Below are 922746 nucleotides of genomic sequence, written 5' to 3' on the forward strand. Positions count from 1 at the left end.
ATAAAATTCCTGCATAAAATTATTTTCCGTTTAATAAAACATTCCTACCATTGTAGCACATAAAAATGTTGCAATGGTTCCGCCTATCAAGGCTTTAATTCCCAATTCCGTTAAGTTTTTTCGCTGACTCGGAGCAAGTTGACTAATTCCTCCGATCTGAATTCCTATGGATGCGAAATTTGCAAATCCACTCAACGCATATGTTGCAATTAAAATAGATTTCGGATCCTGTATTACGTTATCCGCTTTCATATTTGCAAAAGTAATATAGGCGTTAAATTCATTAATAATTGTCTTCTCCCCAAGTAATTGACCTATGGCTAACATATCTCTTCCCGGGACCCCGATAAGCCATGCAACAGGTGAAAAAACATATCCTAATATCATTTGAATGGATAAAGATTCATATGTGGTATTTGCCTGAATAAATGCATTCAATGTGGTTATATCTCCAACCCAACCAAGAACTCCGTTTGCCACCCAGATCAATGCTGTGAATGCAATTAACATAGCGCCTACATTTACTGCAAGTTTTAAACCATCTGTGGTTCCGAGCGAAATTGCATCCAACATATTATCACCAAGCTTTTCATCTGTTATCTTTAATTCTTTTGTGAGGTCTTTTGTAGTTTGAGGAAATAACAATTTAGAACATACTATTGCAGCTGGTGCACTCATTAAACTCTGACAAAATAAATGTAAGGCAAAATATTCCTGTTGCCCAACATCACTTCCTCCCAACAAAGTAACATACGCTGCGAGAACACTTCCTGCAGTATTTGCCATTCCTCCAATCATGATACACAAAACTTCCGAACGGTTTAACTGTTCCAAATATGGTTTTATCATTAATGGAGCTTCTGTTTGGCCGAGAAAAATATTTGCCGAGGTAGACAAACTTTCCGGACCACCGATATTTAATTTCCTCAATAAATAAGCAAATACATAAACGATCTTTTGCAGCACTCCTAAATAATATAACATAGCAGATATTGCTGCGAAAAAAATAATATTCGGCAATACCTGAATCGCAAAAACAAATCCCCAAGATTGATTTGCATCTGCAAGATTGCCAAACAGCATTTCTGTACCCTTATGACTGAGGCTTATCATGGCAACAAATGTTTTTGATATTGCCTGCATTGCAATAACAAAGGAGTTGGTTGGCAGAAATTGCGTTACCACAGATAAACACAATAAAAATAAAGCGAGAAGAATACTCCATTTAACCGGCGATTTCTCTTTGATCCGAATTTTTAAAATGATATAAACCGTAATTATTCCAAGTAAAACTGTCCAGAATATGGATACATTATTAAATCGAAGATCCAGGACACCTGCGGCTAACATAAATTGTGCAAATAGACCTATACCGACCAATTTCCAATCAATTGCTTTTCTGTTATTACTCAGCAAATAACATATGCCGATAAGTGCAGTCATGCCGAGTAAACCACGTAGAAAATTTTCCATTTTTACAATTTACCTCTTTGGGTTGCCATTTAGAAAAAATAACTGAAGGGATATATTCAAATGTTCTTCATTAAAGAAACACCGCCGAAGGTAGCAGATATTCCAATAACTACACTCACAAATATATATAAAAGTGCAATTCCGAATTGTCCTTCGCGCAAGAGTTGAATATTTTCGATGGAAAAGGCAGAAAAAGTAGTAAATCCGCCACAAAACCCTGTCGCAAATATCAATTTCCATTCATTGGAGTAGATGTTTTCTTTTTCGAACCATCCGTAAACAATTCCAATAATAAAACAACCTAAAATATTCACGATCAAAGTGCCGAATGGAAAGGCTATGGGTAAAAATTTGTAGATCAACTGACCGCTCAAATATCTCGCGATAGTTCCTAAAAAACCGGCAAAACCGATCAACAAAACAAGTTGCATGTTACCAGTTGTTTACTTAAAGAAATATTCAAGATGTTATTTTTTCCTTCTGTCGAGTTCATCCCTGATTCTTGCAGCGGCCTCATAATCTTCTTTATCCAGCAGTTCTCCTAATTTTTCGTTGAGTTCTTTAATAGTTAGTTTACTCAGATCAGATTGTGGTGATATGGAAGTGCTAAGAGTTTCAACAGATTCGTTTTCTTCATCTTCTTCATCACTTCCTTCTTTATTTTCAGGTTCATTAATAATTGCTCCTGCCGATTCTAAAATGAACTCATAGGTGAATATCGGACAATTAAATCTAACAGCTAGTGCAAGTGCATCGCTTGTGCGCGAATCTACTTCTACTTCCTGACCATCCTTTTCACAAACCAATTTAGAATAAAATATTCCATCTTGTAAATTATCAATGAGCACTTCCTTAAGGTTGATCTGAAAAACAGTAAATATATTTTTCATCAGATCGTGTGATAATGGTCGGTTGATCACCACTTTTTCAATGGCAACCGCTATTGCCTGTGCTTCGAAGGCGCCTATCACGATTGGTAATTTTCTTAAACCATTTACCTCACTGAGCAACACGGCATAACTCTGAGATTGAGTTATGGTATGCGATAAACCCGATATTTCCAATTCTATTTTTTGCATCTAAAATCGCTAAGACGTTACTAAGTTAATACGTTATCTAAGAATTAATAATGATTGAAGTAAAAAATGAATATTTAAATTTGAATTTTACCCTTGTGCTTTGATCCTTTTAATAGCCTCGGTAATTTTTGGTAAAACCTCAAACGCATCACCAACTATTCCATAATCGGCCGCTTTGAAAAATGGTGCTTCCGGATCTTTATTTATAACCACTATTACTTTGCTCTGGTTAACTCCGGCTAAATGTTGAATGGCACCGGAAATTCCCACAGCAATATAAAGAGTGGGTTTAATGGTTAAACCTGTCTGACCTACGTGTTCATGATGTGGACGCCATCCAATATCCGCAACGGGTCTGGAGCAAGCTGTTGCTGCACCCAAAACATTCGCGAGATCCTCAATTATTCCCCAGTTTTCAGGACCTTTAAGTCCCCTTCCACCGGAAACAACAATTTCTGCTTCCGGAAGCGGAACGTGTCCACCTGCCTCATCTTCAACGGCGGTAATAGCAAAATCAAGGTCTGAATCAGCAAATTCCGCGGCTTTCACCTCCACAGTAGCTAAAGCACCTGTTGATTCTGCTTTATAAGAGTTTGGATTAATAGTTAATACCTTTTTACCTTCCTGCATTTGAAGATCTGCAAAAGCCTTACCTGAAAACACTGCTTTTCGCACCACATTATTTTCCGGTAACATATTTACTCCCGCAAATAATGGTGCTTCAAATTTCACTGCTATACGAGGCGCAATTGATCTCCCTGTGGAATTATGCGATAAAATGATAATATCAGCTCCAATTGCTAATGCAGTGGAAACTATTATTTTAGAATATGCCTTTGAATAAACAGCATTCAGTTTTTCGTCGGCTATGTGAATTACTTTTGATATACCATATCCACCTAATTTTTCCAATTCTCCACTATCTGCACTTCCAAAAGCAATAGCCGTTGCCTCCCCCATTTTTGATGCGTAAGCTGCTGATTCCAGTGCTGTTTTCTTTAATTTTCCTTTCGATAATTCTGCAAAAACAAGTATCATGTTTACTGATTATTTTTTGAGTTTTAATAGTTTTAATTTCAATGAATAATGATAACCTAAAATCAATACATTTCTCAGATCACTTTAGCCTCATTATGCAAAAGATCTGCAAGTTGTTCTGCATTTTCGGGCGCTATAAGCTTACAACCTGTTTTTTCAGGAGGTAAAGCAAAGGATTTTACGGTTACTTTGATATTGGAAGAGGATGGTGTTATGATAGCAACAGGTTTAGTTTTGGAAGCCAAAATTCCGCGCATATTTGGAATTCTTGCCTCTGCCATGCCTTTTTGAGCACTTATAACACATGGAACCGATAATGCCACAGTTTCTTTCAAACCCTCCAATTCACGTTCAATTTTCAGATTAGTCCCATCCACATCTAATTTGGAAGCCAGTGATACATAAGGAAGATCTAAAAGTTCCGCGATCATACCTCCTACTACTCCCCCGTTATAATCAATGGTTTCTTTACCGGTAAACACGATGTCAAATTGTTGCGTTTTTGCGTAATCTGCAATTGCGGAAGCAACCTGAAAAGAATCCAAGGGTTCTGCATCAACTCTAACTGCGTCATCTGCTCCAAGCGCCAAAGCTTTTCTGATAATTTGTTCGCTATCCGCTTTTCCAACATTTATTACGGTAACAGTTCCACCCAGCGTTTCCTTTAATTCCAAAGCTCTTACCAGTGCGTACCACTCATCATAAGGGTTAATGATGAATTGCACCCCGGCCTCATTAAATTTTGTATTGTTTTCGGTAAATACAATTTTTGTAGTTGTATCCGGAACTTTACTTATACAAACCAATAATTTCATAAAATTTTCACGCTTTTTGTGTGCGCAAAGATATGATTTGAAAGTCAGTAATTATAACCTGAAAAGGGGAAGTATTGCGCATTTTGATCACATGTTGCAAAACAAAATTTATTTAAGGTCTACAGCTAAAAAAAGAGTTTTGGCAACTTTTGCAATCTATCCAAGCTTACCTTTGTAAACTTTAAACCTTTACCAATTATGGATCGTGTAGAACAACTTTTAATTTATCTGGCAGAAAATCCCCGGGATTCATTTTTGCAATATGCTCTGGCGCTTGAATATATCAAAAAAGGAGAAATGGAAACCGGACTAAAATATTTCGAAGCACTTGTGGAAGCAGATCCTGATTATGTGGGAACTTACTATCACCTCGGCAAATTATATAACAAACTCGGCAGAAAATCAGATGCGGAAAATTGTTACACAACCGGTTTAAAAATTGCAACAAAATTGAATGATCAGCATAGTTTTGCAGAATTGCAAAATGCAAAAACGAATTTAAGTTTGGGTATAGACGACGACGAATGAAAACTATTACTTTATCAGAAAAATTCAGATCATTTATTTCGAGCGAAAAATTATTTTCTCCCGATCAAAAAGTGCTTGTTGCGGTTAGCGGTGGAATTGATAGTGTGGTTTTATGTGATCTTTTTAATAAGTCGGGATTTGAATTCGCAATTGCGCACTGCAATTTCCAACTTCGGGGCAGCGACTCCGAGAAAGACGTTGAACTTGTGAAATATCTTGCAAAAAAATATAATGTTGCTTTGTATGTTGAAAAATTTGACACCATTTCCTATCAAAAGGAAAATAAAATTTCGTTGGAAGTTGCTGCAAGAGAATTAAGGTACAGATTTTTCGAAGAAATACGCAGTAATTTCAATTACGACCGGGTAGCCACAGGCCACCATCACAACGACAATATTGAAACAACGATCTTTAATCTGATAAAAGGTACCGGAATTAAAGGACTTACCGGTATTCCTGTTATAAATGGAAAGATTATCCGTCCATTGCTATTTGCAACACGTTCAGAAATTGTGGACCATGCGAGGCAAAATTCGTTGGTTTTTAATTTTGATGAAACTAATCTGGTAAATGATTTTGATAGAAACAGATTGAGAAATGAAATTATCCCTCTTATGAAAATGATCAATCCGTCATTGGAAAAAACAATGATGAGAAATTTAAACCATTTCAGAGAAATAGAGCTCATTTATCAAACTCAGGTTAAAAAGAAATTAAGGGCATTAACTCAGATTAAAGGAAATGATACATACTTACCTGTATCTTCCATTATAAATTTACCGGCTGCGACAACATATTTACATGAATTTCTTTACCCATATCAATTTAATGAAGATCAGATAAATGACATATTACAGAGTTTGGGAGAAACGGGAAAAATATTTTATAGCGAGAAATACAGAATCATTCTCGACAGAAAAAATATTATTCTTACTTCTATAGACAAAGAGTTGGAGAGTATAATTATTATTGACGGGGAAAAGAAAACGATTGATTGCAGTGGTTTTAAATTGCATCTGGAATTCAGTAAATACAATGCACAAATGCAATTTAATGATTCAGGAAATATTGCATATTTTGATGCGGACACCATTTCATTTCCATTGATTTTACGAACGTGGGAAAAAGGTGATTACCTCTACCCTCTTGGTTTAACCAAAAAAAAGTCGGACAAACCCGGAAAGAAAAAGGTAAGTGATCTATTAACGAATGCTAAATACAACATCCTGCAAAAAGAAACAACCAAGGTATTATTATGCGGCGATAAAATTATTTGGGTATTAGGATTGCGTCAGGATGGAAGATTTCAAATTACAAATAAGACTACCCGCCTACTCAAAATAAAAATGCTTCCCGAATAGGAAGCATTTTTTATAAAAAACATATTAATCGAAATCAATTATTTATCATCAGTTTTAACACATCTGTTTTATTTCCATTATTCAATTGAATGAAATAAATTCCTTCACTTAATTCCGGTAAATTCAATTGTAATTTATCTGGTCCGGCATTAATTGTAATTTCCTCTATCATAATAGTTTTACCGGTAATATCCAATAAATTCATTGTGCCTGAAAAACTTTCGTCCGTTTGATAAGTGATATCTATTGTTGATGCAGACGATGCAGGATTAGGATATACACTGAAATAATTAAATATTTCGCTCTCCTGAACTGAAGTTAATACATTACCTGTAGTAAAATTAAAAGCAATAGAAGCAGCTTCACAGGTATTAAGCGGTGAAAGTGGTCTTACGCGCCAGTAATATTTTTTATCGAGCTGAAGATTTTTTTCCTCATAATAATTATTAGTAGTAACTACATCATGTGCAATAGCAGAAAATCCACTGCTGTAGGATATTTGTAAGTGATACTGCGTTGCATTTTCTACCGGGGTCCATTCCAGATATACATAATTAGGATAAAGACCAACTGCATCATTCAAAGGCACTATTGGCGTTGGAGTTTCTGTAAGGTCAACATAAACCGGTGTTGGATAATCCAATAAATCATTTCTAGGTCCCAGCAGGTTTGCGATCATTGCATCCTGTTGTTCAATAGAGAATTTATCGGTGCATGCATCATTGGAATATGACATATAAAATGTTCCATCGCTGAAAAAAGTATCACCATTAGGATCTGTTTGAAGTGGACCGGGACAATTCCATCTGTAATCAAGATAATCCGGAGGAGTGTCACAAAATCCATCAGCGGCAGAATTGCAATTAGCACCATTCACCCATTCCTGGTCTTCATCATCTGGAATACCATATTCCCAACCGTAAAAAGTGTGCGGAAGGGAGAAAAAGTGACCGAATTCATGTGCAATGGTAGTTCCACCTGGCATAGCGCATGATTTTGCTACTGCAACCCCATTATCAGAAGGGCTAAAATAACCACAGTTACCAGCAGGATCGGAAACAAAATATACATTTAAAAGATCATCCACATTGTTTTCGTCCATCATATCTTCTCCATCGTACCAATCATGCTCATAAAAATCAGAATTATCAATATAATCCATCTCTCCATAAATGTAAAAAACAAACCCTGTTTCAGCATAATGTTCGTTTAGCTCGCAGATAGAAGTAAAGAGGTAGGTATGATTGTAATAACCAATACCATCGTCGGTTCCAACTATATGCACCTTCATTGGTATGTAGTAGGTCGTACCGCCGCGTAACCCGGCGTCCTGTGGAATATAATTATTTTGGAAATTGCGTAGCCAAACCATCTGATCTTCTGAAAATAAGGTTCCGCAATAGTTAGATTGTGCTTTTAAGGGAATCAAAAAAGACACAAAAGCAATAATGGAAAGAAGTTTTTTCATCAATTGTTGAATTATTGTGTAAAGTTAAAAAGTATTAATTTAAATTAACATCAAACTTTGTGCATAAAGCGATCATTAACCACAAATGGCATAAATTTGCGGTCGAAAATGACAAATATATGAGTAAAGTAACCGTTGTTGGGGCTGGAAATGTAGGATCTACCGTAGCCAATGTGCTTGCCCACAAAGATTTTTTAAATGAGATCATTCTTTTAGACATCAAAGAAGGAACTGCCGAAGGTAAGAGTTTAGATACCTGGCAACAAGCACCAATTGATTATTACAGCACAAAAGTGATTGGTGTTACCAACGATTATGCCCGCACAGCAGGAAGCGATGTGGTTGTAATTACCTCCGGTTTACCACGCAAACCCGGTATGAGCCGCGATGACTTAATTAGTGTTAATGCCGGTATCGTTAAATCGGTAACGGAACAGGTTATAAAATATTCACCTAACGCAATCGTGATCGTTGTTTCTAACCCGCTGGATGTGATGACCTATTGCGCCTTTTTGACAGCTAAAGTAGATTCAAACCGCGTTTTCGGTATGGCCGGAATACTTGATACTGCCAGATACCGCGCCTTTTTAGCTGAAGCATTAAATTGTTCACCAAAAGACATTCAGGCAGTTTTAATGGGGGGACATGGGGATACCATGGTGCCTCTTCCAAGATATACCACGGTTGCAGGAATACCTGTAACAGAGATGATAGAGGAAGAAAAACTGAACGCAATTGTACAACGAACTAAAGTTGGTGGAGGAGAAATTGTTAACCTTCTTGGCACTTCCGCCTGGTATGCACCCGGTGCTGCAGCAGCCCAAATGGTGGAAGCAATTATAAAAAATGAACATCGCATATTTCCTTGTTGTGTAATGTTAAATGGTGAATATGGATTAAAAGATATTTATCTCGGAGTACCGGTTAAACTTGGAAAAAACGGAATTGAGCAGATCATCGAATTAAAATTAAATACAGATGAAATGACCTTATTACAAAATTCTGCTGTTGCTGTAAAAGAAGTTATGAGCGTATTGGATAAAATGAACGCAGGCAGCTGAACTATATCATTTTAATTTAAACCATATAGAAACTGATCTCACATGATATTGTGAATTCATAGACATTGTTTCTATATGGTTTTTTTATTGCAAAAAAATTAAAAAAAACATTTTGAATAAACCATTAAAACTTATCATTAAAAAAATTCCTCCAAAGGGTTATCACATTTTTGTAAAAGGAAAAATACAAGGTATAGAAGTGAAATTCCTGATTGATACGGGTGCTTCAAAAAGTGTTGTAGACAGATCATTCACCGAAAAACATTTTAAAGATCAACACATAATTAAAACGGAACACCAAACAACCGGCTTAGGCGCAAATATTCAGAACAGTGAATTTGTAAAGTTTAACAGATTAAAGATCGGGACCAAATCAATAAAACCATTGGAGTTTGCATTGATAGATCTTGACATGGTGAATGCTGCTTATACAGCGGCAGGTTTAGATCCTGTTTATGCCATAATTGGAGGTGATATTCTGATGAAATACAAATGTGTTATTGATTACAAAAACGCATATTTAATATTCCATAAATAAGTTGTATAAAATAAAGAAAGCGGAATTTCCATTATGAAATTCCGCTTTCTTTATTTTTAGAAAATTATAAAACCAATAATTTTTCTGAAGTTGAAAATTTACCGTTCCCAATTTTAATTATGTAACATCCCTTTGATATGCCAAGGTCAGCTGGGTTGAAAATATATTGATGACTTCCTGCCAATTGAGTTCCAAGATCAACAACAGCAATAGTTTTACCAAATAGGTCAACTACAGATATTTGCAGATCATCCTGTTGTTTTAAACTGTAATACAAAATTGTTTCTGAATTAACTGCAGTTGGATTAGGTGCTATTTTTAATGCAATTAATTCTTCCTGCAGTGGAGAACTCAGCACACCGGAAACGAAATTAAAATCATCTATAAAAATATTATTCACATAAGAATTATAATTAAATTCCAATTTGAATTTTACATTATTGGTTTTACATGCTTCCGGCAAATTAAATTGAGCGGATGCCCATTGATCAGGATAATTGGGGTAAAATTCTGATGCGCCTCCATAACTGCTAATAAGATCCTGCCCTGTAACCTTATTCATATAAATCCATGTATCACCGCAATTAGTACTGTAATAAACTTTTAATGCCATGGTATAATCAGCTGCAGATACACCAAAAGAAGTTGTGCTGTATTTAAAAAATAAATTATCGGTTAGGCCTGAAGAAAGATTAAATGTTGGAGAAATAGCTACATCCGTTTCGAGGTCAGGTCCAAAACGACTATTCAACCAAATACATCCTGTATTCCAATAACCGTTTGTTGAACGCCACATCCATTCTCTGTCATCAGGATATTTGTTATAAAGTACCCAGTTTGAATTTACTTCTTCCTCAGAATTAAAATCTCCGAAATAATTTTCATTTAAATCAGGCGTGGAAGTGGACACATATAAATAATCATCAAAAACTTTTGTATCTGTTCCTGATGCATTTGTTACAGTTAATGTTACAGAATGCCAACCAACATCATTATATTGCACTATTGGATTTATTTCAGTAGATGTTTCCGGAATTCCGCCCTCAAAGGTCCAAACTCTGCTTTCCACTTCTGCATTAAAACTAACATCGTAAAATGTAATGGAATTGCCTTTACAAGTGAGTCTGTCGGGTGTATAAAAATCTGATTTTGGAATACATAATCCACTCACATAACCATCATTGGTTCCGGTTAAAATTTTATTTTCTTCTGTCCATAAATTATTGCGCATTGCATCCTCTCCTTCCAGCGTAGCATAAATCCGGGCTTTCTGTCCCTCCGTAAACATGGTAGTACAATAAGAATACTCCATATGATTTTGCACATTATCGATCCCTCCTGAACAGGTATTTCCAGCAATATTGCATGTGGTCCATCCTTCCGTTATCGGAGTGTCCGGTACCTGATCATCGCCACAAGCCACACCGGGGTTATTACTGTTACCCCAAACATGTTGAAGATTGAGATAATGTCCAATTTCATGGGATAATACATGTGCAGCATATGTACCCGCCGATCCTATGGTTCCAACATAGTCTTGTCGGCAAATAATACCGTCAACCGTATACATTATACCACCAATACTTCCCGGATAATAGGCATATGCCGCTGCACCATTCTGCAGATCCTTTACCACCCATATATTTAAATATTTGCCGGATTGCCATCCACCGAGTTTAGCAGCATCCGAACCCGTGTAAGTGCGAAGCGAAGCTATGCGGTCAATACCGTTAGTACATCCACTGCTTAATTCCTTTTGGGCTAAGCGGAATTCTATATTGCAATCGGCTGCAATTCCCTGAAATTCAGGTATTGTTGCGGCAAAATCTGCATTTGTCTTCCTGAAATCTGCATTTATATGTTCAATTGCATCATATACCTGTTCATCACTTATGTTTTCCCCGGAATAATCATGAATAATATGAAATACTACAGGTATAATTATTGTTTCACCTTCAATTCGCATAATGGAAGTTAAACGCTCTGCCGCTCTTTTTTCAAAATCAGCCTCACGTTCTAAAATTTCAGGGTATAATTCTATAAGCTTTTTCCTTTCCAGATCAGTGCCACAAACTTCCTTAACCTGGGCGGTCATGGAAATTCCTTCTAATAAAAAGAGTACAGCCAACAATAATTGGGTAAGGTTTTTTCTCATATTTTTTCTTTAAATGGTAGGGCCTTTAAACTTGTAATAACCAAACCCAAATGTAAAGAGTTAATTATTATCTTTTGTCATCTTTCAGCATGTTTTATCAAAAGGATTCCAACAAATTTAAATATTTCTAAAATTGCGATTTAATAACCTCGAAGTATAATAATTCATTTCATTAAATTTATATAATATACTGATATTCAATTGTTTATACTGATTAAATTTAAAAAAAATGTGACATCGGTTTTTTTTCACCTTTTAATTCAGGTGTACACATTTTATAAATTGCAGCGTCTTTTATTAAACATACACCTAAAATTAAAATTGATGAAAAAAATCTACCTAATACTAACTACAATGTTAGTCGCTGTTTTTTATACAGCAAATGCACAATTGTACAGCTACATAGATGATCCTTCAGGCAATTATGCTAGTGTCGCCTTGAATGCAACAGGCACTAATTTGTCGCGTGTTAATGGTACACTCGAGCAGATTTCTTGTCCAACAGGATTTGTTTCCTACGAACATTCCAAATCCACCACCTATGGAAATGGAAGGCCAAGCATTCAGTTTTCGGTAATGGCTGATGCAGGGTTTCAATTAAATGTGACAAACATATCCGTTGATATCCGCAGGAATCCGAAAGGGCCTACCACCTGGAGATTAGCTTATTCTTTGGATGGCGGAACAAGTTGGACAAACAGTGGAACCGACTTTTTTGTTGAAAGCAGTAATTGTTTGGGAGGCACAAATCTATCCTGGGATGTTACCGATTTTTCTACCGTTAATTCAATGCTGGTAAGAGTTATTGGATTCAGTGCCCATAGTGCATTGAATGGAGAATCCACACTTAGAAATATAATGGTTGATGGCTCAGTTTCCATAGCTGATGAGGATGGCGACGGTTTTACGATCGACGTTGACTGTAATGACACAGATGCAGCAATAAATCCCGATGCTACAGAGGTATGTAATGGAATTGACGATAATTGTAACGGCGATATTGATGATGGAGCCGGTACAATTTGGTATGCAGATGCAGATGGCGATACCTATGGAAACGATGCGGCAACAACAATTGCATGTTCCGTTCCCGATGGTTATGTAGGGGATAATACAGATTGTAACGATGCAAATGCAGATATAAATCCTGCTGCTTCAGAAATATGTAATGGACTAGATGATAATTGTAATGGTTCCATTGATGAGGATCTAATTTATGATATCTGGTATGCTGACGCTGATGGTGATGGATATGGTGATGCAGCATCTGCTGTTACTACCTGTGATGGTGCTCCAATTGGATATGTTGCAGATAATACCGATTGTAATGATGGAAATGATGGTATCAATCCTGAAGCTACAGAAACCTGCAACGGAATTGATGATAATTGCAATGGGTTTGTTGATGAAGGTATAGATCTTTCCATCGCAATTTCTCCTACCGGAATTATCACCCTTTGTAAACCTGATGAAATAACTCTTTCCGCAACACCGGGATTTGATTCCTATCAATGGTATAAAAATGGTGCTGCGCTTACCGGTGAAAATGATATTGATTATACTACAAATAAACCTGCCTATTATCAGGTGGAAGGTTTACTCGGCACTTGTACTTCCGGCTTATCAGAAGTGCAGGCAGTTGCTGTTGTAGAAAGTCCAAACGCAAATATTCTGTATCCCGACGGATTAAACTTATGTGATGTATCTCCACTTTTATTAAAAGCAAGTTACGCGGATGACAATGTATATCAGTGGTATTTAAATGGCGATGAAATTGCAGGTGCTACAAACTGGGATTATCTTGCTTCGGAAATTGGTGATTATACCTGTATGATCACGAATGCATTTGGATGCTCCAGAACTGCTGATGCTGTTACTGTAATAAACCAATGCAGAGATGCGGAAGCAGCAATAGTTTCAAAAATGGACGTTTTCCCAAATCCGGCAAAAAATGAAATAAACATTTCATTAAATACCGGGTTCAATACGAACGAAGTTGCTACTGTAATTCTAAGTGATATTACCGGACGATCAATTTATTCTGTGTCAAATCCAATTGCCAATGGTAATTTATTTTTGACCATTGATATTCCATCTAATATTACAGATGGTATTTACACGCTGACTGTTAAAACAGGTAGTCAACAATTAAATGAAAGAGTAGTTATAATTAAATAAAACTTTAAAATCATTAAACGAAAATCCCTGCCTCTAAGGCGGGGATTTTTTATTAATTTTGAGATGTGGATCTAAATAATTGATTGCACCTGAAGTGAAATAATTGAAATTTAATTCAAAACAGATGTAAAGTAACCTATTCAATATTTCACACTTAAAATTCCCCGATATGCACAAAAATATATTTGTTTTTATTTTGTTACTCTACTGCTCTTCACTTAAATCACAAACGGAAGATTGGGAGATAATTGTTGATACTGACGTTTCCATAAATTGTGATCAGGACTCCACCGGTTTAATTCCTTTAACAGATATGGGAAACACCTATTATAATGGTGTGCAGGGTGGTCTTTATAAAGGTGGAATGAATATTTTAAATGGACCGCATAAAAAGAAGGGTGTCAACATTTCTAAAAACATGAAACCATTGGATACGCTCGGCAATATAGATTACGTGAATGGCGAAGTATTATTTTTAGGATTAGGCGCTTCCGTTGCGTCCAATTTATTTAATGCATATGTCGACACTGTTAAAGCACATGATAATGAAGGAATGAGTGCATGTGTCACAGTAAGAGGAATGTTTACTGCAGGTAAAGATCTGGACGATATGATCGATACAATTAATCCGGGATTTTGGTTAGCATTAAATGAAAGAATGGTTTTGAAAGATGATAGCTATGAACAAGTTCAGGTATTATGGATATTACAACAAAGTGATAGTGATACCAGTAATGATTTTACTACATATTATAATTCTGTTATGTCGAAATACATTACATTAATGCAGGTATTAAAAGATTCGTTTCCAAATTTAAAACAAGTATATCTTTCCGGAATTCATTATACCGGTTATATGTATCCGGAACACAAACGTTACGACGCATATGGCGAACCAAAGGGATATTGGGCCAATCTCGTAATTAAACAATTAATTCAAAAACAAATTTCCGGAGATCCCGCATTGGCATATCAAGGCCCAAATATTAAAAGTGCATGGATAGGTTGGGGACCTTATTTCTGGGCAGATGGTATTAATCCCCGAACATACGATGGATTATCATGGTCGTGTGATCAATACAGAACGGATTCCACCGGTGCAGGGTTTCATTTGATTGATTCCTCCTACGGTTTTGGTATTGAGGCGTCCATGGTAAAAAACTTTATGGAAACTAATCCGGTTTCTTCTGTTTGGTATAATTATGGACCTTTATGGATTGATTGTGGTGTTGATACCGCAAGAATTTCGAAATATCAAAATATTAATGATCACATTCAAGTTTATCCGAATCCAGTTCAGCATGAATTTACAATTATATTACCCGAATTAATTTCAGGACAATTATCAATTTCAATATACAATGAATTAGGAACTCGGGTTCATCAAAAATTTTACGAAAATTATAATTCACCGGGAATTGACATGGAAATTAATTTACCCAATGGTATTTATTTCACAGAAATTATATGCGATAATTATAAATATCGCACAAAATTCATAGTGGTAAATTAATTGCAGAAATACAACAAATAATTAAAAAAATCTATCGCAATAATGCAAGTGTTATTGTTTTATTTATCGCTTCTCCGTATTTATTTACGCCTCTTATGCTATTAAAATGCATTTTTGAAGAAATTTCCTGATCATAGGATACAGGTTTAAGTGTGATCAACGATAATAAAAAAAGATCCTGTATTTTATGCAAATACAGGATCTTTTTTTTGGATAAATTTTATTATCGCATTAGAAGTACGGTGGAAGATTTTACTACTTCATTCCCCAGACCATCAACAGCATGAATCATTACAACGTAATTCCCAATTTCTTGTTCGTTGGTTCTGAACGTTCCATCCCATCCTAAATTTGGATCACCGGAGGAATAGATCAAACTTCCCCATCTGTTAAATATAGAAAAACTAGTGATTTCTCCTAAGCCGATTAAAATAGGTCGATAGGTATCATTTAAACCATCTCCATTTGGTGTAAATGCGGTAGGCGAAGCAACCAGAGTTTGTTGTAAAACAAATACAACCATACTATCAGTTGCCTTACAACCATTTATATCGGTTCCGGTTACATAATACATAATAGTATCTTCAGCTAAAGAAATAGGATCAGAAATTCCAGTATTGGAAAGCCAGGTATCCGGGGTCCATTCGTAAGTAACGCCGCCTGAAGCTAAAAGTTGAGAGAATCCCCCAATCATCATGATCTCATCTTCCCCTGCATCTATAATTGGATCTGGGAATAAGGTGAGCAATACGTCATCGGTATCGGAACATCCCAAAACGTTATATACCACCAATTGATAAAACATATTAGTAAGTGGGCCAATAACCGCGGGATCCTCCAGAGTATCACTATCCAGGTATACTGGCGGTGTCCACAAATACGTTGCTCCACCGGATCCATTTAGATGAACTGTATCTCCTTTACAAACAAATACATCCGGACCCGCATTTGCAACCGGAGGTAAAGGAACGTCGATTGTAACTATAAACGTTACTGTATCGCAGGTTGCATATCCTGTAACAGTATATTCAGTTGTTACATCAGGAGTAGCATATACTATTACTCCTGTGTCAACATCAAGTCCAGCGCTTGGCGACCATTCCCAGGTAAATCCATCACCGTTGATAATTTCCATTTTAACAGTATCAATTGTACAAGCAGGGATCGTATCGCCATTATCAACAGAAATATCATCTACTATCATTTCATAAGATCCAGTTGCAAGTAATGCTTCATTCAGATCATCAATATTTAAAATATAGGCAAATACCACTTCATGGCATTCACCGGGTAAAATTTCCGGTATTTTGAATGTGATCTGTGTTGCAAGATCCGCTGTGGAAGTTCCTGTAAGTGAGTAACCACCTGTGCCTGCCCAGGCCTGAGCAGCGGTACCATCTGTTGTGCTAAAGTTTCCTCTGCTTGCGCGTGCCATAGAATCAATGGCTCCCATACCAAGAAAACAGCCATAAGTTAACCCTTCAGAGGTAACTACTGCCTGACAATCTCCCGGCGGATTAGAAACAACATCGTTAAAAGTAGTAAAATCACCAGACCATGGTTGATCCTGATCGGGGTCAACATTTCTTTTGTAATAAACGTCTGTAAGTGGTGTTGCACCATTGTTACAGATATTGATAAAAGTTAGAAAATACAGTTTATCTTCCGGTAGTTCGGTTCTTTGTGTAACATCAATATCAAAACTTCCTGATGTTATATTTCCTTCCCAGGTTGTAGTGTAAACACCTGCGGTATAATCATATCCTGTAATTGAACCCGGAATTTCACTTGTCCAGCAACTTTGATCAGTATTTGTCCAAACATTGGCACCTACCTGAATTTCCCATCCTTCAACCGGTGATCCCGGAACAAAGTAGTCACCACAATAATCAGGCGTACCCGTGGTCCAACCATCCATATCAGAATCTGCGACAAAACCTAACCCGGTAAAAGGTGAGGTAGCGTGATATCCTGCAGGAGGCATGGCATTAGAGCCATATGCCCCGCAATCATTTACTCCTACTTCAACATAAGTTCCTTTCAAAAAGGAATTTGTTCCCACCATTTGTGAAAATAATGTTGAGGCCAGACAAATGAAAATAAGTGTGAGAAGTTTGTGTAGGTGTTTCATTATTTTTAAATATTCAATTGATTAGGTTATTAGTTGTAAATATATTAATTTAATTTTTGTAATACTTGTTTATTTAACAATTATGCGTTCATAATCCAATGCGCCTGCACATATTTTAAGTCAATACTTATCTCACCAAGATAAAATTCCCTGTTATAACACGTGGAACATTTGTGGATGAAACGCCGCGAATCAAAACTGTATAAGTTCCCATCTCCTGTTCTTTCCCATTCCACGTTCCGTCCCAGCCCGGTGTTGATCCATTACCTGTATAAACCTCCTGACCCCAACGATTATAAATACTGTAAACTTCAATTTCTCCACTACCTGAATAAATTGGTGCCCATACATCATTAATTCCATCTTCATTTGGTGAAAATGCTGTTGGAAGTGCAATTTCGCCAACCACATAAATAGTGATTGAGTCCACACCAATACATCCATTTTCATCAGTTCCGGTAACATAATAAGTAGTTGTAAATTCTGGCTGAGCTATTGGATTCGCAATATGCGTATCACTTAAACCTGTGGACGGTTCCCATTCATATTCCACGGCACCGGTAACATTTAATTGTGTACTTTCACCTTCAAAACCATCAATTGTATCGTTAGGGCTTGCTGTAGCAGTGATAACCAACGATGAAAATACAGATACATCAACCTCATCAGTATTTATACATCCATTTGCATCCACACCTGTAACAGTATAAGTTGTATTATCATCAACTGTACAAATTGGATCTGGACAATCGTCGCAGCTTAAGCCTGTAGAAGGTTCCCAGGTATATTCAATTCCACCTTCTGCTTGTAATTGAACAGAACCTTCAGGACAAAGTTCGGTATCTGCACCAGCATCTATGTTCGGCAAAGGATTAACTGTAACTACCATTTCGTCCGTATCAGAGCAACCATGTTGCGTAAATGCAGTTAATGTATAAGTAGTTGTGGTTGTTGGAGATGCATCGGCATTCGGATCTACAGGATCAGATAAACCCGTAATTGGAGACCACATATATGTTTCTCCACCGGAGCCATCTAATTCAACAGAACTACCAATACAAACTTCAAGATCTTCACCCGCATCAGCTGTAATATCTCCTTCATAAATTATGATCAATTTTCTGGACAATACCCCACAAAATCCTCCTAATCCTTCCATAGAAATTGAACCGTTACCATCTGGTGTAAAGTGTGAAATTTCAGAAGTTGTAATATCGCCTGTTCCACCTTCATAAGTCCATGTCCACTCATAACTTTCTCCACCCGAAATTTCTATTTCTATTTCCTCGTAATTACAAATATATAATGTATCATCAGCCGGAGCCGGTTCGCCATCCACTAAAACGTCAACAGGTAATGTTGCTTCAAGAGCATTGGTAAGGTCATCAATATTAAGAATATAAGCAAAGGTAACTGTGCGACATTCGCCCGCAGGAATTACCGGAACTTTAAAGGTGATCTGTGTAGCACAATCGCAAGTAACTGTTTCTCCTTCACCGTTTGAATACCCGCCCGTGCCATTCCAGGCATTTTCAGCAGTTCCCTCATCGGTTCCGAAGAGTCCAAAAGATGCTCTGGCCATAGTATCCAATGCACCCATCCCAAGAAAACAACCTATTGTTGTGCCTGTTGCTGTAACCAGCGCTGTGCAAGTGTCGGGTGGATTTACTTCAATAACATTATCTGTCCAATAATCACCTGCAAGGGCTACATCCTGATCAGGGTCAACATTGCGTTTGTAGTATAAATTATTTACATCAGTTGCTCCGTCATTACAAAAGGTAACTTCCGTAAGAAAATATACTTCATTTTCCGGAACTATTGTTTTTTGAGTGATATGTAGATTAATACCTGCAATATCACCTTCCCATACACTTACATATTCGCTGGCTGCATAATAATAATCAGTTATACTTCCGGGAATTTCAGCACCCCCGCAACTTTGATCGGTATTGGTATAGGTTGTTGCACCAATTTGAACCTGCCAACCCTCAACCGGGGAACCAGGCACAAAGTAGTCACCGCAAAATACCGGATCACCCACATCCCATCCGTCTTCACCCGGATCGGCAACAAAACCAAGTCCGGTAAAAGGGGTGGTTTCATGATAATCCCCCGGAGGAGATTCGTTCGAACCATAAGCACCGCACTGGTTTACCCCTACTTCCACATAATTACCCTTGAGAAAACAGTTCGAACCAATAATTTGTCCGTACCCACTGTTTATCCCTATTAATAGAATAATTGCTACCTGTAATAAACTTTTTTTAATCATTACTTTCATTTTTAGTTTTGAATACTTCCAATCTTCTTAGTCTCATATAGCATTCAAATCCTAATATTATTTATCTTACTAATGTAAAATTCCCTGTTATAACCCGCGGAACATTTGCTGATGAAACGCCGCGAATCAAAACAGTATAAGTTCCCATCTCCTGTTCTTTCCCATTCCACGTTCCGTCCCAGCCCGGTGTTGATCCATTACCTGTATAAACCTCCTGACCCCAACGATTATAAATACTGTAAACTTCAATTACTCCACTACCTGAATAAATTGGTGCCCATACATCATTAATTCCATCCTCATTTGGTGAAAATGCTGTTGGAAGTGCAATTTCCCCAACCACATAAATAATGATCGTGTCCACATCAATACATCCATTTTCATCAGTTCCTGTAACGTAATAAGTAGTTGTAAATTCTGGCTGAGCTATTGGATTCGAAATATGTGTATCACTTAAACCTGTGGACGGTTCCCATTCATATTCCTCGGCACCAGTAACATTTAATTGTGTACTTTCACCTTCAAAACCATCAATAGTGTCGTTAGGGGTTGCTGTAACAATGATATCCAACGTTGAAAATACAGATACATCGATCTCATCAGTATTTATACAACCATTTGCATCAACTCCAGTTACGGTATAAGTTGTGTTTTCATTAACAGTGCAATCAGGATTAGGGCAATCATCACAACTGAGTCCTGTTGAAGGGTCCCATGTATATTCTACAGCACCTGTTGCTTCCAATTGTATTAATCCTTCCGGACATAAATTCACATCATCTCCCGCATCTACCACAGGAAGTGCGTGAACAGTAATTACAACCTCATCTGTTGCAGGACAATTAAAATCATCAATAGTTGTAAGGGTCAAAGTATATTCTCCAGGCACGGTAGGTAAATACACCGGATCTTCACAATCTGCACAATCTAAACCAGTGGCAGGAGCCCAATCATATAAATTTTCGGCGGGACCTCCATCCCCATTCAGCAAAGCAACATCGCCCAAACAAACAGCGGTATCGTTTCCTGCAAAAGCAAATTCTGACTCATCCACAAAAATGGTAACTGATATAGTTGCATCTCCGCAAAAACCTCCAACTCCAACGGCTGTAAAGGTTGTAGTTTCATCAACAGTAGCAGTTACATTTATTCCTGTGTCAGTGTCCAAGCCTTCAGAAGGTGTCCAGGTCCAAGCATAATCGTCGGCACCAAGAACTGATAAATTAACTTCATCTCCAGGATTACAAATGTATGATGTATCACCGGAAGAAACCGTAACATCATCCACTTCAAGATTATAGGTTACAGTTGCTTCCAAAGCTTCTTCAAGGTCATCAACATTTAGAATATACGCAAATGCAACACATTTACATTCGCCAGGGTTAATGGTTTCAATATAAAAAGCAATGGAGTTAGCTATATCTCCAACAGAAGAACCTGCTCCTACATAACCGGCAGTAGCTTCATAAACATCCTGAGGAGTTCCATCAGCGGTTCCAAAATTACCGTAGGAAACACGTGAATTTTCATCCCGTGCGCCAATTCCTAAAAAGCAACCAAAGGTTAAACCTTCAGAGGTTACCAGTGCTTGATCATCAATAGGTGGTTGATAAACTATGATATTATCAGTTGTAAAATCGCCGCTCCAGGGCTGATCATTATCGGGGTCGACATTTCTTTTATAATAAACATCGTTCAAAGCTTCATCACCATTATTGCACAATAAAATCCTTGTAACAAAATATAATTTATCTTCAGGTAAAGTAGTGATCTGAGTTATTTCAAGATCTGTAGATCCGGTAACTATATTTCCTACCCAGGTTCCGGTATAAATTCCGGCAGCAAAGGTGTAGTCAGTAACATCGCCCGGAATTGCAGCACCACCGCAACCCTGATCAGTGTTTGTCCAAACATCAGGACCAATTTGCACCTGCCAACCTTCTACAGGAGAGCCGGGAACAAAATAATCTCCGCAATAATCGGGAGAACCCGCATCCCAACCATCAGATTCCCAGTCAGCAACAAATCCGAGTCCACCCTCTGTAGGGTGATATCCTAAAGGAGGCGATGACGGTGATCCATAAGCACCGCAGGTATTTATTCCTACTTCAACAAATTCACCCTTTAAAAAACAATCGGCTCCAACGATCTGTGCCGACATATTATTTGTGTTCAGCAAGCATAATACCATCAATATTGTTAATGTGTAACAAATTCTATGCATTTCAATAGTAGTTTAATTATTAATTTAATTACTCGTTAACCATGGTAAGTGTTGAACGGTATCTCTCACTAAGTTTTACGAAATAATCGTTATACTTATTTACGTCCCAACCACGTGGTTCCATCAGCTCAAGTGCAATATGCACAGTGGCAGTTTTATTTTCATAATCCAGGGTGTACGAAACGATATTATCGTGAATTATACGGAAAAATCGTTCCGTAGCAGCTTGATCTTTGAACGATATCGGACTGATATCAAATACATAATCAGCAACCAAAGGGGTTGAAACATCGAGTAAAACAATAAGATTTGAATTGATCGTGGCCTTTCCTTTTTCGGGTGTTTGAGCTGTAACCAGCGTAGCAGTAGCGAAAACAAGGAGGAGGGACAGTGTAAGCTTTTGTACAATTTGCTTCATAAGCATGTTTCGTTTAAAGTTAACAGAAATGTAAAATGCCTTATAAAGGTATGGTAACATTTATTTAGATGCAAATTTTTGAGGGTCAGTTATGAACAAAAGGCAAATTTTTACATTCCACTGATACAATTTAGGTTTTTTTGCAGCGTTTTTTTGTTCAATTTTGTGTCTAAATTCCGATCTCCCATTGAAATTCAATATTTGGAAATTTGTAGCCGGTCTTAACCCAAAATACGTCTTGGTATTTTTGGTGATATTCCTACCCCTTTCGGTTTATTTCACCTTACAGTTAAAATTTTCGTACGATTATGAGGATTTTTTTCCAAAGGGAGATCCCGATCTTGATTTTTATTACACCTTCAGAGATCAGTTTGAACACGATGATAATTTTTTACTGGTTGGATTAAAACCAAAGGAAGGGATTTTAAACACTAAATTTTTAACTTCAGTTGATTCCGCAACAAATAAAATTCAAAGATCTGATTACGCAGAAAGAGTTTATTCTATTGCTAATTTTAGATATTTTATTAAATCACCATTTGGGTTCATCGATTATCCCGCATTACATATTTATGAGCCCGAAAAATATGCAGTTGATAGCGGACGAATAAAACTTGATGAAAGAATTTCGGGGAAACTAATTTCAGATAATTTTACCACTACAGTTATTTTTATAAAAACGGATGACACCTTGAGTCAACAAGAATCTGTTTTATTTATTGATGATGTTAAACAAAGCCTACAGGAATCCGGAATTTCAGATTATCATTTATTAGGAAAATCAAACTTTCAGGTGGAATTAGTAAAACTTCAACGCAAAGAATTTTTTCTTTATTCCATGCTAAGTGTATTACTTGTTGCTGTTGTTACTTATTTATTATTTCGAAAGATATGGGCTGTTTTAATTTCCATGACAACAGTAGCAATTTCACTCATAATATTTACAGGAATACTTGGATTTTCGCAGATAGAACAAAATGTAATGAGCACCTTATTTCCTATTGTAATAATTATAATTGGAATTTCGGATGCCATTCATTTTTTGGGTAAATACATAATAGAATTACGCAAAAATAATAAACGCGAGATCGCATTATTTAAAACCTTATCGGATATCGGGTTTGCAACACTATTAACCGCTGTAACCTCTGCAATCGGGTTTTTAACAATGTTAACTTCCAACGTACCTCCTATTCGTTTTTTTGGTGTATTATCGGCGCTGGGAGTGCTTTTGGTGTATATAGTTGTATTATTTTTAATAAGTCCTCTATTAAAATTATTCACCTTAAAACAGTTAGATAAATTTGGATATGCCGGCGAAAATAAATGGGGTGGAATTGTTGAAATTATTTATAATTCAGGTAAGAATCACACGCGTAAAATGCTTACCATAAGTGCTGTTATTTTATTGATATTTACTTATGGAATGACCCAGATCACAACGGATATTCACCTCGAGGCAGGCATGCCAAAAAATGCAAAAATTACGGAGGATTTTCATTTTTTTGAAGAAAATTTTAATGGATTTCGACCTTTCGAAATTGCTGCGGTTGCACAAAATAATTATGTAATTTCCGATCCTGTGGTTTTGCGTGAAATTGAAAAAGTGGAAGCCTTTGTAAAACAACAGGAAATAATAAATGGTTTGCAAAGTATAACCATGGTGTACAAAAGTTTGAATCGCGCATATAATGGTGACAACCCTGCCGAATATAAATTACCTGAAGATGAAAATATGTTTTCGATTTACGACAGAGATTTAAAAAGAGTGAAATTAAGCGAACTAAATATTTTAATTTCCGAGGATAAAAAGTATGGAAGAATAAGTGGTTTTTTAAGTGATGCGGGAACAGATAGCATTCGGGTTGTGCAAAAAAAGATAAACGAATTTATAACACAAAATACAAACCCTGAAATTGTTGATTTTAATATTACCGGAACGGGAATAATTTTCGATAAGAACACAGAGTATTTACGCAACAATATTATCAGCGGAGTATTACTTGCATTTCTTTGTATAGGTATAGTAATGGCATTTATGTTCCGCAATTGGAAAATGGTGATCATTTCCATAATTCCGAATGTTATCCCGCTGGTTGTGTGTGCAGGAATAATGGGATTACTGAAAATTGAATTAGACGCTCCCACTTCCATAATTTTTGGAATATCGTATGGAATTGCTGTGGACGATACCATACATTTTCTCTCCAAATTCAAAATTGAAAAACAAAAAGGATTTTCAACCGAGCAGGCAATTAGAAATACATTTCAGGAAACCGGAAAAGCAGTTTTCAGCATGTCGGTGATCTTATTTTTTGGTTTTATGATATTGCTTATCTCCCCCACTGCAGCAACTTTTAATATCGGATTATTAACAGGCATTACTTTGTTTTCTGCAGTATGGCCGGATGTTTATTTATTGCCATATATGCTCAGGAAGTGGATAAAATAAACATCCTCTTGAAAAATAATTTCAGCAATAAAATATATTTCGAATGATTAACTTTGTTATTATATATGCTTAAAAAAGAACTATTCTCCTATTTCCTTATTGGAATAACAATACTACTTTTCTCCTGCAACAAGGAAGTAAAAAATTTTAATGATATTCATTTTGTTTTGGAATTTGATGAGGATCAGATAAGATTGGATAATTTAGGAAACCCATCAGTGATACCTGCGGGAAATGCAGCTCAAACACCGCTCATGAATTTAATGAGTGTTCACTATATAGAATTGAGTGAAAACGAGTTTGTTCCATTTAAAGATGGCGCTGTTTTATACACTGCTCCTCAAACTTCAGAAGGTGGTGATGAGGCCATTGATTTTGATGAATCTCAAAAGAGTGCAGCCGGAGCCGATTTTGTAAAAATTAATTTGGAAAGATTAGCTCCGGGAACTTATAAATATGTAAGGGTTTCTGTTGCATATCAGAATTACGACATTCAGTATAATATTAATGATGTTCCATTCTTTGGTGACCTTACTGGTCAAACGGGCACTGCCGCATCATTTTTGGGGTTCAATACCTATATTAGCGATCTTACCGTTAAAAATCTTACTACAACTATAAATGCAAACAAATTGCAGGGTTTCTGGGCATTTGAAAGTCTTTTTACTGATGATCTTGAACCTTACAACGCAATTTATACCGGCCAGGCACCTGAAGGGGCTACCACAGTTGTAAATCCACTCGATGCAACTTCTCCGGTTCCGGAAGGCTCTTGTGTTATAACGGGTGCATTTGCCGAGCCTCTAATTATTGACGGATCTGAAACTTCTGAATTATTTATTTATTTATCATTTTCGATAAATAACAGTTTTGAATGGATAGATCCAAACGCCAATGGAAAATGGGATCTTGATGCAAGCGTACCTGCCAATAATGAAGCAGTGGTAGATATGGGATTACGAGGGTTATTACCAAGTTGGGAGTGGAAGGATTAAAAAAAAAATGAATTTCCACATGTTAAAACTTTTAACTTTCGATAAAACTATTATCTTAGCCCCGTTTTAGTGAACCAGCTGACCAAATTGCCTAATTATTTGAATTTATTTATTGTTTTCGGAGTTTCCCCGTGTGGGAACTACTGTGCACACGATTAACTAACGTTTAAAAAATTAAACCTATTCAACAATGAAAAGAAGATCATTTTTAAGAAACGCACTTTTAGGCACCACAGCTGTGGCCATCACTCCCTCAGCATTTTTGGCAAGTTGCGATCCGGGTGAACTAGATCCTAATGTTACTTTTGGAAATGTGGGGGGACTTACAGTTCCTGAACCACCCTTTGTTAATCCCATAGCTGCTTTAAACCCAACTAGCGCAATAGGAGCATCACTTGATGCCGTTAAAAATTCTGAAGTATTGATCGGAACTGTTAATCCGACCTTTTGCTTTGGATATTCTAATGGTATTTGGGGTCCAACGCTCAAAATTAGAAAAGGTGAATCTGTAAATATTGATGTTGCAAATCATATAAATGAAACTACCAACGTCCATTTTCATGGTTTAATGTTGAATGCAGGCGAGGATGATGGTGTTGATGATGGAATTACCAACGGAGGCTCCAGAAATTACAATTTTACTGTAAACAATCGCGCAGGTTTGTATTGGTACCATCCTCAATATGGTAAATCAGCAGGTAAACAAGTAAATATTGGTCTTGGTGGTTTGTTTGTGGTGGAAGATGATGAAGAAGATGGAATTAATTTACCATCTGGCGACAGATCGATGTTCCTTGTTTTACAGGACAAACGATTTAATGAGGATGCGAGTATGTTCTATGGTACTAGTACTGCAGAAGAAATGGTGGGTTATTTTGGTGAAACCATTATGATCAATGGCGTTACAGGTGCATTAAAGGATGATCTTTCTCAAAGATATTACCGTTTGAGAATTTGTAATGCTAGTAATGCTCGTATTTATAATTTAGGATTGGATTCAGAAGATGTTGCTGATATGAATTTTTATATCATTGGCGGTGATGGAGGTTTATTAGAAAGTGTAGGATCTCCAACCGGTTCCATTTATCTGGCTCCGGGCGAACGCGTTGATGTGATAGTAGATTTCACTGCCGTACCTGTTGGTGGATTTGTTGAATTGGTTAGCCGTCAATTCAGTAATGCCGGAGGTTTCCAAGGTGCTTCAGGTTTTACTCTAATGCGTTTTAATATAAATACCGCATACGACGAAACTTATACAATTCCGGGTGCATTGTCATCAATTGTTACCTTAACTGAAGGAGATGCAGCTGTTACCAGAAACTTTAATGTTTCGAATCCACAATTAACACAGGATTATGCTGCATCACATGCCGATTCTGGTGATATGCACGAAATTGAAGGAGAACCTTATGCAACCGGCGTTTCTTCCTTTAGTGTTAATTCTGGTGCTACCGAACTTTGGGAATTTGTAAATAACGGTGATGAACCGGTTGCCATGCATGTTTATGGTGTTCAATTCCAAATAATAGAAAGAATTGGTGGTCGCGGAAACGTAAGAGTATGGGAAAAAGGTTGGAAAGACACCATTCTTGCACTACCTACAGAAACCGTTAGAATAGTAATACCATTTACAGGAGCTCCGGGTCGTTATTATTTCTGTGCAACTAATTTAGAAGCTGCAGATTCAGGAATGATCCAGGCCTTTGATATTGTTTAAATTTTAAGATCTATCAAATAGTAAAGCCCTCTTCGGAGGGCTTTTTTTATGGCCAGAATTTTTACAAGGAACTTACATATGTTCACAATATCAACACAACATAATTTCGTTTTACATGAAATTTGTTACCTTAGAAACTGAAAAACCTTTTTTATGCTGCTAAAACCTGCTTTTCGTCCGCTAAAAAGCCTGCTCACCATCTGTCTGGTCTACTTTTTCAGCCTAACATTAAAGTCACAAAGTTCAGGTGAAGGAACAATGACACAGTTTTATATTGTGATCATCGTTTTTGCTGTTATTGTTTTAGGTGCGGTTATATCCTTTTTTGTTTCCTCTAAAAAAAGAAAAGATTGAGTTATTTTTTGGGATGTTTTCGCGGTATTAAATCCTTGTTTAATTTTATTTTAATACTTCTGGTTACAGGTATTAATCTGCAATCAAAATGTTCGGTGAACAATGTATCCGTTGTTACAATTCCCGCTGATACTATTAAAGAAGATACATTAATTAATATTACCATTTCCTCAGTGGGAGATCTTATGTGTCACAGTACACAATATAAATATGCAAAAGTATCTGAAGACAGTTTTAATTTTGTTCCTTGTTTTGAATATGTTCAACCCTGGTTAACAAAACCGGATCTGCTACTTGGTAATCTCGAAACAACATTTGCAGGTAATAATATTCCATATTCCGGTTATCCATATTTTAATAGTCCTGATGATTATATCACTTCACTAAAAAAAGTGGGATTCGATTTTCTTGTCACTGCTAACAATCATGCAAACGATACCGGTGAAAAAGGAATTTTAAGAACAATTAAAAAATTAGAGGAAGAAGGATTTGATCATACAGGAACCTATACTTCACAAAAGGACAGAGATTCCATTCGTATTGCAGATGTGGAGGGAATTAAAATTGCGATATTATCTTTTACCTATTCAACAAATGGATTAATGCTAACAGAAGGAAAACCCTGGTTAGTTAATTTTTGTGATTCTGCTTTGATTCAAAAAGATATAAAAGCAAGTCGGATCGCAGGAGCAGATTTAGTTTTGGTATTTTATCATTTCGGAAATGAATATGAAAGAATGCCCAACGCTTATCAAAAAGATCTTGTAAAATATGCCATTGAATGTGGTGCGGATATTATTCTTGGAAGTCATGTACATGTTCTTCAACCACTCGATTTTTTTGTCACACAAAATGCAACTTTGGATACCGGATTTGTGATCTACTCCATGGGTAATTTCATCTCCAACCAACAGGATCAATATACGAACGAAGGTGTGATCGTGAACATACATCTTGAAAAAAATACCAGATCGAACAAGATCAAAATAGAAAAGGTGGATTACGTTCCAACATGGGTTTACAAAGGCAAGAACGAAGCCAAAATATTGCATATGGTTTTTCCTGTAATGCCCGGTGCAGAATCTGCGTTCCCGGAATTTATTAATACCAATTATGGTCAGGATATTAAAAATGCCTATAAAAACACTACCGGCACCATGGAAAAGTACACGGATAAAGCAAAACCGGTAACACAATAATTGTTTAGCACAGGATTTGTAATCTATATGTTATGAAGATTCTTCTTTTTTCGATCATACTGTTTTTCTCTGCTCAAATTGGTTTTTCCCAAATTGGTAATGTGTTTAAGGGCGACGAAACCAACGACACCATTTTTTTTGTAGAGTTGGATACTTTCAGCATCACTGCGCGACCTGTGCACAATTATAATTATTCCCGTTACGAAGCTATCGTAAAAAAAGTTTATCCATATGCCGATACTGCAGTGTCCTTATTAAAGGAATTAAATGATCTTTCATTCGACAAAAAGAGAGATGAAAAAAAATATAAAAAAGAATTGGAAGATAAATTGCGCGATAATTTTGAAGATAAATTAAAAAATCTTTCCCGATCGCAGGGAGAAGTTTTAATTGATATTATTGAGAGAAACAGCAATGAAACCATGTATAATATTTTAAAGGAAGTAAAAAGTGGTTCCACAGCTTTTTGGTGGAATAATGCATCGAAAATATATGGATATGATCTGAAGGAAGGGTATCATGCGGAGAATAATCCGACGTTGGAAAACATTATCGCGGATTATGAAGCGAAGTATAAAAAGAAGTAGTTTGGATCGCGGATTTTAGGGATTTAGGGATGACGCGGATTTTGGTTACATTATCACAGAATAAAGTGAAGTATAAAAAGTAGCAAGGGGATCACGGATTTTTAGGGATTTAGGGATGACGCAGATTTTGGTTTGTAGATATTAAATCAACTTTTGAAAACATTATCACAGAATAAAGTGAAGTATAAAAAGTAGCAAGGGGATCACGGATTTTTAGGGATTTAGGGATGACGCGGATTTTGGTTTGTAGATATTAATTCAACTTTGGAAAACATTATCACAGAATAAAGTGAAGTATAAAAAGTAGCAAGGGGATCACGGATTTTTAGGGATTTAGGGATGACGCGGATTTTGGTTTGTAGATATCAATTGTACTTTGGAAAACATTATCGCGGATTATGAAGTGAAGTATAAAAAGAAGTAGTTTGGATCGCGGATTTTAGGGATTTAGGGATGACGCGGATTTTGGTAATGGGTGGGTATGAATTTATTCCTTTACAAAAACCGATTCTGTAGTTTCATTTTCAATGGTTAATTTAATTACATATACTCCTGCAATAAATTTACTGATATCAATAGTATTAATTATTTGTTTTAGTTGATCGGTAAAGATAATTTCTCCGGAAATATTTATGATCTCAAGAAATAAATTCTCGTTTCCGGAGTAGTCTATAAAAAGAATTTGAGATGCAGGATTTGGGTAGATATTGATTTGGGATCGCAGGATATTATTTAGATGCAACCCTTCGTCAGAAGAACCATTACAATTATCATCCAGTCCATTTAGAAATTCTTCTGCACCGGGATAAATTAAAGGGTTGGTATCGTCGCAATCTGTGTTATCTTCTACGAAGCCATCGGGCAGATCACAGGATAAAGAATCGATATTCAAATTTCCAAATTCATCTGCGTCTGCATCTTCATACGAATGAATATAACTTAAATTATCATCAATTATACCATCACAATCATTATCAACGTAATCGCATATTTCAATAGCTCCAGGAAAAATTAAATTATTACTATCGTCGCAATCGGTGGAATCGGATACGTATCCGACAACAATTTCCAAACAGGAATAAATATAAATATCCGCATCTCCAAAACCATCTTCATCTGCATCAACATACAATGTATAAAGAATCAGATCTTCATCAATAATACCGTTACAATTATCGTCAAGCGAATTACATAACTCGACAGCATCAGGATTTATGAGTGCATTTATATCATCGCAATCAGAATTATCTGTAACATAACCCGGGATTGTATAACAGGAAATAGAATCCATTAAAATATTACCAAAATCATCCCCATCATTATCAAAATACCAGGTTAAAAAAATTGCATCTTCATCAATTTCTCCATTGCAATTATCATCCAAAGTATTACAAATATCTTCTGCTGCCGGATTAATTAAATTATCAGCATCATTACAATCCGTATTATCCAAAACATAGCCGACAGGTAAATTACAGGATATCGAATCATTTAAAATATCGCCAAATCCATCGTTATCAATATCTGCAAAATATAAATTATGGTAACATTCCGGCGATAATTTTATTACCCAACTTTCCGCATTTCCATTACTTTCCATTACATCTCCGTCCTCTGAGTAGGCCCAACCAGATGCAATATATCCTAGATCAGAGGTTTCTCTGATTTCAAAACAATAATCACCTTCGGTACCACCATAGGATCGTTCCCAAATTTTATTTCCGACACTATCCACTTTTAATAACCAATAATCGTTAGCTCCATTATTTTTACTTACGTCACCATCACTGGATTCCGATCGTCCACCAATAATATAACCATGATCAGAAGTGGGATAGATCGACCAACCCTGATCATCCATCGATCCACCATACGATTTTTCCCAAATAATATCTCCGATATTATTGATCTTGATCAACCAACAATCATCCCCACCAAAATTTTCCGAAACGTCGCCATCAGTAGAGTTCGTAAATCCCAATAATAAATAAGTTGAATCAGGTTCCACTACGATGGAATAAGTATAATCATATTCACTTCCACCATAACTTTTTTGCCATAACATTTCTCCAAATTGATCTAATTTCACTATCCAGGCATCTCTGCCTCCATGATTGCCGGTAATATCACCATCTGCCGAGCCTGCATATCCTCCTACAATAAAACCATTGTCCAAGGTTTCTCGAACAACTAAACCATTATCACTTTCACTGCCACCAAGAGAATGTTGCCATAATAAATTGCCTAAAGAATCGAGCATTATCACCCAATAATCGATTGCCTCATCAATACCGTGATGGCCCGTAACATCCTCATCACTTGATCCCGAATATCCTGCTACAATGAAGTTTCCATTGGTAGTTTCACTAATGGATTCAACTCCATCATGGCCTGTGCCACCAAGGTTGTTTTCCCATTCAATAATTCCGGCCGTATCGATTTTCACAACCCAAAAATCCCCTACATAAGATTCGCCGTAATGATGTGTCACATCCCCATCTGAAGAGGTGGAATAACCACCCAGAATAAAACCATTGTCGCTTGTTTGTTCCATCGAAACTGATGCATCTGTATTGTCTCCGCCATAACATTTTTGTAACACTATTGCTCCGGTACTGTCTAATTTCAAAAACAACATATCATTTACACCGTGGTTGCCAAAAATATCCCCATTTAAAGATCCGGCGCCACCTCCAACAGCGAATGAGCCGTTGTCAATTTCAAAGCAGCTATGTCCCCAATCATTTGAGGTGCCTCCAATGGCATTTTGCCATTCTATTTCAGGATATAATCCTACCTGACAAATTAATGATTTACAGAAAAATAATAGGTTGAGGAAAAGAGGAATTTTGATTTTCATGATTCAAATTGGGAGTACTAAACTATAATTTTTTTTCAAATTTCACCTCATCGATAAAAGTGAAATCACTCTCCCAAAAAAAAAGCATCCAATAGGATGCTTTATATAGAAATATCAATAATTTTTTATTGTGGATCAACTACTCCACCATCCGCAGGATCGTCACCTACAACTGGTGCAACTTCATCTTCTGCCGGTTGAGTTGGCATGTTGATGGAATTTGTTGGAGGAACAGCTTCAGGACGCAAACCGTTTTGAACTTCTACCGATTCGTTTGGTTTGAATGCAGCTGAACTCAAACAAAGTGCAAAAACTATAACTACAAGTCCCCAGGTAATTCTTTCTATATCGTCGGTTGTTCTTTTATAACCAAAGATCTGATTTGCTGCACCGCCAAAAGTTCCTGATAAACCACCACCTTTCGGGTTTTGAACTAACACGATCAAGCCCAATAAAATTGCGGCTATAATTGCGATTATGATAATAACTGTAAATAACATTTTATTTGATTCGTTTTTTTAATTGATCTATTAAGGCTGCAAAGTAATCGCTTTTTTGGGGTTTTAACAAACTTAGTTTCGAATACATCTCCACAGCCTTCGTGTATTTGCCCTGCATTACAAGAATTCGGGCGTAAGTTTCGGTAATTAAATGTTCATCAGCCTGTATACTTTTTTTGGCCAACTCCCCTGCTATCAGTTCATCCACAACCTTTTCAGGCTGTTTTTGAAATGGAGTGATCTCCTCCTGTGCCTGTTTTTTACTATAAAGTTTTATAGGACTGTTACTTTCCTTTCGCTGAACCAAATTCACCTTCGTTCCTCCTCCCAATCTGTTAAGCCAACCAACAAACGAATCGGCAAAAACCTCTTCCTCCTCCACATTCTCCTCAAAAACAGGTCGCTGAATGGTAATATTTATCTTTTGTTCCTCCGGAAGTGGTCCCAGTTCAAATTCTATATCATAAGGCGGAAGGTCGAAAATTAGTTCATCCTCCACTCCTTCTTCATCTTCCATTGTTAACATGGCATCCATGTCTATCTTAAATGGATCATTTTCGGGATTTTCCACTAGTTCTGTGGCTTGATCCAAAGCCTCGATAGCAGATTCTTCATAAACTTCGGTTATTTCTTCAGATTTGGCCTCTTCTTCAATATTCGTTTCAGGAATATCCTGATTTTCACTTATCAACTCCGGAATACTCTGAATAAATTCCTGCATGATCAATTCTGATTCTTGATCAGAAATCTCCGTTTCTGATAATTCCGGCTCCGGTGTAGTAATTTCTGGCTGAATTTCTTCATTTACCGGTATTATTTCTTCTGTAGTTTGTTCATTTTCAGAAATATCTGAAGAAAGAGAGGCAATTTCTTCCTGCAATTGAGTTTCAATAACCTCGAGTTCTATGGTTTCAATATTCTCTTCAACAGGTTGAATTATAACCTCTTCTAAAACCGGTCCTTTATCTTCAGGATCTTTCTGTCCAAAATTTGATACAGTGGCTTCCGGTTTTTCTATTTCCTCTTCAAATCCTGCATGAATTGGTTTTTGGAGATTGGTTTTTTCGATGAATTCGTATAAAACGTTTCTGTCGTAAACAGCAATGGAAGCCTTTTTTAACTGATTTTCAAATTGCAGATTATTAATGTCGTGCAACTTCTTTGCATAAAAAATATGCGCTATCTGGCAATAGGGATAACGTTCCGACATAGATCGCACATCCACCATATCCATTTCCAGTAACTGGGCGGGGTTTGAAACTATTTTATTGAACTCTTCCTGATACATTACCAGTTTTGCGTTAATTTTTGATAAATATCGTCAGCCAATTGTTCAGATAATTTTGGTAAAAGATCTCCCTCCACCTGCGAAAGCGTTTTTGTACTTTCGTAATCTTCATATCTGCTAAAGGTCTGACTCCAGTTTTGTAATTCATCCTTTCTGCTTAAAAAATCAACTTTTATCGTGATGGTCAATCTGTTAAGCGCCGTTGTTTCTGTTCCTGTCGGTGCTATTGGTGTGCTCAGATATTTTGTAATTGCACCATTTAATTCCCAATCGCCTCCATTATCGGCTAAAGTTAAAGGAGATTCGCGTAAAAATTTATCTTTTACTGCTTCGGTAAAAGTTTGACTTAAAGATGGTGCAACAAAATTTGATTGATTGGGGAAATAATTAATTGTAATTGTTTTAATATCCACGGGAATATTTGTTCCGCTCATCGAAACATTACAGGTTGCTGATATTAATGTGAAAAATAATATCAAACCTGTAAATTGTAATAATAATTTCCTATTCCTCAATTTTATATTCTTTTATTTTTCTGTACAAAGTTCTTTCAGAAATACCGAGATCTAGTGCGGCATCTTTTCGTTTGCTTTTATGTTTTGTAAGTGCTTTAATTATAAGTTCTTTTTCTTTGTCGATCAGAGATAATGATTCTTCTACTTCCTCATGATGTTGTGCAGTAGTGGTAGATGTAGGATTTATCATAAACGGTTGTTTGCTCATAACATCCGATTGCATTTGCGGCATGGTATTAATTTCGGAAATATTATTCTCAAAAAAATCAGCTCCAACAGATCCGTCGGTTTTTAAATGATTTGCATCTGCAATATTTAACACAAATTGTTTAAGATCATGTAGATCTTTTTTCATATCGAATAAAACCTTGTATAAAATTTCTCTTTCACTTATATCACCTGTGCCATTATTTTTTAATGATAATGCCGGTAAAATACTGCTTCTGATATTTGGAATAAATTGCGTCAATTCTGCAGCGGAAACCTGTTTATCTTTTGATAGAACGGAAACCTGTTCCGCAATATTTTTTAATTCGCGAATATTACCCGGCCATGTATAATTCTTTAATACTTCCGTTGCATCCGCATCTAAAACAATGGAAGTTGTTCTATATTTTTCGGCAAAATCGCTGGAGAATTTCCGGAATAATAAATTAATATCTTCTTTTCTTTCCCGCAGTGATGGTACCGTGATCGGAACTGTATTTAATCTGTAAAAAAGATCCTCTCTGAATCTTCCATCTTCAATCAACCTATGTAGATCTACATTAGTTGCAGCAACTACACGCACGTCGGTTTTTTGTACTTTAGATGAACCTACTCTCAAAAACTCACCGGCCTCCAAAACCCGCAACAGTCGCGCCTGCGTGCCAAGTGGCAACTCTCCTACTTCATCTAAAAAAATAGTTCCGCCATTTACGGTTTCAAAATATCCTTTTCGGTCGTCGAGTGCATTTGTGAAAGATCCTTTAATATGTCCGAATAATTCCGAATCAATTGTGCCTTCCGGTATTGCTCCACAGTTAACTGCAATGAACGGACCATGTTTCCTTGCAGAATATTGGTGAATTATCTGCGAAAATATCTCCTTCCCCACTCCGCTTTCACCTGTAATAAGCACTGTTAAATTTGTAGGTGCAACACGAGCTGCAATACTTAATGCATAATTTAATTCAGGAGTATTTCCTATAATGCCGAAACGTTGTTTTATCGATTGAATTTCGTCTGCCATCTTAATTTGTAAAGTAAACTATTGAACTATTTGTCCGAGTAAAGTTGCCGATGTAGCACTTGTAATTTTCACAAAAACATAATCACCCGGTTTTGAATCTGTAGACGGAAAAACTACCATTTTATTCTGATCATTTCTTCCGCACATATCTGCCTTTGATCTTTTTGATGTTTTTTCCAGTAATACTTTAAATGTTTTACCAACATCTGCAAGATTTTTTTCCAATGCATGTTTTGTCTGAACATCTATTATCTCGCTTAATCTTCTGCGCTTGATCTCCTCCGGAATATCATCTTTATATTTTCTTGCAGCGAGTGTACCCGGACGCTCACTATAAAAAAACATATAGGCCATATCGTATTTCACTTCTTCCATCAAACTGATGGTATCCTGATGTTCTTCTTCTGTTTCACTGCAAAATCCGGTGATCATATCGGTAGAAAGTCCACAATCAGGAATAATTCTTTTTATTGCGGCAATTCTGTTCAGATACCATTCCCTGTCGTAAGTGCGGTTCATTAATTCGAGCACACGTGAATTTCCTGATTGAACGGGTAAATGAATATAATTGCAGATATTTTCATATTTCGCAATGGTATAAATAACCTCATCTGTAATATCTTTTGGGTGCGAAGTGGAAAATCGTATCCTTAAAAGTGGATCAACTTCCGCAACCATGGCCAATAATGTCGCAAATGAAACAATCTCATTCGTTTCAGGGTTTTCCCATTTATAAGAGTCGACATTTTGCCCTAAAAGCGTAACTTCTCTGTATCCATGCGTAAAAAGGTCTTTTGCCTCTGCTACAATGCTAAATGCATTCCTGCTTCTTTCTCTTCCCCTTGTAAAAGGAACAACACAGAATGAACACATGTTATCGCAACCGCGCATAATGGAAATAAATCCGCTTATTCCGGTTGAATCCAGACGCAAAGGACTGATATCACTATATGTTTCCTCGCGACTCAGCAAAACATTTACCGATTTCTGACCATCGTCTGCAGAACTTATCAATTTTGGAAGATCACGGTAGGCATCCGGTCCGCAAACGATATCCACCAATTTTTCCTCCTCTAAAAGTTCCGATTTTAATCGTTCTGCCATACATCCCAGCATTCCAATAAGTGCATCGGGCTTATTTTTTTTAACCGATTTAAGTTCTTTTAATCGATTGCGCACTCTTTGTTCCGCGTTGTCGCGAATGGCACAGGTATTAAGTAGAATAAGGTCAGCTTCCTCAAAATCGCGTGTTAAACCATACCCTTCGGTAAACAATATGGATGCAACGATCTCACTATCACTAAAATTCATTGCACAACCGTAACTTTCAATATAAAATTTTTTGCCGCTTTTGCTGTTTTCCATCGCCTCGAGCCCCAAAGCCTCTCCCTGCCTGATCTCTTCAAGCGGTTTATTTATCCCGATTTCGGGTAGCGTTGGATTGTTATCGTACATCTTTTCTATTTTGATGCAAAATTACGGAAAATACTGTCAACTTGTCAGCCCCGAATAAGAAATGTGAAAGTTTTTACTCAGCCCAAAATTTCGTCAATTTCTATTCGGGGCGGGTCCGAATAAGAAAATTTAAAAATTTAATACAGATTGATGCTTTGATTAATTTTCTATTCGGACCAAGGCCTGAATGAGACCGAATGAGAAAATTGGGAAATTTACTTCAGAAATAAACCTTCAGATATTTTCCATTCAGTCCAGGGCCCCGAATAAGAAATTTAAAATTTCACTATACCACATTGGTGAATTCACTATTTTCTATTCGGCCCATTGCATGAGTAAGAATCCAAATTTATCTAAAATAAAAATTCAATATTTTTCATCTTACTTAAACGTATCATTCAGAAAATAAAATTCAATTATAAGTAAACGTAATCCTATGTCCCTTTCCAATGTCCTATATCAAATCCCATGTCCCGTGTCCCGCATCCCCTGTCCAATTAAGTTATATACACCGTCAAAAAAAAGCAATTGGTCGAAAACATATAGTTTTGTGCCCTTAGTTGAATTTTCTTTACAATAAAAAACATAAATGGAAAGTATCATTCCTGTAGGATATTGGATATTCTTTATCTTCTCAATTGTCGGAACCCTTGTTGGACTTTACAAATTATTCGAAAAAGCGGGTATTCCGGGCTGGAAAGCTTTGGTTCCTGTGTATAATTTTTATCTCTGTACAAAAATTACAGGAAAGGGAATTTCCTGGTTCATTATGTTGCTGATACCGGTGTTAAATGTAGTGGTATGGCTGCTTATGGCGAATGAGATCGCGAAAGTTTTTGGAAAAGATAAGTTCTGGGCTTATGTGGCATCTATGATGATCCCTTATATCTACTTTCTTAAATTGGGATTTGATGATGATGTAAAATATATAGGACCGCAAAAATCTGTTAAAAAGTCATCGGGAAGAGAATGGGCCGATGCCATTGCTTTTGCCGTGGTTGCTGCTACCTTGATAAGAACCTTCTTTTTTGAGGCTTTTACAATTCCTACCACTTCCATGGAAAGTACATTAAAGGCAGGTGACTTCCTTTTTGTAAGTAAATTTCACTACGGTGCAAGATTTCCGATAACTCCGCTTGCATTTCCATTTGCACATCACACAATGCCGGTAATTAAAACAAAGGCTTACAGCGATATTATTCAAATGCCTTACATGCGTTTTCCGGGATTAGAAAAATACACAGAAATAATAGTGTGGTATTTAATTTTCCGGAGGGAGATACCGTTTATCTTCCCAACCAACAAAATAGTTATTACTCAATGGCAATGGCCTATGCCGACTCTTTGATGAGAAGAGATAAATACAACAATAACACATTAAAACCTTATCAAACTTATTATAAAAGGGCAATGCTTGCATATCAGAGTACAGATCAGTTAGCATATAGGCCGGTGGATAAACGCGATAATTATATTAAACGATGTGTGGGATTGCCGGGTGATTCCATTGCAGTGCGCGACGGAATATTATATGTGAATGGCAAAAAGGCTTTGGTTGCCGAACATCAACAAAAATCGTATGATGTTTTATTTAAAGGGAATTTAAGTTATGAAAATGCTAAGAATATTTTGGTTGATATGGGATTAAATCCAATGGATTTCGAAAATGAGGTATTTATTGATAATGTTCCTGTAATTATCGCAAATATGAGTATCGCAGAGAGTCAGGAATTAAGTAAAAATCCTTCAGTTGTGAGTGTAACCTTAAATCATTTCGACAGATTGCGTTATGGATATATAGGATTATTTCCACACAACCCCGATGTGATGCAAAATTCTGTGGATGATTTTAGTCCGATCTGGGTTCCTAAAAAAGGAGCAACTGTAAAGATCACAAAAGATAGTTACTACAACTATCAGCGCATTATCGAAGCATATGAACATAATAATGTTACCAGAGATAAAAAAGGCGGCGTATTTATTGATGGTAAACAAATAACGGAATATACCTTCAAACAAAATTATTATTGGATGATGGGAGATAATCGCCATCGCTCTTATGATTCGCGTTATTGGGGTTATGTTCCGGAGGATCATATTGTAGGGAAACCTGTATTGATCTGGTTCAGTTGGGATAAAACCAAACCTTTTGGCGAACGTATAAGAGACATTCGTTGGGAAAGGATGTTTAATTTTATTTAAATAATTTATTATGCGGAATTTAATTCCCGGTTTTTTATTTTGTGTGGCAATTTCCTTTATTGGTTGTAAAGAAAATACAGCTGATGAAGAAAATGGAAATTCGGATAATGTTACAACTGAAACAACACTAGAAGATAAAACATTAAATGAAATTATAGAAGAGGAATCAACGGAAGCCAATTATGATAAATCAGACGCAAAAGGCAATAAAAAAATAAGCAGCGATCGTTACGGATTTACACTGGAAATTCCTGTTTCCTGGACAGCCACAGACAAAAGTAACAATGGTGACGGATATTTTTTATCTACCGGTGATAAAACTGTTGACATTCGAGTTTACGGTGAAAATTTGCAAGGAAATGAAGTGATGGCAGAAATGGAACTATCAACTTGTGAAACAAGCGATAAATTTATTTTTGGAAATGGATATCCCGGAATTAAATGCTATCAATCGGGCGATTATTACTACTACTACGATACACCAAAAACCAGAGTTATATTTTATGTGCATGCCCCTAAAAATTGGGTGGAGAAAAATAAAGTTTTGATAGAAAGTGTTGTGAAGAGTTTAGAAGTGGATGGGAGTAATTTTCAATGATCCGTTAAACCGCGACAGTCTGCCCACTGGCGGTTTCCCTCTTTAACAACACGTGCTAAAGTCCGTTGTTACAAGATGTATCGTCCGTCAATTGACAGGCTTTTGGTTCTCGATAAATTTAAAGGATTCTCCTAATGATTTTTTAATCTTTATCATCAACATTTTTTTATCATTTTTTATCTGTCTAATCCGCATCATCTGCGTTCCCCTTAAACAACACGGACTAAAGTCCGTTGTTACAAGATGTATCGTCCGTCATTTGACGGACTTTTGATTCATGATAAATTTAAAGGATTCTTCTAATCATTTTTTAATCTTTATCATCAACATTTTTTTATCCATTTTAATCCGCCCGATCCGCGTCATCCGCGCCTGTCCGCCCACTGGCGGGTTCCTCTTTTTTACTCTTTAATATCCTTGCTATCAATTTATTTCATACCTCTCATCAAAACCTCCAATTCACTCAAGATTATCGCAGTAGCACCCCAAACCCGATGATTGTTTATGATGTAACAAGGTGCATCAAAATTGATATCAGATCTATTTATTTTTATGGTTGATTTTATTGTTTGATCCAATAAAATATTTACAGGTGTTTCAATAATATATTCCACCTCATTTTTATCAGGAAAAAAATCAGGTTTTTCATTAATAGAACCTAAATAGGGATAAACAAAAAAATTGCTTGGTGGGATGTAGATATTACTTAATTGTCCGAATATTTTTATCTGTGATCTATTTACACCTATCTCTTCTTCCGTTTCACGAATTGCGGTAAATGAAGTATCAAAATCCCCCTCCTCCACTTTCCCACCCGGAAAACTCACCTGTCCACCATGCACACCATCATAAGAAGGCCGTTTTATCAAAACCATGAATATTTCTTCTTTTACAGGATAAAATAATATCAACACGGCGCCTTTTTTTGCCGATGGATAATCTTTTTCATTAAAATTTATAATTGGACGCGTAATAGGGGCCATAATTTTATGTGCATCCAAACCGGGCAATCCCGAACTTATCTGTTCACAAAGTTTGTTGGTAAAGGTTTCTATCATATTAACGTAAAGATTACTTTTGAGTGTCCGAAATTATTGTAAAATTGTTTAAATTCGGGTTTTGAAAATGTTGCTTATGAAAAAAATCTCTACCCTCCTACTAATTATCATATCCAGTTCCCTTTTACACGCAGGTTCAAACGCCAAAACCGGCGATCTTCAATATGTTCAGAACAATGGCCAATGGCAACAAAACATACTTTTTAAAACGCCTGTTTACGGTGGAAATTTATATCTTGAAAAAGACAGATTTACATGGAGCTTTTCAAATTCCTCGGATTTAGGTCATTTTAAACATGAAGGAAATGCGGAGGACATTAAAAATTTTGTATTCAAAAAACACGCTTTCAGAACACATTTTCAAAACTCAAACCCGAATGTAGTTGTAAGAGGAGAAAACAAATTCGACAATTATTACAACTATTTTCAGGGCAACGATGAAAACAAGTGGAAAGGCGCAGTCCCTGCATATGCTGCCATAAGATATGCTGACCTTTACCCAGGAACTGATCTTTTGGTTTACAGTCAGAGTAATTCCATGAAATACGACTTTATAGTTGCCCCACAATCAGATGTTTCACAAATACAATTCAATTATGAAGGATTACAAGACATCAGGATAAGCGGTGATAATCTTGAATTGATCACATCTATCAATACCATAATGGAAATGAAGCCTGTCGCATACCAGATCATTGCAGGTGTAAAAACAATGGTTGAATGTAATTTTGTATTGGAGGCTACAACTGTATCATTTTCATTTCCAAATGGTTATGATAAAAATTTTGAACTTATCATAGACCCTGCAGTGTTAATTTTCTCCAGTTATAGTGGGTCTACAGCCGACAATTGGGGATATTCTGCAACTTATGATGCGGAAGGAAATTTATATGGAGCAGGAATCACTTTTGGTGATGGTTATCCATTGACAGTTGGAGCTTTTCAAACAGAATATGTCACAGAAGATACTACTGTATTTTATATTGCAGATATTACGATCTCTAAATTTACTCCCGATGGTACATCATTAATTTATTCCACCTACTGCGGTGGCGGATCTCAAGATTTTCCCCATAGTTTAATTGTAAATAATGAAAATGAATTAATCGTTTTTGGAGCAACAGGATCATCAGATTATCCTATAACTGCCGGTTGTTATGATAATTCTTTCAATGGTGGAAGCGTAATTTCTATTGAAGGAGTACTTTTTTTTAATGCAGGAAGTGATGCATTTATCACAAAATTTAATTTAGACGGAACTGACCTTATTGGGTCCACATTTTTTGGTGGAACAAGCAATGACGCTTTAAATGTTGGCGAAACAGCCTATAATTATGGAGACCATGCAAGAGGGGAAGTAAATACAGATGATTTGGGTAATATTTATATTGCTTCATGCACTCACTCATCTAATTTGCCAGTATCCCCTGGAGTTTTTCAGAATGTTCTCGGTGGCCAACAGGACGGTTTTATTGCTAAATTCAATGATGATTTAACTGGCTTGATTTGGTCCAGTTTTATCGGCGGAACTGGAGATGATGGAGCATTTAGTATAAAAAAAATGAATGGCGAAAAACTAGTAATTTGTGGGGGGACTTCAAGTAATGATTTTCCTAGCACAATCGGAGCTTTAAATGAAACTTTTCAGGGTGGCATAAGCGATGGATTTGTAATGACGATTGAACCAAATGCAACCTCCATTATAAATTCCAGTTATATTGGCACAAATAGTTACGACCAAACCTATTTAACTGAAATCGACCTTGAAAATTCTATTTACCTCGTCGGACAAACCTTAGGAGACTTTCCGGTAGTTGGACCGGTTTATGTAAATGAAGGTAGCTCCCAATATATAACTAAACTTGATTCAACTTTATCTAATATTGTTTTTTCAACTGTTTTTGGAAGTGGAATTAACAAAGTAAATATTTCACCAACTGCGTTTTTAGTTGACAATTGTAATCATATTTATGTTGCGGGTTGGGGAGGAGCAACTAATCTTTTCTTCAACAGCGATGCGGGTTCAGTAGATGATATGCCTATCACTGATGATGCGTTTCAATCTACTACAGACGGAAGCGATTTTTACCTCGTAGTTTTTGAAGAAGGAGCAACAGGCTTAATATATTCTACATATTTTGGCGGTCCAATTAGTGAGGAACACGTTGATGGTGGAACAAGTAGGTTTGACAAATCCGGTATTGTATATCAGGCAGTTTGCGCCAGCTGTGGGAATCATGATGATTTCCCTACAACAGAAGGTGTTGTTAGTAATACAAACAATAGCTCTAATTGCAATCTTGGGGTTTTTAAATTTGCATTTGAAATACCACCCACTTCTGCAAATTTTATTGCAGATCCAATTGAAGGATGTTTTCCCCTTGAGGTAAATTTTACAAATACAAGTATTAATTCTAATACCTTTGTTTGGGATTTTGGAGATGAATCCGGATCTATTGAAAAAAATACTGTTCATACTTATAATAGTCCAGGAATTTATACTGTTACCTTAATTGCATATGTAGATTCGTTATGTGGATTTAACGACACCACACAAGCTACAATTACGATTTACGGTTATCCAGAAGCAGATTTCACATTTAGCCCAAATCCAACAGCAGTATTTACCCCAACATATTTTACCGATGAAAGTTTTGATGCCGCAGAATGGTACTGGGAATTTGGAGATGGATTCACCTCTACTGAAGAAAATCCGATTCACATCTATCCTATCGCCGGCATTTTTGAGGTTTGTTTAACAGTGACCAATGAATTTGGATGTGAAAGCAAAATTTGTGATACGATCATAATTGAGGAGATCTCAATATTGGATGTACCCAATGCATTTTCACCCAATGGTGATGGCGTGAATGATATTTTTATCCCTTTAAATTATGGGTTAAGCAATTTCGAATTTAAAATTTATAACAGATGGGGAGAACTCATTTTCATCTCCACGGATCCAGTGAAAGGTTGGAATGGCATTTACAATGGTGTGGAGCAGGAATTAGATGTTTATGTTTACGTTGTAAGCGGAAAAGGTTTGGATAATGTTGATTATTTTAAACAGGGGAATTTTACTTTGGTGAGGTAAGATGCCGGAATGTTGCATATTGTTTGTGGTTGGTGAAAAACACGCAACCACTGCACACCAATAATCACTGAATCATACAAACGTTGCAACTTACATTTCGCGAATGACATTGAGTTCACTCAGTTTAACCAATGAACCCGAACTATAATCAAATTGTGTAATAGCACTTTCAGAAACCACGATCAAAATCCCCCCTAAAACAATAACATCATACGGAGAATTGATATTTACTGTCTGCAATAGATCAATATTCAAAGGATCAGTTACATCATACATTTTAAGGTCTTTATCACAAACAAATAATAAATTGCCATCCAGCCCAAGTCCAAGTGGATTTGTCATATTATAAGTCTGCATTAATACGGGCGATGCAATATCGCTGATATCAATAATATCGAGCACATCGTTATCTAAAGTTCCGCATTCTGTTCCGGAGTGTTGGGTGGAATATGCGATTGTTCCTGAAACTATTACCGGATCACAGCTAGTCATGTGCAGTAACTGTGAAACAAATACCGGTGATTCCGGAACAGCATTATTATAGATCTGCATTCCTGTAGTTGTTCCTATAAACAGATAATTATCGTAAGGGAATATTGTTTCCACATTAGAGAATAATGATATGGTAGAACCTTGTTGTGGAGTTGCAGGATTTGAAATGTTAAATAATTGCATTTCCGACGGAGTAACGCAATATAAATAGTCATCTACTATTGCAAATCTTGTCATAGAACCGGCAACACCAATTCCCGGGCTGCTTGCTGCACCATCAACACCCATATTTGAAAAACCTTCACTATCCGCAACGGCAATAAACAGTCCTCCATTCCAGCCGCTGGAGCCTACATTGTAACCACAATCTTCGGTAATTAAGGAATCGCGTTCGATGAAATCCACTACAACCCCCTTTCCGGGTTCTGCGGTCCATCCTTCATAATTTCTTTGGGGAAATACGTTTTCCACTCTTTCCACCTCAAAAACATTCAGAGGATCAGAAATATCAAGTGCAACAAGGTCAATATAGCTATCGGCATATAAAATATTACCCTTCACACTGATATCAATATTTCCTGGAATATTGATAAAAGAAATATTTTGAGGATTGGAAGGATCGCTGTTATTAATAATATGAATTCCTTTGTCCAATTCGTTCACAAAAATATATGGAGTCATATAATAGATCTTACCGGGCGCTACTATTTCAGCAGCAGGCAACATTGCTACAGAAGTCCGAAGTTCCGCCTCTGAGATATACACTGGTGTGTAAACTGTGTAATGGTAGGTTTTTTCGCAACTATCTTTTAAACATCCGCTAAAAAGTGTGATTATACTCAATGTTGCTAAACAAAGTAATAATCTGGAGGAAGGATTATTTTTCATTCTATTCGTATTTATGCAAATCAAATATAGTTAATAATTATTAGTTTTAAGATTAATATCCATTTTTACAATATCCTGACAACAAACCTAAACCATTAAAAATGCGAATTCTCCTATTTCTAACTGTTTTTCTTACCCTTATTTGCATACAGGAAGAGGCAAAAGCCCAAACTCATTTAGAGGATGTTGTTTATCTCGAAAACGGAAGTGTTTATCGAGGCACTTTGTTGGGTGATTATCCTGACAGCACTGTGGCTGTGCAGATACTGGGAGGAAGTATAATTGTAATTCCCAAGGGTTCAATTATCTCCATCACAAAAGAAGCGAAATTTGATCCTTTTAATACTATTTATAGTCCAAGGGACACCGGTTATACCATTTTTGCTTCCATTGGATTGCTAATGGGTTCAGATGTCTGGGGATATTCGGGTGGAGTTATTGTGGATATGATAAACGGATATCATTTCAGCGACAAATATCAGGCGGGACTGGGGTTAACGCTCGAAGCCTCAAATAATTTTTTTTTATCAATTTATCTGAACGGAAGATATAATTTTAAGTTGGGAAAAAACACACCATTTTTATACGGTGATTTTGGAATGCATACTCCACTGATCGATAAAAATCAAGGCAGGGTAATAGATTATGATCCCGGAATTACAACCGGTCTGGGAATTGGAATCAGGTTAAATTCCAACAAAAAACAAACGGGTTTTATAATGAGTTTGGGTTATAAACTAAGCACCTATTCAATTATTGAAGAAGATTGGTGGATTGGAAGTCAAGTTGCCTATAATTATGTAAAAAATAAAGCCTTATTCAAGATAGGCTTTGTATGGTGAATGAACGTTCATTCATTAATATTAGACTCCATCATGTTATAAAATCCCACGCAGAAGGAATAAATAAATAAAACTTCTTCTTTTGATGGAACCGGTTTTGGTAAATGCACACCTTTTTTATCAATACTGTGGAAAAATGTTTCTGTAAATTCAGCCATGTCACTTCCAATATTTAGCAAATTAATTACAGAATCGTAATTGTGATTGTTGGATAACATACCTGAAGCAAATCGTCTGAAATTTGCATAAGCAGAACTATTTTTATTTTCAATTCTATGAGAAACTGGAAATTCACTCAAAAACTGATGGCAATTTTTGAGCACTGCGTTCCAATTATTATTTATTATTTCTTGCTCACATTCCAAAAGATATTGTTTTGAAGCAACAAAGATTGAAGAATTTGAAGTGTTTTCATCAGCCATAACGAGGATTGGATTCAATGTTGAGACAGATGTAGTATTTATCATTCTGTAAAGTAAAGAGGAATAGCAGCTGCATTTGTTACAATCAGAATTAATTAAATGTTATCAAATTGTAAATTCACTTCGGTGTATTGTAATCCATATAAGTATTTGTAAAACTTCCATCTTCAAAAAGGTCTATAATTGCATAACCTGCAGGTGTTTCATGGTATAATTCATTTTTCCACCAATCGCCTGATACAGCGCCATTGCAACTATATGTTACACCATTATAACTAACATTATCATATAAATGAATATGTCCGCTTACACATAATTTCACATTTTTGTTTTGATTAAAAATAGATACAATTTCTTTCACATCTGTATGCATCCAGGAACCCGGCACCTGAAATTTTCCATATTTAATTTTCACATTGTCTAAAAATACATTCGCACATAAAATCGGAATATGCGACATCACCATAACCGGAGTGTTTGGGTGTACCGATGCCAGATCGTTTTTAAGCCAATCGGTTTGCTCCTCCCCTAACTTTGCAGTATACCACAAACCATTTTTCTTTTTTTGTGTGCTGTCGAGAAAAATAAAATGCCAACCGTTTATATCAAAACTTTTATAGGTTTTATCCATTTTCATCATTTCCAATGCGAAATTCTTTCCGTATAAAAGATCTTTTTTCTCCGTATACAATCCCCATATATCGTGGTTTCCGAGGCAACTATCCATTTTTAAGGAACATTCGTTTTTCAATACGCTATGCCAAATATCCCACTGGTTTTTAACCTGCGACTTTGATTTGAATAAAGCATCTTCAATAGTATCGCCGCCATTAAATATAATATCCACCTTATCATTTAAATTCTGAATATGGTGTAAACATTTTATTAAACCGGATTTCGCATTTTTTGCGTCACCAATATGAATATCGGTAATATGTGCAACCCGTAAAACGCGTTTTGGGTTTTGATTTGACAAAATCGTTTCGGAGGCATTAACCTTTTTATTCGGTAAAAACTGACTTGCAGCTAATAACCCAATACTTTTTAAGAGATCTCTTCTGTTCATACTTTGTGTTACTTGATTGCACAAAGTTCCAACTGCAACATTATTTCATGGTTAACATCAGAATATATTAACATGCCGGAAACAAAATCATTTTATTCTAAAAAGGTGAGAAGTACTAAATTCATATCGATTTTACCTTAACATTTTATGAAGTAAAATCGTATGTTTTATTGTTCTTTATTTTAAATAAATGTGCATTGCACTTATTCTATGAATGGATTTTGAAAAATTTAAATATTTCAATGTGAATAAAACTAAACCTAATTTTAACTTAATGTAAACTTTTTAAGGTAACCAAGGTTTTCCACATTTGCTGTTTTTTGAGTTTACTTTCACGCTGATTTAGTGCTAAACATGGGATTTGACCCGAATCTTCCTAAAAAAATCCTAATTTTCCATCCAAATACTACAACAAAATGCGGAAACTCTACACGGCGACATTTATTTTAACTTTTTTCATCACCTCAACTTTAAACGCACAATTATGCGGACCATGTTCAATTGATTATGCATTTTTAGTTCCGGGAGTTTACCCTGACACACTTCCACCTGCCACGGCCGGCGAATTTTATGAATCGGATATCACCTTTGTAATGCAGGAAGACACTACTATTGATGTAGTTGGAACCTTGGAATTTTTGAATTACCATATTTTGGAACCCGTTGGCGCACCGTATGGGATGTTTGTTTCCACAAATTTGGGAGATCTTCCTGTAGATTATGACCCTGATGTGAGTTTGTATGGATGTGCAAGAGTTTGCGGAACTCCCTTAGTTCCGGGTTGGTATGAAGTTACCGTTCCTCTAATTGCTACTTTAGAATATCCTGGAGGAGATCAGGCAGCGGAATACAGTATTTTTATAGAGGTTTTACCTGCTGCTATCGGTGGCGGAGGAATTATTCCCAGTGCTACCTATGGTTGCGATCCATTGGAAGTGGATTTTGAAACCAGTATTCACAGTTTAGGTGCCGCTGGATTTACTTATTCATGGGATTTTGGAAATGGAAGCACGAGTACAGAAGAATTTCCACCAACACAAACTTATACTGCAATTGGTGGTATAGAAACAGAATATATTGTTAGTCATACCATAACAATTGACACCATTGGTTATCAACTCGATTATGTTTCTGTATTAGGCAGCGGTTGTGATGATTGTACCATTTTTGGATGCACCGGATTAATTGAAGCTGAAAAACCTGACTTATATATTTTAATTGATGATTTGGGACTAACTACCTGGCCGGGTTTTGAAAATACTTCACCACCTGTAACTTTTAGTTTGGGAATTGAACTTGATCCATTACATACTTATACCATGCAAATGAAAGATTATGATACGGGTGCTGCGGGTGGTGATGATAATTGTGGCACATTTACTTTTGAAGGAAATGATGTTGGAGTTAATCTTTTAACTGCAGGAAGTCATGATGTTGAGGTTAGTATTTCGAATCCGGTTATTAGTTATACTTTTTATGATACAATAACTGTTTATCCCTCTGTTGCAACTCCGGAAATTATTTTAACAGGATTAAATATATTTTGTGAAGGTGATTCTGCAATTTTAGATGCTACCATAATTACCGATGGAAATTATCAATGGTTTAAAGATGGAGATGAAATTCCGGGTGCGGATAGTACAAGTTATATCGTTTTTGAAACCGGTGTTTACGATCTGACTGTAACAGGTGTTGGAGGATGTTATGCCGAAAGTGCAGAAACAAGTATTGAAGTTTTTGAAAATCCATCAGCCCCGGCTTTAATAGTTATTGGAAATGTTTTAACTACATCTTCAACCTGGGATGTGCAATGGTATTATAATGGCAGTCCAATACCTGGTGCAACGGAGGTTACTTATACTCCGGCAGTAGAAGGAATTTATCAGGTTGCATCTATAAACGGTCCCTGCATTGCCTGGTCGGTAGAGATCGATTTTATATTTCAATCTGTAGAAAATTATTTAACAGAAGATATTTTGATCTTTCCAAATCCCAATAGCGGAATATTTAATTGCAGTTTTACGCTTACCGAAAAACAGGACATAGAATTAATAATATCAAATTTATTAGGAGAAGAATTAATTAAATATTTCCAACCTGAAGCATTTGGAAAAATATTTCAGGAAATTAATATACCTGGTAATAATTCCGGAATCTATTTCCTCACCATAAAAGGTATTTCAGGAAGCAATATCACGAAAATAATTGTTGATTAATCTAACTATATGGAAAATGCGGAACTTGTTGCGGTACAGAGAAACTATTTTAATTCAAAAGAAACTCTTCCTTATGATTTCAGGATCTCACAATTAAAAAAAATCTTAGATCTGACAATAAAATTTGAAGATCAACTATTAGAAGCCTTATTTAAAGATCTGCATAAATCCAAATTTGAAGCATGGGGTGTTGAGGTTGGGTTGATACAAACCGAATTAAAATATTTTATCGGGCATCTTAAAAAATGGATGAAACCAAAAAGGTTATCTACTCCCCTGTTTCATATTCGGGCAAAAAGTTATATTCAGAAAGTTCCTTATGGCAATACCCTAATTATTGCACCCTGGAATTATCCATTTTTACTTGCGATAAGACCATTAATTGGTGCAATTGCTGCAGGGAATACCGCAATTATAAAACCATCAGAAAATGCACCTTTCACTGCAGCTGTATTGGAGGAAATGATCAATAAAAATTTTGATAAAAATTATTTACATGTAATAAATACAAATGCGGAAGGCACACAGGATCTGTTGAAACAAAAATTTGATTTTATATTTTTTACCGGAGGAACAAATATTGGCCGACATGTTTATGAAGCTGCCGCAAAACATTTAACGCCGGTAGCATTGGAATTAGGAGGGAAAAATCCATGTATCATCGATGACACTGCAGATCTTGATATTACAGCTGCACGAATCACCATGGGTGCATTTAGCAACTGCGGACAAACCTGCGTAACACCGGATTATGTTCTGGTTCCAGAGGGGTTGAAAGATCAATTATTGGAAAAGATAATTAACAAAATTGAAATTTCCTTTGGAAAGGATATCAAACAAAGTCCGGATTTCGGAAGAATAATAAATACCACTCATTTTGACAGAATATCTAATTTATTAAAGGGTCAAAATATTATTTACGGTGGTATTACAGATCGGGAAGAGAAATATATTTCACCTACCATCATCATGGATCCTGACCCTAACTCTCCCTTAATGCGCGAAGAAATTTTTGGACCGGTGCTACCAATAATTGGTTACACTGACCTAACAAAAGCACTCGAATTAATAAAAAATAATCCTGATCCTCTTGTCTTATATTTATTTACCAAAAATAACTATCTGATAAATAAAATTGCTGAAGAAATTCGTTGTGGCGATATGGTTATAAATGAAGTGATGCTTCACTTCGGACATTTTAAACTTCCCATAGGAGGTGTTGGCAACAGTGGAATTGGAAAATATCAGGGCAAATACTCCTTCGATGAATTTTCACATAAAAAAAGTGTTATGCGAAAATATTTTTTCCCCGAAATAAATGTTCGTTATCCGCCTTATGATAAAGGAAAAATGAAGTTTTTGAAACGTATGTTTAGGTGGTTTATGTGGAGGTAATAAAAATGAAGGAATGAAGGAATGAAGGAATGAAGGAATGAAGGAATGAAGGAATGAAGAAATGAAGGAATGAAAGAATGAAAATCAACCTCTGATGTGTCCCCACAGTGTTACGCGCAGCGAACTCTGTGGATGGGTGACGACTTTTCTTCTTATAATATTGTGGCTGTTTATTCGTGCATTCGTGGCAACCTCTTACATAATGTAGATAAAAAAAGTTGCCACGAATGCACGAATCTTATAAACCAAATTGGAGTATAAACTTAAATTAACTCGGGGCAAAATTATTAATTTATACTCTTAGATTTTCTGTTATTCCAAACAATATTACTCAAAATTGCTACCACTGCAATAACTACCGGATAAACCGGAATTAAATATCTATAATTCTGTATCGGGTGCGAATAGACACTCATTGCAACATATAAAAACACAAACCCTGCAGTAAACAAGAGAAACCTTCCTAAATTATTTTCCCGGAGCATTGTTTTTCTTTTAATGATGGCATAGATCACTAATCCGATAAAGGAAAATAACATAACATAATACAATATCAAACGATAACCATAAACATTGTCGAACAGTGTTGATTTGAATTCATATTTCTCCACGGGGACATTAAAATAAACTTTCGAAGTATTATCCGGCACATATTGTTTTTCGGAATGATAGGGAAACACTTCAAAAACGCCCCCCATATTTGGAACCATATAATATCTGAAAAATTGTAATGGATATTTATTCCTTAAATAGGTCCCGTATTCTTTCCATTGTGTTCCCGTGTAAACCCATGCTGCATTGTAGGGTATTCGCAACTGTTGCGCATTGTATCCCAATAAAGCTTTTCCAGGAAACAATTTATCCCACATAAAATCGGTATCTTTTATATGATACCAGCTGTAACAGGTATCGTTAAAGCTTGTAACTAAACTGTGCATTGCAGCTATTTGTTTATCAGGTATTTGCAAAGGATCCAATTCTATATGTGGTATTATGGATACTGCATTATTCGCTAAAGCCCATCCGCTAAATCCGGAGAAGGTTACGTATCCAAAAAGTTCTGCCGTTTTATTTTTTACTGATTGAACGGTGGAGATAAGAATAATTAATGGAATTAATGCCATTGCAGAAATAAATTTCCATTTTTTATAATCCAAAATAAAAATAAAAGCCGATAAAACAGGATAAAACAAACCGATATATCTAACACTGATGGCAAAATATAATATTATACAATGCAAAATGGCAGCAATAATATTTTGCCGCATTATCATCCAAATACCCGTTGTTATCCATAAAAGTGTTAAACTATTGAATATACTGTCACTTAAAAGTGTATTCGTATTGCGCAGAATATCGGGATGTAAAGTGATGATGAGCGCAATAACATAAAAAAGAATATTTTTTAATTTAAAGAAATATTGCACTGTAAAAAGAAACGTAATTACAGCTAAATAATTAAAAATACTTTGCCATATATAAACAAATTTCACAGAACTACTGAAATCATGGAAAAACCGGATAAAGGTGGAATATCCCATAGGCCTATATCCGCCATAGGTGTTTAGTTGGGCGCAATACACATAATTACCGGTGTCAGCTGTAGTAAATGGATAAGGAAATAATTTGCCGATTATAATGGAAATCAATAAATAAACACCGGTAATGATCAAAAATTGATTCCTTTGTGGTTTTGCAAAGATAAATTGGAGAAACTTTGGTTCACTGCTTTTAATATTTTTATGCTCTGTCATTTATTCCTGATTGTAACAGCAATATTAAATGTTTCGGCACACTTCTTAAAATGGTGACGCATTTTGTGAACAGTAAATATTGCCACATCAAAAATTACTTTCCTAACTTCGCCACTTAAACTGCTACAATGCACAATTTAGCCAAACGTATCGCCAACCTCGACGAGTCAGCCACCATTAAGATGGCACAAATGACTCGTGAACTTAAACGTCAGGGTCGCGATATCATAGACTTAAGCCTTGGAGAGCCTGATTTCGAAACTCCGGAAACAATTCGGGAAGCAGCAAAAAAAGCTATTGATGATGGTTTTACACATTATACACCTGTTGCCGGCTACCTGGATGTAAGAGAGGCTATAGCAGCCAAGTTCAAACGCGAAAATGGCCTGAATTACACCGCCGATCAGATCGTAATTTCTACCGGTGCAAAACAGTCCATAATTAATGCGGTGCTCTGTTTGGTGAATCCCGGAGATGAAGTTATTCTCCCTGCTCCGTTTTGGGTGAGTTATTCAGCGATGGTAAAATTAGCGGAAGGGAAAATTGTGGAGATCCCTACAAATATTGAAGGGGATTTTAAAATTTCCCCCGAACAATTAGAAAATGCCATTACTCCTAATACAAAGCTGATCATATTTTCCTCCCCTTGTAATCCAACCGGAACAGTTTATACAAAAGATGAATTATTGGCCTTGGCCGAAGTAATCCGGAAGTCTGAAAATTTATATGTAATTAGTGATGAAATATATGAGCATATCAATTTTACCTCAGCTCATGCAAGTATGGCGCAATTTGATTTTATTTACGACAGGGTAATAACAGTAAATGGTTTGTCGAAAGCATTTGCAATGACTGGCTGGAGATTGGGATATATAGGAGCTCCACAATGGATAGCGAAGGCATGTGATAAAATTCAGGGACAATTTACTTCGGCAACCTGCAGTATCACACAACGCGCTGCCATAGAAGCATTAAATGGAGATCTGAGTGCAGCGGATGAAATGAAAAAGGCATTTATTCGCAGAAGAGATCTGGTTTATGGATTATTAAAAAATATTAAAGGATTAAAATTTAATTTACCACAGGGAGCATTTTATTTTTTTCCGGATGTAAGTAATTATTTTGGGAAAAGATATAATGATACTCTAATAGAAAATGCAGATGACCTCGCCATGTATCTGTTAAATGAAGGTAATATTTCAGTAGTAACAGGATCAGCATTCGGGGATAAAAATTGTATCCGATTTAGTTATGCCACCAGCGATGAAAAACTAGTGGAAGCAATGCGCAGAATGGAAATTGCTTTAGAAAAATTAATAGCACATCAAACTAGCCCTGCATTATAATTTAATACGATGGTGGAGGAAAAAGAGATCAGAAAATTATTCAACCGCTTCAACAAATTAAAAGTTGTGGTGGTTGGCGATTGTATGGTTGATAAATATGTTTATGGCAACGTTGACCGCATATCCCCTGAAGCACCTGTCCCGGTATTAGCAATTAATAATACTATTGAACGTTCCGGAGGTGCGGCAAATGTTGCGGTTAATTTACATGCGCTCGGAGCTGTTCCCTATTTATTTTCAGTGATAGGAACTGATGTGGAAGGTGATACTATGGTACGTATCCTAAAGGAAAAAAGATTAAAAACAAATTATCTGTTTCGTTCTCCCAATAGAATAACAACTTCCAAAACACGTATTATTTCGAAGAACCATCAAATGATGCGCATAGATCATGAAGTGACAGAAAATATTGATGCAGTAACAGAAAAAAAAGTATTGCGCAGTTTAACATCCTTCCTCAAAAAAGAAAAACCGGATGTATTAATTTTTGAGGATTATGATAAAGGAATGTTATCAGGAAATTTTATTATGGCTGTTACGGAAGTATGCAACATAAATAATATTCCTATTGCTGTTGATCCAAAAAAGAAAAATTTCTTTGCATATCAGAATTGCACTTTGTTCAAACCGAATTTAAGGGAAATTAATGATAGTTTAAATATTGTTTTGGATGCTGGCGATATTGCGAGTTTGAATAATGCTGCCGACCTTTTGCAAAAACAATTAAGAAATAGTTCAACTATGATCACACTCGGTGAACATGGTATTTTTATCAAAACAGGAAAAAAATTCTTCAAAAAAGATGCTTATCTGCGCAATGTGGCCGATGTGTCGGGTGCGGGCGATACAGTGATAAGTATTGCTGCGTTGTGTTTGGCAATTAATGCCGATCCGCAATTGACGGCGGGCATTGCGAATATTGCTGGGGGATTGGTTTGTGAGTCGTCGGGGGTGGTGCCTGTTGACAAAAAACAATTACTACAGGAATGTTTAGATTTATTGTGCTGAAGCAGAAAGACACAGGAGCCAGGACACAGGACAAAGGACTTGACGTAGGACATTGGAAATTGGACATAGGACAAAAATATGTGAGCCAGTAAATTACCTGTTAAACTTTGGAATGATCAACTGCTGTAGTGATTTATTTTATTTTGAATATACAAGATTTAGTTTAATTGTTAGTTATTGTTCATATAAATTGCTTTCTCCTTGAAATATTTTATTAAATATTCACCAAGTAAAATGCTTATGCTTGTTTTTCTCAAAAAACCGGTTTCGCAATTTGAATATCTCTGTGTAAGGGCGAAATTATCATTTGTGATGCCAATCATGTAACACAATGTATCTGTGTTTTTTAATGCACGATATAGATCAACTCTTACAATTGTATAAAATCGTTCTCCTGAAGAAACACTTGTCCCCGTGAAATCTAATATCGAATCTAGTTCATGTATTTTTTTCAAATCCGAAATTTCAAAGTCAGTGTATTTGTTTTTATCAACTTTTGAATCATATTCTACAAGTGTGCCGAAGTATTTTATAGTTGGAGAATTATCACTTTCTAAGTTTGCACATTGTAGAAAGGGGAATATAATTAGTAACAGGTAAATGCTTTTAATATGCATAATAACCAATTTTACAATATAATTGAAAGTTTTGGCATTTTATTTAAAAAATTCTATATAAAGTTAAAATATTAATATTAATTTAGGAAGCGGACGCTTCATAGAACTTTGCATCAGCCGCGGCTGACGCTATTTTATCAGGGCAGCACAAGCTTCGCTTGTGCTGTTATATAATGAAGATAATTGAGCGATGACTTTATTTAAATTTAATAACCACCATTTATGCGATCCAAATTGTCAATTATCAATTGTCAATTATCAATTACTTCGACCGTATCGCTTCCACCGGGTCCATTTTGGATGCTGTGATTGCGGGAATTATTCCTGCAATTACTCCGATCGCAACTGCAATTGATGTTCCTATTAATGCATTTTTGGGTGATAATAAAAATCCAAAGTCGGTGGCTTTATCGGCCATGAACATTACCAACCAGACCAGAATTAAACCGACGACACAACCGATGAGAGATAAGATAATTGCTTCAATTAAAAATTCGGTGAGTATGAGATAATTTTTTGCGCCGAGTGCTTTTTTTATACCGATAATATTTGTTCTTTCTTTTACACTTACAAACATAATATTGGCAATTCCGAATCCTCCTACCAAAATACTAAATCCTCCGATAATTAATCCTACGATATTTAATACTGCAAACATATCATCCAAGGCATCTGCAGCTAAGGTCACTTCATTTACAGCGAAATCACTTTCTTCCAAAGGATGCAAATTTCTTGCGCTGCGCATGATTGGATAAATTTCATCTTTAATTTCATCTGCAGTGATTCCTTCCTTTGGTTTTACTTCAATTACCGGATCAATAAATCCACTGTTCATATCCACTACCCTTCTGATATAATTAAAAGGCATTATTATCGTATTATCATTGGAAATATCAATTATACTTTCGCCCTCCTTTTCCAATACACCGATAACCTTCATTTTATATTGACGGTCTATTTCCCGTAACCAAATATATTTTCCAACTGCACTGATATTTGGTGGAAATAATTTTTCCGCAACTTCATAACCTAATATTACTACCTCTGAACCTCCAACCGATTCACTGGGAACAAAATATCTTCCATCTTTAAAATTGAGGCTGTAAATTTTATCATACTGTTCTGTAACACCACTAACCTGTACATTTTGCAAGGTATTGTGTTGATATTTTACTTCATCCAGATTCAGCCATACCTCCACACAAACTGCTTCAGCTCCCTCCAGTTTATCGTCGAGCATTTTATATTCCGCATATTTCATGGAAGGCCGCTTAATATAATCCCACCAGGCATATTCCTCATTGCTGAATTGCCATGGCCATTTTTGGATGTAGATCATGTTAGTGCCAAGTTTATCCAAACCACTTTCCATGTTTCTTTTCAAAGAGTCAACGGCACTCAATACCGCGATAATGCAGAATATTCCGATCGACACACCAAGCAGGGAAAGGAAGGTGCGCAGCTTATTATTCTTCAGTTCCTGAAATACAAGAGAGAAGGTTTCGGATATCGTTCTGAGTAAGGCTACCATATTTGCATCAAAGATATTCTTTAGTTTGCATTGATTTCGTTATAATATCGTTAATTTTGCGCCCGCGTTGTAGAAAGTACTGCAAGGCATAAAATTAAAACCCGTAAGTTTTATGAAGTTATCAAAATTCAATTTCGAACTCCCCAAAGACATTATTGCACAACATCCTACTGCCGCTCGTGACGATGCGAAAATGATGGTGGTTCACCGCAAAACAGGCAAGATCGTTCACAAAAAGTTCAAAGACATTCTGGAGTATTTTTCAGAAAATGACGTAATGGTGCTAAACAATACCAAGGTATTTCCAGCCCGTTTATACGGTAGAAAAGAAAAAACAGGTGCCAAGATAGAAGTATTTATGCTTCGTGAATTAAACCGCGAAATGCATTTATGGGACGTATTGGTAGATCCTGCCAGAAAAATTCGCGTTGGAAACAAATTATATTTTGGTGATGATGATATGCTAGTTGCTGAAGTTGTTGACAATACCACCTCACGCGGCAGAACAATTCGTTTTTTACACGATGGTTCCGCAGAAGAATTAAGACGAATTCTCGATATTATGGGCGAAACACCTCTTCCAAAATATATCAAACGCAAACCGGATGAAGACGATAAAGAACGTTACCAAACCGTTTTTGCCAAACATGAAGGCGCTGTTGCCGCTCCTACTGCAGGGATGCACTTTAGTCGCGAATTATTGAAAAGACTCGAAATAAAGGGAATAAATTTTGCCGAATTAACTCTCCATGTTGGTTTAGGTACCTTTAGAAGTATTGATGTGGAAGATCTTTCCAAACACAAAATGGATGCAGAATATTTCAGAGTAGATAAAAGCTGCTGCGATATCGTTAATAAAGGTTTAGAAGAAAATCGCAGAATTTGTGCCATTGGAACAACTACAATGAGAGCCTGCGAGAGTGCAGTATCTGCCTCAGGAAAACTAAAACCGGAAGAAGGATGGACCAATTTATTTATTCATCCTCCTTACGACTTTACCATCTGTAACACAATGGTTACAAATTTCCATTTACCCAAAACAAGCCTCGTGATCATGGTTGCAGCGTTTATGGGATATGACCTGACCATGGAAGCTTACAAAGTTGCTATGAAAGAGAAATATCGATTTTTCTCATACGGAGATGCGATGTTGATTGTGGACTAATGGTGAATGGTGAGTAGGGAGTGGTGAGTATGTTCCCAGTAGAACTTTTAGGTTGAGTCGACAAATGAGTAATGAGTTATGAGTAATGAGTTGGATCCTCGTTGGCCGGATGTTTATACTCCTGACCATTGACTCTTGACTAATGACTCCTGACTCCCGACGCAGATATCAAAAAAACAAAAAATCCCGCCAATTGCGGGATTTTTGCTTTTTGATAGGAATACCTTTAATATTCATCCTCATTGAAATAAAAGTCGTCGTGCGTGGGATAATCGCTCCAGATATCTTCAATACCTTCGTAAAATTCCCCTTCATCTTCGAGTTCCTGTAAGTTTTCAATTACTTCAATAGGTGCTCCGGAACGAATGGCATAGTCAATCAACTCATCCTTTGTAGCCGGCCATGGAGCATCTTCTAAATATGATGCAAGTTCGAGTGTCCAATACATATTTTAACCTCTTTTTTAATTAGGGCGCAAAAATAGATTTTTTTTCCTCTTTTCCAAGCGTTATTGTAAACAATTTACATGAAATTGGAAAATAGTTGGGGAAATGGGAAGTAGGAAGTAGGAAATAGGACATACGACATAGGACATATGACATACGACATAGGACATACGACAAGTATGTCCAGGTATCAGAAATTATTTATCAGGATGTCAATGCCTAAGGTTTTCGAATACCCGGCTGTTTAATTATCAATTGTCAATTATCAATTATCAATTTATTTTTTGGCTGTTTAATTATCAATTGTCAATTGTCAATTATCAATTCCCCCTCGGTTTCCATGGAATTTCGTCTACTTCCAGGTCTTTTGCGAGTTTGCGGGATAAAACGAAGAGGTAATCACTTAGTCTGTTGAGATAAGGAATTACTAAGGGAGCAACAAAATCAGTTTCGGCTAAATGGGTGGCAATTCTCTCTGTGCGGCGACAAACCACGCGGGCGAGATGGCAAAAGGATACAATTGTGTGCCCTCCAGGTAAAATAAAATTTTGAAGCTCCGGTAATTTTTCTTCCATGGCATCAATTTCATTTTCTAATAAGGTAATATCTTCTTCCTTTAGATCGGGAATTTTCATTTTTGATCTTTCGGGATCTGAGGCAAGTGAGGCACCAATGGTGAAAAGAATATCCTGAATCTCACTTAAAACATTTTTATAGCTGGTATCAATTTTCTGGTCCGCGATCAAACCAATGTATACATTCAATTCATCTGTGGAACCATAGGCCTCAACACGAAGATGGTGTTTCGGAACACGGGTCCCTCCTATCAGGCTTGTTTCACCTGTGTCACCCTTTTTAGTATAAATTTTCATGGGATAAAGATAGAGTATTGAAGGAAAAACGAAAAACAATCTTAGTGTATAAATTACACTAACTGTTTTCTCAGTTCACTCGGATCCAGCTTATTAGTATTGATCTCGTCTCTCTCGATCTGTCCGTCCCTTATACGTATGATACGATGGGCATAACGGGCTATGTCTTCTTCATGCGTAACAATAATAACTGTATTTCCCTTTTTATGGATCTCTTCAAAAAGCTCCATTATTTCATAACTGGTCTTGGTATCAAGATTACCCGTGGGCTCATCTGCAAGAATGATGGATGGATTATTCACTAAAGCTCTGGCTACAGCAACGCGCTGACGTTCACCACCGGATAATTCATTGGGTTTGTGGTTCATCCTGTGACCGAGATTTACCGCCTTTAGAATTTCTTCTGCTCTTTTGATCCGGTCCGATTTTTTAAATCCTGCATAGATCAATGGCAATGCCACATTTTCAACTCCGCTTAATCTGGCAAGAAGATTAAAAGTCTGAAATACAAACCCGATCTCCTTATTTCTAACCTCCGCCAATTCATCGTCATTCATCTTACTCACATCAGTTCCATTTAACACATATTTTCCGAGCGTGGGTTTGTCTAAACATCCCAATATATTCATTAATGTGCTCTTTCCGGATCCTGATGGCCCCATTATGGCAACATATTCATTTTTGTTTATTACTGCATCGATACCCTTTAAAACCTCGATCTTCACCCTTCCCAGGTCGTAGGTTTTGCGAATATTTGATAGGGTTATAATTTCCTCGGCCATAGATATCAATTTGTATTCTGAATAGTATATTTTGTGTAAATATGAAAGTTATAATGCACGAATCAGGTAAAAAGTTACTTTTTCCTTATAACTTTTGGAACTTTAAAATAATCGCTGTCTGCCAAGGGAGCATTTTTTAGCGCCTCCTCCTTCGTAATCTCCATATGTGGTTCATCGGGACGCATAACATTGGTATCGCTGTTCATGTAAATTAGTGGTGCTATACCTTCCACATCAACTTCATCCAGTTTGCCAACGAAATCAAGCATATCCGATAAATTTTTGATTATGGCATCCTGCTCTTTTTCATCAAATTCGAGTTTTGATAGATTAGCCAATTTATCAACCAGTGTTTTATCCACTTTCATGGCATAAAGTTAATGTTATTTTTTATTGAGCTGAAGGGGAAGAGGTAAATAAACAGTCTTACAGGAATGTTAATAAAGAATTTGGCTAAACTCTTTAATCAAATGCCATTTTCTGCAAACTTCCCGTATCTTTTTTCTATTTTCGCCGCATGGAAATTGTCGTGAGCGGAACCCGGCCAACCGGTATCCTGCACCTTGGAAATTATTATGGAGCTGTACGTAATTATGTGCGTATGGGGGAAGATAAAGGGATAAAAGGATATTTTTTTATTGCAGATTATCATTCACTTACAACGCATAATAACCCTGCTGAACTCAAAGTTTTGGTAAAACAAACCGTTGCAACATACCTTGCTTGCGGATTGGATCCCGATAAAGTGGTGATATATGTGCAAAGTGATCTGCCTCAAATTCCGGAACTGTACTTATTATTAAATACACTAGCATATAAGGGTGAATTAGAAAAAGTTGCAACATTTAAGGAAAAAATAAAAATGCATCAGGAAAATATTAATGCTGCCTTACTCACTTATCCTGTGTTAATGGCTGCAGATATTATGATCCACAAAGCACATAAAGTTCCGGTTGGAAAAGACCAGGAACAACATCTGGAGATGACGAGGAATTTTGCAAAAAGATTTAACTCCCGATTTGAAGTGGAATATTTTCCGGAACCTGTTGCATATAATTTTGGAGAAGAATTAGTTAAAGTGCCAGGTTTGGATGGTTCTACAAAAATGAGTAAATCGGGTGGAGAAGGGAATTCCATTTTTTTGAATGAGGAGGAAGACAGTATCCGCAAAAAAATAATGAAGGCAAAAACTGATGGCGGACCTACTGAAATGAATCAGGCAAAACCACAGGAGATACAAAATATTTTTGCTTTAATGAAGATCGTTAGTACGGATGATACCTTAAATCATTTTGAAAATACTTACAACAATTGCACTATCCGTTACGGCGATATGAAAAAACAATTGGCAGAGGATATGATCAAATATATTTCTCCGATACGCGAAAAGATCAATACATTGCTTAAAGATGAGGCTTATCTGGCTTCCGTTGTGAAACGCGGTGGAGAGGAAGCAAAAGAAAATGCAGAAAAAACAATCAACGAAGTACGAAAAATAATGGGAATTAACTACTTTTAACTCCCACTATTACACTACTATCCACAATAACTTAAAATTGAATACCCACAACCTAAGAAGAAATGGCAAAATCAACCAAACAAATAAAAAAAACCACTCCTGTTAAAGAAGCACCTGCAGCAAAAAAAACAGTGGCAAAAAAAACGGAAAAAATATCTAACGTGAAGAGCACAAAAAAAGAACCGGAGATAAAAGTAGTAACAAATAATACACCGAAAGATACTGATAGAAAAGTAATAAAACATATTGCAGTTGCAGGAAATATTGGTGCAGGAAAAACCACACTTACACAATTACTTGCCAAACAATTCGGATGGGAAACACATTATGAAGATGTAGAGAACAATCCTTATCTCTACGATTTTTATCAGGATATGCCTCGTTGGGCTTTTAATTTGCAGATCTACTTTTTGAATTCCAGATTTAAACAGATAATAGAAATTCAAAAAGGTACTAAAACCGTTGTGCAGGACAGAACCATTTATGAAGATGCACAAATATTCGCTCCGAATTTACACGCAATGGGTTTAATGAGCACAAGAGATTTTCAAAATTATACAGAAATATTTAATTCCATTACCTCCTTAATTTCCCCACCGGATCTTTTAATTTATTTACGCGGTTCTATTCCTGCTCTTGTTAATCAGATACAAAAAAGAGGTCGTGAATATGAAGATAATTTACGCCTCGATTATTTACGCCGCTTAAATGAATACTATGAGGCATGGATAAGTAAATACAAACATGGAAAATTATTGGTAATTGATATCGACCATTGCAATTTTGCAGAAAATAACGAAGATCTCAGTGATGTAATTCAACGTGTGAATACTGAACTATTCGGTTTATTTTAAATCTATCATTTTATGAATATTGAATTTCTGCGCAGTGAAACTCCTGGTTGTCGCTCCAAAATACATTTTAATAATGCGGGATGTTCGCTTCACCCTCTTCCGGTTGTAACTGCAGTTAAAAATTATCTGGAAGAAGAATCTTTAATTGGCGGATACGAATATGCTGCACTTAAAGCGGAGCACCTTAATACCTTTTATACCTCAACTGCAAAATTATTTAATTGCAAACCTCAAAATATTGCATTTACAACCAGTTCAACAGATTCTTATATAAAAGCTCTTTCTTCTATTCCATTTAAAAATGGGGATGTAATTCTTACCACATTAAATGATTATGTTTCAAATCAAATTCAATTTTTATCACTCCAAAAAAGATTTGGTGTTGAGATAATTAGGGCCGAAAATATTGAAAGCGGAGAAGTGGATGTTAATTCCATACATGAATTAATTAAAAAACATCGTCCAATATTAGTTGCTGTTACCCATGTCCCGAATAATACAGGAATGATACAACCTGTGGAAGGAATTGGAGATATCTGTGCTGCTGAGGATATAATTTATATTGTTGACGCTTGCCAAAGTGCGGGACAAATAAATGTAGATACCACAAAAATAAAATGTGATTTTCTGGCAGCTGCCTCGCGAAAATTCATGCGCGGACCAAGAGGTGGAGGAATTTTATTTGTTTCCGATAAAATGTTATCGCGAACAATTGAACCAATGTTCATAGATATGCGTGGAGCCGATTGGGTGGATGATAATATGTATCAGCCTGTTGCCGATGCAAAAAAGTTTGAATTAACGGAGATGTCGTATGCTATACAAACAGGTGTAATTGCTGCTGTAAATTATATTTTAAATATAGGAATCGACAATATTGCCGAAAGGAATAAAATTATTTGTTCTTATGCAAGAAATAAATTAGCCGCAATTCCTTCCGTGCGATTATTGGATCAGGGCAAAAATTTATCCGCAATAATTTCTCTTACAACAGATAATTATAATGTATTTAAATTGAAGGATGAATTAATAAAAAGAAATATCAATGTTGGTGCCGCAGCAAAAAAATTCGCCCTATTGGATTTTAATCAGAAGCACGTGGAAGCTGCTTTGCGGGTATCTCCGCATTATTATAATACTTTGGAAGAGATTGATGTTTTGGTGGAAAGTATATCGGAGGTTATTAGTCAGTAGTCATTAGTCAGGAGTCAGGAGTAAATGCATCCGGCTATCGAGAATCAAGCTCATTACTCCCGTCCGACCGGGTCATCCGGGCGGGCATAACTCATTACTCATTTTCGTGAAGCGTGAATCGTGAATCCGATCAATTTAACATTAGAGCTTTAGATTTGGGAATCAAACGTAAATTTAAATGTGGTGCAATCTCACAACTTTCGTGAATCGAGAATCGTCAATCGTGAATCCGATCAATTTAACATTAGAGCTTTAGATTTGGGAATCAAACTTAAGGTTAAGTTGGAGCAATCTCAGTACTCACTACTCACCATTTACCCCTAGTCTAGAGTCATTAGTCAGGAGTAAATGCTTTCGGCTTACGTGGATCAAACTCATTACTCATCACTCATTACTCATTAAGTGGAAGCCCCAATTGACGTCGAAGCAATCTCACCACTCCCCACTCACCACTCACCAAAAAAAGAGCCGCCTTCTTCAAAGCGGCCCCTTTCATTATTAAATGAAAATAATATTATTTCTCATCCATAGGAGGATTATAAGTATCATAATCATCTTTCCACTTTTGAGCATGTTTGGCAAGATGATCATTTATCTCTGCCGCAGTCCATTTATTTTTTTCAATATAGTCTCTGTCAAGAACAAGATATAATTTATCATTTTCTTTATCCAACCTGTAACTTACAACATCATCTTTAATTCCTGAAAAATATCTTTCTCTGTCGGCAGCGCTTTTGAATTTAAGTGCTTGTGCATCTACTTCATAAACATAAAGCATATCACCACTAGTAGGTATTTTCATTACCATATTTTTCTCTACTTTAATAGATTTAGAATCAGTTGAAGTTGCTGGCGTCTGCGCAAAACTGATCGTGCATGTAGTCAGGAGCAGAATTAAACCCATTGTTAATTTTTTCATTATTTTAGTTTTTTTTAATTGTTAAAAAATATGTGTTCGTTTCCTCTCCGGAACAAATACATATGTCAAAATATCGTGCCTCCATCACGATAAATTCATTTTCTACAAATAAAGCATTGAGAATGTGATATATTTAAAAAAATAATAATTAACCACCATTATGTGGTATTGAGAGGTTTTTTGTACATATTGGTGAAAAATGTCCCAATCCCCGTGGCTAAAGTTGTGCACCTAAATTGCCTGCCTCCCGAATTGGAAGTAATGAGTAATGCCCGCCCGGATGACCCGGTCGGACGGGAGTAATGAATAATGAATATGCCATTAGTAAACCGAATGATTTACTATCTATCTAATTGATCTTGCAAACATGGAACAATTAACTAAAATTGCCGGATTCACGAATGACGATTAACGATTCACGCAACCGGGGTCTCCTTCAATATCTCCAACAAAAATTTCCAAAATTTCTGTACCGAAGCGATATTCACTTTCTCATCCGGTGAATGCGGATGTTTAATTGTTGGTCCGAAAGAGATCATATCCAAACCTTCATAACGTTCACCTAAAATACCACATTCCAATCCCGCGTGAATTGCAAAAACCTTTGGTTTGTCACCAAACATTTTTTCGTATAATTTTTCCATCAGGTCGAGTATTGGCGAGTTGGGATTTGGTGCCCAACCTGGATATGCGCCTGTATGTTGCACATCGCACCCCATTAATTTTAAAGGAGCACCAACAGTATACGCCACATTTAATTTTGCGCTGTCAACCGAAGAACGCTGTAAACTTTGTGTGATAAATTTTCCGTCTTTTATTTGCACACGAGCAAAACTTGAAGATGTTTCCACCAATCCCGGAATTGCAGAACTCATACAAAAAACACCATTACAAACAGACTGAATTGCAGTTGTAATTTTAGTTGTATCGGAAATTGATAATACTTTTTCCGGAGTTGTTATGTGTTCAATATTAATTTTCAAACCTTCATCCTGTAATAAAAATTCTTTTTTTATTTCTGCAGCTCTCTTTTCAAATTCTACTAAGTATTTTTCATCATTAACTGCAATTATTGCAACAGATTCTCTGGGAATTGCATTGCGCAAACTTCCCCCATCAATTTCAGCAATTTGCAATCCGAATTGTTCGCACTGATATAACAATCGGTTCATGATCTTATTTGCGTTTCCTCTCTCCAAATGTATATCCACACCACTATGTCCGCCTTTTAATCCGCTGATGGAAATTTTATATGCCTTCGCTCCTGCTGCAGGTGCTTCTGGTGTATAATTATAACTTGTATTTGTATCAATTCCGCCCGCACAACCAATGGAAAATTCATCATCATCCTCGGTGTCTAAATTCAATAAAATTTTGCCTTCCAATAATCCTTTATCTAATTTAAATGCACCTGTCATTCCCGTTTCTTCATCAATGGTAAACAATGCCTCAATTGCAGGATGCGGAATATCTTTCGATTGCAATAAACTCATAATACTCGCAACACCAATTCCATTATCTGCGCCAAGAGTTGTTCCTTTTGCTTTCACCCATTCGCCATCTATCACCGATTCAATTCCCTGTGCTGCAAAATCAAAATTAGTATCCGCATTTTTTTGATGCACCATATCGAGGTGCGACTGCAATATCACCGTTTTTCTGCCTTCCATTCCCTCGGTCGCGGCTTTGTAAATGATCACATTTCCAACACTATCCACAACAGTTTTCAATCCCAATCCTTCACCAAATGCTTTCATAAAAGCAATGATCTTTTCCTCATGTTTACTCGGCCGCGGAACCGCATTAATATCTTCAAAATTGTTCCATATCTGCTTGGGTTCCAGGTTTCTTATTTCGTTGCTCATAATTTTATTGTTAATTTGAAACACAAATATAGGGCATTCCCCTCGTTCCTCGGGTCAGGCTTTTCGCTGCAAGTCCTCACAAATAGCTGTCGGGAGGACCCGCCAACTATTTGCTCCGGGCTTTCCGCTACAATCCTTAATGCTGGCTCCCTCTTTGCAAAAAAAATTATATTAAATTTAAACTTTCAATTCTTTCAGAAAGATTTGAAAATTGTTTTTTAAATTTTACAGCCCTTATGCTGCGCTTAAAACTAGTATTAATGAACTTTTTTTATTCACAATGGCAACTTAAATTCAAACAAAATATTTTTTTGTTGTAAACTTTGTTGTGCACGAGTTATGGTTTCATCCTCAACATCACTCCATTTAATTCTGGAAATATTATCATCAGGATGTTTAATGGTAAGATCGGTGTTTGTTTCTAATTGGGTGATATTTTCTTGCGTTTCCGTATTTTCCATTCTTTCTGATTCTTTTAAAACATATACGGCAATAGCTACATTTTCCCAGGTGGAGGCATCAATCTGTAAATGTTTTATTTCCCCCAATAATTCCACAACCTCCGCATCCATTAATTTACTTAAAATAGTATTTGACTCTGCGGGAATAAATCCAATTTTAAAATTATTAAAATACAAGGCAATTGCATCCACATCAAATGCATTGTTGGGTTCCCGTCGCAATTCCACCATATCACCTTCCTTCATTTCATTCAGCAAACCAGGACCATCATAATATTTAAATCCCCTAACAAAAGATTTCAATAAATACACCTTTTTATAATGCCGAATTATCCCAACCGGAATGGCCCCTAGGCCTAAAAGTGAAATAAAGGATTTTATGAAGGATGTGCGGTTCATGTGGTGAAGGTAACATTTTATCCAAATATTCATTCGATAAAATTTCCTATATTTGATTGATGAACTACGCATTTTCTAAGGTCTATTTCAGCATCTTACCATTTTTATGCTTTTTAATTACTTCTTGTTCAAATGCACAAAAAAACGAACCCAAAACAGTTGAATTTGTCTCTCAAAAAACCAATCCTTTCAACGATTTAATCCCCACCAACAAAAAAGTATATATGATCGGCGAAGTCCACCTCGACCAGGATGCTCCAACACCTGAAGGCATCGAATATATTATAAAAACTACGCGTATAGAGGATTCAATACGACAATATCTTGTGGAACAATGTGGAGTAAATCACTTCTTGCTTGAAATCCCTTCAAGCCATCAATATTTTTATAATATGTATCTTGAAACCGGAGATGAATCATGGATTCACGATCAAACAACACAAAAATATTTATACGACAGGCTTAGAAACCTACGAAAACTTAAAGAAATAAATCCGGAAATTAAAATTTCCTGCGTTGATATAGATTATCCCAAATATACCAACAAAGTTGCGTTTGCCCTGATTACACTTACATTTTATGACCATTATTCTAAATTATATTACCCACCCTATTATACCGTAGAGGCAATACCTGTTTCAGCAGATCTGAATATTGCAATTTCAATACTTAAAACGGATACCATTAAGATTACAAACATAACCAGACCATTTTTTAAATCACTTATTGTTTTAGTTGTTGGAGGAAATGATGCAGCACCTCAGCTGTATTCAACTTTCGTAAATACTTTAAAGGATAAAAAACTATTGGAAGCATTGCGAGTATATTATGGAAAAGATTATGACCCTATTGTAAATATGATGACAAACTATATTTATGGTTATAACAAAGATTTTTTAAGTCAGGAAATGCTAGACGATCGGGAACATGTTTTGTTTGAGGCGATCAATACTACCATAAAAAAATATCCAAAAGACATCTTTTGTTATCAGGGTGGCGATATTCACACCAGTGCTTCTCCTGAAAAAAACATGGTTCGCCAGCGACTAATATCAGGTTCAGGAATAGAACCATTTTGTATGCATTTATATCCTAAAAACTTTGCAACTATTATTGAAAAGTTATATAAACTTCCTGCGCCTTTGAGTTATGATTTTGAAGGGGAGTATAGTATCAAAAAGATGGATGGTGGGGATTTGGGAGTGAAGGTGAAGTGAAGGCAATTTTAAATAATTTAAAAACCATTGAATCATCAAACCCACTTAAAATTCTCCTCCTTTAATTTCCTTTCACCATTCCAACTGTAAGCACATAAAATACCCTCCTTTGCAACACTGTAATCCAAACAACAAACATTATCAGCCATTAACAAAGGTATGTTTCCTTTTAACCAATAGTGACCAAAAAATACGGGAGGGTCAATAGAAGGATATGGTTCATTTTTTACTTTTATCTCAAAATTTTTCCCCATTCCTGGAAATTCGAAAATAAAATCCCTGGCTTTTAATCCTGTGGGAGACATCCACCATTTAATTCTTCCTCGTTTCCTTAAATTTCCGTCTTTATCATTAAATTTTTCACCTTTCAAATTAACTTCTTTACCCTTAAGTGATTCCTCTACTATCTTAAATTCAACATTTTTCTTTTTAGAACTTTTTAAAAGAAAATTTTTATCTTCTATGTTTTTTAAACTAAATCCCTTAAGTTGCTTAATGTGTTTATTATCCCAACAGGCATGCACAACTCTGAAATTTGAATTTTCAAAATATAATGGTAGTGTTTTGAACCAATTCAAATACATTTCCCACTCCTTTTTATATCCTGCAAATTCATTTAATGTTTGTTTATGTTGGAGTTTGTTTTTTTCAGAATGTGCCCTTAAAGGTTTACCATCCTTGTCCATAGTGTCAAAACAAATAGCATTATACTCATGATTGCCCATTACTGTAAATGCCTCTCCGGCATCACACATCCCTTTTACAATTTCTAGGGTTTCCCTAATTTTAGGCCCACGATCAATGAAATCACCCACAAAAAATGCTTTTCGTTCTGCGTGTTTGTAAACTCCATTTTCATTATTATAATTTAATCCGCTAAGTAATTTTCGGAGAGCATCAGCATGACCATGTATATCTCCGATAAAATCGATTTTGTGATGTGTATTGTTTATATCTAGCATTTTGTGTGTTTATGATGTTTAACTAATATAATAAAGATACAAAATAAAATTGATAAAATTTGTGCAATTGCATTTATTTTTATCTTTATAAATTAAAAGCAATCCTTTTCATTAAAGCTACCTACTACCATGCCTTCCTACCCTTTTCCAAGACTAATCGCAATCGCAAAATTCCTAAAACGCAATAAATATGCATCACTGAAAAGCATAAACCAGCATTTGGAAGATCTGGAATATGAACAATCGCAACGCAGCCTGGAAAGAGATTTTAAAAGGTTAAGAGAAAACCTTCAAATAAAGATTGAATATGATCGTGCCTGTGATGGTTATTATATTGCTGAAGATTCCATTAGTGATCTCGACCATGTTTTTAAAATTGCAGAATATCTGCATTCCGGTGAATTATTGCAAACAATTTTGAGTGAAGGATTGAAAAAAATTAATATCATCGATATGGATAGCAACGGCGAATTGCTTGGTGCCGATTGGCTTGATTTACTTTTAAAATCAATTACGAACAAACAGAGTATTGTCATTACTTACCAATCTTTCAACCATGAGGACCCATTTTCACACGATGTTTCCCCTTGGTTGCTCAAGTTTTATCAGGGACGTTGGTATGTTGTAGGAAATACACATAACGGGTTGCGCATTTTCGGAGTTGATAGGATTCTTGATATCCATTCATCCAATTCTAAATATGTAAAGTATAAAGCAAATCCCAGAGAAATTTTTAAGAATCAAGTCGGTATTTATTATACCACAGAACAGCCCGTGGAAGTTCGTTTTTTAGCAACCCCAGTACATGCAAAATACCTGAACACCCTCAAAATGCATCACAGTCAGAAATATATCGGCAAACAAAAAGAATGGGAATTATATTCTTTATTTGTTACAATTAATTTTGAATTAACACAACAATTTCTACTTGCGGGACAAAGAGTAAAAGTGCTCTCACCACCCGATTTGGTTAACCGTTTAAAGGGTGAAATTAAAAATATGTACAAACTTTATTTTGACTCCGACAGGTAGTGGCGGTTTTCTGCATTTCCTTTGCTTCAAATCGGAATCAATATGAAGCAAGATATTATCCTTCGGGAAAAAAGAAAAAAGTTAAATCAGGCCAAAACTACCTTATGCTGTGAGTTTATCGGGCTTGATTCCATCATTATTGAAGTTATTAATGCTATCACTCCATGGTACCTAATGCCGGATTGGCACAAACGACCGTTTATTGTAAATTTATGGGGCATGACCGGAACGGGAAAAACTTCATTGGTGACCCGACTTTCTGAGTTAATAGAGTTCGATGACCGCACCTTTCAGGTTGATTTAAGTGCAGGATATTTTCGCGATGTGTTTCAGGAGATTAGAAATCATAGAAATGGAAAACAGATGATACTGGTTTTAGATGAATTCCAATTGTTTCGAACTATTGATGAGGACAATAAGGAAACGAAACACAACCGAAAACAAATTTGGGATCTTATAGACAGCGGAAAGTACCAAGATGTCGATTTTCCTTTTCGTATTCAGGAATTACGTTCTGTGATATCAAAAATGCGGTATATGCTAGAACGTGGTGTTCGTGTAAAAAATGGAGTTGTGTTGTCTCATTTTGAATTATATAAAGAATTATTCGACGATGTAAAAACCAATGACGCTGCACAACTATTGTGGTTCTTTCCTAAAGCAGCATGGCCCCTGCTGACCGATTTGGTGTCTGATTATTTTATTCCACAACGTTGGATTGATTATGCAACATCTCATTCAACCTTGGAACAAATTCAGGAATTAGAACGCGTATTAAAAATTGCCTTAAAACCGCAGGAAGTGAATTGCACCCAAGCATTGATATTTGTAATAGGAAATTTAGACGAAGCGTATGGGGTTTCTAATAATATGCGACGCGATATTCATGCAGATGCATTTCATGAAGAAACTAAACGAATTGGAATACAACAAATTAAAAACGCTTTACTTGCTCGTTTCCGTCCTGAACAAATTGCACGTCTAGGCAATTTACATATTTTGTATCCTGCCTTGTCTTCATCAAATTTCATTTTAATAATAAAAGAGGAATTAAAAAAAATAAGAATGGAATTAGGGATTAAAACTAGCGTCGATTTAACTTTTGATAAAAGTGTTGTCGATTTTTTATATGCAGAAGGTGTTTATCCTGCACAGGGCATTAGACCATTACTTTCCACTATTAAAAGTGTGTTGTGGCCAGCAATTTCAAACTTCGCATATTATGTCAAAGGTAAAAAAGAAAGAAATTGGGTTTTAGTATGGGATAATACAAACTTTTCATGGATGTTTACTGCAGGGAAATATAAATTTACACATGCCTATAAACCTGAATCCGAACGCTACATAAATGATCCAATATTGGATGGAGATAAGAAATTAATAGCAGTGCATGAGGCAGGACATGTATTAGGCATGATAACCCTATTAGGAGAAATACCTGACTATATTTACAATAATACGCACAATGGTATTTTATCCGGAGAAGTGCATTTCCGAATTGGGAAGCAATTACAAACTGCAGACACCCTTATTAATCATGTAGCAATAATGCTCGGAGGTTGGGTTGCAGAGGGATTTGTTTTTGGTTCCGATAATAGAACAACCGGAAGTGAAAATGATCTGCGAATGGCAACCGGAATATTATTGAATGCACTTAAAACAGCAGGTGTGGATGAACATCCATATTTCTGGCGCGGTAATGCAGAGCCCGGTGATTCGAACCGTCTTCATGATCGAGAAGGTGCACTTGATGCCCGTGCAAAAAAATTGTTGGATACAGCACAAGCTCGTATGGAGCATAGCCTCAACCAACATCTTGCTCTTTTTCGTAATTTGGTAAGTGCAATTCATAAAGAAAAATATCTGAACAAAAATGCTATCGAAAAAATATTAATGGAAACAAATTTCCAACCATTAATTTCACAAGCAATTCAATTATCAAATACACGAGATGCAGCATTTAATAAATTAATGGAAGGATATTTAACAGAAATTGTTGAACCGCAGAATATAGAAAAAGCAGCTTAAATAAATTAATGTTTACCCAATGGAAAATAAAAGAAAAATGATAACAAAATCCGGTTATATGAAAGGTCTGCAATGTGAGTTGGCTTTTTATAATTGGTGGAATAAAATTGAAGAATCTATTTCCGAAAGTGCTGAAGGCCGCATGAACGATGGAACTGAGGTAGGAAAACTGGCTCAAAAATTAGCACCGGGCGGTGTTGATCTAGATACTTTAGACTTACCAATTTGGACATTAGCTGAGAAAACAAAGGTTTTATTAGAGTCGGCACTCCCAATATATGAAGCCACATTTATTACAGATATCCAACCAAAATTATTATGCAAGGTTGATATATTAGTACCTGATAAAAGAGGATGGCAAATTTGGGAGGTAAAAGCTACTAACAGTGTTAAACCCGAACATATTCAAGACCTCGCATTTCAAACTTTCGTTTTAGAGCGTTGTGGAATAAAGATTACCAAAATTGCTTTGGTGCATTTGAACAAAGAATATATCAGAATAGGACCTTTAAATATCCAGAAATTATTTGTTGTAGAGGATGTCATTGAAGAAGTGCGTGCTGTAATGGTAAGTATCGAAGAAAAATTAAATCAAATGTATACCAATGGTATGCTATCACAAGCACCTCATAAAAATATTGGCGCTCATTGCAATGCACCATATGCCTGTGGATATCAAGATATTTGTTGGAAAACCTTCCCGGAAAAGGATAATATTTACACTATCCCTCGACTTGGTAAAAAAGGCGATTATTATTTCGATTCAGGAATATATCATTTAGAAGATCTTGATCCAAATATTTTAACTGAAAAACAAAGATCAGTGTGGGATGCCCATATTAATAAAACAATTATTAATAATAAAGAGGAAATAATTTCATTTCTAAATGATAGTAACTATCCTCAATATTTTCTAGATTTTGAAACTATTAATCCGGCTATTCCAATTTGGGACAATACAAAACCTTATCAGCAAATTCCGTTTCAGTATAGTTTACATATTATTCGCAAACCCAATGCTGAACCCGAACATCTCGAATTCCTGGATGACGCATCAGGTGCAGATCCCAGACCTTCTTTAAGTTACAAACTCATTCAAGACCTAGGAAATTCCGGGACAATTTGGACGTTCAACCAATCCTTTGAATCTGGTCGCATTAATGAACTCTCCATTTTATTTCCCGAATATAAAAAAGAATTGGGAAATATTTTAAATAGAATAAATGATCTTATTACACCATTTCGTAATCTTTGGTATTATGATCCGGCAATGCAAGGAAGCAGTTCAATAAAAAAAGTATTGCCAGTTTTAGTTCCCGAATTGAACTATGAAAATTTAGAAATTGGTGATGGTGCAACTGCTATGGATATGTTTTTGCGATTAGTAAAAGGTGATTCTGAACTCATATTAAAAAAAGAGGAAATTATGTTTAACTTGCGAGAGTATTGTAAGTTGGATACTTGGGCGATGGTGAAGATTAGGGAGAATTTATTAAATAATTAAAAATAATTAAATTATTTTATTAACAATAAATAAATCTAAAACTATGAAAGAGTTAAATGCAGAAACATTCCTAATTGAACATTTAATACATGAAAAAAAATACCGTGATATTGCAGCGGAGTATGGCGTTCCAACATCTCAACTTACACAATGGTGGGATGAAGAATCGCATCTAAGAATGGTAATTGCCAAATCAAACATTTTATTTAATTCAAGATCAACAGGAGCCCTAGAAGGAAAATACGAAAACAATTTTTTAAACAAGGAGGATTTTTATGATTGGTATAAAGTTCAATCTAGAGTATGTGCATATTGTGGAATTTCTGAAGAGAAGTTGGCAATAATTTTTGATTATGAAAAAGGATCATTAAAAACAAAACGTGGACGTGGTAAATCACTAGAACTTGATAGAGTGGACAGCATTTCGAATGATTATTCCCGTAAAAATTGTGCTTTATCATGTTATCTATGCAATAACCACAAAAGCGATCTCATTACTAAAGATGAATTTATTAAATATTTCGGGCCAAGTTTCTTAAAATACCAGGAAGATAAATATTCCGAAGCTATGGCTAAAAGTGAAACAAAATAAATCTTTGAAATTAAAACAAAGGAAATGGGATTATCTCAAAACTATTTTGATCAATTTAATAAGACGTTTTTGGACTATATTAAAGCCCTGTCAGAAACCAAACTGAATAATATTAAATATTGTCTTTTTTATCCAATGTTAGGCAAAGATTATTTTGATAAAAGAGAAATATTAATAATTGGCAGGGCTGTAAATCTTTGGGGTGAAAAAGAAAAACATTGGGACAGCCTAAGTGCCAATGAAGATATTGTGAAAAATGCAATTGATTTTTCATTACCGTATTATGGTGATACTTGCGCAATAAATTGGGTAAACAAAGATTGGGACAATGACGAATCGCATGTCAGATATTCACCGTTCTGGCAAGTTATTTACAAGTTAATTATGCAACAATACGGTTGCAATGATGCTAATTGGTCCTACAAAATGGCTTGGAGTAATTTATACAAAATTGCCCCGTCAGCAGGTGGTAATCCAAACCGAAAATTAGAATGGCAATCTCAATTAGAAAATTGTAAAAAGTTATTTGAACTTGAAATCTCTGAATTACAACCTAAGAATGTAATCATGATAACAGGTTTAGATGGATGGGCTAAAGATTTTGTAGCCGAATACACCGAAGTAAAGGAAACTTATGTTAAAGCAATAGCCAAAATTGGAAACTCCAACATCATTATCACATCAAGACCGGAAAGAAAACCACAACAGGTATTTATTGATGAAATAGCTAAATACCTGGTCAAATAAGTTAAAGATTATCAAAAATCCACATTATTTATAGCCACAATTCTTATGATACACGATAGTGAAACCAATTTTCTTTATTTAGCCGATAGTTTAAAAAAGAAGAAATATGCTCACTTTTTAACCTGTTTTGAAACAGCACTTGATGCAAATAACATACCTTACCAGTTTCTATCTGAAACAAACGATATTTGGATTATAGATTATATGCCTGTTCAAATAAATGATAATAAATTTGTACAGTTTGAATACAACCCTGATTATCTGCAATCTAAATCAGGACTAAAAACAATTTCTGATGTCGAAAATATCTGCAAATCCATCAAGCTCATTCCGAAAAAATCAACATTAGTAGTAGATGGTGGAAATATTACACAAAACGGCAATGCTGTAATAATGTGCGACAAGGTATTTAAAGAAAATGCTAACCTAAGCGAAAAAGAATTAATAAAACAATTAAAAGATACTTTAGAAATTGAAAAACTCTATTTCGTTCCCTGGGATAAATATGATGTAACCGGTCACGCAGATGGTATGGTTCGATACATTGATGATAAAACTGTTCTCATAAACAACTACTCAAAAGAAAAACCTGAATTTCAACGAGCATTTAGAATGGCTCTATACAACGCAGGACTCGATTGGATTGAACTTCCTTATAAACCCTATGAGAACAAACCATCTACCAGCGCTGAAGGTATTTATTTGAATTATTTGCAAATGAAGCAGGCTATATTTGTTCCGATCTTTAAGCGCAACTCAGATGATATTGCCCTAAGAATATTAGAGAAAGTATTTAAAGGGGAGAATATAGTCCCGATTGAAAGTAATGAGGTGGCAAAAGAAGGTGGGATTTTGAATTGTGTGACATGGAATGTGAAGGGATGGATATAGTTGGAAGTATAAAATCAAAATTTCAAATAATGTACAGGGGAAAATTTAAAATCAAATCAATATGAAAACAACTCAAATAACTGACACAATGCCGTTTACACCTCTATTAATATTAAACAAAGATAAAGACTTTATTATAGATACCGAATTTTACCATGGCGAGACCCTCAACAACCAGCCTATAATAAATGGCAAATGTGCTGGGGTTTATATTATGGGCTTTTTACACCCCAATAAGCCAAAATGGTTTATTCCCTATTATGTTGGGATGGCAGGAAAAGACACTGTTATTGAAAGAGTTAGGAGTCATGTTTCAAAAATTTATTCCCCAAAAAGTACTTACAGGCGACTGACAACTAACTATTTTCTTGGTTTAAACGGGATGGTTCCATTTTACAAAGATCCTAATTTTCCATTATATACATGTGAAACACGCAGACCTAATTTAAAACAAGAAAACGAATGGTTAAAAAAAATTGATAGCAATTTTGAGAAATACATATTTTATCTTCACAACAGAGAATTTTTTTTATTAGCTGATCCTTTCCTTAGTAGTCAAAAAAAGCAAGATATTAAAACCCAGTTAAAGGATTTGCCGACACAATGGTCAATTAAGAATGGTTGTAAAGAATTTTTTGGCCAAAATAAACATAATTTAAGATTTATTTATTGGGATATAAACGAGAGTGCATTTAAGCCGCAATTTGAGGATAAAGAAACATTTGCCACCACTGAGGATATGATTAAATATATGGAAATTTTTGAAGCAATAACCAAATTTTCCCTAGCCGGAAAAACTTCGGGCTCAAGCATTACACTTGAAATCTTAAAAGAACGTATGGCTTCTTGTAATATGAAAATAACTTTCATTAATTCGATTGATGCTAATCTTAACTATATTTTTAGAAAAAATCCTTCATTAAATTACCATTCTGAGGATGAATTAAAAAGTGCATATAATAAGGAAAATCCATACACGACAACAGTCCAGTCCTTAGAGTAGTTTACTCAACTCGTCGGCATGGCCGTGAATATCTCTGATGAAATCGATTTTGTGGTGTGTTTCGTTTATATTAAGGATAAGGTAATATTCAATTTCGAAAATGTTTAAATAACATACTATGAAACTTTGAATTATTTAATTCATAAGAAAATATTTTTTTTTGAAACACTTTAGTTTTTTCCTTAAATGAGTTGCCAGCCTTTATTCCAGAATAAGTAATTTCTAGATTTTCATTTATAAATTCAAGATAAATAGCTATAATTTCATTTAACACTTTTTTTTCTTCCGAATTTAAAGATACCCTCTCGTGCTTATGCAGATAATCATATAAATGATCCGCAGTTTCAAGTCGATTTAGTGATGCGATTAAAATAGGGTCATAGGAATAAAATGAAGGAAGTGACCTACCAAAAGACGAGATTGGTGACAAAGAATTATAATTTTTATATCCCGGCATGGTGGAAAAATCATTTTCATATATTCTAATGTTAAGTAGAACAACTAACCCCATAATGGAAGGTGAAAACGACCGTTTTTCATTAACATCTTTACTTATTACGAAGCCTAAATCCCTTAAATCGTTTAGAGCGAATCGCAAATTAGTTTTACATCTCGTAGCTCCTGATGCCGTAACAACTATATCTGCAAGAGTAAATTCAGACTTAAATTTTTCGATAAATATGTCTATCAATTTAAACAAGTCTAATTCCGGCAGATATTCACGAGCCAAAAGCTGAAGGAAATTAAACTGGTAATCAACTGCACGATATGCATCTTTCGCGGCAATACTGCTGAAATTCTGTAAAATGCTGTTGGAAAGAATAGATGTATCTATGCGGTCGTTTAATTTATATTCCCTTCTTAATTTAATAAAAAAACTTTCTAAGTCAAAAACAAATTTATTTACCCTTGATCCTACATTCTTTTTGCCATCAGCTAAAATTATAGTATTATCAGCAACTTCATCAATAAATTGCTTAATAAGATATTTAATTGTATCTGCAGATTCATTCATATAGGTTCCAGATTATTAACAACTATTAATTAAAGTGTACTAAACAAAAGAGAATATAAAATAATGCTCACCCCAGCGCTTATACCATAATTTATCCATATTTTTCGTTTCTTAATATCTAGTGCTTGGTCTGTATATCCATTTAAATAATCTTGATTTTCTCCTATAATGGGATCCTGTTCCGGGATATTTAAATTTTCTAAAGATGGTTCTGTAGATGAACATACAACTGCAGGTATTAAACCAAATAAAGGTGAGATTAAAATTGTTGTAAATACGGTACCTCCTGATCCACAATTTTTACCATGATAATATTTCATTGCGTCCTGTTGTCCCTCTAAATATAAATTACCTAAATCCTCTTCCTCCTCAAATATTTCTTCCTCCTCTTCAATATTTGTAAATACATCCTTACTGCCGTTGGGATAAGTTATTGAAAACACATCCGATTTCAAAACTGAATAAATTGGGGCAATGCCTTCCTTTTGATACTTGATTTCATAAACTCCGACTTCCAATACTTTACATTTTATATCTTCACCGGTTTGCAAGGTAAGAATATCATTATACTGACTATTACTGGTTGTTTGTGAAGAGCCAAAGAGAGAAATTGAAATTAAATAAATAAAAAATGTTACTTTTTTCATAATATTTTTTCTATTTAAACTAAAAGTGATTGAATTATTCCGTTTTAATAAATAATTTTTTAATAATATAGTCTTATTCCAATTGATTTTGATAATGGGTTGACACCGAAATCAAATTTCAAGTTATTGCTTGTTAGAAATCCATTTCTTTTATTCCATTTCATGGCGTACAACGGAGCGTTAATAATTGAGCCAATGTAAACACCTGAAAAAGCCAAACCCATAACCAGGTCGAGGTTATCATTTAATTCATCATCATTTAGATGGTATTGAATAAATCCTGCTAAAATCGCCTCGGTAAAAAAGATGATTAAACCTGTTTTTACCTGACCATTATACATTTGACCTGTACCTGGAACCAAGGCTGAAAGTAAAAAAGAGACTCCGGGATTTTTATCATGTTGAATAAGTGTAATGTTACTGGGGTTGTCTTCATTAGTTGAAACTTGTGCAATTGAGTTAGTGAGAATGCATAACATTAAAATAGTGATTGAAAATTTCATACATGCAGTTTAAGTGGTTAAGAAATTTCGATTTACATTCAAAGACCACGCAACAACATACAGTTTATAACGAAAAATGATATCCGATTTGAAATGTAATGCAGTAAGGTGTGGTTTTCAGCTCTAAGATATGAAAATATTTATTTTTTACCTTACTTTCCTTAATCGACCACCTATCACGGATATACCCGAGCCAATCAAACCCAAGTATATAATTTTATTTATACCCGCCAAAAGCAGTGCTTCTGCAATGCTTTCTCAATTAGAACAAAACGATGGCACCGGAATTATATTTAATACCGAAGCCGATGCAGCCGGAAACGCACTTAAACAAGATTGGGGGAATTATTCTGAAATGTTGAGGAAAGCATGGCATCACGAAGCGATAAGTTGCCTTAGAAGGGCTGAAATGCAGTTTTCAGAGGTTCCCGAGCCACGTTTAAGCGTTCTTTTATCTGGAACGCCATCACAGGTAAACGGAATCATTAAATCAGCTGAGGATGGTTTACTGAGTAGAATATTGTTTTATGCTTTCGCAGGAAAACCGGAATGGATTGATGTTTCACCCGAAGGCAATAAAACCAACCTAACCCAACATTACAAGCAAATGGGAAGAAAGCTAAAAGATATTTATGATTATTATAATCAAAACCCCACTGGATTTGACCTTAATGCCGATCAATGGAACCAACTAAATAAATTATGTGAGCAACGCCTTAAGGAGGTTCATGCCTTGTTTGATGAAGACGCGACCAGTGTAGTTAAAAGATTGGGGGTAATTTGGTTCAGAATGGCTATGATTCTGACCTGCATCAGGAATTACGAAGAAAAAAACAAAACCTGCGAATTGCTTTGCTCCGTGACTGATTTTAATACGGCACAAGAATTATTTGAAATATTCCTGAAACACTCAAAATTGGTTTACAGCAATCTTTCAAAGGTTTCAAATACTCTAAACCCCATGAAACAAAGGTTTTACGATAGATTACCTGTCATTTGGTTTACAAGTAAAGAAGCCTATTCAATAGCTAAAGAATTTAATTTGGAAAACAGGACGGTAAGGAAATACCTTAAGGAATTTTGTGATATCAAACTGGTTGAAAAGGGAAAAATCGGAAATTATAGGAAGTTACTGATGCCAACCATGCCAAGTATGCCGGGATGAAAGGTGGCATGGATGGCATAGTTGGCATGGAGAGATACCTAATTTGTGCCAAACCTGAATTAAGATGTGGAGATTTCATAAATTCGCAAATTAATATATTCCCGTAGAATCCTAAAACAGTTAAGTGCAATGACAAAATTTAAACTCTTTTTTTTATCAATATTTTTTACAGCTCATCAAACCTTTGCGCAAACAGCTACTGAAATCGCAAAATCTGCAATCAATTCAACAGTTTCGATTGTTGCTTTAGACCAGATTGCCCAGCCACTTGGCTATGGCTCTGGATTTATAATAGATGACGAACTAATTGTAACAAACGTTCACGTTATTGAGGGATGTAATTCAGCATATATTTTAAAAAATGGAGAGGAGAAAAAATATACTGTTAGCGGATATGTTGCGATTGACAAAACCAACGATTTAGTGATTTTAAAAGTATCCGGTCTCTCGGGAACTAAAGTTACATTAGGTAACGATTCCTTACCAAACATTGGAGAGAAAATTTATGCCGTAGGCAATCCTAAAGGGTTAAATGGAACATTTTCTGAAGGAATTATAAGTGGTATTCGCAAAATGATAGCGGATGAGGTTTTGCAAATAACAGCACCAATTTCACCAGGTAGCAGTGGAGGCCCTGTATTAAATTCCAACGCCCAAGTAGTTGGGATTGCCTTTGCAAGTTTTACGGAAGGACAAAATTTAAACTTCGCAATTCCAGTAAAATATTTATTGATATTGAAAACAAAAATGGGCTCACTCACTGCCCTCTCTACAGTTAAAGTAGAATTAAAACCTAAAACAAGTGTTAATACTGATATAAAAGAAGGTGTTTCGATTAGGGATATTTCAGTGGAGTATGGTCATTATATTGCTTTTTCCATAAAAAATAATCTCTCTAATAAAATTAGCAATGTCGTAATTTTATTTTTAATCTATGATGAAACAGGAACTGTTGTAGATTATGTTCAAACATCTCGGTATGACTGTAATAATGTTTTGAACTGTGGAATAGAACCATATTTAGCCAAATCTTTTGTTTATGGAAGTGGAGGCGTTGAATTTCATGCAAGTTCTTGTTCATTTATAAAAGCAAGAGTTTTAGATTTTAAAATAAATGAATAATAAAAATCAAAAAAATATCCATAATAATCTATCCGTTTAAATTTTATATGTTAAGATTTTATTAACACGAGAAATAAATAATGAAAAATCTATTCATTGAGAATAGAAATAAAATCTTCAGCAATTATTTTGAAAGAACAAAATTTCCGAATTGAAAATAACACAATGATAAATTTAATAATACATGCAAAACCACAACGAAATATCCGAGTTCATTTGGAACATCAAAGAACATATCCGGGATGAGTATGCCGAAAAAGATTATGAAGAAGTCATCCTCCCCTTTACACTGTTAAGACGTATCGACTGCGTATTGGAAGGCACACACGAAGCGGTTTTAAAAGCCAATGAAAAATTCAAAGACACTGCTTCTCCCGAAGTGCTTGACCAGTTATTGAAAAAAGCAGCCGGACAAAACTTTTATAACAAGTCCGATTTTACTTTGCTAGGGCTTACAAAAGACATCAACAACATTGGCGAGAACTTTAATTCATACCTCAATGGTTTTAGTGAAAACATCAAAGACATTCTTTTAAACTTCAGCGGTGGTCCCGAAAAAGGCCTATCCCCTATTTACGAAACCCTATTACGTAAAGGCTTACTGCTTATTGTTACCAAAGAATTTGTTTCTCCCAAAATTGATTTACATCCCGATAAAGTGAACAACCATGCGATGGGAACCATCTTTGAAATTTTGATTCGCAAATCAAAAGAAACAAGCAACGAAAAAGCAGGGCAGTATTTTACCCCTCGAGAAATTGTGCGATTGATGGTGAACCTAGTGTTTGCCAATGAAACGGAAAAACTACAAAAAGCAGGTGCAGGTATAAATATTTACGACCCATGTTGCGGAACCGGTGGAATGTTAACCACCGCGAAAGATTATTTGCAGGAAACCATAAATAAAAACTTAGATGTTTGGGTTTATGGACAAGAAATAAACGAAAAAACTTATGCGATTGCCAAATCTGATTTGCTAATAAAAGGCGAAGATGCCGAAAACATTAAGCACGGCAATACCATTACTAAAGACCGCTTGATTGGCAAAACTTTTAACTACATGCTTACTAATCCGCCATTTGGTGACGATTGGAAAAACATGCGTGAGTTTGTAGAAAACGAAGCCGAAGAAAAAGGTTTTAGTGGACGCTTTGGTGCAGGCACTCCCGATGTAAGCGATGGTTCGTTTTTGTTTCTACAACACATGATTAGCAAAATGAACCCTCAAGGCAGCACTATTGGTATAGTGTTTAATGGTTCTCCGCTGTTTAATGGCGATGCAGGCGGTGGTTGGAGTAACATAAGAGGTTGGATAATGGACGACCCACACGATTTGTTGGATTGCATTGTAGCCATGCCAAAAGATTTGTTTTATGGCACAGGCATTGGATCTTACGTATGGATATTGAACAATAAAAAACCCGCCAGCCGCAAAGGCAAAGTGCAACTGATAAATGCCATACACCCTCGCTTTACAAAAAAAATAAAAGCATTAGGTAAAAAGCAATACGAAATAAGTGAAAGCGGCATTAGCCTTATAACCGATATTTATAAAGACTATAAAAATTTTAATATTAAAGTTGTCGAAGATGATCCTTACAAAACGGACAAAAAAATTGAACGCACTGTTGAAATAAGCAAGATTTACGATGTTACCGATTTTAAATACACCAAAGTAACTGTAGAACGACCATTGCGTTTGGCCTATGAAATTACTAAAGAAAAAATTGAAGCCTTAAAAGAACACCCTAAGTTTAAGGAATTTACCACAACCAAAAAGAAAGACAAAGCTGCTGCCGAAGCCGATATTGCCAAGGGCAAAGCCATACAAGAAAAAATACTAAAAGCATTAAATACGCTAAAGGGCAATCCAAGAGAAATGAACGATGCCAAATTTTTTGCTGTATTTGAAAAAACTTTTGGAAGCCAACCCGGCAAACCATTGCTAAAAATGTATAGAGATACTTTGGGAGAAAAGGACGAAGAATCCGAAGTGGTTTTTGCAGACCCATTTGATGTACCTAAGCAAAAAGGGCGTGTATGCGACTGGGCAGAAAAACCAATGCAAGACACCGATCTACGTGATAGCGAAAGCATAAAATGGAAAGAAGACATTACCGAATACTTTGAAAGGGAAGTATTGCCCTTTGCCCCCGATGCATGGATGGACAGAGAGAAGGATAAAATTGGCTACGAAATACCGTTTACCAAATTCTTTTACGAATACAAACCCCTGCGTGATTTGAAATTAATCATGGCGGATATTGAAGAACTGGAAGAACAAACAGAAGATTTATTGGCTGAAATAAAAGAAGTGGCCGAATGAGAAAGTATCCGAAATATAAAGCAACTGGTATTGATGGTATTGGCTATGTTCCTGAACATTGGAAAATTATTAAATTAAAATACATAGCTAAAATCTATAATGGTCAAGACCAAAAAGATGTTTTAGATGAAAATGGGAAATATCCTATATATGGTTCTGGTGGCATTTTTGGATATGCAAATCAATATTTATTTGAAGGGCCAAGTGTATTATTAGGTAGAAAAGGAACCGTTGACAAACCAAGGCTTGTGCAAACGCCTTTTTGGTCAGTCGATACTGCATACTATACCAAAATTTCAAAGAAGGTTAATACCCTTATATTTTATCACTTATGTAATCAAATTAACTTTGATTTTTACATATATGGTTCTGCAATACCAAGTATGACGGCAAGGGATCTAAACGAAATTAAATTCCCTCTTTCACCTCTACCCGAACAAACCGCCATCGTTCGTTTTCTCGATTACAAAACACGGCAAATAGATAGCTTTATTGCCAACCGCCAAAATCAAATTGTGTTGTTGAAGGAGCAGTTGCATTTCAAAATTAATCAGGCAATTACTAAAGGTATTAATTCTAAGGCTAAATATAAACAGACTGATATAAAATATGTTCCTGAAATACCAGAACATTGGGATATACGAAAATTCAAAAGCCTGACTTCTATTCTTACCTGTGGTGTAGCAGCTACTCCAGAATATGTTAACGAAAGTGAAGGTATTGCATTTTTATCAGCACAAAATTGCAGACCATTTGCAATGGACTTAAGTAAGTTTAATTACATAAAACCAGCACTCCACAAACAACTTATAAGATATAAAAAGCCACAAAAGGGAGATGTATTAGTTACAAGAGTTGGTGCAGGCATAGGGCAGGCTTGTATAATTGACACTGATTTAGAATTTTCAGTATATGTGAGTTTGACACATATTAGACCTAATAAAGAAATATTAAGCGAATATATTGTTTACTTTTTCAATACAGAATATTGTTACCAATTAAATCACGAAGGAACTGTCGTAGCAGGTGGCCAAGGAAATTTAAATGTAAAAAATGTAGAACGTTATCGTATTCCATTACCACCATTTGAAGAACAAAAACAAATCATTTCCTATCTCGATAATTTCAGATTAGAAATGGATAACCTTATTTCCAAATACCAAAAGCAAATAGATTTAATGCTGGAATATAGGACTTCATTAATCAGCCAAGCAGTAACTGGTAAAATAGATGTGAGAGAATGGCAACAAAAAAAGCAACAAAAACAGTATGAGATTTGATTCACAATTAGAAGAAAGTTTTTACAGACGCTTTACTGAACTCAATTTAAAGTTCATTACAAGTAAAAAGGCTTATGATATCAGGTTAACAAGGCCTATAAAAAGGAATGTGCCTTATGACTTCTCGATTGAAATATCAAATAGGACAATAGCCATTATTGAACTTAAGAGCCGTCAATTTATTGATGTATACGATTATTCTAAAATTGAAAAATACGCTTCTCAAAATAACATACGATTAGTAATTTTAAGTGATGGCGAAACATTCATTATAACAGACCGTAGGAATCCTAATACTAAAGGGACCGTAAGTTTTAATGAATTTGTTGAAATCCTTAATAGTAAAGAGGAAATTGATGTAAATAAACTAAAACAAGAAATAGCAGACAAAATAAAAGGCATAATCACGAATAGTAATTTTCAGTTTTTAAAAGAGCAATTAGATGGTCTACTTAATCAAATTTCCAATGGAATTGACTTTAACGAAATAGATCAAAGTTTTTCATTCAGAAATCCAACTGATATAAACAATATTGAAAACAGAATATTTCGACTGCTATTAAAAGAAGATAAACAACTTACAAAAATCTATCGTTACACAACATTAAATACAATTTACTCAATGCTTAATTACAATTCATTTCGTATGAATTGTCTTGTAGGCATGAATGATACGACAGAAGTAAATTATGCTGAGAATTATATCACTGGAACTAATCGTGATTATACTCAAGCCCCTTGGCAATCAATAGATGCATATAACAGAAGATTTATCTCTTCATGCTCTCTAAAAGAAGACGATTTGACACAATGGAGACTTTATGCTGACGACTCAAAAGGCGTGTGCCTTGTATTTAGTGTTGATGAAAAATTACTTAACACCAAGTTTGTCCTTAAAAGAATAAGCTATGGCGAAAAAGATGGAAACCATCCTGAATTAGATTTTATAAAACAAATAATAGCTACTTTAAAAGACGAATTAAATATTGATTTTGAGTTTAAAACATTGACAACTTGGCGACATTTTTTCAAACCATTTGATTATACCGTAGAAGCTGAAGTTCGTTTGCTTTTTGTTTTACATGACGAAGACGTGAAAAAAGGATGGTTATTAACTAGCAGCCACAGCATTTTAAACCCGTATGTTGAATTTAAACTTAATGATGATGGGCTTCCAGTTCAATTAACCGAAATTGTTCTTGGTCCTAAATGCCCGGAAAAGGAAATCAATCAAAAGCAGTTTGAGCAAATAATTAGAGAATTGAGACGCAAAAAGAAAAAGAAAACTATAAACAACAAAGAACAAGAAGGTGATGAATACAATATTCCAAAACTTTCTGTGTCAATCAGCAAAATAAAAAACTACAGATAGTATGGCAAAGTGGAATACAATATCTCTCAAAGAAGTTATTAAAGAAATTAGCAGCGGTAGAATCGTTTTACCTGTAATCCAAAGAGAATTGGTTTGGGAAACTGAAAAGATGACAGCACTTTTTGAAACAGTATTAAAGGGAGAATCCTTTGGTGGCATAATGACTGTAGTCGATCCAGCTGCTAGAGAACCATTATTTGAGTTTAGAAAATTTATAAGTCATTACCAGCAAGGCCAAATAATTGAGTCAAAAAAAGTAGTTAAACTTGAAGAGGAAACTACATATGTAATAGATGGTCAGCAACGACTTTCAGCATTTTATATTGGCATCAAAGGTGAATACAACAATGAATCATTATTTGTTGATTTATTCAGTGAACATGAACATAGAAACTATAATTTTGAATTTTCTAAAGAAATTGGGAAATTACCGAAACAGGTAGATAATTATAATGGCACATTGAAACTTAACCCACTATGGTATAAGGTCTCAGATTTATATACAAGGTTCGAAGATGGTGGATACGACCACAAAAATTTTTGTGATGATTTCTGCTTTGAACTAGATGAAAATATGTTGGCAGAACAAAAGAAACGAGTTGAAGATAATTTATATAAAATACAAGTTGCATTCTTTAACAACCCTATAGTTGGGCTTTGCGGTGTTCCTATTAACAGAAATCAAAGTATTATTCAAAACCGGTTGAATATTGTTCATCTTTTTCAGAAGTTAAACCAAGGCGGCACGATTCTTAGCGGCTTGGAGTTGATGCGATCTGTTCTAAAAGCATATAGTGCTGAAAACGAAGCGTTCCTTAATGATGTAAAAAATAAATATACTGATATTGGCTTTAATCAAGACGAGATCATAAAGTTTGTTTTCTTATTACAAGACGATCACACCAAAGATATTACAGATATAGATCAGGCGGACTCTGATTTTATTACACAAAAAGAAAAAAGAATAAAGGCCTCACTTGACGGCACAAGATGCTTTCTAAAACATGCAAACTTATATGAATACTTTATTTCAGGTAAACAAAGTTCTATACCGCTTCCTTTCATTGCTTACCATCTATATCATACTACTCAAATTGCAGAAGAAAATTTATCCGGTTATTTTGATAATAGCGAAACCTTCAATCCAAATTTTGTTCCAATCAGAAAGTGGTTTATTTTATCAATTTTAAACCATGCATTTCAAAGAGGGAATGGATGGAATCCAAATACAACTGGCAGGAAAAAGATATTGCAAGTTTTGAAGAAAAATAAGGGTAAAACATTCCCTACAAACCAAATCTTTGACCTTTATAAGAGTCATCCACTGCATGATTTTGATGACAAGATTAATGAAACATGGGATTGGCTAAATTGGTACGATAGAAGCCTTGTTATCTTTCTACTTTATGGTAAACCTACGAACTTTAGGCAGAATGATGTGGACCATATTCATCCAAAGTCGATTCTTGTTAGCAAAGGTATTGAATGGAATAAAATAAACCTGTTAGGAAATTTTCAATACTTGTATTTTTCCGATAACAGGTCAAAACAAGCAGAGGAATTTGGTGATTGGCTAAAAGATGCCTTTGGAACTAATGAAAAAAAATTAAATGAATATTTAGAATTGCATAGCATCCCTGTTAATAAAGAAAATTGGTATACGGATAAATTTGAGGAATTTATTGAAGAAAGAAGAAAGTTAATATTTGAAAAAATTAACAAATTAATTTAATGCTAATATGAGCGGCACAAGAGAAATACATTTTGAAGATACGGTATTCGAATACCTTTCATCAAGTAATCTATATAGTATACGCAAAAGCACCGACTTTAATCTAGAGCATGTGCTTGATATGTCACTATTGGAGCAATTTATAATAGATACACAGCCGGATATTTGGAAAAAATTGGAAAAAGAATTTCCAACCAATGCCATTGAAGCAGTTGCCAATGAATTTGCGAAACTTAGGGATAAAAGAGGGATACTTAATTTAATTCGTGAGGGCTTCGTATTACAAGGCGCGACCATTAAACTCGTTGCATTTAAACCATCCTCAGGCTTAAACCCGGAGCATTTAAAAAAATATGAAGCCAATCGCTTCTCAATCGTTCGTCAGGTTCATTACAGCACCGCCCTGCCGGATAATAGTTTAGATTTGGTCATCAGCATAAACGGTATTCCCATCATCACGTTAGAACTAAAAAATGAATTTACCGGACAAAACGTAACTCATGCTGTAGAACAATATAGCAAACGGAGAGACCCCAAAGATCCTTTTCTAAAAAGCTGCATGGTTCATTTTGCAGTAGATAACAACACCGCTCTGATGACTACAAAATTAGAAAACGGCAATACTCGCTTTCTACCTTTCAACCGAGATACTAAAAACCCAATAATAGAAAACAAGTTCGCAAGTAGTTATTTGTGGGAGGAAGTGCTACAAGCGGATAGCCTGTTAGAAATACTTAACAACTACATTTTTTATGAAGAAGATGACAAAACAAAGGAGAAGACTACAATATTCCCCCGCTACCACCAAAGAGATTGTGTTCGGGAGCTATTAGCAGATGTAAAGCAAAAAGGGGCAGGTGAAAATTACCTTATTCAACACAGTGCAGGTAGTGGAAAAAGTAAAACTATTGCATGGTTGGCTCATCAATTATCAAATTTATTCGGAGGAAATCAGGAGCCGATTTTCGATAGTATCATAGTGATTACAGACCGGATCGTTTTAGATAAGCAATTGCAAAAACAAATTAAACAATTTGAGAAGATAAACGGAACAGTTAGAACCATTACTAAAGGAAGTAAACAATTAATTAAAGCGTTAACAGAAGGTGATAAAATAATAATCAGTACACTTCAAAAATTTGGCTACATTGGCGATATAGCCAAGTTAAAAGGTCGGCGCTTTGCAATTATTGTAGATGAAGCCCACAGCAGTCAAAGCGGTGAAAATGTGAAGGATTTAAAATTAAGCCTTACAACTGATGAAGCCCTGAAAGAAATCATTGGCCATGATGATGAAAACGCCGAACCTAAAGATACCGTTGAGGTTGAATTGGAGAAAATCATGGCAAGTCGTCAAAAATTGAAGCATCTTTCATTCTTTGCCTTTACTGCTACGCCAAAACAAAAAACGCTAGAATTATTTGGCATTCCTGATAAAACCCGGAAAGCTAATTTCAGGGCTTTCCACGAATACACTATGCGCCAAGCCATTGAAGAAGGCTTTATTTTAAATGTATTAGATAATTACATTACAAAAAGTTCTTATTTTGAATTGGTAGAAAATGAAAACGCAGAAGATGAGAAAAAATTTGAGAAGCTAAAAGCCAAGCGCCTACTTTTGAAAGAGGTTAATAAACACCCGTTTGCGATTTCCTCTAAAAGTCATATTATGTTAAATCATTTTATGGAAAAAACCATTCATAAAATTGGTGGAAAAGCCAAAGCTATGGTGGTAACAAGTTCGAGAGCCCATGCAGTGCTATACAAAATTGAATTTGATAAAATAATAACAGAGATGGGCCTAAATATACAAACGCTTGTGGCGTTCTCCGGAAAGGTTGAAATTGCGCTTGACAAATACTCCGAAGAAAACATGAATGGGCCTAATGTAAAAGACATAGCAGAAGAATTTAAAAAACCCGGCTATAAAATATTAATAGTCGCTAATAAATTTCAAACAGGTTTTGATCAGCCACTTCTGCATACCATGTATGTTGATAAAGCATTAGGCGGTGTTGCAACAGTTCAAACTTTAAGCAGATTAAACAGAACCATAAAAGGTAAGCAGGACACTTTTATAATTGACTTTGTAAATGCACATGAGGATATTCAAAAGGATTTCCAAGATTATTACCAAACAACTATCCTCGATAAAGAAACCAACAAACAAAAGTTATACAATTTAAAATATGAAATTGAAAAGGCCGATGTATTTACAAAAGATGAAGTAACACATTTTATTGAAATGTTTATTCGTAAGAAGGTGAAATCAGAGGTGCTTTCGCCCTTTTTTCAAAAGATAGTTGATGAAAAGTATGTTATACTTTCAGTGGATGATAAGGACAAATTTAGAAAAGACTTAAATAAATACGTCCGGCAATATTCCTTTATTTCCCAAATAATCACATTTATTGACACCGATCTTGAAAAGTTCTATTTGTTTACAAAATTACTCTTCAAATACCTACCGTACGAAAAAGAATCATTGCCATTAGAGGTTATACAAATGGTTGATATGGAAAAATTCAAAATTCAGGAGGAAGAAAATGGAAGTATCATGCTTAACCCGATAGATGCAACACTTGAAAATATTCAAAGCGATGGCCATAGAATCAAACCGCCGGAAACAATAGAAGTATTAGAAAAAATCGTGCAAGAAATTAATGATACCTATGCTATTGATTTAGGTGATGATGATAAGGTAGTTAAAGAAATGTATGCCTCACTCAAAACAGATGAGGCATTAATGGCGAGTTTACGGGCCAACAACATCGAGGATGTCAAAAGAATGAAATTGAGGGAAAGTATTGATAAGGCATTACTTAAAAACGCTGAACCTCCTATTGAGTTCATGAACCGGTTGTCCAAAGATAAAGGGTTGGCAAATTATGTTGTTGGTCAATTTTTTCATTTACTAATGCAAGACCTCAAAGACTCTAATATAAAAATTCATTCGATAAAAAATGATGATTTTTCGGTTGCGGCGGAGGAATGAAGCCATAGGTTATCCTTTATTTGTAAATCTATTAGTTTACCATTCTTCCGATGAATTACAAAACGGATTTGATTACAAATAATTAAATAATTAACCAAGACTATTAAAATATGGAGACTTCATACGCGCTCACCTATCAAGAAAGAGTTCTAGCAGAAATCCAACTTTCAATATTTTATTATCACCAATTTGAAAAAAGAGAACTTCCTGGAATATTTATTTCAGATGAGCTTATAAATATTGAAGCTGTAAGCAAATTATCTGGAAAAGATATATTGAGAAAATCTATAGATGATATTAAAAAAGATGAAATTAATAAATATTGCATCGATTTACTGGGATTGTATTGCCCTGAAGATGAGAAAATTATTTTGTTTACAAACCGCATAAAAGACGCCGCAGAAGATTTAAAAATCAAAAATGAGTTGCTACAACAAATAGTTCTATTGCATGAAATCGGCCACTGGATTTCTCACAAATTGGCTTATAAGAAAAAAGATTGGGAATTAGATAAATACAACAAAGCAACGGTTGGCGTTCATGAAGGGCTAGCGCAATTATATACGTGGTGGGTTGTTGAAAATTTTTTGGAGTTGAAAGAACCATTTAATACATTAAATGAACATCAAAGTCCACCTTATTTAGTTTGGAAATACTTTATAAATTCATCACCAAAATCTTTGGTTATATTAAGAGAATTTGAATCTGTCACAAAAGAAAATTGGTTGAGTTATGATTTCTGGATTATTCAACAACCAAATATGAGCATTGAAGGAATTATGAGGGATCATCGAGGTGCAATAACTGGGGAAAGCACGGGTATCAATTAATTTGACATATTTTAAAATTTATATTAATGAACAAACTACTATTAATTGTTACAGTTTTTTTATTTTTATCATGCATTACCTTAGGAGGGGTTGGCTATGATAAAATCAAAAACTTAAAAACGGAGATATTATATCTTGAAGATGAAAATTCAACGCTTCAAGATGAAATTACTGAGGCCAACGATAAGATCGAAGAATTAGAATCAAATCTTGAGGAATGTCAAGATGAGTTAGAGTCACTTGGTTTTGACGCAGATTGGCTTGAATCTGACAAAAGCGATCTTGAATGGGACAATAGTGACCTTCAATCTAACAATGAGGATTTGGAGGATCAAATTGATGATTATAAATCAGAGATCGATGATCTGGAATCAGATATTTACAACCTAGAGGAACAAGTTGATGATTTGAAAGACGAATTGGAAGATTATAAATAAGGGCAATAAGTCACTTGGTCTAGTGGCAAACCAGAGAATATTACAAATTTTAATACAGTAAATTTACATTTTCGAAAATCTTAAATACTTTTAAACTTAAACAAACTTTTATGCGAAAACCACAACTTACCATTCTTATTTGCTCTCTATTCTTTGCATCATGCTCCAGAACAATTTACACCTATACCGGAATAATGGGAAACAATACCCAAACCGAAGTAATACTTGAAAGGAATAACTTCAAAACTTTAGGCACATTCAGCGGAACTATTACGGAGAAAAAGCTAAGCCGAGATAAAACAAATGTCGAAGGCATAATTAGTCAGGCGCGCAAACAAATGTTGGAAAATGCAAAATTAGCCGGTGTAGAACTAACCGGCAGCAGAACGGTAACAAATGTTGCGGTTGATTTGATTCAAAATGATGTGAGGGTTATTGTGACCTATAGTGCTACGATTATTGAGTTTACGAATTGAGAAAATAACAACAATCTATTAATAAATTACATAAGTATGAAAACCATTCTATTTATACCAATTATTTGCACATTATTATTTGGTAAGCTCCAAGCCCAGGAAGGTATTTCGTTAACCAAGGTTGAAGAAATTTACACATTGTCAGAGATAAATTATACAGGTGAAAAAACAATAACACTTAAATTAAACTCCGGCCTAATAATTAAGGTAACTCCTGTTAATCCACCTGAATTGGATGAATTATTTTATGAAAAAAGCCTTGCCAATGGGCAATTGCAATATAAAGATTATGATCAAAGCAAAAATGATTATTTCATCAAGAAAAAGAAAAAGAGACAAAAAGCAGAAAAAACAAATACAGAAATGTTAATGGAACTTGCTGAAATTTTGCTTGAAAATAGTAAAATAACTGAAGAACAATATAACAAGGTTAAGTTAAGTGTAGAGAATAGAAAAACTGAAGCCGAACCTGAAATAGAATCAAATATTCCAATTGCAATTAACCCATTTTATTTAAATAAAAAATATTTGAGTGTTTATCAATTGACAATAGAAAATCTAACTGCGAAACCAATAATATTTGACGAAGAAATCAATTTACTCTTTGGCGGAAAACTTTATTCTAGATATTCCACACAGGAGGTTCTAGATCTTTATAAAATTGAAAACATTAACAATTTTTCAAAAATAAGTTTACTGATAAACGAAAACCTATCAGAAAATATTTTAGTCCCAGCAGGAGTTACTTTTTCTAAATACATATGCACAGAGCCAATAAAATATGAAGCCGGTAAATTATCGTTAATTATTTCATCCTCCACTAATAGCGCAACTGCAAATTGGGATATAGATATATCGACAAATGAAATTGAGAAGACTTATACTTACAATGTTTTTGATTTTTATATTACCTCCAATACAGGCCTTGACTTTAGTAATATGAGTGATGACGATGGCGTCTTAATAAGTTTTACTGACAATGTCGATTTTCACCTATTAGGACAAAAATTATATGTTAATCAAGATGATTTGGAAAAACCAATTGACTTTATTGCATTGTTCATTTATCTTGATAATGCATATTTTACCTTTACTCAAGTAGTTCCACAAACATATTTAGATATTAATAAAAAGCGTACAGAAGATATTGAAATCGAAACAATAAGAACCGAAAAGGTTAAGAGGAAGTTAGATTAACATGCGAGAACCTTATGATTTTTACTTTCTTATCCTATATTTGTATTTATTGTGAATGAAGAATTAGAATTAAGAGCCCCGAGCAATCAGATTGAAATTTTAAATACACTTTTGAAGAAGTGTTTATTCAAACTTTGATTAACAGAATGAATGAAAATGAAGATGTTTTTGGCAAGATTATGGTTAATTCTGAGTTTAAAAATGATATTTAGGAGTGGTTGATAAGGAAAATATATCAACGATTTAATAATAAATTTATATAAATTAATATTATGAACGATATAATTAAACACAAACAAGAATTTATTGATGAACTTATGAAAATTGGGTATACGGTTTACATCAATAGGGAGGATCTGAGTGAAATCCGAATTAAGGGGAAGGATACATCAATTGTTTGTAATTTAAAAACTACTAGACACAAAACACATCTAGAACATTACGACATAATATGGTATGGTGTTGCTGAGAATGTTCTGGATAGAGTAGATTATGTTATTCTTCTGCCATTAGACACAAAAACTTTTTATGTAATTCCTAAATCTTTGCTATTGGCCAATAAAGAACTCTTTTTTAAAAGTGAGGAAGGTAAATATTCTTTTCATTTAGTTTTTTCAGAAGAAATGATTACTGGTTTGCAAAATAAAGGATATATAGATTTATCGGGCACCTATGGAATACTATTTCAGCAAGATTTTAAATTTTCTGACATAAATAGCCCAGAGTTGCCATTTTTTCCAAGTTTGAGTTGATTTTAATGATAATACAAATAATTATCTTTAATTTTTGCAGTGAGAATTTGCGAATTTGTTGAAATAGCAAATTTTTTAACAGTCAAATTAATTGCTTATGAACAAAATTCTGATAATTACAACCTCTGAGATAGAATTTGAGGCATTTTCATTTTTATTAAAGAAAAGGGATTTAGAGTTAATTAATATTGATTTTGGCACAACTATATTTGGTTCTAAAATTAATATTAATAAGCAACAAATAATTATAATAAATTGCCAGGATCCATATTCCGGATCTGGCAAAGTAAAATTAATTAAAGTAATAGAAAAATTAAAACCCAGTCATATATTCTTTTCAGGAATAATTGGTGATGTAAGTCGAAGTGATATAAAAATCGGTGACATAGTGGTTGCTGATAAAGTAATTAATTTCAGTCATATAAAGTTTCCGAATTATACACGTTCAGAAAGTACCGAAAATCTTTCAAATTCTCGCAGCTTAATAACAAAGGCAAAATCAATCAAACAGGAAGATTGGTATAATGGTTATAAAAAAGAAAGTAATTCAATTGGGAGTAGAATCCCAATGATTCATTATGGGGCAATAGCATTAATTGATAAAATAGAAATAAATCAAATCGAAATTGATAACATCAAAAATTATAGCGAGGAATTATTAGCCATCGACTTAGACACAACAAGTGTTGCAATCGATTTAAAAGATATTCCAAGGTACAACCCTATTATATTAATAATTAAATGTGTTTCAGATCAACGTGATAAGAAAATTGATGTAAATAAGAATATGTTTTGCATGATAGCGGCATCCTTTACTCTAAAACTAATTTTTGATAAAATTTTACCTGAAGATGTAAAAATAAAAAAATCAGATAACCCTACGAAGGATAAAGTTTTTGAAAAGGATTCTTTAATTAACGAAGATTTTTCAATCGGAGTTGGCTCAGTTCTAAGTAGAAAATTTGATTTAGAAAAACCGTCCCTTAATTCACAAGAATATGCTGAGGCAATTGCCGAAACTCTTTCTTCTAGTAAAGGGGAAATTTGTTTTTCGTTACTTGGTCATTGGGGTCGAGGAAAAACTTATTTAATGCGATTGGTAGAGAAAGAATTACAAAATAGTTATGACACAGTATGGTTTAGTGCATGGAAGTACAAAGCCAAACCAGAATTATGGGTTCATTTATTTGAGACATTTAGGGACAAAATATCCCAAATTAAATGGTATAAAAGAATACCAAGTATTTTTAGGGGAAAATACATTCAATTGGGTTATTGGCCAATAATTGTTTTATTAATTAGCGCATCATTTGTGTTAATTCCATTTGGATCAGTAATAATATATTTACTTGGCGTTTTTGGCATTATAGGATTGTTTCGATTTTATAATCTATTTAATTATGGGAAGAGTAAATTATCGTTACTTAAAAAATACTTATTTTTTACTCAGTATACTGATAAACTCGGACTTCAAGCCACATTGGGATTAGAATTAAAAAGTCTATTACGAGGTACTTATGGAGAACTGAGGTATACCAAGAAATCAATATTCGGAGGTGTTTTTTGGTATTTATTAAGTGTAACAGCATTTGTATATTCATTATTTTCAGGACTTACAGACAACAATAATTTCCCCCATTTTACTAACCTTACACTTTATCCAGCACCTTTGACATTACAAATCATAGTTTGGATTGTTATAATTTTGCTCATTCTATTACCCTTTTGGTTATTTTTTATCAATATTTCAAAAAATAAAGTCCTTTTAATTGTCGACGATTTAGATCGAATCACTCCTAATGAAATGCTCGACATCATTGAGTCTTTAAAGTTATTACTCGAGGACGAAGAAATAAATTCTATTTTACAAGTTGTTATGATATTCGAAGAAAATTCAATTAAAACTGCAATTAAAAATAAATATCTTTTGCTTGAAATTCCTGATGCAGAAATCCAAGATACTAAAAATAATTCTAAAAGAATTTATTTCGAAAATATGCAAAAACTTTTTATCGCCCATTTGCGTCTTCCTCCAATAAATAGCAAAGAAAGTGTTCAATATGCAACATCATATTTAAATTATAAAAAGGAAATTATATGTTCCGTATCGAACAACTCAATTACAGCGGAAAATGTATCAAATAGTAATGCAGATACTTTAGGGAATTTACCAGCGGATACTAAAACACCACAAGTAGAAACTCAAAATCATTCAAAATTATTACCTAACTTGGAAGAATTTTCAAATGATGAAAAAGTTGCAATAATATCTTCGATTGAAATTTTATCAAATAAAAATAGCAATAACTGGGTTACAATTGGACCAAGAGCGATACAAAGTTTTATATTTACTTACAAATTAGGAAGAAAATTATTAGAAGCGAGAGGTATTGAGCAAGTAAATCCAAAATTATTATCGAGATTGATAGCTTTTACATTTTGGGGCGATGATATCAATATAAATAAAGCCACTGGAAGCCACAATGATAGGGAGGCTATCTTCGCTGTTTTAGACGAAATATGTTAAAAGGATTTATTTTTTCGATAATTAAGCGAGCCTTAAAATTGTGAATTTACTTATAATCGGGACTCTCTTAATTCAATTTCTTTAAAAAGTAAATCTCGAAGAGCCTTCTGAGGTATCTCAATCGGATATAATCGAACTTTTGAATTTTCTTTCATTATAAAAACAGGTTCTAGATTTTCGTCTAAGTCAAATTTGTATTCGGTTAAATATAGATTGACAATCTTTTCTGTGTAATCCCAAAATCTTTCATCGAATCCAATAGGGCCTTTGAAAAAATTCAAATGTAAAGTAGCACCATTTGCCGAATGGGCAAATCGATTTTTCATTTTTACTAAATAGGTAAACTCTCCGGTTGTAAATAAAATGTATTCATTAGGTTCAAATTTGATAAAAAATTTAATGTTAAAAGCTGATTGATATTTTTGCAATGATTCATTAAGGTTTTTGAGAATTTCCTGACCGCAGTTAATAAATAATTTCCAACCTTCATCATTAGCAATTATTTTATTCTTTTTTTGGGTATGTAATTCTTTTAATTTAAGATCGTTTAGTTTTGTTTCTAAATCCGGTAAAGTATTACCGTCTAAATTCGGCAGCTTGCCTAATAATGGTTTTTCAATGAGTGGTCTATCCAAGATAATTCGAATCAATTCAAAAAATTTGGTTTCATATTTTTCATCCACTCTCATATCATGAAAAATCCTGGTTTTTAAATAGGTCGGGCAGCTTTGTTCTTTATCGCCACTGCGAAGCACTGGAATTATTTTATTTTCGGATGTACCGTGGTCATAATATTCCTGCGAAATGATTGAATACTCGAAACCAACTCCACCTTTTCGATTTGTAGCTTTTGAATTGTATTCCGGGGTCAAAATAATTAGTATCTTGTCTGCTAGTACCGCTCGCTCCATAAAAAAGGTCATCTCCTTCCCAGCACTCAATTCATATTGGTCAAGAATAACATCAACTCCATTTTCAAGTAAATCCTTGGAAAGGCTTAAAATCCATTCAGTATGTTCAGCGTTATCATGAGAATAGGAAATGAATACTGTTGGGATCATCTTACTCAGTCGAATTAATAGGGTTATAAAGTTAAAGTTAATCGGCCTGTGAAATACAACAAATTTGAAAATTGTATAAAAATATCCGTTGTGTCGCAATACGAAAATTCCAATTTGTGTGCAAATTGTATGCAAATAAAAAAGCTCTCCGCTTTAAAAATCGCTGAGAGCTTAGTCTTAGTAGTGACCCCGACAGGATTCAAACCTGTAACCTTCTGATCCGTAGTCAGATACTCTATTCAGTTGAGCTACGGGGCCTCTAAATTGTTTGTTTTGATCTCTCAAAACTCCCAATTATCCCGCAAAAATAGCAATAAAAAACAAAACCTCCGAAATCTTAATTTCGAAGGCTTGTTATGCGTTGTTTGTGTGGAATTATTTGTGGTTAATTATTTCTCGTCTTTCTTAATTTGTCCTTTGCTTAAGCTGTCGCGCATTTCGGTGTCGGCTTGTAGGTTTCGGAGTTTGTAGTAGTCCATGATGCCTAAATTGCCGCTTCTGAAGGCTTCAGCGATAGCGCGGGGTATTTCGGCTTCTGCTTCTATCACCTTTGCACGGGCTTCCTGGGCCTTTGCTTTCATTTCCTGCTCAAGGGCTACTGCCATGGCGCGACGTTCTTCGGCCTTCGCCTGAGCGATGTTTTTATCGGCATTTGCCTGATCCATCTGGAGTTCGGCACCAATGTTCTTTCCAATGTCAATATCTGCAATATCGATTGATAAGATCTCGAATGCAGTTCCGCTATCCAAGCCTTTGGCCAATACCGTTTTAGAGATATTATCCGGATTTTCCATTACCGCCTTGTGGTTTTCGGAAGAACCGATAGTAGTTACAATACCTTCCCCAACACGCGCTAAAATGGTCTCCTCTCCTGCTCCACCCACTAATTTCTGGATGTTGGCACGAACGGTAACCTTTACTCTGGCGATCAGCTGAATACCGTTTTTAGCAACAGCTGTTACCGGAGGTGATTCAATTACTTTTGGATTAACACTCAGTTGCACCGCTTCAAATACATCTCTACCCGCAAGGTCAATTGCAGTTGCAGCTTTAAAATCGAGTGGAATATTCGCTTTATCGGCACTCACCAAAGCATTTACCACGCGTTTGATGTTTCCACCGGCTAAAAAGTGAGCCTCCAACTGATCGCGTGTAAGAGGTATACCTGCTTTATGCGCAGTAACCATATTATCCACAATTGCCCGCGGATCAACACGACGCCAGCGCATCAATATCATCTGCAATAAACTTATACGAACCCCTGCAAGCTGGGCTGAGAGCCACAATCCGAACAGTCGCATAAATATTAAAAAGAAAATTAATACCGCTAGTCCTACGACTATTACAAGTATTAATACTGCTTGTTGTGAATCCATAATTATTTATTTAATAGGTTTTACAAAAATTTTGTTGTGCTCTTTTTTTACGATCTCGATTTCGGTGTCCTTTTCAATAAAATCTGCCAGGGAATACACCGTTACCCGTTCATCATTTGCAAATATAGCCTTTCCCTCGGGACGAAGGTTAGTTAATGTCTTTCCGTGATCGCCAATATTAAAATGAGAAAGATTTTCATTATTCACTTTACCCGTTATTTCCGTTTTTAAAGCCCATTTTTTTGATTGGGTGCGTTTATATCCCCAATAAATAATGCCGCCAGTTGCAAGTATGGAACCTGTTAACATCCAGTTTCCAATAGTATTTCCGTACTGATTATATGCCATGTATAAACCTATACCGGCAACTATTCCTCCCAAAATGGAAAAAACTGAAAATCCAGGGATAAAAAAGAATTCAACGAAAATAAAAAGTATACCAACTGCAATAATTGTGATGATCAGGATCAAACTCATAGGATGCTAAGGTAGGAAATAAAATGGACACGGGGTTAGGGACAAAGGACACGGGACACGGGACACGGGACTTGATATAAGACATTGGAAAGGGGACATAGGACGGATAATTTTTCTGAATTATGAAAGTACTGAAAGAGCGATACATTTTGTATCAACAAACTTTAGTAAGTGGAACATGTGTAAAAAAAGAGGAAACACTGATGACGTGGATCGGACGGATAAAAAAAGATAAATAATAAAAGATTTTAAATGGGGAATGGAGGTTTGTCTTCACTTAAATCCCAGTCCTGAAAGGACGATACATCTTGTAACCACGGACTTCAGTCCGTGCGAACTAAAGATATATCGATTAGCAAAAGTCCTGAAAGGACGGTGTATCTTGTAACAACGGACTTTAGTCCGTGGTTCGCACCGTGAATGCCGGATTCACGACTCACGATTCACGAAAAAATTGTCAAGAGTCATTAGTCAGGAGGAAAAAGCTTCGGCTTACATGGAGCTCACTCATTACTCATAACTCCCGCCCGACAGGGTCATCCGGGCGGGCATTTCTCATCCCATCATTGCAACACCGAAATATACGTTGTCCAATACGTATAATCTGAATAAACATTTACATATTCATCCTTTACAATATCGTAAGAGTAGGTTCTTACATTTTTAATTTTGACTGTGAATTTTGTGTCGGCATCAACGTAAGATTCTGTGCGTTCGGGAACGAAAACGATGGTGTTTTGTCCGTAACCCTGATGATCTTCTAAAATTGTTACACCTATTTTTTTATTGTTTTCGAAAATTTCGACGGTGCAACTATCAAAATATGCATTGCTTAGCGAAAACGACCATCTATAAATATAAAAATTAAGGGGCGAATAATATTCAGGTGGCCAAACTACATATTGTGTATCGTAGGGATCGGTTATTTTATCATCATAATTAGAATCCTTTCCACCTAAAGCCCACAAGGCCATCGCACTTCCTGTGCTGCCATGTCCGAATACTTTTCTATATGGATTTAATATCCATCTTCTGTGGCCAACAGCCTCGTTATTTCCACCATCATCATCCACCTGACCCATTAATGCATCAATGCCATCATATCCCAATGATAAATTAGAATTATTTGCACCCATATATCCATCCGCTGTAAAACATTTCCATTCTTTTGGGGGATGATGGTCCAGGTCTCCGTTAGCAGACATCATCAATGCTGCAGCCTGACATTTTGCATTCCATTCTTCACGCAAAATACATTTATCGGGAACACCCGCAACTCTTCGAACATAATTTAATGCTCGCAGAAATTTTTCCTGATCCGCAGCAGTTAATTTACCGGGATCACAGGTTTCAGTTGAACCATTCCATACAATTCTGTCAGTCCATGAATCGTAACTTTTAAAATTTGTCTGGTAATCATATAATACCCATTTTTTATATAATGCATTAATTGTTGCATCGTTCGGAAGCATTTTAATTTGTTGACGCAATAATACACCTGCCTCACTGAATTTATTTTTATCGATATAAGATAATATCTGATTAACTGCTTCATTTTGCTGCAGCAATCTGAAGTTTTTATTTTCCGGAAAAAGAACAGTTAATTCATACATATTTATATTTGCTAGATAAGCTGAATCCGATTTTTTTAACAGCGAATATATTTTAGTTTCATACGTTGTAATTTTTGATTTATCAGAAGTAAGTCTTTTAATATTGTATAATATTTTAATGCCTTCTGAAAATTTGTTTTGTGAGATCAACGAATCTACTAAAAGATACATCCCCTCCTCTCCTGGTCTACCATTTTGCAAACAAGAATATATTTTTTTATAGGTATTGCTTCCATTCAAGTCGCAGGAAACATTATTTACTGAAAGCACATTATTCATTTTTGTTCTTGATAATATTCCTGAAACCAAAGTATCCAATGCATTATATTTTTTATCGCGACAGGCATACAACGATAATAAGGAATCAGCCTTTAAATTTTCATTTGTGGTGCGCAATGAATTATAGTAATTAAACACTACGTCCCACTTTAATTTTTCAAATGGTTTGGGGTCGATTAAAATATCGTTAATGGTATCAATATTGGATAAAAACACATCGAAAATTCTCGCTTCCGTATATCCAAACATAGACGCCGACTGGCTTTCCAGAAATTCAAGATATTGGTTTTCAACATCGCTATTTTTAAATAAAACACAAGCTCTGTTAAAAATGGTATAAGCATTTGCGTAGTCGCGATCTTCGTAAATGGAATAGGCTAATTCAACAAAGGCTTCGGATAAATATGGCTCGGGAATTCTGCCATATTTTGCGTCAAGATAAATTTTTGCTGCTGCTCTATTGTAATAATCTGCTGCGAGGGCAGTTTCCTCTCTGTCCATACATATTTTCCCTTTTAAAAAATAATATTCGGGTTGGGGATCTATATTCAGTATTTTATCCAAAAGTTTTTCCGACTTCACAGGTTTTTCGTTGTCGTAATAAGTTTGGGCAAGTTGAAAAACATTATCTAAAATAGTATCTACTTGTGCCTGGTGAGCGGGAATAAAAACTTCTTTTTTATCTTTTAAAATAATAAAATCGAGGGTGGTAAGAGAAGATTCAACACCAAGAGGAAAATCTTCTTGAGTTTCCGGATCCAATGCTAGGTGCATATTTGATAAAGCCTTAATTAAATAGGCATCCAGATTTTTTGAATCTTTATCAATCGTTTTTTGTGCAAGTGAAAGTGATTTTTTGTAGTTGCCGCTGTTATATGCATCTACAAATTTTTGTGCATCACAAAGTAAAAAGCACAGAAGAAAGGCCGCAGTTAAAGGTATGTGTTTCAATTGAATAGAATAACGGAAAAGAGAAAAAAAATAGTATTTGAATGATCGAATTCGTCCAGATGAAACGATCTTTTGCCACTAAGGCACAAAGAACACGAAGGTTTCACAAAGAAGTAATTGAAGAGAATAAATTGAATATTTTCCAGATGCCTTATCCACTTTTGGCCGGTAAGACGGTAGGTACGGGAAGGTTACGGGAAGTAGTTTTAGTTTGAATAATGGATAAATTCCTAGTGTGTATTTTTTTTGCCACGAAGGCACAAAGAACACGAAGGTTTCACGAAGAAGTAATTGATGTGGAAGCCAATTGTCCTTTTCCCATGTCCTATATCAAGTCATATGTCATATGTCATATATCCTATGTCCTATTGGTAGTGTATATTTTTTTGCCACGAAGGCTCAAAGAACACGAAGGTTTCATGAAGAAGTATTTGAGGAGGAAGTCCTTTGTCCCTTTCCCATGTCCTATATCAAGTCCTATGTCCTATGTCATATGTCTTATGTCCCTCAAAGTAACAAAAGTCACTCAATTACATAATGGTTTAACGTACCTTTGCAGATGGCTAAGAAAATTTCGCGGTTCGGATCTGTTGTGCGATTGAAATGTCCGAAGTGCAGGGAAACAGATCTCTTCGTAAATAAAAACCCCTATAATTTTAATGAAATGGCAAAAATGTATAAGACCTGCAGTGTTTGCGGACAGCGTTTTGAGCCGGAAACAGGTTTTTATTATGGAGCCATGTATCTGAGTTATGCAATAGGTGTTTTCTCCAGTCTTATACTCTTCAGTGTTTTTAATTTTGTTTTAGGCATTTCCACCACGTGGGCCTTTGTAATGGTTGCAGTTATCTGGATCGGAATCTCGCCTTATCTTTTTCGGTTTTCAAGATCGCTTTGGTTGAATTTATACGTAAATAATCATCGTGACCTGTAGGGGCAATTGACAATTGACAATTGATAATTGATAACGGGGTAACTGCTGTCATTGTTAGGCTTAAGCTCCGAAACAAAAAATGAGTAATGAGTAATGAGAAATGAGATTGCCTCGACTAAGCATATAATATTTTATTAATTCATTTAACTTTAAAGTAAGAAGTAAGAAATCTCGCCTGACACCTTAGTCAAATTCTAAATTGTCCATTAATTAAAATTTGTTTTAGGTAAGAAAATAAAATTCCAATCCAAAGTCAAATCAAAAATTGTCAATTGTCAATTGTCAATTGTCAATTTCAAAGCCCCGCCATCCACACCATCAATTTCTCCAATTTTGATTTTATTTCTGCGCTGCCGCAGGTGTAGTTATTTATTATGATGCAAAATGGTAGCAGGTCACCGTTTTTTGTTTTTACGTAACCGGAATAGGAACGCACCTTATACATGGAACCACTTTTTGCGAAAATTTTTCCATCGGCTGAAGTATTTGCACCAATAGTTTTCAGGGTGCCTGTTTGGCCTGCAATGGGTAACGATCTTTTGAATACTGAAAATTCAGGTTGATTTAATTCGTAGTTCAACATTTTGCACATTTGTTCAGTTGTTATCACATTTAATCGCGATAAGCCACTTCCATCCTCCATATTAAATCCGATAAGATTTATTCCTTTTCCTGTCCAATAATTTTCCACTGCTTTTATTCCGGATGAAGTGCTTCCATCATTTAAAATAACTTTACCTGTGGTTTTTAATAATGTCTCTGCGTATAAATTATTGCTTTTCTGATTGGTATGATAAATAATTTCACTTAAGGGTGGAGAGGTATATTGAAATAACAATTTACGAATAGTATTCACTTCCAATTTTTCCCTTTTCATTGCATAAACTGTGGTGGCTTGTTTGTTTACTTTTACCCCATAGTTGATTAACGCTTTTTTTAATTCAAGTGCTAAAAATAATGGAGGATCAGGCATGGATCCATCAACGGTATATGCTTTTCTGTTTGCGGGAATAGTGCCTACCACATATCTATAATAATTATCAGGTGCACCGTAAATAAATGCTTCATCTCCACTCCCTCCTACCGTTACATCATTCCACACTGTTAATCCCTCTATTTCAGGAAATATGCTGTCAATTTTTGATTTACTACTGGTGGAAGAATAATATAAGGTATAAGAATTTTCAAATACATTTAATCCGTAAGGTCCCGCACCATAATATTGCCCTATATCATCCCAGTTCCAACTACCTGGTGTTGCATAATCTTCGAATACACTTGCATCTGCAATTATATTTCCTGTAATTTCTTTAATGCCTTTATTTTTGATCATAAGTGCCCAGATAGAAAATAAAGAATCAAATCGCAATGTGGAATCTAACCTGTCGTTCCCCAATGTTGGATCACCGGATCCACGCACATATAAATTGCCCGTTAAAATACTGTCCTTCGAAATTGTTCCGTCATATTCGATAGCAGTTTTATATCTGTATTTTTCTCCAACAAGATTTAAAGTAGAAATAGTGGTCACCACTTTCATACTCGATGCGGGCACCAAACTTTTTTCGGAATCGAATTCCGCAATTGTCTTACCCGTTTTAGGATCCAACAAACAAAATCCCCAACTTGCATGCACAAGATCTTTGTCGAGCGATAATGCTTTTAATCCTCCATTGAGTCGGTTTAGCCCAATGCTATCGATCTTTAATTGAGCAAATAAAGGAAAACCGGATATAATTAATAATATATAAAAAAATAGTTTTTTCATGTGACTTTGGTAATATTAATAATTGGATAAATTAAATCCCTAAAACATCCTTCATTGTAAAAATGCCTTTTTTATCCTTTATCCATTTTGCCGCAAGTATTGCACCTTCTGCAAAACCCTTGCGCGAGTTTGCAGTGTGAATTAATTTAATTTCATCTGCCTCAGAAGAATAAATAACTTCATGTGTTCCCGGAACATTTTCAATCCGGTGGGAAATTATTTCGAGCTCTTCCTTTATCGAGGTTTTATTATTTACCCAACTATTTTTAGTTTTTAATTTGCTCAATATTCGTTCTGCCAGTGTGATAGCAGTTCCGCTCGGAGCATCCAATTTTTGTGTATGATGTGTTTCTTCAATAGCAACATCATATTGCGGTTGTTCACGCATTATTTCTGCAAGTATTTTATTTATCTCGAAGAAAATATTTACACCAATACTAAAATTCGTCGCATGCACAATGGACCCGTTATTTGCAAGAACATATTCTGTTACTGCTTCCAGATTGTCGTACCAGCCTGTTGTGCCTACTACTACAGGAATGCCGGCATCCACGCAGGTGTGGATATTCTGCACAGCGGTTTTTGGTGTTGTAAATTCAATCGCTACATCCGCCTTTTGTAAATTTTCTTTGGTGAGTTCGTTTACATTGTCTTTATCAATAATTAGGACAATGTCCAAATTTTTATCTGCATTAACAATCTCCTCAATTGCCTTACCCATTTTACCATATCCGATCAAAACAATTTTCATTTCAGACTGAGTTTTAGATTTACTCCAAAAGTATTAAAATCATTTTGTGTTAAATTACCTTTCGGTAAAATGAATGGCTGCACATGCAAACTCAGGTCGTCGCTTACATCAAAATCGTATAAATGCGCATCAACCACCGCATCAACAATATTTAATATATATACTACCGAAGTTACCACCACTAACAGATCGCTATAACGTTTGGTATTATCTACATATTGCAACAAAATTTCATCACTTGTGATATAATTATAAATTGTGGCGTTAGTAGTGGAATCACCATCCGTTCGATAAATATATTCCTGCCGCAATTCTTTATAAAAACTGTTCCAATAATATACAAAATACGCAGAGGTTCCGATGCCTGCATATACTATCGGAATTTTCCAATATTTTCCATTATACGCCTGACCTAATCCGGGAATTACAGCACTATACAAGGCAGCTTTACCAACCGAATGTGGTTCGTGCGACCATAAATTTTTATAAAAAGGAGTTTTAATAGTGTCGGTAGAAATTTCTACCATAACAGAATCAGATATTACAGAAATTGTATCGGTAACAGGAACAGAAAAAGTATCTACCTGAGTGAAACTTAGTTTTGTGAGGAATAAAAAGAAGATACAAAATATTTTTCCATGTTTCACACGCAGTAATTAATCTTCAATTAATTCTTTTAACCGGAAGAGATCATCATCAGAAAAGAAGGAGATCACCATTTCACCTTTACCTTGTTTATCTCTCTTAATTTGCACTCTTGTAGCCAGGCGCGATGCCAAAGTATCCTGAACTTTTCTAATTTCATATGGAAGTGCATTTACAGTTTTTTGTTTTACACTCACTTTTTTATTGTTGTAATTGCGCACCATTTCCTCCACATCGCGAACAGAAAGATTTTTAGACAGTATCTCCATATAAATAGCAATTTGTCCTGCAGGATCTTCCAGTGCTATTAATGCACGTGCATGACCCATAGTCATTTTTTTCTCTTTTAATCCGCGTTGAAGATCAGGAGGTAATTTTAATAAACGTAAAAAATTGGTGACAGTGGTTCTGTTTTTACCTACACGTTCTGCCAATGCCTCATGTGTTAAATTACACTCATCCAATAATCTTCTGAAATGTATGGCCACTTCTATTGCATTGAGGTCTTCGCGCTGGATATTTTCTATCAGTGCTATTTCCAGCATTTCCTGATCGTTGGTTGCACGAACAAATGCAGGAATTTCTTTTAAACCTGCAAGTTTTGAAGCCCTAACACGACGTTCCCCTGAAATAAGTTGATATTTATTTGTCCCAATATTTCTAACAGTTATGGGTTGAATAACACCGTGAATTTTTATGGACGCACTCAATTCCTGCAAAGCAGTTTCATCAAAATCTGCTCTTGGTTGAAAGGGATTTAACTCAATATTTTCGAGAAGAATATTATTGGTGGATGCCATTTGCTGCACCTTCTTTTTTTGCAGGAAATCGCCTTCGGCATCTGAATTCATACCTTCGAGCAATGCTCTTATACCCTTTCCGAGATCGTTTTTTTTCTGGCTCATTTTTTAGCTCCCATTTCATCGGGAGAAAATACCTGACTTCAACACAAGTTGAATTCGGTATAACACTATAAATTTAATCAATTTTGATTGATATTCAATAATTCGTTTGCATGGGTAGGATTAATTCCACCGTTATTTTGTAAAATTTCTCTGGCAAGATTCAGGTAATTGATCGCTCCTGTGCTGTCGGCATCATACATAATAACAGGTTTACCGAAAGAAGGAGCTTCACCCAATTTTGTATTTCTATGAATGATAACATCGAATACCATCTCTGAAAAATGGCGTTTAACTTCCGTTACTATCTGATTACTCAAACGCAATCTGGCATCATACATGGTCAATAAAATTCCTTCTATCTGCAATGGATTGTTTAAACGATTTTGCACAATTTTTATTGTATTGAGTAGTTTTCCTAAACCTTCAAGGGCAAAATATTCGCACTGCACCGGAACCAAAACTGAATCGGCTGCAGTTAGTGCATTTACTGTGATCAATCCCAATGATGGAGAACAATCGATAAAAATATAATCGTAATTATTTTTCACCTCGTCGAGAATTGTTTTTAAAATGCGTTCTCTGTTCGGGTGATTTATAAGTTCAATTTCTGCACCAACAAGGTCGAGGTGAGATGGTAATAAATGTAAATTGGGAGTTTCTGTTTCCACAATAGCATCTTTTGCCTGTTTATCGTTCATCAGACAATCGTAGATATTTATGCGATTTTCTTTTGGATCGAAACCAACACCGCTGGTGGAGTTTGCCTGCGGATCTGCATCAACCAATAAAGTTTTAAATTCAAGTACCGCAAGACTTGCAGCGAGGTTGATGGCAGATGTAGTTTTACCAACTCCACCTTTCTGATTTGCTATTGCTATTATTTTTCCCATGATTGTAATTTGCGGTTTAGGTCGTTATTATATTGTGTTATTTTATTTCTGCTTCCTCTCCTATTTTCATCAGAATTAATTTTTTATCCTGATACCCGAAAATAGCTGTTGATTTTTCATGATCTATTTTAATGTGTTCTTCGGTATCGTAATGCATCCCGATTATTTTATCGCACTTAATATATTTAGATGCAATAAGGGCATCTTCCACACCCATTGTGTAATTATTTCCTATGGGCAAAAATGCAAAATCAATTTCCAGATGTTTTCCCAACAATTTCATATCGTTGTGCAATGCTGTATCTCCGGCAAAATAAAAATTGCCCTCCGCTGTCTCAAAATAAAATCCCACAGGATTACCTCCATAAGTTCCATCAGCAAATGAACTGGAATGCACTGCATTCACCATTTTTACCTTTCCGAAATCAAAATTCCAAACTCCTCCAATATTCATTGGATGGAGATTGGTAAGACCATGTCGTTGAGCCCATTTATAAATTTCCCAATTCGCAACCAACATTGCTTTACTCTGCTTTGCAATTTTAAGAGCATCTGCAATATGATCGTTGTGTGCGTGGGTGATAAAAATATAATCCGGGATTATTTTTTTAATGTCGATAGCTGCTGCGAGGGGATTATCGGTAATAAAAGGATCAAAAAGGATGGTTTTCCCACCAGTTTTCACCTGAAAGCACGAATGTCCGAAATAAGTTACCAGCATTATCCTTAAATAATTAAAGCGTAAAGTTAAACCCTTACAAATCCGTAATCGACGAAACGGGAACAAACTTTTAAACAGGCTTTTTGAGGCTTGTGGATAAGTGAGGGGGCATTTTGTTATTAGGAAATTATTCTTATGGTGAGTGGTGAGTGGAGAGTGGTGAGAGAGGGTGAGTAGGGTGGTAAATAGTGAGTGGGAGGCAATGAGCAAGGTTGATAGATTAATTTCATTTTAGAACTGATTGTTTCAATGTATGTAAACAGAACTCACGATTCAATGAGTAATGAGTTATGAGTAATGAGTTTGATCCTCTTTGCCGAAAAGTTCATGTTCTAATTAATGTTCAATGTTCGCTGTTACGGATTCACGACTCACGATTGACGATTCACGAAAATGAGTAATGAGTCTGATCCTCGATAGCCGAATGTTTTTACTCCTGACTAATGACTCTTGACAATTTAATGAATCTTGTAAAATTTCGCCAGAAATTTAGACTCCTCTCTCCTTTCTCCTCTCTCCTTTTCGGATTCACGACTCACGATTGACGATTCACGAAAATGAGTAATGAGTAATGAGTAATGAGTTTGATCCTCGTTAGCCGAATGTTTTTACTCCTGACTAATGACTCTTGACTTTTTAATGAATCTTGTAAAATTTCGCCAGAAATTTAGACTCCTCTCTCCTTTCTCCTCTCTCCTTTTCGGATTCACGACTCACGATTGACGATTCACGAAAATGAGTAATGAGTAATGAGTAATGAGTTTGATCCTCGATAGCCGAACCGGGGGGGGGTGTAGCCTAATTTTACTCCTGACTAATGACTCTTGACTTTTTAATGAATCTTGTAAAATTTCGCCAGAAATTTAAACTCCTCTCTCCTTTCTCCTCTCTCCTTTTCCGGATCCACAATTTTCCCATGATCCAAATCATTCAAAAAATAATTTTCATTATTTCCTTGTTTATTCAACATTTCCTATATTGCAACTCTAAAACCAAGGAGGATAAAGATGAAAACTTATAACAGCGAGAACATCAAGAATGTAGTGCTGGTGGGCCATTCCGGCTCCGGTAAAACAACACTTGCCGAATGCATGTTGTTTGAAGCCGGAGCTATCAACCGCCGCGGAACTGTTGCCGATACAAACAGTACTTCTGACTTTAATGAATTGGAACACGAGCGAGGGTACAGTGTATTCAGTTCGGTGATGCATGTGGAATGGAAGGATACAAAGATCAATATTATAGATACACCGGGAATGGACGACTTTACAGGGGAAGTTATTTCTGCTTTTAAAGTTGCCGATACAGGTTTATTAATGCTCAATGCCGCACATGGTGTGGAGATTGGGACAGAAATAATCTGGGAATATGCCGATCATCTGAAAAAACCTATGATTCTTATTGTAAATCATGTGGATGAAGAAAAATCTGATTTTGAAAATACAATTGATCAGGCAAAAGAAAGATTCAGTAAAAAAGTTACGGTTGTTCAATATCCATATAATCAGGGAATAGATTTTAATGCAATTATCGATGTATTAAATATGGTAATGTATAAATTCAAACCTGACGGAGGTAAACCTGAAAAATTACCAATTCCTGCAGAGGAAATGGATAAGGCAATGAAATTGCACAACGATCTAATTGAGACAATTGCAGAAAATGATGAGGGATTAATGGAGAAATTCTTTGATAAAGGAACTCTTGAGGAGGATGATATGGTGAAAGGATTAATGTTATCTATCCGCAACCACGAATTATTTCCGGTATTCTGTATTTCTGCAAAACACAATATGGGAAGTGGACGCGTAATGGGATTTATTGATAAATGTTGCCCTTCTGCAGCCCATATGCAACCGGAAAAATTAACCAACGGAAAAGATCTTCCATGTAATTCATCAAATCCAACTGTGGTATTTATTTTCAAAACAGTAAGTGAACCACACCTTGGCGACATGAGTTATTTTAAGGTGTGCAGTGGAAAAATAAGTACGGGAATGGATCTGAATAATACGAATACGAATAATAATGAGCGTATTAGTCAACTGTTTGTTTTACAAGGTAAAAAACGAGAAAATGTGGATACGTTAATGGCAGGTGATATTGGCTCTACCGTTAAATTAAAAAAGACACATACTAATAATACACTTGCAGTAAAAGGACAGGATGTTGAAGTAACGCCAATACATTTTCCTGAACCAAAAGTGCAAGCAGCAATTGAAGTTCATAATAAAGGTGATGAAGAAAAAATGGGACTTGCCTTACATCACATTCACGAAGAAGATCCAACAGTTACCATTGATCACAATATGGAATTAAAACAAACTTTGGTAAATGCGCAAGGTGAATTACATCTTCAGGTAATTAAATGGAAAATCGAACATTTATATGGAATTAAATTCGATTATGTAAAACCAAAAATTCCGTACAGAGAAACTATTCAAAAATCAGTTAAATCAGATTACCGACATAAAAAACAAAGTGGTGGTGCAGGACAATTCGGAGAGGTGCATATGATAGTGGAACCATATTATGAAGGAATGCCTGATCCGAAAGATGTTACGGTTCGCGGCCGTGAAGAACACGATCTTAAATGGGGAGGAAAATTAGTATTTTATAATTGTATAGTTGGTGGTGCAATTGATGCGCGTTTTTTACCTTCCATATTAAAAGGTGTGATGGAAAAAATGACCAATGGTCCGCTTACAGGTTCCTATGTTAGAGATGTTCGTGTGAGTGTTTATGATGGAAAAATGCATCCTGTCGACAGCAATGATATGGCATTTAAATTAGCGGGAATGATGGCGTTCAGAAATGCATTCCGCGAAGCTGATCCAAAATTATTGGAACCTATTTATGATCTGGAAGTATTAGTTCCAGGAGATTATATGGGTGAAGTAATTGGAGATCTGCAAACACGCAGAGGAATAGTTATGGGAATGGATAGCGATGGTCATTATCAAAAAGTAATTGCACGAGTTCCATTAACTGAATTATACGATTATTCATCCACTCTCCGATCATTAACGCAAGGCCGCGGAAAATTCTCGCGCAAATTTGCGGAATATGCACCGGTTCCTTTTGAGTTGCAAAAAGAGTTGATGAGCAGTCATAAAGAAGAGCTTACGGAAGCATAAAGAATGAAAGAATGAAGGAATGAAGGACCTCGATCTCACAGGTTTGGGAAAGCTGTGAGGTCTGAGCGTCAGAAGTAAAAAATTTGGAATGTTAATTGGTATATAAAAATTAAGCCACGAATGCACGAATTTTATTATTCGTGAATTCGTGGCTAACCTTTTTTTATATCTTATTTATTTAATAATCGAAATTGTTTGATTTACATTTTCATCTTCCACTTTTAAAAAATAGAGGCCATTATTTAAATAGGAGAAGTTTTGTTTTTCAATATTTTTACCTGTCCATAAGATCTGACCAACAGAATTTAATAATGTGTAATTATACGTTGCTACACTATTTTCAATATTAATATTCGAGGTAAATGGATTTGGGAAAATGCTTAAATTATTATCATTAACGGAATTAATTCCATCGATAACAATTGTTACTGTAAAACATTCGGAAGTATCGCTGCAAATTCCGTCGGATACAATAACTGCATAAGATCCGGATTCTGTTGCTGTAAAAGTTTGATCGGTTTCACCTTCCAGAAAAGTATTTCCATTTCCGCAATCTATCCATTGATAAGTTGCATCAACTGCATCGGCTAAAAAACCATTTTCCATATTAGTGGTTACGCCAACATTAACAGCGCACCAGGTTATTTTGCAATATCCCGGAGCTCCGAAACCAGGACCTCCACCATTGCCATTTCCACCTCCACCTCCGCCGCCATAATTCGCGGATGTTCCTGCAGGATCAGTAACAATGCACGATACATCAGTAAAACCTGCTCCTTTTCCACCATCAGCTGCCGGTGCTCCACCGCCGATTCCGCCATCACCACCGGGAGTTAAACATATACCTGTCCAGGCAATGGTATTTCCACCTGCACCGCCGTCACCCAATGGTCCTGCAGCGCCACCGCCGCCGCCACCGAAGTAAGTATAATATCCACCACCACCAATTCCACCGGTATAATTACTGATATTTCCTCCTGTTCCGACACCAGGGGCACCACCACCACCAATTTCAGGATTTGGAACAGAAACACCATTTTCTCCACCTGAAGCTGATAAAAATCCTGTTACTGTAGTTGTACCTGCAACCGCACCTGCACCAACATATCCTATACTAATATTTATTTCATCAAGCGGAGTTACGGAATATTCGCCTTTTGCAAATCCTCCCCCTCCTCCTCCACCGGTTCCATTAAATCCACCATTTCCTCCAGCTCCCATTACTTCAATGGTTACAGAGCTTACATCAGCGGGAACGGTAAAGGTTCCTGATGCAGTAAAAAATTGTTCCCCGGATTGTGCATTTAACATTCCGGAAATTAAAATTGTTGAGAGGAGTACATGTATTCTTTTCATTTTTATAAAATTTATATTTATCCTTATTAAAATAATGGTGTAAGTTACACCATTATTTGCATAGGAGGTTTAAAACGATATAGAAATAAAAAGTTAAATAATTTAAAAAAATCGCAATCCAATAACATAACCAAGTGATAATGAAGTTGTAATTCCATTACCCCCAAATTCCTGGATCGTATTTTCTTTGAGTGGAACTACACCATTGTCGTAAACTTCTACATTTAATACCGGCCCTGCATAAACAGTGATCTTATTATTTGCAAATGTATAAGACGGGGTGATGCGCAATTGATTAAGTATATGCAATTGATCGTAATTAAAATCAAACTGATCCTCAAAAGTATTCCAGATCATGCCATCAATATCTACGGATAGAGCTTTATATGCAGGAATGTGACCTCCAATTCCCAAACCATAACCATAACGCAATGTGTCAGAAAAAGGAGAAACACCAAAAGCAAAAATATTATAAACATATTTACTTCCAACTCTCAATCCGATATTTGTTGTTAATATATCGCTGGTAAATATGTCGACATCAAATATTCCGTTGCGACTGAAACTCAATAAGCCAATAGAAACACCATCAATGGTATCAGCAATATTTACAAGACCTATTTGAACGCCTGTTACGCTCTTTGCCACATTCACCAAACCTATTTGTGTACCCTGTATATTATTCGCAAGATTTAATACACCCGAGGCTTGAAATCCTGTTGCATTATCAGATAAAGAAACATTTGCTACACCCGCAGCCTGAAAAATAATTGCTTCTTCTTTTATGGAGGATGAAACATTTATTACGCCTGCTGCCTGCATTCCTTTGATTTTACCTGTATTTAAATTCGCAACTCCTGCAAATTGTCCTCCAGTTAAAGATTTCCCAGCATTTAAAACTCCGGCACCTTGAATTCCCATAATATTTCCTGCAACAATATTTGTAACTCCGGCAAATTGACCACCTTGCATATATCCTTTATCAAAATTTGCTACTCCTCCAACTTCAAGCCCTTGAACCGCACCATTATATCCCTGAATAATATTTACTGAAAAATGGTGTTTGTATTTATAACTGTCGAGACCATTGGTTCCCAAAGGTGTAAAAAAGGAAAGTTGTGCATACCTGTCGATAAAATCACTGGAATCGGAAGAGGAATTTGAAATATTATTTTTGTTATTACCTGATGTAAGATCAACAGTTGTATCACGATCAAATATTTTCTTTTCAAATAATTTATCCAGAAAAGTAAATTCTTTAGAAGATGTTGTATCAACTGAGATATTATATTCCTCCTTTTCTGCAGGTTTTAGTGCTGTTGTTTCACTTTCTTTTTCATCATTTTTCTTTATTGTATTTTGTGAAGGATTTTCAATCGGCAAAATTGTTTTATTAGGCTGATCAAAGGCGAGAGTTTCTTTCGTAATGATATTATTTTTTTGAGTAGTATCCTCCTTTACAATTGGATCAATTACAGCAGGATCATTTTGAGTTTCTGCAGTAATATCTGTTACTGGATCGTTTAATTCTTCCTCAACAACAGGTGTATCCAACGATTTCAATTTATTAAGACCCTCCTGATCAAATTTATCTTCATTTTTAAATGATTGATCTACAATATCACTTGTTGCTCCTTTGTTTGCTAACTCTTCCCCTTTGCCGGTATTGTCTGATTCATTTTCTTTAAAATTATTTAGATCGTTTTTAATGGTATTATTTAAAGGTTTAGTTTTATTTGCATTTACTGCCTGTATCTCCTTTTTATCATAATTAATTTTTGCACTTTCAGCTCCAATTAATTTATCTGATCCTGTTTCATTCTCCGACAATTCCAAAACAGGAGATTCTGCTTTGGATGTAATTATATCAGCATTTTCATTTCCTGCTGTTGAATTTGAAATATTATTTTCAATTGATCGCACACTTTCATTAGCAACTTGATTATTTTGTGTGGATGTTTGATCATTCAGTGTCACAAAAAGTGTAACTACTGTTCCTATTATTATTCCTCCTGAAAACATGGTCCATTTATTTTTTAATAATTTTTGAAAAAAGTTTAATTTAGGTGCAACAACATAAGCAGCCAGCAAAGCATCAAAATTTTTGTGCCTGTTAATTACCTCATCGGGTAATGACTTGTATTCGGTTTTAAATTTTATTTTCGTCATGGCTGATTATGCTTGAACTGTTATTAAATTTCGCAATCTCTCCAATATTCGGTGCACCTTTACTTTCGCAGTATTTTCTGAAATATTGATAATTTCAGATATTTCTTTAAAGGATCTTTTCTCGAAATACCGCATCTCAATTAATTCGAGTTCCTGTGGTTTTAATTTTTGTAATGTTTTAAATACCAGTTCGCGATTTTCCACTTCATATCCGGCAACGTCATCTTCCAATATTTCGGCTAATCCTGTATTTTCAATACATACAACACGCACTTTATTTTGATCTCTGAAATACTGCATCAATTCATTGTGAGCAATTCTGTACAGCCATGAAGAAAAAGGGAACCCACGATATTCGTATTTAGCAATATTCTGCATTGCTTTTAAAAATACCTGTTGGGTGATATCCGCACTTACTTCTTCATCGTCTGTTCTACGATAAATAAATAAGTATACCGGTTTATACCAGAGATCATAAAAATATTTGAAATTTTTAGGATCTTTTTTGGCTGCTTCTATCCTCTCCTGCTCTTGCATATTATTTTATCTACAGCAGAATTAATCAACGTGAATTAATTCACCGCTACCGGAAATTTCAGCTGTAATTGCAGGTGTTCCTTTATAAAATATGTTTCCGCTTCCGCTGATTTTAACATACATATCCGTTGAAACATTTGTTTCTATGTTTCCACTTCCACTAACGGTAAGATCAGCAAATGAAACCGGGAAATAAAATGCATGTAATTCGCCTGAACCACTTATATCAAAATTAAGACTGGTTCCCGAACCATACATAGTAATATTTCCTGATCCGGAAATATCCGCGTCAACAGAATTTGTTTTGCCAATAAAATCCATATCTCCCGAACCACTAATATTGAGATCAAGTATATCAGTGATTATAGAGTCCACAGTATTCACAGATCCTGAACCACTGATATCAAATGAAATAGAGGGTGAAGTAATTTTATTTTGAGTGATCATACTTCCTGAACCACTCATACTCAATGAAGATATTGCAGGCATGGTGATATAAACCAACACAGGCTCAGAATTATTGATACAGTGATCAGATTTGATCTCCAGTTCGCCTCCGGAAACATTTGTTTCAATGTTATCGAGAACATTTTGTTGAGCGATAAGTTTAACTTCAAATTCGGAGCCCTGTGTAATATATACAGTAGCATCTATCTCGCTGCTTACTCCTGTAAAACCGGATTCTGTCCGCATTTCTGTAATTACAGCACCTGATCCGTTGATACATGGCCATTTGTCGCCACCGCAAGAGGCCATAAACAGTGGAATTGCGGCAAATAATAAAATTGTTGACTTAAATTTAGATCGTTTCATTTTTTAGTTTTTCTATATAATGCAAACATTGCCACAAAGTTACAGTCAGGAAAAAAAATATTTGGTGACAGAAATCCGTTAGGTGAATCTGTGAACTTTCTGAGAGTCGGTATGTGGGATATTAAAAATACTGCATATTTATCCAGAGAATCAGGCAAAAAACAGGTATTGGTGTGAATGAATGTATAGGCAGATGTAAATTAAAATGTATAATCCACAGACCTTCAGAGGATTGAAATGCAGACTACATCTAATATTCAGGAAAATTTCAAAAGGTTATGAACTCTCCACACTTGTTTTTTGTTTCAAAAGCTGTATCTTAACGAAAAAAATTAATTGAATGAATACCAAAGGAAAAGGAAGACCGGCTACCAGAACGGCGAAATTGATCGACGGATTTTATATTGAAGTAATGAACAAAGGTCAGAAAGAAAGGGGCATAAAGATCAGAAGCAAGACAAAAGCTGAGATGGAAGATGCTGCCAGACGTTATGCTAACAGCAAGGACGTGGTTATTTTAGGCGAGTACAAGAACGATGCCTGGGTGAAGTAGACTTAAGAAAAAGTTGATTATATTTTTATACCATATCTTAACAGGGTATGGTATTTCTATTTGTGGGAGTTTGGAAGGGCTTAAGGGGTTTTATTCGGAGGCAAGATCACACAGGCCTCAAACTGTGACTGCTACTGCGACTGCGACTTGTTGAAAGGGTTGGCAAGGTTAGCAGGGTTTAGTACGGAGGGAAAATTCGGAGCGACTGAGGCTTTCGCTCTCAGGGGGGGGGGGGGGGGGGGGGGGGGGGGGGGGGGGGGGGGGGGGGGGGGGGGGGGGGGGGGGGGGGGGGGGGGGGGGGGGGGGGGGGGGGGGGGGGGGGGGGGGGGGGGGGGGCTCGTGGAGGGAAAATTCGGAGCGACTGAGGCTTTCGCTCTCAGCGAAGGTCTCAGTAATGCAGGATCACCCAGACTGAGGCTTTCGCTCTTTGCGAAGGTCTCAGTAATGCAGAATCACCCAGACTGAGGCTTTCGCTCTCAGCGAAGGTCTCAGTAATGGTATATTCAAATAAATACTCCTGCTTCATGTACTGTCAAAAAAAACCTCCTTTTTTGTACGTTTTTTTAGTAATTGGGCTGAAAAGCTTCAAATTTTACAAATTTTGCAGGCCAAACCCCTATAAGTTGCAAAAAAATGATTTGGCACAGCAATTGCATAATGCTTATTGTGTGTGTTTTCATGGGGATAGCAGAGATTACCTTAACGGTCTTCTCTGCTTTTTTTTTGTATTAAATTTATCGTCCTTCCAAAACCGCTGAAACACTACAGAAACGGCTTCTATTATTATAATACTCTATTCATTTCCTGATACAAAATCGCTTGGCATAGCAATTGCCTAATATATTATTGTGTGTGTTTTCATGGGGATAGCAGAGGGAACCAAAACGGTGAACTCTGCTTTTTTTATGTAATCATTTCTCCTCCTCTCTTGTTCCCTAAAAATATGTCTAAACATCAATAAAATCAAGGGTTTTCGGAGCTTAATTTTTAATCAACTTGTAGGAAAATGATCGGCTTTTGTTATATTTTTTATTAAAATTGACTAAATAGAAATCAAATTCACTAATAAATTGATAGTTGATGGCTCAAAATCCGGGTGAAGCGCATAGAGGTATACTTGGGCATTGTGGTACAATTTGGGGAATCACTCCACAAAAGTGTGGAACAATTCCTCAAACCATTTCTCATGGCCAAAAGCCATATTTTAATTATAAAAAAATCATATCCATTTCAGTAATCTTTTTTCGGTTCGGATATAGAGAAGCGAATTTTAAAATTTGATTTTTGCTGCCTTCCCGTCTTATCTTTGCGCATGACTGAGAAAATACTCATCCTCGACTTTGGATCTCAATACACTCAACTAATTGCCAGAAGAATTCGCGAACTCAATGTTTACAGCGAGATAGTTCCCTGCACCAAAATTCCAGACCTTACAGATGATGTAAAAGGAATTATTTTATCCGGAAGTCCTTTTTCCGTTTCCGCAGCTGATAAACCAGCATTTGATATAGAAAAAATTTTAAATAAACGCCCAATACTTGGTGTTTGTTACGGAGCGCAGTTCATGGCTCAATATTTTGGAGGAAAGGTGCAGCCATCCTCAAAAAGAGAATACGGCAGGGCATTTCTGCATATTCTGGAAAAAGAAAATGAATTATTTTATGGAGTTGACGACGAAAGTCAGGTTTGGATGAGCCATAGTGATACGGTAACTCAAATTCCACCCGGATTTCATCTAACAGCAAAAACAGCAAGTATTGATGTTGCTGCCTATAAAAGTGATGAAGGCAGGTTCGATTTCCCGATCTTTTGTATACAATTTCATCCCGAAGTAACTCATACTACAGAAGGAAAAACGATGCTTCGCAATTTTGTAGTAAATGTTTGCGGATGTAACCAATCTTGGACCCCGGAGTCTTTTGTGGAGGAAACGGTTCTTTCTATCCAAAATACGGTAAAGGACGAAAAAGTGATTTTGGGCTTGTCGGGAGGTGTGGATTCAAGTGTAGCCGCCATACTATTGAATAAAGCAATTGGCAAAAATCTCATATCCATATTTGTAAATAATGGTCTGCTGAGAAAGGATGAGTTTGAAACCGTTTTACACAGTTATAAGGATATGGGACTTAATGTAATTGGAGTAGATGCTGCGGATGAATTTTTAGATGCCTTAAAAGGAATTTCTGATCCTGAGTTGAAGAGGAAATCGATAGGAAAAGTTTTTATTGATGTTTTTGAAAGGGAATCTAAAAAGATCGAGAATGCAAAATGGCTGGCACAAGGAACTATTTATCCTGATGTGATCGAATCAGTTTCTGTTCATGGTCCTTCTGCAACCATTAAATCGCATCATAATGTTGGGGGCTTGCCTGAAAAATTACATTTGAAGGTTGTGGAACCACTTCGTTTTCTGTTTAAAGATGAAGTTCGCAAGGTTGGTGAGACCTTACAATTAAAACACGAAATATTGCATCGCCACCCATTTCCCGGACCAGGGCTTGCGATACGGATAATTGATTCCATAACTGCGGAAAAAGTGCGTGTGGTTCAGGAAGCAGATGCTATTTTTATCGGACATTTAAAAGATTCGGGTTGGTATGATAAGGTTTGGCAGGCAGGTGCAATTTTATTACCTGTGCAAACTGTTGGAGTTATGGGAGATGAACGGACATATGAAAATGTGATAGCTTTACGTTGTGTTAATTCAACGGATGGTATGACAGCCGACTGGAGTCATTTACCTCATGAACTTTTGTCGAAGATATCATCCGATATTATTAATCATGTAAAAGGAATAAACAGGGTTGTATATGATATTAGTTCAAAACCGCCGGCTACCATTGAGTGGGAATAAAATAAGATCTTTCTTATTTGTTTCAATGATATTTACGATATCATCCTGTGGTCTATTTAAAAAAACCACAACAACCACGCATGATAAACCCAAAAATGATAACACAACAGTAATTACAGAAGATAAAAAAACGGAAACAAAGGAAACAGATACAAAAAATCCGGATACCATTTCTTCAGAAACAAAAGGTAAATCCTGGGAAAAAAAAGACATCTATAATATTGCATTACTTCTCCCCTTCTCTCTTGATGAAGCTGAACTCGATAAATTAATGGATGAAGAGAATATTACAGGATATCAACCATTGGGATCATTGGAGTTTTACGAAGGCGCATTAATGGCGCTGGATACTTTGAAAAAATTAGGTGTAAACTTAAATGTTACTGTTTACAATAATAAAAAAGATAGTTTGGCTACGTCGGTTTTAATGCGTAGCGAGGAATTTAAAAAAATGGATCTAGTTATAGGTCCTGTTTTTAACGATGGATTAAAAGCTGCTGCTGAAATTGCTAAAACGAATGAATTATTCACCATATCTCCTCTTTCTCCGGCAAATAATATTACCAGTGGAAATAAATTTTATTTCATGGCAAATGCCCCTATCTCAACGCAATTAAATAAAACAATAGAATATGTGATCAAAGAAAATATGCGTGCGAATTTTGTGGTAGTATATAGAAACGATAAACCCAATGAATTAAAAATAGCAACAGAATTTAAAACGGAATTTGAACTTGTAAATAAAAATAGAACTGCAACATTAAAGGAGGCTTATACTTTTTCAGGAATTGCAGAAAGTCTTAATGAAGAAACAAATTATGTTTTTATTGCGTCAAATGATGAATTATATGTGAATGGATTAGTTCGGGATCTTTCAAAATCTTCGCGTAACAATTCTATTACATTGTTAGGAATGCAAAATTTATTATCGCTGGAATCTATTTCGCTCGATTATTTTGAGACCTTACATTTTCATTACCCTACTTCTTATTGGGTAGATCAAAATGCTCCAAGAGTAAAAAGATTTAATGAAGTATTTACAGACAAATATGGTATCAGGCCTTCGGAATTTGCCTACAGAGGTTACGATCTAATGCTTTATTTTGGATCCGTATTAACAAATTATGGTCCGGCCATTGACGCTCAAATTGATAAACCCAATCCGGCGATGCGTTATATGTTATACCCATTAAAGTTCACTGCCAGTTATACTGCAGATAAACAAATACAGTTTATTGAGAACAGCAATATCACGATACTGAAGTATGAAAATTTCCGTTTTGAAAAGGTGAACTAAATTTCAATTAAAAAATTTATTCCTCATCAAATTTATCATACCCGAGAATGGTAAGCATACTGTTTACGGTTTGTTCTTCCGCAAAAACTTCATAACTTAATTTTCCTTCGGCATCTTTCTGGATAAGGATATGTTTTGGTGAAGGTATGAGACAATGTTTTGTCCCGCCATATCCGGAAATACTTTCCTGATATGCGCCGGTATGAAAAAATCCTATATAAAGTGGTTCACCTGTTCCAACAAGTGGCAGATATAATTCGTTGGTATGTGCTTCAGAATTATAATAATCCATCTGATCGCATGTTAAACCGCCTATATTTATACGCTGTACTTCATTACCCCATTTATTTACAGGTAATAAAATAAATTTAGAATTAATTCCCCACGCATCGGGCATGGTGGTCATGAGAGAATTATCTATCATATACCAACGCTCGCTGTCGTTCTGATGTTTTTCAGATAATACCTGAAAAATAAATGCACCGCTTTCAGCAACTGTAAAACTTCCAAATTCAGTATAAATATTTGGGCAAGGTACATTGTCTTCTTCGCAGGTTAGTTTTATTTTATTTAAGATCTCCTCGGCCATGTAAGGGTAATCGTATTCAAATCCCAAAGAACTTCTTGTTGGCCAACCTCCGCCGATATTTAATGAATCCAATTCGGGACATACTTTTTTTAATTCGGTATATACTTTGAGCGATTTTGATAATTCATTCCAATAATAAATATTATCACGAATGCCGCTATTGATAAAAAAATGCAGCATTTTTAATTTGAATTTTGGATTTGGTTTTATTTTACTGAGATAAAAATCTTTGATCTCCTTATATCTTATTCCTAAACGCGAAGTATACAATTGAAATTCCGGTTGCTCTTCTGCAGCAATTCTGATCCCGAGATCACATTCGTAAATTATGGTGTTTTCATATTCGTCAAGTTCTTCCATGTTATCGAGCACAGGAATAATTCTGAAATCGAGATTTGCCAGTTTACTTATTCGTTGGGTATAAATTTTTGTTTTAAACCCATTGCAAACGATAAGAGTATCTTTCGACAACATTTTATTGAGATATAATTTTTCAATAATATCAATATCGAATGCAGAAGATGTTTCCAAAAAAATATCGTTTTTTAGTGCTTCCACCAAAACGTGCGCAAAGTGGGAGCTTTTAGTACAATAACAATAATTATAGGTGCCCGGGTAATTTAATTTTTTGATGGCATCGTTAAAATATTTTTTTGCACGCTGAATATTTTCAGATATTTTGGGAAGATAAGTGATACGCATAGGCGTTTCATACTCATCTATCAGTTGTTTAAGTGGAATTCCGTTGAAGTATAAATAATTATTTTTCACTTCGAAACCATCCTGCGGAAAATAGAAGGTTTGCTGGATGAGGTCAAGGTAGGTATTTTTCAATTCTTTTGATTCATTTTAGATTGTAAAAGGATAAATTTTTCTTGCGGCACAAAAATAATAACTTTGCAAGTATGAAACGAGTAAAAGTTATTTCGGTTAACAGCGAATTAGGTGCCGGCACAAGAGGTTCGGGATTAGGCTTTGATGCGATACGAGTAGCAGCGTGGAGTAAAGGAAGCAGATATTTCAAAGAACATCCACCAATAATTCTTCAAAGTAACAACGATGAGGTACTCGATGATATTGAAACTGCATATTCGGTTAAGATCCAGTTCATTGTAGAGATGTACAACAAAATTGCCGAAATGGTGATGGCTTGCATGAAAAAGAAGGAGTTTCCGGTTATCATCTCAGGAGATCACAGCAATGCCGGTGGCACAATCGCTGGAATTAAGATGGCTTTTCCTAAAGATACCTTAGGAGTTATATGGATAGACGCCCATGCGGATCTGCATTCTCCTTATACCACCCCTTCCGGTAACTTACATGGTATGCCCTTGGCGACAGCTACAGCATTAGACAATAAGGTTTGCCAGATAAATCAGCCGGAAAAGAAAACCATAGAAGCCTGGGAAAAATTAAAGAAACTTGGTGGAATATCTCCGAAGATCACATTTAAAGACCTCATTTATATTGCGACCCGGGATATGGAGAAGGCGGAACGTTTTATCCTCAAAAAAAATAATGTGCGTATTTATTCCGTGCAAAAAATGCGGGAAACCGGCATTCAGTATGTAATTGATGATGCAATGAAACGTTTGGCGCATTGCGACAGAATATATGTATCTTTTGATGTTGACAGCATGGATGCCAATGTTTCGAGAGGAACAGGAACGCCGGTTAAAAGTGGATTATACGAAAGTGAAGCATTTCAATTGGTGAGCTGTCTCGCTAAACAGGAGAAAGTTTGTTGTATGGAAATCACAGAAATAAATCCCACCCTCGACAACAAAAAAAATATAATGGCGGAAATTGCCTTGGAAATTTTAGAACAATTTACGGGAGAAATAGAAAAACGGTTATGAAGTTAGAAGAACAGGTTAAACAGCTTGTAGTAAAAGTTGTTCAGGAATTATATGCTCAAAGTATTGATGAAAACATAGTTAAAATTGATAAAACACCTTCGGAATTTCAAGGTGAATTAACGGTAGTAATTTTCCCATTTGTTAAGATCAGCCGTAAAAATCCGGAAATTACTGCAAAGGAGATCGGAGAAGCCTTACAAAACAGATCAGAAATAATTGAATCATTTAATGTTGTAAAAGGGTTTTTGAATATTTCATTTACTGAAATTTACTGGCTATCTGTTTTAAAACAAATATCAAACACAACAAATTTTGGAGAAAAACATACATCAGGAAAAAAATATGTATTGGAATATTGCGGACCTAATACAAATAAACCACTTCATTTAGGTCATGTAAGAAATGTTTTGCTCGGTTATTCTGTCGCTAATATTTTAATGGCTGCTGGCCACGAAGTGCATAAAGTAAATATTTTAAACGACAGAGGTATTGCCATATGTAAAAGTATGGTAGCATATTTACGAACAGGAAATGGAGATACACCTGCAAGTACCGGAATTAAGGGCGACCATTTTGTAGGGAAATATTATGTGGAATATCAAAGGATATTTGAGCAAGAAGTAGGACTACTGGAAATGTCGAATATTTCAAAGGAAGAAGCAGAAAAAACATGTTCAATTTATTTGGAAGCAAGTGAAATGTTGCGCAAGTGGGAAGCAGGTGACGAGAAGGTAATGGAATTGTGGAATACCATGAATGATTGGGTTTATGAGGGATTCGAAGAAACCTATAAAAAGATAGGAATTGATTTTGAAAAAGATTATAAAGAAAGCGAATACTATTTAAAGGGGAAAGATATTGTTTATGCAGGGCTTGAAAAAAATGCATTTTATAAAAAAGAAGATGGTAGCATTTGGGTCGACCTTACGGAAGAAGGATTAGATCATAAAGTTTTATTGCGTGCTGATGGCACCAGTGTTTATATTACACAGGATATTGCTGTTGCAATTGCGCGTTATGCAGATTTTAAAATGGATACTTCCATATATGTGGTTGCCAACGAACAGGATTATCATTTCAAAGTTTTAAAATTGGTATTGCAAAAATTAAATGAACCTTTTGCAGATGGAATTTATCATTTAAATTATGGAATGGTCGATCTTCCTGAAGGTAAAATGAAAAGTCGGGAAGGCACGGTGGTTGATGCAGATGAGTTGATAGATGAAATGCAGTCAGAGGCAAAGGAGTTTCTATCTTCTTCTGAAAAGTTGTTAGACTTTAGTGAAGAGGAAAAAAATGTTTTGGCGGAAAAGATAGGCTTAGCTGCATTAAAATATTTTATATTAAAAGTGGATCCCAAAAAAAGGATGTTGTTTAATCCGAAAGAAAGTATTGATCTGCAGGGGAATACAGGCCCCTTTATACAATATACCTATGCGCGTATTCAATCTATTTTCAGAAAATTGAAGGAGGAAAATTTTCAAATTTCACAGGATAAATTTGAATCGTTGGATGCTATTGAAAAAGAGTTGGTGGTTTTATTAAATCAATATCCTACAATTGTAGAAATAGCGGCAGATACTTATTCACCTTCGGAAGTGGCAAATTATATTTATGCATTGGCAAAAAAATTCAATACTTTTTATGTGGATCATTCTATTGCCAAGGCCGAAACAGAATCCAAAAAACATTTGCGTGCGGATATCGCATTAAACGTGAGTGTTGTGATCAAACACGGATTAATTTTATTGGGAATAAGTGTGCCGGAGCGGATGTGAATTATTTAATGATCTTCAGGTTGTCATAGTGAAACAGAAAATATGCTTATTCACCTTAAGATTATTGTTTATTTAAATTACTTCTTAAAGACGATGACAATAATTTTTATTCCTTATTTCTTTTAAAATCGTTTTTCTTTAGAAAAATATCCAATTCCTCCTGAAATGATTTCGTTTTATGATGTTCCTCCTGATTATTTAAATAAGCTCTGACGATATTTAGTCTTGACTTAGAAACAGATCCAGCATAATATTCGTCTTGCCATTCAAATTTTTCATCTATGATGTTATTTTTATTTATCCAATTGGAAGATTCTCCCTTAATTAATTGCATTACTTTTCGAATTGTTTGATCATTTCCCATGGAGACCACACAGTGGCAGTGATCTGAATAGCCATTAACGGAATCAATATATATTCCCTTTTCACGACCATTTTCTTTAATGTGATTCCAAACAGTTTTCCGAATTTGTTTTGTTGGAAGTAGCTTTTCTCTGTTTTTTGTACTCCATACAAAATGGATGTATACTTCAATATGAGACATAAATTTGTTTTTAAGGAATACAAATGTACAATTTAATTTTAAAAAATAACCATGGTGAAATTTTAATTTTCCTATTCAGTAAACTTAATTATATTAATCGTGTGTCATTTTTGAAACACATACGTATTAAAAAGGCTAAAACGCAGAGACAGAAACAACTCTATGCAATACGTCGATCAGAAAATTATTAATATTTAGATAATCCGATTAAATAATTTTAATCGATTATTTTTTTATGCATACAATTTTCAACACCTCATCGATCGAAATAGTGATATATTTTACCCGCCTTCCAACATTTGAGTTGCATTTTATTTCTATAATATAAATAGGTTATCAATGAAAATAATAGCCCCCGGCTTCAGCCGGGGGTGTATAAAAATAATGTATTCGGCTTTAGCCAAATATTAATTCCAATATGTGTAGAAATTTTAATCCGAAACGTAATCGTTTGGGCTAAAGCCCGGTGTGGTTTGGCATTTACACCCCACCGGCTAAAGCCGGGGTTATTGGGAGGTTTATTTTGATTATGATTAGATAAATCGTTTAGTTTTTGTTTCTCTGATTAATTTGTGTTGCAATTAATTTTCATATTTAAATTACGTATGAATGAAATCAATAGCCCCCGGCTTCAGCCGGGGTAAACGAAAAAAATGTATTCGGCTTTAGCCAAAAGTTGTAACTCCAATCTGTAAATAAATTTTTATCCAAGCGAAATCGTTTGGGCTAAAGCCCGGGGTGGTTTTGTGTTTTTACCCACCGGCTAAAGCCGGGGGTTATTGGGAGGTTTATTTTGATTATGATTAGATAAATCGTTTAGTATTTGTTTCTCTGATTAATTTGTGTTGCAATTAATTTTCATATTTAAATTACGTATGAATGAAATCAATAGCCCCCGGCTTCAGCCGGGGGTAATCGAAAAAAATGTATTCGGCTTTAGCCAAAAGTTTTAACTCCAATCTGTAAATAAATTTTTATCCAAACGAAATCGTTTGGGCTAAAGCCCGGGGTGGTTTTGTGTTTTTACCCACCGGTTAAAGCCGGGGGTTATTGGGAGGTTTATTTTGATTATGATTAGATAAATCGTTTAGTTTTTGCATCTCTGATTAATTTGTGTTGCAATTAATTTTCATATTTAAATTACGTATGAATGAAATCAATAGCCCCCGGCTTTAGCCCGGGGTAAACGAAAAAAATGTATTCGGCTTTAGCCAAAAGTTTTAACTCCAATCTGTAAATAAATTTTTATCCAAGCGAAATCGTTTGGGCTAAAGCCCGGGGTGGTTTTGTGTTTTTACCCACCGGCTAAAGCCGGGGGTTATTGGGAGGTTTATTTTGATTATGATTAGATAAATCGTTTAGTTTTTGTTTCTCTGATTAATTTGTGTTGCAATTAATTTTCATATTTAAATTACAAATGAATGAAATCAATAGCCCCCGGCTTCAGCCGGGGGTGTATAAAAATAATGTGTTCGGCTTTAGCCAAATATTAATTCCAATCTGTGTAGAAATTTTAATCCGAAACGTAATCGTTTGGGCTAAAGCCCGGTGTGGTTCGGCATTTTACACCCCACCGGCTAAAGCCGGGGGTTATTGAGTGATATTTTTAGAATGCAATTAATCATCTATTTTTTTATTTGCCCAAACTGTAAATAATTCGTAAATACTTTAAATTTTTTTAAAACCATCAAATATTCGAGATCTCTCCTTCTATTTTTGCCCCGGTATAAAAAAAGAAAACAACCATAAAAGAAAAATGAAAAAATTAAATTACTATTTATTGCTCTGTCTGACCATTCTTTCGTTGGAAATGAGTGCACAAACACCTTCTGATGCGGTGTTGATGAATCCAGGACAGTTCTGTGGAGGAATTTTTTATAATAATTCCTCAGCTTCGGAATATTGGCAGGGAGATTCATTGCTGGAAAATGGAAATGTTGGCACCTTGACCAGTCAGTCGATTGCCGCAGGATTTACCCTAGGTATTATTAAAAATCTCAACATTTATGCTACTCTGCCTTGGATCAAAAATTCTCCAAGCGCTGGCTTTGTGGAAGGAACCTCAGGAATTCAGGATTTCATGCTCGCAGCAAAGTATCAATTTCTGGATAAGAAACTTGGTGCAGGTAATTTCAAAGCATTAGTGTCAGCAACCGGAACTTTACCTGCTTCTTCTTACATTCCTGAACACCCTTATTCCATCGGACTAGGATGTGCTGATGGTATTGGTAGATTGATCCTTGCGTATAAATCGGATATGGGAATATTCGGAAAGGCCCAGGGTGGTTACCACATTCGTGGAAATTCGGAGTTAGTTAGAGTGTATTATTACACTTTCGACGAGGCTTTTTATTCTAATGCGGTTGATATGCCAAGTGCTATCGACTATTCTGCAACACTTGGATATATTACAAAGGATAACCTTACTTTTAAAGCAGAGGCGGAATTTTCTATGTTCAATTCATTAGGTGGATTTGACATCCGCCCTTGGGATCAGGGATTTCCTTCCAATGAAATGGATGCAATGCGAATTGGTGCCAATTTTCAATATATTCCCGAATTTGCCAAAGGTCTTGGATTACACTTAAATACTGCATATACTTTAAATGGCAGAAATGTTTGGAAGACATTCAATATTGGCGGTGGAATTACCTATTTCTTCAATATTTGGAATAAAGAGGAAAAAACACCTGCAGAATAAATAATTACATAAAAAGCTCAATCAAAAAAATTATATGAAAAACAAAAATATATTATTGACCACTCTGATCTCGGCGAGTGTTTTCATTTTTTCCTCTTGCGAAAATGAAATTCCCGGTGGTATCAGTTATGAAGCTTATACTTTCAGTTCCATTAGTGAAGACGGTGGAAATTGGAAACCAATTTTGCTCACTTCCGGCGCTGACGTTGCAATCCCGGCTCCAAGTGATGTAACTTCTCCCGAATATTTAGCGGAGTTAGCTGAAGTAAAATCATTAAGTAGTTCTCTTTCTGCTGACCAGCAAGAAATTGTAGATTATTGGGGAAACAATACTGCAATTCGTTGGATGGAAATTGCGGAAACTTTAGTTGCAAAATACAATTTGCCTCCTGATCCTGGACCGGAAGGAAACTATCCTCCTCCAACCGGAACTCCACTAACAAGTGATTTTCCATTTGCACATCCACCATTTGCCAATAGAATGTATGCACATCTTAGTGCCTCATTTTATGATGCTGCGATAAGTGCATGGCATTATAAATTTACTTATGATCGTCCTGCTATTTATTTAACTGATGGTAGTGTAACACAGGCATATCCTAAAAATAATATACCTTCTTACCCTTCTGAAGATGCTGCTATTGCTTATTCAGCTCAAAAAATATTGTCGTTTTTATTCCCGAACGATGTGGCTTTTATTGCAGAAAAAGCACAGGAATGTCGCGACTCAAGAAAATGGGCAGGACTTGCTACAGAAAGTGATCTTGTAGCGGGAGATTCCATAGGAAGTTTTGTTTCCCATTTATATATCGAAAGATCAAAAGTTGATAATGCCAAGTTTGCTCAAGTTGACAAAGCAACATATACGCTTTTAGAAGACACAGCAACTATGATGTGGGGCGATCAATGGCAACATTGGTTAAATATTGACATTCCTCCGCGCCCGGTTGGGGTTACACCTCGTTATGGTGATGTAACGCCATGGTGGATACCAAATGTTGAAGCAGTTCGCCCTGGTCCTCCTCCGGCAATTGGTTCTGCTGAATATTTGGAAGCTGAAAAGGAACTCCTTGACCTCACAGATAATGCAACAAAAGAACAGGAAGAAATTGCATTTTTCTGGGGTGATGGTCCTGGTACCTATACCCCCTCAGGACATTGGAATTTAATGGCCACTGAAAAAATTGTAGAAGCAGGACTCAATCCACTTCGCACAACCAGAGTATTGGCCTATATGAATACTGCTATGGGTGATGCTGCTATCAGTTGTTGGGATACTAAATATTATTATTTCTACCCACGCCCATCTCAGGCTAATCCTGATATTAAATCTACATTTATGACTCCAAATTTTCCGAGTTATACATCAGGCCACTCTACCTTTAGTGGTGCAGCTGCTGAAGTTCTTAGTTATTTCTTTCCGGAAGACGCGAATGAGTTTCAAAATTTTGCGATAGAGGCAAGTAATTCAAGAATTTATGGCAGAATTCACTATAGGTTTGATTGCGAAGTTGGAGTTACTGTTGGAAACAACATTGGCGACTATTCCATTGCGGCAGCAATGGCAGATGGAGGTGAATGATCTTAAAATTATTTATAAAAAGAGGCGGTTTCTCATTTGAAACAGCCTCTTTTTATTTAATAAATAGTTGAACCGAGGTTACCTTAATTCATTCTAACATCAAGATATTTAGAATTTCTCAAAGCTTTTAGTGTACCTCAAATCATCACTGATCAATTCGATATGATAAATTCCCGGGGTAAGATGCAAGGATGTAAGGTCAAGGGAATGATAATAAAGGTTCGAAGCCTTTTCAGTCGAAATTAATCTTCCTTCATTATCAAATATTTGAATGGTAACATGTTTGGCTCTTATGGTTGGGAAATTAATTGTGATCTCATTTAGAGCCGGATTAGGGGATAGTGTTATGATGTCATCCTGAATCTGATCAACAATTCCTGTATTATCGTAGGTTTCATAAGTGTTGGTAACACGGAGGTCTGGCTCCCAGATCGTTCCGTCCCAATAGGAAATAACATACACATCAGGAAGTCCTTCTGCATTATTATCGTTTTCGGTTTTAGAATAATCTTCCCAAACTACCCCGTCATAATATTGAAGTGTATTAACAATCAGAAAATGGCTTCCATCATAGGTGAAAATGTTTCTGGAATAGTCATCAAATCCTCCAATTCCATCGGATTGTTGCACTGTGGAGGTGGTTATCATATCCTCTCCGTCATATAAATAAACAATGCGGTAATCATCTTCAAACACACCTCCAATATAGTCCTGCTGAAGCAAAATACTCACCAAGCCTTCCGGGTTATAAGTGTAAACAGACCTTGTACTTGTTTCCCAATCCGCACCTGTCCATACTTCTGTGGTATAATAATCAAGTATACCTGAAAGAGTATAAGTATAAATGGTTTTCGTGGAGTTGTCGTATACGCCGGCTGTGGCAAATTCGTTAAGAATTTCAACTACATGCCAATCTTCATCATAACTATAGGTATATCTCGCCCCGTGTTCATAAACGGCTCCGTCCCAATATAAAATTTCAAGTGATGTTCTCCTGTCACTATCATCAAATGTGTTTTCAAGATGTGCGTATGGCACCCAGATAAAACCATCGAATTGCAATATGTAACATTCACTGTATGAAGGATTTAGGAGATCTAAAAACTGCATTCCATCATTGTCATCATAAATAAAATTGGCGGAGTCCATATCCACGTAAATTCCCCCTACATAATTTTCATCCCGAAGTCCTAACAGTCGCATTGTCTCTGCTTGGGTCTTACCAGCAGCCTGCTGATATTGTGGTAGCGTTTGTTTAATGTATAGGTCTATATTTGGATTTTGCACTAATTGAGCAAAAGCACCTTGACAAATAATTGCCAGTAAAATTGTAGCTAATTGTTTCATAATATTACGTTTTTAATGAATTTAATTAAGTTAAAAGTAAAAAATATTACCTGAAAAAAAAATATTTAAATTATTCTAATATTAATAGGGATAGATACAAAAGTTCAATAAATGGTTGGTTATATCGAATAAGTAGTGTTGGAATGTTAGTTTCGTAGAACATTTAGAAGATACCTCTCCAAAGTTCCTTATAAAATTTAATTGAGTTTAGCTGTTTTTTTTTATGTGGTTTAGTTAAAACAAAGTATTCTTGCCGTTGCAATCAAAAAATTTAAAATAATAAATCAAATTCAACAGTATCAGTAATTAAGTTAAATATTGAAATATGAAAATTGTGATATGAATCCCCTACTTTTCGGAGCGCAAGTATTAAATATTTCAAATCCGTCTAAATTGAATTTTTTATGACTCGACTCCCGAGTATTGAGGTTTTGCCGTTTTTATTAATAGTTGCAGTGCTGTTGTTATCGGCAAGGCTGTTAGGAGAGTTATTCCGTAAACTAAAATTACCCCAGGTAATGGGAGAACTTATGGCCGGAATTTTATTAGGCCCTTCCTGCTTAAAGAGCCTTGCACCGGATTTTTACCACAATTTTTTTGAAGCTTCAGCAAACGCAGGAATTGCTTTTGACGGGCTTGCCAGAATTGGTATTCTTCTCTTGTTGTTTGTTGCAGGCATGGAGATCAATCTGAAGACCATCAGGGAAAAGGCAAATGCAGCTGCAGCTATAAGTTTATCAGGAATTGCATTTCCCTTTGCATTCGGATTTTGCGGAACCTGGTATTTTTTCCACCACCTTTTTCCTGCAGGAATGGATGACAAATTAGCCACTTCCCTTTTTATGGGAACTGCGTTATCCATCACAGCTCTTTCAGTTTTGGCAAAGATCCTTATCGATATCGATATGCTCAAAAGTAAATTTGGCAATCTGATGCTGACAGCGGCTATGATAGATGATTTTATTGGTTGGATGTTATTTTCGCTTGTAATTAGTGTTGCAAATCTCGATCAGGAAAGCGGTTTTACAGGTTGGCAGGTAATGTTCATGGTGATTGGATTTGCCACCTTTGTATTAACGATCGGTAAACGATTTTTGCATCTCGCTTTCAAATTTTCAAATAAATATCTCTCTCGTGGCGGTGGAACCTTGTCGGTGGGAATAGTTTTTTGTTTGCTTGGTGCAATATTTACGGAGTGGCTTGGTTTACACGCAATTTTCGGCGCCTTTATGGTGGGTATAGCCGTTGGTGATTCTGAGCATTTTAGTCATAGAACCAAGGAAATGCTGCATGATATCGTAACCTATATTTTTGCCCCTCTATTTTTCGTTTCCATCGGATTTCGTGTAAATTTTCTTGAAAACTTCGATTGGGGTATCATCGGATTTATACTTGCCATTTCCATACTAGGTAAGATCTCCGGAGGTTTTATAGGTGCAAGAATAGGTAAATTCAGTAAAAACGAGGCTATGGCCATTGGTTTTGCCATGAATGCCCGAGGCTCGCAAGAGATCGTGTTGGGATTAATAGCCTTAAACGCCGGTATCATTACCGACCAGGTTTTTGTTGGATTGGTAGTCATGACCTTTGTAACAATTATGATGGCAGGACCATTAATGAAATATTTTCTGGAAAGAGATAGAAAAGCAAAATTGCCAGTAGAAGAGACGATACCTGAATAATTACCGATAGGTTGTACTCTTGAAGAGGCGATTTAAAAAAAGAGACTCAATTTTCTCGAGTCTCTTATATTAATACACATAATCACATTCAACCTTTTGATTAACAGTGCCTTATGTCTTATTTAATTATTTGTATTTTTTGTGTATAATTTCTTTTTCCGTCGTTTAATTGAACAATATAAATTCCATTTGATAAATTTTCCGGTAATTGCAATTCTAAGCAGTTAGTTGTAGAATTATCAAAATATTTAATTTGTTCGTCCACCATCCTGCCACTTAAGTTATAAATAGTCAGAATGATCTTTCCGGGTTGTTGCATTGTGAAATTCACTTTTATGCTTTGTCCCATTACGGGGTTTGGATAAACGAGAAAATCAGAATTTTCAACCATCTTTTCATCACGCATAAAGGCCACTGAATTTAAATATCTTGCAGTGAGGAATGCACCATTTCCATCTATATATTGGTATCCTCCTACAATGATCTTACCATCCGGCTGTAAAATAATATCGTTACAAGCCTTGGTTATAATACTTTGAAAGGAAGTATCCAATCCTGAGGCTCCAAAGGTTTCATCTGGAATACCAAGAGAAGAAAACTTTGCTAAAGCAATTGAGTTTTTATAAACTCCGTCTGTCAACACTGAAGCGTAACCGCCTATGATAATATCGTTATCCGGCTCAATAGCTAAAGCCTGACCAATGGAACTTCCTCCAAAAAAATCGAGAAATAACCAACCATCTGTTCCAAAACCAGAATCTAATGTACCATTAGGCATGATACATAAAGCGGCAAATCTGTTGTTAGCATAATAATTTGAAAATCCTGCGAGTATAATTCTACCATCCGAAAGCAAGGCCGTTGCATAACAATCATCTGTTGTGCCCTTATCAGCTCTTACAATTCCTCCCATTCCAAAAGTATTATCCAAGGTTCCATTTGTATTCAAACGAATTGCAGCAAAATCGTAACGGAAAAAGGCATACATAACCAAGGTATCAATAAATCCACCGGCAACAATTTTGCCATCAGGTTGAATTGCTACCTGGTGGCATTCTGAATGTTTCCCTGACAATAATAGGGTGAATTTTCCGGCGGTTCCAAAAGTATTATCAAGTGCCCCGTTTGGTTTTAATCTCACAACCAGCATATTGCCGTATCCGCCACTACCTCCTGAATATCCGGCTAGAACAATTTTTCCATCCGCCTGAATCGCTACATCATAACAGATCATACCCGTATATGGGATATTAATTTCCACTGATCCTCCGATTCCAAAGGAATTGTCGAGGGATCCGTTTTTATTTAAACGGTAAACAATGTAGTTGTTTACATTTGTTGGACCCACACCGCTGCCGGCAACTATTATTTTACCATTTGGCAATAGCGCCATATCGCAAAAGAAACCACCTGGAATAGAGGCAATTCCCGCTACACCAAATGTATTATCGTAAGTCCCATTTGTTTTCATTCGCACAATTGCAATATTGGAATAACCGATCATATTGAAACTGTTGCCACCGGTCAAAATTCTTCCATTTGGCTGCACCAATACCGTGCGGGCGATATCATCGCGGGTAGGCTCAATTTTCGTCAATTTATAACCACTTCCTGCAAAACTATTATCGAGAGTAGGCTGTGCTATTATGGGTAAGACTGCGAACAGCGTAAAGTAAATTACCAATACCATTCTAAAAGTAAATTTGTTCATATTAAATTTTTCCTCAAGTTCTTCCGATTTTACCTAATTTATGATGATATAGAATTCGGTAAATAATGATTTTCATTGCTATTATGGAAGATTAATATCATTTTCAGGTTGAAGACTCAGGCCTACCTTCGAGATCATAAAATTAATTACTATGGATACTTTATTAAGAGATGTTACGATGCAAAAAACCGAAAAAGCATCATCCAAAAAATATGTATTCCCCTTCGAAGAAGGAGATGGAAAAAATAAACAATTATTGGGCGGAAAGGGCTCTAACCTTTGTGAAATGACCCAGATCGGGCTCAATGTACCTCCGGGTTTTGTTATAAGCACGGAAGCTTGCCTTGATTTTCTCGAATCGGAGGATCATAGTTTACTCTCAGGATTAATGGAGGATATAAAAAATCAAATTCATTTACTTGAAAAAAAATCAGGAAAGGTATTTGGTGATGGAATTAATCCATTATTGGTGTCCGTTCGCTCCGGTTCAGCAATGTCGATGCCCGGAATGATGGATACCATCTTAAATCTTGGCCTTAATGCCAATACACTTACAGGTCTTATTAAACAAACAGGGAATGAGAGATTTTGTTATGATGCTTACCGAAGATTCATCCAATTATTCGGAAAAGTTGCACTTGGTGTTCCCGAAGAAAAGTTTGATCTGGAATTTGAAGCAGTGAAATTGCAGGCAGGAGTTAAAGTTGATATAGGGTTAAATGCCAATAACTTACAAGAGATATCTAATAGATTTTTAAAGGTAGTTCATACTCATACCGGTAGAGAATTTCCGGAAAATGTTTTTGAACAACTTGAAATTGCCGTTAAAGCGGTTTTTAATTCCTGGATGGGAAAACGAGCGATAGATTATCGGAGAGAATTTAAAATTACCCCCGAAATGGCTAACGGAACAGCCGTTAACGTGATGGCAATGGTTTTTGGGAATATGGGAAACGATTGTGCCACAGGAGTTGGATTTACGAGAGATCCCGGCACCGGAGAAAATGTGATGTTCGGAGAATATCTTGTTAATGCACAGGGTGAGGATGTGGTAGCTGGAATAAGGACTCCAAAAGCAGTTGCTTTATTGGAACAGGAAATGCCAGTTCAATATAAACAATTGGAAGAATTGCGTCATAAACTTGAGAATCACTATAAAGAGGTTCAGGATTTTGAATACACCATTGAAAAAGGTGTTCTTTTCTGTCTACAAACCCGAAATGGCAAAATGAATACCACAGCAATGGTGAGAACCTCTGTAGAAATGGCAAAATCCGGATTAATAAGCAGAGATCAGGCATTGTTGAGAATAAAACCTGAAATGCTGGAGCAATTGCTTCACCCGAGATTGGATAGTTTACATAAACAAAACCCTTTAGCACAAGGTCTTCCGGCTTCACCGGGGGCAGCTTCGGGACATGTAGTTTTTGATGCCGACAGGGCAGAATTGTTAGGTCATGCCGGAGAAAAAGTTATTTTGGTGCGTGAAGAAACCAAACCTGAGGATATTCATGGATTTTTTGCTGCCCAGGGAATATTGACAAGTCGCGGTGGCAAAACTTCCCATGCAGCTGTTGTGGCGCGAGGAATGGGAAAACCATGTGTAGCCGGTGCTGAGGGCATTCAGGTTGATGTAAAATTGCGCCAGGCTACCATAGGTGAAAAGGTTTTACATGAAGGCGACTACATTACAATTGATGGTGGAACCGGATTTGTATACCAAGGTATAATTCCAACTGTAGAGCCTACATTTTCGGATGAATTGAAATTACTATTATCGTGGGCAGATGAAACAGCCACGTTAAAGGTATTTGCGAATGCAGATACACCTGAATCCGCGAAAAAAGCGCTTCATTTTGGAGCAATGGGTATTGGATTGTGCAGAACTGAACGAATGTTCAATGGGGCCGACAGGTTACCAATTGTTGTGGAAATGATTCTGGCAAACAATACCGATGAAAGAGAGTCTGCCTTATCCCGCCTATTAGAGATTCAAAAACAGGATTTTAAGGAAATACTAATTACGATGGCTCCACGACCTGTAACCATTCGGTTACTCGATCCTCCGATACACGAATTTCTGCCTACAGAGGACGTTTTAAGAGAGGAGATCATCAACTTGCATCATTTAAAAGAAACCGCCGGCGGTGTTAGCAATCTTTTTAACAGTTTGCGGTTGTTGAATTCTGATCCCGAATTGGCAAAGACCTCAGCCTATCCATTCACTGATAAAGGTTTAGAATTGATTGATCAGGCGATTGCAAAAAAAGAGCAGATGCTCAAAAAAGTTCACGAGTTATATGAAGTAAATCCAATGTTAGGTCACAGAGGTGTTCGTTTGGGGCTCACCTATCCCGAAATTTATAAAATGCAAATTAGGGCAATATTGGAGGCTGCGGGTGAATGTCAGAAGGTAGGAATTGATGTGAGACCGGAAATAATGGTCCCTCAGGTATGCACTGCTCAGGAATTAGTTCATGTGAAACATTACATGAGTGAAATACGAGAAGATATTGAAAATCAATTACATATAATTCTTTCATTTAAGTTCGGAACCATGATAGAAGTGGTAAGAGCATGCATGGAAGCTGCATCATTGGCAAAAGAAGTAGAATTCTTTTCCTTTGGTACAAATGATCTTACCCAAGCAACATTTTCCTTTTCACGGGAAGATGCTGAAAACAAATTTTTACCATTTTACACCCAGAGTGGTATTTTAAAAGACAATCCATTTGAAGTACTCGATATTCCGGGAGTTGGAAAATTGATGCAATACGCAGTCAAAAGCGGAAGAGAATCGCAACCCGGATTGAAGATCGGCATTTGTGGTGAACATGGTGGACAACCGGAGTCTATAGCCTTTTGCCACCAATTAGGTTTGAATTATGTAAGTTGTTCCGGCCCAAGGGTTCCGGTAGCAAGGTTGGCGGCAGCGCAAGCCTTCTTGAAGAATTGAAGCGGTGAAGATGCGAAGGGAGAAGATCTAAAGAATCGAAGTGAGAAGATTCGAAGATTTGAAGGGGAAGGTTCTAAGGGGGAAAAAGGAAGGAAGGTTGGGTTAAGGTTATAAAAGGGGGATCTCACCAACAGTGGAGTCTTGGAGTCGGTACGGCAGTGAGACACAGTCTGGAAGAAGCAACCTCACAAACCATCCATTATGCACCTATGTACTAAGTCTAGTGTTTCCTATGTCCTATTTCCTACTTCCTATTTCATATGTCATAAGTCCTATGTCATATGTCCTAAGTCATATGTCCTATTTCGTACTTGCAACAAAAAATCCGATCCTGGTTTTGAGGCCAAAATCGGATTTTTAGTAATAATGTTATTTAGAAGGGGCGATTAAAACACTTTATAACCGTACCATGTTCTTTCTGATTTGTCGTAAAGAAAGGCATGTCCATTTGCGAATGAAAAGGCAAATGAATCGTTTAGTGGAGCACCTTCAGGTAGTGATCTGGTGGCTGTAATTGCTCCTTTTCCATTAAAAAATATCAATTTTCCTGAAACGTAATCCAAAACAACGTATTCAAAACCTTTCACGCCGGTATAACCGAGTGTATTATTGTTGATACTGAAGGTTGAAACATCACCCCATTTGAGTGTTATCTTTTTGATCTTTCTGGGTCTGTCTCTTGAGTATAATTGAATTGTGGTGAAGTCAGGATTTAAGAAAACCACTTGTTTTTTGTCGTCATTATAAGAACCAACAGACTGAAAATCAGGCTGGTGTTGACCTTCATAAATGGTTAAATTTGAAGATGGGGTATTATTCGCATTCAACGAAAAGGTTGTCCATCCTAATTCTCCTGCACCATTACCTTCCATTTGTTTTGTTGCCGGGTTATACCACAATCCTCTGTAATCAAAATTTGCCTGAGCGGAAAATACCATTTCGGCACTTGTGTTAAATCCCTCTAATGGAAATCCTTCATTTCCGGCTATTACAGTAATGTAGATCCTCGCATTCGGGTTCCATGCTACGGCGCATGCATTTGTTCCGTCAGATTGATTAAAGGTGTATTCTATATCCTTAACCAAAGTTCCGGCAGGAGTTTGCGCTGTGGCCATTCCTATTAAAAGAAAGAAAATCATGGAAAAGCTTGTGCCTTTTGTAAAAATTTGTCTTGTATTCATACTCTATTTATTTTGTGGTTTAAGTAACAGATTTGGGTTAAAATTCAATGGCTTCGTCAAGGTAAAACATGTAAAGCTGTTGACAAAAATAATGGTAATTCTACTTATTTTGTTAATTGCATTTTCAGATCCAATATTGGCAAAAAAAAACGGTCATAATTTTCATTACAACCGTTTTAAATATTTATCAGTAATTTTTACCAGATCTTAGCTCTCTGCTCAACAGGAAGATACATTTTATCCCCTTCAGTTACACCAAAAGCTTCATACCACTCAGGAATATTTACCAGGGTGCCATTTACTCTCCATTTGCCGGGACTATGCACATTAGTTAATAATTGAGTGCGCATTGCGTCTGGGCGATAAGAACCGGCCCATATTCTACCAAAGCCAATGAAAAAACGTTGTTGAGGTGTAAATCCATCAATTGTTTTTGCAGCCTGAAATTCTTTTGTCTTTTTGTATGCCTGATAAGCAATAGTAATTCCACCAAAATCGGCAATATTTTCTCCCAAAGTATATGCTCCATTTATACAGATACTATCCAATGGGCAATAGCTGTTAAATTGATCTATTACCACCTTGGCACGTTCTTCAAATTTAGAATTATCGGAAGCTGTCCACCACATATTTAAATTGCCGAAAGCATCATATTGGCGACCTTGATCGTCGAATCCATGGGTAATTTCGTGACCGATTACGGCACCAATTCCACCATAATTTATTGCATCGTCTGCTTTAGGATCAAAAAACGGTGGTTGTAAAATTGCAGCAGGAAAAACGATCTCATTATTGGAAGGATTGTAGTATGCATTTACCGTTTGTGGTGTCATGCCCCACTCCGTTTTATCCACCGGTTGACCAATTTTCGCGAAATTGCGTTTTGATTCAAATTCCGCACCGCGCATAGCATTAAGTACGTATGGACCATTGTCAATTTCGAGATTGGAATAATCTCTCCATTTATCAGGATAACCGATCTTAACCGTAAAGGTGCTTAATTTTTTTTGTGCAGCCTGTTTGGTGCTATCTGTCATCCATTCAAGTGTATTGATACGTTCGCCTAAGGCAGCTTTAATATTATCCACCATTTCAAGCATACGTTGTTTGCTTTCGGGTGTGAATGCAGTTTTAACATATTCTTCACCAAGTGCTTCTCCTAAACAAAAATCTGCGTTTTCCACTACTCTTTTCCAACGCGGTTTCAATTGCTCAATTCCATTAAGTTTTTTTCCAGCAAAATCGAAATGTTCATTTACAAATGCGCTGCTCAGATAATCAGAAGCGCCATCAACAAAATGATAAGAAAGGTAAGTTTTCCAATCTTCCATTTTAACACTTTTGAACATACCATTTAATGCTTTGTAAAATTCAGGTTGAGCTAGATTAACTCCTGTTTTAAATTCCGGAGTTTTTAATTCACTGTAGTATAAATTCCAATTGATATTTGGAGTAAGTGCCTGAAGATCAGCAACCGGCATTTTATGATATATATTGTTTGGATCGCGCATGGAAACCTGATCCATACTCGCTTTTGCCAATTGTGTTTCTATGGTCATAATCGTATTTGCATTTTTAAGTGCAGTGGCTTCATCCACCCCCATTAAAACAAATACATTTTTAATATGCGTGATATAATCAACTCTATTCTGTTTGCTTTTTGCATCCTGTTTTGTGTAGTAATCGCGTTCAGGTAATCCTAAGCCGCCTTGCCACATGGTCATGATAACATCAGCAGAATTTTTATCATCCTGCCCTACCCAATGGGAAAACATTGCGAAGGTGTATGTTTTATGCATTTGAGCTACCATTTTGATAAGATCATCTGCATTATTGATCGCATTTATTTGCTCCAAAAAAGGTTTAATAGGATCAATCCCTGCTTTTTCAATGGCAACGGTATCCATTCCACTTTTCCAAAAATCACCAACTTTTTGTGTATTGGTCCCTTTTGCAGCATTTGCAGTGGATGCTTGTTCCATGGTAAGGCGAAGTGTTTTCAGACTGTTGTCGTCAAGAGTATGAAAACTACCGTAACTAGCTTTATCAGCAGGGATCGGGTTTTGAGAGATCCATTTACTGTTAATAAAAGCGTAAAAATCGTCGCCGGGACGAATAGTGCTGTCCAGCATGGAGCTATCGATGGCACTGTAATTATTTTCCTCACCGGTTTTGGAACTTTTACAAGCTGCAAAAACCACCATGGCAAGAAAAAGCATTGAAATTTGAGTTTTCTTCATTAATTGTTTTTTTGTGGGTGCAAAGATAGCGGTTTCTGTTGGGGAGTTGGGGTTAATTGTTGTTAAGGTGTATGGGTTCTGAGTTCTGAGTTCTGGGTTCTGGGTTCTGACATGTAGTAGATCTCCTGCGTCGATCACTACATGTTTCAGTTCTGGGTTCTGGGTTCTGACATGTAGTAGATCTCCTGCGTCGATCACTACATGTTTCAGTTCGGGGTTCGGGGTTCGGGCTGAAAATTGTTCATTTTGTTGAGACGCAATGCATTGCGTCTCTACAAAATGAACAATTTTCAACAACTGTGACTGCGACTGCGACTAGTTCACATAATTCATATCTGAGGAAAATCTTTCAATGGTTCGATACTGCCCACTGCCCACTGGCCCCCAACCCCATAGGGGAGCTTACGTTTTCGTTCACATTATAATTAGATTTTCAACTCGAAGCAACAACCACCAATGTTACAAACTGCCCACTGCCCACTGTTTACTGTTTACTGCCCACTGCCTTACTCCTTCTCAACTTCACCACCGGTTTAAAAACCATAATGGAAAGAGGAGGAATTGTGATCATCAGCTCGAATTTGGTTTGTTTTTCAGAGGTTTCCGGGTCGGATTCTACTTCAACGGCATAGGGTTTTAGGGGTCCGCTGTTTAGAATTCCGGAACCAAAATATTTTTCTGCATCAGAATTTAGTAATTCGATATAATGATTTCGCTGTTTTACGGGAATTGCATAATCTACAAAAGTTTGCTGGTCGAAATTTCCTACCACTATTAAATGATCATTTGCCTTTTTTCCCTGGCGTTTCCAGATCAAAACACAATCGTCGGTTTTGGAAATATCGAGCCATTCAAATCCTTCCTGATTATAATCATTTTCATGCATGCTTTTTTCATTCACATAAATATCATTAAGATCTTTCAACCATTGCTGCATGCCTTTGTGTTCGGGTAATTCCAACAAATGCCAGTCGAGACTTTGGTCGTGGTTCCATTCTTTTGTCTGTGCAAATTCGGCACCCATAAAAAGTAATTTTGGGAAAGAATGTGTGAACATATATCCGTACATCAATCGCAGATTTGCGAATTTATGCCAATGATCACCGGGCATTTTATTGATAAGTGATTTTTTAAGATGTACAACTTCATCATGCGATAAACAGAGCATATAATTTTCGCTGAAAGCATACCACATGCTAAATGTGAGTTTATTCTGATGATGTTTTCGATAATAAGGTTCTTCCTTGAAATAATTCAGCGTGTCGTGCATCCAGCCCATCATCCATTTCATTCCAAAACCAAGACCACCATCATAAGTAGGTTTAGATACCTTAGGCCATGCCGTGGATTCCTCCGCTATTGTGATTGCGGATGGTATTTCTTTATAAACTGTTTCATTTAATTCCTTCAAAAACTGAATTGCCTCCAGATTTTCATTACCTCCATACACATTTGGCAACCACTCCCCTTCCTTTCGCGAATAATCAAGGTACAACATACTTGCCACGGCATCTACACGAAGACCGTCAACATGAAAAACATGTAACCAATACATAGCTGAACTTAGCAGGAAACTTTTCACCTCATGTCGGCCATAATTAAAAATATAGGAATTCCAGTCAGGATGAAATCCCTTTCTCCTATCCTCATGTTCATAAAGATGTGTGCCATCAAAAAATATTAATCCATGACCATCATCCGGAAAATGCGATGGAACCCAATCGAGTAAAACACCAATATTTGATTTGTGAAAACATTCAATAAGATACATCAGATCTTGCGGAGTGCCATATCGGGAAGTAGGTGCAAAATAAGAGGTTGTTTGATATCCCCAGGAGCCATAAAAAGGGTGTTCGTTCACCGGCATGAATTCAACATGCGTGAAACCCATATCTTTTACGTATGGAACCAGCGTTTCAGCAAGATCACGGTAAGAAAAAAATTGTTTGGATTCATCAGCCGGTCGCCCCCAGGAACCAAGGTGAACCTCATACACACTCATAGGTTTATTGAATTCGAAAGGTTTTTGTTTAACTGTCCACCTCGCATCCTGCCAGGTGTAAGTATTATCCCAAACCACAGAAGCTGTGTCAGGCGGAGCTTCTGTTCTAAAGGCAAATGGGTCAGCTTTTTCTAATATGACTGCTGACTTTGTAGTAATAAAGTACTTATAAAGGTCACCTGCTAAAACATTTAGTAAAACTCCTTCCCAGATCCCTGATCCGTCATCTCTTACTTTTAAGGGATGTGAACTTTTATTCCAATTATTAAAAGTTCCGGCAACATGCACTTTTGTTGCATTTGGAGCCCATAATGCAAAATATACTCCCGCATTTTTTTCATCATCAATTATATGAGCCCCGAATTTTTCCCATAATTTGCTGTGTTTTCCTTCCCGGAAAAGATGAATATCATACTCTGTGAAAAGAGAAAAATTGTATCTGACCAATTCCTGCATATCACAAAGGTAAAGAAGCAGAACAGAATTTATGATGTGCTTACTTAAAGCGCAATTATCTTTGTAAAAAAAAGAAACAAATACTTGCAGGGACAATTTATTTGAAGCTTTCTACGTATTTATGCTTATAATTGCCATGTCCATTAAAAAAATGAAATTCCTATGAAAAGAAATGTATTTCTCCTTCTTCTAAGCCTTCCTTTCTTAATTTTTACCGCTAATGCCCAAACTAAATCTCTATTATGGAAGATATCCGGGAACGGGATGTCAAAACCTTCCTACATATACGGAACCATGCATGTTAGTGATAAGATCGCCTTTCACCTGACCGACAGTTTTTTTATCGCATTAAAGAGTGCTGATATCATTGCTTTGGAAAGCAATCCTGAGTCGTGGATAGAAAATGATTTCGGGAATAAAAAGGGATCAAATCAACAATCCAATTCCTATTATGGCAATTATTACGATTATAATTATACTGATTTTTATACGGAAGCCACTACCATAGAAATTCCTGATATAAAAACATATTCTGCTGCGTTTGCCGACAATTCTTATTTGATCAATGGTTATTTATATCGCTATAACGATAACAGAGGAGATTATGCTGAAGAAACGTATCTTGATCTGTTTATTTTTCAATGCGGTAAAAAGTTGAATAAACAAATTGCAGCTTTAGAGGGTGAACAGGAAGTATTAAAATTACTACAAAAAGCATATGAGCCAACAGAGGATGAAGATGAAGATAAAGATTACATAACACAAAGAAAAATAATGGAGGAGCTGGAGGAGGATGGAACTAATTTATATGAACAAATTGATGAAGCTTACAGAAACGGTGACCTCGAAAAATTAGACTCACTCGAATTAATTACACTTCCTTCTAAAAAATATAAATATTATTTTATTGAAGAAAGAAATCGCAATATGGTTCGCCGGATGGATTCCATTATGAATAAAGGCAAAACTATATTCACCGGTATTGGAGCAGCCCATTTACCCGGAGAATTCGGAGCACTGAACTTGCTGAGAGAAATGGGTTACACAGTTACACCTGTGAAGGGGAAAATAACAGGAAAAAGTATAAAAGAAAAAGATAAGATAGATAATACTTTCTATGTTCAACCTACAAATAAACAGTACTCCGACGATTCGTTATTCACGTTAAATTCTCCCGGAAAATTATATATGATACCGGATTTTTCAGGTAATGAATTTTATTTATTTCCCGATATGGCAAATTCTGCTTATTACACGGTTACAAGAATAAAACACCGTGCAAGTTTTAAAAATATGCAGATAATTGATGTTAAAAATGAGATCGACAGGATGTTATTTGAAAACATCCCGGGTGATATTCAGTCAAAAACCGACATCGTTTCCAACACAGGGCTTAAAGGTTATGATATTGTAAGCAAAACTAAAAGAGGAAATTATTTGCGTTTCAATATTTTTATTTCGCCATTGGAAACTTATATTTTTAAGGTTGGGGGAATTGGTGAATTTGTAATAAAATCAAAAGAAGCCCAGAATTTTTTCTCTACCATCCAATTTAAAGCACAAAAAGAAAACAAATGGACAAGTTATAGTCCTGCCTGGGGATTATTTTCCATCAACCTGCCTGCAACCAGAATTACAGACGCTGTGGAATCCGATGAAACAGTTAGCATGTCGCAAACCATTTGTGAGGGTGAAGCTGTGGATGAATCCGGCTTTTATTGGTTTACAACCTACTATTTAAATGATGATGATTTTATTGAAGAAGATAGTTTTGAACTTGTTAGACTTACCGATATGTTCAACGAACAATTCAAAAAAAATAAATATGAAAAAAAGGTAGAACAATTTTTAACTTACGAAGGTCATCCTGCATTAGAAACAGTTTTTAACAAAAAGGATTCTTATTTATATACTAAGGTTGTTATAATTGGTCCTTATTATATTTTCATGGCAGCTTTGAACAACACTGATAAATATCCGGAGCAGTATTTCAGTTCGTTGAAATTGCAGAAAATAAAATACGATAAAGAATTCGAGATGTATATTGATACTTCTATGAATTTTACGGTTACTACTATAACTCCATTGGTGGATACCATACTTACATTTGAAGATATTGATTACAATTATTCCGATTATTATGATTATGGATATAAAAATAGAGATGAGGATGAGGATGTTAGCTACCTTCCTGAAAACAGGAATAAGTTATTCAGATCAGAGGCATCTCCTGAAAATATTTTTGTATCATATGCTAAATTTCATAAATTTTATTCTGAAAAAAAGGAAGATGAATTTTGGAGTGAAGTGGATTCATCCGTAATTAATTATTCGGGAATGAATTTGAGCAGGAAAAAATTTACCAAAAAGAGCAGCGGACACGAATTGGAATTTTTACTGACCGATACCGGCAGTACAAGGGGGATTTACCAAAAAATAATATTGAAGGATAATGTAATATTTAATTTAAGCACCTGCGTTGATACCTTACAACCCTATTCTGATTTCGTGCAAAATTTTTATACTAGTTTCGTCCCAGTTGACAGCACCTATGGCCCATCAATATTTGAGAGTCGGGCAGATCTATATTTTAATCAGCTTTTTAGTTCAGATACCATTTTAAATAAACAAGCTATTAATTCTATTACCGTTATAGAATTAAATGACAGCGATGCAGATAGTTTAATAAAATATATCGAGTCGGTAGAATTTAAAAAACTAGACCTGGATCAACGGGAATCGTTTATTGATAAACTTGCGGATCTAAAAAACAAAAATGTTATCCCGGCTTTAAAGAAAATATATCTCGACGCAGGCGATACCAGTACAATTCAATTGGTTGTCCTTAAAGGTTTAGCATCTATCAGAACCAAGGAATCGATAAAAACATTTAGTGAATTATTATATGTAGAAACGCCTCTTGCAAAAAAAGGGAGTTCTTTAAATTGGATATTTTTGCCTTTAAATGATAGCCTGGAACTTGCGGTTGACTTATATCCTCAATTATTCGATTTTACCAACCTACCTGAATATCAATTTGCCACATATCGTATGCTGGCATTAATTTCTAAAAATGACAGCAGTAAAATAAAATTATTCGAAGACCATAAAAAACAGATCATAGCCGAAGCAAATTCCGAATTAAAACGATCGATGGCGGGAAATGAGGTTGAGAATAAATATTCTTACTCCTACAATTCCTACAATAACAACGCTTATTTTCCTAAATTGAAGGACATTACAGAGGGTGGCGGTGAAAGTTATTATTCTCCAATATTCAGTGATTATAATTATAATGATTATTATTACGATAATGTGTTCAGTGATTATTATCCGGGCACCAATAGTATTAAAACGAGTTACCCCTGGGCTACCAACTTACTTGATTATTACAGTGTTATATTATCTAATTTTTATGATGATCCGGCTGTTGTTAAATATTTTAACAAAATAAATAAAAGTAATGATGAGGGATTGATCTATCGCACTTCGTTAACACTGGCTAAAAATAACTTACCTGTTCCCGACAGCATTTGGACAAACCTGCTGGAAAACAGACAATGGCGATATTTTACAGTTAAACAATTGCAAAAACTCGAGCAGGCAAATAAACTTGATACTGCATTTACTTCCCAATTAAAAATTGCGGAAGGCTGTTTATATCAATATGAGTTTAAAGAAAAAGAGGATTCAATTAAATACATTTCTAAAACATTGGTGAATACAAAAAATGGTCCCGGTTATATATATTTCTTTAAAAGCAAGATCGGAAATGATAAGGGATGGAATCTGGATTGTGTGGGAGTTCAACCTGTTGATCAAACCAAATTTGAAATAGAACCCATGTTTGTTGATTATGGTTCGGTGATCCTGGATGAAGAAGACCTTGAGAAGAAAATAGAAAAAATTGTAAAAAATATTGAGTTGCTAGGACGACAAAGAGTTAATTTAGAATCTGACAATAATGATTACGATTATTATGATGATTATTAAGTTTATTATTTCATGAAAAATATTCTATTTTTCTGGTTGAGTATTACTGTTTTCAGCGTTAATGCACAATTTAGCTTAAACAATAAATATGTTGATGCTGATAGCATATCATCCCTAAAAGAAAAAAAATATTATTTCAATAACAACCCTTACGATCTTTCTTTTAAAAAAGAATTAATTTTTGCAATTCCAATTACTGCGCTAGTGATTGCAGATCTTGAAGTGAAAGCAAAACAATTTACTCAGGAAGATCTCGCCGCACTCAACACCAATAATATCCCCTGGTTTGAAAGAAATATTATTTATTTTGACACTGCTACTGCTGCAAGAGCTGACGAATTAAGCGATCTTTTTAATAAATCGGCTATTTTAATTGGCGTAACATCCGTGCTTATACCTGCCTGTGATCTTCCTGAAATGTTTACCAATTTATTTATATATTATGAAGGTATAATGATTAATTCCGGTATAACAGACCTTTTGAAAAAATCGGTCGGTAGAGTAAGACCATATGCTTATAATACTACCCTTCCCGATGAATACCGAATGAGCGGGGCAGTAAATAGTTCCTTTCCAAGCGGACATTCAAGCTCCTCTGCTTTCAGTTGTTTTTTTGCTGCTAAAATGATAGATGATTATTTAATTGATGATGAAAACAGGTTGCTTAAAACTATTAATTGGACAACAGCTGCATTAATTCCGGCATGGGTGGGATATTTAAGAATGGCGGCAGGAGTTCATTTTCTAACGGATGTTGCAGCCGGATATGTTATAGGTGCAAGTTGCGGATTTTTTATTCCTGTGTTGCATAAATCCAAATATGAAAATATTTCCCTCGCTCCTGCTTTATGGAATGAAGGAAACGGATTAAGTTGTACAATAAAATTTTAGCTAAGTGGATTTATTTTATTTCGATCTGTAGTTCTTTCAACTCTTCCTGAGAAATTGTTGGATGTGTCATTCCCTCCTGCATTTTCTTCACCATTAATTCTGCAACTTTTTTTGCCTCCCCTTCTGAAACAAAAGTGTGCAAACCGTTTACTGCCGGGATGTTTGGCTGGTGAATATATTTCTCGTTGTTTATATAAATATCAAAACCAAAACCATACCCTTCGGCAAACGTTTTTATTTCATAAGTTGCAGGTTGAGGCTCAGGGATGAGATTTCCATTATGTTTGTTATTTTCTTCCATAATTTTTGTTTCCCGGTCAGAATTGTTGCAGGATAATATGGAAAAAATACTTATAAATAAAAGGGCATAAAATTTCATCAGATCACAATAAATTTTTTAACACCTATATCATCAGCATACGAAACCACCATTTGATAAACACCTTTGGGCAGATCTTTATTTTGGAATGTGAAGGAAGTTGTGTTATTAAAAAAAGAAATTCTATTCCAATTGCAACTGCTACTAACATCATTACCCTGCATATCATATACCCGAATTAATGCATTGGTAAAATCCACAACAGAATTAATATTCACTGTAGCATAATTGTTAACCGGATTTGGAAACAATTCGATATTTTCCAGAGGTGAAAATAAATTCAACACCGCTACAGTCGTATCTGTTGTATCCTGATGAATTATATTTGTAGTATCACCCCATAACCAAATATCATAATGAAATCCGGTATCGTAGCCCATACCGACGAACGCCATGGTATCGATTACAAAGGCTGTAAGATTTGATCTTGCACCTCCTGGAAAATCGGGCAATTGCAACCAGCTATCGGTAATTGGATCATACTCCCAAAAATCATTTCTGTTGGTTAATGTTGTATCGTATCCGCAAACGAGATAACCTTTTCCATTTAAAGAAAATGCAGCAGAACCATATCGGGCACTTCCTCCAAAATCGTTTCGGAGAAACCATGCATTTGCTCCTGCATTATATTCATAAATATCATTTTTAAAAGCGCCATCATCACCTGTTCCGACAAATACGCGACTTTCAATTACAAATGCAACAGCTAATCTTCGAGCTGTTCCACCAAAATCTGCTTTTTGTGTCCAGGTATTTGAAATAGTATCAAATTGCCATAGATCTTTTTTCAAACCAGAGCCGTCCTGACCTAAACCAATATATCCTTTTCCTTCGACAGAAAATCCGATTCCGCTTCTTCTGTCAATTCCTCCAACTGATGATTTTGGAGTCCAGATATTGGTAAGATAATTATATTCCCAAAAATCATTTAAAAATGGATCGCCACCCTGACCAGTTCCGATATATCCTTTGTTGCCGATAGTAAATGCAGCGGCCACATTTCTTTCTAAGCCCTCTCCTATTGCACCACCTAAACTTTCTGTCTGAAACCAGCTATCCATTATGGGATCGTAAGCATAAAAACTTCTTCTGAAATCTTCTCCATCATAACCTAATCCAACAAAACCATAATCGCTGAAACCAAATGAAGAAACAGCACTTCTTCCATCACCCGGAAAATCAGCTTTCTGTTCCCAGTTATTTTCTGCAAAAGTTTTTTGATCAGCAATAAATAAAATGCAGATCATAAATAATATCTTTCTCATCCACTTTCCCATTATTGAATATAAATTTTGCCTGTTACAAATTCTGATAGTCCTTCCTGATCGGTAATTTGAATTTCGTACAAATAAATTCCTGCAGCAAGATCATTTCTATAAAAATTGAATTTATTATTTGATGCATCATTATCCGTAAATACCATTGCTCCATTTGTATTAAATACTTTTAATTGCGCAGAAACCATATTCTGTGGTTTTTCAAAAGCAATTACGGTATTTTGATGCATAGGATTAGGTGTAACAGTGGTTGCCAATCTAGTATCTTCATAATCTTCAGGTGAAAAAAGAAAATAGGGTTTATATTTATACATACTTCTTTTTACACCATCGGGACCTTTTCCCGTTCCTACATAACCATAATTCCCAATAGTAAATGCAACACAAGATCTCCTTTCGGTTCCGGGAATACTTGCTTTTTGCATCCAGGTATCTGTTGCGGGATTATATTCATAAAAATCTTTTTGATATCCCCCATCTGTTCCCAAACCAACAAACCCTCTGCCTAAAATCTCCAATCCAACTGCATTAAATCTCGGTGAACCCGGAAAATCTGCAATCTGTTTCCAAATATTTGTTTGAGGATCATATTCATAAAAATCGTTTCTATAATAATCTTCATCTGCACCACAACCAACATAACCTTTGCCGGCTATGGAAAATGCAGTTGCACCGTATCGTGTACCTGCAGGAAAATTTGCTTTTTTTACCCAATCATCAGCAACCGGATCATATTCCCATAATTCGTTGGAATAATAACTTGAACCCAGTTTTCCACAAACCAAATATCCCTTTAAAGGTGTGGCAAATGCCGAGGCATAATATATGCCGCCACCAAAATTTCCTTCCCAATTGTCCTTTTCTGTCCAGGTATTTGTAATAGGATTATATTCATAAAAATCGTCTTTTTTAGAACCCGTCCAGGCAATAAATCCATTAATTCCGGTTCCTACATACCCTCTGTTTCCAATTGCAAAGGCAATCGCATCTCTCCTTTGGGAACCCGGCATATCAGCTTTTTGGCTCCAGGAATTGGAGCCAGGATCATATTCCCAAAAATCCTTTTTACAGGTATTTGAGGTATCCAAACCTGTTCCTACATAAGCGCGGCCTCCGACAACGAACGAAACAGCCCTTTCTCTTTCTCCACCACCAAAAGAAGCTATGGAGGACCACGTGTTTTGACTAAAACACGTTGTTAATAAAAGTAAAGTAGAGGTGAGTGTAAATAATTTTTTCAAATTCTATTATTTAATTTCATTCAATGTGTTATTCCGTTTTTAATTCCCACAAGTCTTTAAGATTGGTTCCACTGGTTCCAAGTCCGCAATAACCTATATTTCCGATGGTAAAAGATGTCATATATCTTCTACCGATTCCAGGAAATTCAGGAACGGAATCCCAGGCATTTGTAACGGGATTAAATTCCCACCAATCGCTATAATTATCACCGCTGGAATAGTTATCACCTGTGCCAATGTAACCCTTTCCATTCATGGCAAACCCACATGCCTCTTGTCGTTCCGGTCCCGGTACATCCGCCCGAACGATCCAGGTATCAGTTAAAGGATCGTACTCATAAAAATCGTTGCTGGAGCTGAATGCATTACCGGTGCCGATATAACCTTTATCGCCAATTGCAAATCCTACAGCCGCTATTCTACCGGCTCCGGGAAAATTTGCCATTTGAGTCCAATTATTTGTTGCGGGGTCGTATTCCCAAAAATCTTTTCTATAAGTGGCATCACTTCCGGTACCAACATACCCCTTATTACCAATTGCAAATCCAACCCCGCCATGTCTGGCCGAACCTTCAAAATCAGCAATTGCGGTCCAGGTGTTCGTTATTGGGTTGTATGCATAAAAATCGTCGTGTTCTATAAAAAATGGATCGCGACCAGTTCCAACATAACCTATTCCATTAATGGTAAAGGAGGCACATTGTAGTCTTTTTCCTCCCGGGAAATCCGCTTTTTGAGTCCAGGTGTTAGTACCGGGGTCAAATTCCCAAATATCCTCAAATAAAACATCCACTATTGCATTGTAGTGACCAAGCCCCATATAACCGCGGTTTCCGATGGAAAACCCGATAGCCCTATGTCTTGCTTCGCCACCAAAATTCGCCTTTTCGGTCCAGACCAATGTTGCAGCAACTTGTGTGGAGTGGATATTAACTAAAAACAATGCAACTAAAAACCCGGTTTTGAGTCTGTTCATTTGGATAACTTTTTTATGAGGAGGTTAACCCAGTGTTAAATTTATGTGTATTTTTTGTGATTTTCAAAATTAAGGAAAATTTCTTCGTGTATAAACAAGCCGCCTTTGGGAAAAGACCAGAAATGGGATATGACTTAGCATTCTGATTTCATAATTGTTTACAAGCCTTTCATTTGTTAATATGATAAATTCTTATGCAATAAAACTGATTAAAATAAAATATTTCCTTTGTTTTACATCAGGAATTTAAATCAATGGAAGTACAAATATTGCCAAACACCATAACATTGGAAAATGAAAAGGTTTTATTAAGGCCTTTAGAGATCTCAGATATTGATCACCTGCTCGAATTTTCGTTACATGAACCGGAAATATGGAAATATTCTCTTGCCCAGGGCAGTGGAAAAGAAAACATGATCAAATATATTTATGATGCTGTTTTGGCCAGAGCTTCCAATAAGGAATATTCTTTTATTGTTTTGGATAAGATTAAAAACAAATACGCAGGAAGTACTAGATTTTATGATATCCAGCTACCTTATAAAACTATACAATTAGGATATACCTGGTATGGAAAAGAATTTCAGGGAACGGGATTAAATAAAAACTGCAAATATTTACTGTTGGAATACGCATTCGAAATTTTAGAACTTGAGCGTGTTGAATTCCGCGCAGATAACAGAAATGAAAGAAGTAAAGCAGCCATGTTAAGTATAGGTTGCAAAGTGGATGGAATATTAAGAAGTAATTTACCGGATAATGCAGGTGGAAGACGAGACAGTATTATTTTAAGTATTTTGCGCAATGAATGGTTCAGCGATGTGAAGCAGATACTGCTTAAAAAATTAATGTAGCACCGTCTACTCGATAATTTATTCCTTCATAAATTTTTTGGTTATTTCTCCATACTTGCATATATATAAACCTTGTTTCCAGGCTTCAATATCAATTTGAATATTACCATTAATAAATTCACTCCAAATTAATTGTCCGGATAAGTTATATATATCCAAGGCAGTTTCCTTCTGTTCACTTGTTGAAATATTAAGGAAATTTTGGGCTGGAATAGGGTAAATAAAAAACCCATTGGTGTTAACTTCATTTATTCCAACAAAATCGGTCAAAACCTTGTAATAATAAACATCATGTTCTGCACCAGGAGGATCGTATCTCCTTGATCCGGCAGTATTTGAACCAACAGCTTCAATATAAAACCGCACATCGGTTCCAAGAACAAACGGAGGAATAGTTGCACCGTAAATATTGTCATTTGCTAATTCATCATTATGAAGTCCATCATCAAACATCTCAACATTGTTGAACATTCCAAACAAGCCGGTAGCGTAATACAAATTTACTGCGTTAACCGGAACACCACTTAGTGTGGTATTAATTATCAGTGGTTCTATACTATTTACAATTCCCCAATCCGTAAAATTTGTTTTCCATTTTGTATCTGAAATTATTGGTGCAACTTGCTCCACTTCCCAATTATCTAAAATATAATTTCCTCGATTTACAACAAAATCTTTTAATTCCTGCATATCGTTAAGGTAATCAGCATAGGTATAAATTTTTACAGGATCAGCTTCTACATACGAATCAATTAAATTGTGGTAATATTCAATTTTTTCATCAATAACTTCACTATTAAATATCTCCTCCAAAATTGTTCTTACATGTGCAAGATATCTTTGCCTGATAGCAGGTACTGCAAAAAGTTTATACGTGAGTGCGAAATTGGTATCAGTTGATTTTAAAAATACCCCCCAATTATATCGAATGGGTTCCATAATGCTGTTACCATCAAATTCGAGTGGCACAATTCTATCGGTTTCGGGCTCCCAATATATAAAATAATCCATGCCCCCTTTAGCTACATATCCATCTTCATCAGCAAAAATTATTTCGCAGGCCAGATACCAAAGTGTCCGGTCTAGATCAAGATATTGATTGATGGAATCCTCGATCACGGCATCACCATTATTATGTAAAACAGAAACACATTCCATAAGATCTTCCCATGGATTTTCCTTCTGAGTACTTTTTAAAGTATAATAGCTTGAATAATCCGAACTGTCATCACCGAGATAATTAAATGAGCTAAACCCTGTTCCATCAACTCCACCAGGCATGGAATCTACGGCTCCATCGTTGCGTTCGGCTCTCCAAGTGGTTCCATCGTTCGTATAGAACCACTCACGGATAAAATCATTGTTTAATTGCTCAACATTTGTATACAATCCAAAGTCCTGGCCATTTAATTTTAATAGTGTATAATTTACACTAAGGGCAGGGATATATTTTTGAATGAGATTTTCATATAATACTTCCCGCATAAAGGAAGGATCTTTAAAACTACAGTTTAAATTTATTGTGTGGTAACCAAATAATTCCTGAGTCGAATCTATATAATCCAAACTGATCGCAATGGATTTTTTCAGAGAATCATTTTGGTAATAGCTGGAATGACCTCTGAATCCAACCCCTACTAACGCCGATAATGTATCTCCATCATAAACCATGGTAGCTGGAATCTCCTCTTCATGATAATAATTGATTTCCATTTGTTCATACCAATCATCATCCTCAAAGATCAATTCTATATTTTTTATAGAATCGATCGCGTAAAACACATTAGGTTTTGCTCCGCCTATAGTATATCGATGTTCTGTTTCTGAAATATGTAATTGAGCAGGAATTGATTGTGCAAATACCGCACAACCACTTGCATATATACATGCAAAAAAAAGCGAACTCTTTAGTGTTATATTCATTGGGGATGAATTTTAAAATGTGATGACGTGTTTTAAAAGAAATTTTACATATAGTTATTTTAGTCTCTGATTTCAGAGAGTTATTAATTTGACGTTTACTTATGGGTTAAAGTTGCATATGGTATGCAAATTTCCACAATTTCAATACCCGCAAAGGCTAAACAATGAAGCTGATTATTAAAACAACTTCGTTTGTTTACCATCCTTTATTTTCTTCTCACCGGTATCAATATCCCATTCCAGCTGAGTGCCGGTTTTAAGTTCTTGTTTTGCTGATTCTTTTTTATTGTCCGCTGTTTTTTCTGGTTCTGACTGAATAGTTTCCATAACAGCTTTTACCTTTTTTACTTCGTATTGACTCAGTCTGTTACCCTGACTCTTCCATCCTTTTACATCGATGAATTTACTCATGTCGATAATTTCAACAACCTCTTCGCTCTTTCTTCCTTTTAAAACGGTAACCTCAATTTTAGGATTTTTAGCAGTGGATGCAACATATAATTTTGATCCCGCAGATTCAGAAATAAACGGATATTTTTTATCTGGAACAATTGCTTCCACATAAAATCTTTTTACATACATTTGTTTGATATCATTATCCCAATATGCCGCGGATATTACCTTTTCCACATCAAATTTTTCCACTAATACCACATCACGCATTTCGAAACGATTGGATAGTTCGAAATTAGTGAGTTCGTAATTTCCATCGCGATAAATTACAAGAATATTATCGCCGGTATCAAATTCCCCTAAATATTTACCACGTGCATCATTATTTAATCTGCCGACAACTTCATCCAACCACAATTTTCGTCCTCCGAGAGTGGAGGTTCCCTTTTCTTTTTGCACTATTTTTCGAAGTCCATATTTAGTAATAGTATTCCCGATGCTGCCTCTTCCCTTCACCATTAATTCGCTGAAGTCGAAATCGAACACTTTAACATGCGCCCTCGCATTTGGGTGAAGATGTAAACTTACTACTTCACTTTCGCTGTTATTATTTGCAGAAAAGTACCAAACCTTACTTTTCGGATTTCCGGAGGTGAGATCATATTCTTTATCACGTGTAATTCCGGTCACATTAAATCTTTTAGCGAATGCTTTTCCTGTTTTGCCATCGGAATATATCATGTGATAGGTCATACGCTCATCCTCTTTTTTCCACACATTTGCGTAGAGTATCTTTTTGCCGATAAATACTTTATCAGCAATTCTTACAACCTTCATTTTTCCGTCTTCGGTAAATGCTATAATATCATCAATATCAGAACAATCGCAAATGAATTCATCTTTTTTCAAACCGTGACCAATAAAACCATCCTCTCTGTTCACATATAATTTAGCATTATTTGCAACAACGGATTTTGCTTCAATTACATCAAATTTTCTGATCTCCGTTTTGCGTTCTCTGCCTTTTCCATATTTTTTTAAAAGGTCTTCGAAATATTTAATTGCATAATCTGTAAGGTGACGAAGATTATGTTTCACCTCCTTCATTTCTGCTTCCAGATCTTTTATGTAGGTATCTGCTTTAAATCCATCGAATTTTGAAATGCGTTTGATCTTGATTTCCGTTAATCGAACAATATCATCCTCTGTAACTTCTCTTATTAATTTAGCTGTGAACGGTTTGAGGCCTTTCGCAATTGTTTTAATTACCGCATCCCAGGTTTCCGCTTCTTCAATGTCGCGATAAATTCTGTTTTCTATGAATATTTTTTCCAGGGAACTGAAATGCCATTTTTCATTTAATTCCTCCAGTTTAATTTCCAGTTCCCTTTTTAATAATTCTTTGGTATTTTTTGTGGAGCGACGTAAAATCTCATCGACAGTATAAAAAACCGGTTTTTCATCGTCAATTACGCAAGTGGAGGGCGAAATTGAAACTTCACAGTCGGTAAATGCGTATAAGGCATCTACCGTAACATCAGGGGATGTTCCGGGTGCCAATTCAATGGCAATTTCTACTTCTGCTGCAGTATTATCTGTAACTTTTTTGATCTTTATTTTTCCCTTATCATTTGCTTTGATAATGGAATCAATTAAGGAAGTTGTTGTAGTTCCGAAAGCAATTTGTTTGATGAGAATTGTTTTTTTATCTGCAACTTCCATTTTTGCGCGTGCTCGGATCTTGCTTCCTCTTTCACCGCGATTATAATCACTTACATCAATAAATCCGCCAGTTGGAAAATCAGGAAGGATGGTGGTTTCATTTCCTTTTAAAACTTCAATACTTCCCTGAATTAATTCGCAAAAATTATGTGGTAAAATTTTGGTGGATAAACCAACTGCTATACCCTCCACTCCCATCGCAAGCACCAATGGGAATTTAACCGGCAGACAAACGGGTTCTGCTTTTCTTCCATCATAACTCAGTTGCCATTCGGTGGTGTCTTTATTAAATAAAACTTCGAGTGCAAATTTTGATAAACGCGCTTCAATATATCGCGGAGCAGCCGCATCATCTCCTGTTCTAACATCACCCCAGTTTCCCTGCGTTTCGATGAGCAGATCTTTTTGTCCCATGTTTACCAATGCATCACCAATAGAGGCATCTCCATGTGGGTGATATTGCATGGATTGTCCGATGATGTTCGCCACTTTATTAAAGCGACCATCATCCATTTCTTTCATTGCATGCAAAATTCTGCGCTGCACCGGTTTTACTCCATCGCGAATATCGGGAACCGCACGTTCCAGAATTACATAACTCGCATAATCCAGAAACCATTCTTTATACATTCCCGAAACATGCACAGTATCTGTTTTAAGATTTCTGTTTATGCTCGCTGCAATGTCGTCTGCTTTTTCTTGTTCTGATTTTTTCTTAGCCATTATTCAATGATCAACTTTATTAAGGGATTATATTTCTGTAAGTTCTTCTTCTACAGCTTCCACTATATCTTTCTCAACTTTCAGATTTTTAATTATAAATATTTGCCTATCGGGAGTGTTTTTTCCCATATAATATTCCAAGGTACTTTGTATGGATTGTTCTTTTCCGATAATTACCGGATCCAAACGAATTTGTTCGCCGATAAATCCTGAAAATTCATCCGGACTAATTTCCCCCAAACCCTTAAACCTGGTAATCTCCGGTTTGGCACCTAATTTATTCATCGCATTTTGTTTTTCATCGGCGGAATAACAATAAATTGTTTCCTTTTTATTTCGCACCCTGAATAATGGAGTTTGTAAAATAAATACATGTCCGTTTTTTACAAGATCAGGAAAAAATTGCAAGAAGAAAGTAAGCAATAATAAACGGATATGCATTCCATCCACATCGGCATCGGTGGCAACTACAATTTTATTATATCGCAATCCTTCAATACCGTCTTCGATATTTAAAGCGTGTTGCAATAAATTAAATTCCTCATTCTCGTACACTACCTTTTTTGTGAGTCCATAAACGTTCAGTGGTTTTCCTTTTAAGGAAAAAACTGCCTGTGTACCAACATCTCTGGCCTTTGTGATAGAACCGGATGCACTGTCACCCTCTGTTATAAAAAGTGTGGATTCCAATGCTTTTTCACTTTTATCTTCTCCATAATGAAATCTGCAATCGCGCAATTTTTTATTGTGGAGATTTGCTTTTTTAGCGCGTTCATTTGCAAGCTTTTTAATACCTGCTATTTCTTTGCGCTCTCTTTCATTTTGTAAAATGCGTTTTAATAATGCATCAGCTGTTTGCGGATTTCTATGCAAATAATCATCAAGAGCTTTTTTGAGAAAATCGTTTATAAATGTTCGCACCGCAATTCCATCAGGAGCAATATTGATGGAACCGAGTTTTGTTTTTGTCTGCGATTCGAATACAGGTTCCTGCACACGAATAGCAACAGCTGCAACTATGGCCTGACGAATATCCGTTGCATCAAAATCCTTCTTATAAAACTCTCTTATCGTTTTTACAACAGCTTCTCTGAAAGCAGCCTGATGTGTTCCACCCTGTGTGGTATATTGTCCGTTAACGAAACTGTAATATTCTTCCCCATATTCATTACCATGCGACATGGCCACTTCAATATCATCTCCTTTTAAATGGATGATAGGATATCGCAATTCCTCTTCATTTGTTTTTCTTTTTAAAAGATCCAACAAACCATTTTGCGAATAATATTTATTTCCGTTGAAATTAATAGTTAATCCGGCATTCAGGTAAACATAATTCCACAAAAGATTATCGAGATATTCCGGAATAAAATGAAAATTTTTAAAGATGGTATTATCGGGAACAAAGGTTACCAGAGTACCATCCTTATCATCGGTTTTTTGAATGGAATTATCCTTATTCAAAACACCTTTTTCAAATTCAGCCATTTTAGACTTCCCTTCTCTGAAAGCCTGTACTTTAAAATAATGACTGAGAGCATTTACCGCTTTTGTTCCCACTCCGTTCAAACCCACCGATTTTTGAAAGGCGGCGGTATCATATTTTGCACCGGTATTCATCACGCTCACACATTCAATCACCTTTCCAAGTGGAATTCCGCGGCCAAAATCGCGGACTGTCACGATATTATTTTTGATCTCTATATCGATCTTTTTCCCGTAACCCATCATAAATTCATCGATGGAGTTGTCGATAACCTCCTTCACCAACACATAAATGCCATCATCCGGAGCAGATCCATCCCCCAATTTACCAATATACATACCGGGACGCATGCGCATATGCTCTATCCAGTCGAGGGTCCGTATATGTTCTTCGGAATAATTGTAATTTGTATTAGCCATGTTGCGAAAGTAAATAGTTAAGTGCGGTTGACCATAGGCAGATATGCACAATACAATTGATAACTGTACCCGACTAGTGCAAATGCAGAATTGTAACTGATTTAATCTATTTTTAAGTTCAAATCCACCATAAAAATAAATCTCAGTCTAATATTTTTAGTTCCAATTTTTGTTGTAACAAGCTGTAACAGAGTCTATTACATTCCCTCCACACAAAATGTTCCACTTTTAACAGAATCAACCGATTTTCGGCTTTCCGGTACCGCCACATTTGGGCAATCCTTTATTGGTGCTGACTTTCAGGTTGCTTATTCTCCAATTAAACACCTTGGAATTATGGCAAATGGTTTTTGGGGCAGTGAAGATGGTGAAGACGTTTTTCAAACCACCAATCTTAATACTGGGCGGTTTTTAGAATTTGGTTTGGGGGGATATTATCCCATTTCTGATTTTTCAACTTTCGAAGCTTATGGGGGATATGGCAAAGGGACAATTAATTATTCATGGTCTTTCAACAATCCAACTGCGATAAATTATGACAGAATTTTTATGCAATTTACAGCAGGAATTAAACAGGATATTTTTGAAATTGCAATTACGGATAGATTTTCGTTTGTAAACTATACAAATATTTCTCAATTAGAAAAACACTCTTCGTTTAATGATTATTATAAAAACGTGCCGACAAGATCAAACTACCTTTTTCAAGAACCTTCGGTTACATTAAGAGTTGGATTTCCATTAATTAAATATCAAACTCAAATTCAGCGTAATTTTCAAATGACGGGTTCAGACTTAGCACATAATACTTATGTGGTAAGTTTAGGATTTATCGTGAGTCCAGATCTCTTTTTAGACGATGAAGAAACTGATGTCAAAGGCTTCCGTTTACGTTAATATCTTACAACAATTCATTCGCCAAATTCGCCAACTCACTCCGCTCTCCTTTTTGCAAAGTAATTACGGAACACATAGGATGATTTTTAATTTTATCAATTAAATAACTCAATCCGTTGCTATGTGAATCGAGATATGGTGTATCAATTTGATTAATATCTCCAGTAAAAATGATCTTTGTATTTTCTCCGGCTCTGGTGATAATGGTCTTAACCTCAAGCGGAGTAAGGTTTTGCGCCTCATCAATGATGAAGAAAATATTGGAAATACTTCTTCCCCGAATATAAGCAAGTGGTTGAATTACTAATTTTTCCTGCTCTATCATTCCTGCAATTGCCTTGTATTCGGGATCATTTACTTCAAATTGATTTTGAATCATTTTGAGATTATCCCAAAGTGGTTCCATATAAGGATTCAGCTTCGATTTAATATCTCCTGGTAAATATCCAATATCTTTATTATTAAGCGGGATGATGGGACGGGCTAAAAATATTTGTTTATAATTTCTCCTTTGTTCCAATGCACTCGCAAGTGCCAATAAGGTTTTACCTGTTCCGCTTTGACCTTGTAAAGCAATTAATTTAATTTCAGGATTAAGCAACACATTTAATGCAAACACTTGCTCTGCATTTCTAGGTTTAATTCCGTATGCGGTTGATTTATTAATCCGTTCAAAAACCTGATCTACAGAATTATAACTTGCCAACACCGAACTGCTTCCATTTTTTAATATAAAACACTGATTTGCATAGGGTTCCTGCTTTAGAATCTCTTTGAATCCGATGGAGCCCTCACTGTATATTTTATCAATATTTTCGTGATCGATTCCTTCAATTGTTTCAATAGGTTCTTTCAGAAAATCGGGATCGGCAATTTTATCATTTTTATAATCTTCAGCATGTAAACCCAGTGATTTAGCCTTTAATCGCAGGTTGATATCTTTGGAAACCAAAATCACCTTATGATCAGGATGTTTATGCATCACTACTAAAGCCGTATTCAATATTTTATGATCCGGTTTTTCTTCTCCGAAGATCTCTTCCGCATTTACACCATTGTGCTCATACATCATAACTATCATCCTTCCGGGACCTCTGTCGTGAATCTGTCTCCATTCCTGTAAAGTATCTTCCTTGGATTTAATATCCAAAAAACGAATGAATTCACGCGCTTCAAAATTGATAGTTTCGTTACCTTTTTTAAAGTTGTCCAGTTCCTCCAGCACCGTGATTGGGATGACTACGTCATGTTCTGCGAAATTATTTACGGAATTGTGATCGTGTAAGATTACTGATGTGTCGAGAATGAAAATCTTTTTTTCTTTCTGCACAGTTGCCTTTTTTTTCACCGCCATAGTTAAATATTAAGTCGAAAATACAGGTAACTTCTTTCTGTGCAATGTACTGATGTAAACAAAATTGTGGATAAATGTACCAATTTGAATACAATGCCTCGAATTACATAAATCACATTTCGGATTTGCGAGCCGGAAAGCCACAAAGATCGGGAAGTTGCTGGAAGGTAAATTATTATCGAATTAAATAAAAAGTAATAACTTAAATTCTTGATTCAAATAGTTATTTGTATGCCGCCTATATGTAAAAAAAAAGTTGCCACGAATGCACGAATAAAAATTTAAAAAAAAATATAACCTGTCCATGCCCTTGGCTGTTCATTCGTGCATTCGTGGCAGCCCTTTAGCCGACAATATGTAAAAAAAAAGTTGCCACGAATGCACGAATAAAAATATAATGTACCATATATAACCTATTTATTCCTATGGCTGTTCATTCGTGCATTCGTGGCAACCCTTTAGCCGACAATAGGTAAAAAAAAGTTGCCACGAATGCACGAATAAAAATATAAAAAACAATATATAATCTATCCATACATATGGCTGTTCATTCGTGCATTCGTGGCAACCCTTTAACCGACAATATGTAAAAAAAAGTTGCCACGAATGCACGAATAAAAATATAAAAAACAATATATAATCTATCCATACCTATGGCTGTTCATTCGTGCATTCGTGGCAACCCTTTAGCCGACAATATGTAAAAAAAAGTTGCCACGAATGCACGAATTCAATATATTTGTATAAAATATTTGTTTAACCCATTAAATTGTTTATCCTATGTCAGAAAAAATTTTGTTTAAAGAAGAAAGTTATCAAATAATTGGAAAATGTATGGAAGTACACAATTATTTGGGGCCAGGTTTTTTGGAAGTTGTTTATAAGGATGCTTTGGAGTATGAATTCAAAAAAGCCGGAATTCCTTATTCCAGGGAAAAAGAGTATACTGTTCATTATAAAGATACCATCCTAAAACATAAATACAATGCTGATTTTGTGGTTTATGATAAAATTATACTGGAGGTGAAAGGTGTTGGAGCAATTAGCGACGAATTTATTGCAAGAGCAATAAACTATTTAAAAGTGTCTTGCAACCAATTAGCTTTGATCATTAATTTTGGTGAACTCAAATTAAATTCGAAAAGAATTATCTTGTAGGTTCCGTAAATTAAAAAAAGAGGTGCAAATAATATAATTGCACCTCTTTTTTAATTAAATGAATTAATTTGACTAAAAATTGTAACTCAGATCTACAATTGTTTAATCAAACAACTTATAACCTAAAGTAAACTGAAAAATATTCTTTCTGCTATCCACTTCAATTAAACCATTATCAGTTTCAATGTAATCTGTAAATTTGCTAAGGTTACCTTCGTAACGGGCATCAAAAGTGAGCCGATTGATATCAAATCCTAAACCTGCCTGATAACCAATTGTAATTTCATTAAGATCAAAAAGTGGATCTGAAGCATCTGATTGAATATGACTAACAACTGGTCCACCCATTAATCTGAATTTATTAAAAACATTATATCCAAATAAAAGAGGTATATCCAATTTATCGACATTCATTGATAAAACATCTCCCAAAGCAATATCCTGAGGATCAATTTCACCGATATCAGCCAGACTTTGGTTTTCGGAAAACAAAATTTCAGGTTGGAAAACAAATTTCCCGAATGTGGCTCTGGCAAATCCTCCAAAAACAACTGCCATTCCGCGCTCATCCTCCAGATCACCCATATCTACCCCATCTGAACCCACTACATCTAAAATTACCGATTGAGCGTAATTAACTCCACCTTTTACCCCCAGGTCAAAATCCTGCGCATATACTTTAAAAGTATACAGACAAATAATCAATACCATTAATCTTTTCATACCATTACATTTGATTGCCTGTAAACTAAAACTATGCCATTACATTTTTTGAGGTACATAAACCACAAAAAGACCCTAATTTTGCCTCCAAATTGCTGAAATGAATAAACCACTGGAATGGAATATCAAGTTGGAACCTATAAAGGGCAAATATTTGGAAGGCCCCCGATCCAGATGGCATGAACTTGAATTTGGAATTTCCGTGTTATTTGAATTTATAAAGGGCTTCCGACAGTTACATTTTGTAGGACCTTGCGTTACTGTTTTTGGATCGGCCCGTTTTGATGAAAATCATCAATATTATAAAATGGCTTACGAGGCGGGAAAAAAAATAAGCGATGAAGGATTAACCGTTTTAACAGGCGGCGGTCCCGGAATTATGGAAGCAGCAAACAGAGGCGCTTTTGAAAATGGAGGTCGCTCAGTGGGATGTAATATTAAACTTCCACAGGAACAACAACCAAACAAATACATGCACAAATGGGTGACAATTAAATATTTTTTTGTGCGAAAAGTATTATTGGTAAAATATTCCTATGGATTTATTGTTATGCCCGGTGGTGTTGGTACAATGGATGAATTTTTTGAAACTTTAACCCTGATCCAAACTGCAACAATCAAAAATTTTCCCCTAGTTTTAGTAGGAAAAGATTATTACAAGGACATATGGGAAATGTTACAAAAAATGATGGCTCAAAATACGATCTCCAATGTAGATATGGATCTTGTATTGTTTACTGATAATATTGATGAAGCGGTGGAACATGTTAAATATTATATCCGACAAAATTATAAAATGCATAAATTAAAACCGCTAAAGTTATTAATGGAGCGATTTAATTAAATATTGATCAAATAATTAAACAGTTGCAAAAATGAAAATACCGGAGAAAACTTCTAAATGGCTTAAAAGAATAGGTTGGGCAGGTTTTTTCTTTTTTTTGATTAAGGGAATCGTTTGGTTAGTTGCAGGTGCTGTTATCCTGGAGTGGTTGGAAAAGGTATTTTAACAAAAAAATAAGGATATGTCTTTTACCCGTTCATCGTTGAAATTTACCCGTTCAGCAATTAATAATTGTCTGCAAAAACATGGTTGCTTTGTTTTGCATCATAAATAAAACAACAATGAAACTTAAATACTTAATCACCTTAACAAGTTTGGTTCTACTAACCATTACAATGTATGGACAAAACCTTACACAAACGGTTCGCGGACAAGTTATCGACAATCAATCTAAAACCACTTTACCCGGAGTAAACATCATTGTGCTTGATGTAAATCCGGTAATTGGTGCGGTATCTGACATGGACGGATATTTTGTGATCGAAAATGTGCCTATCGGACGAATTTCTATTCAGGCAACCTATGTTGGGTATGAACCATTTATTGCAAATAATCTGGAACTTACTTCAGGTAAAGAACTTATGCTGAATTTTGAAATGGCAGAACAGGTAGTTAAAATGGATGAGGTTGTAATAAAAGCCAGTGATGATAAGATAGAAACCAATAATGAAATGACAACGGTAAGTGCGCGACAATTTACTATTGAAGAAAGTATGCGATATGCCGGCGCCCGAAATGATGTGAGCAGAATGGCTCAAAATTTTGCCGGTGTTCGCGGTGCAAATGATGCCGTTAATGATATTATTATCAGAGGTAATTCACCAGTGGGATTATTATGGAGATTGGAAGGCATTGATATTCCAAACCCAAATCATTTTGGAGATTTTGGTTCTACCGGTGGCCCGGTTTCTATGTTAAACAATAACGTTTTGGCAAACAGCGATTTTTTAACAGGAGCATTTCCGGCAGAATATGGAAATGGAATAAGCGGTGTTTTTGATCTTAAAATGCGCAATGGAAATTATGAGAAACATGAATTTTTAGGTCAGGTAGGATTAAATGGTTTTGAAATTGGCGCAGAAGGTCCAATAAGCAGAGAACAAAAATCTTCCTATTTGCTGAATTACCGTTATTCTACTTTAGGAATTATGAGTGCTCTGGGAATTAATTTCGGAACCGGAACAGCTATTCCTTATTATCAGGATATTACAGTCAGAGCAAATATGCCGACAAAAAAGGCCGGAACATTTTCATTATTCGGAATAGGTGGAATCAGTCAGATAGACCTTATATCGAGTAATGCAGAAGATACGGTGGATAATTTATATAATAACGATCTGGATATTTATGATAGGTCCAAAATCGGGATAATTGGCATCTCACACCAGTATTTAATTAATAATTCATCTTATACAAAATTCACTATTGCAGCATCTACTATTATCAATAATGATATTGTAGATTCAATTTCTGTGGAGACGTTCGAACCGGTAGAATTTTATCGTCAAAATTTCACACAAAACAAGATCTCTGCAAATTTCTTTTATAAAAAGAAGTTTAATGCGAAAAATAATTTACAACTTGGAGTGCGATTTGATGAATTTCTTGTTTCCGTATCGGATAGTATTTTTGAAGGAATTCCGGGACGTTATGTAACACTAACATCCTTTGATGGAAATACATTTTTATTGCAACCTTATGTTCAATATCAATATCGCCCAACAGAAAAACTAACCATTAATTCCGGATTACATTTTCAATATCTGAGTTTGAATGGAAGTAATTCACTGGAACCACGATTGGGAATTAAATATCAAATAAATAACAACAATGCGATAAGTGTGGGATATGGATTACATAGTATGATGGCACCTATAGCTACTTTCTTTAAAACAGTGGAAACAACTCCGGGTAATTATAATACACCCAATGATTCCATTGATTTTGTAAAAGCCCATCATTTAGTATTAGGATACGATAAACAACTTTCAGAAACCATGCGCATAAAAGCGGAGGTATATTATCAGCATCTTTATGATGTTTTGATAGATAAAGATAGTTCGTCGTTCAGTGTATTAAATTCCGGTAGTTTTTCTTTCGGCACTCCCGACAGATTAACAAACAGCGGAACAGGCAGAAATTATGGTGCAGAATTAACTGTCGAAAAATTTCTGGATAAGGGTCTGTATTTTTTAATGACCGGATCATTATATAAATCGGAATATATTGGAAGCGACGAAATAGAAAGAGAGACAGCATTTTCCGGAAATTATGTTGCAAATGTTGTTGGAGGAAAAGAATTTTATTTATTTACAGGAAAAGCTTCTCCTAAAAACACGAAATCAATAGTTTTTGATACAAAATTTACTTTAGCGGGTGGACAACGATATACTCCCATTGATCTGGAACAATCTATATTAACTAATTCAACGGTTTACGACTGGAATAATGCATTTGCCGAACAATTTGATGATTATATGCGTTGGGATGTAAGACTTGCATTTAAGATCAACGGAAAATTCGCTTCACAGGAATGGGCAATTGATGTGCAGAATGTTACAAACAGACAAAATCCATTGTATCAACGATATAATCCATCGGAAGGTGAAATAAATACCGTTTACCAATTAGGCATATTTCCAGTGCCCCAATATAGGATCACCTTTTAATATTTATAATGCCAAAATCGATCTACACAATTAAAAACATATTATTAGGCACCGTAGTAGTTTCTATGGTGCCTACTACTTTTGTTTTTTTGCGCAACTGGGCCTTAGGAGATAGTCCAAATCCGGAAATGGATACACTAACAGCATATCTTATTTCACTTTTGTTTTCTGTTGTTGTTACCTTTTCTATTTTTCTCGCAGTAATTAAAATTATTTCAGGCACCACTGCTAAGTTGGAAGGAAAAATAAGTGCGCCCAAACGCATTTTGACTTGTCTTGTATTGTCACTGATCGTTGCAAACATCATAATTTATATTTATTGGTTAATATTCAATGCGTTTTTATTCCACTGTGAAGCGGAGGAAGCAAGAGCCCGAATTTTCGAGAACCAAATGCTTGCAACAGTCCTTGTAATTATTGTCAGTCTGGTTTTTGAAATTGGCCATTATATTCATCAACTCAAAATTACTGTTGCAGAAAAAGAGCGACTGGAAAAAGAAAATATGCGTTCACAACTGGAGAGCTTGAAAACACAAATGAGTCCCCACTTTTTATTCAATAGTTTTAATGCCTTGTTATCTTTGATAGATTCTGACAAAGAAAAAGCTAAACAATTTTTAATGGAACTATCAAAGGTTTACCGTTATGTTCTAGAACAAAAAGACAATCTGGTTGTGGAATTAAAGGAGGAATTAAAATTTATAAATTCATACATCTACCTAAATAAAATACGTTTCGGAGAAAATCTTCATTTTGAAACTGATATAGATGCAGGTAATTTAAGTAAATTCATTCCGCCATTAACGTTACAATCGCTGGTGGAAAATGCAATAAAACATAATATAATTTCAGAAAGCAAACCGCTTACAATTAAGATAACGAATGACAGGAATAGATTAATTGTTTCCAATAATTTGCAAGGCAGAAATGAAAAGATCGTATCTACAGGAATTGGTTTGAAAAATCTGAAAGAAAGATATTTTCTTCTTGGAAATTCTGAACCCGAATTTGGAATAGTGAATGATCAGTATATTGCAAAAATTCCACTCATCGAAAAAGAAAATATCTGATATGCAAGTTGTGATCATTGAAGATGAAAAAATTGCTGCCGACTTTCTGGAAAAATGTATTCTGGAATTCAATCCGGATTACAAAGTAGTTAAAAAACTGGATTCTGTTGAAACTTCTGTAAAATGGTTATCAAATCATTCTGCGGATCTTTTATTTGTAGACATCCACCTTGCAGATGATATCAGTTTTAGTATTTTCGAACAGATGGACATTCAAACTCCAGTAATTTTTACTACTGCTTATGATCAATACGCCATAAAGGCATTTAAGTTGAACAGCATTGATTACCTGCTTAAACCTATTGATAAATCAGAATTATTTAATGCCTTAAATAAATTTATTCAATTCAGGAATTCGGCACCGATCGACATAAAATTGTTGCTCGAACAATTTAATGCTCAAAAAAATGAGTATCAAAGTCGTTTTCTTGTGTCTACCGGCCAAAAATTGAAATCGCTGAATATCGAACAGGTTGCATATTTCTTCTCAGAACAAAAACTAACATTTTTGGTCGCCAAGGATGGCAAACATTATGTTTTGGATAATTCTCTGGATAAATTGGAAACGATTTTGGATCCGATAATCTTTTTCAGAATAAATCGTCAGTTCATCATCTCCTTTACAAGTATTAAAAATATGTTCAGTTACTCTAAATCCAGGGTAAAAGTGGAATTGGAGCCGGTTATTGAAAAAGAAACAATTGTGAGTGTAGAACGATCATCAGAGTTCCGATTGTGGCTAAACAGGTGATTCTCCTTTATTTCATCACATTTTAACATCAAAGTTGTAATAGCCCTGCAGGATTCCACTTATATTTGCATAAGGTTTCCCCTTTCAAATAATTCAGGCAAATTTTAATTAATAAAATGAAAATTCTATATTTCTTTTTTTCGGTATTACTACTCTCCTGCAGTGCAACCTCCATTGATGATAGCAAGTCCCATTTAAACTGGCCTGAAAGGTCTGTTTTGATGGATAATTTCAGACAACAGGATTCCATTTGTGTTATTTATGGAAAAGAGGATGGACTTCTTTCCGAAGCCATTATTGCAGACATTTCAGATGTGGGTCAAATTAACGATAGAATTAAAATAATAATAAGACGCGATGATGAAGTTACTCAGTCGGAGTTAACTAAATTTCCTTTATATATTATTGGAACAATAAATAATTTATTGGTAAAAAGGCTTGATGAAAATATGCCTGTTAATTTCACTGAAAGAGGATTTATATTTGACAATAAGGAATATACTGATAAATCAGGCATAATTAAGATATCACTTTATCCTAATCTTTTTAATCCGCAATTACCATTAACATTAATTGCTGCAAATTCGGAAGAAAATCTTATAGAATATGTAAAAGACCAATTTACACAAAGCTGGGGATATTTTTTCTGGGATAGCTGGGGTTACCAGATATATGAAAAAGGGAACAGAATTGTAATGGGTAATTTTTCGGAAGATAAAACCACATTATGGACCATCGACAAAAAATTGCATTGGGATTTTAGCTATGATGGTGTTAAAGTAAAGGAAGATAAAAACATACAATTTTATACGCATTCTCCGGATATTTCGATGGATAAAATAAATGCAATTGAAGTAAAAACAGCTTTCGATCTGGATGCTTTAGAAAAATTTATTGGCATTGAATTACGTGAGCAGATCAAATACCATATTTATCCCTCACCGGAGATCAAAACACTTATGCAAAATAATCCGGAACAGGCAAATATTGATTTTGAAAACAATACTTTGCATACGGTAATTGATCAGGAATATACCAATATGTTTTCGGAGTCACCTTGTAAACTAGCGCTGCGAAAGATTTTAGGCGAGCCTGAAATAAATGCTTTGGAGACCGGACTTGCAATTAAATTTACAAAAAACTGGCAGGGAACGGACTATAAGTTACAGGCAAAACATTTGTTGGATGCAACACTTTTACCTGAAATAAAAACATTGTTTGATAATAATTCTTTTAATGAACGCTCTACTTATTTGATGAAAATAGCAGCTGCAAGTTTTGTTGATTACCTCATCACAGAAAGTCCGATTAAAGAGAGTTTTGTAAAAGATTATCCCACATTAAACTCTTCCGATCTTTTAAAAATTCCCAATCTGGAACAAGACTGGAAAATATATGTAACAAAACAAAGTTCTGATCTAAAGAACAGCTCCCCTTCTATACCAACAGACAATAATTTTTTAAAGGGATTTAATTTTGCGCATGAAGGATATCAGGTTTATAATGGTTATTTAGGTTCGGAGGCTGATCGTTCTATAAAAAAATTAAAGGAGATAGGCGTTAATTCCATCACCATTATTCCTTATTCCGGTTTTCGTTCCATGACCAAACCTGCACCGATAGGATTTTCAAATAGCGCAGGATCTGAAAATGATGCAAGCATTATACATTCAGCATATGAGGCACATCAAAATGGAATGTCGGTTATGATAAAACCTCAACTCTGGAGCCATTTAGGATGGACCGGAGATATCACCATGGGCTCACAAAAAGATTGGGATCTGTTTTTTGAATATTATGAGCAATGGATAATACATTATGCACTGATGGCAGAATTATATGATGTGGAAATGTTCTGCATTGGAGTTGAATTTCAAAATGCATCCTTATCGGAACACAATAAGTGGGATGACCTGTTTGATAAAGTTCGCAAAATTTATTCCGGTAAAATAACCTATGCAGCAAATTGGGGGACGGAATTTGAAACTGTTTCTTTTTGGGATAAACTGGATTATATTTCAGTGAATTGTTATTATCCCTTAAGTTCAAAAACTGATCCTACAGATGCAGAATTATTAGCAGCATTTGAAAAAAATCTTGACATTATTGAACGCGCACATATAAAATATAATTTACCCGTATTATTTACCGAGATCGGTTTTAAAAGTATTGCAGCGCCCTGGATAAATCCACATAAAGACGCTGACGAACAGGATTACAGTGAAGATGCGCAGAAACGCTGTTATTCCATTATGCAACAGGCAATGGCAGATGAAGATTGGATAAAAGGTGTTTATTTTTGGAAATGGCCGAGTTATATGCAATATTCCGACGAATACAATAAAGATTTTACTCCCTGCGGAAAAGAAGCCGAAGCTGTAATAAAAAATTGGTTCTTAGGAAATAATTAGTTCAGATCAATAAGCACAATCTGTCTTATATAAGATCATATAATCCACAATGGCTTGGATGGCAGATGTTTTCATATCTCTTTTTAAAGATCCATCCTGAATTACTGCACTGGTGAGTGTCCAAACTCTGCAAAAATCAGTATCCATTGCTTTTTGAGCCTTTGCCATAGCAAGAATTAAATTAATGGTATAACTGGTTTTCTTTTTAGATGCAGCCATTTCCAGAATATTGATCGCTTCATCCACAACAAAATAATCATCCATTGCAATTAAATAACCAAGGCATAATAATTCATCTGCACTTAATTCAGTAAGTATAAGTTTTTCTGTTGTGGTGGAATGAGCTTTGGCAAGATATTCTTTGAATTTATCTGCATTATTATTTCCATCATAATTCCAACCAATTGCGTTAATTACGGCAGCCTTTGCATCAATTGGATTTTCTTTATTCAAAAGAAATGCTGCAACTTCATCATTCATTTCTCTTCCAACTTCAGCCTTCGAAACAATATCATAATCGTAATATGCTGATGCAAAATAGGTGGATGTTAAAGGTGAATCGGCTTTTGCCACAGATAAAAAAAGGCATAGCATTATCAGGAGAAAACTTTTGTTGATGTGCATGTTCAATTATTTGGTAGTTGAATTAATTCAGGATGTTGATATAAATAATAAATAACAGGTATAGTGATCAATAAGGCAATAATTAACGGAATGGTTATTTTTCGTTTATCGTATTTAACACCTTTTCCGATAAGTTGATTCCATAACAATTCAGATAATATCAAAGCACCGGCAATTCTTATCAAAATAGCGGCAAAACTACCCGGTGGGAGAATATAATAGGAAAGATAACCCGCAAATGCAGTAAAAACCACAGAAAAAAGAATAACCTGCCAAACAGCTTTTTTATTTACCTTCCAAACATTCATAGCCAACATAATTCCACCGAATAATGGCGAGAAAAAGATGGTAAAAGCAAGAATTACCGTTTGTGAATATAATACAGGTAAAACCACTTTAACTTCTTCAGGTTGCTCATTTATCACCACAGCCTCTTCCACTACCATTCTCGCAGTAATCGCAGAACGCAGGGCATCAGCCCCCGGAAAAAATAGTTTTCTTTTTTCACATTCATCTAAAACAGCCAATATCATCTCATCAAGATACATAGCCTCATTGGCCTTGAGCGCTGTCAACAGGTCTTCATCGGGCATTCTTGCTACCACTAACTTGTAACTATTTTCCGACATACCTGCTTAATTTATATTTTTGCACGATCAATTATTATTATGAACGTAAAATTACCGCTATTTCTTTGTTTTTTCTATTGCTCAATGCTTTCTGCGCAATCAAAATACAGTACAACAGGACTTTTTGCCTATTCAGGTGCTTTATCAATACCACAAAAGTATGAGTGCGGTCCCGGACAATTAACGAAAGATGGTAGTCATTTTATTTTAGGACTTACCGAAGGAGATTTTGAAAATGTTTTTGACCTGCTTTCAAATATCTATTTATACGACCTAAATGCGAGCTCCGGAACTGATGCCATCAAAAGTTTTGGCCTTCCCGCTGCCTTGGATTCCATTAGATATTTTCAGTGCAGCGGTTCAGAAAATGAACAAACTTTGGTTTATGTGGTAAATGAAATGGGAGGATGGAACGATAATGATCTTGGTTTAGCAGAAAAGAAAGCAGATGGAACCTATACAAAAACCAGAATGCTGGATGAAATAAACGACCCGGCGTTGAGCGATGCCTACCCATGGGTTTCCGGCGATGGAAACCGCTTGTTTTACAGTCGCGATTTTAAATTATTTTTTACGGAAAGAAGTGGACCCGAAGCTAAATTTAACACTCCCGTTTTAGTGGATTTTGAAGGTGATGTAGAATTAGAAGTTGTGTCCTGTTGGTTAACACCCGATGAAAAAAATTTGTTTATCATCGCTAATAATCAAATTTACAAAGCCAATAGAAAATCAAAAACAGACCCTTTTTCTTTGCCAACTTTATTTACCAAAGAATTTAAAGATTTTTATTTTATTGCAGGATTAAGTTTTTTGGGGGATAAAAAAACAATGTATATTTATTATTCCGATGAAGAAACTCAGGAAATATTAATTTACAAATTAAAAGACGGAAAAGCCTGGTAAAACGACTACTGAAATATTATTTATTATTTTTAATATTTTCTGCCTGCAATTCCGGTCATGAGCTACCCGATTACAGCAATTTTAATCATATTATAAAAATACGTGACTTTGAAATTTATATTCCTAAATATCTACACGCCGATAAAAAAATAAATCCGAAAGCAACAATTGCTTATGCCGATTCTACGAATAATACCATTTTTATGGTGATCAAAGATAAAATCCCAAACACAGAAAGGGATAGTATTACTATTGAATTGGAAAATTATTTCAACTTCGCAGAGCTTGCCATTTTAAATACCTTAAGCGATGCCAAAGAATCGAACAGAGAAAATATTACAATTAATCTTAATGATGCAATGGTTGCAAACATAGAAGGTAAATACGGCGATCAAAAAGTATATTATTGCCTTACCATTGTAAAAACAGAATATTATTTTTATCAGTTAATTGGCTGGACGCTCTACAAATTGAAAGATACCAATGGCAAGGATATTTGTGATGCAGCTTTATCCTTTGCCGAATTGAATTGAATCGTGAATCGAAAATCGTGAGTCGTGAATCCGGTACTGCTAACATTGGAACTTTTGATTTTGACCTTAAATTTTTTTCTGACTCGGAGCATTCTCACCACTGAAACATGAAGTGATCGACGCAGGAGATCTACTTCATGTCCTTACTCCCGTCCGACCGGTCATCCGGGCGGGCACCACTCACCCATAATCGCAGTTAAAAATAAAAAGCAAGAATATCCGACTCTCGAGAACCAAACTCATTACTCATAACTCATAACTCATTTCGTGAATCGCGAGTACACGTCACATCATGAACCTTAATTGCGATCAATCCCTATCTTTGTAAAAATTATATGGAATGAAGAGCTATTTTATTGTTGTGATATTATTTTCTTTTTTGTTGATATCCAACGGATGTAAAGAAAAACAGCCTGAAGTTGCTGAAGTTTCGAAGGAATTATTTTATGGAAAAATTGTATATTCATCCATTGTAGAAGCTATAGATACAGTATTTAAATTGAATATGGAGGCCATTAGTCCATATAAAATTGATATTTATGTTGACGAAAATAATTTCCGTATGATTGAATATGGAGGATTATCGCACAGCAATTTAATACTGGATAAAACCGATAAAGCAGCATGGCAATTAGATACCATAAAAAAGCTAGCATATTTGGGCGAATATTCTGACCTGGGTGATCCCAATGCTGAGTTAAGGGATCTCATGCCTGATCATTTTAAACCTATTGTTGAGGTAACAAATGAAAAAGAAACGATATTAGGACACCCTTGTACGAAATATAAAGTTGTGCGCTCAGGATTTATTCCGAATGATAATGAAGCTTTTATTTGGGTTGCTGATGATTTTAAGATTCCTGCATCGCGATATGATATTCAAACGGAGATCAATCATGCTGCAGTTCCTGCACCACTTATTATTGGGTTTGAAGATGGCGCAATTATGCGATTAACAGTTAAAACAAAATCATATACACGCAGTTTTGAAATTATTGAATTGCAAAAGGATTTTTTTCCAACGGGTATTTTTGAAATTCCTGAAGGTTACCAAAAAAAATAAATTATGAAACAAATTTTTATTCTTGTTTTATGTAATTTTTATTTATCCATTTTAGTTGCACAGACTAATTATGCCATTGAAATAGTTCATCAGGATGTTAATACGAGTTTGAGAGGATTATGTGTGGTAAATGATTCTGTTATTTGGACCAGCGGTAGTAATGGTTATGTGGGAAGATCCATTGATGCCGGCAAAACATGGGACTTCAAACAAATACATCCCTACGACAGTGCTGAATTCAGAGATATTGAAGCATTTGATGCAAATACTGCTGTGGTTATGAGCAGTGTTCAACCTGCATGCATTTTAAAAACAGTGGATGGAGGTAATACATGGAAAGAAGTTTTCAGAAATGACGATCCCGCTATATTTTTAGATGCTATTGATTTTGATGGCAAAAAAGGAATTTGTTTGGGAGATCCCATAAATAATTGGTTTTATTTTTTGTCTACAAATAATAAGGGAGATAGCTGGAAGGAAATAAAAAATAAAAATAATTTAGCACCTGACAGCACTTATGCATTTGCTGCAAGTGGGTCGGCAATGCAATTATTAGATGGTAAAACGATAATTTTTGGTACTGGTGGAAAAAACGCCTCGATTTTTTGTTCAGATAATTTCGGTAAAAATTGGAAGATATCAAAAACACCGATGGTGGCCGGAAAACAATCCGAAGGAATATTCTCCATTGATTTCCCAACGAAATATCATGGCTTAATTGGTGGAGGAGATTATCTAAATCCGGATATTATGAATACTAATTTATTTTATGGAGAATTTCAATCCCCCGATATTATCAATTTCACTTCTTCTTTCCCAAATCCTTCAGGATATATTTCCTGTATAAAGTATTTACCCTATCCTTATGAAGTAATAATGTGTGGTACGGGAGGAGTAGATGTAAATAATTCTTTTTTAGATAGAACAATAAATATTAGTGAGGAAGGCTATAATGTTATTGGGATATCCGGTTTCGGAAAAGCAGTTTACCTCGCAGGCAATAACGGAAAGATTGGTAAACTCCTCAAAAATTGATCACCTCGGCCAAATGATCTCCTCAAAAACAAGATCACCGGGATTTATTGAACAATCTAAAGAAGGTGATGGACCCCAACCGCCATTGGTATTACAAACCTTTGTTCCATCCTCATCAAAATAATCGTATCCATAATCGTTAACACAATTATCGACAAACTTGAAGTATTTGATACCTGCCATATTATATCTTTCCACCTGAAGGCAATCATTATCATGAGGGTAATCTGCGATCAATTTTTCAATAGATTTTGGAGTACCCGCAGGCAGATCATAAGTATTGCAGGAAACTACAACAATACAAAGCCCAATAAAATTGACAAGATATCGCAAACGCATCCGGGAACTATTTTGATGTTAAATTAACGTTTTTTTGGGTAAAATAATCTGTTGAATCCTAAAAATGACAATTTTAAAGCAAAAAACGAGCTAAACTCTAAGATTTCATAGCTTCTGCCCGCATTTTTTCACTCAATTCTTTCCCCAAATACCTGTCGATCCACCTGTGGAGCACATATAACAAGGGAGTCAGAATTATTGCAGCGGAAACCTTATAACAATAGTTCACTGTCGCAACGGCAAAAAACAGACTTAAACTCCATTGCTGAGGTCCGATAACAAATGCGATATACAACACGATCAAACTATCAAATATTTGGGATATCACCGTAGATCCCGTGGCCCTCATCCAGATATTCTTTTCACCGGTAAAGAACTTGATCCTGTGAAATATGGTAACATCCACCAACTGACTTACAAAAAATGCAGCAATAGAACCTGCTATTATCCACATTCCTTGTCCGAAAATTGCGCTATAGGCTTTTTGCATATCAGGAACTCCGGCATCAACATAACTTGCGGGCCAAAATCCGGCGGGTGCAAGATTGATGGCGATATAAACAACACCAAAAGCATATAAAATAAATACAATGGCAATATAACTCAATCGCTTCACTCCTTTTGTTCCAAAATATTCATTAATAATATCCGTCATTATAAATACAATGGGCCATAAAATAACCCCAACGGTAAAGTTTAGAGAGCCCTTTTCGCCAAATAAATTCCAATTAAATGGTTTCCAGCCGAAACTATCTTCCAACGCGAATATTTTAACTCCAATAAATTCTGCTATTAACGCATTGGTGACAAAAAAAACTCCCAGAATTAAAAGTAACATAGCCGGTTTGTTGGCAAATGGATTGTGGTGATGATCTTCCATATTATGGTGGTTTAAATGAATGGAAAAAATTTATTTGTTTTCGCACTGTAAACAGGATATTCCGGAAAATGTTCCGTCAGCTTTTTTTCTTCATATTTCGATTTAATTTCAAACAATAAAAGTATCATTAAAGCGATCATTAATTGATCAAAATTATGTTCCATCATAGCATATCCCAATGCAATAAAAAAAATACCTGTGTAAATCGGATGCCGCATATATTTGAACACTCCCGTAGTGATCAATGTAGCATTTTTTGTCGGGGTAGGAAGCATGGTAAGATTTCGGTTCAATTGTAAAAATGCCGTCATCACTAAAAATATTCCGCTTAGTGCTAATGGCATACCTATATATCGCCAGATGTTGGGTAAAATCGGCTCAACCGGCTCCGGATGCCACCAATAGCCGATAAATAAAAGGATCTGAATGCTTACAAAGATGTAATCTGCTGTCTTTTTTGGTTTCATATGTTTTCGGACACAACTTTACGGATTTTTATTGGTAATTTAGCAAAGGTTATCTCCTTAATAATTGCTACTCATGAAAAAAACATCATTTATTTCCCTTGTTTTACTTGTATTATTTTGTAGTTGCTCTACATCGAAACTATTAAAAATTAGCCCGGATAAAGCAATTCCAACCAATGATTTCGATCAACAATATTCAGATGAAAGTTCCTCAAATGTTTTTCAACCTTCGGGAAAAACAGATTACACACCAAATGATTTAGTAATCATTGATTTTTATACCGAAGCTAACATACCCATTTTAAGTAATAAAATGGATTTAAAACATACGTCTGAACCTTCATATGCAGCTGAAAAAAATACCTATCAAATGGATACAGCGGTAATTGTTAATGAAGAATTACAAGAACTGGATATTGCTAATGATAGTTTTAAATTTGGTTTAAGTTCTTTAATTGCATTGATCACATCTGTATTGTTGTTGTTATCCGGTGCACTGTTTCTTTCTGTTGGTCTTTTTATTACTTCCTTTATACTTGGACTATTTGGTTTAGGAAAGGGAATTACAGCGAAAAGGATATTAAGAAAGGAAAATAATATTTATTCAAATGCAAATAAAGCAAATTGGGGTATAACTTTTAGCCTGATAATTTTTGCAAGTATTGTGTTTGTTTTTGCTTATAGTCTCTTCTTATGGACATCCGGGAATGGCTTTTCTTTATCATTTTCAAGTTTATATTGAACTAAAAATAATTTTCTCGATAAATGCTACCAATGCAAAACTATATTTTACCGATTCTTTTCGCTTGTTTAGCTGTGAGTTGCAATACTTCAGAAAAATTATTTACTGCAACAAATCACATGGAAATAAGTAAAAATAATGAAATGTCGAATTCTGTTGGGGTCCCTGCAGTGTGCGATTATCAACCATCAGGATCAGTAGAATATATTAATAATGATTTAGCATCAGAAACATATTTAGCAGAGGATAATATATTTGATTCAATTACTGAGTATGTAGTTATGCATACCGGTTCTGAAAACTATTCTGTAAAAGTAGATACAGTAATAACTAAAAATGTTGCACCTACAGAGTTGAAGGAAGCAAATCAAAGTTTTACATTGGGCATGATATCTTTTATTGCTTTAATAGGATGGATGTTATCTTCTTACTATATGTTAGCTTTTTTTGCAATTGCTTTTAATCTGATTGCAATTGTATTTGGTATAGCTGGTTTGAGAAAGGGAATTATTGCGAACAGGATCTTACGCAAGAGCAAAAATATATATACAAATGCGAATAAAGCGGATTGGGGAATTGCCTTGAGTGTGCCGATTTTTGCAGTTCTTTTAGCTATTGCTATCTTTTTAATCTATTTAATTTCAACTGGAAATTTTTGGTTAAGCTGAAATTGTAAAAAATAGAGTGCCTAGGCTTTATTGTGGGATCTATATCTTTATATTTTGATCATATGTTTCCTTTCAAAGTTTCACATTAGGTTTATATTTGTGTTTTAACCACCAATTCCTAAAAATGAAAATAAATTATTTTTACACGATACTTATTCTTGCTGCTTTTATTTGTGGAAGTTGTAATATCACTCATAATCACACCGCTGTTTTAAATCCAAATAGTGAAACAGGCAACGGATCAGTCAAAATAAATCCGGCGGAAATTGAACCTGCAGCATACCAACCATCTGCTGCTCATAATGAAGAAAACTCCGAACCATCCAATGAAATTGTATATTATAGTTCTATTGATAATGCTACCTGGGAGACATTGATAGCTGAAAACGACCTAATAATTACTCCAAAAAAGGAAATTCTTCCTGATACGCTTCCCGATGGCGAATGGTTATCTCAATCGCAGTTGGCCAGAGAAAGTAAAATTGCGGGAATTTGGGGACTGGCAATATTTTTTATATTACCCTATATAGCTGTCGTTTTTGGCATAATAGCAATTGCCAAGGGTCGTCGCGCTCAAAAAACTATTGCAAAATCTCCAGAGAAGTATATAAATGCCGGAGATGCAATGGCCGGGGTGATCATGGGTTCCATCGTTGTGGGATTATTTGTGTTAGCAGTATTAATCTTAACTGTTTACCTAATGGCCTTAAGTGGTATACTCAATTTGCCAAATTGGTAAAAATAAGGGTACTCGCTTTTAATATTTTATCTTTGCGCCCGCCTTTAGAGGTCAGATTATGAGTTTACAGTCAGAGATACAGCGCAGGAGAACCTTTGCAATTATTAGTCACCCCGATGCCGGGAAAACGACACTTACAGAAAAATTTCTGCTTTACGGTGGTGCAATTCAGGTTGCGGGTGCCGTTAAAAGCAATAAAATAAAGAAATCTGCCACCAGCGATTTCATGGATATTGAACGCCAAAGAGGTATTTCCGTGGCAACTTCCGTAATGACCTTCGAATATGAGGGAATTCAGGTAAATCTGTTGGATACTCCCGGACACAAGGACTTTGCGGAGGATACTTATCGCACATTAACTGCCGTTGACAGTGTAATTCTTGTAATCGATTGCGTAAAGGGCGTGGAAGCACAAACAGAGCGTTTAATGGAAGTTTGCCGAATGCGCAAAACACCTGTAATTATTTTCATCAATAAAATGGACCGAGATGGAAAAGATCCCTTTGATCTTTTGGATGAATTGGAAGAAAAATTAAATATCCGCGTCCGACCTTTAAGCTGGCCTATAAATATGGGATCTCAATTTAAAGGTGTTTATTCCCTGTATCATAAAAAATTAAATGTTTTTCGCCCGGGTTCACAACGTATTGAAGATGATGTATTAACAATTGAAAATTTAAATGATCCGCTTTTAAATAAAATTGCAGGCGAAAGAGATGCACAACAATTGAGGGAGGATGTGGAATTAATTGAAGGTGTTTATCACGACTTTGACGTAAATAAATATTTAAGTGCGGATATTGCTCCGGTGTTTTTTGGAAGTGCAATTAATAATTTTGGAGTGCAGGAATTATTGGAAACGTTTATTCAAATTGCCCCTGTTCCACAAGGTCGTATTTCAGATAACAGAATTGTTGTTCCTGAAGAAAAAAAATTCAGTGGCTTCGTGTTTAAAATACACGCTAACATAGATCCTCGTCACCGCGACAGAATTGCATTTTTGCGTGTGGTAAGCGGAGAATTTGAACGCAATAGTTTTTATCATCACGTGCGATTAAATAAAAATGTACGTTTTAATAATCCGTATTCTTTTATGGCTGCGAGTAAGGATGTAATTGAAGAGGCATATCCCGGAGATGTAATAGGATTATACGATACCGGTAATTTTAAAATTGGCGATACACTTACCGAAGGAGAAGAATTAAATTACAAAGGTATTCCGAGTTTCTCCCCCGAAATATTTAAAGAATTAATTAACCTCGATCCAATGAAAACAAAACAATTGGATAAAGGAATTGAACAATTAACAGACGAAGGAGTAGCGCAATTATACACCCATACCAGCGGTCATAAAAAAGTGGTGGGCACAGTTGGTGAATTACAATTTGACGTTATCCAATATCGCCTCGAAAACGAATACGGTGCAAAATGTCGCTTCGCTCCTATTCCAATGAACAAAGCATGTTGGATGACCACAACGGATAAAAAACAACTCGAAGAATTTATTCGCCTCAAATCGGAATATATTTATTTTGATAAGGACCATAATCCTGTTTATATGGCGGAGACAAGTTGGGCGTTGAATGTTGCGAGGGAGAATAATCCGCACATTACGTTTCATACTACCAGTGAATTTAAGACAGACGCTCTTGGGTGACATAGGACATACGACATAGGACATATGACTTGAAATAGGACAAGGGGAAGCGACAAAAGGATTTACTTTGGATTTAGATAGAAATTTGGCTTCTGATTTAATATTTTTTGTAGTATGAACGTTTTGGTTATTGCAATCTCCTCCGGATTGACGATTCACGATTGACGACTCACGCACTTTGATGTATCTTTGATTACCATGCGAAAAACGATAACTCTTGTCATTGGAATTTTTATCTACGCTGCTTCCTTCGCATCACAGTCCTATGTCCCTTCTCCAATGTCCTATATCAAGTCCTATGTCATATGTCCTATGTCATATGTCGCGCGCCTCGCGCCCCCTGCGCGCCCCGCGCCCACTGTCTACTTATTGCCAGGCCAGGGTTCGGACTCAAGAGTTTTTAAAAATATTCATTTTGAAGAAAATATTGATACAATAAATATTCATTATCCTGTTCCTTGCGAAAATGAAAGTATGAAGGAATATGCTCTTCGAATTTCAAAACAAATTGATACCACAAAACCATTCATTTTAATTGGAGTTTCGCTTGGAGGAATGATTTCCTGCGAATTAACCGATATTATTCATCCTGAAAAAGTTATTATTATTTCCAGTGCATCCTCATCGGAAGAAGTTCCTAAAATGTATACTTTTTTCAAAACATTTCCTGTTTACCGCGAAATATCTCCTTCATTGTTTAAATATTCAAGTTATTTTCTCCAACCCCTCTACGAACCCGACCGCAAACTGGAAAAAGAAACCTGTGTAAGCATGTTGCACGCAAAAGATCCATTATTTATTAAACGCGCAGTGCATTTAATTGTAAGCTGGGACAGAACCGAAGCAGATAATCTCAACAAAAATATTATTCATATTCATGGGGATATTGATAATACATTACCGATTGAAAATGTGCAAGCTGATTATATTATTAAGGGTGGATCGCATATGATGGTGTTGACGAAGAGTGAGGAGATTTCGGGGATAATTGAGAGAGAGATGAATATTAAATAGTGAAACTAATATTTAAACACAATTTTTATAACCTAAAACCACTTTGAAAATTACCAAAATATGCATAATATGCAATTTTTAAAGTATTTTCATCCTGTGAATTATTCTACTCCTATCAAGATTTCAAGCACTTTGGGTTATGGTCCGTTCGGAACCACGCTGGAGGGTAGAAATTGGAGCGTGGGTAGTGAATATCGGTATGGCTTTCAGGCTCAAGAGTGCGATGATGAAGTTTTTGTTGACAATTGCAGTTATGCTTTTTAATTTAGAATGCAAGATCCTAGAATTGGTCGATTTTTAAGCATAGATCCTCTTGCAAAAAGTTATCCATCAAAAAGACCCAAGATTGATTTTTGAGAAAATTGCATAAATATTCAATTATAGTTATTTAATGGTTATATCATTCGAGTTGGTTGAAATAGGTCTTTCTGGAAATAAATTATTTTAACACCACTAAATGGGCTATTTGGTAAATCAGCAATTTTAACCCATTGACCTGCAGCATATTTGCCACAGGTCGATGAGATATTACAAAATATGAAAATAAAATTTCTCAAATTTATAATTTTAATATTTGAAATCTGGTGTTTACTTCACCAAGTATTGTTAAATAATAAATCCCGCTTTGAAGTCCGGCAAGATCAATTACAAATGTTCCAAATTCTGAATTTATTGCAGTAAACGAGCATTTCTGACCAAATAGGTTAGTAAGTCTTAAATTACTTAAATCAGCCTTTTCAGAAACGACTGTAAGTGTTCCTTCGGTTGGATTCGGATATATTTTGATTTCCCTTGAATGATTTACATCAATTGCAAGACCATCATCATTCCAGCCATCACAATCATCATCCAATCCATTAAGCTCTTCCGTTGCTCCTGGATATATATCCGGGTCGGCATCGTCACAGTCCGTACTATCTGTTACGTATCCTTCCTGTATTACACAACTTTTTAAGGATATTTCTGAATCACCGAATCCGTCACTATCGGCATCTAGATAGTACCATACCTCATTGTTCGGATTGCAAAGCTTAACGATCCAGTAGTCTCCCCCCAAGCCTACTGCATTATGAAGCCCACTGGCATCTCCGTCGTTACTTTGAGTAGATCCTGCAAAAATATATCCACCATCAATTGTTTTCTTTAAATCTATCAAATCAAGAAAATATGGACTACCTTCTTGTTCTGAGCCTCCATAACATGTTTCGGATATGATATTACCAATTGTATCAATATTCAAAAGCCAATAATCTATATAGCCATGCCAATTAGTAACTTCATCATAAGATTTTGTTGTCCCTATTACATAGTAATCACTTTCAGAGTTGCTGATTATTCCGTAGCCCCTGTCATCATTATCACCACCATAGGTTTGTTCCCAGTCTATCTCACCACTAGTTTCTAATTGTACGACCCATAGTTCGTCACCGGGATGTTCCCAAGTAACATCTCCGTCAGATGAATGAGCAATCCCTGTGATCAGACATTTATCAGCACTTGTTTTTGTAATAGCAAAGGCGATTTCATCACCTGTTCCGCCCAAGCAATGTTGCCAGATCAAATTTCCAAGTGAATCTATCCTGATCACCCAAAAATCTGAGTAGAAACCAACCATACCATGCAAGCCACTTACGTCTCCATCATTTGACGTAGTATATCCCGCAATTACATATCCGCTGTCCGCCATTTGTATCACACTAGTAGCCTCTTCAGCTTCTAAACCACCGTAGGAATGTTCCCATTCAATATCACCGATATTATTTAGCTTAACAACCCAAAAATCCGGTTCTTGACCAACAGGTCCGTGATGATTAGAAACATCCCCTCCCAAAGACTCAGATGAACCCACAACGATGAATCCACCATCAAATGTTTGCTGAATCGAATACGCAAAATCAAAACTACTTCCACCGAGTGATTGTTGCCATTCTATCTCACCGGTATCATTTACGCATATAATCCACATGTCATAATAGCCATGATTGAAAATGACATCACCATCATTCGAAAGGGTAGTTCCTACGATCAAAAAACCGCCATCTTGTTTTTGTATTAGACAACGGGGAATATCTGATTCAGAACCGCCATATATAGATGACCACCGTATAGAACCATCTTGATTCAATCTAACCAGCCAATAATCTCCGAATCCATTTGTGCCGATTCCATCGCCATCAAATGAACTTCCAAGTCCAATTACCGCATAACCACTGTCGGTGGTTTGTAGTATTGATATAGCATCTTCACCATCAGACCCACCAATGCAATGCTGCCATTCAATTGAAGGCGTTTGAGCAACTATAATTGATATGCGAATTCCAAATAATATGAATGCAATAAATACTTTCAAGATGATTTGATTAGTTTTTTAATGGTGACTGGTATGCCAGTAGTCGAAATGTTGACAAAATAAATTCCCGAAGGTAAGCTTGTAACATCAATGTCCTCGTAAACCTTCCAATTACCTTCAATCATAACCTGCCCTGTTGAGGAGGTAATAGTGATTTTATAATCATCATTATTTAATACACCGGGTTCATCACTCCAAAACTTAATAGAACTATTTGTAGGATTTGGCGCGATTTCAATGAGATCACTTTTATTTTCTTGATTCGTTTGTCCTGCTCTTTCGGGAATTTTTAAGATAGGAATTGTAACGTAACCAAAAGAATTTCCATCCATATAAAATCTAATGCCATCGGGAATGTCAGCCAAATATTCCACAGGTCTATTAAAGGTTGGTGTGATCCCATAAATATCATAAGGATGTGGGTTATCACTTATTATATCAAGGTCTTTCACACAGTTGTAGCAGGTGTTAATATCGAACATATTACTCATACCGGAAGACATGTAGTTCCTATCTACTTGAACTTCGTTGATTGTGACATAATCATCGAAACCTAAGAAGGCGGGAAAGATATACGGAGCGATTGAACTCGGGTTTATTGTTATATATTGTGGTCCTTCTTTCATATTACTAATAAAAAGGACAATATAATCAAAACCGGGATCTCTGAACAAAGTAGGGGGCACATTTGGATTTCCGGTAGGCATTAAATAATTGCTATGTAGGTAATATAAATCTTGTTTATTGATCTCACTGATCAATTTCATACTCCAATAACTAGTTCGGCGCAAATAAAGGTTTTCATCAGGTTCGGGACCAGGAACCTTATACGGATCAGGATCAATTGGTGATGGAACTCCCGATGGGTTGACGAAACTTTTAAAATCTCCACAATCTGCAATTGTAAGCAAACAAGATCCTCCACCTCCGGCATATGCATGTAAATGCGATGCCGTGAAAAAGTCCTTATGATACAAAGCATTTGAATTAATACGAATGTTGAACAGCGACCATTCAAACAACAAAAGCCCATCAGGGTAATTATTCAGAAAAATATCCATTAAGGCAGATTCCTGATTAGTCATATTACTTGTTGTTGGTTTATTATTATACTCCGTTGCCCAAAGCTGCTTATCATTATCATAACCTGCTCCAAATTGAAGTCCATATGCATCTAAATCATTAATTCCTTCCTTTAATAAATTGAAATAACCCGGGAGTCCAGCATCAGGGTCAATGGGATCACCTTTAAAAAGGTCACTTAAATTTACTACCGCATCCCATGCCGGAGGCGGATCCGTTAATCCTAAAAATTCATTGAACGCATCTTCCAATCTAAAATCGTTCACATCATATCTCCATTCACCATATGGGTCACAGATCCCGCTATATAGGCAAAACGGCGGTGTGCTCCAACCAGGATAGGTCGGATATTTAGGGCATAAATTATTTAGGATGAGGTCCTTATACTTTGATCCTTGAAAATAGTTGTGAAGGATTACCGCATCAAAAAGGGTGCTCCGGGCTAAACATATCATCGTAATGACTTCTTAATTGAACATTCCAAGCATCCGAACCACCTAATAGATAATCATCACTTTCGTCAGGGCCATATACTAGATCGCTTCCATTCGGATTTTCTGCTGGAAGACCGATATTGACTGGAGGGCTTGCTTTTAAAGCTGCGAAGAAATCATGACTTGGATCATATGTAGTTGCTGTATTGTCATACAGTTCGGGTCTCATTACATATTCCGCATAGGAAACTGGGTTGTCTACGGTTATTGTAGTGAAATGTGTGAGCACACCAAGGTCATTGGTATAATCGCCCCAAGTGACATCACCAGTAACATATGCCCAGTAATCATTAAAAAGTGCAAATCCGGCCAAATCTCTTGCCCAATTAAAATAGACCTCATTTGAAAGCTCAACTCCTGCAACTGTAATATCTGTTACGCCATTAATATCGCCATCTCTGAGATAATCGACAATAGCCCTTGCCTCGCTTGGCGTTTGGCTAATGATATTTAAATCAAGATATATATCAATTGAGTAATTAGAATTTTGCGTTTGGATGAAATTAATAAAATCAACAAATTGATTGATGTATGCAGGATCATATGTGGCACTGGCATCGGGCAATGCCTCTTGCTGCGTGTACTTTTTATAATAATCAAGCAACTGTGTTGTATATCTTGTATCCATCCAATAAGCACAGGAAATGCAATTATCATCAGCAAGATCGGCTAAAATTGCTGCCATCGTGACTGGCACGGATGAACCTCCAGCATCAATAAAAGTTTCATTAACATTGGTATTGGTCATTTCTACTCCGTAAGTTTCCGGATAGGGTCCGGTTGGTGCAGCAGGATCACCTTGCGCAGGGGTGATATCATAAAATCGGATCATTTCTTCAATATCATATCCATAGCCCTTGATAGGGTCAGGAATGCCATCAATGTCGAGGTCTCTATATGGCAACAAGTGCATAAATTTTCCACTTTCTCCACCCGGAAATCTTAAACTCCCTGGCTTTAGATCTGCCATCCATGTCCAAGCGTCTGGATTTGGTACCCATGTGCCGGGTGGTTCAGGAATAACATCTTCCTCAGAAATATGCCTAGGATTAAACATACCCTCAAGACCAATACCAAACAGATCCTTAGGAACATCACTTGAATTTTCAGACCCACCTTGAGGGGTGATAATGATTCCCTTTGAATGCACCAAGGGTAAAATGAGTTTACCTAGTGTGGTATTTGCACTATCGACCAGTTGAGCATTATCTGCTTTTTCTACTTTATAAACGGTATTCTCGTTTTTGGGGATATAGTATGCACCTGTATCGGTTCCGATAAAATAGGCAATGGTATCGGTTCTTACATATATTGTATCGGTTGAAACCAAGACTGTCGTAGTGGTGTCCACAATGACACTGTCTAAATATTGAAATTCAGTAATAAATGTTGAGTCTTGTTGAACGATGAAAAGAGAATCTCCTAATAGTTCTTCAATGGTAACCGATGAATCGGCCTCACCGAGGATATAGACTTCAGGAATTCCATCTTCAATATAATTGATCAATAAATCAGAATGAAGATAGGTAATTGAATCCGCTCCCGAAATTACAACGGTTGCGGAATCGCCATTACTATTAATCGCCACCACTTTTATTGTGTCAAAAGGAATTGTGTCGGGAGTTATAGCATAAATTTCAGTTTTCACATAAATTAAATCCGATGAATCTCCAAAACTGCTGTTTAACAAAGCAATTATCAAACCAAGGAATACGATTATGGTTTTGAGCAAGTTGTTATTTAAGTATTTCATAGTAGAGTGAATTTACTTGTTTTAATATGTTGTTGCGTTTGGAAATTTAGCTAAATAAGTATTTTTTTGGAAATTGCACGCTCAATTTTCGTAGTTATAAGTATTTTTTTTTAAAATCTGCAATTGTGTTCCGAATTGTAATTTTTCCTATTAGAAATAATTGTATTCACAAACTATAATTACCATTATGTATAAAACCGATTGTCGGTATTAAACAGCAATGAAATATGAACCTTAATCCCCGCTGGTCTATTTTCGAACAAACTAGTTAAATAGAGCATCTGAAGGGTTGCGATATTCGTTTTTACTTATCAAAGGCGCATTTCCTAAATCCTAAATAAGTCAATAGGAGTCAAACTTACCTATTTTCGTTCAATGGTGTTAATTATTTACGTAATATTTTGGTAAACGAGTCATTCAACTCTATAAATGCTGAAAAACTCTAAATACACATATCAATTTATTAAATTACAAATATGAATTTACAGTGACAATCTCGAATTTCCAAATGATTTTGAGTGAATAGCTCATTTTTCATTGCGAAATGACACTTCTGTTTAGGAAGCGACATTTCAACTGATGAGTCTCATTAGCTTTGGCCTCCACTCATTTCAATATTCGTGAATCAAAAAAGAAAAACCTGCACCATTTATCATAAAGCTCCCGTTTTCTACTGTAAAAATTGCAAGAACAAAATCGCAGTTTCCGATATCGAAGAAATCTATCAAGAGCAATTGAAATCTTTCCTTTTGTCCGATCCTGATTTGCAATCATTTCACAACAAATCAAATTCAATTCTTTCTAAAAAGGAACTCTTTTAGAACTTCTTCAAGCGGAATCAAAGAAGGTAAAAAGAAGACGGATGACCTTTTGACGCTCAGATTAGAAGGTGACATGTCTAAAGAACTTTCCCCAATCCATTACAAACCCCTTGAAGAAAGACACCTTCAGATAGAAGACCAAATCCCAGAAATTGAAGCTGAAATCGACTACCTTAAGATTCAGCAACTATCCTCAGATACAGTTCAATTTGATGCTAAGAATCTCTTTGGTCAATGGGACGAACTCCCATTTGAAGAAAAGAGGACGATAGTAGAAACCCTCACAGATCACATTATTGTAGACAAAGAGGACATCGCGATCAAGCTCTCATACATTCCAATCCTTCCAATTGTAATTGGGGAAAAGCTCAACGCATCCTCAGGGGTTCAGTTATTCCAACAACCGTAAAAAGGTGAGATTTATAATTTTAACCTAATCGACCTACTCCACATCCGGCTTCCTTCTCAAACTCTTCACATCACCCTTTATTTTTTTCTCCTTTATCCTTTTTTCTTTTACGGCTTTCGGAGTTTTGGTTTTGATGCGTTTTTTAACCGGAGTTAGCGATTTATTTATTAATTCATGTAGCTTTTCTATGGATTTATTTTTATTTCTTAATTGAGACCTGTCTTCATCACAAACAATACGAATAAATCCATCTTCCTGAATTCTGTTGGATAATTTTTGATTAAAACTTGATGTATTTACTATGTGGGAAGTTCACTCCCTCCCTCTTTCATATTTGGTTATCTTTGAATAATGTGGGCAATGAAATTTATAGTAATTGGTTTTTGTTTATCGGAACGCAAGTGCTTGCCCAACAAAACTAACCGCCTATCTTCTTCCCGGGCAAGGATCCGATTCGCGTGTTTTCAAGAATATTCATTTTGAAGAAAATATTGATACAATAAATATTCATTACCCTGTTCCTTTTGAAAATGAAAGCATGGCTGAATATGCAGTGCGCATTTCCGAACAAATAGATACCACACAACCATTTGTATTAATCGGAGTTTCGCTTGGGGGATGATCTCTTGTGAATTAACAGATATTATTCATCCTGAAAAAGTTATTATAATATCCAGTGCTTCGTCATCGGAGGAAGTTCCTAAAATGTATACTTTTTTCAAAACATTTCCGGTTTACAGAGAAATTTCACCGAATATATTTAAATATTCCAGTTATTTCCTGCAACCCCTTTACGAACCCGACCGCAAACTCGAAAAAGAAACCTGTGTAAGCATGTTACACGCAAAAGATCCATTATTTATTAAACGCGCAGTGCATTTAATTGTAAGCTGGGACAGAACCGAAGCAGATAATCTCAACAAAAATATTATTCATATTCACGGTGATATTGATAATACTTTACCGATAGATAAAGTTAAAGCTGATTATATTATTAAGGGTGGATCGCATATGATGGTGTTGACGAGGTCGGAGGAGATTTCGAGGGTGATTGAGAGGGAGATGACAGGGAATTAGTTTATGAACGTAATAGTTAGAATTTTCAAAAGGTTTTTTCTTTCCACCTATTTTTTACTTCTTGTTTGGTAGAATTGTGTTAAGAGGATAAAGTGCTGGTCAGAAATTAATTTTTCCGGCCTTTTTTTATAAGGCGCAGCGCTAGGAATGAATTTTTCTTCATATTTAATTATATGTCATTCACTATAATTGAGTGATTATTCGTATATTTTGAAAAATGACAAAAATATATTATAAAAAAATTTGAAAATTCCAGATAAGCTAATTACTATGTAGATCAAAAAATAACCCCAGATCCATCAGAAGACTTCACTGGGGATCCCCATGAAAACACTAAGTTTAATTAATTTATTCTTTAATAAATTTTATTTCTGTAACGATTTCGGCACTATTTATTTTTAAAAAAGTAAACCCCCCGATGCATATTTACTGACATCTAAAATATTAAATGGATATATTTTATTGAAAGATTTAATAATTTCACCACTAATATTGATTAATTGAAATATGCCTTGTTCACTATTAGGCCAATTAATATATAAAATATTATCTGTTGGGTTCGGGTAAATTACTATTGCATTTAAGTCAGTTTCTTCTAAACTTAAACCTTCATCAATTAATTCATTACAATCATCATCAATACCATTTAATATTTCATCAGCACCCGGATAAATTAACGGGTTTGTATCATCACAGTCTGAATCATCTTCCACAAATCCAATTGGAAGTTCACAGGAAAGCGAATCTACTTCTGGGTTCCCATAATTATCTGAATCGGAATCTTCATAAGAATGTATATAACTAAGGTTATCATCAATAATTCCATCACAATCATTATCCAAATAATCACAAATTTCTGTGGTGCCTGGGTAAATTAAATTGTTTGAATCATCACAATCGGTTGAATCTAAAACGTAGCCCGCAATTATTTCCAAACAGGAATAAATAAATATATCAGAATTTCCAAAAAATCTCCATCAGCATCTACATAAAAGGTGTAGATCGTTAAGCCTTCATCAATCAATGTGTTGCAGTTATCGTCAATACTGTTACAAATTTCAACCGCAGCAGGATTTATTTCAGCATTCAGATCATTACAGTCGGTATTGTCAATTACATATTCAAGTAAATCAAAACAGGAAATGGAATCATTAAACATATCGCCGAAATTATCTCCGTCAGCATCTGAATACCAGGTGGTAAAAATTGCATCTTCATCGATCAAGCCATTGCAGTTATCGTCAATTGAATTGCATAGATCAATTGCGGTGGGGAATATTAATTCATTTGTGTCATTACAATCGGAGCTGTCTGAGACATATCCTACAGGTAAATTGCAGGCCATCGAATCATTTAATAAATCACCAAATCCATCACCGTCATTGTCGGCATAATATAGTTCATTACAAGTGGAAAGTTTCACAACCCAATAATCAAAGTCACCGTTGTTTTCAGTTAAATCAAAATCTGATGATTGTGAAAAACCAGCCATTACATAATTATTATCTGAAGTCTGAACGATATTCGGAATAAGATCTTCATTTGAACCTCCTAAAGATTTCTGCCAAATAATTTCTCCGTTGGAATCAATTTTAACAGCCCAAAAATCATTTGCTCCATTATTTAAGGTCAAATCTCCATTAGACGATGAGGCATTTGCAGAAAAAACATAATTACCATCTATATCCTGAATTATTGATTTACCTTCTTCTCCTCCGCTTCCTCCATAGCATTTTTCCAAATAACGCTTCCTAAAAGGTCTAGCTTTATTATCCAACAATCTTTGATTCCTGCATGAGCATCTGTAATATCGCCATCTGAAGAATAAGTTTCACCAATAACCAATAAATTATTATCTACACTTTCTAGAATATCATATGCAATATCGGTTTCAGAGCCTCCAAACGTTTTCTGCCACAATAATTCTCCTATGCTATCTAATTTTATAACCCAAAAATCTGACAGTCCATGACTTCCAGTAACATCTCCTCCATTTGAAGAAATATATCCAGAAATTGCGAATCCTCCATCACTCGTTTCAATAACTGATTTTGCAGCGTCTATATCAAAAGACCCATATGATTTTTCCCACAATAAGTACCCAGTAGAATTAAGTTTGATTATCCAGTAATCTGGTAACGTACCACCATGGTGACCAGTAACGTCTCCATCACTAGAACTTGACCTGCCTGCAACAATGTACCCTCCATCTGTTGTTTCATAAACGGATTCAGCGTAGTCTGTAGAACTTCCACCATAGCATTTTTCCCATTCTATATTTCCAACCATGTCAGTTTTAACTATCCAATAATCACCACCATGTGTTTCTGTAATATCTCCATCTGTGGATGCACTGTGTCCTGCCAGTATATATCCACCGTCTGAAGTCACTTTGGCATCATAACAAAAATCATAACCAGAGCCGCCGTAAGTTTTTGCCATTCAATACTCCCTCCTACATTTAGTTTAATCAACCAATAATCAAATAATCCGTGATTCTCAAGAACATCTCCATCATCACAAATAGTCATCCCAGTTACAATTACACCACCATCTGCAGTTGCATTAACATTCCTTGCTTCATCCCAGCTTGTTCCTCCATAGCTATACTGCCATTCAATTTCAGGAACTTGATTGTATGCACTTTGGATATAAATAATAAGCAGTGACACACTCAGAACAAATTTAAAAGCTCGGGCTAAATTCCAAGAGGATAACATATATAAAATATTAGTAAAATATTTATAAATCTAAACTTTTTTTTAAAAACTAATGTACTTTGTAAGTTAATTTTTATATTTGGTTAATATTTTTCTTTCTTCACCATTAAACTCAACTACATGAAAAGCAAGAAATTACCCTTTAATATGGAGGTCTATGGGACCAAACCATTAATGTTAAGTTTTAGCTTGATTATCTTCTTAATCATAACGGGTTTCAAGAATATATCCAATTTTTATAACCAGTGAATATCTAAATGAAACTAAAAATTTAATTCAACCGGATTCAATTTATCCAGACAGCTTATATTATCAGATGGGAGATACAACGAGTTATTACCTATCAGGAGCAGATACGGTTTATATTTTATTTGAAGATACAACTTTAGAAGATATGGATAACGGATGGGTGGTAACTCATCCATCACATATGATAACTGAATTTACTCATCACTATGCTCCAATAAATGAAGGTGTCAATGGCCTGAATCTTTCCGATCTCTTTGAACCAGGTCATGGTAACTTTGATGATAATGGTAACTACACCCTGGGTGTAAACCCCTGGTTGGCGATTGAAGCCTTATCGCCAAAAACCATTCGAGTTTTTAGTGGAGAAGGAAGCAAATTTATGCACCTATTAGGTTCAGATGCTGGAGGTGGGTTAAAAAATGGGGGCTACGGATATGATATACAAGAAATAGTTCAATATTACAATATATCTGATAATGACGATGATGATCCTCTTTGGTCACTAATTGTAGCTGATTTTGAAACAGATATAAATCCCGGGGTATGTGACAACTGTCCGTCTTGGATGGACGGCAGATATGTCGCAGATTTTACTGATTTTTATTACAAATGGAAAAGTCAGCCCATATATAATCCAGGTGATTATGTAATCTTTTCAGGTCAAGAGGATGAGCCATTGTATATTAATCAACTGCTCACTTTAGTAGAAGGAATAGAAGATGCAAATACGGCGGAAGGATATTTTGTGGACATCATATTATGTTTGAATATCTTATCGGAAAGGGCAAGTGTTTGTAAACAAATCATTGAATATTTAAGAAATAACAATTTATATGATGTACATGTTGCGGGTGTTGAAATGGGAAATGAAGTGTATTTTAACTATGGAGAAGATTTAATGGGATTTATCGGTTTTGACGAATATTGGGAATATATTAATGGGGGTAATTATACTGGCGCAGCTCAAACAGACTTATTTTTTGTCTTACCTGACGAAATGGAAGATGATCATGATTTTATAGAAGAATTAAAAGGTGATCCAAATTTTGAAGAGGTAAAAATTGGTTTGCCAGCAGAAAACCTGCCTAATTGCGGAGTTGAATATGATTATGCTTTGATGCCTGTTGGAGAGCGTCCACATACAGCTCCGATACTGGGAGATGGTGCAGGTGAAGCAGACGATCCCTGCCCTTGTGGCTACCCCGATTGGAATGTTGATATGGTTGATTATTATTCTGAAACTGTAACAGCAGGTGAAGGAACTAGATATGCGTTCGATGCCATTGTATTTCATACTTATTATAACCCTGATAATAGCAGTACAGCTTGTCTTGAAAATTCCAATTGGAGAGACATCATGCTATCCTTGCAACCAAACTATGATCCCGGAGATCCTGATGATATAACCATTGCTGATTATACTTATACATCAGGCGAATGGGATTATATTTTAGAAGCTCCAGCACCACCAAATCCCTCTACACCTGATTCCGGGATTAATTGATGCTTTTAATGGAATTGCAGGCGTGCATCACCCAACCACAACTTCTGATTTACTTACCGGAAATTTTAGAGATTTTATACGAACTCGTATTGATAATTCCTTTGAAGAACATGCTATTCAAATGCTTTTTACTGATAATGATGAAGAACCTGAAAATAAAGAGGTTTGGATTACTGAATATAACCTACATGATGGACTCGAATTAGGTGATCCGACGGACCCAGATATCCAAACCCTGGAAAATATGTTACAACCTTTTGAAAGCACTGTTAGTAATTCTTTGCTCATGCCGCGATGTTACAAAATTGGTTTTTGTGGGATATTAAAACATCTTTTGATAATGATTATCGAAATGGGTATTTAACCAGAGCAACAATACAGAATGCATTAGCTGGAACCTCGATTGCTCACATGGGTCCTGCCAGTAGAGCGGACCAAGTTCTAATTGGAGATATAACAACTTGTGGAGATACTCCGATCCCAACTTATTTTATGAGAAAAGGAACATATTTCAGTCAATTACTATGGAGGACTCTTACCGATAATCACTTGCAATACCTTAAAACCTCGACAGCTATGTACACATATAACAGCAACTTAGCACCAACAATTTTTCTTGCACCTTCTCAAAAGGAACTTTACGTTTACTATACAAATGTAAGATCAGGTTCACAACTTTTCGCATTTGATCCAGGGTCATTGGAAGATGCTTATGGTGGCGGAACGGTAACCTTGAGTAGTTCAGTTTCAGGAGAAATTCTTGATGCTGATCAATTATACTCAACTGCTGGAAATAGTGCTCTTTATAAAATCAATAGTGCATACACAACAGCGGGTGCAGTTCCAACATGTTCTTTAACTGTTCTCGCAGAAAATACTTATGAGATTTCATCTTTAGATGCCATTACACCGTCTACTACTTGTCCGGGTGGGTTTTCAATTACAGGAGGTATTTGTGTTACTGTACCTGGTTATTCCATGGGTTATTTTGTAATACCTTTTACAGTTACCCCTAGATTAGGAGTTGTGGATGATATTTATAGCATATACCCAAATCCCGCCTCTACATATTTTAGGGTCCAACAAATAGATAATATAAATGGCGAGGATAATAATATTTTAGTTGAAATTTATAGCATCTATGGTGGTCTTATTCAAAGACTTAATGTAACTGAAAATGAATCAATTGATATTTCTCAATTACCTGTAGGTGTATATAATGTTTTAATTAAAACCGAAGGTTCAAATACAGAATCAGAAAGTTTAATTAAAATGAAGTGAGAATATATCAATAGTATTGAATATTATATGTAATAAAACCTGCTATTATTCGTAGTGGGTTTTATTATTTTATTCATAAAGTCACACTCACCAAAGAAAAGAAATAAGAAGGGCTGGCTTTCGACCACCATTTGCTTGAAAAAACCCTTTCGAGTTATATATCTATAATTATTTAAAAATAAGAATTATTAAAATCCATCGCTAAATCGATGACTTTTAAACGGGGGAAATTGAAATTAGGAATAACAATCCCTGTGATAACATAATCCCGCTGAATGGGGATTCATTTATTCCGGTAACCTTAAAAAAGCGGGATTCCCCTCTACTCCACATCCGGCTTCCTCCGCAAACTCTTCACATCACCCTTAATCTTTTTCTCCTTTATTCTCTTTTCCTTCACCGCTTTCGGTGTTTTGGTTTTAATACGCTTTTTAACAGGTGTGAGGGCTTTAATTATTAATTCATGTAGTTTTTCTATGGATTTATTCTTATTTCTTAATTGAGACCGGTCTTCATCACAAACAATACGAATAAATCCATCTTCCTGAATTCTGTTGGATAATTTTTGTAATAATATTTCTTTTTGTTCCGCAGTCAGAATTTGCGAATCGGAAATAGAAAAATACAATTCCACCTTGGAAGAAACCTTGTTAACGTTTTGGCCACCTTTGCCACCGCTTCTTACGGCTTTGAACGTACATTCAGGGGTAAGGTCAAACGAAGTTTTCATAACGAGTTATAGGAATTTATTAATTTGTTAATTGTCAATTTGGTAATTTAATTTACACCAAAAGATTTTATTTATGATTAATAATTTAAGTTACCATTAGAACTTAATGTATTCTCGACCAAAGCCTAATTTTCAAAATGGATGCATTCGTAAATTATCATGCAAATTCAATTTCCAATGGATTGTAAAAGTATCCTCCGGTCAATCAATTATCCAATTGAAAATTATCAAATTACCAAATGCTAGCACCCTCCCGTCAATCAATTACCAAATTGACAATTACCAATCCGCCGCGGCGGACCAAATATCTTCACCCTCTCATTTTATCCAGAAGATCACTCAATATCACCGCTTCCTTTTTGTCGAGTTTGTTCAAATTTCCTTCGAAAATTTTTATTTCGGAATCTATTTGTTTGAGCAATTTTAATCCTTTTTTTGATAATACAACATCAACTTGCCGGGCATCGGTTTTACATTTTTTACGTTCTACGAGACCTTTTAATGCAAGTTTATCTACAAGACGTGAGGCATTACTCATTTTATCGAGCATACGGTCTATCAACAGGTTTACACTTGCTGGTTTGGGGTATTGTCCGCGCAAAATTCGAAGAATATTATATTGTTGGGGTGACAATTCATAATTCCTGAAAAACTGAATTTGCCTGATACTTAACCAGCTATTGGTAAACATTAAGTTAACCATTAGCTTGTGATACTCATCATCAAATTTCGCCTGTTTTATTTCATTCTCCAGATTCATGGTCGCTAAATTAAATTGTGAAATTATAAATAACCCGGAAAAAGAAAAACCGGCCAATAAAATGCAAGCTTTAAATTCTTTAAGTCATTACTGCTTTATAAATTGTTTGGTTGTTTTATTCCCATTACTTTCCACCAAAATAAAGTAATTTCCCTTAGCAAGCTCACGCACTTCATTAACAACAACTATTGTATTTGCTTCGTTCACCTGATATTGTTTGTTTAACAATATGGAACCCTTCACATCAAATATTCTTATAGACGTTACCCCAGTAGCAGAACCTAAAGAAACGGATAAATGATCAGTGGCAAGTGATGGAAATATACTGATATCAGTTAATTCCCCTTCTCTATGCGCCGGAGTAACAAAATCCAGTATGGTTGACCTATCCGTCCAACCACCATCACATTTTGCCTGCACATACCCAATATAATGCGCTCCAGGCACCAATACGCCTACTATAACCACAGAATCCTGGGTAGGAACCGTGTATTGCATTCCAACAACATCCACCCGTTTAAGATATAATCGATATTTCTGCGCTCCATAAAGCCACTGCCAGCCAACTGTTACAGAATTTGGTGTAATAAAAAAAATGGAAGGATGCGCAGGAGGATCGCATTGCTGCGGTTGTCCGTAAAGGCATAAACTATACCCTCTCTCCCGGAGATCACCTGAATATTCATCACCTGAAACAACGATATCATCATATCCATCGCCATTAATATCTCCTGCATTACAAGATTTGTTCCAACAACCGCATTGCTGTCTGGTCCTTTAAATGTCCATGTAGGAACGCGTTGAGGTCCTTTTGGTCCTCCTAAATATAATTCGGCCTTTCCGGCGTTTAACAAATCACCATTATCATAATATTTTGATCCGACTAAAAGATCTCCATAACCATCGTGATTAATATCTCCTCCCTCATTTACATTAAAGGCAAACCTTTCATCGTATTGACTGCCATGTGCTTCCCATCCGATATCATCCGTAAGTCCGTCAGAACCACCGTAATAAACATTTAATCTGCCCGATTGATAAATACCATTCGCATCAAAGCGCGGAGAACCGACAACAACATCATCATATCCATCACCATTCAAATCGCCCGCTGTAGATTGATTGATCGCAAAAAACGAAGTGTCCATTGCACCACCAACGGCCATAAATTCGAGGTCCTCATCCACTCCGGTATCATCACCTCTGAAAACGCATATCATTCCATCACCGATCAAAATATATATCCTCCTATGCTGATATCCATATAACCGTCACCATTAACATCACCGGCTTTATCAAGGGAAACCCCAATATTTGCATCAGTGGTTAGTCCTATCTCCACAAAATTTTCTGTTGCGGCGGGACCTTCAGAAGTTCCTAAAAACACCCATGCCTTACCTGCTTTATTTCCGAGATCGCCTAAACCTTCATCATCGTCCCAACCGTGTGCGCCAACCATAATGTCATCAAATCCATCCTTATTAATATCACCCACTATAGCTAAGGCTTCACCAAGTTTAGCACCTTTCCTGTTGCCCACCATGGTCCAGGAAGCAACGGTATCGGGGCCATCGGGACCCCCTTTATAAAAATACACCTTGCCTTCATTCGATTTTGTATTTTTAAACTGATGGGCTCCAATCAAAACATCTGCATAACCATCATTATTAACATCTCCTCTTATAGAAACGCATCTTCCTAACCCGCTGCTATCGTGTTCGCCATATTTCACCCAGCCTGCTGTGTCGGCCAATCCTGCTGCAGAACCAAAATAGATAAAAACTGCACCTTCACTAGGCAAATGCATGGGTATATTCGGGAGCGCCGACAATTACATCATCGTAACCATCTCCATTCACATCACCACCGCCATCTATCCAAAAACCAAATTCTGAATTTGCATTATTCCCCTCCATAGACCAACTGAATTCCTCTGCAACCGGGGGTATAATTAATCCCGTAAATAGGACAACAGTTGATATAGATAAAATTGCTTTTGTATAATTAAATCGCATTCAACTTCTGTTTATTCAATAAAGGTAAAACAAAAGTATCTTACACACCCAATGATTTTAATCATTTTATCAACTTTGAATTTAATACGCTGATAATCAGAATACAATGGAAAGCTGTAATACCCAGTTTCTTCCGGCTTGTGGATAATAACCCATCAATTGATTTTGGGTGTTATCGGCTATATATCTGTAAATCCAAGCATTGCTTTCGTATTGTTCGTTCAATACATTTTGTGTTATAAATGATATATATAATTCATTTATGGAAGTGGTTTTTATGGTATAACTCAGTTTAACATCGTTCAATAAATATGGATCAATATCTCGCAAGTCACTTTTGGTGTTATCTGCATATTGTTTTCCGACAAATTTGCTGATCAAAGCAATATCAAAATGTTGTTCTGATTTCTTTTTTTCATTTTGTTTTTGAAGAAAAATAAAATTTAAATTACTGTATGCAACCACGGAGGGTGAAAATGCAATATCGGTATTTGCATATTCAAAGGTCATTTGAGAACCATCATCCCAATTGTCAACACATTCGGTATAGAGTAATAATATTTTTGCTGAAGGAAGTATTCGCATTCCAGGAAAGTTTACTGAAAAAATAATTTGCTCCATGCCAGTTCAATTCCTGTTCTGTAACTTTCTGGAACGTTCGTTCTGGTATAGGCGCCAACATCATTAATTTCTCCAGTAAGAATTAATTGATCGCGATAATACATATAATATGCATTTATCATTAATTGCCATCCTCTTATTTGTAATCGTTCACCCAATTCTGCATTATATAAAATTTCAGGAGTTGGTCTGCTTATTGGAGATGATTCCACATAATCATCTCTATTGGGTTCTTTACCGGATTTTCCAAAATAAATATAAGCATTTGCATTTTGTTGTGCAACCAGGTAATTCCAACCTTAGGATTAAAAAATAACAGATCAACATTTTGTTGCACCGAATTTCCGACCTGATCGGCGCCAAGAAATGCATAATTTACCTGCCGAACCTGTGCATCTACAAAAAATTTAAATCGCCGAATGTCTGCAGTTAATTGGGCAAAAATATTTCCATCTTTTTTTGTTGCATCATTATCATACCAGGTATGATCATAGCTGAATGGAGATGCATATTCTGCCCAAATTATTTTTCCGAAATGATTTCCATTCAAATAATAATATGCCGCTCCGGCATTTAATTTTATTGTATTATTAATTTCTCCCGAATACTGAACATACGCTCCCAGATAATCATTATCCAACCATTTTTGTGTGATCATATCTGTTGTTAAAATGGTATCTGAATTAAGTGTAAAAGGAGCAGCGCCATAATCCTCAAATAACTGTTCTTCCTCTAGTTGTTCGTAATAACCTGAGCCTTTGGTATAATTAAAAGTGACGTCAATTTTTGAATAATAATTAAAATAAAAATGGTTGTGCCATTGATAATGTGTTTGCACATAATTATCGGTTTGATCTTTATAAGTATAAGGATTAAAAGTTCTGTTTGTATCCAATATTTCTGCAGGAACTCCACCCCACGATTGATAAGTATGCTCCTCCCCTGAAAATACATTTAATTCGGATGCATAATTTTTTGAAGTATATGCAGAGGTAATAAAAAATGACGCGAGATCTGCATGGGAACGATCAATAAATCCATCAGCATCTACCTTAGAGGCGCGACCTTCCAAATACCAATGATCTCGTAATTTACCTGTTCCAAATGCAGCAGAGGTTTTTAATAAATTAAATGAACCTACAGAAGTATTTATTTTAGCAAATGGTTTTTGTTCGAGTTTATTAGTGAATATATTTATAGAAGCTCCTAAAGAACTTATTCCATAGGTGGAAGTTCCAACACCGCGTTGTATTTGAATATCATCCACAGAGCTTGCAAAATCAGGAAGGTCGACCCAATATGTTTGCTGACTTTCCGCATCATTATAGGGAACTCCGTTTATGGAAATATTTACACGTGTGGCATCAGAACCTCTAATTCTTATTCCGGTATATCCGACTCCGTTTCCGGCATCCGAAGTAACAACAGCTGACGGAGTTGATTCCAAAAGAAAGGGCATATCCTCCCCAAAATTATTTTTATTTAATTCCGCTCCTGTAATATTTGTAATGGTAACCGGAGAAGTATTTTCAACCCGTGAAGCAGTTATAGTAACTGCCTGAAATAAATTATTAATGGGCTCCATGTAAAGTGTTACATTACAAATAGCCGGATTAACTCCTGTGCATTGAAATGTGGTGTTAGAATCCACCTGTTTATATGCAATATGTTTAAGTACAATTTCGAAGTTTATATTCTTAGATAATAAATCGAAATTTCCCATTTCTCCGGTATAGAATAAAGTATCTTCCTTCGGCAAAAAAACCGCAACATTTGGTATAGGTTTATTTGTAGAAATATCTATAACAGTTCCTGAAATATGCGACTGTGCAAAAATATTATTTACAAAAAAAGCGGCGATCAGTAAAATGAAAAGTCCACGTTGCATAAAAAATTATTTATAAAAATAAATTCCTGCAAATGGAGCCTCTGCGAAAGGAAGAAAATTGTTGATCCTCAATCCCTACCCGGAATTACCCGGCCAGGTTCGATGGGTTTAATCTCAGTCGCCAACCGAAGCAGACAACACCCCATGAGATGGTGCAAAATTAATAAAAATTCAGAACATATTTCCCTGACTCAATTCAAGATATCCCAAAACGGTATTCATTCTGTTTTCCACGGAGCCTGTAAGTTCGATAAATCGTTTGCGGTATTGTATCAGATGTTCTTTATGCACCTGATAAAGTTCACCTCTTCGAGTTTCATCTTCCCGCAACGGATCCGGCACCCAGGGAAAATCGGGTGAACACAGAAAATACATTTCAGGTGTTCTGTCGGCAAAGGCATGCGTTAACCAAAGATCACATTGTTGAAACTTATCCTCACACCAGATTTTTATTGTTAAAAGATCGGTATCACAAATTAAAACATGTGGATTTAGCGACTTTATTTTCTCTTCTTCACTCATTTGCAACATTGCAATACTGCAAAGATCCTCATAAGAATAAATTCCGTTTAAATTATGAATATATGCCCTGGAAACCTCCTGAACATGAGGAAGATTTAAAAATCCTGCAAGTTTTTCCGTAAGTGTTGTTTTACCTGTTGATTCCGGTCCTGTAAATACTATTTTCCGCATCATTTTTGTAACTATTTTATTTTGCAATTTACGATACCAGGAAATAAATCCTGCAAACGCTAATATTGTAAATATACAATATTGAAACGAACTTAAACACAATCCTTTACTAAAAAATAAAGGTATACAAATTGCATTACCCATTATCCAAAAATCCAGTTTTCAATTTTCTTTTGAGCCATCAGAACCATGGCGACGAAAAACAAAGCCGTAGTAATGCCATCCCAATATGGAACTACAGAATCAGTGTAAGAATCTAGCAGAAAACCAATTATCCCACCTAATAAAAAAGCTGCAAATAAATACAACAAATTTACCGACAACTTGTTGTAAACAATTTCCGCTTCTTCCTTTACTGCAGGCGTCTCAGCCGAATTTAATAGACCCGAGTCTATCTCCTTTCCTCCAACGCTTAATTCCGGATGTTGCAATTTTCCGCCATGTTTCCAATAATACCATCCATAAAGACTCACAACAAAATAATAAAAGTTTATACCAGCATCAGCATACAACTTCACCTCTAAACAAATATAAACATAAAGAAAATGACTTATAATTCCTATCGGATATACCAATATACTTTCCTTTTTGATACCCAAACGCTCAAAATACCAGTAATAACCGCAATAATTTCCGGAATTGTCATCAATAAAAAGGAATCGTGTAAACAATCCTGCAACTGCTAGGCCTTAAAAAAAACAAAGCTGCAACTAATTGTGCAGCCTTGCGAGTTTATTATTTAAATATAAAGTTAATTTCCTCCAAAAACATCCTGCAACAACTGCGAAACCTGATGTTCTATATCTGTTCTGATTTTCATTTCTTCCTGACCAAATAAAATAAATAATCCATCCAAACCTTTGTTTGTGGTATAATCTGCAAGATCGGTATTCACATCCTCAGTAAAAGGAATGGAGTTATAAAGGTCAATTACATCACCCCAAATTTGTTGTGCACCCACATTTTCCAACGAATTTTGAATATCCGGTTTAAAGGCGTCATACAAACCATTAAAGGTATTCACTCTGAGGTATCCTGTAGCTGCAGTATCAGAACCGTTTAAAATATTCATGGCATCATCAAAAGTAATATTGGTGATAGCATCAATAAAAATTGGTTTTGCTTCATCCGCTGCATCTTCTGCTGCGCGATTGAGAGAAACAATAAAAGCATCTATCAGATCATCACCTCCAGGAACAGCACCTACAACAGTTTGTACAATTCCAGCTTCTTCCGGAAAAAATATTGAAATATCCGGATTTAATAAATATCCGTTTAAAGCCGAACCTTTTGTTACTGCTGTATCGGTTCCAACATTTAATGCTTCTTTTAGAGCTGCCGCAACATCATCATCACCAAGTATATCATTCAGATTAAGATCTTCACAGGAAATAAAAACGGTTGACAGGGCAAATGGAACTAAAAATAAATAGTGTAGTTTTTTCATATCATCAATTTCACCACGAAGATAAAATATCGTGCCATATTAGTGGTTTTTTTTAATAATAGTTGGATTTGGGGGCAGTAGGCAGTGGCAGTAGGCAGTTCGTTCCAGGTTTAGTCCAATTTTGATTCGGAGCCCTCTAAATACTATATATACTATATACTAAATACTCCTTTTTCGCGGAAACCGTTAAAATATGTCTTTGTTGCGGAAACGAATGCAGGATAATTTTGTTGTATTAATTGAAGTATGAAAAGCAGATCGATAATAATCTCGCTTATAACAATTGCAAGTATGGTTGTTTTAAGTGAGTCTTGTAAGCACACACCCCTTGATTTTATTGAAGATATTGTTGACACACCTCCTATAGATACAACGGGAGGACCTGATACAATTGATTTCTCCAATTGTGACCCGGATACTGTGAAGCTTCGAAAATGATATTTTCCCAATTCTTATCTCTAATTGTGCAATCAGCGGTTGTCACGATAATGAATCGCATGAGGAAGGAATAAATTTAAGTTCCTACGTTAAAGTAATGTCGAGCGATGTTGTGGATATTTCTGATCCATGGGATTCGGAATTAATTGAAAAGGCTACTGATAATGATGAGGACGACATTATGCCACCTCCTCCAATGAATCCTTTATCTGAAGCTGAAATAGAAATGATCGTTTTGTGGATGGAGCAGGGTGCAAAAAATAATTCCTGTACAGATTGTGATACCACAACCGTAACATTTGAAGCTGTTATTATGCCAATTCTCGACGCATATTGTTCTGGTTGTCACGATAATTCAAGTCCTTCCGGAAGTATTGATCTTACATCCTACCTGGGATCAGGTTCAAATGATGGAATTGTGGATGTTGCTTCTGATGGAAGATTATTTGGAGCAATCAACCATGACACAGGTTTTGAACCAATGCCACCGGGTGGAACCAGATTGCCTGATTGTTTAATTGATCAGATCCGCATTTGGGTTGAGGATGGTTACCCCGACAACTGATTAGAATCACCAAAATAAATGCACCTTTTTAAATTTATAAACGTATCTCTTATAGTAAGTTTAAGTAAGAAGTTAAAGAGAAGATAAAATTTATAATTATGAAAAGGTTCATTTATATCATCCCGTTTTTTTGATCACTCGTTTATAATCGAATCTTGTCAGCATAATACATTTATTGATCTGACAAATCCTTCGGTTTCCGAAAACTGTGATCCGGATACTACTTATTTTTCAAAATGAAGTTCTTCCACTTATTATTTCCAATTGTGCTAAAAGCGGATGCCATACAAGTGAAGGTGGCGGCGAAGAGGAAGCACATGATCTGTCATCATATGAAGCTATAATGAACAGCGATTATGTTGATCCCTTTGATGCAAATGGTAGTGAATTAATTGAAGTGTTAACTGAAAGCGGTGAAGATAAAATGCCTCCATATCCAAATGAACCATTATCTTCAGCTCAGATTACAATATTAAAAAGTTGGATCAATCAGGGAGCACGCAATAATGAATGCAGTGGCGGTTGTGATACAGCAAACGTAACTTATTCTGGCACAATTGCTCCTTTAATGGGTAACTATTGTAACGGATGTCACGGTGATAGTGGAAATTCAACAGGTATAAACCTCACAAGTTATTTCGACAGTGGCACCGACGACGGAGTTAAAACTGTTGCACAGGATGGAAGATTATGGGGCTCTGTTAATCAGGATGGTGGATTTAGCGCAATGCCTCTGGGTGGAAACAGATTACAAGAATGTAAAATTGATGAATTAAGAATATGGTTGGATAATGGTTATCCAAATGATTAAAAATTAAGACAATGACAACTAAATTAAAATATTTAACCTTTATAGCTGTGGGATTATTATTTGCAGGCAGCTTCTTTTCTTCTTGTTATTACGATAATAATGAAGAATTATATGGCACCATCAATTGCGATACTGTTGATATTTCCTACACAGCCGACATATTACCAATTTTGGAAAATGCGTGTCTTACCTGCCACAACACTACAAGTGCGGGGGTTTTAGGGGGAGGAAATAATCTCGAGGGTTTCGATAATTTAAGTAACTATATAATTGCAGGAGATGCGCAAAACAGCACATTTTATGCTTCTGTTGCATGGATCCCTGGAACTTCTTTTATGCCTCAGGGTAGTGAAAAACTGAGTTCTTGTAATATTGCACAAATCAGAAGTTGGATCAATGCCGGAGCAACAAATAATTAATAGTTGAACAATGATCAACTCCATTTAAACCTTAAATCTAACTGGCAATCATTATCTTTGGGCAATTAATTAATTTCCATTTTGGATCTTTTAATTGCCCAAATTATTTTGTTTTACCCTTCTCAAATTACCATTTCAAAAGTTAAACATTTAACGGGCCATTCTTCCGGAATTTTTTGTTTGGGGGAAGGAATGGAACCGAATTCGGTTATGTCGGGTAGTGGAGATGGCATTGTTGCCCAATGGGAGATAAATGGAATGGACACTGCCAAAGGACTGGCAAGAATACCAGGAAGTATATTTTCACTTTATTATCACAAAAATTACAACTGCTTTTTACCGGAAGTTTAGACGGAACTGTGCATATCACCGACCTGATCAAAAAAGAAGAAGTCCACAAATTTATTCCTGATGGTTCGGCAGTATATGATATAACAATTATTAACGACAATAATCTCGTTATTGCGTGTGGAAGCGGAAGGTTTTTATTTACGATGTTGATCATAAATTGATCACTGAAACCATTGCAGTAAGTGAAAAAAGTATTCGCAGTATTGCTGTAACTCCATTCCATAACCACATAATTTTTCCAGTTCTGACCATGATCTTTATGTTTATGATAAAAATGATCTAACCCTGAAAAATACCCTTTCGGGTCATCAGAATTCCGTTTTTGTGCTGCCTTTTCCAAAACGGGTGATTTTCTGATCTCCGGTTCCCGTGACGCTCAACTAAAAATCTGGGATTCTAATAACAACTATACTCTTATAAAAACTCTTGCAGCCCACATGTTCACTATAAATGATATCAAAATGAGCCCCGATGGAAGGCTTTTTGCAACTGCAGGTCGCGATAAACATATTAAGATCTGGGATGCGAGTAATTTTAATCTCCTTAAGGTGATTGATCATGAAAAGTACGGGGGACATCTCAACTCCGTGAATAAGTTATTTTGGAGCAACTGGAATAACTCTTTAATTTCGTGCGGCGATGACAGAACTGTGATGATTTGGGAAATAGAGGCATAAAACATGAATTGGATTAACATTTAAGAACAACCAAAAAATAATGATACTTACCGACAAAGAAATTGAAAAAGAAATTGCAAAAGGCACTATATTAATAGAACCTTATCGCGCTGATTGTCTTGGAACAAATTCCTACGATGTGCATTTGGGAAGGTACTCGCGGTTTATAAGAACCATATTCTCGACGCAAAAAACACAACGAAATTGAGGAGATCATCATTCCGGATGAAGGATTTGTAATTCATCCAGGCATTTTATATTTAGGTGTTACAGAAGAATATACCGAAACACACGCTCAAGTACCTTTCTTAGAAGGAAAATCCAGTGTCGGCCGTTTGGGAATCGACATTCATGCAACAGCCGGAAAAGGTGATGTTGGATTTTGCAACACCTGGACCTTAGAAATCAGCTGCAGTCAGCCTGTAAGAATTTATGCCGGAATGCCGATCGGACAATTAATTTATTTTGAAGTGAAGGGTGAAATAGAAAATTACTACAATAAAAAAGCAAACGCAAAATACGTGAACCGAACAATTCGTCCGGTGGAGAGTATGATGTTTTTGAATAAATTCTGAGGACGCGCGGGGCGCGTGACATAGGACGTAGGACATAGGACATAGGACTTGACATAGGACATGGGAAGGGGACATAGGAACACAAGGGGTGGGATTTTGTAAAATTTCCGGAGCGAGTGAGGCTCCCGCTTCCAGCGAGGGTCTCACCGATGGATTACAACCATCACATGTGGAAAAAGGGAACCTGCCTGACGCGGTCAGCAGGCAGGCGCGGATGACGCGGATAATGCAGATTTTAAAGGATAAAAAAAATTAGATAATTTGGATTTAAATAATGTTATAATTAACGTGATCCCAAATCCCGAAGGGATGACCCATCTTATAACAACGGACTTTAGTCCGTGGCAACATCGGAGCAAGTGAGGCTCTCGCTCCCAGTGAGGGTCTCACTAATGGTAAAAACCAAAATTTAAAATTTTGCTAGAATTTTAAACTCCATATTGGTATAAAGTATCAGGTATCAGTAAAACAAACAATGGAATCAATTAAAATTTCGCAAGAAATTTAAACTCCTTTCCTCTCTCCTCTCTCCTTTTTCCTTTCTCCTCTCTCCTTTCTCCTCCCTCCTCTCTCCTTTCTCCTTTCTCCTCCCTCCTCCCTCCTTTTTTGTTTATCTTTATGAACGATATCTATAAATGAAAAAATATCTTTTAATTTTATTTCTGTCAATTTCCACCATAACTTTTGGCCAGGTGAAATCCCAATTCGGAGCTGGATTTATGGTTGGATATAAGGGAATTGTTTCTGATGGTGGAGTTATTGTTGAATATAAATACAGCAATAGATTTGACACCTATTTCGGGCTTTCCTATACCGATTTTAGCGGCTTGGGATATGTAGTTGGCACCGATATTTTTTTTTACAAATTACAGTTGGCAATCATGTTTACTTTTAGGATTCAATCGTCAGTTTGGAGGTTATTCTTATACAGGTGATACCATTGAAGTAAAAACAGATTATCTCATTAAAGGATATAATAGTTATATAGCTGCTATCGGTGTAAGAAAAATATTATTTGAAAAATCAGATGCTTTAGGATCTATGTCATTTACTCCATACATCTGCTACCGTTATACCTATCCGGAAAGCAAGTTAATATTTTTAGATGAGTATGAAAATGAAGCAAGAGAAGACAGAATTAATTCACGAATAAGCGGAGGCATTGGAGGCGGATTAAAAGTTGTTTATTTTTTGAATAGGAAGCGAATAGGCAACAGTGAGCAGTGAGCAGTGGGCAGTTTCAAACATTGGGGAATTAATTTAATATTAAATGCTTTTGTTTTAAAACATATTAATTGCAGAAGAATCAGATAGAAGAAATTGCGAGGTAATTTATTATGCAGAAACTTTGAAAAAACACAAAGGAAACGTCTTTCCCCTTGGGGAAGATAAGAGATGGGGACCGAGGTTGAGGAAAAGAAAAATAAAAATAAAAAATATCAATTGGGCCCAGAACATTAATCGGATAGACAACCCGGGAGATTAACCTTCGAATCAAACCTTGAAAACTAATATCGAATATAGAACAAGGAATAAAGAACATTAAACAATTCGACAACCCGGGAGATATTCCTTCGTAGGAAAACTTGATTAATAAAAAATAATAATCAAAAAATAAAAAACATTGATCGGATCCACAACCCGGGAGATATTCCTTCGTAGGAAAACCTGATTAATAAAAAATAATAATCAAAAAATAAGAAATACATTCAATGTAATCGAAAACTTACTCCCCTATGGGGTAGGGGCCAGAACATTAATCGGATAGACAACCCGGGAGATAATCCTTCGATTCAAACCTTGAAAACTAATATCGAATCCGCCAGTGGTCGGACAGGTATAGAACAAGGAATAAAGAACATTAAACAATTCGACAACCCGGGCCTTGATAAATAATAATCAAAAAATAAAAAACATTCATCGGATCCACAACCCGGGAGATATTCCTTCGTAGGAAACCTTGATAAATAATAAATAATAATCAAAAATTAAGAAATACTTTCAATGTAATCGAAAACTTACTCCCCTATGGGGTAGGGGGCCAGAACATTCATCGTATATACAACCCGGGAGATTTCCCTCCGCATGAAACCTTGCTAACCCTGAAAACTTTTGCAACCACTAACACCTTCGAACCCCGAACTCAGAACACAGAACTCAGAACACAGAACTCAGAACACCGAACACAGAACTCAGAACTGAAACATGTAATGATTGACGCAGGAGATATACTACATGTCAGAACAAAAGTTAACCTTCTATATGTATCGAAAATAACAAAGTTCTCGAAAAAACCTTATCCATCACATTACTTTGTTGAAGATTGGGATCTAATTTATGTAGATTAAATATTCCGTTTGAAATTTTTACTTCGGGACTGAAAATAAAATAGGGAAAATAAAATTCCATTCCTAAACCATATTCAACAGCAAGATCACTAGCCTTTATTTTTACAAGTTCTTCTGCATTACGCGCTTCTGCATTTGAACCAAGATCATATAAAAATTGAGCCCCTCCAATTACATACACCTTCATATCCTTATAAGCTGCGCTTTTAAATTTCACATCGAAGGGAAAGGTGAGATAAATAGATTCAATTGTTTGAGAAGATGTTGTTTCATCTTTGTAGGTATAATTAAAATTCTTTTCCGCAAAAGATAATCCTGGAATAAAACGCAGATCAAGATATTTTCCAATTCTTAAATTCGCGATGATACCTAAATTAAATCCCGGACCCGTTGTGGATTCCGCAATTAAAATGGAATCGTGATTTATAAATTGATCGCTGAAAGTAATTTTAAAATCGGAGCTATTATATCCTAAAGAAATTCCGAAATGATATGGCTTAATAGAAAACCTGTTCTCATATTCCGTCACATTAAATTGTGCCTTTACAAAAAAAGGAAGAAATAAAACGATCAATAAAATTATTTTTCTGCTATATAGAGCGAACATATTCCGAATGTTAATCTTTTACAGGCATAATTTTTAAATCCTGCATTTTTTAAATAAACCATAAATGCATCTCCTTCCGGAAATCGGGAAACTGACTCAAACAAATATGTGTATGCTCTTGCATCGCCGGAAACTAAACGACCTATCACCGGAAGTATTGTGCCAAAATAAAAATTATACAATTGTTTTACAGGAAATACCCTGGGTTTTGAGAATTCTAAAATAATGATCGGAGCATTTGGTTTTATTACACGATAGATATCGTTAATCCCTTTTTGCAGATCCTCAAAATTGCGCACACCATAGGCAACAGTGCAGGCATCAAAAGTATTTTCCGGAAATTCAAGATTTTCAGAATCACCTGTTAAAAGTGTAATTCTGTCGCTCAATTTTTTTTTGATGATCTTTTTTCTCCCTGCCTCCAGCATTTGTTCGGAAATATCCACGCCGGTCACCTTTTTGGGGTTCGCCTTTAATGCTGCGATCGTAAAATCTCCGGTTCCACAGGCAACATCCAAAATATGTTCCGGATTATATTTTTTAAGCGCCTTAATGGCTTTATTGCGCCAGTATACATCAATTCCGAGCGAGAGCACCCTGTTCAAAAAATCGTAGCGCCCAGCTATGTTATTGAACATATTTTTAACCTGTTCCTTCTTTCCTTCCTCTGTTTTATACGGGGTTACACTTTCTGACATTATGTTGCAAATTTACGTTGAATAATCCTGTTTCTGAATGCTATTTACCAACTCCACACCTTTCCTGGCTGCTTTAAACCTATTTTTGCACTGTGATAATTAAAACAGCAATTTACACAGGAAGTTTTGTGGATGTAAAAAAATGTCCTTCTCAGGATATGCCCGAGTTTGCCTTTATCGGACGATCGAATGTAGGTAAATCGTCGCTCATAAACATGCTTACTGACCATAATCACCTGGCAAAAACAAGCTCCACTCCGGGAAAAACACAAACAATTAATTATTTTCTCATCAACAAAACCTGGAACCTTGTCGACCTTCCCGGATATGGATTTGCAAAGGTTTCCAGAGAAAAAAGAGGAGAATGGGAGAAGATGATCAATGGTTACCTTATCATGCGAGACCAATTATTATGCGTATTTCAGCTGATAGATGCTGCAGTCCCACCCCAAAAAATAGATCTGGAATTCACCGATAAACTTGGCGAGGATCAAATTCCTTTCGCTATCATCTTTACCAAAGCCGATCGCCGAAAAAAGCCAATTGCCGAGAATATCGAGCTCTACAAAAAACAATTATCTGAAAATTGGGAAACACTGCCTCCTATTTTCGTTTCCTCTGCTGAAAACAGGCAGGGAAAGGAGGAAATTTTGGAATATTTGGATACAATTCTTCAAGGTGAATAGTGAGTAGTGAGTGGTGAGAATGCTTCGACCTTAGAAAAACTTTGATCTCAAAATCCAAAGCTCCAATGTTACCTGTACCAGACTCACGCCTCACGATTCACGAAAATGAGTAATGAGTTATGCCCGCCCGGATGGCCCGGTCGGACGGGAGTAATGAGAATGCCCCAACTATAAAAAAACTTTGATCTCAAAATCCAAAGCTCCAATGTTACCTGTGCCGGATTCACTCCTCACGATTGACGTGCCATTCGTTGCTTTATCGAAGGTTGACAACTCCTCACTTCTTAATCCTTTCTCCTTACTCCTTTCTCCTCTCTCCTTTCTCCTACACCACCTTATTTGCACAACTCGAGGAAGCAAAAGACTCCGGTTTTGCTTTAAAAACGAAGCCCATGCTCAAAATATAGCCCATTGCCTCGTGCAGGGCAAGATTTGACTGAAAACCGGGGTTTGTATTGATATCGGCATGCACTTCAAGGTCGACATGATACTCATCCAGCAAATTACAGAGCTCGTAGGCGATCTCAATGGAACGGGAAACCTCGTAAAGCAATCTTTCTTTTAGGCTCATTTTTTGTGTACTGCTTTCGTTTGCAATGTACATAAAACCGCCTCTGCCCTCTCTGAGGAAGACGATAACCGTACCAAATTCTATTACTTTACCGTATACCTGCGAGTCGGAACCTATGCAAACCTTGAGTTTATACCCGGCCGCGATCTCCCGTTCGAGGGTTTCCCGAACTTCCTCCAGAATAGGTCTTACGATCTGATTTCCGTTAAATTTGCGCCATTTCATACTTTTCGATTAATTGACTCTACAATATTAATAGGAAATTTTCAATAATTATTTCCTATAACGATAAGAAATGGTTAATTTTGCACCTTTAATTTATAAAGCAATGAAAAAAGGAATTCATCCAGATAATTACAGAACCGTAATATTTAAGGACTTCAGTGTTGATACAGCCTGGTTGGGTAAATCAACAGCAAATACCAGAGAAACCATGAAATGGGAAGACGGTAATGAGTATCCACTTATAAAATTGGAGATCTCTAATCAAAGTCATCCATTTTTTACCGGTAAAGAGAAAATGCTGGATACAGCAGGTCGTATTGAAAAATTCAACAAACGATACGGAAAAAAATAATTATCATAAAAATGCATACAGCCCCTTTCATGTTCAATACATGGAAGGGGTTTTTCATTTAATTTTGCTGCATGAGTAATTTCATTTTATTTGATGATAAAAGATGGCAGCAATTATTACCTCTCACCTTTACCCGACCTATCGCCGAATTGAGAATAGGTATCGATACCATTCGTGAGAAATGGATTTCTGCTCTTGAAACAGATCTTTCTTACCTTACAGAAACCTACCTATCAGAAAAATATCCCGTAAATTATACAGAGGATAATATTTATATCTATGGTGGAGTGATTCCGGATCCAAAAATTATTAATGCCATATCGGGATTAAAAATGGGAGAAGTTTTAATGCTGGAGGAAGGAATTATTGCCTTGCGTTCAGCAGAAAAATATTTTACCGGAATGAGTTTGGCAGAACATGCAAAATCATTTAACGCAGTTAATTATCACGAAAATGCAATTTGTATCAGCAGATCATGGCATTTATTTCAAAATAATGATGTTGTGTTGCGATCAGATTATGAGCGATTAACAAAAAACAAAACATCACAACCGATATCATCCACAAACACAATTATTGGCAATGCAGTTTTTATTGAGGAGGGTGCAAATGTTGAAGGATGTATAATCAATAGTAAAACAGGACCGGTTTATATTGGTAAAAACGCTGAGATAATGGAAGGTTCTATGCTGCGGGGACCAATTGCAATTGGTGAATTCAGCACCATTAAAATGGGTGCAAAAATATACGGTGCAACCACCATTGGTCCGCATTGTAAAATAGGTGGCGAAATAAATAATTCGGTAATTACAGGATATTCCAATAAAGCCCACGATGGCTTTTTAGGAAATAGTGTGATCGGCGAATGGTGTAATCTTGGTGCTGATACTAATAATTCCAATCTCAAAAATAATTATGCTGAGGTGAAATTGTGGGATTATGTAACACAAAGATTTTTTGAAACAGGATTGCAATTTTGTGGTTTAATAATGGGCGACCATTCCAAATGCGGAATAAATACCATGTTTAATACAGGCACCGTTGTGGGCGTAAATACAAATATTTTTGGAGATGGATTTCCCCGAAATTTTATACCATCCTATAGCTGGGGCGGTGCAAGAGGATTTGACACCTATAAATTAAAAGATGCACTCGCCGTATCTAAAGAAGTAATGCAACGAAGAAAAATGGAATTAACCAATTCTGATATTAAAATTTTAACCCATATTTATGAACTAAGCGAGAAATATAGAAAAGGACAATTGATATTTATCCATAAGTAATTGAGAGTTGAGAATTGAGAATTGACAATTGGAGTAATCGAATAATTAAAAGTATTACCTCCACCCTATTGACTAATGACTATTGACTCCTGACTAATAACAAACAACCATACCATGCGTAAAAAAATAATAGCAGGCAACTGGAAAATGTATAAAACAATACAGGAAGCTGATCAAACAATTACCTCTTTATCCGATAAAATAAATGGGACTGAAATAAATAATGCTATTTATATCGCAGCTCCATTTCCATTTCTTGACCGGTTGATCCAAAAATTTGGGAATAATTCCATACACTTTGGTGCACAAAATATAAATGAAAATCAGGAAGGTGCGTTTACGGGGGAAACATCAGGAAAAATGTTGCAGAATATAGGATGTAAATTCGTTTTAATTGGTCATAGTGAAAGAAGAGAGATTTATAAGGAGTCGAATGAAGTGATCAATCTAAAAATTAAAGCCGCGTTGTTAAATCAATTACAGCCCGTATTTTGTTGTGGTGAGCGTTTAGAGGAGCGCAATAACGGAAGTTTTTTCGCTACTATAAAATCACAATTGGAAGAATCATTATTCACCCTTACTGAAGCGGAAATAAATCAGTTGGTAATTGCTTATGAACCTGTTTGGGCAATTGGGACCGGACTTACTGCCTCACCGGAACAAGCACAGGAAATGCATCATTTCATACGCGAAGAGCTAAGAAAAAAATTTGGTGCACAAACATCCGAAAATTGTATAATTTTATATGGTGGAAGTGTAAAACCAAATAACGCAGCAACACTTTTTTCACAACCTGATATTGATGGCGGATTAGTTGGTGGCGCTAGTCTGAATGCAGATGATTTTTTTCAAATAATTACAGCTGTTTAGTATAATTAATTAAGTATTAAAATGAATGCCCGACAGTATTCATTCCCAAAATAAAAAATGAATTACCTCGAATATAATTTTACAAGCGCAGATGAACAAACGGCTGAAATTTTAATGGCCTTATTATCTGAAAAAGGATTTGACACTTTTGAGCAGAATGCAAATCAATTAAGTGCATATATCGAGGAGAAAAAAAATGTGATCTCTGAAATGGATGTTTATTTAGCAGACCTTCAACAAAAATTCATTTTTACCTGGTCGCAAAAAAAGTTTGAAGATAAAAACTGGAATGAGGAATGGGAGAAAAATTTCCAACCGATAATAGTAGCAGAAAAATGTATCATAAGAGCGCCATTTCATCCTGTAGACCAGGAAATGGAATACGATATATTAATTGAACCCCGCATGAGTTTCGGCACCGGTCATCACGAATCAACTTATTTATTGGTGGAAGAAATGCTCGGATTAAATTTTGAAGGCAAACTTGTTTGTGATGCCGGATGTGGAACCGGAGTATTGGCAATTCTTGCGGTCAAAAAAAATGCACAACATGTTTTTGCAGTGGATAATAACGAATGGGCTTATCAGAATACACTCGACAATGTAAAACTCAACGATATCTATAATGAAATAACTACTGAGTTAGGAGAAATTGATCTTATGGATGGAAAACAATTTGATATTATTCTTGCAAATATTAATAAACCTATTATAATAGAAAATATTCCATTATTCTTCCGAACACTCAATAAAGGAGGTTTGTTGATCGTAAGCGGAATATTGGAAACCGACATCAACGATGTGATCAAAGAGGCAAATAATTATTTTTTTAATTTAATATCCACACGAACTAAAAATGACTGGATTTGTGCAGTATTCCAAAATTCGTGAAATAAATGTGGAAAAAATAAGGATTAATAATTGTTAAGCAGGAAATTTCTCCACTTTTTTTTCGTTACCAACCTACCCCTTTTAACACTTGTACTTTAACTTAACGGCATGAAAAAAATATTTGTTCTATTAATATCAGTTTTAACCATTTCTCAGGGGTTTTCACAACTTACCTCCTTTTCGAGGGAGCAAGATCAGTTTTTGAAGGAGTTGAGCGAGTTTATGCGCGCAAATAACAATGAGATCGGCAAGGATAGTTACGAAAAATTTGCTAAAATGGTGGAAGCAGGCAACATCCTTCCCGAACAACTTGACCTGGTGATAGACCTTAGCAATAAAATGTTGGAAAGGAAAATGAAGCCAATGCCGCAGTTTGTTGCGGTGTTAAATGCGACAGTCGCTTTTTCCAAATCCGGTCAGTTAATGGAACGATATTCCGAATGGATGGTAATTTGTAATACCATCCTCGACAATTCCAAAAAGGGCAGTTATTCCACTTATAACCACTTTCTCGACTTTTCCGCCTCATTTTTCGAAAAAAATGCATTAAACGAAACTCCTACCAAAACATGGTGTTACACCTCCTTCGAATATGAATTTAAACTGAATGGCGACATACCCGAGGTCCATTTTCCTTCAACGGGCATTTTTGCCTATACAAAGGGTGATACCCTTGTTCTTAACGATACCAAAGGAATCTATTTCCCACTTGACAAAGAATGGAAAGGAAGCGGAGGAATTGTAGGATGGGGTCGTGCAGGTTTGGATTCTACTGTTACCTATGCTAAACTCACCAATTATCGCATTAACACCGAAACCAGTGAATATATTGCCGACACCGCGAGTTTGTATTTTGGGGGCATGTTCACAAAGGCACTTCCAGGTCAGCTTCAAGACAGGTTGATCACGAACAACGAACCATCCAAAAGTGATTATCCGCAATTCAGAACTTATGATAAAACATTAACAGTAAAGGATATTTTGATCAATGTGGATTATAAAGGTGGATTTTTTCTAAAAGGAGGACAAATTATAGGAAGTGGGGATGATAGTACTCTTGCAGAAATGAGTTTTAAAGATCCTAAAGGTAAACCCGCTGTATTGGCTAAATCAAAAACATTTTTAATTGAGCCTGCAAATTCCATTTATTCCAAGGATGCTGAAATTATAATTCGTGTAGCAAAAACAGATTCTATTTATCATCATGATGTATCTATCCGGTATGATGGAATTATGAGTACAATGAATATTACCCGACAAGACGAAGGATTTTCAAGTTTGATGTTTTATAGTTCTTATCACAAAGTAGATGCAAAGGTCGATAACTTAAATTGGGCGCTCAGCGATACGATAATTAACTTAAAGAATATTGAAGGTGCAGGAAATAAAATGAGTTGGTTCGAGAGTCAGGATCTTTTCAGCATTAAACTTTTTGACCGCGTAAGAGGAGTATCAACCTATCAACCACTTGTAAAAATTAAACGATATAGTGAAACTTATAAAACACGGGTTATTCCAACTCTCGCGTTAGCCAAAGACCTAAATCCCACTTTAACTGTTGATGGTGTACAAAGTTTATTATTGCAATTAGTGGAAGAGGGTTTTATTTATTATGATAAGGAAAATGAATTGGTATATGTAAAACAAAAAACATTTAATTACGTAACAGCGGCATCCGGAAAAACCGATTACGACATTATTACAATTCCTTCTCTTGCCAAAGGATCAAATGCAACATTAAATCTCACAAATTACGATCTTAATATTAACGGAGTTCAACAATTTTATTTAAGTGATTCGCAATTTGTATTAATTTATCCGAAGGATGATAAATTAACACTCAAAAAAAATCGTGATATGTTATTTGATGGAATGATCGTATCAGGTAATATTGATTTTAAAGGACAAAATTTTTATTTTAGTTACGACACTTTTAATATTAAAATGAATAAAGTGGATTCGATGATCCTGTATGTTGAATCCACCGAAATGGACGACATGGGAAATTCACTTTATTTACCTGTAAAAACAAATATCAGCGTAACTTCCGGTCGATTACAAATTGATAAAACAGATAATAAATCCAGTAAGGTAAAATATCCGGAATATTCCATATTTACCACCTACGATTTTTCCATTGCCGATTATCAAAAACCGCAGATATTTAATGATGTTTATGACAAAGAAAGATTTTTCTTTAAACTCGACCCATTTACCTTAGAGAGTTCCGATTCACTGGATTTTCGAAAGGTGAAGTTTGATGGTACCATGGTATCAGCCGGAATATTCCCAGATTTCAGGGAAGCATTAAAATTACAGGATGACCGTTCGCTTGGATTTAAAACTGTCACGCCTGCAGGTGGTTATCCCACATATGGAAAGTTGGGAAAATATTCAGGAAATATTTCATTGAGTAATAAAGGGTTCAGAGGTTCGGGAGCAATTGATTTTATGGCATCACATTCTGAATCAAAGGATATTATTTTCTTCCCCGATTCCACCTTGGCAAATGTGGATGATTTTATTGTTACTAAAACCGAAAGCGGAGTGCAATTTCCTCAATCCTCCAATACCGGAGTTAAAACAAGATGGTTGCCTTACGAAGATCAAATGATAGTGGAACAGGGTATAAAACCTTTTGATATGTATGAAGGTGCATCCACATTAAAAGGAACTTCCATTGTTACTTCCAAAGGTTTAAAAGGCGATGGAACTATGATCTGGGGTGAAGTAAAAATGAACTCCAATCAATTTAATTATTTAGCAAATAATGCAAAGGCTGACACCGCTTCCGTTTCCATTGGTCAGGTTACACCGGATCTTGTTGCATTAAAATTAGATAATGTGAATATGGATGTAGATTATGAAAAACGTATCGGGCATTTTAAAGCAAATTACGATACCATCATGACGGAATTACCATATAATGAATACAAAACTGATATGAACGTATTCGATTGGGTAATGGATGAACGAACTGTATATTTTAAATCAACAAAAGAATATTCAAATTTTTATTCTACGAATGGTGGTCAGGACAGTCTGGTATTTCAAGCAAAGGAAGGTAAATTCAATTTAAATACCTATCAGTTAAATGCAGAAGGAGTTCCTTTAATTCGAATTGCAGATGTTCATGTTATTCCGGACAGTGGTAAAGTATATATTGAAAAAGGTGCGAAAATGGGAACTTTGTATTACGCCAAAATTGTAGGTGATACTTTAAACTTTTACCATAGTTTACACGACTGCCTTGTAAATATTCAGGGGCGATTAAGTATGAGTGGAAATGGACAATACGATTATATTACACCTCAAAATAAAAAACAAATAATACCGATAGAACAAATTATGGTTGTAAAGGAATTAGATTCCATCATGGAAGTTACCAATCATTATATGATGGCGAAAGGTTACATTTCAGATACAGCTAATTTTGTTTTGGAAGATAAAGTAAAATACAAAGGCGCTGTGGAATTATATAGTCGCGATCAATTTTTAAAATATAAAGGATATGTAAAATTACAGGTTACCGATTCGTTGAATTACAGAACAGATTGGTTCCGTATAGACTCTTATGTAGATCCTAAAAAACCAATTTTTAGTTTAAACGATGCCGTAACAGAAAAAAATGATTCGGTTTATGCTGGAATTTTCAGATATAACGATACTGCAGCATTATACACAACAATTATGGCACGCAAAGTTGCCATTAATGATGCTACTTTATTTTCTGCACGCGGACAAGGATATTATAATGAAACTGATCAAACATATTATTTAGGAAATCTTGGAAAATTGGATGACCCAACGGAACGAGGCTCCATTATGAAATATAATGATAAAACAGGAGCATTATTTGCGGAAGGCAGATTAAAAATGGGATTAAAAACGGATCTATGTGATACCAAAGCATATGGAACAATTATAAAGCGTCCGAATAGTGAACAATATAAAATGGATGCTACCGTTACCTTCGAAATTCCATTACCCGATGAATTACTTAAAAAATTGGGTTCCATGTTATTTACTTCCAATGCTGATGCCGGTGCAACTCCAATAGATTATAATATTGAAACTCAACTTATAGCTGCTATTAATGAATTGGCAGAACCGAAAATCGCTAATAAATTAATTGACGATGCTACATCTAAAGGATATTTAGAAAAACCCCGTGATTTTCCTGTTACAATCTTTATGTCGGGAATTAAAATGGTGTGGGATCCAAACACCAGATCATTTCATACCACCGGTTCTGATGGGCAATTAATTTGGTTTGGCGATCAGGCATTTAATCAGCATATAAAATGTTATGCCGAATTTGGAAAAAGAAGTGGTGGCGATTATTTCACATTATATTTCTTAACTCCAAGTGAGGATTTTATTTATATCCACTACAAACGCAATCAATTAAAATTATTCACTTCCCGTGAAGATCTCAATGCCGAAATTTTCAGCTACGACAGCAAAAAACGCATCATCGAAACCGAAAAAGGAAACATGATATTCATGCTCGAAGGAAAAAATGCAGTGAATCAGTTTGTGCAGGATATGCAGTATTATGAAGGCCTGAAAGAGAACAAGTAAGATGGAAAGTGGTGAGTAGTGAGTGGTGAGTAAGTTCCTCGACAGCCGAATGCATTTACTCCTGACTAATGACTATTGACAAAAAAAGGCTTTTATGGAGATTGCCCCAATTATTAGAAAGACACTGAATTTCAGGTCCAGCCATGACGGACTCACGCCTCACGATTGACGATTCACGAAAATGAGTAATGAGTTATGAGTAATGAGTGTGCTCCTCGACAGCCGATTGCATTTACTCCTGACTAATGACTATTGACGGAAAGTGGTGAGTAGTGAGTGGTGAGTAAGTTCCTCAACAGCCGAATGCACTTACTCCTGACTATTGACTATTGACAATAAAAGGTATTTATGGCGATTGCCCCCAATTATTAGAAAGACACTGAATTTCAGGTCTAGCCATGACGGGCTCACGCCTCACGATTGACGATTCACGAAAATGAGTAATGAGTGATGAGAAATGAGTTTGATCCTCGATAGCCGATGCATATGCATTTACTCCTGACTATTGACTAATGACAAATGTCAGAAATACCCAGATTACCACTACGTCAACATCCCGGATTCACGATTCACGATTGACGATTCACGAAATAAGCGTCCGCTTGAATTTAATATAAATATCCCAAACAACAACACCAACGCTCACCGAAATATTCAACGAATGTTTTGTTCCAAATTGCGGAATTTCCACCCAATTATCACAAAGTTCCAACACTTCATCACTCACCCCTGTTACCTCATGCCCAAAAATAAATGCATATTTTTCATCCTTCTCCGGTTCAAATTCATTTAATAAAACACTTTTACTCGTTTGTTCTATTGCAAGGATTTTATATCCCAGAGATTTTAATTTTTTCACCGCATCAACAGTGTTATCATAATATTCCCAATAAATGGTCTCCGTAGCTCCTAAGGCGGTTTTTTCTATATCTCTGTGAGGAGGTTTGGCAGTTATGCCACATAAACATATTCCGCGTAATAAAAATGCATCCGCAGTGCGGAAAACAGAACCTATATTATTAAGACTGCGCACATTGTCTAAAACAATTACAAATGGCGTCTTTTCAGCATTTTTAAATTCTTCTACAGTAAGTCGGGCAAGTGCAGCGTTAGGCGTTTTATACATAATTTACATATAAGAAAAATACAACGATTCAAAATCAATATGTATTTTAATTGGCAACCTGTGAGGAGGTTAAATATTGTTAATCAAAAATACCCATGTCGTATAAGGCAATGGCAATTAATCCGCAACCCAATAAAATAAATCCGGTAATCATCGCCATTTCACGCATGCGCATATTTTTTTTCCAGATCGCAGCATTAATATTTTCAATAATATGATCAATAATCATTTGGGCACGAACATATGCACTTTCCCCCTTGATAATATAATCATAAGCCCCGTGGTCAATAGTATCCACTGCCACTTTAAGATCATCCTGACCACTCATCATAATTACATAAGTATCGGGATTGGAAACACGGATCTTTTTTAATATTTCTAATCCATTTGCAGCATCCGCTTTTATTCCGTCGAGATAATAGTCAAGTATTATTACATCAGGATTTTCGTGCATTTTATCCAGGCAATTTTCCCCATTGGAAAAAATATTCACCTTAATATCATATTCCGATTTTTTCTCAAGATGATTCTTAAGCATGATCAGATGTTTCGTGTCATCGTCAACCAGAAAAATCCTATATTGTTTGTTTTTCATTGTGCTTGTATTTTTGTAAGTTCTGTCTGCAATTGATCCAATGCCGACCTACAGGACAAAACTACAGTATTAATTTTTTCCGACAATAGGTGAAGATTAGTTTTTTCTTTGGCAGACACCTCAATGTTTTTCACAAGATCAAGCATTTCACCCAGACCTAGAAACTGTAATCCCGACTTCATTTTATGCGCTACAGCCCTTACTCCATCCCAGTTTTCGTCCTTGAGATGCTGCTGGATCTGAGCCAATTCCTCCGGAGTTTCGTCCAATAGAATGCGCATCATTTTGATCTTTAACTCCGTATCCTCTTCGGTTATGGTATGAAAATATTCCAGATCTATTTTCGATTCCGGGGAAATTGCGATCAGTTTCTTCATCCTTTCCCCTGTAAAATAACCCTTCGAATTTAGCAATTCTATGATCTTCCGGCACAAAATATCCGGACTAACCGGTTTAGAAATATAATCATCCATACCCGCTTCTATACATTTATCGGCCTCTCCCGTGGTTGCATAAGCAGTAAATGCAAGTATTGGAATTTTAGAAACCGGACTGTCCAACTTTCTTATTGCCCTGGTGGCATCAAGTCCGTTCAATTCGGGCATCTGAACATCCATTAAAATAAGATCATATGGAATGGTCTTTAATTTTTCTAAAACTATTTTGCCGTTCTCTGCCAGATCTATCTGAACATTTTTCCAGATATGTTTCAATAATTCACTCGTGACCAGCTGATTAATAGGATGATCATCCGCAAGTAAAATTCTGCAATCCCCCACATCCGATATTTCATCTGCTGTTTTATTTTTCAGATTATTTTGTTCCTGCACCAAATAATCTTTTGGCACGGCAAAATCTATTTCGAAAATAAATTCACTACCCTCATTTAATTTGCTTTTAACCATAATGGCTCCATGCAACATATCTATCAATTTTTTTACAATGGCCAATCCCAATCCGGTGCCACCATAAATTCTGGTAGTATCAATATTTGCCTGCGTAAAACTGTCGAATATAGAATTTAATTTATCCTGCCCTATTCCAATTCCCGTATCGCGCACACTAAAAAATATACGTGCCTTTTCCTCTATAACATCAATTAATTTTACCGTTACCCTTATCTCCCCTTTTTGAGTGAATTTAATTGCATTACTAATGAGATTTAGTAATATCTGATTCACACGAAGTTGATCTCCTGCCACAGCCCCAGGAACCTTTTCATCAATGGTCCACACGAGGTCAAGATTCTTTTCCTCCGCTTTAAACCGTATCGTTTGAATTAGATTTTCAACTAATTGTTTTACGGAAAAATATTTTTCCTCCAGTTGTAATTTACCGGCCTCTATTTTCGAAAAATCGAGAATATCGTTTATCAATTCCAATAAATTATCTGCAGAAGTATCTATGGCATGTAAATATTCCTGTTGTTTTTGTGTGAGAGGAGTTTGGTGTAATAAATGCACCATTCCCACTATTGCATTAATTGGTGTGCGAATTTCATGACTCATATTAGCAAGAAATTCCGCTTTGAATTTATTCGCCTGCTCTGCAAGATCTTTTGCTCTTTGTAAAGCCTCTGCTTTTTTGCGAAAAGTAATATCGCGTATTATTCCCTGATAGCCCACCAATATACCCGCTGAATCATATCTTACTGTTGAAGTGATAAGACAATCAATTAACTCCCCATCCTTTCTCTTTAATTTTAATTCATGTTCTATCACCTCATTGTGCTCATTAATGATCTGCTTAAATCTGTCTCTGTCCTCAGGATTTGCATAGGTACTTTCAACATTCAGTGCTTTTAATTCCTCATAACTATATCCAAGCAATTCAACAGTGGCTTTGTTGAATTCTAAAAATTTACCATCCAGACTCGTAAAATAAATAGCATCAGTAAGTTGTTCGAGCAAAGAGCGGTATTTTATCTCACTCTTATATAATTCGCGCTCTATACTCTTGCTGTGCGTGTAATATTTTGCGAGTAACTCCCGTAGTTGGTCAGAAAAATCGAATTCAGACATCAGCCACAGATTAACGCAATATCTGTCATATTTAAAACGGCAATTGGTTATTCCTCCTATATTTGCAGTGATGTTGACAGCAGATCAGATAAACACGCTTATAGAACTCCGTTTACGTGAAATTCCATTTCCACAAACTCCCGTAGGCCTTTATGATCCGGCGAGATATATTTTAAACGGAGGTGGAAAACATATCAGACCTACACTTGCAATGCTGAGTTCAAATCTCTTCACCGACGATCTGAAACCTTGTGAAGATGTGGCTTTAGCAATGGAAGTATTTCACAATTTCACGCTGGTGCACGACGATATTATGGATAATGCCCCAACGCGACGCGGCCGTGCCACCATCCATGAAAAATGGGATCTGGCTACGGGAATTCTTTCAGGAGATGCACTTTTGATCAAAGCATATCAATTGCTGTCAGGAATAAAAAAAGAACGCCTGGCTGAAGTGTTGAATATGTTCAATGATACTGCATTAAAAGTTTGTGAAGGTCAGCAACTCGACATGGATTTTGAGACAAAAACGGATGTGGTTTTGGAAGATTATATAACCATGATAACCGGTAAAACTTCCGTATTACTCGGTTGTAGTTTATATTGTGGAGCACTTGCAGGTGGAAGCGATGAGGAAAATGCAAAATTATTATATGAAGCAGGCATTAAACTCGGCAACAGTTTTCAAATTCAGGATGATGTTTTAGACGCTTTTGGTGATGAAAAAAAATTCGGCAAAAAACCGGGTGGAGATATCGTTCAAAATAAAAAAACTTTCCTTATTCTCACAGCGCTCAAAAAAGCCAATTTAACTGATATAGAACATCTGAAATATTTATACAGCAAAAAACCTTTGGATGAACAAAATAAAATAGATGCCGTAATGGAAGTTTTTATCAAATACAATATTCAACAGGATGCAGAACTGGAAATGCAAAAACAATACGATGCAGCGATCGCATTATTAAAAAAAGTAAATGTTGCCGAAGAAAGAAAAGAAAATTTATATCAGTTCCTGGAATATATTTTTAAAAGATCCTATTAAATGATTCTAAATTTATCTTTGTGAAACCTTCGAGCCTTAGTGCCTTAGTGGCAAAAAAAAATTGTAAATGAATATCACCTTCCTCAGCATTGGCAAAACAACAGACAAACAGGTAGCAGCCGGTTGCGAGGTGTACAATAAAAGAATTAAAAAATATATTGGTTTCATCTGGAAAGAAACCACCGATATAAAATCATTATCACCAAACGAAATGAAAATTCGAGAGGGCGAATTAATTAAAAAACACATTGAAAAAGGAGACCATATTATATTATTAGACGAATTGGGCAAACAATTTACTTCTAAAGAATTTTCAGGTTATATCAGTCAAAAACAAATGGAAAATAAAAAACAACTGATATTTGTGTTGGGCGGTGCTTATGGTTTTAGTGAGGAGATCTATAAACTTGCAAATGAAAAGATCAGTCTTTCCAAAATGACCTTCCCGCATCAAATGGTGCGACTCATTTTTTTAGAACAACTATATCGCGCATTCACCATCATTAAAAACGAACCATACCATCATTAATGGAAAATTTCAGTATTACAATTTTAATTATTATTCTTACTGCCATCACTTCCATTATGGCATTTAATAATCCGGCAATGAAGGGAACGGCATTATTTTATCCCTTTGCAATGCGTGAACGAAACGAGTGGTTTCGTTTTATTACCAGCGGATTTATTCATGCTGATTTTTTACACCTGGGGGTAAATATGTTTGTATTATATTCCTTTGGCACAACACTGGAAAAATTTTACCTGCCTGAAATTTTTGGAGCGAGCGCCAACTTAATGTATGTTGCAATTTATATTTTAGGGATGATTTTATCCGATGTTCCCTCCTACTTCAAACACCGTCACGACGCTACTTACAGAGGATTGGGCGCATCGGGTGCCGTTGCCGCAGTTTTGTTCGCATGTATTTTAATAGGTCCTTTTAATGGCGGAATAGGATTTTTCTTTATTCCAACTCTTAGTGTTCCACCAATTGTTTTCGGAGTATTGTATATAGTTTATTCTTATTACATGGGCAGAAGAGGGGGAGATAATATTAATCACGATGCACATCTTTACGGAGCCTTATTCGGATTTATTTTTCCCGGTATCTTTAAACCGGAATTATTCACCTTATTAATTGATCAAATACAAATGAAATTATGAGAGTAGATCTGCGCAGTGATACTATCACCAAACCTTCCCCAGAAATGAAAGAATTTATGCTGAAAGCAGAAGTTGGTGATGATGTTTTTGGTGAAGACCCCACTATTAATGAATTGGAAAATAAGATCTGTAAAATGTTTGGTACTGAAGCGGCAATGTTTACACCAACTGCTACCATGTCGAACCAGATCGCACTAAAAATATTGACAAATCCGCTCGATGAAATTATTTGCGATCGCACTTCGCATATTTATAATTATGAGGTGGGTGGATATGCATTTCATTCGGGTTGTTCGATCAGATACCTGGAAGGTGATCGCGGAATAATATCTGCGGAAGCTATTTCAAAAAATATTAATCCTGAAGACGTTCACAAAACAATTACAAAATTGGTTTCTCTGGAAAATACTTCTAACAGAGGCGGAGGAAAAATATTTCCGATAGCAGAAATTGAAAATATAAAAAAGATTTGTGATACCAATCAATTAAATCTTCATTTAGATGGCTCCCGATTATTTAATGCTTTGGTAGAAACCAAAGAAGATGCTTCTGAATACGGAAAATTATTTGATACAATTACTTTATGTTTTTCGAAAGGTTTGGGATGTGCCTTTGGATCCATATTAACCGGTAAAAAAAATCATCTTCAAAAAGCGAGACGAATCAGAAAAGTATTTGGCGGCGGAATGCGCCAAGCAGGAATTATGGCTGCCGGTTGTATCTATGCACTGGATAATAATATAAACCGTTTGCGTCAGGATCATCAACTCGCAAAATATATTGAACAACAATTAATGTTAAGCAATTTTGTAAGTGATATACTTCCAGTGGAGACTAATATTATCATCTTCCAATTACATGATAATATTAACGCTAAAACTTTTATCGATCATCTTGCCCAAAATGACATTCATGCCTTTGCAATCGGAGATAATTGGGTGCGATTTGTAACACATTTGGATATTAATGCGGACATGGCGGAACACACAAGAACTGTTTTGGCAAAAATGAACTAACCCGGTTCGGAAATAGCCAAACCCCCTCCTATTGCATCAACCTTTGAAGAAGATTGTTGATCACTCTGTTATTACCGTTATTTCCTCCAAAAAGGCCTAAAATAGAGTTTAGCATGCCTCCACCCTTTCCCTGCATGGAATTTATCTCAGAATTAATGTCAAAACCGGAGTTCTGCGCGTTGCGAACCTTGCCATTTAGCATGTTCATAATAATGGGAAGAGCCATTATTGCCAACTGCTGGGCGCTTTGATTGGAAATGTTTAGTTTGTTCTGTAACTGATTGGTTACAGATCCTTTTAGAGAGTTAATTATATCGTTGTCGTGGCCGGTATCAATGCCTGACAGCATTTCCTTCAATGGATTTACATCCCCCTTCTTAGCCTGTAATAATATGGTATTTATAACGGTTTGCGAGGTAACATCCGACACCTGCTTGCTGTCCAGGTCGTTCAAACCGGGAATATTGCGGGTTATCCCACCCAAATTTTCCTGTGCTATATTAAGTAATTGATCGAACATGCCTGTCTGTTTTTCTAAGTTTTGTAAATATATTGAAACAAAACCACTTTTTCAACAGAATTCGATTTATAGATCAATACTTCGAATGCCCGATAAATATTTTCGTAACAGGTAATACATTTTTGGGTTTACTTTTTATCAGGTAAACACCCTGTGAATAATCCATTAGATTATAATCATTATGGCTGAAGTAATGTTAAAGTCCATAATTACCCCCCAAGTTATACCTATTTAATATTAAACCCTAAAATTTTATCAATATAAAGTCTGAAAGAAAATCTACACTAATTATCTATAACTATTTTTTTAGTAAATTTTTTCAATCCATCTGTTAATTCTACAATATACATTCCATTCGGTTGCTTTAATTGAAATTGTGCATTAAGAGCTATTAGGTTGTCAAAATAAAGGAGACTTCCATTAAGGTCGTAAACTGATACTTCAAGGTTCTCCTGTATTTCATCCAAGTATATAAAAACAGTATTTCCAAAACCGTAAACAACAGCATTCAATGTATTAACTTCTTGAATATTGACTGTAGAGGTATCGCCAATTGCATCTCCGGCTAAGATCCCTATATTACATTTCGTTTCATACGCATAATCTTTAATAATAAGGGTTCTGCCTTCATCCATGACATCGCATCGTATCCATCCATAATGATCACAACCATAGGTACCAATAAATCTAACGCCTAAATAATGATCAAACATTTCCGGATACCAGTTCCCCCCGGTAATGTCTGGCGGAAATGTATTTATATCCTTAAATGCTATCCTTTGAAAAAAAGCTGTTTGGAATTCCAATCCCTCATTAATTAATGTCACTTCTGACAGTGCATATGGATAATATATCAACAAAGAACCTAATTGGCTTCCTGCTATGGCATTATCATGAATATTAGGACCTGCCCATAATCTTTGCCTGGTTTCAAAAAAACCAGATGAAAATGTTGTATAGGACCAATTAAACAAAATAAAGTCGGTAGTCCCATTGTTATCCATATCAATGAAAAGATTCTCTAAATCACTATCTAAGACTACATCAGGATCAACATCAGTATAAAAAGCCTGAGAAGCAACGTTTTTATGGATATTCAGTAATAATGAAGTGAAAATTGAATAGGAAAATATGGTAAATCTTTCAGACTTCATTGTACAGCTTTAACGAATTATGCAGTGACTTGTGTTTTAATATGTAATTTTAAGTAGTGGATTTCATATTTGAATAGTAAATATAAATATAATTGTCGTCATCACTAATAAATACCGTTGGTTGTACGTTAATATTATAGGGGGTTAATTGAAAAATTGGCTTTCAAGTAGTGTAAATTTTGTGATTGTTTTTCTCGAAATAAAGTAAAGACATAGTAATTAGATCAGGGTAAATAATAATTCCTTAGTTCAAGCAGGGTGCTTGTCCCCATATTCCAAGCAGGGTTCTTGTCACCCGAAATTTAATACAGACAAAACCCTGCGACATACATGCGAATTTCCTCGCAGGGTTTTGCCGGTTTATTTATTTTTTTTGAGGCAAGAACCCTGCTCGGACTTTTAAATATTCCGCAGAAACAAAGCTGACAGATGGAATGAAGCCGCACAATTTAATGAGTTTAAACTGCCCGAAGAATCTACCCATTTATGGTACATGGGTTGGTAGTGTTAAGCGTAAATTCAATTACTCATTGCCTACCCTATATTTTTAGTGACCTTTTCAATATAAGGTGATTTAGCGTCTAATATTTCTAATGCCCAATAAATACTTTCGTAACAGGTAATTCATTTGTGGGTTTACTTTTTATCAGGTAAACACCTTTCGGAAAATCCATCAGATTTATTACAGTGAGTGCTGAAGTTATGTTATAATCCATAATGAGTTGTCCCGCCATATTATACATGTTTAAAGAAAAAGGCAGATCACCAGTACTTATTACATACAAATTATCCTCGTAAATATAGGTATAAGGAATAGGTAAATTTCCTTCATCAGTTAAAAAATTAAATATTTCTGATGGGTAAGAGAGGGATAATTTTGCCGGTTCACTTTTGTCAATCAGTGCTATTACAACCACATAACTTTTTTCTAACGCAATTAGATCACCATGTATGTCGGGCAGATCTGATGGCAGATTTACATTTATTCTTTTTTGGGGTATTATTATTTTGAAATAATTTGTTGAGGGTATTTGTTTAGCTTCGGCAACAGTAAAATTTGTTATATCCTCTTCCGGCACAATAAAGATCCTGTATTCACTCAGCTGGTTTATTTTTTGAGGACCGTTAAATTGAACCTGAATATCTGCAGCTGTTTTAGTTATATCCGTGAAGGAGATTACCGGGGTATGTGGATATAATGAACAGTAAAATTCTTCCTCATCACCCTCGGTATTACCATAATAAGTTTCATAAAATTTGGAGGATGCAAAATCGGCAATAGTTGCGTGAACACTATCGCCAATGGTCATTATTTCTGCATAGTAGTTTTGAAATAAAATTGGTTCGGAGTCTTCATATATCTTTTTATTTATATCCATCGATAAAGTATAATTAGGAGCTCCATTAGGGCTTACCGATTGATAATAGGATGTATCGCCAACCGAAACAAGATCGTGGTCATTATTTACTATATACACTCTGTATTCCGCAATATTAGATTCATCATAAGCACGATGAAAAGTGATTTCAAAATCAGTTATGTCACAATTATCTCCGGATTCATTTAAACTTACATTAAATGCGCCAACAACCGGAACCAGCTCATTCAATTCATAATTACTTGGTAGTGAAACATTATTTTGCGTTACCATTAATCCGTCGGCAATCGATAAAACAATTGCCCGATAATAATATGGTTCACCGGTCAATATCCCACTTCCTTCTGTGTCATACATTGTTTCAGGCAAGGTTAATTCGTACTCCGATAAACCAGTCGGAATAATTTCGAAATACCTGTCAGGTGAAAGAGTTTCCAGCAATGCCATGGTAGGTATTGCAGGTGAACCAAATAGACACTTAAACAAAAATACTCTATAAGCACTAATTGTAGATTCATCCTCTGCTTTATGAAAACTCAACTTAAAATCAGACGCATTCTGATGATCTGTCACATCAGTTAAAACTAAATTTGTAGCAATGGACGCAGTTGGATTTACAATGCTGATAGGAATGTTAGGCGTAGCTTCATAAGCATAATCCTGAACAGCCAAATAATAATAACGCAATCCATCCTCCAAACCAATATTTTCAATGCTCAATCTTATCCAACCAAAATGTGTTTCACCGGCAATTTGAAATTTCACACCGAGGTATTTGTTACTATCATACCAGTTAAAGTAATAACCATATGCACTCGAAAGATAACTCCATGCTTTAAACAAGTTTATAGAATCTAAAGTGTTCCATGCAGCTGAATTACCGATCAAAAATCCAGAATCGAGATCTTTTGCACCATAAGAAGAAGGGTAACCTCCAGTATTTGCAACCACAGCGCTGAATCCATTTAAATATACCGAGATTTCTCCAAACCAAACCATAGTGCCATCTGTCCAAAATGTCAGGTCAAAACTAAAATCTTCATTTATTTGAATATCGTTAATACCATCATCATTAAAATCAATTGCAATTGATCCATTGTCATTAATCATGAAATCAGGATCAATATTATGGTAAACAACCTGAGCACGACTGTCGGAATTCGTTAATAAAAAGGTAGCTGCACTGGAAGAATATGCAATAAGTTTTTTAAAATTGTTTATCATGGTGGGGGAGATTTTCCAAATTTAAATAAAATGGTTTATCAATCAATATTGATTTGCCAAATTATGATATTATGTATATATAGAGGTGCCTTTTTTGGTTATAGTTGCAATCTAAGTTTAAATGTGGCAAATATGATCTGTAACTGATTGGTTACAGATCCTGCGGAGCACAAAGCCCAAGCAGGGTTCTTGTCACCATTGTCCAAGCAGGGTCCTTGTCACCATGGTCCAAGCAGGGTTCTTGTCACCCGAAATATAATACCGACAAAACCCTGCGACATACATGCGTATCACCTTCGCAGGGTTTTGCCAGTTTATTTATTTTTTATGAGGCAAGAACCCTGCTGGGACATTGTCCCCCACCCCTACGGCTTCACCATCCTCCCCTCAAAATAAAAATGCTCCTCATCCAATTTAAATTGTGTGAGTGTAATTCCTGGCAGACTTACACTTTGCCATTGTGAAGTTGGATATATCCAGATCAATTCTTTCTTTTCATTGATATAACGCAATGGCATTGCAAATTCTTTGTCGGGTGTAACCCAACGGTATTTGAATTCTAATCCATTGGAAGTTGGATTAAGGGAATATTCCAATATAGGTAATTTACTTCTGCGTAAATATTGATCAAATTCTTTTGAAAAATCTTTTCCAGATTTTCTGCTGATATAATTTTCAATTTGTTGCGAGGTGACAGTTTGTAATGCATAATCTTTTTGAATTCCCTTTATAATACTCCACCAAAGTTCATCATTATCGGTAATTGTTCTAAGCGTATTTAATATCAATGCACCTTTTTGATACATATCACCGTTTCCCTCATTGTTCACTTTGTATTTTCCGATAATTGGTTCTGCATTTCCAATATTGCTTTTCATTGCAGTGAGATAATTCATTGCGGTTTGTTTATCAAACATACATTCCACATATATCGTCTCTGAATAAGTACAAAATCCTTCGTGAATCCACAGATCCGCAATATCCTTCACACTCACATTATTTCCCCACCATTCATGTCCCGATTCGTGAATAATAATATAATCAAAATCCAAACCTATTCCGGAATAATCAAATCCCATGTAACCAGTTTTGTATTGATTCCCATAGGCCACTGCACTTTGATGCTCCATTCCCAAATAAGGCGTTTCCACCATTGCATACCCATCTTTTGGAAAAGGATATTTGCCCAGATACTTTTCATAACAGCTTAGCATGGGCTTAACCTGTTCAAAATGTTTTTTTGCCACTTCTGCATTATAATCCAAAACGTAATAATCAATGGCAAGTTTTTCTCCGTCAGAATAAATGAACTCGTCCTCCAAATGCGTGTATCTGCCAATATTGAGTGAAACATTATAATTATTAATAGGATAACTTACAAACCAATCAAATTCCTTAAAACCCTGAATATCAGCCTTTTCTGAGCGTAGATTACCATTGGCAATACATTTCAGGTCTGCCGGAACAATTGCTCTTATCATCATGCTATCAGGTTCATCACTCAAATGATCTTTGTTAGGCCACCAAACACTTGCTCCTAATCCCTGACAGGAAATTCCAACCCAGGGATAACCTTGTTTATCTGCAGTGTAACTAAATCCACCATCCCAGGGAGCATTTTTGGCAATTTGAGGCATTCCACCGTATTCCACGCGTATCATTCCTTTGGTTCCCTTGAGTTGTTTTTCAGGAAAACTCACAAAAACAGCGTCAAATTCACGTTTAAATTCCAGGGTTTTATCTCCAAAAAAAATGTTTGTTATCGCAAGTTTTTCTGTAAGGTCAATTTGTAATGTTTTGAAATCGTTAACAACTGTATAATAAATAGAATTCGATCCATCTATACGTTTGTTGAGTATATCCACTTTAACTTTCAGGTCGTAAAAGGTTACATCATAACAACTGCGGACTGCCGACAAGTCGCCCCGAAGAGAATCTTTTCTTGTAAATCCTTCCTGTTTATCAAATAATTGAGCAAAACTGCTACTTACTGATACTGTTATCAAAAGGATAATGCTTAATGTCTTTTTCATTTTTCTCAATGTTTTGCAAGTATAAAACGAATTACTGCAATGTTTCTTTTCTGTTAACCCGAATTAACATAAATCGGGTTCTTTTAGCAGTTGCTATAGCTAACAAAGTCGGTTTAATTGGTCAACTATCTAATTATCATACCATATTCTGTGGATAGTGTTAAAATTTGTCCCAACTGTCTATACAGATAAATGATAGATTTGCCTCAGAATTGTAACAGAGAGGTTATTTGTAAAGAAAACTGATGCTTCATGGCTGTTTAAACCACATTAAATGAATATTAAATTATCATTAAGTAATTTTGATCTATGTTAAAACCTAACTACCTCCTTAGAATCGGTTTTCCTTCGATTTTTACATGTTTAGTGATGATATTTTCCGGCTGTAACGGGTTGCCGGGTGATGGTGGAACCTCCACAATTACCGGAAAAGTTTTTGTAGAAAGATATAACGAGTCAGGAACTTTATATCAGCAATATTATGGCGCAGAGGAAAGAGTTTATATAATTTATGGCGACGGGACCACCTTTGATGATGAAACAAAAACAAGTTACGATGGCACCTTTCAATTTCCTTTCCTTCGGCAAGGAACCTATACCATATTTTCATACTCCGATTGCATAACCTGCAACGGCTCGACGGAAGTTGTAATGCAAACTGTTGAAATTACAGATAACCATCAGGATGTAACAGCTACTGATATAGTGATAGAAAAACGATAATTGAGCCAGTTAACCGAAATATTAAATACATTTTCTCCTATAACACTTTCCGAAATGGAAGGTGTGGAATTAATGAACAGAAAAGATACCAAGTATTTTTTCCACAGAGAAAAATTACCAGGTATTTTACAACTGATGCAATCAGATTACAGAGTTTTGGAAATACAGGGTCAGAAATTATTCAGTTACCGAAATATTTATTTCGATACCGACGATTTCTTTTTTTATACCCAACATCACAATAAACGTGTTAACCGATATAAAATAAGAATAAGACAATACGTGGAAAGCGATCTTGTTTTTTTAGAAATAAAATTCAAAACAAATACAAAACGAACCATTAAATCGCGTATTAAAATTCCGGAATTTACCGAAATATTAACCGAACCTGCAAAAGAATTTATTCGCCTCCATACTCCTTTTGATCCCGATCATTTAAAACCAAAATTGCGCAACGATTTTAAACGATTTACGCTGGTAAATAAAAATTTAAGGGAACGTTCAACAATTGATACTGATCTGGTATTGGAAACGCCCGATCGCATACGTAAATTCAGTAATTTATGCATTGCAGAATTAAAAATGGACGGCTCATCATCGGGATCTCAATTTAAATTAGCCATGCGCGATAATTTTTGCCCTGAAGTGCGTATCAGTAAGTATAGCGTAGGAGTGGCTTTTATGTACGGATATTTAAAATCAAATAACTTCAAATTTAAAACGCTACAAATAAACCGAATCGAAAATGTATAATTTATTACTGCAAGCAGCTGATGATGAAAACAGGTTCCTTGACCTGGAATTTTTTGACAAAGACATATATGACCTAATGCTTAGGGCTTTGTTCAATTTTATTGTTGTTTTTATCATGATAAAAGTGATATACCGAAGCGACAAGAAAAATAAAAATTATGCTTTCACTTTTTACATGTTCAGCACATTGATCTTTTTCCTTTGTTATTTATTGTCGGGATTAAAACTGGATATGGGATTTGCGTTCGGACTTTTTGCCATTTTTTCTATCCTTCGATACAGAACAATTAGTATTCCCATGAAGGAGATGACCTATTTATTTATGATTATTGCAATTGCTGTTATTAATGCATTAACAACTAAAAAAGTAAGTTTTGTTGAATTATTGTTTACAAACGTTTCTCTTTTAGCATCCGCATATTTTTTGGAGAGATTATGGTATAAAGAAGGTTTAAGTGAACAGACGATTGAATATGAAAAGATTGAAAACATTAAACCTGAACGCAGGGCGGAAATGATGCAGGATCTGAGAGACCGCACAGGATTAGACATTCGCAACTTCGAAATTTTAACCACCGACTTTTTGCGCGATATGGCAAGGGTAAAGGTTTTTTATAAAGCAAGTACAACAAGAGATCCACAGGATAACGGATTTGATGACGACGACGATGATTAATAAAATACACTTATTACTTATTACTTTCATTATAATTTTATTGCGTCCGCTTTCGGCCCAGTATGTTGATGGAGGAGGCTGGGTAAATGCCGGTATAAGTTTCGAAATTATAAATGATCTTTCATGCGATATCGCAGAAGAAATTCGTTATAATTTTAGCACCGGCGACCTCTATCAAATGAATAGTAATATTTCTGTAGATTATAAAATAAATAAACGCTTTAAGGTAGGAACCGAATATCGATATTCGATAAGGCAATCTCAAAACACTAACCGAATAGCTGCTTCTTTTGGTTATAAGGAAGAAATGAATGACCTAACGCTAAGTTTGAGATCAAAATTCCAATATAGTTTTACTCCGGATGCTTCTGAAGGTACTGCGTTTCGCAATAAACTGGGTGCAAAATATAAGATCAATAAAGATTTCAGCCCCTTCATTTCCGGTGAATTATTTTATTCTCTGAGCAATGAAATAGATCAATTTGATAATTTCCGATCAGAGGCCGGTTTATCCTATGGACCCAACAAACATAATGAATTTAATCTCTCTTACATCTACGATAAAGAATTTAACGTAAATAAGCCTGAAACAATGCATATTGTTAGTTTGAGTTATGTATATACCTTTTAAGATGAGTAGAATACTATTATTTGGATCTTTATTATGTTGCTCCTTTATTTTAAAGGCTCAAAATAATAATATAGATTCCATTGAGTTCGGTGATTTAAAATTGAACGTGTTGGATTTATATATACCTTATGAACCAAAAATAGAATTTTTCTATCCCAATTATGATGATCTTCCTCAAGATCCCGCCAGTTTTCCGAAACCTCTTTCCTTTAGATCAGCAACTACAATTTGTCTCGGTGAAAGCTGTAAAAATTTCAGTCCTAAAGCATTTTTATCTCCCTTTGCTCAACCAGATAATGTCAGTTTGATCAATACCACCTTACCCGCCTATACTCAAGGTATTTTCTGCGATTTCGAGGATCATATCAACCGCAAACGCCAATTCAGGATAGATTTCAGCGTAAAATGATCTGCAATTTAAAACTGGGGAATTACATATTTTCATATTGAAGTGTCTGGCAATTAACTAGGTTTGATTTAGGAAATTAATTAAGATTTCAATTTTAATAAGGGATTTTTTATCCGCCATTAAAGTTTAGGGACGTGACGGTGGGCATCAGCATGTGGCTTTAATGTCCCTTATGCGTCGCCACATCAAAACAAAAGTTTCAATGTTAGTGGAATTTGAGCGAAAATAAGCGCCACCATTTTGAAGAGGATAAATTTGATTTTGAATTTAGTTTCAACACGAAGCAAATAATATTCGGTTTGTTGTGGCGCCTTTTTCGGTCCGGGTGGCAAGCATTAGGGACATTTATGCCGCATGGTGTCCGCCGCGGCGGATTGGCGCCACCTTTTTTTCAAGCAAAAGGTGGCAAATTTGACTTAACTGAAATGCAAAAATCGGAGTTGGAAATTGATTTATTATAGTATAAATGACCTTTGTCACTTTTAAGAACCTGCATCTATGTTATCTTTGCAGTATATTTTAATGTTATGAAAACGTTAAACAGATTTATTATTTCCGACTGGTTCAGAACCTTACAGGACAACATATGCACTTCTCTTGAAAAATGTGATGGCAAAGGAGTTTTTGAGGAGGAGATCTGGCAGCGGCCGGGCGGTGGAGGTGGAAGAACAAGGGTGATACAAAATGCAAATATCATCGAAAAAGGTGGTGTAAATTTTTCAGAGGTTCATGGCATTTTACCGGAAAAGATCGGTGCTGCATTAAATGTTCACGGTCACGATTTTTTTGCTTCGGGTGTTTCTATTGTAATGCATCCCTTTAGTCCCTTTGTTCCAATTATACACATGAACGTGCGCTATTTTGAATTAAGCAGCGGTGAAAAATGGTTCGGAGGTGGAATCGACCTCACTCCCATTTGTATAGATCCCAAACAAGCGAAAGAATTTCATATAGCAATTAAAAATGTTTGCGATAAACATAATCCTGATTATTATCCTGAATTTAAAAAATGGGCCGATGAATATTTTTTCATAAAACACAGAAATGAAACACGTGGCATAGGCGGAATATTTTTTGATCGTTTAGCAGAAACTGAAAACATTTCTTTATCGGATCGTTTTCATTTTGTTCAGGATGTAGGTAATTTATTTGCACCTATTTACACCGATTTAATGCAAACAAATAAAGATATTGCCTACGGCAAAAAAGAAAAACAAATTCAATTATTGAGAAGAGGACGATACGTAGAATTTAATCTCGTCTACGACAAAGGCACAAAATTCGGTCTCGACACCGATGGCAGAACAGAGTCCATTTTAATGAGCATGCCCCCTCAAGCAAGTTGGAAATACAATCACAAACCGGCAAAGAACAGCAAGGAAGCGGAAACTAATGAGCTGCTGAAACAAGGGATTGACTGGGTGGAATGGGAAGTAGGAAATAGGACATAGGAAATAGGACTGACATAGGACAAGGGAAGGGGACATAGGACCACGGGACACGGGACTAGATATAAGACAAGGGATGGGGACATAGGACGCAGGACACGGGACTAGACATAAGACAAGGGAAGGGGACATAGGACGCAGGATACGGGACACGGGACTAGACATAAGACAAGGGAAGGGGACATAGGACGCGGGACACGGGACTAGACATAGGACATGGGAAAGCAGATTTAGGACTAAGTAAGATTTATATTGTAAATTTTATTCTCTGTTTTAATCTCAACGAAGCACGAAAAAAAACTTTTCAGTGAAATGATTATATCCTAATAAAAACCCGGAGCAACTGAGGGTCTCGCTCTTAGCGAGGCTCTCAGTAAATGTAATATCACAATAAAAACTCAGAGATTGAGGCTGTCGAATACAGAGTTCTCACTAACTCATTCAACCAAAAATTTTATAGAAATTTAAACTCCTTTCTCCTTTTTTGAAATAGGAAATAGGACCTAGGAAGTAGGGTAACAAACAGGGGATATAGTAAAATTTCGCAAGAAATTTAAACTCCTTTTGAGTAGCAAGTATCAGGAAAACAAACAGTGGGATCTGGTAAAATTTCGAAGAAATTTAAACTCCTTTCTCCTCTCTCCTTTCTCCTACTTCCTATTTCCTACTTCCTATTTCCCTAATTGCAATTAATAAATATCAAATCCGTAGAATCAACATTGCTTTGATGACCTGCCCGGTCTTCAACAAATATTTTGAAGTAGAAGGTATCTATGGGATCAGAATCATCGTAACAGAATGAAATGGGATAATAGGTAGTTATGGTGCCTGAAATGGCTTTGCTGTTTCCTTCCACATTAAAGAATGGAATTTTGAATGGAACCAAATAGCCGGGAACTCTGCTGTCTTCCCAAAACATATTTACGCTATCCTCACTACCAAGATCACCATCTCCATCTTCAAAATATATCACTATACTCAAACTATCTTCATCCAATTCATTAAAGGTACTTTGATTCATACTAACAAACTCAATACGAGGTTCTATAGGATAATCAGGTGGTTTCACACAGGCTGCGAAAACCATTAATATCAAAATAATTAGGTAGCTGTTACTGCGAATCATAATTTTACATTCCAAAAATACACAAAATATAACTGCTTAACAATGCAAAATATTGTTCAGTTCAAAAAAGAGTTGTTTTCTGTTACGCCTGAAACCTTTGCTGACAAAGCATTGGAGCTTTTTCGTTACCAGGCGGTGGAAAATGTGGTGTACAAGGAATTTTTACAATATTTAGACATATCCCCAATATCCATTACCCGTTTGGAGGATATCCCATTTCTCCCGATAGAACTTTTTAAAACCAAAAAAATTATTACGGGAAAAGGAAATACTGATTTTTATTTTGAAAGTAGCGGAACAACCTCCACTATAAATAGTCGCCATTATGTAAGTGATAAGGAATTATATAAAGAAAGTATAAATCGTTGTTTTTCCTTATTTTTTGGAGATATAAAACAATATAACATTTTAGCCCTGCTTCCCTCCTATCTCGATAGACCCAATGCCTCTCTTGTTTATATGTGCCGCGAATTAATGAATGAAAGCGGAAATCCACAAAATGGATTTTATCTGGATGATCTTGAAGGTTTACAGAAAATAATTATATCCAATGAAAAACAGAATATTCCCACTATTTTAATTGGTGTCACCTTTGCGCTTTTAGACCTTGCAGAAAAATTTCCTATGCCATTATCCAAAACAATAATAATGGAAACCGGAGGAATGAAAGGAAGAAGAGAAGAAATTACGCGTGCAGAATTACACAAAATTTTAAATGCAGCATTTCTGACAAAAAACATTTATTCCGAATACGGCATGACCGAATTATTATCGCAGGCATATTCCAAGGGAGATAGTGTATTTTATACACCAAGCTGGATGAAGATCCTCATCCGAGATGCTGAAGATCCATTTACAATATTACCTAATGAAAAAACCGGTTGCATTAATATTATAGATCTTGCAAATATTCATTCCTGTTCCTTTATCGCCACCCAGGATCTCGGAAAAACACATGCAAACGGTTCCTTCGAAGTGCTGGGAAGATTTGATAACAGCGATGTGAGAGGTTGTAATTTGATGATTGAATGAAAAAAAATTGTTTCCCGCAGAGGGCGCAGAGGTGCAGGGGGCGCAGAGAAAAAATTTTATCCCTGAAGGGATAAAATAAATTATTATAAAATAAATTATTTGTGTTAATAAAAATTATATATACAATTTATAGTTTACATAATTTTTTTGTGCAACAAAAAAATAACACACCCTACTAACTCTGCTAGCTCTGCCCCTCTGCGACCTCTGCGGGAAACTTTTTTACCCCATTAACACAACACACCCTGCGAGAAACCATTTTAAAAGCCACAAATCTTTGCGGGAAATATTCGAACTTTGAGGAAATAAAATAAACCATGCAAATAACAGTATTAACCGGTGCAGGCATCAGTGCAGAAAGTGGAATACCAACCTTCAGAGGTGCGGGAGGATTATGGGAAGGTTTTAGAGTGGAAGATGTTGCCTCTCCCGAAGGCTGGATGCGCGACCAGAAAATGGTGCTGCAGTTTTATAATGAAAGAAGAAAAGCAGTTAAAAACGCAAATCCAAATAAAGCACATTTTGATCTTGCTGCTTTGCAGGAACATCATCAAGTTCAAATAATAACACAAAATATCGACGACCTCCACGAAAGAGCGGGAAGTAAAAATATTTTGCATTTACACGGCGAAATTTTTAAATCGCGCAGTGTTAAAAATGAAGAGATTATTTTTGATTGTAACGGCGATATAAATTTAGGTGATCTTGCAGCAGACGGCGGACAGCTCCGACCTCATATTGTATGGTTTGGCGAACAGGTTCCTATGCTCGAAAAAGCAATAACGCTAACAGAAAAATCCGATATTTTAGTAATTATAGGAACAAGTATGGTAGTATATCCTGCTGCATCGCTGTTGCATTATGCACCTTATGATATTCCTGTTTATATTATTAATCCGGAAATTCCGGAGATGAATAAAAAAAGTAATTTTCATTTTATTACAAAGAATGCGACGGAAGGGGTTGCTGATTTAATTAGAAATGTATTAAAGTTATAGTCCCCATCCACAGAGTCCGCTGCGCGTGACTCTGTGGGGACACGTTGATTGTGTGGCGGAATTTATGCGGGACATATTAAAATTATAGACGCATCCACAGAGTCCGCCACGAAGCAGAGCTCCTGCGTCGCTCGCTACGTGGTGGACTACTTTGAAAAAAAAATTGTAAATGGAAAATAAACTCAAACACCCTTGGCAAACACTCACTAAAAAAGTGATATACGATAATCCATGGATACATGTGGAAGAACACGATGTAATTAATCCTGCAGGTAAGGAAACCATTTATGGTATTGTGGAATTTAAAAATTATGCAATTGGGATCTTGCCGGTTGATGAAGAGGGTAATATCTGGTTGATAGGGCAAAATCGTTACCCATTTAATTTATTTACCTGGGAAATTCCTGAGGGTGGAGGTAAAAAAGAAGAGGATCCATTGCTGAATGCAAAACGTGAATTGTTGGAAGAGGCAGGACTCACTGCTCAAAAATGGAAATTGATTCAGGAAATTCAGGTTTCGAACTCGGTAACCAATGAAATAGGCTTTATTTTTTTGGCTCAAAATTTAACCGTGGGAGATCCAAATCCCGATGAGGATGAGGATCTAATTATCAAAAAGATCCCTTTTGCGGATGCCTATACCATGGTAGAAAGTGGGGAAATAAAAGATTCGCTCACCGTAATTGCTTTATTGAAAGCTAAAATATTATTGGGTTGGTAACCCAATGTTAACAAATTAATTCGGTTGCGTTTTTCCAAATTTTTTATATATTTGAAAAAAATATATCTATGGAAAATCAAATACTCGATCAATCAGAAGCTTACAGTGATGTAATAAAATACGCCTCCTTTTGGGAAAGAGTAGGTGCATCACTAATTGACTTCCTAATTTTTATTCCCGTTTATGGACTCTCTTATTATAATAGTATGTCCATTAAAAGTTTACCGCTGGCAATTATTCTCAGTTTAGCTTATCTTGTTTATAAAATTTATATGGAAGGTAAATCCGGAGCTACCATCGGAAAACGAGCAATGAAAATAAAAGTGGTTACAGAGGATAATCAACCAATTAATATGGGAACTTCGGCTGTGAGAGCATCACTTTATATTATAAATGGTCTTGTAGGAATAATGACCACCGTGATGCTATTTCAAACCGACGGATTTCAGGATGTAACAGGATTTATGGAAACAAGTCAGTTTCAACAGGAACATCAAAGTAATTTTGCAATAGTTACCACTATATTATTAGTAATCTCTGTGTTGTTTGTTGCCTTCGATAAGAAAAAACAAGCCTTACATGATAAGATCGCAAAAACAATTTGTGTAACGAGATCATAAATTATTTTACTGTAATAATTTCCTCAAAATCTATCCCGTGTTGGAGTTTTAATTCCTCTAACACGGGATTATATATTTCAGGAAAAACAGGAATTACAACTCCCGTTTTATTGATGGATCCATCCAGAATCATTTTAACTGCAATTGCTGCAGGAAGTCCAACGGTTTTCGCCATTGCAGTATGAAGTCCATCTTCCCCAATAACAACCATAGACGATTGAACCGTATAATTTTGATCATTTAAATGGTATTCCATCAGATGCATCATAACACACATATCTTTATCACTATCTTCCAGTTTCCATTTTTCTTCCAGTAACTTTTGCAATACCTGAGCAGGCGTTGCATTTATTTTAGTTTCGGCGGAATTATATATTTTATTATCACTCAATAATCCCAACCATACTAATTTATTTTGAATATCAAGATTATGCGTAATTTTCACATATTCTGCGAGATTTGCTTCCACAGAAAAAGAAGATTTTGGTAAAAATGATTCCGTAAATTCTCTCCAGTTAAAATTTTCTATCCCTTCAATTAAATAGGAATCATCTGTCATTCCCAATTGAACAAAAACATTCCAGGCATCACAAAAACCTCGTTTGCGCAAGGTTCCTCTCACTATAGTTGCAGTATTTTCGAGACCATACACTTTTTTATACGCAAGTGAATCGCGATTCGGATATCCCTCAAACTCCCCATAACCGGGAATTTCCATGATATCATATCTTGAAAATAATTTATGATATGGAATATATTTATAGTGATCGTCCCATAAAAATTTTGCCGTGCCCTGCCCTGCTAAAACAACATTGCGGGGATTCCAGGTAAATTTATAATTCCAGGGATTATTATCTGATTCCGGAGCGATTAATCCGCCGGTATATGATTCAAATGCGGTAATTTTTCCACCTGCCAACAATACGGCATCTATCATTTTTTTTGCACTCATGTGATCTATTCCAGGATCCAATCCAATTTCATGCAACAATATAACACCTGCAGCTTTAGCCGACTCCTCCAATAATTTCATCTCCTCACTTACATAGGATGCACAAACAAAATGTTTTTTAAATTGCACGCAATCTCTGGCTATCTCGATATGAAGAAATGCCGGCAACAAGGAAATAACTATATCTGCCTCCTTTATGGATTGCTCTCGTAATTCTTTATCCTGTGTATCAAAATAAATTCCCCTTCCTCGTGGATGTTTATTTAATTTTTGAATGGCAATTTCAATATCAATATCACCTAATGTTATCATCCAGTTACATTGTGTTGCATTTTGCAGTAAATATTCAATCAACACAGTAGCTGATTTACCGGCACCTAAGATCAATATGTTCTTCATAACTCAGTTACAAAATTAGTATTTTCGTGCTTAATCAAATTGCCCGCTAAAATGAAGAAATTTGAATTGATCAGCATTGTGGAGGAATATAGCTCGTTGGAAGAAATGACGGATAATGATAAACACCTTATTAAATTGGCAACAGATGCTTTGGCAACAGCATATGCTCCTTATTCTCAATTCCAGGTAGGTGCAGCATTATTGTTGGAGGATGGCACTGTGGTTTTAGGCAGTAATCAGGAAAATGCTGCCTATCCATCAGGTTTATGCGCCGAAAGGGTGGCATTTTTTTCTGCTGCGAGTCAATATCCGGGGAAAACAATTACTGCCATCGCGATCACAACTTCTTTCTCCCTCGAAAATCCAATTGCACCCTGTGGAGCATGCCGACAAGTGATGGCGGAATACGAATTAAAACAAAATAAACCCATCAAAATAATTCTCGCACATCCGGGAGAAAAAGTTTATGTGATCAACAGCGTAAGAGAATTATTGCCGCTTTATTTTTCGGGGGAATGGTTGAAAAAATAAGTGAGAAAGACGTTTCAATTTAAATACTATAGCATGTAAAAATATTTTGGAAAAAGTCGAATACCCGCTGATGCATTTTTTTTTAAAATGAATGCATTTAATGTTCTCTGATAACCAGCACTTAAACTTGAAGATATTCCTTCGCTTGAACATTTCTTACATGCCATCCCTAACGGGACTTGCGTTATTTGAGCTTGACTTGTGTTACCGATATGTCGTCCCGATGGGACTTGCGTAATTTGGGTTTTACTGGTGTTACCGATATTTCGTCCCTAACGAGGCTTTTATTTTTCAAAACCTGATGATTTATTGTTTGATTGCTTTTTACGATTTCCAACTAATCTAAAAAAAGTCCCAGAGGGACGGCATGTCGGTAACTTCTAAAAAGGAGAAATCTACAAGTCCTGTAGGGACGGCATATAAAAATGTTTTGGAAAAAGTCGAATACCCGCTGATGCATTTTTTTTTAAAATGAATGCATTTAATGTTCTCTGATAACCAGCACTTAAACTTGAAGATATTCCTTCGCTTGAACATTTCTTACATGTCATCCCTAACGGGACTTGCGTTATTTGAGCTTGACTTGTGTTACCGATATGTCGTCCCGATGGGACTTGCGCAATTTGGGTTTTACTGGTGTTACCGATATTTCGTCCCTAACGGGGCTTTTATTTTTCAAAACCTGATGATTTATTGTTTGATTGCTTTTTACGATTTGCAACTAATTTAAAAAAAGTCCCAGAGGGACGGCATGTCGGTAACTTCTAAAAAAGAAAAATCTACAAGTCCTGTAGGGACGACATAAATAAATGTTTTGGGAAATGTCAAATTTTCAATGATGCAGTATAATTTCAAAAATAGATGGTTGAATATTACTCAAATAACATCATTTAACATGGAAGGTCTTAATCAATATAAACATTTCATTCATTATAAATCTTTTGAAAGATATGAAACCCATTTTCACAAAATTCCAACTCTTTAGAAAACCCATATTTATTATAAAAAAAACTTAATCTTCTGAAATAATCTGAAGGATTTTCATTCAGCGCGAAATTTAGTTTCTCGAGACATAATGGGCAAATGAGCAACGGTTTTTTATCTGATTCCTGGAGTGAATTACTTCCATTTAAAACACAGGCATAGGTTTTACAGTGTTGCATCGATAACATATGTAAAAATTCGTGGGAGGTTGTTCCCATTAATCGCCTCAAACATAAATTAAATGCAGAATCACTTTCCGAAGCATCACCATATCTATAAAATGATGAAACCCCTACCCTTTCCCGGGTATTTGCTTCTCCAAATACAAAATTCCAATCATCATCTGGATAAAGATCAGAAGAGGTTATTGCCATCATTCCCACTGCATCATCTGGCAGGTTTTTTATAAGCAGATCGTGCAAAATATATCCGCTATTCAATTGGCCATTTCGTTTTTTATCAGATGGAATATCATCAATAGAAATACCGGTTTTAATTTTTACAGGGAGATCCAAAACAGCACGCAGATATTCAGCAGTAATATTTATTAAACTTAATTCCACTGAATCAAATTGATCTAATGGCACCAAATAAATAAACTTCCTCAAAGAATCAGGAACCGCAGGAGATGAATTTATATATGCATCAATACTTTGACTGGGTTCCGGATGCTCCGCTATCCAATCTCCGGGTTCCGGTTCAGACAACCGTGTATATAGACTTACAAATAAACTATCCGAATTTGTTTTTTCCTGTAATACCGATCCGGTTTTATTTTTACAGCTTACTGCAAAACATATTCCTAAAAGAAAAACAACAAAATTAAACGACAGTTTATCTTTCAATTTAGGTTAATATAATTTATTTATCCAACACAAATTGTTTTGTTATTAATCCTTCTCCCGATCTTATCAATACCATATAAATACCGGAAGGCTGAGCCGACATATCTATGCGCAAGGTTTCATTTTGTATACGGTCGTGTTTTTCATTGTGAATTATTTTACCTGTAATATCGGCAATACTCAGATCCACATCACTCAAATGCGCCATATCAAGATCAACAAATATTTCATTTTGTGTAGGATTTGGATAAAGATTAACTTCATCTTTTGTAATAAATTCATCATTAATATCATTATAATTCCCAACAGTAAACTGCAAATAAATTAAACCTCCGAAATCAGTTTCAAAACTTTTTATAAAGGAACCATCCATATCCCGTGTGCGGAAAAATCCGCTGCCATCGGAGTTTGCCCACCAACTCAATCCATCTTCACCGTAATCCCATAAATACAATTCATAACATCCCTCTTCCAGGTGCAGTGTATCTTTATAGGTAGAATTATCTTCAAAAGTTGTTCTTTCAAAAATAGTATTTCCATGATGATCATAAACAAAAAGATCATTCTCATGAGAAGCAGTATTTGTTTTTGTTTCTAAATAAAAATCGGAGGGATAAGTTGGAGGAATTGCCATTTTAGAAATAATTGCATTATTAAATGCATATTCATCCGTTCCTCCGTTAGGATTGCTGATTACAACAGAAAATTCAGTTCCTGCATTGGTCCATCCAAAATTAGGTAAGGTTACTTCCTCACTTTCCATAAATGCAAGTTCACCAGTCCAGGTATATTCTGTTTGCACCTGATCTTTAATTCCGAAACTTATATCAAGTGAAGTTAAATTGGTAGAGCCTGTATTTTTAATTACAATAACGGGATTCGTGCATACCGGATTTTTTCTTGAATGCATATCATTATCCGAAGGAGAAATAATTTCTTCCAAAGAAGCATCTAAAATAAAATTTGGAGCACCATATGTTACTAATTGCACTGATGTTACATAGGTTGGAACAGAACCTGCTCCATTCCATGTATAATCTTCAGCATTGTAATCAAAATCATAAGTATTTCCAGGAACAACATCCTGCGTTAATTCATGATCATATGTCCAAACCTCTGCACCGGGGCACCAGTTTGCCCTGTCGTAAACCCAAGTTCCGCCCTGAGGATAAACAGGATTTACATCACAATTATCTCTCCATACTTCTTTATTCCAGACTGAAGCTCCATCAACCGATAAAGTATGTTCGCGTGAACAGAATTCCGCACAATTTGCCGTGCCACCAAAACCATGACCTGTTACACGAATTTTAACTCTGCTGTTTACTGCATCATTAGGAATTGTAATTTCTTTTACCGGGGTCAGATCATTAAATGATGGGGTTAATCCATATCCATAAAACCCAAACCACAAATTAGAAACCGAAATAGGATCGCGTGGTGGTGTTCCCTCAATAAATAATAATTCCATATCCAATAATTCCTGCCAGTTACCTGCATTTAAATGCACAGAGTCGTGCAATAATGGTCTGTAATCACTTACATCATAGGTCCAGGTAAATCCATCACCAAGATCAAGTCCAATTCCGTAAGGTGTGATAAATCTTCCTAATTCGATGGTATTAATTATTTCAAATGGAGCGCTGTAATATTCCAGATCTTCATTATAAATTGTTGATGTTGCTGTAATTAAAACGGAATCCAAAATACTGCCATCAGCATTATAAGTATAGGAATAAAAATCTGAAGGATAAACTAAAACAGTATCTGTTGCAACGGTTGGATCAGAAGGATCGAAATAAATTAAAGTGATAGGATCGGTAGGAATATTATTTATAATTAAAAGAGAATCGGTATGATCAGCAAATTCACCTTGTTCGAATGAAACTGTAGGGCGATAATTATTTGCAGTAATATTTCGGAATAATTTTTCTGCATTGTAATATCTTGTTACTGCTCCAACCATGCCGAGATCGTTACCTGAAACTTCATCGGGCTCCGTTAAACCATCTCCATCATTAAAATGATAATATAATAATAAATTCGCATTGTAAGGATGTAAGGCATCGAGATCTTTGTATAAATAATCATTTATAGTTGCAGCATCCAATTCCACATTCCAGATCGCAAATTCATCCATATTTCCTGCATAAGATTCTGAACCTCCCCAGGCACCTTTTCCCAAACGCAGATTCATAATATCTTCCATTAATTTAACTGTTCCGGTTCCTGAGTGCCATAAAATTCCGTTCTTATATATTTTCATGGAACCTGTAACAGTATTTTTTGTAAAAGCCCAATGCGTCCAGTTTGTTTCAAAATCAGCTGCAACGGAAACTTTATTGATCCTGTCGTATCCTCCATCATTACCGGCATCCCAATATACATTTGTATCACTCCACGGGGTGTGACTATTTAATACTCTCGCTCCACTAATTGTGGTTGCTTCGAATGTAGTTCCATTCTGCGGTTGATAAGCAGCATCTCCCTGACTCCAAAAAGAAACAGTAACCTGTTCACTCAGATCACTTAAAGGATTGCCAATTACATCTGCATAATCGGGATTATAGAATTCGATATATTTATCATAAGATGATGTAGTAAGTGCACTGGTAAAACCGGGATCCTGCGCTCCGGTTAAATATGATAATCCGGTAAAATCATTATTTTGATAGGTAACTTCAATTAAAATATTTGAAACTCCATCCCAATAAAAAGGAGTTAAAAAATCTACCGCTCCATTCCCAATGGAAAATGTTGTAGTTTGATCGTATACAGTTAAGGCAACGCCTGTTTCAAAAATATTAGTACTAAATTCATCACTGATCGTTGTCTTCATTTTTATTTTAAGATGTTGCATTGTATATCCTGCTGATAGAATATCAAAATCCAAACCGGTAATATTTCCTGCAACCATTCCTGCGGCAGTTAATTCTGATGCTCTCCATATAAATTGTGATCTGGAAATAGGATATGCAGTATAAAACGGATAATAGATTGGAGCATCGGAAGTTCCGATAGTATAATTATTCAGTGAAATGGTGTCGTCGTGAACAATAAAATATTCCCAATATGGAACTGTTGTATACGTCTGATCATCAGAAAATGAAAAAGTATCGGGTTCTGCTCCATTTGCAGTAAAAAACGGATGCAATAATAAAGTGCTATCGAGTTCACCGGTGTGTTCGTATAAATAATTATAGGTAAGGTAGTCCCACTCACCACATGCCGGACTTTGTAAAGGATTACATTTTAGGGTATATTTCATGATGATCTTTTCTATGGAAACATCAAGTCCCGGAAGCTCGAACCATGCATCTTGTGGCGACCCAAAGGTGAAGGTTTGCACCTTAATGGTATCACCGGGATCAGCAAAAACACGTGCGGCTGTTAAAATAAAAAGACAAAGCGAAAAAATTATTTTTTTAATGTTCGAAAACATGGTCGTAAGTTTGGTGCAAATATAAGAAAGATGCTTGTTGAGACAGTTTGGTGAACTGTCAAAATAGCATCACAATACTGAAAAAATGATAACTGCGAAAAATATACATAAGTCGTACGGGCCTTTACAAGTGTTAAAAGGTGTGGATCTGCACATAGAAAAGGGTGAATTGGTGAGTATAGTTGGTGCTTCCGGAGCAGGTAAAAGCACTTTACTGCACATAATAGGAACTTTGGATAAACCCGATGCCGGTCAGCTTACCATCAACGAACTATTGATAAATGGCCTCAATGATAAACAATTGGCCTCGTTCAGAAACAAACATATTGGGTTCGTATTTCAGTTTCATCATTTATTACCGGAGTTTACAGCTTTGGAAAATGTATGTATTCCCGGATTTATTGCAAAGAGGAAAGAAAAGGAAGTGGAACAAAAAGCCAAAGAATTTTTAGATTACCTCGGATTAAGCGATCGCCTTCAACATAAACCGAATCAATTATCAGGGGGAGAACAACAACGTGTGGCCGTTGCAAGAGCATTGATCAATCAGCCCTTAGTAATATTAGCCGATGAACCATCAGGAAATCTGGATACTCAAAATGCAAAGGAATTACACAACCTTTTTTTTCAGTTAAGAAAAGAATTTGATCAAACTTTCATAATTGTTACACATAATGATGAGCTGGCTAATATGGCGGATAGGAAATTGGTGATGAAGGATGGAAAAATGGTTGGATAACATACCAATTGAATAATCGAGAAAACGACTTATTGGAAGTTAATTTAGTATAATCAACATTTCACTTTGAAATCATCTTCTCCATGACGTTAACCCATTTGCTAATTTGCTAATCCTTCGCCCGCGAAGGCCGCTAATTTGCTAATTACTACTGTCTCCGGTAAAATAATCCAGTTTATGTTTAAACAATACATTAAAGGTTGTAAGACTTCCATAAATTCGTGTGATGTATTGTTGCATTTCCACCTTTTCAGCGTCGGATAATTTTGGATGGGCGTTGATTTTTTGTTCCATTACGCGGAGTCTATCGCGGAGCATAACTATTTTATGAAAAAAGGTTTCTATCGGAATTTCTTTGGATTGTAATTTTTTATCTGCCGGTTCCAGAATCATTGTTCCGCCATCATATCTATCTGCTATATGGATGATTTCGGTAACATCGCTCCATTCTCTTAAAATTTTGATGAGTGCATCCTCAGCTTCTGAAAAACTCACGGAATATTCGTTTTCCAGGGCTTCGATCACTTCCATATCGTAATCTTTCAGAACACCTTTAATGCCCTTGTTGATAAAACATATATCGTATGCACGTTTATGCACGAAAACAACAACCCCGGCTCCATGATCGGGGTGATTAACTCTAGACCCAACACCTAAAACTTCCATAATTAAAATTTGAGTGCAAGTTATACAGTTTTATAAGCAAAAAAAAGCCCGTCCACCGAAGGTGAACGGGTATAAGCGTTGAACACGACTTCAACACTTCACACATTATAATTTTTCAAAACGGCATACCTTAGGGGGCAAATTGCCGAATTTTACCACAAAGATATACGAACCTTTTTGTAATTGCATTATTTCTAACGAATATGTTCGTGTTCCAGGGGTAACTAATTCTGTTTTTTCCAGCTGAACCTGCATATTCAGATCCAAAATGGAATAGGTCATTTCCATCTCCCTGCTTAGGCTAAAGTTAAAATTCATCACCTTGTCTACGGGATTTGGATAGGAACACACGAAGCCAGTAATAACATCTGTACATGGTTCAGCAAATTCCATATCTGTATAACTTATCTCTCCATTTGTAGAAGTTATCTTCAATCTGTAATATTCAATATTTGCAGATTCATTCGTGTCGGAATAACTAAAATTTATTCCTTCAGCAGCTGTTTCTCCTTGTATTTGAACAGCCAGAGGATTAAAATTGATACCATCTGTTGTTTTTTCGATATCATAAATCCACGCTTTATTTTGAACTGGCACATTCCAATCCATCCAAATTTTACCATCCTCACCACAATAAACATTGAACTCCGGTTTTGCATTTGCAACAGGGATAGAGGAATGCAACAATAATTCAATTTTATTAGCATTAAAATTAAATCCACCCAGATCATCAACTCCATCTCTATCGAAATCTTTCACCATTAATTTGTTACATATGGGCGGAAAATTTTGTGCATCTGCCAAACTAAAATCACCTTCTGCACTGGAAATATTTCGAAAAATTTTTGTTACCTCCTTTGTTGAAACGGCAACATCAAATTTTCCATCCTGATCAAAATCACCAAGTGCAATCCCTTTTGATGAGCCTGCTTCCATAAATTCAATGGAGCCAAAACTTATATTTCCCGACTGTGAGGTATTAGGTAAAATGGAAATATCGGCATTAGGCCAATTAGAGGTAACAATATCGGGTTTAAAATCATTATCCAGATCACCAATGTCCATGGCAAATACTGAACGGCCTTCATTCTGATTTACGGCATTGGCAAAGGAAATAGCACTTGCTCCATAATTAGTCTGGTTTTTTAGAACGGAGATGCCATTATGTGTTCCTGTAATAATATCTGCATTTCCATCACCATCCATATCGGCACATTTAATATCGTGAATGATACCACCGCCGGACAAAGAAATCATACTGTTCAATTTGATCTCCTGCGACTTAACAACTCCGGAATTTTGAAATACATAAACAGTTTCACCGGAAGCCGCCATTAATTCGGGTAAACCATCTCCATTTAAATCGCAAGCAGAAAGTGCTGTAGTTTTTTGAGGAGTTTCTAATTGGAGTGATTCAGAAAAACTCAATTTATTTGTTGAAGATGTATTTCGCAAAATAATAATGGAAGCGTTTTGTGCATTAGAAATTATGATCTCCGGTAAGGCATCACGGTTAAGATCAGATAAATAAAATTCACCGGAAGTACCGCCGGTATAATTAATCTGATAGGGCTTCAAAAACGAAGTTTCAATATTGGGTTTAGCTGTGGAATTGTTGAGGAAAATTTGCACAGTATTGTTGTCGGTAAAACACAATACCAAATCCATTTTCCCATCATTATTCATATCACAGGAACGCATTTCTGATACAATTGCTCCGGTTGTTGTGCTTAATTCCAGATCCTGCCAATTGTTCAAACTGAACTGAGCCTTAGTAATAAAAGGGTTTAAAAGGGTTAAAAGCAGCAACGAACATCGAAAAGATGTTGGTTTAGAGATTGTCGTGTATCGCGTTGTATTCATGCTCAATGTGTTATAAGGCAAATTTCGTACTGTAACCCAAGTGGGCAAAAGGAGATTGTAAACAATTATTAAGTTTCTAAATACGAGTGTAACATAAATAATACAGTATTTAGTTACTTTTACGGATATTTTACTAAGTTTCTATGTCCAAATCGGGTTCTGTATATGAATTGGTATTATCGCTCACAAAAACAGAAAAACGATATTATAAACTGTTCGCTCGTTTGAATAAACAGGACAGTAATCTCCTTAGCTTGTTTGATGCAATAAGTCTAAAGGGATTGATCACGGATATAGAATTAAAGGAGCATTTTGTTTCAAAAACCTTTTTGCAGCATTTAGATGTATATAAAGTGCATCTCAAAGAAAGTATTTTACATAGTATGCGAAGTTTTCACCAGTCGCGAAACATGAATAATATTTTGCACAATCATTTGGCGGATGCAAATTTTTTGTTTGCAAAAGGTTTATACAAACAATGTTATAAATTGATCTTAAGATCAAAGGTTCTGGCTCAGGATAGCGGGAATTACTCTGCACTGCTTGAATTCATTAAATTGGAGAGTGACCTACTAAAGGTAAATGAAAATTTTCAGGACCAAAATAAAAAATTATTACTGCTTTCGGATGAAGAAAATGCGGTTGTGGATAATTTATTAATAGAATCGAAATCAGGATATAAAATAACCAGGGCAGAGTTACTAGTTAAAAAATTCGAAAAATCGGGTGAGGATCTTGATTATGTCGCCCTGATAAACCTTTTTGCAGAAATAGAAATTTCAGAAAAGTATCTTACTCCCCTCTTACGCAGAAAATTATTTTTAATAAAAGCGAAATTTCACAAGATATTATTTCAATATAAGAAAGCCCAACAGTATTTTTTTAAATATTTAACGGCCCTTGAAAACAGTACAATTCTGCTTCGTGAAAATACGGAACAATATATCAAGGTGATGCAAGAGCATATTTCGCTAAGCATCCGTATGACTCAATTTCATGTAGCTTTTCGGAAAAATGAAGAACTGAAAAAGTTACCGGAAATGCTGAATAAAATTCAAAAAAGAAATAACCATTTACTATGCAAAGTGGAAGGATATTACCATCAGAATAAGATCAGTATATATCTCCATTGTGGCGAGATGGAAAAAGCACTAAATAGTATAAAGGAGGCAGAATTATATTTAACACAAAAGAATGCAATAATAAATACAGAAACCAAGGCTGAATTGATCACGTTACAATGTTATTATTATTTCATGATAAACGATCATATAAAATCCAAAGATCATTTTTTTATTCATAAAAATTTGTTAACCCCCATGATTAATAGTGATTTGGTAATTAATATTTATTTGCTTAATTATTTATTGGAATATGTAAAGGGGAATCGAAATTCACGCAGATCTGCATTGCGTTCGTTATATCGCGAACTCTTGAAAGGAAAAAGCTTGTCGCAATTTGAAAATATTTGCATAGATATTTTAAGAAAGTCGGCGATAACAGGCAAAACATCTAAATCGAAAATTGTTTGGGAAAAATTTTTATTAAAGGAATTGCACCAGTTGAAATCCGGACCATTATGGGAAATGAGATCTATCAGATTTGACCTTATTTCCTGGTTAGAAAGCCGGCAAGAGAAACAGCCATTTTTTCAAATCTTACAGGAGAAATATTCATCAATGCTTTCCTAAAACAGGTTGTAAGCCAGGAATTACTTAAATTTGCAATCAATTTAGATTATAGTCGATCATGAGTACCAACGTTGAAGATGTAAGAGTTCAGGAATTTGCCCAGCAGTGTTTAAATGCACTGAGAAGGATCAAACATTCTATGCCTAAAACCTGGAAGGAAACCTTAGCACCTTTTCAGAAAGAAATTAAGGAAGTTGGTGCCGCGCATAATGTGAATGATAGTGCCGCTTTGGAACTTATAATTTCAAAGCTCGAAAAGGAAACAGCACTTAGAGAAAATCTGAGAACTTCGCTTACCTTTTACATGGCTGCTTATTGTGTATTAGCTAAGGTAGCTTAACCATCTGAACAATTTCCTTTTCCTTAAATACATCAGATCCTTTTCATTGCTGTAAGCTTCTCGCTCAAAACAAATATTTCGGTATGCATTATAGTGATCCTTGTATTTTATTCTGTTAAGGAGGTAATTTAATAAATACAATATATAAAATGGTAAAATGGCTAATTCCAGTTGCTGTCGGAGATGAATATGTTCATGATTAATAAAAATCTTATCCTCCAGTAATTCTTTATTATTGATCAATATAAAAGGGAATAGTGTCATCCCATTTACATGCAGTTTTTTGAAGATGATCTTTTGCCAATTGCGCACCTTGTTTTCATTTATCATAAATGCAATTGGATCGATTTTATAGATTATAAGATGACATAATATTAATGTTTTTTTTCAACGAGTCATGATGAATACGCGAAGGTTTTACCGATCCGTTAGTAAGACCCTCTTGAGCGTGAGCCTCACTGACTCCGTGGTTGGATATTGTTGTGGGATGATGCATTAGTGAGACCTTCGCAAGAGCGAAAGCCTCACTCGCTCCGAATTTGAATAGTGTTGTGGGATGATGCATTAGTGAGACCTTCGCTAAGAGCGAAAGCCTCACTTGCTCCGAATTTGAATAGTGTTGTGGGATGATGCATTAGTGAGACCTTCGCTAAGAGCGAAAGCCTCACACGCTCCGACAAAATGATTCATATGTTCAGAATTAAAGATTACGTTAATCACATTAATATCATTATTAGTAAAATCTAAATTATCAAATTTTTTTTTATCCTTTTTCATCCGCCTAATCAGCGTCATCCGCGCCTGTCAGCCTTTTGGCTGGTTCCTCTTCTATTCCACTCTTTGTTTTATCTTGTCCCTTTTCCCTTGTCCTATGTCCAGTCCTGTGTCATGTGTCCAATATCCTGAGTCATTATTTCCCAAACGCCCAGGTTAAAAAGTATGGCATTATTTCGCTCCAGGTTTGCTGATTGTGTTCGCCGCCTTTTATGAGAACAAATTGAATGTCTTTTTTATCGTCGTAACCTTTATTTTTTAATTCCTGAATAAAATCTATGGTGTCATCAATGGAATCAATAAGTCCGTTCTTATTGCGGTCGGCTTGTTCATCGTTGGTTCCACATTCGAACCAAAATTTTAGTCCTTCCTTTTTTTCGGAATTGCGGATCATCTGATGAATAATTCTGTGTTTATCTTCCTTATAACCTCGGTTATAGGCTTTCATCCTCCACCATAAAGAGCCGGAGAACACTCCTACTTTTCCAAAATAATTCGGGAAATTCCAAACGATATCAATTGCACTTAATCCGCCCATGCTCCAGCCGGCAACAACATTTTTATTTTTATCTCTCGAAACGGAATAATTATTTCGGATGTATGGCAACAATTCATTTATCATGAATTCGGAATAAAGTCCTGCCTTGGAACCCCTGTTTTTAAAATCAACCGCCGAACTGCTTCCATATTCCTGCAATCTGTCTTCGTTGGCATGCACTCCAATTACAATAAAAGGAGTAATAATATCCTCCATCAACAGATTATTGATCACCTCATTTAAACCCATAGACGGAATATCCTGACCATCGTTAAGCCACAATACCGGATATGGTTTTTGCTGATAATTTGGTGGTAAAATTATGGTAAGCGCAACATCCCGATTTAAATAAGAGGACCTTATCTTTTCAAATTCAACACTAACCTTCGAGGCGACTTTAAGCTTCATTTAACAAGGCAAATTTAGCGCAAATAAGTATATAAATTTTAGATTAATTCAACATTTAAGTGTGAATTTGATTGTCGGATGGACTGATTTATCGTACCTTTGCCCCTCCTAACATCACTTGATAAAAAAACCTATACCTTGGAGCTAAACGAAGAAAAACACAGCTGGTTATCCCCTGCCCTGGGCATTAATGTGGATATGCTGACTTTTGGGACAAAGGGTTTCCCACTGATATTATTCCCAACATCAATGGGAATGCACAACGAAAACCGCGATTTTAAACTTGTGGAGTCTATAGGTTGGTTCATTGAATCGGGACTTATAAAGGTTTATTGCCCTGATAGCATTGACAAACACAGTTGGTACAATACAGACGCAAACCCCGCCGACAGAGTTAAAAATCAAATGTTGTATGAAAGAATGTTGCTGGAGGAGGTTTACCCTGCCATAAAGGAACAAACCGGTCATCACCGCATAGGAGTTGGTGGTTGCAGTTTCGGTGGATACCATGCATGCAATTTTGCATTCAGAAATCCGGCAATTGTTGCGGCAATGTTTTCTCTCCATGCAAAATTTGATATTAAAACACAGTTGGACGGACACTATAACGACGATGTTTATTTTAATAATCCAGTAGATTATATTGCGGGACTGGAGGATGAAAATATTTGGAAAATGCAAATATTTTTGGGCTCGGCTGAATTTGATATGTGTCTTGATTCTAATTATAAAATGGCTCAGGTGCTTGGACTTAAACAAATTCCGCATACTTTAGAGGTGTTGGAAGGTGAAAAACACGATTGGCCGGCCTGGAGACAACAATTACCAAGATTTTTATCCATGTTGGATTTCGATAAAATTTATAAATAATACGACTGCCTCCCGAAGAGGTATAAATAAAACGAGATGATAAAAAAAATAGGAATTATTCACGGAATGGAAGACTCCTTTCCCACTGCATTTATCGACCGCATCAACAGCAAAAATATTGATGGTATAGTTGCGGAACGCGTATTGATCGACAAAGTTATTCAGGGTGAACCGGGTGAATTTGCCGTTATTCTAGACCGCATTTCACACGATGCACCTTTTTACAGAAGTTATTTAAAAAATTTAGCTATCAGTGGCACTGCAGTGATGAACAATCCATTTTGGTGGAGTGCAGATGAAAAGTTTTTTAATAATGCACTTGCAGTAAAATTGGGAATTCCGGTTCCGAACACTGTTTTATTGCCATCACACGAATTACCTCCGAATACAAAATCGCATTCCTTCCGCAATTTAAAATATCCACTCGATTGGGAAACAATTTTTAAATACATCGGATTTCCTGCATATATGAAACCACATGATGGCGGAGGTTGGAAAGGAGTTTACAAAGTAGATAACATGGAAATGTTTTTTGAAAAATATGCGGAAACAGGAACGGATGTAAATATTTTACAAAGTGAAGTAACCTTCGATTATTATTTCAGATGTTATTGCCTCGGACAAAAATATGTTCACATCATGTATTACGAACCGCGCAATCCTGCACATCTTCGTTATACCTGGAATGGACCGCAAGCTTCGGCTGAATTATTGGAAACAGTGAGAGTTTATACCCTTGCTTTAAATCAGGCATTGGGTTATGATTTTAATACTGTAGAGTGGGCGGTGAAAGACGGAATTCCTTATGCAATTGATTTTTGTAATCCTGCACCCGATGCCGAAAAAGTTTCTGTTGGGGAAGAAAATTTTGAATGGGTTGTGGAACATGCTGCATTAATGGCAATTGAAAGAGCAATGGAACATAAAGAAGGTCAGGATAATTTAAGTTGGGGAACTTATGTGCATCATTCCGTAAATGGTATTGCACATAATCGCGCAACGCAACCAATTTTTAATCCCTCTGTTTCGTCTTAAAAAGAAATAATTTACATGAGTAGTTTATATAAGGATTTTACATTAGGGATAGAAGAGGAATTTCAGATAATTGATCCTGAAACCCGCGACCTTTCACATCGTCGCCACCATATTATTGAGAACGGTGCGAAATACGATGTTGATATTAAAGCGGAGATGCATCAGAGTGTGGTTGAAGTTGCAACCAGTATTTGCAAGGATATGAAAGATGCGCGCAATCAGGTTGTTCAATTGCGAAAAATAATTGCTGAATTAGCCGATCAGGATAAATTAAAAATTGCAGCTGCGGGAACTCATCCTTTTGCATCATGGGAAGAACAATTAATTACAAATCATCCCCGTTATCAGGAAATTGTAAATGAAATGCAGGAAGCTGCACGAAGTAATTTAATTTTCGGATTACATGTGCATATTGGAATGCCATCGAGAGATGTTGCAGTGTATATGATGAATTCGCTGCGTTATTTTTTACCACATATTTTTGCATTGTCAACCAACTCGCCTTTTTGGGAAGGAAGAGATACCGGATTTAAATCGTTTCGCACAAAGGTATTTGATAAATTTCCACGCACGGGTATTCCGGATGTATTTAATGATGCAAGTCACTTCGATAATTTTGTTGCATTGTTGGTAAAAACAAATTGTATCGACAACGGTAAAAAAATATGGTGGGACCTTCGTGTACATCCTTATTTTAATACCATCGAATTCAGAATGTGTGACATACCGTTGCGTGTAGATGAAACACTTGCACTGGCTGCTTTAATGCAGGCAATAACCGCTAAATTATTCAAATTAAGTAAAAGCAATATCGGCTGGCGTAATTATGATCGCGCATTAATTCAGGAAAATAAATGGCGCGCCGCGCGTTACGGAATTGGCGGAAAATTAATTGATTTCGGAAAACAGGAAGAGGTGGATACCAAAGATCTTGTGCTCGAATTTTTAGATTTTGTAGATGATGTTGTTGATGAATTGGGAAGCCGCGAAGAACTCGAAAATATCAAGTGGATGCTGAATAATGGCACCGGTGCCGATCGTCAGTTAAAAACTTATTACGATAATAACAGAGACTTTAATAAGTTGGTGGATTTTATGATAGAAGAGAGTTATGTGGGGTTGTGATTTATTCTAATACATGTGTTTGGGAAGGATTAAAAAATTAATTCTTCACAAACACAACAGATACTTCTCCACTTGCAGTTTGTATTTTTATAATATAGGCCCCACTTGCAAATTTACTTATGTTGATTGTTTGAGTATCTAAAAGTTTTGTATCAGAATAAATAATACTTCCTGTAACATTTACGATCTCTATAGTATAATGTTCGTTACCGGAATATTCGATATATAACATCTCACTCGCCGGATTCGGATAAATATTTAATTGCGATAATAGAATATTATTTGTTTGCAGACCTTCATCATTATATCCATTACAATCATCATCTGCTCCGTTTAATATTTCAGGTGCTCCTGGGTAAATTTCAGGGTTGGTATCATCACAATCGCTGTTATTTTCAACAAAACCTTCAGGCAGGTCGCAGCTGAGTGAATCTACTTCAATATTGCCGTAATCATCAGTATCGGCATCTTCAAACGAATGAATATAGGTTAAATTATCATCCACAATTCCGTCACAATCATCATCAAGATAATTACAAAATTCGGTGGCTCCGGGATAGATCATATTATTTGAATCATTACAATCACTGGAGTCCAAAACATAACCAGCAAATTCCTCAAAACAAGAAATTAAATACACATCCGCATTACCAAATCCATCCCCATCCGCATCAACAAAAAAAGTATAAAAAATTAAACCCTCATCAATATCTATATTACAATTATCATCAATTGCATTGCATATTTCCGTTGCTGCAGCATTTATTAAAATATTGGTATCATCACAATCGGTACTATCCAATACAAAATCACTTAGAGTAAAACAGGAAACAGAATCAATTAATACATCTCCATATCCGTCATCATCTGCATCCATAAACCAATGAAAAGCAGTTGCATCTTCATCTGTTAAACCATTGCAATTGTCGTCAATAGTATTACAAATATCTGTTGCTGTAGGAAAGATCAAATTATTGGTATCATCACAATCACTGCTGTCGGCAACAAAACCTGCAGGTATATTGCATGCAATTGAATCAATATCAATATCTCCGAAACCATCGCCATCGGCATCAGCATAAAAAACCGTATTACAATAGCCGAGTTTTACAATCCAGACGTCACCGCCATAACCAATAGGCCCATGATAACCCGAAACATCAAAATCGTTTCCCGTGGTATATCCCGCAACTACAAGATCGCCATTAGTGGTAGAAATCATGTCATAAGCATGTTCCACTTCAGAACTTCCGAAATTTTTTTGCCATTCCAATACTCCGGTTAAATTCAGTTTAACAACCCAAAAATCAGATGCTCCGTAATTTCCAGTTAGATCCATATTATCTGAGATGGCGTAACCTGCTACCAAATAACCTGAATCCACAATGTTAATAACAACCTCTGATTCTTCTCCATTACTACCACCTAAGGGTAACTGCCATTCTATAGCGCCAACACTATCCAATTTCAGCACCCACCAATCACTCGGCCCTCCGTGAAATCCCGACACGTCACCATTATTTGAATCGGTTTCCCCAGTAACGATGTAACCGCCATCCTGTGTGGGTTTAACCGAGGTGGCAATTTCGTACCCTGTTCCTCCATAATTTTTTTCCCATTCGATATTTCCCAAAGAATCAATTTTGACTATCCAAAAATCTACAGATCCATAATTATCGGATACATCTCCATCAGAGGATTCCGATCTCCCGGCAATTATATATCCCCCTTCAGGCGTTTGGGCGATAGAATTCGCATAATCGTTATTGCTTCCTCCATAACATTTTTGCCACTCGATAATTGCATCTGCGTTTAGCTTTACAATCCAAAAATCATCACCACCATGATTTCCACTAACATCTCCATCATAAGAAAAATCTGTAGATCCTGCCATTATATAACCACCCTCCTGAGTAGTAATAATACATTTTCCTGATTCATCACCACTGCCTCCATAAGACCTATCCCATAAAAATTCTCCTGTTTGCGAAAATTTTACCAGCCAAAAGTCCTGGCTACCCATTGGATCCGAAACATCTCCATCAGAAGATGAAGTTTGACCAAGCATTAAATAACCACTGTCAATAGAAATAATGCCGGATTCACCAAATTCAAAGGAAGAGCCTCCAACTGACTTTTGCCATTCAATATTAAGGTTAGAATCAATCTTTATTACCCAATAATCCCCAAATTCACTTGCTTCGGTAACATCTCCGTCTATACCTGAAGAGCCACCAAATATGATAAAACCGCTATCCGGAGTCTGTTTAATTTCTTTAGCGCTTTCACCAAACATACCGCCAAAACACTTCTGCCAAATAATATCCGGAGCCTGTGCAAAGCTATAGAATCCTGCAAAAGGGCCAAATAACAATAAGGATAACAGATTTTTCATGACAATATTAAATCGTATAATTAACTAAAGTTAGTTAATTTTTAATTTATTGCATTTCATGCTTTTACATTAAATAATTTCGGCGATTCGATTCTTTGAATGTGCAACTGCCATGAAATGGGCTACACTACTCAATAAAAAACCGCATATAAAAATTCATACGCGGTTTTTTATTTAAATTAATTTCTACCTATTGCACAACAAGTTGTTGTTTCCATTTCTGATCACCGATCTGTAATTCCACAATATATATCCCTGCAGCAATTGAATTATTTAAAGATACTTCCTGATAAACTGCTCCCGACATAACAGGAGTGTTTTGTGTAAAAATTTCCGCCCCAAGCATGTTCTTAATGCTTATTCTGCCTTCACCAAAAAATTCGGAATTACTGGTAAATTCCAGAGTGAAATTATCTGTTGCAGGATTTGGGAATAATAATAATTCAGTCTCATTTAAATATGGAATTTCTACCTGATCTTCTTTAAATGTTTGAATTACGAGAAAATTTTTGGAGGTGGATGCACAGCCATTTACATCAACTACGGTGCATTTATGATTTCCTGCTAATCCGGCATTAAATTTATTACTTGTTGCTCCCCATATAATTGCATCATTATAATACCATTGATATGTTTGTCCGATCACCTTTTTTACCGAAAGTTTTACCGGGTTATTTATAGTAAGATTATTACTAAGTGAACTGTTTTTTACTTTTGGTTTTTTAACTACAAATTCGGTGATAGCAGTTGGAAGTGAAGTGGTGATACAACCCGCAGGCGCAGTAAATTTCACGGAGTAATCTCCACTATTGGTTGCATTATAGGTATAGCTGGTTGCACCGTCAATAGATATCCCATTTAAGTACCATTGTGCGGTAAATCCTGAAATTACAGGACTTGCTGTTAACGTTTGAGAACCACCTGCACAAAAGAAAACAGAATCAGATGGAGTAACAATTGGTATTACAACAAAATCATCCATAACAGTATCACAATTGTTATCTATACCATCACAATAATCTATTTGAGAAGGATTGATAAATGCATTTGCATCATTACAATCGGTTGAGTCTAGCACATATCCGGGTATGGGATATAAATTGACTATCATACTATCAATATTACCATAACTATCTTCATCCATATCCTGATACCAGTTCTTTAATGAAATTCCATCATCAATTAATCCATTACAATCCTGGTCAATGCTATCTTCAATTTCGTAGGCACCTATTAAAGCGCAATCGCGGGTATCGATAAGGAAGGTATCGTTAACAGCAATTAACATACTATCCAAAACATTTCTAAAATAATTGATAAGCTCCTGATATTCCGGATTAAGTATTTGATTTGTTTGTTGAAATGGATCCGAAGAAAAATCGTAAAATTCTTCTTCATAACAATTGCATTTCGCTCTTGTGTAGAGGTGATCGAAACTTCTTATTCCTCTTATGTCGGGTACATCAAAACCCGTATCTCCCGGATCATCATCTCCACCAAATTCATATCGCGCAAATTTTCTTAAGGTATCAGGCTCTGCAATAAGTCTCAATGAATGCCCTTCAAAACCAAAAGTATCTTCAACACCTATAAGATCGATTAAAGTTGACGGTATATCGATCAATTCTACCAGATCATTATCCATAACTATAGAATCATTGAACCATGGTTTATATCTTACGAACAACGGAACATGAATGGATTCTTCAATAGGTAAAACTTTTGCCCGCATTGCATGTTCACCCGCTATATATCCATTATCACTTGTATATAAATATAAGGTGCTGTCGGTGATATCTAAGGAATCGGTATAATTGAACAACTCTCCTACCACATCATCAATACCTTTCAACACTTCAAATCTATCTATCAGGAATTCAACGGTTTTTATGGAATCTTTGGTCCAATTGCTCGTTGCTTCATAATAATATTCAGGGTATAGAGAAGTATATGGCTGAGCTGCTATCGGATAGTTTACATCCAAGCCTTCATATAAAGTCAAATATTCATTTTGAGGAGTATTAGGCGGATGGGGTCCGAAAGGGAAAAAGAAAATAGCGAAGGGTTGATCACTGTGAGCCTCAATGGAGTCGAAAAAACCATTTATAAAATAACTGAGAACATCGGTATTATGTGAATAGTAAAAAGTAGGTATGCCGTTCAAATTATAAGTAGTTAATTCGTAGTCATCTTCCGTTGTGTTTATAAAAAAGTCGAACTCATGAGGTTGCCCGAATCCCTGACCATATTTACCAAAAAAGCCTGTGTAATAGCCCTGATCATGCAAGATCTGACCAATTTTTGCCAAAGAATCGGTGAATGCATAATTGTTATTCTCCGCCTTGTGCTGATGAGCGTATAATCCTGTATAAATGCTCGCCCGGCTTGGTCCGCACATGGAAGTAGGTGCATATGTCCGGGTAAAATTTACCCCTTCATTTGCGATCCTTTCGATATTAGGGGCTTCAAACCAATCAGGAGCACCGGTTGGTCGGTATTCATCATACCTGCCATCATCCACCATTATAAAGATAATGTTGGGTTTATCTGCCTCAGGACTTTGGGCAAAACAATACGGTGAACTCATCGAAAGTATTGCTGTTACTATCGATAAGAAACTTAAGCGTGTGTGTGTCATTATAAATTTAGTTCGCGTTGTTCGTTCCGGCAACAATTATGCATTGTGTACCAATACAAAGATATTATTTAAATTAGGTTAGGTAATGAACTATCCACATTTGTTACTCATTACATACTCATGACGTTGATAACAAACTTTGTTCCGTTTTTTAAATTTTTATCTTAGCGACCTGTAATGCCTAAGCAAAAAAAAATAAGTCTAGCTATTCTCGATATGTATGAAAACGCTCCAAACGAGGGTATGCGTTGCATCCGGGCAATTGCTCAGGAGCTCAGCGACTTTATTGACTGGCAGGAATTTGATGTAAGATACAAAAATGAAGTGCCAACGAAGAAATATGATATTTACATCTCCACCGGTGGGCCGGGAAGTCCGTTTGACGGGGAAGGCAAGGAATGGGAGAAAAAATATTTTGATCTTATTGATAGCATTTGGGCACATAACCAGAACGGCACCAAACGCAAAAAGTATCTGTTTGCAATTTGTCATTCATTTCAGTTATTAGGTCGCCATTTTGAACTGGGAAATGTATGCCCGAGAAAATCAAATGCCTTCGGGGTTTTTCCTGTGCATAGGACGGAAATTGCCCGACAGGATCATTTTTTCCACAGTTTACCCGATCCCTATTATGTTGTTGATAGCAGAGATTGGCAAATGATTGAACCCAACTATCCTAAGATGAAAGAATTAGGTGCCAGTATTCTTGCCATTGAAAAAAAGAGAGAACATGTTGATTATGAAAGAGCCGTTATGGCACTTAAACTCAGCAATGAGATCTATATGACCCAGTTTCACCCGGAGGCAGATGCAGAAGGGATGTTACGCCATTTTGCAAATCCGGAACGACGCAATAAAATCATTAGCAGTCACGGCGATTGGAAACTGGAAGATATGATACGTTCACTCAGCGATCCTTTAAAAATTCCATTAACCCATAAAGAAATAATCCCATCCTTTTTACGGTCGGCAATTAACGCGCTTAACATGAACTGAAAAATATAAATTAAAAAAATACTCTGCAAATATTTTATTTTTTTAATTTCTGAAATTAATAAAAATACGATGATAGAAAAAGCCAGATCAAATTACAATACGAATTTCAGTGATGAAAAATATAACCGTTTTATAGAAGACTCAAACAGTGATACAAACCATAAAATTGAATTTAAAATTTGTGAGACTCCCGTTTTTATTCCCGCTGATTTCAGAGATAAATTAATAACCGCCGGAAATGAGATAATTGATATTATTTGCCAACCCGATTTTATAAATGCTACGCAAAAAGCAATTCCCGAAAAAGTATTTGTTCCCGGTGAAGAAGGCCGCCCCGTTTTTATTGCACTAGATTTTGGGATATGCGAAAATGAACAAGGTGAATTATTGCCACAATTAATTGAAATGCAGGGATTTGCATCTCTTTATGCCTGGCAACATGCCCTTGGTACCAATTATCGCATACATTTTGAAATACCCGATAATGTTTCGCATTTATTTAATGGTCTGGATGAAAATGCTTACATAGAATTATTAAAAACAAATATTATTGGAGACCACGATCCAAAAAATGTAATTGTTTTGGAAATAGAACCCACCAAACAAAAAACCTGGATCGATTTTTTTCTTACACAAAATTTATTGGGAATTAAAGCGGTTTGTATTTCAGAAATTATAAAGGAAGGAAATACATTATTTTATATTGTTGATGAAGAAAAAATTCAAATTAAACGAATTTACAATCGTTTGATATTTGATGAATTAGAAGCGAGACCTGATCTTAAATGTGCATGGAATCTAACTGACCCTGTTGATGTGGAATGGGTTTGTCACCCGAACTGGTTCTTTCGCATAAGTAAATACACTTTGCCTTTTATTAAAAGCAGATATGTTCCCGAAACTCATTTTTTGAATACCTTAAAAACCCTTCCGGCAGATCTTGAAAATTATGTTTTAAAACCATTATTTTCGTTTGCAGGACATGGGGTAATTTTTAATATCACCCCGGAGTCGATAGACAAGGCTATGTTACATGCAGAAAATTACATTTTGCAGCGAAAAGCTACATATAAACCTGTAATACAAACTCTGGACGATCCTGCGAAATGTGAGATTAGGCTCATGTACATTTGGGAGAAAAATGAGCCTCGACCTACCTTAGTTATTAATTTGGCGCGCCTTAGTAAAGGTGTTATGATAGGAGTGGATTTTAATAAGAACAAAACCTGGGTGGGTGGAACTGTGGGTTATTTTGAGAAATAAGTGACATCTGTTTTTATAATTTGAACGGAAAAAAATTAATACCCACATACATTTTTTTCAACTATCAGTTCTTTCCTGTAACTTTATCTGCATAAATTCAGAAAACGATGATAAAAACGATCTCAACCCTGCTAATGCTGACCACACTTTTATTTGCTTGTAAAAAAGTGGAAGAAGAGCCCGATCCTGTTGTTTTAGTGAGTCATGGTTCGTTCGAAATGGAAGGGACTTTTACTACCGATGGTTGGATAACCAATAATACCTCCTCTGATCCCAACACTCCTGTGAATGGTGGAGTTTGGTCGCTGCGTATTGATCCAGATATAGTTCCGGAAGAAGGTTATGCCGATTTTATTATGAATGGCCTGGAAGGATCTAAAAAATATAAACTGACTGCATCTATTAATTCTTTTGATAACTGGCCAGGATCTGTTTCTTTAAGAAAAGTGGATTCCGGAGGAGGAGTTACAGTATTAGCTTCTGAATCGTCGGATGAAAATGCCTGGATCTTAAAAACGCTTGATATTAATACTACTTTTAATGCAGGTGATCAACTTGTTATTCGTTTAAGCGGTGGTTCAACTGAAGCTCCCGCTGCAGGTAAATATGTATTATTCGATCTTATTGAATTAACGGAACAATAAATTTAGATTTTCCGTTGACTGTTATTAAAACCAAGATATGGCGAGTATATACGATCAACAGGATGCACAAAATTTTATTGAACGAATCAATAAATTAAACCCTATTTCACAACATATTTGGGGCACTATGACTGTGGCGCAAATGCTCGCGCATATTCAGCAACCCATTCGTGTTGCATTGGGTGAATACAAACCCAAACGCACCATTATTGGAATTTTATTTGGAAGTTTAGCAAAAAAGGGACTTGTAAATGAAAAACCTTTTAAACAAGGCCTACCCACCGATGCCAGTTTTGTGATTGAAAATGACCGTAATTTCGATGACGAAAAAACGAAGGCTATAGAACTTATACAAAAACTTTCTACTGTAGGACCAACCGGTGTTACAAAAGATAAACACCCCTTCTTCGGGAAATTATCGCCTGAAGAATGGGATACCTTAACTGTAAAACATTTGGATCATCATTTACGCCAATTTGGGGTGTGAGGGAGGCTGATGATGATATCAAAAAAAATATTTTTCGCTCCTCTTTGATCCGAGCATTTATTTTTGCTTGTTTTGGTGTTTCTGCGGAAATACTGTTTACGGGTTTAAAATATAATCTGATACTTCCATTAATTAATCACGAAAATATTCGATGGGATCTTACAGGAACGTCTTATGTATGGATGTTTTTTATTTACGGTATCATACCTTTTATTTTTCCTTTTGTGTATAATAAAATAAAGAATATACACATTTTATTGCGTGCAATTATTTATGCAATATGCTGTTTGAGTTTAGAATATTTTGCAGGATTTATGTTGGATATTACTACGGGTAATTGCCCGTGGTTATATACGGAAGGATTACATTTAAATGGATATATAAGATTGGACTACTTCCCGATCTGGATGATATTTGGACTTGTAACAGAAAAACTATGGCTTTATATAATTAAAATTATTTAGCCATTGCTGTATTATTTCCGATCTGTTTTAATACTCTTACATGTGAACCCAATGCATCCCAAAAGGTAGCTTTTTCATAATAAGGAATACCAAATTCCAATGCTGTCTTTTTTACTATTGGAGCAATATTTTTATAATGGATATGGCAAATGTTATAAAATAAATGATGTTCCACCTGATAATTTAATCCACCCACAAACCAACTTAATACACGATTCTTTTTTGCAAAATTTGCTGTTGTTTCCAACTGATGAATGGCCCATGCATTTTCAATTTCCCCATTTTCGGTAGGAACCGGATGATCGGTTTCTTCAATTACGTGTGCAAGCTGGAAGATGGTAGTTACAATTAATCCTGTAGCAAATTGCATCACCAAAAATCCTAAAATAATATATCCAAAACCATATCCGGATATCAATGCGGGAAGTAGTAATATCACTGCAAAATAAAATATTTTACTCACGATCAATTTGATCATTTCTCCTCTTGGTTTTCCGCCGCTGCCTTTTGTTAAACCATTTTTATTATAGCGGATAAGTTGATTAAAATCTTTATTTAATGTCCATCCCAAAGTAGCTAGACAATAAATTACAAATGCATATAAATGCTGATATTTATGAATGAAGTGTAATTTTCCATGTGGAGATAAACGAAGTATTGGTTTATCGTGAATATCTTCATCCATTCCATATATATTGGTATATGTATGATGGAGAATATTATGCTGAACGCGCCAGGTGAATTTACTTCCCCCTACAAGATACATCGTTCGGCTTAGCATGTTATTTACAAAAGGATATTTGGAATACGCTCCGTGATTGGCATCATGCATTACGCTCATACCGGTTCCTGATGCACCAATTCCCATGATGATCCACATAAAAAAAGTGGCCCAAACTGGAAGAATTCCGGTAAGAATGATGATAAACGGAACTATATAAAGCGACAACATCACCACGGTTTTGATCACCATGCGATAATCACCAGTTTTGGCAATTTTATTTTCCTCGAAATAACTGTTAACACGGCTGCGAAGGGTTGCGAAAAATTCGGTACGCGGCCTTTCTACAAATTTGATTTTTCCTTTCATTGTTATCGATATCAGTGCAAAGGTACTAGATACACCGTATTATAAAAAGAATGAAATAGTGATATTCATCGCAATTTATTCACATGTGTACAGCAATTGCACATTTATGACATATTAACCTTAAAAAGTGGGTTCTGGTTCAAATTTTAATCCACCTCAGCCATCATGCTGGATTTTTTGCGCTCATGTTCCTGGAGATGTATCTTGCGAAGACGGATATTGAGGGGAGTTACTTCCACTAATTCATCATCGTCGATATACTCCATGGCCTCTTCCAGCGACATTCTGTGGGGAGGAGGAAGTGTTACCTTCTCATCGCTACCACTGGCGCGCATGTTCGTAAGTTTTTTGGTTTTGGTGATGTTAACAACCAGATCGTTATCTCTGCTGTGTTCACCTATTACTTGACCCTGATAAACATCTTCCTGAGAACCTATGAAGAAAAATCCACGATCCTGGAGTTTGTTGAGGGCAAATGTGATGGAAGTTCCTGACTCATGCACGATCAAAACACCATGTAAACGGGAAGGAATATCGCCTTTCCACGGTTCATATGCTTTGAAACGATGACTCATGATCGCCTCGCCTTGAGTAATATTTAAAATGTTGGTTCTCAATCCGATAATACCTCTTGACGGCATATTGAACTCAAGATGTGTTCTATCGCCTTTCGCGGTCATCATCATCATCTCTCCTTTTCTCTGACTAACGGCTTCAATTACTTTACCTGCGCTATCGCTGGTTGTTTCAATCGCCAGTATCTCCACTGGTTCACATTTAACCCCGTCTATCATTTTAACAATAACCTTAGGTTGACCGAGTTGAAGCTCATAACCCTCTCTGCGCATGGTTTCCACAAGAATTCCCAAATGGAGAATTCCACGACCGAAAACCATAAATGAATCGGCGCTATTGGTTTCTTCTATACGAAGCGCAAGATTTTTTTCAATTTCCTTATATAATCTATCGCGTAAATGGCGACTTGTTACAAATTTTCCTTCTTTTCCAAAGAATGGAGAATCGTTACTTCTGAACAACATGCTCATAGTAGGCTCATCGATGGAAATTCCCGGTAATGCTTCCGGATTTTCAAAATCGGCTATTGTATCGCCAATTTCAAAACCTTCCACACCTGTTACAGCACAAATATCACCGCAGGTTACAATTTCAGCCTTGATTTTCCCTAATCCCGAAAACACAAAAAGGTCTTTGATCTTACTTTTCACCAATTTGCCATCTCGTTTCATCAACGTGATATTCTGACCGGCTTTAACTGTTCCACGGGCAACCCTACCCACTGCAATTCTTCCTATATAACTGGAATAATCAATACTTGTAACTTGTAATTGGGTTGTTCCTTCTACAATTTTAGGAGTTGGAACATGGTTGATCACCATATCCAATAAAGCAGCTACATCGGTAGTTGGCTTTCTGAAATCATCGCTCATCCAACCAAATTTTGCTGAACCATAAACAGTTGGAAAATCAAGCTGTTCTTCGGTTGCACCAAGGTTAAACATGAGGTCGAACATTGCTTCATGCACTTCATCAGGTTTACAATTATCCTTATCCACCTTATTAATTACCACGCAAGGTTTAAGACCAAGAGCGATAGCCTTGCTTAAAACGTAACGTGTTTGTGGCATCGGACCTTCGAAAGCATCCACCAAAACCAATGCTCCATCTGCCATGTTCAATACACGTTCCACCTCTCCACCAAAATCCGCGTGACCCGGGGTATCAATGATATTGATCTTGTAATCCTTATAAATAACGGATACATTTTTAGAAGTAATTGTGATACCACGTTCACGTTCCAGATCATTGTTATCAAGAATTAGCTCACTGTGTTCTTTCGAAAACAGTTGGCAATGATGGAGGATCTTGTCTACAAGCGTAGTTTTACCGTGGTCAACGTGGGCAATAATTGCTATATTTCTTATCTGTTGCATAAAATGGGTGCAAAGGTAGCTGTTTTATTTGCTAAAAAGAAGTATCATCCCCAATTCGGGCAATATATCACATTAAAGTTACTTTAAATTAGTGGAGTTTAGCGGGAAAGAGCCACAAAATCTTTAATTAAGGTTTTGATAAACCCTATTTTATCGGCAGGAGCCCGCTCCATGTTCAAGCGAATTCTGGCAATATCTGCAGCCTCGTTCAAGGCATCATCATGGGCATCGTTCTGGTATTTTATGCTTTTATCCATTACTTCCTTAAGTAACAACATTTCCGGTTCGGTGAATTCTCTAACATTAGGATAAACCGGAACATAATTTTCTATGGAACGGATATTCAGGATATCTGACAAAACAATACGTTGTGAAGGATTAGTTTTAATAACCGCGGTATTTGCAACAATATCGCCCAAACGCTGACCTTTTTCTGAGCTGCTGATGAGCATAATTCCGATAGAACCTAAGGAAAAAAAGATATCCAGCGGCCTCATTGCCCATCGCATAAGGTAATCGTTAAGTGAAGGTTCAGTTCCTGTTAGTTTAACCACTTTGATACCTAACATTCGTTTTCCCGGACTTTGTCCGTCGAGTAAAATCTCAAAGGCAAAATGGTAGAAAAAGAGGATAGGGAATACTACAAAGTATAATACATAATCCTCATTGGCGAAAATTCCGGTGGCCATTATTACTTTTGTGAGTATTACCAAACCAACAACAAGTATTAAAAGATCAATTACATAAGCAAATAATCTGTCGCGCACCTCTGCCAATTCATAATTGATGGTCACGTTTTGAGTGGTAAGTATATCTATAGTGCGCATTAGGTTTTAGTTGCAAAGGAATTATTCTCCAAAAATAAAATTTTTAGGCAAATTGTTCAGTTTATCTCCAAATATCATATTTGAAAAAGGGCTTTTGCGGAAAACGGGGTTAACCAGTCGCTCATAATTTGAATTTTTATCTCTAATCAACAATTATGGAAACTATAATAGAAACGTATATATTTACCGCGATATTGGAAACCACATGAGAGAAACCAGTTTTATAGATCAGAATAAACAAAAGTGGGACGAATTTGAAAAAAAATTCGAATCGGAGAAAGATCCTGAAAAAGTGAGTAATCTCTTCATTCAAATAACCGACGACCTCAGTTATTCCAGAACTTATTATCCCAACAGATCTGTAAAAATTTATTTGAACAATCTTGCGCAAAAAGTTTTCCACTCTATATATAAAAACAAGGTTCGCAGAAGAAGGAAATTAGTTACCTTCTGGAAAGATGAATTACCACAAAGAATGCATGCTGCGCGGTGGCAATTGTTATTTACTTTTTGTTTGTTCATGATCTCTTTTTTTATTGGTGTTTTCAGCAGTATGCACGATTCGGAATTTTCTAGATTTATTTTGGGAGATTCGTATATCAATATGACCGAGGAAAATATCAAAAGTGGCGACCCGATGAAGGTGTATAAAGAGATGAATGAATTTGATATGTTTTTCGCGATCACCTTTAATAATTTAAGAGTTTCTTTTTTAACATTGATATTCGGGATATTTTTCGGATTAGGCACTGCATATTTTATTATTTACAACGGAATAATGGTGGGGGCTTTTCAGTATTTTTTTATTGAAAAGGGACTTTTTTGGGAATCATTTCTTACCATTTGGGTTCACGGGGCTCTCGAAATATCGGCAATTGTAATTGCAGGCACAGCTGGTATAACACTTGGGCGAGGGTTACTTTTTCCCGGCACATTTACACGAATGCAATCATTTCGTATTAATGGTATGCGTGCTGTACAAATATTTTTAGGAATTGCTCCCATAATTGTACTTGCCGGAATTAATGAAAGTTTTCTAACACGTCATACCGACACTCCCAATTACATCAGAGCATTATTAATTATAGTTGAATTTGCCTTTATGATATTTTATTTTGTGATCTATCCTGCCAGAAAAGCAAAAAGCGGATTTAACACAAACAGAAGATCCGATGAAATTCCTGCTGATAAGACCCTGGAATTTAATTTAAATAAGATCAAAAATAACGGAGAAGTTTTTGCCGAAGGATTTATGATATTGCGACAATTCATTAAACCTGTTTTGATCACAATATTTAGTACGGCAGCACTTTATACGGCGATATACTTTTGGAAAGTTGCAACCTTTGCCCAAGTATATCATGAAATCCATTTCGATCAGTTCAGTGGTATTTTTGAAGCGGTGAGAGATGTTCGGGATCTGTTAGACCATCAGGGGAACTATGTTCTGATGGCCATTAATATTTTATCCCTTACCATACTTAGTTCATTATGTTTCTATATAATTCAACTGGTAAAAATGAAGAACCTGCACTTTAGGCTGCAGGGATTTATGATTTTCTTAGTAAAAAGAGGTTGGTTCATTTTCATATTATCGTCGATAATGCATATAATATTATTAAGTGATTCCGGATTTTTTATTTTCTGTTTCTTTTTAGTTTTACCTGCCTTATTTTTTATTTTCGCCGATATGGTGAATAAGAACACCGTTTCCCTTAATCTCTTTAATTCAATCAGCTATTTTTTCCGGAATTTTTTAACCATAGAATTATTGTATCTTCCATTGTTGTTATTAAGTATTATGGTATCATTGATGGCACATTCCGTTATTTGTTATTTTAATATTGAATTGATAAAATGGAATATTCCATTTGACCCATTTATCTATGAAGCAGTGCAGGACATTAGTGTTACTTTTATATTGATAGCCACCGTATTTCTTCAAATTTGTATGGTAGCCATAAATATGGGCATTTTATATTACAGTTTTTATGAAATTGGCACTGCGGGTGAATTGCGCACACGAATTCAGAAACTTGAATTTAAACCAAATAAATCCGGAGCCGCATGAGGGTGAAAATACTGTTATTATTTATTTGTATTTCTTCTTCTGCAGTTTATGGACAAAACGCTCCTGCTTATCATCCTATTGACAGATCAGAATGGGAAAAAGCCACGGAGGGACTTTCTTACAACGAGAAAAAACAGGAAGAGGAAAAACCAAAAGAGGTAAAAGAAAGAGACTTTTCATTTAATTTACCTATTTCACAACAACTGGCTCAGGTGATCGGATTTATTTTAATTGCAGCGTTATTGGTATTTATATTATTAAAACTTTTTGGTAAAGGATTATTCGGAAACAAAAAAGTGGATGTAGTACAAAAAACTACCTTGCATGAACTTGATGAAAGGCCTATGGAAACAGATCTCGAAAGATTTCTTCGGGAGGCTTTGGAAAACCGCGATTTCAGACTTGCGATCCGCATCTATTATTTAATGCTGTTAAAAATATTACACGATAAGAATTTTATTGAATGGAAAAAAAATAAAACAAATATGGATTATCTGGCGGAGGTTAGTAAACATCCCTCCTACCCTCGTCTCAGTAATAATACTATCATGTATGAATTTATCTGGTATGGAGAAAAAACATTGGGAGAGTCTCAATTTAATTTGATCCGTACCTCTTATATCGATCTCCTTAAAGAACTTAAAAACGGCAATTGAAAAAAGGACCTGCAATATTGATCGGAATTGTTGGGATAGTAGTGGTACTATTGGTCGTTTATTTGGCATTTCTGCGCACTAATAGTAATACCTATATTTGGAGTGAAACTTACATTGAATCCAGTGATCAACCTTTTGGCACATCTGTGGTAAGTGAATTACTGGAATCTTATTTTCCGGGCAAGAAATTTGAAAAGGTAAATAATGATCTCGGTGAACAATTGACAGCAACTGCAGATGGTCACAAAAATTATATTTTCGTAGGACAGTATCCATATTATACTGACTCTCTTTTTGAGATCTTAAAAACATTTGTGAGTAATGGTAATGATGCATTTATAGCGCTTAATCAATTACCGGAAAACTTATCTTCAGAAGTGCTTTTGCAATCGAATGGTGAAATATTATCGCAGGATACCGTGTATTATTTAGATAATTTTGGTGATTCTGCATTTTATCTGGAAGAAAATTACGCGGAAGATCCGTATGCATTTTCCACCTTTTCCACCACCAAGATCGGATTGAATTTTTTTGAACCCGGATTCATTAGAGATTCCTCTTATACCTTTCAATTAGAGATAGCCGAAGAAATTGTAAATTACAACTGGAATTATTTTTTGCCTGCCTTTCAGAAATCCATTGTAAACCATCAGGCCTTAGGAAGTATTTATTCCGGTAATTTTTGTGATTTAATAAAGGTGCCTTTTGGAAAAGGGAATTTCTATATTCACTGCAATCCAATTGTCTTCAGCAATTATTTTCAGGTAGAAAAAAACAATATTGAATATACTTCCAAAGTATTATCTTACCTGGAACCAGGTGATATTATTTGGGATGAATATTCTAAAACAACATATAACAGTGAATTTCAAAATAATGAACAACAACAGGAAGGGCCACTGAAATTCATTTTATCGCAAACTTCCCTGCGCTGGGCCTGGTATGTAATGTTGATCGCGTTAATATTATTTATTATTTTCAGAACCAAACGAATGCAACAATCAATTCCGGTTCTGGAACCAAATGAAAATAAATCGCTGGAATTTGTCCAAACGATCGGAAGAATGTATTACATCCGAAAAAACCATAAACAGCTTGCTCTACAAAAAATTAAACTATTTCTGCATTTTATTAACGAAAAATATCAGTTGGCAACCCACACGCCCGACGAGATATTCATACAAAAACTGGTAATGAAATCGGAGATCGGTGCCAATAGTATTCAGTCCATTTTTAAACATGCAAAATATATTGATAATACCGACGACGTGACAGATAACGATCTAATTGAACTTCACAAATTATTAGAACATTTTTATAAAAATTGTAAATAAAATCATATGGAAGAAAATGTATTCAGTCCGGAAATTTCACCTGAGTTACAGCAAATAACACTGTCTGTTAATGCGATCCGCAACGAATTGCACAAGGTGATTATTGGGCAATCAAAATTAATAGACCTGCTTATTGCGGGAATATTCAGTGGCGGACATATTTTAATTGAAGGCGTTCCCGGAATTGCAAAAACACTTACTGCTAAATTATTGGCTAAAACAATTGCCACGAATTTTTCACGTATACAGTTCACTCCCGATCTTATGCCTACGGATGTTTTGGGAACCAGTGTTTTTAATCAGAAAACATCCGAATTTAATTTTAAAAAAGGCCCTATTTTTTCCAATATTGTTTTGATAGATGAAATTAATCGTTCTCCCGCAAAAACACAGGCCGCCTTGTTAGAAGTAATGGAGGAATTAAAAGTTACCATGGATGGCGAAACCTATGCCATGGGATTTCCATTTTTTGTAATTGCAACCCAAAATCCGATAGAACAGGAAGGAACATATAAATTACCGGAAGCACAATTAGATAGATTTTTATTCCGAATTAAGATCTCCTACCCTGAGCTGGAGGAGGAAAAACAAATTTTATACCGATTTAAGGAAGATTTTACCAATCGCCAAAAAGATTCGGTAAATGCAGTTATGTCAACAGAACAATTAAAGGCTTGCAGAGAAATAGTTGAAAAAATTCATATCAAGGATGAGTTGTTGGATTACATTGCAAACATCGTTTTCAAAACAAGAAATCACGGCGATCTTTTTCTTGGTGCTTCACCCCGTGCATCATTGAATATTATGAAAGCATCAAAAGCTGTAGCTGCTATGAATGGAAGAAATTTTGTTACGCCAGATGATATTCATTTTGTTGCTTACCCTGTTTTGAACCACAGAATTATTCTTACTCCGGATAAAGAACTGGAAGGATACGACAGTGAATCTGTTATTAAATCCATTATTGAAACCATTGACGTGCCGCGATGAAATTTAGTATAAGTAAAATATTCGTCACCAATAGATTATTTGTTGCACTAGGAATAATAGCGATCTTATTTGCCGTAAGCTTTTCGGTGAGTTTTATATTTTATTTTGCCCAGGCTGCTTTGATATTACTTGGAGCTATTATTATTGTGGATCTCATTTTATTATTCTCCCCAAACACAAAAATTAAAGCAGAACGAAGATTGAGTAATGTATTTTCGCTCAGTGATGAAAATGCAGTTCACATTACAATTTTAAGTCGCGCAGCTATTCCTCTTGATTTACATATCATTGATGAATTACCATACCAACTGCAAAAACGCGATTTTGCCATTGATATGAAAATTGGTCCCGGCGAAAAAAAACGCATAGATTATATGGTGCGTCCGGTAATTCGCGGTGAGTATGTTTTCAGGAAGATAAATATTTTTGCGCAGTCTGTAATTGGCATCATAAGCAGAAGGTTTATATTCGACGCTGATGTAACAACAAAGGTTTATCCTTCCATTTTGCAAATGAAAAATTATGAATTAAAAACGATGTCGCGCATCAGTTTTTTTCAGGGTGTTAAAAAAATGCGCAGGATAGGTCATAGTTATGAATTTGAACAAATAAAAAAATATGTACGGGGTGATGATATCAGAAGCATAAATTGGAAAGCAACGGGCCGTGTTGGAGAGCTTATGGTTAATCACTATGAAGACGAACGCTCACAACAGGTTTTTTGCATTGTAGATAAAAGCAGAACGATGAAAATGCCTTTCAACAATCTGAGTTTGCTTGATTATGCGATCAATTCAACATTAACCATCAGTAATATCGCATTAAAAAAACAGGATCGGGTTGGTTTTATTTCCTTTTCCGATAGAATTGGCACTACTTTGAGTCCTGATAAACACCACGTACAGTTAAGAAAGATTCTTGAAGCATTATACAACGAAAAAGAAAGATTTAACGAAGCCAATTACGAATTGTTATATCTGCATATCCGCAATTTTATAAGAGTGCGCAGTTTAATATTTTTATACACCAATTTCGAAAGTGTTTTCGCAATTGAAAGAGTGGTAACCATACTTAGAAAATTAAATAAACTGCATTTGCTGGTAGTAATATTTTTCGAAAATTCGGAGATCACTACTTATGCAAAAGAAGATGCACATAATCTCGAAGATGTATATCTCACCACCATTGCACAAAAATTTGCAGTAGAAAAAAGTCTCATCCGAAAAGAACTCACCAAATACGGGATTCAAACTATTATATCCACACCGGAAGATCTCTCGATTAATACGATCAATAAATACCTTGAGTTAAAATCGAGAGGGTTGATTTAAATAGTTCTGGGTTCTGGGTTCTGAGTTCTGAGTTCTGGGTTCTGAGTTCTGAGTTCTGAGTTCTGGGTTCTGGGTTCTGAGTTCTGGGTTCTGAGTTCTGGGTTCTGGTTTCTGGGTTCTGAGTTCGGGGTTCTGGGTTCTGAGTTCGGGGTTCTGAGTTCTGAGTTCGGGGTTCTGGGTTCGGGGTTCTGAGTTCAACAACCCGCAAGAGTGTCCCCACAGTGTTACCCGAAGGGAACGCTGTGGATTCGGAGCGATATGTCTGGGTTCTGAGTTCTGAGTTCTGGGTTCTGAGTTCTGGGTTCTGAGTTCTGAGTTCTGGGTTCTGATTATGATCCTACTCGGATTAAAACTCATTACTCATTACTCATAACTCTTCTTCTCCTTAGAAGCAAAAGCATCACGGCATCAAACTCAGAACTCAGAACGTTTATTTTATAACCACCTCATACGGCAATTTTGCCTGAATTACCGGCCTGTTCAACAATTCGGTAACAGCAACATAATGCGGATATAAAATTCCAAGTTGTTCTGCTTTTACGGATGCAGCAGTTTCTTCAGTTAAATTGGTGATAATACCATCGAGTATGCTGGGTTTTTGTTTGGGATATTCGGAAATTTCATATGCTTTTAAACCGGACAATTCCACAGCTCCTTTTATAGCTTCGTCGATACCACCAATTTCATCCACTAGTCCGATCTCTTTTGCTTTAGCACCGATCCAAATTCTACCTTGCGCAATTTCCTCCACTTGTTCAACGGTCATATTGCGACCTGCTGCAACCATACGTTTGAAATTAAGATATGTGGAATCAACACCTGATTGCAGAATAAATCTTTCACGTTCTGAAAAGGGTCTTGTAAGGGATGGAAAATCGGCATACTGTGAAGTGCTTGCAGTATCGAATGTAATTCCTAATTTATCATTCATAAATCCCGAAATTTCAGGGATGATCAAAAACACACCGATACTACCTGTTAAGGTATTTGGTTGGGCATAAATTTTATTTGCATTACAGGAGATCATATAACCTCCGCTTGCAGCATAATCGCCCATAGAAACTACGATAGGTTTTACTTTTTTAGTGATCTCAATTTCGCGCCACATCACATCACTGGCAACAGCACTTCCTCCGGGTGAATTTACACGCAAAACAACTGCCTTTATTGTTTTGTCATTTCTTACCTCCTGCATCATTTCCGTAAAATTCTGCGAACCTAAAAAACCATTATCTGCCTTGCCATCTACAATTGTTCCATCTGCATATACAATTGCAATGGTTCCATCAGAATCTGCATTCTTTTTATGTTTAAAAGATGTTTTATAATCTTTCATTGTTACAAATTCCAATTCTTTATCTTCTGCCAAACCGCATCTTGTTTTAAGATCAGTCTCCACTTCATCAAAATATTTTAATTCATCAATTAATCCCACACGAACAGCTTCCTCCGGATGCCATGCAAGCAAACTATCGGCAATTAATTTATATTGTTCAATTGATTTCGATCTGGAAGAATTTATTTCATTTAAATTTTCATTAAATAATCCTCCTAAAAATTCTTCCAATTGCAATCTGTTTTCTTCACTCATTTTATCAGAACGAAAAGGTTCCGTTGCGCTTTTAAATTTTCCATCATAAAAAATTTGTGTTTTAACACCAAGTTTATCCAGTGTGCCTTTATAAAAAGTAAGATGCGCACTTAATCCTTTAAAATCGATAGCGCCTGATGGATTCATATAGATCTTATCGGCAATGGAACCGAGATAATAACTCGATTGTGAAATAACCTCACCATAGGCTATCACAAACTTTCCACTGTTCTTTTTAAAATCCTCCAAAGCATCGCGAATTTCCTGCAAAGTGGCATATGCATTTTGGTTAAGACCTAATTCAAGATATATTCCCTTGATATGATCATCGGTTTCTGCATTCTTAATGTTGATAAGTATATCATTAAGTCCCATACCCTGATCATCGTTGATTCCAAGAAGTCCCAAACCGGTGGGCATTCCTGTTTGAGTTTGTTCAACAATTGCGTAGTTTGTGTTAATACGCAATACAGTGTTGGGTTTCACACTGGTTTTGGGCGCGTCAAATTGTTGAGAAACACCGGAAATTATCCCTGCTATTATAAAAAATAGTAGCAAACAGAAGACAAAAAAGGCCAAAAGGGAGGCAAAAAAGGAACGGAAGAACTCTTTCATAATAAATTTTAATTATTTTTATTTTTTTTTATTAAATTAGCACTATATTTCGAACTGAAACGTTTTAATTTCGTAATCAACTCCTCACAGCCAATGATGACGGAACATATTGCTTACTTATTGTTAGGTACAAATTTAGGTAACCGGACGGAGAATCTCTCTAAGGCTACTGCCGCTATACGAATGTTCATAGGGCGGGTTGATGCTCAATCTCATGTATTTGAAACAGAACCATGGGGTAAGCCACATCAACCACTTTTTTATAATCAGGCGGTTAAAATTGCAACTCCTTGCTCGCCTTTGGAAACCTTGCACCTTATAAAACAGGTGGAATTCTTACTGGGTAGGGACAATGCGGAGAAATGGGCGCCAAGAGTTATCGACATAGATATTTTATTTTTCGACCAATTTGCGATCGAATCGCCTGTGTTAACAATTCCACATGCTCATATTGCCCAACGAAAATTCACCTTGGAGCCATTAAGAGAAATTGCCGGTGATTTTATTCACCCGGTATTGCATAAAACAATTAACGAATTATATCAGGAATGTAATGATATTTTAACCGTTAATCCTGTTGATGTGGTTTATCAATTTTAATTTTTCGCGATAAATTTTCCAATTATTCTTTTTTCGTTGAGAAAATGAACTTTTTATTTTAAATAAATGTTCCACTCAAATTTTTTACTGTATTTTTGACACTCGCATTTCACTAGTAAATATATGCAACGCAGAATTATTACAGTTGAGGGAAACATAGGTTCGGGTAAAACATCTTTTGCAAAAAAACTTGCAGCTGCATATAATGCAAAATTGATTTTAGAAACTTTTGCAGACAATCCATTTTTACAGAAATTTTTTGTTAAACAACAAGACTATGCACTTGGCATGGAAATGTTTTTTATGGCCGAACGATACGAACAATTAAAATCAGAATTGACTGAAGCTGAGAATATAAATGACATATTTGTTATCGATTACCTTTTTACCAAATCACTATTATACGCCAAAGTAAATTTAGACGATGCAGAATATGGGTTGTATCAAAAGATATTCAATATTTTAAATCCTAAGGTATTAAAAAGCGATCTGGTGATCTATCTTCATTCAAATCTCGATCGGTTGGTATCCAATATTTATCAACGTGGAAGAGAATTTGAATTAAGCGTAAAAAAAGAATACCTTAAAAAGATCGAAGAAGTATATCTGAACGAATTTGAAAGATTTGCAGATCAAACCACACTAATTTTGGATGTAAGTAATGCAGATTTTGTTGCTGTGGACGCTGATTTTCAGAAAATGTTGGTTTTAATCGATAAACAACACGAACCCGGAATTCACAGGTATACAATTTAATGTTTAATTTTACACATAAAATAAAAAAAAATATGAGAAAACCACTGATTTTTTTGTTCGCAATCGTTGCATTAATGAATTACAGCTTTGCAGGAAACTCCCCTGCTCCGGAAGGGAAAAAAGCTAAAATTGTAGTGAAATTCAGCTTTGATAACATTGAAGATGGCTACGACCACGACAATAAGACCGAAGTGTATATTGACGGGAAACTGGCCGGAACTTCTTCAGTAAAAAAAGAGTCCAAAAAAAATTCTGTTAAAGTGACCACCACTCAAGGAACTCACGTTATAAAAGTGGTGAATTACGCTTATTACGAAGGCAACTGGGAAGTTCATTCCATTGAAAACAATTACAGCCAGGATTTTGTGTATATAGTTACAAAGGATTTAACAAAAAGCTGCACAAAGATCAAACTGTTATTTGATATAGATAATGGTATGCAGTTAAAATAATTCTAATCAGACCACACGTTGTGAACCTTTCGGTTAAACCGGGAGGTTTTTTTTTGCTTAAAAAAGCATGGATTTAATTAACTTAGCCTAAAATTCCGGTATGCGATCAGGATTAATTTTAATTGCATTTTTAAATACAATATATATGGCAAATACTCAGATAACAGAACTTTATAAATCTAATAAAACTCCGCATTACAACGAGATAATAACACATTATAAAACCCTTGCAAATAATTGGGAATATATGCAACTATTGGAATACGGACCCACCGACAGTGTTGAACCACTCCACTTGATAGTTGTAGATCTTGGCAAAGATTTCAACCCTGATAGTATTCGCGCAAAAGGGAAAAGCATTTTATTCATTAATAATGGAATACATCCCGGTGAACCTGATGGTATTGATGCTTGTCTTAAATTACTAAATGAATTATCCGTAGCAAAAGATTTAAACGAGCAACTAAAAAATGTTGTTTTATGTATAATTCCGGTTTATAATATTGATGGCGCTTTAAATAGAAATTCTACTTCAAGAGTTAATCAGGATGGACCGGAGGAATTTGGTTTCAGGGGGAATGCACAAAACTATGATCTAAATCGCGACTTTATTAAATGTGAAAGTTTAAATGCACAATCTTTTACGGAAATATTCAGAACCTGGGATCCCGATATTTTTGTTGATACACATGTAAGTAACGGTGCTGATTATCAATATGTGATGACGCTGATCGCAACCCAACATTCCAAATTACAGGAGCCCTTAGGAACTTATCTAAAACAAAATATGCTTCCTGAAATATATTCCGGAATTGCAGAGGCAGGATATCCGATGTGTCCTTATATCAATGAAATTAAAAGAACACCTGATGAGGGAATAAGTGGTTTTTTAGATCTGGGAAGATATTCAACCGGATATACTGCATTATTTAATACACTGGGTTTTATGCCGGAAACACATATGTTAAAACCATATCCCCAACGCGTGGAATCAACATATGAATTATTAAAAGTTTATATTGAATTTACGAATACACATTCCTCAGAAATAATTTCAATTAGAGAGCAGGCAAAAAATAATTGTAAAAATGCAAACGAATTTGCAATTAACTGGGAACTTGACATGAATAATAAAGAATTATTTCTATTTAAAGGATATGAAGCAAAATATAAAACAAGTGAGGTAAGCGGGTTGCAGAGATTATATTACGACAGGAATGAACCGTATGAAAAAAATATTCCTTTTTATGATACCTATACAGCGAATCTTTTGATTACAGCTCCCGTTGCTTATGTAATTCCAAAAGCCTGGCGTGATATAATTGATCGTTTATCACTAAATAAAATAACTATGAAACCATTGGAACAGGATTCATTAATGGAAGTGGAAGTTTATTATATTGAAGATCTTAAAAATACATCTGCTGCGTTTGAAGGGCATTACTTGCACAGTGAAATAAAAGTAAGAAAGGAGATTCAAAAATTACAGTATTATAAAGGCGACATTTTGGTTTACGTAAATCAAACGAGCAATAACTATATCGTTCAAACACTGGAACCACAGGCACCGGATTCGTTTTTTGCCTGGGGATTTTTCGATGCAATTTTAATGCAAAAAGAATGGTTCAGCGATTATGTTTTTGAAGATATAGCGGCGGAATTACTCAAAACAGATCCCGAATTAAAAGCCAAACTTACAGAGAAACAAAAAGCAGATCCCGAATTTGCCGCTAGTGCCTGGGCTCAATTGCGATTTGTTTATGAAAATTCCATTTATCACGAAAAATCCCATAACCGATACCCTGTGGGAAGATTAATGTCCAATTAATAATTAATCTATAAACTCCGGATCTACTAATCTAACTACTAAAGACTAACTCCTAAATACTCATTCTGTCCCGTTCAATACTCCATATGGATCTCGATTCTTTTTTTGTCTCGGTAGAGGTAATTAAAGACCCGACTTTAAAAGGTAAACCTGTTATTGTTGGAGGAACTGCAGAAAGGGGAATTGTTGCAAGTTGCAGTTATGAAGCTCGCAAGTTCGGAGTGCGCAGTGCCATGTCGTCGATGACGGCGAAAAAATTATGCCCCGATGCAATTTTTATTCCCGGTAGTTATTATGATTATGCTGATTATTCCAAAAGAGTTACCGATATTATTGCTGACCGTGTTCCGGTTCTAGAAAAAGCTTCGATAGATGAATTTTATATTGATCTGAGTGGTATGGATACTTTTTTTGGAAGTTTTAAACTTGCAAAAGAGTTACGTGAATTAATTAAAAATGAAACGGGTTTACCAATATCGTTTGGTCTTTCTACCAATAAAACGGTCGCCAAAATAGCAACCGGCGAAGCCAAACCGGACGGTTTCTTATTTATAGAAGCAGGTAAAGAAAAAGAATTCCTTTCCAAATTACATATCACAAAAATTCCCGGAGTTGGAGACAAAACCTATCCGAAATTAAAAGCAATGGGAGTAGAAATGGTAAAAGATATTCAGGATTTTGATATCATAAAGTTACAGGAAGAATTTGGAGAAATGGGGATCGCATTGTGGAACAAGGCTAATGGTATTGATAATAACCCGGTTGTTCCCTACACCGACAGAAAATCCATTTCCTCAGAAAACACATTTGAACAGGATATTACTGATGCTGAGTATTTAGAGACCTATGTAATTTCATTGGTAGAACAATTAAGTTTTAAATTGCGCAAAGAAAATTTTCTTACAAGTTGCGTTGCAATTAAAATGCGTTATTCCAATTTTGAAACATTTATCCAACAAAGCTCCCTAACGGCAACTGCTTCAGATAATATTCTAATTCCGAAAACAAAAGAATTATTACATAAAATGTTTGATACCAAAAGAGCTGTTCGTTTAATTGGTGTGCGCTTCAGTAATTTAATGCATGGTCAGCAACAAATTGACATGTTCAACGATACAGAAGAAAATATCAACCTCTACAAAGCACTGGATGCCATAAATAAAAAATACGGTAACAAAACTGTGCATAGGGCCAAGACTATAAATACCGGAGATAGAGCTTTTAATCCGTTTAATGGCAAACCCAATGAGTAAGATTCGAAGGGTTATTAAAGATTCGAAGGGAGAAGATTCGAAGATTCGAAGGGGAAGGTTCTAAGGAAGAAAAAAGGAAGGAAGGTGTGTAAAGGTTTGAAAAAGGGGGTAATCGATTTGGTTTGAAAATTTTATTTCCTTCCATTAATTTTATTTTAGCATTAAAATTTTTTAATTTAAAACCACTAGGTCCACTGTCCAACATCTTAGGTTCTAATTCTGAAGATAGAAGAAATATGTAAAGGAAAATAAAGGCTAAACATTAGATCAAAAAAAATATCATCCATGAAGATATTCCAACTATAAATTAATCTTCAAATTTAAATCAAGCCAAGTCCTAGATCAATTTTCCCATGTCCTATGTCAAGTCCCCTGTCCCATGTCCCGTGTCCCCTTCAAAGGTTTTCGAGAACAAAATCCGTCATTAAAGTATAAAGATGTAATCGGGCTCCGCCGCCGGAAATTCCGTGATTGCGATCGGGATAGGCCATGAGATCGAATTGTTTATTGTATTTTATGAGACTATTTATTAATTCAATGGAATTTTGAAAATGCACATTATCATCACCGGTTCCATGCACCAATAAATATTTTCCTTTTAATTGATTTGCATAAAACATGGGAGCATTGGTATCATAACCAGTTGGATTTGATTCTAAGGTGCCCATATATCTTTCGGAATAAATATTATCGTAATATTTCCAGTTGGTTACAGGTGCAACTGCAATTGCCATTTTAAATACATCAGCACCCTTTGTAATACATAAACTCGACATATAACCACCATAACTCCAACCCCAGATACCAATTCGTGATCCGTCAACATATTTTTGTTTTGCAAGCCATTTTGCAGCTTCAATTTGATCGTCGGTCTCGTATTTTCCTAACTGTCCATAAGTTACAGTTCTGAATGCCGTTCCTCTTGACCCTGTTCCACGATTATCAACACAAACAATAATATATCCTTTTTGTGCCAACATCTGATGCCACATCATATTAAATCCATCGTAACCTTCAATTACTTCCTGTGATCCGGGGCCACCGTAAAGTGTCATAAATACAGGATATTTTTTATTCGCATCAAAATCAAAAGGTTTTATCATATATCCATTTAATTCGACACCATCTGTTGTAGTAAATGTAAAATATTCCGGTTTTTTAACTTTAAGCGTGGATAAATATTCCGTGAGTGCCTTATTATCCTCCAACATTCTTATTTCTTTTCCAGAATTATCACAAAGTGAAATATGATCAGGAACCATCATACTGCTATTTGTTTTAATAAAATATTTATATCCTGTACTGAAATCAACAGAGTTCATCCCATTTTTATCAGTTAATTTTTTTGATTTTTTCCCATCTAAAGAAACAGCATAGAGATGACGCTGAAATATAGAACCTTCCGTACTCATATAATAAATGGTATTGGAGGTTTCATCAAAACCCTTAAAAGCAGTAACATCCCACTCCCCTTTTGTTATTTGATTTATTAATTTGCCGGTCATATCATATTGATAAAGATGATACCACCCGTCTTTTTCACTGCGACATATAAAAGATTTGTTATCTGGTAAAAAAGTGAGATCATCATTTATTTCGAGATAATATTGCGCTGTTTCGCGGAACATACTCGTTGTATTTCCGTTGGCTGGATTTGCAAGAAACAACTCCAGATCGTTTTGAAGTCTGTTCATCGTGAATACACAAAGTGCAGAACCATCGTTCGTCCATTTAATTCTCGGAATATATTCATAACTTTTTGTGATATTAACTTTCTGTATTTTTTTGGAAGGAATATCATAAATATAAATTTCAACGATACTATTCTTCTCCCCTACCTTTGGATATTTGAATTCATAATTTTCAGGATATAATTTTCCCTTGTAGGTCATCATATCAAATTGTGGAACCTTCTCTTCATTAAATTTATAAAATGCGATCTTACTTCCATCAGGGCTCCACTCAAATGCACGTACTAAAACAAACTCTTCCTCATAAACCCAATCGCTTCCCCCGTTAATAATATAATTCCATTTGCCATCTGTAGTCACCTGAAATTCAGTGTTGGAATTCAGATCCTTATAATACAAGTTATTATCTATCACATAAGCAATTTTATTCCCAGCCGGGGCAAAATCAGCATACATCTGTAAACCTTTATCTGAAAGTTTAGTAGTTTTTCTCGTTTTAATATCATACACAAAATTTTCATCATAGGTTGCGTGACGATATCTTTTTTTCATGCTTGTGGTTAACAACAATGCAGTTTCGTCATCATTAAAAGCATAATTTGCAAAATTTGTTACGGCTCCACCAGTTTGATTTACATTAAATACATCGCCATTCTTATTTCCGGTAGCATATTCATATTTAACAATAGCGGAATCATTTTCATTAAGTGTATAGTGTAAACCATCGTTCATGCTGCGCAGATCGTCTATCCCGGCCGGGTAGAAAGAATAGTTTGTCCAAATATCATCTACGCTTATCATTCCGTTCTGGGCAATTGCCAATCCGGATAAAAATAAAATTATTGTCGAAAGTATGATCCTTTTCATTTCTAAAATTTTGCGAAAGATAGGGAAAATTGGGGAGTTGGTAGGAGGTAGTGGCAGTGGGGAGTGGCAGTGGGTAGTGGCAGTGGCAGTTAGCAGTCGCAGTCGTAGTTTGTAACATTGGAGATTATTGCTTCGAATTGGAAAAGTAAACAGTAGGCAGTGGGCAGTGCACAGGTGTTCGGAAGAAACTGAATCAACATTCCCTTTGTGTACAAACTACTTGTACATCAGCTAGTTATGTTAGATTTTTGAAATATGTTTATTGGCGACATATTAAAGGTGCTACCAGACTCTTTATTAGAAGAACTGGCCCTTGAGACCGGGGTCAATAAATATTCTAAAAAATTACAAGGCGAGATTCTTTTTAAACTTCTGATCTATAGTATTGTAAGTAATAAGGACAATAGTTTACGAGGCATGGAGTCTGCCTATGAAACATTGGCATTCAATGTTTTGAATCAGGAAGGAACGAAATCGAGTATACGTTACAGTTCGATCAGTGAACGTATAAAGACAATGGACTATCGATATTTTGAAAAATTATTTAATAAATGTGTTGAATTATATGGATCAATTATTGGCGAAGAACATTCGAAATTATTACGGTTTGATTCAACAATTATAACTGCATCCGGAAAGTTATTAAAATGTGGTTATGTAATAAAGGGTAGTGCTGCTGCCTATTTAAACCAGTTAAAATTTACAATTGGTTTTTCGGAAATACCCATTAGTGCAGATGTCTATAGTGGTTCCATACCTGTTCCGGAAAATACTGCACTTCGAGCAGCGGTTCTGGAGCACCAACCGTCGAATGAAAATGCGGTAAGAGTCTTTGATAAAGGTGTTTCTGGCCGAAATACCTTTGAAGAACTTTCTAAAAAAAAGATACCATTTGTCACTCTGTTGTTTGCCAATAGTAACCTTGAAATTATAAGTGAAAATTTTATCAAGGAAAAAATTATAACAGAAAAACTGACCATCGAATCAGATTGTTGGGTTCATTTATTTAAAAGAAATGGGAAAACAGAAATACCATTTAGATGCATCCACACAATACAAAATAAAACCGGTGAAGTGTTGCGTTTTATAACGAATATCCCTGACCTAAGTGCGGAGGAAATTTATGCGCTGTACAAGCAACGTTGGGATATAGAAGTTTTCTTTAAATTTTTAAAGCAAGAACTAAATTTAAGCCATTTATTAAATCGAAGTGAAAATGGAATCAGAAGTATATTATATGTAACACTGATCGCTTCGATACTAATTATAGTATATAAAAAGACAAATGGGCATAAAGGATACAAAATAATGAAGCAACGCTTTGTGCAAGAAATGGAAAAACTAGTGGCTATAGACCTAGTTTACCTTTGCGATGGAAATCCTGAGAAGGCGAAAAAAATCCTCTTTAATACATCATGATGGCAATCTTCCGAACACCTGTGGTGGGCAGTGGGCAGTTTGTAACATTGATGATTAATGCTTCGAATTGGAAAAGTAAACAGTCGCAGTCGCAGTCGCAGTTTGTAGCATTGGAGATTATTGCTTCGTATTGAAAAGTAAAAAGTCAACAGTGGGCAGTGGGCAGTTTGTAACATTGATAATTATTGCTTCGAAATAAAAAGTAAACAGTCGCAGTCGCAGTCGCAGTTTGTAACATTGATAATTATTGCTTCGAATTGGAAAAGTAAACAGTAGGCAGTGGGCAGTGGGAAGTTTGTAACATTGGAGATTATTGCTTCGAATTGGAAATGTAAACAGTCAACAGTGGGCAGTGGGCAGTTTGTAACATTGAATGATTATTGCTTCGAATTGGAAAAGTAAACAGTCGCAGTCGCAGTCGCAGTTTGTAGCATTGGAGGTATTTCCTTCGAATTTTAGTGTGATTTCTATTTAAAGCTTTGGATAGTTTAAAATAGAAACTTGAATTTTCAATCGAAAATTGTCCTATTTCCTACTTCCTATGTCATATGTCGTATGTCGTATGTCGTATGTCCTATGTCATATGTCGTATGTCCTATGTCCTATGTCATATGTCATATGTCGTATGTCCTATGTCATATTTTACTTTTTGCTGACATATGGTATTTGGAGGGCGGGTAATTTGCGTTCATTATTAAACCTTAAACCATTGACTTATGAAAACCCGTTTCGAATTAAATGTAATACAACCACAAATTTCTGCTTGCAGTGAAAATTGGGACAATATGTTACCACATGAAAAGGGTGCATTTTGTAATAGTTGTAATAAAGTTGTACATGATCTTTCCAAATTAAATGGTGATCAGCTTGCAGCATTTTTAATTAAAAATAAAGGGCAGTCGGTTTGCGGAAAAGTAAATGCCGATCTCATTAATAAACCGGTAAGTTTAATTTACAAACAACCGGAGAGATATAGTTATAATTTTTTGTTTACTATTACCTTGTTCATCGTTTTTGGAACCACTTTGTTTTCCTGTGATGAAAAAGAACATGAAATTATTAAAACCAATATTGAAAATACTTTTTTTGAGGATGTAAATATTACACGAGAAACGGATTTACCAGAAGTGCAAAATATTTTAACAAATTCGATTGGTAAATATGTAAATGAAGAGGTTCCAATTATTGAAATATTTGAGAGAGACTCTACACCTATTGCTTTGGACGTAGTTGTTATTTCAAGAAATAGCGATCAATATGACAGACAACTTTGGGCCGGAGGGATGGGATTTGTAACACGAACAATATACCACGAAATTGACACTACACCCATCACTCCCCTAATTCCGGAAATCCCGGTAGAATTACCTTTATTGGTATTTCCAAATCCAGCCCGAGATCAAATCAATATAAAATATACCATCGCAGAAGAAGGACTTTCCATACTGACTTTCTTTAATATCAACGGTCAAAAAATAGCGGATATTTTCAGTACAAATGAATCGATACCAGGAGTTTATACTGAACAATTTAATGTGCAGAATCTCCCCTCCGGTATGTACATTTTAATTTTGTTAAATAATGATCACAAAGAGGTTTTTCGTGTAAACGTGACACATTAATTTATACTTATAGCAATTAACGGGGAAAATTATCCCCAATAAAAATGGAATAAATTTACTCATCTGCGATTAATTTTTAGTTCCTGCCGGAATTCGTAAAAATCTTACACGATTTATGAGATTAAATGCTGATTACCATTGGTATTCAAGGTTATATAATCCTAGGTGCAGAAAACTTACGTATGTATTGGTACAATTTTGCATAGATTAACGTAAGTCATGTACCCTATAAATTATGATATTGTAGTTATCGGCTCTGGTCCTGGCGGTTCTACCACTGCCCGTTACGCCGCTAAAAAAGGACTGCGTGTGCTTCTTATAGATAAACGACAAGAATTGGGAGCACCAATTCAATGTTCGGGTGCAATTAGCGCTAATGCTTTAGAAAATGTAGAAATTGCTGCAGATGATGAATTTATTCAGGAAAAGATCTATGGTTTTGGTATCTATAATGAAAATGGAACTAAATGCACTATTGATTACCGAACCTTAAAACCAGATGAATATGGTGAACTCAAAAAACCATTAGGTTTTATAGTTGACAGAAGGCGTTTTGATCGATATTTAATGACCATCGCAGAACGCGAACATGTAGATGTTTGGTTAAAATCAGAGGGACTGAATTATACACCCGAAAAAAATGGTACCTGCACTTTAACTGTTAGACGATTTAATGAAGAAATAAAAATAAATACCAAAGTAATTGTAGGTGCAGATGGACTGCAATCTCAGGTTGGAAAATGGGCTGGATTAAATACTCATATTAAATTGACCGAACTGGCAAGCTGTTTACAATTTGTTGTTGATGGTGTAAATACGGACGGATTATTAGAAATTATTACCGGCGATAAATGGGCACCCGGTGGTTATGCATGGGTATTCCCAAAAGGGAATGGATATGCAGAGATCGGATTAGGAGTTACAAGAACACTCGCCAAACAAAATGCACAATGGTATCTCGATCAATTTATGAAAGAATCATTTTTTAAAGATCGTTTTAAAAATGCAAGAATATTGGAAATTCAAGGTGGAGGAGTTCCATTGGCAGCTCCATTAAATATTCAGTATGCCGATAATTTAATATTGGTTGGAGATGCTGCACGACATGTAAACCCGATAACCGGTGGTGGCATTCACACTGCAATGGCATCAGGAAAAATAGCCGGGGAATTTTTGGCGGAATTAATTAAATCAGACAAACAAACATCCAAAGAAAATTTAAAAGAATATCAGGACAGATGGTTATCTGCCATGGGAAATAAAATGTGGCAATTATATGAGGTAAAACATACTATTTTTAATACCAAAGAAGTATTAAAAAGAGATGAAATGTTATACGATACCATGTCGAATTATTTCAGTCCGGAATCGGAATATAAAAAAATATAATTATGAGTCATGAATCAGTGATCTTTCAAATTGGATGGAATGCATGCATCAATTGCGGGGCCTGTATTGCAGTATGTCCACAGGTGCCGGGTTTTGTTACTTCGTTTAATACTATTGCAGTTAATACTCCATGTGATATTGCTTGTATGGCCTGCGAAATAATTTGCCCTGTGAGTACAATTATTCATTTAAAGGAATCGGCAATACCCAACGATCCTTTATTTATACAATTAAATCCAAGGTAAAACTACACATGAGACTCATCCAACATAAAAAAGAAGCATATTGGTTTTACAGGTTTTTATCTATTTTTTACGATAAATATGTAAACCCTTTATTCTGGACAGAATATATGCGCGATCAAAGTCTTGAGCTGGCATTATTAAATGATAAAAAATTAACCGTAATTGATGTTGGTTCCGGTACAGGCTTCACCACACAGGGAATAACAAAATCAATTTCACCACAACAAATTACCTGTATTGATCAAAGTCCGCATCAGATGCAAAAAGCAAAACAAAAATCTGATCTTAAAGGATGTACATTTATTTTAGGTGATGCAGAAAATATACCCTTTGCAAATAATACATTCGACCGATATGTATCTGCTGGAAGTATAGAATACTGGCCAGATCCGCAAAAGGGAATACTGGAAGCGATACGCGTAATAAAACCAGGTGGAACTGCATTAATGATTGGTCCTTTGGAACCCGGAAATAAATTGGGAAGGTTTTTGGCAAATACCTGGATGTTATTTCCTAAAGAAGAAGAATATTTAAACTGGTATAGAGCGGCAGGATTTAAAGAAATAAAAATAAAATATATAAAACCTCAATGGTATAAAAGTAAACATGAGTACGGAATAGCAATCTCAGGTATTAAACCTGTGGATGGAAGTGAAAATTTCCATGCTGAGATAAATGTATCCGAAGAAAAAAAATCGATTTTCAGACCATTACAAATTTTCTGGCGCGTATTGGTAGGTTCGCTGGCGGGATTTATTTTTATTCCGGTTGCACTTTTTGGTTATTTTACCAATATTTTCAGAAAGGATAAAAACCATTCATCCACCTATCAGGAGAAATTAAATAAATATCAAATTACCGTGCTGATCTTAATAGGTTTGCTCCTGATATTAACCATTTGGATAATTGTAAAATAAAAATGATCACATTAAACGAAAGGATCCGTCAATTTTATAATAGCTCCACTCCCCTATGGCTGGATACCTGGGGAGAACATATGCACCATGGTTTTTATGGTATTGATGGCAATATCAAAAAGGAAAACAAACAAGCTCAGATCGACCTGATAAATGAAGTAATAAATTGGGCAAATATTAAATCTGCACATCATATTTTAGATGCCGGTTGTGGTGTGGGAGGAAGTTCGAGATATCTCTCCAAAAAATTTGATGCGAGTGTTTTAGGATTAACATTGAGCAATGTTCAGGCTGCAGCTGCAGAAAAATATAACAAGGCGCAGGGGTTGGAAAATAAAGTGAGCATCATGGTTAAAGATATGCTCACACTTGATAAAAAGGACGGCCCATTTGATCTGATATGGTCGTTGGAAAGTGCGGAACATATTCCCGATAAAAAAGCATTATTACATTTATTTAATTCGCTGCTTGAAACGAAGGGAAAATGTGTAATTGTAACATGGTGCATAAGTTCTTCCTATGGAAATTTAACAGATAAACAACAAGATCTCATTCAAAAAATAGAAAAATTATATCATTTACCACCGATGATCTCTTTGCATGAATATACCATACTTATGAAAGAAGCGGGATTTATTAACGTACATTCCGCCGATTGGAGCGCAGCAGTTGCTCCTTTTTGGAATGCTGTAATTCGCAGCGCCATAAAATGGAAAAGTATTTTCGGATTATTGCGCGCAGGAACTACTACCATTAAAGGAGCCTGGGCAATGCAATACATGAAAAAAGGATTTCGGGAAGGCACCATAAAATTTATTGTGATACAAGGTGAGAAAATATGAATTTCATTAAAAATTTTATACTTTATTCCAGGCTACATACTATAATTGGTACAACAATAAGTGCATCTACTTTATATATAATTACCATTGCACTTTCACCTGAACCGGTGGAATATCATTTGCTTGGATTTATTTTAACACTTATAAGTTGTTTAGGCGCAAATATATATATTGTTGGCTTAAATCAGATCACCGATATTGAAATTGATAAAATAAACAAACCCTACTTGCCATTAGCCTCCGGTGCATATACTGTAAAGAAAGCCTACATTATTAATACTATTGCACTTTTAATTTCAATAAGCATTGCATTTTATTTTGGAAAGTTTTTATTAATTACGGTGTTATCCAGTCTAATACTCGGCACCATTTATTCGTTGCCTCCTTTCCGGTTAAAGAGATATTATTTCTGGGCAGCCTTTTGTATCATAGCAGTACGAGGAATACTTGTTAATATATTTTTATTTTTACACCTCCACACCATGGTATTAGGTTACTACCATTTACCTGATAGTATACGAATTCTCACGATCGCAATTTTTATTTATAGTATTGTAATTGCCTGGTTTAAAGATATTCCTGATATGGCCGGTGATCAAAAATTTGATATTAAAACATTATCGCTGCGCATTGGCTCAAAAACAGTATTTATATTTGGTAATACATTACTGGCTTTGGTATTTGTGTTCCTCATCTCAGCTTCCTTATTTTTCAAGTTAGAACTAAATACCACTCTTTTTATAGTGATGCATATTGTTATGTTACTTGCATTAATATACAAAGCGGTGAAAACTGACGTCAATAATAAGACTGCCATTTCGAAATATTACCAATTTATTTGGGTGCTATTTTTTGCCGAATACATTGTGTTCGCCCTTGCTTCAATAAGCGCCTAAGCCCACCTGGCGTTGAATTGCAAGATTTGGAGAGAATGCATATCTTTGAGAAAAAAAAGATGCGCAATATCCTATTCCTTTTTCTGGTTACACTAATTTCGGTTCATGCAACCGCACAAAGTTCCTTTGCCACTGCTGTTGAATACAATGATTATATTGTTGTTCAACAAGATAATGTTGGCACTGCAATAAACACTTTAATGGGTAATTTAAACCTTGACTCTGCAACAGTTTGGGCTTATTATAATTTAGGACTTGCCACAACGCAGGTAAGTCGCGATAATATTAAGAACCTGCCTGATTTCAATAATACCAGTTATTTTAAGAACGCTAGTCTGGAGCTGTTCCAATATTATGTTGATGTTTTTACCGTAGAATTTAAGGAAGTAGTAACTATTTATTTTGATGTTAATGTTCCATTCGAAAATAAATTGGATAAAATGAATCCAATTTTTGATGTTATTGCAGCGAAAGAAATGAAGTTTGATGAAAATTTTGCAAAAGCGCAGCAACAATTTGCTACAGAAAATAATTTCGAACTTATAATACCGGAGACTGTCGAAGAGGAATGAAAAAATGAATGAAGGAATGAAGGAATGAAGGAATGAAGGGATGAAAGAATGAAGGAATGAAAAAAAAAAGAAATAAAAATTGTAATGCGACGTAGAAAATTTGTAAAAACAATTGGCACTTTAATTCCTGGTGCGTTGATGATCCCATCATTTTTATCGGCTAAACCAATACCAAAAATCACGAGTGGAACTGTAATTATTGTGGGTTCAGGAGCAGCTGGTTTATATGCGGCGAAAACACTTAAGGATGCGGGTATGACTGTTATTATTTTGGAAGCCTCTGCTGTTCATGGAGGTAGAATTAGACCTTTAACAGGGTTTGGTGATTTTAATGTGGAAGCTGGTGCCGAATTTGTTCATGGAAAAGGAAATGATGCAGGAGATCCTCCCTCCTTTTTGTGGAGCAGTATTAATGCATATGACCCAGGTTTATTGTTGGAGTATGGTGGAAATAAAGAATTATATCAGATAGGATCAGAATACGAAACCTCGCCGCCCTATTGGGATGCAGAACTCGAAAATGCATGGCAGTTCTATTTAAATATGTACAGTTATACAGGCGATGATATTTTCATGAGTGATCATTTATTCACAGAATATGGCATTGACGAATCGCATCCATATTGGCATATTTATGAAGCTTGGATCGGATCGGAATTTGGGACTTCCATCAAACGCATCGGAATGAAAAGTATTGCAATAAGTGAAAATCTATGGCTTACGGGCGATAAGGATTTTTTATTGGATGATTCTTATTTATCCATACTTGAATCATTATTTTTTAATTCGGTATTGGAAAATATCCAGTATAACAGAATTGTTACTAAAATTACCTACGGCGCAACAGGAGTTATTGTAAATTGTGCAGATGGGGGTGTTTTATTTGGCGATAAAGTTCTGGTTACTGTTCCATTACCGATATTAAAAGAAAACATTATATCCTTTGAACCTTCATTACCTGCAGAAAAAATTTATGCCATTGAAACCATTGGCATGGGTGCCGGAATGAAATTAATTTTAAAGTTTTCGCAAACATTTTGGACGGATGAAATTCAGGATATGACCATAGATGGATTTTCCACTTTTATATGGAGTCCGGGGTTGGGAAAAACAGATGCCACAAATAATATTCTCATATGTTTTATTATGGGTGAAAACGCAGAATATATGAGTAGTATAGATGCCGGTGCTGTTGATGTTGCACTAGCGGAATTGGATCTTTTATTTGGAGGTGCCGCTAGTTTATATTATTTGGAAAGCAGTATTCAGGATTGGAGCTTAGAACCTTTTATTAAAGGAGCTTATTCATTTCCATCACCCGGGACCTATATTTCAGAAACTCAAAGTTCTCGTTTGGATCTTGCTTCACCGGTAGATTGTGTCCTGTTTTTTGCGGGAGAGGCAACCAATAATTATCATCCGGCCACTGTTCATGGAGCATTGGAAAGTGGTGCGAGGGCTGCAGCGGAGATATTGGAATGCCCTTTTTTAGGTAATGAAAATATTATTATAACAAATGAGGTAAATTTATATGCTGAAAATGCAGTTGTTTTTTTTGAATTAAATATTACTAAAATTTCCACTGCCCGCTTTTCTATTTATTCGTTAACCGGAAGTAAAGTGAAACAATTATTTTTTGATAGAATTCCTTCCGGAAAAAATACTTGGTCGTTTTCTGTTGCAGACTTAGCGGTTGGAAATTATATTTTGGAAGCAGACGTGGATGGAGTAAAATACTCGAAACAGGTTTCAATACAACATTGATCAATAACAATAAAACATTTTAAAATCCCAGCAATAATTCCATGGATGACTACGGACAAAGATATATTGACTCCCGAAAAGAAATTGACCCTCGTGAAATATTACTTTTTAAAGTAGAAAGTAAGGTTAAAAATGCCAAAATGTGGCTTTTTATTGTTGGTGGATTTACCATTGCGTTGGCTATATTTTATTTTTTCTTTCGCTACGATCGACTCAACGTGCTATCAACCGTAATTGATTGTACTATCGGATTAGTTTATATTGGATTAGCATTTTTCGTAAATAAAAAACCTTACACTGCAGTATTAGTGGGACTGATTTTATATATCTCAACAATAGTGCTTACAGGTGTTTTCGATCCCACAACTTTAATGTCGGGTTGGCTATTTAAAATAATTATAATAGCAGCACTTGTTAGCGGATTAAAGGCTGCAAAACAAGTAGTGGAGCTAAGGCATGAATTAGGAATTTTGGATATTGAAAAAGATGCGGATGTGCCTATTGATATGATGAAATAACATTCAATAAAATCTAACCTTTTATTCTTTAAAATAATAAAGTGTCGGCTACAACCCGCGTAGCATAAGGATTGACAGATGTGAAAATCATTCCGTAACCAATCGGTTACATATCAGAATCAGAGCCCGAATTCGAGCAGAAAATATGAATCTAAGATCTACTCGATAATTAATTTTTGCTGAACATTATTAATTCTAACGAAATAAATTCCGCTGCTTAAATTGTGGAGGGAAATTGATTCGTTGATATTTCCGTTAGCGGTGTTTATTTGTTGAGAGTAGATAATTTGGCCGAGGGAGTTGAAGATTTGGAGAACGCAGGGCTGGTTAGTTTCACGCAGAGGTCGCAGAGGAGCAGAGAGCGCAGAGATATAAAATGTCCCGGTGTTTGGATTTGGGAAGATGGTGAAATTTGTTTGATCGGTTGACTCTTCAATGGATACCAAACCTTCATCAATTAATTGATTGCAATTATCATCTGTTCCATTTAATATCTCTTCCATTCCCGGATTGATGAATGAATCTTTATCATTACAATCTGTATTGTCGGTTACATAACCAATTATTATGGAACACCAGATAGAATCTATCAATGGATTACCATAACTATCGTCATCTGCATCTATGTAATAGGTATTGAAAGTTAGCGCTTCATCAATTTCAATATTACAATTATCATCCAAAGCATTACATATTTCTATAGCATCGGGATTTATTAAAAATTGGGTATCGTCACAATCAGTATTATCGAGCACAAATCCAACAGGTATGGTACAAGCTAGGGAATCTACCAGATCATTGCCAAAATTATCTCCATCCGTATCCTCAAAAAATAAGGCATATAAAAGTCCGTCATCAATAAATGAATTGCAATCATCATCAATCAAATTACAAACTTCCATTGCATCCGGATTAATATTCTCATCAGTATCATTACAATCAGTATTATTTAATAAATATCCATCGGGTATAAAACAGGAAAGGGAATCATTTAATATATCGCCAAAACCGTCCTCGTCCATATCAGCATAAAAGGTAATTAATAAAACTCCATCGTCGATCAATAAATTACAATTATCATCCAGCTCATTACACAACTCTAATGCTTCGGGATTAATAGTTGCATCAGCGTCGTTACAATCCAAAAAGTTGGTTACCATTCCCGGTATAGGAGTGCATGATAAAATTACAGTTAGTGGATCACCGAATCCATCCATGTCCGCATCTTCAAAGTTCATTACATAAATAATTCCATCATCAATTAAACCATTACAATTATCATCAATGATATTACAAATTTCAAGTTGAGCAGGATTGATGAAGGGATCGCTATCATTACAATCGGATGAGTCGCTGATATAACCTGATGGCGTAAAACATGCTTCTGTGGAATTATCAATATCTCCAAAACCATCTTCATCCATATCGGCATAATATAAATTACCTTCGCATTGTAGTTTTACGAGCCAATAATCATAATTTCCGTTTGGGTCGGTAATATCGCCATCAGTAGATTCCGAGCTTCCAAAAGTGATAATACCGCCATCATCAGTTAATGCAATATCTAGCCCGCTATCATTTAAACTTCCGCCAATCGATTTTTGCCATTCAATATCTCCCAATGCATTAATCTTTATCACCCAATAATCATTTCCATAAGTTACACCGTGGTGGCCTGTTACATCACCATTGCTCGATGCAGAATAACCAATTAATAAATATCCTTTATCAGGAGTTTCCACAGCATTCTGACAATAATCGCCATAAGATCCACCATAACATTTTTGCCAAATAATTTCTCCCGACTGATTTATTTTAAATACCCAATAATCGTGAAAAGTATCGGGCGCATGATTTCCGGAAACATCACCATCGTTAGAAATTGAAGAACTGCAAACAAGATAATCACCATCACCATTTTGAATTACGGATGCATTAAATTCATAGTTAGAACCTCCGTATGATCGTTCCCATTCCAATTCCCCGAGCTCATCAATTTTAATTATCCAGGTATCATAATTACCGTGATTATCAGAAATATCTCCATCTGTGGAAATAGAATATCCCGTCATTAAATAACCACCTTCCATAGATTCTATTATCGACATGCCATAGTCATAACTACTTCCGCCGTAAGTTTTCTCCCATATTAAATTACCTGCAAAATCCAGTTTAACAACCCAATAATCACCTGCAAAATCATAATCCGTAACATCGCCATCTGATGAATAAGTATAACCGGAAATGATATAACCCAAATCAGAAGTTTGGTCAATATCAAAAGCAAAATCACCATCTGTACCACCAAGATTATTTTTCCATTCAATAATTCCGGCGCTATTCATTTTTATGATCCAGTAATCGAACCATCCGATATTTTCGGTTACATTTCCATTGGTTGATTCCGCATAACCACAGGTAATAAATCCACCATCTGCAGTCTGAAGTATTTGTGTGCCCACATCATTTAAAGTTCCACCATAACTCTTTTGCCAGTTGATATCGCCATCTTCATTCGTATTTACTATCCAATAATCAGAGGTTGTTATTGCACCGTGGTGACCGGTAATATCACCATTGCTGGATTTTGAATCACCAGTGATAATAAATCCACCCGCAGAGGTATTACTTATAGCATGCCCAATATCATCATAGGAACCGCCATAATTTTTTTGCCATTGGATGTCGGGAGCTTGAGTAAATACAAGATTAGCGGTTAATAAAAAAATTATAATTAAGTGGAATTTCATATGGTAAATTAAATGGGCTTATAATTAAAATTTAATTGCTTTTATTTATTCGATAATTAATTTTTGCTGAACATTATTAATTTTTACGAAATAAATTCCGCTGCTTAAATTTTGTAGGGAGATTGTTTCGTTGATATTTCCGTTGGATGAAATTAATTCTTGGGAATAGATTTGCTGGCCGAGGGAGTTGAAGATTTGGAGGGTCACCCCCCTTGGTCCCCCCTTGAGGGGGGAAGTTCCTCCGATTTGAGCGTTGTAGTGCAAATTAAATGTTCCGGTGTTTGGATTTGGTGAAATATTTAGGTAAGGCTCATTATTTAATGTAAATATTTCAACAAAATTTTCATCTATGGTATCGTTACAATTATCGTCGATGCCATTAAACAGTTCAGAGCTCCGGGATAAATTAGGGGATTTGTGTCGTCGCAATCGGTGTTGTCGGAGACGAAACCGGGTATTAAATCACTACATGAAATTGTGTCAATTAAGATATTGCCATAAAGGTCGCCATCAGCATCCTGGAAAAAAGTATTTTCCGGTAATCCTTCATCTATAAATAAATTACAATTATCATCTATGTTGTTACATATTTCAGGGCTTCCGGGAAAAATTAGAGAATCACTATCATTACAATCTGAGTTGTCAGTAACATAACCAGTTATTGATTCTAAACACGAAATTATTTCAATACCGGGATTACCGAAATTATCATCATCATTATCCATATATAAAGTATATAATGAAAATCCTTCGTCGATAATACCATTACAATTATCATCGTATCCATTACATTCCTCTGTAAATAAAGTATCGCATGGAGGAGATAATTTAATTACCCAATAATCGTAGTCACTATTACTTTCTGCTTTGTCACCGGAAATAGGGGAATTAGAGGTGCAATTTAAAATATATCCATTATCTTCAATTTGTATGATTTCACCTACAAAATCGTCCTCAACACCCCCGATAATATTCTGCCATAAAATATTTCCGACCGAATCGAGATTAATTATCCAGATGTCATCTTCTCCAATATTAGATTCTGTTTTATCACCAGAAATGGGAGAAGATGTATTTCCTGCAATAAGATAACCACCGTCTATAGTTTGAATTCCAGTATATAAGATATCACGAGAGATTCCGCCAATGGTGTTTTGCCATTCAATTATTAAATCTGAATTTAATTTAATTACCCAAAAATCATAATTAATAATTTCGCCGGTATAAGTTTCATTTTTATCACCTGACACCTCTGAGTTTGATGATCCAAAAATAAAATATCCTCCATCAAAAGTTTGAATTGATTGTCCTCCAATTTCAGAATTCTCACCACCAATAGTTTTGTCCCATTCAACTTCACCCAATGAATCCAGTTTAACAATCCAATAATCAGTACCACCATTAGAATTTTCGGTTTTATCAAAACTAATATCAGATTGAGATGACCCACTTATAATATAGCCACCATCCGAGGTTTGTGAAATACTACCCAGTGCTTCAAAGTTGTCACCTCCGATTGTGTTTTGCCATTCAATTTCCCCGTCTGGCTTTAATTTAACTATCCACATATCAGAATGGCAACATGCGCCAAGTCTATTTTCTGTTTTGTCTCCTGTTGAATCAGAATCAGATTGACCTCCTAATATATACCCACCGTCAGCAGTAAATTGAACTACACTTAAATAATCATCTTCAATTCCACCAATGGTATTTTGCCAGATAATATTGTGATTAGAATCTAGTTTTACAACCCAATAATCATAACTATCGCCCCATGAATTTTCACTTTTATTTCCAGAAATATCTGAATTTGAAATTCCACCTAAAATGAGCCCGCCATCAGGAGTTTGTTGCAAACTTGTAAAAGCATCCAAACCATCACCACCTATAGTTAAATCCCATTCCACATTTCCAAAAACATCCGTTTTTACTAACCAATAATCTTCGGCGTTAAAATGTATATAACATTCACAATCCCAATCGTAAAAGTCATATCCATCGCCAATTATATTTTCACTTTTATCTCCTGAAATATCAGATTTTGAACCGCCTCCTAAATAAAATCCACCATCTAATGCTTTAATAACTGTGTGTCCCCAGTCACTACTATCTCCTCCAATAGTATTTTGCCATTGAATTGCAGGGGCCTGTGAAAAGGCAATACTCACAAAACAGACCGCTGCAAGAAATGCAAATATTTTCATTATGGTTTTTATTTATTCAACAATTAATTTTTGCTCGTAAAAAGTTAAATTATTATCCTCTAAAGATAAACTAAAAAACCTTACTATGTAAATTCCGGGTGATATATTACTTAATTTAATTACTTCAGGAGCAATCCCGTCTGGAGAATCGAATTGTTGCGAATAAATTTGTTGGCCTAAAGAATTAAAGATATTTATGGAGCCTGATGCAACATCAAAGGTAGATTCCCCTTCTTTGGAGCTAAAGTTTATTGTAAAAGTCCCATTATTGGGATTGGGGAAGATGGAAATAGAATTATTATTTATTAATTCTTCCCCTTCTTTACAAGGCACAGAAACAGAAATTATATTTGAATTTTTAAAACATCCACTCGCTGTTTTTGTAACACGACATTTATAATTTCCGGCTGTTGTAGCTATATAATTTGTGGATGTTGCTCCCGCAATTGCGCTTGCTCCTTTATACCATTGATAGGAACAACCTGCAATAGGAATTTCAGTTAATGTTACATTACCACCAGCGCAAAAAGTTGTCGCACCATCGGCTGAAATACTTGCGTTGGGGTTTTTGCTAACTGTAACAATTATAGTGGATGATGTTGCAGTTCCACATAGTGATGTTGTAACTGCAGCATAATTTCCCGATTTATTTACGGAATAAGTTGAAGATGTTGCACCTGGAATATTTACTCCGTTCTTTTTCCATTGCACAGATGTGCCGGAATAAGTTGCGGATAATAAAACGGTATTTCCCTGGCAGAATGTTGTTGCACCACCTGGGGAGATACTAATTGTTTCGATTACATCTTCGTCAACTACACCGTTACAATTATCATCGAGTGTGTTGCAGGTTTCTGCTGTTGGTGAACATTCAGGATATAATTTGATTATCCAATAATCATATAAACCCAAACTATTCTCAGTTTTATCAACACCAATATTTGAATATGAATGGCCACATAAAACATAACCATTATCATTGGTTTGTTCAATGGAATAAACTTTGTCATCGCTGGAGCCTCCTATTGTATTTTGCCATGCAATGGTTCCGTCCGGATTCAATTTTAAAATCCAAATATCAAAATTTCCATAACAAGTTTCTTCTTTATCGCCTAACCAGCTTGAAGTTGAATAACCGCCAACCAAATATCCATCATCATTTGTTTGAATTACCATACTCAACCAATCTTCTGAACCTCCACCAATTGTATTTTGCCATATAATTGCACCAACACTATTTAATTTAACTATCCAATAGTCATAAGTTACAATACCAGCTATATTTGGCTCTGTCTTATCTCCGGAAATTCCTGACCGCGACCAACCACCTAAAATATAGCCCCCGTCTGAAGTTTGAGCAACGCTATACAGATAATCCTGATCGGTTCCGCCAATTGTATTTTGCCATTCTATGCTACCTGTCGCATTTAATTTGATCACCCAAAAATCCTGCTGACCAATCAATGGTTCAGACTTATCACCAGTGATACCGGAATAAGATGCATCTGCAATTATAAAACCGCCATCTGTTGTTTCTGCAATATTATGTGCGAAATCACTTGAACTACCACCTATCGTATTCTGCCAAATTATATTACCATCAGAATCCAGTTTTAATATCCACATATCTGCATAAGTTAAAGTAACCCCCATATTGGGTTCGGTTTTATCACCAGTGATCCCTGATCTCGACCAACCACTGACAATATAACCCCCATCTGTAGTTTGATGTATAGCAGATAATTTATCGTCTGCAGATCCACCAATTGTGTTCTGCCAGTTGATTGATCCGTTTTTATTTAATTTAATTATGAAATAATCATTACCCCCATTTGACGCTTCCGTTTTGTCACCCGATACTCCGGAATCAGAATAACCACCAATAATAAACCCTTCATCTGTAGTTTGCTCAATTGAGGTAAGAATATCTTCACCTGATCCACCTATTGTATTTTGCCAAACAATATTTCCATTTGAATTTAATTGAAGAATCCAAAAATCCGTACCCATAGCAGTTTCAGATTTATCTCCACTTATACCGGAGGAAGAATATCCACCAACAATATATCCACCATCTGTTGTCTGATCAATACCATATCCACCGTCTCCTGCGCTTCCTCCAATTGTATTTTGCCATTCAATATCCGGAGCTTGACAAAATGAGTATTGTGCAATGAATAATGAGTTTAATAAAACAATTAATTTGAGTATTATTTTTTTCATCGTAAATCTTTATAATAATTATTCGATAATTAATTTTTGTTCTGAATAATGATTTTCATTTCCTAACCTCACAAAATAAATTCCACTCGATAAATTATTTATAGAAATAGTTTCATTTATATTTCCATCGGTAGAATTTATTTGTTGGGAATGGATTTGTTGGCCGAGGGAGTTGAAGATTTGGAGCGTGGTCACCCCCCTTGGTCCCCCCTTGAGGGGGGAAGTTCCTCCGGTTGAAGAGGTGAAGATCAAATTAAATGTTCCAGTGTTGGGATTTGGGTAGATGGTGAAATTATTATTTTCTTCATTTATTAACTCCTCCCCTTCTTTGCATGGAACGGTAACTGAAATTGCATTGGAATTTTTGAAACAACCTGAGGCAATTTTTGTTACACGGCATTTATAATTTCCGGCTGTTGTTGCGGTGTAATTTGTTGTTGTTGCACCTGCAATTGCACTTGCACCTTTATACCATTGATAACTGCATCCTGCTACAGGAACCTCAGATAATAGAACTGATCCACCAGCACAAAAAGTAGTTGCTCCACCTGCGGAAATACTTGCATTGGGATTTTTATTTACGGTGACAATTATAGGTGATGAAGTTGCAGAATTACAAGCAGACGTTGTAACTGCGGTATAACTTCCTGTTTTATTTACTAAATAGGTTGGATTAATTGCTCCGGCAATATTAACTCCATTTCTTTTCCATTGCACAAGTGGGCCGGAATAGATCGCGTTTAACAAAACAGTATTTCCCTGACAAAAAGTTGTAGCACCCAAAGCAGAAATATTAATTGTTTCTATTACACCATCATCAATAATTCCGTTGCAATTATCATCCAGTGCGTTACAGGTTTCCGTAACCGGCACACATCCACCGAATTTAACAGTCCAAAAATCATTTACGCCAAAAAGTCCTTCCGATTTATCTCCTGAAATACCGGATCCTGAAGAACCTGCAAGAATAAATCCTCCATCTGAAGTGATATCCATTCCTGAAGCAATGTCTTCAGCATTTCCACCGATAGTATTTTGCCATATAATACTTCCGAAATTATTTAATTTTAATACCCAATAATCACCATAAAATTCACCACCTTGAGATAATTCAGTTTTATCTCCACTAATACCAGAATTTGAATAACCGTTTATTAAATATTCCTGTTCCGAAGTTTCTTCGATCGCTGTTAAAACTTCTTTATTTATTCCGCCAATTGTATTTTGCCAGAGGATATTTCCTAAATTGTCGAGTTTTAATATCCAATAATCCGAATCACCTATTTGCGCTTCTGATTTATCTCCGGATAAAGAAGAGGTAGAATATCCTCCTACAATATAATTACCTTCAGATGTTTGTTTAACAATATTTAATGCATCAACATTGTCGCCACCAATGGTATTTTGCCAGACAATATTTCCCAACGCATTTAATTTTAAAATCCAATAATCATAGGCACCGATATTTGCTTCTGTTTTGTCGACGGAAATTCCGGAGAAACTGGAGCTGCCTACTATGTATCCGCCATCTGCTGTTTGACTTATGGAAACAAGTAAATCGATAGAGCTGCCACCTATTGTATTTTGCCATTCGATATTTCCGATGGAATTTAATTTTAATATCCAAAGATCGTCGAGGCCTTTATTACTTTCTGTTTTATCGCCGGAAATTCCACCGGCTGAACTTCCACCTGCAATATAACCGCCGTCAGCAGTTTGTGCGATGGAGGTCAACATATCATTTTTATTTGTTTTAATAGAATTTTGCCAACTGATATTACCGGAAGCATCAGTTTTTATTATCCAATAATCGTATTCACCCATATTGGATTCTGTTTTATCACCTGAAATTCCTGAACTGGAATATCCTCCTAAAATAAATCCGCCATCTGCAGTTTGCTGAGAACATGTAAGAAAATCGTAATTAGAACCGCCAATTACATTTTGCCAAAGGATAGTTCCGCTGCTGTTGGTTCTTACTATCCAATAATCGGCATTACCCATTGGGCCTTCCGTTTTATTTCCGGAGATATTACTATAAGAATAACCGGCAAATAAATATCCTCCGTCAGAAGTTGTGTTTACAACCTGAAGAAAATCGGCAAGATCGCCACCTATGGTTTTTTGCCATTCGATAGGAGGAGCTTGTGCTGAAATATTAAAAACGGAGAATAAAATAAATATCGGACTGAGGAGAAATATTTTTGTCATAAATAAATTAGTTTTTATATGAAAATAATTGAATTAATATTATTATTTAATCTGTTATCACGATCTTTTTAATGCAAATTTTATTTCCATCATTCAATTCTAGAAAATATATTCCTGCACTTAAATTGTCGAGGTTGATCAACTCAAAGGACTTTGTGTTTGTATTCAGGAGGTTTTTGGAATATACCATTTCACCTGAAGTATTTATAATTGTTATGGAATAATTATTTCCTGAAATATTAGCAGGGAAATTATAATTAATAATAAAGGATCCGGAATTGGGGTTTGGAGAAATAATAAAATTATCGGAAAGGTCTTCATCTGAAATTGCTACTATTCCTTCATCTATTAATTGATCGCAATCATCATCAAGTCCGTTTGCAATTTCGGTCGAGCCGGGATAAATATTTGGATTTGTATCATCACAATCTGTATTGTCATATACATAACCTTCAGGTGGAATTACATTACAAAAAATATCATCAGCATCAGGATCTCCATAATCATCGTTATCTGCATCGGCAAAGTAAGTATGCATTAACAGATCTTCATCTGTTGCTCCATCGCAATCGTCGTCGATTAAATTGCATATTTCGATTGCAGAAGGATTAATATTTATATCTGTATCAATACAGTCTGTACTATCAGAAACATAACCCGGAATAGCACCATCCACACAAGTAACAATTATATCCGCAATATTACCATATTCATCTCCGTCGAGATCCGCATAATAAGTGAATACTGGCAATCCTTCATCAATAAGAAAGTCACAATTGTCATCTGTAAAATTGCATATTTCAACAGCACCTGGATAAATATTCATATCAGAATCGTTACAATCTGTATTGTCGAGCGTATATCCATCGGGAATAATTTCGGAACAGGTAATAATAATAAATCCGGGATTGCCGAAATTATCTGCGTCGAAATCGGCAAAATAATTATAAAATGCTAACCCTTCATCTGACATCGCATTACAATTATCGTCAATACCATTGCATATTTCCGCAGCGCCGGGGTTTATAAAAAATTCGGAATCGTTACAATCTGTGTTATCCAAAATGTAATTTGGAGGTGGAGTACATGCAAGCAGGGTAATATCCGGATTTCCATATCCATCCCCATCGGAATCCACATAAAATAATACAATTACTCCTTCATCAATATTGCCATCACAATTATCATCAACGCCATTACAGGTTTCTGAAGCGCCCGGGTTGGCAAAAAAATAAAAATCGTTGCAATCGGTAAAATCGTTGGAATAACCGGGAGGTGGTGTGGGCTGGCAGGAATTGATAAATACTTCCGGACTACCATAAGTATCCCCGTCTTCATCTGCATAATAAATAGTGAAAGTTAAACCTTCATCTATGTCTGTATTACAATTATCATCATAATTATTACAAATTTCCGAAATACCTGGATTAATAAAAAAGGCTTCGTCGTTGCAGTCGTCATTATTATTAACAAATCCATCAGGTGCTTCGGGAGCTACCAGAAAATTAAAGGGATCACCATATCCATCTCCGTCAAAATCGGCATAATAGACAGGTAAAATTGGGTCATAATTATTTAATGGCGATGAAGTCTCTGCACCCAATGTAGCTCCATTGGCAGTATAGAAAATGCAGGTCATTAAAAACATCCAATTTATTTGAGGAGTAAATTTCATTGTGTTTTTTTTACAAATATAATTAATTACAATATGTTATTTCACTTTTCTACAAATTTGATGTGTTCTTACAAGTTTTAGTGTATAAAGAAATTTATCATTATTCGATAATTAATTTTTTTTCTGAATAGGAATTATGGTTTCCAACCCGAATAAAGTAAATACCACTGGCAATATCATCCATTTCGATATTAGTGATAGAGTGTTGGATCTCTTTTATATAAATTACCTGACCTGCATAGTTATAAATTTCAACATTTAAATTTTCCGTTAAAGTGGTTGTTAGCTCAATTATGAAATTATTTATTGCAGGATTAGGATAAATATTAAAATGATTTCCTTCCAAAACATTAAGAATTTCAACAAGCCCTTCGTCAATGGTATCGTTACAATTATTATCGATACCATCCGGTAATTCGGTTGCACCGGGATAAATTGAAGCATCAGAATCATCACAATCCAATGCATTGGAAACGTACCCGGCAATTAAAAAACAGGTATCTATCGAATTATTTAAATCACCAAAATCGTCTCCATCTGTATCAGCGTAATACGTTACTGGTACACATTCATCACCATAAAGTTTCAATATCCAATAATCATAGCTCCCTAAAGCATCTTCAGTTTTATCTATTCCGCTATCACTTGTTGAGTAACCTCCTAGTAAGTAACCCTCATCGTCAGATTGCAAAGCTGAAAAATAAAGTATATCATCACCTGTTCCTCCTATTGTATTTTGCCAGTGAATACTTCCATCGGGAAATAATTTTACAACCCAATAATCGTATTCTCCGAAATTTTCTTCCTCTTTATCACCACTCATTTCGCTGTCAGAAGTTCCGCTTATTAAATAACCCCCATCTATTGTAGGTATTGCTGAAAATAATTCATCATCACCATTTCCACCAATTGTATTTTGCCATTCGATGTTTCCAATATCATTGAGTTTTAGCACCCAATAGTCCTCACCACCATTTCCATTTTCCGTTTTATCACCACTTAAATCACTAATGGAAATGCCCCCTACAATATAACCCCCATCGGGAGTTTGATGAATTGCATAGGATTTATCGTCTGCCGCACCGCCGATCGTATTTTGCCATTCAATTGATCCACTAGAATTTAATTTTACCACCCAATAATCCTTTCCGCCTAAAATGGTCTCTGTTTTATCACCCCCTACTCCACTTGCAGAGGAACCGGTTAAAATGTATCCATAGTCGGAAGTTTGTTCTATATAAAACAGCTGATCAGTGCCTGCTCCGCCGATGCTATTTTGCCATTCAATATTTCCGTCAACATCCAATTTTACCACCCAATAATCAGTAACGCCATTTGATTCCTCCGTTTTATCGCCGGAAATTCCGCTCGCCGACATTGCACCGAGAATGTAACCACCATCACTAGTAACCTGGAGCGAATACATATTTTCATAAAGCGCACCGCCAATCGTATTTTCCCATTCTATTTCACCAATGGAATTAACCTTTACGATCCATATATCCCCGTCACCCATGTGGCTTTCCGATTTATCTCCTCCGATACCACTGTAACTTTGACCACCTAATATATATCCACCATCAACTGTTTGATGCACAGAATATAAATAATCAAATTCGGTTCCGCCCATTGTATTTTGCCATTCTATTTCGCCTGCCGCATCAATTTTTACCAACCAATAATCCCATCCTAAACTAGCTTCAGTTTTATCAGCACTTATACCACTTAAAGAAGTTCCTCCTAAAATATAACCGCCGTCATCAGTTTGTTCAGCCGTAAATATTTCATCATCATCAGAACCACCAATGGTGTTTTGCCATTCAATATCCGGTGCCTGACCAAACAAATTTGATTCAGCATATCCGGCAAACAGAATTAAAATAAAAATGATCTTTTTCATACTTTAAAATTATTTACGGTTATAAAATTAATGATGTTTTAATTCCTATTAATTAATGATCATTTCTTGTTCAGAATAATTATTTCCATTCCATAATCTGACAAAATAAATTCCTGAGTTTAAATTATTTTTGGAAATTGTTTCATTAATATTTCCATCGGTGGAATTTATTTGTTGGGAATGGATTTGTTGGCCGAGGGAGTTGAAGATTTCGATCACCCCCCTTTGTCCCCCCTTGAGGGGGGAAGTTCCTCCGGTTGAAGAGGTGAAGGCCAAATTAAACGTTCCTGAATTTGGATTTGGGAAGATGGTGAAATTATTATTTTCTTCTTTGATTAATTCCTCCCCTTCTTTACAAGGAACAGTAACGATAATTGTATTTGAATTTTTAAAGCAACCGCTTGCAGTTTTTGTAACACGGCATTTATAATTACCGGCTGTGGTTGCGATATAATTTGTGGAAGTTGCACCGGCAATTGATGATGCTCCTTTATACCATTGATAAGAACAACCTGCGACAGGAACTTCTGTTAGCGTAACAGAACCACCTGCACAAAAGGTTGTTGCCCCTCCCGCAGAAATACTTGCATTGGGATTTTTATTTACGGTGACATTAATTGTGGATGATGTTGCAGTTCCGCATGGTGATGTAGTAACTGCTGTATAATTACCTGATTTATTTACGGAATAAGTTGAAGAAGTTGCACCTGGAATATTTGCTCCATTCTTTTTCCATTGCACACTCGCGCCGGAATAAGTTGCTGTTAATAATACCGAACCACCCTGGCAGAAAATAATTGGACCACCTGCAGAAATATTAATTGTTTCTGTTATTTCATCGTCAATTAACCCATTGCAATTATCGTCGAATGCATTACAAGTTTCAGGTATGGCTGAACATGGATTAGAATAATAAATAAATACCCCACCTTCGTCAATAAGGTCAAAATCATAATCCCAGGCACCAACAGCCAGATCGGAGAATCCATCACCATTCATATCTCCGGTGCCACAAACTGCGTGACCATACTGACTTTCGGTCTGCTTGCCGCCAAAAATTTCTTTAGGAAAGGGAATTAATCCTGCGGCAGAACCGTGATATATAAATACTGCTCCTTCATCCAACATATTTAATGAGTATGCATCAGCCGCGATCACAACATCATCAAAATTATCACCATTTACATCTCCAAGAAATGCACAGGAAGCTGAAAAAAATACCTGTTGTTGATTTCCTTCCAGGGTAAGAGAAGCGGTAGATGATAAACCTGTTGGTGATCCATAATAAATAAATGCGCGCCCTTCATGTAATTGTCCATTAGTATAAGAATGACAACCTATAACAATATCGTCAAATCCATCATTATTGATATCTCCATTTCCCGCAATAGAAATTCCAAATAATGAATTTGCCTGATTACTTTCCATAGTAACAGCAGCAGTTGTATTTAATCCAACAGGAGATCCATGATAAATAAAAACACGTCCTTCATTTGTACTTCCATTATCATAATTATAAGCACCGATTGCAACGTCATCATATCCATCAGCATTTACATCCCCAATACCGGAAACAGCATAACCAAAATAAGCAGTGGCCTGATTACACTCGAGTTCCGCTGATGCAATGGGATTTAATCCTGAAGCGGATCCTAAATACACAAAAACTTCTCCTTCATTAGTTGAACCATCATCAAATTCGTTTGCACCAACAATCAGGTCGTCATAACCATCATTATTTATATCAGCATTGGAAATACCTACTCCAAAATTTGAAGATGCCTGGTTCATTTCAAGTAATAGACTTGGAGTTAAAGAAACACCTGTTGCAGAACCATTAAAAATATAAACAAGTCCTTCATTCGATTGTCCGTTGTCCCCTTCTAAAGCTGAAGCTACCAGATCATCATATCCGTCGCCATTAAAATCACCATTTGCGTTTATGGCACCACCCAATTCTGCAGAAGCCTGATTAATTTCAAGAATTGCCGAAGGAATCATGATCAATCCTGAAGAAGAACCGTTATAAACATAAAGTGCTCCTTCACTAGTTTCACCGTTAGAATATTTTTTTTTCGCTGCAATTAAATCAGAATATCCATCACCATTCAGATCTCCCGATCCGACAGCCATTCCAAATAACGAATTGCTTTGATCACTCTGAATTACTCCACCATATATCCATTCAATTTCTTCATCAATATTTCCATCACAATTATTATCTATTCCATCTGGTTGTTCAATAAAATCAGGATGCACCAAACTATTCAGATCATCACAATCACCGGCAATTATTCCAATAGAATAATTAGGTGTTGCAGGGGTATCGCATTGATTAATTGGTGAACCTGTTCCTGCATAATAGCCGTCACCATCAAAATCGTAATACCAAATTGATGTGGGATTTTTTTCGGCTTCATCATCATCACAATCTGTATTATCTACACTGTATCCAATGGGCACAGTAAAACAACCGGTAGTGTAAAGCATAGCATTCCCGAATCCATCGTTATCATAATCAGCAAAATATGTTTGTGCAACACAGGATTCTCCGAAATACAAAAACGCCATACCCTCAACATTTTCTACGTTATCCATATAGGGTGCTCCTACTAAAACATCATCAAATCCATCATTATTTATATCGCCAACTGATGCAACCGAAGATCCAAATTCACCTGAACCCTGCCCTACCTGGAAGCTGGTATAAATATTGGAATTTATTCCGGTTGATGATCCTATATAAATTCCTGCTCTACCGGAATTACCGTTTGCAAAATCGTAACTATCCATTCCAATGATGAGGTCATCATAACCATCATTATTAAAATCGCCAGCGCCTGAAAGTCCATTGCCAAATCCAGCCAGATCCTGATCTGTTGCAAGAACAACAGAAGGAGCGATATTTATTCCAGTTGCCGAGCCATGATGAATTGAAACAGTGTAATTAACTGAAACTATATGATGTTGCAATGCTATATCATCATAACCATCATTATTCACATCACCGATAGCAGCCATTACATCACCTATATGGTCAAAGTGTCCATCACCATAAATAATGGAAGAAGGCGACGTAATTGATGCAGCTCCGTGATAAATATAAACAAATCCCTCATCCACATACACACCGTTATAATCACGTCCGCAAACCATAAAATCATCATACCCGTCGTTATTCACATCACCTGCAGCAGAAACAGCATAACCAAAATGGATAGAGGCAAAATTTGCTTCCAGTATTGCGAAGGGTGTTGTATTAATTCCGGTTGCTGAACCCTTATAAATATTTACCCTGCCTTCATCTGTTTCACCATTTTCATAATAATATGCACCTACTGCAACATCATCAAATCCATCGTTATTTACATCACCAATTCCAGCTACAGAATTTCCCATATAAGCAGAAGATTGATTGCTTTCAATTGTTGTTGCTGCAATGGGATTTATGCCTGATGCTGAACCATGGTAAATAAAAAATTTCCCTTCGTTTGTCTGGCCATTTGAAAATTTATAAGCGCCTACAATTATATCATCGTATCCATCATTATTCACATCACCTGCGCGATCTGCTGAATAACCAAAATAGGCACTGCCAAGATTACCTTCAATAATAAGGGCTGGTGTGGTATTCATTCCACCTGCGGTTCCATGATAAATATAAACGGCACCTTCATTGGTTTGTCCGTTAGCATACTTCCACGCAGCTACCATTATATCTTCATAACCATCGTTATTTACATCGCCAATCCCTTTAACAACATTTCCAAATTCAGCCAAACTAAGATTCGATTCGAAAGAATAGTTTTCAATTGGCGATTGTGCTTTTACATAACAAGAGTATGTGATCAGAAAAACTACAAAACATTTTTTCATTGGTTGATTAGTTTTGAACAATGTGTAGCATTGAGGAATACCCCCAATGTGTGTATTTGATAGAAAACTAAGGCTAAATGCGTGAAAATTCAAATAATAAAGGGCGAAATGACCAATTTTTAGTGTGAAATGGCAGTTTGGGTTAGTGAAGTGAGGAATGAAGGAGTGAAAGAATGAAGGAAGGAAGGGATGACAATATGCAATATGAATGAACGTTCATTCATATTGCATATTGTATCAAATGGTTTAGTTATTCAATCATGAATTTCTGGTCAGAATAATTAATTCCATTGTTCAATCTTATGATATAAATTCCGCTGGATAAATTATCAATTGAAATTGTTTCATTTATATTTCCTTCAGGTGAATTTATTTGTTGGGAATGGATTTGTTGGCTGAGGGAGTTGAAGATTTGGAGGGTGATCACCCCCCTTGGTCCCCCCTTGAGGGGGGAAATACCTCCGATTGGAACATTAAAGACTAAATTAAACGTTCCGTTGTTTGGATTTGGGAAGATGGTGAAATTATTATTTTCTTCATTCATCAATTCCTCCCCTTCCTTACATGGAACAGTTACAGTAATTGTATTCGAATTTTTAAAACAACCACTTGCTGTTTTTGTAACGCGGCATTTATAATTTCCTGGTGCTGTTGCGATATAATTTGTGGATGTTGCTCCGGCAATTGTTGATGCGCCTTTATACCATTGGTATGTACTTCCACCAACAGGTGCTTCGGTTAATGTTACGCTGCCACCGGCGCAGAATGTTGTGGCACCTCCTGCTGTTATAGATGCTGTCGGATTTTTATTTACTGTTACATGAATTAATGATGAAGTTGCAGTACCACATGGACTGGTTGTTACACAAGTATAATCACCGGTTTTAGTTACTGAATATGTTGAGGATGTTGCACCCGGAATATTTGCTCCGTTCTTTTTCCATTGAACAGTTGCACCGGAATATGTTGCAGTTAATAAAACGGAACTACCTTGACAGAAAATAATTGGTCCTCCTGCAGAGATATTAATTGTTTCAACAACACCATCATCAATTAATCCATTGCAATTATCATCGAGGGCGTTGCAAGTTTCTGCAACACAATCTGCACTTAATTTTACAACCCAAAAATCATATCCGCCATGGTTGAAGGTAATATCACCATTTTCGGAAATAGAATAGCCAGCAATAATATAGCCGCCGTCAGGTGCTTGTTTAATTGAAAAGCTTCTGTCGTAGCTTGTCCCGCCAAGGCATTTTTGCCATAATAAACTTCCACTTTCATTTAATTTAACCACCCAAAAATCCCAATCCCCATGGTTGCCACTAACATCACCATTATTTGATAAAGTATATCCTGTAACTATATAACCTCCATCTGAAGTCACATCGATCCCGTAACCATAATCTTCACTATCTCCCCCCAAACATTTTTGCCATTGCAATGTCCCATTGATATCAATTTTTACAACCCAATAATCAAACGAGTCATGCTTTCCGGATACATCTCCGTTGTTCGAATGTGTAGTTCCGATTATAATATATCCTCCATCCGGTGTAGGCTTTATCCGCTGTGCTTCTTCGGAATAAATACCTCCATAACATTTTTTCCATTGCACATTTCCTACATTGGATAACTTAATAATCCAAAAATCAGAATTGCCGTGATTACCTACAACATCAAAATCGTTCGAAAAAGCATATCCCGCGATAATAAAACCACCGTCAGAAGTTTCTAATATATCAGTCGCTACATCACCATCTGTACCACCATAACATTTTTGCCAGGTAATATTTCCAGACGCATCTAATTTTGCTATCCAGTAATCGCCAAGAAATCCGTGATGGCCAGATACATCTCCATCATTGGACCGCGCTTCTCCTGCCACAATATATCCACCATCTGAAGTTTCCTTTACCGAATAACCTGAATCATGATCTGTGCCACCTAATGATTTTTGCCAAATCAAAGTCCCTGTGCTGTTCAATTTAACCACCCAGAAATCACTATAAAAAGACCCTCCATGATGACCACTTACATCATAATCATTTGATTTGGAAAACCCACAGATTATATATCCATCATCCGAAGTTTGCTCAATCGATCGCGGAAAGTCAATTTCAGAACCCCCTACAGACACTTGCCATTGAATAATTCCTGTAGATGATGTTTTAATTATCCAGTAGTCATCATAACCATGATTGACTGTAACATCTCCATTTGCAAAAGTTGAAGTTCCTACAAAAACAAATCCACCATCAGTAGTGTTTTGACAGTCTCTGGCATAATCTTCAAAAGTTCCACCATAACATTTCTGCCATTCGATAGAAGGCGCTTGCGCCCTGGTAGAATTAGTTAAGAGGCACATGAATAAAAGTGATACAAAAGTATTTGGTTGAAATAATCTAAGTTTAAACATAATTGTGAATTTGGTGAATTTATTCAATGATCAGTTTTTTTTCATAATGAATATCATTAGTCCGCATCCGGATATAATAAATTCCGGAGGATAAATTATTTATAGAAATTGTTTCATTAATATTTCCATCGCAGGAATTTATTTGTTGGGAATGGATTTGTTGGCCGAGGGAGTTGAAGATTTCGAGCGTTGTCACCCCCATTGGTCCCCCCTTGAGGGGGGAAATTGGCCCCCACGGTCCCCCATAGGGGGATGTTGCTCCGGTTGGAACATTATAGACTACATTAAATGTTCCGGTGTTGGGATTTGGGAAGATGGTGAAGTCTGAATTTGATAATAATTCTTCACCTTCTTTACAAGGAACTGTAACCATAATTCCATTCGAATTTTTATTGCAACCTGATGCTGTTTTAGTAACATTACATTTATAAAACCCTGCAGTTGTTGCTGTGTAATTTATTGATGTTGCACCAGGAATTAATACAGCGTCTTTATACCATTTATAACTCAACCCTCCTCCGGTGTTTGCAGTTAATATTACAGAACCTCCTGCACAGAATGTTGTTGCGCCTCCTGCAGTAATTGATGCGGGTGGATTTTTTTGAACGTTGACGAAAATGCCGGTGGATAATTCTGTGTCGCATGCGGAGGATGTTTCACATGTATAAGTTCCTTTAGTCGTAACTGTATATGATGACAATATTGCGCCTGGAATATTTGTTCCGTTCTTTTTCCATTGATAATTTGGACCGGAAGTTGTTGCATTTAATATAACCGAGCCACCCTGACAAAATGTAGTTAAGCCTGCGGCGGAGATTGTAATTGTTTCGATTACATCATCATCTATTAATCCGTTGCAATTATCATCTATTGTGTTACAGATTTCAGGTTCTGCGACACACTCTCCCGTTAACTTAATTATCCAGTAATCATCACCTCCTTGACCATCTTCTGTTTTGTCATAATAAATATTAGATTTTGAATTTCCGCCCAAAATAAATCCTCCATCAGGAGTAGTTGTTATACATTTTAATTCGTCATCGTTTTTAGCGCCAATTGTATTTTGCCAAATAGCATTTCCATCATCATCAATTAAAATGATCCAATAATCAGTTTGTCCCAACAATTTCTCTGATTTACTCCCGTTTAATGAAGAGGAAGAATATCCTCCGATAATATAATTATTTTCCTCTGTTGCATTAATTGAAGTAATATAATCATGAGAAGTTCCGCCAAAAGATTTCTGCCAAAGGATATTACCGAGAGCGTCAATTTTTATTACCCAATAATCAGTAACTCCATATCCTGCAACTGTTTTCTCACCCGATATTGGTGATGAAGAATACCCTCCCAGAACAAATCCTCCATCAGAAGATTGCACAATATCAATTAAATAATCTGAAGCGGAACCTCCGATAGTATTTTGCCAGGTGATTATTCCGAGAGAATTTAATTTCACAACCCAATAATCATTTGAGCCATAATTAATTTCGGTTTTATCGACAGAAATTCCTGAACTCGATTCTCCTGCAATAATATATCCACCATCACTAGTTTGTTTTATAGCTTGCAATCTATCATCCTGATTTCCTCCAATCGTGTTTTGCCACTGAATATTACCGGCAGCATTTAATTTAATTATCCAATAATCATATCCACCGAAACAAGTTTCTGTTTTATCCATGCTATTTACCGATTGAGAATATGCGCCAATTATGTATCCTCCGTCGGAAGTTTGAGATAATGAGGTAAGTTCATCAAAAGTGGATCCGTTAATTGTATTTTCCCATACCACATCACCGCCACTATTCAATTTTACAACCCAAATATCGCTGCTAATGCTATTTTCAGATTTATCACCACCAATCGGAGAATAAGATATTCCTCCAATAATATATCCGCCGTCTATAGTTTGCTCAGCTCCATATAAACGCTCACCGGCAGTTCCTCCTATAGAATTTTGCCACAAAATATTTCCTGATATATCTAATTTTAAGACCCAATAATCTGTTGCCAAACCTTCGTCGGTTTTATCTCCGCTTAATCCGGAAGCAGATTGTCCTGCTATGAAATATCCACCATCGGAGGTGTTTACAACTGTTGAAAAAAAGTCATCTCCAATCCCACCAATTGTATTTTGCCATTCTATAGCTGGTCCCGGATTACATCCGGTTAATCCTTCATCGATAATTCCATCACAATCATTATCAAATCCATCACATAATTCAATATAACCGGGATGAATAAAATTATTTAGGTCATGAAAGTCGCCGGCTACCATCGATTGAAATGCACTCGGTTCGCATGCAAAATAAAGTGGTGGTTCAATACCATACCCATCAAGATCAATATCAGCATATGTTGGTTGCAATAAACAATCATCTTCACTCATTTTAATTATCCAATAATCACCTTCACCGATAACATCTTCCGTTTTATCTCCATTTATTCCAGAACGAGAAAACATGCCAAGAATATAACCTCCATCCGATGTAATATCTATATCTCTAATACCATCAAATGAATACCCTCCAATTGTATTTTGCCAGATAACATCACCTTCTTCGTTTAGCTTAATTAACCAACCATCTCCTTCACCGATATTAGATTCCACTTTATCGCCCGAAAATGACGCATAAGAACGTGCAGCAATAATAAATCCATTATCTGCGGTTTGTTTCATTGAACGCATTTCATCTTCACCAATTCCTCCAATGGTATTATCCCAGACAACATTTCCAACACTATTTATTTTTACCAACCATATATCATATGCATCATCATCCTCACCTTCGTAATGATCTTCTGTTTTATCTCCTGAAATTTCGGAGTCGGAGATACCTCCAATAATATAACCTCCATCTGTAGTTAATTCAATAGATCGCGCTTCATCATAATTAATTCCACCAATGGTGTTTTGCCAAATAATATTTCCGATACTATTTAGTTTTAAAATCCAATAATCATAAAATCCATTACTGGATTCGGTTTTATTTCCGGAAATTCCTGATGTGGAATACGAGGCAACAATATAACCACCGTCGGGTGTCTGTTTTATATCTGATAACCTATCCGAAGCCACTCCACCAATAGTTTTTTGCCACATTAATATACCTGTTTCATTTATTTTAATTATCCATAGATCATCTGCTCCAATTAAAGGATCTGATTTATCCGCAGAAATTTCAGATTCACTTTCACCTCCTAATATATATCCCCCATCAGATGTTTGGATAATTTGTTTTAAGCGATCATCATCTGTTCCACCTATCGTATTTTGCCAAACAATATTTCCTGTGGCATCTAATTTAAGAACCCAAAAATCATACGTTGACCCTCCACCGATTACAGCTTCGGTTTTGTCACCTGTAATACCCGACCTGGAATAACCTCCAACTATATATCCCCCATCCATCGTTTGTTGTAAACATGTGAAATAATCATAACTGGTTCCACCTATTGTATTTTGCCACATGATATTTCCGGATGCATCAAGTTTTACGACCCAATAATCATTGTAAACCGGATTTCCTCCAATTACATTTTCTGTTTTATCACCCGAGATCAAAGATGCAGATGCTCCACCCGCAATATATCCACCATCAGTAGTAGCAATCATGACATGGAGAATATCATTACCTGTTCCTCCAATTGTATTTTGCCATTCAATTTCCGGAGTTTGGGAAAATGAGTAATGAGCAATGAATAAAAAGTTTGATAAAATGATTATTTTGAGTAAAAATTTTTTCATAGTGGAGTATTAAATAATTATTCAATAATTAATTTTTGTTGTGAATAAACATTTCCATTTCCTATCCTCACGAAATAAATTCCACTTGATAAATTATTTATGGAAATAGTTTCATTTATATTTCCATCGGGGGAATTTATTTGTTGGGAATAGATTTGTTGGCCGAGGGAGTTGAAGATCTCGAGCATGGTCATCACCCCCCTTGGTCCCCCCTCTAGGGGGGAAATAGCTCCGGTTGGAACATTATAGACTAAATTAAATGTTCCGGTGTTGGGATTTGGGAAGATGGTGAAATTATTATTTTCTTCTTTGATTAATTCCTCCCCTTCTTTACAAGGAACAGTAACGATAATTGTATTTGAATTTTTAAAGCAACCGCTTGCAGTTTTTGTAACACGGCATTTATAATTACCGGCTGTGGTTGCGATATAATTTGTGGAAGTTGCACCGGCAATTGCGCTTGCTCCTTTATACCATTGATAGGTACTTCCACCAACTGGTGCTTCGGATAATGTTACACTTCCTCCGGCGCAGAATGTAGTTGCACCTCCGGCAGTAATATTTGCGTTGGGGTTTTTATTTACTGTTACCGTTATCGTTGATGATGTTGCATTGCCACAAGGGGATGTTGTAACGGCTGAATAATTTCCTGTCTTAATTACAGAATATGTTGATGTAGTTGCACCTGCGATATTTATTCCGTTTCTTTTCCATTGGACAGATGTGCCCGAATAAGTTGCGGATAATAAAACAGAGCTTCCCTGGCAGAAAGTTGTAGCACCACCGGCTGCATTTGAAATTGTTTCGATAACGCCATCATCGATAAAGCCGTTGCAGTTATCATCGAGGGAGTTGCAGAGTTCTTCAGTACAATTTTCTAGTTTTATAACCCAATAATCGAAACCGCCCTGACTATTAGCAGTTTTATCTGCTGAAATACCAGATGACGAAAATCCACCAAGCAAATATCCACCATCTGTAGTTTCTATTACGGATTGCATTAGATCATAGTTATTTCCACCGATCGTATTTTGCCATTCGATAGAACCTGTATCATCGATTTTGATCACCCAATAGTCCTGCTCCCCGATACAACTTTCTGTTTTATCACCGGAAATGCCAGAGTTGGAATTACCACCTAATATAAATCCGTCATCTGAAGTATTGATTACTGAATGCAGATAGTCATAATAAATTCCACCGATAACATTCTGCCATTCAATGGTGCCTGCACCATTCAGTTTAATAATCCAAAAATCACTCAAACCTATACTTGCCTCTGTCTTGTCACCACTAATACCAGAAAACGATAATCCGCCGAGCAAAAATGTTCCATCGTCTGATTGAGTGATCGAATATAAATTTTCAGAGTTGTTCCCTCCTATTGTATTCTGCCATTCTATAGTACCTGCACTATTCAATTTTACAACCCAGTAGTCATCATACCCCACACAAGCTTCTGTTTTATCACCAGAGATGCCTGAACTTGAAGATCCGCCCAACAAATACCCTCCATCCGCAACCTGTATTACCCCTAATAATAATATGTCGTTACCACTACCACCTATAGTATTCTGCCATTCAATTACGCCTGAACTATTCAGTTTAATTACCCAGTAGTCTGCGAAACCCTGACACGCTTCTGTTTTATCACCGGAAATACCTGAACCCGAATAACCTCCGAGTAAATACCCTTCATCCGTAGTCTGGGTCACGGAAAACAAATAATCGTAACTATTTCCGCCGATCGTGTTTTGCCACTCAATCTCACCAATACTATTCAATTTAATAACCCAATAATCTTCAAAGCCGGCTCCTGTTTCCGTTTTATCACCAGAAATTCCGGATGATGAATAACCTGCCAGCAGGTATCCGCTGTCAGCTGTCTCTATCACTGAATTCAAAACGTCGTGACCGCTCCCTCCTATTGTTTTCTGCCACTCAATGTTACCAATATTATTAAGTTTAATAACCCAATAATCTTCATATCCATATCCAATTTGGGTTTTGTTGCCTGAAATGCCGGAAGTTGAATATCCCCCTAAAAAATATCCGCCATCATCTGTTTGAATAACAGATAATACCATATCGTCGGACGAACCCCCAATTGTATTCTGCCATTCAATTTCCGGAGTTTGGGAAAATGAGTAATGAGCAATGAATAATGAATTTGTTAAAACGATTATTTTGAATAAAAACTTTTTCATAGCGAAGGTTTAAAATAATTATTCAATAATTAGTTTTTGTTGTGAATAAATTGTTCCATTTCCTAATCTCACGAAATAAATTCCACTTGATAAATTATTTACAGAAATAGTTTCATTTATATTTCCATCGGGAGAATTTATTTGTTGGGAATGGATTTGTTGGCCGAGGGAGTTGAAGATCTCGAGCATTGTCACCCCCCTTGGTCCCCCCGCACCAAATTGGTCCGCAGGCTCGAGTGGGGAAATACCTCCGGTTGGAACATTATAGACTAAATTAAATGTTCCGGTGTTGGGATTTGGGAAGATGGTGAAGTTATTATTTTCTGCTAATAATTCTTCACCTTCTTTACATGGAACAGTAACAACAATCGTATTCGAATTTTTAAAACAACCACTCGCTGTTTTTGTAACGCGACATTTATAATTACCTGCAGTTGTTGCGATATAATTTGTGGATGTTGCTCCGGCAATTGTTGATGCGCCTTTATACCATTGATAAGAACAACCGGTAACAGGTACTTCCATTAATGTTACACTTCCTCCTGCGCAAAATGTTGTGGCGCCACCTGCAGTGATGGATGCTGCAGGATTTTTATTTACTATTACATGAATTAATGAAGATGTTGCAGTTCCACATGGGCTTGTAGTTACACAAGTGTAATCACCCGTTTTAGTTACTGAATAGGTTGATGATGTGGCTCCAGCAATATTTGTTCCGTTCTTTTTCCATTGCACTGTTGCACCGGAATAAGTTGCGGTTAATAAAACAGATCCGCCTTGGCAGAAAATTATTGGGCCGCCGGCGGAGATATTAATTGTTTCTATTACTGCATCATCAATTAATCCGTTGCAGTTGTCATCTATTGTATTACAAATTTCCATCATCAGAATGCAACCTTCCGGTTCTAGTTGCAATATCCAAAAATCTGTATTGGGATAATAATGTGTCCATTGATCTTCATAATATTCGTCAATTTCTATCACTTCCTGAATTATTCCAAAACATTCGCCGGATTTATCTCCTGAGTGTCCCGATTTTGAATAACCACCTAACATAATTTTTTCATCATCACCAATAGCAATTGACATTAAATAATCGCCCATATTTCCACCCATCGTATTTTGCCAAATTGTATTTCCTTCATTATCCAGTTTCAATATCCAATAATCACTTTTTTCCTCAAAGGATAATCCATATGGACTAAACATTGTTAAATGGTAACTCTCATTCTTATCAGAGGTTATTACAGATACAGAATACCCTCCTACCAAGTAACCTCCATCAGGACAAATAGCTACCGATCTGCAATAATCAAATCCAACACCTGAAATGGTATTATCCCAATCAATACTTCCATCGGAATTCAATTTAACGATCCAATAATCATAATCTGCACTTGGTTCAGTTTTATCGAAAGAAATACCTGAATTAGAATTTCCTGCAAGGATCATATTGCCTGCATCATCCACATCAACAGAAAATATATCTTCTGTTAACAATCCCCCGATTGTATTTTGCCATATTATTGCACCAAATACATTGAGTTTCAAAGCCCAAAAATCATAACTACCTAAATTTGTTTCGGTTTTGTCTCCTGAAATACCAGAAAGTGATTTACCACCGACATAATAATTGCCTGATGAATCTACCCCAACATAAGGATCATAATCATTACCTGCACCACCAATACCATTTTGCCATTCTATTTCTCCTAAAGCATTTAATTTTAAAATCCAAAAGTCATAAACTCCGTTCGTGCTTTCCGATTTATTCCCCGAGATTCCCGAATTGGAGTGTCCGGAAATTACAAACCCTCCATCGGATGTTATTTCCACATCAGTAAGATTGTCATAATTAGAGCCACCAAAAACTTTTTGCCATTCAATATCACCCAAACTATTTAATTTAATTATCCAATAATCGGAACTCCCAAAACCAGCTACAGATTTATCTCCTGAAATTCCGGAAAAAGACGTTGCACCAATTATAAATCCATTATCCGGCATTTGTTTAACACTTATTCCTTTATCATCCTGATCTGCAGTAATTATTTTTTGCCATTGAATGTTTCCTCCGGCATCTAACTTATTAATTTCAATATTATAATTAAATTCAGGATCATAATAGGAATCAGTTTCCGGAGAAACTTCAGTTTTACTTCCAATTGAGATTGTTCCGCCATCGTTAGTTGAGGTTATTTCACTTAATTGATTATAAGCAGCATCACCTAAGGTTTTATCCCACAAAATAATTGGTCCGCTGTTGCAATCTACAAATCCTTCATCTATTGTTCCATTACAATCATTATCAAGACCATCGCAGATCTCAACTGCCATGGTATTGACACTTGAATATAAATCATTACAATCGTTTGAATTTGAAACCCATGGACCGTAAGTTAATTCACAAGCACTTGAAATAAATTCAGAGCCTTCTCCATCTCTATCATAATCCGAATATACTGGGAATGGCGTGCAAGTATCAGGGCCGAGTTTTAATACCCAATAATCTTGATTATAGCCACCCAAGACGGATTCAGATTTATCATTTCCCAGCATTCCATTTGAAGAACCTGCAACAAAAAATCCACCATCTGAAGTAACAAAACAGGAACGTAAATAACTATCCCCATTTTCCACTATCCATTCATACTCATCATATTCCCAGGTTATTTCTCCTCCTAATACCTCTTGCCAAATTATATAACCATTTGTATCAATTGCCAAGAGCCAATAATCATTGCCTCCATCGGTTTCAAGATTATCGCCATTTCCTTCTGAGTTACCTGCGATCATAATTTTATTATCGTCGTATTGAAATACTTCATCTACTTCTGCTGAGGACCATTCACTTCCAGTTAGAAAAGAATTTTCCCATATCAAATTACCTACATTATCAATTCTTACGATCCAATAATCATTTCCATTTCCGGAAGTAAAATATCCGCATCCCCAACAATAATCTAAATAATTTAAACTATTTTCTGATTTATCACCGGAAATATTTGAAGAGGAATTTCCTCCAAGAATAAATCCACCAGTATTTAATTCGGAGATGCTATTGAGATAGTCGTAACCTGTTCCACCAATTGTATTTTGCCACACCACCGTACCGGAACCATCGATTGCAAGCACCCAATAATCATTTCCTCCAATATTTGCTTCTGTTTTATCGCCAGAAATACCTGAGATCGAATATCCTGCAAGTACGAAATTACCATCAGAGGAACGGATAGTTTCTTTTAAATAATCGTTACCTGATCCTCCTATTGTATATTGCCATTGGATAACCCCAACAGAGTTAATTTTTATTATCCAATAATCATAGCCACCGATACACGCCTCGGTTTTATTTCCTGAAATACCGGAGTTTGAATAACCACTTAAAATAAAACCCCCTCCTGTAATTGAGATCATATCGGTTAAAAAATCATCACCAGAACCCCCAATTGTTTTTTGCCAAACAATATCGCCCGTTGGTGCAAGTTTTAAGATCCAATAATCTTTTAAACCAATTGCCGGATCTGTTTTATCACCGGAAATTCCTCCGGTAGTATATCCTCCTACCAAATATCCACCATCCGGTGTTGCTATAATACTGGTTAGATAATCAGCGAGAGCTGTTCCAATTGTATTTTGCCATACAATTGTGCCTGATGCATTTAGTTTAACTACCCAATAATCGTAGTTCATTGCACTCTCGGTTTTATCAAATCCTATTGAAGAATAAGAATATCCGGCAATTATAAATCCACCGTCCAAAGTTTCAGCAGACGCCATGAGAAAATCTGATGAACCGCCACCAATTGTATTTTCCCAATCGACTATAGGATCTTGTGAAAAACAATATTGTGTTTTCAAAATAAAACAAAGGGTAAATAAAATAAAAATAAGTCTTGTTTGTGTGAGTTCGGGTTTCATTTTAAAATTTTCGATTTAAAATAATCAATTATTCGATAATTAATTTTTGTTCTGAATAATTATTTCCATTTGATAATCGGACGAAATAAATTCCGCTGCTCAAATTATCAATGGTAATTGTTTCGTTTATGTTTCCATCAGCTGAATGAATTTGTTTTGAATAAATTAATTGTCCGAGGGAGTTGAAGATTTCGAGCGTGGTCACCCCCCTTGGTCCCCCCTCTAGGGGGGAAGCTCCTCCGAATTGGGAGTTGAAGACCAGATTAAAAGTTCCATTGTTTGGATTTGGGAAGATGGTGAAGTTATTATTTTCTGCTAATAATTCTTCACCTTCTTTACATGGAACAGTAACAACAATCGTATTCGAATTTTTAAAACAACCACTTGCAGTTTTTGTAACTCTACATTTATAATTTCCGGCTGTTGTTGCGATATAATTTGTGGAAGTTGCACCGGCAATTGTTGATGCGCCTTTATACCATTGATAAGAACAACCGGTAACAGGTAATTCTATTAATGTTACACTTCCTCCTGCGCAAAATGTTGTGGCGCCACCTGCAGTGATGGATGCTGCAGGATTTTTATTTACAATTACATGAATTATGGAAGATGTTGCAGTTCCGCATGGACTTGTAGTTACACAAGTGTAATCTCCCGTTTTAGTAACTGAGTAGGTAGAGGATATTGCACCCGCGATATTAGTTCCGTTCTTCCTCCATTGCACTGTTGCACCGGAATATGTTGCTGTCAATAATACATTTCCACCCTGGCAAAAAATAATTGGGCCACCGGCGGAGATGGAAATTGTTTCAACAACTCCTTCATCAATAAGACCATTGCAATTATCATCATTTGAATTACATGTTTCTGTGGAGGGAACACATCCATCGGGTTCCATTAACACAATCCAAAAATCATAATCGCCAAATATGCCTGAATAGGGATAATCCGTCAGCATATCAATCTCTTCAGGAAATCCATTTGGATCAGCTGATTTATCTGCACTGATAAAAGAGCTGGAATATCCACCAATTAAAATTTGACCTGAAGGTGTAAGAGAAACAGAAGTTGCATAATCGTTCATATTACCCCCAATAGTATTTTGCCATATTAATTCTCCTGACGCATTTAGGGTTGTTACCCAATAATCATAATCATTTTGGTCGAAATGAGAATAATAGGTTGCCATAGGTGATTCGTGAATAAATTTTTCTTCCTTATCATATTGACTCATTGATTTTGAATGACCGGTAATTACGATATTATGTTCGTATGTTTCCGCAATATCAAAACAATTATCAACATCCTCTCCATTAATTGTATTTTGCCAGATAATACCGCCTGTTGCATTTAATTTTAATATCCAATAGTCAGCAGTATATGATATTTCAGTTTTATTTCCTGAAATTCCTGAACTTGAATAACCACAAACTAAAATATTGTTATCGTAACTTTTTTCGAGGCTGGTAAGTTCGTCGCTACTACTTCCTCCAAAAACTTTCTGCCAGGTTATTGTGCCGGCAGACGATAATTTAATAACCCAATAATCGTAGCTACCAAAACCTGCAACTGTTTTTTCCCCACTAATTCCTGAGCCGGAACTTCCACCAATTACAAAACTTCCATCTGGCATTTCAAAAAGCGAAGTCAGATCATCTGAAGATGACCCACCAATTGTATTTTGCCAAACAATGTTGCCCAAGGCATCTAATTTAATTATCCAAAAATCAGTAACACCATAGGAAGCTTCTGTTTTTTCTCCGCTTAATCCTGAATATGAGGTTCCTCCAAGAATATAGCCTCCATCAATTGTTTGGCGAATAACTGATAAATCATCAGAAGAACTTCCTCCAATAGAATTTTGCCAAACCAGATTTCCATCAGCATCCAATTTTATGATCCAATAATCTCTATTCCCATAATTCGCTTCCGTTTTATCGCCTGAAATTCCTGAATAAGAATATGCGCCGACAATTAATCCATTATCACTTGTCAGGTTAATACTTTGTAATTCATCATCAGCACTTCCTCCATATACAACATTCCACAAAATGTTACCATCTGCATCCAATTTAAATATTGTAAGATCGAGGCCGCCGTTATTTTCTAATATTTCGTCTGAAATTGAACCAGTAGTTCCACCCAAAAAAATTGACCCATCCAAAGAAATTGCGGTTGCATTTAATCGGTCTGTATCAGTACCTCCTAAAGTAATATCCCAAAGAATTTCGGGCCCTGAATTGCAATCCAATAATCCTTCATCAATAATTCCATTACAATTATTATCTTTTCCATCACATACTTCTTCGGCATCAAAATAAATAGAAGGATGCATATCGTTGCAATCACCAGATGTAAATACATAAGGTTTGTTTACAAGTTCGCAGGCCTCAGCAACATGTAATCCACCTGAACCGTCAAGATCGAAGTCAGTATAAAGTGGAGATGTTGTGCAAGTATCCGGACCCATTTTTACTATCCAATAATCACTATTATAACCAACTCCATATCCGGTTGCCCAGGCATCTTCTGTTTTATCATATCCGATATTTCCCGAGGAGGATCCCGCAAGCATATATCCATCTCCAGGTATATTAAATGCTGCACGCAAATCGTTATCTTCAAAATTATAAACACCATCTTCCCAACCATCTTCTTCATATTGCCCATAAATTTCATCTGTCCAAATTACATATCCATTCGTATCAATTGCAACAGTATAATATCTGGATATATAGGAATCGTAGGATAATGTTCCGCCCGCAATTATAATGCGATTATCATTTTCAGCAAATGCATTTACTACATATTCATCTTTGTAATCGGCACCAAATGTTTTTTCCCAAATAATATCTCCATCCGAATCAATTTTTACTATCCAAAGGTCATCAGTGTTTCGCATATCTTCTTCATCGTAGAATTCTGTGTCTGCCATTCTATTGTGGCTCAATTCTGATTTATCACCTGAAATATCCGAATCAGAGTGACCTGCAAGTATAATATTATTACTTTCCAATTCAACAAAATCCATTAACTCATCATAACCGGTACCACCAATTGTGTTTTGCCAAAGAATATTTCCGGCAGGGGTCATCGACATTATCCAATAATCTCTTGATCCTATACATGCTTCTTCTTTATCTCCGCCAATTCCCGATTCGGAATAACCAGCGAGAATATAATTTCCTGTAGAAGATTTCTTTGAACTTTTTAGGTAATCATCACCAGTTCCACCGATGGTATATTGCCATTGAATTGTTCCGACTGAATTTATTTTTAGTATCCAATAATCATATTCACCAATACATGCTTGTGTTTTTAATCCTGATATCCCTGAATCAGAATATCCTCCTAAAATAAAACCACCGCCAGTTATTGCATATGCATGTGTAAGATAATCGTTTCCACTTCCGCCAATTTCTTTTTGCCAAACTATTTCACCTGTAGGTGTAAGTTTAAGTATCCAGAAATCATATCCACCAAATGATTCGGTAGTTTTATCGACAGAAATTCCGGCGATTGTATGACCTGCTACAAGATATCCTCCATCAGGCGCCTCCACCACTTCAACAAGATAATCATAGGAACTTGACCCAATAGTATTTTGCCAAACTATATTACCCAGTGCATCTAATTTAATGATCCAATAATCTAAACTACCTTTACAAAGTTCTGTTTTATCTCCATTAATATTAGTGCTCGAAGAGCCTCCAATTATGTATCCACCATCACTTGTTTTTGATGCACTTTTGAGATCCTCAGTGCCTATGCCGCCGATCGTATTATCCCATTGCACGATAGGATCTTGAGAATATGAATTAAAGGGATTAAATAATGAACCGGTAATAATTAGTAGAAAAATAGTATTTGATAAATGGTTGAGGGTTTTCATTTTAATTAATTTAGTTGATAGAATAATTAATCATTCAATTATTAATTTTTGTTGAGAATAATTAGTACCATTTGATAATTGAACAAAATAAATTCCACTGCTCAAATTATTAATGGTAATTGTTTCGTTTATGTTTCCATCGGGTGAATTTATTTGTTGGGAATGGATTTGTTGGCCGAGGGAGTTGAATATTTGGAATGTCACCCCCCTTGGTTCCCCCTTGAGGGGGGAAATTGGCCCCCACGGTCCCCCATAGGGGGATGTTGCTCCGGTTGGAACATTATAGGTTAAATTAAATGTTCCGGTGTTGGGATTTGGGAAGATGGTGATATTATTATTTTCTTCATTCATTAATTCCTCCCCTTCCTTACAAGGAACCGTAACGACAATCGTATTTGAATTTTTAAAACAACCGCTTGCTGTTTTTGTAACTCTGCATTTATAATTACCGGCTGTGGTTGCAATATAATTTGTGAATGTTGCTCCGGCAATTGCGCTAGCACCCTTAAACCATTGATAGGAACTTCCTGTAACTGGCACCTCATTTAATGTTACACTTCCTCCTGCACAGAATGTTGTGGCGCCGGCTGCGGATATTGATGCAGCAGGATTTTTATTTACGATGACATGAATTATTGATGACGTTGCCGTGCCGCATGGACTTGTTGTTACACAAGTATAATCACCTGTTTTAATTACGGAATAAGTTGATGAAGTTGCTCCTGTGATATTTATTCCATTCTTTTTCCATTGCACGGATGTGCCGGAATAAGTTGCGGTTAATAATACATTTCCACCTTGACAAAAAATTATTGGGCTGCCAGCGGAAATATTAATTGTTTCTACAATTGCATCATCGATTAATCCGTTGCAATTATCGTCGAGTGCGTTGCAGGTTTCAACAACGCAATCCGGATATAATTTTACAGCCCAATAATCAAGACTTCCAATATTATATTCATTATGATCCCAACTGATTTGAGAGTTACTATAGCCTGCAAGAATAAAACCTCCATCAGAAGTTTCTGTAAATCCCTCCATATAATCGGCACCATTGCCTCCTAGTACATCCTGCCAGATTATTGATCCATCTACGCCTAATTTAAGGATCCAATAATCGTAGGAAAATATATATCCTATTTTATCTCCTCCTGCCCCCGTTGTTTTTCCACCCACCAGGTATCCACCATCATCGGTTTGAATAGCATTTTTACAGTAATCATAATCCAATCCCCCAATATTGTTATCCCATTCTATATCTCCTGACTCGTTTAGTTTTATTATCCAAAAATCATTTTTTCCATCTCCACCGTAATGGTTCTCCGACTTATCGAAGGCTGCATCAGAATAAGTGGTACTTCCTATAATATAACCGTTATCGCTGGTTTGGTGTATAGACACACCCTGATCATTCTTATTTGCTATAATTGTATTTTGCCAGATAATATCTCCATATAAATCAATTTTTAATACCCAGAGATCAGAATCCCAAATCCCAGGGTTAGGTTCGGTTTTATCGCCTCCAATTCCTGAATAGGAACTCCCCAAAATAATGTAACAATTATCTGTTGTTGCTTCGATTGAATTTATTACGTCACTATCAAATCCTCCAATTCTTTTTTGCCATTGAATTATACCCAAATCACTAATTTTTAAAATCCAGTAATCGTCTGATCCAAGGCTTACCATATTTTTATCACCTGATATGCCGCCATTGCTACTACCTCCAATAATAAAACCTCCGTCATGTGCATTTACAACATCATATACAAAATCTTCTCCATCACTTCCTATAGTATTTTCCCATTCAATTTCGCCTTCAGGATCTAATTTAACAATCCATATATCATACTCACCAGTACCGCCGATTACGGATTCTGTCTTATCACCTGAAGCACTCGAAAGGGAATAACCACAAATTAAATATCCATTATCTGAGCATTGAATAATTTCAGTTGGAGTATCCAAATCATCACCACCAATTGTATTTTGCCAAATAATATTTCCAACAGGATCCAATTTTAATATCCAATAATCAGTTAATCCATTTGATGATTCGGTTTTATCACCAGAAATGGAAGAATATGAATTACCTAATAACACATATCCACCATCATTTGACTGTATAATCTTATATAAATAGTCAAGGCTAACCCCACCGATATTATTTTGCCATTCAATTGCAGGAGCTTGTGAGAATGAGAAATTTATGATGAATAATGATTGGGTGAAAACAACGAATTTAATTATCGGATTTTTCATGATCTGTTTTATATAATTTATTTTATTCAATAATTAATTTTTGTTCGGAAAAAAGATTTCCACTATTTAATCGCACAAAGTAAATTCCACTTGATAAATTATTAATTGAAATTGTTTCGGTGATATTTCCATCAGGTGAATTTATTTGTTGGGAATGGATCTGTTGGCCGAGGGAGTTGAAGATCTCGAGCATGGTCATCACCCCCCTTGGTCCCCCCTTTAGGGGGAAAAGTGCTCCGAGTGGGGAGTTACAGACCAAATTGAAGGTTCCATTGTTTGGATTTGGGAAGATGGTGAAGTTTGAATTTGATATTAATTCTTCCCCTTCTTTACATGGAACAGTTACCATAATTCCATTCGAATTTTTGTTGCATCCTGTTGCTGTTTTTGTAACATTACATTTATAAAAACCTGCAGTTGTTGCGGTGTAATTTATAGATATTGCACCAGGAATTAATACAGCGTCTTTATACCATTTATAACTCAATCCTCCTCCTGTATTTGCTGTTAGAATTACAGAACCTCCTGCGCAGAAGGTTGTAGCACCGCCGGCAGTAATTGATGCAGGTGGATTTTTTTGAACGTTGACGAAAATTCCGGTGGATAATTCTGTATCGCATGCACTTGTTGTTTCGCAAGTATAGGTTCCTTTTGTTGTTACTGTATAGGATGATGAGGTTGCGCCGAGAATATTTGTTCCGTTTCGTTTCCATTGCGTTGTTTCACCTGAATAAATAGCGGATAACAACACACTTCCACCTGTACAAAATACTGTTGGACCATCGGCATAAATAGTAATTGTTTCTGTAATTCCATCATCGACTATGCCGTTACAGTTTTCGTCAAATGAATTACAAATTTCTACTTCCGGGAAACATTCCAATTTCATTATCCAAAAATCACCATCTCCATAACAATTTTCTGTTTTATCATATGAGATAGAAGAAAGGGATGTGCCACCGAGAATAAAACTACCGTCTTCATTTTGCAATGTTTTATGTCCGCTATCTAAAGCGTCTCCTCCAATTGTTTTTTGCCAAATAATATTTCCGTCACTACTTAAATTCAAAAACCATATATCGAAATTTCGTATAGGTCCATAGTAACTATCTGTTTTATCTCCGGAAATTAAAGAATTTGATTTACCTACTACAATAAAATTTCCTACTGAGGTTTCCTTAATGTCATACAAAAATTCTTCGCGTTCACCTGTAATGGTATTTTGCCATTGAATATTACCCGCAGAATTCAATTTTAATATCCAATAATCCCAATAAACATTACTAGTTTCAATTTTATCTCCTGATATCGGAGAGCGGGAATATCCTCCAATTACAAAACCTCCATCATTAGTATTATCGATTGCCATAAGGTAATCTTTATTGTTTCCTCCGATTGTATTTTCCCATTCAATCACTCCAAAAGTGTTCAATTTTATTATCCAATAATCTTCCTGACCTAAGCTGCCTTCTGCCTTATCTCCGCCTGAATTTGAGTTGGATGTTGCTCCTATAATGTATCCGCCATCCTGTGATTCTTCAATATCATAAATGTCGTCAAAGCCTGGACCTCCAATATCGTTTTGCCAAATTATAGTTCCGGCTGAATTTAGTTTTACTATCCAAATATCACCTGACGCACCAGCACCTCCTATTAATATTTCCGTTTTATTACCTGAAATATAAGAAGTTGAGGTTCCACCTACCATATAACCACCATCACTGGTTTGAAATACTCTTTTGGTTGTTTCGCCTTCAATTCCACCAATTGTTTGTTGCCATTCAATATTACCTGCAAAGTCAAGTTTAATTATCCAATAATCGTGGTAATATTGTGTTGGATCCCAGTTTGGTGCAGTTTTATCTCCCGAAATTCCGGATTTTGATGATGAACCAATGATGTATCCTCCATCAGATGTTTGCTCGATAGAACTAAAAATATCTGATCTATCACCACCAATTGTGTTATCCCATTCAATGGCCCCAGAAGAGTTCGTTTTTACAATCCAAAGATCTGCATAATTGAAGTGAACATATTCTTCCAGATCATCATCATAAACCCAGTATCCTTCACCAATAGCATTACCTGTTTTATCACCGGATAAATCTGAATAGGTTGTTCCACCAATAATAAAACCTCCATCAAATGTGGGGTTAATTGACCTTTGATCATCACTTTGATTTGCTCCAATTGTATTTTGCCATTCAATACCAGGAACCTGAGAAATAAGGAAATTGGAAATAAGCGAGAAAATAAAAAAGTACAGGGTCTTCATTTGTGTGTATTTCTCAGAAATCTAAACCTAAAATACAAGAAATTCAAGTTATTTCGTGTGAAATGGTGGGTTTTCAGTGTGAAATGGCCTTTTGAGTTAGCGAATGAAAGAATGAAAGGATGAAGGATTGAAGGAATGAAGGAATGAAAGAATGAAAGAATTAAAGAATGAAGGAATGAACGTCAGCATTATGAATGAACGTTCATTCATAATGTCTGATCTGATATTAATATTGTGCTAAATTAATATAGGTAATAAAGGGTTTTTTGCCGAAATCAAATTTCTTGTGTCCGAAATTGATATAAATGATTGATTTTGAATAGTTTATATACTTAAAGTTTGCCTCTATTTTATCCTATATCATATTTAAAATGAAAAGTATAGATTTACAATAAAAAAACATGCGAAAACTTAAAACTGAATCCACGACAGACAGGATGGTTTTTATTAAAAGCCATTTAAGCAATTCGATCGAACTTGCCTTTACAAAAGTTGCAATGCATATTAAAGAACCAACTAAATATCCATTGCCGACAGATCATAAAAGTTTCGAACAAATTTTGAAAAAAATTTATACGCAATTTGATTCCTCTGGAAAAAACAAAATGATAGAACGTTATGCTAAAATTCCGGATGCAAATAATTTGCAAACCAAACGCAAGTATGGAAATTTATTGAATATAGATCTCAGCTCTAAAAAATCGATATTCGAGCAGGCAAACACTTTAATTACAACGGATGATATTCAATTAGATGCAAGTGAATTAAATAGTTTTGAAAAATTGCTGCAACCTCATTTACCAAAAGGAAGAACCAAACACGCAGCTACAAAAACTTTAAAAGGAACTCCACGCGGAAATGCACCGGGAACCTTGCGATTAAGTCTGGAAAAAATAAAATGTGTAGATACTCAGGATGTTCGCAAGGATGAAATTTCGATTAAAGGATTTACCATTTCTTCTATTTTAGAAAATGAGGAAATTGAAGAAACATCGTTAGGCAAATTTAAAGTTGCAGAGGAAAAGGTTTTAAATACACTAATTCGTGACTTTGATTTGCGTGAAGCAAATACTTTTCCGCAAACATTTATTGCAGGAATATTTGTTATTGAAAGAGACACAAAAAAAGACGATGCAACATTGGAACGCACCATTGATATTGCAAGTCAGGTTGCGCTCGCTGCGTTAGTCGCAGGACAACTCGGAGGACTTGGAGCACTCGCAGCATTAATCACAAAAATTCCGCCTTTGTTAGTAGCAAGTCTGGTTTTTGTGATCGTAACATTGGCAATTGCGATTTTAATTGAAATATTCGGAGTAATAGTTCCGCAATTAAGATTGTCGGAAGTATCACAGGAATTACAGGATATTTTTGTAATGGATATTAATACATTAGGTGTTGGAGAAAGTGAAAGCAATACATTTAATGCACAGCTCACCGGGACAAATTTTTTGAAGTTGAAGGGGAATTATGATGTTACGGTGAAGTGGGAAAGGGTTGATTAGTTGTTAATGTTGTTCTGAGTTCTGACATGTAGTAGATCTCCTGCGTCGATCACTACATGTTTCAGTTCTGTGTACAATACGGAGGAAAATCACTCGGGTGTGGATTGTTTGATGTTCTTTATTCCTTGTTCTTTATTCGATATTATTTTTTTTGGTTCTCCTGCGTTGATCACTACAAGTTTCAGTTCTGAGTTCTGACATGTAGTAGATCTCCTGCGTCGATCACTACATGTTTCAGTTCTGTGTTAAATTCGGAGGATAATCACTCGGGTGTGTATTGTTTGATGCCTGCCCGGCCACTGACGGGTTCTTTATTCCTTGTTCTTTACCTGCCTGACGCTAACGCTGTTGGCAGGCAGGTTCGATATTATTTTTTTCGGTTCTGACATGTAGTAAAGCTCCTGCGTCGATCACAACAGGTTTCCAATTGAAAAATGATCACAATTGTAGAGACACAATGCATTGCGTCTCTACAAATTAGGTCATTTTTCAGTTAATGGCACCTTCACCACTCACCATTTTATTCAATGATAATTTTTTCTTCTATGGTAATATTTTCAGAAAAACATTTCAATATATATATTCCGGAAGGGATATTTTTTAAATGAATATCTTCATTAATTATTCCATTATTAAATTTGTTTTGTTGATTATGTATCAATTTACCGGTGAGATCAAATATTTGTATTTGAACAATTTCGTTGTTTTGGATTTGTGATGATATTTCAGCTGAAATTGTAAAAAAACCTGTATTTGGATTTGGGAAAATATCCATTTCCATAGATACTAAATCTAATTCTGCTCTTAACGGTAAAGTTGTAAAATTCTGTAAATCAGTAAATGCACCAAATTCTCCATCGCTGCATTCTGCACGAACCTGATATTCGTAGTCAGTATCTGGAATTATTGATTTAATTGTTTTAAAATTAGTAGTTGCTAATTTTTTGGTCCAGGTGCCGGCTCCAATAGGGCGGTACCATATCTGATAGGAATCTGCTCCGGGAATTATATTCCAGTTTGCGGTAGCTTTTGTGGTTGTGATATTATCGGTAAAAATACCGGTGACAAGAGGACAGGTTTCCGGTGCAATTTTAATGATCCAAAAATCTGCAGTTTCACCTACCACTCCTTCTGTTTTATCGGCGCCAATTCCTGAACTGCTATTTCCACCTAAAATTATTCCTCCATCAGATGTTTGATTACAAACGTATAAAAAATCGGAGCCTAAACCAATTATACTGTTCTCCCAAATTATATTTCCATTTGCATCAGTTTTAATGATCCAATAATCAGAAAAGCCACTCAGTGGTTCCGATTTATCAAAAGAATTTGTAGAATTGGAATAGCCTGCAAAATAAAAACCATTATCTGATGTCTGATCCAAAGCGTTTAAATGGTCGCCGTCTGAACCACCTATTGAATTATCCCAAATTACGTTTCCATCTTCATCCATTTTAAATACCCAATAATCATATTTAAGAGGACCGGTCATATTATCTTCTGATTTATCTCCGAATGATCTGGAATCAGATTTTCCACCAACAATATACCCTCCATCAGCACAACTTTGCAATGCTGAAAGATAATCCGACCGTTTACCACCACTTGTATGATCCCATTCTATATTTCCCGATGCATCTGTTTTAACAATCCAATAATCAGGATAAATATCTGAATTACCAATACAATTTTCTGATTTGTTTCCCGAAATAGGGGAAACGGAAGATCCGCCTAAAATATATCCACCATCCAAGGCAATATCCAGTGAAGAAAAGTCGTCATATAAAACACCGCCAATTGTTTTTTGCCATTCAATAAATCCCGTTGAATTTATTTTTACCATCCAATAATCACTGCTACCAAAACATAGTTCTGTTTTATCGCCTGAAATTCCGGATAAAGAAGAACCTCCTAAAATAAAACCACCATCTGCTGTTTGTTTTGCAGTTTTCAAATAATCTCCCTGATCACCACCAATGGAATTTTCCCATTCCATTACACCAACACTATTTAATTTTACTATCCAATAATCGGGATTTGTAATTCCTCCTCCTATTACATTTTCAGACTTATCACCACTGGTACCTGAACTTGAATAACCGGCTAATAAATATCCTCCATCAGAACATAATACTAAATCTGCCAATACATCGTCGCGGTTTGCATTGAGCGTATTTTGCCAAATAATATTTCCGTTTTCATCCAGTTTAAGTATCCAATAGTCATAACCTATTGTTCCTCCTGCAAAGGAAGCTTCCGTTTTATCGCCCGATACTCCCGAAGATGAAAATCCACCAACTATATAACCGCCATCCGGAGTTTCTTCAATTTGAACAATATTATCAAATGAATTTCCACCAATAGTTTGTTGCCACTCAATGCCGGGTGATTGCGAGAATAACACCTGTTGTGTTAACAAAATAAACACAATAGAATTAATTTTTAATTTCATAGGTAAAAATTTAAAGATGAATGAATATAATTGATTAAATTTTTTGTGAAAAAATGATATAAATTAATTTTTAGTTACGAATTAAATTAGGCAATTAAGGTTATAAATTTTAGTTTTTTATAAATTTTTGAGTGGAATTAATTCCATCAATAGAAAAGTTGATAAAATACAATCCTGACATTAATTTTGAAATTTCAAATTCAGAAATACCTGATTTAAGTTTTTGTTGAATTATTTTTTTACCGCTGATATCAGTAATTGTGATTGACCCCAAAGTAAATTTATTATCTATATTGATTGTGATCTTTTCTGAGGCAGGGTTTGGATAAATATGTATTTCAGGATTTATAGTTTCCAATGATTCTTTACATGGAACAGAAACGGAAATAATGTTTGAATTTTTATAACAACCGGTTGCAGTTTTAGTAACTCTGCATTTATAATTTCCTGCGGTTGTTGCTGTGTAATTTATTGATGTTGCACCAACCACAAGTGTTGCTCCTTTATACCATTGGTAACTTAATCCACCTCCTGCATTTGCGGTTAATATTACCGAACCACCTGCGCAGAAAGTTGTTGCGCCACCTGCGGTAATGGAGGCGGGAGGGTTTTTATTTACGGTTACATTTATTATTGATGATGTTGCAGTTCCACAAGGTGAGGTTGTAATTGCAGTAAAATTTCCGGTTTTATTTGCTGAGTATGTTGATGATGTTGCACCTGGAATATTTGTTCCGTTCTTTTTCCATTGGATGCTTGCACCGGAATATGTTGCAGATAATAAAACGGAATTTCCCTGACAGAATGTTGTTGCACCATCTGCCGAAATATTAATTGTTTCTATTACATCATCATCAATTAATCCGTTACAATTGTCGTCGAGTGCATTACACAATTCAGGAATTGGGGTGCAATCTTCCTCAAAAATTTTTATTATCCAATAATCAAAGAGTCCAAGAGAATTTTCATTTTTATCAAATCCGTCATCTGATTCTGAATATCCTCCCAGAATAATAGTTCCGTCAGTTAGATAATGACCAGATCGCAAATAATCAGTTTCTGTACCGCCAATGGAATTCTGCCATAAGATATTCCTTGATGTGTCCAACATCATTATCCAATAATCTTCCTGTCCAAAGTTATATTCTACCTTATCATAACCATTAGTTGAAGATGAGTATCCCATTAAAAAATAATTTCCATCGGGTGTTTCTTCTATATCAAACAAATAATCGCTGCTTCCACCGCCAATCGATTCGTCCCATAATTTATTACCTGAAGCATCTAATTTAACCAGCCAATAATCACTTGATAATAATTCGGTGCCAATAATATTTTCTGTTTTATCTGCGGAGGGTGCTGACCGGGAAAACCCTGCTAGCAATATATTACCGTCGCTTAATTCTTCTATATCATGTAACTCATCCGTTTCAGTTCCGCCCAAGGTATTTTGCCAAACGATAATACCTTCTGAATTTAATTTTACGATCCAATAATCATATTTTCCCGTGCCACCAATACAAGCTTCCGTTTTGTCACCTGAGATATTGCTTTTTGAAAATCCGCCGACTAAATATCCACCATCTGCACTTTGTTTTATGGTATATGCAAAATCGTCTTTATTTCCTCCAATTGTATTTTGCCAGATAATATCTCCTTCGGAATTAATTTTAATTATCCAATAATCAGCGTTACCGATATTTGCTTCTGTTTTAGTTCCACCTATGCCGGAATAAGAATATCCGCAAAGCACAAAACCGCCATCTGATGTTGCACACATCCCTTCAAACGAATCGGTTCCGGTTCCTCCATATATTTTTTGCCATTCAATATCACCGACTGAGTTTATTTTTACAAGCCAGTAATCAAAGGCAGTTCCGGGTCCTACCGATGGCACAGTTTTATCGCCCGAAATAGGTGAATCAGAATATCCACCCAACAGATAACCCCCATCGGATGTTGCAACAACTGCACGCATAACATCAGATTTATCACCACCAATAGTATTCTGCCAAATAATATTCAGATCCTGATCCAATTTTAAGATCCAATAGTCTGACAGACCGGTTGGCCCTATGGAAGATTCAGTTTTATCCCCCGACATTTCTGAAGCACTTGTTCCAACAACAATAAATCCATTATCTGTAGCAGGAATAATATCAACTACATCGTCTGTATGATTTCCGCCAATCGTATTTTGAACCATAACTTGCGGACCGGGATCACAGCCTAAAAAGTCAACAATTCCATCGCAATCATCATCAATACCATTACAAATTTCATCTGAGGGAACACAAGGCTGCGCATAAATTATAGAAGAATTTAATAAAAATTCAACAATAATAAAAGAAACTAGAAAAAATGTATTTTTCATAATTTTAAAATTTTATATTTTTTTTAAACCCAAGAATTAATTTATTATTCAATTATTAACTTTTGTTCTGAATAATTATTTTCATTATATAATTTCACGAAATAAATTCCAGAGGATAAATTATTTATTGAAATTGTTTCATTGATAATCCCATTAGTCGAATTTATTTGTTTATAAAATATCTGTTGCCCAAGGGAGTTAAGAATTGTTAAGTAAATTGATCCTGTTGGGCAATCATAAAGCAGGTTGAACGTTCCGTTGTTTGGATTAGGAAAGATGGTGAAGTTATTATTTTGTTCATTCATTAATTCCTCGCCTTCTTTACAAGGCACCGTAACAGAAATAACATTTGAATTTTTAAAACATCCTGTTGCGGTTTTTGTTACTCTGCATTTATAATTGCCTGCGGTTGTTGCTGTGTAATTTATTGATGTTGCGCCAACTAAAAGTGAAGCTCCTTTATACCATTGATAACTTAATCCGCCTCCTGCATTTGCGGTTAATATTACTGAACCACCTGCACAAAATGTTGTTGCACCGCCTGCGGTAATGGATGCTGAAGGATTTTTATTTACAGTAACATTTATTATTGATGATGTTGCGGTACCACATGGTGAAGTTGTAACTGCAGTATAATTTCCGGTTTTATTTGCTGAGTATGCTGATGATGTTGCACCGGGAATATTTGTCCCGTTCTTTTTCCACTGAATGCTTGCACCGGAATATGTTGCAGATAATAAAACGGAATTTCCCTGACAGAATGTTGTTGCACCATCTGCCGAAATATTAATTGTTTCGATAATTCCATTATCAATTAATCCATCACAATCGTCGTCGATAAGATTACAAGTTTCTGTAACTGCAATACAATCGGGAGTCCAGGTAAAGATCCAAAAATCGTTAAATCCATGGGCGGTGGTTATGAGATCGTTATTGGTAGTTGCAATTGCACCGAAAATAAATCCATTGTATGAAGTTTTGCAAACAGTTCTTCCGTATTCTGTTCCTACACTACCACCATTTAAAGCATACCATTCCATAACTCCACTCACTTTATTAATAGCTAATGTCCAAACATTTCCATCGTTGGAAGGTGTGGAGGAAAGATCACCATCAATTGATTGCGCATATCCGGTCACCAAAAATAAATCATCATCATAATCAATTACCTCGTTTCCGAGTTCTATAGAAAGTCCACCGTATGATTTTTTCCAAACAATATTCCCATTTGCATCTAATTTAAGAACCCAAACATCCCCATTGGAAAGATCGGTGCCGTGGTGACCGGTTACATCACCATTCCATGAATAGGATGTTCCTGCAACAATAAAATTACCATCAGCTAATTGAATAAGAGAATTTGCATTATCAGAATTAGAACCACCATAAGTTTTTGACCAAATAATATTTCCGGTAAGATCGATCTTCACTATCCAATAATCAACAGGGTGACTCGCATTTGCATCACCATCATTACTGCTGGCATATCCTGTGAATACATATCCTTCAGCGGTCTGAATTATATCTTCTGAATAATCCCAATCGGTTCCACCATAAGATCTTTGCCATTCGATATTACCGGCAGCATCAATTTTTACCACCCATGCATCTGAACTTATTGCAGTTCCATGGTGGCCACTTACATCGCCATTGTTGGAATGACTTCTTCCTGAAAATATATAACCTCCATCGGTAGTTTGAATTAAACTTTTTAATTCATCGTATTGAGTACCGCCATAACATTTACTCCAAATAACATTTCCAAGACTATCCATTTTAGTAAGCCAGCAATCAAAATTTCCATGATTTCCCGATACATCTCCATCGTTTGAACGAGTGCTACCTCCACACAAAACATTTCCATCTGCAGTGGAAATCACAGAATAGGCGAAATCGTCTTTCGTACCTCCTAAAGATCTTTGCCACAATAAATTGTGAGCGGGATCAAGTTTAAATATCCACCAGTCATATAATCCCTGATTTTCTGTAACATCTCCGTTATTACTCATAGAATATCCTGCAACTACAACTCCTCTATCCGACGTTTCACAAATGGATTCGGGAACTTCGTGATTAGTACCGCCAAAACAGCTCTGCCAGTCGAGTGTAGGCACCTGAGCTTGTATTAGTGTAATTGTAGTGATTAAAAAGGCTGTTAAAAAGATCCGGATCTGCATTTTTGATATTTTTTTTGATTATAAACCTTGAATTTACGAAGTTAATAAGCAGTCACGGGAGATTTCAAAAATTTGTGTGAAATGACCTGATTTAAGGATGAAATCACCATATGAGTTAGTGAAATTGAAAAATGAAGTGCAAAATAACGTCACGAATATTACTTTACTGAAATCAGAATGCCGAACTTAGTGTATTAATTACACTAAGTTCGGCATTATCCTGCGCTCAAATTAGTTTATACTTATTAGCTGTTCCATACCTGATTCTTCTGAAATTACACGAATTAAATATATTCCACCTGGAAGTCCGGGAATTGATATATTTTCATTTATTCCATTTTCCGAGTTTAACACCTTTGAATAAATTACTTGTCCAAGTGAATTTAGTATTTCTATATTCCCTTTTCCTGTGATATCGGATATAACTGTAAAGTTTCCGTTGTTTGGATTTGGGAAGATTTGCAAATTCCTTGTGTCCAATAATCTTTCACCTTCTTTACAAGGAACGCTAACCGCAATTACATTCGAATTTTTAAAACATCCCGTTGCAGTTTTGGTTACTCTGCATTTATAATTTCCTGCAATTGTTGCGGTGTAATTTATGGATGTTGCACCTGCTAAAAGTGAGGCTCCTTTATACCATTGGTAACTTAATCCGCCACCGGCATTTGCTGTTAAAATAACTGAACCACCTGCGCAGAAAGTTGTTGCGCCGCCTGCGGTAATTGATGCGGGTGGGTTTTTGATAACGTTTACGGCTATAGCAGATGATAATTCTGTATCACAAGTGCTGGTTGTCTGACAAGTATAAGTTCCTTTTGTAGTTGCTAAATAAGTTGCAGATGTTGCACCGGGAATATTGGAACCGTTTCTTTTCCATTGTAAAGAAGTTCCTGTGTGCACGGCAGTTAATAAAACATTTCCTCCCTGACAAAATGTTGTTGCACCACCTGCAGAAATAGAAATGGTTTCAGTAATTCCTTCATCAATAATTGCATTACAATTATCATCTATTCCATTACAAATTTCTGTGAACGGAACACAACCTGTGCCTTCCAATTTCATCACCCAATAATCTGCATCACCAATATTTGCTTCTGATTTTTCTCCTGTGGCACCGCTGTAGGAATATCCTCCAACAATATATCCGCCATCAGCTGTAGTATTAATTGCATTTGCATAATCTCCACCAGAACCACCTAATACAGTTTGCCATGTAATAGATCCTCCTGCTGTTAATTTCAATATCCAATAATCCCATGAACCTGTATTTGCTTCTGTTTTATCACCACTAATTGCACTTTGCGAATATCCTGCTACGATATATCCATTATCGGAAGTTTGCACAACAGGATTTACAAAAACATAATCCTGACCGGAACCACCGATGGAATTTTGCCATGAAATATTTCCCAATGCATCTAATTTAATTAACCAAAAATCATATAATCCATTTGATGCTTCCGTTTTATTTCCGGAGATGCCACCATCTGCCATACCTACTAAAATAGAACCGCCATCAGCAGTTGGAATTGCTGAATATAAATATTCGGATGACGCACCACCAAATGTTTTATCCCATTCGTAAACTCCGGAAGAATTTATTTTCACAACCCAATAATCTACAAATCCAAAATTGGCTTGTGTTTTATCTCCGCTAATTCCGCTGGTTGAAGTGCCTCCGATAATATATCCACCATCAGTTGTTTCGTAAGCAGAATATGCGATATCGAACATAACTCCTCCAAGATCATTTTGCCATACAATATTTCCAGCTGCATCCAATTTAATTATCCAGAAATCGGTATTTCCTACTTTATTATCTGTTTTATCTCCCCCTAAACCTGTGTCGGAAGAACCTGCAAGAATATATCCGCCGTCGGATGTTGGTTGTGCATTATATAATTGGTCGTTTCCAACTCCGCCATAGGCATTATCCCATGCAACAGAACCATCGCTATTTAATTTTACCACCCAATAATCGTATCCACCCATATTACTTTCCGACTTGTCTCCTACCCCACCGCCACTAAGCGATTGTCCTCCTAAAATATAACCACCATCCGGAGTTTCTTCTACGGAATAAAATCTGTCGAAATTTCCACCACCAACTGTATTTTCCCATTCAATATTTCCGGCAGCATTTAATTTAACGATCCAATAATCGTCACCGCCAATATTATTTTCCGATTTATCTCCACCTATATTACTATCGGAATATCCTCCCATAATATAACCGCCATCAGAAGTTTGATCAATACTATTTAAAAAATCGTAACCTGTACCTCCGATGGTATTTTGCCATTCAATTGCCGGCGCTTGCGTTGAGGAGGAAAAAGGAATAAGGAGAAAGGAGATAACTGCAAAAATGAAATATTTATTCATAAATTAGATATAATAATTTAAATTAATTAAAAGTAGGTTCAAAAAAAAATAGAAAAATATTAATTACATTTTCACCATTCTAAAAGCTTCAGGTTGTTTACCATCTAATGTAATTAATACAGTATAAATGCCAATGGTTAAATCATCCACCGGAATTTGCCATTGGGTAGATGTGGAGGAGATCTGCTCCGATTTAATAACTTGTCCCAGTTCATTAAATATCTGATAACTTCCATTTGTATAAAAATTCTCGAAAGTTATATTGAGTATATTATCAACAGGATTATTATAAATGATATTTTCTGTAATGGGTTCGTCGTGAATTCCGGAATATACTTCTAATGAATGGAGATAAATTGCATTATCTCCAACCCAGAAACCATCACCATCAATATATTGCATAAGGATAGCTCCGTTATCAGAACTATACCATAAAAATAATTTTATGTCGATGATGCCACCTTCCGTAAAATGAACACGAACCATGAGTGCATCATTAGTTGTCATGTCGGGTAAAATAAGAGTGCCGTAACCCAAACATTCGAGATTATAATCTCCTCCTCCAAAACCGGATTCCGTATTATCCCAGGTATCGATATTTGTTACTCCAAGCTCAAAAGGAAATATATATTCTTCCTGGGTATCCGTGAATGTATTTACAGTGCCTGATAAATAAGAACCGACCCTTTCCATTTTTTCTGTGGTGAGATTAAAATAGCGGTATGCATTTGCTCCGGGATAAATTTCATAGTATCCATAATTGGACTCCGGAAAATCATCTCCATGTGCGGTTTCTGCCGGATCTACGATCTCAATGGTTGCTCCCTCATCAAATATGGGTTCAAAATCAGAAAAATCCCAAGTTACATCAGCACCTTGAATTGTGGTGTCTATTACCTCTAAATTATCAGGGTAATAAAACTCCATGAAGGAGCCGAAGGGAAGCATTTCATCACTTGTGAGGGATGGTTGAGCATAAATGCTGCCTGCAGCAAGGATGCTTAGAGTAATAGGTAGTAGTTTTTTCATGTGAAATTTTAAATAAAAATAATACATTTTTAAGTTCTTGTGGAAATAAGCTGGAGCTTATCCAGTTTTTTTAGTAAATATCCATTCATAGAAGTGTAAACGAGGTTAAAATCCTTTTAAAAAAAATTTAAAGCAAACCTGCAAGTGAGGGGTATAAAATTCCACAGAATTGTAGAAAATGTTACTTGAAAACTTGGGGTTGATATAATTTCTTTTATTATTTCAAAAATTATTTTAGTCAGAAAGCCTTAATAATCAGGCAAATATGTTTTAAATATTACGAAATGAAAGGAAGGGCAAATTTATTGCTCTATTGTCTTTAATTATCAAATAATTATTCATCAAAATATAAAATTTATGAAAAAGGTATTGTTTACAATGCTGATCGCGATCACAGTGAGTGCGTTTGGCCAGACATCCAGTTTTGGTGGAGAAGTTGCCGGATATTATAGTTCGGGGGATTTTAAGAATTCAAAATCGGATGTTTCTATTACAATAATTGGAACGGTTATGTTAAAGGGTGATATCTGGGTTATCCATGGATCAACCGGAGCGAATGGGGAAGTTCAGGATTATTACCCGGGAAATTTAACCCGAGCTTTTAAGAAAGATGGATTGAGAGTTAGTGTAAATGCAACTTTAGATCCGATTCCCGAAGGTGTTAGATTAGCGGGGACTCCAATTACGATCGTAACTATAGAAAAACTTTAATAAATTGATTTAAAAATAAATAACGTGATACACCACGACCTGGCAGAACTTAACGGTGATGCCAGGTTTTTTTTGAACCCATCTTGCCACGAAGACACTAAGGCACAAAGGTTTCACGAAGTTTATATTGTGTTAGGGTTATATTTCTGAAAAAAAATTATTCGATAATTAATTTATTATTGAGAATAGAGTGTTGATTTTTTAAATTAACAAAGTAAACACCGGGTGATGGGTTTTGGAGTTGGATGGTTTCGTTTATTGTTCCGGAGGATGTGTTAATTTTTTTGAAATAAATTAATTGACCGAGGTTGTTGTATATTTCTATGGTTGGTAACTCGGGAGACGCAAAATATTGCGTCTTTACATTCGCAGTTATTGTAAATGTTCCATCATTTGGATTTGGATAAATTGAGATATTGAACTTATTTGTTTGATCTATAATAGCTGTAATACCTTCATCAATTAATTTATCGCAGTCATCATCAATTCCATTTAATATTTCTGTTGCTCCGGGATATATATCAGGATTCGTGTCATCGCAATCTGTGCTGTCGGATAAGTATCCCGTGATACTCAACAAACAGGTGATGGTATCAATTAAATAATTACCGAAATTGTCGCCATCAGCATCTATGTATAAAGTTTGCATCGGGAGTCCTTCATCAATTTCTGTGTTGCAATTATCGTCGATATTATTACAGATTTCATTTGTAACAGGGTTGATCAAAATATTTAAATCATCGCAATCCGTATTATTCGTAACGTATCCATCAGGAATAAAGATGTCGCAGAAATATTCTGAATTTAATTCATCACCGAATAGATCACCGTCAATATCTGCATAATATAAAATGGGTTCATGAATGAGATCATTAGTATCATCGCAGTCGGTGCTATCTGTAATATATCCTACAGGTGGCAAAACATTACATATCGAAATCATTTCATCCGCATTACCGAAACCGTCTTCGTCAATATCTGCAAAATAATTGTAGAGCGTAAGGCCTTCATCAATAAGGATATTGCAGTTTTCGTCAAATCCATTGCATACTTCAGTTGCTGAAGGGTAAATCAAATCGTTATTATCATCACAGTCGCTGCTGTCTGCTACAAATCCGGGCGGTGGTAATCCTATGCAGGTTGTTGTGGTGATAGAAATATTCCCAAATCCGTCGTCATCTGCATCTTCATAATATGTGAGGTAAATAAAGCCGTCGTCGATGATGCCATTGCAGTCGTCGTCGAGACCATTGCAAATTTCTGTGATGACGAAACAAGAATCGGGAAATAATTTTACGACCCAATAATCATCCTCGCCAATATCTTCGATCTTATCTCCCGAAACCGGCGATTCTGAATAACCCGCCAACACAAAACCACCATCAGAAGTACTTTTTACTGATGTGCAATCATCTGAATCATTGCCGCCAATGGTATTATCCCATTCCACTATCCCTTCATTATTTAATTTTACTACCCAATAATCGTATCCCGTATACCATGGTGCGCCTACCATATTTTCGGTTTTATCGTCAGATATATTTGATAATGATTTGCCGCCCAGCAAATATCCATCACCGGGAATTTGATCAAGAGTATATAGGTAATCGTCATCGTCGCCCCCAATTGTATTTTCCCATTCAATAGTTCCGTTTTCATAAAGTTTAATTACCCAATAGTCGGTCTCTCCAAGCCTGTGTTCAGATTTGTCTGCCGATTCGTTTGAGTAAGACCCTCCACCCACAATATATCCTCCGTCCGGAGTTTGCTGAATGGCATACAGCGCATCGTCTTTAGTTCCACCAATAGTATTTTCCCATTCAATATTTCCTGTGTTGTCAATTTTTACAATCCAGTAATCATTCAAATGATCTGGACCTATCGTATTTTCAGATTTATCTCCCGACATATCTGAATCTGAATAACCTCCAATTATATAACCCCCATCCATAGTCTGCTGAATAGCGGTCAGATAATCATCCCAGAGACCTCCAATAGTCTCGTCCCATTCAACGTTCCCCTCACCATCCAGTTTTACTATCCAATAGTCATGATCGCCGATCAGGTCTTCCGTTTTATCACCATTGGCATTGGAATGAGAATATCCGCCAATAATATATCCGCCATCAGCAGTTTGATCCAATGCCGTGAAATATTCCTCTCCTGCAGCACCGATGGTATTTTCCCATTCAATATTTCCTTCTCCATCAATTTTTACGATCCAGTAATCAGCTCCTCCGATCCTGTTCTCCGACTTGTCAGCAGAAATATTTGATACAGATTCTCCACCCACAATATAACCCCCATCAGGCGTTTGCTGAATGGCATATACATTATCTCTTCCAGTGCCTCCAATTGTTTCATCCCACTCAACAATTCCCAGGTGATTGATTTTAACTACCCAGTAATCGTCATCACCAATGCGCTCTTCTGTTTTATCAAAACCGTCCTGAGAGTACGACGAGCCGCCTAAAATATATCCCCCATCAAAAGTGGGAACAACAGATTGCAGATCATCATCAGATGTACCTCCAATAGTATTCTGCCATTCAATTTCCGGAGCCTGAGAAAAGGAAATAGGTGGAAGGAAAAAGGAGAATAAAAATATCTTGAATTTCATCCTGGAGTTAATTTATTATTTGATGAATTTTTCTGTGAAGAAATTATCACTTGAAATTATATTGATGAAATAAATGCCGGTGGGATAATTTGAAATATCGATTTCTGTTTCGGATGATGATATATTTAATTGAGCGATTATTTTTCCTGAGAGATCCGTGATGGTGAGTGGTGAATGGGGAGTGGTGAGTATGCTACTGCTAAGGCTGATAGTAATTTTTTCTGTTGAGGGATTTGGGTAAATAATAAAATGATTATCCGGAAATAATTCTTCGCCTTCTTTACACGTAACTGCGACAGCAATTGCATTGGATTGTTTAGAACAACCGGAAACTATTTTTGTAACAAGACATTTATAATTTCCCGTTGTTGTTGCAATATAATTAATATTTGTAGCTCCTGCAATCGGCAACGCACCTTTATACCATTGATAACCTAATCCACCGCCTGTATTGGCAGATAATGTTACACTACCTCCGGTACAAAATGTTGTAGGGCCTCCGGCGGAAATAAATGCATTGGGTTTTTTATTTACTTGTATGAAAATTTCATTTGAAATTTCTGTATCGCAATCGCTGGAGGTTTGTGCGGAATATGTTCCAGTTGTTGTTGCAGAATAAGTTGATGATGTTGCTCCAAGAATATTGGCGCCGTTCTTTTTCCATTGGATTGAAGTCCCTGAATAAGTTGCATTTAATATTACTGAACCTCCTTGACAAAATACGGTTGGACCAGCAGGTGTAATAGTAATTGATTCTATAACACCATCATCAATAATTCCATTGCAGTCATCATCGAGAACATTACATATTTCTACCAATGGAACACATTCATCAGCAAATAATTTTACGATCCAATAATTGAAAGAGCTGCCTATACGATTTTCAGTTTTATCACCTGAAATTGAGGAGTATGATGTTCCTCCAAGTGTGTAACCACCTTCTTGTGTTAAGGCAATATCATATAAATAATCATCATTGGATCCCCCAATTGTATTTTGCCATTCGATGTTTCCCAATTCATTTAATGACACTATCCAGTAATCATATCCTCCAATTGGAGTTTCTAATTTATCACCTGTTGCACCTGACCCTGAATAACCACCTAAAATATATTCACCATTCGTATTTTGTTGAACACTCAATAAAAAATCATCTTTAAAACCACCTATATCATTTTGCCAAATAATATTTCCCAAACTGTCAATTTTAATTACCCAGTAGTCGGCATAATTATCCACTCCTCCCCAAACAGTTTCAGATTTATTACCGGAAATTCCGGAATATGAAAATCCGCCTAAAATATATCCACCATCCAAAGTTTGATTTAGATCCATTAGTTGATCCTGCTTATTGCCTCCATAATTTTTTTGCCATTCTATATTTCCCAAAGCATCCGTTTTTACTACCCAATAATCTTCATTTCCATAAGTACCTACCGTTTTATCACCAGCCGGTGAAGTGGCCGAAGAACCTCCCAAGATAAATCCACCTTCATTTGTTTCACGAACTACCTGCAATATTCCTCCGCCTGTAATAGTGTTTTGCCAGACTATATTACCTGATGCATTTAATTTAAATATCCAATAATTATAACCATTGATATTATTTTCTGTTTTATCCCCACTAATTCCTGAAAACGATACGCTTCCTACAATATAACCTCCATCAATAGTATGTTCCAAACAATCAGTATAAATAAAATCATAATTTTCTCCTCCAATTGTATTTTCCCATTCTATATTTCCCGTTGCATCAACCTTTACGATCCATAAATCGTAATCCCCGGTACAATCGCAAATTGTATTTTCAGATTTATCTCCACCGGAACCTGATTGAGTATGACCACCTAATATATAACCCCCATCATCTGTTTGTCGTGCATTTGTTAAATAGTCGCCATCTTCACCATGGAGGGTATTTTCCCAAATGATATTTCCAGCGGCATCAATTTTAATGATCCAGTAATCCTGCGCAAAAGAACCCTCAGTTTTATCTCCACCTATTGGTGACGATGAATAACCACCTAAAATGTAACCTCCATCCTGCGTTTGTTCAATGGCACGAAATTCATCGTAAGAAGCGCCAATTGTGTTTTGCCATTCAATTTCCGGCGCCTGTGAAAATGAGTAGGGAATTAAGAAAGAGGAGAATAAAAATATGTAGAAAATTTTCATACCACTTGTTTTATTGCTTAATAAATTTTTCAGTTAGTTGCCTACCATCAATTGTCAGTTTCACGAAATAAATGCCGGATGGATAATTTGAAATATCAATCACTGTTTCAGTTGAAGAGATATTTAGTTCCAAAATTATTTTTCCTGAAACGTCAGTAATTTGAAGTGTGGAAAAAGGAGAAAGCTGATTAGAAACTTTAATAATTATAGTTTCGCTTGCAGAATTTGGATAAATAGTAAATTGGCCTCCAATTAATTCCCCTGCCTCATAGGCAGGCAAGCCTTCCTTACAAGGTACACTCACACTAATCACATTCGAATTCTTAAAACAACCTGTTGCAGTTTTTGTAACTCGGCATTTATAATTTCCTGCTAATGTTGCTGTGTAATTTATTGATGTTGCTCCTGCAATTAATGATGCGCCTTTATACCATTGATAACTTAATCCGCCACCTGCATTCGCAGTTAATATTACTGATCCTCCTGCGCAGAAAGTTGTTGCTCCGCCTGCCGTAATTGCTGCAGGTGGATTTTTAATTACATTAACCATAATTGGAGATGATAATGCAGTTCCACAAGGACTGGTTGTTACACAAGTATATGTTCCTTTTATATTTACTAAATATGTTGGTAATGTTGCACCGGGAATATTTACGCCGTTCTTTTTCCATTGCACTGTTGCACCGGAATAGGTTGCAGTTAATAATACATTTCCACCTTGACAGAATGTTGTTGGCCCGCCGGCGGAGATGGAAATTGTTTCGGTGATGCCGTCGTCGATGAGGCCGTTGCAGTTGTCGTCGAGGGAGTTGCAGAGTTCGGGGGTGGGAGTACATTCAGGTAAAAATTTTACCAGCCATACATCATTTATCCCATGATTGAATGTAACATCTATATCATCTGAGTTTGTATGACCACAAATAATGAATCCATTATCTGCGGTTGTTATTATGGATGTTGCATAATCAAAATCAGTTCCTCCGTTCGAGTTTTCCCATAATAAATTTCCATCCCCATCTATTTTTATTGTCCAAAAATCGGCATAACTTGTTGAACCATTATGGGATGAAATATCTCCATCAGCAGAATAAGAACCTCCGGTAATTAAATAATTATCTTCCATTGTTTTCACTATATCTGTGGGTGTTTCATTTGCGGTTCCACCAAATGATTTTTGCCATACAATATTGGCAAGTGAATCAATTTTAACGATCCAAAAATCTGTAGTGGAATTAGAGCCAAAGTGACCGCTTACATCGCCATCATTTGATTCAGATGAACCTGCAATAATAAAATGACCATCATTTGTTTTGCACATAGCTAAAGCCTGATCATCATTTAAACCGCCAAGTGATTTCTGCCATATTAAATCACCGATACTGTTTAATTTTAATATCCAAACATCATCTTCCCCATGATTTCCTGTAACATCAAAATCAGTGGAATTGGCATATCCTGCAACGAGATAACCACCATCATCCGTAACTTGCATAGCATATGCATATTCATCCTCTAAACCGCCATAAATTTTTTGCCAAAGAATATTTCCTATGGAATCTGTTTTTACAATCCAGATGTCATCTGAAAAAATACTGTGCCCCCCTATTACATCGCCTGTATTTACCGATTTAGTTTTTCCGGCAAAAATATATCCACCATCGAGCGTAAAAATTACTTCTCCAATTGCTTCACCACCATTACCACCAAGACTTTTTTGCCAAATCAGAATTCCTGCATTATTAAGTTTAGCAAGCCAAATATCCGGCGAAGTGGAGACGCCATGATGCCCTGTTACATCACCATCATTGGAAGATGAAGTACCTGCAACCAAATATCCTCCATCTGGAGTGAGATAAATTTCATAACCATAATCACCGTTTATTCCTCCGAGTGTATTTTGCCATAAAACATTTCCGGCAGCATTTGTTTTAAAGACCCAAATATCATACTCAGTGCCATGCAAGCCCGATACATGTCCATTATTAGATGTTGTACCGCCCACTACAACATAGCCGCCATCCGGAGTTTGTTTAATTCCAACTCCTGAATCGAATGCGGTACCCCCATAAGATTTTTGCCACTGAATAACAGGTGTTTGAGAAAACAAAAACGATAGATAAAAAAAACAAAATGAAATGATTAATAATAAAGGTTTCATAAAGGAATTTTAAATTATTTTATTACAATTATTTTTGAAAGCCGTAAGTCGGAGTTCAATTTTACTAAATACATACCTGGAATAATCTTATCCAATTCAATAGTTTCATTTATTATTCCATTATTAGAAATAACATCCTTGAAAAATATCAATTGTCCAAGATTATTAAAAATCTCTATTGTTGACACCTGAGACACAAAATCTTGTGTCTTTACATTTGCCTCGATCGTAAACGTTCCATCATTCGGATTCGGGTAAATTGAGAATGCATCTTCTTCATTGTATATCTCCCCTTCCTTACAAGGCACACTCACATTAATCACATTCGAATTTTTAAAACAACCCGTTGCAGTTTTTGTTACTCTGCATTTGTAATTTCCGGCAATTGTTGCAGTATAATTTATTGATGTTGCACCTGCAATTAAAGATTCGCCCTTATACCATTGATAACTTAATCCACCACCTGCGTTTGCAGTTAATACTACGGAACCTCCTGCGCAGAAAGTTGTTGCTCCGCCGGCTGTTATACTTGCAGGAGGATTTTTTTGCACATTTACAAAAATACCGGTGGATAATTCTGTATCGCAAGGACTCGTTGTTTCACAAGTATATGTTCCCTTTGAATTAACTAAATATGTTGGTGATGTTGCACCTGGAATGTTTGTTCCGTTCTTTTTCCATTGCACAGTTGCACCAGAATAGGTTGCGGTTAATAAGACATTTCCACCTTGGCAGAATGTAATTGGTCCGCCAGCGGAGATGGAAATTGTTTCTGTGATGGCATCGTCGATGAGGCCGTTGCAATTGTCGTCGAGGGAGTTGCAGAGTTCGGGGGTTGGGGTGCAAGCCTCACCAAAACGGACTATCCAAAAATCTTCACCACCATGATTAAATAAAACATCTTCATCATTTGATAATGTGTGATTTGCAATTAACCAATCTCCTTCAGGCAATTCTAAAATTGAACCTCCTGTTTCATCTGCTGAACCACCATAAGTAGTTTCCCACTCAATGATTCCACTGCTATTTAATTTCAGTAACCAACAATCATCACCCCCTTTATTTATGCTAACATCGCCGTCAATTGAAGTTGCTGAACCAGTTAAAATATATCCACCGTCCAGAGTTTGTTTAATTCGTTTGCCATATTCATCCTTAGTTCCTCCATATGACTGCTGCCATTCCAAATTTCCTGTATGATCAACTTTAATAACCCATGCATCTATTTTTGCCGATGCACCATGATGGCCAGATACGTCACCATTATTTGATTCAGAATATCCTGTTAGAATATATCCACTATCTGCAGTACCATCTACTGAAAAACAATAATCATATTTTGTACCTCCATAACAATTTTGCCAGATCAATATTCCATCAAAACTTAATTTGAATATCCAAAAATCATATAATCCATTATTTCCACTTACATCTCCATCATTAGAAAATGCTGGTCCGGCAATTACATATCCATCTGTATCTACATATGCTGATAATCCCAACTCAGCACTTGAACCACCAAAACATTTTTCCCATTCCATGTTCCCTTCTGTATCTAATTTAACAATCCAGCAATCAGAACTACCACCTAATCCATGCAAACCGCTAACATCACCATCGTAGGATCTGCTATCTCCAACCAGTAAACAACCACCATCTGATGTGATTTGAATATTGCGCGCAGCGTCGTTGCTCGAACCACCATAAACCTTAGACCATAAAATATCACCGATCGAATTGATTTTAAAAATCCAATAATCACCTTCTCCATAATTAACCGGAACATCTCCATCAATAGAACTTGATTGTGCAAATACATAAAAATTTCCCTCCGCATTTTGCCTTATGCCGGCTGGCCAATCCGATAGTGTTCCCCCGTAGGATTTCTGCCATTCAATATTGAATGCAGAATCTAACTTGATTACCCAAACATCTGAATATAAACTCGAACCATGGTGTCCGCTTACATCACCATCATTTGAAAAAGATGCACTCGAACTTATGTAACCACCATCAATCGTTTTCTGCAAGTTTCCAAAATCATCCATTGATCCACCCAGAGATTTCTGCCACTCAATTTCCGGAGCCTGAGAAAAAGTGTTGTTTAGGTAAAATAGAATATTTAGGAGTAGAAATAAATTTCTTTTCATAGGGTTGAATTTAATTATTCAATTATAATATTTTTTACATTGTGAATATTGTTATTCCATAATTTAACTAAATAGATTCCAGGGATAATATTTTTTATTTCTATATTTTCATTTATTAATCCATCATTTGAATTAATCTCTTTTGAATAAATTAATTGTCCAAGGTTATTATAAATCTCAATTGTTGATTCCGAAGACGCAAAATCTTGCGTCTTTACATTCGCTTCGATTGTGAATGTCCCATCATTTGGATTTGGAAATATTGTAAATGCATTTTCATCATTCACCAACTCACCTTCCTTACAAGGCACACTCACAATGATCACATTCGAATTCTTAAAACACCCTGTTGCAGTTTTTGTAACTCTGCATTTATAATTTCCTGCTAAGGTTGCAGTGTAATTTATGGATGTTGCACCTGCAATTATTGAAGCACCTTTATACCATTGATAGCTTAATCCGCCACCTGCATTTGCAGTTAATATAACCGAACCTCCTGCGCAGAAAGTTGTTGCTCCGCCTGCGGTAATTGATGCAGGAGGATTTTTTATTACATTAACCATAATTGGAGATGATAATGTAGTTCCACAAGGACTGGTTGTTACACAAGTATATGTTCCTTTTATATTTACTAAATATGTTGGAGATGTTGCACCGGGAATGTTTGTACCGTTCTTTTTCCATTGCACCGTTGCACCGGAATAAGTTGCAGTTAATAATACATTTCCACCTTGACAAAATGTGATTGGTCCGCCGGCGGAGATGGAAATTGTTTCGGTGATGCCGTCGTCAATGAGGCCGTTGCAGTTGTCGTCGAGGGAGTTGCAGAGTTCGGGGGATGGTGAACATATTGGAGAAAGTTTTATAATCCAATAATCCATGCCTCCTTCACTCATTTCGGTTTTTGTACCGGAAATGTCTGAATTAGATGCACCACCCAAAATAAATCCTCCATCAGAGGTTTGAACAATAGAAAGCAATAAATCGCTTTGTGACCCTCCTTGAGATTTATCCCAAAGAAATTCTCCATCCTGATCTAACATAAAATACCAAAAATCGTCACCGCCAAAACAATTTTCAGATTTATAACCAGAAATATCAGAGCTAGTATATGATCCGATTAAAAAAGTATTTTCAGTTGTTTGTAAAATTGAGGTAGGGCTTTCATAATCATTTCCTCCAATGGTTCTATCCCATTCTATTTCCCCAATGTTGTTCAACTTTACAATCCAATTATCGGCAAAGCCAATATTAGGCTCCGATTTATCCCCTGAAATTCCTGAGTAAGACAGGCCTACCCCAATAAATCCACCATCAAATGTTTGAATCATACTGGTGATTCCTTCTGTTCCACTTCCCCCGATTACATTCTGCCACACTATATTTCCAAATGCATCTAATTTCAAAATCCACCAATCATCGGAACCATTATTTGCTTCTGTTTTGTCACCAGTAATTCCAGAGTGTGAATCTCCCCCAATAATAAATCCTCCGTCATCTGTTTGTTCAATACTTTTTAATTCATCTACACTACTTCCTCCAATTGTATTTTGCCAATCTATATTCCCAGATTCATCTAATTTAATTATCCACATGTCAAGGGATCCTATTGATGGTTCAATTTTATCACCAGACATTCCCGAATCTGATGTACCACCCAAAATATACCCCCCATCAGTAGTTTGTTTCACTGGGCAATATAATAAATCAAAATTATTGCCCCCAATTGTATTCTGCCATTCAATGTTACCAATTGCATCTATTTTTATTATCCAAAAGTCTGAATATCCAATGGAGTCTTCTGTTTTATCCCCAGATATTCTTGAATAAGAATGACCACTTAAAATAAACCCTCCATCTGAGGTCTGCTGAGTATAACCGTGAAAGTCAGAGTTATTACCTCCATACACCTTTTGCCAATCAATATTTCCATCAACATCTAATTTTAAAATCCAATAATCGTCTGACCCATTATTAATTACTGTTTTATCACCAGAAATATCGGAAGTTGAAAAGCCACCGATAATATAACCACCTTCTTCACTTTCCTGTATTGTGCTTAACCTTTCATATTCACTCCCACCAATTGTGGTCTGCCATTCTATAACCGGTGCAAGATTATCCAGAATACCATCGCAATTTTCATCTATTCCATTTAGATATTCTGCAGCACCTGGGTGGGTAGAAAACTGACTATCGTCACAATCAGTTGTGTCCGTTACAAAACCTATGATATTTGAACATGATAAAGTATCAATAAGAGCATTCCCGTACCCATCACCATCTCCATCCAAATAAAAATTTTGTAGACACCCTGCATAGTAATAAATCAGAGCCGCTCCGGCAACAACACCATTATCATATAGTGTTCCACCTATAAATAAATCACTTGTTCCATCACCATTAAAATCAACACTCCCTGCAACTGAAGATCCGACATTACCACCAAATTGATTGCCTTCCATAATATTAAATGGGGTTAGACCAACATATGGGAAGTCTGATCCTAAAAATATGAATCCAGCACCTTCATTACTTTCGCCATTTTCATAATAGCGTGCTCCAATTATTACATCATCATACCCATCTGCATTTACATCACCTGCACCGGATACTGAGTATCCAAACTGCGCATCTACCTGATTTATCTCTCTAGGATAACCACTTGTATAAATACCATCCGAAGTTCCAATGTAAATAGTTGCCCGCCCTTCATTTGATTCTATATTATCATGCTGATAAGCACCTATTATAATATCATCAAATCCATCATTATTAACATCACCGGCTGATGAAATTGAATATCCAAATTCTGCAAAATTTTGAAACCCTAACAGGTTTGAATTTGGAGTTGAATTCAAACCAGTAACAGATCCATGATAAACATTTACCTTACCTTTAGAATTATAATCAGGAGCACCTACAATTATATCATCAAACCCATCATTATTAATATCACCTGCATCAGATACAGAAGTTCCAAATGCTGCGTTTGTGGAATTAATTTCCAAAATAATATTTGCTATGCCATTTATACCTGTTGCAGATCCATGATAAATAAATGCCGCACCTTCATTGGTGTTCCCATTATCATAATTTTGGGCTCCAACAATTATGTCATCAAAACCATCTGCATTTATATCTCCTGCACCAGATACAGACCATCCGAAGTTAGCTGATGCCTGATTACTTTCAAGCATTATATTAGGAATTGGATTAATTCCACTTGCTGATCCAAGGTAAATAAAGGCCGCGCCTTCATTGGTTTGACCATTATCAAAATTATAAGCACCAATAATAATATCATCAAACCCATCACCATTTACATCTCCTGCTCCTGAAACTGCAAATCCAAAATTTGCAGATGCTTGATTACTTTCTAATGTTAATTCAGGAATTGAATCAATTCCAGTATTTGACCCATGAAAAATATATACTCTTCCCTCATTTAATTCTCCATTATCGTAACTATATGCACCTACACCAATATCGCCATAACCATCACCATTTACATCACCAATGCTTGAAACAGCAGATCCAAATTGGGCAGATTGATCACAAAATATGATTTCATCCGGTAAAATTACTTGGGCGCTGGATATAAATATTGGTATTAAAAAACTTAATAATAAAAATACTTTATTTGTCATGATTGATTTTATAGCTTATTCAATAATTAAATTTTTCGATAATTGAAAATCATTATTTAGTTTAACTAAATAAATCCCGCTTGAAATATTTATTAATTCAATTCGTTCATTAATCCTCCCATCATTAGGAAGAATTTTTTGTGAATAAATCAATTGCCCAAGATTATTATAAATCTCTATTGTCGTTAACTCCTGAGACGCAAAATCTTGCTTCGTTACATTCGCTTCTATGGTAAATGTTCCATCATTGGGGTTCGGATAAATACTAAAAGAATTTTCATCTTCCATTAATTCACCTTCCTTACAAGGCACACTCACATTAATCACATTCGAATTTTTAAAACATCCCGTTGCAGTTTTTGTAACCCTGCATTTATAATTTCCAGCTAATGTTGCGGTGTAATTTATAGATGTTGCTCCTGCAATTAATGATGCACCTTTATACCATTGATAACTTAATCCTCCACCGGCATTTGCAGTTAATATTACGGAACCGCCAGCGCAGAAAGTTGTTGCTCCGCCTGCGGTAATTGATGCAGGAGGATTTTTTATTACATTAACCATAATTGGAGATGATAATGTAGTTCCACAAGGACTGGTTGTTACACAAGTATATGTTCCTTTTATATTTACTAAATATGTTGGAGATGTTGCACCGGGAATGTTTGTACCGTTCTTTTTCCATTGCACCGTTGCACCGGAATAAGTTGCAGTTAATAATACATTTCCACCTTGACAAAATGTGATTGGTCCGCCTGCAGAGATGGAAATTGTTTCGGTGATGGCGTCGTCGATGAGGCCATTGCAGTTGTCGTCGAGGGAGTTGCAGAGTTCGTGGGAGGATGGGTTGATATCAGGATTTGAATCATAGCAATCCAAATTGTTAGAAACATATCCCGGCAAACCGATACAACCAAAAGTATTTAATAAAGGGTTACCATAACCATCAATATCAGCATCATAAAACCATGAATTAAGTAAACAATCTGGTAAAATTTTTACTGTCCAAATATCATATTCAAGTGGCTTATATGAATCCTCTGATTTATCAAAGCCGGCATCAGAATCTGATATTCCTGTTAAAACATATCCATTACCTGGCGTTAAATAAAGTGACCTCAAATTTTCATTTCCTTCATTTCCAATCACATTTTGCCACTTTATTATTCCTGAGGCATCCAATCGTATAATCCAATAATCTGAATTTATCGACCCAATTCTACCCTCCGTTTTATTTCCTGATATTTCAGAACTGGAAGATCCACCAAGAAGAAAACCACCATCAGGTAATGAAATTAAGTCATCTAATACATCAGTCCCAGATCCTCCAAAGGTTTTTTGCCACACGACATTACCTTCAAAATCAATTTTAATAACCCAATAATCATAAAATCCAAAGGATGGTGAGGTTTTATTGCCTGTAATTCCGGAATATGAGTAACCTCCTACAATATATCCTTCATCAATACAAGTATCAACTCCAAAAGAAAGATCAGAACTTGAACCACCTAATGTTAATTGCCATTCAATTTCACAAAGACTGTCTAATTTCAAAACCCAATAATCACAATTGCCATATGTAACGTTAGTTACATCACCGGAAATACCGGAGTAGGTATTTCCAGATAAAATAAACCCATTATTTGCAGTTTTTTGAACATCTGAAATATAATCCCCACTGTCCCCTCCAAATGACTTATCCCAAATTATATTGCCAAAAATATCAAGCTTTATAATCCATATATCACTTCCGCCATTAGATTCTTCGGTTTTATCAAATCCTGAATCTGAATAACTATTCCCGAAAAGAATTATTTCTCCAGTTTCAGTTTCTTCCACTCTTATTAAAAAATCTTCATAGTTTCCTTTAATTGTATTTTCCCATAAAATGTTTCCAAAAACATCCAACCTGACAACCCAATAATCTTCCCACATTTCAGAAATGGCATTTTCAGATTTATCTGATGACGAATCAGATCGGGAAGAGCCTGCAATTAAAAACCCACCATCCAATAATTCAATGGCTTGCTTGACATTATCAAAAAAAGTACCTCCCATTCTGTTTTCCCACATTATGTTGTTATTGGAGTCCAACTTTAGGATCCAATAATCAGTCATACCGATTCTTGCTTCACTAATATCAAAGGAAGAGTCTGACAAAGTCTCTGCGCCGATTAAACTACCTCCGTCAGAAGTATAAACAATACTTGCAACATCTTCTTCTGAATATCCTCCATAAATTTTATCCCACTCAATCTCCGGCGCCTGACAAAATCCATCAATAGCAAAAAGTAATAGTGTAAATGTGAAGATAGTTTTCATAGTAAAGGAGTAATTTGATTATAAAAATAACATAAACTTAGACATGCTTTTAAAGTGCTGATAATCAGATATTTATATGTCAATAAACAAACCGTAAGCTCTGGTTTCTTCCTTCTTCTCTCTCCTGTCCACAACTCCACTTCTCCCTTTCATTCAAATTTCTCAATTTTACCCCGTGCAGAGCATTTTTCGAAAAAGGAAGATAAAAATGGAAAGAAGTTACTTCTTTTTAATGCGAAGCATTCTCCTCCTTCCTCTCTCCTTTCTCCTCCACTCCACTTTTGCTCAAAATGCAACACTTTCAGGTAAGATCATAGACTCTGAAACAAAACAACCGCTCTACGCAGTTACAGTAATTATTACTGGATCTTCCTTTGGCGCAAATTCTGATTTTGATGGAACATTTGAAATAAAAGATATTCCGCCCGGTGAATACAATGTGCAGTTCACGTACATCGGTTATGAAAAGAATTTATTTACTGCCATAAAATTTGCTGCAGGAGAAAATAAAAAAATGGATGTGGCTTTAAATCCTACCACATTAACTTTTGATGATGCAGTGGTAGTTCACGGAGAAAAACCTTTGGTAGATGTGGAGGAAGCAAAAACGGGTTCAACTTTAACGGCGAAGGAAATTGAATTGCAACCTGTGCGACAAATTCAAAGTGTGGTGAATATGCAAACAGGTGTGGTGCAAAGTGCAGATGGTGTACATATTCGCGGAGGAAGAAGTTATGAAACGGGATTTTATATCGACGATGTTTCTGCTCGCGATCCATTGAGCGGAACAGGTTTCGGAATTGATATCGGAACAAATTCTATTTCAAAAGTGGATGTAACCACAGGAGGTGCAGGTGTGGAATTCGGAAATGCAACGGCGGGTATTGTAAATACCACAACAAAATCAGGCGACGAAAAATTTGAATTTAATGCGGGTTATAAACGCGATAATTTCGGATTTAATAAGGAGTCGACAGCAAACTGGAATCAACAGGTAATGGAAATGGGAATGGGTGGACCACTCGCATTTAAAAAGAAACTTACATTTTATACAACATTAAAAACTAATTTCAGTGATACCTATATTCAAAATCCTGCGGATAAAGTTATTTCTTCCTTATACTCCGATTCTTTGTGGTCGCCATACCAGGATAACCGTTGGGCAGGTATGTTGAAACTGGATTATAAATTAGATCCAAAAAGAAGATTGAGTTTTACTTATTTAAAAAGTATTACCATTAATCAGGATTATAATATGTTGCGTGTTACAGGAAATGATGTGACATTTAATCCCGGTTATCAGTTTTTATTTGCATTAACTCCCGATAATGCAAATACGTATACACATGATACAAATCTGGAAACAATTAAATGGAGTCATACCACAAGTAATACTTTTAGTTATACTATAACAGCTTCGCGATTATTCGTAAAATTACGAGCAGATGCAAATGGAAATCCCTGGAGACCTGATGTTGTAAATACAGAATTTGATCCTGAAAGTATTGTAACTTATCCGGCAACTGTTTTTAATCCGGATGATTCTATTGTATTCGTAAATCCGGGTCCCGGATTATATAATAATGGTGGAATTGCAACATTGTGGCATGACCATTATGTTTTGGAATACACCTTGCGCGCAAGTGGAAATATTTATTCAAAAGATACACGCAATAAATTATTTTTCGGCACCGAAATAAAACCCCAGGAATACCAGTGGGTGGACATTACAAGTCCCTGGATAGGCGCTCCTATTCAATTAGCCGATGGTTCATTTTCGCAGTCGTATCGTTTGGGAGATATTAGTGATGTTTGGAAAGTAAATCCATTAATGGGTGCATTTTTCATAAGTGATAAATTAAAATATTTAGGTTTAATTGCAGAAGCAGGTTTGCGTTTGGAATATTGGATTCCGGGAAAATTTTTAGATGATGCTGTTGCAAATCCCGATGCAACTATTGCACAGGAATTTCGCGATTCATACTACAACAATAGTTATAATATTGGTATACGCAGATTTAAAATGCGATTGCTTCCCAAATTCTCCGCATCATTTCCCATAAAAGAAAATCAGGTGATGTTTTTTAATTACGGACATAGCACTGTAATGCCGCATCCAAGTTATATTTATACGGGAATGGATCCTTATTATGCAGACAGATCAACATTGGGATTTATCGGAAATCCCGATTTAAATCCAGAGGTAGATATATCTTATGAACTCGGATTAAAATCTGCAATTACCTCCAACGATGCATTAAATATTACGGCATTCTGGAAAGATAAATATGATTTTATCACTTCTTCCTCTATATTAATTGAAGATGTAACGGGTAAAGAAGTTTCGCGCACAATCAGAATAAATGGTGATTATGCAAGAGTGCGCGGAGTGGAAGTATCTTATTTAAAAAGAATTCAAAAATGGTTCAGTGGAAGTATTTCTTTATCCTATAGCATTGCAACAGGACAAAGTTCCTCCGCATCAGAAACTTTAGGGGAAATATTAGCGACAGGAAATTCAGAAACTTCGGTAGAAACACCACTCGCCTGGGATAGTCCGATAGATGCAAAAACGTATTTAATATTTATTCAGAATAACAAAACAGGATTATTCGGGAAATCCTGGTTAAATAAAATGACCTTATATACGGAGGCAATTTATCGCTCCGGAAAAAGATATACTCCCTACGAATTAACAGGATATGAAAGTGCATCCGGAAGACCTATTTATGAAATTATTTCTGATCCCGACAAAAGATATTCCGAATTAGGCGTAAGCAGTTTCTGGATGAATTTAACCTTCAAAAAATGGTGGGAAATAAAAGGTTCTGAACTTGCATTTACTTTTGAAGCAACTAATTTATTAAACAACAAAAACACCGCCATTGTAAATCCCGTAACCGGTCGCGCCTACGAATATGGCGATCCTGTTCCAAGCGAATGGCGCGATCCTTCCTTCATCGATCCGCGTGATCCAAGAAGCTTCGGAACTCCTCCGGATAATCCGGCGAGGTATTATGAGCAGAGGCATTTTATTTTGGGGTTATCGTGGAAATTCTAGGAAAGATGTACCGATGATTGGCCGTCTGCGACGGGATGTACCAATGTACCGATTAACAGCCGGCCTTGACCAATGCCCTCGACCTTCAAGGTTTTTTTTTAACCTGGAAGGTCTGAGGGAAGGGGAAGAAAATGTAACAATGCCTGGCCGTCTGCGACGGGATGTACCAATGTACCGATGAACAGCCAAAATGATGTACCGATGTACCAATTAACAGCGACTTTGACAAATGCCCTGGACCTTCAAGGTTTTTTTTTAACCTGGAAGTTCTGAGGGAAGGGGGAAAAAAAATTGACAATTGATAATTGACAATTGATAATTAAACAGCCGAATATGCCCTCGACCTACCAGGTTTTTTTAACCTGTGAGGTCTGAGGGAAGGGGAAGAAAATGTACCGATGCCTGGCCGTCTGCGACGGGATGTACCAATGTACCGATTAACAGCCGGCCTTGACAAATGCCCTCGACCTTCAAGGTTTTTTTTAACCTGGAAGGTCTGAGGGAAGGAGAAGAAAATGTAACAATGCTTGTCCGTCTTGCGACGGGATGTACCAATGTACCGATGAACAGCCAAAATGATGTACCGATGAACAGCCGGCCACAACTAATGCCCTCGACCTACCAGGTTTTTTTAACCTGTGAGGTCTGAGGGAAGGGGGGAAAAAAATTGACAATTGATAATTGACAATTGATAATTAAACAGCCGCAATAACCTAACATATGAGCATTTAAATTCTAAAAAGACGCAAGGTCACTTTTAATAAGAACTTTGTTCCTTCCTATTTCCTACTTCCCTTGTAATAAAAAAATATTATCTTTAAAATCAATTATGAGTCTCATTGATGATAAGGAAAAAGCATTGAAGTTACTTTCTGATACTTCTGATGAATTGAAAATTAAAAATATCCTGGAAATACTGGATGATTCTTCGGACTGGTGGGATTCACTGCCGCAAGCTATTATCGATGAAGTAAACGAGTCACAAAAAGAACTTAAGGCGGGAAAAGGTGTTTCACACCAGGAAGCTTTAAATCAAATAAAAAGATTCACAGCAATTACAAAATAATTATTTTATTACTGAATTTTTTCCCGTCGATAGTTGCAACTAAAAAATAACAACCCGGACTTATTGTGCTGATATCCAGCTTTTCAGAATTTAACTCTATGTTTAGAATTGAGCCGGTTTTATTAATAATATTTCTGCCGAGAATATCGAAAAGATTAATTTGATAGGCCTGATTCACCTGTCCATATAAATAAACATTGATCAGTTCATCCGCCGGATTCGGAGAAAATAATAATTGTTGATCAGGGTCATCAATACTTTTACAATATCCAGGTAAATGGTCAGCAATTATTTGCGGTTCATCGGTAAATATTTCAACACCATCGGGGTTAAATAGCAGGATATTATAGCTTCCAACTGCCATATTATTATTCTTATGATCAATAATAATATCACCTGTCTGAATTAATGGAGAATTATTCTCATTATAAATTTCCAGGTAATGATCACTTATTCTAAGTCGTTTTAAATGGTCATTTGTTGTGTAGCAGGATAGCCATATTTCTTGTGTATTCCTATTGATAGCCATATTTTCGATGGTATTGCCAGGTAAAATCATTTCTTCCTCGATCTGGTAATCTTCAATTTTAAATATACTGGTATAACTATGATCAGCCAGGAAATAAACTGTACCATTTGAATCGACATCAAAATCAAAAATTACATCGTATTCTGATACTATCGGGTCATCTAATGTAAAAATATTCCATCCCATAGTATCCCTCATATAAATTACACTTTCACCAAGAATTACCAATCTATCCTTAAAAGAAATAACTTTATCATAAGTATCATTAGATTGTTCAAAAATATCCGGCACTGTATATTCAATTATTTCTTCTTCCTCATACTTATATAAATGTTGATTAGTTAAAATGAAAATATTTGTATCAATATCCTCTGTGATATATTGAACATGTTTATCAATATAATCGTCCATTTCCTCTAAATATGACCAATTATCATTTTCAAGATAATAAACACCGGCTGTTGTTCCTATCCAGGTTCTATCTTTGGAGTCATTAAAAATAAAGGAGATAGAGCCTGATAATATGCCTATGTCTTCGCTCGTATAACTGGTCCAAACATCATCTTTCAAATGATGCACAACGTCATCTGATTCCACCCAATAGGATCCGTCTTTTCCAAAATTCTGGGAGTAATAAGATTTTGATGTGAGGGGAATTGATCTTACATTTACCATCTCTGAAACACCATTTTTTGAAATTTTTTCTAGAATTCCATCTTTCCGGTGCCAAAAATTCTCATCACCATCTAAATAGTACCAGTAAGTATCAGTTAATTTTAGATCATAATTTAATATATCACCGCTTTCAAAATCAAAATATACTCTTATCAATTTAGTATTTGTGTAATTTTCAACTGCACCTAAATATGCTGTCCCTTCCGAATCTATTATGAACGATTTATATCCATATAAACTTAAACCGAATTCCCATCCATGATATTCCCTGGTAATTCCGTCATGATAGTATATTAAACCTCCTTCACTGGTTTGATCTAAGAAATCTTTGGTGAACCAAATAGATTCACGTGAATCAACAAAAAATCACTGAAAAGTCCTTCAATTGTATATTGAAATTGAGCAATGCTGATTAATTCAGCAAATTGGTATTTAAAAACTTCAATATTGCCTAGACCATTGTGCACTGAGATGTAAATAGTACCGTTCGCAGATTTGACAATTCCTAAAAAGGATGCGTCTCCAAGGTCAATGGTTACTAATTCATTCCTGTAATAATTATATCTATATAATTCGCCCGCGTAAAACCAGACATTGTTGTTTTCATCAATTACCATTGGATCGAGCGATAAATAGGTGACAATTTCAGGTGTTTCTATCTTTGTAACCACGCCATTGCTGAATCTAAATAATTCTCCATTATTTACTAGCCATTTTGCTCCCAAATTATCAATTTCAAAGTCTGAAAAATTGATGCCATCCAAGCCATCAACATTTACATCATTATACTCAGTAAGCTCTCTGGTTAAAGTGTCATAATAACTGAATCCGTAGGAATGAATGAACCAATATCCACCACAGTCTTGTCTGATTAAATTTGTAGAATAATTATTTGAATAATTTACCCACAGATCAGTTTGACTGTATGATAAATTAACACTTAAAATTCCGATAAGGTAAAAAGTTATTTTGTGCATGTTTTCAACTTTGGTAACTCATTTGTTAAAACGCGTATAAAAAGCGAATGTTATACCAATACGAAAATTCTGAAACCGAAGTAAAATAACAACAAATAATACCACAATGTTTTGACGATAAATTATAAAATCGGTCAGAAATCTAGTATAAATGCAATTTATACAAATGACTAACCATACAATCTCCGTGATAATCAACAAAATATCAAAATTCTGCAATTTTTTCATACCAAAGCACATTTATTTGCAAATTTTTCAACGAATATCCAATTATGGCAATGTTTTTGCAACAAATGTTTAAATTAAACCACAAAACCTTCCGATAGCCAAATCCTACTCAAAATAATTTAAATATGCTGAGATTAGCTTCCATTGTAATGAGCTTAGGGATTTGTCTCATTATTTCCTCCTGTTCCAAAACAAGTGCGGACTGCGGTTCTTCCACCGATTGTGCTTCCGTAACATACACAGCAAACATCCAACCCCTAATTGCTAACAAATGCGGACTCTCGGGATGCCATGGGTCTGAATTTTCGAGTTATTCGGGATTAATGAAAATTGTTAACAACGGTTCACTCGAAAGAGAAGTGGTTAATTCAGAAAATATGCCCACCGGCGGAGTAACCATGAGTTGCGGTGAGCGTCAGGAGATCGAGTGTTGGGTAAATAGCGGTGCCACTAATAATTGACCGTATTAAAGGGAGTTTTGTTTATCGGTTTTAAGTAAATAGCCGGCCTTGTTTAGGTCGGCTATTGTGTTTTTTTACCTTTCATTTTTCGGATATACCTATAATTTAACCTACTTTTAACAAGCATACTTTCTAAATATCCCACAAAACCTGCCTAATTTTAACACTTCAAACAAATCACATCAAATTATGAAAAAAATAATATCAGCGATAGTCTTAGTATTGATAGTTGCAAGTCCCCGATTAATAACTGCTCAAAGCCTGAATGAGGTGCTCGAAAATCACTTTGAAGCAATAGGACAAAAAAAACTTAAAAAGGTGGAAACCATTACCACCAAAGGAAAGATCAACCAGATGGGAATTGATGTTCCCTTTGTTCAGATATCTGTAAGGCCAAATTTATTTCGCGTCCAGGGAACATTTCAGGGTTTAAGTTTCATTCAAACTTACAATGGTGTGGAAGGATGGACCGTTAATCCTTTTGCCGGAACAACAGAACCGGAACCGATTCCTGCTGATCAGTTAAAGGAATTAAAAATTCAGGCTGATATGGATGGCATGTTATGGCAATGGGAGGATAAAGGATTTAATGTTACCCTCGACAGCACCGAAGATGTGGAAGGCACTCTTTGTTACAGAGTGAAAGTAGTGGTTCCGGAAGGAAGCACTTATGTAAATTTTATTGATAAGGAGAGTTTTTTGTTGATAAAAACCAATACCAAAAGCACCATCATGGGCACCGAAGTGGAAGGAGAATCCTTTTACAGCAATTATATGCAAATTGACGGAATTACGTTTCCGGGCAAAATTGAAAACAGATATAATGGTGTTACCAGCGAGGTTATTTTGATTGAAGGCGTTGAACTTAATAAGGAATATGCATCAACCTTATTCGATAAGTCAGGAACTACCGTAGTTACTGAATAATGATCTTTATTAAGCAGCATATTCCTGAATTGTATCCGGAATATGCTGCTTTTTTATTCCTATGGGAGGATTTTAACCCTTCTTAATTTTAAAAACAGCTCCTTTGCTTCAGCACAATAAAATACCGGTACTCTACATTTCAAACCAAATATATTAACGATGAAAAGATCACTTTTTGCCCTTACTAATTTATTCATTATAACTATTTCTGCTTTTACTCAAACACAGATAAGCGATGCTACTTTTGGTGCCATTGAAGGCCGACAAATCGGACCTGCAAGAATGAGCGGTCGTATAACTTGTATCGATGCAGTAAATGCAGATCCTAATTTGGTATATGTTGGTGCTGCAGGGGGAGGATTATGGAAATCGAAAAATCAGGGCACTACTTTTAAACCTGTTTTTGACGATTTCAGCCAATCCATAGGTACTATTTGCATTGACCAACAGCGGCCTGATACCGTTTGGGTAGGAACAGGAGAATGTTGGACACGAAATAGTGTAAGTATAGGAACGGGTATCTATAAAACTTATGATGGAGGTGGCAAATTTGAATTCGCAGGACTTGCCAATAGCGAAAGAATTGCGAAGATCATTATACATCCAAAGGAACCAAATACCGTTTTTGTTGCGGTTTTGGGTGCACTTTGGTCAGATTCTGAAGACAGAGGAGTTTATAAAACCACAGACGGTGGCAAAACCTGGAACCGCATATTATTTGTGAATGTAGGGACAGGTTGTGCAAGTATGATCATGGATCCCAATGACCCGAATACACTGTATGCGGCAATGTGGGATTTCAGTCGAGAAGCTTCCATTTTTCGTTCAGGTGGTCCCGGATCTTCCATTTATAAATCCACTGATGGCGGTGCAACATGGAATAAAACAATAACAGGTTTACCAAATGAAACACTTGGAAGAATAGCGTTAGCCATTTCTCCCGTAGCCCCCTACGATGTTTTTGCCTTGGTGGAATCGGACAATTCTGCATTATATAAGTCAGTAGACAAGGGTGCTAACTGGTTGAAAATCAACACTCAAAACGCAATGGGAGAACGTCCGTTCTACTTTAGTTTGTTAGTACCTGATCCTGTGGAAGCAGATCGTATTTATAAACCGGGATTTAATTTATTGGTGAGTGTTAATGGTGGAAAGATATTTCAGGGAGCTGCCGTGGAAGGCGGTGGGTACCATAGCGATCTGCACGCACTTTGGGTGAGTCCGAAGGATAACAGGTTGATGTATATGGGAACTGACGGTGGTGTTTATATCTCCCGCGATAAAGGAAATACCTGGAGTCACTGCGAAAATTTACCGGTTTCTCAATTTTACCATGTAAGTGTCGACATGGAGAAACCTTATAATATTTATGGGGGATTACAGGATAACGGCAGCTGGAAAGGTCCTTCTAAAACATCCGGCGGTATTCAGAATGCCGATTGGCAAACTATTGGTTACGGCGATGGATTTAATGCTTATGCCGACAAAACCAACAACAATATAGTTTACTGGCAATATCAGGGAGGTAGAATATACAGAACAGATCAAAAAAGTGGGGAGAATAAGTTTATCAAACCCTTTGCTGATGCAACAACAGGAGATCTTCGTTTTAACTGGAATACACCCTTTGTTTTTGGAAAGAACTCCGGCTGGATCTATATAGGGTCTCAATATCTCTTCCGCTCTAAAGATAAAGGCGATACTTGGGAACGCATTTCACCCGACCTTACTACAGACGATCCTAAAAGAAAGAGACAAGAAGAATCAGGTGGATTAACTGCAGATAATACCACTGCTGAAAACAATGCTACCATATTTTCGATCTCTGAATCTCCATTGGATAATAATATAATTTGGATAGGAACCGATGATGGAAATGTGCAGCTTTCTAAGGATGCAGGTAAAACCTGGACCAAACTCAACGATAAAATAACAGGACTTCCTCCATTTGCTTTCATCTCTAATATTGATGCCGACAACTTCAATAAAGGAGCTGCGTACATTACAGTGGATGCACATAGAAATGGCGATATGAAGCCTTATCTATTCTACACCAATGATTACGGTAACACATGGCAAAACCTTGTAAATGAGACCATTAAAGGATATTGTCATGTTGTAAAACAAGACCTTGTTAATGAAAATTTATTGTTTTTAGGAACAGAATTCGGTCTGTTCGTAAGCATAGATAAAGGTGCGAATTGGGCTCAATTTAAAAGCAAAATTCCACAGGCCGGAATATTTGATATGGTAATTCATCCACGAGATCATGACCTTATTCTTGCCACTCATGGCAGGGGTGTTATCATAATTGATGATATTACACCTATCAGAAATTTTACAACAGCAATGTTAGAGGAGGATATTGTTTTCATTCCCACCAGACCCTATTTCCTTCCAAAAGGTGGAGTTGTTCAGGATTTTCCGGGTGATGATGAGTTTATAGGCGCCAATCCCAACAGCAATGCAGTGGTTGCTTATTACATGAAAAAAAGGCATTTATTTGGGGAGATGTTTATAGAGATATACGATAACAAAGGCAATTTCATCAAACAACAGCCTGCCGGAAATCGCAAAGGGATAAATATTGTCAGTATTCAAACAAGAATGAAAGCTCCCAGAGTGCCCAGTTCTCCAAATCTATTGGGTGAAGCAGCCTTTGGCCCCGAGATGGAACCCGGTGACTATATCATAAAGTTGATCAAAGGAAGTGATACTATCAGCACTAAACTAACCATCAACTATAATCCTGAGGTTGTGCATTCTGCTGAGGACAGAAAATTGCGGAGATCAACACTGCTTGGAGCATACAATCTTTTGGAAGAATTAGCTTTTATGGATCATCAGATTCTTCAGATAAGAGACAGAACAAAAATATTGGCCGACAGTCTTCAGAATAAGGGTTTGCGGACAAATTCTCTCAAATATTCCAAAATGATGGAAACCATGCACGGTAAAATTTCCGCCACGCAACCCGGCGAAGGAGGAATAACCGGACAGGTTAGGTTACGCGAAAAAATTGCCGAAATTTACGGGGCTGTTGGTGGATATGAAGGAAAACCCACCAATGTTCAAATTCAGGCGCTGGATTTTTATATTACAGAGGTGCAGAAAATGCGGGTTGAACTGGATAATTTGTTGCTAAATGAATTGAAAGCATATAATGCAGGAGTAATACGGCAGGGTTTTAAACCTGTGGAAGTAATTTCAAAGGAGGAATTTTCTAAATTGAAATAAGTAAGATCAAACCAACACATTCATTCAATTATTTAAAAAATAACAAGATGGCAAAAGAAACCGGAACAAAAGAAAACCCATGGCAGCTTAAAACTCCACCATTATCCTCAGAGTTTACCATGCATAAGGATGAAAAAGACGGAAAGGAGATTTTGGTTTGCACCGTTGGAAAAACTGTGTTACACTACGATTATCGTTGTTTGAACGATCTTCACGCTATGTTAAAAAAACACGGCGACTGGATGGAACTCGGCAGTGCCGATGAGCAAAAGCCGGCAAAAGATGGAACAGTGGAAGCCTGGGGCAGATCTGACAAAAACCCGGTTGGAGGCTGGTATGGTCTAAAAAAAGGACTTCGTGGAAGATTTGGAATGTATGTGCCTCCTTTAATGGAAAAACTGGGTTTAGCTGAATTAACACATGATGCCAAAGGGAATAAAATGCGGGCGATCTGAAGCATCCTTCATTATAGTTCCAAGTTCAATAATAATAGGTCCATCCTCCATTTTTATAAAGTTCTTTTGGGGTGAAGATGGTGTTATTTGTAACAACCAGGTACACTTTTCTGATATCGCTGATATTAATCTCAGGTGAGCCTTCTATTAATATAAAGTCAGCCACCCTACCCTCCTTTATGGATCCGAATTGAGAATCAAGATTACAATTTAATGCTCCATTATAGCAGAAATTTATTGCATTTACATACCAACTAAAACAAAAACAGCAAGACCATTTAAATGATCCTGCTGTTCTTTATTATTAAATTTTCCTATCAGAATTTAGCTACCAAACCAATTTGGAAAGGAGCTTTTGACAGACCTACTTCTCCATACAAACCAATATTATCGGTTAAATATAATCTGGCACCAATGGTAAGATCCACTCCGAAATTTATTATTCCATTCACTTCCCGCGGGTCTACATCAGGATCGTTTCCGGTGTAGGTATATTTTGAATTTCTATATCCCATTCCAATACCGGCGTAAGGATCAAACATTGCATTATTTCCAAAATGAAAATTAAATCTTGCGAGTACACTATATGCATTGTATTTAATTCCTGTGGTATAAGTTACGCTATCAGTATTATCGTCGGTGCGTTCGTATAATGCTTCACCAAAAGTAAATGCAGTATTCACTCCAAAACCCACCGTTTCATTTAAAGCAAATTCTGCTTTTATGAAAACAGGCCCCACCAGCGAAGTAGATATATTATCTCCTTCCACAAGATTTAAAAATGTTTTAGTGAGACTTGGAAAACCATAACCGGCAGAAACAGTAATATCTCCGGGTTCAAATTGTTGCGCGCGGGCAACAGAAAATCCTGCAAAATACAAACAGATCACAGGGATCAATAGCTTCATTTTTTTCATACCCATTTCTTTTGAGTATGCCTGAATTCAATTGTTGTGCCAGAAAGGGACATAGGACATACGACATAGGACATATGACATAGGACATATGACATACGACATATGACATACGACGTAGGACATATGACATACGACGTAGGACATAGGATTTAAGCTATTTAGGATTGGTTGAAGTTAATAGTGTTAATTAATGATGTGTGTAAGCGAATATAATCGGTTAACTCAATTATATTTCTGAATGGGGAAATACCTTTGAATTACATTAATTGTTATTGTATGAAACATTATTTTAGGAAATTAGAGATCTGGAAAGATGGTATTGAATTATCAAAAATAATTTATGAATTGACTCGAAATTTTCCCAAAGAAGAAATCTATGGTCTCACTTCTCAAATGAGGCGAGCAGCAATTTCCATACCTTCAAACATAGCTGAAGGAGCAGGCAGAGATACCAATAAAGATTTTGCACATTTTCTTACTATCGCAAAGGGATCTTCATTTGAATTGGATTCACAATTAATTTTAGCAAAGGAGTTAGGTTATATAACCGAAGAACAGTTGATACCAATTCTGGATAAATTAGTAATTCTACAAAATAAAATATTCAGATTTAGAGAGAAATTAATTAGGGAGGAGTTATGACCTATGACCTACGACATATGACATAGGACATATGACATATGACGCAGGACAAATGATTTGGGAAATATGGAGGTATTCGTGTAGTGTATCTATATTAAGTCGTAGGTAATGTCATAGGTTCTATGTTGTATGTCATAGGTCCAATTTCGTATGTCATAGTTCGTATATCCTATGTCGTATATCCTATGTCGTAGGTCATCGTAGGTCCTATTTCGTAGGTCGTAGGTCATACGTATCAAACCCATCCTTCGTCCTTATACTCCCCAAGAATCACAACATCCTTATCGCGGGCGTATGATTTGGCGGCTTCTTTCATTGTTGCTTTATCAGCACTTCTGATCTTGATTCCTCTGTCTTTTGATCCCTTGTTGCGCACTTCTATGTAGAAACCGTTTAGTAGTTTGATCTCCTTATAAGGTGCTCGTCCTAAATTTTTCATGATTCAATTTTGTGTAAGTTACGACAATATAAGCTTGGACAAGTTAAAAAAACACCCGTCAGACCTATTATTAATAAAAAGTGAATTAAACTCAGTTAAAACGCTGTAATATGGAAGTAAGACTTTCAAATATGATACGTTCTTGTTCTGTTGCTTCCTGTTTATTTATCAAACTGATAAAAATACCTTCATGCCAATCATAAACAAGCTTAAACTTAACCTCGCGATACATATAATCCCAGGTGATAGTATTAAAGTAATCGTGTTTCTTAGTATACTTTATTGCAAGTATTTTTTCCAACCTTGCAGCAAACTGATAGAAAGATGTTGCGTTGTGATTATTTCCAAAATTAATTTCCTGATTGCCAAGCGTATTTGTTTCTACAGTTAACTCCATATCTATATTATTTGGTTAATTTCTACGAATAATCCTAAAGATACACAATTTAATTGACAATTGGCAATTGGCAATTGACAATTGAACAGCCGAACGAGTTCTGGGTTCTGAGTCCTGGGTTCTGAGTCCTGGGTTCTGAGTTCTGAGTTCTGGGTTCTGAGTTCTGGGTTCTGAGTTCTGGGTTCGGGGTTCGGAGTTCTGGGTTCGGGGTTCGGAGTTCGGGGTTCGGGGTTCTGAGTTGGGCTCACTCACTACTGACTACTCACTCACCTGAAGGGTTTTCAAGGTTAGCGAGGTTGAATTATTAATTTCACAAGTTAAAATTTTTCCTCCAACAGCATTACCGTTAATCTTATTTAACTTTGTTAGAATTACCCATATATGAAACATTTGTTTATTTTATTTATTTTCCTTGTTCAAAAAGGTGAATCTATATATTCGCAGATTGCCGGGGAACTCGACCTAAGTTTTGGCCTTTCTGGTATAACTCTCACTGATTTTAGCCCCAATCCGGAAGATTTATATTCAACCGATAATCCTTACGACATTGGTCTTCAGTCTGATGGAAAAATAATCGCTTCTGGAACGGCATTGACTGATTCGGGACGTGTTTTTGCAATAAGTCGGTATTTTCCTACAGGAGAACTTGATGGTGATTTTGGTATAGAGGGGAAGATAAAATTGAAATTTGGTGCAAGTGTATCTTCATCAAATACAATGTTTATTCAATCTGATGATAAGATCATTTTAGCGGGAGGGGCAGCAGCGACTGATACATCTCTATATGATTTTGGATTAATCAGATTAAATGCAAATGGAAATATAGACAATGCTTTTGGTTTGAATGGAATTGTATTAACAGAAATGAATGAGAAAACTGACGAAATTTGTGCATTAGATATTTTGGATGATAATAGCATCGTTGCAGTTGGTTATAAACATGAAGGAATATTTGATGATAGCGATTTTGCAATTTGCAAGTATAGTTATAATGGTTTGCTAGATACTACATTTGGAAATGGTGGAAAATTGATTATCGATTTGGGGAATAGCGAGAAAGCAAGTTCAATAATAGCTAATAGCGATGGGAGTCTATTAATTGGTGGATATAGTTACTATGATTATTATGAAGATGGTGAATATTATCATATCAGTGAATTGGTCCTTTTGAGGCTTTTAAGTAGTGGTAAAATTGATAGCACCTTCGGTATAAACGGGTTTACAATAACTCCTGTTTTCGATTACCGTGCATATCTCCAAAAAATGTATGAAGTAGAAGATGGCAAATATATTTGTGCAGTAAAGCTTGTCAAAGATTTCTCAGCAGATTTCGGAATAGTAAAATTTGATTCATTAGGTTTTTTAGATTCAACTTTTTCAGAAGATGGTATAGTAAATACTGATATACCTTATGATGAATTTGAAATAGTAAATGATATTGTTATTCAAGCTGATAATAAGATTCTTATGGTCGGTTATACTGATGCCTCTGCTGATAATGCTGCTGATGTTGTGGTCGTAAGATATTTACAGGAGGGAGTGCTGGATTCCACCTTCCAATATGATGGCATTTCAATTATAGATATTAATGAATTGTATAACCAAGGCAATGCAATGTGTTTACAGCCAGACGGGAAAATTATAGTTGCTGCTGATGCATCTGATGGTGAAGGTGGAAGCGATTTCGCAATAATCAGACTATGGGGTGATAGTGGTATATCGGCATCTTCTGAAAATTATTTTGATAATAATCTCACAATATATCCAAATCCTACAGCAAACACATTCCATCTTGTTAATAAATTGCAACAGTTGCAAAGCAATACCTACGCCATTAACATTTATTCGACAACGGGATTTCTATGTTTACAGAGAGAAATAATGGACAATCAGCCTGTAGATATTACTCAGTTACCATCGGGAATTTACACTTTAAAAATTACTGATGAATTTAATAATATAACAAATAAGAAGTTGATTAAAATTGCTGAGAAATAATAGTTGAAATAATTTTTTATGTTATGCTGGCTTCGATATAATGAGTAAGGGGTTTTACAAAACAAAAGAATATTTTAGGCTGGAAGTTTAGTAAAAAAAACGCATAAAGTGAGGCTCTCGCTTAGCGAGGGTTTCACTACGTTATGCCCGACTTGAGGCTCTCGCTTCCAGCTTGGGTCTCTTTAGAGCGTCATTTTTGTCAGCACTGAGTTTACTGCTGAGGGTTATTACCACTTGTTAATGCTGCCAACTGGTTACTCCCAACCCCCATCCAACCGCAAAAATTCCTCCAAATCCACCCAAAACGACAATTTTGTGACAAATGTTAAAAATATATATACTGCCGGGGCACCCTTTAAAACCTTTGCCAGACTAGCGTTTAAGGGTGAAAGAACCCCATTTTAGGGTGACACTTTAAAGGTTTTTATCTGTGTTATACCTAAAATATTGTAGCAATGTTGTAATTTTGCATAAATTAATTTTTTAATATGAATACAGGAATAGTAAAATTCTTTAACGATTCAAAGGGATTTGGATTTATTAAAGACGAAGCAACCCAAAAAGAATATTTCGTACATGCATCAGGTCTTATTGACCAGATCCGTGAAAACGACAATGTGATTTTCGATCTTCAAGATGGCAAAAAAGGATTAAATGCAGTAAATGTTAAACTAGCGTAAGCAAAATTTAATAGTTTATATATTGTAAACTTTTTTCAACCAAAGCCTTGCATTTATGCAGGGCTTTTTTGTTGCGCCCCGGACTGAAGTCCGGGGCCACAAGATGGTTCGTCCCTGCGGGACTGCCTCTTCGGCAACCATCACCTTAAACTTGAAGATATTCCTTCGCTTGAAAATTTCTTACATGCCGACCCGATGGGACTCGCGTCGTTTGGGTTTGATTGGTGTTACCGACATTTCGTCCGCCGCGGCGGACTGTTATTTCTTAAATCCGAATGAATTATCATTTAAATGTTTTTTAGGAATTGCAACTTATTTATAAAAAGTCCCATAGGGACGGCATATCGGTAATTACTAAAAAACAAAAATCTACAAGTCCTGTAGGGACGGCATATAAAAATGTTTTGGAAACAGTCGAATTTCCAATGATGGATTGTATTTTAAAAAATGGAATCATTTATTGCTCTCCGGTAATCATCACTTTAATTGCAATAATTTAGGTCACAATCTCCTTCCCTCTTCCCAATTGCATAAAATATCTCTCAAAGTACCAATAAACCAGATAACTGGCTAAAAGAGTGAGGATTCCTGAAATGATGGCTAATAAATATAATGGAATATCTTGGGTAGCTCCAAATTGGGAAAAAAGCAGACTTAAGGCTTTGTAGATCAGGGGATGAAGGAGATAAACGGAGTAACTGGCCTCGCCTAATATTGTTAAAGGTTTATGAATGAAGTTGGGAAGTTTAAAAGTTAACTTGAAGAAACTTATACAGATAACTATGCAAATTGCAGTAAATACCAATCTGGTTATTCCTGTTACCAGATTAATCGTATCGCCGGAGGCAGGATAAAAAACAAATAATGCCATTGCAGCAAGCAGAAGTATTAGGATATTTCTATTATTAATTTGCTTGTTTTTAAGGAACATTACAATTAAAAATCCACTGAGAAATAAGAATACCTGATTTAATGGATTAACATAATTGCGCCATTGAGAACCAAGATCTATATTCTCATCCAAAAGAAAAAAAGCGAAATAAATATAAATTGCAAAAAGTAAAGTAGAGAAAATAAACAACCCTGTTTTAGAACGGTTTGCAAAAAAAATAAACACAGGAAAAAACGCATAAAAAACCAATTCATTTCCAATTGACCATGCACCCGGGGCAAAATATCCATGCCAGCTTACAAATCCAAAAAGACCGCTGAGATTCAAAAATACTTTGAGTGCATCCGGTGCAACTCCCGATAATAAAATTGTAGCAATGGTAACCAACCACATAAGTGGAAAAATGCGCAGAAATCTTTTTTTAATAAAATCAATAAGATCAGGTTTGGAAGGTATCATTTTTTTGTGGTAGACCAAATACATGGTCATTCCACTCAGTACATAAAAAATTGCTACACCATACACACCAATGCGACCCATGAAATTTTCAGAATTATACTCCCCTCTCGTCCAAATAAGCAAGTGGTTGATCATAATTCCGAATGCAGCAAGGCCTCTGAGATAATCTAAATTATACAGTCGTTTCATTGGATTATTCTAGCGGATATTATTTATACAAAAGATTATCGAAGATAATAATAGTACGAATATAAAATCATTTAATAATGAACCTCATTGATATTTGTTGCCAAGTGATGCGGGTGCAACATTACAATAAGAAGCCCTGATAATGTCTTTCATAAATTCCTTATTAACCGATTTTAATTCCACTACGGTCCATCCCTGCTTACCCCATGCACCGTTGGAGGGATAAACAGCAGATCTATCAACAAGACAAAATACCGACTGCTCAACTGGGGTAAGCTTTACAACAGCTCTTTTGTGTTTATCATCCAGAGTTAAGAATATTTTTTTGTTAACGCGAAACGAAGATTTTTCAAAATGTGGCAGTTCAACACATTCGTCATATTCCATTGCTATTGTTCTGCACGTTTCTATTTTTACCATGAAGGGGATTACTATTTTTTCTGATTTGAAATTCCAAATAAAAATAATTCTTCCTTCTCCTCAAACAATATCTTTTTTTCGAACTGCATTCCGATCTTTTCCAACAACTTTATGGAGTTAACATTATCAGGAGTGGTTATTGCAACCAATCTATTAATTCCTAATGCCTCAAAAGCAAATTTAAGTGTAGAAATTGCAGCTTCATATGCATACCCAAAACCGGTGTATTCGGGTAAAAATGCAAATCCAATATCAATATCGTCCAGAGTTTCCCTTTTAATTAATCCGCATAAACCGATGGCAGTACCGGAAGTTTTAAGTTCTACCAGATATAATCCCAATCCATGATCAATATAACTTTTAACTATTCGATCTGCAATATATTTTTCTGCATCGGGCAACGATCTTACATTTCTATCACCAATAAATTGCAACCAACCTTTGCTGTTCAATAAACCCAAAATAAAATCAGCATCGTTAATGTTCACTTCCCTGAGAACCAATCTTTCTGTTACTATTATTTGTTTCAAATAGAGGAAATTTAAAGATCAATTACATCTCCTAATCTTGCAATTCCAACATTATTGTAACCTGCATTTTCGAGATGAGATTTAAAACTACTCAGGGCTTCTTTATCACCATGCACTAAGGAAAGTTGTCTTAATTTATCTTTTTCCTGTGTGCGTAAATATCCTATCATTTCACGATAATCGCCATGTGCAGAAAAACTTGACATAATTTCCACCCTTGCATTTACCTGTTTGTATTCTCCAAACATTCTTATCGTTTTATCACCACGCGTTAATTTTCCGCCGGGTGTATTTTCTGCACAGTAACCAACAATTAGAATGGTATTATCAGGATTTTCAATTGCATTAAATACATGATGTTTCACTCTTCCTGCGTTAATCATTCCTGCAGCACTTATTACAATACATCCCTTTACATTATTTATTCTTTTCGATTCATCAACAGATCTTGTATATCGCAATCTTTCAAACCCAAAAGGATAAGGATCCACAGCCATATATTCGAGAATATCTTTGTCGAAACACTCGGGATGTAATTCAAATATCTTAGTTGCATTAACTGCCAAAGGTGAATCAACAAATACAGGAATATCCGGTAACAAATTTTCACGAACCAGTTGATCGAGCATGTAAACAATTTCCTGGGTTCGGCCAACACTGAAGGCTGGAATTATAAGTTTACCTCTTTGAGCAACACAAGTTTGATTTATTACCCTCAAAAAATGATCTTTTTCCTGTGGTGCTTCCTCATGCAATCTATCGCCGTAAGTGGATTCACAAATCAGAAAATCGCAGGCCGGCATTGGATCAGGATCACGAAGTATTGGGCGATCAGGCCGACCGATATCCGCAGTAAATCCCAAAATAAAATCGCGAAGTCCATGGCGTTTAATTTTCATGGTAATACTTGCACTTCCCAAAATATGACCGGAGTCTTTAAACACCATTTCTACATCAGGATCAATTCCAAACCATTTATTATATCCAACTGTGCGAAATAATTCCATGGTCCTTCTCACATCATCCACATCATACAATGGTTCTTCTGCAGGCTCATCTGTTCTGTGTTTATTAGTAAATGCACTTTCTCTTTGTTGAATAAAGGCACTGTCGAGCAACAAAATTGCGGTAAGGTCCTTTGTTGCATGGGTTGCATAAATCCTTCCGTTAAAACCATCTTTAACCAGTTTAGGCAATCTTCCACAATGATCAATATGTGCATGTGATAAAACCACAATGTCAATTTTAGCGGGATCAAACAAAAATTTCTCGTTGAAATTTTCATATTCAGGCTCATTCCCCTGGTATAATCCGCAATCCATAAGGATATTAATTCCATTATCCAAAGTGAGTAAATGTGAACTCCCCGTTACTGTTCCGGCAGCGCCGCAAAATTTTAGTTTCATATTTGTAGTTGATGATGGAAAGATAAAAAGTAAATTCGAATAAAGTGATAAAAACCCCGAACTGAATCGGTTAAATTAAATAAATGGCAAGGGCAGAGGTGAACTACAGTGATCCATATTTATAGGAAAACTTAGTCGCCCCATAATGTTAAGTTAATCAATTATTTTTTTGTGCTGTTAATTCTATATACTTTTTTTCCATAAAACTCCTCACCTGTTCTTTGAGTTTGGGAACATCTGCATCTGTGAGTCCTGTTACTTCAATGGGTTCAAAATGATAAATATCAACAATACCGGGCCGCATTAAAGGTTTTTTATTTGGCATTAAATTATCCGTATTAATAAACAACATCGGAAGAATTGGAGTTTGCGTTTGAATGGCAATGGTGAATGCCCCATCTTTAAAATCGATCAAAGGACGATCAGTTTTATTTCTCGTGCCTTCCACAAACATAAAAATATTATCGCCTCCCAATAAATATTGTTTTAATAATTCAACACTTTTTAATTTACTTTCTCGGCTGCTTCTGTCAACATTTACTGTTGTAACGGAAAATATCTGACCAACAAGAGGAATTTTTAATAATTCTTTTTTTGCGAGATAACGCACTCTTCCCGGCCATGAAATTGCCGCTGCCGGAGCATCCAAATTAGATCTGTGATTTGCAACAATTACATAAGGCCTATTTCTATCTGTATTTTTATTGCGGTGAAAACGATAAATGATTCCACAAAATACCATCAAACTATATGCAATACACCTGCATAAAAATACAATTGGACCAAGAGCATGTTTTCCCAATGTCCATGAAAAAATAAAAAAGAATGGTAAGGTAATGAGGAGAGAAATAAAAAATATACTTGCCGTATAAATGGTATATATTAATTTAAAAAAGTTTTTAATTCCGCTTATCATGGAGCCAAGATAATATAATATTGGCAAATCCATTTGACTGACCTGGTATATGTTTTCATTTTAAAACGCAGGATGCGGTTTCAATTACCATATTACCAATTTGATCCCATTGGTTTATTTGATATAGCGCACAGGTAGGATACAATGCGCTGTAACCCAATAGAATGGACATAATAACCATACTCAGCCAATAGAATTCCTTTAAAAAAGCAGAAATAATTTCGCAACAAAAATCTACCTTTGTAGAAGGATGTACGCCATAGTAGATATTGAAACCACCGGCACAAATGCAAGTTATAACTGCATAACGGAGGTGGCAATTTATATCCATAATGGTGAAAAAATTGTTGACGAATGGCATTCTCTCATCAACCCGCAAAGTGAGATCCCTAATTTTATAATTCAAATGACAGGAATAAGCAACGAAATGGTGGAAACTGCTCCTACCTTTGAAGAAGTTGCGCCGGAAATTTTCAGTATGTTGCACGACAAAATATTTGTTGCGCACAATGCCGGATTTGATTATGGTTTTTTAAAAAATCATTTAGGTGAAAATGGTTTTGAACTTCGCACTAAAAAATTGTGTACTGTAAGATTAAGCAGAAAAATATTTCCTGGTCATCGCAGTTATAGCCTGGGTAGATTATGTGAAAACCTGGGAATAACAATTGAGAACAGACACCGTGCACAAAGCGATGCTTTTGCAACTACCAAATTATTTTCCATGCTTTTGGAAAGTGACAATGAAGATCATATTATCACGGCACTTAAAAAAACCTCTAAAGAACAACATCATCCGCCAAATCTCGATAAATCTGTTTTGGATAAATTACCCGAAGCTCCCGGAGTATATTTTTTCCACGATCAAAACGGAAATATTATTTATGTAGGTAAGGCAATTAATATTAAAAGTCGCGTATGGGGGCATTTTACTTATGCCGATAATCACGGAAAAGAAAATGATCTGCGCAATTGTGTGTATGATATTACTTATGAATTAACCGGTAACGAATTGATTGCATTGTTATTGGAGAGCGAGGAAATTAAACGCAAATTTCCTAAATTTAATAATGCACAAAAATTATGGGATCGCAATTATTGTATTTTTAAATATATTGATCAAAAAGGATATATACACCTGGCTATTGAACGATATAATGTTAAAAAAGAAGTGCTTAAAGTATTTCCTGATATTTTGAGTGCCCGAAGTTTTTTACAGGAGAAGATGCTGGAATTTGAACTCTGTGCAAAATATTGCCATTTGCAAAAAACTGTAAACGGTTGTTATAATCACGAAATAGGCCTCTGTAAAGGAGCTTGTGTAAACAAAGAGGAAACCGCATGTTATAATGAAAGAGCGGAAATTGCTATTCAATCGTTTGATAATGAGGAACATACATATTTTATTATTGACAGAGGCCGAACTGTGGAAGAAAAAAGTGTTGTTTATATAGAAAAGGGACACTATTTAGGCTTTGGTTTTTTTTCCGGAGATTATTGCAACGGTGACCCTCAGATGTTAAAAGATCGGGTGAAATGGCGACCCGATACTCCTGATGTCCAGCGGATCCTGTCCGGCTGGATGGCCAAAAACAAAGGGAAATCACAGAATAGAGTTATTCAGTTATAAATTCGTCCCCTTTTTTCGTGTCACATTTTCCATCTAAAATATCATACTTTCCCACCCTATTCATGTAAATTTGCAACTAATTTAATTTGAACCAACTTCTTGTAAATGACTGCTGTTCTAAGTAAAACCGATTCCTCTATCGATCCTGTTGTAGCCGTGCTTATCAGAAATGAGACAGATTTGTCACATCCCCTGTTAAAATCCCACCAAAATATCATATCACAAAAAATGAATGAACGTGACAATGGATATATTTCCATTTACACAGATTCTATGGTATTAATAGTGGCTGTTTTTAAGGATTCCAAGGATAAAAGTGATGCGGAATTAATGGAAGAAGCGCGTGTTAAAGGAGGCAATATTGCAAAAAGGATCAATTATGAAAAAAGCAATTCAGTATTGGTTGTAAGAGCTTCGAACTCGATCTCTACAACGGAATTATTGGCATTTACGGAAGGTATAGCCTTGTCCAATTATCAATTTTTGAAATATAAATCGGAAAAAAAGGAAAATTCTCTGCAAAAAGTATTGGTGAACGACAATGAAATTTCGGAAGCGGAATTGCAGGAACTCAATAATGTTATTCGTGCAAATGAAATTGCAAAAAATTTAGGAAATGAACCTGTAATTGCATTGAATTCGGTTCAGCTTGGAGAAAATATTTTGGAAATTAGCCGCGAACTGAATTTTAAAGCGGAAGTTTTAAATAAAAGTCAGATAGAGGCCTTGCGCATGGGCGGATTATTGGGCGTAAATTTTGGAAGTTCAGTCCCTCCTACTTTTTCCATTTTAGAATACAATCCAACTACTGCAAAAAATAAAAAACCTTTGATTTTTGTTGGAAAAGGAGTTACTTATGATACCGGAGGTTATAGCATGAAAACAGCCGGTTCCATGAGCGGAATGAAAATGGATATGTGTGGTGCAGCTGCAGTGATTGGCGCCTTTTATGCCATCGTAAAAAATGAATTACCTGTTTATTGTATAGGATTAATTCCTTCCACTGATAATAGAGTTAATTCTGATGCACTTGTTCCCGATGATGTAATTACCATGCATAATGGCACAACAATAGAGGTATTAAATACAGATGCTGAAGGCAGATTGCTTTTAGCAGATGCATTGAGTTATGCAAAAAAATATGACCCTGAATTGGTGATAGATCTTGCAACTTTAACCGGTGCAGCGGCAGTTATTACCGGAACACTTGGAAGTGCTCTAATGGGTAATGATACTAAATTCAGAAAGGAATTGATGGCTTGCGGAGAAAATACTGCTGAGCGACTTTGGGAAATTCCTTACTGGAAAGAATATGCCGATATGCTGAAAAGTGATGTTGCTGATATGAAAAATATTGGTGGAGCAATTGGCGGAAGCGCAACGGCCGGAAAATTTCTGGAGCATTTTACCAATTATCCCTGGCTTCATCTCGATATAGCCGGACCTGCAATATTAAAAGATGATGAACCTTATAAACAAAAAGGTGCAAGCGGTGTGGGTGTAAGGCTTTTATACGCCTTTGCAAAAAGATTTGCGGAATTGAATTAGGGACATAGGACCTACGACGTACGACATAGGATCTACGACATAGGACATAGGACTTGTTTTTATTTCAGAGGATAATTTAATTTCCAATTGCAAAGTGGGTTAAGTTTTACATTCTGGTGAAATTTTTATTTCGAAGTGGTTGCTTTACATTTTACAACCTTCCATTGCCCTTCCTTAATTTTTTTATCCTTTTAATTTCGCACAAACTGCATTATCAGCGCCTGTATGTTGAGCGTCAGGCAGTATCCCCTTTTTCTTCATTCTTTCATTCCTTCATTCTTAATTCTTCTTCCCCTTCCCTCAGACCTGCACAGGTCTCCGAGACCTGTGAGGTCGTCGGGCTTTCATCCCTTATTTTTTCCCCTTCCAACCCCTTCCTTCCTTCACCTTCGAATCTTCTCCCTTCGAATCTTAAATTACTCATCATCCTCTTCCCGTAATTTATAATCGTTTTTAATTTTTTTGGCTCTGTCATTTTTGTTGAGAATGTTGAGCAGAAATCCGCCGGTTGCATTTATCTTACTCATGTGGGTATTATCGGGATTGAGATACTGTTGATACAATATATTTATTTCGAAACCAATTCTTCGTGAAAAATAATATGCAACTCCGGGACCCGCAGAAATACTGGTATGATCAACAATACTTTTTGAATATCCGAAGGTAGTTGCACGGTCAACACCTACTTCAACAGTTGCGAGAATAAAAGTGGATTGTGACAGCGGATAATAATATTTAACCTGAGGAGTAAATTTTATTGCGGAAATAAAATTGGTATCCACGGTCATTGTATAATTTAATGCAAATCCGGTTAACCATTCGTCGGTAATAAAATATCCGAATCTGGGTGTAATAGTAAATTTGTATTCATTAAAATCTACTTCGCGGGAGGATGTGAACGAGGCTCCGCCACCGGTCCTATATGTTCCCTTTCCGGTTGGATACCGCTGTGCCAAAGCAACTGCCGGGAAAAACAGTGCGAATAAAATTAGTGTTTTTATCATGGTTTTTCATTAAAAGTGTCGAGGTATGTAAAAATAACGCAGTGTTCCCAAAAATAAAAATCATTTGCTTGCAACCTTTGCAGTGATATATTGACTCAGCAATTCTATTGCAACATGGTTATCACCTCCTACCGGAACTATGATATCTGCAAATTTTTTCGATGGTTCGATAAATTGTTCGTGCATAGGTCTTACTGTAGTTAAATATCTTTTCATCACCTCATCAACATTTCTTCCCCTTTCTTCCATATCGCGTTTTACCACACGCATTAAGCGGTGATCGGCATCTGCATCGATAAAAATTTTTAGCGAAAATACATCTCTTAAAATTTCACTTGTAAGAATTAAAATACCTTCTACTATTAGTACTTTATTCGGTTTAACAGGATGCGTGGCAACTTCTCGTGAGCAGGTTATCATGCTGTAAATTGGTTGATCAATTGTTTCACCATTTTGCAATTGATGAATATGTTTTAATAACAATTCCCATTCAATTGCATCAGGATGATCGTAATTTAATTGTTTGCGATCATTTTCAGAAAGTTCCGGATTATTCCGGTAATAGGCATCCTGAGAAATAACTGCAACACTATCCTTATCAAGACTCGCAATTAATTTATTTACAAAGGTTGTTTTTCCTGAACCGGTTCCACCTGCAATTCCAATTATGATCATTTCTTATTTTTATGCGAAATTAATGAGATAAGAATACTTTCTCTACTCTTGGATTCATGATCCTAAAAAATAATGGTGGAAACAAGGATAAAATGATCATTGCAGGATATCCGGCAGGTAATTGAGGAGCATCATCCAAATGCCTTAATATCTGATATTTTCGGGAAGCCATAAAATGATGATCGGAGTGTCTGGTTAATTCGTATAATACCAATCTGCCGATAACATGGTCTGAATTCCATGAATGCCAGGGTTGCACCCTTTCATAATTTCCCGAAGCCGCAAGTTTACGCCTAAGCCCGTAGTGTTCGATATAATTAACAGATTCCAACAACAAAATTCCGAGCATGCATGCAAGTATAAATAATAACATCGTTATCGGAGAGAAAATAATAAAAATGAAAATTAAAACTCCCAATTGCAGTAAAAAAAACAAACCCATTTCATTTTGCAAAGAGAAGAATGCATGATTATTATCTTTTAATTCTTTTAATTGAATGTGCCAGGCAGAAACATAGGATCCGATTATGGTTCTGAAGAAAAATGCATAAATGGGTTCATTGAGTCGGGCCGAACTTGGATCGTCATCCGTGGAAACCCTTTTGTGATGACCCTTATTGTGTTCTATGATAAAATGCATGTAAAGAGAAGTAAGTAACAGAGATTTGGATAATATTCTCTCGGTTTTTGATTTTCGATGTCCTAATTCATGTGCAACGTTTATTCCTATCACCCCACAACAAATACCTGTGCTGATCACCATTCCTAAAATTTCCCACCATAATAATTGTTGGTTGGTAACAGTAAATAAAAAATAAATTACGATCGCATATTGCACGGGTACATTTAAATATAAAACCAGATCATATAGAGGATCCTTTTTTGATAATTCCTCTTCCAAAGCACTTTTATTTTTGGTATTAAGGGGTAATATCATTTCAATTGCAGATAAAAAAAGAAATGCATATACAGGAGTTAGAAACACCCAAATTCCCTGGAAATAAAGTGCTATAAATGCGCAGCCCGGAATGGTAAATGCAGCAAAATATTTTATCACGCCTGCGAACCTCATTTTTCAAAAATAGGGAAAATTCCCATTATCCACTAATCTCTTCTTAACTGCTGATAAAAATCATCTTTTACACTTTGAACTTATACAAACTTTGGGTAGTTAATACACTATTGGAATTGATTTTTATGGAAAAGATAAACCTAATAAAAAATAACTTTAATCAGTTAAAACTTGGTCAGACCCTGAGTTTTGATCAGTTTTATGCGTTAACAGAATTATGCGTTTCTACGGGAACAACAACAGGTAAACAACCAACTACAAGTCGTATTGATGCTACCAAACTGAATCTTCAGCGCATGAACAGGTTAATTAAAACTACCCAATTATTGCCTATTTGGGATGATTTGGATCCTGCATCAACTGAAAAGCTGAGATGGATAATTTTATCAGAAGCCTGGTGTGGTGATGCGGCTCAAATTGTTCCAGTATTACATAAAATTGCCGACAAACTGCATATTCGACTGGATCTTATTTTGAGGGATGAACATCCCGATATTGCAGAAAAATATTTATTCAATGGCACTAATTCGATCCCCCGGTTAATTTGTTTTGATATCGAAACCGGCGACGAACTAGGTGTTTGGGGACCACGACCACGGGAAGCGCAGGAAATTGTTGAAAATGCAAAATTAAAGGGCATTCCGCACGACGAATGGGTTATTTATGTGCAGAATTGGTATAACCAAAATAAAACTGTTAGTTTGCAAAACGAACTATTTTCGTTCGTAAGTAATTGTTTGTCGTAAATGTCCATTTTTTCCTTCGAAAAGATCAATACCGGTGATAATCGCCCTTCCATGGATAGGGACGATGAGAAAAAGCATTTGCAACTCAGCATTTTTATGCCTTTGGTTTTTATCGCCATAATTTGGATCGTAAAATTATTTGAATTTGTGAGCGGTACCGACCTCGGGCAATATGGTTTATTGCCAAGACATTACTCCGGACTTAGAGGAATTTTATTCTCGCCGTTTTTACATGGTGATTGGAACCACTTATTTTCCAATACTGTACCATTTTTTGTGCTTTCCTTTTTAATGATATTCAACTATCGAAAAGTTGCCTTTAAATCATTTGTTTTTATATTTTTTGTTTCAGGAATTTTAGTATGGTTATTTGGTAGAGAAAATTACCATATAGGCGCAAGTGGATTAGTGTATGGTATGGCATTTTTTATATTTTTCAGCGGAATTTTTCGAAAGAATATTCAATCAATTGCGCTTTCTTTGTTGATAGTTTTCATTTACGGAGGTATTGTGTGGGGCATTTTACCCATAGATCTTAAAACTTCCTGGGAAGGGCATTTAATGGGTGCAATTTGTGGATTTTCTACTGCCTTTTATTTTAGAAAGACCGACCTGCCACCGGAGATCATTTTAGATGATGATGAAGATGAAGAGGAAGAAGAATTCACAGCTTATGAATTAACCGATAACGAAGAAAAAAAATAATGCCATTGGAAATTAAGATCACTACCGATGGTTCTCCAACTATTTATTCCCCCGAACTCAACGAACATTATCACTCTGTAAATGGTGCATACACCGAATCGATGCACGTTTTTATTAATGCGGGATTATTAGTGAAACAAAGATCAGATTTGCAGCAATTAAATATTCTGGAGGTAGGATTAGGGACTGGCTTAAATCTGATGTTGACCAATAAACATTGTACAGATTTTTCGGGGAAAGTGCTTTACCACGCTTTAGAGCCATTTCCACTCAATGCAAAATTGATCGATGAGTTGGAAGATTTTGATATGCAAACATTTGAACTTGATTCCGGTTTATTTCGCAACATACACGAAGCTCCATTTGACAAAGAAATTAAACTCCCTCATCTTAATTTTTATAAATTCAACACTACACTGGAAAAATTTTCAAGCTCCACAAAATACGACCTTATTTATTTTGATGCCTTTGGACCTCAGGTACAGCCTGAAATTTGGTCAGAAGAAAATTTTCGAAAGTTACTTGAAGCCATGCATTCAGATGCAATTTTAGTGACTTACTGCGCAAAAGGTGCCGTTAGAAGGACTATGCAATCGGTTGGATTCGCTGTGGAACGCATTCCCGGTCCTCCGGGCAAAAGAGAGATGCTTCGCGCTACAAAAAAGTAAATTAACTTTGTTAGGTGATAGATTTTCTAATTGTTGGTGGCGGGTTTTCAGGTATTGCATTTTCCTGGGAATTGGAACAAAAAAATATAAGTTACAAACTTGCTGATCCAGTTTTATTTAATTCGGCCACTGCAGTTTCCGGTGGATTAATAAATCCGGTAACAGGCCGAAAATATTCTCTCCAATGGAATATCGAAAAACTTTTACCAAAAGTAAAAAACAACTATTTATTATTGGAAAATAAACTTCAGTGTAAATTATTATATGAGTGTAATATTCTTAAGATACATAAAAGTGAATCTGCCTTGGAAGATTGGCAAAAAGCCGAAGATACTATAGATTTAAAATCCTTTATTGATATTAATTTTGATGTAAAACAGTTTAACCGTTTTCTCGATTTCAGGTTTGGGGCAGTTAAAATTAATCATGCGCTTCGTATAGATACTACAATGCTGATAGATAAGTATTTCGAATTTATAAATACAAAACTTATTAAGGGGAATGTTGATCATGATGAAATTAAAATAAGTGAAACCGCGATGTCCTACCAAGGTGAAAATTATAAATATATCGTTTTTTGTGAGGGAGTATCAGCTGTTAAAAATCCCTGGTATAAAAATATTCCCTTCAAACCTGCAAAGGGGGAATGCATGATAATTGAAATTCCCAATTTTTCCACGGAAATGATCATCCATAAAGGCATTATTTTAATTCCTTTGGGTGAAAATAAATACTGGGCTGGTGCAACAAATTCCTGGGATGACCTTTCCACTGAACCAACCTCATCAGGCAACCTGGAACTTGAAACAGGGCTACAACAATTATTAAAAGTGCCTTATTCAGTTTTGGAATACAAGGTGGCAATTAGGCCCACAATACGCGACAGAGCCCCCGTTGTTGGAGGACACCCAAATCACAAGAATATGTTCATTCTCAATGGCATGGGAACAAAGGGTGCGTCTCTCTCCAATTTTTATGCTCAAAAATTATTGCAATTCATCCTTGATGGCAATGAAATCCCGAAAGAGGCAAATATTAAGCGATTTTATGATTTATTAAGAGAATAAATTTTGCCCTGCTCCTCTTCTACCCTATTTTTACGAGACCAATTTATTTGATATGATAAGACCTTTGATTTTAGTTGTTCTGTTAACAGGCACCATTTCCGTATTTTCTCAAACCACAAGTTTTAATTGTTATGTACCTGATGCCGGTGCAGTAATTCGCGATCATAATACTGATTTCATTTCTTTGGACCTCGAGCTGAATTTTGTTCCGGAAGAAGGTAAGGTAAGTGGAATTGCTCAATATGTTTTTATACCGATCCAACAAAAGGTGGATTCTGTTTTTTTAGATGCTCCGGGCATTCTGATAGAATATGTATTGCTGGATAATTCAAAAACGAAATTTAAAATGGATAGTGCGGGAACAACGGTATTTTTTAATCCGCCATTAGTAAGAAATACCAATCATACTATGACAATTAAATATGATGCCTATCCTAAACGGGGTATTTATTTTAATGGCTGGAATAACAAGATCACCGACAGTGAAACAGATCCGAATATAATAAGAAAACAGATATGGACACAAGGTCAAGGTACAGATAATCGTTATTGGATACCATCGTACGACGGTGTAAATGATAAACTTCTCAGTTCATTGAAAATTAATTTCCGCTCCGGATATACTATTATTTCCAATGGGGAAGCAGGAGAAATTATAAAAAATCAGGATGGAGGCATCACCCAAACATATAAAATGGTACATCCCCACAATGTATATTTAATTATGTTGGCAATAGGAAAATACGATCATCTGGATTATCCAAGTAAAAATGGAATTACAACAAAACAATATTATTATCCCGGAACAAAAAGCATAGCCGAATTCACCTATAAATATTCTGCTGAAATGATGGATTGGATGGAGATGGAAACCGGATTAAAATATCCCTGGACCACCTATGCAAATGTTCCCGTACAGGAATTTTTATATGGTGCAATGGAAAACACCACTGCAACTATTTTTTCCGATTATTTTTATCAGGATGAAAAAACTTTTCCCGATAAAAATTATGTAGATATCAATGCGCATGAATTAACGCACCAGTGGTTTGGTGATTATGTTTCAGCCTGGAGTAACGCCCATCAATGGTTGCAGGAAAGTTTTGCAACTTATTATGCAAAGAAATTCAGGGAACATATTAGTGGTGATGATGCCTATCAATGGAACCGCAGAGGGGAAATGAACACTGCTTTTGATGCTGATGGAAAAAACAATTATCCTGTGGCACACAGTCAATCAGGTTCCTCACGTGTATATCAAAAAGGAAGTATTGTTTTAGATATGTTGCGGTATGTAACAGGTGATGAACAATTCAAAATTGTTATCAAAGATTTTCTTGAAAAATACCCCTATGCAAACGTAGAATCTCATGATTTTGAAATGCAATTTATGCGCTCACTTGGCATCAATATGGATTGGTTTTTTGATGAGTGGATCTATAGAGATGGATTTCCTGAATACACTGTGAATTATTCTTCAGAGGAGAAAAACATAAAAGTATTAGTAAAACAAACACAAAAACAAAACGAGACCGTACATTTATTCAAAATGCCAATTCATGTGCAGGTGCATTATAAAGACGGATCTTTTGATGATCAATTAGTGTGGATAGAAAAAGAGGAGACTACTATTAATTTTAAGAATACTGACGGTCGCGAATTAGCATTTGTTTTGTTCGACCCCAACTCCATGATCTATGCTAAAGTGAAATTTGAAAAACAATATGAGGAATTAAAATTTCAGGCATTTAATGCTCCAAATATGATAGATCGCTACGATGCAATTGTAGCTTTGAGAGCGACTGATATTGAGAAAAAAAGAGATGACCTTATAAAATTATATGCAAAAGAAAATTTCCATGCAATAAGATCTGAGATCATTTTCCAATTGAGTAACGACGACAACAAAGGATCGCTTGCAGTTTTGAAACAGGCACTCAACGATGCCGATGTATTGGTGCGAAGAGCAGTATTAACAAATTTGCAATCCATTCCTTCGAAATTAGAAAAAGATATCATTTCAAAATTAAATGACTTTAATTACAGCAATTGTGAAATTGCCTTGTATAAACTTTGTACACTGAATCCCAACAAAAAGAAAGAATACTTGGAACTTACCAAAGAACTGGTTGGCAGCAATAAAAACATTCGAATTACCTGGCTTGAATTGAATTTTTCGGGGCCTGAAGACAAATCAATAAATGAACTCGTAAGTTACAGCAGTTCCGATTATGAATTCAGAACAAGAAATTATGCGATCAACTCATTGGTAAATCTCAAATATTGCAATCAACAAGTAGTTGTCAATTTATTTGATGCAGCATTATCAACCAACAACCGGCTCGCTTCTCCTGCCAGAAATGCACTCAAAAAATTAAGAGAAACACCTGCTTATGCCGAACTTATCAAAAATTATTACGATCAGAATTTCTGGGATGAATGGCAAACAAACAAACTAAAACCTATTTTTAATTGAAAAACGGCGAAACACTTAAAGCTTAAAGGTATGTGTCATATAAAATAAGAACCCGATGAAAAAAGAGAAAACACCATTTCACGGAATAAAATTGTTTACAGGAATTGCGCTTTGTATTATTATGACATCTTGCAATAGGCAAGCGAATAATGGTGATAAACAAAACGTAATGAAAGAAGAGAAACTATTACCCACTGATTCAAATTTTGAAATTGACCAAACTAACAATCAGATTAGTGGAGTTATACCTGCCATATTGCAAGACAGTAGGGGCAATATTTGGTTTGGAACTCAAAATGGTGTGTTTAAATTATCTGAGGACTCTTTACTTCATATTGATGGTTTTAAAAGTGAATCAGGCCAAGGTATCACCATAGAAGACATTGCAGAAGATAAAGCTGGGAGAATTTGGTTTGCGCATCATCATGGTATTAGCAGTATTAATGGTAGTTCAGTGACCAATTATTACGAATCAGATGGCTTAATAAGTAATAGCACTTGGTGTATAGAGACGGATGTCAATGGGAATGTTTGGATTGGGACAATAGAAGGAACTTGTATATTTGATGGACAAAGGTTCACTAAATTTGACCTACCCGAAGGAAAGAAAGATACAACACTTGCTATATCAAGTACAAAAATGGTTCATAGTATTCTTGAAGATAGTAAGGGAACAATCTGGTTCAGTACTAATGCGGGTCTATTTTCATATACAAACAAAAAGTTAAAAAATATTTCTGACGAAGTAGGTGTTCCAACAAATTTTATTAGCAAAATAGTTGAAGACAAAAAAGGTGGATTCTGGGTTTCGACTTCAAAAGGACTTTTTCATCTCAAAGAGAATACCCTTATCAATATTTCAGATAAGTATTTTGAAGAAAGTAAAGGAACAGGTAGTATAATTGTTGATTACAAGGGTGATGTTTGGTTTAATTGCGGTCGCAGTATATACAGATTAAGTGGAGAAAAACTCACTGAATATCGAATAGAAGAAGGAAATTATGGCCCGCTGACTTTTCAAATTTATGAAGACCAGCAAAAGCGGCTTTGGTTTGTGGGGTTTGGTGGAGCATATCGTTATGAAAATGACAGATTTATCAATATTACCCAAAATGGACCTTGGTAAAAAATACGAACGCATAACAGCATATGAGAATAAATGCGCTATAGGCATTATTGCAGGAGACATCATTGGCGACACTTACTTGCCTTTCAATTTTGACTACAAATATTTTACCAGCAGACATTTATAGTTTTGGTAAAACAATTAATATTAAGACAAACGAACTCAACATTATTTCTAACATTTTTGATTTAAATGGAAACTTAATAATCAGCAGAAAAATTACCAATAAGTTGACAATTGTGGATATGGGTAATTATTCGACAGGTGTGTACGTAGTGAAATTAAATAATGATGAGCGCCAATATGTAAAAAGGGTTTTTATTGAATAGAAAACTTGATAATTAGTGCCCTTAACCCACTTGTTCAATCAAAAACTTTGAAAAATGGCTTTGATGAATCGTATCCATGAAACTTTAAATTTTCAAGTGTCAATTTTAGCAACTATGAGATTTTTCGCTTCGATTGTCGGCCCCCGTACAAAGGCCTAAAGTTGCCGTACTGTACAAAATTTTAACTTTTCAACTCCCTATCCACAGAAATTCCTTCTAAATCAACACGTTATCAACATCTGACGCCTAAAATATACAATTTGGTATATTTTATGCGTTCATAACATGAATAATCCCCTGTATTGTAACAATCACGGTACTTTGAGCCTTTTTAGGGCTTGAAGGAGAATGATGTGTTTTCAGTTTTGAAATTATACATTTCGCCATTTATGAGAACCGCGTGTGTATTACATTTTAGGCAGGTTTTGATACAATAAGCGAAGTTTGTTATTGTCAATTTTTTAATTCCTTTTCAAGTAGGGAAATTAAAATCCAAATAGTTGACAGGTTCACGTATGAATGAAGAAAAGAGATCTGACAACAGAGGCCGGTGGCTGTACCTTGTACTAATATTCTTACTATTAGGGTTAAACGGCTGGTTATTCTACAATGCCTTCCAGAATAAAGAGGACAGGCTGCGAAGTGCTCAACAAATTGAGGAAGCCCGTATACTTTATAGTCAGTTGGAGGTTCAATTCAATGAATCGAAACGGGAACTGATGGATCAAAAGGGTGATTTTTCTAAAAAAGACAGCCTTATCACTGCTTTAGAGGGCGAACTTGATGCCCGTCGTAATGAAATTACCACATTGCTGAAGACCTGTAATTTCTTTAATGGAGGTGTTACAAACAATCAAAAAAAGCTTGACGAGGTAAAGGAAGAAATAGTATCGCTGGAAGTGGATTGCAGCACCTATAAAACGCAACTTGATGAGTTAAATGCCAAATTTTTAGCATTGCAGGAAGATTTTGAAGAACTTACCATACTGTATGAAAAGGAAGTTAAACGCAGTGAGGAGTTAACTTACGACAGAGATTCCATACTCGACATCGGTGGATTTATTTTGGCGAAAGATATTACGATAACAGGTGTTCGCAAAAAAGGAAATGGCAATGATTCGGAAGGGCAGAATGCGAAACACACCGACAGGTTAAAGATCTGTTTTGATCTGTTGCCGAATAAATTATCAGCAGGCAAGGATCAAACATTTTTTGTAAAGATCATCGGTCCAAATGGCAAAACATTATTCAACACCGAAAATGGTTCGGGAGAATTTAATAACAAAGAAAAACCGGAGGACAATTTATTCTCTAAAGCAGTTAGTTTAAAATACGATGGTGGTGATGTGGAAAGCCACTGCGTATACTGGGAGCAAGAGGAAGAATTTAAAGCAGGCTCTTATACTGTTAAAGTATTCCATAACGGTTATATGTCGTCGAGAAGTACTTTCACCTTAAAGAAACCGGTTTTGGAAGATCTGATGTCGCGCATTGGAAATTAGTTTTAGATAGAAGTTTTTAGGAAAGCCGTGCTGCAAAGTGCGGCTTTTTTTTCTTGTGAATTAAATGCAACCTTGTAATTAAGCCATTTTTATTATTTTAATGCACCTATATATTTAATGTACAGATATAAAACTGAAATTGTTTTAAAATTTACACTTTGTGTATTTATTTCCTGATTTTTTTGAATTTTGATGTCGTTTGACTTATTTTCACGAGACGAAAACAAAAAAACATAATTTTTGTTAAAAAAAGCATAAGCGATTTAGTATTAAAATTCATCTCAGATTATGGAAAATATTATTGTAATTATTTTTATTTTAGGTTATCTGGCAATTGCAACAGAACATTTTATTAAAATCAATAAAGCTGCCACTGCTTTGTTAACGGGTGTTTTGTGCTGGACCATTTACAGTCTCTTTGCATCAGACCAACATTTAGTTGAAATTCAACTTATAGAACATCTTGGGGAGGTTTCGGGAATTTTATTTTTTTTATTGGGAGCTATGACCATAGTGGAGTTGATCGATTCTCATGATGGTTTTAACATTATAACAAGAAAGATCACGCAAAAAAATAAACGATCACTTTTAATTATAATTTCTCTTATTACATTCTTTCTTTCCGCAGTTCTCGATAATTTAACCACGACGATTGTAATGGTATCTCTCCTGAGAAAATTAATAAAAGATCCAGAGGACAGATTATTTTTTGCCGGTATGATAGTGATCGCCGCTAATGCAGGAGGAGCCTGGTCGCCAATAGGTGATGTAACTACAACTATGTTATGGATAGGAGGTCAAATTACTGCTAAAGAGATCATTATTAATTTGATTTTACCAAGCCTTGTATGTATAACCGCACCATTATTATACCTTTCATTTAAATTAAAAGGAAAAGTAACAACCCCGGATCAAAAACCTGCAAACGCCAAATCAACTTTATCTTCAAAACAACAAATGATTGTCCTGATGTCAGGAATAGTGATCTTAATATTAGTACCTATATTTAAAACTGTAACTCATTTACCTCCATTTATGGGTATTTTAATGGGATTAGGTGTTTTGTGGATAATAACAGAAATATTACATGGCGACAAAGACGAGGCAGAAAAAGGAATTTTATCTGTAACACATGCTCTGCGCAAAATTGATACGCCGAGTATTTTATTTTTCCTTGGTATTTTGATAAGTATTTCCGCTTTACAATCCATTGGAGTTTTGGCAAATGCAGCTACATGGATGTCGGCCACTTTAAAAAATGAAAGTTTAATTGTAATGTCTATTGGTTTACTTTCTGCAGTAGTTGATAATGTACCTATTGTTGCTGCAGTTCAAGGCATGTATGATCTTAATCAATATCCTACAGATCATTTCTTTTGGGAATTTCTGGCATATTGCTCGGGTACCGGTGGTAGTGCTTTAATAATTGGTTCAGCTGCGGGTGTAGCGGCAATGGGAATGGAAAAAATTAGTTTCTTTTGGTATTTGCGCAAGATAAGTTTTCTGGCTTTAATTGGATATTTTGCAGGGGCATTTACTTATTTATTACAATATCAGATTTTTGGCTAATTATATTAGCAATTAATTATGAATTACCTATCATTACATAAATTTAATATCCTTATTGAGTGGGTAAAATCAAAACTGAACAAAAAACAGTTTCTCCTCTTTTCGAGTGTATTGGTTGGTCTTTCTGTTGGGCTTGCGGCCATGGTTTTGAAATCATTTGTTCATTATATTTTTTTATTTTCCCAATACATTAGCTCAGGAAATTATAAATATCTGCCCCTGGTGTTACCACTGATTGGAATTTTATTAACGGTATTAGCAGTAAAATATATTTTGCGGGGAAAAATGGAAAAAGGACTATGGAATATCCATTTTGCTTTAGCCAAAAAGTCGAGTGATATTCCTAAGGAGCAAATGTATGCTCAAATATTAACCAGTTCGTTAACCGTGGGTTTTGGAGGGTCTGCTGGACTGGAAGCACCCATTGTTAGTACGGGAGCAGCATTTGGTTCAAATTATTCCAAAACCTATGATCTTGATAAAAAGGAAAAAACACTCCTGCTTGCATGCGGTATTGCTGCAGGTATAGCCGCTGTATTTAATGCTCCTATTGCAGGAGTTTTATTTGCATTGGAAGTTCTAATAATAGATATATCTATTTCGGCTTTCACTCCGCTAATTCTTTCTGCTGCCACAGGAGCATTAATTTCAAAAATATTTTTAAATGATGATGTTCTGTTATCATTTCAGTTGCAGCAACCATTTAATTATTTTAATGTACCATTTTATATTTTATTGGGGATTCTGGCAGGATTAATTTCGATATATCATGCAAGAACATTTACCAAAATAGAGGGATTATTTAGTAATGCGCCGAAGAAAAAATATTTAAATGTTCTTATTGGAGGTGTGGCCCTTGCGATGTTACTTTTTATCTTTCCATCATTATTTGGAGAAGGATATCAAAGTATAAAGTTATTATCTACCCAACATCCTGAAAATTTATTGGATAACAGCATCTTACAATCCCTGAAAAACAACCAATGGATCGTATTGGCATTTATCGGAGCAATTATATTTATCAAATCCATAGCAACAGGATTAACCATTGGAAGTGGTGGTAATGGTGGAAATTTTGCACCTTCATTATTTGTAGGATCCTATCTTGGATTTTTTTTCTCCAGATGCATTAATATGCTTAACCTGGGTAATTTACCGGAAAACAATTTCACCATCGTTGGAATGGCAGGAGTGTTGAGCGGTTTATATCATGCCCCGTTAACAGCAATTTTCCTCATTGCAGAAATTACAGGTGGATACACATTGATGATACCTTTGATGATTGTATCGTCGATCAGTTTTGGTATCTCAAAATATTTTGAACCCCTATCCATGGATGCCAAAAAGCTAAGTAAAGATGGCACTCATTTAACCTCCGACAGAGATCAAAATATTCTTACCAAACTGGACACTTCCACACTGATTGAAAATAATTTTCACAAAATTTCACCCGAATTAAAATTATCGGGTATGATTGAGATCATTTCAAAATCTCAAAGAAATATTTTCCCTGTAGTGGATGAGGAAAATAAATTGCTTGGTATCATAACTTTGGACAAAATAAAAGAAATTATATTCCGGACAGATCTTTACGAAACTGTTACCGCCAAAGAATTAATGACTTCCCCGATCGCTATCATTAATTTATCGGAATCAATGGAAGATGTTATGCAAAAGTTTGATGAAACCGGCGCCTGGAATCTCCCTGTGATTCAGAATAAAGTATATTATGGTTTCATTTCTAAATCAACCATTTTATCACATTACAGATTGAAATTGAAGGAGGATGTTATTGATTAGAATTGTAAATATAAACTGAAATTATATGAATGGCAGTTTGAACATCTGCATACAATAAATATAAAGTATTTTTTTTGCAATCTTGTGTTAATTTTTTATATTTATTTGGATTATTGCAATATTTTGTCTAAATTTATATTATTCAATAATTTTTTATCTATAAATTTAAAGATATGCGCATTGAATTACCAAATTCATTTGAACGTTTCGGGAATGTGATTTTACATAGCAAACAAAAAATATTTGCCATGGATGCCGGACCCGAAAGTGCGAACAATTTAAGTGAAAAATATTTTGTAGTTAAAAAAATTGCAAATGAACAGTCGTGGGACATAGAAAAGGATATGGCAATTGTTGTTCCAATAATGGATGAAAAATTAAAATTGTTGGAAGGGGTAATTACGGGCATTCCTCACAGTTGCACTATAATAATTGTATCCAATAGTCCAAGAGAAGATTCCGATAGGTTCGAAATGGAAAAAAATGTGGTGGACAATATTTGCCACTTTGCAAAACGCAACTATATTATTGTTCATCAAAAGGATCCTGAAATTGCTAAATTATTTGCAGCAATGGGTTATAACGATATTCTTGATGATCAGGAATTAGTAAAAAACGGCAAGTCGGAGGGTATGCTGATAGGGTTATTGATTGCCCACCTATTAGAAAAAAAGTATATCGGTTATATAGACTCAGATAATTATTTTCCCGGATCAGTATTCGAATATGTTCGAATTTATTCTTCCATATTTTCATTAGCCAAAACAGATTATACACTGGGTCGTATTTTATGGCATAGTAAACCCAAAGCGATAAATTCAAATATTTTATTCAGTAAATGGGGGCGCGTTAGCCGATTAACTAATTTCTACTTAAACAGGTTAATTAGTATTTACTCAGGATTTGAAACCGATATTATAAACACAGCCAATTCGGGCGAACATTGCATAAGTATGAAACTTGCAACAAACATGGATTTTGGTGCCGGATTTACTGTTGAGCCATATAATTTTATAAATTTATTCGAAAAATTTGGCAATTTCACTAAAAATAATAACCTGGATCTTATTAACAATAAAGTGATAAATATCCATCAGGTTGAATCAAGAAATCCGCACCTACACGAATCGAAAGGGAATGAACATGTTAATGACATGATAGACAATTCGTTAGGCTGCATTTATCATTCTGATATTTGCCCGATTGAACTTAAAAAAGAAATATTAAAAGAATTAAAACGACTTAAAATAATATTGGGAAATGAATTGCCAATAAAAAGAATAATTTACAAGGCACTGAATAATTATAATACCGAAAAAGCAAAAAATCTTTTTGATCCTGAATTATATGGTAGCGTGCTGGTAAATCCCTGATATGTTTATATTATTTACCGATATTGATGGAACAATTACCAATAAATATACTCATGCCTTCGAAGGTTCAGATGTTTGGCTTAAAAAATTGAACAAATTAGGAATCGCAGTAATTTTTGCTTCCTCAAAAACCTTTTTGGAAATATGCAATATCCAAGAACAACTGAATATCAATCAACCGTTTATTTTCGAAAATGGAAGTGCTATTGCCCTTCCGAAAAATCAACTTAATTACACAGATACTGGTTCAGAAGGTGAGATATACCATGACTTTGTGATTCATTCTTTAGTTCCGAAAAATTTAGATATACAACTTTGGAATGATGAAATAAATAAGTTGTATCCCGGAAATTTTTTTTCACTGCAATCGGGAAGCAGAGTCCAATTAATGCAAATTACGGGCCTCACCGAAGAATTACTGAAATTGGCCCAACAACGTATGTTTACTGAAACTTACTTTTTTTCAGATCAGAAAATATCATTAAAGAGTATAAATGATAAATTGACACGATTAAATGCTGTTGCATTACAAGGGAGTAGATTTATTACCGTGTCGCATAAATTGGCGTCTAAAGGGAATGCAATCAGATATTACCTTAATTCACTTCATGCTGACAAACTTGAGATAAGATCCTATAGTGTTGGAGATGGCAAAAACGATTACTCCATGTTTGGTGAAACTAATTATAGTTACTTTCTTACAGATAACATTTCCGTTACTTTACAAACGCCAAACACTTATATAGTTAATCCGAAAGGCCCTTTGGGTTTTATTAAAGTTTGTAAGAAAATTATTGAAGAATATGATAGCCGAACATGATATTAAAGTTTTATCACTAAATTTTCCAACTGGCCATATGCAAAATCCTATATTTTAATCCCTTTCACCTCTCCTATTTTTGCCCAAATTTTCCCTCTCTTATTTCGAATTTTAAAAACACACAGTCAATAGGTCCATTTTTTAATTTAATTTTTTCAGAAGGTTTTAAACCTATAAATTTTGCTGCATCCAGATTACCGCTAAAAACCCATGCTATACATCCTGCATATTTTCTTTTAAGTGTGTTTCCTATCATTTGATAAAATTCGACGATACGTTCCTGTTGCATACGTTCACCATAGGGTGGATTCATAATAAGCATCCCTTTATGATTTTGAGCCTCTGTATCTTCAAAAGAAGCCGGAAATAATTGAATTCCCGCATCAGGTACCGCATTATCAATATGTATTTGTGCCATGTCAAGATTTCTCTGCGATATATCTGATCCGCGTATCATCAGTTTATTATTTTTCACCTCACTTGCTGCCTGTACCATTAACTGACGAAATAAAGTAACGTCATAATCCTTCCATAACTGAAATCCAAAATGTTTTCTGATCAATCCCGGTGCAATATTATTTGCAATTAAGGCAGCTTCAATTAATATAGTACCACTTCCACACATTGGATCATATAATGGAATATTATAATTCCATCCGCTAAGCAATATTAAGCCCGCTGCCTGCACTTCGCTCATGGGTGCCGCGTGTTGTTCGGTGCGATATCCACGTTTATGTAAAGATTCGCCTGAACTATCCAATGAAATGCTAACTTGATTTTCTTTTACACGTAAATTAAATCTGTAGGTTGGATTAATTTTTTCGATACTGGGACGTTTGTCGTATTTATTTCGAAACTGATCAACAATGGCATCCTTCATTTTTAATGCCGGATAATTGGAATGCGTAAATACAGTAGAAAAAATAGTATTGTCAATGGCAAATGTATCATCCACATTCATGATCTCACTCCAATCAATGGCCATAACCTTATCATAGAGTTCATGTTCATCATTTGCAGTAAATGATGTTATTGGTTTTAAAATTTTTATTGCCGTGCGCAAGTGTATGTTTGCGGCATACAACATAGCTTTATCCCCTGAAAAAGCCACTGCGCGCTTTAAAATTTCTACATCCCTTGCACCCAGATCCATTAATTCTTTTGCAAGAATGGGTTCAAATCCCTGCAACGTTTTGGCAATATATTGTTCCTGCATATTTCAATAAATGTAATTCTTTTTTAATTAAAAAAGGGGTGCTGTATCAACAACACCCCTTTAATTATTTATTCGGTCTCAATTATTTACCTGCTGCGTAGCAATTAAAATCTACGTTTTTATCCAACTGCGTAATGAAATTATTCAGCAAACCGTAAAATAATACGTCTGATGATTCAGTTTCAGCACCAATGGTATAACGCTCGTAAAGTGGAGGGTTAATACGCATACAATCAGCATGCGGAGAATATTTAACACGGCTCCAACGAAGATCTTTTTTGAAGATCATAGCTGCAACTTTATCTGCTCCATCTTTACTCATGGTAATATCCACATAATAGGTCCAGTTTAAATTGCGCATTAAAACATTAAAACTCATCCATGGTTTCGACATGCCTTTATCTTTATATAAATGTAGTTTATAATTGATACGCGCACCTTCTGTGTTAACATATTCAAATTTATAATACAATGCACCACCATTATTATTAGCTGCTTTTGCAACTTGTCCCTGGTGATTTTGTGTAAGGTAATCTTTCATAACTACCTGACTGTTACCGTTAACAGCAAATAAGCTGAGGAAGGCAACAAATAAACTTATATTCAGTATTTTTTTCATGTTCTGTTTTATTTAGATGTGGTTTTGATTATCCTTCTTTTTTAGCTGCAGCTTCGTCAGATTTTTTACCTTGAACCTTAGTACTTGTTTTCAAATTATCGATATAATAATTTCCAACACATGATCCTGTCTCAGCTCCATCATCAATATCGCAATCGAAATGTATTCCGCCATACATACGGCTATACCCTGCTTCTCTTGCAGCAGCAAAGAAAGAGTCAAATGAACGGGGAAGCAATCCTATTGACACATGTGTGCTATCAGTAAATTTCAAATTGTCTCCTAAACGAGAAGTTAATACAACAGCAGCAGCACTACTGAAGTTAGAGTGACCTGAAGTATACCCTGCAAACGGAGGTGTTTCTACATAAGGTTCCCAATCCGGATCAATATTCTCACGAATAACTGTTTTAGGACGCACAAGGTTAACCCTGTATTTTGTATGCCAGCAAGTGATACATGCATCATTCATTGCCAATGTCATTAGGGCATAAATTTCTGCTGCACGGTCAAGTTTCATATCCTCTGATTTCACAAATCCACCGAAAATTTCCATCCAGTGTCCCGGAGGAGTAGATGTTTCACTCGGATCGTCAGCCCAATATTGTGCAATTGTTCTTTGCTCTTCAGTTAAAGTAGCATCAACATTATACACCTTTAATGCTTGTTTATAAAGTTCGCCTGTTGTATCGCCGATACCATTATATTTTGGAGCTTTGTCAATATCACATTGAGCACCATCTTTCACAAAAAATGTGCGGTGATCTCCCCAGAAAGGTTCCAATGCCGTTTGGTTAAAATCAGTTGGCTCCCATAAACCAGGATGTCCTTCTCTTGTTGGTGCTTTATATTGTTTGTATCGGGTCTCAGTATAAGAATCTAATTCACTCCATTCATAAATAGCATCTGCAAGGTCCTTACCATATTGTCTTGAACGTTCTAAAACGTCATCAGGAACACCGGCAGCTTTACAAGCTTCAATTTGTTTGTCATGTAATTTGTTAAATACCCCAACCCCGGCAGGGAAATAACGCGCCATCATTGCATCCTGAACCAAGTACATCGTTTCTGTTGCACAGGTAGTCCAATCGTAAATTTGACCTTCTTCTGGTCTTGGGAGGTCGCTTAAACCATTTAACTGACCTTCTAATGTAAGATAATCGGGAGTTCCGCATATTTGGGCTTCATAAACGCCAACAGCGATATAACCGAACATACGGGAAGCATCAGGTGGTGAAAGGCGTTCAGTTTCGACAAATGCGAACAATGCATTCCACCATTCCAGCAGAAATTGAGCACTTTCGTCGCTAGATTTTTTGGAAACATCATTAAAAAGAGGGTTATCTCCTCCGGAGGATTTTGGTCCGCAACTTCCGGCAAAAAGAATAACGCCTGACAGTAGAATTACAGATAGGTGTTTTAATCTCATGACTAGTTTGATTTTAGTTAAGATATGACTATTATTTGTGGTTATAAAATTGTGGTTATAAAACAGCGCAAAATTAATCAAAATACTGCATGATTAATTCGTTAACAAAACATTTACATAGCCAATCCTAACCCGCCTTTATAATGAGGTTAACTTTGCCCCTTAAACCATAAAAAAGGCATGAAATCTATCAAAGTATTATCTTCTGTAATTGTGTTAACGTTAGTGATCTACAGTTGCGGCTCGAACAAGAATGGCAAAGAATATCTCAATGAGTGGAAATTCACGGAGAATATCGACCAGGCAAAAATAGTTACAACCGACCAGGAATCAGGTAAAATGTTTGACATTTTAACTAGTAAAACTACTGGTATTAAGTTCAACAATGAGCTTATCGAAACCTTCGACCTTAATTATTATCGTTATGGATATTCCTACAACGGAGCAGGTGTAGGAGTTGGCGATTTTAATAACGACGGGCTTCAGGACCTTTATTTCTGCGGGAATGTAGTTCCGGATCGTATTTATTTAAATAAAGGCAACTTGCAGTTTGAAGATATTACTGCGACTAGCGGAATTAACGGTAAACCAGGATGGAGCACCGGCGTAACTGTTGTTGACATTAATGAAGATGGTCTGCAGGATCTTTATGTTTGTCGCGCACGATATGAAGATGCCGAAAAACGCCGCAATTTATTATACATAAATAATGGTGATAATACTTTTACGGAAAAAGCAAAGGAATATGGTATCGATGATGATAGTTACTCTACACACGCAAACTTTTTTGATGCTGATAATGATGGTGATCTCGATCTTTATGTATTAACTCATCCAACCGACTTCAAGGATAAGAATAAACAAAAAAATTATCAGAAAATTGAAGAAGGATCTAATCAAAGCAATAGATTTTATCGCAACGAAGGAAACGGGAAATTCACTGAATGTCACAAAGAAGTTGGTATCAACAACCACGGTTTTGGATTATCAGTTACTGCCGGCGATATAAATAATGATGGATGGATGGATGTTTTTGTTGGAAATGATTATATCATGCATGATTATACTTATCTCAATCAGGGCGATGGAACATTTAAAGAAAGTAGCCGCGAAGTTTTGCATAAAACTGCATATTTCGGAATGGGAACAGATATAGCCGATTATAATAATGACGGGTTACTCGACATGTTCACAGTGGACATGGATATTGAAGGTAATTATGGAACTAAAACTTTCATGCAATCAAACAAACAAACATTTTTAAGAACACTTGTAAATGGCGGTTATTTACAACAATATGGCCGTAACGCATTACAATTAAATAATGGTGTAGGTAAATTTTCGGAAGTAGCAAATTTTGCAGGAGTTAGCACCACAGGTTGGAGCTGGAGTCCTCTTTTTGCCGACTATGATAATGATGGTAATAAGGATCTATATGTTGCCAATGGATTTTTGAAAGACAGCCATATGGACATCATGGAGGTTTATATCAAATTAACCAGATCTAACCGTTTATCCGATTCAACAGAATATTATGAATTAAGAAAACAGATACCGGAAAGTTCCGTATTGGAATGGCCGAATGCAATGTTTAAAAATAAAGGTGACCTAACTTTTGATGATGTTCGTGAAGATTGGGGTCTATATTTTCCATCCACCTCTTATGGTGCAGCATATGCCGATTTTGATAATGATGGCGACGTTGACATTGTTGTAAATAATGCTAACCTTGAAGCACATATTGCGCGCAATAATGCATCTAAAATGAGTTCCAATAAATATTTGAAAGTTGATCTCAAAGGTGAAAAAGCAAACCCTGAAGGATTAGGTGCAAAAATTTATGTTACCACTGGTTCCACAACACAATATATACAAATGGAAACAGTGAAAGGATATATGTCATGCTCGGAACCAATAGCACATTTTGGATTGGGAGCAAATGAAAAAGCCGATCAGGTAGTTGTTATATGGTTGGATGGAAAAGAAAATGTAATGACAAATGTTGCGGTTAATCAAACACTCGTTATTGACCACAAAAATGCGGTTAAAGTAACAAAAAGTGCAGTGCCTCAACCTGATTATTTATTTGCGGATATTTCAGCGGATCTTAAAATAGATTTTTCTCACAAAGAAAATGAATTTGATGATTTCGACCGCGAATTTTTAATTCCACATGAGCTAAGTAATTTAGGACCAGGGCTTGCAGTTGGTGATGTAAATGGTGATGGAATGGATGACTTTTTTGTTGGTGGCGCAAGTAAACAAAGCGGTGCAATTTATTTACAATCTGCCGATGGTTCTTTTACCAAAGGAACTTTTAATGAAGGAGCTGAAGAAATTATTAGCGAAGATCTTGGTTCTATTTTCTTTGATGCAGATACTGATGGCGATATGGATCTTTATATCGTAAGTGGTGGTAGCGATTTTCCTAAAGATGATCTGCATTTTCAGGACAGATTATATATTAATACCGGCAATGGCAATTTTAATTTAGCTAAAGATGCATTACCACAAATGATCTCCAGTGGTTCATGTGTGGCTGCACAAGATTATGATAAAGATGGTGATATGGATCTTTTTGTTGGAGGAAGAATTATTCCGGGTAATTACCCCTTCCCTACTAAAAGTTATATCCTCCAAAACAATAAAGGTAAATTTACTGATGTAACAAAAACTGTTGCACCTGATCTGGAAAATATCGGTTTAGTTTCTGCCGGATTATGGACAGATTATAATAATGATGGAGACTTTGATCTCATTATTGCAGGTGAATGGATGCCTATTACAGTATTTGAAAATAATAATGGCAAACTAAAAAATATTACTGCAACATCCGGTTTATCAGAATCGACAGGTTGGTGGAACAGTTTATCAGCAGGTGATTTTGATAATGATGGAGATATTGATTACGTTGCCGGAAATTTCGGAACGAATTTAAAATACTGCCCGAAAAATCAAAAACCTATCGAATTATTTTATGACGATTACGACAATAATGGCACTAACGATATCATTATGTGTTACTGGCAAGGCGATAAATTATTTCCTCAAAAAACACGTGAACGTTTAATTGAACAAATTAAGGATATAGAAACTATTTTCCCGAATTGGGATAGTTATGGCCGTGCGGAAGTTTGGGATTTTTACGGTAAAAAAAGAATGGAAAATTCTAAATTGCATTACAAGGCAAATACTTTTTATACTTCTTATATCGAAAATTTAGGTAATAATAAATTTGCGATTCGCAAGTTGCCAAATGAAGCCCAAATTTCAAGCACCTTTGGTATTGTTGCCCTGGATGTAAATAACGATGGAAATCTGGATATTGTAAGTCATGGTAACTGGTTTGAAACTGAAATTGAAACCAATACTCAGGATGGAGGTATTGGAAATGTATTGTTAGGTAATGGTGATGGAACTTTCAAAGATCTTCATGCAAGATTCTCCGGATTTTATTCCGCTATGAATGCAAAGTCACTCGCTGTTATTAATATAGGCAAATCAAAATCTACGGTGTTATTAACCACCAACAGCAATGGGCCGATTAATGCATTTAAAGCAACCAAAGCAACAAAAACCATTCAATTAAATAGCAACGATGCATACGCAATGATTACCTATGCTGATGGAAAAAAACGCCGTCAGGAATTTTATTGTGGTTCCGGATATTTAAGTCAAAATTCAGCTTCTGTTGTGGTAACTGATCAGGTAACTGATATCACTGTAATCGATAATAAGGGAAACAGCAGAAATGTTTTTGGAAATTTAGTTTCAGGAAAATAAATTAAAATAATTCGCATAATTTAAAATAGGCATGATGAAAGTAAAACAATTAATTCAAATAATAATAGTCGCGATCGTGGTCTCGGTTTCCTCTTGTAAACTTTTTTCGGATGGAGATACAGATACCCGCGGAGGCGCTATAATCGACAAAGCCAGAGAAGTTACACTTGATGGCAACTCCGGTAAGTTATTTGATATTCTAACCGATAAAACTACAGGCATTGATTTTATTAATGACCTTTCTGAAAATTATACCGTAAATTGGTGGAGATATTCTTATATCTATAATGGAGGAGGAGTATGTATCGGTGATGTAAATAACGATGGTCTTCAGGACCTTTATTTTACAGGTAATATAGCTCCAAACAGTTTGTATTTAAATAAAGGAAACTTTAAATTTGAGAACATCACTGAAAAAGCAGGTCTTGTAAAAAATCCGGAGAAGTGGCCTTATGGTGCTTCCATGGTAGATATAGATGCAGATAATGATCTGGATATTTATGTTTGTATGAGTAGATGGGATGATCCTGTGAGACGTGAAAACGAATTATGGATAAATAATGGCGATCTTACCTTTACTGAAAAGGCTAAAGAATTCGGTTTAAATGCAAATGTGTATAGCACCCATGCAAATTTCTTCGATTATGATAACGACGGAGATCTTGATATGTATCTCGCTACTCACCCTGTTGATTTTATCGATAAAAATAAAACCAAATACTTTCAAAAAATTGAGCAAGGTAAAAACATGAGTAATCTCTTTTATATAAATAACGGAGATAATACATTTACCGAATCACATTTAAAAGTTGGTATCAATAACCACGGTTACGGATTAAGCGCAACTGTTGGAGATGTGAATGACGATGGATTTTTAGATGTTTTTGTTGCGAATGATTATGCGATGTATGATTTTGTTTATATCAACAACGGTGATGGAACTTTCCGCGACGAATCGTTAAAAGCAATTAAAAAAACATCCATCAATTCGATGGGCGCCGATATTTCCGACTTTAATAATGATGGGTTTCTCGACATGTTTGTAGTGGATATGGACATGGAAGATAATTATACCTACAAAACATTTATGTTGTCGAGCCAGGTGGAAGTTATGCGTATTTTATTAAATGCGGGTTATGGATATCAAAATCGTTCCAATTCATTACAAATGAATAATGGTGACGGTAGTTTTTCCGAAATTTCAAGAACGGCTAATATTTCTACAACCGACTGGAGCTGGACCACTTTCTTTACCGATTTTGATAATGATGGATGGAAGGATCTCTATATCGCCAATGGATTTTTACGCGATTTCCATGTGGATGAATCTGAAACCTATCACAAACTTCGTCGCGCAGTTCGTATTGAAGACAGTACTGTATATTATGAAGTGCGTAAAGAATTACCAACCTATGTTTTAGATCATCCTAATTATATATTTAAAAATAACGGAGATCTTACCTTTAGCGATATGCGCGATGATTGGGGTATTTATTATCCATCCATTACTTATGGTGGTGGTTATGCCGATCTTGATAATGATGGTGATATGGACATGGTTGTAAGCAATGTAAATCAAACACCATGGGTTTATAGAAATAACAGTGAAAAATTAGCAACAAAAAATAACTGGGTACAATTTAAGTTTAAAGGATATGCAAAAAATACTCCCGGTTACGGTACTAAGGTGAAAATTTATTGTGGTGATCAAATGCAATATATTCAGCATAGTTCTGCACGTGGTTATATAACTACTTTACAAGATGACTGTCATTTTGGTTTAGGTACTGCCTAAAATAGATATGGTTGAAGTAGAGTGGCTAGACGGTTCAAAAGAAATCATGCGCGATGTTCCTGCTAATCAGGTGGTAATGCTTGATCATGCCAATGCATCAAAAGCTGTACAATTTGATGATCATTTTAAATCGGAAAAAACATTTGTAAAAAATACCGATAATTTAATGATCGATTTCACACATAAGGAAGCGGATTACGACGATTATTTACGCGAATTCTTATTACCTCATAAAATGAGCACCTTAGGGCCTGGAATAGCTGTTGGAGATGTAAATGGAGATGGTACCGATGATTTTTATATCGGTGGTGCAGCAGGACAATCGGGAGTGTTATTTACTCAAAGTACTGATGGCAAATTCACAAAATCAGCATGGCAACAATCGGCAAATGATGGTGCAGCTTCTGAAGATCAGGGTGCATTGTTTTTTGATGCAGACAATGATGGAGATAACGATCTTTACGTAGCATCAGGTAGTAATGAATTTGCTGCAAATGATGCTAAATATGCCGACAGATTATATATCAATGATGGAAAAGGAGCATTTAGCCTTGCAAAATCTGCAATTCCTGCAATTAATTCGAGCAGTTCCGTAGTTACCGGAGCAGATTATGATAAAGATGGTGATATTGATCTATTTGTTGGTGGAAGACAAATTCCAGGAAAATTCCTCGCTCCTGCAAGCAGTAATATTTTGCAGAACGACGGAGGTAAATTCACCGATGTTACTGAAAAAGTAGCTCCAATGTTAAAAGATATTGGTATGGTAACATCAGCAATTTGGACCGATTTTGATAATGATAATACTTTAGATCTTGTTCTTACCGGCGACTGGATGGCAATTACTTTCCTCAAAAATTCAGGTGGTAAATTCAATGATGTAACTGCCAATACCGGACTTGCAAATGCAACAGGTTGGTGGCAAAGTATTTTAGGAACTGATGTTGACAATGATGGCGACACAGATTATATAGTGGGAAATTTTGGAACTAACAGAAGATATAAAAATACCACTGCTGTATCCGACGGGCATGCGTTGCCACTTGAAGGATTTTTATACGACTTTGACAAAAACGGAAGTGAAGATTTTATTTTGAGTTATTATCAACACGATAAATTGTTTCCGGTTAAAACCAGAGAGCGATTAATAGAACAACTTCCTGGAATTGAGGAACAATTTCCTACCTGGGATGCCTTTGGAAAAGCATCAGTACAGGATATATTTGGTGACGATCTGAAAAATGCCATACACCGCACCGCATATATTTTCCATTCCTCCGTTTTGGTAAATAATGGCAATGGTAAATTCACGATTAAATATTTACCAAATGATGCACAAATTTCAACCATGTTTGGAATGGTGACCGACGATTTTAATGAAGATGGTTTTGCCGATATTTTAATGCATGGTAATTTCTATAATACAGAAATTGAAATTACACGTCATGATGCCGGAAACGGATTGCTTTTATATGGTAAAGGAGATGGAACATTTGCCCCTGCGCGTGGTTATCTTACAGGATTTAAGAGTGATGGTGATGCAAAAGGGCTTGCATGCGTTCTTGACAGCAAAACCAAACAACCTGTTTATCTGCTTGCCAACAGCAATGGTAAAATGGAATCATATGGCTTGTTAAAATCTGCTACCATTATAGAACTTGCATCCAACGATGCGTATGCAATTGTAAGCATGAAAGATGGTAAAAAATCGAAAGTGGAATTATATAGTGGAAGCGGATACCTGAGCCAGAGTGCGAAGTTTGTTCGTGTTACTGCAAATACTGCAAGTATAGATGTATATGATTTCAAAGGAAATATGCGCACGGTTTATCCTGCATCTGTTTCTATGAAATAATATAGAATTATATACCTAATTATTAATGAGGTAAGAAAGGGTGATGATGTCATTCTTTTTTACCTCTTTTTTTTTAGTCTCTTTTTTAATGTCTTCACTCAGTTACAATACAACATTGCTTTACAATTCTCATAATTGATACATAATTCTATCATTGATGCTCCTCAATTTGGGCTAAAGCCCGTTTAGGGTTGGTGCCTTTTTCCCCCCGGCTAAAGCCGGGGGTTATTGAGGGCGTTTTGAGAGTGTGGTTCTCAATAGCCGTGGGTTTTAACCTACCGATAATTAACGTACCATATCCCGGGCTTTAGCCCAATTGAGGACGCAGATGGGAAGATATCAAAACCCTTCAGGTGGATTTATCATTCTGTAATGCCCATTTAATTTTGCTTTGGTTTTAATTTCAGCAATTTGTTTTACTGCAGGTAATATTTTTTTGATATGCTCAACTATTATTTTTTGTCGGGCTGTTTCATGTTGATGTCTGAGTAGTTCGTATTCTGAAATAAAATCAAATCCCACATAATGGGCAAGTTTAAATGAAGTGAAAGTAAAACCCGGTTTGAAAATATTTTCTTTAATATCTAACAGGTCGAAAAGTTCTGTAGCCAATAATTCCAATTCCTGTAAAAGTTTAAAGTTAACATCCTCAATATTATGTATGAGTGAAATAATTGCTCCTGAATATAATTTATCGGGCACTTCATCAATTACCTCCAGCACCCGAAAAACCTGAAGACCTACTACTTCTATATCCATTTCTCCGGTATCGTACACCTTTTGCACTTTTTCCAATTTCATTTCCGTGCCGTATTCCAGTAATTCTTTATTGTTCACTACCGGAATTCCAAAAGTTTTACCTTCAGTGTTGCATTCATTTATCAATTGAATATAACGTGGTTCGAAAATATGTAAATTGAGTTTTTCGCCAGGATAGGCAACAAGATTAAGTGGAAATATGGGTATAAATTTCTGCATTGTTATTTATAATTTTATAATCTCTCCCCAGCTCTGATTTCTGTTTTTAAATTATTTTGAAGGGGCGGAACAGGACATGAATATTCATGATTATAAAGACAATATGGATTATAAGCATTATTAAAATCGAGGATAATATTTTCTCCATTTAATGTATGCATGTCAATATATCGTCCACCCGCATAGGTTTCATTTCCATTTGTAAGATCATAAAAGGGAATAAAATAAACCTCCTGGCCTTTACCGACATAACTTTCATTGCGATACACTTCCAACGAATATTTAATTCCATTCAGCAAAAAATGTAATTTACCCATCGTTTTATAAGTATCAGCAATACTTCCCGTTGCCTGAATTTTAAAAACGGGACCATTAGGTATTTCCTCATATTTCGCCATAACCCTAAAGTTGGTATCTATATCATAATATTTTAATCCGGTAAAATCTTTTCTTACAGAATCCGGCAAAGGAGAATTTGGACTGAGAAAAAAATCATCTGTCTCCTTTCTGTGTTTGGATATTGCAGAAACATAATCCTCCCCCACTACTTTCACAACTTCTTCCCCTGCAGAACCATTATCTTTACAGGCAGCTAAACCTATTATTACAGCAAGGAGAAAAAAACTAAGATTTGATAATCGCATAAATATTACAAGTGGTTTTGACCCTCGTATTAATAATTCAAAACTATATAAAAAGTAAAACAATTCATTTGCCCGACAACAATTTTAGTATAATTTCAAGAAATTATTTATCAAAATAACCTCCATCTTATGATCGATATTGAAACCTTCCGCGAATATTGTTTAAAGAAAAAAGGAGTAAGCGAAGAATTTCCTTTTGACAATGATACACTTGTATTTAAAGTAAAAGGAAAAATGTTCGCATTAACCAGTCTTGTTTCAGACCAATTTCAGATAAACCTAAAATGTAATACAGATCTTATTTCAGACCTCAGAGCAAAATATACCGCGGTACTTCCCGGGTATCATATGAACAAAAATCACTGGAATACCGTGGTGGTGGATGGCAGCCTTTCGAAAAAAGAGTTGCTTAAAATGATAGACCATTCTTACGATGAAGTAGTACGAGGCATGACAAAAAAAATGCAAGAAGAATTAAAAAAAATGTAATATTGTATAATAGTCCCGCCAATAAATATGGATATACCTGAAATAATTTTCGAAGACAATCACCTGATCGCCATCAATAAGAAGCCGGGACAGATATCACAAGGCGATAAAACTAAAGATATTCCGTTGGTGGAAATTGTAAGGCAGTATCTTAAAGACAAATATCAAAAACCGGGAAATGTTTTTGCAGGCTTAGTACATCGCATAGACCGTCCCGTGAGTGGAGTTTTATTATTTGCAAAAACAAGTAAGGCAAACGAGAGAATGGGAAAAATAATACGCGAAAGAAATTTCCACAAAACCTATTGGGCAGTAGTAAAAAATAAACCTCTAGAGGAAGAAGGAATTCTTAAACATTACCTGATAAAAAATCCGCATATGAATAAGAGTTTTGCATATCCTGATGATCGTCCGGAATCAAAACTCGCCATTTTAAAATATAAACTCATTGGCGCTTCCGACAGATATTTTTTATTGGAGGTAGATCCTGAAACAGGCCGGCATCATCAGATCCGTGTGCAACTGGCCTCCATGAAGTGTCCTATTAAAGGAGATATTAAATATGGCTTCGATCGCACCAATAAGGATGCATCCATACATTTACACGCAAGAAAACTTGAATTTTTACATCCGGTTAAAAACGAAACAGTTACCATAATTGCAAATCCGCCAGATGATGCAGTGTGGAATGCATTTATGAAAATAATAACATAAAAAAAACCCGGAAATAATTTCCAGGTTTTATCAAAGTATAAGTTTAATTATTTATTCCTCTGCGTCGCCAAATTTCACATCCGGCATCATGAAATTAATTCCAACAACAACACCAACAAATGCATTGTGAGAACCTTTATACACATTTTCCCCTTTAGCCGGTTCAAGTTCTCTTGTAGATTCTGAATTGATGTCCAAAAATCCAAATGATCCTCTCAATCCCGGAGAAAAATACATTTTATCATTTACATAAATGTCAACTCCAATATCGAATAAAACACCGAGATCCACTCTATTGAAATAATCTATTTGTGGTGTTAATCCACCAGCATTATCAAAATCGGGAACATAACTTTGAGGAGCAAAACCTTGTGCTATATCCACTTGTTCATCCTTCTCGTATACATCGGCGGTGTATTGCTGATTTGCACTTAATAAATAACTCAGCTGAATACCACCTAAAATATGGTATTTGATCGCATCTTTTGCATCACCTTCCATGTACTTGAACAACATAGGAACCTGAATATAGTTAAGATCGACATATCTGTATGTAAGCACTGGATATAGTTGATTTGGAATATCAGGGTTATAACTCGCACTAAAATCACGAACCATATCAGAATAATCCTGTCCCATTAAAGCATAATTCAATTCTATCTGTGCGCCAAAATTTTGATGCCAGTTATAGCCAAGCACTATACCTCCTGCAGGACCTAATTTATACTCATAGTCCATTTCAGAAAGTTGATAATTATTCTGATTGAGTATCCAGGTACTGTTAAATTGGCCCTGAAAACCCAAATGAAGTCCCACCTGCGCTTGCATCATACCTGTAGCAAAAAGGCCCAGAAATAGTGTTTGTAATGCTTTTTTCATACTTTTCTATAATTGACTCACGAATATACGACGATTTCCATAATCTGAAAATCAGAATCCACAATTCCGCTTTTTAAGGGTCAATTTCTGATGATTTCAGGTTAATGAGAAGTAGCACAAAACTTTGATATATTCCTCCTTATCAGCTGATTATAATCCTAATACATAAACTATTAGCATAGCATCTGGCAAAATAAGGGCTACTTTGAGTGTCACAAAAAATGAAAATCCGAAATAATTTACAAATAGTATCTTCGCCCCCATGGACAAGATCGCTATTATCTGGAAATATTTAAAATACCGCTGGAGAGCAAAAACCGCGTACGATGTCCATTCGCCCTTTCTATTTGATTTTATTGAGCATGTATTAAAAAATGATCGGGATTATTACATTTTCGAAGAAATTGAAGAGCTTCGCAATCAATTGATCCATATTGAAACGGAGTTAAATGTGATCGATTATGGAGCCGGTTCCAAAAAAGGCAGTGATCCCCGCCGAAAAATCTCCACAATCGCTAAAAACACACTAATCACACCTAAATTCGGACGATTGTTATTTTATCTTGCCGAGCACTACGGATCAAAAAACATTCTTGAACTGGGTACTTCCTTGGGAATCAGCACTTTATACCTTGCAGGAGCTAAAAGAAATGCCAACATCATTTCTTTGGAGGGAAGTCCGGAAATTGCCAATTTCGCAAAACAGAATTTTACCAGAATACATATTGATCAAATTGAGATCATGACCGGCGAATTCTCACAAACTCTGCCTTTAGCACTAAAAAAACTCCGCATTATCGACCTTGCATTTATTGACGGAAACCATAGGCGGGAGCCTACTATTCGTTATTTTGAGGAAATTTTACCCTTTTGCCATGATCACTCCATTTTGGTTTTTGATGATATACACTGGAGCACCGAAATGGAGGAAGCCTGGAACCATATCATCAAGGATAAAAGGGTGTCACTTTCCATCGACCTATTCTTCAAAGGCATTGTTTTTTTAAATACAGATATTCATGAGAAAACGAATGTTACCGTGCTTTATTAATAGTTGACGCCGTTAATATAAAGGCGATCCCAATATATGTTTAACATAGTTTAACTCCGCATTAAAAAACCATTACGCTTAATATTTTAATTTTACAGCAGATTAAAACATTTAGAACGTTTATGAAAAAAATAATCCGATTATTACCCGTGTTGATCCTGGTGAATACACTTGTATCGGCCCAAAACAAGCTTCCTTCCAACTTTTTTATGAAAAAGTTGCCGAATGGATTGGAATTACTTGTAATAGAAGACAAAACCGTTCCTCTTGCAACTATCGAAATTGTTGTAAAAAATGGTTCTTATACTGAGGACAGTGCATTCAATGGTTTGTCGCATATGTACGAACATATGTTTTTCAAGGCAAATAAGGATCTTCCAAGTCAGGAGGCATTTTTAAAACGCATTCAGGAATTAGGTGTTGTTTTTAACGGAACAACAAGTAACGAACGCGTTAACTATTTTATCACACTCAGCAATTCAAAATTAGATGAAGGGTTGCATTTTATGAATTCCGCTATCCGATATCCTTTATTTCTTGAACAGGAAATGAAAAATGAAAATCCGGTTGTTGATGGTGAATTTCAGCGCAATGAATCAAATCCTGTTTTCTTTTTATTGGATGATGTAAATCGCGCAATGTGGAAAGAAAATTATTACAGAAAAAATCCAATTGGATTACACGATGTTATTATGACTTGCACGCCTGAAAAAATGCGTGTAATACAGGAAAAATATTACTATCCTGATAATGCTATGTTGGTAATAGCAGGTGATGTTGAACACGAAGCTGCATTTGCTAATATGGAAAAAGTATTTGGCGATTGGAAACCTGCGGGATTTGATCCATTTGTAAAGTGGCCTGTTCCGGAAATAAAACCATTAACAGGTGTTACAAATCTTGTTACAATAAATGAAAATGCACAAGTGCCTATCTTTTTAATTGGTTATCACGGACCCGATACAAGAAACGATCTAAAAGCAACTTTTGCCGCAGATGTATTTTCATTTATTCTTTCACAGGCGAACAGTAAGTTACAAAAAGATCTTGTGGAAACCGGTTTAGCTTATCAGGTGGGTGTGAGTTATCAAACCGCTAAATTTACCGGACCAATACAAATTTTTCTTGTACCAAATCCGATGAAAGTTGCGGAAGCTTATGCCGTTTTACAACAAAATATCGATCAATGGACTAGTCCGGATTATTATACGGATGAACAATTGCAAACTGCAAAAAATCTATTAGCCATCGACGATGCTTATGGCAAAGAAAGCACCAGCAGTTTTGTGCATACCGTAACCTATTGGTGGGCATCGGCAACAATTGATTATTACACCGATTATGTAGCAAATTTGCAAAAAGTTACACGTGCTGATATTAATGATTATATCAATACTTATATAAAAGGCAAACCACGCGTAAACGGTTTATTATTAAGCCCTGCAATGCAAGAATCAGTTGATCTGAAAACATTAGGTTTTGAAGTAAAACAATAATAATAACATAATCTAAATATCATTATTATGAAAAAAATTAAATTATTTATATTACTCCTGATCAGTATTTCTGCCGCACAACATTTATTTGCGCAGGATACCAAGGAATTTACCATCGAAGGAATTAAGGTGATACATAAATATGTTCCGAAGGATGTAATCAGTGTTCGACTATTTGTAGAAGGAGGAACCGGAAATTATGCAAAAGATAAACAGGGAATTGAAAATGTTACGCTTAATTTAATGGTTGATGGCGGCACAACAAAAATGTCGAAACTCGAATTTAAAACAGCGGCAGAAAAGATAGGAACCAGTTTTGGTGCATCAACAAATCTTGATTACGGAACATTAAGTATGACCTGTATAAAAATGTTCTGGGACGATTCGTGGAAATTATTCAGCGATGCAGTTTTAAATCCTGCTTTTTCTGAAAATGAATTTGCCCTATTAAAGGAGCAATTAATTGCAAATGCAAAACAATCCATGGCAGATCCTGATAGTTATCTTGCACTTTTATCGCGCCAGGTTGCTTTTGAGGGAAAAGATTATGCAAAATCACCGGAAGGAACACCTGAAACTTTAGAATCCATTACACGCGAAGATGTATCCAATTATTACAAAAGAACAATTGGCAAAAAGAGAATATTTTTAGTGGTGGTTGGTAATATAACTGAAGCTGACCTAACTGAAAAAATTAAATCAACATTAGCTGCCTTACCTTATGGTGTTGCGGCATCATCAGAAAACAGAGTATTAATTACTCAACCAAAGAAATTTGTTGAGGACAGAGATATTGCAACAAATTACATACGCGGAATTATGAGTGCTCCTATTGCAAATACAGAGGAAGGAATTTCTTATCGCATTGCAATGTCAATTTTAGGAGATCGTTATTTTACGGAATTGCGCACTAAAAGAAGTTTATCTTATGCACCAGCAGCATTTTTTGCCAATTCAGCAATTTCGAATCCTTACGGTGTAATTTATATCAGCACACTTGATCCTAAACAAAGTATGCAGGTAATGACCGACGAATTAAATAAAATAAAAAGAGAAGGATTTACCGAAGTGGAATTAACCGATAAAAAACAAGAATTTTTAACGGGATATTATTTAACTCTGGAAACAACCGGCAATCAGGCTGATGCTCTTGGTGCTGCTGAATTAAGTGGTGGTTGGGAACAACTGGATAAAATAACAGCAGAAGTTAACGAAGCAAAATTAGCTGATCTCAATAAAGTTTTCGATAAATATTCCAAAGCAATTGTTTGGACCTATTTAGGAAAAAAAGATGCTGTTAAAGAAGAAGATTTTAAACAAACAGAAGAAACACCGAAGAAAAACAAACCTTATTGAACATTTGGTAATTTGGTAATTTGGTAGTTTGTTAGTTTGGTAATTTATATCAAGTCCAAAGCGGAGAGATCCGGTTTGGACTTTTTTTTAGGTTTATACCTTTATTGAGACCTTCTTTACATTGGGCTTTATTGAGACCTTCGCTAAGAGCGAAAGCCTCAATTTCTCCGGACGAACGCAGTGAGGCTTTCGCTCTTAGCGAAGGTCTCACTATCGGTAATTCTTAACCACTGCGGGAAACAAAACTCAATCCGCCAAAAAAATTGCTTTCAACTCTTTTGCTTCTTCGGGTTTCATTCTTCCGGATAGAATTAGGCGAAGCTCACGGCGTCGCATTGCGGAATCGTAACGACTCCTCTCCTCTTCATTTTCAGGAACAATTTCGGGTGAGGCAACTGGTCTACCATCATCGTCGAGGGCAACAAAAGTGTAAAAGGCCTCATTGCATTTTACGCGTTCATGCGAACGAAAATTTTCTTTCGAAACCTCCACATAAATTTCCATGCTCGTATTAAATGCACGTGTAACCTGTGCATGAATGGTAACGATATCACCAATTTTAATAGGTCGGTTAAACGACACATTGTCAACGGCAGCAGTTACCACAATTCTATTCGCATGTTTACTCCCGCATATACCACAGGCAATATCCATCCACTTCAATAAATTTCCACCCATCAAATTATGCATGGGATTAGTATCGTTGGGCATCACTATTTCGGTGAATGTAGTGGCGGAGTCTGAAACTTTTTTTTGTAGCATTGCATTACTGTTTACAGCACAAAGGTAGATATTAATAAAAATACCCATTCGAGGATATGAACAGACGCAATTTTATTCGCACAAGTTCCTTAAGTTTATTCGCTATGCAATTACATGATTTTAAAGATCAGTTTGATCAGGAAGTGGACATTAAAATGCCCGTATTGTTCGTGGGACATGGAAATCCTATGAATGCCATTGAAGATAATGAATTTACAAAGGGTTGGGAAGATACCGGAAAGTTATTGCCTGTTCCCAAGGCAATTTTATGCGTTTCAGCACATTGGCTCACACGTGGAACAAAGGTTGCGGCAATTGCTGACCCTCCTACTATTCACGATTTCGGGGGATTTCCGCAAACTTTATTTGATGTGCAATACGATGCACCCGGTTCACCCGAATTTGCACTGGAGACACAAAAGATCATCACAAAAACAACGGTGGAAATTGATAACGAATGGGGTTTAGACCACGGAGCATGGAGTGTTTTGGTAAAAATGTTTCCAAAAGCAGATATTCCCGTATATCAATTAAGTATAGATTATTACCAAAAACCGGAGTATCACTATGCCCTTGCAAAAGAGCTTGCAGGTTTGCGCAAGCGTGGAGTTCTGATAATTGGCAGCGGAAATATTGTGCATAATCTTCGAATGGCTCAATGGAATGATACTGCTTACGATTGGGCAATAGAATTTGATGAAACAATAAAAAAACTCATCGAAAACGGAGATCATACTCCAATTATTAACTATGAAACTTTAGGTAAATCAGCTTTATTATCTGTGCCTACAAATGATCATTATTTGCCTTTGTTATACAGTCTTGCGCTTCAGGAAAAAAATGAATCGCTTCGTTTTTTTAACGATAAAACCACCATGGGAGCGGTCTCCATGCGGTCGATAATTATTGGTGCATAATAGGTGTCAAAATTTATTTACTGCAGAGCAAGCATATTATATTCATTTATTATGTAACTAAATAATATTTTTTTATAAAAAAAAACCCCCCTTTCCCTCACCCCCCCCCCCCCGGGGGGTTTTTTTTGGGGGGGGGGGGGGGGGGGGGGGGGGAATTCCCCCCCCCGGGGGGGTTTCCGCCCCGCCCCCCCTTTTTGGGGGGGGGAAAAAAAAAATTTTTTTTTTATTATTTTTTTTTTTTTGTTTTGTTTGGGGGGGGGTTGTTTTGTTTGGTTAGGAAAAAGAAAAAGGGGGGGGAGGGCGTTAAAAAAGCCTCCTTGCCGAAATTTTCTCATTTCCCAATTTTTAATACTCCCGGATGATATGGATCATAAAAAATATATTGTGGATGTCGTAATTTGCATTAAAATTGCAGTTATGAAAATAAAAATTTGTCTCGCCGGAGCAACAGGCAAAATGGGAAGTCATTTAGCAAAGGCGATATCCGAATCCAAAGATCTGGAAATAATAAGTGCACTTGCAAAAAATTATAATACGCAAAATTTAGGAGATGTATTAAATCTGAAAACAATTCAAGCTGAAATTTTTGATGATATTGTTTTTGCCCTGCGCAGAAAACCCGATATTCTAATTGATTTCACCGATGCATCCATAGTTAAAAGAAATGTGATCTATGCAATACAGGAAAAAATTCCTGTTGTAATAGGAACATCCGGATTAACGGAAGAAGATTTTGATGAAATTCATGTGGAGGCATTACAAAATGAAGTAGGTGTAATTGCTGCGGGTAATTTTTCAATTTCTGCTGCATTAATGATGAAGTTTGCGGAGATGTCGGCAAAATATTTTCCCTCGCGCGAGATCATAGAATATAGTTATGATGGCAAACAGGATGCACCAAGTGGAACAGCACGTGAATTAGCGTCGCGCATAGCAAAAATAAAATCAGCGGAAAATAAAATAATACCTGAAGATACCATTGGATTAATTGAAAGTCGCGGAGCAAATATTGCAGGCACACAAATTCACTCTGTGCGTTTGCCGGGATTTAATAGTTCCTGTGAAATTATTTTTGGAACCGGTGCAGAAAGATTAAAAATACGACATGATGCAATTGATGCTACGAAACCTTATATTGATGGTGCGTTGTTGGCATTGCGCAAGGTTAGATCACTGACAGGGTTACACAGAGGCATGGATAGTATAATTAATCTTTAGGATCGCCATGTAGCAGAGTTCCTTCGTCACACGCTACATGGCTGGACTTAGGGATTTCACGGAGGACACGGATTTCAATTGTCAATTATCAATTGTCAATTATCAATTATCAATTGTGTCCCCACAGAGTTACGCGCAACGAACTCTGTGGATTTTGGATCGCGGATTTTAAGGATTTCGCGGAGGACGCGGATTTCAATTGTCAATTATCAATTGTCAATTATCAATTATCAATTATCAATTGTGTCCCCACAGAGTTACGCGCAGCGAACTCTGTGGATTCGGAGGCTAAATCTTGATGCGGTGAATCATTGTCAATTATCAATTGTCAATTACCAATTATCAATTACCAAATAATTTCCTATAGAATTTAATAAACAAATTACGCCCCTCTCCTTTCTTACCAGCAACAAGATCTTCCTGCACAACAATATTCGATGTGGAATTATCACTGTTATCTACAATTGCAATATTCACTTTTGGATTTGCACTTTCAGTTGCATAACCTGCATCGGTATGGGAACTTTGATCAATAAAAGTAATTTGTGTGGATGTTGTTGTTGGAGTTATACCGAATTGTTTGTTATTCATTTCAGTTGCAAAAACCGAAGGGTCCATTCGCATGGATTGCGCATTCATATTTGAAACAAATAAAACTGCTGCAATTATCATTAATCTTTTCATGTTGTTACAATTTAGAATTATAACGAAGTTTAGGATACAAAATTATTCCACATTGTAATGCTGGACGTTAAAAGTGTAGAATTTGACAAATTGGTGATATTGAGTTCTGGCATGTAGTAGATCTCCTGAGTCGATCACTACATGCTTCGGTTCTGGGTTCAGAGTTCGGGGTTCTGAGTTCTGGGTTCTGGGTTCTGAGTTCTGAGTTCTGAGTTTTACTCACTATTGACCACTCACCACTCACCATGAGGGTTGAAATAGTTCTGTTCGGAGGAAGATACTCCAATGATACAAACTGCCCACTGCCCACTGTTAACTGCGACAGGCCCCCAGCCCCATAGGGGAGTTTACTTTTCGTTAACCTGAAAGTTTAATTTCGGAGAAATATCCTCCAATGATACAAACTGCCCACTGCCCACTGTTGACAGGCCCCGGAGGAAGATCCTCCAATGATACAAACTGCCCACTGCCCACTGCCCACTGTTGACTGCGACGGGCCTCCAGCCCCATAGGGGAGTTTGCTTTTCGTTAAACTGTGAGTTTAATTCCTCAGTTACTAACGGAGACAAGTTCATTTTTCGAAGCAAAGGCCCGCATTAAGGATTGTAGCGGAAAGCCCACAGCGAGGCACGAGCGAGGACTTGCAGCGGAAAGCCTGACCCCGAGGAACGAGGGGGAATGCCCAAAAACCTTTGATTAAACACCGGTAAATACGCTATATTTGCGGCACAAAAAATAAAAAAAGATGAATCTGCACGAATATCAGGGTAAGGAGCTAATAAAACGATTTGGGGTAAAAATTCAGGAGGGTATTCCTGTTGATTCACCGGAACAGGCGGTGGAAGCTGCGCGGCAGTTGCAGGTGGAAACCGGAACAAATATTTGGATAGTGAAGGCACAAATTCATGCCGGAGGACGCGGAAAAGCAGGTGGTGTTAAGGTTGCCAAGTCGCTGGATGAGGTGTATGAAAAAGCGCAGAAAATATTGGGTGCAACATTGGTTACCCCGCAAACAGGAGTTGCCGGAAAATTGGTGCGCAAAGTTTTAATTGCGCAAGATGTTTATTATCCCGGTGTTTCAGAGACAAAAGAATTTTATATGAGCGTTTTGCTCGATCGCGATAAGGGAAAAAATGTGATCGTTTATTCCACGGAAGGGGGAATGGATATTGAGGAAGTTGCAGAACATCATCCCGAAAAATTGCATAAAGAATGGATAGATCCAACCGTTGGAATTATGCCTTTTCAAGCCCGCAGAATTGCATTTAATTTGTTGTTAAGCGGCGATGCATTTAAGGACATGGTAAAATTTGTAACGAGTATTTACAATGCCTATGTTGGAAACGATTGTTCGTTATTGGAAATAAATCCTGTTTTAAAAACATCCGACAATAAAATAATTGCCGTTGATTCGAAATGTGTGATTGATGGAAATTCTTTGTATCGCCATGCGGACATTGCCGGTATGCGCGATTTTAATGAGGAAGACGCAACGGAAGTGGAAGCAGGTGCTGCCGGATTAAATTTTGTGAAATTAGACGGCAACGTTGGTTGTATGGTAAATGGAGCAGGTTTAGCAATGGCCACCATGGATATTATTAAATCGAGCGGCGGAAGTCCCGCGAATTTTCTAGATGTAGGAGGAACTGCTGATGCAAAACGCGTGGAAATTGCGTTTAAGATCATTTTAAAGGATCCAAATGTAAAAGCGATACTCGTGAATATATTCGGAGGAATTGTCCGCTGCGATCGCGTTGCTCAGGGAATTATTGATGCCTATAAAAATATCGGAAATATTTCTGTTCCAATAATCGTTCGCCTCCAGGGAACAAACGCCGATGAAGCCAAAAAAATGATAGACGAAAGCGGACTGAAGGTGCAAAGTGCAATACTTCTTCAGGAAGCGGCTGATTTGGTAAAGAGCGCAGTTGGATGAAGGGACATAGGACGTAGGACATATGACATATGACATAGGACATAGGACTTGGTATATGGAAGCATTAAATTATAGGATTTACATCTGCGAATGGGAAATGTTGAAAGGGTTGACATGTAGTAGATTTCCTGCCTTGATCACTACATGTTTCAGTTCTGGGTTCTGTGTTTTAGGTTCCGGATTGGATTACTCACTATTCACTACTCACCATTCACCCAAGAAATTTTTGTTTTTATTTAATTGAAAGTTTTATTCGGAGAAATATCTCGGGTGTTTTAAACTGAGACTGCGACTGCGACGAAATAGTTTAATTCGGAGGAAAAATCTTCAATGACACGAACTGCCCACTGCCCACCGTTGACTGTTTACTCTTTATTCGGAGGTAAAATCTCCAATTTTACAAACTGCCCACTGTTGACTGTTTACTCTCACTTCTCACCATTCACCCAAGAAATTTTTGTTTTTCTTTAATTGAAAGTTTTATTCGGAGAAATATCTCGGGTGTTTTAAACTGAGACTGTGACTGTGACTGCAACAGGCCACCAGCCCCATAGGGGAGCTTTAGTTCACGTTTTAATTTAAGTAAATTTTTATTTCGGAGAATAAATCTTCAATGTTACAAACTGTTGACTGCCCACTGTTGACTGTTGACTTTTCATGGCACATATCTTTCTGCCTCTCTCCCACCCTCGGTCCTGCTTTCCGCTAAACTCCTTGCTCATGTTTTGGTTAAGCATTGGAAAATTAATTTGCTGCGGGGTATCGCTACAATCAGGTGCAGAAAGCGGGCGCGGCTGCATGCACAGAGCTGCTCGGGCATCCGGCTTCGATTTAAAATTATATTTTTTATGAAAGTTTACTTTTAAATATTCGATTTGTAGTTTTGGATAGTAATAATTGTCAATTATCAATTGTCAATTATCAATTTTTTAAACCCCTTAAAAATGAATATTGTAACCTTAAGTGTTTTTCACCATAGAGGTGAGAAGCAGATCAAAATTGAATTTGCGTATAATTCTAAACTCGTAAGTGCGCTTAAAACTGCCGGTGCAAAGTGGAGTAAGACTGTTAGCAGTTGGTATATTGCATATTCAAAATCTAACTATGATTTTGTAGTTCATTTGTTTACAAAAGAATTTGATTTTGAGCTCAAAATCATTGGAGATCAAAAAACAAAGGAAGTATTGCCAGAGGGTAACAAACTTTCAAATGTTTCAGAAACAATTGAAAGTTCAAAATCTGTTATTAAAGATCCTAAAATTCAGGAGGATTATATTAAGCCTCATTTTTTAGCCTTCAAACAATTTTTGGAAGCGAACAGATATAGCAATAATACAGTGCGCAGTTATTGCGATGGATTAAAGATATTTTTGAGTAAAATGTATCCCAAGCCCGTTGAAGAAATTACGAATAAGGATTTGGAATTGTTTTTTCATCAGCATAGTTTTAAAAATAATCTGAGTATTTCTTGGCAGCGACTGATCATTAATGCATTAAAATTATTTTTTGCACAAATCCATAAAAAAAGGGTAGATATTAATTTAATGTTGAGGCCCAAAAAGGATAAACTATTACCAAATGTTTTATCAAAGGAAGAGGTGCAACAAATCTTAAATGCATTAACCAATAAGAAACAAAAGTTGATGTTGGTGTTAATTTATACTTGTGGATTGAGAAGAAGTGAACTGCTTAATTTGAAACCGGAGCATATCGACAGTGACAGAAAAGTGCTTATCATAAAACAGGCAAAAGGCAGAAAGGACAGGTTAACACATCTTCCGCAAAAGGTAATTGATCAATTAAGAGTGTATTATGCCGATAAAAAACCAAAAACATGGCTTTTTGAAGGGCAAAAAGATGGTAGTCAATACAGTGAAAGAAGTTTGAATTTAGTATTTAAACATGCTTTAGAAAAAACGACTATAAAAAAGCAGGCAACTTTACACTGGTTAAGGCATAGTTATGCAACCCACCTTCTAGAAAAGGGTGTAAATATCAGAGCAATTCAGGAGCTTTTGGGTCACAGCAGTGTTAAAACAACTGAAATATATACGCATGTGACCTCCACCACAATACAATCAATTCCCAGTCCGATCGAGGACTTGGATATCTAAAAATATAAGGTAACTTTGAAATAATAAACTTCCTCATTCCGGCCCTGAAGGTGGGATTGGGGAAGTTTTTTGGGGGAAAACTTCTCCAATAAATTAGTTATGTGCGATTTTAATTCGCCCTTTCCAGACAACGACATTCCAAATATTTGACCAATTAACCTCAGACTACTTTGGTTAAATAATATTGAGGACACCACAGACATTTGCGCTTATAGACATGTTTAATTAATAATGGGCGACTGAATATTTAATCGAAAATTACCCATGCAACAAAAAAATTGTAAGACATATTTTAGAAAATGGATATGAAGTAATTCTGTAAATATCGACACAGACATTTATAAAAATTTTGTGCTGGACTTTGCAGACAGAGTTGACTAATATTTCAAGGACATCTGACCAAAGACATTTCCGGCCAACAACTTAGACGTAAATGTTTATTTGAACTTTGTGGGGCGACCGACACAATTTGCGGAACATGTGGACCTAAAACCGCACATAACAAGCACATTTGCGCTAGCGGGGCGACGACCACCTCAGAATAATTTTCGATACCCTCAAAACTTCGTATTTTTATTAAAGATTTACGGTTGCCTTCCCCGCCATCGCAAATCTGCAAAACGTTATGTGCGATTTTAATTCGCCCTTTCCAGACAACGACATTCCAAATATTTGACCAATTAACCTCAGACTACTTTGGTTAAATAATATTGAGGACACCACAGACATTTGCGCTTATAGACATGTTTAATTAATAATGGGCGACTGAATATTTAATCGAAAATTACCCATGCAACAAAAAAATTGTAAGACATATTTTAGAAAATGGATATGAAGTAATTCTGTAAATATCGACACAGACATTTATAAAAATTTTGTGCTGGACTTTGCAGACAGAGTTGACTAATATTTCAAGGACATCTGACCAAAGACATTTCCGGCCAACAACTTAGACGTAAATGTTTATTTGAACTTTTGTGGGGCGACCGACACAATTTGCGGAACATGTGGACCTAAAACCGCACATAACAAGCACATTTGCGCTAGCGGGGCGACGACCACCTCAGAATAATTTTCGATACCCTCAAAACTTCGTATTTTTATTAAAGATTTACGGTTGCCTTCCCCGCCATCGCAAATCTGCAAAACGTTATAAGCAAGCCTAAAAGACGACCGTGCAACAATCAAACGGACACCAAAACGACCAGACTTTTGACTACCAAATAAATTCTCGGGCGACAAAAACTCGTTGACAATTTCGCTGTAACTCGACACCGACCAGACCATTTTGCCGACACTAAAGCCAACGCAAGGTTTTAAAAATTTTCCCACCGCACATTTTAAAAAATAATTTTAGCCAGCCCGCATTGGCACATTTGGGGTTTGCCCCTTCCGCATAAGCCGACACAAAGGCAAACCCCAAAAGAGCCAATTTTCCACGCCTTTAAACAATATTGGACAAATATATCCACTATTAAAATAAAATACTTATCTTTGCAGCGATAAAAAGTAAAAGATGTTTTCAAAAGCTTGTGAATACGGTATTAGGGCTGCAATTTTCATTGCAGAGCAATCTTTGCTTGACAGAAAAGTGAGCTTAAAGGATGTGGCAGAAGCTATTGAATCACCTTCGGCATATACTTCAAAAATATTACAGCGATTGTCAAAAAGCAACATTATCAATTCTGACAAAGGACCAACTGGTGGCTTTTCAATGGACAAAAGTGAATTGGAAAAGGTGAAATTAAGTTCAATTGTTTATGCAATTGATGGCGATACGGTTTATAATGGTTGTGGCTTGGGATTAAAAAAATGCAATGCTGATAAACCTTGTCCTGTGCACAATCAATTTAAAGTGATACGAGATGAACTTAAGAAAATGCTTGAAACTACTACCGTAAAAACTTTAGCAATGGATTATGAAAAAGGATTGACCTTTTTAAAACGTTAAAAAAATTTGAATAAATAGTGGACAATTATATCCAATACAAATAAGAAATGGAAACAAAAAATATATTCAGCGAATCGGGCATCATCATCACACTATTGCTAATTGCCATACCAGTAATTGTTGCTTCGATATTAGTAATCATAAAAGCCAAAAATATTCTAAATAATTTCTTGAAGAAAAAAGAACTCGAAAAATTTAATGAATACTTGAAAGGTCTGAGTGTCGAAGAAGTGCAAAAATTAGAGCAACGTAAAAAGGAACTTGAATATTCTTTATCTAATAATGAACTAGCTGGCGATACGACACCTATAGACGAAAAAGGTTTGATTGACAATGTGAGCGAAGCAAGTTCGTTGCGATTTATTGAACAAAAGAAAAAAAGTCAGGTAAGACCTTATATTGAACCTGATTTAACCAAACTCATTCTATGGTATTTAGGTTGTGCCACTTTTTGGTTGTTGTTTGGAACTACGGTTGGTGAATATGTAGGGATTAAATTTGTTGCTCCAGATGTTGACCATTACAGTTGGTTGAGCTTTGGAAGATTACGACCTGTACACACAAACGCTGTATTTTGGGGTTGGGCATCATTGGCAATGTTGGGCTTGGCTTATTATGTAATTCCGAGAGTTAGCAATGTACCAATTGCAAGTGTAAAAACAGGTTACCGTACCCTAATACTTATAAACGCTTCCGTTATCCTTGGTAGTTTGTTTTTAATGGCTGGTATCAACAATGGTGGTGGCGAATACAGAGAATACATCTGGCCAGTGATGGCGTTGTTTGGTATTGGCGTTATCATTTCACTTAAAAACTTTTACAAAACCATAGCCAAAAGAACGACCAAAGAAATTTACGTATCTAATTGGTATATCATTTCTGCAATGATGTTTCTATTGGTGATTGCCGTAATTGCGTATTGGCCAAGTTGGCAAAATGGATTGGGCGAAACTATTGTTCAAGGCTACTATATGCATCAGGGCGTTGGAATGTGGTTTATGCTTTTCAATCTCGGATTGATGTATTATTTTCTTCCTCAACAATTAAATAAACCTATATACTCTTATAGTTTAGGGATTTTGGCGTTTTGGGTTCAAATCCTTTTTTATACTTTAATTGGAACACATCATTTCATTTTTAGTGCGATTCCTTGGTGGTTGCAAACTGTTGCCATTGTGGGAAGTGCAGGTATGATAATTCCCGTTGTTGCTGGTACTACAAATTTCTTGATGACTTTCAAAGGATCTTGGCACAAGCTTTCAGGCAGTTATACCCTTCCGTTTTATTTAATTGGCATCATATTTTATTTTACAGGTTCATTGCAAGGAACTGCGGAAGCTTTCAAGTTTACCAATTTGGTGTGGCATTTTACCGATTTTACCGTAGCTCATTCGCATCTCACAATGTATGGTATCATCTGCTTTATGCTTTGGGGCTTCATTTATACCGTTGTACCAAGATTGACAGGAAAAGAACCACCTCAAATTACCGTTGGTGCTCATTTTTGGTTGGCACTCATCGGATTGTTATTCTACACATTCCCTTTAATGTACGGCTCTACACTCAGGGGATTGATGTGGATGGAAGGTGCCAAATCATTTATTGAAAGTGTAGAATTGATGGCTCCGTATTGGCTTTGGCGTGCCATCGGTGGCTCATTGATGTGGCTTTCTCATATTTTGTTTGCCTACAACTTTTATGTAATGGTAAAAAAGAAAGTAGAGATAGAAATACCCACTTCACCAAAAGACATTCTAAATGCAAAGGTGGTAATAGACAATCAAGAAGTAACAAATTAATATATACGAAATGGAATTTTTCGATAATCATAAAAAACTATTCAGAACGGCACTCGGACTATTTGTTGGTCTTACAATAGTTGTTGCAATAATGCCTGCCATCAACAATCAAGATAATAATGAACCATTGCCTGGCTATGAGCCATTAAGTCAAGAAGCCTATCTCGGTAAAAAAAGTTTCATCGCCAACGGCTGTGTGGCGTGCCATACCCAACAAGTTAGAAATGTAGATATGGACAATGTTTGGGGCAGCAGACCCGGAATACCTGCCGATTATGCTGGGATTTCGAGAACAGATTTTTGGACAAACACAGCTACCTTAATGGGCACAGAAAGAACTGGTCCCGATTTGACGAATATAGGAACTCGACAACCCAGTTTGGCTTGGAATTTATTACACCTCTATCAACCCAGAACAGTAGTAGAGAAATCAATAATGCCTGCTTACCCTTGGCTATTTGAAATAAAAAATGAATTGGGAGAAAAAGATGTTGAAGTGGTTGTGCCAGACGCATATAGAAAAGGCATAACAGGTAGAATTGTTGCCACACAAGAAGCCCTCAATTTAGTAGCCTATTTGCAAAGTCTAAAGCAAGTGCCTTTACCTGACGGAAAAGTACCAATGGAATTTTTATACGAGAAAAAAGAAAATCCTGTGTTAGTAATTGGAAACAATGCCAACCTACCTGACGGAAAATTATTGTACAATAATAACTGTATGAGTTGCCACCAAGCCAATGGCGAAGGACTTAAAGGAGCATTTCCTTCATTAAAAGGAAGCCCAATAGTATTGGGTGATGACCTTGAATTATTCGTCAATATTATAATGCTTGGTTATGATGCAAGACCAGAATATGCCGTAATGAATGCAGTAGGTTTAGACAATAACCTAACTCCCGAAGAAGTAACTGCCATCATCAATCACGAAAAAACAAGTTGGGGAAACAATGCCAAAACGGTAACTCCTGAAGAAGTGAAAAAGATAATGGACTTTATAAAATTAACATCAAACAACTAAAACGATGAAATTAAAATATCTCTTATCAATACTTGTCGTTTTAACAGCTCAAATAGCAAATGCTTGTCCTGTTTGTGAAAAACAACAGCCAAAAATAACACAAGGATTAACTCACGGTGCAGGACCGCAAAGTAATTGGGATTGGGTAATTATCGCCATCATTTCCGTTATCACCATTTTAACGCTGATATACTCCGTAAAATATCTGTTAAAACCCGGTGAGAAAAATGAAAACCATATCAAACAATCAATCTTAAGCAATTAAATAAGATGGAAGAATATAAAAGCAAAATAAAACTTTTTGTGGATGACGAACAGCATCCAATAGCTGAATTAATTCCGCCAGTGCAATTTGATTTCGACACCAGTAAATTAACTGATGGCGAGCACACGTTGAAACTCATTAGCAAATCGCCAACAGGAAGAGAGGGTATTCGGAAGATAAAATTTCTTGTTAAAAATGGCCCTGCAATTTCAGTTGAAGGTTTGAGTGATAATGGCGTGGTAGATGGAGTTATTCCGCTTATGATTAATGCTTATGACAAAGGAACTCAAAAGAAATTTTTGATTGAAGGAAGCGAAACCCCTCAAAGTATTCCGAGTTGGCTTTGGATTTTACTCATTGCATTTTTGGGTTGGGCAGCATTTTATACCATCACAAATTTTAGTCTATAATTCAATAAAAATAGAAATGGATAATAAAGAAATTTGGTTAGACACATTAATCACAAACACGCCTCAAGAGGGTAGGGAATTAGCCATAAAAATGGCAAGGAAGTCTATTGCAGCCATACAAACAGATGCCGAAACAAGAAAGAAATTAAGAAGCGATTATGCCAATGATACCTCACAACTTATAGCTTCTGCCAATGTAATTGCCATAGAGTTTCAAACTGTGGCTGCAGCAAATAATTATTGGAAAAAATAAATTTAAAGATGAACGACATACTAAATCTTGATGACGTAAAATTGGTGGTAGATTGTTTCTACGGTAAAGTAAGACAAGACGAACAATTGAAAGATGTTTTTAATAATGTCATTCAAGGCCGTTGGCCTGAACATTTAGAAAAAATGTACCGCTTTTGGCAAACGGTTTTGTTGGATGAACACACCTACCACGGCAGTCCGTTTTTACCTCACGCAAAACTTCCTGTTGGCATTGAACATTTCAACCAATGGCTAAAACTCTTTTACGAAACGGTGGATGAAAATTTTGCAGGTGAAAAAGCAGAACGTATGAAATGGCAAGGGCAACGAATGGCAGAAATGTTCCATTCAAAAATTGAGTATTACAAAAACAATCCTTCAACTCCATTGATATGACCTTAGTAAAAATGCCCATAGCTCTTATTTGCACATTCCTTTGGATTGGTTTTGTGTGTGCCATTAGTTTTATGGAAGCTTGGCTCAAATTTCGTGGACCAGGCATTGACCTCCCTTTGGGATTAGGGATAGGCAGAATTGTTTTCAATGCACTCAACAAAGTTGAATGGGCGTTTGCATTGGTTATCATCATCAACTTTTTTTGGAATAGTTCTGAAATTCAGAAATGGCAAAATTTATACTTTGTCATCCCGCTTATTCTTTTATTAATACAAACATTTTGGCTTTTACCAGCTTTGGATGCTAGAGCTGAATTACATATTCAAGGGCTGCTCGTTCCGCCTTCTAACCTTCATTTTTATTATGTAGGATTGGAAGTAATAAAAGTAGCAAGTCTTACAACTTTTGGTTTAACACTTTTTAAAAACACAACAATATGAGCAAAGAAAAAATCATCAATGATATTGAAACAAAATATCAGCAATTGGGCGAAAATCCCGAAACGTACCTAAAAGGATTACTTCACGCAAAACCCATTAATTATTGGGATTATGTGGAAGCCGACACACTCCTTTCCCTTCAAAAACCTAGAACAAATTTTAGGGATGAAGAAATTTTTATAATGTATCATCAGGTAACTGAACTCTTCCTTAAAATGATGGTTCACGAAATAAAACAATTGGTGTATGAACCTTTTAATGAAACCATTTGGTTGGAAAAATTAGACCGATTGAACCGCTACACCAATATGCTTATTGGGTCTTTTGATGTGATGAAATACGGAATGAACTATGACGATTACAACACTTTTAGAAGCAGTTTAACTCCTGCCAGTGGTTTTCAATCGGTAACATTTCGATTGATTGAGATTTATTGCACCCGTTTGGAAAACCTAATCAACGAAGACGGTAATACCAGGTTACCAAACAATCCATCAACTACCGATTATTTTGAACACATCTATTGGAAAGACGCAGGTTTAAATAGAAAAACAGGGAAAAAATCGCTTACGCTATTGCAGTTTGAAGAAAAATATTTAGACCGATTAATTGCAATGGCAAACAAAACGAAAGGCTCTACGCTTGAAGATAAAATGTTGAATATGCAAAATTGTTCGGAAGCACTGAAAACTAAATTGAAAGAATTTGACCATTTGTACAATGTGGCTTGGCCATTGGTACACCTCGAAACAGCTCAACATTATCTTGACCTAAAAGGCGAAAACAAAGCAGCAACAGGCGGTAGCGAATGGAAAAAATATTTGCATCCAAAGTTTCAACAACGTAAATTTTTCCCAACACTTTGGAACAATGACGAAATAACCAATTGGGGAAATAATAAATAACATTTAAAACATCATAAAATGAACATTCAAGAAAATAATATCATCGGAGAATTGGTAGCACAGGATTACCGTGCAGCTTCTGTTTTTAAAAAATATGGCATCGATTTTTGTTGTCAAGGCAATCGTACCATACAAGATGCTTGCGAAGCGAAACAAATTGACGCTTCTTCTGTAGTAGCAGATTTAAACGAAGTAAATAAAGCAACTTCGGAAAGCACCATCGACTATCAATCTTGGCCATTAGACCTTATGGCAGATTATATCGAAAAGAAACACCACCGATATGTGGAAGACAAAACACAAGAAATAAAACCCTATCTCGACAAAATTTGCCGAGTGCACGGTGAACGCCATCCTGAGCTTTTAGAAATCAATGAACACTTTAATGCAACTGCCGGTGAATTAGCAGCACATATGAAAAAAGAAGAATTGATTTTGTTTCCTTTCATTCGCAAAATGGCTAAAGCAAAACAAGAAAACACGAAGTTAGATGAACCACATTTTGGCACAGTAGAAAACCCTATTCAAATGATGATGAACGAACACACTGCCGAAGGCGAACGCTTCAGAAAAATTGAAACACTGAGTGGCAACTACACACCACCCGTAGATGCTTGTAATACTTACAGGGTAACATTCGCCTTGTTGAAAGAATTTGAAGCAGATTTGCACTTGCACATCCATTTGGAGAACAATATTTTGTTTCCAAAAGCAATTGAGCTTGAAAAACAATTTAGAAATGCCTAATCCCATTAAAAGAAACGAAGCACTCAAACCATTAAGCCGTGACCATCATCACGGCTTATTGCTCTGTTGGAAAATACGCCAAGGCATCAAACTAAATGTGGAACCTGAAAGGATAAAAAAATATTTGGATTGGTTTTGGATGAGTTATTTAAAACCACATTTTGAAATTGAAGAGCAATATGTGTTCCCTGTTTTAGGAAGTGAAAATGAGTTGGTAAAACAAGCTTTAAGTGAACATAGAAGATTAAAACGCCTTTTTGAAAACGACATCGACCATAATAAAACCATTAGTTTGATTGAAGAACAATTGGAAAAGCATATCCGATTTGAAGAACGAGTGCTATTTAATGAAATAGAAAAAGTAGCCACTAGCGAACAACTACTTCAGATAGAAATGGATAGTTCAGACAAGAGTTTTTATGAAAATCTATCAGATCCGTTTTGGGAATAACGAGAACTGCCATAAAAATTACAGTTCTTGAAAATGGGACAGAACAAACCATTGAAACCTACAATGGCGAGTACCGTAATTTAATGGAATTGCTAAAGGACAAACTCTATTTTAATTATTTTGGCGAATGTGGCGGAATGGGAAGATGTGCCACTTGCATTGTTAGCACAACCGGATTGAAAGGAAGTTCGGTAATAAAAGATAGGAATGAACCCATAACACTTGCAAGATACGGTTATAAAGATGAACAGAACATTCGCCTTTCTTGCCAATTGTTAATTTCAGCAGATTTGGACGGGGCAAGAGTTGAGTTTACCAGAAATATGAATGATTAACTGATGTTTTTTTATTCTTAACATTCCACTACACAAAGTATTGAATTTAACACCACATTGGTAATAATTCTGACTATCGAATAGTTGAAGTACTACAACAGATGATTTTCGTCATATTTTAAATTTTTCTCAAAAAAACTTGAAGGTATAAATAAAATAGACCTATCTTTGTGAGCGAATATTCACTTACTTAAAACATAAACAAGATGAACGGTAAAAACAACATCGCAATTGGCTTTCTCACAATGGGGCTTTTTATGGCTTACGGCTTTCTATTAATCTACCTGCGAGACTTCGCCCCGGGTAAAGAAGAATGGGTAAACTCATACAGCATAGGAAAGCATTTTGAAAGCAGACTGGCTCACGTTCACGGGAACTTGTTCGCCTTTCTAAACATCCTAATTGGTTATCTGCTCCTACATTTCAGAGACAAATTACAAAACGTGAAATCCATTTCTTGGTTGGCTCTTGCTGGCTTACTAATGCCAATTGGAATATTAACAGAGGTCTATTTTGGAGTGCCTCCTGTTTTAGTATTAATTGGTGCAATTGCTATGACAGCTTCTGTAATTTGGTTAGGAGTTGCGTTTTTAAAAATGAAATCTATCACTCAATAATTAATAAACTTGAAATACATAAAAATGAAAAATTTAAATTCAATTGGGTTACACCAAGACAAAGCCGAAGAATTGGCAAATAAATTAAACGAGTTACTCGCAAACTATTCAATCTTTTATCAAAACACAAGAGGCTTTCACTGGAACATTAAGGGTGAAAAGTTTTTTGAATTGCATTTAAAATTTGAAGAACTCTACAATGATTTGTTGCTAAAAATTGATGAAGTAGCAGAACGCATATTAACATTGGGACACACACCCGAGCATAGCTATTCTCAATACGCTAAAACATCAACCATAAAAGAAAGCAAAAAAGTTTCAGATGGATTGATTGCAGTAGAACAAATTTTGGAAGGATTTAAAACAACTATAGTTATGCAAAGAGAAATTCTGGCATTGGCTTCTGATGCAAATGATGAGGGAACAAACGCTTTAATGAGCGATTATATCCGCTTTCAGGAAAAACAAGTATGGATGTATTCATCATTCTTAAAAAAATAACAAATGACAACAGAAACAATTTCTGATAGACAGCTCGAAATCATTGAAGCAGCAGGAAAAATATTGACTGCTGCGGGAATAAGTGGGCTAACAATTAAGAACTTAGCTAAGGAAATGAAATTTTCTGAAAGTGCCATTTACAGGCATTTTACAAGCAAGGAAGAAATCATTATTGCCTTACTTGAATATCTTGCTCAAAGTATGGATGAACGCTATACCAATGCTATTTCAAGTGAACAAACACCAGAAGAAAAATTCACTACTCTGTTTCAAAACCAATTTTCGTTCTTTAAAAGGCATCCGCATTTTGTAGTGGCGGTATTCTCTGACGGATTGATGGAAGAAAGTGAACGAATTAATGAAACCATTCTAAAAATTATGCAGGTTAAAATGAAGCACTTGATGCCTATCATAATGGAAGGTCAACAAAAAAACATTTTCACCAATTCCATTACTTCAGATGAATTAATTCATATCGTAATGGGTACATTTCGATTGCAAATGTTTAAATGGCGGGTTGCCAATTTTCAATTTGACATAAACAGAAACGGAGATAATATGATACAAGCATTATTAACACTCATAAAATCCAGATGAAAAAGTATGTCCTCTATACATCAGCAGTAATTCTAACTGCATTTGGCTTGCTTACTTTATTCCTAAGCACTTCCGTAATATTTGATTTGTTTGGCATCAGAGCCAAAGAAGGCAATTATGTTCTGTTTGTCGTTTGGTCAAATTTCATCAGTAGCATTCTTTATTTGTTTGCTGCTTATGGGTTTGTTAAAGGCAAAAAATGGACTACCACACTCTTAGGTATTTCAACTATTATACTGATAGCTGCATTTATCGGGCTTAAAATTCACGCTAATTCGGGCGGTATTTATGAAACAAAAACCATCGGTGCAATGATTTTCAGAATTGCGGTAACGCTTGTATTTGCAATCATTGCATTTTTCACTATCAATAAACAATTAAATAAAAATCATAATGAATAAATTAATCTTAACATTTGCCGTAGGTAGCTTATTGCTATACAGTTGTGGCAATTCCTCAAACGAGAAATTAAATAATCAAACAGAAGTTGCCGAACATAATGATCATCATCACGATGATGAAAGTGAAGCCATCGAACTTAACAATGGTGAAAAATGGCAAGTGGATGCCAATATGATAACTCATATCAGAAATATGGAAAATGATGTTGTTTCCTATGCTAAGGTCGAGCAAAAAGATTACAAATCATTATCTGAAAAACTACAATCAAACATTGATTTGCTTACTTCTAATTGCACAATGAAAGGCAAAGCCCACGATGAATTGCACAAGTGGCTGTTGCCATACATTGATTTGGTAAAAGAACTTTCAGAAGCTAAAGATGAAACCGAAGCATCAAAGCATTTTGAAAATATTCAAATTTCATTCACAACATTTAATCAATACTTCCAATGAACATAAAAGAATTACACACACAAGAAAAATCAGTTTCAGCAACTTCTCTTTTCAAAAGTGAACTGGGCAATGCAACAGCTATCCAAATTTTGAAAGGCGAGAAATTAAAAGAGCATATTACCAAAACACCAGCACTTTTGATTTGCGTGGAAGGAGAAGTGATTTTTGAAAATGAAAAAGGGATAAAAGAAACACTATTCTCGGGCGACTTTGTAAACATTGAACCAATGGTAAAACATTGGGTTTTAGGAACAATTGAAAGTCAATTAATACTCATTAAGTAAAAAAATTTGACCAATGAAGTTAGCGAATATTCACAAACATTATTTTGTTCTATTACTCATAATAGTAGAATTTCAATCTGCACAAGCACAAACTTGGACTTTGCAACAATGTATTGATATAGCACAGGTTCACAATAAAAACCTGCAAATGAGCAGAAACAATATGGCTATTGGCGAACAAAGAGAAAAAGAAGCCAAAGCCAATTTAATTCCGAAAGTAACAGCCAATGCAGATTACAAGTATTTTGCAAACCTCCCCTATCAGCTTTTACCAGTGAATGCTTTCAATCCTGCACTACCCGAAGGAGAATATAGGGCAATGCAGTTTGGCGTTCCGCATAACATCAACGCAAACTTACAATTCTCAATGCCTTTGTATAATCCGCAGGTTTATGGAGCCATACAAACTACAAAAATCGCTTCGGAATTGACAGACTTGCAGTATCAAAAAACCGAAGAGCAAATCTATTTTGAAATCTCCAATTTGTATTACAATGCACAAATCTTGCATCATCAATTGGCATTTATTGACAGCAATCTGATTAATGCAGAACGACTTCTGAAAAATATGCAATTGCTCAATGAACAATTGCTTGCCAAAGGAACAGATGTTAGCAAAGTAAAATTGCAAGTATCGCAATTAACCACCCAAAAGGAAACCATCAAAAGCAAATACGAGCAGGTTTTAAATGCTTTGAAATTTGCTATGGGTATTTCTATTGAACAAAATTTGCAAATTGAACCAAACATTCAATATCAAAACACAAATGAATACACAACTTCATCAACCTTAGATGTTCGAATAATAAAAACTCAAAACCGCTTATTGTCGAGTGAACTCAACACACTCAACAAATCAAGGTATTTGCCTTCGCTAAACCTGGTTGGTATCTATGGAACAACGGGCTTTGGTTATAACGGACAACCTGCTTCTTTCCTTGATTTTTATCCGATTGGTTTTGCAGGTGTTCAATTATCTTATCCATTATTTAATGGAACAGTTACACTGCGAAAAATAAATCAGAAAACGCTTGAACTCCGAAACAACGAACTTCAATTTGGAATGCTTACCGAACAAAACAATATGCAAGTTGAAAATGCCAAAATACAAAGAGAAGTCGCTAAAAAAACGGTAGAAACCACAACCGAACAAATACAATTGGCACAAACAATCTACGAACAAACCGTTCTTCAACAGAAACAAGGAACGGCAAGTTTAACAGATGTTTTGCTAGCAGACAATGCTTTGCGTGAAGCACAACAAACCTACCTATCTGCTGTAATTGATTTCCTAAAAGCAGACCTTGAACTTAAAAAACTAACTGGAAATATTTTAATAATCAAATAATTATCACAATGAATACAAAATCATCAATCCTAAAAAAAGTGCTATACGTCATCATACCGTTGGCGATAATTGCCATTGTAGTAATTAAGTTAAAAACAAACAAGGAAATTACGCAGAGTAAAGTGTATCAATACGATAAAGAACAAGCTATAAATGTTCAAGTAGATAGATTGCAACTTGAAAATGTGAATGCAGAATATTCTTATTCAGGCACATTTGAGCCCAACAAGGAAACAAAAATAAGTGCCGAATTACAAGGGAAAATTAACGCCATTTTAGTAGATGCTGGTAGCGTGGTAAGTAAAGGTCAACCTTTAATTCAATTGGATAATTCATTGCTGAAATTGCAATTGCAAACTATTGAAGTGCAAATAGAAGGATTGGAAGCAGATGTAAACCGCTATACCATTTTAGCTAAAGCGGATGCCATTCAAGGTGTTCAATTAGAAAAAGCGGAGTTAGGTTTGAAATCTGCAAAAGTTCAGAAAGCAACCTTATTGGAGCAGATAAATAAAACCACTATCAAAGCACCTTTTAGCGGAGTGGTTACTGCAAAATTAAGTGAAGAAGGAGCTTTTGCTGCACCGGGCGTTCCATTGCTCCAAATAACGGACATTACAACTTTAAAATTCACCGTAAATGTTTCCGAAAAAGATTTAAGTCAGTTCAAATTAAATCAAAGCTATTCGCTTACGGCAGATGCCTATTCTGAAATTTTATTGACTGGAAAAACTACTATGATTGGCAGTAAAGCTAATATGGGCAGTAGTTTTCCTATTCAGTTTACAGTAAATAATACATCCGACTTGAAAATAAAATCTGGGATGTTTGGTAAAGTTTTACTCAAAAACGAAACGTCTGGAAAGGGAATTATCATACCGTCATCTGCAATACAAGGCACAGATAACCAACCACAGGTTTATGTTGTGAAAAATGGCAAAGCCCTTTTGCAAAACATCACTATTTCAAAAAAGACACAAAACAAAGCAGTTGTGTCAAATGGATTAAATGAAGGTGATGTAATTGTAATAAATGGCTTCATCAATCTTTTTGATGGAGCGAATGTAACGGTTAAATAAAATCAGCGAAAAATGAATATTACAGAAATATCAATCAAACGTCCTTCGCTGATAATAGTGCTTTTCAGCGTATTTACTTTATTAGGATTTATCGGGTATAAAAATTTAAGTTACGAGTTAATGCCTGACTTTAACCAGCCTGTGGTTGTAATTAAAACTGTTTACCCTGGTGCCGAACCAAACGAAGTAGAAACATCTGTTTCACGGAAAATCGAAGATGCTTTATCCAACTTGGAAGGTGTAGATTACTTGGTTACAAAGTCATTACCCAATGCTTCTATCATCATAGCCAATCTGAAATACGGATCAGATTTAGACAAATCAATGCAAGACGCACAACGCTACATTGACAACATTCGCAAAGATTTACCACAGGATATTTTAAGTCCTGTAATGAGTAAAGTTTCGCCAAATGATTTGCCGATAATGTCTATCAGTGCAACAAGTAATTTGTCTGCTACCGAGTTTTATCAAAAAATGAAAGATGATTATCTGCCACAAATACAACAAATAAAAGGTGTTGCAGAGATTACTGTTTTAGGCGGTGAAGAAAGAGAAATACAAGTAAAAATAAATCAGGACAAACTGAAATTGTATAAAATTTCAATGGTTCAGGTAGTTGAAGCAATTAATCGTTCTGGCTTAGACTTACCTGCTGGAAAGGTGCAAACCGAGAAAGAAAGTAATTCAGTTCGTTTAACGGGAAAATTTGCATCTATTGAGGATATTAAAAATGTTCAGGTGGCAATGCCAGTTATAGGAAGTCCAGTTTATGTAAAAGACATTGCAGATGTTATAGATGGCATAAAAGAAACAACTTCCATCAGTCGTTACAACGGTAAAAACGGCATTGGTTTAATGCTGAAAAAACAAGGTGATGCAAATGCTGTTGATGTTTCAAAATTGGTGCGGGAGAAATTTCAAACCATTGAACAACAAAATGCAAGTTCGGGTGTGAAATTTATTATTGCAGACGATAGCACCGACAACACAATTGCAGCCGTTAATTCCGTTGTTTTCGATTTGATTTTGGCGGTGTTGTTGGTATCGTTGGTGATGCTTTTATTTCTGCGAAGTTTTAGAAATTCTTTAATCGTTTTGGTAGCTATTCCAACATCTTTAGTTACTGCATTCGCTGTGATGTGGCTTTTGGGTTACACCTTAAACTTAATGACCCTGCTTGCAATGTCTTTAATCATTGGTATTTTGGTAGATGATGCTACCGTAGTTTTAGAAAACATTCAAAAGCACTTAGATAAAGGAAAAGACAAACGATCTGCTGCAATGGATGGCAGAATGGAAATTGGCTTTGCTGCTTTATCCATCACCTTAGTTGACGTTGTGGTTTTTTTACCTATTCTTTTTCTACAAGTGTTTGTTGCTGATATGCTAAAGCAGTTTTCGGTTGTAGTAGTAACTTCTACTCTCACCAGTTTATTGGTTGGTTTTACTTTAACGCCTTGGATGGCTTCTCGTATTGGCAAAAAAGAAGACTTACAACCTACCAATTTTTTCAATCGCTTTTTACTATGGTTTGAAATTCAATTAGAAAACTTTAATGAATGGTATGGTCGAAGATTAGAATGGGTATTGAGCCATAAATTAGCTTTTACAGGTATCGTTATTGTGCTTTTTGCAATGACTTTAGGCATTATGAAACAAGGTATTATTGGTAAAGAATTAATATCAACTGGCGACCAAGGAAAATTTAGAATGGCATTAGAATTTGATAAGTCCACATCTATACATCAAAACAATTTAATTGCTCAAAAGATTGAAACATACATTATTCAACAACCCGAAGTAGCAACGGTATTCAGCAACATTGGCGGACCAAGCACTGGTATTGGAAGTTTAGGTGTAGGTTCAGCAAATAAAACGGAATTTACTATTCAATTAAAATCCAAAAAAGAATTGGATAATTTACCTACCGAAACTTTTATGAAAAATCTTCGGGAAGATCTAAAGTCAAAATTTCCGAGTATCAATTATTCAATGGCAGCATTGGGTTTAATTCCACGTTCAGCACCAATCGAAATTACGTTAAGTGGTAGCAATTTGGATTTGGTGATGAAAACAGGCGATGAATTGAAAACGGTAATAGAAAAAATTCCCGGTGCGGATAATGTTCGCTTATCCGTTGAAGCAGGTAGTCCCGAATACAAAATAATTCCCGACAAAGATAAAATGCAACGATTAGGTTTAACAACCGCTTATGTTGGTTTGAACCTAAGAACTGCCTTTACAGGAAATGATGAAGCAACTCTAACCGAAAACGGAACAGAATATCCTGTAAGAATTTGGTTAGATGAATTTAGCAGACGAAATTTTGAAGATGTTCAATCACTTTCCATTATTAACCCAATGGGTATACCAGTTGAAGTTTCACAATTTGCAAGCGTTGAGCAAGACAATTCTCCGTCATTATTAGAACGAAAAGACCGACAACCAGCAGTTACGCTTACAGCAGATGCTTTAGGTAGACCATCAGGAACTGTTGCTGATGATGTAGTTGCTTATCTTAAAGAAAATCCATTGCCAAAAGGAATTCAAATGACTTGGGGTAGCGACATCAAAAGACAGAATGATAGTTTTGGAGCATTAGGTTCAGTATTGCTCATTTCATTTTTGCTGATTTACCTGATAATGGTAGCACTTTATGACAGCTTTGTTTATCCATTTGTTGTTTTGTTTTCTATTCCAGTTGCTGCAATTGGGGCGTTTTTCGCTTTGAATTTGTCGTTAAGCAATTTGAGTTTATTCGCATTATTGGGTTTAATTATGCTAATGGGCTTAGTGGTAAAAAACGCTATTCTAATTGTCGATTTTACCAATCAATTAAAAGCAGAAGGTAAACATTTCAAAGAAGCCTTAATCATAGCAGGAAAAGGTCGTATGCGACCAATTCTAATGACAACGCTTTCAATGGTTGTTGGTATGCTTCCAATCGCAATGGCGACAGGAACAGCAGCAGAATGGAAAAACGGACTTGCTTGGGTAATAATTGGCGGACTTCTTTCATCTTTAATTTTAACTGTGTTTTTAGTGCCTATGGTTTATTATTTGGTTGACACAGCAAAAGGAAAAATAAATCGTAAAAAATAATTGAAATGAAAATAACAATCATAACACTACTCGCATTTGCGTTATCACTCACACTTTATTCATTTGCTAAACCAAATACAGAAACATTTTCTTTAACAATTGATGTAAAGAATTTACGGAATGAAAAAGGAGTAGTTCAATTTGCACTTTATAACAAAGACGGCTCAATTCCAGATGAAGATTATGAGGATTATTACAAAATTTTGAAAGGAGAAATTATAAACGGCTCATCTACGATTTCTTTTAAAAATATTCCAACTGGAAAATATGCTGTTAACATTTTACACGATGAAAACAAAAATGGCAAAATTGATAAAGGATTTATTTTACCGATAGAAGGTATTGGGTTCTCAAATTTTCAATCAATTGGCTTGACAAACAGACCCAATTTTTCAAGAGCAAGTTTTGAGTTGAAAGAAAACAAGACAATTAATGTAAAGGTGATTTATATGTAAGACAGTTAAGCCATCGCACAGGTGTAAGCACATTTGCAATTACTCACCATTTAAATATTTTACTTTTGGGTTTTAGTTAACTACGTTTCGCACAAGCCGACCCACGATCCAAGTTTTGCAAAAGAGCCAATTCCTCCACCCTTATAGGATTTTTATCTCGTTGAATATCAATGATGTAATAAAATCTGTAAAAAATCTTAGAAATAATTTGTATAGTTAGGAATCCTTACTATATTTGCAGCGGCAATAATGCCAAACAACAATAAAATACATAAAGAAATGGCAAAATCAATTTTCTATCACGCAGGATGTCCTGTATGTGTGAGTGCAGAGCACGACATCGTTAACCTAATTGGAGCAACTAATGTAGAAATCGTTCACATTGGCGAAGACCGCAACCGCATTGCAGAAGCCGAAAAGACAGGTGTAAAATCTGTTCCAGCTTTGCTAACTCCAAATGGCAATGTATTACACATCAATTTTGGTGCGTCTATGGCTGACGTAAAAGGCTAAAAAAAATTTCTACTTTAAAGTTAGGAGTCCTAATTTTAATTAGGATTTCTAACTAGGTTTCAAACAATTAAATTTCAAAAAAATGAAACAAATATTTCTTCTTCTCGGACTTTCTCTTTTCGCAGTTCAAAGCTTTGCTTGCGACAAATGCGGAAACTACAACAATGATGATTTCCAAATCAAAAAAGTAAGCGTAAAACACTCACCTGAAATTGGTGCAACCATTTGGGAAATTACCGTAAAAGGAACGGCAGGAAAAACCACGCCAACACCAGTAGGTCAACTCAATGGAGCACCTGTTTTGGGATACGTTTTCCCAACTTCCTTGAAACCAACTGATGTTGGATTTGGCGATACTGAAGGAATCGTGGCTTTAGCCCTTACTTCACATCCTGATTTTGACGACACTCCTCTTTGGGATGAAAATTCAGACCGCAATTTTGCCAATGACGGAATTGTTTGGCATCCGCATTGGGTAATCTTAACAGAAGATAAGCGAGTAGAAGGTGGCTTAGCTGTAAAACAATTCGATCCAAAAGACACAACAGTCGTTTTACCTCCAACTAACCCTGGAATGCCAATGTATATGGATTCCCCCGGCTTTCAAGTTATCACAAAAGGAAATACAATAAGAGTAGTTGTTCCCGATTATCGAATAAACAACAAAACGGATTTTTCCTTTGACGGTGTTGCAGCCTTTATGCAAGTAAATACAGGCGGAGATGGTGGGCACGGTGGCGGAGACAAACCAATGCTTGGCGTTTACAAAGTGTATTCGGTAGCTAGTGGTAATTTATCCTTACCATACAAAGTAAAATAACTCAAGAAAATGGAAATTTCAGTTTACGATACGGTTTTTAAAAAAGAAGATGGAACGCTACTCAAATTTGACATACTTGTTCCATCAAGTTTTACTGACTTAGAGAAAATTTACGAGTTCGGTAATTCCTATTTAAAAGCTGAAAATATTAGTGCCACTAACCTCATAAGTGCTGATGAATGTGCTTTTTGTCATATGGAAGTAGCTACTAAAGCGATTGAAAATGATATAAGGCAAAAGGGATATTCAATTTTTAAGCACTGGGGATTCGAAACTTTAGTAAAATAAGCCAAATAATTTTGCCTTGTAAAGTTAGGAATCCTATCTTTACAAGGTTTTTATTTTCAACAAAATGAAACAAATAAACATATTGATTGCAATTGTCCTGTTACTAGGAATAACAACATTGGCACAATCAAACATCAAAACAGAAATAAAAATGAAAGTAGCAGTTTGGGACACCTATGTAACAAAAAAAGATGGTAGCATAATACACTTCGACATTGTCGCACCCGAAGAAATTAAAGATACTACCATAATTTACGGTTATGGTAGAGAATATTTAAAAACCAAAGGACAAGAAGATCAACCCTTAACATCAAAAGAATGTAGATTCTGCCACATCGAAACAGTGCGACCCCTATGGGAAGTTGAAATCAAACAAAAAGGGTATTTCATTATTGAAATGGAAAACTGTAAATGAAGAAAGTCATCACAAACCGAATGGACATTATGAAGAAATCATCTTTTCACTTAACGGAGCAAAACCAAAAAATTGAAAGTCGCATTGTTGTTGCTTTGGAACGAATTTCAGAAGCATTCAGAGTATTACTATGGAATGAAAGCAAAGAAAACTCATTAAGTCCGATACAAATTCAAATTTTAATTTTCATTTATTTCCACTCGCTGGAAAAGTGTAAAGTAGGATATTTGGCAGATGAGTTCAATATGACAAAAGCTACAATAAGCGATAGCGTAAAAATTTTGCTTTCAAAAGAACTAGTAACCAAGGAGACTGATCCAATTGACACTAGGAGTTTTTCGCTATCACTCACATACGAAGGAAAAAAAATAGCAAAGAAGGCTTCATTATTTGCTTCATCAATAGAACAACCCATTGAAAAACTGACACAGGAACAAAAAACAATAATGCTTAATGGATTGCTGAAATTGATTTATGACCTAAACAAATCAGGCATCATCACTATTCAAAGAATGTGTTTTACTTGCTCTAATTATCAACTTGAGAAAGGTGTTCACTACTGCAAACTTTTGAAATGTCAACTTGCCGAAAACGAATTGAGAATAGATTGTGCAGAACACGAATTGCAGCTATGAGTTTAATTGTTGAAAATTTAGCCAAAATTAAACTACGAATAAAAAATGCAGCCGAATTTTCAGGCAGAAACTTCAATGAAATTAAACTTCTACTAGCAACTAAAACAGTTTCGGCTCAAAATATTATTACTGGAATCGAAACAGGAGAAACCTTAATTGGAGAAAATAAAATACAAGAGCTAAAAGATAAATATGAAGAACTGAAAAATACTCCGCACCAAACCCATTTCATAGGACATCTTCAAACCAACAAAATCAAGGAAGTTATAAAATATGCTGACTGCATACAATCGATTGACAGAATTGAATTAGCTGAAAAATTGCAAAAGAGATTGGAATTTGAAAATAGAACCTTGGATGTTTTTATCCAAGTTAACACCTCTTATGAAGCAAGTAAGTTTGGTGTTTCACCCGAAAATACTTTGACTTTTGCTCAACAAGTTAAACAACTTGACAGACTAAATATTAAAGGTTTAATGACCATCGGACTTTTTTCTGCGGAAACAGAAAAAGTTCGCAAGTGCTTTCAATTACTAAAGAACATTCAGATACGAATGTTAGAAAAAGACTTACCTGTTTACGAATTATCAATGGGAATGAGCAACGATTTAGAAATAGCCATTGAAGAAGGTTCAACGATAATTCGTGTTGGAACTGCAATATTCGGCAAACGTCCTTATCCAGACAGCTATTATTGGAATGACAAACAAGCCAACCCACAGCTGTAAGCACATTTGCAATTCGCACAAGCCAACGCACAGACCAAAAATTGCAAAAGAGCTTCCACCTTTCCCACCCAAAGAAAAATTATTTTTTAAAATTTCCTTCCCTACTAAAATTTTTAAAACTGCTACCCACAGCCGACACAAACAGACCCATTCGCAACTCGACAATGACAGCGAAACTCACAGCAGACAAGGACTTTACAACCTCGACTGACAGAAGGCCAGCTTATAACAGCGGTTTGGCAAAAGTGGCGGTTCAGTGCTTCGTATGACAATTTTTCGTATAATTGAAGTGCGGTTCTTCGTATGAAGTTTAGTCGTTAAAATCGCCACCTTCGCCAAGCCGCAAAACGTTAGGTGCGATTTTAGAATCATCGAAAACCGAAAACTACTAGTCTTCCTTAGCGACAATCCTCACTCCTATTAGGACTCCATTTTGAACTTTTTTTCGAATTATTAGTTGTTCATTCGGACAACTTTATTATCTTTGCCTTTGATGGGACTTGAGAAAGTGAGAACGGTGTTTTTGTTTAAGGACTATTTTACTGACTTCTATACAAAACAGAAGCAAAAAGTAAAGGACAAAATACTTTGGACTTTCAGAATTATAGAAAGTCAAAAACATGTGCCGGAGGACTATTTAAAACATATTGAAGGCACGACCGGACTTTATGAAATCAGAGTGCAGCAGGGTGGCGACATTTTTCGAATATTTTGCTTTTTTGATGAAGGGAAACTGATCGTCCTGGCAAATGGATTTCAGAAAAAATCGCAAAAGACTCCAAGGGCAGAAATTGAAAAAGCTTTAAAAATTAAAACCGAATATGAAGAAGAAAAATAATCTAAAATCTCTTGACCAATTTGTGGAAGAACAATATGGTAAAAAAGGGACTGCTAAACGTGATAAATTTGAGAAGGGATTTAAAGCATTTGAACTTGGAGTTTTAATTCAACAAGCGCGACTTAAAAAAGGAATGACTCAAGAAGAACTTGCATTAAAGTGCGGAACTAATAAAGGCTATATTTCTAAAATCGAAAATAATATTAAAGAAGTGCGCATATCGACATTACAAAAAATAGTGGAACTTGGTTTGGACGGACATCTTGAACTTACAATTAAACTTTGAAATAAAATCATCCTCCGAAAAAACCGCACATAACAAGCAGATTTGCGCCAGCGGGGCGACGACCACCTCCGAATAATTCCCGATACCTAAAACTTCGTATTTTTATTATAGATTTTCGGTTGCCTTCTCCGCCGTCGCAAATCTGCAAAACGTTACAAGCAATTTTAACCAACTGTGTATAGACTAATTTTCATGTTGAGCATTTTGACTTGCACAATTTGCAATAATAATGTCGACTCGAGAGACAATTCTACTGAACTGCCCGACAAATCAAAAAATTCATTTGAGACTTGCTTTGGCAACATTGACACTTCAAAAGCTGGAAAGACCAAAGGTTGCTCTGGTGGAACTTATAAACTAATCAATGATAAATATGTAATTCGGATATTCCCTGACTTTAATATTCAGTTTGATAGTTGCTATATCGTAACCATTAACAGTTCAAATGCAGAACGACTGACAGAACTTTTAATATTTGAAAACAACAACGCAAACCTTACAAACATTTGCACAGACATTATAATAGTAAATAATCCTAAACCTACTCGACAATTATATGCGCAAAGCGGACAATTAATTATCGGGTTTAGCGACCCGATTGATCTTTATGGCAGCCCGACATGTCACACGACTATTTTAATAAAAAGACTTGTATTTATAGACAGACAAACGGGAGACAAAATAGTAATCGAGAATGAATTACTTTGGAAGGTGCTTGATACCGGGACACCTGGTTGACAGATAAACTGCTTGTAACAAGCACATTTGCGCCAGCGTGGCGACGACCACCTCAGAATATTTTTCAATCACCTAAAACTTCGTATTTTTATTAGAGATTTTCGATTGCCTTCCCCGCCATCGCAAATCTGCAAAACGTTAGCGGTAATTGTACCCAAACAAACTTAATTCTACTTAACAAAAGAACATTTGATTAAAATGAACTATCAAAAAGCTAAGATTCTTCTATGTTTGATAACTCTGACATTAATTGCAAGTAATAAAACTTCAAGTCAGACATCTTGTGACGCTACGATACACGCTATTGACTCAACTATTCGTGAATTAGTATTTCAGAAGAATAAGACATCAGGACATAGTGACTCAGAAACACCATTTGACACCTTAAATCTTAGAGTACTATTTACTTTTGACACCTATGGTGACTTTAAAGATATAAAGGTAAAGAAACTTCAATGTGTAAAATGCGGGGACGAAGATAAAAACCGCTTTAGAGAAGAAACTGTAAAATTAATATTAAGTGCGAAAGGAATAAAACCTTGCGATCTACCACTTAAATTTGAACTGCCAGTCAAATATGTTTTATACGACTAGGGAAAATAAAACAACTACCGCTAACAGCACATTTGCGCCAGCAGGGCGACGACCACCTCTGAATAATTTTCGATAACCCAAAACTTTGTATTTTTATTAAAGATTTTCGATCGCCTTCCCCGCCATCGCAAATCTGCGGAACGTTAGCGGTAATTAATGAGACAACTACCCTCTATATTGATTTCTATTTTAATTTTCTTGACTTCATGCCAAGACAGCAAAACAAGCTTTGAATATGACCCGACTGTTCAGTACCCCCTTTTAAATCCTGGAGATTTTTGGGTTGACAAATTTGACCAAAGAGGCTTGCAAAATGCTATTATCTACCGAGACAAAATTTATTGTAACACAATCGATGTTGCTGGTGACGGCAATTTTCTTTACTGTTTGAATCCGAAGAATGGACTTGTTGTCTGGCGTGGACATGTTGAAGCATATGCAACTCAACCAGCATCTTTTTTTAAGGACATAGTTATTTATAGTTCATACTTAGGCGACATTTCAACATTTGACAATGAAGGTGCAAATCTTTGGAACGCCAAGTTTGACCATCCATATGGAGGACATTGGCTTGATACAATTAATTCAAGGCTATTGGTAAAGACTGTTTATTGGAAATATGTTTCAGAGTACGATGTAAAGACTGGAATACTTATTTCAAACATTGAAAATGACTCTTTACAAAAACAAATTGAGAGCAAAATGAAAGATGAAAGACTTTTAGAAAAGCATGAGTATCATTTTATTGAAACGGGTAAACCATATACTCTTAAATGTAGACCCTCAAATGGGAATGAAATTGGAGAATATACAATCGAAATAGAAAAATAACTACCGCTAACAAGCACATTTGCGCCAGCTGGGCGACAACCACCTCAGAATAATTTTCGATAACCTAAAACTTTGTATTTTTATTAAAGATTTTCGGTTGCCTTCCCAGCCGTCGCAAATCTGCAAAACGTTATGTGCGATTTTAGAAATACTGAAAACATCATACTTTCAGGTCTGCTTCAGCGACAATCCACCCTCCTACCAAGTCTCTTAAATGAACTTTTTTTTATAAAAAATAGTTGTTCATTCGGACAACTTTATTATCTTTGCTTTTGATGGGACTTGAGAAAGTGAGAACGGTGTTTTTGTTTAAGGACTATTTTACTGACTTCTATGCAAAACAGAAGCAAAAAGTAAAGGACAAAATAATTTGGACTTTCAGAATTATTGAAGGACAAAAATATGTGCCGGAGGACTATTTAAAACATATCGAAGGCACGACCGGACTTTATGAAATCAGAGTTCAGCAGGGTGGCGACATTTTTCGAATATTTTGCTTTTTTGATGAAGGAAAGTTGATCGTCCTTGCAAATGGATTTCAGAAAAAATCGCAAAAGACTCCGAAGACAGAGATAGAAAAAGCTTTAAAAATTAAAAAAGAATATGAAGAAGAAAAATAATTTAAAATCCCTTGACCAATTTGTAGAAGAACAATATGGTAAAAAAGGGACGGTAAAACGTGATAAATTTGAGAAAGGCTTTAAATCATTTGAACTTGGTGTTTTAATTCAACAGGCGCGACTAAAAAAAGGAATGACTCAAGAAGAACTTGCGTTGAAATGCGGAACAAATAAAGGATACATTTCTAAAATAGAAAATAATATTAAAGAAGTCCGCATATCAACATTACAAAAAATAGTGGAACTTGGGTTGGGGGGACATCTTGAACTGACAATTAAACTTTGAAATAAAATCATCCTCCGAAAAAACCGCACATAACAAGCACATTTGCGCCAGCGGGGCGACGATCACCTCAGAATAATTTTCGATAACCTAAAACTTCGTATTTTTATTAAAGATTTTCGATTGCCTTCCCCGCCGTCGCAAATCTGCTGCACGTTAAATGCTATTGCTCGGAAATCAAAATCTCACTGCTAAACAAAATAATTTTCTTCCAATTTTAGGCGACAAATTTTTAATAATTTGCCGGTGACATGCAGAATAATATTTGCGACAAAATATTTCGGTAATTCATTTATCTGTTTTTTGACCTTTTTTGTGAAACGGGTGACTTCCAATTTTTAAAATAAATTCCTTGCGAACTTTTGAGAATTTTATGCTTGTTTTTTGGTGACAATTTATAAAAAATAGTGTGACAAATTGTTGAGTTACATTTTCGCATTTGTGTTTGCAGACAAAGTTGAATTTCGTGCGACATTGCAGAATATTTGCGACAAAATATTTTGGTAATTCATTTATCTGTTTTTTGACCTATTTTGTGAAACGGGTGACTTCCAATTTTTAAAATAAATTACATGCGAACATTTGAGAATTTTATGCTTGTTTTTTGGTGACAATTTTTAAAATAAATTCCGTGCGAACTATTGAGAATTTTATGCTTGTATTTTGGTGACAATTTTTAAAAAGAGTGTGACAAATTGTTGAGTTGCATTTAGCATTTGTGTTTGCAGACAAAGTTGAATTTCGTGCGACATTGCAGAATGCACTTTCAATAGAATGTGGCACCATCATTTAACAAAGGCTTTGCACAATGGTGGTTGATGAGAAAAATTGATATATTTGTTTTCAAATGTAAACCATAGGTTAACGGATGTGAAGCGGTTGGGTTTTCCACCACTGCGCAAAGCCCTAAACGTTATGTGTAAGCTTAAAGACAACGACCCCTAAACAAACAGACAGATAAAAATGAAACGTATTCTAACCTTCAAACATTGGCAACTCTTTTTACTAATTGTAATTACAGGTGCATGGACTTCACCAAGTCCGCTTAAAGAAATCATTAATTCAATTTCTTTAATAACATTTACTATTTGGATTTATTCAATTGGAGTTTATGGACAAGAAAGAGTTGCAACTTTGGGACTTCCGCCCTTAAATCTAAAGCTATTCAAGACCAATATTTTATTGCTTCCGATTTTACTCATTATTGTTTTTATCCTTGCACCGGAACAAACAGCAGACGACACCCAAACAGAATTTAACTTGCAGACAATATTACTTATACCAATTGCACTTTACTTATTCTTCGCCATTTTCCAGACAGTCATTTTTGCTTGCAAAACTTTGGCGACAATAGAACTTAAAAGAGAAGTAACTTTTGGCGACTATTTTGTAAACTTAATTTTAATTGGGATTTTAATTATTGGAGTTTGGATTATACAACCAAAAGTGACAAGACTTATTGCGGACGATGACACGACACCAATAGAATGACAAAAAAGCCTACACATAACAGCACCTACCCAAAAGGCGGGGTTTCGTGTTCCAAAGTCAGTTTTGTGGTTAATCAAACATTAGTTTTTCAAATCAAGTTTTGTGGTAAAAGTCCCGCCCTTCGGGTAGCTGCAAAACGTTAGTGGCAAGGCTATGACGACACAACCCGACAGAGAAATCGGGTTCTTTTTGATAATCTGTATTTAAGTAGTTGCTTAAATAAACAAATTGACTATCTTTGCACTATGGACAATAATTCTTGCATAAGACAACAAGCGGACATTAAACAAATAAACCGTTGTAAAGACCGAGTTTCAGAACTCAACGGCTCGTTTGACTATTTATCGAACGGACTTGAATTGGCGGGAAACAACGTAAGACTGAAAATTCTCTTTCTACTTTATGAAGAAAAACGACTTTGTGTTTGCGACATCAGCGACATTCTCGGTATGACAATTTCGGCAGTTTCTCAACACTTGCGAAAACTTAAAGACCGAAAACTAATTGAAACCGAACGAGAAGCTCAAACCATTTTTTACTCATTGACAAAGGAGTATGAAAAAATGTTGAAACCGTTTTTTAAAATTCTTGATGAAAACAAAATCTTGGAAACAATATGAAAACAGACAATAAACTAATCGGTGCAGGACTTTTGACAGCTATTGCAGCTTCATTATGTTGCATTACACCTGTTTTAGCTCTAATAGCAGGAACAAGCGGACTTGCGTCAACTTTTTCTTGGCTTGAACCTTTCAGACCGTATTTTATCGGCTTGACAATTTTGGTGCTTGGATTTGCTTGGTATCAAAAATTGAAACCTAAAAAGCAAATTGACTGCAACTGTGACACGGAAGAAAAACCAAAATTCATTCAGTCAAAAATGTTTTTAGGAATTATTACTGCATTTGCAATTGTTATGCTTGCCTTTCCTTACTATTCAAGCATTTTCTACCCAAAGACAGAAAAGCAAATCATCGTAGTTGACAAATCAAATGTGCAAAAAGTGGAATTTACAATTAGCGGAATGACTTGTGCAAGTTGCGAAGAACACGTTAATCACGAAGTAAATAAATTGACAGGAATAATAAGTTCAAACGCTTCTTATGAAAATGGAAATGCAATCGTAGAATTTGACAACTCAAAAACAAATATTTCTGAAATTGAAAAAGCAATAAACTCAACAGGATATTCCGTAACCGACAAAAAAGAAAATTAAAATGGAAATCAAATTACAATCAACAATCACTTGCCCCAACTGCGGACACAAGAAAGAAGAAACAATGCCGACAGACGCTTGTCAATATTTTTACGAGTGTGAAAAATGCAAACAAGTTCTTAAACCAAAACAAGGCGACTGCTGTGTTTATTGCAGTTACGGAAGTGTTGCTTGTCCGCCAATTCAGCAAGACAAAAAATGTTGCTAATGGACAGAAAACAAAGAAGCCCAGCCACTAACACGGGTTTGGCAAAAGTGGCGGTTCAGTGCTCCGCAGACACATTTGTGGGTAATCAAACATTGGTTCTCCGCATTAACATTTGTGGTGAAAATCGCCACCTTCGCCAAGCCCCAAACCGTTAAATGCTATTGCTCGGAAATCAAAATCTCACTGCTAAACAAAATAATTTTCTTCCAATTTTAGGCGACAAATTTTTAATAATTTGCCGGTGACATGCAGAATAATATTTGCGACAAAATATTTCGGTAATTCATTTATCTGTTTTTTGACCTTTTTTGTGAAACGGGTGACTTCCAATTTTTAAAATAAATTCCTTGCGAACTTTTGAGAATTTTATGCTTGTTTTTTGGTGACAATTTATAAAAAATAGTGTGACAAATTGTTGAGTTACATTTTCGCATTTGTGTTTGCAGACAAAGTTGAATTTCGTGCGACATTGCAGAATATTTGCGACAAAATATTTTGGTAATTCATTTATCTGTTTTTTGACCTATTTTGTGAAACGGGTGACTTCCAATTTTTAAAATAAATTACATGCGAACATTTGAGAATTTTATGCTTGTTTTTTGGTGACAATTTTTAAAATAAATTCCGTGCGAACTATTGAGAATTTTATGCTTGTATTTTGGTGACAATTTTTAAAAAAGAGTGTGACAAATTGTTGAGTTGCATTTAGCATTTGTGTTTGCAGACAAAGTTGAATTTCGTGCGACATTGCAGAATGCACTTTCAATAGAATGTGGCACCATCATTTAACAAAGGCTTTGCACAATGGTGGTTGATGAGAAAAATTGATATATTTGTTTTCAAATGTAAACCATAGGTTAACGGATGTGAAGCGGTTGGGTTTTCCACCACTGCGCAAAGCCCTAAACGTTATGCCCAATGCAAAATGACGAAACAATGGAAATAGTAATTCTCAGACAAAATAACAACGACCTACTTAGACAAAATCAAATTAAGTGGACATTGTTTACACAAAAAAATATTAATCTCTTTATTTTATATGCAATAGCCGGAACATTGATTTTAATGGGATCAGGAATGTCTCAAAATGAGGGTGTGAACTTTTGGGGACCCAGTTCATCATTCGGACTTAGTCTTATTTTTCTATCAATTTTCTATTTCTTCCAAACATATCAAAACAAAGCAAAGTTTATAGCAAGGACAAAGCATTACATAGACCGTTTTAATAGTCAGAAAGAGGGCATAGAAATAACAATTACTGACTCCAGCGTTACATACAAGGACTTTGAAACAACTTCTGAAATGAAGTGGACATTTTTTTCACAGTATAAAGTCTATAAAGACTATTTATTTATCATTTCTGAAAGTGGCTACCTTAGTTCTATAATCATAAATAAAAATGAAATTAACCCAGAAAAATTTTCTAAACTATTCGCCTTTGTAAAAAATACATTACAAGAAAGAAAATAAAACTGCGGACTGTTACGAGACACACCTTCGACAAATTAGCACTGGGCATAACAAGCACATTTGCGCCAGCGGGGCGACGACCTCCTCCGAATAATTTTCGATAACCAAAAACTTTGTATTTTTATTAAAGATTTTCGATTGCCTTCCCCGCCATCGCAAATCTGCTGCACGTTAGGTGCAATTAATAGAACTTAAAAATGACAGACGACCACTCACAACATGACAATCAATCTAAACAGCGAATCGTTGAGGATATTGAGAAATACAGCTGTCATATAGCCCTCTTGGAGCCTGACAATTATTTGCCAGGTTTTGCTTATACAATTGGACTATATGAAAAATTTGGCCATCCAGAGATAATATGTTTCGGCTTGCCGACAAATGTTATGGGGTCTGTTTTAAACACCGCACGTGATATTGTAAAGCAAGGTGGTAAAATTACGACCACCAAACAATACCCTGATTTTCTCAACAACTATAATGTTGAATTTATTAATGTTGATAAGGAATTTTATGCTAATTACTTTGGCTATGCTGGTTGGTATTATAACATGACTTTTAACTTTCCTGTTTTACAATTGGTTTGGCCCGACAAACAAAACAAATTTCCTTGGGACAAAGACTTTAATCCCGACTGGAAATTCAAACAACCATTACTCGACCGTAACACAGACTTCAAATTCTACGAAGAAAGGAATGTTGCTGTTTTTACAACAAAACAAGCATTTGAAGGGCAACCTATCTTATTCGTATACCATAACGAAAACGGAGATTGGCAATTTCAAACTAGTGAATTACCGGACATTCAAGATTCAATGGTAGTTGCACTCGAAAATATAACCAAACTGGATCCCACTATTAATGAGATTTATCACTTACAATATGGGTGGCGCGCTTGGAGAAAAAGCACAGCGGAAGATTGGCAATACGAAAAATATTTGCCAGAAGAATAACTGCACATAACTCCAAGTAAACGTAAGCTCCTTTTTAATACATTTATTTTGAAAGGAGCCTACGCCTGCTTGGAAAATGTGAGGTATTATTTTAATCAACCCCTCCAACTATAATTTATCGAAATATAGGACTTGACAATTTTAGACCTCTGTTTGGTAAATAATGCTCACTTACGCGACAGAAATTTGCGGCGAATCTAAGGATGAATTTTTTTTGCCTACTATAAAAATATCTTAGTGAATATATTGAGAAACGGATCGCAAATAATTTGCAACGGGAAAAACATATAACCTATTGCAATAAGTTAAGGACGAATAATTCTGGAGTGGGGCCATCCATTTTCCGGTGACAATTAAACTGGCGACTGTTACGATAATGTTTGGTGACTTTAAAACCGAGTAGACCAATTTGAGGAGCCAATAGTCCAAAAACAGCACCTAACAAGCACATTTGCGCCAGCGGGGCGACGACCACCTCAGAATAATTTTCGATAACCTGAAACTTCGTATTTTTATTAAAGATTTTCGATAGCCTTCCCCGCCGTCGCAAATCTGCGGAACGTTATGGTTATGATATAGATGAAATAATAAGATATTATGATATTACCGATGGCGTTATACAAGCTGATGTTCCTTCTTATCTAATCACAATAAATGATGATTTAATCGATGATGGAATATGTCAGGATTGCGGTGACTGGATGAATGAAACCAGATATAAGAATGATTTGGAATCATTTTATGCAAAATGGGAGACACAAGATGAAATTCCGTTTGATGTCACAGATCCCAGGCATGAATATATCAACCAATTTATTGACATGGTAAATGAAATTGAATTGGCACACGGTTATAAAATTGATGTTTTGCTTGACCTGAATATTTTAAGTGAGTCCGCTGCTCAATGCAAGACGATTGTAAAATATATGCGTGATCATTTGCAAAACGGAGTTACAGACGTAAATGTGGTTGGCGTAGAAATGGGAAATGAATGTTATCTGAACTGGGGCACAGACTTAATGGGTTTTGATACATTTGGCGATTATTGGAATTTTATCAATGGTAGTAATTCTGCACTTACAACAACAGAACGGAATTTTATTTTTGGCGACCTTCCGATTAAAACAAGTCATAACTTTATTAACAAATTTAAAGCAGATGAAAATTTTATTTGCAAAGTTGGGATCCCGGCTGATAACCCACAGAATACAGAAGCAACCACATATATGTTTAGGGAAAGTGCTTTTAAGGGATTGCCAATTACAACAGGATGGAATGGCGCTTTGGCCAACCCAGTAATTTATGGTTCTACCATCACTGCCGGAAACGAAACAAGATTTAAATTTGATGCTGTAATTCTACATACGTATTATGATGCAACAACTAATTATCTCCATATTCCATTGGACAATTTGTGCAATTTATATCCGTCTGATGGATTTCCCTCCTGTGTTCACTCCATTGGTTGTCCATGGCCACCTGGTAGCTCCAATTGGCAATTTGATAGTTATGATTCCCGTTTAGCTGCAGCTTATCAGGGTATTTTGGGCACTTCAATTGCTCCACCATTTGGTAATTTCAAGACAGCCTTGAAATCCCGCTATTTAGAATACTATGACAAACAAAAAACCGTCTTAAAATTTTCACCTTCTAATCCGTATCCAAAGGAACTATGGAATACGGAATGGAATCTTAAAGATAAGGTCACTAGTGATACAATAAATGATGAAGAACAAGCATTAATAAGTATTTACAATAATAGTTTTCCACACGGATTATTAACGCAGGAAATTTTATTGAAAAATATTAAATTAAATTTCACAACAGGTTACACGCCTTCATTTTTTACTTATTCAACCTTTCACAATTACGCAGGTGGTGGTTGGACAGATATGTTGAACATTGCCGATTGTGCCGACTGCAAAAATCATATTGCAGACGATGGCACTCCCGATCCGCTTGATCCGGCCGACTATACAGGTGATGATATTAACTATTATGTGCGGAGAACAGAGTATTATATAATGCAATTATTGAGTGAAATTAATAAAAACGACTTGGAATACCTGCCTGCAAATTTTTCCATGTTTGTGGCCAATCCTAATTTGCAGCCTACTGTATTTATTGACCCGGAACATGAAAATCTGTATGTGTATTTTACTAACATGAAGAATGAAACACAGAGTTATGTAATCAATCCAAATCTTTTGATTAATCTTTACCCTTCAGCATTGGCATTGGGTTTTGAAAATGCTATTATTTATGCTATTGAGGCAAAGCAGCCTTACTCGAACTCAGGTTTAAGCACGCTTTATACAGTGCATACCTGTTATAATTGCCATAGCGCATTTGACGGATATGACAACCCTCATCCATTTGAAATCCAAAGAATATCAGATCCGATATCCAATGATCCTGAATGCGCTGACGGATTGCCATCGGGTGCTGAATGTGTTACAGTTCCAAAATTATCAATTGGTTATTTTAAAATTCCAATCCATGTTGTATATGATCCAGACCCACATGAAAGAGAAGATGGAAATAATCTTGCGCAATATGTAACCGTGTATCCCAACCCAACACCGGGAACATTTAGCATCAGGAGCGAGGTCAGCGGCATATTTTCAACTGATCAATTAGAAGTTAATGTATATTCCATTACGGGAAATTTGCTATATCAAACGGTAGTAACTGAAAATCAGCCAGTGAATATTTCAAATCTTCCATCGGGCTTGTATATGATAGGTATAAAAAATGGAACAACAATTTCAATTACTAAACAATTAATAAAAATAGATTGAAATGAAGAATAAGCAATTTTCAATTGAGCAGTATGCAGCCTTAACGGCTGCATTCCTGCTCATTCAAAAACAAGCAGGAACACAAGTCATTTATACTGATCTTGTGCCCGATTTGATTTTTCAGTATGATGGTGATTTTGAATATATTGATATGAATAACGATGGTATTAATGAGTTCGGGTTTTTAAAGTCAACCGGCATACACTCAAATCTTACAACACCAAGTTTGAATACATCATGGTATTACAGAGTTAATATATGGGTTGGTCCCGCTATAATCGGTCCTGCGATTGCAGGTGAAACGGCTCATGCTAGTTCTGCGGCAGGTACATATTACTTTCCGTATGCTTTACAATCTGGAATGCCTATAGATAATGAATTGAGCTTTCAAGTAGGAGGATTTCAGCAATTGGCATCAAAAACTGAAAAAATATATTATGGATCATCCTACACAATTATCGGATTAGGAGAGTGGAACATAGGCATAGGCAACTGGGATGATGATAACATGGACTCGACTAGATATTTAGGGGTTCGTTTTAAGGATCAGGAAAATTGTCTTCACTATGGCTGGATACGTTGCGCAGTTGTTGATTCAATTGACAAACTGATTGTAAAAGACTTTGCTTATGAAGCGCAATGTAATAAGGCAATTATTGCGGGCGATACTATTTCCTATGTGAACATAAATAATTTACAAAATTCGCTTGATGCCAGTGTTTATAGCTTTAATAAAACTGTTTTTATTCATATTGAAAATTTTTACAATGTTCAATTAATTATTTCGGATATTACCGGAAAGAAAATCATTACTAAAGAAGTAAAAAATGAAAATGATGAAATAAATATGAATAGTTATGCATCTGGCTTTTATTTAGTGACCTTGTTAATGAGCGAAAAACGATTTGATAAAAAAGTAATGATTGAATAAATCGACCAACCACTCGGCTATAACAAAAGCTTTGCAAAATGGCGGGTGACGAGTAACCATGGAAATTAATTATTAACTACAATTATTGGTTTCCATGAACAATATCGTTTAGCTACCGCCACTTCGCAAAGCTTCTAAACGTTATGTGCGATTTTAAACCATCCACAATTTACACTTATGGACAAAATTCTAAAAATTAAAGTTTCACTTTAGGAAAACTTTTGTATCTTTGCATTGTGGAGAAAGGAGAATTCAGGACGATTGTTTTTTACAAAGATTATTTTCAGACTTTCTTTGACAAACAAACTAAGAAAGTAAAGGCCAAAATCGTTTGGACCTTCGACTTGATTGAGGACACTCAGAGAGTTCCTGAAACTTATCTTAAACACATTGAAGGGACGAATGGTTTATTTGAAATCAAAATTCAGTTTGGGAGTGACATCTTTCGGATTTTCTGTTTTTTCGACAAGGGACAACTTATCATATTAGCAAATGGATTCCAAAAAAAAACACAAAAAACACCTAAAAAAGAAATAGAATTAGCTATTAAAATAAAATCAGAATATGAAAAAGAAAAATAAAAACTTGACATCTCTCGAAGACTTTAAAGTGAAAAATTATGGCAAACGTGGGACAAAAAAACGCGAGGAATTAGAAGCTAGTTATGAAAACTTTAAAATCGGAGTTTTACTTCTTGAGGCAAGACTTGAAAAAGGTTTAACACAGGAACAACTTGCGGCTAAAGCAGGGACAACAAAATCTTATATCTCAAAAATTGAAAATAATATAAAAGAAGTTCGTATTTCGACTCTTCAAAAGATTGTGGAGACCGGACTTGGAGGACATCTTGAATTATCGATCAAATTATAATGAATATTAACCAAAGAATAAACCGCACATAACAAGCACATTTGCGCCAGCGGGGCGACGACTTCCTCCGAATAATTTTCGATAACCCAAAACTTCGTATTTTTATTAAAGATTTTCGGTTGCCTTCCCCGCCTTCGCAAATCTGCAAAACGTTAGCAGCTATTATCACAATGACACTTAACCCACGACCAAATAGACAAATGCGGAAGACAATAATTATCATACTGACAACTTTGACATTGAGTTCGTGTAATTACGAATACAAACTTTGTGACTGTAACTCGGCAGACGAAAAAGTGAAAATTTATAGCGACATTTTAAACGAGTTGGTTGAGCACCATTTTTACAATAGATATTTAGGCAAAGACGAGCAGAAGATTTTTAATAAATATGCTTCAAACAACCCGGACACAGCGAAAATAAGTAGGGAAGTAATTCAACTTCAAAACAACTTGTTTAATGACACAACCAGATTTTGCATTATTTATCTTGACACAGTTTATAGACCTGACTTTAATCAATGGACATATTATCAAAACGACACAGGACAGTATGCAAGAGAATTTAAAGATTTGATAAATACTTTCACAATAGACGGACTATCAGTGATAGACAGCTTGAATAGTATGCAATTGAGTTTGAAGCCAAGCGACTTTCAACTTTGCACTTCGAAAGTTTTATCACTACAAAACTTCAACAATCAAAAGGGAAAATGTGCAATTGGTATCGTAAGTTTTTCAAAAGTGTTTCTTGACAAAGCGAAAACTAAAGGACTACTATACTATAACTTTCGATGTGGGGAGTTTTGTGGGAAGGGAGAGCTTTTAGTTATTAAAAAGATAAATAATCGTTGGACAATATCCGAAACGTTTGAGAAATGGATTTCATGAAACAAGCACACAGACAGTGAACAACAGCTGCTAACAAGCACATTTGCGCCAGCGGGGCGACGACCTCCTCAGAATAATTTTCGATAACCTAAAACTTTGTATTTTTATTAAAGATTTTCGATTGCATTCCCCGCCATCGCAAATCTGCAAAACGTTATGTGCGATTTTAAACCATCCCCAATTTACACTTTCCGACAAAATTCTAAAAATTAAAGTTTCACTTTAGGAAAACTTTTGTATCTTTGCATTGTGGAGAAAGGAGAATTCAGGACGATTGTTTTTTACAAAGATTATTTTCAGACTTTCTTTGACAAACAAACTAAGAAAGTAAAGGCCAAAATCGTTTGGACCTTCGACTTGATTGAGGACACTCAGAGAGTTCCTGAAACTTATCTTAAACACATTGAAGGGACGAATGGTTTATTTGAAATCAAAATTCAGTTTGGGAGTGACATCTTTCGGATTTTCTGTTTTTTCGACAAGGGACAACTTATCATTTTAGCGAATGGATTCCAAAAAAAAACACAAAAAACACCTAAAAAAGAAATAGAATTAGCTATTAAAATAAAATCAGAATATGAAAAAGAAAAATAAAAACTTGACATCTCTCGAAGACTTTAAAGTGAAAAATTATGGCAAACGTGGGACAAAAAAACGCGAGGAATTAGAAGCCGGTTATGAAAACTTTAAAATCGGAGTTTTACTTCTTGAGGCAAGACTTGAAAAAGGTTTAACACAGGAACAACTTGCGGCTAAAGCAGGGACAACAAAATCTTATATCTCAAAAATTGAAAATAATATAAAAGAAGTTCGTATTTCGACTCTTCAAAAGATTGTGGAGACCGGACTTGGAGGACATCTTGAATTATCGATCAAATTATAATGAATATTAACCAAAGAATAAACCGCACATAACAAGCACATTTGCGCCAGCGGGGCGACGACCACCTCAGAATAATTTTCAATAACCTAAAACTTTGTATTTTTATTAAAGATTTTCGATTGCCTTCCCCGCCTTCGCAAATCTGCTGCACGTTATGTGTAATGCTACCAAAAATGCAATCCCGACCATTAAAATCTCCACCTACTACATTTTGACTATCTTTGTAAAGTCATAAAACTGGATGAAACAGCGAATTTACATAGACAGGTCAGTGATTGGCGGTTACTTTGACGAAGAGTTCAAAGAAGCAACAATTAAGTTGTTTGAGCGACTTGAGAACAATGAAATAATTTTTGTCGTTTCTGATTTACTTGACCTTGAATTAATAAACGCGCCTCAGCAGGTTAGAGACCATTTATCAAAATATTCACCAGACAAGTTCCAGAGAATTGAACTGACAGAAGAAGTAGTTAAACTTGCTGACACCTACATTGAAGAAAAAGTTGTTGGTAAAACAAGCTTGGAGGACTGTCGTCATATTGCTTTAGCGACAATAAACAAAGTAGATGTTTTAGCAAGTTGGAACTTTTAACATATTGTTAACCTTGACAGAATAAAAGGTTATAATTCAGTAAATTTAAAACTTGGTTATTCAATGATAGAAATTAGAAGTCCTAAAGACCTTGTAAATTATGAAAACGATTAATAAAGAAAAACAGTTTGACGCTGTAAAAATGATGAGAGATATCCGAGATAAAATAAGTTCGGACACTCAAAATATGACTTTTGACGAGTTAAAAAATTATATCAAACAACAACTTACAGACAGCAAATCAAAAATTGTTGGACAATAGTTTTCACGTGTGAATGCACTACACATAACAAGCACATTTGCGCCAGCGGGGCGATGATCACCTCCGAATAATTTCCGATAACCTAAAACTTTGTATTTTTATTAAAGATTTTCGATTGCCTTCCCCGCCGTCGCAAATCTGCTGCACGCTGGCGGCAAGTTTTGAGCGACAACACGAGCCTCAACGACAGATATAGACAATGGAAATAAAACACATTTACTGGTTCGCTTATTTCAACCTTAACGTACCAAGTGTGCGTTACAGAGCAAAGTTTCCTTTGCAACAATTCAGAGACAAACACGGAATTACTTTTTCAATCGTTTACCCGGGTTACGACCTTCAAAACATGAGCAACTTCATTCTGACATTTTTCTCTGCTCTTTTTTTTAGAAAGAGTAACTCTATAATTGTGTTTCAGAAAATTCATACAAGTGGCATTTATGCGACAGCTTTAAAAGTGCTTTTGTTTTTTAGACCACAGCATACTCTTTATGACATTGACGATGCTGAGCATACAAGACGACCAACACATACAATTCACCATTTTATAAAAAGATGTTCTGCTTGTTCTGCAGGCAGCAAATCGCTAATTGACTATATCAGACAATTTAACCAAAATGTTTTTCTTTTAACCTCACCTGTTTTTGATCACGGCTTGACAAAGGCAGCATTAGAAAAGACTTTTACCATTGGTTGGGTTGGCTATTACGGTGCTCACAGACAAAGTTTGACTGAATTATTTTTCCCTTCACTTTACAAAATTGACTTTCCGTTAAAACTAAAACTGCTTGGTGTTTCGGACAAGGTAGAGGAACAAGAGATTAAATCATACTTTAAGCACAATAAAAACATTACAGTTGAAACTCCACTTGATTTAGACTGGCTAGATGAACATTCTATTTATGAACTAATCACAACCTTTGACTTTGGCGTTTCACCTCTTATTGACAACGAGTTTAATCGTGGCAAAACTGCTTTCAAACTAAAGCAATGCATGTCGTGTGGTGTTCCTGTTTTAGGTAGCAGAGTAGGTGAAAACATAGCGTTTCTACAAGACGGTATTAATGGCTATTTATGCGACACCCCCAACGACTATTTTCAAAAATTGATTTCATTAAAAAGTTCACAGAATGACTGCTACACAAAACTTAGCGTGAACGCAAAAAAAACTTTCCATACATATAGCATTGACAATTATTGCACAACATTTATAAACTATTTCAAATGACGACAGCTTTTCGGACAAGAAGTAAACCAGCCGTCAACATCGGTTTTGAGTCAGGCAGGGTGAAGTGCTTCTATCGACAATTTTGTGTATAATTGAGGTGCGGTTCTTCGTATCGAGTGTATTGCTAAAATGCCCGCCCGAACGCAAAGCCGAAAAACGTTATGCGCAACTAATGTATCCACAATACGTTCAATCTTGCAGAAAGAAATAATATTGATAAATTAAATTTATATTGTGTGACTTTTGAACCCCTATTTCTTTTTAACTAAGAAAGGATTAAACTTAATGAAATATATTTTTTAACTCTTACAATAAAAATGAGGTCGACTTTTGAAAAAATAGGTCTAATTGGAAAGGCCACTTATATTTTAGACATGCGAAATACAGAATTTCGGGGTTATCTGCAAAGTGTTGTTGGAAATAAAAAGGAATTAAAATTATTTATAAACCCTGATTTTCAATATTATGGACAAGTCGACTTATCATCTTTTGAAATTACAGAAAATGATACGACTTTTGGGAACACAAGTGATGCAAAACTAACAGGAATAGTTATAGAGCTCGAGGATAAAATTGAAATACAAATTGAATCCCTTTTATTAGATGCACGAGAGTATTTATTCGTCATTGCAGGAATTACTATGCTTATCCTTGGGCTTTATAAAATTCTCACTGGTGACATAACAAATGAAGACTATTCGGTCGCACTTATTGGTATATTTTTTTTAGTTTTTACCTATTGCTATATAAGAATTGATTCAAGGAAGGCAATAAAACATTTTGATTCGACCATTGAAAAAATAATAAAACTCTCAAAATAATAATTCTAACATAATCTATCTATTGCAAATCTAATTAGGAATAGAAATGGCAGCGCATAACCAGCACATTTGCGCCAGCGGGGCGACAACATCCTCCGAATAATTTTAAATATCCTAAAACTTTGTATTTTTATTAAAGATTTTCGATTGCCTTCCCCGCCATCGCAAATCTGCAAAACGTTATAGGCAATAAAATTTCACTGAATGCTGACATTAACATAGACAATAATCAAATCTAATACCTTAATGTACAAATCATGAGTTGGGACTTCGTTTTAATAAATTTCAGACAGTTGACAGCAATTATGAAACTCCGCTTTATATTTATAGTTATTATTACATTCTACCCAAGTTGTAAAAAAAGATACTATAGATACAAACGAACAATTGATTAATATCGTAAAACATTTACAAGAAGGAGATATAGATAATATTAAAAAAGATTTTTATTCTGATGAATATTTTGATGATTTGCCAAATGTTGAGCAAACATTAAAACAGTATAAATTATTGATTGAAAATCTTGAAATCGATAAAAAAGAAAATATAATACTTGAAGAAGGAAAACAGATCATTACAAGTAAATATCTTCCAAAAGACTCTATTTTAATAACAACTGCGCTTATTCCACTCGGAGTAAATCTTCCTTCCCCTGTGCCGCCATATTTTGTTGAACTAAATTTCATAATAGTTGAAAATGAAATTAAATTATTAGGTCTCAAAGTATCTAGTACAAAGATGCCTCCAGAGATAAATGAACTTGTTTTAGAAAATAGAATATTCATTGACAAAACCCACATAAAGGATGTTTCACTTATGTACGAAGGAGGTTATAAAAATCCTTTAATCTTTAAAAGAAAAGAAAGCCTCTATTCAGATTTAGGAAGCCAAGTCCAAAATCTAAACGCACTTTTAGATTTGATAAATAATGCAAAAATAGTAAAGTCGCAAAAGGAAACAGATACTCGGCGCTTTAATGGAGATCCAGAACTTGGAATTGTAAACATTACTCTAGATAATGAGTATGCATGGACAGTATTCACTTTAATTTCAGAAGAGAATTTCAAACCTGAAACGTTTTATGGTACGTTCGAATTAAGGTATTCTAAATACTTAAATTTAGCCGCTACTTATTGGATTGAAGTTGAAAATAAAGAACTTGCTAAAAAGTTAATACTTGATTTATGTCATTCAGGAGAGAACAAAAGAACTGAACCAAAAAAAAGTGGGAAATTGGAAGTAACGAAAAAATAATACCTGGTGTCAAAAGCAGCAATGTATTGGAGAAAGTACAAACTTGAGACAGACTGAAAGAAATTAACATTGACAAATGGAAGAACAAATAATAAAAATTGACACTGGGACAGCTAAGGTTCTTGACCTTGACGCTGATGGGAAAGGTTTGTATTTAGCTTTTTGCAACAACGGACAAGTTATCTCAAACAACAAAAACGTTTTTATCAATTCGCAAATTCAATACCCAATTATTCGCATTTTTGATTACAATAAATTCCTACTTGCGGACTGCAGAACGGTAGAGAACAAGCCCAATGCTTTTATTTACGACTTCGCAGGACAACTTCTAAATTCATTTGTTCTGGGAGATGGCATCCAAGATATATTGATACATCACAACAAGATTATAGTAACCTATTTCGACGAGGGTGTATTTGGTGCTGACGGACCAAACAACAACGGACTTACTGTTTTTAGTTTGGACGGGAAGCAAGAATTTGGTTTCAACGAAAGCGTTGAAGGGCTCCATATTTATGATTGCTATTGTATTTGCAAACACGGCATAGACAAAGTTTTGTTTTACGCTTATGACTATTTTGATGTCACCGAGCTAAACCTTGACTCTTATGAATGGCAACAAATAATAACACCAATGGACTTTAAAGGTTCTTCTGCATTGACAATCAAAGACAAGAAAATAATTTTCCACTCAAACTATGATGACAAACTAAGTTTCTTTGAGTGGGACACATTGTCAATGGAAGTTAACAAAATCGGAAAATATTCATCGCAGCTAAAGGGGTTGGAAAACGGAAAATTTTTGGCGGTTGGAGAATGTGGATTCACAATAATATCGATTTGACCAAAGAATATAATTTATTGGAACTTCACCTTTCAAATGTATAGTTATACAGCTGCTAACAAGCACATTTGCGCCAGCAGGGCGACGACCTTCTTAGAATAATTTTCGATATCCTAAAACTTTGTATTTTTATTAAAGATTTTCGATCGCCTGCCTCGCCATCGCAAATCTGCAAAACGATTTACGCCAACAGGACGACGACCACCTCAGTATAATTTTCGATATCCTAAAACTTCGTATTTTTATTAAAGATTTTCGATTGCCTTCCCCGCCGTCGCAAATCTGCTGCACGTTAGCGGTAATTTTCGTACAACAGAAAACACCGTCATTTGACAAATAAAAAACTTGAACTATGATAGCTACTTTAATCATCGTTGGACTTTTACTACTTCCCGTAATTTATAATTTGGTTTTCCCATTTAAGAAACCATATATGGACAATTACTTTACTCCCGGCCTATCTTTTACAAGTACAGCCGAAGGTGTTACCCAAACAGTTATCAAACAAGACGGCAACAAAGTTTATTGTGAGACCAAATTTGAAGCAAAGGCAATTGGGCCCCCTGAGCATTTGCATTTGAGTTTGGACGAAAGTGCCACAGTAGTAAAGGGAACATTGACAACAAAAGTTGGGGGTGAAATAAAAAAACTAAACGCTGGTGACAGAGTTATTTTACCAAAAGGAATTTATCATAGAATGTATAACGAGACAGACAACGAAGTTGTAATAAAACCTGAAAAAGCTGATGACTATTTGCCCATTGAATTAGCCTATTCCCTTTCTCAATTGTATCCATTAATGAAACCAAGGGGTGGACTTACTTTAAAAATGTTTGCAAAAATTTGCGTGCTTGACGAGTTGTTTGACACTATTGTAGTTGGACCTCCACCTCCAGTATTTAAAGCAATAAAAAAAACGGCTAAACCCTATGCCCGGCTATTTGGTGTAACACCTTATGACGACAAATCAAAACCGAAATAAAAAACTACACTAACAGCACATTTGCAATTGGCGGGGTTTCGTGCTCCGCAGACAGTTTGTGGGAGCAGAAAGTGCAGTTTTCCGAATGAACATTTGTGCTGGAAATCCCACCCATCGCAAATCTGCAAAACGTTATGTGCAATTTTAAAATTATGTATATCCTTACAGAAGAAAATGTCGACTGCTCCTTTATGCAGACAATTATAAAGCTCCCACAATCTAGGGACGACTTAAAATCTGCGTTTATAGATACCTCAGTCATAGAAAAACTTTTATTGTATGTTGACCTCACTGACAACTTGTTGAAAGAATTTGCCGAGCACCCCCATATTGCTGACTTCATATTAAAATCTAAACATCTAGATGAAATCTATTATGTTAAAACATTCCCATATAACGAGCCTTATGGTGCGGATAAGGTTGAAGAATATATTTGTTATGGAGAATATCATAGAAATTTAACCCGCGAGTATAAAAACTTATTTTTTCGCGTAGACCAAAAATGGGACAAATTCAACTTCCCAAAATTTGAACAAGACAAAATAACTGAGGTTTTTAAAAAAAATCTTCCGTTATTTTCTGGTACAGTTTGCGATACGATATTTCCTGCTGTTTATTTGGAACAAAATAAACTAAACAATAAATCAGACCTTTTAAACAATCATTTGCTTGACAAATCTCTCCTTGACAGCCTCTATTTATTTTCAAAAGACTACTGGGGCAATGCTGCCTTCCTAGACAACAACGGAAATTTATTTGAATATAAACACAAGGAGCGCACTTTGCTTCAATCTGACAATGATTTAATCTCCTGGACGGATAACAAATTGAAGAATGTTTTCATGCTATAGTGCGCTAATTAAAAACTGCAGATAACCAGAACGTTTGCGCCAACGGGGCGACGACCACTTCAGAATAATTTTCGATAAACTAAAACTTCGTATTTTTATTAAAGATTTTCGATTGCCTTTCCCGCCGTCGCAAATCTGCAAAACGTTATGTGCAACCTTATGGCAACCATTGAAATTACATTAACATAAACAAAAAACCAATTAGTATGACAAACGAATTTAAAAATTGCCAATCTTGTGGAATGCCTTTAAAACGAGACCCAAAAAGTGGAGGAACAAATGCTGATGGAAGTATCAGCAAAGTGTATTGTTCTTACTGCTATGAAAAAGGTGAATTCACTTATAAAGGAAATGATGTAAAAGAATTTCAGGAATTGAACAAACAAAAAATGATGGAAGGCGGACACTCAAAATTCTTCGCTTGGTTATTTACAAGAGGAATGAAGCGATTAGGAAGATGGAAAAACAATTAGCATTTTTTCACATCAGATAATAACTAAATAATGATACAGTTCATGGCTTCTAATAAACTTCTCTGCAGACTTCAAACAGCTGTGCTTCGTGGCGAGAGCAGCAGTATGCGTATAATAACGACTTAGCGCAAGCGGAGCTAACGTGCTTCGTATGACAGTTTTTCGTAAATTTGAATATTCGGCTTCGTAGAAAGTTTTGTGGTGAAAATCCCCGCCTGCGCCAAGCCGCAAAACGTTATGCGTAATTTCATACTATGAGATCCACTACATTTTGTATTATAACTATTTTTACAATATTATCCTTTTAATGTAATCAAAATGCTAAAAAACCAAACAAAAAAGTAGAAGATATAACATTCACCTCAACCAACAGTAATATGAAACAAGTGCTTCAACAAATATCTTTCAATACAATTAGAAACGGGGAATTTAAACCTTCCGCAGAGCAGGTCAAAAATCAATGGCTTGGTAATAGTCCAGCTTCCTCTGAAGAAATAGAGAAAGCGGAAAATCGATTAAATGTAATATTACCTGATGATTATAAATTATTTCTCGAAAACTGTAATGGATTTCCAGCAAGTAGTTTTACCGAACCAACATTTCACCCGGTTAATGAAATTGATTATTTGAAAAATGTAGATCCACAATTGATTGAAATATGGATTGAAACTGGAAATGTGGAAGAAGGTAAAATGTTAGAAAAGAGTATAATTATAGCAGGAAAGTATGAAGAACAATATTTTTTGCTAATACCTCCTACCGATCCTAAAACATTTTGGAAATATTGGAAATTTGCCCATTGGCATCCTGGAGAAGTGGAGTTTCAAGACCTAATGTCATATTGGACTGACGTATTAAACTTTACAAAAGGCCTTTAAATTTGTAAAAACTACCCGTAACAACACATTTGCGCCATCAGGGCGACAACATCCTCCCAATAATTATCGATAACCCAAAACTTCGTATTTTTATTAAAGATTTTCGATTGCCTTCCCATACGTCGCAAATCTGCAAAACGTTGTGCGCCATTTTACCGAACCATATAACAACTATTAAAACTACGAAAAAATAACAATTTTTGCTTAAATTTAACGTATATACAAAATGAAACTGAAAGAAAATACAAAAAAAGTAGTTGATGCAATTGTGTTTGGTTATACTAACAAGAAATTAAATGTATTGCTAATCAAAAGATGGATTTTTGTTCGATATTAATTTTTCGTAAAAGGAATGAACATTATGCCCCATTATTTTTACGAGACAATTTATCAACTTCGAGCAAACGAAGAAATCATTTTGTACGACAATTTGCTTTATTTTAAAGGAGATGACGAAGCGTTGGTAAAAGAATTTCTGCAAATTGAATTTGATGTTGAGTCCGAAAATCATCCTTTTTCTACACCAAAATACAATGCAGAATCGGCTTTATGGGCAGCAAAAATAGTTTATACTGCTTGCCAAATTTTATTGTACCGAGAGCATAAAGAAGCAGAGTTGACTGATTTATTGCCCTTATTTTCACAACCAATTACTACAGAAGCTATACTTTCGGCAGATTTATGTTTGCGTTTTTTACCTCAAATATTGGCAGAAGCCAAACTGATAGACCCTGAAGATCATGTGATTCCTATTCTTGAAAATATTTTAAACCAATGTCATTATTCTGGAATTGGGATAATATTAGCTCTTGAAAATTTAGACTTTGATCCGATTTTTAGCAACCCTTGTTTGGAACAATTGTATATAGATAGAGTGATTGAAACAAAAGATAGAAAACGAGCTGAATTGCCTCAAATGCTTGAAAAGATTAGGGCAACGCTTGGTAATTATACCGAAAATTATTGGAATGAATTTAAGAAATCAGATTAAATAAATGGAAAATTTAAACAAACTAAATGCAGTTTTAAATTATGTAAAGCATGCATTTATTGGCAAAGATGAGATTATAGACTTGCTTGGTATTTCTTTGATTGCTAGAGAAAATGCTTTTCTTCTTGGTCCGCCTGGCACTGCAAAAAGTGCCATTGTAAGAATGCTTTCGCAATGTATCGAAGATGGAAAAAACTTTGAATATCTGTTGACACGATTTACCGAACCCAATGAAATTTTTGGACCATTTGATATTCGCAAACTCAAAGAAGGGGAACTGATTACCAATACAGAAGGTATGCTGCCAGAGGCTTCTTTGGTTTTTTTAGATGAGATATTTAATGCCAATAGTGCTATTTTGAATAGTTTATTGATGGCATTGAACGAAAAAATATTTAGGCGAGGTAAAGAAACAAAGAAGTTGCCCGCATTAATGTTTGTGGGGGCTAGTAATATATTGCCCGAAGAGGAGTCTTTGAATGCACTACTAGACAGATTTTTAATAAGAGCCAAATGCGATTATGTAGATCCAGATAAATTGCACGATGTGCTTTTGGCTGGTTGGAATTTGGAAAATAATAGTCAAAGAGAAATGCAGACTATTACATCCAAAGAGATAAGAAACCTACAATTACAAGCACGAAAAATAGATTTAACACCTATCCGAAAAGAGTATATTGATATTGTACATTCTTTGAGAAATACAGGCATTAAGGTTTCGGACAGGCGAGCCGTAAAATTACAAAATCTGATAGCAGCAAGTGCATTAATATGTGGCCGAACCGAAGCAATAAAAACCGATATGTGGGTGCTGAAATATATTTGGGACACTGAAGAGCAAATAGAAATTCTGGAAGGCATTATTAATAATATTATTGACAAAGAGATAGATGAAAAGTCGCACCCACAGGCACTTTTAAACAAAGCTCCCAATCCCGAGGAAGTGATGAAAGAAGTACAGTATTTAAAAGATAAATGGCAAAATGAAACTTTGACTTTTGAAGAACAAAATGTAGTAAAAGATAAACTAAGATATGTACAGAATAGGTGTGCTTGGATTAAAAATGTGGAGCAAAAGCAATACATTCAAATAGAAATAGAAAATTTATGGCAGAAAATTTTGCAGACCATTTAGTACAAATAGAGACAGTTCACAAAGAACATTTGGGACAAATAAGGCATTGGGACAATCTGAAAATAGCCACCGAAGCCAACTATATTTGGATAAAAAATTTTACCGAATTGCAATTAGCCTCAGCCGAATTGCAATCTATTCCATTTACAAAAACATTTGTTTGTAAAGACAATCTACTGTTTCCGAAAGGAAATCTTTTGCCCTTCAAAAAAATGCCCAATCTTTTGTGGACACCAATAGAAAGGGCATTGAGCATTGAATTGTCTAATTTTAATCACAATTTTTTTGGAATTCATCAGTCTGTAGAAATTAAACTTATTTCTACCGAAGCAGAGCAAAAAGCCACTGTTTTATTGGTAAATAAACATACCGCAAGTAAATACATTTCAAATGCTTCGGCTATTCGTTTAAAACCTTTGAAATGGGTATTGATAGATGCTGAAAATGCTTTGATATTTGGTGAGCCGATGCTGCCTGTTGATGGCAAAACATTTTGGCAAAAAGGTAATTTCATATTTCCAGTGGGGCTTCATTTGGAATTTCTGTTGTTAGAAAAAATTATAGAAAAAAAACTCAATCCCTACCAAACTCAATCGATTTGGTGGACTTCGGAATACAGTTATTGTTTGATAGATAGAACGAAGCTAAAGCCTTTATCCATCTCCTCCTGGAAACAAACCCTTAAAATAGATTGATATGAATGCCAGTGATTATTTTCGATCTTATGAAGAATATTTTTGGCTTTGGGAAGATGAAAACGAAGTATTGACTATCAATGGCGGTAGTACGATTGCTTATACAGAAGAACTAATACCTATTTTGGCCGCCATTGCCGAGAGGGGCTTGCCTTCATTTGGGGCTATTTTATGTGCAATGATAGCAATAAACAGAACCGAAGAGAATTCTTTAGATTTTGTGTATAAAATATTGTCAGCATTAGAATTTAATGAGCATTTTAAAAATTCAGATTTAAAAGAAAGTTTTAATTTTCTTACCATTTTGCAATCCCTGCCCGATGAGTATAAAATAGGAAAGAGAAAACAAATATTATTAACAACCATTTTTGAAAATGCACACAATAGAATCAATTCTTCTACATCAATAGGTATTGTAAATGTTTTAAAAGAAGAAAAAAGAAGGACTCGCTTTCAAAAGTTAAGCGTATTGACTGGAAATGTTTTTGCAAAAGATATCAAGGTTTTCCAAATACTCTCCCGAAAGTTTACAAGCATTCAGTCTATAATAGATGCAATGGGCGATTTGCCCGAAATTGCAGAAGAGTTATTACCTCAATTAGATACAAGATCTACAACCGAAATAAACTACAAAGATTTTGTAGAAGAATTGATGGACAATTCGCAAACATTTCAAATAGGGGCATTGATAAAACCCATTTGGGCAGGATTTAATGTTCCTATTTTCAATGCCCATCCTAGCGAACAGCCTTTGGGCGGGGTGTCAGATTTATCCAATAAAGGTGATTTCGACAAACTTTTGGTATCCGAATTTGCTAATGACGACTTGCTTTTTATGTCACGTTTGGCCAATAACGAAGCCTTGTATTTACATAGAGAAATGCCACCAATTACCGACAAATTGCAAAGAATTATTCTGATAGATATTTCATTGAAAACTTGGGGCATTCCAAAAATATTAGGCTATGCCAGTAGTTTAGCTATTTCCAAACATCCAAAATCGAAGAGCGAAAGCAAGTTGTTTTTGGTTGGAGATACTTTTTTACCAATGGAATACGAAAAAACGAGTAATGTTATCGACGGTTTGCAACAAGTAGCTTTGGGCTTGAATGCCCAAAAAGGGATTGCGGCATTTTTGGAATCAAATAAACAAAACAAGCAATTAGAAATATTTTATATTACCACTCCCGAAGGGCTTAAATATCCTGAAATAGCCAGGTTACTGGCAGAAAACCATACGCTTTTCCGCTACATTATTACTACTAATATTGAAGGCAATATTTATTTTTATAAAAATAAAAACAATGCCTTTAAGCATTTGCAAACCATTAAATTGCCTTTAGAAAAACTTTGGAAAAAGCCATTGAAACCATTTGAGCAAAAACATATTCCATATTTGCCTGAATCAAATGAAGTTTACCCACTATTGCTCCCTTTACCAAAAAAAAGAAGCAGATTGATTCCTATTAGAAACGAAGTGTATTTTGTTTCTAATAGATGCCTATTTCGAATAGTAAATTTTGGAAATCAAACAAACAAAAAGGGTTGCGAATTGGTTTTGAAAAATGTACCCGCAAATAGCAATTATGAACTTGGGAAAACAGATAAAGGAATATTACTTTTTCTTTCATTCAATCCGCAAAACAGAGGGGTTATTATTACAGATTTAGAAACATTGCAATATGCCAAAGTTTTTTTTAATGAATGGAAATCTTCACGAATTATTGAGTTTATATTTTTAAGGGAACAGTTTACTTTCCAAATTAGAAATGCTGATGTATATACCTTTAACGCAAATTTTGAGACAAAAATTATTGAAATTGAAAAAAAGGAATATAATAGTGGTGTTTTCAATAATGATTATACTGAAAGACAAAAACAATGTATCGATTTGAATGCTGTTTTTCATGGATTGGCATTTAATGTATTAAAAAACCTTAAAGAGGTTTATATAAATGAAGAGAATTGGCTGGTGTTTAATTCCCATCAACTGAAATTTCAGTATGGTATGCAACACATGCAATTTTACCATTACAATAGAATGAGTAAAGAGCCTAAAGTGAAGGCTCAATACGATTCTACCAAAAAAGCCTATGTATTTAACGAAGGCAGCGAAATATCAGTAAACGGAACCGGCTTTTTTACGTTAAAAAGTAGCAATACCGATATTCCTGCAATATATATATCTTCTACAATAGATATTATTTTAGGGGTAGCTACAGAAACATATTTTGCAGGGTATGATTATTTTTATGGCATTCCATATTTCACATTTCGTTTGCAGTCTAGCGGTCTCAAAAAAGTAAGTGCGATTAAAATTCTAAAAACTTATAGTGGCATTGGCTTAAAGGATGCAAAGAATATTATAGATACCGCACCGATTCAATTTGCAATGTATTTGAAAAATGATGATGCAGAAAAAATGACAAAAGAGCTACAGGATATCGGTTGTGAGATTGCTTTTTATGGGAATAAAAAGGAGCAAACAATTATTTCTAACCAAGAATTTTATGACGCCTATATTCAAAAATTTATAACCCAAATAGTGCAATATGAATCTAAGAATTAAACCTTGGTCAAAAAATACGTATCCTCTTCAAGGTATTTTGATTAAAGGCACTGACTTGAAACATTGGCTCTATCAGCTTCAAATTTTAGAAATAGATATAAATACGGTTCCCGTTTTTGCCATTCCAGATACAAGTCCAAATTCTATTTGGGGCTGTTTTGTGGAGTTGAAGCAAGTCATTTCAAACGATTTTAAATTACAGAATGTACAGTTTTGCCAATGTATTAAAGATGCATTATTTATACCCGAATTTTCTACAATATATCCTAAAATTAATCCTTCTGAAATAGCCATTTTATTTGCAAAATGTCAGCATATTATTCATCCGGAGTTTGGTCTTTTTGAATTACAAAACCCAATTGATTGGCAAGATGTATTAGAAATCCCCTTGCCACAAAACTGTGTAATTACGGAGCCTCAAATTACCGCTTTTCGCCCTCAAACTATTCATAAAATTGAAATAAAAGCATTGCCTCCAGAAGAATTATTGAAAAATATGGAGGAGAACACATTTCCTAAGAAGGAAACTTTTATAGAAAAGCCACTCAATTGGAAAGAAAAGATAAAATACCAACTTTTAAAATCGGTTTTTTGGACATCTGAAACTGGTGATGGAGGAAAGCAAACCGAAAAAGCAAATTGGTTTACAAAGTTGGCCTACATGTTGGGTAAATTAATTCCCACCGGCGGGAAGTTGTTTGAAAAGTTTGAAAATGATTTTGAAGATTTAGAGAAACGAAACCGTTCGGAAATGGAAAAATTGTTGCAATTGTTTAAAAGCAACCCCGAAGAAGCTTTAAAATATGCCATTCCAATTGATAATGAAGGCACAAATAGAGGTGGAGACAAAGGCACATTTAGTATGAGTCAACGATGGAAATCGTTTAAATTATTTGGCAATAGCGGGGCAAGTGGTAGTGGAAACGTGCTTTTGAAGGACAACTCCATGGCTAAATTGCAACAACAGTATAACCAAACAGCAATCAATTTAATAAAGGAAAAAAAATATGAAAAAGCGGCATTTGTGTATATGAAATTATTGAAAAACAACCAAATGGCGGCAAATACTTTGGAAGACGGAAAGCTGTATCCCGAAGCAGCCGCTTTGTATTTAAAATATATGAATAATAAAGAAAGAGCCGCTTCGTGCTTCGAAAAAGGGAGAATGACTTCTGATGCGATTGGACTATACAAAGAGTTGAAGATGTACGAAAAAGTTGGTGATTTATACCAGTCTATCAATAACCAAAAAGAAGCCTTTGAGCACTATAATTATGTAGTAGAAAACTATAAAGCCTCCGACCAATATCTGAAAGCCTCCTTGCTTTTGCGCAATAAAATGGAAGACAAATCATCTGCTCAGGATATCCTGCTTGCTGGTTGGCGAGAGGAAAAAGATAGTTTTAATTGTATCAATAATTATTTTGTAAATATTGAAGATATACAAATTTTGTCGAAAGAAATTGATAGAATTTATAGAAACGAAACCAATGAAAGAAACAAACAGGAGTTTCTAAAAGCCTTGAAATATGAACAAAAAAAAGATGCCCTAATAGCTACACAAACCAAAGAACTTGCTTACGAAATAATTTCAGAACTGGCTAAAATAAATTCTGGTATTCTAAACGAGTTGTCAGCTTTTAATAAAGATGCACAATTGTCTAAAGACATTACAAGGTATAAAATGAAAGAAAAACGACAATGAAATATATAGAAATAATGAAATTTGAGAAACTCACAAAAAAAATATAAACGGCGTACAATATGGGTTTGACAAAAGGGCGGCTTTATTACTAGGCCGAGCATTTGTAGTTTCTATTGGCTTTTGTATTAAATTTGAACATTGGTACATTTTACACCCCACTTTCGCCAAGCCCAAAAACGTTATCTGCGATTTTAGAATGACTCGAAAACATAAAACTTTCTAGTCTCCATCGGCGAAGACCCGCTCCCCTACGCAGATTCATTTATGAACTTTTTTTACAATAAATAGTTGTTCATTCGGACAACTTTATTATATTTGCTTTGGATGGGATCTGAGAAAGTGAGAACTGTGTTTTTGTTTAATTACTATTTTACTGACTTTATGCAAAACAGAAGCAAAAAGTAAAAGACAAAATACTTTGGACTTTCAGAATAATTGAGAGGCAAAAATATATGCTTGAAGACTATTTAAAACATATCCAAGGAACGACTGGACTTTATGAAATCAGAGTTCAACAGGGGGGGTGACATATTTCGAATATTTTGCTTCTTTGATGAAGAAAAATTGATCGTCCTTGCGAACGAAAATCAGAAAAACTCGCAAAAGGACCCAAAGATCGAAATTGAAAAAGCATTAAAATAAAAACCGAATATGAAGAAGAAAAACAATCTAAAATCTCTTGACCAATTTGTAGAAGAACAAAATGGTAAAAAAGGGACAACAAAACGTGATAAATTTGACAAGGGATTTAAAGCATTTGAACTTGGAGTTTTAATTCAGCAAGCGAGACTTAAAAAAGGAATGACTCAAGAAGAACTTGCATTAAAGTGTGGAACCAATAAAGGCTATATTTCTAAAATCGAAAATAATATCAAAGAGGTCCGTATATCAACACTCCAAAAAATAGTAGAACTAGGTTTAGGGGGACATCTTGAATTGACAATTAAACTTTGACAACTGACCATCATCCGAGAAAACCGCACGTAACAGCACATTTACGCCATCAGGGCGACGACATCCTCCCAATAATTATCGATAACCCAAAACTTCGTATTTTTATTAAAGATTTTCGGTTGCCTTCCCCACCCGTCGCTAATCTGCTGCACGTTATGTGCAATCCTATGGCTACAGTGCAAACATCAACCGACAGGCATAAAATGAACGAAAGTAAAATTTTCGGCAAGCCGTGTTTGCTATCCTTAGCAAAAGCAAAAGAGAAGCAACGCCACCCAAAAGCCAACGCAAGTTGCTTCACACTTCCTTTTGCCCCAACGCACCTACTACCTTCCGTTATCGTTCATACTTAACTTTGAGAAAAAGTAATTTCATATCTTTATAAACTTAAATTCAACCACAAATGAAAAAAATAATCCTTGCTGATGACGATTCCGATGATTGCGAATTATTTCAAGATGCATTGAGAGAGGTGGGCATTCAAACCCAAATCACCATTTTAAAAAATGGAGTTGTATTAATGAAAACTCTGGACGATACCGTGCCCCCACCTCCCTATGCTATTTTTCTTGACCTCAATATGCCGCTTAAAAATGGGTATGAATGTTTAACCGAAATCAGAAACACACCCAAGCTAAAAGATATTATGGTTGTAATTTTTTCAACAACGGATAACCAAACTGCAATTGAAAAAACCTATTCATTAGGAGCAAACTATTTTGTCCGCAAGCCCAACTCATTTGACCTTTTAAAAAAAGCAATTGAAAAAATATTACTTTTTACAAAACCACAACAAAGTGAGCAACCGCCAAAAGAAAATTTTCTTTTAACCATAAACTGAAAGAATAATTAAGCATGATGAAAAAAGCTAGCCGTTCTCTTTTGCAATTCAGACTCATTTTTATCTTCACAACTATTTTTTTGGTTGCACTATCTGCCTATGGGTATTTTAAAACAAATCAACTGATTGATTCTTATAAATGGGCTAAGCATACTAATGAAGTTAACCTATCACTAAAAAACATTTCAAGTGCATTTAATGAGGCCATAAATAATCGGAGAGCTTACCTGCTCACCGGAGATTCAACCATGATTGCAAACAGAGACTTAGATTATAATACGATTAACCATGAATTAAATTTGCTTGACAGTTTAACAAAAGACAATCCTGAACAAATTGAAAACCTTAAAATATTACACACAGCAATCGACGAAAAACTAGCTTACTTGAAGGTGGAGGACCTTAAACCAATACAAATAGACACTGAATTAAAGTTGCTTCTTATTGACGGATTTAATAAATCAAATAAAATAAGCGAGCAAATAAATAGAATGTCATTGGTAGAGGAACAGTTGCTTGAAGTGCAAACACAAAAATTTACTATACTTGCTTTTATCACACCCCTTTTTATCATCATCCTTTTTCTGGGCGCTTTGTTCATTCTTTGGATTTCATATTCAAAAATGAATAGTGAATTGCATCTTTCACAACAGTTACGAATAAAGGTGGAAGAATCAAATCAGGAACTTCAAAAGAATAACCAGGAGGTGACTGAAGGTGCAGAGCCATTTCTAAAAATATTTGACAACAGCCCTGTTGCAATGACTTTTGCTGAAATCGAGACTAACCATGTTGTGTATGCCAATAAACTTTTTTATAATTACTTTGGTTACAGCGAAGAAGAGGTGATAGGTCATACTACCGAAGAATTGAACTTGACATCCGCAGAAGAGCTCGAAAGATTGATTCCTATCATCATGAGTCATCTTGAGGAAGATCGCCCTCTTGAAGAATTGAAGGCATTGTCTGCGGAAGAAAGAGCAAAATTATTGCTGACGTTAAAAGAAAAAATGCTTAAGAATGGCTTTGAGATTTTATATACCAGAAAAAATGGAGAAACATTTTTTGCTATTGTTTTTGTCGAGGTAATTGACATCGCAAATAAAAAATATTCCCTAACCACCTATCAGGATATCACGGAAAGAAAAGAAGCGCAGAAGCAACTTGCGGACGAAAAAGCATTTGCTGAAATGGTTATTGAGAACGACCCTTCAATGATAGTTGTTTATGATGAAAACCTGCACATTATAACATGGAATAAAAAAAGTGAAGAATTTTCCGGTTTGAAAAAAGAGGAAGTTCTAGGAAAATCTACATTCGATGTATTTCCCGAATATAATCAAGAGCAGTGGCTTAGTACATTTAATTCAGTGTTGAAGGATGGCAAATCATTACACTTTCCCATAGTAGAAATTGAACATAAGAAAAATTTCGTAGAAAGTTGGTTAATGCCTTTGCGAAATGCAGATCAACAAATCATAGGAGTACTTGGAATTACACGTGATATTACTGAAATAATAGAAACCAATAAGAAACTCGAAAAGTTAAATACTGAACTAATAGAAGGAAGTGAGCGCTATTTAAAAATCTTTGACAACAACCCGGTTGCGTTGGCATTTGCAGAAATTGGCAGCAATAAAATAATCTATGCAAATAACCTTTTTTACAAACAATTTGGTTACACAGCAGAAGAAGTAATTGGTCGTTCAACTGACGACTTGAATATAGTTTCACCAGAAGAAAAAGTAAGAACGCAATCAATACTCTTAAAAGAACTTCAGGAAGAACGAACTATTGATGAATTGCAGGCATTGCCTGAGGAAGAATTAATCGAATTATTGATGAACCTGAGAGAAAAATTGTTTGAGAATGGTTTTGAGGTTATATATACAAGAAAAAACGGCACCACATTTTATGCCCTTGTTTTTTACGAGATAATTGAAATTGGAAATAAAAAATATGCGCTTGCTTCTTATCAGGACATCACAGAACTAAAAAGATCGCACCTCAAACTTGCTGAGCAAAGAGCATTTGCAGAATCGGTGATTGATAACGACCCTGCTATGGTATTGGCTTATGATGAAAACTTGAAAATTATTGCATGGAATAAAAAAACAGAAGAGAATACCGGTTTTAAAAAAGAGGAAGTAATGGGAAAAAATCCCTACGATATATTTCCTGAATATAAAAACGAAAAATGGGAGAGTGCTTTTAATTTAGTGCTCAAGGAAGGTAAAAAAATTCACTATCCAAAGGTACCATTTAAACGCATGAAAGGTTTCGGGGAATTTTGGTTAGTACCTTTGCTAAATGCAGATCAGCACATTATAGGCATACTTTCCATCACAAGAGATATCACGGAAACAATAGAAATGACAATAGCACTTGAGCAAAAAAATATAGAGTTGCAGAAGATCAACAAAGAGTTAGAGTCAATTAACTACATATCAAGTCACGATTTGCAAGAGCCGCTGCGACAAATACAAGTTTTCGGTTCCCGAATTAGTGATTCTGAACTGCAACATTTATCTGATGCTGGCCAAACTTATTTTAAGAAAATAATTAATGCCGCCAAGAGAATGCAAAATCTCATTAACGATTTACTTGTTTATTCACGAACCAAAACCGATGCAAGAAAATTTACAATCGTTAACCTCAATCAAATTATTAATGAAGTGATAGAGGAATTTGGAGAAATTATTTCAGATAAACATGCCACAGTTGAAGTGGCTGAATTAGGGGATGCAAATATTGTCCCTTTCCAATTTCGGCAAATGATGTATAACCTAATTGGCAACGCACTTAAATTTTCTAAACCCGATACACCACCACACATTACAATTAAAAACAAAAAAGTAAAATCAAATCAGGTACCTGGTGCATATCCTATAGCGGATACAGAATATTACCAAATCAGCATTACCGACAATGGTATTGGCTTTGAGCCGCAATACAAAGACAGGATCTTTGAAGTATTTCAACGCTTGCACGATAAACAAAAAATTGCAGGCACAGGCATTGGGCTTGCCATTGTAAAAAATATTGTCGAGAACCACAACGGCAACATCACTGCAACAAGCGAACTAAACAAGGGAGCAACTTTTGACATTTACATACCAATAATTTAAAATCATAAATCACAAACTACATGACACTTTATATTAATTACGACATAAATACAATTTACAAAAAAATACTTAAAGAACAATTGAATAAATTGGACTTGAAATATTCTCTAATTAGTTTGGGTGAAGTAAAAATAGGAGAAGTTATTTCAGAGAATTAATAAAGGGCGAACCCAGATAAGGAATATCAACAAATAAATTTTATGAGCTTTTAAAAAACAAATAAAAATGATAAATGAATCGCTCAATATACTTTTTGCGGATGATGAGGAGAACGACCGTCTGCTTTTTGTGGATGCTTTAAAGGAATTGAAAATAAACACCATCATTCACACCGTAAATGATGGTGTTGAATTAATGGAATACCTTAACAATGCAGACAATATTTTACCCCAACTTATTTTCCTTGACCTTAACATGCCAAGAAAAAACGGTCTTGAATGTTTAAAGGAAATCAGAGCTAATTACAAATTAAAGGACATTGCCATTGCTATTTTTTCAACCTCATTGTCGGAGAAAGACATTGAACAAACATTTATGAACGGAGCAAATGTTTATATCAATAAACCAAATAGTTTTGAAGGACTAAAACAAGCTTTGGACAAAGTAATAACAACGTCTTATATTTATCAAAATTCCTTTTTCAACAAAGCAAATTTTCTACTTCGGCTTTGATGAATCAAACAACCAATACCAACAACGCATTTGCAATCACATTTTATTTTTTTGCCGCTACAAAATGTAACTCAAAAAAAATAATAGTGCTTGCAAGCCACCGCACGGGACTGCTAACTTGCACCGACACAGCATTGAATGTAAATTGCTTTGAACAAAATGACTGCAAACCTGGAACGACAAGACATTGGACGGAGAGAAGGAAAGCAGATAACAGCACATTTGCAATAGGTGGGGTTTCGTGCTCCGCAGATAAGCCGTGGCTGATGGTAACTCAAAGTTTTGTGCTCCGCATCAACATTAGTGGTAAAAATCCTGCCATCGCAAATCTGCAAAACGTTAGCGGTCAGGCTAGATCAGAAAACCTAAGAAATAAATTTTGCATAAAAGAAAATAAATGAATAAAAAAATTAAGTTATTAAGTAGTATATTTTTATCCGTCATTATTTTTTTAATAAGTTGTAATAACAATGTAAATGGGCAACACTTTTCTCTGAAGACACTTCCACCTATTGTGATTAAAAAAAATGGGGCGGAAATATTTCAATATTGGGAATTTAAGAATGACAAATTTTTATGGGACACAAATTTTGTTCAGCCGTCTTCCTTAATATTATATAAAGATTCATTGAATAACTTACTAGGCAAGGACACATTAAATCTTATTGTTCAAAAGTTAGCTTATCAAGACGTTTCATTCAAATCAATTAATACAGATAATGGAGATAACATCAATGCTCAACTTATTCATTCTAAAACTATTGGAACAATAAGACCTATAAACTATTTGGAGGCTCAATTACTAGATTATCAAATAGGCCGATATCCACTGTTAAGTCATCCAACAGAATTTCACGGGTTTATATTATTACACGATTCATTAAAACTTGTCAAGGTTTATTTTGCTGCTAGCGACCAACCTTGGCCTCCTAAACCGGGAGTTATTTTAGAAGCAGTAAAAAAGGATTTGAAACAAGGGTGGACTTTCAAATATCACCTTCACAATCATTATGAACCAATATCAAATCACTATTTGGGTATACTTGCACCCAGCATGACAGATGCGCAGTATTATATGTTCCTATCAGAAGAATACAAATTAGAAGAATCACTTATTACAAATGGGTTTCATACTGTTGAAATTAAAAGAAATGAATTTCATAAATTAATAACACCTGACAACGATTGAATAATATAATTGATATTGAAATAAAAGAAGCCCGAACCGCTAACACGGGTTTTGCATCAGGCGGACTGACGTGCAAACTTGGAGCTTTCTGCTTCAATTCAAGTTCAGTGCCGGTTGACAGTTTTGTGCTCCGAAACTCGCCCGAACGCAAATCTGTAAACCGTTAGCAGCAACTTTATGACGACAGAAACCACATATAATTTCATAAGTTTTGACGAGTTGTTTAATGCTATTGAAAATGACTCGACAGAGAACAATTTTAAGACCTCAGCAGCGTTTTTAATTAGTGCCGTTACTGACTGGCCAAAACTTAATTTACAAGAACCTAAAGACCTGATTGCAGAATTAAACCTAGAAATCAAGGAGAAATTAAACTTTGACAACCTTAAAAGTTATGTAGAACAATTAAATCCAAATAATGACGCTTGGAAAATGGAAGCGGTTACTGCCTTGCTGGAAATGTTTGACTTTGATAGAAAAGGTATTAATGACAAATCAGTATCCCTTGAAACAATTGTTGACAAATTAACTCACCACTATAGACATAAGTAAATGCAAATGCAAAATCCAACTTGGTATTGAAAAAGTCCTTGTCCTTTTTGTGGACATGGTTTTCCCTCGTTTTGTATGTGCCCGACTTGTGGCTATCTGACAGTAACATGTGAAGAGATAGTTTTTGTTTTTACATAATACACTCCTCCTGCTAATTGCGATAAATCTATCGATAATGTTGATGAATTTAAACTATTTATACGTGTCAAATTAGTTACATCTTGGCCAACTACATTAAATATGCGAACTTCTGACAACTCATTAGCACTGCCAACAATTGTTATATGATTATCGGTTGGATTGGGGTATATTTCAACAGACTCCGCAAATAATTCTTTTAGGTTTACATTTTTAATGGATGTATATTCAAACTGTCCATTAAAATCGGTTTGTTTCAGGCGATAATAAGAAACCCCCGAATAAGGGTTGTTGTCTTTTGCAACATAATTTTTGAAGGTGTTTGAGTTACCTGCTCCATCAACTGTTGTTACAATTTCCCAATCCATGGCGTTAATTGATCGCTCGATGGTAAAAAAGTCGTTATTGATTTCAGAAGCTGTTTCCCATACTAATTTAACCGTTCTATTATCTTCAGTTATTGCATTAAAATAAATTAATTCAATGGGTAATGGTATTACTGGTATAATGGATATATCATCTAAAAAAATATATGCCACCCTAAAAAAACCTGCGCCAAAAGTTGTTACTGTTTGGCTTGCTGTTGTAAAAAAATTCCCAAAGGTAAATGTATCATACGCTTGATCAGCTGTAAAAGTAAATGTATACGTTTGCCAATCCTCTGCGCTAAATACTCCAGGTACAAAATAATCGAAGTCTACAATTGGTATAACATTATCTGTACCTGGTGGTTGCAATATAGGCCCAATACTGAGTGATGCACCCCAACCATCAATAAAAAGGCAACCTACGTTTGGTGTGCCATTTGCAATAGAATAACTCATTATATAGGTCTCACCCACCACTAAAGGGGAAGTGAGTGGAATGGCAATGTATTCTCTGCTGTCTGGGGATAAGTTAACTCTACCGCCAATTCCCATAACAGCATCTCCCTCAAAGGGGAATACATCAGCAAAATAGTTGGTAGGGAGTGCGGAATAAAATCCAGTGCCTAAAATATGATAATAGTCTGGCGTGCCATTCGACGTGTTGCAGAAGCCGGTTGTAGCGGCATTGTTCCATCCTGTTGCAAGACTCCAGTCGCAATCGTCGTTTGGCAGCGAACTATAGGTCTCAAAACCACCATTAGGCACAAGCGATTGACCAAAAGAATAGAGGGAAATAATGAAAAAATATGGTGTTAGGGTTATTTTGGACAATGACCCGAGCAATCGCATTTTTATAGTTATATTTTGGAAAAGAATCAATTTTTACTTGTATTTGGTTATTTTACGGCCTGGTTCATATTATTATATAGTCAAAATTTTGCCCGTAACTTAATATTAAGAAGCAACATGCTTAATTTATAGTTGTTAAACTAGCCTTTAAAGAAAAGAACAAAACTATTTTGAAAAAGTTGACCAAGACAAGATCATTTTACTTTGGTGTGATAGTTTTATGCTAGAGAAGCAGATACTCCTTTGTTTTTTCTTCGATATAAGCAAAGTGTCGGTCGATCTTTTTCCTAGCAGGGCGACATCTGCCTCAGAATAATTTTCGATAACCTAAAACTTCGTATTTTTATTAATGATTTTCGATTGCCTTACCCGCCGTCGAAAATCTGCGCGCGTTAGCGGAAATTAAACTTGACAATATAACATGAACAGACTTACTTTTATTATAGGCATTGCTTTACTTACTACATATGGAAAAGCGGAGACCATTGCTAATATGTCTAACATACGCATAGTTGCAAGTGTAAATATTGATACGACATATAAAAAAATAACATTTTACAAAGTCAATGGGGAAGCAATTTTACTTGGCGACAGCATTTCACTCTTAGACCAAAACTTTAATGTAATCAAAGATATTTCATATTTAAATGAGCAATTTGTTAATGTTGTAGAAGTAAGCGACAATTATCATAAAGCCAGACCGACTGATGACTATTGTCAGGAGTTTAAATATGTTAAAATAAAAATAGCAGATATCGAGGGTTATGTCGACGGACGCAAGCTGTATGAACCAATTGAAACCACGCAGAACAAAAAAATAACTTTTGACGACAATGAGGTTTGGTTTATTGCGTCATCTTATTTTGGAATCGGCGTTTCAGACAATGATGGTTTAACCGGTTGTTCAATTAACACACCTGTTGTTTTCTATGACCAAAAATCAAAATATGAAGGGCTAGTCAAAATGGTTAAGAATAAAAATTACGAAGCAGACTATCCATATTTTGAGCTTAAAGATGACGATGGAGCAAATGACGAAATTTTAAGTGTTGTCAAGCAAAACGACAAGTATTTACTCAAAATAAAAAGATCCTATCAAGAAGGCGGAGCAAATTTACTAGTGTTAATTTACAAAGACAAAACAGGGACATTTGTGGCAGAAATTGTTGAGAATGAACATACAGAAGAATAGATTAATTACGTTAACTAGCACATTTGAGCCGGCGGGGCGACTACCTCCGCAGAATAATTTTTGATAACCCAAAACTTCGTATTTTTATTAAGGGTTTTCGGTTGCCTTCAACACCATCGCACATCGGCAAAACGTCACAATCAATTTATAACTACAACCAATGAAACATAAAACAGTAATCATAACCACTCTAAGTGCAATGATTTTCCTGACATTTTTTTCAGGTATTATCAGACACGATGTAGATGAAAAAATCTATTTAAAATTAGCCGCCCAAAAACAATTTGATTGTGTTGGACGAATTTACAAAGACACTTTAGCAAGTGGTTCGTGTGTATTAATTAGTGACCGCTTTGTGTTGAGTGCTGCACATGTGTTTATTGACAGTGACACTCGACCTGACACCCTTAATTTTAACGGCCAAACAATAATTGTTTATGTTACCTACAATCATAGAGTGACTGATATTTCTAATGTGAATTTAGTATTCGATGGACAAAAAGTAAAAGTAAATAACATATGGATACATCCATACTATCTAGACAGTCTGACAAAAGGGACTTGTGATATTGCCCTTCTTGAATTAGAGAATCCTATAAATAACATTAAGCCGGCAAAACTCAACACGATTGCAGATGAATTAAATGCTGATGTTGTCGGAGTTGGATTTGGGGTATCCGGCCCTGCAGACAAACCAGATTTAGTTGGCTCTTTCAACAAGAAAATTGCAGGTGAAAATGTAGTGGACAGCATTGGCGGACCATTATATCTTGGTAATCAAACCTTGCTATTTTGTGATTTTGACCATCCTACTCGAAAGGATTGTAATAAATTAGGAAGTCCCACACCAAGACCATTGGAATACATATCTGCTGGTGGTGACAGTGGCGGCGGTCTATTTAGAAAAAATGGTAACGAATGGGAGTTGATTGGTATTTGTTCAGGTGTAAGTTACGACATAACACAATTGAATAAATCAGGCTACTACGGACAATTAATGGAATGGACAAGAACATCTATATTCACAAAATGGTTAGATGAATCAGAGAATTAAATGCCTGTAAAAACACATTTGCATTAGGCGGAGTTTCGTTCTCCGCAGGCTGGTTTAAGTGGACAGAAAGTTCAGTTTACCGAAAGACCAATTGTGTTGAAAAGTCCGCTGTCGAAAATTTGCAAAACGTTAGTTGAAATTATAAAATAAAATCAACATCAGAAAAATGAAACAATTTAGGTATTATATATTTTTATTACTTTCATTTTCAATTACTTCCACTTTTAGCCAAAGCAAGGTCACATTGGATTGGAATGCGAAAATTAAATTGTCAAAAACAGGAGATCCTACAATAGTTTTGACCGTTAAGGCCGATTCATCACTTTATACTGTGTCTATGTTTCAAGATACAGCGGAAAATTATGTTATCCCAATTAGTGTAATTATGGATAAAAATCAAAATATAGAATTCGATGGAAAGTGGAACGAATTTCCTGTTGCAATAAAATCAATGCATAGAGCATTACAAGAAGGATTATATTTAAGAGAAAATACAAGCTATACAAGCACCTTAATTTTGAAAACAAAATCGGATTTTACTTCAATTTTTACCATAACTTATTGGGCATTAAATGAGCAAATAGCTTATCCGCCACAAGCACTTGACTTTCTATTAAGGCAAAAAGATGGGGTATTAACTGTAGTAAAAGCAGGCAAATAATGCAACTAACAGGAGTTTTCTGTTTGTGGGCGGACAGTGCGAATAAAAACATTTGAGCAATTAATTAACTTTGATACTGGCAGAAAGTTTTCGGTTTCAAAAGCCCATCAACGCGAAGCCTGAAACCGTTATAAACCAATTTTTATGAACGACTTAATTAACGACTTTAAAGTAACAGACAAACTTTTAGTAAGTTCCTTGACTTATTTCACAAGGACTTTTTGGACAATCCTGAAAATTGGGAAAACAAAAATTTGCCTGACTTTTTAGAAGCGCTAGGTGCATATACAGAAGACGTTCAAGGTTATTACGACAATATGAAACTGAATGTAAACGCAAATAAGCCTGAATGGTCAACATTTGCCGACATTTTTAAAGGAGCTAAAATTTATGAGTAATAGGAATGAGTAAGCAAGAACAAATATATAATTGGTTAACGACTGGACTTCAACAACCGTCAGAACGACTTTCGGAAATATTCTATTATGATAAAAGAGATAATCAATTTTTCTCAATTTTTGTAACTGACTATTTTATATTTGATGAAAACCTCAATGTTGCCAAAGCCACAACAACGAATTATACAAAAGAAAATCTTGAAATCCTTATTGACAGAATAAGGAGAATTGAAAACAAAGATGCTGCAATTATTTCGTTGCCAAGACTGAATAATTCAACGAGCGTGGAAAACCCGGAATTAATTTCACAGCACGTAGAAAATTTTTTACTCCTGAATTCCATTAACATTGAGACTGCGACAATATGGGAAGTTGAAGAGAATGGAACAATAACCATTGACTTAAAAAATGAAAGTTAACCCATAAGTAAAATCTCGCAGTGGAATGCATGAATATAAAAACTGGCTATAACAAGGTTTAGCAAAAAAGCGGGTGCAGTGCTTAAATGAAGCTTTGTGCTTCGTATCACGATCAGTGCTCGCAAACATTTTTGTGTTCGAAATCCGCTTCTTCACCAAACACCAAAACGTTATCTGCAATTATCGTATTTTTATTAAAGATTTTCGATCGTCTTCCCACCATCTTAAATCTGCAAAACCTTAGCTATAATTAATGGGAAAACCATTTAAAAAAAAATCAGTATGAAAATAAATTTAACTATTCTGTTATTCGCATTTTTGGTATGCAACTTGTCGTTTGGGCAAATAAAGCTTGAAGACCTGAACGTTGATACTACTATTACAGCGTTTCACTTTGCTGCGGATTTTCAAGGGACAAAAGTTTTTACAAAAAATGGCCCTTCCGACCTACAAACAGTAAATCCAACTGCCTATTCATTCACTATTGCTCAAAATTTCACCGATTCCATGGCCAAGGAACAACTTGATATGTTAATGAATATGTCATTGCTAAGTGGCTATAAAATTACCGACTTGGTTAAGAAAGACACGACCTTAAATGGTTACAATGCTTTTTATATATCATATACTGAAACTAAGGACAAAACTTCATACAAAAATTTAGTTTTTAATGCTTTTGTAATCAAAGACAAAACATTAATTCTTTTTACGAGTGGCGATCTTGAAAATGGACTTTATAGTGAGAAGTTTAAAAGAACATTTTATAGTATCAAATTATAACCATAGATAACTGCATATTATCACCAACTGGAAAATGATGCTTGCGCTCTTGTACCTGCCCGAACACAAAACCCGGAAATAGTTGTAGCCAATGGTCTGAATAACAAAAGTTCAATGACAGAAACAGAATATCAAACATTTACTGACAACTATTCTGAAATAGACTTCTGCAAATTTAGCTACGATTTAAATGATGAACATGGCAATAAATTAGTTTATAATATTAGCAAATTTAGATTTGAACTGTGTGAACTATTCATGATCTTTAGTGCGAATTTGCAAAATGACGACTACACTTTACAGACCTGTTGGCCCAAAGGAACTAGCTTTAATTGAGCAATCGGGTTGGAAAAAATTTCCACCACGGCTTCCTCAACAACCCATCTTTTATCCTGTGATGAATGAAGAGTATGCAATTCAAATAGCAAGGGATTGGAATGTTGACGCTTCAGGTTCAGGTTTTGTTACTAAATTCGCAGTTAAGACAGAATATCTTAACAAGTTTGAAATCCAAAATGTAGGTGGAAAAATCCACAACGAGCTTTGGGTTCCATCAGATGAATTGGAAGAATTTAATAACCATATCATAGGGCTAATTGAAGTAACAAAATCATTTTATCCAACAACTAAATAACAAACTTGGGCAATCACAAACGCAATTACGTCAGTGGTTCGACATATCCCCCAGAATAATTTCAATAACCCAAAACTTCGTATTTTTATTAAAGATTTTCGATTGCCGTCCACGCCTTCGCAAATCTTCAAAAACGTTATGCATAACTTTAAATTAACAAATCAATGAAGAGTAGAAATATTTTTCTTAGCGTTGTTCTATGGACTTTAACTTATATTTCCTACGGACAGGACACAGCTATTTACAAACTTAAACTGAGTTTACCACTTCTTGACTTTCCCCAAAATTACACTTTACCCTATAACATACCTACCATGCAGCAGGCTTTTGAATTATCAAATGACTTCTACGAATTAAGTTTCTGGGGCATTGATGCATTAGGAGACAAAATATTCATTTCAAAAAACAAACAATACACCAATGGCAAAAAAATCGGAAATGCCGTTTTCAAATACGGACTTAGCTTAGCCTTCTCTCAATATGGTAGTGAACTTCCAATTCCTTTAGGTGTATGGGGACACGAAGAATTTCACAGGTCTGTTTTAGGTATTGATAATATTTCATCCAAAAATGGTAATTGGTTATTGAATAGATGGGATGGAACTGTATATGGTATTTCTGACTCAACATTGACGCACGAAAAAAATGAAAATATAAATAATCTTTTGCATTCGTATGTGGCAGGTGTTCAATACGAAATAGCATTAAATCAAAAGACCACTCTGAATGATTTTTATAAAAATAGAACTTTAAATAAAAATGCTCTTCTTCTTTATAATGCTTATTATGTTTTTAACTACTTTAAATTCTCAACAAGTTCAATTAGTGACTCTGTAAAAATTCTGGCACCACCACACGAAAGTAAAAACCCAATGGAAAGAGATTACGCTGGAGCAGATTTAACTGCATGGGTATATGATATGTTCAATCCATCAGTGCCTTTCAGTTCAAGAGATTCATTTCCCGGAGGGGATGGTGTAAACCGAAGAATAGGATTTTCAGACCTCTCATCTGAAGAGCAATCATATTTAAAAAATCAAAAGAATTTATCCCTGCTTAATTTCCTTAATCCAGCAATTTTCTTTATCAATAGGATAAAAATAAATTACAATTTATCCTTCAATGTCTTTACTCAATATGCTCCGACCCATTTTGGAAATGACATTGCTATTTTTATTCCCGTAAAATACAAGCAGTTTGATTTATTACTTAACATTCATAATTATTCTAACAAGACAGTCAGTGGATTTGGGGCCGGGGCAGGATTATATAATTATACGTTTTCCGAAAAATGGGAATCTGACTTAGTATTAAATTTTTGGAATCAACCTAATACGTTCTACGACAATACTAAAATTCCGGGTGGGCAAATTAGCGTTGGTACCAAATATCATTTCAAGAATAATTTTGATGGCTTTATCAGTCTCATTGGAAAAACAAAAGGCTGGACAATTTCTAATCCTTATCTTCAAAGCAATCTGAGTGTTCAATTGGGACTAAATTACAATTTAAGGAAATGACAAAAGCTATGCATAACGAGGGTTTTACGTTAGTGGGCTCGGATAGTGCGAATATAAACGTTTGAAGAATTAAAAAACTTTGGTGCTGGTAGACAGTTTACGGTTTCAAAAGCCCACCAACGCAAAACCCGAAAACATTATGTGCAACCTTTGCGCGAAAGTGTTAACTCCTACTTTCGGAATTCTAATTAACTTTACAAACGCATGACAGCAACTTTACCCACAGAACAAAAGGATAGAGCAATCATTGTTGATGTGATTCGAGGGTTTGCTCTAATCGGTGTTTTGATTGCGAACTTCACTTCTTATATTGAGCAGCAAACACCAGAACCAATTCTAAATTCCATTTCATCTTCGTTGGACAGGTTTTTAATGAGTTTCAATGCTGTTTTTCTTGAGTGGAAATTCATGACATTATTTTCAATTCTTTTCGGCTACGGGTTCGGCCTTATTCTTGAAAGTTTAGAAAAGAAAAACATTACCCCGAATTTCTTTTTCGTTAAGCGCATGTTTTGGTTATTTGTTTTCGGAGTTATTCATTCCATCTTTTGGTGGGGCGATGTTTTAAACCTCTATTCAATGAGTGGGATTCTTCTGCTTTTGTTTAGAAATAAATCCAACCAGACAATTTTATTTTGTGCTGTATTATTTATGCTTTTCATTCCTGTATTTATTTCATATTTGCTCCGTAACCAGCCTGAAACATTTACTGACTCTGATATACAAGAACTTTACAATCAATATAAGCAGGGAACAATGCTTGAAATTTTTAAATTCAATATCAATTTCTATTACCGCATGTTTATCGCTTCGGGCAGTAATTTACATGACATTATAGAAACGCTTGGCAGGTTTCTATTTGGATATTTTCTTTTACGCATCAAGTTTTTTCAATTAGTAGAAACAAAAAAATCAACATTTAAAAAGATTGCTTTGTACGCAGCACCATTTATGGTTGCATATTTTATTTTTAGGTGGTTGCTAATGAACGGAACTATTCATGCAAATCAATATATACTTTCTCCACTTTTATCACTAGGTGTTCTATCTACAACAACTTTTTATGTTAGCGTTTTAGTTATAGCCTATATCACTTTCGGAATGAATAAATTTTTTTCAGCATTGCAGGCATTGGGCAGAATGACACTTACAAACTATTTAATGGTTTCAATATTTCTAATTATTCTGTTATATAGTTTTGGTTTTAACAAGTTAGGCGAATTACCTGTTCACATAATTTGGTTGTATGCTTTCATTTGGTTATTTTTTGAAATTGTGTTTAGTGCTTATTGGTTAAAACAATTCCGTTATGGCCCAACAGAATGGATTTGGAGACAACTCACATATTGGAAACGACTTCAATTAAGAAAATGAACAGAGAAGGAAATACAGATAACATCGCCATTAACAAAATTTGTTGCGAACCTCAAACCGCACTTTAGGAAACAACACAACAATGGACAGATATAAAGAAACATTTGAAACTTGGAACAAAGTTGCTTCACTTTATCAAGACAAGTTTATGGACTTGGACTTGTATAATAACACTTATGATTTTATTTGTAATTCAATTACAAGGAATAATGCAAGAATATTAGAAATTGGTTGTGGACCCGGGAACATTACAAAGTATCTTTTATCAAAAAGACCAGATTTTGATATTTACGGCATTGACATAGCGCCAAAAATGATAGAACTTGCGAAAAAGAATAATCCATCAGCAAGTTTTGAAATTATGGACATCAGACAAATTGATGAAATAAAAACAAAATATGACGGAATAGTTTGTGGTTTTTGTTTGCCATATTTGTCGGAGGAAGACAGCCAAAAACTTATTACCGACTGTTATAAATTGCTAAATGAAAAGGGACTGATTTATATAAGTTTTGTAGAAGGTGATCCTATCAATTCAAACTTTCAAGTGAGTAGTACCGGCGACAGAAGTTACTTTTATTTTCACAATTTAGACGATTTGAAAGCGAAACTTATGGAAAACAAATTTGAGGAATTTAATACATTTAAAGTGGAATATGAAAGATCTGTAAATGAAATTGAAATGCATACCATATTAACAGCGAAGAAAAAAACGATCGGCTAATATCGGTTTGTCAATTTGTCGGGTGAAGTAATTCTATGAAAGCAGTCACGGCGGATGCAATGCAAAAAATATCAGAATTTAAAAAAATGAACATACAAGAACAGATTAAAGAGTTAATTAGAAGCCAATCCGAGCCTAAGCAGAGTGAAATGCAAGATCTGCACAATCTCATTCTTAAACTGATGCCGAAATGTAAACAATGGTATTTCGATGGGAAAAATGAAGAGGGTAAACAAGTAGCTCACCCCACTATTGGTTATGGAAATTACATCATAACGTATAAAGACGGAAACACAAGAGAATTTTTCAGAATTGGGTTATTAGCCAACCCAACCGGGCTTGCCGTTCATATAATGGGCATAAATGACAGAAAATTCTTAATGAACACATACGGCAAAACTATAGGCACAGCAAAAGTGGGTAGTTATGCCATCACATTTAAATCTATAAATGATATTAATTTAGAAATACTAAAAAAGGCAATACAAAACAGAGCTGAATCCAAGAATTAAAAAAGTAGCTAATTATGGCATTTATCAACTTTTAACAGATCATATATGACAAATTTAACCGAGGAACACAATAAACCAACTAACGAACAATGAAAAATATTTTATTCCTTCTTACAAGTGTATTATGTATTGTTATTACCACAAACTCTTTGGCACAAACTCCTCAAAAAATATATGGAAAAAACAAAGTGCTGAAATCCAATGAGTATTATTTGCAACAAATTCCATTATGGAAAATAGAAGTAGACAAGAACCCTAAGAATGCAGATGCATGGTTTAATTATTACCGAGCAAATAGAAATGCATACATTAAGGGGGAAGAAGACAATTCACAACAGTCAAAAGGAATTTCACGTTTTGATCGTTTGAAAAATATTGTTGATGAAATGGAAAAGCAAGTGCCCAATTCATACGAATACAATTATGTAAAATGGTTGAACGGAAATAATGACTTGTCGTTATTTTCTTATCTTGAAAAAGCACACAACCTTTCCCCTCAAAGCTCAGAACCTATTATGAACCTTATTTTCTATTATGAAATAAAAGGAGATTACATTAAAAGAAATGAAAATATTGAGGCATTTTATAAATTAGGCGACTATTCGCCCGGGTTGTTAAATTACAGCTATAATTTGCTTTCTGCACTGGATAAAAATGCAATTATATTTACTGAAGGAGATAAAGATACAGAGGCAATTTTATTATTGACTCAAGGCAAAAAATACCGACCCGATGTGCAAATGCTTAACGTGAACTTATTGCTCATAAAAGAATATCGAGAAAGGATATTCAATGAACTTGAAATTCCTCAATTAGACTTTGAGCCGATTGCAAACGAAGAAAATTACGAGAAATTTCAACAGCTAATAATTAAGTTAGTGTCAGAAAACAAAAAAACCAGGCCCGTTTATGCTGCTGTTACAGTTACCGGAGCTTATACAAATACAATTATAAAAGACCTCTATTTAACAGGATTAGCTTATTTATACAGCTCGAACAATATTGACAATATGCCTTTGCTTGGCCAGAATGTTGAACAGGTATTTTTGTTGGATTACCTGAAAGAGTATTTTTCTATTAACGACATTTCTGTAGGAAACGTCAATTCTATGAATGGAAATTATTTGTTTCCATTTGCGGAATTGAGCCACTATTATTACCGAATAGGGAATATCTCAAATGCAGACTATTACAAAAAACTTGCATTAAAAGTGGCCACAGATGGTGAAATACTTGACAAATATGAAACATACTTTACGGAAAAATAGCCTTCTAAAAAGCACTGGGGTTAAAGGCTCATTTGCAATAGGCGGGGTATTGAGCTTCTGGCATTATATACTCGCTATAGCAAATTAATTTGACGAAAAATTCGATTTAATAAGAACACATAGACATAACAAGCAATACCTGTCCCGCTTCATTTGGAATTGCACCAGCAAGCTGACAACCATCCCTAAATAATTTTACATCCTAAAACTTCGTATCTTTATTAAAGATTTTCGATTGACTCCTCCCCCATCTCAAATCTGCTGCAAGTTAGCAATCATAGTATCAAACTACATCACAACCATCAAACAGACAATATGCAAGAAACAAAAGGACTACTTGAACAAATAAAACTTCACGATAAACTTGCAATTAGAGTAAGCTCTAACTCAAATAATTATTTGCCTGCCGATGTAATGAAAATGCTTACCCAACCTCATAGAAAAGCTAATTATTTTTTTGCGTTTGTTGAAAAAGGATCACTTACCCATAAAGTTGATTTAAAAGATCTGGCCATTTCAGGCGGACAATTGTTTTTCGTTTTGCCAAATCAAATTCATGCTGCACCTGCAAACAAGAATGTTGACATCGAATATTTCAAAATGAGTTTTGATCAAAACTGTTTGTCATTACTTCCTAAACAATTCCTCTTTTTACTTAATCCTCTAAACTTACAAATAATTTCATTTGATAACGACTCAAGACAACGGGTAAAAATACTTTTTGAAATACTAAATAAAATTTTACATTCAGAAAAGGAACAAAAAGATGCTGAAATTATTTTGGCACATCTTAATTCACTTTTGACCGAGTTCAATAATGCATATTTCAAGGGTGTTACAATAGAAAAATCGGAAACAAACAAACTTTCAAAATATATTGAGTTTAAAATTGCAGTGGAAACTCATTTAACAGAGCAACAAACTATACACAACATTGCCCACAATCTTGCTATAACCACAAATAATCTTTACAACATCGTAAAAGAGTTTTCAGGGGTATCACCAAAAGAATTTATCACAAATCGTTTAATGTTAGAGGCCCAAAGAAAACTTTTTTATTCCGAGACATCGGTAAAGGAGTTGGCTTATGAATTAGGTTTTAACGACCCTGATTATTTTTCTAAGCTTTTCAAAAAAAGCACTGGAAAAAGTGTTACACAGTTTGTAGAGAGCATTCAAGATTTGTCAGGCAATAAAAGTGAATAGTCCATCTTACTTGATTTCGCCCCAACTACTTTTGCGGTTCATCAAAAAATATAGAAATGAAATCGGCATTAGTAACAGGAGCAAACAAAAGCATAGGTTTTGAAACCGCCAAACAATTAGCACAACTTGGGTATTTCGTTTACATTGGAAGCCGCGATAATACAAAAGGACTTAAAGCCATTAAAAATTTAAATGCAATAGGCTTATTAAATGTGGATTGCATTCAATTGGATATTACAGACCTCAATTCAATAAAAGCCGCAAGACAACAACTTGAATCAAAAATTCAAAACTTAGATATACTAATTAATAATGCGGGCATTAGTGGCGGCTTTCCACAACCAGCAACAAAAGTTTCCATTGATACTATACGGCTAGTATTTGAAACTAATTTTTTTGGTACAGTACAAGTAACACAAGAATTTATTGAGTTGCTAAAAAAATCAGACCAACCCAGAATTGTAAATGTAACAACAGAATTGTCTTCATTAACAAATCACAGCAATCCAAATTGGAAATTTGCCCAATTCAAACCTGCTGCTTATGGCCCATCAAAGACGGCTTTGAACGCATACACCGTAATGTTAGCAGATGAATTGAAAGACACAAATTTTAAGGTTAATTGTGTTTGCCCCGGATTTACAGCAACCGATTTTAATAATCACAGAGGAGATAAAAAAGTGGAAGATGCTGCATCTGTAATTGTAAAGTATGCGACACTTGGACAATACGGACCAACAGGTAAATTTTTAAGTGAAGAAGGCGAAACAGCTTGGTAACAGAGGGGAATATACAGACAAGGAAAACAATGAAACATTAAGAGTAAGTATTCCAAACACCAAATAATTTTAGCCGCAAACCATTAGCGGGTCGCTGGAAGAGACCTTTTCACCATCCAAATTTTCGACTATTTTAGAAAACATTTCACGTTATTTTTCGACAAACTATTGCGTAACTCAAAAGTTACACTTACTTTTGCGTAACTTTAAGGTTACCTATTATGCAAAGAGAAATTAAACATCAATTTACTTTCCCCCAACCAAAAGAAGTTGTGTGGGACCACCTGACAACAACAGAATTACTTGCTCAATGGCTAATGCCCAACGACTTTCAACCTATAGTTGGACACAAGTTTACATTACAAACGAAGCCGAAAACGAAATTCGCTTTTGACGGGATAATTTATTGTGAGGTTATAGAAATCATTCCATACAAAAAACTTGTTTACTCCTGGCGAGGTGGGATGTCAAAAAAAAATCCATCACTTGATTCTGTTGTAACCTGGACACTTACAGAAACTGACAAAGGGACTACTTTGTTTCTGGAACACAAAGGATTTAAGGGCATCAAGAATTATATGGCGTACGTCATAATGAATATGGGTTGGGCAAAAATTGGAAAACGATTATTTAAAAACCTCAACTCTTAAATCCATGACACAACAACAGCTTGACACATTTCAGGTAATTGCTGATCCAAACAGACGACAGATTTTACAACTCTTATCTAAGGACAGTCTAACAATTAACTCTATTGCTAAAAATTTTGATATGAGCCGGCCTGCCGTATCCAAACATGTGAAACTATTATATGGTGCAGGATTTATTTCTATTCAAAACATCGGTAGAGAACGTTATTGTATTTTGAAACAAGATGGTTTCGACGAGTTACAAGGATGGATCGATCACTTTGACAAATTTTGGTTAGGGAAACTTAAAAAATTGGAAACCCTATTAAACAACAAAGTAAAAAATAAATGAAACGATTGAATATTGACTTTTCTTCTCAATACAGGAGGAAAGGCTACTGGCAATAAACTATGCTTGTCTCGGTCTATCGGCATTGGCGCCAGTTGGCCTATCATTTCTCAAAATAATTTCCAAAAAATCTAAAAATTTGTATTTTTATTAAAGATTCTCCGTTGTGACGGAAAATAATAACCCGAATGATTAATTAAAACAAATTAAATATTATGAAAAAGTTACAGTTCAAAGTAAGCATCAATGCACCGGCCGCCAAGGTTTATGATTTTATGCTTGGTATTAGTAATAAATCAACTTATGAGCAATGGACTGCTATGTTTAACCCCACTTCTACCTTTGAAGGAAACTGGGTAAAGGGAGATAAAATGCTATTTATGGGAGTAGATGAGAAAGGAGAAAAGGGCGGGATGGTTTCCAAGGTAGCTGATAACATGCGCAACCAATTTGTTTCAATTCAACATTATGGAATTTTAAAAGCTGATAAGGAAATTACTGAAGGCGCTGAAGTGGAAAAATGGGCAAACGGATTTGAAAATTATACCTTCGAAGAGAACAATGGATCTACAACTGTAACTGTTGACTTAGATACTAATGAAGAATTTATAGATTATATGAACCAGACCTACCCAAAAGCGCTCGAAAAGTTGAAAGAAATTTGTGAAGAATAACAATTTCAAAAATATCTTAACTAAACAAAGAAAGATATATTGCCTTCAACCGCAGTAACCAGAAATTAGGGGTTCTATGGTTAAGCATCAATGAAAAATTTGGAAAATCTATTGGCAACTTTTTCCGGGAAATGATTTCCGGTAAAGATATTTTGAATAAAATTTTTTAAACCAAATAATTTATTAATCTAAAAAAATAATAACTATGGCACTAATTAACCCTCACATCAACTTCAACGGAAATGCCGAAGAAGCATTTACATTTTATAAATCAGTATTTGGCGGAGAGTTCGCAATGATCATGCGTTTCAAAGATATGGCAAGTCCTGAATTTCCGGTACCTGACAATGAAGCAAATAAAATAATGCATATTGCTTTACCAATTGGAAATAACGTTTTAATGGCTAACGACGTTCCGGAAAGTATGGGTCGGACCAATGAAAACGAAAACAGAAGTAAAATTTCCATAAGTGCAGAAAGTAAAGAAGAAGCCGACAAATTATTTAATGGCCTGTCAGCAGGCGGACAAGTTGAAATGCCTATTGCCGACAGCCCTTGGGGATCGTACTTTGGTATGTTCAGAGACAAATATGGAATTGAATGGATGGTAGATTTTGATCCGAAATATAAGGGGCAAATTTGAACAAAGTCATGTTCGCTACATTGCTTTTAGCGTGACTGTACTATCATCAATAATTTTATGTATATTTATACAAAATAAAAATTATTTTTTAAATCCTGTTGAAATGATCAATGTTTAGTTTCCAAACAATCCAAAAACAACCAAATGTTAAATAAAACTTTCAACCCATTTCCCATTTTGTCAACAGAAATGCTTACCCTCAGACAATTATCAATTAATGACGACAAAGAAATTTTTACACTGCGTTCTGACAGTGAAATAAATAAATATCTTGATAGAAAATTAAGCGAAAATATGGAGGATGCAAGAAATTTTATAAATAAGGTTAATGAGAATATCGATAAAAACGACGCCCTATATTGGGGAATAACTTTGCGTGACAAAAACATACTGATCGGGACAATTTGTCTTTATGGTTTTTCTGATGAAAATGACATTTGTGAAATCGGTTATGAACTTTTAACAGGTTTTCAAGGCCAGGGAATAATGATGGAGGCAGTTGAAAAAGTTATTGACTATGCATTCAACACAATTAAAGTTAAAAAAATTGATGCCTTCTTTCACAGAGATAACCAGCGTTCCATAAGTCTGTTGGAGAAATTTTCGTTTAAAGATTCAAACCTATATGATGAGATGGATCCGGATTTAATATGTTACCATTTGATAAATTCAATTTAAAATCTTAAATAAAAACATAATGGGAAAAGCGGTGCCATACTTCGTTACATTTGCTTTACAAATGATAGCACTATACTAAAGTGTAGCACTATACGATAGGATAGTAAAGTACAAATTACAAGACCCATAATAAAGTGATCGAAGAGTTAGGAAAATGGGGGATGTTTCATAGAAAAAAGATATTTGGAAAATGAAATATCAACTCCAACAATAGCCGAGCGATACCCAGGGCTGGAGTGATTCATTTGATAATTTTGTGCGGGATTTAACAGTTGTATTTCGTACTATTGTGTAAAAATATAATTACCTCAGCAGGTAATTTCGAAAAAATATCTATTATTGTAAAAAACAAATCAATAATTAACAACAAACAGTAAAAACTAGACAAATGAGAAAAATAATTTCCTTTATGCACATATCGCTTGATGGTTTTGTTGCAGGACCGAATGGAGAAATGGATTGGATCAAAGTGAATGAAGAAATTTTTGATCATGTAGGCAAACGAATAAGCCAGGGCGACACTTCATTATATGGACGAGTAACTTATGAAATGATGGAAAATTACTGGCCTACCGCAGCAGACAAACCCACAGCCTCCAATCACGATATCCAACATTCAAAATGGTATAAAAAAGTGCACAAAGTGGTTTTATCAAAAACAATGAATGACGAGGGGTTGAATAACACAAAAATTATCAGCCACAACCTTACAGAAAGAATAAATGAAATAAAACAACAAACCGGGGAAGACATCTTGCTTTTTGGTAGTCCCACAGCAACTCATTCACTTATGCAACTTAACCTGATCGACGGATATTGGTTATTTGTGAATCCAGTGATTCTTGGTCGTGGCATTCCATTGTTTATAGATATAAAGGAGAAAATTAAATTAAACTTGTTAACTACCCGACAATTTGATTGTGGGGTAACGGAGCTGAATTATGTTGTGGATAGATAATAAGAAGGAACTGATCATTGAGATGTGAAAGTTGTTCCTGTTACTTTAAGAGCCACCAAAGGTCCCAAAAAAAAAAGAAAAAAAAAAAAAAAAAAAAATTTTTTTGTTTTTTTGGGCCCCAAAAAAAAAAAAAGAAGGGGGGGGGAATTCAATGAAGGATCAGAACCATTCGTTCATGCCCAAAAGGGGTGTGGATGGGTGCTTAACCGAATCAGCACAAAAACAAAAGAACCAGCCTTAAAAAGGTAAGGCAAAGGGCCAGGAGAATTTGGCCCGCTTTGTTTGGTATTGTGGCCTTTATTTAACAAGAAAGAGGCTCATTTTGTGTAATATTTATAACAACCGATAAACTTTAAACTTAATTTTTATAGTAAAAATAAACAAAGGAAAATGACAAAATATCCTTCCCAAAATTTAATTTTTTTCGTGATCTTACTAGGGTTATTTCTAAATTCCTGCAATGGCCAGGTAAACACTAACTCCGCGAATAATAACACAAATACCTCAAAACCTATCCCGGAAATTATTGGAACTCCTCCCCCTCGGAATTTTCAAGCTGGCTCGGCTAGTGAAGATAGTTTGGTAAGCCAATATATCAGAACTATTTTTCAGGATTCAAAAGGAAATTACTGGTTCGGTCCGGCCGGTGAAAGCGTTGTAAGATATGATGTGAAAACATTAAGATACTTTGATAAAAATGAGTTTTTTAATGGCAATAAAAGTGTAAAGGATGATTATGGTAATAGTGTTCACGCAATTGCCGAAGATAGCGATGGGAATATTTGGTTTGGGACTTATATTGGAGCCATTAAATATGATGGAAAAACTTTTAGAAGTTATGACGAGGAAAATGGACTGAACAATATCATGATTGGTCGAAAATCCATTCTCATTGACAAAACAGGAAACATGTGGGTGGGAACCGATGGTGGGGTTTATCAATATGATCCGTCGGCGGATACAACAGGCGGAAAATGTTTTTCGTTCTTTGATATGCTTGGCCCTGTCATTATAAAAGATATTATGGAAGATAGATCCGGAAATATTTGGTTTGCTTCACAAAACAATGGTGTTTTTCGTTATGATGGGAAAACAATTATAAAAATTGCAGAAAAAGAAGCTTTAGGTGATAATTATGCAGGAGGTATGATTCAGGATAATATCGGCAATTATTGGTTTTGCATGAAGGGTGGAGTTTGCCGCTATGATGGGAAAAACTTTACAGAGATCACAACTAAAAATGGCTTAGGTGGAAGCGAAGTGTCGGGGATATTTATAGAAAAATCTGGAATGATCTGGATAACAGCAAGAGGCAGCACAACACGATATGATCCTTCTATCGACATTTCAAATCCGGAAGCATTCACAGTATTTACAGAAGAAGACGGAATTAATTGTTGTGTGCAAAGTATGTACCAGGATAAAGAAGGAAATATGTGGTGGGGTACTGGATCCGGACTATATCGATTTGATGGAAAACGTTTTTATAAGGTGAAACAAAATGGACCTTGGTAAGATGAATAATTTATTTACCTCTACCCTAATTATATTGAGAATTAATTATTTATAATTATACGTGATATGACAAAAATAATTGCAGCAATTAATATGACCATCGACGGGATTTTCGATCATACTGCAGGTATACCCGATGAAGAAATCCATGAGCATTATACGGAACTAATGCGCAATGCCGATGCTATCCTATATGGCAGGATAACATTTGAACTAATGAAATTTTGGCAAACTCTTTTGGAAAATCCTTCAGGGGAAAAATCCATGGACAACTTTGCTGTGGCTATTGACAAAGTTCCAAAAATCGTTTTTTCACATACGCTAAAAAATACTGAATGGGACAGTGCTAAATTGTCAAATAAAACACTTGAGGAAGAAGTTTTGGAATTCAAACAATCTCCGCAAGCCGAAGGTAAAAACGTTTATATTGGCAGTCGGAGTTTAATTCTACAACTAATGAAACTTAATTTGATCGATGAATACCAGCTTTGTGTTTACCCGGTTATTGCAGGAAGCGGTTTACCATTGTTTGAAAACCTACATGACAGGACTATTTTTAAACTAAATAGGACTAAAATTTTTAGCGGTGGCGCTGTAACGCTTTATTATACTCCAAAAAATGAATAATTGACCATATTTATAGATCTATAAAACTCTCCCTCCCTCTAACCCAATATCCTAAAACTTCGTATTTTTATTGAAATTTTCAATCGCCCAACATTATATTCGCAAAATACCAAATGATCTTCGTCATTCAAGGAAATAGTGCTAAACTCAAACTGCGGTGAAAGAAAAGAAATGACAAAAAAACATGAATAAAATAATTACCCTACTGTGTTTTTGCATTTGTTTGCAAATTACATACACACAAAACAACGATCCCGACACAGCCAAGGCTTCATTGACCAATTATAAGGATCCTGCAGAACGCTTTACTGCGACGATCAAATATTTAGAGACCTTAGACTCTTATGCAAGCAACTATATTGATTCATCACTTTGTGTTGAACTCCTGTTAATAGCTCAACAATTAAAAAATGATTCGTTGCTTGCGATCAGTTATGACTGGATCGGATATTATTTCGCTATGAGTAAAGGAGCTAATACCACCGCGCTTGAATATTATTTCAAGGCATTGCCACTCGCTGAAAAATATAACGACAAACGAAGAATAAGTTCAGTCTATTTTGACATTGCAAGTGTTTATTTTAACCTTAAAAACATAGAGGAGTATTTTAATATCACCCAGAAGGGCGGAAAGCACTTACCTGATAAATCTTCTGACAAATATGATTACATGTTGATCCAGTATCAACGAAATATCGGGGTTTCATATTATGAAAAAAATCAACTAGACTCTGCATTATTTTATGCTCAGGTAGCAGAACAAACCGCCGAACGATTAAAACTTCCCCTTTACAGAGCCCAAACATTAACTTTATTGGCAGTTATTTATTACAAAATGAATGAGCTGGAATTGGCAGAAATTTATTTTAACAAAGCAAAGAATTTGTCAGAAACTTTGGCTGTAAGAAAAGACGTTTTTTATAAGCGCTATATTCCATTTCTTATTGAGCAAAACAGGATGGATGAAGCAATTGCCAGCACCGAATATTTTTGGAATATTACTCGTGAAATGTAAAATCTTAACATCGAATTAATTGCAGCAGGATTTAAAAGACAACTGTTCGATAAATTAAATAATTCTGATAGTGCTTTTTATTATTCAAAGGTTGAGTCTCAAATAAGAGAATCTATTTTTAATCAGAATAATCAAAATACCATTCAGGCATTAGCGTTTAAAGAGCAACTCCGCATTATTGAAGAGGACGCCAAAAAACTGGAGGTAGAACAACAACGCAAACAAAATATTCAATATGCATTGATCGCGATCGGTATTGTTTTTTTCATTATATTGTTTTTTCTACTTAGTCACAGTATCATCATTACCGAAAAATGGATCTCTTTTTTTGGAATATTAGGTTTGCTGATCGTATTTGAATTTATCAATCTACTTATTCATCCTTTTCTGGAACGTATAACACATCATTCACCAGCCCTGATGTTAATTGCATTAGTGGTATTAGCCTCTTTGCTCATTCCAATGCATCATCGCATGGAAAAATGGATCAAGGAAAAAATGACGGAAAAGAATAAAAAAATTCGATTGGAAAATGCAAAAAAGACGATTGAGAAGCTGGAATCACAGATGTAAGGATATTTTTGTCGAACAGGAGTTTAATTAAACAACTAATGAAACTAATTTAATTGATGAGTACCAACGTTGTGTTCATCCGGTTGTTGCAGGAAGTGGTTTACCATTATTTGAAAATATGAATGACGTAACTATTCTAAAACTCATAAAGACCAAGACCTTTAGTGATGGTGCAATACTACTTTATTATGAACCGATAAATGAAAAAACAACAAACCATTAACATCATATCGTAAAGCAGAAGCGAATTGCTTCAAAATTTACAAAAATAAAAGAAATAATTTTGATATGAAATACACATCTTTAATAGCACTTTTTACTATGTTATACATTGGAGTAAAAGGACAATCGCATTTTATTGGTGTTAAATCAGGTTTTTCCTGGACAAATATTTCAAGTAATTCACGGGATTATATAATACAAAATAATTTTATTGCTGGAATTACATATGTTTACAAAGTATATAAAAATCTTTCTTTAGGATGTGAATTCCTTTTTGAAGAACGAGGTGGCAATATTTCAGTTTCTTTTACTGATGCAAATGGAAATCTGGAAGAACACTATACAATTCCTTATGAATATAATTATCTTTCATTACCTATTAAGTTAAGTTATACTTTCGGAGACATTTTTTTTGGTTACGGCAATATAGGTTTTTGTCCGGCAATTCTTAAAAAAGCTACAGTAACCTACCCTGAAGGGTATCTTGTACATTTTGTTGATCCATTTTTAACCATTCAACCAACATATTCAGAATATGACCTTGCAGGCCTAGGGGAAATTGGTATCGGATACAAATTTAAAGATAGGTTTTCAATAAATATGTCAGCCCGGTTTCAACATAGTTTCACATCCCTTATAGAAAATGAAGGTGAAAGGAATTTTGGAACCACCTTTGGACTCGGCCTTAAATATTATCTTTAAAATTAATTTTAACAGAATGAGCAAGAAAATGATCACAATTGACAATTATTTAGACTCTCATTATATACACCGAAGCAACTGGTTAAGAGCTGCAGTGCTTGGAGCAAACGATGGTATTATTTCCATTTCAAGTCTTGCGATAGGAGTTGCTGCAGCAAGTGCAAGCAGAGATCCAATTGTTTTGGCAACCGTTGCTGGACTTGTTGCAGGAGCTTTATCAATGGCCGCAGGTGAATATGTGTCTGTAAGTTCTCAAACCGATACAGAAAAAGCAGACATTGAAAGAGAAAAAAATGAACTAAATGAAATGCCGGAAGAAGAGTTGAAAATATTAGCACAGATATATGAGAAAAGAGGTTTAAAAAAAGAAACTGCAATGCAAGTGGCAATAGAATTAACTGAAAATGATGCTTTAGGAACACACATAAGAGATGAATTAGGTATAAACGAAATTAGTAAGGCAAATCCGATACAAGCGGCAATTGCATCAGGTGCTTCATTTACCGTTGGAGGTGTATTACCACTTTTGGTAATTCTTTTTGCACCCGTAGTGAGCATGGAATATTGGCTTTATGGATTCACTATAATTTTTCTAATTGTTTTGGGAACAATTTCCGCTAAAACCGGAGGTTCAAAAATTCGTATAGCAGTTTTGCGTATTGCTATCTGGGGTACAATTGCAATGGGTTTATCTGCCTTGGTGGGTTATCTCTTTGGTGTTAGAGTATAATATTAAATTATTCACTGGAGTATGAGGAATTACTAAATTCGCTAATTGATATTGTATGCCATTTTCTGGAAAAAAGAATTTCTGTAAAACCGGGCCTTTTTCAGCTTTTTCATATCCTAATTACATATGGCGAATTCAATGGTCATTCGGAGCAGGGTTATTATTCCCAGCGATAATTTCAGGCTCGGGCACAGAATATTTTTTTGAAGCAACTAATGATGCCGAGCAAGATTGGGTGATAAAATATTTAAGCAATAAACTAAAACATAAAAATTGATCTCATAAATCTTAAAATAATACTTCGTATATTTATTAACGATTTTCGTTAAATTTAGGTACGATCGCAAATCTGCATAATGTAATATGATATGCTAAAATCCATACAACAATGAAAAAATTATTGGCAATTCTATTTATACTATTAATTACCACCACTTATGGACAGGTTGATCTAACCGACAAATTCAGAGAACTGTTTAATGAGAACAGTTATGACGAAATTATAAGGTATAAACCTAAAAAGGATGAGGAGTTGACGGCAAAGGCACTTTATTATATTGGAATGTCCTATTATATGAAGACACAAGACAATGCCGCCATGAAGTATATTGATATGGCAATTGAAAAAGGCCCTGTCGACTGGGATATGTTTTATTACAAAGGAATGCTTTTATTTTATGCAGATAAATTTGAAGAATCGTTGCCATATTTCGATAAAGCTATAGTCATGTTACCCGACGAAACGGACTTTTATGCGGGAAAAGGTGAAGCATACTATTCAATGGAGAATAGAGATTCTGCTATTGTCTATTTTGAACAGGCAGCTAAACTTGAAAATTGTGAACCAAGGGTTTTATTATTTATGGGTGAGATCTATCAATACCAAAACAAAATTGAAAATGCTTTAACTGCCTATAAAACAGCATTACCTCAATTAACTCCAAATGACGATTCTCACCAGAATTGTTCCTTCAACGTGGGACTTATGCAACAACTTACCGAAAAGTTTCCGGAAGCAAGGGAAACTTTTGAAAAACATATATCCTTATATCCTACTGACTTTCATGCAATGGCGAAACTAATTCAGGTTTATTATTCACTTACTGAATTTGATAAGGCTATTCCCTATAAAAATATATTATATGCTGCACACAAATCAGATAAATTAAAAGAAGGAATGAAAGAAATGTTTTGTTTCGACCAGTTCTTATGGAATGATATGCGAGTTATGGCATTTGAGAACTTTGACGAAACAGGTGACTTTATGTTTGTAAAACATCATTTTTATATATTGGACAACAATGCAGATATATTATTTCGCATTGACTCCGAATCAAGTCCAGCTATCAGTATAAATGATCCAAATAGCAAATATGTTTTGTGTTTAGTGAAGGATGAATCACATTTTACTTACTGGCAGTATGTTTTCAATGACGATTACAAATATCCTGAATTAAAAGCAGCCGTTTTAGACATTTTAAATGACAAGGTGAAACCAAGCGCATCCTTTATTCCGGGAGAAAAAAATCATTAAGATTTTACAAAATTATAAATCTCATTTAAATGAACGAATACCCAAAATATTACACGGTTAAAATTTTTGAACTAAACTCAAATAAGATTACAAAACACAAATTATTTGTCGACAGAGCTCTCCATGCAACAAATAACAATATTATTTGGAGTGTGAAATTGGATTTCTTTGCACAAATATTAGAAATTAAGGATCAGTACCTCCTATCTGAATCGATTAATCGAATTAGAGAAATAATAGAGCCTGCTGGATTTAGGATACTTGTAAAATGTTCTGATCACGATGCTGCGCAATCAGGAATGTTAGCTGACATGACGAGTGGAACCATAATTTATAAATTGAAGGAAACTGACGCAAAAGGAAAATTTGCAAGGTATCATGTATTGGCAGAATCAGACATCAATTCCGTTGTTTCCCTTGGTGACCAAAAAACGAATAAAGAGAATTTTTATTCAAATTAACAAGGAAATGCAGCGACCAACAATTTCAGTTGAAAATTAATAATTAATTTTATTAAAAAGTTGAGTTTATAGCTAGTGAATGCAAGGATCAATTTTGGGAATAATTGTTACAACGAGCACTGCCGACTTGCAAATAAACCATTTTTATTTACAATAATTAACAGTTAAATTACTTAGCAAATGGAATTCGACCCAAGAAATAATATTGTTAAACTCTGCATTCACGGATTGGAGATGGAGGAAAAGGGCAATCAGGAAGAAGCAGGTAAATTATTTTTCCAAGCCTTTAACGAGGCGTCCTCAGATTTCGAAAAATATCTGGCTGCACATTTTGTGGCCCGCCACCAATCAAATGTTCATGACAAACTAAAATGGACCGAAACTGCCCTGGAGTTTGTTTTAAAAATAAATGACGATTCCGTTTCCGGTGCACTGCACTCTTTATATCTCAACCTTTCCAGGTATTATGAAGCATTAAAAGATCCTGTTAACGCAAAAAGGAATTATGAACTGGCAATTTCTTATAAGGAAAAAATAACGGATATCGGCCCCTTTTATCACGGAACAAAAGCAGATATGCAAATTGGGGATTTACTTACACCGGGAGGAATTTCTAATTATAAATCAGACCTAAAGATGAATCACATTTATTTTACCGCCTTGGTAAATGGTGCCGGGCTAGCCGCTGCATTGGCAAACGGTGATGGAACAGAACGGGTTTATATAGTTGAACCGACGGGGAGTTTTGAAAATGATCCCAATGTGACAGATAAGAAATTTCCCGGAAACCCGTCTCGATCTTATCGCACAATGTCACCATTAAAAATTGTTGGTGAAGTAACCGAGTGGTTTCGCCAAACCCCAGAACAAATCCAAAAATGGCGTGAAAAATTGGCAAATAACCAGGGAGAAATTATTAATTAATACTTTAGGTGTTCCTTTGATTATGACTCATCGGTATCAAATTGATAAATAAACCAAGAAAATTCGTCGTGGCAAAAAAGGCATTCAAATTAAAATGAAATGGAAAAAACATATACTGAAGAGAAAACGTTTAAAAAGTTTGATTTTAAAAACAATCCATTAACCAATGGGGAATATGATAATTGCAAATTTGTAGATTGCGATTTTTCGGATGTCGATCTTTCCTATTGCAAATTTACCGATTGCGAGTTTTCAGGCTGTAATTTAAGTTTGATCAAAATGGTAAAAACTGCATTTCAAGATGTAAAATTTCGAGATTGTAAAATGTTGGGACTTCATTTTGATAGTTGTAATGAATTTGGATTGTCGTTCAGTTTCGAAAATTGTATTTTAAATCTATCATCATTTTATAAAACGAAAATCAAAAAAACATCTTTCAAAAATACACAGTTACAGGAAGTGGATTTCACAGAATGCGACCTTTCAGATTCGCTATTTGACAATTGCGACCTTATGCGAGCAAATTTTGACAATACTAATATAGAAAAAGCAGATCTTCGCACTTCCTATAATTATTCTATAGACCCCGAAATTAACAGGATTAAGAAGGCTAAATTTTCTATTCATGGAATTTCCGGACTTTTAGAAAAATATGATTTACTAATTGATAACACAATTTAATATGCAACCAAGAATAGAAATCCTGAACGAAAAAAAGTTAATCGGCAAACATATCTCCATGAGTTTAGCCGTAAACAAAACTGCTGAACTTTGGAAAAGTTTTATGCCAAGACGAGCAGAAATAACGAATAACATTTCCAACAACTTAATTTCCATGCAGATTTATTCCCCAAACTATTTTGTAGAATTCAGTCCGACAAACGAATTTGAAAAATGGGCTACAATTGAAGTGACAAATTTTGATAACGTTCCAGGTGATTTGGAAACGATCATTTTACATGGTGGTTTATATGCAATATTCGATTACAAAGGTTTGAATACTGACAGTAGCATTTTTCAATACATCTTTGGAACCTGGCTTCCGAATTCCATGTATTTGCTTGACGACAGACCACATTTTGAAGTATTAGGAGAAAAATATAAAAATGCAGACCCAAACTCTGAAGAAGAAATATGGATACCAATTCGACATAAATGAAAATTTTCTGCGATAAAAAAGTAGCTTCTCATATCAAAATAAATTGTCAGTACCGAGTTCCAACAGTTATTTTAGGTATAGAGGCCTCAATAATATCAAGATCAGCTTGCGTTAATTCCACCTTTAATGCACCTAAATTCTCCTCCAGTCTATGAATTTTTCTAGTACCGGGAATGGCTGTTATCTCATTATTTTGACTTAAAATCCAGGATAAGGCTATTTGCGCTTTAGTTACTCCTTTGTCTCTTGCCAATTGGTCTACAACCTTTACAAATTGGATATTTTCTTTAATAGCCGCATCAGTAAATCTGGGATTGCTTAACCTAAAATCACCATCCTCCATATCTGCACGACTTTTAATCGCCCCCGTTAAAAAACCACGACCCAAAGGACTGTATGCTACAAAAGTGATTCCGAGCTCTTTACAAACTTCAAAAAGTTCTTGCTCCGGTTCACGACTCCATAAGGAATATTCCGTTTGAAGAGCCGTTATCGGATGTATTTTGTGAGCTCTTCTTAAAGTTTCAGGATCAGCTTCAGACAATCCTAAACATTTCACTTTCCCTTGTTTGACCAAATCAGACATTGCACCAACTATCTCCTCAATCTCTACATTCGGATCCTGGCGATGCATATAATACAAATCAATAGAGTCGGTACCTAAATTTAATAAACTTTGATTGCAAGCCTTCATAATATATTCCGGTTTGCCATTGAGTCCAAGCCATTCTCCTTTTGGTCCTCTCATCACACCGAATTTAGTTGCCAAAACAACAGCTTCCCATCTACCTTTAAAAGCTTTTCCAATTAACCTCTCATTTGCACCACTCCCATACATGTCGGCTGTGTCAAAAAAATTAACACCAAGATCAATTGCTTTATGCAGAGTATTAATTGATTCCGCTTCATTAAAAGACCCATAAAACTCCGACATACCCATACAGCCCAGACCTATGCGGTTCACTTTAATTGTACTGTTCCCTAAGATGGTTGAATTAATCATATTATTTACTTTTTGTTTAGCATCACAAAGGTCAATCATTACCTTTAAAGATGGTTTGTAAATAACAATCCACTATTTGCAAAAATCAATCAATTACGAAACTTTAATGGAGAAAGGTGTGTCTGCTTTTTGAAAAAATTAGAAAAATGGGCAACTTCATCAAAACCTAAAGTAAAAGCAATTTCCGAAACATTCCATTGCGTTTGTTTCAGCAATATTTTTGCTTCTTCAGCAATTCTGCCATTAATAATTTCGATGGTGCTTTTGCCGGTTGTTTCTTTCAGCACTTTATTAAGGTGATTGATATGAACACCTAATGTTTTGGCGAAATCAACCGGAGCTTTGAGTTGGATCACCTGAGCAATATTTTCTATTGGGAATTGTCTTTCCAATAATTCTATAAACAAAGAAGAAATTCTACTTGCTGCATTGGTAGAGGAATCTACACTTTCCATCGGCTGTAATTTCTGTCCTATAAGTACAAGTTCCATCACATAATTTCGTAACAGATCATATTTATATACATAGTCAGATGACAATTCTGTATCCATTTTCTTAAATATCAGTTCCATTTCACGGTATTGTTTATCATCTAACTGATATACAAAATCGCTGGTCGATTGAAATATCGGTAACTCATCAATTACTAAACCCGTTTTCGATTTCGACAAAAATTCCTTAGTAAACACACAGAAAAAACCAGATTGCTCCTTGGTTTGTGGGGTATATCGATAAGGAATTTTTGGTGTGGCAAACAAAATACCTTGTTTACCTATTAATACTGTTTTGCCGGCATACTCCACTAGATTTTTACCTTTGATCAAACTTATTTTGTAATACAATCTTCGGTTGTAGGTCATATCTGACTTTTTATTACCACTATAATAAAACTTGGCAGTATCAAATACATTAAAATGCCCCAAGTTATTTGAGCCATGGCTTTCCAAAAAGTTTTCCAGCTGATATGCACTATCGCCAAAAATTTCCTTATAAAATTCTATTATGCTAACATTTCCCATTTTTGTAAAATTCAAATAATTACAAAGGTATGAACTTAATACTGTTTTTTTATGGTATAAACCAGCCGCCGAATATATACTGTTTGAAAATGTGGAACCATAATGCAATTTAAATCAGAAAAAACAGAATTGGCCAGACCTTAGAACTACCAACCGATAATAGGTTTAACGTCTTAATAAAATTTTGTATCTTTAAAAAACCATTCTTTTTTACAAAAAGTTATTTGTTCTCACCGCCAATTTGAGTTTTGAAAATGTAATTCTTCTATGCTTAAAATTAATACTGAGATCCTGATCAATTCACCTGTATCCCTTGTCTGGAAACATCTTTCCACTACTGCTCTTGTGCAAAAATGGATAGGAGAACCGGAAATGAATATACAAATTATCACCGATTGGGAAGTAGGATCTCCAATTATTATTAAAGGATTTCATCATATTAATTTCATCAACCAAGGAACGATTCTGAAATTTGAACCAAATAAAATATTACAGTATAACCAATTAGATTCCATTTCGAATCTCCCCGATATGGAGGAAAACTATTCCATATTAACTTTTCAATTGTCGTCAATTAATGATCAAACATTGTTACAAATAGATATTGAAAATTTTCCGACCGAAACAATTTATAAACATTTGAATCTTTACTGGAGAACCACAATTGAATTAATAAAACATATTATAGAAAACGATTAGACAATAAAACAAGATTGATAGAATTTCTATCCCTTCTTTACAAACTTACAAAGTATCACAATTGTTTGTTCATTTATTTTACCTTCTATTTGCTCTGTATTATCAGATACTAATTTTATCTTTTTTACTATCGTTCCTTTTGCAGCTGAAAAACTCGTTCCCTTTACATTTAATGCCTGGGTTAAAACAACGTTATCGCCATTTTCAAGCGTATTACCAAAAGCATCTTTGTGCACAGGTGCCACTTCAAAAATACTCATTGCCCATTTCTCCGTCTTTTCATCCAAATCAACAGAATTCAAAATTCCATCAGCCCACTCCTCCCCTTTGTATTTCTGCAGAATTCTATAACTCAAGGCCTGAACACTTGGTTCGGGATTCCAGATGCTTCCTTCAAGGCATCGCCAATAATTGCCGTTATTATTTTCCGTTATCGATGTTAAACAAATATCACAGATTGCAACCTGGTCTTCAATGTTATCGCCGTTTGCAGGGCTTACTGTATATTCATGAACCGCAGGTAGTTTACCGCACAATTCACAGGTTCCAAAACAACGGTCATTCAATTCTTTATTCATACTCATTTCAGATTATTTTTCAATTTACGCAAATGTATCACTATTGCGTGAGATATTTCTGAATGATTAATTAGTTGATATTACACTGGAAATACACAATTTCGCAACTGGGGGTGTTGTAAATTTAAAGTTTAGTTTATACCTTCATCATTCCATACCCAAACAAACCGCCAAAAGGTTTTGTGTTGAAATAGTTACCAGTTTCCCGTAAATACCAAAAGCATTCTATACAAATTTTAAAATTAATTCAGATGGCAGAAAAAAAATCTAAACTGGCAGTTATAAAAACCACTGAAAACTCAGCCAGCGTTGAAGACTTTTTAAACAATGTGAAAGATGAACAAATGCGAAAGGATAGCTTTGTAATTCTGGAAATGATGAAAAAAGCAACCGGAGAAGAACCAAAAATGTGGGGCAGTTCCATGATAGGCTTTGGTAATAAACGATATAAAAGTCCCGCAACCGGAAGAGAAGTGGATTGGATGATCATTGGATTCTCTCCACGCAAGTCAAATCTTTCTCTACACCTTACCATGAATGTTAATAAGCAGGCGCCCGACCTTAAAAAACTCGGAAAACATAAAACCGGTGTTGGTTGCTTATATATAAATAAACTGGACGATGTGGATCTGAAAGTACTTAAAGGAATAATTAATGCATCGTTGGAAAAGAAATAATGTTTTTACTATTAATTTAGAATTTAAAAATCATCCTCATATCTTAAATTGACCTATGAAAAAAATTACATTTGTTCTGATTACACTTTTATATTTGAATTCATGCCAAATTGGAGAAGCAGATCAAACTGTTGAAGTTGATAATAAATATTCTCTTGTTATTCCTTCCTTTTTGAATGAGGTGGATAATTTGAATGAACAGGCTTCCCTTCAATACCAAAACCTGCTGAGGTCTTTTTATATTATCGCGATAGATGAAACAAAAAATGAAATGCAAAAGGCCTTGGTACAAGGTAATCTGTTAGATGTTTATGCAAATGATATCCAGGGATATTCCGACTTACTATTAGCTGCCTTTGAACAAAGTGTTGCCATTTCGGAGAAATCTGAAATTGTTGATACGCTGGTAAATAATATGCCAGCCAGATTAGTAACCATAAAAGGCCGTGTTGAAAATATAGACGTATTTTACTCCTTAGGATTTATAGAAGGCAAAACCAGATATTATCAGATTTTAGCCTGGACAGTAAAAGGTAAAGAAGATCAGTATAAGGATGAAATGAATCGCATCATGTATTCGTTAAAGGAATTATAAGTGTTGATCACCGGCACCGATAAAGCTGAATGAGGTATATGAATGTGAATCGTTTTTCCAAATTACCAGCTCCAAATTACTTTATGGCACATTTTGTATCATTTCAGTTTAACAGAATAACGAAAGGCTCCTTTTTGATTTTTTTGCGATTAATTTTTATGGGATTAGCCTTTTTAGTGAAATCCTTATCAGCACAAACTCTTTTATCTTCGGAAGAAACTTCATTAAATTTAAATAAGATACATGGAAACTGGAATTTTATTTCGATGTGCGGAGATAGCTCACTTTTATTTGTAAATAATGCGAAGTATTCTAGCGATTTATCAATTTATTTTTATTCTGATTCCTTAATTTATTGGAATATACCCTTTGACCGTCAAACTTCATGTCACGGAGGCTCCAATCAATATCAAGTTGCTTATTACCTGAATGAAGATACCTTGTTTATTGAGGATGAATATACATGGATACCCGACCAAATTAGAGCTTGTTTTAAAATAACATTAAAAGGTGATACCGGTTTATGTTTAACCCGAATAAGAACATTACCCTCTGTTTATAATCATTTCCGGTGGAATATTTTTTATGCATCATCAAAGGCGTTATTTGAGTGGGATAGTGTTGCATTACAACAAGGCCCAATGCAAAATGCATTTTGGGAGGAAAAAAATGATTCGCTGCTGCTGCTTTATCAATGTGATACCTTAGTTGCAATCACACATCCTGATACTTGTAACTATTCAATTATCACTATTTATCATCCCAAGGGTACATGGCAACAACCTCTTAACGAAATAAAAAATATACCGGGATACGTGCAATTCAATCAATTTCGGATCATCGGCTATCCATTAATGTTTCGTTCAGGATATGGCAATTATATTTTTTTATCATCCAAACTCAATGGTTTACCAGATAAATATAATGATGTATATCTCAGTTTCTATCTTGGTAAAGATCTGGAGGAGGAATGAACTAATTACCATTTATAGTTAAATATTTATTTCTTCGGTTCTATTCTCATCGCAAAAAATTAATTTTCCTCACTACCCAAAAACCGATCCCGAAGGGATCATATGTTTATAGTAAGGTTCAACCCATCCCACCGACCCCGAAGGCGGTCGCATGTGAAAAACTCAATATGAATCGCACATATGCTATAAAACAATGAATATTATTTGCAATTTATCCTATCCAATCAAATAAATATTCCGGTTTGTGCTCTATTTTATATTTGTTTAAAAAACCGATATATTCATCTTTAAACGTTATTTTTTTATGATGTTCCTTTTGGTTTAAAATATACTTTATTACCGTATCTAAACTCGAATGACTGTATGAAAAGGCGCCATAACCTTCTTGCCATTGGAATTTATATTTACTAAATTTTTTATCTTTTATAAAATCGTTTGATGATTTTTTAATTTCCCTGATCAGATCGGATAAACAACAGGATGGTTTCATCCCAATTAAAAGATGAATATGATCAGGCATACCATTAATAGCGATCATTTTTTGCTTTTTCTCTTGAACAATCCCAGTGATATATTTATATAATTCTTCCTCCCAATCTGATGAGATCAATGCATTTCTGTGTTGCACTGCAAATATTGTTTGAATGTAGATTTGTGAAAATGTACCAGCCATAATTTAATTTTTTGGAAATAAACAAAATGATTTTGAATTGCGAAAATAAAACAGTAATTTAATTATTATGATTTTTTGTTTGTGAATACATTATTATCAGGAAAGTAATTTAATTAAATTATCTACATTTTCAAGCGTGTATTGAACAAAGCCGCTTAATAAATTTAAACGATTATTTTTTTTGAAACGACTATTTGGGATTTGAAACAGAAATATACATGTCTCCTCCCAAAATAATTAATTTTTCTCCTATCTAATACCCGATCCCGAAGCGATCACATGTTTATAGAAAAGCACAATCGACAAACACCGACCCAGAAGGTGGTCCTATGTAAAACCTAATATAAATGGAACATCTATAATTTTAAAGATGTTGATATAATTCCACTTTTGTCGCAACCTAATGGAATTCTTAGATGCGACCTCCTTCGGGGTCGGGGAGCATTTTGGCCTGTAGTTCTATAAACATTTGACCCTTTCAGGGTCGTGATTAGGATTATAATTTGAAAATTTTTGCCTTAATTGACAATTCAAGCACATTGATTAATATTAACATTTATTCCATCCATATTTTTTTTCAAAAAAAGTGTTAAAAAATTTGCGTAGTCAAATAACTACATATACATTTGTAGCCAAATAACTACATAATGAATATCAGACGCGACATTTTTCAAGCCATTGCTGACCCCACCAGGAGAGCGATCTTACTGCTACTAGCCACTCAAGCCATGTCTGCGGGAGCAATTGCATCCAATTTTGACACTGCCCGGCCTACAGTTTCTAAACATTTACAGATACTTACGGAATGCGAGTTATTGGCCCAGGTGCCAAACGGAAGAGAAATTTATTACCATTTAAACATACAAAAAATGAAAGAATTAGCAGAATTTATTGAACCATTTCGCAAAATATGGGACGACCGCTTTAATAAATTGGAGTCCGTAATGCAACAATATAAAACCAAAAAATAAATGAATATGGAACGTAAAACAAAAATTGATGCCGAAGAAGGCAAGCAGGATCTAACAATTACCAGAGAATTTGATCTCCCGGTAGAATTATTATACAAAGCATATGCTGAAGCCGAAATTGTTGCACAATGGATGGGCACAAAAGTATTGAAACTGGAAAATAAACAACATGGTTCCTATCAATTTGAAACATCCGATAATCATGGAAATGTAGTGTTTCAGGCAAATGGAGTAATCCATGAAGTGGAAGAGAATAAAAAGATAACCCGAACATTTAAAATGGAAAACACCCCATTTGATGTGCAGTTAGAATTTTTGGAATTTGAAAAATTGACGGAAGAAAAAAGTAAACTAACTATGCTTATAGTGTATAGATCAGTTTCACTCAGAAATCAAATGTTGGCTTTGCCATTTGCACAAGGTTTAAATATGGCACATAATAAATTACAAGATATCGCTAACAAATTAAAATAAATGTATGTCAAAAAGAAATAAAATAATCTATTGGATAGCAACCCTCTGGCTCTCATTGGGAATGATGTCAACAGGAATAGTACAATTATTAAAAGTAGATTCTGAGATAGAATTTATATTGAATATGGGTTATCCTGTATATTTTTTAACCATTATCGGTATTTGGAAAATATTGGGTGTGATAACAGTTCTTTTACCAAAATTTCCATTGATAAAAGAATGGGCGTATGCAGGTTTTTTCTTTTGTATGTCGGGTGCTATATTTTCGCATTTAGCATTAAACCATACTTTCAAAGAAATTGCCCCTCCCCTGTTATTGCTAACGCTTACTGTTATTTCGTGGTTTTTCAGACCCGAAAGCAGAAAAATAATGGTCAAGAATGTTGAATAAATAAATTGTAATTAATTTAGTGGTTGTATACTTGAATTTATGAAATATATTATATGAAAAAGTTAACTAATATAAAAAAGAAAATTTCATCGACACAAAGTGATGAACTTCTGCAAACTTTGAAAACGCGTTTTAATAAAAATATGCAAAGGCATAAGGGATTGGATTGGGATAAAGTGCAAACAAAACTGGAATCCAACAATGAAAAAATGTGGTCTTTGTTTCAAATGGAAGAAACAGGTGGCGAACCGGATGTTGTTGATCACGACAAAAAAACAGGAGAATATATTTTTTATGATTGTTCTCCTGAAAGTCCTAAGGGGCGCAGGAGCATTTGTTACGACCATGAGGCATTGGAATCTCGAAAAGAACATAAACCTGCTGATAGCGCAAAAGAAATGGCGAATGACATGGGAATAGAGGTATTAAATGAGGAAGAATATAAATACCTGCAACAATTGGGAAATTTTGATACTAAAACATCGAGCTGGATAATAACACCTGCAAATATCCGAAAGCTAGGTGGTGCTCTTTTCGGTGATTACCGTTATGGAACGGTTTTTATTTATCACAATGGCGCAGAATCCTATTATGCGGCAAGAGGTTTCCGCGGATCTTTACGAGTTTAAATTAAATGAATGTACTACAATAAATATAAAATGAATCCAAAAACCGATTTTTACTTCAATAAAAATAACAAATGGCAGGAAGAGATCAATAAACTGCGAATGATACTTCTCGACTGTGAACTAACGGAAGAATTAAAATGGGGTGTTCCTTGTTATACTTATAAAAAAAGTAATATCGTTTTAATTCACGTATTTAAAGAATATTGCGCTCTTTTATTTTTTAAGGGTGTTCTATTAAAAGATACCAAAGGCATACTGATCCAACAAACGGAAAATGTGCAATCTGCGCGACAAATCAGGTTTACGGATCTAAAACAAATTGTCAAACTGGAACGCACCATAAAAACATATGTATATGAGGCAATAGAAATAGAAACTGCCGGTTTAAAAGTGCCAATGAAAAAGACAAAGGAATATGATATTCCGGAAGAGTTTCAAATTAAATTAAAAAAATCATCTGCATTAAAGGAAGCATTTTATGCACTTACACCCGGCAGACAAAGGGGCTACCTGCTTTACTTCTCCTCGGCGAAGTTAGCCAAAACAAGAGAGGATCGGATTGAAAAATATTCCAAACAAATTTTAGCAGGAAAAGGATTGGAGGATTAATAAAAAAACCTAATACTTCTTAGATCGGAATGTGAATTTTCCATAAACACAATTAAAACATATATCCACCTATATTATTTAACGATAAGTGAATTAATATCCCCTAAATATCAATCCCCGGATCCACGAATGACGAATCACGATTCACGTTAAAATTTATCGTTATTTCCTAACTCCATTTGATCAATAATTATTATCATTGTAAAAAAAACGCAATGAAAGCCCTGCTAATTCACATTTTTTTTTGCTGCTTTATTTGCCAGGTTAACGCACAGGCTCCAACTGTTTATAAGCAAGTGGAACGAGGTTTTACATACAGTTTTTCAAGTGAAAAATTTAAAAAGTTTCCTAAAATTGTATATGTAGACCCCTTGTCTGATGCTGACCTCGCAGATCTGCATAGAACGATGATCATTTTTACTGTGAATGATACTTATTTTGCATTAATGTCGCAAAAAGAAATAATTGAATTTCTGACAAATTTACCCCAGGGTCCTTTAAAAATTGGAGCAAGTTTTGAGTCATCGGAAAACTCACCTACCTATTACCTAAATGCCTTTATACCTCCTGTAAAAGCAGATCATCCGGATGGCACTTGTTTATCGGGTGATTGTACTAATGGAACAGGTTATTTACGTTATAAAAATTATGATTATTACAGAGGTGTTTTTAAAAATAATATTCCGGTGGAAGGTGATTTTTATAATTCCGCAACAGCAACCAGAACAAAGATTCCCGACCCGGCATTAAGCGATACAACATACAAACATTATTTATCCGACCTCACCACGGTAGATGGTAAAGGAGATTGGAAATTTAAACGTTTATATACTTCAGATAAATCGGCAACACCTGATATTTATTATGAAAGCGGTCGAAAATACCGCGGTGAACTCGATGGTTTAGTTCCACATGGAAAAGGTATGATCACCTACACCAAAATGAAAGTTGTTGATCCGAATATTTCCACACAGATTTTGGCACCATTGATTCTGGAAGGAGAATTTGAAAAAGGCAAATTTATAAAAGCAACACGGATGCGCACTGATGCATATACAGGAATGTTTATCGATGGCAATATTAGTGCAGGTGTAAGCAGAATGGAATATTTTTATCGTGTAACAAATCCAACACTTAAATCATGGGGATATAGAAATGCACAAAATGATTACGTCCCTGAAGAAAGAACCATTTTCAAATTAAATGAGGGAGGCTTTTGTTATAATGGACAATTTACCGGTTCCGGAATTTATTATTGTAATCAATATGCATACAGTGCAATATATGGCGGTGAAATACATATAAAAAGTATTAAAGATGGTTTTGTAAATGATAGTGTTGAATTGGTGCTGCCACATCTTAATTATCGCAAAAAGTTTACTGTTCAGGAAGGTTACCGAAAGTTTATCAGACTCGACCTCCTGGAAGATTATATTGAAATTTATTACACAACCGGAAAAATGCCTCCTGGCAATTGGAATACATTTGTTGGCGAATACGTAAAAAAAGAACCCGATACAAGAACCTACACCTCATCAGAAGTTTTAGCTGCATTGGCAATGGAATATAAAATACCAATTAATGTCAAATATGGCAACACCGCAAAGATTATTGGTGAAGGTGGAGTCTTGTCCGACAATTACCTCAGCACCGGTATAACATTTGGCGACTACTTAGATGCTGGTGAAAGTTTAATGTTGCTTGTACTCTCCTACAATGGTGCTGCGATAGAAGTATCAAATAAAAATGGAGTTTGTGCTCCCGAAATTATTATCCCAAAGGAAGCAGGCACCGGCATCTCCCTACAGTTACACAATTGCGATTGGTCGCAAATGGATGATTATAGGATCTATGTTCCCTTTAAAATAAATTGTTTTCAGCCGTCTACGGAAATGTATTATATACTTTATAAGATATCAAATAAATAACTTTAAATCATTTGTGCGACATTTACACCCATTTATGAGAAAATAAATCCCCCATAATTAATTTAATTTTCTGCAAATCGGATTTCAAAATTTATCCAAAATGACTATACAAGCTAGATAATTTTTCGCAACTAATGGATGGCACAATTTTTTTATCTTGAATATTAATCAAATTCAATAAAATGGCAACCTCCAAAGCTAAAAAAACCTCTACAACACCTAAAACATCCGCAACAAAGAAAAAGAGTCCTTACGATACCCGCAAAATGAACCCTGTTGTGCATTTTGAATTTCCGGCGGAGGACAGAAAAAGAATATCAAAATTTTATGCTTCTGCCTTTGGATGGAAAACAGAACAATTAGGACCGGAGATGGGAAATTATGTAACTGCAAGCACTTGCGAAACAAAAAAAACAGGCTCTCCAAAAGAACTCGGTATGATAAACGGTGGTTTCTATACCAAAGATGATAATCAGCCTGAAGTTTATCCATCGGTAGTAATAGCAGTTGCCGACATTAATAAAGCAATGAAAAAAATTGAAAAGGCCGGTGGAGAAATAATTGGAGATCCAATGGAAATTCAGGGAATAGGAATGATGGTATCATTTTATGATTCTGAAGGCAACAGAAATAGTATAATGGAACCTATCATGAAATGATAATATATGTGATATTAATTTAATTAAAATTATTTTATCATGAATAAGAATTTGTTGTACGAGTTTACAATTGATAAAGAAAATAAAACCATCTATATCAAAAGAGAATTTGACGCAGCGCTTCCTTTAATTTGGAATGCATTTACTAAAAGTGAGATGTTAGACCAATGGTGGGCACCCAAACCTTGGAAGGCCAAAACAAAAACCATGGATTTTAAACCGGGTGGATATTGGCTCTACGCCATGGTAGGCCCAAATAATGAAGAACATTGGAGCACTTTAAATTATTCCTTTGTTAAAGATCAAAATAAGTTTATTGGCCAGACCGCCTTCACAGATGAGGAAGGGAATATAAACAAGGAAATGCCTCAATCAACATGGGAAGTTAACTTTACAACTAAGGGTGATGCAACGCTTGTGGAATTTATGATTTCTTATAATGAACTCTCTCACTTGGAAAAAATAATCGAAATGGGTTTTAAAGGGGGCATCACAATGACAATGAACCACTTGGATGAAATATTACCTTCTTTGGAATAAATTATATGTTTATTTTCTGTATTGATTATATTTCACAATTGTAATTTCGACTTACAATATCATCTTGTAAATTAAATCTAGTGCGATCTTTTTACTTTGCCACTTCTTTACAAAGGAATTACAAAATTTACAGATTAGAATTAAAGAATTGGAAATCTAAGTCATAGATTTGCTAAAAGGTAATTTTCTTATTTTGATGTGCTTTAGGCGAACATCTGATGAAAAATTAACATTATAATAGATGAAAATACAATTTTACTTACTTATTACATTTTCTTTATTGGTTTTTAAAATTCAAGCCCAAATCATTTCCGACATCGATGGAAACGCTTATAATACAATAACAATTGGTTCGCAGGTGTGGATGCAGGAGAATTTAAGAACCACCCATTTAAATAACGGTCAGGAAATACCAACAACAACACTCACAGTCAATAACGATTCCACCTCAATTTATCACTGGGCATATGATGATGATCCCGTGAATATTAATACCTATGGAAGATTATATACATGGTTTACAGTGAATACAAATACTCTGTGTCCCCTTGGCTGGCATGTTCCTGATTATGATGAATGGATAATACTAAGTAATTTTTTAGGAGGAGATTCTATTGCCGGTGCAAAAATGAAAGAAGTTGGCACAGAACATTGGACAAGCACTGATGTTTCGGTAAATAATATAAGTAATTTTACCGGTCTCCCGGGTGGATTCCGAGGGAATCCAAATGGGTTTATTAATTTAAATACTTTAGGCAGTTTTTGGAGCGCAACGCTTTGGTCATCTGATACTTTTCCTAGAGGATACATTTTTAATTTAAAGTCAACAAACTCAATTTTAGAGGAATCTATCGCTGTTGGAAATTGCGGATTGTCCGTTCGTTGTATGAAGGATCTTACAACAGATATTAATAACTTTCATCCCAAAGAAATTATAAATATCTTCCCCAACCCAACAACCGACAAATTAAATATTAACTTTGAAAAACCGGGAGAAAAATTAGTTTCCATTTATGATATTACCGGAATTTTAATATTCGAAATCAAATTGACAAAATCAAATAATATTTTGGATCTTAGTTTCCTGTCGCACGGAATTTACATCATAAAAATAGCAGGCGATGGGATTAATGTTACGAAGAAAATGATCAAGGAGTAAAAACAAAAGTTTAGTTATATACCTATGAATAAAGGCTACAAATTAACTAAGAAGCTTCAGAAAGAGTTTTTCAATTTAATTAAAGATGAAGAGGTGGACAATTCTGTAAAAGTTGCGGAATTAATAAATGAGTTTCCTGAACTTGTAAATGCTGAAGTGTCGGGCATGGCAAAAGGGATAGATGGTTATTCTGCTCTCATGCTTGCAGTTCGATTCTATAATATTAACATAGCAAAAATATTGGTTTCATCCGGTGCTGATGTAAATTTTATTGATAGTTCAAATGTAAGAATTAAGCACTATCCGGTATTTTTTGACCTTATAGATTCATTAAGGGATTTCGTTGGTATGAAAAAGAATAAGGAAGTGCAAAATAGTTATGAATTATGGGATTTAATGGAATCGCATAATCTGGATTATTGCATGAAATCAATTATTCATGATAAAGTTAATCGACCGGAAAATTGCATTCAGGCATTTATAAGACTGGTAGGTGCAAAGTATAAAAACAGACATTTGGTGCACAATGAAACCAGATATGATCCGCCAAATCCGTATCTGAATATTTTTAGATTTAGTGAGGAAAGCAGAGACAAAATAATGGAGGAAGGATTCGAAAAAATTGCTATTCGGTTAATCGAATCTACACCAGTCGAACTAATAAAAGAATTAGATGCAAATCATTATCGCGGTTTGTCTGGTGCAATTTTACCATTCTATATTGAAAACGGTTTTGTCGACAATTTCTCCCTTACAGTGGTAAATAAATTGGTCTTACAGAAATATGGTTTTGAAATAAAAAACATGTATGATGAAAACTACATAAAAGGGTATGATAAAGATCTACTCCTTTTTAAAAATAAAATTGCATAGCGCTTTCGCCAGTATTCATGCCAAATAGTTTGTAAATATAATGATCTTATAATTCAAATTAGGGTGATAAAATCTTTCGGAGAAATTCATACCCTGAAAATCATAAAACAATAGCATAAGGTTTTGCATTTGGTTTTTAATGGCAAATATTTCACTAACAACCACAGAAGCTAGTATAAAGTGATGTATCTTCACTTAGAAACTGATTTATTTAAGGATGAGCTAAATTTACGTAGATTCACAAAACATTATTCGAAATCCCAATAATGACAAAGCTGCCAACAACTATACTTCTGATACTTTTTTCAACACTGCTGTTTGGACAGAAAAAGGAACGCAAATCATTTTTTTTAGAAATTGGTGGAAGTGGTGGATTGGGCTCCATAAATTATGAAAGTGAATTTTTTACTAAAAATCATACAGATTTTACCTGGAGGGCGGGATTAAGCATCGCTCCTATCGATAAAAACAATGGAGTGGGAATTGTTTTCCCGTTAATGATAAATTCTATTTGCGGTAAAAACGCTCATAAACTGGAATACGGATTGGGTCAGGGAATTACCATTACTACAAAGGGAAGTTTTTTTGCTCTAACAACGGCTGTTTTAGGCTACCGATATCAACCGGAAACTAAAAGCTGGTATTACAGAGTCAGCTATACCCCTCTCATCTCCTATCTCGTTGATCTTCAAATACAGCAATGGGGAGGATTAAGCATTGGTTATACATTTAATAATAATCCTAAATGAAAAAAATAATAATTTTATTTGTATTTGGAACACTGATTATATCCTGCAACAAAGAAAAATTCTTTGACGGACCCGATTTTTTTGAGGATGATTTTGAAAATTATTCTGCTTTAGAGGATTTACTTTCAGATGAGGATGAAAATTGGTCGTTTACACAACTTACAAATGAAAATAATATTATTTTAGTAGATACTTCGAAATTCCATTCGGGTAATAGATCATTAAAATTTATTGCTGCAAGATCAACAAATGAACTTCTTTCCAAATGTAGTATCGCGAAACAAAATATGGCTTTTTGGGAGGGAGAAACAGTGAGGCTTAGTGGATGGTATTTTATAGAGGGAACAAATGCACTGGATTGGTTATTTCTTTTCGACCTGGAGGAACAAACTGCCATTGGTGCGGGTCCTGGTATGCGACTTGCATTAGTAAATAACCAACTCCTGGTTGAATATAAGTTTTACGAAAGTTCCATCCTGCAACCCATAGGGCAGGAAATTGATTTTCCAAGAAACGAATGGGTGGAGATAGTTTGGGAAGTTAAACTCTCACAAAAAAATGAAGGCACGGTAAAACTTTGGCAAAACGGAATATTAATTATTGATACCAAAAATAATAGGACACTTCCAAAAGACCTTCTATATTCGCAACAAGGCACCAAAGGGATGTACAGCAGTGTGGAAATTGGAATAACAGCAAATTCAAAGGATAATGACCTTACGATTTGGGTAGATGATATAATTTTTGAAAGGATCAATTAAAGATTATGTAAAATCCTGACTCTTAATTAAATTTGTTACACAATAAAAAAGTAAATGATTAAATATTTTCTTATAAGTCTTTTATTTTTAACGAGATTTTCTGTCAAGAGTGAGAATCCGAATTTGCCTCTTCAGAATGAAGACAATATAATCAAAGGTATTTCATTATTGGATACATTAAGATACGACACCTTAATCCCAATTTTTGATGGGCTGTTCATTACGTACGACAAAATTGACAGTCTTCACTATATCTCCATTGCAAATAAATATATAGCAGATACTATAACGGCAATTTTTACCGGTGATTATATCACAGCTTACACAAAAAAATGGGGGGTAATTGACAGCATTGGAAACATTATTGTGCCCTTTATTTGTGATGGTGTGAAAACGATTTCAGCAAATGAGGGAATTTTATCTGTATATTCCCATAGTTTTTCACTTAACACGGGTATTCCAAGATATCGATATTTCGGCAAATATTTTTTCTTTACAAAAGAAGGAATTTCAAATCAACCAGGAGTAGATTTTAATATAAAGGTTGAATATATTGCTGATTGGCACAATGCAGAATTTGTTATTCCCAAGGGACCAGATTTTTTTTTACCGGAGGGAAATAGAGTTATAAACAGATAATAAATTTGAAATACTATAGTAATGAGTTTCCAAAAATTTAAATACAGAATTCAAACATACGTTTCTTCTTTTGTTAAGATTATTTTAATACTATTGTTAGTTATTCCCGTTTCATGTTCACCTAAAAATAACAAGGCTGTTGTACCCGATGAAAAAACCGAAATTGAATTACCGCAGATGGACAATAATCTAGCTCTTGATTCTATTTCTATAGAAGATAATTACGCGGATAATCCTTTTCCATTCCCAGATGATTCCATGTCTGTAAAATATTTTATAAAATATATCACTAAACCTGTTGAAGAAGTCTCAAAAAAAACTTACAACTTACATGACATCCAGTCAGTTGACACATTAATCACCATAAAATGGGAGAATTCAAGGGTGGATTTTTACAGATCTTCCTACACCAAAAGGGATTTAATTGAGTATGCAGATATTTATGATGCAGCATTTATTTTTAAAGAAGGAGTAAAAATAGGTATGAGTTTGGAGGAGGTAAAAAGCAAATTTGCCATTTTAAGGAATGATAATAAAAATTATAAATACATAGAGTTCTATTATGGAGATGCAACCAATTATACTGTTTTATTTTTTGAGGATGGAAAATTAAAATCAGTTCGATATATGCCGTACACAGGATAAAAGTAGTAGCCAGAACAGACATTAATAAATTTGCAGTTATGCGGGAAAAATTAACACCATTTTTACTGTTATTGCTTGTAGCATTGAGTTTCCCGTTAAAAGCAGATTCCTATGCATCCATGATCTTTTCAGGCGAAATTATAGAAAAAGAAAAATCAGAAATGTTCAAAAACTGGTTTTGGAATATAAATGGAATTAGCTTCTATCCTACTACTGACACAATGCTTATCCCACTAAATAAATCCGGTTTCGACACAATATATTTTAAGAGGGATGATAAACCACAGCGATTAATTCTCACAAAATTTTCTCCGGGTGGGGTTTATGAAATCCTTTTTAGCGCGTGCTGTTTTGATTTTGATATTGAAGACACTAAAATGCTAGTCTATTTAAATAGTTTACCATTAGATTCAACCGATACTCACAAACGCAACAATGGCAAAGTTCAATTCAAATTATTGAATAAACAAAATTCAGATACTTTAATAGGTATGTTTGGGAACATTTCTTCCTTTTTCGGGGGTCAGATTTTGAAAAACAATGGAATCACAACATTAATTAATCCCTTTACAACCGGACTGTCGACATATATTTACAAGATCAGTATTGGAGTCGCAACCCAGGTTCCCCAAAATGAAATATTAAAGGATTCTGTTGTTTATATTTTTACTGAAATGACCCATGGAGTTCAACAACCTCAATATGTTATAAATGAAATTTTATCTACGATAGAATACCGGTTTTTTCAAAAGGAGAATTTACTTGTGACTTTTGATCATAAAATCAATAAAATGACCTTATCTATTATCTAGTTAGATTCAACGATACCCAAGAGGCAACTGATTAACTAATTTTTATATATTTGTATCCAGAATATTTTTTCAAAACGCGAACTTTTAATATTTAAAAACAATATTATGAATAAGCAAAATGTAATTTCATCCGGAATTGCCCTTTCTATTGGCGCTTGGATGTATTTAGTATCCTTTAATTTAATTAATACTGATTACAACAAAGCCGATAACCTGTTTATTAACCCAGTGGCAGGCAACACAGACTCCATGAAATTAGGTGCATTTTCAGTAAGCTTGAACGTAAAGGACCTTAAAACATCCAAAGAGTTTTATGAAAATCTCGGCTTTACCGTTTTTGGCGGAAGCATGGAATATAATTACCTGATCATGAAAAACGAGGCCACGCTGATAGGACTGTTTCAAGGAATGTTCGAGAAAAACATGTTAACATTTAATCCGGGTTGGGATGATAATGCAAAAAACCTGGAAAAATTTAACGACGTCCGCGAAATCCAAAAAAGATTGAAAGACAAAGGCATAAAACTGGTTACGGAAGCTGATGAAAAAACCACCGGCCCGGCGAGTTTTATTGTTTCTGATCCGGATGGCAATGTGATTTTATTTGATCAGCATCGCTAATTAAATAATTAAGAAATAAACTACCAAAATTTAGATTGATGGATATGTTTGACTTTCAACAATATAATCTATATCTTATTTCATGAAAAATATTTTTATACTTTTACGTAAAATTATATTTGAATTTTCTTTTCACAGGAACTAAAAATATTAAACGATTGTAAAAAAGTGCGCAATTAAATTGAAATGATCACAGGTCAGGATTTATTAAACTTAGGATTCAAACCCGGAAAATGGTTTAAAGAAGCTATTGCTTACGCCAACGACAATCAGTTGAACGGTGAGGCATTATTTGTTTATTTGGAAACCTTTCGCCCTAAATATATAGAACCATTTTCCGAACCTGTTTCATTTTATCAAAACATAAAAGCGGAAACGGAAGAAGAAATATTAAATGTGGAAAGTGTACTTACCACTATGCGCGAACTTATGATCACACCTACACTTGTAGGTGGTGCTGTAATGCCCGATGCCTGCCCTACAGGTCCTGGACAAATTCCTGTAGGTGGAGTTGTTATTGCAAAAAATGCAATTCACCCATCCATGCATAGCGCAGACATTTGTTGCTCTGTAATGATGACGAATTTCGGTTTTTCTTCTCCAAAAAAAGTGTTGGACATCGCACATTCCATTACACATTTTGGTGGTGGCGGAAGAATTGAATTTTCAGATCTCCCACAAGAATTTGAAGCGAAACTTTTAGAAAATCGTTTTCTAAATTCTGAACGCAGTATCAATTTCGCAAAAACACATCTAGGAACTCAAGGCGATGGAAATCACTTTTTATTTGTTGGAGTTTCCAAAAACACAGGTGAAACTATGATGGTCACTCATCATGGAAGTCGGGGTTTTGGAGCAAATTTATATACGCAGGGAATGAAAATCGCGGAATATTTCAGGAAAGAAATTTCACCGAAAACTCCAGAAAAAAATGCATGGATACCATTTGATACCAATGAAGGAAAATCCTATTGGGATGCTTTGCAATTAGTTAGGGAATGGACAAAATTAAATCATAGCACCCTGCACAATGCAACAGCAAGGAAATTAAATATGGACCCCTACGACAGGTTCTGGAATGAACACAATTTTGTTTTCAAAGAAGATGATCTGTTTTATCACGCTAAGGGTGCAACACCGCTCGACGATAAATTTGTACCGGATAGCAGTGATGGTTTGCGTTTAATTCCTTTAAATATGAGCGAACCTGTTTTGATTGTTAAAGGAAAAACAATTGCGAATAATTTAGGTTTTGCACCACATGGAGCCGGAAGGAATATTAGTCGTGGAAGACATAAAAAAAACAAAGCACATAAAACAATTGAGCAACTATTTACTGAAGAAACTCAAGGCTTGGATATTCGTTTCTTTTCCAACAATATTGACATTTCTGAATTACCAAGTGCATACAAAAATGCAGAAATGGTAAAACGCCAGATGCAGGAATTCGGTCTGGGAGAAGTGCTCGACGAAATTATGCCTTTTGGATGCATTATGGCCGGCGATTGGGAAATTGATGCACCGTGGAAGGTGAAGAGAAGGAATAAAAATAAAGTTAAATAGACAGTCAACTTGGTACCGATATTGGAACCTTGGCTAAGCGCCTACCTTTACCACTAGTGAGACCCTCGAGAGCGAGAGCCTCATTGGCCTAGATCTCAATACAACATAACTTATCTTTATCCAAAATATAGTCTTATTAAATTAAAAAAATGAAATTCCTACCCACAGAATCCGTCACTTTTAAAACAAAACTTAAGGAGGACGAAATAATCTCACGCCTTTCTCAAATTGTTGAACCTGAAAAATTTATCCGATCCGGATTACTGGGTTCCTCCAATACAAAACCATACGAAGGAAAAATAACCGGTAATAATTTTAGTATAAAAAGGATCATAAATTATCGCAATTCCTTTTTGCCGAGAATTTTAGGTACAGTTGAGAAGGATATTCAGGGCAACTCCATAAAAGTAAAAATGAGATTACAAATTTTTGTCATTATATTTATAATAGTATGGTGCAGCGGCGCATTTATGGGTCTGTTTTTTATCACAAAAAACGTGATAGCTAACAAAGGTTTTGATCCCTGGTTTTTTATGCCGATTGGTATGTTATTATTAGTTTATGTTCTCACCATTGCCGCCTTTAAATATGAAAGCAGAAAAGCGAAAAACGACTTAAAAACACTTTTTGAGGCTGAGATGCTGGAAGTGTAATTACAATAAAAGTAGTTTCACGCCGTCATTTCTGTAAACCCCTTTATGTTTAAAGTAATCGAATTCATAATTGAAGTAATAGGATGGTTTCGCATAGTTGCGGGTCCCTTCTTTTTAGGGCTCGTTATTGGAGCCATAGTATACTTTCCTGACCCTACAACGATCAAATTAATTACCGGAATTGGAATTGCAATATTAGGATTGTGCATTGGAATTTATTGGGCGATCAAGGCCTGGAAAAATGGCGGCACCATTAAATTATTATCAAGAATAAGTGCTACACCGGAATTAGATAATTTGGAAGAAGATTCAGAAGAAAATAATACATCTGAAAATAAAGATAAGATAAAAAAATAATTGACCTGTTCAGCGGATCATTGCAGCTCCTTTAATATTTTAAATATCTTATTTTGTTTATCCCGGTATTTTTCAAATAAATAAGTTTTCATTTTACATTTTACAAACTTTTTATTGTTAGGATCAAATCTTGGAAAACATTCAAACTTTAGGTAGGTTTGAAAGATTTTCAAAATTTAAATGCTGAAATTCTAATAATTGTAAATGCGCCACACACTCCCCACTCTTTCAGAAAATACTTTTTTAAGGTATTTCAATTTTATAGCCTTATATATTGCTCAGGGAATACCTGAAGGAATGGCCTATTTTGGAATTCCTGCATGGATGGCAATGAATGGAAAAACTCCTGGTGAAATTGGTTCTTTTGTTGCAGCCGTTGGATTGCCATGGAGTTTTAAATTAGTTGTAGCACCACTTATGGACAGGTTTTCTTTTCTTCCCATGGGCAGAAGAAGACCCTGGGTTCTTATAGGACAACTCGGTTTAATAATAAGTTTTATCGCAATGGCCTTTGTGCCAGATCCTCTTAATAATTTATGGTTATTGACCCTCTCTGGATTTTCAGTTGCTTGTTTCGGTGCATTTCAAGACGTTGCAACTGATGGCATGGCGATCGATATCGTACCTTTTCATCAACAGGCAAGAGCTAATGGATTTATGTGGGGGTCTAAAATTATGGGAACCTCTGCTTCTCTCGCATTAGGAAGTTGGTTGTTAGATGAATATAATTTTACAATTGCAATTCTTTCACTTTCAATTATAGTTACAGTAATAATGTTAGTCCCTATATTTCTTAGAGAACGACCGGGCGAAAAATTTTTACCCTGGACCAAGGGAATCGCATCCAGCGAAACTACAAAAATGCAATTAACTAATTGGTCAGATATATTCAAATCTGTATACAGCGTATTTACATTGCGCAACAGCCTTTTACTTGGAATAATTTTATTTGTTTCCTCATTATCCTTTAATTTCATTGCAACATTATTACCTGTTTTTACAGTGCAGGCACTTGACTGGACCAATCAGGAATATTCGCAGTTATTTGCATTTGCAAGTTTGATAGGAGGATTGGGTGGAATGTTAATTGGAGGAATTTTGATTGATAAGTTTGGTAAGGTGCGCATGATGAATATTTATTTTTTCACTTTAATATTTTTAACTTTTGTATTTGTATTTGGAAGTTCTATGTGGATCAATTCTTGGTTCATAGGTGGTTTTATGCTGGCATTTCAAATATTATATGTTTTCTCCAGTATAGGTTTATTTGCAATAGCAATGCAATGTTGTTGGAAGAAAGTATCGGCAACACAGTTTACAATTTATATGACACTGGGAAATCTGGGTCGTATTGTGGGTGCCAAATTAATTGGACCTGCTAAGGATCAGTTTAATTGGGAATACACCGTTTTGTTATTCGCAGCATTTATATTAGTAGTATGGATCATATTGCAATTTCTGAGGATAAATGACCATTTGAAACAAGTGGATGCATTGGATAATAATAATTTAGAAAAAGTGGAATCCAAAATTTAGAGTTTTCTTTATTCCTTTTTTGTATCTTTATTGACCAATAAATTGAAAAAAATCAATAAGAAATCTTTATAAAATAATACTTAAAAGAGACCAATTTAATAAGCATTCACTTAAAAAATCTGTTTTATGAAAATATTATTACTTCTGTTTATAGCATTTGCTATCCTTCCTTGCAAGAGTCAAACTGAAGAAAATTTTGCCGTTTGCGACTCAGCATTAGTAAGGATTCAACAAAAAGACTATGAGGGGTTTAAAAAACTTTTTCCAAGCGAGGTATTGGAAAATGTAGATGATGCTGTTATTAAAACTCTGGTGGATCAGGCTGCAGGTTTAGTTAGTAAATACGGTTTACCAAAACGTGAAATGGTAATGATAAACCAGAAAATTTCTGTTACAACCGAAGGCCAGATAAACATGCTCTTATTAGATTATCCCTTCCCAGCCCCAAAGGAAAAATATAGCATGCCCGACAGAGTAATATCTTTTGGATTTTCTGGAATTTTTGGTTTGTACGAACTATCCGGTTTTAATATTAAAGATTACGCTTTTTCTGATAGCATGATGACTGCACAAATGCCGAAAATTCCTTTTCTGGAATCCTTTAAATTTGAAGCCAAAGACATTAAATGGTTCAGAATTTATTATAGCAAAGGAGCATCCGATAAAAAAATTGGAAATGAAGACGGTGTATTTGCTGTTTCAGGCGACTCTAAAAAATTGAAAAAACTGAACCTTGAAAATCAACTTTCAGAAATATTTACACTGCTAAAAAAAGCCGAGATCGAAAAAACTTTTTATAAATATGGAATGAGCCTTAAAAATAATGGCCGACCCGAATATATTTATTTTCGATTTTCATTCAACCATCCTCCAATGAAAGATTTCGACGAATTGACCATAAAAATTGTAATTGAAGAAGAAGCCGGGATTCCTGAGGATGAATATATAATTTTATCCCACAATCAAATGAACCGGTATTATATTTCCAAATCACAATATCCCGAGTTGTTCGAAAAACTTAAAGCGTTGGCATATCTGGATTATGGCGATGCAATAGAATCAGATCCTTGAAAATAAAGTAGAAGGATGGATTTCAAGAGGTTTTTATGCATTTAACGTGAATTTTGGCATGTAAAAAATGCAAAATTTTTGATATTCAATGAAAAAAATGCAAAATTTACTCAAAAACCACCGAAATTCATGTAAAATATTCAGATTTTGCAGTGTAAATCAAAATGGACACACAAATCTTACTTCCTCCCAATTTTAAACAATTTATTAAAACAATGACGAATATCAATTAAAATCATTGAACATATATAGTGAAATTTTAAAAATTAACATTTACATTTAGGTATTATCTAAACCATAAAATTCATTGTTATGAAACGTACTCTCTTTCTACTGATCAGTTGTTTTATCAGCCTTTCCCTTATCAGTCAAAACCAGGCAGAAACCTTTATTAAAGAAGCGCAGGACTTGCTTGCAAAAAAGGAATACAAACAAGCACAACTTAGTTTACAGGATGCTATTAATGAGATAAATTTATTAATTGGCGCTCAGATCGCCGAATCATTGCCGGATGAGATCAATGGACTGAAATCGGACGGAGAAGAAAACATGGGTTCAGGCGGAATGGGAATGTTGGGTGGTGGACTTCAGATATCAAAATCTTATAGTAATGCATCGATGAAAGAAAATGAAGCGGAAGTAAACATCATGGCAAATTCACCATTGCTTACCAGTATGAATATGTATCTCTCCAATCCCGCCATGCTCGGACCTGAATATAAAAGTGTTAGAGTTGGCACCCAAAGAGCAATTTTAAAAACAGAGAACGACGATTATTATGATGATAAAGGGGTATCAAAAAAGATCCGTGTATCTGAATTACAAATTCCATTAAATTCAACCCTCATCACAATTAATATGAAAGGTTTTGCAACAGAACAGTATGAACTTTCTTTTGCGAATAAACTGGAAATAGAAAAATTAAAAGTCGTTCTCAACGATTAAATAATTAAAATTGATGTAGGGGATTTAAAACATACCAAATTTCCGGCTCTGCGCCTTTAATTGCGATTCACGAAAATGAGTAATGAGTAATGAGTAATGAGTTTGCCACTCGTAACCGCTTAGTTAGACTCCGGATTATAATATTGACACAGGGTGAGTAGTGAGTGGTGAGAATGCTCCGAGTGAAATTTTAATCACGAATTAAAAATTTTTCGTGAAAAAAAATTGCTAGTAAAGACGCAAGGGAATTTACGCGTGATTTTGGCAACTTAACATTTCATTTATTGTATCCATCTAAATGCTTGTTTAATAACAACAAACGACAATTTAAATATTGCTAAAAAGAGTTAAGAATGAAAAATATATAAAATATTAAAATATTTTTATCCCAAAATTAAATCCCAATGCATAAATCCTACCCCAAAATTTTCACTTTGTTAGTTTCATTTGTAATTATTGCAACTTCTTGTTCTGATAGCTCTCATCCAGATTTGACTGGTGTTTGGGAAATTGAAGAATTAAAGATCACAATGAATACTTTTAATAACTCTGACAGCGCAGAAGTAATTGAAGCAAATGGAAAAAACTGGGAAACAAAAATGAAATCCAGAAATATCAAAACCTATTACAACAGCGATGGCACCTACCACTCCCTTCATAAAGATCTCAACGACAACATAACATACGACCCAGCAGGAACCTGGAAAATAATTAACGACTCCCTGATAATCCAGGATACATTCCCAAAACCTGTCACCTATAAATTTAAATTAAAAGTGCAAGATGAATTTGTCGAATATTGGGGTCTTGAAGATTTTGACCAGGATGGAAAAGCAGATGATGAATATTATAGTAAGCAGCGGAGGGTTGAAGGAAGTAGGAAATAGGAAGTAGGAAGTAGGAGAAATTCAAGGAGAATCGTACTCACCACTCACAATTTGTCAGGAGTCAATAGTTAGGAGTAAAAACAGCCGGCTTACGAGGAGCAATCTCACTACTCCCTACTCACTACTCACCAATTGTCAGGAGTCAATAGGCAGGAGGAAAAACATCCGGCTTACGAGGAGCATTCTCACCACTCATTTTCGTGAATCGTCAATCGTGAGGCGTGAGTCCGGTACTGCTACCATTGGAGCTTTGGATTTTGACCTTAAACTTTTTTCCAGGTTGGAGTATACTCACTATATACCCATTGTCAAGAGTCAATAGTCAAGAGTAAAAACATCCGGCAAACGAGGATCAATCTCATTACTCCCGTCCGACCGGGTCATCCGGGCGGGCATTACTCATAACTCATTTTCGTGAATCGTCAATCGTGAGGCGTGGGTCCGTTCGATCAAACAATGGAACTATCAATACAGACAAAAAACTTATGGCTTACGAGGATCATACTCACTACTCCCTTCTCACTACTCCCCCCTTTCCAAATAATCCCTTACCTTTATTTTCTAAACTTAAATTCAAACTAATTACTATGAGAAAATATGTATTAATTGTTATTATCCTCCTCACATACTTACCACTTGTTAAATCACAAGTAGAAGACCCTTATCTGTGGCTTGAAGAGGTAGACAGCAAAGAATCCATGGAATTTGTTACTAAACAAAATAAAGCCACCCTGGATGTACTGAGTCAACAGAAGGAATATCAAAACATTTACAATAAAAGTCTGGAGATCTATAATTCAACCGACCGTATTGTTTATCCTTCCATGAAAGGAGAATATATATATAATTTTTGGCAGGATAAGGAACATGAAAGAGGTATTTGGCGTCGTACTTTGCGTGGAAATTATTTGAGTGGAGATCCGAAATGGGAAATATTGCTCGATATAGATGCAATGGCGAAAAAAGATGATATTAAATGGGTGTATAAAGGTGCTGAAGGGCTTTATCCCGATTACGACAGATTTCTTGTCAGCTTGTCGAAAGGTGGTGGAGATGCTGTTATAACAAGAGAATTTGATGTGGATACCAAATCATTTATTGATGGTGGTTTTTTTGTGGATGAAGCAAAAGGTGGAGTAAGTTATCTCGACGAAAATACATTAATAGTAGCTTCAGATTTTGGTGAAGGAACAATGACCACTTCGGGTTATCCTCGTCAGGTAAAAATATGGACCAGAGGCACTCAATTAAAAGATGCAAAACTTATTTATGAAGGAAAAACGGATGATGTTGGAACCTGGGGTGGAATGATGCGTGATGGTGATAAAAAATATACAATAATCACCAGAGCCATGACCTTTTATACTACTGAAATGAATGTTTGGCTTGATAATAAAATAATAAAACTTGATCTGCCTCAGGATTGCAGTATCAGTGGCATCTTAAATGATCAATTGATCGTATCATTAAAATCTGACTGGGTGCTTGGTCCCATTACCTTTAACCAAGGTGATCTTGTGAGTATAGCTTTTACCGATCTTTTAAAAGGAAATAAACACGTGCAATTAGTTTATCGACCTGATGAATTTTCAAGTGTTTCCGGTATTACCAATACGCAAAATAAATTGATACTGACACTTACTACAAATGTTAAAAGTGAAATGTATATTTATACTTTTGCCAACGACAGTTGGACGAAAGAAAAAGTTAGTGCTCCCGACTTCGGAACAATTTATACCGTTGATGCAGATGAATTTTCTGACACATACTTCTTTAATTTTGCGAATTTCCTGACACCAACAACATTATATATAGCTGATGCCGGAAAAAATACCGTTAAATCTTTCAAATCGTTGCCGGCATATTTTGATGCCTCAAAATATAAGGTAGAACAATTCAAGGCTAAATCCACTGATGGAACAATGGTGCCGTATTTTGTAGTGTCTTCAAATACTTTGGTAAAAAATGGTAATAATCCTACTTTATTGTATGCATATGGTGGATTTGAATCCTCCTCACAACCATTTTATTCGGGAACGATTGGAAATGCCTGGTTAGAAAATGGCGGAACCTATGTACTCGCCAATATCCGCGGTGGTGGTGAATTTGGTCCTAAATGGCATCAGGCTGGATTAAAAGAAAAAAGACAAAATGTGTACGATGATTTTCATTCTGTTGCGGAAGATCTTATCGCTAAAAAAATAACATCTCCTCAACACCTCGGAATTATGGGTGGAAGTAATGGAGGTCTTTTAGTTGGCGTTGCATTTACTCAACGACCTGATTTATATAATGCAGTTGTTTGTCAGGTTCCACTATTGGATATGTATCGTTATAATAAATTATTGGCAGGTGCAAGTTGGATGGGAGAATATGGTAATCCTGATATTCCGGAAGAATGGGAATACATTAAAAAATATTCTCCATATCAAAATGTAAAACCCGATATGAAATATCCCGAAGTATTTTTTACAACATCCACCCGCGACGACCGTGTTCATCCCGGACATGCGCGCAAAATGGTTGCGAAAATGAATGCAATGGGATATAAGGTTTATTATTATGAAAATATTGAAGGCGGTCATGCGGGCTCATCAACCAATGAACAAAGAGCAAGATCAGCTGCTTTGGAATATTCTTATTTATTGATGAAATTGAAGGATTGATCATTAGACAATTCACCTGAAATTTTGAAATTTAAACCTCACAAGTTATCATTTAACGAAATTTGTGAGGTTTTCAATTTAATTTGGGCTCATAATTAATAATAAGAATAAAGGAAAAGTAAAATATAATTTAAATGCCTATAGTTAAACAAATAACAAATGGTATAAATCCTGGAAAATAAATATTCACAAGAATCCTACACTATTTTTTTAATACCCCCCAATTCCTTTTCCAAAAATACTTCATAATTGAAATAATAATCCAATACTCGCCTTTCTTGCATATCAGACGAAGTATTTCTAATCTTTTGCAGCAAGTCCTCTAACAAATTAATTAATTCTTTGTTACTTACTGAGGATAATACCTTTTGAAAGAATTGTAACAAATATCCCTCGATTTTATAGCTCAGTTCATGTTTCAACATAAACCTATAGGTATGTCTAATCAAGGAAGGAAGCAATAACATGTTTCCCAATTTATAATGAACAAGTATTTGTAAGAGTCTGCTGTGAATATGTATAGAAATTTGTGCATGTGTATTTTCATTGCTTAATAAAAAATTGATATGTTGCAATGCATTCCCCCAGTCATTTATATATATATTATAACTGAGTAAGGTAAATTGCGCATCCGAAAACAGCGCTGGAATTACCTTTGGCAGCTTTAAAAATTCCTGTATTTTATGTAATTCTTTTTTACTGACATTTTTACCCGCCTTCATCTCTGCAATTTCCGCATAATGTATTAAATTACCAATATATTCAATTTCAGCCTCATCCAAAGTTTGTATGTCGCTTAATTTTTTTATACATATCGCAACACCTTTTTCATTTTTATTATTTACATATAAATTACACAAATTATAAACAGCCGATGCGTAACCCATTTGACGTTTGATTTTTTTCAAGTCTATTGTCTCCAGTAATTTAACAGAACGCTGCTGATATAATATAGCGTTATCAAGATCATTAAATAGAAAATAAATATTGGAAATAGATGCAAATAGAAAATTCAATGAATTAAAATTCGTAAATGCTGATAAATCAATTTCCAATAATGAAGTTAGCAAATTTTCCGCCTTTTTTCTGATCAAATCATCCCGCAGGGGTATATTTCTATTTATCCATTCTAATGTTTGTTCATGCGATTTTTTTATCATTTCTATTTGAACTATAACTCCGGCAGTAGCGATTATTTCTCCTGTTACTATCTCTGTTTGTTGTTTTCTAACTTGTTCATTCTCAAATTTGAGCATTTGTCTTTTTTCAACGAGCAACATCATTTTATAAGAGTATTGATCGTGTTTTTCGGCAAGTTTTAAACCTTTACTAATTAATTCATTACTGAATTCATTTAGTTTTCTCTCTTTTAAAATCGCAACTTCATCCAACAATTGACGCAATTGAAATGCAATTGAATCCTCTGCATGATAAACCCTAAGGCTCCTGATTAACTGCTCATATAAAAATCGCCTTGTGCTATAAATACTTTTCACTTTACCATACATCTTTTTTTCAAATAATTTCTCCTCAAAAACTTTCATCCCAGCCAAAATATTAAAAAGCATGACATAACCATGCTCTTTTTGAGAGTAACCGGAGACAGATTTCTTAAAATGCCCCTTTTCCGAACCACTCATGGAATGGACGAGATCATATAATTGTGACCAGCTTATTTGCATTTCAAAATATCAATTTTTAATTAGAAAATTCATATTTTATAGATATTTCAGTCAATTTATTGGCAATTCACAATGTCAAATTTAATCATATTTTGGTTTAATTAGCCGTTAGGTTGAAAATATTTTTGTGCATTCATTTCATTAAAAACACTTCAAATGAGAAATTTAAACATCTTGATCACAACCCTGATTTTAATGGGCAGCCTGGGTCTGGGCGCTCAAACCCTAACACCCTATTTAAAATCCTCAACCTTTTATCCGACGCCACCAGATGCGGTAAATTTTTGTGAGGACTACTTCACTGATTTTGCGTTTACTGCCACTTTTACAGCGTATTACTCCTCCCCTACAGAAAATGGATTCGTAAGTATCGACAGCAGCGGAGTTGTAGATACCATCAATATCGAACCCGCCTCAGATAATCTTAAACCCGGACCAATATTAAATTTAGGTACTACATCATGCTTAATGGTAATAGATAACGAATCACAGGTTTTACATATCTCATTTCGCGACAATATTCAATCCTCTGAAACAGATGGATACGACATTGACCTGCCTGTGCAGTTTAATCAGGCGGAAGTTTTAGGATTTGTTTTTCATACCCTTTTTCCTGATAATTATGTTGTCACCGCAGCTATTAAGGCATTTGACACTTCTGATAATAAATGGAAAGTTCTCGTTGCACGCATAGTAATTAATAATTTAGGAGATACTGCAACACATGAATTTAATACTTTAATGGTTGGTTCTTTTGCAACAATTGCCACAAACATTAAAATTGATCCGGTTGGTAATGTATTTATTTGGGGATATTTCCAAAAAAATGCAGCTGGCTCAAATCACGATAATTTTTTAACAAAATATAATAGTTTTGGTGCATTACAATATTCTAAATTATTTTTTAGCTACGCCGGAAGAGATGATATTGCTTCACAACTCGTAATTGATGATTTAGGTAATTTATATGGAATATCCAGCTCGGAAGATAACGTTGCCCCTTATTACAAACACATTTCTGTTTTTAAAATAAAAGCATTAAATGGAAAAATGTTGTGGACAAAAAGATTCGGAGAAGCAACGGAAGGTGATGAAAACATGTGGGATGCTGCAGGAAATACAATTGGAGAAGGAATAGCCTTTACAGGTAGTTATAAAACAGGGTCCGGAGGTCGCGATATCAGGACATGGAGATTGAGTGGTACAGGTGCAATACTCTGGACGAAGAATATTAACCTCAACCTGATACCAGGTTCAATTGAAGAAGGAAGGTCAGTTTGTTTTGATATAATTACCGGCGACGTTTTAATTGCTGGATTTACGCTCAATAATGTTTTTATTGAAAGATATAATACGAACACCGGTGTTGCAGTATGGCCTGTTAAATTATATGAGGGAGTGGAAAGTGGACTTGTAATAAATGATGATATGATTCTTCAGTCAAATTTAACCGGTGATGATTGGTTACTATTTCCAAGCGAAAATCCCGGTGGAGGATGCTGCAGGGTAACCGCTGCATTTTTTGGTGAACATTATGTGCGCAGTAATATTAGTGAAAACAAAAATGCTATTAATTTATATCCAAACCCTGCATCTGAACAATTCTTAGTAGAAGGAATACCAGAAAATGTTCCCATACAAATTATAAATACTGCCGGCCAGGTAGTAAACGAAATGCAATCGATGGAATCCGTTTTATATGTAAATATTTCTGAATACCCAACAGGCTGTTATCTGCTGCGATATAAAAATGACAATACATTTGAAACCATCCCGTTTGTAATATCCCGGTAATCCAAATGAAGTGATACACCCCCTGTTCCTATTGGTTCAGGGGTGTTTTAATTTATTGTCAATACAATTTCAAAGATGAATTCTATATGATACTTTTACATTGTATAATAATTGTCGCTTCCACATATCATAATTATCACTAATTCAATAGCGACTTTAAACTCTCCAATTACCATCTCACCTAAGTCATAAATTAAATTCTCTCCAATTTAATCCGAAATGGGTTCGTGAAACATTAAATCAATATATTCAAAAAGTAAGGTTGTTCGGGGAATATTCATATCAAGCGAAACAACAGTCAGATGACTTTAGTTATTGTAAAATGTGATCCTGATCACTTTTCTTATTGATATTTTCATATATTTTTGAATTTGGTTATGTATGTCATTTATTGTTGAAATACAAGGCTATATTAGTAATAACCCAAAATTCATAAATAATTGTTATTATCTTAGAGAGATTTATAAGAAATAATTAATTTCACCTATAATGAAACATTCTATTTTCAAAATATTAAACAACGCATCATTACTTTTTTTCATTTTTTTATATACTTTTTATGTTAACGGGCAAACTATAAGTTCTTTTTCTCCAACCACTGGCCCCATAGGCACAATTGTTACAATAACCGGCACCGGATTCGATAATACCCTCACAAATAATATTGTATTTTTTGGCGCTACCGCTGCTACTGTATCTGCTGCAAGTGCAACTTCTCTAACTGCTACTGTTCCAACGGGAGCAAATTATCAATATATTACAGCAACCAATATAATTACGAATTTAACGGCATATTCTGATAAACCTTTTATTGTAACTACTATTTGCAACAGCGCCACCACCTTTGCACCAGCTATTAGTGTGCAGGGAGGATCGCACAATGTGGAAATTTATGATATGGATGGAGATGGCAAAGCAGATCTCATAATACCTGATTATTTTAATAATTATTTTACAGTAACCAGAAATACCAGTACACCCGGAAGTATATCATTTGCAGCAAAGGTTACCTTTCCCTGGGCTGCAGGGGGACAACCGAATGAAGTTTCCATTGGAGATTTTGATGGAGATGGTAAACCGGATGTAGCACTTGGAGGAAATGGTGGAGGGGCCTTTGTTTCTGTTTATAGAAATACAAAGTACAATTGGAAGTATTTCTTTTGCCCCTCGTGCAGATTTTACAGCATCAATTGGTCAGGGAAATGGTAATAAAATAATTGATATTGATGGGGATGGAAAACCTGATCTGATATCAGTGCATTGGTCGGGAAATTGTGTTTGGGTTTTGAGAAATACAAGTACGGGTCCGGGCATAATTTCATTTGCAGCAGGTGTAAGTTTTTCCACTACAACACAACCACACAAAATAGATGTGGGCGATCTGGATGGTGATAATAAACCCGATCTGGTAATTACTGCATTTACAAGCAATACCATGTCTGTTTTTAGAAATACAAGTACTGCCGGAACAATTTCTTTTGCAACGCGACAAGATTTTTCTCCGGGAACTGTTCCGTATTTTGTTCATATTGCCGATCTTGATGGTGATGACAGATCCGATATTGCAATTGTAAACAGAGATGTTGCCACACTTGCTGTTTACAGAAATACAAGTTCGCCCGGTGCTATAACACTTGCAGCCCGACAAGATTTTGCAACTCCGGCCGGAACATTTACGCATTATGGCTTGGGTGTTGGCGACCTTGATGGTGATGCGAAACCAGATATCGCTGTAGGAAATTATACACTAAACAATACAAGTGTTTTTAGAAATACGAGCATTGTTGGAACAATTTCATTTGCACCAAGAGTGGATCTGGCTGCGGGTGTTTCTTATGATGTTGGAATAGCAGATTTTGATGGCGATTACAGGCCTGATATAGCAGTAACAAATAGTGGTTCCACCGTATCGATATTAGCCAATTTATGTATTCTTTTACCGATAGAACTCATTTCTTTTACGGCTGAAAATGAATATAATAAAATTTTATTAAAATGGAGCACCGCCTCTGAAAAAAATAATAATTATTTCAGCATTGAAAAAAGTTATAATGGAATAGATTTTTTTAAGATCGGAGAAATATCCGGTGCAGGGTATTCCAATATAATTACACATTATACCTTTATAGATGAAACTCCCATTTACGGATTAAATTATTACCGTTTGAAACAAACTGATTTCGATGGACAGTTTTCTTATTCAGAAACGGAAGTTGTTCCGTATTTAAATGAAAATTTATCTATCAGTTGTTATCCTGTTCCTTTTAAAAATGAAATATATTTAAATGGAACAGAGGAAAATGGAATTGCGATATTTTACGACATGCGTGGAGAAGAGATAAAACGACAAACTACTACCAGAGTTACGAAAATAACCACGGAAGATATTCCAACCGGAAGTTATCTTATCCGTTATGTGTCGCAATTTAATAGCTTTACTATCGTTGTATCCAAATTGTAAGGGTTTAGCCTTACCTGTTTTAAATAACTACACCCATAATAGCATACAAATTATTCTCATTGAACTATCTTTATTGAAAGTGAGTTACCTTGCACAATAATGTTTAATATTAAGGGTAAATAAAAATATGGAAATTGGAATCGACAGTTTCGCTTCGGCAACTTTAACAGCGGACGACAACATTGGAAAACAACGCACTCAAGCTCTGGCTGAATTATTGGAGAGAATTGAATTTGCCGATAAATGCGGATTAGACCTATTCGGTATTGGTGAACACCACCGCAAAGAATTTCTCGACTCTGCTCCCGCCATGATACTTGCAGCGGCTGCCGCACGCACAAAAAATATCAGGCTCACAAGTGCAGTTACAGTTTTGAGCGCTGCTGATCCTGTTCGTGTATTTCAAAATTTTGCGACTCTGGACCTAATCTCCAATGGAAGAGCAGAAATGGTGGTTGGTCGCGGTTCCTTTACAGAGGCATTTCCCTTGTTCGGATATCAATTAAATGACTATGACGAATTATTTGCCGAAAAACTGGAATTACTATTAAGTATTCGCGAGAATGAAGTGGTGAACTGGTCGGGAAAATTTAGACCTGCGTTGAGAAATCAGGCAATTTATCCACGTCCATTACAAGATCCATTTCCGATCTGGTTGGGTGTTGGCGGCACTCCGGAATCATTTATCCGTGCAGGGTCTTTAGGATTACCTTTAATGGTCGCAATTATTGGCGGAGAAACGCATAGATTTAAACCACTGATAGATCTTTATCGCGAAGCGGGAAAAATTGCAGGCTTTAAGCCCGAACAATTAAAAGTAGGATTACATTCTTTGGGATATGTTGGAAATTCATCGGAAGAAGCTATTGCGGATTATTATCCGGGTTATGCTGAAACCTTTACTCGAATTGGAAGAGAACGCGGATGGCCACCAGTTACCAGAAACAGATTTGATGCACAAAATGGTAAAACGGGTGCCTTACTTGTAGGCGATCCACAGGAGGTTGCAGAAAAAATATTGCGTCACAGTGAAGCACTGGGTGGAATATCGAGATTTACTTTTCAAATGGATAATGCAGCTTTATCTCATGAAAAATTATTGCACTCAATAAATTTAATTGGCGAAATTGTTTCTCCTATTGTAAATAAATAAATTCTGGTCTGATTGATTTAAAACAAGATCAATGGGAATCGAAATATTATTCCACCGAAAATTTCTTCGCGAACCTTCGCGTTCTTAGTGGCAAAAAAAATATTCTATAGAAAATTATAATTATTATTCCACCGAAAATTCCTTCCCGCCACCTTCCCGCTCTCACCGACTTACCGGCAAAATTTAAATAACCATCTAACGAAATTTCGTTATAAATAGAGCGTTACAATGATCTTTGTCATACCTCAAATAACTAATATTAGTTACTTTCACATTGTTACATTAAATTATACTATTTAACTGGTTATATGACCCACAAACAAATTATGAATTGGCTTTTGGATAGTGATATATCCATTCAATATCAGGTCTACAGAGATTTGTTGGATAAGGAAAAATCTGCACTACAAAAAAGAATTAGTTCAGAAGGTTGGGGTTATCAGTTTCTAAAATGCAGGCAAAAAAATGGTCATTGGGGACAAGGTTTTTATCAACCTAAATGGATATCCACGCATTATACCTTATTGGATTTGAAAAATCTAAATATTTATCCGGGAAATAAGGACATTAATAAATCAATCCAACTTATTTTCGATACTGAAAAAGGACCGGATGGTGGAATAAATCCTATCGGTTCCGTTAAGGCAAGTGATGTTTGTATTAATGGAATGTTGCTTAATTATTCGAGTTATTTTAATACTCCCAAAGAAAATCTAAAATCCGTGGTTGACTTTCTATTATCTCAAAAAATGCCGGATGGCGGATTTAATTGTTTTTCTAACAGACAAGGTGCAGTACACAGTTCCTTGCATACAACACTCAGTGTTTTGGAAGGTATTTCCGAATATGAAAAGAATGGATATACTTACCGTTTAAAAGAATTAATTAAGTCAAAAAAACAAGCCATTGAATTTATTTTAATACACAAATTATTCCGGTCGCACAGAACCGGAGAGATCATTAATCCGAATTTCTTAAAATTGTATTATCCGGGGAGATGGTATTACGACATCCTCAAAGCAATGGATTATTTTCAGTATGCAAATGCAAAATATGACCCCAGAATGGAGGAATCCATTCAATGGATACTCCAAAAACAAACAAAGGACGGATTGTGGAAATTGCCTGCAGCTCACCCCGGAAAAGTGCATTTTGTAATGGAACAAGCCGGTAAACCAAGCAGATGGAATACTTTGAGAGCATTAAGGGTTTTAAGAAAATATGACCCGAACAATAATTTGTAAATAAATTTATCAAATCTAAGGCAGGTTAATGGATAATTCTCCAATAAAATAAAATTGCAGAAATCAATATTGAAGAATAATTAAATGTTATTATATGTTAAAATCTGAATATTAAAAGTTTTGTATTTTTAACCCGATGTTTATAGGAATAAATGTCAAAAAGATTTTAACCAGGTAATTATTTGTCTATGATATATGAAATTTATACACCACAATTTCCGCTCAATCAATTTGTGGAGAGTTTTATTTATTATACAAATTTTAATCCAGCGCACAGCGTAGATCGTTTTTTGCCTGATGGCAATATCAATGTTGTTATTGACCTTACCGATTATCCAAAATTTATTTACGACAATCACACCTTAAAAGAAATACAATCCTGCAAAAATGTTTGGTTCTCCGGAATACGCAATAAATTCATTACAATACCGTCTGGTCGCGACAGTGAAATGTTTATTATCAATTTTCATAAGGGAAAAGCATACCCCTTTGTTGAAATGCCGCTGTATGAGCTCACCGATTGTGTTGTTGATGGTGAATTGGTGCTTACCAATGAAATATTGAATATACGGGAACGTTTACTCGGGATAAACAACATCCTGCTAAAATTTAATTGTGTGGAGCAACAACTTTTGAAGGTGTTTGGTAAAAAAATGCACCTAAATCCTTTTGTTGATTTTGCAGTTGGAGAAATTCTGCGTAATCCCAATATCGCAACAATAGAAAAAATTGCAGATAAGGTCGGTTATTCGCACAAACACCTAATCAATATATTTAAAGAAAATGTAGGATTAACACCAAAGTCATTCCTCAAAGTTATTCGATTTCAAAAGGCAATAACGGAAATTGAAAAAAGTGCCAGGGCGAATTGGACAGGCATAGCTTTTGAAAGCGGTTACTTCGACCAGGCACATTTTATTAACGATTTTAAAAACTTCTCCGGATTTACTCCAACGCAGTTTTTACAATTGAATAATGCCTATACTAACTATATTGCTGTAGGCTGAGGTTAATTTTTTCCAATACACTTCTACAAAAACCACTTTACTTTGTCCGTAAAAAAAATTATGGACGAAATACACATTAATCATTTAGCTGTAATTACCTGTGCAGTGCTGAATTTAGCCCTTGGAGCAATTTGGTATTCTCCTCTCCTGTTCTACAAAGCATGGATGCAGGAAAATAAATTTACAGAAGAGGATATTAAAAAAGTAAACCCTGGTAAAACCTATAGCCTAACCCTGCTATTTTCTTTGATCATTAGTTATAACATGGCATTTTTTTTAGGGAATGCGGAAACCGATTATATTTGGGGCGCCACAGCGGGGTTTCTTGCGGGATTTGGATTTTCTGCACTTATATTTACCATTGTTGCCCTTTTTGAACAACGCAGTTGGAAATACATCCTCATAAATGGTGGATATATCACGATCTATTTTACTTTGGTTGGATTTATTTTAGGAATTTGGAGATAAAATTATTAATATGGCTAAAACATCAGGAGAACTGGAAAAAGAATTTATTGATTCCGCAAAGGAGAAAACAGGAAATTCTATATCCGAATGGCTTAAAATTGTAAAGAATTCCGGGATTGAAAAACGAAACGACCTGCTGGAATGGCTCAAAAAAGGGCATGGTTTAAATCATATGCAGGCGCAATTTATTATTGGAATGCATTTCAATAATGGGAATCCGGTGTATGTTGATGAGAATGTCCTCCTGGAAAATCAATTTATAAAATGCCCTGATATCCGACCACTTTTTGATGCCATCTCAGAAAAAATAGTATCTAATTTTCAGGGCACAACACTCATCCCCAAAAAAACTTATTTATCATTTACTGCAGTAAAAGAATTTGCTGCAATAAATGTAAAACCGGGTGAAATTCGCCTGGGTATGGATCTGGGTGACAGGCCCTTCGATGAAAAGATCCAGAAAACAAAGATGACAGGTCCAATGCCACGCATATCACACATGGCAATAATACATGATATTAAAGAATTTGATAATATTGTATTCGATCTGATCAAACTTTCTTACGAACGAAGTCATAAAAAATGAGTGTTGGGGTTAATTAATGGAGGAAATCAGGAGATTTTATTATTATTGCATAATAAAACTTCAGGCAACCAAAGATTTAACTTTTATGACTTTTGAAAATTACCTGGAAACCATTGCTGATGATCGCAAAGAAGCAATGAAAAAATTGAGACAAACTATTGTAAAAAATTTACCTAAAGGATTTAAGGAAACTTTCAGCAACTTTGGTATTGGATATTGTGTACCTTTTTCCATTTATCCCGAAGGTTATCATTGCGATCCTACAACTCCTCTCCCTTTTATGAATGTAGCTTCTCAGAAAAATTTTATAGCTTTATATCACATGGGTATTTATGGAGATAAAAAATTGTCGGATTGGTTTATCAAGGAATATCCCAAACACAACAAAACCAAACTCGATATGGGAAAAAGTTGTATCCGATTTAAAAAGATCGATCAGATACCATTCGAATTAATTGCCGAACTAACACAAAAAATATCCGTTGAGGATTGGATTACAAATTACGAAAAAAATCTTAAAAGAAACTAAAATGCAAAATATTAAAATTGAAATTAAATGGGCCCTTATATTTATTTTAATGACCTTGGTCTGGATGTTACTGGAAAAATTAGCCGGTCTGCACAGTACACATATAGATAAACACGCTATAGTAACCAATCTGATAGCGATACCCGCAGTTGGAATATATCTGTTTGCCTTGCTGGAAAAAAGAAATCGATTTTACAAAGGTGTTATGACCTATAAACAAGGATTTGTTTGCGGGTTGATCATCACTATAATCATTACAGTTTTCAGTCCCTTGACTCAATTTATAACCTCCACCATTATAACGCCTGAGTATTTTCCAAATGTGATAAAATATGCTGTGGCTGAGGGAGAGATGACGCAAACAGAAGCCGAAAATTATTTCAATCTTAAAAATTATATCATTCAGGGATTAATAGGAGCATTTGCAATGGGAATATTAACAACGGCTATCATTGCTTTTTTTGTGAGGACAAAAAAGTCCAATTAATTGTAAAGGTGACAAAATAACTAACCTAATATATATATACCAAATGAAATATGTTTTCATTTTACTTTTCACCTTTTTATTTGACTACCAATGCTGTATTGCGCAAAATTTTACACTTCAGGATACTACTTTGAAACAAGTTCAAACTTTAGTAACCTATAATATACAATTTGAAATAGCAAAATCTACATTGAAGGAAGAGAGCTATCTTTATCTTGATACAATAGTAATATTTTTACAACGAAATAATAATTTAGTGATGGAAGTCGGTAATTATTTTGACGAACGATGGTCAGCTGAATCCTCCAGATGTCTTACCTGTTTACGCGCTGATAAAATAGTTGAATATTTAATTAGTAAAGGAATTGATTCAGATAGATTGACCGCAGTGGGTTATGATGATTCAAATCCAATTATTAAAAATGCAAAAACGGAGGATGAACATCTTGTTAACCGCCGCACTGAATTTAAAATACTCAGGACGGATTTTGAAGAGTGATTAAGCATTTCGCCAATGAGAAAAATTCCATTTTTCGTATTATTCTTCATCCTTGTCACAAACAATTGTTTCGCTCAGGCGGATACAATTTTTACCAAAGAATATAGTGTATCGCAATTGCAGGAAGATCTCACTTATTGGCGCGACCGACTGGAAAAAAAACTTCCCATACTTTATTTATATAAAAGTAAGGAAGCCGTAGATAGCAAATTTGACAGTATTTACAATGCTATTGATCATCCTATGAATGAATTGGAGTTTTATAGGATGTTGACTCCCCTTACCACTTTCATACAGGACGGACATAATTCCATTATTCCGGGTGAACACGCAATGGAAGCGTTGAGGGGCTGTAACGATCTGTTTCCACTGGATATTAAATGCATCAAAAATAAATTGTATGTTTCATACAATTATAGCTCAGCATCGGAATTAAGTCCCGGGACAGAAATTATATCCATAAATAGTATTACCGCTGAAGTGATTCTGAATAAATTTTTATCTAACCTCCCTAAGGAAGGTAATAATCAACAATATATTTATGGTTCTATCAATTCCGCTTTTCGATTTTATTATTTTGTTTATTATGGATTAGCGGAAAAGTATAACATTGCCTATAAAAATTTGAATGGTAAGGTTGGAAATTGTGAAGTTACAGGGATAGCCCTACTCTCAATGAAAAATCAAAAAGAAAAGGCCAATATTCCGGACTTAAATCCATATAATTTAAAGGTTTTAGATAGTATGCACACGGCAGTGCTTACCATAAAAACATTTGATCAAACTCTTATTAAAAATACATACAACAAAAAATTTAAAAGAGATGTCTCGGGTTATTTTAATTTGATACAGGATGCTAATGTCACCAATCTCGTAATTGATCTGAGAGGCAATATGGGTGGCAATCCTGATTATGTGAAATATTTATTAACCTACTTGTTCGATGAGCCATTTGAGCAAGCTACAGAATGCAGGGTTGTTAAAAACAAAGATTCAGAAAATTTTATGGAACGCAACAAAAAAAGTTGGTTTCCTTTTTATGGCATAGGCAAATTTCAACCGAAAAAAAATAATTTTAAAGAATCAGTATATGTGCTTATTAATGAAAGTACATTTTCTGCAGGAGTAATACTTGCATCAACCTTAAAAAGAGAGAATAGAGCAACTTTCATTGGAACTGAAACCGGAGGTAACCCCGTTATCATGTCAGGCTTCTTTATGCGGTCAACCTGGCAACTTCCAAATACGAGGATTCAGATCACACCCGCTACACTTGCCACAATTTATAATCCCATCGAATTAAATACTGGTCGCGGATTAATTCCCGATCATATTATAGAACTTACACCGGAGCAACTTGCATTATCGGAGGATGTATATTTAAACTATACTTTAGATCTTATCAAAAAACCGCAATAAAATATTAATCACAATCCTACAATGAAAGTGCTCGAAACCGAAAGACTTTATTTACGTGAAATTACAGAAGATGACGCAGAAAGCGCATACCAGTTAAACCTTGACGAGGATGTGATCAAATATACCGGTGACGCTTCTTTTCATGATATAGATACTGCAAGAAATTTTATAAAAAATTACGACCATTATCTCAAATATCATTTTGGCAGATGGGCTGTTATCAGAAAAAATGATGAAACATTTTTAGGTTGGTGTGGATTAAAATACACTTCTGAATTGGATGAAATTGATATAGGTTTTCGTTTTTTCAAGAAATATTGGAATAAAGGTTATGCAACGGAAGCTGCTGTTGCATGTTTAGAACTTGGTTTCCATAAGTTTAATATGCAACAAATAGTAGGACGTGCAAGAAAAGAAAATATTGCCTCAATAAAAGTGCTGGAAAAAATTGGTTTGCATTATTGGAAGGATTTTGATTTTGATGGAGAAGAGGGTGTGGTTTACAAAATTGATAGGCGGGAATGTGTTAAAAATTGATATAATAAATTAACTCAATGGAAAATTTAAGAGTAATTAAATATCCTGACTTTGGTAAATATTAAACTTTTATCGTTGCATATCAGTTAAAAAAAGATCAAAAGTAAAAGTGAATACACAAAACATTTTAGACTTTAAGATCTAATTCCAGAAATCAGTTTCCAATTAAATGTTAATTTATAACAACGGCTTGGAAAAAGGTTTTACCATCGCAACTAATTCTAATATGATATAACCCACTTGCAATATCAGCGACAATAATTTCCGTTGAATTTGTGGTGACATAAATGTTATAAATAACTTTTCCCTCTGCATTAATTAATTCCACTGTACCATTTAAAAAATCATTTCCAACCTCCAGAATAAAAAATGTTTCCGAAGGATTGGGATAAAGTTTTATGGAATTTTCTGCAATATCTTCCAAGGTATTTGCAAAAGTTACTTCAACACTATCTGTGGTTGAGCATTCCAAACTATCTGTAACAGTTGTTGTATAAAATCCAGGTGATAAATTTTCTATCGTCGCCGTTGTTTCACCAGTCTCCCATAAAAATGAAAAGGGTGGAGTGCCGCCATTGGTGATAGTTGCTGTTGCAGTGCCGTTATTTTCACCGCCAATTGCAGGAGAACTTGTCATTGATAATTGCGGCCCGATAAAAATTGTATCAATTGCAACCGCAGAACAAAATACTGGAATAAATCTAAATGCTGTATCATTAGCACCATCATGCCAGCTTTTTTGTACAAATTCGTTATCGCTGGGATTGTGCGTATTAATCCATTTTGTTCCAAAATCATTTACTATTCCTTGCGTGAATGCTCCTTCCTCTACATCTGCCAAGGTGTCAATATATAATTCAATAATACCGGTTGACTCATACAATACCGACGTAACTGTGATATAAAAATAGGATGGAAAATTCATATGAACTTCATCGTATTTAATTATAAATTTTCGATAAGGTGCTGATCCTGAAGTTTCATAATATACTTCACCACCGCCTAGAATATTAAGGTCTTCTCCTGCCAATGCAATTAGATTATTAATAGTTGGAGAAGGGATACCTATATACCAGGTATCATGAGCCTCTCCAAAACACATATAGCCATTACTTGCCGGAAAGATGGTATCATATGTGTTTTCATAAAAATTAAAATTAAATCCGATGCCTAGAGTATCCACGTCATCATTTGTTGTAAAGGAAACAAATGTTGGTGAAATGAATTCCGGTGGAGTATATGGAATAGTTTCCATTGCATAATCCATTGCAGTAGAATAACTGTAATTAATAAGAGCATAAGTTCCATTCACATATACTCCGGGATCAAAAGTTCCTGTTAACGAATCGGTTATTCCCTCACCTGAAAAAATTCCTCCGCTGCCAACATTTACATCCGGAGTAAAACTCGCATCAGTTTCGCATAACGTAATCGGATAATTCAAACCTGCGGGGGTTGCACAGATACTTGTTATGGTAAAAATTAATGTATCGTTATTTGTTATTGTATCGCCCTCTACGCTTGTCCACAATTTTATTTCATGATCGCCACAGGCACTTAAATCAACCAATGAGGTAAATAAAATGGTATCTGATAAATAAGCCGTGATAGTTTCTGTAATTGATTCGCTCTCAATTAAACCTCCATCAACCTGAAAATAAATAGTAAAATTATTTTGATCTGCAAATCCATAATTATGAACAAGTAGCTGTAAATTTTCTTCTCCTAAATTGCATTCTGCGATAGGATAGATGATATCCTGAATTCCTAGATCTGATTCTGAATGTAGACAAGAGGCCAAGTGCCAAAGTATGTTGCGTCTCAAAGCTAGGTGTTCTTCGGAATAATGTTCAATATCATAATAAAACTGGGAGGCTATAACAGTACCTTCGCCATATTTTTTTTGAATTAATGCTGCTTTGGAATATGTAGTATCAATAATTAGGGTATCGAAATCGACTCCGTAGAAACTTCCTGTGCACATAAAGTAACCCAAATCAGGAGAAAAATCAATTGGGTTTGTTATTGGTAAAAATGGCCCATTAATTATAGGATTAAATGGTGCTAAAAAATAACCCTCATAGTTTGGGAGTAGCGAATTACTTCTATATACTGAGTCAAATCCTAGATAAAATTCATAACTAGGAGCAGATAAATAATTAATATATAGACCACCGCCGTTGTAAATAAAATTCTGAAATTCTTCAAAGTAGTTAGTGTAAAAAAGATCAAAATCATCGCTACCAGAAAATGACCCTTCTATAAAAATCATACATGTATTTTCAGAAAACAAACCTGCTGTGTCAATACCTCCATAATTAAACTGCTCCCAATTGCTCTCACCGAATACATCATCCATTAAGGAAATGTTAAGAGTATTATCAATTCCTCCACCTCCTATATATATAATACGTTTGTCCGGCGCTTGAGCAAAGAGCAATCCATTTACAAAAAATAGTAATAAAAAAAAGGTTAAACAGTGCTTCATTGTCACTAAAAATAGGTATTTTATACCGATTGTTAAACAAATCTAATGAAAAATTTACAAAATTCAAATTAATTGGTTTACATTTATTCTCTTTTCCACCTCTAATAAAATTTCCTATGAAACCCAAAGTACTTTTATTTACATGCATTCTTTTTACATCAATATTTAGCTTTTCGCAAACAAATTTCACTTTACATGAGCGAAAAATATACGAATGAATATAAATTAAGTATATTCAATTTATTCGGACAAAAAATAAATGAAATTATTGTAAATGACAATTATGCAGAATGGCGTCCGAATGATTTAGCCAAGGGAATTTATATTTATGAATTAGTGAGTGCAGGAAAAAGATTAGGAGCCGGGAAAATTATATTACAATAGATATGTATTTTATGTTTCAATGCATATCCGGTAATGGCGCTAGTAATCAACTCCTTTTTTTTGCACCATTCAACTAAAGAAATAATCACGGTTTGTGTCCAATGATTTAGATTGCCATTATAGTTTCTCAAATCACACAAAATAAATCTTCCAAATTCCTTGCGTAACCATTCGGTTACATATACTTTTGTAAACAAATAGTTACTTAAGCTTATGGTAAGAAGAGACGTATTCCAGGCAATTGCCGACCCCACAAGGCGGGAGATCATAGCGCTTTTGTCCAATCAGATCATGAATCTCAATGCTGTTGCCGATAATTTTGACATGAGCAGGCCTGCAATATCCAAACATATTAAGATCCTCAGCGAGTGTGGCCTTATCGAAATAAAACAGCTTGGAAGAGAGCGATTCTGTGTCCCGCAACTGGCAGCCTTGGATCAGGTGCAAACTTGGGTTCAGCAATACAGTTTGTTCTGGACCAATAAATTGGATGCCCTGGAAATACATTTGGAACAGCATAAAAAAACCGTTAAAAAAATAAATAAAAAACCGGATCATGGAAAATAAAACGATATACCTCGAACGCCTTTTTAACGCAGATGTAAAAAAAGTATGGTCGGCACTTACCGATAAAAACGAAATGAAATTATGGTATTTTGACCTCAAAGAATTTAAACCGGAAGTGGGATTTGTATTTCAATTTACTGGTGGCCCATCACCGGAAAAACAGTATTTACATATTTGTGAAATAACAGAGTTAATTCCAGAAAAAAAATTAACCTATACTTGGCGTTATGATGGATACTCAGGGATTTCCTATGTGAGTTTTGAATTGTTTCCGCAGGACAACAAAACACTTCTTAAATTAACCCATAAGGATATTGGAACATTCCCATCTGATAATGCTGATCTTTCTATTACAAATTTTGAAGCGGGATGGGATTCAATAATAAATACCTCGTTAAAAAATTATCTTGAAAAGGATGATTTTCACTATGAGATCACGGTAGAATCCACTGCTAAAAAGATCTATACAGGGCTCACACAAAATATTCAAAATTGGTGGACTGAAAAAATGGAAGGTTCGGCGAATACAATAAATGAGGTATTTACCGTGCGTTTCGACAAAACTTTTAAAAAGATAAAAGTAGTGGAATTGATACCCGACAAAAAAATTATCTGGGAGGTAATGGAAAGTTATATCGATATCGCAGAGATCAATAATAAATCAGAATGGAACGGAACGAAAATAGTTTGGGAAATAAATCAAAATGAGGATTCAACAGATCTTATCCTGACGCATCACGGACTTAAACCTTCATTAGAATGTTATGAGGTGTGTGATAATGGTTGGATAAGTTTTATGGAAAGTTTTCACGATTACATAACCACTGGCATGGGCACTCCTTTTGGGTAATGGATCACGGATTTAAAGGATTTCGCGGGTTTCACAGATTTACTTAATATTTAATTACACCCTGCATGCCCTGCGTCCTCTGCGATCTCTGCGGGGAACAAAAACATTTGGATCACAGATTATATGGATTACGCGGATTTCGCTGATTTAATTGTTTTTGGAATTTAGTGAACCAAAACTTTGAAGCTCCTGCTGGAAATAACAAATATTTTTTATTTTTATCCCATGGCATACAACGAAAAATTAGCGGAACGCATACGCGAGAAACTTGGGGATGTTCCTAATGTGGAAGAAAAACGAATGATGGGTGGTTTAACATTTATGGTAAATGATAAAATGTGTGTAGGCATCATAAAAGATGATCTTATGTGTCGCATAAACCCGGAATTTCATGCAAAGGCAGTGGAGCAACGCGGATGCAGAACCATGGATTTTACAAATAGACCCATGATAGGTTATGTACTAATTGATGAGACAGGAATGAAATCAAAAAAGGATTTCGATTATTGGATCGAACTCGCACTTTCCTTTAATGACCTGGCAAAATCCTCTAAAAAGAAGAAAAAATAAAATTAACTTCCTGGATGATTCACGAAGAATAATTCTTTTGTGCTATGTCGCAAAACACCCTTTTTAAGTCACATACACACAGTATTTGCATTCCGAACAAAACTGACCTTTGTTTTTATTAAATTAATTCAGGTTTTAATAAAACTCAAAACAAAAACAATGAAAAGAACTAAAATTTTATACTGGGTATTTACAGGGTTGTTCGGAGCATTTATGCTTTTTTCTGCAATCCCTGATCTTTTAACAGTTCCGGATGCAGTCAAAATGGTGCATGATGATCTTGGATATCCTGTTTATATTATACCGTTTTTAGGATTGGCAAAAATTCTCGGAGTGATCGCAATAATTATTCCCGGATTTCCAAGAATAAAAGAATGGGCTTATGCAGGATTAGCATATGATTTAATTGGGGCTACTTACTCATTGTATTGCATCGATCCGTCGCCAAAAGGTTGGATGGGAATGTTGGGACCTATTTTAATAGGAGCGCTATCATATTATTTTTATCACAAAAAATTAAAATCCTTTACTGCATCTCAAACTACAATTTAATTATTATGTCATTTCAAGCATATCTCGATAATATTCAAACCAAAACAGGTAAGTCGCCTGAGGATTTTAAAAAATTAGCGAAACAAAAGGGCTTTTTAGAAAATGGTGAACTTAAATCCACTGTAAAAGCCGGAGAAATTGTTAATTGGCTAAAAACGGATTTCGATTTGGGACACGGACACGCGATGGCTATTTTTGCTTTGCTTAAGGGTAAAAAAGAATAAAATATTATGCAATTTAAAACGGTATTACTACAAGCAGGCAAAACAGCGACCGGATTTGAAATTCCTGCCGAAGTAGTTGAAAAATTAGGTGCGGAAAAAAAACCTCCGGTTAAAGTTACCATAAACGGATATACCTATAGAAATACCATTGCTGTTATGGGAGGAGTTTATATGATCGGTGTTAGTGCATTACATCGGGAGGGTGCGAATATAAAAGGTGGAGATAAAATTACAGTGAATATCGAACTAGATACGGAAGAACGAATTGCAGAGGTTCCGGCAGATCTTGAAAAAAGATTAAAAAAAGATCCTGTAGCCAAAAAGAATTTTGACGCACTTTCCTATAGCAAAAAACGCGCATTCATTATTCCGATCAACGATGCAAAAACAGAAGAAACCCGACAAAGAAGAATTGAAAAAACTTTAGAATTATTAAAGGAAAATAAAAAGTAAAATATCTATTTTTTTTATTCATAATATTTAATCATAACTAAAAATAATAAGATGGCAAGAACAAGCACTTATCTCAATTTTACCCGAAACACTGAAGAAGCATTTAATTTTTATAAATCCATTTTTGGAGGAGAATTTGGTAGAAATGGCATCGCAAGATTTAAGGATATACCACCCTCCGACGATATGCCACCCTTAGCTCCCGGCGACGAAAATCTCGTGATGCACATTGAATTGGAAATTACCGGTGGACATAAGTTAATGGGAACCGATGCACCGGAAACCATGGGCTTTACAGTGAATTTTGGAAATAATATGCACATCAACCTCGAACCTGACACGAAAGAAGAAACCAAAAAATTATTTGATGCATTATCGCAAGGCGGCAAAATAACAATGGAACTTCAGGACATGTTTTGGGGGGATTATTTTGGAAGTTGTATCGATAAATTTGGTGTGCAGTGGATGTTTAATTGTGCATCGTGATTAATGAGGTGAGTGGTGAGAATGCTCCAACCTGGAAAAAAGTTTAAGGTGAAAACCCAAATCTCTAATGGTAGCTGCACCGGACTCACGATTCACGAAAATGAGTAATGAGAAATGAGTAATGAATTTGATCCGAGTTGGATTAAAGCTTCCGATCTATTTGGTGAGTGGTGAGTGGTGAGAATGCTCCATCCCGGAAAAAGGTCCAAAGTCAAAATCCGAGCTCCAATGGTTGCAATAATGGACTCACGATTCACGCCTCACGATTCACGAAAATGAGTGGTGAGAAGGTTCCATCCCGGAAAAAAGTTCAAAGTCAAAATCCGAGCTCCAATGGTAGCAGTGACGGACTCACGATTTACGATTGACGGTTCACGAAAATGTTTGTTTATTATACTTATTCCTATATTCCACCGGCGTAAGTCCCGTAATTTTTTTAAAGATAGTTCTGAATGCTTTTGTATCAGTATACCCAACATCAAACATTACTTCATTAATATTTTTTCTGCTTGTTTCAAAACTTCTTTTTGCGGCTTCCATTTTAATGCGATGAATATATTCTAATACTGTATTGTTGGTAGCCAGTTTAAATCGACGCTCAAAACTTCTTCTGCCAACAGAAACTTTGTTTGCCAGATCATCCACGGATATTTTTTCGGCATAATTTTTTTCTATGAATTCCTGCGCTTCCTTTACTTCATTATCGCTGTGATTTTTTTGTCCCTTGAATAAAGCAAATGTTGTCTGACTATCTCTATCAATATCAATGGCAAAATATTTTGACGCAAGAATTGCAGTTTCTCTGTCGGTATATTTTTCCACCAAATGCAAAAGTAAATTCCAATAAGAATTTGCTCCACCGCTGGAATAAATTCTATTTTCCTCGGTAATGATACTACCATCCACCATTTCTACTTCAGGAAACATTTCTCTGAACTCATTTTGAAATCCCCAATGCGTGGAACATTTTTTTCCATCGAGCAAACCTGTACTGGCAAGTAAAAAAGCACCAACACATAAAGATGCAACCTCTGCCCCACCCTCATACTGATCGGTGATCCAAGGAATTAAATCTTTGTTTAAATGGATGGCATTTTTCATATCCCCAAAAAGTGCCGGAATAAAAACCAGATCGGTACTTTTAACATCCTTAATTTGTTTATCCGTATGAACGGAAAATATTCCATCGTTAAGCTTAACCTCCTTCTTAAGACCAACCAGCTGTATATTGAACAAAGGTTCCTTCCCCGAAATCATCAAAAATTGATTTACTGCGGAAAATAGATACTGCGGATCAGCAATTGCCTGCATTACTGATGATTCCGGTACGAGAATGCTTACGTTTTTCATGATTCAAAGATATAAAAAATCTGTCGCAAAACACCCCAATATTGTCATTTTAACACATTGTTTTTAATTCTATATGCCCCATCTTTGTATCACAAATCAAATAATTTTACAATCTATAAGGAAAGCAAAACTATTTAATTTACTAACTTAAAAAATACAAATTATGACAAGTAACATGATCACTATTGAAGCATTAATAAATGCACCAATAGAAAAAGTATGGAAATTCTGGACCAAACCAGAACACATTATGGTATGGAATGCAGCTTCCGACGATTGGCATACTCCTTCTGCCACAAATGATCTGAGAACAGGAGGAAAATTCACCTCACGAATGGAAGCAAAAGACGGCAGTTTTGGTTTTGATTTTGAAGGCATTTATGATGAAGTAATAAATATGGAGCTAATTAAATACAGCATGGCAGACGGAAGAAAAGTGCAGGTAGATTTTATTAAGGAGGGTAATAATACTCAAATTATTGAAAAATTTGATCCGGAAAGTGTAAATCCCATTGACATGCAAAAAACAGGTTGGCAGGCTATTCTGAATAATTTTAAAAAATACACTGAGGCTAATTAAATACCTCCTAAATAAATTTAATGGCACAGATTAATTCCTATTTAACCTTTAGTGGAAACTGCAGGGAAGCAATGCTTTTTTACCAAAAATGTTTGGGTGGTGAACTTGTTTTACAAACCATTGGAGATTCACCTCTTGCAAAACAACTGCCTGCAAAAATGAAAGAATTTATTTTGCACGCTACCTTAACAAAAAATGAATTAATACTCATGGGTTCTGATATGGTTGCAGAAGGCGGATTAATTAAAGGCAATGCAGTTTCACTTTCTATAAATTGCAGTAGTGAAAAAGAAATTTTATCTTTCTATAAAAAACTTTCCGTGGGAGGAAATGCCGATCACCCATTAGAAGACACTTTTTGGGGAGCATTATTTGGCGATCTTACCGATAAATATGGTAATCATTGGTTATTAAGTTTTGATAAGAACATCAATAAAAAATAAATTATGAGACATTTAAGTGTTTACAATTTCCTTTCCCTGAATGGTTGTTATAAAGGATTAAATGGTGACATTAGTTGGCATCAACATGGAGCTGAGGAAAATTCCTTTTCGGAAAAAAGTATGGAACCCGGAAATACACTGCTTTTCGGAAGAATTACCTATGAAATGATGGCCGGATATTGGTCGTCACCGGCTGCGTTTGAACAATCGCCGGTTGTGGCAGAGGGAATGAATAAGGCAGAAAAAATTGTATTTTCTACCACTTTAAAAACTGCTGATTGGAAAAATACCCAACTGATAAAAGAGAATATTGTAGAAGAGGTTAGAAAATTGAAACAAAGTAATGGTAAAAATATGACCATACTCGGAAGCGGGACAATTATCACCCAATTAGCCGAAGCAAATCTTATTGACAGTTATCAAATAATGATAGATCCTGTTGTTATTAAAAACGGAACACCAATTTTTAATAACATACAATGCAATATAAATCTCAAACTAATTGATACAAAAACTTTTAAAAGTGGTGTTGTACTTTTAAATTACGCAATAGAATAAATTAATTATTGTTTCTCTTTAAAGATGGTAGAAGTATTCAAAACAAATGTAGCAGAAGAAGTAGAAGCAAAATTCTTATTGAATTTACTCAATATAGATTTTCCTTGTTACAAAATAAATTTTGACTTATCTGATTGTGATAAAATATTGAGAGTGGAAGGGGAAAATATGGTATTGGATAAAATAATTGATGTTTTGAATCGAAATAATTATGTTTGTATTATTTTAGATTAAAGTATTATTAATTTCATTAACAAACTAAATTTTTATTATGGCTATGTTAAAAATCGCCCCGGCCAATATAGATGAATATATTTTCCCATTTCCTTCAGAAACCCAGAAAAAACTGGAACAAATTCGGCAATTGATTCAGAAGTTAGCTCCTAAAGCTAAGGAAGTAATAAGTTATGGTATGCCAGCATTTAAATTAAATTCGGTAATCGTTTATTTTGCCGGATATAAACATCATATAGGATTTTATCCAACATCCACAGGAATTAAAAATTTTGAAAAGGAGTTCGCCAAATATAAATGGTCGAAAGGAGCTGTTCAATTTCCATTGGACGAACCCTTACCTGTTGCACTAATTACTAAAATTGTAAAATTTAAAATTAAGGAAGATAAGGAAAAAGCAGATGCCAAAAAAAAACTTAAAAACCTGTAAAAAAGGTCACCAATTTTTTAAGAGCAGCACTTGTCCCGTTTGCCCTATATGCGAGCAGCAACGCAAACCAAAAGACGGTTTATTTTCTCTGCTTTCAGCACCGGCGCGAAGGGCTTTGGAAAATGAAGGCATATTAACACTTAAACAATTGTCGAAATACACGGAAGCAGAAATTTTAGCACTTCACGGAATGGGTCCGAATGCAATGCGTAAACTTCACCTGGTTTTGGATTCTGAACATCTTACCTTTAAAAAAAATTGAACTCATTTTATAAATTCTGATATTTTTAGGCTTATAAAACAGTAAAATCAACCTCTGTTGACTACATGAAGCTTAAATAACGTTTTCTTTCCTCAACATTTCCTACTTTTATACCAAATTACACAAAACATATTTACTCTTAGGTAAATATTAATTGCAAGATTGAATACAATACACTTTACTAAATTACGTCATTAAATAAAAAAACTCATGGAACTCCTATTCTACGATTACTGGTGGATCTTACTCATTATTCTTTGTCTTGTTTTGTATAAATACATACTCCGTTTTTTATTCGGGATGGTAATTGTTCCGGAGGATAAGATCGGATTGGTGACAAAAAAATTCGTTTTATTTGGCGAAAATAAAGAATTACCCGACGGGCGCATTATTGCAACATTGGGTGAAGCAGGTTTTCAGGCTAAAACCCTTGCCCCGGGCCTTTATTTTTGGAAATGGGTGTGGCAATATGATGTTACCATGGAAAGATTTACCATAATTCCGGAGGGTCAGATCGGACTTGTTTTGGCTAAGGATGGTATGGCAATTCCTACCGGAAATATTCTCGGTCAAATGGTGGAATGTGACACCTATCAGGATGCCACAAAATTTTTAAATAATGGTGGACAGCGCGGTCGCCAAACAACTTATATAACTGCGGGTTCTTATCGTATCAATACCATGTTATTTGATATTTCGGTTACAGATATGATCAGAATTCAGGAAAGTATGGTGGGCATAGTTACTACGCTGGATGGTTTGCCGATTGAAAGCGGACAAATAGCGGGTAAAATGATTGAGGGACATAATAATTTTCAGGATTTTGATAAATTTATTAAGAATGGTGGAAATCGCGGACTTCAACCGCATGTAATTCTTGCAGGATCTTATAACCTCAATCCCTGGGCAGTGCAAATGGAAGAAATTCCAATGACAGAAATTTCGATCGGTTATGTTGGAGTGGTTATTTCTTTTATCGGACAGGATGGACACGATCTTACAGGATCTGATTTTAAACATGGGAATATAGTAGAAAAAGGATTTAAAGGAGTTTGGCTCGAACCACTTGGACCGGGTAAATATCCTATTAATAAATATACCATGAAAGTGGAATTGGTGCCTACAACAAATCTCGTATTAAATTGGGCCTCAGCAAGAAGTGAAGCTCATAATCTGGATAAAAATCTTTCCACTATTACTGTGCGTTCAAAAGATGGTTTCCCATTTAATTTAGATGTTGCACAAATTATTCACGTGCCAACAACAGAAGCTCCAAAGGTTATTGCGCGTTTCGGAAATATGGTAAATCTTGTTTCGCAGGTATTGGAACCTACCATTGGAAACTATTTCAGAAACTCGGCGCAGGACAGTGATGTAATTGCCTTTTTATCTACCAGAAAAGAAAGACAGGAATCTGCAAAAGAGCATATTAAAAAAGTGTTGGATGAATATAATGTGAATGCAGTGGATACACTTATTGGAGATATAGTTCCACCGGAATCCTTAATGAAAACATTAACAGATAGAAAAATTGCAGAGGAACAAAAAATAACTTACGATACTCAAAAAAAGGCACAGGAAACTCGTCAGGGAATGGAAAAAGAAACTGCCATTGCCGATATGCAAAAGGATATAGTAAAAGCACAACAAAGTGTGGAGATCGCGGAACGCACTGCAAGCGCAACTGTTAAAAAATCGGAAGGTGATGCTACAGGAGTAAAACTTGCGGTGGGTGCAGAAGCGGAGGCGACAAAAATGCGCGCATTTGCAGAAGCGGAATCTACCAGAGCAAGAGCGCAGGCAGATTCAGAAGCAATAAAATTAAGAGCTGCAGCGCAGGCTGAACAAATTACATTAACCGGTAGTGCAGAGGCAGGAAAAATTCTCGCGATAGGTAAATCCACTGCAGAAGCATATGAATTAGCAGTGAAAGCACTTGGCGGTGAAAACTTTACACGATATAAAATAACAGAGGAATTGGCAAAAGGACATATTAAATTAATTCCGGATGTGCTTATTGGCGGAACAAATAGTAATGGAACGGCAATGGATGGTTTATTGGGATTAAAATTAATGGAGATGATGGATCCGAAGAATAAAAAAGAAGAGGAAAAATAATAGTGTAAAAAATACACTAATTCCACTATATTAAAAATTACTTTATGCAGGAAATAATTATAAAAAGGAATTACAACTTATATTACCGCATGCTCGCGATTAGTGTTGTTGCATTGTTTTTTATTGCAAGAAATATTATTTCATATTATAAATCAGGTGGAGAGGGGAATTTAGTTTTTCTCATCATTTCTTACGTTTTTGGGTTTTTCATTTTACTCTTAGTAAATAATTCTATTCGTCAATTAAACAAAAGAACTCCGGCCCTTATCATTTCAGAAAATGGAATTATCGATAATATCAGTTTAATAAAACCGGAGTTGGTACCATGGTCTAATATTGTCGGTGCTGAGGTAAAAAAATATCGGGGAAATTTACAAATGGCAATTATATTGCGCGATTATTACGATGTTTTAGATAACGAAAGCCCAGTTCGTTCTAAAATGACCCAAACATTAATCAACGATCTGGAGACGCCCTGGTTGATCAATCTGACCTTAATCAAGACAGATATTTCTGAGCTTCATCGTATAATTCTCGAAAGATCAGCGGCAGCGGCAGCGGATGTCGTGAATCGTGAATCGTGAATCCGGGATGGAACAATAAGTCAAGAGTCATAAGTCAATAGTCATTGGTCAGGAGTGAAATTTTCCGGCAACCGAAATCCGGACTCACGCCTCACGATTCACGATTCACGAAATAATTGTTATTTGTCAGGAGTCAATAGTCATTAGTCAGGAGTGAAATTTTCCTCCAACCGAAATCCGAACTCACGCCTCACGCTTGATGCCTCACGAAATAAATGTCATTGGTCAGGAGTGAAATTTTCCTCCGATCGAAATCCGAACTCACGCCTCACGCTTGACGCCTCACGAAAAAAATGTCATTGGTCAGGAGTGAAATTTTCCGGCAACCGAAATCCGGACTCACGCCTCACGATTCACAATTCACGAAATAAATGTCATTGGTCAGGAGTGCAATTTTACGGCAACTGAAATCCGGACTCACGCCTCACGATTCACGATTCACGAATTCCTCCCCTGTCCATTTTTAGAATTTCGATCGTTATGAAACTTTATAACCAAATTTCATAACTTAAATCTATTAAAATGACAGGATCAGAAAATGCATTAAATTGGTTTGAAATATCCGTAAGCGATATCAAACGAGCAAAAACTTTTTACGAAACTATTTTCGGTATTGAAATGCCAACACAGGAAATGATGGGCATGCAAATGGCCTTTTTCCCGTCGGAGGATATGAACGGGAAAGTTTCCGGTTCATTGGTGCAAGGTGACATGCACAAACCGAGTGCTGATGGGGCAAAAATTTATTTGAATGGAAATCCCGATCTTAACATCGCTTTATCGAAAGTGGAAAGTGCAGGTGGCAAGGTGATAATGCCGAAAACACATATTGGAGAAGATATAGGTAATATGGCCTTTTTTATCGATTCTGAAGGAAATACTGTTGCTTTACATTCAAATAAATAAATTAAAATACATTATGAAAGAATTTTTATTAGTGTTCAGAAGAGACGCTTCTGTGAACGAACCCCCAATGTCGCCCGAACAAATTCAAACCATGATGAAACCCTGGCAGGATTGGATAGGAAGTATAGCAGCTCAAAATAAATTGGTGACTGCAGGAAACCGGTTAACACCTGATGGAGCTGTGATAAAACCGAATAATGTGATCACAAATGGGCCATTTGTGGAAATTAAAGAAGCGATTGGCAGATATACAATTATCAAATGTGAAACAATGGAAGAGGCAGTTGAATTATCTAAAAATTGCCCCATTTTATTTAATGGCGGAAGTGTTGAAGTGCGCACAATTGTACCAATGGATTAAGATGATCTCATAAACCTTCCGATTAATTTCGGAAGGTTTTTATTGTATGCAGGAACAAGAATTGATACCACATTTATTCCGGACGGAGTACAGAAAAATAATATCTGTACTTTGTAAGGTATTTGGATTTGAGTATATCGCTATTGCGGAAGATATTGTAAGTGAAACATTTTTATTGGCGGCGGAAACCTGGGGATTAAAAGGATTGCCACAAAATCCAACTGCATGGTTATATACTGTTGCAAAAAATAAAGCAAAAGATCTTTTAAAACACAACGATGTATTTAACAAAAAAATAGAGCCTGCTTTTAAAAGATCAACTTCATTGAGTGAAGAAACGGAGATCGATCTTTCAGGAAAAAATATCAACGACAGTCAATTGCAAATGATGTTTGCCATATGCAATTCTGCTATACCCACGGAGGCACAAATCGGGTTATCACTCAATATTCTTTGCGGATTTGGGGCGGAAGAAATTGCGGATGCATTTTTAAGCAACAAAGAAACGATCTATAAACGTTTATCAAGAGCAAAGGAAAAACTCAGATCTGAAAATATAAAAATAGAATTGCCGGCTCCATCAGAGATCAACGCGAGATTAGAGACTGTATTAACAACAATTTATTTATTATTTAGTGAAGGATATTATTCTACGTCACAAAATACAACATTGCGCAGGGACCTGTGTTTGGAGGCAATGCGATTAAATTTAATGTTGACGGAATTTGAAATTACCAATACTCCGGCTGCAAACGCTTTATTATCATTAATGTGTTTTCACTCTTCGCGTTTTGATGCAAGAACGAATTTAAACGGCGAACTTATTTTATATGAGGAGCAGGATGAAAATTTATGGAATAAAGAATTAATACTAAAGGGAGAATATTATTTGAACAGAGCCTCTACGGGAAAATTACTATCAAAGTATCATTTGGAAGCAGCAATTGCTTATTGGCACACAATTAAAAACGACAGCACCGAAAAATGGGAAAATATATTACAGCTTTATAACAGGTTATTACAAATAGAGTACTCTCCTATTGCTGCACTCAACAGAACCTTTGCATTATCAAAAGCAAATGGAAAACTACAGGCCATAGAGGAAGCTGAAAAACTTGATCTGAAAAACAACCATTTATATCATATGTTGCTAGGTAATTTATACATTGATATAAATAATGCGAAATCCGGAGAGCACTTTAAAACTGCCTTAGAGCTCGCAAAAACCACTTCGGATAAATCGTTTATTTTACAAACTATCAATAAACGCTCAGCAATTAATTAATGAGATCGTTACACCTACGTCTCCACCTCGGTTTCTTATAATATGAACATTTATCTAAAAAGCGACTGCGGCATAAGCTAATTGCTTCACCTAATTTTAATGCTTAAAGGCGCTGAGATCCTGGTTTCACAAAAATTCAGTAATATTGAGTTAGCAAATTTATAAACTCCATAAGAAAGACATTCTCCATATTATTTAAAATAATTACCGGTCTATTTCTGTGCCTTGTTATTTATTTGAATATCAGATTATATTCCGGGCCTCATCTGGAAAATAAGCCGGAAACTCTCGCAACCTCTATAAAACAACTAAACTATTTAGGAAATGAAATCCACAATAATGAACTAGGATATAGAATGCAGGAAATATTTCCCGAAGGATTTGTTTTTACGAATGTATTATATGGATTAAGTTGTGCGGAAATTGCAGCAAAAACAAATTTTGAAAACGAAGATCAAACTTACCAACTTGGTGAAGCGAGATTTGCCTTTGAAGAAATTAATTCCGAATATGCAAAACAAAATTTCATTAAATCAATGTCTCCGGAATATGGAATGTATTATATAGGGTGGAAAAATTTTCTTTTGGGGAAAATACTTGCCGCACAAAAAATTAAAGACAGTTCAGAGGTGGTTTTATTTAAATCTTATTGCAATTCAATTTCCGAAGCCATTAAAAATAATTTTTATCCGGCATCATATCCTACCTCCTCTTGGCCTGCAGATGCTGCTGTTGGCGTTGCCTCTTTAAAACAACATGATCTTCTTTTTGAACCTAAGTACGATTCGTTAATAAAAGATTGGGTGCAAAAAGTAAAATTAAATCTTGACAGTATTTCAGGATTAATTCCTCACGAAGTTGATGCAGCAAACGGAGAACCCATTGATGTTGCAAGAGGATCATCTATTTGTTTAACACTGATATTTCTTTCTGAAATTGATTCTGTATTCGCAAAAGAACAATTTGATCTGTTTTATGAAAAATTTACGATCACCAGATTTGGATTACCATTTATCAGAGAATATCCGAAAGGTACAAGAGGACATGCCGACATTGATTCCGGACCATTAATTCTGAAAGTAGGTTTCGCGGGCACAATAGTAGCCACAGGAACATTTATGAAATTTGGTGAAGTGGAGACAGCAAATAGAATTTCGGCTTGTATAGAAAGTATCGGTTTTCCAAAAACTGATGGAGATCAAAAAAAATATTTATCAGGAAAATTACCCATTGCGGATGCATTTATAGTATGGACCAGACTACAATCCTATGAAACTATTCGCAATAATTACACTTTTGGGAGTTTCCTTATGTTTCATATTTATAGTTTTTTGCTCCTGGTTTTTTTTATTGTATTATTTTATCGAAAAAGACTTTGGGATTTATTTACAACGAAACGGACCAGATATACTGCATCCAAACAAAAATAAGATACAGACAAATATCATAACTTTTTCACTATCAATTAATTATGTCCTATTTTTACAATAGGACATTAAATCCACTCCTATTAATTAATTCTGAACCTAAATCCCGGTTCATACGTAAAATATATAATGAACCTATGAGGTGATCTTGTAATGGACATTTTGTGTTTCGTCAATATTTAAACAAACAATTATGAATCACCATTTATTACCAATTTCAGAAATAGAGCAACTTTTTAACACAAGTGAAGCAGGTTTGAATACAGTTGCGGCCGAAAAACTCTTATTAGAATTTGGGAAAAATGAATTGGCTGCTAAGAAAAAGAAATCCACTATCGTGATTTTTTTAAGCCAATTTAAAGATGTAATGATCTTTATTTTATTGGCAGCAGCAGCAGTATCCATTTTTATTGGTGAGATGAATGACGCCTATGTAATTCTTATCATTGTGTTATTGAATGCCGTGATCGGTTTTATGCAGGAATACAAGGCAGAAAAAGCGATGGTGGCTTTAAAAAAGATGTCGGCGAGTTCAACAATTGTCAGGCGTGAAGGAAAAATATTTGAAATACCCAGTATTGATTTAGTGCCGGGCGATGTTGTATTAATGGAATCGGGGAATCTAGTTCCTGCAGACATGCGTTTGAGAGAATGTCACTCTTTGAAAATAGAAGAGGCTGCACTTACAGGAGAATCAATTGCGATCGATAAAATTACGGAGGAACTCACGGAAGAAAAATTATCGCTGGGCGACATTATCAACATGGCATTTAAAGGTACTATTGTTACCTATGGAAGAGGGGAAGGAATTGTAGTTGCCACAGGTATGCAAACAGAAATTGGAAGAATAGCAAAATTGTTAGATACAAAAGAACTTCAAACTCCTCTGCAAAAAAAATTAGCTGATTTCGGAAAAAAACTTTCCTTTATTGTTATTGCAATTTGTGTGGTGATGTTTGGGGTAGGATTATTGCGCGGTGAAGAACCCATTCAAATGTTGCTTACATCAATTTCGGTTGCTGTTGCTGCAATTCCGGAGGCATTGCCTGCCTTAATAATAATTGCTTTAGCTATTGGCGCTAAACGCCTTGTGCGCATCAATGCATTAATCCGCAAATTACCGGCGACAGAAACTTTAGGATCTGTAACCTATATCTGCACAGATAAAACCGGAACAATTACCCAAAATAAAATGACCGTTACAAACATTTGGCAAATGTCGGAAACCAGTTCTTTTAAAAATTTAAGTGCGGATGAATTACTTCTTATTGCGATGGAACTTAACCACGATGTAATGTTGGATGAAAATAATAATTTAAAAGGTGATCCTACAGAAATTGCATTGGTAGAATATTCACGAAGTAACAGAAATAATAAAATTGCATTCAATATTGATCAACCACGAGAACAAGAATTGCCATTTGATTCGGAACGCAAGCGCATGAGTGTAATTTATCCGTTTAATAATGCTTGGATGGTAATTACAAAAGGTGCCGTTGAGTCTATTCTAGAAATTTGCGATGAAAAAAATGCAGCTCAAATTAATACTGCAACGGCAGAATTTGCAAAAGAAGGCAAACGAATTTTAGCATATTCCTTTAGAGAATTACCTGATCTACCTGATTCTTTTTCTGTAGAGACCATTGAATGTAAAATGCATTTTTTAGGATTGGTTGCAATGATCGACCCGCCGCGTTTGGAATCAAAACAAGCAATAATTGATTGCAAAACGGCCGGTATCATTCCGGTGATGATAACCGGTGACCATCCTATTACCGCCAGGGTAATTGCAATGGAAACAGGCATCATTGGAGATGCTAAGGATAAAATTATAACCGGAGCGGAATTAGATGCATTATCGGACGCCGAATTTGAAAAAGAAGTTGAAAATATCAGATTATATGCCCGTGTTTCACCAGAACAAAAACTACTTATTGTAAAAACACTGCAAAAAAGATCTCAAATTGTTGCAATGACCGGCGATGGGGTAAATGATGCACCTGCTTTAAGAAGAGCAGATATTGGAGTTGCAATGGGGATCACCGGAACAGATGTAAGCAAGGAAGCTGCTGATATGATCTTACTCGACGACAACTTTGCAACATTAATAAAGGCAATTAAAGAAGGCAGAAGAATTTATGATAACATTCGCAAATTTTTTAAATATATACTCACGAGTAACGGAGGAGAAATCTGGACTTTATTTCTTGCTCCCTTAATAGGATTGCCATTGCCTTTATTACCAATTCATATTTTATACATTAACCTCGTTACAGATGGATTACCAGGTTTGGCATTCGCTGCGGAACCTTCGGAAAAAGATATTTTAAACCGAAAACCGCGAAAACCCAATGAAAGTATTTTTGCAAATGGAATCGGTATCCATATACTTTGGGTTGGATTTTTTATGGGTGCAATTTGTTTAGCAACGCAGGCAATTGCAATGCATCTGGAAAATGATAAATGGCAAACTATGGTTTTTACTGTGTTGTGTATCAGTCAAATGGGCCATGCTATGGCGATTAGAAGCAACATGGAATCATTGTTTCAACAAGGGGTATTCGGAAATAAACAATTAGCCGCTGCAGTGCTTTTAACCTTAGGCTTACAAATGATCGTAATTTATGTTCCCTTTATGCAGGATATATTCGGAACAGAAGCATTATCATTAAATGAATTATTAATTTGTATTGCTATTTCCTCAACTGTGTTCTGGGTGGTTGAGTTTGAAAAATTACTTAAGAGAACAAAAGCTAAAAAAATTAATTTACCCAGAAAATAATCAGAGAATTTCCCGGGTAGTAATATTTATAAATAGTTTGTTATTACCCATTATCAGCCCAATCAGGAAACTAGTGATTTTTTTACAAACGCTTTCAATTGATTATCGGTAATATAATCGCCATCTACAGTATGAATTACCTTGTTGATGAAATTGTGTTCCGCATTAAGATAGTTATAAAACTCCTGTCTTGCAGTGGTTGGACCAAAAATCAGAATTTCATCATAAACCACTAATTTATCTGCCAATTCTTTAAAATAAGCATGTAAACTATTTTGTTCTTTCTCATGCTTAGCAAATTCATTGTTGGATGACCTGAATCCGCCAAGTTTTACACCATCGGAAGATTGTCCGGAAATGCGTTTCCTTCCTTTAATCTTGGAGGTTACTTTTATTAAATCCTGATCAAGATGTGCAGGATCGATCATTTTAGCTTCTTTATGATCCATCCAAATTGCTATTTTTTTAATTTCCAGTTGCTTTTTCATAATAAATATCTTAGTTGGTAAACTTTACAAGCTAAAATATAAGGCAATTATCATTTTTTTAAGAATCTAAATCACATGAGTTTATGACTAATCTCACAATTTGCATTTTGTAAAAAATATACAAATTGTAAAAAGAAGATATCAAACGTATAATTTCGGGGATTTATTTCTACAAAACTTCTTATGATCCTTAAAATATAACAATCAATCATCTCCACATCTGTAGAATTTTTTCTACATGAAATAATGTTTATTATATAATAATTAAATATTTTTATTAAGAATTTATACTTATACAAAAAAAACAAATCACCGATAAATATAAATTAATTTTAAACCTGAGCGATGTGTGAAGAACCCATATCAGCTTGACTTTCTATATTATTTTATATATATATATAATTAAATATATTTGCGTTTCCAACTAAAAATAATCAACTCGACGTATAAATATGAGTGAATTATGCAATTATTGGACAAACTTTTGCATAATTGGAGTAACACTAAAAAATTTATAATTTGCAATAATTTTTTTATCAAATTCTGAGGATAAGTCATTAAAAATTAAAATAATTTAAACACGAAATGAAGCTCCAGATCAAATACATGGTTAGCGATCGCTGTAAATTATTGGTTAGGACAGAACTGCAGAAGCTTGGTCTGAACATAATAAATATAAGACTTGGCGAAATTGAAATTGCAGAAAATCTTACCGAAGACAGCAGACTCCACTTAACAACGGCATTAACAGGTTCTGGCCTTGAACTTATAGAAGACAGGAGGTCAGAAATAACGGAAAAAGTGAAAATTGCCATAAATGAAATGATTAGGAATAAAGAAAAAATTCAAAAAGGCAGAATTTCACACTACCTCAGCAACCTATTAAATTGTAATTATATTTATATCTCCAATGTATTTTCCTCAAATGAAGGAATAACAATCAGAGAATATTTACTAAATCAGCGAATAGAGTATGTAAAAATCCTTATCGTCAAAAATGAACTCAGCATTACGGAAATTGCTTATTCTTTAAATTTCAGCAGTGTAGCACATTTATCAGCTCAATTTAAAAAGGTAACTGGATCAACCCCAACATTTTACAAGGTTTCCACTTTTGCAGATGAATATACCTTACTTAATAATTATGTAATTCAGAATAAAGAATAATTCACAGAACGGACAGTCTATTTTGTATAAAACTTTAAACGGAGCAACAGGCTCTTCCTGTAAAAATAAAAATAAACTAAAATGCCTATTTTAACTATTTTACTCGTTATTTTAATCGTTGGTGTATTACTTTGGTTAGTAAATACCTATGTTCCAATGGATCGTAAGATTAAAAGCATATTCAATATCGTTGTGGTAATAATCCTAATTATTTGGTTACTCGATGCATTTGGTTTGATCAATATGCTGAATAATGTTCGGGTTTAGTTCATCTTTTTGCTGAAAGGTGTCATTTTTAAGTCAGAGAAATTAGTTACAAAAAGTGACATGCAGAAGATATATACCAAAATTGAACTACTGTTTGAATAGTTTCCCAATATTGCTAACCACTTTATTGGGAAACAGTATAGTATTTATAATAGCATTTATCACAATTCTTTGCTGGTTGAATAGCCCTAGCTATACACTCACTCTCTACGGGAGTGCATAAGAGCCATTTTGCATGGTTTGATCTTCCTCAGCTTATTTATCATACAAAGGTCATTCAACAAATTATCTTCTGCTTTACATTTGAAAGTTAATGAACTGGTTGCATCTCACGAACTGGCGAGAAATACCATTTGTAAACATGGAAAACAATACGGAAAGAGAAATTGCAGAACTTTCTAAGGAATATAAGCATAGATCTGAGGTTCCAATGAGTTGAACAAGGATATTAAACACAAAGATGAAAATTTAATGAATTGAAAACTTCAACAATTACTCCTTGTTCTAGTCATTATGTAAATATAATTATGGGTTGAATTATTTCAATTTAATCATATTTTACCCTGTATTGTTACTCTTTTTGGTCAAAATACAAAAATTATGGTGCAAAACACACCTATTTGTTAGAATTTCTTCATTTTTCTGCTAATATGTCCTCCTAATACTCAAAATCCAGAATGGAATATAAAGTCTCCACAATCACCAATACCTAAGTGTTGAACTGTTTCATTAAAATGGTAAACACTATCTACAAGCATATTTTTTGAGTTTATAGTGATAAAATAAAATAAAACCTAGTTGTCTCAGTACATTACATGGTTGGAATAAGTAACTTCCTTCTATTAGCTTTCTGTTATGCTTCTATAAAATATGTACTTTCCAATTAGTTTATAGTCCAAATTTTTTGAAATAAAATATTCACTCATCAATATTTAATTCGTTATAATATTAAATTTAGCACTCATTTAATCGAAAAAACCCACTGCCTGTAACGATTCCATCAAAATGTAATTGTTGCAATTTTTTTAAAAAAAATATCGCAAAACCCTTACGAAAAATTGATCAGAACTCGAAAATTAGATTTATACGTTCGATAATTTCTATTTTTTAACCGGATTTTGTTGACCTAATTTGTGCAATTTAAACTAGCTTATGTGACATGAATTTATTTGTCACATAAATTTACTGAATTACATATCAGCAGTAAATTATACAACTAAATAATAAAATTGTGTAAAGGAAATGATTTAATGTTCCACAAATTTGGGAAGTGGAAATTATTTCACGAATAAAAGATTCAAAATGATAAAAAAAATACTTAATGTATTAATTACAGTTTTACTGCTAACAATACCTTATACAAATTTCGGTCAGGCCCCTGATTTAGGCACCTCTTCGAGTTTTGTATTGTTTACATCTGTAGGGGCATTTGAAAATTTCGGACCATCAAATGTTACAGGTGATATAGGTACTGATGCAGGCGTTTTCTCGGGGTTTCCTCCCGGGACAGTTATTGGTGAGATCCATGTAGAGGATGCAGTCTCCACACAGGCTGCAATTGATGTTGGTATTGCATATGGATATTTGAGTGCATTACCATGCGGTTCTGTGATAGGAACTACTTTAGGTTCAGGCCAGGTTCTGACCCCAAATGTTTATTGTCTTGGAGCTGCATCAACATTAAATGGAAATTTAATTTTAGATGGTCAGGGAGATCCAGATGCTTTATTTATTTTTAAAATAGATGGAGCTTTTTCAACTGGTACTTTTGCAAGTGTTACTTTAATTAATTCAGCATCATTATGTAATGTATATTGGCAAATTAATGGCGAATTTACTTTAGGTGAAAATTCTGTGTTTAGGGGAACTGTTATTAATGCCGGAGCAATCCATTTATTAGAAAGTTCTTCTTTATATGGCAGAGCCCTTTCAACTGCTGGCGCTTTAGATATGCACACAAATTTAGTTTCTATTTCAAGCGAACCAACTGCTTCCATAATTTCAGCAGGTGGACCGATTTCTTTTTGTGAAGGTGGTAGTGTAATACTTTCCGGTAATATTGGAGGAACATGGAATACAGGTGCAACAACACCAACAATTACAGTTACAACTGCAGGCGATTATTTTGTAACTAATACAAATACATGTGGAAGTGTTACTTCAAATCATATTATAACAACTATTAATCCATTACCAACTGCATCTGTAATTAATGCAGACGGACCGATTTCTTTTTGTGAAGGTGGAAGTGTTATTCTTTCAGGAAATATTGACGGAACATGGAGCACAGGTGCAACAACACCAACAATTACAGTTACAACTGCAGGCGATTATTTTGTAACGAATACAAATGCATGTGGTACAGTAACTTCAAATCATATAGTAGTAACTATTAATCCATTACCAACTGCATCAATTATAACTGCAAGTGGGCCCATTGAATTTTGCGGTGGCGGAAGTGTTATTCTTTCCGGTAATGTCGGAGGAACATGGAGCACAGGTGCATCCACACCAACAATTACTGTTTCAACTGCAGGTGATTATTTTGTGACAAATACAAATGCATGTGGAAGTGTAACTTCAAATCATATAATTGTTACAATAAGCGCTGCACCAACTGCATCAATTATAACTGCAGGTGGGCCAACTTCATTTTGTGCCGGTGGAAGTGTTATTCTTTCCGGTAATGTTGGAGGCACCTGGAGTACTGGGGCATCCACACCAACAATAACAGTTACAACAGCAGGTGATTATTTCGTAACAAATACAAATGCGTGTGGAACTGTTACTTCAAATCATTTAATAATTACAATCAATCCATTACCTACTGCATCCATAATTACTGCAAGTGGACCAACTTCATTTTGCGGTGGTGGAAGTGTTATTCTTTCCGGTAATGTTGGAGGAACATGGAGTACAGGAGCCACCACACCAACCATTACTGTTTCAGCAGCAGGTGATTATTTTGTAACAAATACAAATGCATGTGGAAGTGTAACTTCAAATCATATAATTGTTACAATTAGTGCAGCACCAACTGCATCAATTATAACTGCAGGTGGACCAACATCATTTTGTGCCGGCGGAAGTGTTATTCTTTCCGGTAATGTTGGTGGAACATGGAGCACAGGTGCATCAACACCAACTATTACAGTTACAACTGCTGGTGATTATTTTGTAACAAATACAAATGCGTGTGGTACCGTAACTTCAAATCATATTGTAATAACTATTAATCCATTACCAACTGCATCAATTATAACTGCAAGCGGCCCAATTGCATTTTGCACCGGTGGAAGTGTAATTCTTTCTGGTAATATTGGTGGTACATGGAGCACTGGTGCATCAACACCAACAATAACAGTTACAACAGCAGGTGATTATTTCGTAACAAATACAAATGCGTGTGGAACTGTTACTTCAAATCATTTAATAATTACAATCAATCCATTACCTACTGCATCCATAATTACTGCAAGTGGACCAACTTCATTTTGCGGTGGTGGAAGTGTTATTCTTTCCGGTAATGTTGGAGGAACATGGACAGGAGCCACCACACCAACCATTACTGTTTCAGCAGCAGGTGATTATTTTGTAACAAATACAAATGCATGTGGAAGTGTAACTTCAAATCATATAATTGTTACAATTAGTGCAGCACCAACTGCATCAATTATAACTGCAGGTGGACCAACATCATTTTGTGCCGGCGGAAGTGTTATTCTTTCCGGTAATGTTGGTGGAACATGGAGCACTGGTGCATCAACACCAACTATTACAGTTACAACTGCAGGTGATTATTTTGTAACAAATACAAATGCGTGTGGTACCGTAACTTCAAATCATATTGTAATAACTATTAATCCATTACCAACTGCATCAATTATAACTGCAAGCGGCCCAATTGCATTTTGCACTGGTGGAAGTGTAATTCTTTCTGGTAATATTGGTGGTACATGGAGCACTGGTGCATCAACACCAACTATTACAGTTACAAGTGCAGGCGATTATTTTGTGACAAATACAAACGCATGTGGAAGTGTAACTTCAAATCATATTATTGTTACAATTAGTGCTGCTCCAACTGCATCTGTTATTACTGCAGGAGGACCAATTAAATTCTGCCCGGGTGGAAGTGTTATTCTTTCCGGTAATGTTGGTGGAACATGGAGCACAGGTGCATCAACGCCAACTATTACAGTTACAAGTGCAGGTGATTATTTTGTAACAAATACAAATGCTTGTGGAACTATAACTTCCAACCATATTATTGTTACTATTAAACCATTGGCAACTGCATCAATTATAACTGCTGCTGGACCAACTGCATTTTGTACTGGAGGAAGTGTTATTCTTTCGGGTAATATAGGTGGAACATGGAGCACAGGTGCATCAACACCAACCATTACAGTTTCAACTGCCGGCGATTATTTTGTGACAAATACAAACGCATGTGGAAGTGTAACTTCAAATCATATTATTGTTACAATTAGTGCTGCTCCAACTGCATCCATTTTAACTGCAGGCGGACCAATTAAATTCTGCCCTGGTGGAAGTGTAATTCTTTCAGGGAATATTGGTGGAACATGGATTACAGGTGCAACAACACCTACTATTACAGTTACAACTGCCGGCGATTATTTTGTAACAAATACTAATGCATGTGGAACAATAACATCCAATCATATTATTGTTACACTTAAACCATTGCCAACTGCATCAATAATTACTGCCGCTGGGCCAACTTCAATTTGCACAGGAGGAAGTGTAATTCTTTCAGGTAATATTGGAGGAACTTGGAGCACAGGTGCATCAACACCAACTATTACAGTTACAACTGCAGGCGATTATTTTGTGACAAATACAAACGCATGTGGAAGTGTAACTTCAAATCATATTATTGTTACAATTAGTGCTGCTCCAACTGCATCTGTTATTACTGCAGGAGGACCAATTAAATTCTGTCCGGGAGGAAGTGTAATTCTTTCAGGGAATATTGGTGGAACCTGGAATACAGGTGCCACAACACCAACTATTACAGTTACAACTGCCGGCGATTATTTTGTAACAAATACAAATGCATGTGGAACAATAACATCCAATCATATTATTGTTACAATTAAACCATTGCCAACTGCATCAATAATTACTGCCGCTGGACCAATTGCAATATGTACAGGAGGAAGTGTAATTCTTTCCGGTAATGTTGGAGGAACCTGGAATACGGGAGCAACAACATCATCAATTACAGTTACAACTGCAGGTGATTATTTTGTAACTAATACAAACGCATGTGGAAGTGTAACTTCAAATCATATAATTGTTACAATTTCACCCTTACCAATTGCATCTATAATTTCAGCAACAGGTGTAACTACCTTATGTGAAGGTGGGAATGTTATACTAACAGGAAATATAGGAGGAATATGGAATACAGGTGCAACAACACCAACAATTACAGTTTCAACAGCGGGTGATTATTTTGTAACAAATACCAATGCATGTGGAAGTGTAGTTTCTAATCATATAGTAGTAACTGTTTACCCATTGCCTCTCTGCAATATAACAGGTGATGCATCCATTTGTGAAGGAGAATCAACACATTTATGCGCACCTGCCGAATGCACTTCATTTTTATGGAATACCGGCGAAACAACTGGTTGTATTAATGTTGTTGCATCAGGAACTTATACGGTTACTGTAACACACGGAGGTGGATGTGTAAGTACATGCAGTAAAACAGTTGTAGTAACACCATTGCCAACAGCATCATTAATAACTGCCGGAGGATTAACTTCATTTTGTGCAGGTGGATCTGTTATATTATCTGGAAATGTTGGTGGAACCTGGAATACAGGGGCAACAACTTCATCAATAACAGTAAGTACAAGTGGTGAATATTTTGTAACAAATACAAATATTTGCGGAACAATAACTTCAAATCATATTATTGTTAATGTATTTCCATTGCCATCATGTAACATTACCGGTGATGCTTCAATTTGTTTAGGCGAATCGACTAATTTTTGCGGAACACCAGGTTTAGTTTCTTATTTATGGAATACAGGAGCAACAACAGGTTGCATAACTGCAAGCAGTCCGGGAATATATACCGTTACAGGTACTGATATTAATGGATGTATCAGCTCATGCAGTAAAACTTTAACTCTTTATCCGGAACCTGTTGCATCTATAATAACTGCAAGCGCAACAACAACTTTCTGCGAAGGCGGATCAGTAATTTTATCTGGAAATGTTGGTGGAACATGGAGTACTGGAGCAACAACTCCATCCATAACTGTTAATACAAGTGGTGATTATTTTGTAACAAATACCACAGGTTGTGGTAATGTAATTTCGAATCACATTATTGTTACAGTTAATGCTTTGCCTTTGTGCAATATTACCGGAGATGCTTCAATTTGTTTCGGTGAATCAACCAACTTGTGCGGAACACCGGGTTTGGTTTCCTATTTATGGAATACCGGAGCAACAACAGGTTGCATAACTGTTAGCAGTCCGGGAATATATACCGTTACAGGTACTAATATAAATGGTTGTATCAGCACATGCAGTAAAACATTAACTCTTTATCCAGAACCTGTTGCATCAATAATATCTGCAAGTGGAACCACAACTTTCTGTGCAGGTGGATCAGTAATTCTAACTGGAAATGTTGGTGGAACATGGAGCACTGGAGCAACAACTGCGTCAATAACAGTAAATACAAGTGGTGACTATTTCGTAACAAATACCACCGGTTGTGGAAGTGTAAATTCAAATCATATAATTGTTACAGTGAATCCATTGCCTGTGTGTAATATTACAGGAGATGCTAAAATCTGTATTGGTGCATCAACCACACTTTGTGCTCCTCCGGGACTTGCGTCTTACTTATGGAGTACAGGAGCAACAACTAGTTGTATTACTGTATCAACAGCGGGAACTTATTCCGTTAAGATTACAAATGCAAACGGATGTTTCAGTATTTGCAATAAAACAGTTACATTATATGAAGCACCTGTTGCATCAACAATAACAGCAAGCGGAGCAACTACATTCTGTGCAGGTGGTTCAGTAATTCTTTCAGGAAATGTTGGTGGCGTATGGAATACAGGTGCAACAACATCATCTATAACAGTAAATACAAGTGGTGATTATTTTGTAACAAACACCACTGGTTGTGGAACTGCAATTTCAAATCATATCGCAGTAATTGTAAATTCACTTCCGGTTTGTAATATTACCGGTAATGGTAAAATTTGTATTGGTGAAACCACAAATCTTTGTGCACCTGCAGGTTTTGCATCCTATCTTTGGAGCACCGGTGCAACTACCAATTGTATCAGTGTTTCTACAGCAGGAACATATTCAGTTACAGTTACAACGGTTGATGGTTGCAGTAGCACTTGCAGTAAAATTGTAACATCATATCCTGCACCTATAAGCTCAGTTATTACTGCTGGAGGGCCAATCACATTTTGTCAAGGTGGTTCTGTAGTTCTATCTGGAAATAGTGGAGGAACCTGGAGCAATGGTGCAACAACTTCTACAATAACTGTAAATACTAGTGGTGATTATTTTGTCACCAGTACTACAGGTTGTGGCACTCTAATTTCAAACCATATAATTGTAACAGTTAATCCGATGCCTGTTTGTGATATAACTGGTGACAGTTGTATTTGCACCGGAGAAACAGTTTTGATATGCGCACCTGAAGGTTTTGCCGAATACCTTTGGAGCACCGGACAAACAACCCGTTGTATTCATGTATCAGAATTAGGACTAAAAACTGTTATTGTTACAAATGAATTTGGATGCACCAGTTCATGCAGTATTGAAATAACCGAAGGGCCTTATAGATTAGCATCAGATGAGAGTCTTAAATCTGTTGATGGCAACATTGAAGTTAAAGCATATCCAAATCCATTCAGCAATAAAGCGATTATAGAATTTACAAACACAGAATCAAATTCGTTTGTTGTAATCGAACTTTATACACTAACTGAAAATAAAGTAGCAATTCTTTTCCAAGGTGATGTTGAAAAGGGAATGTTAAATACAGTAGAAGTGGAAGGAGAAAAACTACAAGCAGGTATTTATATTTATCGAATCATAAATGGTTCCCAAATAATTAATAGGAAACTAATATTGGTAAGATAATTTAATCACCTTTAATTTGAACTGCTCTCAGTAATGAGAGCAGTTCTTTTTAACATTGGATATCGGGCGCGTTTAATCAGGTAACATTAAAAAGGTATATTATTATACAAAAAATGTATTAGTATATTTTATAATTCAGGTTCACATTTCATTAAAATTTAGGTTTGATCAGTTTAAATTATTTTTAATCGGAAAACGAAATCGATAATATGGAAAAACATGCATATTTATTTATTGCTTTCTCTAACAATTAATTTAGAACAGAGTCATATAATATTAAAGAATTTGTGATTCAGAATTAAAAAATGAATGGTCAACACAACAACTCATGATCTACGGGAGCTGTTAAGTTTTTTCAATGTATAAACGAGCACTATTTGAATAATTTCAAAAAAATATATTTATGAGAAGAGGAATAAAATCAAATCCACTACAAACCAATTTGGGAAATATAAATTGGACCCAGTTTCCTGCTAATGTAAATAAAATCAGATGCGAAAAATTAAATCTGAGGCCTGAAAACATAGGATTAGTTGAACCTATCAGCATAACTTAATTACCTATTTGATCAAATAAATAATAAAACCTATAAATTGCTAAATTATAGCAATCCATAGCAACTGAAATGGTAACTTAGCAGAATATAAGGTTTTACTCCCACTTGATCATTAGCTACTCAACTAACAAAGTGTCTGTTTACTTGTTAATTATAAATTTAAACTATGTATAGCTCAATGCATCTCTATATTAAAAATATGGTAAGTAATCGCTGCAAGCTAATTGTGCAGTCCGAATTGGAGAATATTAATATACCCTTTACCCGCCTCGTATTAGGCGAAGTTGATATAATGCAGACTATTTCAGACAAACAACGTGAAGAGCTGAAAGAGGCTTTATCGAAATCTGGCCTGGAGCTTTTAGAGAACAAGAAAGCTATGCTTATAGAAAAAATCAGGAATATTATAGTGGAAATGATTCATTATGCTGAAAATCTGCCTAAAACAAAATTTTCAGAATATTTAAGCAGCAAATTAAATTACGACTACACCTATCTTTCCAATCTTTTTTCTGAACAACAGGGAACAACAATTGAGCAATTTATCATAATAAATAAAATTGAACGAGTTAAAGAGTTACTTGATTACAATGAACTTACTTTAACTGAAATTGCACTCAAACTACACTACAGCAGTGTGTCTCACCTTTCAAACCAGTTTAAAAAGATTACCGGATATTCTCCTTCTGCTTTCAAAAAATTAAAAGATAAAAAATTGAATACGCTGGAAAGCTTATAATCTTATAATACTAAACAATTTCTGTTTATAATCACGGCTTTGGTGCTTCAGGGAATTCCCAATTTCAACTTCAAAATTGTACTTACAATTCAACTATTTTCAATAAACGGGGTAGTTTTTCCCCGTTTTAATTAATCAATTGGGATTGGCACCAATACCTGCGAATCTCACATTGCAACAGAAGTAATCACCTCCTGTGTTTGCTTGCATTTGGCATAATTATTTTAAGTATTTAGAGAGTAAAGCTCTCAAATTACATATTTAATTTATGCCAGGAATTACCGACAACAACAAATTAGATCAACCAGTAAATGAAAATTTAACTTCTGGAGCAAATATTCCTTTTTGGTTTGATCAAGCGGAAAAACCGATAAATTATGGCAAGTTAAAAAATGACCTCACAACTGATACTTTAGTAATAGGCGGGGGTATTTCAGGGCTATCGGTTGCTTACTGTCTCGCATTAAAAGGACGCAAAGTAGTGTTAATTGAAGATGGATTTATAGGAAGTGGTGAAACCGGCAGAACAACAGCACATTTAACTTGTGCTCTTGATGATAGATATTTTGAATTGGAAAAAATTTTTGATGAAGAAACTGCACGTCTTGCAGCTGATAGTCACAAAGCTGCCATTGATTGGATTGAAAATACAATAAGCGTAAATAATATAGATTGCAATTTTAAGCGTGTTGATGGATATTTATTTTTAGATCCTGACGATACTATTGAAACTTTAAACAAGGAATTTGATGCAACCCAAAGGGCTGGTATAAATACAGAATTAATAGATTCTCCACCTTACATTAATTTAAATGGAGTTCGCACATCGCTAAAGTTTCCACACCAAGGCCAATTTCATATTCTTAAATATTTAAAAGGATTATCCGAGGCATTTATAAAGCTAGGTGGAATTATTTATACGGAAACAAAAGCAGAAAATATTACAAAAGAAGGAGCAACTGCAAATGGTTTCACTATTAAAGCTGTTCATATAGTAGTAGCAACTAATACCCCCATTAACGATTGGGTTACCATGCATACGAAACAATGGCCATATCGAAGTTATGTAATTGCTTCCAAAATTCCTAAAGGTGAAATTTCATATGCATTATGGTGGGATACGGGCAAAAAAAAATCGCATTTAATTTCTGAACCCTATCATTACGTAAGACTTGAATCTTTTGATGAACACAACGATATTTTGATCATCGGTGGTGAAGATCATAAAACGGGTCAATCAGAAGATAACACCATTCATGAGGAAGATAGATACCTAAAACTCGAAACCTGGGCGAAAACATATTTTCCATCCTTTAGGAATATCGATTTCAAATGGTCGGGACAGGTAATTGAACCAATTGATTCATTGGCCTATATCGGAAAGAATCCGGGAGATGAAAATATTTATATCATAACAGGTGATTCAGGCAATGGAATGACCCATGGCACTATTGGTGGAATACTTATTTCTGATATCATAACAGGAAAAGAAAATCCATGGATTAAAATTTACGATCCTTCCAGAATTACTTTAAATAGAACTTTAGACTATTTACATGAAGCAGGAAATATGGTTGCACAGTATTTCGACTGGTTTACCAAAAATGAATTAGAGGAAGTAAATAAATTAAAACCATTGGAAGGAGGCATTTTCAGTTCCGGAATGAAAAAAATTGCGGTCTATAGAGATGAAAATAACAAACTTCACGCATGCAGTGCAGTTTGTCCTCACCTGGGCGCAATATTACAATGGAACAACGACGAAAAAACTTTCGATTGTCCCATGCATGGTTCCAGATTTACAACTGATGGAATTGTAATTAACGGACCGGCAGTTACTAACCTTAAAAGGTTGGATCCGACAATTACAGCAGAAGTTGAAAACGAAGTAAAATTTAAATAATATTAATCAATTAAAAATATATTATGAATAAAATGTCATCAATTTTAGTTTTAAACACCCTGATCGGAATCAATAACGACCGAATTGCAGGTTATCAAATGGCATCAAATGCCACCGAGGAGTTTGATTTAAAAAACTTATTTGAAAATTTTATTCAAACAAGTAGAAAATGTAAAAGAGATCTCATTGGCGAAATTAATAAAATGGGAGCTTCCGCAATGGAATGTTCTATTCTCAATGGGAAATTTTTTAGTGTTTGGATGGATATTAAATCAGCGCTAAATGGAAAAGACCGCAATAATATACTCACATCCTGTGAAATAGGTGATGATGCAGCTGTGAAAACGTATACAAAAATACTTGAGCAAAATGAAAAAGACATCACGCTCTATCAATATACTATGATCAATATACAACATACATACTTGCGCATGGATCACAATAAAATTAAGAACATATGTCAAAGTTTTATTTGACATATATCATTCATTAAATCAAAATAGTAAATCTTTTACAGAAAACATGTATTATATTTTAAAATTTAAATTTCCTCATCTAAAAGAGTAGCTAAAGTTTATACATATTATTTGTTTTTTGGTCATATTTTTTTATAATTAATAAAATGATAGCAGTAAAAAAAGAAGGGATATTGATCAAAAAATCGAATTTAGGTTTCGAAAATGAAGGCGTATTTAATCCTGCCGCGATCCGCGAGGGCGAATTTGTTCATATTTTTTACCGGGCTGTAAGCAAAGGAAATCATTCCACTATTGGATACTGCAAGTTAAAAGGTCCGCTTACGATTGAGGAGAGATCTGAAACTCCGCTATTATTTCCAAAATTCGATTATGAATCAAGGGGGATAGAAGATCCTAGGATAGTTAAAATAGACGGTTTATATTATTTGACCTATACCGCCTACGATGGTATAAATGCCTTAGGTGCTTTAGCTGTCTCAGAAGACCTGATAAATTTCGAAAGAAAAGGTATTCTCTCCCCACAAATTACTTTCGATGAATTTCGATTATTAGCGGAATGTAAAGGAGCAATTAATGAAAAATATCTGCGCTATAATGAACACGAACAAATAAAAGAGAAAAATGGAAAGAAAATTTTTATCTGGGATAAAAATATAATTTTTTTTCCGCGAAAAATAGATGGGAAATTCCATTTTTTGCATCGCATCAGGCCGGATATACAAATGGTTTGTGTTCATGACCTTAACGAACTTACACAAGATTTTTGGCAAAACTATTTTATGCATATTGATAAGTGTATTGTTCTTTCACCAAAATTCGATCATGAAGTAGGTTATATAGGTGGAGGCTGTCCCCCTATTGAAACTGAACATGGTTGGTTACTTATTTATCATGGAGTTCATGACACAATAGAAGGATACGTATATTCTGCATGCGCAGCACTATTGGATCTGGAAAATCCCCAACAAGAAATTGCACGATTACCATATCCATTATTTTCTCCGGAATTTCCATGGGAGAAAATTGGAACAGTTAATAATGTTTGTTTTCCTACCGGCACAGCTTTATTCGATGATACTTTATATATATACTACGGAGCTGCAGACGAGCAAATTGCTATTGCATCTATTCAACTTTCTGATCTTTTAAAAGAATTATTACAAAATAAATCTTCAAATGAATAAATTAAACGTCGCCAAATATTCCACCAAATCAATTTCAGGATCCAATTTCAGATTTGGGGTGAAAGATTACTCTGAACCTTCATCAATTCCATCAGGCGATAATTTGCCTGGAATATTATTTATTACTTCGTACCCACCCAGGGAATGTGGTATTGCAACTTATTCTCAGGATCTGATAAAAGCATTGGAGAATAAATTCAAAGGTTCATTTAAAATTATCATATGTCCACTCGAATCTAAAAATGAAGTCCACCAATACGATCAGGAAATTAAATACCGATTAAATACGGATCAAAAAAATGTTTATGTTAACCTTGCAAAAGCGATAAACAATGATGATGATATTCAAATTGTAATGATACAACATGAATTTGGATTCTTTGAGAAAACAGTTTCCGATTTTTCCAATTTTTTAAGTCTGCTCCATAAAAAAGTTATCCTGGTATTTCATACCGTTTTACCCAATCCTAATTCCTTGCTGAAAACAAATGTTCAAGGTTTATCAGATCGGGCTGATTCTATAATCGTTATGACAAACTCCTCAGCAAGAATACTTATTGATGACTATGCATTATCGGAAGAGAAAATTAACATTATACCACATGGAACTCATCTGGTTCCGCATTCTGATAAATCGGATCTGAAAAACAAGTATAACCTTTCAGGAAAAATAGTTTTATCTACATTCGGATTGTTAAGCTCAGGTAAAAATATTGAAACAACCTTGTCGGCATTACCGGAAATTATAAAAGTTAACAACAATGTTCTATTTCTAATCATTGGCAAAACGCACCCTACGGTAGAAAAACAAGAAGGGGAAAAATACAGGCTGATGTTAAAAGATAAAATTGAAACATTGGGAATACAAAAACATGTACTTTTCATTAATGCATTTTTACCTCTTTCTGAATTACTGGAATATTTACAACTTACGGATATATATTTATTTACCTCTAAGGATCCCAATCAGGCGGTAAGCGGAACGTTTTCATATGCAATTAGCTGTGGATGTCCAATTATTTCAACTCGAATTCCGCATGCTACAGAGATATTACAACACGACTCAGGAATTATTGTTGATTTCGAAAATGCCGATCAGGTTGCAAATGCTGTAATCAGTTTGATAAATGACGAACAGTTGAGAAACAAAATAAGCGCAAATGGCCTTCATAAAATAGCATCCACCTCATGGGAAAATGCAGCAATAGCACATGCCAGGGTTTTTGAAAAAATAACAGATAACAAAATTGCATTAAAATACAGAATTCCTCCTATAAATCTTGATCATATCAAAAAACTCACTACGGGCTTCGGAATTATTCAATTCTCTAAAATTAATCAGCCGGACATGGATTCCGGCTATACCTTAGATGATAATGCAAGAGCATTAATTGCGATCTGCCAACATTATGAATTAACTGCAGAGGAAGAAGATCTGACAATGATTTTAATTTATTTTAATTTCATTAAATATTGTTTGCAATCGGAAGGATATTTTCTAAATTATATTGATAAACAAAACAAGTTTACAGTTCAAAATAACAGCACCAATCTTGCAGACGCAAATGGGAGAGCTATTTGGGCCTTAGGATATTTAATTTCTTTATCTTCGATCTTACCAAAAAATTTAATTAATGAGGCTCAGATCCTGATGCATAATGCATTATTAAAAATTCAGGGAATATATTCTACTCGTGCAATGGCTTTCGTAATAAAGGGGTTATATTTTCAAAATACAGCTCATCCTTCAGAATTTAATATTGCACTGATAAAACAATTTGCAGTTAGATTGGAACAAATGTATAAACACGAAGGAAATACAGAATGGCAGTGGTATGAAAGTTACCTAACCTATGCCAATAGCATTTTGCCGGAAGCAATGTTATTTGCTGCCCAGGTAACGGGTGAGCAACATTTTAAAGATATTGCAAAATCAAGTTTTGATTTTTTACTTTCTAAAATGTTTAGTGGAAATAAATTAAAGGTAATTTCCAATAAATATTGGTTGCACAAAGGTCAAATACCGGAAATTAACGAGGGTGGGGAGCAACCTATAGATGTGGCATACACCATATTGGCCTTAAATAGTTTTTATAATGTATTTGGAGATACCGATTATAAACGCAAGATTGAAATTTGTTTCAATTGGTTTTTAGGTGACAACCATTTACATCGTATTATTTATAACCCTTGCACAGGGGGTTGTTATGATGGACTCGAAGAAAACAATGTTAATTTAAATCAAGGAGCGGAGTCCACCTTAAGTTATCTGATGGCAAGGCTGAGTGTTGAAAAAAACATAAAGACCCCAACATTACCAACGCTACATTCACAAGTGAAGAACTTTAACGGAAGTCAGAATTTACCATTAAAAAGAAGGGATCAGCTATTATATAAATAAAATAAGTTATAGTTAATTAAAAATAGACATGTTAACAGTTCCCATTATTATAGAGATTCAAGGAACCAGGATAGAAATAATCAGTATTAATATTTCATATTCGGCACCAATAATTGATGGCGTTCATGCAATAAATACTGTAATGTGCTTTTTTGACCCAAGTCCCAATTTCAATATAAATTAATAATCTATCATAAAATGGAATTTGAAAATAAATCGATCTTTATTACCGTAGGACTTTCAAGAATAGGAAAAGCATGCGCAATTGATGCTCCAAAGGAAGGTGCGAATAGAGCGATTTCACATATTTCAGCTCTGCTCAACAAAGCTGGAATTAGTGAGAATTCGGAGGTTAAACAGACCATTATAGACTTGCATCCGAGGAAAGGATCATATTCATTAATAGAAAAGAAATGAACGAATAAATTTTATTTAATAAACAATTAAAATATTTTAACAATGACAACAATAAAAAAAGCAGGCATTTGGATGGATAATGCAAGTGCTCATACTTTCGAATTTACAGACGAAGTAAAAAAAGTAGATACTGTAGAATCGGACTTCACCTCGCAGATAAGGGGGGAGGTTTTATCAAAAGGCGAATCCCACATGCATAATAAAGAGCAAGGTAAACAGGCGGAGTTTTACAAAAAAATAAGTCAGTATATTCTTCAATATGATGAAGTTTTATTATTTGGGCCTACCAATGCAAAATCCGAATTGTTAAATATATTAAAAGAGGACCATCGTTATGATAAGATCAAAATTGAAATTAAACCCTCTGAAAAAATGACAGATAACCAAATGGAAGCATTTATTAAGGATCATTTTAACACCTCTAAAATGGATAGTTAATTCCCCTGAATTAATAAAATCGCCAATATTCTTGAATATTACCGCAGGTAATGTAATGCTAACAATTTGTAAATTTGCAAATGCAGGAAAACAAATTTCCGGAGTTGAGCTACACCGGACCAATGAAAGAAGTGCTTTTATCCTATGGTTTCTCTAAGGTATTTCAGGAAGGAGATATTATTTTAAATGAAAATGCATATATAAAGGCAATTCCAATTGTTACGAGTGGAAGTGTTCGTGTTATGCGTCATGATGAAGAGGGAAGAGCTATTTTGTTGTATTATATTACAGCCGGAGAAAGTTGTATCATGTCATTTTTAGGAGGTATTCACGAAGATACCAGCAAAGTAGTTGCAATAGCAGAAGAAGATACGGAGATCTTATTTATTCCGGTTGAAAAAGTGAGTTTACTCATTAAAGAATATCCCGAATGGTTGGATTACATTTTTCGATTATACCATAAGCGATTTGAAGAACTTTTGGAAGTTGTGAATGCCGTTGCATTTAAAAAGATGGATGAACGACTTTATGATTACATCAAAAAGAAATACGAACTTACCAATAGCCATACCATATATGTAACACATGAGCAACTTGCTAATGAATTAGGCACAGCCAGAGTTGTAGTTTCAAGACTGTTAAAACAAATGGAAGATCAAGGCATGGTAAAACTCGGAAGAAATAAAATAAGTTTATTAAAAACCTAAATTTCCAGTACATTCATTTTATGCTGTTTTTTCATTCCTTCGGGGATAACGGTTAAAATAGTTTCTTTCAAAACTTCTATCAAACGGAATTTAATGTATTCCCTATGTGTTACCAAACTTATTTCCCTCACCGGAAATGGAGGTTTGAAATACCGCAAACGTTTTTGTTGTGTTTTTGTGAGATTGAACGTTGCAAGCTCCGGAATAATAGTAACACCGAAATTTTTTTCGACAAGATTTTTTAGTGTTTCAATACTTCCGGCCTCATAATGCAATTTTTCAGTTACCTCATGTTGTTTTTTCAATTCACAAAAGTTAAGTATCTGCGAACGCATACAATGCCCTTCCTCTAATAACCATAATCGATTTATATCAATATTCGCCGGTAAAACATATTGTTTGTTAAAACCCGTTTCTTTCGCATTTACATACAAAAAATACTTTTCATAAAATAAAACCTGCTCTTTGATCGATTGATCATTTAATGGCGTTGCTAAAATGCCAACGTCAATTTGTCCGGACTTTAACCTTTGAGTAATATTATCGGTGGTATGTTCACTTATTACCAATTTTACATCCGGATAATTGCTTTGAAACTCCCTTAGAAAGATTGGTAACAAGTAAGGCGCAAGCGTTGGGATAATGCCAATCTTTAACTCCCCGGTAACTTCTCCGCTTTCTTCTATAATAATTTCCTGGATTCGACCGGCTTCAGCAACAACACGCCTTGCCTGCGCAATGATCTTTACCCCTATCTCAGTCGGTTTTACCGGAAGTTTACTCCTGTCAAATATTTTAACTCCTAATTCATCCTCTAATTTGCGAATCATCATACTCAGGGTTGCCTGAGTAACAAAACATTTTTCAGAAGCATTTAAAAAGTGACGATATGTATCAACTGCAATAATGTAGTCCAATTGTTGTAGGTTCATTACTATAGATTTTATCTATGCAAATATAAATAATATCAATAATATTTATAGTTTAATTATGTTTACCTTTAGTGTGATTACAAAATATTAACAATATGAAAGATAAAAAATTAACTACAGCAAGCGGCAGACCCTTTGTTGAATTTGAAAATTCGATGACAATAGGTGCACGTGGTCCTATCCTGTTACATGACTATTTTTTACATGAAGACATGGCCCATTTCAACCGGGAACGCATCCCTGAAAGAGTAGTGCATGCAAAAGGAACGGGAGCCTTTGGCACATTTAAAGTTACACATGATATTACAGCATTTACAAAAGCAAAAATTTTTTCAGAAATTGGCAAAAAGACTAAAATGTTCATTCGTTTTAGCACAGTAGGAGGCGAAAAGGGAAGCGCAGATACGGAAAGGGATCCACGAGGATTTGCTATGAAATTTTATACAGAGGATGGAAACTGGGATCTTGTAGGTAATAACACTCCTGTATTCTTTATAAAAGATCCCAAGAAATTCTCCCATTTTATTCACACACAAAAACGCGATCCTAAAACAAATTGCAAAAGCCCCACAATGATGTGGGATTTTTGGAGTTTAAATCCTGAAAGTCTCCACCAGGTAATGATTTTGATGAGTGACAGAGGTACACCTTTTTCTTACAGAAATATGCATGGATTTGGCAGCCATACTTATTCATTAATTAATAATGCTAATGAAAAAGTGTGGGTTAAGTTTCATTTTATCACGCAACAGGGAATTAAAAATTTTATGGGCTCGGATGCAAGTGCTATGCGCGGTGTAGATCCCGACCATGCACAACGCGATCTGGTAGAGGCAATTGAAAGAAAAGATTTTCCTAAATGGACGCTGAAAATTCAGATCATGACAAATGAACAGGCTAAAGATTTTAAGTTCAATCCCTTCGATGTCACTAAAGTTTGGAGCCATGTTGAATTTCCATTAATTGATGTTGGGGAGATGGAATTAAATGAAATTCCTCAAAATTATTTCCGCGATGTTGAACAGGCTGCTTTTGCTCCTGCACATCTTGTAGATGGCATTGGATTTTCCCCGGATAAAATGCTTCAAGGCAGAATTTTATCATATCCCGATGCTCAGCGGTACCGTTTAGGGGTGAATTATGAACACATACCGGTAAATAGTTGCCCATATCTTGTTGCAAATTACCAACGCGACGGACAAATGCAGGTTTCTGATAATGGTGGAGCCAATCCAAATTACCGCCCAAATAGTTTTGATGATATTATAGTAGATGAAAAATACAAAGAACCATCCATGGAACTTGATTCCAATATTGCCGATTGGTTCGATCGCAATCAAAACGATGATGATCACTATACACAACCTGGCTTATTATATCGAAAAGCGATGAATGTTCAGGATAGAAAAAATCTGGTGCAAAATATCGTAGATGCAATGAGCGGTATTTCCGGTGAAAAGAGAAATGAGATCATTAATCGCCAATTATGCCACTTTTTTCGTGCTGATATACAGTTAGGCATGTCTGTTGCAAATGGTTTAGGTATTGTTGTGGACGAAAATGCAATGGCACACGCCATTTGATATGCATATGTAAGGACATTCATAATATTAAAATACACCTTTACATATCTACAATAATGGTAAATTATAATTATTAAATCTTAATAAGTAAAAACATGAAAAGTAGTCAAGCAAAAAAGGAATTCGAACAAAAGTTAGAAACACTACGTACAGAAGTTCAGCCGGCACTAACTGAAAATAATCTGACGGAGATAGTAATATATGAAAAACTGTTAGAAATTCTGGAAAAAGTGGAGCAAATAGAACGAAAACTGGAAGCCAGGCAGTAAATAAGTCGTTCTTAATGCCTGTATCTTTGTAAAGATCCCTGAATAACTGAATTTTAGGGATCTTGCAGTCTGTACAATTTTAGATTTTTCTTCTGCCTTTTTTACCTTAAGTAACATAAGTCACTGTATGGCTGTTGATATTGCACCATTTTTGTACTGTAAATTAATTTAATAACTAAAATTACAAATATGAAAGCAAATATGGGTACAGCCGACAAGATCATCAGAATTCTTCTCGCAATAGCTGTTGTGATACTATATTACACAGATCAAATATCAGGAACTGCAGCAATCATTCTTTTAATAGTTGCAGGCATATTTATTCTTACAAGCATAGTTGGATTCTGCCCAATTTACCGGGTTTTTGGCATTTCAAGCAATAAGAAAGAAAGTAATAAAACGGTCTGAATCAAATTTTGGCTGTATAAAATTTAAGGTTATATTCTTTTAAATGTCATTTGGGTTACTTTGAAAGAAATAATATTTCCTTTCTGTTTGTAGCAATTTCCCATGCACCATACTATCAGAGTTTTAAACTTAAAATATTCTTTTTAGAAGTTTATATTATAAAAATATATGTTGTGTAACATATGTAGCTGTTAATCGAAATTAGGCGCGGTAATTTTGCATTATTAAATTTAATAAAATACCAATTAATGGAAATTAAACAATTTGAAGATAAAAATCTGGCGCATTTTTCTTATGCAATTATCAGTGGAAAAGAAATTGCATTAATTGACCCTGCACGCGATCCACAACCCTATTATGAATTGGCAAAACAACATGATGCAAAAATCACAACCGTAATTGAAACGCATCCACATGCCGATTTTGTAAGCAGCCATCTGGAAATCCATAAAACTACCGGTGCTACCATTTATACTAGTGTATTAACAGGTGCAGAATATCCTCATCAAACATTCGATGAAGATGATACTATTGTGTTGGGAGCAATTACCTTAACAGCATTAAATACTCCGGGTCATTCACCTGATAGTATTAGTATAATTGCAAGAGATGCCGAAGGGAAGGCACAAGCAGTGTTCACCGGGGATACTTTATTTATTGGAGATTGCGGAAGACCCGATCTCAGAGAAAATGCAGGCGCAATTACTGCAACACGTTCTGAACTTGCAAAACAAATGTATCATTCACTTCGCAAAAAATTAATGCCACTTCCCAATGACGTGTTAGTTTACCCTGCGCACGGTGCGGGAAGTTTATGCGGAAAAGGATTAAGTGATCAAAAAACAAGTACTATAGGAGAAGAGAAATTAAGTAACTGGAGTTTAAAACATCTCTCAGAAGAAGAATTTATAAAAGAATTACTCGCTGATCAACCATTCATTCCGAAATATTTTACTTATGAAGTTGGATTAAATAAAAAAGGCGCAGATTCTTTTGCCAAAAGTATAATGAATATACCGGTAAGAGAACCGGTAACTTGCATGAATTGCGCTAAATCATTAGATAACGATATTATAATTATTGACACAAGACCGCAGGAAAAATTCAAAAAAGCATACCTGAAAAATGCAATAAATCTTCCAAACGATACCAAATTCGAAACATGGTTAGGTAGTATAATTGGACCCGATGAGAAATTTTATCTGATGTCTGACAATGAGACCGAACTAAACGAATTAAAAGCGCGAATTGCAAAGATAGGTTATGAGAAAAATATTGAACTTGCGTTCATTTCTGAATATGGTGATTTACAAATGCCTGTTTTTGAAAGTGAGAAATTAAAATCACATCCGGATGCATTTACCATAGTTGATATACGGAATCCTTCAGAATTTAAAATTCAAAGACCATTTCAAAATTCCATCAACATCCCCTTATATGAACTCCGCGAACGTTTTGATGAAATACCACTGAATAAACCAATAGTTGTGCATTGTGCAGGAGGATATCGCAGCGCAGCCGGAAGCAGTATTTTAAAAAATAAATTAAATGGGCACGCTACCATATTTGACCTGAGTGAAGCAGTAAAACAATTTCAACAATGAATCTCATAAAGAAAAACATATTAACTATTGCCGGAATTATGGTTGGTGCATTATCAGGGTATCTCTATTACCATTTTATTGGATGTAATAGTGGAACATGTTCTATTACATCAAACCCGACCAACAGCATTTTATACGGTGCTGTGATGGGTGGATTAATATTTAGTTTATTCAAAAAACAAACAACAAAAACACAATAAATATGACTATTGAAAAAATGATCAAAGAAAAAACAGCCACCATTATTGATGTGCGTACACCGGCAGAATTTATGGGAGGAAAGGTACCTGGCTCCATTAATATACCATTACAGGAAATTCCGATGCGCGCTAATGAATTAAAAATGTTAAAAACACCTCTGGTATTATGTTGTGCTTCCGGAAACAGAAGCGGACAAGCACAAAAATACCTGGAACAATTAGGTATTGAATGTTTTAATGGTGGATCATGGTTAGATGTAAATTATTATTATTCACAAACAATATAAATGTTATAATATGGATACTATTGATCAAGTAGTGGCAATGCCACGAATTGGAGATAAAGCTCCTGAATTTAAAGCGATAACCACACAGGGTGAAATTAATTTCCCTGGCGACTATGAAGGGAAATGGGTAATTCTATTTAGTCACCCCGCCGATTTTACACCGGTTTGCACATCAGAGTTTATGACTTTCGCAAAAAGAGAACCTGAATTTAATGCCCTTAATTGTCAATTAGTTGGATTGTCCATTGACGGACTATACAGCCATATTGCATGGTTGAGAACTATTAAAGAAAAGATAGAATATAAGGGCATGAAAAATATGGAAGTAACATTTCCATTAATTGAGGATATTACCATGAATGTTGCAAAAAAATATGGCATGATTCAACCGGGTGAAAGTTCGACCAAAGCAGTGAGAGCGGTATTTTTTATCGACCCCAAGGGAATGATTCGTGCAATTATTTATTACCCTCTTTCATTAGGCAGAAATTTCGACGAATTAAAAAGAGCACTCATCGCTATGCAAACTGCCGATAAATACAGCATTGCAACACCTGCTGACTGGATGCCGGGAGATGATGTAATTGTTCCACCTGCAGGATCTTGCGGAGTTGCTAAGGAACGTATGGAATCGAAAAACGGAATGACTTGTCACGATTGGTTTTTTTGCACAAAACCACTATCGATGGAATTAATTGAAAATTAAACTAAATAAAAATTACAGAATGTTTGAAACAATCAAAAAGATGTTCGGTATAGGTCCCTCCGTGAACTATGCCGAGCTTATTAAAGAAGGTGCCATAATTTTAGATGTTAGAAGCAAGGGTGAATATGGCAGCGGACATATCAGAGGGTCTATGAATATTGCGGTTGAGCAATTAGGAAATAACCTAAATAAATTAAAGGATAAGAATAAACCAATTATTACTTGTTGTGCATCAGGAATGCGAAGCGCGTCTGCTAAAAGCATTCTGAGATCAAAGGGTTATACGCAGGTTTATAATGGTGGAAGCTGGACGAGTTTGCGAAATAAAATATCTTAATGATAGAAGCAGTGAATTATAAAAAATGACTGAACATCCTTTTCTTAAAGATTTAAAAATTCCGTTATTACTTAGTTTAACCCTGGGTTTGGCTCCTTTTTTCCCAGAACCACATATTTGGGGTAAAATTCGATGGATAGCAGGCGGAGCAAATGGTATGCAACCAATGGATTGGTTTGATGTATGTTTACATGGACTGCCATGGTTATGGTTAATTATTGTTTTGATGGTTAGATCTTATGAAACTTTTAGTAACCAATAATCCTTATTATTTATATATTACATTTTAATGCCTAAAAAATTATTAATATGAATTCTATCGGATTAAATAAAACAAAAAGTAAATCTCTTGCCGGAAAACTCAATGAACTTTTAGCGGATTACATGGTATTTTATCAAAATACCAGAGGTTTACACTGGAATATAAAGGGTGAAAAATTTTTCGAATTGCATGTCAAATTTGAGGAATTGTATACAAATTTATTGTTAAAAGTGGATGAGGTTGCAGAACGTATTCTTACTCTAGGTGCAGTTCCGCTTCACACATTTGAAGATTATAAAAAAACTGCCCAAATTGCAGGATTAAAAGATGTATCTGATGGAAAGGAAGGTGTTAAAAGTATTTTAAAAGCCTTTGAGATCTTAATTGTAAAACAACGTATCATACTAGCGTTGGCAGCCGATGCAGGCGACGAAGGAACAAATGCACTGATGAGTGATTATATCCGCGAACAGGAAAAAATGGTGTGGATGTATTCCGCTTACCTCAATAAATAAAATATGAAAGAAAGAATATTAACCGGTTGGAATTTTCAAAGGATACTTTTTCTTGTATTAGGAGGAATTATTTTATTTACCGCAATTCCCTCACTGGATTGGATAAGTATAGCATTTGGCGGATACTTCTTTTCGATGGGGCTCTTTGCTTTTGGTTGTGCCGCAGGTAATTGTTATAACAAAATATCGGAAACCAACCCCGATGAAAATAAACCGGAATTAAAAGATATTATTTACGAAGAAATTAAATCAAAATAATTATGGAACCGCATTATTATAACGTAGAAATTAATTGGAATAAAGACCGCAAAGGAATGATGTGTTCACCGGAGCTGAATTTATCAAACGGAAATATAAACAGCTGTATTGAGGTTGCCACACCTCCTGAATTTCCAAAAGGAATGCCAGGTATTTGGTCGCCGGAACATTTATTTACTGCGTCTGTGAGCTCTTGTTTAATGACCACTTTTTTAGCGATCGCTGAAAATTCAAAATTGGAATTCCTGAACTTTAATTGCAATGCCAAAGGCAAATTGGAACAGGTGGAGGGAAAATTCATCATGAGTGAAATTATTCTCGAACCCACTGTAACAATACACAATGAAATTGACCGTGAGAAAGCCGAGAGAGTGATTCAAAAATCGGAAGCAGCGTGTTTGATCTCCAATTCCATTAAATCGAAAGTAACACTTGTAACTAAAATAATAGTAAAACAATGACAGATTCATTTTTAGAACTTATTAAAAGCGACACTCCGGTTCTCGTGGATTTTTCTGCAGAATGGTGCGGACCCTGCAAAATGATGAAACCCATTCTTGAGGAATTAAAATCGAAAATCGGAGATAAGGCAAAGATCATAAAAATAGATGTGGATAAAAACCCGCAGGTTTCCAATACCTATAGAATTCAGGGTGTACCTACACTTATTCTTTTTAAAAATGGCGAGATCAAATGGAGACAATCAGGAGTTTTATCTGCCCACACTTTGGAACAAATTATAAAACAATATTCAAATTGAAATCTAAAATGAAAAATTACAGTATTATTTTTTTATCTCTTTTTGTTTTCGTTTTTGTTGGCTGCACTAATAGTCAGGTAACAGAAACTCAGGAAAAAACTACACCGGAATCTGCAATTCAAACTATTAAAACAGATCTGTCCACTTCCGAATTTGAAGCCAAAATAAAGTCAGAACCCACAGCACCATTAATTGATGTGAGAACTCCAGAGGAGTATTCGCAAGGTCATTTACAAAATGCGGTCAATATAGATTGGAATGGAAATAGTTTTGCTACACAGATTTCAACTTTGGATAAATCTAAACCTGTTTATGTATATTGTTTAAGTGGAAAACGAAGTGGAGCTGCAGCAGATAAAATGCGTTCTGATGGATTTACTGAAGTGTATGAACTGGCAGGTGGTATAAAACAATGGCAGGCTGATAATCTCCCTGTAGTTAAATAAAAAAACCTCTTTATCAATTTACAATTTAATATTGTGCTTGATAAAGAGGTTTTAATTTTAAATATCTACCGGTTTATTTAATGTTGCAGCAATGGCTTTTAATTCTTCTTTTGTTGCAGGAATAAATTCCAAACCTTTTTCTTTTGCGTCGGTAGTTGTGGATTTTTTATAACAATAATAAAACTGCCCATCAATATTTTTAATCCCAAATAAGGTAATTGGTTCATTTATTAATACATTTTTGAACTGCATTAATCCATTACTACGTTTTCCTCTCATTACAGAATTGTAATTATCAAAAACTAAAGTGAGATCAACATCTTCATCATTGCCTAACGCAACAGTATAATTGGTTTTCGGTTCTTCTATCTTTATAAATCTATCACAATTGATCCAACCTATTTTGATCGAATACATTAATGCATTTGATATTGTTGTTGCATTGGAAATTTGCGAGAATGTATCTGTAGGTAAACCTAACTTTTCAATCATAGTCGTATTTGCTACAATAGTAGTTTTGCCGTTGTAAAAAGCACCATTAAACCAATCGTCGTCATCTAAGTCATCTCTGAATTCAGATTTTTGTTTAGGCATATCATTTGCATTCACGCCAAATAAAAAATCGCCGTCGTCAAGTGTGAATACTATAGGCATTACAATTTTTACATCAACCGCTATATCATTTTCAAAACCTGGTTTCCAATTCGGCATTTTATTGAGCATTTCTATCACTTTTTCATCACATCCATAACCTAATCGTTTTTCTATTTGAATGTTCCTTATTGTTCCTGAATCCGTAACAATAAAAGATGCATATATCTGTCCCTCAACTTTTGCATCCATAGCTTCCTGCGGATATTTAAGCTGTGAATTCACCCAAATACGCATATCAATATTTCCTCCATCAAATTCAGGCATTTTATCGCATGCAGTATATAGCGTATTTGTAGGATCTCCATAATAAATAGTATTATTCCTAATATAAATAACCGGGTCGGGGAAATTGGAATATTGTAGATCCCAAATAATATCTCCGTCGGCATCAACCTTTCCATCAAATACCGACATATTATCAGAAGCAGTATTTCCAACAAATTCAATCGCTAATTTTTTACCCGGAGCAACCTGGCATGGTAAACTACCTGAGTATGCTTCCAGGTATAACATGCCTCCCGATTCTAATAACGCCTCAGGAGTATTACAACTTAATTTAGATAATAAAATATCCTCCATTTTATAATACTCCGTTACCCGAAAATCTATTTGCCCACTTGCGGGTAATCCAGAATATGCATAAACAAATGCATTTTCAGGAATAAGAATTCTCGTTCCCTCTTGAGCTACTATTTCGGCTGAAGTATTGCAATCGAATTCAAATAATTCAGGTTTTTTTTCGAAAGTATGATAGATTTGTTCGAGGCCAGTAAATTTTTCATCCAGTGGCGCTGGAACATCTTCATACCTCTCTCTTGGAATTGGATCATATTCTTCAAAACGAACATGCTCGGGGACAATAGAATTTTTGTTATTATCTTTTATTGTATCCTCTATTTCTTGTAGTGGAATTTCAACCGCAAGTGCCGGAATTGATTCTGTCTGAATTTGGGTTTTATTGTTCTCAACAGAATTAGAACATCCCCAAAAAAAGAAGAAAACGAGAGAGGTAAAAAGTATGGGTCGCATAAAGTGGTATTTACACAGAAGATTCCCGAAAACCGGAATTTCCATACTTAAACGAAAAATTAACCGCATTCCATATACAAGAACAAAGCCCTGTCAGTTTGTTAACCGAACAGGGCTTGTTATTCAAGTATGAAAAGAATCAATTAAGTGCCTGTTCGTGTTTCGACTCCTCCAAAATACGCATGGCACAATCCAGAATAGCTGTGTCTTCCAGGCGTACTACGCCTCCACTTGCTCCCTTTTCAAAATGCACATCGGCTATTTTACCGGGAGCTTCAAAATGTTCAGCGCCAAAGTAGTTTCTCACTGCATCCACTTCAAGATGGAGTTCCTGCGCTATACGCTCCATACTGCCATGTGGCAGTGTATCCTTGATGTGCCGTAATTCCTCAAATGTAATCACCATAGTTGTAGTATTTTAGTTAAACAATGCATTTAGGTAAGACGCTACGATTTTAGCCAACATTTACCAGTTTACCAAATATTTTCGTAACTTTTTTTTTGCACATTTCTGCACTTTTTGGCAGAAGCCCACAGGTGCGCGTTTTACAGTTATCATTTTTCCGTTTCAAGCTCAAAAATTATTATTATTATTACGATAATAATTTGAATTTAACTTTATTAAGTCAATAATTTCACATCACCCAAAACCTCCTAACCACTATGCGGTCCGCTGCTACCCTACTGAGTATTCTTATACTCGGCCTTATCTCCTGTAATACTGACAGAAACCTTATCACCATTGATGAAATGAATTTTGAGGAGGAGATCTCCGTGGTTCAAAACCTGGAATTTACTCTCAATCAACACCTTTTTAACGACAGTCTTTTTAATCGCTGGGTGGATGATGAATTACTTTCCATTCAGCCTCATGTTCAGGGCAAATTTAAGATCGTTTCCAGCGACAAGATCCTGTTCTCCCCTACCGGTGGATTTGCTGAAAGTGAAATATTTACTGCCAATCTATCTGATAATTTACATAAGTACACTGATGTAAAATTGGCAGTTAAAAATGATCCAATTCAGTTTCATACTCCATTACTCGACTTAAAATCGGTGAATATTTATTGGATCAAGGAAGATGCTTCCAACGAAATTGTTTTGCATGCTGATCTTGATTTTAATGCAACCGTTAATGCGGAAGAATTAAAAAAGTTTTTAAAAATATCTCAAAGTAAAGAAGAGAAAACAATAAATTTTGTAACTACACAAAATGCTAAAACAATTTCTGTTGCTGTGCATAATATGAATCCTAAAGCTGAAAACAGAAACATGGAATTTACAGTTTTAAAAGGAATAGGTTCACCGGGCAGCAATTACAAAAATGAAAAAGATATTAAACTCAATGTGGAAATTCCTTTCATAGAGAGTCTTGAAATTAAAGATATGATCGCCGAACATACCGGCGTAACAGGAACGGTTAGGGTTATTACAAATCAACAAATTGGAAACTCAAATTTGAATGGAGTAGTTACTGTTGAACCTCCCCTTACTTTCGAAATAGAAAAAACACTTAACGGACTTGTTATTAAAAGCGATGATTTTAATGCTGCGCAAAGTTATACTGTAACCCTCTCTGAGAACCTGTTTGGGGTTGCTGGTGGCAAAATGATCGACTCCTATTCTCAATCCATAACCTTTGGTGAATTAGAACCTAAAATTCAATTTACCCATAACAAAGGAATGTATTTGGGCAAAAAAGGAAATAAAAATATTTCAGTGCAGATCATTAATGTTCCTAAAGTAAAAGTTGAAATACTTAAAGTGTATGAAAATAATATTCTGGGTTTTATGCGCGATGGGTTCCGTTACAGATGGTATGATGAATATAATGAAGATGAAAATTATTGGGATTATTTTGATTACGAAGATGTAAATATTGAATTGTATGGAAATGTGATCTACGAAAAAGAATATGAAACCAGTAAACTGGAAAAATATAATTCTGCCCGAATATTACATGTGGATGTACTCGACAATTTGGAGAGATTCGACGGATTTTATGTTGTTCGTGTTTCCTCCGAAGAAAAAAGATGGCTCACAGATGCGCAGATCGTTTCTCTTTCCGATATCGGACTAATTTCAAAAGCTACGGAAGATGAATTGGTGGTATTTGCAAATTCCATTCAAAGCGCAACACCACTTAATGGAATTAAAGTATCTTTTGTAAGCTCCAATAATCAAAAATTATATACGGCAACAACCGATAAGAACGGAGTTGCAAAGTTTACCGGAATTAAAAAAAATCTGCCCGATTTTGATGTTAATTTAATTACTGCAGAAAACGGCAGCGATTTTAACTTCCTTCCATTCAGTCAGACCGAAGTTTCCACCTCTCGTTTTGAAGTTGGGGGCAAACGCCTGAACGAAAGCGATATGGATGCCTTTCTGTATGTGCAACGCGACATGTATCGGCCCGGTGAAACCATGCATATTGCCGGCGTAATACGCACCTACGATTGGGAAATTTTACCGCGAATTCCAGTAAAATTGCGAATTGTATCGCCTTCTGGAAAAGAGTTTAAAAGTGTGAAAAAGACTCTGGATGACCAGGGTGGTTTTGAGGCTTCCATTGATATTCCGAAAGCTGCCGTTACGGGCACATATACAGCAGAACTCTACTCTTCAAACGATGTTTTACTAAATTCAGAGTATATAAGTGTGGAGGAATTTATGCCCGATAGAATTCGCGTTGATGCCAGTCTTCCAAAGAAAGAATTTTATCCCGGTGATGCCGTAACCAATACAATAATTGCAAATAATTTATACGGCACTCCGGCTGCAAACAGAAATTGGGAAGCGGAGATGAATTTAAATAAGTTCTATTTTTCTTCAAAAAAATATCCGGAATATAATTTCAGCATTAATGGTGCTGATAGTTATATCCCCACCAAAACAACGGAAGGAACCACAGGTGAAAACGGAAATGCCAATGCCGAATTTGTTATTCCGGAAGAATATAAAAACATGGGATTATTAAGCGGTAGAATTATGACCACCGTATTTGATGAATCCGGCCGACCTGTTTATAATGTTCAGGATTTTAAAGTAATAACCCAAAATACTCTGTTTGGGATTGGCGATTTTGATTATTATATGAAAACGCGTTCCACAATTAAGATACCGTTTGTTGCAGTGGACAAAGATGATAAACTGATAAATGGCGCACCTGCCAAAGTGGAAATAATTAAACATGAATACGAAACAGTTATTGAAAGAAGCGGTACATATTACAAATACCGATCAAACAAAGTAGAAAAATTATTATCAACGCATAATATTACGGTAACAGGCACAACAACATCGGTAAGTTATACACCGGAATTGAGTGGCCAATATGAGGTTCGTATAAAATTGCCCAATGCCTCCACGTATGTTAGCAGATATTTTTATGCCTATGGATGGGGGAATACACAAAGCAATTCCTTTGAAGTTAACACGGAAGGAAATATCAATATTGTAGCAGATAAAGAAAACTATAATGTTGGAGAGGATGCCAATATCATTTTTACAGCACCATTTAATGGAAAATTATTAGTGACTGTTGAAAGAAATAAAGTATACGAATATTATTATCTCGATACTGATAAAAAATCAGCATCCTTAAAGTTGAAGATCAATAACACGCATCTTCCAAATATTTATATCACAGCAACTTTATTCAGGCCAGCTGATAATAGTGAATTACCATTAACAGTTGCTCATGGCATCACCAATTTAAAGGTGGATAATCCGAGCAAGAAATTGAATGTTGCGGTAACACACGAAAAAAATTCACGTTCCAATAAAAAACAGACCATAAGCATTAAAACTGCTCCGAATGCAGAATTAACCGTTGCGGTTGTAGATGAAGGTATTTTACAAATTAAAAATTTCCAAACTCCGGATCCCTATAATTGGTTTTATCAGTCGCATGCATTAAGTGTGCTGAGTTACGATCTTTACGCCTATTTATATCCTGAAATTTATTTAAAAAAGTTATTGAGTGGTGGTGATGGATATGATCTGGAAGGCCGATTAAATCCTATGACAGCAAACCGGGTAAAACTAGTTTCCTATTGGAGCGGTATAATTAAATCCGATGCCAATGGAAAAGCCAAATTCGATATTGATATACCTCAATTTTCAGGTGATCTACGCGTAATGGTTGTCGCCTATAAAAATGATCTTTTTGGATCCAGCGAAACACACATGAAGGTTGCAGATCCTATTGTAGTAACAACCTCTTTACCAAGATTTTTAAGTCCGGGTGATACTATAACTGTTCCCGTAACGCTTGCAAACACAACCGGAAAAAACACCTCAGGAAATGTAAATATTTCTGTGGAAGGGCCGATCAAAATTGCAGGAAATACTACACAGGATTTTAGCGCAAATGCAAATAAGGAATCGCGTGCGGAATTTAAAATTGTTGCGACCAATCAAACCGGAAATGCAAAAGTAAAAGTGGTTGTAAGTGCAATGAATGAAAAATTTATGGAAGAAATTGAGATCCCTGTTAGGCCGCCGGCGTCGTTACAAAAATATAATGGCTCCGGATTTGCAGATGCAGGCAAAACGTCAGAAATAAATATTTCCAATAACCTGGAACCACAAAGTGCAAAGGCAAAATTAGTGTTAAGCACCTCTCCCCTAGTTCAATTTGCCGATGATCTTGATTATCTAATTAATTATCCGCATGGTTGTGTTGAACAAATAACCTCTTCTGTTTTTCCGCAGATATATTATTCCGATCTGATCAAAACTATTTACGGTAAAGAAAACAAAGACCTCAATCCATCTTATAATGTGCAGGAAGGAATCCGAATACTGGAAAGTATGCAAATGTATAACGGAGCTCTTATGTATTGGCCCGGTGGTGGATATGAAAGCTGGTGGGGAACAATTTATGCAACACATTTTATGATGGAAGCAAAAAAAGCGGGATTTGATGTGGATGAAAAGGTATTGAATAAATCGTATGGATACATGAAGAATATGTTGAAGCAAAAGAAAACATTCGTTTATTATTACAATAATAATCTCAGCAAAGAAATGGCTTCTAAGGAGGTATTTTATTCCATGTATGTTCTTGCATTGGCAGGAAAAGCGGAGATTTCCACTATGAATTATTACAAGGCCAATTTAAGTGTTGTTCCATTGGATGGAAAATATTTATTGGCAATGTCGTACTTAGCTGCAGGGGATAAAAAGAGTTATGAAAAATTATTGCCATCTGCTTTTGCAGGAGAAGAATCTGTTCAGGTTTTTGGTGGAAGTTTTTATTCCCCGATTCGCGACAGGGCAATTGCGTTAAATTGTATGTTGGAAACTGATCCTGAAAACCAGCAAATTGGAATTCTTGCTCAACAATTATCGGAGATGATGAAAATGAGACCTTATCTTAATACTCAGGAGCGCTCCTTTGCATTTCTTGCCTTCGGTAAACTTGCTCGAAAAACAAAGGATGCAACTATTACTGCCACAATTAAAGCAGATGGAAAAGAAATTGGAAAATTCAGTGGAAAAGATCTTGTAATTGAGGATAAAACCATGCTCAATAAAAAAATAACTATAGAAAGTGCCGGAAAAGGTCAATTATTTTATTTCTGGATGACCAGTGGAGTTACTTCTGATGGCTCTTATAAACAAGAGGATAGTTATTTAAAGGTGAGAAAAACGTTTTACGACAGGTGGGGGCAACAAATTGACCTTAAAAAAATAAAGCAGAATGATCTGGTGATCGTAAAAATAAGTTTACAGGCTGCCACATCCTTATATGTGGAAAATGTTGTTATTACGGATATACTCCCCGCAGGTTTTGAAATTGAGAACGATCGTTTAAGGGCTACCGCAAGTTTAAGCTGGATAAAAGATCAGGCGCAGGCACAACACGAAGACATTCGGGACGATAGGATAAACTTGTATGTAACAGCAAGTTCAACAATTCAAAATTATTATTATACCGTTCGGGCCGTTTCACCGGGAACCTATAAAATGGGTCCTGTTATGGCAGATGCAATGTATAATGAGGAATATCACAGTTACAATGGGTCGGGAATTGTGAAAATATCAAAATAAGCTTTGTAATTTGGCGGCAATGAAAAACTTTTCATTTGTAGCTCTTTTTACAAGTTATATTTTAATTGTTTGTTTTGTTTTTTATTACCCGAAGTTTAACAAACAAGATGCAGAAGCAACCATATCTTATGATGTAGCCGGCTATTATTTTTATTTGCCGGCTATATTTATTTATCACGACATCCATCATCTCAAATTTCAGGAAGAATTGCTCAAAAAATATAAATTCTCTCCTTCGGAATACCAAGGTGTTATGCTGCCAGATAGCACCTTTACAATGAAATATCCTATTGGTGCTTCCATATTTTACAGTCCGTTCTTTTTTATTGCAAATGATTACTGCTCGTTAAAAGGTTCTGATGCAGATGGATTTTCTCACCCTTACCAGGTAATGTTAAGTATCGGATGTTTATTTTATGCATTTTTAGGTCTTTGGTTTTTGAGAAAAATATTATTGCTTTATTTCTCAGAAACTGCAACCGGAATAACACTTTTGTTATTAGTTGCTGCTACCAATTATTTAAACTACAGCGCTATTGATAATGCAATGACGCATAATCTATTATTCACACTCTATGTTTTCATTATTTGGTTCAGCATTAAATTTCACAAAGATCCTACCCATAAAATTGCACTGTTATTAGGTTTATTTTGCGGACTTGCAACCATTACAAGACCCACGGAGATAATTTGTGTATTCATACCCTTATTATGGAATGTTACCGGTTATTCAAGCTTAATTTCCCGCATAAAATTCTTCCTTCATCAATACAAAATGACACTGTTATTTATTTTCGGAGCATTTCTAATTGGAAGCATTCAGCTCATATATTGGAAAATAACTACAGGTAATTTTCTCTTTTATAGTTATGAAGAGCAATCATTCAGTTGGCTGCATCCACATTTGAAAGATGGGTTATTTTCCTATAAAAAGGGTTGGTTCATATATACACCATTCCTGATATTAATTATTCCCGGGTTTATTTATTTATATAAAAAACAGAGACCAATTTTTTTACCCGTTTTTTTATTTACAGTAATAAATATTTATATTGTTTTCAGTTGGGATATCTGGTGGTATGGCGGAAGTTTAGGGCAAAGAAGTATGGTACAGTCGTATGCTTTATTGAGTTTTCCAATAGCTGCACTTATACAACAAATTTTAGTGAGTAAAAAGATTTTCAAACTGACTTTTATTTTATTTTCAGTATTCTGCATTTGGTATAATATTATACTCACGTTTCAGGCACATAATAAATATGGCGTATTAGACAGCGAATCTATGAACAGAACCTATTTCTGGACTGTTTTCGGCAAACTGAAAATAGACATGGAGGATAAAAAATATATCGATACCAATGAAAAACATAGGGGTACTAAAACAAATGTTCAAGAGATCTATTTTAATGACATCGAATTGGATCTTATACACATAGATACAAATAGTATTTTATACGGAAAAAAATGTCTTTTCGTTTCCACAGAAAATCCATTTACCCAACCTTATGCAATTCCAATTCCATCTGACAATGCTACCTGGATAAATATTTCTGCCGATTTTTATTTCCCGTATAAACAATGGGATGTTTGGAAAATGCCACAATTTATAGTTCAATTCAAAAATAATAACGATCCCATAAAAATCAAACATATCAAAGTTCACCGATTAATGAACCAAGCAGAAAAACAAAATCTCAATTTTGATGTCGAATTACCAAAAAAAGAATACGACAGTATCGAATTTTATTTAAGGAATTTTGATGGAACAACAACCTATATGGATAATATTAGGGTTACATCGTTTAATTAGTGAAGCACTCGTGAGGGTCTCACTAACGGTAAATGTCCCTCCCAAGTGAGGCTCTCGCTTTTTGTTTAAGGCTTTATTGAGACCTTCGCTAAGCGAAAGCCTCAATTTCCCAGCAGAAACGCAGTGAGGCTCTCGCTCTTAGCGAGGGTCTCACTAATGGTAGATTTGATCAATACTTTATCCTCACCATACTCCTAAACTCTTCCGGAAGCAAAATTTCAGTTCCACTTTCATCGTAAAAATTTAAAGCATATTCGCCGCGTTCGAGCAATTCATTTAGATCGGTATGTTTATTTAAAACATCATCCACTTGAGAGATAATATTGCCCTTTGAATCTTTAATTGTAACTTTTACAATTTCGTGTCCGCTTAGAACTCTTTTAAGTTTCGGTAATTTATTTGCTCCATTCACGATCCAGGCTGGTGCATTCGGGTCAATATAATTTGCTGATAAGCTGTCGTTTGCATCCCTTGCAGGTTTTGAATTATCAATGGTAACTGCAAGTGCCTCATCCACAATAAATTTTCCGGCAAAGGCCTTTTCATTTTCATCAGTTATTAAGAATTTATAAGTCCCCTTTTCATTGATCTGAATTTCCAACAGTTCCTGCTTTTTTTCTTTTTCATGATTAAATACTACAGTGGAATCTTTTAGTATTACAATTCTGAAAATATCACTTATATCACTGTATAGTATATCATCAACAATAGTTTTATTGATGGTAAGATGCATATATTTTAGATCTGTCACCAAAGGTGCATCACCTGGATTCTCCAGGAACCATAATTTTGAAACCGGATCCGTTTGCCAGAAATCGACCAGATCTTTGGATACTCGTTCAATTCCCGCATCTGTTGGATGCACTCCGTCGGGAGTAACCAAAGAAGGCGTCCAAGTATAACCATCACTGCGTGGTTTTTCTCCCTGTGTCCAGAAATAAGGCCCCCATAAAATTAATGGCGCCACTGCATCTTCACCTTTATAATTAAGGTCTTTATCACCATTTATCTGTTTTTCGATCAGCCATTTACAAGCCCATCCATTAACATATGCTTTGGGTTCGCGGTGTTTATCTTTGCCATCGGCAGGCATATAATCCGTTGTATGGCGACCGGTAACATAAAACAATTTTAGATTTGGATAATGTTTTTTGCAGAATTGCACCATATAGGTAAAATCATCAACCAATGAATTTCCGCGTGCATCCAGATCATTATCTCTGGTTCTCAAATTATCCTCTTGAAACCAAATTATCTGCACCTGATCGAGAGTCATACCTGCTGCTTTCACTCTTGCGTCATTCACCGACCAAAAATTGGCTTCAGGATTCATAATATCACTCATATCCTGTCCACCGATCCCGCAATTCACGAAATTCAATTCTTTATTGATCCCATTGCTTTTCGGCAGCATTTTTTCAATGCCTTTGCTGAACATTGCTACCGTGGAAGCACCTAAGGCAACGAGTCCAATCTCACCATTAACATCAGCATTGCCATTTTTATCCAAAGGTTTAATGGATGCGGCAATAGTTACAGCATCATTATAAAATTCCGGTGGCATAGTGTTGCTACCGTTGGGATAAAGTCCGCCTTGGTGCCCTTTAAATGTCCCTGTGCCCAATTCGGTGAGCGGAGGGAGCTGACTAACATCCGCACTCTGTGCCTTTGCAAATAGAGTGAAAAAACTGCTTAGAATGGAGAGCATAATTATTCGTGTCATAATTTGGGTTGTATTTATTGATAATTTTACAAATATCATACCTTTAAACTAAATATCAACGTTTCAATGAAATTCAGCAACTATGAATAAATTTGCCGTAATCGGTATCTGTTTTATACTTTACAAGTTCTTTTTCGTCGAATCAAGGCTATATGCACAAAATATGCTAGGTTATTCTGATCCGCAGGGCGATTTTTATGTAAACGATGGAGGTAAGATCGTGCATCTGGAACATCAACAGATTTCTTCTGTTCAATTTAGCGCAAACAGTATTACCTATGTTTCAAATACCGGCAATCTCTTATATTACAGCAACCACGAATTAAAAAAATTGGATATCTCTAATCCTGCATTTTATAAGAATACCGACCACTATCTATATTACAGTATGGGTGGAAGTTTTTCCGTTTATAACGGTTCAGAAAGAAAGTTTTTAGGATATATTCAACAAAGTCCCTTTGCTTTTGGAGATAGTATTGCTGCCTTTCACGATTATTCCGATTATTTCTATGCATATGAGGATGAACATTTTATTGAACTCGAAAAAAATCCTGCAAAAAAGGTTGTCGCAGGAAAAAATGTGATCGCTTATATAAATCACCTCAACCAATTTAAAATTTATTATCACAATGAAAAAATTGATGTTGATGATTACATTCCCAAAAAAGTAAAAACCGGAGCAAATACAGTAGCATTTATCGATAGCTATAATTATCTAAAAATATTTTATAGTGGTACTATTTACGAAATGTTTAATATTCCTGAGATCATGTGTCTTGAAATTCCCGGTGGCGTAAATGATGATGGTATTGAGGAATATTGCAATGGGGAAACTGTGCACGACATGGAAAACGCACTTCCCGTATTTTTAGCAGGGGACAATATTGTTGCTTTTATAGACGATACCGAAACATTTCAGGTGTTTTATGATGGAAAAACTGTGGTATTAGAAAACCAAGCGCCAATTTATTATGAAGTAACCGATAATATCTTATGGTATATAGATAATAATAATTATTTTAAAGTATTCAGTAATGGAATACTCTCTGTAGTGGAAACCTTTTATCCCGAAACAATAAAGGCCGACAAGGACATTGTGGTATACACCGATCTTGACAAGCGTTTGAAAGCATTTTACAAAGGGGAAAACATTTCTATATCAAATAATATTGTTTTGGGATTTGAGGTCAATAATTCTTTGATCATGTATAATGATATTCCAAATAAATATAAATTCTTTTCTCCGGAACAACAATGAGTGGCAAATCGAAAATTCATACATCCATTTTAAATGTTCATAATGCTTTTGAAAAATCCAGATATCTGCGCATTTTAAAAAAAGCAGCAAAAGGGTTTTTATTTTTTTTGATCTTTTATTTTGCGTTGAATTTATTTTTCCCACTGCATGTTAAAATTGAATACTCTCAAATTGTTACAGCAGATGATGGAAGTGTATTACACGCTTTTTTAACTTCCGACGATAAATGGCGCATGCTCACAGAGTTGGAAGAGATTACACCAGATATGCAAAGCGCTATTGTTTTTAAAGAAGATAAATATTTTTATAGGCATCCCGGTGTAAATCCCGCATCCATTGTAAGAGCTCTATATAATAATATTACTTCCGGCAACAGAACTTCCGGTGCATCAACAATTACTATGCAGGTTGCCCGTTTATTGGATCCCAAACAAAGAACATATGGAAATAAATTTATAGAAATGTTTCGGGCTTTACAATTGGACATGTTGTATTCCAAACAGGAAATATTGCAAATGTATCTCAACCTTGTTCCCTATGGTGGAAATATTGAAGGAGTAAAAGCTGCATCAGTTCTTTATCTTGAAAAAACTCCTTCTGTTTTAAGTCTTGCAGAACTAACGGCTTTATCCATTATTCCAAACAGGCCAACTTCACTTCGCCCCGGTGTAAATAATGATGTAATTATTAAAGAAAGAAATAAATGGCTCGAACGATTCAGAGATGCAAATTTATTCCCGGAGGATATCATTAATGATGCAATTGTAGAACCCTTTACCGCATTTAGAACTCAAGGACCGGAAGTTGCACGACATTTTTGTACACGAATGAAATTTCAATATCCCGGAGATGCAATTGTAAAAACAACATTAAATACGGAGATCCAATTAAAATCAGAAAAAATACTTTCAGATTATATCAAACAATTATGGGGATTTGATATTCACAATGGTGCCGCAATTGTTATTGATAACAGAACACACCAAATAACAGCGTATGTTGGCTCTGCCGATTTTTTCAATACTGCGGATGGCGGACAAGTAGATGGAGTGCAGGCAATCCGTTCTCCAGGCAGCACTTTAAAACCTTTAGTGTATGCAATGGCGTTTGATGCAGGTATTACTACTCCACATTCTATTATTGCAGATGTTCCCGTAAATTATTCAGGTTATAGTCCTGAAAACTATGATGAAGATTATCACGGAAATGTGAGTGTTGAATTTGCATTATCACATTCGTTAAATATTCCTGCCGTTAAAACTTTAAATCAGGTAGGATTAGATAAATTTATAAATACACTGATTGAAGGAAATTTTAAATCCATAGAGAAAAAACGAAATGATCTTGGTTTATCTGTTGCTTTGGGGGGATGTGGAGTTACATTGGAACAACTTACAAGATTATATGCAAGTTTTGCCAATGAGGGAAAGTATCAACATATTAAATGGTTGCAGAGCGACATGGATACTTCTTCAGTATCATTGATCACTCCTGAAGCAGCATTTATGACCACAGAAATTCTTACACAATTAACAAGACCCGACCTTCCGAATTATTATCAGAATGCAAAAAATGTTCCCCTCATTGCCTGGAAAACAGGTACATCTTATGGCAGAAAAGATGCATGGAGTATTGGTTATAATAATAATTATACCATAGGTGTTTGGGTTGGAAATTTTTCCGGTAAGGGAGTACCCGAATTAACTGGAGCAAATATCGCCACTCCCCTCCTTTTCAATTTGTTTAATGCAATTGAAAGCGATAACAATAAAGATTGGAATAAAATGCCCGAGCATGTCGACTTCAGATATGTTTGTTCAGAAACTGGAAAAAATCCAAACGACTTTTGTGCAAATGTAGTTATTGATTATTTTATTCCGGGTGTATCAAAAAATGAAATGTGCGACCATTTATTAAGAGTAAAAATTGCAGAGGATGAATCATTTAGTTATTGCACCACCTGTTTGCCCGAAAGTGGATATATGGAAAAGTATTATCAACATCTCTCCCCAGAAATAATTACCTGGATGCAAACGAAAAATATTCCGGTAGAATTAATTCCTCCACATAACCCTGATTGTGAAAGAATATTTGCCGAGGGTGCACCTACCATAAATTCACCGGTAAATAATTTAGAATATTACATTGATAAAACAGATATACAAAAAATAATGCTTTCTGCAAATGTGGCTTCTGATGTTAAAAAGGTTTTCTGGTATATCAACGATAAATTATTAACGCAGGCAGATTCAAAATCACCGGTATTTTATGAACCGGAGGAAGGAAAAATAAAGATCAGCTGCAGCGATGACAAGGGAAGAAATACAAATATTGAGATTGATGTTGTTTTTTTCTGAAACAATTTATCTCCCCCAATTATTAAAAATTCAGACATAAAAAAAACCTTTCATTTTCATGAAAGGTTTTTTTATGATTCATTATTTTTTATTCATCAAACCAAACTGGTCTTAAAATATCAGATATAACGATGGCATTTGAATTGTAAAGACGTTCATCTATACAAGTTGGAAATCTGCGAGGAATTCCACTCTCCAAACCATCAGGATTCGGACTTAGTGTTGGAAGATCTGTGCGTCTCCAATCTGACCACACTTCACATTGTGAAAACATCGCAATATATTTTTGTGTCATTATCTTTTCCAAGGTAATGGTTACAGACGTTTCACTTGCATTTGCTGTTTCGTAAGCAATATCAGGAGCACCTACTGTTGCCAAAATGTTTGCTTTAACAGCATTATTATGAGCAGTTGCAGCACCTGGAAGATCACCCAAACGGAATTTTGCTTCAGCCTCAATAAATAACATTTCGTACCATGTTAAAAGTGGAAGCGGAGCATTATCGTCTCCATATAAAAGACCCATATTGGATGCATTAAAATTTTCACCATTATTTGGCACTCCTAAATAAATAAGATCCGGATTTAAGGTAGCATATAATGGTAAGCGAGGATCGCTGTTCGCCAACATTAAATTGATAAAGAATTCACCCATTTTAATATAACCGTCTCTGGTGGTATTAAAGGAATTCCATGGATTTAATTCATTTCCATTTTCACCAAATATTGCCATGGTATTATCTGCATTAGAGGAAACACCGGAAGCATTAATTGCAGCTAGCGCATCATTTGCAGAACCGGTTGCATCTTTCCCACTTAAACGATTAGCATATCTTGCTTTTAACATATAAGCAGCTTTTATCCATTGTGAAACATCACCATTATGAATAAAATCATCAGCACCCGGTAAAAGTCCATTGCTGGTTGAAGGAGCAGAAAGATCAGTAATAGCTCCATCTAATTGTGATTGCATTGTAGCGTAAATGGTTTCCTGCGTATCATACGAAGGGTTGAGATTTGCTTCACCACCTTCTAATCCGTTTAATGCGGAAGAATAAGGAATATCACCCCAAAAATCGGTAGCTAAACCAATGGTCATCACTTTCAGAATTGTTGCAATTCCTCTGTAATATGGATTTTCATCACCTGCAACATTAATTAATTCCTGTTGATTAATTAATGCATCCGCATACACTGTTTTCCATTCATTAGTATTTGATTGTTCTGTTATCTTATAATCGCGAATATCGATCATTTGAAAACTATTACCTGCCGATTGCTGTGTAAGAATAGAACTGGTTCTGGATAATTGTCCCGTATACAAAGATTGCATTGCAACTTCAGAAACAGTCAGCAATAAAGCCGGTGTAACTTCAGTAGGACTATTTGGAGATTCTGAAACCTCCTCTATCCATCCGTTGCATCCTGTATTGAACAGGATAACCGGAATTGTTAGTATTAAAAGAATCTTTTTCATATTAAATATTTTTATCGTTTTAGAATGCAGCACTAACTGTGAAAATATAAGATTTAGTACTTGGATTATTAAACCAGTCGAAACCTGTTATATTGGAACCTGCTCCGGTTAAACTTGTCTCCGGATCTACTCCTGGATAATCAGTTTTTAACCAAAGATTTCTTCCTGTTGCCGATACTGTTAGTCCTTTAAGAACACTTTTCGGAGCAAGTGTAAATTCATAACTCAATCTTGCTTCACGAAGACGTACCCAACCTCCATCAAAAATTGACTGAGAGGTAGCGCCATTATCACCTAAATAATTACTCCAATAATCAATTGGTGCAATTTCGGTTGTGTTCGGAAGATAAGTTCCATCAGGTTGTTCAACAACACCTTCAATAATAAAAGTATGATCTCTTTCTGCAGATTCCTCTGAAATACCAATACGGTTCATACGAGCACCGGTACCATACCAGATATCACCACCTTTTCTGATGTCTAATAATCCGCTTAAAGTGAAACCTTTATAGGTAACTCCGGTATTAATATTCATTAACCAATCCGGATATGGATCACCAATTACACCGCTAACGGTATCAAAAATTGGAAATCCATCTTCATCTATCAAAAGATCACCATCGGGGCTATATGCCCATTGTGAACCATATAATAATCCATAAGGCTGACCTTCAATAACATAGGCACCAGGATCACCAAATCCCGCTTCAATTTCAATTTCATCAACACCTTCTGCTAAAGCAGTAACTTCATTTTCGTTTTTGCTGAAGTTACCTCCTACATTCCAAGTGAGATTTTTTGTTTTAACAATATCGGCATTTAAAGAAAGTTCAATTCCTTTATTTGTCATAGCACCTGCATTGTTATATACATAAGAGAATCCTGAAGTGGAAGCAATTGGTTGTGTCAATAAAATATCTTCAGAATTTTGGATATAATAAGCAGCATCAAGATCAATTCTACCTTTCCAGAATTTCAATTCTAAACCAAATTCAGTTCCGGTTAATCTTTCCGGTTTAAGGTCAGGATTACCTAGTGTATTTAACTGGCTATAACCAAAACCTGATTGACCAAGGTATGGAAAGCTATATCCATCGGTAAATCCATCCGTATATACAGGAGAAATAAACGTAGTATTTGCACTATAAGGTTGAGGTTCTATACCTGCCTGAGCATAAGCAAAACGTACTTTACCAAAAGAGAAAATATTATTGGTATTCATTATTTCGCTGAAAACAAACGCGATATTAGCTGATGGGAAAAATGCACTTCCCTGATTTGGTCCATAGGTTGAAGACCATTCATTTCTTCCTGATAAAGTCAAGAATAAGAAACTTTGATATTCAAATGCTAATTCGCCAAAAAGTGCAGCATTTCTTTGTTGTGTTGTCAACTGACTTGAATAAAGATCTGCAGCATTGGAAAGATTATAAAAATCGGGAATAGTGAGATCGCGACCACGAGCGTATAAATTGGAAACATCTATATCTGTGATGTTATTTCCAAGAGTTATAGACATATTAAAATCTTCCGTAATATTTTTAGTAGCGGATGCAATTAAATCACTATAGATCTGACGATAACGAATAGAATTTTCCTCGATCTGACCACCCGGCGCATTTGCAGGATCGTTACTTCCTATCGAAAATATTTGTTTGCGCAAATCAGTATAAGAATCTGCACCAACTCTATAAGTTACTGTCATCCAGTTCCATGGAGTATATACTGCAGAAACATTACTGATCAACCTGTTTGTATTATCAGTATATGGATTATTGTATGCGGTCCAATATGGATTATCATATGCATTAAAATAATTTCTGTTCGCACCACTTGGATATTCATATCCGGCACCAAGATCGTAACTGGAAGGTGTGCGCATTAAACTTAACATAACACCGGAAAGGTTACTTCCATTTTGTGCTCTGTTTCCCTGGCTATTGATATAATTTGCATCAACAGCAATTTTAAATTTTTCAAAAATGCGCATATCTGAATTAATACGCACTGAATTTCTGTCGAAACTTGTATTAGGAATTATACCATTATCTTGCGTATTACCGATAGATAATCTCAATGAACCTCTGTCTGTTCCACCACTAATCGCTAAGTTATTATTATAGGTCATACCGTTTTGGAAAAATTCACCCGCATTATCAACCGGAGAAATTCCTAAAGTACTATTAAGTGGTCCCCAGCTGTTTGGAGTTCCACCGGAAACATCATCATCAGTATCCCATAAATAATCCGGACCCGGATCAGCTTCAACAAAATCTCCTTCCGGTTCAATCTGGTCGTCAGCATTAAAATCACCTCCACCTGTTCCTTGTGCATATTGATCTTGTTGATCAGGAAGTTTATTTACCTGACTAATTTCCAGGGAGGATGAAAAATTGATATGTACCGATTTATCACCGGCTTTATTACCTCTTTTAGTTGTTATAATGATAGCGCCCGAACCCGCACGTGAACCATATAAAGCTGCGGCGGCAGGACCTTTCAAAATATTAATACTTTCAATATCATCGGGATTAACATCTATTGCTCTGTTTGAGTTACTCACACCATTAAGGTTTGCATTAAATGGGTAGTCACCTGCTACGGTTGAATTTGTAGAGTTGTCGATCGGAACACCATCAATAACCACCAAGGGTTGATTTTCGTTAGTGAATGTGCTCGGACCACGAATAATGATCTTGCTGGAAGCACCCGGAGTGCCCGCAGATCCAACCACTTGAACACCTGCAGCCTTAGCCGACAGCCCTTCAATAAAGTTTTCCTCACCGGAGCTCGCTAATCTGTCGCCACCTACTTGCTGTGTACTATATCCCAAGGAAAGTTTTTCCTTCGAGATACCCAGCGCAGTAACAACTACAGTTTCAAGTCCGAGAATATCTTCCTCCAGAGCAACATTGATAACATTTCTTGCCCCGATGGTTTCTTCCCGCATTTTAAAACCTAAAAAAGTGTACACTAAAACATCTTTGTCTTGCGGAACAACAAGCACATATTTGCCGTCTATATCGGTAACAGTTCCTGTTGTTGTGCCCTTCACCAATACGGTTGCACCGGGCAAAGGTTCATTGTCTGTTCCTGATGTAATCGTTCCGGTTATTGTTTTACTCTGCCCAAAAGCGAGTGAAACCATAAACAGAGGCATCAGCAACAGAGAAGTAGCTAATTTTCTCATAGATTTGGATTTGGATTATTTAAAAATAGGTTTATATCTACCGGCCTAAGTTTAACTCTAATTAAGTTAAATTAGGTTTAAATAGCAATATTATAGTGTTTTTTGACAATTGTTAAATATTTGTAAACAAATATTCAGTATTTAACATTAAACCATAATTTTTCCACAGGTTATGCATACTTTATTTATTCGCATCGTAATAGGCAAATACCTTTTGAACGATATCTGCAACCCGCGCACCAGGATCCTGTCGGATCTTTAACTCCTCTTTTTCTATCATAAGAAATAAACCGTCAAGTGCTTTTTGGGTGACATATCCAGTGAGATCAGGATTCATATCCTCCACAAGGGGTATTTTATTGTAATAATTTATTGCGTCAGTCCAGTATTTGGTGGCACCAACCTTATTTAATGAACTTTGAACGATGGGGGTGAATTTAGCCGTTAATTCCGCCGTGGTAGTTTTTTTAAGGTATTCGGTAGCAGCATCATTTGCTCCAAATAAAATATTCATGGCATCAGCTATTGTCATCTGTCGTATAGAATTTGTAAGCACAGCTTTAGCTTCAATCGCAGCATTCTCCGCGGCATGATTTACCGAATTCACAACATCATCACACATTTTATTTAGACCAAGGTTGCGTAATGTAGATTCAATTTTTTGCGCCTCCGGAGGAAATGGAATTTTAACCTGCGGATTGCCTAAATAACCATTTACCACCGATAATAGATCAGATCCATTAGTTGCACCTTGCACCAATGCCTCCTTTAAACCATTGGCTGCCTCCTGTTCTGTTATAGTTGTTCCGATAACGGTGTTTAACACATCTTCCATTACCTGTGGATCACAGGTGGATCCTGTCAACATTCCTATTGTAAGTATTCCAAATATTACTTTCTTAAACATGTCTTTATATTTTCTGCCAAGGTAAAGAATTAGCAGGAAATACAATAGGGCTTCCTGGAAGAAGAAAAAATAAATTTAAACGGTATTCATAATTTTAATTATTCAATAAAATCAACCTCTAAGCAGAACTTTGGATCGGATTTAACTCCACAAAAATTTCCAACAACAAAAGCAAGGGCATAAAAAACTTTATTACATTTGCCAAATGAAGAATATGGAATTTTTAATAAATGTACACGCGCAATTTTTGTTCAAACACAGTAGTGACGCAGTTTATGGCAGTGATTATACCGTAAGATTATTCGACAAAGACCCAATATCCGATGATTTTTTAGGCGAGACCACTCCCGATAAAGAAGGGAAAGTACATTTCAAAATTAATCCTTCCCTTTACCGCTCAGAAGATTCACCACTTGAAAATAAACCTGACTTTTATCTGATAGTATTAAAAAACAGTAACGAAATTTTCAGAACTCCCGTAGCTCTCAACATAGATCTAAAAGAAGATGGTAATTTTAATTTCACCGATGGCGAATGGGTGGATATGGGGAGGTTTTTAATTGACAATTGACAATTAAACAGCCAAAAAAGAATTGAGAATTGAGAGTTGAGAATTGAGAATTAAACAGCCGCCTTAACCTTTAAATACAGTATTTAGTTTTTAAGCAACATAGCTTCGATTTTATAAAGTCGTATATCCTATGTCCTATGTCGTATGTCATATGTCATATGTCGTATGTCATATGTCCTACGTCGTATGTCCTACGTCCCCCAAAAAAAAACATCTCCCAATAATTATTACCAGAAGATGTTGGTGTGTTTTATTAAAGAATATTATGAATGATCTTAGAATTTTAAGCCGGCATTTATAAATGCGTAGTGGGCTTTTCCGTCAAAATCATTTTTGAAAAGATCAACAGTATTAAAACTATAACCTGCATCGAGGGAGAAAAATAGTACGTCCACTCCTGCCCCTACAACTCCATTTACTTTTACTGCACTGAAATCATCTCTGGTAAAATCAAATTCATTTAAAGGCACATCCAATAAACATGCTATTTCCGGTCCACCATAAACGCGAACATTTACTAATCTGTCAATAACAGGTACTAAATTAAATCCTGCGTAAAGAGGCACATTAATATAATTAAATTTTACATCATCTGATTGAAAAATGTCTGTTGCATCTAAACCGGAAAAATTGGTTTTAACCATCTGATATTCCATTCCAACCTGACCATATAAAAGTTTTCCAAACCTTATGAAAGTACCTGCCTGAAAACCTGTTCTCGAGTCGGAGTTTAGATCCGGTGATTTCATATTTACATTGGCAAAATTTGGCCCTGCATACAAACCCAGATCAATCTGCGAATATGCTGTTACACTTAAAAAGAGTAAGGAAGCAAAAAAGATATTTTTCATAACTTTAAGTTTATTGTAAAATAACTTATTATAACAGGAGAAAAATTGTGCCATAATGAAATAATATTTGCTGAAGCCTTTCTATCAGAGGGTTTCAACAGAATTATACCAACAATAACCAAATCAAATTATCGCATAAAACGTGGAAATAATTCCATATATGCAACAAATTTCAGTTGAATATGGAATTTATGTTGAATTTGCCTGCCTAAAATAACATCAGTTATACTCTTTATCAGGTTATAACCCCACGATAGTAAGAAATCTGATATATTTAAATCCCATCAATTTTACAAGTTCATTCGCCCAACGCGTATTTTTGTAAAAAAAATAGTTATGCGCGCTGTTATTTTAAGTATTGGAGATGAAATTTTGAACGGAACCACCATTAATACGAATGCAAGTTTTATTTCTACTCAAATTCAACCCCTCGGAATTGACATTTATGAAGTATTGGCCATTTCAGATAACGCAGATCATATTTTACCAACGCTTTCACATTATACAGAGAAAGTGGATTTTGTTTTTATAACCGGTGGACTTGGGCCAACCAAAGACGACATCACTAAAAAAACATTATGCACCTATTTTAATAGCACTTTGGTTTTTCATGAAGATATTTTAATACGATTAAAGGCAGCCTTCGCAAAAAGAAATATCCCTTTTACAGAAAATAATAACGATCAGGCAATGTATCCCGACAATTGTATCATTCTTAAAAATAATCTGGGAACTGCTCAGGGAATGTGGTTTCAAAAAAACAAAACCGTTTTTATTTCGTTACCCGGTGTTCCATTTGAAATGAAAGGATTAATAACGGAAGAAGTAATTCCTAAATTAAAAAAAGATTTTCAATTTCCAATAATACTGAATAAACATATTATGACAAGTGGTATGAGTGAAAGTCTGCTTGCAAAAAAAATAGAATCTATTGAAAGTAATTTACCGCAAAATGTTTCACTGGCATTTTTACCTTCACCGGGAGTGGTAAAATTACGACTCACTGCCAAGGGCAATAATCAGACTGAATTAGAAAAACTTTTATCCGCAATTTCATCAGATATAAAATTGGAGTTAGGAAATTTTGTATTTGGAGAAGAGGCTGTTTTACTTGAAGAATTTATTGGCTCTCAGCTAAAAGATCTCCATGCTACAATTTCTACTGCAGAAAGTTGCACTGGAGGAAAGATCGCACAAAAATTAACGAGCATTCCCGGGTCATCCGAATATTTTAAGGGGGCTATCGTTTCCTATACCCCTGAGGTGAAAATGAAATTGCTTCATGTGAAGGAAGAAACTCTACAACAATTCGGGCCTGTAAGTGAACAAACAGTAAACGAAATGTTGAATGGAGCTCATCAAACACTAAATTCCGATTTTGTTATTGCAGTCTCCGGAAATGCAGGCCCCGGTAGCGATGGCGACAATGAACCGGTAGGTACAATCTTCGTGGGAGTTTCGGGAAGGGGGAAAAAGTCGATAAAAAAGTATTTTTTCAACAAGAACCGTGACATCAATATTGAATATGCATGCATGTTTGCACTGCATGATATGCGCATTCTGTTAACCGAATGCCTTGGTTAAGCATAATAAAGTCGGTAATTTTGCCGAAAGTGTTAAATAGCCGGGCAGCCTAATGCCAACAATAATTTTAAAGTAAAAAGGGAGAATATAAAATCATGTCGCAACAAGAATTGATCATGCCTAAATTGGGCGAAAGTATAATGGAAGCCACCATTTTGAAATGGTTGAAAAAAGAAGGTGATAATGTTGACTTGGATGAGGCGGTGCTTGAGATCGCGACCGACAAGGTGGATAGTGAAGTACCATCCCCTTTTGCGGGTAAGATCACAAAAATTCTTTTTAACGAAGGAGATGTCGTTCAGATAGGAAAGGCTATCGCAATGATAGAAACCGCCGGTGGTTCAGAAGTTTCGGTTAAAGCTCCAATTGTTACACAGGAGGTAAAACCGGAAGTTGTAAGAGAGGCAGCCGTAGAGCAAAAGGTAGTTTCTACCGGAAATGCTGCCGATCGGTTTTATTCCCCACTGGTGCTCAATATTGCCAGAGAAGAAGGAATTTCGATGGCTGAACTGGAAAGTATTGGTGGAACCGGGAAAGACGATAGGGTAACAAAAGCAGATATACTGGCTTATGTAAAAGACCGCGAGGAAGGAAATGTGAAAGCTCCGGTAGTTGCAGAAAAAAAGACGGAAAATGTGCCTGTGGAGGAAAAATCTACGCCGGTAACAACTCAGGTTTCCGCTTCCAAGACAGGAACAGGCGAAATTGTGGAAATGGATCGTATGCGAAAACTTATTGCCGATCATATGGTAATGAGCAAAAAAACCTCTCCGCACGTAACTTCTTATGTTGAAGTTGACATGACCCCAATAGTGGAGTGGAGAAATAAGATCAAAGAAAAATTTGAAAAACGCGAAGGACAGAAAATTACCTTCACTCCGATATTTATTGAAGCTGTTGCGAAAGCAATAAAAGACCTTCCTGGGATTAATATTTCTGTTGACGGTTATACTATTACTTATAAAAAGGATATTAATATCGGTATGGCCGCAGCATTACCGAGTGGCAATCTCATAGTTCCTGTTATCAAAAATGCAGACAGAATGAATCTTTTGGGATTGACAGCCGTAGTGAACGATCTTGCATCCCGCGCAAGAAATAATAAACTTAAACCTGACGAGATTCAGGATGGAACTTTTACACTTACCAATGTAGGATCATTCGGAAGTTTAATGGGAACACCAATTATCAATCAACCTCAGGTGGCAATTCTTGCAGTTGGTGCAATTAAGAAAAAACCTGTTGTAATGGAGACTGAATATGGAGATGTTATTGCAATCAGGCATATGATGTTCATGAGCATGAGTTACGATCATAGAGTAGTGGATGGAATGCTCGGTGGAACATTTTTAAAACGCGTAGCAGATTACCTTGAAGGGTTTGACGTTAATAGAGAAATATGATCAGCTAAACACCTAATTATTTTTACTCCGTTAATTAAAAATGGAGTAAATTTAATTGTAGTAATAAGGAGAGAATTAATACAACCTAAATAAAAACGAATATGTATATCGAACAACTTTATACAAATTGTCTGGCGGAAGCAGCATATTACATTGAGAGTGATGGCATAGCTGCTATTATCGATCCACTGAGAGAAACTGAACCTTATATAGAAAAGGCAAAAAGCCGCAATGCAACGATCAAATATATTTTTGAAACACATTTTCATGCTGATTTTGTTTCAGGGCATATCGACCTTGCAAAACGTACAGGAGCACAAATTATATATGGCCCTGAAGCAAATACCAATTATTCAGTGATAAATGCAAAAGACGGTGAAGAATTTCAGATCGGAAAAATAAAAATAAAAGCCTTACATACTCCCGGTCATACATTGGAATCAACCTGTTATTTACTTAGCGATGAAGAAGGTAAAAATCATTGCATATTTACCGGTGATACTTTATTTGTTGGTGATGTAGGCCGTCCTGATCTTTTGGATGGTGTTATGACAAAAGAAGAACTCGCTTCAAAAATGTACGACTCCTTAAATAATAAAATAAAAGTTTTGGAGGATGATGTAATTGTATATCCCGCACATGGTCCCGGAAGTGCTTGTGGTAAAAGTATGGGTAAAGAAACTTTTTCCACCATTGGAATTCAGAAAAAGACAAATTACGCTTTGCAGGAAATGACAAGAGAAGCATTTATTCTTTCGGTAACGGATGGATTATCTGTTCCTCCTCAATATTTTTTTGAAGATGCCCGTATTAATAAAAATGGTTACGATTCCATTGATAGTATCATTAAAAAAAATACCACTCCATTAAATATTGATGCGTTGGAACAAGCAGTTCAAAACGGTGCATTAATTCTCGACACACGTATTGCAGATCATTTTGAAAAAGGATTTATTGAGAGTTCATTAAACATCGGATTAAACGGCATGTTTGCTGTTTGGGTGGGAACATTAATTGATATTAATACTCCTCTTGTATTAATTACTGATATTGGAAAAGAAGAAGAAACTGTTTTGCGTTTGGCAAGAGTGGGATATGAAAATGTATTAGGATATCTTGAAGGCGGAATTGCTACCTGGGAAGATGCAGGCAAACCTGTTGAAACTGTGAACACAATTTCCGCTGAGGAAATGACACAATATTATGGTGATGCAGGTTATACTATTTTAGATGTGCGTAAGCCTTCTGAATTCGATACAGAACATATTAAAGGAGCAATTAATATCCAATTAAGTGAGATAGAAAACAGGTTGGGCGAATTAGACGCTGATAAAAAATATATCATTCATTGTGCAGCAGGTTATAGAAGTATGATGGCTGCTTCCATATTAAAAAGTAATGGTATTGAAAATTTTATGAATGTTGCCGGAGGTTGGGGAAGCATTAAAAAAACATCGTTGCCAACGGAAGTTTCGGTGGGGGAAATGATTTGAAAGAAATTGACAATTGACAATTGACAATTGACAATTTCGGAGGCGGAGATGCAAATTGAATCCTATTTTGAGTAATTGATAAAACACAGCGAGCATATACACACATTTTTAAATATTTAATGCGAAAAATAGTTTTGGTCATATTTGTTTTATTCCTGTCCACTGCATGTGAGGATCAGCGGGTGAACCAAGCTATAGATAAGATCAGCAGAACTTGGACAGTTTATAAATATGAAAAAGATGGTATAGATATCACTCCTGTTTTTACTTCCAATTACGTTAACTATATTCTAACTTGTGAAAAGACACAAGACTATACCGAGTCCTTTATTCTCTTCGGAACTCCTGTTACTATTACAGGAATTTATATATTCAGCGATCAGGCACAAATTTTAACCCTCTCCGATGAATTTCAATCGCGAGTGTTTGATATTATCACACTGAATAACAGCGATATGACCCTACAGGATATTAATGCAGATACTTCTGAAGTTTATTATTTTGAAGCAGTGATTTGAGGTAATTGACAATTGATAATTGACAATTGACAATTACCTCCTCCTCAAACTGCACAGCTGAACAAAAGCTCAGAGTTTATTCGATAATTTATAAGCCGCTGCTGATCTGGTAATTTGTTAATTGGCATATAGATCGTGATTATTTAGTAGACCTCTGGCTGTTCAATTATCAATTGTCAATTATCAATTGTCAATTGTCAATTCATTTTCTTTTCACATCCCCCTTCTCCTCATATTCCTTAAATATCGCTGCAGGATCGTATTTCTTTACAGCCTTTCCTTTGCGGATAATTTTAATATGATTTATCATATCACCCTGGGCTATAGAATTTACTACATCTTGTCCTTCAACTACGTGTCCAAAAACAGCATGTTTATTATCGAGCCAAGAGGTTTCTTTGTGTGTGATAAAAAACTGGCTACCGTTGGTGAATTTTCCTGCATTTGCCATAGATAATATTCCGGGACCGGTATGACGTAGGTCGCTGTGAAATTCATCTTTGAATGAATATCCTGGCCCACCGCTACCATTACCGCTTGGGTCACCACCTTGTATCATAAAGTCAGCAATTACACGATGAAATTTTAAACTGTCGTAATAAGGTGTTCCTAAAGGTTTAGCAGTATTCTGGATCTTACCTTCTGCTAATCCTACAAAATTTGCTACGGTGAGAGGTGTTTTTTGAAATTCGAGGAATAATAAAATATTGCCTTTAGTAGTTTGCACCTCTGCATATAAACCATCAGGAAGATGTTTGTATTTCTTTTTATCACTTTGTGCAAACACCAAAGATTGTAATACGATCACGAGTGCAAATAATAAACTTGTTTTTTTCATAAAGTGTTTAAATTTTTGAATTTATAAATATTATTTATTTTGTGAATTTAAATATTCGGGAAGCAGTGATACGAATCTTTTAATAGTATCTTCCAATGATTCTTTTGACGAACCTCCGGATGCATTTTTATGTCCTCCCCCATTAAAAGAATTACGCGCCAATACTTCAATATTCATATCACCCTTAGAGCGAAAAGATATTTTTATTTTACCCTTATCTTCCGTAAACAAAACTGATATTTCCACATTCTTCATCGCAAGTGGCAGATTTACAATTCCCTCTTTATCACCGTTGTTTAACTTATATCGCTCTGCCTCCTGCATGGATATACTCATATACGCAGTTTTATTCTCCGGCAGCACAACCATTTTTTCCGATAACAAATATCCGATGAATCGCATTCTGTTCTCGCCATATTGATTGTATACATTATTATGTATCTCTTCAATATTGATACCAAATTCCATTAAGGCAGCAGCTACAAGATGTACCTTTGCGGTAGTATTTGAATATTGAAATATTCCGGTGTCCATAGCCATGCCACCATATATACAGGATGCAATTTTTTCATCCATGTATTCCAAACCATTTGCTAAACCAATAAATTCATATACCAGCTCTGCCGTTGAACTCGCTTTATCATTCCACAAAACATAATCGGTAAAATATTCCGGTTCCCGATGATGATCTATCATTACACTTACAAATGGATGATTGAGTTTTTTAATATCCTCCCCTAACGACTCTATCCTTTTCATAGCATTAAAATCTAGAAAAAAAATACAATCCGCCTTAGCCAAAACTGCGAAACAGGTCTTTGATTTTTTTTGATGAATAAAAACAGTATCACTGCCCGACATCCAATTCAAAAAATCGGGAAAATCATCCGGAGCTATTACATCTGCAACATGACCCGTTTTCTGGAGATACATTTTCATTGCCAACGCCGAACCTATTGCATCGCCGTCGGGACGCTCATGAGGTATAAGCACAATTCGTCGCGGTTGCTTAAGATATTCGAATAACTCTTTTAGGTCTTTCATTGTTTTGTAGTGCGAAGGTCTTCATTTTTTGACTTTTATTAAAATGCAAACACATAATACCTATCTTTGCGGGCGAAAAAAATATAATTATGACAGGAAATAGAACATTTACCATGATCAAACCCGATGCAGTGAGAAAAAACTCCATTGGCGGTATTTTAAAAATGATCAATGAAGCCGGCTTTAAAATAGTTGCAATGAAATTCACAAAACTGAGCAAAGAAAAAGCAGGTGAATTTTATGCTATACATAAGGAGCGTCCTTTTTATGGAGAATTAGTTGACTTTATGAGTTCAGGTGCTATTGTTGCCGCAATACTAGAAAAAGAAAATGCAGTTGTTGATTTTAGAAATCTTATAGGTGCAACTGATCCTTCAAAAGCAGATGAAGGTACCATCAGAAAAATTTATGCATCGAGCATAGGAGAAAATGCAGTGCATGGAAGCGACTCCGATGAAAATGCAATAATTGAATGCGATTTTCATTTTAGCAAGTTGGAAAGATTTTAATTCTAATTAATTAAATAGGATCCGGCAAGATATTTTTTGCCGGATTTTTTATTTAAAACCTCTCTTCATTTATAAAAAAAACCCGTTGCGGATTTTAAACCGAAACGGGTTAACCAAAACAGGTTTCCAATGGCAAAATTTCTATTTGGAAACCTCTATCTTTCGTGAAACACTTTTCTCTGTATTACTTATCTGAAGCAAATATAATCCGTTTGCAAGTGCCCTCAAATCAAATCCAAAACTATTTTTTCCCACAGTGCATAATTCATTGATTGTCAACACATTACGACCTTCAAGATCTTTTATTTCTAAAGAAACCTGCATGGCTGTTGAGGCATCGATTTCAACAGTCAAATAGTCAGATGTCGGGTTAGGATACACCTGTATTTCTGACAGATTTTGCATCTCTATCCCTGATTGAAAAGTAACCGTTACTTCATAGCTTTTTGGTGTGAAATTTACCGGAGAATAGGAGGTATAAGTTACCGGTGAACTGAAATTTTGTGCCACTCCGGAAGCAGGATCAACATACTGACCTGTGATGTCAATTGTCGGAACCAAAGAGGTAACATCAGTACCCTCCGGAACCACTAATTCTATGGTTCCTGCTGTTTGATCAATGATGCCAGTTGCTATCGGGGAGGTGAAATTAAAGGAAACTATGCTGTTTGGATAGGTGGTATGGTATCCTTCTATATCATTTTTGTCTCTTGGCAATAACTTCCAGTTTCCAAAACTGAAATACATGATTCCCTGAATATAGGTAAGCTCCTCTCCCATTGTCAGGGTATCGGGACCAAATTCGAAAGGCAATTCATAAGAGTAATCATCGCAACGCATTCCAACCTCAGGAGTATTGGAAAGATTCACCCTCCATTCGCCAAAAGCCCCGCCTGTGGCTTCATCCGCGTTGTTTGACGTTACATATGCATTATCAAACTTCACCAACATTCCTTCGTAAGGTTCGGTTGCATCGTAAATTTTAGCATCCACATCCAAGGGATCTAGGCCTGTTACAAAGGCTGGAAGTGCATTCATTTGTGAATTGAGCGTATAAGTAATATTCGCAAGTTTGGTCACGCCAAATTCTTCAATGATCTTGGCAGAGGTGATCGTAATTTCGTCGCCACGGAAAAGCACATCGGTGCCATCTCCCGGACCGGATTTGATGAAAATTCCCTCATAAGCCTGTGATCCTTCCTGAATCGCAACTGTACCGAGGTCGTAAGTTTGAGTTGTGCTGGTAACTATTGCCTGAATATTCATCGAAGCGATGCTATCATTGGCCCAAATGGAAACTCCGGTGCTGAAAGGGGAATTTTGGATCTGAACTATCGAAGTAATTCCATCATCATACACTATATATATTATAGGTGAACTTGGTGAAGGATAATTTATTGTATTTCCATCATTATCGGTAGCGGAAATATAAAAATTGACGTAAGTGCTGTCTACTCCGGGTCCCGGAATATTTCCCTGCCAGGTGTCTCCCGCAAGATCCGACATGGAAACTGCCGTGAAACCGGTATTGCCAATTCCGTATGAGTAATAAAGATCAGCATACGCAACCGTTCCATCAAGATCAGTAATGGTAGCGGAAACACTAACTGTTTCTGTAGATGTAGCCACCACAGGAGTTCTTGTAATATCAGTAATAACGGGTGGTGATGCCAAAGCAGGTCCAATATCAGAAATTGACAGAGGTGCAATCGCATATTCGGTCTCGGCTGTAAATTCAACAATTACTCCTCTTATATAAGCGAGATTTGTTCCCAAAGCCGGAGGTGTATATGCATCCGGAGTATTGGTTTCACCCGCTGCTCCACCAGCCCAGATATTACATTCATCATCATAGGTATCGTTGCGGAAATGTCCGCTCATATCTCTGATCTGAATTTTATTTCCATCCACATCCTGCACATACCAAAACCATCTGAGTCCCGATGGTGTTATATCTGTAACATAAACACCGGTAAATTCCACATACATTCCTTCATATTTTTCTCCTTCCAGGGTATTAATAACTTGTCCGCCCGCCCCATCACTCATCATCAACTCACTAATTTCCGCTGCAGTAGGTGTCGGCATGGTAGAAAATCCAATAATTTCCGATTCAATCGGCAATAATAATAATTGTGTATACCCTTCAAATGAATTTATGATTCCGGTGCATTCCACAATATTTCCAACTTGAAAATTATCTACAAATAAGGTAGCATCATTCAAACTCTCCAGATCGGTCCAGCCTATCGCAGGCCAATCTATTAATACATGGATTCCGGTAAATGGTCCTCCATCTTCATCCTGCAAAAATGTTCCCATTCTGCTTCCCGTGCTGGACAATGCATAATCGCAAGGGTTAAAAGAAACAACTCCCTGCACTCTCACAGTATCTCCATTGTAATTCGAAAGATCATCTTCCACCGCAAGAGAGGCATCATCTCTATATTGAAGATCATAAATATCTACCAGTGGATATTGGGCCGAAACAGTAAAAAAGCTGAATACTGCAGCCGCTAAAAGTATAAAATTTTTCATCAAAATCGTTTTGTGCAAAGGTAATTAATCGTTCTGCTTTGAAAGAAGATTCAGGCTTAAATTAACGTTATGATTTTGTTCAAATCTTTGTTCAGAGTTCTGTGTTCTGGGTTCTGAGTTCTGGGTTCTGAGTTCTGAGTTCTGTACGGAGGGAAATCCACGTATCATTTATACTCAGATTATGACAGATACTAGGTGAAAGAGTTGAAGGAGTTGAAAATGTATAATTCGGAGGGAAAATCATCAATGTTACAAACTGCCCACTGCCCACCACAGGTGTTCGGAAGATTGCCATCATGATGTATTAAAGAGGATTTTTTTCGCCTTCTCAGGATTTCCATCGCAAAGGTAAACTAGGTCTATAGCCACTAGTTTTTCCATTTCTTGCACAAAGCGTTGCTTCATTATTTTGTATCCTTTATGCCCATTTGTCTTTTTATATACTATAATTAGTATCGAAGCGATCAGTGTTACATATAATATACTTCTGATTCCATTTTCACTTCGATTTAATAAATGGCTTAAATTTAGTTCTTGCTTTAAAAATTTAAAGAAAACTTCTATATCCCAACGTTGCTTGTACAGCGTACAAATTTCCTCCGCACTTAGGTCAGGGATATTCGTTATAAAACGCAACACTTCACCGGTTTTATTTTGTATTGTGTGGATGCATCTAAATGGTATTTCTGTTTTCCCATTTCTTTTAAATAAATGAACCCAACAATCTGATTCGATGGTCAGTTTTTCTGTTATAATTTTTCCTTGATAAAATTTTCACTTATAATTTCAAGGTTACTATTGGCAAACAACAGAGTGACAAATGGTATCTTTTTTTTAGAAAGTTCTTCAAAGGTATTTCGGCCAGAAACACCTTTATCAAAGACTCTTACCGCATTTTCATTCGACGGTTGGTGCTCCAGAACCGCTGCTCGAAGTGCAGTATTTTCCGGAACAGGTATGGAACCACTATAGACATCTGCACTAATGGGTATTTCCGAAAAACCAATTGTAAATTTTAACTGGTTTAAATAGGCAGCAGCACTACCCTTTATTACATAACCACATTTTAATAACTTTCCGGATGCAGTTATAATTGTTGAATCAAACCGTAATAATTTCGAATGTTCTTCGCCAATAATTGATCCATATAATTCAACACATTTATTAAATAATTTTTCAAAATATCGATAGTCCATTGTCTTTATACGTTCACTGATCGAACTGTAACGTATACTCGATTTCGTTCCTTCCTGATTCAAAACATTGAATGCCAATGTTTCATAGGCAGACTCCATGCCTCGTAAACTATTGTCCTTATTACTTACAATACTATAGATCAGAAGTTTAAAAAGAATCTCGCCTTGTAATTTTTTAGAATATTTATTGACCCTGGTCTCAAGGGCCAGTTCTTCTAATAAAGAGTCTGGTAGCACCTTTAATATGTCGCCAATAAACATATTTCAAAAATCTAACATAACTAGCTGATGTACAAGTAGTTTGTACACAAAGGGAATGTTGATTCAGTTTCTTCCGAACACCTGTGCACTGCCCACTGTTGACTGTTGACTACTACAAGTTGAAGGGGTTGAAAAAATATAATTCGAAAGAAAACCTCCATCCCGTCAATCTGCCTACTGAGACTGTGACTGCGACTGGTTCTGAGTTCTGAGTTCTGGGTTCTGAGTTCAGTACGGAGGAAAACCTGCATCGCGTCGAACTGCTTACTGAGACTGTGACTGCGACTGGTTCTGAGTTCTGAGTTCTGAGTTCTGACATGTAGTAGATCTCCTGCGTCGATCACTACATGTTTCAGTTCTGGGTTCTGGGTTCTGAGTTCTGTACGGAGGGAAATCCACGTATCATTTATACTCAGATTATGACAGATACTAGGTGAAAGAGTTGAAGGAGTTGAAAATGTATAATTCGGAGGGAAAATCATCAATGTTACAAACTGCCCACTGCCCACTGTTGACTGTTGACTACTACAAGTTGAAGGGGTTGAAAAAATATAATTCGAAAGAAAACCTCCATCCCGTCGATCTGCCTACTGAGACTGTGACTGCGACTGGTTCTGTGTTCTGGGTTCTGAGTTCTGAGTTCAGTACGGAGGAAAACCTGCATCGCGTCGAACTGCTTACTGAGACTGTGACTGCGACTGGTTCTGAGTTCTGAGTTCTGACATGTAGTAGATCTCCTGCGTCGATCACTACATGTTTCAGTTCTGGGTTCTGGGTTCTGAGTTCTGAGTTCTGAGTTCTGTACGGAGGGAAATCCACGTATCATTTATACTCAGATTATGACAGATACTAGGTGAGAGAGTTGAAGGGGTTGAAAATGTATGATTCTGAGGGAAAATCACCAATGTTACAAACTGCCCACTGCCCACTGTTGACTGTTTACTGCCATTACTCACCAAAAAAGGGATGAAGACCTAAATCCTCATCCCTTTTTAAATTTCTTGTATACTCGATCAGAAACTATATATCAAACCTGTCTGAAACGAAGGAAAAATATCCATCTCAGCAATATTTGTAGATGTAGCCAGTGCTCTGAAATTAATTGCCAGTGGAAAATCTTTGCCACTCACTTTTTGGAAATCATATCCTATACCTAAACCTGCTTCCGGCATAAAACCGCTGTGCGCTTCTGTGCTTAAAACACCTTTGCTTACTGCATCCGGATTTGAGCTCTCTTCTTTGCTTAACATTTGCGCATATCCCGCAGCACCAAACATTTCAAAGGTTACTCCTCCGCGGAAGGTTACTTTATAATCTATTTCCAGGTTACCGTAAACACTGGAAGAATTTGCTTCATTCTGAAACATTCCAAGATTTGGAACGAACAATAATTTTCTATCGCTGATTCTTGAACCTTTACAACCGGTTTTTTCCATTTTGGTCCAAAGAAGGTTTAATTCAGTTCCTATTCCAAAACCGGGTTTCATCATATTATATCCAAAATAGTATACTCTGATCGGGTTTGGGTCATTATGATAAGGCGATTTACCGAAGTTATTACCAGCAAAAGCTGAAAAAGAAAGCGTTGAGATTAAAATTAGGGCAAAAATTGATCTTAAATGTGTGTGGTTGGTTGTAAATGACATTTTTCTGATTTGCGATTAAGTTTACAAAATTAATGCTATATCCTGACAACGCCGCAAAACCTGAAATAGTTTCTATTAATTAACAAATTATTAATGGTTTTTCGGTAATTATGCCTCAAAGTTAGATACAAACTGTAGAACTATTCTACAGTATTATCCACATCCTAATTCTGAAAAGTGGGGAAAGGCTTAAAATACGGACATCCGCCGCGGCGGATGCCCGTTGATCCACCTTTTACTATCAATTTATACTCAAAGTCTGGTTTTTGGGATAGGTAATGTCAAATTCCAATTCAAATTTGGACACTTCCTTCGGTTTCAGTTTTTCTCTCCATGTGACAAAACCGGTAAGTTCGTCGAGGAGACCTTTGCCCAATTCTGTAAGTTCCACTTTTATATCATCATCCTGCGAAATTGGGATCTGATCCATCACGATGATTTCTAAATTTATTGGTTTGCCATTTCTGACAGAAATTTCAAAAGCCATGGACTTGGTATTGTTTGCACCGATAATTCTGTCTGTCGACTTATCAGCCACCATTGTGCGTTTAACATCTATGGATTTATCTCTTCCCAGAGAAACAGATAAAGTATCACTCAGACTTAATGGATCTAAATATGTTTTTGCTACATAAGTATTGTTGAAATAGATATTCGCATTTCCCGGCAATAGATTCACACCTTCCCATTCGGTAATTCTTGCAATCAGAAATGCACTTTGTTCAATTTTAGGAACGATCAGATAATTATAATCAGCAGGCAATGTTTTCGATTGCAATGAAACAAGATGTCCTTTTCCATCTGCAGGAATATTATAGGTCTGATTTATTTCAAATTCCACATTTGCAATCGTTTGAGTTTGCGTGGTGATATTATGCGCATAGGTAGCATCTTTTACTTCTGCTTTAGATTTTGCAAGTGAATTAATTTCTCCTAATACTACCTCATCTGTAGCTGAAGGTGCTGATTCGGATTTTGCATCATCATAATCGCGGTTATAATAATACTGGTAATAGCCTACATACCATGTTGTTAATTGCGGAAGTGTATTTCCGAGCATAGGATTTCCTGTGGAACAAGTAAGTTTTACATTTTTCCATTCGATACCGGAATTTTGCCAGATATTGGCTTTATAATTTAATTGAACTGGCTGACCGATATCTGATGCTCTGATATCGTATGTTGCATACCAACCTGCATTATAGGTGAGGTAATTCACTTCAATTTTTGCACTTATTGCAGTTTCTGTTGCAACGGAAACAACTATTTGCGGAACCGGAGCCATTGCAGATATCTGCGCATTTTGTTGTGCCCAATAATTTTGCAGATCATACATGCGTTGCTGCATTTTTGCTTTGTCTTTATTTGCATTTAATTCTTTTCTTTCCAATTTTAAAAGATCGGAATAAATGGCATTTAATTTTAGATCGTAATATTCAATTGTTTGTTGTAATAATTGTAGCGAATCCGTTCCCCCATTCGTGAGTAATATTTTATTGCTCAACAACATTTGATTCTGCACATTTAACACATCCCGTTTCTGACGAATATCTTTTAAAATAAAATCAATATCCAGAATAGAATCTTCCAGATATTTTATTTTTTTCTGAATATCATTCGGCAAGGTTGTTTGTTGCACAGGCTCGGGATAAAATAAACGATATTGCACATCCAATATCGTAAACTCTCCCTTACCTCCAGCCTGTATGCTGTTTTGGTCGAGAGATTGTGAAATACCTTCTATAACGATATCAGTATTTCCGGCTGGAAGATTAACTGTTTTTGTGTGAAACAATTGTGCTCCGTTTAAAAAAACAGTAGCCCGCTCCGCTTGTGCACTAATTGTAATAGGGTCTCCGGCATAAACGGAAAGTGTAAGTAGGGTAAGAAGGATGGATAGTATATTTTTCATTTTTGTTTGTTTTGGAGGTAGGATGAAGAAAAGATCCAGATTCCATAAACAGGGTTATACTGATAGCGAAATCTTTTTCATTGAAAAACCCTGAAAGTAATTTCAATGAATCATCAATTGCAATAGATATATATAATATGGATGGCGTGCTTTGTTACGTGGGTCACGTTGCAGAAAATGCAGCAATCGATATTTGTTTTTTACCGATGGGAATATATATCGTTCGAATTACTACGACTAATAATCAAGTGGGATTTAAAAAAATTGTAGTTCGATAAATTGAAATAATTAAATAATATACTAATATCGTTTGATATTGCAGCTTTTAGAAAATAATTAATCCAGATTGATATTATTAGTAACCAAGATAGATTGTACTTGCTGGAAATTCCAGTCAAACTGACCCCACCTGAGCAATTTAAACTGACCCCACTTCTGCGGAGCAAACTGACCCCATCTCTGCAATCCAAACTGGCCCCACCTGTTTCATGTTGGACAGGCCCTGCATTTTTGATTTGATTATACTGTTTTAGCACGGTGATTTTTTACTGTTTGCATTATCGTATTATGACGATTCTGTAAACTTAATAAATCATGGCGAATAAAACAATTAGTATGAACACAATCAGACAAATAATGAAGCTTTATTCGCAACGAATGGGCAAAAAGAAGATCGGAGGCCGATTATCTATTTCCAAGAACACAGTAAAGCTGTATATCGATGCCTATCATCGATTACAAAGGCCCTGGGAGGAGCTTTCTCTTTTGACGGACTACGAGTTAAATAAAATATTCAATCCCGTACAAGAGGTTATTGCAAGTAATAAATTACAGCAGGTGTACGATTTTTTTCCAATTATGGAAAAGCAGTTACGCAAGCGGGGTATGACCATTGCTATCCAGTACCGTCGATTTTTGGAGGAACATCCCGATACCTATAAAGAGTCACGATTTTACTTCTATTACAGGCAATATCGCAAAAAAAGCAAATCCAGTATGCATATTGAACACAAGCCCGGAGATAAGGCTTATGTTGATTTTGCAGGAGTTAAATTACCTTATGTTGATACAGAAACCGGAGAGATAAAACAAGCTGAAATATTCGTTGCTATTTTAGGTTGGAGCCAGTTTGTATATGTGGAAGCAATGCAGGATCAAACAAGTGAGGAATTTATTTTGGCTTGCGAAAATGCATTGATTTATTTTAATGGAGTTCCTTCTGCACTGGTGCCAGATAATCTGAAAGCAGCAGTAATTAAAACAGATAAATACGAACCGGAATTAAATGCAAATTTTAAATCCTTTGCAAATCATTATGGATTTACGGTACTGCCTGCACGCTCCCGAAAGCCACAGGACAAAGCACATGTGGAGAATATGGTTAAAATTGTATATAAAGATATTTATACCCGTATTTATGAAACCGGTATTTTGCCTTTGCCCCTGCTCAATGAACAGATCCGGATCTATCTCACTGATTTAAATAATGGATTGCTTACCGGAAAAAATTATTCAAGAACAGAACAATGGACTTTTGAAAAAACAACACTGGATCCGCTGAACACTTCCAGATACGAAATGCGAAAAATGATCCAGGTTACTGTGGCAAAGAATGGTCATGTAAGGCTTGCTGAAGACCAGCATTACTATAGTGCACCGTTTGAATTGATCGGGAAAAAATTAAGGTTGCAATACTCCCGTTCATTAGTGGAAATCTTTCAACAATACGAACTTATTGCAACACACAAAAGAGTGCTGAACCCACATCGATACACAACTGATCCAAAACACCTCTCACCCGAACACAGATATCTGACAGAATGGAATCCAACTTTTTTTTAGATCAAGCACGAGCAATAGATCCAATTGTGGAAAAATATATTGAGCAAGTACTTGCCAAAAGACAACACCCTGAACAATCCTATAAGTCATGTTCGGGTATCTTATCATTTGCAAAACGAGTAGGACCTGCAAGATTAATAAATGCATGCAGACGTGCAATAGAGGTGGGTTATTACAACTATGGGATCATTGATGATATATTGAAAAATAATATGGATGACTATACAGATGAACCCGGCCCCGATAATATGCCACAGCATGAAAACATACGCGGTGGCGATTATTATCAATAAAAATAATGCAAATAAAAAATCAAAATTATTTATTTAATCAAATCAAAAAAACAAAAAAAACAATGCAGGAAATGTTAACCAAAATGAAGTCCATGCGCCTTCTGGGAATGGCACAAGCCTTCCAATTATCAATGGAATCAGGTAAGAACGAAAAGTTTACCTCGGATGAAATGGTCACTCATCTGATTGAATCGGAATGGGACGATAGACATAACAGAAAAATGAATCGGACAGTGAAAGATGCCCGGTTCCGTTATAAAGCAAGCATCGAACAAATTACTTTTGATGATAATCGGGTAGATAAAAACCAAATACACCGATTGGCTGATTGTAATTTTATTAAACGCCATGAAAATATTATTATTACCGGCAGTACAGGTATCGGAAAAAGTTATTTAGCATCAGCAATTGGTCATCAGGCATGTTCAATGGGTTATCGGGTTCTGTATCAACACAGTACGAAACTCTTTGCACGAATGAAAATAGCAAAAGCAGACGGGTCTTATTTAAAAGAGCTGTCTAAAATGGAAAAACAACAATTATTATTGATAGATGATTTTGGAATACAACCACTTGATGCGCAAAGCAGGTCAGCATTAATGGAAATCATTGAGGATAGGCACGGAAAATCATCAGTAATCATAACATCACAAGTGCCGGTAAGTGGCTGGCATGATATCATCGGCGAACAAACCATTGCAGATGCAATTTTAGATCGGATCGTGCACGATGCACATCGGGTTGAAATGAAAGGTGAATCATTAAGAAAAAAAAGACACCTGGAAGCGGAAGAAAAATTTGATTTAAAAAATTAAAACTAACTTAGCCAAACATTGCAAAAAACAATTATTAATAAATCAAAAATGAGAGGCAACTTTGAGGGGTCAGTTTAGATTGCAGAAGTGGGGTCTGTTTGGTTGGAATATCCATTTAAAAGATTGTGATACAACATGTGGGAAAAACCACAATATCATTTTGTAAAATTCGCTCTACATTAGTTCATTAAAATATTTCATTTGTAAATAAATGGTATTGGGCTCAAAGTGTCTATTATTTAGGATTCACTATAAATAGTGAATTTACATCAAATTACAAAAATATAACACAATAAATTTGGTTTCGATTAAAAGCATTTATAATTTTCATAAATGTTTTGAATACTTGCTGATTTCACGATTAAATCTACTAGTTATGAAAAATTTAATTATTATCCCATTCCTTTTATCTAATTTTCTTGTTTACACTCAAATTGATCCAGATCCCGAAGCAATGCTATTAGAGTTTTATATTGATGGCGGAGATACTGTTTGGTTGGAATATGAGGATACCACTAATATAATTGAAGCGCGTATGCCTGGTGATGAATTAGCGAGAAAATTCATAGGAATATCTCCAACAGGGTTTATTGAAGAGGTAAATCCTGGTTTACATGGAGTCCATACTGCAGGAATGTTTAAACCTCAAACGATGCCATATGGAGATTATGGTGAGGATCAATGGGAATTATTGTCTGAATTGCGCCCTACAGTTTTACGTTTTCCCGGTGGTGAGGATAGTAAATTTATGCATCTTTTACATACCATAATTCCTTCTGATCCTCCATCTACTCGTTCAGTCGGTTATGGATACGATATTGACGAATTAATTAGATATTTTGATTATACCGATCACTACGGAGCTGATATTGATGTATTTGGTAATCCATTAACACAAGGTGTTGCTGATGTTACATGGATAGCAGCGGATTATCGTAAAAATTTTATTACTTTTCGAGATGATTATTTAGAACAATTATCTTTAGGTGCAACTGATTACTATATTGATCACTTTATTCGATTGGTTGAATATATAGAAGATCAAAATGAAGGGTTGAGGGTAAAGGTGGTTGTTGATTTAAATATAATAAGCGAATCACCTGCTGAATGCAAGGCGATTGTTAATTACCTGCGTGATAATGCAATATATGACTTAGAAGTTTTTGGGGTAGAAATGGGAAACGAATGTTATGCTAATTTTTATGCACATACAATGGGCTTTAATGCATTCTCTAAGTATTGGGAATACTTAAATGGTGATGCTGTAACAGGTTGGGACATAGATGATGTTTTGGAAGGTGATATAGAATCCGATCATGACTTTTTTACTGCGTTCAAAGGTGATGCGTCTTTTACTGTTAAAGTTGGATTAGTAGCTTTTAATAATCCTGACCCAGGTGGATCAACTGATTATGCTCTTGCTGTAACTGATATAGTTGATGTAATGCCGCTTTCGAGCGATTGGAATTCTGTTCTACGAACTTATTACAATGCACTCATTCCAATTTCTGGTACAGCATTTAGTAGAAGAGCATTCGATGCCATCGTCATACATCCTTATTATGAGACTTTTAACTATAAAACGGAACTTGCAACTTTTTTTGACGCAGCAATATTTGATTGTGAAGATGAAGACTTTGGAGGAAATTGGGAATACGATGAATATGACGAGCGACTCGATGATGCTTTTGATTTTATGAAAGTAAAATTTAAGGATTTTGTAACTACAGAATTTAAAGAATCTTACCTCAGGTGGAGTGAGGATCTGGATTTTGATTTGGCAACTGGATCTGGTGGAAAAGAATTATGGACAACGGAATGGAACTATAAAGATTCGGATGGTGATGAGTTGTATGATGACAATCTTTTACGTACATATTCAAACACTTTTATTCAAGGCATTTTTGACTTTGAGTGGTACCTTAAGAATATAAAGATGAATTTTGACACTGATTATAGACCTAACTTTTTTACTATTGCAGCCATGCATAATATAGGTGGCGGCGCATGGAGTGCTATGCTCAGTCCTGCACATGACCGTGAATTAATTGAATATGGAATGTTTGAGTCACCTTGGGATGATGAAGAAAGACGGTACTACTTGCCGCGAACTAACTATTATGTGTTTAGTTTACTTCAGGATATTTCATGGCAAAATTTGAAATATGTTAAAACAAATTTCACTATAAATATTTTAAATCCAAATGTTCAACCAACAGTTTTTATAGACCAATCAGGTGAGAATTTATATATTTTTTATACGAATTTAAAGGATGAATCTCAATCCTACGTTTTAAAGACGACTGGACTTGAATCATATCTTGATGCAGAAGAAATAAATGTTCTCTCTTCAGAAGTATTCTCCGTTACTGCGAACCAACCTTATTCTTCCGGTGGTAAAATGATTTTATTTAATATGAATACTTGTTATAACGAAGTGGACAACCTTTTCCCTCTTGAGTATTTGAATTTTCAAAATGTTACTCCACCATATACCTCCTATGATGGCACTTCTTACGATCCGGAATGTGGTGAAATACCAACGGGAGATTGTTTGACCGTTCCTAAATATTCGTTTGGATATATCAAAGTTGCCCTTGAGATTATTCCATCGGAGAAATTAACACAGCATCAAACAGTGAATCCTGAGGTGGAAGGATTATTGTATCCGAATCCAACAAATAATGAGCTATCTATTAAACTCACTGAAGATTTTCCAGAAGACTGTAAAATTAGAATTTTTAGCGCAGATGGTAAGTTATGGATTGAAGAAAAAATAGGCGAAGACATGACGATTAATGTTTCCGAACTACCTGTAGGATTTTATCGTGTTGAAGTTATTAATGATAACTTTTTAAAATTCGTAAACTCTTTTGTTAAAATATAGTATGAAATACTCCAGAAAGAAATTAATCCAGTATTCAACCTTTGCAATTGTATTTATTCGGGGCCAAAATGGTTTTAGTCAAGGTGTTTACACCGATCTTGATCCCGATGTGGTTTTAGATTCCCATTTCGAAGCAGAATTGATTGATATGGATAGTAATGGTTTTGTTGATTTTGTATTAATAAATTGGTCGATTGATACCTTCACGTATTATGGTGATCTCGATTTTCAACAAAGAATTTGGATCGGACCCAATACCAGTAATAATTCGGTAGCTGCTGCAACTACATCATTTGGCGCTGGCGTGATTGCTTATGCGTATGCATTGTCTCAGTCAAATTTAATTGACAATTCATTACCTTTTAAGAACGTTATGTTGCAAAGGCTGGCTTTTAGAACTTATTTTGTTGATGTAAGTTTAACTGATGAAGGAGGGTATTGGTACCCTGAAATGCTCGATCATTACTTGGGAGTAAGATTTTTTGATGGCGAAAATTGTCTGCATTATGGATGGATTCGCTGTGATGTGATGGATGAGGGAAGAACATTAATTGTAAAAGACTACGCCTATGAAACAAAATGTGATATAGGGATTTTAGCAGGTGATACGATTGGCGATACAACAACTGTTGGAATTGCGGTATTGAATACATTAAATGCTATAGTATATAGTTTTGAAAATACGATTTATATAAATCTGAATGAATTAATTAGCGGCCTTGAAATTCACGTGTATGATTTAACTGGGAAAGAAGTTTATTCGGACAAACTAGTAAATCAATATACAGAAATAGCGTTGATAGTACCGAGAGGGACTTACTTTGTAGAGCTAATTTCAGAAGAAAAAAAGTATACAAAAAAGGTTTTTATAAACTAATGCAAGATGCTTTTATTGATTTTTGCTTCAATCAGGCTTCCCCTTTTAATTTAAACATTGCAAATTCACCTTCAACCATTTTGCAACCCCCTTTTATAAACCTCCAAACACCTCCCCCTCGCAAACCCATGATCAACAATCGGCATCGGATATTCTAATGAATCAAACTCCGCTACCCAATGTCGAATGTATTTTCCTTCCGGATCAAATTTTTTTGTTTGTTCATAAGGGTTGAATATTCGAAAATAAGGTGCAGCATCCACCCCGCTTCCTGCGGCCCATTGCCATCCGCCGTTATTACTGGCGAGATCGTAATCCAGCAATTTTTCTGCAAAATAGGCCTCTCCTTTTCTCCAATCCATTAATAAATGTTTGGTGAGAAAACTTGCAACGATCATGCGCACACGATTATGCATAAAACCTGTTGCATTTAATTCGCGCATACCAGCATCTACTAAGGGGTAACCTGTTTTTCCTGCGCACCAGAGTTCAAATTCTTTTTCATTATTTCGCCAGGGAATATTGTCGTATTGTGGCCGCTTGTGCGCTTACAATAATGGGATCACCAGCATATGCAGAAAGAATTATAAGGTAAAAAGGATGGATAGGATATTTTTCATTGTTGTTTGTTTTGGAGGTAGGATGTGGGAAAAAGGGAAATTCCATAAAATTCTAAGTACCGTTCCAAATAAATAGAAATTTAATAACCCATCAATATCCAGGATACCAAAGCGGAATGATCCTAGTAACTTGAATATTTTTGTAGGAAAATAAATAGTTCAATTATGATTTTATTGTTTTATTTTAAATATACATTTAAATTAGCTAATTATTTTTGCTTAAATTCACCGCAAAATAAAATAATAAAAAAACCCGCTGGATATTGCAGCGGGTCTCAATGCTTTAACAAAATATAATTCTTTATTATTTCATTTTAATCAACGATTCCGTTTCTTTAGTCAGCCCATCCGATTTAATTACCACATTGTAGGCTCCTACAGCCAATTGTGTAATATCAATTGTCTGACCGTCTTGCACAGATACATTTTGAATTAATTTACCAAACATATCTAAAATTTCAACATCTAAAATTTCGATTTTATCCGCATTTTTTTGTTGAATTATAAAATAATTCGGAGATGGGTTAGGATAAATAGAGTAGTTGTCAGTTACAGCTCCTAATCTTAACTCATCTAGTATAATTGGAATTACAAAATAGCCCATCGAAATTGCAGGTAATCGAACGCACACTCCATTTGGTGAGGCAATATCAAAGGCGCCAGGGCAAGAATGATTTGGTGCATAAGGTACTAATTCCGTTAATTCAAATATGTTTTCATTATCCGATGCGTTTGTGCAATCATTATAATCTTCATTAATATCAAAAAGTGTATTTCTCCCGGCTGTTGAGTATAACCTGTCGGCATCTAGAATTAATGCGTCAATATCAGTATCTAATATTGCCTGATATCCGGTCTCGTAGAATATTTCCACAACATCACCCGGATGGATATAAAAATCCTGGTAGGTATCAGTTACGTTAGAATAAATAATAAATAACTTTGGATCCAGCGGATCATCATCTATAAATACTGTCGGTGCCACATTATCATTTAAAGTGGCCATTGTAGTTTCGGTTTTAAGATATCTAAGGTCATTATCGTTAATTACCCGCCATAATTGAGCCGCAAAATATGTTGCTCTTCTAAGAAAAAATGGACTTTCTTGCGTTGTTCCACAAGCCGCTTCATCTAATGCATCCTGATCTGATTCACTGCTATTTGTCATAATCATGGTTTTACTACCGCCTAGCATATTTTGAACAGTTGCTCTGGTTAAAAAAAGTGGGCTGTAGTCTGGATCATAATTAACCTTAATGTTATATAGGAACCAATTCTGCAACATGACAGCATGAGAAAAAGTGTTCGCCACACTTGATTCAAATGGCTGGAATTGTTTTTCGTTGGCAGCAGCAGCAGCACCGTCAGGGAGAATTACTTTATCATCCAGATTATATTCGGTCAACCATATTTCCTTTGTTTCAGGACCTTCATCATCGTCAGTAAAAAGCATTTGATTTGCATGTTCTGTAAATGAAATATCAATTCTGTCGCGTGTAAATTCTTTAAAATTCCCTGGCTTGAGATCATCGGCCGGAATACCGGTTATTTGATTGAAGATGTCCTCCAAATAGGGATCGACTGTAGAATATGTCCACTCACCATCAGTAATCTGATAATTTAAGGTAATAGGGTCATCTGAATTATCATCAACTACAAAATCGGGATGTAATTGTAACATAATATCCCTCCAATTAGAATTATCTTCACAAGTTGCTGTACTATTTGTAGTTGTATAATAAGGATGAAATATTACAGCATCGAATAAATAATTTTCATAAGTAGAAAGCTCCCCATACTTTGCAGCCAGTTCAACGTTCCAATCAGGATATAGGCATTCACAATCTTCATCCGCATCATCAACACCAGGATCAGGATCCGTTAATATAGGGATTGTTGCAATTATATCCCTGCCTACGTTTTCTTCTTGAAACGGTGGTAATAATCCAAAATCGTAAAGTGCCCCGCAATCAGGTGTGTTCTCTGCAGGCAAACCTATTTTCAGAAAATAATAGGCGCTATTATTTTTAATTGCACCAAGAAAATCATGATCACTTTGCACATCAGACGCTAATGCATCGTCTAGGTCATCCGAATCATAATCACCCATAAGTCCATCATAATTATCACCATTAATATAACTCCAGTAACGTTCAAAATTTTCAAAACCCATTACTTTCTCCCCAAACTTCCCACCAACTTCATTTCCCATTTCCAAACCAATCAAATTAATTCCTTTTGTTATGCGCAAATAATCAATCACATCAAGAAGTTCAGTAGTTGATTGAGATTCAATGTTTACACAATAGATAACATCCACAATGTGACCAATATTAGCTGTTTCAATTTTTTCAATAAGTCTTGCAAAATCATTGATATATAAGGGTTGCTCTGGATAAGTATCAAATGCAGTGTCAGTTGCATCAAAGGTTGGTTGCGATAAACATTTTACATATAAATCTTGGAAACGCCCCATTAATTTATCATCTATCCAAATTTCACAACCATCGCATTCCAAATCCTCTAATTGTGATGCTATTAAATCATAATTTAATACTCCAGGTGTAATTTCAGGAGCATCCATCGCATTATCTGTAACATCAAAGTAAGAAATCATTTCTTTCCAATTATACCCGTAACCTCCATACGTAATATCATCAATTGGATCATATGACCCTAATGGATGCATGAATTTTGCGTTTGCGCCGCTGAATATTCTAACAGTTTTTGGTGCTAGATCAGATACTGCTTGCCAAGGATCGGGAGCAAAGGTATAATCCGCGTTCTCACCCTCTGGAGCTTTTAAAGGTTCAAAAAAATCAGTTAAATTGATGCCAATTAAACCATTATTAACTGGGGCATTCTGATGGTGTAGTTCTATCACCATTTGTTTGTAAGGATTATTTATCACCCATCCGTTTTCCAATAAAGAATCAGGTATTTCTTCTGCAAATGTTACATAAGTTGTATCCAGCCCGGAAGTATAAATTTCTACAGTATCACCTACCGAATAAATAACTGTATCTTCTCTTACAACGTCATATTCAACCTTGCCCCTCCCATTGCTATAATTAGTAGTTAAAGATTCTCCTTCTACTGCGAATGCACAAGAAAGAGTTAAAGTAAGCATCAGGTAGAAACCATGAAAACGGTTTTTTTAAAAACCATTCTCCAAATGAAAGAAGACTTCATAGTGTAAGGTTTTTGTTTGTTAAAAAAAATAATGAATTCAAACCTAATCAATAATAAAATGATTATTAAATTTAAAAAAAATGAATATAAGTCACATTTTATTATATTTTTGTTAAAATTGGTAAATAGTTTAAATCATAGTATCTTAGTAGATGAAAAAACCTCATATGAAACAATTTATGTCCTTAATTATTATTATTTCATTAAGCAACGCAATAACAAATAAATTATATGCTCAAACACCTGAAATCATATGGGAGCAAGGGTTTGGAGGAAATTATGATGATAGGGCGATGGATGTTATAGAAACACCCGATGGTGGTTATTTGACGGTAGGATATACCAATTCAATTGATGGAGATATTACATTAAATCATGGAACTACTGATTTATGGGTTATAAAAACAAATAGTTTTGGAAACATGGAATGGCAGAGATCTTATGGGGGATTAGATTATGATTATGGGTATGGTGGATGTCTCGGCGCTGATGGTGGCTTTGTTTTAGTTGGAAGTTCAGAATCTTCTGAAGGTGATTTGACGTTTAATCAGGGCGAAAGCGACTATTGGATCATCAAAATTGATGATCTGGGTAACATTTTATGGCAAAAAACTTATGGTGGTTCAACAGGCGACACAGGTCATGATATTATACAAACTTCGGATGGAGGTTACATGGTAATTGGAAAATCACAATCGTTTGATGGTGATGTAATAGATCAGCATGGAGCATTAGACTATTGGTTAATTAAAATCAATATAAATGGAGAATTGGAATGGTCAAAATCTTACGGATCAAGTATGTCGGATATTCCTTATCAAATTATTAAAACATTGGACGAGGGATTTGTGATTGCTGGTTACTCGAAAGGATACGATGGAGATGTAACGGATAATTGGGGAAACGCTGATTATTGGATAATAAAAATAAATTCAGTTGGTGAGCTAATTTGGCAAAAAACATTTGGCGGACCAGATACTGATATCGCTCACTCGATAGTTGAAAAAGAAACCAGTGGTTTTTTATGCGCCGGCGAATCATATTCCGATGGAGGTATGGTGACCGCCTCAAATGGTCTCATTGATAATTGGGTTATTTCACTCGATAGTATTGGAAATTTGGAATGGGAAAGGTCATATGGGGGTCCACAAGCTGACAATGGATTTTCCATTGTAAAAAAAAATACAAATGAATATACATTCTCAGGAGCATCCCAAGCAATTGGTGGAGATGTCATGGAAAATAATGGACTGTCAGATTATTGGTTGGTAGGCATTGACACTTTAGGTACAATTCTTTATCAGAAATCGGTAGGAGGCACAAACTATGATATTCCATATGTAATGGTAAATACAAGCGATGGATATTTTGTAATCACTGGGATGTCTTATTCCACAGATCTCGATGTAACGGAAAGCTATACCGGTTATAACTACTGGATCGTAAAACTAGGTATCTGCAACACCCTTTATTATGCTGATTTAGATGAAGATGGTTTTGGGGACATATTAAATGATTCGCTGACGTGTGAACTTCCGTTAGGTTATGTTTTAGACAGCACTGATTGTAATGATGCAAACAATTTAGTTTATCCCGGAGCAACAGATATTTGTAATTCCCTGGACGATAATTGCAATGGATTTATTGATGAAGATGCTATTTTTGTATTATATTTTGCTGATACTGACTCCGATGGGTTTGGTACCTTGTTACAAGATAGTGTTTCCTGTAATTTTCCGGCGGGTTATGTAATTGACTCTACGGATTGCAATGATACGAATAATTTAATTTATCCGGAAGCAACAGATATTTGTAATTCCATTGACGATAACTGCAACGGAATTATTGATGAAGATGCCGTATTTACAATATATTATGCGGACGTGGACGGAGATGGATATGGAAATGGATTAGTAGATTCCTCTTCCTGTTTTACGCCACTAGGATTTGTACTTAATTCTACAGATTGTAACGATACCAGTAATTTAATTTATCCCGGAGCTATAGAGATATGTGATTATTTGGATAATGATTGTAATGGAATTATTGATGACAATCTCTCTTATATCCAATCCTTTGAAGATGCAGACGGAGATAACTACGGAAATATATTTGTGGATTCACTTTCCTGTGACATTCCGGATGGATTTGTATTAAACGACAGCGATTGTGATGATACCGATCCAAATATTTATCCCGGAACAGAAGAATTATTAAATGGAATTGATGATGATTGTAATGATCTGATTGATGAGGGCTTGTACCTGGAAAATATTTCAATAGATGGAATTAAAATATATCCGAATCCTACCCAGGGATTATTATATATTGAATGGTCAAATCCAACTCCAACATCCCTTCAATTGATAAATATAAATGGACAGGTAATATTTAGTATTGAAACGGTATTGCCACGAAATATAATTGATGTAGGTAATTATCCATCGGGAATTTATTTAATAAAATCAATAAATAGTGATTTTGGGACAAAATTTATCAAAGAGTAATTTTGTCAATTTGAGTCTTTAGATAACCAAACGAACTATTATTTAATTTGCAGATAATCCCCTTTTATACGTTTCCAAACACCTCCCCCTAGCAAACCCATGATCAACAATCGGCAATGGATATTCCAATGAATCAAACTCCTCCACCCATTTCCGAATATATTTCAATTCCGGGTCAAACTTTTTTGTTTGTTCATAAGGATTAAATATCCGGAAATAAGGTGCAGCATCTACCCCACTTCCTGCGGCCCATTGCCATCCGCCGTTATTACTGGCGAGATCGTAATCCAGCAATTTTTCTGCAAAATAGGCTTCCCCTTTTCTCCAGTCGATTAATAAATGTTTGGTGAGAAAACTTGCCACTATCATGCGCACTCGATTATGCATAAAACCCGTTGCGTTTAATTCGCGCATGCCGGCATCTACTATAGGATAACCTGTTTTTCCTGCGCACCACAATTCAAATTCTTTTTCATTGTTTCGCCAAGGAATATTGTCGTATTGCGGTTTAAAGGATTGTGATACAACATGCGGAAAAAACCACAATATCATCTGATAAAATTCGCGCCAAATTAATTCGTTAAAATATTTTTCGTTGAGATCCTTTGCAATTTTTCCGAGTTTGCGAATGGAGATAGTGCCGAAACGAAGATGTACACTTAATCGGGAAGTGCCTTGTAAGGAAGGAATATCTCTTGTTTCATGGTAATGTTTTATTATATCTTCATTAATGAAGGAGGATGGAATTATAATTTCTGATCTAGTAAATCCTATTTTTGCAAGTGCAGGAAGTGGTAGCGGATCAGATTTCAAAAAATTAGAATAATATTTTTCTGTTGGATAAGGTTTGAAATATAAGGCGTTTAGTTTCTCCTTATATTTTCTGCTAAAAGGTGTAAAAACCACATAAGGCGTTCCATCCTCTTTTACAATTTCGTTTTTCTCAAATATTACCTGGTCTTTAAAAGTGTTAAAAGGAATATTATGTGAAAACAATAATTGTTTGATTTTCGCATCCCTTTTTATCGCGTAAGGTTCGTAATCGTGATTAGTAACTACTGCCTCAATAGTATATTTCTCAATTATTCTTTTCCATACCTCCATCGGCTCTCCATATTCCACTAAAATTGTGGAACCAAGTTTAATCAGCTTATCTTGCAACTGACGAATTACATCATAAATAAAATTAACCCTCGCATCCGAACGATCTTTTAAATCATCCAGAATATTGGTATCAAAAATAAAAAGCGGAAGAACATTATTGTGGTTACTCAGTGCATGATATAATGCAGCATTATCCTCCAATCGAAGATCACGGCGAAACCAATGAATTGTTACTGTTGGTTTCATTTATAATATATAGAAGATCTTTTGAAAATGTATTAGCATAATTTTTTTTTTGATATGATCCTACCCATTTAATTCCATGCATCACATTCGATAAAAATATTTCATCTGCCTGCAATAACATTTCCAAAGGCAATTCTCCTTCATTTACTGGTATTTCTTCCTTTCTGCAAAGATCAATTATCACTTGTTTCATCACTCCATCCACTCCGCCTTCTTTGATACTTGGTGTAAATAATACACTTTGCCTCCAGACAAACACACTGGAGTTGATACTATCCGCTATTCTACCGGCATCATTCAACACAACAACATCATCGAAATTTTGTTCAACAGCATATTTGGCAGCGAGAACATACACCAGACTGTTTGCAGTTTTATAAGGAGAAAGAATATTTGCAGTTTTAGTCAGATTTGTAAAAACACCCAACCTTACTCCAGTTTCATTTAAAATATATTCCTCCGATTCCTGTGCACTTACCTCAATCAAAATTGCCGCATCGTTTATCTGCGGTTGATAAAATCCCTCTCCATCTCTCCAAATAGTAATTCTACAACGGGCGTTTTGGAGTTTATTTATTTTACAAAGACCTATAATTGTTTCCTTAAAAAAAAGTTCAGTCCAATTTTCCGGAATATTTATTTCCAATGCGAGTAAACCACCTAATAATCTGTTAACATGAAGGTCGATATAAAGTGGAACCTGATTTATAACATTGATAGTTTCAAATAATCCATCCCCATATTTAAAAGAGCGATTGGAGGATGAAATAATAACTTCATCGGGAGGAATTATTTTTCCGTTATAATAAACTGCATTCATTTAATCGATTATCATTTCAGGTATTTCGCCTTCCACTATCAATCTTCCTTCTGTTTTACTTATAATATCTTCCACCGTAACACCTGGAGCGCGTTCCAGTAATTTAAATCCTTCAGGAGTAACATCAAACACACCAAGTTCCGTCACTATTTTTTTCACCACTCCCAACCCTGTAATTGGAAGTGAACATTTTTTTAATAGTTTACTTTCCCCTGCCTTATTTACATGCTGCATGGCGACAATAATATTTTTCGCACTCGCAACAAGGTCCATAGCTCCACCCATTCCCTTCACCATTTTTCCTGGAATTTTCCAATTGGCAATATCTCCATTATCGGCAACTTCCATTGCACCTAAAACAGTAAGATCCACTTTACCCGCGCGTATCATTCCGAAACTCAAAGCCGAATCAAAAAATGCCGAGCCGGGCAGCGTAGTAATAGTTTGTTTACCTGCATTTATCAGATCAGGATCCACATTTTCCTCCGTAGGAAAAGGTCCCATCCCCAATAAACCATTTTCACTCTGCAGCGTAACAGAAATTCCTTCAGGAATATAATTCGCAACCAAAGTCGGAATTCCAATTCCGAGATTTACATAAAATCCATCCTTTAATTCTTTGGCAATGCGTTTGGCAATTTGATTTTTATCTAACACGGTAGTATTTGTTAATTTGTTGTCGGCATAATGATTTTCGATATGGATGATGTTTTTATTTATATTGATACCTTTTTTTCGTGAATCATGAATCGTGAGTCCGGGGTTTCCTAGTTCGTATGTCATATGTCGTAGGTCGTAGGTCCTATTTCCTACTTCCTACTTCCTACTTCCTATTTCGTATGTCCTATGTCGTAGGTCGTATGTCGTATGTCCTAGGTCCTATTTCGTCACCGTTTTCTGCTCTATCCTCTTCTCATAATCCGTCCCCTGAAAAATCCGATGAACGTAAATCCCCGGAGTATGTATCTGATTCGGATCCAATTCTCCAGCCGGAACTAATTCCTCCACTTCTGCAATTGTTATCTTCCCTCCCATGGCCATTAAAGGATTAAAATTTCTAGCTGTTGCATTAAAAATTAAATTGCCGTGGGTATCTCCTTTCCAGGCTTTTACAATTGCGTAATCCGCATCGAATGCATATTCCAATAAATAAGTTTTGCCGTTGAATTCGCGGGTTTCTTTTCCTTCAGCAACTTCGGTTCCAACACCGGCTGGAGTAAATATTGCAGGCATTCCGTATCCGGCAGCCATACATCTTGTTGCAAGTGTTCCTTGCGGAATTAATTCCACTTCCAATTCTCCGCTTAATAATTGTCTTTCAAATTCTGCATTCTCCCCAACATAACTGGAGATCATTTTTTTAACCTGACGTTGTTGCAACATCAACCCAATTCCAAAATCATCCACACCTGCATTATTGGAAATACAGGTAAGATCTTTAGTTCCTTTTTTCACCAATGCATTGATACAATTTTCCGGAATTCCACATAATCCAAATCCTCCCAACATAATTGTTGCTCCATCGGGAATATCATGAATTGCCTCCTCCGCATTTTTAACTACTTTATTCATTTCTTATTTTGTTTTAAAATGTTCGTATTTTCACTTTCGAGAAGATTAAGTTTCTCTGTTACTTTTTGATAAATATAATTCATGAGCACAGGTTCATTCGCATAATAATTATAACTGCTCTGATATTTTCTGACATTGGTTTCGTGAATATCAAAAATTTGTGCATAATATATTTTCAAACGTTCGTCTTTTGGGATGGTATCTGTTTTATTAATATTTACCCAGGATTCTGCAAGTTGAATATCAGTTAAAACAATGATCATATTTTCTATCGGCAACACAGAATCGGGCACATTTTGCATCATCAGGTCCCGAATTTCAAGATCGCTTTTAGGCTTGCAGGAATACAAAATACCTGCTGCAAAAAACATAAAAATCAAGATCACCTTCATTACGACAAAAGCTGTTTATTTTTGCGCTAAGTTACAGTATGAACGCCAATTACCACGACATAATTCGTTTTTTAGATCAAAAAAAGGTATTACTCGTTGCAGTCTCTAAAACGCAGCCTGTTGATGCAATAATGGAACTCTACAATGCAGGTCAGCGCGATTTTGGCGAAAACAGGGTGCAGGAATTTCGCGAAAAACAGGATCTGCTTCCCAAAGACATTCATTGGCACATTATTGGGCATTTACAAACCAATAAGGTAAAATATATCGCGCCCACCGTTGCTCTCATACATTCTGTTGATAGTTGGGATCTGCTTGTGGAGATAGATAAACAGGCTAAAAAACACAAACGCATTATACCCTGTTTACTCCAGATCTATATTGCATCGGAGGAAACAAAATTTGGTTTGAGCGATAAGGAACTTTATGAAATCTTAGATAATCCGAATTTTAAAGACTTAAAAAACATTCGGATTGATGGTTTAATGGGTATGGCTTCCAATTCGAAGGACCTGGAACTTGTTCGAAAGGAATTTAAACATTTAAAGAGCCTTTTTGTTAGTACAAAAGATACCTATTTCAAAGAAAATGAAAATTTCAAACAACTTTCTATGGGTATGAGCAGTGATTATACCATTGCCATCGAAGAAGGTGCAACCATGGTGCGAATTGGCAGTTTACTTTTTTGAAAAAAACATTAAATTGATATATTCATAATTTTAAAAATGAGAATTTTAAATAAAATATTTTTTATATTCATTTTAACAGCAATGGTTTCCTGTGCTGCTTATAAACCCGTAAAAGTAGGTTTTATTCCTGAAAAAAATCCTTCCCCTCCTGATTACAGCAATACTGTTTACTGGAGTGCACTACCTGATAAAAAAGATTCCGCTGATCATGTTCCCAATAATTCTTATGTAAAATTAATTGATGGGCAGAACAGCGCTCTTGCAGATGTTTTTTATATCTATCCAACCCAATTTTTTTCAAGAACAGAATGGAACGCAGATCTGAATGATACAGAATTAAACGAGAGAATTGACGCCAGAGCTGTAACAAATCAGGCGACTGTATTTAATGGAAGTTGTAAGGTTTATATTCCACGCTATCGTCAGGCGACTTATAATGCTTATTTTTCACTGACAGATCCGGATGCATTAAAAGCTTTTGAATTAGCTTATGAAGATGTAAAAACTGCTTTTCAATATTATTTAGATCATTATAATAACGGGCGACCAATTGTAATTGCAGGACATAGTCAGGGCACCACGCATGCAAAATGGTTATTGCGCGATTTTTTTGATGGAAAAGAATTGCAAAAACAATTAGTATGCGCATATCTTATCGGAATGCCGGTTTATAAAAATGAATTTACAACTATCGCACCGGGTGATAGTGCTTCTCAAACAGGTTGTTATGTTAGTTGGAGAAGTTATCTGGAAGGTGTAGAACCAAAAAAGAAATTCGTGGTGGAAGATCCGGAAAATATTGTTGTGCATAATCCTATTTCTTTTACTCAAAAACGAGGAATTTGTGAGGCAAATTTAAATGCAGGTGGTTTAGGCAGAGATGCAGAAACAATTTATCCCGCAGTCTGTTGTGCCGAAATTCACAACGATATAGTTTGGGTAACTCGTCCCGATGTGCCAATGAAACTTTTTATTCCCAAAAATTTACACGTTGCAGATTATAATTTGTACTGGTTGAATATGCGAAATAATGTGGAACTACGCATAAAAACATTTTCCTCTAATGCACAATAAAATTGCAATTTCACGCACTTTTATTTGGTAGTCTCATAAATGTTTTTTAGGTTTATATCTTAAACTCCATACAATGAGAAAAACACTGCTTATTATTTGCGTTTGCTCATACGTAGCAACGCTTTCCGCTCAAACTACCACTGAAATTATCCCAGAGGGATCGGATTATAAAAATATGGTCTTTGCCGGTTATGACCCCATATCTCACCTATTGGGTGAAACCCTTTTAGAAGCCTTCGAAAACCAATGTGATGATGAAAATGGTTGCGATGAATGGCATTTTGATTATGGTATGATCAAATTGGGTTATGAACGAATCATAAACGAAAAATTTAATATAGGTATTTATGCAAATTTAGCTGCTACTTATCAAACGGAATATGGAGATGAACAGCTAATTAATAATAGTGTAAAGTTTATTACCGTACCTATTTTTTGTAGATATAAATATGTAGAGACAGAAAATTTTACATTATCATCCAGTCTGGGAGTTAAACCCATATTTATATTAAGAACCAATCATTTCACACATCAAACATTTTTGAATGTGGCACCTGCTTTACATGCTCAATTTATTAATGCAACCTGGACTGTTGGAAAAGAATTTAAACCTTTTGTAAGTGTTGGATTAGGTTCGAGTATGGTAAATTTGGGATTGACTTATAATTGGTAATTAGTAATTATTAATCCATCCATTTTAATATTTGCAATTTATTACTTGCGAGAGTAATAGTAATGGGTGTTGTGCCAAGATATTCGCCATCAGCATCAATAAATACATTGGGAGCACTTTCAATAATGATCTCTTTGCCTCTGAAAGTTTTCACTTTTTTCATCCTGGTGTGTATACCACTTTGTAATTTAGGCAGACTTATCACCATTTTAAATTTGCTCATATTTCCTATTACCGTCATGTCTAAAAGTCCGTCGTCGAATTTAGATTCCGGCAATTGTTTTAATCCTCCCCCATTATATTTACCAATTCCTGCTGCTATCGATAAAGTTGTTATTTGTGATGAGATTCCATCCACAGTTATTTTCATTTGCGTATGCTTATATATCAAAAGCGAGCGCAAAATTGCTATCTGATACTGCAATTTTGTTCCTCTGAAAATACTTTTTTCCTCAAATAATCTTTTTGCAACATGTCCTTCAAATCCAAGTCCAACTATATTGATGAAATATCGTGTTTGTTGGGTATTATTTTTTTGATAGGAACAAATACCAACATCGTGTGAAAATGTTTCTTTTTGTTGCAGTGATTTAACCAGTGTTTGAAGCAATTTACATTTACCAATGGTACGCACCCAGTCGTTACCGGTACCTGCCGATAACATAGCTACTGTAAATAAATTTAGATCCAATTTACTATTACAAATACCATTGACCACATCATTAGCAGTACCATCTCCTCCAATTATTAGAAAATTTGTAAATCCTGCTCCTATAGCTGTATTTGTAATTTCAGAAGCGTGATCCATATATTCCGTGAGAGCAAAATCAAAGGAAATTCCCCCTTCTGTTAAAAGAGGTTTAATTTTATGCCAGAGTTTCCTGCCTTTATTTCTGCCGGAAACCGGATTAATTATTACAAACCATTTATCAATCATAGTGTATGCTTTCAAATGCTGATTTTCGCAAACAGGCTCATGCTGCCATCGACTGGATAGCGGATTATCTGGAAACGATTGAACAATATCCCGTAAAATCCCCTGTCCGTCCCGGCGAAATTAGTGATCAGATTCCAAATAATGCACCTGTGCTGGGCGAAGATATGGATGTGATCATGCAGGACTTCAAAAATATTATTCCCAGAGGTATTACACATTGGCAGCACCCCGGTTTTATGGCCTTATTTCCATCTAATGCGAGTTATGAAAGTATGCTTGCTGAATTTATTACCGCAGGGTTGGGAGTTAATGCAATGGTTTGGGAAACATCTCCTGCTGCAACTGAGCTGGAAGAAAAAATGATGAATTGGTTGCGCGATATATTTCAGTTGCCAAAAACATTTTCCGGAGTTATTCATGATACTGCATCCACATCCAGTCTGGTAGCAATAATTTCTGCGCGCGAAAAATATTCCAATTTTAACATTAATGAAAAAGGATTTAATGGATATGAAGATCTGGTCATGTATTGCAGCGAACAGACTCATTATTCCATAGAAAAAGATGCAAAAGCCGCAGGAATAGGAAAAGCGAATGTCCGTAAAATTAAAACAGGTCAAAATTTTGCAATGGATGTAAATTCATTAAAAATGCAAATTGAAATTGATCTCAAAACAAATAAAAAACCATTTTTAGTTGTTGCTGCCTTGGGAACTACAAGTTCATTGGCTTTTGATCCCCTTTATGAAATAGGTGAAATATGTTCGAAATATGGCCTTTGGTTACATATTGATGCTGCTTATGCCGGAAGCGCTTTCATACTGCCTGAATATCAACATTATTTAAAAGGAATTGAATTTGCCGACAGTTATGTGGTAAATGCACATAAATGGTTATTCACCAATTTTGATTGTTCGGTATATTTTGTAAAAGATGCAGCACATTTGATAAATGTATTTACTACAAATCCTGATTATTTAAAACGCACTGTTGATGAGGTAATAAATTATAAGGATTGGGGAATTAATCTCGGACGCCGTTTTCGCGCATTAAAATTATGGTTCGTGATGCGCAGTTTTGGAGTGGAGGGATTACAACAAAAGTTGCGCGAACATATTCGACTTTCCACTGTATTTTATGAAAAAGTAAAGATGCACAGCGAGTGGGAATTGATGGCTCCTTTTGTGATGAATGTATTGTGTATTCGTTTTCATCCCAATGATATTACAGATGAAAATGAACTCAATAATATCAATGAAAAAATTGTTAGGGAGATAAACTCCAGCGGTAAATTTTACCTATCCGGAACAAAACTGAATGGCAAATATGTGATACGGGTGGTGATCGGGCAGACGAATGTCACAGAAAAACATGTAGATGAACTATATAATATGTTGATTATCAATAATTTAGAGAAAGAACATTAAACAAATCAGAAAAGTTCAATTTTTAAAATGTAGTATGGTTTTTGCTTAATGCAAGTTTAAATTCCTGAACATGCACAATAAAATAGGATATACCCTCTTACTGTTATTATTAAGTCTGAATATCTTCAGTCAGACAAAAAAGATTGCATACAAAAGTCACAGTGGCAATACAATAAATTATTATGCTGCTGCAAATCCACTATTTGAATCTTCGGCTCCAGATTTCGGTTTAGGTCCAATGTACAAATATTTTATTGAAAGTGTAGAAGTATTGAATGATTCATCGCTCGTAATTATAAGAAAAGAACAAGAACTCTATACGATAGATTCCTTACCAATGAATACCATTGTTGATACCATAGTGAATTGGTATTATATGCAAGAAGTTGAGGATTATAAAAATAGCGATAGTATTAAAGGTGCAATAGATAGATCATTTGTTTTCGAAAATTCACTCGATAGTATTGAAATATTATATAAGGTGGAAACCACTACAGATTCTGTTAAAACAGATACCAAAAAGAAGAAAAAGGAAAAACGTCAAATTGTTATTCCCGTAGCACCTACAAATAATGATAAGGATAATAATAATGGAAATATGTTACCTATTCTCATTGGCTTATTGCTCACGTTCTCCGTTTTATTGGGTATTTTAATTCAGCGTTTCGCAAAAAAAGAAGTTGCGGCGGCGCAGCTGTTAAGCTGATCATTAAACTGATACATGAGTATTCCACACAGCAGTAACAAAACACCTATTGTATTTGCGCATCTGTACGCTTTTTTACTGATTCTATTCATCCCTTTTCCCTTTTATGTATTTCCTTTTCAGATTGATCTGACATCCTTTCTATTTTCAGATCTTCTTACTTATAGTGTAAATATATTTTTTGGAAATCAAGCAGGGTATCAGGAGATTAATTCCGATTCTCCACAGATGTATTTGCTTTTTGTGTTGCTTCTTTTCATATCAGCAGTAATAACTTTTATCTCAGCCTACATAAACCGATGGGAAACAATTAAACCCAGGGTTATATATTTGATAAGAAGTCTGATAATTTGTTATTTAGTCACTATACTATTTAAATACGGCTTCGACAAAATTTTCAAAAAACAATTCTATATTCCGGAGCCAAATATATTGTATACACCATTTGGTCAGCTTGATAAGGATATTCTTTATTGGAGCACCATCGGAACTTCTTATACATATTCTTTAATTACCGGGATATTGGAAGTGCTGACCGCAGGTTTAATATTAATGCGCAGAACACGAACAATGGGTTTAATAATGTCGATTGGTCTTTTGTTAAATATCCTGCTCATCAATATCAGTTTTAATATCAGTGTTAAGTTATTTACATGTTACCTGATTTTTTTGAGTGTATTAATATTAGCTCCAAAAATTCCAGGTATTTTGCGCTTCTTTCTAGATAAAAAACCAATTGAACCACAAATTGAAATTGGATTAAAAAATATTGTGCCATCATTTCCGGTTCGAGTTTCCATTATAACTTTCATTATAGGCATCATTTTAATTGAATCCCTTTATCCACATGTGAGATCCCGAAACTTTAACGACGATAAAGCAGAAAGACCGTATTTACATGGTGCATATGAGGTTACCTACACAGATCCCGATTCTGTTGGCGCAGTGCCTGTTCAGCGTATTTTTATACACCGCGATGGATATCTGATCTTTCAGAATAATAAAGATGAAATGCATGACTATAAATTGCAGATAGATTCAATTCAACATTTGTTGGTCTTAACTGATTACGATTTGAAATCATATTCCCTAAAGTATGCAACTACTTTTGATGGATTACAAATCGAATATTTTATGGAGGGAAAACGATACTTTTTAAATACTAAAAGGTTAGATTGGCAAAATCTTCCTGCATTAAAGGATGAATTTGATTGGGTTGATAGAGGGAAATGAAAATTGACTTCTTATACAATATTAATGCTTGTTTACAAGATAATTAGTAACAATTTTGTTACTAATTATCTTGTTACTTTTAATACGATAAACCTTATTCTATTACCAACTTTTGGGTGATTTGAATTTCTCCTGAAGAAATATTTATCAGATAAATCCCTTTGGGTTGAATTCCAATATCAATTGACTCGTTTATTATTCCATTGGAAGAATAAATTTCCTTAGTGAATATTAATTGCCCGTTGTAATTATAAATCTCTAATGCAGTAGATTGTAAAGTCGCAAAATCTTGCGACTTTACATACGATTCGATGGTAAAAGTTCCTGAGTTTGGATTCGGATAAATGGAAAAAGAATTTTCTTGATCAGGTATATCCCCTTCTCTGCATGGAACCGAAACTGCAATAGAATTTGAATTCTTAAAACAACCTGTTGCAGTTTTTGTTACGCGACATTTATAATTACCCGTAGTAGTGGCGATATAACTTGTGGTAGTTGCTCCCGCTATTGCTGCTGCACCTTTATACCATTGATATGTACATCCTGCCACAGGAGCCTCTGTTAACGTAACACTTCCTCCCGCACAAAAAGTAAGCGGACCGCCTGGTGTTATGCTTGCAGTTGGGTTTTTATTTACAATTACATTTATTGGGGTTGATAATGTAGTTCCACATGGGCTTGAAGTTTCGCAAGTATAATTTCCTTTTTGCATTACAGTATATGCTGGAGCTGTTGCACCGGGAATAATATTTCCATTGCGTTTCCATTGCACACTTATTCCACTATAAGTTGCATTTAGAATAACAGATCCGCCCTGACAAAAGGTTGTTGCGCCTGCTGCAGAAATTATTATCGTTTCAGTAATTGCATCGTCAATTAAACCGTTACAATCATCATCGAACGTATTACAAATTTCAGGAACGGGTATACATTCGCCATATAATTTTACTGCCCAATAATCATAAGTATCAGGGGGACCGATATTAGATTCTGTTTTATCACCGGAAATATCCGATTCTGAAAAACCAGACATAACAAAACCACCATCCAGAGTTTGGGTTATTGTTCTTCCTTCATCTGAAGTAGAACCGCCCATCGCATTTTGCCATTCCAGATTTCCGGAATCATCAATTTTTACTACCCAATAATCCCCACCACCCATCGAATTTTCAGTTTTATCTCCTGATAATCCGGAATAAGAAACTCCGCCCAAAATATATCCACCATCTGTAGTCTTTTCCGCCGACATTAACAGATCATCATCCATACCACCAATATCATTTTGCCATAAAATAGCACCGCCACTATTAATTTTTACTACCCAATAATCAGTTCCAATTCCATAAGCAATTTCTGTTTTATCTCCCGAAATATCAGAAGTGGAAAAACCTGCAAGAAGATATCCGCCATCATCTGCCAATACAATTTTTCTCACCGATTCAGAACCGGTTCCACCAATGGTATTTTGCCATTGAATATTTCCTGCTCCATTTAATTTTAGAACCCAGAAATCGGACGAACCAATTAATGCTTCTGTTTTATCTCCGGTAATTCCTGACTGAGAATATCCGCCTAAAATATAACCGCCATCCCACGTTTGTTCTAATGCATAAAAATAATCGTAATAATCTCCGCCTATGGTATTGTCCCACACCATTGTTCCGCTGCTATTTAATTTTACTACCCAATAATCACTTGTAAATGCAGCACCTTTATTATGTTCGGTTTTATCTCCGGAAATTGGGGAGTGTGAAAATCCTCCAACAATATAACCAAGATCATTCGTTTGGCGAATTACTTCTGCCTGATCATTTTTAATTCCGCCAATCGTATTTTGCCATAATAAATTTCCTGCGGAATCTAATTTTATAACCCAAAAATCGTATTCACCTATTAAGGCTTCTGTTTTATCACCACCGATCCCGGAACCGGAATAACCGGCAACAATATATCCTCCTTCCAATGTCTGTTGAATGGAATTTGCCATATCGTCAGCCAAGCCGCCATACCTTTTTTGCCATTGAATTGCTCCGGCCGCATCAAGTTTTACGATCCAGAAATCGTATCCACCTATTGCATTTTGAGTTTTATCGCCCGAAATTCCGGAGGAGGAACCACCCGCTAAAATAACCCCTCCGTCGGAAGTGTTATCTGAAGTCATCAAAAGATCCTGACTGGTACCACCAATGGTATTTTGCCATTGAATAGAGGGCGCCTGAGAATATGCGGAATACGTTAATAAGGATAGGAATAAGGAGTAAAAAAATTTCATATGTGTAATTTTAAATAAAGATATAAAAATTGCGCGTAGTTAGAGTTGGAGTGTCATTTGCGTATCATGGTGTTGAATCACGGATTTAGAAGGATTTCAAGGATTTCGCGGATTTTTGCTACTTTTTCTGCGAAAAAGTAGATTTAATGATGAATTATTATGATCTCATTGATTTTTGATACTTTCTGCGAAAAAGTGGATTTAATGGCCGGAAATTTAGGCCAGAATAATAAAAATAAAAATAAGGCTGGATAAGTGTATAAAGCGATTACACGACTATTATTAATTTGCAATTTGTTTTGTTGGAAAATACATTCAATTTTGCAAAAAAATTGTTTATTATGAAACCTTTAAAACATGGTGACATCACCGAAAAAATTTTAAAAAGTGCATTTGAAGTACGTTCATTTTTGGGAAATGGATTTCAGGAAGTTATTTACCAGAGAGCACTTTCTTTATAAATGAATTCTTTAAATCTTGAATTTGCGAGAGAGTTAGAAATTCCAATTTTCTATAAGAACTATGAAAAGGAAATTGGAACTCGTAGAGCAGATTTTTTGGTGGAGGGAAGGTATTGATAGAAACAAAAGCACAAATTCAGTTAGAAGATGTGCATCTGGCTCAAATACTTAATTATCTCAAAGCCTATCAAATTGAAGTGGGATTATTAATAAATTTTGGAAGTAAAAGTCTAACCTTTAAAAGAGTAGTTCTTGATCTTAAAAAATAAATCTGCGAGATCCGTAATCTGTGAAATCCGTTCAAAATCAGTGATTCAAACGCCATTAATAACTACAATCCATCCAACGTATTGATTATTCCATCTCGCAACTTCATTAATTTTTCCTTATCCACGGTATTCATCCCTCTAAACCGCATTACTGAACGCCATTTCTTCAAATCGTACCAATAATAAAAGGCAATATGCCCCGTGATCGGGAAAGAAATTAAAAATATTAAGGCGGAGAATAAACTGCCTAATAACTGGCTTATAATTAATGTCAAAATAAGATAATAAATGGGAAATACTATCAGCCCTATCACATAATGTGCTGAGCTATTAAATATGGATTGTTTTATTTTTTTCTCCACATATTTTTGAGGAATGATATATGGAATAAAATTCAATATAAATCCGTAAATAAAAACGGGTAAAAAAAGTATAAAATAAATTGCCATAAAAACAATGGATAAGGTATTGTGTTTTGCCTTATCAAAAGTATTTTCACGGAAATTGTGCAAAACCAATTCATTTTTATATGTATGAAAATTATGCACTAATTCTTTCATGCCTTCCGAATCATGCTGGCGGTAATTTTCCAATTTTGCAGCGATCGTTTTTTCTGCTTTAAGTTTTGAAAGAGGCTCATAATTTTCACCGCTTTCTAAAACATGATGCCTGGCGTACATTTGACTCATACCCACGATGTCGTGATGGAAATGTGAATGGTCAACATGCAGCGTAACTTCCTTCATTCCATTTTCGATAGCATCCTTAAGATCATGCATTGCCAGTGCGGGGTTGCTCTTATAAGATTCGGAATAGGATTTTAATAATATTGGTTTACCAACATTCACCAATTGCCATTTTTTGAATTTTTGGGATGCAGAATAATTAATTCCAACTGGAATTATATGCACATCTAATGCAAAGTCATATCGCTCTTCTGCCAAAAATGCGATCCTACAAATGCCTTTTTTTAAAGGCCGGATATGTTCCTCATCAATACAATTTCCCTCCGGATAAATACCGATCATCCCATTTTTAGATAAAATATCGGCACATGCATTAAAAGTTGGGTCGTTGAGTTCTTTGGTATCCCCACCATCCCGCTCGCGCCAAATGGGCAACATGTGAAAGAAATAAAATAAATTTCCTGCTATTTTATTATTCCAAGCATCTCCGCGAGCCAGTTGCCAAACCTGAGTGCTCTTGGTATTTACAAAGGCGAGAGAATCCATAAAGGCATTGCGGTGACTAATTGCAAATATTACAGGTTTACCTTCAGGCACATTTTCCCATCCGTTTACCTGAAATTTGCTGTAATAGAAACGATAGGGAATTCCGACCAGGAATGGTTGCACGAGCCAATACCCAGTACTCCATACATGCAGTTTGCGATCGCGAAAGGGAACAACGGCCTTTTTCTTAAATATCTTCTGAATATCCTTTCTTTCCAGCATAAAATCGTGCAAACATAATGCAAGTAAGTTAGAAAATAGACAAAATAGCTCAATTCCAGACTTGGAACGTACCTGCAATGGATTTAGTTTTGTGACTAAAAAACAATTGAAACTTTTTCCAGCAGATATAACACAGGTATTAGAATTTGAGAAGGTATTGGCTGAAGTTGCCAAGTATTGTGATAGCGCTTTAGGTTCCGACAGGGTTGTAAAAGTACGACCAATGTGGAAATACGAAGAGATCAGAAAATTATTGCAGCAGACAAATGAAATGAGTTTGTTGTTGCAATACGAAGATAATTTTCCTCATGATAGAATTCATGATATTAGGGAAACTACAAATTTGCTCAAGATCGAAAATTATGTATTGAGTGAATTGCAGTTCCATGAAATAAATAAAGTTGCATTATTGGCGGGGAATATTATCCGTTTTTTCAAAACCAATGCGGAAAAATATCCTATTTTACATACTTTGATAAGTGATAGCGAATATATTCCGGTGATACCTAATGAAATTAAAAAGGTGATAACACCTGAGGGAACGATAAGACCTGATGCCTCCCCTGAATTAATTCGAATCAAAAAAGAAAAAGACTCTGCTATAAGAAGTCTTGATAAAGTTTTTAACAACGCTTTAAGCCGGTTTAGAAAAGCGGGTTATTTAAGTGAAGTGGAAGAAAGCATGCGCAACGGTCGCAGGGTTTTGGGGATATTAAGTGAATATAAAAGAAAACTCAGTGGAATTATTCACGATGAAAGCGATACCGGTAAAACCATATTTATGGAACCGGAGGAAGTGGTAAATATTCAGAATGAAATATTTGAATTAGAGCGCGAGGAAAAACGGGAAATCTATAGAATTCTGCAAACCCTTACCAAAACAATTGCACCTTACGCTTATCATTTAGAAAACTATCAGCACATTTTAGGCATCATTGATTTCACCAGAGCAAAAGCAAAATACGCTTTGGAAATAAATGCAAATATGCCGATACTGGAAAAACATCCTATTATTTGTTTATATCATGCAACACATCCCGTATTATTTTTACTGAATAAAAAACATCATAAACCCATAGTTCCATTGGATGTGGAATTAGATGAAAATAAAAGAATACTCATCATATCGGGTCCTAATGCAGGAGGTAAATCGGTGGCAATGAAGACCATCGGGCTATTGGTTTACATGACACAATGCGGATTATTAATACCCGCAGCAGATAATTCACGTATTGGTATTTTTGAAAATATTTTTTGTGATATTGGTGATACTCAGTCACTGGAAGACGAACTCTCCACCTATTCTTCCCGATTGATCAAAATCAAATACTTTTTGACCCATAGCAATAAAGAAACATTGATCCTTATTGATGAATTCGGAACAGGAACTGATCCTGTAATGGGAGGAGCAATAGCGGAAGCATCACTTAAATTGCTGAATGATAAAAAAATATTTGCAGTTGTTACCACGCATTATGCAAATTTAAAGGCATTTGCTGCGAATAATATCGGAGTATTTAATGGAAGTATGTTATATGATGAAGCAGCATTAAAACCTCTTTATAAATTAGAGACCGGAAAACCCGGAAGTAGTTTTGCATTTGAACTCGCAAAAAAATCGGAATTGCCGCAACATCTTATTGAGGAGGCAAAAAAACTGATAAGTATAGAACATATTCGATTTGAAGAATTATTAAAAAATGTTCGTGTTGAAAAAGAGCATATCAAATTGAGGGATAAAGAGGTTAGTAAAAAGGAAGAGGAACTGAAAAAACGAGAAAAGGAAGTGGAACTTGCCTTTGAAAAAGCAAAAGAAAAACAGGAACGATACAACCTTAAGAAACTGGAAAAGGAAGATGATGCAGTGCGCAAAATGGAATTGGAATTCAGATCGCTTTTAACGGAATTAAAAAATATATCAACTTCAAATGATAATCCTGAAAATTCGAAGGAGCTTGCTAAAGAAAAATTACGTCAGTTTATAGGCACTCAAAGAAAACAAACATTTAATAAACGAAAAATTGTTCATGATAAAATAGTTCCCAATTTTCAAAAAGGGGAAATTAAGGTTGGAGGACTAGTTAAATTAATTTCCGGCAGTGAGATCGGTGTTTTGGAATCTATTCAGAAAAACAGAGCTACAGTGGTATTTAGAAATATGAAGACTTCTGTGAACCTGGATGAATTGATCGGAATTGCTTCTGCGGATGCACCTCAGGAACAAAAACAAATAATCAGGGTGGATATTGATGAAAGTGAATTTCCACAGGAACTTGACCTCCGTGGAAAATCAAAAGAGGAAGCCATGTTAGAACTCGAAAATTATTTGGACAGAGCATTAATGCGCAGTGTGTTTCAATTGCGAATACTTCATGGAAAGGGAACCGGAGTAATTCGCGAAATGGTGCAACAAACACTAAAAAAACACAAAGGCGTTAAAAGCTTCGAATTCGCAACACGAGAGATGGGTGGTGATGGGATCACAGTAGTTAATTTTTAATTAAAATATTTTAGCTGCGAATCGGTCTGCAAAGAGCATTCGGTAGTTGGATAAATAAAAAATTATAGAATAAAATCTTTATTATGTAAAAAAGGTCGCCACGAATGCACGAATAAACAGCCATCAAAGTATTATTAATATATATATATTATATTTTTTATTCGTGCATTCGTGGCTAAATTTTTCATCCGCAATATAGACTCAAATATATAATTCAATAAATTTTATACAATTTCATTTGTAGCAAACCTTTAATACGATAAATTCATGCCCGAACCTCTAAAAAATTTATTCTCGAAATCTTTTATCAACGAGCTTTCCATTGTTTTATCAGAAACCATTCGTGGGTTTAATAAAAAGGCATTTGTTCAAAAAATATTTGACAAAAACTGGGAGGAAAAAGAATTAAAACAGCGTATGCGGCATATCACACTCACATTGCATGAGTTCTTGCCGGATGATTTTGTAGCGGCATCCAAAATTATTGTTGATATAACGAATAACTATATTCAAAAAAAGGGTGAGGGATTATCTTTTTTACACATGTTTTTACCTGAATATATTGAATTATTTGGTATCAACCATTTTAAGGAGTCGGTGAAAGCTTTTGAGCAGGTTACAAAATTCACGAGTGCGGAGTTTGCTGTGCGACCCTTTATAATTAAGTATCCCGAAAAAATGATGGCGCAAATGTTATTGTGGAGTAAAAATAAAAATGTTTATGTGCGCAGACTATCTACTGAAGGTTGTAGGCCACGGTTACCCTGGGCGATAGCATTGCCGGAATTTAAAAAGAACCCTGCTCTCATTCTTCCTATACTGGAAAATTTAAAGAATGACGATGCGGAAACAGTAAGAAAAAGTGTTGCCAACAATATCAATGATATTTCGAAGGATAATCCTGATATTGTTTTAAACATCATTAAAAAATGGAAAGGAAAAAGTAAGAACACCGATTGGATAATTAAACACGGAGCCAGAACCTTATTAAAAAGTGGACATGAACATGCAATGAGTAACTTCGGATTACAGCAGGTGAATGAAATTGAGATCAGTAAATTTAAATTAAGTTCTGCTTCCATCCATTTAGGCGAAACCTTAAGTTTTACTTTTCATATAGTTAATAAAGAACCAAAGGATCACAAATTGCGAATAGATTATGCAATTTATTATGTGAAGTCGGGTGGAAAACAATCCAAAAAGGTTTTCAGACTAACTGAAAATAATTTTCTTAAACAAAAAGTGGTGGTGATAACAAAAAAACAGCGTTTTATCGACTTTACAACACGTAAACATCATGCAGGAAAACATCATTTAAGCATAATTGTGAATGGTAAAGAGCTGGCTAAAAAATCATTTTTATTAACACGATGAGAACATTATTTTATAAATGTTCTTTTTGTGTTCATATCACTCACAAAACTCTCTGAAACCTTTATCCTACCATCATTTCGAATTTTCAACTTATGCACCATTTGTGCATAAACCCTGTGCTAAAAATGTGCAGAAATCCATGGCCAAAAAATTTGGAAAATAATTACATCACAGTATATTTGTTACAGCTGATGAAAATATCCGAGCCGATCAGCAATGAAAGGCGGAATTTTTAGAAGAGAATTCGAAAGAAGGATCAGATAGAAATTTTTAAAGGGTGATTCGCAAGAAGAAACTTTGAGGAACAGTCTTCGGACATATCCCGGATTCGAATGTCAGTGGCAGTTTCATAAACTACGGTTTTTGAATTTGCGAAAGCGGAATCAGTCGTCAAAAATTGGTTCCGCTTTCTTCGTAAATTAACTCTCCAACTTTTTTTTCATACTCTTTTAACGGAGTTCGTTAGCGCTGATTCCGTTGATGTTCAAAACCTCACCGGTCAGTGAGGTTTTTTTAATCCAACTTATAGAAAGGTTGGAGCGCAGCGACTTCCTTTCTATTAGTTGGATTTATCCCGAATAGAAAATCACTAAAATTTTGATCTGTAAATAAAACTTCCTGATTTTCTTATTCGGGATCCTTCGATGTTCAACAAAATCATAAAAGGAGTGAGCGACTGCACTATTGCATTAGTTGGATTTATCCCGAATAGAAAATCACTAAAATTTTGATCTGTAAATAAAACTTCCTGATTTTCTTATTCGGGATCCTTCGATGTTCAACAAAATCATAAAAGGAGTGAGCGACTGCACTATTGCATTAGTTGGATTTATCCCGAATAGAAAATCACTAAAATTTTGAATGGTAAATATTTCTCCATGAGCCATTTAATTCGAAGCAAAAATCTCCAATGTTACAAACTGCCCACGGATCCCCAGTCCCATAGGGGAGCAGCTTTACCTCTAGTCATAAATTTTAGTACCTATTTAATTCGAAGCAAAGATCTCCAATGTTACGCACTGCTCACTGCCCACTGCTCACTGTTTACTGCCCACTACTCAACGCCAACTCCTCATTTTTCCCAATTGATTCAAACTGCCTGCGTAATTCATTTTCATCAGCAACCTTAAATACAAGATCGTTTACAGTAGAACCGTTAATTAAATACTTTTTAGTAGCAATTTCTGTTTTACCATCTACAATTCTCATAGCTACTATTGTTGCATACTGACCACCCGGAAGATTTTGAAATTCAAATCCACCTGTAAAACGTTTACCTGTCATCACACTGGATATATCATTAAAAACGATACGCACTGTTGCATCATAGGTGGAATCTAAAACCACAAATAAATTTGTTTTAGGTATTTGCGGATCAGTGAACCGATCACAATTTATCCAACCTAATTGCGCGGAAACCATTAAATATCTGTCAGCTTCAAAGGAAGCAGTAAATTTTTTTTCCTCCGGTTTATCATTTACTAATAACTTCGTGGGAATTTTTTTTGGATCGCGAACCCAATTCATTTTAACAGGGATCATCATTTTCTTAGCTTCATATATATTTACACTTGTGATCCAACAAGGACTGTTTTGAAAAGCTACTACCAACTGCGAATCGGCGTATGTTCTAATGAAGGGTGATGTATACACCTTGATGGGTTGTCCCTCTGAATTTACACTAAAGTTGACATAAGATGTTGCATTCAGAATAATTTCTTTTTTTGAAGATGCTTCATCAAAACCATCCGGGAAAACATACTGACTGTGCAAATATTCATACAATGCACCAATTCCACCGTCAAATTGTGTTTTTACTTTTTTTCCCTTTTTATAGTATCCACATAGGTTATAATTTCTATCGTCATAAAACATCAAATTACCTCTGTTTGCCGATACCCAATTTATACCATCCTCCGTTTCTTTACCATAAAATAATTCCATATTTTCTTTTTCTGTTGAAGATGGAATTTCTATATTATAATATTCACCGGCTTTTATTTCAACGATCCTACCGCCTGCACTTGCATCTAAATAAACCATGCCGGCCGTCTCAATTAATTGATTATTAGAAGTTGTGGAAAGACCTTTAAACAAAAAATCGCTGGTGGAAAGATATTCTGTAACAGAAATTATTATGTCTTCACTCACCGGCATTTTATTATCGGCATAAACAAAAATTCCGGGATCAAATTTCACAGTGGTACCTTTCTCACAGGTAATTACGGAGAGACTTTGCGGATCAATTTTAAATTCTTCCCTTACAGGTGCAAATCCTTCCAGTCGTTCATAAATTTTGTTGTTAATCTGCTGTGATCGAACGGAATTAAATACCGGTAATTCATCCACGGATTCAGTGGCAGCAAGAGTGTAATTTAGAACAGGTGGAACGGGATCATCCGAAGTTAGATCATTTTGATTTTGAGAACAGGAGAAGTTTAAAAATGCGCAGAGGGAACCAAGTATCAAAGAGTGGAAATATCTCATAAATACAGTTTTAGGTTGTGAAGTTTCCTTAAAAACGCAAAATCTACATTAAAAGTATATTTTAAGTTAGGAAGCCCAATAAAGTTACAGGAAATAGAAATTTCAGTAATTTATTTTTGCAAAAATTGCATCAATAAACTATGAAAATGATGCACACCCTTTTCCATTTTTGGAGAATACCTTCCTCTGAAATACAATCTTGAATGGAGTCCTCTGTGTACACTTTCCACTACTTCTTCATCTTCCATTTCCACCGTATTTAGATCTGATCCTGCACCGGTATTATATTTATTTTCATCAAAAACATAAGTAATAAAAGAAACAATGGTTTTATCTTTTCCCTGTGGGCGGATAATATTGAGCGACAATCCCCAAGGGTAAAAATTAAACATCATGTTCGGAAATACCCAATAATAATATGCTGCAATTTTTTTCCCGAAGTCAGGTGAATTCTGTGGCAGATCAAAAATTAATTCACCTTCTTTAGCAATGCCTAATTGAAGATTACTGTAATCAAAAAGATGCGTTTCATAACTCCCATAATCAATTACTTTATTCAATGATTTATGTACGAAGGGAATATGAAATCCCTCAAGATAATTATCACAATACAAGGCCCAATTTGCATTAATGCTGTAATCTTTAGACAGGTCTTTTTTTAATTTAAGTTTATCCCAGGGAAACCAGGGAATTCTATTTGTTATACCACTTAACAAATGCGCAATATCCATTTCCGGAAAAAGGGAGGCAAAATATAAACCCCCGAATTTTTGCAAATGCACCATACTCAGATCATCCATTCTTGTAGGAAAATTTTGTGCCTCCTCAAATTCAGGCATACTTGAAAATTTACCATCGGGTTGAAAACAACGGCCATGATATCTGCATCTAATAATGGAGGACTTTGTTTTTTCTGTTATCAAAATAAATCCTCGGTGTGTGCAAACATTTGAAACTAATTTTGCATCACCATTTGCATCAATACTCATAAGTAATGGCTCATCCAGACAGCCTTTCATAAAATCTACAGGGTATAAATATCCATTTTCAGCATAATCATTTTCATCACCGATCATCTGCCAGCTTTTAGCAAAAACGAGTTCTTTAATTGCCGAATATTGTGCTTCACTTAAATAAAAATCTCCTGTAGGAGTTGATGCCAATGTGATATCTTTATCTATCATACCAAACTTTATATTGCTCAAATTTACTGCAACTTGGGGGAAGAAAAACGGTTTAAATAAACAATATTGCATTTTTTTAAAATTATTGTCTCAAAACCATGTGTTATTTTTGTACTCATTCAAAATTAATAAATAGGAGCACGGTTAAAAGCAATGCGCATCATCTTTCTCGGCGAACAATTTTCATATCACCATTTAGCTGCAATAGCTTTTTGGGGAAAGGAAAATGAATTTATATCAGCTCCTAATTTTAAATCTTTAATACATCAGGTAGTAACCGGTGAAGTTGATAATGGAATTATTGCAGTTGAAAATTCTTTAGCGGGAGATGTTCCGGGTAATTTTGAATTATTATGTAACAGTGATGTTGACATCTGTGGGGAAATTATCCTCAAAATTGAATTGCAATTAGCAGCAATTCCCGGAGCGATGATAGATCATATACAAACTGTTTACAGTCATAAGATGGCGATAAGGGAGACAACAAAATTTTTCGATCAATATCCCGGTGTAACCTTTGTTGAAACTGCTTCCACTTCTTCCGCAGTAAAATTAATTGCAGAAAAACATTCACCTGATCTGGCTGCGATCGGGAGCCAAACGGCAATACAACATTACAAACTAGTTCCAATCGCAACAGGAATTGCGAACTCCTCCGACAACAGAACCAGGTTTTTATTGATCAAAAACAAATCGTTGCCACCTCTTACAACCAATTATCCAGGGAAAGCATCTTTAATGCTACGAAGCGACGATGAGGAGTTTTTAAACAATTTGGTATTCGACTTGCTGGATAAAAAGGAGATTGGGTTTGTACGCAGCATGGAAGATGGATCTGTGTATATCGAAATGGGATTAACAAATAATTTTCAATTCGATAATACTAGGCGTGAAATGGAGGAAAAAGGCATACTGGTGAGGGTTTTGGGAGTTTACCACCCAGGTATCACGGTAGAGGGGTTTTGAAGGTTTAAAAATTATTATGTTACTTTGTCCACATCCAATCCACATTAATACACGTATATATAATAACAGGCTATGAGTAAGGACTTAAAAATAACCCCGGTTTCTGAATGGGGATACAACTTTGGAACACCATTTATAATGGCTGGGCCATGCAGTGTTGAAAGTGAAGAGCAGGTAAAAGAAACTGCCCGTTTATTGAGCAAATATCCCTTTGATATTTTAAGGGGAGGTATTTGGAAACCACGTACCCGACCAAATTCTTTTGAAGGAATTGGCAGTGTAGGTTTAAAATGGTTGAAGGAAGCCGGCAATGAGATCGGCAAACCAGTGGCTACCGAGGTAGCGAATGTTAAACACGTATATGAAGCGTTGCGCATGGGAATTGATATTTTATGGATCGGTGCCCGCACAACTGTAAATCCTTTCGCCGTGCAAGAGATATGTGATGCTCTGCAAGGCGTAGATATTCCGGTTTTGGTTAAAAATCCTATCAACCCTGATCTCGAATTGTGGATCGGAGCTTTCGAACGTTTAAATCGTTCGGGTATCACCAAATTGGCTGCTATCCACCGTGGATTTTCAACACACGAAAAATCAAAATACCGGAATATCCCACGCTGGAACATTCCAATTGAACTAAAGCGCCGCTTTCCTGAACTTCCTATTGTTTGCGACCCTAGCCACATTTGTGGTAATCGTGAGTTACTAAGGGAGGTGGCGCAAACAGCGTTGGATATTGGATTTGAAGGAATTCATCTGGAATCGCATATCAATCCTGATAAGGCTTTAAGTGATGCTAAACAACAGATCACCCCTGAAGCATTCGGAGAAATGATCAGCATACTGCATTCACGCGAATCTTTAGAACACAATCCATTTGCGGAAAATCAACTTGAAATTTTACGTGGAAAAATAGATTCACTTGACAACTACCTTCTGGAACTTTTGAGCGAAAGAATGGATGTTGTTAGAGAAATCGCCGATTACAAACGCGAAAACAATCTCGCCATCGTTCAACCAAGTCGCTGGACGGAAATCTTAGAAAGCAGATTATCCACAGGTGAAAGAAAACATCTTACCCAAAAATTTATCAAAGAATTATTTCACGCCGTTCATAAGGAGTCGATCCATCATCAAACGGAAGTGATGTTGACTGAGGTGAAACCGGAGGTTAAGTAACTAGGATTTAGGACACGGGATATAGGACACGGGACTTGATAAAGGACAAGGGAAATTGGACAGGGGGACTTTAGTTTGATTTTGGGGTGATGATTTTACTATAATTGAAATAAAATTGTAGAAAATAACTATTTTCAGGACGTTCCGTTTGATTTGTCTTTTATTAAACTCCATCCATTCCCTATAGACATTGTGCTGTCGTTACAAGAAATAAGACTTTAATAGATTAAAATAGAACTTTTAATTCTAACTGAAACTATTAGTCAATAAGTAAATCATTCAGGATAAACTGTGTGGTCCTTTTTTATCCTTTACCCAACCTTCCTTCCTTAGACCCTTAGGACCTTCCCCTTCGAATCTTCGAAACTTCCCCTTCGAATCTTCGAAACTTCTCCCTTCCAATCTTCGAAACTTCTCCCTTCCAATCTTCGAAACTTCTCCCTTCGAATCTTCCTCTATTTCTTGCCCACAAACGAACCCAACATACCAAGTGATCTTTGATACCATTCATCTTCGAGAATAAAATCAAACATGATGGTGGATAAACATGTTGTAGCGGTACTTCCTTTGTCAATTTCTTCCACAGTCAGACGATATTTTCCGGCGGGCAATTTTATTTCGTAAACATTTAAAATTGTAAGGTCGATAATGGAACTGCGGTATTGCGATTTATTTGCACCATTTGGATTAATAGTATTTCCATCAAGATTGGTGAGTAAAATAATATCAGGTTTGGATGATGCATCGAATACTGCGCGACTACTTTGATTTCCATTATAAATTTTAATTGCGCGGGCAGGTTGGGTTATTTCAAATTCAATATATTCACCTGCACCGGCACCTGCAACACCCTCGCACCAACATGTTTGGCGACCCAAATTCTCAACACCTAAATAGGAGGAATCATCAGCGTAATAATCGGCAATATCAAAAGCAAAAACAGCATTTCCCGACTCTTTAATTGAAATTGCCGGTTGATTATTTTTACAGGTATTTGAGATCATACTATTTAATGACCCGTTATTATAAATCACCTCCTCTATATCTTTTGCGAAAATATCAAAACCAGTAGGATTTCCAGTTTGGTAATAGGGAATAGAATCAGAAAATGCGATCAATGATGTGGGTTCATAAAATCTTTTATCCATTTCCATATCTGTTTTTACCCAGCTGGATGCTTTCATATTAATTACTGCGGATGGAATTAATAACTGCTCGGTATATAAATTATTATTATTACATTTATTCATTCCCCGAACATCAAAAAATGCAATTCTATCGGTTGCGATCGGAGTTACATCTTTAAAAATAATTACCTGACTTCTGTCGCCACTTGTTTTGGATGTGTAATTATTCATTCTTTTAGGCATAACAGGAGTAGCACTAAATAGATCATGTTCGATATATAATGCGTCTATTTTTCCTGCCCAATTTTTTTCATATCCCAGATCGTAGGAAGTAAATGTTTCCTCCTGCCCTACTCCCGCCATCATTGCAGGCATTGCAACAAATGCCATGATAGTAGTTTGTTCGTCGGGAGAAAAATTCATGTCAACTATAAATTTTATTTCCATGCGCAACACTTCCGTGTTTTTTGGCATATATAATGGTGTTTCATCTACAAATTTAATTTCACACATTATCTTTTTGATATTGATCCTTACATTATTTCTAAAAAGATCAATTTGAAAACCCATTGCTTTTAAATTATCAATACTAATATATTTTCTAACAAATAATCTGTTTTGAAAATTGTCGCGAATTTGTTCGCGTGTATCCAAAGCGCGGTCTTGCACCGAAAATATATCACTAAAAGTAGTAATGGTTGCCAGTTTGTCTAACATTTCTGTCCTTTTACCATATTCAAATTCGTTGAAATAGATATTTAAAGGCATAACTGTATTCACAGTGCAAAAAGAAGAAGTGGTATTTTTTAATTCATATATCACATCGTACTTTACAAGAGTGTCGAATTCACGTACATGAATTAATTGTTTTTGCAATGCAACTCCAAAATTCGGCCCATCTGGATGTATGTTCCCTGTTGAAATGGAAAGTCCATTAAAATTGGAATTATTTTGTGCAAAAAGAGAAATAGAAATAATACTTAGAATAATTAACAAAGACTTTTTACGCATAGTGTATATTAATTTTAAAACTGAAACCGATATTTATTTATAAAAATCTTCACACCGGTGAAACAAAGGAATAAAATCCAATATTTCGCCCAGGTCGCTAACCTTTACTTTTCCAAACATAACTGCCATTTGAGCGTTGGTTCTCCCCCACTCCATGTCTTCATAGGTAGAATCTTTGGTAGTCACAATACATTTAGGAGTGTCGTGCAAACCTTCCTCAATATTAAGGGTTCCGTCTGCAATGCGAACTGTGAATTGTCCACCATTGTCACCCGAAATGTCCAAATGAAAAATAGTTTCAAATCCCGGTTCTGCCTTTTCAGGCCTGAATCGCTCCTTCAGGGACATTACTATTTCCCTTGCTGTAAGTGGTTTTTGCATCATTTTTGAATATAGCCGCTAAGATAAAGGAATGTAATTTAATTTTACGCAGCGCTAAACACAAGCATCATGCCTGAACAACAAATAAAATGCAGAATCGACAAGTGGTTATGGGCTGTACGATTGTATAAGACCCGCAGTCTGGCTTCCGATGCGGTCAAATCAGGGAAAATAAAGGTTAAAGGAGATTCGGTAAAACCATCTTTTGAAGTTTTTGTTGGACTGGAGTTCACAATTCCGCGGGGAGTTGTAAAATATTCTTACAAGGTAAAAGCAATAACCGATAAACGTGTTGGGGCTCCACTCGTTATAAATTTTCTGGAAGATACCACCCCTGAGGAGGAAAAAATGAAACTCACCACCCTTGAATTTATGCCTGCTGCTTTCCGGGAAAAAGGAACAGGGAGGCCGACGAAGAAAGAAAGGAGGGATCTGGATGAATGGAAGGGCAATTGAGAATTGAGAATTGAGAATTGAGAATTTAACAGCCAAAAAAACAATTGACAATTGATAATTGACAATTGACAATTTAACAGCCTGGATTTGGGAAACATTGGAGCTTTTGATTTCTTTTCATCAAGTTACTACATTACCTAAGAATTGAGAATTTGAACAACCAAAATATTTAGACTAACTTGTCACTCCTACTTCCTTGTCCTATGTCCTATGTCCTATGTCCTATGTCCTATGTCCTATGTCCTATGTCCTATGTCCTATGTCCTATGTCCTATGTCCAACTCTCAATTCCCCTTATATTCTTCTTTCACTAATTCCGGAAACAGGTGTTCAAATTTTTCTACCTTTTTTCCGACAACATAAATACAATAAGGTTGATCCGGATTTTTGGCGAAATAATCCTGGTGATAATCTTCGGCAGGCCAGAAGGTCATTAAAGGTGTTAATTCGGTAACAATTTTATCGGAATAGTAACCGGATGCAGTTAATTTTTCGATGTATTTTTCCGTCTCCGTTTTTTGATTTTCGTCGCTATAAAAAACTATGGACCGATACTGAATCCCCACATCATTTCCCTGACGGTTTAATGTTGTAGGATCATGCGTTTTCATATGAATTTCCAAAATAGTTTCATAGGAACATTCTTTAGGATCAAAAATAACCTGAACACATTCTGCATGACCGGTTGTATCGGTGCAAACTGCCTGGTATGTTGGATTTTTCATTGGTCCTCCGGAATAGCCCGAAAGCACACTTTTAACACCTTTTACTTCTTCAAAAATTGCCTCTGTGCACCAGAAACAACCACCGCCAAAGGTGGCTTTTTGCCAACCGTTTTGGGCGATCTCTTCATCAGTATATACTTTCCTCATAGCAAGAATTTCTTTGTTGGAATAATTATCTGCCTCCATGCCATTTTCTGGCTGCTTTGCGCCACAACTCACAAAAACTGTGACCAATACCATTAAAACAGGCAAAACGAACAATTTGTTTTTCATTATCAGATTTTTATTCATTTACGCAAACATAACCCCTTTGGTTGGTGTAAAAGTTCAGCTTTTAACAAATCTTAATACAAAAATGACCTTTTGTGACATGGAAATCCCGAAAACCAATTAAAAGTTGTGGTTCATGTTCAAAAATTAAGCGAACCCAATATTAATAAATTCTATATTTGTCAGGCTTAATCAATTTATGGATCGAATACGTATAGCAGTTCATGGCGGTGCAGGCACCATGCCTAAAAAATATATGACCCCTGAAACAGAGTCAGCTTGCAATAGTGCTTTGGAAAATGCCTTGAGAGCGGGTTATTCATTATTGGCAGAAGGTGCTGAAGCTGTAGATGCTGTAGCTGCAGCGGTAACAGTCCTCGAAAATTTTGAATTATTTAATGCAGGCAAAGGTTCGGTGTTCACAAATCAGGGAACACACGAAATGGACGCAAGTATTATGAATGGAAAAAATTTAAAATCCGGAGCTGTTGCGGCTGTTAGTAATATTAAAAATCCGATTCAGCTTGCACGCGCTGTTATGCAACATTCAGAACATGTATTAATGTTGGGAGAAGGTGCTGAAGCTTTTGCAAAATTGCACAATATTGAATTTGCTGATGATGATTATTTTTTCTCTCAATTCAGGTTTGAACAATGGGAAAGAGCTAAAAAAAGAAATATGATAGTTTTGGATCATGTGGATGATAAAAAATTTGGCACAGTTGGCGCTGTTGCTCTGGATAAATTTGGAAATTTAGCCGCAGCAACGTCAACAGGTGGTATGACAAATAAAATGTTCGGCCGTGTTGGTGATTCGCCGTTAATTGGGTCAGGAACCTATGCAAATAATAATACTTGTGCAGTGAGTTGCACTGGTCACGGAGAATATTTTATCGAGAATGTTGTTGCATATGATATCAGTTGTTTATTGGAATATAAAGGATTATCACTGAAAGATGCTACCAATTTAGTAGTGATGGATAAATTAAAAAAAATTGCGGCGGAAGGTGGATTAATTGCAATAGATAAAAATGGAAATATTTGTTTGCCATTTAATACGAAGGGAATGTATAGAGGATGGATGAAAGGAGAAGGAGATTTTTTTACGGGGATTTATTGAGACGACTTTTAAATAATTATCATTCTCGAATCGACTACTGGGATTTTATTACTTCGTAATTAAAAGAAATATCGAATAAAGAATAAAGATCCCGTAAGTGTCCGGGCAGGCATTAATCGGAACGACGACCTGTTAGTTTTAACTCCGAATTAAACCTTGGGAAATAAAGAATATTAATCGGATCGGCCACCCAATAGATATTTTCTTCGCATTAAAAAAAAAGAATAAAAAATAACAATCAAAAAATAAAAAATAACAATCGGATCGATAGCCCACAGGTTAATCCTCCGTATTAAACCCTTTTAACTCCTTCAACACTTTTCAAACCGTCTCCGCAACAACGCTCTTTCTTGTTTTCATATCATACCCCATCCCCTTAGAAAATAAATTAAAGATCATATTTTCGAGGTTGAGCATTTTTCCTTTTCCTTCTTTAACGGAATTATGTTGTAATTGGGTGCCGTCCATTATTACAACCAAACCATTACCAATAATTTCGAGATAACGTTCTTCTGTAATAACCACCGCTGTATCTTCACTAATTCCGATGCCGGTCATATTGGGATGTTCGGCAACTGCAACCATTAATCTTCCAAAACGACCTCTGTCTACAAAATGGGAATCAATTATTGCATTATTTATAAATCCGAGTCCTTCTATCATTAATGCTTTTCCACGAATTAAAGCCTCTGTGGGAGCACCTCCATTTATCATTTTTCCACTTTGAGCCATGGCTCCTGCGCTGGTTCCGGCTATTACAAAATTGGGTTCGGTTTTGTATCGATGTTTTAATATTTCTAAAAATTCAGTCCCACAAAATATTTCACTTAATCGGGTCTGATTTCCACCGGTCAGCATTATTCCGTCGCAGTTTTTTATTCGCAATAAAAAATCTTTTTTTTCTGTATCACTTTTCTTGCGAATATTCATTACTGCTGCATCTTTGCATCCCAGAGAATGAAATGCCTTATCATATTCTCTTCCAACCTGAGTTGGGATGCCCGAAGCTGTTGGTATGATCTCAATTACGGTATTTCTACCTTTCATTTCCTTCAAGATCCTTGCTAAAACATCTAATTTTTCCTTTTCAAAATGATTGCGATTTTCTGCACCACCTATTGCGATCAACTTACCCCTGGAAGACATGCATTATTTTTTGGTCGGACAAATATATTACTAACTTCATCTTCGCTTAACCGCAATATCCACAATTTAGTTTACACAAGCCACAAAAGCCTTCAATTACTTGTAGTTGCCAGTATTTGATTCAACCCGATAATAGAGGCAAAATTTCAGGAATTTTATTCACTAATAAACCCAAATTTCAATGGATTTTGCAGCAAAAAAATTTGTAATAAAATTTTACCTATTTTTAACCCAAACGTTTTAGAAGTATGAAGATAATATCAACAGCGGTGATGAAGGGCCCGAATTACTGGAGTATTCGCAGGCATAAGTTAATTGTTATGCGCCTCGACCTGGAAGAAATGGAGGAGATGCCAACCAATAAAATTCCCGGATTTCGCGAAAGGTTAGAGCAGATCATACCTTCTTTATATGAACACAGATGCAGTGAAGACCATGCCGGAGGTTTTTTTGAGCGGGTGGTGGAAGGAACCTGGATGGGTCATGTGGTGGAACATATAGCGCTGGAATTGCAAACCTTGGCTGGATTAGATACGGGTTTTGGAAGAACAAGAAGCACTTCCACAAAAGGAGTTTATAATGTTGTTTATTCGTATTTGGAGGAAAAAACCGGATTATATGCCGGACAGATAGCCGTTGATTTTTGCGAAGCATTAGCACGTGGAGAAGATTATGATATTGCTCCGCATATAATGAAGATGAAAGAAATTCGCGAGCAGGAGCGGCTTGGACCTTCCACCGGAAGTATTGTGGAAGAGGCTATCAAAAGAAATATACCTTTTATCCGATTAAACAGAAGATCGCTGGTACAATTAGGTTGGGGAATTAATCAAAAAAGAATTCAGGCAACTATTGCTTCCACCACTTCAAACATTGCAGTTGATATTGCCTGTGATAAAGAAGAAACTAAAAATTTATTGAACCAATTAAATATTCCTGTTGCAAAAGGTGGAAGTGCTTATGATGAGGAAGACCTGGAAATAATTATAAAAAAGATCGGATATCCCATCGTAATTAAACCCATTGATGGAAATCATGGTCGCGGTTCCACAATGAATATTAAAACATGGGATGAAGCGGTAGCCGCATTAAAAAAATCGAAAGAAATTTCGCGTTGGGCAATAGTGGAACAATTTATTGTTGGATACGATTATAGGTTGCTCGTAATTAATTACAAATTTGTTTCCGCAGCATTAAGAAAACCTGCAGCAATTGTTGGCGACGGGAAACATACAGTAAAAGAATTAATTGATATTGTTAATCAAGATTCCCGAAGAGGTTACGGACATGAAAATGTTTTGACATCAATAAAGTTAGATGATCATACATTGCGTTTATTACAAAAATTGGGGATGGATGAAAATTCCGTTCCTGAAGTTGGTCACGAAATTGAATTAAAATCCACAGCAAATTTATCTACCGGAGGTACTGCAACCGATGTGACGGAAATAGTACATCCATACAATATATTTACTGCAGAAAGAATTGCACGAACCATTGGTTTGGATATTTGTGGAATTGATATTATGAGTCCGGATATATCTGTACCTATGACAGAAAATCGCGGAGTATTATTGGAAGTAAATGCAGCACCGGGTTTTAGAATGCATCTTGCACCAAGTGAAGGTATAGGAAGAAATGTTGCCGAACCGGTTGTAGATATGTTATTTCCACTAGGCTCTCAAGGTCGAATACCAATTGTAGCCATTACAGGAACGAATGGAAAAACCACCACTACCCGATTAACTGCACATATTGCAAAAACCATGGGATATAAGGTTGGATTTACCACCAGCGATGGTATATACATTCAGAACAGAATGTTGGAAAAAGGTGATTGCACAGGACCCATGTCAACAAAATTTGTTTTGATGGATCCAACTGTTGATTATGCAGTGTTGGAATGTGCACGCGGTGGTATGTTAAAAGCAGGATTGGGATTTGATAAATGTGATTATGCAATTGTTACCAATGTTACTGCTGATCATCTCGGATTAAAAGATATTGATACTGTAGAAGAAATGGCGAAGGTAAAATCAGTTTTACCTGAAACAGTACATAAAAATGGATATGCAATATTAAATGCGGATGATGATCTTGTATTTAATATGCGCAAAAATCTGGACTGTAAAATTGCTTTATTCAGTATGGATGAAAATAATCCGCGCATTAAAGATCATTGCGAGAAAGGTGGATTTGCCGCAGTATTGGAAAATGGATGGATTACAATACTAAAAGGCACATGGAAATTACGTGTTGAGAAAGTGGTAAATATTCCGCTCACCTTTGATGGTAAAGCGGTGTTCATGATACAGAATATTTTACCTGCAACCCTTTGCGGATTTTTACAGCAATTTAAAATGGAGGATATTAAAATTGCATTACAAACATTTATTCCGGGACCTGCAACTACTCCGGGAAGAATGAATGTATTTAAATTCAAAAATTTTGAAGTGCTGGTCGACTTTGCACACAACCCTGATGGATTTGAAGCGATAAGTAAATATCTTGAAAAAATAACTTTATATCCTAAAGTAGGATTAATTGGAGCAACGGGCGATCGCCGCGACGATGATATTCGCGAATTGGGAAGAATTTCAGCAAGAACGTATGACGAGATCGTAATTCGTCAGGATAAAAATTTACGCGGAAGAACGGATGTGGAAATAATGGATCTGCTTAAAGAGGGTATTTATGAAGTTAAACCTGAAATGCAGGTAATTTGTATCAACCCGGAAAAAGATTCCATTAAATATGTGATCGACAATGCTAAAAAAGGAAGTCATATCACTATTTGCAGTGACGTAATTGCAGAGGCTTTAGATTTGATCATGCAATACAAAGAACGCGATGATCAGTTTGAGTTTAATAAGGAGGAAATTCCGAATGTGCATCATGCGGAATGAGTTCTGGGTTCTGAGTTCTGGGTTCTGAGTTCTGGGTTCTGGGTTCGTGAACGCTGTGGATTCGGAGCTAAAAGTTTATGAATTATCTCTGAGTTGTGGCTTTGAAGTTCGGAAAACAAAAATGATCGGGTATTTAACACTTATAATATTACTAATTTTCTGATTCCCACAAAATTACTTTGTAGTTCAACAAATAAAAAATAAACACCTTTATCCAGATGTTTAATATTATAGGAAAAATTATTTCCTAATAAAGTTATTGGACTGCCGTTTATATTTTTAATAGTTACATTTTTGACAGGATCGAAATCTATTCCGGATTGTATGTTTACTATTTCATTTGCAGGATTTGGATAAATAAGAATATTATTCTCCTGAATGATTGTTGAAATTGCATCAGTTCCATCAACTATAACATTAAAACCCATTTCACAATTCGAAAATTCATTATTTGAATTGTCATTTATTATTCTTCCGCCGAATTCGGAGGGGCCGGTAAAATCAAATTCGTTGAAATAGTATAATAATTGCACTTCTGATGGACCGTGGATGCTAAAAAAACTATAACTTGGATTCTCAAAAATTATGCTTTCATCATCCGGGCAGACGATGAAATTTGGCGCATATAAATTTACATGGTTGGTTTGGATGTGGAAAATTAGTTTGTCGCCGTAAACTTCATCACCAATAAATGTTACGGAGGTGATTGATACGGAATCACAAGTGTTGTAAGCGGAATCGCAAAAGGTTTGGGCAGAGGAAAACCTCACTAACATTAAAAGAAATAAGGAGGAGACCAGTATCTTCATTACATTGTTTTATGTAAAGATAATTATGTGGTTCCTGATTGCTAGTTAAAATTTTAAAAATTATTGTTAAAATCAAAATGAAGTAGGTGTTATTTACCCTATAATGACAAAGTTCTATTTGCGGAACAAATGAAAAATTCTTATATTTGAGTTAATGAAAACAACCTTGCTCCTTTTGACACTCTTGACATGTCTGTGTTTGAATTTACGGGCTCAGACCTATTTTTCCATTACAGATTCGGGTTCGGTTTGGAGATATGAGACACAATGGGGTGGTCAACCCTACGACCATATTTTTTTAGAATTATCCTCTATTAAAGAGGATACTTTCTTCAATGATCATATTTATTCCAAATTAGAAGTCCTAAATCAAACAATAACGTGCATTCAAATTTCGCCGTACGAAGATTGGGAAACAAGCAGTGTATATTCAACTGCATTTTTTATTCGGGAAGATTCCATGAAACGCACTTATATTGCAAACGGTTTAGGTTGGGAAGAATTGTTTTATGATTTTAATTTAAATACAGGTGATTCACTTCCAATTTCTTATATAAATCCTGGTAATGATAACTATGTTTTTTCGATAGATTCCATTCTTATTGGAAGCGAATACAGAATACGGTATAATATCAATAGTTTTGATCATCCTGACCCATATGCTTCCATTATAGAAGGCATTGGCAGCACTTACGGTTTACTTTACCCTTTATGGCCTCCTTTTGAAACATATAATAAACTCATTTGTTATACAGATATTTATAGCAGCACTCAATTTGCAGATCCCTTGCTTACGATCAATAACAATGATGATGATATGGACGATTGTAATCTTATATATGTGGACATAAATTCACCTAAATCCGTTGAAGAAAACATAAACATTTTTCCAAATCCGATTTCAAATATTTTCTCTTTGCAATATTCAGGCAATATACATGGAGCAGGAAAAATAAAAATATTAAACATCAATTCACAAGTTGTATTTGAAAATGCAATTCAAATCTATCCCAATGTGAAAATTACTGCTGATATTACCAATATCCCCGATGGAATATATTTATTAATTTTAGAAACGGAGAACATTAATTATTCAAGTAAAATAATTAAACAATGATTTGGTAATTTTATTTGCAAATCGAAATTATAACTTAAAATAAACCTTTATAAGAGATCATGGAATCCACCACACCGCACCCCGAACGTCAACATTATCAAATTGGTTATATCAATATTATTTGTTTTTTCCTCATGTTTGTTTTTTCCTCATGTTTGTTTTTGGATTAAGTGGAGGAATTTTTCCTATGTACAGTCATGGGCAAAATTTTTTATGGAGCCTTGCAAATGCTTCGTTTATAACCGGGTGCATACTTTCGAGTGTACAATTAGCGGATAAAAAATGGATCCTACCTGCCGGAGGGTTTATTTTAATATCCATTGCATTTATAGCCTTTTTTACTCTAATACCTTGCGATACTGCTGAAAAAATACATGAGGTTGCAAAAAACGTATTACTTATTTTACCTGCAATGGCAATGATAAGCACCTATAAACCATTTCCTGTATGGGTTAAAATACTGGGATTTATTTCCTGTATTCCCTTTATTCTGATACTCATTTTTACAAATATGAATATGGAACAATTTGATTTTAATCTTACATTCGGAATCGGCTATTTTTTGATCGAATTAACGGCAGTGGTTTGGGGAATTTATTTCATAAAAGCCTTGAAAAAGGAAGCTAAAGTGTAAATAGCAGTTTTTTCACTTTAAATATTATATTGATCCCAATAGATTAAATGCAATTTTTATTTAATTTTTAATTACATATCAAATATCTCCCCCCAAATACTTTTCTTCTTTTTGTGTTGCGGATATCCTTGCTGGCCTTTGTCGTAGTATTTACGATCATCGTCATCATCCTGTTTTTTCTGACCGGATTTTCCGTGAGAATAGGTTTCACCTGTGCGTTCAAAAATTTTATCCAACTCGCCACGATCAAGCCAAATACCACGGCATTCGGGACAATAATCAATTTCCACACCTTGGCGGTCGGCTATTACAAGGTCTTTATCTTTACAAACCGGACATTTCATAGTTTCTGTTTTATAGAATAAACTACAAATTTTGAAAAATGTTCAAATTTAAAACTGTAAATTAGTCTTGCACTATCAAACTCTTTTCCAAAATTTCTTTCCCCCCAAACTCAATCGAAAATCTCCATACACCAGCAATCAATTCCTCCTGGGCCTCAAAAACATAACTATGTCGTCCGGTAGAAAAATCGTGGGGTAAATATTTCATGGTGTATTGAATATCATGCACGTCACCTTGGGTATCGGTGATCCTGATCTTCATTGTAAGAGGGATAGATATATTATCAGGCGATGCAATAATCTTAAAATGGAATCCAAAGGAGTTGCCTAGTAACATTGGGATGGTATCCGTTTGTTTTATGAGTTTATCTGGGTTGGAAGCTTCAAACAAACCAAAATCAACCATGGTTGCTGATTTAATTTCCTGTGCATTAGAAAAAGTGACAAGAAAAAGGAGAAATGATAAAATTACAGTGGCTTTCATAACTTTTTTATATAAAGATAACAAATGATCAACAAAAAAATCGGATTTAATTATGTCTATTTTTGCGATCTTACATGAATCTATTCATCATTTCTCATGGCGCTCAATCCATAAGCTTAGTAGCAGGTTTGTTTATAATTTCTGCACAGTTTATACTTTGGCGAGACGTATATAAACGAAGAATAAGTCCTGGAATTCTCTCCTGGTTCGGATGGTTTTTGTTGATGGGCGTTAGTTTGATCGCCCAGATCCTGGTAGATGGGTGGAAATGGAGTTTGACCGGTTTAACCATGTCGGCAGTGGGTTGTTTTGTGATATTTACAACCGCACTCCTCATGAAAAATTATCTGCTTAAAAATACAGACTGGGTATTTTTATTTTTAGGATTGATCTGTTTAATAATTTATTTAATTTCCAAAGATGCATGGATAACTACCGGCTTTGCTATACTTGCCGATTTTGTAGTAGGTATACCAACTCTGTTGCATGCATACAGAAATCCGAGCTCACAAAGATCCAAAGCATGGATGCTTGCATTTATTTCCTGGTTATTTACATTGATCTTATGTGTAGGACAGCCAATACTTTACACATTATTCCCGGTGTATTTATTTTTATATAACGTGGCGATGTTAATACTTACGAACAGAAAAATAAAAACGGCTGAATAAATTAAATTTTAACTGTTTTTCATCTCACCAACGTAAAGTTTCCTTGAATTAATTTTTCACCATCATCAGAGTTATATTTTAAATAGTACACATAACTTCCTATGGGTTGTAATATATTATTAAAGGTGCCATCCCAACTGAAATTTGCAGCATTTCCATCATACACCAATTCACCCCATCTATTATATATCTGAAATAAAATAATTTTGGAAGGATCGGAAATAATTACAAATAAACCATCATTAATTCCATCTCCATTCGGACTAAATGCATTGGGAACAGCAACATCATCGCATAAAGTTACACGCAAGGTATCCGAAGGATCGCTGCACAATAAAGAGGAGGTAACCCAATATAGTCCGGCCTCTGAAACAATAATTGATGATGTTGTTTCACCGTTGTTCCAGAGATAATTTGGTAAAATAATATCCACACTTATAACAACTTCATTAATACCTGCAACAGGACATAAAATAAGATCTTCACCCAGATCAATATCCGCATTCAGATTCGGATCCTCTGTAATGGTTATTTCATCCGTAAATATTTCACAATCACTTTCTACGGTAATTGAATAGGTTCCCTCATCGGTAACTGTTATACTATTTGTGGTTTCACCTGTGCTCCATTCGTACGTATTAAAACCAACGGGAGTATTTAATATTATTTCCCATTCACCCTCACAAACAAGTGTATCATTTCCAAGTTCAGGAAATAATCCAATTGGATCAATTACCTGCACATTAATGGAATCAATAAATGTTGCACAATCTGCAAATCCGGTTACATAATAAATTCCACCTTCTTCAATTGTAATGGAGGAAGTTGTTTCTCCGGTATTCCATAAATAATAATCATAACTTGGTGAGGCCTCCAAAGTATAGGGCAGTGCATTAAAACATATCTCTATAAAATCATCAGAAGTATAAACAGAATCTTCCACAAATAATATTTCTGCAGTATCTGAAATTACACCACAACTTGTTACAAGATCCACCCAATATATTCCTGTTTCGAAAACCGTTATACTTTGTGTTGTTGCACCGTTACTCCAGAGATAACTATCGGCGCAAGAGGGTGCAGTTAATTCAAAAGGGCTACACACAACAGTATCCGGCATTGCCATCGCCAACATAGAATCAACGGGAGTAACAATTACATCATCTATAAATAAATATACCACAGAATTTGCATCAACCGTTCCTCCGGTGTATGCTACTACATCAATAGCATCAAAATCATGATAATTACCAATACAGACCCATTCCTCCCCTCCTTCCGCTTCAAAATATCCGCAAATTTTTGTCCATTCAGCCGGTGGATCGATATAATTTCCGGTTCCATTATTCTCGATCTGTGGTGTAACCGGGAGAACATCATAAGTTCCGGCATCTCCAACCTTATCTTCAGAAAAATAAGCACCTATGGCATCTGTAGTTGCATGTGTAATTCCGAAAAAATCGGATTGTGTAGCCGGTGCGCTCCAAAATTCCACGTAATAACATTCGCCTGCAATTAAAGGTGATGTGAGCTGCGCTTGAGCATATTCATAATAAGAACTGCCCGTATTCACCCAAAATCCTCCATAAGCAACACCGGTATGGGCAGGTTGATCGAGACTGAATAAATTATCAGGCACATTCACCCAAGAGCCTACCCCTGCACAGGAATTAAAATAATCGGAGGTGCCGCCTGTTCCTGAAAACCAATCGGCTACATAGGCATCATCAAACCAGGTAAACCCTGATATTCCGGCAGGGCATTCATTAATATCTTCAAAACTATAATTCGGGACCAAATTGAATTGCGCTGATATAATAAGAGTATTAGTAATTGAAAATAAGAGGAGGAGTAATTTTTTCATGTTAAAAATTATAATTGTTCAAATTTATATAAAACAAATTAAAGATAGCAGGTTTAGGATAAAGTATAAATACAAAAATTGGCATTTATCGGAACATTGCATGGATATATTTTGAAAAAGAAAGTTTATTTTTATCAAAATTATTCCGGATTGAAAAATGATCAATTTGTATTGAGATCGTGGCATATTTATGTTGCATTGTTAATGGGAACCATAGTTCGCTTGGCATATGGAATATATGCACAAAACTGGATGAGCGCACCGGATCAGATCGCATGGCAACTCAGTATAGATGAAGCTGTTGCAAACGGAGCAATTAGTTACAGATCGCTTATCCACTACCCACATGAAGGTGGAAGTATTTTTATTTCACTGATTGCAATATGTTTAAAGCCATTTGAAAATTTAATGCCTCCTCTTTCATTAGCTGCTTTGTTAATTGAATTATTTGGAAGATATATTCAAATAAAGTTTACACAACGATTATTTGGTTCGAAGGTGGCAGGGTGGTTTGCGGTTTGGACCATTTTATCAATTCCTCTTGTGTTACCATGGGCAACATTAAATTTCGGATTGCACTCGTTGTTGTCTTTTTTACCCTTTGTATTTTTATATTATTTAACGCAATACCAATCTAAATATTCAAAATTCCTGTTGTGTGGAATAATTACAGGATTATCTCTATCCCTTTCCTATAACAGTATGATCTTTATTCCTGCATTTATTGTTTACACTTTTTTTACTCTTACAGATATTAAAAAATCGTTGATTTGTATTAGTAAATATTTAGTCTTCACCTTTCTTACTCTCATACCTCATTTGGCTGCGAGATACTTTCTCGACAGTGGATTTAATTTACAGGACGATCCTGTATTTTCCATTCGCGGACTGACTGCGGAAGGAACTATGAGTGGAGAACAGCTCAGCAATTTCATTGTCAGCTGGCATCGTGTTTTACCTGCCTCCTTTTTGTTATCGTCAATATCATTTATTTCCACTTATCTGCAGCGCGATCTGGTTTTTGTTTTTTTCATGATCACAGTAGTATTGATCTCTGTGAGATTCCGAAACAATAACACAGCGATATATTCTGCTTTATTACTTGTTTTTTTATACTTATTATTCTATGCACTCAGCCCTTTTTATGCAGATGAAATTGATATGAAAAGTTACGTTTATTATCGGCACATCACTTATATAGCTCCTTTAATTGCGATGATCATGATATATGCGTTTGGTCGATTTAAAAGCCTTAATTTGTATTTACTGATACCCTTTTTATTAATTTGCGGAACCGGTAGCATAATGCTGATAACGGAAACAGAAACCAGAACTAATACAACTTATGATGCCGCCGGCTGGGTACTTGCACAAAAATATGGTGATGATGTGGAGAAATTAATGTCAATACATGCTATTGCACCGGAAAATGAAAAAAAAGAATTAATGTCAGGTTATGGTTGGGGATTAACAGCGGTAATTTTAAATGACAAATCTGGAAATGACAGTATGAGTGTAAATCAACTATTATTGATTTTAAATAAATTCCCTTCTGTTCAACAAGAATTGCTGTACGAAGGAGTAAATCATGCTTTCAATAAAAACATCACCCCACAACTTGATCCACAACTTTTAATATTGTTAGAAAAAAAATGGGAGATTAAATAAAGTGCCCAGGGATAATTATCCTATCTACTTAGATATCCATCCCTGCTATATTACAAATCACCACTTTCTATGACCCTAGTTAGTTACTGCTTATCGCTTTACTTATAACTTTATACTGTAAAATTAAATATATGAAAGCCTTAAGATCAGGATTGATTTTAGGTGCAATGGTTTTGGTAATTCTAGTTTCGCCTCAATGTAACATTACACCTTCGCTTAATGAAATAGACAATTTTCAAACAATAGATTTACGGGAATCCTTTGGTGATATTCCATTAAATGATCCGGAGAGTTTTACATACAATGGAATCAATTCCGGATTGTATCCCTGGGGAAATCAATTGATAAGCAATAACTACAAAACGAATTACATAAATACTTCAAAAGCCATACGCCCGCTGAACAGTTCCGGATTGCAAGCCAAAGATGGAAAGATTGCAATTTTGGGTATTGGCGGAAGCAATCAATTTATTGTGTATAACGGAATTAAAAATGCCTGGCTGAATGATGTGGGCTTTGGTAAAAAACTGGTATTTATAAATGCAGGAACAGGAGGAAAAGATCTGCCGGATATTATTGATCCGAACGCTTCCTATTGGTCAAGAATAAAAAAAATATTGGATAGTAATTTCGTAACCGCGTCACAAATACAAATTGTTTTTTTGCATTGAAGACGATTTTAAAAATTCTGATACTTCATTTCAAAGGGCCTATTCCATCAGGGATCAATACATAAATTTGCTAAATACAATAACCATTAAATATCCCAATGTAAAGTTGATATTTATTGGTGACCGAGGATATAATGGATATGCAACACTACCAAAATACAATGAGCCCAGAGGGTATTTGAATGGATGGGCAGTTAAATTTTTAGTGGAAGATTATGTTAATGGGATGTTACCGCAATATCCTTTCATAAATTGGTTAGAGTATTACTGGGCAAATGGTGCAGAACCCCGATGGGACGGATTAACCTATCTTCAAAGCGATTTTACTGCACCGGAATACACACATCTTACACCTGAAAAAGCTAATGCTTTAGGATTAGTTACACATGGTAAATTAAAACAGGATGCGGGTGCGATGTATTGGTATAAATAGATGTAAAATAAGTATGTTATCAATTTTGTCTTATGATGTTAGTGTATTTTATACACTAATAGGAGGAAGTTCAAATCAATTGCACATTTTACAATAAAAATAAAAAAGCGCAGTATATACAAAATACCGCGCTTTAATTATTTCAAGCAGTTTCTTAATGTGTTACTATAACTTTATCTGATGACAATAATGCACCATCTGAATTAAATACCTGCAAAAAATAAATTCCTTCCGATAAATGTTCTGTGGAAATTGTTTCTTCAATGGAATTTAATTTTTTAGTTTCAATAAGTTTACCTTCCAAATTAGTAAAAACGCAATATGCATTTACAATATTAGTACCCGTAGCAACATGAATTATTTCGTTTGCAGGGTTCGGATATACCATAATATTATTTTCGCCATTTAAAAATTGCACCCCAATTCCCTCTACCTCAAATGCGAGATCATCTAAAAAGAATATTGAACCAAGAGTTCCATAACTTGCCTGACCTGCAATTATTGCTGTGTCGGGGTTTCCGGCTAACAACCAAAATATGTCTGCTTCAAACAATGTCCATTCTGATACCGTGGCAATTGTGCTAAAAGTAGCTGTTCCTACCAATTCGAAATCGCCGGCAATTACACTTCCACGTGTAAATTCGGCATAAATTACTGAGGAGTCGCCAACTACGGCTGGGTTATGTTTATAGTAACCCAAAAATGTATTTGGTCGTTCTGTATAAGGGAAACCTATAGTTAACCCAAATGTAACAAGATCAAGTGATGCAGAAATTATTCCTCCATCCTGAATATCTCCTTCGGCATTCAATTTAGTAATAAGTTTAACTGCAAAGTCACCCGAATGAGTGTCAGTTGATTTTTCACAGGAAACAGAACCGGGAATACCCTCAACATTGTCGGAAACATAACCATCAGGATCTTCGAACATTCCTAAAACATTGGTCCAGCTTTCGAAACCACCGTTAGGCACTTGCGACCACGCTGATGAAATAATGAGAGTGAAAAGAATAAGTGTGGGTAGATTTTTTTTCATGTTTTTTAGTTTAGAATATGAAGATCGGGATTAATTTTTAGACCGCCAATGATAATAATCCATGTATGTTTAAATTCTTAAATCGCAATGGGTTTTAACTATGCTTTTATTCAGGTAATCGCCCATGTACAGAGGTTTTTTAAACATTTTACACAGTAATTCAATTAAAATAACCAAAAAACAGGACAGCATTCAAAATTTGGGAAACAGTTAATTGTACTGCATTACTGCCTGAAAACTAGTCACTTATGGTCAATGCCTTTTCAATTCCATGCGATGGAACTCAAATTATTAACATCAGTTAGTATTTCAAATTCACCCGTGGCTGAAAAGTGCCGTATTTTAGGGACGCCAAATAAAACAACACACATGGTAAAACCCGAACTTAATAAAAAACTGATCGCCTATTCTTTGTTCGCAAATGCCTCCTTAATAGCAGGAAATGTAGCAAATGGACAGGTTGTGTATGTTGATATTAATCCGGACGTTGTGTTAGATGTTGCCGGGGAAGAATATTTACTTGATATTGATGCAGATGGTGAGGCGGATTTTCGTTTTGTGAATACCTCCTTTTTGGTCCCTTCAGCACCTACATTTACCTATACTTCCAATATCAGTTTTATGCGACAGGATCTGGCTGCGGGTCCTGAAATTTCTCAAAATGCCATTGCAGGTTTGTCGGATTATATTGAAGCTGCATCCGGTGGTTTTACGCGATATTATCCATATCGCATGAATAAAAATAATATCATCGATTCAAGTCTGAGCTGGCAAAATCCCGAATCACAAGTGTTAGTTGTGAAGGAAGTTATAAATAGTAATGAACAACCGGTAAATTCCGGTGGTTATTGGATAGGCGATGCTATTGACAAATATCTTGGGATTCGTTTTAAGGATGAAGATAATGAAAAACATTATGGTTGGGTGCGCTGCGATGTTTTAAATGATGGGCGCACACTTATAATAAAAGATTATGCAATTGAACTGGAAGCCAATCAGGCAATTCGTGCCGGATCACAATTGGCGATCAATGATAATGTAATGGAAGCAAATGTATTCTTTGACCAGAATATGATCCATGTTATTTTCACAGCACGCCCTGAAGAATATGTTCAATTCAGATTATTTGATCTATCGGGAAAACAACTTTTTCAAACTCAGATCATAGATCAGGATATTAAATTGGAAGTGGACCTGATGCCGGGCATATATGCAGTAAAAATGACCTCCTCTACGGTTGATCATGGTAGTACTCTATTTATAAAATAATTGAATTTAATTCGGTTTTCATCCTACTAAAGGGAAAAGTATTTCTCTCCGGAAACTTTACACATTTGTAGTTCCAATTATGTATTTTTGGATCATTACTGACAAAATTATTGATATGAAAAGGTATTTAACACTTCTGTCAATTTGTTATATGAGTTTATTTAATATTTTAAGTTGCAAATCGCAGGACTATATAATTCCGCCGCAATATATTGCCGTAAAGCCCTTTCATGGCGGCATTGCAGCCGTTAAAACCAATGATCTATGGGGATTAATAGATAACACAAATACTATGGTCATCACCCCGCAATTCGCTGATATAACTTACTCATCCGAAACTGGATACAGAGTTATTTTTCCTGATGGTAACAAAAAACAATTGGTGTTGGAAGATGTAGATCCGGGTTATACTTTATCCGACATTTCTGAAAAAAAATATTATTTTACCAAACATGGGAATTTACAATTAATCAGTAAAAATAATTTGGTAGGAGTAGCAAAGGAGGATGGCACGGAATTAATATCACCACAATTTGACGAAATTATTTATTTAGGACAGGATCTGTTTATCTGCAAGGAATATGGGGAAGGCGATTTTCTGATTAACGATAATGGTAAAATACTATTTCATGAAATTATGGGAGAAATAATTCCTGAAATCAGTTACGATAGAATTCAATATAGAGGCAACGATAAATCAGGAATGATCGACACTACAGGCAGAATATTAATGGCTAAAAAATATTGGAGATTTATATTTGCGGGCAATTGTATAGCCTGTACAGAAGGCGGAAAACTAGCACTAATTAATAATAAAGGAGAAAAATTAAGCGAAGCTATCTATGATGAAATAATTCCACTTTCAGAAAATAGTTTTATTGCATTAAATACTGATAATGGCAATGGAACCATTTATGATGCTGAAGGTAATATTGTTGTAACCAATATATTTATTGGTGATGGGCGGATCGTAGATGGACTGTTACCTGCTAAAAATCAAGATGAAAAATATGGATATATTGATGCAAGTGGAAAAAATATAATTCCATATACCCATTATTATGCCGCAACATTTTTTGAAAATGGAACAGCCGTATTTGGTGAAAAAATTGCAGAATTCGAATATGCCACGGGATTAATTGATAAAACGGGTACAATAATTTTACCCGCTGAATATCAACAGATATATTATAAGAATGGAATTTATACCGTTATTAAGGATGATAAATTTCAACTTCTCGACAATTCATTACAAGCTGTAACACCATTATTTAGCGAACCCATCGAATATTTAGGGCATAACATTTATGCAACCTATAAAATGAAAACTAAAATAGAATACAATAACCCAAGTATTTGGTTTGGTACAAAGGGAGGATTTAATTTATACAAGGAGGGAATTGTAACCGGAATTTATACGCTAAAAGGAAAAAAACTGATAGATGGAAGTGATTACGACCCAAAAGAAGCTCTTCCGGAATGTTCTGAGGGTTTGATAGCAATTAAAAATAAAGGAAAATGGGGTTTTATACCCTGTGATCAATAAATTTTGTAATTGCTCAACATACTTCACCAATTTTGTCCAATTAACGCAGGTTCGTTCGTCATTATGGAAACTTAAACAAAATGACAACTAAACAAATTGCTGATCGCCTTGTAGAGCTTTGCCGCAAGGGTCAGGTTTTGGAAGCCCAAAACGAATTGTACGCCGACAGTGCAAACAGTATTGAACCCGAACACTCTCCTATTCCTTCTGCCACCGGAAAAGTTGCGGTATTGGAAAAAGGCAAAAATTTCGCCGCAATGATTGAAGAGCGCCACGGAGGATCGTTTTCTGACCCAATAGTTGCCGGTAGATATTTTTCGGTTGCTATGGTGCTTGATGCTACATTTAAAGGACAAGGAAGAATGGTTTTGGAAGAAATCTGCCTGTATGAGGTAAAGGATGGAAAAATAATATTAGAGCAGTTTTTTTTCTGAACAAATCTGTAAATTTTACACATCAGGTTGAAATTCTTCTTCAACCTGATGTTTTTATTTTAACTCAGGGAGTTTACTTTTTCTTAATAAATTGATTTAAAGTTCCTGTATAAATTTATTACATATTTGTAGTTGTAATAAATTAATCAAGGTAATATCTCATAATCTGTGAATTATATAATAATATTATGAAATTACATTTAATATCAAATAAATTAATTGTTGCATAATTATTGGAAAAACAAAATACACTCGAAATATTAGACCAAAAGGAAAAAATACTTACCAACATTTTCATTAAAAATAAAAATTATTATTTTGTGTAAAATGTAATTCACTTACATAATTTCTAATTACACTAATTTAATTTCGCATCAATTACCGCGCTATGGCTCAGTTTCACCGCTATTGTAATTTTAATTAAGAATAAAATTGCGTGTATTGACGTATAATTTTTAACATAAAAAAATAAATTTAAATTTATACAAACGATGAGTAACAGCATGAGTGTTGAATCCATTATAATTAAATAAAATTGATTCAAATGTCACATTAAGTGGTATAAACTACATATTAAATAAGGAGTAATGTAACAGACTGCAATTATTGTTTTTTAACGGCTTACCTTTAAAAAATTGTGAAAATTCTTTCTCAATTAAATTTAAAAAATATGTTAAAAAGAATACAACAAGCATTTATTGCGACGTTAATTTTTACATCGCCAATAGTCACCTTTGCACAGGCTCCTGATCTTGGAACCTTATCAACGTATGCATTATTTTCTGCAGCTGGTGCAATCAGCAGTGCCGGAGTTTCAGAAGTAACCGGCAATATGGGTACAAATGTGGGAGCATTAACCGGTTTCCCTCCTGGAATTATTGTAGGTGACATACATTTGGCAGATGATGCAACCATTCAAGGTGCTCTTGATGTTGCTTCCGCGTATACACAACTCGGAACCGTTCCCTGTGATAATGTAATGACCGCAACAATGGGTGATGGACAAATTGTAACTCCGGGTAATTATTGTACAGGTGGTGCTGCTGCTGTTTCAGGACAATTATTTTTAGACGGTGAGGGTGATCCTGATGCATTGTTCATAATAAAGGTAAATGGAGCCTTTACAACAGCCGCAGCAGCAGAGATCATTTTAATTAATGGAGCAAGTATATTAAATGTTTATTGGCAAGTAAACGGTGCTGCCGCTTTTGCTGCAGGTTCCACAGTTAGAGGCACCCTCGTTGTAAATGGAGCAATTGCTTTTGCTGCAGGAGCATCAATTTACGGAAGAGCTTTAACTCAGGTTGGTGCAATAGCAATGAGTACAAGTATTATTCAATTGGGAACACCTGTTATTTTTTATGCTGATACTGATGGTGACGGTTTTGGAGATCTATCTAATACCACATGGGCAATTACAGCGCCAATTGGATATGTTACAGATAATACCGATTGTGATGATTTACACGCAACCGCATATCCCGGAGCAACCGAATTATGTGATGGACTGGATAACGATTGTGATATGTTAATAGATGAAGAACTTGTAACAACAAGTATTACTCCCACAGGTACGGTTAGTACATGTAAAGGAACTCCTTTTCTATTTGCAACAGAAAGTTGTGTTGATTGTACTTATAAATGGTATAAAAATGGCAATCAGATCCCAACTGCAAATTCATCGACTTACAGTACTGACAAGAGTGCATATTACTCCGTAAACGTTACACATCCAGGTGGTTGTTCTGACGTTTCTGATGTTACTTTATTACAGGTAAGTGCTAATCCAAACGTAAATGTTTTATCACCGAATGGTCTTAATTTATGTGCTCCCTCTCCAGGTACAAATGTTTTACTAAAATTAAACTATATCGCAACAAATACTTATCAGTGGTATTTTGAAGGTGCAATTTATACCGGAACAGGTGCTGACACTTACAAAATTGTTCCAGTTGCTGAAGGACATTATTATTGCATAGTAACAAATATGGAAGGTTGTATAAAAAATACTCCTGTTCGTTTAGTTGTGAATAGTTGTAAATCCGGTGATGTTACAGAAAACGAAAACCTGATGATATCTCCTAATCCAACATCATCTGATTTTGTTATTTCATTACAAACAGAAAAATCATCTGATAATATTGTGGAAGTTGTTAATGCATTAGGCAAAATTGTATACACACAAAACATTACTACAGAAGGAAACGATCTGAATGAAACAATCCATTTGGAAGAATGTGCTGCAGGTATCTATTTTGTTCGTGTTACTTCCGGAAACAAACAATATACTTCCAGATTAATAATTCAATAATCAATAAAATTATAATTCAATAACCACTCATATCAAAAAAATCGCAATTTAATTATTGCGATTTTTTTTTATTCCAGATGGTATATTTTAATTAGAGCCCATATTTATACTTTAATATCTCCATCTTTAGGATTTTCACCGGGGGGACTTTCCTTATGCCCTCGTTTGTAAATGATGAGGCCATTTAAAAAATTGCGCAATATCTGATCTCCCGCCACAACATAATTGGGGTGATCTTCATTACGGAACATATCGCCCAAAGCACCTTTTGTAATTTGAAAATCGACCAGAGCCAATATCTCAATTATATCTTCATTTCTAAGTGACAATGCCACCCTCAATTTTTTAAGTATATCGTTGTTGCTAAGCATATAAAATTATTTTTTAAGTAACGCAATGTAGCAAAATTAGACAAACATTCCTGTTATTACATCCCCGGTAGGGTTAAAGGCAAATTTTCACTATAAATCAAAAATTAAGCAAATCCAATCTTATTAATGATCATCACTGGTAGAATTTTGTAAATATTGGCAGTTTTTATTGAATTTCATTGAAATTAAATATATTTATAGTGCAGATCACAGTTAATTACTCATCCTAAACCCTTTTTTATGAAAAAAATCACACAGCTTATGCTCTTCGGAACTCTCGTTTTATTCATTGCGAGTGTTTCCGCACAATCTATTTGCACGATCCAAACCTCCAAAACAGCAGACCATTATGGTGAATTGGGTATTGACTCTTCCAAATTGATTTTTGGTTTTCCTAATTTATTATCTTCCCTTTCAGATGAAGCTAATGGAGATCCAACTCCTTATTACATGTACGATTCCAACAGTGGCCCAAATTATAAATATTTTTACCTTGTTCAAAATGACACACTGTATCAATATTATCCTGCAGTTAAGAAAAAAAGTAAACCTATTATGTATCTTAAGGGTAACGAAGTGTATCTCGGAAGTTACTATAATCAAAATAATGGAATAAAAGATTATGTATTTGATAATACACAGGTGGGAATATTAAACAGTAACGGAAAGGGTGGCTTAACTCTGGAAGCAACAGTTGGTTTGTCGGAAGACACCATCATAGCTATAACTACAGAGGATTGCAAATATGGAATTATTGCTGCATACAGCTTCATTTTTACCGCTTCAGAATTAATGGAAGATTACTAATTTTATAAAAAACAACACGGAACTTTAACTTATAAAAAAATGACGCAAATAATATGCGCCATTTTTTTTACATTTAAACTTCTCAATTAAGCTATTTATTAATAATGATATTTTGTGTTTCAATTATTGAACCTGAAACAATTTTAATAATATAAATGCCGGAAGGATAATTTTCTGAATTAATTGTTTTAGTTAATTCACCATCCAAAACATCCATTCTTTGTTGAAACATAACTTTTCCATTTAGGTCATAAATAGAAATAATCGCATCTGTGTTGGTTTCCGGAATGAAACATTCAATGGTAAATTGACCTGATGCCGGATTTGGATAGAGTAATAAATTTTCTTCCACTATAAATTCGCTCTCTCTGCAAGGCAAAGTTGTGAAATTTAGTAGCACTGAAAATCCTGATACCTGGTCAACACCGGCAGTATCACAAATTGTCCTTATTTGCCATTCATAACCTTTATTACATTTTAGATTTTTGAGATTTAATTTATTGTTTATTCCAGGAACAAATTTAATTTTCCAGGTAGGCGCGCCGCTTTTTTTATACCACACTTCATATTGTATTGCTCCAGGCTCCGGAGTCCAGTTTAATTTGGCTTTGGTGGTTGTAATATTGTTTGTAAAGAGGCCTGATGGCACTTCACAACATAATGAGTTAATTATTGCACCCCCACTAATTTCAGGAGTTTGGAAATATACTATTGGTGTAGAATTACCGGTTGAAAATAATGGGCCCGAAATTGTAGGTGGTATTATTTCATAACCACTTACCGAGTTATTACATGCGGTGTTGCCATCTGCATCGGTTTTAACAAGAAAAAGATCTCCGCTTACGCCATCAACTTCATCTTTTACACCTGAAAACACAAAGCCTCCATCTGCGGTTTCTTCAGCACTGAATAATATATCATATCCTGTTCCATTCATGGTTTTACTCCAAATTACATTTCCAATAGAATCAGTTTTTGTAATAAAAGCATTTTGATAAGGACTGAAACTGGAAGAAGATCCTGCAAATACAAATCCTCCATCCTCGGTTGCCTCTATGGAATAAACATCCTCATGTCCTGCACCTCCGTATTTTTTTGTCCATTCAACAATTCCATCCATATCGGTCTTAATAATATTCACATCAAAATTATATCCACCTAATTCAAAATTAATTCCTGCAATTGCATAACCTCCATCCGCCGCTTCACAAACAGAAAAATTATGGTCAAAATACATATCGCCATAAGTTTTATACCATACCATGTTACCGGCACTATCTGCTTTTATCATAGAAAACTCATCGTTAGTGGAAATAAAATTATTTTCATATCCACCCATAATAAAACCATTGTCGCTTGTTTGTTCCAACGAAAAAATATAATTCTTTCTAATACTGTTACCAAAGGTTTTCGACCAAACAACATTACCATTTTTGTCCGTTTTTACAAGATGTGCAAAACCATTTATGCCATAGGTAAGTTCGTTCCCGGAGAACACATATCCACTATCAGCAGTTTGAACAATTCCATATGCAGCGTCATTCCCAGCTGTACCTATAGTTTTTGTCCATAACAAATTACCACCTGCATCTGTTTTTATCAGATAAGCATCAAGTCCACCAGCCCCAAAGGAATTTGTGGCACCTGCAACCATATATCCACCATCTAAAGTTTGCATTACTGCATTTCCCTGGTCCGCACCAACACCTCCAAACATTCTTGTCCAAATTGTATCCCCCTGAGCATTAGTTTTTATTAATAAGATCTCACCACTCGACATATAGCTGTAGTTTGAAGTACCTACAACAATATATCCGCCATCGGAGGTTTGTTTTGCATCGTTAGCAATACTTTCACCAATGGTGCTGAAAGTTTTTTCAAATGTTATTTGTGCATCCGAAGCTGTCGCCAAAAACAGGCAACAGCAAATAATTAAAAGTTTTTTCATTGCCGTAAATTTAATTTTTAAAAAAAATTATTAATTGTAACAATTGTGTATTTGCAGACGGATATAACAATTCAATCACAATATTTTATTTATTATACCACAAAATAAAAAAGAATATCAGGCATTTAGTATGACCTGTGTCATACATCGGACTGATACAAACAAACCCAATCTCCAAAGTGTAAAAACTTCTGTATTATTAATGATAATCATAATTTATGGTGATACAAGTCTTTACTGCAGAGTCGCATTAAGATTACTTTTAGTGATGAAAAATTCGCAGTGTTGGGAATGAAAAAGGTTAAAGTATTAGCCATAGTATTTTTTTATGTGATTGTGTTCGATCTGGATACTTTCGCACAGGCTCCATTGTATATATGGGCCAAAGCGCTTTCCGGAAATGTAGAAGAAATTCAGCGCGGTATAGCGGTGGATAATGCAGGTAATGTTTTTATTACCGGTGTATTTTTTGGCACAGTCGATTTTGATCCGGGTCCTGGAATATCTTCTATAACACCTTCACCATATGGCTCCAATGCTTATATAGCAAAATATGATATAAATGGATCCTATTTATGGGCCAAAAACATCGCCATTAATACCTCTTATGGAAATAACAGCATCACGATCGACGATAATTCGGATATTTATATTACCGGTTATTTTTCAGGTGCTGCCGTCGATTTTGATCCTGGTGCGGGAACTGCAAATTTAGCGTCGGCATCCGGCAGTAATGATATATATATTGCAAAATATGATAATTCGGGAAACTATTTGTGGGCAAAAGCAATTGGTTCGCTGGCTGACGATCGCGGAAATGAAATTATAATAAATAATGCCGGAAATATTTTGTTGGCGGGGAATTTTAATAATATGGTTGATTTTGATCCCGGACCCGGGACAGCGTTTCTCACTTCAGTATGGTCGCAGGATATTTTTTTTGCGAGTTATGATGCTTCAGGAAATTATTTATGGGCAAAAGGAATTGGAGGTTTAGGTATTGAGGATGTTCGCGATATTGCAGTTGACAAAAACGATAATATTTTTCTTACCGGAAATTTTGCAGGCACCGCAGACTTTGACCCCGGTGCCGGTTATACAGGATTAATTTCTGCTGGAATCGGAGATATATTTATCGCAAAATATGATCCTTCAGGAAATTATTTGTGGGCCAAACAAATGGGAAGTACAGGTATTGATTGTGGAACTGCAATTTCCGTTGATACTTCAGGTTCCATTATCGTAACGGGTACTTTTAATAATACAGTTGATTTTGATCCAGGCGCAGGAACTGTTAATTTAATCGGTGCATTAGGAGCAAGTTCATATTTAGAAAAATTCGATGGCAATGGTAATTATATTTGGGTAAAGGCTTTACCATTAAATACGAGTAATATTGATGTATTGGTTGACTATTGCAACAATATTTATATTTCCGGAAGTTATTTGAGTGGTGGTGCAGCAACTATCGACATGGATCCCGGTGTTGGAATTGCATCCATTTCTGTTCCCGGGGGTTTACCTCCCCCCTATTATAATATTTTTGCACGATATGATATTAACGGCAATTATTTATGGGCTGATGGTTTTGGTCGCACTTGTTATTGCAGTGTGGCGGGATATAAATCATCGCTAACCAAAGATATTGGTGGTTACATATATTATAGCGGAATTTTTAATGCACCTTTTTTCGGCATCTCAACTGTTGATTTTGATCCAAGTGCAAGTGTAAATAATTTAGTTGCTGCTTCCACTGTTGACAATACGTTTTTTGCAAAGTACGACATCGAATGCCCTTTAATGATCTTACCAGTTACGCTTTCTTCCTTTACCGGAGAAAATATTGAAAATAAAAATTATTTACAATGGACAACTGAAACCGAATTAAATAATTTGGTATTTGAAATAGAAAGGAGTTATGATGAATCACATTTTATAAATATCGGTAAAATAATGGGATCATTAAATTCCAATGAAACAAATCAATACCAATTTGTAGATGAAACTCCGGAAAATGGAACAAATTATTATAGGCTAAAACAAAAAGATATTAACGGAGCAATTAAGTTAAGCAACGTTATATCAATTACCAATTTAACAAAACAACTTTCTATATATCCTAATCCATCCACTGGCATATTAGTGATAAAAATAGAAGGAAATGAGCTCTGCAACTACATTATAGAAATTAGAAATGCAACAGGTCAACTTGTATGGAACGGAAAAGCATTAAATTGCAGCGAACATCAATTGAACATCAATTTTCTCCCCAACGGAATTTATAATATATTTCTCATTGATGCGAATCAAGATAAAGGTCCGATCTTAAATCAAATATTTATACTACAAAAATAAATTATTGTAATTCTAATAATAAATCCCGTTCGGGTAATCATATTATTCTATCAATCTGTAACTTTTACAGTCACCAATTTCAAATCTGTTCCATTACTCATCAACAAAGAAACCTGATCCTTGGAATCCTGAACAGAATATTGAGGAAACAAAGTATACCCTGAAGGAATTGCAAGTTCATCTTTGAAAATTACGGGAGCCTGCATTAAACCATCATTTGTTATCTGCACAAGTAATGGAATAATACCATATTCCACACCCGGAATATATTTTTTTCTTTCATCGTTGTAGATCGCTGTAAGTTTACCATTACAAATTGTCCAGGAAGTTTGATACAATTGATCGAAATTTCTTGCCGTAAAATTTTTAACCATTTCCAACTGAAATTTTTTATTTCCTTCTGCATCCAAAGCTATAACCAAATTGTTTCCATGGGTTATGTTATAATTAAAATCACCAAGAGCTGCTGTTGCGGCAGGCGTTTCCCTTTCAGATTTAAATTGCTCCCCAATCAGAAATACGGTATTTCCATTTAACATCAAATGTTGAGGCGTTAAATTACTTATGGGCTTATCCAGAGTAATAACTTTGAGATTTTTTTCAGAAAGGCCCTTGTTGCTGAAGAAAAATATACCTGAAGCTTGCTGATCACCTGCACTAACCGTTTTTCTTTCATACCAGGTGCCGCTGAGAAGTAATTCATTACTTGCATTTGTGGTATACACATAATTAGTAGGGTAAGCTGGTGCAGCAATGTCAATATTATATTCTTTAACAACATTACTTCCACTGGTCCATTGGTATACATCGAGTATCATTTCCCCGTTTTTGGAGGTAGTTTGTCTAATCAAATAAAGTGTTCCATTATCACTCACAACAAAAGAAAGTCTTTTATTTTTAGTGTTTTCACCGGGAATGGTTATTTCACCGTCCTTCAATTTTTTAAGTGACGCATCGTAGGTTGCATATTTTATTTTAGCAGAAATTTCCTTTTCGTATGGCAATTCACAAGCCACGGCAATTATTTGGTTGGAGGGAGAAGTTGAAACGAAATTAATACCGGAATTGATCGTTTTTTCATAGGATACGCTATTTAAAACTGTTTCTTTATCTGACACTATTCCAAGCGCATCTATTGCCCGGGCAGAAAAAGTATTTTTACCTGCTGCCTTATCCAAATGTTCAACCATTGCATACATCGTATTGGCAAAAGGCACAATTTGTCTAATCTCGTATGTATTATTAAATACGCCGGGATTAAATTCCAATTTCCGGTGATAAGCAACCTGACCCTGCGGGTTGAAACTATAAATATCATAATTTAATAATGCAGTCTCAAAAAATCTGGAGATATAAAACCTGTTGCCGCTCAATAAAAAATTCGTGTACTCCACTTCTTTTCTCAGTTGTACATCACTTGCACCACCATAAGTAATAGATAGTGTTTGAGCATTTAATAAAGCTGTTGCAATAAGGCAAAAGGTCAATAAAATTGATTTGATTTTTTTCATAAAAATGATATAAGTGTTATTTATTGGCTGTTAATCTTTTTTTAAGGTCGTTAAAAAGAAGCTCAAAATTCTCCTTTTGTTTCCTTTCGGCATTGGATAGAGAAAATCCATTTAATTTACTGATAATATTTTCGGCAGACTGCACATCACGCATTGCAAAGTAACATTCTAACTGGTTGAAATAAATAGCAAGCGTAACATCCTTGTCGATACGTGCTTTTTTATTTTGAATATCCGATTCCTGAAGAGCAGTATTCCAAATACTTAATGCGTTGTTTAATTTATTTTGAGCCGATGCAGGATCATCCTTTAAAAGTTTTAATCCGGCAGAAGCATCGTTAAAAGCAATCATAAGATCCTGGTAAGAGTCATCTTTTACTTTCACAAAATTTAATTCTGCAATACGATTTGTAAAGGGATACCCTATTTGATCGTTCACAATATTATTAATAAAGGTGAGATTCTCCTGAAAGATCTTTTCTTCATAATTTTTAATTAATAATTCCGTATTGATACTTAACGTTTTGTCACTTTCTTCCGATTTGTAAATGCGATAAGTATTAAGTTCTTGCGGAGTCGAATTCATGATCGTATTTCCCTGCGGATCTGTAACCAATACCGACATGGGATGGCGATAACTAAATTCAACATGATAATAAGTAACAGCCCGTGTAGATGATTGTCCATCAACATAACTTACTACATTTTTTTGTTCTGTCATTTGTCGTGGTTCTGTATAATCATAACCGTGAATTGTTACCACAATATTTACCGCATTTTGATTATTCCTATAATAGCCTCCCAAATTCAAATATGTTTCCGAAACAACAGGATAGTCATAACTTGTTTGTAGTTTGGGTTCCGGTACATATCGTTTTTGAGGCGGATAGGGAACTTGTTCAACCGGTTTATTATTTTCATTTAGCACTTGTTTTTCTACAACCTTTTCCGCGAGTGATTTTTCGTTCCATTCTGCCAGATCTTTTTCATATTTATCTTTTGCTTCTTTTACCCGAGCGGGATATAATGCCATTTCACTTTGATATTCATTCTCTGCTTTTTGTAATTCATCCCCATAAGCTGCTTTTTTTATAACATTATCTTCTTCAAATGTTGCAAAAATGGAGGAGACAAAATTCTTTTCATTTAGCACTAACGGTTGAAGTGGAAGCTTTATATAGGAATACGCAATGGTCTCATTTTTAATATTTTGCGCGGAAATAGTTCCGCAAATGATTAAAAATAAACCCGTGAAAGCCACATTCTTTAAACTGCAATGTTTTTTTGGGAAGAGAGGAGGAGTAGTTAAATTGTTCATTTGCTGCAAAATTAGGCTATTTACAACGCCTCCCGCATTAAAGCCATCCCCATGGCATGATAACTGTTGCCAATTAATTGATAAGTGTAGAATAATACATTCAAAAAAGGAAAATCAGAATGATCGCTAAAAATAAAGTTGTCCTTTTGCTCACAGTTGCTGTAGTATTTATACAATTTGGTTGTAATAAGAATGCTGACCTTGATGATTTTAAACCACCAATTCCTGACCAAAGTGAGATACAAAATATACCGCTGAACGATCCTGATGAATTTGTATTTGAGGGGCTTAATTCTGGTTTATTTCCTTGGGGAAATACTTTGATAAACAATCAATACAATACAGATTATATCAATGTTTGCAAAAGCCTGGGAGATTTAAGTTTAATAGAAAATCCTGAGGAAAAGGAACCAATTGTAATTTTAACCTTAGGGCCAAGTAACCCGCATAAAATATTTGAAGGGATAAAGTACGCACAAATGGAGGATCCGGGTTTCGGGGAAAATATTCGGTATGTAAATGGCGCAATTGGCGGAATTGATTTTAATGATATTTTAAATCCCGCAGGGCCATATTGGACTCAGGTTGACAGCACGCTGCAATCTCAAAATATTTCCGCTTCTCAAGTGCAGGTTATATTTTGTATCGAAGATGATCTTTTGAATCAGGACACTACAATTTTGAGAGCATATCAGCTCAAAGAAAATTATATAAATTTATTAGAGGAGATACGATCAAAATTCCCAAATTGCATTTTATTTCTGGCAGGTGATAAAGGATATAATAATTATTCCTCAGAAGAAAGATTTGCAGAACCAAAAGGATATCTGAATGGATGGGCCATAAAATTATTGTTGGAGGATTATATAAATGGATATATGGCAGATTATCCATTTATCTATTGGCTTGATTATTATTGGGCTAATGGTATTACTCCAAGATGGGATGGACTTACATATGCATTATCCGATTTTAATGCACCGGATTATATTCACCTTACAACAGAAAAAGCTAATGAACTAGGTCGGGCTACACATGAAAAACTCAAATCGGATCCGGGTGCAATGTATTGGTATAAATGAAGTAGGAAGTAGGATGTAGGAAGTAGGATGTAGGAAGTAGGAAGTAGGAAGTAGGAAGTAGGAAATAGGATGTAGGAAGTAGGATGAAGATGAATTCGAAAATATTAGTTCAAGGGGCTTTTAGATATATTTAGTATTTTCAACTTAACAAATCTTAAAAGAAATTAACTCCTGACCTATAATTAATTCGACTACATTTGAATCGTAAAAAATGCATTATGCTCAACAGAAAGCGATTTCTTTATACAGCGATCACTGGCACCGCAGCAATATTGCTGAATCCCATAAAAGTGAAAGCAAATACTTTTGCAGATGAAAAACCACCATTTGATACAGCACTTGTAAAAGAATTTGTTGGCACCTCACATCGCGATATGGCTAAAGTTGTAGAATTGTATAGCGCTTATCCGGCACTATTAAATGTTGCGTGGGACTGGGGAGGTGGCGATTTTGAAACTGCATTAGGAGCGGCAAGTCATGTTGGATATATTGAGTTGGTAAATTACCTTGTAGATAAAGGAGCACAAATGAATTTTTTAACCCTTTGTTTACTAGGCAAAACCGATATGGTGAAAAATATGTTAACGGCCTATCCTGCTTTATTAAACATGAAAGGGCCGCATGGATTTTCACCTTTGCACCATGCGAATCAAGGTGAGGATAATGCATTGGAAGTAAAAGAATATTTAGTTTCCCTAGGGGCAGTGGAAACAAAATTCAAGATGCCATTTCACGATTGAAATATTGATCAAATATTTTTTGGGTTCAAAATTTAAGTAAACATAAATACTTTAATTTGACGAATCCTTAACTCTTACCATTGCCGTGAATTTATCGGTGCCATACTGCCGATATAATTCAACACTTATTTGCAAATTTGAATAACTGGGATCAAACCCTTCGTTAACTTTAGTAACTTCCCAAGTGGTGGTATAATTCTCATTATTTGCATCAACGTTTTGTTTATATTTTTTTAATAAAACACAACAGGGAGTAGTAATATTATCCACAACCTCAATATAATTATCATATTGCTGTTTTGCATCAGGATAATTTGAATCCTCAACAAGTACATTGTACCATTGCCAGTAATCGAACACAGGCACCAAATTTATAACTGCTATTCCAGCATTCTGAAATGAAACGAGAGAAATGTATTGCTCAGTAAATGTTGCTGAAGTATCTCGTCCCAAGCGCAGATATTCATATGAGTTCTCATACCCTTCCATTATAAATTCAAATACATCTACCGGGGACAGAAAAATAGTTTTCTCATCAGACAATTCATCCAGAAAATCATCATATTCTTCATAGGCCTCCTCATAATACTCTTCATCATACTCATCATCATATTCATCATAATACTCATCATAATAATCATCAACGTCATCAATTGTATCACCCACATATCCCTCTCGCAAATAGTCATACTCCTCTGAAAGCAAAGGATCCGTAGTCCCTGAAAATACTCCATTCACAAAATAACCATCCATTACCGTTTTATCAGGCCCTACATATACTCCCTTGCCATCACAAGCATTTAAAGAAAAATTTCCACGATAGGAAGAACCATCACTCCAAACATAATATCCTTCCCCCGAACGCAGTCCGTTAAGCCAGTAACCCTCGTAGGTATCACCTTCTTCGCCCACATATTTTCCATATCCTGTGATACAGTTACCTGACAGGCAGCCAGTTTGCGCGATTGATAGATTAATAAAAAAAAGAAATAAAGCCGTGGCAATCAATAATTTTTTCAAAGTGTGGAATTAGGTAATGGTGAAGATATTGTTAAAGGTAATCAATATTTATGTCAAAAATATATAAAATCACCAAAATTTTAAAAGAGCGGTATTATAATAAATACGTTACTTTTATTTTTAAAAAAAGTATTTGTTTTCTTTCTACAAATAACAAGAAAACTATTTAGAATTAATTTTCAATAATGAACATTTTTTGAATTTCGGTATCCTCAAAAATGATGCTCACAAAATATACGCCATTGGCAAATTCCGAAACTGAATATTTTTTATCTGTATCAGGAGTAAGGTCTTCTAAAATAAGTTTTCCATTAACATCAAAAACACGAACAATATTAGGTGCAATTTCGTTTGAAGAGATTATTGCAAAGTAATTTGTTGCAGGATTAGGAAAAATTTCTAAACTGATCTGATCAACAGAAGTATTTAACCTGCAATCGCCGGTTGTAATTGTATATACAGGACTCCAAGCGGTTGATTCAATTATTCCGAGTGTATCACAAACTACCTGGTATTTATATTCATATTCTGTATTACATTCTAACCCCGTAATTTTTGTATTAGGATCTGCGCTGTTCTTTTTCATCCAGGTATCTGTTCCTGCTTCGCGATATTTGATGCGATATTGGCCTGCAGCGTCTATATCACTAAAAAAATATTTTATAGCTGTAGGTGTTATAATTGTGGTGAGTAATTCGGTTTGTGAACAATTAAAAATATCACCTGCTGCAATGGGTTCATCAGGTACAGCATTATATGCATAACTTTTTATTGTGGTATAATTATAATCTACATAAGCCTGAATATATCCATAATGATTTTCGCCGTCTATATTCAGTTTTACGCCAATATAACCTTCATTGAATGGCCACTCACCGAATGCAACCATAAATACATCGTCAATAAAACAACCATCATAATCTCCAAAGGCACCATATTCCTGATCGGCCCACAAATATGCGCCACCATTTTTAAATCCAAGGTCTTCCGACACTAATGTTCCGAAATCCATACGAGGTGTAATGTCATCTGTTACGGTTACAACAGCTCCGCAAGAAGAAGAGTAACCCCCAACATAATTGTCGAAGATGACAATATTTTCAAAAGCAACGCTATTACTGCCAAGTGCAATTACATTCATGTAATAGGTATCCAACACACTTGCTGAGGAAAATGAGACTGAAACGGCATAAATTCTGAAATCGTTGATACCATCATCATTCATATCTATTAAATATTCGTCCGTTGCAAATTCCCACCAATCAATTCCCACCTGAACATCAGGGTCAATATCTGTATACACGATCTGGGCATCTGCACCATGCCCAACTGCAAGAAAAGCTGCGCAGGCTGCTGAATACTGTGTCAATTTTGGTAATTTTTGGTTTTTCATTACTTGTGGTTTTGGGTTAAGAACAAATATGTGATTCAAATATAAACAAATATCGAGTTTTGGAAGAATGCAGAGAAAGAAAGTTTTCAAAACAAATCCGGTTGGGTTTGTTCATACTATTATATATGCCAATAATAGTCACAAATTACAGTTTGGACCCGGCATAAAAAAAGAGAGCTGAATTCAGCTCTCTTGGTCTATTTCAAATTTTACCATTACCTGATCGGAATGGTTTTAATTTGAATTAAATAGATCGGAATTCCGGCCAATTTTTTGGTATCGGAAACTTCTTTAATAGTTCCAGCAAATTTTACATTCAATCCTGAAACTTTAAATTCTTTTGACAGATTAAGTGGCACATAGTCAACAATACCATCCTGATCATATGACCTTATACACCAAATATCGCCTTTCAGAAGCATGGTGCCTGTAGTAGCAACTCTATCTCCCTGAACAATGTAAGAAGAATTTAAATTTGTTGAAGGTTCATCAGATACAGGAATAGTTGCGGCCATCAATAAACTGCTGATGAAACATATTGCGAAGGTGAATATTAGCTTTTTCATATAGTTGAATTTTAATTGTTCTTAATTATTTTCTGATACAAAGTTTGCTCAGAATTGTATCACTGGATATGACAATTATCACTCAAAATAGTGATTTATTCTTCTTTTTACAGGTAGGAGAGAAATTAATGAATTAATGAAAGAATGAAAGAATGAAGGAATGAAAGAATGAAAAATTAAGAATGAATGAACGTTCATTCATTTTCAATTTTTCTTATTATTACTGCAGGAATTCCGGCAGCAAAACAATTTGCGGGGATGTCTTTATTTACGAGACTGAGGGCGCCGATGATCGTATTATTTCCGATACTTATATTTCCCAGAATAACAGAATTAGCTCCAATATAAACATGATCTCCAAGTGTAGGAACCCCGGGTTCCGTCATTTTTCTACCTATGGTAACATTTTGATTCACTTGACAGTAATTGCCTATTACCGAATTACTGTGTATTACAACGCCAATTCCCCAATATCCCACGGAAAAACCCTTCCCGATCTTAGCGGAGCCTGGTATCCAGCATCGAAAGATCAACCGATTGAGATAATCAAAAATAAAGGATATGGGCTTTAAATAAAGAAGGAAAAAAAAGTGGGAAATTCTATATATAATTATCGGTGGCTGCATGTTAAATGTTTGTGGTCATGTTTTGTTGATTGAACCTGTGCTGAAAAAAAATAATACACGAATGTCCTATACAATGTAATGAAATCAAAGGATGCCCCATAAAGATAGAAAATAATATTTAAGTGAAAATGGAAATATCCCTTTTCAATACTTGATATTTTAGGTTGATATTCAAGAGAACGGCCTTATTTCTCTAAACTAATATTATGCTGACCTTTTTCAACACTTATTAATCATATGAGCAATTATATCCCCTTTAGTATCAATAAAATTTTAGCAGAAGTGAGTGGAATCGCAACTATTTCCATGGCATGATTATACCCACACAATGAACAAAAGATAATAATATGAGAAAAATTTTAATTAACCTATTAATTAGTTCATCATTTCTATTTTGTGGTGCAACAATTTCCGCGCAGAGCTACCTGGGTATTGTAAACAGCAATTATGCAGGTGTTACAGGCATGGAGCTTCAACCGGCATCTATAGTAGATAGCAGATATCGCTTCGACATTTCGCTTTTTGGATTGAGTTCTACCATTGCAAATAATTATGTCGGATTAGAACCTAAGGGTTTATTTAACCCAAACCCGGATCTTAATTTCGAAAAAAATTATTTGAGTGTTAAGGATCTCGAAAATGATAAGAACGCAAAAGCCAGTATCAATACTAAAATACAGTTATTGACTTTTATGGCAACAATTTCTGATAAATCAGCACTTGGAGTATCCATTGGTTTCAGAAATTTTATAACGATTGATAATGTATCTGAAGAATTGGCAAAAGTTGCTTTTACCGGTTTAGTGGATGATACATTTATTCCCAATGTACAGATCGATGACGACGGTTTAAGTGTCGACAACATGACCTGGATGGAATACGGATTAACTTATGCGCATACTCTTTACAATACAGATAACCATTTTATTAAAGGTGGTGTAACTGCTAAATTAGTTCATGCTGTAAGCTCCGGATATTTATATGCGAGCAATCTTGATTATTCATTTGTTAACGATTCTATTATTGATATTGCAGCGTCTGATTTTAATTACGGACACAGCGATAATTTAAATAATCTGGAATTTGATTCCATTGGTTCCCTTACCAAATTAAGTTTTGCCGGTGTAGGACCATCATTTGATTTGGGTTTAGTATATGAATACAGACCCAATATTGATGAATTCAGACGCAAAAAGCCGGATGGCACTTTTGAATATGACAATACAGCAAACAAATATAAATTTCGTTTTGGCGTAAGTTTATTGGATGTGGGTAGAGTGAAATTTAAAAAAGGAAATAATTCAGGTGACTTTGGAGGAAGTAATGCTTCATTTAATGTAAATCAATTTTCTTTAAATTCCATTCCTGCATTTGATGATACCATTCAGGCAAATTTTAATCCTTCAGCAAGTAATGAAACGGAATATACAGTATCATTACCTTCTGTTCTAAGCATGCAATTCGATTATAATATTAAAGGGGGTTTTTATGTTAATGTAACACCTTATATCGCATTAAACAGAGATCGCGATCCAACACAAAGTCGTGTATCAGAAATTACCACTATCAGCCTTACACCAAGGTATGAAAGCAGATGGTTCGATGTTGGAGTTCCATTATCTTACAATGAATATAATAATACAAATCTTGGTTTATCATTGCGTGTAGGACCGATCATTGTTGGAACAAATGATATTCTTCCTTTGGTTGGAAAAAAGACCGTTTATGGATCTGACTTCCACGTTGCAGTAAAAATTCCTATTGCATATGGTCAGAAAAAAGATACAGATGAAGATGGCGTTCCCGATGTTGCCGATGTTTGTCCTGATCAACCCGGACTTCCTGAATTAGATGGTTGTCCTGATAAAGATGGCGATGGTATAGCCGATGCAGGTGATGCTTGTCCGTTAGAAGCAGGTTTGGCTAAATTTAATGGTTGCCCTGATACAGATGGCGATGAAGTAAAAGATAGTGATGATGCATGTCCTACAATTGCAGGTTCATTACAACATAAAGGTTGCCCCGATTCAGATAAGGATGGTTTATACGATAATGAAGATTCTTGTCCTTCTGAAGCAGGTCCATTAGATAACAAAGGTTGTCCTTATCCTGATACCGATAAAGATGGTGTAAAGGATTCAGATGATAAATGTCCTAACGTATCCGGTCCGGCATCAAATGATGGTTGTCCGATAACTGATATAGATAAAGATGGTATTCCTGATAAAGATGATAAATGTCCTACAGTTGCAGGCCCGGTTGAAAATAGCGGTTGTCCTTTAAATGATAAGGATGGTGATAGTATTCCAGATAAAGACGACAAATGTCCTTCAACTCCAGGTTTACCTGAATTAAATGGTTGTCCTAAATTAGAGGAAAAAGAAGAAGCGATATTAAAAGTTGCCTTCGACAACCTCGAATTTGAAACAGGAAAAGATATCATACGTGCTTCTTCTTATGCATCATTAAACGAACTGGCAAATTTGTTGATCAATAAACCATCATATGGTTTAAGAATTGCAGGCCATACAGATAATGTTGGATCAGATAAAAGTAATATGACCTTATCAAGCAACAGAGCAACTTCAGTTAAAAACTACCTGATCAGCAAAGGAGTTAAAGCAGAAAAATTAGTGACCGAATATTATGGTGAAACAAAACCGATCGGTGACAATGCTACAGCTGAAGGCAGACAATTAAACAGAAGAGTTGAAATGAATGTGATTTTTGAATGAGAGTTTAAGAAATAATATCAGGAACGGTTCTCCAATTTTTATGGAGAACCGTTCTTTTATTATAGTTTTAAAAAATATTTACCAAAATCGCAACAAAAATCTATTTATTCTAAAATTAAAATAATAAAATATGTATTACGGATGGTTTATTTTGGCAATTGGTGTAATTTTAGTAGGAATTTATATGTTCGTGCGAAAAAAGATTAAATAAACTTATTTTATATCTTAAACGTTAACAGTTACATTAATCAATTCAACCACAGCCTTGAAAATACCAAAATATAAGATCTCACAGCCCAACCGGAAACGCGCTATTCGCATAGCCGCCATCATTTTATCCATAGGTATTGTTCTGCTTGTAGCGGGTTATTTTATACTTAAGGCCAATATGGGAAGAATAGAGACCCAGCTCACCGAATCGTTAAACGAACAAATAAATGGTGAGGTAACTATTGGTGATATTGATATTACTATTTTTAATCACTTTCCACATTTTTCTTTGTCGGTTAAAGATGTTGTTGTAAAAGACAATAGATTTAATGAACATCATCTGCAAATTTTCACTGCTGACCGCATCTATTTACAGATCCGGGTATTTGCTTTACTTAGAAAAAACATTGAATTAAGGGCTATTACATTAAGGGATGCGGAGCTTAATCTCATCCGTATGCAAGATGGACTTTTAAATACAAAAAATCTAATTAAACCTAAACCTAAATCTGAAACTTCATTGCCCGAGGAAAAAGATCTGGATGCAATTCTCATAAGCAGATTATATCTGGAGAATATACATATTCAATTCAGAGATACGGTAAGGGGTAAAGATTTTAATTTGACGATAAAGGATAGTTTTGGAAAATTAAGTCACAACGACAGTATAACTGAAATATCCACTAAAGATAAAATTTACGTAGAAGGGTTGGTATTTAAACCCGAACGGGGAAGCTGTTTAACAAATAAAACAGTTAATTCTAAATTATCGCTTGAGTGGAACAGGTTAAAAAGAAGTGTGGAAATTAAACCCTCCCCATTGGATATGGATAAATATAAATTTAGTCTATCCGGTTCCATAAGTCCGGGTATTACTCCATATCTGGATCTTCAAGTTAAAACAGAAAAAATTAAACTTGATTACGCAACTACCCTGGTAAGTAAATATACCAGCGATAAATTAAAGGGTTTTAATTTTGAGAAAACCATACCTGCCACTTTACATATGGAAGGTGCAATTAATCCTGCATTACCATTGGATATTGATATATTTTTCAATGTTAAAGACAACGTATTTATAACTCCTTCAAAAAGTTTTGTAGTTGATTCACTTACCGGTCATTACTTCAATCATTTAATTGATACTTTAGTTAATAATGAAATTAACAGCGGCCTTAGTTTTACTGATTTTAAAGGTAAATACGAGGGCATCCCATTTTTAATGGACATGCGTGTTACCGACTTTAGCGACCCGTATATGGCAGTGCATGTTAGCAGCAATTTTTCGCTTCGTGAAGCAAATAGTGCAATTGATACATCTGTGGTGGTGATGACAGGAGGAAAATTAAATTTTGACGTAAATCTTAAAGGTAAAGCATATGGGTATTTAGAAAAAGATAAGGATTCCATGGATGCGGTCATTACAGGAAGTGCCCAAATAAGTAATGCCTCCTGCAGATTTGTTAATAAACAATTTGACCTGAATAGTATTAATAGCAACATCTCTTTTAATGAAAAAACGATGTATATTACTGCTCTTTCCATGAATATAAATAGCAACCCGATTGATCTAACCGGTACTATCTCAGATTTCATTTACCTTTTCTTTTTTCCCAATGCAAAGTTGCAAGCCGACCTAACGTTAGAAGCCAAACATTTTAATCTGGATAATTTTAAAAAACCAGGCGTTAAACAACAAAAACAAAATACCCCCACTAAACGCATTTCCAAAACGGTAAATTCGCTTTTAGAAAATTTAAAGGGCAATATTTCGGTAAATGCACAAAAGGTTACTTACCATAAATTAAATGCTCAAAATGTAAATGGCAAGGTAATTATTGGAAACACCTATATAACCTGTGAAGATCTTTCAACAACAATAGCAAATGGAAGATTCTTGCTCAATGGTAGTTTACAAGGCATTGGGACAGCCAAACCTACAGTTAATTTAAGATCCAATATAAAAGGTGCTGACATCAGTACGCTTTTTTATCAATTGGAAAATTTACAACAAACTGCCATTACATCAAAAAATATCAAAGGTTTGTTGGATGCAGATATAGCATTTAATTCCAATTTGTCGAAAGACTTAAAACCTATTCCATCATCAATTAGTGGCGACTACAATCTTACCTTAAAGGGTGGCGAATTAATAAATATGGATGCATTAAATCAAATATCAAAAAATGTATTTAAGAAAAAAGATTTCTCAGACATTCAGTTTGCACAACTTAATGCGGCAATTTCGCAAAAAGGAAATGATTTGACGATCTCTGAAATGGAAATAAAAAGTAATCTGATGACTCTTTATGTAAATGGAGTATATAGTTTTAAAGAAAATACAGAATTATTTATAAAAGTGCCTCTTAAAAGTTTAAATGCTAAGGAAGCGGATCTTGTCACAGATTTTAAAAATGATGATGCAAAAGTCGGTATCAGTATTAATTTAAAGGCCACTAAAGAAAATGGAAAATTAAAGGTTAGTCCTGTTCTATTCCGCAAAAAGGATAAATGATAGATTTAGTCAAGAGGTTTTGAGCAGAAACTCAATTATCTAAAATATTTCAAAATGAGTAATATATTACCCGAATTACACGTTAAATTGTGTATATAATTCCCCATTTTAACTTTAGGTTAGCATTTTAACAAATCCTTACAAATTATAAATGATTGCAAATCAACCACAACATGTCCTAAAAATGGCAATACATAAATATATACAGTGCGATAAAGACAAATAATCTGTTTACATATTTTATTTGGACTAAAATTTGGCATATATAGTACTAATCACAATAATAGAATGATATAAGACTGAAAAGTCAACTAGTTAAATATTTATTAAATCAAACTAAACTAAAAAAAAATGAAAAAGTTAATTCCAGTAGCATTCTTTGCCCTTTTAGCCTTAAATACTAATGCTATTAATGCGGCTAACGCAACTTCTCCAACTACAGTTGCAGAAACATCAATTCCAAATGAAAAAAGAGCGGGTGAAACCGAATCAACAAATGTGAATAAAGTTAAAGACAGCAGCGAAAAAGATCTCAAAGGCTCCGAATCAATTACAAAATCAAATGATTCAACTACGATGAACTCTAAGGATGGTGCCGGTATTTATATTTCCAGTGGTGCTGCACTTATCATTATTGTAATTTTATTGATAATCTTATTGTAATTTAATCTGAAAATTTGAAAGCTGATTCGTCGGTTTATGTTAGTTATTAATAAATACCCTGAACTATTGATCCAGAAATTTTATAACATCCGGTGCGTATGAAAGCAAACCGAAAAGCCTTTGTTATTTCAAAAAATCTGGATCCTTTTTTTCTGGGTATTTATTCTGCATTTCAATTTGCAGGCAGATTTTTCAGGGAAGCCTTTAAACGCCCGTTCGAATTTACTGAATTAAAAAAGCAGTGTTACGCAATTGGTGTTAAATCATTACCACTTATTACTTTAACCGGATTTGTTACCGGTGTAGTATTCACAAAACAATCCCGCCCTTCACTACAAGATCTTGGTGCGGTTTCATGGTTGCCATCCTTAATTGCGATAGCACTTGTCAGAGCCTTGGCTCCTTTAATTACATCATTAATTTCCGCTGGCAAGATCGGGTCAAACATTGGTGCACAGCTTGGATCCATGCGGGTTACTGAGCAGATAGATGCAATTGATGTATCGGGGGTAAATGCATTTAAATATCTGGTTGTAACAAGAGTAACAGCTACTACATTTATGATACCCATTTTAATGATGTATTTTGCATTTGTGGGTTTAATAGGATCGTATTTAAATGTGAGTATCGGAGAAAACACAAGTTTTATTTCCTACTTTCAGGAAGCACTTTCACCAATATCATTTTTAGATGTACTTACAGGATTATTTAAATCGATCATGTATGGTTTAACTATTGGACTAGTTGGTAGTTATAAGGGATATAATGCTACACGTGGTACCGAAGGTGTAGGTAAAGCAGCAAACATGGCAGTGGTAGTTTCCATGTTCCTCATTTTTGTGGAGGAAATAATAATTGTTCAATTAAGTGGATGGATAAGATTGGCGCAATAGAATGACTACAAAGTATAACCATATTATTACAGAGGAAAAGGTGATCATAATTAAGGATCTCCATAAATCGTTTGGCGACCTTAATGTTTTGAACAGTGTTAACCTGGAAGTTTATAAAGGCGAGAACGTTGCTGTATTAGGGCGGTCAGGTACGGGGAAATCAGTATTAATTAAAATAATTGCAGGTTTGTTAAAACCCGACTCAGGAACCGTTATGGTTTTGGGAAAAGAAGTTGCAAAGATCACTGAAAAAGATCTGAGAACATTGCGATTAAAAATAGGTTTTTCGTTTCAGAATAGTGCATTGTACGATAGTATGACCGTTTATGAAAATATTGCTTTTCCATTACGTGGAAATACCGAAAAATTAACGCCAAAGGAAATAAAAATAAAAGTGGAAGAAGTATTGGATGCCGTTGGATTAATTCAAACCATGAATCAGATGCCATCGGAACTTTCAGGGGGACAAAGAAAAAGAATAGGAATAGCACGCACTTTAATTTTGAAACCGGAACTGATGTTATATGATGAACCAACATCAGGACTTGATCCGATAACCTGTATTGAAATAAATAACTTAATAAAAGAAGTGCAGGAAAGATATAATACAAGTGCAATTATTATTACCCATGATCTTACTTGTGCAAAAACAACTGCTAATAGAGTAGCATTGCTAATAGATGGCAATTTTTTAACCCAGGGAACTTTTGACGAAGTTTTTGACACGGAAGATGAAACAATAAAGATATTTTTTGATTACAATTTTATCACCTGAATTATGGAACAACAAAATAAACACGGAGTCAAACTCGGAATATTTATATTTATAGGTTTGACATTTTTTATTGTAGGTGTACTTGCAATTGGAAATATAAATAAAACTTTTACCAAAACAGCCACTGTAAAAACAGTATTTACAGAAGTAAATGGATTGCAACCCGGTGACAATGTTTGGTTTTCGGGAGTAAAAGTTGGTACGGTAAAGGAAATGCGTTTTTTACCTAATGCCGGTGTGGAAGTTACCATGAAAATAGAATCCAAATCACAGGAATTCATTCCTAAAGATTCTAAAGCAAAAATCAGTTCAGATGGTTTGATTGGAAACAAGATAATTGTTATTTATGGTGGGAATCCAACTTCCGGGCATATTGTGGATGGCAGCACGTTTTCGATTGAGGAAACAACCAGCACAGAAGACATGATGAACATGCTGCAGGAAAATAACAAAAATGTTCTCGCCATAACCAATGATTTTAAAGTGATAAGTAAAAGAATAGCTGACGGCGAAGGCACTTTAGGAAAATTTATGACAGATGATGCCATTTATGAAAATTTGAATTCAACCATAAACACTTTGAAAACTGCCTCACAAAATACAGTTCAACTCACTGATGCCATTAATGATTTTACCACCAAACTCAATGCAGAAGGTGGACTTGCAAATGATCTGGCAACTGACACTACAGTATTTAACAATATTCAGAAAACAGTAGCTCAATTAAATGCAATTGCGGGAACTGCGCAACAGGTGGCAGATAATTTACAAACTACCACTTCAGATATCAATACAAATAAAAACTCACCTGCCGGTGTTCTTCTGCACGATGAAGAAGCAGCTGCCAGTTTAAGGGCAAGTATTATTGCACTTGAAAGCAGTACCAAAAAACTGAATGAAAGTATGGATGCTTTACAACATAATTTCTTGTTGAGAGGCTTTTTTAAGAAGAAAGAAAAGGAGAAAGAAGTCGATAATTAAGTGCTTCGTCGGGTAATGATGCTGAACAAGAATTTTCGTTTTAGCTCTTCCCATTAAGGCAAAAACTTACTTTTTTTTGTGAGTGTACAACCTGTTAAAATTAAATAATACCTTATATTTGACGCAAAACCATGAGAAAACTACTCCTTTTTTGCACATTGTTGATCAGCATCAGTATCTCTGTTACCGCTCAAAGTTTCGGCGTTTGTGCAGGAATATCCAAAACAGCTATTCGCAGTCAATTTCTTACTGACCCATCCGGGACTCTAGGCTTAAACCTCGGTTTTATAAATTTTATACCTGTTGTCAATGAATTTTATATCTATCAGGATTTTACGGTAAATACTTTAGGAATGAATGCTGCCTTGTTTGAATTTGACGAGGATTTTTTTAGCAATCCAGTAGTTATTGCACATCCGGATGAAAAATTAACCTGGTTTTCTGCTCAGTATTCCCTGGGACCCACTTTTGCATATGATGAAGGGAAATTTTATGGCGGAGCAGGTTTGTCCGGAAGTTTGGTTGTTCCCACCGGTGGTGCATTCAATTCCGGATCCGTGGCTAACGGCTATTATGTTACTTCGGAACTTTATGAGTACAGTGTCAACGATCTTTCATCGGATATGTTTGGTTTTTTCGGCTCTGCTTACGTTGTTGCAGGTGGCGGTACGGAATCTTTAAAATTACATTTAAAATATAATTTAATGTTCACGAATCTTGCCAATTCAGAATATACGGAATCGGACAATAAAATGTATGCTGATGTTGTAACCATTTCCTTAGCATATCTTTTTTATTGACCGCAATTAAACACATACTAATATTAAAAACTAAAATATGAAAAAAAATCACACAGAAATTATCACAATTTTAATTTTGTTTTTTGCCATAACATTAATTTCTTCGTGTAAAGAAGATAAAGCAAAAACAGCCGGCGATGTAGATGGACCGGTATTAACAGTGTATAAACCCGATGCTGCCGATATATACGCAACAGGCGATACTATTTATTTATCGGCTCATGTGGAAGACATTTCGCAAATGCAGGATTTTACAGTCAATTTGATCTATTCTGATACTCTTTTATTATGGCCTGAAGTACCCGGGATTTTAGGTAATTTAACAGAATATGAGCTTAACGATTGGTCTATCAATACCCTTGGGGTAAATGAAAATGCGATCATTCGTTTTGAGGCGAGTGATAAACATTCCAACGTAACTATTGTAGATGTGCCCGTGCAATTGACAAATTAAAATTAGGTCTCAACAATTTTGAACAAAAGCAATTATCCCAAAGGGTTAGTTGCTTTTTTTTTGAGCCAATTTTATTCAAAACACAAGTTGCTTCGGGTGATCTTTATCATTTTTTTAAAGGATTGCGGGCAATTGCAGTCATTTATAATAAATGCTCACTAACTTTGGATTAAACGAATATTTTGACCTCGTCTAAAATTACATTCAAAGGTTTATCTGATCAGCAAGTACTCGATTCGCGGGCAAAATACGGACGTAATTCTTTTACCGGAAAAAAAGAAAATGGAGTATTAACTGCATTAATTAGTTTGGTAAAAGAACCCATGTTTATTTTATTAATGGCAACCTCCTTTATTTATTTTATAAGTGGCGAAAGGGAGAATGGTTTTTTTATGGTGTTTGCTATAGTGCTGGTTGGAGCTATTTCATTTTATCAGGATGCCAGAAGCAGAAATGCAATTTCTCAATTAAAGGAACTCACCCAACCAAAATCGAAGGTGATTAGAAACAGTGTTGTTCTTGAAATTAAAAGTGAAGAAATTGTTATTGGAGATCACATTATTGTTGAAGAAGGAACACTGGTTCCGGCTGATGCTACTATACTACAAAGCAACGATTTTTTTGTTAATGAATCCATTCTAACGGGTGAATCTTTTACGGTAGCAAAAAATGAAACCGAAAATAATAATATTTTTCAAGGGACAAACATAACCGGAGGACTCGCAATTTGTATAGTTACTGCAATAGGAAATAATACTTCTCTGGGAAAAATTGGTAAAAGTCTGGAGGCGATTAAGGAAGAAAAAACTCCACTTCAAATTCAGATAAGCGACTTTGTAAAAAAAATGGCAATAGCAGGGATAATTATTTTCTGTATTGTATTGGCGATCAATTATTGGGAATCAAAAAATATATCTGAAAGTTTAATAAAATCGCTCACATTGGCGATGAGCATATTACCGGAAGAAATACCTGTTGCATTTACAACATTTATGGCTTTAGGTGCATGGCGATTAATGAAAATGGGTATAATAGTTAAACAAACAAAAACAGTGGAAACACTTGGTAGCGCTACCGTAATTTGTACTGATAAAACAGGTACCATCACAGAAAATAAAATGACCCTCGCTAAAATATTTTCATTCAAAACAGGAAATATTATAGCTACCGATAAAATTGAGGATGCAAAAGAAAAAGAGTTGATCAGATATGCCATGTTTGCCAGTGAACCAATTCCCTTTGATCCAATGGAAGTTGCATTGCACAATAATTATGGTAATTTATTTCCGCAAGATGAACGTGTTCAGTTTAAAATGATACATGAATATCCTTTAAGCGGAAAACCGCCAATGATGACACATATTTTCGAATCTGAGGCAGGAGAAAGAGTAATCGCTGCAAAAGGTGCCGCAGAATCCATACTCCAAAACTCTACTTTAAATGAAGGTGAAAAAAGTAAAATAATTAATATAATTGCTGAACTTTCTAAAGAAGGATATCGTGTATTAGGTGTTGGAAATGTTGAATCACATGAAGGCAGTTTTCCAAAAACCCAACAGGAATTTAACCTGCAATTTTTAGGTTTGGTAGCATTTTATGATCCTCCAAAACACAATATTAAAAATGTATTAAGGTCATTTTATGATGCGGGAATAGCCGTGAAAATTCTCACCGGTGATAATGCACTTACCACTGCAACCATTGCTAAACAGGTGGAGTTTCAAGGATTGGAAAAAACTTTGAGTGGGGATGAGCTGATGGAAATGAATGAGGAAGAACTACAGGAACGAGTGCTCGATACAAATATTTTTACACGCATGTTTCCCGAAGCGAAATTGAGAATAATAAATGCACTTAAATCAAAAGGACAAATAGTTGCAATGACGGGTGATGGTGTAAACGACGGACCTGCATTAAAAGCCGCACACATAGGCATAGCTATGGGCAAAAAGGGTTCTGAGATCGCTAAACAAGCATCTACGCTGATCTTAGTAAACGATGACCTTGCAAATATGGTGGACGCCATTGCAATGGGCAGAAAAATTTACAACAATTTAAAAAAAGCTATACAATATATAATTTCCATTCACATTCCGATCATTTTAACCGTTTTTGTTCCACTTGCATTGGGCTGGATTTATCCTGCGATATTTACACCCGTTCACATTATATTTTTTGAATTAATAATGGGCCCCACCTGTTCCATTATTTATGAAAATGAACCCATTGAGAAAAATCTCATGCAACAAAAACCTCGTCAGATGGCAAAAACATTTTTTAATTGGCGAGAATTAACTACGAGTATCTGGCAAGGTTTAGTGATCACCATAGGCACTTTATGTTCCTATCAAATAGCAATAAATATGGGTTTAGAGGAAGATGCTACCAGAACAATGGTATTTTTAACTTTAATAACCTCTAATATTGTCCTTACACTGGTGAACAGATCATTTTATTTTTCCATTTTTTCTACGCTGAAATATAAAAATAAATTAATACCGATAATTATATTTTCCACCATTGCCCTAACAACTTCACTGCTAATTATTCCGCAATTTTCAAATTTTTTCCTTTTTGCACCTCTAACCTTATTACAATTAACAATAAGTATTTGTTTAGGCGCCGTATGCGTACTCTGGTTTGAAATAGTAAAGTGGAATACAAGAAAAAAAGGGGAAATTATTTAATGGAATATCCACAAATCCTTAAAACAACATTAAATCAATCGTAATATTACTGATAGGTCCCAATTTCAAATTTGCAGGTAGAACCGGGTGGCCGCGGGAAACGGTTGGGTAGAAAAATCGGCACTCAAGTCAAAAAGCAACAAGTTAACCACAATATTTTCTTCGGTGCAGGAGGACAGAGGTTCCACCTCGTCCAAAACCCGTTCAAAATGGCGCGGCGAGGTTCTTATAACTAAGTAAACTAAGAATCCAAAAAACCACACACATAAAATTTCACTGTGGACATTCTAAATGTGGAAGCAACCGCCAGTCCTATCTCCAATCAACAACCCAAATTAAACCTTAATCACCTAATTCAACTCATAAATATCCTCTCAAATGTCCAGTACCCGGCAATTACAGCAATAACCACCGATGCCGGAACAACCAATTTTGGCCTATACCAGCTCGTAGTTGAAAATTTTCTGCTCACAACAAAATACATAAATAAAATTATTGCTAACTGACCAATTTCCACTCCAATATTAAAACTTATCAGAGCTGTAGCAAAGGCGTATTCGGGCATTCCAAGTTCGATCAATGCGCCGGCAAATCCCATACCGTGTACCATTCCGAATAAAAAAACCATTATCATACGCCAGGGTTTTACCTTGTCGGAATAAATATTTTCTACTGCCAAAAAAACAATGGATAATGCAATAAGTGGTTCAATTATATTACCGGGTGGATTAATGATTCCATACATGCTCAACCCTAAGGTTATGGTATGAGCAAGTGTGAACATACTTGCCTGTAAAATAATTTTCTTTAAATTGGTATTTAAAAAAAATACACAGAGTATAAATAAAATATGATCGAGACCTAATGGTAATATATGCAAAAACCCTTGTTGTAAATATTGCCAGAATACCTGCCCGTCATCCATTTTATTTAAGGTGTAATTAATGGTATGGGCTTGTAATTGTAATATTCCAAAAAATAATATTCCTGAAATAAGTAATTTCTTTTTCATAGAAAATAATTTTAAAAAAAACCTTCCCGTCAGCCATGGGAGGGTTTAAGATTGGAAAATATTATTATTTAGAACTAAGAAAAAGTGTTTCCGAAATGGAATCGTTAATTGTTTTTGCTTCCGCCATCAGCATTTTACCTTTTTCAGTATCTCCTGATTTTGTGTAAATTAATCCCGCTTTATATAAGGTTGCAGGATTTTTAGTATTGGTAGAAAGCATTTTATCTGCATGCATTTTTGCATTGGAATAGTCGCCTTCCAAATAATATATCCATGCAACAAGTTCGTTTGCATCGTTATTGGAAGGACGAATTTCAAGGTCTGTTTTAGCATTTTTTAATGCCTTTCCCATTTCATTTGTATGCATGTAAGCAGTAGCCAATTCTCTGGCGCTATTATGTTTTACCACTGCATTGTCTTTATTCTGTTCCTTCTCCCCTTTTTCTAAAAGATCGGTAACATCATCATAAATTTCTTCAGATTTTTCTTTGTCTCCTTTAAGGGCATAGATTTCGGCAAGCTGATTTACAAAGGCAACATCCGACAAAGTATTAATTGCATTTTCCGTATGTTTAATTGCTTCATCATAATTCTTTTTAGATTTTTCAAGTCGCCCTAAACCAGCTTCTGCATATGGATAATTTTTTCTTAACCCAAGTGCAGTTTCATAACATATCTGCGCATTTTTTATATCCCCCGTCATTAATAAAAGATCACCTAAAACAATTCTTGCCCACTCGGTTGATTCCGCACCGGGTAAACCTGCTTCCACTGCCATTTTCATTGCTTCAATAGCACCTGCATTATCTCCATGAATTTGTCGTAAATAAGATACCCTGGAATATGAGCGAATATCCGGACGTAATTGAATCATTTTATCACAATATTGCACTGCAAGATCATAATTTCCCAATTCCACATTTGCATCCACCAAAGCTCCTAATAATTGTGCGTTATGTTCGCTTATTTTATATGCAGCATTTGCAACATCCAACGCATCTTTAAATTGATGCATGGATAATAATACGCCTGCCTTTAAAGTGAGTGCTTCAAAATTTATGTCATTATCCGTTGATTTTTGTGCTATAACATGATCCAGCATTTTAGTTGCTGCATTATTATAATAACCTGTATTTCCACTTAAACGAGCTTCAGTTATAAATATCTGCGCAAGCGTTAAATAGGCTTTGAGATTTTGTGGATTTGTTTTAAGGGTGAGTATGGCTTTGTCATAAGCGGTCAAAAGATCTTCCCGCTCCGTTTCCAATCCTACATTAGTATTTATGGAAAGCAATTCGGGAATAGCACTTTCGCTATTGGTTTTAGAATTTTCCCCGTTAATGTTGGAACATGACTGCACGGTAACGATACCGGCTATCAGAATAAGAATAAATAGATATTTTTTCATTTTGCTTGATGTTTCGTGCATATACGCAAAATGTTTACGGTCGGATTTAAAAAAGAGTAAAAGGCGGAGAAAGAGGTTGAAATTGTTGAAGGAGCTGAAATTGTTCAATACGGAGGAAAATTTACCAATGCGTCAATACTGCCTACTGCCCACTGTTGACTGTTGACTATTGACTACTTTCAATTCGAAGCCTAAATATTCAATGTTACAAACTGCCCACTGCGACTGCCCACTTTTAAAGGCTTGGCAAGGTTCAGGGCGGAGGAAAATCATACATTGCGTCGAACTGCCCACTGCCCACTGTTGACTCTTGACTACTTTCAATTCGAAGCCTAAACCTCCAATGTTAAAAACTGCCCACTGCGACTGACTGGTTGAAATTGTTGAAGGAGTTGAAATTGTGCAATACGGAGGAAAATCATACATTGCGTCAAACTGCGCACTGCCCACTGTTAACTGTTGACTGCTTTCAATTCGAAGCCTAAAACTCCAATGTTACAAACTGCCCACTGCCCACTCTTGACTGCGCACTTCCCCCTTCACTCGCAATACGGAAACCCAAAAGTTGCAACATTTGGTGCAAAATTATGGCCGGAAGTAACTGAGCTGCATGCGATGCTATCGCGGGTTTGGGTAGATACAGGGTAGATGAGTCCCACCTTATGGTAACGGCTGGATAATACGCCTAATCCTCCCTGAACATTGGTATATGCAGGAGTAATTTGTCCTTCAGTGATACCGAGTGAGGCGTTATTATATTCAAAATAACTGAAAAGCTCCTCTCCTCCTGCATCAATAATAAATTGTATTGAATCGGCTATACGGATAAAACTAAAATCATCAACTGGCGGAAATTGATCTTCAATAAATTGATAAAAAGTTTCCCCTTCCACATCGTAATCCAAGGTTAATCCACCGGTTGTGCTTTCAGCAACATAATTAGTTTCCATTATCCAGTCCTTATATCCTGAATTAATATAATGTATACTGTCTCCTTCAGGGTAATAAATGCCCTCTCTGTAATGAAAACGCAAGGTAAGATCGTAAATTTTTGCATCCTGAGCCGATTTCCATCTCAATTGGTAAGTATTTGCAGGGGAGATTGCAAAGGATTGCGGAAAGATACCTTCATCATCAGGTCGGATAATTGCAAAACTATCAACCACAGCTGCTTGCGCGAACACAGTTTTCCCGGTTAACGTATCAATAGCAGTTATTTTGTAAGAGTGTGTATAATCCAGGTCTGCTACAAATAAATAAAGAATATTCGGAGCGTCGGCAAATGCTCCCGGAAGTTTTTCAATTCCATAATCTTCACCATTTATGCGTGGGATAGGATAAGTGTTTACAAGGGTTCCGCCATCGTATTCCTCCACGGTCACCTTCAATTCTTCTCCATAATAAATGGAATTTGGATCTGATGAAAGTGTTAATGCATCGATCTCATCGCTCAAAAATGCCCTGTTAATACGGATAAACTGTGTATCTACAGAGGCATCAAATAATGCGTAAACAACAGGCGTTTCCTTAAAATCGGCATTGAGATCAAAATCGGTGGAGCAACTATTCGTAAATGCAGCGATAATAAGTCCTGCTGCCACAATCCATTTATTCATAGATCGCAAAGATAAGGGTTTTTGAGAGGGGATTGTAAAGTAAATGTAAAATAGTGAGTGGGGAGTGGGGAGTAGTGAGTAGTCCTCGCTGAAGCTCGGAGAGGAGGTGAGTGGGAAGGGAGGGGGTAGAATGGGTTTGGGGGGGGATGGGTGGATGGATGCGTTTAATTAACATTGCTAAATGTTTCCAGCAAAGGGTGAATTTGGAAAAAACATAATATTTTGGGATTTGAATCCAAAATAAACATGATAATTTCGGATTTGAATCCGAAATTATTATACTATTGATGGAATATGCATGTGGGATACAGGGCTGAGATTTTTATTTTAAGAGTCGGTGATTGGGTCATGCCCTTCAGTTATTTTCCACCTTTAATGTAAAATGATATGGATTCAAAATGATTTTTATGTAAAAAATACATGAAATAAATATCGTCAGCTTTTTTACTTGTTGGTTTTGCTAGCAAGAGAAGGTCGCCATTTTCAGCATTTGTAATTGAAGCAGCCATGTATATTATATCATCGGGGTAAACATCAACATGCAAATACGCATATCCCTTTTTTTGATTGACAATAATTTGTTCATAAATTGAATCTGAAACAATTTCAAATTGAAATGGATATAACTGCTCAATGTTTGCTGAATCTACGAATTCTTTATAACCGTTGTAGAGCGTATATGGGTAATCTGTAATAAGTAAGCTCTGCGGGATTACAAGTATTTTATCTTTTAATTGATTTACATTCTTAACCCATAACACTGAAATTTTAGTTGCAGGATTTTTTGCTCTTTCAGAAATTAACCACGAAATATAATTCAAGGTCATTGTCAAATCGGCTTCTGTTGGATTAACTGAATGAAGTAATTTTTCAAATATTACAGTGTTTGGTGGTCGTTTAAAATTCATTTTATCAATTGTAGTAATGCCTACAAAGGTTTCAAAACGATGCACACTTGCATGTCCGGGCGAATGGTAATTATTGGATGAATAAAATTGCAGCATTGTTGTCAGTCCGTGGATTGAAGTTGGATATGTATAGTATTCTGTTGTTCCTGGGGGCTCTCCTGAAGAAAATACAGAAAATCCCAAATACATTACAAGAGAATTTGGATCAGTTTCCTTTTTTAACTGAGAAATTTCCTCCAATGTTTTAAATTGGATATCTACCTGATGAGGCCAATTAGTTGGAATTGTTTTTTTCAATTTGTTATTAAAATCTTTTACGAATTGATAATAGAATTCCTTTTCATAATTCATATTTTTATTATCAAGTTTTTTGATTATCGCCGGATCAACCTCCTGCAAAACAACAAAGAGTGTTTTTGCCGCGTTAATTTTTGTAAGATCGTCGGAAGTTATGTCAAAATCAGGATCCATTTTTTGTGCCTGCAAATTCAGGCTAAAACTGATCATCAATATTAGAGTTAACTTTTTGTGAATGTTCATTGGTTTTTAATCAAAGATAAAAAGATTTAACACATTTTGCATTTTCAAATCTGATGGTGTAATTTCTCTTCTATAATCAAACCACGAACAATAATTTCATTTTCGGCTTAAATGCACTGGTCGCAACTTTCCAAAAAAGAAATAAATAGGAGCTCCATACTTGTTTTACCTTTCACCAAATGAAAAAGGTTTTCCAGGAGGTATTGAATCAAAAAGAAATGATGGGCATCCATTTATTTTTGAGCCAATATAACACCCTGCGACTAATGATTTGTTAATATAAATTGTTGTGTCGCATAGATTACCAATTGAAACGTATACTTTAACTATTTCTAATCCGGAACAATAACCTTTATTTATAACCCATCTTTTTCGCTCAGACATTATAAATCCATCCTCAAACAATTCGGTATATTTAAATTTACCATCATCAAGAATAACAACAAGTTCTTCCATCTTTTCAATTGCAGAAACTTGAAAATATATTGATTTGTCGCAATCATTTTTACAACTAGTTCCCATAAAAATTGAAAGAAGAGAAATGGCTACTAATCTGAATTTAACATTTTGCATAATTTCATTTTTTTGTGTAATTATGATCTAGGATTCATATCATAAAAATACAAAAATTACAAACTCAATACTTAAAGGACAAATTGAATACAAAGTCCGTCATCCGAATCCACACAGTCCCTCACGGGCATAATTGATTTTTAGAGGTGTGAGAAGACTATGTGGGGGCATCTTCCATGCTATGCCCGGCGTCTGCCCCGCCAGAGTCGGATTTATTTAAGTAAGTAGCATGTCTGGACATTTACAGTCAAAACAGTTAAATTTACCGAAGATAATAATGATAGAAATAAGATGACAAATGAATTTCCTAACTCAAAAAATAAAATAATTTTATATAGCATTTTATTTAGTGTTTTAACAATTGTAATTTCATTCATTTCAATAAATATAAATAATAAATCAGGTTATATAATACTTGAGATATTGGGATATCCTGCAAGTATAGCATTGATGTTTGCCTATTTTTCAGGTGATGATGCATTCTATCTGATTTGTTTAATAGAGTTTGTTTCATTTTTTATAACTTATTGCATGATCTTACATTTTTATTATGTAATTAAAAGAGAAAGAAAATCAATTAAATGATTGTGGAAGGCAACTTTTAAATTAGAAGAAGGAAAATTTAATATTCAGACAACTATATCCAATAAAAACAAGTAAAACCTGTGTATGAATTTACTATTATTTTATCTTTTTAGTATTGCCTTGATAAAAGGCGATGTAGATGAATATATTATGGAATATGATCCAAATACATCTTTTTTTATTGATAATAAAACAAACTCGGATCTTATTACAGAGTTCAGTTATAAGTATTCAAATTTTGATACAATTTATATTGCGGTTTCTTATAGACATGTAGGAAGTTTTGGGTCGGAATTGAGCACTACATTATCCTATGATCTAATTATAAGGTTAAAACGCCTGATGCCTAATACACAAGTATTGTTTTACAGAAAGCAGAATTCAGGTGGTCTAGGCGCCGTTTTTTCAAAAAAGAAATATGAGGTTAATCATAGAGGAGTGTTTATTTATACTTCGTTGCAGGAGTGAAAGGGGTGGGTGGAGTCGCAGTCACAGTCACAGTTTGTAACATTGTTAATTTTCTTTTTAATTAAACTTTCAAATTCTCGAAAAACAAACTCCCCTATGGGGCTGGGGGCCAGTCACAGTCACAGTCGCAGTCACAGTCGCAGTCGCAGTCGCAGTTTGTAACATTGATAATTTTTACTTCGAATTGAAACTAGTCAACAGTGGGCAGTGAGCAGTGGGCAGTGGGCAGTTCGTAACATTGCAAGATTTACCTCCGAACCAGACTATTTCAACCACTTCAACTCCTTCACACTCCCCGCTCAAAACCCGCAACCCGGATAAGCCGGATTTGTGAAGCTGGAAACAAAATTTAATTGTTTCGTTATTTTGCCACAGGCGAGTGAATCGATGGAGTCGTCGTATAAATGTACATCGTTTATTTCGATCTTGTGCCGGGAAGAGAACATACCAAGACCACCGCTGATATTTGTGAATTCTGGAGAAATATAATCCTCGTTGATGCCCAGGTTTGCCAATACATTCAGATATTGATCATATACTTCTACTCCACCGGCATACCAATAAAAATTAATTGACGAATAATAACGAATTACATTTTCATCTTCTTCCAAAGCACCGGATAAAAAACTGTATAAAAGATTGCGCTCCAAACTGTAAGAAACATTTCCATAACCAAGAATATTATCTCCGAATTTATTATTAAATATCTGCCAGTCTACATGTTTAAGAATAGAATCGCCATTACTGATATTTTTTTCATAATAGTTAAATCGCATCCATAATTCGTAAATTTTTCCATTAAGGGCTTGTTTGCAGGTATATGTTATTTTTGATGTATCGGTATAATTGATATATGTTTCAGGCAAGGTGGGATAATAAACGTAAAAATTTCCTACAATATTGGTTTGAGAAGTAATGGTATCGCCGCTAGAATTATTCACAACAAATAATTTATAGGTAGATAATGAATCAAGTTTTTCTGTGATGCGAAATAAAATATTGGGTGAACCGGAAAATAATCCTTCCTCCTTTATAATTCCAAGTGTATCACCATCTACATACTGAACCGGAATAACATGTATAAAATTGCCATTGGTCCATTGTTCCATGTATACGAACAGATCATCTTCCTCATAATAATAATTTGCGGGGTCGGTTGCGAGCAGGAAGGCACTTGTATTTACATCCAGAAAAGTTTTTTCGATCCGAAGAAAATTTGTATCCTCACCATAATCAAGAATTCCGACTACAACCGTTTTTTCGATATATTCACCATTGATATCAAAGTCGTTATTGCAGCTCAAAACCACAGCAATAAAAATGATAAATAGACCTAATCGGAATTCTGAATTCAACATCCTGAGGCTAAAATTATCGATTTAATGCATTCAAAATCAAATTTTAACAGATATGACAGGGAATTTACGTGAATCAGAGGCTTGCGCAAAAAAAAGATGCCGCATTTGCGACACCTTAAATATCTCTAAAAAATTACCCCGAATAAGAAAATCTATGATACCTGGGTCTAAAAAAAAAGTTATCGTAGATTTTCTATTCGGGGTAAATCCAACTAATGCGATAGTTCACTTCGTTCCATCGATCTATTCAAAAAATAACCCCGAATAAGAAAATCTATGATACCTGGGTCTAAAAAAAAAGTTATCGTAGATTTTCTATTCGGGGTAAATCCAACTAATGCGATAGTTCACTTCGTTCCATCGCATAAGTTGGATTAATGACCGTGTTGCATATCCATATATCTATCATCACCCATATCCATAGTCATCATCATTTTATGTGTAAATGATTTTTCAGGTGTTGACTGGAATTCGAATACATTTAATGTTAAAGTTTCAAATTGATTATTTCCTTCTGTTACTTTAATATGCTGATTCATTGCAAGGTCTTTAAACACTTGTTTTTCGCCTGTGGTTGGCCATGTAATTTCCACTTGTTTAATGGCAGTTGCTTTTCCAAGACCAATTTCTTGTCTCAAACTATTTGCACCAAAACTGGAACCACTGGTAACCCACTCATAAATATCGTGATCAGCACCGTTTTCTGTTACTGTTACTCTTAAACGCGCTCCTCTTGCAATTTTATTTGATTTAGTTCCTACCAGATCAATAGAGATCCAATTGTTGCCAAAAGATGCCGGATTCGCAAATAAACAATCGTAAAATCCGGATGCTTCATAAGCTCCACCCATTTGAGCAAAAATTTCAGGATATCCATCATTATTTAGATCGGCAAAAGAAATTTCATGGCCTTTTTGTAAAACTCCAACACCTGCAGAAGTTGAAACATCCTGCCATCCTTTACCAGCATTATTTCTGAACATTCTGTTAGGAGTTAAACTTCTCATATCGGGTTTACCTGTTCCTACATAAAAATCGATATAACCATCCATATCAAAATCGCCGTAACTGCTACCCATTACAAGGAATGAACGATTTCCCAAACCAAGTTCATCCGCTTTATCGGTAAATGTTCCATTTTTATTATTGATATAAATTGCAGATTTATCACCTTTTTTAGGTTTGTTTAAATATTCTGCAGGAATATCATCATCGCTCACGTTGGCACTGTAACTAAAGTTCATGATATCTAACCAACCATCATTATTATAATCGAAGAACCAACAAGGGAAACTTTGAATAGGACCAGAAATTCCTGCTTCTTCCGAAACATCGGTGAATTTCAATTTCATACTTCCTTTTTTGGTATCGTTGCGGAATAAATGATTTGCTGCGCTGTTAACAGAAACATAAATATCGGCATCTCCATCATTATCATAATCTCCTGAAGTTACACCTTTCACAAAACCATTTAAATTGGTTTTAGATTCTTTTGCTACATCTTTGAATTTACCCTTATCATTTAAGAATAAAATACAATCGTTCTTTTTATCACCTTTCCGCGAAGCTTCATTACCAATATAAAGATCTAACCAACCATCGTTATTAAAATCAGCCCAGGTTGATGCCTGAGATGGATGTGTGCTCCACAAACCAATTTCATAAGTTACGTCTGTAAAAGTACTGTCGCCATTATTTCTCAACATCGAACTCGGTAAAATTCCAAATTCGCTGTACCAAGCTCCACGTGAAATCCAAACATCTAAATTACCATCATTATTATAATCTGTTTGCTGAATCATTAATCCACCAGGGAATTTATCAATACCTGCTTTTGCAGAAATATCATCAAATGATCCGTCGCCTTTATTCAACAATAAAAAGCTTCTTTCTTTTAATCCCCAACCACAAGTAAATATATCTATCAAACCATCTTTGTTAAAATCATCAAGTATAACTCCTCCGCACATATTCGGATTATCAACTCCAAGATCGATGGCTATATTTTTAAATTTTGGAACATCGTATTCCGATTGGAAAGATGCTTCCGGCACCAACCATTGTGAAGGAACTTCATTTGGATATCCACCTGTTTGCATGTAGGCAATATTTAATAACCACATTGCAGAAAGATTATTCGGATCGTATTTTAAACATTGTGTATATGCTTCAATTGCACCATTAGGACCATCTTTCATTTGACTTTGTGCAGCTTTTGACAAAGGCCAGATACAAGATTCTGCATTGTGCATACCAATACAATTTTCCACCTCACCGTGACGCAGATAAACTAAACCTTTTCCGTAGTACCATTTACCATATTGTTCAGGAGATAATTTTTTAAAATCAGGATCTGCTTCAAATGCTTTTACCTTTTCTATTGATTCAGAAACTTTACCACAATTCAACATTTGAGCACAAACATCAAAATACCAGGTAAACTTGCCGTCAATGTCTGTAGGAATTGGTTGGTCCAACAAACTTTCTACAATTGCAGTATTCATAAAACGAAGACCCGGTTTGTTTACCCGGTCATAAACTTTATGTAAATACGCCGTCATCGCATCATTTCCGCTTTGAGATGGATCCCATGCTATGGGTTCAATTTTTGCGGATTGTTGTGCGGCAACTCTTTTATTATCACCACCTTTAACAAGTTTCATGATCTTGCTTTTCATTGCGTAGGAAGTAACTCCTACTACAACTAATAAAATTCCGGCGATGATCAGTATACGTTTTCCTTTCTTTGACATTTTAATGGTTTTAGTTTTGCAAAATTCTTGTATTAATTGATTTTATTATAAAAAGCAGCTCCTACAAGATTAAATTTTTCTTATCTGCTGTCTAAATGTTTTGTAAACGATTTTGGTTCAAATTACATGTGATGATGCATCATCATGGAATCCGCAGGCATTGTTTGAAATTTATAAGTGTGCGTTGTCATTATCTCAAAATCGGGCTGACCTTCCGTAAGTTTTACAAATCCGTTCATGGGAACATCAGTAAATACTTGTTTTGCATTTGGTCCTTGCCAGGTAACCTCAATTTGTTTTATTGCCACCGCTTTGCCTAAACCTGTCTCCAATTGCACGCTGTTAACTCCAAAACTTCCCCCATTGCTTACAACTAGATATATTTCGCGGGTGCTATTATCGGGATTTTGGAGGGTTAATTTAACCTTAGAGCCCAAAGCGGCCTTATTTGCCAAATTGCCCACCAGTTTAAGCGTGATCCAGTTATTTTCAGAATGACCAGGGTTCTCATAAAATGCGCCCTGAAAACCGTCGCCTTCATAACCGCCACCCATATCTTCATAAACATCCTGATCGCCATCATTATCTACATCACCAAAACCAATTCCGTGACCTTTTTGTAAGTGTCCGAACCCACCGGAAGTTGTTACATCCTGAAATGATTTTCCCCCATTATTTCTGAACATTATTTTAGGAACCAGGGATGTATAATTTGGAGTTCCGGTACCACAATAAATATCTAACCAACCATCGTTATCCAGATCACCGTAATTAAAACCCATAACGGTCATTGCTTTTTGGAGATTTAATTCTTTTGTGATGTCGGTAAATGTTCCATCTCCATTATTTTTATATAAAATGGAATATTCACCTTTAGGTGTTTTTCCAAAATATTCAGATGCATTATCATAATCACAATTATCTGCATCGTAAGTAAGTATCATTAGATCTTCCCAACCATCATTATTATAATCTAAAAATCCGACCGGGAAACTTTTGATAGGGCCTACAATTCCAGCAGCTTTTGATACATCGGCGAATTTTATTTTACCGCTGTTATTTCCGGTTTCGTTCTTAAATAAATAATTCGCTGTTCCCTGTGAAGAAATTGCAATATCCATCCAACCATCATTATTATAATCGCCGGCAGTTACCCCTTTTGCAAAACACAAAACATCAATTCCGGCTTCCTTTGCCATGTTAGTGAATTTTCCTTTTCCATCACTGATAAATAATTCGCATGGATATTTTTCCGTATCTCTTCTTGTTTCATTTCCGAAAAATATATCTAACCAACCATCATTATTAAAATCGGCAAACACTGCGGATTGGGTAGGATATAAATGTTCAAATAATCCCGATTCATACGTTACATCGGTAAATGTTCCATCACCATTATTGCGCAATAAACTTGCAGGTAATTTTCCAAAATCGTTCCACCATGCACCGCGCGGAATTAAAATATCCATCCATCCATCGTTATTATAATCAGCAGCTTTCAGATCAAGGCCGCCTGTAATGCCTGTAAGTGTTGATTCTGCTGTTTTATCAGTAAAAGTTCCATCACCATTGTTGATCATTATTTTTAATTGTTCATCGAGAAACCAACCTGATGCAACAATATCGAGATTACCATCATTATTAAAATCCTCCACACAAACTCCCCCTGATTTTGTTATAAAATCAACTCCGATATTAGCGGCAATATTTGGAAATCTTCCTATCTCATAATCCGATTTAAATACTTCCGGTTTAATTACATATTCAGCAGGAACACCATGAGGATATTGTCCTAAATTCATATATGCAACATTTAATAAGAACATGGATGTAAGATCTTCAGGATTTTCGGCCAAAATTTCTTTCCAAAGTTTTACTGCTTCAATAGTTGGATCTTTTACAACATACCAAGCACTTTCCTGAATTGGAAGTATACAAGATTCTGCCGTATGATTTGCGATACAATTTTTTTGTTCCCCTAAACGCATGTAAGCAACTGCTTTCATGAAGGTGGTTTCTTTAATTATATCACCTTTTATATTTTCATCAGAAGCCTTTTTTAATGCCTCATCATAACTTGCTATAGCTTTTTCAGTTGCACCTGCAAATAACCATTCGTCGCCAATAGCTTTTTTCCATTCCACAAATTTTTTCGATTCTTTGGGGGCAGGTTTTGCAAGCATATCTTCTGCACGTGTTGTACTTGCAAATCTGTTTTTAGGATGTTTGAAATAATTCGCATTACAATCAGCGAGATATTTCGCCATTGCCTGATTACCCGGAAGTGATGCATCATAAACAATGGTATTTTGAGCGAAAATGCGTTCTTTTTTTTCTTTTTTACAACCCGAAATTACCAGAAGAAAAAAAACAGGTAAGAGGGAATAAAGGATAGTTTTTTTCATAATAATGTGCAGTTTCCTAACGCGGTGCAAAGGTACTGCGATTTAACAGCAATAAAGAGGATTATAAAAAGTTTTACAGAGGTAGAACATTTAATAGTTTGTTAATTGGGTAAGTTGATAATTGAGTGCCTTGAGAATCAGTGGTACTTTAAACTCCCAATCGAAGCAGGCTGTTCCATTTGCTAATTTGCTAATCCACGCAGAATGCGCAGCATTCTGGCTCATTTGCTAATTCTTCTTTACTTGGAAGGTCGAGGCGAAGTCGGCTGTTAATTGGTACATTTTCGGCTGTTCATCGGTACATCGGTACATTTTGGCTGTTCATTGGTACATTTTCCACTATCTTTCGCCCGTTAAACTAACAACTATGTCGTCAGCAAAACCAGATTTTAGCAAGGTAAAACGAGTTACAGTGCATACACTGCAGGAAATGAAGGAAAATGGCGTTAAGATCTCTATGTTAACAGCATATGATTATTCCATGGCGACTATTCTTGATGACGCAGGGATTGATGTTATACTGGTTGGTGACAGTGCCAGTAATGTTATGGCAGGCCACGAAACAACATTGCCAATCACTCTGGAACAAATGATATATCATGCTTCCAGCGTTGTGCGGGCAATTGAAAGATGTTTGGTCGTAGTTGATCTGCCCTTTGGTTCCTATCAGGGTAATTCGAAAGTTGCATTGGAATCAACCATTAGAATTATGAAAGAATCGGGTGCACATGCTGTTAAATTGGAAGGGGGAAGAGAGGTTAAAGAATCGGTGGAAAGGATATTATCCGCAGGAATTCCGGTTATGGGACATTTGGGATTAACACCTCAGTCCATATACAAATTCGGAACATATACCGTTCGTGCAACGGAAGAGGAAGAAGCAAATAAATTAGCGGAAGACGCACAATTACTACAACAATTAGGATGTTTCGCACTTGTTTTGGAAAAAATTCCTGCCTCTTTAGGAGAAAAAGTAGCCTCCTCCCTAAATATTCCCGTAATAGGAATTGGGGCAGGCGGAAAAGTGGACGGTCAAGTATTAGTAATGCACGACATGATGGGAATTACCAAAGAATTTAAACCAAGATTTTTACGCCGATATCTAAATTTATACGATGAAATTAAAAAAGGAGTTGGCGCCTATATTGATGATGTAAAAACCGGCGATTTCCCCAACGATATGGAAGAGTATTGAAGATTCGAACCCGCCTGCTGACCGCGTCGGGAAGGGGGAGAGGATTCGAAGGATTAAGGAAGGAAGAGGTTGAAAGAAAATTGCTTCGAAATTACTGCGTAATTTCTCGCAATGACTTGCACGTCAAAATGTTTAACGAAACATTAAAGTACCAAAATGAAATTAAATTAATATTTTATGACGAGGCTGTCCTGTGTCCTTTTACCTTGTCCTATATCAAGTCCCGTGTCCCGTGTCCTTTATCCAGTGTCCCATCCCCTATTCGACTAATAATTTTAGTAATTGCCTCTTCTTATTGAGTTCCGAAATTGAAATAAAATAAATACCTGATGGTAAATTTTTAATATCCATTCCGAATGAATTTATGCCTGAAATTGCAGTGGTTTCCAAAATTGTTGTTCCAAGTGAATTAAAAATTTTAATTTGATTATCTTCCGTTAATTGATTTTCCCAATTCAATTGGAAAAAATTATCTGCAGGGTTGGGAAATAAACTTAAATTATTATTTAATTCTGCTGTATTGATAGCTGTTGTGGATGGATTTAAATTAATGGTAAATGTTTCTTCAAAATAACAGGAATCAATAATTAAAGGACTTAAATTACTCACCCATACTTCAAAGGTGACTTCATAATCCAGAGGAATAGATTCTTCCACTTCATAAAAAATATAAACGGGTCTCGTTTCACCCGGATTCCAGGAGGATGCGAAAACACTCCATGGTAAGTTATTTACAGATAAACTCATACCATCAGGAAGAGGAGTTACAGGAACAAGTTTTGCCAAGGGATATGCAAAACCTTGCGTAGCATGAAGATTTGTGATATGAAAAGTGATCATGGAATCGCCGAAACTTATTGGGTCGGCAACAGAAAATCTCATCGAATCGGTAGTATAATGTAATGGTATTTCACCACAAGCTACAATTTGTGTTTTTGCGTTTGGATGAATTATTATACCCAATAAAATAATAACAATAATTTTTTTCATACTATTTATATTAATATCAAAAATAAATAAAAAGATCAAGAACAAAATTATTTCCCTTCACCAAATATATATCTGAACACTACCTATTTCCGGTTTTCTTGCCGGAATATCCCAATACCCATTATACAGAACAAAGGTTGGCACCTGATATCCATTTACCACCGATAATTTAACCTCCATAGAGACATCAAAATCAAACAGAGATGTAAAATAACTCAGACTATATTTCCGCGAGACAATTTGCATGGTCTTTTTATCGAACCAGGTGGTTAATTCGTTAATTACTACATCTTCCCCTTTTTGTACTTCCTGTTTTTTCTTTATGCTGAATACATAACAATCAACTCCCGTTGCATAACGCTGCGATGAAATGGAATAATCGTAATAGGGGATCATTTCTTCACTGAATATTTCCATTTTATTTTTAATTAATGGAATATCATCCACAGGTTCGCCCGGATTAAAGATCATGGTCTTTAATTGCTCTTTGCGCAATTCCAGTTTCGAATCGGTTCCGGCATTATTATCTGTGTCAACAATATTATTGCAAATGGTATCCTTGTATAAAAAGATATAGGAAAAAACCCTAGCTGTATAATACTCCATTTCCTTTTTTTTATCGAAAAAATCGCCGTTACTTACTTCAAAGGGAAATTCCATCCACCTGCAATTTTTATCCAGATACTGATAGGTTCGGTTGCTGTAAGATGCCACATTCAAATGTTCCTCATCAAACATTCTGACAGTGGTGGCGGAATTATAATTGATCCGTCGCAAATTGCGGAAAGCTTCATAAAACGAACTATCCCTTTGGGTAAAGGCAATAAAATCTTCCACATTAAATCCGTCGCGAACCTCTATAAGGATAAAAGAATCCAGGGTAATGATGCCGGGAAGATACAAACTGTCCTCATTCTGAGAAAAAACGTTTGTCGTCCATAACATTAACAAAGCCGTAACAAATATTTGCCTAATTTTACCAACCATTAAGGTGTAAAAATAACAAAACTATGCATGCATCAATTTTGAGGAATTTTTTATTTTTAGTAATAATTTGCGGTTTTTTGAACGCAAGATCAGCTACTCCTACTATAAGCGATTCCATCGATATTAAGAATTACACTATCCGTCTTGATATAACAGATTATGCAGGACATACCATTTCAGGCAACACACAAATTCGTTTGAAAGCGCTGGTGGATAATATCACACAAATACCATTGGATTTTACAGGATTAACTGTTGATTCCGTTAAAAATTTAAGTGACGAACATTTGATATATGATCACAGTGCTGAATTATTATTAATTGATTTTATTTCCGTTTTAAATACGAATGATTCCACGGATATCATAATTTATTATCATGGAGTTCCCGATGCCGACGGCAGTTGGGGAGGATGGTATTGGAGTGGAGATTATTCTTATCAATTAGGAGTGGGATTTGATGCAATTCCACATAATTTCGGTAGAATCTGGTTTCCATGTTTTGATAATTTTGTGGAACGTTCCACTTACCGATATGAAATAATTACAGAAGATGATAAAAAAGCGTATTGCGGAGGTTTATTAGAAAGTGAAACAAATAATGGCGATGGCACTATAACATGGATCTGGAATTGTAATCAAACAATACCAAGTTATCTCGCAAGTGTTGCAGTTTCCACCTATACTTCCGTTCATAAATTATACGAAGGAATTGAAGCAGATATTCCAATTGAAATTGCGGTTAAACCAGAAGATAGTACCGATCTGAATAATTCATTTATTAATCTGGAAAATGCATTAAATACTTTTGAAACACATTATGGTGCATATTCCTGGGATCGGGTTGGATATTCCGTTGTTCCATTCAGCGGAGGTGCTATGGAACATGCAATGAATATTGCTTATCCTTTATTTGCAGTAAATGGAACCACTACATGGGAAAATTTATATGTTCACGAATTATCGCATCATTGGTGGGGTGATCTTATTACTACTTCCAAAGCAGAGGAAATGTGGATCAATGAAGGATGGGCAGTTTATTCCGAACATTTATTTAATGAATTGCGATATGGTGATGCGGCTTATAAAGATATGGTGCAATTAAATCATACGGAAGTTTTACATTATGCTGCCGCTCAGGATGGCAATAATTATTTCCCGATATCCAATGTTCCTCAAACTTATACTTATGGATCAACTACCTACAAAAAAGGTGCTGATGTTGTACATTCTTTAAGAGGATATTTAGGTGATGATCTGTTTTTTGAGTGTATCACTTCTTTTTTGGAAACTCATAAATTCCAATCTGTAACGGCAGCTGATTTGCGGGACCATTTAAGTACCTGCAGCGGAATCGACATGAACGATTTTTTTGATGGATGGGTATACCAGGCCGGATTTCCCGGTTTTGAAATTGAAGATTTCGGTTATACCGATTACGGAACTTTTATGAGTATTTGTATCGAACAAAAACTACATCACGCAACAAATTATTGTAATAACGTTCCAATAACAATAACATTTTTTGATGCTGATTGGCAAAAAGTAAATACCTATTCTGCATATGTGAGTGGTGAACATACACAAATTGATCTTCCGGATATTGAAGCATTTTATGCTGTGATAGATTATGATGAAAAAATAAACGACGCAGTTACCGAAGATGAAATAACAATTAAAGCTCCTGATACTTACGAATTGGAAAATGCTTTTATTGATATCACGGTAAATTCGATCACAGATTCGGTTTATATCTATGCGCAACAATATTGGTTACCTGCCGACAACTTTAAAACAACACATCATGGTATACATTTAAGTCCCGACAGATATTGGAAAATAAATGGAACTATACCACCCGATTTTGATGCAACTGCAAAAATTTTATACAATGGTCAGTTAAATTTGGGCGGAGGTTATCTCGACAATAATTTAATTACGAATGTAGAGGATAGTCTTTTATTATTTTACAGAAGTAATTCTGAAAGCGACTGGGAAATTTATCCAAATTATACATTAAATGATTGGGGCAACAACAACGATAAACGCGGAGCATTTGAATTGAGTAAATTACAAACCGGTGAATATACCTTTGGTATTTATAATTCCTCATTACCAGATGAGCCTTTAGACATAACAATGAATTGCCCTGATTTTCTGGAAATAAAAATCACGGATAATAATTTGATGAAAATATTTCCCAATCCTGCCGATAATATTATCTCCATACAATTAAATGAACGCAACAGTGATCTGCTTATTAAAATAATTAATTCCACCGGCGATACCGTTAAAACAATTCCAATAAATTACCTCACACAAAGTGTTTCGGTAAAAGACCTCCCTTCAGGAACTTATCAACTCTATGTTGAAAACAGCGGTTTTGAAAGAATTGCGTCACAAATGCTTATGATTATTCATTAATATTGCGCAAATTAATTTTGCGATGAATAATATTACCGTGATAGGTGCCGGTACCATGGGAAACGGGATAGCACATGTATTTGCGATGAAAGGTTTTACCGTTAATCTTGTCGACGTTTCAGAGACCGCTCTCGAAAAAGCCGTGCAAACCATCAGTAACAATCTCGACCGCATGGTGGCCAAGGAGAAAATAACAGCAGCCGATAAGGAAAACACCTTAGCAAATCTTTCCACTTACACTTCTCTTGACCATTCGGCAAATTCTGATCTTGTTGTGGAGGCTGCAACAGAACGTGTGGACCTTAAATTAAAAATATTTTCAGAACTGGATCTTATTTGTAACGAGAATACCATTTTGGCATCCAATACTTCTTCTATTTCCATTACCAAAATTGCATCGGTAACTAATCGTCCGGATAAAATAATTGGCATGCACTTTATGAATCCTGTTCCATTAATGAAATTAGTGGAAGTAATAAGAGGATATGCAACAAGTGATGCAACTACCGAATTGATCATGAACCTGAGCAAACAACTCGAAAAAACTCCAGTTGAAGTAAATGATTATCCCGGTTTTATTGCCAACAGAATATTAATGCCCATGATAAATGAGGCTATTTATTCATTGTATGAAGGTGTGGCCGGTGTATATGAAATTGATACCGTAATGAAATTAGGAATGGCGCATCCAATGGGTCCACTTCAACTTGCCGATTTTATTGGATTGGATGTTTGTTTAAGTATACTTAATGTATTGCATACCGGTTTTGGAAATCCTAAATACGCTCCATGTCCTTTGTTAGTGAATATGGTTACAGCCGGATACCTCGGTGTAAAATCAGGCGAAGGTTTTTATAAATACGAAGCTGGAAATAAAGAATTAATATTATCCAACAGGTTCACAAAATAAACAATACGTATAAAATTATTCAATTTATACGTATACCTAAATTATTAAATTAACAAATTATCAAACTAAAAATAAAATGACTCCAGTATTTGCAAAAGCATATGGCACAAACGAAGTACATTTCCAATTGGAAGATTGTGACGCAAGAGTGGAACCGAGAAAAGTGTTGATGTGTACGCCAAACTACTATACCATAGTAGATGTAAAAAATGTGCACATGCAAAATCAAAAAGGAAATGTAAATCCTGAAAAAGCAAATATTCAATGGGATAACTTGCGAAATACTTATTTAGGATTTAAGACCCAAAAATATCTTGATGAGGTACATGTAATTGATGGTGTGGAAGGATTGGAAGATATGGTATTTTGTGCCAATCAGAGTTTTCCATGGGTAATGTGGAATGGCGAAAAAATTGCCTTAATGAGCAGAATGCGCCATGAGAATCGTCAGAATGAAATTCCCTATATAGAAGATTTTTATAAAGACCACGGATATAAAATTGTAGATCTGCAAAGTAAATATCACTTTGAAGGAATGGGCGATATGATAGCGCATCCGGGAAAAAGATTATTGTATGGGGGTTATGGGTTTAGGAGCGACAAACTGGTGTATGAAGAAATTGCACGCACTTTGGATGCACCTATTATTACGTTAGAACTTATTAATGAAAATTATTATCACCTTGACACCTGTTTTCTTCCTTTAAATCATGCTGAGGTTTTAATTGCTCCGGATGCTTTTTCTCCTGAATCTATTGCGATCATAAGAAAAATGTTTGAGGGTGTTTATGAAATTCCGGAACAGGAAGCAATTGATGGATTTGCATGTAATGCACATATTATTTATGGCACAAATAAAATGGGTTCTGCGGCTATAATTCAAAGAAATAATCCAGTATCTCTAAATATTGTTCAACAAAGTGCGCATAGTGTAATGGAAGTGGAAACGGGAGAATTTATGAAAAGCGGCGGCAGTGTATTTTGTATGAAAATGATGGTGTATTGATATAAATAGAAATAAAATCCCAGAAAATAATGAATTACTTTGTAACAGGTATAGGTACCGATGTAGGCAAAACAATAGTTTCTGCAGTATTGGCTGAAGCAATTCAAGCCGACTACTGGAAACCAATTCAATGTGGAGGATTAGAATATACAGATACACAACGGGTAAAAAACCTTATTTCAAATTCCAAAACACGTTTTTTTGACGAGAGTTATTGTTTCAAAAATCCCTTATCACCCCACGCCGCTGCGAAATTGGAAAATACAGAAATAGATATCAATAATATTATTTTACCTCAAACACCAAATAACCTTATTGTAGAAGGTGCGGGAGGATTAATGGTTCCGTTGAATAGCAATTTTTTAATGATCGACCTAATTAAAAAATTCGAGCTTACCGTTATATTAGTTTCTAAAAATTATTTGGGAAGTATTAATCATACATTATTAACTACGGAGGTATTAAAATTACACAACATTCCTATCGCCGGAATTATTTTTAATGGTATTGAAAATAAGGAATCAGAAAGTTTTATAAAAAATTATACAAATCTTAAGATATACGGAAGAGTGGAATATGAGGACGTAATTGACAAAGGATTTATTAAAAGGAATGCGGAGAAATTAAAATCCAGTTCTAACTCTTACTAAAAGTGAAGTATTGAAACATACTGAATATATCTGGTATCCCTTCACCCAAATGAAACTTGCCGCAGAGCCCATTAAAATTGTTCGCGGCGAAGGAGCCCTGATCTTCGACGATAAAAATAAAAGTTATATTGATGCAATTTCCAGTTGGTGGACCAATATACACGGACATGCGCATCCCTATATTGCACAAAAGGTTTTTGAACAACACCAGATCTTAGAACATGTAATTTTTGCAGGATTTACGCATGATCCTGCATTAAATCTGGCTAAAAGATTAGTGGAAGATCATTTGCCGGAAAATATTTCCAAAATATTTTATTCAGATAATGGATCAACAAGTGTGGAAGTTGCTATTAAGATGGCTTTACAATATTGGTATAATCTTGGAGAACCAAAAACTAAAATAATCGCATTCGAAAATGCCTATCACGGCGATACTTTTGGAAGTATGAGTATTAGTGATCGCGGAGCATTTACCAAAGCTTTTCACGATAAATTATTTGATGTGATCTTTATTCCTCTGCCTCTAAAAGGGGAAGAGAAAAAATGTTTAAAGGCATTTGAAAACGCAATTACCGAAAATGATATTGCCGCATTTATTTATGAACCTTTGATATTAGGTGCCGGTGGAATGTTGATGTATGAACCGGAAATCTTAAATACCTTGATCCAAAAAGCCAAAGAAAAAAATATTATTTGCATAGCAGATGAAGTGATGACAGGATTTTTCAGATCAGGAATAATGTTTGCATCTGAATATTGCGAAATTCCGCCCGATATTATGTGCCTTAGCAAAGGCCTTACAGGTGGAACAATGGCATTAGGAGTTACTGCTTGCGCCCAATTTATTTATAATGCATTTTACGCTGAGGATAAAATGAAAACATTTTACCACGGGCATTCCTACACTGCAAATCCCCTGGCATGCACAGCAGCCTTGGCGAGTTTGGATCTGGTAGAAAAAGGAAGTTTTATTGATTCAATTAATGCCATTCAAAAACAACATACCGAATTTACTGCTAAATTATTACAACACCCTCGATTTGAAAATATACGTCAACAAGGAACAATTTTAGCCTTCGATGTCAAAACAAAAACACAAACCAGTTATTTTAACTCTGAACGCGATTCATTATATAATTACTTTTTAGAGAAGGGAATATTACTAAGGCCGCTGGGAAATACTTTATATATTATGCCTCCATATTGTATCAGTGAGGAACAATTGAATTATGTTTATACTTCCATATTGGATTATAAATAAAGTTATACAATTACAGAATATATATAAGTCATGAGATCCGGGACACCTTTCATTTTCTGGGAAACATCCATCATAGCATTATTTTGAATCAATTTAAAAGCTTATTTATACTCTCTAAAAATCAAAATCAAGCCTCATATTATTAATTACAGTTACATCAATTTCTGCTACCTTTTTCTTGTTAAAAAGGTAGCGCCAAAACCCTCCCACGAATTCATTGGCGGGATCCACAAGGGGGTATGTCCTAAACGACCAAAAGGCGCCCACACCATGTTATTGCTTTTTGAATTAAATCTAAAATCAAATTATTTTTTCAAAATGGGCTAACCACACCACGCTAGCCCACTGTCAGCTCCCTAAATTTTTATGGAGGATCAAAAATCCCTTTTTGTAGATGGAGTCTTAAGTTATGACCAAAATCAAACCAAATTAATTAATATGAGACATCTAATATGAAATATCTAACTCCACAACTTTTAATACTGACCCAGAATTACAATTATAAAACATATAAATTCCGCGAAATCCATAAAATCTGTGATCCAAAAATTTAATTAAAGTATCAGGATTAAAGAATACACATAATCCGTGAAATCCCTTAATCCTTATAATCCGTGCTCCAATTCTATAATCCGTGATCTATTTCCACTGTGGTCTTTTTTTAGCGAGGAAAGTTTCGATGCCGTGTTTACAATCCTCAGTGCTCCGTGCTTTTGCATTTACCTCTGCAGCATAATTTAATGCATCCTCCAATTTCATTTCCTGCACAGCTGCTATCATTTGTTTTGTTGCTTTTAGGGATTCGCGACTGCAGTTTGTGATAAGATTATTTGCAAATTCCAAAACATGTTGGTTGATATTCTCTTTTCCAACTACACCATTTATCAATCCTGCAACCATAGCTTGTCCTGCGCTGATAAGTTTACCACTCAACAATAATTCCTTGGCCGAACGTTCGTTTATTTTTCGCAATAAAAATACCATCACAATTGCAGGAACAAATCCGATCTTAACTTCTGTATATCCGAATTGTGCCTCAGGGATAGCAAATGCAAAATCACACACAGTAACGAGTCCACATCCACCCGCAATAGCATGGCCTTCAATTTGAGCAATAACAGGTTTTGAAAGTGTGTAGATCAAATGATATAATTCCATCAAATTTTTCGAATCAGCTAAATTCTCTTCATAGGAATTATTTTGCATGGATTGTAAATATGCAAGGTCGGCTCCGGCACTAAAAACTTCCCCCTCCCCTTTCAAAATTATTATTTTAATCTCCTCATCATTATCAGCAGCAGATATCCCTGATTTTAATTCATTTACCAACTGTGCATTAAATGCATTGCGTTTATCAGGTCTGTTGAGACGTATAGTGCAAATTTTTGAGTCAGAAGAATACAGGATAGTTTCGTACATGAATATTATTTATATTAAAAATTCAGAAATCGATCTTATAATAAAACAAAGGTAAAAAACCCAGTTGATATTCTTCTTTCACAGGACTTGCAGTTGGATCGGCGGGATTAGGCGCATAGGTTAATCCCAACACATTCTGAATGCCAAAAACATTCACAAGATCAATTGCCAGTTCATGTGTAATATGGTTTTTCTTTCCATTCATCCGGTATGCCAGTTTCAGATCAACCCTGAAATAATCTTTGAGTTTAACCGTATTAGTTAGTGAATCGATAAATATCAATTCTTTTGCAGCAACGGTAGCGCTTTCATCCACCGGCGTTGTAAGTTTACCTCCTGCATAAGTTAGTTTTATTCCTGTGGTGAGTACATCTTTTTTATTTATGGTAAGTTCATATCCTCCCAATAAATTACCCGCATATCCACCATTAAAATCAGTTTTGCGTTCCACTCCATCACTTCCGGTATATAAAGAATTATATACCGATCCAGTTATTAAAAAGAAAAAATTGTTAGAGTAAAATTTTTCCAGTGTCAATTCCAAACCATAGTTTTTACCTGTGCCGATATTTTGAAGTGAGTCTGGGAAAAATCTTGAAAATCCACTTCCCTCATTAGCAAGAGAAAATGCAGAAGGTTCTATTTCCACCGGAACATCAAATAAATATTGGTAATAAACCTCTGCTTTAAGTCTGAAATTTTCTGTTAATGCTTTGTCGTAACCCAACACTGAATGAAAACTTCGAATAAAACCCACATCCTTATTGATAGTTAAAAAACTTCCATCTGTTTGTTTCTGCTGATAACTATATTGATAACTCGGAAGCATCTGACTATGCAAACCCGTTCCTAAACTAACAGAGGATCTTTTGTTCAGATCATATTTTAATCCAACCCTCGGTTCAATAGATTTAGAATTTGCATTTAATGTAAATACCTGACCATGCAAACCGCCGTTTAAAACCATTTTTTCATTCACTTTATATTTCCATTGGAAATAAGCCTGAACAAAAAAGGCATTTTCTTTAAAATTGTACCTGTTATCAAATTGCCAGGTAAATAAATTCAAATTGGAGTCGAGATGATCGTATAAATAATTTTCTGCACTGATACCGGTTTTAAAACTATTTTTATTATTTATTTTTTTGTTGAGATTATAAATTGCCGAAATTTTCTGGTCATTAAAATAATAACCCATATTGGAAACAATACTATCAATGTTAAATTCCGGGTCGCGATAAACCAAAGCATGATCTGCATGATTTTCCTGCCAGGAATATGCAACAACTGCTTTTCCATAAGTAGTTGCATTTATTTGGTGTGCAAAGGAAATACCGGCAGTGGCCATACTTGTGCCAAAATATTGATCCCGGTCGCTATCGCCATATAATTCCGTTTCTGCTTTCGTATAATCACTCACCACAATATCAATATCGCTTTTTCCACCTACACCAAACAGATTAATTGCACCTTTTTTATTCGGGAAAGTTAATTTAAATGCCCCATCGAAATAATTCGGTACAGCGCTTGTTCCTATCTCCAAATTCATGAATTGAAATATCTTCAAAGTAGAATATCTGAAACTAGCCAAATAAGAAGAATGATTTTCTTTATTGATTGGACCTTCAGCAAATAATTCCGTTCCCAAAAAACCTAACTGTCCACTGAATTCCGATTTTTCATCATTTCCTTTGCGCATATTAAGATCAAAAACTCCGGCAATGGAATTTCCATATTCTGCCGGAAATGCGCCTGTAAAAAAATCGGAGTTGCTGAGATATTTATTATTAATTATGGAAACAGGTCCTCCGGTTGTTCCAGCAATTGCAAAATGATTTGGATTCGGAATATCCACTCCTTCCAATCTCCATAAAACACCAATAGGTGAATTTCCCCTTACCACAATATCATTTCTCGAATCATCGGCTCCCTGAACACCGGCAAAATTACTTGCCATTCTCGCAGGATCACCCCGACTACCCGCATACCGATCAGTTTCTTCCACACTGAAAGTGCGCACACTCACAACAGCCATTTCATTATTTACTTCTCCATTATTTTTATCCGCAGAAATAGTTACTGCCTCTAATTTTTCTGCATTTTCTTCCATTTCAATATTGAGTATCACTTCCTTACCGGTTGTAACTACCACATTATTAATAAATACATCATTAAATCCTACAAAAGAAAATCTTATGGAAACACGACCAACAGGAGCTTCCTCAAAACGATAATTACCATTTTCATCTGAATAATTTCCTTGCAACAAAACAGAATCCTTAAATAAAACTGCAGTTGCGCCGATAAGTGGTGCTTTAGATTCTTTATCAGTGATATTACCTCGTATGGTTTGTGTAATATCCTGAGAAAAGGAAATAACCGGGATCAAAACAAGGAGGAGAAAATAACTTATTTTCATGTGTGTAAATTTCAGCCAAATGTAAGTAAATCGAAATGGAATGAGTTCGATAAACTGAAATTCCGGGAGTTTGCTTATGAACAGGGCATAAAAAAAGACAGCACGAGGCTGCCTTTTCTTATTTTATATCTTGATTTACATAGGCATTCCTAAGTGCATCATTTTATCGCAAGTTGCTTTGCAAGCACCTTGCATGCTGATAAGTTGCTCATTCCAACCGGTCATAGTTTCATTCCAGGTTGTTAATTTAGCATTCCATTCAGTTAAACCTGCCATTGCAGTAGCATCATCCATTTTCTCATCATGTCCTTTTTTCTTCCAGTCAGCATAAGCCTGAGTGTCAGCTTTCCACTGTTCCATTGCTGCAGCGTAAGCAGTTTTCATTCCTTCAGTACCCGCTTTGATAGTTCCGCACATAGCGATCATCGAGTCACAACTTGCTTTATCAGCAGGTTTCATTTTGCTCATGTCCATTGCCATACTCTCATCCATCATTTTGTTCATTTCGCCTGTAGTAGTGGTAAATGTTGTTCCAAATGCAGTCATTTGAGTTTCAGCAGCTGTCCAGCTGGTTTCAAATGTAGTCATAGCAGTTTTTGTTTCTTCGCTTAAGCCGCCTTTTTTGCCGCAAGAGGTCATAAACAAAGTAGTAGATAATGCCAAAACGGCAATAATTCCCTTTTTCATAATAAATTGGTTTTTGGTTATTTTTGTTAGAAGTTAATTTTGAGGGTGCAAAGGTAGTGAAACTAATTGAGAATGGATAATTGAGAATGGAGAATTAAACAGCCGCAAAATTTTACCCAGGCTTGGCAGCTCCTTTTCTGACGGGAACGTCTGGGAAAATGTACCAATGAACAGCCAAAAAGATGTACCAATGTACCGATGCCTGTCCGTCTTGCGACGGGAACAGGCACGTAGACCGGAAAATAGACGTATGGCAACATCCAATGGCTTGAGATTATTGTTTGGTGATGACTCAATTTGCCATAAAAAGACTTAGGAAGCAGGAAATAGGAAGTAGGATAGGTTTGAGTAGGATTAGAAATTAATTTCTTATTAAAAACTATGCTTGGTAGGAAAGGACAATTCATCAATGTTACAAACTGCCAACTCAGGGGACACGGGAATCGAGACACTGGACACGGGATCGATTTGATTTTGGATCAGAAATTGTTTTTTAGATATAAAGTATAGAAACTTTAAAATTTTTCGAAAATTATAATTCGAAGCGAGTCGCCCCAGTGCTACAGGCTGCCAACTGCCCACTGTTGACTGTTAACTCCCCCAAAATCACCCGAAGGATAATCTCCAATCCTAAAAACTGCGACTGTGACTGTGACTGTGACTGCGACTGCGACTGCGAAAACAGTTTCAATTCGAAGCAAAATTCATCAATTTTACAAGCTGCCAACTGCCCACTGTTAACTGTTTACTCTACCAACCTCCACCCGAAGGAAAATCACCAATCCTATAACCCGCGACTGTGACTGTGACTGCGACTGCGAAAACAGTTTCAATTCGAAGCAAAATTCATCAATGTTACAAACTGCCAACTGCTACTGCCTACTGCCCACTCCTCATCCCAACTTCCTCAACGTCTCCTCCAACATTTTGATCTTCTCCTCTGCGTCGGATTTTTTCTTTTTTTCGGATTCTACTACTGCTGCGGGTGCCCCGGAAACAAATTGCTGGTTGCTGAGCTTTTTTTCCACGCTGCTTAAAAATCCCTTTTGATAATTGATCTGCTCAAGCAATTTAGAACGCTCTTGTTCAACGTCAATTTTTTTATCAAATGGTATATAAAAAGTTTGTCCATCGGAAATAAAAGAAACAGAATTTTCAATATCCGCCGAAGTGGATTCGAAATTGCTAATATTTCCAAGTTTGGTTATCAGGTAATTTACTTTTTCAAAGTGTTTGATATCACCTGCAATAAAAAGTGATAAGGTTTCCTTAGGGCTAATATTATTCTTTGCCCTCACATCTCTTATTTTTACAATAATATCCTTTGCCATTTCACCTTGCTTCAAATGCGATTCATTTGATTTAATGGACACCGGATAATCTGCAACAATTATATCATCTTTTCTGTCCTTTAAAATATGATAGATCTCTTCCGTAATAAATGGCATTACCGGATGCAATAATTTTAATATCCTCTCAAAAAATGCAACAGTTTTCTGATAGGTAATTTCGTCGATCGGTTTTCCAAATTCGGGTTTGATAAATTCAAGATACCAGCTGCAGAAATCGTCCCAAATACAGGAATACATTTCCATTAATGCATCACTAATTCTGAAATCATCAAAATGAGTATTAACGGTGGTAACTGTATTATTTAATTTAGCCTCAAACCAATCGATCGCTGCAATATTATTTTTATTTTCTCCTTCAACAATTTCCCAACCAACAATAAGTCGAAGTGCATTCCATATTTTATTATTGAAATTTCTTCCTTGTTCAATTAATTTTTCATCATAAATAATATCATTTCCCGCCGGAGAACACAATAACATCCCCAAACGCACTGCATCAGCTCCGTATTGTTCAATAAGATCCAAAGGGTCGGGTGAATTGCCGAGGGATTTACTCATTTTTCTGCGTTGTTTATCGCGTACGATTCCTGTGAGATAAACGTCGCTGAATGGTTTATTGTTTCTAAAAGTATAACCGGCAATTATCATCCGCGCAACCCAGAAAAATAAAATTTCGGGGGCGGTTACTAAAGTATTTGTTGGATAATAATAATTGATCTCCCCTTTATCATCCTGCATTCCGTTGAATACACTTATAGGCCACAACCAACTGCTGGCCCAGGTGTCAAGCACATCTTCATCCTGATTTAAGGTGGTGAATACAATATTTTTTTTGTTTAATATTTCCTCCGCTTCCGGCCTCGTTTTAGCAACAACATATTCTCCGGTCTCGGTATACCATGCCGGAATTCTATGTCCCCACCAAAGTTGACGCGATATGCACCAATCGCGCACATTTTCCATCCAATGTTTATAGGTATTGATATATTTATTCGGATGAATTTTTATATTACCATTAATTACATTTTCCAACGCAGGTGCAGATATTTCTTTCATGGAAAGAAACCATTGCATACTTAATTTTTTTTCTACAACAGCATCTGTGCGTTCAGAATACCCAACATTATTTTTAAGGTCTTCTATTTTAATAAGCTGAGTTAATTCCTCTAAAAGTGCAACTACTTTTTTTCTTGCAACAAATCTGTCGAGACCAATAAATAATTTTGCATTTTCATTTAAGGTGCCATCATCATTAAAAGTATCAATTACTTCTAACCCATGTTTTTTTCCGAGTTCATAATCATTTTCATCATGCGCCGGAGTAACTTTTAATGCACCTGTCCCGAAATCTTTTTCCACATATTCATCCGCTATGATTGGTATTTCTCTATCAATCATAGGAACCAAAGCAGTTTTGCCGACAAAATTTTTATAACGTTCATCATCAGGATGAACACAAATTGCAGTATCCCCTAATATGGTTTCCGGCCTTGTAGTTGCAACCGTAATAAAATCATCGGAACCTTTTATTTTATATTTTACAAAATATAATTTTGAAACTACATCCTTATAAAAAACTTCCTCATTGCTCAATGCTGTTTTTGCTTCAGGATCCCAGTTGATCATGCGCAATCCACGATAGATATATCCACGGTTATATAATTCAATAAATACATTTACAACATCTTCATAATACCCCGGATCCATAGTAAAACTTGTTCGATCCCAATCGCATGATGCGCCAAGTTTTTTTAATTGTTGTAGAATAATACCACCGTATTTTTCTTTCCATTGCCATGCATAGGTTAAAAATTCTTCTCTGGAGAGACTGCTTTTTTTGATCCCCATTTCGCGAAGCATACCCACAACTTTTGCCTCAGTGGAAATACTTGCGTGGTCGGTTCCCGGAACCCAACATGCATTTTTACCCATCATTCTCGCACGGCGTATCAATACATCCTGAATAGTATTGTTGAGCATATGGCCCATATGGAGCACGCCGGTAACATTTGGTGGCGGAATCACAATTGTGTAAGGTTCACGTCCATCAGGTTCGGAATGGAAGTATTTTTTATCCATCCAGTGTTTATACCATTTGTCCTCAATCTCGGCAGGGCTATATGTTTTCGAAATTTCCATCTTGAGTGCAAAAATAAGATTTACAAAGGATTTTGGAGGATAAGCATACTATATTCGATGGAAATTCTATTCTGAACATGCAAATTTTTCCAAGATAAAACCGGAACAAATTTTTTAAATCCAGCCCTTATCTTTACACCTGATATGTATTCAAAAAAAATAGGTATTTTAAGGGAAGCTAAATTCCCACCTGATGCAAGAGTTCCGTTAGTTCCTGCTCAAATTGAACAGTTAAAAAAAAACTATCCGGAAATTGAAATTCTTGTTCAACCGGGCAAAGGAAGATGTTATGCGAATTATGAATTTGAAGAACGCGGAATAAAACTACAGGAGGACCTTTCGATGTGTGATATTTTACTCGGCGTTAAGGAAGTGCCGTATGATCTGCTGATAAATAATAAAACGTATTTATTTTTCTCACACACTATTAAAAAACAGGCTCAAAATAAAAAATTGTTGCAGATGTTGTTACAAAAAAACATCACAATGGTTGATTACGAATGTTTAAAAAATGATAAAGGTGATCGTGTAATTGCCTTTGGAAGATGGGCTGGAATTATTGGTGCGCACAATGGTTTATGGACACTAGGACAGCGGTTGGACGAAGGGCATCTCAAAAGAGCAAAAGAATGCCGTGATTACTATGAATTAAAATTTCAATATAAGGGGTTGACCATGCCTAAGGTTAAAATAATTGTTACAGGTACAGGTCGTGTTGGAAAGGGTGCTGTTGAATTTTTTCGGGAGATAAAGATCAAGGAAATATCGAAGGATGAATTTATGAATTATGAATTTAATGAGGCAGTTTTTTGTGTTTTAGACAGCGATGATCTTTACGATAGAATAAATGATGGTGGATTTGACAGATCAGAATTTCATCATAATCCGGAGCTTTATAAATGTACTTTCACGCGATACATGAATAAATGTGATGTATTAATAAATTGCATTTTTTGGAATCCAAAGGCACCACAATTATTTTCCAAGGAAGACATGCGTAATCCAAACTGGAGAATTAAAGTAATTGCAGATGTAAGTTGCGATATTAACGGCGGAGTGCCGGCCACCATACGTTCCACCACCATCAATGAACCTGTTTTTGGGTATGATGTGAATACAGAAAGTGAAATTGCACCTTATATTCCGGAATCCATTGATATAATGGCAATTGATAATTTACCCAATGAATTACCGCGAAGTGCCAGTGAGGAATTCGGAAATCTATTAATAAATTCAGTGTGGGAAGAATTATTTAAAGATGAATCACCCATGATTAACGGTGCAACTATTTGTAAAAACGGAAAATTAAATGAACCCTTTTTATATTTGAGTGATTATGCTGAAATTACCTGATCAATAACGTTCTCTGCGTTCATGCAATAATTCGAATAAAACATTTCGCGCTCTGAATAATTGTGCTTTAACTGTGCCGAGTGGCATATTCAGTTTAACAGCAATTTCCTCATAGCTCAACTCATCGAAATATCGAAGTTCCACAAGAACTTTATATTTTGGATTTAATTCTTCTAAAATAGTGCGCATTAAAACTGCACGTTGCTCTCTTATAAATTTTTCCTCCGGATCAGGGGTATTGGTTTTAATACGCGAATACGCAAATTTAGAAGCTTCATCATTTTCATCATCGAGACTTAAAGTATGCAATTTTCTTTTTCTGATGAAATCAATAGCATTATTTACTGCAATTTTAAATAACCAGGTGCTGAAGGCAAACTCGGGAGTATATTTATCAAGATGGGCAAATGCTTTCCCAAATGCTTCAATAGTGAGATCATCAGCATCATCCCGATTGTGCACCATTTTAAGAAGCATATAATTTATGGAATCCTTATATCGCCCCATCAAAATACTAAATGCATGCTGGTCACCTGCACGAGCCTTAATTACAAGTGCCATATCCTCCTTTGCCCTTTCCGACAGATTATCGTTCAATCCCATCGGTATTTTGATTTAAATAAAACAGATTTCGCAAATCTGAAGTAATAAAAAATTTGCAGCATATCGAATAATTCGATGGATTTTTTTAGATCTCTTTCCTCTAATTTATTCATTGCCTGCGAAAATGTATAACGTAATAAAGCCCACCTGACAACAAGTGCAGCAACAATTACGTACCAATATTCAAACATAATGCCCAATAAGAAAATGGCACATAACCAAAACAGAATGTGTGTAACCGGTTGCAATGCTAAAAAGAACTTGTGTTTGAACTTATAATATTTTGCAGTGGAAAGATGGCGTTTTTTTTGTTCTCTCCAATCATCCCAGGTTTCTTTTGGGCTGGAGAAAGTAAATACATCGGGATCTATCACAATGGATGTATTTCTTTTAGTGGCTACTTTATTAATAAACAGATCATCGTCACCACTGGGAATATGCCTATGTTCGAAAAAACCATTATTGTCGAAAAACAATTGTTTTTTATAAGATAAATTTCTTCCCACACCCATATAAGGCAAATTTGCAAGTGCAAAGGAGAAATAATTTATTGCAGAGAGAACAGTTTCGTACCTTATTCTTTTGTTTAAATAACCCGGTTGTTTTTCATATGCTCCGTAACCCAACACAATTTCTTTTTCCGTTCCGTATCCATGCATTACGCCCTTAAGCCATTGATCGGTAGCCGGATAACAATCAGCGTCTGTTAAAACCACTATTTCATTTGCTGCAGCTTTTAAACCAAGGGTAAGCGGAAATTTTTTCCCTGCCATCATCGGATTTCCGGTTCCTGTTTTTGTTCTTTTTAAACGGGGTTCCTTTTGTGCTAGAAAAAATAAATATTCTGTTGTTCCATCTTCGGAATTATCGTCAACAACAATCACTTCAAAATTGGGATAATCCTGTGCCAGAATTTTTGGAAGATTTTGTTTAAGATTTGCATCTTCATTTTTCGCACAAATAATAATGGAGACAGGAGGATAATTTTCTTGCCTTATTTGTTTGCCCTTAAAATTTGCAAGACGCAAATAAAAGAACAGCATATAAAATATCTGAAAAAAAGCGGCTGCGCAAAATAAATAAAAAATGGCGGTGTAAATCAAATGTATGTCCATAGATGTGCTGTCGCAAAGTTAGAAGTTTGGTATTTGCGCTTCTTTTATAATTACTATTGTATCATAACATATTCACACCCTGTCCACAATTGCCTATTTTTGCGCCGTGTTTTTCAAACTAACAGGAAAGGATATTCATTCAAAAGCCCGGGCAGGGGTAATAAATACCGATCACGGTATCATCAATACCCCCATATTTATGCCCGTAGGAACCATTGGTACCGTAAAGGGCGTACATTTTCAGGAATTAAAAAATGATATTAAGGCGGAAATAATTTTAGGAAATACCTATCATTTGTATCTGAGACCCGGAACAGATATTATTCAACAAGCAGGTGGTTTGCACAAATTCAACAGTTGGGAAGGACCAATTTTGACGGACAGCGGAGGGTTTCAGGTACATTCATTAGCAAAGATCCGCAAGATAAAAGAGGAAGGAGTTACCTTCCAATCACATATTGACGGAAGCAAACATACATTTACTCCGGAAAATGTTATAGATATTCAAAGAAAGATAGGGGCGGATATTATTATGGCTTTTGATGAATGCACTTCATATCCCTGCGAATATTCCTATGCTGAAAAAAGTATGGAAATGACACATAGATGGTTGAAACGATGTATCGAACAAATGGATAAAACAAATTCCTTGTATAATTACCGGCAATTTCTTTTTCCTATAGTACAGGGAAGTGTTTTCCCCGAACTGAGAAAACGCTCGGCCGAGGTAATTGCATCGATGGAATTGGAAGGAAATGCCATTGGAGGATTAAGTGTTGGCGAACCGCATGATGACATGTATGCAATGACAGAAGTTGTATGCAATATACTACCGGAAAATAAACCGCGTTATCTTATGGGTGTTGGAACACCTGCAAATATTCTGGAATGTATTGCTTTGGGAATAGATATGTTTGATTGTGTGATGCCAACCAGAAATGGTAGAAATGGAATGTTATTTACAGCAGAAGGCATCATCAATATCAGAAATAAAAAATGGGAAAGCGATTTTAGTGCAATTGATGAAACTTCCGATTCTTTTGCAAGTCGAAATCATTCAAAAGCCTTTTTGCGACATTTATTTGCATCTGGCGAACGTTTAGGACCACAAATTGCGAGTGTACACAATTTGAGTTTTTATTTGTGGTTGGTAAAGGAAGCCAGAACAAAAATTTTGGAAGGAAATTTTAATGGTTGGAAAAATTTGATGGTTAAAAAGGTGAGTACGAGATTGTGAAAAAAATTATTGATATACTATTATCACCGTTCAACAGATGGCTGAGCATTATCGACAGATATGTGATCAGTAAGTTTGTTGTTACTACCATTTTCGCACATGTACTTATTATTTCCATTGCGATCGTTATTGATTTTTCAGATAAGTCTGAAAATTTTGTGGAAAGAAATGCACCCTCCGGAGAAGTATTTCAATATTACCTCGATTTTATTCCATTTATAGGCTCCATACTTGCGCCTTTACTTATCTTTCTTGCGGTAATATTTCTCACATCACGCATGGCTTATAACAGCGAAATAATTGCGATGATGAATAGTGGTATGAATTTTAAAAGATTTCTTCGGCCTTATTTAATTTGCGGTTTTGCAGCTTTAGGACTTTTATTATATGGCAATTATCAGCTTGTTCCCGAAACAAATAAAAGGAAACTTGACTTTGAAGATAAATATATTCATACGCCTAAAAATTTTGGAAATAATCTGCATTTAAAACTTGATAAAAACACGTTTATTTCTTTAGAGCGATTTAAATTTAAAACTAATGAAGGATTTAATGTTTCATTGGAAAGATACGAAGGCAACGGTAAATCCAGAAAGTTGATCACAAAGATCAATGCAAATAAAATGACCTACGAAACCGATAAAAAAAGCTGGCACTTTGTAGATTATAAACGTTGGGATGTTTATGATATTCGCGAAAAATATGTGGAAGGTAAAACGATGGATACGGTTTTAAATTTAGTCCCCGATGATTTTGAACAGGATATCAGAATAAAAGATGTTTTAACTTATCAGGAACTCGAAGAATACATTAAAGAAAAAGAAAATGAAGGCACCGGCGAACTCGAATATTATCGTGTGGAACAATATCGTCGCGCATCTTCTGCTGTCTCGGTTTTAATTCTTGTAGTAATGGGAGCAGCACTTGGATCAAAAAAAATACGGGGCGGAAATTGGTTTAATATCATAGCAGGAGTTGCTCTCAGCGCACTGTATGTTTTCTTCTTACAATTCTCCACCAGCTTCTCTATCAACAGCGATCTGCATCCGATTATTGGTACTAATATTCCGAATATGCTTTTTGCGGTTATAGCGATTTTTTTAGTGAGATATGCGAGTAAGTAAGATTCGAAGGGAGACATTTGAAGAATCGAAGGGAGAAGGGAGAAGAATCGAAGGGAGAAGGGAGAAGATTCGAAGGGTAAGGAAAGAAGGATCTAAGGAAGGAAGGTTGGGTAAAGGTTTAAAAAGGGGCGATCGTTTTAGATTGATAATTTTACAATTAAGCACAAACTTTAATTTCGAAATAAAATTCCCAAACCTAAATCAGATCAAGTCTTAAGCATTCGGTAAATAATATTTCTTGGATTTTGAAGGATTGTGATTTTTGTTGAGTTCAAGTAAATTCGAATGCGATTTTGAGTATAATTCCTATACATTTTTTTCTAACAAACTATTTATTTGAATTAAAGCAATATTAAATGCTTCATGCTCTGGCACGGAGGATGGAGGAAAATATTTTAAAAGGTAACTCTCAACAGAGCCTTGTTCCTTGTAAAAATTTATTAGCCGTTCTAAATGTATCAGATATTCACTTTTAGGCCATAGAGGTCCTGCTAATTTCATACCAACCGGATCCCAATCAGCCAAGATCTCATTTAATTCTGCATTAACATCCATAAGTTGCGACAATTTATATAAAATAAATATAAAAACTGATTCAAAACCTTTTGAAAAGTCTAGAATATTGATCCTTTCTGTCGACAAAGTAAGATTCGCAGTAAGAAGAAAGACACTTAGGAAAAAGGCTATTTCATATTTGTATAAAATTAATTTCTAGTTGTTTAGCACCAACTAGAAATTAATTTTCCAATCTATCAATTCAAGTCCTATGTCAAATTTCCCATGTCCTATGTCAGTCCCGTGTCCCGTGTCCTAAATCCCGTGTCCCCTCAGAAAGGTGGTTCTTCGTTCAAATCCACTCCATCCATATCATCCATTTTCGATTTACGGGTGATGGTGGCTTTGTTGTCTTTAAGAACATTTGCCAGTGGAGTTAAATTTTGCGGAACATACATTTCATCCAGATCGACAAATTTGATGAATTTATCGATGAAACGAACACGAACATTTTCGAGAGCACCATTTCTGTGTTTTGCAATAATTACTTCTGCAATTCCCTTGGTGGGATTTCCGTTTTCATCTACATCCAATCCATAATATTCGGGACGATATAAGAAGCATACTAAATCGGCATCCTGCTCTATGGCTCCTGATTCACGTAAATCGGATAACATCGGACGTTTTGTACCGCCGCGATCTTCCACCTTACGACTTAACTGAGATAATGCAATAATTGGGATATTTAATTCCTTCGCGATCGATTTTAATGATCGGGATATCTGACTAATCTCCTGTTCGCGATTTCCACCTTTGCCCACTTCACTGGTTGTCATCAATTGTAAATAATCGATAACGATCAATTGAATATCGTGTTGCATTTTTAATCGGCGGCATTTTGCGCGCAATTCGAAAATATTAATTGCAGGAGTATCATCAATAAAAATCGGAGCTTCACTCAAACGTCCGGATAATTTCACGAGTTGTATCATCTCATGTTCCACAAGATGACCTTTGATAATTTTTTCGGCGGGAATTTCTGTTTCAGCGCTTATTAAACGTTTAACAATTTGTTGCGCGCTCATCTCCAATGAAAATACCGCAACTGCCTTTTTAAAGTCCACCGCAGCATTTCGCGCAAGTGATAAGGTAAAGGCTGTTTTACCCATGGAAGGTCGCGCCGCAACAATGATAAGATCCGATTTTTGCCAACCACCTGTTAATCTGTCGAGCGCACTAAAACCTGAGGGACAACCAGTTAATGAATCTTCATGTTTTCTTGCCTCATCAATTTCTTTAATAGTGGCGCTTAATAAATTATTGATATCGCTGTAACTTGTGCGTAAATTTTTATCGGCAATATTAAATAAATTCTGTTCTGCTTTGTCGAGCAACTCAAATACATCGGTAGTATCTTCAAATGAATCGTGAACGATCTCTGTAGATATTCGAATTAACTCGCGCTGAATAAATTTTTGTGTAACAATACGCGCATGATGTTCGATATGTGCAGCACTGGCAACACGATTTGTTAAGGTTGTTACATAAAATGGCCCGCCTGCTTCTTCCAGTTGCCCCATTTTGCGCAACTCTTCCGTTACGGTTAACAGATCGATAGGTTGCGTTTTTTCAAATAATCGCCTTATCGCTGTAAAAATGATGCGATGTCTGTCGTCATAAAAACTCTCCGGGCGCAAAATTTCAATTGCGTTGGTAACGGCATCTCTATCTATCATAAATGCCCCGAGCACTGCTTCCTCCAAATCTATTGCCTGAGGTGGTACTTTTCCATAAACTATAGATGACAGATCTGCCTGCTGACGTTTTCTGTCGATGTTTTTAAAATTGGAGTTGGTACGATTGTTTTCTAATTCTGACATTTTTTGTGTTGTTTAGGTTGTTCTACGACAGTTTCCCTCATTCTGAACAATAAATTCCCCTTGCGAATTCGCATAATTTTTATCAAGGATAACAATGGAATATTTTGTTTGAAGCGGGATGCCAAAAGTATTGCGACATTTCCGATTTACAGCATAATTTCCCATAAAAAAATTTACACAATTTACCATTTGTTATATGCCCTGATTTTCTTACAATATACTAGTTATAAAATAAATTTTCGCACCTGTTATCAACAACAACTCCAACAATGTGCACTGGCAGTTGGGAAATAAATGTGCAGAATTGTATAACGAATTGGATTAGTTGTTTTATATAGGGATCGTGTGAAAAGAGTGGTTGTGGCAGTTAACGGTGGCAGTGGGCAGCCTGTAACATTGGTGGGAATCGCTACGAATCATAATTTTCGTGGAATTTTAAATTTTTTATAATTTTCAAGAAAAAGCCCTATCTCTTAAATCCTATTTCTTATTTCCTATTTCCATCCCTATTTTCCTGTGGAATTTTAATTTCCCACTAAAAATAAATCTTACCAAAGCTTACATCAAAAAATTAATTTCCCATCCAAAATCAAAGTAAGTCCTGTGTCCCTTTGCCCATGTCCTATGTCTGTCATTGTTCTATGTCCAGTGTCCTATGTCCCTTTTCCATGTCCTATATCAAGTCCCTTGTCCCGCATCCCGTGTCCCGCATCCCTTGTCCCTTGTCCCGTGTCCCGTGTCCCGTGTCCCGTGTCCCCCTTAATGTTTATGCGCCCTCTTCTTAATCATCCCTCCAGTTGTATCCTTTATGCTCGTCATGATTATAAATGCATCACTATCAATTTTTTCCACTTCTGCTTTAAGGTTTGCAACCTCGAGACGTGTTATTACAGTGTAAACAATATCTATTTTACCTTCATTGTGTCCATGTTTTCCGAAACCTCTTTCACCTTTATAAATAGTTACTCCTCTTCCTAATTCTTCTATTATCATTTGCCTGATCCGTTCAGATCTTGGAGAAATTATTGTTACTCCTGTATATTCTTCAATACCTTCCAAAATAAAATCCACGGTTTTTGCTGCTGATAAATAGGTGAGAATGGAATATAAAGCGATCTCCATCGACAATAAATATGCAGCGATAGAAAATATAATAATATTAAATATGAGAATTGTATCCCCAACAGATAAACCTGTTTTTTTACTGATATTAATTGCGAGTATTTCCGTACCATCAATGACACTTCCACCTCTCATTGCAAGTCCAATGCCGGCACCTAAAAAAAATCCGCCGAAAACGGCAACCAATAATTTATCATCTGTTAATTGAGGATATTCAATTAATTCCACAGCTAGTGCAAGTGCAACTATGGAGACTATTGTTTTAAACCCGAATTTTTTACCAATGGTGGTAAATCCTAAGATAATAAATGGAATATTTACCAAGACCAATAAGATTGACAAGGGTATTTCAGATTTCTGATCTATCAGTAATGAAATACCTACAGCACCGCCGTCGATAAAATGATTCGGCAATAAAAAACTTTTAAGTCCGAAGCCTGCAATTATTACTCCGATAGCAATTAAAAAAGCATTTACAGAACCTCTTTTTACCGTAGTTTTTAATTGCCTGAAACCTTTGGCAATTTCATACTCAGAATATTCTTTAACTATACCACCTAAATTTCGTTTTTGGCGATAAATACTATTAACAATGATCCTTTTCCAAAAATTATTCATAAAAACCTAACTCATTTTTTTTTTCGATTATTTCAAAAATAAGAAAAAGATCTTGTTATTACAATAATGGAATAAATTATTATATAGAAGATATTAGATTCTTTTTTAGAAAATAATATATATTTCTGGAACTAATAATTACAATACTGTGATAGAGTGATATTCCGACTTAACCATAAAATGATAAAATTAAAAAAGCAGTATCAAAAAAAATGATACTGCTTATATATATAATTTTTTATAATTTATTTTTTATTTAAACGCATCAATTCCGGTTATATCGGCACCGGTTATCAATAAGTGAATATCATGCGTTCCCTCATACGTAATTACGCTTTCAAGATTCATCATGTGGCGCATAATGGAATATTCGCCGGTAATTCCCATTCCACCGAGAATCTGACGGGCTTCACGGGCAATTTCTATTGCCATGTTCACATTATTTCTTTTCGCCATGGAAATTTGTGCTGCAGTTGCTTTTCCTTCATCTTTCAAAACACCTAGTCTCCAGGCCAATAATTGCGCTTTTGTGATCTCCGTAACCATTTCTGCCAATTTTTTTTGTTGTAACTGAAATCCGGCGATTGGTTTTCCAAACTGAATTCTTTGTTTTGCATAACGCAATGCGGTATCATAACAATCCATTGCAGCTCCCATGGCACCCCAGGCAATACCATAACGTGCTGTGGACAAACACATCAAAGGTCCTTTAAGTCCTCTGATTTCGGGAAATACATTTTCCTTTGGAATTTTTACATTGTCGAATACCAATTCACCGGTAGCACTAGCTCTTAGACTCCACTTTCCGTGCGTTTCGGGGGTAGTAAATCCTTCCATTCCGCGTTCCACGATCAATCCGCGAATTTTAGCTTCCTCATCCCTTGCCCAAACAACAGCGATATCTGCAAAAGGTGAATTACTGATCCACATTTTAGCGCCGTTCAACAAAAAATGATCTCCCTTATCTTTAATTGTGGTAACCATACCACTTGGATTTGAACCATGATCGGGTTCCGTTAAACCGAAACAACCGATAATTTCTCCGGAACCAAGTTTTGGCAGGTATTTCATCCGCTGTTCCTCACTCCCGAAAGTATAGATAGGATACATTACCAAACTCCCCTGAACACTCACCAAAGAGCGAATTCCACTGTCGCCGCGCTCAATTTCCTGCATTATTAATCCGTAGGAAATATTATCAAGTCCACCACCTCCATATTGCACCGGAATTGTAGGACCAAAGGCGCCGATCTCCGCCAAACCTTTGATCAAATGTTTGGGTGTTTCTGATTTTTGGGCGTATTCTTCAATAATCGGAGATATCTCCTGTTTCACAAATTGTCGAACCGTATCTCTTATAAGCTTGTGCTCCGTAGTTAATAGGTCATCAAGCTGATAATAATCCACTCCTTCAAAAAGATCGTTGGGCATAATTAAATTTTCGGCAAAGGTAATTACAATTGCCAATTGATAATTGATAATTACCTTCTAAAATTCCTTTTCTTCTGAAATCCACCTCCACCTCTTGGTCGTTCACGATGGGCGGAGGGATTATATTCCGGAACAGGTCCTAATTCTTTTGGCACTTCCAGTCTGTTTATCTCGCTGCCAATGAGTTCTTCTATCCGTTTTAATTTATGTTGATCTGCAGTATTAACAAATGTAATTGCCTCCCCTTTTGATTCAGCGCGGGCCGTTCTTCCTACACGGTGAATGTAATCCTCTGCATCACCCGGCACATCGTAATTAATTACAATTCCGATGGAATCTACATCTATTCCACGTGATAAAATATCCGTTGCTACTAAAATTCTTAATTCGCGTGTGCTAAAACTGCGCAAAACCGCTTTGCGTTGTGGTTGTTCGAGATCGGAGTGAATTGCAGATGCATTAAATCGCAACTGTTTTAATTCCTGTTCCAATCTTTTTACCTTTTCTTTGGTGGAGGAAAAAATGAGAATACTTTTAGCATCCTTTCCCTTTAAAATCATTTTTAATAAAGGGATTTTTTGGGTTTCATTTAAAATATAAACTCCCTGCGAAACTCCTTCAGCAGGTTTGGAAAGAGAAATATTTATTTGCTCCGGATCTTTTAATAATTTTTTTGCGATGGTTCTGATCTTCGGAGGCATGGTTGCAGAAAACATGAGCGTTTGTCGGTTCTCCGGTAAAAAAGAAATAATGCGATTGATATCATCACTAAACCCCATGTCCAACATTCTGTCGGCCTCATCTAATATTAAATGTTGCAGTGTGTCGAATTTTAAATATCCCTGATTGATATGCGATAACAATCTGCCGGGTGTGCCAACGATAATATCCACCCCTTCTTTAAAAGATTTTTTCTCCTGTTCGAACATCACACCATCGTTGCCCCCATAAACCGCCATTGCACTTATATTGGTGAAGTAAGCAAATCCGCGAATAGCCTCATCAATCTGAACTGCAAGTTCTCTTGTAGGTACAATTATGAGTGTATTTATAGAACCGTGACCTTTTTTTATGATATTATTGAGCACCGGAAGCAGGTATGCCGCAGTTTTACCCGTACCTGTCTGAGCACAGGCAATAATGTCTTTTTTACTCAGAATTATAGGAATTGCTTGTTCCTGAATAGGTGTAGGTGACTTAAATCCCATCGATAATAAACCGTCGGTAAGCTCGTTTTCAAAATTAAAATCTGTAAATTGCATTATTGCAAAGTTAATATATTAAAACTTAAGCCCGAAATCCACAAGAATAGAAGGTTTTTCCAAAAAAGTCCAATTATTATAAACCATCAATTATTATCTATATTTGAAAACTCTATGATTAAAAAAATACTCATCGGATTCATTTTTTGTTTATCTGCATACACCTATGCAATTGGCCAAAATGATCAATTCGTAAAAAAAACGGATAGCTTACTTAATTATCTGCATCAAAACAATCGTTTTTGCGGAAGCGTATTAATTTCCAAAGGGAATAATATCCTTTTTAATAAAACATTTCCTGCCAATGGCGAAACAAATGTTACGGAGCAGTATCGAATTGCATCTATTACAAAAATGTTTACTGCCGTGCTCATTTATCAATTGGTAGAAGAAAAAAAACTTTCGCTTTCGGAGAAATTACATACTTATTATCCTCAAATTCCAAATTCTGAAAAAATAACCATCCAACAAATGTTGGGACACCAAAGTGGCATTTTCGATCTTATCAATAATGATGATTTTTCCTCCATTCAGACAAAAACAATGAACAAGGAAGATCTGATTCAACTCATGGTTGATCATGGATCTGTATTTAAGCCGGGAGAAAAAACCCAGTACAGTAATTCCAATTATATTTTGTTGGGATATATTATTGAGGATATTACAAAAATTTCCTATAGTGCTAATATTCAAACGCGAATAGTTAAACCCCTTGTTTTAACTCAAACTTATGTGGAATCGGAAACAGTACCACAAACACGAAATTCGGGATATCAATTTAACGGTGCCGAATGGATTAATACCGGTGTGGAAACTAATGCTACTGTGAGTGCTGCCGCAGGTGCCATGATCTCCTCCCCAAAGGACCTCAATATTTTTATACAACAATTGTTTGAACAAAAATTGATAAACAAAACGCATCTCGACACCATGTGCAAACTCACGAATACAACTTATGGACATGGTATTTTTTATACACCATTTGAAAAACATATTGGATATGGACATACAGGACATATTGATGAATTCAGAAGTGCGGTTACCTATTTTGAAGAAGATAGTTTATGTATAGTATTATGTCTAAACGGATTAAATTATCCGATGAATGATATCGCATTGGGAGTACTCTCCTATTATTTTGAAAAAGATTATAAGTTTCCCGAAGCAAGTTCCATTCAGATGGGTGCTGAACAATTAATTCCTTTTGAAGGAATTTACCGACTAAAACTTTTTCATTTTATTCCGATCACAAAAATTAAAATAGCTAGTGAGAATGGTGTTTTAGTAACTGCTGCACTTAAAAATTTTGAAGCAGAAAAAGCAATAGCAGAACCAATTGCCAATGATACTTTTAAAAATTTTCAATATCGTTCCACCTTAACTTTTGAGTATAAAAAAAATAGCAAAGTAAAAGGTTGTTATTTTCAACAGGGAAAAAGTAAATTTTATTGTAAAAAATTGCAGCAAAACGATTCTGTATCATAACCGGAAATTAATTCTGAAGAATGGATATTACAATAAAAATTGACGCCGAAGAATCTGATTATTTATATACGCAAGTTTCCCAAATTGCAAATGCGGGTTTAGGATTATATACAGCGATCACCATTCACCGTTCAGAGATAATTGCAGTTTTTACAGGAGAAACCCTAAATTCAAAACAATCTAAAAAAAGAGCGGATAAGGGAGAAAACGCCTATTTTTTAAAGCTTCCCAATGGCGATATTCTGGATACCAATAATTCGAAATGTTTAGCCGGATTTGCAAACGACGCCGAAGGAACAATTAAGTCAGCATTTAAAAATAATGCCGAAATAGTAATGGACGATGAACAAAATATCTGTTTATTGGCAAAGAAAAAAATAGCAGCCGGAGAAGAAATTTTTTGTGCTTACGGAAAAAAATATTGGGCGGATAAAAATCAAACTCCTTAAAAAACAAAAAACCGGTCAACTAAACTAGCGACCGGTTTCTGATTGAGGAGCAATCTTTATTTAGCGATACAAAACCTTGTTGTATAATTTTGAGAATTATCTGAAGATATCACTTTAAGTAAATAGATACCATTAGCAAGTCCACTAATATCAATTGAATTCGTTTTATTGATCGTATTTAAAACAACACTTCCATTAATGTTTACGATCTGAATATTCATATTTTCCAAGCCAGCTGTTTCAATATTAATATGATCTGCCGCTGGGTTAGGAAATAATTTTATAGATTCATTATCCATGGTTATAACATCTACAGGATCAACTTCAGCACGTAATAAACTTATTCCTGCGTCACTCGTTGCCATCCAAATATTGAATGCCTCATCTACAACTAAAAAATTAAGTGCATTCGAGATAAGTGAAGCATCTTCTGAGGTATTAAAATATTCCCATGTCCCATCATTGGTATCATAACTATGGAAACCTTCCGTTCCATCAGTTAATCCGAAATAAACTTTAGTCCCCTGGAAAGCAAACTCAATAATAAAATCTCCATCATTTCCCACTGTAAAATCGGTCCATTCAGTACCATCATACATATACACTTTATTATTGTTAGCACCGAACCACACATTACCTGCATCATCACATGAAATTTCCTGAATGCTGGAGCCGTCAGCCATTGCTGCTACGTCGCTGCTATTGATAAGATCTTCAGTAACAAAATCATATTTTACAATTCCATTTATTCTACCTAACCATAATAATCCTCTGGCCTCATCATACTCAACACTCATAAACCAGGAAGATACAGCATAGGTTTCAATTAATAATTCGGTAACGCCTCCCTCCGATTTAAATAATCCCTCTTCATTCACAAAATAAACAACTCCATCAGCAGTAACATCATAATCGAAAATATAAATAGAGCTGTAACCGTCGGCATAAGGAATATGTGTCCAACTCACTCCATCATAATATTCAATTAAATTGCCGTAGTCTATTGCATACAACATATCATTTATATATTTCAGATCGTATGCACCATACACAGAAGGAGCATCAACATAAAATTCCCAATTATTAATATCTGCATTATAGGAATATATTTTAGAAGCAGATAACATAAGTATATCTCCTTCACCATTAATTGTTAATCCCTGAATATTATTGGAGGTGAAATTAAATTCTTTCGTATCAAAAACATCCATTCCGGAAGCATCCGCTTTAATAAGGGATGGCACATTAAGATAAGCATATTCATTCAGATAAAAATCTGTCCCGTTTGCAAATAATAATTTTTCAAACGAATAGGTATCTACCGTTTTCACAAGCTCCCAGGAAAAACCTACTAATTTATAAATCTCCACATTATCAACAAAACAATACAATGCATTATCGAAACCTCTCACAATATTATTTACGAATGCAAATTCAGGCAAACCATCTTCGGCGGGAGCGTATGTGCCATCCTTGAATTGAAATTCCAGAAAACCGAAATTATTAATGAGATATGTATCTTCATCCACACCATATAATCTTACTGTGGTAGGTGAACATGCAAGCACCGTGGGACTATCTGAATTAGGAAAGGAATCAATCGGTGTATTGGTAACTGCATCTATCACCAAACAATTTGTTCCGGTAAATATCAGCACATTATTATCAGGTGTGATATCAAAATCCCAAGCATTCATATCCCAACCTATTCCTTCTATGGAATTCACGAAAGTATATTCATGTGATGTGCAATCAAATTTATATAAACCGCCATCTGTTTGCAACCATAAATTTCCGGTCATGTCGAACTTCATTCTGTAAAGCTGAAAAGAGGCCGGAAAATCGTAAGTGATCCAATTTTCACCGTCCCATTCCACAACACCGGCATCATAGGTTCCAACCCAAATTACACTTGTAACAGAACTGATCGCAACCTGTTCGATGGAGGCCGATGGCAATCCATCAACACTCATTTTATGATAGGTTTTTACACCAGTAGTAGTATTAATATCAATTACACCACCCTTACAACTTGTCCAGATATGGTCACCGATTGGTTCTGCATCCGTTATAGCCGTAATGTTGCTGTAGTTTTCCCAGCTTTGACCGAAAACTTCGGTTTGACTTCCAAGAAGTAGAAATGCAAAAATGTAGATTAATTTTTTCATAGTTTTTTATTTTCAAAGGCAAATTTCAGGTCAAAAAAATCAATAATCAAATCATATTATGGTCATAAATTACATGTCTAATGGGATTTTTTTGCCACAAACAGTCAATTTTTCATTACTTTTACCCTAATAAATTAAAAGTCAATGAAAAGTCCTTCCGGCGAACTATTCCAACTTATTCATTCGATGAGCAAACCTGAAAAACGGTATTTCACCTTACAGGCTGAACGCCACTTTCCAGGCGACAATCAATATGCGAAGTTATTTCAATTAATTGAAAGCAGAGCGTTTTATGATGAGGCAGAACTGTTAAAACTATTTAAACCCACCATCTCAGCAGCTCATTTTGCAGTTTTAAAAAAACAATTGTATGAAAATGTTTTGGAAGCATTACACCGATACGACGAATTTGCTGATCCTGAACAAAAGATCAGTAAAGGCATTCATTACTGCAATATTTTATTGAATAAGGGATTATATGATCAGTGTATAAAACAAATAAAAAAATACAAAACGCTTGCTTATAAATATGAAAAATTTGAAAATGTAATAGACCTGATAGAAATAGAAAAAAGGTGGATAACCAAAACACAATTCAGTTCTGTAACCTTTAAACAATTAGGAGTGCTTAGTACAGAGCTGATATTCTGTGCGGACCAACTTAAAACAAGTAATACTTATTGGTTACAAAGCAACACGATTTATAAATTACACTATGAAAAAGAGATCGCTAAGGGAAAGGAGAATAAAGAATTATATCGGTTAATAGGAGATGAACAATTTATTGACGAATCCAAAGCAACAACTTTTAAAGCAAAACTCGACAGATTACAAATAAAGGCGCTCCATGCATTTGTAAACGGAAATGTAGAAAACGCTTACGAACTGAACAGTAATTTTCTCCAGTTAATCGACAAAAATATTCACCTCAAATCACTATTTGCCGATCGTTATTTTTCAGCTTTAAATAATTACCTGATCGATAGTTTGATTCTACAAAAGTTCGATGCTTTATTAAAGGGAATTGATGTTTTGCGAACTTTACCAGGCCTCCCGGAATTCAAGCACATTCAACATTTGGAGGCTAATGTGTTCAGATTAAGTTATTTGTTGGAGCTAAATTACTTCGTATCGCAAGAGCTATTTAAGGAGGCATTATTATGTGTGGAACAGGTAAAAAAAGGTTTGAAGAAACATGGGGAAAAGATTCCAAAACCTAACATTATTACTCTGCGTTATCTCTCCGCATATGTTATGTTCTGCAACGGGAAATTTGAGGATTGTATCAGTGAATTATTGCGTTTATTCAAAATCAAAGAATCAGAAATGATCCCGGATCTATATCGCGATAGCCGGATAATGCAATTATTATGTCATTTTGAATTAGGCGATTATTTTTTGGTGGAGTCGCAGATAATATCATTACAGAGATATTTGTCAGCCCAAAAAATGAAATATCAAACCTATGGTGCAATTATTCGTTTCATAAAACAATATGCTCAAAAAATACAAAAACCCAAGAAAACTGACCTGGAAATTAAACTAATCAGCTTTGCTCAAAACGAAAATGAAAAAATGGTATTCAACAACATAAATTATTTATATTGGATTCGGAATATCAGCAAAACAAAATAAAAACGTAAAAAAATAATTCAATAAAACTGAATAAATGTCTGATCTTTTCCAAGGTTACTATCATATTCGATCCTAAACGAATAACTTTGTTGGTTAACAACCCCGCCCTTTATAGTAAAATTGGTAATATATTGAACTCCGTCACCTATTTCATCATTTATTACCTCACTTATAATATCCCATTGATCATCTAAACAGTGTGTAGTTTTTGCTACCAAATATTCATATTGATTTTTAGCCAATTGGGGGTCATTACCTGAGTAAATTATCTCTTTATAGTCAGAAAGTTCCTCTTTATTTAAAAAGCCGGTTCCACCCTTCATTAATGTATTATTAGTGCTTTCGGGAACTTTTACACCTTCCAATTGAGTATACACCGGCAACAACTTCCAAAAACATTGCCAGTGATTGATCAAATAGGTCAGCCGTTGACAAAAATCGACTTCAATATTATATTGCATTTGTTCTACAGATAATTTCCTTACTCCATAATCAAATGCACCTGTATTATAATTATACATGGTTGAATAAAGAATAATAAAGGCGGTATCTCTTTGTGCAACGATAGTTGAATACGAAACGTAGGCATCATCACCATACTTCTCGGTAATTCCCAAATTCCAATAAAGCGCCATCGTATCCATCGTATAAATCTGTGGAACAAAATCGCGAGCTACCATATATAAAAAAATCCCCTCCCCTGCTTTTATATCCATCTGGAGATATTTAAAATAATGGGTGGAATCTAACACTTCGTCTTCATAATTTAATACATCTTGTTGCTCAAATTGCGCAGTACCAAGTGGGACATTTTGTGCCTCCAAAGATATTGTTCTGCTTAAATAAAATAAAAAGCAGAGAATTGAAAATAAATAATATCTGTTCATCGTAAAAAGGTTTAGGTAGTATAAATTTCAAATCTAAGAATGAATCCGGGCCGTGGTGAAGCATCAGGCGTTTCAAGTGACCTTCGCTCTTCAAATTCTTCCCGCTATAATATATTTTCTTAGCTGAAATATCTAAAATAATAACACATAAAAACAACAAATCATTCCAGAAAAATTACATAATGGACTTTTTACAACTAATATATTTAGTCAGGTATCTGCAAATGGGAAAAATGATTATACAATTCTTATTTAATCACTTGAAGAAAAAATACAATGACGAAATAGGTGATTACAATCATCATTTTATATTTTATTTCATGCCTGTACATCAAAATAAAGGTTACCGAATTCGTAACCACCATTTTAATTAAACGACATCTAAATAATAATCGGTTAAATCTGGTGAGATATTAATAAAAGTCAATATAAACATTACAACCCATATCACCATCACAAGATTGAGATATCACGAATGATCCAGATGGATCTTTAGCACTTGCGCCTCTTATAATGAAATTTGTTTCATATTTCTCCACTACACCACTGGAATTTATTACATCATTCGTCAATATTTCCCACTCCTGCGATTGCAGACAATTACGTGTATCCGTTACCACTTCATCATATTTATTTTTAGCGAGCGCAGCATTATCCAATTTATAAAGGATCTCGTGATAATCAGTAATTCCGGTAATTTGCAAAGCTCCAATTCCACCTTTTACCAGCGAATTTTTTGCACTGGATTCACCTAAAACACCACTGGGAGTATAATCCGGAATCGACACCAAACCCCACATACACTGCCAATTGGATATAAAATAAGAAAGTTTATCGCAATAAGAATCTGAACTTTCAAAATCCATTTGTTCGGCTGAAAGTATTCTATATCCGTAAATATAATCGCCTGTAACATCTTTATCTACCGTAGAATATATTATTTTAATGGTGGTGTCCGTTTTAGGAGCAATGGATATTTTAGACATAAAAAGTCCCGGCCCGAATTCTGCGGACGAACCCATGGTCCATTTTTGCATCAAAGTATCCGTTATATATATTTGAGGAAAAAATGCACCCGCAACTGTAAAAAAGAACGCACCCTCACCTGCTTTTACCGAAATTTGAGATTCTTTATAAAATTGTCCGGATTTTAGTGTCATATCAATTACGTCAAAATAAGTTACTTCTTCAAATTTTTCCGGCCATACCTGGATATTTTGAGCAGTAATATGATATACATTAATCACAAAAAATATTATCAAATAAAAGCCTCTCATGTGTATTTGGTTTAGGTTTAAAAATACAAATATACATTTTTCGTGAAATCGTGAAATATCATATCAAAGGCGGGTAACTGATCATTTATGAATAATTACAATGGGAACCTTTTGTTCCAATTTATAGAAATTCTGTTTATTTGTTTAATGAGTATAACATCTTCTTAAACAAAATTTTATTTAAACTTTAAACAAAAAGATCACAAATAAAAAAGGCTGTCAGCACAAATGCCGACAGCCTCACTTTTTTAAATTTTACTTAATTACTGCACATTGATCTTTTGCTTTTCGGCGACTTCACCTTTAAGCAAGGGCAGATGAATATGCAATACACCATCCTCGTATTTTGCAGTAATAGCACTGCCATCGATTGCAGCACCTAAACTGAAATTACGGGTAAATCCACCCCGGCTATATTCTCTGCGAATCCACTCCGGTCTCGGAAACCCTTCAGGTGGTTTGTACGAAACGGTAAGTTCACCTCCTGCGAGATCAACCCCAAAATGTTCGCGAATACGACCCGGTGCAAAAACAAGCATTTCGAAGCTGTTTTCCGTCCGGTAGATGTTAACCGCGGCTCTTTCCATTGAACGGTAAAGCAGATGCCGCGAACTGCTTCCGTGAGCGCCTTTTTGCGGCGCATGTCTCATTGTAATACATAATACAATTTTTTGGTTAAATAATTAATTATCAATTGGTAAGTCGTATTTAATTGCTAAATATTGTTTCATCTCTAAATTTCTGAGTTCTGGGTTCTGAGTTCTGGGTTCTGGGTTCTGGGTTCTGGGTTCTGGGTTCTGGGTTCTGAGTTCTGAGTTCTGAGTTCTGACATGTAGTAGATCTCCTTCGTCGATCACTATATGTTTCAGTTCTGAGTTTATTTCGGAGGAGACAATTGTCTCTGCCTGGAACTTTGAGTGAGATGGTTGAAGGAGTTGAAGGAGTTTGTTACGGAGGAAAATCTTGCGGGCGAGAATCTGTTTAATGCCTGCCCGGCCACTGACGGGTTCTTTATTCCTTGTTCTTTATTCGATATTATTTCAAAACTTTCATTGTTTGCAAAAGTTTCCCGTCTGTGCTCCGATTTTTATTTTTTATTTTTTGATTGTTATTTATTATTTCCTCCATCTTCATTTCGGAGTAAAATTTTCCAATGATACAAACTGCCCACTGCCCACTGTTGACTGTTGACTTATTTTACATGGTTTACAAAAGTTTCTGGGTTGCAATCCGATTAATATTTTTTATTTTTTGATTGTTATTTGATATTCATCCTGTTTCAATTCGGAGGAAAATCTTCCGATAATACGCACTGCCCTCTGCCCACTGCCCACTGTTTACTGCTACCTCCCCTCTGTCACATTTCCATCAAATTATTTCCCCCACGAAACATCCCCTGCATTTTTATTAAATTTGTAAATAATCAGACATTATGCAAAGAAAATCTTTCCTCAAAGGCCTCGGATTGGCTGGTTTGGGTTCTTTAATTCCAATTAATAAATCGAATGCCGCTATTAAACCCGATAAAACTTTTTACAAAAAATTAGGTGTGGATTGTGTTTTAATCCCGCATGAAACTGCCGGTCCTTACCCTCTTGATCTTAGTGATGAGGAGAGTTATTTCCGGACAGATATTACAGAAGAAAAACCCGGAATGCAATTAGACCTTACAATTACTATCGTAAGTATACAGGATGATTGTAAACCAATTGCAAATGCCCGAATTGATCTTTGGCAAACAGATAAAGACGGAGTTTATTCAGGATTTGTGCAGCCGGGTGCAAATACTGTTGGAGAAACATTTTGCAGGGGAATTCAAATAACAGATGTTAACGGTCAGGTAAAATTTAAAACCATATATCCCGGTTGGTATCCAGGGCGTACCACACATAATCATTTTCAGGTTTTTCTCAGTAATGTTTTGAGTGCAACTTCCCAAATGGCATTTCCTGATGCAATAAATACCCTCGTGTATGATTCTCCTTTATACATAACAAAAGGTCAAAATACAACGATAGAAACAACCGCTGATGATAGTGTATTTGCTGATGGATATGAAGATCAGTTGTTGACTCTTACTCCGAATTTAGGTACCGGTGGATACGATGGAACTATAACTGTGGGAATTGATGAACCGGCAACAGGTTTGATAGATCTGGCACCGGAAACAGGCGGACAATTTACACTTTCAGCCAATTATCCAAATCCATTTCACAGTGAAACAACTATTCCATTTACACTTTTATTTCCAGCAGATGTGAAAATAGATCTATATAATTTAATGGGAGTAAAAGTTGCGGAATTAATGCATGAAAAACTTGGATCCGGGAATCATAATTGTATCGTAAATAGAAATAAATATGATTCTTTGCCTGCAGGAAATTATGCATATCAATTAACAACTTTAAATGCTGCAGGAAAATTTATGCAGGTAAAAATGCTCACTATAAATTAAAATACGTTTATTAAAAAGCCCGCTCTGAATTAATTCAGCAGCGGGCTTTTTAGTTTAAATTTATTATTTATAAAGCTGTAAAAGTAAAAATACGATGTACAGATTCGGCATTTATATGTTCCACCTGCAAGGTAGTTTCTGTTATACTCAATATTTTAAAACGCATGGAAGTACCATCACTAAGCGATATCGATAACCATGTGTTTCCTGCAACTAAAATATATGTTCCGGTAAGAGTTACCCCCTGGAAGGTAACACTAATGGTATTATCCAAATTAATAATAAGTTGATCAGCAGCCATTAATGCATCAGGTGCTTGTTGAACGCCTGCAACTATTTCGCCGGAAATATTCCAGGTCTTACAAAAAGTTTCTGTTCCTTCTGGTAAGGTTGCAGCATTAGCAACCACCGTAGCAGTGGTAAAGGTGATAATAAGGGCAAACGAAAGGAGATTAGTTAATTTTTTCATTGTATTTTGTATTTTAATATTTAATATAACTACTGTTTTTAAAAGAGTTGCGCTGTTAATTTTGTGGAAATGAAATACGTTGATCTGAATTCAGTTCCTATATAACGGCCGATGCGTATCTTTATACTTGCCAAAACGCACAACTTTGCAACAGTAAAATTAAGAAAAAATTTCCAATCCATAGTGGCACATTATTTGGCTCCTCAAAAAACCTTTAACTCAAAAAATGTATTATGCATAAAACTTTACTCTGCGCTGTATTTCTACTCATTACACCCTTAATTAACGCTCAAAGCCTTGTTCTTGCCAAACAATTTCATGGAAATGATGCCCAAATGGTAAATTCTCTGGCGGTGGATAATGATGATAATATCTTCTCAAACGTCAATTTTTGGGACGATGTTGATGTAAATCCGGGACCGGGAACACTCAATTTTAACTCTTTCGGGTCTCAGGATGTGGCTATTGTAAAATTGAATAGTTCAGGAGATTTCGTTTGGGGAATACAATTAGGCGGGGTGGGATTTCAAACTTCCTCCGTCGTTAAAACCGATGATGCAGGCAATGTTTTCATTTTTGGGTATTTCAACGGCACTATGGATATGGACCCCGGTGCGGGAGTATATAATCTTGTTTCTGCAGGCAGTGATGATATTTTTTGTGGAAAATATAACGCCTCTGGTGCTTTGGTTTGGGCAGTTAAGATCGGCGGAACAGGCACGGAGCAAAATTATGGGTTCGATCTCGATTCCAATGGAGATCCATTTTTATTCGGGTATTTTCAAAACACAGTGGATTTTAATCCAGAAGCAGGGACTTTTAATTTAACTGCAGGTGTAAGTGGTTCAGATTTTTTATTGAAATTAAATAACGACGGCACATTTAATTATGCATTATTAATGAGTTCTTTTTACGGAAATTACATGACCATCGCACCCGATAATAATATTTATTTTACAGGTTTGTTTTGGGGCACCGTTGATTTTAATCCCGGTGTTGGAGTAAATAATTTAACAGCAGCAGGATTTGATGCAGATTGTTTTGTTTTAAAATTAAATAACAGCGGAATTTATCAATGGGCCGGTAAAATTTCAGGGAATAATTCAGAACAAGGTACCACATTAGATTATGATGCAACCACCTCTTCTATAGTAGTGGGTGGATTTTTTGAAGGCACCATTGATACAGATCCGGGCGGAGGAATACACAATGTTGTTTCTGCGGGATATGTTGATGCTTTTGTTGTTAAATTAAATGCATCAACTGGTGCATTTATTTGGGGAAATGGTTTTGGCGGATTAGGATATCAACAAATTGGATCCCTAAAAATAAATGCATCAGGCAAAATTCATATGGCAGGTGTTTTTGAACAAACGTCTGATTTTGATCCGTCGGTTGCAACCTATAATTTAACTTCCAATGGATATACGGATATCTTTAAACTGGAATGGAATAATGATGGAACATTTTCCACTGTAGAAAAAATTGGAGGAACACTTGGTGATTGGGGTCATGGTTTAATTTTAGATAATACCGGTGCAGATATTATTTGTGGATATTTTGATGCTACGGTAGATTTTGACCCGGGTGCTGATGTATTTAATATGAGTAGTGATTTTACCGGATGGGATGGATTTCTAGCAAAATACTGTACTACCTATACCATAAATAATGATATTGCAATTTGTGATGGTGATAGTTATTTTGCAGGTGGTGCATTTCAAACTGAACCCGGTGAATATTACGATTATTATACTCCTGTTGAAGGATGTGATTCTATCGTGATCACACATCTCTCTATAAATTCTCCCGTTGTAAACCTTGGTCCGAATACAACAATTTGTTCCGGAGAAATTTTGACATTGGATGCCGAAAATATTGGTGCCACCTATTTATGGAGTACCGGCGCAACTACACAAACTATAAATGTGAGTGCCACCGGAACATACAGCGTAACTATTACAGATGCATCAGGATGCACTGCATTTGATGTTATAAATGTTACTGTTAATCCCGCCCCGAATGTAAATCTTGGTGCTGATATAATTGTTTGTTCCGGTGAAACCGTTATATTAAATGCAGCTAATCCCGGATCAACTTATTTATGGAATACCGGTGCAACCACACAAACAATAAATGTAATTGCAACGGGTAATTACAGTGTTGTGGTAACAAATGGATTTAGTTGTACTGATAGTGATTTAATACATGTTACCATTAATCCAACACCGGTTGTAAATATTGGAAATAATATTCAGATATGTGAGAATGAAGGATTAATTCTGGATGCAGAAAATGTTGGTTCGGATTACCTATGGAGCACAGGAGCAATTACACAAACAATTTTTGTAAATAGTTCGGCTGTTTATTCTGTGGAAGTTACAAATATTTATGGTTGTTCTGCTTCAGATAACGTAAATATAATTGCAAATCCTGCTCCTTTTGTTGATTTAGGAGATGATATAAATTTTTGTGATGGTGGCACCGTAATTTTTGATGCAACAAATCCCCTTTCTACCTATTTATGGAGCACAGGCTCAACAGGCGCCTCCATTACTGTTACAGAGGAGGGCATTTATTCTGTTACAGTAACTAATAATTTCGGTTGTTCAGAAACCGATGAAGTGGAAGTTACCATTGATCCTTCACCTGTTGTTGATCTTGGTGCTGATATTGGTTTATGTAATGGTGATACTCTTATTTTAAATGCAACAAATCCTGCGAGTACTTATTTATGGAGCACAGGTGCTATCTCTTCAACAATAATGGTAAGTGATGCAGGAACATATTCTGTTCTTGTTACAAATATTGCAGGATGTACCGCAACTGATGACATTAATGTTAATTTAAATCCAACTCCTTTTGTTGATCTTGGAGATGATATTGCAGTTTGTGAAGGAGAAACAGTTTTATTAAATGCAACAACAATTGATTGCACTTATCTTTGGAGTACCGGAGAAAATTCTGCAACAATTTCCACAACGGAAGCAGGAATTTATTCAGTAGAAGTTACAAATATTTATGGATGTAGTTTTACTGACATTATAAATATAGATGTAGTTCCAATTCCTGTTGTAGACCTCGGTGAAGATGTTTCTTTTTGCGATGGCGGTTCGGTTGTTTTTGATGCAACAAACCCCGGCTGCACCTATTTATGGAGTACCGGTGAAACTTCATCAACAATCACGGTTACCGATGCGGGAATTTATTCTGTAATTGTAAATAATATTTTAGGATGCAATGAAACTGACGAAGTGGAAGTTGGAATTTATACTTCACCAGTTGTTGATCTTGGTCCGGATATTATTTCCTGTGATAATGTGGATGTAATTCTTGACGCAACCACGCCACTTTGCACCTATGCCTGGAGTACGGGTGAAGATACCGAAACAATAATTGTTGACGAAAGCGGTACCTATTCTGTAATAGTTACAAATTCATTTAGTTGCACCGACACAGATGAAATTTTTATTGAATTATTGGAAGCACCTGTGATAGAATTTATTTTACCAGAAATAATTTGTTCTGATGTGGAAGCCTTCGAATTAACAGCAACTCCTTCAGGGGGAACCTATAGTGGAGATGGAATTTCCGACAATATTTTTGATCCCCTTACTGCAGGTTTAGGTAATCATATTATTACTTACACATTCACAGATGTTAATGGTTGCACAAGTGTTTCATCTCAGGAAATTGAAGTTACAATTTGTCAGGCAATTGATAATATAATTAACAACGTAACGATCAATATTTTTCCAAATCCTGCAATATCTGATATTACCATTTCAATTTCAAATGCGGAAGAAGTAGAACGAATTGAAATTTTCGATTTGTTGGGAAATAAATTAATTTCAGAGCAAGTAAATGGAATTGCGGAGATGGAATTATTTTATGATATTTCGGATATTCCTTCAGGGACCTATTTGATTTACCTTAAGGGCAATTCAGAATTTTATTCGAGATCATTTATAATATCGAGATAGAATGATGGCTCATTTAGGCTGTATTTTAAATCCGGGTAGAGATAATGTACTTAACAGTTCGATATCCTTAAATAGGAATTTATGAATCGTTGTCCATAAAATGATCAGTTAAAGGAAGATGATAATTAAAAAACAGATCAATGAAAATTAAATTTTGGATAACAGGATATCTTATAGCTCTCCTATTAATATCATGTAAAGATTATAAAATGCCAAATGAACTGAACTATATAGGATATTCCAAATCCGATTCAATTCAATATCACTTATCAAGAATAAATTCTAAGCAATATGTGAAACAGTATTTACCAGACAGTTTAGGGTATGACAGCGACACAATTAAATTGTATTACGAAAATAAATCATTATTCTATGGAAATTTAGAGTTTAGATTCCAATCAGTGAAAAACTATAAAATTTATAATGTAACAACCAATGATTCATTAACCATTTTAATAAGTAATGATCACTTTACTTACAATTTAAATGGTCACAATCTAAAAAAATGCAAGTCATTTACAGCAGTTTTTACTGATAGCAATGTAAAAGACGCACAGGATATCACCTATACAATCGATTTAGAAAATAAAATTGTAGTGGAGGTAGCTGCTTATGATCAATATTCAGGAAAACTCCAAAAATTAGAAACCCTGGTAGACTTTCAATAGTTTTCGGGCTTGGAATTTTGAACCTTTTAATTACTTTTGAATGTCAATTTCATTAAAGAATGGTCCACTTTAAAACCATCATTAAAAAATTCAGTTCGCAAGGCGAAAAAACCGGTTGGACTTATATTGATATTCCATCCACAATAATTGATAAAATAAAACCCGGTGCAAAAACATCCTTTCGTGTAAAAGGAAAATTAGATGAACATACAATTAAAGGAATTGCACTGTTACCAATGGGAGGTGGCGATTTTATAATGGCATTAAATGCTGATATCAGAAAAAAGATCGGCAAAAAAACAGGGTATGAATTAAATGTTTATTTGACAGAGGATAAATCTGCATTTGTTTTTAACAAAGATTTTATTGTTTGTCTCAAAGACGAACCAAGGGCATTTGAATATTTTAATTCACTTCCGGGTTCGCACCAAAGATATTTTTCCAAATGGATAGACTCCGCTAAAACTGCTGATACACAAGCAAAACGGATTGTTATGGCCGTAAAAGCGCTATCTCAAAAAATGGGTTATGGGGAGATGATAAGGGCGGGGAAGGAGTAGCAGTCAACAGTGGGCAGTGGGTAGTGGCAGTGGGTAGTGGCAGTGGCCAGTGGCAGTGGGCAGTTTGTATCACTGGAGATATTTCCTCCGAATTTTACTTCTTAAACAATTTCAACTCCTTGACACGAAATATACTATAGCAACCATGTGGCAGTTATTAAGGATAATTTTCACGTAGAGGTGGCTGTTCATCGGTACATTGGTACATTTGGCTGTTCATTGGTACATTTCAATTTTCCGCCAGTCGTCAGAATAAAACCTTTTTATTTTCTCCAATTCTTCCTTATCAATAAGTGGTTTTTTGGAGATTAAAAAATTTGGGATCAATAGCGCAGAATATAAAATAATATAACACATCAACATTCTTGATCTTCTTCTTATCCAGGTATTAAAATAGGAGCCTGTGTATTTGGGATCTTTGGTGAAAATAAAGCGACTTACTTTAAGCATCACCTTTAATTGTTTTTCTTCATAAGAAGTGTGATGTGGCTCCAGCGAAATGGAAGTTTTATCGTACTCCACACCCATATATTCTGCAATTTTATCTATAAATGCAAAAGTGTCTTTACGCATATCCTCATAAAATAACACGAGCGGTTTATGTGCAAAATATTTTCTGAGTATCTCAATTTTAGGATAAAATGTTGCATCCTGAATCTTCCAATAACCGAGGTCATTCTCTATATCAAAAAATTCTTTAAAGGTGTAGGGATATCCGTTCTTTAAAAATCGCCGATATTGGGAGGCTATCCATTGTTCGTTGCTGCGAAATACAATTATTGTTTTGGTATCGGGATATTTTTCTGAAAACTTTTTTACTTCCCGCTCCAATTGCCTGTCCATTTCACGGGAGATAAAAATTTTTTTGCCCTTATTTGCCTCTAGTATTTTAGGGTATTTTCTATAAGAAGTAGGGTGAATATAAACCAGATCTTTATATTGGGTAAATACCTTATTTTGAAGATAAGTACTTGCGGTTTTTCCCAACCCTACATGAAAATATATTTCTGTTTTGTGCTGATCCGTCATAATCGGGTGTGAAATTCAAAAAAATAATGGCAAGTTTCAAATTTGAACGGAACCATGATCTTCGTCAGAACTCTGTAAAATTGGGCATTATGACAATCAGATAACATTATTCTGATTATCTTCGCCGCAATAATATGAAACGAATATTTACACTCCTTTTTAGCACCTTAGTCGTTATAACGGCTGGTTTTACTCAAACGGGCTCGGTTCGAGGATTTGTTTATGATATTGATAATGGAGAACCCGTGCCGTATGTAAACGTAATTGTGTTAAAAACTGACAATATTGGTGCACCAACCGATGAAAACGGATTTTTCTCCATTGCCACGGTTCCTGCCGGAAATCAAACACTCATACTAACCTATATTGGGTACGATACTCTGTTATTTCCAATAAAAGTGGAAGCTGGCGGCATTACAAGTGTAAAATTAGAACTCAAACAATCGGGAATTACCTTAGATGGGGTAACCATTTCCTCCAAAACAACTTCAAAATTGGAAGAAGTTAGCATTTCAACAACCACTATAACACCAACCCAGATCAAACGATTACCTTCAGTAGGTGGAGAGCCTGATCTTGCCCAATATTTACAAATTTTACCCGGTGTGATTTTTACCGGTGATCAGGGTGGACAACTTTACATTCGGGGCGGTTCACCTATTCAGAATAAAGTTTTATTGGATGGCATGGTGATCTATAATCCCTTCCACTCCATTGGATTATTCAGTGTTTTCGAAACCGATATTATCAGAAATGTGGACGTTTATACCGGCGGATTCAGTGCCGAATATGGGGATAGAATTTCTGCAGTGATCGACATTAACACCCGCGATGGAAATAAAAAAGAAACAGTTGGGGAAGTGTCTGCTAGTCCGTTCATGGCGAGATTACTATTGGAAGGACCAATAAAAAAACCAAGTGCGGATAAATCAAGCCTTACCTATTTGATCACGGCAAAACATTCCTATTTGGATAAAACATCAAAAATTATTTATCCTTATGTAAATAATCAGGAAGGCATTTTAGGAAATAATGGTATACCATATTCTTTTACAGATGTTTATGGAAAGTTATCCCTCAATTCAGAAACCGGAAATAAAATAAATTTATTCGGATTTAATTTCCGCGACAGCGTTAATTATTCTGATGTTACAAATTTCCATTGGAGTTCAATTGGTGCAGGAACAAACTTTGTAATTGTACCCACCGAATCAAATATGCTTATTGAAGGTGTTTTTGCCTATTCCAATTACGAGATGGTGCAAAATGAAGCCGATGAAAAACCGCGCAACAGTCTTGTGGGTGGATTTAACGGAGGAATGGATTTTACTTATTATCGCCCTCATGGAGATGTACAATACGGTGTGGAGGTTATTGGATTTCAAACCAATTACGAATTTTTTAATCGTTTGGGAATAAAATACGAACAACAACAATATACCACCGAACTTGGAACTTACGTGAAATATCGACGCGCTTTCAGTAAAAAGTTTGTAATTGAACCAAGTATTCGTATTCAATATTATGCATCGTTGAGTGAATTTTCACCGGAACCTCGTATAGGTATGAAATACAATATCACCGACAGGATCCGAATTAAATTTGCGGGTGGTTTATACAGTCAGAATTTAATTTCTACCAAAAGTGATCGCGATGTGGTGAATTTATTTACTGGATTTTTATCAGGACCTGATGATGACCTTTATACTTTTGATGGAGAAGATGCAAAATCAAAATTGCAGCGTAGCATTCATGCAATTGGTGGTATTGAAATTGACCCCTCTGATTTTATGGAATTAAATATTGAACCTTATATTAAATATTTTACACAATTAATTGAAATTAATCGGCAAAAAGTTACCTTAAGGGACCCCGATTTTGCAACGGAAACAGGCAGAGCTTACGGTGTGGATTTTTCCATGAAATATGAGCGTAAAGCATGGTATTTCTGGACAGCCTATTCCATTGGTTATGTAAAACGCGACGATGGGCAACAGGTTTATCCTCCACATTACGATAGAAGACATAACCTGAACTTTTTAGGTACTTATGATCTCAAGAAAAAATGGGAATTCAGTGCACGTTGGAATTTAGGTTCCGGATTTCCTTTCACTCAAACTGCAGGATTTTACGAAATGATTGATTTCCTCGACGGTATCAGTACCGATTATACAACCGCAAATGGTTCACTTGGCATTATTTACGACGACAAATTGAATGGAGGAAGATTGCCCTATTACCACCGTTTTGATATAGGTGCAAAACGCAATATCTATTTTCCCAATAAAAATAAAATGGAGATAAACGCCAGTGTAACAAATATTTACAACAGAGAAAATATTTTCTATTTTGATCGTATTCGTTATGAACGCGTAAATCAACTACCTATATTACCATCAATTGCAGTGAGTTATGGATTTTAATATTATATATTAAAGCCCCATACCCATCATTGTTAATACGAAAATTGCAAGGTTCATTATTACAAGTATCCCCATAAACAGGAATAGGGAATGCAATTTTTTAAATGCAACTTCCAGATTAAAGGAATTATTATCTCTTGCATATCTTATAAAATTAACAGCACTCTGGTATAAAAAAATATTGGGAAACAGGCCTATTACTAAAAATATAACCATTACAACCATCATACCTTTGGCAAAGGAATTACCAAGAGCACTTACATCACCCATCATCAGATCGGGAATTACAAACAGTGAAACTCCAAACATAACCAAAAACATAAACCCACATATCGCAACAAACTGCATCCACTTTGCTGCTTTAAGCAAATAATTAAGCGTTACACCGCTAATTTGATCCTGATCCGTGATCTCTTGTTGGTCGAGTAGACTCATAGTTTAATAATTTTAAATATGTTCGAAAAAAAATGCCACCAATACACGAATAAAAAATCAAACAAATCATCAATTTGGCTTTTCATTCATGCATTCGTGGCATAATTTAATTTTATTCCATTCAAGCAAACCTAGTCTTTCATCAACCTCACAATTATCTCTCCGCTTTCATTTTTTATCTTTACAATATAATTTCCTGAAATTAATTGTGATGTATTTAATTCAACAATATTGTTTGAATTATATTTATAAGCGATATTAATTCTTTGTCCAAGCAGATCATAAATTTCAATTGTTTGAGGATCAAAATCCATTAATTCAATTATTACAAATTCATTGGCCGGATTTGGATATACATTTAATAATGCTTCTTGTATGGTATTAATTTCTGTCGTAGAAATTACTTTACAATTAGTATTTTCTCCATATGCATTGGATGCTGTTAAACATACATTGTAATCGCCATCCACCGGATATGCGTGAACAGGATTTTGAACAGTTGAATTACCACCATCACCAAATTCCCAGAACCATTCTGTAGGACTGTTTGTAGAAATATCGGTAAAAGATGCATTTAATCCGCTAAAGGAAAAAGTAAAATCAGCAGCAGGTAATAAATACTCAGTGCTATCGATTACAACCGGTAAACAATATACTTCAAATCCCAATGCATTAGTTGCAGTTAAACAAACAGTGAAAGTTGATTCCGTTAAATAAGTATGCACAGGATTTTGCAAAGTACTTGTTCCACCATCACCAAAATTCCAGCTCCAGGAAGTTGGAGAATTTAATGTGAGATCAGTAAATGTTACAACCGGATCACCTGTATAAGTAAATGCTGCATCGGGAGGTAAAATTACTGTTACGGCAGAGCAATAAGTATCCGTTCCGTAAGGATTATTTGCTGTTAAACAAACATTATAAGTTCCTGCAGTTGCATATTCGTGAATAGGATTTTCTTCTGTAGCAGTGGTTGCATCACCGAAATCCCATAAATAACATCCATAAGAATTAGTAGACAAATTAGTGAATGTAACCTCACCTATATCGGCAACATAACTGAAATTTGCATTTGGCATTGTCGGTACAAAACTTTCGGCATCCCAGGCTGCATATAGAATATTATTTTCTACAACAGGATCTCCTTCAATAAAAATTCCGGGTTCATAATCTTGTTGCCAGATGGCCTGCACTTTTCCACCATTCACTCTGTCGTTTACATAAACATAAAAATTTTCTTCCCCATCTTCAGCAGACTCTGTTAAATTTACAGGTGTCGACCAGGTAATTCCGCCGTCATCAGAATACATTCCAAAAAGATCGCGGAAAGATTGTGCATTAAAATTTAATGGGTCATCAAAAATATCGGTGTATTCAATTTTCATTGCGAAGATCACATATAATCTTCCTGAAATAGCATCCCAGGTTCCACCGGGTGAACTTGAAATTCCTGCACTTCTATAATTAAAAGTACTTAAACCAATTCCTGCATAAGGATCAGATAAACAATCATCATTATTCCAATCCAATTCGGTATCAATTACTTCGGCACCAGCCATACCGTTTGTCCAATGCCATATACCTGAAGTTCTCCAGTTTACTGTCCAAAATCCCGCAAAGGCATCACTGTAAATCCTATAATATCCTGAAAAAATATGTAGGGTTCCATCATCCTCCATTATCATATCGTGATACCCGTCGTTTGTTGCAACGGTATCGGTAATTCCATCCAGATCGACATCTGTTTGCACAGCACCGGTATAGTTATCATAAGGGAAATCTATAACTGTAATTTTTTCCCATGACCCATCATTTCCATAATCGTCGGAGTGCAATAAAAGCAGATCGGAATTTATCATCCCAAATAAAACATACACATCAGAACCATATACAGATATCTGATAAGAATCTGCGCCATTTGTAATGGCCGGCATACCATCAGCAGCAGTTAAAAATGGAAGTGCATAATTTAAAATAGCCCATGTTAATCCTCCATCATCTGAACGTGAAAAATTAAGATTTGTAATAACTTGTGTATCAGCGTTTACAACATAAATATCATCAGTACCTTCGGGTGAACAAGCTACAGGCCAAATTCCCCGTATGTCATCGGAGCCATCTAATTCTGTCCACACATTCGAACCTATTGCATCATTTGCAAATAATTGCATTCTGTTAGCACCCGCATCATGGGCTACAATAACCTCATGGTCTTCCACTAATAATAATTCGCCAAAACCTGTGCGCACTGTTTCAATGCGAACGGTAGGTGCTGCAGCCCAGGCCACACCATCATAATGCTGATAAAACATTCCGCGGTCGAGGAAGGCTCCACCAAAATCTGTAGATCCGGTCCAGATGGCAGAAATTGTTCCATCATCATAAACTTTGATACGGTTCTTCGATGCATTATTTGACTGTGCATCGTAAGTAGTTGTTCCAATTATTGTTTGTGCTGCCAAAAGTGCACTCAAAAATACTGTTGAAATAAGGAGTGAAAGTTTTCTCATACTGATGTGTTTTTTTGTGACCGCCAGTTGACGGACGAGTTAAGAAAAATAAATCCGATAGTAATATTAATAAATATTAAACAAATATTCAATTCGGCAAATTTTTATAAAAAAAAACCTCCGACCGAAGTATCGACCGGAGGTTTTTATGTTTGAATTAATATCAGTTGATCATAACAGTTTTTGTAATTACGTTTCCGTTATAGGTAACCATTACATAATAAATTCCTGCCGGAGCATCACTTAAATCGATAGGCAGTTGATAATTAAATTCACGAGGGGTATCATTACTTTCGTAAACCACCTGACCTGTTGAATTCAAAATAAGTGTGTTTGCTTCAGAATCCTCAAAACCATTTAATTCAAGATTAAAATTACCATCGGATGGATTTGGGAAAAGGTCAATGGATTGACGGCTTTCACCTTCTCTTAAAGGAAGTGTAGTGAAATAAGCAATTTCTGAATAGGGAGAAATTTCACCCGCTGCATAACAAACAGTTTTAACACGGAAACCATAAGTAGTTTCAGGTTCCAACTTTCCTTCTGCAATTACAAAAAGATTTGTATTTGGTCTTTTTTTACCAACTGTTGCAAGATCATCAGCCATCCAGAATGCTACTATATATTGTTCAGCCATATCTACAGCATCCCAATGCATAACTGCAGATGTGGAAGTAATTGCATCAGCATATAATCCACCGGGACCTGTAACATAATTACATGTCATTGGTGTTACACCAAAGTCTTCAGCTGAGTAGCCATTATACATTATATTATTTACACCAATTGGATCCAGATCTGTAACAGTGGTTCCGGGATAAACATCTTCCTGCCAAACCATATGCACTTTTCCTCCGGTAAATTCAGGATAAACGGAAGTATATACATTTTCTTTTCCAGATTCTGCAGTGTTTGTAAGATTAACCGGAGTTGACCAAGTGGAACCATTATCATCGCTATAAACTCCAAAAATATCTCTGAAAGATTGAGCGGATAAATTTAATGGATCTGCAAAAAGATCGGTATATTCTATCGGCATTGTATAAGTTAGATAATATCTTCCTGTTGCCGGATCAATTGCCCCACCGGGCATAGAAACAATACCGGGATAACGGTAATGAGACCTGAATGCACCAATTCCTGCTAAAGGATCGTTTAATCCATCAGCATTATCCCAATCTAATGTAAGATCAATTTTTACTGCTTCATCCATACCTGTATGCCATTGCCAGATACCCATTGCACCCTCATATTGATAAGACCAAAAAGAACCAATTCCGTCGTTGTAAATTTTTACATATCCTGTATAAATATGAACATCACCAGATGCATCAATAAACATATTGTGATTCGCATCCGTAGTTTCCACTACATCTGTAACAAAATCACCATTCACATCAGTTTGTGTCAATCCATCATAATTATCAATTGGAAAATCGTGAATTACACTGCTGGTCCATGTGCCAACTGCACCATTTGAAGCGGAATGCAACAATACAAGATCAGAATTTGGAACACCATATAAAATATATACATTAGTTCCGTAGACTGCAAGCTGATAGGTTTCTGCAGCAGCAATGAGTCCGGTAGACATGCCTGGAATACCTTCTGCAGCTGTTAAGAAAGGAACAGTGGTATTTAAAACGGTCCATGTAATTCCACCATCATCAGAACGGGAAAAACGCAATTCTGTTGGTGGATTTGCATTTGCATTTAATACATAAATATCATCAGTTCCTTCTGGACAAACTGCTGCAGGCCAGAATCCAACAATATCATCAGAGCCCGCTATTTCGGTCCATGTTGTTCCACCTATGGAAGCATTTGCATAAAGTTGCTGAGAAACAACAGCACCATCGTGTGCTATCATAACTTCATGATCCATTACTGTTATTACTTCACCAAAACCGGTTTTAGTTGTTTCCACACGAGCAGCAGGAAATGCACCCCATGTAGCACCATTATAATGATTAAAGAACATACCACGATCAGGGTTAGTGGTTCCTACTGTATAATCAGTTGAACCTGTCCAGGCGGCTGATATTTTCCCATCATCATATACTGAGATTCTGTGTTTAGCTCCATTATTGGATTGCACATCATAAGAGGTGGTCCCAATAATTGTTTGTGAGATCATTACTGAGGAGGCTATCAGTAACATCGGGAGTAAAATTCCTTTTTTCATTTTAAATATTTTTGGTTAATAAAAGTTAATATTAGGTATTATGCATGACAAATTCAAAGCAAATTTCAAAGAATATTTATCATTCCTGAAAATTATTGAAAAAGAAAGGAAGAGCTTACCTTTGCAGCGTTTATTGAGATTTCACCCGGCCTGCAACCGGATACAAAATTTCTTTTATGGCTTTATTATACAACAGAATTTCTCACATTGAGTTGAAACAGCAAATGCTGGAATCCAACGAAAAAAGAATTACCCTTTCCTTTTACGAATATTTTCCAATAGATGATCCGCAACAATTTCGCGATATGTTGTTTGCACAATTAACAATATTAAATGTATTTGGAAGAATATATGTTGCGAACGAAGGAATTAACGCACAAATAAGTGTACCCGAATACAACATGGATGCCTTTACCTTTTTTATTAATTCTGTTGTTAAATCAGAACAATTTATCGATCCCGAAACAGGCATTAAAAAATTGCGATTAAATATTGCTGTTGATGATGATGGAAAATCTTTTTGGGTATTAAAAATAAAAGTGCGCAATAAAATTGTCGCCGATGGAATTGATGACCCCACCTTTAGCATGGCGGAAAAAGGCAAATATGTGGACGCCGAAAAATTTAATTCCATGACCAATGATGAAAATACGATTGTTGTTGATATGCGCAATCACTATGAATTTGAAGTTGGTCATTTTGAAAATGCAATTGAAATTCCAAGTGATACATTTCGCGAACAATTACCCATGGCCGCAGATCTATTAAAAGATAAAAAGGATGCGAACATCATAATGTATTGCACCGGTGGAATTCGCTGTGAGAAGGCCAGTGCTTATATGTTACACAATGGATTTAAAAATGTATATCACCTGGAAGGCGGAATTATTAATTATGCAAATAAAATTAAATCCGAAAATCTTGAAAATAAATTCTTAGGCAAAAATTTCGTTTTCGACGACAGACTAGGCGAAAGAATTGGTGATGAAATTATTTCCACCTGCCATCAGTGCAATAAACCCGCCGACACGCATACCAATTGTGTAAATTCCGGTTGTCATCTCTTATTTATTCAATGTACCGAATGTGCAATTAAATTCGGAGGATGTTGTTCACAAGAATGTTATAACATCATCCAACTTCCCGAAGAAGAACAAAAACTTTTACGAAAAGGAATTGATAAAGGGCAGAATATTTTTAATAAATCGAGGTTGCGAAAACGCAACTTTAATTGACAATTGATAATTGACAATTGACAATTGGAGCAAAGAGTTTAATTGTTTATTTTACTTCTTTGCCACAAGTTTTTATTAAGTAAAATGGTAAATTAAATTTACTTCATCAAAAATTTCAAGTTTTCCTCCTGCAATAAATTCCTTATTATTTACATTTCACATTTACTTCTAAGCAAGGATATAGATTATCCTCCCAACTTCTAACCCAATTGTCAATTCTCAATTGTCAATTCTCAATTCCTTCAAAAACCTCTATTTCCACGCAGGTCTAAAACCATCCTCCCGACCTTTAGCCTCCATTCTCAATTCTCAACTCTCAATTCTCAATTCTTTCCTATCTTTGCACCCTAAATTTTAAACCAAACATGTCATTTTTATTCACCTCAGAGAGTGTAAGCGAAGGGCATCCTGATAAGGTTGCGGATCAGATATCGGATGCATTAATAGATCATTTTTTGGCTTTTGACCCAGACAGCAAGGTAGCTTGTGAAACTTTGGTAACTACTGGTCAGGTATTTCTTGCCGGAGAAGTGCGTTCGAAAACGTATTTGGATGTGCAACAAATTGCCAGAGATGTGATAGCCCGAATTGGTTACACAAAGAGTGAATATATGTTTGAGGCTAATTCTTGCGGTATATTGTCAGCTATTCACGAACAGAGTCCAGATATTCATCAGGGAGTTGTTAGAAAGAAAAAAGCAGAACAAGGTGCAGGTGATCAGGGGATGATGTTCGGTTATGCAAGCAGAGAAACAGATAATTATATGCCACTTTCACTGGAGATCGCAAATTTATTGTTGCGTGAACTGGCTGCTATCAGAAAAGAAGGCAAGATCATGAAATACCTACGTCCAGATTCAAAAAGTCAGGTAACGATAGAATATGATGATAATAAAACTCCGTTGCGTATTGATACTATTGTAGTTTCCACACAACACGATGATTTTGCAGAAGAGAAAAAAATGCTGGATGCAATTAAAAAAGATGTGGAGGAGATCTTAATTCCCCGTGTAAAAAAATTATTGCCTAAACGCAATCAGAAATTATTTGATGGCAATTTTACCTTACATGTGAATCCAACAGGAAAATTTGTGATAGGCGGACCACATGGTGATACCGGATTAACGGGAAGAAAGATCATTGTTGATACATATGGCGGTAAAGGTGCACACGGTGGTGGTGCCTTCAGTGGAAAAGATCCATCCAAAGTTGACCGTTCAGCAGCATATGCTGTTCGACATATTGCAAAAAATATGGTTGCAGCGGGTTTATGCGACGAAGTATTAGTGCAGGTTGCTTATGCTATCGGTGTTGCTAAACCTGTTGGATTATATATTGATACTTATAATACTGCAAAAGTAAAAATGAGTGATGGGGAGATATCTAAAAAAATAGAAAAGATATTCGATCTGCGCCCTTATTCTATAGAACAACGTTTTAAATTACGCACTCCAATTTATGCAGAAACTGCAGCATACGGTCATATGGGTCGCGATACCAAGATCGTTGAAAAAACTTTCAAAGACGGCAGCGGAAGAAAGATCAAAATGAAAGTGGAATTATTTCCATGGGAGAAATTGGATTACAAAGACGCGATCAAAAAATCGTTCAAGTTGTAATTTTTTTTCTCGCAGAGTGTGTTTTTTCTTGCAGGGTGTGTTTGTTTCACGCAGAGGTTGCAGAGGTGCAGAGAGAGCAGAGTTTATAGGATGTGTTTTAATAAAATTAAAATTTTATTGGGGTATATTTTAAATTGATTCTTTAACTACAATTTTCAAGTTTATTTTTATTATATATATTCAAATTAATTAAATCACTTTTTTTTCTTCGAAAAAAAAATACATTTATTTACAAAACATTATTTTACGAAGTAAAATAATAAACACATTATTTGTCTCTGCGCTCTCTGCACCCCTGCGAACTCTGCGGGAAACTCTTTTTTAACCTAAATATGGTTTTAGAAAATCGCTGGTAGTTGCTTTGCGAAGACGACGAATAGCTCTTTCTTTAATTTGACGAACGCGCTCGCGGGAAAGATCGAATTTTTGTGCTATTTCGTCAATGCTCATGGGTGTAAATCCATTAATTCCGAAATAGGCTGCGATCACCTCTGCTTCACGAGGAGCCAATACTTTAAGCGCTGTAGCGATCTCATTTTTAAGCGATTCGTTTATCAGTGATTTATCAGGCGTATCTTCATTTTTATCCTCAAGAATATCTGCCATACTTCCATCTTCAAATTCACCATTTAATGGCGCATCCATGGATATATGTTTGATATTACTTAAAATAATTTCTTTAACATCTCCATCTTTTAAATGCAGAACTTCTGCTATTTCTTCTGCGGTAGGTTCACGCTCATTTATTTGTTCAAACTGATTCGACATTCTATTCATCTTCGAAACATTTCCGGCTTTATTTAATGGTAAACGAATTAATCTGGAATGTTCCACTATTGCCAACATAATTGATTGACGTATCCACCACACCGCGTAAGATATAAATTTAAATCCTTTTGTCTCATCAAATTTTTTCGCCGATTTAATTAATCCAACATTTCCTTCATTGATCAGATCACTTAATGTTAATCCGTGACCCTGATATTGTTTCGCAACTGAAACTACAAAACGCAAATTTGCCATGGTGAGTTTATCAAGTGCATCTTCATCTCCCTCCCTGATTTTTTTTGCAAGCACTGCTTCTTCTTCCGGAGTGATCATATCAATTTTCCCGATCTCGGTCAAATACTTTTCGAGAGAATCGTTTTCTCTTGATGTAATGGAATATGTGATTTTCAGTTGCCTCATACCGAATATTTAGCACAAATTACGGATTTTAAAATAAATGGTTCCGCATTTGATAAACATATTTCTTAACATGACCGAAAAATGAGATGGGAAATGGTGAGTAGTGAGTAGTGAGTAGTGAGTTTGCAACTGCTAACATTGGTGATTGGACTACTTTCCGGAAAATTTATCTTGACTGGGGCGAAAAACTTTAGGCTATCATCGAGGCATCTCATTGCTCATAACTCATTACTCATTTAAGAGGGCTTTGATTGGAACCTTCATAGCGGATCATATGATGAGTAATGAGTTATGAGAAATGAGTTTGATCCTGCTAACATTGGTGATTGGATTTCCACCCTGAAAATTTATCTTTCCTGAGAAGAAAAACTTTCGGCTATCATCGAGGCATCTCATTACTCATAACTCATTACTCATTTAAGAGGTCCGCATCATAATTTTGATTTCAAATGAAACCATCATTTCAGGATGTTCGAAATACGGACTCACGCCTCACGATTCACGATTCACGAAAAAAAAACGCCGATGAAACACCGGCGTTTTAAATTTGATAAAAAAGTATCCTTAATTATTCGTGCTCGGTTCTCTTTCCGGGCGATCCATTAATACTTTTCTGGATAATTTATATTTACCGGTCTTGCGGTCGATGTCCAATAATTTCACTTTTATTTTATCACCTTCCTTTAAAACACCTTCTAAAGTTTCAAGGCGAGCCCAGCTTACTTCAGATATATGTAATAAACCTTCTTTACCAGGTAAAAATTCAACAAAGGCTCCGTAAGGCATGATGGATTTTACTTTTGCATCATATACATCTCCAATATCCGGAACTGCGGTAATTCCTTTTATTTTAGAAACTGCAGCTTCAATACTTTCTTTATTTGGAGATGATATATTTATAATACCAAATTCACCAACTTCCTCAATAGAAATTTCAGCACCTGTTTCACGTTGCATTTCCTGAATAATTTTTCCACCAGGTCCGATAACAGCTCCGATAAATTCTCTAGGAATTTGCATCATCACAATTCTTGGTGCATGTGGTTTATAATCAGCGCGCGGAGCAGTCATTGTTTTACCCATTTCATTTAAAATGTGTAATCTTCCCGCTTTAGCTTGTAATAATGCTTCTCTCACAACACCAAAACTCAATCCATCCACTTTTATATCCATTTGTGTTGCCGTGATACCATTTACAGTACCTGCAACTTTAAAGTCCATATCTCCAAGATGATCTTCATCTCCAAGTATATCACTTAAAATTGCGTAACGCGTCATGTTTGGTTCAGATATTAATCCCATTGCAATACCTGCAACCGGTTTTTTAATTTGGATACCTGCATCCATTAATGCTAAAGTTCCTGCGCAAACAGTTGCCATACTCGACGAACCATTTGATTCTAAAATATCGGAAACAACACGTACAGTATAAACATTATCTTCCGGTAAGGTCCATTTTAATGCGCGCATTGCAAGGTTACCATGACCAACTTCTCTTCGACCAAGGCCACGCATTGGTTTTGCCTCACCTGTAGAGAATGGAGGGAAATTATAATGCAATAAAAATTTACTTGTTCCTTCGTGTACTACTCCATCAATTAATTGTTCATCTCTTTTTGAACCGAGTGTAACAGTTGTAAGAGATTGAGTTTCACCTCTTGTAAAAACTGCAGAACCATGTGCTGATGGAAGATAGTCCACTTCACACCAGATATCTCTGATCTCATCCATTTTTCTTCCATCCAAACGCTGTTTATCCGTTAAGATCATTTCGCGCATTGCATGTTTTTCGATATCGTGATAATAGGTAGAAATAAATCCACCTTTTTCTGCTAATTCCTCTTCAGTAAATAATGCAGTGAATTCTTCTTTCACTTTTTTGAATGCCTCATGACGTTCTTCTTTTTTTGAAGGCATATGAGCAACCATACTAACTTTATCATACAATTCTCTCCACATTCTTGCACGAAGATCTTCATCATGTGTTTCGTGATTGTATTCGCGTTTTGTTTCTTTTCCCGCCATCTTGGAAAATTCAGATAATGCTTCACATTGCATTTGAATAGCCTGATGGGCGAGACGAATTGCTTCTAACATATCATCTTCGGTGATCTCTTTCATTTCACCTTCCACCATTACTACATCTTTATGGCTACCCGCAACTATCATATCAATATCTGATAATGCAAGTTCGCTTCGAGTTGGGTTGATGATGTAATTTCCATTTACTCTACCCACTCTCACTTCTGAGATAGGTCCGTTAAAAGGAACATCAGAAACCGCCATGGCACCTGCTGCTGCAAAACATGCCAATGCATCAGGAAGAATTTCTTTGTCGAGGGAGATCAAGGTAACAAGCACCTGTGTTTCCGCGTGATAATTATTCGGAAACATCGGGCGCATCGCGCGATCGATCAATCTGCTGATCAGAATTTCATATTCTGAAGGTCTTGCTTCGCGTTTTAAGAATCCGCCGGGTAATCTACCTGCAGATGCATAATTTTCGCGATAATCTACTGTAAGAGGCATAAAATCTACTCCTGCTTTTGCCTCTTTTGCCGATACTACTGTTGCCAGTAACATCGTTTCGCCACAACGCACTACTACGGAGCCGTCGGCTTGTTTTGCCAATTTTCCCGTTTCGATGGAAATTATCTTTCCCCCGCCCAGGTCGATGGTTTTTGTGATCGGATTTGGTTTCATTGTTTAATTAAAATTTGAGAGCAGGAGTTTGAAGTAATTTTTGGGGTTGTTTTATCAGGGAAAATATTTTTAATCAAACTCCACACCCAGGTTAAAAAATAGAACTCGAAAACTGCAACTGCGACTGTGACTGCGACTGTGACTTCTCCAAATTCTGTAAAATAAAAAATGGGCTATGGGGTAATAAAATTTCCTCATAGCCCAAGAATATGTTCATACAATAATTATCTGCGGATATTTAACTTCTCTATCAATGAACGATATCCAACGATATCTTTTTTCATCATATAGTTTAAGAACCTGCGGCGTTTACCAACCAACATCAATAAACTGCGTTTTGTTGCGAAGTCTTTTTTGTTTTCCTTCAGATGTTCTGTTAGGTGATTGATACGAGCTGTAAACAGCGCTATCTGTGCCTCTACAGAACCTGTATTTGCTTCAGAACCACCGTGTTCCTTAAAAATTTCTTTCCTCTTTTCTGATGATACTACTGGCATTGTATAATTGCTTTTTGAATTGAGGAGCAAAGATAGAGGTTATTGTTGGAATTACAAAGCAGTTTCGTAAGATTCGAAGGGAGAAGATTCGAAGGGAGAAGGGGAAGGGTCTAAGGAGGAAAAAAGGAAGGAAGGTGAGTAAGGTTTAAAAAGGGGGCTTACACTTATTAAGAAAACTTTGATTCGAAGGAACTGAGGGTCTCGCTCTTAGCGAGGCTCTCAGTAAGGGCCTCGAAAAAGATTCGAAGGGAGAAGGGGAAGGGTCTAAGGAGGGAAAAAGGAAGGAAGGTGAGTAAGGTTTAAAAAGGGGGCTTACACTTATTAAGAAAACTTTGATTCGAAGGAACTGAGGGTCTCGCTCTTAGCGAGGCTCTCAGTAATGGTAATTATGAAAGGCTCTCAGTAATGGCAAATTTTTAAAAACTCTCAGTAATGGCAAATTTTTAAAGGCTCTCAGTAATGGCAATTCACAAAAAAAGTATCTCCCGAAGCAACAATCACCAATGTTACAAACTGCCCACGGGCCCCAGCCCCAAAGGGGAGATATAGTTCCAGTATTAAATTTTAGTAACCATTTAATTCGTAGGAATCATTACCAATGTTACAAACTGCCCACTGTTTACTGCCCACTCACTCCCCCATCAAATGCTCAATCAATACCGAAACTTTCTGCTTAAGATCCTTCCTCTCCACAATCAGATCCAAAAACCCACTTTCCAGCACAAATTCAGCAGACTGGAAACCTTTAGGCAGATCTTTTTTGATGGTTTCTTTTACCACACGAGGTCCGGCGAAACCGATGAGTGCTTTTGGTTCAGCGATATTAATATCCCCAAGCATGGCATAACTGGCTGTTACACCGCCGGTAGTTGGGTCGGTGCACAGAGAAATATAGGGAAGCTGATGTTTAGATAATAAAGTGAGTTTAGCGGAAGTTTTTGCCATTTGCATGAGTGAAAATCCGCTTTCCATCATGCGTGCACCACCTGATTTTGAGATGATCATTAATGGTAAATGATGCTCAACACAATGATCAATAGCGCGTGAAATTCTTTCACCAACAACCACACCCATACTACCACCGATAAATTCGAAATTCATACAACAAATTACCGATTCACGACCTTCAATTTTACCCAGACCCACGCTTAGTGCATCGGTGTAATTGGATTTTTTGAGAGCATCCTGCAATCGGGATTCGTAATCTTTGATATCCTTAAAATTTAAGGCATCTTTCGACATGATATTTTCAAAAAGCAGGGTATGTTCCCCTCCATCAAAAAATACGGAGAAATATTCGTTGGAACCTATCCGGCCGTGGTAATTACAGGCGGGACAACACCAAAGTTTATCCTTGTATTCTTCCGTTGTAGTCGTTTTTTTGCACTCCGGACAACGCCACCACACACCTTCCGGTGTATCCAGTTTTTCCTCCGTGGGCGTATCTATTCCTCGCCCTTTGCGTTTAAACCAGCTTACTTTTTCGGGTTTTTGTTCAGACATTCTGCAATCCCTTTTTTATGCTCGTTAAAAAAATAATTTTAACTAAAGCAATTTAAATTTTTGGTTAAAGGAAATTAAGCAATCGTTACATCTTTGGATAAATATACGTCCTGAATGGCATTTAAAATACCTACGCCATCTTTCATTGGACGCTGGAATGCTTTTCTCCCTGAAATAAGACCCATTCCGCCAGCTCTTTTATTAATAACTGCCGTAATTACAGCTTCATTAATATCTGCTTCCCCGGTGGATGCTCCGCCTGAATTTATCAATCCCGCGCGTCCCATATAACAATTTGCAACCTGGTAACGGCAAAGGTCGATGGGGTGATCTGTAGTTAGTTCTTCGTAAATGCGTTTATCATTCTTACCGTAAGCAGATTCTTTTGTGTTTAAGGCAAGGTAACCACCATTATTTTCAGGCAATTTTTGTTTGATGATATCCGCTTCGATAGTAACACCTAAGTGATTAGCCTGACCAGTTAGATCCGCGCTCAAATGATAATCCACACCATCTTTTTTGAATGAGGGATTTCTAAGGTAACACCATAAAATAGTGCCCATTCCCAATTCATGAGCATATGCAAAAGCTTTACTCACTTCTTGAATTTGCCTTGCAGATTCATCGGAACCAAAATAAATGGTAGCACCGATAGCAGCCGCACCCAAATCCCAACAGGATTTTACGGATGCAAACATGATCTGGTCGAATTTATTGGGATAGGTTAAAAATTCGTTGTGGTTTACTTTTACGATCAATGGTATCTTATGGGCATATTTTCTTGCGATCATACCCAATCCACCATAAGTTGTGGCAACAGCATTGCAACCGCCTTCGATGGCGAGTTTCACAATATTTTCCGGATCGAAATAAATAGGATTTTTTGCAAAGGATGCACCTGCACTATGTTCAATACCCTGATCAACTGGAAGTATAGATAAATAACCTGTATTTGCCAATCTACCAGTACCATACATTTGTTGTAAGTTCCTGAGAACCTGTGGATTGCGATCAGATCCTACCCAAATTCTATCAACAAAATCCGGTCCGGGTAAATGTATACTTTCTTTAGAGATCGTTTTTGTCTGGTGATTTAATAAATAATCGGCCTTATCGCCGAGCAGACTTACAATTTTGTTAATGGCCATGCTTCTTGTATGTTTAAGTTCAAATTAATTTGGCTGTGCAACCCGGAAGGGCTAAACAACGGCAAAAATAACAAACCCCGATAACAATTACCGGGGTCGCTGTTGGCCGACTAGGGCTCGAACCTAGACTCTTCTGAACCAAAATCAGACGTGTTGCCAGTTACACTATCAGCCAATTTTTTGATTTTGGAGCTGCAAAGATATTTTATTGCGGGCAAGGATGCAAATAGAAAGGATAAAAGATTGCCGTTTTGAGATCAAATACCATCTAAATTTTTAGAAATCATTTTTTCTAATGCATTCTTTTTCCGCTTAACTCCAATTGTTTCATAACGTTTGCTTCAAATTCCAACCATTCGGTCCATCTCTTTTTTACTTTTTCCGTTCCAACATATTCGTTTGCCAATTCAATAAATAACCGATAATGACCTGCTTCGCTTATCATAAATTCGCGATAAAAGGAACGTAATGCTTCTTCCTTCAATCCTTCACTCAATAATCGAAACCGCTCACAACTTCTCGCTTCTATTAAAGCAGCAAATAATAATTTTTCGAGCATCTGATCTTCCTTTGTTCCTCCTTTTCGCTGAAATTTTACTAATTGTGCCACATACTCATCACTGCGTTGATTGCCTAATTTTAAATTTCGATTTTTTAATTCTTTTAATACCATTCTGAAATGTCCCCATTCTTCCGTTACAATTGGAGCAAGCTCTTCCACTAATCTTTCGCGATAAGGATATTGTTGAATAATAGAGATAACAGTAGACGCAGCCTTTTGCTCACAATAAGCATGGTCGGTAAGAATTTCCTGTAAACTCATTTCCGCAAGATCTACCCATCGCGGGTCAGTGGGTAATTTTAAACCTAACATTTCAGATATTTGTGCAAATTTACAAATGCCAAAAAAGATTCTGGTCATTCGTTTCAGTTCTATTGGAGATATCGTGCTCACAACTCCTGTGATCAGATGTCTGAAACAACAATTACCAGATGCTGAGATACATTTTGCAACTAAAAAACAGTACGTTTCTGTTTTAGAAGCAAATCCTTATATCAGCAAAATACATGTTTTTGAGGATAAAAAATTACCAACTTTGGTACAACAACTTTCGGATGAAAAATTTGATCTTCTTATTGATCTGCATAACAATTTGCGCAGCTTTTTAATTCGTTCAAATCTCAATATCGAAAACAGGCGTTTTAATAAAATTAATTTTCAGAAATGGTTAATGGTAAATTTTAAAATTAATATTCTTCCTGAAAAACATATTGTTGACCGGTATTTAGAATGTGTAAAGGATCACGGAGTTATAAATGATGGGAAAGGATTGGATCATTTTATTCCTCAAAAAGATTTGGTTGATATAACTTCCCTTCCGCCTCAATTTAAAAATGGATATTATGCTTTTGTGATTGGTGCTATGCATTTTACAAAAAAATTACCTCTTGAAAAAGCAATTGCACTTTGTGCCGAATTATCCAAACCAATTGTATTGATCGGCGGAAAAGAGGATATAGAAAAAGGAGAGAAGATTGCAGCAAGTAACCCGAATAAAATTTTTAATGCCTGCGGGAAATTTAATATTAATCAATCCGCTTCCATTATCGAACAATCATTATTAGTAATCGCACACGATACCGGAATGATGCATATTGCAGCAGCATTAAAAAAGGATATTATTTCTATTTGGGGAAACACCATTCCCGAATTTGGAATGTATCCATATTTTGGAAATAATAACGATTTAAAATCACAGCGGAATTACCACAAAATAATGGAGGTAACTTCACTCTCTTGTCGCCCATGTTCAAAAATAGGATTTGACGCCTGCCCCAAGGGTCACTTCAACTGTATGTATCAAATTGACCTCAGCACTCTCAAAAGCCTTTGATATTGCGGTTTATTACACTAAATGCTGCAAGAGAATTTCAAGGATATTGCTTAACTTTGCATCCTAACTTTTTAAGCTCATGGACGAAAATGCTTTGTTGAACATATCACCAATTGACGGAAGATACCACTCAAAAGTATCAGAATTATCCGATTATTTTTCTGAATATGCACTGATCAAATTCAGAATTTATGTGGAGATAGAATATTTTATTGCCCTTACCGAATTACCCATAACACAATTAAAAGATTTCGACAGCGACAACAGAGCTAAATTAAGAAAAATTTATAAAAAATTTAATATTGACGAATGTAAATTGATAAAAGATCATGAGAATAAGATCAACCACGATGTAAAAGCCGTGGAATATTATTTAAAAGATAAATTCGAAGATCTTGGATTTGGAAAGTGGAAGGAATTTATTCATTTTGGATTAACATCACAGGATATAAATAATACAGCGATACCAATTTCTTTTCGCGATTCACTGATAGATGTTTATGCGCCACTTTTAGAGGATCTTATTAATATGCTCAGTGAAATGGCAATTGCCTGGACCAAAATTCCTATGCTTGCAAGAACACATGGTCAACCGGCATCACCAACAATGTTGGGAAAAGAAATAAGAGTATTTATTGAGCGTTTGAGCAAACAAAGAAATGTTTTTAATTCTATTCCCTTCAGTGCGAAATTTGGCGGAGCAACCGGAAATTTTAATGCTCATTTTGTTGCCTATCCCGATATTGACTGGATATTATTTGCCGATGAATTTGTTTCTGCACGTTTAGGTTTGGAGAGATGCCGATATACAACTCAGGTTGAACACTATGATAATTTAGCAGCGGCATTCGACGGATTAAAACGAATAAATACTATCTTGATCGATATGTGTCGCGATTTCTGGACTTATATTTCCATGGATTATTTTAAACAGAAAATAAATAAAGATGAAGTGGGAAGTTCTGCAATGCCTCATAAAGTAAATCCAATTGATTTCGAAAATGCAGAAGGAAATCTCGGCATTGCAAACGCGTTATTTGAACATTTATCAGCAAAATTACCCATCTCCCGTTTACAACGCGACCTCACCGATTCAACGGTATTAAGAAATATCGGAGTTCCAATTGCGCATTCGGTTATAGCTTTTAAATCCTTATTAAAGGGTTTGAAAAAAATGCAGGTGAACGAACAAAAGATACATGAAGACCTCGACAATAACTGGGCTGTAATTTCCGAAGCAATACAAACTATTTTGCGCCGCGAAGGATATCCTCAACCTTACGAAGCACTCAAAGTTTTAACCCGTAACGGAGAAAAGATCACCAAAGAAACCATGCGTATTTTTATAGATGGACTTGATATCACGGAAGATATAAAAGAACAATTAAGAGGTATCAGTCCGTTTAATTATACCGGAATGCGGTACTTTTGATGAAAGTTATCAGATATCATGCATTTAATGAAAATCGATAGATTAATATTTATCCTTATCCCGGCTGTTCAATTACCAAATTGACAATTATTAAATTGAAAATAATTAAACAATTTCATGTCAGAAAAAAAATTGATAGAAAATATCGATTACTATATTAATAAAGAAGGTCTCCTTGTTTTTACAGCAAAATATTTATTGGAAAGAGGATATTGTTGTGCAAATGGATGTTTGCATTGCCCGTATGGGAAGTAGGAAGTAGGACATAGGAAAAATAAACGTTAGGCCTAAGATTTAGAGTAAGCCAGATAAATGTACCGATGAACAGCCAAAAAAATGTACCGATGTACCAATTAACAGCCACGAATAATTATTATTGGAGCATTGATGTTAAATGCATAGCATGATTTTTAAGGTCAGATAAAATTGTCAATTATCAATTGTCAATTGTCAATTATCAATTATCAATTAAATCTGATCGCTTTTATTGGTAGAATTTTAGCAACAATTAATGAAGGTATAATTAAAAATAATACTGATATAAAAAACGTACCTGCGTTGATTGCAAGCACCCATAAAATATTTATTTCAACAGGGGCGGTTGATACATAATAAGATTCTTCGGGCAATTTAATAAAGCCGAATTGTTGTTGAAGGATGCATAATCCCAATCCAACTATATTTCCCCATAACATTCCACGTAGGATGATATTGGAAGCATTGAGTAAAAATATTTTGCGAATGGATGCATTATTGGAGCCTAGTGCTTTTAATACTCCTATCATATTTGTGCGTTCGAGTATCAATATGAGTAAGGAAGTAACCATATTAATTAAAGCTACTAATACCATTAATGTTAAAATTATCCATTCATTTACCTTCTGCAAATTCAACCAATCAAATACACTGGGAATTATTTGCTGAATGGTTTGTACATCCCAAAATGGATCGGCTTTCTTATCTACTAGTTTTTCAATTTCGGCTATATTATCCGGGTCATCCACAAAAACCTCGTAACCACCAATTTGATCAGCCTGCCAATTATTTAAACGCTGAATATGACGTATATCAACCAGCACAAATAATTTGTCAAACTCCTCCAATCCTGTATTATAAATTCCTTCAATTTTTAATCGCCGATACATTTGTTCGTAATCGCCATTTTCTTTTTGGTCTATGATATGAATTAATACGCTATCGCCGATCACAAAATTTAACCGGTCAGCCGTTGATCTTGATATTACCATACCTCTGGACACCAATGAATCGGTGAGTGTTATTCCCTTGCCATCCAACATAAATTTATCAAATTGCTCCCAGTCAAAATCGCCACCAATTCCTTTTAAAATAATTCCTTCTATATCGGTTTTAGTTCTGATAATTGCTGCTTTTCTTGCATAAACCTGCGTTCCGGTAACTCCGGGAATTTTTTGTACCTCATCAACAAATTCCTGATTGCGCGGAATCGGTTCATCATCAAAAGAATTTCTCAGACTCTCTTTTGCGATATTCACATGTCCCCAAAATCCATAAACCTTATCAGAAATAGTGGAACGAAAACCATTCACCAAAGAAGTGGAAATGATCATTACAGTGAGACTCAATGCAATTGCCACGCGTGCAATTCCGATGATCAATCGGGAAAAGGAGCGTTCTTTATTATGTAGAATTCGTTTAGTAACAAAAAATTCAAACCACATCAGCAATTACTTTATAACTTTGGCGTTAGTTTTGAAATAAACCAATACATGAATATACTTTTTTCCTCCATACTCTGTTTACTTCTCACAAACGCCTGTAAAAATAGGGAATCTGTAGTTGATATAAATTCCACGAGCACAGAAAATGTATCTCCAATTGATACAAGTTCTGTATACGCTACCGATATTCTCACAGGAGCAGATCAAACAGAACTTTGGTTACCGCTCATCAAAGGAAAATATATTTCCTGTGTTGTAAATCAAACTTCAGTGATTGGAAAAACGCATCTTGTTGATTCCATATTGTCAACCGGTGTAAATGTGGTTAATATTTTTGCCCCGGAACATGGATTCAGAGGAACGGAGGACGCAGGTGCAACAATTTTAAATTCTAAGGATACAAAAACAGGTTTACAGGTAATTTCTCTTTATGGGTCAAATAAAAAACCACAGTGGAACGACATTGCAGATGCAGAAATAATCATTTTTGATATTCAGGATGTTGGCGCACGGTTTTACACCTATATTTCCACGCTACATTATGTAATGGAGGCTTGTGCGGAAAATAAAAAACAACTCATCATTCTCGACCGACCAAATCCAAATGGGTTTTATGTTGATGGTCCTGTTTTAGAAAAAGAATTTTCTTCCTTCGTAGGCATGCATCCTGTCCCAATTGTACACGGAATGACGATTGGTGAATATGCCCAGATGATAAATGGTGAAAAGTGGCTTGCAAATGGTGTTCAATGTGATCTGATAGTTATACCTTGTAAAAATTACGATCACAAAAAATATTATGAAGTAAAAATTCCTCCATCACCGAATTTAAAATCAATGAAGGCAATTTATTTGTATCCTTCACTTTGTTTATTTGAAGGAACGAACGTGAGTGTGGGAAGAGGCACCGACAACCCATTTGAACTTTTCGGTTCGCCTTATTTAGAGAAATATTTTAAAAACAATATAACATTTACTCCAATTACAAAACCCGGCTCAAAAACTCCTCCTTTCATGAATCAACAATGTTACGGATTTGAATATTCGAAAATGGATCTTTTATTAATACGAAAAGGCATTTCTGAGCAGGGATTGGGGTTAACTGATCTCATTACATCTTATCGCTCCTTTTCTGAAAAAGATAAGTTTTTTCTTCCGAATAACTTCTTTAATAAATTAGCGGGCAACGATGAACTTATGCAACAATTAAAAGCCGGACTTTCCGTTGGAGAAATACAATTGAGCTGGCAGGACGATCTTATGGCGTTCAAAGAGATCAGAAAAAAATATTTACTTTATCCCGACTTTGAATAAATGCAGCATACTCTGAAAATTATATACATGGGAACTCCCGAATTTGCTGTTCCGGGATTAAAGATTTTATTGGAGAACGGATTTAATATTGTTGCCGTAGTAACAGTTCCTGATAAGCCTTCAGGTAGAGGATTACAATTACAGCAATCGCCCGTGAAACAATTTGCATTGGCAAATAATATTCCTGTTTTACAGCCTGAAAAATTAAAGAACGAAGAATTTATTTCCACACTCCGATCATTTCAGGCTGATCTCCAAGTGGTAGTTGCTTTTCGGATGTTACCCGAAATTGTATGGAACATGCCAAGGTTGGGTACATTAAATTTACATGCCTCCCTCCTACCCGATTATCGCGGTGCAGCTCCAATTAATCACGTTATTATTAACGGAGAAATGATCACCGGTGCCACAACATTCTTTTTAAAACATGCAATTGATACAGGTGATATATTATTCTCTGAAATAATAGATATTGAGGAAGATGATAATGCTGGGACATTGCACGATAAATTAATGCATCTAGGAGCCGAATTAATATTAAAAACTGTAACTGCAATTGAGGAAGGAAATTATACTCCAACACCTCAAACAAAATCCTCCCAAAAAATTGCCCCGAAAATATTTAAAGAGGATTGTTTGATCAATTGGAATAACACCACTGAAAATATTAGAAATTTTATTCGGGGACTTTCACCATATCCAGGTGCATATACTATTGTAAATAATAAATCATTAAAAATATTCAAGGCAGAAAAAGAAATATCCCCGCATAATGAAACTCCCGGCAAATTAATAACTGATAACAAATCTTATTTAAAGTTTGCAACTACAGATGGTTATATCCTTGTCAAAGAATTACAATCCGAAGGAAAAAAACGGATGACAACTTCCGATTTCCTTCGTGGAAATAATCTATCCATAATTAATTAATTGATTATTTGTAAATCATTAATAATTTCCCAATTAGTCTAATACAATAAGTAGAAATTAAAGTAATATTTAATGTCAAGCCAATCTCACATCCCTCACCAATGTCCTATATCTCTCCTATTTCCTACTTCCTATATCTTTTCAGGCCGGAAAGTCGGAAAGAACGGGAAGTAACCGGTAAGTAATTTTGAAAAGTAAAATAATTTTTTACGCAAAGTTTTCACGAAGAAATTGAGGAAAAGTAAATCATTGATATTTTCGTTGTTACATTTAAGTAACATTCAATAATTAAAATAATATAAAATGACAAGGCTTCCTACATCCCTCTCCCATGTCCTATGTCAAGTCCTGTGTCCTGTGTCATGTGTCCTGTGTCCTAAACTCAGAACCACCTAATCTTTCTAAACACCATATAAAGTATCACAGAAACCAAAACTGCAAGGAACATAATAATATAAAATCCATTTACATTGTGATCAAATGGAAGGGTAATAAAATTCATTCCGAAGAAACTTGCAATGAGTGTCGGCACCATTAATATGATGGTGATGGATGTTAACCTCTTCATCACAGAGTTCAAATTATTGGAAATAATAGATCCAAATGCATCCATTGTACCATTTAAAATATTGGTATAAACAGTAGCCATTTCGAGGGCCTGACTACTGTCGATAATTATATCACTCAGGTAATCATTTTTTTCCTCGTCATTTTTAATTCCGAGAAAATTAGTGCGCTGAATTTTCATCATCAGCAATTCGTTAGCGCGTAGATCCGTTACGAAATACACCAGTGATTTTTGAATATTTAATAACTTGGCAAGTTCCGTATTTCTGCTCGAATGCATCAATTCCTTTTCGATGAGATAACGTTTTTTATTCATTTCGTTCAGATATTGAATAAAATAAAAAACATTTTTCTCAAATATTTTCATCACGATCATTTCCTTCTCATTGGGTGATAAATGTTTTATTGCAATGGAAAAGAACCAATCTATCACTTTATTTTGAGCGGAGCTGATAATAATATTATAATCGTTGGTAAGAATGATACCAATTGGTATGGTGATATAAAATGCATCGTTGTCGATACTGTTTTCCATATCATTTTCAATAGGAATATTGATCACGATCAACTTCACATTATCGTCCTGTTCGAAACGCGAACGTTCATTTATATCAATGGAGTCGAGTAAATAATCGATTGGAATATCAATTGCATCACTTAAGGTAGCAAGGCGCTTGTGGTCGAAGGGAGGGTGTACATTTATCCAGCAGTCTTTTTCAGGCTTTTCGATCTCTACAATCCCATTATCTGATTTTTTGTAGTATTTGATCATGACTCTCCATCTGGACGGTTAAAAATTTGGACGCGCAAAGATAGCCTTTTATATCTATATCTAAAAGGATTCCGGCATTAATAGGAAGCCGTCTAAGGATTGTAGTGTAGTTCAAGGGTAAGCAACCAAACCGTCAAAAACAAATTCACCGGGCCCAATTAGCCAAATATCTTCAAATTTATTATCTGAAGTTGCTGTCAGGGCAACCTTAAGGGAACCTCCCATAGTTTCAATATCAATAATATGTATGCCTGTTCCAAGTTGTTTTTTTACAACATAACATATTGCAGCAGCGGTAACTCCTGTTCCGCAACTCAGGGTTTCGTCCTCCACACCTCTTTCATAAGTTCTTATAAATAATTTCCCGTCCTTCTCCTCCAAAAAATTTACATTGATACCTGCGGGCATAAAAGGATCACTATATCTTATTGAAGCGCCTTGAGTTTTGACATCCATTTTATCAAGCCCGGAAACAAAAGTGACGTAATGCGGTGACCCGGTATTTAATTGCCAGTTGTCATCCACGGAAATAACACTTTCAACATTTTGCATTTTAAGGGAAACAATATCCTTATTTATGGTAGCCAAATGTTCTCCATCTACCGCAAGAAAACGGTATTCATTCTTGCCTGGCTCCATCATTCTGACAAAATTTACCATACATCTGCCACCATTTCCGCACATGGAACTTGTTTTCCCATCCGCATTGAAGTAGATCATTTCAAAATCGTAATCCTTATGATTTTCTAAAAACATGACTCCATCTGCGCCAATTCCAAAATGCCGGTCGCATATTTTTGCAACCCAGGCGTCATTATTTCTGTCAATTATATTATCGCGATTATCGAATAATATAAAATCGTTTCCAGTTCCCTGATATTTATAAAACTTTAATAACATGAATTACGTTAAAAGCATTTAAAACCGTTAATTATAGTTAGCGAAAATACGACAATCTTTCAGTTCGCGTTTTGTGCATGAAATTTGTTACATAGAAAAAATATAAAAAATAAATTATGAAAGTAAAAAATCTCTTTGTAACCGCCCTCATTGCAATTGTAAGTACAGTTGCAACATTGGCCATGTATGAAAAGTTTTATAACGGGGATTTTGGTGGACGATCGAACGCTCTTGCAAATCCCTTTCAATTAACAAGTGCGAATTTCCCTGTTGCCCCGAGTGGCATGGCACCAGTGGATTTCACCTATGCAGCTGCTTTAACAACGCCCTCCGTAGTGCATGTAAAAACTACCTACAAACAAACAGGATCAGCCGGAACCCAGGACGATATTTTCCGACAATTTTTTGGCGACGATTTTAATTGGGGAGATGGTAATCAACAGGCCTCAGGTTCAGGTGTAATTGTAAGTGATGATGGTTATATTGTTACAAATTATCACGTAGTAAAAAATGCGGATAAAATTCAGGTAGTGTTCTTCGACAGGCATCAAGCCACAGCAGAATTAGTTGCAAGTGACCCTTCAACAGATATAGCTGTTCTAAGAGTAGATATGAAAGATCTTCCCAATATTAAATTCGGTGATTCTGATTCTGTAAGAGTAGGCGATTGGGTTATGGCAGTGGGAAATCCATTCGACCTGGCATCTACTGTAACGGCGGGAATAGTAAGCGCAAAAGGTCGCAAAATCGATATTTTGGGTGAAAACGCATCTACTCCGGTAGAATCTTTTATTCAAACGGATGCTGCAGTTAATCCTGGAAACAGCGGAGGAGCCTTGGTGAATTTACAAGGACAACTTATCGGTATAAACACGGCAATTGCAACTCCCACGGGAACTTTTGCAGGTTATTCATTTGCAGTTCCGGTTAATATTGTAAAAAAAGTAGTTTCCGACCTTAAAGAATATGGTGTTGTGCAAAGGGCATACCTTGGTGTGGAAGTAGATGTAACCAAAGATGATTTGGGAGGAGTGTATGTTTCTACAGTTGTGGCAGGTTCCGGAGCAAAGGACGCAGGAATTGAAACTGGCGATATTATTACTCATATCAATAATGCACCGATACATTCCTTCCCCGAATTACAGGAACAATTAAGTAAATATGGTCCCGGTGATAAGGTAAATGTTAATCTTATACGCGATAAAGACCGCAAGAATCTCGTGGTATTATTAAAAAATCAAAAAGGTAATACCGAGATCGTAAAACGCGAAACAAACGAAATGGTGCAGAGTTTAGGCATTGAAACTGAAGATGTTAATTCAAAAGAAGCGGAATACTATAATATTAAAGGTGGAGTAAAAGTAACCGGAATTAAAAATGGAAAGATATATCAGCAGACAAGAATCAGAACCGGATTTATAATTACATCAGTAGATGAAGAAAATATTTCAAATTATAACGATTTGGCAAAAATTTTGCAGGATAAAGCTGGAAAGAATATAATTATTGAAGGAATTTATCCGACTTTCCCGAACAAAATTTATAATTACGGGTTAAGTCTGTAAGAAGATATAGGGTAATTGGGTTTTCAAATGTGAGCCCCGCTAAGATTTCGCTCGAAGTCCGCGGGGCTTTTTTTTTCGCTTCGCGAAAAAAAATTACGAGAAGCGAAGCGCCGAAGTGACCTCCCGCTGCAGTCTCAAATGTTTAACCTCAAGAAATATTATTTATACATTATCTCCTTCACTACTTCCATCACCTTTGCAACATCCGGTAAATAATTTGCAACAAGGTTCGGTGCATAATGCATATTTGTATCAGCTCCGTTTACCCGTCTTACAGGAGCATCTAAATAATCGAAAGCATCTTTTTGTAATTGATATGCAATTTCTGAACTAATTCCGCCATAAGGCCAGCTTTCATCAATAACAATAATTCTGTTGGTTTTTTTAACCGATTCAACAATTGTTTTTATATCCAGAGGTCTGATTGTTCTCAGATCGATTACCTCTGCACTAACATTTTCTTTTTCTAATTCTTCCGCTGCTTTTAATGCAACTTTCATCATTTTATTAAACGATACAAGTGTTATATCTGTACCTTGTTTTTTAACATCAGCTTTTCCAATAGGTATATAATATTCTTCTTCCGGCACTTCACCCATTTCAGAATACATAACCTCACTCTCCATAAAAATAACGGGATCATTATCTATAATAGCGGATTTTAATAACCCTTTTGCATCATAGGGATTGGATGGTGATATAACTTTTAATCCCGGAACATTTGCATACCAATTCTCAAACATTTGTGAGTGTTGGGCACCTAATTGTCCCGCAGATCCGGAAGGACCTCTGAAAACTATAGGACAATTAAATTGTCCGGCACTCATCGACAACATTTTAGCTGCCGAATTTACCACCTGATCAATTGCGAGTAATGCAAAATTAAAGGTCATAAATTCTACTATTGGTCGTAAACCATTCATAGCGGCTCCCACACCAATACCGGCAAATCCCAATTCAGCAATTGGCGTATCAATTACTCTTCTTGCTCCAAATTCATCGAGCATACCCTGACTAACCTTATATGCACCATTATAATCAGCTACTTCCTCCCCAATCAAAAAAACATTCGCATCCTTGCGCATTTCTTCGTTCATTGCCTCACGTAAGGCTTCTCTAAATCGTATTTCCCGCATTGTATCCTGAAATTTTGGCAAAAATAGGCAAACATATGCGATTTTGCGAAGAGATGTCATTGCGAGGAACGGAGTTTTGAAGTAAACTCCCCACTTTTTCCCTAACTTCGCTTATATATGAAACCAACCTACCACTATGCCACCGTAACCGAAGCACTAACCAAATTAAAAGCGCAAGGTTATACTGTAGATTTTAATCTGGAAGAAAATTGCATCAGTTGTGTTGGAAGCAAATTCACTGCAGAGGAATTCGATATAAAAGAAGTATATCGTTACGAAGGAAATACAGATCCGGCGGATGAAGCAACGGTATATGCCATTGAATCAAGTACAGGCGTAAAAGGCGTTTTAGTAACAGGTTATGGAATTTCCTCTGATGGAATTTATGCGGAGATATTGAAGAAGCTACAGGGGTGAGGGCGCGGGGCGCGCGACATAGGACGTAGGACGTAGGACGTATGACATAGGACATAGGACATAGGACAAACTGGGACATGGAAGGTGGACATGGGACTTTAGGGCCGTGACAAGTATTGTGAAGGTCGGATTCACGACACACGATTCACGGCTCACGCTTCACGATTACATTTGAAAACCACCAATACCAATATTAAATCGTATTCCCGCGTACGACATCCATCCCTTATAAACATCGTCCTCAAATTGTGGAGTGGAATTCGGCATCATGATATCGCGCATTTTCATGGCGTTCACTTGCCAGAAGGGTAGTGTAAAATAAGGTTCCAGTCCGAAAGTAAATTTTTTTCCGAATGCAAATGGTATGGAAAAATCGGCACCGAGAAAAAAATATTTTTCAAGTTCAGTTACTTCAGAGCCGCCAATGATCATCAAAAATTTTCCTTCTTTTGCTTTCTCACTTGGCTCAAATGCAGTAGAAGATTTTGCTCTTACAAAGTTGAAGGAGGGTCCTGCACTAACCCCGAGTCGGAACCAGGGACGGTTTATTAAAAAATATCCAACATTGGCATTTAAATATTCTGATTTTACCACATAGGTTTCACAAACATCATTACCTGTTGGAGCAAATCCACAACTCCAGGCAGTGGCTTTAATTCCTCCAAGATATCCCTGAAAGAACTTCTTTTCGTCCACAACAAAAAATCCGAACGAAAGTCCGTATTTTTTATCGCTCAGATCCCCATTATCAGTAAAGTAAGGATAGGCATTTCTGTATTCATTTAATACAGTATTGAAATTCTCCCAATCACCTTTTCCGGAGGTGTAACTGAAAGTAAAGCCGGCTCCTTCATAGGGTTGTGCAGAGGTGATTAGAGGAATGCCGGAAATCAAAACCAATGTGATTACAGAGTTTAGGAAAGTTTTCATGGCTGATATATTAGTGCGTTGTGTGTATTAAAGATGCCTCTCATAGGGCGCATAAGTTTTAGAGATGTAGAGAATTATTAAGTGAAAATACAAATTTATTCTTAGAAATGATTCAATCCGGGAAATCAAAATTACTTTATTGCTAAAACTTATCTGACATGTTTAAATCAGATAAAAAATACCTTGGTTCTGGCAACATTATTATATCAAATTCAATTAATAAAAATGTGAGCTTTAAGAAATGCCTTTTTATCAGGATAGAGGTGTTTGAAACTACATATTATGCTCCTTATTTCTCTTTTCGGAAAAAGATATACACTAAGTTAAAATCTGTTAACTGACATTCAAATGATACACCATTCGTTCAAATATCCTTACTTTCCTAAAAATTACGCGACTATGAAGAAACCTATACTCTATATTGGCTTTGCCATGCTCAACATTCAAATTATAAATGCACAATATTTTACGAAGATTACAGAAGGTGATATTGTAAACACCCTCTCCGACAGCAGAAGTTGCAACTGGATCGACTTCAATAACGACGGTTGGCAGGATGTTCAAATTACCAATGGTAAATATCCGGGTGAAAACAATATGTTATACATCAATAATGGCGACGGAACATTTGAAACCATAGTAAGCGGAGCAATTGTTTCTGATCTTAAACCTTCCGATGGAGCAACATGGGCCGATCACGACAACGATGGCGACATCGATTGTTTTGTTGTGAATTGGTATGGTACCGACAATTTATTTTATGATAATAATGGAGATGAAACATTTACGCAAGTTACCGTTGGAACAATAGTAGAAGACAATGGATATTCTGAAACCGCTAGTTGGGGTGATTTTAATAACGACAGTTATTTGGATATTTATGTATCCAATAGTGGAGGTACTAAAAAGAATTATTTATATAAAAATAATGGCAATGGTACATTTCTAAAAATAACGGAGGGTGATATGGTAAATGATAATGACAGCACCCGCAGTGTTAATTGGGTGGATTATGATATGGATGGAGATGCCGATATTTTCGTAACAAGTGAAGCATATCAACACGAGAGATTGTATAGAAATAACGGAGATGAAACATTTACTTCCATCACAGATAATGCCTTAGTTACTGATGGAGGTTCAACCATGAGCAGCAGTTGGGGTGATATTGACAATGATGGTGACCTGGATGTTTTTCTTGCAAATGATCAGGGAAATGATGCACTTTTTAGAAATGATGGAGATAATGTTTTCACAAAATTAAGCAGTGATATTGTTTGTAATAACGGTGGTAATTCCTTCGGAAGCAATTTCGCTGATATTGATAATGATGGAGATATAGATCTTTTTGTAACCAATTCATTTGGTGGAGGTCCGTGGAATAATTTTTTATATCTCAATGATGGAACAGGTGTATTTACAGCCGTTACAACAGATGTTCCAACAACAGATTTGGGATGGAGTTACGGCAATGCCTTTGGCGATTATGATAAAGATGGAGATATGGACCTGCTCGTAGCTAATTGTTATGGTGGCGCACAAAATAATGCTTTATATAAAAATGAAACAACCGGAAATAATTGGTTGATAGTGGATTGTACTGGAATGGTTTCCAACAAATCCGCAATTGGTACAATAGTGAAAGTAAAGGCTATGATAAATGGTGAACATGTTTGGCAGATGCGGGATATTACCGCTCAATCAGGTTACTGCGGACAAAATATGTTACCTGCACATTTTGGTTTAGGAGATGCAACAATTATTGATTCCCTTATCATTCAGTGGCCTTCCGGAATTGTTGACAAATTTGAAGCGGTGAATGCTAGTCAATACTTAAAAGTTACAGAGGGAGAAACAGTTACCGGAATTGTTAATTTACATGGCAATGAATTCAATTTAAAAATATCACCAAATCCAAGCTCATCATCTGTTATTATAAGTTATAATTTATTAAGATCTGAAAATGTTCGTTTAGAATTATTTGATACTGCCGGGAACAGAATTACTTTTTTTGATTTAAAAGATACCAGAGTTGGGGATAATACATTTAAGTTCGACTTAAATAATTTAGCTTTATACAGCGGAAATTATTACCTTGTGATCAAAACAAGTACTTCTTATGGTTTTGGAAAAATTAATTTCATAAAATAATATTATATATGTCTAAATTTTATTCAACATCTATCATAATAATTGCTACCTTATTTTTACAAAAACAAGCGTTTGGCATTATAAATGTTCCTTCAGAGGAGCCAACAATTCAAGCTGGAATTGATGCTTCCGTTGACGGCGATACAGTTTTGGTTTCACCGGGCGAATATTTTGAAAATATTAATTTACGGGGCAAAAACATTTTACTAACCAGTAATTATTATTTTACCGGGCTGTACAGCAATATTGAAAATACAATAATTAATGGGAGCAGCCCTGTTAATTTGGATACCGCAAGTACTATCCTGATAATTTCAGGTGAAAATGAAAACTGTATCATTCAGGGATTTACGATAACAGGCGGAGCAGGAACAGTATGGCTGGATGAACATGGTGCGGGAACCTATCGTGAAGGTGGTGGTATATTAATGCAATACTCCTCTCCTGTTATCAGATATAATTATATAATTGATAATCACGTAACAAATGAAACAGGTGTTTTAAGTACTGGAGGAGGTGCAATGCGATGCGGAGATAGTGGTCCTTTAATTATTAATAATTTTATTGCAAACAATGAAGCAACAGGATACGGTGGTGGACTTGTTTTTAATTATTGCGATCTTGCCATTGTAAGTAATAATGTTATTGCTAATAATATTGGTGGCAACGACTATGGAGGAGGTGGAATTTGGGCAACTGGTTCTTCACCTTTACAGCATGTAGATATTATAAATAATACAATTGTAAATAACACAGCAGAAGGGTCAGGTGCATATGGTGGAAAGGGCGGAGGAATTTTTGTGTTTACAGTTACTGTAAACGTTTTGAATAGCATTATTTGGGGAAATGATCAATTTACAGGAAATGCAATATACAGTGCTGGTGGCGCATTTACCGTTAATTATTCTGATGTGCAAAATGATATGACAGGAACCGGTAATATTAATACTGACCCACAATTTCTTGACACATTAATGTGTTTTTTAACGGATACCCTTTCAGCTTGTGTTGATGCAGGTAATCCTGATCTTATATACAACGACCCTGAAGACGCTGGTATAGTCGGAAAGGCTTTATATCCCTCATTAGGAACGATAATTAATGACATGGGTGTATATGGAGGAATATTCAGATCACAAATCTCAGAGTGTCCGGAAATTATTCCTTCAGTTGCTGTAAATGAGCAAATTATCCAGCATCACAAATTATATCCAAATCCTGTATCAACCCTTTTAAATATTGGAATAACAGGAAACTACAGTTTATTAATAACTAATTGCGAAGGAAAAACTGTATATGAAAATTGGAATGGCTCTAATGAAATTCAGGTATCTGTAATTGATTGGGAAAGTGGTATTTATTTTTACCGCATATTACAGCAAAACAATAAATATCTTACCGGGAAATTTATTGTTGAGTAACATTTTTCAACCAATAGCATCATTCATATCCGGCATTTTTCCAAATCTGTTTAGCGTGGATATATGTGAACGCAAAGCCGACAGAAAGGTTTTATTTTCCAGATAAGGCACACCAAAACTTTCGGCAGTTTCTTTCACTATTGGAGCTAGGTTTGGGTAATGCACATGACATATTTTTGGAAATAAATGATGTTCCACCTGAAAATTCAAACCCCCAACGTACCACGACAACCATTTATTATTTCTGGAAAAATTTACCGTAGTATTCATCTGATGAATAGCCCAGTTATTTTCGATATTTCCATCTTCTCCCGGCAACGGATGACTGGTTCCTTCCACGGTATGCGCAAGTTGAAATACCACGGTTAAAATTAATCCTGCAACTGCGTGCATTATTAAAAAACCAGTTAATACCTGAATAAAAGGAATATGAAAAACTAAAGCCGGCATTATTAAAAATACAAAGAAATAAAATAATTTATTTGCAATTATACCTGCGAGTGTAAATCTGTTTTCTTTTTTATTATTAGGATTTACTCCGTTTGCGGTATACTTTACATATTGTACAAAATCTTTTCCTACAGCCCAATATAAAGTGAGCACACAATACAGTAAAAACGCATATAAAAATTGAAATCTGTGATATTTTTTCACTTCAGTATGTGGTGAAAAACGCATCACTACTTTATCATCAATATCATCATCCATGTGCACAACATTGGTATAGGTATGATGAAGAATGTTATGCTGCAATTTCCAGTTAAATACCGATCCTCCCAATAAGTTGAGAGATTGACCCATCAAAAAATTAATTTTTTTACTGGAAGAATATGCTCCGTGATTCGCATCGTGCATAACACTCATACCGACACCGGCTGCGCTTATACCCATCGAAAACCACAAAAGCAGGCTTACCCACAAGGCAGGTTGAACGAAAATGATAATACCAAAAGCTATTAAATATGCCGACAGTAACACAACAGATTTAACTATCATTGTACCGTTTGCATTCTTTGATATATTATGCGTCTGAAAGTATTCTTCTACTTTTGCTTGTAATGTTGCATAAAATTTGCTTTTGTCTTTATCAACAAATTTTACTTTCCCTTTTTGCTTCATTTATCTACCGCTGTTTGCAGCCTGGCTGAGTGAACTTTTTAAATTTGTGTAAATATACGCCTTTTATTGATAACACTTGTTTTGAATATTCGTTCACCCCGCCTCTTCTTTTCATTTTAGGGGAATGGAATAGGGAACAAATTAAATCAAATATATTTTTAAAGATCGATTATTAATAGTGCACTTAATAATTCTTTATATATATTAATTAAAAATAAATAACGTATAGAACAAAAAATTATTCGAATATTTATTACAATTATTTTCATACCAATTTGTAAAAAGATTTAAGTCATCTAAAATTGAATGACATGCATCCGAATTTCTAAATTAATGAAAGAATATTAGCATTGGTAGAATCGCTGTAACATCAGCCTACTATAACTTTAAGCACATTTTGATGGTTGCCGATACGAAGTAGTACAAAGTATATTCCTTTGCTAAATTGGGGCGACAAATTGTGAGTGATTTTTTGTTGACCGGTTAAATTTTTATGTACTATTCTATCGATCTTATTTCCATTTATATCCAGTAATTCAATGGTTACAAGTTGATTATTTCCGGCATTAAAAAGGATATTTATTTGATCAGTTGCAGGGTTTGGAAAAATGGAAAACGAATTGATTTCCACTTCAGGGAAAGATACAGGAACAGCATCTATATTAGTAGTCTTCCACAATCCCCCTGCAATACTTCCTGCCCAAATCGTTTTACCCGTAACGTCATTTGGATCAACCATAATTGTTCTGGTTCTACCTCCTACGTTATTAGGCCCCCGCTCTAACCACGCAATATCATTGGCTAGTGCAGCTGCATCCAGTTGAGCCTGCCAGATTCCCCTGCCATGCGTGGCAGCTGCAATGGTAAGATCATTGGCTCTAATGCGCAACATGTCGGTTCTAACCACCGGGAAGCTTGAACAGGGGATCCAGGTGGTAAGCCCACCATTCACATTCGCATAAAAAACACCCATTTCTGTAGCCAGATACACAATTTCGGGATTTAAAGGATGAATTGCACTCCAATAAACCGGCATATCAGGCAGATCACCTTCAATGTTTGACCAAATGGGCTCAGAAGCCAAGGCATTGTAACTTTCCCAAACACTAGCCAAATTATAATTGGAATAGGTTACCACCACATGGTTAGCGTCATTCTCATCCACAACAATACTGGAACAATAGATCGTGCCTGTAAATCCAGCGTCAGGTAAAAGGTCGAGCGGGTCAGCATTGGCAGGAACCGAGGTTGCATCTGAAGTATAAGCGTCAGGCAATCTGAAAATATCCCCCACACTGGAGCTTCTGCCAACAAATAATGTTCCCGGAGCAGCAGGAGAAGTACCTATGGCCGATAAAACACCATTTAAATTAGCTGCCTTAGCCCATCCTGAAGTATCTGATGTTGATGCATTGCTGAATCGCCACAATCCTTTGTTGCTGCACTGAAATAAATATTCCGGATTCGATGCATCCAACTCAAAGGGGTTGATAAACAAAACATTATGATCTTCCACATTCGGATTTGTTATCGCTTCAGGTGGTTCAAATCCCCCGTTGTTGAATCGATAGAGCCGTTTTAGTTGTGTTGCGGTATAAAATATTTCAGGGTTAGATTTATTAAAGGCAGTAAAAGCGCCATCTGCACCAGAAACAAATTTAAAATCAGCTATACCGGCATTGTAAGCATATGGAGTGCCATTATCCTGTGTTCCTCCCATCAATTGTTGCACATTTTCAAAAGGATGCAGGGCAACGGAATAGAATTGGGTTACATTATATCCATCGTTTCTATTATAAATAAACGGAGTTTCCGAGGTGAAATCATCACATTTCCAAATTCCACCGTCGTTGCCAAAATATACTTCATCTGAAGTTTTAAAAGTAATTTCATGTTGATCAACATGCACATATCGCAATAAAACAGAATCCAATCCCCCCATAGTCAACTGCTGCCAGTTTTCACCTCCATCTCTGGTTCTCCAGATATGTAATCCTCCAACAGCAACCACATTTTCATTATTGGGGTCCACAGCCATGGAAAGGTCGTACCACGCCTGTGACGCAGCCAGTTGGTCATCTCCACCCGGCATATTTACTTCTGTCCAGGTTTCACCTTTGTCGCTGGTCTTATAAATGCCTTTCACTTTATAATCTGAAGAATTACAATAAATACTATATGCAACATTCGCATTGGAAGGTGCTGTAGCCATATCTATTCGGAAATATCCGGAACCAGGCAACCCAGTAGTTTGTTTAACAAAGGTTCCCGCATCGCCACTTGGTGAAAAATAGATACCATCCGTTTCAAAAATACCTATGGAGGCAAATACGCCTCCATCAGCAGTTAATTCAATATCACAGATAGTATTTTTTAGTGACCCGACACCAAATCCGAGTACCTTTTCCCAAGTTGCTCCACCATCGGTTGAACGCTGCAAACCACTTGAACGAGTTCCTACATAAACATCACTCGTAACCGGATGCACAACAATGTCCTGGCAATAATCAAATATAATAGTATCTGTGGAGGTAAGTTGAGCCCAGGTTTCACCGCCATCAATGGATTTAAAAACACCCGCTCCTCTCACTGCATCAGCATTATACCATCCCTCCCCAGTACAGAAATAAAATATCTGTGTATTGTTTGGATCGTAGGCAATTCTTGTAACTGATAGCGATGGAAAAAAATCATCTATTTGTTGCCATCCTTCTTCGCTCTCCTCAGTTTTAAAATGTGTAGAGTTTGAATTGTAAAATCCTCTGTTTTTTAATTCCCGATAAGCCTTCATTATTGCACCGGAAGGAATTTTTCCCGTGTTGGGATCTGCAGTTCTTAAAAGATCAAAACCTACATTGGCCTTTGATCCTGAAGATTCAGAATCCGTTTCTGTTCCACTTTTTTTATTTGTTGGAGTTGAAAAATATACAACTGTTATTAATAGTAATGTAGCTAAAAGAATAGGTAAAGGTTTGGCCATATCATCCGCAATTGGAGGATAAATTTAAGGAATTTTTCCTAGTTTAGAATTTAGTGAAGAATGAGAGGTAGCGTTTAAAGGATCTATTAATTCAAACTTATTTGTGAGAATGTCTGATAAGTGGAATTATAGAATAAAAGCGGAGCAATTTCACAATCCATAAAATGTATAAGCGGAAATTTCGAAAGTTGCTCTAATACATCTTCCTCATCCCTAGCCACAATGGTGATCCATAATTTAGAACGATCTACAGAAACACAATAACTTGTGATCTTTCCTTCGAACATCATATCGTTTACAATAGCTCTTTGACTGGGAATAAGTTTTAGAAACTCATCACTGTGAGGACTATGCAAATTAACATCAACCATAAATTCCGGCATACCTGACAAATTTTCCATGTAAAATTATCAATCTTTATACACTATAAACGCAAAAAAAGTTTATGAGGTTGTTTGACCATTCATAATTTAACGATTTTTTTTGGGATATTCAAACCATAAGAGCTTTGCAGCTTTGGTTTCCAAATTAGCCCAGCGCTCAATGTCAAATTGCAGTGCCACGATACTACAGGTGGGCATTTCAGCACTAAACTCCGGACACAGAACAGAGCTCAGCAACGAAAAAGTAGGGTTGTGTCCAAAAATGCAAATATTGTTGGTTGCCTGTAATTGTGACTGTAACATTTTGATGATTTCTGCAATATTTCCAAAATATAATACCTGCTCAACAGCAATATCTTTTTTATCAAAACCTATGATATCACTAAAAATCCTGCAAGTGGAAAATGCACGGAGGGCCGGACTGCTAATCATTTTGTCGGGCATAACCTTTTTTTCTTTTAAAAGTGTTGCCATCATTCTTGCATCCTTTAAACCTCTGTCGGCAAGAGGCCTTTCGATGTCGTGCAATTCAGCATCGTCCCAATCTGATTTTGCATGTCTTATGATATAGATCGTTTTCATTGTACAATTTCTTTTTTAAAAAAAACAAACCCATTTTTTTGTTCCAGGAAAATTAATTGCGGTTGATCTTTATAATTTTTGGCCTTTCTTACATTGGTAACAAAATAAACAGGTTTATCAGTATTACCTGTCAATAACCATTCGCTGAAATATTTTCGCATAGCGATGGGATCTTCTTTGGTGTTCGGATGATGCACCTCCATCCAAGATAAAAATACTTCATTTTTATTATCCTCCGGTTTTCGGGCACCATAAAATAAATGAGCGTAACTTTTATAACCAATTACATCCTGATAACAATCCTCCTGGCTCTTGTCAACCAAAAAATCCACCATTGCACCCTGCGAATATCTTTCAATTTTTGGGGTGATGTTATTTAATGCCAGGTTAATGGTAATTATGGAGGAACCGAATAAAATTATAATTGCTTTATTAACTTTTTTATTGATAAGAAAGTAAATTGAAATTCCAATTCCAACCACCAATATTATTGCAATCAACGATTCCCAACCCGACCAATTTCCATCGGCTTTTAAGGCATCTTTTGTAAAACTATCTCTTATATAGGGAGAGATCAATTCGGGGTTTTGCAATACGTAGGGAATTCCTGCTATTAAAATAATTATTACGGAACCAATTAAAAGCAAGGTTAGAGATTCCCATTTTCTCCATTGATCCTTTAATGCATAAAGAGTAAGTGCAGAGAGGAATGTTAGCGGAAAATACGCCATGGAAGAATAGTGTGCGATCTTGGTTTGCACTATAGAAAACAAGATCATTACCACCCAAAATAAGATCAGCATCCATTGTCTGAATTTGATGCTCTGCTCATCTGTAGTTTGTTTTTTAAATAATGCTCTGATAGCAAACACGGAGGCCGGGAAACAGAAAAATAAGATCACTACAAAATGATATCCAAAAAATCCACCATGGCTTGCATCTTCTGTTGTTGCCAGGCGGAAAGTATAACGCATAAATTCGGTAATGAACCAGGTTCCATTCTGTGCAATTTCAATTCCTATCCATGGAAAAATAGTGAGTGCAATAAAAAACAAATAATAAACGATATGTAGGAGCGGTGGAAAAAGCCGGAATCGATTAATTACATAATAAATTCCAACTGTTAATCCGAGAATAATAATTGCAACCGGACCTTTGGTCAATATTGCAAGTCCGATCATGAATGCAGATAAAAATAAATATTTTATCCGGAAATGCTGCTGCAAATAACAAATAAAATAATAGATACTTAAAAATATAAATAAATTGAACCAGGGGTCAATGATACCCGATTTAAAATAAAATTGTGGTAAAATACTTCCCGCATAACAAAGCACCCATAACCATCCGAACTTTGTATCCTTGAGTTTTGTTCCTATATTAAATAAAATTAATAAAGTCAGAATCCCGCATATTGCATTTGGAAATCGCGCAGCATATTCATTTATACCAAATAATTTCATGCTCAACGCCTGCATCCAGAAAAACAATGGAGGTTTCTCCCAAAATTCCTGAAAATCGATCTGCGTTTGAGTATAATTTCCGGTGAGCAACATTTCTCGTGATGCTTCAGCGAAATTGATCTCATCCCAATCAAAAAGATGTGAATTTCCGAGAAACGGAAAAAACAATACGCTGCCAAGCAGCAGGATATAGAAGTAATTTTTATACCGGCCCATCACAAATCGGTGGAAAATTACTAAACTTATTCGGGAGACAAAACGTATCTTTACACATATGCCAAAGAAAAAAAAGAAGCCCGGTACCCAATTGGTAAAGGCCGGTTATAACCTTGAAAACGAAATTTACAATTTTCTCGCCAATAAAGCGGAACGAGGATTCTCGCTGAAAAATATCTTTAAATGGGTATCCAAAACAGGTGATCTCGATGGAGTTTTTGATGCTATTCAAAATTTAGTGAACAGTGGTCGGATAGAAGAATACGAAGCAGATACTTTTCGGATCAAACAAAAACCGAATACCATCAATACAATGGTTGGTGTGGTTGATATGACACAAAGCGGAAACGCCTACGTTGTTATTGACGGCCATTTATATGATGTGTTTGTTCCCTCCAGAAAAACAAATCGCGCATTTAATGGCGATACTGTTCGTGTAAGAATTACTTCACTCGGAAAAAATAAAAAACCCGAAGGTGAGATCGTGGAAATAATAAAACGCGAAAAAGAATTATTTGTCGGGAAGGTGGAAATTTCAGAAAATTATGCTTTTGCAGTCACCGATGACAGGTTCAATAATTATGATTTTTATTTATCGAATGAGGAAATAAAAAAGAAAAAGGTGGTGAATGGCGATCGCGTTATTATTCGCGTAAAAGATTGGCCACCATCCATGAAAAATCCGATAGGAGAAATTGTAAGTAAATTATCGGCAGCAGGTGATCATGCGAGCGACATGGAAGCAATTATGGTGGAAACTGGTATCCATTATCAATTTCCAGAAGAGGTGGAGCAAATGGCTGCGGAATTACCCATTGAAATATCGAAGGCGGAAATTGCAGCAAGAAGAGATATTCGTAAAATATTTACCATTACTATAGATCCATACGATGCAAAAGATTTTGATGATGCTATCTCCTATCAGAAATTACCCAATGGAAATATTGAAGTAGGAGTTCATATTGCAGATGTATCGCATTATGTGATTCCGGAATCGGCAATTGACAAAGAGGCTTATGCAAGAGGAACTTCGGTATATCTTGTTGACAGAGTAATTCCTATGTTACCGGAAAAATTATCGAATAATGTTTGTTCGCTCCGTCCGCATGAAGACAAACTGACCTTTAGTGCAATTTTCGAAATGGATGAAAATGCTAAGATCATAAATGAATGGTTTGGAAAAACCATCATGTATAGCGACAGGCGATTTACTTATGAGGAAGCCCAGGAAATACTGGAAAATAAAGAAGGGGAATTTGCAGAAGAGATTCTTGCGTTAAACAAAGTTTCCACTTTATTACGCGAAAAAAGATTCAGCGCCGGGGCAATTTCCTTTGAAACAAAGGAGGTGAAATTTATTTTGGATGAAAATTTTGTTCCAACTGGATTATATGTAAAAGAAAGAAAAGAAGCACATATGCTTATTGAAGATCTGATGTTATTAGCCAACAAAAGAGTAGCATTTCATCTGGCAAAAAATTTCACCAAGGTTCCGTTCGTTTATCGCGTTCATGATACTCCCGATATGAAAAAATTAGAGGAGTTTTCATTAAATGCACGTCGCTTCGGTTATAAATTAAAATTAGATTCACCGAAAAATGTTTCTGCGGAATTAAACAGATTAATGGAGGAAATTAAGGGAACACCCGAACAAAACATTTTGGAAAGTCTGGCGATTAGATGTATGGCCAAAGCAGTGTATACTACTAAAAATATTGGTCATTACGGATTGGCATTTGAGCACTATACACATTTTACTTCTCCCATCCGAAGATATCCGGATCTGATGGTGCATCGTGTTTTGGAAAATGTTTTAAACAAAGAAAAATTATTATATCCGAATGCGGAAGGTCTGGAAGAAAAATGCCGACACTCTTCTGCAACCGAACGCAAGGCAATGGAAGCGGAACGAGAAAGCGTTAAGTATAAGCAGGTGGAATATATGACCAAACATGTAGGCGAAAGTTTTGATGGAGTGATTACCGGTGTAACCTCCTTCGGAATATTTGTGGAAATAGTGGAAAATAAATGTGAAGGATTGGTGCATGTAGATAATATTCGCGATGAATTAATGTTTGATGAAGCCCGTCGCCGATTGGTGAGTTTAACAAATTCGGGAAACTACGAGTTGGGAAATTCCATACGAATTAAAGTTCAAAAGGCAGATCTTGCCTTAAGGAAATTGGATTTTATGATTGATTAAAATAATGTTGAATTAGGTAATAATCAATTAATGTTAATGGCATGGAATTTTCACATGCGACCCTTTCAGGGTCGGGAAATATTTTTCAGAATACTTCTATAAACATTTGACCCTTTCAGGGTCGGGAAATATTTTTCAGAATACTTCTATAAACATTTGACCCTTTCAGGATCAGGAAATATTTTCAGAATACTTCTATAAACATTTGACCCTTTCAGGGTCAGGACATGTGATTAAAATATTGAAATGCGAACCATTTAGCAACTAAGCAATATATTCAATAGCAGGAACAATCAAATTTGTTTTATTCTTTATTAAAATGAATTAACCTGCTCAATGCGTCCTACAATGGTAAAAAATTAAATATAGATACGACACAAACTTCGATCCCGAAGGGATCATATGTTTATAGAAAAGCGTGTCTCCGAATCACCGACCCTGAAAGGGTCGAATGTAAAAACATCAAATGAACAGATAATTGGAAAAATATCATTCAATCCAATTAAACAAATATTCAGGTTTGTATGCAATTTGTATGCCATGGTTGGTGTTTTTCACCAACCATATTCGGAGGTTAAATTTTGATCTGAGAAAAATATCCTATGAAGAATTAAATTGTAACCGTTTACGCCATGGTTAGTTTTTTTACCAACCATCGGGAATTGATAATGAAATAATAAAACCTACCCATTCCCAACATACTTCCAATCCTTCGGCATTTCACAACTTACTTTCATTTTTTTCTTTTCTGCAGGATGTTCAAATTCGATGGAATGTGCGTGCAAACAAATTGCATCGGATTTATATTTTGATTTTGACCCATATTTTTCGTCACCAATAATTGGACATCCGATAAATGCAAGTTGTGCCCGAATTTGATGATATTTTCCGGTTAACGGATGAATTTCAAGTAAGAAAGCATCGTTCAACATTCCTTTATATTTATAGATCAATTCACATTTAACTGCACTCTTTCTGCTATTCTTATAAATGATCGCCTTTTTATTTTTAACATCCTTAAATAAATAATGTAGAAGAGTTCCTTCATCCTTTTCGGGTTTTTTATCAACTAATGCATAGTATATCTTTTCGACTTTACCTTCTTCAAATTGTTTATTGAGATCGCGCAAAGCAGAAACTTTTTTTGCCAACAACATTACTCCACTTACCGGCCTGTCGATACGATGCACAATGCCCAATATTGTATTTTGTGAAAGTTTCAGCGTATTAAAATAATCTGCAACCATGTCCTGAACACTGGGATTTTTAAACTTATCCCGTTCCGCCATTAAACCGGAAGGTTTGTTAATTACAAGTATAATCTTATCTTCAAATAATATTTCCAACGATTCCATCATGCAAAGTAAACTTTAAATTTTACAAAATGACAACAATAGAAATTTATTTATGGCTCAACGCGGTTTTATATGCGGCATTCTCTTTGTGGTGCCTCTGGAAACCAACAACAACGGCTACTTTCACGGGTTTAGGCCTTTTAAACACCTCCGGGAGGTCGGAATACTTTGCAATTTATGTAGGTCTTCAGGGGGCTTGGGCAGCCATGTTTATTGCGTGCGCATTGAATCCTGATCTACAACATGCCGGTATCTTTTACGCTGTTTTTATATATGCAGGATTAGTTTTAGGAAGATGGATCTCAATTTTTCAGAAAGGAATTTCATCCAATAAGACCTATATTCTGGCTATTTTGGAGATCGTTCTTGGAACCTGGGCAGCAGTTCTTTTATAAAAATGCAAAATAATATTTGGATATTTCAAAATTGCATATTTATCTTTGCATCTCGTTCTTATGAATTTACTTATCAAGAAAGGTTGAGGGACTGACCCTACGACACCTTGGCAACCCATAAAAGTTTTTCTCGCTTTTGTGAAGGTGCTAATTTCAGACAGATAAGTTGGAGAGAGTTACAAAAATATTTGAAGCTCGCCAATTTTTCGGCGGGCTTTATTTTTTTCCGCCACATCCAAATATATTGATATATGGTTGATATTATTCAACTATAACATCAATATATTCAGATATGAAATTGTTTTGATAAGTGTTTTCTAAGAAGAAATATTTTCTAATTTAAAAAACACTTTAAATGAAACAAGAAACAGCGATCATCCATGCAATTCCGGTAGATGAATTAACCGGAGCCATTTCAGTACCTATTTATCAGACTGCAACTTTTGTGCAGGAATCACCCGGAATTCACAAGGGATTTGATTATGCACGAAGCAATAATCCAACCCGAAAAGTTTTAGAAGATCTTATTGCCAAAATGGAAGGCGGTGATGCCGGATTCGCATTTGCAAGTGGATTGGCAGCCGTTGACGCTGTTCTTAAATTACTTAAATCCGGTGATGAAATAATAGCTGTAGATGATATTTATGGCGGTTCCTTTCGAATATTTACACATATTTATCAGAAGTTTGGCATTAAGGTGCGTTATGTTGATACAAGTAATGCAATAAATATAATTGACCATTTAAATAAAAACACAAAATTGATCTGGTTGGAATCACCTACAAATCCCACACTTAAAATATCTGATATTACAGCAATTTGTGAAATAGCGCATCAAAAAAATGTATTGGTAGTGGTAGATAATACATTCGCTTCTCCGGCAGGTCAAAAACCTTTAGAATTGGGGGCAGATATTGTAATTCATTCTGCCACAAAATATCTGGCAGGTCACAGCGATCTTATTGCAGGTTTGGTAATTACAAATACAAAGGAACTATCGGAATCCATTAAATTTATTCAAAATGCTTCGGGTGGGATTTTAGCTCCTTTCGATTGTTGGTTAACGATTCGAGGAATAGAAACTCTTTATTTGCGCATTGAAAAACAAAGTCATAATGCGCTACGTGTTGCCGAATATTTATTGGATAATCACTTTGTAGATCAGGTGTATTATCCGGGTTTGCCTTCCCATTTAAATCACAATATTGCAAAACAGCAGCAGTATTTTTTTGGAGGAGTTATAAGCTTTACACTGAAAGAGGATACCTCGGTAAAAGCGGAAAAAATTTGCAGTAGCACCAAATTATTTAAATGTGCGGAGAGTTTAGGCGGAGTTAAAAGTTTATTGTGCCACCCTGCCGGAATGACTCATAAATCCATCCCCACAGATAAACGAAAATTAGCAGGGATCAACGATTCACTCATCCGATTATCATGTGGAATTGAAGATGCCGACGATCTGATCGCCGATCTGGAAAATGCGATTTCCTATGTATTTCCAAAACCAATATCAAAACAATTAATTTATTAAATCAATTTATATTCACCTGATCAGTTAGCGTATAAAAATTACTTCTGGTCGCGAAATAAAATAAAATGAAAAGAAAAAATCTAACTTTAGGCATCTTCGGATTTGGCTGTGTGGGCCAGGGATTATTTGATGTTTTATCCAGAACAAATGGTATTAAGGCAACCATTAAAAAGATCTGCATCAAAAACCCGGATAAATCGCGAACACTTGCAACTCATTATTTTACAACCGATAAAAATGAGATCCTTAATGATCCTGAAATCGATGTAGTGGTAGAACTTATTAATGATGAAGTAGCAGCATTTGAGATCGTTAAAACGGCAATGCAAAATGGCAAAGCCGTTGTAAGTGCTTCCAAAAAAATGATAGCCGAAAATCTGCTCGAATTGTATGAACTGCAGCAACAATATAAAGTGCCATTTTTATATGAAGGCGCCTGTTGTGCGAGCATTCCGATAATCAGAAACCTGGAAGAATATTACGACAACGACCTTTTGCATTCAGTGGAAGGTATTATAAATGGTTCCACAAATTACATCCTTACAAAAATATTTGATGAGAATATTTCCTTTGCTCCGGCTTTATTAGAGGCACAGAATCTGGGATTTGCCGAAACCGACCCGCGTTTGGATATAGAAGGATTTGACCCAAAGTATAAATTATGCATTTTATTGTTACATGCATTCGGTTTATTTGTAAAACCTGAAAATATTTTTAATTTCGGGATACAACACATCAACGATTTTGATATCAGTTACGCGCGACAGAAAAAAGCGAAAATAAAACTCATTGCCAAATGCAAAAAAATAAATAACGATGTTTTTGCATATGTGTTTCCTCATTTGATATATGAAAATTCGCAATTAAATAATATTTCAAACGAATACAATGGATTGCTGGTGGAAAGTGCGTTTTCAGATAAACAATTTTTTGCAGGAAAGGGAGCAGGAAGCACACCAACTGGCTCAGCAGTTTTATCCGATATTTCTGCCTTATCATACAACTATAGATATGAATATCGTAAAATCGGTCAAACCAATTCGTTAGAGTTGAACAACAATTTACCATTAAAATTGTATGTCAGGTATTCTAATTCGCAAAAAATAAATTTAGGCGACTTTACAACAATTCATGAAGAATTTGCCTCAGAGGAAAACAAATACTTCATTGGCACCATAGCACTTGAAAAGGTAAAACAATTAAGGTGGTTGCACGAGGATGGAGTCAATTTGTTGGTAGTGTAAAAGAACAGCAAAACGCCGACATCGTTTGGCAGAAGAAACTTTGTATATTTGATTACTTAAATATAGAATATGGACTTTATTAGCATTGATGATATAATTACCATAAGCGTAACTCTTTTTGTAATTATAGACGTTTTGGGTAACGTCCCGGTTATAATCAAACTTAAAGCCAGCATGCCTAATTTTAAACCCGGCGAGATTACATTATTTGCTGGGGCATTAATGATCGCATTTTTATTTGCAGGGGAATCCATTTTAAAAGCACTTGGGCTCGATATAAATTCCTTTGCGATCGCGGGAGCCATTGTGATATTCTTAATTGCTTTGGAGATGATACTGGGAGTTAAAATTTTTAAAGTGGATCCTGATAATACTAAATCAGGTAACATGGTCCCTATCGGATTTCCCTTACTTGCAGGAGCCGGAACTTTAACCATATTAATTTCTTTGCGAAGTATCTACTCTATTATGAATATTTTAATTGCGGTAGGCATCAATCTTATATTAATTTATGTGGTTTTGCGTTCAACCGGATGGATAGAAAGAAAACTCAGTAAAAGCGGTCTCACTGCCATCGAAAAGTTCTTTGGTATTATCACTCTTGCTTTGGCAATAAAGATCATCAGAACAAATTTTTTCCCGGAATAGATACTCTATAAAAACCATTTTGCGTTTATTTTCAATGCAACACGGCTTACTCTTAACCTTAATTCTAATCTCCTTATCCTGCAATAATTATTCAGCTTTGAAAGAAAGAGACGATATTCAAGAAAGAATTGCAATTCCCGATCAACCACTCGGAGAGCTCATAAGCGAACTTAAAGTAGATAAGAAAGACATTTCGATTCTTATCGACAAATCAGATTATACTCTGCAATTAGTTGCAACTAACATGACTATAAAATCATATCCGGTGGTATTCGGACCAAACCCAATAGATGATAAAAGAAGAGAAGGTGATAAATGCACACCCGAAGGAAGATTCACTATTCGCGATCTGTATCCTCACGATAAATGGAGTAAATTTTTGTGGGTGGATTACCCAAATGAAGAAAGTTGGAAAAAACACAATGCAGCAAAGGCTAATGGAGAACTTGATAATGATGCAACTATTGGTGGTGAGATAGGTATTCACGGTGTTCCCAATAACGACGAGAGTTTAATTGACGAAAAAATTAACTGGACACTCGGTTGTATCTCTCTTAAAAATAAACATATTGATGAGATATATAATTACGTAACAAAAGGAACAGTAATTATTATTCAGAAATAAATTAAATTCAAATTGATACTTCCTTTTCCATGCATACATTTTTAAAGATAATAGTGTTATTTGTTTTTATTGGTCTTTTATCTTGCAAGGGAAACCTATTTTATAAAAACATAATAAGTCAGCCAACAGAAAAATTTTTAGATACCGACAGTAATACTATAGTATCAAGAATAAATTGTCCGATCGGATTTAATAGAGTTTTTGCCAACGAAAACTCTTTTACTTATTATTTAAGAAACCTTCCCTTAAAACCCTTTGAAGCTGATGTAAAGTTATTTGATGGCACCAATAAAAACAGGTTGTGCCATGTAGGAGTAATAGACATGGAGGCCGGTGCCACCGATCTGCAGCAGTGTGCCGATAGCGGTATCAGGTTGTATGCAGAATATTTATACCACTCTAAACAATACGACAAGATCCATTTCAATTTTACCAACGGACAAAATTGTGCATATACAAAATATGCGGAAGGATGGCGCATGGAAGTAAATGGAAATAAAACTGCATGGTATAAAGCAACGCAGGAAGATTATTCCTATAAAAATTTCAGAAAGTATTTAGACCTTGTTTTTATGTATGCCGGTTCCTATTCTTTATCGAAAGAATTAATTTTTATTAAAAAAGAAAATATTCAACCTGGAGATCTATTTGTTCATCCCGGTTTTCCGGGTCATGTTGAAATTGTGATGGATGTTTGTAAGAACAATGAAAGTGGTGAGATCTTATTTTTATTAGCACAAGGCTTTACACCTGCACAGGAAATTGAGGTGTTGGAAAATGAAGTATCCGCTAAAAGAAGTCCATGGTATTCAACCAATGAGCAAAATGTTGCATCACCACAATTTACCTTTGAATATTCGGAACTGATGCGTTTTGAATGAGGAGAAAAAAAAAGCAGGATGATAGATTACCATCCTGCTCAATTAATTTAAAACTAAATTTATTCTATAACGATAGATTTTGTATTTGTTTTTCCATCGTGTTCCACTGTTACGAAGTAAATACCCGGAACAGCATTTTCAATATAAACACCTTCAATTTTGTTAACACCTTTAGCGGAATATACAACATCACCAATTGCATTTAATACAGTGATATTTGCATTTTCCATTTCGAACATATTAATTGTGAAATTACCAGTTGAAGGGTTAGGATAAGCAACGAATTCGTTGTTTAAGAAATAAGCAGGATCATCCAGATATTCCGCAACCATCTCATCACCAAAACGTGCAAGCGTTCCTAAAGTAGCGCAAGCAGTATTTGATAAAGTTACTTGTTCAAAAATACCACCTGTTGTAAATACAGAAGAGTATGCAATACAGTTACAATCATTGTGTTTTAATGTATCCATTTTAAAAGATATCTGAATTGCCTCATCTGCTGTAGCAGGAGTACCTGTTGTAACATAACCACCAACACCATTATACATATCAGCAGGATTACCCATTGAGAAATTTCCACGGGAAGCCTTTCCACGGGCATCACCTGTTACATAAGCCATATAACAAGGGGAACCAGTTGAACTGGATGCACTAACCTGAGAATAACCGGCAGGTATATATTGTTTTTTAACCTGGTTTGTTGTAAGGAATGATCCTGTTGTAACCTGATCGTTATCCGGATCTGTATTTCTTGCATAATAAAGATCAGTGATCTCATCACCACCATTACAAATATCAACAATAGTAAGAATGGCTTGTTTCTTTTGCAAGAAATAGGAAGTTTGATTTATTGCAATACCAAGATCAGTATTTGTTCCTTGCCAAATGCTTTTTCTGATAGCACCGGTATTAATATTCGTAATATTTCCTCCGGCAAACGAAGGAGCACCAGCTACAAATAAACCCGGACGATAACAATAAGGCTGAAGATTTCCGTAAACGGTTCCACCAAATTGAATAGCCCATCCTTCTTCCGGAGAACCAGGCATAACGTAATCACCGCACTGATCAGGAACACCAAGATCCCATCCGTCCTGACCAACGTCGTTTGTAAAACCTAATGAACCATCAATATTGTTTGCATGATATCCTGCAGGGGCTGCAACAACTACTCCAGCATCACCTGATGCATAGGTACCGCAATCAGAAATTGCAACTTCTACATATTTCCCTTTTAAATAGGAAACTCCCCCAACAATTTGGGCATTACTTAATGTTACCGTGCCTATAGCAAGCAACATAAATGTATTGAGTTTAATAAAATTATTTTTCATACTAATAAATTTAGATTATTGATTTAGAAATGAATTGTAAGTAGATGAACTGCGCTTTGCCATATTGTCAATATAAGTGTTCCAATCCGCTAACGTATAGGTAAATTTTCCTGTACGTTCAGGGTATAAAACCATGGTTACTTTTTTTGAAGCGTAATCCAAATTAAATTCTACGAGATTATTCGCAATGGATTTGAAGAATTTTTGTGCTTCCTGTTCATTCTTAAATTTAAGATCTGAAATGTCGAGCGATACATATTTTTGTTCTAAAAGCTGATCAGTAAGTTCTATAGTAAAACTTTGATCAACCTTAACTGCTTGCTGGGCGAACCCAGAAACAGACAAGAGGAGGCCTGTTGCAAGTAGCACGGGCATAATTAACTGTTTCATTGAATTTAGATTTATAATGTGAATTGAATATAATAGGCTACTAATGTAGTTAAATATTATGAAAACCTAAATATATGCCAAAAAAGAGGGTTTTTAAATATGTCACAATTTACGCTCTTTTTTACTACTGTTAAAAATGAAGTTATTATATCAACTGCAAAGTATCTACGTTAATCTAAAAATTCATTCATTATCATTGTCACATTTAAAAATTAATCGAATAATCAATTTACCTTATTTACAACAAAAACGCCCCGACAATGTCGAGGCGTTTTATATTATTTATTTAAAATCTTCTGTTAATTAATAACCCGGATTCTGTACAAGTTCAGGGTTTATTTCAATTTCGCTTTGAGGAATCGGGTATACGAGTTTATTATCATCGTAATTCATTGTTCCAACCATTCCATGCAGACGTTTTATATCGTGGATTTTAAATCCTTCAAATGCAAGTTCCAATCGTCTTTCCAACAATACATCATCTAATGTCACAGAAGCCTCAGCGGGAAGTCCTGCTCTGGTATGCGTCATATTATAATCATCCTCCGGTGAAGCGCCCACTGCTGTTCCTAAACGCACATTACATTCAGCTCTGATAAGATACATTTCTGCAATTCGAATGAGGGAAAGGTTGCCAAATTCACTGTTGAATTTACCGGTATATGTTACACCTCCATCTTCATAAAATAATCCTAAACGAAGATCAGCTGGATCATATAATGCTAAATGTTCCGGTTCAATTTCCACATCCGCTCTTCCCCCAAAATCATTAATGGAAAAATAAGTATTCATTACATTGGAACCATCGAGTTCCGAAATTTGAGTTGCAAATATATCTTCATCGGTATTGTCGTCCTGATTAAAACTTTCAGCATAAGTTGCACTTAATTCATAATCGTTTGAAGCGATTACCCTGTCGGCAGCATCTCTTGCCGCGGCATAATTTTCCATTTGTAAATACACCCTTGCCAACAAAGCAGCTGCGGTAAATTTATTGATATACTCATCATTTTTTTCCGGTAATAAACTTTCTGCCAAAGTAAGGTCAGCAATTATCTGCGTATAATTTTCTTCCACTGTATTTCTAACAGTTTCCACATTATCGCCTGTAGCCAATGTTGGAATTAATATAATTGGAACCGCCAAGTCAGTAGATGATGTTGCAGGATCATATTGTTTACCAAACATCCTTGTTAATTCAAAATGACACCATGCCCTTAAAGCCAATGCTTCACCTCTTACCTGATCCTGATCGGATGGTAAAACAACATCAATAGCAGTTATTACATTATTTGCCGAGTTGATAGTTTCATATGCATCCACCCATAATGCGGTAACATCACCATTATTAACCAAAATATCGCGATTGAAAATTTCCCTTGGTGCGGTATACGTTCCAACCCATAATATTTCTCCATCTCCTCCCAATAATTCTGCATTGCGCAACATTTCACCACCTGCAAGTGAAGATTGTGAAAAATTGTCGTATGCACCTATCAAGGCCTGTTTAACTCCTTCATCATTATCCAGCGCGGCCTCATTACTTAAACTCTGCGCAGGTTCCAGATTTAATATATCCTTACACGATGTAATACTCAAGGCAATTATTGCTGTAACAAATATTTTATATGTCGCTTTTTTCATAATCATTTCTTTTAATTTTCGATATAAACTTTTTAATTAAAGGGAAAGGCTAATTCCGAAAACAATTGTTTTAGGTTGTGGTGCACTATAAAAATCTATACCGTAATAAACATTATCGGTAAATGAATCGGTAGAAACTTCCGGATCCCATCCTTTATAATTTGTGAACGTAAATAAATTATAAGAAGACACATACAAACGCATGGAACTCATATTAATTTTTTTAACAACACGTTTCGATAATTCATAACTTAAAGTAACCGTTTTCACCCTTAAATAAGAAGCATCGGAAATATATCTGCTTGAACGGGAAGCTGTTCCATTTTCAAATAATAATCTGTTTTCAGGAATATCAGTAACATCACCCGGATTTTGCCATGCATCCAATTGATCTACAGTTTGATTATCGTATTGGCTTGCATTGGAACTCATCCAATAATCACCTTGAAGATTTACATCATTTCCATAAACTGATTGTAAAGCCACATCTAAGGAAAGATTTTTATAGGAGATATGATTTGTTAATCCTGCAATAAAATCAGGATTCGGATCACCAACAATCACATAATTCGCTTCGTTAAAATCTGTAGTTGTTTCATTGCCTGATGTTCCGTCGTTCACATAATATAATCCGTCGCCATTATCAGGATCAACTCCTGCATATTCCGCTCCGTAAAATACACCCAAAGGCTGACCAACCATAATTACATTCATAAAATCGCTTCCGCCAAGGTCAATTAAGGTTTGACCATTTGCGAGTTCCGTTATTTTATTTTTATTTACAGAGAAGTTAACACTGCTGCTCCATTTGAATTTGCCAACAAAGTTTTCTGAATTTAAAACAAATTCAAATCCTTTATTTTCCAGACTACCTATATTTTGTGTTTGGATGGAATAACCTGTAGTTGCCGGAACAGGCACATCTAACAAGAGATCAGTAGTTTGTTTTATATAATAATCTATTTCCCCGTTAATTCTATCTCTGAAGAATCCAAAGTCGATACCGATATCAAATTGTGAAGTTTTTTCCCATGTAAGATCAGGGTTAGCTATGGATGCAGGATATAAGGAAGATGTTCCGTTATAAGTGCCTATTCCGTATAATCCTTTGTAATCAAAATTACCGATACCGGCATTTCCTGTTAAACCAAAACTTGCACGTAATTTCAGAAAACTCAATACTTTATTTTTAGCTAGAAAACTTTCGTTGCTTATTACCCATCCTGCTGCTGCAGAAGGAAAAACTCCATATCTTTTTTCTTCGGCAAAACGAGAAGAACCATCTGCTCTTGCTGTTAACGAAAGTAAATATTTTTCTTCATAATCATAATTTACCCTTGCGAAATAAGAAAGAAAACGATAATAACTTTTAACGGAAGTTCCTGCAACAATTTCTGATGCACTTGCTAAAGTTTGTAATTTATCGTTCGGAAAACCTTGACCTTCCACTGAATTATAATAATCATCATAAGTATTATATTCAGTTCCAGCTGTAAATGCCAAATTATGACTTTCGGTTAATGCTTTATTATAGAGTAATAATAATTTCATATCAAGATACTGCACACCCGAATTATAATTAGTTGCATATCCTCCCACCGATAAGCCTACTTCACTTTTACTTCCATAAAATCTTTCCTGCGCGTGGTTGGTTATGTCTCCGCCTAATTCACCTCTTATCGCCAATGAAGGAATGATCTGATACTCTGTAGTTAAATTGGCAAGTGTTCTAAAGGTTGTGCTTTCAAAAAACACGTTGTCAATTTCTATAAGAGGATTATAATAAAGTGTAGTTGGTTGATTATAATATTCACCTAAAGTATCTTTTGGTGGTGTTACCGGAGATTGTGCAACAATTTGTAATGGTGTTGAAAAGGAATTATCATCCGGAATATCATTATTAATGGAGCGACTTAAACTAAGTGTTAAACCCATCGATAATTTTTCAGTCAGCTGAGCATCCAGATTTGTTGAGGTATTAAAACGATCACCGTGATTTCCTACCATTATACCATCCTGATATGAATAACCTAAACTTGTGAAATATTGAAATTTATCTGTTCCGCCAGATGCAGAAAGATCTATCATGGTAGATACCGCATCCTGAAATGCAAGCGGTTGCCAATCGGTATTTGTTTCTCCGTTTCTCCAATCGCTGTAGCCTGAAAGTTTATCAAATTTTTTCTCTACATCAGAAACATAATCACTCACCGCTTCCTCCACATTTGCATAACCGCTAATTCCGTTTGCAAAATCATATTCACCGGCATTAATAGCTGCTTGTGTATAATAATCAACGTATTCACCGGCATTTAAAAATTCGCGCAATCTTGTAGGTTTACTATAACCGCGCTGATAATCCAATGTTATTTTCGAATTCCCCGCTTCGCCGCGTTTGGTGGTAATAATAATAACACCATTTGCTCCACGAGAACCATAAATTGCACTTGCAGAAGCATCTTTTAAAACTTCCACACTTGCTATATCATTAAAATCAATATCATTTAAAGGATTTAAATAAACATTAAAATAATCGTTAACCGCTACAGTATTGATAGGAATTCCATCAACAATAAATAAAGGTTGATTATTGGCATTAATGGAAGAGGAACCGCGGATACGAATTTTTACATCTCCTCCCACTTTACCATTATTTGCTTCAATAAAAACTCCGGCAGCTTTTCCTTGTAAAGTTTGTTCCACCGTAGAAACAGGCGTAAGTGCTATATCTTCTCCGTCAATTTCACTGATGCTTCCGGTCAGTTTTGTTTTAATTTCGGTACCATACCCAACCACTACAAGTTCCTCCAGCATTTCCTCCGTAGGGTTGAGCGAAATATTTAAAATATTAGTTGCCTTAATAGTCGCTTTTTGTGTCTTGTATCCAATATAGGTAAAAGTTAATGTGCCACCACTTTTTGGGACAAGTATGACATATTTTCCTTCCAGATCGGTGATCGTTCCTTTCTGAGTACCATCAAGAACTACGGTGCATCCAATTAAAGGCGAGTTGTCCTCACTATCTACTACTTTTCCAGTAATAGTGCGGTCTTGGGCCTTCATTTGAATACTAATAAATGTAATTAAAACAGCGAGTAAATACTTCTGCATAGGTTTTGGTTTAGTCGGTGGCTAAAGTAAACCATTTCATTTTAAGTTACTAACAAATTTTTGATAAATTTCGAGTGGTTGTGACAGGGTTAGTTCTGGGTTCTGAGTTCTGAGTTCTGGGTTCTGAGTTCGGGGTTCTGGGTTCTGGGTTCTGAGTTCGGGGTTCTGAGTTCGGGGTTCGGGGTTCGGGGTTCAATTCGGAGGAAAATCATCAGGGCGTAGATAGTTTGTTGTTCTTTATTCCTTGTTCTTTATTCGATATTATTCTGGGTTCTGGGTTCTGGGTTCTGGGTTCTGGGTTCTGGGTTCTGGGTTCTGGGTTCTGGGTTCTGAGTTCTGGGTTCTGGGTTCTGGGTTCTGGGTTCTGAGTTCTGGGTTCTGAGTTCTGGGTTCGGGGTTCTGGGTTCTGAGTTCTGGGTTCTGAGTTCGGGGTTCGGGGTTCGGGGTTCAATTCGGAGGAAAATCATCAGGGCGTAGATAGTTTGTTGTTCTTTATTCCTTGTTCTTTATTCGATATTATTCTGGGTTCTGAGTTCTGGGTTCTGAGTTCTGAGTTCTGGGTTCTGAGTTCTGGGTTCTGGGTTCTGGGTTCTGGGTTCGGGGTTCTGGGTTCTGGGTTCGGGGTTCTGGGTTCGGGGTTCTGGGTTCGGGGTTCGGGGTTCGGGGTTCGGGGTTCAATTCGGAGGAAAATCACCAGGGCGTACATAGTTTGATGTCTGCCTGGACACTGACGGGTTCTTTATTCCTTGTTCTATACCTGTCCGACCACTGGCGGATTCGATATTAATGTATAGAGTGTCCCCACAGAGTTACGCGCAGCGAACTCTGTGGATTCGGAGCAGGATTTTAAATGCAGAGTTTAACATTAGATATGGCTACACCTTCGAGTGTCCCCACAGAGTTATGCGCAGCGAACTCTGTGGATTCGGAATCAAAAGTGTAGAGCCTACCTCGATTTTTTACGCACGGACTGAAGTCCGTGGTTACAAAATGGTTCGTCCCTTCGGGACTGACTTACACGTCGTGGCCGGAAGTTTCTCATCAGCGAAAGCATTACGTTTTTTTAATCGAATGGACAAAAGTTCGGATTTACAAAATGCACCGTCCTTTAAGGACTTTCTCGAATCGGCGTTCCAAATCCCTTCCTACTTTTTTTATCACTTGTTTTCCGCCCAATCCGTGTCATCAGCGTTCCTCTTTTTTTCCATATACATAATTCTCCCAGAGTATGCATTGAAATTGTATTTTTGAGAAAAAATAATTTGTATGAACCGCATAGCCCTCTTTATTTTAATTACCACTTTTTTTATCGCAACTTTAATTCAAGCGCAACCAGCTAATATTAAACCTCCGGTGGCGGAAAGAATTCCGTATACTATTCATGGAACGTTTGGTGACAGAGTGGATGATTATTATTGGATGAACGATCGCGAAAATAAAAAGGTGATCGATCATCTTAGAGCAGAAAATGAATACACCCAAAAAATGATGGAGCATACAACATCATTACAAAATAGATTATTTACGGAATTACAAGGTAGAATAAAAGAAGATGAAAGCTCAGTGCCTTATAAAAAAGGAGACTATTATTATTATTCCCGTTATGTGAAAGGTGGGGAATATCCTATCATCTGCAGAAAGAAAAATAGTTTAAGTGCACAGGAAGAAATTGTAATTGATGGTAACGATCTAGTGAAGGGACATAATTTTTTAAGTTTTGATTATGCTATCAGTCCTGATCAGACAATGGCATGTATAATAATGGATGTACATGGAAGAAATTTTTACACTATTAAAATTAAAGATCTTACTACCGGCAATTGGTTGAAAGATGAAATTGAAGATACACGAGGTGGATGTGAATGGACAAATGATAATAAGGCTATCGTATATGCAGTTCCCGACAAAGTAACGCTACGAACCTATCAGGTGAAACATCATATAATAGGTCAGAAACAAAGTGAAGATAAATTATTGTTACAGGAAGATGATGAAACGCTTGATATATATATATATAAATCGCGCAGTGAGTCCTATATTTTTGCCGATGCAGAACGGTCTGACGCAAGTGTGGTAAGATATACTGATGCCAACAACCCGGGAGAATTTAAGATAATAGCTCCTTTGGAGGAGAATGTATTTTACGATGCCGACCATACTGAAGGAAATTTCTTTTTTATTAAAACAAATTATGAATCGAAAAATTACAAATTGTGTACTTCCGCAATTGGAAATACTTCTAAAAAAGAATGGAAGGATGTAATTTCACATAGAACAAATGTGTTTTTAAATTCAGTTCAATTTTTTAAAACGTTTATGCTTGCAGAGGAATCGGAAAATGGGTTAACCAAACTTCGTATTATTCGTCAAGGTGCGAAGGATGAATTTATTTCTTTTGATGAGGCTGCTTATTATACATCCTCAGGATATAATCCCGAATTTAAAAGTGAAACTTTTAGATATGGATATTCTTCCTTGATAACTCCATATAGCACTTATGAATATAATATTGCAACTAAAGAAAAAACCCTATTAAAGCAGGAGGAAATTCCGAGCGGTTATAAAAAAGCATTGTATGCAACGGAGAGAATTATGGTTCCTGCACGCGACGGAAAATTAATTCCGGTTGCCATTGTTTATCGCACCGATATGTATCAAAAAAACGGAACAGCACCGGGATTTATTTATGGTTATGGTGCTTACGGTTCCAGTAATGAGGATTATTTCGACAGCGATGTATTATCGCTACTCGACAGAGGATTCGTTTATATAAATACACATATTCGAGGGGGACAAGAAATGGGAGGCGAATGGTATGACGATGGTAAAATGTTAAACAAAAAAAATACTTTTTACGATTTTATCGATTGCAGTTTATGGATGATAAAAAACAATTATGTAGCCAACGATAAATTATTTGCCAATGGCGGAAGTGCGGGAGGATTATTAATGGGTGCCATCACAAACATGAACCCTGAATTATATCGAGGCATTATTGCAGATGTGCCTTTTGTAGATGCGATAACAACCATGGAAGATGAAACAATTCCGCTCACAACCTTCGAATGGTTGGAGTGGGGAAATCCAAAAATTAAGGAGCAATACGATTATATGATGACTTATTCTCCATATGATAATGTTGTTGCAAAAAATTATCCAAATCTTTTGGTTACCACAGGCTTAAACGACAGTCAGGTACAATATTTCGAACCTGCAAAATGGGTGGCAAAATTGCGCCAATTAAAAACGGATAATAATTTATTATTATTTAAAATAAATATGGATGCTGGTCATGGTGGACAATCGGGAAGGTATGAGAGTTTAAAGGAGACTGCGTTTATGTATGCATTTATGTTGGATATTTTGGGGATAAAAAATTAATAGTTCAAAATTTAAAAATATTTTAATCAGGAAATAATTTTATTATGGATATTACAATTAATACCCCTGCCCTATTATTTCCAGCCATCAGTCTGATAATGTTGGCATATACCAATCGTTTTATGGCATTGAGTTCAGTAGTCCGTAAATTGCACGACGAATATCAAACTTCTAAAGAAAACAAAAACCTTCAACAACAAATTAAAAACCTGCAACATCGAATTAAACTCGTGCGCCGCATGCAGTTTTTCGGGGTGATGAGTTTTTTGATGGCGATATTATGTATGTATCTGATTTTTATTGATGAAATAAATGCTGCCAATATTGTTTTTGCAATTTCTATATTATTATTTTCTATCAGCCTTGTAATTTCATTAATAGAAATTTTACGAAGCACAAATGCACTGGAATTGGAGTTGGAAGATATGGAGGAGCATAAGGGTGAAGGGTTGACGGGGTTTATTAAGAAGAATTTTTAGGTGGCATTAAATCTCGCAGGGTTTTGCCTGATTAATTATTTTTTTTATGGAGGCAAGAACTTTGCTAGGACATTTGGTGTCAAAATTGTAAACCTCTGTCGTATCATAAATAATATTTACCATTCGCTGATACTTGTCGTCCTCCCTTCCATCAGACCTCACAGGTTAAAAAAAACCTGGTAGGTCGAGGGCGTAATCATTTGTTAGTTTGTAAATCTGGTAATTTGTTAATTGGCCAAGACCGTTCTTTTAAAATAGAGCTCCTGTATTTTGGCTGTTAATCGGTACATTATCTTTGGCTGTTCATCGGTACATTCTCACGCAGTGAGAAACCTCATCGTATCAACATTATCCGCATAATCCCACAACTCCGGAAACTGTGTTTTTCCAAATGGAGTATTTCCTTCTTTATTTGAGGCTACACATTGAAGATCAGCACCAATCGCATTTATTTTTAATGCGAGGTCTTCGTCGTTGGTGTAGCGCTCGCAGAATAAAACGGAGATGGGTGAAAACAGATCTTCCGTTTCGCGGATCATAAAAAAATCGTTGGTGAGGTGTGGGGTTTGATTTAATAATAAGAGGGCGCGGTTGTAGTCGTAGTTATTATTGTATTTTGTATTATCGGCGATGTAACGGAAATCATCCCAAATGCGAAATAATTTTTCGAGGTCGTATAATTCGGGAATAAATATTTTGCTCACGTTTCGGCAACCGAGACCGTAATAATAAAAAACATCTTTGCCGAGTTCTAGAATTTCTTCGTCGCTTTCGTTGCCGGTAATTATTGCAACGGAGGTTCTGTTTCGGCGAATGATATTGGGATATTTACCGAAATAATAATTAAAATAACGCGCTGAATTATTGCTTCCGGTAGCAATTACCGCGTCAAAATTTTCGAGGCGTTCAACAAAATTTATTTTATTTTCAAATTCAGGTTCTATATTAATTAATTGTTTGTGTAACCAGGGAAAAAAGAAAGTATCTTTTGAACTGAGTTTAACCTGAGCTTTATTTCCGCTCATAACCACACTCAAAATATCATGCATTCCCACAAAAGGGACATTTCCGGCCAATACGAGTCCTATGGTTTTATTATTGTCGTCGCCTATCTGATAATTATTTGTCCACTGCGTTAATTTTTCTTCATTAAAAAATTGTTCCCTGAAATTTCTCACCATTAATTCGCAGTGCAAACGTGTGAACCAGGGATTAAACATTTCGGTTTTTGCAAAAATTTCGGCAAGCGATTCATTTTCGGGGTGAAGTAAATTTCCAACTTCGGATAATACAGTTATTCTTTTTGATAGATTCATTTTCAATATTTTGACGACTTTTTTGTTGAGAACGCGTGAGGGATAGTAGCGGAAACCCCACAGCGAGGCACGAGCGAGGAGTTGCAGCGGATAGCCCGACCCGCCGCCGCGGGACACGCCCAAAGTAACAAACTATGGGATGCAAAGTTACTTTAGCTTTTGCAATTTATGATTTACCTATATGCTGCTTAAATATTCCTGCCATTCTTATTTAGACAGATTATAAATATTCCTTAACTTTAATGGTTACTTTGAAATATCGCTATACTGCCTATATATTTGACCGAAAAATTTAAGAAAGACGAATTATGGCTATTATTATTACCTCGGATTGTATCAATTGCGGAGCTTGTGAGCCCGAATGTCCGAATAACGCAATTTATGAAGGTGGTGTTGAATGGGCATTTGCCGACGGAACTACTGTGAAAGGTTCCGTTACGATGTTGGATGGCAGCACAATGGATGCTGATCAGAAGAATGCACCTATATCGGATGATGTTTATTATATCGTTCCGGAAAAATGCACTGAATGTCAGGGTTTTCACGAAGAACCACAGTGCGCCGCCGTTTGTCCAGTAGATTGCTGCCTTCCCGATCCTGAGCATGTGGAGACCGAAGAGCAATTGCTAGCCAAAAAGGCCAAAATGCATATTTGAATACCCAGAATAGTATTATCGAAACGCCATCTTTTTAAGGTGGCGTTTTTTTTAGTCCGATTTATGCAAAAGAAAGGAGTGCAGCGACTGCACTTTTGCATTAATCGGACTTACCCTGAATAGAAAATCCGTCGAAAAACTTATGGGCTTAATTCAATTTTGATAGATTTTTTTATTCAGGGTATTTTAGGTGAAGTACACGATTGCAAGAATAACTTGATCTATCATTGCAGGATTTTCGTCCCCATGGACATTTTTTATATGTCGTGCCTACGGCACTTGGAATCAACCTTAATATTGAGGCTACCGATATATCATCCCTAACGGGATTAGCCCATCCTCATTGTGTGGCGTTTTCGAATAGTAATGATTTATGCAAAAGAAAGGAGTCCAGCGACTGCACTTTTGCATTAATCGGACTTACCCTGAATAGAAAATCCGTCGAAAAACTTGTGGGCTTAATCCAATTTTGATAGATTTTCTTATTCAGGGTATTATATTATGGAGTAACCAGATTGCATAAATAACCATATCTAAAATTGCAGGTTTTTCATCCCCATGAACATTTTTTATATGTCGTGCCTATGGCACTTGGAATCAACGTTAACATTGATGCTACCGATATTTCATCCCTAACGGGATTAACCCATTTAAGGATTTTAAATTCATGCAAACTCCAAAGTCTAAATTTGTAGGAAAGTGCCGTAGGCATGGCATATTGGTAGTACAATTGAATAATTGGTAACCAAGTGCCGTAGGCATGATATGTTAAGATGTTGATGAGGAGATAAATCATCACAATTAGGTTAATTATTAAAGGAAGTTGAAATACTCTACTACAAATTTCTCTTTAGTGGTTATACCAAATTGTGCGGATGTTTAAAAACTACATACTCCACAAATTTGATTTTGCGTTATTTTGCCTGAAATTTCTAGCATGCAAAAAAAGAACGTAGCAGTTATTTGTGGAGGTTACACCGCCGAAAAAAATATTTCGATGGGAAGTGGGGCTGTGGTGGAAAATAATATAAACAGGGAACATTACAATGTATTTAAAGTGCTTGTAGAGGAAAATGGATGTTTTGTTCAGCCGGAAAATACAATGGTAGATATGAGCGATTTTAGTTTTGCGCGCGAGGGACAAAAAATTAAATTCGACCTGGTTTTTAATGCGATACACGGATCTCCGGGTGAGGATGGTAAAATACAGGGGTATTTCGATATGATGAAAATACCTTATACCAATTGTGGTGTGGCAACTTCGGCATTAACCTTTAATAAAACCTGGACAAAAACGGTGTTGGGTGATACGGTGTTAAAGGCTCCCGGGTATTTGGTGCAAAATGATAAAATATCAATTAACAAAGCGCTTGGTGAAATACCTTCAAATCTGAAACTGCCTCTTTTTGTTAAACCGAACAATAATGGCTCGAGTTACGGCATTTCAAAAATTAAAGATTTTGTGCAATTAGAAGGAGCGATAAATGATGCCCTGCAATTTGATAAGGAAGTTTTAGTGGAACAGGGAATAATCGGCAAAGAGGTTACCTGTGGCGTTTATCAATATAAAGGAGAGATAATTGTGCTTCCCATTTGTGAAATTGTTGCCGATAAACATGAATTTTTCGATTATACCGCGAAATATACTTCCGGGGAGAGTGATGAAATAATTCCGGCACGAATTCCCGATGCGGAAAAAATTCTCGTAGAGCAATATTCCACAGCCGTTTATACAAAATTGAACTGTAAAGGGGTGGTTCGCATAGATTATATCATTCAGGATGGAAACCCTTATTTTTTAGAGGTAAATACCGTTCCCGGATTGAGTGAGGCGAGTATAGTACCTAAAATGGCCGCCGCTTCGGGACTTACACTAATAGATTTTTTCGGACGTTTATTGGAAGAAGCTAAGGCAGGGTAAAGTCCGGCTGCATTTAATCAACTATTCCCCTTAATTTTGCCGGTCGGCTGCATGAGCAATCCTAAAAAGAAATCAACAGAAAATGCCGGAACTCTCCGGTTCTTTATCACCAAAACATTTTGGCTGAATGTATTCGCAGCCTTAGTGCTCATCGTGATCATTCTGTGGTTGCTGTTATTTATCGTGCAACAATATTCGCGACATGGTGAAAGTCAGACCGTTCCTGACCTAAAAGGCAAAACCACCCTGGAAGCCATGCAGGAATTGGATAATCTGGACCTTGAATATGCAGTGATGGACTCCACTTACGATTCGGATGAACGCCCAATGACCATCATTTCACAGGATCCTATTCCCTTTTCGAAAGTAAAAAGTGGTCGCAAAATTTATGTGACTGTTAACATGAGGCAGCCGCCTAAAACCCAAATTCCAACCTTTGAAATAGGCACCAGTTATATAAGTGTGCGCGAAATTCTGGAAAGTCACGGCCTAAAGGTTGGCGATATCATATATAAACCTTTTGAATATCGCGATGTATACCTTGATATGCGAATGCATGGTGAAAGTAGATCGCTGAAACCGGGAAGTGAAATTCCCAAAGGCTCCAAAATTGACCTTGTTTTGGGAAATGGATTGGGAGATACCAAGATCACAATTCCCGACCTTTCGGGGCTTACCTATATTGAAGCGGTGAACCTAATTCAGTTAAAAGAGCTTACTTTGGGAACGGTAATTACTTCGGGTACAATTAGTGATACAACAGATGCGTTTGTGTACAAACAGTATCCGGAGGCAGGAAACGAAAGAACAATAAATTTGGGTTCCATGATAGATATCTGGATATCGGAGGATGTAAATTTGATAGTTCCTTCCGGAAATACGGATGATGCACCAAATAATGATGGGGAATTTAAACCCTGAAAAAATATTTTCATGAAAAAAAATATATTTAATTTAATATTATTAATGATCTCCACTGCGGCATTTTCGCAGGAGGCACTTTATCCTTTAAAAAATAACAGTGCGTTAAATGAAAAAAGAATTCCTGTTGCAGGAAGCAGAAGCATTGTGGAAACAAGAGATACTTTGTGCCTCCCATTTCTGGATGATTTTTCGAACAGAAATATTATCATAAATGAAACCACTATTAATTGCGGTGATACCGTTAATTATTTTACCTCTGCGGTTTATCCTTCCGCTCTTTTTTGGGTGGATAGTAATGCATATGTTAATCTTACTTATCCAACCTTACCTCCCACTTATGGCGTGGTAACTTTAGATGGATTAAATAAATTCGGCGGACCTTACAACGAAGCTTCCACTTTCGATATGGCGGATTTTCTTACTTCAAAACCCATTTATTTGGGAGGAACTCCGATTGACTCCGTGTATTTAAGTTTTTATTTTCAACCCGGTGGTTTTGGTGATTTTCCAAATGAAAATGATTCACTGATATTGGAATTTAAAAACAGCCTCGGCGAATGGAGACATATTTGGCATACTGTAAACACATCTGGAGATGATCCGCAATCATTTAAATTGCAAATGGTGGCTGTGGAGGATGAATATTTTTACGACGGGTTTCAATTTCGCTTCCGCAACTGGGCTGGTGTGAATGGAAATAATGATCACTGGAATATTGATTATGTTTTTTTGGATGAGGACAGAACATTTAATGATACACTATTTCGCGACGTAGCGATAGTATATCAACCGGAAAAATATTTAAAACGTTATCGCCAAATGCCATGGAATCAATTTAAAGATCATCAGGCATCGGAACTTGCAATTGAGCATGGGGTATTCATGTATAATAATTTTAATACTATTGTAAATACTTCGTATCAATATCAAGTAAATGAAAAATATACAGGGGAAGAAATTATTGCTCCTACTACTCCAATTTCTGTAAACCTGGATCCATTTACCGTTGCATTGGATGCATTTCCTACATTTGTTATTCCTACAACCACTCCTAATTATGAGGAGGATAGTATGACGGTTAATTTTAAATATATTTTAAATCCTGCAAGTGATATCAATAGAAGAAATGATACCATGTTATATGAGCAGGCATTTTATAATTATTATGCCTACGATGATGGCACTGCGGAAAAAGCATATGCAATTATCGGAACAGGTGCCAAACTCGCTATTAAATTCTTCGCAAACGAACCGGATACTTTAAAAGAAATTTATATTCATTGGGCTTATGTGGATGGAAATGCAGGCAATTTATTCTTTTCATTAATGGTTTGGGATGATATTGATACAACCCTTGCTTCAGCAGATGAAAATATCATTTTTCAAAACGATTTTCTTACTCCAAAATATGTTGACAGTGTAAATGGATTTTACGTTTATAAGCTTGTGGATTTTTTAGGAAATGCAACCCCTGTTGTAGTTGATGGTGCATTTTATGTCGGATGGCTGCAAAGTCAGGATGATTTTTTAAATGTTGGTTTTGATGCTAATAACGATGCACACGACAATGTATATTTTAATGTGGGTGGAAGTTGGCAAAAATCCAGTTTACCGGGTGCAGTTATGATTCGCCCTCAGGTGGGTGGAAATTATTCTTTATATAGTCCGATAATTAATAATGATCCGAAATCAACTGCTGTAAATGTTTATCCAAATCCTGCTTCTTCGGTTTTGAATATTGATATTGATAATAATAATGTTTTAGACTATTCCATATTCGATCAAGCTGGAAGAATGGTTACAAGAAGTTCTAATAATAATAAACAAATAGACATTCAAAATTTACCTTCCGGATTTTACATACTGGAAATGAACGATTTTAAATCGGGAGCAGTTTATTATTCTAAATTCATGAAGAATTAAATTCAGACAAACTCAATTAATACAATGGATATTACTGTACAAGAATTAAAAGCCCGAATGGATGCGGGTGAAGAATTATTTATAATTGATGTTCGTGAACCACACGAGTATGCTGCATTTAATATTGGTGCAGAAAATATTCCTTTAGGAACAATTCCACAACGGATGTATGATTTTGATGAGGACAAAGACCGCGAGATCATTGTGCATTGTCACGCAGGTTCCAGAAGCAACACTGCCAAAGCAATTTTGACGCAGTCGGGATTTACCAATGTGCGCAATTTGCTTGGGGGAATGGTTGACTGGCAGCTCAATTTTCCTGTGAAATGACGGAGGATAATTATCCTATTGTCTTTTTTGATGGTGTTTGCAATTTATGTAACAGCAGTGTCCAGGTAATTATTCGGAACGATAAAAATAAAATATTTCGTTTTGCTTCTTTGCAATCGGATTTTACAAAACAATTTTTAGCTAAACATCAATTTGATATCAATTCTGATTCCATAATTCTTTTTTATAATTCCCGTTTTTACGAAAAATCTTCCGCAGCATTAATTATTGCAAAAAATTTGCGATTTCCTTTTCCTTTATTATTAATTTTTTGGATAATACCAATTCCTATCCGAAACTGGATGTATTCTTTTATTGCTAAAAATCGTTATCGTTGGTTTGGGAAAAAGGAATCTTGTATGATACCGGAGCCGGGATTGAAGTCGAGGTTTTTAGATTGAATCCAAAGTGAATGTATTATTTTCAATTGTTTAAGTCTTGAAGAAATAGTAATTCTCTTTTTTTGGCCGGGAAGACGGGGAGTGCGGGAAGTATGCGGGAAGTAATTTTAGGTGGAATTATATTTTGATTTCCTAATGGAGATTTTTTATGCCACGAAGACACAAAGAACACGAAGTTTACACGAAGAAATTTTAGTCGGAATTATATTTTAATCTCTAATTAAACATTAAAATATTATCATAAAGTTTATTGGACTAATAATTTAATGAATTTTCAATGGAACGAATTCGCTTAGGGTTGTCACCGGGCCTCAGCGGATGACTCCAATATCCCTTATTCGCAGCCACAAGCCTGAAATGTTTTAATGTTAGCACTAGGTTAGCGAAAGCAAGTGCCACCGTCAGGAAAAAATTAAATTATCAACTTAATTTAATTTATAAAATGAAACTAAAAACATCCTCCAAAGTGTGGCACCTCTTTCGCGTATTGTGGCAAGAATTAGGGATATGGAGTCAGCCGGTGAAGCCCTTGTCCGCCGCGGCGGATGGCGCCACCTTTTGATCAAGCAAAAGGTGGCAAAGTTTCATGAGGACGAAAATTATTAATAAGTATCGTAAACGTACCTTCCAACAATGTAACAACCCACAAATTTTCGCTCAATTTATATTAAATTTACATCCTTGATGAGAACAGGGTTGCTACTTACAATATTGGTATTATTTTTTCTGCTTTTAACTTTTTGCACAAAAAAAGAAAAGTTAAACAGTAACGACTCCCCCTATTTAAATCAAAATGATACTGTTCAATATGTTGGAATGGAAACATGTCGCTTATGTCATGTTGATCAACATTCTACTTTTATTCACACAGGAATGGGTTTGAGTTTTGACAAGGCAACACATGCAAAAAGTGCAGGAATTTATGATGAACACGCAGTGGTTTTTGATACCCTGAATAATTTGTGGTATAAACCTTTTTGGCAAAACGACTCACTTAAAATTATGGAATTTCGTTTGGCAAAGGGAGATACTATTCATAAACGTATTGAATCAGTAGCATATATTATTGGCAGCGGACAACATACCAATTCACATTTAATTAATATTAACGGATATATTTATCAGGCGCCCATTACTTTTTATACCCAAAAAAAACAATGGGACATGGCGCCCGGAATGGAGAGTGGATTCAGCTCGCGTTTTTCGCGAATTATTGAAAGTGAATGTATGAATTGCCATAACGGTATTCCGCAAATGATAGCAGGTTCTGTGAATAAATATCAGATGATACCAAGTGGTATCGACTGCGAGAGATGTCATGGCCCGGGAAGTTTACACGTTGCACGGGTGAGTAATAATATTTTGGTGGATACTTCAAAGGAAATTGATTACTCGATCGTAAATCCCAGAAAATTATCGGTGGAATTACAAAATGAATTGTGTAACCGTTGTCATTTACAAGGTGTAAATGTGTTAAATGAAGGCTCCAGTTTTTTCGATTTTAAACCCGGCGATAAGATCTCCGATCATTGGAATATATTTTTACCGGAGTTTGATGGTGCCAACGATAAATTTTTAATGGCATCGCAAGCCGACAGATTAAAACAATCGCAGTGTTTTATCCAATCACAAAAAATATCCTGCATTACTTGTCACAACCCGCATGTTAGTGTAAAAAATACACTAAGTGTTCAATACAATACCGCATGTAAAAGTTGCCATACACCAAAAGTAAATTATTGCACGGAAACCGAAGTAGCAAGAATGGATATGGGTGATGATTGCAGCGGTTGTCATATTCCGAAATCGGGAGCCATAGATATTCCGCATGTTTCCATCTCCGATCATAAGATCCAAATCCCCAACAAAGAAACTGCAAAAAAAGATGGAAGTTTTAAGGGATTGAAATGTATGACGAATGAAAACCCGGATGCACTAACCATGGCAAAGGGATATTTGCAGTATTATGAAGCATTTAATAATGAAGCGATTCTTCTCGACAGCGTTCAGTTTTATTTAAATAAGGTAAAAAACAAAGATGATCTTTATCGCAAAGCGCTGATACATCTTAATTATTTAAAAGGTAATTTCAAACAAATAGTTGATCTTTCCACTCAATTTGATTCTCAAAGGATAGATATGTGGACAGCTTATCGCATTGGTGAAGCCTATTTGTCAGCAGGGAAATATCCTTCGGCAGTTAATTATTTTTCAACAGCGGTCTCCTTACAACCACTCAATCTCGATTACAATTTTAAGCTTGCTACTGCACAATTATTTTCAGGTGATATAAATGCTGCGGAGGAAAAATATCTTTTCATAATAAGTGAAAATCCTACATATTATTTAGCCTGGAACAATCTCGGTGTTATACAAATGAATTCCGGTCGTTTGAAAGAAGCGGAACAAAGTTTTTTAAAATGCATTCGATTAGATCCTGATTATATCAATGCACGAATAAAACTTGCTGAACTATATCTCAACACCAGACAGAAAACCAAAGCCACAGAACTGATCGATTACTTAAAGGAAATGTATCCTGATGACGCCACAGTTAATCAACTTCTGTTGAAACTGAGATCAATTTAGTGCTATATTTGCGGGGAATTGAAGAAAAAATGAAGCTTTTACCTGCTAAGTTAAGAAGAACCATCATCAACAGGTATATCCTTTTTGTAGAGAAATCGAAACATACCAGTATTCCTGGATTTGATAAGATTCCTATTTATGATGTAGTTACCTTTTTCAGGCAGGAGATCAAACGCGATCAATTGCCGGTGCGAGCATCTGCAATTTCCTTTAATTTTTTGCTGGCAATATTTCCATCCATTATATTTTTATTTACATTAATTCCGTATATCCCCATTGGAGGATTAGATATTATTATCCATAAATTTTTTAAGGATGTTTTACCGGACAGTGGTTATACATTTCTGGAATCAACTATTACAGGCATAACTGATATCAAACGCGGAGGATTATTATCCATTGGTTTTGTGTTTGCATTTTATTTCTCTACCAATGGAGTGAGAATGCTCATCCTCACTTTTAATAAGGACCATACCATATATGCCAGAAGGGGATTTTGGCGAAACAGGCTGGCTTCGATGCGACTTACATTTTACTTATTTATTTTATTTTTCTTTTCTCTAATTCTAATCATCACCGGTGACAATGTAGTAAATTGGGTAGGAGAATTAATTCATTGGCAGGATAAAACAGGTAAATTATTTTTAACCATAGTACAATACGCGATTTTACTGATGTTATTTTTTTCAGGCATCTCTTTAATTTATTATTATGGACCTGCAGTAAAACACCGATGGCGTTTTGTTACTCCGGGAGCAACGTTTGCAACCATTTTTTCCATACTCACCTCCTTGGTTTTTGGATATCTTGCAAATAATTTCTTATCGTATAACGAATTATATGGCTCCATTGGAACCTTAGTTGTTTTAATGATCTGGATCAATCTGAATTCACTTGTTTTATTAGTTGGTTTTGAAATAAATAACAGCATTGATATGAATAGGGTGTTGCGTCAAAAGATTCAAAAAGAAGAGGAACTTCCCTCCTTTTAAAGTTTATAGAACTGCTATAACACAATTTAACATCTAAATGACATTTTTTAGCGTTGTTTCTTCTAATATTGAAGTTTGATGGCAACTCAACCTCATTTCGATACCTGGACCATTCTTTTTTTGATATCCGCCATACATGGATTTGTACTTTCATTTATGTTATTCCGACATGAAAATGGGAATTTTAAAGCGAATAAAATTTTGGCAAGCATCATTATTTTGTTTGCAGTAAGCATGACCTATTATGTTGCATACTGGTCAGGGTTTTCCAGTAAATATATTTGGATGAATGGGTGGATCGCACCAATTTCCTTCTTGTATGGTCCCTTGATCTATTTATATGTTTTAACATTGAATGATAAAGAAAGATCGCCACAATTCAATTTACATTATATTCCGTTTATTCTCCACGTTATATTTATGATCCCTTTGCTGATCAGGAATATTTTCGGTGTTGTGCCATTTCTCAGGGATAATTATTTCATTCCTTTTAATAGATTTATTACACCGGTAAACTATGGATTTATAGCTTTACAATGTATCAGCATGGTATTTTATGCTATTCTCATTATGAGATACACACAAAGGGAAAGGCAAAAGATAAATGAGTTTGCCTTACCTCAGGAACTTGTTAAATTTAAATGGCTAAATCAAATCTCCTGGTTTTATTTAATATTTTCCGTCGTGAGTATAAGTTATTGGATCTTAGTAGCCACAGCGTTGCTTAAATTGGAATACGACTATGCAATATCTATTACAATAAGTGTTTTTATTTATATAGTTGGATATATGGGTTTTAAACAACCTTCTATTTTTAACGAAAGAATAATAATGGCTGCCCCCGAGGAAGAAGTTCCTGAAATGGGTGTAAAACATATTAAAGCTAATATCAAATACGAACGATCTACGTTAAAAAAGGAAGAAGCTGAAATTTTATACAAACAACTTCTTCAAATAATGGAGACCGACAAACCCTATTTGCGCAACGACCTTAAAATTCAACAAGTTGCAGCTTTATTAAAAATTTCAACACATCATCTTTCGCAGATCATAAATGAATTGGGTGGTCAAAATTATGCCGACTTCATCAATGTTTGGCGCATTCGCGAAGCTGAGCGTTTACTTTCTGATCCAACCAACAATGAAAAGATCTTATCCGTAGCATTTGATGTTGGCTACAACAACAAAGCAACTTTTAATACTGCCTTTAAAAAAATTACAGGCCTCTCTCCTTCCGATTATCGCAAAAGGGCACTTCAAAAGGTAGTTGCCTGAAAAAAAAGAGGTCAAAAATTATCGGATAGAACCCTGTTTATTTATATCAGGGCCATTTTTGCCTCAAAATAATTATTTATGAAAAAAATATTTACATGTTTTTTAATTGGGTTACCTTTTTGGGTGACTGCCCAATTATTTACCGAAGTAACTGACGACAGCAATGCATTGGTTGATGCCCCGGGTGCTACAAACGGATCTTATACAGGATGTTCCTTTATTGATTATAACAATGATGGATGGCTCGATGTTTTTTGGGTTCGTGGGGGATTATTTTTGAATGATGGAGCCGGAAGTTTCACAAAAATTCTAAGCAGTAATCTTAAAACTGATTCCGGCTTTGGCAATACATGGGCCGATTATGATAATGATGGATATATAGATTGTTTTATTTCAGGAGGAAGCACACGGGGCTCAACCTTACATAAAAATAACGGTGATGGCACCTTCTCAAAAATTATTGTGGGTGCTCTTGCTGATAGCACAACATTGCGTGGTTGGGGTTGTGCCTGGGGTGATATGAACAATGATACCTGGGTTGACCTTGTAATTGCCGCACCTCTTGGTTTTGCGGGAATAACAGACAGTAATAAATTATTATTAAACGAAAATGGTATAAATTTTTCGCGTTTGGATACCGCTTTAATTTGTATCGGTACTGCTCCTTACACGGTTCCCAGTTGGAGCGATTATGATATGGATGGAGATATGGATTGTTTTATTGGATCAGGTCCTGCAAACGGAACAGTAATGCCCGATTATTTATATAACAATCAGTTCGCCGCCACCGGAGCAGTTGGTTATTTTAAAAAAATCACAACAAATCCTATCGCAACCGATAATGTTGACGGACAAATTTGGAATTGGATAGATTATGATAATGATGGAGATCTAGATGCATACCTGACAAATTACGTGGGCACATCGGGGGGCGTTGGAATGCAAAACAATTTATATAGAAATAATGGCGGTACATTTACAAGGATGACATCTGCTGAAGTTGGAAATATAGTTTCAGATCAGGGCTTAAGTCTTTCTTCTGTGTGGGAAGATTTTGATAATGACGGAGATATTGATTGTTTTGTCACCAACGATGCATCTTCCTGCAAATATTATCAAAATAATAATGATGGAACTTTTACAAGTATTACCACGGAAGAACTGGTGGAAAATAATGGTTCTTATTATGGTGCGAGCGCAGGAGATTACGACAAAGACGGTGATGTTGATCTGTTTGTTGTGGGAGCAGGAAGTGGAAAAGCTTTATATAATAATAATGCATCATCCAATGGAAATGGTTGGGTTAATTTTAAGCTTACCGGTAATGGTCCGGGATTAATTATTGGTTCCAATCTTTCTGCAATTGGTGCACGGGTTAATGTAAAAGCAAAAATTAATGGAACAGATGTCTGGCAGCTTCGGGAAGTGAGTGCACAAAATTCATTTAATAGCATGAATTCGTTAAATGTGGAATTTGGGTTAGGAGATGCCGCTATTATTGATTCTCTCATTATATTCTGGCCATCAGGAGCAATAGATAAATGCGCCAATATTGCAATTAATAATTATTATGATGTTCAGGAAACTTTTTGTCCTGTGCAGGTGAACATTCCGGAAATAAATAATATCAGTGTTTTCGGGATATCACCAAATCCTTCTTCCGATAATTTTGTAATTAAATATCAGATATCTGTACCCTCCAATATAGAATTATTTATTTCGGATAGTATGGGCAGAAGAATTGAAACTTTGTTTACAGGGAATCAAAATAATGAAATTCAAACAAAAAACTGGAATGCATCCAAATACCCGGTTGGAATATATTATTGCACTCTAAGAACAGAAACTAATTTCTCCGTGTTGACACTGGAAATACAAAAATAAGGTATTGAAAATGGATAACTTGCTGATAAAACAGGTTATCCATTTTCTTTTTTATTACAATAATTTTTCCGGTTATTACGTTTTATCATTCCATTTGAGGAATGAAAACCCTACTTAGAATTTTACTCGTATTATTACTGATCCTGTGCATTGCAGGTGTTACTGCTATTATTAAATATCCGTTTTTCAATCCAGTTTATCGACACAAATATTCTGATGAAAAATATGAAATACTTATTGAGAATTTAAAAAATAAAGGTGCGATCTCAACAAGTGAACGTAAATCAGAAATCGTTACTAATTTTTCAGAAATATATCCTTATTGGCTCGGCACTCGTTGGAATTTTAATGGAATTTCGCAGGTTCCTGGTGAGGGAAGTATTGCCTGCGGATATTTTGTTACAACTGTTATCAGAGATATAAATTTTGATATTGATCGGATAAAACTTGCGCAATGTGCCTCCGAAAAAATGATCATCGAATTGATTGATGAAAAAAAAATAAAACGGTATAATGGAAAAGAAAACGAACTGATGTTAAAATATCTTGAGGATCAGAAAACCAATCTTTTTATTGTGGGACTTGATAACCATACCGGATTTATATTAAATGATGGAAATGAACTTTATTTTATTCATAGTAGCGGGCGATTCCCTTTTTGTGTAATAAAAGAAAAAGCAAAGAATTCGAAAACTTTACTTGAATCAAAATATAAAGTATTGGGTTGTATCAGTGAAAGTACAAAAATATGGACATATCAAAAACTATAAAAACTGCTCTGTCATTACTACCGAAACAGAACCAATCTCCTGTAAGGCAAAATAATGTGAAAAATAATTTTCAATATTGATATCATCTTGTATTTCAATTATTTTATTTAAAAAATCGCCTGCTTTATCCTCACAATCAAATTGCAAACAGCGATTATCCTGCATGGCATGGATCATGAGTCGCAGCATATTCTCCTCCGGATATACCCGGAGCGACAGAGTATTTTTATAGGAATAAAATGCTTTAACTCCTGCATTTAATTTATTTTTTTCGAGATTGGAAAGACTTTCCGCATGCCAGCCTTTGTTTATCAGATTTTCGTGTTGAGTGGATGTCAGCATAAATATTAATTAAAATAGGTTTGATAATAAATTAGTGTAAGAACAAAACAAATTACCGCTAAAACGAAAGTAAGTACCATTTGCAGTGTAAGCTTCTCTCTTTTTAACGATACATTTCCTTGTTTCAGTGTTTTCAGATAACGGGAAGTATTTCCTAAAATTAAATTTCTTAACGTAAAATATTGAGTAATTGATGTTACCGGAATAAGCCAGGTAAGAAGCATTTCCCATATCATCAGTCCATAACCGAATATGCTGAGCAAAATCAGCCAGTTGATATTGAAAATTATTGCGAGAATCGGCAAAACGGATTCTACCAACTTAAAAATCCTGTTTCTGGCAGAATCAGCCTGCACAGAAAAATTGTAATATAAAAAAAACAATATCTGGATGGTTAAAGCAGCATAGAACATGTGTAAATTTAGGAAAAAGTGGGTTTTTGGAGAGGAAAAGGAAGGAAAAGCGGGTAAAAAAGTTTAACGTGAGGGACCCGGGAGAATTTCCTACGTAGTAAACCTCTTCAACAAAGATCAATAAAGAATCCGCCAGTGGTCGGACAGGTATCGAACAAGGAATAAAGAACCCTCCATTGGTCGGGCAGGCATTAAACGGATCGACGGCCCGGGAGAATTTCCTCCGAATTGAACCATTTCAACAATTTCAACCCCTTCAACCCAAATCAATAAAGAATAAAGAACAAGGAATAAAGAACCCGCCAGTGGTCGGGCAGGCATCAAACAGATCGACAACCCGAATGAATATCCTTCGAAATGAACTTCTCCAAACATTTCACCAGTTTTCAAAGTACCTAAAAGGTAAGCTCCCCTATGGGCTGGGAGCCCTCAGATCGACACCTTGGGAGAATATCCTCCGAATTGAAAACCATCAATAAAAATTAATATCGAATAAAGAATAAGGAATAAAGAACATCAAACTATCTACACCCAAGTGATTATCCTCCGAATTGAACCCCGAACCCCGAACCCAGAACTCAGAACACAGAACACAGAACTCAGAACACAGAACTCAGAACTCAAACAAAAAATCCCGCTATCGCGGGACTGCCTGTCGTTTGCGGAGAGTCAGGGATTCGAACCCCGGGAGGCTTACACCTCAACAGTTTTCAAGACTGCCGCAATCGACCGCTCTGCCAACTCTCCGGGGCAAAGATAGATGAAGGCTTTCACGTTTTAAAATATTTCAAAAAATATAGTAACTTGCAGGAGCGACCTATTTATTTAACTTCTAAATCTTCTGTTATGTCAACTGTCCACAAAATCCTGGAGAAAAAGAGAAAAACCCCTTTCACAATTCATCCCGACATCTCTGTTTACGATGCTTTGAAGAAAATGATGGAAAACAATATCGGTGCACTTATCGTGATGCGCGGAGATACTTTCATCGGACTATTTACGGAAAGAGATTATGCCCGTAAAGTGGTACTTAAAGAGAGAACATCCAAAGAAACTCAGGTCAATGAGATAATGGACGAAAATTGTGAGCTGGTGAGCAGCAGTACATTGATCAAGGATTGTATGAACATCATGACAGAAAACTCCATTCGTTATTTACCTGTGCTTGATGATAATAAACTGACAGGGATCATCTCCATTGGTGATGTGGTGAAATTTATAATAGAAGATCAACAATTTACCTTGAGTCAATTGGAGAATTATATCAACGATTCAAGATAGACTTTATCGGGCTGCTTCTTTACTCATCCTTTTAACAACAGTGTTATTTATTAAAACCTGTTAATAAAAGCATTGGCTTTTTGATATGTTATACTAATTCCCGTATTTCGTATGCAATTACCCTTTCCATTTATTGGATTTGCGGTATCCACATATTTATAAACCTGAAATTATTTATGAAAAAAAATTTACTGATCTTTTTATTATGTATTTCACAATTGCTTTTTGCGCAAAAAAGTAAAAATCAAAATACCGTAATTGCTCTACCATTTGATACCACAATTACTAATCAATTGCAATTTCGTAATGTGGGTCCCTGGAGAGGAGGAAGAAGTACTGCAGTGGTGGGAGACCTGGAAAATAAACAATTATTTTATTTCGGAGCTACAGGTGGAGGAGTTTGGAAATCAAATGATGGTGGCAATAACTGGAATAATATTTCAGATGGTTTTTTTGGTGGATCTGTTGGTGCAATAACTGTAAGCAAAAGTGATCCTTCCGTTATTTATGTAGGAATGGGAGAAAATTCCATGCGTGGAAATGTGAGTGAAGGATTTGGAATGTGGAAGAGTGAAAATGGTGGAAGAAGTTGGAAGAATATCGGATTGAATGATACACGACATATTATGCGTATTGTTGTGCATCCTAAAAATTCGGATATTGTTTATTGTGCCGCTCTGGGACATTTATTCGGGCCAAATAATGAACGGGGAATATTTCGTTCAACAGATGGCGGAAATAATTGGAAAAAAATTATGTACGTTAGTGATAATGCAGGTGCATGTGACCTGGTTATTGATCCCACTGATCCGAATATTTTAGTAGCAACATTTTGGAATGTTAAAAGAACACCATATTCTTTGGAAAGTGGTGGTCCTGGTTCAGGAATTTATAAAACAACGGATGGCGGTGATAACTGGATAAATATCAGTACTAATAAAGGACTTCCAAAGGATACATTAGGAATTATTGGAATAACAATTTCAAAATCAAATCCAAATATTTATTACGCAATAGTAGAATCAAAAACAGGTGGTGTATTTAAAAGTACCGATGCAGGAAAAACATGGACAAAAACAAATTCGGAAAGTAATTTGCGTCAACGTGCATGGTATTTTTCTAAAATATTTTGTGATCCCTCCAATGAAAATATTGTTTATGTTTTAAATGTGGAATTTTGGAAAAGTACGGATGGTGGAAAAACATTTTCTTCCATCAATACTCCTCATGGCGATCATCATGACCTATGGATAGATCCAAATGATGCACAGCGCATGATCATTGCAGATGACGGCGGAGCGCAGGTTTCGTTCGACGGAGGAAAAAACTGGAGCACTTATTATAATCAGCCAACATCACAAATTTATCGCGTAACTACGGATAATGATGTTCCATATAGATTATTAGGAGCACAACAAGATAATTCTTCGCTCAGAATTAAACACAGAAGTGAAGGCGGCCAAATTGACGGAAATGATTGGGAACCAACGGCAGGTTTTGAAAGCGGACATATTGTTGCAGATCCCGATAATTATAATGTTGTTTATGGTGGAAATTATTCCGGGTTTATTGGAGTTTATAATCATTTAAATGGCGATAGCAGAAATATTACTGTTTGGCCAAATGATCCTTTAGGACAAGGTGCCGATATTCAAAAATATCGCTTTCAATGGAATTTTCCTTTGTTCTTTTCTCCTCACGATGCGAATAAATTATATGCTGCAGGTAATGTTTTATTTTCCACTACTGATAATGGTACAACATGGAATGCGATATCTCCGGATCTCACTACAAATGATAAAAGCAAACAACAACCCAGCGGAGGAATTATAACAAAAGATAATACCGGTGTGGAAGTGTATTGTACCATTTTTGCAGCTGCAGAATCTCCCCTCGAAAAAGATGTTATATATACAGGAAGTGATGATGGTTTGATCCACATTACAAAAAATGGCGGACAAACATGGGAGAATATTACTCCGGTTGATCTGCCGAAATTCACCATGATAAATTGTGTTGAACCTGATCCATTGCAAAAAGGAAAAATGTATTTTGCCGGAACAAAATATAAATCAGATGATTTCACTCCGTATTTATATGTTACGGAAGATTATGGTAAAAGCTGGAAAAAAATTACTAACGGAATAAATAAAGATCATTTTACAAGAGTAATTCGCGCAGATAAAAAACGCAAAGGATTATTGTATTGCGGAACGGAATATGGAATGTATATTTCCTATAATGACGGAGCAAATTGGTATCCTTTTCAGATCAATCTTCCAATTGTTCCTATCACTGATATGACCATTAAAAATAATGACCTGATCCTCGCAACACAAGGAAGAGGATTTTGGATATTGGATGATATTAGTGCGCTTCAGGAAATGAATAATGAAATAAAACAAAAACCATTTCATGTTTATACAATTCGCGATAGTTATAGAATAGGCGGATATCAAATTGAAAACCCGGTTAATGCCGGTAAAAACCCTACACCGGGTCTCGTGATCAATTATTACATTCCGGCAAAACCCGGATCCCCTAATGAACCTGACTCAGGAAAGGTTTTATCCATAGAATTATATGATAATAACAACAAACTTATAAATACTTATTCTTCCTCCGCAACAGATAAAAATGTAAAACTCGAATTTCAAACCGGATTAAATCAGTTCAACTGGAATTTTAATTATGCTGATGCCAAAAAGGTAGAAGGTATGTTTTTGTGGAATGGAACTCCCGGCGGACCTTCGGCTGCACCAGGAGCTTATAAAGCCGAAATAAAATATGGAAGTGATAGTGTGTTGATGAATTTTAATATACTACCAGATCCAAATTCAGAAGCAACTCCCGAAGATTACCAATTACAACATGACTTTTTAATTCAGGTACGCGATAAATTTGATGAGGTTCAAACTGCAATTAATGACATGTGGTCGTTGCAAAAACAAATGGATAATTATATCAATAAATTAGGAGATTCAGCACCAAAGGAATTAAAAGATTCAGTTGCCGCATTAAATAGCCGTATGACCAGCATTATCGAATCAGTATATGAAACAAGAAATAAAAGCAATCAGGATATGTTGAATTACGGGATAAAACTGAATGATAAATTAGCGGGTGTTTACAATGCAGCATCGCGTGGAAATTTCCGCCCATCAAAAAATCAGATTTCCGTATATAATGAACTTAGTAAAGAAGCTGATATTCAATTAGCTAAATTCGAAGAGATCAAAAAAACAGAGGTCAAAAAAATAAATGATATGATCAGATCGCTAAATCTACCTATAATTATAGTGGAGGAAGACAAATAATAGCCCGGAGGACGACCGGCACCTCAGAAATAGCTATTCATATTCGGGAAAATTTTACTTTTAAACCACAATTCGTATTTTTGGCACTAGCTAATTAAAACCCAATTAATACTGCTATGAAGAAAGTATTGTTCATGATCGTATGTCTGTTATTTGCAGATCAGATCTATTCACAAGTAATTAATATTGAGGACAAACGCATAAAAACCGACACAGTAGGTTGGGCTGGCAGCGGAGAAGCCTCGCTGTATATGAGTAAAAATAATGATTATGTATTATCCATACTCACCGATCTTCATATTCAATATAAGACCAAAAAGAGTTTATTTCTTCTCTTGACGGATGTTGCAACAGTGCAAGTAAATGAAAATCAGAAATTCGTAAATTCCGGTTTTCAACATTTTCGTTATAATTATAAAATAAAAGATCGTTTTGTTTGGGAAGCATTTGTTCAAGGTCAATACAATGAACCACTTGCTATTGATCTGCGCATTTTAACAGGTACCGGTCCGCGATTTAAAATTATAGGTTCAGATGAATTCCGATTATATGCCGCTGCTTTATACATGTATGAAAATGAAAAAAATACCGGCGTTGAAACTCCTCAACAAAATCACAGGTTAAGCAGTTATATTTCCTTTACCTTATCTCCCAAAGAAACATATTCAGTTGTAAGCACCACCTATTTCCAACCAAGATTTGATGATTTTTCTGATAGACGTATTTCCACATCACTGGATATAAAATCTTATCTCACCAAAAAATTATATTTAGTAGTTAATTACAATTTACTCGATGATTCTGCACCTGCGGAAGGAGTGGTAAATACTATTTATGAGTTGACAGCGGGATTGGGGCTGGAGTTTTGAGGAATGACGTAGGACCTACGACATAGGACCTACGACATAAGACATACGACATAGGAAGTAGGAAGTAGGAAATAGGAAATAGGATTTGGTTGGCTCAGAGTGTGAATTTTATCTTCCAATTCTTAATTTGATGTAATTTGTTGTAAAAATATACTTTACAAATAAATATTATTTCTTCGTGAAACCTTTGTGTCTTCGTTCCTTTGTGGCCATTTGAATTATGTGGTAAAAGTGAACTAATTTTAGCATGTAAAATTTCCTTAAGAATTTAATCAGTCGCCACTCGAATTTTACTTTATTTTGCCACGAAGGCACTAAGACACGAAGAAATCACTAAGAAGTTTGAGATGGATATAAAATTATAGACATGGATTAAAAGTTCAATTAATCTGATATTTGTAGTAAATGGTATCAATTAATTGCATCCTGCAATTCTTTCAACTTCATCAGCGCTTCAATTGGCGATAAAGAATTAATATCCAGATTTTGGAGAAGTTCACGGATCTTTACGAGTTGGGGATCATCCATGCTGAACATATTTAATTGGAAGGTTTGTTGTCTTATCTTTTTCACTTCATTTTGTAATTCAGAACCGATGTTTTTTTGTTCCAGTTGTTTTAATATTTCATTGGAACGTTTTACAATTTGTTGCGGCATACCCGCCATACGTGCAACGTGAATTCCGAAACTATGTTTGCTTCCGCCGGGTTGAAGTTTTCTTAGGAATAATACTTTATTGCCAGCCTCTTTTGTGCTTACATGAAAGTTTTTGATCCTTTCAAATTTATTCTCCAATTCACTTAATTCGTGATAATGTGTAGCGAATAATGTTTTCGGTTTTGCAAAAGGATTTGTGTGCAAATACTCACATAAACTCCACGCGATTGAAATTCCGTCAAAAGTGGAAGTTCCTCTTCCTATCTCATCCAATAATATTAAACTTCGATTGGAAATATTATTCATGATGGAAGCCGTTTCATTCATCTCCACCATAAATGTGGATTCTCCACTGGAAATATTATCACTTGCTCCTACCCTGGTGAATATTTTATCTACAATACCGATTTTAGCTTCTCTGGCAGGCACAAAACTTCCCATCTGAGCCATGAGCACTATTAATGCCGTTTGTCGCAACAATGCAGATTTACCTGCCATATTGGGACCGGTAATAATAATGATCTGTTGTGTTTCCGAATCCAGATAAATATCATTGGGAATATAATTTTCTCCCACCGGTAAATGATGTTCAATTACAGGATGTCTTCCCTCCTTAATATCCACCATGCCCGATAATTCTGCATCATCAAATAATTCAGGTCTTCTGTATGTATACTGAATAGCAGTATTCGCAAAATTGAGCAGCACATCCAATCGCGCAGCAATGCCTGCATTTAATTGTATGGGTTGAACGTATTCGTTTAATGCATAAATCAGTTCATCATATAATTTTTGTTCAAGTGCCAATATTTTTTCTTCCGCACCTAATATTTTTTCTTCGTATTCTTTTAATAAGGGAGTGATAAATCGTTCACCACTTGTAAGGGTTTGTTTTCTTATCCAATCCACGGGGACAGTATCCTTATATTTATTAGTAACTTCTAAAAAATATCCGAACACATTATTAAATCCTATTTTCAAACTCGGAATTCCCGTGCGTATTATTTCTTCCTGTTGTAATCGCAATAAAAAATCCTTCCCTGAATTTCCAATTTCCCGCAATTCATCCAGATCGGCATTTATTCCTTTTTTAATGAGATTGCCTTTATTGATTTGCACGGGAGCATCTTCCGCTAATTCCTCATCTATGCGTTTTTTAATGAGTTCACAAAGATTGATCTGATCACCTATTTTTTGTAAATTCGGATTATCCGTTTTTAATAAATACGATTTCAGGTCAGTTAAAGCGTGTAGGGCTCTGTTTAATTGTATAACTTCTCTGGGATTTATCTTTTGCATGGAAACCTTAGAGATAATTCTTTCAAGATCGCCAATTGCTTTTAATGAATTTCCAATATTTTTCGAAAGTTCAGGATCTTTTATAAGATGTTCCACTGTATCCAGTCGCACTTCAATTGCATGTTTATCTTTTAATGGCATTAATATCCATCTTCGCAATAAACGTGTGCCCATTGGAGTGATGCTGTGATCCAACACTTTTAATAAAGAACTTCCTTCTTCATTAAAAGAATGCACAAGTTCCAGATTTCTGATCGTGAATCTATCCAGCCAGACATATTGCTCTTCTGGTAACCGAGAAACTGCAGTAATATGTCCGAGGTTATTGTGTTCCGTATCCTTTAAATAATGAATACAAGCACCTGCAGCAATAATTGCATGTTCCAGTTCTTCTATTCCAAAACCTTTTAATGATGTTGTTCCGAAATGCGTTAATAATTTTTCCTTGGTATAATCTTCTGCAAATATCCAGTCATCCAATCCATACACATAAAATTTATTGCCGAATAATTCCTTAAAATGTTTCACCTGAAATTTCGGTAAAATTATTTCCGCGGGTTGCAGACTATGCAATAATTTTTCTATGTAATCATTTTTGCCTTGTGCGACAAAAAACTCTCCTGTTGTAATATCCAAAAAACTAATTCCTGTATTTTCTTTTCCCAAAAAACAACTGGCTAAATAATTATTATTTTTTGCTTCCAGCATTTTATCGCTGGTAGTAATTCCCGGAGTAATTAATTCAGTAACTCCTCTTTTTACAATTGTTTTTGTAAGTTTCGGATCTTCCAGTTGTTCACAAATTGCAACTCTATATCCGGCTCTCACTAATTTCGGAAGATATGCATCCAGTGCATGATATGGAAATCCCGCCAATTCAATAAACGTCGCCGAACCATTTGCACGCCTCGTAAGTACTATCCCCAAAACCTTCGCCGTAATCACTGCATCCTGCGAAAACGTCTCATAAAAGTCTCCCACCCTAAACAACAAAATCGCATCCGGATGTTTTGCCTTGATGCGATTGTACTGCCCCATTAGCGGGGTTTCTTTTAAGGGTTTCATGTCGTACAAATATACGAAAAATGACCTAGGAAATAGGAAGTAGGAAATAGGAGGGTTTACGTTTGGGTTCGAAGTTCTGAGTTCGGGGTTCTGGGTTCTGAGTTCGGGGTTCTGCGTTAACTAAAGTTTACATGGTTTGCAAGAGTTTCAGGGTTGTGATCCGATTTATGTTTTTTATTTTTTGATTATTATTTTTTATTCTTCACTTCTTGGGCTTACAAAAATTTCCCGGGTTAGCAGGGTTGCAAAAGTTCACTACGGAGGTAATTGCTCCGGGTTGTCGATTTGTTTAATGTTCTTTATTCCTTGTTCTTTATTCGATATTAAATTAAAACTTTCATTGTTTGCAAATTACCCTCCCTGCAACTTCGGGCCCCATCTCTTATCTTCCCCATAGGGGAAGACGTTACTTTTGCGATTCTTCAAAGTTTCTGCAAAATAAATTTCCTGACAATTTCTACAACCGAATTCCTCCGATTAATGATTTTTGGAGATATAATACTAGTTTCAAATTTTAATAAAGATTTAATTCGAAGAGACAATCCCCAATGCTACAACCTGCCCACTGCCCACTGTTTACTGCCCACTTTTAATTAGGAACAATCATCTTTAAATTTTAATTAAGATCTAATTCGAAGCAACAATCCCCAATGCTACAACATGCCCACTGCCCACTGTTTACTGCCCACTTTTAACTTGGAGAAAATCAAACTTTAATTCCAACGTCTCACTTACAAAGTGGCAACACCCCTTCCACCAATCTATCCAAATCAGCAATGCTAGTATACACATGCGGAGCAATGCGCACTCCATGAATATTTTCCCAATTAATAGATACGCAGTGTATGGAATGATCATTAAATAATTTCGTTGCAATATCTCCCGGTTCATGACCATCGATGGAAAAATTTGCAATTGCGCAGGAAAATTTCGGATCGAGAGAGGTATTTAATTTGAATTTAGGATAGGAAGTTAATTTTGATGTCCAATAATCTTTTAAATATCGCAAGCGCGCTTCTTTGCGTTCGGGACCGATCATTAAATGAAAATCAATTGCATTTGCAATGGAATATTCAATTGGAAATGAACGTGTTCCGAGATTTTCGAATTTACGGATATTATTTATATCCTGCGTTTCCGGTGCACCCATGAGTGGCCATACCTTTTTTATTTTTTCTTTTTTTATCCATAAAATACCGGTGCCTATGGAAGAACTCAGCCATTTATGTAAACTTGTTCCGTAATAATCTGCACCTAATTCCGGAATTTTAAAAACAAAATGTCCGAAGGTATGTGCTCCATCCACCATTACTTCCGGACCTTTTGCATGCACAGCATCTGCAATTGCTTTAACAGGATTAATATGTCCGGTCCAGTTAATGATATGATTTACCTGCACCAATTTAGTGCGTGATGTTATTTGTTCCGTGTATTTTTTTACGAGATAATCAGTGCTATTTGTCGGCAATTCCAACTCCACCCATTTAATAATTATGCCATCTCTTTTTTCGCGTTGTTTCCAGGCATTAATCATATTGGGATAATCCTGTTTGGTGAGAATTACTTCATCTCCTTTTTCAAGATCCAATCCAAAAATAATATTGTCGAGTGCTTCCGTAGTATTTCTGTTAATTGCAATTTCATCAATATCACAACCCGCAAGATCTGCAATTTTTTTGCGCAGACTTTCTCTTCCTTTATCCAATATTTGCCACATGTAATAACTCGGCCCTTCATTCGCCATTTTATTAAATCTGTCCAAGGCATCTTGCACCACCTTTGGTGATGGACTCACACCTCCATTATTCAAATTAATAATAGTTGCAGAAGCGGTATATGATTCCTTGATCAAATTCCAAAAATCTTCATCCTGCGCAACAAGTTCAGGGGAGATATTATTCACCCGATTAATTCCGGCCTTTAATTCCTCACTAAAAACCAATTCGGGCAAAGCAGCGAGACTTACAAGCGCAGTAGCTTTCTTAAAAAATGATCTACGATTTACCATGAAATTAATTGATAATTGATAATTGACAATTGACAATTAGAATATCTGACAATGATAGTGAAAATAAATCAAAATGAAAAATGAAAGAATGAAAGAATTAAAGAATGAATACAAGCATTGAAAATTTTCCAAACCTTGTAAACCCTGCAAACTTCAGAATTACATAAAACTCATTTAGTGAGTAGTGAATCGTGAATAGTGAGTGAACCCAACTCAGAACCCAGAACTCTGAACTCAGAACATCGACGAAGGAGATCATGTTAAACCTTTTGTTCGACCAAAACGATCTCCTTAAGTTTATCCACCATAAAATCAACCTCCTCCATAGTATTAAACTTACAAAAAGAAAAACGAACGGCGGCGGAATCTTTTTCGCGATGAAGATGGGCGATCACGTGGGAGCCTATGCTGCTTCCACTGCTGCAGGCACTTCCTCCGCTTACTGCTATACCGGCGATATCCAAATTGAATAATAATAATTCATTTTTTTCGCTGGCGGGGAAGTTTACATTTAATACTGTGTATAATCCGTTTTCAGGTGAATTAAATATTACTTCAGGAAATTCATTTTTTAATCTGTTTCGCAAATGATCGCGCAGGGAAGTTATATATTTTTTTGTTTCTTCTAATTCAGAATAAGCAATTTCCAATGCCTTTGCGAGACCAATTATTCCGTAAAGATTTTCTGTGCCTGCACGCATATTCCTTTCTTGTGCACCACCGTGAATAAGTGGTTTAATATGTGCATCCGCATTAACATAAATAAATCCGACACCTTTTGGTCCGTGAAATTTATGTGCTGCACAGGAAATAAAATGGATTTTCGTTTTTTGAAGATCCAGAGGGTAATGTGCCATTGTTTGAACGGTATCACAATGAAAAAAAGCATTATATGTTTGACATAACACACTAACCTTTTCTATATCCAATAAAACACCAATTTCATTATTTGCATGCATTAAACTTACCAATGTTTTGTCGCTGGAGTTTTTCAGAATATTTTCCAGGTCTTCATAATCTACAGAGGCATCGGGCAACAATTTTACATAACTCAATTTAATTTTACCTTCTGCTTTTAATGCCTCAACGGTATGTGTAACTGCATGATGTTCAATCTCCGAAGTAACAATATGGGTAACTCCAAGATCGCGAACACTACATTGTAAAGCCATATTATTGGCCTCTGTTCCACCACTGGTAAAAAATATCTCCCCCGGAGAAACATGGAAAAGTCCGGCGATGAATTTCCTTGCCTTTTCAATTGCGGCTCTGGTCTCTCTTCCATAGGAATGTATGGACGAAGGATTGCCATAATGGTTGTTCAGGTAAGGAAGCATGGCCTCCAGCACCTTTGGATCAAGGCTTGTCGTGGCGGCATTGTCGAAATAAACACGCATTGGTTGAGGTTATTGGGCAAAGTTACGGATAATTAATAAGTTGGAATGGTATATTCCAACCAATTTTTATGATTTTTGATATCGCATGAATCTATTTGAACTGAATTAGGCCTTTTATTAAATTATAGCTTTTCTCACTTTAATTGATACTATTTTCAATTCAATAATTGTAAGAATATAAAAAAGTGAAGCAGCTACAATAGCTGAGAAAAATTCATTCTCAAATTTTCTGCTGAGAATTAAATAATAAATATTTACTATAATGGTGATACTTATTAATAGTAACAATAAAAAAGGCTGTAAGCTATATTTGATTCTGCAGCTACTAAAATCATCTTCAGCAAAAACTATTGTTAGTTTAGGTAACAGACGTTCAAAAGGTGTACGTATTCTTGTTAACAAAACCTTTTTCCCAGATTCATATCCTAAAAATAACTTATTTTCAAAGGGAATATAGGATGCTGAAGAGTGGAATTCTAAATTGGTATGCTTCTTAATTGAACGCGTTCTTATCGAATCTTCTACAATTTGTTTATCATATTTTTCCAATGAAATGGTTTTTAAAGTAATCATAAGGTATTTATTTAAACTGCAATTGTTTTTTTAATTACAAAATTAAACCTATTTTAGTGTAACTTTGATTCACTAAACATGTCCAATGAAAAAAATAGCTTATTATCTCCTTATACTTTTTTTCATTGCATCCTGTAGGTCATATCAGCCACTTTCGGACCTGGAAAGCGGTATCGTAAACGGGACAGTATTAGATAAAACAACCAATTCTGGTATACCAAATGCCACAGTTTATTTACTTGGCAACGAAGGTGGTGGTACCTGGGGTGGTGGTGGCACAGCTTCCTTTTTACTTGACCAGACAACTTCTGATGCTGCAGGCAATTTTGACTTTACCTTTGACTACAATAATGACTACGGGTATTACTGCTCAGCAATTGCACCACAATATTTTAATTATAATGAAGAAATACCTGTTGGTGACGCTACATTCGGTGCAAATAACGTGGAGCTTGAATTGCAGCCTATTTCATATTTAGAGTTGCATATTAAGAATGTTAATCCATTTAATAATTATGATGAATTAACTCTTTCATACACATATAATGGTAGTTACCCAGAGTTAATAGGCAATGAAGTTGATACAACTATTTGTTGCTTTCAATTATTGGGCAACGAAAGCAATAGAGTTGTTTGGTATGTGGAAAAAAATGGAGAAGGCACTTCCTATTTTGAATATGTAGTTACCCCTGCTTTTGATACCACATATTACGAAATTTTATATTAAGTTATACAAAAAATAAATAGCTGCAATTTGCCCCAATTAATTAAACTTATTTTATTATAACTTTGATTCACCAAACATGAAAAATGAAAAAAATACCTTATAATTTCCTCTTACTTTTTTTCATTGCATCCTGTAGACCTTTTCAGCCACTTTCGGATCTGGAAAGCGGTATCGTAAACGGAATTGTATTAGATAAAACAACCAATTCTGGTATACCAAATGCCACAGTTTATTTACTTGGCAACGAAGGTGGTGGTACTTGGGGTGGTGGTGGCACAGCTTCCTTTTTACTTGACCAGACAACTTCTGATGCTGCAGGCAATTTTGACTTTAGCTTTGATTACAATAATGACTACGGGTACTACTGCTCAGCAATTGCTCCACAATATTTTAATTTTAATGAAGAAATTCCAGTTGGTGACGCTACATTCGGCGCAAATAACGTGGAGGTAGCATTGCAGCCGATTGCTTATTTACAAGTCCATGTAAAGAGTATAAATGAATATGGCCCATCAGATTTTATTTCGATACAAAGTGTATATGATGATCCATACTATGGAAGTGAAGTTGACAGAAATATTATGTTATCTGTAAATGGAAATTCTAATTACCATCTAGTGTGGTTTATCTATATTGATGGAATAAATGATGGAAGTGAATCTATTGATATTTATTGCCCATCTTTTGACACGACCTATTACGATTTATTTTATTAATCAGACCGAATATAATTTATTATAATCCGGTAATTATCTGAAAAAATCCAACCCATCATTTCATTATCACCCTAATATCATCCATTATCTTCCGATTAATATTCTCCGCAGTAGTTTTTGTAGAACTCTCAGAATATATACGAATTATCGGTTCGGTATTACTTGCGCGAAGATGCACCCAGTCGCCGTCCATTTCAATTTTTAATCCGTCTTCTTTGTTGAGTTTTTCTTTTTTGTATTTTTCTTCCATCTTTTTCAAAATGGCTTTTACATCGGTTCCATCGGGCAATTCAATTTTATTTTTTGCCATAAAAAAATTGGGATATTCTCCGCGTAACTGCGAACAACTTTTACCCGATGTTGCAAGGTGCGATAAAAATAATGCAATTCCCACCAATGCATCCCTGCCGTAATGTAATTCCGGTAAAATGATACCGCCATTTCCTTCACCTCCTATCACTGCATTTACTTCTTTCATTTTTTTCACCACATGCACTTCACCAACGGCACTTTGAAAATGATCAACTCCGTGTTTTTTAGAAACTTCGCGTAAGGCTTGAGTAGATGATAAATTAGAAACGGTATTTCCTTTTTTATGTTTTAAAACATAATCTGCAATGGCAACCAATGAATATTCCTCACCAAACATATCCCCGTTTTCGCAAACAATAGCAAGTCGGTCAACGTCGGGGTCAACAACTAATCCAACATCTGCTTTTTGATGTTTCACTTCGTTCGAAATAGTAGATAAATGTTCCGGAAGCGGCTCAGGATTATGCGGAAAACGTCCGTTGGGATTTGTAAATAATTCCACTACATCCAATACACCCAAAGCAACCAATAATTCAGGAACGGAAATTCCACCCGTTGAATTTACGCAATCGATCACCACTTTAAAATTTCTTTCTTTAATGGCTTTTTTATTTACCAGATCCAGTTCCATTATTTTATCAATATGTTTCTGGATATAATAAAATTTATGTTGATATTCACCGAGCTGATCTACATTATTGTAAACAATTTCTTCGTTTGCCGCAATATCTAAAACAGCAGCACCATCTTCTCCTGAAATAAATTCACCCAATTGATTTACTAATTTAAGTGCATTATAATTTTTGGGATTATGCGAAGCAGTAATAATAATTCCTCCACCTGCATTTTCTCTGGGCACCGCTATTTCAACGGTGGGTGTAGTACTCAGTCCGAGATCCACCACTTTAATTCCAATAGATTGCAAAGTACCGATCACGAGGTGATTCACCATATCGCCACTTATGCGCGCATCGCGACCAATTACAATGATATTTATTCCTGTGGTGCGTTTAACCCAGGTTCCGAAAGCGGCGGTGAATTTGATAATATCCTCGGGGGTTAAATTCTGTCCGGGCTTCCCTCCTATAGTTCCTCTGATACCGGAAATTGATTTAATTAGTGTCATACGAATCGCAAAATTAAGCATTAATAGCTCAGTGTTTTAACGTTAAGACCGCTAAATCTTATACATTTGCTGTAATAAATCTGCATGCAAGACAAAAAACAGTGGTTTGAAACCTGGTTCGATCAACAGTATTACGATCTGTTATACCAACATCGGGATGAAGATGAGGCAGCAGCTTTCTTAGATACACTAATGGCTTTTTTGCATCCAAATGCCGGCTCTACCATGCTGGATGCAGCCTGTGGCAAGGGGCGACACGCTTCCTACCTCGCGGAAAAAGGATTTGAAGTGACGGGAATCGACCTCTCCTATAAAAATATCAAAGAGGCGAAAAACGACGAAACGGAAATGTTATCCTTTTTTCAACATGATATGAGTCGCGTTTTCCGTGTGAATTATTTCGACTTTATTTTTAATTTTTATACCAGCTTCGGATATTATAAAGAGGAAAAACAAGACCTTGCATGCATTCGGGCCTTTGCTTCGGGATTGAAAAAAGGTGGAAAACTGATCATCGATTTTTTTAATATCAACTATATATTAAAACATTTAGTGGAAGAATTGAATATTAAAATTGACGATTACGATTTTAATATTTCTAAAAGTTACGAGAATGGATTTATTATTAAAAAAATAGAAGTTTCTTCCGCTTTAAAAAAAGAAACCTTTTATGAAAGTGTAAGAGCGATCAATCTGCAGCAATTTGAACATTATTTTTCAAGCTGCGGATTGACATTGATTCACAAATTCGGCGATTACAAATTAAATGCATTCGACTCTGAAAATTCTGAACGTTTAATTCTGGTAGCCCAAAAATGATGTTCCCCGACTTCTTACAGCACTTTGACGAACAGCTCTTTTTTTTGATAAATCAAAAATGGGGAAATAATTTTTTCGATATTATTTTACCACCGATCCGCGATCGCATTTTCTGGGTTCCGCTTTATATTCTTATTGCAATATTAATAATGTGGAAATTTAAAAGGAAAGGAATTCTTCTGCTTTTATTATTAGGATTAAATTTCGGGATCAGCGACCAGTTGAGCAGTTCGGTTATAAAACCTGCAGTAAACAGAACAAGACCCTGTAACGACGAAAATTTAAAAGACAGTGTTATTTTGAGGATAGACCGCTGCGGGGTTGGTAAAAGTTTTACTTCGAGTCATGCCACAAATACTTTCGCATTTGCAGTGCTTTGTATTTTGTTTTTCAGAAAAAGAATTAAATGGTTGACTCCGGTTGCACTATTTTGGGCCTTCGCTATATCCTATGCGCAGGTGTATGTTGGGGTTCATTATCCTTTGGATATTATAGCCGGTGGATTACTGGGAACCATAATTAGTTTAATTATATATACTTTGGCAAAAAAATACCTGTTTCCAAAATGGATGCCGGAACTTTTAAATCAAGCAAATAGTAATGTGTAAATGAGTGCTTTTCAAATTATATTATTAATACTCGCCTCAGGCACAGGAGCATTTGCTGCCTGGATGCTGAGAACTAAGTCGCATAATGAGTTTTTAGGGATTTTATTGTCGTTCAGCGGTGCATTTCTTTTGGGAACTGTTGTTTTACACCTCTTACCCGAAATATTTGAAACACCGGGGTCAACGGAACATACTCACGATAGTTCCATTTCCATTTTTGTTTTGGGGGGATTTTTTATACAGTTGATTATTGTGCAATTCACCCGCGGAGTGGAGCATGGTCACTTGCATTTACATCCGCATTTAACAAAAGGATATGTTTTCGGTGTTTTTTTCGGATTGAGTTTACATGCACTAATGGAAGGATTACCCCTTTCCTCTCAGGCAATTTCCAATATCGATTCTGATTCACTTTATTATGGAATTGTAATTCATAAGATCCCCGAAACCTTTGCATTGGGTGCATTGTTGTTTTTCTCTTCTAAAAAAAGTATTTCTGCCATTATATTATTGGCAATATTTGCTTTGATAACTCCGATCGGTTCATTCTTAGGTAATTATTTAATTGAAATTACATCTGATGATACATTGAATAAAATAATTGCATTGGTATGTGGCTCCTTAATTCATATTTCCACAACAATTATTTTTGAAGCCAGCGGGAAGGCGCACCGAATGAGTATGATAAAACTAGCTGTTATTGTAGGAGGATTTGTTTTATCTTTATTATCCGTTGCATTGCATTAACCATAACAAAACACTATGTTATTTGCGAAAACCACAAATTCACCATTAATTCTTAAAATAACTTTTGCGGTATTTATCTTGTGTAATTTCTACAGCTGCTCCCTTTTGCAAAAAAAGGAAACGGAAACACGTGCCTCTGTTATAATTGATAAAAATAGAATTTTACCAACAGATACAGACAACGGAAAACTTTTCGATATACTAACGGGTAAAACCACAGGAATTAATTTTATCAATACGCTTCCCGACAATTACGAACACAATTACTGGAGATATACTTTTATTTACAACGGCGGAAGTGTAAATATCGGCGATTTTAATAATGATGGTCTACCGGATGTTTTTTTCACGGGAGTAATGGTGCCGCATCGTATTTATATTAATAAAGGCGATCTGCAATTTGAGGATATTTCAACTACTGCCGGAATCACCAAAAACGAATACGAATGGACTTCCGGTTCAACGGTTGCTGATGTGAATGGCGATGGGTGGCTGGATATTTATATCTGCAATTCGCGTTGGGCAGATCCTGCAAAAAGGGGAAATAAATTATTTATCAATAACGGTGATCTCACTTTTACCGAAAGAGCAAAGGAATATGGTTTAACAGGTGATGTCACTTGTTCTGCAGCCAACTTTTTTGATTACGATAACGATGGTGATCTGGATATGTATCTGGTAACACATCCACAGGATTTTATCAATAAATTTAAAACCTACTATTTTCAGGCGATAGAAAATAATAAAAATGTCAGCAATAAATTATATCGCAATAATGGAAATAATACTTTTACGGATGTTCATTTAGAAGCCGGAATAAATAATCACGGATTTGGTTTAAGCGCAACTGTTGCTGATTTTGATGAGGATGGGTATCTCGATATTTATGTTGCCAACGATTTCGGGATGTATGATTTTTTATATTTTAACAACGGCGATGGAACATTTACCGATGCTTCACTCACTGCGCTAAAGCGACACAGCGTAAGTTCCATGGGTTCCGATATAGCGGATTTTAATAATGATGGATTATTGGACCTCTATTATGTAGACATTGAAATGGAAGAAAATTATTCCTTTAAAACCTTTCAGATATCGTCACAGGTCGAGATATTACGAACACTTATTAATGCAGGATATGGTTATCAAAACCGCGGAAATTCTCTCAAATTAAATAATGGCAATCGAACATTTTCCGAAATTGGAAGAACAGCCGGAGTGGGTGTTACAGACTGGGGTTGGTCCACATTTTTTACCGATTTTGACAATGATGGAAATAAAGATCTTTTTATTTCCACAGGATATTTACAGGATTTTAATGTGGATGAAACAGAAACTTATACAAAATTAAGACGCGCTTGTCGCATAAGTGATAGTACTGTATATTATAACCTTGTTAATTCTATTCCCAAATACACTTTGAATACCCCGAATTTTATTTATAAAAATAACGGCGACCTCACTTTTAAAGATATGCGTGATGAATGGGGCATTTATCATCCCTCCGCTTCTTATGGTTCTGCTTCCGCCGATCTTGACCTGGATGGAGATATGGATATAATATGCGCAAATGCAAATGAAACACCTTATGTCTATAAAAATAATTCAGAAAAAGAGAAAACAACAAATAATTATATCAACTTTAAATTAAAGGGGTATGGAGGAAATACGTATGGACTTGGAACAAAAATTAAGATCTATTACGGTGATACCATGCAATATATTCAGCACACCAATGTTCGCGGATTTATTTCTACCACTGAAAATATTCTACATTTCGGAACAGGCAAAAATAAAAATATTGAACGGGTGGAAATAACCTGGTTGGATGGAAATAAACAGGAATTAAAAAATATTGTTTGCAACCAGACTCTAATTGTTGATCACCTGAATGCCGCAGCAGGCTTTACTTTCACGGCACAAGCAAAAAGTATACCTGTTTTTAATGATGTAAAATCAGCATCCGGAATTAATTATGTGCATGTAGAAAATGATTTTGAAGATTTTACACGTGAATTTTTAATTCCACATAAAATGAGTGTGTCGGGACCATGCACAGCTTCCGGTGATCTGGATGGAAATGGATTGGATGATATTTATATTGGTGGAACATTTCAAAAACCCGGAGAGATCTACTTTCAAAATACACCCGGAAAATTTTCCTTAAGTAATATTAGATTAAAAGCCGACATTAAATATGAAGATGCCTCGGCACTTATTTTTGATGCGGATAAGGATGGAGATAACGACCTGTATATCGGTAGTGGAGGCAATGAAAAAATAGCAGGTGATAAATGTTATAACGATAGATTTTATCTCAATGACGGAAATGGAAATTTCATAATGCACAATGATAGAATTCCGCAAGATGCAATTCCTACATCTTGTGTAAATGCCTGCGATTTTGATAAAGATGGTGATCTTGATCTTTTTGTTGGAGGAAGGCAATTTCCCGGAAAATATTTATTACCGGTATCCTCTGCAATTTTGCAAAATGAAGGTGGAAAATTTATAGATGTTACCGACAAAATAGCTCCGGCATTAAAAAATATTGGCATGGTCTCGTCCGCACTTTGGAGCGATTTTGACAATGATGATAAAATTGACCTGCTGGTTACTGGTGATTGGATGCCAATTATTCTTCTAAAAAATACCGGTAAATCTTTTGAAAATATCACAGCAAAATCCAATCTCAAAAATATGGATGGATGGTGGCAAAGTATCAATGGCGCCGATCTGGATAATGATGGTGATACGGATTATATTCTTGGAAATTTTGGAACCAACAGAAGATTTAAAAACACCATCTCCGAAAAAACAGGAAATATTTTGCCTTTGGAGGGATATTATTTCAATAAACCCGAAACGGAATACAATGGACTCATGATGAGTTATTATCAGCATGACATTGCTTATCCTGTACATTTTCGCGAACGTATGCTGGAACAATTTCCCGAAGTAAGAAGTACAATTCCTGACTGGGATAGTTTCGGCAAAATGAATACCAGTGATATGTTTGGCGCTGACAATCTAACTAAAGCATATCATGTTTACGCATATCAATTTGAAAGTGCCGTTTTGATCAACAATGGAAATAATAATTTTGAAAAAATAAATTTACCGGTGGAAGCACAAATAAGTCCGGTGTTTGGAATTATTTGTGAGGATTTTACCGGAGATGGAATTATAGATATTCTTTGCCAGGGAAATTATTATCAAACCGATATATTAGTAATGCGCCACGATGGGGGAACGGGATTATTGCTTGAGGGAAAAGGTAACGGAAAATTCAATCCCATCAGAAGTTTCGATAGTGGTTTTTGGAGCGATGGAGATGTACGTGCACTCACAATAGTTGAATGCGGTGAAAATAATTCACCAATGATAGTAGCAGGTGTAAATAGCGGCGAAACGAAAATTTATAATTACGGTTACAATAAAATTATTAAAGCAAATTCGGATGATGTTTATGCGATCGTAAATTATGATGATAACAGCACGCAAAAAATAGAATTCTACAAGGGTGAGGGATATTTTTCTCAGCGATCAAATTTTATTGCGATAACGAAAAATATTAGATCCATTTTCATTGTTGATTATCAGGGCAAAAAACGGGAAGTTTATTTCGTGAATCGTGAATCGTGAGGCGTGAATCCGATCCAGATTGGATTACGACTCCCGATCTCTAATTCGGCATATTTCATTTATATGGAGTAAAACCCTCTCGCGATCGAGGAACAAACTCATTTCTCATAACTCCCGTCCGACCGGGTCATCCGGGCGGGCATTACTCATCTTGTAATACGGATGGCGAGGCCACGAAGAACGAAGGACGGAAAGGTACACGAAGGAGTAACTCTTGGGAGGATAGGTTTATTACTACATGAAAATCGAGATCGGAAGAAATGGTTACAAGTCAAATGTCAGGAGATTGTCAATAGTGAATAGTAAGTAGAATAAAGCATTCGACTGCCTTAGGTATACTCATTTTGGTGAGGCGTGAATCGTGAGTCCGGATTACGCTCCATCCGAACGAGTGATTTAAATTTGAAACTCAAAGCTCGATGCGGACGATCTCACCACTCACTATTCACCACTAACCTATTAGACAAAGTTGCATTAATTATTAGCTGCCGGAATACTCACTTCCGTAAATGTAACATTAGCAGGAACGTCAAATTGGCCTTTTTCAAAATTGGGATCTTCATCAATATTTATGGCTTCAATATTCAGTTTCATACCTGTCATTGTCATTTCCGATTTCATTGTGATGTTTTTCCATAACCAGAATGTTCCTGAACCCATCCCCTCTTTATTCATTTCATATTTATCACATTTTTTACCCATCATGGTTTCAGTTCCAATCTTTTTAATGCCAAATTCTTTTTTCATTTCTTCTGTCATCTTATCAAAATTCATTTCCGATGGATCCATTACATCCTTTAAATGCATTTTGTTTCCTGTAGTTTTTCCATCCTCCCAGGTATAACTCCATCCATCCTTTAATAAATTGTTGTTCACATTCTGGATATTTTGCCCCATTATCGACATTTTTGAACTCGTTCTGTTCAACTCTTTTTCACCATAATCATCAAAATATACAACTGTAGTTATATCACCCTGTACCATGGAATTTGTAATTTTTGATGTAACAATTGCAGACTCTATTTTATATCTCTTAGAATCATCGCTGGAAGAACTGCCGTCATTTTCCGTAGAATTTGACACTTCGGAATCTTCAGTTTCTTTAGATGCACCATTACAAGCGATAAATTGTAAAGCCGAAATTAAAGCAAATAGAGGTAGGATGAACTTTTTCATAATGTGGTATTTAGATTGAATTGAAATAAGATGGTTACTGTTAACAAATGTAAACTTTTATGGTAATTTTTCCAAATTGACCTGAAAAGTTACATTATTATTATCTTTCTTTACTAAAACATTTATAAATCTTGTGTTTTATGTATATAAATTGTTTTTATAGAATCTTTTAAAATTGTTTCAGTTCGAAGTCCACGCATATCATAATATGTTCTTGAGGTATAATTATTTTGAGGATTGTTTGGAAAATAATATGTTGTTATCAGCGAATCCATTTGAGATCCGGTGTAAAAATAATGGGTTATGTAATGGGTAGAAATTCCGTAGCTGGATCGATCTGAAAGTAATTGCAATTCCAATACTTCATAATCCCTAACATTACGGTTTTCAACCTTTCTAATTAATTTATTATCCGGATCATACTCAAATGTAGAATTAATTTCAGAAGCTTGCCCACCATGCATATTTTCCAATGATTTTATCAAAAAACCATTTTCATTAAACCAAAATAGATTCATTGGATATCCATCTGACCAATATTGGTAAAGCAAAAGGCTGTCTTGAACAAATTTGTATGTCACATCAAATCGAGCCCAATAATCTGTACAATAATCTTTATGGATTACCAAGTTGTTACTATCGTAAAGATATACACTTTCAGGTGGGCCCATGAAACCATATCGCCATTCTTTAATCAAATTCCCTTTTACATCATAAACATTATATCCAAAGGTGTCACCCATACCATAATTATACCTGAAATAATCAGAGATCAAATATGTAGTGTCAATATGATTTCTTGAAATAGCATTCTTATCAACATTAACAAATTTAAGATCCTGAATGGTCAACAACGGCTTTTGTTTACATCCGAAAGCAGAAAAAATTAAACAAAATATCAGAATGAAATTATGTGATTTCAAATAATTATCTGGTTAAATTTATTAAGGTCTGAAGTATAGAAATAATTAATAAATCATCTCGCCAAATACATTTTCCCAAATCCCGATTTAAAATACTGATCTGTGCCAACGTCAAACTTTTCTAACGACTCACCTGCGAGTTTTGTAACAACACGATACAGATATAATCCGTTAGCGAGTTGATCGCCAAACTTATCCGTTCCATCCCAGGTAAAATCTGTAATATTATTTCCGATATGTAACTCCCCTAATTCATCGCGCATGATCTCCCGAATCACTTTTCCGCTTACGGTCATGATCTGAATTTTAAAATAATCGGGCACTTCACTTCCTGTTAATGTAAATACAAATTTTGTTTGTGAGGTAAATGGATTGGGATAATTCATCACGTTGGAGATCATAGCTTTATTGATCACTTCAAAAGTTATTCTATAATCAATGGCACCTGCCCGGTTGCCACTTACATCTTTGCCCGATAATTGCAATTCATAAATTCCATCCTGCTCAAAAATCGGGTGCATCTCCACTCTCGCGAGATTATTTTCAACAAGGTTAATTGTATCAGCCGGATAAAAAATAGTAGTGGTACCATCAAAATAAAAATCATGTAAACTCTCATCCGGATATTTTATACTAATATTCATCAGCGAAGTATCCGATAATGCCAAGAACTGATTTTCATCCTTTAAATTGATAGTGATCATGGGTTTTGCACTTACAATATCGCCATCAAAAATATGAACCCCATCAAAGGTCACATCCAATAAAGGATCTCTAATATCAGGATTATTATTTAATTCGAGATATGCCAGATTATTAAAATGAAATTGTTCAGGCTGGTCAGAATCAGGATTAACCTCAATAATTAATGTATTACTACCTGAAGGAATATCAAAAGAATTAAATTCCAAAGTGGAGATCATTGTTTCATCTGTCAGCAGTGAGTCTTGTCGCGCATATGGAATATCATGTAAAACATTATTATGATCGCGTACCGAAAAATCGATCAATAAACTATCCATATTATAATCGCTCACATTTGTAACAGCAATTTCCAGTTCAATTAATTCCCCCTGATCTATACTATCTCCATTAAAACTGAAATGTATATTTGGATTTAATGCTGCTTCCGGAACAGGCATATAAATCACACGCCAGTAATTGTATTGAGCAGGTGTACGTAAGGAATCGTCCTTAGTATTTAATTTTAATTTAACAAAAGGATATAAATCTGCATCAATAAAGTTTATACTCGTATCTCCACTTTGCAAACCTGTGGCAAGATAGGTTTCCACACCATTATAATCCACCCCTATAATATCGATGCTGTTGGTGTCACTTAATACAGGATCGTTGCTGAACAGGCTCCATTGTGCCTTATCCCAACTTACTGCCGGACCAATTAACGGTGTAATTATTTTCCCTTCATTCCAGTTGCCCTCCAATGTTATTGTTGATTCAATTTGATTTCCGAATTCATCGCTTATGATCTCTGATTTTGTAGCAGGATCACCTTTTAATGCAGAAAAAATATACGAACGATCGTAATCAAAAGTTTGTAAGGTATCAATGTCAATTGCACCATACGCATGGAATGCATCATATAAACTGTGACCATAAATCAAGGTATCGGCAAGCCACTCATTAAATTCAGCATAATTATTCGTGTATGCAATAAAATAATTACTATCCGGCACTGTCGACATCATAAACTGATACATATATTCTCTGTTGGCGGCGGTAGTGGTGTTAAACATGATCACTTTTTCTGTAGCATCTGCAGTGCAATAAGTATCATTAAAAGGACCCAAATTTGAAGTTCCTATTTCATAGGTTGTCCAGGGATCACCCGAATTTGCATCAACAACAATACAAACAAAACCTGCAGCAACACAAGGCGCAACCATTAATAATTCGCCGTTCAAATATGCAGTTACTTCTGTCCAGTGTGTAGCGGGATAAATACCTGCTGCAACCTCATACACTTTTACATCCGGCACAAATTCAAAATCTCTTGTCGCCTCTAAACTTATATTGGTATAATCATCTTCAAGATATTGGAAATAATGCGATTGATTCCATCCGGTAATATCCCCAGGTAAATACAGAAAAGAACTGGAGCGCCATAAAAGTGCATCATCCGTTGTAGTATCCGGAGAAATTCTCCAATAATAAACAGTATTTGGTATCCATGTCATGGGAGGTTCTGTCCATTTTAAAACGCCACCACTTTCTGTAATAAATGTGGATCTCTTTAATGGGGAATTAAAATTCATCGTTGTATCTGCTTCAACCACATACAATTTCTCTTCTGCAAAAACATAGGCTGTAGATGCTGCGAAATATTCGGGTATATGATTCATAATGCTGAATTCTACTGGATAAATAGGGATTGCATCATCGGAAATTATCAGATTAGAAACACCCAAAATATTATTCAGCTCATCGATCTCGCCTATTTCATTTATATTGTCGATATGAATAGTAAATTCATTTAGTCCCACTCCGCCAATTGCATCTGTTTCAAAAGTAAAAGTGATGGTATCACGGAAATAGGTAGCGGGAAAACGTTCCGTAATTGTTTGAACCTCGCCATTTGCTTTAGTTCTTTTTATTTCGACATAATAAGCAGAATCGATTGCCATTCCCAAATTGGTAACCACGATATGTATATCAAAAGAATCAGTACCCGCTGTAATAATATCCGGTTCAAAAAATACATATTGTTCTTCTATTGCATAATCCGGTTGCTCGTGATTATTTAATTTTAATGCAGGATCGCCCTGCAAGGTTGTATGTTCAATGGATAATTGATCGAAAATATTAAATGTTGGCCAGAGTGTATCACATGTTTCCTTTAATATAGTTCCAATTGATTCATGATAATTAATCGCTGATAATTCCCGGTAAAACATCGTTGCGAATACATGCAAACTCGAAGCAAAGGAATAGTTGGATGCAGCAATAAAACCTATGGCTGCTTTATTTTCTGCAAAAATATATCGTTGACCTAAGGTATAACTCTCCCCGTGAATAGAAGCTGTATTACATCCGTTACCATACACTACAAAATATTTGCCTTCATTATGAAATTCTTCCGGTTCACCAATATTATAATCAAAACTTCCGGTAGAGGAATGTCCGAAAAAAGTAACAAGTGATACACCTTTGGTTAAAATGGAATCGTAATATTCTGATATTGGCGTAAATATCGGGTCTGCCGTTAATTTATTAAAAGGGGTAACATTTCCTCCGTATAAAGTATCCTCGATGGTATTTTTATATTGCGTTAAAAAACTATTGAACAAAGTTTGTTCATATTCCGTGGTTCCACCTGCAAAATGTAAAACATTTTTCATCCAGGCTTTATTTTCCACGGTTTGTATATGATCGGCCTGCGCGGCTTCAAAATCGATCATTTTCTCTAAGTAAATGCGCACTTCATTTGCTGATTCTGCAGCAATTCTTCCAATTGCAACTTCGGGAACAACACTTCCGGGTCGTGCTGCCAATAAATTATCCGCACCAGGGTGACCAAATGTTGGCACCAGGTCCCAACCGTATTCAGGTGTTGCATTTGCGCGGGTAACATCATAGGAATACGATTTACCTATCAGAAAAACAAATTGAGGTTCAACATCAAAGTTATCTTTTGCATATAAAATAAAATTGCGAATGGCCAATGGATGTTTTTTTATTCCGTAGGAAAATTGTTCATATAATTTATCAATATCCGCCACAATGACCGTATAACTTCCACCGGGTAAAGAACTTCTATAATTTTTATATTCCTCTACCCAATTTGTGCCTGCTCCATCATCGAATAATTGCGTGTGTGAAATAATTAAATAATTTCCCTGATTTGATGCTGAAGTATAGTTAACAAAATTAACCGGGGTCAAACCTGAAACTGAAAAAATATCCGTTACATCCTGACTACCGACATAAAATTTATGATCATTGGTGGAATAAGGTAAATGATATTTTGAAATATCACTTTCCACTATTGCAACCATACGATTGTGATCGGTAAAATCATATAAAATTGGCGATGTGGATTTCTCATTAAAATCAGTCAATTCTAAATATGATGAAGCTGCACCATCGTTCGGTAATTCAAATAATGTTTTGGAAACATTATCAAAATCAAATAAACGTGGATACTTAAGATCTGTAAATGCGTATTTTTGATAATCTGTAGTTACAGGTCCGGTTACAAAAGCAATGGTATTGGATGCAACTAAGTTATCAATAGGAAATTCGTATCGCATTACTTGGTAATTATAATATACGGAGTCTTCCAGATTCTCCCCATTAAAATTAATAACCGTATGATGTTCCGAATCGTTTGATCCAATTACCGTTGTTTTCAAAATCGGTGTAAAGGCAGCGCCCGTGTAAATATTAGGCGTAAGAATTGTTTGATTATAGGTAGATAAATTATATTTCGGAGTAGAATATCCTTCTCCGTTAGTATACTTGGAACTATACACCGAAAAATGCGGTACACCTGCATTAAAATATGCAGAACCATATACTGATCCATATACTTTTAATGTATGATAAATATTATAAGGTTCAGCAGCTGGTGCACCACTGAGATCGTTCACCAGATTATTTAACCGGTTATTTGTTATTGAATTATTCCATGTTAAAAAATAATAAGCGGTATCAGAAATTATACTTTCATAGGTTTGTAATTGCCAATTGGCCGAATCGAATAACTGTGTATCAAAAGAACCATCATTTTTTCTTCCGTAAAACTCTATAAAATCACCGCTGTCAAAAACACCATCCCCTTCCCCTTGCAGATAGATATATTCCTCTTCACCTTTATTAAACAATTGGAAATTACGGGGATCAATTGTCGAAAGTGAAACGCCAATGCCACTTAATGCAGCATCTAAGGTTAATTGATCTAAACGATAAATACCATCAACAGTAACCTTGAATTTAAAATATTGTTGGTCATAGTTGATCCATTCGTTGCCATAAGTTTGACAAAACGACGAAGAAAAAGAAAAAATAAATAAAAGTGCAGGTAAAAATTTCTTCATCCGATCAATTTATATTTTACCATTATTATTTATTCTGCAATTGTTTCCGGTTTAACCGATTTATTGATATCGAACATCAGACTAAACACATGAGAATACAATACTTCCGACTGTTTACCGATATTGGTATATGCATAATCCAAATGAACAGGACCGATTACCAATCCCAAACCAATATTAGGTTGTAATGTCCATGCTTCTTCATACAGATCATCAGGAATATATCGTTGAACATTTCCTACTCCTCCTCTTAAAAAAATAAATTCTTTGTAATCGGCTTCAATTCCTATATGAGGATCTATACTTACAGGATCTGCACTTATCAAAACATTTCTTCTGCCATCACTTGTGATATCGGTATTTATTTCCGCAAGCAATCCAAAATTTTCACTTAAGGTAAAATCATATGCTGCACCAAGAATTAATCTGGGCGTTGTAATTTCCAATGAATTTTCTGGAACAATATTTCCGGTTGCAAGTAATACATCTTTTTCTTCCTCGGTAAATGAAAAACTCCATGCATTAAATGTGGAAGTAATATCTTTAAATGTAGCGCCGAATTTCCATTTTTTAATATCCATTTGCGCACCGGCATCTAAACCAAATCCCCAGGCAGTTGCAAAACTTCCTGCATTGCGATGCACAACTTTTACATTTCCTCCCAATCGCAAATTCTGCCATTTTAATTGTTTGGCATAAGATCCTAAAAAAGCATAATCGGCAACGGAAAAGGAAGTGATATTATCATAATTGATACTTCCATCAGGTTCAATTAAAAATAAAGTATTCGGAATATCATCCACACCAAATCGAATTAGTGATAATCCTACAGCAGCATTTTTATCTTTTAAAGGAATTGCAATAGAACCATAATCATATTTTGCTATTCCTGCAAAATATTCGGAGTGCATTATTCCTACCTGAATATCAGGTTTTACCAACACCAAAGCTGCAGGATTCCAATATCCACCCGTTACATCGTTTACGGATGCACAAACGGCTCCGCTCATCCCTAAAGCGCGGGCAGAAACACCAATGGATAAAAATTCATTGGAGTATTTTGGAGCAGAACTTTGGGTAAATCCTGTGTGTGTCCCTAAAAGTAAAAGGGATGCAATTATTATATTACGCATAAACTGTTCACGAATCTGTCGGAAATTTAGGGAAATTTTGTGGAAAAAGTGTATTTTCAATGTCATGAATCGTTAATTTAAAAAGTTCACGGTCATTTTCGCTAAAAGCCTTGTTTCCAAGCCTTTTATTTAGTCCGTTCATCAACTCCACTAAACGCAGGTCGAAGGTGTAATCGTATATAAATTTTAAACTCCTGAAACGGTCAAAATGTTCCCTCACTTCCTCAGGTTTTGAGGCAACTGTATTCTGTTTTATCAGGTTTGTGATCTCCTCACTATTTACTTTTTCCAACATGGAATACATATTTTCACAAGCGGCCCTGTCCTCAATTAATATTTTGCGATCCAGCATGATCTCAAGCATAACATGACTCACAGCATATAACCGTTTCTCAAAACAACTAAAATCACGCGTTTTTATCAGGGAGGAAATAGCGGCGGTATTCTCCTCAAAAAAACGGGATTCGTGAAAATATCCGTCGATCTCATAATGTCTTTTTACACCCCTTTGCAAACTTTCCTGCTCTGGCGAATCCGGATCTTGCAATTTATGGACAAACAATTTCACCACCTCACCACTCCTATGACTATAATTCGACAAAATATCCGGCAAAATCACCCCTGCAACAAAATATGGATCGTTGGAAGGAGATTCGTGGTAATAATGAGATAGGAAGTTCAAGGTTTGGTAATATTTAATGCAATATAATGCGAAAAGTTCATTGGCGGGAATTCTGTGGGGTGAAGGTTGAGTTTCCTTCGTAATGGATCTTTTCGAATAGGCGCGGTCGCAGTCTGAGTCTCAGTCGCAGTGATGCAGATTCGAAATTTTTTCTTCGAATGATAGTTCGTCTACTCATTTGAACAATGAGTGATGAGTAATGAGTAATGAGTTTGCAAACTGCTAACATTGGAGATTGGGATTTCTATCCCAAAAATTTATCTTTCCTGGTGCAATAAACTTAATGCCGAAGTCGAACCTACTCATTACTAATCACTCATTACTCATTTTATGTTCCGAAGTCTAAGTTCCAATGAATGTTACGAACTGCCAACTGCTCACTGTTTACAAGCCCCCAACCCCATAGGGGAGTTTACTTTCATCTCACCCCAAAGTTTATCTCGAAGGAAAAACATCCAATGTTACAAACTGCCAACTGCCCACTGTTTACAGGCCCCCGACCCCATAGGGGAGTTTACTTTCATCTCACCCCAAAGTTTATCTCGAAGGAAAATCCTCCAATGTTACAAACTGCCCACTGCCCACTGTTTACAGGCCCCCGACCCCATAGGGGAGTTTACTTTCATCTCACCCCAAAGTTTATCTCGAAGGAAAATCCTCCAATGTTACAAACTGCCAACTGCCCACTGTTTACAGGCCCCCGACCCCATAGGGGAGTTTACTTTCATCTCACCCCAAAGTTTATCTCGAAGGAAAATCCTCCAATGTTACAAACTGCCCACTGCCCACTGTTTACAGGCCCCCGACCCCATAGGGGAGTTTACTTTCATCTCACCCGAAAGTTAATCTCGAAGGAAAATCCTCCAATGTTACAAACTGCCAACTGCCCACTGTTTACAGGCCCCCGACCCCATAGGGGAGTTTACTTTCATCTCACCCCAAAGTTTATCTCGAAGGAAAATCCTCCAATGTTACAAACTGCCAACTACCCACTGTTTACAGGCCCCCAACCCCATAGGGGAGTCTAGTTTTCGTTTATTTTTAAATGAAATGTTTAACTCGGAGCTAAAATCTCCAATGTTACAAACTGCGCACTGCCCACTGCGCACTGTTTACTAACTTTGCCCCATGAAAAATTTCGTAGAGGAACTTCGTTGGCGGGGGATGTTATCTGATCTAATGCCTGGAACGGAGGAGTTTTTAAATAAGGGAATGGCGAAGGGATATATAGGTTTTGATCCCACGGCCGATAGTATGGGTGTTGGGAATATGGTGCAGATCATGACGCTTTTACATTTTCAACAATGCGGTCATAAACCAATTGCGCTTATTGGTGGAGCAACAGGCATGGTTGGTGATCCTTCGGGAAAAAGTGCAGAGCGCAATTTATTGGATGAAGAAACATTAAATCATAATATCGCTTGTCAGAAAAAACAACTCGAAAAATTTTTGAATTTTAATGATGCAGAAAATTCGGCCGAACTCGTAAATAATTACGATTGGATGAAGGATATTTCTTTTCTCGATTTTTTGCGTGAGGTGGGAAAATATCTCACGGTGAGTTATATGATGGCGAAAGATTCGGTGCAAACACGTTTGGAAAAAGGAATTTCTTTTACGGAGTTTACCTATCAATTGGTACAAGGTTACGATTTTTATTATTTATGGAAAAATAAAAATGTGCAACTTCAAATGGGTGGCAGCGATCAATGGGGAAATATTACCACCGGCAATGAATTAATTCGCAGAAAAGGAAATGGCGAAGCATTTGCAATTTGCACTCCTCTCATTAAAAAAGCCGACGGCACTAAATTCGGAAAAACGGAAAGCGGAAATATCTGGTTGGATGCCAATAAAACATCTCCCTATAAATTTTACCAGTTCTGGATGAATGCCAGTGATGCTGACGCTGAAAATTATATTAAAATATTTACTTTACATGCACGTGAATTTATTGAAGATATTATTTCCCGTCATCAACTGGAACCCCATACACGATTATTACAAAAAGAACTTGCAAAGGATATCACCATTCGTGTACACGGGGAAGAAAATTATAACAACGCTGTTTCTGCAAGCGAATTATTATTCAGAAAATCAACAAAAGACGATTTCGAAAAACTGTCGGAAGGCTTGCTGTTAGACGCTTTGGAAGGTGCGCCGCAATCTATTGTTGCAGCAGATCTTTTTGAAAATGGTGTTTCCTTTTCCGAATTAATTACAACACATACATCAATACTTGCCTCCAAAGGCGAATACAAAAGAGCGATTCAAGAAAATGCATTAAGCATCAACAAAGAAAAAATTTCTGACTCCGAATATCAAATTACCAAAAACGATCTCATAAAAGGAAAATTTTTATTACTGCAAAAAGGAAAGAAAAATTATTACCTCATCATTGCACAATAAAAAAGATTTTTCCCGCTGAAAGTATTTCCCGCTGGGTTTCCCGCAGAGTTCGCAGAGGTGCAGAGAAAGCAGAGGAAAGCAATTTGTGCGATGCACAAATTATGATTATATAGATACCTAGTTACATTTTTTTAAAAAATAATAAATTTTTATAATTTAATATAATGTGCAAAGAACATTATAAAACTCTGCGTCCTCTGCACCTCTTCGAACTCTGCGGGAAACAAAAACTCTGCGGAAAACACACCCTGCGGGTAATTTTACTGCACAATTATTTTTTGTCCGAAAACTATTCCGTCTTCTGTAGTAATTTTAATTAAATAGGGGTTCGCTGACATCTGGTCGGTATTGAGGGTGAAAAGATTTTCGTATTGCATGGACTTGGAAATAAGTTGTCCATCGGCGCCATAAAATTCCACTAGAAATCTTGGAGTATATTTATTATCAATAGTAATATTTATATCAGAGGTGGTAGGATTGGGGTACACAAAAATCTGCACATCTCCGGCGTTGATATATTGAATATGCACTGTTTCACTTTCAAGCGTTCCATTTGATGCGGTAATTTTATAGGAATAGGTTGTTCCGGATTTCAACCCTTCACTATCAATAAAATTATAATATTGATCCGTTGATCCACCACAAACACCGCTCACCGAAAAAATATTTTCAAAGGTTATCCCATCCTCCGCCCGCTTCAGATACATGTCGTAACAAGTATTTCCGCCCGTAAGTGTCCAGTCCACTAATATACTATCCCCAAACTGAATAGCTGTAACATCTTTAAAAACCGTTTGTGACTGCAATCCAACATAGCAGAAAGCAGCAAGGAAAAAAGAGAAGATTGTTTTCATATGCCGAACGAAGAACGATAAAATTGGATGTTTATTGTGCCGGTGAAAGTTGGAAGATATGAAAGCGTTGAAGGAGTTGAAGTAGTTAGTATGGATGTAAACATCAATTTTTATTACGGAAATGCAACGGAATATCTGGATTCGAAGATATTTTTAAAGAATAAATAAAAATTTTCATTGGAGAGAGCACCATAATACCATCCTGTGTAACATTCGGAATAAACTTCAAGTGCAATTGTATTTTGTTCTGAAATAGGTGAATTAAAGCAATAAACAGGTGCCTCATTTGCTATGAATGTGATCAATAATTTACCCTTATGAAAAGTTCTTTTATTTGCATCATCAATTAATTTCGATTCATTGATTAATTTAATCAAAGTGTGAGTTGCCGTATCGTTGGCATATAAATCAAATTGTATGTCTCCATCAGGAAATCCAACTGATTCAATTGTTACCTTTGTGATACTATCCGAATCTATTTTTACCGGCTTATATTGTGAGTTACACGCTAATAAAATAAAAAAAAATATACTTATAAAAAAAGTCAATACTTTCATATTATATTTTTAGATTCATACCATAAATATACATAAAAGAAAAATTTTCATCCTTCAAAGCCACACCCCCACTTCGAATTTAATTGATCTTATCGCGTGTCAAAATATAAAGGCGAAGAGAAATTTACAATTTCTATATAAAACAAAAAAACCGCAGACACTCCTGACTGCGGTTTGGGAAGCATATTGCTTCGGTCTATGAATAGTATTAAAATTTAATTTGAGGCAAATTGACCTGTGAGTTTGGTGATATCCTCAACTGATAGGCGGCAGTGCATTTTTACATAAACAAATGTTTCTCCCGGCTCATCAACCAAAACTACTAACCGTTTTATTTTACCGCGATTATTTTCACGAATACTAAGGTTTACATTAGCATCTTCACTTTTTACGCTTACAAGATCTTCAAAATTGCGTTTTTCCATTCTGTTTAATTTGCGGGTCATCTTTTTATCTGATTTATCGCAGTAATATTCTCCTTCGCGAATGGAAATTGTAATTCCACCAAATTTGCGCATAAGATCGATAGCTGCTGCTTCCTCACCTTCTACATGATCTTCGGCTATCTCGGCAACCATCTTCACCAAAAATCCCGGTATCCATAAATTTAATTTGGTTGCATCATCGTCAAATTTTGGTGCATCAGATGCATAGGTTTTGCCGGAAAATGTGATCAGCAATATAACAGGTAAAATAAGTAGTAGCTTTTTCATATCTTTTTTTGTTTAACGTAAATAAAAATTATTTATCTTCCAAATTATCCAACTCATCCATGCCTTCAATATTAATATCAGATAATTTAGAAAGTTTGGATATTTTTTCCACATCAATGGTTCCAAATAAACTTACTAAAACAAATTCACCATCTGCATCACAAAGTATCAAAAGTTCATTAATCACCTTGTCAGATTCCATTTTACCCAAAATCCGCACTTTATCTAATTCTGAATTAACGGTCATTAATTCTTCATAACTATTCAGCGATAATGTGGAAGAAATTTCGCGGTAATACTCACCTGATTTTGTATTTCCTTCTTCATTTTCATATACCAGAACTTTGATACCTTTTAAACCCTCTACAACAGATTGTAATTCTACATCCTCAGATGCAGCGGAGGCAACAAGGGAGAATAATTTTTCAGAAACGTTAACAGAGGTAAAACCTGGTTTTCCTTCATATTTTTGAAAGAACTGATCTATCTGAGTGGTTTGTGCGAATGTTGCCAGTGATGCACCCATTGCGATTAGTACAAATAATACTTTTTTCATAATGTTGTTTTTGCGATGAATTAATTGATTTACCAGCACAAGGCGAATCAGCAGTGCAAAAAGTTACAGAAGGCATCAAAAAAGATTTTAAAACAGCTCAAAATGCCCTCTACATGGGCTTTATGAGGCAATTAATTTATTTCTTATCCCGTATGAAGAGAACGAATAAAACAGACTGATAGTAGAGATTGTCGAACCTTAACGAAAGGTTGACAGGTGCTTTTGTTATATCGGTATATAGTATAGGTAAGTTCTTAAGATCTTTAATTTTACCTTCAAGACTATATATAAATTTATCGGCATTCCAACCAATATATTTTTCCTGACTTTTATTCAGAATAAAATGTTTCTCCAATTTTTTATTGTGATCTAATAATTTATCAAAATTATAATTTTGTTTATATGCTTCACCAACGGATGTGAGTTGAAGTCCATCAATTATAGCCTTAATATTTACACCTTCTTTATCGCGGTGTTCGAGTAATTTTAAATTATCGCGCAGTTCACGCAAAATATTATTTTTAATAATATCCTTCGATTTCGATCTGTCGGAAAGAAAAGTAAAAAGTTCTTTAATTGTTCCAATACCTGTTTGCAGATAATCGCTCATACTGAATATTTGATCCGACCAAAATAAGCAGAATAAATTATTTAGTCAAAATTAATCACTCTTCTGATCTCCAGAAATCGTTTGTAGTAATATTTTTCCTGTGTTTCATTACTTATACGCACGCCACCTGATTCGGGAGAGGAAGTATGTAAAAAGGAAAATCCGGTTTTTTCATCGTAAGATATAACTATGCCTACATGTGCCGGTTCGCCTCCCTGGGTTTCTGTTCCGCTGAACAGGATGAGATCACCTACTCTCGCTTCATTGTATGGGACAGGATAACCCGCATCAAATTGTTGACCGGAGGTTCGCGGCAAATTAATTCCGAAATTTTTATACACGTAACAAATAAAACCGGAACAATCGAATCCCGAATCCGGATCATTTCCTCCCCATACATATGGAACACCCATAAATGTTTTGGCATAGTTGATCACACTGTCGGAAATAGCCAGTGCTTTTATTTCGGCAGAATCAACCTTTTGTTCATCCATCCACCATGGATTTAATTGTGTAAAAGCCAAATGAAAAGATAAACAAAGAACAACTGTGAAGATGCACTTCCTCAATAACATATTAACTGTGTTGTTTTTTATTTTTTATTTTATCCCTCTCCCACCAAACCGGTGTGTCATCATCAGGATCAAGATTATAATTTACGGTGATCTCCTCACCTGGTAAAATGTCTTTAACGGCTTCAAATTCCAAAATATTAAGATCGAAATCAGGGTTGTATTTTGCATTTGGAGTATAGGAATGATTATACAAAGACCCAAACCCTAATGCCAATGCTCCCTTTCTGCCACTTTTACCCCATTCAAAATAATATTCATAAATAAAGGTATCGTTAATGGCATTTCTGTCCTTTTCACTGAACACGATCATTGGTGCTATTTCAATAACTGTACCTTTTTTTATTTTTTTTGAAGTAAATACTGCTCTTCCCCTATCTGGAGTTAGCGCCACAAATAAATGCTCCGGTAAAAATGGGGTAAGTGTTTTTATGTGTACTTCTGATTTCTTATTCGTTTTTTTTGACATCCCGAAAGTATTATTTAGAATTTAAAACTTTATTAACACCATCTTTGAATTCGGCAAATAATTGTTTGAAATGCGCTTTTTTAGCACTGCGACCTTCTACTTTTTTTGCCTGATTGATTCGGGAAATTGCCTGATCATGTAAAGCGAAAATTTGTTCTGCTTTTTGGTCAAAATTCTTGTCCGTGGTTCCACCATGAACAACTAATTCTTCAATTGCATCTCCAATTTCATACTGGATACGTCTTTTTGCACTGCGTTTACTCATATAATAATTTTGGCGCAAAGTTAAGCAATCCCCCTATCTTTGCACAAAAAATAAACAAGTTATGTTCGATATGAAAAAAGCTATGGAAATGAAAAAGAGGATGGATGAAATACAGGCCAGACTTGATCTAATTTCGGTGGAAGGCGAATCCGGTGACGGAAAATACAAGGTTTTAGTAACTGTTACCGGCACAAAAAGGGTTAAACATATCTCCATTAGCGACGAATTAATGCAAAGTGGCGATAAAGAACATCTGGAAGATCTGCTGCTTATAGCTATAGAAAGGGCGATGGAAAAAGCTCAAAGCGTTTCAGAAGCCGAAGCCCGATCGGCAGCAATGGGTGGAGGATTATCGGGGTTGTTTGGGATGTGATCACTCCTCAGTGCTGATCTTAAAAATTGCTGAACGCACGCGTTTTCCAACTGCATCCTTTAATATAAGATCGATAGCAGCGCTTTGGGTAAATACTTGTTGCATATCGCGTATTTCACCTAAAGGTATTTTTAGCAGGTTACATTTATTTTTCAGATCATCGCTTTTAAATTGGAGGAATCTATCCTTTATTAAATCCAATAAAATCGCGCGATTAATTACTCTTGCGGAATTGGCATTAAACCGCTCATCGGTAATTAATTCTTTATAGTCCATTAATTTACACAACGCATAAAATTGTTTGTCGCTACCAATTGCCAAAACAAATTCCTTTCCATCCCCTGTCGCAATAATTTCCCCATAAGGGGCAATATTAGGATGTAATGAACCGATAGGCTGAGGAATTATACCTGTATTTAAATAGTTTGCCGCCTGATTTGCCAGGGAAGCAATGGCTGCATCAAATAAAGATACAGAAACGTATGCACCTTTACCACTTTGCAATTTTTTGATACAGGCAACTAAAATGCCTTCCTTTAATTGATGTGCAGCAAAAAGATCAACAATTGCAACAGGTATTTTTTGGGCTTTGTTTTCCGGAGTTCCATTCATGAACATCCAACCGGTTTCTGCCTGCAATACAATATCATATGCAACTCTTGGATCAGCATCGCCAAAACCTGAAATATTTGCATATATAATTCCCGGGCTTATTGTTTTAATTGTTTCATAGTCCAGTTTATATTTAACCGCATCCGACATTTTCCAATTGCATATCAATACATCAGCTTCCTTAATAATTAAATAAATATTCTGCAGGTCATTTTCTTTGGAATAATCGAGAAAAACATGTTGTTTGTTCCAGTTCACCGAGGCGAAATAAGCGGAAGTTGGTGATGTTGTATCCTCCTCCGGCAACTTCCATTTGCGGGTAATATCTCCATTGGTTTTGGGATTTTCCACTTTTATAACCTGAGCACCTAATTCTGCAAAAAACATCCCTACCGCAGGTCCTGCAAGCACTCCCGCTAATTCTACTACCTTCAGATCGCGTAACATGGAACAAAAATAGACAGATTATAAAATATATCGCTAAGGGGTTCGTCAGAACTTTATAATCATTAAATTGTTACTACACCATGCATTCGAGAGGACTCTTTTTTTTCAGTTTTATATTAGCGATAGAGATTTATGCGTATCAGGCGCTAATAACAGTATTTCCGGGGAATAACCTGCTTCCTTTTATTTACTTTGGTGGAACGGCTCTTATTTTTATGAGTATCCTGCTTTATTTTAATTTTAAGTTACAGGAAAAAATTAAAATTCCGCGCCAATTGTTGATGGCAATTTTCTTTTTATTATTTATTCCGAAAATTTTCACATCGCTTTTTTTGTTAATGGAAGATGCAGTGAGATTGATCAAATTAGGTGTGAATGGAGTAATATCGCTAATCGGAAACTCAGAATTTATCTTCGGCACAAGCCGATCAGAAATTTGGAGTGTTATCGCACTTTCATTTGCCGCTGTATTAACGCTCACCTTTGTTTACGGGGCAATTTTTAATGTATATAATTATAAAATTCGAAAGGTTCCTGTGAAATTATTAAAACTTCCAAAAAATTTCAACGGATTAAAAGTGGTACAGATATCCGATATTCATTCCGGAAGTTTATCAGATACTAAAGCAGTACAAAAAGCGGTAGATAAAATAAATGGATTAAACCCTGATCTTATGTTTTTTACCGGTGACCTTGTAAATAATATCGCAGCAGAAGCAGTGGATTTTGTGGAGATATTCGCCCAATTAAAAGCAGTGCACGGTGTGTATTCCATACTTGGAAATCACGATTACGGAGATTATATGTTATGGTCAAATCCTGAAGATAAAATTGCAAACCTGGAAACATTAAAAGACCTGCATAAGCAGATGGGATGGAGATTATTGCTCAACGAACATGTACAAATTGAAAAGGATGGAGAAAAAATTGTTGTTGCAGGAGTTGAAAACTGGTCGGCAAGAGGAAGATTCCATACTTATGGTAAATTAGAAAATGCATTAGACGGAATTCAGGATGCATTTACTGTATTATTATTATCTCACGATCCATCTCATTGGGAAGCAGAAATTTTAGACCATCCGGCAAAAGTGGATATTACGTTTTCCGGACATACCCATGGAATGCAGTTTGGTTTTGAATTTTTGAATATAAAATGGAGCCCTGTTAAATATTTTTATAAACAATGGGCGGGATTATATTCCAAAAAAGAACAACATCTTTATGTGAACCGGGGTTTTGGAGTAATCGGATATCCTGGTAGGGTTGGGATTTTGCCTGAAATAACTTTATTCACTTTACACAGTGCAAACTAAGATCATTTTTTTAGTTAATTTGCACAATGCAATCTATGCTGGAAAAACAATATCAGATTTTAGTAAATAATTATGATCAACTATTAAATTTATGTGAGAAGTTAAACTACGCCGGTTTAAATGATCCCATTACAAGTGGCAAATGGTCGGTTGCACAAATACTTACACATATAAATATATCTATCAGTATTACTACAGCATATTTAGTAAAAAAAATTCAATATCCTGAAAAAATACCCAATACAAATTTTACCACAGGTTTGAGATCAGTTTTACTCAATGCAGCACTGAGAAGTGATATAAAGTTTAAAGCTCCGAAAGTTGTGAGTGCGGTTCCGGAAATCAATTCCATAGAAAAAATTGAATTTGAGTGGCAAACTCAAAAAAAGTTGCTTTTCGACCTTTTGGAGTCATTTCCTCCCCATTTACTCAATAAAGCAGTGTTTCGCCATCCTTTAGCCGGGCGAATAACCTTAAAACAGACCTTGGAATTCCTGAATTTGCACCTTTTGCACCATAAAAGGCAGATAGAAAGCTACCTGAACGAACGAAAATAGATCAAAATTTGTATTAAAAAAACGGTAACTTTGCAGACTCTTAAAAAAAAGTTAATCTAAAATATAAGTATAATAGCATGACCATCTTCCTAATTTTTTTTATAGCTCATTGGTATCTTTCACTCTTTTGTCAAACTTTCTTCCTACATCGTTATGCAGCACATAGTATGTTTACCATGTCGAAAGGTTGGGAAAAATTCTTTTATATACTTACCTGGTTAACACAAGGGTCTTCTTATTTAAGCCCTTATGCTTATGGTATTTTACACAGATTGCACCATGCTTTTACCGATACGGAAGAAGATCCACATTCACCGAGTTATACAAAAGGATTGTTTCCGTTGATGTGGAAGACCAAAATAATCTATAACGATATTGAAAACTATCGACTCAAGGTAGATGAAAAATTCATGAAAAACCTCCCAATGTGGCGCAGTTTTGACCATTTTGCAAGTAGTCGTTTAAGCCGTTTGGGTTGGGTCGCGATTTACATTGTTATTTATGCATTTATCGCTACACAATGGTGGATGTGGTTATTATTACCAATAACTATACTTACCGGTCCGGTTCATGGTGCCATCATCAATTATTTTGCACATAAATATGGCTACAGGAATTTCGATACGCCTGATACATCCAAGAATTTCTTACCTATTGATCTTATTATGATGGGTGAGAGTTATCACAATAATCATCATAAATTATTGGCCAGACCTAATTTTGGAATCAAATGGTTCGAAATTGATCCTACTTATCCTGTTATACGATTGTTAAGTGCGCTTAAAGTGATCAGGCTGAATCAGGAACCGCAACCCTGATACAAGATTCCCGGCTTTTTATTCGTTTCCTGTCAAGGGTTTATCTTTACCATAAAAAGACAGGGTATTTACAGAACAACGAAAATATTATTAGGAATACTTTTGCTTTTCACGTCCTGTGATCTGTTTGCTCAAAGCAGTAATGAAAGAAAAAAGATCATAGTAGTTTCCAATAATTTAATTACTCTCGACAGTCTGAGTATTATTCCGGGTTCTGTAATTATAAAACAAGAAACAGGAATCAACGAATCAGATTCACTTCCTATTTATAGAACAATTGATTCTTCCCTTTATACTATAGATCACTTTCATTCTACAATACAATTTTCTGAAAAAACTACCGGTCAGGTTTTAATTGAATATAAAGTATTTCCTTATTTATTTACAAAAAAATATTTTAATAAGAACCCCGACTTATTCGACAGTGCAAATATTAATCTTACCCCCTACTCTGTTTCTTTAACGAATATTGATCCCTATTTAAATATTACGGGGCTCGATTATTCAGGAAGTTTTGCCCGAGGTATTTCCTTCGGGAATAACCAGGATATCGTTGTTAATTCGAATTTCAATCTCCAGATGAATGGTAAATTACAGAATGATGTAAATATCAATGCCTCTATTACGGATAACAATATTCCCATTCAACCAGAAGGTAATACACAACAGCTGCAGGAATTTGATAAAGTTTTTATACAACTATCAAAAAATAAACAAACACTAACCATGGGTGATTACGAAATTTATAAACCCAAAAGTTATTTTTTAAATTATTATAAAAAGTTGCAAGGCGTGAGTTATTCGGGAGGATTTGACCTTGAAAATAAAGGGAGTTTAACCACCGGATTAAACCTTGCAGTAGCAAAAGGTATTTATGCAAAACAAGACCTGACCATTTTGGAAGGAAACCAAGGTCCTTATAAATTAAAAGGGAACAATGGAGAAACATTTATTATAATTCTTGCGGGCACAGAAAGAGTTTATATCGACGGTAAATTAATGGTGAGAGGTTCTGAGAACGACTATATTATTGATTATAATGCGGGGGAAATTACGTTTACACCTAACGTATTACTTACAAAGGATAAAAGGGTTCAAGTGGAATTTGAATATTCCGATAAAAATTACTTCAGAACATTGGTATTTTCCGGATCAGAATATACTTCCGAAAATGAAAAGTTAAAGTTAAGATTAAATATATATGCCGAACAGGATAGCAAAAATCAGCCACTTGATCAAACGATAGACTCATTTGACAAAAGTATTTTAGAAGCAGTAGGTGATTCTGTTCAATATGCATTTTCTTCAGGTATAGATACTATTGCATTCGATGCTTCGCGAATTATGTATAAAATGGTGGATAGTCTTGGATTTGATTCAGTATTTGTTTATTCCGCAAATCCGGATTCTGCTAAATATGTACTTTCTTTCACCGAACTTGGATTAAATAATGGAAATTATATTCAGAGTGCAACTTTTGCAAATGGCCGCGTATATACCTGGGTAGCTCCTATAGCAGGAATACCACAGGGTTATGCAGAACCTGTAATACTATTAAATGCTCCGAAAAAATCGCAAATGGTTACGGCTGCAGCGGATTATAGAATAAATGAGAATAATTTTATTACCGGGGAAATTGCTGTCACAAATAATGATGTAAATACTTTCAGTGATATTAATAATGCCGACAACTCTGCTCTTGCATATAGAACTGAATATCAAAACCTACATAAATTCAGTGAAAAAACAATACTCAGTAGTTCCGTTAATTACGAATTCACTGAGATGAATTTCGCTCCTCCAGAAAGGTACCGGCCAGTAGAATTTAATCGCGATTGGAATATTTTTTCAACGGAAAAAACGAACGAACATTATACCAATGCCAATTTTAATTTAGCAGGCGGTGATATCTGGAATATAGGATTACAATCTTCTGCATTCATAAGAGAAAAAAATTACACCGGTTTTTTACAGGCACTTAAAGGAACCGTTGAAACTAAACAATGGATAATTAATGCCAGCAGCAGTTATTTGAACAGCAATGCAGATACGATCCAATCGAATTTCCTCCGGCCTAACTTATCTGTTGCAAAAATTTTTCCTGCAATAAATTATTGGAAATTAGGTATTAATTATGAAGGAGAACACAACAATGTATATTCCGAATCTGATTCCTTATTAAGTAATAGTTTTTATTACGATCAGTTTAAATATTTTATTTCCAATGCAGATACCGCTGTAAATAAATTTTATGCCGATGTAATTATGCGCAACGACCGATTACCGGTAAACGGTAAATTTGCCGATATAACCAGAGGAAACACTTACACCTTGAGCGGTGCATTAAATGAAAATGTAAATAATAGAATTTCCTGGCAACTATCCTATAGAAATTTAGAAATAGTAGATACCAGTTTAACCTTTTTAGAACCTGAAAAATCATTATTGGGAAGATTACAAAATGCTTTCGTCATCAAAAAAGGATTAATTACCTCTGATATTTTTTATGAATTAGGAACGGGACAGGAACCTAAAAAAGAATACACATTTATTGAAGTGGAACCTGGAGTGGGTAATTATACCTGGAATGATTATAACACTAATGCTATTCCGGAATTAAATGAGTTTGAAATTGCAGCATTTGCTGATGAGGGAAACTATATTCAGGTTTTTATACCCACGGATGAATATATCCAGTCGAATGTCAGCAATTTTAATTATGCTATCGGACTAAATCCCAAGGTGCTTTTATTTAACAAACCTGGATTTGCAGGTTTTATAGGAAAATTTGCCGCGCAATCATCGCTTCAATTAACCAGAAAGGTTTTGGACGATCAGAGTTTTAATTCATATGTCCCCTTTACAATAATTGATGATAGTTTACTGGTTAGTTCCAATATGTATTGGTTAAATACAATTTATTTCAATCGCTCTTCTCCTAAGTTTGGAATTGATTATTCTTATTTAGAGAATTTCAGTAAGCAGGTTATTACTATCGGACCTGAAAGCAGAGGAAAAGCAGAACATAAGATCAACATGCGATACAAAATAGCCACACCTTTTACATTAAATCTGGCCTATACAAATGGTAACAAATTATTGATCTCCGAAGCATTTATGGAAAAAAATTATACCATCCCCTATTTTACAATTGAACCAAAATTAACCTACATAAAAGGTTCTGTTTTCAGAACTTCTGTATTTTATCAATATACAAAAAGCGATAACACCGAAGGCGTGGAAAATTTATTGAGTCACGAATTTACGTTTGATATCAGATATAATGTGGTATCAAAAAGCACCATCACTTCTAAAATTTCGTTGGTAAATATTAAGTTCAATGGTATTGAGGATTCCCCTGTGGGATATGCAATATTGGAAGGATTACAAGATGGAAACAATATTTTATGGAATTTGAACATTGACAGAAAACTTTCTGCCATTCTTCAATTAACAGTATCCTATGAAGGAAGAAAAACCGGTGATAGCGATATTACACATTTGGGGAGATTGCAGATGAGGGCAGTGTTTTGAAAATGTACCAATGAAATAAATTTACCAATGTACCAATGAACAGCCGGGCTCCTACCAATCCGCAGCGACGGATCAAATTTCTAGACTAATTAATTAACAAATGAAACGGTTTAGATGGCCTCAATGATTTTGGAAACTGTGAGGTCTAAGGGATCAGAATGAAGTAGGAAAGAATGCAAGAATTAAAAAAAGAGGAACGCCGATGGCGCAGATTGAGCGGATTTAACGGATTAAAAAAGGATTAAAGAAATGAAATTGGAAATTATGTTTACAAGAGATAACTTTAACTATGGTTACTGATAAAAATGGGGAAATAGAACTAAAAAAAATGGATGTTTATTATCTAAAGTCTGATTTGTCATTCCATTATAAAAAAAACAGGGAATTAATTGTTGACCTGCTTCGAATTAAACATTTATTAAAATTAAATGGTAAAATATCAGCAGAGGAAATAAGTATTCTGGAGTTGGGTTTAAGACATAGTTGGTATGAAATTTACAACCAAATTGCAGGCCTTATAGTTAGTCAATTTTATACTTATCTTAAAATACAAGAGCTTTGTTTACAGTTAATGAAGGACAAACATTCGAAAATAAGATGTAATATCTTTGAAATATTACTATTCAAACTTAAAAAGTCAGTTTCCAACGAATTCATTAAAAAAGCATTAGAAGATAAAAGTATAAGGGTTGTAGAAGTTGGAATTGAATATATTGAACTCAATGACCTTGCAAATTTTATCCCGGAATTAAATAAATTAAAGAATAAATTTCCAAAAAATAAAAAATCTATAGAAAATTCCATAAACTTCATTTCTAATGGCTATATAACAGAAGAAGATTCAGAAAACCCGGATTTAGTATGGATAACCCTAAAACATAAAAACACATATCATAGCCGAAGTTTTCAAAAAAAGATCGTCACAAATAAATTAATTTCCTCTTTTCTAATGGACATCCAAAAAACGCTATAGAAAATGAATATGCCTGTAAAATGATTTTTTGACATTTACTCTGCTAAAAATATCGGAATAACTAATCCATCATTTATATTCTTATCCTATGGATAAATGCAAAATTTAGGTTGCAAAAACAAATTGTAAAGTTTTCATCATTTAATATTTCTTAACATTTTTATTCTCCTAATTTCTATATTTTGGCTCTTTAAAAACTCAAAAAAATATATTATGGATGCAAATGTAAACTCAATTAACTGGTTTGAAATATCTGTAGCAGATCTCGACCGGGCCCAAAAATTTTATGAAACAATTTTTGACATCAAAATGGAAAGAATGGATATGCCGGATATGCCGATGTCCATGTTTCCTTCAAACCCGGGAAGCGGAAAAGTGAATGGTGGATTAGTGCAAAGTGAAATGCATAAACCAAGTGCGGATGGAGTGAAAATTTATTTGAACGGAGATCCTGATCTTCAATCTGCACTCGATAAAGTTACCGATGCAGGTGGCCAAATTATTATGCCTAAAACAGACATTGGACAAGGTTTCGGATTTATGGCATTTTTTATAGATACGGAAGGGAATGTAATAGGATTACATTCCAATGGATAAACAATCTTCGCAGAAAAATTCAAATAAAAAATCCGGGGTTCCGGATTTTTTATTTACATAAATTTCATTCTTTACTCATTAAAACCATATTATCTTTTCTCAAATAACCCTCTTCTGCCATTCGCTTGGAAGCGTCTTTATAACTCTCCGGATCTTTGTCGGCCCAGGTATTTAATCCGTCCACATATCTGTTATACATACAAAATGTTGCAGCTATAAGCACAGTATCATGAATTTCCTTATCTGTGGCATTTAAACTTTTTGCAAGATCAATATCTTCCTGAGTTACCGATTTTCCACTTATTTGCACCTTGCCTGCGATTTGCAATAAGGCTTTTAATTTTTCTGAAATAATCGGAACATCCTGAGGGTGCTTTTTAATATGTTCAATTTCTTCCAGGGAAGCCTTAAGATGGTGTGCAGCAGCTGCACCATGCGATAACTGACAAAAAGTGCAATCGTTTTTACCGGAAACATATGTTGCTATTAATTCCCTTTCACCTTTACTCAATGTTGAATTATCACTGTGTAATAAAGTATTGGCCAACAACAATAATGGATAGGCACTTTCGGGACTATAATTTAACAAACCCCGTATTCCGGGATGCGGGTTATTTAATTCGATGTATGCCATGATTTTTTACGACAAACTTAATGAAGATGGGGTGGATCAGCATGAGATTTACAGTATTTTTGAAAAAGTAGCGGGTATTGAGTATGTAGTATATAGATACAAACATTTGAACTTTAGTAAACCATAAAGCAAAAGTCAACAGTAAACAGTGGGCAGTCAACAGTTTGTAACATTGGAGATTAATTCTCCGAAATAAACTTTGATTTGAATAAAAACGTGAACTAAAGCTCCGATTTGGGGCTGGGGGCCAAATAACAATCAAAAAATAAAAAATAACAATCGGATCGCAACCCTGGAACTTTTGCAAACCATGTAAACACAAAGAAAATAAAGAATCCGCCAGTTGTCGGACAGGTATCGAACAAGGAATAAAGAACCTGTCTGCCTGCAATCGCGAGGCAGGCATTAATCGGATCGACAACCGTAAGTATCCGATCCGTTTTAATAGAGGGTAATAATAAATAACAATCAAAAAATAAAAAACTTTAATCGGATTGACAACCCGAAGATATTCCTCCGTAGGAAACCTTGCTAACACCGCTAACCTTGTAA

The 922746-nt window shown here is 35.5% G+C and carries 779 protein-coding genes, 3 tRNA genes, 9 pseudogenes and 2 riboswitches (1 of these 793 running past the window's edge); of the genes and pseudogenes, 492 read left to right on the plus strand and 299 right to left on the minus strand.

Annotation, left to right across the window (positions count from 1 at the left end; all coding sequences use genetic code 11):
- The 7 genes and pseudogenes from IPI31_13575 to IPI31_13605 all read right to left on the minus strand — a co-directional run.
- On the minus strand, nucleotides 1-15 hold the start of the coding sequence (locus IPI31_13575) for a hypothetical protein (protein MBK7568846.1). 243 nt of this gene lie to the left of the window's left edge; the window shows 15 of its 258 coding nt (coding positions 1-15); the start codon lies at nucleotides 13-15; the stop codon falls past the left edge of the window.
- Between the two features lie 15 nt (nucleotides 16-30).
- On the minus strand, nucleotides 31-1350 hold the full coding sequence (locus IPI31_13580) for a Na+ dependent nucleoside transporter (GenBank protein ID MBK7568847.1): 1320 nt from the start codon (nucleotides 1348-1350) through the stop codon (nucleotides 31-33).
- A pseudogene (locus tag IPI31_13585) lies at nucleotides 1330-1473 on the minus strand (NupC/NupG family nucleoside CNT transporter). Before IPI31_13585 ends, IPI31_13580 begins: the two are co-directional and overlap by 21 nt.
- 56 nt (nucleotides 1474-1529) lie before the next feature.
- On the minus strand, nucleotides 1530-1904 hold the full coding sequence (crcB, locus tag IPI31_13590) for a fluoride efflux transporter CrcB (protein ID MBK7568848.1): 375 nt from the start codon (nucleotides 1902-1904) through the stop codon (nucleotides 1530-1532).
- Between the two features lie 36 nt (nucleotides 1905-1940).
- A complete protein-coding gene (locus IPI31_13595) occupies nucleotides 1941-2552 on the minus strand; it encodes a bifunctional nuclease family protein (protein MBK7568849.1) in 612 nt (203 codons plus the stop codon).
- Nucleotides 2553-2639: 87 nt separating this feature from the next.
- Nucleotides 2640-3590, minus strand: a complete 951-nt coding sequence (locus tag IPI31_13600) for an electron transfer flavoprotein subunit alpha/FixB family protein (GenBank protein MBK7568850.1) — start codon at nucleotides 3588-3590, stop codon at nucleotides 2640-2642.
- A 74-nt stretch (nucleotides 3591-3664) separates the two neighbouring features.
- Nucleotides 3665-4405 carry an electron transfer flavoprotein subunit beta/FixA family protein gene (locus IPI31_13605; GenBank protein MBK7568851.1) on the minus strand — a complete coding sequence of 247 codons (741 nt, stop codon included), beginning with the start codon at nucleotides 4403-4405 and terminating at the stop codon, nucleotides 3665-3667.
- 198 nt (nucleotides 4406-4603) lie between these two features.
- Here IPI31_13605 and IPI31_13610 point away from each other — a divergent pair, with 198 nt between their 5' ends.
- Nucleotides 4604-4933: a tetratricopeptide repeat protein gene (locus IPI31_13610; protein ID MBK7568852.1), complete on the plus strand. Its 330-nt coding sequence runs from the start codon at nucleotides 4604-4606 to the stop codon at nucleotides 4931-4933.
- The gene (gene tilS, locus IPI31_13615; GenBank protein MBK7568853.1) at nucleotides 4930-6294 is read left to right on the plus strand and encodes a tRNA lysidine(34) synthetase TilS; all 1365 of its coding nucleotides are present in this window, start codon (nucleotides 4930-4932) and stop codon (nucleotides 6292-6294) included. Before IPI31_13610 ends, tilS begins: the two co-directional genes overlap by 4 nt.
- Before the next feature lie 34 nt (nucleotides 6295-6328).
- Here the strand turns inward: tilS and IPI31_13620 are convergent, their stop codons facing one another.
- Entirely contained in the window at nucleotides 6329-7762 is a 1434-nt protein-coding gene (locus tag IPI31_13620; protein MBK7568854.1) for a T9SS type A sorting domain-containing protein, read from the minus strand.
- Between the two features lie 119 nt (nucleotides 7763-7881).
- Here IPI31_13620 and mdh point away from each other — a divergent pair, with 119 nt between their 5' ends.
- Entirely contained in the window at nucleotides 7882-8823 is a 942-nt protein-coding gene (gene mdh, locus IPI31_13625) for a malate dehydrogenase (GenBank protein ID MBK7568855.1), read from the plus strand.
- A 112-nt stretch (nucleotides 8824-8935) separates the two neighbouring features.
- Nucleotides 8936-9361 (plus strand): clan AA aspartic protease, encoded by a 426-nt coding sequence (locus tag IPI31_13630; GenBank protein ID MBK7568856.1) that lies wholly within the window; start codon nucleotides 8936-8938, stop codon nucleotides 9359-9361.
- A 64-nt stretch (nucleotides 9362-9425) separates the two neighbouring features.
- On the opposite strand, the gene IPI31_13635 is transcribed toward IPI31_13630, so the two are convergent.
- A complete protein-coding gene (locus tag IPI31_13635) occupies nucleotides 9426-11516 on the minus strand; it encodes a T9SS type A sorting domain-containing protein (GenBank protein ID MBK7568857.1) in 2091 nt (696 codons plus the stop codon).
- Between the two features lie 324 nt (nucleotides 11517-11840).
- Between IPI31_13635 and IPI31_13640 the strand changes: the two genes are divergently transcribed.
- Nucleotides 11841-13694 carry a T9SS type A sorting domain-containing protein gene (locus tag IPI31_13640; protein ID MBK7568858.1) on the plus strand — a complete coding sequence of 618 codons (1854 nt, stop codon included), beginning with the start codon at nucleotides 11841-11843 and terminating at the stop codon, nucleotides 13692-13694.
- Between the two features lie 169 nt (nucleotides 13695-13863).
- Nucleotides 13864-15207, plus strand: coding sequence for a T9SS type A sorting domain-containing protein (locus tag IPI31_13645; GenBank protein MBK7568859.1), 1344 nt, complete (start codon nucleotides 13864-13866; stop codon nucleotides 15205-15207).
- Between the two features lie 31 nt (nucleotides 15208-15238).
- Here the strand turns inward: IPI31_13645 and IPI31_13650 are convergent, their stop codons facing one another.
- From IPI31_13650 to IPI31_13670, 5 genes are all read right to left on the minus strand, one after another.
- Nucleotides 15239-15400, minus strand: a complete 162-nt coding sequence (locus IPI31_13650; GenBank protein ID MBK7568860.1) for a hypothetical protein — start codon at nucleotides 15398-15400, stop codon at nucleotides 15239-15241.
- 30 nt (nucleotides 15401-15430) lie between these two features.
- On the minus strand, nucleotides 15431-17338 hold the full coding sequence (locus IPI31_13655; GenBank protein ID MBK7568861.1) for a gliding motility-associated C-terminal domain-containing protein: 1908 nt from the start codon (nucleotides 17336-17338) through the stop codon (nucleotides 15431-15433).
- A gap of 127 nt (nucleotides 17339-17465) precedes the next feature.
- Nucleotides 17466-19613, minus strand: coding sequence for a gliding motility-associated C-terminal domain-containing protein (locus tag IPI31_13660; protein ID MBK7568862.1), 2148 nt, complete (start codon nucleotides 19611-19613; stop codon nucleotides 17466-17468).
- 70 nt (nucleotides 19614-19683) lie between these two features.
- The gene (locus tag IPI31_13665) at nucleotides 19684-21846 is read right to left on the minus strand and encodes a gliding motility-associated C-terminal domain-containing protein (GenBank protein MBK7568863.1); all 2163 of its coding nucleotides are present in this window, start codon (nucleotides 21844-21846) and stop codon (nucleotides 19684-19686) included.
- 28 nt (nucleotides 21847-21874) lie between these two features.
- Nucleotides 21875-22264, minus strand: coding sequence for a hypothetical protein (locus IPI31_13670; protein MBK7568864.1), 390 nt, complete (start codon nucleotides 22262-22264; stop codon nucleotides 21875-21877).
- Nucleotides 22265-22451: 187 nt separating this feature from the next.
- On the opposite strand from IPI31_13670, the gene IPI31_13675 reads away from it, so the two are divergent.
- The 6 genes from IPI31_13675 to IPI31_13700 all read left to right on the plus strand — a co-directional run bounded on the left by IPI31_13675 (nucleotide 22452) and on the right by IPI31_13700 (nucleotide 29568).
- Complete coding sequence (locus tag IPI31_13675) at nucleotides 22452-24716, plus strand: MMPL family transporter (GenBank protein MBK7568865.1); 2265 nt, start codon at nucleotides 22452-22454, stop codon at nucleotides 24714-24716.
- Nucleotides 24717-24781: 65 nt separating this feature from the next.
- Nucleotides 24782-25711, plus strand: a complete 930-nt coding sequence (locus tag IPI31_13680; protein MBK7568866.1) for a hypothetical protein — start codon at nucleotides 24782-24784, stop codon at nucleotides 25709-25711.
- A gap of 190 nt (nucleotides 25712-25901) precedes the next feature.
- Nucleotides 25902-27428, plus strand: a complete 1527-nt coding sequence (locus tag IPI31_13685; GenBank protein MBK7568867.1) for a multicopper oxidase family protein — start codon at nucleotides 25902-25904, stop codon at nucleotides 27426-27428.
- Nucleotides 27429-27581: 153 nt separating this feature from the next.
- A complete protein-coding gene (locus tag IPI31_13690; GenBank protein ID MBK7568868.1) occupies nucleotides 27582-27782 on the plus strand; it encodes a hypothetical protein in 201 nt (66 codons plus the stop codon).
- The gene (locus IPI31_13695; protein ID MBK7568869.1) at nucleotides 27779-28981 is read left to right on the plus strand and encodes a CapA family protein; all 1203 of its coding nucleotides are present in this window, start codon (nucleotides 27779-27781) and stop codon (nucleotides 28979-28981) included. The genes IPI31_13690 and IPI31_13695 overlap by 4 nt, the downstream gene beginning before the upstream one ends.
- A gap of 32 nt (nucleotides 28982-29013) precedes the next feature.
- Nucleotides 29014-29568, plus strand: coding sequence for a DUF4294 domain-containing protein (locus IPI31_13700; GenBank protein ID MBK7568870.1), 555 nt, complete (start codon nucleotides 29014-29016; stop codon nucleotides 29566-29568).
- 487 nt (nucleotides 29569-30055) lie between these two features.
- Here IPI31_13700 and IPI31_13705 read toward each other — a convergent pair whose 3' ends face one another.
- From IPI31_13705 to miaB, 6 genes are all read right to left on the minus strand, one after another.
- Nucleotides 30056-32428 carry a T9SS type A sorting domain-containing protein gene (locus IPI31_13705; GenBank protein ID MBK7568871.1) on the minus strand — a complete coding sequence of 791 codons (2373 nt, stop codon included), beginning with the start codon at nucleotides 32426-32428 and terminating at the stop codon, nucleotides 30056-30058.
- Between the two features lie 125 nt (nucleotides 32429-32553).
- The gene (secG, locus tag IPI31_13710; protein MBK7568872.1) at nucleotides 32554-32928 is read right to left on the minus strand and encodes a preprotein translocase subunit SecG; all 375 of its coding nucleotides are present in this window, start codon (nucleotides 32926-32928) and stop codon (nucleotides 32554-32556) included.
- Between the two features lies 1 nt (nucleotide 32929).
- Nucleotides 32930-34216 carry a hypothetical protein gene (locus IPI31_13715; GenBank protein MBK7568873.1) on the minus strand — a complete coding sequence of 429 codons (1287 nt, stop codon included), beginning with the start codon at nucleotides 34214-34216 and terminating at the stop codon, nucleotides 32930-32932.
- Entirely contained in the window at nucleotides 34216-34695 is a 480-nt protein-coding gene (locus IPI31_13720; protein MBK7568874.1) for an LptE family protein, read from the minus strand. Before IPI31_13720 ends, IPI31_13715 begins: the two co-directional genes overlap by 1 nt.
- 25 nt (nucleotides 34696-34720) lie before the next feature.
- Nucleotides 34721-35962, minus strand: coding sequence for a sigma-54-dependent Fis family transcriptional regulator (locus IPI31_13725; protein MBK7568875.1), 1242 nt, complete (start codon nucleotides 35960-35962; stop codon nucleotides 34721-34723).
- 18 nt (nucleotides 35963-35980) lie between these two features.
- The gene (miaB, locus tag IPI31_13730; protein MBK7568876.1) at nucleotides 35981-37417 is read right to left on the minus strand and encodes a tRNA (N6-isopentenyl adenosine(37)-C2)-methylthiotransferase MiaB; all 1437 of its coding nucleotides are present in this window, start codon (nucleotides 37415-37417) and stop codon (nucleotides 35981-35983) included.
- A 589-nt stretch (nucleotides 37418-38006) separates the two neighbouring features.
- Here miaB and IPI31_13735 point away from each other — a divergent pair.
- From IPI31_13735 to IPI31_13745, 3 genes are read left to right on the plus strand one after another with little or no spacing between them, the layout of a single operon-like run.
- Nucleotides 38007-38765, plus strand: coding sequence for a hypothetical protein (locus tag IPI31_13735; protein ID MBK7568877.1), 759 nt, complete (start codon nucleotides 38007-38009; stop codon nucleotides 38763-38765).
- On the plus strand, nucleotides 38738-39619 hold the full coding sequence (lepB, locus tag IPI31_13740; GenBank protein ID MBK7568878.1) for a signal peptidase I: 882 nt from the start codon (nucleotides 38738-38740) through the stop codon (nucleotides 39617-39619). Before IPI31_13735 ends, lepB begins: the two co-directional genes overlap by 28 nt.
- Nucleotides 39620-39629: 10 nt before the next feature.
- Complete coding sequence (locus tag IPI31_13745; GenBank protein ID MBK7568879.1) at nucleotides 39630-40217, plus strand: hypothetical protein; 588 nt, start codon at nucleotides 39630-39632, stop codon at nucleotides 40215-40217.
- Between the two features lie 428 nt (nucleotides 40218-40645).
- Here the strand turns inward: IPI31_13745 and IPI31_13750 are convergent, their stop codons facing one another.
- On the minus strand, nucleotides 40646-41275 hold the full coding sequence (locus tag IPI31_13750) for a CoA pyrophosphatase (GenBank protein ID MBK7568880.1): 630 nt from the start codon (nucleotides 41273-41275) through the stop codon (nucleotides 40646-40648).
- A 76-nt stretch (nucleotides 41276-41351) separates the two neighbouring features.
- Between IPI31_13750 and IPI31_13755 the strand changes: the two genes are divergently transcribed.
- Nucleotides 41352-44369 (plus strand): PKD domain-containing protein, encoded by a 3018-nt coding sequence (locus IPI31_13755; protein ID MBK7568881.1) that lies wholly within the window; start codon nucleotides 41352-41354, stop codon nucleotides 44367-44369.
- A gap of 90 nt (nucleotides 44370-44459) precedes the next feature.
- On the opposite strand, the gene IPI31_13760 is transcribed toward IPI31_13755, so the two are convergent.
- Entirely contained in the window at nucleotides 44460-45749 is a 1290-nt protein-coding gene (locus IPI31_13760) for a hypothetical protein (protein ID MBK7568882.1), read from the minus strand.
- A gap of 101 nt (nucleotides 45750-45850) precedes the next feature.
- Between IPI31_13760 and IPI31_13765 the strand changes: the two genes are divergently transcribed.
- Nucleotides 45851-46591, plus strand: coding sequence for a hypothetical protein (locus tag IPI31_13765; protein ID MBK7568883.1), 741 nt, complete (start codon nucleotides 45851-45853; stop codon nucleotides 46589-46591).
- Nucleotides 46592-46599: 8 nt separating this feature from the next.
- Here the strand turns inward: IPI31_13765 and IPI31_13770 are convergent, their stop codons facing one another.
- Both IPI31_13770 and IPI31_13775 read right to left on the minus strand, forming a co-directional pair.
- Nucleotides 46600-47058 (minus strand): hypothetical protein, encoded by a 459-nt coding sequence (locus IPI31_13770; protein ID MBK7568884.1) that lies wholly within the window; start codon nucleotides 47056-47058, stop codon nucleotides 46600-46602.
- Nucleotides 47059-47131: 73 nt separating this feature from the next.
- Nucleotides 47132-48079, minus strand: coding sequence for a metallophosphoesterase (locus tag IPI31_13775; GenBank protein MBK7568885.1), 948 nt, complete (start codon nucleotides 48077-48079; stop codon nucleotides 47132-47134).
- A 416-nt stretch (nucleotides 48080-48495) separates the two neighbouring features.
- On the opposite strand from IPI31_13775, the gene IPI31_13780 reads away from it, so the two are divergent.
- Both IPI31_13780 and IPI31_13785 read left to right on the plus strand, forming a co-directional pair.
- Nucleotides 48496-50295 (plus strand): T9SS type A sorting domain-containing protein, encoded by a 1800-nt coding sequence (locus IPI31_13780; GenBank protein MBK7568886.1) that lies wholly within the window; start codon nucleotides 48496-48498, stop codon nucleotides 50293-50295.
- Between the two features lie 9 nt (nucleotides 50296-50304).
- On the plus strand, nucleotides 50305-51690 hold the full coding sequence (locus IPI31_13785; GenBank protein MBK7568887.1) for an aldehyde dehydrogenase family protein: 1386 nt from the start codon (nucleotides 50305-50307) through the stop codon (nucleotides 51688-51690).
- A 287-nt stretch (nucleotides 51691-51977) separates the two neighbouring features.
- Here IPI31_13785 and IPI31_13790 read toward each other — a convergent pair whose 3' ends face one another.
- Nucleotides 51978-53444 carry a hypothetical protein gene (locus tag IPI31_13790; GenBank protein ID MBK7568888.1) on the minus strand — a complete coding sequence of 489 codons (1467 nt, stop codon included), beginning with the start codon at nucleotides 53442-53444 and terminating at the stop codon, nucleotides 51978-51980.
- A 128-nt stretch (nucleotides 53445-53572) separates the two neighbouring features.
- On the opposite strand from IPI31_13790, the gene IPI31_13795 reads away from it, so the two are divergent.
- A complete protein-coding gene (locus IPI31_13795) occupies nucleotides 53573-54790 on the plus strand; it encodes a pyridoxal phosphate-dependent aminotransferase (GenBank protein MBK7568889.1) in 1218 nt (405 codons plus the stop codon).
- A gap of 9 nt (nucleotides 54791-54799) precedes the next feature.
- Nucleotides 54800-55798 carry a carbohydrate kinase gene (locus IPI31_13800; GenBank protein ID MBK7568890.1) on the plus strand — a complete coding sequence of 333 codons (999 nt, stop codon included), beginning with the start codon at nucleotides 54800-54802 and terminating at the stop codon, nucleotides 55796-55798.
- Nucleotides 55799-55968: 170 nt separating this feature from the next.
- On the opposite strand, the gene IPI31_13805 is transcribed toward IPI31_13800, so the two are convergent.
- Entirely contained in the window at nucleotides 55969-56415 is a 447-nt protein-coding gene (locus tag IPI31_13805; protein MBK7568891.1) for a hypothetical protein, read from the minus strand.
- 262 nt (nucleotides 56416-56677) lie between these two features.
- Nucleotides 56678-57946 carry an ABC transporter permease gene (locus tag IPI31_13810; protein ID MBK7568892.1) on the minus strand — a complete coding sequence of 423 codons (1269 nt, stop codon included), beginning with the start codon at nucleotides 57944-57946 and terminating at the stop codon, nucleotides 56678-56680.
- 112 nt (nucleotides 57947-58058) lie between these two features.
- Here IPI31_13810 and queA point away from each other — a divergent pair, with 112 nt between their 5' ends.
- The gene (gene queA, locus IPI31_13815; GenBank protein MBK7568893.1) at nucleotides 58059-59111 is read left to right on the plus strand and encodes a tRNA preQ1(34) S-adenosylmethionine ribosyltransferase-isomerase QueA; all 1053 of its coding nucleotides are present in this window, start codon (nucleotides 58059-58061) and stop codon (nucleotides 59109-59111) included.
- A 226-nt stretch (nucleotides 59112-59337) separates the two neighbouring features.
- Here queA and IPI31_13820 read toward each other — a convergent pair whose 3' ends face one another.
- The 4 genes from IPI31_13820 to gatC all read right to left on the minus strand — a co-directional run bounded on the left by IPI31_13820 (nucleotide 59338) and on the right by gatC (nucleotide 61579).
- Nucleotides 59338-59559 (minus strand): DUF2795 domain-containing protein, encoded by a 222-nt coding sequence (locus tag IPI31_13820; GenBank protein MBK7568894.1) that lies wholly within the window; start codon nucleotides 59557-59559, stop codon nucleotides 59338-59340.
- Between the two features lie 318 nt (nucleotides 59560-59877).
- The gene (locus tag IPI31_13825) at nucleotides 59878-60429 is read right to left on the minus strand and encodes a cob(I)yrinic acid a,c-diamide adenosyltransferase (GenBank protein ID MBK7568895.1); all 552 of its coding nucleotides are present in this window, start codon (nucleotides 60427-60429) and stop codon (nucleotides 59878-59880) included.
- Nucleotides 60430-60482: 53 nt separating this feature from the next.
- A complete protein-coding gene (locus tag IPI31_13830) occupies nucleotides 60483-61199 on the minus strand; it encodes an ABC transporter ATP-binding protein (protein MBK7568896.1) in 717 nt (238 codons plus the stop codon).
- A gap of 86 nt (nucleotides 61200-61285) precedes the next feature.
- Nucleotides 61286-61579 (minus strand): Asp-tRNA(Asn)/Glu-tRNA(Gln) amidotransferase subunit GatC, encoded by a 294-nt coding sequence (gene gatC, locus IPI31_13835; protein ID MBK7568897.1) that lies wholly within the window; start codon nucleotides 61577-61579, stop codon nucleotides 61286-61288.
- A gap of 149 nt (nucleotides 61580-61728) precedes the next feature.
- Between gatC and trpS the strand changes: the two genes are divergently transcribed.
- From trpS to IPI31_13850, 3 genes are all read left to right on the plus strand, one after another.
- Nucleotides 61729-62730: a tryptophan--tRNA ligase gene (gene trpS / locus IPI31_13840; GenBank protein MBK7568898.1), complete on the plus strand. Its 1002-nt coding sequence runs from the start codon at nucleotides 61729-61731 to the stop codon at nucleotides 62728-62730.
- 62 nt (nucleotides 62731-62792) lie between these two features.
- Complete coding sequence (locus tag IPI31_13845) at nucleotides 62793-63584, plus strand: deoxynucleoside kinase (GenBank protein ID MBK7568899.1); 792 nt, start codon at nucleotides 62793-62795, stop codon at nucleotides 63582-63584.
- A 12-nt stretch (nucleotides 63585-63596) separates the two neighbouring features.
- On the plus strand, nucleotides 63597-64778 hold the full coding sequence (locus IPI31_13850; GenBank protein MBK7568900.1) for an aminotransferase class V-fold PLP-dependent enzyme: 1182 nt from the start codon (nucleotides 63597-63599) through the stop codon (nucleotides 64776-64778).
- Nucleotides 64779-65292: 514 nt separating this feature from the next.
- On the opposite strand, the gene IPI31_13855 is transcribed toward IPI31_13850, so the two are convergent.
- The 3 genes from IPI31_13855 to IPI31_13865 form a co-directional block, all read right to left on the minus strand.
- The gene (locus IPI31_13855; protein MBK7568901.1) at nucleotides 65293-65697 is read right to left on the minus strand and encodes a hypothetical protein; all 405 of its coding nucleotides are present in this window, start codon (nucleotides 65695-65697) and stop codon (nucleotides 65293-65295) included.
- Between the two features lie 416 nt (nucleotides 65698-66113).
- On the minus strand, nucleotides 66114-67562 hold the full coding sequence (locus IPI31_13860) for an aminoacyl-histidine dipeptidase (protein MBK7568902.1): 1449 nt from the start codon (nucleotides 67560-67562) through the stop codon (nucleotides 66114-66116).
- Nucleotides 67563-67837: 275 nt separating this feature from the next.
- Nucleotides 67838-68422, minus strand: a complete 585-nt coding sequence (locus tag IPI31_13865; GenBank protein MBK7568903.1) for an HIRAN domain-containing protein — start codon at nucleotides 68420-68422, stop codon at nucleotides 67838-67840.
- 224 nt (nucleotides 68423-68646) lie between these two features.
- Here IPI31_13865 and IPI31_13870 point away from each other — a divergent pair, with 224 nt between their 5' ends.
- Nucleotides 68647-69639 carry a hypothetical protein gene (locus IPI31_13870; protein MBK7568904.1) on the plus strand — a complete coding sequence of 331 codons (993 nt, stop codon included), beginning with the start codon at nucleotides 68647-68649 and terminating at the stop codon, nucleotides 69637-69639.
- Nucleotides 69640-69674: 35 nt separating this feature from the next.
- Here the strand turns inward: IPI31_13870 and IPI31_13875 are convergent, their stop codons facing one another.
- Complete coding sequence (locus IPI31_13875; GenBank protein ID MBK7568905.1) at nucleotides 69675-70601, minus strand: metallophosphoesterase; 927 nt, start codon at nucleotides 70599-70601, stop codon at nucleotides 69675-69677.
- A 129-nt stretch (nucleotides 70602-70730) separates the two neighbouring features.
- On the opposite strand from IPI31_13875, the gene IPI31_13880 reads away from it, so the two are divergent.
- From IPI31_13880 to IPI31_13910, 7 genes are all read left to right on the plus strand, one after another.
- Complete coding sequence (locus tag IPI31_13880; GenBank protein MBK7568906.1) at nucleotides 70731-71633, plus strand: WYL domain-containing protein; 903 nt, start codon at nucleotides 70731-70733, stop codon at nucleotides 71631-71633.
- A 42-nt stretch (nucleotides 71634-71675) separates the two neighbouring features.
- A complete protein-coding gene (locus IPI31_13885; protein ID MBK7568907.1) occupies nucleotides 71676-73661 on the plus strand; it encodes a hypothetical protein in 1986 nt (661 codons plus the stop codon).
- A gap of 37 nt (nucleotides 73662-73698) precedes the next feature.
- Nucleotides 73699-75165: a DUF2779 domain-containing protein gene (locus IPI31_13890; GenBank protein ID MBK7568908.1), complete on the plus strand. Its 1467-nt coding sequence runs from the start codon at nucleotides 73699-73701 to the stop codon at nucleotides 75163-75165.
- A 43-nt stretch (nucleotides 75166-75208) separates the two neighbouring features.
- The gene (locus IPI31_13895; protein MBK7568909.1) at nucleotides 75209-75757 is read left to right on the plus strand and encodes a hypothetical protein; all 549 of its coding nucleotides are present in this window, start codon (nucleotides 75209-75211) and stop codon (nucleotides 75755-75757) included.
- A 24-nt stretch (nucleotides 75758-75781) separates the two neighbouring features.
- Nucleotides 75782-76504 carry a hypothetical protein gene (locus tag IPI31_13900; GenBank protein MBK7568910.1) on the plus strand — a complete coding sequence of 241 codons (723 nt, stop codon included), beginning with the start codon at nucleotides 75782-75784 and terminating at the stop codon, nucleotides 76502-76504.
- A gap of 45 nt (nucleotides 76505-76549) precedes the next feature.
- Nucleotides 76550-77395 carry an agmatine deiminase family protein gene (locus tag IPI31_13905; GenBank protein MBK7568911.1) on the plus strand — a complete coding sequence of 282 codons (846 nt, stop codon included), beginning with the start codon at nucleotides 76550-76552 and terminating at the stop codon, nucleotides 77393-77395.
- Nucleotides 77396-77456: 61 nt separating this feature from the next.
- On the plus strand, nucleotides 77457-78398 hold the full coding sequence (locus tag IPI31_13910) for a hypothetical protein (GenBank protein MBK7568912.1): 942 nt from the start codon (nucleotides 77457-77459) through the stop codon (nucleotides 78396-78398).
- Between the two features lie 88 nt (nucleotides 78399-78486).
- Here IPI31_13910 and IPI31_13915 read toward each other — a convergent pair whose 3' ends face one another.
- From IPI31_13915 to IPI31_13925, 3 genes are read right to left on the minus strand one after another with little or no spacing between them, the layout of a single operon-like run.
- A complete protein-coding gene (locus IPI31_13915) occupies nucleotides 78487-79413 on the minus strand; it encodes a hypothetical protein (protein MBK7568913.1) in 927 nt (308 codons plus the stop codon).
- Between the two features lie 29 nt (nucleotides 79414-79442).
- Nucleotides 79443-80060: a hypothetical protein gene (locus IPI31_13920; protein ID MBK7568914.1), complete on the minus strand. Its 618-nt coding sequence runs from the start codon at nucleotides 80058-80060 to the stop codon at nucleotides 79443-79445.
- Nucleotides 80061-80119: 59 nt separating this feature from the next.
- Nucleotides 80120-80563, minus strand: a complete 444-nt coding sequence (locus tag IPI31_13925; protein ID MBK7568915.1) for a hypothetical protein — start codon at nucleotides 80561-80563, stop codon at nucleotides 80120-80122.
- A 130-nt stretch (nucleotides 80564-80693) separates the two neighbouring features.
- Here IPI31_13925 and IPI31_13930 point away from each other — a divergent pair, with 130 nt between their 5' ends.
- The 13 genes from IPI31_13930 to IPI31_13990 all read left to right on the plus strand — a co-directional run bounded on the left by IPI31_13930 (nucleotide 80694) and on the right by IPI31_13990 (nucleotide 98774).
- Nucleotides 80694-81728 (plus strand): DUF3987 domain-containing protein, encoded by a 1035-nt coding sequence (locus IPI31_13930; GenBank protein MBK7568916.1) that lies wholly within the window; start codon nucleotides 80694-80696, stop codon nucleotides 81726-81728.
- A gap of 129 nt (nucleotides 81729-81857) precedes the next feature.
- Entirely contained in the window at nucleotides 81858-82850 is a 993-nt protein-coding gene (locus IPI31_13935) for a serine protease (GenBank protein ID MBK7568917.1), read from the plus strand.
- Nucleotides 82851-83034: 184 nt separating this feature from the next.
- Complete coding sequence (locus IPI31_13940; GenBank protein ID MBK7568918.1) at nucleotides 83035-85176, plus strand: SAM-dependent DNA methyltransferase; 2142 nt, start codon at nucleotides 83035-83037, stop codon at nucleotides 85174-85176.
- Entirely contained in the window at nucleotides 85173-86456 is a 1284-nt protein-coding gene (locus IPI31_13945; GenBank protein ID MBK7568919.1) for a restriction endonuclease subunit S, read from the plus strand. The genes IPI31_13940 and IPI31_13945 overlap by 4 nt, the downstream gene beginning before the upstream one ends.
- Nucleotides 86446-87828 (plus strand): DUF2971 domain-containing protein, encoded by a 1383-nt coding sequence (locus IPI31_13950; GenBank protein ID MBK7568920.1) that lies wholly within the window; start codon nucleotides 86446-86448, stop codon nucleotides 87826-87828. Before IPI31_13945 ends, IPI31_13950 begins: the two co-directional genes overlap by 11 nt.
- Before the next feature lies 1 nt (nucleotide 87829).
- Nucleotides 87830-89560 (plus strand): DUF262 domain-containing protein, encoded by a 1731-nt coding sequence (locus tag IPI31_13955; GenBank protein MBK7568921.1) that lies wholly within the window; start codon nucleotides 87830-87832, stop codon nucleotides 89558-89560.
- Between the two features lie 7 nt (nucleotides 89561-89567).
- On the plus strand, nucleotides 89568-92555 hold the full coding sequence (locus IPI31_13960) for a type I restriction endonuclease subunit R (GenBank protein MBK7568922.1): 2988 nt from the start codon (nucleotides 89568-89570) through the stop codon (nucleotides 92553-92555).
- 110 nt (nucleotides 92556-92665) lie between these two features.
- Nucleotides 92666-93385: a hypothetical protein gene (locus tag IPI31_13965; GenBank protein MBK7568923.1), complete on the plus strand. Its 720-nt coding sequence runs from the start codon at nucleotides 92666-92668 to the stop codon at nucleotides 93383-93385.
- Nucleotides 93386-93411: 26 nt separating this feature from the next.
- A complete protein-coding gene (locus tag IPI31_13970) occupies nucleotides 93412-93822 on the plus strand; it encodes a hypothetical protein (protein MBK7568924.1) in 411 nt (136 codons plus the stop codon).
- A gap of 110 nt (nucleotides 93823-93932) precedes the next feature.
- Complete coding sequence (locus IPI31_13975) at nucleotides 93933-94298, plus strand: hypothetical protein (GenBank protein ID MBK7568925.1); 366 nt, start codon at nucleotides 93933-93935, stop codon at nucleotides 94296-94298.
- Between the two features lie 36 nt (nucleotides 94299-94334).
- Nucleotides 94335-95495 (plus strand): hypothetical protein, encoded by a 1161-nt coding sequence (locus IPI31_13980; protein ID MBK7568926.1) that lies wholly within the window; start codon nucleotides 94335-94337, stop codon nucleotides 95493-95495.
- 272 nt (nucleotides 95496-95767) lie between these two features.
- Nucleotides 95768-96247, plus strand: coding sequence for a hypothetical protein (locus IPI31_13985; GenBank protein ID MBK7568927.1), 480 nt, complete (start codon nucleotides 95768-95770; stop codon nucleotides 96245-96247).
- A 97-nt stretch (nucleotides 96248-96344) separates the two neighbouring features.
- Nucleotides 96345-98774: a hypothetical protein gene (locus tag IPI31_13990; protein ID MBK7568928.1), complete on the plus strand. Its 2430-nt coding sequence runs from the start codon at nucleotides 96345-96347 to the stop codon at nucleotides 98772-98774.
- Nucleotides 98775-98824: 50 nt separating this feature from the next.
- On the opposite strand, the gene IPI31_13995 is transcribed toward IPI31_13990, so the two are convergent.
- The 5 genes from IPI31_13995 to IPI31_14015 form a co-directional block, all read right to left on the minus strand.
- A complete protein-coding gene (locus IPI31_13995; protein ID MBK7568929.1) occupies nucleotides 98825-99835 on the minus strand; it encodes a toll/interleukin-1 receptor domain-containing protein in 1011 nt (336 codons plus the stop codon).
- Nucleotides 99836-100019: 184 nt separating this feature from the next.
- Nucleotides 100020-100093: transfer RNA gene (locus IPI31_14000), tRNA-Arg, on the minus strand.
- A 131-nt stretch (nucleotides 100094-100224) separates the two neighbouring features.
- Nucleotides 100225-101211, minus strand: a complete 987-nt coding sequence (gene floA / locus IPI31_14005) for a flotillin-like protein FloA (GenBank protein ID MBK7568930.1) — start codon at nucleotides 101209-101211, stop codon at nucleotides 100225-100227.
- A 6-nt stretch (nucleotides 101212-101217) separates the two neighbouring features.
- Nucleotides 101218-101688, minus strand: a complete 471-nt coding sequence (locus tag IPI31_14010; GenBank protein MBK7568931.1) for a hypothetical protein — start codon at nucleotides 101686-101688, stop codon at nucleotides 101218-101220.
- A gap of 563 nt (nucleotides 101689-102251) precedes the next feature.
- A complete protein-coding gene (locus IPI31_14015; protein ID MBK7568932.1) occupies nucleotides 102252-104531 on the minus strand; it encodes a hypothetical protein in 2280 nt (759 codons plus the stop codon).
- A 559-nt stretch (nucleotides 104532-105090) separates the two neighbouring features.
- On the opposite strand from IPI31_14015, the gene IPI31_14020 reads away from it, so the two are divergent.
- Nucleotides 105091-105465 (plus strand): DUF983 domain-containing protein, encoded by a 375-nt coding sequence (locus tag IPI31_14020; protein ID MBK7568933.1) that lies wholly within the window; start codon nucleotides 105091-105093, stop codon nucleotides 105463-105465.
- A gap of 295 nt (nucleotides 105466-105760) precedes the next feature.
- Here IPI31_14020 and dacB read toward each other — a convergent pair whose 3' ends face one another.
- From dacB to IPI31_14050, 6 genes are all read right to left on the minus strand, one after another.
- Nucleotides 105761-107233: a D-alanyl-D-alanine carboxypeptidase/D-alanyl-D-alanine-endopeptidase gene (gene dacB / locus IPI31_14025; protein MBK7568934.1), complete on the minus strand. Its 1473-nt coding sequence runs from the start codon at nucleotides 107231-107233 to the stop codon at nucleotides 105761-105763.
- Nucleotides 107234-107264: 31 nt separating this feature from the next.
- A complete protein-coding gene (dapB, locus tag IPI31_14030; GenBank protein MBK7568935.1) occupies nucleotides 107265-107984 on the minus strand; it encodes a 4-hydroxy-tetrahydrodipicolinate reductase in 720 nt (239 codons plus the stop codon).
- Nucleotides 107981-108631: a hypothetical protein gene (locus IPI31_14035; GenBank protein MBK7568936.1), complete on the minus strand. Its 651-nt coding sequence runs from the start codon at nucleotides 108629-108631 to the stop codon at nucleotides 107981-107983. Before IPI31_14035 ends, dapB (IPI31_14030) begins: the two co-directional genes overlap by 4 nt.
- Nucleotides 108632-108640: 9 nt before the next feature.
- On the minus strand, nucleotides 108641-109534 hold the full coding sequence (locus IPI31_14040; protein MBK7568937.1) for a ParB/RepB/Spo0J family partition protein: 894 nt from the start codon (nucleotides 109532-109534) through the stop codon (nucleotides 108641-108643).
- A 77-nt stretch (nucleotides 109535-109611) separates the two neighbouring features.
- Nucleotides 109612-110424 carry a ParA family protein gene (locus IPI31_14045; protein MBK7568938.1) on the minus strand — a complete coding sequence of 271 codons (813 nt, stop codon included), beginning with the start codon at nucleotides 110422-110424 and terminating at the stop codon, nucleotides 109612-109614.
- A gap of 37 nt (nucleotides 110425-110461) precedes the next feature.
- Entirely contained in the window at nucleotides 110462-111145 is a 684-nt protein-coding gene (locus IPI31_14050) for a metal-dependent hydrolase (GenBank protein MBK7568939.1), read from the minus strand.
- Between the two features lie 1007 nt (nucleotides 111146-112152).
- Here IPI31_14050 and IPI31_14055 point away from each other — a divergent pair.
- Entirely contained in the window at nucleotides 112153-114282 is a 2130-nt protein-coding gene (locus tag IPI31_14055; GenBank protein ID MBK7568940.1) for an elongation factor G, read from the plus strand.
- A gap of 174 nt (nucleotides 114283-114456) precedes the next feature.
- Here the strand turns inward: IPI31_14055 and IPI31_14060 are convergent, their stop codons facing one another.
- From IPI31_14060 to IPI31_14075, 4 genes are all read right to left on the minus strand, one after another.
- Nucleotides 114457-115638 (minus strand): T9SS type A sorting domain-containing protein, encoded by a 1182-nt coding sequence (locus IPI31_14060; protein ID MBK7568941.1) that lies wholly within the window; start codon nucleotides 115636-115638, stop codon nucleotides 114457-114459.
- A 102-nt stretch (nucleotides 115639-115740) separates the two neighbouring features.
- On the minus strand, nucleotides 115741-117807 hold the full coding sequence (locus IPI31_14065; GenBank protein MBK7568942.1) for a hypothetical protein: 2067 nt from the start codon (nucleotides 117805-117807) through the stop codon (nucleotides 115741-115743).
- A 6-nt stretch (nucleotides 117808-117813) separates the two neighbouring features.
- Nucleotides 117814-118344: a sigma-70 family RNA polymerase sigma factor gene (locus IPI31_14070; protein ID MBK7568943.1), complete on the minus strand. Its 531-nt coding sequence runs from the start codon at nucleotides 118342-118344 to the stop codon at nucleotides 117814-117816.
- Between the two features lie 21 nt (nucleotides 118345-118365).
- Nucleotides 118366-119157 (minus strand): DUF2807 domain-containing protein, encoded by a 792-nt coding sequence (locus tag IPI31_14075; protein ID MBK7568944.1) that lies wholly within the window; start codon nucleotides 119155-119157, stop codon nucleotides 118366-118368.
- A 340-nt stretch (nucleotides 119158-119497) separates the two neighbouring features.
- Between IPI31_14075 and IPI31_14080 the strand changes: the two genes are divergently transcribed.
- The 3 genes from IPI31_14080 (at nucleotide 119498) to IPI31_14090 (ending at nucleotide 123861) form a co-directional block, all read left to right on the plus strand.
- A complete protein-coding gene (locus tag IPI31_14080) occupies nucleotides 119498-119710 on the plus strand; it encodes a hypothetical protein (protein MBK7568945.1) in 213 nt (70 codons plus the stop codon).
- A 1312-nt stretch (nucleotides 119711-121022) separates the two neighbouring features.
- On the plus strand, nucleotides 121023-122564 hold the full coding sequence (gene guaA / locus IPI31_14085; GenBank protein ID MBK7568946.1) for a glutamine-hydrolyzing GMP synthase: 1542 nt from the start codon (nucleotides 121023-121025) through the stop codon (nucleotides 122562-122564).
- A 25-nt stretch (nucleotides 122565-122589) separates the two neighbouring features.
- Nucleotides 122590-123861, plus strand: coding sequence for a hypothetical protein (locus IPI31_14090; GenBank protein ID MBK7568947.1), 1272 nt, complete (start codon nucleotides 122590-122592; stop codon nucleotides 123859-123861).
- A 16-nt stretch (nucleotides 123862-123877) separates the two neighbouring features.
- Here IPI31_14090 and IPI31_14095 read toward each other — a convergent pair whose 3' ends face one another.
- Nucleotides 123878-125284, minus strand: coding sequence for an arginine decarboxylase (locus tag IPI31_14095; protein MBK7568948.1), 1407 nt, complete (start codon nucleotides 125282-125284; stop codon nucleotides 123878-123880).
- 71 nt (nucleotides 125285-125355) lie between these two features.
- Here IPI31_14095 and IPI31_14100 point away from each other — a divergent pair, with 71 nt between their 5' ends.
- Together IPI31_14100 and IPI31_14105 are read left to right on the plus strand one after the other, a co-directional pair.
- Nucleotides 125356-126309: an arginase gene (locus IPI31_14100; protein MBK7568949.1), complete on the plus strand. Its 954-nt coding sequence runs from the start codon at nucleotides 125356-125358 to the stop codon at nucleotides 126307-126309.
- Nucleotides 126306-128087, plus strand: a complete 1782-nt coding sequence (locus IPI31_14105; GenBank protein MBK7568950.1) for an arginine--tRNA ligase — start codon at nucleotides 126306-126308, stop codon at nucleotides 128085-128087. The genes IPI31_14100 and IPI31_14105 overlap by 4 nt, the downstream gene beginning before the upstream one ends.
- 106 nt (nucleotides 128088-128193) lie before the next feature.
- Here IPI31_14105 and tnpA (IPI31_14110) read toward each other — a convergent pair whose 3' ends face one another.
- Entirely contained in the window at nucleotides 128194-128631 is a 438-nt protein-coding gene (gene tnpA / locus IPI31_14110; GenBank protein ID MBK7568951.1) for an IS200/IS605 family transposase, read from the minus strand.
- A 1756-nt stretch (nucleotides 128632-130387) separates the two neighbouring features.
- Here tnpA (IPI31_14110) and IPI31_14115 point away from each other — a divergent pair.
- Both IPI31_14115 and IPI31_14120 read left to right on the plus strand, forming a co-directional pair.
- Nucleotides 130388-131332 carry a transporter gene (locus tag IPI31_14115; protein MBK7568952.1) on the plus strand — a complete coding sequence of 315 codons (945 nt, stop codon included), beginning with the start codon at nucleotides 130388-130390 and terminating at the stop codon, nucleotides 131330-131332.
- A gap of 34 nt (nucleotides 131333-131366) precedes the next feature.
- Nucleotides 131367-132914 (plus strand): phosphatase PAP2 family protein, encoded by a 1548-nt coding sequence (locus IPI31_14120; GenBank protein ID MBK7568953.1) that lies wholly within the window; start codon nucleotides 131367-131369, stop codon nucleotides 132912-132914.
- A 108-nt stretch (nucleotides 132915-133022) separates the two neighbouring features.
- Here the strand turns inward: IPI31_14120 and IPI31_14125 are convergent, their stop codons facing one another.
- The gene (locus tag IPI31_14125) at nucleotides 133023-134261 is read right to left on the minus strand and encodes a T9SS type A sorting domain-containing protein (protein MBK7568954.1); all 1239 of its coding nucleotides are present in this window, start codon (nucleotides 134259-134261) and stop codon (nucleotides 133023-133025) included.
- Nucleotides 134262-134665: 404 nt separating this feature from the next.
- Between IPI31_14125 and IPI31_14130 the strand changes: the two genes are divergently transcribed.
- Complete coding sequence (locus tag IPI31_14130; protein MBK7568955.1) at nucleotides 134666-135943, plus strand: cation:proton antiporter; 1278 nt, start codon at nucleotides 134666-134668, stop codon at nucleotides 135941-135943.
- 118 nt (nucleotides 135944-136061) lie between these two features.
- Here the strand turns inward: IPI31_14130 and IPI31_14135 are convergent, their stop codons facing one another.
- Entirely contained in the window at nucleotides 136062-137654 is a 1593-nt protein-coding gene (locus IPI31_14135; protein MBK7568956.1) for a T9SS type A sorting domain-containing protein, read from the minus strand.
- A 178-nt stretch (nucleotides 137655-137832) separates the two neighbouring features.
- Here IPI31_14135 and IPI31_14140 point away from each other — a divergent pair, with 178 nt between their 5' ends.
- Nucleotides 137833-140610 carry a pyruvate, phosphate dikinase gene (locus IPI31_14140; GenBank protein ID MBK7568957.1) on the plus strand — a complete coding sequence of 926 codons (2778 nt, stop codon included), beginning with the start codon at nucleotides 137833-137835 and terminating at the stop codon, nucleotides 140608-140610.
- Nucleotides 140611-140996: 386 nt separating this feature from the next.
- Here IPI31_14140 and IPI31_14145 read toward each other — a convergent pair whose 3' ends face one another.
- From IPI31_14145 to glgB, 3 genes are all read right to left on the minus strand, one after another.
- On the minus strand, nucleotides 140997-141791 hold the full coding sequence (locus IPI31_14145) for a hypothetical protein (GenBank protein MBK7568958.1): 795 nt from the start codon (nucleotides 141789-141791) through the stop codon (nucleotides 140997-140999).
- Nucleotides 141792-141988: 197 nt separating this feature from the next.
- Nucleotides 141989-144031, minus strand: a complete 2043-nt coding sequence (locus IPI31_14150) for a M13 family metallopeptidase (GenBank protein ID MBK7568959.1) — start codon at nucleotides 144029-144031, stop codon at nucleotides 141989-141991.
- A 484-nt stretch (nucleotides 144032-144515) separates the two neighbouring features.
- Nucleotides 144516-146489 (minus strand): 1,4-alpha-glucan branching protein GlgB, encoded by a 1974-nt coding sequence (gene glgB / locus IPI31_14155; GenBank protein MBK7568960.1) that lies wholly within the window; start codon nucleotides 146487-146489, stop codon nucleotides 144516-144518.
- A gap of 162 nt (nucleotides 146490-146651) precedes the next feature.
- On the opposite strand from glgB, the gene IPI31_14160 reads away from it, so the two are divergent.
- On the plus strand, nucleotides 146652-150482 hold the full coding sequence (locus IPI31_14160; protein MBK7568961.1) for a TraB/GumN family protein: 3831 nt from the start codon (nucleotides 146652-146654) through the stop codon (nucleotides 150480-150482).
- A gap of 12 nt (nucleotides 150483-150494) precedes the next feature.
- Nucleotides 150495-151373, plus strand: coding sequence for a phosphatase PAP2 family protein (locus IPI31_14165; GenBank protein ID MBK7568962.1), 879 nt, complete (start codon nucleotides 150495-150497; stop codon nucleotides 151371-151373).
- A gap of 10 nt (nucleotides 151374-151383) precedes the next feature.
- Here the strand turns inward: IPI31_14165 and IPI31_14170 are convergent, their stop codons facing one another.
- From IPI31_14170 to IPI31_14185, 4 genes are read right to left on the minus strand one after another with little or no spacing between them, the layout of a single operon-like run.
- Nucleotides 151384-151752, minus strand: coding sequence for a DUF4907 domain-containing protein (locus tag IPI31_14170; GenBank protein MBK7568963.1), 369 nt, complete (start codon nucleotides 151750-151752; stop codon nucleotides 151384-151386).
- Nucleotides 151752-153017, minus strand: a complete 1266-nt coding sequence (locus tag IPI31_14175) for a T9SS type A sorting domain-containing protein (protein MBK7568964.1) — start codon at nucleotides 153015-153017, stop codon at nucleotides 151752-151754. Before IPI31_14175 ends, IPI31_14170 begins: the two co-directional genes overlap by 1 nt.
- 11 nt (nucleotides 153018-153028) lie before the next feature.
- Nucleotides 153029-154270 carry a gliding motility-associated C-terminal domain-containing protein gene (locus IPI31_14180; GenBank protein ID MBK7568965.1) on the minus strand — a complete coding sequence of 414 codons (1242 nt, stop codon included), beginning with the start codon at nucleotides 154268-154270 and terminating at the stop codon, nucleotides 153029-153031.
- Between the two features lie 28 nt (nucleotides 154271-154298).
- Nucleotides 154299-155246, minus strand: a complete 948-nt coding sequence (locus tag IPI31_14185; GenBank protein MBK7568966.1) for a galactose oxidase — start codon at nucleotides 155244-155246, stop codon at nucleotides 154299-154301.
- Nucleotides 155247-155500: 254 nt separating this feature from the next.
- Here IPI31_14185 and IPI31_14190 point away from each other — a divergent pair, with 254 nt between their 5' ends.
- A complete protein-coding gene (locus tag IPI31_14190) occupies nucleotides 155501-156100 on the plus strand; it encodes a GNAT family N-acetyltransferase (GenBank protein ID MBK7568967.1) in 600 nt (199 codons plus the stop codon).
- An 18-nt stretch (nucleotides 156101-156118) separates the two neighbouring features.
- On the opposite strand, the gene IPI31_14195 is transcribed toward IPI31_14190, so the two are convergent.
- The 3 genes from IPI31_14195 to IPI31_14205 form a co-directional block, all read right to left on the minus strand.
- Nucleotides 156119-158023: a CotH kinase family protein gene (locus tag IPI31_14195; GenBank protein ID MBK7568968.1), complete on the minus strand. Its 1905-nt coding sequence runs from the start codon at nucleotides 158021-158023 to the stop codon at nucleotides 156119-156121.
- 177 nt (nucleotides 158024-158200) lie between these two features.
- Nucleotides 158201-160861: a DNA gyrase/topoisomerase IV subunit A gene (locus IPI31_14200; protein MBK7568969.1), complete on the minus strand. Its 2661-nt coding sequence runs from the start codon at nucleotides 160859-160861 to the stop codon at nucleotides 158201-158203.
- Nucleotides 160862-160888: 27 nt separating this feature from the next.
- The gene (locus IPI31_14205; GenBank protein MBK7568970.1) at nucleotides 160889-162766 is read right to left on the minus strand and encodes a type IIA DNA topoisomerase subunit B; all 1878 of its coding nucleotides are present in this window, start codon (nucleotides 162764-162766) and stop codon (nucleotides 160889-160891) included.
- A gap of 336 nt (nucleotides 162767-163102) precedes the next feature.
- On the opposite strand from IPI31_14205, the gene IPI31_14210 reads away from it, so the two are divergent.
- Nucleotides 163103-163663 (plus strand): hypothetical protein, encoded by a 561-nt coding sequence (locus IPI31_14210; GenBank protein MBK7568971.1) that lies wholly within the window; start codon nucleotides 163103-163105, stop codon nucleotides 163661-163663.
- A 4-nt stretch (nucleotides 163664-163667) separates the two neighbouring features.
- On the opposite strand, the gene IPI31_14215 is transcribed toward IPI31_14210, so the two are convergent.
- Nucleotides 163668-165017 (minus strand): PhoH family protein, encoded by a 1350-nt coding sequence (locus IPI31_14215; GenBank protein MBK7568972.1) that lies wholly within the window; start codon nucleotides 165015-165017, stop codon nucleotides 163668-163670.
- Nucleotides 165018-165797: 780 nt separating this feature from the next.
- Here IPI31_14215 and IPI31_14220 point away from each other — a divergent pair.
- Nucleotides 165798-166175 (plus strand): GxxExxY protein, encoded by a 378-nt coding sequence (locus IPI31_14220; GenBank protein ID MBK7568973.1) that lies wholly within the window; start codon nucleotides 165798-165800, stop codon nucleotides 166173-166175.
- A gap of 102 nt (nucleotides 166176-166277) precedes the next feature.
- Here IPI31_14220 and IPI31_14225 read toward each other — a convergent pair whose 3' ends face one another.
- The gene (locus IPI31_14225) at nucleotides 166278-166898 is read right to left on the minus strand and encodes a PorT family protein (GenBank protein MBK7568974.1); all 621 of its coding nucleotides are present in this window, start codon (nucleotides 166896-166898) and stop codon (nucleotides 166278-166280) included.
- A gap of 100 nt (nucleotides 166899-166998) precedes the next feature.
- On the opposite strand from IPI31_14225, the gene IPI31_14230 reads away from it, so the two are divergent.
- The 5 genes from IPI31_14230 (at nucleotide 166999) to IPI31_14250 (ending at nucleotide 174643) form a co-directional block, all read left to right on the plus strand.
- Nucleotides 166999-167742 carry a TIGR00730 family Rossman fold protein gene (locus IPI31_14230; GenBank protein ID MBK7568975.1) on the plus strand — a complete coding sequence of 248 codons (744 nt, stop codon included), beginning with the start codon at nucleotides 166999-167001 and terminating at the stop codon, nucleotides 167740-167742.
- A gap of 281 nt (nucleotides 167743-168023) precedes the next feature.
- Nucleotides 168024-170411 (plus strand): TonB-dependent receptor, encoded by a 2388-nt coding sequence (locus IPI31_14235; protein MBK7568976.1) that lies wholly within the window; start codon nucleotides 168024-168026, stop codon nucleotides 170409-170411.
- Nucleotides 170412-170419: 8 nt separating this feature from the next.
- Complete coding sequence (locus IPI31_14240; GenBank protein ID MBK7568977.1) at nucleotides 170420-171481, plus strand: histidine kinase; 1062 nt, start codon at nucleotides 170420-170422, stop codon at nucleotides 171479-171481.
- Nucleotide 171482: 1 nt separating this feature from the next.
- Complete coding sequence (locus IPI31_14245) at nucleotides 171483-172232, plus strand: response regulator transcription factor (protein ID MBK7568978.1); 750 nt, start codon at nucleotides 171483-171485, stop codon at nucleotides 172230-172232.
- 116 nt (nucleotides 172233-172348) lie between these two features.
- The gene (locus tag IPI31_14250) at nucleotides 172349-174643 is read left to right on the plus strand and encodes a hypothetical protein (GenBank protein ID MBK7568979.1); all 2295 of its coding nucleotides are present in this window, start codon (nucleotides 172349-172351) and stop codon (nucleotides 174641-174643) included.
- 6 nt (nucleotides 174644-174649) lie between these two features.
- Here IPI31_14250 and IPI31_14255 read toward each other — a convergent pair whose 3' ends face one another.
- Together IPI31_14255 and IPI31_14260 are read right to left on the minus strand one after the other, a co-directional pair.
- On the minus strand, nucleotides 174650-175267 hold the full coding sequence (locus IPI31_14255) for a hypothetical protein (GenBank protein ID MBK7568980.1): 618 nt from the start codon (nucleotides 175265-175267) through the stop codon (nucleotides 174650-174652).
- A 2-nt stretch (nucleotides 175268-175269) separates the two neighbouring features.
- Nucleotides 175270-175896 carry a hypothetical protein gene (locus IPI31_14260; protein MBK7568981.1) on the minus strand — a complete coding sequence of 209 codons (627 nt, stop codon included), beginning with the start codon at nucleotides 175894-175896 and terminating at the stop codon, nucleotides 175270-175272.
- A gap of 39 nt (nucleotides 175897-175935) precedes the next feature.
- On the opposite strand from IPI31_14260, the gene IPI31_14265 reads away from it, so the two are divergent.
- The 4 genes from IPI31_14265 (at nucleotide 175936) to IPI31_14280 (ending at nucleotide 179430) form a co-directional block, all read left to right on the plus strand.
- A complete protein-coding gene (locus IPI31_14265; protein ID MBK7568982.1) occupies nucleotides 175936-176799 on the plus strand; it encodes a hypothetical protein in 864 nt (287 codons plus the stop codon).
- A 203-nt stretch (nucleotides 176800-177002) separates the two neighbouring features.
- Nucleotides 177003-177332 (plus strand): hypothetical protein, encoded by a 330-nt coding sequence (locus IPI31_14270; protein ID MBK7568983.1) that lies wholly within the window; start codon nucleotides 177003-177005, stop codon nucleotides 177330-177332.
- Nucleotides 177333-177672: 340 nt separating this feature from the next.
- On the plus strand, nucleotides 177673-178395 hold the full coding sequence (locus IPI31_14275; protein ID MBK7568984.1) for a hypothetical protein: 723 nt from the start codon (nucleotides 177673-177675) through the stop codon (nucleotides 178393-178395).
- Between the two features lie 3 nt (nucleotides 178396-178398).
- The gene (locus tag IPI31_14280; GenBank protein ID MBK7568985.1) at nucleotides 178399-179430 is read left to right on the plus strand and encodes a hypothetical protein; all 1032 of its coding nucleotides are present in this window, start codon (nucleotides 178399-178401) and stop codon (nucleotides 179428-179430) included.
- Here the strand turns inward: IPI31_14280 and IPI31_14285 are convergent, their stop codons facing one another.
- The 3 genes from IPI31_14285 to IPI31_14295 all read right to left on the minus strand — a co-directional run bounded on the left by IPI31_14285 (nucleotide 179431) and on the right by IPI31_14295 (nucleotide 181116).
- Complete coding sequence (locus IPI31_14285) at nucleotides 179431-179769, minus strand: hypothetical protein (GenBank protein ID MBK7568986.1); 339 nt, start codon at nucleotides 179767-179769, stop codon at nucleotides 179431-179433. It abuts the gene before it with no gap.
- A 97-nt stretch (nucleotides 179770-179866) separates the two neighbouring features.
- A complete protein-coding gene (locus tag IPI31_14290; protein ID MBK7568987.1) occupies nucleotides 179867-180607 on the minus strand; it encodes a queuosine precursor transporter in 741 nt (246 codons plus the stop codon).
- A 53-nt stretch (nucleotides 180608-180660) separates the two neighbouring features.
- Complete coding sequence (locus IPI31_14295) at nucleotides 180661-181116, minus strand: isoprenylcysteine carboxylmethyltransferase family protein (protein MBK7568988.1); 456 nt, start codon at nucleotides 181114-181116, stop codon at nucleotides 180661-180663.
- 73 nt (nucleotides 181117-181189) lie between these two features.
- Here IPI31_14295 and IPI31_14300 point away from each other — a divergent pair, with 73 nt between their 5' ends.
- The 6 genes from IPI31_14300 to IPI31_14325 all read left to right on the plus strand — a co-directional run bounded on the left by IPI31_14300 (nucleotide 181190) and on the right by IPI31_14325 (nucleotide 186200).
- Entirely contained in the window at nucleotides 181190-181858 is a 669-nt protein-coding gene (locus tag IPI31_14300) for a hypothetical protein (protein MBK7568989.1), read from the plus strand.
- Nucleotides 181859-181890: 32 nt separating this feature from the next.
- Nucleotides 181891-182526 carry a hypothetical protein gene (locus IPI31_14305; protein MBK7568990.1) on the plus strand — a complete coding sequence of 212 codons (636 nt, stop codon included), beginning with the start codon at nucleotides 181891-181893 and terminating at the stop codon, nucleotides 182524-182526.
- A gap of 124 nt (nucleotides 182527-182650) precedes the next feature.
- Nucleotides 182651-183265: a DUF4190 domain-containing protein gene (locus IPI31_14310; protein ID MBK7568991.1), complete on the plus strand. Its 615-nt coding sequence runs from the start codon at nucleotides 182651-182653 to the stop codon at nucleotides 183263-183265.
- Nucleotides 183266-183323: 58 nt separating this feature from the next.
- Nucleotides 183324-184922: a peptide chain release factor 3 gene (locus IPI31_14315; protein MBK7568992.1), complete on the plus strand. Its 1599-nt coding sequence runs from the start codon at nucleotides 183324-183326 to the stop codon at nucleotides 184920-184922.
- Between the two features lie 474 nt (nucleotides 184923-185396).
- A complete protein-coding gene (locus IPI31_14320; protein ID MBK7568993.1) occupies nucleotides 185397-185936 on the plus strand; it encodes an alpha/beta hydrolase in 540 nt (179 codons plus the stop codon).
- 69 nt (nucleotides 185937-186005) lie between these two features.
- Nucleotides 186006-186200 (plus strand): hypothetical protein, encoded by a 195-nt coding sequence (locus IPI31_14325; GenBank protein ID MBK7568994.1) that lies wholly within the window; start codon nucleotides 186006-186008, stop codon nucleotides 186198-186200.
- A 295-nt stretch (nucleotides 186201-186495) separates the two neighbouring features.
- Here IPI31_14325 and IPI31_14330 read toward each other — a convergent pair whose 3' ends face one another.
- From IPI31_14330 to IPI31_14340, 3 genes are all read right to left on the minus strand, one after another.
- Nucleotides 186496-188286 carry a T9SS type A sorting domain-containing protein gene (locus IPI31_14330; GenBank protein MBK7568995.1) on the minus strand — a complete coding sequence of 597 codons (1791 nt, stop codon included), beginning with the start codon at nucleotides 188284-188286 and terminating at the stop codon, nucleotides 186496-186498.
- Complete coding sequence (locus IPI31_14335; GenBank protein MBK7568996.1) at nucleotides 188283-189635, minus strand: T9SS type A sorting domain-containing protein; 1353 nt, start codon at nucleotides 189633-189635, stop codon at nucleotides 188283-188285. The genes IPI31_14330 and IPI31_14335 overlap by 4 nt, the downstream gene beginning before the upstream one ends.
- Nucleotides 189636-189792: 157 nt before the next feature.
- A complete protein-coding gene (locus IPI31_14340; protein ID MBK7568997.1) occupies nucleotides 189793-191616 on the minus strand; it encodes a hypothetical protein in 1824 nt (607 codons plus the stop codon).
- 870 nt (nucleotides 191617-192486) lie between these two features.
- Here IPI31_14340 and IPI31_14345 point away from each other — a divergent pair.
- A complete protein-coding gene (locus IPI31_14345; GenBank protein ID MBK7568998.1) occupies nucleotides 192487-192846 on the plus strand; it encodes a hypothetical protein in 360 nt (119 codons plus the stop codon).
- A gap of 33 nt (nucleotides 192847-192879) precedes the next feature.
- Here the strand turns inward: IPI31_14345 and IPI31_14350 are convergent, their stop codons facing one another.
- Complete coding sequence (locus tag IPI31_14350; GenBank protein ID MBK7568999.1) at nucleotides 192880-193149, minus strand: hypothetical protein; 270 nt, start codon at nucleotides 193147-193149, stop codon at nucleotides 192880-192882.
- A gap of 73 nt (nucleotides 193150-193222) precedes the next feature.
- Here IPI31_14350 and IPI31_14355 point away from each other — a divergent pair, with 73 nt between their 5' ends.
- Together IPI31_14355 and IPI31_14360 are read left to right on the plus strand one after the other, a co-directional pair.
- A complete protein-coding gene (locus tag IPI31_14355) occupies nucleotides 193223-193468 on the plus strand; it encodes a hypothetical protein (GenBank protein ID MBK7569000.1) in 246 nt (81 codons plus the stop codon).
- The gene (locus tag IPI31_14360) at nucleotides 193465-193923 is read left to right on the plus strand and encodes an alpha/beta hydrolase (GenBank protein MBK7569001.1); all 459 of its coding nucleotides are present in this window, start codon (nucleotides 193465-193467) and stop codon (nucleotides 193921-193923) included. Before IPI31_14355 ends, IPI31_14360 begins: the two co-directional genes overlap by 4 nt.
- A 398-nt stretch (nucleotides 193924-194321) precedes the next feature.
- Here IPI31_14360 and IPI31_14365 read toward each other — a convergent pair whose 3' ends face one another.
- The 4 genes from IPI31_14365 to IPI31_14380 are packed head-to-tail and all read right to left on the minus strand — an operon-like array spanning nucleotide 194322 to nucleotide 196595.
- Complete coding sequence (locus IPI31_14365; GenBank protein ID MBK7569002.1) at nucleotides 194322-194858, minus strand: hypothetical protein; 537 nt, start codon at nucleotides 194856-194858, stop codon at nucleotides 194322-194324.
- On the minus strand, nucleotides 194849-195664 hold the full coding sequence (locus tag IPI31_14370; GenBank protein ID MBK7569003.1) for a putative metal-binding motif-containing protein: 816 nt from the start codon (nucleotides 195662-195664) through the stop codon (nucleotides 194849-194851). Before IPI31_14370 ends, IPI31_14365 begins: the two co-directional genes overlap by 10 nt.
- On the minus strand, nucleotides 195616-196365 hold the full coding sequence (locus tag IPI31_14375) for a hypothetical protein (GenBank protein MBK7569004.1): 750 nt from the start codon (nucleotides 196363-196365) through the stop codon (nucleotides 195616-195618). Before IPI31_14375 ends, IPI31_14370 begins: the two co-directional genes overlap by 49 nt.
- The gene (locus tag IPI31_14380; protein ID MBK7569005.1) at nucleotides 196311-196595 is read right to left on the minus strand and encodes a hypothetical protein; all 285 of its coding nucleotides are present in this window, start codon (nucleotides 196593-196595) and stop codon (nucleotides 196311-196313) included. The genes IPI31_14375 and IPI31_14380 overlap by 55 nt, the downstream gene beginning before the upstream one ends.
- Nucleotides 196596-196959: 364 nt before the next feature.
- Between IPI31_14380 and IPI31_14385 the strand changes: the two genes are divergently transcribed.
- The 3 genes from IPI31_14385 to IPI31_14395 all read left to right on the plus strand — a co-directional run bounded on the left by IPI31_14385 (nucleotide 196960) and on the right by IPI31_14395 (nucleotide 199677).
- A complete protein-coding gene (locus IPI31_14385) occupies nucleotides 196960-198396 on the plus strand; it encodes a hypothetical protein (protein ID MBK7569006.1) in 1437 nt (478 codons plus the stop codon).
- A gap of 22 nt (nucleotides 198397-198418) precedes the next feature.
- On the plus strand, nucleotides 198419-198760 hold the full coding sequence (locus IPI31_14390) for a hypothetical protein (GenBank protein MBK7569007.1): 342 nt from the start codon (nucleotides 198419-198421) through the stop codon (nucleotides 198758-198760).
- 128 nt (nucleotides 198761-198888) lie between these two features.
- Complete coding sequence (locus IPI31_14395; protein ID MBK7569008.1) at nucleotides 198889-199677, plus strand: T9SS type A sorting domain-containing protein; 789 nt, start codon at nucleotides 198889-198891, stop codon at nucleotides 199675-199677.
- A 322-nt stretch (nucleotides 199678-199999) separates the two neighbouring features.
- On the opposite strand, the gene arfB is transcribed toward IPI31_14395, so the two are convergent.
- From arfB to IPI31_14455, 12 genes and pseudogenes are all read right to left on the minus strand, one after another.
- Nucleotides 200000-200407, minus strand: a complete 408-nt coding sequence (gene arfB, locus IPI31_14400) for an aminoacyl-tRNA hydrolase (GenBank protein MBK7569009.1) — start codon at nucleotides 200405-200407, stop codon at nucleotides 200000-200002.
- A 310-nt stretch (nucleotides 200408-200717) separates the two neighbouring features.
- Nucleotides 200718-201167 carry a MarR family transcriptional regulator gene (locus IPI31_14405; GenBank protein ID MBK7569010.1) on the minus strand — a complete coding sequence of 150 codons (450 nt, stop codon included), beginning with the start codon at nucleotides 201165-201167 and terminating at the stop codon, nucleotides 200718-200720.
- An 87-nt stretch (nucleotides 201168-201254) separates the two neighbouring features.
- Nucleotides 201255-201680 (minus strand): T9SS type A sorting domain-containing protein, encoded by a 426-nt coding sequence (locus tag IPI31_14410; protein MBK7569011.1) that lies wholly within the window; start codon nucleotides 201678-201680, stop codon nucleotides 201255-201257.
- A gap of 56 nt (nucleotides 201681-201736) precedes the next feature.
- Nucleotides 201737-202402, minus strand: coding sequence for an FG-GAP repeat protein (locus IPI31_14415; protein ID MBK7569012.1), 666 nt, complete (start codon nucleotides 202400-202402; stop codon nucleotides 201737-201739).
- Entirely contained in the window at nucleotides 202399-202974 is a 576-nt protein-coding gene (locus IPI31_14420; protein ID MBK7569013.1) for an FG-GAP repeat protein, read from the minus strand. Before IPI31_14420 ends, IPI31_14415 begins: the two co-directional genes overlap by 4 nt.
- Complete coding sequence (locus IPI31_14425; protein MBK7569014.1) at nucleotides 202961-203182, minus strand: FG-GAP repeat protein; 222 nt, start codon at nucleotides 203180-203182, stop codon at nucleotides 202961-202963. The genes IPI31_14420 and IPI31_14425 overlap by 14 nt, the downstream gene beginning before the upstream one ends.
- A 96-nt stretch (nucleotides 203183-203278) precedes the next feature.
- On the minus strand, nucleotides 203279-203767 hold the full coding sequence (locus IPI31_14430; protein MBK7569015.1) for a TonB-dependent receptor: 489 nt from the start codon (nucleotides 203765-203767) through the stop codon (nucleotides 203279-203281).
- Between the two features lie 11 nt (nucleotides 203768-203778).
- A complete protein-coding gene (locus IPI31_14435; protein ID MBK7569016.1) occupies nucleotides 203779-204015 on the minus strand; it encodes a TonB-dependent receptor in 237 nt (78 codons plus the stop codon).
- Nucleotides 203997-205691 carry a TonB-dependent receptor gene (locus tag IPI31_14440; protein ID MBK7569017.1) on the minus strand — a complete coding sequence of 565 codons (1695 nt, stop codon included), beginning with the start codon at nucleotides 205689-205691 and terminating at the stop codon, nucleotides 203997-203999. The genes IPI31_14435 and IPI31_14440 overlap by 19 nt, the downstream gene beginning before the upstream one ends.
- A gap of 54 nt (nucleotides 205692-205745) precedes the next feature.
- Nucleotides 205746-205846, minus strand: a riboswitch (TPP riboswitch).
- A gap of 16 nt (nucleotides 205847-205862) precedes the next feature.
- Nucleotides 205863-206387 carry an ATP-binding protein gene (locus IPI31_14445; GenBank protein ID MBK7569018.1) on the minus strand — a complete coding sequence of 175 codons (525 nt, stop codon included), beginning with the start codon at nucleotides 206385-206387 and terminating at the stop codon, nucleotides 205863-205865.
- A gap of 27 nt (nucleotides 206388-206414) precedes the next feature.
- Nucleotides 206415-207030: pseudogene (locus IPI31_14450) on the minus strand (nicotinamide mononucleotide transporter).
- Between the two features lie 105 nt (nucleotides 207031-207135).
- Nucleotides 207136-207831 (minus strand): DUF4197 domain-containing protein, encoded by a 696-nt coding sequence (locus tag IPI31_14455; protein MBK7569019.1) that lies wholly within the window; start codon nucleotides 207829-207831, stop codon nucleotides 207136-207138.
- A 246-nt stretch (nucleotides 207832-208077) separates the two neighbouring features.
- Here IPI31_14455 and IPI31_14460 point away from each other — a divergent pair, with 246 nt between their 5' ends.
- From IPI31_14460 to IPI31_14495, 8 genes and pseudogenes are all read left to right on the plus strand, one after another.
- Nucleotides 208078-208269 (plus strand): hypothetical protein, encoded by a 192-nt coding sequence (locus IPI31_14460; protein MBK7569020.1) that lies wholly within the window; start codon nucleotides 208078-208080, stop codon nucleotides 208267-208269.
- 1 nt (nucleotide 208270) lies between these two features.
- Complete coding sequence (locus IPI31_14465; GenBank protein MBK7569021.1) at nucleotides 208271-208834, plus strand: hypothetical protein; 564 nt, start codon at nucleotides 208271-208273, stop codon at nucleotides 208832-208834.
- Nucleotides 208835-209042: 208 nt separating this feature from the next.
- Nucleotides 209043-209645, plus strand: coding sequence for a hypothetical protein (locus IPI31_14470; GenBank protein ID MBK7569022.1), 603 nt, complete (start codon nucleotides 209043-209045; stop codon nucleotides 209643-209645).
- An 11-nt stretch (nucleotides 209646-209656) separates the two neighbouring features.
- Entirely contained in the window at nucleotides 209657-210064 is a 408-nt protein-coding gene (locus IPI31_14475; GenBank protein ID MBK7569023.1) for a hypothetical protein, read from the plus strand.
- 242 nt (nucleotides 210065-210306) lie between these two features.
- Nucleotides 210307-210576 carry a hypothetical protein gene (locus IPI31_14480; protein ID MBK7569024.1) on the plus strand — a complete coding sequence of 90 codons (270 nt, stop codon included), beginning with the start codon at nucleotides 210307-210309 and terminating at the stop codon, nucleotides 210574-210576.
- A 162-nt stretch (nucleotides 210577-210738) separates the two neighbouring features.
- A pseudogene (locus IPI31_14485) lies at nucleotides 210739-210810 on the plus strand (hypothetical protein).
- Between the two features lie 42 nt (nucleotides 210811-210852).
- A complete protein-coding gene (locus tag IPI31_14490) occupies nucleotides 210853-211092 on the plus strand; it encodes a hypothetical protein (GenBank protein MBK7569025.1) in 240 nt (79 codons plus the stop codon).
- 40 nt (nucleotides 211093-211132) lie between these two features.
- Nucleotides 211133-211667 (plus strand): annotated as a pseudogene (locus tag IPI31_14495) (dCTP deaminase).
- A 504-nt stretch (nucleotides 211668-212171) separates the two neighbouring features.
- On the opposite strand, the gene IPI31_14500 reads toward IPI31_14495, so the two are convergent.
- A complete protein-coding gene (locus tag IPI31_14500; protein MBK7569026.1) occupies nucleotides 212172-212336 on the minus strand; it encodes a hypothetical protein in 165 nt (54 codons plus the stop codon).
- Between the two features lie 171 nt (nucleotides 212337-212507).
- Here IPI31_14500 and IPI31_14505 point away from each other — a divergent pair, with 171 nt between their 5' ends.
- On the plus strand, nucleotides 212508-212894 hold the full coding sequence (locus IPI31_14505) for a hypothetical protein (protein MBK7569027.1): 387 nt from the start codon (nucleotides 212508-212510) through the stop codon (nucleotides 212892-212894).
- A gap of 1023 nt (nucleotides 212895-213917) precedes the next feature.
- Here IPI31_14505 and IPI31_14510 read toward each other — a convergent pair.
- Together IPI31_14510 and ubiE are read right to left on the minus strand one after the other, a co-directional pair.
- Nucleotides 213918-214622 (minus strand): outer membrane beta-barrel protein, encoded by a 705-nt coding sequence (locus IPI31_14510; protein ID MBK7569028.1) that lies wholly within the window; start codon nucleotides 214620-214622, stop codon nucleotides 213918-213920.
- On the minus strand, nucleotides 214595-215320 hold the full coding sequence (gene ubiE / locus IPI31_14515) for a bifunctional demethylmenaquinone methyltransferase/2-methoxy-6-polyprenyl-1,4-benzoquinol methylase UbiE (GenBank protein ID MBK7569029.1): 726 nt from the start codon (nucleotides 215318-215320) through the stop codon (nucleotides 214595-214597). The genes IPI31_14510 and ubiE overlap by 28 nt, the downstream gene beginning before the upstream one ends.
- A gap of 92 nt (nucleotides 215321-215412) precedes the next feature.
- Between ubiE and IPI31_14520 the strand changes: the two genes are divergently transcribed.
- Nucleotides 215413-216006 (plus strand): YihA family ribosome biogenesis GTP-binding protein, encoded by a 594-nt coding sequence (locus IPI31_14520; protein MBK7569030.1) that lies wholly within the window; start codon nucleotides 215413-215415, stop codon nucleotides 216004-216006.
- Between the two features lie 325 nt (nucleotides 216007-216331).
- Here IPI31_14520 and IPI31_14525 read toward each other — a convergent pair whose 3' ends face one another.
- Complete coding sequence (locus IPI31_14525; GenBank protein MBK7569031.1) at nucleotides 216332-216802, minus strand: hypothetical protein; 471 nt, start codon at nucleotides 216800-216802, stop codon at nucleotides 216332-216334.
- 103 nt (nucleotides 216803-216905) lie between these two features.
- On the opposite strand from IPI31_14525, the gene IPI31_14530 reads away from it, so the two are divergent.
- The 5 genes from IPI31_14530 to IPI31_14550 all read left to right on the plus strand — a co-directional run bounded on the left by IPI31_14530 (nucleotide 216906) and on the right by IPI31_14550 (nucleotide 224782).
- Nucleotides 216906-217154 (plus strand): type B 50S ribosomal protein L31, encoded by a 249-nt coding sequence (locus IPI31_14530; GenBank protein ID MBK7569032.1) that lies wholly within the window; start codon nucleotides 216906-216908, stop codon nucleotides 217152-217154.
- A 71-nt stretch (nucleotides 217155-217225) separates the two neighbouring features.
- Nucleotides 217226-218437 (plus strand): GlmU family protein, encoded by a 1212-nt coding sequence (locus tag IPI31_14535; GenBank protein MBK7569033.1) that lies wholly within the window; start codon nucleotides 217226-217228, stop codon nucleotides 218435-218437.
- A gap of 114 nt (nucleotides 218438-218551) precedes the next feature.
- Nucleotides 218552-219307: a triose-phosphate isomerase gene (locus tag IPI31_14540; GenBank protein ID MBK7569034.1), complete on the plus strand. Its 756-nt coding sequence runs from the start codon at nucleotides 218552-218554 to the stop codon at nucleotides 219305-219307.
- A 57-nt stretch (nucleotides 219308-219364) separates the two neighbouring features.
- Entirely contained in the window at nucleotides 219365-220198 is an 834-nt protein-coding gene (gene prmA / locus IPI31_14545) for a 50S ribosomal protein L11 methyltransferase (protein MBK7569035.1), read from the plus strand.
- A 108-nt stretch (nucleotides 220199-220306) separates the two neighbouring features.
- Nucleotides 220307-224782 carry a hypothetical protein gene (locus IPI31_14550; protein MBK7569036.1) on the plus strand — a complete coding sequence of 1492 codons (4476 nt, stop codon included), beginning with the start codon at nucleotides 220307-220309 and terminating at the stop codon, nucleotides 224780-224782.
- A gap of 583 nt (nucleotides 224783-225365) precedes the next feature.
- On the opposite strand, the gene IPI31_14555 is transcribed toward IPI31_14550, so the two are convergent.
- The 3 genes from IPI31_14555 to IPI31_14565 form a co-directional block, all read right to left on the minus strand.
- Nucleotides 225366-225908, minus strand: coding sequence for an RNA methyltransferase (locus IPI31_14555; protein ID MBK7569037.1), 543 nt, complete (start codon nucleotides 225906-225908; stop codon nucleotides 225366-225368).
- 79 nt (nucleotides 225909-225987) lie between these two features.
- Nucleotides 225988-226503: a response regulator gene (locus tag IPI31_14560; protein ID MBK7569038.1), complete on the minus strand. Its 516-nt coding sequence runs from the start codon at nucleotides 226501-226503 to the stop codon at nucleotides 225988-225990.
- Complete coding sequence (locus tag IPI31_14565) at nucleotides 226500-228524, minus strand: response regulator (GenBank protein ID MBK7569039.1); 2025 nt, start codon at nucleotides 228522-228524, stop codon at nucleotides 226500-226502. The genes IPI31_14560 and IPI31_14565 overlap by 4 nt, the downstream gene beginning before the upstream one ends.
- A gap of 70 nt (nucleotides 228525-228594) precedes the next feature.
- On the opposite strand from IPI31_14565, the gene IPI31_14570 reads away from it, so the two are divergent.
- The 4 genes from IPI31_14570 (at nucleotide 228595) to IPI31_14585 (ending at nucleotide 231749) form a co-directional block, all read left to right on the plus strand.
- A complete protein-coding gene (locus IPI31_14570) occupies nucleotides 228595-229569 on the plus strand; it encodes a polyprenyl synthetase family protein (GenBank protein MBK7569040.1) in 975 nt (324 codons plus the stop codon).
- A gap of 67 nt (nucleotides 229570-229636) precedes the next feature.
- Complete coding sequence (locus tag IPI31_14575) at nucleotides 229637-230098, plus strand: 23S rRNA (pseudouridine(1915)-N(3))-methyltransferase RlmH (GenBank protein ID MBK7569041.1); 462 nt, start codon at nucleotides 229637-229639, stop codon at nucleotides 230096-230098.
- Nucleotides 230098-230733 carry a rhomboid family intramembrane serine protease gene (locus IPI31_14580; GenBank protein MBK7569042.1) on the plus strand — a complete coding sequence of 212 codons (636 nt, stop codon included), beginning with the start codon at nucleotides 230098-230100 and terminating at the stop codon, nucleotides 230731-230733. Before IPI31_14575 ends, IPI31_14580 begins: the two co-directional genes overlap by 1 nt.
- Nucleotides 230730-231749: a threonine aldolase gene (locus tag IPI31_14585; protein MBK7569043.1), complete on the plus strand. Its 1020-nt coding sequence runs from the start codon at nucleotides 230730-230732 to the stop codon at nucleotides 231747-231749. Before IPI31_14580 ends, IPI31_14585 begins: the two co-directional genes overlap by 4 nt.
- A 28-nt stretch (nucleotides 231750-231777) precedes the next feature.
- Here IPI31_14585 and IPI31_14590 read toward each other — a convergent pair whose 3' ends face one another.
- The 4 genes from IPI31_14590 to IPI31_14605 form a co-directional block, all read right to left on the minus strand.
- A complete protein-coding gene (locus IPI31_14590) occupies nucleotides 231778-232269 on the minus strand; it encodes a hypothetical protein (GenBank protein MBK7569044.1) in 492 nt (163 codons plus the stop codon).
- Between the two features lie 284 nt (nucleotides 232270-232553).
- Complete coding sequence (locus tag IPI31_14595; GenBank protein ID MBK7569045.1) at nucleotides 232554-233423, minus strand: T9SS type A sorting domain-containing protein; 870 nt, start codon at nucleotides 233421-233423, stop codon at nucleotides 232554-232556.
- Between the two features lie 590 nt (nucleotides 233424-234013).
- Complete coding sequence (locus tag IPI31_14600; GenBank protein MBK7569046.1) at nucleotides 234014-236026, minus strand: T9SS type A sorting domain-containing protein; 2013 nt, start codon at nucleotides 236024-236026, stop codon at nucleotides 234014-234016.
- 365 nt (nucleotides 236027-236391) lie between these two features.
- Nucleotides 236392-238059 carry a M1 family metallopeptidase gene (locus IPI31_14605; GenBank protein ID MBK7569047.1) on the minus strand — a complete coding sequence of 556 codons (1668 nt, stop codon included), beginning with the start codon at nucleotides 238057-238059 and terminating at the stop codon, nucleotides 236392-236394.
- 309 nt (nucleotides 238060-238368) lie between these two features.
- Here IPI31_14605 and IPI31_14610 point away from each other — a divergent pair, with 309 nt between their 5' ends.
- From IPI31_14610 to hemF, 7 genes are all read left to right on the plus strand, one after another.
- Nucleotides 238369-238782 (plus strand): hypothetical protein, encoded by a 414-nt coding sequence (locus tag IPI31_14610; GenBank protein ID MBK7569048.1) that lies wholly within the window; start codon nucleotides 238369-238371, stop codon nucleotides 238780-238782.
- Entirely contained in the window at nucleotides 238783-239535 is a 753-nt protein-coding gene (locus IPI31_14615; protein MBK7569049.1) for a polyphosphate polymerase domain-containing protein, read from the plus strand.
- Entirely contained in the window at nucleotides 239528-240211 is a 684-nt protein-coding gene (locus IPI31_14620) for a DUF4956 domain-containing protein (protein ID MBK7569050.1), read from the plus strand. Before IPI31_14615 ends, IPI31_14620 begins: the two co-directional genes overlap by 8 nt.
- The gene (locus IPI31_14625) at nucleotides 240192-240842 is read left to right on the plus strand and encodes a DUF2490 domain-containing protein (GenBank protein MBK7569051.1); all 651 of its coding nucleotides are present in this window, start codon (nucleotides 240192-240194) and stop codon (nucleotides 240840-240842) included. The genes IPI31_14620 and IPI31_14625 overlap by 20 nt, the downstream gene beginning before the upstream one ends.
- A gap of 1 nt (nucleotide 240843) precedes the next feature.
- Nucleotides 240844-241251, plus strand: a complete 408-nt coding sequence (locus IPI31_14630) for a hypothetical protein (protein ID MBK7569052.1) — start codon at nucleotides 240844-240846, stop codon at nucleotides 241249-241251.
- A gap of 215 nt (nucleotides 241252-241466) precedes the next feature.
- Nucleotides 241467-241712, plus strand: a complete 246-nt coding sequence (locus IPI31_14635; GenBank protein MBK7569053.1) for a hypothetical protein — start codon at nucleotides 241467-241469, stop codon at nucleotides 241710-241712.
- 66 nt (nucleotides 241713-241778) lie between these two features.
- Entirely contained in the window at nucleotides 241779-242702 is a 924-nt protein-coding gene (gene hemF, locus IPI31_14640) for an oxygen-dependent coproporphyrinogen oxidase (GenBank protein MBK7569054.1), read from the plus strand.
- A 676-nt stretch (nucleotides 242703-243378) separates the two neighbouring features.
- On the opposite strand, the gene IPI31_14645 is transcribed toward hemF, so the two are convergent.
- Entirely contained in the window at nucleotides 243379-243825 is a 447-nt protein-coding gene (locus IPI31_14645; GenBank protein ID MBK7569055.1) for a hypothetical protein, read from the minus strand.
- 42 nt (nucleotides 243826-243867) lie between these two features.
- On the opposite strand from IPI31_14645, the gene IPI31_14650 reads away from it, so the two are divergent.
- The 4 genes from IPI31_14650 to IPI31_14665 all read left to right on the plus strand — a co-directional run bounded on the left by IPI31_14650 (nucleotide 243868) and on the right by IPI31_14665 (nucleotide 247196).
- Nucleotides 243868-244857 carry an acyl transferase gene (locus IPI31_14650; GenBank protein MBK7569056.1) on the plus strand — a complete coding sequence of 330 codons (990 nt, stop codon included), beginning with the start codon at nucleotides 243868-243870 and terminating at the stop codon, nucleotides 244855-244857.
- 317 nt (nucleotides 244858-245174) lie between these two features.
- A complete protein-coding gene (locus IPI31_14655; protein ID MBK7569057.1) occupies nucleotides 245175-245855 on the plus strand; it encodes an NAD-dependent deacylase in 681 nt (226 codons plus the stop codon).
- A 169-nt stretch (nucleotides 245856-246024) separates the two neighbouring features.
- Entirely contained in the window at nucleotides 246025-246576 is a 552-nt protein-coding gene (locus tag IPI31_14660) for an NUDIX hydrolase (GenBank protein MBK7569058.1), read from the plus strand.
- Between the two features lie 68 nt (nucleotides 246577-246644).
- A complete protein-coding gene (locus IPI31_14665; protein ID MBK7569059.1) occupies nucleotides 246645-247196 on the plus strand; it encodes an RDD family protein in 552 nt (183 codons plus the stop codon).
- A 1-nt stretch (nucleotide 247197) separates the two neighbouring features.
- Here IPI31_14665 and IPI31_14670 read toward each other — a convergent pair whose 3' ends face one another.
- A complete protein-coding gene (locus IPI31_14670) occupies nucleotides 247198-248547 on the minus strand; it encodes a saccharopine dehydrogenase NADP-binding domain-containing protein (protein ID MBK7569060.1) in 1350 nt (449 codons plus the stop codon).
- Between the two features lie 51 nt (nucleotides 248548-248598).
- On the opposite strand from IPI31_14670, the gene cdd reads away from it, so the two are divergent.
- On the plus strand, nucleotides 248599-249078 hold the full coding sequence (gene cdd / locus IPI31_14675; protein MBK7569061.1) for a cytidine deaminase: 480 nt from the start codon (nucleotides 248599-248601) through the stop codon (nucleotides 249076-249078).
- 923 nt (nucleotides 249079-250001) lie between these two features.
- Here cdd and IPI31_14680 read toward each other — a convergent pair.
- Both IPI31_14680 and IPI31_14685 read right to left on the minus strand, forming a co-directional pair.
- Nucleotides 250002-250907, minus strand: a complete 906-nt coding sequence (locus tag IPI31_14680; protein MBK7569062.1) for a hypothetical protein — start codon at nucleotides 250905-250907, stop codon at nucleotides 250002-250004.
- 16 nt (nucleotides 250908-250923) lie between these two features.
- Complete coding sequence (locus IPI31_14685; protein MBK7569063.1) at nucleotides 250924-254349, minus strand: T9SS type A sorting domain-containing protein; 3426 nt, start codon at nucleotides 254347-254349, stop codon at nucleotides 250924-250926.
- Nucleotides 254350-254434: 85 nt separating this feature from the next.
- Here IPI31_14685 and IPI31_14690 point away from each other — a divergent pair, with 85 nt between their 5' ends.
- Nucleotides 254435-255088, plus strand: coding sequence for an ABC transporter ATP-binding protein (locus IPI31_14690; protein ID MBK7569064.1), 654 nt, complete (start codon nucleotides 254435-254437; stop codon nucleotides 255086-255088).
- A gap of 141 nt (nucleotides 255089-255229) precedes the next feature.
- Here the strand turns inward: IPI31_14690 and IPI31_14695 are convergent, their stop codons facing one another.
- Both IPI31_14695 and IPI31_14700 read right to left on the minus strand, forming a co-directional pair.
- Entirely contained in the window at nucleotides 255230-255754 is a 525-nt protein-coding gene (locus IPI31_14695; GenBank protein ID MBK7569065.1) for a hypothetical protein, read from the minus strand.
- Nucleotides 255755-255859: 105 nt separating this feature from the next.
- A complete protein-coding gene (locus tag IPI31_14700; protein ID MBK7569066.1) occupies nucleotides 255860-257617 on the minus strand; it encodes a VCBS repeat-containing protein in 1758 nt (585 codons plus the stop codon).
- A 143-nt stretch (nucleotides 257618-257760) separates the two neighbouring features.
- Between IPI31_14700 and IPI31_14705 the strand changes: the two genes are divergently transcribed.
- Nucleotides 257761-259308, plus strand: coding sequence for a hypothetical protein (locus IPI31_14705; GenBank protein ID MBK7569067.1), 1548 nt, complete (start codon nucleotides 257761-257763; stop codon nucleotides 259306-259308).
- Between the two features lie 58 nt (nucleotides 259309-259366).
- Nucleotides 259367-259648, plus strand: coding sequence for a hypothetical protein (locus IPI31_14710; GenBank protein ID MBK7569068.1), 282 nt, complete (start codon nucleotides 259367-259369; stop codon nucleotides 259646-259648).
- On the opposite strand, the gene IPI31_14715 is transcribed toward IPI31_14710, so the two are convergent.
- Both IPI31_14715 and IPI31_14720 read right to left on the minus strand, forming a co-directional pair.
- The gene (locus tag IPI31_14715) at nucleotides 259631-259912 is read right to left on the minus strand and encodes a hypothetical protein (protein MBK7569069.1); all 282 of its coding nucleotides are present in this window, start codon (nucleotides 259910-259912) and stop codon (nucleotides 259631-259633) included. The two genes, IPI31_14710 and IPI31_14715, sit on opposite strands and share 18 nt — an antisense overlap.
- Nucleotides 259913-260558: 646 nt before the next feature.
- Nucleotides 260559-261368: an esterase family protein gene (locus IPI31_14720; protein ID MBK7569070.1), complete on the minus strand. Its 810-nt coding sequence runs from the start codon at nucleotides 261366-261368 to the stop codon at nucleotides 260559-260561.
- A gap of 198 nt (nucleotides 261369-261566) precedes the next feature.
- Here IPI31_14720 and IPI31_14725 point away from each other — a divergent pair, with 198 nt between their 5' ends.
- From IPI31_14725 to IPI31_14735, 3 genes are read left to right on the plus strand one after another with little or no spacing between them, the layout of a single operon-like run.
- A complete protein-coding gene (locus IPI31_14725) occupies nucleotides 261567-262238 on the plus strand; it encodes an esterase (protein MBK7569071.1) in 672 nt (223 codons plus the stop codon).
- 36 nt (nucleotides 262239-262274) lie between these two features.
- Nucleotides 262275-263273, plus strand: a complete 999-nt coding sequence (locus IPI31_14730; GenBank protein ID MBK7569072.1) for a hypothetical protein — start codon at nucleotides 262275-262277, stop codon at nucleotides 263271-263273.
- A 15-nt stretch (nucleotides 263274-263288) separates the two neighbouring features.
- Nucleotides 263289-264398, plus strand: a complete 1110-nt coding sequence (locus tag IPI31_14735; protein MBK7569073.1) for a carboxylate-amine ligase — start codon at nucleotides 263289-263291, stop codon at nucleotides 264396-264398.
- 37 nt (nucleotides 264399-264435) lie between these two features.
- On the opposite strand, the gene IPI31_14740 is transcribed toward IPI31_14735, so the two are convergent.
- Both IPI31_14740 and IPI31_14745 read right to left on the minus strand, forming a co-directional pair.
- On the minus strand, nucleotides 264436-266793 hold the full coding sequence (locus IPI31_14740; GenBank protein MBK7569074.1) for a T9SS type A sorting domain-containing protein: 2358 nt from the start codon (nucleotides 266791-266793) through the stop codon (nucleotides 264436-264438).
- 190 nt (nucleotides 266794-266983) lie between these two features.
- A complete protein-coding gene (locus IPI31_14745; GenBank protein MBK7569075.1) occupies nucleotides 266984-269431 on the minus strand; it encodes a sulfatase-like hydrolase/transferase in 2448 nt (815 codons plus the stop codon).
- A 177-nt stretch (nucleotides 269432-269608) separates the two neighbouring features.
- Here IPI31_14745 and IPI31_14750 point away from each other — a divergent pair, with 177 nt between their 5' ends.
- From IPI31_14750 to IPI31_14770, 5 genes are all read left to right on the plus strand, one after another.
- The gene (locus IPI31_14750; protein ID MBK7569076.1) at nucleotides 269609-270427 is read left to right on the plus strand and encodes a GMP synthase; all 819 of its coding nucleotides are present in this window, start codon (nucleotides 269609-269611) and stop codon (nucleotides 270425-270427) included.
- A gap of 69 nt (nucleotides 270428-270496) precedes the next feature.
- Nucleotides 270497-271690: a hypothetical protein gene (locus IPI31_14755; protein ID MBK7569077.1), complete on the plus strand. Its 1194-nt coding sequence runs from the start codon at nucleotides 270497-270499 to the stop codon at nucleotides 271688-271690.
- 107 nt (nucleotides 271691-271797) lie between these two features.
- On the plus strand, nucleotides 271798-272334 hold the full coding sequence (locus tag IPI31_14760) for a hypothetical protein (GenBank protein MBK7569078.1): 537 nt from the start codon (nucleotides 271798-271800) through the stop codon (nucleotides 272332-272334).
- Between the two features lie 37 nt (nucleotides 272335-272371).
- Nucleotides 272372-272821, plus strand: a complete 450-nt coding sequence (locus IPI31_14765; protein ID MBK7569079.1) for a DUF1569 domain-containing protein — start codon at nucleotides 272372-272374, stop codon at nucleotides 272819-272821.
- Nucleotides 272764-273285: a hypothetical protein gene (locus IPI31_14770; GenBank protein ID MBK7569080.1), complete on the plus strand. Its 522-nt coding sequence runs from the start codon at nucleotides 272764-272766 to the stop codon at nucleotides 273283-273285. The genes IPI31_14765 and IPI31_14770 overlap by 58 nt, the downstream gene beginning before the upstream one ends.
- Here IPI31_14770 and IPI31_14775 read toward each other — a convergent pair.
- From IPI31_14775 to IPI31_14785, 3 genes are all read right to left on the minus strand, one after another.
- Nucleotides 273278-274375, minus strand: a complete 1098-nt coding sequence (locus tag IPI31_14775; GenBank protein MBK7569081.1) for an acyl-CoA desaturase — start codon at nucleotides 274373-274375, stop codon at nucleotides 273278-273280. The two genes, IPI31_14770 and IPI31_14775, sit on opposite strands and share 8 nt — an antisense overlap.
- Nucleotides 274376-274521: 146 nt before the next feature.
- Complete coding sequence (gene typA, locus IPI31_14780) at nucleotides 274522-276327, minus strand: translational GTPase TypA (GenBank protein MBK7569082.1); 1806 nt, start codon at nucleotides 276325-276327, stop codon at nucleotides 274522-274524.
- A 98-nt stretch (nucleotides 276328-276425) separates the two neighbouring features.
- Nucleotides 276426-277154, minus strand: a complete 729-nt coding sequence (locus IPI31_14785; protein MBK7569083.1) for an RDD family protein — start codon at nucleotides 277152-277154, stop codon at nucleotides 276426-276428.
- A 205-nt stretch (nucleotides 277155-277359) separates the two neighbouring features.
- On the opposite strand from IPI31_14785, the gene IPI31_14790 reads away from it, so the two are divergent.
- From IPI31_14790 to IPI31_14810, 5 genes are read left to right on the plus strand one after another with little or no spacing between them, the layout of a single operon-like run.
- Nucleotides 277360-279225, plus strand: a complete 1866-nt coding sequence (locus IPI31_14790) for a stage II sporulation protein M (GenBank protein MBK7569084.1) — start codon at nucleotides 277360-277362, stop codon at nucleotides 279223-279225.
- Nucleotides 279222-279881 (plus strand): hypothetical protein, encoded by a 660-nt coding sequence (locus IPI31_14795; protein MBK7569085.1) that lies wholly within the window; start codon nucleotides 279222-279224, stop codon nucleotides 279879-279881. The genes IPI31_14790 and IPI31_14795 overlap by 4 nt, the downstream gene beginning before the upstream one ends.
- Complete coding sequence (locus tag IPI31_14800) at nucleotides 279878-281215, plus strand: hypothetical protein (GenBank protein MBK7569086.1); 1338 nt, start codon at nucleotides 279878-279880, stop codon at nucleotides 281213-281215. Before IPI31_14795 ends, IPI31_14800 begins: the two co-directional genes overlap by 4 nt.
- 6 nt (nucleotides 281216-281221) lie before the next feature.
- The gene (locus IPI31_14805; GenBank protein ID MBK7569087.1) at nucleotides 281222-282205 is read left to right on the plus strand and encodes a MoxR family ATPase; all 984 of its coding nucleotides are present in this window, start codon (nucleotides 281222-281224) and stop codon (nucleotides 282203-282205) included.
- A complete protein-coding gene (locus tag IPI31_14810) occupies nucleotides 282202-283536 on the plus strand; it encodes a DUF58 domain-containing protein (GenBank protein ID MBK7569088.1) in 1335 nt (444 codons plus the stop codon). Before IPI31_14805 ends, IPI31_14810 begins: the two co-directional genes overlap by 4 nt.
- Nucleotides 283537-283966: 430 nt before the next feature.
- Here the strand turns inward: IPI31_14810 and sppA are convergent, their stop codons facing one another.
- The gene (gene sppA / locus IPI31_14815; protein ID MBK7569089.1) at nucleotides 283967-285742 is read right to left on the minus strand and encodes a signal peptide peptidase SppA; all 1776 of its coding nucleotides are present in this window, start codon (nucleotides 285740-285742) and stop codon (nucleotides 283967-283969) included.
- A 93-nt stretch (nucleotides 285743-285835) separates the two neighbouring features.
- Here sppA and folK point away from each other — a divergent pair, with 93 nt between their 5' ends.
- The 5 genes from folK to dinB all read left to right on the plus strand — a co-directional run bounded on the left by folK (nucleotide 285836) and on the right by dinB (nucleotide 290631).
- Nucleotides 285836-286342, plus strand: a complete 507-nt coding sequence (gene folK / locus IPI31_14820) for a 2-amino-4-hydroxy-6-hydroxymethyldihydropteridine diphosphokinase (GenBank protein ID MBK7569090.1) — start codon at nucleotides 285836-285838, stop codon at nucleotides 286340-286342.
- 123 nt (nucleotides 286343-286465) lie between these two features.
- Nucleotides 286466-287098, plus strand: a complete 633-nt coding sequence (locus tag IPI31_14825; protein ID MBK7569091.1) for a deoxynucleoside kinase — start codon at nucleotides 286466-286468, stop codon at nucleotides 287096-287098.
- A gap of 32 nt (nucleotides 287099-287130) precedes the next feature.
- Nucleotides 287131-287550 carry a hypothetical protein gene (locus tag IPI31_14830; protein MBK7569092.1) on the plus strand — a complete coding sequence of 140 codons (420 nt, stop codon included), beginning with the start codon at nucleotides 287131-287133 and terminating at the stop codon, nucleotides 287548-287550.
- A 100-nt stretch (nucleotides 287551-287650) separates the two neighbouring features.
- Nucleotides 287651-289378, plus strand: a complete 1728-nt coding sequence (locus IPI31_14835) for a hypothetical protein (GenBank protein ID MBK7569093.1) — start codon at nucleotides 287651-287653, stop codon at nucleotides 289376-289378.
- Nucleotides 289379-289464: 86 nt separating this feature from the next.
- The gene (gene dinB / locus IPI31_14840; protein ID MBK7569094.1) at nucleotides 289465-290631 is read left to right on the plus strand and encodes a DNA polymerase IV; all 1167 of its coding nucleotides are present in this window, start codon (nucleotides 289465-289467) and stop codon (nucleotides 290629-290631) included.
- Between the two features lie 395 nt (nucleotides 290632-291026).
- Here dinB and IPI31_14845 read toward each other — a convergent pair whose 3' ends face one another.
- The gene (locus tag IPI31_14845; protein ID MBK7569095.1) at nucleotides 291027-293189 is read right to left on the minus strand and encodes an alpha/beta fold hydrolase; all 2163 of its coding nucleotides are present in this window, start codon (nucleotides 293187-293189) and stop codon (nucleotides 291027-291029) included.
- Nucleotides 293190-293444: 255 nt separating this feature from the next.
- Between IPI31_14845 and IPI31_14850 the strand changes: the two genes are divergently transcribed.
- The 10 genes from IPI31_14850 to IPI31_14895 all read left to right on the plus strand — a co-directional run bounded on the left by IPI31_14850 (nucleotide 293445) and on the right by IPI31_14895 (nucleotide 303373).
- Nucleotides 293445-294608 (plus strand): IS4 family transposase, encoded by a 1164-nt coding sequence (locus tag IPI31_14850; protein MBK7569096.1) that lies wholly within the window; start codon nucleotides 293445-293447, stop codon nucleotides 294606-294608.
- A gap of 716 nt (nucleotides 294609-295324) precedes the next feature.
- Complete coding sequence (locus tag IPI31_14855) at nucleotides 295325-296230, plus strand: T9SS type A sorting domain-containing protein (GenBank protein MBK7569097.1); 906 nt, start codon at nucleotides 295325-295327, stop codon at nucleotides 296228-296230.
- 219 nt (nucleotides 296231-296449) lie between these two features.
- On the plus strand, nucleotides 296450-297619 hold the full coding sequence (locus tag IPI31_14860) for an NAD(P)/FAD-dependent oxidoreductase (protein ID MBK7569098.1): 1170 nt from the start codon (nucleotides 296450-296452) through the stop codon (nucleotides 297617-297619).
- Nucleotides 297620-297621: 2 nt separating this feature from the next.
- Entirely contained in the window at nucleotides 297622-297864 is a 243-nt protein-coding gene (locus IPI31_14865; GenBank protein MBK7569099.1) for a 4Fe-4S binding protein, read from the plus strand.
- Nucleotides 297865-297872: 8 nt separating this feature from the next.
- On the plus strand, nucleotides 297873-298781 hold the full coding sequence (locus IPI31_14870) for a methyltransferase domain-containing protein (GenBank protein ID MBK7569100.1): 909 nt from the start codon (nucleotides 297873-297875) through the stop codon (nucleotides 298779-298781).
- Between the two features lie 2 nt (nucleotides 298782-298783).
- Complete coding sequence (locus tag IPI31_14875; protein MBK7569101.1) at nucleotides 298784-299623, plus strand: class I SAM-dependent methyltransferase; 840 nt, start codon at nucleotides 298784-298786, stop codon at nucleotides 299621-299623.
- Nucleotides 299620-300519 (plus strand): homogentisate phytyltransferase, encoded by a 900-nt coding sequence (locus IPI31_14880; protein MBK7569102.1) that lies wholly within the window; start codon nucleotides 299620-299622, stop codon nucleotides 300517-300519. Before IPI31_14875 ends, IPI31_14880 begins: the two co-directional genes overlap by 4 nt.
- Nucleotides 300520-300578: 59 nt before the next feature.
- Nucleotides 300579-301091, plus strand: a complete 513-nt coding sequence (locus tag IPI31_14885) for a hypothetical protein (GenBank protein ID MBK7569103.1) — start codon at nucleotides 300579-300581, stop codon at nucleotides 301089-301091.
- Nucleotides 301092-301175: 84 nt separating this feature from the next.
- A complete protein-coding gene (locus IPI31_14890) occupies nucleotides 301176-302855 on the plus strand; it encodes an FAD-dependent oxidoreductase (GenBank protein ID MBK7569104.1) in 1680 nt (559 codons plus the stop codon).
- Between the two features lie 41 nt (nucleotides 302856-302896).
- A complete protein-coding gene (locus IPI31_14895; GenBank protein ID MBK7569105.1) occupies nucleotides 302897-303373 on the plus strand; it encodes a hypothetical protein in 477 nt (158 codons plus the stop codon).
- Nucleotides 303374-303531: 158 nt separating this feature from the next.
- Here the strand turns inward: IPI31_14895 and IPI31_14900 are convergent, their stop codons facing one another.
- The 15 genes from IPI31_14900 to IPI31_14970 all read right to left on the minus strand — a co-directional run bounded on the left by IPI31_14900 (nucleotide 303532) and on the right by IPI31_14970 (nucleotide 340939).
- Entirely contained in the window at nucleotides 303532-306123 is a 2592-nt protein-coding gene (locus tag IPI31_14900) for a T9SS type A sorting domain-containing protein (GenBank protein ID MBK7569106.1), read from the minus strand.
- Between the two features lie 45 nt (nucleotides 306124-306168).
- Nucleotides 306169-306552: a T9SS type A sorting domain-containing protein gene (locus IPI31_14905; protein ID MBK7569107.1), complete on the minus strand. Its 384-nt coding sequence runs from the start codon at nucleotides 306550-306552 to the stop codon at nucleotides 306169-306171.
- A complete protein-coding gene (locus tag IPI31_14910) occupies nucleotides 306471-308327 on the minus strand; it encodes a putative metal-binding motif-containing protein (protein ID MBK7569108.1) in 1857 nt (618 codons plus the stop codon). The genes IPI31_14905 and IPI31_14910 overlap by 82 nt, the downstream gene beginning before the upstream one ends.
- 12 nt (nucleotides 308328-308339) lie before the next feature.
- Entirely contained in the window at nucleotides 308340-310550 is a 2211-nt protein-coding gene (locus IPI31_14915) for a T9SS type A sorting domain-containing protein (GenBank protein ID MBK7569109.1), read from the minus strand.
- 18 nt (nucleotides 310551-310568) lie between these two features.
- The gene (locus IPI31_14920; protein ID MBK7569110.1) at nucleotides 310569-312761 is read right to left on the minus strand and encodes a T9SS type A sorting domain-containing protein; all 2193 of its coding nucleotides are present in this window, start codon (nucleotides 312759-312761) and stop codon (nucleotides 310569-310571) included.
- Nucleotides 312762-312807: 46 nt separating this feature from the next.
- The gene (locus IPI31_14925) at nucleotides 312808-314436 is read right to left on the minus strand and encodes a T9SS type A sorting domain-containing protein (protein ID MBK7569111.1); all 1629 of its coding nucleotides are present in this window, start codon (nucleotides 314434-314436) and stop codon (nucleotides 312808-312810) included.
- A 100-nt stretch (nucleotides 314437-314536) separates the two neighbouring features.
- Nucleotides 314537-316336 carry a T9SS type A sorting domain-containing protein gene (locus tag IPI31_14930; GenBank protein MBK7569112.1) on the minus strand — a complete coding sequence of 600 codons (1800 nt, stop codon included), beginning with the start codon at nucleotides 316334-316336 and terminating at the stop codon, nucleotides 314537-314539.
- A gap of 48 nt (nucleotides 316337-316384) precedes the next feature.
- Nucleotides 316385-320212 carry an FG-GAP repeat protein gene (locus tag IPI31_14935; protein MBK7569113.1) on the minus strand — a complete coding sequence of 1276 codons (3828 nt, stop codon included), beginning with the start codon at nucleotides 320210-320212 and terminating at the stop codon, nucleotides 316385-316387.
- Nucleotides 320213-320462: 250 nt separating this feature from the next.
- On the minus strand, nucleotides 320463-322631 hold the full coding sequence (locus IPI31_14940) for a T9SS type A sorting domain-containing protein (GenBank protein ID MBK7569114.1): 2169 nt from the start codon (nucleotides 322629-322631) through the stop codon (nucleotides 320463-320465).
- A gap of 19 nt (nucleotides 322632-322650) precedes the next feature.
- Nucleotides 322651-326382: a T9SS type A sorting domain-containing protein gene (locus IPI31_14945; GenBank protein MBK7569115.1), complete on the minus strand. Its 3732-nt coding sequence runs from the start codon at nucleotides 326380-326382 to the stop codon at nucleotides 322651-322653.
- 17 nt (nucleotides 326383-326399) lie between these two features.
- Nucleotides 326400-328589 (minus strand): T9SS type A sorting domain-containing protein, encoded by a 2190-nt coding sequence (locus tag IPI31_14950; GenBank protein MBK7569116.1) that lies wholly within the window; start codon nucleotides 328587-328589, stop codon nucleotides 326400-326402.
- Between the two features lie 18 nt (nucleotides 328590-328607).
- On the minus strand, nucleotides 328608-332510 hold the full coding sequence (locus IPI31_14955) for a T9SS type A sorting domain-containing protein (GenBank protein MBK7569117.1): 3903 nt from the start codon (nucleotides 332508-332510) through the stop codon (nucleotides 328608-328610).
- Between the two features lie 28 nt (nucleotides 332511-332538).
- Nucleotides 332539-336402, minus strand: a complete 3864-nt coding sequence (locus IPI31_14960) for a T9SS type A sorting domain-containing protein (GenBank protein ID MBK7569118.1) — start codon at nucleotides 336400-336402, stop codon at nucleotides 332539-332541.
- 30 nt (nucleotides 336403-336432) lie between these two features.
- Nucleotides 336433-338694 carry a T9SS type A sorting domain-containing protein gene (locus tag IPI31_14965; GenBank protein ID MBK7569119.1) on the minus strand — a complete coding sequence of 754 codons (2262 nt, stop codon included), beginning with the start codon at nucleotides 338692-338694 and terminating at the stop codon, nucleotides 336433-336435.
- Nucleotides 338687-340939, minus strand: coding sequence for a T9SS type A sorting domain-containing protein (locus tag IPI31_14970; GenBank protein MBK7569120.1), 2253 nt, complete (start codon nucleotides 340937-340939; stop codon nucleotides 338687-338689). Before IPI31_14970 ends, IPI31_14965 begins: the two co-directional genes overlap by 8 nt.
- A gap of 401 nt (nucleotides 340940-341340) precedes the next feature.
- On the opposite strand from IPI31_14970, the gene IPI31_14975 reads away from it, so the two are divergent.
- Nucleotides 341341-342444 carry a hypothetical protein gene (locus IPI31_14975; protein MBK7569121.1) on the plus strand — a complete coding sequence of 368 codons (1104 nt, stop codon included), beginning with the start codon at nucleotides 341341-341343 and terminating at the stop codon, nucleotides 342442-342444.
- A 520-nt stretch (nucleotides 342445-342964) separates the two neighbouring features.
- Here the strand turns inward: IPI31_14975 and IPI31_14980 are convergent.
- The 5 genes from IPI31_14980 to IPI31_15000 form a co-directional block, all read right to left on the minus strand.
- Nucleotides 342965-344896 carry a T9SS type A sorting domain-containing protein gene (locus IPI31_14980; GenBank protein MBK7569122.1) on the minus strand — a complete coding sequence of 644 codons (1932 nt, stop codon included), beginning with the start codon at nucleotides 344894-344896 and terminating at the stop codon, nucleotides 342965-342967.
- A gap of 109 nt (nucleotides 344897-345005) precedes the next feature.
- A complete protein-coding gene (locus IPI31_14985) occupies nucleotides 345006-347270 on the minus strand; it encodes a T9SS type A sorting domain-containing protein (GenBank protein ID MBK7569123.1) in 2265 nt (754 codons plus the stop codon).
- A gap of 44 nt (nucleotides 347271-347314) precedes the next feature.
- Nucleotides 347315-349447 carry a T9SS type A sorting domain-containing protein gene (locus IPI31_14990; GenBank protein MBK7569124.1) on the minus strand — a complete coding sequence of 711 codons (2133 nt, stop codon included), beginning with the start codon at nucleotides 349445-349447 and terminating at the stop codon, nucleotides 347315-347317.
- A 231-nt stretch (nucleotides 349448-349678) separates the two neighbouring features.
- Nucleotides 349679-351832: a T9SS type A sorting domain-containing protein gene (locus IPI31_14995; protein MBK7569125.1), complete on the minus strand. Its 2154-nt coding sequence runs from the start codon at nucleotides 351830-351832 to the stop codon at nucleotides 349679-349681.
- Between the two features lie 63 nt (nucleotides 351833-351895).
- Complete coding sequence (locus IPI31_15000) at nucleotides 351896-352861, minus strand: T9SS type A sorting domain-containing protein (protein ID MBK7569126.1); 966 nt, start codon at nucleotides 352859-352861, stop codon at nucleotides 351896-351898.
- Nucleotides 352862-353218: 357 nt separating this feature from the next.
- On the opposite strand from IPI31_15000, the gene IPI31_15005 reads away from it, so the two are divergent.
- Entirely contained in the window at nucleotides 353219-353572 is a 354-nt protein-coding gene (locus IPI31_15005; GenBank protein MBK7569127.1) for a hypothetical protein, read from the plus strand.
- A gap of 157 nt (nucleotides 353573-353729) precedes the next feature.
- Here IPI31_15005 and IPI31_15010 read toward each other — a convergent pair whose 3' ends face one another.
- Genes IPI31_15010 through IPI31_15035 form a run of 6 tightly spaced genes read right to left on the minus strand, consistent with a single transcriptional unit; the run spans nucleotide 353730 to nucleotide 368647 of the window.
- The gene (locus IPI31_15010) at nucleotides 353730-356192 is read right to left on the minus strand and encodes a T9SS type A sorting domain-containing protein (GenBank protein ID MBK7569128.1); all 2463 of its coding nucleotides are present in this window, start codon (nucleotides 356190-356192) and stop codon (nucleotides 353730-353732) included.
- 15 nt (nucleotides 356193-356207) lie between these two features.
- Nucleotides 356208-358367, minus strand: coding sequence for a T9SS type A sorting domain-containing protein (locus tag IPI31_15015; GenBank protein MBK7569129.1), 2160 nt, complete (start codon nucleotides 358365-358367; stop codon nucleotides 356208-356210).
- Nucleotides 358368-358377: 10 nt separating this feature from the next.
- Nucleotides 358378-360525: a T9SS type A sorting domain-containing protein gene (locus IPI31_15020; protein MBK7569130.1), complete on the minus strand. Its 2148-nt coding sequence runs from the start codon at nucleotides 360523-360525 to the stop codon at nucleotides 358378-358380.
- Nucleotides 360526-360539: 14 nt separating this feature from the next.
- Nucleotides 360540-362675 carry a T9SS type A sorting domain-containing protein gene (locus IPI31_15025; GenBank protein ID MBK7569131.1) on the minus strand — a complete coding sequence of 712 codons (2136 nt, stop codon included), beginning with the start codon at nucleotides 362673-362675 and terminating at the stop codon, nucleotides 360540-360542.
- A gap of 14 nt (nucleotides 362676-362689) precedes the next feature.
- Nucleotides 362690-366325: an FG-GAP repeat protein gene (locus IPI31_15030; protein MBK7569132.1), complete on the minus strand. Its 3636-nt coding sequence runs from the start codon at nucleotides 366323-366325 to the stop codon at nucleotides 362690-362692.
- A gap of 15 nt (nucleotides 366326-366340) precedes the next feature.
- Nucleotides 366341-368647 (minus strand): T9SS type A sorting domain-containing protein, encoded by a 2307-nt coding sequence (locus IPI31_15035; protein ID MBK7569133.1) that lies wholly within the window; start codon nucleotides 368645-368647, stop codon nucleotides 366341-366343.
- A gap of 208 nt (nucleotides 368648-368855) precedes the next feature.
- Here IPI31_15035 and IPI31_15040 point away from each other — a divergent pair, with 208 nt between their 5' ends.
- A complete protein-coding gene (locus IPI31_15040; GenBank protein MBK7569134.1) occupies nucleotides 368856-371708 on the plus strand; it encodes a TonB-dependent receptor in 2853 nt (950 codons plus the stop codon).
- An 829-nt stretch (nucleotides 371709-372537) separates the two neighbouring features.
- Nucleotides 372538-372774 (plus strand): hypothetical protein, encoded by a 237-nt coding sequence (locus IPI31_15045; protein ID MBK7569135.1) that lies wholly within the window; start codon nucleotides 372538-372540, stop codon nucleotides 372772-372774.
- Here the strand turns inward: IPI31_15045 and IPI31_15050 are convergent.
- Together IPI31_15050 and IPI31_15055 are read right to left on the minus strand one after the other, a co-directional pair.
- On the minus strand, nucleotides 372764-374134 hold the full coding sequence (locus tag IPI31_15050; GenBank protein ID MBK7569136.1) for a T9SS type A sorting domain-containing protein: 1371 nt from the start codon (nucleotides 374132-374134) through the stop codon (nucleotides 372764-372766). The genes IPI31_15045 and IPI31_15050 overlap by 11 nt on opposite strands.
- A 161-nt stretch (nucleotides 374135-374295) precedes the next feature.
- On the minus strand, nucleotides 374296-374955 hold the full coding sequence (locus tag IPI31_15055) for a hypothetical protein (protein MBK7569137.1): 660 nt from the start codon (nucleotides 374953-374955) through the stop codon (nucleotides 374296-374298).
- 353 nt (nucleotides 374956-375308) lie between these two features.
- Here IPI31_15055 and IPI31_15060 point away from each other — a divergent pair, with 353 nt between their 5' ends.
- From IPI31_15060 to IPI31_15075, 4 genes are all read left to right on the plus strand, one after another.
- Complete coding sequence (locus tag IPI31_15060; protein MBK7569138.1) at nucleotides 375309-375644, plus strand: hypothetical protein; 336 nt, start codon at nucleotides 375309-375311, stop codon at nucleotides 375642-375644.
- 189 nt (nucleotides 375645-375833) lie between these two features.
- On the plus strand, nucleotides 375834-376571 hold the full coding sequence (locus IPI31_15065) for a hypothetical protein (GenBank protein ID MBK7569139.1): 738 nt from the start codon (nucleotides 375834-375836) through the stop codon (nucleotides 376569-376571).
- Between the two features lie 159 nt (nucleotides 376572-376730).
- Complete coding sequence (locus IPI31_15070; GenBank protein ID MBK7569140.1) at nucleotides 376731-379808, plus strand: glycosyl hydrolase; 3078 nt, start codon at nucleotides 376731-376733, stop codon at nucleotides 379806-379808.
- A gap of 47 nt (nucleotides 379809-379855) precedes the next feature.
- Nucleotides 379856-380263: a hypothetical protein gene (locus IPI31_15075; GenBank protein MBK7569141.1), complete on the plus strand. Its 408-nt coding sequence runs from the start codon at nucleotides 379856-379858 to the stop codon at nucleotides 380261-380263.
- Between the two features lie 25 nt (nucleotides 380264-380288).
- On the opposite strand, the gene IPI31_15080 is transcribed toward IPI31_15075, so the two are convergent.
- Nucleotides 380289-380429 carry a hypothetical protein gene (locus IPI31_15080; GenBank protein MBK7569142.1) on the minus strand — a complete coding sequence of 47 codons (141 nt, stop codon included), beginning with the start codon at nucleotides 380427-380429 and terminating at the stop codon, nucleotides 380289-380291.
- Nucleotides 380430-380580: 151 nt separating this feature from the next.
- Nucleotides 380581-381171: a porin family protein gene (locus IPI31_15085; protein MBK7569143.1), complete on the minus strand. Its 591-nt coding sequence runs from the start codon at nucleotides 381169-381171 to the stop codon at nucleotides 380581-380583.
- Nucleotides 381172-381456: 285 nt separating this feature from the next.
- Between IPI31_15085 and IPI31_15090 the strand changes: the two genes are divergently transcribed.
- Nucleotides 381457-381822, plus strand: a complete 366-nt coding sequence (locus tag IPI31_15090; GenBank protein ID MBK7569144.1) for a four helix bundle protein — start codon at nucleotides 381457-381459, stop codon at nucleotides 381820-381822.
- Between the two features lie 235 nt (nucleotides 381823-382057).
- Here IPI31_15090 and IPI31_15095 read toward each other — a convergent pair whose 3' ends face one another.
- Both IPI31_15095 and IPI31_15100 read right to left on the minus strand, forming a co-directional pair.
- Nucleotides 382058-382261 (minus strand): hypothetical protein, encoded by a 204-nt coding sequence (locus IPI31_15095; protein ID MBK7569145.1) that lies wholly within the window; start codon nucleotides 382259-382261, stop codon nucleotides 382058-382060.
- Between the two features lie 91 nt (nucleotides 382262-382352).
- A complete protein-coding gene (locus IPI31_15100) occupies nucleotides 382353-382658 on the minus strand; it encodes a hypothetical protein (protein MBK7569146.1) in 306 nt (101 codons plus the stop codon).
- Between the two features lie 381 nt (nucleotides 382659-383039).
- On the opposite strand from IPI31_15100, the gene IPI31_15105 reads away from it, so the two are divergent.
- Nucleotides 383040-384656: a T9SS type A sorting domain-containing protein gene (locus tag IPI31_15105; GenBank protein ID MBK7569147.1), complete on the plus strand. Its 1617-nt coding sequence runs from the start codon at nucleotides 383040-383042 to the stop codon at nucleotides 384654-384656.
- A gap of 488 nt (nucleotides 384657-385144) precedes the next feature.
- Nucleotides 385145-385336 carry a cold shock domain-containing protein gene (locus IPI31_15110; protein ID MBK7569148.1) on the plus strand — a complete coding sequence of 64 codons (192 nt, stop codon included), beginning with the start codon at nucleotides 385145-385147 and terminating at the stop codon, nucleotides 385334-385336.
- Between the two features lie 496 nt (nucleotides 385337-385832).
- Here the strand turns inward: IPI31_15110 and IPI31_15115 are convergent, their stop codons facing one another.
- From IPI31_15115 to IPI31_15135, 5 genes are all read right to left on the minus strand, one after another.
- A complete protein-coding gene (locus tag IPI31_15115; GenBank protein ID MBK7569149.1) occupies nucleotides 385833-386876 on the minus strand; it encodes an acyltransferase in 1044 nt (347 codons plus the stop codon).
- Nucleotides 386877-386960: 84 nt separating this feature from the next.
- Nucleotides 386961-387296, minus strand: a complete 336-nt coding sequence (locus IPI31_15120) for an MmcQ/YjbR family DNA-binding protein (protein ID MBK7569150.1) — start codon at nucleotides 387294-387296, stop codon at nucleotides 386961-386963.
- Nucleotides 387297-387307: 11 nt separating this feature from the next.
- Nucleotides 387308-387826, minus strand: coding sequence for a GNAT family N-acetyltransferase (locus tag IPI31_15125; GenBank protein ID MBK7569151.1), 519 nt, complete (start codon nucleotides 387824-387826; stop codon nucleotides 387308-387310).
- Between the two features lie 11 nt (nucleotides 387827-387837).
- Nucleotides 387838-389232, minus strand: a complete 1395-nt coding sequence (locus IPI31_15130; protein MBK7569152.1) for an MBL fold metallo-hydrolase — start codon at nucleotides 389230-389232, stop codon at nucleotides 387838-387840.
- A gap of 157 nt (nucleotides 389233-389389) precedes the next feature.
- On the minus strand, nucleotides 389390-390181 hold the full coding sequence (locus IPI31_15135) for a 1-acyl-sn-glycerol-3-phosphate acyltransferase (protein ID MBK7569153.1): 792 nt from the start codon (nucleotides 390179-390181) through the stop codon (nucleotides 389390-389392).
- Between the two features lie 217 nt (nucleotides 390182-390398).
- Here IPI31_15135 and IPI31_15140 point away from each other — a divergent pair, with 217 nt between their 5' ends.
- Together IPI31_15140 and IPI31_15145 are read left to right on the plus strand one after the other, a co-directional pair.
- Nucleotides 390399-391778, plus strand: coding sequence for a GIY-YIG nuclease family protein (locus IPI31_15140; protein ID MBK7569154.1), 1380 nt, complete (start codon nucleotides 390399-390401; stop codon nucleotides 391776-391778).
- 105 nt (nucleotides 391779-391883) lie between these two features.
- Nucleotides 391884-393326, plus strand: a complete 1443-nt coding sequence (locus IPI31_15145; protein ID MBK7569155.1) for a leucyl aminopeptidase — start codon at nucleotides 391884-391886, stop codon at nucleotides 393324-393326.
- A 265-nt stretch (nucleotides 393327-393591) separates the two neighbouring features.
- Here the strand turns inward: IPI31_15145 and IPI31_15150 are convergent, their stop codons facing one another.
- The 4 genes from IPI31_15150 to IPI31_15165 are packed head-to-tail and all read right to left on the minus strand — an operon-like array spanning nucleotide 393592 to nucleotide 396077.
- Entirely contained in the window at nucleotides 393592-393753 is a 162-nt protein-coding gene (locus IPI31_15150; protein ID MBK7569156.1) for a hypothetical protein, read from the minus strand.
- Entirely contained in the window at nucleotides 393743-394330 is a 588-nt protein-coding gene (locus tag IPI31_15155) for an outer membrane beta-barrel protein (GenBank protein MBK7569157.1), read from the minus strand. Before IPI31_15155 ends, IPI31_15150 begins: the two co-directional genes overlap by 11 nt.
- Nucleotides 394331-394390: 60 nt before the next feature.
- On the minus strand, nucleotides 394391-395005 hold the full coding sequence (gene udk, locus IPI31_15160) for a uridine kinase (protein ID MBK7569158.1): 615 nt from the start codon (nucleotides 395003-395005) through the stop codon (nucleotides 394391-394393).
- 19 nt (nucleotides 395006-395024) lie between these two features.
- The gene (locus IPI31_15165; protein MBK7569159.1) at nucleotides 395025-396077 is read right to left on the minus strand and encodes an alkane 1-monooxygenase; all 1053 of its coding nucleotides are present in this window, start codon (nucleotides 396075-396077) and stop codon (nucleotides 395025-395027) included.
- 125 nt (nucleotides 396078-396202) lie between these two features.
- Between IPI31_15165 and IPI31_15170 the strand changes: the two genes are divergently transcribed.
- The 12 genes from IPI31_15170 (at nucleotide 396203) to IPI31_15225 (ending at nucleotide 410258) form a co-directional block, all read left to right on the plus strand.
- On the plus strand, nucleotides 396203-396823 hold the full coding sequence (locus IPI31_15170; GenBank protein ID MBK7569160.1) for a thioredoxin family protein: 621 nt from the start codon (nucleotides 396203-396205) through the stop codon (nucleotides 396821-396823).
- Nucleotides 396824-397528 carry a rhomboid family intramembrane serine protease gene (locus tag IPI31_15175; GenBank protein ID MBK7569161.1) on the plus strand — a complete coding sequence of 235 codons (705 nt, stop codon included), beginning with the start codon at nucleotides 396824-396826 and terminating at the stop codon, nucleotides 397526-397528.
- Entirely contained in the window at nucleotides 397528-398196 is a 669-nt protein-coding gene (gene mnmD / locus IPI31_15180) for a tRNA (5-methylaminomethyl-2-thiouridine)(34)-methyltransferase MnmD (GenBank protein MBK7569162.1), read from the plus strand. Before IPI31_15175 ends, mnmD begins: the two co-directional genes overlap by 1 nt.
- Before the next feature lie 14 nt (nucleotides 398197-398210).
- The gene (locus tag IPI31_15185) at nucleotides 398211-399263 is read left to right on the plus strand and encodes an FAD-binding oxidoreductase (GenBank protein ID MBK7569163.1); all 1053 of its coding nucleotides are present in this window, start codon (nucleotides 398211-398213) and stop codon (nucleotides 399261-399263) included.
- A 52-nt stretch (nucleotides 399264-399315) separates the two neighbouring features.
- A complete protein-coding gene (locus tag IPI31_15190; GenBank protein ID MBK7569164.1) occupies nucleotides 399316-401739 on the plus strand; it encodes a hypothetical protein in 2424 nt (807 codons plus the stop codon).
- 55 nt (nucleotides 401740-401794) lie between these two features.
- Nucleotides 401795-402865: a hypothetical protein gene (locus tag IPI31_15195; GenBank protein MBK7569165.1), complete on the plus strand. Its 1071-nt coding sequence runs from the start codon at nucleotides 401795-401797 to the stop codon at nucleotides 402863-402865.
- A gap of 50 nt (nucleotides 402866-402915) precedes the next feature.
- On the plus strand, nucleotides 402916-403194 hold the full coding sequence (locus IPI31_15200; GenBank protein ID MBK7569166.1) for a T9SS type A sorting domain-containing protein: 279 nt from the start codon (nucleotides 402916-402918) through the stop codon (nucleotides 403192-403194).
- Nucleotides 403195-403694: 500 nt separating this feature from the next.
- A complete protein-coding gene (locus IPI31_15205) occupies nucleotides 403695-404696 on the plus strand; it encodes a hypothetical protein (GenBank protein ID MBK7569167.1) in 1002 nt (333 codons plus the stop codon).
- Between the two features lie 288 nt (nucleotides 404697-404984).
- Nucleotides 404985-406265 (plus strand): sodium:proton antiporter NhaD, encoded by a 1281-nt coding sequence (nhaD, locus tag IPI31_15210; GenBank protein MBK7569168.1) that lies wholly within the window; start codon nucleotides 404985-404987, stop codon nucleotides 406263-406265.
- An 18-nt stretch (nucleotides 406266-406283) separates the two neighbouring features.
- Nucleotides 406284-408065 carry a chloride channel protein gene (locus IPI31_15215; GenBank protein MBK7569169.1) on the plus strand — a complete coding sequence of 594 codons (1782 nt, stop codon included), beginning with the start codon at nucleotides 406284-406286 and terminating at the stop codon, nucleotides 408063-408065.
- Between the two features lie 173 nt (nucleotides 408066-408238).
- Nucleotides 408239-409438 carry a mannosyl-3-phosphoglycerate synthase gene (locus IPI31_15220; GenBank protein MBK7569170.1) on the plus strand — a complete coding sequence of 400 codons (1200 nt, stop codon included), beginning with the start codon at nucleotides 408239-408241 and terminating at the stop codon, nucleotides 409436-409438.
- Nucleotide 409439: 1 nt separating this feature from the next.
- Nucleotides 409440-410258, plus strand: coding sequence for an HAD-IIB family hydrolase (locus IPI31_15225; GenBank protein ID MBK7569171.1), 819 nt, complete (start codon nucleotides 409440-409442; stop codon nucleotides 410256-410258).
- A 73-nt stretch (nucleotides 410259-410331) separates the two neighbouring features.
- On the opposite strand, the gene IPI31_15230 is transcribed toward IPI31_15225, so the two are convergent.
- From IPI31_15230 to IPI31_15240, 3 genes are all read right to left on the minus strand, one after another.
- Entirely contained in the window at nucleotides 410332-411474 is a 1143-nt protein-coding gene (locus IPI31_15230) for a class I SAM-dependent RNA methyltransferase (GenBank protein MBK7569172.1), read from the minus strand.
- A gap of 82 nt (nucleotides 411475-411556) precedes the next feature.
- The gene (locus IPI31_15235) at nucleotides 411557-412093 is read right to left on the minus strand and encodes a hypothetical protein (protein ID MBK7569173.1); all 537 of its coding nucleotides are present in this window, start codon (nucleotides 412091-412093) and stop codon (nucleotides 411557-411559) included.
- 28 nt (nucleotides 412094-412121) lie between these two features.
- Complete coding sequence (locus tag IPI31_15240; protein MBK7569174.1) at nucleotides 412122-413522, minus strand: vanadium-dependent haloperoxidase; 1401 nt, start codon at nucleotides 413520-413522, stop codon at nucleotides 412122-412124.
- A gap of 180 nt (nucleotides 413523-413702) precedes the next feature.
- Between IPI31_15240 and IPI31_15245 the strand changes: the two genes are divergently transcribed.
- From IPI31_15245 to IPI31_15255, 3 genes are read left to right on the plus strand one after another with little or no spacing between them, the layout of a single operon-like run.
- On the plus strand, nucleotides 413703-417305 hold the full coding sequence (locus IPI31_15245; GenBank protein MBK7569175.1) for a VCBS repeat-containing protein: 3603 nt from the start codon (nucleotides 413703-413705) through the stop codon (nucleotides 417303-417305).
- A gap of 31 nt (nucleotides 417306-417336) precedes the next feature.
- Entirely contained in the window at nucleotides 417337-419100 is a 1764-nt protein-coding gene (locus IPI31_15250; GenBank protein ID MBK7569176.1) for a CRTAC1 family protein, read from the plus strand.
- A 7-nt stretch (nucleotides 419101-419107) separates the two neighbouring features.
- Nucleotides 419108-420955, plus strand: a complete 1848-nt coding sequence (locus tag IPI31_15255; GenBank protein MBK7569177.1) for a VCBS repeat-containing protein — start codon at nucleotides 419108-419110, stop codon at nucleotides 420953-420955.
- A 339-nt stretch (nucleotides 420956-421294) separates the two neighbouring features.
- On the opposite strand, the gene IPI31_15260 is transcribed toward IPI31_15255, so the two are convergent.
- Nucleotides 421295-421933, minus strand: a complete 639-nt coding sequence (locus IPI31_15260; GenBank protein MBK7569178.1) for an LON peptidase substrate-binding domain-containing protein — start codon at nucleotides 421931-421933, stop codon at nucleotides 421295-421297.
- A 14-nt stretch (nucleotides 421934-421947) separates the two neighbouring features.
- Nucleotides 421948-422577 carry a DUF1684 domain-containing protein gene (locus IPI31_15265; protein MBK7569179.1) on the minus strand — a complete coding sequence of 210 codons (630 nt, stop codon included), beginning with the start codon at nucleotides 422575-422577 and terminating at the stop codon, nucleotides 421948-421950.
- A 132-nt stretch (nucleotides 422578-422709) separates the two neighbouring features.
- On the opposite strand from IPI31_15265, the gene IPI31_15270 reads away from it, so the two are divergent.
- Nucleotides 422710-423066, plus strand: coding sequence for an MmcQ/YjbR family DNA-binding protein (locus tag IPI31_15270; GenBank protein ID MBK7569180.1), 357 nt, complete (start codon nucleotides 422710-422712; stop codon nucleotides 423064-423066).
- Nucleotides 423067-423093: 27 nt separating this feature from the next.
- Entirely contained in the window at nucleotides 423094-423780 is a 687-nt protein-coding gene (locus tag IPI31_15275) for an RNA pseudouridine synthase (GenBank protein MBK7569181.1), read from the plus strand.
- Nucleotides 423781-423831: 51 nt separating this feature from the next.
- On the opposite strand, the gene IPI31_15280 is transcribed toward IPI31_15275, so the two are convergent.
- Nucleotides 423832-424659: a PorT family protein gene (locus IPI31_15280; GenBank protein ID MBK7569182.1), complete on the minus strand. Its 828-nt coding sequence runs from the start codon at nucleotides 424657-424659 to the stop codon at nucleotides 423832-423834.
- A gap of 262 nt (nucleotides 424660-424921) precedes the next feature.
- Between IPI31_15280 and IPI31_15285 the strand changes: the two genes are divergently transcribed.
- From IPI31_15285 to IPI31_15295, 3 genes are all read left to right on the plus strand, one after another.
- Nucleotides 424922-425710, plus strand: a complete 789-nt coding sequence (locus IPI31_15285) for a class I SAM-dependent methyltransferase (protein MBK7569183.1) — start codon at nucleotides 424922-424924, stop codon at nucleotides 425708-425710.
- 122 nt (nucleotides 425711-425832) lie between these two features.
- A complete protein-coding gene (locus IPI31_15290) occupies nucleotides 425833-427206 on the plus strand; it encodes an insulinase family protein (GenBank protein ID MBK7569184.1) in 1374 nt (457 codons plus the stop codon).
- A 27-nt stretch (nucleotides 427207-427233) separates the two neighbouring features.
- Nucleotides 427234-428562, plus strand: coding sequence for an insulinase family protein (locus IPI31_15295; protein ID MBK7569185.1), 1329 nt, complete (start codon nucleotides 427234-427236; stop codon nucleotides 428560-428562).
- 246 nt (nucleotides 428563-428808) lie between these two features.
- Here the strand turns inward: IPI31_15295 and IPI31_15300 are convergent, their stop codons facing one another.
- A complete protein-coding gene (locus IPI31_15300; protein MBK7569186.1) occupies nucleotides 428809-429324 on the minus strand; it encodes an acyl-CoA thioesterase in 516 nt (171 codons plus the stop codon).
- A gap of 56 nt (nucleotides 429325-429380) precedes the next feature.
- On the opposite strand from IPI31_15300, the gene ygiD reads away from it, so the two are divergent.
- On the plus strand, nucleotides 429381-430241 hold the full coding sequence (gene ygiD, locus IPI31_15305) for a 4,5-DOPA dioxygenase extradiol (protein ID MBK7569187.1): 861 nt from the start codon (nucleotides 429381-429383) through the stop codon (nucleotides 430239-430241).
- Nucleotides 430242-430658: 417 nt separating this feature from the next.
- Nucleotides 430659-431459 (plus strand): 4-hydroxy-tetrahydrodipicolinate reductase, encoded by an 801-nt coding sequence (dapB, locus tag IPI31_15310; GenBank protein MBK7569188.1) that lies wholly within the window; start codon nucleotides 430659-430661, stop codon nucleotides 431457-431459.
- A 342-nt stretch (nucleotides 431460-431801) separates the two neighbouring features.
- On the opposite strand, the gene IPI31_15315 is transcribed toward dapB (IPI31_15310), so the two are convergent.
- Nucleotides 431802-432143: a hypothetical protein gene (locus IPI31_15315; protein ID MBK7569189.1), complete on the minus strand. Its 342-nt coding sequence runs from the start codon at nucleotides 432141-432143 to the stop codon at nucleotides 431802-431804.
- A gap of 745 nt (nucleotides 432144-432888) precedes the next feature.
- On the opposite strand from IPI31_15315, the gene sucC reads away from it, so the two are divergent.
- Both sucC and IPI31_15325 read left to right on the plus strand, forming a co-directional pair.
- Complete coding sequence (sucC, locus tag IPI31_15320) at nucleotides 432889-434079, plus strand: ADP-forming succinate--CoA ligase subunit beta (GenBank protein ID MBK7569190.1); 1191 nt, start codon at nucleotides 432889-432891, stop codon at nucleotides 434077-434079.
- A gap of 944 nt (nucleotides 434080-435023) precedes the next feature.
- A complete protein-coding gene (locus IPI31_15325; GenBank protein MBK7569191.1) occupies nucleotides 435024-436193 on the plus strand; it encodes a tyrosine-type recombinase/integrase in 1170 nt (389 codons plus the stop codon).
- A gap of 963 nt (nucleotides 436194-437156) precedes the next feature.
- Here the strand turns inward: IPI31_15325 and IPI31_15330 are convergent.
- Complete coding sequence (locus IPI31_15330) at nucleotides 437157-437525, minus strand: hypothetical protein (protein MBK7569192.1); 369 nt, start codon at nucleotides 437523-437525, stop codon at nucleotides 437157-437159.
- 184 nt (nucleotides 437526-437709) lie between these two features.
- On the opposite strand from IPI31_15330, the gene IPI31_15335 reads away from it, so the two are divergent.
- The 70 genes and pseudogenes from IPI31_15335 to IPI31_15680 all read left to right on the plus strand — a co-directional run bounded on the left by IPI31_15335 (nucleotide 437710) and on the right by IPI31_15680 (nucleotide 495921).
- Nucleotides 437710-438144 (plus strand): Rrf2 family transcriptional regulator, encoded by a 435-nt coding sequence (locus IPI31_15335; GenBank protein ID MBK7569193.1) that lies wholly within the window; start codon nucleotides 437710-437712, stop codon nucleotides 438142-438144.
- A 47-nt stretch (nucleotides 438145-438191) separates the two neighbouring features.
- Nucleotides 438192-439943 (plus strand): cbb3-type cytochrome c oxidase subunit I, encoded by a 1752-nt coding sequence (locus tag IPI31_15340; GenBank protein MBK7569194.1) that lies wholly within the window; start codon nucleotides 438192-438194, stop codon nucleotides 439941-439943.
- A gap of 10 nt (nucleotides 439944-439953) precedes the next feature.
- Nucleotides 439954-440961 carry a cytochrome c gene (locus IPI31_15345; protein MBK7569195.1) on the plus strand — a complete coding sequence of 336 codons (1008 nt, stop codon included), beginning with the start codon at nucleotides 439954-439956 and terminating at the stop codon, nucleotides 440959-440961.
- A 4-nt stretch (nucleotides 440962-440965) separates the two neighbouring features.
- Nucleotides 440966-441226: a hypothetical protein gene (locus tag IPI31_15350; protein MBK7569196.1), complete on the plus strand. Its 261-nt coding sequence runs from the start codon at nucleotides 440966-440968 to the stop codon at nucleotides 441224-441226.
- Between the two features lie 5 nt (nucleotides 441227-441231).
- Nucleotides 441232-441636, plus strand: a complete 405-nt coding sequence (locus IPI31_15355; GenBank protein MBK7569197.1) for a cytochrome C — start codon at nucleotides 441232-441234, stop codon at nucleotides 441634-441636.
- 16 nt (nucleotides 441637-441652) lie between these two features.
- On the plus strand, nucleotides 441653-441889 hold the full coding sequence (locus IPI31_15360; protein MBK7569198.1) for a hexameric tyrosine-coordinated heme protein: 237 nt from the start codon (nucleotides 441653-441655) through the stop codon (nucleotides 441887-441889).
- Between the two features lie 8 nt (nucleotides 441890-441897).
- Complete coding sequence (locus tag IPI31_15365) at nucleotides 441898-442284, plus strand: group III truncated hemoglobin (GenBank protein MBK7569199.1); 387 nt, start codon at nucleotides 441898-441900, stop codon at nucleotides 442282-442284.
- Nucleotides 442281-442724, plus strand: a complete 444-nt coding sequence (locus IPI31_15370; GenBank protein MBK7569200.1) for a hypothetical protein — start codon at nucleotides 442281-442283, stop codon at nucleotides 442722-442724. The genes IPI31_15365 and IPI31_15370 overlap by 4 nt, the downstream gene beginning before the upstream one ends.
- Nucleotides 442721-443629 carry a tryptophan 2,3-dioxygenase gene (locus IPI31_15375; GenBank protein ID MBK7569201.1) on the plus strand — a complete coding sequence of 303 codons (909 nt, stop codon included), beginning with the start codon at nucleotides 442721-442723 and terminating at the stop codon, nucleotides 443627-443629. Before IPI31_15370 ends, IPI31_15375 begins: the two co-directional genes overlap by 4 nt.
- Nucleotides 443630-443647: 18 nt before the next feature.
- Nucleotides 443648-444376 carry an iron-sulfur cluster repair di-iron protein gene (ric, locus tag IPI31_15380; GenBank protein ID MBK7569202.1) on the plus strand — a complete coding sequence of 243 codons (729 nt, stop codon included), beginning with the start codon at nucleotides 443648-443650 and terminating at the stop codon, nucleotides 444374-444376.
- A complete protein-coding gene (locus tag IPI31_15385; protein MBK7569203.1) occupies nucleotides 444369-444827 on the plus strand; it encodes a hemerythrin domain-containing protein in 459 nt (152 codons plus the stop codon). The genes ric and IPI31_15385 overlap by 8 nt, the downstream gene beginning before the upstream one ends.
- Nucleotides 444818-445162, plus strand: a complete 345-nt coding sequence (locus IPI31_15390; GenBank protein ID MBK7569204.1) for a 2Fe-2S iron-sulfur cluster binding domain-containing protein — start codon at nucleotides 444818-444820, stop codon at nucleotides 445160-445162. The genes IPI31_15385 and IPI31_15390 overlap by 10 nt, the downstream gene beginning before the upstream one ends.
- Nucleotides 445163-445368: 206 nt before the next feature.
- Nucleotides 445369-445779, plus strand: a complete 411-nt coding sequence (locus tag IPI31_15395) for a hypothetical protein (GenBank protein MBK7569205.1) — start codon at nucleotides 445369-445371, stop codon at nucleotides 445777-445779.
- A 24-nt stretch (nucleotides 445780-445803) separates the two neighbouring features.
- On the plus strand, nucleotides 445804-446280 hold the full coding sequence (locus IPI31_15400) for a DNA starvation/stationary phase protection protein (GenBank protein ID MBK7569206.1): 477 nt from the start codon (nucleotides 445804-445806) through the stop codon (nucleotides 446278-446280).
- A 3-nt stretch (nucleotides 446281-446283) separates the two neighbouring features.
- Nucleotides 446284-446877, plus strand: coding sequence for a TetR/AcrR family transcriptional regulator (locus IPI31_15405; protein MBK7569207.1), 594 nt, complete (start codon nucleotides 446284-446286; stop codon nucleotides 446875-446877).
- The gene (locus tag IPI31_15410; protein ID MBK7569208.1) at nucleotides 446874-447278 is read left to right on the plus strand and encodes a hypothetical protein; all 405 of its coding nucleotides are present in this window, start codon (nucleotides 446874-446876) and stop codon (nucleotides 447276-447278) included. The genes IPI31_15405 and IPI31_15410 overlap by 4 nt, the downstream gene beginning before the upstream one ends.
- Entirely contained in the window at nucleotides 447271-447732 is a 462-nt protein-coding gene (locus IPI31_15415) for a hypothetical protein (protein MBK7569209.1), read from the plus strand. Before IPI31_15410 ends, IPI31_15415 begins: the two co-directional genes overlap by 8 nt.
- A complete protein-coding gene (locus IPI31_15420) occupies nucleotides 447729-448016 on the plus strand; it encodes a hypothetical protein (protein MBK7569210.1) in 288 nt (95 codons plus the stop codon). Before IPI31_15415 ends, IPI31_15420 begins: the two co-directional genes overlap by 4 nt.
- 13 nt (nucleotides 448017-448029) lie before the next feature.
- Nucleotides 448030-449364 carry a TolC family protein gene (locus IPI31_15425; protein MBK7569211.1) on the plus strand — a complete coding sequence of 445 codons (1335 nt, stop codon included), beginning with the start codon at nucleotides 448030-448032 and terminating at the stop codon, nucleotides 449362-449364.
- Between the two features lie 8 nt (nucleotides 449365-449372).
- Complete coding sequence (locus IPI31_15430) at nucleotides 449373-450443, plus strand: efflux RND transporter periplasmic adaptor subunit (protein ID MBK7569212.1); 1071 nt, start codon at nucleotides 449373-449375, stop codon at nucleotides 450441-450443.
- Between the two features lie 12 nt (nucleotides 450444-450455).
- Complete coding sequence (locus tag IPI31_15435; GenBank protein MBK7569213.1) at nucleotides 450456-453548, plus strand: efflux RND transporter permease subunit; 3093 nt, start codon at nucleotides 450456-450458, stop codon at nucleotides 453546-453548.
- Nucleotides 453549-453553: 5 nt separating this feature from the next.
- Nucleotides 453554-454003 carry a DUF2141 domain-containing protein gene (locus IPI31_15440; GenBank protein MBK7569214.1) on the plus strand — a complete coding sequence of 150 codons (450 nt, stop codon included), beginning with the start codon at nucleotides 453554-453556 and terminating at the stop codon, nucleotides 454001-454003.
- A 279-nt stretch (nucleotides 454004-454282) separates the two neighbouring features.
- The gene (locus IPI31_15445) at nucleotides 454283-454516 is read left to right on the plus strand and encodes a thioredoxin family protein (protein ID MBK7569215.1); all 234 of its coding nucleotides are present in this window, start codon (nucleotides 454283-454285) and stop codon (nucleotides 454514-454516) included.
- 82 nt (nucleotides 454517-454598) lie between these two features.
- Nucleotides 454599-455336, plus strand: coding sequence for a hypothetical protein (locus IPI31_15450; GenBank protein ID MBK7569216.1), 738 nt, complete (start codon nucleotides 454599-454601; stop codon nucleotides 455334-455336).
- 9 nt (nucleotides 455337-455345) lie between these two features.
- Nucleotides 455346-455624 (plus strand): DUF2024 family protein, encoded by a 279-nt coding sequence (locus tag IPI31_15455; protein MBK7569217.1) that lies wholly within the window; start codon nucleotides 455346-455348, stop codon nucleotides 455622-455624.
- A 151-nt stretch (nucleotides 455625-455775) separates the two neighbouring features.
- Nucleotides 455776-456039 (plus strand): DUF2024 family protein, encoded by a 264-nt coding sequence (locus IPI31_15460; protein ID MBK7569218.1) that lies wholly within the window; start codon nucleotides 455776-455778, stop codon nucleotides 456037-456039.
- Between the two features lie 29 nt (nucleotides 456040-456068).
- Nucleotides 456069-456674 carry a winged helix-turn-helix transcriptional regulator gene (locus IPI31_15465; protein ID MBK7569219.1) on the plus strand — a complete coding sequence of 202 codons (606 nt, stop codon included), beginning with the start codon at nucleotides 456069-456071 and terminating at the stop codon, nucleotides 456672-456674.
- A complete protein-coding gene (locus IPI31_15470; protein ID MBK7569220.1) occupies nucleotides 456671-457402 on the plus strand; it encodes a YggS family pyridoxal phosphate-dependent enzyme in 732 nt (243 codons plus the stop codon). Before IPI31_15465 ends, IPI31_15470 begins: the two co-directional genes overlap by 4 nt.
- A gap of 493 nt (nucleotides 457403-457895) precedes the next feature.
- A complete protein-coding gene (locus IPI31_15475; protein MBK7569221.1) occupies nucleotides 457896-458240 on the plus strand; it encodes a type II toxin-antitoxin system RelE/ParE family toxin in 345 nt (114 codons plus the stop codon).
- The gene (locus IPI31_15480; GenBank protein ID MBK7569222.1) at nucleotides 458224-458526 is read left to right on the plus strand and encodes a helix-turn-helix transcriptional regulator; all 303 of its coding nucleotides are present in this window, start codon (nucleotides 458224-458226) and stop codon (nucleotides 458524-458526) included. The genes IPI31_15475 and IPI31_15480 overlap by 17 nt, the downstream gene beginning before the upstream one ends.
- A 192-nt stretch (nucleotides 458527-458718) precedes the next feature.
- Nucleotides 458719-459264 carry a hypothetical protein gene (locus IPI31_15485; protein ID MBK7569223.1) on the plus strand — a complete coding sequence of 182 codons (546 nt, stop codon included), beginning with the start codon at nucleotides 458719-458721 and terminating at the stop codon, nucleotides 459262-459264.
- Between the two features lie 198 nt (nucleotides 459265-459462).
- The gene (locus IPI31_15490; protein MBK7569224.1) at nucleotides 459463-459858 is read left to right on the plus strand and encodes a hypothetical protein; all 396 of its coding nucleotides are present in this window, start codon (nucleotides 459463-459465) and stop codon (nucleotides 459856-459858) included.
- A 156-nt stretch (nucleotides 459859-460014) separates the two neighbouring features.
- A complete protein-coding gene (locus IPI31_15495) occupies nucleotides 460015-460689 on the plus strand; it encodes a hypothetical protein (GenBank protein MBK7569225.1) in 675 nt (224 codons plus the stop codon).
- Between the two features lie 275 nt (nucleotides 460690-460964).
- Complete coding sequence (locus IPI31_15500; protein MBK7569226.1) at nucleotides 460965-461309, plus strand: type II toxin-antitoxin system RelE/ParE family toxin; 345 nt, start codon at nucleotides 460965-460967, stop codon at nucleotides 461307-461309.
- Complete coding sequence (locus IPI31_15505; GenBank protein ID MBK7569227.1) at nucleotides 461293-461595, plus strand: helix-turn-helix transcriptional regulator; 303 nt, start codon at nucleotides 461293-461295, stop codon at nucleotides 461593-461595. Before IPI31_15500 ends, IPI31_15505 begins: the two co-directional genes overlap by 17 nt.
- A 960-nt stretch (nucleotides 461596-462555) precedes the next feature.
- Nucleotides 462556-463083 (plus strand): hypothetical protein, encoded by a 528-nt coding sequence (locus tag IPI31_15510; GenBank protein MBK7569228.1) that lies wholly within the window; start codon nucleotides 462556-462558, stop codon nucleotides 463081-463083.
- A gap of 245 nt (nucleotides 463084-463328) precedes the next feature.
- Complete coding sequence (locus IPI31_15515; GenBank protein ID MBK7569229.1) at nucleotides 463329-463703, plus strand: winged helix-turn-helix transcriptional regulator; 375 nt, start codon at nucleotides 463329-463331, stop codon at nucleotides 463701-463703.
- Entirely contained in the window at nucleotides 463700-464299 is a 600-nt protein-coding gene (merTP, locus tag IPI31_15520; GenBank protein ID MBK7569230.1) for a mercuric transport protein MerTP, read from the plus strand. Before IPI31_15515 ends, merTP begins: the two co-directional genes overlap by 4 nt.
- A 1126-nt stretch (nucleotides 464300-465425) precedes the next feature.
- Entirely contained in the window at nucleotides 465426-465977 is a 552-nt protein-coding gene (locus IPI31_15525) for a hypothetical protein (protein MBK7569231.1), read from the plus strand.
- Between the two features lie 197 nt (nucleotides 465978-466174).
- Nucleotides 466175-466930, plus strand: a complete 756-nt coding sequence (locus IPI31_15530; protein MBK7569232.1) for a DUF4262 domain-containing protein — start codon at nucleotides 466175-466177, stop codon at nucleotides 466928-466930.
- A 701-nt stretch (nucleotides 466931-467631) separates the two neighbouring features.
- Entirely contained in the window at nucleotides 467632-469731 is a 2100-nt protein-coding gene (locus IPI31_15535; protein ID MBK7569233.1) for a T9SS type A sorting domain-containing protein, read from the plus strand.
- Between the two features lies 1 nt (nucleotide 469732).
- Nucleotides 469733-470662 carry a T9SS type A sorting domain-containing protein gene (locus IPI31_15540; GenBank protein ID MBK7569234.1) on the plus strand — a complete coding sequence of 310 codons (930 nt, stop codon included), beginning with the start codon at nucleotides 469733-469735 and terminating at the stop codon, nucleotides 470660-470662.
- A 233-nt stretch (nucleotides 470663-470895) separates the two neighbouring features.
- Entirely contained in the window at nucleotides 470896-471243 is a 348-nt protein-coding gene (locus IPI31_15545; GenBank protein MBK7569235.1) for a type II toxin-antitoxin system RelE/ParE family toxin, read from the plus strand.
- The gene (locus IPI31_15550; protein ID MBK7569236.1) at nucleotides 471227-471532 is read left to right on the plus strand and encodes a helix-turn-helix transcriptional regulator; all 306 of its coding nucleotides are present in this window, start codon (nucleotides 471227-471229) and stop codon (nucleotides 471530-471532) included. Before IPI31_15545 ends, IPI31_15550 begins: the two co-directional genes overlap by 17 nt.
- Nucleotides 471533-471828: 296 nt before the next feature.
- Nucleotides 471829-472422 carry a hypothetical protein gene (locus IPI31_15555; protein ID MBK7569237.1) on the plus strand — a complete coding sequence of 198 codons (594 nt, stop codon included), beginning with the start codon at nucleotides 471829-471831 and terminating at the stop codon, nucleotides 472420-472422.
- Nucleotides 472423-472668: 246 nt separating this feature from the next.
- Entirely contained in the window at nucleotides 472669-473016 is a 348-nt protein-coding gene (locus IPI31_15560) for a type II toxin-antitoxin system RelE/ParE family toxin (GenBank protein ID MBK7569238.1), read from the plus strand.
- Entirely contained in the window at nucleotides 473000-473305 is a 306-nt protein-coding gene (locus IPI31_15565; GenBank protein ID MBK7569239.1) for a helix-turn-helix transcriptional regulator, read from the plus strand. Before IPI31_15560 ends, IPI31_15565 begins: the two co-directional genes overlap by 17 nt.
- A gap of 241 nt (nucleotides 473306-473546) precedes the next feature.
- Nucleotides 473547-474011: pseudogene (locus IPI31_15570) on the plus strand (PIN domain protein).
- On the plus strand, nucleotides 473998-474159 hold the full coding sequence (locus tag IPI31_15575) for a hypothetical protein (protein MBK7569240.1): 162 nt from the start codon (nucleotides 473998-474000) through the stop codon (nucleotides 474157-474159). The pseudogene IPI31_15570 and the gene IPI31_15575 overlap by 14 nt, the downstream one beginning before the upstream one ends.
- A 199-nt stretch (nucleotides 474160-474358) precedes the next feature.
- Nucleotides 474359-475387, plus strand: a complete 1029-nt coding sequence (locus IPI31_15580) for a glycosyltransferase (GenBank protein MBK7569241.1) — start codon at nucleotides 474359-474361, stop codon at nucleotides 475385-475387.
- A 374-nt stretch (nucleotides 475388-475761) separates the two neighbouring features.
- Nucleotides 475762-476208, plus strand: coding sequence for a hypothetical protein (locus IPI31_15585; GenBank protein ID MBK7569242.1), 447 nt, complete (start codon nucleotides 475762-475764; stop codon nucleotides 476206-476208).
- A gap of 387 nt (nucleotides 476209-476595) precedes the next feature.
- Nucleotides 476596-477462 carry a hypothetical protein gene (locus IPI31_15590; GenBank protein MBK7569243.1) on the plus strand — a complete coding sequence of 289 codons (867 nt, stop codon included), beginning with the start codon at nucleotides 476596-476598 and terminating at the stop codon, nucleotides 477460-477462.
- A gap of 76 nt (nucleotides 477463-477538) precedes the next feature.
- Nucleotides 477539-478306, plus strand: a complete 768-nt coding sequence (locus IPI31_15595) for a hypothetical protein (GenBank protein MBK7569244.1) — start codon at nucleotides 477539-477541, stop codon at nucleotides 478304-478306.
- Nucleotides 478307-478658: 352 nt separating this feature from the next.
- Nucleotides 478659-479288 carry a cupin domain-containing protein gene (locus IPI31_15600; GenBank protein MBK7569245.1) on the plus strand — a complete coding sequence of 210 codons (630 nt, stop codon included), beginning with the start codon at nucleotides 478659-478661 and terminating at the stop codon, nucleotides 479286-479288.
- Between the two features lie 152 nt (nucleotides 479289-479440).
- A complete protein-coding gene (locus tag IPI31_15605) occupies nucleotides 479441-480139 on the plus strand; it encodes a hypothetical protein (GenBank protein ID MBK7569246.1) in 699 nt (232 codons plus the stop codon).
- Nucleotides 480140-480345: 206 nt separating this feature from the next.
- Nucleotides 480346-480612: a zinc ribbon domain-containing protein gene (locus tag IPI31_15610; protein MBK7569247.1), complete on the plus strand. Its 267-nt coding sequence runs from the start codon at nucleotides 480346-480348 to the stop codon at nucleotides 480610-480612.
- 377 nt (nucleotides 480613-480989) lie between these two features.
- Nucleotides 480990-481490: an SMI1/KNR4 family protein gene (locus IPI31_15615; GenBank protein ID MBK7569248.1), complete on the plus strand. Its 501-nt coding sequence runs from the start codon at nucleotides 480990-480992 to the stop codon at nucleotides 481488-481490.
- Between the two features lie 361 nt (nucleotides 481491-481851).
- Entirely contained in the window at nucleotides 481852-482481 is a 630-nt protein-coding gene (locus IPI31_15620) for a hypothetical protein (GenBank protein MBK7569249.1), read from the plus strand.
- Nucleotides 482482-482485: 4 nt separating this feature from the next.
- Nucleotides 482486-483616: an AAA family ATPase gene (locus IPI31_15625; GenBank protein ID MBK7569250.1), complete on the plus strand. Its 1131-nt coding sequence runs from the start codon at nucleotides 482486-482488 to the stop codon at nucleotides 483614-483616.
- Complete coding sequence (locus tag IPI31_15630) at nucleotides 483589-484311, plus strand: hypothetical protein (GenBank protein MBK7569251.1); 723 nt, start codon at nucleotides 483589-483591, stop codon at nucleotides 484309-484311. Before IPI31_15625 ends, IPI31_15630 begins: the two co-directional genes overlap by 28 nt.
- Nucleotide 484312: 1 nt before the next feature.
- Nucleotides 484313-486880, plus strand: a complete 2568-nt coding sequence (locus IPI31_15635) for a ribosomal protein L7/L12 (protein ID MBK7569252.1) — start codon at nucleotides 484313-484315, stop codon at nucleotides 486878-486880.
- Nucleotides 486864-488585 carry a hypothetical protein gene (locus IPI31_15640; GenBank protein MBK7569253.1) on the plus strand — a complete coding sequence of 574 codons (1722 nt, stop codon included), beginning with the start codon at nucleotides 486864-486866 and terminating at the stop codon, nucleotides 488583-488585. The genes IPI31_15635 and IPI31_15640 overlap by 17 nt, the downstream gene beginning before the upstream one ends.
- A 324-nt stretch (nucleotides 488586-488909) precedes the next feature.
- Nucleotides 488910-489227: pseudogene (locus tag IPI31_15645) on the plus strand (type II toxin-antitoxin system RelE/ParE family toxin).
- A gap of 9 nt (nucleotides 489228-489236) precedes the next feature.
- Entirely contained in the window at nucleotides 489237-489539 is a 303-nt protein-coding gene (locus IPI31_15650) for a helix-turn-helix transcriptional regulator (GenBank protein ID MBK7569254.1), read from the plus strand.
- 403 nt (nucleotides 489540-489942) lie between these two features.
- Complete coding sequence (locus IPI31_15655) at nucleotides 489943-490380, plus strand: response regulator (GenBank protein ID MBK7569255.1); 438 nt, start codon at nucleotides 489943-489945, stop codon at nucleotides 490378-490380.
- A gap of 17 nt (nucleotides 490381-490397) precedes the next feature.
- Nucleotides 490398-493508 (plus strand): PAS domain S-box protein, encoded by a 3111-nt coding sequence (locus IPI31_15660; GenBank protein MBK7569256.1) that lies wholly within the window; start codon nucleotides 490398-490400, stop codon nucleotides 493506-493508.
- Between the two features lie 225 nt (nucleotides 493509-493733).
- Entirely contained in the window at nucleotides 493734-494180 is a 447-nt protein-coding gene (locus IPI31_15665) for a response regulator (protein MBK7569257.1), read from the plus strand.
- A complete protein-coding gene (locus tag IPI31_15670; GenBank protein ID MBK7569258.1) occupies nucleotides 494180-494581 on the plus strand; it encodes a hypothetical protein in 402 nt (133 codons plus the stop codon). The genes IPI31_15665 and IPI31_15670 overlap by 1 nt, the downstream gene beginning before the upstream one ends.
- Nucleotides 494578-495369 carry a hypothetical protein gene (locus tag IPI31_15675; GenBank protein ID MBK7569259.1) on the plus strand — a complete coding sequence of 264 codons (792 nt, stop codon included), beginning with the start codon at nucleotides 494578-494580 and terminating at the stop codon, nucleotides 495367-495369. Before IPI31_15670 ends, IPI31_15675 begins: the two co-directional genes overlap by 4 nt.
- A 177-nt stretch (nucleotides 495370-495546) precedes the next feature.
- Complete coding sequence (locus IPI31_15680) at nucleotides 495547-495921, plus strand: hypothetical protein (GenBank protein MBK7569260.1); 375 nt, start codon at nucleotides 495547-495549, stop codon at nucleotides 495919-495921.
- 92 nt (nucleotides 495922-496013) lie between these two features.
- Here IPI31_15680 and IPI31_15685 read toward each other — a convergent pair whose 3' ends face one another.
- Nucleotides 496014-497276, minus strand: a complete 1263-nt coding sequence (locus IPI31_15685) for a T9SS type A sorting domain-containing protein (GenBank protein ID MBK7569261.1) — start codon at nucleotides 497274-497276, stop codon at nucleotides 496014-496016.
- A gap of 421 nt (nucleotides 497277-497697) precedes the next feature.
- Here IPI31_15685 and IPI31_15690 point away from each other — a divergent pair, with 421 nt between their 5' ends.
- The 31 genes and pseudogenes from IPI31_15690 (at nucleotide 497698) to IPI31_15840 (ending at nucleotide 523190) form a co-directional block, all read left to right on the plus strand.
- Entirely contained in the window at nucleotides 497698-498468 is a 771-nt protein-coding gene (locus tag IPI31_15690) for a hypothetical protein (protein ID MBK7569262.1), read from the plus strand.
- A gap of 160 nt (nucleotides 498469-498628) precedes the next feature.
- Nucleotides 498629-499522 (plus strand): trypsin-like serine protease, encoded by an 894-nt coding sequence (locus tag IPI31_15695; protein ID MBK7569263.1) that lies wholly within the window; start codon nucleotides 498629-498631, stop codon nucleotides 499520-499522.
- Nucleotides 499523-499688: 166 nt separating this feature from the next.
- A complete protein-coding gene (locus IPI31_15700; protein MBK7569264.1) occupies nucleotides 499689-500183 on the plus strand; it encodes a hypothetical protein in 495 nt (164 codons plus the stop codon).
- Nucleotides 500184-500327: 144 nt separating this feature from the next.
- Nucleotides 500328-500581: pseudogene (locus IPI31_15705) on the plus strand (hypothetical protein).
- A gap of 5 nt (nucleotides 500582-500586) precedes the next feature.
- Nucleotides 500587-501000 (plus strand): hypothetical protein, encoded by a 414-nt coding sequence (locus tag IPI31_15710; protein ID MBK7569265.1) that lies wholly within the window; start codon nucleotides 500587-500589, stop codon nucleotides 500998-501000.
- A gap of 282 nt (nucleotides 501001-501282) precedes the next feature.
- Nucleotides 501283-501780 (plus strand): hypothetical protein, encoded by a 498-nt coding sequence (locus IPI31_15715; protein ID MBK7569266.1) that lies wholly within the window; start codon nucleotides 501283-501285, stop codon nucleotides 501778-501780.
- Nucleotides 501781-502063: 283 nt separating this feature from the next.
- Entirely contained in the window at nucleotides 502064-502414 is a 351-nt protein-coding gene (locus IPI31_15720; protein MBK7569267.1) for a hypothetical protein, read from the plus strand.
- A 164-nt stretch (nucleotides 502415-502578) separates the two neighbouring features.
- Complete coding sequence (locus tag IPI31_15725; protein MBK7569268.1) at nucleotides 502579-503934, plus strand: hypothetical protein; 1356 nt, start codon at nucleotides 502579-502581, stop codon at nucleotides 503932-503934.
- A 204-nt stretch (nucleotides 503935-504138) separates the two neighbouring features.
- Nucleotides 504139-505308, plus strand: a complete 1170-nt coding sequence (locus tag IPI31_15730) for a DUF418 domain-containing protein (protein ID MBK7569269.1) — start codon at nucleotides 504139-504141, stop codon at nucleotides 505306-505308.
- An 82-nt stretch (nucleotides 505309-505390) separates the two neighbouring features.
- Nucleotides 505391-506032, plus strand: coding sequence for a class I SAM-dependent methyltransferase (locus IPI31_15735; protein ID MBK7569270.1), 642 nt, complete (start codon nucleotides 505391-505393; stop codon nucleotides 506030-506032).
- An 86-nt stretch (nucleotides 506033-506118) separates the two neighbouring features.
- Nucleotides 506119-506544 (plus strand): DUF1801 domain-containing protein, encoded by a 426-nt coding sequence (locus tag IPI31_15740; protein MBK7569271.1) that lies wholly within the window; start codon nucleotides 506119-506121, stop codon nucleotides 506542-506544.
- Between the two features lie 89 nt (nucleotides 506545-506633).
- On the plus strand, nucleotides 506634-507812 hold the full coding sequence (locus IPI31_15745; GenBank protein MBK7569272.1) for a hypothetical protein: 1179 nt from the start codon (nucleotides 506634-506636) through the stop codon (nucleotides 507810-507812).
- Nucleotides 507813-508127: 315 nt separating this feature from the next.
- Complete coding sequence (locus IPI31_15750) at nucleotides 508128-509018, plus strand: helix-turn-helix domain-containing protein (GenBank protein MBK7569273.1); 891 nt, start codon at nucleotides 508128-508130, stop codon at nucleotides 509016-509018.
- A 56-nt stretch (nucleotides 509019-509074) separates the two neighbouring features.
- Complete coding sequence (locus IPI31_15755; GenBank protein ID MBK7569274.1) at nucleotides 509075-509797, plus strand: SDR family oxidoreductase; 723 nt, start codon at nucleotides 509075-509077, stop codon at nucleotides 509795-509797.
- Nucleotides 509798-510018: 221 nt separating this feature from the next.
- Nucleotides 510019-510447, plus strand: coding sequence for an SRPBCC domain-containing protein (locus tag IPI31_15760; GenBank protein MBK7569275.1), 429 nt, complete (start codon nucleotides 510019-510021; stop codon nucleotides 510445-510447).
- A gap of 4 nt (nucleotides 510448-510451) precedes the next feature.
- A complete protein-coding gene (locus IPI31_15765; GenBank protein ID MBK7569276.1) occupies nucleotides 510452-510778 on the plus strand; it encodes a helix-turn-helix transcriptional regulator in 327 nt (108 codons plus the stop codon).
- A gap of 212 nt (nucleotides 510779-510990) precedes the next feature.
- Complete coding sequence (locus tag IPI31_15770; GenBank protein MBK7569277.1) at nucleotides 510991-511449, plus strand: SRPBCC domain-containing protein; 459 nt, start codon at nucleotides 510991-510993, stop codon at nucleotides 511447-511449.
- 205 nt (nucleotides 511450-511654) lie between these two features.
- Complete coding sequence (locus IPI31_15775) at nucleotides 511655-512092, plus strand: VOC family protein (protein ID MBK7569278.1); 438 nt, start codon at nucleotides 511655-511657, stop codon at nucleotides 512090-512092.
- 144 nt (nucleotides 512093-512236) lie between these two features.
- Nucleotides 512237-512770, plus strand: a complete 534-nt coding sequence (locus IPI31_15780; protein MBK7569279.1) for a GNAT family N-acetyltransferase — start codon at nucleotides 512237-512239, stop codon at nucleotides 512768-512770.
- Nucleotides 512771-513158: 388 nt separating this feature from the next.
- Nucleotides 513159-513728, plus strand: a complete 570-nt coding sequence (locus IPI31_15785; protein MBK7569280.1) for a dihydrofolate reductase family protein — start codon at nucleotides 513159-513161, stop codon at nucleotides 513726-513728.
- Nucleotides 513729-514118: 390 nt separating this feature from the next.
- On the plus strand, nucleotides 514119-515243 hold the full coding sequence (locus IPI31_15790; GenBank protein MBK7569281.1) for a regulator: 1125 nt from the start codon (nucleotides 514119-514121) through the stop codon (nucleotides 515241-515243).
- A gap of 66 nt (nucleotides 515244-515309) precedes the next feature.
- Nucleotides 515310-515870, plus strand: coding sequence for a dihydrofolate reductase family protein (locus IPI31_15795; GenBank protein ID MBK7569282.1), 561 nt, complete (start codon nucleotides 515310-515312; stop codon nucleotides 515868-515870).
- Between the two features lie 184 nt (nucleotides 515871-516054).
- Nucleotides 516055-516885 carry a hypothetical protein gene (locus IPI31_15800; protein ID MBK7569283.1) on the plus strand — a complete coding sequence of 277 codons (831 nt, stop codon included), beginning with the start codon at nucleotides 516055-516057 and terminating at the stop codon, nucleotides 516883-516885.
- 240 nt (nucleotides 516886-517125) lie between these two features.
- Entirely contained in the window at nucleotides 517126-517458 is a 333-nt protein-coding gene (locus tag IPI31_15805) for a hypothetical protein (GenBank protein ID MBK7569284.1), read from the plus strand.
- 288 nt (nucleotides 517459-517746) lie between these two features.
- Nucleotides 517747-518382 (plus strand): outer membrane beta-barrel protein, encoded by a 636-nt coding sequence (locus IPI31_15810; protein MBK7569285.1) that lies wholly within the window; start codon nucleotides 517747-517749, stop codon nucleotides 518380-518382.
- A 28-nt stretch (nucleotides 518383-518410) separates the two neighbouring features.
- Nucleotides 518411-519112, plus strand: a complete 702-nt coding sequence (locus tag IPI31_15815; protein MBK7569286.1) for a VIT family protein — start codon at nucleotides 518411-518413, stop codon at nucleotides 519110-519112.
- 388 nt (nucleotides 519113-519500) lie between these two features.
- Entirely contained in the window at nucleotides 519501-520646 is a 1146-nt protein-coding gene (locus tag IPI31_15820) for a tetratricopeptide repeat protein (GenBank protein ID MBK7569287.1), read from the plus strand.
- A 29-nt stretch (nucleotides 520647-520675) separates the two neighbouring features.
- A complete protein-coding gene (locus IPI31_15825; GenBank protein MBK7569288.1) occupies nucleotides 520676-521107 on the plus strand; it encodes a hypothetical protein in 432 nt (143 codons plus the stop codon).
- A 180-nt stretch (nucleotides 521108-521287) separates the two neighbouring features.
- Nucleotides 521288-522031: an NAD(+)--rifampin ADP-ribosyltransferase gene (gene arr, locus IPI31_15830; GenBank protein MBK7569289.1), complete on the plus strand. Its 744-nt coding sequence runs from the start codon at nucleotides 521288-521290 to the stop codon at nucleotides 522029-522031.
- A gap of 99 nt (nucleotides 522032-522130) precedes the next feature.
- The gene (locus IPI31_15835) at nucleotides 522131-522712 is read left to right on the plus strand and encodes a pentapeptide repeat-containing protein (GenBank protein ID MBK7569290.1); all 582 of its coding nucleotides are present in this window, start codon (nucleotides 522131-522133) and stop codon (nucleotides 522710-522712) included.
- Between the two features lies 1 nt (nucleotide 522713).
- Nucleotides 522714-523190: a GyrI-like domain-containing protein gene (locus tag IPI31_15840; protein ID MBK7569291.1), complete on the plus strand. Its 477-nt coding sequence runs from the start codon at nucleotides 522714-522716 to the stop codon at nucleotides 523188-523190.
- Between the two features lie 46 nt (nucleotides 523191-523236).
- On the opposite strand, the gene IPI31_15845 is transcribed toward IPI31_15840, so the two are convergent.
- Nucleotides 523237-524193, minus strand: coding sequence for an aldo/keto reductase (locus tag IPI31_15845; protein ID MBK7569292.1), 957 nt, complete (start codon nucleotides 524191-524193; stop codon nucleotides 523237-523239).
- A gap of 89 nt (nucleotides 524194-524282) precedes the next feature.
- Nucleotides 524283-525212, minus strand: coding sequence for an AraC family transcriptional regulator (locus tag IPI31_15850; protein MBK7569293.1), 930 nt, complete (start codon nucleotides 525210-525212; stop codon nucleotides 524283-524285).
- 267 nt (nucleotides 525213-525479) lie between these two features.
- On the opposite strand from IPI31_15850, the gene IPI31_15855 reads away from it, so the two are divergent.
- Nucleotides 525480-525911 carry an SRPBCC domain-containing protein gene (locus tag IPI31_15855; GenBank protein ID MBK7569294.1) on the plus strand — a complete coding sequence of 144 codons (432 nt, stop codon included), beginning with the start codon at nucleotides 525480-525482 and terminating at the stop codon, nucleotides 525909-525911.
- 26 nt (nucleotides 525912-525937) lie between these two features.
- Here the strand turns inward: IPI31_15855 and IPI31_15860 are convergent, their stop codons facing one another.
- A complete protein-coding gene (locus tag IPI31_15860; GenBank protein MBK7569295.1) occupies nucleotides 525938-526489 on the minus strand; it encodes a PhnA domain-containing protein in 552 nt (183 codons plus the stop codon).
- Between the two features lie 251 nt (nucleotides 526490-526740).
- Between IPI31_15860 and IPI31_15865 the strand changes: the two genes are divergently transcribed.
- The 3 genes from IPI31_15865 to IPI31_15875 all read left to right on the plus strand — a co-directional run bounded on the left by IPI31_15865 (nucleotide 526741) and on the right by IPI31_15875 (nucleotide 528735).
- Nucleotides 526741-527166 (plus strand): DUF1801 domain-containing protein, encoded by a 426-nt coding sequence (locus tag IPI31_15865; protein ID MBK7569296.1) that lies wholly within the window; start codon nucleotides 526741-526743, stop codon nucleotides 527164-527166.
- Between the two features lie 55 nt (nucleotides 527167-527221).
- On the plus strand, nucleotides 527222-527761 hold the full coding sequence (locus IPI31_15870; GenBank protein ID MBK7569297.1) for a hypothetical protein: 540 nt from the start codon (nucleotides 527222-527224) through the stop codon (nucleotides 527759-527761).
- 83 nt (nucleotides 527762-527844) lie between these two features.
- Complete coding sequence (locus tag IPI31_15875) at nucleotides 527845-528735, plus strand: hypothetical protein (GenBank protein ID MBK7569298.1); 891 nt, start codon at nucleotides 527845-527847, stop codon at nucleotides 528733-528735.
- Between the two features lie 211 nt (nucleotides 528736-528946).
- Here IPI31_15875 and tnpA (IPI31_15880) read toward each other — a convergent pair whose 3' ends face one another.
- Nucleotides 528947-529408 (minus strand): IS200/IS605 family transposase, encoded by a 462-nt coding sequence (gene tnpA / locus IPI31_15880; protein MBK7569299.1) that lies wholly within the window; start codon nucleotides 529406-529408, stop codon nucleotides 528947-528949.
- A gap of 647 nt (nucleotides 529409-530055) precedes the next feature.
- On the opposite strand from tnpA (IPI31_15880), the gene IPI31_15885 reads away from it, so the two are divergent.
- The 24 genes from IPI31_15885 to IPI31_16000 all read left to right on the plus strand — a co-directional run bounded on the left by IPI31_15885 (nucleotide 530056) and on the right by IPI31_16000 (nucleotide 551546).
- Nucleotides 530056-530379 carry a winged helix-turn-helix transcriptional regulator gene (locus tag IPI31_15885; protein MBK7569300.1) on the plus strand — a complete coding sequence of 108 codons (324 nt, stop codon included), beginning with the start codon at nucleotides 530056-530058 and terminating at the stop codon, nucleotides 530377-530379.
- Nucleotides 530380-530385: 6 nt separating this feature from the next.
- A complete protein-coding gene (locus tag IPI31_15890) occupies nucleotides 530386-530853 on the plus strand; it encodes an SRPBCC domain-containing protein (protein MBK7569301.1) in 468 nt (155 codons plus the stop codon).
- 4 nt (nucleotides 530854-530857) lie between these two features.
- The gene (locus tag IPI31_15895; protein ID MBK7569302.1) at nucleotides 530858-531244 is read left to right on the plus strand and encodes a DoxX family protein; all 387 of its coding nucleotides are present in this window, start codon (nucleotides 530858-530860) and stop codon (nucleotides 531242-531244) included.
- Between the two features lie 53 nt (nucleotides 531245-531297).
- Entirely contained in the window at nucleotides 531298-531873 is a 576-nt protein-coding gene (locus tag IPI31_15900; GenBank protein MBK7569303.1) for a DUF4256 domain-containing protein, read from the plus strand.
- A 30-nt stretch (nucleotides 531874-531903) separates the two neighbouring features.
- Nucleotides 531904-532482 carry a YdeI/OmpD-associated family protein gene (locus tag IPI31_15905; protein ID MBK7569304.1) on the plus strand — a complete coding sequence of 193 codons (579 nt, stop codon included), beginning with the start codon at nucleotides 531904-531906 and terminating at the stop codon, nucleotides 532480-532482.
- Between the two features lie 215 nt (nucleotides 532483-532697).
- Entirely contained in the window at nucleotides 532698-534410 is a 1713-nt protein-coding gene (locus IPI31_15910; GenBank protein MBK7569305.1) for a hypothetical protein, read from the plus strand.
- Nucleotides 534411-534676: 266 nt separating this feature from the next.
- Nucleotides 534677-535069: a VOC family protein gene (locus IPI31_15915; protein MBK7569306.1), complete on the plus strand. Its 393-nt coding sequence runs from the start codon at nucleotides 534677-534679 to the stop codon at nucleotides 535067-535069.
- Nucleotides 535070-535108: 39 nt separating this feature from the next.
- Nucleotides 535109-535609, plus strand: coding sequence for an SRPBCC domain-containing protein (locus IPI31_15920; GenBank protein ID MBK7569307.1), 501 nt, complete (start codon nucleotides 535109-535111; stop codon nucleotides 535607-535609).
- Nucleotides 535610-535850: 241 nt separating this feature from the next.
- Entirely contained in the window at nucleotides 535851-536768 is a 918-nt protein-coding gene (locus IPI31_15925) for a T9SS type A sorting domain-containing protein (protein ID MBK7569308.1), read from the plus strand.
- A 24-nt stretch (nucleotides 536769-536792) separates the two neighbouring features.
- Nucleotides 536793-537641, plus strand: coding sequence for an ankyrin repeat domain-containing protein (locus IPI31_15930; GenBank protein MBK7569309.1), 849 nt, complete (start codon nucleotides 536793-536795; stop codon nucleotides 537639-537641).
- Between the two features lie 266 nt (nucleotides 537642-537907).
- Nucleotides 537908-538390: a hypothetical protein gene (locus IPI31_15935; protein ID MBK7569310.1), complete on the plus strand. Its 483-nt coding sequence runs from the start codon at nucleotides 537908-537910 to the stop codon at nucleotides 538388-538390.
- Nucleotides 538387-539151: a heparin lyase I family protein gene (locus tag IPI31_15940; GenBank protein MBK7569311.1), complete on the plus strand. Its 765-nt coding sequence runs from the start codon at nucleotides 538387-538389 to the stop codon at nucleotides 539149-539151. The genes IPI31_15935 and IPI31_15940 overlap by 4 nt, the downstream gene beginning before the upstream one ends.
- Nucleotides 539152-539205: 54 nt before the next feature.
- Nucleotides 539206-539790, plus strand: coding sequence for a hypothetical protein (locus tag IPI31_15945; protein MBK7569312.1), 585 nt, complete (start codon nucleotides 539206-539208; stop codon nucleotides 539788-539790).
- 21 nt (nucleotides 539791-539811) lie between these two features.
- Nucleotides 539812-540435, plus strand: coding sequence for a hypothetical protein (locus IPI31_15950; protein ID MBK7569313.1), 624 nt, complete (start codon nucleotides 539812-539814; stop codon nucleotides 540433-540435).
- 38 nt (nucleotides 540436-540473) lie between these two features.
- Complete coding sequence (locus IPI31_15955) at nucleotides 540474-541247, plus strand: hypothetical protein (protein MBK7569314.1); 774 nt, start codon at nucleotides 540474-540476, stop codon at nucleotides 541245-541247.
- A gap of 249 nt (nucleotides 541248-541496) precedes the next feature.
- Nucleotides 541497-541868: a VOC family protein gene (locus tag IPI31_15960; protein MBK7569315.1), complete on the plus strand. Its 372-nt coding sequence runs from the start codon at nucleotides 541497-541499 to the stop codon at nucleotides 541866-541868.
- Between the two features lie 186 nt (nucleotides 541869-542054).
- Complete coding sequence (locus IPI31_15965) at nucleotides 542055-543431, plus strand: RtcB family protein (GenBank protein ID MBK7569316.1); 1377 nt, start codon at nucleotides 542055-542057, stop codon at nucleotides 543429-543431.
- 149 nt (nucleotides 543432-543580) lie between these two features.
- On the plus strand, nucleotides 543581-544084 hold the full coding sequence (locus IPI31_15970; GenBank protein ID MBK7569317.1) for a hypothetical protein: 504 nt from the start codon (nucleotides 543581-543583) through the stop codon (nucleotides 544082-544084).
- A 45-nt stretch (nucleotides 544085-544129) separates the two neighbouring features.
- A complete protein-coding gene (locus tag IPI31_15975) occupies nucleotides 544130-544441 on the plus strand; it encodes a hypothetical protein (protein ID MBK7569318.1) in 312 nt (103 codons plus the stop codon).
- 204 nt (nucleotides 544442-544645) lie between these two features.
- Nucleotides 544646-545977, plus strand: a complete 1332-nt coding sequence (locus tag IPI31_15980) for an MFS transporter (GenBank protein MBK7569319.1) — start codon at nucleotides 544646-544648, stop codon at nucleotides 545975-545977.
- 126 nt (nucleotides 545978-546103) lie between these two features.
- On the plus strand, nucleotides 546104-547048 hold the full coding sequence (locus IPI31_15985; GenBank protein MBK7569320.1) for a hypothetical protein: 945 nt from the start codon (nucleotides 546104-546106) through the stop codon (nucleotides 547046-547048).
- A gap of 312 nt (nucleotides 547049-547360) precedes the next feature.
- A complete protein-coding gene (locus IPI31_15990; protein ID MBK7569321.1) occupies nucleotides 547361-547993 on the plus strand; it encodes a hypothetical protein in 633 nt (210 codons plus the stop codon).
- 404 nt (nucleotides 547994-548397) lie between these two features.
- A complete protein-coding gene (locus tag IPI31_15995) occupies nucleotides 548398-548880 on the plus strand; it encodes a hypothetical protein (protein MBK7569322.1) in 483 nt (160 codons plus the stop codon).
- A gap of 587 nt (nucleotides 548881-549467) precedes the next feature.
- Nucleotides 549468-551546, plus strand: a complete 2079-nt coding sequence (locus IPI31_16000) for a S9 family peptidase (protein MBK7569323.1) — start codon at nucleotides 549468-549470, stop codon at nucleotides 551544-551546.
- Between the two features lie 197 nt (nucleotides 551547-551743).
- On the opposite strand, the gene IPI31_16005 is transcribed toward IPI31_16000, so the two are convergent.
- Nucleotides 551744-553228, minus strand: a complete 1485-nt coding sequence (locus tag IPI31_16005; GenBank protein MBK7569324.1) for a hypothetical protein — start codon at nucleotides 553226-553228, stop codon at nucleotides 551744-551746.
- 156 nt (nucleotides 553229-553384) lie between these two features.
- On the opposite strand from IPI31_16005, the gene IPI31_16010 reads away from it, so the two are divergent.
- The 13 genes from IPI31_16010 (at nucleotide 553385) to IPI31_16070 (ending at nucleotide 565412) form a co-directional block, all read left to right on the plus strand.
- The gene (locus tag IPI31_16010; GenBank protein MBK7569325.1) at nucleotides 553385-555022 is read left to right on the plus strand and encodes a T9SS type A sorting domain-containing protein; all 1638 of its coding nucleotides are present in this window, start codon (nucleotides 553385-553387) and stop codon (nucleotides 555020-555022) included.
- 489 nt (nucleotides 555023-555511) lie between these two features.
- Nucleotides 555512-556231 carry a VCBS repeat-containing protein gene (locus IPI31_16015; protein ID MBK7569326.1) on the plus strand — a complete coding sequence of 240 codons (720 nt, stop codon included), beginning with the start codon at nucleotides 555512-555514 and terminating at the stop codon, nucleotides 556229-556231.
- The gene (locus IPI31_16020; GenBank protein MBK7569327.1) at nucleotides 556137-557483 is read left to right on the plus strand and encodes a VCBS repeat-containing protein; all 1347 of its coding nucleotides are present in this window, start codon (nucleotides 556137-556139) and stop codon (nucleotides 557481-557483) included. The genes IPI31_16015 and IPI31_16020 overlap by 95 nt, the downstream gene beginning before the upstream one ends.
- A 127-nt stretch (nucleotides 557484-557610) precedes the next feature.
- Nucleotides 557611-558636, plus strand: a complete 1026-nt coding sequence (locus IPI31_16025; protein MBK7569328.1) for an LLM class flavin-dependent oxidoreductase — start codon at nucleotides 557611-557613, stop codon at nucleotides 558634-558636.
- Between the two features lie 308 nt (nucleotides 558637-558944).
- Nucleotides 558945-559880: a hypothetical protein gene (locus tag IPI31_16030; protein MBK7569329.1), complete on the plus strand. Its 936-nt coding sequence runs from the start codon at nucleotides 558945-558947 to the stop codon at nucleotides 559878-559880.
- 188 nt (nucleotides 559881-560068) lie between these two features.
- The gene (locus tag IPI31_16035; GenBank protein MBK7569330.1) at nucleotides 560069-560887 is read left to right on the plus strand and encodes a helix-turn-helix domain-containing protein; all 819 of its coding nucleotides are present in this window, start codon (nucleotides 560069-560071) and stop codon (nucleotides 560885-560887) included.
- 60 nt (nucleotides 560888-560947) lie between these two features.
- The gene (locus IPI31_16040; GenBank protein MBK7569331.1) at nucleotides 560948-561355 is read left to right on the plus strand and encodes a DUF1761 domain-containing protein; all 408 of its coding nucleotides are present in this window, start codon (nucleotides 560948-560950) and stop codon (nucleotides 561353-561355) included.
- A 10-nt stretch (nucleotides 561356-561365) separates the two neighbouring features.
- Complete coding sequence (locus IPI31_16045; protein ID MBK7569332.1) at nucleotides 561366-561941, plus strand: DUF4287 domain-containing protein; 576 nt, start codon at nucleotides 561366-561368, stop codon at nucleotides 561939-561941.
- An 85-nt stretch (nucleotides 561942-562026) separates the two neighbouring features.
- Entirely contained in the window at nucleotides 562027-562470 is a 444-nt protein-coding gene (locus IPI31_16050; protein MBK7569333.1) for a DUF1801 domain-containing protein, read from the plus strand.
- A 1-nt stretch (nucleotide 562471) separates the two neighbouring features.
- Complete coding sequence (locus tag IPI31_16055) at nucleotides 562472-562957, plus strand: DUF4199 domain-containing protein (protein MBK7569334.1); 486 nt, start codon at nucleotides 562472-562474, stop codon at nucleotides 562955-562957.
- A gap of 43 nt (nucleotides 562958-563000) precedes the next feature.
- Nucleotides 563001-563456: an OmpA family protein gene (locus IPI31_16060; protein ID MBK7569335.1), complete on the plus strand. Its 456-nt coding sequence runs from the start codon at nucleotides 563001-563003 to the stop codon at nucleotides 563454-563456.
- Between the two features lie 15 nt (nucleotides 563457-563471).
- Entirely contained in the window at nucleotides 563472-564875 is a 1404-nt protein-coding gene (locus IPI31_16065) for a hypothetical protein (protein MBK7569336.1), read from the plus strand.
- 21 nt (nucleotides 564876-564896) lie between these two features.
- Nucleotides 564897-565412 carry a GNAT family N-acetyltransferase gene (locus IPI31_16070; protein ID MBK7569337.1) on the plus strand — a complete coding sequence of 172 codons (516 nt, stop codon included), beginning with the start codon at nucleotides 564897-564899 and terminating at the stop codon, nucleotides 565410-565412.
- Between the two features lie 172 nt (nucleotides 565413-565584).
- Here the strand turns inward: IPI31_16070 and IPI31_16075 are convergent, their stop codons facing one another.
- Nucleotides 565585-567900 (minus strand): T9SS type A sorting domain-containing protein, encoded by a 2316-nt coding sequence (locus tag IPI31_16075; protein MBK7569338.1) that lies wholly within the window; start codon nucleotides 567898-567900, stop codon nucleotides 565585-565587.
- Between the two features lie 195 nt (nucleotides 567901-568095).
- Here IPI31_16075 and IPI31_16080 point away from each other — a divergent pair, with 195 nt between their 5' ends.
- The 8 genes from IPI31_16080 to IPI31_16115 all read left to right on the plus strand — a co-directional run bounded on the left by IPI31_16080 (nucleotide 568096) and on the right by IPI31_16115 (nucleotide 571986).
- Nucleotides 568096-568284, plus strand: a complete 189-nt coding sequence (locus tag IPI31_16080; GenBank protein MBK7569339.1) for a T9SS type A sorting domain-containing protein — start codon at nucleotides 568096-568098, stop codon at nucleotides 568282-568284.
- Between the two features lie 213 nt (nucleotides 568285-568497).
- Nucleotides 568498-568851: a winged helix-turn-helix transcriptional regulator gene (locus tag IPI31_16085; GenBank protein ID MBK7569340.1), complete on the plus strand. Its 354-nt coding sequence runs from the start codon at nucleotides 568498-568500 to the stop codon at nucleotides 568849-568851.
- Nucleotides 568841-569701: an SRPBCC domain-containing protein gene (locus IPI31_16090; GenBank protein ID MBK7569341.1), complete on the plus strand. Its 861-nt coding sequence runs from the start codon at nucleotides 568841-568843 to the stop codon at nucleotides 569699-569701. Before IPI31_16085 ends, IPI31_16090 begins: the two co-directional genes overlap by 11 nt.
- 225 nt (nucleotides 569702-569926) lie before the next feature.
- Nucleotides 569927-570271 (plus strand): TfoX/Sxy family protein, encoded by a 345-nt coding sequence (locus IPI31_16095; GenBank protein ID MBK7569342.1) that lies wholly within the window; start codon nucleotides 569927-569929, stop codon nucleotides 570269-570271.
- 159 nt (nucleotides 570272-570430) lie between these two features.
- Nucleotides 570431-570823 (plus strand): DoxX family protein, encoded by a 393-nt coding sequence (locus tag IPI31_16100; protein MBK7569343.1) that lies wholly within the window; start codon nucleotides 570431-570433, stop codon nucleotides 570821-570823.
- A gap of 5 nt (nucleotides 570824-570828) precedes the next feature.
- The gene (locus IPI31_16105; protein ID MBK7569344.1) at nucleotides 570829-571047 is read left to right on the plus strand and encodes a DUF4287 domain-containing protein; all 219 of its coding nucleotides are present in this window, start codon (nucleotides 570829-570831) and stop codon (nucleotides 571045-571047) included.
- 6 nt (nucleotides 571048-571053) lie between these two features.
- Entirely contained in the window at nucleotides 571054-571500 is a 447-nt protein-coding gene (locus IPI31_16110; GenBank protein ID MBK7569345.1) for a DUF1905 domain-containing protein, read from the plus strand.
- A 51-nt stretch (nucleotides 571501-571551) separates the two neighbouring features.
- Nucleotides 571552-571986, plus strand: coding sequence for a VOC family protein (locus IPI31_16115; GenBank protein MBK7569346.1), 435 nt, complete (start codon nucleotides 571552-571554; stop codon nucleotides 571984-571986).
- A 372-nt stretch (nucleotides 571987-572358) separates the two neighbouring features.
- On the opposite strand, the gene IPI31_16120 is transcribed toward IPI31_16115, so the two are convergent.
- On the minus strand, nucleotides 572359-573336 hold the full coding sequence (locus IPI31_16120) for a helix-turn-helix domain-containing protein (GenBank protein MBK7569347.1): 978 nt from the start codon (nucleotides 573334-573336) through the stop codon (nucleotides 572359-572361).
- Between the two features lie 163 nt (nucleotides 573337-573499).
- Here IPI31_16120 and IPI31_16125 point away from each other — a divergent pair, with 163 nt between their 5' ends.
- The 13 genes from IPI31_16125 to IPI31_16185 all read left to right on the plus strand — a co-directional run bounded on the left by IPI31_16125 (nucleotide 573500) and on the right by IPI31_16185 (nucleotide 585306).
- The gene (locus IPI31_16125; protein MBK7569348.1) at nucleotides 573500-573916 is read left to right on the plus strand and encodes an SRPBCC family protein; all 417 of its coding nucleotides are present in this window, start codon (nucleotides 573500-573502) and stop codon (nucleotides 573914-573916) included.
- A gap of 20 nt (nucleotides 573917-573936) precedes the next feature.
- Nucleotides 573937-574359, plus strand: coding sequence for a VOC family protein (locus IPI31_16130; GenBank protein MBK7569349.1), 423 nt, complete (start codon nucleotides 573937-573939; stop codon nucleotides 574357-574359).
- A gap of 3 nt (nucleotides 574360-574362) precedes the next feature.
- On the plus strand, nucleotides 574363-574917 hold the full coding sequence (locus IPI31_16135) for a dihydrofolate reductase family protein (GenBank protein ID MBK7569350.1): 555 nt from the start codon (nucleotides 574363-574365) through the stop codon (nucleotides 574915-574917).
- A gap of 24 nt (nucleotides 574918-574941) precedes the next feature.
- Nucleotides 574942-575151, plus strand: a complete 210-nt coding sequence (locus IPI31_16140) for a hypothetical protein (GenBank protein ID MBK7569351.1) — start codon at nucleotides 574942-574944, stop codon at nucleotides 575149-575151.
- A 37-nt stretch (nucleotides 575152-575188) separates the two neighbouring features.
- A complete protein-coding gene (locus tag IPI31_16145; GenBank protein ID MBK7569352.1) occupies nucleotides 575189-575581 on the plus strand; it encodes a DUF1801 domain-containing protein in 393 nt (130 codons plus the stop codon).
- On the plus strand, nucleotides 575553-575843 hold the full coding sequence (locus IPI31_16150; GenBank protein ID MBK7569353.1) for a hypothetical protein: 291 nt from the start codon (nucleotides 575553-575555) through the stop codon (nucleotides 575841-575843). Before IPI31_16145 ends, IPI31_16150 begins: the two co-directional genes overlap by 29 nt.
- 210 nt (nucleotides 575844-576053) lie before the next feature.
- Complete coding sequence (locus tag IPI31_16155; protein MBK7569354.1) at nucleotides 576054-577961, plus strand: flotillin family protein; 1908 nt, start codon at nucleotides 576054-576056, stop codon at nucleotides 577959-577961.
- Between the two features lie 44 nt (nucleotides 577962-578005).
- Nucleotides 578006-578545: a hypothetical protein gene (locus IPI31_16160; GenBank protein MBK7569355.1), complete on the plus strand. Its 540-nt coding sequence runs from the start codon at nucleotides 578006-578008 to the stop codon at nucleotides 578543-578545.
- Between the two features lie 522 nt (nucleotides 578546-579067).
- A complete protein-coding gene (locus IPI31_16165; GenBank protein MBK7569356.1) occupies nucleotides 579068-579451 on the plus strand; it encodes a VOC family protein in 384 nt (127 codons plus the stop codon).
- A 13-nt stretch (nucleotides 579452-579464) separates the two neighbouring features.
- Entirely contained in the window at nucleotides 579465-579812 is a 348-nt protein-coding gene (locus IPI31_16170) for a transcription initiation protein (GenBank protein ID MBK7569357.1), read from the plus strand.
- Nucleotides 579813-579858: 46 nt separating this feature from the next.
- The gene (locus tag IPI31_16175; GenBank protein MBK7569358.1) at nucleotides 579859-581097 is read left to right on the plus strand and encodes an RNA polymerase subunit sigma; all 1239 of its coding nucleotides are present in this window, start codon (nucleotides 579859-579861) and stop codon (nucleotides 581095-581097) included.
- Between the two features lie 236 nt (nucleotides 581098-581333).
- On the plus strand, nucleotides 581334-582527 hold the full coding sequence (locus tag IPI31_16180) for a hypothetical protein (protein MBK7569359.1): 1194 nt from the start codon (nucleotides 581334-581336) through the stop codon (nucleotides 582525-582527).
- A 190-nt stretch (nucleotides 582528-582717) separates the two neighbouring features.
- Complete coding sequence (locus IPI31_16185) at nucleotides 582718-585306, plus strand: cation-translocating P-type ATPase (GenBank protein ID MBK7569360.1); 2589 nt, start codon at nucleotides 582718-582720, stop codon at nucleotides 585304-585306.
- A 62-nt stretch (nucleotides 585307-585368) separates the two neighbouring features.
- On the opposite strand, the gene IPI31_16190 is transcribed toward IPI31_16185, so the two are convergent.
- Complete coding sequence (locus IPI31_16190) at nucleotides 585369-585794, minus strand: hypothetical protein (GenBank protein MBK7569361.1); 426 nt, start codon at nucleotides 585792-585794, stop codon at nucleotides 585369-585371.
- 585 nt (nucleotides 585795-586379) lie between these two features.
- Here IPI31_16190 and IPI31_16195 point away from each other — a divergent pair.
- From IPI31_16195 to IPI31_16250, 12 genes are all read left to right on the plus strand, one after another.
- Nucleotides 586380-586961 (plus strand): AraC family transcriptional regulator, encoded by a 582-nt coding sequence (locus IPI31_16195; protein ID MBK7569362.1) that lies wholly within the window; start codon nucleotides 586380-586382, stop codon nucleotides 586959-586961.
- Between the two features lie 507 nt (nucleotides 586962-587468).
- Entirely contained in the window at nucleotides 587469-587630 is a 162-nt protein-coding gene (locus IPI31_16200; protein MBK7569363.1) for a low affinity iron permease family protein, read from the plus strand.
- Nucleotides 587631-588530: 900 nt separating this feature from the next.
- Nucleotides 588531-595391, plus strand: a complete 6861-nt coding sequence (locus IPI31_16205; protein MBK7569364.1) for a T9SS type A sorting domain-containing protein — start codon at nucleotides 588531-588533, stop codon at nucleotides 595389-595391.
- Between the two features lie 403 nt (nucleotides 595392-595794).
- On the plus strand, nucleotides 595795-595947 hold the full coding sequence (locus IPI31_16210) for a hypothetical protein (protein ID MBK7569365.1): 153 nt from the start codon (nucleotides 595795-595797) through the stop codon (nucleotides 595945-595947).
- 178 nt (nucleotides 595948-596125) lie between these two features.
- On the plus strand, nucleotides 596126-596686 hold the full coding sequence (locus IPI31_16215; GenBank protein ID MBK7569366.1) for a helix-turn-helix transcriptional regulator: 561 nt from the start codon (nucleotides 596126-596128) through the stop codon (nucleotides 596684-596686).
- 268 nt (nucleotides 596687-596954) lie between these two features.
- A complete protein-coding gene (locus IPI31_16220; protein ID MBK7569367.1) occupies nucleotides 596955-598589 on the plus strand; it encodes an FAD-dependent oxidoreductase in 1635 nt (544 codons plus the stop codon).
- Between the two features lie 32 nt (nucleotides 598590-598621).
- Nucleotides 598622-599065 (plus strand): PA2169 family four-helix-bundle protein, encoded by a 444-nt coding sequence (locus tag IPI31_16225; GenBank protein MBK7569368.1) that lies wholly within the window; start codon nucleotides 598622-598624, stop codon nucleotides 599063-599065.
- A 146-nt stretch (nucleotides 599066-599211) separates the two neighbouring features.
- Nucleotides 599212-600252: a pesticidal protein Cry7Aa gene (locus tag IPI31_16230; protein ID MBK7569369.1), complete on the plus strand. Its 1041-nt coding sequence runs from the start codon at nucleotides 599212-599214 to the stop codon at nucleotides 600250-600252.
- Nucleotides 600253-600355: 103 nt separating this feature from the next.
- Nucleotides 600356-602653, plus strand: a complete 2298-nt coding sequence (locus tag IPI31_16235; protein MBK7569370.1) for a glycosyltransferase — start codon at nucleotides 600356-600358, stop codon at nucleotides 602651-602653.
- Nucleotides 602654-602851: 198 nt separating this feature from the next.
- The gene (locus tag IPI31_16240) at nucleotides 602852-603070 is read left to right on the plus strand and encodes a hypothetical protein (protein ID MBK7569371.1); all 219 of its coding nucleotides are present in this window, start codon (nucleotides 602852-602854) and stop codon (nucleotides 603068-603070) included.
- 42 nt (nucleotides 603071-603112) lie between these two features.
- Entirely contained in the window at nucleotides 603113-603508 is a 396-nt protein-coding gene (locus tag IPI31_16245) for a hypothetical protein (GenBank protein MBK7569372.1), read from the plus strand.
- A gap of 80 nt (nucleotides 603509-603588) precedes the next feature.
- On the plus strand, nucleotides 603589-604215 hold the full coding sequence (locus tag IPI31_16250; GenBank protein MBK7569373.1) for a Crp/Fnr family transcriptional regulator: 627 nt from the start codon (nucleotides 603589-603591) through the stop codon (nucleotides 604213-604215).
- On the opposite strand, the gene IPI31_16255 is transcribed toward IPI31_16250, so the two are convergent.
- The gene (locus IPI31_16255; GenBank protein MBK7569374.1) at nucleotides 604212-605147 is read right to left on the minus strand and encodes a LysR family transcriptional regulator; all 936 of its coding nucleotides are present in this window, start codon (nucleotides 605145-605147) and stop codon (nucleotides 604212-604214) included. The two genes, IPI31_16250 and IPI31_16255, sit on opposite strands and share 4 nt — an antisense overlap.
- Before the next feature lie 95 nt (nucleotides 605148-605242).
- Between IPI31_16255 and IPI31_16260 the strand changes: the two genes are divergently transcribed.
- The 14 genes from IPI31_16260 to IPI31_16325 all read left to right on the plus strand — a co-directional run bounded on the left by IPI31_16260 (nucleotide 605243) and on the right by IPI31_16325 (nucleotide 612782).
- Nucleotides 605243-606730, plus strand: coding sequence for a catalase (locus IPI31_16260; GenBank protein ID MBK7569375.1), 1488 nt, complete (start codon nucleotides 605243-605245; stop codon nucleotides 606728-606730).
- A 95-nt stretch (nucleotides 606731-606825) separates the two neighbouring features.
- Entirely contained in the window at nucleotides 606826-606999 is a 174-nt protein-coding gene (locus tag IPI31_16265; GenBank protein ID MBK7569376.1) for a hypothetical protein, read from the plus strand.
- A 189-nt stretch (nucleotides 607000-607188) separates the two neighbouring features.
- Nucleotides 607189-607407 (plus strand): DUF2892 domain-containing protein, encoded by a 219-nt coding sequence (locus IPI31_16270; protein ID MBK7569377.1) that lies wholly within the window; start codon nucleotides 607189-607191, stop codon nucleotides 607405-607407.
- A 248-nt stretch (nucleotides 607408-607655) separates the two neighbouring features.
- Nucleotides 607656-609011 (plus strand): MBL fold metallo-hydrolase, encoded by a 1356-nt coding sequence (locus tag IPI31_16275; protein MBK7569378.1) that lies wholly within the window; start codon nucleotides 607656-607658, stop codon nucleotides 609009-609011.
- Nucleotides 609008-609211, plus strand: coding sequence for a hypothetical protein (locus IPI31_16280; protein ID MBK7569379.1), 204 nt, complete (start codon nucleotides 609008-609010; stop codon nucleotides 609209-609211). Before IPI31_16275 ends, IPI31_16280 begins: the two co-directional genes overlap by 4 nt.
- Nucleotides 609212-609213: 2 nt before the next feature.
- Nucleotides 609214-609498 carry a rhodanese-like domain-containing protein gene (locus IPI31_16285; GenBank protein ID MBK7569380.1) on the plus strand — a complete coding sequence of 95 codons (285 nt, stop codon included), beginning with the start codon at nucleotides 609214-609216 and terminating at the stop codon, nucleotides 609496-609498.
- A 10-nt stretch (nucleotides 609499-609508) separates the two neighbouring features.
- Nucleotides 609509-610204 (plus strand): peroxiredoxin, encoded by a 696-nt coding sequence (locus IPI31_16290; GenBank protein MBK7569381.1) that lies wholly within the window; start codon nucleotides 609509-609511, stop codon nucleotides 610202-610204.
- Between the two features lie 19 nt (nucleotides 610205-610223).
- A complete protein-coding gene (locus IPI31_16295) occupies nucleotides 610224-610541 on the plus strand; it encodes a rhodanese-like domain-containing protein (protein MBK7569382.1) in 318 nt (105 codons plus the stop codon).
- 25 nt (nucleotides 610542-610566) lie between these two features.
- On the plus strand, nucleotides 610567-610803 hold the full coding sequence (locus tag IPI31_16300) for a hypothetical protein (protein ID MBK7569383.1): 237 nt from the start codon (nucleotides 610567-610569) through the stop codon (nucleotides 610801-610803).
- 47 nt (nucleotides 610804-610850) lie between these two features.
- Nucleotides 610851-611318, plus strand: a complete 468-nt coding sequence (locus IPI31_16305; protein MBK7569384.1) for a DNA starvation/stationary phase protection protein — start codon at nucleotides 610851-610853, stop codon at nucleotides 611316-611318.
- 3 nt (nucleotides 611319-611321) lie between these two features.
- Nucleotides 611322-611576 (plus strand): hypothetical protein, encoded by a 255-nt coding sequence (locus tag IPI31_16310; GenBank protein ID MBK7569385.1) that lies wholly within the window; start codon nucleotides 611322-611324, stop codon nucleotides 611574-611576.
- 2 nt (nucleotides 611577-611578) lie between these two features.
- Complete coding sequence (locus tag IPI31_16315) at nucleotides 611579-612037, plus strand: OsmC family protein (protein MBK7569386.1); 459 nt, start codon at nucleotides 611579-611581, stop codon at nucleotides 612035-612037.
- Nucleotides 612034-612336, plus strand: coding sequence for a thioredoxin (gene trxA, locus IPI31_16320; protein ID MBK7569387.1), 303 nt, complete (start codon nucleotides 612034-612036; stop codon nucleotides 612334-612336). Before IPI31_16315 ends, trxA begins: the two co-directional genes overlap by 4 nt.
- An 8-nt stretch (nucleotides 612337-612344) precedes the next feature.
- Complete coding sequence (locus tag IPI31_16325) at nucleotides 612345-612782, plus strand: rhodanese-like domain-containing protein (protein MBK7569388.1); 438 nt, start codon at nucleotides 612345-612347, stop codon at nucleotides 612780-612782.
- 57 nt (nucleotides 612783-612839) lie between these two features.
- On the opposite strand, the gene IPI31_16330 is transcribed toward IPI31_16325, so the two are convergent.
- A complete protein-coding gene (locus tag IPI31_16330; GenBank protein MBK7569389.1) occupies nucleotides 612840-614465 on the minus strand; it encodes a TonB family protein in 1626 nt (541 codons plus the stop codon).
- A gap of 139 nt (nucleotides 614466-614604) precedes the next feature.
- Entirely contained in the window at nucleotides 614605-614871 is a 267-nt protein-coding gene (locus IPI31_16335) for a DNA-binding protein (GenBank protein MBK7569390.1), read from the minus strand.
- Between the two features lie 257 nt (nucleotides 614872-615128).
- On the opposite strand from IPI31_16335, the gene IPI31_16340 reads away from it, so the two are divergent.
- Nucleotides 615129-620525: an alpha-2-macroglobulin family protein gene (locus IPI31_16340; GenBank protein MBK7569391.1), complete on the plus strand. Its 5397-nt coding sequence runs from the start codon at nucleotides 615129-615131 to the stop codon at nucleotides 620523-620525.
- Nucleotides 620526-620544: 19 nt separating this feature from the next.
- Complete coding sequence (locus IPI31_16345; protein MBK7569392.1) at nucleotides 620545-622335, plus strand: hypothetical protein; 1791 nt, start codon at nucleotides 620545-620547, stop codon at nucleotides 622333-622335.
- A gap of 169 nt (nucleotides 622336-622504) precedes the next feature.
- Here the strand turns inward: IPI31_16345 and IPI31_16350 are convergent, their stop codons facing one another.
- A complete protein-coding gene (locus IPI31_16350; protein MBK7569393.1) occupies nucleotides 622505-624058 on the minus strand; it encodes a hypothetical protein in 1554 nt (517 codons plus the stop codon).
- An 82-nt stretch (nucleotides 624059-624140) separates the two neighbouring features.
- Here IPI31_16350 and IPI31_16355 point away from each other — a divergent pair, with 82 nt between their 5' ends.
- Nucleotides 624141-625316 carry a hypothetical protein gene (locus IPI31_16355; GenBank protein MBK7569394.1) on the plus strand — a complete coding sequence of 392 codons (1176 nt, stop codon included), beginning with the start codon at nucleotides 624141-624143 and terminating at the stop codon, nucleotides 625314-625316.
- Nucleotides 625313-627673: a penicillin-binding protein 1C gene (pbpC, locus tag IPI31_16360; protein MBK7569395.1), complete on the plus strand. Its 2361-nt coding sequence runs from the start codon at nucleotides 625313-625315 to the stop codon at nucleotides 627671-627673. The genes IPI31_16355 and pbpC overlap by 4 nt, the downstream gene beginning before the upstream one ends.
- A gap of 88 nt (nucleotides 627674-627761) precedes the next feature.
- Here the strand turns inward: pbpC and IPI31_16365 are convergent, their stop codons facing one another.
- From IPI31_16365 to IPI31_16375, 3 genes are all read right to left on the minus strand, one after another.
- Nucleotides 627762-629150, minus strand: coding sequence for a SusD/RagB family nutrient-binding outer membrane lipoprotein (locus IPI31_16365; protein MBK7569396.1), 1389 nt, complete (start codon nucleotides 629148-629150; stop codon nucleotides 627762-627764).
- 19 nt (nucleotides 629151-629169) lie between these two features.
- Entirely contained in the window at nucleotides 629170-632340 is a 3171-nt protein-coding gene (locus tag IPI31_16370; protein MBK7569397.1) for a SusC/RagA family TonB-linked outer membrane protein, read from the minus strand.
- Nucleotides 632341-632521: 181 nt separating this feature from the next.
- A complete protein-coding gene (locus tag IPI31_16375; protein ID MBK7569398.1) occupies nucleotides 632522-633247 on the minus strand; it encodes a DUF4197 domain-containing protein in 726 nt (241 codons plus the stop codon).
- Between the two features lie 205 nt (nucleotides 633248-633452).
- Between IPI31_16375 and IPI31_16380 the strand changes: the two genes are divergently transcribed.
- Nucleotides 633453-633818: a hypothetical protein gene (locus IPI31_16380; GenBank protein MBK7569399.1), complete on the plus strand. Its 366-nt coding sequence runs from the start codon at nucleotides 633453-633455 to the stop codon at nucleotides 633816-633818.
- A 275-nt stretch (nucleotides 633819-634093) separates the two neighbouring features.
- On the opposite strand, the gene IPI31_16385 is transcribed toward IPI31_16380, so the two are convergent.
- Entirely contained in the window at nucleotides 634094-634669 is a 576-nt protein-coding gene (locus IPI31_16385; GenBank protein MBK7569400.1) for an outer membrane beta-barrel protein, read from the minus strand.
- A 336-nt stretch (nucleotides 634670-635005) separates the two neighbouring features.
- Between IPI31_16385 and IPI31_16390 the strand changes: the two genes are divergently transcribed.
- The 4 genes from IPI31_16390 (at nucleotide 635006) to IPI31_16405 (ending at nucleotide 639667) form a co-directional block, all read left to right on the plus strand.
- Complete coding sequence (locus tag IPI31_16390; protein ID MBK7569401.1) at nucleotides 635006-636253, plus strand: CinA family nicotinamide mononucleotide deamidase-related protein; 1248 nt, start codon at nucleotides 635006-635008, stop codon at nucleotides 636251-636253.
- A gap of 95 nt (nucleotides 636254-636348) precedes the next feature.
- Nucleotides 636349-637656 carry a 2-oxo acid dehydrogenase subunit E2 gene (locus IPI31_16395; GenBank protein MBK7569402.1) on the plus strand — a complete coding sequence of 436 codons (1308 nt, stop codon included), beginning with the start codon at nucleotides 636349-636351 and terminating at the stop codon, nucleotides 637654-637656.
- 101 nt (nucleotides 637657-637757) lie between these two features.
- On the plus strand, nucleotides 637758-639149 hold the full coding sequence (locus IPI31_16400; GenBank protein MBK7569403.1) for an MBL fold metallo-hydrolase: 1392 nt from the start codon (nucleotides 637758-637760) through the stop codon (nucleotides 639147-639149).
- A gap of 119 nt (nucleotides 639150-639268) precedes the next feature.
- A complete protein-coding gene (locus IPI31_16405) occupies nucleotides 639269-639667 on the plus strand; it encodes a hypothetical protein (GenBank protein MBK7569404.1) in 399 nt (132 codons plus the stop codon).
- Nucleotides 639668-639869: 202 nt separating this feature from the next.
- On the opposite strand, the gene IPI31_16410 is transcribed toward IPI31_16405, so the two are convergent.
- Both IPI31_16410 and IPI31_16415 read right to left on the minus strand, forming a co-directional pair.
- Nucleotides 639870-640505 carry a peptidylprolyl isomerase gene (locus IPI31_16410; protein MBK7569405.1) on the minus strand — a complete coding sequence of 212 codons (636 nt, stop codon included), beginning with the start codon at nucleotides 640503-640505 and terminating at the stop codon, nucleotides 639870-639872.
- A gap of 30 nt (nucleotides 640506-640535) precedes the next feature.
- Nucleotides 640536-641549, minus strand: a complete 1014-nt coding sequence (locus IPI31_16415; protein MBK7569406.1) for a bifunctional oligoribonuclease/PAP phosphatase NrnA — start codon at nucleotides 641547-641549, stop codon at nucleotides 640536-640538.
- Nucleotides 641550-641638: 89 nt separating this feature from the next.
- Between IPI31_16415 and IPI31_16420 the strand changes: the two genes are divergently transcribed.
- Nucleotides 641639-642058: a nucleoside-diphosphate kinase gene (locus IPI31_16420; protein ID MBK7569407.1), complete on the plus strand. Its 420-nt coding sequence runs from the start codon at nucleotides 641639-641641 to the stop codon at nucleotides 642056-642058.
- Nucleotides 642059-642199: 141 nt separating this feature from the next.
- On the opposite strand, the gene IPI31_16425 is transcribed toward IPI31_16420, so the two are convergent.
- The 5 genes from IPI31_16425 to IPI31_16445 form a co-directional block, all read right to left on the minus strand.
- On the minus strand, nucleotides 642200-644596 hold the full coding sequence (locus IPI31_16425; protein ID MBK7569408.1) for a T9SS type A sorting domain-containing protein: 2397 nt from the start codon (nucleotides 644594-644596) through the stop codon (nucleotides 642200-642202).
- 294 nt (nucleotides 644597-644890) lie between these two features.
- On the minus strand, nucleotides 644891-645235 hold the full coding sequence (locus tag IPI31_16430) for a transposase (GenBank protein MBK7569409.1): 345 nt from the start codon (nucleotides 645233-645235) through the stop codon (nucleotides 644891-644893).
- 110 nt (nucleotides 645236-645345) lie between these two features.
- Nucleotides 645346-646053 carry a hypothetical protein gene (locus IPI31_16435; GenBank protein ID MBK7569410.1) on the minus strand — a complete coding sequence of 236 codons (708 nt, stop codon included), beginning with the start codon at nucleotides 646051-646053 and terminating at the stop codon, nucleotides 645346-645348.
- 1013 nt (nucleotides 646054-647066) lie between these two features.
- Nucleotides 647067-647699 (minus strand): hypothetical protein, encoded by a 633-nt coding sequence (locus tag IPI31_16440; GenBank protein MBK7569411.1) that lies wholly within the window; start codon nucleotides 647697-647699, stop codon nucleotides 647067-647069.
- A gap of 241 nt (nucleotides 647700-647940) precedes the next feature.
- Nucleotides 647941-649611 (minus strand): DUF4139 domain-containing protein, encoded by a 1671-nt coding sequence (locus IPI31_16445; GenBank protein MBK7569412.1) that lies wholly within the window; start codon nucleotides 649609-649611, stop codon nucleotides 647941-647943.
- Between the two features lie 80 nt (nucleotides 649612-649691).
- On the opposite strand from IPI31_16445, the gene IPI31_16450 reads away from it, so the two are divergent.
- From IPI31_16450 to IPI31_16475, 6 genes are all read left to right on the plus strand, one after another.
- Nucleotides 649692-649889 (plus strand): T9SS type A sorting domain-containing protein, encoded by a 198-nt coding sequence (locus IPI31_16450; GenBank protein MBK7569413.1) that lies wholly within the window; start codon nucleotides 649692-649694, stop codon nucleotides 649887-649889.
- Nucleotides 649890-650226: 337 nt separating this feature from the next.
- On the plus strand, nucleotides 650227-651453 hold the full coding sequence (locus IPI31_16455; protein MBK7569414.1) for an IS21 family transposase: 1227 nt from the start codon (nucleotides 650227-650229) through the stop codon (nucleotides 651451-651453).
- On the plus strand, nucleotides 651432-651746 hold the full coding sequence (locus IPI31_16460) for a hypothetical protein (protein ID MBK7569415.1): 315 nt from the start codon (nucleotides 651432-651434) through the stop codon (nucleotides 651744-651746). Before IPI31_16455 ends, IPI31_16460 begins: the two co-directional genes overlap by 22 nt.
- A gap of 62 nt (nucleotides 651747-651808) precedes the next feature.
- Complete coding sequence (locus tag IPI31_16465; GenBank protein MBK7569416.1) at nucleotides 651809-652561, plus strand: ATP-binding protein; 753 nt, start codon at nucleotides 651809-651811, stop codon at nucleotides 652559-652561.
- Between the two features lie 376 nt (nucleotides 652562-652937).
- Nucleotides 652938-655448 (plus strand): T9SS type A sorting domain-containing protein, encoded by a 2511-nt coding sequence (locus IPI31_16470; GenBank protein MBK7569417.1) that lies wholly within the window; start codon nucleotides 652938-652940, stop codon nucleotides 655446-655448.
- A gap of 1 nt (nucleotide 655449) precedes the next feature.
- Nucleotides 655450-656325, plus strand: a complete 876-nt coding sequence (locus IPI31_16475) for a T9SS type A sorting domain-containing protein (GenBank protein ID MBK7569418.1) — start codon at nucleotides 655450-655452, stop codon at nucleotides 656323-656325.
- Between the two features lie 71 nt (nucleotides 656326-656396).
- Here the strand turns inward: IPI31_16475 and IPI31_16480 are convergent, their stop codons facing one another.
- Both IPI31_16480 and IPI31_16485 read right to left on the minus strand, forming a co-directional pair.
- Nucleotides 656397-656846: an FAD-binding domain-containing protein gene (locus IPI31_16480; GenBank protein MBK7569419.1), complete on the minus strand. Its 450-nt coding sequence runs from the start codon at nucleotides 656844-656846 to the stop codon at nucleotides 656397-656399.
- Nucleotides 656847-657249: 403 nt separating this feature from the next.
- Nucleotides 657250-660075 (minus strand): T9SS type A sorting domain-containing protein, encoded by a 2826-nt coding sequence (locus IPI31_16485; GenBank protein MBK7569420.1) that lies wholly within the window; start codon nucleotides 660073-660075, stop codon nucleotides 657250-657252.
- Between the two features lie 229 nt (nucleotides 660076-660304).
- Between IPI31_16485 and IPI31_16490 the strand changes: the two genes are divergently transcribed.
- On the plus strand, nucleotides 660305-662644 hold the full coding sequence (locus IPI31_16490; protein ID MBK7569421.1) for a T9SS type A sorting domain-containing protein: 2340 nt from the start codon (nucleotides 660305-660307) through the stop codon (nucleotides 662642-662644).
- Between the two features lie 42 nt (nucleotides 662645-662686).
- On the opposite strand, the gene IPI31_16495 is transcribed toward IPI31_16490, so the two are convergent.
- From IPI31_16495 to IPI31_16515, 5 genes are all read right to left on the minus strand, one after another.
- A complete protein-coding gene (locus IPI31_16495) occupies nucleotides 662687-663994 on the minus strand; it encodes a deoxyribodipyrimidine photo-lyase (protein ID MBK7569422.1) in 1308 nt (435 codons plus the stop codon).
- Entirely contained in the window at nucleotides 663957-664814 is an 858-nt protein-coding gene (locus IPI31_16500) for an aminotransferase class IV (GenBank protein ID MBK7569423.1), read from the minus strand. Before IPI31_16500 ends, IPI31_16495 begins: the two co-directional genes overlap by 38 nt.
- On the minus strand, nucleotides 664815-665597 hold the full coding sequence (locus IPI31_16505) for a CoA transferase subunit B (protein ID MBK7569424.1): 783 nt from the start codon (nucleotides 665595-665597) through the stop codon (nucleotides 664815-664817).
- A gap of 96 nt (nucleotides 665598-665693) precedes the next feature.
- Nucleotides 665694-666386 carry a CoA transferase subunit A gene (locus IPI31_16510; protein ID MBK7569425.1) on the minus strand — a complete coding sequence of 231 codons (693 nt, stop codon included), beginning with the start codon at nucleotides 666384-666386 and terminating at the stop codon, nucleotides 665694-665696.
- Complete coding sequence (locus IPI31_16515) at nucleotides 666383-666778, minus strand: DUF4296 domain-containing protein (GenBank protein MBK7569426.1); 396 nt, start codon at nucleotides 666776-666778, stop codon at nucleotides 666383-666385. The genes IPI31_16510 and IPI31_16515 overlap by 4 nt, the downstream gene beginning before the upstream one ends.
- A gap of 38 nt (nucleotides 666779-666816) precedes the next feature.
- On the opposite strand from IPI31_16515, the gene IPI31_16520 reads away from it, so the two are divergent.
- The 3 genes from IPI31_16520 (at nucleotide 666817) to IPI31_16530 (ending at nucleotide 669214) form a co-directional block, all read left to right on the plus strand.
- On the plus strand, nucleotides 666817-667467 hold the full coding sequence (locus IPI31_16520; protein MBK7569427.1) for a YggS family pyridoxal phosphate-dependent enzyme: 651 nt from the start codon (nucleotides 666817-666819) through the stop codon (nucleotides 667465-667467).
- A 36-nt stretch (nucleotides 667468-667503) separates the two neighbouring features.
- On the plus strand, nucleotides 667504-668541 hold the full coding sequence (locus tag IPI31_16525; protein MBK7569428.1) for a DUF3089 domain-containing protein: 1038 nt from the start codon (nucleotides 667504-667506) through the stop codon (nucleotides 668539-668541).
- 73 nt (nucleotides 668542-668614) lie between these two features.
- Nucleotides 668615-669214, plus strand: coding sequence for a hypothetical protein (locus tag IPI31_16530; protein ID MBK7569429.1), 600 nt, complete (start codon nucleotides 668615-668617; stop codon nucleotides 669212-669214).
- A gap of 10 nt (nucleotides 669215-669224) precedes the next feature.
- On the opposite strand, the gene IPI31_16535 is transcribed toward IPI31_16530, so the two are convergent.
- On the minus strand, nucleotides 669225-670166 hold the full coding sequence (locus tag IPI31_16535) for a diacylglycerol kinase family lipid kinase (protein MBK7569430.1): 942 nt from the start codon (nucleotides 670164-670166) through the stop codon (nucleotides 669225-669227).
- Here IPI31_16535 and IPI31_16540 point away from each other — a divergent pair.
- The 3 genes from IPI31_16540 (at nucleotide 670157) to IPI31_16550 (ending at nucleotide 673517) form a co-directional block, all read left to right on the plus strand.
- On the plus strand, nucleotides 670157-671578 hold the full coding sequence (locus tag IPI31_16540; protein ID MBK7569431.1) for an aspartate aminotransferase family protein: 1422 nt from the start codon (nucleotides 670157-670159) through the stop codon (nucleotides 671576-671578). The two genes, IPI31_16535 and IPI31_16540, sit on opposite strands and share 10 nt — an antisense overlap.
- Before the next feature lie 70 nt (nucleotides 671579-671648).
- A complete protein-coding gene (locus IPI31_16545) occupies nucleotides 671649-672284 on the plus strand; it encodes a hypothetical protein (GenBank protein MBK7569432.1) in 636 nt (211 codons plus the stop codon).
- Between the two features lie 15 nt (nucleotides 672285-672299).
- Nucleotides 672300-673517 (plus strand): hypothetical protein, encoded by a 1218-nt coding sequence (locus IPI31_16550; GenBank protein MBK7569433.1) that lies wholly within the window; start codon nucleotides 672300-672302, stop codon nucleotides 673515-673517.
- Between the two features lie 94 nt (nucleotides 673518-673611).
- On the opposite strand, the gene IPI31_16555 is transcribed toward IPI31_16550, so the two are convergent.
- Nucleotides 673612-675789 carry a T9SS type A sorting domain-containing protein gene (locus IPI31_16555; protein ID MBK7569434.1) on the minus strand — a complete coding sequence of 726 codons (2178 nt, stop codon included), beginning with the start codon at nucleotides 675787-675789 and terminating at the stop codon, nucleotides 673612-673614.
- Between the two features lie 341 nt (nucleotides 675790-676130).
- Here IPI31_16555 and IPI31_16560 point away from each other — a divergent pair.
- Nucleotides 676131-676519 (plus strand): annotated as a pseudogene (locus tag IPI31_16560) (GxxExxY protein).
- Between the two features lie 62 nt (nucleotides 676520-676581).
- Here IPI31_16560 and IPI31_16565 read toward each other — a convergent pair.
- Entirely contained in the window at nucleotides 676582-678051 is a 1470-nt protein-coding gene (locus IPI31_16565) for a 1-acyl-sn-glycerol-3-phosphate acyltransferase (protein MBK7569435.1), read from the minus strand.
- Nucleotides 678052-678079: 28 nt separating this feature from the next.
- Between IPI31_16565 and IPI31_16570 the strand changes: the two genes are divergently transcribed.
- Both IPI31_16570 and IPI31_16575 read left to right on the plus strand, forming a co-directional pair.
- Nucleotides 678080-680473 (plus strand): Smr/MutS family protein, encoded by a 2394-nt coding sequence (locus IPI31_16570; GenBank protein MBK7569436.1) that lies wholly within the window; start codon nucleotides 678080-678082, stop codon nucleotides 680471-680473.
- Nucleotides 680474-680740: 267 nt separating this feature from the next.
- A complete protein-coding gene (locus tag IPI31_16575) occupies nucleotides 680741-681847 on the plus strand; it encodes a DNA alkylation repair protein (protein ID MBK7569437.1) in 1107 nt (368 codons plus the stop codon).
- A gap of 1044 nt (nucleotides 681848-682891) precedes the next feature.
- On the opposite strand, the gene IPI31_16580 is transcribed toward IPI31_16575, so the two are convergent.
- A complete protein-coding gene (locus IPI31_16580; GenBank protein MBK7569438.1) occupies nucleotides 682892-684334 on the minus strand; it encodes a hypothetical protein in 1443 nt (480 codons plus the stop codon).
- A gap of 110 nt (nucleotides 684335-684444) precedes the next feature.
- Nucleotides 684445-685590, minus strand: coding sequence for a Rieske 2Fe-2S domain-containing protein (locus tag IPI31_16585; protein MBK7569439.1), 1146 nt, complete (start codon nucleotides 685588-685590; stop codon nucleotides 684445-684447).
- Between the two features lie 81 nt (nucleotides 685591-685671).
- On the opposite strand from IPI31_16585, the gene IPI31_16590 reads away from it, so the two are divergent.
- Complete coding sequence (locus IPI31_16590) at nucleotides 685672-686484, plus strand: hypothetical protein (protein ID MBK7569440.1); 813 nt, start codon at nucleotides 685672-685674, stop codon at nucleotides 686482-686484.
- A 72-nt stretch (nucleotides 686485-686556) separates the two neighbouring features.
- Nucleotides 686557-687663, plus strand: coding sequence for a bifunctional 3-deoxy-7-phosphoheptulonate synthase/chorismate mutase type II (locus IPI31_16595; protein ID MBK7569441.1), 1107 nt, complete (start codon nucleotides 686557-686559; stop codon nucleotides 687661-687663).
- A gap of 455 nt (nucleotides 687664-688118) precedes the next feature.
- Here the strand turns inward: IPI31_16595 and IPI31_16600 are convergent, their stop codons facing one another.
- Together IPI31_16600 and IPI31_16605 are read right to left on the minus strand one after the other, a co-directional pair.
- Nucleotides 688119-689801: a hypothetical protein gene (locus IPI31_16600; GenBank protein MBK7569442.1), complete on the minus strand. Its 1683-nt coding sequence runs from the start codon at nucleotides 689799-689801 to the stop codon at nucleotides 688119-688121.
- Between the two features lie 33 nt (nucleotides 689802-689834).
- Nucleotides 689835-690182 carry an SCP2 sterol-binding domain-containing protein gene (locus IPI31_16605; protein ID MBK7569443.1) on the minus strand — a complete coding sequence of 116 codons (348 nt, stop codon included), beginning with the start codon at nucleotides 690180-690182 and terminating at the stop codon, nucleotides 689835-689837.
- A gap of 69 nt (nucleotides 690183-690251) precedes the next feature.
- Here IPI31_16605 and IPI31_16610 point away from each other — a divergent pair, with 69 nt between their 5' ends.
- A complete protein-coding gene (locus IPI31_16610) occupies nucleotides 690252-690638 on the plus strand; it encodes an RNA-binding S4 domain-containing protein (protein ID MBK7569444.1) in 387 nt (128 codons plus the stop codon).
- A gap of 284 nt (nucleotides 690639-690922) precedes the next feature.
- Here IPI31_16610 and msrA read toward each other — a convergent pair whose 3' ends face one another.
- Nucleotides 690923-691636, minus strand: a complete 714-nt coding sequence (msrA, locus tag IPI31_16615) for a peptide-methionine (S)-S-oxide reductase MsrA (GenBank protein MBK7569445.1) — start codon at nucleotides 691634-691636, stop codon at nucleotides 690923-690925.
- A gap of 196 nt (nucleotides 691637-691832) precedes the next feature.
- On the opposite strand from msrA, the gene IPI31_16620 reads away from it, so the two are divergent.
- Complete coding sequence (locus IPI31_16620; protein ID MBK7569446.1) at nucleotides 691833-692753, plus strand: isoaspartyl peptidase/L-asparaginase; 921 nt, start codon at nucleotides 691833-691835, stop codon at nucleotides 692751-692753.
- Between the two features lie 321 nt (nucleotides 692754-693074).
- Here the strand turns inward: IPI31_16620 and IPI31_16625 are convergent, their stop codons facing one another.
- Entirely contained in the window at nucleotides 693075-693899 is an 825-nt protein-coding gene (locus tag IPI31_16625; GenBank protein MBK7569447.1) for a cyanophycinase, read from the minus strand.
- A gap of 248 nt (nucleotides 693900-694147) precedes the next feature.
- On the opposite strand from IPI31_16625, the gene cphA reads away from it, so the two are divergent.
- Complete coding sequence (cphA, locus tag IPI31_16630) at nucleotides 694148-696805, plus strand: cyanophycin synthetase (protein ID MBK7569448.1); 2658 nt, start codon at nucleotides 694148-694150, stop codon at nucleotides 696803-696805.
- 140 nt (nucleotides 696806-696945) lie between these two features.
- Here the strand turns inward: cphA and IPI31_16635 are convergent, their stop codons facing one another.
- Entirely contained in the window at nucleotides 696946-697614 is a 669-nt protein-coding gene (locus IPI31_16635) for a T9SS type A sorting domain-containing protein (GenBank protein ID MBK7569449.1), read from the minus strand.
- Nucleotides 697615-697768: 154 nt separating this feature from the next.
- Between IPI31_16635 and IPI31_16640 the strand changes: the two genes are divergently transcribed.
- Nucleotides 697769-698731, plus strand: a complete 963-nt coding sequence (locus IPI31_16640) for a T9SS type A sorting domain-containing protein (GenBank protein MBK7569450.1) — start codon at nucleotides 697769-697771, stop codon at nucleotides 698729-698731.
- 187 nt (nucleotides 698732-698918) lie between these two features.
- Nucleotides 698919-699365, plus strand: a complete 447-nt coding sequence (locus IPI31_16645; protein MBK7569451.1) for a hypothetical protein — start codon at nucleotides 698919-698921, stop codon at nucleotides 699363-699365.
- A 71-nt stretch (nucleotides 699366-699436) separates the two neighbouring features.
- Here IPI31_16645 and IPI31_16650 read toward each other — a convergent pair whose 3' ends face one another.
- Together IPI31_16650 and IPI31_16655 are read right to left on the minus strand one after the other, a co-directional pair.
- Nucleotides 699437-699709, minus strand: a complete 273-nt coding sequence (locus IPI31_16650; protein MBK7569452.1) for a zf-TFIIB domain-containing protein — start codon at nucleotides 699707-699709, stop codon at nucleotides 699437-699439.
- Nucleotides 699710-699770: 61 nt separating this feature from the next.
- Complete coding sequence (locus IPI31_16655; protein ID MBK7569453.1) at nucleotides 699771-700193, minus strand: DUF3859 domain-containing protein; 423 nt, start codon at nucleotides 700191-700193, stop codon at nucleotides 699771-699773.
- A 74-nt stretch (nucleotides 700194-700267) separates the two neighbouring features.
- Between IPI31_16655 and IPI31_16660 the strand changes: the two genes are divergently transcribed.
- The gene (locus IPI31_16660; GenBank protein MBK7569454.1) at nucleotides 700268-700864 is read left to right on the plus strand and encodes a hypothetical protein; all 597 of its coding nucleotides are present in this window, start codon (nucleotides 700268-700270) and stop codon (nucleotides 700862-700864) included.
- 19 nt (nucleotides 700865-700883) lie between these two features.
- Here IPI31_16660 and IPI31_16665 read toward each other — a convergent pair whose 3' ends face one another.
- Complete coding sequence (locus IPI31_16665) at nucleotides 700884-702728, minus strand: gliding motility-associated C-terminal domain-containing protein (protein MBK7569455.1); 1845 nt, start codon at nucleotides 702726-702728, stop codon at nucleotides 700884-700886.
- 78 nt (nucleotides 702729-702806) lie between these two features.
- Between IPI31_16665 and IPI31_16670 the strand changes: the two genes are divergently transcribed.
- From IPI31_16670 to IPI31_16680, 3 genes are all read left to right on the plus strand, one after another.
- Nucleotides 702807-704396, plus strand: coding sequence for a hypothetical protein (locus IPI31_16670; protein MBK7569456.1), 1590 nt, complete (start codon nucleotides 702807-702809; stop codon nucleotides 704394-704396).
- A gap of 131 nt (nucleotides 704397-704527) precedes the next feature.
- Nucleotides 704528-705067: a hypothetical protein gene (locus IPI31_16675; GenBank protein ID MBK7569457.1), complete on the plus strand. Its 540-nt coding sequence runs from the start codon at nucleotides 704528-704530 to the stop codon at nucleotides 705065-705067.
- A gap of 67 nt (nucleotides 705068-705134) precedes the next feature.
- Nucleotides 705135-705500, plus strand: coding sequence for a hypothetical protein (locus IPI31_16680; protein ID MBK7569458.1), 366 nt, complete (start codon nucleotides 705135-705137; stop codon nucleotides 705498-705500).
- 154 nt (nucleotides 705501-705654) lie between these two features.
- On the opposite strand, the gene IPI31_16685 is transcribed toward IPI31_16680, so the two are convergent.
- The gene (locus IPI31_16685; GenBank protein ID MBK7569459.1) at nucleotides 705655-706536 is read right to left on the minus strand and encodes a T9SS type A sorting domain-containing protein; all 882 of its coding nucleotides are present in this window, start codon (nucleotides 706534-706536) and stop codon (nucleotides 705655-705657) included.
- A 276-nt stretch (nucleotides 706537-706812) separates the two neighbouring features.
- Between IPI31_16685 and IPI31_16690 the strand changes: the two genes are divergently transcribed.
- The 4 genes from IPI31_16690 to IPI31_16705 all read left to right on the plus strand — a co-directional run bounded on the left by IPI31_16690 (nucleotide 706813) and on the right by IPI31_16705 (nucleotide 712096).
- Complete coding sequence (locus IPI31_16690) at nucleotides 706813-707805, plus strand: hypothetical protein (GenBank protein MBK7569460.1); 993 nt, start codon at nucleotides 706813-706815, stop codon at nucleotides 707803-707805.
- A gap of 115 nt (nucleotides 707806-707920) precedes the next feature.
- On the plus strand, nucleotides 707921-709351 hold the full coding sequence (locus IPI31_16695; protein ID MBK7569461.1) for a WG repeat-containing protein: 1431 nt from the start codon (nucleotides 707921-707923) through the stop codon (nucleotides 709349-709351).
- A gap of 80 nt (nucleotides 709352-709431) precedes the next feature.
- Nucleotides 709432-709785, plus strand: a complete 354-nt coding sequence (locus tag IPI31_16700) for a nuclear transport factor 2 family protein (GenBank protein MBK7569462.1) — start codon at nucleotides 709432-709434, stop codon at nucleotides 709783-709785.
- 670 nt (nucleotides 709786-710455) lie between these two features.
- The gene (locus IPI31_16705; protein MBK7569463.1) at nucleotides 710456-712096 is read left to right on the plus strand and encodes a DUF3494 domain-containing protein; all 1641 of its coding nucleotides are present in this window, start codon (nucleotides 710456-710458) and stop codon (nucleotides 712094-712096) included.
- Between the two features lie 104 nt (nucleotides 712097-712200).
- On the opposite strand, the gene IPI31_16710 is transcribed toward IPI31_16705, so the two are convergent.
- Entirely contained in the window at nucleotides 712201-712467 is a 267-nt protein-coding gene (locus tag IPI31_16710; protein MBK7569464.1) for a DUF1456 family protein, read from the minus strand.
- 240 nt (nucleotides 712468-712707) lie between these two features.
- On the opposite strand from IPI31_16710, the gene IPI31_16715 reads away from it, so the two are divergent.
- Nucleotides 712708-713274: a hypothetical protein gene (locus IPI31_16715; protein ID MBK7569465.1), complete on the plus strand. Its 567-nt coding sequence runs from the start codon at nucleotides 712708-712710 to the stop codon at nucleotides 713272-713274.
- Between the two features lie 91 nt (nucleotides 713275-713365).
- On the opposite strand, the gene IPI31_16720 is transcribed toward IPI31_16715, so the two are convergent.
- Nucleotides 713366-715222, minus strand: coding sequence for a T9SS type A sorting domain-containing protein (locus tag IPI31_16720; GenBank protein MBK7569466.1), 1857 nt, complete (start codon nucleotides 715220-715222; stop codon nucleotides 713366-713368).
- A 291-nt stretch (nucleotides 715223-715513) separates the two neighbouring features.
- Between IPI31_16720 and IPI31_16725 the strand changes: the two genes are divergently transcribed.
- Nucleotides 715514-717577 carry a T9SS type A sorting domain-containing protein gene (locus IPI31_16725; protein MBK7569467.1) on the plus strand — a complete coding sequence of 688 codons (2064 nt, stop codon included), beginning with the start codon at nucleotides 715514-715516 and terminating at the stop codon, nucleotides 717575-717577.
- Nucleotides 717578-717627: 50 nt separating this feature from the next.
- Here IPI31_16725 and IPI31_16730 read toward each other — a convergent pair whose 3' ends face one another.
- Together IPI31_16730 and IPI31_16735 are read right to left on the minus strand one after the other, a co-directional pair.
- A complete protein-coding gene (locus tag IPI31_16730) occupies nucleotides 717628-719088 on the minus strand; it encodes a hypothetical protein (protein ID MBK7569468.1) in 1461 nt (486 codons plus the stop codon).
- A gap of 16 nt (nucleotides 719089-719104) precedes the next feature.
- A complete protein-coding gene (locus IPI31_16735) occupies nucleotides 719105-720406 on the minus strand; it encodes a hypothetical protein (protein MBK7569469.1) in 1302 nt (433 codons plus the stop codon).
- Between the two features lie 119 nt (nucleotides 720407-720525).
- On the opposite strand from IPI31_16735, the gene IPI31_16740 reads away from it, so the two are divergent.
- The gene (locus IPI31_16740; protein ID MBK7569470.1) at nucleotides 720526-721488 is read left to right on the plus strand and encodes an SGNH/GDSL hydrolase family protein; all 963 of its coding nucleotides are present in this window, start codon (nucleotides 720526-720528) and stop codon (nucleotides 721486-721488) included.
- 218 nt (nucleotides 721489-721706) lie between these two features.
- Nucleotides 721707-722228: an ankyrin repeat domain-containing protein gene (locus IPI31_16745; GenBank protein ID MBK7569471.1), complete on the plus strand. Its 522-nt coding sequence runs from the start codon at nucleotides 721707-721709 to the stop codon at nucleotides 722226-722228.
- Between the two features lie 51 nt (nucleotides 722229-722279).
- On the opposite strand, the gene IPI31_16750 is transcribed toward IPI31_16745, so the two are convergent.
- The 4 genes from IPI31_16750 to IPI31_16765 all read right to left on the minus strand — a co-directional run bounded on the left by IPI31_16750 (nucleotide 722280) and on the right by IPI31_16765 (nucleotide 725833).
- Complete coding sequence (locus tag IPI31_16750) at nucleotides 722280-723248, minus strand: hypothetical protein (protein MBK7569472.1); 969 nt, start codon at nucleotides 723246-723248, stop codon at nucleotides 722280-722282.
- Nucleotides 723249-723420: 172 nt separating this feature from the next.
- The gene (locus tag IPI31_16755) at nucleotides 723421-724641 is read right to left on the minus strand and encodes a T9SS type A sorting domain-containing protein (protein MBK7569473.1); all 1221 of its coding nucleotides are present in this window, start codon (nucleotides 724639-724641) and stop codon (nucleotides 723421-723423) included.
- Between the two features lie 215 nt (nucleotides 724642-724856).
- On the minus strand, nucleotides 724857-725207 hold the full coding sequence (locus tag IPI31_16760) for a hypothetical protein (protein MBK7569474.1): 351 nt from the start codon (nucleotides 725205-725207) through the stop codon (nucleotides 724857-724859).
- Nucleotides 725208-725401: 194 nt separating this feature from the next.
- Nucleotides 725402-725833, minus strand: coding sequence for a serine acetyltransferase (locus IPI31_16765; protein ID MBK7569475.1), 432 nt, complete (start codon nucleotides 725831-725833; stop codon nucleotides 725402-725404).
- A 347-nt stretch (nucleotides 725834-726180) separates the two neighbouring features.
- Between IPI31_16765 and IPI31_16770 the strand changes: the two genes are divergently transcribed.
- The 9 genes from IPI31_16770 (at nucleotide 726181) to IPI31_16810 (ending at nucleotide 738546) form a co-directional block, all read left to right on the plus strand.
- Nucleotides 726181-728568, plus strand: coding sequence for an OmpA family protein (locus tag IPI31_16770; GenBank protein ID MBK7569476.1), 2388 nt, complete (start codon nucleotides 726181-726183; stop codon nucleotides 728566-728568).
- A 265-nt stretch (nucleotides 728569-728833) separates the two neighbouring features.
- Entirely contained in the window at nucleotides 728834-731293 is a 2460-nt protein-coding gene (locus IPI31_16775; protein ID MBK7569477.1) for an AsmA family protein, read from the plus strand.
- Between the two features lie 351 nt (nucleotides 731294-731644).
- The gene (locus tag IPI31_16780; GenBank protein ID MBK7569478.1) at nucleotides 731645-731956 is read left to right on the plus strand and encodes a hypothetical protein; all 312 of its coding nucleotides are present in this window, start codon (nucleotides 731645-731647) and stop codon (nucleotides 731954-731956) included.
- A gap of 98 nt (nucleotides 731957-732054) precedes the next feature.
- Nucleotides 732055-732849, plus strand: a complete 795-nt coding sequence (locus IPI31_16785) for an ABC transporter permease (GenBank protein MBK7569479.1) — start codon at nucleotides 732055-732057, stop codon at nucleotides 732847-732849.
- Between the two features lies 1 nt (nucleotide 732850).
- Nucleotides 732851-733624, plus strand: coding sequence for an ATP-binding cassette domain-containing protein (locus IPI31_16790; protein ID MBK7569480.1), 774 nt, complete (start codon nucleotides 732851-732853; stop codon nucleotides 733622-733624).
- A gap of 3 nt (nucleotides 733625-733627) precedes the next feature.
- A complete protein-coding gene (locus tag IPI31_16795; protein MBK7569481.1) occupies nucleotides 733628-734605 on the plus strand; it encodes an MCE family protein in 978 nt (325 codons plus the stop codon).
- Between the two features lie 131 nt (nucleotides 734606-734736).
- The gene (locus IPI31_16800; GenBank protein ID MBK7569482.1) at nucleotides 734737-735405 is read left to right on the plus strand and encodes a hypothetical protein; all 669 of its coding nucleotides are present in this window, start codon (nucleotides 734737-734739) and stop codon (nucleotides 735403-735405) included.
- 37 nt (nucleotides 735406-735442) lie between these two features.
- Nucleotides 735443-735859 (plus strand): hypothetical protein, encoded by a 417-nt coding sequence (locus IPI31_16805; protein MBK7569483.1) that lies wholly within the window; start codon nucleotides 735443-735445, stop codon nucleotides 735857-735859.
- A gap of 182 nt (nucleotides 735860-736041) precedes the next feature.
- Nucleotides 736042-738546, plus strand: coding sequence for a cation-translocating P-type ATPase (locus tag IPI31_16810; protein ID MBK7569484.1), 2505 nt, complete (start codon nucleotides 736042-736044; stop codon nucleotides 738544-738546).
- A 355-nt stretch (nucleotides 738547-738901) separates the two neighbouring features.
- On the opposite strand, the gene IPI31_16815 is transcribed toward IPI31_16810, so the two are convergent.
- From IPI31_16815 to IPI31_16835, 5 genes are all read right to left on the minus strand, one after another.
- On the minus strand, nucleotides 738902-739558 hold the full coding sequence (locus IPI31_16815) for a HupE/UreJ family protein (GenBank protein ID MBK7569485.1): 657 nt from the start codon (nucleotides 739556-739558) through the stop codon (nucleotides 738902-738904).
- A 64-nt stretch (nucleotides 739559-739622) separates the two neighbouring features.
- Nucleotides 739623-740966: a tetratricopeptide repeat protein gene (locus IPI31_16820; GenBank protein ID MBK7569486.1), complete on the minus strand. Its 1344-nt coding sequence runs from the start codon at nucleotides 740964-740966 to the stop codon at nucleotides 739623-739625.
- Nucleotides 740967-741505: 539 nt separating this feature from the next.
- Entirely contained in the window at nucleotides 741506-742582 is a 1077-nt protein-coding gene (locus tag IPI31_16825; GenBank protein ID MBK7569487.1) for a DUF4249 family protein, read from the minus strand.
- 359 nt (nucleotides 742583-742941) lie between these two features.
- Complete coding sequence (locus IPI31_16830) at nucleotides 742942-743997, minus strand: hypothetical protein (protein MBK7569488.1); 1056 nt, start codon at nucleotides 743995-743997, stop codon at nucleotides 742942-742944.
- A 198-nt stretch (nucleotides 743998-744195) separates the two neighbouring features.
- Nucleotides 744196-744603, minus strand: coding sequence for a hypothetical protein (locus IPI31_16835; protein ID MBK7569489.1), 408 nt, complete (start codon nucleotides 744601-744603; stop codon nucleotides 744196-744198).
- A 291-nt stretch (nucleotides 744604-744894) separates the two neighbouring features.
- On the opposite strand from IPI31_16835, the gene IPI31_16840 reads away from it, so the two are divergent.
- Together IPI31_16840 and IPI31_16845 are read left to right on the plus strand one after the other, a co-directional pair.
- Nucleotides 744895-745188 carry a hypothetical protein gene (locus tag IPI31_16840; GenBank protein ID MBK7569490.1) on the plus strand — a complete coding sequence of 98 codons (294 nt, stop codon included), beginning with the start codon at nucleotides 744895-744897 and terminating at the stop codon, nucleotides 745186-745188.
- Between the two features lie 84 nt (nucleotides 745189-745272).
- The gene (locus IPI31_16845; protein MBK7569491.1) at nucleotides 745273-745656 is read left to right on the plus strand and encodes a hypothetical protein; all 384 of its coding nucleotides are present in this window, start codon (nucleotides 745273-745275) and stop codon (nucleotides 745654-745656) included.
- Nucleotides 745657-745955: 299 nt separating this feature from the next.
- Here IPI31_16845 and IPI31_16850 read toward each other — a convergent pair whose 3' ends face one another.
- The 3 genes from IPI31_16850 to IPI31_16860 form a co-directional block, all read right to left on the minus strand.
- A complete protein-coding gene (locus tag IPI31_16850) occupies nucleotides 745956-747014 on the minus strand; it encodes a hypothetical protein (GenBank protein ID MBK7569492.1) in 1059 nt (352 codons plus the stop codon).
- 374 nt (nucleotides 747015-747388) lie between these two features.
- Nucleotides 747389-749767 carry a CRTAC1 family protein gene (locus IPI31_16855; protein MBK7569493.1) on the minus strand — a complete coding sequence of 793 codons (2379 nt, stop codon included), beginning with the start codon at nucleotides 749765-749767 and terminating at the stop codon, nucleotides 747389-747391.
- A 122-nt stretch (nucleotides 749768-749889) separates the two neighbouring features.
- Nucleotides 749890-752172: a CRTAC1 family protein gene (locus IPI31_16860; GenBank protein ID MBK7569494.1), complete on the minus strand. Its 2283-nt coding sequence runs from the start codon at nucleotides 752170-752172 to the stop codon at nucleotides 749890-749892.
- Nucleotides 752173-752539: 367 nt separating this feature from the next.
- Here IPI31_16860 and panB point away from each other — a divergent pair, with 367 nt between their 5' ends.
- Nucleotides 752540-753367, plus strand: coding sequence for a 3-methyl-2-oxobutanoate hydroxymethyltransferase (gene panB, locus IPI31_16865; protein ID MBK7569495.1), 828 nt, complete (start codon nucleotides 752540-752542; stop codon nucleotides 753365-753367).
- A gap of 258 nt (nucleotides 753368-753625) precedes the next feature.
- Here panB and IPI31_16870 read toward each other — a convergent pair whose 3' ends face one another.
- Together IPI31_16870 and IPI31_16875 are read right to left on the minus strand one after the other, a co-directional pair.
- Nucleotides 753626-754357, minus strand: a complete 732-nt coding sequence (locus tag IPI31_16870; protein MBK7569496.1) for a T9SS type A sorting domain-containing protein — start codon at nucleotides 754355-754357, stop codon at nucleotides 753626-753628.
- Between the two features lie 57 nt (nucleotides 754358-754414).
- Nucleotides 754415-755344 (minus strand): hypothetical protein, encoded by a 930-nt coding sequence (locus IPI31_16875; GenBank protein MBK7569497.1) that lies wholly within the window; start codon nucleotides 755342-755344, stop codon nucleotides 754415-754417.
- Between the two features lie 77 nt (nucleotides 755345-755421).
- On the opposite strand from IPI31_16875, the gene IPI31_16880 reads away from it, so the two are divergent.
- From IPI31_16880 to bioA, 5 genes are all read left to right on the plus strand, one after another.
- Nucleotides 755422-757767 carry a T9SS type A sorting domain-containing protein gene (locus tag IPI31_16880; GenBank protein ID MBK7569498.1) on the plus strand — a complete coding sequence of 782 codons (2346 nt, stop codon included), beginning with the start codon at nucleotides 755422-755424 and terminating at the stop codon, nucleotides 757765-757767.
- Between the two features lie 22 nt (nucleotides 757768-757789).
- Nucleotides 757790-758677 (plus strand): 3-hydroxybutyryl-CoA dehydrogenase, encoded by an 888-nt coding sequence (locus tag IPI31_16885; protein ID MBK7569499.1) that lies wholly within the window; start codon nucleotides 757790-757792, stop codon nucleotides 758675-758677.
- 76 nt (nucleotides 758678-758753) lie between these two features.
- Entirely contained in the window at nucleotides 758754-759683 is a 930-nt protein-coding gene (locus tag IPI31_16890) for an amidinotransferase (GenBank protein ID MBK7569500.1), read from the plus strand.
- Nucleotides 759684-759712: 29 nt separating this feature from the next.
- The gene (bioD, locus tag IPI31_16895) at nucleotides 759713-760333 is read left to right on the plus strand and encodes a dethiobiotin synthase (GenBank protein MBK7569501.1); all 621 of its coding nucleotides are present in this window, start codon (nucleotides 759713-759715) and stop codon (nucleotides 760331-760333) included.
- Nucleotides 760334-760382: 49 nt separating this feature from the next.
- Nucleotides 760383-761597 carry an adenosylmethionine--8-amino-7-oxononanoate transaminase gene (bioA, locus tag IPI31_16900; protein MBK7569502.1) on the plus strand — a complete coding sequence of 405 codons (1215 nt, stop codon included), beginning with the start codon at nucleotides 760383-760385 and terminating at the stop codon, nucleotides 761595-761597.
- A gap of 639 nt (nucleotides 761598-762236) precedes the next feature.
- Here the strand turns inward: bioA and IPI31_16905 are convergent.
- From IPI31_16905 to IPI31_16920, 4 genes are all read right to left on the minus strand, one after another.
- On the minus strand, nucleotides 762237-763016 hold the full coding sequence (locus IPI31_16905; GenBank protein MBK7569503.1) for an enoyl-CoA hydratase/isomerase family protein: 780 nt from the start codon (nucleotides 763014-763016) through the stop codon (nucleotides 762237-762239).
- Nucleotides 763017-763038: 22 nt separating this feature from the next.
- Nucleotides 763039-765435 (minus strand): TonB-dependent receptor, encoded by a 2397-nt coding sequence (locus IPI31_16910; protein MBK7569504.1) that lies wholly within the window; start codon nucleotides 765433-765435, stop codon nucleotides 763039-763041.
- Nucleotides 765436-765570: 135 nt separating this feature from the next.
- Nucleotides 765571-766122: a hypothetical protein gene (locus tag IPI31_16915; protein MBK7569505.1), complete on the minus strand. Its 552-nt coding sequence runs from the start codon at nucleotides 766120-766122 to the stop codon at nucleotides 765571-765573.
- A gap of 893 nt (nucleotides 766123-767015) precedes the next feature.
- Nucleotides 767016-769613 (minus strand): valine--tRNA ligase, encoded by a 2598-nt coding sequence (locus IPI31_16920; GenBank protein MBK7569506.1) that lies wholly within the window; start codon nucleotides 769611-769613, stop codon nucleotides 767016-767018.
- Between the two features lie 144 nt (nucleotides 769614-769757).
- Here IPI31_16920 and IPI31_16925 point away from each other — a divergent pair, with 144 nt between their 5' ends.
- Nucleotides 769758-770966: an alanine dehydrogenase gene (locus tag IPI31_16925; GenBank protein ID MBK7569507.1), complete on the plus strand. Its 1209-nt coding sequence runs from the start codon at nucleotides 769758-769760 to the stop codon at nucleotides 770964-770966.
- Here IPI31_16925 and IPI31_16930 read toward each other — a convergent pair whose 3' ends face one another.
- Nucleotides 770967-771569 carry a sigma-70 family RNA polymerase sigma factor gene (locus IPI31_16930; protein MBK7569508.1) on the minus strand — a complete coding sequence of 201 codons (603 nt, stop codon included), beginning with the start codon at nucleotides 771567-771569 and terminating at the stop codon, nucleotides 770967-770969.
- Nucleotides 771560-772684: a glycosyltransferase gene (locus IPI31_16935; protein MBK7569509.1), complete on the minus strand. Its 1125-nt coding sequence runs from the start codon at nucleotides 772682-772684 to the stop codon at nucleotides 771560-771562. The genes IPI31_16930 and IPI31_16935 overlap by 10 nt, the downstream gene beginning before the upstream one ends.
- A 106-nt stretch (nucleotides 772685-772790) precedes the next feature.
- On the opposite strand from IPI31_16935, the gene tgt reads away from it, so the two are divergent.
- Together tgt and IPI31_16945 are read left to right on the plus strand one after the other, a co-directional pair.
- Nucleotides 772791-773921 carry a tRNA guanosine(34) transglycosylase Tgt gene (gene tgt, locus IPI31_16940; GenBank protein ID MBK7569510.1) on the plus strand — a complete coding sequence of 377 codons (1131 nt, stop codon included), beginning with the start codon at nucleotides 772791-772793 and terminating at the stop codon, nucleotides 773919-773921.
- Nucleotides 773918-775045 carry an LptF/LptG family permease gene (locus IPI31_16945; GenBank protein MBK7569511.1) on the plus strand — a complete coding sequence of 376 codons (1128 nt, stop codon included), beginning with the start codon at nucleotides 773918-773920 and terminating at the stop codon, nucleotides 775043-775045. The genes tgt and IPI31_16945 overlap by 4 nt, the downstream gene beginning before the upstream one ends.
- Before the next feature lie 306 nt (nucleotides 775046-775351).
- Here the strand turns inward: IPI31_16945 and IPI31_16950 are convergent, their stop codons facing one another.
- From IPI31_16950 to IPI31_16970, 5 genes are all read right to left on the minus strand, one after another.
- Complete coding sequence (locus tag IPI31_16950) at nucleotides 775352-775600, minus strand: hypothetical protein (GenBank protein MBK7569512.1); 249 nt, start codon at nucleotides 775598-775600, stop codon at nucleotides 775352-775354.
- A gap of 272 nt (nucleotides 775601-775872) precedes the next feature.
- On the minus strand, nucleotides 775873-777420 hold the full coding sequence (gene dnaB / locus IPI31_16955) for a replicative DNA helicase (GenBank protein ID MBK7569513.1): 1548 nt from the start codon (nucleotides 777418-777420) through the stop codon (nucleotides 775873-775875).
- Between the two features lie 759 nt (nucleotides 777421-778179).
- Nucleotides 778180-779160 (minus strand): YitT family protein, encoded by a 981-nt coding sequence (locus tag IPI31_16960; protein MBK7569514.1) that lies wholly within the window; start codon nucleotides 779158-779160, stop codon nucleotides 778180-778182.
- A gap of 252 nt (nucleotides 779161-779412) precedes the next feature.
- Nucleotides 779413-780591, minus strand: coding sequence for an acyl-CoA dehydrogenase family protein (locus IPI31_16965; protein ID MBK7569515.1), 1179 nt, complete (start codon nucleotides 780589-780591; stop codon nucleotides 779413-779415).
- A gap of 50 nt (nucleotides 780592-780641) precedes the next feature.
- Nucleotides 780642-781853, minus strand: a complete 1212-nt coding sequence (locus IPI31_16970) for a DEAD/DEAH box helicase (protein MBK7569516.1) — start codon at nucleotides 781851-781853, stop codon at nucleotides 780642-780644.
- 114 nt (nucleotides 781854-781967) lie between these two features.
- Here IPI31_16970 and IPI31_16975 point away from each other — a divergent pair, with 114 nt between their 5' ends.
- Both IPI31_16975 and IPI31_16980 read left to right on the plus strand, forming a co-directional pair.
- Complete coding sequence (locus IPI31_16975; protein MBK7569517.1) at nucleotides 781968-783338, plus strand: beta-lactamase family protein; 1371 nt, start codon at nucleotides 781968-781970, stop codon at nucleotides 783336-783338.
- A 26-nt stretch (nucleotides 783339-783364) separates the two neighbouring features.
- Nucleotides 783365-783787, plus strand: coding sequence for an SET domain-containing protein (locus tag IPI31_16980; GenBank protein MBK7569518.1), 423 nt, complete (start codon nucleotides 783365-783367; stop codon nucleotides 783785-783787).
- Between the two features lie 56 nt (nucleotides 783788-783843).
- On the opposite strand, the gene IPI31_16985 is transcribed toward IPI31_16980, so the two are convergent.
- Nucleotides 783844-785955: a T9SS type A sorting domain-containing protein gene (locus tag IPI31_16985; GenBank protein MBK7569519.1), complete on the minus strand. Its 2112-nt coding sequence runs from the start codon at nucleotides 785953-785955 to the stop codon at nucleotides 783844-783846.
- Nucleotides 785956-786099: 144 nt separating this feature from the next.
- Here IPI31_16985 and IPI31_16990 point away from each other — a divergent pair, with 144 nt between their 5' ends.
- Nucleotides 786100-787590: a hypothetical protein gene (locus IPI31_16990; protein MBK7569520.1), complete on the plus strand. Its 1491-nt coding sequence runs from the start codon at nucleotides 786100-786102 to the stop codon at nucleotides 787588-787590.
- Nucleotides 787591-787607: 17 nt separating this feature from the next.
- On the opposite strand, the gene IPI31_16995 is transcribed toward IPI31_16990, so the two are convergent.
- The 3 genes and pseudogenes from IPI31_16995 to IPI31_17005 form a co-directional block, all read right to left on the minus strand.
- Nucleotides 787608-788477, minus strand: coding sequence for a hypothetical protein (locus IPI31_16995; GenBank protein MBK7569521.1), 870 nt, complete (start codon nucleotides 788475-788477; stop codon nucleotides 787608-787610).
- Nucleotides 788478-788890: 413 nt separating this feature from the next.
- Nucleotides 788891-789754, minus strand: a complete 864-nt coding sequence (locus IPI31_17000; GenBank protein MBK7569522.1) for a hypothetical protein — start codon at nucleotides 789752-789754, stop codon at nucleotides 788891-788893.
- A gap of 263 nt (nucleotides 789755-790017) precedes the next feature.
- Nucleotides 790018-790414, minus strand: a pseudogene (locus IPI31_17005) (Hsp20/alpha crystallin family protein).
- 772 nt (nucleotides 790415-791186) lie between these two features.
- Between IPI31_17005 and IPI31_17010 the strand changes: the two are divergent.
- Nucleotides 791187-792209: an intradiol ring-cleavage dioxygenase gene (locus IPI31_17010; protein MBK7569523.1), complete on the plus strand. Its 1023-nt coding sequence runs from the start codon at nucleotides 791187-791189 to the stop codon at nucleotides 792207-792209.
- Between the two features lie 67 nt (nucleotides 792210-792276).
- Here the strand turns inward: IPI31_17010 and IPI31_17015 are convergent, their stop codons facing one another.
- The gene (locus IPI31_17015) at nucleotides 792277-792678 is read right to left on the minus strand and encodes a hypothetical protein (protein MBK7569524.1); all 402 of its coding nucleotides are present in this window, start codon (nucleotides 792676-792678) and stop codon (nucleotides 792277-792279) included.
- 233 nt (nucleotides 792679-792911) lie between these two features.
- Here IPI31_17015 and IPI31_17020 point away from each other — a divergent pair, with 233 nt between their 5' ends.
- The 3 genes from IPI31_17020 (at nucleotide 792912) to IPI31_17030 (ending at nucleotide 797889) form a co-directional block, all read left to right on the plus strand.
- Entirely contained in the window at nucleotides 792912-796661 is a 3750-nt protein-coding gene (locus IPI31_17020) for a T9SS type A sorting domain-containing protein (GenBank protein MBK7569525.1), read from the plus strand.
- Between the two features lie 140 nt (nucleotides 796662-796801).
- Nucleotides 796802-797329, plus strand: coding sequence for a hypothetical protein (locus tag IPI31_17025; protein MBK7569526.1), 528 nt, complete (start codon nucleotides 796802-796804; stop codon nucleotides 797327-797329).
- Nucleotides 797330-797388: 59 nt separating this feature from the next.
- Nucleotides 797389-797889 carry a DUF1905 domain-containing protein gene (locus IPI31_17030; GenBank protein MBK7569527.1) on the plus strand — a complete coding sequence of 167 codons (501 nt, stop codon included), beginning with the start codon at nucleotides 797389-797391 and terminating at the stop codon, nucleotides 797887-797889.
- 216 nt (nucleotides 797890-798105) lie between these two features.
- On the opposite strand, the gene IPI31_17035 is transcribed toward IPI31_17030, so the two are convergent.
- Nucleotides 798106-798918: a sulfotransferase domain-containing protein gene (locus IPI31_17035; protein ID MBK7569528.1), complete on the minus strand. Its 813-nt coding sequence runs from the start codon at nucleotides 798916-798918 to the stop codon at nucleotides 798106-798108.
- A gap of 134 nt (nucleotides 798919-799052) precedes the next feature.
- Here IPI31_17035 and IPI31_17040 point away from each other — a divergent pair, with 134 nt between their 5' ends.
- Complete coding sequence (locus IPI31_17040) at nucleotides 799053-801341, plus strand: TonB-dependent receptor (protein MBK7569529.1); 2289 nt, start codon at nucleotides 799053-799055, stop codon at nucleotides 801339-801341.
- A 9-nt stretch (nucleotides 801342-801350) separates the two neighbouring features.
- Here IPI31_17040 and IPI31_17045 read toward each other — a convergent pair whose 3' ends face one another.
- The 3 genes from IPI31_17045 to IPI31_17055 all read right to left on the minus strand — a co-directional run bounded on the left by IPI31_17045 (nucleotide 801351) and on the right by IPI31_17055 (nucleotide 806471).
- The gene (locus tag IPI31_17045; protein MBK7569530.1) at nucleotides 801351-801776 is read right to left on the minus strand and encodes a hypothetical protein; all 426 of its coding nucleotides are present in this window, start codon (nucleotides 801774-801776) and stop codon (nucleotides 801351-801353) included.
- 131 nt (nucleotides 801777-801907) lie between these two features.
- A complete protein-coding gene (locus IPI31_17050) occupies nucleotides 801908-804286 on the minus strand; it encodes a PKD domain-containing protein (protein ID MBK7569531.1) in 2379 nt (792 codons plus the stop codon).
- Nucleotides 804287-804449: 163 nt separating this feature from the next.
- A complete protein-coding gene (locus tag IPI31_17055) occupies nucleotides 804450-806471 on the minus strand; it encodes a T9SS type A sorting domain-containing protein (GenBank protein MBK7569532.1) in 2022 nt (673 codons plus the stop codon).
- A gap of 176 nt (nucleotides 806472-806647) precedes the next feature.
- Between IPI31_17055 and IPI31_17060 the strand changes: the two genes are divergently transcribed.
- Nucleotides 806648-807706, plus strand: coding sequence for a rhodanese-related sulfurtransferase (locus IPI31_17060; protein ID MBK7569533.1), 1059 nt, complete (start codon nucleotides 806648-806650; stop codon nucleotides 807704-807706).
- Between the two features lie 365 nt (nucleotides 807707-808071).
- Nucleotides 808072-809325: a methionine adenosyltransferase gene (locus IPI31_17065; protein MBK7569534.1), complete on the plus strand. Its 1254-nt coding sequence runs from the start codon at nucleotides 808072-808074 to the stop codon at nucleotides 809323-809325.
- Nucleotides 809326-809646: 321 nt separating this feature from the next.
- Here IPI31_17065 and IPI31_17070 read toward each other — a convergent pair whose 3' ends face one another.
- The 7 genes from IPI31_17070 to IPI31_17100 all read right to left on the minus strand — a co-directional run bounded on the left by IPI31_17070 (nucleotide 809647) and on the right by IPI31_17100 (nucleotide 817286).
- Nucleotides 809647-810513 carry an RNA polymerase sigma factor RpoD/SigA gene (locus tag IPI31_17070; GenBank protein ID MBK7569535.1) on the minus strand — a complete coding sequence of 289 codons (867 nt, stop codon included), beginning with the start codon at nucleotides 810511-810513 and terminating at the stop codon, nucleotides 809647-809649.
- Between the two features lie 564 nt (nucleotides 810514-811077).
- Complete coding sequence (locus IPI31_17075) at nucleotides 811078-813216, minus strand: polyribonucleotide nucleotidyltransferase (GenBank protein ID MBK7569536.1); 2139 nt, start codon at nucleotides 813214-813216, stop codon at nucleotides 811078-811080.
- Nucleotides 813217-813440: 224 nt separating this feature from the next.
- Nucleotides 813441-813713 (minus strand): 30S ribosomal protein S15, encoded by a 273-nt coding sequence (gene rpsO, locus IPI31_17080; GenBank protein ID MBK7569537.1) that lies wholly within the window; start codon nucleotides 813711-813713, stop codon nucleotides 813441-813443.
- Nucleotides 813714-814343: 630 nt separating this feature from the next.
- Nucleotides 814344-815216 (minus strand): acetyl-CoA carboxylase carboxyltransferase subunit beta, encoded by an 873-nt coding sequence (locus IPI31_17085; protein MBK7569538.1) that lies wholly within the window; start codon nucleotides 815214-815216, stop codon nucleotides 814344-814346.
- Nucleotides 815217-815290: 74 nt separating this feature from the next.
- Nucleotides 815291-816364: a class I fructose-bisphosphate aldolase gene (locus tag IPI31_17090; protein MBK7569539.1), complete on the minus strand. Its 1074-nt coding sequence runs from the start codon at nucleotides 816362-816364 to the stop codon at nucleotides 815291-815293.
- A gap of 102 nt (nucleotides 816365-816466) precedes the next feature.
- A tRNA-Gln gene (locus IPI31_17095) sits at nucleotides 816467-816539 on the minus strand.
- 117 nt (nucleotides 816540-816656) lie between these two features.
- Nucleotides 816657-817286, minus strand: a complete 630-nt coding sequence (locus tag IPI31_17100) for a tRNA-(ms[2]io[6]A)-hydroxylase (protein ID MBK7569540.1) — start codon at nucleotides 817284-817286, stop codon at nucleotides 816657-816659.
- Here IPI31_17100 and IPI31_17105 point away from each other — a divergent pair.
- From IPI31_17105 to IPI31_17115, 3 genes are all read left to right on the plus strand, one after another.
- Entirely contained in the window at nucleotides 817264-818259 is a 996-nt protein-coding gene (locus IPI31_17105) for a glycosyltransferase family 9 protein (GenBank protein ID MBK7569541.1), read from the plus strand. The two genes, IPI31_17100 and IPI31_17105, sit on opposite strands and share 23 nt — an antisense overlap.
- Before the next feature lie 79 nt (nucleotides 818260-818338).
- On the plus strand, nucleotides 818339-819691 hold the full coding sequence (gene purB / locus IPI31_17110) for an adenylosuccinate lyase (GenBank protein MBK7569542.1): 1353 nt from the start codon (nucleotides 818339-818341) through the stop codon (nucleotides 819689-819691).
- Between the two features lie 117 nt (nucleotides 819692-819808).
- The gene (locus IPI31_17115) at nucleotides 819809-819946 is read left to right on the plus strand and encodes a hypothetical protein (GenBank protein MBK7569543.1); all 138 of its coding nucleotides are present in this window, start codon (nucleotides 819809-819811) and stop codon (nucleotides 819944-819946) included.
- A gap of 209 nt (nucleotides 819947-820155) precedes the next feature.
- On the opposite strand, the gene IPI31_17120 is transcribed toward IPI31_17115, so the two are convergent.
- Nucleotides 820156-821391 carry an ABC transporter permease gene (locus IPI31_17120; protein MBK7569544.1) on the minus strand — a complete coding sequence of 412 codons (1236 nt, stop codon included), beginning with the start codon at nucleotides 821389-821391 and terminating at the stop codon, nucleotides 820156-820158.
- 48 nt (nucleotides 821392-821439) lie between these two features.
- On the opposite strand from IPI31_17120, the gene IPI31_17125 reads away from it, so the two are divergent.
- Entirely contained in the window at nucleotides 821440-822705 is a 1266-nt protein-coding gene (locus IPI31_17125) for a DUF1343 domain-containing protein (protein ID MBK7569545.1), read from the plus strand.
- Nucleotides 822706-822732: 27 nt separating this feature from the next.
- On the plus strand, nucleotides 822733-823635 hold the full coding sequence (locus IPI31_17130) for a methionyl-tRNA formyltransferase (GenBank protein ID MBK7569546.1): 903 nt from the start codon (nucleotides 822733-822735) through the stop codon (nucleotides 823633-823635).
- Between the two features lie 382 nt (nucleotides 823636-824017).
- Here the strand turns inward: IPI31_17130 and IPI31_17135 are convergent, their stop codons facing one another.
- Both IPI31_17135 and IPI31_17140 read right to left on the minus strand, forming a co-directional pair.
- Nucleotides 824018-824974 carry a magnesium transporter CorA family protein gene (locus IPI31_17135; protein MBK7569547.1) on the minus strand — a complete coding sequence of 319 codons (957 nt, stop codon included), beginning with the start codon at nucleotides 824972-824974 and terminating at the stop codon, nucleotides 824018-824020.
- Nucleotides 824975-825085: 111 nt separating this feature from the next.
- A complete protein-coding gene (locus tag IPI31_17140; protein ID MBK7569548.1) occupies nucleotides 825086-825874 on the minus strand; it encodes a diaminopimelate epimerase in 789 nt (262 codons plus the stop codon).
- A 116-nt stretch (nucleotides 825875-825990) separates the two neighbouring features.
- On the opposite strand from IPI31_17140, the gene IPI31_17145 reads away from it, so the two are divergent.
- Nucleotides 825991-827439 carry a trypsin-like peptidase domain-containing protein gene (locus IPI31_17145; GenBank protein ID MBK7569549.1) on the plus strand — a complete coding sequence of 483 codons (1449 nt, stop codon included), beginning with the start codon at nucleotides 825991-825993 and terminating at the stop codon, nucleotides 827437-827439.
- Between the two features lie 158 nt (nucleotides 827440-827597).
- Here IPI31_17145 and IPI31_17150 read toward each other — a convergent pair whose 3' ends face one another.
- On the minus strand, nucleotides 827598-828575 hold the full coding sequence (locus IPI31_17150; GenBank protein MBK7569550.1) for a pyruvate dehydrogenase complex E1 component subunit beta: 978 nt from the start codon (nucleotides 828573-828575) through the stop codon (nucleotides 827598-827600).
- A gap of 117 nt (nucleotides 828576-828692) precedes the next feature.
- On the opposite strand from IPI31_17150, the gene IPI31_17155 reads away from it, so the two are divergent.
- Nucleotides 828693-828992: a hypothetical protein gene (locus IPI31_17155; GenBank protein MBK7569551.1), complete on the plus strand. Its 300-nt coding sequence runs from the start codon at nucleotides 828693-828695 to the stop codon at nucleotides 828990-828992.
- 165 nt (nucleotides 828993-829157) lie between these two features.
- Here the strand turns inward: IPI31_17155 and IPI31_17160 are convergent, their stop codons facing one another.
- Nucleotides 829158-829922 (minus strand): hypothetical protein, encoded by a 765-nt coding sequence (locus IPI31_17160; protein MBK7569552.1) that lies wholly within the window; start codon nucleotides 829920-829922, stop codon nucleotides 829158-829160.
- A 399-nt stretch (nucleotides 829923-830321) separates the two neighbouring features.
- Here IPI31_17160 and IPI31_17165 point away from each other — a divergent pair, with 399 nt between their 5' ends.
- Together IPI31_17165 and IPI31_17170 are read left to right on the plus strand one after the other, a co-directional pair.
- Complete coding sequence (locus tag IPI31_17165) at nucleotides 830322-832073, plus strand: VCBS repeat-containing protein (GenBank protein MBK7569553.1); 1752 nt, start codon at nucleotides 830322-830324, stop codon at nucleotides 832071-832073.
- Nucleotides 832074-832081: 8 nt separating this feature from the next.
- Nucleotides 832082-833494: a T9SS type A sorting domain-containing protein gene (locus IPI31_17170; protein ID MBK7569554.1), complete on the plus strand. Its 1413-nt coding sequence runs from the start codon at nucleotides 832082-832084 to the stop codon at nucleotides 833492-833494.
- Nucleotides 833495-833500: 6 nt separating this feature from the next.
- On the opposite strand, the gene IPI31_17175 is transcribed toward IPI31_17170, so the two are convergent.
- The 5 genes from IPI31_17175 to IPI31_17195 all read right to left on the minus strand — a co-directional run bounded on the left by IPI31_17175 (nucleotide 833501) and on the right by IPI31_17195 (nucleotide 840237).
- Nucleotides 833501-834613, minus strand: coding sequence for an acyl-CoA desaturase (locus IPI31_17175; GenBank protein ID MBK7569555.1), 1113 nt, complete (start codon nucleotides 834611-834613; stop codon nucleotides 833501-833503).
- 370 nt (nucleotides 834614-834983) lie between these two features.
- Entirely contained in the window at nucleotides 834984-837593 is a 2610-nt protein-coding gene (locus IPI31_17180; GenBank protein ID MBK7569556.1) for a T9SS type A sorting domain-containing protein, read from the minus strand.
- A gap of 86 nt (nucleotides 837594-837679) precedes the next feature.
- On the minus strand, nucleotides 837680-837994 hold the full coding sequence (locus IPI31_17185) for a hypothetical protein (GenBank protein MBK7569557.1): 315 nt from the start codon (nucleotides 837992-837994) through the stop codon (nucleotides 837680-837682).
- 69 nt (nucleotides 837995-838063) lie between these two features.
- Complete coding sequence (locus IPI31_17190; protein ID MBK7569558.1) at nucleotides 838064-838558, minus strand: histidine phosphatase family protein; 495 nt, start codon at nucleotides 838556-838558, stop codon at nucleotides 838064-838066.
- Nucleotides 838555-840237, minus strand: a complete 1683-nt coding sequence (locus tag IPI31_17195) for a glycosyltransferase family 39 protein (GenBank protein MBK7569559.1) — start codon at nucleotides 840235-840237, stop codon at nucleotides 838555-838557. The genes IPI31_17190 and IPI31_17195 overlap by 4 nt, the downstream gene beginning before the upstream one ends.
- 58 nt (nucleotides 840238-840295) lie before the next feature.
- Between IPI31_17195 and rnr the strand changes: the two genes are divergently transcribed.
- Nucleotides 840296-842440, plus strand: a complete 2145-nt coding sequence (gene rnr / locus IPI31_17200) for a ribonuclease R (protein ID MBK7569560.1) — start codon at nucleotides 840296-840298, stop codon at nucleotides 842438-842440.
- A gap of 683 nt (nucleotides 842441-843123) precedes the next feature.
- On the opposite strand, the gene IPI31_17205 is transcribed toward rnr, so the two are convergent.
- Nucleotides 843124-843798 carry an RluA family pseudouridine synthase gene (locus tag IPI31_17205; protein MBK7569561.1) on the minus strand — a complete coding sequence of 225 codons (675 nt, stop codon included), beginning with the start codon at nucleotides 843796-843798 and terminating at the stop codon, nucleotides 843124-843126.
- 26 nt (nucleotides 843799-843824) lie between these two features.
- Between IPI31_17205 and IPI31_17210 the strand changes: the two genes are divergently transcribed.
- From IPI31_17210 to IPI31_17235, 6 genes are all read left to right on the plus strand, one after another.
- Nucleotides 843825-844190: a DUF4345 family protein gene (locus IPI31_17210; protein MBK7569562.1), complete on the plus strand. Its 366-nt coding sequence runs from the start codon at nucleotides 843825-843827 to the stop codon at nucleotides 844188-844190.
- 67 nt (nucleotides 844191-844257) lie between these two features.
- Nucleotides 844258-844358: riboswitch (SAM riboswitch) on the plus strand.
- Nucleotides 844359-844545: 187 nt separating this feature from the next.
- Complete coding sequence (locus IPI31_17215) at nucleotides 844546-845721, plus strand: PLP-dependent transferase (protein MBK7569563.1); 1176 nt, start codon at nucleotides 844546-844548, stop codon at nucleotides 845719-845721.
- Nucleotides 845722-845786: 65 nt separating this feature from the next.
- A complete protein-coding gene (locus IPI31_17220) occupies nucleotides 845787-846965 on the plus strand; it encodes a homoserine dehydrogenase (protein ID MBK7569564.1) in 1179 nt (392 codons plus the stop codon).
- A gap of 69 nt (nucleotides 846966-847034) precedes the next feature.
- On the plus strand, nucleotides 847035-847613 hold the full coding sequence (locus IPI31_17225) for a MarC family protein (GenBank protein ID MBK7569565.1): 579 nt from the start codon (nucleotides 847035-847037) through the stop codon (nucleotides 847611-847613).
- A 34-nt stretch (nucleotides 847614-847647) separates the two neighbouring features.
- A complete protein-coding gene (locus IPI31_17230; GenBank protein MBK7569566.1) occupies nucleotides 847648-848238 on the plus strand; it encodes a L,D-transpeptidase in 591 nt (196 codons plus the stop codon).
- Nucleotides 848239-848267: 29 nt separating this feature from the next.
- Entirely contained in the window at nucleotides 848268-849119 is an 852-nt protein-coding gene (locus IPI31_17235) for a DUF4846 domain-containing protein (GenBank protein ID MBK7569567.1), read from the plus strand.
- A 59-nt stretch (nucleotides 849120-849178) separates the two neighbouring features.
- On the opposite strand, the gene IPI31_17240 is transcribed toward IPI31_17235, so the two are convergent.
- From IPI31_17240 to IPI31_17255, 4 genes are all read right to left on the minus strand, one after another.
- Nucleotides 849179-850453: a T9SS type A sorting domain-containing protein gene (locus IPI31_17240; protein ID MBK7569568.1), complete on the minus strand. Its 1275-nt coding sequence runs from the start codon at nucleotides 850451-850453 to the stop codon at nucleotides 849179-849181.
- Nucleotides 850454-850468: 15 nt separating this feature from the next.
- On the minus strand, nucleotides 850469-850843 hold the full coding sequence (locus tag IPI31_17245; protein MBK7569569.1) for a hypothetical protein: 375 nt from the start codon (nucleotides 850841-850843) through the stop codon (nucleotides 850469-850471).
- A 303-nt stretch (nucleotides 850844-851146) separates the two neighbouring features.
- Complete coding sequence (locus IPI31_17250; protein ID MBK7569570.1) at nucleotides 851147-852487, minus strand: RagB/SusD family nutrient uptake outer membrane protein; 1341 nt, start codon at nucleotides 852485-852487, stop codon at nucleotides 851147-851149.
- A 36-nt stretch (nucleotides 852488-852523) separates the two neighbouring features.
- A complete protein-coding gene (locus IPI31_17255; GenBank protein MBK7569571.1) occupies nucleotides 852524-855598 on the minus strand; it encodes a TonB-dependent receptor in 3075 nt (1024 codons plus the stop codon).
- A gap of 1266 nt (nucleotides 855599-856864) precedes the next feature.
- On the opposite strand from IPI31_17255, the gene IPI31_17260 reads away from it, so the two are divergent.
- Both IPI31_17260 and IPI31_17265 read left to right on the plus strand, forming a co-directional pair.
- Nucleotides 856865-858979, plus strand: a complete 2115-nt coding sequence (locus IPI31_17260; protein MBK7569572.1) for a S9 family peptidase — start codon at nucleotides 856865-856867, stop codon at nucleotides 858977-858979.
- A 44-nt stretch (nucleotides 858980-859023) separates the two neighbouring features.
- A complete protein-coding gene (locus IPI31_17265) occupies nucleotides 859024-859458 on the plus strand; it encodes a DUF2721 domain-containing protein (GenBank protein ID MBK7569573.1) in 435 nt (144 codons plus the stop codon).
- Nucleotides 859459-859775: 317 nt separating this feature from the next.
- On the opposite strand, the gene IPI31_17270 is transcribed toward IPI31_17265, so the two are convergent.
- Nucleotides 859776-860774 carry an acyl-CoA reductase gene (locus tag IPI31_17270; protein MBK7569574.1) on the minus strand — a complete coding sequence of 333 codons (999 nt, stop codon included), beginning with the start codon at nucleotides 860772-860774 and terminating at the stop codon, nucleotides 859776-859778.
- A gap of 308 nt (nucleotides 860775-861082) precedes the next feature.
- Here IPI31_17270 and IPI31_17275 point away from each other — a divergent pair, with 308 nt between their 5' ends.
- From IPI31_17275 to IPI31_17325, 11 genes are all read left to right on the plus strand, one after another.
- Nucleotides 861083-861430 (plus strand): 4Fe-4S dicluster domain-containing protein, encoded by a 348-nt coding sequence (locus IPI31_17275; GenBank protein MBK7569575.1) that lies wholly within the window; start codon nucleotides 861083-861085, stop codon nucleotides 861428-861430.
- 937 nt (nucleotides 861431-862367) lie between these two features.
- The gene (locus IPI31_17280) at nucleotides 862368-863351 is read left to right on the plus strand and encodes a D-alanine--D-alanine ligase (protein ID MBK7569576.1); all 984 of its coding nucleotides are present in this window, start codon (nucleotides 862368-862370) and stop codon (nucleotides 863349-863351) included.
- Nucleotides 863352-863402: 51 nt separating this feature from the next.
- Nucleotides 863403-864272, plus strand: coding sequence for a PASTA domain-containing protein (locus tag IPI31_17285; protein MBK7569577.1), 870 nt, complete (start codon nucleotides 863403-863405; stop codon nucleotides 864270-864272).
- A 12-nt stretch (nucleotides 864273-864284) separates the two neighbouring features.
- Nucleotides 864285-866198, plus strand: coding sequence for a T9SS type A sorting domain-containing protein (locus IPI31_17290; GenBank protein MBK7569578.1), 1914 nt, complete (start codon nucleotides 864285-864287; stop codon nucleotides 866196-866198).
- A gap of 24 nt (nucleotides 866199-866222) precedes the next feature.
- The gene (locus IPI31_17295; GenBank protein ID MBK7569579.1) at nucleotides 866223-866528 is read left to right on the plus strand and encodes a rhodanese-like domain-containing protein; all 306 of its coding nucleotides are present in this window, start codon (nucleotides 866223-866225) and stop codon (nucleotides 866526-866528) included.
- Nucleotides 866525-866929: a DUF393 domain-containing protein gene (locus IPI31_17300; protein ID MBK7569580.1), complete on the plus strand. Its 405-nt coding sequence runs from the start codon at nucleotides 866525-866527 to the stop codon at nucleotides 866927-866929. The genes IPI31_17295 and IPI31_17300 overlap by 4 nt, the downstream gene beginning before the upstream one ends.
- A gap of 684 nt (nucleotides 866930-867613) precedes the next feature.
- Nucleotides 867614-869518: a tetratricopeptide repeat protein gene (locus IPI31_17305; GenBank protein ID MBK7569581.1), complete on the plus strand. Its 1905-nt coding sequence runs from the start codon at nucleotides 867614-867616 to the stop codon at nucleotides 869516-869518.
- 29 nt (nucleotides 869519-869547) lie between these two features.
- Nucleotides 869548-870510: a YihY/virulence factor BrkB family protein gene (locus tag IPI31_17310; GenBank protein MBK7569582.1), complete on the plus strand. Its 963-nt coding sequence runs from the start codon at nucleotides 869548-869550 to the stop codon at nucleotides 870508-870510.
- Between the two features lie 78 nt (nucleotides 870511-870588).
- Nucleotides 870589-871785 carry an AraC family transcriptional regulator gene (locus tag IPI31_17315; protein MBK7569583.1) on the plus strand — a complete coding sequence of 399 codons (1197 nt, stop codon included), beginning with the start codon at nucleotides 870589-870591 and terminating at the stop codon, nucleotides 871783-871785.
- A gap of 78 nt (nucleotides 871786-871863) precedes the next feature.
- Nucleotides 871864-873669 carry a VCBS repeat-containing protein gene (locus IPI31_17320; protein ID MBK7569584.1) on the plus strand — a complete coding sequence of 602 codons (1806 nt, stop codon included), beginning with the start codon at nucleotides 871864-871866 and terminating at the stop codon, nucleotides 873667-873669.
- 101 nt (nucleotides 873670-873770) lie between these two features.
- The gene (locus IPI31_17325; protein ID MBK7569585.1) at nucleotides 873771-874439 is read left to right on the plus strand and encodes a hypothetical protein; all 669 of its coding nucleotides are present in this window, start codon (nucleotides 873771-873773) and stop codon (nucleotides 874437-874439) included.
- Here IPI31_17325 and IPI31_17330 read toward each other — a convergent pair.
- The 3 genes from IPI31_17330 to IPI31_17340 form a co-directional block, all read right to left on the minus strand.
- Nucleotides 874434-874781 (minus strand): hypothetical protein, encoded by a 348-nt coding sequence (locus tag IPI31_17330; GenBank protein MBK7569586.1) that lies wholly within the window; start codon nucleotides 874779-874781, stop codon nucleotides 874434-874436. The two genes, IPI31_17325 and IPI31_17330, sit on opposite strands and share 6 nt — an antisense overlap.
- Before the next feature lie 5 nt (nucleotides 874782-874786).
- Entirely contained in the window at nucleotides 874787-875194 is a 408-nt protein-coding gene (locus IPI31_17335) for a hypothetical protein (GenBank protein ID MBK7569587.1), read from the minus strand.
- A gap of 662 nt (nucleotides 875195-875856) precedes the next feature.
- Nucleotides 875857-875941, minus strand: a tRNA-Ser gene (locus IPI31_17340).
- A 99-nt stretch (nucleotides 875942-876040) separates the two neighbouring features.
- Here IPI31_17340 and IPI31_17345 point away from each other — a divergent pair.
- The 3 genes from IPI31_17345 (at nucleotide 876041) to IPI31_17355 (ending at nucleotide 880661) form a co-directional block, all read left to right on the plus strand.
- Nucleotides 876041-876475 (plus strand): CBS domain-containing protein, encoded by a 435-nt coding sequence (locus IPI31_17345; protein ID MBK7569588.1) that lies wholly within the window; start codon nucleotides 876041-876043, stop codon nucleotides 876473-876475.
- 176 nt (nucleotides 876476-876651) lie between these two features.
- Nucleotides 876652-879792 carry a glycosyl hydrolase gene (locus IPI31_17350; protein ID MBK7569589.1) on the plus strand — a complete coding sequence of 1047 codons (3141 nt, stop codon included), beginning with the start codon at nucleotides 876652-876654 and terminating at the stop codon, nucleotides 879790-879792.
- Nucleotides 879793-879908: 116 nt separating this feature from the next.
- Nucleotides 879909-880661 (plus strand): DUF481 domain-containing protein, encoded by a 753-nt coding sequence (locus IPI31_17355; GenBank protein MBK7569590.1) that lies wholly within the window; start codon nucleotides 879909-879911, stop codon nucleotides 880659-880661.
- Between the two features lie 411 nt (nucleotides 880662-881072).
- Here the strand turns inward: IPI31_17355 and mutS are convergent, their stop codons facing one another.
- The 4 genes from mutS to IPI31_17375 form a co-directional block, all read right to left on the minus strand.
- Entirely contained in the window at nucleotides 881073-883682 is a 2610-nt protein-coding gene (gene mutS, locus IPI31_17360) for a DNA mismatch repair protein MutS (protein MBK7569591.1), read from the minus strand.
- Nucleotides 883683-884409: 727 nt separating this feature from the next.
- On the minus strand, nucleotides 884410-885690 hold the full coding sequence (locus IPI31_17365; protein ID MBK7569592.1) for an aminotransferase class V-fold PLP-dependent enzyme: 1281 nt from the start codon (nucleotides 885688-885690) through the stop codon (nucleotides 884410-884412).
- 260 nt (nucleotides 885691-885950) lie between these two features.
- Nucleotides 885951-887087, minus strand: a complete 1137-nt coding sequence (locus IPI31_17370; protein ID MBK7569593.1) for a cysteine desulfurase — start codon at nucleotides 887085-887087, stop codon at nucleotides 885951-885953.
- A 117-nt stretch (nucleotides 887088-887204) separates the two neighbouring features.
- Nucleotides 887205-887660 (minus strand): hypothetical protein, encoded by a 456-nt coding sequence (locus IPI31_17375; GenBank protein MBK7569594.1) that lies wholly within the window; start codon nucleotides 887658-887660, stop codon nucleotides 887205-887207.
- An 85-nt stretch (nucleotides 887661-887745) separates the two neighbouring features.
- On the opposite strand from IPI31_17375, the gene IPI31_17380 reads away from it, so the two are divergent.
- Nucleotides 887746-888387 carry a hypothetical protein gene (locus IPI31_17380; protein MBK7569595.1) on the plus strand — a complete coding sequence of 214 codons (642 nt, stop codon included), beginning with the start codon at nucleotides 887746-887748 and terminating at the stop codon, nucleotides 888385-888387.
- 83 nt (nucleotides 888388-888470) lie between these two features.
- A complete protein-coding gene (locus IPI31_17385; protein ID MBK7569596.1) occupies nucleotides 888471-889103 on the plus strand; it encodes a hypothetical protein in 633 nt (210 codons plus the stop codon).
- Nucleotides 889104-889158: 55 nt separating this feature from the next.
- Here the strand turns inward: IPI31_17385 and glmM are convergent, their stop codons facing one another.
- Nucleotides 889159-890541, minus strand: a complete 1383-nt coding sequence (glmM, locus tag IPI31_17390) for a phosphoglucosamine mutase (protein MBK7569597.1) — start codon at nucleotides 890539-890541, stop codon at nucleotides 889159-889161.
- A gap of 84 nt (nucleotides 890542-890625) precedes the next feature.
- Between glmM and IPI31_17395 the strand changes: the two genes are divergently transcribed.
- Genes IPI31_17395 through IPI31_17410 form a run of 4 tightly spaced genes read left to right on the plus strand, consistent with a single transcriptional unit; the run spans nucleotide 890626 to nucleotide 896360 of the window.
- Nucleotides 890626-891360 (plus strand): methyltransferase domain-containing protein, encoded by a 735-nt coding sequence (locus IPI31_17395; protein MBK7569598.1) that lies wholly within the window; start codon nucleotides 890626-890628, stop codon nucleotides 891358-891360.
- On the plus strand, nucleotides 891360-891968 hold the full coding sequence (locus tag IPI31_17400) for a phosphatase PAP2 family protein (protein MBK7569599.1): 609 nt from the start codon (nucleotides 891360-891362) through the stop codon (nucleotides 891966-891968). The genes IPI31_17395 and IPI31_17400 overlap by 1 nt, the downstream gene beginning before the upstream one ends.
- The gene (locus IPI31_17405; GenBank protein MBK7569600.1) at nucleotides 891969-892715 is read left to right on the plus strand and encodes a ZIP family metal transporter; all 747 of its coding nucleotides are present in this window, start codon (nucleotides 891969-891971) and stop codon (nucleotides 892713-892715) included.
- A 15-nt stretch (nucleotides 892716-892730) separates the two neighbouring features.
- On the plus strand, nucleotides 892731-896360 hold the full coding sequence (locus tag IPI31_17410; protein MBK7569601.1) for a VCBS repeat-containing protein: 3630 nt from the start codon (nucleotides 892731-892733) through the stop codon (nucleotides 896358-896360).
- A gap of 474 nt (nucleotides 896361-896834) precedes the next feature.
- Here IPI31_17410 and IPI31_17415 read toward each other — a convergent pair whose 3' ends face one another.
- The 5 genes from IPI31_17415 to IPI31_17435 all read right to left on the minus strand — a co-directional run bounded on the left by IPI31_17415 (nucleotide 896835) and on the right by IPI31_17435 (nucleotide 905331).
- Entirely contained in the window at nucleotides 896835-897536 is a 702-nt protein-coding gene (locus tag IPI31_17415) for a hypothetical protein (protein MBK7569602.1), read from the minus strand.
- A 122-nt stretch (nucleotides 897537-897658) separates the two neighbouring features.
- Nucleotides 897659-898390, minus strand: a complete 732-nt coding sequence (locus IPI31_17420; GenBank protein ID MBK7569603.1) for a hypothetical protein — start codon at nucleotides 898388-898390, stop codon at nucleotides 897659-897661.
- Between the two features lie 122 nt (nucleotides 898391-898512).
- Nucleotides 898513-903516: a hypothetical protein gene (locus IPI31_17425; protein MBK7569604.1), complete on the minus strand. Its 5004-nt coding sequence runs from the start codon at nucleotides 903514-903516 to the stop codon at nucleotides 898513-898515.
- Nucleotides 903517-903545: 29 nt separating this feature from the next.
- Nucleotides 903546-904649: a PorV/PorQ family protein gene (locus IPI31_17430; GenBank protein ID MBK7569605.1), complete on the minus strand. Its 1104-nt coding sequence runs from the start codon at nucleotides 904647-904649 to the stop codon at nucleotides 903546-903548.
- Nucleotides 904650-904656: 7 nt separating this feature from the next.
- Nucleotides 904657-905331 carry a hypothetical protein gene (locus IPI31_17435; GenBank protein ID MBK7569606.1) on the minus strand — a complete coding sequence of 225 codons (675 nt, stop codon included), beginning with the start codon at nucleotides 905329-905331 and terminating at the stop codon, nucleotides 904657-904659.
- A gap of 1128 nt (nucleotides 905332-906459) precedes the next feature.
- On the opposite strand from IPI31_17435, the gene IPI31_17440 reads away from it, so the two are divergent.
- The gene (locus IPI31_17440) at nucleotides 906460-907740 is read left to right on the plus strand and encodes a tyrosine--tRNA ligase (GenBank protein ID MBK7569607.1); all 1281 of its coding nucleotides are present in this window, start codon (nucleotides 906460-906462) and stop codon (nucleotides 907738-907740) included.
- A gap of 260 nt (nucleotides 907741-908000) precedes the next feature.
- On the opposite strand, the gene IPI31_17445 is transcribed toward IPI31_17440, so the two are convergent.
- From IPI31_17445 to IPI31_17480, 8 genes are all read right to left on the minus strand, one after another.
- Nucleotides 908001-908594, minus strand: coding sequence for a T9SS type A sorting domain-containing protein (locus IPI31_17445; GenBank protein MBK7569608.1), 594 nt, complete (start codon nucleotides 908592-908594; stop codon nucleotides 908001-908003).
- A 113-nt stretch (nucleotides 908595-908707) separates the two neighbouring features.
- Entirely contained in the window at nucleotides 908708-909151 is a 444-nt protein-coding gene (locus tag IPI31_17450) for a hypothetical protein (protein ID MBK7569609.1), read from the minus strand.
- 215 nt (nucleotides 909152-909366) lie between these two features.
- Nucleotides 909367-909864: a DUF4252 domain-containing protein gene (locus IPI31_17455; protein ID MBK7569610.1), complete on the minus strand. Its 498-nt coding sequence runs from the start codon at nucleotides 909862-909864 to the stop codon at nucleotides 909367-909369.
- Between the two features lie 28 nt (nucleotides 909865-909892).
- Nucleotides 909893-910420 carry a DUF4252 domain-containing protein gene (locus IPI31_17460; protein ID MBK7569611.1) on the minus strand — a complete coding sequence of 176 codons (528 nt, stop codon included), beginning with the start codon at nucleotides 910418-910420 and terminating at the stop codon, nucleotides 909893-909895.
- Nucleotides 910421-910556: 136 nt separating this feature from the next.
- Entirely contained in the window at nucleotides 910557-911030 is a 474-nt protein-coding gene (locus tag IPI31_17465; GenBank protein ID MBK7569612.1) for a hypothetical protein, read from the minus strand.
- 41 nt (nucleotides 911031-911071) lie between these two features.
- On the minus strand, nucleotides 911072-911524 hold the full coding sequence (locus IPI31_17470) for a C40 family peptidase (GenBank protein ID MBK7569613.1): 453 nt from the start codon (nucleotides 911522-911524) through the stop codon (nucleotides 911072-911074).
- A gap of 82 nt (nucleotides 911525-911606) precedes the next feature.
- Nucleotides 911607-912071 (minus strand): SET domain-containing protein-lysine N-methyltransferase, encoded by a 465-nt coding sequence (locus tag IPI31_17475; GenBank protein ID MBK7569614.1) that lies wholly within the window; start codon nucleotides 912069-912071, stop codon nucleotides 911607-911609.
- A gap of 10 nt (nucleotides 912072-912081) precedes the next feature.
- Nucleotides 912082-912336 (minus strand): hypothetical protein, encoded by a 255-nt coding sequence (locus IPI31_17480; GenBank protein ID MBK7569615.1) that lies wholly within the window; start codon nucleotides 912334-912336, stop codon nucleotides 912082-912084.
- A gap of 70 nt (nucleotides 912337-912406) precedes the next feature.
- On the opposite strand from IPI31_17480, the gene IPI31_17485 reads away from it, so the two are divergent.
- Nucleotides 912407-912709 carry a YbaB/EbfC family nucleoid-associated protein gene (locus IPI31_17485; GenBank protein MBK7569616.1) on the plus strand — a complete coding sequence of 101 codons (303 nt, stop codon included), beginning with the start codon at nucleotides 912407-912409 and terminating at the stop codon, nucleotides 912707-912709.
- Here the strand turns inward: IPI31_17485 and IPI31_17490 are convergent, their stop codons facing one another.
- Nucleotides 912710-913768, minus strand: a complete 1059-nt coding sequence (locus IPI31_17490; protein ID MBK7569617.1) for a CoA transferase — start codon at nucleotides 913766-913768, stop codon at nucleotides 912710-912712.
- A gap of 215 nt (nucleotides 913769-913983) precedes the next feature.
- On the opposite strand from IPI31_17490, the gene IPI31_17495 reads away from it, so the two are divergent.
- The 6 genes from IPI31_17495 (at nucleotide 913984) to IPI31_17520 (ending at nucleotide 921560) form a co-directional block, all read left to right on the plus strand.
- Nucleotides 913984-915081, plus strand: a complete 1098-nt coding sequence (locus IPI31_17495; protein MBK7569618.1) for a metallophosphoesterase — start codon at nucleotides 913984-913986, stop codon at nucleotides 915079-915081.
- A gap of 26 nt (nucleotides 915082-915107) precedes the next feature.
- Nucleotides 915108-915638, plus strand: coding sequence for a DinB family protein (locus IPI31_17500; protein MBK7569619.1), 531 nt, complete (start codon nucleotides 915108-915110; stop codon nucleotides 915636-915638).
- 77 nt (nucleotides 915639-915715) lie between these two features.
- The gene (locus tag IPI31_17505) at nucleotides 915716-916456 is read left to right on the plus strand and encodes an acyl-CoA desaturase (GenBank protein ID MBK7569620.1); all 741 of its coding nucleotides are present in this window, start codon (nucleotides 915716-915718) and stop codon (nucleotides 916454-916456) included.
- Nucleotides 916457-916558: 102 nt separating this feature from the next.
- The gene (locus IPI31_17510; protein ID MBK7569621.1) at nucleotides 916559-919990 is read left to right on the plus strand and encodes a hypothetical protein; all 3432 of its coding nucleotides are present in this window, start codon (nucleotides 916559-916561) and stop codon (nucleotides 919988-919990) included.
- Between the two features lie 289 nt (nucleotides 919991-920279).
- Nucleotides 920280-920963, plus strand: coding sequence for a hypothetical protein (locus tag IPI31_17515; protein ID MBK7569622.1), 684 nt, complete (start codon nucleotides 920280-920282; stop codon nucleotides 920961-920963).
- 213 nt (nucleotides 920964-921176) lie between these two features.
- Nucleotides 921177-921560: a VOC family protein gene (locus IPI31_17520; GenBank protein ID MBK7569623.1), complete on the plus strand. Its 384-nt coding sequence runs from the start codon at nucleotides 921177-921179 to the stop codon at nucleotides 921558-921560.
- 64 nt (nucleotides 921561-921624) lie between these two features.
- On the opposite strand, the gene IPI31_17525 is transcribed toward IPI31_17520, so the two are convergent.
- On the minus strand, nucleotides 921625-922194 hold the full coding sequence (locus tag IPI31_17525; GenBank protein MBK7569624.1) for a carboxymuconolactone decarboxylase family protein: 570 nt from the start codon (nucleotides 922192-922194) through the stop codon (nucleotides 921625-921627).
- Nucleotides 922195-922746 lie beyond the last annotated feature (552 nt).

This window comes from Bacteroidota bacterium (genome assembly GCA_016706865.1).
GTDB lineage: Bacteria > Bacteroidota > Bacteroidia > Chitinophagales > BACL12 > UBA7236.

What these genes read in the sequence shown, in the direction of transcription:
- IPI31_16330 (MBK7569389.1), bottom strand. Translation starts at nt 614,465, where the DNA reads ATGCGACCCATACTTTTTACCTCTCTCGTTTTCTTCTTTTTTTGGGGA.
- IPI31_15885 (MBK7569300.1), top strand. Translation starts at nt 530,056, where the DNA reads ATGAATATCAGACGCGACATTTTTCAAGCCATTGCTGACCCCACCAGG.
- IPI31_13595 (MBK7568849.1), bottom strand. Translation starts at nt 2,552, where the DNA reads ATGCAAAAAATAGAATTGGAAATATCGGGTTTATCGCATACCATAACT.
- IPI31_16115 (MBK7569346.1), top strand. Translation starts at nt 571,552, where the DNA reads ATGGCAAGAACAAGCACTTATCTCAATTTTACCCGAAACACTGAAGAA.
- IPI31_13770 (MBK7568884.1), bottom strand. Translation starts at nt 47,058, where the DNA reads ATGATAAATACTACATCTGTCTCAACATTGAATCCAATCCTCGTTATG.
- IPI31_14660 (MBK7569058.1), top strand. Translation starts at nt 246,025, where the DNA reads ATGGAAAATAAACTCAAACACCCTTGGCAAACACTCACTAAAAAAGTG.
- IPI31_15155 (MBK7569157.1), bottom strand. Translation starts at nt 394,330, where the DNA reads ATGATAAAAACACTAATTTTATTCGCACTGTTTTTCCCGGCAGTTGCT.
- IPI31_14360 (MBK7569001.1), top strand. Translation starts at nt 193,465, where the DNA reads ATGATCTCTTGTGAATTAACAGATATTATTCATCCTGAAAAAGTTATT.
- IPI31_14605 (MBK7569047.1), bottom strand. Translation starts at nt 238,059, where the DNA reads ATGAAAAAGACATTAAGCATTATCCTTTTGATAACAGTATCAGTAAGT.
- IPI31_15435 (MBK7569213.1), top strand. Translation starts at nt 450,456, where the DNA reads ATGAATATTACAGAAATATCAATCAAACGTCCTTCGCTGATAATAGTG.
- IPI31_14810 (MBK7569088.1), top strand. Translation starts at nt 282,202, where the DNA reads ATGAAATTTAGTATAAGTAAAATATTCGTCACCAATAGATTATTTGTT.
- IPI31_17370 (MBK7569593.1), bottom strand. Translation starts at nt 887,087, where the DNA reads ATGCGTGTTTATTTCGACAATGCCGCCACGACAAGCCTTGATCCAAAG.
- ubiE (MBK7569029.1), bottom strand. Translation starts at nt 215,320, where the DNA reads ATGTCAGAAAGTGTAACCCCGTATAAAACAGAGGAAGGAAAGAAGGAA.
- IPI31_14585 (MBK7569043.1), top strand. Translation starts at nt 230,730, where the DNA reads ATGAGAGTAGATCTGCGCAGTGATACTATCACCAAACCTTCCCCAGAA.
- IPI31_17290 (MBK7569578.1), top strand. Translation starts at nt 864,285, where the DNA reads ATGAAAAAAAATATATTTAATTTAATATTATTAATGATCTCCACTGCG.
- IPI31_17150 (MBK7569550.1), bottom strand. Translation starts at nt 828,575, where the DNA reads ATGCGGGAAATACGATTTAGAGAAGCCTTACGTGAGGCAATGAACGAA.
- IPI31_16745 (MBK7569471.1), top strand. Translation starts at nt 721,707, where the DNA reads ATGCTCAACAGAAAGCGATTTCTTTATACAGCGATCACTGGCACCGCA.
- IPI31_16995 (MBK7569521.1), bottom strand. Translation starts at nt 788,477, where the DNA reads ATGAACAGATATTATTTATTTTCAATTCTCTGCTTTTTATTTTATTTA.
- panB (MBK7569495.1), top strand. Translation starts at nt 752,540, where the DNA reads ATGTCGTCAGCAAAACCAGATTTTAGCAAGGTAAAACGAGTTACAGTG.
- IPI31_16920 (MBK7569506.1), bottom strand. Translation starts at nt 769,613, where the DNA reads ATGGAAATTTCGAAAACATATAGCCCTGCCGAGATTGAGGACAAATGG.
- IPI31_15720 (MBK7569267.1), top strand. Translation starts at nt 502,064, where the DNA reads ATGACGACTACACTTTACAGACCTGTTGGCCCAAAGGAACTAGCTTTA.
- IPI31_14880 (MBK7569102.1), top strand. Translation starts at nt 299,620, where the DNA reads ATGAATTTCATTAAAAATTTTATACTTTATTCCAGGCTACATACTATA.
- IPI31_14150 (MBK7568959.1), bottom strand. Translation starts at nt 144,031, where the DNA reads ATGAAGAAAACTCAAATTTCAATGCTTTTTCTTGCCATGGTGGTTTTT.
- IPI31_15325 (MBK7569191.1), top strand. Translation starts at nt 435,024, where the DNA reads ATGAATATTGTAACCTTAAGTGTTTTTCACCATAGAGGTGAGAAGCAG.
- IPI31_16375 (MBK7569398.1), bottom strand. Translation starts at nt 633,247, where the DNA reads ATGTTTAAGAAAGTAATATTTGGAATACTTACAATAGGAATGTTGACA.
- IPI31_16545 (MBK7569432.1), top strand. Translation starts at nt 671,649, where the DNA reads ATGCACAATAAAATAGGATATACCCTCTTACTGTTATTATTAAGTCTG.
- IPI31_17020 (MBK7569525.1), top strand. Translation starts at nt 792,912, where the DNA reads ATGCATAAAACTTTACTCTGCGCTGTATTTCTACTCATTACACCCTTA.
- IPI31_16000 (MBK7569323.1), top strand. Translation starts at nt 549,468, where the DNA reads ATGAGAAAATATGTATTAATTGTTATTATCCTCCTCACATACTTACCA.
- IPI31_17235 (MBK7569567.1), top strand. Translation starts at nt 848,268, where the DNA reads ATGCATACATTTTTAAAGATAATAGTGTTATTTGTTTTTATTGGTCTT.
- IPI31_15505 (MBK7569227.1), top strand. Translation starts at nt 461,293, where the DNA reads ATGAAGAAGAAAAATAATTTAAAATCCCTTGACCAATTTGTAGAAGAA.
- IPI31_16270 (MBK7569377.1), top strand. Translation starts at nt 607,189, where the DNA reads ATGAAAGCAAATATGGGTACAGCCGACAAGATCATCAGAATTCTTCTC.
- IPI31_14830 (MBK7569092.1), top strand. Translation starts at nt 287,131, where the DNA reads ATGAGAAAACCACTGATTTTTTTGTTCGCAATCGTTGCATTAATGAAT.
- IPI31_15040 (MBK7569134.1), top strand. Translation starts at nt 368,856, where the DNA reads ATGGAAAGAAGTTACTTCTTTTTAATGCGAAGCATTCTCCTCCTTCCT.
- IPI31_16215 (MBK7569366.1), top strand. Translation starts at nt 596,126, where the DNA reads ATGCATCTCTATATTAAAAATATGGTAAGTAATCGCTGCAAGCTAATT.
- IPI31_17395 (MBK7569598.1), top strand. Translation starts at nt 890,626, where the DNA reads ATGCAAGACAAAAAACAGTGGTTTGAAACCTGGTTCGATCAACAGTAT.
- IPI31_17475 (MBK7569614.1), bottom strand. Translation starts at nt 912,071, where the DNA reads ATGTCAAAAAAAACGAATAAGAAATCAGAAGTACACATAAAAACACTT.
- IPI31_14860 (MBK7569098.1), top strand. Translation starts at nt 296,450, where the DNA reads ATGTACCCTATAAATTATGATATTGTAGTTATCGGCTCTGGTCCTGGC.
- IPI31_16765 (MBK7569475.1), bottom strand. Translation starts at nt 725,833, where the DNA reads ATGCAGCCACCGATAATTATATATAGAATTTCCCACTTTTTTTTCCTT.
- IPI31_14995 (MBK7569125.1), bottom strand. Translation starts at nt 351,832, where the DNA reads ATGAATAAATATTTCATTTTTGCAGTTATCTCCTTTCTCCTTATTCCT.
- IPI31_13995 (MBK7568929.1), bottom strand. Translation starts at nt 99,835, where the DNA reads ATGATCCCAACAGTATTCATTTCCTATTCTCATGATAACGCTGAACAT.
- IPI31_14535 (MBK7569033.1), top strand. Translation starts at nt 217,226, where the DNA reads ATGAGTAATTTCATTTTATTTGATGATAAAAGATGGCAGCAATTATTA.
- IPI31_14230 (MBK7568975.1), top strand. Translation starts at nt 166,999, where the DNA reads ATGAATAAACCACTGGAATGGAATATCAAGTTGGAACCTATAAAGGGC.
- IPI31_16275 (MBK7569378.1), top strand. Translation starts at nt 607,656, where the DNA reads ATGGAAATTAAACAATTTGAAGATAAAAATCTGGCGCATTTTTCTTAT.
- IPI31_16820 (MBK7569486.1), bottom strand. Translation starts at nt 740,966, where the DNA reads ATGAAAAAATATCTATTTATTCTTATTCTGATAGCCGGTATCGTTACC.
- IPI31_17520 (MBK7569623.1), top strand. Translation starts at nt 921,177, where the DNA reads ATGGATGCAAATGTAAACTCAATTAACTGGTTTGAAATATCTGTAGCA.
- IPI31_15340 (MBK7569194.1), top strand. Translation starts at nt 438,192, where the DNA reads ATGGAAACAAAAAATATATTCAGCGAATCGGGCATCATCATCACACTA.
- IPI31_14945 (MBK7569115.1), bottom strand. Translation starts at nt 326,382, where the DNA reads ATGAAAAAATTTTTACTCAAAATAATCATTTTATCAAACTTTTTATTC.
- IPI31_14145 (MBK7568958.1), bottom strand. Translation starts at nt 141,791, where the DNA reads ATGAATACAAGACAAATTTTTACAAAAGGCACAAGCTTTTCCATGATT.
- IPI31_13820 (MBK7568894.1), bottom strand. Translation starts at nt 59,559, where the DNA reads ATGTATTGGACACTCGAACTTGCATCATATTTAGAAGATGCTCCATGG.
- IPI31_14530 (MBK7569032.1), top strand. Translation starts at nt 216,906, where the DNA reads ATGAAAAAAGGAATTCATCCAGATAATTACAGAACCGTAATATTTAAG.
- IPI31_16415 (MBK7569406.1), bottom strand. Translation starts at nt 641,549, where the DNA reads ATGAAAGACCTAAAAGAGTTATTCGAATATCTTAAGCAACCGCGACGA.
- IPI31_16510 (MBK7569425.1), bottom strand. Translation starts at nt 666,386, where the DNA reads ATGAATAAAGTAGTTAAAAATGCGGAGGAGGCAATTCATGATATTCCC.
- IPI31_16460 (MBK7569415.1), top strand. Translation starts at nt 651,432, where the DNA reads ATGGAATCCAACTTTTTTTTAGATCAAGCACGAGCAATAGATCCAATT.
- IPI31_15815 (MBK7569286.1), top strand. Translation starts at nt 518,411, where the DNA reads ATGATCACAATTGACAATTATTTAGACTCTCATTATATACACCGAAGC.
- IPI31_16625 (MBK7569447.1), bottom strand. Translation starts at nt 693,899, where the DNA reads ATGTCTTCCAGGGGTAAGTTGATCGCAATAGGTGGTGCAGAAAATCGC.
- IPI31_15920 (MBK7569307.1), top strand. Translation starts at nt 535,109, where the DNA reads ATGAATAAGAATTTGTTGTACGAGTTTACAATTGATAAAGAAAATAAA.
- IPI31_17255 (MBK7569571.1), bottom strand. Translation starts at nt 855,598, where the DNA reads ATGCAGAAGTATTTACTCGCTGTTTTAATTACATTTATTAGTATTCAA.
- IPI31_14490 (MBK7569025.1), top strand. Translation starts at nt 210,853, where the DNA reads ATGTTCACTATAAATGATATCAAAATGAGCCCCGATGGAAGGCTTTTT.
- IPI31_14185 (MBK7568966.1), bottom strand. Translation starts at nt 155,246, where the DNA reads ATGAACAGACTCAAAACCGGGTTTTTAGTTGCATTGTTTTTAGTTAAT.
- IPI31_14630 (MBK7569052.1), top strand. Translation starts at nt 240,844, where the DNA reads ATGAGTAGAATACTATTATTTGGATCTTTATTATGTTGCTCCTTTATT.
- IPI31_15010 (MBK7569128.1), bottom strand. Translation starts at nt 356,192, where the DNA reads ATGAAATTCAAGATATTTTTATTCTCCTTTTTCCTTCCACCTATTTCC.
- IPI31_15385 (MBK7569203.1), top strand. Translation starts at nt 444,369, where the DNA reads ATGCCTAATCCCATTAAAAGAAACGAAGCACTCAAACCATTAAGCCGT.
- IPI31_15820 (MBK7569287.1), top strand. Translation starts at nt 519,501, where the DNA reads ATGAAAAAATTATTGGCAATTCTATTTATACTATTAATTACCACCACT.
- IPI31_15770 (MBK7569277.1), top strand. Translation starts at nt 510,991, where the DNA reads ATGAAAAAGTTACAGTTCAAAGTAAGCATCAATGCACCGGCCGCCAAG.
- IPI31_17105 (MBK7569541.1), top strand. Translation starts at nt 817,264, where the DNA reads ATGCCAAAAAAGATTCTGGTCATTCGTTTCAGTTCTATTGGAGATATC.
- IPI31_14240 (MBK7568977.1), top strand. Translation starts at nt 170,420, where the DNA reads ATGCCAAAATCGATCTACACAATTAAAAACATATTATTAGGCACCGTA.
- IPI31_17180 (MBK7569556.1), bottom strand. Translation starts at nt 837,593, where the DNA reads ATGGCCAAACCTTTACCTATTCTTTTAGCTACATTACTATTAATAACA.
- IPI31_15910 (MBK7569305.1), top strand. Translation starts at nt 532,698, where the DNA reads ATGAAAGCCCTGCTAATTCACATTTTTTTTTGCTGCTTTATTTGCCAG.
- IPI31_15195 (MBK7569165.1), top strand. Translation starts at nt 401,795, where the DNA reads ATGAAAAAAGAGAAAACACCATTTCACGGAATAAAATTGTTTACAGGA.
- IPI31_15575 (MBK7569240.1), top strand. Translation starts at nt 473,998, where the DNA reads ATGAAAACGATTAATAAAGAAAAACAGTTTGACGCTGTAAAAATGATG.
- IPI31_17425 (MBK7569604.1), bottom strand. Translation starts at nt 903,516, where the DNA reads ATGAAGAAATTTTTACCTGCACTTTTATTTATTTTTTCTTTTTCTTCG.
- IPI31_16985 (MBK7569519.1), bottom strand. Translation starts at nt 785,955, where the DNA reads ATGAAAAAATTAATCTACATTTTTGCATTTCTACTTCTTGGAAGTCAA.
- IPI31_17135 (MBK7569547.1), bottom strand. Translation starts at nt 824,974, where the DNA reads ATGATCAAATACTACAAAAAATCAGATAATGGGATTGTAGAGATCGAA.
- IPI31_16405 (MBK7569404.1), top strand. Translation starts at nt 639,269, where the DNA reads ATGCGAAAAATAGTTTTGGTCATATTTGTTTTATTCCTGTCCACTGCA.
- cdd (MBK7569061.1), top strand. Translation starts at nt 248,599, where the DNA reads ATGAAGAAATTTGAATTGATCAGCATTGTGGAGGAATATAGCTCGTTG.
- queA (MBK7568893.1), top strand. Translation starts at nt 58,059, where the DNA reads ATGAAGTTATCAAAATTCAATTTCGAACTCCCCAAAGACATTATTGCA.
- IPI31_15580 (MBK7569241.1), top strand. Translation starts at nt 474,359, where the DNA reads ATGGAAATAAAACACATTTACTGGTTCGCTTATTTCAACCTTAACGTA.
- IPI31_14080 (MBK7568945.1), top strand. Translation starts at nt 119,498, where the DNA reads ATGAATACCAAAGGAAAAGGAAGACCGGCTACCAGAACGGCGAAATTG.
- IPI31_13680 (MBK7568866.1), top strand. Translation starts at nt 24,782, where the DNA reads ATGCTTAAAAAAGAACTATTCTCCTATTTCCTTATTGGAATAACAATA.
- IPI31_15290 (MBK7569184.1), top strand. Translation starts at nt 425,833, where the DNA reads ATGAAAAAAATAATCCGATTATTACCCGTGTTGATCCTGGTGAATACA.
- IPI31_16255 (MBK7569374.1), bottom strand. Translation starts at nt 605,147, where the DNA reads ATGAACCTACAACAATTGGACTACATTATTGCAGTTGATACATATCGT.
- miaB (MBK7568876.1), bottom strand. Translation starts at nt 37,417, where the DNA reads ATGTACGATAACAATCCAACGCTACCCGAAATCGGGATAAATAAACCG.
- IPI31_17055 (MBK7569532.1), bottom strand. Translation starts at nt 806,471, where the DNA reads ATGAAAAAAGGAATTTTACTCCCGATGTTACTGATAGCCTCCTCAGTA.
- IPI31_14865 (MBK7569099.1), top strand. Translation starts at nt 297,622, where the DNA reads ATGAGTCATGAATCAGTGATCTTTCAAATTGGATGGAATGCATGCATC.
- IPI31_14540 (MBK7569034.1), top strand. Translation starts at nt 218,552, where the DNA reads ATGCGTAAAAAAATAATAGCAGGCAACTGGAAAATGTATAAAACAATA.
- IPI31_15695 (MBK7569263.1), top strand. Translation starts at nt 498,629, where the DNA reads ATGAAACATAAAACAGTAATCATAACCACTCTAAGTGCAATGATTTTC.
- IPI31_15670 (MBK7569258.1), top strand. Translation starts at nt 494,180, where the DNA reads ATGAATCAAACAACCAATACCAACAACGCATTTGCAATCACATTTTAT.
- IPI31_16260 (MBK7569375.1), top strand. Translation starts at nt 605,243, where the DNA reads ATGAAAGATAAAAAATTAACTACAGCAAGCGGCAGACCCTTTGTTGAA.
- IPI31_14315 (MBK7568992.1), top strand. Translation starts at nt 183,324, where the DNA reads ATGAGTTTACAGTCAGAGATACAGCGCAGGAGAACCTTTGCAATTATT.
- IPI31_16350 (MBK7569393.1), bottom strand. Translation starts at nt 624,058, where the DNA reads ATGACACGAATAATTATGCTCTCCATTCTAAGCAGTTTTTTCACTCTA.
- IPI31_17280 (MBK7569576.1), top strand. Translation starts at nt 862,368, where the DNA reads ATGCAAAAAAAGAACGTAGCAGTTATTTGTGGAGGTTACACCGCCGAA.
- IPI31_17295 (MBK7569579.1), top strand. Translation starts at nt 866,223, where the DNA reads ATGGATATTACTGTACAAGAATTAAAAGCCCGAATGGATGCGGGTGAA.
- IPI31_13645 (MBK7568859.1), top strand. Translation starts at nt 13,864, where the DNA reads ATGCACAAAAATATATTTGTTTTTATTTTGTTACTCTACTGCTCTTCA.
- IPI31_13915 (MBK7568913.1), bottom strand. Translation starts at nt 79,413, where the DNA reads ATGAATGAATCTGCAGATACAATTAAATATCTTATTAAGCAATTTATT.
- IPI31_15000 (MBK7569126.1), bottom strand. Translation starts at nt 352,861, where the DNA reads ATGAAAAAACTACTACCTATTACTCTAAGCATCCTTGCTGCAGGCAGC.
- IPI31_14975 (MBK7569121.1), top strand. Translation starts at nt 341,341, where the DNA reads ATGCGAAAACTTAAAACTGAATCCACGACAGACAGGATGGTTTTTATT.
- IPI31_16555 (MBK7569434.1), bottom strand. Translation starts at nt 675,789, where the DNA reads ATGAAATTTTTTTACTCCTTATTCCTATCCTTATTAACGTATTCCGCA.
- IPI31_14625 (MBK7569051.1), top strand. Translation starts at nt 240,192, where the DNA reads ATGACGACGACGATGATTAATAAAATACACTTATTACTTATTACTTTC.
- IPI31_15945 (MBK7569312.1), top strand. Translation starts at nt 539,206, where the DNA reads ATGATTAAATATTTTCTTATAAGTCTTTTATTTTTAACGAGATTTTCT.
- IPI31_15825 (MBK7569288.1), top strand. Translation starts at nt 520,676, where the DNA reads ATGAACGAATACCCAAAATATTACACGGTTAAAATTTTTGAACTAAAC.
- IPI31_14850 (MBK7569096.1), top strand. Translation starts at nt 293,445, where the DNA reads ATGTTTATTGGCGACATATTAAAGGTGCTACCAGACTCTTTATTAGAA.
- IPI31_15800 (MBK7569283.1), top strand. Translation starts at nt 516,055, where the DNA reads ATGAATAAAATAATTACCCTACTGTGTTTTTGCATTTGTTTGCAAATT.
- IPI31_15655 (MBK7569255.1), top strand. Translation starts at nt 489,943, where the DNA reads ATGAAAAAAATAATCCTTGCTGATGACGATTCCGATGATTGCGAATTA.
- IPI31_15430 (MBK7569212.1), top strand. Translation starts at nt 449,373, where the DNA reads ATGAATACAAAATCATCAATCCTAAAAAAAGTGCTATACGTCATCATA.
- IPI31_13975 (MBK7568925.1), top strand. Translation starts at nt 93,933, where the DNA reads ATGCGAAAACCACAACTTACCATTCTTATTTGCTCTCTATTCTTTGCA.
- IPI31_14745 (MBK7569075.1), bottom strand. Translation starts at nt 269,431, where the DNA reads ATGACACACACACGCTTAAGTTTCTTATCGATAGTAACAGCAATACTT.
- IPI31_17025 (MBK7569526.1), top strand. Translation starts at nt 796,802, where the DNA reads ATGAAAATTAAATTTTGGATAACAGGATATCTTATAGCTCTCCTATTA.
- IPI31_15445 (MBK7569215.1), top strand. Translation starts at nt 454,283, where the DNA reads ATGGCAAAATCAATTTTCTATCACGCAGGATGTCCTGTATGTGTGAGT.
- IPI31_16060 (MBK7569335.1), top strand. Translation starts at nt 563,001, where the DNA reads ATGAAATATGTTTTCATTTTACTTTTCACCTTTTTATTTGACTACCAA.
- IPI31_15475 (MBK7569221.1), top strand. Translation starts at nt 457,896, where the DNA reads ATGGGACTTGAGAAAGTGAGAACGGTGTTTTTGTTTAAGGACTATTTT.
- IPI31_14050 (MBK7568939.1), bottom strand. Translation starts at nt 111,145, where the DNA reads ATGCTGGTAACTTATTTCGGACATTCGTGCTTTCAGGTGAAAACTGGT.
- IPI31_15725 (MBK7569268.1), top strand. Translation starts at nt 502,579, where the DNA reads ATGAAGAGTAGAAATATTTTTCTTAGCGTTGTTCTATGGACTTTAACT.
- IPI31_17220 (MBK7569564.1), top strand. Translation starts at nt 845,787, where the DNA reads ATGAAAAGAAAAAATCTAACTTTAGGCATCTTCGGATTTGGCTGTGTG.
- IPI31_15600 (MBK7569245.1), top strand. Translation starts at nt 478,659, where the DNA reads ATGATAGCTACTTTAATCATCGTTGGACTTTTACTACTTCCCGTAATT.
- dacB (MBK7568934.1), bottom strand. Translation starts at nt 107,233, where the DNA reads ATGAAAAAACTATTTTTTTATATATTATTAATTATATCCGGTTTTCCT.
- IPI31_16915 (MBK7569505.1), bottom strand. Translation starts at nt 766,122, where the DNA reads ATGAAAAAGGGAATTATTGCCGTTTTGGCATTATCTACTACTTTGTTT.
- merTP (MBK7569230.1), top strand. Translation starts at nt 463,700, where the DNA reads ATGAAAACAGACAATAAACTAATCGGTGCAGGACTTTTGACAGCTATT.
- IPI31_13765 (MBK7568883.1), top strand. Translation starts at nt 45,851, where the DNA reads ATGCGAATTCTCCTATTTCTAACTGTTTTTCTTACCCTTATTTGCATA.
- ygiD (MBK7569187.1), top strand. Translation starts at nt 429,381, where the DNA reads ATGAACAGACGCAATTTTATTCGCACAAGTTCCTTAAGTTTATTCGCT.
- IPI31_14620 (MBK7569050.1), top strand. Translation starts at nt 239,528, where the DNA reads ATGTATAATTTATTACTGCAAGCAGCTGATGATGAAAACAGGTTCCTT.
- IPI31_16455 (MBK7569414.1), top strand. Translation starts at nt 650,227, where the DNA reads ATGAACACAATCAGACAAATAATGAAGCTTTATTCGCAACGAATGGGC.
- IPI31_13960 (MBK7568922.1), top strand. Translation starts at nt 89,568, where the DNA reads ATGAGCGGCACAAGAGAAATACATTTTGAAGATACGGTATTCGAATAC.
- IPI31_15285 (MBK7569183.1), top strand. Translation starts at nt 424,922, where the DNA reads ATGGACAAGATCGCTATTATCTGGAAATATTTAAAATACCGCTGGAGA.
- IPI31_16005 (MBK7569324.1), bottom strand. Translation starts at nt 553,228, where the DNA reads ATGCAAATAAGCTGGTCACAATTATATGATCTCGTCCATTCCATGAGT.
- IPI31_14430 (MBK7569015.1), bottom strand. Translation starts at nt 203,767, where the DNA reads ATGCGAATACTTCCTTCAGCAAAAATATTATTACTCTATACCGAATGT.
- IPI31_14175 (MBK7568964.1), bottom strand. Translation starts at nt 153,017, where the DNA reads ATGAGAAAGATATTATTTATGATCTGCATTTTATTTATTGCTGATCAA.
- IPI31_15225 (MBK7569171.1), top strand. Translation starts at nt 409,440, where the DNA reads ATGTTTATATTATTTACCGATATTGATGGAACAATTACCAATAAATAT.
- IPI31_16500 (MBK7569423.1), bottom strand. Translation starts at nt 664,814, where the DNA reads ATGAATGCAGTTTATTATAACGGAAAAATAATTCCTCCCGATGAAGTT.
- IPI31_13825 (MBK7568895.1), bottom strand. Translation starts at nt 60,429, where the DNA reads ATGAAAATTTATACTAAAAAGGGTGACACAGGTGAAACAAGCCTGATA.
- guaA (MBK7568946.1), top strand. Translation starts at nt 121,023, where the DNA reads ATGACTGAGAAAATACTCATCCTCGACTTTGGATCTCAATACACTCAA.
- IPI31_16325 (MBK7569388.1), top strand. Translation starts at nt 612,345, where the DNA reads ATGAAAAATTACAGTATTATTTTTTTATCTCTTTTTGTTTTCGTTTTT.
- IPI31_16665 (MBK7569455.1), bottom strand. Translation starts at nt 702,728, where the DNA reads ATGAAAAAATTACTCCTCCTCTTATTTTCAATTACTAATACTCTTATT.
- IPI31_16295 (MBK7569382.1), top strand. Translation starts at nt 610,224, where the DNA reads ATGTTTGAAACAATCAAAAAGATGTTCGGTATAGGTCCCTCCGTGAAC.
- IPI31_15710 (MBK7569265.1), top strand. Translation starts at nt 500,587, where the DNA reads ATGAGTAAGCAAGAACAAATATATAATTGGTTAACGACTGGACTTCAA.
- IPI31_16445 (MBK7569412.1), bottom strand. Translation starts at nt 649,611, where the DNA reads ATGAAAAATATACTATCCATCCTTCTTACCCTACTTACACTTTCCGTT.
- IPI31_15495 (MBK7569225.1), top strand. Translation starts at nt 460,015, where the DNA reads ATGAGACAACTACCCTCTATATTGATTTCTATTTTAATTTTCTTGACT.
- IPI31_17300 (MBK7569580.1), top strand. Translation starts at nt 866,525, where the DNA reads ATGACGGAGGATAATTATCCTATTGTCTTTTTTGATGGTGTTTGCAAT.
- IPI31_15300 (MBK7569186.1), bottom strand. Translation starts at nt 429,324, where the DNA reads ATGCTACAAAAAAAAGTTTCAGACTCCGCCACTACATTCACCGAAATA.
- IPI31_13700 (MBK7568870.1), top strand. Translation starts at nt 29,014, where the DNA reads ATGAAGATTCTTCTTTTTTCGATCATACTGTTTTTCTCTGCTCAAATT.
- IPI31_15775 (MBK7569278.1), top strand. Translation starts at nt 511,655, where the DNA reads ATGGCACTAATTAACCCTCACATCAACTTCAACGGAAATGCCGAAGAA.
- IPI31_15055 (MBK7569137.1), bottom strand. Translation starts at nt 374,955, where the DNA reads ATGCACAAAATAACTTTTTACCTTATCGGAATTTTAAGTGTTAATTTA.
- IPI31_16400 (MBK7569403.1), top strand. Translation starts at nt 637,758, where the DNA reads ATGTATATCGAACAACTTTATACAAATTGTCTGGCGGAAGCAGCATAT.
- IPI31_13910 (MBK7568912.1), top strand. Translation starts at nt 77,457, where the DNA reads ATGAAAACAACTCAAATAACTGACACAATGCCGTTTACACCTCTATTA.
- IPI31_16495 (MBK7569422.1), bottom strand. Translation starts at nt 663,994, where the DNA reads ATGAAACCAACAGTAACAATTCATTGGTTTCGCCGTGATCTTCGATTG.
- IPI31_15165 (MBK7569159.1), bottom strand. Translation starts at nt 396,077, where the DNA reads ATGAGGTTCGCAGGCGTGATAAAATATTTTGCTGCATTTACCATTCCG.
- IPI31_15675 (MBK7569259.1), top strand. Translation starts at nt 494,578, where the DNA reads ATGAATAAAAAAATTAAGTTATTAAGTAGTATATTTTTATCCGTCATT.
- IPI31_13980 (MBK7568926.1), top strand. Translation starts at nt 94,335, where the DNA reads ATGAAAACCATTCTATTTATACCAATTATTTGCACATTATTATTTGGT.
- IPI31_15020 (MBK7569130.1), bottom strand. Translation starts at nt 360,525, where the DNA reads ATGAAACCTTTATTATTAATCATTTCATTTTGTTTTTTTTATCTATCG.
- IPI31_13760 (MBK7568882.1), bottom strand. Translation starts at nt 45,749, where the DNA reads ATGAAAAATAATCCTTCCTCCAGATTATTACTTTGTTTAGCAACATTG.
- IPI31_13605 (MBK7568851.1), bottom strand. Translation starts at nt 4,405, where the DNA reads ATGAAATTATTGGTTTGTATAAGTAAAGTTCCGGATACAACTACAAAA.
- nhaD (MBK7569168.1), top strand. Translation starts at nt 404,985, where the DNA reads ATGGAAAATATTATTGTAATTATTTTTATTTTAGGTTATCTGGCAATT.
- IPI31_15585 (MBK7569242.1), top strand. Translation starts at nt 475,762, where the DNA reads ATGCGAAATACAGAATTTCGGGGTTATCTGCAAAGTGTTGTTGGAAAT.
- IPI31_15280 (MBK7569182.1), bottom strand. Translation starts at nt 424,659, where the DNA reads ATGAAAAAAGCATTACAAACACTATTTCTGGGCCTTTTTGCTACAGGT.
- IPI31_16910 (MBK7569504.1), bottom strand. Translation starts at nt 765,435, where the DNA reads ATGAAAATAAGTTATTTTCTCCTCCTTGTTTTGATCCCGGTTATTTCC.
- IPI31_15150 (MBK7569156.1), bottom strand. Translation starts at nt 393,753, where the DNA reads ATGATGAGTAATTTAAGATTCGAAGGGAGAAGATTCGAAGGTGAAGGA.
- IPI31_16990 (MBK7569520.1), top strand. Translation starts at nt 786,100, where the DNA reads ATGAAAAGTCCTTCCGGCGAACTATTCCAACTTATTCATTCGATGAGC.
- IPI31_14915 (MBK7569109.1), bottom strand. Translation starts at nt 310,550, where the DNA reads ATGAAAAAAATAATACTCAAATTAATTGTTTTATTAAACTCATTATTC.
- IPI31_16185 (MBK7569360.1), top strand. Translation starts at nt 582,718, where the DNA reads ATGAATCACCATTTATTACCAATTTCAGAAATAGAGCAACTTTTTAAC.
- IPI31_16130 (MBK7569349.1), top strand. Translation starts at nt 573,937, where the DNA reads ATGGCACAGATTAATTCCTATTTAACCTTTAGTGGAAACTGCAGGGAA.
- IPI31_17505 (MBK7569620.1), top strand. Translation starts at nt 915,716, where the DNA reads ATGACCATCTTCCTAATTTTTTTTATAGCTCATTGGTATCTTTCACTC.
- IPI31_16140 (MBK7569351.1), top strand. Translation starts at nt 574,942, where the DNA reads ATGGTAGAAGTATTCAAAACAAATGTAGCAGAAGAAGTAGAAGCAAAA.
- IPI31_15685 (MBK7569261.1), bottom strand. Translation starts at nt 497,276, where the DNA reads ATGCGATTGCTCGGGTCATTGTCCAAAATAACCCTAACACCATATTTT.
- IPI31_14270 (MBK7568983.1), top strand. Translation starts at nt 177,003, where the DNA reads ATGGTGATCAAAGATAAAATCCCAAACACAGAAAGGGATAGTATTACT.
- IPI31_16285 (MBK7569380.1), top strand. Translation starts at nt 609,214, where the DNA reads ATGACTATTGAAAAAATGATCAAAGAAAAAACAGCCACCATTATTGAT.
- IPI31_15980 (MBK7569319.1), top strand. Translation starts at nt 544,646, where the DNA reads ATGCGCCACACACTCCCCACTCTTTCAGAAAATACTTTTTTAAGGTAT.
- IPI31_17230 (MBK7569566.1), top strand. Translation starts at nt 847,648, where the DNA reads ATGCAACACGGCTTACTCTTAACCTTAATTCTAATCTCCTTATCCTGC.
- IPI31_14055 (MBK7568940.1), top strand. Translation starts at nt 112,153, where the DNA reads ATGAAAACTTATAACAGCGAGAACATCAAGAATGTAGTGCTGGTGGGC.
- IPI31_16620 (MBK7569446.1), top strand. Translation starts at nt 691,833, where the DNA reads ATGGATCGAATACGTATAGCAGTTCATGGCGGTGCAGGCACCATGCCT.
- IPI31_16370 (MBK7569397.1), bottom strand. Translation starts at nt 632,340, where the DNA reads ATGAGAAAATTAGCTACTTCTCTGTTGCTGATGCCTCTGTTTATGGTT.
- IPI31_16355 (MBK7569394.1), top strand. Translation starts at nt 624,141, where the DNA reads ATGAATAAATTTGCCGTAATCGGTATCTGTTTTATACTTTACAAGTTC.
- IPI31_14280 (MBK7568985.1), top strand. Translation starts at nt 178,399, where the DNA reads ATGAAACAAATTTTTATTCTTGTTTTATGTAATTTTTATTTATCCATT.
- IPI31_15170 (MBK7569160.1), top strand. Translation starts at nt 396,203, where the DNA reads ATGGAAAAGATAAACCTAATAAAAAATAACTTTAATCAGTTAAAACTT.
- IPI31_17400 (MBK7569599.1), top strand. Translation starts at nt 891,360, where the DNA reads ATGTTCCCCGACTTCTTACAGCACTTTGACGAACAGCTCTTTTTTTTG.
- IPI31_15595 (MBK7569244.1), top strand. Translation starts at nt 477,539, where the DNA reads ATGGAAGAACAAATAATAAAAATTGACACTGGGACAGCTAAGGTTCTT.
- IPI31_14990 (MBK7569124.1), bottom strand. Translation starts at nt 349,447, where the DNA reads ATGCAGATCCGGATCTTTTTAACAGCCTTTTTAATCACTACAATTACA.
- IPI31_16160 (MBK7569355.1), top strand. Translation starts at nt 578,006, where the DNA reads ATGCAGGAAATAATTATAAAAAGGAATTACAACTTATATTACCGCATG.
- IPI31_14955 (MBK7569117.1), bottom strand. Translation starts at nt 332,510, where the DNA reads ATGAAACCCGAACTCACACAAACAAGACTTATTTTTATTTTATTTACC.
- IPI31_15960 (MBK7569315.1), top strand. Translation starts at nt 541,497, where the DNA reads ATGAAATTAGGTGCATTTTCAGTAAGCTTGAACGTAAAGGACCTTAAA.
- IPI31_16840 (MBK7569490.1), top strand. Translation starts at nt 744,895, where the DNA reads ATGACAAATGAATTTCCTAACTCAAAAAATAAAATAATTTTATATAGC.
- msrA (MBK7569445.1), bottom strand. Translation starts at nt 691,636, where the DNA reads ATGAAAAACAAATTGTTCGTTTTGCCTGTTTTAATGGTATTGGTCACA.
- IPI31_15890 (MBK7569301.1), top strand. Translation starts at nt 530,386, where the DNA reads ATGGAACGTAAAACAAAAATTGATGCCGAAGAAGGCAAGCAGGATCTA.
- IPI31_17355 (MBK7569590.1), top strand. Translation starts at nt 879,909, where the DNA reads ATGAAGAAAGTATTGTTCATGATCGTATGTCTGTTATTTGCAGATCAG.
- IPI31_17270 (MBK7569574.1), bottom strand. Translation starts at nt 860,774, where the DNA reads ATGAATCTATCAAAAAGAATAACTGTATTATCCGAAGTTGGAAATTTA.
- IPI31_14090 (MBK7568947.1), top strand. Translation starts at nt 122,590, where the DNA reads ATGATATTTACGATATCATCCTGTGGTCTATTTAAAAAAACCACAACA.
- IPI31_13880 (MBK7568906.1), top strand. Translation starts at nt 70,731, where the DNA reads ATGCCTTCCTACCCTTTTCCAAGACTAATCGCAATCGCAAAATTCCTA.
- IPI31_14985 (MBK7569123.1), bottom strand. Translation starts at nt 347,270, where the DNA reads ATGAAAAATACATTTTTTCTAGTTTCTTTTATTATTGTTGAATTTTTA.
- IPI31_16100 (MBK7569343.1), top strand. Translation starts at nt 570,431, where the DNA reads ATGAAAAGAACTAAAATTTTATACTGGGTATTTACAGGGTTGTTCGGA.
- IPI31_15985 (MBK7569320.1), top strand. Translation starts at nt 546,104, where the DNA reads ATGAAAATATTATTACTTCTGTTTATAGCATTTGCTATCCTTCCTTGC.
- IPI31_15915 (MBK7569306.1), top strand. Translation starts at nt 534,677, where the DNA reads ATGAACCCTGTTGTGCATTTTGAATTTCCGGCGGAGGACAGAAAAAGA.
- glgB (MBK7568960.1), bottom strand. Translation starts at nt 146,489, where the DNA reads ATGCAGGAATTGGTCAGATACAATTTTTCTCTTTTCACAGAGTATGAT.
- IPI31_13750 (MBK7568880.1), bottom strand. Translation starts at nt 41,275, where the DNA reads ATGATAGAAACCTTTACCAACAAACTTTGTGAACAGATAAGTTCGGGA.
- IPI31_17485 (MBK7569616.1), top strand. Translation starts at nt 912,407, where the DNA reads ATGAAAAAAGCTATGGAAATGAAAAAGAGGATGGATGAAATACAGGCC.
- IPI31_17455 (MBK7569610.1), bottom strand. Translation starts at nt 909,864, where the DNA reads ATGAAAAAGCTACTACTTATTTTACCTGTTATATTGCTGATCACATTT.
- IPI31_13920 (MBK7568914.1), bottom strand. Translation starts at nt 80,060, where the DNA reads ATGAAAAAAGTAACATTTTTTATTTATTTAATTTCAATTTCTCTCTTT.
- IPI31_15035 (MBK7569133.1), bottom strand. Translation starts at nt 368,647, where the DNA reads ATGAAAACTATCTTCACATTTACACTATTACTTTTTGCTATTGATGGA.
- IPI31_14920 (MBK7569110.1), bottom strand. Translation starts at nt 312,761, where the DNA reads ATGACAAAAATATTTCTCCTCAGTCCGATATTTATTTTATTCTCCGTT.
- IPI31_16315 (MBK7569386.1), top strand. Translation starts at nt 611,579, where the DNA reads ATGGAACCGCATTATTATAACGTAGAAATTAATTGGAATAAAGACCGC.
- tnpA (MBK7569299.1), bottom strand. Translation starts at nt 529,408, where the DNA reads ATGGCTGGTACATTTTCACAAATCTACATTCAAACAATATTTGCAGTG.
- IPI31_16365 (MBK7569396.1), bottom strand. Translation starts at nt 629,150, where the DNA reads ATGAAAAAGATTCTTTTAATACTAACAATTCCGGTTATCCTGTTCAAT.
- IPI31_14740 (MBK7569074.1), bottom strand. Translation starts at nt 266,793, where the DNA reads ATGAAAAATCTGTTATCCTTATTGTTATTTGGCCCTTTTGCAGGATTC.
- IPI31_14690 (MBK7569064.1), top strand. Translation starts at nt 254,435, where the DNA reads ATGATAACTGCGAAAAATATACATAAGTCGTACGGGCCTTTACAAGTG.
- IPI31_14560 (MBK7569038.1), bottom strand. Translation starts at nt 226,503, where the DNA reads ATGAAAAACAAACAATATAGGATTTTTCTGGTTGACGATGACACGAAA.
- IPI31_16425 (MBK7569408.1), bottom strand. Translation starts at nt 644,596, where the DNA reads ATGAAAAATTTTATACTTTTAGCGGCTGCAGTATTCAGCTTTTTTACT.
- IPI31_13890 (MBK7568908.1), top strand. Translation starts at nt 73,699, where the DNA reads ATGATAACAAAATCCGGTTATATGAAAGGTCTGCAATGTGAGTTGGCT.
- IPI31_14065 (MBK7568942.1), bottom strand. Translation starts at nt 117,807, where the DNA reads ATGACGAAAATAAAATTTAAAACCGAATACAAGTCATTACCCGATGAG.
- dapB (MBK7568935.1), bottom strand. Translation starts at nt 107,984, where the DNA reads ATGAAAATTGTTTTGATCGGATATGGTAAAATGGGTAAGGCAATTGAG.
- IPI31_14760 (MBK7569078.1), top strand. Translation starts at nt 271,798, where the DNA reads ATGATAAAAACGATCTCAACCCTGCTAATGCTGACCACACTTTTATTT.
- IPI31_15250 (MBK7569176.1), top strand. Translation starts at nt 417,337, where the DNA reads ATGATGAAAGTAAAACAATTAATTCAAATAATAATAGTCGCGATCGTG.
- IPI31_15190 (MBK7569164.1), top strand. Translation starts at nt 399,316, where the DNA reads ATGATAAGACCTTTGATTTTAGTTGTTCTGTTAACAGGCACCATTTCC.
- IPI31_17320 (MBK7569584.1), top strand. Translation starts at nt 871,864, where the DNA reads ATGAAAAAAATATTTACATGTTTTTTAATTGGGTTACCTTTTTGGGTG.
- IPI31_15485 (MBK7569223.1), top strand. Translation starts at nt 458,719, where the DNA reads ATGTTGAGCATTTTGACTTGCACAATTTGCAATAATAATGTCGACTCG.
- IPI31_15835 (MBK7569290.1), top strand. Translation starts at nt 522,131, where the DNA reads ATGGAAAAAACATATACTGAAGAGAAAACGTTTAAAAAGTTTGATTTT.
- IPI31_16090 (MBK7569341.1), top strand. Translation starts at nt 568,841, where the DNA reads ATGGAAAATAAAACGATATACCTCGAACGCCTTTTTAACGCAGATGTA.
- IPI31_14580 (MBK7569042.1), top strand. Translation starts at nt 230,098, where the DNA reads ATGGAAAATTTCAGTATTACAATTTTAATTATTATTCTTACTGCCATC.
- IPI31_16280 (MBK7569379.1), top strand. Translation starts at nt 609,008, where the DNA reads ATGAATCTCATAAAGAAAAACATATTAACTATTGCCGGAATTATGGTT.
- IPI31_15455 (MBK7569217.1), top strand. Translation starts at nt 455,346, where the DNA reads ATGGAAATTTCAGTTTACGATACGGTTTTTAAAAAAGAAGATGGAACG.
- IPI31_14195 (MBK7568968.1), bottom strand. Translation starts at nt 158,023, where the DNA reads ATGAATATAACACTAAAGAGTTCGCTTTTTTTTGCATGTATATATGCA.
- IPI31_15070 (MBK7569140.1), top strand. Translation starts at nt 376,731, where the DNA reads ATGAAAAGATCACTTTTTGCCCTTACTAATTTATTCATTATAACTATT.
- IPI31_17415 (MBK7569602.1), bottom strand. Translation starts at nt 897,536, where the DNA reads ATGAAAAAGTTCATCCTACCTCTATTTGCTTTAATTTCGGCTTTACAA.
- IPI31_16960 (MBK7569514.1), bottom strand. Translation starts at nt 779,160, where the DNA reads ATGAATAATTTTTGGAAAAGGATCATTGTTAATAGTATTTATCGCCAA.
- IPI31_17070 (MBK7569535.1), bottom strand. Translation starts at nt 810,513, where the DNA reads ATGAGGCAACTGAAAATCACATATTCCATTACATCAAGAGAAAACGAT.
- IPI31_15470 (MBK7569220.1), top strand. Translation starts at nt 456,671, where the DNA reads ATGAGTTTAATTGTTGAAAATTTAGCCAAAATTAAACTACGAATAAAA.
- IPI31_17430 (MBK7569605.1), bottom strand. Translation starts at nt 904,649, where the DNA reads ATGCGTAATATAATAATTGCATCCCTTTTACTTTTAGGGACACACACA.
- IPI31_13930 (MBK7568916.1), top strand. Translation starts at nt 80,694, where the DNA reads ATGAAAATATTTATTTTTTACCTTACTTTCCTTAATCGACCACCTATC.
- IPI31_14695 (MBK7569065.1), bottom strand. Translation starts at nt 255,754, where the DNA reads ATGGAAGTTTTAGGTGTTGGGTCTAGAGTTAATCACCCCGATCATGGA.
- IPI31_15550 (MBK7569236.1), top strand. Translation starts at nt 471,227, where the DNA reads ATGAAAAAGAAAAATAAAAACTTGACATCTCTCGAAGACTTTAAAGTG.
- IPI31_15110 (MBK7569148.1), top strand. Translation starts at nt 385,145, where the DNA reads ATGAATACAGGAATAGTAAAATTCTTTAACGATTCAAAGGGATTTGGA.
- IPI31_17515 (MBK7569622.1), top strand. Translation starts at nt 920,280, where the DNA reads ATGGTTACTGATAAAAATGGGGAAATAGAACTAAAAAAAATGGATGTT.
- secG (MBK7568872.1), bottom strand. Translation starts at nt 32,928, where the DNA reads ATGTTATTTACAGTTATTATCATAATCGCAATTATAGCCGCAATTTTA.
- folK (MBK7569090.1), top strand. Translation starts at nt 285,836, where the DNA reads ATGATGACGGAACATATTGCTTACTTATTGTTAGGTACAAATTTAGGT.
- IPI31_15350 (MBK7569196.1), top strand. Translation starts at nt 440,966, where the DNA reads ATGAAATTAAAATATCTCTTATCAATACTTGTCGTTTTAACAGCTCAA.
- IPI31_15965 (MBK7569316.1), top strand. Translation starts at nt 542,055, where the DNA reads ATGATCACAGGTCAGGATTTATTAAACTTAGGATTCAAACCCGGAAAA.
- glmM (MBK7569597.1), bottom strand. Translation starts at nt 890,541, where the DNA reads ATGACACTAATTAAATCAATTTCCGGTATCAGAGGAACTATAGGAGGG.
- IPI31_16755 (MBK7569473.1), bottom strand. Translation starts at nt 724,641, where the DNA reads ATGAAAAACCAAAAATTACCAAAATTGACACAGTATTCAGCAGCCTGC.
- IPI31_14105 (MBK7568950.1), top strand. Translation starts at nt 126,306, where the DNA reads ATGAAGTTAGAAGAACAGGTTAAACAGCTTGTAGTAAAAGTTGTTCAG.
- IPI31_14255 (MBK7568980.1), bottom strand. Translation starts at nt 175,267, where the DNA reads ATGCACATCAACAAAAGTTTTCTCCTGATAATGCTATGCCTTTTTTTA.
- IPI31_14645 (MBK7569055.1), bottom strand. Translation starts at nt 243,825, where the DNA reads ATGATTCGCAGTAACAGCTACCTAATTATTTTGATATTAATGGTTTTC.
- IPI31_15850 (MBK7569293.1), bottom strand. Translation starts at nt 525,212, where the DNA reads ATGGGAAATGTTAGCATAATAGAATTTTATAAGGAAATTTTTGGCGAT.
- IPI31_16815 (MBK7569485.1), bottom strand. Translation starts at nt 739,558, where the DNA reads ATGAAAAAGAAATTACTTATTTCAGGAATATTATTTTTTGGAATATTA.
- IPI31_14980 (MBK7569122.1), bottom strand. Translation starts at nt 344,896, where the DNA reads ATGAAATTAAAAATTAATTCTATTGTGTTTATTTTGTTAACACAACAG.
- mutS (MBK7569591.1), bottom strand. Translation starts at nt 883,682, where the DNA reads ATGAAACCCTTAAAAGAAACCCCGCTAATGGGGCAGTACAATCGCATC.
- IPI31_15845 (MBK7569292.1), bottom strand. Translation starts at nt 524,193, where the DNA reads ATGATTAATTCAACCATCTTAGGGAACAGTACAATTAAAGTGAACCGC.
- IPI31_14020 (MBK7568933.1), top strand. Translation starts at nt 105,091, where the DNA reads ATGGCTAAGAAAATTTCGCGGTTCGGATCTGTTGTGCGATTGAAATGT.
- prmA (MBK7569035.1), top strand. Translation starts at nt 219,365, where the DNA reads ATGAATTACCTCGAATATAATTTTACAAGCGCAGATGAACAAACGGCT.
- IPI31_16010 (MBK7569325.1), top strand. Translation starts at nt 553,385, where the DNA reads ATGAGAAATTTAAACATCTTGATCACAACCCTGATTTTAATGGGCAGC.
- IPI31_14325 (MBK7568994.1), top strand. Translation starts at nt 186,006, where the DNA reads ATGCAATTTTTAAAGTATTTTCATCCTGTGAATTATTCTACTCCTATC.
- IPI31_14100 (MBK7568949.1), top strand. Translation starts at nt 125,356, where the DNA reads ATGAAACGAGTAAAAGTTATTTCGGTTAACAGCGAATTAGGTGCCGGC.
- IPI31_16530 (MBK7569429.1), top strand. Translation starts at nt 668,615, where the DNA reads ATGAGAAAAACACTGCTTATTATTTGCGTTTGCTCATACGTAGCAACG.
- IPI31_15540 (MBK7569234.1), top strand. Translation starts at nt 469,733, where the DNA reads ATGAAGAATAAGCAATTTTCAATTGAGCAGTATGCAGCCTTAACGGCT.
- IPI31_14670 (MBK7569060.1), bottom strand. Translation starts at nt 248,547, where the DNA reads ATGAAGAACATATTGATCTTAGGTGCCGGTAAATCAGCTACTGTGTTG.
- IPI31_13600 (MBK7568850.1), bottom strand. Translation starts at nt 3,590, where the DNA reads ATGATACTTGTTTTTGCAGAATTATCGAAAGGAAAATTAAAGAAAACA.
- IPI31_16030 (MBK7569329.1), top strand. Translation starts at nt 558,945, where the DNA reads ATGACCCACAAACAAATTATGAATTGGCTTTTGGATAGTGATATATCC.
- IPI31_16470 (MBK7569417.1), top strand. Translation starts at nt 652,938, where the DNA reads ATGAAAAATTTAATTATTATCCCATTCCTTTTATCTAATTTTCTTGTT.
- IPI31_16055 (MBK7569334.1), top strand. Translation starts at nt 562,472, where the DNA reads ATGCAAAATATTAAAATTGAAATTAAATGGGCCCTTATATTTATTTTA.
- IPI31_14685 (MBK7569063.1), bottom strand. Translation starts at nt 254,349, where the DNA reads ATGTTTTCGAACATTAAAAAAATAATTTTTTCGCTTTGTCTTTTTATT.
- cphA (MBK7569448.1), top strand. Translation starts at nt 694,148, where the DNA reads ATGAAGATAATATCAACAGCGGTGATGAAGGGCCCGAATTACTGGAGT.
- IPI31_16305 (MBK7569384.1), top strand. Translation starts at nt 610,851, where the DNA reads ATGAATTCTATCGGATTAAATAAAACAAAAAGTAAATCTCTTGCCGGA.
- IPI31_14870 (MBK7569100.1), top strand. Translation starts at nt 297,873, where the DNA reads ATGAGACTCATCCAACATAAAAAAGAAGCATATTGGTTTTACAGGTTT.
- IPI31_16220 (MBK7569367.1), top strand. Translation starts at nt 596,955, where the DNA reads ATGCCAGGAATTACCGACAACAACAAATTAGATCAACCAGTAAATGAA.
- IPI31_16490 (MBK7569421.1), top strand. Translation starts at nt 660,305, where the DNA reads ATGAAACAATTTATGTCCTTAATTATTATTATTTCATTAAGCAACGCA.
- IPI31_17045 (MBK7569530.1), bottom strand. Translation starts at nt 801,776, where the DNA reads ATGAGTCTACTCGACCAACAAGAGATCACGGATCAGGATCAAATTAGC.
- IPI31_17190 (MBK7569558.1), bottom strand. Translation starts at nt 838,558, where the DNA reads ATGAAAACGATCTATATCATAAGACATGCAAAATCAGATTGGGACGAT.
- IPI31_16050 (MBK7569333.1), top strand. Translation starts at nt 562,027, where the DNA reads ATGACTTTTGAAAATTACCTGGAAACCATTGCTGATGATCGCAAAGAA.
- IPI31_15450 (MBK7569216.1), top strand. Translation starts at nt 454,599, where the DNA reads ATGAAACAAATATTTCTTCTTCTCGGACTTTCTCTTTTCGCAGTTCAA.
- IPI31_13855 (MBK7568901.1), bottom strand. Translation starts at nt 65,697, where the DNA reads ATGAAAAAATTAACAATGGGTTTAATTCTGCTCCTGACTACATGCACG.
- IPI31_14935 (MBK7569113.1), bottom strand. Translation starts at nt 320,212, where the DNA reads ATGAAAAAATGTTTTGTAGTTTTTCTGATCACATACTCTTGTTATGTA.
- IPI31_16515 (MBK7569426.1), bottom strand. Translation starts at nt 666,778, where the DNA reads ATGAAGGTGATCTTGATTTTTATGTTTTTTGCAGCAGGTATTTTGTAT.
- IPI31_14835 (MBK7569093.1), top strand. Translation starts at nt 287,651, where the DNA reads ATGCGATCAGGATTAATTTTAATTGCATTTTTAAATACAATATATATG.
- IPI31_13790 (MBK7568888.1), bottom strand. Translation starts at nt 53,444, where the DNA reads ATGACAGAGCATAAAAATATTAAAAGCAGTGAACCAAAGTTTCTCCAA.
- IPI31_15220 (MBK7569170.1), top strand. Translation starts at nt 408,239, where the DNA reads ATGCGCATTGAATTACCAAATTCATTTGAACGTTTCGGGAATGTGATT.
- IPI31_14590 (MBK7569044.1), bottom strand. Translation starts at nt 232,269, where the DNA reads ATGTTCGATCAATTACTTAATATAGCACAGGAAAATTTGGGTGGGATA.
- IPI31_16505 (MBK7569424.1), bottom strand. Translation starts at nt 665,597, where the DNA reads ATGACATACGAACTAGGAAACCCCGGACTCACGATTCATGATTCACGA.
- IPI31_15370 (MBK7569200.1), top strand. Translation starts at nt 442,281, where the DNA reads ATGACCTTAGTAAAAATGCCCATAGCTCTTATTTGCACATTCCTTTGG.
- IPI31_15665 (MBK7569257.1), top strand. Translation starts at nt 493,734, where the DNA reads ATGATAAATGAATCGCTCAATATACTTTTTGCGGATGATGAGGAGAAC.
- IPI31_15625 (MBK7569250.1), top strand. Translation starts at nt 482,486, where the DNA reads ATGGAAAATTTAAACAAACTAAATGCAGTTTTAAATTATGTAAAGCAT.
- IPI31_16225 (MBK7569368.1), top strand. Translation starts at nt 598,622, where the DNA reads ATGTCATCAATTTTAGTTTTAAACACCCTGATCGGAATCAATAACGAC.
- IPI31_14075 (MBK7568944.1), bottom strand. Translation starts at nt 119,157, where the DNA reads ATGAAACGATCTAAATTTAAGTCAACAATTTTATTATTTGCCGCAATT.
- IPI31_14385 (MBK7569006.1), top strand. Translation starts at nt 196,960, where the DNA reads ATGGGAGATACAACGAGTTATTACCTATCAGGAGCAGATACGGTTTAT.
- IPI31_14320 (MBK7568993.1), top strand. Translation starts at nt 185,397, where the DNA reads ATGAAGGAATATGCTCTTCGAATTTCAAAACAAATTGATACCACAAAA.
- IPI31_15905 (MBK7569304.1), top strand. Translation starts at nt 531,904, where the DNA reads ATGAATCCAAAAACCGATTTTTACTTCAATAAAAATAACAAATGGCAG.
- IPI31_16070 (MBK7569337.1), top strand. Translation starts at nt 564,897, where the DNA reads ATGAAAGTGCTCGAAACCGAAAGACTTTATTTACGTGAAATTACAGAA.
- IPI31_15120 (MBK7569150.1), bottom strand. Translation starts at nt 387,296, where the DNA reads ATGGTAAAAATAGAAACGTGCAGAACAATAGCAATGGAATATGACGAA.
- IPI31_16385 (MBK7569400.1), bottom strand. Translation starts at nt 634,669, where the DNA reads ATGAAAAATATCTTTTTTGCTTCCTTACTCTTTTTAAGTGTAACAGCA.
- IPI31_14140 (MBK7568957.1), top strand. Translation starts at nt 137,833, where the DNA reads ATGCAAAAAACCGAAAAAGCATCATCCAAAAAATATGTATTCCCCTTC.
- IPI31_17335 (MBK7569587.1), bottom strand. Translation starts at nt 875,194, where the DNA reads ATGTTCTATGCTGCTTTAACCATCCAGATATTGTTTTTTTTATATTAC.
- IPI31_15860 (MBK7569295.1), bottom strand. Translation starts at nt 526,489, where the DNA reads ATGAATAAAGAATTGAATGACCGTTGTTTTGGAACCTGTGAATTGTGC.
- IPI31_15955 (MBK7569314.1), top strand. Translation starts at nt 540,474, where the DNA reads ATGCGGGAAAAATTAACACCATTTTTACTGTTATTGCTTGTAGCATTG.
- IPI31_16395 (MBK7569402.1), top strand. Translation starts at nt 636,349, where the DNA reads ATGTCGCAACAAGAATTGATCATGCCTAAATTGGGCGAAAGTATAATG.
- IPI31_16155 (MBK7569354.1), top strand. Translation starts at nt 576,054, where the DNA reads ATGGAACTCCTATTCTACGATTACTGGTGGATCTTACTCATTATTCTT.
- IPI31_14775 (MBK7569081.1), bottom strand. Translation starts at nt 274,375, where the DNA reads ATGAAAGGAAAAATCAAATTTGTAGAAAGGCCGCGTACCGAATTTTTC.
- IPI31_16245 (MBK7569372.1), top strand. Translation starts at nt 603,113, where the DNA reads ATGACAACAATAAAAAAAGCAGGCATTTGGATGGATAATGCAAGTGCT.
- IPI31_15465 (MBK7569219.1), top strand. Translation starts at nt 456,069, where the DNA reads ATGAAGAAATCATCTTTTCACTTAACGGAGCAAAACCAAAAAATTGAA.
- IPI31_15735 (MBK7569270.1), top strand. Translation starts at nt 505,391, where the DNA reads ATGGACAGATATAAAGAAACATTTGAAACTTGGAACAAAGTTGCTTCA.
- IPI31_15425 (MBK7569211.1), top strand. Translation starts at nt 448,030, where the DNA reads ATGAAGTTAGCGAATATTCACAAACATTATTTTGTTCTATTACTCATA.
- IPI31_15935 (MBK7569310.1), top strand. Translation starts at nt 537,908, where the DNA reads ATGACAAAGCTGCCAACAACTATACTTCTGATACTTTTTTCAACACTG.
- IPI31_15100 (MBK7569146.1), bottom strand. Translation starts at nt 382,658, where the DNA reads ATGGAGTTAACTGTAGAAACAAATACGCTTGGCAATCAGGAAATTAAT.
- IPI31_16850 (MBK7569492.1), bottom strand. Translation starts at nt 747,014, where the DNA reads ATGTTGAATTCAGAATTCCGATTAGGTCTATTTATCATTTTTATTGCT.
- IPI31_16965 (MBK7569515.1), bottom strand. Translation starts at nt 780,591, where the DNA reads ATGCCCAACGATCTTTTTGAAGGAGTGGATTATTATCAGCTTGATGAC.
- IPI31_15650 (MBK7569254.1), top strand. Translation starts at nt 489,237, where the DNA reads ATGAAGAAGAAAAACAATCTAAAATCTCTTGACCAATTTGTAGAAGAA.
- IPI31_15375 (MBK7569201.1), top strand. Translation starts at nt 442,721, where the DNA reads ATGAGCAAAGAAAAAATCATCAATGATATTGAAACAAAATATCAGCAA.
- IPI31_15130 (MBK7569152.1), bottom strand. Translation starts at nt 389,232, where the DNA reads ATGAAACTAAAATTTTGCGGCGCTGCCGGAACAGTAACGGGGAGTTCA.
- IPI31_15680 (MBK7569260.1), top strand. Translation starts at nt 495,547, where the DNA reads ATGACGACAGAAACCACATATAATTTCATAAGTTTTGACGAGTTGTTT.
- IPI31_17060 (MBK7569533.1), top strand. Translation starts at nt 806,648, where the DNA reads ATGGCTTTATTATACAACAGAATTTCTCACATTGAGTTGAAACAGCAA.
- IPI31_16380 (MBK7569399.1), top strand. Translation starts at nt 633,453, where the DNA reads ATGAAGAATATGGAATTTTTAATAAATGTACACGCGCAATTTTTGTTC.
- IPI31_17015 (MBK7569524.1), bottom strand. Translation starts at nt 792,678, where the DNA reads ATGAAAAAATTAACTAATCTCCTTTCGTTTGCCCTTATTATCACCTTT.
- IPI31_16695 (MBK7569461.1), top strand. Translation starts at nt 707,921, where the DNA reads ATGAAAAGGTATTTAACACTTCTGTCAATTTGTTATATGAGTTTATTT.
- IPI31_15630 (MBK7569251.1), top strand. Translation starts at nt 483,589, where the DNA reads ATGGCAGAAAATTTTGCAGACCATTTAGTACAAATAGAGACAGTTCAC.
- IPI31_17465 (MBK7569612.1), bottom strand. Translation starts at nt 911,030, where the DNA reads ATGAGCGATTATCTGCAAACAGGTATTGGAACAATTAAAGAACTTTTT.
- IPI31_15075 (MBK7569141.1), top strand. Translation starts at nt 379,856, where the DNA reads ATGGCAAAAGAAACCGGAACAAAAGAAAACCCATGGCAGCTTAAAACT.
- IPI31_13780 (MBK7568886.1), top strand. Translation starts at nt 48,496, where the DNA reads ATGCGGAAACTCTACACGGCGACATTTATTTTAACTTTTTTCATCACC.
- IPI31_15970 (MBK7569317.1), top strand. Translation starts at nt 543,581, where the DNA reads ATGAAATTCCTACCCACAGAATCCGTCACTTTTAAAACAAAACTTAAG.
- IPI31_13805 (MBK7568891.1), bottom strand. Translation starts at nt 56,415, where the DNA reads ATGCATATTAAAAGCATTTACCTGTTACTAATTATATTCCCCTTTCTA.
- IPI31_17490 (MBK7569617.1), bottom strand. Translation starts at nt 913,768, where the DNA reads ATGTTACGCGATCTGAAGGTAGTAGAATTAGCGGGAGTGCTTGCAGGA.
- IPI31_13745 (MBK7568879.1), top strand. Translation starts at nt 39,630, where the DNA reads ATGCGGAATTTAATTCCCGGTTTTTTATTTTGTGTGGCAATTTCCTTT.
- IPI31_15535 (MBK7569233.1), top strand. Translation starts at nt 467,632, where the DNA reads ATGAATGAAACCAGATATAAGAATGATTTGGAATCATTTTATGCAAAA.
- IPI31_15045 (MBK7569135.1), top strand. Translation starts at nt 372,538, where the DNA reads ATGAGTCTCATTGATGATAAGGAAAAAGCATTGAAGTTACTTTCTGAT.
- IPI31_17030 (MBK7569527.1), top strand. Translation starts at nt 797,389, where the DNA reads ATGGTCCACTTTAAAACCATCATTAAAAAATTCAGTTCGCAAGGCGAA.
- IPI31_14755 (MBK7569077.1), top strand. Translation starts at nt 270,497, where the DNA reads ATGATAGAAAAAGCCAGATCAAATTACAATACGAATTTCAGTGATGAA.
- IPI31_14220 (MBK7568973.1), top strand. Translation starts at nt 165,798, where the DNA reads ATGTCAGAAAAAATTTTGTTTAAAGAAGAAAGTTATCAAATAATTGGA.
- IPI31_15785 (MBK7569280.1), top strand. Translation starts at nt 513,159, where the DNA reads ATGAGAAAAATAATTTCCTTTATGCACATATCGCTTGATGGTTTTGTT.
- IPI31_13635 (MBK7568857.1), bottom strand. Translation starts at nt 11,516, where the DNA reads ATGAGAAAAAACCTTACCCAATTATTGTTGGCTGTACTCTTTTTATTA.
- IPI31_13875 (MBK7568905.1), bottom strand. Translation starts at nt 70,601, where the DNA reads ATGCTAGATATAAACAATACACATCACAAAATCGATTTTATCGGAGAT.
- IPI31_16120 (MBK7569347.1), bottom strand. Translation starts at nt 573,336, where the DNA reads ATGAAAAACGTAAGCATTCTCGTACCGGAATCATCAGTAATGCAGGCA.
- IPI31_15005 (MBK7569127.1), top strand. Translation starts at nt 353,219, where the DNA reads ATGAAAAAGGTATTGTTTACAATGCTGATCGCGATCACAGTGAGTGCG.
- IPI31_15900 (MBK7569303.1), top strand. Translation starts at nt 531,298, where the DNA reads ATGAAAAAGTTAACTAATATAAAAAAGAAAATTTCATCGACACAAAGT.
- IPI31_14655 (MBK7569057.1), top strand. Translation starts at nt 245,175, where the DNA reads ATGCAAATAACAGTATTAACCGGTGCAGGCATCAGTGCAGAAAGTGGA.
- IPI31_14895 (MBK7569105.1), top strand. Translation starts at nt 302,897, where the DNA reads ATGGATGACTACGGACAAAGATATATTGACTCCCGAAAAGAAATTGAC.
- IPI31_16265 (MBK7569376.1), top strand. Translation starts at nt 606,826, where the DNA reads ATGAAAAGTAGTCAAGCAAAAAAGGAATTCGAACAAAAGTTAGAAACA.
- IPI31_16590 (MBK7569440.1), top strand. Translation starts at nt 685,672, where the DNA reads ATGCGCATCATCTTTCTCGGCGAACAATTTTCATATCACCATTTAGCT.
- IPI31_16075 (MBK7569338.1), bottom strand. Translation starts at nt 567,900, where the DNA reads ATGAAGCACTGTTTAACCTTTTTTTTATTACTATTTTTTGTAAATGGA.
- IPI31_17385 (MBK7569596.1), top strand. Translation starts at nt 888,471, where the DNA reads ATGAAAAAAATACCTTATAATTTCCTCTTACTTTTTTTCATTGCATCC.
- IPI31_16730 (MBK7569468.1), bottom strand. Translation starts at nt 719,088, where the DNA reads ATGAAAAAAATCAAATCAATTTTATTGACCTTTTGCCTTATTGCAACA.
- IPI31_16780 (MBK7569478.1), top strand. Translation starts at nt 731,645, where the DNA reads ATGAAAAAGTTAATTCCAGTAGCATTCTTTGCCCTTTTAGCCTTAAAT.
- IPI31_14160 (MBK7568961.1), top strand. Translation starts at nt 146,652, where the DNA reads ATGAAAAGAAATGTATTTCTCCTTCTTCTAAGCCTTCCTTTCTTAATT.
- IPI31_15405 (MBK7569207.1), top strand. Translation starts at nt 446,284, where the DNA reads ATGACAACAGAAACAATTTCTGATAGACAGCTCGAAATCATTGAAGCA.
- IPI31_16485 (MBK7569420.1), bottom strand. Translation starts at nt 660,075, where the DNA reads ATGCTTACTTTAACTCTTTCTTGTGCATTCGCAGTAGAAGGAGAATCT.
- IPI31_16740 (MBK7569470.1), top strand. Translation starts at nt 720,526, where the DNA reads ATGATCGCTAAAAATAAAGTTGTCCTTTTGCTCACAGTTGCTGTAGTA.
- IPI31_14725 (MBK7569071.1), top strand. Translation starts at nt 261,567, where the DNA reads ATGCTGACTTTTGGGACAAAGGGTTTCCCACTGATATTATTCCCAACA.
- bioA (MBK7569502.1), top strand. Translation starts at nt 760,383, where the DNA reads ATGAAACTTGCCGCAGAGCCCATTAAAATTGTTCGCGGCGAAGGAGCC.
- IPI31_15895 (MBK7569302.1), top strand. Translation starts at nt 530,858, where the DNA reads ATGTCAAAAAGAAATAAAATAATCTATTGGATAGCAACCCTCTGGCTC.
- IPI31_14235 (MBK7568976.1), top strand. Translation starts at nt 168,024, where the DNA reads ATGAAACTTAAATACTTAATCACCTTAACAAGTTTGGTTCTACTAACC.
- IPI31_16175 (MBK7569358.1), top strand. Translation starts at nt 579,859, where the DNA reads ATGCAGGAACAAGAATTGATACCACATTTATTCCGGACGGAGTACAGA.
- IPI31_15700 (MBK7569264.1), top strand. Translation starts at nt 499,689, where the DNA reads ATGAAACAATTTAGGTATTATATATTTTTATTACTTTCATTTTCAATT.
- IPI31_14960 (MBK7569118.1), bottom strand. Translation starts at nt 336,402, where the DNA reads ATGAAAACCCTCAACCATTTATCAAATACTATTTTTCTACTAATTATT.
- tilS (MBK7568853.1), top strand. Translation starts at nt 4,930, where the DNA reads ATGAAAACTATTACTTTATCAGAAAAATTCAGATCATTTATTTCGAGC.
- IPI31_16835 (MBK7569489.1), bottom strand. Translation starts at nt 744,603, where the DNA reads ATGCAAAATGTTAAATTCAGATTAGTAGCCATTTCTCTTCTTTCAATT.
- IPI31_15245 (MBK7569175.1), top strand. Translation starts at nt 413,703, where the DNA reads ATGAAATCTATCAAAGTATTATCTTCTGTAATTGTGTTAACGTTAGTG.
- IPI31_14825 (MBK7569091.1), top strand. Translation starts at nt 286,466, where the DNA reads ATGCAACGCAGAATTATTACAGTTGAGGGAAACATAGGTTCGGGTAAA.
- arr (MBK7569289.1), top strand. Translation starts at nt 521,288, where the DNA reads ATGGAATTCGACCCAAGAAATAATATTGTTAAACTCTGCATTCACGGA.
- IPI31_16800 (MBK7569482.1), top strand. Translation starts at nt 734,737, where the DNA reads ATGAGAAAACTACTCCTTTTTTGCACATTGTTGATCAGCATCAGTATC.
- IPI31_17375 (MBK7569594.1), bottom strand. Translation starts at nt 887,660, where the DNA reads ATGATTACTTTAAAAACCATTTCATTGGAAAAATATGATAAACAAATT.
- IPI31_14290 (MBK7568987.1), bottom strand. Translation starts at nt 180,607, where the DNA reads ATGTTACTTTTAATTCTGGGAGTTTTTTTTGTCACCAATGCGTTAATA.
- IPI31_13945 (MBK7568919.1), top strand. Translation starts at nt 85,173, where the DNA reads ATGAGAAAGTATCCGAAATATAAAGCAACTGGTATTGATGGTATTGGC.
- IPI31_14750 (MBK7569076.1), top strand. Translation starts at nt 269,609, where the DNA reads ATGCCTAAGCAAAAAAAAATAAGTCTAGCTATTCTCGATATGTATGAA.
- IPI31_14210 (MBK7568971.1), top strand. Translation starts at nt 163,103, where the DNA reads ATGGCAAATGGTTTTTGGGGCAGTGAAGATGGTGAAGACGTTTTTCAA.
- IPI31_15930 (MBK7569309.1), top strand. Translation starts at nt 536,793, where the DNA reads ATGAATAAAGGCTACAAATTAACTAAGAAGCTTCAGAAAGAGTTTTTC.
- IPI31_16345 (MBK7569392.1), top strand. Translation starts at nt 620,545, where the DNA reads ATGAAAAACTTTTCATTTGTAGCTCTTTTTACAAGTTATATTTTAATT.
- IPI31_17310 (MBK7569582.1), top strand. Translation starts at nt 869,548, where the DNA reads ATGAAGCTTTTACCTGCTAAGTTAAGAAGAACCATCATCAACAGGTAT.
- IPI31_16890 (MBK7569500.1), top strand. Translation starts at nt 758,754, where the DNA reads ATGACTCCAGTATTTGCAAAAGCATATGGCACAAACGAAGTACATTTC.
- IPI31_17460 (MBK7569611.1), bottom strand. Translation starts at nt 910,420, where the DNA reads ATGAAAAAAGTATTATTTGTACTAATCGCAATGGGTGCATCACTGGCA.
- IPI31_15235 (MBK7569173.1), bottom strand. Translation starts at nt 412,093, where the DNA reads ATGAAAAAAATACTGAATATAAGTTTATTTGTTGCCTTCCTCAGCTTA.
- IPI31_14805 (MBK7569087.1), top strand. Translation starts at nt 281,222, where the DNA reads ATGGAAGAAAATGTATTCAGTCCGGAAATTTCACCTGAGTTACAGCAA.
- IPI31_14440 (MBK7569017.1), bottom strand. Translation starts at nt 205,691, where the DNA reads ATGCAACGTGGACTTTTCATTTTACTGATCGCCGCTTTTTTTGTAAAT.
- lepB (MBK7568878.1), top strand. Translation starts at nt 38,738, where the DNA reads ATGGCAATGGCCTATGCCGACTCTTTGATGAGAAGAGATAAATACAAC.
- IPI31_15460 (MBK7569218.1), top strand. Translation starts at nt 455,776, where the DNA reads ATGAAAGTAGCAGTTTGGGACACCTATGTAACAAAAAAAGATGGTAGC.
- IPI31_14525 (MBK7569031.1), bottom strand. Translation starts at nt 216,802, where the DNA reads ATGAAATGGCGCAAATTTAACGGAAATCAGATCGTAAGACCTATTCTG.
- IPI31_14875 (MBK7569101.1), top strand. Translation starts at nt 298,784, where the DNA reads ATGATCACATTAAACGAAAGGATCCGTCAATTTTATAATAGCTCCACT.
- IPI31_16635 (MBK7569449.1), bottom strand. Translation starts at nt 697,614, where the DNA reads ATGAAGATACTGGTCTCCTCCTTATTTCTTTTAATGTTAGTGAGGTTT.
- bioD (MBK7569501.1), top strand. Translation starts at nt 759,713, where the DNA reads ATGAATTACTTTGTAACAGGTATAGGTACCGATGTAGGCAAAACAATA.
- IPI31_13735 (MBK7568877.1), top strand. Translation starts at nt 38,007, where the DNA reads ATGGAAAGTATCATTCCTGTAGGATATTGGATATTCTTTATCTTCTCA.
- IPI31_13935 (MBK7568917.1), top strand. Translation starts at nt 81,858, where the DNA reads ATGACAAAATTTAAACTCTTTTTTTTATCAATATTTTTTACAGCTCAT.
- sucC (MBK7569190.1), top strand. Translation starts at nt 432,889, where the DNA reads ATGAATCTGCACGAATATCAGGGTAAGGAGCTAATAAAACGATTTGGG.
- IPI31_13940 (MBK7568918.1), top strand. Translation starts at nt 83,035, where the DNA reads ATGCAAAACCACAACGAAATATCCGAGTTCATTTGGAACATCAAAGAA.
- IPI31_13860 (MBK7568902.1), bottom strand. Translation starts at nt 67,562, where the DNA reads ATGAGCAACGAAATAAGAAACCTGGAACCCAAGCAGATATGGAACAAT.
- IPI31_16685 (MBK7569459.1), bottom strand. Translation starts at nt 706,536, where the DNA reads ATGAAAAAAAATCTACCCACACTTATTCTTTTCACTCTCATTATTTCA.
- IPI31_16540 (MBK7569431.1), top strand. Translation starts at nt 670,157, where the DNA reads ATGCTTTCAAATGCTGATTTTCGCAAACAGGCTCATGCTGCCATCGAC.
- IPI31_16190 (MBK7569361.1), bottom strand. Translation starts at nt 585,794, where the DNA reads ATGAAAAAGCAACTGGAAATTAAAAAAATAGCAATTTGGATGGATCAT.
- IPI31_16885 (MBK7569499.1), top strand. Translation starts at nt 757,790, where the DNA reads ATGAATAATATTACCGTGATAGGTGCCGGTACCATGGGAAACGGGATA.
- IPI31_14710 (MBK7569068.1), top strand. Translation starts at nt 259,367, where the DNA reads ATGAGTACCAACGTTGAAGATGTAAGAGTTCAGGAATTTGCCCAGCAG.
- IPI31_17130 (MBK7569546.1), top strand. Translation starts at nt 822,733, where the DNA reads ATGGGAACTCCCGAATTTGCTGTTCCGGGATTAAAGATTTTATTGGAG.
- IPI31_16720 (MBK7569466.1), bottom strand. Translation starts at nt 715,222, where the DNA reads ATGAAAAAACTTTTAATTATTTGCTGTTGCCTGTTTTTGGCGACAGCT.
- IPI31_15870 (MBK7569297.1), top strand. Translation starts at nt 527,222, where the DNA reads ATGAAAAAAATTACATTTGTTCTGATTACACTTTTATATTTGAATTCA.
- IPI31_17275 (MBK7569575.1), top strand. Translation starts at nt 861,083, where the DNA reads ATGGCTATTATTATTACCTCGGATTGTATCAATTGCGGAGCTTGTGAG.
- IPI31_15795 (MBK7569282.1), top strand. Translation starts at nt 515,310, where the DNA reads ATGACAAAAATAATTGCAGCAATTAATATGACCATCGACGGGATTTTC.
- trpS (MBK7568898.1), top strand. Translation starts at nt 61,729, where the DNA reads ATGGAAATTGTCGTGAGCGGAACCCGGCCAACCGGTATCCTGCACCTT.
- IPI31_16845 (MBK7569491.1), top strand. Translation starts at nt 745,273, where the DNA reads ATGAATTTACTATTATTTTATCTTTTTAGTATTGCCTTGATAAAAGGC.
- IPI31_16660 (MBK7569454.1), top strand. Translation starts at nt 700,268, where the DNA reads ATGAATCTATTCATCATTTCTCATGGCGCTCAATCCATAAGCTTAGTA.
- IPI31_16170 (MBK7569357.1), top strand. Translation starts at nt 579,465, where the DNA reads ATGAAAGAATTTTTATTAGTGTTCAGAAGAGACGCTTCTGTGAACGAA.
- IPI31_16145 (MBK7569352.1), top strand. Translation starts at nt 575,189, where the DNA reads ATGGCTATGTTAAAAATCGCCCCGGCCAATATAGATGAATATATTTTC.
- IPI31_14295 (MBK7568988.1), bottom strand. Translation starts at nt 181,116, where the DNA reads ATGAAACCAAAAAAGACAGCAGATTACATCTTTGTAAGCATTCAGATC.
- IPI31_15780 (MBK7569279.1), top strand. Translation starts at nt 512,237, where the DNA reads ATGTTAAATAAAACTTTCAACCCATTTCCCATTTTGTCAACAGAAATG.
- IPI31_16640 (MBK7569450.1), top strand. Translation starts at nt 697,769, where the DNA reads ATGAAAACAACCTTGCTCCTTTTGACACTCTTGACATGTCTGTGTTTG.
- IPI31_15940 (MBK7569311.1), top strand. Translation starts at nt 538,387, where the DNA reads ATGAAAAAAATAATAATTTTATTTGTATTTGGAACACTGATTATATCC.
- IPI31_14305 (MBK7568990.1), top strand. Translation starts at nt 181,891, where the DNA reads ATGCAAAACTATATTTTACCGATTCTTTTCGCTTGTTTAGCTGTGAGT.
- IPI31_14700 (MBK7569066.1), bottom strand. Translation starts at nt 257,617, where the DNA reads ATGAATACAACGCGATACACGACAATCTCTAAACCAACATCTTTTCGA.
- IPI31_14785 (MBK7569083.1), bottom strand. Translation starts at nt 277,154, where the DNA reads ATGCGCACTATAGATATACTTACCACTCAAAACGTGACCATCAATTAT.
- IPI31_16165 (MBK7569356.1), top strand. Translation starts at nt 579,068, where the DNA reads ATGACAGGATCAGAAAATGCATTAAATTGGTTTGAAATATCCGTAAGC.
- IPI31_14190 (MBK7568967.1), top strand. Translation starts at nt 155,501, where the DNA reads ATGGAAGTACAAATATTGCCAAACACCATAACATTGGAAAATGAAAAG.
- IPI31_16600 (MBK7569442.1), bottom strand. Translation starts at nt 689,801, where the DNA reads ATGCGTAAAAAGTCTTTGTTAATTATTCTAAGTATTATTTCTATTTCT.
- IPI31_17120 (MBK7569544.1), bottom strand. Translation starts at nt 821,391, where the DNA reads ATGTGGTTTGAATTTTTTGTTACTAAACGAATTCTACATAATAAAGAA.
- IPI31_13865 (MBK7568903.1), bottom strand. Translation starts at nt 68,422, where the DNA reads ATGAACCGCACATCCTTCATAAAATCCTTTATTTCACTTTTAGGCCTA.
- IPI31_17010 (MBK7569523.1), top strand. Translation starts at nt 791,187, where the DNA reads ATGCAAAGAAAATCTTTCCTCAAAGGCCTCGGATTGGCTGGTTTGGGT.
- IPI31_16205 (MBK7569364.1), top strand. Translation starts at nt 588,531, where the DNA reads ATGATAAAAAAAATACTTAATGTATTAATTACAGTTTTACTGCTAACA.
- IPI31_16150 (MBK7569353.1), top strand. Translation starts at nt 575,553, where the DNA reads ATGCCAAAAAAAAACTTAAAAACCTGTAAAAAAGGTCACCAATTTTTT.
- IPI31_17000 (MBK7569522.1), bottom strand. Translation starts at nt 789,754, where the DNA reads ATGAGAGGCTTTTATTTGATAATATTTTTTGTGATTAATGTATATCAT.
- rnr (MBK7569560.1), top strand. Translation starts at nt 840,296, where the DNA reads ATGCCAAAGAAAAAAAAGAAGCCCGGTACCCAATTGGTAAAGGCCGGT.
- IPI31_15295 (MBK7569185.1), top strand. Translation starts at nt 427,234, where the DNA reads ATGAAAAAAATTAAATTATTTATATTACTCCTGATCAGTATTTCTGCC.
- IPI31_14885 (MBK7569103.1), top strand. Translation starts at nt 300,579, where the DNA reads ATGCGCAATATCCTATTCCTTTTTCTGGTTACACTAATTTCGGTTCAT.
- IPI31_15565 (MBK7569239.1), top strand. Translation starts at nt 473,000, where the DNA reads ATGAAAAAGAAAAATAAAAACTTGACATCTCTCGAAGACTTTAAAGTG.
- IPI31_15840 (MBK7569291.1), top strand. Translation starts at nt 522,714, where the DNA reads ATGCAACCAAGAATAGAAATCCTGAACGAAAAAAAGTTAATCGGCAAA.
- IPI31_14790 (MBK7569084.1), top strand. Translation starts at nt 277,360, where the DNA reads ATGAGAGAAACCAGTTTTATAGATCAGAATAAACAAAAGTGGGACGAA.
- IPI31_14420 (MBK7569013.1), bottom strand. Translation starts at nt 202,974, where the DNA reads ATGCATTTGCCTAGTGAAGGTGCAGTTTTTATCTATTTTGGTTCTGCA.
- IPI31_15260 (MBK7569178.1), bottom strand. Translation starts at nt 421,933, where the DNA reads ATGCAGAAATTTATACCCATATTTCCACTTAATCTTGTTGCCTATCCT.
- IPI31_15855 (MBK7569294.1), top strand. Translation starts at nt 525,480, where the DNA reads ATGCTTAAAATTAATACTGAGATCCTGATCAATTCACCTGTATCCCTT.
- rpsO (MBK7569537.1), bottom strand. Translation starts at nt 813,713, where the DNA reads ATGCCAGTAGTATCATCAGAAAAGAGGAAAGAAATTTTTAAGGAACAC.
- IPI31_13965 (MBK7568923.1), top strand. Translation starts at nt 92,666, where the DNA reads ATGGAGACTTCATACGCGCTCACCTATCAAGAAAGAGTTCTAGCAGAA.
- IPI31_16125 (MBK7569348.1), top strand. Translation starts at nt 573,500, where the DNA reads ATGACAAGTAACATGATCACTATTGAAGCATTAATAAATGCACCAATA.
- IPI31_16575 (MBK7569437.1), top strand. Translation starts at nt 680,741, where the DNA reads ATGCCCGAACCTCTAAAAAATTTATTCTCGAAATCTTTTATCAACGAG.
- IPI31_16085 (MBK7569340.1), top strand. Translation starts at nt 568,498, where the DNA reads ATGGTAAGAAGAGACGTATTCCAGGCAATTGCCGACCCCACAAGGCGG.
- IPI31_16675 (MBK7569457.1), top strand. Translation starts at nt 704,528, where the DNA reads ATGAAAGCCTTAAGATCAGGATTGATTTTAGGTGCAATGGTTTTGGTA.
- IPI31_16440 (MBK7569411.1), bottom strand. Translation starts at nt 647,699, where the DNA reads ATGTCATTTACAACCAACCACACACATTTAAGATCAATTTTTGCCCTA.
- IPI31_15690 (MBK7569262.1), top strand. Translation starts at nt 497,698, where the DNA reads ATGAACAGACTTACTTTTATTATAGGCATTGCTTTACTTACTACATAT.
- IPI31_13690 (MBK7568868.1), top strand. Translation starts at nt 27,582, where the DNA reads ATGCTGCTAAAACCTGCTTTTCGTCCGCTAAAAAGCCTGCTCACCATC.
- IPI31_16080 (MBK7569339.1), top strand. Translation starts at nt 568,096, where the DNA reads ATGAGCGAAAAATATACGAATGAATATAAATTAAGTATATTCAATTTA.
- IPI31_15145 (MBK7569155.1), top strand. Translation starts at nt 391,884, where the DNA reads ATGACTGCTGTTCTAAGTAAAACCGATTCCTCTATCGATCCTGTTGTA.
- IPI31_16870 (MBK7569496.1), bottom strand. Translation starts at nt 754,357, where the DNA reads ATGAAAAAAATTATTGTTATTATTTTATTGGGTATAATAATTCATCCA.
- IPI31_14445 (MBK7569018.1), bottom strand. Translation starts at nt 206,387, where the DNA reads ATGATGCGGAAAATAGTATTTACAGGACCGGAATCAACAGGTAAAACA.
- IPI31_15615 (MBK7569248.1), top strand. Translation starts at nt 480,990, where the DNA reads ATGAAACAAGTGCTTCAACAAATATCTTTCAATACAATTAGAAACGGG.
- IPI31_17195 (MBK7569559.1), bottom strand. Translation starts at nt 840,237, where the DNA reads ATGGGCCGGTATAAAAATTACTTCTATATCCTGCTGCTTGGCAGCGTA.
- IPI31_16700 (MBK7569462.1), top strand. Translation starts at nt 709,432, where the DNA reads ATGACAACTAAACAAATTGCTGATCGCCTTGTAGAGCTTTGCCGCAAG.
- typA (MBK7569082.1), bottom strand. Translation starts at nt 276,327, where the DNA reads ATGCAACAGATAAGAAATATAGCAATTATTGCCCACGTTGACCACGGT.
- IPI31_15135 (MBK7569153.1), bottom strand. Translation starts at nt 390,181, where the DNA reads ATGGATTTGCCAATATTATATTATCTTGGCTCCATGATAAGCGGAATT.
- IPI31_15335 (MBK7569193.1), top strand. Translation starts at nt 437,710, where the DNA reads ATGTTTTCAAAAGCTTGTGAATACGGTATTAGGGCTGCAATTTTCATT.
- IPI31_15925 (MBK7569308.1), top strand. Translation starts at nt 535,851, where the DNA reads ATGAAAATACAATTTTACTTACTTATTACATTTTCTTTATTGGTTTTT.
- IPI31_14570 (MBK7569040.1), top strand. Translation starts at nt 228,595, where the DNA reads ATGTTGACAGCAGATCAGATAAACACGCTTATAGAACTCCGTTTACGT.
- IPI31_14550 (MBK7569036.1), top strand. Translation starts at nt 220,307, where the DNA reads ATGAAAAAAATATTTGTTCTATTAATATCAGTTTTAACCATTTCTCAG.
- IPI31_14910 (MBK7569108.1), bottom strand. Translation starts at nt 308,327, where the DNA reads ATGAAAATATTTGCATTTCTTGCAGCGGTCTGTTTTGTGAGTATTGCC.
- IPI31_16710 (MBK7569464.1), bottom strand. Translation starts at nt 712,467, where the DNA reads ATGCTTAGCAACAACGATATACTTAAAAAATTGAGGGTGGCATTGTCA.
- IPI31_16390 (MBK7569401.1), top strand. Translation starts at nt 635,006, where the DNA reads ATGCGCGCTGTTATTTTAAGTATTGGAGATGAAATTTTGAACGGAACC.
- IPI31_14120 (MBK7568953.1), top strand. Translation starts at nt 131,367, where the DNA reads ATGAAAAACAAAAATATATTATTGACCACTCTGATCTCGGCGAGTGTT.
- IPI31_16410 (MBK7569405.1), bottom strand. Translation starts at nt 640,505, where the DNA reads ATGAAAAAAACAAGTTTATTATTTGCACTCGTGATCGTATTACAATCT.
- trxA (MBK7569387.1), top strand. Translation starts at nt 612,034, where the DNA reads ATGACAGATTCATTTTTAGAACTTATTAAAAGCGACACTCCGGTTCTC.
- IPI31_17215 (MBK7569563.1), top strand. Translation starts at nt 844,546, where the DNA reads ATGAAACAAGAAACAGCGATCATCCATGCAATTCCGGTAGATGAATTA.
- IPI31_14275 (MBK7568984.1), top strand. Translation starts at nt 177,673, where the DNA reads ATGAAGAGCTATTTTATTGTTGTGATATTATTTTCTTTTTTGTTGATA.
- IPI31_14900 (MBK7569106.1), bottom strand. Translation starts at nt 306,123, where the DNA reads ATGAAATTCCACTTAATTATAATTTTTTTATTAACCGCTAATCTTGTA.
- IPI31_14930 (MBK7569112.1), bottom strand. Translation starts at nt 316,336, where the DNA reads ATGAAAAAGATCATTTTTATTTTAATTCTGTTTGCCGGATATGCTGAA.
- IPI31_13705 (MBK7568871.1), bottom strand. Translation starts at nt 32,428, where the DNA reads ATGAAAATCAAAATTCCTCTTTTCCTCAACCTATTATTTTTCTGTAAA.
- IPI31_16605 (MBK7569443.1), bottom strand. Translation starts at nt 690,182, where the DNA reads ATGCAAAAACCACTTACAGCAAGGGAAATAGTAATGTCCCTGAAGGAG.
- IPI31_15085 (MBK7569143.1), bottom strand. Translation starts at nt 381,171, where the DNA reads ATGAAGCTATTGATCCCTGTGATCTGTTTGTATTTTGCAGGATTTTCT.
- IPI31_13905 (MBK7568911.1), top strand. Translation starts at nt 76,550, where the DNA reads ATGATACACGATAGTGAAACCAATTTTCTTTATTTAGCCGATAGTTTA.
- IPI31_16310 (MBK7569385.1), top strand. Translation starts at nt 611,322, where the DNA reads ATGAAAGAAAGAATATTAACCGGTTGGAATTTTCAAAGGATACTTTTT.
- IPI31_14060 (MBK7568941.1), bottom strand. Translation starts at nt 115,638, where the DNA reads ATGAAAAGAATACATGTACTCCTCTCAACAATTTTAATTTCCGGAATG.
- crcB (MBK7568848.1), bottom strand. Translation starts at nt 1,904, where the DNA reads ATGCAACTTGTTTTGTTGATCGGTTTTGCCGGTTTTTTAGGAACTATC.
- IPI31_16475 (MBK7569418.1), top strand. Translation starts at nt 655,450, where the DNA reads ATGAAATACTCCAGAAAGAAATTAATCCAGTATTCAACCTTTGCAATT.
- IPI31_17155 (MBK7569551.1), top strand. Translation starts at nt 828,693, where the DNA reads ATGAAACCAACCTACCACTATGCCACCGTAACCGAAGCACTAACCAAA.
- IPI31_13795 (MBK7568889.1), top strand. Translation starts at nt 53,573, where the DNA reads ATGCACAATTTAGCCAAACGTATCGCCAACCTCGACGAGTCAGCCACC.
- IPI31_14845 (MBK7569095.1), bottom strand. Translation starts at nt 293,189, where the DNA reads ATGAAAAGGATCATACTTTCGACAATAATTTTATTTTTATCCGGATTG.
- IPI31_16335 (MBK7569390.1), bottom strand. Translation starts at nt 614,871, where the DNA reads ATGGTGATTACATTTGAGGAATTACGGCACATCAAGGATACACTGCCA.
- IPI31_15745 (MBK7569272.1), top strand. Translation starts at nt 506,634, where the DNA reads ATGAAAAATATTTTATTCCTTCTTACAAGTGTATTATGTATTGTTATT.
- IPI31_16650 (MBK7569452.1), bottom strand. Translation starts at nt 699,709, where the DNA reads ATGAAATGTCCGGTTTGTAAAGATAAAGACCTTGTAATAGCCGACCGC.
- IPI31_15500 (MBK7569226.1), top strand. Translation starts at nt 460,965, where the DNA reads ATGGGACTTGAGAAAGTGAGAACGGTGTTTTTGTTTAAGGACTATTTT.
- IPI31_17405 (MBK7569600.1), top strand. Translation starts at nt 891,969, where the DNA reads ATGAGTGCTTTTCAAATTATATTATTAATACTCGCCTCAGGCACAGGA.
- IPI31_16925 (MBK7569507.1), top strand. Translation starts at nt 769,758, where the DNA reads ATGTATTCAAAAAAAATAGGTATTTTAAGGGAAGCTAAATTCCCACCT.
- IPI31_17175 (MBK7569555.1), bottom strand. Translation starts at nt 834,613, where the DNA reads ATGAAGCAAAAAGGGAAAGTAAAATTTGTTGATAAAGACAAAAGCAAA.
- IPI31_14770 (MBK7569080.1), top strand. Translation starts at nt 272,764, where the DNA reads ATGGGATACCTTAACTGTAAAACATTTGGATCATCATTTACGCCAATT.
- IPI31_15415 (MBK7569209.1), top strand. Translation starts at nt 447,271, where the DNA reads ATGAATAAATTAATCTTAACATTTGCCGTAGGTAGCTTATTGCTATAC.
- IPI31_14765 (MBK7569079.1), top strand. Translation starts at nt 272,372, where the DNA reads ATGGCGAGTATATACGATCAACAGGATGCACAAAATTTTATTGAACGA.
- IPI31_15515 (MBK7569229.1), top strand. Translation starts at nt 463,329, where the DNA reads ATGGACAATAATTCTTGCATAAGACAACAAGCGGACATTAAACAAATA.
- IPI31_17480 (MBK7569615.1), bottom strand. Translation starts at nt 912,336, where the DNA reads ATGAGTAAACGCAGTGCAAAAAGACGTATCCAGTATGAAATTGGAGAT.
- IPI31_16250 (MBK7569373.1), top strand. Translation starts at nt 603,589, where the DNA reads ATGCAGGAAAACAAATTTCCGGAGTTGAGCTACACCGGACCAATGAAA.
- IPI31_17085 (MBK7569538.1), bottom strand. Translation starts at nt 815,216, where the DNA reads ATGTCTGAACAAAAACCCGAAAAAGTAAGCTGGTTTAAACGCAAAGGG.
- IPI31_15640 (MBK7569253.1), top strand. Translation starts at nt 486,864, where the DNA reads ATGAATCTAAGAATTAAACCTTGGTCAAAAAATACGTATCCTCTTCAA.
- IPI31_15525 (MBK7569231.1), top strand. Translation starts at nt 465,426, where the DNA reads ATGCAAAATGACGAAACAATGGAAATAGTAATTCTCAGACAAAATAAC.
- IPI31_15090 (MBK7569144.1), top strand. Translation starts at nt 381,457, where the DNA reads ATGAAACATTATTTTAGGAAATTAGAGATCTGGAAAGATGGTATTGAA.
- dnaB (MBK7569513.1), bottom strand. Translation starts at nt 777,420, where the DNA reads ATGTCAGAATTAGAAAACAATCGTACCAACTCCAATTTTAAAAACATC.
- IPI31_14130 (MBK7568955.1), top strand. Translation starts at nt 134,666, where the DNA reads ATGACTCGACTCCCGAGTATTGAGGTTTTGCCGTTTTTATTAATAGTT.
- IPI31_17345 (MBK7569588.1), top strand. Translation starts at nt 876,041, where the DNA reads ATGTCAACTGTCCACAAAATCCTGGAGAAAAAGAGAAAAACCCCTTTC.
- IPI31_14205 (MBK7568970.1), bottom strand. Translation starts at nt 162,766, where the DNA reads ATGGCTAATACAAATTACAATTATTCCGAAGAACATATACGGACCCTC.
- IPI31_16035 (MBK7569330.1), top strand. Translation starts at nt 560,069, where the DNA reads ATGATATATGAAATTTATACACCACAATTTCCGCTCAATCAATTTGTG.
- IPI31_16930 (MBK7569508.1), bottom strand. Translation starts at nt 771,569, where the DNA reads ATGGGATTGAACGATAATCTGTCGGAAAGGGCAAAGGAGGATATGGCA.
- IPI31_16860 (MBK7569494.1), bottom strand. Translation starts at nt 752,172, where the DNA reads ATGAAAAAAACTATCCTTTATTCCCTCTTACCTGTTTTTTTTCTTCTG.
- tnpA (MBK7568951.1), bottom strand. Translation starts at nt 128,631, where the DNA reads ATGTCTCATATTGAAGTATACATCCATTTTGTATGGAGTACAAAAAAC.
- IPI31_13900 (MBK7568910.1), top strand. Translation starts at nt 75,782, where the DNA reads ATGGGATTATCTCAAAACTATTTTGATCAATTTAATAAGACGTTTTTG.
- IPI31_15015 (MBK7569129.1), bottom strand. Translation starts at nt 358,367, where the DNA reads ATGAAAATTTTCTACATATTTTTATTCTCCTCTTTCTTAATTCCCTAC.
- IPI31_13665 (MBK7568863.1), bottom strand. Translation starts at nt 21,846, where the DNA reads ATGCATAGAATTTGTTACACATTAACAATATTGATGGTATTATGCTTG.
- IPI31_15420 (MBK7569210.1), top strand. Translation starts at nt 447,729, where the DNA reads ATGAACATAAAAGAATTACACACACAAGAAAAATCAGTTTCAGCAACT.
- IPI31_14010 (MBK7568931.1), bottom strand. Translation starts at nt 101,688, where the DNA reads ATGAGTTTGATCCTGATCATCACAATTATTGCAGTTGGTATACTTTTT.
- IPI31_15660 (MBK7569256.1), top strand. Translation starts at nt 490,398, where the DNA reads ATGAAAAAAGCTAGCCGTTCTCTTTTGCAATTCAGACTCATTTTTATC.
- IPI31_14040 (MBK7568937.1), bottom strand. Translation starts at nt 109,534, where the DNA reads ATGAGCCAGAAAAAAAACGATCTCGGAAAGGGTATAAGAGCATTGCTC.
- IPI31_15275 (MBK7569181.1), top strand. Translation starts at nt 423,094, where the DNA reads ATGGATATACCTGAAATAATTTTCGAAGACAATCACCTGATCGCCATC.
- IPI31_15175 (MBK7569161.1), top strand. Translation starts at nt 396,824, where the DNA reads ATGTCCATTTTTTCCTTCGAAAAGATCAATACCGGTGATAATCGCCCT.
- IPI31_16790 (MBK7569480.1), top strand. Translation starts at nt 732,851, where the DNA reads ATGACTACAAAGTATAACCATATTATTACAGAGGAAAAGGTGATCATA.
- IPI31_16655 (MBK7569453.1), bottom strand. Translation starts at nt 700,193, where the DNA reads ATGAAAGCCACTGTAATTTTATCATTTCTCCTTTTTCTTGTCACTTTT.
- IPI31_16040 (MBK7569331.1), top strand. Translation starts at nt 560,948, where the DNA reads ATGGACGAAATACACATTAATCATTTAGCTGTAATTACCTGTGCAGTG.
- IPI31_17350 (MBK7569589.1), top strand. Translation starts at nt 876,652, where the DNA reads ATGAAAAAAAATTTACTGATCTTTTTATTATGTATTTCACAATTGCTT.
- IPI31_16550 (MBK7569433.1), top strand. Translation starts at nt 672,300, where the DNA reads ATGAGTATTCCACACAGCAGTAACAAAACACCTATTGTATTTGCGCAT.
- IPI31_13785 (MBK7568887.1), top strand. Translation starts at nt 50,305, where the DNA reads ATGGAAAATGCGGAACTTGTTGCGGTACAGAGAAACTATTTTAATTCA.
- IPI31_16580 (MBK7569438.1), bottom strand. Translation starts at nt 684,334, where the DNA reads ATGAGATATTTCCACTCTTTGATACTTGGTTCCCTCTGCGCATTTTTA.
- IPI31_15410 (MBK7569208.1), top strand. Translation starts at nt 446,874, where the DNA reads ATGAAAAAGTATGTCCTCTATACATCAGCAGTAATTCTAACTGCATTT.
- IPI31_13850 (MBK7568900.1), top strand. Translation starts at nt 63,597, where the DNA reads ATGAATATTGAATTTCTGCGCAGTGAAACTCCTGGTTGTCGCTCCAAA.
- IPI31_14890 (MBK7569104.1), top strand. Translation starts at nt 301,176, where the DNA reads ATGCGACGTAGAAAATTTGTAAAAACAATTGGCACTTTAATTCCTGGT.
- IPI31_14215 (MBK7568972.1), bottom strand. Translation starts at nt 165,017, where the DNA reads ATGGCGGTGAAAAAAAAGGCAACTGTGCAGAAAGAAAAAAAGATTTTC.
- IPI31_14165 (MBK7568962.1), top strand. Translation starts at nt 150,495, where the DNA reads ATGAAAAATATTCTATTTTTCTGGTTGAGTATTACTGTTTTCAGCGTT.
- IPI31_16435 (MBK7569410.1), bottom strand. Translation starts at nt 646,053, where the DNA reads ATGTTTATTGGCGACATATTAAAGGTGCTACCAGACTCTTTATTAGAA.
- IPI31_14225 (MBK7568974.1), bottom strand. Translation starts at nt 166,898, where the DNA reads ATGAAAAGATTAATGGTATTGATTATTTGTCTGTATACTTTTAAAGTA.
- IPI31_14300 (MBK7568989.1), top strand. Translation starts at nt 181,190, where the DNA reads ATGAAAAAAACATCATTTATTTCCCTTGTTTTACTTGTATTATTTTGT.
- gatC (MBK7568897.1), bottom strand. Translation starts at nt 61,579, where the DNA reads ATGAAAGTGGATAAAACACTGGTTGATAAATTGGCTAATCTATCAAAA.
- IPI31_16855 (MBK7569493.1), bottom strand. Translation starts at nt 749,767, where the DNA reads ATGTCAAAGAAAGGAAAACGTATACTGATCATCGCCGGAATTTTATTA.
- IPI31_14340 (MBK7568997.1), bottom strand. Translation starts at nt 191,616, where the DNA reads ATGAAATACTTAAATAACAACTTGCTCAAAACCATAATCGTATTCCTT.
- IPI31_16240 (MBK7569371.1), top strand. Translation starts at nt 602,852, where the DNA reads ATGGAATTTGAAAATAAATCGATCTTTATTACCGTAGGACTTTCAAGA.
- IPI31_16210 (MBK7569365.1), top strand. Translation starts at nt 595,795, where the DNA reads ATGAGAAGAGGAATAAAATCAAATCCACTACAAACCAATTTGGGAAAT.
- IPI31_15715 (MBK7569266.1), top strand. Translation starts at nt 501,283, where the DNA reads ATGAAAATAAATTTAACTATTCTGTTATTCGCATTTTTGGTATGCAAC.
- IPI31_16760 (MBK7569474.1), bottom strand. Translation starts at nt 725,207, where the DNA reads ATGAAAAAGCTAATATTCACCTTCGCAATATGTTTCATCAGCAGTTTA.
- IPI31_13755 (MBK7568881.1), top strand. Translation starts at nt 41,352, where the DNA reads ATGAAAAAAATCTCTACCCTCCTACTAATTATCATATCCAGTTCCCTT.
- IPI31_14310 (MBK7568991.1), top strand. Translation starts at nt 182,651, where the DNA reads ATGAAAATAAATTATTTTTACACGATACTTATTCTTGCTGCTTTTATT.
- IPI31_15345 (MBK7569195.1), top strand. Translation starts at nt 439,954, where the DNA reads ATGGAATTTTTCGATAATCATAAAAAACTATTCAGAACGGCACTCGGA.
- IPI31_16045 (MBK7569332.1), top strand. Translation starts at nt 561,366, where the DNA reads ATGGCTAAAACATCAGGAGAACTGGAAAAAGAATTTATTGATTCCGCA.
- IPI31_17250 (MBK7569570.1), bottom strand. Translation starts at nt 852,487, where the DNA reads ATGAAAAAAGCGACATATAAAATATTTGTTACAGCAATAATTGCCTTG.
- IPI31_15990 (MBK7569321.1), top strand. Translation starts at nt 547,361, where the DNA reads ATGAAACGTACTCTCTTTCTACTGATCAGTTGTTTTATCAGCCTTTCC.
- IPI31_16645 (MBK7569451.1), top strand. Translation starts at nt 698,919, where the DNA reads ATGTACAGTCATGGGCAAAATTTTTTATGGAGCCTTGCAAATGCTTCG.
- IPI31_16715 (MBK7569465.1), top strand. Translation starts at nt 712,708, where the DNA reads ATGAAAAAAATCACACAGCTTATGCTCTTCGGAACTCTCGTTTTATTC.
- IPI31_13885 (MBK7568907.1), top strand. Translation starts at nt 71,676, where the DNA reads ATGAAGCAAGATATTATCCTTCGGGAAAAAAGAAAAAAGTTAAATCAG.
- IPI31_16905 (MBK7569503.1), bottom strand. Translation starts at nt 763,016, where the DNA reads ATGTACGAAACTATCCTGTATTCTTCTGACTCAAAAATTTGCACTATA.
- ric (MBK7569202.1), top strand. Translation starts at nt 443,648, where the DNA reads ATGAACATTCAAGAAAATAATATCATCGGAGAATTGGTAGCACAGGAT.
- IPI31_15755 (MBK7569274.1), top strand. Translation starts at nt 509,075, where the DNA reads ATGAAATCGGCATTAGTAACAGGAGCAAACAAAAGCATAGGTTTTGAA.
- IPI31_15740 (MBK7569271.1), top strand. Translation starts at nt 506,119, where the DNA reads ATGAACATACAAGAACAGATTAAAGAGTTAATTAGAAGCCAATCCGAG.
- floA (MBK7568930.1), bottom strand. Translation starts at nt 101,211, where the DNA reads ATGGATTCACAACAAGCAGTATTAATACTTGTAATAGTCGTAGGACTA.
- IPI31_15750 (MBK7569273.1), top strand. Translation starts at nt 508,128, where the DNA reads ATGCAAGAAACAAAAGGACTACTTGAACAAATAAAACTTCACGATAAA.
- IPI31_16770 (MBK7569476.1), top strand. Translation starts at nt 726,181, where the DNA reads ATGAGAAAAATTTTAATTAACCTATTAATTAGTTCATCATTTCTATTT.
- IPI31_16795 (MBK7569481.1), top strand. Translation starts at nt 733,628, where the DNA reads ATGGAACAACAAAATAAACACGGAGTCAAACTCGGAATATTTATATTT.
- IPI31_15760 (MBK7569275.1), top strand. Translation starts at nt 510,019, where the DNA reads ATGCAAAGAGAAATTAAACATCAATTTACTTTCCCCCAACCAAAAGAA.
- IPI31_16290 (MBK7569381.1), top strand. Translation starts at nt 609,509, where the DNA reads ATGGATACTATTGATCAAGTAGTGGCAATGCCACGAATTGGAGATAAA.
- IPI31_14170 (MBK7568963.1), bottom strand. Translation starts at nt 151,752, where the DNA reads ATGAAATTTTATGCCCTTTTATTTATAAGTATTTTTTCCATATTATCC.
- IPI31_16595 (MBK7569441.1), top strand. Translation starts at nt 686,557, where the DNA reads ATGAGTAAGGACTTAAAAATAACCCCGGTTTCTGAATGGGGATACAAC.
- IPI31_17365 (MBK7569592.1), bottom strand. Translation starts at nt 885,690, where the DNA reads ATGGTAAATCGTAGATCATTTTTTAAGAAAGCTACTGCGCTTGTAAGT.
- IPI31_14455 (MBK7569019.1), bottom strand. Translation starts at nt 207,831, where the DNA reads ATGAAAAAACTACACTATTTATTTTTAGTTCCATTTGCCCTGTCAACC.
- IPI31_15950 (MBK7569313.1), top strand. Translation starts at nt 539,812, where the DNA reads ATGAGTTTCCAAAAATTTAAATACAGAATTCAAACATACGTTTCTTCT.
- IPI31_16095 (MBK7569342.1), top strand. Translation starts at nt 569,927, where the DNA reads ATGGCATACAACGAAAAATTAGCGGAACGCATACGCGAGAAACTTGGG.
- IPI31_16785 (MBK7569479.1), top strand. Translation starts at nt 732,055, where the DNA reads ATGAAAGCAAACCGAAAAGCCTTTGTTATTTCAAAAAATCTGGATCCT.
- IPI31_15025 (MBK7569131.1), bottom strand. Translation starts at nt 362,675, where the DNA reads ATGAAAAGAAATTTATTTCTACTCCTAAATATTCTATTTTACCTAAAC.
- IPI31_16420 (MBK7569407.1), top strand. Translation starts at nt 641,639, where the DNA reads ATGACAGGAAATAGAACATTTACCATGATCAAACCCGATGCAGTGAGA.
- IPI31_16340 (MBK7569391.1), top strand. Translation starts at nt 615,129, where the DNA reads ATGCGGTCCGCTGCTACCCTACTGAGTATTCTTATACTCGGCCTTATC.
- IPI31_17040 (MBK7569529.1), top strand. Translation starts at nt 799,053, where the DNA reads ATGAAACGAATATTTACACTCCTTTTTAGCACCTTAGTCGTTATAACG.
- IPI31_14115 (MBK7568952.1), top strand. Translation starts at nt 130,388, where the DNA reads ATGAAAAAATTAAATTACTATTTATTGCTCTGTCTGACCATTCTTTCG.
- IPI31_15765 (MBK7569276.1), top strand. Translation starts at nt 510,452, where the DNA reads ATGACACAACAACAGCTTGACACATTTCAGGTAATTGCTGATCCAAAC.
- IPI31_14595 (MBK7569045.1), bottom strand. Translation starts at nt 233,423, where the DNA reads ATGAAGTCTGAAAGATTTACCATATTTTCCTATTCAATTTTCACTTCA.
- IPI31_16230 (MBK7569369.1), top strand. Translation starts at nt 599,212, where the DNA reads ATGATAGCAGTAAAAAAAGAAGGGATATTGATCAAAAAATCGAATTTA.
- IPI31_14950 (MBK7569116.1), bottom strand. Translation starts at nt 328,589, where the DNA reads ATGAAAAAGTTTTTATTCAAAATAATCGTTTTAACAAATTCATTATTC.
- IPI31_14200 (MBK7568969.1), bottom strand. Translation starts at nt 160,861, where the DNA reads ATGGCTAAGAAAAAATCAGAACAAGAAAAAGCAGACGACATTGCAGCG.
- IPI31_13725 (MBK7568875.1), bottom strand. Translation starts at nt 35,962, where the DNA reads ATGGCAGACGAAATTCAATCGATAAAACAACGTTTCGGCATTATAGGA.
- IPI31_14265 (MBK7568982.1), top strand. Translation starts at nt 175,936, where the DNA reads ATGAACGTAAAATTACCGCTATTTCTTTGTTTTTTCTATTGCTCAATG.
- mnmD (MBK7569162.1), top strand. Translation starts at nt 397,528, where the DNA reads ATGCCATTGGAAATTAAGATCACTACCGATGGTTCTCCAACTATTTAT.
- IPI31_15810 (MBK7569285.1), top strand. Translation starts at nt 517,747, where the DNA reads ATGAAATACACATCTTTAATAGCACTTTTTACTATGTTATACATTGGA.
- IPI31_17305 (MBK7569581.1), top strand. Translation starts at nt 867,614, where the DNA reads ATGAGAACAGGGTTGCTACTTACAATATTGGTATTATTTTTTCTGCTT.
- IPI31_15360 (MBK7569198.1), top strand. Translation starts at nt 441,653, where the DNA reads ATGGATAATAAAGAAATTTGGTTAGACACATTAATCACAAACACGCCT.
- IPI31_17315 (MBK7569583.1), top strand. Translation starts at nt 870,589, where the DNA reads ATGGCAACTCAACCTCATTTCGATACCTGGACCATTCTTTTTTTGATA.
- IPI31_17325 (MBK7569585.1), top strand. Translation starts at nt 873,771, where the DNA reads ATGAAAACCCTACTTAGAATTTTACTCGTATTATTACTGATCCTGTGC.
- IPI31_14395 (MBK7569008.1), top strand. Translation starts at nt 198,889, where the DNA reads ATGAGAAAAGGAACATATTTCAGTCAATTACTATGGAGGACTCTTACC.
- IPI31_15620 (MBK7569249.1), top strand. Translation starts at nt 481,852, where the DNA reads ATGCCCCATTATTTTTACGAGACAATTTATCAACTTCGAGCAAACGAA.
- IPI31_17140 (MBK7569548.1), bottom strand. Translation starts at nt 825,874, where the DNA reads ATGTTATTAAAGTTTTATAAATATCAGGGAACTGGAAACGATTTTATA.
- IPI31_15790 (MBK7569281.1), top strand. Translation starts at nt 514,119, where the DNA reads ATGACAAAATATCCTTCCCAAAATTTAATTTTTTTCGTGATCTTACTA.
- IPI31_14285 (MBK7568986.1), bottom strand. Translation starts at nt 179,769, where the DNA reads ATGCGTTTGCGATATCTTGTCAATTTTATTGGGCTTTGTATTGTTGTA.
- IPI31_14730 (MBK7569072.1), top strand. Translation starts at nt 262,275, where the DNA reads ATGATAAAAAAAATAGGAATTATTCACGGAATGGAAGACTCCTTTCCC.
- IPI31_17285 (MBK7569577.1), top strand. Translation starts at nt 863,403, where the DNA reads ATGAGCAATCCTAAAAAGAAATCAACAGAAAATGCCGGAACTCTCCGG.
- IPI31_16725 (MBK7569467.1), top strand. Translation starts at nt 715,514, where the DNA reads ATGAAAAAGGTTAAAGTATTAGCCATAGTATTTTTTTATGTGATTGTG.
- IPI31_17125 (MBK7569545.1), top strand. Translation starts at nt 821,440, where the DNA reads ATGAATATACTTTTTTCCTCCATACTCTGTTTACTTCTCACAAACGCC.
- hemF (MBK7569054.1), top strand. Translation starts at nt 241,779, where the DNA reads ATGAAAACGTTAAACAGATTTATTATTTCCGACTGGTTCAGAACCTTA.
- IPI31_15215 (MBK7569169.1), top strand. Translation starts at nt 406,284, where the DNA reads ATGAATTACCTATCATTACATAAATTTAATATCCTTATTGAGTGGGTA.
- IPI31_16825 (MBK7569487.1), bottom strand. Translation starts at nt 742,582, where the DNA reads ATGAATAAATGGATTGTGGCAGCAGGACTTATTATCGCTGCATTTACG.
- IPI31_15065 (MBK7569139.1), top strand. Translation starts at nt 375,834, where the DNA reads ATGAAAAAAATAATATCAGCGATAGTCTTAGTATTGATAGTTGCAAGT.
- pbpC (MBK7569395.1), top strand. Translation starts at nt 625,313, where the DNA reads ATGAGTGGCAAATCGAAAATTCATACATCCATTTTAAATGTTCATAAT.
- IPI31_15265 (MBK7569179.1), bottom strand. Translation starts at nt 422,577, where the DNA reads ATGCGATTATCAAATCTTAGTTTTTTTCTCCTTGCTGTAATAATAGGT.
- IPI31_17450 (MBK7569609.1), bottom strand. Translation starts at nt 909,151, where the DNA reads ATGAAAGTATTGACTTTTTTTATAAGTATATTTTTTTTTATTTTATTA.
- arfB (MBK7569009.1), bottom strand. Translation starts at nt 200,407, where the DNA reads ATGAAAACTTCGTTTGACCTTACCCCTGAATGTACGTTCAAAGCCGTA.
- IPI31_15875 (MBK7569298.1), top strand. Translation starts at nt 527,845, where the DNA reads ATGGCACATTTTGTATCATTTCAGTTTAACAGAATAACGAAAGGCTCC.
- IPI31_13670 (MBK7568864.1), bottom strand. Translation starts at nt 22,264, where the DNA reads ATGAAGCAAATTGTACAAAAGCTTACACTGTCCCTCCTCCTTGTTTTC.
- IPI31_17445 (MBK7569608.1), bottom strand. Translation starts at nt 908,594, where the DNA reads ATGAAAACAATCTTCTCTTTTTTCCTTGCTGCTTTCTGCTATGTTGGA.
- IPI31_14425 (MBK7569014.1), bottom strand. Translation starts at nt 203,182, where the DNA reads ATGCGATTTAATTATACAAAAGCAATTTTATCTATATCAACTGTTGTC.
- IPI31_17245 (MBK7569569.1), bottom strand. Translation starts at nt 850,843, where the DNA reads ATGAAACAGTTAATTATGCCCGTGCTACTTGCAACAGGCCTCCTCTTG.
- IPI31_14720 (MBK7569070.1), bottom strand. Translation starts at nt 261,368, where the DNA reads ATGAAGCTTAAAGTCGCCTCGAAGGTTAGTGTTGAATTTGAAAAGATA.
- IPI31_17160 (MBK7569552.1), bottom strand. Translation starts at nt 829,922, where the DNA reads ATGAAAACTTTCCTAAACTCTGTAATCACATTGGTTTTGATTTCCGGC.
- IPI31_17185 (MBK7569557.1), bottom strand. Translation starts at nt 837,994, where the DNA reads ATGGAAAATTTGTCAGGTATGCCGGAATTTATGGTTGATGTTAATTTG.
- IPI31_15115 (MBK7569149.1), bottom strand. Translation starts at nt 386,876, where the DNA reads ATGAAACGACTGTATAATTTAGATTATCTCAGAGGCCTTGCTGCATTC.
- IPI31_14970 (MBK7569120.1), bottom strand. Translation starts at nt 340,939, where the DNA reads ATGAAGACCCTGTACTTTTTTATTTTCTCGCTTATTTCCAATTTCCTT.
- sppA (MBK7569089.1), bottom strand. Translation starts at nt 285,742, where the DNA reads ATGAAAGAGTTCTTCCGTTCCTTTTTTGCCTCCCTTTTGGCCTTTTTT.
- IPI31_14940 (MBK7569114.1), bottom strand. Translation starts at nt 322,631, where the DNA reads ATGTTTAAACTTAGATTATTTCAACCAAATACTTTTGTATCACTTTTA.
- IPI31_13775 (MBK7568885.1), bottom strand. Translation starts at nt 48,079, where the DNA reads ATGAACAGAAGAGATCTCTTAAAAAGTATTGGGTTATTAGCTGCAAGT.
- IPI31_15730 (MBK7569269.1), top strand. Translation starts at nt 504,139, where the DNA reads ATGACAGCAACTTTACCCACAGAACAAAAGGATAGAGCAATCATTGTT.
- IPI31_17265 (MBK7569573.1), top strand. Translation starts at nt 859,024, where the DNA reads ATGGATATTACAATTAATACCCCTGCCCTATTATTTCCAGCCATCAGT.
- IPI31_17330 (MBK7569586.1), bottom strand. Translation starts at nt 874,781, where the DNA reads ATGCTGACATCCACTCAACACGAAAATCTGATAAACAAAGGCTGGCAT.
- IPI31_13640 (MBK7568858.1), top strand. Translation starts at nt 11,841, where the DNA reads ATGAAAAAAATCTACCTAATACTAACTACAATGTTAGTCGCTGTTTTT.
- IPI31_14125 (MBK7568954.1), bottom strand. Translation starts at nt 134,261, where the DNA reads ATGAAACAATTAGCTACAATTTTACTGGCAATTATTTGTCAAGGTGCT.
- IPI31_13870 (MBK7568904.1), top strand. Translation starts at nt 68,647, where the DNA reads ATGATCGGCGAAGTCCACCTCGACCAGGATGCTCCAACACCTGAAGGC.
- IPI31_16690 (MBK7569460.1), top strand. Translation starts at nt 706,813, where the DNA reads ATGGAACTCAAATTATTAACATCAGTTAGTATTTCAAATTCACCCGTG.
- IPI31_16935 (MBK7569509.1), bottom strand. Translation starts at nt 772,684, where the DNA reads ATGGACATACATTTGATTTACACCGCCATTTTTTATTTATTTTGCGCA.
- IPI31_14665 (MBK7569059.1), top strand. Translation starts at nt 246,645, where the DNA reads ATGGAAAATCAAATACTCGATCAATCAGAAGCTTACAGTGATGTAATA.
- IPI31_15610 (MBK7569247.1), top strand. Translation starts at nt 480,346, where the DNA reads ATGACAAACGAATTTAAAAATTGCCAATCTTGTGGAATGCCTTTAAAA.
- IPI31_17145 (MBK7569549.1), top strand. Translation starts at nt 825,991, where the DNA reads ATGAAAGTAAAAAATCTCTTTGTAACCGCCCTCATTGCAATTGTAAGT.
- IPI31_16015 (MBK7569326.1), top strand. Translation starts at nt 555,512, where the DNA reads ATGAAACATTCTATTTTCAAAATATTAAACAACGCATCATTACTTTTT.
- IPI31_13895 (MBK7568909.1), top strand. Translation starts at nt 75,209, where the DNA reads ATGAAAGAGTTAAATGCAGAAACATTCCTAATTGAACATTTAATACAT.
- IPI31_15865 (MBK7569296.1), top strand. Translation starts at nt 526,741, where the DNA reads ATGGCAGAAAAAAAATCTAAACTGGCAGTTATAAAAACCACTGAAAAC.
- IPI31_14250 (MBK7568979.1), top strand. Translation starts at nt 172,349, where the DNA reads ATGAAAATTCTATATTTCTTTTTTTCGGTATTACTACTCTCCTGCAGT.
- IPI31_16065 (MBK7569336.1), top strand. Translation starts at nt 563,472, where the DNA reads ATGAGAAAAATTCCATTTTTCGTATTATTCTTCATCCTTGTCACAAAC.
- IPI31_16705 (MBK7569463.1), top strand. Translation starts at nt 710,456, where the DNA reads ATGTTAAAAAGAATACAACAAGCATTTATTGCGACGTTAATTTTTACA.
- IPI31_13580 (MBK7568847.1), bottom strand. Translation starts at nt 1,350, where the DNA reads ATGTTAGCCGCAGGTGTCCTGGATCTTCGATTTAATAATGTATCCATA.
- IPI31_15105 (MBK7569147.1), top strand. Translation starts at nt 383,040, where the DNA reads ATGAAACATTTGTTTATTTTATTTATTTTCCTTGTTCAAAAAGGTGAA.
- IPI31_14070 (MBK7568943.1), bottom strand. Translation starts at nt 118,344, where the DNA reads ATGCAAGAGCAGGAGAGGATAGAAGCAGCCAAAAAAGATCCTAAAAAT.
- IPI31_17210 (MBK7569562.1), top strand. Translation starts at nt 843,825, where the DNA reads ATGACAACAATAGAAATTTATTTATGGCTCAACGCGGTTTTATATGCG.
- IPI31_13955 (MBK7568921.1), top strand. Translation starts at nt 87,830, where the DNA reads ATGGCAAAGTGGAATACAATATCTCTCAAAGAAGTTATTAAAGAAATT.
- IPI31_17050 (MBK7569531.1), bottom strand. Translation starts at nt 804,286, where the DNA reads ATGAGAAAACTTTCACTCCTTATTTCAACAGTATTTTTGAGTGCACTT.
- IPI31_15315 (MBK7569189.1), bottom strand. Translation starts at nt 432,143, where the DNA reads ATGAAAAGATTAATGATAATTGCAGCAGTTTTATTTGTTTCAAATATG.
- IPI31_14375 (MBK7569004.1), bottom strand. Translation starts at nt 196,365, where the DNA reads ATGGCAAAAACTTACGGCGGCTCTGGTTATGATTTTTGTTATGATGCC.
- IPI31_13715 (MBK7568873.1), bottom strand. Translation starts at nt 34,216, where the DNA reads ATGTATCAGGAAGAGTTCAATAAAATAGTTTCAAACCCCGCCCAGTTA.
- IPI31_15140 (MBK7569154.1), top strand. Translation starts at nt 390,399, where the DNA reads ATGTACGCCATAGTAGATATTGAAACCACCGGCACAAATGCAAGTTAT.
- IPI31_15440 (MBK7569214.1), top strand. Translation starts at nt 453,554, where the DNA reads ATGAAAATAACAATCATAACACTACTCGCATTTGCGTTATCACTCACA.
- IPI31_13810 (MBK7568892.1), bottom strand. Translation starts at nt 57,946, where the DNA reads ATGGTAGCCTTACTCAGAACGATATCCGAAACCTTCTCTCTTGTATTT.
- IPI31_13925 (MBK7568915.1), bottom strand. Translation starts at nt 80,563, where the DNA reads ATGAAATTTTCAATCACTATTTTAATGTTATGCATTCTCACTAACTCA.
- IPI31_16135 (MBK7569350.1), top strand. Translation starts at nt 574,363, where the DNA reads ATGAGACATTTAAGTGTTTACAATTTCCTTTCCCTGAATGGTTGTTAT.
- IPI31_14600 (MBK7569046.1), bottom strand. Translation starts at nt 236,026, where the DNA reads ATGATAAACAATTTTAAAAAACTTATTGCATATTCTTCCAGTGCAGCT.
- IPI31_15355 (MBK7569197.1), top strand. Translation starts at nt 441,232, where the DNA reads ATGGAAGAATATAAAAGCAAAATAAAACTTTTTGTGGATGACGAACAG.
- IPI31_17225 (MBK7569565.1), top strand. Translation starts at nt 847,035, where the DNA reads ATGGACTTTATTAGCATTGATGATATAATTACCATAAGCGTAACTCTT.
- IPI31_15635 (MBK7569252.1), top strand. Translation starts at nt 484,313, where the DNA reads ATGAATGCCAGTGATTATTTTCGATCTTATGAAGAATATTTTTGGCTT.
- IPI31_16805 (MBK7569483.1), top strand. Translation starts at nt 735,443, where the DNA reads ATGAAAAAAAATCACACAGAAATTATCACAATTTTAATTTTGTTTTTT.
- IPI31_17115 (MBK7569543.1), top strand. Translation starts at nt 819,809, where the DNA reads ATGTCAGAAAAAAAATTGATAGAAAATATCGATTACTATATTAATAAA.
- IPI31_16025 (MBK7569328.1), top strand. Translation starts at nt 557,611, where the DNA reads ATGGAAATTGGAATCGACAGTTTCGCTTCGGCAACTTTAACAGCGGAC.
- IPI31_17090 (MBK7569539.1), bottom strand. Translation starts at nt 816,364, where the DNA reads ATGGCCATTAACAAAATTGTAAGTCTGCTCGGCGATAAGGCCGATTAT.
- IPI31_13610 (MBK7568852.1), top strand. Translation starts at nt 4,604, where the DNA reads ATGGATCGTGTAGAACAACTTTTAATTTATCTGGCAGAAAATCCCCGG.
- IPI31_14260 (MBK7568981.1), bottom strand. Translation starts at nt 175,896, where the DNA reads ATGTCGGAAAATAGTTACAAGTTAGTGGTAGCAAGAATGCCCGATGAA.
- IPI31_13660 (MBK7568862.1), bottom strand. Translation starts at nt 19,613, where the DNA reads ATGATTAAAAAAAGTTTATTACAGGTAGCAATTATTCTATTAATAGGG.
- IPI31_14480 (MBK7569024.1), top strand. Translation starts at nt 210,307, where the DNA reads ATGGGAGATAAATGGAATGGACACTGCCAAAGGACTGGCAAGAATACC.
- IPI31_14855 (MBK7569097.1), top strand. Translation starts at nt 295,325, where the DNA reads ATGAAAACCCGTTTCGAATTAAATGTAATACAACCACAAATTTCTGCT.
- IPI31_16830 (MBK7569488.1), bottom strand. Translation starts at nt 743,997, where the DNA reads ATGATCAGTTTTAGCCTGAATTTGCAGGCACAAAAAATGGATCCTGAT.
- IPI31_16195 (MBK7569362.1), top strand. Translation starts at nt 586,380, where the DNA reads ATGAAGCTCCAGATCAAATACATGGTTAGCGATCGCTGTAAATTATTG.
- IPI31_14565 (MBK7569039.1), bottom strand. Translation starts at nt 228,524, where the DNA reads ATGTCTGAATTCGATTTTTCTGACCAACTACGGGAGTTACTCGCAAAA.
- IPI31_14795 (MBK7569085.1), top strand. Translation starts at nt 279,222, where the DNA reads ATGAGGGTGAAAATACTGTTATTATTTATTTGTATTTCTTCTTCTGCA.
- IPI31_17100 (MBK7569540.1), bottom strand. Translation starts at nt 817,286, where the DNA reads ATGACCAGAATCTTTTTTGGCATTTGTAAATTTGCACAAATATCTGAA.
- IPI31_17170 (MBK7569554.1), top strand. Translation starts at nt 832,082, where the DNA reads ATGTCTAAATTTTATTCAACATCTATCATAATAATTGCTACCTTATTT.
- IPI31_17380 (MBK7569595.1), top strand. Translation starts at nt 887,746, where the DNA reads ATGAAAAAAATAGCTTATTATCTCCTTATACTTTTTTTCATTGCATCC.
- IPI31_16520 (MBK7569427.1), top strand. Translation starts at nt 666,817, where the DNA reads ATGAACGCCAATTACCACGACATAATTCGTTTTTTAGATCAAAAAAAG.
- IPI31_16585 (MBK7569439.1), bottom strand. Translation starts at nt 685,590, where the DNA reads ATGCAATATTGTTTATTTAAACCGTTTTTCTTCCCCCAAGTTGCAGTA.
- IPI31_15030 (MBK7569132.1), bottom strand. Translation starts at nt 366,325, where the DNA reads ATGACAAATAAAGTATTTTTATTATTAAGTTTTTTAATACCAATATTT.
- IPI31_15060 (MBK7569138.1), top strand. Translation starts at nt 375,309, where the DNA reads ATGCTGAGATTAGCTTCCATTGTAATGAGCTTAGGGATTTGTCTCATT.
- IPI31_13655 (MBK7568861.1), bottom strand. Translation starts at nt 17,338, where the DNA reads ATGAAACACCTACACAAACTTCTCACACTTATTTTCATTTGTCTGGCC.
- IPI31_13800 (MBK7568890.1), top strand. Translation starts at nt 54,800, where the DNA reads ATGGTGGAGGAAAAAGAGATCAGAAAATTATTCAACCGCTTCAACAAA.
- purB (MBK7569542.1), top strand. Translation starts at nt 818,339, where the DNA reads ATGGACGAAAATGCTTTGTTGAACATATCACCAATTGACGGAAGATAC.
- IPI31_15365 (MBK7569199.1), top strand. Translation starts at nt 441,898, where the DNA reads ATGAACGACATACTAAATCTTGATGACGTAAAATTGGTGGTAGATTGT.
- IPI31_15995 (MBK7569322.1), top strand. Translation starts at nt 548,398, where the DNA reads ATGCATAAATCCTACCCCAAAATTTTCACTTTGTTAGTTTCATTTGTA.
- IPI31_16105 (MBK7569344.1), top strand. Translation starts at nt 570,829, where the DNA reads ATGTCATTTCAAGCATATCTCGATAATATTCAAACCAAAACAGGTAAG.
- dapB (MBK7569188.1), top strand. Translation starts at nt 430,659, where the DNA reads ATGAAAATAAAAATTTGTCTCGCCGGAGCAACAGGCAAAATGGGAAGT.
- IPI31_13950 (MBK7568920.1), top strand. Translation starts at nt 86,446, where the DNA reads ATGAGATTTGATTCACAATTAGAAGAAAGTTTTTACAGACGCTTTACT.
- IPI31_16300 (MBK7569383.1), top strand. Translation starts at nt 610,567, where the DNA reads ATGACTGAACATCCTTTTCTTAAAGATTTAAAAATTCCGTTATTACTT.
- IPI31_15490 (MBK7569224.1), top strand. Translation starts at nt 459,463, where the DNA reads ATGAACTATCAAAAAGCTAAGATTCTTCTATGTTTGATAACTCTGACA.
- IPI31_16975 (MBK7569517.1), top strand. Translation starts at nt 781,968, where the DNA reads ATGATTAAAAAAATACTCATCGGATTCATTTTTTGTTTATCTGCATAC.
- IPI31_15395 (MBK7569205.1), top strand. Translation starts at nt 445,369, where the DNA reads ATGAACGGTAAAAACAACATCGCAATTGGCTTTCTCACAATGGGGCTT.
- IPI31_17495 (MBK7569618.1), top strand. Translation starts at nt 913,984, where the DNA reads ATGAGTATCCTGCTTTATTTTAATTTTAAGTTACAGGAAAAAATTAAA.
- IPI31_14650 (MBK7569056.1), top strand. Translation starts at nt 243,868, where the DNA reads ATGCAAAATATTGTTCAGTTCAAAAAAGAGTTGTTTTCTGTTACGCCT.
- IPI31_15975 (MBK7569318.1), top strand. Translation starts at nt 544,130, where the DNA reads ATGTTTAAAGTAATCGAATTCATAATTGAAGTAATAGGATGGTTTCGC.
- IPI31_14575 (MBK7569041.1), top strand. Translation starts at nt 229,637, where the DNA reads ATGAATATCACCTTCCTCAGCATTGGCAAAACAACAGACAAACAGGTA.
- IPI31_13685 (MBK7568867.1), top strand. Translation starts at nt 25,902, where the DNA reads ATGAAAAGAAGATCATTTTTAAGAAACGCACTTTTAGGCACCACAGCT.
- IPI31_14715 (MBK7569069.1), bottom strand. Translation starts at nt 259,912, where the DNA reads ATGACACTATTCCCTTTTATATTGATCAATAATAAAGAATTACTGGAG.
- IPI31_15510 (MBK7569228.1), top strand. Translation starts at nt 462,556, where the DNA reads ATGAAACGTATTCTAACCTTCAAACATTGGCAACTCTTTTTACTAATT.
- IPI31_16610 (MBK7569444.1), top strand. Translation starts at nt 690,252, where the DNA reads ATGCCTGAACAACAAATAAAATGCAGAATCGACAAGTGGTTATGGGCT.
- IPI31_17260 (MBK7569572.1), top strand. Translation starts at nt 856,865, where the DNA reads ATGAACCGCATAGCCCTCTTTATTTTAATTACCACTTTTTTTATCGCA.
- IPI31_13985 (MBK7568927.1), top strand. Translation starts at nt 95,768, where the DNA reads ATGAACGATATAATTAAACACAAACAAGAATTTATTGATGAACTTATG.
- IPI31_17500 (MBK7569619.1), top strand. Translation starts at nt 915,108, where the DNA reads ATGCAATCTATGCTGGAAAAACAATATCAGATTTTAGTAAATAATTAT.
- IPI31_13620 (MBK7568854.1), bottom strand. Translation starts at nt 7,762, where the DNA reads ATGAAAAAACTTCTTTCCATTATTGCTTTTGTGTCTTTTTTGATTCCC.
- IPI31_13990 (MBK7568928.1), top strand. Translation starts at nt 96,345, where the DNA reads ATGAACAAAATTCTGATAATTACAACCTCTGAGATAGAATTTGAGGCA.
- IPI31_17035 (MBK7569528.1), bottom strand. Translation starts at nt 798,918, where the DNA reads ATGACGGATCAGCACAAAACAGAAATATATTTTCATGTAGGGTTGGGA.
- IPI31_17410 (MBK7569601.1), top strand. Translation starts at nt 892,731, where the DNA reads ATGTTATTTGCGAAAACCACAAATTCACCATTAATTCTTAAAATAACT.
- IPI31_15605 (MBK7569246.1), top strand. Translation starts at nt 479,441, where the DNA reads ATGTATATCCTTACAGAAGAAAATGTCGACTGCTCCTTTATGCAGACA.
- IPI31_17525 (MBK7569624.1), bottom strand. Translation starts at nt 922,194, where the DNA reads ATGGCATACATCGAATTAAATAACCCGCATCCCGGAATACGGGGTTTG.
- IPI31_14705 (MBK7569067.1), top strand. Translation starts at nt 257,761, where the DNA reads ATGTCCAAATCGGGTTCTGTATATGAATTGGTATTATCGCTCACAAAA.
- IPI31_16110 (MBK7569345.1), top strand. Translation starts at nt 571,054, where the DNA reads ATGCAATTTAAAACGGTATTACTACAAGCAGGCAAAACAGCGACCGGA.
- IPI31_17075 (MBK7569536.1), bottom strand. Translation starts at nt 813,216, where the DNA reads ATGAAACCAAATCCGATCACAAAAACCATCGACCTGGGCGGGGGAAAG.
- IPI31_14735 (MBK7569073.1), top strand. Translation starts at nt 263,289, where the DNA reads ATGAGTAGTTTATATAAGGATTTTACATTAGGGATAGAAGAGGAATTT.
- IPI31_15530 (MBK7569232.1), top strand. Translation starts at nt 466,175, where the DNA reads ATGACAGACGACCACTCACAACATGACAATCAATCTAAACAGCGAATC.
- IPI31_15400 (MBK7569206.1), top strand. Translation starts at nt 445,804, where the DNA reads ATGAAAAATTTAAATTCAATTGGGTTACACCAAGACAAAGCCGAAGAA.
- mdh (MBK7568855.1), top strand. Translation starts at nt 7,882, where the DNA reads ATGAGTAAAGTAACCGTTGTTGGGGCTGGAAATGTAGGATCTACCGTA.
- IPI31_14925 (MBK7569111.1), bottom strand. Translation starts at nt 314,436, where the DNA reads ATGAAATTTACTCCTCAAATAAATTGGATGTTTTTAATGACCTGCATT.
- IPI31_16465 (MBK7569416.1), top strand. Translation starts at nt 651,809, where the DNA reads ATGCAGGAAATGTTAACCAAAATGAAGTCCATGCGCCTTCTGGGAATG.
- IPI31_16875 (MBK7569497.1), bottom strand. Translation starts at nt 755,344, where the DNA reads ATGGTTGGTAAAATTAGGCAAATATTTGTTACGGCTTTGTTAATGTTA.
- IPI31_14405 (MBK7569010.1), bottom strand. Translation starts at nt 201,167, where the DNA reads ATGAATCTGGAGAATGAAATAAAACAGGCGAAATTTGATGATGAGTAT.
- IPI31_15095 (MBK7569145.1), bottom strand. Translation starts at nt 382,261, where the DNA reads ATGAAAAATTTAGGACGAGCACCTTATAAGGAGATCAAACTACTAAAC.
- IPI31_13970 (MBK7568924.1), top strand. Translation starts at nt 93,412, where the DNA reads ATGAACAAACTACTATTAATTGTTACAGTTTTTTTATTTTTATCATGC.
- IPI31_15480 (MBK7569222.1), top strand. Translation starts at nt 458,224, where the DNA reads ATGAAGAAGAAAAATAATCTAAAATCTCTTGACCAATTTGTGGAAGAA.
- IPI31_16525 (MBK7569428.1), top strand. Translation starts at nt 667,504, where the DNA reads ATGAGAATTTTAAATAAAATATTTTTTATATTCATTTTAACAGCAATG.
- IPI31_14460 (MBK7569020.1), top strand. Translation starts at nt 208,078, where the DNA reads ATGAAAAGCAGATCGATAATAATCTCGCTTATAACAATTGCAAGTATG.
- IPI31_16735 (MBK7569469.1), bottom strand. Translation starts at nt 720,406, where the DNA reads ATGAACAATTTAACTACTCCTCCTCTCTTCCCAAAAAAACATTGCAGT.
- IPI31_14510 (MBK7569028.1), bottom strand. Translation starts at nt 214,622, where the DNA reads ATGTTCGCTCTATATAGCAGAAAAATAATTTTATTGATCGTTTTATTT.
- IPI31_13845 (MBK7568899.1), top strand. Translation starts at nt 62,793, where the DNA reads ATGGCAAAATCAACCAAACAAATAAAAAAAACCACTCCTGTTAAAGAA.
- IPI31_17165 (MBK7569553.1), top strand. Translation starts at nt 830,322, where the DNA reads ATGAAGAAACCTATACTCTATATTGGCTTTGCCATGCTCAACATTCAA.
- IPI31_15230 (MBK7569172.1), bottom strand. Translation starts at nt 411,474, where the DNA reads ATGCAGGAACAATATATTGCCAAAACGTTGCAGGGATTTGAACCCATT.
- udk (MBK7569158.1), bottom strand. Translation starts at nt 395,005, where the DNA reads ATGATCATAATTGGAATTGCAGGTGGAACCGGTTCAGGAAAAACAACC.
- IPI31_14610 (MBK7569048.1), top strand. Translation starts at nt 238,369, where the DNA reads ATGTTAAAACCTAACTACCTCCTTAGAATCGGTTTTCCTTCGATTTTT.
- IPI31_15255 (MBK7569177.1), top strand. Translation starts at nt 419,108, where the DNA reads ATGGTTGAAGTAGAGTGGCTAGACGGTTCAAAAGAAATCATGCGCGAT.
- IPI31_17470 (MBK7569613.1), bottom strand. Translation starts at nt 911,524, where the DNA reads ATGGATGAACAAAAGGTTGATTCTGCCGAAATAAAAGCACTGGCTATT.
- IPI31_17205 (MBK7569561.1), bottom strand. Translation starts at nt 843,798, where the DNA reads ATGATGGAATCGTTGGAAATATTATTTGAAGATAAGATTATACTTGTA.
- dinB (MBK7569094.1), top strand. Translation starts at nt 289,465, where the DNA reads ATGGATCTCGATTCTTTTTTTGTCTCGGTAGAGGTAATTAAAGACCCG.
- IPI31_14135 (MBK7568956.1), bottom strand. Translation starts at nt 137,654, where the DNA reads ATGAACAAATTTACTTTTAGAATGGTATTGGTAATTTACTTTACGCTG.
- IPI31_14555 (MBK7569037.1), bottom strand. Translation starts at nt 225,908, where the DNA reads ATGTATAAAACGCCTAACGCTGCACTTGCCCGACTTACTGTAGAAGAA.
- IPI31_17440 (MBK7569607.1), top strand. Translation starts at nt 906,460, where the DNA reads ATGAAAAATTTCGTAGAGGAACTTCGTTGGCGGGGGATGTTATCTGAT.
- IPI31_16970 (MBK7569516.1), bottom strand. Translation starts at nt 781,853, where the DNA reads ATGCAATTTACAGATTTTAATTTTGAAAACGAGCTTACCGACGGTTTA.
- IPI31_16950 (MBK7569512.1), bottom strand. Translation starts at nt 775,600, where the DNA reads ATGGATGTTAATGCAGAATTAAATGAGATCTTGGCTGATTGGGATCCG.
- IPI31_17065 (MBK7569534.1), top strand. Translation starts at nt 808,072, where the DNA reads ATGTCATTTTTATTCACCTCAGAGAGTGTAAGCGAAGGGCATCCTGAT.
- IPI31_14245 (MBK7568978.1), top strand. Translation starts at nt 171,483, where the DNA reads ATGCAAGTTGTGATCATTGAAGATGAAAAAATTGCTGCCGACTTTCTG.
- IPI31_17240 (MBK7569568.1), bottom strand. Translation starts at nt 850,453, where the DNA reads ATGAAAAATAATTTTATTAAACTCAATACATTTATGTTGCTTGCTATA.
- IPI31_14045 (MBK7568938.1), bottom strand. Translation starts at nt 110,424, where the DNA reads ATGGGAAAAATAATAGCAATAGCAAATCAGAAAGGTGGAGTTGGTAAA.
- IPI31_15240 (MBK7569174.1), bottom strand. Translation starts at nt 413,522, where the DNA reads ATGAGATTAAAACACCTATCTGTAATTCTACTGTCAGGCGTTATTCTT.
- IPI31_14475 (MBK7569023.1), top strand. Translation starts at nt 209,657, where the DNA reads ATGACAACTAAATTAAAATATTTAACCTTTATAGCTGTGGGATTATTA.